The following is a 922,746-nucleotide window of genomic DNA, read 5'->3' on the forward strand; positions in this document are numbered from 1 at the left end:
ACGGCACCATGCTCACCGGCGCCAAGGCGACGGTCGCAAGCGACGGCTCCCCATCCGCCGAGCTCGTCGAGACGCTCGTCGAGCTCACGCGCGCAGGCATAGGCGTGATTCCCTGCACCGGGCGCAACCGCTCGATGATCAAGGAGGACGCCCGCGTACTCGGCATGCCGGGATGGATCGCCGAGATGGGCGGCATCGTCTGCACGAGGGAGTCGAGCCAGCCCGAGTGGAGCTACTTCACAGGCGACATGCCCTATGACCCCGAGTGCGGCAGGACCCCGCACGACGTCATCTGCGAGACGGGCGTCATCGACAAGATGCTCATCCGCTTCGCCGGGCACCTCGAGTGCTACCACGACAACGGGGTCGGCTTCGAGTACCGCGAGGTCACGGTAGCCCTGCGCGGAGATGCCCCGGCCGATGTCATGCAGGACATGCTCGACGGGTGCGGGCTGCCCCTCTACCTTGCCGACAACGGCCTCGTGCCGAGGATCTCAGGCGAGACCACGCTCGAGTGCGACCTCGACCATCCCAAGGGAATCCACACCTACCACGTCACCCCCGTGGGCGTCACCAAGGGCACCGGCATCGTCCGCTTCGTCGAGCAGGCCGGGCTCTCGCCCGACGAGGTCATGGGCGCAGGCGACTCCCCGGCCGACTGCATCATCGCCGACCACGTGGGGGTCTTCCTCTTCATGATGAACGGGCTCGACCATCCCATGGCCGACGAGGAGCTCTCCGCCCGCTCCAACATCTACCTGTCGAGCAAGCCCTCGACCGATGGCTGGTGCCAGTGCATGAGGGCACTCCTGGCAGCCAAGGAGTAGCTGGGGTCAGGGCGAGGGAAGAGGGGAGGTCGGGACTCGTCGTCCCGGCCTCCCCTCTCGTTCGACCCTTGCGGGACCGGCTCCTAGAAGTCGACGTCCACGTCGTTGTAGACGCACTCGAGGAGCTTCTCCATCTCCTCCTGCGTGGGCTGACGGGGGTTGGCACCCGTGCAGGCGTCGAGCAGCGCGTTGGCCGCGACGTCATGCTTCTTGTCCTCGAACTCCTGGTAGTCGATGCAGGAGGTCTCGGACTTCACGCCGGCCTGGCCGTAGTTCTTGATGCCCTGGGGGATGTTGAGCTCGTCGTTCATGCCGCGGATGTACTGCACGAGCGCGGCCACGAGCTCCTCGTCCGTGCTGCCGGAGAGGTGCAGGATCTCCTTGGCGACGTAGGCATAGCGCTCGCGGGCACGGTCGTCGTGTGCGTTGAACTGGATGACCTTGCCGAGGTACATGGCGTTGGCGCAGCCGTGGATGATGTGCCCGCCGCTGAACGCCGCACCGGTCTTGTGGGCCATCGAGTGCACGATGCCGAGAAGGCCTGACGAGAAGGCGATGCCGGCGATGCACTGGGCCTCGTGCATGTGCTGGCGTGCGACCTTGTCACCGGTGTAGGACTGGGGCAGCCACTCGGTGATCTCACGGATGCCGTGCAGCGCGTTGGCATCGGTGAACATGCTGGCAGCCGTGGAGACATAGGCCTCGAGGCAGTGCGTGAGGGCGTCCATGCCGGTGTGCGAGCAGAGCTTGGCAGGCATGGAGTAGGTGAGCTCGGGGTCGACGATGGCGACGTCGGGGGTGATCTGGAAATCAGCGATGGGGAACTTGATGCCCTTCTCGTAGTCGGTGATGATCGAGAAGGCCGTGACCTCGGTGGCCGTGCCAGACGTGGAGCTGATGGCGCAGAAGTGGGCCTTGTGGCGGAGCTCAGGCAGACCGAAGACCTTGCACATGTCCTCGAAGGTCGTGTCGGGATACTCGTACTTGATCCACATGGCCTTGGCTGCGTCGATCGGGGAGCCGCCGCCGATGGCGACGATCCAGTCGGGGCCGAACTCCTGCATGACGGCCGCGCCCTTCATGACCGTCTCGACCGAAGGGTCGCTCTCGACACCCTCGAAGAGACGGACCTCCATGCCTGCGGCCTTGAGGTCGGCCTCGACGTCCTGCAGGAAGCCGCCAGCACGCATGCTATGGCCACCCGAGACGATGATTGCCTTGCTCCCCTTGAGGTTCTTCACCTCGTGGCGGGAACCCTCACCGAAGTAGAGATCACGCGGATTGGTAAAACGACCCATGACGTTCCTCCAAACCTAGGCCGACGAGCTTGTGCGCCGGCAACATATAAGAAGGGGACGCATCCCCTCAACGCCAAGGCTATTCACCAGCCGCACCACATGATGCAACCGGCGAGGACCAATTGGTATTGTATCCACGGCCTGAACCGGCATGCACGGGTATCGCTTCGCCGATTGTTCCGACCGCCTGCGGCAAAGACTACCTGGCACTATTTACAGAATCGAATGACTACGCTCCAATGGACATTGCAGAGCAAAGGTCCCGAGCCGCCAGTTGACGGCCCGGGACCTCATTCGTTTCAGCGAGGGACGGGTGGCCCGCCCTCCGTATGATGGGACCCTATGCCTCGGCAGGCTTCGCCGTGTCAGAGGCCTTCGCGGCAGACTCGTCCGCCGCCACATGCTCGCGGCCCATCTCGGTCCACTCGGGCTCCTCGTCGGGGATGGAGCCGGCCTTCTTGGTGAAGAGCTCCTTGAGGCAGTTGTACGAGACGATGACGCCAAGGATCACCAGCAGGACGGCGAACACGAGCTGCAGGCCCGAGGTGGCGATGACGGTAACGCCACCAGCCGCCAGCGCGCTCGCGCAGCTCATGATGCTCTGGAAGAGGGAGGTGAAGGTGCAGACGAGCAGGAATGCCACAGGCACGTAGAGCATGGCACCCTTGCGGCCGGTGCACTTGCAGAAGACGGCGAGGCAGATCATGGTCATGCCGCCCAGGAGCTGGTTCGAGGCACCGAAGAGCGGCCAGATGTTGAGGTAGCCGCCAAAGGTGAGCGCAAGGCCGGGGACGAGGGTGATGGCCGTCGCGAACCAGGGGTTGCAGAGGATCTTCTGGCCACGGGACTCGACCTTCTCGATGGCGAGGGCGTCGTTGGTCGTGGCAAAGAACTCGGAGAAGGAGAGGCGCGCGATACGGGCCACGGCGTCGAGCGAGGTGAGCGCGAGCGCCGATACGTTCATGGTCATGAAGACGGTGGCCAGCGTGGCGTTCACGCCGAAGGCCTCCATGCCGCGGGCGATGGCCGCCGCGAAGATCTGGAACGGCGTCGAGGCGGCACCTGCGTTGAGCGCACCCGTGCCTGCCGTGTTCATGTCAGAGAACATGATGCCGGCGCAGACGATGGCGATGATGCCGACGAGTGACTCGAGGACCATGGCACCATAGCCGACGGGCAGGGCGTCGGCCTCGGACGAGAGCTGCTTGGAGCTGGTGCCGGAGGAGACGAGGCTGTGGAAGCCCGAGAGGGCGCCGCAGGCCACGGAGACGAAGAGCACCGGGAACATGTAGCTGGTGACGCCGGCCTTGGTGGTGTAGCTGAAGCCCACGAACGCGGGGGCGGTCATCTCGCCCTGACCGGTGAACGAGAGGATGGCGATGCCGAAGATGGCAGAGACGATCATGATGACCATCATGATGGCCGTGAGGTAGTCACGCGGCACCTTGAGCGTCTGGATGGGCATGGCAGCCGCGAAGACCAGGTAGACCATGACGACGGCGATCCATCCGTTGGTATCGAGGTAGATCGGGAACTGCATGCCGATCGCGAACATCGCGACGAGCATCACCATGGCGACGACGAACTGTTTGACACCCTTGAGCTCGAAGCGGCGGTTGAGGAAGCCGAAGCCGATCGCGAAGAACGTGAAGAGCAGCGAGATGGTGCCGGCGGCACCGCCCGCGTAGGACTTGGTGAAGTCGACCGCACCGTCGACCACGGTGGTCTTGAAGGTGCCTGCCACCATGGACGTGAAGGCCGCGATGACGATGATGCAGAAGAGCCAGCAGAAGAGCAGGAACAGGCGCCTGCCCGTGCGCCCGATGTACTTCTCGATGAGCTGCGCGAGCGACTTGCCGTTGTTCTTCACCGACGCGTAGAGGGCGCCGAAGTCATGGACGGCACCGAAGAAGATGCCGCCGATGAGGACCCACAGCATGACGGGGACCCAGCCGAAGGCCATGGCCACGATGGTGCCCGTCACAGGGCCCGCGCCACAGATGGACGAGAACTGGTGGGCGAACACGGTGAAGCGAGAGGCAGGCTGGAAGTTCTGGCCATCCTCCATGCGGCGCGCAGGAGTGAGGGCCTCCTTGTCGACGCCCCACTTGTTGGCTAGCCAGCGTCCATACCCGAGATAGCCAATAACCAGGATCACCGCGCTGATCAAGATGACTGTGATTCCGTTCATTCCCACAAACCTCCCTTGCGTGGACGCAGGCGAGCCTCTCTCGCCACACGTGTAAATTGTCGACAGAATATGCGCCTAATCGTTATCTGTCAACATGATTTCTCCAGGTAGAATGCTGTATTCGGTAAGCGTAAACTGCATATGTGGTCTATGGTATGCATACTACATGAATACTTCACTAAAAATGCACGCAATCTCTGTGAATCCTGCAGGAAGGATACCGTTAACAGTATAGAAACGTCGTCTCGTGGCTTAGTCCGTATCGACCAAGGTGATATTGGGTAGCAGGCCTCTGCTCATAGGGTCCTCGTGGCATCCATCGCCACCCCTCCGGGCGCGCCCACATGCCCTCGCCACCTGGCCTGGGCTCCGCCCCGATGCGCTTCTCCTGATTCGATCGAGCATGGTAGGGTACGAGCCGACCGAGACGGCCTTCATCGAGAGGAACCTATGGCGTTCGACCCGTATCGCGAGGACTACCAGCGCCTGGTGTTGCGCTATGCCTCCTCGCTCGACCAGACGAACGCCCTCAAGGCAGCGCGCGCCTTCGCCTCGTTCGGTCGGCGGTTCTCCGAGACCCGGGACTCCCTGCCCCAGTCGGACTCGGACCGCGCCTTCAACCTCGTGGCACAGGCGACGAACCTCATCGACTACACCCTCCCCTTCGCCCCTGACGAGAAGCTCGAGGGCATCGCCGGCGAGGCCGAGCACCTCCTCAACGAGGCGCTCGAGCTCGACCCCGACTGCTACGACGCCCGTCGGATGCTCACCATCGGGGCCCACGCGTCATTCGACGAGTGCTATCACGCACTGCTCCAGGGCCTCGAGGAGGTTCGACAGGGCTGCGAGGGTCGACGGGATGCCGCCACCGAGCGGGCCCTCGACCCCGCGACGCAGACCACTGCTGCCACACCCCTCACGTCCGGCGATGCGCGCGACGCCGCCGACCTTGCCGCCTCCATGGAGCTCTGGCCCTTGGAGCGCTGGCTGGCCACGCTCGCCTCGAAGGCGCTCATCTGCGGCCGCTACCGCGCGTGCGTCACGCATTCCCTCCAGCTTCTCGACCTCGACCCCGAGGACCTCCCCGACGTACGCCTCACCTGTGCGCTCGCCTATGCCAAGCTCGAGGATGACCAGGGGCTCGAGGCCCTCGCCCGACGTTGCTCAGACCTCTCTGACGGCAAGGCGGAAGACGCCTGGCTTGCCCTGTCCCGCATGGCGATCGCCTTCAAGAGAGGTGACCTCGATGGGGCAAAGGCCCATGTCAGGGGCCTGATAAAGACCTATCCCTTCGCAGGGATGACCCTCTCACGCCAGGACGAGCTCCCGGACGGGGTCTTCTCGAGGCTTGACGTCGACCCCTTCGGCGAGGACGAGCTCATCCTCGCCGTCTCGGAGGCGACCGTCGTCCTCCAGGAGGGCCGCGACCCCTCCGAGAGGGGGACGCTCGGCTCTTGGATGGCCAAGCTCCCCGAGGTCGTCGACGCCGCCCGGAACGACGAGCAGTCAGACCGCGATGCAGGCCCTCGCCCTGACGGGGGCACCTCGCCGATCGGTCCCACCGCGGGAGGAGGCGAGGGGAAATGAAGGCCCACTCAGAGCTGGTACGCCGCTGTGCGCTCGACCGCCTCGAGACGATAGGGCCCCTCTCGAAGGAGGGGTTCGCAGAGCTCGAGCTCGCAGTGGAGCGAGACATCGACTCCTTTGTCGAGACGCCGCAGACCAGGGCCTTCCAGGTGGTCGCGGAGGCCCTCCCCAAGGCACAGCCGACCAAGGATGACGAGCTGCTCGATGACGAGGCCTACGTCCAGGAGCGCGACCGCAGGCGGGCACGGCTCAAGAGGGCCTGCGACTCGGCGCTCGCCCTCGACGATCGATGCCTCGACGCGCGACTCCTCGAGGCCATCATGGCCGAGGACGACCCGGAGGCCCTCTTCGAGCGCCTCCTCTCACTCTGGCAGGGGGAGTCGGGAGGACTCCCTACCCTGGAGCCAGATACGTCCGACGCATGGTCCGACGTGCTGTCCCACCCGCTCCTTCGCCTGGGCGCCGCACTCTCGAGGGCGGAGCTCGAGACCGCCCGCTATCGCGCGTCGGCCGAGATGGCCTCCCTCGTCATGTCGCGGATGCCCCACGACGAGCTTGGGTGCCGCCACACGTGCGCCTTGGCCTATGCCCGCCTCGAGGACGAGGATGCCTTCGGACGGCTGGATGCGAGCAACGACCGTCATGGCGACGCCTGGACCCATGTCGCCCGAGCCCTGCTCCTCTACAAGCTCGATCGCATGCCCGCAGCGCACCGCGCGCTCCTGGGCTTCGCAAGGCTCTGCGAGGGTGGGTCATACGCGTTGCTCAGACCGACCTATGTCGAGGCCTATCTGCCCGACCGCCCCGAGGTGAGACAGGGAAGCTTCGAGGAGGCGCAGCTCGCGCTCCACGAGGCCGACCCCATCGTCGTGGACACCCCTGACTTCGTCGCGTGGGCCGCCGACCAGGAGGGCATCGTCGACGGAGCCGTCTCGTTCGCCGAACGCGAGGGACTTGACTGGTAGGGGCCACGTCCCCGCAACAGAGTCCGACCTGCCCTATGCGACCTGCACGAGTCCCGGGATGGCGGCACGCACGGCACGCGCGAGCGCGATTCCCACAAGGCCCTTGATGATGTCGGGGATGATGAAGGGGGCGCAGGCAGCAGCGAAGGCCGCCATCGGGGTGAGGTTCCCCACGTACATGAGCCAGGCCCACCCGAAGGCATAGGAGGCGAGCAGGCAGGCACCTGCCGCGGCCAGCTCGCGGACGGGCGTCCTCCCCGCCTTGACGATGACGAGGGCAAGCGCCACGCCCACGACGAAGCCCACGATGAAGCCGCCCGTGGGACCAGCCAGCACGCCGATCCCTCCCCGCATGCCCGAGAAGACAGGAAGGCCGATGGCGCCGAGGACCACGTACCCACAGATGGCGAGCATGGCCTGGCGCGGCGACAGGGCGAGCGCGACGAAGGTGACCACCATGGTCTGGAGCGTGAAGGGAACCGGGCCGAACGACACCGTCACCCACGCCGAGACGGCGAGCAAAGCGATGCTCACTCCCGAGAATGCGATGTCGCGCGTCGAGAAGAACGGCTCCTTCGGCTTCCCGTCATGCCCGACGGCCTTCCCCTTCGGAGTCCCATCATCCCCGAGTGTGGTGGCGTCAGCATCGATGCGTCGATCATCCGGTTCCTGAACCATGGCAATCCCCCTTCATGCCGCAGACCGTATGCCCGCGGGCGAATCGGGGGCCATGATAGCCCAGCGAGGACGCAGCCGCCGCACGATTCCGACATATGCGCGACCAGGATGACGAAAGGGGCGGGCCGGCCTCGTGTGCCGTCCCGCCCCTCCCATAGATGGTCCTGACTCGCTTCGCCGCAGGTAGCTAGTCGATGGAGACCTTGGTGACGTTCTCCTTCTCCTGCTGCTTGGGCACGTTCACCGTGAGGATGCCGTCCGCGAGCTTTGCCGTGAGGCCCGAGGTCGCCGCATCCTTGAGATAGACGCCGCGCGTGGAGCTGTACTCGGTCGTCTCCTTATGGATGTAGTTCTTGGCCTTCTCCTCGTCAGAGTCCTTCTTGTCCACGCTGACGGACAGGCGCCCCTCGTTGAGCTCGACATCGATCTGGTCGCGCTTGACACCAGGGACATGGGCCGTGATGGCATAGCCGTCATCGGTCTCCTCCACGTCCATCTTGAAGTCGGCCGTGGCGGCCTCCGGGATGGAGAGCACGTCATCGAGCATGTCGAACGGGAACATCGAGCGTGCGATCCTGCCGTAGCGATCATAGGGAACCATGTTGGTCATCGTTACCACTCCTTCGTGTGCGGGTGCGGCGCACCCTCCGGCGCCTCTTTGGCACCATCTGCTGTCGCTCATAGTTGTTCCCCCGCGGCTTGCTTCTAAACACCATGCACAATATTTTCTTAGCTTCTATGACTGAGCTTATCTAAGTGTCCATATATCATGTTTTGCAAACTAGAGGAAGCCGAGGACAAGGTGAGCAGACTTACTTCAACGAGGAAGGATAGAATGCGAGTAACTGCCTTGTCCTGTCCTTTGGAAGGAATGCCTGCCATGGCTGATGCAGACAACACGCATCCGGACCGCGCCGATGCCCGAGGTGCCAACGAGTCGCCACGCGCCAGGCGTTCGCCATCCCCTCAGGACGGACGGCCTGCACCCGCACCATCACCGGCCGTTTCGGAACCGACGACCCATCAGGCCGCATATGCCGCGACGCCCGGACGAAGGCAGCCGGAGCCGGAGCCCTTCGTCCGTACCCGTTCCCCACATCTCACGCAGCCTCCCGTCGACGACCTCGCAGACGACGACCTCATGGCAGACTCCGCGCAGCATGACTCCTCGTACATCAAGCCCTCGAAGAACCCGCTCGCAGGCATCGGGTACCGACGGTCACGCAGCAAGATGCCGCAGCTCCAGCACGAGCTGCACTATGGGCAGTACCTCGAGATGCCCAAGGGACGCCGCTCCATCTTCGCCTCGCAGGAACAGCGGCGGCACCAGCGCGGCGTCATCGCCGGCATCATCGTGGTGGCCGTCCTCGCCATCGTGGGGTTCCTGATCTGGAGAGGCACCATCGGAAGCTGATGGGTCCGCTCAGGACCAGGGGTCCTGCTCGTAGAGCGGTTCGCGCTTCGGACGGCGGTCGGACCATGGGTCGTAGCCGTCGTCATCCTCGTCCTCGCCGCGCGCGCAGGTACCCTGGTCGGGCAAGGCTCGAGGATGGTCGTCGACGGCCGAGCCCGGCTCGTCGGAAGGCGCGGCCCCCGCGATGCCGGTCGTCTCGTCCTCTGGCTCCGTCGGTCTGCTCTTCTCGTCAGCCATGCCCTACTCCGTGCACAGGTCGTAGTACGCGACGAGGTCCGCATAGTTCGACCCGAACGAGCTGGTGTCATAGTACGAGCTCGTGGCATCCGTGGTCGGGAGGCACGTGACGGCAGCGGTGATTCCCGCGGACCCGTCATACACGAGCACGCTCCAGGTCATATCCCCCTGGGTGCCAGCGAGACAGACGAAGTCGCTGGGATTCGCCCCCTGAGGGCCGATGAAGGTGCTGGTCTTGCACGACGAGGTAACGTTGTCGAGGCCGCACTTCCTCATGACGGCCTTTGCGACGTCGTCGCTCACCTCCTGCTTGGCACCCAGGGCATCCGGCAGGGTCTCCAGCCTGACACCAGACACGGACGCGCCCTGCGCCAAGGCATCATATGAGGAGTCCTGGCCGAAGTTCCCATGGTGGTGCGAGAGCGGGGTGCCCGTGAAGGTCAGCACGGTCGTGCCGTCGGTCAGGATCTCCTCGGCGACGCCGTTGTAGGCTGTCCCATACTTCAGCGCCCAGCCCGACCCCACAAGGTAGCTCGAGATGCCTTCCGGCTTCATGCTGAGGTACGTCGCGACCTGATACGGGTCGCTCGGCGTGACGCTCTTCTCCTTTGCTACCGTGAGCTCGACCGTCGCACCTCCTTGCATCCTCGTCCCCGAATCCGGGGAGACTGCCAGGACGGTGCCAGCCGTCTTGTCGGACTCCTGATAGGTCACGTTCGACTTGAGCCCTGCCTTCTCGATGGCAGCAGTGGCATCGGCCTCGGCCAGTCCGAGCACGTCGGGCACCGTATAGGCCTGTGCGACCGTGAGGGCGATGGCGTCCGTGGCCTTTGCCGTGGCGCCCTGGCCTGGGGTGACCGCCGTCACCGTGCCCTCGTCCTTGTCGGAGCTCTCATAGGCCGTCGAGATGTTGGTGTAGCCTGCATCCGACAGCTTCTTCTTCGCGTCATCGAGCGAGAGGCCGACCACGTCCGGGACGGTACGCGCCACGCCCACCGACAGGGTGACCGTCTTCGAGGTGTCGCTGCGGGTGCCGGCAGCCGGGTCGCTCGAGATGACCTTGCCGACCTGGTCGTCGCTCACGGCATCGACCGTCGCCGTGGGGAAGCCCGCCTGCGTGAGGACGTCTCGGGCGTCATCGACATCCTTGCCCACCACGTCCGGGACCTCGACCCCGCCCCAGATGTGGGCGGAGTACGTCGCATAGGCCACCGCGGCCACGGCCAGGGCCACGGCGACCACGATGAGGGCCACCACGCCCTTCGAGAGGTGGCCCTTCGACCCACCGTCCGGCGAGGCGCCCGAGGTGCCTTCTGCTGAAGGTCGCACAGAGGCCTGGGAGCCTTGCGTGCGAATGGGTGGCACTGCCGTGGTCTCGCCCTCGAGCGACCGCTGGGCCTCGCCCGCCTCGGCGGAGAAGTCCTCCTCGGGAGGGGCCGCCTGTCGGTCGACGGGCTGGGTCTGGCCCGGCACCTCCACACGCGTCGCCCCCACGCCGACGAGCCTGGTCTTGGCCGAGGAGGCGTCGATCCGCTCGGTGAGGCCCCCGTCCGAAGGCAGCTCCTGGGTCCCTCCGTCTGATGCGGCCCCTGGCGCCACCGGACGCGCCCCTGCCACCTGGGTGGCATCCATGCCGCCGGGCGTCGCATCCAGGCGAGCCCCGCATTGTGGGCAGAACCTCATGCCATCAGGAACCGTCGCGGCGCATCTTGGGCAACGCATATGTGACCCCCTCCGGGCCGTGTGACCGACGACCGGTCACATCGACATGCCGATCCGCCTCCATCCTAGGGCATCTTCAGGCTCGGTACAGCGGTTTCCGCCAGACGGAGGCCCTACGCACCCGAGACGTGCTAGGCTCATGCCCAACAGAGAGGAACCACCATGCCTCACGATCCCGTCACCTCGGCGCCGTCCCACACGCGCGTCTTCGACCTCCACTGCGACACGTTGGACTGCCTTGCCTGGCCCACGCTGCCCGACGAGCTCACCGGCGGGAAGAGCGTCCAGGACGAGCCCTGTGCGCACGTGGCGGGCCCCCTCGAGGACTTCGGCACCTGGGATGGGCATCTCTCGCTTGACGGCACCGCCGACCTCGAGTGGTGCCAGTGCCTGGCGGTCTTCCTGCCCGACGACTTGGACGTCCCCCAATCGGTCGACTTCTTCGACCGCGTCTCGTCCACGCTCGCGACCCACGTCGGGGCGCATCCCGACCGCCTGGCACAGGCCCGCAGCATCCGAGAGGTCGATGCTGCGCTCGACGCCGGCAGGATGGCGGGGATGCTGACCATCGAGAACGGCAAGCTCCTGGCCGCCGGTCCTGACATGGTCGAGCGCATCGATGCTGCCGGCGTGCGCATGCTCACGCTCACCTGGAACGCCGCGAATCCCCTTGGCAGCGGCCACAAGAGCGAGGAGGGGCTCACATCCTTCGGGCGCAGCATGGTCCGCGAGCTGGAAGGTCACCACATCGTCGTGGACGTCTCGCATCTCAACGACCCGGGCTTCGCGGACGTCTCCCGCGTCGCGCGGCGTCCCTTCGTAGCGAGTCACTCCAACTCACGAGCCATCTGCGACGTCCCCCGCAACCTCACCGACGACCAGTTCAGGGCGATTCGCGACGCAGGGGGCATCGTCGGCCTCAACCTCTACCGGTCGTTCCTCTCGACCGAGCATGACGACCCCACGCCGGATGACATCTGTGCCCACGTAGAGCATTGGCTTGACCTCGACGGCGAGGACGTCGTCGCGCTTGGCACCGACAACGACGGATGCACGACCCCGAGCTGGCTCCCCTCCTGCAGGCACATGGACACGCTGGCCTCGGTTCTTTCCGCCCGATTTGGGTATGAGCTTGCAGACAGGCTGCTCTTCTCCAACGCACATGCCTTCTTCGAGAGGGCCGAACAGGACTGACCCAGGAGGGACCATGAGCCATCTCAACGGCGTCGGCATCGCGTTCTGCGGTGGCGGGTTCAGGTCGTTCTCGGAGGTCGCCGCCATCGAGAGCATGGAGCGGGCAGGCGTGACACCAGCCGCCTCCGCGGGGACATCGATGGGATCGCTCGTCGCCACGCTGGTCGCCGCAGGGCTTCCTGCATCGCGCATCGCCGATCTCCTGCTCGACCTCGACAGGCGCGTCGTCGAGACCGGTCTCCTCAAGAACCTCGGTCGCCACATCCTCAGCATGGTGAACGACCTCGGTCTCATACCGTCAGAGAAGATCCGCGAGCAGGTGGGGATCACCCTCGACGATGCCGGCATAGGGCGCTTCTCCGACCTCGCGATGCCACTTGCCATGCCCGCCGTGGACGTGCTCACAGGCGAGCTTGTGGTCTTCACCAACACCCCTGGGCTGTTCGAGAACGACCGCGGGGGATGGACGTGCCTCGTCGGCGATCACTCGCTCGCAGACACCATAACGGCATCGGCCTCATATCCCCTGGCCATCCAGCCCATCCAACTCGCGGGGCACACCCTCATGGACGGCGGGAGCCGGATGAACCTCCCCACCCCGCTGTTCGACCGCTCGCTCGTGGATGCCGTGGTGGGCGTCGGGATGATCCGCCATTACAAGCCGCTCGAGAGCCCTGGCCCCATGGACGTCTGGAACCGGACCGTCTCCTACGGCGCCACCCAGCTCGACCGCATCTATGCCCAGGCAGCCGACATCTACGTGAACCTGCCCGTCTCGGGGGAGGACGCCTTCCAGGCAGGCAGCGGCCCCACCGTCATCGCCGAGGCCCGTCAGATGATCGCCGAGAGACCCATCGACTGGGGCGCGGCCAAGCCGGGCCCCCTCACGGCGGTGGCACGTGCCGCGACCGACGCCATCGCACGCATGATGAGGCCCGCAGACCAGGCTTGACCAAGAGGTCAGCCGCAGTGGCTCTCGGAGCCGTCCTCTGGCTCCTCGTCGACCCTCCAGAAGGCCTTGATGAGCGCACAGACGGCGATGCCCACCAGGATCAGCACCCAGCCAGGATGCCAGAGTCCCATGAGGAGCCCGACCGAGAGGAACGCGAAGAGGGCCGCGGAGCCCACGAGACCTGTGACGGCGCCACGCCGCCTACGAGACGAGCGTTCCCCACAGAAGGCGTCAGCGACCCCTGACACCCCCGACCAGACCCCTGTCGAGAAGAGCACCACGAGCCCCTCCCTCCACATGCCTCCCAGGACACCCATGCAGATGAAGGCGATGAGGGCGATCCAGCCACACGGGAACCGATGCATCCACGTATGGTGGTGCTGCAGGTGCCTCTGGGCTTCGTTCCAGCTCTCACAGTGCTCGCCGTTCACCGTGAACCCGCCCGACGAGTCGGCGTGGACCTCGTTGCCGTCATGGTCGCTCACGCGGAAGGCACCGCCGGAGCCCATGTCCACATGGTCGCCCTTGCCGGGGTCGCTCACATGGATGCCGTCCAGCCCCACATGCACGTCGGTGCCCGCATGGTCATGGACGTTGATTCCGTCGCGCCAGTTCATATGGACATGGTCCCCGCCGTCGTGTACGTCGATCCCGTCCGAGAAGGACACGTGCGTAGGCTCGGCCTCCCTAGCTCCAACCGATGATCCCTTGTCCGCGTTCGTGCAGCCATCCGCGCTGTCGGCCTCAGGGTCCAAGGGAGCGCCCGCCCCCTCGACGACGTCGCATGCGACCGCAGGCTCATCGTTGCTGGCGTCCACGAGGTCATGAGCCTCAGGGTCGCCCTTGAGAAGGTCGTCCAGGCTCATGCCATAGAGGTCCGCAAGCGCGATGAGGTTGTCGGTGTCCGGGCTCGACTCAGCCCGCTCCCACTTCGATACGGCCTGACGGCTCACACCGAGCTGGTTGGCGAGGGACTCCTGTGAGAGCCCGCGGTCACGCCTGAGCTTGGAGAGACGATAGGCGATATCGACGTTCATGGCGTATCCCTTCGGTCTGGTTCGGTATGCAAGCACCATCCTGGGGTTGCGGTATTGCCAATTCCACCTATTCTAGTGCGCAATTCTCGACGCAACCAGCGGTTGCGCCATGAGAGGGGAGTCCTTCTGGCCGTAGTTCCCGCTGCCGCGACAGGTGGCCCGCAAACGAGAGGAGGCCCCGGTCCAGACGGACCGGGGCCTCCTGCCTCGATAGAGAAAATGCCCTTCGTTGGTCAGCGACGACCTGCTCTCCCACGGACTACACCGCAGTACCATCGGCGCTCGGGGGCTTAACTTCTGGGTTCGGAATGGGACCAGGTGTACCTCCCCTGCCATAATCGCTGACCAACGAAGGGCATTCTGCTGTCAAGGGGTCCGACTACGTCGTACCCTGATGGCTACACAGCGTGAACACGAGCTTTCCAAGAAGTCGCATGAGATGCGCAAACACAAACCAAAAGAGAAAAGAAGAGCTCGACCGATTAGTACTGCTCGACTGAACGCCTTACAGCGCTTACATCTGCAGCCTATCAACCTCGTAGTCTACAAGGGGTCTTACCAAAAAGAGAACTCATCTCGGGACGGGCTTCCCGCTTAGATGCTTTCAGCGGTTATCCCAACCGGACTCAGCTACTCGGCAATGCCATTGGTTGACAACCGATACACCGGAGGTCCGTCCACCCCGGTCCTCTCGTACTAGGGGCAGCCTCCCTCAATTCTCTTACGCCCACGGAGGATAGGGACCGAACTGTCTCACGACGTTCTGAACCCAGCTCGCGTACCGCTTTAAATGGCGAACGGCCATACCCTTGGGACCTGCTCCAGCCCCAGGATGCGATGAGCCGACATCGAGGTGCCAAACCTTCCCGTCGATGTGGACTCTTGGGGAAGATCAGCCTGTTATCCCCGGAGTACCTTTTATCCGTTGAGCGACGGCCATTCCACGCTGAGCCGCCGGATCACTAGAGCCTGGTTTCCCATCTGCTCGACTTGTAAGTCTCGCAGTCAAGCCTGCTTATGCTCTTGCACTCAAAAGCATGGTTGCCGACCATGCTGAGCAGACCTTACGCGCGCCTCCGTTACTCTTTAGGAGGCGACCGCCCCAGTCAAACTACCCACCTGACACGGTCCCACTGCCGGCTTACGGCCAGTGGTTAGGATGCCAGAACGTCGAGGGTGGTATTCCAAGGGTGACTCCCCAGAAACTGGCGTCCCTGGTTCAAAGTCTCCCACCTATCCTCTACACGACGAACCGGCAGCCAATGTCAAGCTGCAGTAAAGGTTCACGGGGTCTTTCCGTCCTTCCGCGGGTAAGTCGCATCTTCACGACTAGTGCAATTTCACCGGGTCCATGGTTGAGACAGTGCCCAAATCGTTACGCCTTTCGTGCAGGTCGGAACTTACCCGACAAGGAATTTCGCTACCTTAGGACCGTTATAGTTACGGCCGCCGTTTACCGGGGCTTAGATTCGCTGCTTCGGATTGCTCCTAACAACTCCTCGTGACCTTCCGGCACCGGGCAGGCGTCAGACCCTATACGTCGTCTTACGACTTCAGCAGAGTCCTGTGTTTTTGATAAACAGTCGTTTGGGCCAATTTTCTGTGACCGATAAGGGCTCAGGGAGCAAGTCCCATCACCCTACTCGGCACCCCTTCTCCCGAAGTTACGGGGCAATTTTGCCGAGTTCCTTAACCATGGTTCTCCCGATCGCCTTGGTATGTTCTACCCACCCACCTGTGTCGGTTTGCGGTACGGGCTCCTAAGAGCTCCCTAGAGGTTTTTCTTGGAAGTATGGGCTCACTTACTTCGCTCAATTGTTTCGTCAGTCACCTCAGCCGTCGCGGAAGCGCATTTCACTACTTCCCAGCCTACGTGACTTCACGGGGACGTCCAGAACCCCGCTAAGCTACCCTGCTCCGTCACCCCATTGGTGATAACGCTCTTTCGGAGGTGCAGGAATGTCTACCTGCTATGCATCGACTACGCCTTCCGGCCTCGCCTTAGCTCCCGACTGACCCTGGGAGGATTAGCCTTGCCCAGGAAACCTTGGGTTTACGGCGGAGACGTTTTTCACGTCTCTCTCGTTACTCATGCCAGCATTCTCACTTCCAAGCGGTCCACAGAGGGTCATCCCACTGCTTCACCCCACTTGGAAAGCTCCCCTACCACCAGTACTAGGTACTGATCCGTTGCTTCGGTACCATGCTTAGCCCCGTATATTGTCGGCGCATGTCCACTCGACCAGTGAGCTATTACGCACTCTTTAAATGAATGGCTGCTTCTAAGCCAACATCCTGGTTGTCTGAGCAAACGCACATCCTTTGCCACTTAGCATGGATTTAGGGACCTTAGCAGACGGTCTGGGCTGTTTCCCTTTTGAATACACAACTTAGCTCACATATTCTGACTCCCGAGCTATGGACCGTTGACATTCGGAGTTTGATTGATGTTGGTAGGCGGTGAGGCCCCCGCAATCATTCAGTGCTCTACCTTCAACGGTAAACGCTCGAGGCTAGCCCTAAAGCTATTTCGGGGAGAACGAGATATCTCCAGGTTTGATTAGCCTTTCACTCCTATCCACAGGTCATCCCCTCAGTTTTCAACCTAAGTGGGTTCGGTCCTCCACGGGGTCTTACCCCCGCTTCAACCTGCCCATGGATAGCTCACCTGGCTTCGCGTCTACGACATGCGACTGGCGCCCAGTTAAGACTCGCTCTCGCTACGGCTCGCTTATCAGCTTAACCTTGCCGCATATCGTAACTCGCTGGCTCATTCTACAAAAGGCACGCCGTCACAGGCCAAAGGCCTGCTCCGACTGCTTGTAGGCACACGGTTTCAGGTACTATTTCACTCCCCTCTCGGGGTGCTTTTCACCTTTCCCTCACGGTACTTGTCCACTATCGGTCACAGGAGAGTATTTAGGTTTGGAGGGTGGTCCCCCCAGGTTCCCACCGGGTTTCACGTGTCCGGCAGTACTCAGGTACCACGTCAGCAGATCATGAGGTTTCGCATACGGGACTCTAACCCTGTATCGTCGGCCTTCCCAGACCGTTCCGCTACCACATGATTTTGTAACTGCTTAGGGGAGAAGCAGCTCCCCAATGACAGGCCCTACAACACCGATCGGTGCAACCCCTGCAAGGTATACGCTACCGTCGGTTTGACCTATGTCCCCGTTCGCTCGCCACTACTAGGGGAATCTCGGTTGATTTCTCTTCCTCTGGGTACTTAGATGTTTCAGTTCCCCAGGTTGCCTCCACCACGCCTATGTGTTCAGCGTGGGGTGATGGGAGATGAGTCCCATCAAGTTCGCCCATTCGGAAATCCACGGGTCAAAGGGTATGTGCCCCTCACCGTGGCTTATCGCAGCTAGTCACGTCCTTCATCGGCTTCCTGTGCCAAGGCATCCACCGTGTGCCCTTACCATCTTCTTCTCCATTGACGCTGGCGCATCAATGTTTGGTTTGGGTCATACATACACTTGTCTGGGTCGGGAAGACCCAGACATGCGATCAGATGCGATCTTCTTAAAAAGAAAATCTCGTTTCACGCTATGCAGCTATCAAGGTGCGGCGAGGGCGAACCCTCGAAACCGGATGCTGCGATGCGACTGATACGACAAAGAGTAGATCGTTGTTGCGGAATTAGACGGGACCGCTCTGTCAAATGTCTTCTCTAGAAGAGGTGATTCTCCCTAGAAAGGAGGTGATCCAGCCGCACCTTCCGGTACGGCTACCTTGTTACGACTTCACCCCCCTTACCCTCCACACCTTCGGCATCTCCCTCCCTTGCGGGTTGGGCCGACGACTTCGGGTGCAAACGACTCGGGTGGTGTGACGGGCGGTGTGTACAAGGCCCGGGAACGCATTCACCGCGGCGTGCTGATCCGCGATTACTAGCAACTCCGACTTCACGGAGGCGGGTTGCAGCCTCCGATCCGAACTGGGGCCGGCTTTAAGGGATTCGCTTACTCTCGCGAGTTCGCAGCCCGTTGTGCCGGTCATTGTAGCACGTGTGCAGCCCTGGATATAAGGGGCATGATGACTTGACGTCGTCCCCACCTTCCTCCGGCTTAACGCCGGCGGTCTCGCACGGGTGCCCAGCCGAACTGCTGGCAACATGCGACGAGGGTTGCGCTCGTTGCGGGACTTAACCCAACATCTCACGACACGAGCTGACGACAGCCATGCACCACCTGTATAGGCTCCTTTCGGCCACGACGTTTCCGCCGCTTCACCTATATGTCAAACCCAGGTAAGGTTCTTCGCGTTGCTTCGAATTAAGCCACATGCTCCGCTGCTTGTGCGGGCCCCCGTCAATTCCTTTGAGTTTTAGCCTTGCGGCCGTACTCCCCAGGCGGGACACTTAATGCGTTAGCTGCGGCACGGAGAGAACATCTCCCCACACCTAGTGTCCATCGTTTACGGCTAGGACTACCAGGGTATCTAATCCTGTTCGCTCCCCTAGCTTTCGCGCCTCAGCGTCAGTTATGGCCCAGAAGGCCGCCTTCGCCACCGGTGTTCTTCCCAATATCTGCGCATTCCACCGCTACACTGGGAATTCCACCTTCCCCTACCAAACTCAAGCCTGCCGGTATCGGAAGCGGACGGGGGTTGAGCCCCCGGATTTGACTTCCGACCTAACAGGCCGCCTACGCGCGCTTTACGCCCAATGAATCCGGATAACGCTTGCCCCCTACGTATTACCGCGGCTGCTGGCACGTAGTTAGCCGGGGCTTCTTCTGCAGGTACTGTCACCTTTCGGCCTCATCCCTGCTGAAAGCGGTTTACAACCCTAGAGCCTTCATCCCGCACGCGGCGTCGCTGCATCAGGCTTTCGCCCATTGTGCAATATTCCCCACTGCTGCCTCCCGTAGGAGTCTGGGCCGTGTCTCAGTCCCAATCTGGCCGGTCGGTCTCTCAACCCGGCTACCCATCATCGCCTTGGTAGGCCATTACCCCACCAACTAGCTAACAGGCCGCGGGCCCATCCTTCTCCGCCGGAGCTTTCCCGGAACCTGCATGTGGAGGTTCCGGAGTATTCGGTATTAACCACGGTTTCCCGAGGCTGTCCCGATGAGAAGGGCAGGTTGCCCACGTGTTACTCAGCCGTTCGCCACTTTATACACACCCGAAGGTGCTTTAATCGTTCGACTTGCATGTGTTAGGCGCGCCGCCAGCGTTCATCCTGAGCCAGGATCGAACTCTCCGTTCAAATAAGGGCCGAAGCCCTAAAGTTTAAAGCAGTGAGCTGATCTCGTCTCGAATTCCGCTGATCTATTTCGGATTCGCTGATTTGAATTGACGTGGCACATATTGCTATGTACTCACATATTCGAAATTTCGCTGGTCTGTCTTTGTCGATCTTTCGATCGCAGTATCCGGTTTTCAAGGTTCGCTGCGCCGTCCGTGTGCCCTTCGTTGCCTCTGGGCTCGTTTGCGGCGCGAGGAATTACTATACGCACCCTCGGCGCCCTGAGGCACGGGAATCTGGTGAGCGGCCATTCGTTCACAGTTACTTCACATATCGCCATGGGCGAGGGCCGCACCGGCGTCGAGGAGGGCGTCCCTGCCCGCGGCCGAGGAGCACTCCGCCGTCACGCGCACGAAGGGCTCCGTGCGGGAGGGACGGACGAGCAGCCAGGAGCCGTCCTCCATCTCGAGGCGGATCCCGTCCATATGGTTGACGTGCACGGGGACCTGCCCGGCGACGCTCGCCGGGTTGGCACCAGGCAGCACGTTGCGGAGCGTCTGTATCTCCGCGGAGCCCAGCCGGACGTCGCGTCGTCCATAGTCCATGTGCCCCAGGCGTGCCTCGAGGTCATCGACCAGCTCCGTGAGCGTCAGGTGGGTGGTGCCCATGAGCTCGCAGACGAGCAGCGCCTCCATGAGACCGTCGCGCGTAGGCGCCAGGGCGGGCACGCACATGCCGCAGAGCTCGTCGCAACCGAGCAGCACGCCGCCACGCACGATCTCATCGTGCACCCAGCAGAAGCCGGCAGCACAGACGACGACCTCGCAACCCAGGCGCTCTGCCTGGCGCTTCACGAGCGCCGATGCCGACTGCGGCACGATGATCCTGCCGCTGAGCCCCCTACCCTCGACGAGATGGTCCATGATGAGCGCGACGACCTTGTGCGCCGGGACGAGGTTCCCGCGCTCGTCGACGATGCCGATCCTGTCTCCGGCACCCTCGCACACGATTCCGAGGTCCGCGCCCTTCTCGACGACCTCACGCTCGCAGTCGTCGACCCATGGCTCGAAGACCTCGGGGTGAAGCCCGCCGAAGTCTCCCACGGCATCCCCGTGCATCTCGTGCACGTCCAGCCCCTCCTCCTCGAGGAGATGGGCGAGGTGCCCCCGTGCCGCGCCATACATGGGGTCGACGACGACCGAGAGCGATGAGCCTGCAAGGGCCTCGTGGTCCGCCAGGCCATGCAACGTGCGCAGGTAGGGACCCATGAGGTCCACCGTCCCGACCTCCCCGGTGATGTCGGGGGCATCTGGCGGGACCAGCGCCTCCATGGTCTCCAGGTCGAGCGCATCCACGGCCGAGCCGTCCGCACACCTGATACGGAGGCCTCCCATGCCCGCAGGTCGCTGCGAGGCCGTGACCATGACGCCGCCGCAGGCCCCCTGGTCCGTGTTGATCGCGCGGGCGAGCGCGGGCGTCGGACAGGCCGAGTCAGAGAGGTGAACGTCGAGGCCGTGCGCCGAGAGCACGACGGCCGCGGCGCGCGCGAACTCATCTGACCCATCCCTGGTGTCATATCCTACGTAGACGGCAGCACCAGGCATCGAGGCAGACCACAGGGATGCCGCTGCGTCCACGACACGGCTCACGTTGCCTACTTCGAAGCCGTCGTCGTAGCGTGCGTACCAACCATCTGCCACAAAGTGGATGACCTGCATGTTGAACGATGACCTCCGAGGGGTCTCGAGATGGGTTCTGACTATACGTGCCTTATGCCAGCGATACCGGGCCCAGCGCCTCGCGGAATGCCTGCGCCATGACGGGATCCGCGAGCGCCATACGTGCGTTGGTGGCTGCCCATGCCGCAGGCGTCCCGGTGTCGCAGCCCTCGTCGGCATCGACCACCACGGCATACATCTCCTCCTCGTCGAGGAGGCGGACCATGGCGTCGGTCAGCTGGATCTCGCCACCTGCACCCGGCACCTGTGTGCCGAGAAGGTCCATGATCCGCGGCGAGAGCAGGTAACGACCCACGATGAAGAGGTGGGACGGCGCATCTGCCTGGGAGGGCTTCTCGACCATGCCTGACATCTTCCAGACCGCCCCCGCCTGCTCACCCGAAGCAGAGCTTCCCTCGAGGGATCCGATGCATGAGCCTGCGATGATCCCATAGCGGCTCACCTGGTCGGCGGCGACTGGTGCCACCGCGATGACGGAGGCCATCCCATGCGCACGGGACACCTCGAGCATGTCCTTGTTCATCTGCTGGTCGGGGACGAAGTAGTCGCCGAGGAGGACGAAGAAGGGCTCGTCGCCCACCTCGGACGCAGCACAGTGCACGGCATGGCCCAGGCCGAGCGGCTCGTCCTGGTACACGAACGACACCGGCAGGGCCCCTGCCTCGTGGACCTTGTCGGCCTCCGCGTCCTTGCCACGATGCCTCAGCATCGCCTCGAAATCCGGGTCTGGCGAGAAGTACTGCTCGATCTGGGGCTTCTCGCGAGAGTTGACGATCACGCACCCATCGACGCCTTCGGGCGCGAGGGCCTCCTCGACGACATATTGGATGACCGGCTTGTCAAGCACGGGCAGGAGCTCCTTGGCGCCGCACTTGGTGGCGGGCAGAAAACGAGTCCCGAGTCCCGCAGCCGGTATGATTGCCTTCATGAGAATCCCTTCACTCCCATCCGAGGACTCCGGATGCCTTGTCGGTCGTTTGGCTAGCACCTCAGAAACGATAGCGCGTGGCACCTTGCAAGCCGCGCCCTTCCATAGAAAGAGCGTCGAGGGCGCCGCCGAGCGGTCACGCTTCACCCCCCGGGCGGGGCTATCCTTCGTCGGGACCTTGGTCCGGGCCGCGTCCTGGGCCCCGGTGCGACTCGAGGGTGATCTGGGACAGGAAGGGAACGGAGCCATCGAAGGCGCCTTCCTCGGCCTGCCAGCTCCAATTCCCCTCCGCCGTGCCAGGCACGTTCATGCGTGCGGTGTCATCGAGCGCGAGCGCGTCCTGCAGCGGCATGATCACCACCGATGCCCGACTCCCCCACACCGAACAGGCCAGACGGTCTGCGAGCGTACGGGCCTCCTCCCCCGCGACCCCGTAGCGCAGCTCGCTCCACCCCAGCAACGTCGACGTGTCATGCGTGCTGGTGTAGGCGACCTTGCCCGGAGAGGGGACATAGCCCTGGAGCACGTCGGCGTCAGAGAACTCGAGCACGTCCATACCCGTGAAGCCCCCCTGCGCCACGAGGGCGCGCACGGCCGGCGTGATGGTGCCGAGGTCCTCCGCGATGACAGGCAGCCTGCCGAGCCTCTCGTAGGCGGCCTCGAACAGGGCCATGCCAGGGCCCGGGAGCCAGCGCCCCTCGCGGGCGGTCTTGCCCTCCTCGATCGCATAGTAGGAGGAGAAGCCCAGGAAATGGTCGAGCCGCACATAGTCGTAGAGGGAGAAGGCGCGGCGAAGGCGGTCGAGCCACCACGAGTAGCCGTCCGTGGCCATGACCTTCCAGTCATAGGTCGGATTGCCCCAGAGCTGACCATCGGCAGCGAACGCATCCGGTGGAGTCCCTGCCTGCTCGCTCGCGAGTCCGGCATCATCGAGCCTGAAGAGGTCGGGGTTCGCCCAGACATCCGCAGAGTCCGCACTCACATACATCGGCATGTCCCCGATGATGTGGACGCCGTGGTCATGCGCATAGGCATGCAGGTCCTGCCACTCCCGCTCGAAGCGGTACTGGCAGAAGCGCCTGAAGCGCACCTCGCGTGCGAAGCGGGGGTCGACGGCAAGCTCGCTGTCGTAGTGCCTGAGGTCGAGCGGCCATTCCTGCCAAGGCTCGTCATCGCGTGCGGCATGTATCGCCGCGAAGCAGGCATAGGGGTCGAGCCAACCTGCATTGGCCTCGCAGAAGGAGCGGTAGTCATGGTCGGTCTCGTCGAACCTGGCAAACCCGGCACGCAGGGCGGCCTCGTCCTCCTCGAGGAGGTTCACGTTGCCCGCCATGGCCGACACGCCCGCATAGGGCGAGCCGTGCTCGTCCGTCGGATTGACGGGAAGGACCTGCCAGTAGGTGAGCCCGCAACTTGCGAGCTGGTCGACGAAGTGCCGTGCCTCGGCACCCAACGTCCCATGGCCGTCGCGCCCGCCCGGCAGCGACGTCACATGGCAGAGGATGCCGGCGCCACGTTCTGGGGCCTGGGCGATGCGTTCCGCGCCATGGAAGTAGAGGACCGCTGACCCCAAGGGAGAGAGCAGCACGTGGGCGAGTCCTGCCTCGAGCGTGACCTGGGCACCACCGACAAGGTCCTCTACCTGATCGCCCTGCACGCGGACGTAGGCATCATGCTCGCACGAGGAGGACCGGTTGACGAAGACCACCAGCGACTCGCCCGAATGCTCCCCAGTCCCTCTGCGGATGAACCCGTAGACATCGTCGCCGCAGGACAGCGGCTCGAAGGTCCCATTCACCAGATAGGGGAACGTACGGCGGAGCGCCATGGCATTGCGATAGATCGTCTCGCAGTCAGCATCCTCGTGCCCCCAAGGGAAGGTCCCTCTGTTGCAGGGATCGGTGAGGCCCTCGAGCCCGGCCTCGTCCCCGTAGTACACGCAGGGGACCCCGGGCATCGTCATCTGCACGAGCGCGGCGAGCCATAGACGGCTCTTCGCAAGGCCACGCTGGCCCTCGGTGAGGCGATAGCAGGCTCGCTCCTGCTCGGTCATGCCACTTGGGTCAGGGCACCCCCCGAGCACGGAGAGAAGCCTGGTCCTGTCATGGCTCCCCAACAGGTTGAGCGCGCAGGCGAATGCCTCGGGAGGGTAGCTCTCCTGGAGCGACAGCATCCTCTCGACGACCTCGTCCGCAGGTATCTCGTTGGTGAGGAAGTCGAGCAAGGCCGTCCGGAAGGGGTAGTCCATGGCACTGTCGAGCTCATCGCCAAGCAGGTAGCGACGCGTCTTGCCATAGGCGACCTTGTTGGATGCGTCCTCCCAGACCTCACCTATGAGAAGCCCGTTCGGGCGCTCCTCGAGCACCGCCCCCTTGATGGCGGCGATGAAGTCGTCGGGAAGCTCGTCGGCGACATCGAGACGCCAGCCGCTCGCCCCCGCACGGAGCCAATGTCTGACGACGCCGTCCCTGCCAAGCATGAACCTGCGATAGCTCGGCTCCTCCTCCTCGACGTCCGGAAGGTCGGCGACGCCCCACCAGCTGCAGTAGGTCTTGCCATCGTTCTCTATCTTGTACCAGCTGCGGTAGGGAGACTCCTCACTCTGGTAGGCACCAAGACCCGGATAGTTGCCATACTTGTTGAAGTAGCGCGAGTCGCACCCCGTATGGTTGAACACACCGTCGAGAATCACATGCATGCCAAGGGACGAGGCCTCCACGCAGAGGGCACGGAAGTCCTCCTCGGTGCCCAGCAGGGGATCGATGCGCATGTAGTCGCCGGTGTCATAGCGATGGTTGCTCGCGGCCTCGAAGATGGGATTGAGGTAGATCACCGTGAAGCCCATCTCGCGCAGCCGGGAGAGCTCGCCGGTGATGCCACGGAGGGTTCCCCCGTAGAAGTCCCAGCAGGTGATATGGCCTTCGTCATCCTTCTGATAGGTAGGGGGACGATCCCAGTCCTGCACGAGGACACGGTCGGGGCCATGGCGATGGCCCTCGAGCTCCACCTTGGCGTTGGCCTTCCAGTCATCACCTCGGCGGAACCTGTCCGGGAATATCTGATAGACGATGCCATCCTCGTACCATGAGGGACGGACCGGCCGCGGGTGATAGACCGTCACCTGGAACGACGGGGGCATGTGGTCATAGACGGCACCTTCGCCGCCCGTCCTCCCCTGGGGGGCCCCGAGGTAGCGCACGATGCCGCCCGAGCACTCGATCACGAAGCAGTACCAGAGGGTCTTGGGATCGCCCGCTGGTAGGGTGCACGAGAACCTCAGATGGTCTCCCTGGGGGGCAAGCATCATGGTGACGTAGGACTCCCCCACGCCATCCTCCCATGTGCGACAGGTCACCACGGCGTCGGGGTCATCCCAGATGTCTATGGCAAGAGAAACGGCGCCGCCATCACACACGGCGCCGTAGGGGCTTCGATAATCAGTATCCCTGCTGTTATGACGAGCTCTCATAGGGTGGTTACCTCGTACCCTCCTTGGATGCGTGCTTCGGTGCCGGCTTGGCCGTTGGCTTCTTGGCGGCCTTCGCGGCCGGCTTGGCCGCAGGCTTTGCGGCGACCTTCGCGGCCGGCTTGGCCGCAGGCTTCACCGTGGACTTGGCGACCGACTTGGCTACTGGCTTTGTCGCAGACTTCGCGACCGGCTTTGCTGCGGCCTTGGTAGCAGGCTTTGCCGCGTGCTTCACAGCGGGCTTTGCAGCAGGCTTGGCGGCCGACTTCGCCGAAGGCTTGGCCACGACCTTGGTAGCGGGCTTGCTTGCCGACTTCGCTGCAGGCTTTCCTGCTGGCTTTGCCGTGTGCTTCACAGCGGGCCTAGCCGCAGGCTTCGCGGCAGGCTTCGCGGCAGGCTTCGCCGAAGGCTTAGGCGTCGTCCTTGCCGCAGGCTTGGCCGAGGTCTTGGCCACGTGCTTTGCCGCCGGCTTAGCGACGGGCTTCACAGCGGGCTTTGCCGCCGGCTTAGCGACGGGCTTCACAGCGGGCTTTGCCGCCGGCTTAGCGACGGGCTTGGCTGCGGTCTTGGCCGCAGGCTTTGCGGCAGGCTTCACGGCCGACTTTGCGGCAGGCTTTGCGGCAGGCTTCACGGCCGACTTTGCGGCAGGCTTTGCGGCAGGCTTCGAAGGGGCCACCGTGAGCGATGAAGTGGCCGCCTTGGAGCCCGTCGACGCCATGGCTGTCGGCCTTGCGGGAGGAACCTTGGCGATGGGCTGGGGCTTCACCTGGACGATGGGCTTTGGTCCAGACTTGACGACGGCCTTGGGCTCGGGGTTCTTCTCGGAAGGCTCGGCCTTGGGCTCGGGGCTCTTCGCGGCAGGCTTGGGCTCAGAAAGGTCGATCTCGGGATGAAGCCCCAGATAGACATCCTTGTACTCCTCGGCAGCCTTCTCCCACCCAAAGTCGGTGGACATACCATGGACCATGAGGTCATGCCACGCCTGGCACTCGTAACGGTAGACGCCCACGGCACCGAGTGCGCAGTCGCGGAACTCGTCCCCGTTGAAGTTGGCGAAGCTGAATCCCGTTCCCTCGCCCGTATAGTGGTTGAAGGGGATGACCGTGTCCTTGAGGCCGCCGGTCTCGCGCACGATGGGAATCGTGCCATAGCGCATGGCGATCATCTGCGAGAGTCCACAGGGCTCGAACTGCGAGGGCATGAGGAACATGTCCGCCCCCGCATACATGCGATGAGAGAACGCCGGGTCGAAGGCGATGCAGGCGCGCATGTTGTCGTGGTACTTCCAGTCGAAGTAGCGCAGGGAGTCCTCGTAGGAGCGGTCACCCGTCCCGAGGATGGCCACCTGCACGCCCTGACCCAGGATGGCGTCGAGCGCATACTGGATGAGGTCGAGCCCCTTCTGCTTGGTGAGGCGCGAGACCATGACCATGAGCGGGCGGTACGGATCGACGTCGAAGCCGAGCTCGCGCTGGAGCGCGGCCTTACACTCGGCCTTGCCCGAGAGGTCATCGACCGAGAACTCCTTGGCGATTCCCTTGTCATGGACAGGGTTGAACTCCTCCATGTCGATGCCGTTGAGGATCCCATGGAGCACGCTCTCGCGCATGCGGAACATGCCATCCATGCCCTCGCCGTAGTACGGCATCTTGAGCTCCTGGGCATAGGAGGGGCTCACCGTGGTGAGCGCATCGGAATACGCGAGCGCCCCCTTCATGAAGTTCACCGTCTTCGGTCCGCAGGCCATCTGGCTCGCGGCCGCAGGGACGTGCGCGAGGCCACAGATGTCACCGAGGACGTCCTCGGAGTACTGGCCCTGGAACTTCACGTTATGAACCGTGAACACGGTCTTGATGTGCTCGTACTCGGGCAGGCCCTGATAGAACTCGCGCAGGAAGACCGGTGCCATGGCGCACTGCCAGTCGTTGCAGTGGAGCACGTCACAGGTGAATCCAGGGATGTACTGGATGCACTCGACCACGGCCTTCGAGAAGAACGCGAAGCGCTCGGCGTCGTCGAAGTAGCCGTAGGCCCCGTCACGACCGAAGTAGTCCTGGTTGTCGACGAAGTAGAAGTCGATGCCGCGATAGTGAATCCGCTCGATGCCACAGTAGGGGTTGCGCCAGCTGAGCGGCAGGTAGAAGTCACAGACGTGCTCCATCTTCTCCTGCCACTCGGGAGCGATGAACCCATACTTGGGAAGGATCACCGACACGTCGAGTCCCGCATGGGCAAGCTCGACGGGGAGCGTCCCCGCGACATCGCCCAAGCCGCCCGTCTTCACGAAGGGTGCCGCCTCGGACGCGGCGAACAGGACATGCAGCTTCCTCTGCTCGGCCTTGCTCATACCTGTCCCTCTCCCTTGCCCTGCACGAGCACCGCCTCAGGAGTGCCCCTCAGCTCGGTCCGCGCAGGGATGACGTTGTTGCGATCGACGATGGCGTTCTCTACGCGGGCACCGCTCTCGATGACACAACCCTGCATGACGATGCTGTTGCGGACGGTCGCGCCGCTATCGACGCGGACGTTCCTTCCCAGGATGCTGTCGGAGATGGCGCCTTGGATGCGGCAGCCCGCAGAGACGAGGGAGTTGCTCGCATGACCACCGGTCTCGTACTTTGCCGGCGGAGTGTCATGGGCCTTGGTGAGGATGGGCCTGCCTGCCGGGAAGAGCTGGTCATCGATCTGGGGGTTGAGCAGTTCCATGCTGTGACGGAAGTAGCTGGCCGCGTTGAAGATGCCTGCCGCGAACCCATCGAAGTTGAACGTGCGCACATCGACGCGCTCGAAGTCGGACTGCATGGCCTCGAAGAGGTCGAGGTAGTCGACGGCCGCATACCACTCGAGGTACTTGAGCAGCAGCTCGCGAGAGACGATGAAGCAGTCGAGGAAGGCGGTGTCGCCGAACTTGCACCCGTGGGTGACGCCCTTCACGCGACCGTCCTGGACGAAGCACGAGGTGATGTCCTCGTCCGCGGCCTTGGCCTCCTGGGTGACGACGGTGATGTCGGCCCCGGACTCCTTGTGCGCGGCGATGAGCTCGCGGAAGTCCATGTTATAGACGATGTTCGAGGCGCAGCAGACCACATAGGGAGCCTTGTCCCGCTCGAGGAAGATCTTGTTGTGCTCGATGTCGCGGAGCAGGAAGCGCGCACCCGTGCGTGACGTTCCGGAGGCGGTGCCGGGAAGCATGAACAGGCCGCCGTTCTTGCGGTCGAGCGCCCAGTCCTTGCCGGAGCCCACATGGTCGATGAGCGAGCGATAGTTGTAGGGCATCACGACGCCGACCGTGCGGATGCCGGCGTTCACCATGTTGGAGAGCGGGAAGTCGATGAGACGATAGCGACCCAGGTACGGCAGGGACGCGACGGGGCGCGCCTCGGTGAGGGCACTCTGGCTCTTGGTGGAGTAGTTCGTGGTGATGAGTCCGATTGCGCTTTCCATGACTATTCCTCCCCCTTCCCTACGACCACGTCATCGCCGATGACAGCCGTGTCCTTTGTCTTGTCGATGCTGCCGAGACTGACGTTCTCCTCGACCGTGGAGTTCTCGCCGAGGATGGCGCGCACGACCCGCGCCCCGGCCTTGACCCGGGCGCCAGGCAGGAGCACGGAGTCGATGACGGTGGCCCGCTCTCCCACGAAGGAGTCCGTCGACAGGATCGAGTGGCGGACCGTCCCCAGGACACGGCAGCCATTGGCCACCAGCGCGTCATCGATCTCGCCGTCAGGACCCACATAGTGGGGTGGTCGCGGCGAGCTGTTCGACATGATGGGGAACTCCGACGAGTAGAGGTCGAAGTCGGGGTGGGTCCCCAGCAGGCTCATGCTCGTCTCGTGGTAGCTCGCGATGGTGCCGACGTCACGCCAGAAGCCGTTGAACTCGTAGGTGTAGATGCGCTTGTTCTGCGCGAGCATCGTGGGGATGATGTTCTTGCCGAAGTCATGCTCGGACTGGGGGTCGAGCGCATCGGCCTTGAGCGCCTCGATGAGGGGCTTGGCAGAGAAGACGTAGATGCCCATGGAGGCGAGGTTCGAGTCAGGCTTGGTGGGCTTCTCGGTGAACTTGGTCACACGGTCGTCCTCGTCCTGCGTGATGATGCCGAAGCGCGAGGCCTCCTCCCAGGCCACTGGCATGACCGAGATGGTGAGGTCGGCGTTGTTGGCGATGTGGGCATCGACCATCTTGCGATAGTCCATGCGATAGAGGTGGTCTCCGGAGAGGATCACGACATACTCGGGGTCGTTGGTCTCGATGTAGCCGATGTTCTGATAGACGGCGTCTGCCGTGCCCTCATACCATGACCCGCCGGTCTCGGTGGCATACGGGGGGAGCACCGAGATGCCGGCGCCTCGCTCGTCGAGGTTCCAGGCAGCGCCGGTACCGATGTAGGAGTGCAGGAGGTAGGGACGATACTGCGTGAGGACACCGACCGTGTCGATGCCAGAGTTCGCGCAGTTGGAAAGTGAGAAGTCGATGATGCGGAACTTGCCGCCGAACGAGACCGCCGGCTTGGCTATGTTTCTCGTCAGCGCTCCCAGCCTGCTCCCCTGCCCGCCGGCAAGAAGCATTGCTATGCATTCCCTCTTGCTCATGGTGCACCCCTTCCCTTCGAAGTCCGAACCACCTATGACGCGTGCCAGATCTCCTTCGCATACTCGCGAATCGTACGGTCGCTCGCAAAGTAGCCCGAGGTTGCCGTGTTGTGGAGCGCGATGCGGTTCCACCGGTGCGCGTCGGGGTAGATTGCCGTGAGCCTCTCCCAGGCGTCGACATAGGACCTGAAGTCCTTGAAGACGAGGTCTGGGTCATTACCCTGCATGAGATAGTCGTGGATGCTCTCGAAGTTGCCCGAGAGCGAGGCGAACGTACCGTCCACGAGCTCGTCGACCACGCGGCCGAGACGGTCGCGGTCGTTGTTGTACTCGTCCCACGAGAAGTACGTGCCCGCCGCACGGAGTGCCTCGACGTCTTCCACCCGAAGGCCGAAGACCTCGATGTTGTCGTCCCCCGCGAGCTGGGCGATCTCGACGTTGGCGCCGTCCATGGTGCCGAGCGTGATGGCGCCGTTCATCATGAGCTTCATGTTGGACGTGCCCGAGGCCTCCTTGCCGGCGGTCGAGATCTGCTCGGAGATCTCTGCCGCGGGGTAGATGAGCTGGGCATTCGAGACGGCGAAGTTGGGGACGAACGCGACCTTGATCGTGGAGTTCACGCGCTCGTCGGCATTGATGACGTCCGCCACGGAGTTGATGAGGCGGATGACCTCCTTGGCGAAGTCGTAGCTCTGGGCGGCCTTGCCCGAGAAGATGAACGAGGTGGGCTGGGGCCTGTAGCTCGGATCAGCGAGGAGCCGGTTATAGATGTCGAGGATCTTGAAGACGTTCAGCAGCTGGCGCTTGTAGGCGTGGAAGCGCTTGACCTGGACGTCGAAGACCGTGTCGCAGTCGAGCTCGACGCCAGTCTGGTCCTTGATGTAGGCGGCGAGGCGCTCCTTGTTGGCACGCTTCGACACGGCCATCGCATCGAGGAAGGCGGGGTCGTCCTCGAACTGCTTCAGCCTGGCGAGGTCGTCGGCGTCGTCGAGCCAGTGGTCCCCGATGTGCTCGGTGATGAGCTTGGCATAGGTAGGGTTGGACTCGGCGAGGAAGCGACGGTGCGAGACGCCGTTCGTCTTGTTGTTGAACTTCTCGGGTGTGAGGGCGTAGAACTCCTTGAGCACGTCATGCTCGAGGATGTCAGTGTGGATCTTGGCGACGCCGTTGACCGAGTGGGAGCAGATGATGGAGAGGTTCGCCATACGGACCTCGCCGTCCCAGAGGATGGCCGTCTTCTTGAGGAGCTCCTGCCAGTTGTCGGCCGTATGCGGGAAGCTCTCGCGATAACGGCGGTCGATCTCGTCGATGTACATGTAGACACGCGGGAGCAGGGTCCTGAAGGTGTTGATGGGCCACTTCTCGAGCGCCTCGGGCATGACGGTGTGGTTCGTATAGGAGATGGAGCGCGTGACGATGTCCCACGCGGTGTCCCAGTCGAGGCCCTCCTCGTCGACGAAGATGCGCATGAGCTCGGCTCCGCACATGGCAGGATGGGTGTCGTTGGTGTGGATGGCCACGCGGTCGGGGAAGCGTGCCCAGTCCGAGCCGTACTCCGCGTGGTAGGTGCGCAGGATGGAGGCGAGGCCGGCAGCCACGAACAGGTACTCCTGCTTCAGACGCAGAATCTTGCCGTGCTCGCCGGAGTCGTTGGGATAGAGGATCTCCGAGATGGCCTCCACGTCCGCGCGATGCCGTGCGGCCTTGGCATAGTCGCCCTCGTTGAAGGCGTCGAGGTCGAACTCCTCCTCGACGGGCTCGGCGCTCCAGATGCGGAGCTTGTTCACCGTCTCGCCACCGTAGCCCACGATGGGCACGTCGTACGGGACGGCCTTGACCTCGTCGCCGCCCTCCCAGGTGAACCAGTACTTGCCGTCCTTCTCATGACGGACGACCTCGCCGCCGAAGCGGACGATGACCGAGCTCTCGGGACGGCACACCTCCCACGGATAGCCTCCGGCGAGCCAGTTGTCGGTCTCCTCGACCTGACGTCCGTCCTTGATCGACTGCTTGAAGAGACCGTAGCGGTAGCGCATGCCGTTGCCATAGCCCTCTATGCCCTCGTGGGCCATCGAGTCGAGGAAGCACGCGGCAAGACGTCCCAGGCCACCATTGCCCAGGCCGGCATCATGCTCCTGGTTGCACAGGTCCTCGAGCGACACGCCCATGTCCTTGAGGCCGTCGGCCACGATGTCGCGGACCCCGAAGTCGAGGAGGTAGTTGTCGAGCAGGCGGCCGATCAGGAACTCGAGCGAGAAGTAGTAGACCTTCTTCTTGTTGTTGGCAGCGTTGACAGGCTCGTTCGCAGCAGCGATGTCACGCGCGTTGACCGCGATGAGCTTGACGAGGATGTCGAAACGCTCCTTGTCGGTGCAGGCATCGAAGTCCTTGCCCACCTCCGCCTTGAACATGTGCCGATAGCTCTCGACGAACTCGTTCTTGTCCTTGAAGATCTTCTGCATGCACAAACCCCTTTTGGTCTTGGCCATGTACGCTCCATGACCTTGCCCTGTATCGGCCTACGTACCCCACCGAGCGGCATCTGGACACCTGAACAACGAGGAATCGCCCGGCGGTGGCCTTTCATCAATATCAGTCTATGCCTTTGCTCCCCCTGAACGCCTGGTCGTGGTAGACGCAGCAGCCTTCTTGGCCGCGGGCTTCCTGACGGCCGCCTTTGCAGGTGCGGACTTCTTGGCAACCGGCTTCTTGGCCGTTGCCTTTGCAGGTGCGGACTTCTTGGCAACCGGCTTCTTGGCTGCCGCCTTTGCCGCAGGCTTCTTCGCAGTGGCCTTCTTCGGGGCCCGCCTCTTGGGCAGGTCCCCCGTACGCTTGAGCACGATCCCCGTGAGCCCCGGCATGCGCAGCGTGACCGACTGCTTATGGCCGTTCCAGGCCTTGGCCTCGCTCACGAGCGGCTCGGGATTGAAGACGTCGGCACCGCCGAACTCCTTGTGGTCCGAGTTGAAGACCTCCGACCACTGGCCAGGCACAGGCACGCCCACACGGTAGTCGTCATAGGTGGTCGGGTCGAAGTTGATGAGGACCACGAGGTCGTCGGCGGGCTTGTCGCCGTGGCGGATGAACGAGACGAAGGACTGCTTCGAGTCGTCGGCATCAAGCCACTCGAACCCGTCCCAGGAGTAGCCCTCCTGCCAGAGAGCCGGCTGCTCCTTGTAGAACTCGTTGAGCGCGGCGATGAAGCTCTGCTGGTTGCGATGGGTGTCGTACTCGTCGACCAGGAACCACTGGATCGACTCGTAGTAGCGCCACTCGATGAACTGGGCGATCTCGTTACCCATGAAGTTGAGCTTGGCTCCCGGATGCATCATCTGGTAGAAGGCCAGGACGCGCATCCCCGCGAACTGCCGCCACCAGTCGCCCGGCATGCGGCCGATGAGCGAGCACTTGCCATGGACGACCTCGTCATGGCTGAGCGGGAGGATGAAGTTCTCGTTGAACGCGTACATCATCGAGAACGTGAGCAGCTTATGGTTGCCGGGACGCCACGGGAAGTCGGTCTGCATGTAGTGGAGGGTGTCGTTCATCCACCCCATGTCCCACTTGTAGTGGAAGCCGAGCCCCCCGTCCTTGGGCGGATAGGTCACGAGCGGCCACGAGGTCGACTCCTCGGCCATCGACATGACGTCCGGGAAGTAGTGCTCGATGGCGGAGTTGACGTTGCGCACGAAGTCGATCGAGGTGAAGTCCTCCTCGCCGCCCTTCGAGTTGAACTTCTTGAGCTTGGGGTCATCGACCCCGAAGTTGAGGTAGAGCATCGACGTGACGCCATCCATGCGGATGCCGTCGGCATGGAACTGCTCGAGCCAGTAGAGGGCGTTCCCCGTGAGGAACGAGCGCACCTCCCCTCGCGAGAGGTCGAACTTGAAGGTTCCCCAGTTGGGATGCTCCTCCTTCTCGTAGAGCCGGTTGCCGTTGAACGCGACGAGGCCGTGGGCGTCCTTGCAGAACCCGCCGGGCACCCAGTCGAGGATGACCGCGATGCCCGCGGCGTGAGCCGCATCCACGAAGTGACGGAACTGGTCGGGCGACCCATAGCGCGAGGTCGGGGCATAGTAGCCCGTGACCTGATAGCCCCACGACCCGTCGAACGGGTGCTCCATCACAGGGAGCAGCTCGATGTGCGTGTAGCCCATCTTGGAGACGTAGCCCACGAGCTCCTCGGAGAGCTCGTCGTAGGTGAGGTAGGTGCCCCCGCCGACCTCGCCCTCGGGAGGTTCGAAGCCATTGCCCTCGAGGCCGTCGTCATGACGCTTCCAGCTGCCGAGATGGACCTCATAGATGTTGAGGGGCTTGTGCATGTGGTCCCCGCGTGAGGCCATCCACCTCTGGTCGGTCCAGGTATAGGTGGACGTGGGTGCGAGGCGCGAGGCGGTGCCAGGGGGGCACTCGGCCCAGAACGCATAGGGGTCGGCCTTGTAGAGGTACTCGCCCGTCGCCGTCTCGATGAGGTACTTGTAGAGCTGGCCGGCCTTGGCCCCTGCCACGAAGCCGCACCAGACGTCGCCCGTCTCGGTGCACTCGAGCGGGGAGGCCTGCTCGTCCCAGTCGTTGAAGTCGCCGATGACACGGACGGACCTGACCCCTGGGGCCCAGACGGCGAAGTGATATCCCTTCTTGCGGTTCACGGTGATGGGATGCGCACCCATCTTGTCATAGCCCCGATACCACTCGCCCTTGCCTGCCACGTAGACATCCGCCGGGGTAATCGCGATCTCTTTTGCGTTCACGTATTCCTCCTCCGTCGGGCATGGGGAGGAGGCGTGGTCCGAACGGCCCGCCTGGCCACCCCGCCAGGCACTGCATATGACCAGAGTGTACCCTGGAACTCTAAGCTAAACGAACGGCTCGGCACCCGGTCGCACCAATCCGTCTGCGGTAGCATGGTCCAGACGAGAGGTCAGCCATGCCGCGCCCACGTCCACCGCGAGGAAGCCAGGAGGGAGCGACCATGCCACGCGAATCCAAGAAGACGCGAGGTGAGCGTGCCGTCGAGGTCTGCCGACGCCTCTGCGGGCGCTATCCGGACGCCGAGTGCGCGCTGCACCATCAGACGCCGTTCCAGCTCACCATCGCGGTGCTCCTCTCGGCACAGACCACCGACGCACAGGTCAACAAGGTGACGCCGGAGCTCTTCAGGCGCTGGCCGGACGCGGCCTCGATGTCCTGCGCGACGCCGGCAGAGGTGGGAGAGGTCATCCATAGCCTGGGGTTCTGGCGCACCAAGGCCGACCACTGCGTGGGATGCGCCCAGACGGTCATGGCCGACTTCGCGGGAGACGTCCCCCAGACCATGGAGGAGCTCCAGACACTCCCCGGCGTAGGCAGGAAGACCGCCAACATCGTGATGAACGAGGGGTTCGGCCACGTCGCCGGCATCGCGGTCGACACCCACGTGTACCGCATCGCCACGAGGCTCGCCCTCACGAGGGCGGCCACCCCCGGCGAGGCCGAGAAGGACCTCCTCGCCTGCATACCCCAGGAGCTCTGGGGCCCGGTCAACCACACGTGGATCCTCTTCGGACGTGAGATATGCGACGCAAGGAAGCCCCTCTGCGCGGAATGCCCGCTCGCCGACCTGTGTCCCAGCGCCTTCAAACCGCCTACGAGCACCCGTCGGAGGCCATCGGGCGCGCACGGGCAGGGCAAGGGGTCCGGACGTCAGGCATGACGCCCGTCCACATCGCACCGTGAAAGAAGAAGGGGGCCGGCTGATGCCGACCCCCTTCGTTCGTACGTCGTGAGTGCGGTGCTACTCGGCGGCCTTCTCGGTCTCGGCAGCGGCCTCGGGCGCAGGCGCGGCAGCCTCTGCAGGCGCGGCCTCCTCGGCAGGCTTGGCAGCCTCGGCGGCAGCGGCCTCCTTGGCGGCCTTCTCGGCATCGGCGGCAGCCTTCTTCTCGAACTCGGCAGCGCGCTTGGCCTTCTCGGCAGCCTTGGCCTCGATGGCGGCATGCTTGGCAGCCTGGGCCTCCTCGGCCTTCTTCTCGCGGGCAGCCTTGTCAGCAGCAGCCTTCTCGAGCTGGGCCTGGGCGGCTCCGCCGAACTTGTTGGAGAAGCGCTGGACGCGGCCGCCGGTGTCGACGAGCTTCTGCTGGCCCGTGTAGAACGGGTGGCACTTGTCGCAGAGGTCGACCGTCATCTCTGGGACGGTCGCGCGGGTGACGAACGTGTTTCCGCAGGTACAACGGACGGTGCACTCCATGTACTCGGGATGGATGCCTTGCTTCATGGCTAAACTCCTTGCTTCGCGCCCAGGTTTCCGACCAAGGCTTTGGATGGACCCTGATTTCCAACCAGGGCAAACAAGCTTTTGGATTGTAGCACAGGTGCGCTCCTGCGCCAGCGCCGAACACGAGGACTCCGCATGAGACGGCCGACGAGGGCCGGAGACCATGTGACCCCTGCACCGCCAGCGCGGCACGGTGCCGTACAATGCAGGCAACAGCCAGGCGGGCAGAGCCCGCAGCACCTCGGGAGGCACCCATGCTCATCACCATCGATGTCGGCAACACGCAGACGACGGTCGGCCTGTTCGACCAGAGCGACGACCAGGGCGCCGATGCCAGCCCCCACATCCAGTGGCGCATGGCGACCGACCATACCGACACGGCCGACGAGCTGCACGAGCGCCTCTTCGGCTACTTCCAGATGCACGGCCTCGCCCTTGACGAGGTCAGCCATGCCGCCATCGCGAGCGTCGTCCCCATCCTCACCATGGGGTGGAGGGAGTTCCTCAACGACCTCCTGGAGGGGGCTCCCCTCGTCGTCGACGCCTCTCGCGACTGCGGCATCGAGGTGGCGATGCCCGACCCCCACTCCGTGGGTGCCGACCGCATCGCCAACGCCGTGGCGGCACGGGCGCGCTATGGCGCACCCGCCATCGTGGTCGACTTCGGGACCGCGACCAACATAGACGTGGTCGACGGCCGAGGCCGCTACCGCGGCGGCGTCATCGCCCCTGGCCTCATGCTCTCGGCAGGCGCGCTCTTCTCGCGAGCGGCCAAGCTGTCGAGCGTCCCGCTCGAGCGTCCCGACCGCACCTTGGGCGACACCACCGAGACGGCCGTCCAGGCGGGCATCGTGATCGGTGAGGCCGCACGCGCCGAAGGGCTCGTGGCGCGTATCAAGGAGGAGCTCGAAGCCGAGGGGGACGCGGCCCCGGTCGTGATCGCCACGGGCGGCCTGGCACGCCTGGTCTCCGAGGCGACCGACCTCTTCGACGAGGTGGACCCCGACCTCACCCTGCGCGGCATCCGCCAGATCTGGCTCCATGCCTGGGAGAAGCACAGCCAGGACCGCAGCATCCTCTAGCAGCAAGGCCTGCCACCCCAAGGGTGACAGGCCTTGCACGTGCATCCTGCAGGAGGGCGCCCTCGCTACTCGATGACCGTCTGCCCGCCCATGTAGGGCACGAGCGCGTCGGGGATCGTGATGGTGCCGTCGGCGTTCTGGTAGTTCTCGATGATGGCTGCCATCGTGCGCCCCACGGCCAGGCCGCTCCCGTTGAGCGTGTGGACGTAACGCGTGCCCTTGAACTCGGCCGGGTCACGATAACGGATGTTGGCACGGCGCGCCTGGAAGTCCCAGCAGTTGGAGCAGCTCGAGATCTCCTTGTAGTTGTTGTAGCTGGGGAGCCAGACCTCGAGGTCGTAGCACTTGCGTGCCGAGAAGCCCAGGTCGCCCGAGCAGAGGGTGACCACGTGATAGGGCAGGCCCAGCGTCTGGAGGTTGCGCTCAGCCTCGGCGACCATGCTCTCGAGCTCGTCCATGGAGTTCTCGGGCTTCGAGAACTTGACCATCTCGACCTTCGAGAACTGGTGCACGCGGATGATGCCACGGGTGTCCCTGCCGGCGCTCCCGGCCTCCTCGCGGAAGCACGGCGTGAACGCGGTGTACTTGAGCGGGAGGTCGGCCGCGTCAAGCGTCTCGTCCCGGTGCAGGTTGGTGAGCTGGACCTCGGCCGTGGGGATGAGGTACAGGTCAGGGTTCACGTGATAGAGGTCCTCCTCGAACTTGGGCAGCTGGCCTGTGCCGTAGAGGGTGTCGTGATTGGTGATGGCAGGGACCCACCACTCCTTGAAGCCGGCCTCGCGATGCTGGTCGAGGAAGAATGAGATCAGCGCACGCTCCAGACGGGCACCGGCACCTCCCAGCACGTAGAAGCGGGCGCCCGCGAGCTTGACGCCGCGGTCGAAGTCGATGATGCCGAGGTCTGGGCCGAGGTCCCAGTGGGCCTTGGGCTCGAAGTCGAACTCGCGCGGGGTGCCCCAGCGACGGACCTCGGGGTTCTGGGTGTCGTCCTTGCCGACGGGCACGGAGGGGTCGGGGATGTTGGGGATGCGGCTCATGAGGGCCGTGAGGTCCTCCTCCACGCTGGCACGCTCGTCCTCGAGCTCGGCGATGCGCTCCTTGCTCGAGGCGACCTCGGCCTTGGCGGCCTCTGCCTCGTCGCGCCTGCCGTCGCGCATGAGCTGGCCGATGTTCTTGGAGGCGGCGTTACGTGCGGCCTGGAGCTTCTCGACCTCGGCGATGGTGGCACGGCGACGCTCGTCGAGCTCGAAGAAGCGCTCGCGATCCCAGCTGCCGTTGCGGTTCGCCATCTCAACGTCGATGGCATCGGGGTTCTCTCGCACGTACTTGATGTCGAGCATCTTAGGGCCTCTCTGTCTGCAGCCCGGCCACTCGGTCGGGCACTGGTCACAAGCCGTGCGCGGCGGTCGCGTCGCGCAGACCCGTCAAGTATATACTGAGCAGCTGATGGTGACCGTCACGCGTCAAGACGCCGCACACATACGAGAGGACCGCATCCCATGGATGTCATCAACTGGCTCTTCGGTACCCGTGAGGGCTCGCTCGCCCTCATAGGCGGCGGCATCCTCCTCTGCCTGCTCATCGCCTTCGTCCTCGAGAGACGCACCCGCAAGGTCTACACCGAGCACCCGGCGGACCCCGACGACGAGGACGCCGACGAGGACGAGTAGGCCGTCCGGCCTGTCGTTCCCCTCGGCATGCGCATGCCCCTCTGCCGTCTCGCACGAAGGGCCCCCGTGCAGAAAGGGCACCCCGCGCCATTGCAGACATCCCTCGGCGCCATCATCGGCACGAGGATGTGAGCACGGACGTGGGGTGCCCTCATGTAAGCACGAGGAACCCGCGCGCTAGGCCTCCTTGATGTCCTCGATGGCGATCTTCTTGAGGGCGTCCACGAAGACCTCGAAGTCGGCCTGGTTCTGGTCTGCGTAGGCGTTGGCGAAGCGCACCATGGCCTTGTCGAAGGAGGTGCCGCCGCCGAGGTAGCCGGCGATGGCGAAGCGGTCACCGGAACGGGCGTGTGCATGGGCGAGCGACCAGGCGCTCATCTGGGCGACCTTCTTGAAGCCCTCGAAGGGGATGGTGTCGAGGTCGGGGCTCGCCTTGCCGTCCCAGAGCTGGCGCACGTAGAAGTCGCGCTCGATGCCCTTGACGTCCTTGCCGCGCGCCCAGCCCAGGAAGACGTCGCTCGCGGACTGCACGAGGTGCTGGCCCTCGACGACGCGCTGGCCGTGGTTCTCGTAGGGGGAGTTGCCGCAAGGCTCCTCGAGCACGGACGTGCCAGCCTCCTTGACCTGCAGGACGAGCGGGTCGTTGTCGTCGCGGCCCGAGAGGACCACGATCCAGGCGCGCGTGCCGAGCGAGCCCACGCCCACGGCCTTGATGGCGACGTCGCGGATGGTGTACTGGTGCAGGAGCTGGCGCTTGTCGGCCGGAAGGCTCGCATAGTAGGTCTCGAAGATCTCCTTGAGGCACTCCATGAGGTCCTCGGGCTTGACGTGCTCGGTCATCATCGAGAGCGGGACGATGAGGGGAGGTGCGGGGTTCACGCGCAGCTGGCCGTCCTCGATGGTCGTGAGCTTCTGGACGGCACGCATGCTGTTCTTCGCAAGGGCCTTATGGACGCCGGCCTTGACCTCCTTGTTGTTCTTGATCTGGTTCTTGATGGCATTGAGGGCCGCCTCGACCTCGAAGCGCTTGTACCAGACCTCGAGGTCGCCCATCTCGGCGAACTCACGGATGTCCTGGCGATAGGCCTGGGCGCAGGACCTCGCGAGGTCATTTGCCTGGTCCTTGGTGAAGCCGCGCTGACGCGCACCGATGACGAGGCTCGCCACCAGGCGCTTGATGTCCCACTCCCAGGGACCCGGAGCAGTCTCGTCGAAGTCGTTGACGTCCCACACGAGGCGGCGGTCGGGGCTCATGAAGGCCCCGAAGTTCGAGACGTGCGCATCGCCCACGGCCTGCACGTTGATACCCGTGACCGAGCTGTCGGCGAGGTCATGCGCCATCCCGATGGCGTTGCCGCGATAGAAGGCGAAGGCCGAGGCACCCATGCGCTCGTGGCGCACGGGGAGCAGCCAGTCGAGACGGCCCTTCTCCTGGCCCAGCACGAGCTCCGCCGGGTCGAAGCGGTCCACGGCAGGCTCATAGTCGCCGAGCGACTTGCGCGGACACGCATCGCGAAGGGACTTGCCATAGTCATAGCCCTCTTGCGCATTCTTATGACGCGAAATATCAGCCATGGAGCTCCCCTAACCATAGGTTGCACACTCACTGCTCATGGGTTTATATCACAGGGAGCTGCACGTCAAGAATCGAATCTGAAAAATCGGTAGGCGCATGGGAATGCCGCCGCAGCAGGGGGCCTCGCCAAAGAGCAGGAGGCACCACGACCAGACCTGGTCATGGTGCCTCCGGACACTCTTGGTGCGGGCGAAAGGACTTGAACCTTCATGGGGTTGCCCCCATACGGACCTGAACCGTACGCGTCTGCCAATTCCGCCACGCCCGCGTGAGTTTGCATGGTAGCACGAACATGGGGTACACGACAACGTCCCACACGGTAGAATGGACGAGAAACACGCACGTCCCCACACCCGTGCGCCCGTACGACACACACACCAGAGACGAGACACGCCGTGCCCATCCACCGACCACAGCAAGGCCAGCCCAGCCCCGGCCAGGTCCGAGCAGGCGACACCACCCCCCAGCAGGCCGTATCGGCAGACGCGTCGCGACCCGAGCTGCTCCTGGACCGCTACCACGTGGTCGAGACGCGCGGCACCGGCGGCTTCGGATGCGTGCTGGTGTGCTGGGACACACGCCTCCAGCGACGCGTGGCAATCAAGCGGATGCCCCTCGCACAGCCGGACCCCTATGCGGCATCGGCCATGCCCTCGGGTGCCTCCTCGCTCGAGGAGGTCCTCTCGGAGGCACGGACCGCATCGATGCTCTCGCATCCCAACATCGTGACCGTGCTCGACCTGGAGGTCGAGGGTTCCTTCGCCTACCTCGTGATGGAGTACGTGGACGGCATCACGCTGGCCGAGCTGCTCGGGCGCGTGGAAGGCGGCGTCCTCACCTATGACGAGTGCGCCCACGTCCTCTCCTCGCTGGCCTCCGCCCTCTCGTTCGCCCATGAGAACGGCGTGCTCCACCTCGACATCAAGCCTGCCAACGTGTTCATTGACCGATCGGGCACGGTGAAGCTCGGCGACTTCGGCATGGCCGCGCTCGCGAGTGCGGCCGGCTTCGGCGGCGCGCGCGGCGGCACGGTGGGCTACATGCCGCCCGAGCAGCTGGCCGGGTCCACGGTGGACGAGCGCTGCGACATATACTCGCTCGCCGTGGTCTGCTATGAGGCCCTCACCGGACGCGATCCCTTCGCGGCCCCCTCAGCCGAGGAGTCGGAGGAGCTCGAGGCCGTGGGTGCCCCTCCCCTCTCGGAGGACGAGCCCGGGCTCGAAGGCCCCGTGAGCGACGCGATCGCCTGCGCGCTCGACCCGTCCCCCCAGGGACGCATGGCGCAGGTCTCGCAGCTCGCGCGCGAGGTCGTGCCCTCCTTGGGTGACCCGGTCGCCGGCCAGTCCTCCATCGCCTCGCTCATGGCCCAGGTCACCGATGACGAGAGCTACGAGGAGGGCTGGCACGAGTTCGAGCGCGAGCCCCTCTCCGCGCGGATGCCATGGCTCCCCAAGGCCTTCTCACGCGTCATGGCGGCTGCCACCTGCGCCTGGTGCGCCTACCTCCTCACCCCCGGTCTCGGCTTCGCAGGCAGCGTCGTCCTCGGCGGCCAGGTGATACCCACCCCCCTCGTCGCCGCCCTCCTATGCGCCGTGGCCGCCGCGCTCGTGCCATGGCTGGGATGCGCCCTCGTGCTCGTGGGCCTCACGGGAGCGGTCGGCATGTCCGGCTCGCAGGCCGTCGGGTATGCCGTGGCCCTCGGGGGCGTCTGCCTCGTCTGGTGGGTCCTGGCAGGTCGCCGCCACGAGCTGGCCGGTGCCGCCGCGTTGCTCCCTGCCTGCCTGGGCGTGCCAGTGGCCGGCGTGGGCCTGGGAGGCTGGGCCCTCCCGCCCCTCGGCGCCCTTGTGACCGGGGCCTTTGGCTATCTGGTCCAGCAGGTCATGACACTCTGCACGAGCTCCGGGTTCGATGGCGCCGCCACGGCGTCCGGGCTCTCGACGTTCCTCTCGACACCGTCGAGCTGGGTCCTCGCCATCGGGTATGGCCTCTGCTCGCTCCTCGTGTCCGCCGTCTGTCGCCGTAGGACCATGACATCCGCCATCGTGGCCCAGGTGCTGGGAGGATGCGCCCTCGTCTTCGTGGGCATGGTGGCCGCTAGAGTGGAGAATGGCAGTATATGGCTGGCCCCTAGCTGGGGCTCGGTGGCAAGTGCGGTACTCTTTTCCCTACTTATGGTCATTGTGACGGTGCTCTTGGGGCCGCCTTCAATTGCGCGGGAGAGTGATTGACGTGAACTTCCTGAACGTCTTCGAAGACCGGGTCGACGGAATCTTTGGCGCCTCACCCCAGGGATATACCACGCCATTCTCGTTCAAGAAGCTCGCCAAGAAGGCTGCCCACGAGATGGAGAACGAGACGTTCGCCATCGACGGCACCGACACCGCCCCCGCCCTCTACACCATCCTCGTCTCGGCAGACGACGACATGGCCATGCGCCCGCTCTACACGCAGCTGACGCACGAGACGTCCCAGTTCATCGAGGCCCAGGCCCAGGGTCGCGGCTACTCCTTCGTGGGCGAGCCGCTCGTACGCTTCATGGTCGACCCGTCGCTCAAGAGCGGCAAGTTCTCCGTCTTCGCCGAGAATGTCGACGTGCGGACCCTGAGCCGCCTCCGCGACGAGGAGGCCAAGTTCATGGGCGGCGCCGACGTCGGCGGCACCGGTGGGCTCGGCGGTGCCGCAGCGCTCGCCCAGGCCGCACGTGCGGCAGCGCCCGCCTCGGTCGCGTCCGCCGCCCCCGTGATGGCCCCTGTGCCCCCCGTCGCCGGTGGCACCGATGCCGGCCTCGACGTGATGCCGGCGGACGTGGTCCTCACGGCCCAGGAGAACGCGCTCAACAACGGGTATGCGCCCATCCCCGACATCCCCGTCATGGGCAGGTCGCCCGAGCAGGCTGCCGCCACCATGGCACCCGCAGCTGAGCCACAGGCACCTGTCGCCCAGCCCGTACCCGTGATGCCGCAAGCACCTGTCGCCCAGCCCGCGCCCGTGATGCCGCAGGCACCAGCCCACGCGGCCGTGCCAGCGCCCATCGAGGTGCCGGCCCCCGTGCAGCAGGCCCAGCCGGTGCAGCAGGCCCAGCCCGTGCAGCAGGCCCAGCCGGTGCAGCAGCAGGCCCCCATGACACCCCCCACGCAGCGCCGCCCGCAGGCGAGCACGCCGCTCGTCAACCCCTATGGCGCGGCTGCCGCCGTTACCGCCCAGGCCACGCCTGCCCAGGTGGGGACGCCACAGGCGACCTGCATGCTCATCGACCGCCAGTCCGGGCGCACCTTCACCGCGGCGGCGCCCCGCACGATCATCGGCCGCGAGCGCACCACGGGGGGCATCGTCCTACGCGACCCAAACGTGAGCCGTCGTCACGCCGAGCTCTCGTATGACGGACGCTCATGGCACATCACCGACCTCAACTCCACCAACGGGACGCTGGTGAACAACGTGGACGTGGACGAATGCGTCCTGCGCACCGGCGACCTCGTGACGCTCGGTCTCATCAACCTCGAGTTCCGGGAGGGGTAGGATGATCGACCTCGTTCTCTTCGTAGGTCGAATCGTTCTTGTCGTCCTGCTCTACGCCTTCCTCTTCGCAGTCATGAAGACCGGCATCGGTCTCGTGAGGGGCCAGCGCAAGGATGCCGCCATCTGGTGCGTCGACCTCGACAAGGGGCCCCGGGGCCTTCGTGGCCTGCATGTCGACATCCTCGGGCCCGTCCTGGTGGGACGCTCGCCCTCCTCTGACATCGTCATCGACGAGCCGTTCGTCTCGGCCACGCACGCCCGCTTCACGCTCCAGGGCCCCGCGCTCGTCATCGAGGACCTCAACTCCACCAACGGGACCCTCGTGAACGGTCACCTCGTCACCGAGCCGATCACCTTGCGCGATGCGGATGAGGTGCAGGTGGGAGATGCCGTCATGCGGGTGAGCCGCCGATGAGTGACACCCCCTCGCAATATCCCGGCACCGACCCCCAGGCGACAGGCCCCCTGCCGCAGACCGGCACCGACCCCCAGGCGACGGGCCCCATGCAGCCCCTTCGCGAGCCCGCGCTCGACGTCTCGAGCAGGATGGGCGCCAACGTCGACTCAGGCAACACCACGGACCTCTCGTGGGGCGCTCGCACCGACGTGGGCCTCGTACGCGAGCACAACGAGGACTCCTTCCTCGTACGATGCCCACTCTTCTGCGTCTGCGACGGCATGGGGGGCCATGCCGCCGGAGAGGTGGCGAGCTCCATCGCCGTGGGCGTCATCGCCGCGCAGGCACCCTCGAGCGCCGACGACGCCCTCCTAGGGGCGGCCGTCGAGGCAGCCAACGAGGAGGTCATCAAGGGGGCAGAGGACGGTCGCGGCAAGCCGGGCATGGGATGCACCGCGACAGCCGTGCTCGTCGAGGGCCGCAAGATGGCCATCGCCCATGTGGGCGACTCCCGCGTCTATCTGCTCCATGCCGGGACCCTCGTGCGCGTGACGCACGACCACTCCTTCGTCGAGGAGCTCGTCGACTCCGGCGAGATCACCGCTGACGAGGCCCGCATCCATCCGTCCCGCTCGATCATCACGCGCGCGCTCGGAAGCGATCCCGACATGTATGCCGACCACTTCACGCTCGACGTCGAGCATGGGGACCGCATCATCATCTGCTCGGACGGCCTGTCCTCCATGGTGCCCGATGCCCTCATCGAGGAGACCTGCGTCACGCAGGCCCTCCCGCAGGAGTGCGTCGACGCCCTCGTGGCCGCCGCCCTCGAGGCGGGCGGGCACGACAACATCACCGTCGTGGTGGTGGACGTCGTCGATGACGGGAGCTCGGAGGAACGACGCAAGAAGCGCCTCCACGGCATCATCGGCTTCATAGCCGCGCTCGTCGCCGCCTGCGCCGTGGCGCTCGTCGCGGTCTCGGCCTTCGTGAGCAACTCCTGGTATGTGGGAAACAACTATGGCACCGTGGCCATCTACCAGGGAGTCAACTCGGAGGTGCTGGGCATCAAGCTCTCGAGCCTCGCCGAGACCACGTCCATCCAGGTCTCAGACCTGCCCTCCACCACGCAGAAGCAGCTCTCCACCGGCATCGTGGTCGCATCCGATGACGTCGCCCGCTCCACCGTCGAGTCATATCGCGACCAGATCGACACCGACAAGACCAAGGCCGTCGCCACGGCAGACGACGCCAAGGAAGGTGCCACGACGGACGCTGCCGTGACCACCGATGCCTCGACCGCGGCAACGAGTACCGAAGCCGCCGCCACGCAGCAGCAGGCAGGGGGCGAGTGACATGGCACGAGTCTCTGCCGGCACCAGGCGCAACACGGAGATGCTCCTGCTCATAGCAGGCTCCATCCCCGTACTCCTGATCTATGCGATGTACGTCATCAACACGGGAGCCGAGCTCTCGGCCACCACGCTTGCGGTCCCCATAGGGCTCATCGTCGCCTTCGCGGCCGCCCATGTGGCCATCCGCTTCCTCGCACCGGGGGCCGACCCAGCCATCCTCCCCATCGTGTTCGTCCTCTCGGGCATAGGCATCACCTTCGTGACCCGCCTGGCGCCCGACCTTGCCATGGGGCAGGTGCTCTGGCTCTTCGTGGGAGTCGCGGCCATGATCGCCGTGCTGGCCGTCGTACGTAACCTCGACGACCTGGCCCGCTACAAGTACACGATCGGCATCGCGGGCGTGGCGCTCCTGCTCCTCCCCATGGTCATCGGAACCGAGCAGGGTGGCAGCAAGCTCTGGATAACCTTCGGCGGCTTCTCGTTCCAGCCCGGCGAGATCGCGAAGATCCTCATCGTCCTGTTCCTGGCGAGCTACCTCGCGGACAACCGCGAGCTCCTCTCGGCGTCCACGCGCACCATCGGGCCCTTCTCGTTCCCGAGGCTGCGCATGCTCGCCCCGATGTTCGTCATGTGGGGGATGAGCCTGCTCGTCGTCGTCTTCGAGCGCGACCTCGGCAGCGCGCTGCTGTTCTTCACGATCTTCGTGGTCATGCTCTATGTGGCCACGGGACGCGTGAGCTACGTCCTGGTGAGCCTCGTGCTGCTCGCCATAGGCGGCGTCCTGTGCTACCACTTCTTCAATCACGTACGCGTCCGTGTGCAGATCTGGCTCGACCCGTTCGAGGATGCCTCGGGGTCGGGGCTGCAGATCGTGCAGTCGCTCTTCTCGCTTGCCGACGGCGGCCTTGTGGGGACGGGCATCGGCAAGGGCATGTGCGAGCTCATCCCCGTGGTCGAGTCCGACTTCATCTTCTCTGCCATCGGCGAGGAGATGGGTCTGCTGGGTGCCTCGGCGGTCCTCATCCTCTATATGCTCCTCACGGTGCGCGGCCTCACCACGGCCGCCCGGGCCAAGTCGGACATGGCCGCCTTCACGGCCGTGGGCCTCACCACGTCCCTCTCGTTCCAGGCGTTCCTCATCGTGGCCGGCGTCACGAGGCTCCTCCCCCTCACGGGCGTGACCCTCCCCTTCATGAGCCAGGGCGGCAGCTCCCTGCTCTCGAGCTTCATCATCGTGGGATTGCTGCTCCGCGCTGGTGACCAGGGGACGGGCCGCTCCGCCGTGATCAGCGGCACCGGCATCGCGGCCACAAGCCCAGCCGCCGGCTCGGACGCCTCGGCGATGGCACCCTCCGCCGATGGGTCGCGCATGGTTCCCGTGGCCCATGGCGCCCACGTGCGAGGCCATTTCGGCATGAGGACGGCAGAGTCGGGCGTGCTCGGGCGCGTCGCCCTCGGACACCGCCTGACCATCCTCGTGACCTTCTTCGCGCTCCTCTTCGCGGCCCTCATCGCGAACCTGACCTACATCCAGGTGGTGAAGGCCCAGGACTACCAGGACATGCCCAACAACAACCACACCATCGCCAAGAGCTCCTACGTCCAACGCGGTGCCATCCTGACGTCTGATGGCGTCACGCTTGCCGAATCGGTCGCCCAGGCGGACGGGACCTATATCCGCACCTATCCCGAGGGCTCGCTCGCAGCCCATGTGGTCGGCTACGTCTCGACCCAGTATGGTGCCACCGGCATCGAGGCCAGCATGAACGACACCCTCACGGGCCATGCGGACTACTCGAGCTGGCAGGGAGCGCTCTACTCGCTCGCCGGCATCGACCAGCCTGGGTCGTCGGTGGTGCTGACCATCAACTCGGGGATACAGCAGGCCGCCGAACAGGCGTTGGAGGGGTATACGGGCTCGATCGTGGTCCTCGACCCCAAGACAGGGGCGGTCCTTGCCGAGGCGTCATCGCCCACGTACTCCTATGACGACATCTCGACCATCATCTCGAGCGACTCGAGCGCCGGCGAGCTCGTGAACCGCGCCACACAGACGCTCTATGCCCCTGGCTCGACCTTCAAGGTGGTAACCCTCGCGGGCGCCCTCGACTCGGGGCTCGCGAGCCTCGACAGCACCTACTCGGCACCTGCGAGCATGGACATAGGCAATGCGGCCGTCACCAACGACCACAACAAGGACTACGGCACCATCAGCCTCTCCGAGGCCCTCGCCGTCTCATCCAACACGGCCTTTGGCCAGCTCGCCGACAAGCTCGGCTCCGACAAGCTCGTGAGCTACGCGAAGGCCTTCGGGTATGGCACGAGCCTCGGGCAGGACTTCTCGTGCCTCTCGTCACTCATGCCGACCGCCAGCGAGATGACCGAGTGGGAGACCGCCTGGGCAGGCTGCGGGCAGCCCGTGGGCGAGCACAAGAGTGCCGCGGGCCCACAGACCACCGTCATGCAGAACGCCGTGGTGGCTGCCGCCATCGCGAACGGTGGGACCGTGATGGACCCCTACGTGGTGGACCACGTGCTCTCCGCCTCGGGAGCGACCACCCAGACCACCTCGTCCCGCTCGCTCGGCCAGGCGTGCTCCAGCTCGACCGCCGCCTCGGTCAAGGAGGCCATGCTCGGCGTCGTGCAGTCGGGCACCGGGACGGCCGCACAGGTCTCGGGTGTGAAGGTCGCCGGCAAGACCGGCACGGCACAGGTGTCGAACGGGAACATGAACTCGCTCTTCATCGGCTTCGCGCCCTATGACTCACCCACCCTCGCGATCTCGATATGCGTCGAGGGTTCCAACAGCGAGAACATCGAGGGCCTCGCAGCCCAGCTTGCGGGACAGGTCCTCTCGCAGTCCCTGAGCATCCAGTCGAAGGGGTCGACGACGTCATGACACACAGGGACACATGCGCAGCGCAGGTGGAGGAGACCCCGCCTCGATGCAGACCGGCACGACTACCAGGTACAGTTAAGGACGCAGCGCCTTCGCTCGGCGAGATGGGAGCACGACATGGCAGGTAGGGTACTCGGCGGACGCTACACCGTCCAAGACAAGGTCGGCATCGGTGGCATGGCCACCGTCTATCGCGGCCTCGACAACGTGCTCGGGCGGACCGTCGCCATCAAGACGATGCTGCCGCAGTACGCGGCGGACCCGTCGTTCGCGGCCCGCTTCAAGCAGGAGGCACAGGCTGCCGCCGCGCTCCAGAGCCCGTACATCGTGGGCGTCTACGACTGGGGCAAGGACGGCGAGACGTACTACATCATCATGGAGTACCTCCGTGGCACCGACCTCAAGAGCGGCATCCGCAAGCACGGGGCCCTCGACTGCAAGAAGGTCGCGCAGATCGGCAGCCAGATCTGCCAGGCGCTCGCCGTGGCCCACCGCCATGACATCATCCACCGCGACATCAAGCCGCAGAACATCATGGTGCAGCCGGATGGCAACATCAAGGTGATGGACTTCGGCATCGCCCGCGCAAAGAACTCGCACCTCACGGCCGACAACTCGGTGCTGGGCACGGCCCACTACGTGAGCCCCGAGCAGACGCAGGGCAAGGAGCTCGGCCCCACTTCGGACCTCTACTCCCTTGGCATCGTGATGTACGAGGCCGCCACGGGACGCGTCCCCTTCGATGGCGACGATGCCATCGCCGTGGCCCTGAAGCAGGTCAACGAGCAGCCCGTTCCCCCCAGCCAGATCAACCCCAACGTCGACGCCGCGCTCGAGAGCATCATCCTGAAGTGCATGCAGAAGAACCCCGCCGACCGCTTCCAGACGGCCGACGAGCTACGCCATGCCCTCACCGACTACCTCTCCGGCCGCATGGTGAGCCTGGGCGAGGCCACCTCGATGCTCTCGGCCACGCCCACCTCGCAGCTCAACCGCAACTCCGCAGGCTCGACGAGCGCCATGCCGAGGGCCGGCTCGCCGATCTCCACGAGCAGCACTGGCTCCACAGGCCGCTCTGCCACGGAGGAGGCCGCCGAGGCCAAGAAGAAGCACAAGAAGCACGTCATCATCGGTGTGGTCTGCGCCATCCTGGCCGTCGCGGCGATCGCTGCCGCGGCCTATGCGCTGCTCAACCAGAGCTCGGCCACCGAGACGGTCCCCAACCTGCTTGGCCTCACCAAGGACAGTGCCATCAGCCAGATCGAGAGCACCGACTTCTTCACGGAGGGCACGGTCAAGGAGGAGTACTCCTCCACCGTCGACTCCGGCAAGGTGATCGACCAGGACCCCGACTCCGGCAAGACCGCGACCAAGGGCACCAAGATCAACCTCGTGATATCCAAGGGCCCCGAGCCCGCGGCAGACGTGACGGTCCCCGACCTCAGCAACATGACGCCGTCCGAGGCGGAGGCCGCCCTCACGAAGCTCGGCCTCAAGGGCCAGGCTGGTGACTCGGTCTTCTCCGACACGATCGAGTCCGGCCACGTGGCCACCCAGGACCAGGCCGCCAACCAGACGGCGAAGGCTGGGGACACCATCACCTACCACCTCTCGAAGGGCGTCGAGTCAGTGAGCGTCCCGAGCGTGGTGGGCAAGAGCCAGAGCTCGGCCACCTCGACGCTCCAGAACTCGGGCTTCACCGTGGACGTCGAGACCGACTACAGCGACAGCTATGACTCGGGTACCGTCATGTCGCAGAGCCCCTCGTCGGGCTCCTCGGCCTCGAAGGGTGCGACCGTGACCATCACGGTCTCGAAGGGCTCCAAGCCCGCGCCCTCGCCGACGTCGGTCACCTCCCCCACCACCACCTCGGCTGCCACCACCTCGGCTGCCACGACCTCGGCTGCCACGAGCGCTGCGACGACGAGCAACTAGTCCCGAGCATGCAGGACGTGCCCGACACACGACGACCCAGCTCCTCTGCGACCCACAGGCTGCAGGAGCTGGGTCGTTCCCTTGACTGGCGCGCCTGCGTCCTCGTGGCCTCGGTGGCCGCCTGTCTGGCGATGGGTGCCTTCCATGAGCCGTGGGCGGACGAGGCCCAGGCATGGCTCCTCGCACGTGACCAGTCGTGGGCCAGCCTCCTCGCGAACATACGGTACGAGGGGACGCCACCGGGCTGGCACTGCCTGCTGAAGTTCCTCATCACGCTAGGCCTTCCATATAGAGCGCTGTTCCTGGTACCATGCGCCGCCGTGACATGGGGCACCTGGCTCCTGCTCTATCGCGTCGAGGCGCCCCGGTGGACCAAGCTGCTGCTGCCCTTCTCGTACTTCGTGCTCTATCAGGGCGGCGTCATCGCCCGGAGCTACTCCCTGGTCTATCCGCTGCTGATGCTCGTCGTCGCATTCTGGTCCTCCCGCGGGAGACATCCCTGGCGCCTGGCCGCGACCCTCGTCGCGCTGGCGCTCGCGTGCGCGCAGTCGATGATCGTGTCCGGCTCGCTCTGGCTCATCTGGGGGACCGAGACGCTCCTGTCGTCGCGTCGCACCCGCAAGGAGACTGGCGAGAAGGACGCCCCGCGCCACGCCATAGGACAGCTTGCGCCCCTGGCGATCGTTGCCTGCTGCTACCTGGGAATCGTCGTCCTCGTGCACACGCCGTCCGACGCCATCACCGCCGCCGGTGTGACCGACGACGTCGCGAACGGGCTCGGCTCCATGCTCTCATGGGTGTTCGGGGCCTGCGTGGTGCTTCTCGGCGACGTAAGCGCGGCACGGATGGGCGGGGCCCTGCTCATAGGGCTGGCCTGCGTCTGCTACGCACGCGGCAGACGCACGAACGGCATCAGGTTCGCCGTGTGCGTGCTGCCGCTCCTTGCCTTCCTGGGACTCGTGGTCTGCAAGCCTTGGCACCTGGCGGTGCTGTTCTATGCCATCGCAGCCGGCCTCCTGCTGTTCCCGCCATTCGGCTCCAGGACGGACGACGAGCGCTCGGACGCCCTCGTACGAGCGGATGCCCCGCTGCTGAGGCGCACGGGAACCGTGACCTGCGCAGCGCTCCTCTCGCTCGCCGTCGTCGCGACCGGTTGCGCGGGCATCTACGACATCGGCAGCCGCTATGCAGCCGGTTCCGATGTGGCCGCGTTCCTCCAGGACGAGGGCCTCGCGGACCAGACGGTATGCGGGTTGTGGTACAACGCCGTGGACGTGGAGCCCTACTTCGACGGGGCGCTCCTGGCCAACCTTGGTGGACGCTCGGGCTTCCTCTGGTCCACCTCGAACGGCAGCTGGTCGATGGGACAGATCGAGCAGAGCGACCCAGCCGCCGTCGTGGTGGACCACGACACGGCCGGGTCATGGGCTGACCTCACGGACTGGCTCGTGGCGCATGGCTACGTAGCCCACGAGTTCGAAGCCCACACGTACTTCCAGTTCGGGACGTCGGGCGACTCGGGCTACACGGTCTACGTGCGGCCGTAGCGACAAGGGTCCGTCCAGGTCCTCGTCAGGCGCCGAGCACCCTATACCGGCAGGATGCGGAAGCCCCTACCGGCACGCACGTGCTCGAGGAACGGTAGGTCCTCCCCTATCACCTGACCGATGACGTTCACCCTGGGCTCGCAGGCAAGGTCGCGTCGGGCTATCTCGAGCTCGCCCGCATACCGCGCGTATCCGACGTTGCCGACCGAGATGCTGCCGAAGGGACGGGGACTGGGCGGGAGTGCCTCGTAGGCATGCCCGCCCGCGGCGGCATAGCCCCGAGACTCCTGTGAGCGAATCACGTACTCGGACGAGTCGGGCCTGTCATGGTGGAGGCCGGCCACGGCATCCTCCCAACCGGCGTCCACACTCGCCCGAAGCACCAGCTCGTCGGCTGACAGCTGTGCCATGCGGTTCCATGTCTCCCCCGCCAGGTCAGGATCACCGACCAGCACGACATCGGTGTCGGCGTCGGCGAGCTCCAATGCGGCCAGCGCGATCGCGTCGCCCGTGGCGCCACGATGCGCCTCGACCGTGGGCAGGCCCTCATGCAAGGGGCCGCGCAAGGTCCCGTCACCCGGCACGAAGGCCATCGTGGTGAGCCCGAGGTCCGCGAGCCATCGGTTGGTCCGGGCCACCGCCGGGAGGGCAAGGCCCGTGAGCGGCTTGGGATAGAAGTTATGGCAGGCATCGAAGCGGGCGAGGTCCGCACCTGCGGACCTCCACGAGCGCACGACGTCGCGCGTGATCGTGGACGCGTTGAAGACCACGCGGAAGTCCTGCGACAGCTCGACGACCTGGGCAGGGGTGAAGCCGTAGTCAAGCCGTATGTGGTCGACCCCGAGGCCGATCAGGTCATGCATCGTGTCGCACCCGAGAAGGGCCAGCGTCTTGGGGGAGACGTCGGCCACGAGCGGGAGCCCGGCCTCATGGCAGAGCCCCAGCAGCTGATGCACCTCACGAGCGTGGTCGATGCCCTCCTCCTCGGGAATCTGCAGCGACGTGAAGGCAAGGCTGGCACCCACGCTGACCGCCCTCGACACAATCGCGGCATTGTCGTCGGCACCCGTCGACAGGTACAAGGAGATTCCCGTCCTCATATGACCACCTGACCCTCCCGGCCGCCCAAGCGACCACATCCGAGACCATACCCCGTCACGAGCACAGAGGGGAGGTGCCATGGCCACATAGCACCTCCCCAAGAGACGACCCGGTGCCACTACTCCCCGTAGACGTCGTTGATGCGCTTCTCGTCCACGCCGAAGAACCAGGTGAGCACGAAGCCGGCGGCATAGGCGACGAGCATCGCGATGACATAGAGCCACTGGGTGCCTGGCACCACGATGAGCAGGCCGAAGAGACCAGACACACCTTGGCTCACGGTCCCGAGGTGGAACAGCCACGCAAGCACGCCTCCGAAGCCGGCACCCAGGCAGGCGGTCACGAAGGGCTTGCCGAGAGGCAGGGTCACGGCATACATGAGGGGCTCGCCGATGCCGAGGATACCCACGGGCAGCGACTCGCGGATGTACTTCCGGGCCTTCTGGTTCTTGGTCTTGAGATAGAGGGCGAAGCCTGCACCCACCTGGCCGCCGCCCGCCATCATGAGGATGGGCAGCAGGTAGTTGACGCCAGCCGTGGGCCCGTTCGGGTCGTTGAGCATGGCATGGATCGGCGTGAGCGCCTGGTGCAGCCCGACCGACACGAGCGGCAGGAAGGAGGCGGACAGGATGTAGCCACCCACGGCACCGAACGAGCTATAGACGAACTGCAGCGCGAAGAAGATGCCCTGGGTGAGGAAGGCGCCGATCGGCTGGAGCACGATGACGGCCACGATGCTGCCGATGCAGACCGTGAGCAGCGGCGTCAGGAACGTATCGAGGATGTTGGGCACGACCTTGTGGAACCAACGCTCGAGGACCGCGAAGAAGATGCCGCAGATGAGCGCCGCGAGCAGGCCGCCGGCCGCAGGGTTGTAGGTGGTCGAGTAGGTGATGGCGATCGTACCCGTCGTCTGCGAGAAGGCCGGCGTGGGCATCGCGAAGGGCAGCGACACGAGCGACGAGGCACCGTCAGCGGCCTTCTTGAGCAGCGGCATGGCCGTGTTGGAGATGGACAGGGCGCCGGCCATGGCACCCAGGACGCCCGAGCCTCCCCACTCCTTGCATGCGTTGATGCCTACGAGAATCGGCAGATAGAGGAAGAGCGCCCAGCCCATCGTGCTGATGCAGGCGTACCACCACTCGCCTGCGAGGGCATTGCCCGTCGAGACGTTGATGACGTTGGTGATGCCGTTGATGAGGCCAGCAGAGATGATGCCGGGGAGCAGCGGCACGAAGATGTTTCCGATGCGCTTGAGGAAGCGCTGTACGGGCTTGTCGTGCTTGGCCTTCTGGGCCGCCTTGTTCTCGGCCGCGGCCTCTCCCACGCTCACCTCCTGGTCGCCGGCATGGATATGGGTGAGCTTCACGAACTCGGCGAGCACCTTGTTGACCACGCCTGGCCCGAAGACGACCTCGAGCCGATCGCCGTCGCTCACGACGGAGAGCACCCCCTCGATGGCCTTGAGCCCCTCGAGGTCGACCTTCGTCGCATCTGCCACCTTGAGACGCAGGCGCGTCATGCAGGCGGCATTTCCGAGGACGTTCGGCACACCCCCGACATGCTCGGCAACATCGGCCGCGACCTTTGCATAGTCCATGATGTCTTCCTTTCCTTCTGATGTGCCTGGACCCGGCCTAGCCGATGGCCCTCCTGATATGACCCGATGCAACCTCGAGACGAGCGCGTGCCTCGCAGACGTCGACCCCCGCAAGGATCATGACGATGGCGCACTTGACGTCGCCGTCGGCTGACGAGAGGGCCGAGGAGGCCTCCTCTCGCGAGCACCCACAGGCATCCATCGTGATGTTGAGGGCACGCGACACGAGCTTCTCGTTGGTCTGCTGCACGTCGACCATGAGGTTCTGGTAGACCTTGCCGATGCCGACCATGGCACCGGTCGAGATCATGTTGAGGACCATCTTCTGTGCCGTGCCCGCCTTGAGACGCGTGGAGCCCGTGAGGACCTCGGGACCGGTGACCGGCTCTATCGCAAGGTCGGCGACCTTCCCTATCTCGGAGTCCCTGTTGCAGGAGAGCGCCACGGTCCTGCACCCCACCCGCCTCGCATAGGCCAGGCCGCCCAGAACGTAGGGGGTCCGTCCGCTTGCGGCGACGCCGATGGCGAGGTCGTGCGGAGCCAGGTCGATTCCGGCCATCTCCTCTGCACAGAGGGTGTCGCTGTCCTCGGCGCCCTCGGCAGCGCGGACGAAGGCGGAGTCGCCGCCGGCGATCATGCCCACCACGACATCGGGAGAGACCCCGAAGGTGGGTGGGCACTCCACCGCGTCGAGCACGCCGAGACGTCCCGACGTCCCCGCACCGAAGTAGATGATCCTGCCACCATCGGAGAGGCTGGAGGTCGCCCATTCGATGGCCTGTGCCACCTGAGGTATCACCTCACGGACGGCCGCCACGACCTTCTCGTCCTCTCGGTTCATGGCGCGGGCGACCTCGAGCGGGCTCATCTCGTCCAGATGGGACGTGTCCGGGTTCCTCTCCTCGGTGGTGAGGTGGGAGAGGTCCACCACCGGTTGCTCATTCGTCGTCTTCACTTCAGTACTCCCCCTTCTCCTTGTTGATGTAATTCCGCATGAAGCCCTTGGTGCAGGCCTCATAGTTTCGGCTGACGTAGGTCGCGTACAGGATGTCGACCACGTTGAGCTGAGAGATGCGCGACGAGCTCGCGCCGCTTCTCACCAGGAGCTCCGTGGCTGCCACGTCGAGCACGATGTCCGACTCGGCCACGAGCGGCGACGAGAAGCCCCCTCTCGTGATGGCGACCACCTTGGCCCCACGTCCGCGAGCGACCTTGGCACAGCACACCATCTCCTTCGTGAGGCCCGAGTAGCTGATCACGACGGCCAGGTCGTCAGGCACCATGTTCTTGGCATAGAGCAGCTGGCTGTTCCAGTCGTCACACAGGTTGCAGGGTCGGCTCACGCGAAGGAGCTTGAGCTGGAAGTCCTTGGCCACCAGCAGGGACGCCCCCACACCGAAGAGGTTCACGGTGCGGCAGCCGCCTATCATGTCGACCACCCGGTCGATGGCCGTGGGGCTCAGGAGCTGACCGGTGTTCTCGAGCGAGGTGACGTTCTTGCGTGTCACCTTGCGCATGATCTCATCGGTCGTGTCGCTGGGCTTGATCTCGCTGAAGGCGGTGTCCTTGCTCCTCTGGTTCACTGCCAGCACGTAGATGAGGCTGCGTTGGAAGTCCTTGTAGCCCGCGCACCCCAGCTCGCGGCAGAAGCGCACGATGGTCGACGGCGAGGTGAACGTGGCTTCCGCAAGCTCGTGGATGCTCTTCCCGGCAGCCTCGTCAGGATGGGCGAGCACGTACTCGACGATGTTCGACTGGGCCTCGCTGGCCGTCGGACGCATCTCCTCGATGCGGAGCATGATGTCGATCGTCTCCATCTCGTACCTCTCTCGCAGCCGCCCCCGGGGACGGCGTCGTCTCATCGCTTCACTGGTCTCCTGCAGGATGCTGGAATGCATGGCCTTCCATGTGACCTATGCGGGGCGCGCCTTGGGACACAAGATACATTTTGCTCAGAGACTCCACTAGATTATGAAATTTTATGCCACAGCGCGACAGAAGGAGCCTTCTAGGCGCTACCGCTTGGAAGGGAGAAGCTACCTTTCGGGGCCATCGCCGCCGGAAGAAGTACCACACACGACCCATGGAGGACCCCGCTGGGCCGTTGACAGCCAATAGCAGGCCGTTCGTATGGATATTCGCAGGTAGGGGATGCCATACCCTATGCATGGCGCACGGGGACGACATATGGCGAAGGGCCATCGATGCAAGTCGACGGCCCTTCGGGACACAAGGCCCTAGGCGGCATCGGGACGCCGAGGCGCCCGCCGACCCCCTCGGACCCGAGAAGACGAGCTCGTGGCCTAGGACCTACTCGGCCTGCTCGAGGAGCTTCCTGACGCCCTTGGCGTCAAGCACCCGACCGGTTGACACGACGCTGCCATCCACCACGAGGGCTGGCATGGACATGATGCCCTTGGATGACGCCTCCACCACGTCAGTGACATAGCCCACCTCGACGTCAAGCCCCATGTCGGAGACGGCCTCCTTGCTGGCGTCGAGGAGCGCCTGGCACCTCTTGCATCCCGACCCATACACCGTTACCTCGTTGATTGCTGCCATGTTCTTCTCCCGTCCGTATCGAATCGGTCATCCCCGCCCAAGGCATCCCCTCACACGAGGAACGCCCCGAAGGCATTGAGCGCGTACCCGCATATGATCACGCCGGCGATGACGATGCCGACGAAGATGCCCATGAGCTTGCCCGACACGACCCTCTTGAGCATGAGCAGCGACGGGATCGAGAGCACCGTCACGCTCATCATGAACGAGACGACCGTGCCGACGCCCACGCCCTTGGCCACGAGGGCCTCGGCGATGGGAAGCGTGCCGAAGATGTCGGCGTAGACGGGGGCGCCGAGGAGGGCGGCGAGCACCACCGAGAACGGGTTCTGGTCGCCCAGGACGGACTCTATGACCTCCTGGGGGATCCAGTTGTGGATGAGGGCCCCGACGCCGACGCCCACGAGCACGTAAGGCCAGACCTTCCCCACCACCTCCTTGACCTGCGACCAGGCATAGGAGACGCGGTCCTTGTGGGTGAGGGTGGTCTCCTCTTCCTCGTCGTTCGCCGCGACCCCCTCGCGCGCGAAGGCGGGAATCTCCCCCTCGAGGCCCATGTGGTCCATGAGCGTGCCACCCACCACGGCCACCACGAGGCCGAGTACGACATATGCGATCGCGATCCTCCAGTTGAAGACGCTCGCAAGCAGGATCAGGGAGGCAAGGTCGACCATGGGGCTCGAGATGAGGAACGAGAAGGTCACGCCGATGGGAAGGCCGGCCTTGGTGAAGCCGATGAACAACGGGATCGACGAGCAGGCACAGAAGGGCGTGATGGTCCCCATGAGGGCACCCACGACGTTCGCCCATATGCCATGGAGGTGACCGAGGAGCCTCTTGGTACGCTCGGGCGGGAAGTAGCTCTGGATGTAGCTGATGACGAAGATGACCACCACGAGCAGGATGGCGATCTTCACCGTGTCATAGCAGAAGAAGAGCACGCTCGCACCAACCTGCGAGGTCGTGTCGAGACCCATGCTCGTGAGGGCCGCAGCAATCAGCTGTTTCAACCAGGTCATCTTGAAGAGCGCGTCATTGATGATGTCGAACAACCCCTTGGCCCCTCTCATGTCGACCTGCTCCGGTTGGTGCGTCCGATTCGTGCAATCCGTCGAGAAGAACCAGGTCCCGGGCTATCCTGAGCAGTCACATGGGCCGTCTGGGGCATCAGGGCCGGAGCCCTCCTCCAGGCACGCGCCATCCAGGGATGCCCCCATGAACGCGTCGAGCAGCCCACGCGCCCGCGCCGCACCCGCGCCGCTGATGGAGTAGTGGGTCCACTTCCCCTCCTGACGCGCCACGACGATTCCCGAGGCGCAGAGGACCTTCATGTGGTGGGAAAGGGTCGACTGGCTGATGTCGAGATGCTCCTGCAGGTCGCAGGCGCACTTCTCGCCGGTGCTCAGACGCTCCAGGATCTGCAGGCGGTACTCGTTGCAGAAGGCCTTGAACACGGCGGCGTCCCGCTGGTACCTGTCGCCCATGCCGTACCCCCAGACATCATATCTACTTTTCTCGATATGATAGCACCGAATGGGGCCGATGCACCTGCGCCGCCGTGCCCGGCCAAGAAGAAGGCCGCCGGCTCTCGCCGACGGCCTGGTATTACGTGGTGCCCTCGGGCGGATTCGAACCGCCGACACCAGGTTTAGGAATTTTGTTCTCTTGGTTTTCGCAGACTTTTGTATGTTTCTACGACTTAGATTTTCCAATACGTCTACCAGGTGTTACACGTCAGAATATGTAACCTTGTGTCTGTGTGTGTTAGAATGTTAGCGGTAAAAGTATGGCACGGATATGGCACAGGATGGAGGCGGCCAGGATGTATGAGTACAGCTCCGGGAGTCTCAAACGCGGCAGGCCCTCGAAGTCCTTCAAGCGTGGGAGGTGGCGCGCGACGATCTGCTACCAGTCCGACGACGGGGACGGAAGGGGACGCCGCCAGCACCAGATATCGAAGCTCCTCGAGTCCGAGGTGACTGGTGCAGCCAACGAGGGACGCCCGAAGGCAAAGAAGGAGCTCGAGAGTTGGCGCAGTGACATCATCGAGGCCAACACACGATGCGACGGCGTGGTCTCTAGGTTCACTGCCGATGCGGACGAACAGGGAATGAGGGGATGGCCAGATCAGGACGACGTGGACGCGAGCGCGATGGTGCCCGACTATGTGGCCGACTTCATACGTGGGCTAAGCGGCACGGTATCTCCGACCACGCAGGACAGCTACCGGGTAAGCAACATCTACATAAGGAACGGGCTCGGAGGGATCCACCTTGGGGACCTCACCATGAAGCAGGTCGAACGATGGAGGAAGGATCTTTCACGCCATGGTCGCAAGGATGGCGGGCCACTATCCGCTAGCAGCGTCACGAAGTCCCTCACGTTGCTCTCCGAGACCTGCAAGCACGCCGTCAAGCTCGGAGACATACCCTCCAACCCGTGCGACGGAGTTGGACGCCCGAAGAAGAAGCAGCCGGACCCGAACGCCTTGAGCGAGGACGACGTGGCAAGGCTGAACTCCGAGCTATCGAAGATGGGTCCGACACCTCTAGCCGTTGGGGCTTCGATAGCCCTCATGACCGGGATGCGCGAGGGCGAGGTGTGCGGACTCAGGTGGGAGGACGTAGACCTCACCGGCCGAACGCTTCAGGTGAGGAAGAGCGTCGGGCGCGCGAACGGAACGACCTACCTCAAGGAACCGAAGTCCAAGGCAAGCAGGCGCAAGCTCCCGATAGGGAAGACGTTGTTATCCGTTCTCGAGTCGCGCAGGGCGAGGATGCAGGCCGATTGCATGGCTGCCGGGATACCGTTCACCGGCGAGCTATACGTGATCGGATACAGGGACGGCAGATACCTCACTCCGCACACGCTCGGGGAGTACTGGGCACGGTTCGCAGCAGGAAATGAGGACCGGGAACCGTTCGTAGGGTCAAAGCACCGGGTCTGCACCTTCCATGACCTACGGCACACGTTCGCTACGAGGTCGATAGCGTCCAAGGTTGACGTGAAGACGGTATCGAGCTTCTTGGGACACCAGGACACCTCTATAACCCTCAACGTCTACGCAAGCTCAGACGACGACGCCAAACGCCGGGCGGCCGACATGATGGACGGCATCCTAGGTGCGACTGCGACCGAGGCAGACGTGATGCAACTCAGGACGGGCACGACGGGCGAGTAGGCCCGAGGACATAGGAAGGGCCACCCTCTCAGCTTGGACGGCGCGAGGATGGCCCACAGAGGCCCCAAGGGGCCACGAGAGAGAGGTTATCACCATGAGCGGAACGACAGGAACCACGACGGTCGGCATGGACATGCGCGAGTTCGAACGGCAGCTCCAACACGTCCGGGACGCGGCAGCGACGTTAGGCGTCTTTGCCGTCTCCGAGGGAATTGATGGGGTGTATCCCGGATTCGGGATGGTCCTGGAGGGGATGGCCGGGTCGCTCCTCGACACGACGAGGGCCATAGACGCGGCAGGATGGCAGCACGTGCCGAAGCGTCCTGTGCAGGATACGCAAGACGCCACGCAAGTTGACTTCAAGGCCCACGAGGAGGCACGGCACCGGGTCGAAGGTGCAACGAACATGTTGTTCGGGATGGCCGAGTCTGGGTTAGCCATGCAACCAGAAACGGCAGCCGGCCTACAGGATATCGCCGAGATCCTATCTAACGCGACGTGCGACATGTACGGCGCTTGCCATGCGCCCGATGAGATTTGAGGCCACAGAATCGCTTCTAAGGCCCTATCTTTCATGGCATCGACTGAGTGCCCACCATTAGCAAGGGAACGCCCACCGGTGGGCCGTGGCAGGCTGAGGCGGTGGGCGTTTCACATATCATTGTACCCGTTGGGTCGGACGTGTTTGGGGTGGTGGCCGTGGCAGGCAAACAGGATGATGAGGCGTCACGCGACCCGCGCGAGGTGGCCGGACTCTGCAAGGCCATACCGAAGCATAACCTAGGGAAGCTGCTTCACAGACGGCGCGGCATGGTTGCCGAGTTCGCTGACGCCATGGGCGTTAACAGCAAGTACCCGAGCAAGTGGGTTAGTGGAGATAAGCGCATGACCAACGAACAGGTTGCGAAAGCGTCATGGCTTCTCGGGGTGCATCCCCTCTACCTTCTCGACATGAGGGAAGAGGAAGACCCGGCGATATGTTATATCCCATATGAGGATGAGGGATTATTGGTACCACGTGAAAGCATGATTGAAGCTGTAGGTTTCCTATCAATCCCAGCAATCGGGAAATACGATGAGCGATCACAAAGGTGGGAAACGCTCTATGGATTCACGGGCGGACCTACAGAGTGTGAATCGATGTGCGTCAATCCCGACATAGGCTTTGAGAGAAGTACGGAATACGTTCCGATGAGTACCGAGGAGGCCGAGAGCTTGCGCAAGGAGGCCATACGTTCTCTAGTAGCAATAGATGGAGACTTTAGAAACCCATCTGGAGTCATGTTTGCAATGCTAGAAATACTCCTATCAACTGCCGGCGGCAGCAACTGTGTTTTTGTATTTGACGACCTAGAAAAGCTATTCGTAGAGTCGGCCTACTCAAATGATGATGCCATGTGCACGGCCAGGGCGCGCCTTGCGAGTGATTAGCAACCGGCCGTGAACGGCATCCAAAGATTCTCGTGAAAAACTTTCGCGTGACCTTGTTAACGATGCAAGGTCACGCTTTCGTTTGATATAGCTAATTCCATGTGACCTCATGTGGTGGAGAAGGTCACGTTTCACATCATAACACCAGGTAGACAGCTTATTACCCCGTGTTAGTCTCTTGTTGTCTGCAGACGCGAACATAAATCTGACAACGGAAAGGGGCACACGATGACATACCCAACCATGACATTAGAAGAGTTCAATGAACTCGCGGCACTATGCACCCCAAAGCACGTGTCGGAGATGAGCGGGCTATCACTCCACACGGTTCAATGCATGGCCCACGACGGCGATCTCCCCACTGCTTGCAAGGTCGGGGGGAAGTGGCGATTCAACACGCAGGAGATGGGCCGCCTGTTCGGCATCATCACCGATTCGAGCACCGACTAGGATGGCCGGATCTAGGGCCGTGGCTCCGACTGACGGCAGCGGATGGCCGGGAGACGGCATCGAGCCGACTATCGAAGGTCACTATTCGAAGCTTGACGACGATTTGGCAGCGTGGCTCTCGTGCTGGACGTCATGGACGCGCCGCAACTTCAGGAGGGGGTGCGGGTCACGTCTCGAGCTCCTGCCGTTCGCAGCCTACAGGACGGAGGCCCACGACTCTATACGCGGCGAGAGGTTCACGTCCTTCTCGCAGTCGCAGGCCGCCGAGTGGATCGGATGCACGAAGCGTAACGCGGTCAACGTCATAGGCGACATGAGCACCGACGACCCCAACGAGAGGCCGGCCCCGCTCACTGTCGCAGCGAAACCGCCACGCGGGAACAACTCATGGAGCACCTGTTACACGTTCACCGATGCATCCTTCTCAGATGAAGCGAACGCCGTTTCAGGTTCACCTGATGGAACAGAACCAGATGAAGCCATTCACGGTTTCGGTTCACCTGTAGCACCCCATGCCTCAGGTGAACTCTCGTGTACCTCAGGTGAACTCTCGTGCACGTCAGGTGAACCGAGCAAACAGGTAATGCCTGGTAGAAGCATTGCCGATGTTCCCCCTATATCTCCTATAACTCCTACACCACCCACAGAACAAGACAGCCATGGACCCGCTGCAAGTAGTAGCGATGTCACTGGCCTATTAGGGGAGGGTTGCTCTGATGAGTTTGAGGAATATGACGAGTGATGAGGCGAGGGCCAAGGCCGAGCAGCGGTCGGAGCTCGCGGCGAGGTGCGGCATCGAGTACGGGACCAACACCGACTCCCCGACCGATCCCGACGGGATATTTGCGTACATCACGACAGAGGGAGGAGGCCCAGACATGACGGAGCTCGAGCGCGAGAAGGTCGAACTCATAATGAGTCACGGATTCCAAGGCAGCGTCGAAGCCGCCTTGGAGATGGCCGCTGCCTATGATGCGTGGCCGAACCAGGCTTCTGGTTGGTACCTCGACAGGTTCGGGGTGAGGGCCGACGAGGAGGAGCCGGAAGCGATCCGGGCGGCGGCAGGCGTCCCTAACGCCCTCATGGGTGCCATGGACTCCTACGAACCGACCGAGGACATGGTGGCCTATGCCTTCGAGCTATCCGGGAACGCGACACGCGGCGCATGGCTGGTTGGCAGCGACTACGCGACCATGGCGGCCGCATGGGTCTCAGGCATGGCACACGGCAGCCGCTACGTTGACGTGCCCGAGCTGTTGGCGGACTTCGAGGCCATGTCCCGCTTCGGGCCAGAGGGCGCGAGGAACAGGGCGAACGCCATGAGGGGGCCGTCCGTGTTGGTCCTGAATGCCATTGACGGCGCTCAATGGACCCGGCAATCCGTGGCACTTGTGGCACCGGTGATCAGGTATCGGCGTATGGCATCGCTGCCAACGGTGGTGACGGCAACCACGAGGGTTTCGGGCGTCGCGTCCCACCTCATGCAGACCATAAGCGGTGACGATGCGCGCAAGCAGGCTAACGACATGCTTCGAGACCTCCTCGCGGGAATGGGCCGCACGAAGGAGGAGCGCAGGTCCCACTTCATAGAGTGCGGCGCGGGCGGTGATGCGGTGGCATGAGACCTAGGAAGACCTACCAGGTCGCATCCTGGTAGCTGGTAGATGTTGACCGACAGAGAGGATATCACCATGAATGGCACAACGACCCATGAGACGTGGCGGACGGAGATCAGGAACGGGAGGGACGCCTACAGGGCGGCGATCAGGTACGTGGTCAACGAGCTCCGAGCGACCGACTTCTCAGACACGGACGAGGCCGACGAGACCCTGGGTGACGTGTATTCGATCCTGGAGAGCGTCGTGAGCACGGAGAGGTTCGATACCGGGACCATGACGCACGAAGGTCACGACGCCGTATTCGTTCTCCGTTAGGTAGCAGTCCACATCAACGAGAGGTATGAGCATGAAGTATCTGAAGAGGTCTCACCCGGACGGCAGCGGATCAATCGGAAGGTGGGACGAGGTCAGCAAGAAGGAGTTCAAGGCCGCATACGGCAGGAAGATGGCGTCGGTATGCTCCGACGAGGACAACTCCGACGTGTCTGTCAGCTCCGACGAGGAGCAGGACTACATGAGGTACGTCTCATGGAGGATGGGTCACAAGTACGATCTCATGCCGGACGCCCTCACGCAGCCTGGTAAGGACCTCGCATGGGACCCGAGGCCACTGTCGGAGGCCGAAACCTCCCTCGAGGCGTACCAGAAGTACGCGGCCGAGTGCGACTCGGAGGCCGAGGCCGACGAGCTGATGGCACAGTCGAAGCGTGAGGAGGCCGAGAGGTGGCGGAACAAGGTGGGGCCGACGAGGGACAGCGTCGCAAGGCTCACGTCAGAGCGTGACAGGCTGTGGTCAAAGTACGAGTCTACGGTGTTCGGGGACGAGGAGGTCTAGGTATGGAGCTTATCGACGAGAACAAGGTCAGGGATCTCGAGAAGAGAGCTAAGGCCCTGCGATACGAAGCGGACTCATACGACGAGAAGGCACGGGCACACGCTGCCAAGGCAAGGTCGCTCGAGCGCTCGAAGGAGTCTGTCGAATGGCTCGAGGGACGTATCTCCGAGCACGAGAAGAGGGAGAAGGAGTGCCGCGCTTCGGCCAAGGCGTCACGTTCCGAGCTTGCCAAGGTCTCGAAGATGCTCGAGCGCGAGAAGGGACGGCCGTCAAACTACGACGACGCCCTCATGGGAATGATCGACGAGGCGGACGACCCGAGATGAGAGTCGGGTGGGGGTACTTTATTTGCGGGCCGTGGCATGACTCCCGCCGCTAGTCATAGTTTCCCCCCGCCCAGGAGTAATTAGTGGGTAGTGTCAATTTCCCAAGGCGTAAATCAGCGAGATTCGCCAAATTATCGTGAATGTATGGCACAGATATGGCACAGGCCGTATTTCACGGTTCGAAAGAAATTAGCAGGCCAGCGGTTTTTACCCGTTGACCTGCTATTTTACGTGGTGCCCTCGGGCGGATTCGAACCGCCGACACCAGGTTTAGGAAACCTGTGCTCTATCCCCTGAGCTACGAGGGCGTTACGGCCATCCTGCGACCGCGGATGTCATGATACCTCAGACCTGCAGACGATGGGACCTGCGAGGAATGACGACCCCACAGCTCGACACCAGGTTCAGGAGACCGGGCCCCGGGAACCTCACCAACTTGCAGGGTAAGGTCCTTGGAGTCCACTCGCCCAGACCCTACTTGGCGTCCTTCTCGGCATCGTCGGAGACCGCAGCGACGTCGACGTCCTTCTTGCCGAAGGGCCCCTTCTTGCTGCCCTTCTTGGCCGCACGACGCTCCTCGCGCTCGATGTAGTCGTCGTCGATGATCTCCTGCTGCTTCTTGGCCGTCATGCCCGCGGCCTTGGCGTCCGCGGCCTTGCGGAACTTGCGAAGCACGGCGAAGTCATAGATGAACGCACCGATGATGAAGACGTAGGCACCAATGAGCGAGCCCATCGCCAGGTAGAAGCCGATGCTGCCGTTGTTGGTGGTGGCATCGGGGATGAGCGTCATGAGCACCCAGGACAGGGCCGTCATGGCAAGTCCTAGGATGAGGAGGAGCCACCACGTGCGGCGCTTCTTCTTGTAGTCGTCGCTCCTGGTCACCAGGATGTTCGAGACGGACGTGGTGCGGTCCTGCTCGTCACGCTCGACGCGGCGCGCCTCCTTCTTCTCGTCCTTCGACATGGTGGCGTAGTTCGCCTGGCGACCGGCGCCGGCACCCGAGGCCTTGTGCTTCTTCGCAGGCGCCGCCCGCACCGTCTGGGCGGCGTCGCGGGCGGGCTTGGCGCGGGCCGCGCTCTTCTTGGCCATGCCGGTGCCTGAGGGATTGGTGGTACGTGAGTTGGTGGCGCTGCGCTGGGTCATCGTTCTCCTTCAACATGGATACATACGGTCGTGCGCTTGCGAGCCGCGGGAGAGGTCCCGTTAGCCTCGCATGGGCGAGAAGGGCTTGCCACAGATCATCTGGTAGGCCTCCTCATAGCGGTCGGACGTGCCCTTGATGACCTCGGCAGGAAGATGCGGGGCCTCGCCGGTCATGTCCCAGTTGGCCTTGAGCCAGTTGCGGACGTACTGCTTGTCATAGCTGGGCTGCACGCGACCCGGCTCATAGCCCTCCGCAGGCCAGAAGCGACTGGAGTCGGGCGTGAGGCACTCGTCGATGAGGGTGACCTCGCCGTCGATGATGCCGAACTCGAACTTGGTGTCGGCCACGATGATGCCACGCGTGGCGGCGTAGTCAGCGGCTGCCTGGTAGATGCCGAGCGACAGGTCGCGGATCTTCTCGGCGACGTCGGTACCCACGATCTGGCAGCAGCGCTCGTACGAGATGTTCTCGTCGTGGTCGCCCAGGGCCGCCTTGGTGGACGGGGTGAAGAGGGGCTCAGGCAGCTTGGAAGCCTCGACGAGACCCGCCGGCAGCTTGATGCCGCACACGGTGCCGTTCTCGTCGTAGCTCTTCTTGCCGCTTCCCGTGAGGTAGCCGCGCACGATGCACTCGATGGGGATGGTCTTGGCCTTGCGCACGATCATGGTACGTCCGGCCAGGTAGTCGGCGTAGGGCTGATAGTCCTCGGGGAGGTCCGCAGGGTCGATCGAGACCATGTGGTTGGGCACGAGGTCGGCAAAGCGGTCGAACCAGAAGGCCGAGACACGCGTGAGGACCTCGCCCTTGTGGGCGATCTCGTCGGGCAGGATGAAGTCGAACGCGCTGATGCGGTCCGACGCGACCATGAGCAGCGTGTCGCCGCAGTCATAGATGTCGCGGACCTTGCCCTTGGAGTCAGGCCTCTTGTTCATGCTCTCCACGCTATGCCCCCTGTGTGTTGCTGCCAGATGCGTGCACGACGGCATGCCAGGCGATGCTGGCCGCAGCCGTCAGTCCTCCATTGTAGAGGAACCGGCGGCCGAGGCGGAGGCCACCGCCTTGGTGTGGTGCTCGCGAGGGAGATGCAGCATGAAGGTGGTGCCACGCCCCAGCTCGGACTCCACGGAGATGTAGCCATGGTGACGGTCGACGATCTCCTTGGTGACGGCAAGGCCGACGCCCAGCCCGCCGCTCACGCGCTCCCGGCTCGCATCGCTTCTCCAGAAGCGGCTGAACACGCGGGAGAGGTCCTCCTTTGCGATGCCGATTCCCGTGTCAGACACGGTCACGAGCACGTCGGCGCGGTCCTGGCCCACCGTGACCACGACCCAGCCGTCCTCGGGGGTGTAGCGCATGGCGTTGCTCATGAGGTTGATCACGGCCTGACGGATCATGTCGCGGTCGACATCGCAGTAGCACTCCTTGTGGGGGGCCTCGTTGGCGAAGCGCAGCCGCAGGCCCTGGTCGGCGAAGAGCTGCTCCTGGGCCGAGACGATGCCGCGCACCAGGGCGACCATGTCGGTCCTGACGGGCTCGAAGGCCGTGGTGCCGTTCTCGAGGCGCGAGAGGCGCAGCATGGCGTCGACCAGGCGCGAGAGGCGCCTGACCTCGCTCGCGACGGTCTCGAGATGTTCCTCGTCGGTGGGCAGGACCCCGTCCTGCATCGCCTCGACGGTGGCCTGCATGGCCATGAGGGGCGTGCGGAGCTCGTGGGCGACGTCGCTCGTGAGGCGGTGCTCGAGCTTGAGGTCCTTCTCGATGGTGGTGGCCATGTCGTCGAAGGTCTCGCCGAGCTGGCCCATCTCGTCCTCGCCCGTCACGCCGGTACGCGCCGTGAGGTCACCATTCCTGATCTGGCCGGCACAGCTGGTGATGCGGTGGATGGGACGGGACAGCGAGCGCGACACGATGAGGCCGATGATGCAGGCAAGGATGACCGCGATGGCGGCAGCGACCGCGATGGCCCCATAGGAGTTGGTTCGGAACGCCGCATCGGACTTGGTGAGGAGGGCGTCCGAGCCGAAGGCCCACACGCGGACCGTGCCCACCTCCTCGCCCGAGGGAAGGGTGACCTGCGTCGAGACGAACGCATCCGACACCGTGGGGGCGAGCGAGGCGCGCGGCTTGGCCGCGGCAGAGGAGCTGGACGTCGACGCCGACGTGGCCTCGGAGGTGGCCCAGGTGTCGTCGTAGATGACCTGGCCGCTCCCGTCGAGGACCTGGATGCCCACGTCCGACGACGACATGGAGGCCGCCTCGGCACGGGCGAGGACCTTCTCGGTCCATGAGCCCTCGGCATCATAGGACTCGGCAAGGCTCGTGGCGGTGGAGTCGGCGAGGCGCTCCATGTTGGAGCGCGTATAGCTCTGGAACTGGCCCTCCCACACGACGGCGAGCACCAGGACCAGCACCACGACCGTCATGATCGAGGTGAGCGCGAACGAGAGGGACATGCGGCTCGCGTAGGTCATGCCGTGGCGCGGGGACGTGCGCGAGGTCTTCCAGGAGGCCTTGGACGAGTCCGACGTGTCGGCGGTGGCATCGCGCGGCTGGCGCTTGCCTATGACGAATCGGTTCTTGCCAGCCATCGCAGGTTACTTGTCCTCGGGAGCGGCCTCGGCGTCGGTCTTCTCGGGAGCCTCGAAGCGATAGCCCACGCCGTGGACGGTATAGAGCCAGGTGGGGTTGCGGGGGTCGTCGCCGAGCTTGGCGCGGAGGTTCTTGACGTGGGAGTCGATGGTGCGCTCGTAGCCCTCGAAGTCGTAGCCGAGGACCTTCTCGACGAGCTCCATGCGGGTGTAGACACGACCCGGGTAGCGCGCGAGGGTGGTGAGCAGCTTGAACTCGGAGGCCGTGAGGTCGACCTCCTCGCCGCCCACGGTGACCTTGTGGCCCGAGATGTCGATGACGAGGTCGCCGAAGTCGAGGACCTCGAGCTGGGGCTCCGACTCGGTGCGCACGCGGCGCAGCAGGGCACGGACGCGCGCCACGAGCTCGCGGGGCGAGAAGGGCTTGATGAGGTAGTCGTCCGCACCGAGCTCGAGGCCGATGATGCGGTCCTCGACCTCCCCCTTCGCGGTCAGCATGATGATGGGGACGTCGGAGGTGTCACGGATGGCGCGGCAGACGCGCTCACCCGAGAGCTTGGGCAGCATGAGGTCGAGGATCACCAGGTCGAACGTGTGCTTCTCGAACTCCTCGACGGCGGACTGGCCGTCACCGACGCTGCGGACCCAGTATCCCTCACGCTCGAGATAGGCCGCGACCGCATCGCGAATAGCCTTCTCGTCCTCTACCAGCAGAATCTTCTTTGCATCCGAAGCCATGGGGGCCTCCTTGTGTTTTGTTCATGCGAATATTGTGACGTCCATCCCCACTAGTCTACCCCACATAGCTGATTACAGCCCGAAGGTCCTCACCACAACCGCGGACGGGTAGCCCGTCTCGGCCTCCTTGACGGTCGTATACGTCACGAAGTCGTCGACGGTACCTGCGCACGCCGGGTACTCACCATAGTCGAGCGAGCGGTTGTAGGCCGTGAGCACCGTGTAGGTCTGGTCGGCGACATCGGCCACGAAGTAGGATGCACGGCTCTTGATGATGAAGAGGTCGCCCTTGCCCGCGACGCACGCGAAGGGTTCGCGCGAGAGGGTCACGAAGGGCCCGCCGCTCTCTCCGATGTAGGTGCCCATCCCGGCGAGCAGGCCGCCGGTGCTGTAGTTGGCCTCCACCGAGAAGGCGAAGCGGTCCCCCATGCGTACCGCGTTGAACGGCTTCACGGTCTGGGGCATGACGAGCTGGTCGACCGTGCTCGAGAAGTCGCCCGAGAGGTCATAGGCCGTGATGCCGTAGTAGGTCCCACTGCTCGCGTTGACGCGGGGGACCAGCGTCACGATGCCCTGGGAGATGGTGGGCGCGCACGCGAAGCGCCCCGGCGAGTCGACGACCTCGTCCGCCGACGAGTCGCCCACCTTCCAGAGGTAGCAGCCCGAGTGCTGCGCGGTCTTGCTGCCGGACGAGGAGGGCATCACAAGCCAGAGGACCTTGGAGCCGGAGCAGGCGAGCGCCGGCGGGTCCCAGTCGGAGTCCGACTCCCAGAGCGTTGTGGTGGCGCCAGAGAGCTCCCCTCCCGAGAAGGACGAGGCGTAGAGCTTCCAGCTCCGGTCGAGGAGGTTGAGCTCGGACCAGGCATAGACGGAGTCCGAGCAACGGGCGTCATAGATGACCCAGTTGGCCCCATCCGTGTGCGGCTTCGCGACGACAGTGACGTCCGTGCCGCCCTTGATCGAAAGCGCGTCCGCGGTGGTCATGACCGAGGCGGACGAGGACGTCGCGACCACAGGCAGCCAGGTGCCCTCCGCCTCGTGGGGCACGAGCCCCAGCGCGAGCTGGAAGGTCTGGCCCTCGGTGAGCGGCGAGGTCACGCCATCGGTGGTGAAGGAGTCGGTGATCGAGGTCGCCGAGCTGGAGTCGACGACCGTGGGCTGCGTCGTCTGGGAGGTGCTCTGCGAGGAGCAGCCCGATGCGCCCGCGGCGACCGCCGTGGCAGCGATCCCCACGGCCGCCCCCTTGAGGGCGGTGCGGCGCGTGACGCTCCTGTCGAGCAGGCCTGACATGCGACTCCCCTACTCCGCGGCCTCGCCGCGGGCGAGGCGCTGGGCCTCGAGGAGGCCCTTGGTCATCTGGTCGGCACAGCTCGTCCGGCGAGGCCCGCAGGTGTTGCCGGCGAGGAGCGCGACCACGTCGTCGACGGGCTGGCCGCAGACGAGCTTCGAGACAGCCTTGAGGTTGCCGTTGCAGCCCCCGTCGAACGACATCCCCTCGATGGTGGAGCCGTCATCGGAGAGCTGGATGTGGATCATGCGCGAGCAGACCCCGCGCGGCTTGAAGTCCAAGGACCGCATGCGTCATCACCTTCCTGGCTAGTCGAACGAGAGGCCCTCGAGGCGGTCGAAGACCACGTCGACGCGCGTGAGGAAGCTCCTCGGGTCGAAGATGGCGTCATACTGCTCGGCCGTGAGGGTGCAGTCAGGGTCGTCCTCGAGCCGCTCACGCAGCGACTTGCCCGAGCGGGCCTGCTGCACGTCGGCCCAGACCTCCATGGAGTTGCGCTGCACGATGGCATAGGCGTCCTCACGCGTGATGCCCGTGTTGACCAGGGCGAGGAGCACCTTGCTCGAGTAGATGAGGCCACGGGTGCGGTTGAGGTTGGCCATCATGGATGCCGGATAGAGCTTGAGGCCGTCCACGATGCGGATGAGGCACGAGAGCATGTGGTCGAGGGCGATGAAGCTGTCGGCCTGGGCGACGCGCTCGGCCGAGGAGTGCGAGATGTCGCGCTCGTGCCAGAGGGCCACGTCGTCGAACGCGACCTGGGCGTTGGCCTTGACCACGCGGGACAGGCCACAGACCTTCTCGGCGGTGATGGGATTGCGCTTGTGTGGCATGGCGGAGGAGCCCTTCTGGCCGGGCTTGAACGGCTCCTCGGCCTCGAGGGTGTCGGTCTTCTGGAGGTTCCTGATCTCGGTCGCGATGCGCTCGCAGGTGGCTGCCGTAGTGGCGAGGACCCCCGCCAGGTAGGCATGGTGGTCGCGTGAGATGACCTGGGTCGAGAGCGGGTCGTGCGTGAGGCCCAGGTGCTTGCAGACGTACTCCTCGATGAAGGGGTCGATGGAGGAGTAGGTGCCCACGGCTCCCGAGATCTCGCCGAAGGCGACGTTGTCGCGCGCGCTCTTGAGGCGGTCGTAGTCGCGCTTGAGCTCCCAGGCCCAGCTGCCGAACTTCATGCCGAAGGTCATGGGCTCGGCATGGATGCCATGGGTACGGCCCACGCAGAGCGTGTCCTTCTCCTCGAAGGCACGGCGGTAGCAGATCTGGCCGAGCTTCCTGACATCGTCGAGCAGGATGTCGGTGGCCTGCGTGAGCTGGTAGCACAGCGCGGTGTCGCCGAGGTCGGAGCTGGTCATGCCGTAGTGGACCCAGCGGCTGGGCTTGGGCTCGCCCTCGGGCACGTCCGCGTCGATGTAGCTGCCCATGTTGGTGAGGAAGGCGATGACGTCATGGTTGGTCACGGCCTCGATCTCAGCGACCTCGTCGACCTCGACATGGGCATGCCCACGGATCCAGGCGGCCTCCTCGGCGGTGATGCCGATCCTTCCCAGCTCGGCCTCGGCCTCGCAGGCCAGGACCTCGATCTCCTGCCAGACGGCATACTTGTTCTGGAGCGAGAAGATGTGGCCCATCTCGGGGCGGGTGTAGCGGTCGATCATGTGCGATCCTTTCGGTGGATGCTATGCAGGTCGATGCGGGCGGGCGCGGTGCGCCTAGGCGCTGTGCCTGGGCGTGCCGGAGTCAGAGGGGCCGCCGTTGGCAGGACCCGACCCCGGGCCCTTGGGCGTGCCACCGTCATCCTTGTCCTTGCGACGACGCAGCACGATGGCCACGATGATGATCACCGCCGCGGCCCCGATGATGAAGGGCAGGGCGCCCCAGAGCCAGGCGAGGATGTCACTCGTGCCCGGCGTTGTGGCGGAACCGATGACGGATACGGTGTTCATGGGGTTCTCCTTTGGTTGAGTCTGCTCCCATTCTGCCACGAAGCACCCGTGAGTGGGCGTCAGCGCCCTGCGGCGGACGTACCGTCCCCTCCGGTGGCGGCATCGTCAGCAGCGGTGCCCGCATCCGCGGCGTCATCGTCATCGTCAGCGGTGGCATCGGTCGCATCCGGGGCCGTGACATCGTCGGTGGCCGCCTCGTCGTCGGCTCCGGCAGAGGGCTCGACCTTGCCCGCCTCGGCGTCCTTCTCGGCCTCGGCCTCCTCGGGATGCTCGGCCAGGTACTCGTCCCACCTGTCGTCGAGCAGGGCCGTGACGGCCTTGCCCTCCACGGTCTCGCGGGCGAGAAGCACCTTGGCCATGAGGTCGAGCTGGTCATGTCGGGCCGAGAGCACGTCGGTCGCGCGCTTGTGGGCCTCGCGCATGATGCGCTCGACCTCGTCATCGATGCGCTTGGCGGTCTCGGGCGAGTAGTCCTGGTGGTCGGCATAGTCGCGGCCGAGGAACACCTGGTGCTGCGCCTCGCCGAAGACCTGGGTGCCCAGCGCCTCGCTCATGCCGTAGCGCGTGACCATCTCGCGGGCCATCTTGGTGGCGCGCTCGAGGTCGTTGCTGGCACCTGTGGTGATGTCATCGCAGCACAGCTCCTCGGACGTGCGCCCGGCCAGCAGGACCGCGATCTCGTCGGTCATGCGGTCGCGGCTCTCGAGGAAGTGGTCCTCGGTGGGGAGCTGCATGGTGTAGCCCAGGGCCTGGCCACGGCTGATGATCGAGATCTTGTGGACCGGGTCGGAGTTCTCGAGGATATGTCCCACGAGGGCATGGCCGCTCTCGTGGTAGGCGATGACGTTGCGCTCCTTCTCGCTCATGACGCGACCCTTGCGCTCGGGGCCGGCGATCACGCGCTCCATGGCCTCCTCGATCTCGGGCATGTCGATCTGGGTCTTGTTGCGGCGGGCGGCCAGCAGGGCCGACTCGTTCATGAGGTTCATGAGGTCGGCACCGGTGAAGCCCGGCGTGAGCTTGGCGAGCTTGTCGAACGGCACGTCGTCTGCGATGGGCTTGCCCTTGGCATGGACCTTGAGGATGTGCTCGCGGCCCTTGACGTCGGGACGGTCCACCGTGACCTGGCGGTCGAAGCGGCCCGGGCGCAGCAGCGCCGGGTCGAGGATGTCGGGACGGTTGGTGGCAGCGATGAGGATGACGGCGTCGTTCTGCTCGAAGCCATCCATCTCCACCAGCAGCTGGTTCAGGGTCTGCTCGCGCTCGTCGTGGCCGCCGCCCAGGCCGGCGCCACGCTGACGGCCTACGGCGTCGATCTCGTCGATGAAGATGATGGAGGGGCTGGCAGCCTTGGCCTGCTTGAACAGGTCACGCACGCGGCTCGCGCCCACGCCCACGAACATCTCGACGAAGTCGGAGCCAGAGATCGAGAAGAACGGCACGCCCGCCTCGCCGGCCACTGCCTTGGCGAGGAGCGTCTTGCCCGTGCCCGGGGGGCCCACCAGCAGCACGCCGCGTGGGATCTTGGCGCCCATCTTCTGGAAGCGTTCGGGCTCCGCCAGGAAGTCACGGACCTCCTTGAGCTCCTCGACGGCCTCGTCGATGCCGGCGACGTCAGAGAACTTGGTCTTGGGGCGGGTCTCCTCGGTGGTCTTTGCCTTGGTCTTGCCGAACGACATGGCCTGGCCGTTCTGGCCCTGCATCTGTCGCATGAAGTAGATGATGACGGCGATGAGCAGCACCGTGGGCACCACTGAGACGAGGATCGTCTCCCACATGTCAGAGGAGGTCATGTCCACCTTGTAGACCACGTTGGGGTGGTCGGCCATGAGGTCGGCCAGGGAGTCGGAGCCCACGTAGGTCGACGTGTACTTGACCGCCTTGGACTCGTCGCCCTTGTCGGACTTGTCACGCCAGTAGGTGCCCGAGAGGCTCCCGTCGCTCGTCTTGTACGTGGCGGTGTCGACGCGCTCCTCCTTGACGGCGGTCACGTACTCGCTCGTCGCGAGCGTGTCCACCTGGGGCTGCCCGCTGACGCTGCCGCCGAGCGACCACGCGAGGTAGGCGCCGCAGGCTATCGCGAGCAGGGCATAGAGCAGGCCGAAGCGGTTGTTGTGCCCCGAGGGGTCTGGGGTGGGCAGGCCGAGCCCGCCGCCGTTGGAATCGTTCTTGTCTGTCACCGGGTGACTCCTTGTCTGGGGCCGCCCGTGCGGCCCCGGTGGATCAGTCGTATACGTCGGGCTTGAGGATCCCGATGTACGGAAGGTTACGATAGCGCTCCGCATAGTCCAGACCATACCCAACGATGAAGGCGTCAGGCACGTGGGCGCCCACATAGCGCGGGTCGACCGCGGGAGACTTGCCGGGGATGTCCTTCACGAGGAACGCCGCCACCGACAGCGAGCGGGGGCCGCGTGAGTTGAGGTTGCGCATGAGGTAGCTGAGCGTGAGGCCCGAGTCGAGGATGTCCTCGACGATGAGGACGTCGCGGTCCTCGATCTTGGTGTCGAGGTCCTTCACGATGCGGACCACGCCCGAGCTCTTGACGCCGTTGCCATAGCTCGAGACGGCCATGAAGTCGATGCCGAGCGGGCAGTCGATGTGCCGCATGAGATCGCCCATGAAGACCACCGCGCCACGCAGCACTGCGATGAGCAGGGGGTTCTTATCCTTGTAGTCAGCGGAGATCTCACGACCCATCCGCACCACGATGTTCTGGATGTCCTCCTCCGAGAGGACGACGCTCTCGATGTCCGGATGCATGGTCTCCATTGCGTTCCTCTCCGTGGCCTTCCGGGCCACAAGCATCTCGCGCTCCATCGCGCCGTGGGGCGGTCCCGCCCCACGAACGGTCATGCAGAACAGATACGTAATTCTAGCAGTACCTTCGTGGCGGGGGTACACCGGGCTCGCTCGTCAGGTCGAATGCCGGCAATCCACACGACGGCCCCGGTAGGGGCCGTGCGCACCACCCGCACCTGGGGACGGTCGGGCGCAGGGACCTTCTCGTCGATGAGGAGGTCCGAGAGCTTCTTGGACTGTCCGTGCATGCCCAACGGGCAGCAGACGTCGCCCGGCTGCGGACCGTCGACCCACACGCGACCACCTTCGGGGGCGACGCCGCAGGCAGCGGCGTCGAGCAGCACCGCCTCGCCGTCCCACTCGCGCGCCACGGCACGGGCACCCACCGTGGGGTCGACCCCCGGCTCGGCCGCGACGAGGCGCGCCGTCATGGTGAGGCCACCGCCTAGGTCGAGCGCGGCTCGGGCGCCAGGGGCCGTGACCTCGGACGAGGGCGAGAGGGACACGGCGCCGGCGAGGCCCGGGACGTCGAGCCATCCCGAGACGGGCTCGTCGGCCGAGGCACGCGTCCGGACGAAGAGCAGGCCGTACTCCACGCTCACGTCGACCCCCATGGGCACGGTGCAGGACCCCTCGCCCGCGGCCACGGCCTCGAGGACGGCGGCCACATGGCGCGCCTCGAGGCGGCAGGCAGGGCAGGCCAGGCGGATCGCATCGCGGACCACGCGGCGGGCGATGGCCACGTCGGTCGCCGCAAGGCGCGCGGCGTCGAGCACCTCGAGGCCCTCCTCGCGCCTGCGCTCGAGGTCACGCAGGGCACGCGAGGCGACCTGCGTGAGATAGGCGTCCTCATCCGAGAGGATGTCACAGGTCGAGGCCATGGCATCGACGAGACGGGGGTTCCTCGCCTTGGCCGGCGGCATGATCTGGTGACGCACGAAGGAGCGCAGGTAATGGGTGTCGGCGTTGGTGGCGTCCTCGCGCCAGACGACGCCCGCCATGCGCAGCAGCTCGCAGAGCTCGTCGTGCGTGCGGTCGAGCAGGGGACGCACGATGCGGTTCCGGCGGCGGGGGATCGACGAGAGGCCGGCCGGCCCCGTGCCCTTGATGGCGTTCATGAAGAAGGTCTCGGCGCGGTCGTCGGCCGTGTGGGCCGTGAGGATGCGCGCGGCCGAGCGAGGGGTGCCCATCTGGCCCGAGAGCTCGTTGGCGAGGCGCGCAGCCGAGGCATAGCGCAGCTCGCGGCCGGCGTTCTCGACGTTTCCCGCCGAGGCGCCGCCTGCGGCCGCCTGTCCGCGGGCGATGCCGGCCACGTCGGCCGCGACCACCGTGCAGGGGATGCCGTACGAGGCCGACAGCTCGCGGACGAACTCCTCGTCCTCCTCGGCGTCGAGGCCACGGAGCTTGTGGTTCACATGCAGCACGTGCAGGCGCTCGCGAGCGATGTGACCAAGGCCGCGGCCGTCCTCGATGTCGAGGCGCGACGTGGCGGCAAGCACCAGCAGCGCCGTGGAGTCCGCGCCTCCCGAGACCATGAGCACCACGGGGGCGCGCCCGGCCGGGTCGGCAGCGCCCGACGAGCGCTCGAACGGCCCCGAGGGTTTCGCGTACCTCCTTGAGACTGATGTCATGGGCGACCTCCTCGGGTCCTGGGCGGCCGACGGCGGACGATGCGTCGGCGCGGCTTACGTGGCCTCAGGATACCGCAGGTCCTTCTCAGCCGCCCGACGTCCCTCGTCGTCTGTCGATGCATCCCCTAGCGTTTTCGACCACTTAGCGGAGCGATTTCCACTAGGAAACGCATCGACAAATGAAAGGCGGCTCGAGGCGGAGGATGCCAGGAGGCATGGCGACGCGGCGTCAGGCAGCACGGGTCATATGCGTCCCCGGCTACGGCTAGACTCATATGAGACAGACGGCATCCAGCCCACGTGACGCGTTTCGACCGAGAGGAACCCATGACCCCGCTGATCCACCTTCACATACTCGCGAGCGGCTCGAAGGGCAACGCCGCCGTGGTCGAGGGGCCGCACGGATCGGTGCTCGTGGACTGCGGCATCTCGCGCAAGCGCCTGCTCGAGCGCGCCGCGACGCTCGGGGTGGACATGGACCAGGTGAGCGCGGTGCTGCTCACCCACGAGCACTCCGACCACACCGCCGGCCTCACGGTCTTCTGCAACCACTTCGAGGGCGAGCTCGTGACCACCGCCGGCACGGCCGCGAGCAGACCGTACCTGTCGAGCCTGCCCTTCACCCTCGTGAGCCACGACGACGAGGTCGAACTGGCCGGCATGGTCGTACGTACCTTCCCGACCTCGCATGACGTGGCGGACCCCATGGGATTCCGTTTCACGGCCGAGGGGGCGGACGGCACCACGGACGCCCTGGGCTACTGCACCGACACCGGACACCTCACCACGCTCGCGACGCGTGCCCTCACGGGATGCCGCATCCTGGCGCTCGAGTCGAACCATGACGAGCACATGCTCCGGATCGGGCCCTACCCGGGGTACCTCAAGGAGCGCATCGCATCTGACTCCGGGCACCTCTCGAACGCGCAGGCGGCTCTCGCCCTCGCCGACCTCGTGAGCGATGACACCCAGGCGGTCATCGCCATGCACCTCTCGCAGGAGAACAACCGCCCGTCGACGGCGGTGCGGACGCTCTCGCATGCGGTCGATGCCGAGCAGGCCAACACCACCTTCACCGAGGCCCGCACACCGGACGGCCTGCTCACGGTGATGGCCGCCGGCCAGGAGAAGCCCGTCAGCATCTGGTAGCGGGTGCCTCGCTCAGGACGAGGGCCCCGCCTGGCGAGCATGGGGAGCAGGCAGCAGGTGCTTCTCGGTCACTATGGGCAGGCAACGGAACCGAGCATGCATGTTGCCTGCCCATAGTGACCCTGGAAGCGGCAGGATGGGCGCCTTATGGTCACTCTTGCCAGGCAACGCAGCCGAAGCCGCACGTTGCCTGGCCAAAGGAACCCTGAGGGCCGGCCCGCACGCCCTCGCGGGTCGATTCCGTCGTGCGACCCCGACCCTTAGACGCGCACCAACTCGTAGCGGCGCGTGCCCATCCCGATCCTCTCGGCATGCTCCACGCACGTGCGCCAGTCCGTGTCGGGATGCACCATGTGGAAGTGATCGGAGCGCAACGGGTCTTCCGCCAGGTCCTCGTCGGCCTCTGCGTCGGCAAGGTCCGTGTGCGGCATCGTCGGCGCGGCGTTCACGGCATCGGCGCAGGCCTGGTCCAGGGCCACCGGGTCGAGGCTCGCGAACATGCCGATGTCCGGCACGATGGGCGTGTCGTTCTCGTCATGGCAGTCGCAGTTGGGGCTCACGTCGATGGCGAGCGCCACGTGGAAGCACTGCCTACCATCGCACACGGCCTTGGCGTACTCGGCGATCTTGCAGTTGAGCACGTCGGCCGCCGCGTCGTAGTCGGGGCTGATGGCATGCTGGTTGCACACGGCGATGCACCGACCGCACCCCACGCAACGGTCGTGGTCGATGAAGGCGCGCTCACGCCCGCTTGCGGCCTCGCCGCCACGACCGTCGAACGAGATGGCGCCGTGGGCACAGATCTTGGCACACTGCCGGCAGCCGATGCAGCGGTCAGCCTCCACGCTGGGCTTGCCGGCCGCGTGCTGCTCCATCTTGCCGGCGCGGCTGCCACCGCCCATGCCGATGTTCTTGAGCGCCCCGCCGAACCCCGCCTGCTCGTGGCCCTTGAAGTGCGTGAGCGAGACGAGCACGTCGGCGTCCATGAGCGCACGCCCGATCTTGGCCTCGTGCACGTACTCGCCGCCCACCACGGGGACCTCGACCTCGTCGAGTCCCTTGAGGCCGTCGGCGATGATGGTGTGGCAGCCCGTCTGGAACGGGTTGAAGCCATTGGCGTAGGCCGAGTCGAGATGGTCGAGCGCGTTGCTGCGCCCGCCCACATAGAGGGTGTTGCAGTCGGTGATGAAGGGGCGCCCGCCCCGCGCCTTGACCTCGTCCACGATCACGCGCGCATAGTTGGGACGCAGGTAGGCGAGCCCTCCCGGCTCGCCCAGGTGCATCTTGATGGCGACATACTGGTTGGCGAGGTCGAGGTCGTCGAAGCCGGCAGCGCGGATGAGGTGCCGCAGCTTGTCGGGCAGGTTGGTACGCCCATGGGTACGCATGTCGCAGAAGTAGACCTTGGCTGGTTGGGACGTAGGCATGGGAACCCCTTAGCTCGAGGACGACGAGAAGAACATCTGGCCTATACCCGCATGGGGAGGGTGGTTGGCACGTGGCAGTCGAGCGGATGCCGAATCGACCGAAGACAGGCACCATGCGCGACTTCACGCAACATGTCACATGTGTGAAGTCGTATGAGATGTCGTGTGAAGTCCCGGCGGCGCCCCTATCGCTTGAGGCGGTAACGTTGCTTGGGACTCCTGCCCGGATACATATGCTCCAATATGCCGCCATCCACGAGCCGGTTGACATAGCGCATGACACCACCTCGCGAGAGCCCCGACATCTCCATGAGCTCGCGCGCGCTCACCGAGCCACTTTCCTCGACGGCAGCAAGGATTGCCTTCTCCATCCCACCTGCAGGGAGCGTACCGTGCTCCTCCTTGCTTAGACGGCGTTTCTCGAAGGTGAGGGAGAAGTAGGAAGCCGTTGATTTGGCAACGGGCGATGGCATGAGGTTCTCGGCCAACTCCGAGACGATGCGCTGGTAACCGGTACCGCGATTCTCTGCCACGAATCCACCATCAGGATAGGGAGTCTCCTCGAGGAGAAGCGAAAGATGCTGGTTCCTCGTAGCCGAGAAGCCCGGCGCGCCCAACATGTCGAGCGTCAACGTTCCATAGAGGCCACCAGGATTTGTGATCTCGAGCCTATCCTCATACATGTTGACCTGCACCTGCATGCCCCTGGCCACGGCAGAGTAGTCACGATGCATCAATGCGTTCGTCACGGCCTCCCTCACGGCGACCAAAGGATAGTCCGGCAGGTCCTTCCTGAAGGCACCATCGATGAGTCCCCCCGTCCGCATGTTTCGGCGCACTGCTCCCAACGTATCAGCCACCAGGGCGGGAATGGGTCCGACCAGGGTCTCCGAGTCGAGGAGTGACGGAACGCCTCCGCCATCGGACTTGGTCCTCCCCGGGAACGAGGCGAATGTGACCGCAAGCCGCGGATAATACTTCTGCGGATATCTACCGAGCGCAAGCAGACCAGCGATCGTCGGTCGCAGCACGGCATCCTCATCAGGCGCAAGTGCGCGCAGGTTCTGGAGAATAACCTCATCGGCAAGGGAGCCGGACACACGAGGATGAACGGCCCTCTCCCTTGCTATCAGTCCGGCTACGAGAGCATCGTCAAGGTCGTCGACAGAAGCGTCCCCCACGAGCTCGGCATCGTGCTGCGGCTGCTCATGCTCTTCGAGAAGACGGTCGATCTCGTAGTCCGTCATGTGGCGATCGCCATCGCCCGTCCTGATGAAGGAACCCTGTCGAAGCCCGCGCTTCTTCACATAACAGGGTTTGTCGCGTGGCGGGAGTTCCGCAACACGCGCCATGACTACGGGAGCACCGCCGAGCTCAGCCAAGGTGATCATGGGCCGCAGCGGGGGCTCCATCCCCTCGGCGCAGAGGTTGGACAGCGCGTCCTGAATCCTGTTGGCCTGAAAATGGGGGGCAGGAGAGAAACCGTCCCTCTCGGAGACGCCGAGGAGGACGTCTCCGCCAGTCCCATTCGCAAAAGCCGAAAGGGTCTCCCCCATGCTCTTGGGGAGGTGGTTGACCGACTCCTTGACCTCGATCTCTTGAAGGTCTGTACCGAAGAGGCGCAGCCTCCCTATGGTGCGGTCGAGATATGACTGTCCTCTATCTGCGTTCATAGCCGTTCCCCCCCCCTGATGTGTCCGATCTTGCTATAGCTTATCATCTATTGTCATTTACTTCACACACATGTCACGAAACATATCACACATATCATCGAGCTTCCCACACATAGCACACGTGTGGGAAGCTCGATGTGAAGCTCTGGATATGCCATGGCCTCTCGGCGTCAGACGACTACTTGGCGGCCTCGATCATGCTGCGCACCGTGCCCTGGAGCCCGTCGAGGACCTCCTGGCTGGGAATCCAGTTGACGGCCTGGGTCTCCACGGGAAGCTGGAAGCCGGCCTCCTCGAGGACCTTGCCGACGTTCTTGGGACCGAGCGGCGCCCACCCATAGCTGCCGAAGGCCAGGCCCACGCGGGCCGCGTTCCTCGGTGAGAGCCCACGCATGTAGGTGAGGAAGCCACTCACGTTCGCCAGCATCTGGCTGTTGAGCGTAGGCGAGCCCACGCAGACGTAACGGCTGTCGAGGAACTCGGTCATGACGTCGGACGGGTGGTTGACCTTGAGGTCGAACAGGTGCGCCTCGACGCCCTCCTCGACGAAGGCCTCGCAGACGGCCTTGGCCATGGTCGCCGTCGAGTTCCACATGGAGTCGTAGACGACCACGGCCTTCTCGGCCAGCTGGGTCGTGGTCCAGGACTCGTAGGCGGTGAGGATGTCATCGATGTGCTCGGTCCAGATGATGCCGTGCGACGGCGCGATCATGTCGACGTCGAGCCCACGCACGGCCGCGACGGCCTTGCCTGCCTGCATGCCATAGGGCTGCACGATGTTGGCGTAGTACTTCTTGGCCTGGTGCATGACCTCGGCCATGTCGTTCTCGACGTCGAAGTGCTTCGAGCTGGCGAAGTGCTGGCCGAAGGCATCGTTCGAGAAGAGCAGCTTGTCGGCCGCGTCATAGGTGACCATGTTGTCGGGCCAGTGGACCATGGGGGTCTGCACGAAGGTGAGCGTGCGCTTGCCGATCGCGAGGGTGTCGCCGGTCTTGACGCCCCGGTAGGTGTAGGCATCGCCGTAGTGGGCCTTGAGGCCGGCGAGTCCTGCCGGGTCGCTCGTCACGATGGTGGCGTTGGGGGCCAGCTCCATGATCTTCGGGATCGAGCCGGAGTGGTCCATCTCGACGTGGTTCGAGACGACGTAGTCGATGCGAGAGGGGTCCACGACCTGCGAGATGCGCTGGACAAGCTCGTCCGCGAAGCAGGCCTTGGTGGTGTCGACCAGCGTGACCTTCTCGTCCATGATGAGGTAGGCGTTGTAGGTGATGCCGCGCTCGGTGGTGTAGCCGTGGAAGCTGCGGGCGTTCCAGTCGATGCCGCCGACCCACCAGACGTCGGGCTTGATCTCTTGTGCCGTGAGCATGTGCTCTCCTTCGTATGGCCCGCATGCGACGGGCGTTATATGTTATCTGCAGTATATCGTTTTGTGCCGTCCACGGTTACCTCTTACCCGCTACGGGGCGCACGTTGCTCCCTCATGGGCCCGTTCGCGAGAAGACATGCGAACGGGCCCATGGCGCCACCCGTCCTGCTGGGTTTTTCGTGGTCGACGTCCTAATCGGCTACAGTGGGTATGCCCCGTTTCCAGAGAATGGCTCTTGGTCGGGACAGGCAGACGGTCGTTGCGACGGCTCGGCTGCCATACGCAGCAAGCCACGACACGCGCTCCGGCGCCAGACAGGATCATCACCACATGCAGATAACCGATACCACCCAGACGTCCTCGACCGAGGACGCTACCGCCATGTCATTCAACGACCTGGGGCTCTCCGCCACCATGCTCGAAGCCGTGCACGACCTCGGCTACACCGAGCCCACGCCCGTCCAGGCCGAGGCCATCCCCGCCGTGCTCGCCGGCAACGACGTCATGGCCGCAGCACAGACCGGCACGGGGAAGACCGCGGCCTTCCTCCTGCCCGTCATGGACCAGCTCGACCACACGCGCCACGGCCAGGGCCCGCACCTCCTCGTGGTGACCCCCACCCGCGAGCTCGCCCAGCAGATCGACGACGTGGCCCGTGCCATCGCCAAGCGCACGCACCACTCGGCGGTCACCGTGGTGGGAGGCGTCGGCTACGAGCCTCAGAAGTCGGCGCTCCGCCGCGGCGTCGACATCCTCGTGGCCACGCCGGGACGCCTCGTCGACCTCATCGACCAGGGCTGCTGCGACCTCAGCCAGGTCGACACCCTCGTCATCGACGAGGCTGACCGCATGCTCGACATGGGCTTCCTGCCCTCCATGCGCAAGATCGTCGAGCGCACCCCGGACTCCCGTCAGACCCTGCTCTTCTCGGCCACGCTCGACGACTCCGCCATCGCCGGCATCTCGGACCTCACCCACGATGCCGTCCGCATCGAGATCGCACACAAGGGCACCGTCGCCGACACGATCGACCAGTACTGCCTGCCCGTCTCGCTCGAGGCGAAGAACGGCCTGCTCGCCGACGTGCTCACCGCGGAGGGCCCCAGCCACGTCATCGTGTTCTGCCGCACCAAGCACCGCGCCGACGCCTGCTGCCGCCGCCTCCGCCGCGCTAACATCACCTGCGCGCCCATCCATGGCAACCGCAGCCAGAACCAGCGCGAGCACGCCCTCACCGACTTCCGCGACTCGAAGGTAGACGTGCTCGTGGCCACCGACGTGCTGGCCCGCGGCATCGACGTGTCGGACGTGCGCTACGTCGTGAACTTCGACGTGCCCTCAGACCCCGAGGACTACATCCACCGCATCGGCCGCACGGGCCGAGCCGGCGAGACGGGCTGGGCGCTCACCTTCGTGACGACCGACGACATCGACGACCTGTATGGGATCGAGCGCCTCATGCAGCAGGTCGTGCCCCTCTATATGCCTTCCGCCAAGATCGACCGCGGAGAGGAACCGCCCGCCCTCGACCCCAACCGCGTCCCCGCGCGCCCCGGCAAGGGTGGCAGGCCCGGCGGCAGCCACAAGCATGGCGGCAAGAACAAGCGTCGCGGGAGCCGTGGGCAGAACGGCGGCGGCTCCTCCGCATCGAGGCAGGGCACGGACCGCTCGCAGGCCAAGCCCCGCGGTAACGGCAGCGAGGCCGGTAGGAACGGAAGCTCGAACCGTGGGAACGGCCAGGGCAACGGTGGCACCCATGGATCAAACGGAGGCCGCGGACAGAACGGCGGCCGTGGCAACGGTGGCTCAGGCAACGGCCGTGGCAGTCGTGGGAATGGCGGCCGCCGTGGCAACGGCGGTTCCGGCTCGCACGACGGTGGCCGTCAGGGCGACGGTCGCGCACGCACCCAGCAGGCGCCGCACACCACCCACACGCGCAGGCCAGGCGACCATGGCGGCCGCAACTAGCGGCCTCGCCGCTCACGTGACCCAGGTCGCCGGGGCGCGTCCGCTGCGATAGAATCAGACGCGCACGCACCACTCGCACGTCTCGCCGACCTACCCCGGAGGTCTCATGACAGACACCACCGACACCGACTCCCTGGACACCTCGCAGGAGGAGCCCCTCTTCACCGTGAGGTACCTCGTCAGCTCGAGCACGCTCAAGCAGGCTGCGAGCGTGCTCGCCGGCCCGCAGGCCAGGAACCCCGGCTATGTCTTCTCGGCAGTGCTCCTCGCCATCATGGTCTTCGTGCTCGTCACCAACAACGCCACCGACCGCCAGCTCACCTTCGGCATCTGCGTGGCGGTCCTGGCGGCCATCTTCTGGGCCATCGGGTCGAAGTGGCAGGACATCCAGCTCAAGCGCCTTCGCAACCATGGGTTCGCCACGGTGGACACCAAGGGCACGACCAAGCGCCAGCTCGTGGTCTTTGACGACAAGCTCGTCTCGACCGACCCGGAGGGCACCGAGTCCCGCTACCTCACGTCCGAGGTCAAGCGCGTCCGCTCCGACAGCCAGACCTGTGTGGTCCAGCTCGCCGACAAGGGCTTCCTCGTGCTCCCGCGCGAGGACATGACCGACTCTCGCTATACCAGCCTCATCGCGTTCCTGGAGGGGCTGAGGTAGATGGCAGACCACGCGTCCCAGACGCCCGCCGGCAAGGCCGTCTCGGCCGAGGGCCCCGAGCCCAGGAGGCCCAAGGCCAGCCGCGCGCAGCTCCGTGCCCTCGGCGTGCCCGACGATGCCCCCTACGTCTGCGAGTTCGACCTCGACATCGACATGCTGGTCCGCAGCGCCCGGCTCACCCTCAACAAGAAGATCGACACCCTCTGCCGCGTCGTCGGCATCATGGTCATCGTGGCAGGCGTGGCCTACTGGCTCCTGCTCCACGGCGACCCCCTCATCATGGCCGTGGTCGTGCTGCTGGGGGTCCTGCTCATCATGCAGCGCTCGCGCCTCACGCGCACGGCGGCCGCCGAGACCGACAAGCAGCTCGAGGACGCGGGCAAGGATGCGCGCCACCGCCTCTACTGGTTCTGCGACGACCACCTCTGCGTCAAGATCCCCGGCTGCAAGCTGCAGACGTTCCGCTATGACGACCTCTCGGGCTTCCTGGCCGACAAGGTCATCTACGTCCTCACGCTCAAGACGGACGGCAGCGCGCTCGTGGTCGCCCACCGCGGCTTCCAGCGCGGCGACGCCGACAAGTTCGCAGGCTATGTGGGCACGCGCCTCTCGGCCGAGTCGTGCGGCGCGACCGCGACCGACAAGGACTGACCCATGGCGACGAGCAAGCACATCAGCTCGACCTTCTCGTTCGACGAGGCCTGCTTCGAGGAGTACTACGACGCACGCGAGCGCTCGCTCACCAAGCGCGACTCCATGTTCTACGCCATCGTCCTGGCCGTGGTCAGCATCATCTGGTATGCCTGCATGCTCATCGTGGGCATCAGCACGCCCCTGGGCATGGTGCTGAGCATCGTCCTGCCGGCCCTCTGCGCCTGGCAGGTCTACGAGGCCGTCACCGGTCGGACCATCTTCTGGCCGCGCAGGGCCTGGGCCAAGACCTTCCAGCGCTTCTTCTGCCGCCATGGCGTGGAGGCATCTGCCGAGCGCCCCTGGTCATTCACCTGCAAGACCACCGCCACGTCCGACGGCGTGCGCATCTCGGTGGTCCACGACGGCGAGGAGACCTCGACCGTCAGGAAGCCGTACAAGGAGTTCACCCACATCGAGGTCACCGAGCACCTGGTGATCCTCGTCGCGGGCAACGAGGTCGAGCCGGTCTGGAAGAGCCTCACCTCGCGCGACTATGCCGATGCCCTCGCCGCCCACGACGAGGTCGAGGACGCGGTCTTCTCGAAGGCCGACCTCGAGGGCGTCGACGTCAAGGGGCTTCTCACGTTCCTGCGCCGCAAGGTCCGGGTACAGTAGGCGATAGGGGCCGCGCTCCTGCGACCTCGCGCATACCGGGAGGTCCTTGCCATGGCCATCGTAGCCGGCTTTGCCGTGCCCCATCCGCCCCTCATCGTCCCCGCCGTCGGTCACGGACGGGAGCGCCAGATCGCTGCGACCGTCGCCGCCTACGAGGAGGTCGCGCGCCGCATCGCCACGTTGGCCCCTGACACCATCGTCATCTCGAGCCCCCACGCCGAGCTCTACTACGACTACCTCCATGTGGCCAGAGGCGCACATGCCTCGGGCAGCATGGCGCAGTTCGACGCCCCCGAGGAGCACACGAGCGTCGACTATGACGAGGAGCTCGTGGACCTCGCCTGCGAGAAGGGCAACGTGGCAGGCGTCGCCTGTGGGACCGAGGGCGAGCGCGATGCCGGCCTGGACCATGCCAGCATGGTCCCGCTCCACTTCATCCAGAAGAGGTATCGCGACTTCCGCCTGCTGCGCTGCGGCCTCACCTGCCAGGGCCCCCTTGCCAACTACCGCTTCGGGCAGGCCGTCGCGGCTGCCGCCGACGAGCTGGGACGGCGCGTGGTGTGGGTAGCCTCGGGAGACCTCTCGCACAAGACCCGCGAGGAGGGCCCGTACGGCTACGCCCCCGAGGGGCCGGAGTTCGACAGGAGGATCTGCGAGGCGTTCCGCACCGGTGACTTCCTCGCGCTGCTCACGTTCGACCCAGGCTTCTGCGAGCGCGCGGCCGAATGTGGGCTCAGGAGCTTCCAGATGATGGCCGGCGCCCTCGACCGGACGCCCGTCTCGGCGGAGCTCCTCTCCTTCGAGGACCCCTTCGGCGTGGGCTACGGGACCGCCGCCTTCACGCCCACGGGCCCTGCCGGCAGCGACGCCTCCCGCGACTTCGCCGAGCGCTACGAGACCTGGCACACGCGTGACATGGCCGCCCGGAAGGCCGCGGAGGACCCCTACGTCTCGCTCGCGAGGGCCTCGCTCGAGACCTGGGTCACCGAGCGCCGTCGCATCCGGCCGACCGACGTCCTGGCTCCCGATGCCCCCGCCGAGCTCACGCAGGGCAGGGCAGGCGCGTTCGTCTCGCTCAAGGTCGCTGGCGAGCTGCGCGGCTGCATCGGCACCACCGGCCCCACCTGCCCGACGCTCGCCGAGGAGGTCTGCGCCAACGCCATCTCGGCAGGCACGCGCGACCCACGCTTCCCAGCGGTCACGGCTGGCGAGCTCCCCGAGCTGGTCTACGACGTGGACGTGCTGGGCGAGCCGGAGCCCGTGGAAGGTCCCGAAGAGCTCGATCCCGCACGCTACGGCGTCATCGTGAGCGCATTCGACGGCAGGAGGGGGCTGCTCCTCCCCGACCTCGACGGCGTGGACACGGTCGAGGAACAGGTGGGCATCGCCGCACGCAAGGGCGGCATCGACCCCGACCATGAGGACGTCTCGCTCGAGCGCTTCCAGGTGGTGAGGCACGTATGAGCACCTACCTCGAAGGCCTGGCCGCACGTCAGGAGGCGGAACGCACAGAGGCGCACCGCCGCGCCGGCCTGGTGGCACGCTGCCCGGTCTGCCCCCGCCACTGCACGCTCGACCTGGATGCCCTGGGTGCCTGCCACGCGCGACGCAACGTGGGGGGCGAGGTCGTCTGCGACAGCTACAGCCGTGTGACCTCGCTCGCCATCGACCCGATCGAGAAGAAGCCGCTCGCGACCTTCATGCCGGGAACACGCGTGCTGTCGTTGGGGAGCTATGGCTGCAACCTCCGATGCCCCTTCTGCCAGAACCACGAGATCTCGCAGGTAGGAGCCGACGAGGTGCCTTGGCGCCAGATGACGCCTGGCCAGGTCGCCGACGTGGCGAGCGCCCAGGCCCAGATCGACCCCGGCATGGTGGGCGTCGCCTACACCTACAACGAGCCCTTGGTCGGGTGGGAGTGGGTACGCGACTGCGCCCGCCTGGTCCACGACGCCGGGCTCGTGAACGTGCTGGTCTCGAACGGCTGCGCCGAGAGCGGCATCATCCGGGAGCTCATGCCCCTCATCGACGCGGCGAACATCGACCTGAAGTCCTTCTCGGCAGACTTCTACCAGGGATGCGGCGGTGACCTCGACTGCGTCAAGGGGACCATCCGGCTGCTGGCAGGCTACCCCGGCTGCCACCTCGAGGTGACGACGCTCGTGATCCCCGGCGCGAACGACTCCGACGCCGAGATGGACGCGCTCGCTGCCTGGATCGCGAGCCTCGACCCCGTCATCACCCTGCACGTAACGCGGTTCTTCCCGCGCTGGAAGATGCACGATGCCGAGCCCACGCCCGAGGCCACGCTGTATCACCTGGCCGAGGTCGCGCGTCGGCACCTCGAGAACGTCTTCGTCGGGAACGTGTAGCCCGTGGTCCTCGCATGTCGCACGTCATGGACGACGGCCGCCCACCCGAAGGCAGACGGCCGTCATGCGTGCGTCGGTTCGACGAGAGGGACCCGCTAGGCCGCGGCCTTCTCCTTGCCGAGGAAGTTCCAGACCACGGCAGCGAGCGCGCCGCCGGCGAACGGGGCCACGATGAAGACCCAGAGGTTCGAGAGCGCCGCACCACCCGCGAACAGGGCGGGGCCGATCGAACGCGCGGGGTTCACCGAGGTGCCCGTGAAGTGGATGCCCAGAATGTGCACGAGCGTGAGCGTGAGGCCGATGACGAGACCGGCCACATGGGCGTTGTCGGTCTTGGAGGTGACGCCCAGGATCGCGAGCACGAAGATGAAGGTGAGGAGGACCTCGACGAGCAGCGAGATGCCCACGTTGTTCTCGTACAGCCCGTTCGCACCGTAGCCACAGGTGGGCCCGAGGATGACGCCGATGACGGCGGCACCAAGGATGGCGCCCAGCACCTGAGCGATGACATAGCCCACGAAGTCCTTGACGGACATGCCGCCGGTGAGCAGGACCCCCAGCGAGACGGCAGGGTTCACGTGGCAGCCGCTGACGTTGCCGATGGAATAGGCCATGGCGACGATCGAGAGGCCGAAGGCCAGTGCCGTGGCGATGTAGGCCGCGTCGATGCTCGAGCCCTTGCATCCCAGCGCCGCAGCCGTCCCGCAGCCCATGAGCACGAGCACGAACGTGCCGATGAACTCGGCCACGTACTTCTTGATGGAGTCCTGCATATGACCCTCCCCTTCACGGTTCCTACATATCTGCATCAGCGTACCACGCACGCCTGCCGAGAGGGACCTCGGGCGGCCGTGCGGTACGAATCGAGTTCCGAGGGGGAACGGCACGAGCCCGCGGCCCCTCGGGCGCGAGACAGGCTAGTCGCGGTGCTCGTGATAGAACGCGATGAGCTCCTTGGTGGAGGCATCCTGCGAGGCAAGCGCGCCCTCGTCGCCCGAGATGGCAGGCGTGATCTGCTTGGCGAGCTGCTTGCCGAGCTCGACGCCCCACTGGTCGAAGGAGTCGACGCCCCACACGGTGCCCTCGACGAAGGTGATGTGCTCGTACAGGGCGATGAGCTCGCCGAGCGCGAAGGGCGTGAGCGTGTCACCGAAGATCGACGTGGTCGGACGGTTGCCCTCGAAGCAGCGCGCCGGCACGATCTGCTCGGGCGTGCCCTCGGCGCGGACCTCGTCGGCCGTCTTGCCGAAGGCGAGCGCGCGGGTCTGCGCGAGGAAGTTGGCGAGGAAGAGCTCCTGGACGTCCTGGCCGTCGACCGCGTTGGGGTTGGCGGTGTTGGCGAAGGCGATGAAGTCGGCGGGGATGAGACGCGTGCCCTGGTGGATCAGCTGGTAGAAGGCATGCTGGCCGTTGGTGCCCGGCTCGCCCCAGAAGATCTCGCCGGTCTTGCAGGTGACGGGGGTGCCGTCCCAGCGCACGGACTTGCCGTTGGACTCCATCGTAAGCTGCTGCAGGTAGGCGGCGAAGCGCGAGAGGTACTGGTTGTAGGGCAGCACGGCATGCGTGGGGGCGTCGAAGAAGTCGACGTACCACACGTTCATGAGGCCCATCAGCGCGACGACGTTCCTCTCGAGCGGCGTGTCCTTGAAGTAGGTGTCGATGGCGCGGAAGCCGGCGAGGAAGTCCTCGAAGCGCTCGGGGCCGAAGACGACGGCGAGGATGGTGCCCACCGCGGAGTCCACGGAGTAGCGGCCGCCGACCCAGTTCCAGAAGCCGAAGGTGTTGGCCGGGTCGATGCCGAAGGCCTCGACCTTGTCGAGCGCGGTCGAGACGGCCACGAAGTGATGCTCGATGGCGGCCTTGTCCTGCTCGGGGGTACCGTCGATGGCATCGGCCGCGGCAAGCTCGCGGAGCAGCCATGCCTTGCACATGCGGGCGTTGGTGATGGTCTCGAGCGTGGTGAACGTCTTCGAGACGATGATGAACATCGTGGTCTCGGGGTCGAGGCCGGCCGTCTTGATTCCGATGTCGTTGGGGTCGATGTTCGAGATGAAACGCGCGTCGATGCCGGCGTCGGCATAGGACTTGAGCGCCTCGTAGGCCATCTCGGGACCGAGGTGCGAACCACCGATGCCGATGTTGACGACGGTCTTGATGGGCTTGCCGGTGATGCCCTTCCACTCGCCCGAGCGGACCTTCTCCGCGAAGGCGTAGATGCGGGTCAGGGTGTCGCGCACGTCGGTGACGACGTCCTGGCCGTCGACGACGAGCGTGCCACGCTCGGAGTCCGGACGGCGCAGGGCCGTGTGCAGGACCGCGCGGTCCTCGGTGGTGTTGATGTGCTCGCCGGCGTACATGGCGTCGCGACGCTCCTCGACACCGCAGGCACGGCCAAGGTCGGCGAGAAGGCCGAGCGTCTTGGGGGTGACCAGGTTCTTAGAAAGGTCGAAGTGGAGGTCGCCCGCGTCGAAGGAGAGCTCCTTCGCGCGCTGGGGGTCATCGGCGAACCACTGCTTGAGGCTGATACCCTGGGCCTCGAGCTCGTCGTGATGCTGCTTGAGTGCCGCCCATGCGGGCGTGGCCGTTGCGTCGACCGGTGCGGGAATGCTGGACATGTGCTCTCCTCTTTCGTCTACGTCATAGAAGTTCAGACAGGGTTAGCATACGACAACACCGCCCGGCCCAAGCCCTAGAAGGGCTCCCCGAGGGGCCTGACCTGCTTCAGACGGGCCCACATGAGCTGCTTGGCAGGCTTGTCGGCCAGCGCGGCCTCGAAGCCGCCGAGACCCATCATCCGCATGCCTGCCACCTGGGCCACCACGCCGGGAGCCAGCATGGCCGCCTGCAGGTCGGGAAGCGCCACGAGCTCGGGGCCGTATGCCTCGCGCAGGGCCCCGGCCGCGGCGTCGTCGAGCGCGATGACGGTCGCAGGGTCGAGGGCGGTCACGGCCAGCCGCAGGGTCTGGGAGTCGAGCGCCGTGCCGTCGGCATCGCAGGTCGCGAGGCCCACCCAGTCCTCCGGGGCATATCCCAGTGCCGCGAGCGCCGCCCTCAAGGCCTCCCCGTCGGCCCCGGCAAGGAGGCGCTCGGGCAGCTCCCCTGCATCAGGCTGTCCCTTCGCCAGCAGCACCTGCGAGAAGGCGTTGCCCGACATGACCACGCCCTCCTCGACCAGGCCCCGGAGCTCGACCGTGGCCTTATCGACGTACGCAGCCCTTCTGTCCGTCCGCTCAGATGGCACCTGAGGGCCTCCTTCCATCCGCTCGCAGACCTCTTCCTGCCATGGTAGGGCTCTCGCGTCGATTCTTCGACGCGCGGGGTATAAAGGCAATTGACCAATCCGTCGGCGACCGCCGACGCTCCCCTGACCGTCGGCCGCCTGCGAGGATCCTGGAGGAACCATGGCAACCAAACAGCTCACCACAGACAACTTCGACGCTGTGGTCACGCACGCCGCAAAGCCCGTCCTCGTCGACTTCTGGGCCTCCTGGTGCGGGCCGTGCCGCGCGCTCGGTCCCATCGTCGAGCAGATCGCCGACGAGATGGCAGACCAGATCGACGTCTACAAGTGCAACGTCGAGGACGAGCAGGACCTGGCCATCAAGTTCCACGTCATGTCCATCCCGACGCTCATCCTGTTCAAGAACGGCGAGGCCGTCCACACCATGGTGGGTGCCGCACCCAAGGGCAAGCTCCAGAAGGAGCTCGAGGCCAACCTGTAGCAGCCGATACGACCGCCCCTCTGTGGCCACCAGACGCCGACCCCTCGCGTCTGGTGGCCTTGTCCTATGCTGGTCACGTCATGGCGAACGGCCTGGCGACCGTCGGAAGGAAGTGGCATGGCAGAACCCACGAACGACGGGAGGGGCCCTCGTGAGGTCCACGGCATCGCCTCGAGCATCGCGGTTCTTCTCCGCAAGAACGTCCGCACGGTGGTCGCGGCCGTCTGCGTGGTAGTGTTCGTCTGGCTGCTGAGCGAGCTTGCCGAGGGCGAGCTCACGCGCATCGACTCCTTGGCCTACTCGTTCTTCGTCGCCTACATCCGCTCCGACACGCTGACGCCCATCATGGAGGAGTTCACCTCGCTCGCCACGCCCGTGGTGCTGCTCGCGATGCTCGTGGTGGTGGCGGCATTCGCCCCCGGGAGGCGCCCGGGATGGTGCGCGATGGTCAACCTCGTGCTCATCGTCGTGATAAACCAGCTGCTCAAGGCCATAGTCCAACGTCCTCGCCCCGAGGGGTTCCGCCTCGTGGACGAGACCGGCTACAGCTTCCCGTCGGGACACTCCATGGTCGCGATGGCGTTCTACGGGTTGCTTGCCTGGTACGTGTGGCACTACGAGCGCGACGCCGTCATGCGCTGGTTCTGGTGCATCTGCCTGGGCGCGCTTGTGGTGATGGTAGGCGTGAGCCGCATCTACCTGGGTGTGCACTATGCGACGGACGTCATTGCCGGATTCTGCGTGTCGCTCGCGTGGCTCGCGTTCTACACCAAGGTCATCTGCCCGGTGTTCCTGCCCGAACCAGGACGCAAGGAGCTGGCCGAGAGGGACGGCTGAGCCGAGGCCCCCTCCAGGTGGGCACCCGCTAGACCTCGCGGCGCTCCTCGATGGCACGACCCAACGTGACCTCGTCGGCGTACTCGAGGTCGCCGCCCACGGGGAGGCCGCTTGCCAGGCGTGACACGGCCACTCCCAGCGGCTTTATGGTACGTGAGAGGTACGAGGCCGTGGTCTCGCCCTCCACGTCTGGATTGGTGGCGAGGATGACCTCGGTCACCGTGCCGTCACCGAGGCGCGCCAGGAGCTCGCGCACATGGAGCTGCTCGGGGCCGATCTTGTCCATGGGGCTGATGACACCGCCGAGCACGTGGTAGAGGCCATGGTAGGTGTGCGTGCGCTCGATCGCCGTGACGTCGCGCGGCTCGGAGACCACGCAGATGCGCGTGCGGTCGCGGCTCGCGTCGGCACAGATGTCGCAGGTGTCACGCGTGGCATAGGCGAAGCAGACCGGGCAGAAGTGCACCTGCTGCTTCACGTCGAGGATGGCATCGGCCAGGCGGGTCGCCTCGGCGGTGTCCGTCGAGAGCAGATGGTAGGCGATGCGCTGCGCGGACTTGGGGCCTATGCCAGGCAGGCGGCCGAGCTCGTCGAGGAGGCGCTGGAGGGCATGGCCGTCCGAGGGGCGCGAGACCCCGGCCCCAGGGCCCTCTCCTGTGGAGGGGGACATCTCCTAGAACATCCCGGGGATGTTCATGCCGCCGGTGGCCTGGCTCATCTGGGCGCCCGCGGCCTCCTGGGCAGACGACAGGGCCTCGTTCACGGCAGCGAGCACCATGTCCTGGAGCAGCTCGACGTCATCGGGATCGATGGCCTCGGGGTCGATGGTGAGGGCCGTGAGCTGCATGTCACCGTTGGCGGTGGCCTTGACCATGCCGCCGCCGGTGCTGGCGGACGCCTCGACGTCCTTGAGCTTCTCCTGGGCCGCGGCGAGCTGCTCCTGCATCTTGCGGGCCTGCTTCATCATCTGCTGCATGTTCATCTGGGCCATGGGACATCGTCCCTCTCTGCTCGTGCCGGCATGCCGGGGACCTCCCCGAGCCGGCGCCAATCCGTCTGGTCACACTCTACCCGTCGACGCGGCGGACGGGGCCTGCGCTACGCATCCTCCCCGTCGTCCGCATCATCCGCATCATCCACGAAGTCGGACGTGCCGGGGTCGGCATCGGGGGCGTCAGGAGCTGAGTCGGCATCGTCTGCCGTGGCTGGCGCCGCAGTCGTGGGCCCGGGAGCAATCACGCGCACGCCGTCGCCGAACACACCGGTGAGCATGGAGGCCACGTCATCCGGGACACCGGCGAGGCCGTCCTGGGAGGCGGCGTCAGGGGCGTCGGCGTCGGCAGGCGATGGAGCCGGGGCCGTGCCGGGATCGGGGACCTCGTTGGCGATGATGAGGGGCGGCTCGGCAGGCATGTCGGGGAGCGGGTCGATGTCGGTCGGGACGAAGGAGTCATCGAAGGGTGGCTCGTCATCGGGGGTTGGGGCCGGGGCAGGCATCGGTGCCGGGGCCGGTGCGGGCGCGGACATGGGTGCAGGGGCTGGCGCAGGCCGAGGCGCTGGTGCGGGCGCAGGTGCTGGAGCGGGCGCAGGTGCGGGCGCAGGTGCGGGCGCAGGTGCTGGAGCGGGCGCAGGTGCGGGCGCAGGTGCTGGAGCGGGGGCCGGAGCAGGGGCCGTCGCAGGTGCGGATGCTGGTGCTGGTGCTGGGTTCTTCTCGTCAGGCGCCACGTACGTCACATGGCGGGGCCCCTCGAAGGACTGCGACGCGGCGGGTTCCACGACCTGCCTGATGTCCTCGCGCGAGAGCATGCCCTTGGCCCAGGGGCTCTGGACCAGGACCGTGACCGCGGAGCCATCGTCGCCGAGCGCGGTGGTGTTCATGAGCAACGCGCCACACGAGGGCTTCGTGCGCTTGAGACGGTCGACGACGTCCTCCCAGCGGCGCTGGAGCGCGCCTGCGTCGGTCACGGGAGCGGACGGCGAGGGAGCGGTCGGCACCGCAGCAGGCGCTGGTGCCGGGGCAGGTCGCGGTGCGGGCTGGGGAGCAGGCGCGGGTCGGGGAGTCGGCGCAGGCCGAGAGGCAGGCGCAGGGACTGGCCGGGTCGCTGGAGCTGATGCTGGCTGGGACGTTGGCACAGGAGCCGGCTGGGGCGCGGGGGCAGGGGCTGGCCGGGTCGCTGGAGCTGATGCTGGCGCGGCCACGGGGACCGCACCCTGCACTCCCCCGCCCGGCGCCGCCACCATGCCGGCCTCGAGGGCCGCGACCCTCTCGCCGAGCGACTCTATGGTGAGGTCCGCCTGCGGACGGGCGATCCTGGTGAGCGCGACCTCGAGCGAGAGACGCTGGTTGGTGGCCATGCGCATGTCGGTGGCCGCCTCCCCCAGCACGCAGAGCACGCGCGAGAGCCGGTCCGGGCTACCGAAGTCCTTGGCCTGGGCGGCGAGGTCGGCGAGCTCGTCGGGCGTGGCCGAGACCACACCGTCGCGCGCGCCGGCGACCGACACCACATAGAGGTCGCGCACGCGGGCCGTGAGCTCGCGGCAGAACTGCAGCGGGTCGCGCCCCTCGTCCACGAGTGTCGCCACCTGATCGAAGATCGCCGGGACGTCACGGCGGGCGACGGCCTCCACACAGGCATCGAGCGTGGCAGAGCTCGTCTCACCGAGCAGGTCGCGCGCCGCGCCCACCGTGATGGCGCCGTCACCGAAGACCGAGAGCTGCTCCAACGTCGACAGGGCATCGCGCATGCCGCCGCGCGCATGGCGAGCGACCAGCGTGAGGGCCTCCTCGTCGTACGAGAACCCCTCCTTGTCGCACACGTAGGCGAGCCGCCCCACGATGTCGGCGGACGAAATGGCATGGAAGTCGAAGCGCTGCACGCGCGAGAGGATCGTCTCGGGAACCTTCTGCGGGTCGGTGGTGCAGAGGACGAAGATGACGTGCGAAGGCGGTTCCTCGAGGGTCTTGAGCAGGGCGTTGAAGGCCTGCGTCGTGAGCATGTGGACCTCGTCGATGATGTAGACCTTGAAGCGGCCGCGCGCAGGCGCGTAGTCGACGCGGTTGATGATCTCCTCGCGGACGTTGTCCACACCGGTGCGGCTTGCGGCATCGAGCTCGAGGACGTCGGGGTGCTCGCCCGCAGCGATGAGCTTGCACTCCTCGCAGGTGCCGTCGGGAAGCTGCCCTGCGCCCTTCTCGCACAGCAGGGCCTTGGCGAGGATGCGCGCCATGGTGGTCTTGCCGGTGCCACGCGGACCGCAGAACAGGTAGGCATGGCTCACCTTGTCCTCGGTGACGGCATGCTCGAGCGTCGAGACCACATGCTGCTGGCCCACGACGTCGTCGAAGGTGAGCGGACGGTATTTGCGATAGAGCGACTCCATGAGGCCTCCGAGAAGAGAACGTGCAGCTTGATGGCGTAGTTAGGCGCGCAGCCCAAAGATGCGACCGACCCCTTCGAGTATAGCGGGCGCCCATGGCGACGAGGTGGGCGGAGAACGAGAGCAGTGGTGTGGCGAACTGACGAGTCGCCCGTCACGCTTCCACCACCGACCACATGGGCCCACCGATACACGTTCGTTCGATTCCGCGCCTGCCCTGATAGGCCATTCTCAGCCGAGATTGGCATCTAGCTGCGATGATCCGATCTCCCTCTTTGAAGGGCCATACACGTTCGTTCGATTCCGCGCCTGTTTCGCTCTAATCGGGCGCAGAATCGAACGAACGTGCCGGAGACTATCGATGAGAGAGGGGGCGCGTGCATCACGCCGCCCCGAACGCAGAAGGCCCCCGCGGAGGAAGACCGTCCGCGGGGGCCCGACAGGAGGGGGCCATATGGGACACCGTGGGAGGGCGGACGTACGGCCGCCCCACGGTGCCACAGGGAGACGAGCTAGGCCTCGTCCACCTCGGTCGTGGCATCACCTTCCTTGTCGTCGGCCTGCTTGCCCTTGCTGTCCGGCATGATCCAGAACTTGAGCAGCGGGAAGCTGATGATCACAGCAAGCAGCGTGTTGGCCAGCGAGGCGACCGTGGCGGCGAGCTCGGAGCCCATGCCCAGCTGCGTCGAGCAGAACCCGGTGACATAGCTCGGGAGCACCAGGTTCGCGACCACGATGATCACGGCGAGCACCGCGTACTTGGGCGCCGCCTTCGAGAACGACGCGTCGGACTTGAAGACCCACTTCATCTGGACGAAGAAGTTCACCACCTGCGCCAGGACCTCGGCGACGAGGTAGGTGAGGAAGCCCCCCAGGCCGTTGGAGCCCGCGCTCGTGTAGTTGAAGATGAGGAACGAGAAGGCGCCCGTCAGCCCCATCGCGTTCACGAACACGGCCGTGCCGACCCACGTGCAGACGAAGCGCGTGATGGTCGATATGTTCGAGAGCACGTTGAACTTGATGAACTCCCAGAGGCCGTTGTGCTTCTCGGTCCATTCCTTGAATGCCATTGCTCTCCTTCCTCGGTAGGGCGGCCGCAGGACCCACGGGACCTGCGGCCGCACACCGGAACCGTTACTTCTGGTCAGCCTTCTTGGCTGCCTTCCTGGCGGCCTTGGCGGCCTTCACGGACTCGTCGGTCTCACCGGCGGCCGTGCGCCTCTTCATGCGCTTGAAGGCGAGCACCTCCATCAGCACGACCAGGGCCGCGATCACGACGTCGACGACGATCATGACGATCTGCCAGGTAGCCAACTTGAACCCTCCCGTATCGCTTGCGTAGGCGTTGCTGTTGACCGTGGTGTAGAGGATGTCGTGCGCACACGTCCTCATTGCCTGGACGCCGGACGCACTCTGGTCGTTCACGGTGTTCACGCCGTTGCTGAGCGTGCAGAGGCAGGCGTCCCCGCCGTTCCTCGAAGCCTGGTCAGCATTCATGTAGCCGTATCCACCGAAGTAGTCGGTGAGGACCATGCCGTTGAAGCCCCACTCGTTGCGCAGGACGTTCTGGAGCAGGTTCGAGTTGCCACCGGACCAGGTGGTGCCGATGTAGTTGTAGGAGCTCATGACGGCGGTGGCCCCGCCCTCCTTGACGGCCTTCTCGAAGGGCTTGAGGTAGACCTCGCGGATGGACTGCTCGTTTGCCCAGGTGCAGAGCATGCCGCAGCGGTTCGTCTCCTGGTCGTTCAGGGCGAAGTGCTTGATGTAGGCGTAGACGCCATGGTCAGCCGCACCAGAGACCTCCTGTGCGGCCATCTCACCAGCCAGCGTGCCGTCCTCGGAGTAGTACTCGAAGTTTCGGCCGCCGAAGGCGGAGCGGTGCGTGTTCATGGCAGGGCCGTACCAGCCGGAGACGTCCATCTCGTTGGCCATCTTGCCGATGCACTCGCCATACTCGTTCGCGAGCTCGGAGTTCCAGGTGCACGCCAGCGTGGTCTCGGAGGGAAGGCCGATCGAGCCCTTGCCCGAGAAGTTGTTGTTGATGGCACTGGGACCGTCGCAGTCCGTGGTGGAGACCTTGCCCACGCTTGCGACCGACGCCGTGTTGTACCCCGCGTTGCCGATGAGGTTGTTCATGTCATCGGTCGTGAGCTGGTCGAGCAGGGTGTCCCATAGCGAGTCGTCGTAGTCCTTGCCCCGCAGGTCCGAGAGCGTGACGCCGTTGTTGGCACCCGTCGTGGGCATGGTGGCGTTCGGGTCGTCATCGGCAGAGGCGTCATAGGTGGACGTGTTGGTGAAGCTCGCCTTCTGCTCGTCGGTCATGGAGTAGTTCGTGGGAGCTGCGAGCGCGGCGTCCTTGTTGGCGAAGTGGTCAGCGCGCGAGAGGTACGTCACGTCGCCCTCTGCGTCCTGGAACTCGTTGGTCGCAGCCGTCTCGTCACTCGAGCGCTTGTTGTCGCCGGAGTAGCGTATGTCGAGAGGCGCCACATAGGTGCGCTGGTCGAGGATGGTGTGCGAGTCGGAGTTGATCGAGATCTGGTAGTCGCCGGCCTCGAGCACGTAGCTGCCCTCGCCGCTCTCGTCATAGGACGCCATGTCCTCCTGGCTGAAGGAGATATGGACCGTCTGGCTCGCACCAGGCTGGATCTCGTCGGTCTTGGCATAGGTGATGAGGTTGGCCGAGGACTTCTCGATGCCGCCGTTGGTGTAGGGCGGGTTGTAGTAGACCTCGACGGCGTCCTTGCCTGCGACGCTCCCGGTGTTGGTCACGGTCACGTCGAAGCTGATGGTGCCGTCGGCATCCTTCTGGATGTCACCCATCTTCTGGGAGAAGCTGGTGTACGACAGGCCGTATCCGAACGGGTACTGCACCGTGGAGCCGTAGTCGAGCACTCCCTCCGTCGAAGCGGTCTCATAGTACTTGTAGCCGACGTAGATTCCCTCGGTATAGTCCACGAAGGAGGGCGTCGTCTCGACGGTCGTGCTGGGACCCATCTGGGAGGTCGTCTTGTACTCGTCCATGTTGTCGTACTCGAAGTCACCGGAGTTGTTGTAGCTGGGCTGGTCGGTGAGGTCGTAGACGAAGGTGTCGCTCGTCTTGCCAGAGGGGTTGACCTCGCCCGTGAGGACCTTGCCCAGGGAGTCGAAGCCGGACTGGCCGGCACCGGCGACCCAGAGGACGCTCTTGATCTGGGGATAGTCGTTGACCCAGCCCATCTCCATGGTGTTGGCGCCGGTGTAGACCACCGTGACGTCATCGTACTCGCTGCACACCATGTTGATCATGTTCTTCTCGCTCTGTGAGAGCTCGAGGTAGCTCTGGCCGGCCTCCCAGTCGTTGTAGTCGGACGAGTTGTTGGTGACGTTGACCTGGCTCATGTCCTTGGGGAGGTCGTTGCCCTCTCCGCCGATACGCGAGATGACGACGATCGCGGTGTCGGAGTAGTCCTTGCAGTCCGAGAGGAGCTGGTCGGAGTAGGTGTCGACCGGGGGCTCGGGGGTGGTGTAGTCGTTCTGACCGGTTGCCGGGCTGCCGTCCGCAGGACGGGTGAGCCCGTAGCTGCTATAGAAGTCGGTGAGCTCGCTGTTGGTCTCGATGCCGGCATCGTTCAAGCCCTCGATGAGGGTCGTGGTGTCGTAGTTGTCGTTGAGGCCGCCGGAGCCGGTACCGCCGTAGCAGGGGCTCGTGGAGGACCAGCCGAAGACGTTGACCTTCTTGGTGCTCGACGAGAGGGGCAGGTTGGAGTCATCGTTCTTGAGCATGACGATGCCTTCGTCGGTCACGTCCGTGCCGACCTGGCGTGCCTCCTGGGTGGTCTCGTCAGAGACCTCGGCGCCTGCGCCCGTCGAGAGCGTGAGCAGGTTCGACATCGGGATGAAGCAGATCAGGTTCACCGCGATGACAAGCGCCGCCGCGACCCCCATGAGGGACTGCGTCCGGATGAACTTCCTCAAGGGCCGGGGCTTCTTCCGCACCGCGATGGCAACGACGATGGCCGCTACCGCAACGATGAGAAAGAAGACACCATAGGGGATGCAGTTCTGAAGCGCGCTGATCACATCCGCCATATTGATGCCTATCATGTCCTCCTCCTTCTCCTGTGCTCGGCCGGGCACCGCCCGACCTTCTCTGATGGAGCGGACATGCCGTCAGCACGCCCGTCTTTCAGACTGAACATAGGGTGCGAGCAGCCTGCTTCCAATACCCTTGACGTAGACGGTCGCACACGTGACGTGCCTTGCAAGGGGACTCGGCGGACGGCGTGGCGAACGGTCGCGCGCCTGGGCAATGCGCACCAAACGGATACGATGGTCCCAACGATATGACATGGCCGTTCGGACGACCATACGGAGCCAGGCCGGAACAGAGGGAGGGGGGACATGGCAGACTACCAGATACTCGTCGTCGAGGATGACCCCACCGAGTCCAAGCGCCTCTCGGGCTACATCGCCCGCTATGCCTCCGAGCATGGCGAGGGCCTCTCGGTGACCTGCTACGACACGGCAGTCGACCTCGTCTCGCAGGAACGGACCTTCGACCTCGTATTCCTCGACATCGGCCTCCCTGGCATCTCGGGTATGGAGGCGGCCCACCTCCTGCGCGCCTATGACCAGGTCACGCCCATCATCTTCGTGACCGACCTCGCGCAGTACGCCGTCAAGGGCTACGAGGTCGACGCGCTCGACTTCATGGTGAAGCCCGTGAGCTACTACGCCTTCTCCATGCGCATGGACAAGGCCATGCGCCACATCAAGCGCAGCGCCCGCCGCTCGATCGCCCTCACGATGCCCGACGGCCTGCGGACCGTCCCCGTGGACGACCTCGTCTCGGTGGAGATCACCAACCATACCCTCGTCTACCACGTGTCGGGCGAGCCCGAGCCGCTCAGGGTGCGCGGCAGCCTCGCCGCAGTCGAGAAGGACCTCGAGGGCGGCCCCTTCGTACGGATCTCGAACAGCTGCCTTGCCAACATGAACCACGTCGCGACCGTTCACGGCGGCGACCTCACCATGTCGGACGGCACGCAGCTCTTCTGCAGCCGTTCCAAGAAGCGCGCAGCCCTCGAGACCATCGCCAACTACCTGGGCGGGAGCATCTGATGGACGGCATGGACCTGGCACAGCCCCTCGTCACAGCCGCGCAGATCACGGTCGCCATCTACCTGTTCGCACAGACCCTGCCGCATCGGGAGCACTTCGTGGTGCGCGTCGGCGTCGCGGTCGCGGTGACGCTTCTGGTGGTGGTCGCAAGCACCTGGGTCGGTGACGTCGCCATGCCCGACCTCACAGGCACCTACGCCTATCAGACCCAGTTCCTGGTCTTCTCGGCCGTGCTCGTGTTCGCCGTGGGCGTGGTCGTCTTCCTCTTCGACACCTCCGTGTGGCCAGCCCTGTTCTGCTGCACCGCCGGCTATACCCTCCAGAACCTCGTGAGCGGCACCGAGGGCCTCGCCGACCTCCTTCTGACGCATGCGCTCGGGACGGGACCGGGACTGGCCGAGCTCCCACTCGCCGTGTTCTTCTCGATTGCCGCCACCTGTGTCATCTACCTGGGATGCTACCTGCTCCTGATCCGAAAGATCGAGCGCGATGGGCTCTCGCTGGTCGAGGACAAGGCGATGCTGCTCATGTGCGCCGTGGTCATCCTGGGCGTCATCGGGTTCGACCTCGTCAACAAGGCGCTCACCGCCGCCGGCACAGGCTTCTCCTACCTCGTGGCCCTGCGCCTCGTGCATGCGATGGTCTGCATCTTCACGCTGGTCATGGAGTACGAGCTGCTCTACAACCGCCGCCTGCAGATGGACGTGGCCTCGGTCTCGCGGATCCTGGCCGACGAGGAGAAGCAGTACCGCGTCTCGAAGGAGAACATCGACGCCATCAACGTGAAGTGCCACGACATCAGGCACCAGATCCGCCACCTCGAGGGAGCGGGCCAGGTCGTGGACAAGGAGGTGCTCGACGACATCGCACGCGAGGTCGACGTCTACGACTCCACGGTCAAGACCGGCAACGACGCGCTCGACGTCATCCTCACCGAGAAGAGCCTGCTGTGCGAGCGCGAGGGCATCGCGCTGTCATGCATCGCCGACGGTGCCGCGCTGTCGTTCATGGACGCACCCGACCTGTACGCGCTCTTCGGCAACGCGCTCGACAACGCGTTGGGGGCCGTGCAGGCGATCCCCGAGACCGGTCGGCGCAGCATATCGCTCATGGTACGGCGCAACGCTGGCATGGCCTGCGTCCACGTGGAGAACTGCTTCGCAGGCCAGCTCACGTTCCACGACGGGCTGCCCCAGACCACGCAGGCCGACACGACGAGCCACGGCTTCGGGATGAGGTCGATGGCGCACATCGCCGAGAAGTACCAGGGCACGCTCGCCTGCTCCGCCACCGACGAGGTCTTCAGCCTCAACGTGATCATGCCGATTCCCGAGGGATAGCGCGCAGCCGGCGGCCGCGGCGCACGTCGACGTCCCTACGCGCCGTCCTTCTCGGCAAGGCGACGTCCCATGCTGGCGTTGCGGACGAGGTTGGCCACCAGCTCGAAGACGAGCGGCGCCGCGAACCACACGAACCAGACCAGCCAGAACCATCCGCCGCAGAGCCACTGCACCAGCAGCGCCGGCACGATGCCCGCGAGGCCCCAGCCCTTGAGCTCGCGCACCAGGGCGTCGACCAGGCCCATCGAGACCACGTCGCCGGCGTTCTTGGCGAGCGCCCGCATGGGCATGTTGTAGATGAACTCGATGTTGAGGTTGCGCCTGCCCGAGCGGGCCGACGCCCTCTCGGCACCACGCAGGACGGCCGCGACGACCCAGAAGATCGGGCTGCGCGAGTGGCCCAGGTCGCGGAAGCAGATGTTGCGGTCGATGGTCACCTTGGGGTTGGGCGGCTGGTGTCCCAGGAGCACCGCGAACTGCGCATCCGGCACGTCCTGGACCTGACCGGAGTCATAGCAGGTCAGATCGAGGCCCTGATAGGGGTTGGGGGCGTCGGTGCCAGCCACGCTGACCTCGGCCGTGAGACGAACGTCCTCGCACGAGGCAGCGACCTCGATGACGTATGAGCCACCCTCGACCTCCCAGGCACCGGTCGCCTGGTTGAAGTAACGGAAGGCCCTCTCGTCGAGAGGAACCGTCACGCGCCGGGTCTCGCCTGGGTCAAGCGCGACCTTGGCGAACCCCTTGAGCTCACGGACCGGCCGGAAGACCCTGGCGTCCGGCTTGCTCACGTATACCTGGGCGACCTCGGCCCCGGCGACCGCGCCGGTGTTGGTGATGTCGAACGAGACCTCATCCGGCGTCGCGGCCACGTTGGCATAGGCGAAGGTCGTGTACGAGAGCCCGTAGCCGAACGGGTAGGCCACGTCCACGCCAGCCTTCTGGTAGTAGCGATATCCCACGTAGATGCCCTCGCGGTACTCGGCAGTGCGGTCGTCGCTGGGGAAGCTCGAGGCACACGCGGTGTCAGCCAGCGACCTGGCCCAGGTCTCGGCCAGCTTCCCGGAGGGGTTGGTGCGGCCCATGAGCACGTCGAGCGCGGCCGAGGCACCCGCCTGGCCACCCAAGGCGAGGTAGAGCACGGAGGCGGCATCCGCGGTCCAACCGGTCTCGACGGAGCTTCCCGCCGAGAGGAGCACGACCACGTTGGGGTTCTTCTCGGCCACCGCATGGAGCAGGTCGACCTGGTTGGCGTTGAGACGCATGTCGGCGCGGTCGATGCCCTCGCTCTCGGCGAGCTCATCGAGGCCAAGGCAGACCAGCACGACGTCGGCCGTTCCCGCGAGCGAGACCGCAGCCTCGCGCAAGCGGGCGTCCTCGGCGGCGTCGCCGTCACCCGTGCGGACGAAGCCCTGCTCGTAGCCTACGCAGTCGAGGCCGGAGCCGGCGATGCCGTCAACGAGGGTGTCGAGCTTGGTGGTGTTGACGAGCGACGAGCCGGCACCCTGGTAGCGCGGGGTCTTGGCGAAGTCGCCGACAAGGGCCACGCGCGTGCCGGCAGCGAGCGGCAGCAGAGGCCTGTCGCCCGAGACAGGGGCGGCCTCGTTCTTGAGGAGCACGATGCCTGCCGCCGCAATCCTGCGGGCGAGGTCGTGATGGGCGGCCTTGTCGAAGTCGGGCGCGCCTTCGAGGGCCGTGCGCGTGGAGAGCACGAGGTCGATGGCCTCGTCGACGCGCGCGTCCACATCATGCACGCTGGTCTCTCCGCACTCGACCGAGCCCACGAGGCGTCGCACCGAATCGAGCCCCGGCGACGGCATCTCGAAGGTCGAGCCTGCTGCGACGCCGGCAGCATGGTCGTTCGAGCCGCCCCAGTCGGTCACGACCGCTCCGTCGAAGCCCCACTCGCCACGGAGGATGTTGCTAAGCAGGCGCTCGTTGTCGTTGGCGTAGGTGCCGTTCACGAGGTTGTAGCTGCTCATGATGGACTTGGGATGGCTCTCGCGCACGACGATCTCGAAGGCTGTGAGGTAGATCTCACGCAGGGTCCGCTCATCGAGCACGGAGTCGGAGGCCTGCCGACGCGTCTCCTGGCTGTTGACCGCGAAGTGCTTGGGGCAGGCACCCAGGCCGTTCACCTGGATCCCACGGACGTAGCCGGCCGCCATCTTGCCGGCGAGGAGGGGGTCCTCCGAGAAGTACTCGAAGTCACGGCCGCACAGGGGGCTGCGCTTGATGCAGAGGCCAGGGCCGAGCACCACGCCCACGCCTTGGGCCGCTGCCTCCTCGCCGAGGGCCTCGCCAAGCTCCTCGCCCAACTTGGGATCCCACGAGTCGGCCACGGTCACGGCCGTGGGGAAGCAGGTCGCCGGCATCGAGCCGCCGATGCCCAGGTGGTTGGCCACGTTGGGGTCCTGATGACGCATGCCGTGGGGGCCGTCCGAGAACTGCAGCTCGGGGATGCCGAGCTTGGGATAGGCGCGCGTGCCGAAGGCGGAGGCACCAGAGAGCAGCGCGCACTTCTGCTCGAGGTCCATCTTGGCGATGATGTCGGCATGCTTGAGGCTCATGGGACGTTCCTTCCAGACGTGGGGCCGCGTTCGGGTCGCCTTCCGTTCAGGCTGCGGTTTGCCGGCGGTCGCGCAGGTCACGGCCGCCGCTTGTTTCCGAGCACCAAGATACGGCAGTCCTCGCGCGCGTAAAGGGCCCTGTCGTAACCCGTCGGTCCGCTGACGAGGTCAGTAGGTGCCAGGCATATGGCTTGGGCGAACGGCAGGGCCAGCAGAGGCCGGCCCGCCGGTCGCACCCCCGGTGACGCACCGTCTGCGCAGCCACGACCCGACCAGGCTGGGTATCATCCCATCGACGACCACCCCGCTGCCCCGATCCGGAGGAACCATGGCACATCTGCTCGACTACCTCGACTGGTACGGAGACCTCGACTTCGATGCGGTCCCGTTCAACGAGGTCGACAACCTCATCCTGTCCCAGGTCTCCTATCTCGACCTCTCGGCTGTCGTCCCTGCAGGCGAGCCCATCGACCTGTCGCACGCTGCCCGGGCGTTCGCCGACCACACCGCGAGCGAGGACCTCGGGCCGCTCCTCTCGCCCGACCTCATGGACCTGCTCCAGCGCATGGCCTCCACAGGAAGGCGCTTCTCGGGGGCGACGTTGTCTGCATACGAGTCGGTCCTCGACGTCGCCACTCACGAGCAGTTCGGCGCGGTCGTCGTGGGTCTGGCCGACGGCAGCAGCTACGTCTCGTTCCGTGGGACCGACGCCTCGCTCGTAGGATGGCTCGAGGACTGCGAGATGAGCTACAAGGTGGTGCCGTCGCAGGTGCATGCCCTCGACTACCTCGAGCGAGTGGGTGCCGCGACCTCGGGGCCACTCCACGTGGGTGGCCACTCCAAGGGCGGCAACCTCGCCGCCTATGCCACGAGCCGCTGCTCGCAGGCGATCCGCGACCGCGTCGTCGCCGTGTGGTGCAACGACTCCCCCGGCTTCGACGAGCAGGTCGTCCCGCTTGCCAGCCTGGAGCCCATCGCCAGCAGGATCCACCTCTTCACGCCGGGATACTCCGTGGTGGGAGCCCTCTTCGAGCACCTGGCCGACCCCGTGGTGGTGAGGTCGGACGGCGTGGGCATCATGGAGCACAGCGCCATGGACTGGCGTGTCATGCGCGGCGACCTGGTGCGGGGCGAACGTCCAGGCGATGGCACCGTCTACGTGAACAAGGCCTTTGACCAGCTGCTCTGCTCACGTGACCTGACAGGGCGCAAGAAGTTGCTCGACGACCTCTACCAGGCCCTGGCCGTGCAGGGAATCACGTCGCTCGATGACATGCTCTCGAACGGCGGGGCCGGGCTGGCCTCGACGCTCGCCTCGCTGCAGTCGCTCGATGACGACGACCGCAAGGTCATGCAGGACTTCCTCTGGGGCATCGCGGGAGGTGCCATGGCCGATGCCGTGGCACCGGCGGCAAAGCAGCTGGGGGATGCCGTGAGCGGGGCCATCGCCGACGCGCGGGCCGGAGCGCAGCAGCTCGTGGCCGACCTCAAGGCCCGAAGCGAGGAGACGAGGGACGACGACCAGCCGGGACTTCCCGCAGCCGACGAGGAGTCTTAGGCTGCGACATCGGGTTCCTGCCGAGCCTGCCGTCCACAGGATGTCGTCACGACGTACGACGCGTGGATTCGGACCCGATTTCCTGATGAGAATTGCGATTGCGCGAAACTTGGGAACAAGCCCCAGAACGTCACCTGCAAACCAGCTGTTCAGCGGCGCGAATCCGGGTGCCGATTCGGAGTCCCTCTCACAGGCACCCCAGAACTTCGCGCGACCGCCAATTCGCTCAGGCCGCCGGACTTGGTTTCACGCGCCCCTCGTCATCTGGCCGTGACGGCACAAGAGAAGGCATGCGCCCCGTGCCGTCTTGCTCGCAAGGACCACGGCACCCGGCTCGCCGCCCTCCCAGCGTAGGGCCTACGCTGCGTGCTTGCCAGAAGCCTGCTTCTTGCTGGAGAGGTGCGCCTTGACGAGGCCCACGATCATCGGGATCACGGACACTGCCACGATGCCCACGATGACCAGCTCGAAGTGGTCCTGCACCACGGGGATGCCACCGAAGAAGTAGCCCAGCAGCGTGAACAGCGTGGACCACGTGATGCCACCAAGGACGTTGAAGGCGAAGAAGTGGTGCCACTTCATGCCGCCCATGCCCGCGAGGAACGGCACGAACGTGCGGATGAACGGGAAGAAGCGGCCCAGGAAGATGGCGAGCTTGCCCCACTTGTCGAGAAAGGCCTCGCTCTTGGCGATCCTCTCGGGCGTCATGGCCTTGACCTTGCCCGAGTCGATGACCTTGCGGCCGAAGAAGTGACCGATGAAGAAGTTGGACTGGTCGCCCAGGATGGCAGCCGCCCAGGCGATGCCCAGCAGCGCGAAGATGTTGAGGTCTCCGCTCGCCGCGAAGAAGCCCGCCGCGAACAGCAGCGAGTCACCGGGCAGGAACGGGAAGAACACCACGCCCGTCTCGATGAACACGATGAGGAAGATCAGCCCATATGCCATGAACGGGCTGACCGCGATCCAACCGGCAATGGCAGCCTTGGGGTTCTGGAGCAGGCTGATGACACCGTTGATGAAGCCCATGCAATCCCTTTCGTTGCGCGGCACAAGCGCCGTGCCTGCAGAGTCATGACGCAAGACCACACAGAGCGGAGACGCCCCTCGGGCCTCGATGGGTCGTGAGGGGCGTCTCCGTGCAGAGTGCGCTCGGTGGGAGTGGGCGCCCGTCAGAGGCCCCTTATGGCTGCTGCCTCCCGGCCCTGACCAGATTCGGGACATGACGCCGCCCACACCCACCGAACGCGCTCGGTACAAGGCAGTATAGCCGAGAAGCACCTGCCACCTGAAGGCATCGCCCCCGCCCCATGAGAACGCCATGGGGACAGGGGCGGCGGGCGTGCACAGGGAGCCCCCGCCGAGACGGCAGCCGACGGAGCGGGTCTCTCGCCGCGTCCACTCCCCTACCTGCGCATCTTGTCCTGCCAGCCCTCGAGCGCGGTCAGCGCGGACTCGAGCACGGCGTCGCTCTTGGCGAAGTGGAACCGCACGAAGCGGTTCTCAGGAGCATTGAAGAAGCAACTACCTGGCACCACGCCCACGCCCACCCGCCGCGCAAGCTCCACGGCGAACTCCTCGTCGGACGCATAGCCCGCCTCGGAGATGTCGGCCATGACGTAGTAGGCGCCCTGCGGCTCCACGATCGAAAGCCCCAGCCTTCGCAGGCCATCGCAGAAGAGCTGACGCTTGTGCGTATAGAGGGCGAGCAGGTCGTCGTAGTAGGACTGCGGCAGCTGGAGCCCCGGGACGGCCGCCTCCATGAGCGGGGCCGCGGCTCCCACCGTGAGGAAGTCGTGCACCTTCTTGAGGCGTTCGCAGATGGCCTCCGGCGCGATGACATACCCCAGCCGCCATCCCGTGATCGAGTAGGTCTTCGACAGCGAGCTGCAGCTCAGCGTGCGCTCCGCCATGCCCGGCAGGCTCGCGAAGTAGGTGTGCACATATGGCGCGTAGACGATGTGCTCGTAGACCTCGTCGGTGATGACGTAGAGGTCGTGGCGCTCCACGATACGGGCGATCACGTCGAGCTCCGCGCGCGAGAAGACGTGCCCGCAGGGGTTCGACGGGTTGCAGAGGATGAGCGCCTTGGTGCCGGGGCGGGCGCAGGCACGCTCGAGCTCGGCCTCGTCGAAGGTGAAGTCAGGGGCATGCAGCTCGACATAGAGGGGGTTCGCGCCACAGAGGATGGCGTCGGCCCCGTAGTTCTCATAGAACGGCGAGAAGACCACCACGTTGTCGCCAGGGTTGGCCACGGTCATGACCGAGCACATCATGGCCTCGGTGGAGCCGCAGGTCACGACGATGTTCTTCTCGGGGTCGATGTCGATCCCCATGCGCGGGGACTGCTTGGCAGCCAGGGCCTCGCGGAAGTTCTGCGCGCCCCAGGTGATGGCGTACTGGTGCGGTCCCTCGTGCGCCACCTCGGCGAGGCGGCCAGTGATGGCCTCGGGCGGGTCGAAGTCAGGGAACCCCTGCGAGAGGTTGATGGCGCCGCACTCGTTCGAGACGCGCGTCATGCGACGGATCACGGAGTCGGTGAACTGTGAGGTCTTGGTGCTGAGCGCTTGCATGGGGCCACCTTCCCGGACGTGGGTTTCCCGCCCATGATAGACGCAACGATGCCGACACGCTCGGGTGCGGCACCTGCCTCGGCCGAGAGGAACATCCGGGTCGAGGCGTCGTGCAGGGCGCAGGCCCCTCCGTGCCGCCCGTGCTTCTCGCCCCCGCCGCCCGCAACGCCACCCAGGGCCCTGCCGCTCCCCTCCGCGCGCCGTGGGTAGAATCAGAACCAAGGTCGCGCCCTGCTCCGCCCCCAGGCCCGGCGACGCGCCCTCCGAGAAAGGCTGCCCATGCTCACCGCTCCCTGCAAGGCCCAGCTCTGGGAATGCAACAAGACGCTCATCGACGTGGCCCAGGGTCGCACGCCAGCCGACGTCGTGATCCGCCATGCCACCCTCGTCAACGTGTGTACGCACGAGGTCCTTCCCCAGACCGACATCGCCATAGCCGAGGGTCGCGTGGCCTACCTGGGCCTCGCGCCCCACACCGCCGAGCACTGCATCGGGCCAGACACCCAGGTGATCGACGCGGCCGGCGCCTATGTGGCCCCTGGGTTCCTCGACGGCCACATGCATGTCGAGAGCTCGATGGTCGGCGTGGCCGAGTTCGCGCGCGCCGTGGTCCCGCACGGGACGGTCGGCGTCTTCTATGACCCGCACGAGTGCGCCAACGTCTGCGGCCTCGACGGCGTGCGGCAGATGGCGCTCGACGCCACGCGCGTGCCGCTCAAGGCCATGCTCACCACGCCGTCGTGCGTGCCGGCGGTCCCCGGCTTCGAGGACACGGGCTCGGCCATCGGTCCCGACGACGCCGCCAAGACCATGCGCTGGGACTCCGTGGTGGGGCTCGGCGAGATGATGAACTATCCCGGCGTGCTCGCCGCGGACGACCATCCCCTGGGCGAGATCGACGAGACCCTCCGTCGCGGCTACCGCGTCACGGGCCACTACTCCGTCCCCGAGGTCGACCAGGGGCTCAACGCCTACATCGACTCGGGAGTCTCGTGCTGCCACGAGTCAGCCCGTCCCGAGGACGTCATCGCCAAGCTGCGCCTGGGCATGTACGTGCAGCTCCGTGAGGGTTCCGCCTGGAATAACCTCGCCACGCTCGCTCCTGCCATCTCGGGCCCCGACGCCGACCCGACCCTCGACACGCGACACTGCTGCCTCGTGACCGACGACGACCACCCGGCGACCATCGTCCACCACGGCCACCTCGACCAGGTGCTCGCCCTGGCCGTGAGCCTCGGCATCGATGCCGTCACGGCCATCCAGATGGTCACCATCAACACGGCCTCCTGCTTCGACCTCGAGGCCGACCTCGGCTCCATCGCACCCGGCAAGTGCGCCGACCTCGTCTTCCTCGACGACCTCACGAGCTTCCACGTGAGCCTCACCATGGTCGACGGCGACGTGGTGGCCAAGGACGGCGCCGCGCTCTTCTCGCCCGAGCCGTTCGCCTACCCCGCCTGGATGACGCATACCATGCATCTGGGCGAGAGGATCAGCGCAGCCACCTTCGCCATCCCCGCACCTGAGGAAGCCGGCGCAAGCGTGCGCGTGCGCGCCATGGGCATGAGCGCCGGCAGCACCCTCACGCGCGAGCTCCACCTGGATGCCCCCGTGCGCGACGGCCACATCGAGGCCGACCCAACGAACGACCTGCTCAAGGTCTTAGTCTTCGAGCGCCACCACGCCACGGGCACGCATGCGGCAGGATTCGTGCATGGTTTCGGCATCCATGGGGCACTCGCCCAGACCGTGGCCCACGACGCCCACAACCTGCTGGTCATGGGTGACAACGACGCCGACATGGCACTCGCCGCGACGACGCTCGAGAACTGCGGGGGCGGCGAGGTCGCCGTGGCCGACGGCCACGTCCTGGGCCTCGTCGAGCTGCCCGTCTGCGGCCTCATGAGCCAGGGCAGCGCCGCGGAGGTCGCCGACCAGGTCTCGCATATGGAGCAGGTCTGGCGTGACATGGGATGTACCATGAACTCGCCGTTCATGACGCTCGGGCTGGCGTCGCTCGCCTGCATCCCCGAGCTCCGCCTCACCGACCGCGGTTACGTGGACTGCACCACCTACCGGTTCGTCCCGCTGCTTGTTGACGAGAAGGACACGGCACCCGACACCATCGCCTGACGCCCGAACGACGAGGGCACGCCACAACGAGCAAGGAGCATCACCTATGAACCTGCACGCAGCCAAGGGAACGCTCACCGAGACGCGCGAGACGCTCCCGCTCGACTCGCTCGCGGAAGTGGACACCGTCGCCCTCGACGACCAGAGCGACACGCTCGCCATCATCGACCAGACCAAGCTGCCTGCCACGCTCGAGGTCGAGTACCTGTCGTCTCGCGACGAGGCCTACCGCGCCATCAAGCGACTCGAGGTCCGGGGCGCCCCCGCCATCGGCGTGGCCGCGGCCATCGCGCTCTACCTCGACGTCCACAGCTACTGGGAGCACCTCTCGTCGACCGACTCCGCTCCCGTCACGGACGCCGAGGGATGGGAGCGCCTCTCCGCCCGCCTCACCGAGACGGCGACCTACCTCGACTCGTCCCGTCCTACGGCCGTGAACCTGTCATGGGCCCTGCACCGAATGGGCGCCCGTGCGGCCGCAAGCCGCCACGCCGGCGACACTCCGGCGGCCGCCGTGCAAGCGCTCCACGACGAGGCCGTGGCCATCCGCAACGAGGACGTCCGCGTGTGCCGCGCCATCGGCGAGCATGGCCTCTCGCTCCTGCACGACGGCGACGGCATCCTCACCCATTGCAACGCCGGCCGCCTCGCCACCGTGCGCTATGGCACGGCGACCGCCCCCATCTACCTGGGAGCCGAGCGCGGGATGACCTTCCACGTGTGGTGCGACGAGACCCGCCCGCTCCTACAGGGTGCGCGCCTCACCGCCTTCGAGCTCATGGCGTCAGGCATCGATACCTGCCTGGAGTGCGACAACATGAGTGCGAGCCTCATGTCGACGGACCGCATCCAGGCCGTCTTCGTGGGATGCGACCGCGTGGCCGCCAACGGCGACGCCGCCAACAAGATCGGGACGTCGCTCCTGGCGCTTGCCGCGGCGCGGCACCATGTGCCCGTCTACGTCTGCGCGCCCACCTCGACCATCGACCGCGCCTGCGCCACCGGCCACGACATCAGGATCGAGCAGCGCGCGCCCGAGGAGGTCACCGAGCTCTGGTATGAGCGACGCATGGCACCCGAGAGCGTGCGCGTGTACAACCCGGCCTTCGACGTGACCGACGCCGACCTCATCGCCGGCATCGTGACGGAGTTCGGCGTGGCTCGTCCCCCCTACACGGAGTCGCTCGCGGCGATATTCCAGCGCAAGGAGACGGTCGAGAGGAACAAGGTCCATCCGGAGTAGGCCGATTCCCGGCAAGGGCGTTCTTCTCGGACGTCCTGCCGTGTCCGCTACTCCTCGCCCGCGTCCTCGCTGGCGTCCTTCTCGGCAAGCTTGGCCTCGCGCTTCGCGGCCTTCTCGGCCTTCTTGCGCTCGCGATGGTGCTTCTGGTCGTAGCGGCGCTTGGTGAGCGTCTTGTATCCCTCGATGAAGGAGTGCGGATAGTCGGCGAGCGACTTGGCCACGATCGTGTCCTTGTTGGTGAGCGGGTCCACCAGGTTCATGCCCGGCATCTCGGCCACGCTGGGGATGTAGCCCTTGAGCTTCTTCATGCAGCCGCGCGCCTTGCCCTTGCTCGAGCACATGATGAGGCCCACGTCCTTGCCCGAGAGCTCGGAGTTCTCGGCCACGAACGAGAGCATGGGAGCGGAGGGGCGACCGGCCCAGACGGGCGTGGCAAGGATGATGACGTCATAGGCGTCCATGTCGAATCCCTTGAGGGGCTCGAGCTGTGGCAGCACCGAGAAGACCGCCTGCATGCCACCCTTGACGAACTTGCCCATGCCCTCGGCCTTGTAGGCCTTCTTGGGCTTGATCTCGAAGACGTCGGCCTCGAGACGGGGGGCGACGCTCTCCACGACATAGCGGACGTTACCGGTGAGCGAGTAGTAGACGATGGCAATCTTCATGGGACCCTCCGGACGGGCGACGTTGTGACGCGGTTCCCTGTGGGACCGCTTGCGACCTGAACAGTGTAGCCGTATCGGATGGATTCGGATGGCGAGCGCTTTCAGGCGAAGCCCCTGTAGGCCCCGATACAAGGCCAAGCCGAGAGGGACACGTCCCCTCCCGACCCGGCTCACGCTTGTCTTGCGTCCTCCGCGCCTGCGGCGGCTCCGGGCCCGATGGCTGCCATACCGCTCGCCTGGAACCGTTGACTTCTCCGCCACATCGCCCCATCCTCAGGGCGTCATCTCACGCGCGGGCCCAAGGGAGTCACATGCCCATCATCAGCTACCAGGAGGAATCCTCCCCCGAGCAGATCAAGGCCGCCGAGGAGGTCTCCGCACAACGCGAGGGCCGCGGACGCCTCAGGTTCTTCGTGATGCTCAACCTCGGGCTTCTCATCACGGCCTTCGGCATCATCCTGTTCAAGGCGCCCAACCACTTCGCGCTCGGCGGGACCTCGGGGCTCTCCATCATCCTGTCGACCCTCTTCCCCACCCTGCCCGTCTCGGCGTTCATGTGGATCCTGAACGCCGTACTCGTGGGTCTGGGCCTCGTGTTCCTCGACCACCGCACCATGGGGTGGACCATCTACGCGTCGTTCGCGCTCTCGGCCTATACCAGCATCCTCGAGCTTGCCATCCCCATGGCGGCACCGCTCACGCACGACACCCTGCTCGAGCTCTGCTTCGCCGTGCTGCTGCCGGCCATCGGAAGCGCCATCGTGTTCAACGTGGGCGCCTCGACCGGCGGCACCGACATCGTGGCCATGATCCTGAAGCGGCGCACCTCGCTCGAGATCGGCAAGGCGCTCATGGTGAGCGACGGCGTCATCGTGGGCGTGGCGTTCCTGCTGTACGGTCCGCAGACCGGCCTCTACTGCGTGCTCGGGCTCATCGCGAAGGCCTTCGTGGTCGACAACGTCATCGAGAGCCTCAACCTGCGCAAGGTCTGCACCGTCATAAGCCATGACCCCGAGGCCGTGTTGGGCTTCCTGGTTCGGACGCTCGACCGCACCGCCACCGTGCGCGATGCCGTGGGCGGCTTCTCGATGCAGCCCGAGGAGGAGGTCGTCGCCGTGCTTACCAGGCGCGAGGCGGCGCTGCTCCAGATGTGGCTGCGCCGCCACGACCCCACCGCCTTCATGACGATGGTCAACAGCTCCGAGATCCTGGGCAAGGGCTTCAGGAGCGTCTAGCGCTCGGATGCGACGGCTGGACCGCCGTCCGATGCCGCCGGCGGCAGAACGAAGCTCCGTCTCCGACTGAGGTTCCGGAAACAGTACGGCACGCGTAAAACCGCGCCCGGCTTCCTGATGAGAATTGCGGTTGCGCGAGACTCGAACGCCGGCCCCAAAACGGCACTCGCGAACCTGCTGGTCAGAGGCCTGTATTCGAGTGCCAATCCGGCGTCCCTCTGGCACACACCTCGAATCTTCGCGCAGCCGCCGATTCGCTCAGCTTTCAAGCCTCGGTTTCACGCGCCCGGCTCCATGGGCTCGATTGCGGCCCTGCCTCCCTTGAAGGCCCCGCCTATAGATGCGGACGTATCGTCCGTTCGCCAACGCAGAGGCGCGTCCTGCGGGATCGCCGCAGGACGCGCCTCATGTCGATGAGCTTGTAGGCTCTTCCGCTATCCGCGCACGCGCCTGCGGACGGCCAGCCATACGAGCGCCAGCCCCACGGCACCCATGGCGAGGGAGGCCGTCGTGTCGGTGGCATCGCCGGTCTGTGGCGTGGTCGCCTTCGCGACAGGGGCCACTGCGCCGGTCGTCGCCTCAGCAGAGCCATCAGCCGCAGGCGTCTCAGAGGCTGTGGTGGCCGCAGGGCTCGTGGGGCTCGTGGGGCTCGTGGGGCTCGTGGGGGACGTTGGACTCGTGGGAGACGTGGGAGAGGTGGGAGAGGTGGGGCTCGTGGGACTCGTGGGGGCCACGATCGTGTTGGTGACGGTGCCCCGGTCGAGGGCGTTCGTGCCGTCCGAGTAGCCAGGTGCCTCATAGCCCGAAGCCGTGTCCTGCGTGATGTAGTAGGCGATGGTCGTCCCGTCCGCCGCATACATGGGCAGGTTGGTGTAGGTGGTAGTCCAGGTGTCGTTACCGTTGTCGTGAACCGTCGGTGCGGCCGAGACCACCGTGTCTGGCGTCGAACTCGTCTGAAGCGCATCGACCGACGCGGTCGCCAGCTGGGTGCCAGCGGGCATATGGAGCCGAATCATCGACGGATAGTCGGCGACCGCCGGCCTCTTGCCTGTGGCGTTGGAGTCGTCGTACCAGACGGTCGTGAAGCTGAGCGTCGCGTCGTCGTGGCGGTCCGAGAGCGCGTCGACGATGGTGCCGCCGTCGGCCACGGTCGCCCCGCCAGTACTGAACGTAGGTGCGTCGTAGCCGGTGACCTGCGACTGAGAGAGCGCATAGACCACGGTAGAACCATCAGCGTTGTACGTCGCCAGGTTGTCATAGGTCACGGTGAAGGTGTTGTCACCGTTGTCGACCACGGTGGGCACCGCGGAGGACCCCACGCCGTCGGCCGTGAGCGTGAGGGACGCCTTGATCTGATCCGTCGTGGGACGGACCTTGTCGACGTCGGAGAAGTCGTCCCAGCTGATGGTGGCCGAGAAGGTCCCGCTGTCGTGGCGGTCGGTCAACCTGTTGGTGATGGTGCCGCCGTTGCCAGCATTGGTCTTGCCTGCGCCGTACTCAGGCGCGTCATAGCCAGCCGCCTTGGTCTCGATGACGGTCCAGGTGAGCTGCTTGCCGGCCTTGTCGTACTTGGGCAGGTCGGTGTAGGTCCAGGTCCAGGTGTTGGTGTCGGTGTTGGTCCAGACGGGCTCGTAGCCAGTCGTGGCAGCGGTGCCGTCGTTCGCGAGCGTCAGGGTCACCGAGCGAGGGCCTTGTCTTGGCAGGCGTTCGAGAAGTCGTCCCAGGCCTTGGTGCCCGAGATGTCCACAGTGGCAGGATCGGCGAGCGTGTCAGTGATGGTGCCGCCAGCGAGGGCGTGGCCGTCGCCCGAATAGGCGGGTGCCTTGTAGCTCGTGGCCTGTGCCCTGCGTGACGTAGTAGGAGATGCTCGTGCCGTCGGAGGCGTACTGAGGCAACCCAGTGTAGGTGACGCTCCAGGTGTTGTTCCCGTTGTCGACCACGTTGGGCGTAGCTGTGACCTCCGTGCCACCCGGCGTGTACAGGTGCAGGGATGCGAGATAGGCCGCATCGTCAGGCCGCTTGCCCTCGGCATCGGAGTTGTCGATCCACTTCGTGGTGACCGAGAAGGTCCCGCTGTCGTGGCGGTCCGTGAGCCTGTTGGTGATGGTGCCGCCGTTCGCCACGGTCGCCCCGCCACCGCTGAACGTGGGTGCGTCGTAGCCCGTGACCTGCGACTGGGAGAGCAGGTAGGAGATGGCCGTGCCGCCGGCCGTATGGGTCGCCAGGTTGTCATAGCTCACGGTGAAGGTGTTGTCCCCGTTGTCGACCACGGTGGGCACCGCAGAGGACGCAGCTCCGTCGGCCGTGAGCGTGAGGGACGCCTTCAGCTCGTCGACCGTCGGGCGGACCTTGCCGACGTTGGAGAAGTCGTCCCAGGCGATGGTGGCCGAGAAGATCCCACTGTCGTGGCGGTCCGTGAGCCTGTTGGTGATGGTGCCGCCGTTCGCCACGGTCGCCCCGCCACCGCTGAACGTGGGTGCGTCGTAGCCCGTGACCTGCGACTGGGAGAGCAGGTAGGAGATGGCCGTGCCGCCGGCCGTATGGGTCGCCAGGTTGTCATAGCTCACCGTGTAGGTGTTGTCACCGTTGTCGACCACGGTGGGCACCGCGGCTGACGCGGCACCATCGGCCGTGAAGGTGAGCGACGCCCTGATCTGGTCGGCCGTGGGACGGACCTTGTCGACGTTGGAGAAGTCGTCCCAGCTGATGGTCGCCGAGAAGGTCCCGCTGTCGTGGCGGTCCGTGAGCCTGTTGGTGATGGTGCCGCCGTCCGCCACGGTCGCCCCGCCACCGCTGAACGTGGGTGCGTCGTAATCAGTGACCTGAGACTGGGAGAGCAGGTAGGAGATGGTGGTGCCGTCTGCCGCGTAGGTCGGGAGTCCCGCGTAGCTCACGGTGAAGGTGTTGTCACCGTTGTCGACCACGGTGGGCACCGCGGAGGACCCCACGCCGTCGGCCGTGAGCGTGAGGGACGCCTTGATCTGATCCGTCGTGGGACGGACCTTGCCGACGTCGGAGAAGTCGTCCCAGGAGATGGTGGCCGAGAAGGTCCCGCTGTCGTGGCGGTCCGTGAGCCTGTTGGTGATGGTGCCGCCGTTCGCCACGGTCGCCCCGCCACCGCTGAACGTGGGTGCGTCGTAGCCCGTGACCTGGCCCTGCGTGAGCGCGTAGACCACGGTAGAACCATCGGCGTTGTACGTCGCCAGGTTGTCATAGGTCACGGTGAAGGTGTTGTCACCGTTGTCGACCACGCTGGGAACCGCGGCAGATGTCCCACCGTCGGCCGTGAGCGTGAGCGACGCCTTGATCTGCGCCGTCGTGGGACGGACCTTGTCGACGTCGGAGAAGTCGTCCCAGGAGATGGTCGCCGAGAAGGTCCCACTGTCGTGGCGGTCCGTGAGCCTGTTGGTGATGGTGCCACCGTTGCCGGCGCTGGCCTTGCCGGTGCCGTAGTCAGGTGCGTCGTAGCCCGTGGCCCGCGTCTCGGTCACCGTCCAGCTGAGCTCCTTGCCGCTCTCGTCATACTTGGGCAGGCCGGTGTAGGTCCAGGTCCAGGTGTTGCCGGTCGTGTTGGTCCACACCGGCTCGTAGCCCGTCGTGGCGGCGGTGCCGTCGTTCGCGAGCGTCAGGGTCACCGAGGCAGGCCTTGTCTTGGCGGCGTTGGAGAAGTCGTCCCAGGCCTTGGTGCCCGAGATGTCCACAGTGGCAGGATCGGCGAGCGCGTCAGTGATGGTGCCGCCATCGAGGGCGTGGCCGTCGCCCGAATAGGCGGGTGCCTTGTAGCTCGTGGCCGTTCCCTGCGTGACGTAGTAGGAGATGCTCGTGCCGTCGGAGGCGTACTGAGGCAACCCAGTGTAGGTGACGCTCCAGGTGTTGTTCCCGTTGTCGACCACGTTGGGCGTAGCTGTGACCTCCGTGCCACCCGGCGTGTACAGGTGCAGGGATGCGAGATAGGCCGCATCGTCAGGCCGCTTGCCCTCGGCATCGGAGTTGTCGATCCACTTCGTGGTGACCGAGAAGGTCCCACTGTCGTGGCGGTCCGTGAGCCTGTTGGTGATGGTGCCGCCGTTCGCCACGGTCGCCCCGCCACCGCTGAACGTGGGTGCGTCGTAGCCCGTGACCTGCGACTGGGAGAGCAGGTAGGAGATGGCCGTGCCGCCGGCCGTATGGGTCGCCAGGTTGTCATAGCTCACGGTGAAGGTGTTGTCCCCGTTGTCGACCACGGTGGGCACCGCAGAGGACGCAGCTCCGTCGGCCGTGAGCGTGAGGGACGCCTTCAGCTCGTCGACCGTCGGGCGGACCTTGCCGACGTTGGAGAAGTCGTCCCAGGCGATGGTGGCCGAGAAGATCCCACTGTCGTGGCGGTCCGTGAGCCTGTTGGTGATGGTGCCGCCGTTCGCCACGGTCGCCCCGCCACCGCTGAACGTGGGTGCGTCGTAGCCCGTGACCTGCGACTGGGAGAGCAGGTAGGAGATGGCCGTGCCGCCGGCCGTATGGGTCGCCAGGTTGTCATAGCTCACCGTGTAGGTGTTGTCACCGTTGTCGACCACGGTGGGCACCGCGGCTGACGCGGCACCATCGGCCGTGAAGGTGAGCGACGCCCTGATCTGGTCGGCCGTGGGACGGACCTTGTCGACGTTGGAGAAGTCGTCCCAGCTGATGGTCGCCGAGAAGGTCCCGCTGTCGTGGCGGTCCGTGAGCCTGTTGGTGATGGTGCCGCCGTCCGCCACGGTCGCCCCGCCACCGCTGAACGTGGGTGCGTCGTAATCAGTGACCTGAGACTGGGAGAGCAGGTAGGAGATGGTGGTGCCGTCTGCCGCGTAGGTCGGGAGTCCCGCGTAGCTCACGGTGAAGGTGTTGTCACCGTTGTCGACCACGGTGGGCACCGCGGAGGACCCCACGCCGTCGGCCGTGAGCGTGAGGGACGCCTTGATCTGATCCGTCGTGGGACGGACCTTGCCGACGTCGGAGAAGTCGTCCCAGGAGATGGTGGCCGAGAAGGTCCCGCTGTCGTGGCGGTCCGTGAGCCTGTTGGTGATGGTGCCGCCGTTCGCCACGGTCGCCCCGCCACCGCTGAACGTGGGTGCGTCGTAGCCCGTGACCTGGCCCTGCGTGAGCGCGTAGACCACGGTAGAACCATCGGCGTTGTACGTCGCCAGGTTGTCATAGGTCACGGTGAAGGTGTTGTCACCGTTGTCGACCACGCTGGGAACCGCGGCAGATGTCCCACCGTCGGCCGTGAGCGTGAGCGACGCCTTGATCTGCGCCGTCGTGGGACGGACCTTGTCGACGTCGGAGAAGTCGTCCCAGGAGATGGTCGCCGAGAAGGTCCCACTGTCGTGGCGGTCCGTGAGCCTGTTGGTGATGGTGCCACCGTTGCCGGCGCTGGCCTTGCCGGTGCCGTAGTCAGGTGCGTCGTAGCCCGTGGCCCGCGTCTCGGTCACCGTCCAGCTGAGCTCCTTGCCGCTCTCGTCATACTTGGGCAGGCCGGTGTAGGTCCAGGTCCAGGTGTTGCCGGTCGTGTTGGTCCACACCGGCTCGTAGCCCGTCGTGGCGGCGGTGCCGTCGTTCGCGAGCGTCAGGGTCACGCTCGAGGGCCTGGTCTTGGCGGCGTTAGAGAAGTCGTCCCAGACCTTGGTGCCCGAGATGTCCACAGTGGTGGGATCCGCCAGCGTGTTGGTGATGGTGCCGCCGGCCAGGGCATGGCCGTCACCCGAGTAGGCGGGCGCCTTGTAGCCGGCGGACGTGCCCTGCGTGACGTAGTAGGAGATGGTCGAGCCGTCTGAGGTGTACTGGGGCAGGCCCGTGTAGGTGACGCTCCAGGTGTTGTTGGCGTTCTTCACCACGGTCGGCGTGGCCGTGACCCCCGTGCCGTCCGACGTGTACAGGTGCAGGGACGCGAGGTAGGTCGCATCGTCAGGTCGCGTCTTCTCCGCATTGGAGTTGTCGACCCACGCCGTGGTGACCGAGATATCGGTCGAACCAACCTTGAACGTGTTGGCGAAGGTGGGGGCGGTGATGGCGTCGCCGGCCTTCGTATAGGTGACCTTGGTGGAGAGCGCACCCGTGGTCTGGTCGGCGCTCACGACGACCGTGGCCTTGAGCGTATCACCGTCATACGTCCAGCCACCGGCCGAGCCCTTGGTCTCCGTGATGTCATAGGCGTAGGTGCCAGCCTCGTTGTACGTGATCGCGTCGAACGTGGCCGTGGTCAGGCCCTTGGCAGTGGCAGTAGTCCTCTTGGGCATCGGTGCGTCGGACGTCGTCGCGTCAGCCGCAATGGAGAACGTGAAGTCGGGGGCCGTCATGACCGTATCGCTGCCATCAGCCAACGTCTTGGTGACGCCGGGCGTCCACGTGGTGGACTGATAGGTGTTGGTGAAGGTCACGGACTCGTCGGTGGTGACGGTACCCGTGGCCTCACGGCCGGTCACGCTCGCATAGTTATAGTCGAGGTACAGATACCACTGACCCATCTTGGGTGCATAGGCAGCATTGTTCGCGAGGACCCACATGCTGCCGGCGGTGAGGCCGAGCGTTCCGTCCGCGTTGACGGTGGTCGTGTAGAAGGAATCCGGGACTTTTGTTTCGTCAGGATCGCTGCCGGGATTCGGATTAGCCTGAACCGCGCTGGCCTTCTTGAGCACGGCCGTCGAGCCGGTCGGTATGGCCGGAATGTCCGAAATGGTGGCCGTTCCCCCGCCTGGCAGATAGGCCGTGATTGCCGTGGGCCAGGTGTAATAGCCATCCACCGCCGTGGCCGTGTAGCCGTTGTTGCGTAGAACGATGGATCGGTCGCGCTGGTTCGTGGTCGACCAGCCGGTACCGGAATCGGCCTCGGTCACGGTGTAGGTGCTGCCATAGGGCAGGCCTTCGATGGTGAACTCCTGGTCACCCGTCACGCCGGAGACGGTCGCCTTACCGACGGGATTGCCGGACGCGTCAACGGCCTCGACGAACGTGAGCGTACCGGTGCCGCCAGCGGGCTTGATGTATGAATAGTCGCCCGTGAGCGCATTGCCGTCCTTATCCTTCATAAGGATGTCGAACGAGAAGGTCGTACCATCTGGTGCCGTGTTGCCCTTCACCGTCTTGGCGATGGTGAGGTTGGCCTTTGCAGGGGTCTCGTTGGTGTAGCTGACGGTCGTATCGGCGGAGAGCGTACCCGACGCAGCCGTGCCGTCATGGGAGGGCGTCTCGTCCTCGATGGAACTCATCCAGGAGGTTGACCACTTGCCCGCCAGGGACTGGGTATCACCCGCCAGCGTCCAGGTCTCCTCGTCCACCGACCAGACCGTGCCTGACGGCAGATCCTTAATCGTAACCGTGTTACCGGAGGCGACGCCGGAGATAGCAGCCTTGCCGTTGACATCCAACGTGATGGTTCCCGAGCCTGTCTGAGCGCCCGTGGAGTCCTTGGTCGCGTAGGCATAGGTACCCGTGAGGGGATTGCCAGCCCCATCGAGCAGGCCCACCGAGAAGTTGAACGTGGCCCCGGTCAGATCGCTGCCCTTGGCCGTCTTGGAGATCGAGAGGTCATGGCTGTTATAGGTGTTGGTGTAGGCGACCGACTCGTCCGTGGTGAGGGTGCCCGTGGAGATGGCACCATTCTCGCCCGCGTCGTCACCGATCACCGGATAGTTGTAGTCCACGTAGAGGTAGTACTGGCCAAGGACCGCCTTGTAACTGTTGTTGAACATGAGAGACCACATCGCTGTTGCCTCGAGGTCGATACCACCAGTACCGTTCAAGGAGGCCGTGTAGATCTTCTTCGTCAGGCCGGAGGAGTCGCCATCGGTCGCCGGGTTGGGACTGACGTTGGCACCAGCAGCCTTGAGGCACTTGATCTCCGAACCGGTCGGGATGGTAGGGATGTCAGCAATGGTTCCTGTGGAACCCGTCGTCGTACCGTCGATGTAATAGGTGACAGGGCTTGGCCAGGTGCAGAAGCCATCGGCTGCCGTGGCCGTATAGGAGTTCGCGCGGATCACGATGCCGCGGTCGCGCTGGTTGGTGGTCGTCCAGTTTGAGGATGGGTTGGCTGTGGTTCCAGGATCATTCTCGGTCACGGTATAGGTGCTGCCGTAGGGCAGGCCCGAGATGGTGAACTCCTGATCGCTCGTCACACCAGAGACGGTGGCCGTGCCAGTCGTGCCAAAGTCGAGCGTGCCGGTCTTGCCATCTGTTCCAACGTAGGGATATGTGCCCGTGACAGGATTGCCCTTCCCATCTTTGAGCACGATACCGAACGAGAAGGTCGAGCCCTTGGGCACCGGCCCATCTGTGGTCTTGGAGACGGTAAGGCTGCACGTGGCGGGACTGGTGTTGGTGTAGCTGACGGTCGTGTCGGCCGCAAGCGTGCCCGTGGAGGCGGTGCCATCGTGCGTTGGCGTCTTGTCCTCGGTGGAGTTCGTCCATCCGGTTGACCAGGTGCCCGCGAGCGAGGACGTAACGGGGCCAAGCGTCCACGATGCCTCGTCCACGGACCAGGTCGAGCCGGCCGGCAGGTCCTTGATCGTGACGGTTGCCCCGTTGCCGATGGCGGGAAGGGTGGCCTCGCCACTCGCATCGAGAGTAATCGTGCCAGTGCTGCCTGTCGACGTGGTGTAGCTATAGGTGCCCGCCAACGGGTTGCCCTGCGCATTGGTCAAGCCCACGGTGAAGTTGAACGTCGCGTCGGTCGGTGCGCCAGTCCCGGCCGTCGTCTTGCTGATGGTGAGGTCGTGCGTCTCGTTCACGTTGGTGTAGGTGACACCCTCGTCCATGGTGAGGGTGCCTGTGGCCTCTCGACCAGTGACGACGGGATAGTTGTAGTCCACATAGACGTATAGCCTGCCGCCGAGGACCGGCGCGTAGATGGCGTTCTTGAAGAGCTTGTAGCCATCACCGGCCGTGATCTTTATTCCGGAGCCATCCTGGTCCGCCGTGAAGAAGCTGGCCGTGTTGCCCGTACCATCCGTGGCAGGGTTGGGATTGGCGCCCTGCGCCATCTGCTTCACGACCACGAGTGAGCCATCGGGAACGGTCGGCAGGTCAGTGATGGTGGCAGTCTTCCCCTCGGAGTCATCCGCCGGAGGCAGGTAGCTGACGATCGAGGTGGGCCATGTGTTGTAGCCATCCACCGCCTGGTTGGTGTAGGTGTTGCTGCGAATCACGACCGAGCGCTGACGTTGGTTGGTGGTGGTCCAGCCAGTGCCGGGGTCGACCTCGGTCACGGTGTAGTTCGTGCCGTATGGCAGGTCGAGGACCTTGACCGACTCGCCATCCTTCACGCCAGAGATAGTCCCCTCGCCCGTGCTGCCGAACACGACCTCGCCAGATGATCCGTCGGACTTCGTGTAGGAGAACGTCTTCGCGATCGGGTTGCCCGATGCGTCCTTGATCGCGATGTTGAACGAGAAGGTCGTGCCGCTCGCCGCCCCCATGACCGTCTTGCTGATGGTGAGGTCACACTGAGCCGGGTCCGTGTTGGTATAGGAGACGGTCGTGTCCTTGCTCAGCGTACCGGAGCTGGCTGTACTGTCGTGCGTGGGCGTCTTGTCCTCGATGGAGCTCGTCCAGGTGGTGGACCAGTTGCCCACGAGCGTCTTCTCCTCGGTCCCAACCCAATAGCTCGTCTCCTCGATCGCCCACTTGCAGCCCTCGGGGATGTTCTCGAAGACGACCATGTCGTTCGCCGCGATGCCAGAGACCGTGGCGGTCCCGTCCGAGCCGAGGGTGGTCGAGGCTTCGATCCCGTTCACCATATAGTTCAGGGTGCCTGCAAGGGCTGCGTCGCCTGGGGTGGTGAAGCCGACCTTGAAGGTGAAGGTCGTACCGTCCTGGATCCCCGTCTGGCTCGTGGCCGCCTTCCTGAGCGTGAGGTCGTGCGTGGTGACGGCGTCCTTGGTGGCCCACACGGCATAGACCTTGTTGTCGGTCCCCGACGCAGCCACATTGCCGTAGCTGGTGACGACCCCGGCGGCCTGTATCTCGTCATAGGAGGTGCAGAGGCCACTCGGCGTCTTGGACCAGCCCACGAGCACGTAGCTCTCACCCGCGGCGCTGGTGGCCGTGAGATTGGCGTCGGAGACGTCGGTCAGGTCGGCGTCCTCGGTGGTCATGAAGTAGTTGTCATAGACACCGGTGGTCGGGTTGAGACCGGTGTCGGGAACGTCTCCGGCACCCGTGGAGCCCGTGGGATAGTTCGCGTCATACCAGATCGGGTAAGCCGCGGAGAATGAGATGTCATCGAGCAGGTTGCCACCAGTATCCGATTCACCCGAAACACTCAGAAAGGAGAGACGCGTCGCAACCTGACCATCAGGCACCACATAGGTACCCGTATAGGTCTCCCACTGCTTGGCATGATCGCGATCGGCCGTATTGCTCACCTTCGTGCCGAAGATGGTCCCCACCATGCCCGCCGCATCCCCGTTGCCATTGACGGTGGCACGCGTCGCGGCCTGAGCCGTACCGCTCTCGCTCACACTACCAAGCAGCACTGATGCCGTGTCAACATGGCTGGTATTGAGCGACGCATGTCTGAGCGACCATTTATAGACGGCCCCTGGCGTGGTAGCCACATCCTGGTAGATGGAAGTGGCGGCCTGCGAGCAGACGAGCTCGGCATAGTGGTTAGAGGTGCCACTCTCGACCTGTACCTCCACGGCACCCGCACGGTTGATGCCCGAATTGATGGTCTGTGTGGATGACCAACCAAAGCTGCCAAGCTGCCAGCCATCGATGTCATACCAGGCCTGCGAGGCATAGTACTGTCCGAGAGCCGGATCGATCATGGTCCAGTCGCCCATCTTCGACATGTCAGTCTTCGCCGGGTACTCGAAGTCGGAGTTCACCACGTGGTCCTCGAGGGCCTGGGCCGAGGTCGCACCACAGGTGACGGCCATGGTCGCGGCCGCGAGGAACGCGGTGATTCTCGGCAGGAACTTCGACCTGGTGGATGTGTGGCTCATGGCGGAGGCCTCTCTGCTGCGCGGCACATTGCTACGACTGATGTGCATTACGTGAATAGTACCGCAATCAACTGCGGTTTCAAAGAGTTTTATGGATGTTCGCACAAGTCTGAATGGACAGCCCACGGGCACCGCACATGCCCGACATGCAGCAAGAGGCCGGGCCGAGAAGCTCTTCGCTTCCCGGCCCGGCCGGACTAGCATCCGTACCTGTGCTTCCTAAGCGACCCTACGCGTCGGCGTACATCGCCTTGAGCTTGAGCAGGTGCTGGTAGCGGTCCATGGCGTTGTCCTCGTTGCGCTCGAAGAGCTCGGTGGCGCGGTCGGGGAACTCGCGGGTCAGACGGCTGTAGCGGGCCTCGTTCATCAGGAACTCCTGGTAGCCACCTGCGGGCTCCTTGGAGTCGAGCGTGAACTTCTTGCCCTCCTCGGCCTCCGGGTTGAACCGGAAGAGGTTCCAGTAGCCGCAGTCCACGGCGCGCTTCATCTCGGCCTGGCAGTTCTTCATGCCACCCTTGATGGAGTGCATCTCGCAGGGGCTGTAGCCGATGATCAGCGAGGGACCGTCGTAGGCCTCGGCCTCGTGGATGGCCTTGAGCGTCTGGGCAGCGTTCGCGCCCATGGCGACCTGTGCCACGTAGACGTAGCCGTAGGTCATCTCGATCTCGGCGAGGGACTTCTTCTTGGTCTCCTTGCCGGCTGCCGCGAACTGTGCGACCTGGCCGATGTTGGAAGCCTTGGAAGCCTGGCCGCCCGTGTTGGAGTAGACCTCGGTGTCGAAGACGAAGACGTTGACGTTGTTGTTCGACGCCAGGACGTGGTCGAGTCCGCCGAAGCCGATGTCGTAGGACCAGCCGTCGCCGCCGAAGATCCAGAAGCTCTTCTTCGAGAGGTAGCTCTTGTTGGCGAGGATCTCCTTGGAGATGTCGTCGTTGGCCTTCTCGAGCTCGGCCACATAGGCATCGGCCGTGGTCTTGCTGGCCTCGGTGTCGTCCTTCGCGTCAAGCCATGCCTGCGCGGCAGCCTTGAGCCCAGCGCTTGCCGAGTCAGCAGCGAGGAGCTCGTTGGTCTTGTCGACGAGGTTGTTCTGGACGGCCGTGTAGCCAAGGTAGAGACCCAGGCCGTGCTCGGCGTTGTCCTCGAACAGCGAGTTGTTCCATGCGGGGCCGTGGCCATCCTTGTTGGTGGTGTACGGCGAGATGGACGCGGGGTTGCCCCAGATCGAGGAGCAGCCGGTTGCGTTGGAGATGAACATGCGCTCGCCGCAGACCTGGGTGACCAGGCGTGCGTAGCTGGTCTCGGCGCAGCCTGCGCAGGAGCCGGAGAACTCAAGCAGCGGCTGCTTGAACTGGCTGCCCTTGACGTTGGAGGCAACGAGCTCGGGCTTGTTGGAGACCTTGGCGACGCAGTAGTCGAAGGTGTCCTGCTCGGGCAGCTCGCCCTCGGTCGGAACCATCGTGAGCGCGCCCTTGGGGCAGGTGCTGGTGCAGACGGAGCAGCCCATGCAGTCCAGCGGCGAGATCGCCATCGTGAACTTCATGCCCTTGGCCTTGGGGCCCATGGCATCGAGGGTACGCGTGGTGGCAGGTGCCGCCGCGGCCTCCTCGGGCGTGAGGGCGAACGGACGGATCGTGGCGTGAGGGCACACATAGGCGCACTGGTTGCACTGGATGCACTTGGTCTCGTCCCAGTGCGGCACCATGACGGCGACGCCGCGCTTCTCGTAGGCGGACGCACCGAGCTCCCACTGGCCGTCGACGTGGTCCATGAAGGCGGACACCGGCAGGCGGTCGCCGTCCATGTTGTCGATCGGGTCCATGATGTCCTTGACCTGCTTGACGAGGGCCGCGGGGCCGGCAAGCGGTGCAGGCGTGACGTCGTCGGTGGCGTCAGCCCAGCTGGCCGGGACCTCGACCTGCTTGAAGGCGGTGGCGCCGGCATCGATGGCCTTGTGGTTCATGTCGACGATGTTCTGCCCCTTCTTGAGGTAGGAGTGCGTCGCGGCGTCCTTCATGTACTGGATGGCCTCTTCCTGCGGAAGGACCTTGGCCAGCGCGAAGAAGGCGGACTGGAGCACCGTGTTGGTGCGCTTGCCCATGCCGACCTTGGCAGCGATGTCGATGGCGTCGATCGTGTAGAGCTTGATGTCGTTCTTGGCGATGTAACGCTTGGCCTCGGCGTTGAGGTGCTCCTCAAGGCCGGCGAGGTCCCACTGGCAGTTGATCATGAACGTGCCGCCAGGCTTGACGTCCTGGACCATGCGGAACCCCTTGGTGATGTAGCTGGGGTTGTGGCAGGCCACGAAGTCGGCCTTGGTGATGTAGTAGGGGCTGCGGATGGGCGAGTCACCGAAGCGCAGGTGGCTGACCGTGACGCCGCCGGTCTTCTTCGAGTCGTACTGGAAGTAGGCCTGGACGTACTTGTCGGTGTGGTCGCCGATGATCTTGATCGAGTTCTTGTTGGCGCCCACCGTGCCGTCGCCGCCGAGACCCCAGAACTTGCACTCGATGGTGCCAGGGGCTGCGGTGTTGGGGGTGTCGGCCTCCTCGGGCAGGGACAGGTTGGTGACATCGTCGACGATGCCGACCGTGAACTCCTGCTTGGGGTCGTCCTTCTCGAGCTCCTTGTAGATCGCGAAGGCCGACGAGGGGGGCGTGTCCTTGGAACCGAGGCCGTAGCGGCCACCGGTGACCTTGAGGTCGGAGCGGCCGGCCTCGTAGAGTGCGGAGACGACGTCCTCATAGAGGGGCTCGCCGACGGTGCCCGGCTCCTTGGTGCGGTCGAGGACGGCGATCTTCTTGACGGTCGCGGGAAGTGCCGCGACGAAGTCCTTGATGGAGAAGGGCCTGTAGAGGCGGACCTTCACGAGGCCGACCTTCTCGCCGTGGGCGTTGAGGTAGTCGATGACCTCCTCGAGGGTGTCGCAGAACGAGCCCATGCAGATGACCACGCGGTCCGCGTCGGCGGCACCGTAGTAGTCGAAGAGGTGGTAGCTCGTGCCGAGCTTGGCGTTGACCTTGTCCATGTAGCCCTGGACGATGGCCGGCAGCGCGTCATAGGTGCTGTTGCAGGCCTCGCGGTTCTGGAAGTAGACGTCGCCGTTCTCGTGGGAGCCACGGGCGTGCGGATGCTCGGGGTTGAGCGCGTGGTCGCGGAACGCCTGGACGGCGTCCATGTCGACCATGTCAGCGAGGTCGTCGTAGTCCCACACGGCGACCTTCTGGATCTCATGCGAGGTGCGGAAGCCGTCGAAGAAGTTCAGGAACGGCACCTTGCCCTCGATGGCAGCGAGGTGGGCCACCGGGGAGAGGTCCATGACCTCCTGGACGTTGCCCTCGCCGAGCATGGCGAAGCCGGTCTGGCGGCAGGCCATGATGTCGGAGTGGTCGCCGAAGATGTTGAGCGACTGCGTGGCCACGGAGCGGGCGCTCACGTGGAACACGGCCGGGAGCTGCTCGGCGGCGATCTTGTACATGTTCGGGATCATGAGGAGCAGGCCCTGCGATGCGGTGTAGGTGCTCGTGAGGGCACCTGCGCCGAGGGAGCCGTGCACGGTGCCGGAAGCGCCGCCCTCGGACTCCATCTCCTCGACCTTGACCGTGGAGCCGAAGATGTTCTTGCGGCCCGCAGCTGCCCACTGGTCGACATAGTCGGCCATGGGGCTGGACGGCGTGATCGGGTAGATGCCCGCCACCTCGGTAAACGCGTACGACACATGTGCCGCGGCGGTGTTACCGTCCATGGACTTGAATTTCCTCGCCATATCCTCTCCTTCTGCACCTTGCGGGCGCGCTGGCGTGCCAGCACGACCGCAACCTTGTTGCCGGGCCATGATCGCCCGGGTCTCTACGACTTCTGCGTCCGGGCCGATGCCCTGGGGGCATTAGGCACGGACGGAGTTAGCGTACTCCCGGCAGACGAGCGCGGACGGACGAACGCCGGACGCATCGCACAACGGTTGGGATTATCCCGCAAACGGGGGCAAAGTAATCTGGCGGTTTGTTAGTAAACTGGTTTACTACTGCAGTTTCAGGTAGAGTGACGCGGAGCGTCACAAGGACGACACGGCAGCGGCCGAGAAGGACGGGCGGCAGCCAGGCGGGGAGGGGCCGGGCGGCTGCCAGTTCCGAGCAGGAGGGCGTGGGTCACCGTCACCAGGCAACACGCCGGCGGGGCCGGGTTGCCTGCCCGAAACGACCCGCGCGCCCCTCTCGAAAGCCCTTGTGGGTCACCATCGCCAGGCAACACGCCGGCGGGGCCGGGTTGCCTGCCCGAAACGACCCGCGCGTCCCTCTCGGCATGCGTCGCTACCCATGGATGCGCGTACCCGACTCGCCACGCATCGTCTCGGGGGCACGCTCCAGCGCGCCGATGATGCACTCGCGCCCACGACGGCTGCGACAGAACTTGATGGCCGCACGCACCTTGGGCTCCATCGAGCCGGCGCCGAACTGCCCGTCGTCGGCCAGGCGCTCGGCCTCGTCGGCGGTGAGCTCGTCGAGCTCACGCTGGTCAGGACGGCCGAAGTTCACGCACACCCGCTCGACGGCCGTGAGCAGGAAGAGCACGTCGGCCTCGCAGTCCTCGGCCAGGAGCTCCCCCGCCATGTCCTTGTCGATCACAGCGGCCACGCCCTTGTAGGTGCCGTGGTCTGCCGCATCGCGTACCACAGGAATGCCACCGCCCCCGCAGGCGATGACGATGAACTCGTTGTCGAGCAGGTTCAGGATCGACTCGGCCTCGACGATCTTGCAGGGCGTGGGGCTCGCGACCACGCGACGCCATCCGCGGCCGGAGTCCTCCACGAAGGTCATGTCGGGATGCGCGGCCTTCTCGGCGTCCGCCGCCTCCTTGCTCATGAAGGCCCCGATGGGCTTGGTGGGGTGGGCAAAGCTCGGGTCGTCGGGGTCGACCTCGATCTGGGTCACGACGGTGGCCACGTGCCAGCGCTTGTAGCGGCGGTGCATCTCGCCGCCCAGTCCCTGCTGCAGGTGATAGCCGATGTAGCCCTGGCTCATGGCCCCGCACTCGGGCAGGTCCATGGGAGGGATGGTCGCATCGGCATCGTGCGCCTCGGCGAAGGCCTTCTGGATCATGCCCACCTGCGGGCCGTTGCCATGGGTGATGATGATCTCGTTACCCTCCTCGATGAGGCCGAGAAGGGCAGGCGTGCACGTGCGGATGTTGGCGACCTGCTCGGCCGGGGTCGACCCGAGGGCGTTGCCGCCGAGGGCCACGACCACGCGGTCCGGCCTGTCGAAGTGACTCATGGGAACTCCTTTCGAGGACGACGGAGACAGGCATGTGGTCCTGTGGTATTGGTGAGCGTGCCCGACCTGGCCGCCACAGCCCCGATACTAGACGAGAGGCCATACGGCAGCATCGACTACAAAGGGGACGGCATGGAGGAGCAGGCAGACGGCAGGATGACGCTTCGCGGAATCTCGGAGAGCGACTACCCCGCGCTGCTCGACCTCATGAGGTCCACCTGGTACGACGACATGGAGCCGGCGGCAGGGCGCGCCCGTGCGGCCGACGAGCTGCTCTCGTACCTCGAGCGGCAGACCTTCTCGTGCGTCGCCGTGCGCAAGGGTGCCACGTCCGAGAAGGACCTCCTCCTCGGATGCGTCCTCGCCCAGCACGGCACGCCCGACCCGCGGTCGGCGGGTGCCTGGGGCGAGCGGCATCATGGCCTCGGGCACCCAGACCGCACCGGCATCTATGCCGAGGAGATGGCGGCCCTTGCCTCGATGCTCGACGAGGTCGGGATGTCCCCCGACGACACCGTGCTTCTCCTCATGGTGGGCCCGGCAGCGCGCGGACTCGGGCTTGGCCGGACCTTGCTCAGGGCGGCTGCCGACTACCTGCGCGACCAGGGCGCATCCGCGCTCCACCTGGTGACGGACACCACCTGTGACTGGGCCTTCTACGACCATCTGGGCCTCACGCGCCTCGCGGAGCGCACGGCCAAGCGGCCCCTGGCGGACCAGGACATGCCCGACGCCTACTACCTGTACGGCTACGACCTGTAGGACGTAGGCCGTGCCGCCGCGTCCTCTCCCCTACTCGTCCAGATAGTGCATCCTGTTGGCCGGGAACGTCAGGCGCACGCGGGTGCCCTCGCCCACGGTCGAGGCAAGGGTTATCCCCAGCCCCATCTTGTCGCAGAGCCTGCGCACGAGCCAGAGGCCGATGCCGGTGGACCTGCCCTGGTCGGCCCTACGGCCGTTCTCGCCCACGAAGCCCTTGTCGAAGACGCGGCCCACGTCGCTGGCCGGGATCCCTATGCCGTTGTCAGCCAGCACGAGCACCACGCGCTCGTCGGCCGTGCCCCCGTCGAGACGCTCGGCCGAGAAGGACACCTCGGGCTCGCGGCCATCGACCTCGGACCTCGCCCGGTACTTGACGGAGTTGTCCAGCAGCTGACCCAGGATGAAGCCGACCCACTTGGCATCGGCGAGCACCGGCTGGTCCACGCCCTCCATCGAGACATGCACGCCGTCCTCGATGAGGGCATGCGCCCGTGACTTCACGGCGTCGCCCACGAGCTCCGACAGGTCGCAGGCACGTATGGCGTAGTCACGCTCGAGGCTGTTCGAGCGGGCGACGTAGAGCGCCTGCTCCACATAGGCATCGATGCGGTCGAGCTCGTGGGCCAGCGAGGCGGAGTCGGGACCGGGATGGTTGTCGACGATGAGGTGCGCCGCGGCGATGGGCGTCTTGACCTCGTGGACCCACGTCTCTATGTAGGAGCGGTGCTCCTCGGCCAGGCGCTGGGCATCGGCCACCTCGTCGCGCGCGGTCTGTGACACGGCATCGAGCGCGCGGGCGCTCACCCGTCCCGTCGAGAAGCGCGGCTCCTCGACGAGCGCCGCGGCATCGAGGGCGTTCCCCGGGCGCGTGGGCGCGGAGGCCCTACCGTGGCCCCGGGGCTCGAGCTCCCCTCGGGCGGCCTCGTCAGCCCGGACCACCCCCTCGAGCTGGCGCCAGAACCGCACCTGCCGACCATAGTCGACGCCCAGCGCGAGCACCCCGAAGAGGACCATGATCACGAGCACGAGCTCGCGGACGCCGCTCACCAGCCCCACGCCGCCCAGCACGAGCCACACCATGGCGGCGGCAGCGCAGAAGAGCACCAGCGTGGCCACATGGTCGCGAAGGTAGCGAAGCAGCCACATGGCGCGCCGCCCTAGACCGAGTAGCCCTGGCCACGATGCGTGACCAGGTAGTCCTCGACGCCGATGGAGGCGAGCGTCGAGCGGAGGCGGTTGACGTTCACCGTGAGGGTGTTGTCGTCGATGAAGGCATCGGAGTTCCAGAGCTCGCACATGATCGTCTCGCGCGAGACGATGGTACCCGCGTGTCGCATGAGGAATGCCAGGATGCGCAGCTCGTTCTTGGTGAGCTCGACCGTGCGGCCGTTCGCCTCGGCACACGAGCGCGCCAGGTCGACCGAGAGCCCCTTGTGCTCGATGACCTGGCCGGTGAGGTCCCCCGAGGCACGCCTCAGCAGCGCCTCGATCCGGGCGAGGAGCACGTGCGTGCTGTAGGGCTTGGCCACGAAGTCGTCGGCACCCATGTTCATGCACATGACCTCGTCGATCTCGCCGACGCGGCTCGTGACCACGATGATGGGCACGGCCGAGCGGGAACGCACCTCGCGGCAGACCACCGTGCCGTCCACCATGGGGAGGTTGAGGTCGAGGAGGACCAGGTCAGGGTCGGCCGCGAGCACCTGCGCGGGAACGTCCTCGAACGAAGTGGGCGCCACGACCTCGTAGCCGTTGCGCTCGAGCATGGCCTTGAGCTCGGTACGGATGGACTCGTCGTCCTCGACGGTGACGATGCGCGGCACGGCGCTACCTCCTCCCGTCCTTGCACGCCTCGAGCAGGCGCTCATAGGAATCGGAGAGCTTTGATGCGAGCGGCATGTCCTCCGCGTTCGAGCCTTGGGGCAGCACGACGCCGAACTCGTCCGAGACGAGGAATGCCTCGTCAGCGGCCTCGGTCAGACCCACGAGGGCGTCATGGGCCAAGGGGAGCGGCTCACGGTCGAAGGGGAGGCCGACGGTCGCCGCAAGGTCACGGAGCAGCGACGTCGTGGCCGAGAACGTGTTGCCCTCGGGGGCGAGCGCGCGGAGCCCCCCGTCGCTCACGAGCCAAAGCGTCTCGGGTGCCACCCCGGTACCGGACGCCTCCAGCGATGCGGCGACGGCGCGGTCGAGAAGGGCATCGAGGGTCGTGTCCTCGAGGGGCTCATAGGGGCCGACCGTCATCGCGGCATGCTCGTCCTCGTCGACGAGCAGCATGAGCACGCCGTCAGGGTGCTCGGCGGCACCCGTGTCGAGCGTCCACTCGATGTGCTGCTTGGCCCAGTTGACAAGGTTTCGCGAGAGACGCCTGCCGCCGATGGTACGGGCACCCAGCGCACGCAGGTGTCGGTTCGCCATGGGGAGGTTCCTGCCGGCAAGGCGCCAGCGGCAGATCACGGCCGGCGAGCCGAGGGAGAAGTTCCCGAACTCGGAGACCCCCGCCGGCCTGGCACCCGCCGGGCCCTTTCCTGAGCTGTTCTTCATGTCTCCCACGTCGCGCCTAGTGACGGAAGTGGCGGACGCCGGTGAACACCATGGCGATGCCATGCTCGTCCGCCGCGGCGATCGACTCGTCGTCACGCTTGGAGCCACCGGGCTGGATGATGGCGGTGACGCCACGGGCCGCGAGGGTGTCGAGGTCGTCGCGGAACGGGAAGAAGGCGTCGGAGGCGGCCACGAGGTTCTCGGGCGAGACCCCCATGCGCTCGCAGGCGGCCTTCGCGCGGTCGCCGGCAAGCATGGCGGAGTCCACGCGGTTGGGCTGGCCGGGACCCATGCCGATGCCGGCATGGTCCTTGGCGACGAGGATGGCGTTGCTCTTCACGGCCTTGCAGACCTTCCACGCGAAGAGGAGGTCGTCCATCTCGGCGGACGTGGGCTGACGCTTGGTGGGGACGGTGAAGGTGTCGGGGTCCTCGTCGACGTGGTCGACGTCCTGGACCAGGAGCCCACCGTCGACGGTACGCATCTCACGGGCCGCCGGGGCGTCGACGCCGCCCGTGGCGAGCACGCGCAGGTTGGTGCGGCGCGAGAGGCGCTCCATGGCCTCGGGCGAGAAGGACGGCGCGATGATGACCTCGACGAACTGCTTGTTGACGTCAGCGAAGTGCTCGCAGAGGTCCAGCGGCACCTCACGGTTGCAGGCGATGATGCCACCGAAGGCGGAGACCGGGTCGCAGGCGTAGGCACGGTCGTAGGCCGTGGTGACGTCCTCGGCCGTGGCACTTCCACAAGGGTTCTGGTGCTTCAGGATGATGCAGGCCGGCTCGTCGAACTCGCGCACGGCCGCCCAGGCGGCGTCGGTGTCGAGCAGGTTGTTGTACGAGAGCGGCTTGCCCTGGAGCTGCGTGGCCGCGGCAAGGCTGTGGGGCGTGGCCGCAGGGTCACGGTAGAAGGCGGCGGACTGGTGGGGGTTCTCGCCATAGCGCAGGTCCTGCTGCTTGGTGAACGAGAGGGTGAGGCGCTCGGGGAAGATCGGCTCGTCATCAGCGGCATCGGCCGAGGTGGCATCGAGCTGGCCGGCGAGGTAGCCCGCGATCGCGCCGTCGTAGGAGGACGTGGTCTGGAAGACCTTGAGGGCGAGGCGACGACGGGTGGCCAGGGTGGTGGCACCGTCGTGGGAGCACATCTCCTCGAGGACGAGGTCATAGTCCGCCGGGTTGCTCACGACGGTCACGAACTGGTTGTTCTTGGCAGCGCTGCGGAGCATGGAGGGGCCGCCGATGTCGATGTGCTCGATGGCGTCGTCGAAGGTGACGTCCGGCTTGGCGATGGTCTTCTCGAACTCGTAGAGGTTCACGCAGACGAGGTCGATCATGCCGATGCCGTTGGCCTCGGCGTCAGCCATGTGCTGCGGGTCGTCGCGACGGGCGAGCAGGCCGCCATGGACCTTGGGGTGCAGTGTCTTGACACGGCCGCCCATCATCTCGGGGAAGCCCGTGTACTGCTCGATGGGGACCACGTGCACGCCAGCGTCCTCGAGGACCTTGGCCGTGCCTCCCGTTGAGATCACCTCGACGCCGAACTCGTTCTCGAGGGCCTGCACGAACTCGACGACCCCGGTCTTGTCGGTGACCGAGACGAGCGCGCGCCTGATGGGGGACTCTGCCATGGATGCTCCTTCGACGATGCCGGACGCGGGCACCTACGCGCTCGCGCATGCACGTATACGATACCTCACCCGAGGACGGGAGACGTGGAGGCGTGGGGGATGTCGAGAGGGGCCTGCCGCGACAGGCGGGCGCTAGAAGGCCCCGCCGCCACCGCCACCGCCGAAGCCGCCGCCACCGCCGCCCGAGAACCCGCCGCCACCGCCGCCACCCGAGCTCATCGAGGAGCTGGCGAGTGCCGCGGTCGAGACGGAATGGGCCGACTCGAAGCTCTGGCCGAGAAGGTCGGCAGGGCGGCCGAGACCACCGTAGCCCAGGTAGTACCAGCCATAGACCGGCATGAGGCCAGGGTCTGCGAGGACCTCGGGAGCGGCCACCTTGAGCTGGTCGATGACCTTGTCGGCCACGCCCAGCACCACGGCCATCACGAGCAGGCGGTCCCAGAGGACCACGTCGGTCGGCACGGCCTCCTTGAGCAGCGTGAACTCGCAGAGCCACTTCTTGAGGGCGGCCATCTTTGCCTTGATCTCGATGGCCTCGCGGGAGAGGTCCTCCATGCTTCCGGACGAGACGAGGCCGAAGCCTCCGGCCGCCGCGAGCGCGAGGCAGGCCACGAGGGCCACGATGGTGGTCGCGAGCGAGCCTCCGCTGAAGATGCCCATGAAGATGAGTCCCACGAAGGCGGAGACGGCCACCACGATCTCGACCATCGAGAGGATGCCGAGCCCCATCGCCCCCGTCTTGCTGTCGTCGGTGAACAGGCCGCGCGCCTCGGCGGCCCCCTTGATGGTGTCCTGCCACTCGGTCAGGGACTCGTTGTAGGACTCGGGGTGCTTCTTGGCGATCTTCTTGATCTGCGAGAAGTCGAGCGTGGCGTCGCCCTCTGCCTCGTCCTTGGACATCATGTCGCGCAGGAACGCCACCGTGGCCTTGTCGCACGGGTCATCGAGCGCATCGGCGCGCGCGGCCTGGAGCGTGAGGCGGTAGTCCTCCTTGGGGCGCTTCTCGCGCTCGACCTTCTCGAGGCCCAGCGCGTCCTTGTCGGTGAGGCTCATGAGCGCCGCCGTGAAGTCGTCGTCCGGGACGGTCCCACCGTTCCAGAGCACGCCCAGGACGCATGGGTGGTCGGCCGAGGGGACGTCGCGGAAGTAGGGGTCCGAGAACTGCGGCGCATGCGCGGCCGCATAGCGGCGCTTGACGCGGAACACGTTGAGGAAGCCGAGGACGGCACCGGCGAGCACGATGCCGATGACGCCATAGAGCATGACCTGGGCGCGCGTGCGCTGGGCGTTGGCGTCGTCGGCCCACTGCTGCTCCTCCGACAGGATCGAGTCGAGCTTGGAGGTGGTGCCGGGCGTCATGGCCGAGAGCCAGGAGACCGGGAAGGTGATGCGGGCCTCGGCATAGTCGCTGCTGCCGACTCCGGGGTTATGGAAGACGACGTCGTTTCCCGAGAAGGACACCGTGCCGTCGAGCGGGCCATGGCCCCAGGCGCGGACGTTGTCTCCACCCGTGACGGTGGCACCCGCCGCGACCGGAAGGTGGACCGTGCAGGTCACGTCCTCGGACTCAACGGCCCAGCCGTCGCTGACGTACTTCCAGTAGAGCTCGCCGGTGTCGGCCCAGGCGCTCGTGACGCCCGAGATGGTGTAGGTCATGCGAAAGGTGGTGACCTCGTCCTCCTGCGGCGAGAAGATCTTGGCCTCCGTGACCGAGGTCCCGGAGTCGGTGGTGGTCTCACGTGCGGTGAAGACGCCGTCGTCGCCCTTCGAGGCCGACGAGGCCTGCTTGAAGGCAGAGAACCGCCCGTCCACGACCTCGCCCATGGAGGTCACGTCCACGGTGACGTCGCGGTCGTCGTAGGAGCCGTCGGGGATGTCCCAGTAGACGCCGTTGAAGCTGCCCGAGAAGTCGAAGGTGCGGTCCTCGACCACGGTGATGGTGCCGTCCGTGGCCACGGTGGCGTCGATGTCGACCTTGGTGATGGAGTAGTCGTCATCGGCGCGGGCGCTGGTGGGGGCCAGCACGAGCACGAGCGCGCATGCCACGAGGGCCGCGAGCATGACGCGTGCAGGCATGGGGATCCGATGCGCACGTGAGGTGGTGAGGTTCGTTGCCATGTGCTTCTCCTCGGTTGACGGCATTGCCCCCATCATACCCGAGGCAGGATGGCCCGGAGGTGGCATCAGGCTGGTGCGTCGCCCTTGACCGCCTGGACAGCGACCGTGATGCACGGGGTATAAACCCGCACGACGCACTCGACCACCGAACGCCCGCCCACGCGGGGAAGGGAGCTGTCCCATGGCACTCGACACCAAGGTCGCCGACCTCATGAACACCCAGGTCAACAAGGAGCTCTACTCGGCCTACCTCTACCTCACCTTTGCCGACTACTACGAGGGCCGCGGCCTCAAGGGCTACGCCAACTGGTACATGATCCAGGTGCAGGAGGAGGTCGCGCACGCCAAGGTCCTGCGGCGCTACCTGCTCGACAACGACGTCGACGTCAGGATGCTCGCCATCGACCAGCCCGACAAGGACTTCGCCTCCGACAAGGACCCGCTGGTCGCCGGCCTCGAGCACGAGAGGTACGTCACGAGCCTCATCAACGGCTGCTACGCCGCGGCCTTCGAGGTGCACGACTTCCGCACGATGCAGCTCCTCGACTGGTTCGTGAAGGAGCAGGGCGAGGAGGAGGCCAACGCGAGCGACCTCATCAAGAGCTACGAGCTCTTCGGAGGGGACGCCAAGGGCCTCTATGCCCTCGACCGCGAGTATGCGGCACGCACCTTCGTCCCGCCGACGATGCCGATGTAGGGCCCGTTGGCTCACCCGTAAGGCCACCGACGCAGGGGAGAGGGGCTTGCAGCTGCAGGCCCCTCTCCCCTGCGGTAGCATCGAGGCATGGAGACCTCCACGACAGGCACGTCGCCCACACCAAGCTCGCCCGTGGTCGGGCGCTTCGCCCCCACGCCCTCGGGCCGGATGCACCTGGGCAACGCCCTCGCGGCGCTGCTCGCCTGGCTGGGTGCGCGCTCGGCAGGCGGACGCATCCTGCTGCGCATCGAGGACCTCGACCCACGGGCCGCAGACCCCGAGGCCGCCCGCCTCATCCTCGAGGACCTCGCTTGGCTGGGGCTCGACTGGGATGCCGGTCCGACGTTCCAGAGCGAACGCAGGCAGCTCTACGCAGGGGCCGTCTCGGCACTGCATGATGCCGACCTCACATATCCCTGCTTCTGCACCAGGGGCGAGCTCCATGCGGCCAGCGCACCCCACGCCTCGGATGGCACCTATGTCTACCAGGGAACCTGCCGAGACCTCAGTGCGGACGAGGTCGCGGCGAAGGCACGGCGACGTACGCCGGCATGCCGCCTCGCCGTGCCGGCACCAGGAGACCCTGCGGGAATCGTCCACGTCCATGACCTCGTGTTCGGAGACCTCTCCGAGGACCTCGGTCGCGACTGCGGTGACTTCCTCGTGCAGCGGAGCGACGGCGTGACGGCCTACCAGCTCGCCGTCACCCTGGATGACGCCCTCATGGGGGTGACGCAGGTCGTGCGCGGCCGCGACCTCATGGGGTCCGCCGCGCGCCAGACCTGGCTGCGCGCCACGCTCGCACGCCTGGGAGCCGTGCCGGCAGGCGCTGCCGCGCCACCGGAGTTCGCCCATGTGCCGCTGCTGGTCGCCCCCGACGGACGACGCCTCTCGAAGCGCGAGCACGACCTCGACCTGGGTGCCATCCGTGCACGCGGAGTCCCGGCACCCCGCGTGGTGGGGAGGCTCGCCGCCTGCGTGGGTCTCGCCGAGGCCCGGGAGGACGTCATGCCGGACGAGCTCCTCGCGCGGTTCTCGTGGGAGGTCGTCCGTGCGCACCGCGGGGACGTGACCGTGCGCGAGGGGTTCCTCGGCTGAGGCGCACGGCCCGCGCGTCCGTGGGTTTCTTGGGCGCTCGGGCACCGTCGCGGCTAGCTCCCCGCAAAAACGGGAACGTATGCAATCGTTATCGATGGCGCCGTGACGGCGCCGCAAACGGAGGGACGATTCCATGGACATCCAGAAGCCAGAGCCGCTGCAGGTGGGAGACCGCTTCTACTACACGCTCACCTCGTATGACCCGGTCTCGATCGAGCTCAAGGTACCATGCGTCACCGACCAGGACGTCGACTGGGCGCTCGCCTCGCTCTGCGAGCACAAGGGCCTGGCCAAGGGCACGGCCCCCACGGACGCCTGGGTCGCCGAGAACCTCGAGGGTGCCACCACCGTGGCCGACGTCAAGGAGTCCATCCGCATCCAGATCGGCGACATGAACAGCCGTTACGCAGAGGAGTCCAAGCCCTCCCTGTGCGCCGAGCAGCTCGCCTCGCGCCTCTGCCAGTCCATACCGAAGAGCGAGCTCGAGCGCACCAGGCAAATGGTCTACCAGGGCCTCGAGGCCGATGCCCGCCAGCGCGGCGCGGCCTCCTTCGCCGACCTCGTGGCGCAGACCGGCATGTCGACCGCACAGATCGACCGCATGCTCGACGAGGAGGCACAGGCCACTGCCGAGCAGGAGGCGGCGCTCGACGCCTATGCCTCCGAGAGGAAGCTCTCGGTCGCCGACGAGGAGCTGCCGGCACTCCTCAACCTCTCCCCCGCCGATACCGAGAAGGTCATCAACGACGCGAAGGAGCACGGCCAGACGGCAATGCTGCACCAGGCGGCCGTGCGCGAGAAGGCGAGCCACCTGCTGGCCGCCGAGTGCGCCTGCACCTACGTCCACGAGACCGAGGCAGAGGCCCAGAAGCGCGTCGAGCAGTACGAGAAGATCAGCAAGCTGGCACACGAGCAGGTCGGCAGCATGCCTGCCGACGACGGCGCCGTCCCCGGCGACCACGCAGTCGACTCCACGCCAGGCGCCGGCACGAGCGAGGCCCCCAGCAACGGGTTCAAGCTGGTCTGACGTACGCCACAAGGAACAGGAGAGGGGCCGCATCCGATGTGCCGGATGCGGCCCCTCCGTTCTTCTCGAGACGCATGGCCTTCCTGACGCCGACCTAGGCGCGCTCCGACTCGGGAAGGGGGCGCAAGGTCGCCATCTCGGATGACAGCTCGTGCTCGCCTCCGAAGGCATCACGGATCGTGACCCTCCCCCAGACGTCCATCCCTGCGAGGATGCCGCGGCAGAGCTCCTGGCCGTCCTCGGAGGTCGCGGCGACGGCATGACCCATCCAGGCGAGGTCGTCCACGTACTCGTCAAGCACCGGCGCGAGCGGGCCTGTCACGCTGCCCGCGGCGAGCAGCGCCTGCTCCCAGGCATCCACCCGCGCGACGATCCCCGCGCGGAGCGATTCCGCGAGCTCGTCGAATCCAGGGGCCACGGTGCCAGCGGGCATCACGGCATCAAGGCCGACCGGCGGCAGCGCGACCGCCCGATGGGAGTCGGTGGGAAGCTCGCCAGGGGCCGCCAGGTTGATGCCGATGCCGCAGACGGCGAAGAGGCCTGCCTCGCCCGTGCCGGCCTCCACGAGGATGCCACCCAGCTTGGCGACCTCCTCGCAGGCCGCCCCGTCCTGCGACGGGGTATCCGGGACGCATCCGCCGACGGCCCCGACCACGATGTCGTTGGGCCACTTGAGGCTCACGCCATCGGCCCCGCAGCCCCGCAGCGCATCGAGCACGCCCAGGGCGCAGACCACCGGAAGACCCATGTAGAGCTGCATGGGAACATGCGGCCTCAGCAGCACGGACAGGTAGACCCCCGAGTCCGGCGACTTCCACTCGTGGCCACGCCTGCCACGCCCGGCCGACTGCTCGCGTGCGGCCACGGCCGACCCATGCGGCGCGGTACCACGGCCCAGCCCCATCACGTCGTCGTTGGTCGAGCCCGTCGTTGCCACGACGGTGAGCAGCGCCGGGTTATCGGCGTTCCCTACTGCCACGGAAGCTCACCGAGGTCCGACCGCACGCGCCCCACGCGGTCCTCGGGGTCGAGCACCTTGACGCCCGAGTGCGAGAGGAAGCGGGCCGGGTCGTGCATGAGGTCCTCGAGCGGCACGATCACATAGTCACGCTCGCCAAGGTGTGGGTGCGGGAGCATGAGGCGACGGCCGGCATGGGTCTCGTCCTCCATCCAGGCGAGGTCGCAGTCGATGGTACGCGGGCCATGACCCTCCTGGCCCTCCACGCGCACGCGGCCGAGCTGGTCCTCGACGCCGAGCAGGTGGTCGAGAAGCACCAGCGGCGCGAGCTCGGTGCGGATCTCTACGACGCAGTTCGCGACCGGCGTGGCGATGCCATAGGCCGGGTCCGTCTCGTAGGCGTGGCTCACGCCCGTGACGCAGGTGAGGGGAATCGCGTCGATGAGCGAGACGGCGCGGGCGAGGTAGCCCAGGCGGTCCCCCACGTTGGACCCGAGCGACACGAACGCGCGGCGCGGGTCGGGGTGGGCCACGGACCAGTAGCCCGCGAGCACCTGGGACATGCCGGCCACGTCATGCACGCGTAGCACGCGGGCGCCGGCCTCCGCGGCTGCGAGCGCCACGCCAAAGGTCGCGGGGTCTCGGAGGGCCGCGTCGGTCACACCCGAGACCGCGCCCACGAAGCGCTTGCGCGAGACGGCGCAGAGCAGCGGGTACCCCATCGAGACCATCTTGGCGGTGGCACGCTGGATCACCACGTCCTCGTCGGCGAACTTGCCGAAGCCGGCACCAGGGTCAAGGGCGATGGCGTCGTGGCTCACGCCCGCACGCTGCAAGGTGCGGGCCTGGTCGCCCAGGAAGCCCATGATGCGACGCATGATGGGAGCCTCCTCGGGCAGGGTGAAGCGGCGGCCGCTGGCCGTGGCCATGCGGACGGTGGGATGGGCTATGCCTCGGGCGGAGCGCTCCATCACGGCATCGAGCCGCTCGTCGGTGGTAGGCGCAGGCGTGTCGTCCTTCTCGGCAGGGACCACCGGCTTTGCCGTGGCGGCTGCGGCGAGCACGGCAGCCGACTCGGCCTTGGCGCGTTGGGCCGGGTTCATGGCGCGAATCGCCTCGGCCGAGGGCTGCCCGGCGTCGGTCGAGGGCTGCCCGTCGGCCTTCGCGGCGGCCTCGCGGGCGGCCGCGATGCCGGCATACTTGCCGACGTGCGTGGTGAGGTGCGGCGCCGGGTCGAGGGCGACCTCGCGGCGCGGGGCATGCTCGGAGACCTCGCCGGCATGCATGATGATGCATCCGCAACCGGTGTCGGCGGCGACCTTGACCATCTCGGGGTCCACGAAGCCCGTGACGTCGTTCACGATCGAGGCACCCAGGCGCACGCACATGCGGGCTACATCGGCGTGGCGCGTGTCCACCGAGACGATCGCGCCGGCCTCGGCGAGGTCGCGGACCACGGGGACCACGCGCTTGGCCTCCTCCTGGCTGGTGATGGGCGCGAACCCGGGACGCGTCGACTCGCCGCCGACGTCGATGATGTCGGCACCGTCGTCGAGCATGGAGAGGCCCCAGCTGACGGCATCCTCGCGCGAGTCATGCGCGCCACCATCCGAGAAGGAATCGGGCGTGACGTTGAGGACCCCCATGATGCGCGGGCGGGCAAGGGAGATCTCATGGTCTCCGCAGGTCCAGACGGTGTTGTCGTCTCGGTACATGATGCCCCCTACTTGGTTCCGTCAAAGATCAGAGACAGGGCCTCGGCGCGTGTGGCGTCGTGGGTCGCGAATGCGCCGCGCACGGCCGAGGTGGTGGTGCGGCTGCCCGGCTTCCTGACGCCGCGCATCGTCATGCAGAGGTGCTCGGCCTCCATGACCACGAGGACGCCTAGGGGCTGGAGGTTCCTCTCGATGGCATCGGCCACCTGGGCGCAGAGGCGCTCCTGGAGCTGAGGGCGCTTGGCATAGACGTCGACCACGCGGGCGAGCTTGGAGATACCGCAGACCCGACCCGACTCGCCAGGCAGGTAGGCGACGTGCGCCACGCCGAAGAAGGGCAGGAGATGATGCTCGCACAGCGAGTAGAACGGGATGTCACGCACGATGACCATCTCGTGGCAGCCCGCATCGAAGCTGACGTCGAACAGGGGTGCGGGGTCCTGGGTGAGCCCGCCGCAGCATTCCTCGAGCGCACGTGCCACACGGGCGGGCGTGTCCACCAGGCCTTCGCGAGTGGGGTCCTCCCCCATGCCCTCGAGCATGAGACGGACGCCCTGCTCGATCTTGCCGTGGTCCATCTGGTCGGCCATGCGCTCCCCTTGGGTTGGCAGAATTGACTGACCTTGATTGTAGCTGCTAAGGAGGCCCTGGCCCAAAGTCGCACGACGATGCCATAGGCGGCGCGGCCGGACGGAGGGTGCGCTGGTCCCTGGTGCGACGGCAGCGATGGCATCCGCAGCGGCGAGGCGAGATGGGCCCGGAGGCACCTTGCCGTCGGCACCCGCCCCTGCCGTCCCTCTCGCCCGGCGCCTAGAAGTCGAAGGCCTTGGCGATGTCGCAGGCGCACACCAGGTCCGCCTGCGCGTCCTGCGGGGTGGCGTCACGGTTCACGATGACGAGGTCGTCGCCCTGGAAGTACTGCACCAGCCCGGCCGCCGGATAGACCACCAGGCTGGTCCCACCGATGACCAGCAGGTCGCAGCTCGAGATCGCACGCACCGCAGCCTCGAGGATGCCTTGGTCGAGGCTCTCGCCGTAGAGGACCACGTCGGGCTTGATCGCACCACCGCAGTCAGGGCAGACCGGCACGCCGGTCGTGCCCATGACCCACTCCGCCGAGAGGACCTTCCCGCAGCGACGACAGACGTTGCGGCGCACGGATCCATGGAGCTCCAGCACGTTCTTCGAGCCAGCGTCCTGGTGCAGTCCGTCGATGTTCTGCGTGACCACGGCCGTGAGCTTGCCTGCTTGCTCGAGCTCGGCGAGCTTCAGGTGCGCCTGGTTCGGCTTGGCCCCCAGCGCGATCATCTTGGTGCGATAGAAGTCGAAGAACTCATCCGGATGGCTCACGTAGAACCCGTGGCTGAGCATCTCCTCGGGTGGGTACTTGAAATGCTGGTGGTAGAGGCCGTCGACGCTTCGGAAGTCGGGGATGCCGCTGGCCGTCGAGACGCCCGCTCCCCCGAAGAAGACCATGCTCCCGGCAGCGTCCACGCGCCTCGAGAGCTCAGAGGCTGCCTCTGCCGGATCGGTGATCGTACGTGCCATCGAGCACCACGCCCCTCTCGTCAACCCGTCCCGATGCGGCGCGCCCCGCCTGCACCCATGCACAGGAGGACTCGATGGTTGGAAGACGGGTACCATGTCCCACAACACACCCAGCATGCTAGCACCAGAAGGACCAGGTAGAACATGACCGAGAAACTCGCACCGCTTACCAACAACGTCCATGGCACGGCACTCGTGCTCGAGGGCGGGGGCATGCGGGCCAGCTATACCGCAGGCCTCGTGAACGTCCTTCTCGAGCAGGGAATCTACTTCGACTACGTCTGCGGCATATCCGCGGGGTCGAGCCACACCGTGGACTACCTCTCCCGCGACGCCGACCGCACCAAGCATGCCTTCGTCGAGCTGGGAGGGAGCCCCAACTCGGGTGGCATCCGGACCCTCATGGAGACCGGGCGCTGGTTCGATGCCGACTACGACTATGCCGGCGTGGTCGAGGACGGCACGCTGCCCTTCGACTGGGAGACCTTCCAGGCCAACCCTGCCCGTCTGCGGATCCAGGCCTTCGACCCCGCGACGGGGGCCTCCCCCACCTTCACCCGCGCCGACATGCCGACCCTCGACGACCTCATGCTCCGCGTCCGCGCGGGGTCCACCCTTCCCAAGCTCATGGAACCGGTGCGCATCGAGGACCACGTCCTCTTTGACGGCGGGCTCGGCCAGGGGGCCGGAATGCCGACCCACCTCGCCGAGTCGGACGGCCTCGAGCGGTTCTTCGTGATCTGCTCACGCGAGCCGGGCTACCGCAAGAGGCCGTACGCCGGCGCCGCCCTCCACGGCATCATGCACATGACCGAGGGGATGCCCTACCTCAGGAACGCCCTGCTCACCCGAGCCGAGCGCTACAACGCGGCGCTCGACCACCTTGCCGAGCTCGAGGCCGAGGGACGTGCCTATGTGGTGCGTCCCGACACGATGCCCGTCAAGAGCACCGACCTCAACGTCCCCAAGCTGCAGGAGGCCTATGACCTCGGCCACGAGCAGGGCATGCGCGAGCTGCCGCGTTGGAGGGAGTTCCTCTTCGGGAGCTGCCTGGCGGGACCTTCGCCCAGTGGGGACGCCGAGAGGTACGCGACGTTCGGGAGCGACCCCGCAAGGAGGATGGTATGAGCGACGACCCGGCGAGCAGCCACGAGCTACGACTCGTCTCATGGAACGTGAACGGCCTACGTGCCGTCATGAAGAAGGACCCCGGCTTCGAGGAGGTCTTCGCCAGCCTCGACGCCGACGTGGTCGCCCTGCAGGAGACCAAGCTCCAGGAGGGCCAGGTGGCCCTCGAGCTTCCCGGCTACCATCAGACCTGGAGCTATGCCGCACGTAAGGGATACTCGGGTACGGCCGTCTTCAGCCGCGAGGAGCCGATCTCGGTAATCAACACCATCGGTGACGTCGACGCCGACGACGAGGGCCGTGTCTGTGCCCTCGAGTTCGAACGCTGTTGGTTCGTCGACGTCTACACCCCCAACGCGCAGAACGAGCTCAAGCGCATCGACACGCGCCTGGCCTGGGACGACGCCTATCGTGAATTCCTGTGCGGGCTGGCCCGGAACAAGCCCGTCATCACCTGCGGCGACTTCAACGTTGCCCACGAGGAGATCGACCTCAAGAACCCTGGTCCCAACCGAGGCAACGCCGGGTTCTCGGACGAGGAGCGCACGAGCTTCGGCAAGCTCCTCTCGGCGGGCTTCACCGACACCTTCCGCGACCGCCACCCCGACCTCGAGGGCGCCTATAGCTGGTGGAGCTATCGGTTCCACGCACGTGACACCAACGCGGGCTGGCGCATCGACTACTTCCTGGTCTCGGATGACATCGCACCCAACGTCACGGGCGCCTCCATCCTCGACGAGGTCTACGGGTCGGACCACTGTCCCGTGGAGCTCACGATCGAGCTATAGCCCCGGCGTCCGCCTACCCCAGTGCGGCCGTCCGCACGGCCTCGAAGGTCGCGGCGTCTCGCGTGGCGACGAGCTCCTGGGGAAAGCCGATTCCCTCGAGCATCGCCAATGCCGCAGGGACCTTGCCCACCGATGCGCTGATGTGGGCATCGGTGTTCACGGCGACCATGCATCCCAGCTCGGCGCAGCATTCCGCGATCCTGGTGCAGGGTGCCAGCGAATGGTCCGCCTGCGCGTCCAGGCTGTGCTCGTTGATCTCGATGAGCTTGCCGGCATCGCGCGCGGCACCGACCACCGTGGGCACGTCGAAGTCGACACCCGAGCGCCCGGTGTGCCCGAGGACGAGCACGTTGGAATCTGCCAGGGCAGCGAGGTACATCCGCGTGGTCTGCGCCACCGTGGCGCCCTCGCAGAAGCCGGCATAGTGGATCGACGCGATGGCATAGTCCTGGTCGGGGACCACATGCTCGTAGAGCGTGCGCTCGGTCGCATAGCGGCTGCCCACGATGCTCTCAGGTACGGGGATGTCCCACCCGTAGAGGTGTCCCTCCAGGTCGACGATGTCGGCCTCGACCCCATGGAGCAGGCGCACACCATGCCACACGCGCGGCCAGACCGCCATGTTGACGAAGTACTGGTAGTCACGGATGTCGAAGCCCGTGCCATAGAGCATGCTCGAGAAGTGCTCGGTGTCACCCAGGAGCTCCAGGTCGGCATCGGCAGCGGCACGCACGTTCTCCTCGATGGTCGAGTAGGCATGGCGGGAGTAGAGCGTATGGGTATGGACGTCGCAGCGGTTCTGCAGCATGTGAGAGGGACCTTCCTGTCGGGACTCCCTCGAGTATGGCAGCAACCGCGCGAGCGCGCGAGGTCCCTACCGATACTGGGCGGCGAGCGCCTCCCAGGCAGGCATGGACCCCTCGATGGTGGCCTTGCTCACGCAGTAGCCCACGCGCACCCAGCCACCACAGCCGAAGGAGTCCGACGGCACCGGCAGGAGCTCGAGGGCCTTCGCGCGCTCGAAGAAGGCGTTGGCATCGGGCTCGAGCGCGCGCACCCACAGATAGAAGGCACCCTGGGGCTCGATGTAGTCATAGCCCAGGCGCGTGAGGCCACTCGTCAGCGCGACACGATTCTCGGCATAGGCGGCGACATCGGCGGGCACGTCCACGCAGTCGATGATGACATGCTGGAACAGGGCCGGGGCGCACACGAAGCCAAGGGCGCGGCCGGCGCCAGCCACAGCCGACACCAGCTGGTCATGCTCGGGGTTGGTGGGGGGCACGAGGGCCCAGCCGATGCGCTCGCCCGGAAGCGACAGCGACTTCGAATACGAGTAGCACACGACGGTGCGCCCGTAGATGCCCGGCACCCACGGCACGTCCGCGCCGTAGGTGATCTCGCGATAGGGCTCGTCCGAGATGAGGTAGATGGGATGGTTCCTCTCGGCCGAGGCGGCCTCGAGGGCGGAGGCCAGGTCGGCGAGGTTCTGCGCCGAGTAGACGGCGCCCGTGGGGTTGTTGGGCGAGTCGATGATCACGGCTGCGGTGCGGTCCGTGATAGCGGCTGCCACGGCGGCGACGTCGACCTGGAAGGTCTCGAAATCGGCCATGACCTCCACGCAGGTGGCATCGCAGGTCTCGATCCAGACGCGATACTCCGGGAAGTACGGGGCGATGACGATGACCTCGTCGCCCGGGTTGGTGATGGCATGGAGCGTGATCGAGATCGAGGCGGCGGCACCGCAGGTGACATAGAGGTCGGCCGGGTCATAGGTGCAGCCGGCCTCGCCGCCGAAGCGGCGGTTGAGCGAGCCGGCGATGGCGGCGCGGCACTCGGGCAGGCCGTTCGCCGGCGTGTAGCTGTGGAGCTTGGCAGCCGGCAGGGTCGCTGCACGCTCGATGGAGCGACGGACCTCGTCGGGAGCAGGGACGGATGGGTTACCCAGCGAGAAGTCAAAGACCTTGTCGGCACCGATCTGGGCCTTCCGGGCACCGCCATAGGCCGCGATCTCGCGGATGGACGACTTCGATGCGCCGTAGGCATACATCTTCTGGTTGATCACAGGGGCCTCCCGAGGTCGAACGCGAGGTCGGGGCGAACCGCCCCGACCTCGATGTCTGCATGGTGGGTCGTGTGGGCCTCGAACCCACGACCTTGGGATTAAAAGTCCCCTGCTCTTCCAACTGAGCTAACGACCCGTGCGTCTGTCACATGCTACCACGGCGTCGGGCGGCCGGCCGCCACGGACACGCCTACTCCCAGGCCCACTGCCCGTGGACGAAGACCGGTACCTCCTCGCCGGTGGCCTTGATGCCCGTGATGGCGAGGTCGTCGGTCCCGATCATGAAGTCGACGTGCGTGTGGCTGTGGTTGACGCCGCGCTCCAGCAGCTCGTCCTCGGTGAGGTCGTAGCCACCCTCGTAGCACTCGGGGAAGCCGGTCCCCAGCGCCAGGTGGCAGCTCGCGTTCTCGTCATAGAGGGTGCTGTAGAACAGGAGGTCGCTCTCGCGGATGGGGGTGTTCTTGGATATGAGCGCGCACTCGCCGAGGCGGCACGACGAGTCGTCCGTCTCGATGATGTGGCGCAGCACGTCCTGACCCTGGCCCGCGGCATACTCCACGACACGGCCGCCCTCGAAGCGGAGCCAGAAGTCGCGGATGACGGAACCGTCATGCACGAGGGGCATGGCCGCGTGGACCACGCCGTCGGCACGGAGCCGGTCGGGGCTCGTGAAGACCTCCTCGGTGGGGATGTTGGGGAAGAACTTATGCCCGGCCGTGGTACGGCCGCTGCCACCCTCCCAGACATGCCCGGCCGTCATGCCGATCGTGAGGTTCGTGCCGTTGGCAGCCTGGTAGTGCAGGGCGTCGAAGTGGTTGCCGTTCATCATGCGCTTGGCCTTCTCGAAGGCGGCGTCATGCGTGGCCCAGGCATCGGCCGGGTCGTCATCCACGCGCGACACGTCCAGGATGGCCCGCCAGAGGCGCAGCATCGCCTCGGAGTCGGAGAGGTCCGGGAAGACCTTGCGCGCCCACGGGAGCTGCGGCACACCGATGATGGACCACGCGTTCTGGTTGAAGTCGAGGCCATGGCGCCAGACCTTGCATGAGGCGTTGCGCACGCGACTGGCCGTGGCAGGCTTCACGGGGTCTATCCCCTTGAGCCCGTCGGGGTCATCACCGTCGATCCAGAGGAAGCAGGCACCCTGGGCGGCGAGCGAGTTCATCTGCTCGACCTTCCATGAGGGGCAGGTCTCGAAGTAGCTCGTCGGGCAGCTCTGGAACTCGAGGCGGCGCAGGACGTCATCCGTCCAGATCACGGTGACGTGAGACGCCCCTGCCTTGTATCCCTCGGATACCACCAGGCGGCAGAAGTCGGCCGCGCCGACCGGTGCCGTGATGACGAGCTCCTGGTCCTTCTCCACGGCGACGCCCTGCCTCACGGCAAGCCTCGCATAGGCACGCACGCGGTGTTCGAGCGAGCGCATGGCGGCATCGCACTCTGCATCAGACATCGGTATCTCAACCATCTGGGTCGGTCCTCCTTTGCGCCTCGGCGCATAGAGCCTCATCGTCGCCCGTCCGCTCTGGACGGGCGGTCCTGCGGGCCCCGGCACGTCCCCTGGGGGTCTCCCGCATGGCAGCTTGTACCCTATCATCCATGTGGGAACCTGACATGCGCGAGCGGTCGTGATTCAGCAGCGAAAGAGCGTGGGATCGTCCGCCGCCGAGTCCTCTCCCAGGCAGAAGCCGAGGGCACGGGCGAGGGGGACCGCCAGCATCGAGGCATCACCGAGGACGACGGCCGGCACCACGTAGACCTTCCGCCAGAACGTCCGGTCACGCGCCATGAGGCAGGCATAGGCATAGAAGTCACGCGTGACCTCGACCGGGATTCCACGCGCCGCATACCAGCCGGGAATCGAGGACACGCCCGAGTCCGCGAGGAACTCCCTTGCCTCCCCGCACCCGGCCATCGGATACGGGGGGATGTCATAGCCCTCGTGACGGGCGACCTCCCAGATGAGCATCTCCCCTGCAGGGAAGAAGGCAAGGTCCCCACCCGCGACCTCGAGGGAGAGGGCCATGAGTGCGTCAGGCGATACGGCCTTGGGCAGGTGAGGGCTGACGCCGACATCCCCGGCCTCACACCCCCAGCGGGCAAGACGCGCCAGGACCTCGCGCACGAGCGGCTCCACCATGACCTCGCTTCCGTCCCCACGTCCGGAACCGACCGATATGAGACGGGCCCCTTTCGGGGCCCGAGGCTGTTCTTGGAGCGGGCAACGGGATTCGAACCCGCGGATGATGGCTTGGGAAGCCATTGCCTTACCACTTGGCGATGCCCGCACGTGGCAGATTCTATCACAGCGCGACAACGCCGGGTCCTGCCATGCCCCCGGCGCCGGTTGAGGCCTTACGACCTCCTGATGGCCTCGCAGACCACCTGGGCGACGGCGTCGACCTGACGGGCGTCGATCTGGTCGGAGACGTCATCCGCCGTATGCGAGAGGGCCGGCGAGCCTCCGCGGCCGGTGCCCATCACCGTGATGGCACGTACCGACTTGCGCATGGCAGGCGTCGCGTCGGTATCGCCCCAGGAGTGGTCGATCTTGTCGAGAGGGACATGGAGCGCATCGGCCGTGCGGGTCACGAGGCCCACCAGGCGGCGGTCGGCGCGACGACTCAGCGTGGCACCCTCGCGCGTGAGCACCGCGAGGTCACCCGCCCCCACGCAGTCGAGGTTCACGAGGAAGGCCCCACGGATGTCACGGCGGTGCTCCTCGAGGAATGCCTTCATGCCCGCATGGTCGAGTGCGGAGGCTCCCGTGGCCACGAACCAGATGTCATGGCAGACGAGCTGGTCGTCACCCATGTGCAGGATCTCGTCACGGAGGTCGTCAGGGTCGGGCTCGTCGGCAGTGTCGCGCAGGTCGGCCGAGACGGCCGCCCCGCCCTTCCAGTCGGAGGGATGCCTGCGGGCACCATGCTGCTCGGCATCGTCCTCGGACGCGAGGTTCTCCCACGAGCCGATCTGACGACCGTCCTTCTTGGCGTCATAGTCGTCGCCGACGCCGAGCCAGTCGCCCATCGAGTCGTCATCGCTGGACTTCTTGGCCTTGTGGCCGAAGAGGTGATGCTTGCGCGAGGGCTCCTCCTCGGGTGCCGGCACGGCAGCGGCCCCACGAGACGCAGATGGGCTCACGACGCCGATGTCGTCCGAGACACGAGGCTCCATGGGCTCGTCGTCGGTCGGGGGGATGGGTGCATAGAGCTGGGTGGAGCCAAGGTCGACCCCGCCGTCGATCCGCTGCGGGGAAGGCATCTGCGAGAGCGTCGGGCGCGTGGGGTCGTCAGCCGTGGAGGCCGAACCCCCGCGCGGCGAGAAGCCCACGACATTGCCGCCGGCAGGCTGGTCACCCTCGTCGGCGTCGATCCTGGGGAGCGGACGGGAGGAGGCCAGGGGGTCCGGGTCGTCCGTCTCGGGGTTCGGAAGGTCGAAGAGGACCGCCCTGCGTGCGACGTTGGCAGAGGCCGGGTGGAAGCTCGACGTGCCCCAGCTCGGGTCGTCGACAGCCGCGGCCGCCGGCATGTCCTGCACGGGCATGGGCTTGGTAGCCGAGGGGTCGTCGTGCGGCATCGCATCGAGGCCGCTCGTGTCCTTGTCGAACTCATCGCCGGGGTCCTCGTCCATCGAGAGGGACAAGGCGTCGATCGGAAGCGTCGCAGAGGAGTCCGTCGGTACGGACACGGCAGGTTCAGCGGGCTCTGCGGCCATGGCGGGCTCACCAAGCTCTGTGTCCTCGGATGGTGGCTCTTCCTCGTCCGTCTCCTGGGCATCCCCCTCTGGCACAGTCGCAGACGCGGATGGGAGCGGTGCCGCCGACGTGGTGTCATCAGGTGCGGGGGCCGACGAGCCGAAGGCATAGGAGTCGACGGAGTCGCGGCCGTCCATGGTGGGGAGCGAGATGAGGCCAGGGATCAGGGGGTCGCCCTGCCCGTCCGCCACGGTCTGTTCGGGAGAGGCCGCCTCGTCCTGGGCAGAGGTCTCGGGATGCGAGTCGTCATCGTTCAGGACGTCGTCCACGGGAACCCCGCCCTGCCATTGCACCTCATCCTGCCGCGGTGCGGACGCGCCGCGCTCCGCCTTCTTGGCCTCTGCGGTCTCCTTGGCCTTGCCGGCCGCCACACGCACCTTGCCAGCGAACGAGGACATGAGCGAGCGGCCCTTGTGGGCGACCATGACGACCTTGTCCTTCGCCTCGCCCGCGACCTCCTTGGCATGTTCGGTATCGAAGCCCCTGCCAGAGTTCTCCTGGGCCAGGGCATCGTCATAGGCATTCTCGTAGGAGGCGTCGACCACGTCGTCGTCAGGCCTGCCGATGCGGCCCACGTCGACACGCGGCCTCCTCGAGGGCGAGAGGAACGAGGGCATCGGCGGCTCGATGGGCTCAGGCTCGGCAGGCTCGGACTCGACAGGCTCGGCCTGCTCGGGCACGTCCTGTGCCGCAGGAGCCGGCACCACGGGAGCCGGCGTCCTGAGATAGGAGATCTCACAGTCCGCGGGAAGCATCCCGATCGACTCGATGACGGCACGACCATGACGGACGGACGGTGCCTCGCGATCGGAGGGCGAGGAGGGAACCGGCTCGCCCACGGCAGACGGCGCGGGCTCATACGAGGAGGGAACCGCTGCGGGAGTCGGAGCCGCCTGCGACACGACCTGCGGCTGGAGCTCCTGGTAGGGAGCATCGTAATCGTCATAGTCGTCGGTCAGGAGAGCCGAGTCGACCTCGTCCTGCCCGTCAGGATACTGGTCCGTGGGCGCGGGGGCCATCGGGGCGGGCTCAGGACGGTCCGGCGCCTCCGGCACGTCATCGGCAGCAGGACGGACGACGTTCAGGACGGAGAGGAGCGCTGCGACCGAGGCCTTGTTGTCGTTGGCACCGTCGGTGCAGGGAAGGATGCGGTTGGCGATCTGCGAGACGCCCACGAGCGCGGGTGGGATCGACGCCACGACGGCGACGACCCACGAGACCACATGGACGGCGGTGGGAAGGGCACCGATGGCGGCGACGATGGCGGCGATGCCTGCCACGGGCACGCAGACGGCGCAAGAGCGGCGGATGAGGCCTTGGTACGGCGAGAGGACCTTGTTGGACAGCAGGTCCTCGCGAGGGGTGTCATAGTGGGCGACCACCACGATGGGGCGGTTCCCCTTTGCGACGAGGTCTCCGGTGGCACGATGCACGGCGATGACGTTCTGGCTCTTCGACGTGCCTCCGATCGAGGAGAGCACGCTATGGCCGAGCCGGTCCATCAGGAGCAGCACGAAGGAGACGAGGGCAAGGAGAAGTCCCACGAGCCCCACGGCTCCCGAGATGCCCGAGAGGATGGTGCCCACGAGCAGCACGACGCCACAGACCGCATAGGGAAGACGCCCCAACCTGCCCGCGTCGAACTCCTGTAGCTCGGGCTCGAGACCATGCGCCGCGAAGAGCTCGGAGATCCCCTGCGCGAAGGAAAGCTCCTCTTGGCTGGCGGCTGGCGCGATGTCCACCTGCGAGTCGAGGTAGTCCAGATAGTCCACGGTCTTCCCCATCGATTTCATCCTCCAAGGAACAATGGCGTCGGCCAAGTCGGTGTTATCTGATGAGTATACGTCTAACATGCGAGAATACGTGCTAGTCACACGATATGGCCTCATGGGGCCAGGACGGAGGGACATGGCAGGGCACACGGACGCCTTCGACGAGGAGCCTCCCCCACAGCTCAACAGCGACGACGAGCAGGCACGCCGCATCGCAGCGCTGCTCATTGACCTCTCGAACACGACCGGCCCGGTCTCGACGGCCGAGCTCGCACGGCGCTATCACTCGGACGCCGCACGCTCGTCCTGGGACAAGCTCGTCTCCCGCGACATGGAGGCCCTTGCACGATGCGGGCTCATCGTTCGACGCTGCGGGCACGACGAGGGTCGAGGAACCCTCTGGAGGGTCGATGACGAGGCCTCATTCGCCGACGTCCGTGGTTTGGACCAGGCAGATGCCCGCGCGCTCTCCTGTGCGCTCGACACCCTGGTCGGTGACCCTTCGTTCGCCTGGTCCGACGAGCTGCGCATCGCGCTCGCGAAGCTGAACCGCCACTTCTCGCCGCACGAGGGGATCGCGGGTCCCGAGCCTGCCCATCCCCGACAGGGCCGCGCCGTCTCCACCATGGCCGCGGCGTTGGCCGACAGCCGTGCGGTGGACCTCAGCTATCGCACGGCCAAGGGAGACGAGATCAGCCGTCGGGTGGCACCCTATGGGTTCTTCGGGCTGCGCGGGCACCTCTACTTCGTCGCACCACGCATCGAGGGCGACCGTGTCATCGAGGGCACCTGCAGGGACTATCGGGCCGACCGCATCGTACGGGCGACCGAGGCCAAGGGAGCGGGCGCGGGCTTCGTGGTCCCTGCAGACTTCGACGTCAGGGACCACCAGCTCCTCCCCTTCCAGATCGGTGACGGAAGGGACGTCGAGGCGGTTTTCCTCGTACCCGACGAACGGCTCCGGGACGTCCGCCACGACGCCATCGGCAAGGGGAGCTTCTCGACCAGCCGGCCCACGGATGGGACGTCCACCTGGAAGGTGTCAGCTCGTGACCTCGCGGCAGCGGCAAGCTGGTCGATCCTCGAGGGCATCGTGCCGACGGCACCTGCAGCCCTCGTGCATGAGCGCAGACGGCTCCTCCAGGGAGCGGCGGCGCTCGTCCCAGGCCACGTCGGGGCTCGAGCGAGCCGACCCGTGCGAGAGGCACCATCCACGGCGCCGCAGCGGGGACGCCGGGGTGGCACGGAGACGTCACGGCTCATGGCAGCCCTCATAGGGTCCCTCGACGACGCCGGCGACGAGATCAGCGCACCAGTGGTGGCAGCCCGTCTCGACGTGAGCCTCGCCCAGGCCGAGAAGCTCCTCTACCTCATCGAGACCACCACGACGGATGCCGACGCGACGCTTCCCGTCTACGCCGATGATGCAGGGACCACCCTCGGGCTTCTCTCGGACTCCGGCGTGAGGGGCAGGCCCTTGCGCCTCTCGCGGCACGAGGCGAGGGCCCTTCTCGCAGCACTCGACTACCTCGGCATGCCCGAGGACGACCGGACGCGGCAGGCCATCATGACCTCCCTTGCGCCCCGGCACGCCGATGCCGACGAGCTCGACGCGCTCGTCTCGCCCTGCGGCACCACGGGCGTGGCCAGCGTCGTGGAGACCTGCTCGCGCGCGATCGTCGGCCACAGGCTCCTGGGGTTCTCATACCGTGGCTCCGTCGACGTGTCGCCACAGCCGCGGCGCGTGGAGCCGCGCCTGGTGAGGCAGGCGGACGGGACCTGGTACCTCGAGGCGATTGACCTCGACCGCGCGGCAGTGCGGACGTTTCGCTGCGACCGCATGGACAGCCTCGACGATGCGGGGCCGGCAGGCGACGCACCGACGGGGGGCGCTCCTACGGACGAGAGGGAACAACGGCTCGTGACCCTGACCTTCTCGGACGAGCGATATCTCTCGATGTTCGAATGGCCTGGCCTCGAGCAGGTCGGGACGACCGCCGAGGGGCGCGTCGTGGCGACGATCGCCTGGTACGGGACCAGCTGGCTCGTGAGGTCCCTCTGCGCGTGCGGGGGCGACGTCACCGCCGACGATCCAGGCCTCGTGAGCCTCGTCGACGCATGGGCCCTCGAGGCCCTCGAGGATGCGGGGCCCTCGGACGGCGTCAGCCCTCATGCTCCTGACGCCAGGTCCTGATGAACTCCCCGACCTCGGAGGCCGGAAGCGTCGACTGGTCATGCGTCGGCAGCGAGCGCGTGAAGGCGCTCCCGTAGCGCTTGGTGACCAGACGCGAGTCCGCGAGCACCAGCACGCCCGTGTCCGAGGACGTGCGGATGAGGCGGCCCGCAGCCTGCTTCACCGAGATGACCGACTCAGGCAGGGAGTATCGCCACCAGGCACGGGGCTCGCGGGCGTCCCGCTCCCGTGAGAGCGGGTCGTTGGGACTCGCGAAGGGAAGCCTCGGTATCACGACGCAGCGAAGCGTGTCCCCTGCGGCATCGAACCCCTCCCAGAACGAGCGTAACGCCATGAGCGACAGGTGGTCCTCCGAGAGAAACCGCTCGCGCACCTGGCGGACCGATGCCTGACGGTCCTGACAAGCGAGCTCCAGGCCCTTCTCGGCCAGCCGCGGTGCGAGCTCCCCGTAGGCACGCTCCATGTCGCGACGTGCCGTGAAGAGGGTGAGCACCGAGCCGTCCATGGCCACGTGCACGTCGAAGAGGAGGTCGACGAGCGAGGAGGCGTAGAGGGGGTCACGCGGATCAGGGAGGTCGCTGCAGACGACCACGCCCATATGGTCGTCGAAGTCATAGCTGGAGTCGAGGCGCACGTCCCGGTGCATGCCCGGGCCGAGCCTGTCGAGGCCGACGGCATGGTCGAAGTGGGAGAAGTCCTCTCCCACCGCGATCGTGGCCGAGGTGAAGGTGACGCTCCTCATCTCGGGAAGCCAGCGCTCGGAGAGCTCTGCACCCACGTCGAGCTTCTCCGCCACGAGGCGCTCGGTCCCGATGCGGGCCGTGGAGCGCGAGAGCTGCGCCGAGAAGACATACGAGTCATCCTCCCCTGACTCCACGAGGCGCAGGGCGCCGAGGAGCTCCCGCAAGGTGCAGGTGGCGTTATCGAGGTCGGCGCTGGGGTTCTTGACGGCATCGGCCAGGGAGGCCGATGCGGCGTCGAGGGCCGTCACGCATGCGTCGAGGCGGTCCGCGAGAGCATGCGAGGCCTCCGCCACGGCGGCCCATTCGGGCGTGGCACGCACGTCGGGGCCTATCCAAAGTTGGATGGAGTCATACCCGTTGCTCGAGCCGGCAACAGCCGAGAGGCCACGTATCGCGTCGAAGAGGTCGGCCGACGAGACCTGGGCGCGCGAGACGAGGCCCGCCGCCTTGGTGAGCAGGCCGCAGACGAGGGTCGACGCCTCGGTGTCGGAGGCCTGGGCCATGAGCGAGTGGATGGCTCCGGTCCTCACGCCTCCCAGGGCCTCGAAGGCGGCCTTCGCGCGCTCCGCCGAGACCTCGGCGGCCCACTGGCGGCGTGCCTCGGCCTCGAAGCCGTGGGCCTCGTCGATGACCCAATGGCGGATGGGTGGCAGGATCTTGCCATCGGCCTCGACGTTCCTCAGCAGCAGGGAGTGATTGGTCACCACGACGTCGGAGGCCGAAGCCCGCCGACGTGCGCCGTGCAGCATGCATCCATCGGGATAGTACGGGCAGCGATGGTGCGTGCATTCGTTCGAGGTGACCGTGAGCATCCTACGGGGGACGCACCTCCACCTGATGCCGAGGCCGTCAAGGTCCCCGTCGACCACCTGCGCGGCATAGGCATATGTGGTCGCGATGGCCGTGAGCATCTCGGCCTTGGCCCCACGGGGCGCACGACCCCTCGAGCTCGGGGGGTCAGGCAGGTCGGCCAGGCAGGCACGCTCCAGGCGACGCAGGCAGGGATAGTGGTCGTATCCCTTGAGGGCGCAGAAGGTGAGGCCGCCGGGCACCTGCGCGGCAAGTGCCGGAAGCTCGTGCGAGACGAGCTGATCGGTGAGGGCGTTGGTCTTGGTGGCCACGCCAACGGTGATGTCGTTGGCCTTGGCGAACTCGGACAGGGGCAGCAGGTATGCGACCGACTTGCCCACGCCCGTTCCAGCCTCGATGGCACGGTGGGTACTCGTCGAGAGCGCCATGCGTACCTCCTCCGCCATGGCGACCTGCTCCGGCCGAGGTTCGTAGTCCGCATACATCCTGCCGACGACCCCGTCGGACGAGAAGCCCGCCGCCACGTCGGCCGCCGACGGTGCCACGAGGTCATGGTGCAGGCCCTCGACGTCCTTATGGGGCGTCATGCCGATCTGCGCGTCCGTCGCAAGCTGCTTGCGCACGGCCACGAGCGAGAGCGGGGCGCCGGCGCTCTCGAGGGCGAGGTGCGACAGGATCGGCCGATAGGCCCACTCGACCTCAGGGTGCATGTCGGCGAGGAGGCCGAGCATGCCTTCGGGCAGGTGCACGAGCCCACAGAGGATGATCCGCCACATGCCTGCCAGGGCGTCGACGTCGTCCATGGCCCGGTGCGACACCGATGCGCATCCGAAGGCCTCGGCCATGGCCGAGAGGCGATGGTTGGCAAGCGCGGGAAGGGCGATCCTCGAGAGTGCCAGGGTGTCGACCCAAAGGTCGCTCACCTCACGACCTCCGGGGACCTTCTCGACGAAGGTACGGTCGAACGTCGCGTTATGCGCGAGCACCGGGTCTCCGCCCACGAAGCCCGCCAGGTCACTGACGACCTTCCGGGCGCCTTCTGCCCCGCTGACATCCTCGTTCGTGATGCCGGTGAGTCGCTCGATCTCTGGGGGTATGGGCGAGCTCGGACGTACGAGCGCATGGAATCGGCCGGTCACCTCACGCCCCGAGAGACGGGCGGCAGCCACCTCGATGAGCTCGCAGTTCGAGAAGGACAGCCCTGTCGTCTCGGTGTCGAGCACGACGACGTCCTCCTCGAGAAGCCCGAATTCACGGGTACGAGCCTCATCTGCGAGTCCAAGGTAGGTGTCCCTCACCGATTGCGGGATACCTGGGATCATGAGGTCGTCCACGGTCATGCCCTTGTCTGTTCCCACGTCAGCAGGCACCCCTCTGAAGATGGTCCACCATGGCTCGACCGACGTCCTTGCATGGCACGGCCTGCCCGTCGCGACGATTGTGATGGCCAAGGCTCCCGTCCATGTGGCTCATGCGGTACTCCTTACGTGGGGACGTTCGTGCGCTAGACTCAGGAGTCGAGGATACCCCACGAGCCGTTCGGCTTTCGAGACAGGAACAGCATGCAGACGAACAAGAAGGTCGACGGCAGCGCTCCCAGCACGTCGACCAGGCACAAGGTCGACCTGAGGGGCCTCTCCCACGAGCAGCTCCAGTCACTCGTGGAGGGGCTCGGGCTACCGTCCTTCCGCGCCAAGCAGATCGAGGAATGGGTCCTCGTCAAGCATGTGACCTCCTTCGACGAGATGACCAACCTGCCGAAGGCCCTCCGTGAGCAGCTCAGCGCCACGGCCACCCTCGGTGGGCTCGAGGAGGTCGCACGTCAGGCCTCGGTGGACGGAAGCAAGAAGTACCTCGTTCGCTTCTCGGACGGGACGAGCGTCGAGTGCGTAGGCATGCCCAACCGCAACCGCCTCGCCGTCTGTGTGTCGACCCAGGCCGGCTGCAGGATGGGATGCGCGTTCTGCGCGACCGGCGCGAGCGGCTTCGAGCGGTCGCTCTCGGCCGATGAGATCTATGACCAGGTCGCTCATGTGGCCGATGACTTCGGGACCCGCGCCACGAGCGTCGTGCTCATGGGACAGGGCGAGCCCTTTGCGAACTATGATGCCTCGCTCGCTGCCATGCGCCTGCTCAACTCCCCCGAGGGGGCCGGCATCGGTGCGCGCCACATCACGGTCTCGACCTGCGGAATCATCCCCATGATCAGGAGGTTTGCCAGGGAGCCCGAGCAGTTCACCCTCGCGGTCTCGCTCCACTCCGCGATTCAGTCGACCCGCGACCAGCTCATGCCTGGGGTCAAGAAGTACTCGCTCATGCGCCTCTATGACGCCATGGGCGACTATACCGACCGGACCGGGAGACGCCCAAGCTATGAGTACGCCCTCATCTCGGGTGTCAACGACACCGAGGACCAGCTTGCCGCGCTCTGTGACTTCTGCCGCGGCACGCTCGCACATGTGAACCTCATCCAGCTCAATGACTGCCCTGGGTCCAAGCTCAAGCCATCGACCGACGAGCGCGCGGAGCAGTTCGTACAACGCCTCACATCCGTCGGAGTCGAGGCCACGGTCAGGAACTCCCGGGGACAGGACATCGACGCCGCATGCGGACAGCTCCACCAGAGGGTCATGCGGTCAAGGTAGGACCCGGCTCACGTCCTCCATATGCAGCAGAACGGCCACCGAAATCGCAAGCACCTCGGTGGCCGTTCTGCTGTTCATACATCGTGGAACGAACATATGTTCGTATCGTCTTGCCAATCAGTACCCGAGCGACTCCCACTGACTTGCTACCCATGCCTGGTTGCGCTCGGTCTCCTGGGCTGATTCCGAAGAAGGCACGCCTTGGCAGACCTGTGAGGACATCTTCGTGACAAAATCCTTCGTCGTCGCGCAAAGTGAGGAGACTTGTGATCGCGCACCATCATCAAGCAGATACCTGTATGCGACCACGAAGCCACCGACAATGACTCCTGCCGTGAGGGCAGAGCGTAGGAACCTAGACATGTGGTTCACTCCTCCCCCATAGCCAGGCCAAGGATCGACTGACAAATTCGCTCGAGGTCATCCTCGTCGGTGAACTCTATCTCAATCTTGTTGTGCCCTCTTGTCTGTCGTACCTTGACGGGCGTATCCAGACTCGTTCGAAGTTGGCGCGCTGCCCGCTTATATGACTGGGGAGCGACGGGACGAGGCTTCTTTGGGGCGTCCATGCCAGAGAACAGCGGTGCGAGGTTTTCTGTCTGACGGACCGTCAGATTTTCCTGCACGACCTTCTGTGCGAGCTTGCTGCGGCCCTCCTCGGAAGAAACTGCAAGGATCGCACGAGCATGGCCTGCTGTGATGCTCCCATCAGCCATCATGTTCTGAACGTCCTCGGGAAGGTCGAGAAGTCTGAGCGTGTTGGCGACGGCCGAGCGTGACTTCGAGAGAATCTGCGCCAGAGCCTCTTGTGTGAGGTTGTCCCGATCTATGAGCTGTCGGTAACCCTGAGCCTCTTCTATTGGATTGAGATCACTCCTCTGGAGGTTCTCGATCAGCGCGAGTTTGAATACCTCATCGTCAGAGATTTCCCTGATCACAACTGGAATCTCTTTGAGCTTCGCTATCTTGCTTGCCTGATAGCGTCGCTCGCCAGCCACGATCTCATACGTTGATCCCTTCTTGCGCACCAGGATAGGCTGAAGGACACCGTTCTTCTCTATCGAGTCTGCGAGTTCTGACAATGCCTCGTCATCGAAGTTCTTGCGAGGCTGGTTGGGGTTTGGTTTGATCTTGGCAATCGGAAGGGTGGCGTCCGGAGTGATGTCCCCTACCTCTGCCGCCGATTCACCCATGAGAGCGTCAAGACCACGTCCAAGTCCTGCTTTCTTAGCCACGACGTATCACTTCCTTGGCGAGTTTCGTATAGGCCGTTGCGCCTTTGTTCATATGCGCGTACATGGTGATCGGAAGGCCATGGCTCGGTGCTTCCGAGAGCTTGACGCTGCGCGGTATGACCGTCTTGAACATCTGGTTCCCAAAGTACTTCTTGACTTCGGAGACGACGTCATTCGATAGGGTCGTCCTGCTGTCATACATGGTCATGAGCACACCGAACACCTCGAGCCCAGGGTTAAGACGGGATTTCACCATCTTCATGGACTCGAGGAGCTTCGTTACACCCTCAAGGGCATAATACTCACACTGGATTGGGATGAGTAGGCTATCTGCTGCAACGAGTGCATTGATGGTGAGGAGGCCCAGTGACGGAGGGCAGTCAATGAAGACATAGTCAAACTCATCCTTCACCCGTGCGATGATGCCCTTGAGAATTCCCTCCCGGGCCATGCTCGACACGAGCTCAATCTCCGCTCCTGCGAGCTGTATCGTCGCAGGTATCACGAATACATTCGGCTCAGGTGTCTTCTGTATGAGGTCTTCCATGGGATACTCGTGCAGAAGTGCATCGTAGATGTCGTATTCGAGAGACTCTTTGTCGATGCCGTAGCCGCTTGTCGTATTCCCTTGTGGATCGAAGTCAACGACGAGTACCTTCATCTTGGCCTCGCCGAGGGCCGCTGAGAGGTTAATGGCAGTCGTTGACTTACCGACCCCACCCTTTTGGTTGATGATCGCTATCGTCTGTGCGTCTTTGGATGGTTTTCCGCGCTTGACCTTTGAAATGTCCACCGTGTCTCCTGTGTGTTCTGGTAATCCTAGAGACACTATGACACACTCCTTGAGTGTTTCACGTGAAACACTCTCTATCTCATCTCAGATAGCTCATGGGCAGCACACATTCTCACGGGAAATATCACCTACCTTGATGAATACCTCACTTTGTAGTGAATCTATTCCCCTAGTGGGTGCTTCTTTGCTTCCCCCACTTGTCTCGGCAGTCGTATCGATGGCTTTCGGCACTTCTTGAGCAGAATGATTTCACGGTGGGCATTCGAATCCGGAAGCTCAGATGTTTCACGTGAAACAATCTCAAGTCCGCAAATCGATGCCGCCTGTTCCCCTTGTGCCAACTCATCATCAGAGAGCCTCCCCTTGGTGACGAGAAGCGATCCGCCTGCCATAAGAAGGGGAGAGGCGTATTCACAGAGGATCCCGAGGGGAGCGACTGCACGGGCGACCACGACTCCGAATTCCCCCTTATGGCTGAGGGCATAGTCCTCAGCCCTCTTGGAAGTCACATCTAGTTGATTGCCGAGTCCAAGCTCAGAGATGAACTCACTACATGCCACGACCTTCTTGTGCACGGAGTCCATAAGGACACCGGGACGCCCCGTCATGATTGCGAGGGGGATCCCTGGAAACCCTCCACCCGTTCCAATATCAACGAAGCGCCCCCTGGTAATCTGGAAACTCTTCAACATCATGAGCGAGTCTATGACATGAAGGTTTACGGCCTCCTTGGAATCCTTGATACCAGTGAGGTTCATTACCTTGTTCTTCTCGAGCATCAGAGCGAGATGACCAAGAAGAAGATCACACTCACGATCAGTGAGGTCTATCCCTATGGAGGAAGCCTGCTCGACGAGCTCGACCCTACGTTCCTCATGGGGGTCAAAGGATTGCAAAACAGCCTCGACAGTATCGCAGGTATCCATGGTTCCCTTTCCCACTACACTTAATGCTCTGCCAAAAAGTCTTGTGTCGTGAACTCTTGTCATGAAAAAGGGGAGCCCACGGCTCCCCAATGGTATTACCTTATGACAGATGAGTTAGCCATCATGCCTGACTGAGGTGATGATGACATGGCGATCGGCATCCTCACCCTCAGAATGAGTGGTAACATCCCCATCCTCACGAAGCGCGATATGTACGAGACGACGCTCATAGGCATTCATAGGAGAAAGGCTGACAGACCCACCTTGCTTCTTGGCACGGTCTGCAGCGGAGCGTGCAATCCCTTGGACCTTCTCGCGACGACGGCTCTTATAGCCCTCGATGTCTACCACCACAGGATAATGGAAGCCCAGCTGCTTGCTCATGAGCGAACTCACGATCTGCTGCAGGGCATCGAGCGTGCGACCATGCCTTCCAATGAGAATGGCAAGGTCCCCACCGTTGATGTCGAGGATGAGCTCGCCCTCGTCACCATCATACTCATCAATGCTCGAATCGTTTTCACCGAAGCACGAGAGAAGGGACTCTACGATCGTCACACCTGCATCAGCAATCGCGTCGAGCTCGTCATCCGTGAGGTCGGTACCAGCCTCATACTTCTCACGAATGGATGAGAAGTCCGGGGAGGCAGCTGCCTCGACCTCCTCGGGACCATCCTCGCTAGGGACAGGGGCATCTGTCTCCGTACCCTCTAGATCATCTTCGTTCTCAACCATGGGATACCTCCTCGGAGCCCTACAGGACCTTTGGCTCTCGCGCTCGTGCTAGTTCTTCTTGTGCGGGCGGTTCTTCTTCTCCTTGCGGACGACGTCGACCTGCACAGGCTGCTCTGCAAGCCGCTTGGCCTCGTCCTCCTTGACCTTGTCCATGACCCGGCGAGTGATGAAGAGCTGCTGTACCGCTCCCCAGGCCGCGGACGTGTCGTAATACAGCACGACACCGACAGGGACGCTCCAGCCGAACCACATCATCATGGCTGCCATGACGATGCCCATGATGCGGGTCTGTTGGGCCTGCTCGGGCGAGGTCTGGTTCATGAGCATGGGGATGAGCGTGAGGACACCGAAGAGGACGTCCAGGAGGATGTAGACCCAGGCACCCGTCCACCCCATGGATGAGATGGCTCCCGAGACCGAGTTGCTCAGGGAGTCAAGGATGTTGAAGAAGCATGCCTCGGCAGGAATCTTGTTCTGAAGCACCTGGAACAGTGCAAAGAAGATAGGCATCTGGAGCAGCATGGGGAGACAACCACCGAGCGGGTTGAACTTGTTCTCGGAGTAGAACTTACGCATCTCCTCGGACTGCTTCGTGGGATCGTCAGCATAACGCTCCTGGATCTCCATCATCTTGGGCTGCAGAGCCTGCATCTTGGCCGACGACCTCGTCGACTTGACCGTGAGAGGCGTCAAGGCGAGACGAATGATGAAGGTGAGGAGGATGATGGCAAGTCCCCAGTCACCGACGAAGTTCGCGATCCATTGCAGGATCATCGTCAGGAAGTCAATGAACCAGTCCCACATAGCTATTCCTCCGCGATCTCCCGTACGCTAGGGCACGGGATCGTAGCCTCCCTTATGGAATGGGTTGCACCGGAGTATCCTCCGGAAGGCAAGCCATCCACCTCTCATCGCACCGTACTTCGAGACAGCCTCGATCGCGTATTGCGAACAGGTGGGATAGTAGATACAGCTGTCTGGGAGCAACGGTGAGATGAAACGCTGATATCCCCTCACCATGAACACGAAGGTCTTAGAGACAAGACCTGCCATGCTTCCTCCTCAACGGCTGCCGCTCCCTATTCCATATGACGCCTTGCGCGACAAAGAAGCTTGTCGAGCTCCTGGGCGACCTCGTGGGGATGGGCCCCGTTCGTCGACCGGGTGGAGAAGAGAATGACATCCATCTCATCCAATGATGGTGCGACCTCGTGGAATGCCTCGCGCATGACCCGCTTGCAACGGTTTCTATAGACCGCGTTCCCAAAACGCTTAGCTGCGACGAAGGCGACCTTTCCCTGGTCGCCTTCGTCGCAGGCCTTATAGACCAACCGCACAAGATGGCCATTCTCGCGACGTCCTTGGGAGAACACCCTCTCGAACTCAAGCTTGGATTTGATGGTTCTCATCACATGCTAGACGGTGAGCTGCTTGCGGCCCTTGGCACGACGACGAGCGAGGACGTTGCGCCCTCCCTTGGTGGCCATGCGTGAACGAAAGCCATGGCACTTCGCGCGCTTGCGCTTGTTGGGCTGATACGTACGCTTCATATCAAAACCTCCGATAAGGCGGAATAATTACCGCGGATGCTGCTAAAGCCCTCAAAGTGTAGGGGTCAAGGCCATGATTTGTCAATTGTGAGCTAGCAACCTCCTGCGTTCAGGGGCCTTGGACCTACAGAACGCACAAACTTCCCCTATGAAATTATCTGTGACGAGCGGCCGCAACGTTTCACATATGCGCAAGTTCTTCTCTCTGTATGAGACGTCACTGCGTGATGCTATTCTATCTTCGCTTGGGAATCTGCTGCTATTCCACTTTTCGACACGTTTCTATCTCCTGTTGAAAACTTTCATGACCTTGCTCATTCCTCCGCAAGTTTTCTTCAATGGTTCACAACATGGTGAAAGAGGGGTCATGGCGACCACGTTCTATCCGTTCGTCGAGAACAACGACGGAGCACCTTCCTCGCAGGATCCGACAGACCTCGAGGTCCGCTACCCCGCGCGGATAGCCGTCTATGACGACCCCATGGCGGCGCCACGAGTGGTGATCGTCGCGCCGACCGACGTGCATTCCTTCCTCGAGGAGATCACGAAGCAGGTGACGCAGCTCTCGCACGAGCAAGGAGGGACCATCCCCTTCATGGTCATCAGGGAGGTCGCAGAGAACTACATCCACGCCTACTTCATCGAACCGACGATCAACATCCTCACCGGTGGCAATACCATTCGCTTCTCTGACCAAGGACCTGGAATCCAGGAGAAGTCACGAGCGTTGGAGTTCGGCACCACGAGTGCCACGGAGGAGATGAAACGCTATATACGAGGGGTGGGATCAGGTCTGCCATATGTGCAGCAATACCTCCTGGACAAGGGCGGTTCCCTCTCCATCGAGGACAACATCCACTCCGGGACCATCGTGACACTCTCGATGGAGGCATCACCTCATCCACGACCAGAGGTACAACCAAGCGAAAACCAGACCATCCCCATGGCACCACCCACTCATGAGGTCATCGGTGATGACAACACGACGACACCGATACTCTCGGCACATGAGCGTGACGCGATGACCTATCTCAGGACGCATGAGTCAGTCGGTCCGTCGGACCTCGTGAGGACCTACGGCCTCTCACAGGGAACCTGGTCGAGGACCCTCTCCTCGCTCGAGGAGACCGGCCTCATGATCAAGGTCCGACAGAAGCGCTACCTCTCGGATGCCGGAAAGGCGTATCTCACCAGAGTTTGAGCCCTCTGCGTGGCCGCCACCTCATGACATCCCATATACTGTTTTCAACATCACGAAGACACGTAGGTGGGAATTCGAATGAGCAACGAGAAGAGCGAGGGGCTCTCAGAGGCGAGAGACCTCTGGGATGACGTCTGCACGCTGATGCAGGGGAGCGTCTCCAACGCATCAGTCACAGCCATGCTCAAGAGCTGCGACGTCATAGGGATGGATGACCAGACACTTACCATCTCGACTGATGCCAAGTTCGTGAAGAGGACGCTCGACAAGTACCTCCCGGACATCTGCCGATGCCTCGAGTCTGCCGCATTCCGCCCTATGGATGTCAACATCGAGCTCGGACAGCCAAGACTTCGAAAGATCGACGCGAGCCCCACCATCTCGGAGGAGGACCTCGCGCGGTCCCAGAGGCAGAGAAAACCGCAGAAAGATGTAGGGCAGCCACATGAGGAGCCAATCAAGGAGAAGGTCGAGAACCCCCTCGTCTCGGTTCCATCCGACAATGACTCGAAGCTCACCTTCGACACCTTCGTCGAAGGTGAGGAGAACCAGTTCGCACTCCAGGCAGCCAAGGGTGTCGCGAACGGGACCAAGGACTTTAACCCACTCTTCATCTTCGGAAGGAGCGGGCTTGGGAAGACGCATCTCCTGAAGGCCATCCAGAACTATATATATGCCAATGACCCGACAAGGAGCTGCGTCTACAAGACCGCGAGCGACTTCATATCCGACTATACGGATGCGATGGTCAACACCGAGAAGACAATCAGGGACTCGTTCTCGAAGAACTACCAGAACATCGACGTACTCATCATCGACGACATCCAGAACCTGAGAAGTGCCACGAGGACGGTCGACTTCTTCTTCGACACCTTCAACTACCTCATAGACCATGGCAAGCAGATCGTCCTGGCGGCAGACGTCCCACCGATCGAGCTCGGCATGGACGAGAGGGTCTCGAGCAGGATCGCAAGCGGCATGTCGGTGCCCATCCAACCACCGAACTACGAGCTGAAACTTGCCCTCATCAAGAGCTTCTACTCGAACATGAAGGAAGAGGGACTCTCTGAGTACCAAGGGACCATCGAGCAGGGGAGCCTCGAGCTCATGGCAGAACGGTCCGGCTCGAACATCAGGTTGATAAAGAGCTTCTGCCAGAACTGCCTCTTCGAGGCCACCACCTGGGAGAAGAAGGGCCGTACCTTCACGCGTGAGGACGTAATCAGGCTTGCGAGGATCAACTGGGGTGCCAACAAGCGAATCGTGAGCGTCGAGGAGATACAGAAGGCAGTCGAGAACCAGTTCTCGATCTCACATACCGACCTCATCGGAAACAAGCGTAACAAGAGCTGATGGAGCCACGGCACATCGCGATCTGGCTCACGAGGAACCTCACCGACGAGACCCTTGCGGAGATCGGACGCCACTTCGGTGGGAGGACCCATGCGACCGTGAAGCACAGCATAGGATGGGTTGACGCCGAGATGAAGCAGAGGAAGGTGTTCTATGACCTCGTCGACCATCTCAAGGAGCAACTCGTAGAGGACGTATGAGGTTTCGCTCTTGGAATATGATTGTCAACAACGTTAGGAAAGGACGTTGAAGAAGGAAGAGAACCCACCTCTCACTGTTTAAAACCTACCTCATACAATAGAGGTGTTTAAAAGTACCCTTAGTTCTCGACAACGACGAGAAGCCTCGTTTAACGGGTATGAGCAGCACATCGTGCGAGTTATCACCATCTCTACACCACTTATTACTTCTACCAGTCTCTCTTTTCTCAAAGAAAGGAACTAAAGATGAGGTTCACCGTCAGTCAGTCGGCACTCGCCCGTACCCTCGCTGTGGTCATGAAGGGATCGGCATCCAACTCGACGCTTCCCATCCTCTCTGGTGTCTATATCCATACTGCTGAGGGAACGCTCGAGTTTCAGACGACGGACCTCAACATCTCGATCCGTCATCGCATCCCTGCCAACGTCGAGGAGCCGGGTGAGGTCGTCATCTCAGGGAAGATGATCTCAAACATCGTCAAGACCCTCCCCGATGCCGCCGTCACCTTCGAGAGTGGGGATCATCAGCTCTCCATCACCTCCGGCAAGAGCTCATTCCACCTCAATACCCTCGATGTGGCCGACTTCCCCGAGTTCCCAACCTTTGCCATGGAGAGTTCGATAGAGCTCCCGGCGTCCATCCTCTCCTCTATGGTCGACCGTGTCTATAAGGTCGCCTCGAAGGACAACTCCCGTCCCATCCTCAAGGGCATCCTCATGACGGTCGAGGATAACCTCATCCGTCTGGTCGCCACTGACTCCTATCGTCTCGTGGTCTGTGACACCAACATCGAGACATCCTCACTCGAGGGTGCCTTCCAGATGATCATCCCAAGCGACGTCTTCCATGACGTCCTCTCCCTGCCCTCTGACTCCTCCTCGATCCTCATCGGCTCGACAGAGAGTCAGGTCGTGTTCGTGTTCGGCAATACCACCTACATCTCCCGCAGGATCGAGGGGAACTTCCCGAACTATCACCAGCTCCTCCCTGCCTCCTGCGAGACGAGCGCGAAGATCAAGCTCGATGACTTCTCAGCAGCCATGAAGCGTGTCTCGGTCATCGCCCTCTCAAACCCCTCCGTGCGGTTTGAGGTCGACTCCGAGCAAGGTGCCCTCACGCTCTCCACCACGAGTACCGACCAGGGTGATGCACGTGAGTCCCTCTCGATCGAGGCTGCCGGCCCGTCCCTGACCATCGCCCTCAACTACCACTACGTCTTTGACTGTGTGAATGCCCTCTCCTCCGAGGATGAGGTCACCCTCGAGCTCCAAGGGCCGACACAACCCGGCATCTTCAAGTCATATTCGAAGATCAACTACCTCTATCTCCTCATGCCGGTTCGGATGTAGGGTGTCCCTCTCGCTTGACACGCTCTCGCTCGCGAGGTGGAGGTCTGCCGGGGAGGTGGACGTCACCTTCTCATCAGGAATGACGATCCTCGTCGGCGAGAACGCGACCGGTAAGACCAACATGCTCGAGGCCATACAGCTCCTCACCTCCGGGAGGTCCTTCAGACATCCTCGCCCCTCCGAGCTCGTCAGGGATGGTCAGGGTCAGGGTAGGGCCACCCTCCGTGCCACCGGGGACGGAGGGTCATCGACGTGAGATGTGACGTGACCCCAGAGCGGCGCCAGCTCTTCCTTAACGAGAAGGGTGCAAGGCCTCGGGACTTCTCGGGACTTCTGGTATCCATCCTGTTCACCCCCTGATGACCTCTCGCTCGTGAAGGGTTCCGCATCTGTCAGGAGGGAGAGCCTCGATACCTTTGGTAGGCAGGTCAACGCCGGTTATGACAGGGTGGTCACCACCTATGCCCGGGCCATCGAGCAGCGCAATCGCCTCCTCAAGGAAGATCCCGTCGACCTGTCGTTGCTCGATGCCTGGGATGAGTCGGTCTCATACGGTGCCGCTTCCCTGCTCTTCCATCGCCTTGCCCTCTTCCGTAGGGTGGCCGAGGCGTTGGTCCCCCTCTATCGTGAGCTCGGTGGAGGGGAGGAGGTGCGATGCCGCTACTCCTCGACCCTCGGTGATGATATAGGTGACCTCAGCCAGGAGGAGCTCCGCGGGCACATGATGCAGGAGCTCAGGGCCTCACGTGCGGCCGACCTACAACGTGGAATCACACTCGTGGGACCCCAGAGGGATGACATCACCTTCTCGCTCGCAGGCCGTGACGCGCGGTCGTTCGCCTCGCAGGGACAGCAGCGGAGCCTTGCCATCGCCTGGAAGATGGCGGAGGTCAGGGTCTGTGAGGACATCCTCTCCTTCCCGCCCGTCCTTCTCCTCGATGACGTGATGAGCGAGCTCGACCAGCGTCGTCGGGATGCTCTCTGTAACCTTGTCCTTGGTGGGGTCCAGACCATGGTTACCACGACGGACCTTGGGTATTTCTCTGATGAGGTCCTTGGGCCAGCAGAGGTGGTGAGGTTCCATGACGGAACGGTCGAATAGTCGCGGGCAGGGCCCTGAACCGCTGTCCTCGCTCATGGGCTCGATCGTCTCGTGTCAGCGACGTCCCCAGTTCACCGTGCAGCAGCAGGCCCGTCTCACCTGGCTTGAGTGTAATGGTGCCCTCGAGCGACGTCATACCTGTGGTGTCTATCTCGCCGAGGGCAAGCGGCAGGGTGAACTGCCGACGCTGGTCGTCTACATCGACTCGTCAGCACTCATGCAAGACTTCACTACGGATCATCTGCTCTATGTGGGGAGGGTCTCCCATGCGGGTCTTGAGGTCGCTGACGTACGGTTCAAGCTCTCGCATAAGCGTCCGAGCGAGCCCACCTACCCAAAGGGTGGTGTGACGGCGGCTGCCTCGAGCTGCGAGGCCACATCTCTTCCCCCGCTCACCCCCGAGCAGGAGGAGCAGGTGACGCAAGAGGTAGCGGACCTCCCTGATGGTCTTCGCGACACGGCCGCCGACGCGATGAGGGCTTCCCTCAAATGGGAGATGGCCCAAAGGCCGAAAACAGGAGAATGACGCCTCAGACGGCCTCTCATGGCCTCTCAGACTCAATCTGATGTCGTAAGAGATACCTTTTCGTCATAGGACAACAGGTTTTCTCCTTCCCATGCGCTATGATTGTCAGGTTATGGGACAAGAGGGAAGGAGTCGCGTGGCGGCCAAGAAGGAACAGAAGTACGACGGCTCTGAGATCACGGTCCTCGAGGGCCTTGACCCTGTCCGTAAGCGTCCTGGCATGTACATTGGCTCGACCAGTGCCTCGGGGCTCCATCACCTCGTCTATGAGGTCGTCGATAACTCCGTGGATGAGGCACTTGCCGGATATTGCACCAAGATCCAGGTCACCGTCCATGCTGACAACTCCGTCACCGTGGTCGACAACGGCCGTGGCATCCCGGTCGACAAGCACCCCGTGAAGAAGATCCCGACGCTCGAGGTCGTCATGACGATCCTCCATGCCGGCGGTAAGTTCGACAACAAGGCCTACAAGGTCTCTGGTGGCCTCCATGGCGTAGGCGTCTCGGTCGTGAACGCCCTCTCAAGCAAGCTCATCGTCCAGGTGAAGCGTGAGGGCAACATCTACGAGATGCAGTTCTCGCGTGGTAAGGTCACCGAGAAGATGAAGGTCGTCGGCAAGTCCAAGGCCACGGGTACCACCGTGACCTTCTGGCCTGATGACACCATCTTCGAGACCACGACGTTCAGCTACGACACCCTGCGCGACCGTCTGCAGGAGACTGCCTTCCTGAACAAGAACCTCAAGATCACGCTCACCGACGAGCGCGAGCTCACCCCTCGCGTCGACGAGTTCTGCTATTCCGGCGGCATCATCGACTTCGTGAAGTTCCTGAACGAGGGAAAGGAGATCGCCGACGGGCTCAAGACCCCCATCTACATCGAGGGTGAGAGCGATGAGAGCGTCTCCGACGACCGTCGCGGCGAGGTCGAGGTAGCCCTCCAGTGGAATGGCTCCTATTCCGAGAACGTCATGAGCTTCGCCAATGACATCTACACCCCCGAGGGAGGCATGCACCTCGAGGGATTCCGCGCCGCACTCACCAAGGTCATCAACGACTATGCGCGCAAGCAGAACATCCTCAAGGAGAAGGATGCCAACCTCTCGGGCGATGACGTGCGCGAGGGTCTCACGGCCGTCATCTCCGTCAAACTCGGTGACCCCCAGTTCGAAGGTCAGACCAAGGCGAAGCTCGGTAGCTCCTTCATGCGCGGGCTCGTCCAGAAGGTCGTCTCGGACGGACTTGCCGAGTATCTCGAGGAGCATCCCAAGCAGGCACGCACCATCGTCAACAAGGCGACGAGTGCCGCAAAGGCGAGGAATGCCGCCCGTAAGGCCCGCGACGCTACCAGGCGCAAGGGTCTTCTCGAGAGCGCGGCACTTCCTGGCAAGCTCGCCGACTGCTCCGTCCGCGACCCTGCGGCCACCGAGCTCTTCATCGTCGAGGGTGACTCCGCAGGTGGCTCGGCCAAGATGGCGCGCAACCGTTCCATACAGGCGATTCTGCCCCTGCGCGGCAAGATTCTGAACGTCGAGCGTGTGGGTCACGAGCGTGCACTCTCATCCGACACGATCAAGTCGCTCATCACGGCCATCGGCACAGGTGTCACGACCGGCGATACCTTCGACCTCTCGAAGGCGCGCTATCACAAGATCGTCATCATGACGGATGCCGATGTCGACGGTGCCCACATCCGCATCCTGCTCCTCACCTTCTTCTACCGCTACATGAAGCCCATGATCGAGGCTGGCTACATCTACATCGCCCAGCCGCCCCTCTACCAGCTCAAGCCCAAGGGTCGCAGGAAGGGTACCTACATCTACACGGATGAGGAGCTCGCAGCCGAGACCTCCAAGATCCCAGCCGGCGAGAAGTACTCCGTCCAGCGTTACAAGGGTCTGGGAGAGATGGATCCCGAGCAGCTCTGGGAGACCACCATGGAGCCGAAGAACCGTATCCTGCTCAAGGTCGACATCGACGATGCCGCCGCGGCCGAGCGTGCGGTCTCGGACCTCATGGGTACCCAGGTAGAGAAGCGCAAGGAGTTCATCCAGTCCCATGCGCTCGACGCCCGCTTCCTGGACATCTAAACCCCGCCGACCTGCTCGGCATGAACCGCGACAGACAACAGAGAGGCAACATCCGTGGCTGATGACAACAACACGCACTTCCCCGGAGATGACGACGACGAGGGCCGTGATGACAACCTTCTCGGCGACATGGACGATGACGACGAGGTAGACGACGCATCCGACGATGAGTCCGATGATGATGTTGACGATGAGGAGCCCGATGGGGAGGATGACTCCGAGGGTGACGCATCCGAGTTCTATGGCTCGGGTGACGACCGCTATGCGGCGATAGCCGAGGGCGGCCAGCGCCTCGACCTCTCTGACATCCACGGCGGCACGCTCAAGCCGGCCGACATGGCCTCCGAGATGCGTACCTCCTTCATCGAGTACTCGATGTCCGTCATCGTCGCCCGTGCCCTGCCGGACGTCCGTGACGGCCTGAAGCCGGTCCACCGTCGCATCCTCTACGCCATGAACGAGGCCGGCATCACTCCCAATCGTCCGCACAAGAAGAGTGCCTGGACGGTCGGAGAGGTCATCGGCAAGTACCACCCCCACGGGGATTCCGCGGTCTATGACACGATGGTTCGTCTCGCCCAGGACTTCTCGATGAGGTTACCCCTGGTCGACGGTCACGGTAACTTCGGCTCCATCGACGGTGATCCCCCAGCAGCCATGCGTTACACGGAGAGCCGTCTCACGCGTGCGGCCATGGAGATGCTCCGCGACCTCGACAAGGACACGGTCGACTGGCAGCCCAACTACGACGAGTCGCTCCAGGAGCCCGCCGTCCTGCCTGCACGCTTCCCGAACCTGCTGGTCAACGGTTCCTCAGGCATCGCCGTCGGCATGGCCACGAACATCCCTCCCCATAACCTCGGTGAGGTCATCGAGGCCACCAAGATGCTCATCGACAACCCCGATGCCACCACCGAGGAGCTCATGACCGTGCTTCCCGGTCCTGACTTCCCCACGGGCGGTACCATCATGGGTTCCGATGGCATCAAGGACGCCTACGAGACAGGCCGCGGTTCCATCACGGTCCGTGCGAAGGCCCACGTCGAGCAGATGAAGGGCAACCGTCAGCGCATCGTCGTGACGGAGGTCCCCTACCAGGTCAACAAGGGCCTCCTGCAGGAGAAGATCGCCGAGCTGGTCAACGAGAAGCGCCTCGAGGGCATCTCCGACATGCGCGACGAGACGAACCGCAAGGGAATGCGCCTGGTCTTCGACCTGAAGCAGGGTGCCATCCCGCAGGTCGTCCTCAACAACCTCTACAAGCACTCGCAGCTCCAGACCAACTTCGGCGTGATCGACCTCGCGCTGGTCGATGGCGTGCCGCGCACGCTCTCGCTGCGCGAGATGCTGCAGTACTACATCAACCACCAGGTCGACGTCGTCACCCGCCGGACCCGTTATGAGCTCAAGAAGGCCAAGGAGCGTGCCCATATCCTCGAGGGCCTGCTCATCGCCGTCGACAACATCGACGAGGTCGTTCACATCATCAGGAGCTCCGAGTCCGACAAGGACGCGAAGGCCCGCCTCGAGGAGCGCTTCGGGCTCGATGACGTCCAGACCGAGGCCATCCTCCAGATGCGCCTGCGCCGCCTCACGGGCCTCGAGCGCCAGAAGATCGTAGACGAGCTGGATGCCCTCAAGGAGAAGATCGCCTACTACGAGGACCTTCTCGCCCACGAGGACAAGATCCTGGCCCTCATCAAGGACGAGCTCACCGAGATATCGACCCGCTTCGCCGACAAGCGTCGGTCGGTCATCTCTGACGCGCCGATAGACCTCGACGTCGAGGACCTCATCGCTGACGAGGACATGGTCATCACGATGACCCACTCCGGCTACGTGAAGCGCCTGCCGGTCGCCACCTATCGCTCGCAGAAGCGCGGCGGCAAGGGGATCCAGGGCGTCAACCTCAAGGACTCCGACTTCGTGGAGGACCTCTTCATAGCCTCCACCCATGACTATGTGCTGTTCTTCACCAACTTCGGCAAGGTCTACCGCCTCAAGGTCCACGAGCTGCCCATCGGCAGTCGTCAGGCTCGCGGATCGGCCGTGGTGAACTTCCTGCCGCTCGCAGAGGGTGAGCACGTGGCTGCCGTCATCACCTGCCGCGACTTTCCGGCAGACGAGTTCCTCATGTTCGCCACCAAGCGCGGCATCGTGAAGAAGACGTCCATGAGCGCCTATGACCGCACCCGTCGCGACGGCATCATCGCCATCAACCTCAAGGGCGATGACGAGCTCGTGAACGTGCGTCGCGTCCGTACCGGCGACAAGATCATGCTGGGCTCGACCGACGGCAAGGTCATGCTCTTCGACGAGGCCGACGTGCGCCCCATGGGCCGCGACACCACCGGCGTCCGTGGAATCACCCTGAAGGATGACGCCACCATGCTCGGTATGGAGATCACCAACGGCAAGGGCGACCTGTTCGTCATCACCGAGAACGGCTACGGCAAGCGCACGCCTGTGGCCGAGTATCCCGAGCACAAGCGTGGTGGCCAGGGTGTCTTCACCATCACCATGACCAAGCGCAAGGGTGCCCTCGTGGGCATGCGCGTGATCGGGCCGCAGCATGAGCTCATGATCGTCTCGGCGGAAGGCGTGGTCATCCGCGTCAAGGCCAAGGACATCTCCAAGCTCGGCCGCTCCACGCAGGGTGTCAAGGTCATGAACGTGGCCGGTGGCGACTCCGTGAAGTCCTTGGCCCGCATGGTAGTGAAGAAGGCCGTGCCCAAGCCCAAGGACGAGAACCAGGGTGCGCTCGACCTGGCTGCTGCCGGTGCGGCAGATGCTGACGACGAGGAGCCCGTCGACATCGGAGGGGACGAGGACCTCGACGACACGCTGATCGATGACGAGGATGAGTAGGTAGCCCGCAACCTCGCTGAACAAGGGGAGCCTCCCTCCTTCCCCCCTCGCACGTCCTCGCCGCATACTACGCGGCCGTGGATTGTGCGTGGGGGAAGGAGGGAGGCTCTTCTCATCGATGTCGGGCGAACAGGGCGGCATAAGGCATAAGGGCAAGGACGACGCCCGGCATGGGGTGTCTATGGCTGGGTGGTGCGATGTGTGGGGGAGCGACTAGTCGAAGTCCTCGGGGGAGAGGTGCTCGACGAAGTCGTGGAAGCCGGCCATCTCACGTGCCTGCTCGTCCTTCTTGACGGCACCGAAGTCAGGGCAGCCCGCCGTGCGAATGACCGCGCTCGAGGCGTAGATGGGTGACCCCGTGCGCACAGCGATGGCAAGTGCGTCGGAGGGCCGTGCATCGACCGAGGTCATGGCACCCGTCGAGGACTCGACGTCGACATGCGCATAGAACACGGTACCCTCCACGCGCTCGATCTCGACGCTCCTCACGGTCCCACCGAGGCTTGCGACCAAGGAGAGCAGCAGGTCGTGCGTCATGGGGCGCTGCCTGTGGCCGACCTCGTTCACGCCCATGCCGATCGCCGTGGCCTCGACGGCACCCATCCTGATGGGAAGTGCGTCGAGTGGCAGGGGAGAGGGGCTCTCCGTCGCAGGGGCACCTTCGCCCGCGGATGGCTGGCCGGGGACGGTGGCATCGACACGTGACTCGATAGCGGCCTTCTGTATGCGGGGTGCAGCCTCGGGGACGTGCCCCGCATGTGGCTTCAGCACCACGAGGGAGGCGATGGGGCCCTGCCCGACGATGATGGACGAGATGTCCATGGGAACACGTTCTGCATCCATATGCCTAGCCTCCTCGGTCGCATGTCCTCTTGCGCCCTATCGTACCCAACGCCGCCTGCCATACAACCCCGATCGTAGTGGTATTCATGCGACCGTGCCACGAGCGATTCCCAGCGGTTCCCCATGGGCGCCATGGGGGAGGAAACCTTAGCACAGGGACCGGACGACAGGGCCTTCGACCTCACGAAACCATCATGGTCATCGGCCCATTCGGACTCCTGTCGCCCACGAAGAGTCCACATGGAGGTGCATCTTTGGTGTTGACCTGGCTTTGGGCGTGCGCTACCATCATCTAGCGCGTCGGGCCCGTAGCTCAGTTGGTTAGAGCGTCCGGCTGATAACCGGGAGGTCACAAGTTCGAACCTTGTCGGGCCCACCACCTTTTGACAATAATCGCCCCAGCGTGAGCCGAGTCGCCGCTGGGGCGATTATTACTTTCTAAGGTAGCCGTCACCTCGTATTCCTTAGTGGCGACGCACGTTCGGGGACGTAGCTCAGTTGGGAGAGCGCGGGCTTTGCAAGCCTGAGGTCGAGGGTTCGATCCCCTTCGTCTCCACCACACGCCAGAGGCGGGCCGGGCACACCGGTCCGCCTTTTTCTATCATGTGAGTGATTGGCAGTCGGATGCATCCACCTGCCGAGAGGGACGAGCGTTCGTCCTGTCATCCGCCGACAACGTCTCGAGGGAGCGCCATGGGAACACGACCGTCCGACGGGGGCATCTCGCCCGAGCTCGACCAGCTGGGGCAGGAGCTTCTCGGCCTTGCGCTCGACCGCCTTGCCGGCGGGGGAGAGGTCCTCGCCGTCGCCGAGGCCATGGATGCCGGTGGTACGCGTGTGACCTGCGAGTTCGAGGACGATGGCCCCGAGGCGTGCATTGCGGCTGCTCGTGAGTGGGTCCGACGGCTCGACCGGACGGGAGGCGACGAGGCCTCTGGCGTCGGCACGCCTCGCTGCTATGCCATCGTCTACGAGGGCGCCGTGGCCGACGAGAGGGACGCCTATCAGGATGCCCTCATCCTCGAGTTCGGCGAGAAGGGGGCCCTATCTGGCTACTCTGCGTTCGTCCTCGTGAACGGCGTCGGTCTCGGCGAGGGCTTCTCGTGGAGTGATCCAGAGCCAGCTGGTGAGGTACCGCTCCTGTTATAGAATGTTGAAGGTTGCGCCGTCTTCGTGCGGCACGGCACGGACGGCATGCCGTCTGCCATAGGTAGGTAGCGCCGCATGATGCGGCAGTACGACAGTGAGGAAGACATATGCGCCAGGAGAACCTCAGGAACATCGCCATCATCGCCCACGTCGACCACGGCAAGACCACCCTCGTGGACAAGCTCCTGCGCGCGACAGACGCGTTCCGCGCGAACCAGCAGGTGCAGGACCGCGTGCTCGACTCGAACGACCAGGAGCGCGAGCGCGGCATCACCATCCTCGCCAAGAACATCTCCATCGAGTACAAGGACGTCAAGATCAACGTCATCGACACGCCGGGCCATGCCGACTTCGGTGGCGAGGTCGAGCGCGTGCTCAAGATGGCCGACGGTGCCCTGCTCCTCGTCGACGCCTTCGAGGGTCCCATGCCCCAGACGCGCTTCGTGCTGCGCCACGCCATCGACGCGAGCCTCTCCATCATGCTCGTCGTCAACAAGATCGACCGCCCCGGTGCCAACCCCAAGAAGGCCGTGAACGACTCCCTGGACCTCATGATGGACCTCGGTGCCACTGACGAGCAGCTCGAGTTCACCATGGAGCACGTCGTCTTCGCGAGCGCCATGAACGGCTACGCGCGTCTCCAGCCCGACGACGACAATGACGACATGTTCCCGCTGCTCGACATGATCGTCTCGGACATGCCAGCCCCTGACGCCGACCCGGACGGCCCCCTTGCCATGCAGTGCGTCACCATCGACCACTCGGAGTACGTGGGCCGCATCGGCATCGGGCGTGTCTACTCGGGCACCATCCACACCAACGACAACATCCTCGTGGTCAAGAATGACGGCGAGCGTGCGATGGCACAGGTCAAGCAGCTCTTCACCTTCGACTATCTGGGTCGCAAGGAGTGTGACGAGGTCACCGCTGGCGACATCGGTGCCGTGGTGGGTGTGGACAAGACCGACATCGGCGACGTCTACACAGACCCCGAGAACCCCGTCGAGCTCGACCCCATCGAGATCGACCCTCCCACGATGGCCATCGTCTTCGAGTCCTCGACGAGCCCGCTCGTCGGGCGTGACGGCGACATCGTAGGTGCCCGCCAGCTCAAGGAGCGCCTCATGCTCGAGCGCGAGAACAACGTCACGATGCGCATCGAGGAGCTTCCCGACAAGACCGGCGTCGAGGTTGCCGGCCGCGGCATCCTGCACCTCTCGGTCCTCATGGAGGCCATGCGCCGCGAGGGATTCGAGTTCCAGGTCGGTCGTCCTCGCGTGCTGTTCAAGAAGGACGAGCACGGCAACAAGCTCGAGCCCGTCGAGCAGGCCGTCGTCGAGTGCCCCGGCGAGTACTCGGGCAAGGTCATCGAGGTCTTCGGTGACGCAGGTGGCACCATGACCAACATGGAGGCCGGCGAGCAGGTCACCCACATCGAGTTCAAGATCCCGACGCGTGGCATCATGGGTCTCAAGAACCGCATCCTGAACGTCACCCACGGCGAGGGCGTCTTCTATCACACGTTCCTCGAGTACGGTCCCTATGCGGGTGACATCGGCTCGCGCAACAACGGTGCCATGATCTCGATGTCGACCGAGAAGGCCGTCGCCTATGCGCTCGGCACCCTGCAGGACCGCGGCACCATGTTCGTGGGTCCTGGCGACGAGTGCTACGAGGGCATGGTCGTGGGCGAGCGCTCCAAGCCCGGCGACATGGTCGTCAACGTCGCCCGCACCAAGAGCCTGGGCAACCAGCGCTCGAGCACCGCAGACATCGCCGTGCAGCTCACCCCCCCGCGCACGTTCACGCTCGAGGAGGCCCTCGAGTACATCATGGATGACGAGCTCGTCGAGGTCACACCCAAGAACGTCCGCCTCCGTAAGCGCGTGCTGGGCACCACCGACCGCAAGAAGGCCAACGTGCGTGCAGGACTGGTCAACAAGTAGGCCAGGATGGCAACGTGTCGATGGGACGCGGTGGGCCCTCGGGCCTGCCGCGTCCCTCCTTTTGTTGGGATGACGAAGCGCTAGCGTCCCTTGCGCGCGGGGTCCTTCTCGTCGGCAGGGGAGTGGGCACCGTTGTGGGGACCGCCCATATGCCAGCTGACCGTGTCGGAGTGGAGGGTCTCCCGGGCCTTCCGGACCGGCTCGACCACCTTGGGCGTGAGGTCGATGCCGGCGGGTGACTTGATGTCACAGCGCAGCGACCATGTCCGGAGCGCGACGGTGACGATGACGCACGCCGCCACGGCCCAAGGCTTGCTGAGGTGTCCGACGACGACCGCCGCGTAATAGACCGCGGAGCCGGACACGGCACAGAGGGCATAGAGGTGGCTCGGCCTGAAGATGTGGGGGATGTCACCGAGGAAGATGTCGCGGAGCATGCCACCGCCCACGCCGGTGAGGGTGCCCATGAGGACGGCATTCACGGGAAGCAGGTCGTACATCACGGCCTTGTCGGTACCGAGCGCCGCGAACAGGCCCACCGATATGATGTCCACCCATGCGATGGCATGGTCGATGTGCGAGAACGCCCCGTGGAAGTAGAAGACGACGATGCCGCAGATGACAGCTACCACGATGGCATAGGGAGACTCGAGCATATAGACATGGCCCGTCTGCATGGTGATGTCGCGGATGAGACCGCCGCCAAGGCCACACACGATGGAGAGGCCGACGGCCCCGACGAGGTCGAGCTTGCGGTCGCAGGCGGTGAGCACGCCGTTGATCCCGCCGACGACGACGGCGGCGAGGTCGAGCCAGACCGGGATGGCAAGGGCGCTGACCTCGGGCGCGAGGGTGGTGAAGAAGGAGAGCACGGCCGCTCCTGATGGACGACGGGCTTGGACGACGCCTGTAGTATGACGGTACGTCCCGTCGGGGATGTCGTGAATGTGCGCGAGCGGTAGGCGACTGGCGGATTGCCCGTGCGATATGGCCGAGGTTAGTGTAAACTGGCCTACGCACAACTTGGAGAGTTGTCCGAGCGGCTTAAGGAGCACGATTGGAAATCGTGTAGGCGTCTAAAGCGTCTCCGGGGTTCAAATCCCCGACTCTCCGCCAGCACATCCCGCGGCGCGCCAGCGTCGCTACACCTCACGGAGAGGTGGCAGAGCGGTTGAATGCGGCGGTCTCGAAAACCGTTTAGCCACACTGTGGCTACGAGAGTTCGAATCTCTCCCTCTCCGCCAGAACGTCCAGGGCCGGCCCCACAAGGGGTCGGCCCTTCTTCTTGGCGCACCTCGTGGCATGCGGCTGTCGGCTTGTGATGCTGTCAGGTGTTGTAGGTATACTTGCCTCAGCTTCACCGGCGCGCACCGCTTCTGGTGGCTGCGCATGACATGAGGGAGAGACCATGCAGAGTTCCGGCTTCCAGAACGACAGGTACTTCTCACGCTCGTGGGCGATGCTCACGCGCGACAAGGGATGGGTGAAGCCCGTGCTCGTGCTGGCCGTCGCCTGGCTCGTACCGGTGGTGGGTCCGCTCGCCCTGCTGGGCTACTGCCTCGAATGGGTGCGACTCACCGCGTGGAACGTGGACTCCGCTCCCAAGCAGCATGACGTGCGCGTGGGAGAGCTCATCAAGTCAGGGTGGCGCGGCTTCGTGGTGGCCCTTGGCTGGGGCGTCATGATATGGCTCGTGGGCACGGTGCTCGGCTACCTCTTCTCGTGGAACGACGGGGTACAGAGCTTCGTGCGCTTCTGCTGGTCGATCTGCACCATCTTCATTGCCATCGTGGAGGTGGTGGCTCAGATCCGTGCCACCATCTATCAGGACTTCAAGGCCGGCTTCCGCCTGGACAGGATCTGGCAGATGGTGAGCCATGACTTCGGTGGCATCGCCCGCATCGCCGGCATCGCCGTCCTGGGCGGGTTGGCCGTCTGCGCGATCCTGCTCGTCATGGTCGTCTGCTTCTTCATCTCCTGGGTTCCCACGCTGATCACCTATGGCTCGCAGCTTAGCTATCTCTCGTATTACTCCGGCTCTGCCATGACGGCCGGCATCATCCAGATGGTGCTCTCCATGCTGGCAGGCATGGCGCCTGTCCTCGTCATCGGCATCTTCGCCTGCGCCTTCGTGGGTATCCTCTTCGAGCTCGTCGTCGTGAACGCCTGCGGCTTGTGGCTCCGTCAGTTCGACGTCCCGGCATGGGGCAACTCCGACGCCGAGCTTCCTCAAGGGACGCTCGACGTGCCAGCCACGGCGGCTACGGCACCTGTGCCCCCCGAGGCACCGATGGCCCCCGTCGCCCCTGAGCAACCTGTGGAGCCGGAGAGGCCCATGCCTGTGGATGCATCCATGGTCCCTGAGCAGACCGCGGTGCCCGTTTCCCCGACGCCGACCTCCGGGTCTCAGCCCACACCCGCCGCTGAATCCGTTGCCCCCGCGCCCGAGGCACCTGCGCAGCCGACCACACCTGCGCCCGAGGCCCACGCAGACGAGCAGGTGACCCCGATCATCGTCCCGCCCGTCCCCGAGCAGGACGCGACCGACGAGCCAGGGAAGTCTGCAGCATCCGTGGACGAGTCCGACACGTCCCCGTCTGATGCCGTGGCAGGTACCGAGGGCGAGAGGCCAGGAGAGTCGGCGGACGCGCCGGACGAGGGCTAGAACCCGAGGCAGCTTGGATGGTGGGGGGCGTCGGACCATGCGTGTCCGGCGCCCCCTCTTCTGTGCATCTCATGGGGGCTCGCCTGGCCGGTCGGTGGTCGATAGGCGCCGAAACGTCCACTGAGCAGGCGGGTGTCGGCATCCTGTCAGGTCGTTGGCAGTCGGGTCCGAATTGGTGTCAGGAGCGCCCGCTACCATGGCATCAGCGAACTTCGTGGGATGGCGGGAGAGGACGAGTGTGTTCAGTTGCTGGAGCAGCCTCTGTCTGTGGTAGTATCGAACACCGAACCTTTCCTGCCCCGGGCGTGCCTTCATGTCCCGGAGCCATCAGCCCAGAGGAGGTGACCACATGAAGGCTTATGAACTGCTGTTCTTTGTCGATCCCTCTATCAATGAGGAAGCGCGCGCCGGCGTCATGAAGCGCATCGACGTCGCAATCACCGACAACGGTGGCCAGGTCGACAACGTCGACAACTGGGGCAAGCGCAAGCTCGCCTACGAGATCGACAACCTCGCTGAGGGTGACTACACCCTTATCGACTTCCACGCAGATCCCACGCAGATTCAGGAGCTCGACCGCGTCCTGCGCATCAACGACGCCGTCAAGCGCCACATGATTACTGCCCGTCCGGATCGTCAGTAGACTGGAAGCGTGGGCTTGCGAGCCCGCAAGAGAGGTGTGAGAGACATGAGCATCAACAGGGTGAACATTTCTGGAAACCTGACCCGCGACAGCGAGCTCAGGCAGACACAGTCAGGCACGGCAATCCTTCGCTTCGGTGTCGCCGTGAACGACCGTCGCAAGAACAACCAGACTGGTGAATGGGAAGACTATCCCAACTTTATTGACTGCGTCATGTGGGGCAACCGCGCCAATGCCCTTGCCAACTATCTCAAGCGTGGGACCAAGGTGGCCCTCGAGGGCCGTCTTCACTGGTCCTCTTGGGAGAAGGACGGCGTCAAGCGCAGCAAGGTCGAGGTCTACGTCGACGAGGTCGAGTTCCTGAGCTCACGTAACGCTCAGCAGCAGTCATCGCAGCAGACCTATGCCCCGCAGCAGCCCTCCTACTCCGCACCGGCCCCGGCACCCGCCGGCGCTCCTGAGCCCCAACAGGCTCCCGCACCTGTCAGCGCTCCTCCGACGGACAACGTCTACGACGAGGACATCCCGTTCTAAGTATGTAAGCGGCGGACTTGTCCGCCAGAAGAAAGGTAATGAGACATGGCTACTGAGTACCAGCGTCAGCCGCGTCGCAAGTATTGCCAGTTCTGCAAGGAAGACACTGAGTTCATCGATTACAAGGACACTCAGCTCCTTCGCAAGTACATGACCGACCGTGGCAAAATCAAGCCCCGTCGTGTCACTGGCGCCTGCACGCAGCACCAGCACAAAGTCGCGGTCGCCATCAAGCGCGCCCGCGAGATGGCTCTCCTGCCCTATACCGTCCCCGTGGTCTCCAGCCGCGGTGGCCGTGGGCGCGACCGCGACCGTTCCTAAGAGACCGAACGGGAAGCAGGGCACGTGTCACAGGAGACCGACACAGACAACGTCGCGAACGGGTCGAATGACCCGGGCATGGGGCTCGCACGGACGGACGGCGGAAACGTCGACCGCTCGCCATGGCTCCCTGTCGTCGTCGGCATCACGTGGTGCGTGCTGGGTGGTCTGCTCTGCGGGTATGCGCTCGTCCTGGCCGGCATCTGCATGGGATACGGGCTCATCGTCCTCACGAAGGGGCGTTCCCGTGCGTGGTGGGCGGCGGGCGTCGTCGCCTGCGTCGCGTCGGCCGTCGTGGCGTGCGTGTTCTTCTCGCCGAACGACCTGATCTCCGGCCTCGTCTCGTGTGTCGTGGCGTGCCTGGTGGCGGCGTTGGCATCGAGGGGTCGCATGACCCTCACGCTTGGCGCGGTCCTGGTCGGAGCCGTCATGGCGGTGCTCCTTGGCATCGACATCGCGGTGCCGCTCATGGAGGGCACGGACGTCCTCGCCGTGGCATCCCAGGCATCCAGCGAGCTTGCCAGTACGTTGGTGAGCCAGATGGGTGTCGGGTACCAGTCCATGGCCAGCCAGATCGCGCAGGTCATGTCGGTCATCTGGCCGGTGTCGTACTACCTCATGGCACTCGCCTTCGTGGCCGGCTCCTACCTTGGGGCGTGGCTGGCAGGGAGGCGTGGCACCACCGAGGCGTCCACGCCCGCGCCCGTCGCGACCTTCGACATGCCGCGCTGGCCCGTCATCGGTCTGGGCGTCGGCATCGCGTTGGTAGGGGCCTCGAAGGTCCTGACCGACCAGGCCGACGTGCTCCTGCTCCTGGGCGTCAACCTCCTGCTCGCGCTGCGGCCGCTCTTTGCCGTGCAAGGGCTCGGGGTGCTCTCCAGCCTCATGGGGCGATGGCATCTCGGCTGCTTCCTGCAGGTGCTTCTCTTGTTCGTCGCGGTGGACCTTGAGATCTCGTTCATGGTCCTGAGCGTTTTCGGTCTGGTGGACTTCTGGGCCAACTTCCGTCATCTCGATCGCGGGAGCGGTCCAGGACCCAAGCAGATCGCAGAGTAATATCTAGCCGGCGCATCCGTGCCGGCCAACCAAAGGAGTGTCCATGAAAGTCATCCTTCTGGGTGAGCTCAGGGGCAAGGGTGGAGAGGGAGACGTCGTCGACGTCGCCCAGGGCTATGCGGAGAACTGCCTGTTCCCCAAGCGCCTCGCCCTCCCCGCGACCCCCGGCAACATCAAGCAGCTCGACGAGCGTCGTCACAACATCGTCAAGCGCGAGGACAAGCGCATCTCCACAGCCAACGAGATGAAGGCCGCCCTCGACGGCAAGACCGTCACGATCGACGCGAAGATCGGCGAGGAAGGCCAGCTCTTCGGGTCTGTCACCTCGACCATGATCGCCGAGGCCGTCCACGAGCAGCTCGGCGTCGACGTCGACCGCAAGCGCATCGGTCTCAACCATGCCATCAAGACGGCAGGGCGCCACGAGGTCATGGTGAACTTCTACCGTGACATCGAGGCCAAGGTCACGCTCCAGGTCGGTAAGCCCGAGGCAGAGGCCCCTGAGGTCGAGCCTGAGGCTTCCGATGCCGAGGCAGAGGCCCCTGAGGTCGAGCCTGAGGCTGCGACCGACGAGGCTGCGGCTCCCGAGGCCGACCAGTCTACCGAGGCCGCCGAGTAATTCTCGTCGCATATTCTTCTATCAGGGATTTCGACAAATGGCATCGCGATGGTGTCTGCAGGAATGCCTGGTAGCCGACGAAGGGCGACACCCATGCACCCTCCCTGGCACATGCCAGGGAGGGTGCATGCACTTCTCGGGTGAATACGATAGAACAGCTACCTGGGGTTATATGGGCATTGGTTTGTATGGGTGGTAATTTACCCGGAGTCTGATGAAAATGGGTGCATAAGGGGTGGGGCACTGCCGTATGACCCGGGCTGCCGTTTACAAAGTCACTCAGAAAATGTTGAAAACTGTGAAAAGCAGCATCGTGCGGGATGGATGGGTGAAGCTTTAGACAGGCGCCTGGTCTGGTATGTCCCGGGCCTCCGCCTGCGCGCCCGAGGACGCCGGAATGCGTTAGGATGCTCAAGCGCTCCGTGTGCGACGGATGCGACCAAGGGATGCCGAGGGGAGGACGAATGGCTCAGGGTTCGTATGGCGTAGGTGCCAAGGGCGCCCATATGCGCTCGGACGAGCCGTGGGACGAGCCTCCCGTGGACCTCGCGCCCGTGACGTCCGCCTCCGAGCGCAGCATGCCGCAGGACGTCGCAGCCGAGCGCTCGGTGCTCTCGGCCATGATCCTCTCGCAGGACGTCCTCCAGGATGCCCTTGTCGAGCTTGACGAGAAGGACTTCTACCTCCCGTCCAACCGTGCCATCTATGCGGCCCTCCGTGAGATGTTCGACCGCAACCAGCCGGTCGACCCCGTCTCGCTGGCCGACTACCTTAACTCCCAGGGCCAGCTCGAGCGCGTCGGCGGCAGGGCCTACCTGCTCGACCTCAGCAACGACACCTTCTCCCTCGCCGGCTGGCGGCACCATGCCGAGATGCTGCGTCGCGACTCGCTCCTGCGCAACATCATCGAGGCCTCCGCCGAGGTCTGCGCCGTCGCCTTCGATGCCCCCGAGGACACCAAGGAGGTCGTCGACAAGGCCGAGAAGCTCATCCTCGACGTGACCGACCGCGAGGTGGCCAACTCCTACTCCACGATCGACCAGGTCATGGACGAGCTCTACACCGACCTCTCGAAGATGTGCGAGGACCAGTCGCACACCTTCGGAGTGAACACCGGGTTCAAGGGGATCGACGACAAGCTCCTCGGCCTGCGCCCTGGCCAGATGGTCGTCATCGGTGCCCGTCCTGGCGTCGGCAAGACCTCGTTCGCGCTCAACCTCGTCACGCAGGCGGCGGCGGCTGGGGCCTCCGTGGCGTTCTTCTCGCTCGAGATGAGCAAGGTCGAGATCGCGCAGCGCCTGCTGTCCTCGTATGCCAAGATCGACCTGCAGCAGATCCGAGCGGCCAACATCCACGCCGAGGACTGGACGCGGATTCTCGATGCCACCCGTGACCTCGCTCAACTCGACATCATGATCGATGACACGCCGGGTATCACGGTGACCGAGATTCGTGCCAAGGCCCGCCGGATGCTCCATGAGAAGGAGCATGGCATCGTGGTCGTCGACTACCTGCAGCTCCTGAGCCCTCCTCCGGGAAGGCGCTCCGACAGCCGCGCCACGGAGGTCTCGGAGATGAGCCGTGGCATCAAGATCATGGCCAAGGACCTCGGCGTTCCCGTCGTCGCGCTCTCGCAGCTCAATCGTGGCGTCGAGAATCGTACCAGCCGTGGCGGCATGAGCAAGCGCCCCCAACTCTCAGACCTGCGCGAGTCGGGCTCCATCGAACAGGACGCCGACATCGTCATCCTCCTCGACCGCTCCATGACCGACGAGGAGGCCGAGCGTGACGACCGTCCCGATGCGGGCGTGACCGAGTTCATCATCGCCAAGAACCGTTCGGGTCCGCTCGGCATCGTCGAACTGACCTTCCTTCCCAACTCCACCAAGTTCGTCGAGGTCGAGAAGCACTTCGACGAGTAGGTGCCGCGCGCGGCCTGTCAAGGGCGGTTGTGAGGGACTCACGGCTGTGGCTGGATGTGCCTGCCGCATGCCGTATACTCAAGGCTGTGCGCCTCGGCGAGGCCGATGCGCCCTGCATCCACGTCCACGATGGGAGTAATCCATGCCTGCAACGGTTCTGGTCGGTACTCAGTGGGGCGACGAGGGCAAGGGCAAGGTGACTGACCTCATCTCCGGTGACTTCGATTGCGTCTGCCGCTACCAGGGCGGTGCCAATGCCGGGCACACGGTCATCGCGAACGGGCATAAGTTCGGCCTCCACCAGGTCCCCTCGGGCGTCATGTATGAGGGCGTCACGCCGGTCATCGGCAACGGCTGCATCGTCGACCCCAAGGTCCTTCTCGACGAGATGGACATGCTCGAGTCCCAGGACGTCTCGTGCGAGCTCCTCAAGATCTCGGGCAACGCGCACATCGTGATGCCCTATCACATGGACCTCGACGGGGCCAACGAGCGTCGCCTCGGCAAGAACCTCATCGGCACCACGCACCGCGGCGTCGGTCCCTGCTATCAGGACAAGATGGGTCGCACCGGCCTCCGCATCCAGGACATGCTCGACGAGAAGATCTTCCGCCAGAAGCTCGAGGCCGCGCTTGTCGAGAAGAACGCCATTCTCGAGAAGGTCTATGGCATGCCCACCTACACGGTGGACCAGATCTGTGAGACCTATCTGCCCTATGCCGAGCGTCTGAAGCCGCACATCGTCGAGAGCTCCAAGCTCCTGAACGACATGCTTGCCGAGGGTGACAACATCCTGTTCGAGGGCGCCCAGGCCACCATGCTCGACATCGACCATGGAACCTACCCGTTCGTCACGAGCTCGAACTGCACCGCGGGCGGTGCCGTGACGGGCTCGGGCGTGGGACCCACCAACATCGGGCGCGTCCTCGGCATCGCCAAGGCCTACCTCACGCGCGTCGGCTCGGGTCCGTTCCCCACGGAGCTCCCGCAGGGAGACCCCATCGGCGACAAGCTCGGCGAGGTCGGCCATGAGTATGGCGTGACCACCGGGCGCAAGCGCCGCTGCGGCTGGTACGACGCCGTCGTCGTGAACTATGCCGCCCGCGTGAACGGTCTCACCGACCTCGCGGTCACCAAGCTCGACGTGCTCGGCTGCCTCGACACCATCAAGGTCTGCACCGCCTACGAGTGCGACGGCGTCCGCTACACCACCGTGCCCGAGCACCAGTCCGTCTTCTACCATGCCAAGCCCGTCTACGTCGAGATGCCTGGCTGGAAGTGCGACATCTCCGACTGCCGCAACTACTACGACCTGCCGCGCGAGGCCAAGGACTACCTCGACCTCATCGAGCAGCTCTCCGACGTGCGCGTCTCCATCGTCGCCGTGGGCCCCGACCGCGAGCAGACCATCAACCGCCACTGGAAGTAGCATGACCGAGCAGGGGTGCCAGCCGGAGCGTCGGTTTGATATCGTGACCGATGCGGCGAGCGACCTGTCGCTCGCCTACCTCGCCGCGCATGACGTGGCCGTGGTCCCCATGCGCATCCGATTGGGCGGTCAGGACCTTGCCGACGACGCCGACCTGTTCCCTGCCGAGTTCTATGAGCGGGTCGCATCCGGGAAGGTGCAACCCACGACCTCCCAGCCGTCCCCTGCCGACGTCTCGCGCGTCTATGACAAGGTGATCGCACGGGGCGCGAAGGCCATTCTGAGCGTGCATGTGTCGGGTGGGCTCTCCGAGACCGTCTCGTCGGCCACCACTGCAGCCCGCGATGCCAACAAGCGGGTCCCGTGCCGCGTGTTCGACACGGCGACCGCGAGCGCGGCCGAGGGCCTCGTGGTCCGGGCGGTCGTCATGGAGCGCGACCGCGGTGCGTCCCTCGAGGAGGCCCTCGAACGTGCCGACGAGGTCGCCAGTCATGCCTCGCTCTACTTCGTGGCGCCATCCACCAGCATGTATGCGGCTGGTCGTGGTTTTGGTCTGCTGGCGCGCCTCTCGGGGTCGCTTCCGATGCTCCATGTCTCGAAGGAAGGCACGGTCGTCCGGGATGCCCTGTCGCCCGACCTCACCGACCTTACCGGGCGCATCGCCCGCATCATGAGCAAGACGGCGGCCCAGGAGGGCCCCCTCATGTATGTCGAGGTCGCGGCTGGCATCCCACATCTGTTGGAGCATCTCGAGAAGCCCCTCGACACCAACGAGTTCGAGAGCCGATGCGTGGCGGTCGAGACGGCGAGCCCCTCCGTGGCGACGCATGCTGGCATAGGGGCCGTCGGCATCGCCTTCGCGCCCGTCCGCCACCTACCTGTCCCGAACGACGCCGCATCCAAGGGAGAGACCCATGTCTAGTCCCCACGACTTCGAGATCGTCACCGACAGCACCTGTGACATACCCCTTGCCGAGCTCGACGGGATGGGGGTGGCGATGGTGCCGCTCACCGTCTTCGTCGGTGAGCGCGCGCTTCTCGACGAGGTCGAGGTCAAGCCCGAGGAGTTCTACGACCTCATGGCGGCCTCCCCCGAACTGCCGCACAGCTCGCAGCCGTCCCCCGACATGTTCGGGAAGGCGTATGCAGACCTGGAGGCCTCGGGCGCCAGGCGCATCCTCGTCCTCACCATCTCGCAGGCCCTCTCGGGGACCTATAACTCGGCGAGCCTTGCCGCCGAGGGCTCCTCTGCCGATGTCAGGGTCGTGGACACCCATCTGGCCTCGATGGGGCACGGCATGGCGCTCAAGGAGGCCGTCAGGATGCGTGATGCCGGTGAGTCGCTCGAGGCGACGATCGACCACGTGAGGTCCTTCTCGGCGGGACTCTCGTCGCTGTTCGTCCCCGACACCCTCGACAACCTGGTGAAGAACGGTCGCTGCACCAAGCTGGCCGGCTTTGCGACCTCGCTCTTCGACATCAAGGTCAACCTGACGCTCGACGATGCCGGTGCCATCATCCCCATCCACAAGGCCCGTGGCGCCCGAGGGGCCTACCAGTGGATAGCCCACCGTCTGGTGAGGCTGATGGGGGAGGGCGCCCATGTGGTCGTCACCTTCATCCAGGTGAGGAACAGGGCGGGTGCCGACCAGCTCCTCGGGGCCATGCGATCGGCCGGCCTCGAGGTCGACGTGCAGGGGACCTATGACTGTGACCCGGTCATCGCGACGCACACCGGTGTCGGTCTGGTGTCGGTGGGGGTCGTGGCCGCGGACGCGGTCTATCATGCGAACGTGAAGGAAGATGCCGGCGAGACCTCGCCGGCCGGAGGGGAGTGACCATGTCAGACAGCGTCATCGACATCCTCGTGCTCGGAGCTGGCGGCCGCGAGCATGCCCTGCTCAAGAAGCTCGCCGAGAGCCCTCGTGCTGGCAGGCTCTGGGTCGCGCCCGGAAACGGAGGGATGCTCTCCATGGCGGAGGCGGCTCCCGTCGACCAGGACGACCCTGCTGCCGTGGCGGACTTCGCCACGCGCGAGCACATCGGCCTCGTGGTGATCGGTCCCGAGGTGCCCCTCGTCGACGGCGTCGGCGACGCGGTGCGCGCGGCGGGGATCCCGGTCTTCGGACCCAACGCCGACGCGGCTCAGATGGAGGGCTCGAAGGTCTTCGCCAAGCAGGTCATGGAGGCGGCTGGCGTCCCCACCGCGCGCTATCGCTCCTTCACCGAGGAGAGCCCGGCCGCAGACTATGTTCGCGAGCTGGGGTGTGCCTGCGTCGTCAAGGCCGACGGGCTGGCTGCCGGCAAGGGCGTGATCGTGGCGGCAAACACCGACGAGGCCTTGGCCGGGGTCCACGAGTGCTTCTCGGGACAGTTCGGCGCGGCTGGCTCGACCGTCGTGGTCGAGGAGTTCCTCAAGGGTCCTGAGGTGAGCCTCCTGGCCCTCACCGACGGCACGACGCTCGTACCCCTCGCGAGCTCGCAGGACCATAAGCGTGCCCTCGAGGGGGACCGAGGACCCAACACGGGCGGCATGGGCGTCTATTCGCCCGTCCCCTTCGTGACGGACGCCGAGCTTGCCGAGATGACGAACATCGAGGAGCGTGTCCTGGCCGAGCTCACCCATGAGGGCATCCGCTACTCGGGGTGCCTCTACGGCGGCTTCATGCTCACCAAGGACGGTCCCAAGGTCCTCGAGTTCAACGCCCGCTTCGGCGACCCCGAGACCCAGGTCGTGCTGCCGCGCATGCGCGGGGACCTGGTCGAGGCCTTCCTCGCCTGCGATGCCGGCACGCTCGACGCTGCCGACATCTCATGGGCAGACGACTGGGCGGTCTCCGTGGTGCTCACGAGCGCGGGCTATCCCGGTCCCTACGAGAAGGGCAAGCCCATCAAGGGCATAACGGATGCCGAGAGGAACCCCGGCGTGACCGTGTACCACGCGGGCACCGCGCTTGCGGCTGATGGCACGCTTGTGACGGCTGGGGGACGCGTGCTCGATGTCACCTGCGTCGCTGACACGTTCGAGGCCGCTCGCGACGGGGCCTATGCCGCCTGCGACCTCATTGACTTCGAGGGCAAGACGCTTCGTCGTGACATCGGGCTCCGCGCCCTGCGCGGACGCGACGCCTGGGAGGTGTAGGCATGACGGCACCACGGAAGGTCGGTTCCGAGCACGACTCCCTTGTGGTCCCTGGCGATGCCGACGCCCTGGGGAAGGCCCGTGACGCGGCCCTCGACGGCATCAGGGAGCAGGCCGAGGCCTTCACGTTCGATGGCGACCGCTCGTCCCAGGACCACGCCTCGGGCATGCCCGAGCGTCGTCGGCTCGTGCTGGGTGACGACGACCCGCGCGACGATGCGCTGGCCGAGCACGTGCTCGACGAGCAGGCCGCCTGGAAGGGCCGCATCTTCACGGTCGACAGGCTCGACGTGGCGCTTCCCGATGGCCGGAAGGCCGTGCGAGACGTCGTCCGGCACTGTGGTGCCGTCGCCATCGTGGCACTGACGGAGGACGGTCGCATCTGCCTGGTCCGTCAGTACCGCACGGCCCTCGGTCGCGTGACGGTCGAGATTCCGGCTGGCAAGCTCGACCCGGGCGAGGACCCGCTCGACTGTGCCCACCGCGAGCTTGCGGAGGAGACGGGCCTCCGGGCGGGGAAGATGGCCTTCCTCACCACGATCGCGAGCTCGGCGGGCTTCTCGGACGAGCTCATCCATCTCTACATGGCGACCGAGCTCACGCAGGACGAGTCGAGCCCTGACGCCGACGAGTTCATCAACGTCGACCTCGTCGACCTTCCTGAGCTCATCGATGCCGTCCTCGACGGTCGCATCGAGGATGCCAAGACCGTGGTCGGCGCGCTCGTCTGCGATGCCGTGGCGCATCGCCTGAGTCCGGAGGACCCCTCGCAAGGCTAGGGCGAAGGGACCGTGAAGGTAGGCGTGCGAGCCCTCTGCCGAGGTGCCTCGCGCGTATAATCCACTTGTTTGGTCGATGAGGCCGGCCCTTCGGGGCCGTGCGCGACGGGAGACGTGATGGCAAAGAAGCAGAAGGCCCTCGCGCCTGACTCCGAGCAGGTCGAGGAGCTCTTTGGCGAGGTAGACGAGTCGGGGCATAGTAACGCCTCGAATGCCGCCAAGCAGCATCGCCATCGCAAGGAGAAGGGCAACGGCATCGACGTCGACCCGCTGTCCGAGGACGACCCGTCCGGTTCCAACGTGGGCAAGATCATCGCTCGCACCGCCGTGATCTTCGTGGTGCTCGTCCTCGCAGTGGTGGTGCTCGCACAGGTGTCGTGCGGCGTCGCCCGTCGTGCCAACACCGCCGACCTCTCGAGCGACGTCAGCGTGCGCACCGTGACGTCGGCGCTCAAGGGGGGCGTCGAGTGGGGCAATGGCTTCACCCAGTTCCCCGAGGACTTCTCCGTGCAGGAAGCCGACGAGAACACCGGCCGTATCGAGGTCTCGGTTGTCGACACCTCCTCCAAGGATGAGATGGAGTGCCTCTCGGGCTCCCAGATCCAGGCGACGGCGTTCGCCGTGAACGCCCTGCTCAACCCTAATATCGATACGGTCGTCTATCACGTCAGCGTTCACGTGGACGACGACGGCGACATCGAGCAGTCGCAGGCCTTCGGGTTCCTCAAGCCCACCGGGCGCACCAAGACCTTCATGACCTTCGTGTGGACCAAGACGACCACGACCAACAACGCGTTCAACCTCAACTGCAACATCACCGGGATGGACTCGACCACAGCCGCGAACCTCAAGGACAAGGTCACGTCGTTCACAGACAACCCGCTCCTCTCGGCATTCGGCTCGTCCACCACGTCGTCTGCCACGACCGTGTCGGTCACGACCGACGATGCCACGACCGCGGACACGGCGGCCTCTGCCGACGCGTCGGCGACGGCAAGCGCTTCCTGATCCCAAGGTCCGCGATGCAAGGCTGGCGTTCGGCCGTCACCATGCGCCTCATCGCATATGGGCAAGAAGGACGGCCGGCGTACACCGGCCGTCCTTCTCGATTCTCTTGCCTTCCTGTGACCACGGGGCGCCTCGGCCGCGAGCGCGCTGATGCCGGCGACCTCCGGCGCTGCCGCCCTGACGGGTGTGTGGTCGCCTTCGCGTCATCGGTTCCCCTCGGCAGGGACGGACGTCCCACATGCCATCTCGGTCGTCAGCGAAGCAGGTCGGTGACGTCGCCGAGGACGGACTCGAAGCTCACGCCGCGCACTTCGTAGTCAGGCTGCTCGCGCGTGACCTTCATGGCGTCGATGACGAGGCGGCCGGCGAACTCGGTGGCGTCCTGGATGCTCCTGCCTGCCATGATGGCGGCGAGGAGTCCGGAGCAGTAGAGGTCGCCGGTGCCGTGGAGCATGTAGGGCAGGACGTCCTCGTCGATCTCGACGATGCCGGTGCCGTTGACGCCATAGCCGTTGTCAAGGGCCTCGGTGCAGGCGAGGTAGTTCCGTATCTTGCCGTCACCGCGGACGATGCCCTTGAGGACGACGTTCTTGGCACCCATGCCCAGGAGCTTGTCGATCATGGTGTGGATGTAGGCGTTGTCGACGTCCTGGCCGGCGTAGTCGGTTCCCGTGAGAATCGAGGCCTCGGTGAGGTTGGGGGTGAGCACGTCGGCACCGTCGACCAGCTCGCTCATGGCCTGGCAGAGCTCGGGGGTGTAGGTGGGATACATCTGGCCGGCATCGCCCATGACGGGGTCGACCACGCGGAGCGCCTTGGGATGCTCGCGGTAGAGACGCGTGATGCAGGCGACCTGGTCAGCGGCACCGAGGAAGCCGGAGTAGATGGCGTCGAGCTCGATACCCTCCTTCACCCAGGCGTCGAGGTAGTCGGACAGCATGGACGTGGTGTCGTGCATGTAGAACTCAGGGAACTTGGTGTGTGCCGAGAAGAGGGACGTGGGCACGGGGCAGACGTCGCATCCTGCTGCCGAGAGCACGGGGATGGCGACGCCGAGCGAGCACTTCCCATAGCCGCACAGGTCATGAACCGCGGCGACGCGAGGAATGTACGAGCCATTTCGCTTGTAGAGGTAGAGGTTGCTTGCATGGGTCATTGGTGGTTCCCTCCGACGCGGACTGAAAGACCGGCGTGCGGCACATAGGATAGCCGTTATCGGCCGACCTCGCCTTCCCCACCTCCCTTGCCTGACCCGTTCAGGAGGGGTGCTGGCATCTAAGCCGCCCTGCCGGAACCCGCAAGCCCCGGGGCCGTCTATACTGGTGACCAGAGTCAATATGTGGGTCCATCACCAAGGGAGAAGCAATGGCAGAGCCCGTCGTAGGCATCATCATGGGATCGAAGTCCGACATGCCGGCCATGGAGGCGTGCACGAAGGAGCTTGACGAGCTGGGCGTCCCCTATGAGCTCGTGGTCGCATCGGCGCACCGTGCCCCCGACAAGGTCCGTGAGTGGGCCTCCACCGCTGCCGATCGTGGCCTCAAGGTCATCATCGCCGCGGCGGGCAAGGCGGCGCACCTCGGCGGTGTCGTGGCGGCCTTCACGCCCCTGCCCATCGTGGGTGTGCCCATGAAGACGAGTGACCTCGGTGGGATGGACTCGCTGCTCTCGATGGTGCAGATGCCCTCTGGCGTTCCGGTGGCCTGCGTGGCCATCGGCGGCGCCAAGAACGCGGCCATCTATGCCACGCAGATCATCGGCGCGACGGATCCCGAGTACCGCGAGAAGATCATCGAGCTCAAGCGCCAGATGGCAGAGGCCTAGCAGGCACCATTCCGGGTCGGGCGCGTCCGCGCGTCGGCCCAACCACACGAGACCACCTCGCCGGGCCCGTCCCGGCGACAAGGAGGGAGCATCGCAGGATGCAGAAGGCAGAGCTGCTCGACCAGATCAAGGAGGCCATGAAGGCCCACGACAAGGTGCGCCTCTCCATCCTGCGCCAGGTCAACCAGGCCGTGAAGCAGATCGAGGTCGACGAACGCCGCGACGTCACCGAGGCCGACATCACGGCCGCGGTGAAGAAGCTGCAGAAGGTCACCGGCGAGGAGCTCGACGCCCTCCACAAGGCAGGCGACGATGCCCATGCCGATCGCATCGCGGAGCTCTCGAGCCAGGCCCAGATCCTCGACGGGCTCCTTCCGGCGCAGCTCGACGGTGCCATGCTCGAGACCGAGGTCGACCATGTGATCGATGAGCTCGGCCTTTCCGGCCGTCGTGACATGGGCCGTCTCATGGGTGAGCTCGCCACGCGTACGAACGGCAACTTCGACAAGCCGGCCGCCGCGGCCTATGCCGGCAAGAAGCTCGGCTAGGAGACTCCCATGGCCTCTCACCTCAAGAATGTGTCCCGGGCCCCCGATCCTGCGGGACCTACGTCCGTCCAGTCGCCGTTGCCGGCCTACGCCGATGCCTCATCGGCCGCCAGTCCGTCACCGAAGCCCGACAAGCCCAAGAGGTCGAAGTCCCGCATCATCTCGAACATACTCATCGCGCTCGGCATCATCCTGCTCCTGGTGGCTGCCGGCATGTGGGGCTATGCACAGTGGCAGTACGGTCAGCAGGACCAGGAGAACGAGAAGCTTGCCGAGTATGCCACCGTCTCCGACGATGCCTCGACGGCCCCGGTCATCGACTGGGCCACGTTGAAGGCGACCTACCCGGACGTCGTCGGCTGGATCTACGTACCTGGCACCGTCATCAACTATCCCGTGTTCCAATCGTCCGACAACGACCACTACCTCAACACCAACGCCGACGGCATCTACGGCGTGGGTGGCCAGATCTTCATGGACTATCAGAACACCGCTCCTGGCATGGTCGACCAGCAGACCATCATCTATGGGCACCACCTCAAGAACGGGTCGATGTTCAAGCAGGTCGCCGACATGGCCGACCAAGGCTTCTTCGATTCGATCACCACGGTCTGGTACTGCACGGAGGCCCAGAACTACGAGCTCGAGCCCCTGCTCGTCTACTACACCAATCCTGACGACCAGAACGTGCGCAGGTTCTCGTTCACCTCGCAGGAGGAGTTCCGGACCTACCTCGATGGCCTGCTGGGATCCTCGGTGGCACATGTGGGATCGGCCGATTCCATCATCGGGGGCGCCTCTCACGCCCTCACGCTCTCGACCTGCAACTACATCGATGGCTATGGGCGCACCATCCTGGTGTGCGTCCCGAAGTCAGAGGCGAACGCCGCGCTCAACGCGACGAGCTAGGAGGACCTCACAGCATGGTGCAGAACGACGATCGTGCGGCGTCCCGCATGACACCGACCAGCCGTCCCGCCTCGACGGGTGCCTATGACGACGAGAGGGACCAGCTCCATGAGGAGTGTGGCGTCTTCGGAATCTGGGCCCCCGGTCACGACGTTGCCCGCATGACCTACTTCGCCCTTCGTGCCCTGCAGCACCGGGGCCAGGAGTCGGCTGGCATCGCCGTGGGGGATGGGCACACCGTCCTGGTGAGGAAGGACCTGGGCCTCGTGAGCCAGGTCTTCACCGACTCCGACCTGGCGGCCATGCCAGGCCATGTCGCGGTGGGCCACGTGCGCTACGGTACGTCGGGAGCCAAGAGCTGGGAGGCGGCTCAGCCGCACCTCTCGGCCATCAACGACGTCATCATCGCGCTCGCGCACAATGGCACCCTCGTGAACTCCGACGAGCTCAGGCGCGAGCTGGTGAACCTGGGCATACCCTTCAGGTCTAACACCGACAGCGAGGTCGCGGCCAAGCTCGTGGGGTACTTCACCGAGCAGACCCACCACATCACGCAGGGCATCGCCAGGATGATGTCCATGGTGGAGGGGGGCTATGCCATGGCCCTCGTACGCGAGGACGCGCTCTATGCCTTCCGTGACCCCCATGGCATCAGGCCCCTCGTCCTCGGACGGCTCGCTGCCGATGCTGGTTGGGTCGTCGCGAGCGAGACCTGTGCCCTCGACATCCTCGGTGCCGAGTACGTGCGTGACGTCGTGCCGGGCGAGATCATCCGTATCTCGGGCGACGGCCTCTCCTCGCTGCAGGGGGTCTCGCGTGAGATTCCGGCCAACTGCATCTTCGAGGACGTGTACTTCTCGCGTCCCGATTCCATCGCGGGCGGTCGCTCCATCTACTCGATGCGCTATGCGATGGGCGCCGAGCTCGCCCGTGAGTCCCCGGCCGACGCCGACCTCGTGATAGGCGTGCCTGACTCCGGCCTGCCGCCTGCTGAGGGCTTCGCCCACGAGCTGGGACTCCCCTTCGGCGAGGGGCTCATCAAGAACCGCTACGTCGCGCGGACCTTCATCCAACCCACCCAGGAGCTCCGCGAGCTCGGCGTCCGTCTCAAGCTCAACGCCCTCCGCGACAACGTGGCCGGAAAGCGCCTCGTCATGATCGACGACTCCATCGTGCGCGGCACCACGTCCAAGCAGATCGTGCGCATGCTCAAGGATGCCGGTGCGCTCGAGGTCCACGTGCGCATCAACTCCCCCGAGGTCATCTGGCCCTGCTTCTATGGCATCGACACCGACACGCAGGACCAGCTCATCTCGGCGAACAAGTCCGTCGACGAGATATGCGACTACATCGGGGCGGACTCCCTCGCCTTCCTCTCGGTTCCCGGCCTCCTGAAGTCGGTGCCCATGAGCGGCTACTGCCAGGCTTGCTTCACGGGGGAGTATCCCGTCGAGATTCCCGAGAGCTTCTCTGCGGGCAAGTTCCTCGAGGGCTACGAGCCCAACAACCTCTCACACGCCTCTCGGACCTCGCAGATGAGGATCGAGGACCTTGTTCCAGACGGACCAGGAGATTCCACCACCGAGAAGGGAAGCACCAGATGAGCGAGACCCCCACGCACGTGAGCTATGCGGATGCAGGCGTCGACGTCGACGAGGGCGCCCGCGCCGTCGACGCCATCAAGGATGCCGTGGCACGCACGGACCGGCCCGAGTGCCTGGGAGGCCTCGGCGGCTTCGGCTGCCTCTTCTCGGCTGCCGGCCTCAAGGCGATGGACGACCCCGTGCTCGTCTCGGGCACGGACGGCGTCGGCACCAAGCTCGCCATCGCCCAGATGCTCGGCCGCAACGACACCGTGGGTGAGGATCTCGTGGCCATGTGCGTCGACGACGTGGTCGTGACAGGTGCCGAGCCCCTGTTCTTCCTGGATTACGTCGCTATCGGCCGCATCGAGGCAGAGAGCATGTCGCACATCGTGGCCGGTATCGCGCGCGGTTGCGAGAAGTCGGGCTGTGCCCTCATCGGCGGCGAGATGGCCGAGCACCCAGGCGTGATGCGTGCGGATGACTATGACCTCGCGGGCTTCTGCGTCGGCGCGGTCGACCGCCCCAAGATGCTCGGGGCCGACCGCGTGCACGTCGGGGACGTCATCATCGGGCTTCCCAGCTCGGGAATCCACTCGAACGGCTACTCACTCGTCCGCAAGGTCGCCATCGAGGGCAAGACCGTCGAGCAGCTCGATGAGCCGCAGGCGGACCTCGGAGGCAAGAGCCTGGCCGATGCCGTGCTGGCCCCGACGACCATCTACTCGGGTGCGCTGGTGGCGGCCCTCGCCGCAGGTGCCCCGATCCATGCCATGGCCCACATCACCGGCGGCGGCATCACCGAGAACCTCAACCGCGCCCTTCCGGCGGACGTGGACGCCGTGGTCGACCGTGGTGCCGATGGCCGCGGTGGCGTGGCAGGCGACGACCCCGCGTGGTCCGTCCCGCCGGTCATCTCGTACATGGTCCGCGCGGCGGGCCTCACGCCCGACGAGGCCTACAAGACCTTCAACATGGGCGTGGGCATGAGCGTCCTGTGCGACCCCGATGACGTGGACGAGGTCTGCGAGGCCCTCGTGGCCCAGGGACAGGAGCCCTTCGTGATGGGCGAGTGCGTCGCTGGCACGGGCACGGTGACCTACCGATGAGCGCAAAGAGGGACCCTGCCCTCGACACCTCGACGCTCGATGCGGCCGAGGGCTCCGACGCCTTCGAGTCGGAGCTGTGCTCGGTCGTGGGGACCGCGGCCGAGGGGGACGGCTTCACGCCGCACAGCCCGCTGCGCCTGGGGGTCCTCATCTCGGGCAACGGGACCAACCTGCAGGCCATCATCGACGCGATCGCCGCCGGTGCGCTCGATGCCGAGGTCGCGCTCGTGGTCTCGAGCAGGCCGTCGGCCTTCGGCCTCAAGCGTGCCGAGGAGGCCGGCATCCAGACGCTCACGCTCTCGAAGGAGACCTATGCCGACCCCGTCGTGGCCGACGAGGTCATCGCGGGCGAGCTCTATCGTGCGGGCGTGGACTACGTCATCATGGCTGGCTACATGCGCAAGGTGGGTGCGCCGCTACTGGCGACCTTCCCCAACCGCATCGTGAACCTGCATCCCGCGCTGCTCCCGAGCTTCCCGGGGGCGCATGCCATCGCCGAGGCCTATGCGCGCGGGGTCAAGGTGACCGGCGTGACGGTCCACTTCGCCAACGCCGACTATGATGCGGGCCCCATCATCGCCCAGCGGGCGCTGTCCGTGCGCGAGGGGTGGGACGTCGACGAGCTCGAGTCCCACATCCATGACATCGAGCACGAGCTCTACCCGGCCACCATCCAGCTGCTGGCCCAGGGGCGCGTCCACGTACGTGCCGACGGCACCGTGGAGGTCGCGTCGGCGTAGCCCCCCATCGATGCGACGGCAGGTCGTGTGGGTAACAGAATAGCGTGCTGCCTGGCATTTCTGCAGACACGTGCATGCTCCTCGTTCGGCAGTCCTAAGGCGTCAGGGATGACGCAGGAAGCGACGAAATGGGAGGTAGGTACATGGCAACAGGGAAGTATGACGGCTACAAGGTGATGATCGCCGGGTCGACCTCGGGAATCGGGCTCTCCATCACGGAGATGTTCCTCCGCGAGGGTGCCACGGTGCTCGGCCTCGGCCGTAACTTCGAGAACGTGCAGCACCTGGGCGACAGGTACATCCCGTTCAAGTGTGACGTCACGGACCTCGACCAGATCAGGGCCGCATGCGACAAGGTCAGGGAGCTCTTCGACGGCCACCTCGACGTGTTCATCAACTCCGCGGGCGTCGGCGTCCACTACTCCGTCAAGGAGGTCACGTCCGAGAAGTTCGACTTCGCGGTGGACCTGCTGCTGAAGTCCTCGGTCATGTTCACCAGGTACTGCTACGAGTACCTCGAGCAGGCCGAGCATGGAAGTCCTGTCATCATCCACGTGTCGAGCATCGGCGCCCGCACGATCGAGCCGGGCGACATCCTCTATGGCATCTGCAAGACGGGCATGAACCTCTATAGCAAGCAGTCAGCCGGGGGGCTTCCGGGGGTTCGTGTCATGAGCCTCTCTCCAGGGCCCTTCATCACCCCGATCTTCGCCAAGAGCCGCACGCCCGAGGAGACCGAGCAAGTCATCAAGTACATGGGCACGCTCATCCCGAGTGGCAGGATGGCCGAGCCGGACGAGATAGGCGACCTCGTGAGCTTCCTCTGCTCAGACGAGGCCTCCTATATCAACGGTTGTGACATCTCCATCGACGGCGGGACGCTCACGCGTCTCAGCTAGGCCGTCGAAACCACTCATTCACACGGAAGGGATGAAGACCATGCTGAACAACAAGGTGGCGCTCGTCACGGGCATCTCCACCGGTATAGGGCTTGCCACTGCCACGCGGTATCTCAAGGAAGGCGCCAGGGTCATCGGCGTCGGTGACCTCACCGACGAGGTCAAGGGCCTGGGCGACGGTCTCGACCATGTCGTCTGCGACGTCACCAAGGAGTCCGACGTCGCGTCGCTCTCCGACCTGATAGGCGAGCGCTATGGCGTCCTGGACATCCTCACGACGGTCTGCGACCGCGAGTACGACGGCAGGATCGGGGAGGTCGACGAGGCCGAGATGGAGCAGGCCTCCAAGCACATCCTCTATGCCCCGATGCTGCTCACCAAGCACCTCACGGACCTCCTCGGCAAGTCCGAGCTGGCCAGCGTCATCTATGACCTGCCCATATCGGCGTTCATGATCGAGAAGGACTATCTCACCTCGACGCTCAACGTGTCGCTGGCAAACTATGTGCGCCAGGCCACGGCCCAGATACGCCCCATCCGCGTCAACGGGGTGATGTTCGGCCTCATCAAGGGCCATATGCTCTCAGCCGAGAAGGAGGCCAGGTTCGAGGCTGCCGATCCTCCTGAGTCCATGATCCCGTCGAGGAGGCTCGGGACGCCCGAGGACGTCGCCAACCTGAACAACTTCCTGGCCGACGAGGTCTCGAAGTTCTTCAACAGCGCGCTGATTCCTGTCGACGGTGGCTACTACACGATGAACGCGCGCACGTTCGGCAACTCGTTCTAGGGCCGTCCGCCTTGGGCGGGCGAACCATGTGAGGCCGTCTGGGACCTAGTCGCAGACGGCCTCTTCTTCGGTAGATTCTGGCGGAATGATATACCGTAAATGGTGTGGAACCGATATAACCAGTAGATAGCTGGAAGAACGGGCGTGTGGCGCCCTTCATGTCTGAAAAGATGCTTAACACAAGGTGAGTCAAGGTATATGTTGAACCACATCACATATGTGGTGAGCTCATAGAGACAATATAGGGCGGTCGAGAACGACTACCGATACACCACTTGGTAGGATATCCTGAATGTGTCATGGCTCCGCACGAATAGGGTTCCATGATCCACGGCCCGCGCGATACCCTCACCGCGTCACATGTCGACGCAGGGGACGCGCGGGCCTTCTTTCCCCCAGTGTGTCACGGACCAGCCTTGGAGCGCCTATGCGCGCGAGAGCGCGGCGACGGTCTCCACGTGCGAGGTGTGGGGGAACATGTCCACGCACGTGAGTGCATCGAGGTGCCAGCCGAGCTTGAGCAGCACGTCGCAGTCGCGACGCTGGGTCTCGGGGTTGCATGAGACATAGACGATCCGCTCTGGTGCCAGTGCCGATGCCCCCTCGAGGAACGATGTCGTGGATCCCGCCCGTGGCGGGTCGAGGACGATGACGTCGAAGTGCTCGTGGCCGGCACGGGCGTCACGCATGTAGGCCGTGGCGTCGGCATGCACGAAGCGGCAGCGGTCTGCCAGGCCGTTCTCGGCGGCGTTCTTCCTGGCACACGCCACGGCTCCCTCGACGTTCTCTACGCCCACGACCTTGAGGCCCGGGACGCGATGTGCGGCGGCGAGGCCTATCGTACCGATGCCGCAGTAGGCGTCGAGCAGGCGTACCCCGCGCACGCCGTCCGACGAGAGTCCCGCCGCATCGAGCGCGCAGGCATAGAGGCGCTCGGTCTGGAAGGGGTTGGTCTGGTAGAAGCTCGTTGGCCCGATCTCGAAAGAGACGCCGAGGAGCTCGTCGTGCATGATGCCGCCACCCACGAGGGCCATCGAGTCGTGCCCGAGCATTGCGTTGGTACGGCGCTGGTTCACGTTCTGTGCCACGGCCGTGACGCTCGGCGCGAGGGCGCGGACCCGATCGACGAACTCGCGCCCGTGCGAGACCTTCTCGCCGTTGGTGACGATGGTGAGGAGCAGGTCGTCCGTGGCCCAGCCAGCGCGAACGATGGCATGGCGGAGGAGCCCGCGGCCGCGGTCCTCGTCATAGGCCGGGATGCGAAACTCCTCGGCGGCGCGCGCCACGGCGTTCAGGACCTGGCGGCAGCGGGGGTCCTCCACGAGGCAGGACGAGCATGGGACGATCGTATGGGTGCCACGCGCGTAGAAGCCGCAGCGGACGCTGCCGTTGGCACCGGGGGTGTAGGGTGAGGCCGCCTTGTGGCGGTAGCCGACCGGTTCGAGGCCGGGGATGCCCGAGGACTCGTCCATGCCGAGCATGGGGATGCGGGGAAGGGTGCCGTCGGCGTGAGGGCCATGGGGCAGCCGTGGGTCGTCGGGGAGGATGTCCGCGAAGAGGCGCTCGACGGACTCGCGCTTGCGGCGCAGCTGTATGGCGTACGGGACCGCGAGCCATTCGCAGCCTCCGCACGAGCGGGCGATCGGGCAGGTGTACGTCTTGAATCCCATGCGTACAGTGTAGCTGTGTGAGGGGCGAGGCGGTGCGCTGGGGCCCAGGTGCCCCATATGCGTCCCGCGGGCGGACGGCCTCTTTCAGATTGTGCCTGCGCCGATCGTTCAGGCTGCTAGAATGTCGTGCAACCGATGCCGCGTCAGGGGCGTCGCCACAAGAGGGGGAGCTCGTATGGGAACCATCCGCAAGGTCGGCATTCTGGGACAGGGTCACGTCGGAGCGCATGTGGCCAACAGCATGGTGCTCCAGGGGGTGGCCGACGAGCTCTACCTCTGCGACCTCGACCAGAAGAAGCTCGACTCCGAGGTCCAGGACCTTCGCGACGGACTGGCCTTCTGCCCCCATAACGTGAGGATAGAGGCCTGCGGCACGGACTACGAGGCCCTGGCCGACTGCGATGTCATCGTGAACGCCGCGGGCAAGGTCGCCCTTGCCGCGACAGACCGTGATGGCGAGCTCTTCTGGACCACCGACACCGCCCGCACCTTCGCCGCCCGCATCGCGAAGGCCGGCTTCGACGGCATCTGGGTCACCATCGCCAACCCGTGCGACGTCGTGGCCACCGAGATCTGGCACCTCACCGGCTGTGACCCCGCGCGCGTGGTGGGGTCTGGCACGGCCCTCGACTCCTCCCGTCTGCGCAACGTCCTCTCGCAGGCCACGGGCTACGACCAGAAGTCCATCGGCTGCTACATGCTCGGCGAGCACGGCGCCTCGCAGTTCGCCTGCTGGAGCCAGGTCAACTTCGGCGGCAAGCCGCTCGCGCAGCTCGAGGAGGAGGACCCCGAGCATTTCGAATTCGACAGGCCCAAGCTCGAGGACCTCGCGCGCCAGGGCGGTTACGTGACCTATGCCGGCAAGGGATGCACCGAGTACGCGGTCGCCGATGCGGCCACGCGCCTGGTCAAGGCCGTGGTCTCGAACGAGCACTACATCACGGCCTGCTCCACGCTGCTCACCGGCCAGTACGGCGAGGAGGGGCACTTCACGTCCATCCCCTGCTCGGTGGGGGCTGGCGGCGTGGAGCGCGTCTTCATGCCCGACCTCGACTCGACCGAGCAGGAGGCCTTCCATAAGTCCTGCGCCCACATCAAGGAGAACATCTCCCGCCTCGAGTGGTGGGACTCCGACCGGGCATAGGCGTCGAGCGGAGGAGGCCCTCCCCGGAGCCTGGTGCGCCGCGGGTGGGACGTTCCTCTCGATGCCCCTTCCCGACCGAAGGACAAAACACGAATTCCCCCATGTCCCGCGCATTGTGCCGCGGAAAGGGATATCATCACATTCGAGAATTTGAATTCGGGTCAAAAAGGCCCAGACCGTCAGAAGGGGTATGCAATGCAGTCCAAGATAGCCCATGCGGCAGAGCGCAAGGCCTTTGGCGCGGTGCTCGACAAGATCATCGACACCGCCAGCTCGGATGACCGCGACCAGAACATCGGCAAGCTCGTCGACATGGCGTCCAAGCTCCTGAAGGACACCGCCCCCGGAGCCGCCCGCGGCCTCAAGGCCGGTCTCTACCCGGGGAGCAAGTGGGAGCAGTTCCTGTTCGACGTCATCGACAACACCGACCGCACCGTCCTCAAGACGGCCATCCTGAACGGTGCCTACGAGTCCGCCTTCCGCGGCCTCCGCACCACGACGCAGAACGCCGAGAAGTACCAGTGCAACGTCCCCTGGATCATCCTGTTCGATCCCACGAGCGCCTGCAACAAGCACTGCAACGGCTGCTGGGCCGCCGAGTACGGCAACAAGTACAACCTCTCCCTCGAGGACATGGACAAGCTCGTGACCGAGGGCTCCGAGCTGGGCTGCCACCTCTACATGCTGACCGGTGGCGAGCCGCTCGTGCGCAAGCATGACATCATCAAGCTTGCCGAGAAGCACCAGGACTGCATCTTCAACATCTTCACCAACGCCAGCCTCATCGACGACGACTTCTGCGACGACGTGCGCCGCGTGGCCAACATCGTCTTCTCGATCTCGGTCGAGGGCTTCGAGGAGTCCAACGACGGCCGTCGTGGCGACGGCAGCTTCAACGAGGCCATGGCTGCCATGGACAAGCTGCGTGCGCACAAGCTCCTCTTCGGCACCTCCACCGCCTACACCAAGCTCAACTACAAGGACGTCACGTCCGACGAGTACTACGACCTGCTCATCTCGAAGGGCTGCCGCTTCGCGTGGTACTTCCACCTCATGCCCGTGGGCAAGGGTGCCGCCCCCGACCTCATGTGCACGCCCGAGCAGCGCGAGTACATGTTCCACCGCATCCGCGAGGTCCGTGGCATCACCGGTGGCAAGCAGATTTTCGCCATGGACTTCCAGAACGACGGCGAGTACGTGGGTGGCTGCATCGCCGGCGGCCGTGTCTACTGCCACATCAACGCCCGTGGCGACGTGGAGCCCTGCGTCTTCATCCACTACTCCAACGCCAACATCCACGACAAGTCCCTCATCGAGTGCTTCCAGCAGCCGATCTTCCAGGCCTACCGCAAGCACTGGCCCTGGACGGACAACCTCCTCGAGCCCTGCCCCATGCTCGAGAACCCCGAGATCCTGCCCCAGATCGTCCACGAGGCCGATGCCCCCAACACGGACTATGCCGCGCCTGAGAGCGTCGAGGAGCTGTGCGACAAGACCACGCCGTACGCCAAGGCCTGGAAGCCCGTCGCCGACCAGCTCTGGCTCGACGAGCACCCCACCGGCAAGAAGATCTATGCCGACGAGATGAGCCAGATGGACGTCAACGTCAAGGCCAAGAAGCTGGCCGAGGACGACGCCGAGCAGGACGCCGTGACCGACTAGCTCCTGCGTCTTCGTACCGCATCTCTGACGAGGGACCCTGCATCCGACCGGATGTGGGGTCCCTCTTTCTGCGGGCCCGTCATGGGGCGACGTGCATCAGGCGTCGGCGTGCGCATACATGAGAGAGGACCCACATCCATAGGGACGTGGGTCCTCGAAACGTTCTGGCGGAGAGCTGGGGATTCGAACCCCAGAAGGGACTTGCGTCCCTTACTCGCTTAGCAGGCGAGCACCTTCGGCCTCTCGGTCAGCTCTCCAAACATGGTGCTAGAGCATCATAGCGCACTTGTCATGCGGCGGCCAGCGGGGGCGGCACATGCATCGGTCCCACTCATCGGACCTCATGCCGCAGGCTCGTGCGGGCGGTACCCGACAGGTCCGCGAGCGGACGGTCCTCCTCGGGGGCGAGCGCGCGCCCGTTGTGGTTGCGGTGGTGCGTCACGCGAACGAGGGGCTCACCGGCCACGGAGAGCTCGGCTGCGTCACCCCAGCGGCGGAGTGCCTCGTCGAAGAGGTCGGTGAAGCTCGCCTTCGAGGTGCGCCCGGTGAAGGGGTCGCGCCAGGGGAGGTGGTCCGGGTTGTCCGAGGGGCAGGTGTCCTGGCGCATGACCGGATGTGCCATGGCCTGGGCCTGCGAGTGCGACCTGAAGGCGCGCTCGCAGGTGCCGACGGCCCTTGCCTTGAGCGAGCCGGCGGGTTCGATGTGCCGGTAGCACCATCGCATGTCCTCGAGCGAGGAGCGGTAGACGTCATCGGGAAGGGTGACCCCATAGACGTCCCCGGCGACCATGCCCATCACGAGGTCGGCCACCTCGAGGACCCGCGTGGGAACCTCGGGGAGGAGCCCGTCGGGGTAGTCGGCCACGGTCTTGCCGCGCTCACGCCAGAGCATCATCGAGTCGAGCTCGGCCTCGATCACGGCGTGCGTCTCGCTCTGGGCGTCCTCGAGGCCGTCCGCGGCATCGATGAGGGACGCCTCCTGCGCGTAGACGAAGGGATGGGTGGTGGAGTCGAGCACATAGTGTGCGAGGAGCCCCAACGCGAACGCGCGTGCCACGGGGCCTGCACCCGGCTCGGCCTCGTCGGCGTCATCCTCGGCCGCTCGGGCGGTCTCGAGCTCGGTGGTGGGGAGGGTGCGGTGGCAGGCACGTGCGAGGGAGTGCGCGACGCGGGCGTCCGCCCTGCTGCCGCGCCACCTGAAGAAGAGGGGGTCCGGACCCTGGTTTCCCAGCGTGAAGGCATAGGACTCGTCGAGCGAGGCGAGCGTGCGAGGTGGCAGCAGGGCGATCGCATGCTCTGCGAAGAAGTGGTGGGCATAGACGGCGGGCATACGTGCCTCCAATCGGAATCCCGGAGGGATGGCCTCCTCTTTCCCGTACAGATGCATAGCGTATCACCTGGGGTAGAATGAGTGTATCGACGTCGGTCACATCATCCGACGTAGGGGCCTCGCAACCATGCGGGCCGATCGCGTGCGTCAAGACGGGGGATTGCTTTGGGACGAGGAAGGCAGGAAGGGGTGCGCATGGGAGGAAACGCCCGTGCGGACCGCATCGCACGTATAGGGATGATCGCGGCGGTCTATGCCGCCACCACGCTCGTGGCCATCCTCTTCATGGGAGGCCTCGCCTGGGGGCCCGTCCAGTTCCGCCTCTCCGAGGCCCTCGTGGTCCTGGCGCTCTTCACGCCTGATGCCGTCCCTGGGCTGGCATTGGGCTGTGCCGTGGCGAACGCCGCCAACATCGTGCTGGGGGGTACCGGCACGCTCGGCCTTCTCGACGTCGTCTTCGGGTCTGCGGCCACCGCCCTGGGCGCGGCCATCACCTGGAGGCTCCGGCGCCATCCGGCACTCGCGCTCATGGGACCGGTCCTGGCCAACGCCCTCATCGTGTCCGCCTACCTGCCCGTGATGCTTGCGGGCCTCGGCTTCTACACCATCCCCTTCACGAGCATCTCCCTCGAGGGATCCTATCCGCTCATGTACCTCTTCGGCTTCGTGACCACCGGCCTCGGCGAGGCCGTGGTGATCTATGCGCTCGGCATGCCGCTCTCGCGTGCGCTCAGGAGGACGGCGCTTCCAGCGCAGCTCTCGGCCGGCCTCGCGGGTGCATCGTCGGCCCCTGCGCCCAAGGAGGCCGCCGGCCAGGTGGACACGGGCGGTGAGGTGCGATGAACCCGCTCGTCGTCGTTCCCACCTACTGGTCCAACAGCGAGGGGCAGGAGGGGACCTACGACCATGCCACGCCGCTCTCGAGGCCCCAGCCGGAGCTCGAGGGCTGCCTTGCCTCGCTCGAGAAGGTCCGCGGGGTCCTGAGGGTCGCGGTGCTGCTGGTGGCTCCCCCTGTGGCCGAGGAGGGCGCTCGTGCACGCGTGAACGCCATCTGCGCCTCGCACCCGAACCTGAACCCCCTCGTGATAGGGCATCCCGAGGCCCAGGTCGTGCGAGGATGCGTCTCGGCCATGTCGCCTGGCATGGTGGGCGAGACGGTCTCCCTGCGTGGCTACGGCGCCATCAGGAACATGGGGCTTGCCGTAGGCGCAGCCCTCGGCCATGACGTGGTCGTGTTCATCGACGACGACGAGGTCGCGCTCGACCCCGACTTCCTGGTGCAGGCCTGCTACGGGCTGGGCTCGCTCACGCGTCAGAACCTCCCCATCTATGCCAAGAGCGGCTACTTCATCGACCGCAACGGGGCGGCCCTTGCCGACGAGAAGAAGAATCGTTGGTACGACCACTGGTGGCCCAAGCGGCAGGAGTTCAACGCCTGGATGGCCCCGGCACTCCAGGGCGTCCGCATCTCGCGCTCGAACGTCTGTTGCGGCGGCTGCATGGCCGTGCATGCCGAGGCGTTCTCGCGGGTGCCCTTCGACCCTTGGATCACGCGAGGCGAGGACCTCGACTACCTCTTCGACCTGCGTCTCAACGGCATGGACGTCTGGTTTGACAACGAGTGGCACATCCGGCACCTGCCACCTCCCTCGGCGAGGCCGGTCGGCCGTTTCCAGCAGGACGTCTACCGCTGGGTCTACGAGACCCACAAGTTCGAGGTCGCAGCCAAGCGCGAGGAGCTCCGTCGCGTCACGGCGTCCTCGCTCGAGCCTTACCCGGGCGAGTGGATCGGGCCCGACCTCAGGCACCGGATCCGTAGGACCGCGCTCGCCCGTGCCATCGGATGCGAGGGCCATGGTGACTACCTCCGCATCTTCAGGAGGGGCATTCCCGAGGCGGAGCGCTACGTCCAGGAGACCTCTGGTAACTACCTGGCCTTCCTCACCTATTGGCAGCGTCTCATCGAGGGCCTCTGGGACGATGCCGGGCTCGCCCGCCAGCTCCTCTCGATGGGAAGCCCCCGACGGGTCGTTCCCGTCGACGTCGAGAAGCCCGTCCGCATGTCCACCGACATGCGGCTGCCCAAGCTCGGGATGGATGTCCCGCAGGTCTGGCCGGGCCCCGTCACCGAGGCGCCGACTGACCCCTCGGCTGCCGGTCAGGCGGGGGAGGGTGTGCGATGAGCCTCCTCACGCGGTCTGACACGCTGCGCTCGCAGGCGACCGAGCGTACGCTCCGCACGGCCTCCAACACCTTCGCGCACATGCGCGACGGGCTCGTCCCCGACGCCTGTCACGCGGTCTGCGAGCTCCTCCTGCCCGAGACCAAGGCCATCGCCGTGGCCATGACCAACACCGAGGTGGTCCTTGCCTACGTGGGTGACTTCGCTGACGAGTTCCCGGTGGGCAGCCCCATCCACACGCCCGCCACGCGCGAGGTGCTCCAGAAGGGCAGGCTCGAGACCTTCGACATGATCGTCTCGACCGACACGGGCGACGAGACCATACATGGCCGTCATCCCAAGCGCGACGTGGTGCCGGCTGGCATCGTGGCGCCCCTCGTGGTGTCGGACAAGACGGTCGGGACGATCAAGTTCTACTACTCGAGCCACATCGCCATCGACCGCACGCAGCTCGCCATCGCCCGCGGCTTCGCCGAGCTCCTCTCCACGCAGCTCTCGGCCTATGCCCTGGACCAGCAGGCCGAGCTCACGGCCAAGGCCGAGGTCAAGGCCCTCCAGGCCCAGATCAACCCGCACTTCCTGTTCAACACGTTGAACACCATCGCCGCCCTCACGCGCACCGACCCATCGCGCGCCCGTGACCTGCTGCGCGAGTTCTCCACGTTCTATAGGCAGACCCTCGAGAACTCCGAGAGCCGCATCCCGCTCTCGCGGGAGCTCGCCCAGACGAAGCGCTACCTCGACCTCGAGCATGCCCGCTTCGGTGACGAGCGCATCCAGGAGCACGAGGTCGTGGCCGAGGGCTGCGAGGACGTGCTCGTCCCCGCCTTCGTGGTGCAGCCCATCGTCGAGAACTCCGTGCGCCATGCCATGCGCGAGGAGGGGACGCTCCACATAGACGTGCACGTCGCCGAGGACGCGGGCGACATCCTCATCGCCGTCACCGACGATGGCCTCGGCATGGACGAGAGGACCGCGCGGTCGCTGCTCGACGGTACGGCGCGCCCGGCCTCGGGCGCTGACAAGGGCACGGGGATCGCCCTCAGGAACGTCGCGGAGCGCCTCGAGCGGTTCTACGGTCCTGGCTCGGGCGTCGACATCGTGTCGAAGCCAGGCGAGGGAACGAGCGTGACCCTCAGGCTCGCTGGTGCAGCCCTTGACGAGTGAGGTATCATCACAGGAGCGACCTTCGCATGCCAGGCGCGCCTTCCGAGGCGGATGGCCTGGCATCGCGTCAGCAGGGGACAAATGGAAGGTGTTTGTATGCTGCATGCCATGATCGTCGACGACGAGGCCCCCGCGCGCTCGGAGCTGCGCTACCTCCTGGAGGAGACGGGCAGGGTCGACGGCGCGATCACCGAGGCCTCGAGTGCGCGTGAGGCTGTCGAGAAGCTCATGGACGCCCGTCCTGACGTGCTCTTCCTCGACGTCTCCATGCCCAAGACGAGCGGCATGCAGCTGGCAGAGGCCCTCCACAAGCTCAAGAACCCCCCGGCCGTGGTCTTCGTGACCGCCTATAGCGAGTACGCCCTCGAGGCGTTCAACGTGGACGCGGTCGACTACCTCATGAAGCCGGTCGAGACGGACCGCCTCAACACCTGCCTCGACAAGGTCCAGGCCAGGACGGCACCGACCTCCCAGCCCAGCTCCTCGGTCGAGCGCATTCCGGTCGAGAAGAGCGGCCGCAAGGTGCTCGTCCCCATAGACCAGATCCGCTACATCGAGGCCAAGGACGACTACTCCTGCATCTATACCGACACGGACCGGTACCTCTCGACGATCTCGCTCGCCCAGCTCGAGAGCAAGCTCTCGCCGCACGGCTTCTTCCGCGTGCATCGTGGCTACATCGTGAACCTCCAGTATGTCGAGGAGGCCGAGGTCATCTCGAGCGGGATCCTGCAACTGGGCCTGAATGGCATCGAGGGCAAGAAGATCTCGGTCTCGAGGCGCCGTGTGGTGCAGCTCAAGCGGGCGCTGGGACTCTAGATGGCCGCGGATGCCAGCCCTCGCATGACGCGGGTCGACGTCATCTCGGACACCCATGGCAACCTCTCGAAGGAGCTGCTCGCGCAGCTTGCCGGTGCCGACGTCATCGTGCACGCCGGTGACATCACGAGCCGTGCCGACTACGAGACGCTCCGTGGCATCGCCCCGACCCACCTGTGCCTCGGCAACAACGACTGGGGTTACGACTACGGCCCGGAGGTCAAGAAGGTCGTACGCTTCTACGTGGACGACCTGCTGTTCTGCGTCGCCCATTACCATGAGTCGATTGTCGGGCAGGAGTTCGACGTGGGGGTGTGCGGCCACACCCATGACCCGTTCGTGCGCAGGCATCGCGGCGGCACCTATGTCATGAACCCGGGGAGCACGACCTTCCCACGTGGCGAGATGGGCCCCACCATGGGACGCATCATCATCGTGGGCGGCAAGGTCAGGACGGCAACGATCGTCCCTCTCGACCCAGACTGGGCCACCAGGGAGCGCCACGGCTGGTTCTAGGGGCCTATGAGAGGCCCGGTGGGCCCTGGCACCAGAGCCTTGCGCGCAAGGCTCTGGGGGGCCGGTGAGATACGCCCATGCACCCGCGCCGACCGAGCCTCCCGTGCGTAGGGGGAGAGGGACGAGAAAAGCAGAGGGCCCCGGTTTCCCGGGGCCCTCGAACATGCTATGGCGGGATGTGCGGGACTTGAACCCGCGACCTCCGACGTGACAGGCCGGCGCTCTAACCAGCTGAGCTAACACCCCGAACGTTTGGTGCGGGAGCTATCGTACCTGAGAAGTGGGTCTCCTGTCTAGATGGCAGCCAAAAAAAGTCCTGCCAACCCATGCGAGCTGCATATGATGGGCGGAATCTCGACGATGACGTCCTTCCCGTCGCGCCTAGTCGAGGTTGATCGTGGTGACCTTGCCCTCGGAGTCGGTGAGCGCCAGCCTCGAGCCGTCGAGCGTGCAGGAGGCGAGCGAGCCGGAGCCACCCACCGGATTGTTGTCAGATCCCACGAGCTGGGAGGCGACCGACCCGTCACCCATCACGTAGCAGATGACGTCCCATGACCCGTCGAGGTTCTCGCCGATGTAGAAGGTGCCGTTATAGAGGACGAGCGAGACGGGTGTGCCCGTCAGCTGCACGAGCGACACGCTCGTGCCCGATGACTGGCCGGTCGTGGGCGCGGCCGTGGCGGCTGCGGCGGTCTCGGAGGACGAGCCGCTGCGCACCAGGGCCCATGTGCTGCCGTCGGGCTGGGCGAGCGAGAAGGTGTAGTCGCCATAGTTGACCGAGCTGCCCACGGTGACGGCCGCCTGCTGGTCATAGGATCCCTGCGTGATGCCCGTGGTCGACTCTGCGGCATTGCGGACGAGCATGACGAGAGCGATGACCACCACGAGGGCCGCCAGGCCGAGGGCAGCGATGATGCGCTTGTCCTTGGGGGAGGACTCCTTGGGGCGATCGATCACCGGCCTGCGACGGCTCGAGAGCCTGACGGAGTCAGAGGACGTGCCGCGGAGGCTCTCGCGTGCGGCGTCAGCTGCCGCGGATGCGGTGTCGCGTGTGGGGATGACCGCCCCCTCGTCGGCAGAGAGCTTGGTGAAGGCGCCTGTCTCGGCAGGGTCGACGCCGATGGGACGCGGGGCCTCCTCGACCGGGTCGGGACCCACGGCGGAGCGCACCTGGCCTGAGCCGAACCCCACGGCCGAGTGTCCCTCGCCGGCCGCGGAGAAGGGCGTGAGCGGGGTGGCAGCGGCACCAGGCTTCCTGGCCGCGGGGGTCCCTCCCTGCTGGGGGATCCTCGTGACCGGGCGCGGGCGTGCGCTGGGGGAGGAGAAGTGGCCCGCAGGGCGTGCATGCGGCTTGCGTGCGCGTACCTTGGCGTCCTTGTCGTCTGCGCCCTTGCCTTGCTCGACCATGCATGCTCCTCGTCGTGCCACGGATGGTGGTGCCCTCTTGTCTCACGTCATCTTAGCGCAGGGGAATGGAGGCCCGGGTGAGGGAGGGCGACGCATGGGGAAGGCCCCCGGCGCATGGTGGCGACCGGGGGCCTTGGGGGCGTTCCTGATGGGATGTCGTGGTCCTAGCGTCCTGCCGCGCAGGCCGTGGCGACCCCACGCACGCACTGTCGGCAGGTGATGAGGTAGTAGGCGCCCATCACGGCGACGGTCAGCAGGACCACGGGCATGACCGGGACGGCGCCAGACACCCCGAAGGCTCCGGTGAGGTAGGCCACGAACCGCATGCCGAAGACGTCGTGCACGAGCGCCATGGCGAGAGGGACGGCGAAGTAGGCACCGACCTGGCGCCGGACCGCGCCGGCCAGCATGTGGCGATCGCAGCCGATCTCGTCGAGCATGAGGTAGCTCGCATGCGAGTCCTCGGTCTGCGAGAGCTGCTGGAGGGCAAGCATCGCCGCGGCCGAGACCATGAAGGTCACCCCATAGAACAACGAGATGAACGCGAACAGGGCGAGCATCTGCCTGAGGTTGGCGATGTCGTCTGCCGCCTGCTCGGCCGTGACGGTCGGGTCGCCCAGCATCGAGAAGTCGACCTGGCCATGGGCCCCTGCCACGAAGGCGAAGCCGCCGGCGACCAGGCACACGCCCAGGGCCACGAGCACGCAGACCGACGTGAGCGTGGAGCACGAGCTCACGACCCTGCCCTCGAGCTGGCGGCTTACGAAGCAACGGAGGCCGCGGAGGTAGAGCGTGCGGCTCCTGCGCAGGGCGGCGCCAGCGATCGAGGCACCAGCCCGCATGACGGCCTTCGTGCCGAAGTAGGCAAGCAGGCAGATGGGGAGTATGGCCATGAAGAAGGCGTCAGGGAGGGTCGTGCAGACGAACCAGACCGCACCTATGCAGGCAAGGCCGACGAGGAGGGTCAGCGTGGTGCGCACGGGTCCGGTGACGTGGTCCCTCTCGCCGGCCTTGTCGGCGTTCACGAGGTCGAGCAGGGGGCGACGCCTGATGTCGACCACGTTGACGATGGTCGACAGGACCGTCATGCCCACGAAGCATCCCACGGTCCAGCCGAGGGCCGAGGGCGAGACGACGAGCGCGAACCTCCAGGGCACCTCGAAGACGGCGGCCGTGATGAGGCCGAAGACCGGCGAGAGGAGCACGCCTGCGGCGATTCCCACCGCGAGCGAGACGGCACCCACCATGAGGCACTCGAGGGCGAGGATGCGCGAGACCTGGCCGGCGCGCATGCCCAGGAGGCCGTAGAGCGCGAACTCCCGCTTGCGGCGGCGCACCAGGAAGCGGTTGGCCGAGACCACGATGCTCGCGAAGATGATGACCACCAGGAGCGAGAACACCTGGAGGATGGTGTTGAGCGAGTCCGCGGTCAGGACCGACCTCTGCAGGTCGGTGAGGTCGAGGGTCTCCAGGAAGGTGCCAGCCGACGTGAACGAGTAGAGCAGTGCCGCACCGAAGGCGAGGGTCGCGAAGTAGACGGCGTAGTCGCCGATGCTGCGACGCACGTTGCCGTGGGCCAGCCTGAGCGTGAGTGGCATGGCTACCCCCTCGCCTTGACGATGTGGGCGCTCACGACGCCGCGGGCCACGAGGTAGGTGACCACGAGGTAGCTCCCATAGACGATCAGGAACAGCACACCGCAGCTCATGGCCGCACTCGTGATGTCGAGGTGGCCGAAGAGCGAGACCACCTTGGTGACGGAGCGCAGGGCCACGACGGAGTGGAGCAGGGCCAGGCCCAGGGGGAACAGGAAGTAGAACAACGTCTGGGCCAGCAGCGACCGGTCGGCCGCGGCACGCGAGCAGCCCAGCTCCGAGAGCGTGCGGTAGCGCGGTGCCGAGTCCGACGCGTCCGAGAGCTGCTGGATGGCCAGGATGGCGGCGCACGATATGACGAGCACGAACCCGATGTAGACGGCCATGTACGCGATGGTGCCCGTCACGCCGTAGGCGTTCTTCGTGATCTCGGTCTTGGTGTAGGAGTGGGAGACCACGCCGGTCGAGGCGGCGCCCTCGTAGGCGCGGAGGCGCCCGTCGTTGGTCGCCGACAGGGCCGTGGCGGTATCGGACTGCGTCCCGCTGCTCGTGTCGTTGATCCTCTGGACGTAGGCGTCGCCGTCCTCGGTGCTGCCTGAGTAGCGCAGGTTGAGTGTCGTGCTGTAGGGCGTAAGGCCGGACACCACGCTGTCCGGTACCACGATGGTGCCGGAGTTGTCGCCGACGTTCGCGATCTCGATCACGGCCGAGGTGCCGGTGACGCAGGTGGACTGGAGGGGGTGCAGGGAGTGGCCGTTCACGGGGAGGGACTCCCCGCTGGCGCAGACCTTGTCATAGAAGGCCGAGGCCTCGTCGCCGATGTCGGAGGTGATGAGGTAGCCGTCCTGCCCGAGGTCGACCGGTGCCTCTCCCATGGCGGAGCGCAGGGAGTTGTAGTCCGACTGGCTCATGAGGAAGAGGTACGAGCTGGCGGTGTCGGTGCCCTCCATGATCGAGGGGAGCGAGGCGCCGCTCTCGTCAGCCAGGGTCTTGAAGCTGACGCCGGCGTCGCCGGTCGGCCAATAGATGGTCACCTGTGCGTGCGAGTTCGAGACGGTGCTGGGGTCGAGGCCGGCGCTGGCAAGGAGCTGCGCGAGGTCGGCGGGCCTGGTCGCGGCAGCGCGCGCGATCGAGTCGGAACCCTCGAATTCCTGCAGCGACTCCTCGTCGTAGTAGTTGAGCGTGACGGAGGCGTCGTAGGGGGTGTGCGCCTCGAGGTCCTGGTTCAGCAGCGTGCAGATGCTCATGCCGCCCGTGACCGAGGTGATGGCGAGGAACAGGACGAGGCAGATCACGGACATCGAGGCCGAGGCTGACGTGATCCTCGACGAGAGCTGGCGCGTCGTGAACATGGCGAGGCCATGGTAGTAGTGCGACTTCACCATGCGCGAGAAGGTCACGAGCGCACCCGAGAGGCCGAAGAACAGCAGGAACGTCCCCGCGCAGACGATGCCGGTGGTGATGAGGAAGGGCTGGTACTGGTCGGGCCCGTAGACGGGGAGCCCCGAGGCCTCGAGGCGTACGTAGGCCCAGATGATGAGCCCCACGCCGGCGGCGAACATCGCGAGCGAGACGGGCAGGCTGCGCACGCGCACGTGCTCGTTCTCGTGCTCGGCGCCCATGAGGTCCACGAGCTTGACGTGGCTGATGGTGCGGAGGTTGAGCAGCAGCATGAGGACGAACATCATGCCGAAGCAGCCCAGGGTCACGAAGAAGGCGAACGGCGAGAACATGAAGGTGAACTGTGTGATCGAGTCGTGGAACAGGCTGGCCGTCACGAAGACGAGCAGCTGGCTCGCCAGCACGCCGACGAGGATCCCGGCGGCGAACGACGCCACGCTCGCCAGCAGGGTCTCGAGCGAGATCACGCGCGAGACCTGCCCACGCGTCATGCCGAGCATCTGGTAGAGGCCGAGCTCGCGCTTGCGGCGCTTGATGAGGAAGTTGTTGGCGTAGACCATGAGGAAGCCCAGCACCATCGCGAGGAAGACCGTGAGCACGGTCATGCTGCCCGAGAGCATCTCGAGGATGGTGTTGGTGCTGTCCGAGAGGAAGGCCGCCTGGTTAGAGATGGTGTTGAACGCATAGAACACCGCCACGCCCAGGGCTATGGTCACGAAGTAGATGGCATAGTCGCGCAGGCTCCTGCGGACGTTGCCCAGCGCGAGCCTAAAGAACATCCTCCTGCTCACCGCCGATCATGGCGACGACCTGCATGATGCGGTCGAAGAACTGGCGTCGTGGCATGTCGCCGCGGGTAAGCTCGGTGAAGAGCTTGCCGTCGCGGATGAACAGGACCCGGCGGCAGTAGCTTGCCGCGAAGGAGTCGTGGGTGACCATGAGGATGGTCGCGCCGAGCTTCTCGTTGAGGTCGTCGAAGCACTCGAGCAGGAGCTTGGCGTTCTTGGAGTCGAGGGCGCCGGTGGGCTCGTCGGCCAGCACCAGCGTGGGGTTGCTCACCATGGCGCGGCTCGCGGCCACGCGCTGCTTCTGGCCGCCCGAGACCTGGTAGGGGTACTTCTCGAGCACGTCGGCCACGCCGAGCTGGCCGGCGATGGCCTCGACCGCCGGGTCTATGGAGCGCGCGTGGGCACCGGCGATGGTGAGGGGCAGCGCCACGTTCTCGCGGCAGGTGAGCGTGTCGAGCAGGTTGGAGTCCTGGAAGATGAAGCCGAGCTGGTCGCGACGGAACGCCGCGAGCTCGCGCGAGCGCAGGCGGCACACGTCGGCACCGTCGATGAGGATGGTCCCCGACGTGGGGCGGTCGATGGTGGCGATGCAGTTGAGCAGCGTCGTCTTCCCGGATCCCGATGGCCCCATGATGGCGACGTAGTCGCCCTTCTCGACGTCGAACGAGACTCCCGCGAGCGCTTGCGTGGTCGAGCCGCGCCCGCCCCCGTAGAGCTTCTCGACGTTGGATACCTGGAGGACCTTGGACATGGTGATTCCCTTCGTAGCGTGTTGTGACAAGCATGGCAGACCGGCCGGGCGCGACCCATAGGAACCGCGCCGGCCCTCCGCCAACGGACGGTGGGGCCGGGCGGCTAGCGCGTGCAGAACCAGAGGGTGGCGAGCATCATGATGCCGGCGACGGCCATGGTGAGCACCCAGGCCACGCGCCGGCCCTGGCTCATCTCGCCCGCGACCATGGCCTCGTTGGTCTCCCAGAAGCTTGCGTTTGCCTGACGGAGCATGTCTTCCCCTCTCGTATGGCCGGCCGCTCGCCGGCGCCATCCGTTCCGTACGAGACCATCATCGGGTGCGGCGGCGGGAGGTGCCATCGAAGTGGCTTACGAGTGGGTGACGCTTCTGTAAGGTTGGGCGATGCCCGCACATATAAGGACGACCCGCACGGGCCGGGGTGGTCGGTGCGGGTCGTCATGTCCGAGGTGTCGAGAGGGACGTGCGGGCTGCTAGCCCAGGATGTGCGAGAGGCCCTCGACGAGGGCGTCCACATGGGACTCCTCGCAGACCAGGGGCGGCAGGAAGCGTAGCGTGTGGTCGCCGGTCGCGTTGAGGACCAGGTGCTCGTCGGCAAGGGCGCGCCGCACGACCTCGTGCGCGTCGGGGGCGTCGACGAGGTCCGCGCCCACCATGAGGCCAGCTCCGCGCACGTCGCTCACGTGTGGGAGCTCGGCGAGCCTCCTCTGCAGGTAGGCTCCCACGGAGGTGACGTGCTCGCGGTATCCCGTGCCGCAGAAGGTGCCCTCGTCGAGCTCGGCCAGGACGGCGTCCGCGGTGGCGCAGGCGAGGTTCGACCCGCCGAAGGTCGAGCCGTGGTCGCCGGGATGGTAGGTGTCGGCGATGTCGGCGCGCGCGATGCAGGCCCCCATGGGCACGCCGCCGGCGATGCCCTTGGCCACGGTGAAGATGTCGGGCGTGATGCCGGCAAGCTGGAAGGCGAAGGGATGGCCCGAGCGGAAGACGCCGGTCTGGACCTCGTCCGCGATCATGAGGGCATCGTGCTCGCTGGTGAGGCGGCGCACGGCCTTGAGGTACTCGGTCGTGAGCGGGTGGACGCCACTCTCGCCCTGGATCGGCTCGAGCATGACGGCGACCACGCCGAGGGCCGGGTCGGCCATGACGGCCTCGAGCTGTGCGACGTCGTTGGGGTCGACCGCCACGAAGCCGATGGGCAGGGGCTGGAAGTCGTCCTGCAGGCGGGCCTGCATGGTGGCGGCGACGGTCTCGAGCGTGCGGCCGTGGAATCCCCCACGCAGGCACACGATGGTGTTGGCGGTGCTGCCGGCACGGTGCGCGCGCAGCCGCGCGAGCTTCATGGCGCACTCGTTGGCCTCGGCGCCGGAGTTGGCGAAGAACGTCTTCCAGCCGGTGGCCTCGGCACCGGTGGCTCCCTCGTCACCCAGCTCGGAGAGTCGGCGCGCGACCTCGCCGCGGTGCTCGATGTAGAAGTAGTTCGAGCAGTGCACGAGCTTGTCGGCCTGCCCCTTGAGGGCGTCGAGGACCACGGGGTTGCCATGCCCCAGGCAGCAGACGCCGATGCCGGCGAGGAAGTCGGTGTACTCGGTGCCGTCCTCGTCCACGAGCGTCATGCCATGACCGCCCACGAACTCGACGTCGAACCGACCGAACGTGTGCATGACGTACTTCTCGTCGAGGTCCTTCTCCTGTGCCAATGCCATGGGAAACTCCTTGGGTGGAAGTGGGTTCTGCGGGGTGATGCGGCGGCTGGCCCGCGTCTGCTAGCCGGCGTCCTGCTCGGAGGTCACCATGGTGCCGATGCCCTCGTCGGTGAGCATCTCGAGCAGGAGCGAGTGCGGACGCGTGCCGTTGATGATGTGGCAGCGCGAGACGCCGGCGCGGATGGCCGAGACGCACGAGTCGATCTTGGGGATCATGCCCTTCGAGAGCGATCCCGTCCCGGCGAGCGCCTCGGCCTCGTCGGCCGTCATGCGGGCGATGAGGCTCCCCTTGTCCGAGAAGTCCTCGTAGACGCCGTCGACATCGGTGATATAGACGAGCTTGTGGGCTCCTACGGCCTCGGCGACGGCGCCGGCCACCACGTCTGCGTTGACGTTGAGGCAGCCGCCTCGGCCGTCGGAGGCGATCGACGAGAGCACGGGGATGTAGTCGGCGTCGAGCAGGCGCATGAGGTAGTCGGCGTTCACGCTGGTGACGCGGCCCACACGGCCGAGCTCGGCCGAGATGGGCTCGGCCATGATCACGTTGGCGTCCATCCCCGACAGGCCCACGGCAAGCGCGCCGTGGACGTTCATGGAGGTGACGAGACCCGAGTTGACGGTGCCCGAGAGGACCTCGCGCACGATGGCCATGGCCTCGGGTGTGGTGACGCGCATCCCGTCCTTGAACTCCACGGGGATGCCAGCCGCCTCCATGGCTGCCGAGACGGCCTTGCCGCCCCCGTGCACGAGCAGCGGGCGGACGCCCAGGTACTTGAGGAGGACGATGTCCTCCATGACCTCGCGTCGGAGCTCGTCGTCGACCATGGCGGCGCCACCGTACTTGATGACGAGCGTCTTGCCTGCGGCTGACTTGAGCCAGGGGAGCGCCTCGACGAGCGTGCGGGCACGCTCCTGGGCGTAGCGGGGTGTGCGGATGTCCTGCGTGTACTCCATGGTCCCTCCCGGGGACGAAGCTTCCTTGCGATGGGGCGCGCATCGGATCTGTGGAAGACGCCTGCCCGCCTCCGGTGTGCCTCGTCCATGTTACGACCATCCGCAACGTGGATGGTGCACACCGGAGGCGAACCCGAGGCGTCGTGGCCTGCCTACGTGCGGTAGTCGCCGTTTATGCGGACGTAGTCATAGGTGAGGTCGCACGTCCAGATGGTACACGACGCATCGCCCGCGCCGAGGTCCGCGTCGATCACGATCTCGTCGGACTCGAATCGTCGCAGGGCCTCGTCCTCGTCGAAGCTCATCGCCATGCCGCCACGGCACACGGGGATGCCCATGATGTCGATGGCGACGTCGTGGACGTCAAAGGCGGCACCTGACGTGCCCAGGGCAACGGCGATGCGGCCCCAGTTGCAGTCATGGCCGAAGATGGCGGTCTTGACCAGCGTCGAGCTCGCGACCTTGCGCGCGGCCCGGTCGGCGTCGGCATCGTCGACGGCGCCGCCGACGTTCACGGTGACGAGCTTGGTCGATCCCTCGCCGTCCATGGCGATGAGACGTGCCAGGTACTCGCAGACGCGGTCGAGCGCAGCGACGAACTCCTCGAAGGCGGCCGAACCCTCCTGGATGGGTGCGGATGCGGCAAGCCCGCTCGCCAGCAGGAGGCAGGTGTCGTTGGGGCTGGTGTCGGCATCGACGATGACCTTGTTGAAGCTCTCGTCCACCACGCGGAGAAGGGCATGCTGCAGCGTCTCGTGGTCGAAGGGCGCGTCGGTGGTCACCACGGCGATCATCGTGGCCATGTTCGGCATGATCATGCCGCTGCCCTTGGTCATGCCGCCCACGGTGAAGCGGGTCCCCTCGTAGCCGGGGGCCTCGCTCACATAGGAGACCGCGAACTCCTTGGCGAAGGTGTCGGTGGTCAGGATGGCGCTCGCGGCGTAGGTGCCGCCGGCGACCGATGCCATGGCGTGGGCACGCGGGATGCCGGCCTCGAAGGGGGCCATCTTGAGCGGGACGCCGACCACGCCGGTGGACGAGACGAGCACCTCGTCGGGCGAGCACCCCAGCTCTGCGGCGGCGAGCTGGCAGGTCTGGCGCGCCACGAGCATGCCGCGGTCGCCGGTGGCGGCGTTGGCGTTGCCCGAGTTCACGACGACGGCCTTGGCGATGCCCTTGGCGACATGGTCGCGGCTCACCTGGACGGGCGCCGACGCGAAGGGGTTCTGTGTGAAGGTGCCGGCACAGGGGCAGGGCTCGTCAGCGACGACGAGGGCCATGTCGAGGCGTGACGGGTTGCGACGGAACCCGGTGTGGATGCCGGCCGCGGTGAATCCCGGGGCCGAGGTGACCCCTCCACCCAGGATGGGCTCGATCTGAGGCATGGATGCGGACGCTGTCATGAGGGTCCTTCTGACGAGGCGAGAGGAACGGGGGGGGGCGGGGCGCGCTAGACGGCGCGCGGGATGGCCTCGAGCCCTCGTTGCTCGTCGAGCCCGAAGATGATGTTGGCGCACTGCACGGCTTGGCCGGCGGCGCCCTTGCCGAGGTTGTCGATGGCGCAGGTGGCGACGGCGTGTCCCGTGCGCGCGTCTGCGACGGCAGCGACCTGGGCGCGGTCGGTGCCCACCACCGAGGCGGTGCGTGGCTGGGTCCCGTCGGTGCAGACCGAGACGAACGAGCAGGCGTCGTAGGCCTCATGGTAGAGGGCCGAGACCTCGTCCTGGCCGACCTCGCGTGAGAGCTGCACGGTGACGGTCGAGAGCAGGCCCCGCCCGAGCGGTGCCAGGTGCGGCGTGAAGACGACCTGCTGGTCCCCATGGCCGGCACGGCCCAGGTTGTGCTCGATCTCGGGGGTGTGCCGATGGGTCGTCACGCCATAGGCCTCGAGGTTCTCGTCGGCCGAGCAGAAGTGCGTGCGGGCCGACGGCGTGCGTCCGGCACCGGTCACGCCCGAGATGGCGTCGACGACGATGGTGCCCTCCGCGAGGCCTGCGGCGACGAGGGGCCAGGCGGCGAGGGTGCTCGCCGTGGGGTAGCAGCCCGGGCAGGACACGAGGGCGGGCGTACCTGCGGCGTGCGCCTCGGCCATGGCGGCCAGGTCGGCGCCGAAGAGCTCGGGAAGGCCATAGACGGCGCGCGCAAGGAGCTCCGGGCAGACATGCTCGACGCCGTACCACTGCCGGTAGACGTCCTTGTCGGGGAGGCGGAAGTCGGCCGACAGGTCGAAGACCGAGCAGCCGGCCTCAAGGAGTGCCGGCACGCGAGGCATGCTCGCGGTGTGTGGGAGCGCCAGGAACACGGCATCGCAGGCGGCGACCGACGGGTCGTCGTGGCCGACGAAGGCCAGGTCGGTGACACCGGCGAACGACGGGTAGACCGCGTCGAGGCGATGTCCCGCGTCGGCGTTGGACGTGATGGCCGCGAGCTCGAGGTCGGGGTGGCCCAGCACGATCCGGGCAAGCTCCACGCCCGCATAGCCTGCTGCACCCATGATGGCGACACGTATCAAGCGGGGCCTCCCTGCCGATGGCTTACGAATGTGCAGCTAGGTTAGGCCAAGGAGAGGAACGGTGCAAGCTTCAATGCGCAGTTATGCATGAAATGACGCAGAAGATGCCATCTGATGCATTGACTACCAGAAGCGCACATACGGCGGGCACGTGGCAGGGAGGGGTGCACCATGCTTGACGTTTCTGTTACGCCTCGCCACATACCTGCTGATACCTGTATAGTGTGGACAACGTACCCATACGAGAGGCAGCACCCATGAATGACGGCAATCCCCGAAGTACCAACCTCACGCCCCTGGCAGACGCCGCGGGCGCGTCCTCGGCGACCCCGGCCCGCCTCTATACCGTGGGCGAGGAGATCGCCAACTCGGTGAGCCATGGCGTGGGCGCGCTCCTCGCGATTGCCGCCCTGGTCCTGCTCATCGTGCGTGCCGTCGCTGATGGTGGGGGGATCCTGCTTGCGGCGGCCATCGTCTTCGGGGGCTCGCTGCTGCTCGAGTACCTCTTCTCGACCCTCTACCACGCCATCCAGCCGCCTGCGGCCAAGCGGGTCTTCCGCATCCTCGACCACAGCGCCATCTACCTGCTCATCGCGGGGACCTATACCCCGTTCTGCCTCGTCACGCTGGCAGATGCGGGCGGCGTCCAGCTTGCCGTGGCCGTGTGGGTCATCGCCGCGGCAGGCATCGTCGCCGAGACGTTCCTGCGCGAGCGTCAGCCCAAGTGGCTCTCTGCCGCCATCTACCTGGGCATGGGATGGCTCGTCGTGATCGAGCTCCCGGCCTTCCTGGTGCTTCTCCCCGGGACGGCCCTGGCCCTCCTCGTGGCGGGAGGCCTCTGCTACACCGTCGGCACGGCGTTCTATGTGGCGAAGCGCGTCCGCTACATGCACTTCGTCTGGCACCTCTTTGTGCTCGCCGGCAGCGTCTGCCACTTCCTGGCCGTGCTGCTCTTCGTCATCTAGGGTGCCCTGGGCTACCGTCCGCGTCTGGCGAGGCATCATCCGAGACCCGGTTACCCCTGCATCCGCTATCATTTTCGCAAGAGACCAAGGAGGTCTGGGCGCCACCTCATGGAAATCGCCATCAGCATACTCGTGACCATCCTGCTCACGATCGCGAACGGGCTCTTCTCCTGCTCGGAGACGGCGCTCGTCACCGCCAAGCGCGCGATCCTCGAGCCCGAGGCCGACGAGGGGGACAGGAAGGCGCAGCGCGCCATCGACCTCGCGAGCGACTCGACCGAGTTCCTGGCTGCCATCCAGGTGGCCATCACCCTCGTGGGGTTCTTCTCGTCCGCCTTTGCGGCGACGAGCCTGTCGGCCCCCTTCAGCGAGTGGATGCAGTCGCTGGGCATGGTGGGCGGCCTTGCCAACGTGCTCGCGCCCATCATCATCACCCTGCTGGTCTCATACCTCTCGATCGTGGTGGGCGAGCTGGTGCCCAAGAGGATCGCGCTGGCCGACGCCGAGGGCGTGGCCAAGGGGGTGTCGGGCTTCCTGACCGGCTTCGCAAAGGCCGTGAAGCCGCTGGTGTGGCTCACGTCCACCTCTGCGGACGGGCTTGCCAACCTCTTGGGCATCGCAAGTGCCGACGACCGGCAGAACGCCTCCGAGGACGAGATCAAGTACATGGTCACCGACGCCGACGACCTCTCCGACGAGGAGAAGTCCATGATCCACGAGATCTTCGACCTCGGCGACGCCATCGCGCGCGAGGTCATGGTGCCGCGTGTGGACATGACGGCCGTCGAGGACACCGAGACCTGCGGAGACGTGCTCGCGCTCATGCGGCGCACCGGCTACTCGCGCATCCCCGTCTTCCACGAGGACGTGGACCGCATCGTGGGCGTGGCGCACATCAAGGACATCATCGGCCCCATCGTCGACGACCAGGCCTCGAGCGAGTCGATCCTGCGACACGTGCGCGAGCCTGACTTCGTGCCCGACACCAAGGACATCATCCCGCTGCTCTCGGAGATGCAGACCGCGCACGACCAGATGGTCATCGTGGTCGACGAGTATGGCGGCACGGCCGGCGTCATCACGATCGAGGACATCGTCGAGGAGGTCGTGGGCGAGATCGAGGACGAGTTCGACCCCGACAACAAGTACCTCACCCAGCTGTCCGAGCGCGAGTGGCTGGTCGACGGGCGCTTCTCGATCGACGACGCCATCGAGCTCGGGTGGCCCATCGAGGACTCGGACGAGTACGAGACCGTGGCCGGCTTCGTGCTCGAGCAGGCTGATGCCTTGCCCGAGCCGGGCGACGTCTTCACCAAGGATGGCTACCTCTTCCGGGTGCAGTCCATGCGCGGCCGCAGGGTCGCGCTGCTCCGCGTGACGGCTCCCGAGCCCGAGGCCGAGACGTGCGATTCTGTCGAGGATGGCCCCACTGGCGGCGACGAGCGCGCAGATGAGGGCGACAAGCACTAGTATTGTCGATATCGGTGTGGGGCCCGTCGGGGTCCCACCAGTCCACGCGAGGCGCCAGGGGGCAGACGAATGGCACAGCTCATCGACATCCATAAGGTGGCCATCGGCCCCAACACGATGACGGCACGCGTACGGGTCGCCGAGGGAGGTCCCCTCACCACCGGTGAGGACCTCGTCGGCACGACGCTCGTCTACCGTCTCATGCCCGAGATCTGCGACCATGCCTGCCTGGGGGATGCCGGGTCGACGTTCAAGGACGCGCTCCCCTCCACCGAGCTTGCCCATCTGCTCGAGCATGTGACCATCGAGATCATGGCGCGCACCGGACGTGCCGATGACATCTCATGCGGTCGTACCTGGCCCGCGGGTGACGACGACCGCACGTTCGACGTGCAGGTGGCATGTCCCGACGATGTACTGGCGACCCTCGCGATGTCGAGTGCCGCCTGGATCCTGCAGTGGGCCTATGCGGGTGGCGGCGAGCCCGCCCCTGACGTCGATGCCATAGTGAGTGGCATCTGTGCCAAGCTCGACGAGGTCGTCGACGTCGAGGACGGTGCCGGACCTGCCGGTCCCACCGATCCCATCGAGGCCTACGAGCCGTCTCCCGAGGGCGAGGAGCCCGAGGAAGGGTCCGAGCCCGAGGCGGGTCCCGACGAGCAGTACGACGAGGACGAGGCCACGGTTGACGAGGACGTCGACCAGCCCGAGGCCGAGCAGTATGACGGGGCTGCGGCCGACGAGCAGTACGAGGAGGACGAGACCGCCGACGAGGCGGAGATGGCCGAGCAGTACGACGAGACCGCGGCGGGCGACGAGTCCGAGGTCCCCTTCGAGGAGGACCCCGAGCCTGCGGCAGAGCCAGAGCCAGAGCCAGAGCCAGAGCCCGAGCCCGAACCCGAGCCCGAACCCGAGCCCGAACCCGAGCCCGAGCCCGAACCCGAGCCCGAACCCGAGCCCGAACCCGAGCCCGAACCCGAGCCCGCGCCGGTCATCACGGCACCTCCCTCGCTCGGTCTCGACCCCGGCGAAGTGGACATGTGATCGCGGTACGACGCTGAGTCTCCACCTGGAATCAGTGGGTATAAAGAAGCAAGTTATCGAGCGGTCGGGGCTGGCCCGGCCTGGTCGTCACAAGGAGGATCTCATGAGCGAAGGCAATGGCACGCTTCATTTTGTCCTGGGCACTCTGTTTGGTGCGGCCGTCGGAGCCGTCGCCGGTATGATGTTCGCCCCTCGCGCCGGTGCCGAGAGCAGGGCCATGGCGGCTGACGCCATGAACGATGCCTGGGACACCGCGGTCGACACCTACGAGACCGGCACACGCTCGGTCGGCGAGCAGTTCAACAACGTCCGCCCCTCGGTCGATGCCAAGACCGACGAGCTCCGCGCGAAGGTCGACCTCGCCCGTGAGCGCATGGACCAGCTTCGCGACTCCCTGTCTGACACCGTGGCCACCACGTCGGCCGGCATGCAGGATGCCATGAACTCAGTGGCCGACAAGGTCAGTGCCGCGACGGCCCAGGCCCAGGGCACGACCCCTGCCGAGGGCGTCCACATCGACGTCGTCGAGGACATTCCCTCCGAGCCGGCGGAGGCCACCGACTCCGACGAGGCCGAGTGACGTTCGTCCCTCTCCTCCGTCCGAGCGCCTCGGCGGTTCTTCTCCGCAATTGGTAACAGCGTCCAGGGGCGTCACCGTGATACGGCGACGCCCCTCTCATGAATGGTGGTGTGGGACGTGCTTCGCATGGATCAGCTCACGGGGTGCAAGGTCTACAAGCCTCGTGACGAGAAGCATCAGCATAAGAAGGACGGCACCTTGCGTAAGCCCATCAAGCTGGGCAAGGTGCACGCCGTGGTCTTCTCGCCCTCTGGCGACCGCTTCGTGGGCCTCATGGTGGCCCGGCCCGATGTGGCCGGCATGGTCAAGCGCGAGGACCTCTTCGTGGGATACGACTCGTTCGCCACCAACGACTTCGGCCTCGAGATCACCCGTGGGGACGACTCGTTCGACGACGCCGCCCGCAAGCGCCTCCACCTCGATTGGGACGCCTGCATCATCTGGGGCGGCATGGACGTCCGCACCAAGGGCGGGCGCGAGCTCGGCTACGTCGCGGACATCGCGTTCGATGCCGGCACCGGCAAGGTCGAGACCATCTATGTGACGGACGGCTCCGTCTCGACGGCGCTGGTGGGGGCCCTTGAGGTCTCGATGGCCCAGGTCAAGGGCTACCATGACGGCTATATGGTGGTCGATGACTCAGTGAGCGACCAGCAGCTCGCAGGCGGTCTCGCCGGCAAGGCTGGCGAGGGGTACGCCAACGCGAAGGTCCAGGCCAAGGAGGCCGGTACCAAGGCCGGTGCCGCAGCGTCGGACGCGCTCGACAAGGGCAGCTTCGCCTTAGGCCAGGCGCTCGGCAAGGCCAAGCGCGCCGTCGACGAGGTCAAGGAGGCCCGCGACGACGAGGTCTCGCAGCGCGAGTATGACGAGAACGGTGCTCCCACGACCCCGCTCACGGACGTGCGTGTCGAGAAGGTCAACGAGGTCCCCGCTGCAGGCAAGACCACGGCCTCTGCCGCCGCCTCGACCACCTCTCAGAAGAAGGTGACCTATGCCCCCGCCAAGCCGGGCTCGAAGGCCTCGGCCACCAAGGCCGTCGAGACCAAGAGGCCGACGGGCGACGACATGGCTCGTGCGGTCGGCCAACAGCTCGGACGTACCAAGGGCATGTTCGCGGCCTTCAAGAAGGAGTTCGACGAGAACAGCAAGTAGCTGACGAGCCGAAGAGCCAGCACACGGGGCCGTCTAATACCCCATGGCCTGCAGGGCGAACATCACCACGGTGAGCACGACCACCATGATCACCGTGAACCAGGTGAGCCCGCTCCAGACGCGCCCGTTGGCATGGCTTCCCATGATGTGATGGTCGCTCGCGATGATGACCATGAACACGAGAAGCACGGGCAGCAGCAGGCCGTTGATGACCTGTGCAGCCATCATGATGCCGAAGAGGTTGATGTCGGGGATGAGCACGATCACGGCCGACAGGGCGATGATCGCCGTGATGATCCCACGGTAGACAGGTGCCTCCCCCCAGCTGCGGTCGGCCCCGCGCTCCCAGCCGAAGGCCTCGCACACGGCGCTCGACGTGATGCCGGGAAGCACGCAGGCTGCGAGGAACGAGGCCCCCACAAGCCCGGCACCAAAGAGGACCTTGGCATAGCTGCCCGCGAGCGGCTCGAGGGCCAGGGCGGCGTCCTCGGCCCCGTTCACGGTGACGCCTGCAGGGTAAAGGACCGCGCCCGTGGCCAGGATGATGAACCACGAGATGGCGCTCGCCACGACGGCCCCGGTGACGGTGTCGATGCGCTGGTAGGGGATGTCGTCGGCGTCGGCTTCCTTGTCGACGACGTTGCTCTGGGCGAGGAAGACCATCCACGGCGCGATGGTGGTGCCCACGTTGGCCACGAGCAGCGAGAAGTACTCCGGGTCGCTCTCGAACCGGGGGACCAGCGTGCATGAGATCGCCTGCCCCCAGTCGGGGCCGACCATGATGCCCGCGATGACGTACGTCACGAAGACGCAGCTCACGGCCAGCAGGATCTTCTCGATGCGTCGGTAGGACCCGCTCATGGTGAGCAACCAGATGACCAGGGCCGACACTGGCACCGACACGTAGGTGGGCACGCCGAACAGTGACAGGCCGCTCGCGATTCCGGCGAACTCCGAGAGCGTCACGGTGGTGTTCGAGATGAGAAGGGCAAGCATGGCCAGCGAGCTCAGGCGCACGCCGAACCGCTCGCGGATGAGGCTCGCGAAGCCCTTGCCCGTGACGCAGCCCATCCGCGCCGCCGTCTCCTGGACCACGATGAGCAGGAAGCACATCACCGGCACGGTCCAGAGCTGCTCGAAGCCATACATGGCACCTGCGTTGGAGTAGGTGGCGACGCCGCCGGCATCGGCGCCGGCGAGGGCGGCGAGCATGCCGGGCCCCATGGCGGCGAGCACGCGATGCCGGTCGAGGTGCTGGTGTCGGGCGTGCGGTGCTGGCGTGGACGCCCGCTGGGGCGTGCTGGTGGTGGGGAGCTCTCGCTTGAGGCGCGCCATGCTAGACCAGGGTCCCGACGAGGAGCGCGCAGGCGATCACGATGAAGAGCAGCAGGGCCACCACCTGTGCGATGGCATGGAGGGCGAGCCCCGAGGTGTCCTTGCCGGCGTCGTCGCGTCGGCGCAGGCAGGTGAGGTAGATGGGTGCCGTGGCGAAGCCGATGACGGTCGTCGCCGCGGAGGCGACGAAGCCCACAGAGATGGCCGAGAAGGTCACGGCGCTCGCGGACCCTGCGGGGAGCAGTCCCGCCACCGTCGACGACGCGCCGATGCCGACCAGCAGGACCAGCACCGCGTAGAAGATGCCGACCCCGAGGCCCTTGAAGGTGAAGCCCGCGAGGGAGGGCGCATCGTCGTCATCCTCGTCGAACTCGAGGAAGAAGTTGGTGATGTAGCGGACCATGTCGTCGGCGCCGTTGAGGCAGACCGGCAGGGCGAAGGCGACGGCCAGGCCGACCATGGACGAGCCGTTGACGAAGGTGCTGGTGATGGCGCCGAGAAGGGCGAATCCCAGCACCCAGAAGAAGAACCACATCTCATGGGAGAGCATGCGCCGCAGGACGTGCCCCGACTCGTCGGACGAGGTGTCATCGTGCGAGCCGCCGGCGATCTTGAGGTCCTCCTCGTGCTCCTCCTCCATGACGTCGAGGGCGTCGTCGACGGTCACGATGCCCAGGAGGTGGCGCTCCTCGTCGGTCACGGGCATGGCGAGCAGGTTGTACTTGGCGACGTCGTCTGCCACGTCCTCCTGGTCGTCGTCGGGGTTGGCGGTGATGACGTCGGTCTCCGCGAGGTCCGTCAGGTCGGTGTCGGGCGTGCTCACGAGCAGCTGCTGGAGCGTCACCACGCCGGAGAGGCCCTTGTCCTCGTCGAGGAGGTAGACGTAGTGGACGGTCTCGAAGTCCTCGTCGAGGCCCTTGATGGTGTCGATGGCGTCGGACACGGTCCCGTCGTCGCTCACCGAGACGAACTCGCTCGTCATGATGCGGCCGGCCGTGTCGTCCTTGTAGCCAAGGAGCTGGCGGATGGCCTGCTGCTCCTTCACGCCCATGAGGCGGAGGAGCTTCTCGGCACGCTCGTAGTCGAGCTCGCTCACGAGCTCGGCGGCATCGTCCGGGTCCATCTCGGAGAGCATCTTGGACGCGTCGACGTCCTCCATGCCGTCCATGATCCTGGCGGCCATCTCGTCGTCGTCGAGCTCGGCCATGGCATCGGCTGCCTGCTCGTCGTCGAGCTGGGCGAAGACCTGGCTGCGCAGGCGCGGGTCGAGCTGCTCGATGATGTCGGCCACGTCGGCGGGGTGCAGCTCGTCCAGGGTCTTGTGCGAGACGGACAGCTTCACGTCGGAGAGGTCGCGGTCGAGAAGGTCCATGTAGTTCCACGCGATGATCTTCTCGGGCATCTCGCGGCCGAAGGCATGGGCGACGCGCAGGGAGAGGCGCTCCAGGGCAGGGGAGAGCGAGCGCAGGATGCCGCGGGCCCCCACCTCGGCCCCGAGGAGGCGGAGCTGGGCGGAACCGGAGTCCGAGAGCTTGAGGTCGTTGACGCGCACGACGCGCATGCCACGGGTGTCCACGATCTGCTTGTTGAGCAGGTCGCGCGCCACGAGCACCTCGTCAGGCTGCAGGTATGAGAACCGGATGTCGGTGCTGGCGACCTTGAGGCGGACCTCGTCGTCGTCGAACGAGTCGACGTACTTGCGCCAGCTGATCATGAAGGGGGTCTTGCCGGGGCCCTTGAAGGCGAGGCTCGTCACGCGGGGGAAGACCTCGCCGGTGGCGATACCCAGGTCGTTCACGGTACCGATTCGCTCGCCCTCGCTGTCAAGGACGGGGTTGCCCAGCATCTGGGACAGGTAGATCATGCGTGCTCCTCACGATTGCGCACGCAGGCCGAGCAGGCCGTGCGTGCCATGTGCGCCTCGTCGGCGCCGGTCACACCCCTCGCGGCGTGACCAAAGGGAGCACACCGTTGGGGTCATCGACTGTGAGGTCGAGGTTTCATCGATGACCTTTCTCCTGGACTATAGGGAGGACGGGGTCGAGAGGACCGAGGTTCCCGGGATGTCGAGGCCGGGGGCGCCGTCGCGTTGCCATTGTACACGCGATGCGCGTGCGTGGGGTGGCAAAGGTTGGCGCATGACGTAAGGGTTTGGTCAGGGGCCGCAGATACGCGGCTGCTCTCGGCGGCTGGTGCTACTGGCGTGCGAAGGGCCCCTTCTCGTCGAGGAGGGCCGCACGTGCGCGCTCCCATCCGGGGCATCCCGAGGCTATGAGGCGCGTGCGCTCGTCGGGGTCGGCACCCTCGCCGAGCACGAGGTCCGCGGCGGCGGCCATGGTCGCGTACGCGAGGCAGTCTATGGGATAGGGGATGAGGCGGTCTGACACCCAGGTGGCGTGGCGCTGCTCGTCGATGATGACGCGCGGCCTGCGCGCGGGTCGCGTCTGGATCATGCCGGCGGAGATCGGGTGCTCGCGCTCGGCGGCCGCCTCGCTCAGCACCTTGCCGGCCAGGAGCTGGGGGATGAGCCCGCGGGCGTTCTTGAGCAGGATGGTGCCCGCATAGCTGTTGAAGGCGTTGCGACGCTGGTCGTAGTCGCCGGTCTTGATGACGTTGAGCTCCACGAGGGAGAGGTCGTTGTGGAGGCGCGCCGTGATGGTGGTGCGCCCGCGCATGGCCTTGGCGTGGCCGCGGGGCTGCTCGGACAGGGCGTTGACCTCGATGACAAAGGGCCTACCCAGGAGGTAGGCGATGTCCCCGGAGCGATACCGGCACGTGTGCGTGGGGGAGTCGCCATAGCTGTCGAGCACGAGATCCCTGAGCTGGCGTATCGAGGTGAGCCGCTGCTCGACGAACAGGCGGACGTCCTCGGGCCTCATCTCGGGCGGGGCCACGATGAACGGGCGGGCGCCCTCGGGCTCGAAGGCTATCCAGCAGGCGTCCGTGCGCATGCGTCGGATGGGTGCCTGGATCCCGTCGAAGCCGATCTGCTCCACGGCACCGGGGGGAAGCGGCGCTCCCTCCTCCGGTGCCGTGGGCGCCGGCTGGTCCTGAGGGTTCTCGTCCTCGTCGGCCATGGGGTCCTAGGCCTGGGGCTTCGTGTCGTCAGCGGGCGCGGTGGGGGCAGGGGCCGAGGGCTGCTGCGGCGCAGGCGCGGCCGCGCCGAAGTCGACCTTGGGGGCCTTGCGCGCGACCTCGTCCTCCACCTGGAAGCCCTGGCGCGGCTCGAAGTGGAACATGCCGGCGATGATGTTGCCAGGGAAGGTCTGGATCGAGTTGTTGTACATGAGCACGACGTCGTTGAAGCTCTGGCGCGCGTAGACGATCTTGTTCTCGGTGTCGGTGAGGTCGGTCTGGAGCTGCTGGAAGTTGGTGTTGGCCTTGAGGTCGGGGTAGGCCTCTGCCACGGCGAACAGCTGGCGGAGCGCGCCGGTGAGCACGTTGTCCGCAGCCATCTTGTCCTGCGGCGTGGTGGCTGCGGTGCAGGCGGCGCGCGCGTTGGTCACGGCCTCGAGCGTGCCCTTCTCGTGGGCGGCATAGCCCTTCACCGTCTCGACCAGGTTGGGGATGAGGTCGTTGCGGCGCTGGAGCTGGGCATCGATGGTCTGCCAGGCGTTGTCGCACTTGTTGCGGTTGCCGACCATGCCGTTGTAGAGCCCTCCGATGGCGACGGCGATGACCGCGACCACGAGGACGATGATGACGACGGGGCTCATAAGGCTCTCCTTCCGGGCGGCAGTGCCGCACCTAGGTCATGAACGAGCATGTTGCCCGAAGTATACCCTGAACGCCCAGGCGGCTACCCGTCGTGGCGAGCGGTCCGCGAGCCGGGGGCGACCGTCCGGGCCAGCCATGAAAGAGGCCGGCCGCACGGGCTTTGCGCCATGCGACCGGCCGAGACGTCGGGCGGAGGGGGAGAGATTCGAACTCTCGAGACGGCAAGCCGCCTAACGGTTTTCAAGACCGCCGCATTCAACCGCTCTGCCACCCCTCCAGGGGGCTTCATCTTACTACAGCGGCCCCTCCGGGCAAGGACGGGGCGTCGCCGTGGGGTGGTGAGCCAGCCTACAGGACGTCCACGCCCTCGCGGCGGCAGGCGTCCAGGAAGCTCGCCGGCAGGTGGCCGTCTGACACGACGACGTCCACCACCGACAGCCCGCAGATCGAGAAGGTCCCATGGCAGTCGACCTTGGCGGAGTCCATGAGGGCGATGACCTGGGCCGACTGATGCACGCAGGTGCGCTTGAGGGTGACCTCCTCGTCGGTGGTGCAGGTGAGTCCCAGCTCAGGCCGATAGCCCGAGACCCCGAGGAACATCTGGTCGAAGGCAAGGCCGCGGACGGCCTCCACGGCCGAGGACCCGTTGAGGCTCATGCTGCGTCGGTTGAGGTTGCCCCCCGGCACGATGAGGCGGAGCCGTTCGAGGCGCGAGAGGGTCACGATGGTGGCGATCGAGTTCGAGAACACGAGGTAGTCCTCGTCGGGGAGGTACGAGGCGAGCATGGCCGTGGTGCTGCCCGAGTCGACGAAGACGGTGGTGCCCGGGCGCACCAGCTTGGCCGCCTTCTGGGCGATGAGGTGCTTGGCCTCGACGTTCTTGCCGGCACGTGCGATCGGCGAGTCGCCGCTGCCGATGCCCACGGCCACCTCGACCGAGCGTGCGCCGTCATGGACGCGGACGAGGCGGTGCTCCTCGTCGAGGGACTTGAGGTCGGTCCGGAGCGTCATCTCGCTCACGTCCGAGAAGCGCGCCTTGAGCTGCGAGAAGGTGATGCTTCCTTGCACGTTGACGTAGCGTACGATGGCGTCACGCCGTTCTGCGAGTGCCATGGTCGCTCCAGTCTCCCGTGTTGTGATGCCCCCATTTTGACAGAAGCCCATGCAGGCGCGGTGCGCGATGCCGGCGTCGCCGTATCGGCCGCGTCGCGCGTGGCATCGATGCTCGCATCGCGGCACCTTCTCGTCTGTCGATGCATATCCTCGCGTATCCGACTATTTAGCGGATGATAATCCGCTAGGAAATGCATTGACAAATGCATGGGGAGGGGTGAGACGGCGCGAGTGCATCCACGAATCGGAGGCGAGGATGGTCCCGAGCGACCTGGCGACTAAGATGAGAGGAACGGACGAGCCGGGGAGGCGACCATGACCGAGGGATGCGACGGAGCTGCGACGCGGGACGAGGACGAGCGGTGGATGCGGCTGGCACTTGCCGAGGCCGCGGCCGCAGCCGACGAGGACGAGGTGCCGATAGGTGCCGTGGTGGTGTGCGACGGTGTGGTCGTCTCGCGCGCACACAACCGTCGCGAGCTTGACGTCGACCCGGCGGCCCATGCGGAGTTCCGTGCGATGGAGGCCGCGGCGGCGGCCCTCGGCCGCTGGCGGCTCACGGGATGCACGGTCTACGTCACGCTGGAGCCCTGCCTGATGTGTGCCGGCCTCATGCTGAACGCCCGGGTCGATGCCTGCGTCTGTGGTGCGCCGGACCCCAAGGCGGGCGCGCTCGGCTCCCTCTATGACGTGAGCCATGACCCAAGGCTCAACCATGAGTTCGAGGTCAGGGACGGTGTGCTCGCCGACGAGTCGGCCGCGGCGCTCAAGGCCTTCTTCCGAGCCAAGCGCGCGAGGTAGCGGAAGGGCGGGCTCGTCTCGCACGCCTGGCGCAAGCGGCGGTGTGCCAGCCTGCGCAGATGCCCTATACCACCTGGAAGATGAAGAACTTGAGGTAGTCCGTCTCGGGCACACCGAGCAGGATGGGGTGGTCAGGGGCCTGCTGGCGCTCCTCGACCTGCTTGAGCTGGACGTTCGCGTCATGGGCGGCCTCGGCCACCACCTGGGCCAGGCGGCTTGCCGGCATGAAGTGCGAGCAGCTGCAGGTGGCCAGGTAGCCACCGCGGGGAAGCAGCCTCAGCGCGGCATAGTTGACCTCGCGGTACCCCTTGGCTGCGTGGTCGGCGGTGCCCCGGCTCTTGGTGAAGGCCGGCGGGTCGAGCACGATGAGGTCGAACGGGCCGCCCTCCTCGGCGAGGCGGGCCTTGTCGGCGCGGAGCTCGGGGAGGTACTCGAGGACGTTCGCGCACGAGAATCCCATGCGGTCGTCGAGGCCGTTGATGCGTGCGTTCTCGGTCGCGAGGTCGCAGGCACCCTGGCTCACGTCGACGCCCCGCACGAAGGTGGCCCCTCCGGCGGCGGCGTTGAGGCCGAACGGCCCCACATGGCAGAAGCAGTCGAGCACGCGCCTCCCGCCTGCGATGTCGCGCACGGCACGGCGGTTGTACTTCTGGTCGAGGAAGAAGCCGGTCTTCTGGCTGTGCTCGAGGTCGAGGTCGTAGGCGATGCCGTTCTCGCGCACCACGCGCCGGGCCGAGGGCGGTGCGGCGATGTCGGCGGTGGGCATGCCCTCCTCGGGCCACCAGCCCACGCGGCGGGGCAGACCCTCGAGGTCACGCGACGGGGTGTCGCAGCGCTCGTAGATGCCGGAGACGTCCTGCCCGTCACGACGCAGCATGTCGAGCATCAGCGGGTAGATGGTGGGGCGCAGGCGCTCCATGCCCACGGTGCCGACCTGGCTCACGAGCACGTCCTCATACCGGTCGACCACGAGGCCGGCGAATCCGTCCGCCTCCGAGAAGAGCAGCCGGCAGCAGTTGGTGTCGGGCTCGCAGCCGGGGAGGGCCCGGGCGCCCATGACGCAGGTCCGGTACTCCCAGGCCCAGGCGAGCTTCCTGGCCCAGAAGGCATCGTCGAAGCGGTCGTTCGCGTTGCGGCTCAGCACGCGCACGCGGATCTTGCTCTGCTCGGAGATGAGGCCGGTTCCCTGGTAGGTGCCGTTCTCCTCGCGTACGTCCACGATGTCGCCGTTGGCGCAGGCGCGACCGTCGGACGGCGCCGGCTCCACGCGGAGCACCTCGCCGGCGAAGACCCATGGATGGCCGCCCGCGAGCGAGCGGGCCGCCTTGTGTGTGACGATGACCTGAGGATACGGGCGCTTCTGGTGCATGGCCGGCCTAGGAGTGACGACCGTAGCGGCCACCAGCGGGGCCGCGGCCACGTGCGCGCGCGCCGCGGAAGACGCTCCGGGTGGGCTTATGCGTGGAACGTCCCGGGTTGGGGATGATGCGGTGGTCGTCGTAGTCGAAGCCGGGCAGGTCGAAGATGGGGATGAGCTTGCCCGTGAAGTACTCGACCTCACGGAGCTGGCTGATCTCGTCGGGGCCCACGAAGGTGTAGGCGTGGCCCGTGGCGCCGGCGCGGCCCGTGCGGCCGATGCGGTGCACGTAGTCCTCGGGGTCGTTGGGGACGTCGAAGTTGACGACGGCGTCGATGCCCGAGACGTCGATGCCGCGGCTCATGACGTCGGTGGCCACGAGCACCTGGATCTTGGCGTCGCGGAAGCGCTGGAGGGCCTTCTCGCGCGCGGCCTGCGGACGGTCGGCATGCATCACGTCTACCTTCACGCCGGCGCGCTTGAGCACCTTGGCGCAGGCGTCAACGCGGGCCTTGGTGCGGCAGAACACGAGGACGCGCTCGGGCTTGTAGGTGCGGATGAGGGCCTCGAGCAGCTCGGCCTTCTGACCCTGCATCACGGGGCAGAGGTGCTCCTCGACGGTGTCGGCCGTCTCGCCGATGTGGGCGATCTCGATGACGGCGGGGTCGGTGAGCATGGCGTCGACGGTGCCCTTGATCGACGGCGGGATGGTCGCCGAGAAGAGCAGCGTCTGCCGCTTCTCGGGGACGGCCTTCACGATGCGACGGACGCTGGGCCAGAAGCCCATGTCGAGCATGCGGTCGGCCTCGTCGAGCACGAGGGTCTCGACCTGGGAGAGGTCCACGACGTGGCGCTCCATGAGGTCGATGAGGCGGCCTGGGGTGGCCACGAGCATGTCGCAGCCGGCCTTGATGCCGTCGACCTGGGGCTCGAAGGGAGCCCCGCCCATCACGATGACGGCGGTCTGGCCGGTGACGGCACCGACCTCGGTCACCACGTCCTCGATCTGCTGGGCGAGCTCGCGCGTGGGGGTGACCACGAGGGCGAAGGGGCCCTTTGCCGGTCCCGTGGCGCGGCTCGATGCGCTGGAGGGTGGGAAGCGCGAATGCGCAGGTCTTTCCGGTTCCCGTCTGCGCAGAGGCCACGATGTCGCGACCTGCGAGCGCCTCGGGGATGGAGGCGGCCTGCACGGGTGTCGGCTCGTCGAAGCCCAAGGCCTCGACGCCGGCAAGTATGTGCTCGTTTAGCCCGAGCTCGGCAAATGAAGTAGCCATGGCTCAAGTATGCGGCAAAGGCGGTGCCATTGAAAGGGGTGGGTTTGGGGCCCTGTGCGCGCGGTCATGTCCCTGCGGTCGCACGGCCTTCTGCGCGAGAGGTGGGCGAGGTGGCTGCCGGGTGCCTACTCCCCTGTCTCCCGCAGCCAGGCATCCAACGCCGCGAGGCCATCACGCAGGCGTTCGTCGACGTGCTGCAGATGGGAGCCCGGTCCTATGGAGAGGCACACCTCCGCGCCGCGGGCCTCGAGCATCCGTGCCGTCTCGCGTGTGTCGTCCTCCACGACATGGAGGCGCCTCGGCATCGCGTGCCGCTCCCTCGAGCCGAGCGAGAGGTAGGCGAAGCGTCCCGACCCCTCGTAGGCGGCCGCCTCGAGGTAGTCGAGCCATCCGTCATACCAGGTCGACCCGGACATGCTGGCCACGGCAGAGATCCCCGGCATGCGCGTGAACGCATAGAGCGAGAAGAGCCCGCCCAACGAGTAGCCGGCGAGCGCGCGTGCATGAGGGGTGATGCCGCAAGCGGCCTCGATGCCGGGGATGATGCGGGAGCCGATGTCCTCGATGGTGGCGTCGGCCTGTCCACCGAAGTCGGCATCCCCTGCGTAGAGGCCAGGGGCGGGCCAGGGCGTCAGCGCGTCGTCCCAACCATGGATGGGGAACCTCGCCACCGAGCAGGACAGGCCGTCTGCCGCCGGGGCCACGTCGAAGGGGTGCTCCGGCAGGTCGACGAAGTAGATGCAGGGGGCGGACGTGCCGCCGGCACCCAGGTGGAACGTGGAGCCCTCGGGCATCCTGTCGCTCATCGTCCGGCCTCCCTCGGGAGGGCCATCATGTCGGGGAGGTCGCGGAAGCCCGCGCCCTCGTAGACGGGTCTCCCCACAGGTGTCGCCTCGAGGAAGACCTTCTCGGCGCCGGACGCGCGTGCCTGTCCCACCAGCCATGCCACCATCGCCCGCGCCACGCCGTGCCCGCGCTCGGCGGGTGTGGTGTAGACGTTCATGAGGTAGGCGTTGCGGCCGCTCGGGTTCTCGGGGGAGGGCATCTCGCGCTGCAGGCAGATCCCGCCGCAGCCGACCGCCCTGCCATCGAGGCATGCCAGGCCGGCGACGTGCGTGCCGGCGGCAAGGGCCTCCTCGTAGTACGTGCGGTTCTCGCGCATGATCGCGGAGAGGTCCGTGCCCTCGGGGACCTCGAAGACCTCCCGGATGACCGTCTCGCGCCATTCGACGAGAAGGTCGAGATCGTCGAGTCCCATGCGCCGGACCGTGACCTGGCCCTGCGACCCCGTTCGTCCGCTCATCGTCGCACCTCCGCATCAGTCGTCTTGAGCACCGTCGGGAGGCGGTCCGTGTCGGGCTTGCCGTTGGCGTTCCTCGGCAGGTGGTCGAGCTGCACGAAGAACTCCGGGATCATGAACGGCGTGAGGTAGCGCGCCATCTCGCGTCGCGCCCGGGCGAGGTCGAACCCGTCGGCGTCTGGGACCACGTAGGCCGTGAGGTAGGTGAGTCCCTGGTCGTCCACGTCAGCGCGGACGACCCCTGCCCGCACGCCGTCACAGCGGTTGAGCACGCTCTCGACCTCGTTCGTCTCGACGCGCTTGCCTCCGACCATCACCTGGGAGTCCGCCCGGCGCACGAAGGCGATGTCGCCCTGGGGCAGCAGGTAGCCGAGGTCGCCGCTGCGATAGAGGCGGGTCCCGTCGGCGCGCGTCACGAACGGGGCGTCCTTGCTCGCGTCCACGTAGCCGCGGCAGACCCCTCCGCCCGAGATGCAGATCTCGCCGAGCTCGCCGGGCCCTGTCGGTGCGAGGTCGGCGTCGAGCACCTCGACCGTGGCACCCTGCACCGCCGTCCCCACCGGGTAGCTGCCGTCGTCGAGCGGCTCGCTGCCGTTGCAGCGAAAGTAGGTGCAGCAGACCGTGGTCTCCGAGGGACCGTAGGTGTTGTAGACCTGGGCCTGGCCGATGAGCCGATCGACGTAGCGTGCGCGCAGGACGTCCCCGCCGCTGATGAGCAGGCGGACGCATCCGGGCAGGTCGTCGTGCTCGTTGATGTCGGCGAGCAGGTAGGGGAAGCCGCTCACGATGGTGACGCCGGCCTCCTCGACGAAGCGCATCAGCGCCGGCTCGTCGTCGTGGACGTCTGCGGGCGGGATGGCCAGCGTGGCTCCCGCGAGCAGGGTCGCGAAGACCTCCTCGACGAAGATGTCGAAGGAGCAGACCGAGTGCTGGAGCATGACGTCGCCAGGGCCGTTGTGGAACTCGTGCGTGAACGCCCGCGCATAGTGGCAGACGTTGCGGTGCTCGACCACCACGCCCTTGGGCGTCCCGGTGGTACCTGACGTGTAGAGCACGTAGGCGGCGGACTCGGGTGAGGCAGGGCAGGCGAGAGGAACGTCCCTCTCGGGAGGCCCTTCGAGAAGGTCCTCGACCACGAGGATGCGCGTCCCCTGCGCGGCGTCGGCATGGGCGCGGTCTGTGACCACATAGTCGACCTGGCACTCGTCGAACATGAAGCGGATGCGCTCGACGGGGAAGTCGGGCTCGGCGGGTACGTAGGCGGCACCGGTCCTCAGGATGGCCAGGATGGTCGCGACCTGCATGGTGCCATGGCCCATGATGACGCCGACATACGACGATTCCTGCGGCAGGCGCGCCGCCATGCGTGCGGCCAGGGCGTCAAGCTCGGCATAGGTGAGCGTGCCTGTCACGTCGCGCACGGCGCACGCCGATGGATGGCGTGCCACCTGCGAGGCGAAGGCCTGGCAGATCGTGTCTTGCTGGTGCATGGGACATTCCTCCTACAGGCGCCTCGGGCCGGGCGTCAGGTCCTCCGCGCCCTATCGCACGTAGGTGACCGAGTCCCCCTTGCGCGGCGCCGGGGTCTTCTCGCCATGCTCGGCGGCATAGCCGAGCAGGCAGTGGCCCACGCCGCGCCAGTCGCCTTCGACACCCCACTCCTTGAGCAGGGCCTTGCCCTCGGCGGAGTCGAACTCCTCGTGGGCGCGATGGATCCAGCATGAGCCGAGTCCGAGGTTGTGGGCCTCGAGCATCATGGAGCCCAAGGCGAGCGAACCGTCCTCGACGCAGGTGGGCACGCTCGGGTCGACGAGCACGACCACCACGGTGGGCGCGCCATAGAAGGGGTCCCCGGTGCTGCCCATGATCTTGGCGTTCATGGCCGAGAGGCGCTTGATCTGGTCTGGGTCCTGCAGCACCACGAAGTGGCAGGGCTGCCTGCCCATGCCCGACGGTGCCCAGGTGCCCGCTGCGATGACATCCTCGACCTTGTCGAACTCGACCTGGCGCCCCTCGTAGGCGCGGCAGCTGCGCCGCGTCTCGATCGCGTCCATGACCTCGCTCCTTGGCTCCATGCCAACCTCCTTGCGACCTGCGTGGGACCTCTTCGCCACGCGTACTCTGTGTTCTACCCATCTGGGTCCGTGGCAACTGGTTCGGAATGTCCGTGCCAGCAAATGCCGGGCTGACGTGCGGCCGTCCATACCTATACTTGTGCGGTGTGTCATAGTCACCGTCAGGCCGTGCGGCATGCTGCCGTCGTCGACCCGTCGCCCGCGAGGAGCATCCATGCCCATCAACATCCCCGACGGCCTGCCCGCCAAGAAGGTCCTGCACCAGGAGCGCATCTTCGCGCTCGAGGAGGAGACTGCCGCAGGGCAGATGATCCGCCCGCTCCACGTGGCGATCCTGAACCTCATGCCCACCAAGGTCGAGACGGAGACCCAGATCCTGCGGCTCATCTCGAAGAGCCCCCTGCAGGTGAGCGTGGACTTCATGCGGGTCTGCTCGCACAAGGCGACTCATGTCTCGGCCGACCACCTGGTCAAGTTCTACGAGACCTTCGACCACTTCGCCGGGCAGAACTACGACGGCCTCATCATCACCGGTGCCCCCGTCGAGCAGATGCCCTTCGAGGACGTCGACTACTGGCCCGAGCTCTGCCGCATCATCGACTGGAGCCAGGAGCACGTCTTCAGCACCATGTACCTGTGCTGGGGCGCCATGGCCGGCCTCTACCACAACTACGGCATCCGCAAGCGCACGCGCGGCGCCAAGCTCTTCGGCGTCTTCCCCCAGCGCCTGTGCGACGAGTACAGCTTCCTCACCAACGGCTTCGACGAGATCCATAACATGCCGCACTCGCGCCACGCCGCCATCAACACGGGCGACCTCGCCAAGCATCCTGAGCTCGCGGTGCTCTCGGAGGGGCTCGAGAGCGGTCCTGCCATCATCGCCACGCGAGACTTCCATGAGATCTACGTCACCGGCCACTTCGAGTACGGCCGCGACACGCTCGCCCAGGAGTACTGGCGCGACTTCCATGCAGGTAAGAAGATCCAGCTTCCGCAGAACTACTTCCCCGACGACAACCCCGAGCGCCAGCCCATCTTCACCTGGCGCGCGCACGCCAACCTGCTCTATCGCAACTGGCTGCACTACGTCTACCAGGAGACCCCGTTCGACATGAGGGAGATCCCCCAGACCATCAAGGCGCTCTCGGCGCGTGCCGAGGCGGCGACCGAGCGCGACGGCACCCCCGAGAAGTTCTAGCCGAGAGGGACGGTCGGGCCAGGGCCTGTGAGGATGGCGTGCGGGCGGGCCTCGCGGCCTTGCGCTAGGATGTGCTCACCCGACCCAGAAGGAGCTCCCCATGTCGCTTCCCATGCCCGCAGATGCCGCCCCAGACCGGCTCCGTGCCGCTGACCTCTCGGCCTGCCTGCCAGCCACGGCCGAGGTCGTGGGTGGGCGCCTTCTGGTGGGCGGCGTCGACCTGGCGCGCCTTGCCGAGCGCGAGGGGACGCCACTCTACGTCTACGACGAGGCCGACCTGCGTGGCCGCATGCGCGCCTACCGGGAGTCCTTCTCGGCATGCTCCGACCGGCTGCCCGCAGGCGCCGACGTGGTCTATGCCGGCAAGGCCTTCCTCGACAAGGCCATGGTGCGCCTCGTGGACGAGGAGGGTCTCTGCCTCGACGTCTCGGGTGGCGGCGAGCTCGCCATCGCGCTGGCCGCCGGCTTCGACGCCGCGCGTGTGGTGGTGCACGGCAACAACAAGACGCCCGTCGAGATCGCCGAGGCCATCGCCGCCGGGGTGGGCCGCATCGTGGTCGACAACCTCGCCGAGCTGGCGCGCGTCTCGGCGGCTTCCGTGAAGGCCGGCGTCACGCAGGACATCCTGCTCCGCATCACCCCGGGCATCCACGTGGACACCAACGACTACGTGGTCACGGGCTGCGAGGACTCCAAGTTCGGCTTCACCCTGCTCGACGACGTGGCCTTCCGCGCAGTGGGCACGGCGCTCGACACGCCCGGCGTCCGTCTGGTGGGGGTGCACATGCACGTGGGCTCGCAGGTGCTCGACGTGCGTCCCTATCGCCAGGCCATCGACGTGATGTGCGACCTGCTCGCCCGCGTGCGTGATGCCTATGGCGTCGAGCTCGCGCAGTTCGACCTGGGCGGCGGCCTGGGCGTGGCCTACGATGCCGCCGAGCGACCCACCTCGGTCGCCGACTTCGTTGCCTTCCTGGTGGACGGGGTGCACGAGGCCTGCGCCGAGCGCGGGCTGGCCGTACCGCACCTGGCCGTCGAGCCGGGCCGTTCCATCGCGGCCGTCGCGGGCGTGGCGCTCTATAGGGTGGGGGCCGTGAAGCCGCTGCCGGGCATCCGCACCTACGTGGCCGTGGACGGCGGCATGTCCGACGACATCCGCTGCGCGCTCTATGGGTCGACCTACGAGTGCCTGCTCCCCGAGCGCGCCGACGAGCCGCGCGACTGCGTGGTCACCGTGTGCGGGAAGCACTGCGAGAGCGGTGACGTGATCGTGCGCGACGCGAGCCTGCCCGAGCCTCACGAGGGCGACGTGCTGGCGGTCCTCGGCACGGGCGCCTACTGCTGCTCGATGGCCTCCAACTACAACGGGCAGCCTCGGCCGGCCGTCGTGTTCGTGGCGGACGGCGAGGCGCGCGTGGTCACGCGTCGCGAGACCTATGAGGACCTGCTCCGCCGCGACGTGGGGTAGGGACGCAGGTCGGCAGGCGCACGCCTTGCGCCGTCCCCGCGTTTACATCCCGCGGCAAGAGGCGTAGAGTTCGTTCCAATCGAAGATTGAGCAAGAGGCGCGGCGCGTCAGAGTATCGGCAGGAGGGGGCACCCTTCGAATGCCGTGAAAGGTAATCGCCGCCGAACGCGTGGGCGGGGCACCGTCCGCACGTGATGTCGGGCGAGAACATCCCTGGCATTCCTGCTGGAAACCAGCAGAGGCGCTTGTCACGGATGACTCCTCATCATGTCGGCGCCCCCGCTAGAAGGGCGCTTTTTTGATGGCGATGGATGCTCAGGCACGAGGCATGGCACGCGAGGCCGACGGTCAGGGGGCCGCGTCGCGGCCGTCCGATGCCGCCGAGGGGAACGCTCCTATGGCAGGCGGGGCGGAACCTGTGGGCCCCTCTTCCGTGGCTGACGACGCTGCCATGCTCGCCCGGCTCACCGCCGACCGCCGGGCCCTCCACCGGGCGCCCGAGATCGGCCTCGACCTGCCCCATACCTGCGCCTATGTGGAAGGACGGCTCGCGGGCCTGGGGGCCGTGGTCGAGCACCCGCTGCCCTCCTGCGTCACGGCCCTCTTCGACGTCGGTGCGCCTGCCACGGTCGCCTTCCGCTGCGACATGGATGCCCTGCCTGTGACCGAGGCCACGGGCCGCGACTTCGCGAGCGCCACGCCCGGCGTCATGCACGCGTGCGGCCACGATGGCCACACCGCCACGATGCTCGAGCTTGCACGGCAGGTCTCGGCGGCGCGAGCGGCAGGGGGGCGCCTGCCCCACAACGTGCTCCTCGTCTTCCAGCCGGGTGAGGAGCATCCCGGCGGCGCGCGCCTCGTCTGCGAGACCGGCCTGCTCGAGCGCCATCACGTTGGCTGCGTCTTCGGCCTCCACCTGTGGCCCGACCTCGCGGCCGGCGAGGTCCGCACGCGCCCGGGCGCCTTCCTTGCCCGAGCCAGCGAGATGAACGTCGAGGTCGAGGGCGTCTCGGCCCATGCGGCGCACCAGGAGGCCGGCGTGGACGCCCTGGCCCCGGCCGCGCGGCTGGCGCTCGCCATCGGCGAGGTCGCCCCTGCCGAGCGCTCCCTCGGCAACCCCTGCGTGGTCAACATGGGGCGCATGGAGGCCGGCACGGTGCGCAACGCCGTGGCCGGCTCGGCCCGCATCGAGGGGACCGTGCGCACCTTCGAGCCTGCCTCCTGGGAGCGCGTGCGCACCAAGATCGGCGCCATCGTGGCAGCAGAGGCAGAGACGTCGCAGGCCAAGGCCACCGTCGACTTCGACGAGGGCTATCCTGCCGTCATCAACGACCAGGCGCTCACCGGTCGTGTCCTGGCCGACGTCACCGGCGTGGGCCTCGAGCCCGAGCCATCCATGATCGCCGACGACTTCTCCTTCTACGAGCAGCGTGTGCCAGGGACCTACTTCTTCCTCGGCACAGGCAATCCCGCGCACGGCCTCCATTCCGACGGGTTCGACTTCGACGAGCATGTGCTTCTCGCGGGCGTGGGCCTGTTCCGCCAGCTGGCTACCATGGACTGGACGGCCCAGATGCGCGTCGCAGGGTCCGTCGACGCCGCAGGTCTCGACGCCACCCCGGCCACACCTGGCGCGCCCGTCCCGACACCTCACAAGGAGGCATGACATGCCTATCATCCCAATCTCCAAATACCATGGCTGCGGCAACGACTTCGTGCTCGCACGCGAGTCCGACGTGACCGCCACCGGCCTCGACGCCGCCGACTTCACCCGCGCCGTCTGCGACCGGCACCTCGGCATCGGTGCCGACGGCACCATCCTCGCGGGCGGGGAGGCCGCAGGCGGCAGCGGTCCCCTCTGGATGCGCTACCGCAACGCCGACGGCTCCGTGGCGCCCATGTGCGGCAACGGCATCCGTTGCCTCGCTGCCTACTGCGCCGACGAGGGCATCTGCGCCGAGGGCTCGTATCCCATAGAGACCCTGGCCGGCACCAAGGTCGTGACCCGCGTCTCGGCCGACGGCGACCCGTACGTCTTCAAGGTCGACATGGGCACGCCGGACTGGTCGCCCGCCTCCCTTGGCGTGACGGCCACGACGACCCCCATCCGCGACTACGCCCTCGACCTCCCGAGCGGGGCCTGCGTGCAGGTCTGGGCCCTCTTCATGGCCACCGACCATGCCGTCATCCTCACCGACGATGCGATGGCCGAGAAGAACATGGCCCTGGGCCGCGAGGTCTGTCACCACCCGCTCTTCCCCCGCCAGATCAACGCGAACTTCGTGCAGGTCACCGGCGAGGGCTCCATCATCATGCGCACCTACGAGCGGGGCTGCGGCCCCACGCTCGCCTGCGGCACCGGCGTCTGCGCGAGCGTCGTCGTGGCCCACGAGGCGGGACTGGTGGGTGCGGACGTCGATGTGACCGTCCCTGGCGGCCACATACATATACAGGTAAACGAGGACGGTCATGTCCTCATGAGCGGCGGGGCGACCCGCATCATGCGAGGGGAGTGCTTCCTATGAGCAGGAACGCGATGGTACGAGGCTCGATCGTGGCGCTGGTCACGCCGTTCGACGACGCCGGTGACGTGAACTTCGACATGCTGGGCCAGCTGCTCGACTTCCACATCGAGCACAAGACCGACGGCATCCTCATCCTCGGGACCACGGGTGAGAGCTCCACGCTGTCGCATGACGTCGACGACGACGTGGTGCGCTTCTGCGTGAGCCACGTGGACGGCAGGTGCCCGCTGATCTTCTCGGCAGGCTCGAACTGTACGAAGGAGTCGGCCGACAAGTGCCGGCGCTACGAGGCCGAGGGCGCCACGACGGCCCTCGTCATCACGCCGTACTACAACAAGGCGTCCGACGCCGGCATGCAGGCCCACTTCGAGACGATCGCCGAGGCCTCCGACCTCGACCTCATCCTCTACAACGTGCCCAGCCGCACGGGCTGTGCCATCTCGCCGGCCGTGGCCGAGCGCCTGTCGCAGGTGCCCACCATCCGCGGCATGAAGGAGGCGTCGGGCAACATGGGCTACATGTCCGACATCGCCCACCTGGCCGGTCCCGACTTCTCGATCTACTCCGGCAACGACGACATCGTGGTCCCGATGCTGTCCATGGGCGCCACCGGTGTCATCTCCGTGGCGGCCAACATCATCCCCGACCAGATGCACGAGATGGTGGCAAGCTATCTGGCAGGGGACGTCGCGCTCGCGCGCGACCTGCAGGTCCGCTATCTCGACCTGATCCACGCCCTCTTCTGCGAGGTGAACCCCATCCCCGTGAAGGAGGCCATGCGCCAGCTGGGCATGGACGTGGGCGGCTACCATCTGCCCATGTGCGACCCCACGCCCGAGCACAAGGCCCGGATCGCGGCCGCCCTGGCTGCGGCGGGACTCACCAAGGAGGACTAGATGCCTGACGAGAGGAACGACGGTATGAGGCGCCTGCTCGTGACGGGAGCCGGACGGATGGCCAACCTCGTCGCCGAGACGGCGGCCTCCGCTGGCTGGGGGGTCGTGGGCTGCTTCGGCCTGGGCCAGGAGGACGAGGGCATGACGGCCGCCCATGAGGCCGCCTCCGCGGGCGGGCTCGACGCCATCGTGGACTTCTCGGCCCCGACCGCGATGTCCTGGGTGGCCCCGCTCGCCTCCGAGTGCGGCGCGGCCCTCGTGAGCGGCACCACCGGCCTGGGCGATGCCGAGCGCGCCCTGCTCGACGAGGCCGCACGGACCGTGCCGGTCTGCTGGAGCTCGAACTACTCGGTGGGCGTGGCCGTGGCGGCGCACGTGGTGCGCGAGATGGCGCAGGTGCTCTCGGGCGACTGGGCGGACGACGCGCTCGACGACGCCTGGGAGTGCGAGATCGTGGAGCGCCACCACGACGCCAAGGTCGACGCCCCCAGCGGGACGGCCCTCTCGCTTGCCGACGCGGTCGACCCCGAGGGGCGCCTGCGCCGCGTCTGCGGCCGCAGCGGCATGTGCCCGCGCCAGCACGACGAGCTGGGGATCTGCTCCGTGCGCGGCGGCACCATGGCGGGCACGCACGAGGTGGGATTCTATGGTAGCCACGAGCAGCTGCTCGTGACGCATGTGGCAGAGGACCGCAGCATCTTCGCGGTGGGGGCGGTCCATGCGGCCGACCTGCTCGCGGGGTGCGCGGCCGGACGATACGAGTTCGCCGACCTGCTGTTCGGGTCGGCCGAGGGGAGCAAGGCATGAGCCAGGACGCAAACATGGACGCCCAGCAGATCATCGACTTCATCGCGACCGCGCCCAAGAAGACGCCGGTGCGCGTGCTGGTGGCGAAGCGCGACGCCGACACGTGCTTCTCGGCTGCGGGCGTGGCGGCGGCCGAGGAGGCCGTGGCCGCTGGCGACCTGCACGTCTTCGACTGCGGGGCCTCGGCCATCGTGACGGGCAACTGGACGGCGGCCAAGGCGCTGCTCGACGCGCGCGCCGACGACATCGCCGACACCGTGGTCGAGACCGTCGGCCGCAACACCGGCGTGCCCATGCTCGACGTGCGTGACATCCACGCCCGCATCGAGCCGGGTGCCTACATCCGCGACCACGTCTCGATCGGCGACGGGGCCGTCATCATGATGGGCGCCGTGATCAACGTGGGTGCCGAGATCGGCGACGGCACCATGATCGACATGGGTGCCATCCTGGGCGGTCGTGCCATCGTGGGCAAGAACTGCCACATCGGCGCAGGTACCGTGCTTGCCGGCGTGGTCGAGCCCGCCAGCGCCACACCCGTGCGCGTGGACGACGGCGTGCTCATCGGCGCCAACGCCGTGGTGCTCGAGGGCGTGCACGTGGGCGAGGGTGCCGTGGTGGCGGCGGGTGCCGTGGTCGTCGACGACGTCGCGGCGGGTGCCGTGGTCGCCGGTGTGCCCGCGCGCGTCATCAAGCAGGCGAGCGAGGTCGCGGCGGGCAAGGTCTCGCTGGTGGACGCGCTCCGGTCGCTCTAGCCGCGCAAGCCTGGCCGTCCTTCTCGTCGAGGTAGCGCATCCGGCACCTTCTGAGGGTCAGAAAGGTGCCGGATGCGCTACCTCGATGCATGTGCGCTGGTCATCCCAGCTCGACCAGGCGGAAGCGGCCGTCCTCGTAGAGGCCGTAGCTATGGCTGCCATCCTTGGGGATCGAGACGCTGCCAGGATTGAGGACGTGCACCATGCTGCCGTCGACCCCGAGCGGTCGTTCCTCGTCCACCTTGATGTGGGTGTGGCCGTAGAGCAGGGCGCTGCCGGCCGGCAGGGGCGGCATGCGGTCGACCGAGTTGTCGATGCCGGGGCCCCACACATGGCCGTGCGTGCAGAACAGCTCGCGCGGGCCGCCCGCCGCATCGGTCGCGTCGCCGTCGAGCACCACCGCGTAGTCGGCGAGGCACGGGAAGTCGAGTACCATCTGGTCGACCTCCGCCTCGCAGTTGCCGCGGACGGCGACGACCCTCGAGGCGATGCCATTGAGCATCGGGATCACCTGCTTGGGGGCATAGCCCTCGGGCAGGTCGTTGCGGGGACCGTGGTAGAGCAGGTCGCCCAGCAGGATGACGCGGGCCGGGTCCTCGGCCTCGATGGCGTCCATGAGCCTGGCGCACCAGGTGGCCGAGCCGTGGATGTCGGATGCGACGAGCAGCTTCATGATGGTCTCCCTTGATGTCCGATGGCCACAGTATACTTGCAGCGATTGGCCGAAGGCTGGTCTTGGGCCCTTGGTGCCCACGCTCGCGCCAAGAGGAACGGTCGAGAGGAACAGGGAGGGGAGGCGGCATGGCATCTGAGAAGGACGGTCCCTGTGCGGTTCGCGCCACGTCCGGTCCTGCCGCGGAGGATGCCTCTGCCGCACATGTCACCGACGAGCTCCTCGACCGGCTCCTTGCCAGCACCAGTCCTGAGCAGTACCTCTCGGGACTTGCTTCCTCCGATGCCGTGAGTTCGGCAGACCCGTTGCCTGCCTACCTCGCAGACCTCCTCGCCGAGAAGGGCCTCACGCGTGCTGAGGTCATCCGTGCGTCAGGCCTCAATGCCACCTACTGCTACCAGGTCTTCCAAGGCGACCGCCATCCCGGGCGCGACCATGCCCTCATGCTGGCCTTCGGCCTCGGCTGCTCGCTTCACGAGACCCAGCGGCTCCTCACGCGGGCTGGCGTCGCCGAGCTGTGGTGCCGCGTGCGTCGCGATGCCATCATCATCTTCTGCATCGACCACGGCATGACGCGCGTCGCGTGCGATGACGAGCTATGGCGTCTTGGGGAGCCGACGCTGCTCGACGCGGGCGTATGACGGTGGACCGATCGGACGCCGACCTGCTGCATGCGCTCGAGCTCGACGATGCCTATCGGGTGGAGCGCGTCCTGGGAGAGGGGCCATCTGCCCGGACCGAGCTGGTCACGCTCGAGGGCTCGGGCCCCTTCGTGCGCAAGAGGATCCCCCTCGAACTCGCCAACCCGGCGGCCTGGGCGCGACTCATGACGGTCGACGAGCCCCTGCTTCCCAAGGTCGAGCGCACGTACACCTTGCCCGACGCCTTCGTCGTGGTGAGCGACTACGTCGACGGCATGAGCCTCGACGAGCGTGTCCGCAGGGAAGGACCGCTCGTGCCGAACGAGGCCATCCGCATCCTTGAAGACGTGGCCCACGCTGCGGGCGTGCTTCATGCCCATGGGATCATTCATCGCGACATCACTCCTGCCAATGTGGTGCTTGCCGCTGACGGTGCCCACCTCATCGACCTCGGCATCGCGCGTGTCCACTCGCAAGAGGAGAAAAAGGACACAACACGCATGGGTACCTGGGGATTCGCTGCGCCTGAGCAGTTCGGGTTCGCTCAGACCGACGCCCGGTCAGACGTCTATTCCCTCGGCCGCCTGCTTGCCTATATGCTCGTGGGCGTTCGTCCTGACGCGGTCGGCTTCGAGGCGTCGCTGGCCGATCCCGCCCGTGTGTCCGCTACGCTTGCTCATGTCGTCGCTCACGCCTGCGCCTTCGAGCCGAGTGCGCGTCCCCAGACCGCCGACGAGCTTGTGCGCGAGGCGGATGCCGCGCTCGCTGGCGAGGTCGTCGCGGACAAGGCCTCGTCGTCGCAGACGCGATTGGCCCTTGCCACCCCGCGCCGCGTCCTTGCGATGTTCACCACCTGGCGGCCCTGGGTGGCTGTCGCGATCGTCCTGGCTGCGGCTACCTTCGGGCTCGGGTTCTTCGAGAGCGAGGTCGTCGAGGCGCAACGGGCGTCCACCATCGTGATGCGCGTCTACTCCATCTATTTTGGAGCTGTCCTCGTCATGTCGATGACGGTGGTCCCCGCATGGGAGCTGTCCCGTGCGGTCCTGTGCGCGGGTCCCTACAAGGAGAAGGAGGGCCGCTGGAAGCATGCCGTCTGGCGGGTCGCCCGCTCCGTCCTCGTCGGTGTCGCCCTCATCACGGTGGTCGCCGTGGTCATCGCCCTCGTCAAGAGGGCAATGGGAGTCTGACCTCGCGTCGTCCTCGTCGTGACACGTACCCTCGAATCGCGCTTTCAGCTCCGAGCTAATGTAAAGGGCGGTACGTTCGACCATCATCTCCTCTGTAAGAAGGGGACGGATGCCAGTGCGGGAGGCGCAACGACCTCTTCGCCCTATGCGGCGTCCTCTCTCGCGGGAGAGGGGGATGGATGCCAGGTACCTGGAACTTCGTGCGGAACAGGAGCCTTGCGGACATCCTCGGTGGCATGGTCGCCGACGGGCGCGACCTTCCTGCGTGGATTGCCGACACGCTTGACGCGCGTACCCTCACCCGCAGCCAAGTGATCCGTGACTCGCATCTCAACCCGACGTTCGCCTACCAGATCATGGCGGGTGCCAGGCACGCCTCTCGGGACAAGCTCATCCAGCTCGCGTTCGGGCTTCGCCTCGACCCAGATGACGCGGACGCGATGCTCGAGCGCGGTGGCATGAGCGCCCTCCGGGCCTACGACCGGCGTGACGTCGTCGTCGCATATTGTCTTGCGAGAAGCACCGGCCTCGCTGCCTGTGACGACCTTCTCTGGAGTCTTGGCGAGGACACGATCGTGGGCAGCTAGGTCTCCCCTTCGCGTCAATGACGTCGCCGTTCGCCAGAATTCAGCTCCCAGCTAATGAGTCGACACTTTCAGTTTTCTATCATCTGCCTCATAGCCGGCCCGAGGGGCGGGCAACGAGGGAGGGAGCTCCATGGACGAGAGAAAGGCTCACGGTGGCCCAAGGTCCGTCGGCGTCAGGGGACGCATCGTGATGGGTGTCGTTACGGGGACGCTCTGTCTGTCGGTGATGGGTTGCGGTTCCTCTGCGGGCGGCTCGGCGCAGGCAGCGGCCTCTTCTGCGGCTGCCACGACGACGTCTGCTGCCGATACGGCTGCTACGACAACGCCCGCTGCCACGACGACGCCTGCTGCCAGCACGTCAGCCGCCAGCGCGGCAGCAGGGCAGGCGGGTGCAAGTGACGAGTCGACCTACCAGGGTATTCTCGACGAGTACACGGCAAAGCTCCAAGAGGCGACCCCTGCCCTCATTGACGAGTACAACACCGAGGCCGCCACGAACACGGACGGCGTCCAGGGACTTGCGACAATCTGCCAGGCAAAGGTCACGAAGCTTGCTGGGATATCCACCGAGGGAACCACCAAGATGGCGCAGCTCCTCTATACGGCCGGGAGCGGATCGACCTCCGAATACCAGGAGTGGGCCGGCAAGCTGAGCGACGTGTACACGGAGGAGGCGCAGAAGATCACGGACGCCTACATGGCCTCCGCGATGTGATGCGCACCCTGCAGGATCAGCAGACGGGTGCATGCCGTGTAATGCCAGGCACCCTCAACGAGAGGTGGAACAACCATGGGACCATACGAATGCGCTCATGCAAGGAGAAGGGCCCGACGGACTGCGGGCATATGCTCGGTCGCGGTGCTCCTGCTTGCAGCCGTCATGCTCGTGCTGCCCGGATGTGGGGGTAGTGCCAGCGGTGGGACGACGGCCAACACCGCATCCCTCTCAGATGACGAGATCGCAGACCTCTACAACGGTTCGACATCATATAAGGGACGCACCATAACGGTGTCAGGCAAGGTCTTCAACGTGGACGGCAGCGACGGATTCCAGCTCTGGCACGACCCGGCCAACAATGCCGGCAACACCCTGGTCAAGGGCACGGGGTGTGCCTCGGGCCTTGCGAGCGGCGATTACGTCATCGTGACGGGCACAGTTGATGACCCATATACGGGCACCAACGCGGTGGGCGGGAGCGTCACGGCAGTTTCCATTGCCGAGACCTCTGTGGAGAAGTCCTCCTACAAGGACGTGATGGCCCCCACGCTCAAGGAGGTCGCCGTCGGCCAGACCGTCGACCAAGGCGGCTGCCAGGTCACGCTGGACAAGATTGAGTTCGCAGCCAACGAGACGCGCGTCTACGTCACGGCGACCAACAACGGCACCGCGCAGTTCACGCCCTACGGATACTCGGCCCACCTCATCCAAGGCGGGAAGCAGATCGAGGTCGACCAGACCAACAGCTACCAGCAAGGGTACGACCAGCTCAGCTATACCGGAATCGTCTCGGGGGCGAGCTCGAGCGGCGTCATCGTGTTCCCGGCCGTCGACCAGGCGAGCCTGCAGTTCGTGATCGGTGGCTACTGCAGCGACTACACCAACCAGCTTGGGGACTTCACGTTCGATGTGACCATCTAGGCGGAGAAGAGTGGGAGAACGGGTCGGTGTCCTTGCCTGCCGCAGGGGCACCGACCCGTCAGGCGATAAGACCTTGCGTTGGTACAGAAGAGGGGAGGGGGCACATGGCCCCCTCCCCTCTGCCTTATGTCATGGAGTCGCGAGGAGCTAGTCCTCGGCGATCTCGGTGATGGCACCTGCAGGGCAGGCGTCCATGCAGGCGCCGCAAGCGACGCAGGAGTCGGCGTCGGCGACCTGGGCGGCGGAGTCGCCGAGCTCGAGGACGTCAGCCGGGCAGGTGTCTACGCAGACGCCGCAGGCGATGCACTCATCGGTATCGATAACGGGGTGTGACATGGTGGTCTCCTTCTCCTTGGGCCGTGAGGCCGGTCTCGGACGCCATTGTGGCATCCATCTGGGCTTTGGGGCAGAGGACCACGAGGCCCGAGCCCTCCCTATGGCGGGAGTTTAGCATCCAACCCTCCCGATGCAAGCGCAATCGGTGAGCGTCCATGACAAATGGGTCAGACGGGCGATGGCAGTCGATCCGCCGGACCCAAGGCGAAACCTCGCATCTGTCCACCCTCCCTTGCTGGCACAAATCGTGATCAGGCATTATGTCGCGTGCCCGACAGCAGTATCACAGACATGCAATAGATACGACACATGATGCTAATACGTTTCAAGTGGTTCTAAATGCTAGACCACTTGAAACGTATGGCGAGAAGTCTTGTAAAGTTGCTATACTCCGTTCGAAAGTAGCAGGTAGATGGCTAAAAAGTATGTCTGGTCAGGAGTAAGGTATACCTTTTTTACGCTGCTCTGACTGCCGCGGAAGGACGCAACAAATATGAAGAGCCCAAAGCATGTTATAGTCCTCCTCACGACACTTGCCCTCGTCCTCGGATGGGTCCTTGTCCCGCAGGCTGCCCATGCGGCGGAGGCTCCCGATGTCACGGGTGCCGACTTCTACGTCACCGATGCCGCGCAGGCCTCCGACGTCGACGTCCTCACGGTCACGGGAGCTGCCGGTGACGACCTCTACATCGAGGTCACGCAGGATGGCGGTCGCGTCGCGAGCCACCTCCACTATGCGCTCGGCTCCGACAATGCCTCCTCCTCCGTCACAGGCCAGCTCGTCGGTGTCGTGAGCCTCAAGATGAGCCAGTTCGACCCCACCTCCACCTACGATGTCAAGGCCTACTCCGACCGCGCCTACACCAACCAGCTCTATGCGGGCACGCTCACGGCGGTGCGCGCCACCTTGGGCGGCACGCAGGACGTCATCATCGGCTATACCACCAGGGCGGCTGGCGAGGGCCAGTCCTTCTCGGCGCCCGCCACGTTCACCAAGGACGGCGTCACCTACAGCAATCCCACCACGGCCGCCGACGGCACCATCTCGTATACGGTCGATACCTCCACCGCGCCGTCCCTCACGGGATCCATCAACTATGTCGACGAGGATGGCACGTCCCTCAGTAAGCTCGACATCGAGGGCATCACGTCCGACCAGCCTCAGACCGTTTCCGTCGAGAAGGTCATCGCCGTCGGGTCCGGATCGAGCGCGAGGTTCTACCGTACCTTGAGCCTCTCCGACACGGTCACGGCGACCTATGGCGGCACCAAGGACTTCACCATCACGTGCCGTCCCATCAGCCTCGGCAACGATGGCGTGAACCAGTTCTACAGCGCCACGATCAACCTCGTCGACCAGGACGGCGCCACGCTTGCCACGGACTCGCTCAACGTGACGGGTCGCTACCGCTGGACGGCCCCCTCCACGATGTACCTCACCAAGGACGGCACGTCGCATACCTATGAGCTGGTGGGAAGCGACGTGAGCCAGTACGCCGCAGGCATCCTCACGCTCGATCCCAGCAAGGATGGCGTGACCTCGGGCGCCAGGACGTACACCATCTCGTACAAGGACGTCACGCCTCCGACGGCCGAGGCCACCTGGACGGTCCGTGTCACGAACGGATCCGTCGACCCCCATGCGTCGAACCGTACGATATCGACCGAGAAGGTCAAGGTGTCGGCTTCCTATGTCCCCGAGCAGTCCATCGACGTCGATGGCACCACCTACGTACCGGTCAAGTCCACCAAGGCCTCGTACTCCTATGACGACGCCCTCGCGCAGAACGCCAACGACCCTGTGCTCTACGTCTACTACGTGCCGGCCGACTACGTGGCCCCCGGCGACCGCACGGTCACGGTGAACTACGTCAACATCACCGGTGGCGCCACCATCGACTCCAAGACCTACACGCTCACCCCCGACGACACCGAGGACCTCTCCATCACGTCGCCCACGAGCTTCGTATCAGGCGCGACCACCTACGTGCGCCTGGACGGCCAGGACTCGCCGATCGTCTGCGGCTACTACACCAAGTACGACACCTACACCGTCTACTACCGTGACGTCAACGACGACATCGCGGCCAACACGGTGATCACCCACTTCCGCGTGGACTACGTCGACAACGGTACCACGGACAATGGGACGACGAATAGCGGGACGGGCACCAACGGGACGGCAGGAACCGGTACCACGGCCAACGGCACTGCGACTGACGCCGACGGCCAGACCGTGGGCCTTCCCACCGACGGTGACCTCAACACGGTCAGCAACGGCGGCGACACGGCCACGGTCGTGAACGGTGACGGCGTCGACTCCAACACCGCGCGCATCGACGACAACGAGACACCTCTGGCCTCGGGCCAGGAGGGCGGCATCCCTGTGGGTGTCATCGCCGGCAGCGTCTGTGCTGCCGCGGCGCTCGCGATCCTTGTCATCCTCCTCGTCATGAGGCGCAAGAAGCATGCCGACACCACGGCCGACGGCCAGTAGGACGGGGGAGCGAACGATGAAGAACACCAAGAAGGGTTCACTCATGGGCAAGCATTCGTACCACAAGGGTGCCAGGACCTTCCTCACCATCCTGCTCTCCGTCGCGATGGTCACCACGTCGGTGCCGAGCAATGCCTTCGCGGCCGCGGCGCAGGCGGCGACCACTGCGGCGAGCACGGCTGCCACCACGGCCGCGGCGACGCTGTCCACGTCTGACGAGAAGGCTGCTTCGGGCTCCACCTCCACGGAGACCTCGACTGCGACGACCGCCACCTCGGGCACGACCACCACGCCTGCCGCGACGACCGCGACCGAGGTCGACCTTGCCCTCGCGCTCGACCACGCCTACATCGTGGTAGCCGGCCAGGACGTCGTGGCACCAGCGACCAAGGTCACCGTCACCGCAGCCAAGGACCTCAAGTTCACGGCCGTACCGGACAACGGCTATCGCCTCGACACGGTCACCTACACGCAGGCGGGCGTCACGCAGGCCGACGGCTCCCTGGCCAAGACCGAGCTCACGGCAGACGCGAACGGCATCTATACGCTGCCGGCTGACGTCGTGCGCGCAGGATGCGCCCTCCAGGTCTCGAGCGTCGAGAAGGACGACTCCACGGCCGAGGCCACCGCTGCCGCGACGTTGCTGGGCGACGGCTCCCAGACGGTCGCGGCGGGCGCTGCGACGACCGACGGCATCTCGGCCGCGACTGCCACGGCCACCCAATCCACGATCACCACGAGCGACGCCGCCGCTGCCGCAGTCGCCGCTGCGGTGGCCACCGCGACCCCCGTCGCGACCCAGGCCGCCTCCGGTCCCGTCGCGATCACCGGCAGCATCGCGGACGTGACGCTCAAGCTCACCGATGCCAGCGGTGCCACGATCGATCCCACCGTGCCCGTCTCGCGTGACCAGAGCATCCACGGCGCGCTCAGCATCGACTACCATCCCGAGACCTGCCCGAACCAGAGCAGCCTCGAGTACACCTACGCCTTCCCGTCCGGCATCAGCGTGGACACCGTTGCCACGTCCACCCTGTACGACGAGAACCATGCAGTCGCCGGCACCTACGAGATCAAGGACGGCGTTGCCCACATCACCTACGACAAGACCTGGATCAGCGACCACGCGGGAAGCGTGAAGACGTTCTTCTCGTTCGACTTCAAGGTCGAAGACGATGCCGTCGACGAGAGCGGCTCCACGACCATCACGTTCCCCGGTACGGGGGACACCACCATAAAGACCTACAAGGACGGAAACGTCACTGGTGAGAAGGGCTATGTGCTCAACTCCGATGGCAGCGTCGACTTCACCGTCACCTTCGTCGCCGACCAGGACGTCACAAACTTCAGCTTCGTGGACACCATGGGCAAGAACCTCTCGTTCGTGGACGGCTCGTTCAAGCTCGATGGCAAGACGATCGCCGTGACGGTCGACGGTCAGACGGTCACGAGTGACGTGCTTCCGACGCTTGCTGCCGGCTCGCATACGCTCACCTATCAGGCGGTCCTCTCCCAGGCGGGCAAGGACCGCATCGAGAGCGGCAAGAAGCTCTCTGGTAAGAACGACACGGATGACTCGACCAACACGATCGGGTGGAAGTGGGGTCACGACGGAACGGGAACCGACAACACCGTCGTGGAGAGCACCAACGTCCTCATCGACAAGTCGGACGGCTGGTTGAACGCCGACGGTACCATCCACTGGCATGTCCGCCTCAACCAGGGGTCCCCAAAGGCGGACTTGGGCGACTACCTCTTCACGGACACCCTGACCGCTGGCGAGCAGTCCTATGTGGGAACCTACGTCGTGAAGGCGATCGAGCGGGATGCCGACGGCAAGGTCGTCTCCGAGACGCCGGTGACCACCGGGGACATCGACCCCGCGAAGGGCTCCTTCACCTACGCGTTCCCTCATGATGCCGGCTCGAAGGAATACACCATCGAGTATTCCACCAAGATGGCCAACCCCAGCCTGACGCAGACCTACAAGAACACGGCGGCGGTCAACAAGGAGGGCGTCGGAGGAGCGAAGGACACCGGTCAGTACGCGAACTCCGTCGGTGTCGATGGCGACTACATCGAGAAGGCCATCGTCAAGAACGACGCCTCTGCCACAGGCCTGGTCTCATGGAGGTCGACGATCCATGGCGCCGCGATCGGCACGTCTGACTTCACCTTCTGGGATGACACGGACCAGTGGGCGGACAACATCTGGTTCGCCGAGGACGAGAACGGCAACACCCTCGCACCCGTCGTCTCCTACGGTGGCGAGGGCAAGGTGCTCGAGGAGGGTGTCGACTACACGCTCGAGTTCCATAAGGACAAGGCAGGGCTGCACACCACAAGTGACCTCCACAACTGGAGGTTCAGCCTCAAGTTCCACGATACCGAGGCCGTGCGTCAGGCGATGACGGGTGACATCTTCGTCAGCTATGACACGATGTGCGACGGCAGCGCGGACACGTACAACAATTACTCCTATTACTACATCGGCACCGTGAAGCAGCATGTGGCCAAGGCGAGTTACCAACTCGAGGGCACGCCGACCGTCACGAAGTCGGGGTCGACCCCCGTGTGGGATGCCGACCTGGGCGCCTACGTCACCACGTGGACCATCGTCGCCAACAAGAGCGCGCTCGACGGGAACCGCGGCAATGCCGACCTCCAGGGGACGCCCATCACGGTGACGGATTCGCTCCCGGTCGGGATGCACTACATCGCCGGCTCGGCCTCCTATGTCGCGCAGACAGCAAAGAACAAGACTTCGGGGGCGGTCAAGCTCGATCCCGTCGAGACCACGGCGGACACGGGCGACACCCTGGTCTTCTCGGCCCCGTCAGCCGAGGTGCTGCAGGCGATCCAACAGGCCGATGGGTCCCAGAGGGCACTCGTCACGATCACCTTCAAGGCTGCGATCGACAGTTCCGTGCTCACGGTGGGCGGCACGACGTCGTTCACCAACAACGCGACTGCCGGCATCGGTGGCTACAGCCCCTCGACCACGGGTACGGTGACTGTCGAGGACGACAAGGTCCTCGACAAGACCAGCCAGAAGAACGACGCGACGGCGCTCATCGACTACACCGTCAAGGTCAACGAGCATGCCTATGACCTGTCCGACGAGGAAACGCTGACGCTCACGGACGACCTCGACGCCGGAACCAAGGTGGTCCGTTCGACCATCAAGGTCATGAGCGGGGATACCGACATAACGAACGACTGTGTCGTTCAGGTCGATGATGCGACGAACGTGATGACGCTCATCCTCCCCGACTCGACCTCCCTCGTCGTCACCTATGGCGTGAGGATGACCGGTGACCTGGGCAGCACGTCGGATGTCTCCAACTCGGCGACCCTCTCTGGCAAGGGGAGCTGGTCGTCGACTGACGAGCATCCGTATACGGTCACCGAGGCCACTGCTGGTGCCTCTGGCGTGACCGACACGGTCACCCTCTACAAGACCGACAGCCTGCACGCGAACAGGGCCCTCCCGGGTGCCGCATTCTCGCTCTATCGCGTCTCGATGGACGGCCATAAGGCGGACTCGTCTGTCGAGGACGACGCAAGTGTGGTGGACGAGAACAAGACGACGTCCGGTACGGCTGGTGCCCTCAGGTTTGCCGACAAGAACACCGGTGGCGAGGCAATGCTCCCGAACGTGCTCTACTACTACGTCGAGACCGCAGCGCCCGCGGGCTACGAGCTGGATGCCACGAAGCACTATGTCATGCTCGGGGACACGAGCTCCGACGAATACAAGGCACAGGCCCAGAGGGCGAAGGACTACTACGGGATAACCCTTGGTGAGGTCGCGGCCGACCCCACGCAGAACGTCAAGGATGCAAGGCTCACCACATCCGTGTCCCTCTCGGCAAAGAAGGCCCTCAACAACGAGGTCCCTGCCAAGGACGCATACTCCTTCACCCTCGCGCAGACCTCAGCCAAGGACTCATCCGGTAACGACCTAGACACGGGATTCAAGACCCGGACGGTGGGCAACGATGCCGACGGAGGCGTGCCATTTGGCGAGATCACCTATGACACGGCAGGTACCTATACCTACACCATCACCGAGGTCGTGCCTGCTGGCGTGACCGCTGACAATCCCACAAAGGATGGCGTGACCTACGACCTGACGTCGCACGAGGTCACAGTGACGGTCACCGAGACGGCTGGTGAGTCCCTCACGGCGACCGTAGCCTACGATGCCTCCACCGACGTGCCCGTCTTCGCCAACAGCTATGCGGCTACGGGCTCGGCGTCCTTCTCGGCGACCAAGTCCTTGGACGGTGCCACGCTCGCGGCAGACCAGTTCTCGTTCGCGCTCGAGCAGACCGACGAGAAGGGCACGGTCCTTACTGATGGCTACAGGCAGACCGTGAGGAACGGCGAGAACGGGGCCGTCACGGCCGCCGACGTCAGGTTCTCGGACATCGGCTACACCCAGGCAGACGCCGGAAGGACCTTCTACTACACGATCTCCGAGGTCGTCCCCGAGGGGGCCAAGGATGCCGGCAACGGCACCTGGACCAACGCCGGCTACACCTATGACGGACATCGCGTGAGCGTCAAGGTCGAGGTCACCGACAAGGGCGACGGCACGTTGGGCATCACCAGGACCTACGGCGGCTCCGCGACCGCACCGTCGTTCTCGAACAGGTACGTCGCCTCCGGTGGCGTGACCCTCACCGCGAGCAAGACGCTGGCGGGCCATGCCCTCGCGAACGGCCAGTTCGAGTTCGAGCTCAAGGACGCCAACGGCGGCGCCGACGACGGCACGGTCCTCCAGACCAAGACGAACACTGACCAGGGCCTCGTGTCGTTCGACAAGATCACCTACGACAAGGCCGGCACGTACCACTACACCATCTCCGAGAAGGCCGGCGAGCTCGGCAAGGGCTACACCTACAGCAGCAAGGTCTCGAACGTCACCGTGACCGTCAAGGACAACGGCAAGGGCCAGCTCGTGGCCGTGCCCTCCTATGACGTGGACGCCGAGGGAGTGGGCACCGCGACGGCGCCGACGTTCGCCAATACCTACACAGCGACCGGATCTGCCGAGCTCAAGGCCACCAAGACCCTGACCGGCGACGGGGCGACGCTTGCGGCAAACCAGTTCGACTTCCAGGTCAAGGACTCCAGCAACACGGTCGTGGCGACCGGCACCAACGACGCCGACGGCGACGTGACCTTCTCGGCCATCAAGTACACGCAGGCAGATGCCGGCAAGACCTACACCTACACGGTCTCGGAGGTCGCTGGTGCCGCTGCGGGCATGAGGTACGACAAGACCATCTACACCGCCACGGTCAAGGTGTCTGACAACGACGACGGCACGCTCTCCACGGCGGTCACCTATGCCAAGGTCGACGGCACCGAGGGCGGCACGGCGCTTGCCGATGGAGGGGCGCCCGCGTTCGCCAACACCTACGCGCCCACTTCCACGTCGGTCCAGCTCGCCGCCTCGAAGGCGCTCGCGAACGCGACGGACAAGACCACGCTTGCGGCTGGCGAGTTCAGCTTCCAGGTCACGGACGCCGACGGGAAGTCCGTCGCCACCGGCACGAACGATGCCTCCGGCAACGTGACCTTCTCCAGGATCGACCTCAACAAGGCAGGCACCTACACCTACGCCATCTCCGAGGTCGTGCCTGGCGAGGCCGCCGAGGCCGGCAACGTGGCCAACGGCATCACCTATGACACGACGACCTACAAGGCCACCGTGGTCGTGAGCGACCAGGGTGGGGCGCTCAAGGTCGACTCCGTCACGTATACGAAGGCCGACGGCTCGGCCCTCGACGACGGCGTGACGCTGCCCAGCTTCGTGAACACCTACAACGCCACGGGTTCCGTGACGCTCGGTGCCACGAAGTCCTTCTCGGGCGCGGATGCCAAGCTCACGGCTGACAAGTTCGCCTTCAAGCTCACCAGCGACGCCGAAGGCACCATGGTCATCTCGACGGCGAAGAATGACATCGACGGCAACGTGACCTTCTCGGCCATCGACTACACCCAGGCAGACGTGGGCAAGACCTTCACCTACTACATCTCAGAGGTGCTCCCCGACGGCGTCACTGCCGAGAGTCCCACCAAGGATGGCATCACCTATGACACGGTCGCCCGCGTGGTCCCCGTCACGGTGACCGATGCCGGCAACGGCAGGATCACGGCGACCCCGACCTACGGCACGACCGACAACGTCGCCCCGGTCTTCACGAACGGCTATGCGGCCACGGGCTCGATCGCGCTTGCGGCCACCAAGACGCTGAGCGGCGCCACCCTCGCCGCAGGCCAGTTCACCTTCGAGCTCGATCAGGTCTCGGCCACGGATACGAAGGGCAAGCCCATGACGACGGGCTTCGCTCCCATCACGGCCACGAACGACGCGGACGGCACGGTCTCCTTCGCAGACGTCTCCTATGCGCAGGCTGGCACATACAAGTACACCATCTCCGAGGTCGTCCCCGAGGGTGCGAAGGACAACGGCGACGGCACCTATGTGCTCGCCGGTGTCACCTACGACAAGACTACGGCCAACGTCACGGTGGGCGTCGTCGACAACGGGAACGGCACGCTCGTCGCATCGGCGGCCTATGACGGCAACGAGGGCACCTTCTCCAACGCCTATAAGGCCACAGGCACGACCGCATCCCTCTCGGCCACCAAGGTCGTCGAGAACCACGGCAACGCAGACGCCAAGACGCTGACCGGTGGGGACTACAGCTTCGCCCTCACGCAGACCTCCGCAAAGGATGCCGCTGGCAAGGACATCACGACGGGCTTCTCCACCAAGACCGTCTCCAACGCGGCCGACGGCAGCGTGGCCTTCGGAGGTCTCACCTACGACGTGGCCGGCACCTACACCTATGCCATCAATGAGGTGCTTCCCGATGGCGTCACGGCCGAGAGTCCCACCAAGGACGGCATCACCTACGATACCTCCACCCATACCGCCACGGTCGCCGTGACCGATGACGGCCAGGGCCAGCTGCACGCGACCGTCGCCTATGACGTCGATGCTGCTGGGGCCGGCACCGAGATGGCGCCGACGTTCACGAACTCCTACCTGAGCTCGTCGGTCGACCTCGAGGCCACGAAGTACCTCTTCGGCAGCAGCGACACGGGTGCCTCATACAGCTTCGTGCTCACGGGCACGGACGAGGGCTTCGTCCCACGCGCGACCGCGGCAGCCGCAGGCTATACGGCCGACAGTACCATCGTCGACGACGGACAGGCCCTCACGGTCACCGTGCAGAACGGGGCCTTCTCTGACAACCAGGCAGCAGTGACGTTGCCGACGATCACCTATCACAAGGCCGGCACCTACTGCTATACGCTCGCCGAGGTCCCGAACGATGACGGCACGCAGTATGACGATGCCGTCTACCGCATCACGGTCGTCGTCGGTGCTGACGGCGCCCCCACCGTCACCCAGGAGCTCGTGTCGGGCGGCGAGCAGACGGCCGTCGACTCCATCGAGTTCTACAACAACGGCAGCCTGGTGCTGAGCGCCCGTAGCATGGCGTACTCCGCGATGGGCTCGCAGGCCGCGGCCGCGACCGTCAGCCCGCAGGTGAGCAAGGTCCTCGAGGGCGGCACGCTCACGGACGGCGAGTTCTCGTTCGAGCTCCGCGACTCCGACGGCAGGCTCATCTTCGAGGGTACCAATGACGCGCGGGGCAACGTCGCCTTCGAGGGGGCGGGCGAGGAGGCCGGCACCGACCAGGGGCTGCTCAAGTTCTACGAGGAGGGTACCTATACCTACACCATCGACGAGGTCGCAGGGGCCGACCAGATGGTCACGTACGATGACGCCACCATCACCATGGTCGTGAAGGTCACCACCGGCGAGGACGGCGCGCTTGTCGCCACCACGACCTATCAGCGCTCCGGTGAGGACAAGGTCACCAGCGAGGGCATCTTCTCCAACAAGGTCAAGAGCATCGACATCACCGTCCGCAAGACGAGCAAGTCCGGCGGCGAGGGGCTCGCGAACGCGACCTACGGCCTCTGGATGGCGACCGATGACGGCAACGACGTCTACATGGGCCATGCCAAGTCCGATGCCGACGGGTACATCACCTTCGAGGACGTCAAGCTCCAGAACGGCTCCAGGTACTACTTCAAGGAGGAGGCTGCCCCTGAAGGCCACCTCGTCGACCCGTATCGCAGCGGGTACTACACGTATCGCTCGGGAGCGGACGGCGGGTCTCCGTCGTTCGCCCTGGACGCGCAGTAGGAGACGGAGGGAAGCAGGATGTCGCTCCCCAGACATGGAAGGCTCGCAGCCATGCTCGCGACCCTGGCGCTCATCGCGCTCGCGGTCGTGGCGCTGGTGCCCACGCCTGCGAGGGCCGATGACACCGTCACCCTCACGGCGGATGGTGGGGTCTCCGACTTCACGACCGACGTGAGGGTGCAGAAGCTTGCCGCGGACACCCACGAGGCCGTGACAGGCGCGCACCTCCAGATCATCGATGCCTCCTCGGGCACCGTCGTGGAGGACTGGACGACCGACGGCTTCACCAAGGAGTTCGCCAAGGAGCTGAACGTCGACACCACCTATACGCTGCATGAGGTCTCGGCGCCTGATGGTTACGAGGTCGCTCCGGACGTGCGGTTCACCATCAACGCCACTGACGGCGAGGTCACCCTGGTGGGCTCCGTCAGCAGCAGCGACTCCGAGGTCGTGGACAAGCGGACGCTGAACCTCTATGACGCGAAGGTCGTGGCCGAGACCACGGTGGTCACGCAGCAGGAGGTCGGGGCAGCGACCAGCGCCACGACGGGAGGCTCCCAGGCCGGCTTCACTCTGCCCAAGACAGGCGATGCCACGTCGTACACCCTACTTGGGATGCTTGCGATGGTTGGTGTTGGCGTGGCCGCGCTGGGGCTCAGGGCGAGGTACAGGCAGGGGTAGGTAGGGCCGATTGGTAGGCTCGGTCTATTAAAATGGAACCAGTTGAAGCGAGAGAGGAGCAGAGGTGCTCCTCTCTCGCTTGCGTTTCAGACGCTGGTCTGGTGGTAGTGATACTTCATGCAAAGGAGAGCCAAATTGATGCGAGAGAAGCAGATTGATTCCCATGGGTTGGCCTCTCTAGAGGGCCTGTTTGCTTAGTAAATCGGTTCACTGGGTTGTGAATCTGATACCAGTTGTGAATATACTCTGAATGTTCTTCGAAAGGCGGAAAACCATTGCCAGGCGGAACTAAACGTGGTCGCAAGTGTTTATACTTGCATCAGGCTAAAGGTATGTCTTATAGATGGCATCCCGATGGCACGACGAAGTGTTCCTGTCGTCACGTGGGAGCGGTCGACAGGGTCATATACGGGTACTACGGCTGAGATTGGTGATGCAAGTGCTGAAGCGAACGGGAAGCAACTCAAGTTGGTTCGGGTCTGGTCACGAGGGTCTGAAGAAGGCCTTGACCGTGCTTGTCACGGTGACCATGGTCTCCTCCTCGGTCCCGACCGAGGCATTCAGCGCGGTCGCGTCTGCGACGACGGCAGCGACAAGCGCCGCGACGACGACAGCCACCACCACGGCGGCGTCGTCCGAGGACACGACGAAGTCTGACTCCGCTGCCACTTCGTCCTCAAGCTCAAGCTCAAGCTCTTCCGCGGAGGGGACGACGGATGCCGCCGGCTCCTCGACCTCTGCTGACGTGGACACCCAGATCGAACTCAGCCTCGATCTTGGGAATGCCTACATCACCTATCTCAATCAGAATATCTCGCTCCCGACCGATTCTGTGACCGTCCCGACCTCCAAGGCCTTCGACTTCTCCGTTACGGCGGACTCGGGCTATGAGGTCACGGCCGTGGAGACCGTCCTCGACGGTACGACCACCAAGCTCGTCCAGAAGGATGACGGCACCTACGAGGTCGACACCTCCGCCCTCGTCAAGGGGACGCAGATCAAGATCGAGACGGCTGCGGTTGCGAGCGACGAGGTCGACTCCTCCGCTGTTGCAATCACGGATTCCGCGTCGACGACGGATCAGGCATCGGAGGTCGGCACCGAAAGCCGTCCGGCCGTCGAGCTCTACGGCGAGGCCAACGGAACTACCGTGAAGGTAACTGCTCCTGAGGGCGCGCTCCCCGAGGGAGTGCAGCTTTCGGTAAGCCCCGCAAGTAGCCAGGCTGTTGAGAGCGCGATTACCAATACGGTCGAAGCGGAGGGAAAGACCCTTCAGGATTCGAATGCCCTTAATGTCACGCTTTTCGACAAGGACGGCAATGAGATTGAGCCTTCGGGCGACGTGAACGTCACCTTCTTCAATAGCAATGTCAATGGTGACGAGGTAAGCGTTTATCGTGTGGCCGATGATGCCTCGAGTGTCCAGGCTATCGGTACGCTCCAGGCTGACAACAGCATCCAGAGTTTCCAGACTGACCACTTCACAATATATGTCGTGACCGCAGAGGGCACGCCGCGCATCGCGACGTACAACTTCCTTGACGCCAGCGGCAGCACCCTGAGTTCACAGATGGTCAAGACCGGCGACACGCTGTATGAGCCAGAGGCTCCGGTCGTATCGGGAGAGGTCTTCAAGGGATGGTCCTCAGACGGGGGAAAGACCCTCTTCACCAACTTTGGCGTGCAGACCATTGATTCCACGGACACCATTAATCTCACTGCTGTCTATGACGAGACCTACTACGTATTCTTCAAGGACGGTACCGGCGATGACGCGCGTGTTGTCGCGACGCGCGAGGCTGTGGATGGCCAGACCGTAGACACCACGGGTGTCACGTTCCCTCTGGACCTTAACAAGGCGATCACTGGCTGGTATACGGATGCGGCTCTTACCAACAAGGTCGACTCTGTGACGATCGACAAGGCCAATGTCACGCTGTATCCCAAGGTCGAGACAGGCAATTGGGTTACCTATGAGTCCAACGGCGGCACGTTCATCTCGCCCCAGTTCATCCAGCCGGGCAGCACGGTATCGGAGCCTACGGCACCGGCGCGTTCCGGTTATACGTTCGATGGCTGGTACGACAACGAAGCCTGCACGGGTAGCGCGTACTCCTTTGGTTCTGAGCCGACGAGCGCCGTCACCCTTTATGCCAAGTGGACGCCGAAGGACGATACGAGTTACACCATCATCTATTGGACCGAGAACGCGAACGACGACGGCTACACCTATGAATCGTCGAGTACTGCGACAGGACAGACGGGCAGCACGGTCGCGCTGAGTGACGATCAGACGTCAACGAGCCATATCAACTCGTCCTACAACGCGTACTTCACGTACAAGAGCTGCGACAGTGGGGTTGTCATTAATGGTGATGGCTCGAGTGTCGTCAATGTCTACTTCTCAAGAAATGCGTATACGGTCACCTTCAATCTCGCGCAACAAGGGGGTTGGGGCAACAGCAATACGATGACCATCGGTGGTACTTCCTATTCCACCTGGGGCACGAGCTATTCGTTCACTGCCAAGTACGATTCCGATATCAGTGAGCTCTGGCCCACCGCCTCGAATTTCCAGTCCGGTAACCAGTTCTATGGATGGTCGATTCCGAACCAGAGCAGCACGGCCGTATCCAAGCGCCTGACCATGACGAGCGACCTCTGCTCGGCGAGTGGGCTGGACGTTACGGCAAACTATGGGACCACTTGCCTCGACCACCTGTATTACATGATTGAGAGCCTAGACCAGTCGAGCCCGGCAAACGGGAACAGCCGTATTCTCTACAGCGGTAAGTACTATGACAAGAGCACTGCTTACTCACAGGATGCAAATTCCCAGGGCCGCAATTGGGGACAGAAGGCAATCAGCGGGACGACTGCTGTCGGGACGACGCAGACCGTGCTTCAGAGCAGTGGAGGAGGATTTGGTGGGAGCACTCCTACCGAGAGGAACGTTTTCCTCTACTACAACCGTGACTCATATACGATTGACTTTCATAACAACGACGAGCTTGAGGAAAGCAAGACGCTCGTCTATGGTTCCGATATCTCGAATTTGAATCACACACCGGCAAAGCCTGCTGCCTACGGCGATTTGCCATACGAGTTCGAAGGTTGGTATACGACTGCCGACCTAGTTCAGAAGTATGACTGGACTGGGGCGACGATGCCCTCCAGCAACCTGGCTCTTTATGCCAAGTGGGTACTTCCTACCTATACTGTCACCTATTACACCGATATGAGCGGGGCAAATGGTGCTCAGACCATAAGTGATTTGCCTTATGGCTCAACTGTGAGCAAGGACTCACTCCCTGCTATTACTGTTCCCGATGGATATGAGTGGGTCGGGTGGGCCACGCGCTCTGGGAGCGAAGGGCACTATACCTATTCCCTCTATAGCTTCGATACGCAGCTGCAGTCCGACGAGACGCTCTATCCGTACTACATCCGTACTGGCCAGGTCGGAATCACTTACATGGCAAATGGCGGCTCAGGTACTACGACCGATTCCATGGGATATGCAGAGGGGAGTAGTGCCGAGGTCCTCGCCAACGGCTTCGCGGCTCCCGAGGGTAAGGTGTTCCTTGGCTGGAACACCGCTGCCGATGGTACGGGTACCACGTATTATCCTGGGTATGCCATTGAGATGGCGGACACGTCAATAACCCTTTATGCGCAGTGGGGAGATACGCCTCAGTCGACGACCCTGACTTATAACGCCAATGGTGGAACTGGCTCGAACGTAACCGTTGACCTTGCCAACAATGGTGCGGCGACCGTCACGGGCTGCTCGTTCGAGGCTCCCAAGAGCATGACGTTCCTTGGCTGGAACACTGCTTCCGATGGTTCTGGAACTAGCTATAAGGCCGGCGATGTCGTTCGCGTTGACGTGCTTACGCCGAACACGAATACGCTATATGCCCAGTGGGCAAAGCTAGATGCGTCTGACTACAACGCTACCTATGATGGCTTTGCTCATTCCGAGACCGCTTCGGTCGAGGCCAACAGCGCACTGGTTGCTGCTGGTTATTCCGTTGTATATAGCACTGACAATGTCAACTGGTCGAGTGAGGCCCCGAGTATCACTGATGTCGGGACAAAGACTATCTATGCAAAGGCGACGCAGACTGGTTACGCGGACATCACTACCAGTTATAAGCTCACGGTCACCGCGGCCCCGCTCAAGGTGACGACGCCCAGCACCAGCAAGGTCTACGACGGCTCCGCCCTCACGGCGGACGGCAAGCTCGAGGGCCTCGTCGCCCACGAGACGGCGACCTTCGCCACCACCGGCACGCAGACCGAGGTCGGCAAGTCGACCAACGCCTACACGCTCGCGTGGGACGGCACGGCCAAGCAGTCCAACTACCAGCTCACCGAGGACCTCGGCACCCTCGAGGTCACCACGGCCGACATCACCGACACGACCCGCTTCACGGTCTCGCAGCCGGCCGACGTCACCTACGACGGCGCCGAGCAGAAGCAGGCCGTCACGGTGGCCGACGCCACCACGGGCAAGGGCCTCGTGGAGGGCACCGACTACACGCTCTCCTACACCGAGGACGTGACCAACGTCGGCACCGTCACGGTGACCGTCACCGGCACCGGCGACTACGCCGGCACCACGGACCGCTCCTACAAGATCACCGCGGCCCCGCTCAAGGTGACGACGCCCAGCACCAGCAAGGTCTACGACGGCTCCGCCCTCACGGCGGACGGCAAGCTCGAGGGCCTCGTCGCCCACGAGACGGCGACCTTCGCCACCACCGGCACGCAGACCGAGGTCGGCAAGTCGACCAACGCCTACACGCTCGCGTGGGACGGCACGGCCAAGCAGTCCAACTACCAGCTCACCGAGGACCTCGGCACCCTCGAGGTCACCACGGCCGACATCACCGACACGACCCGCTTCACGGTCTCGCAGCCGGCCGACGTCACCTACGACGGCGCCGAGCAGAAGCAGGCCGTCACGGTGGCCGACGCCACCACGGGCAAGGGCCTCGTGGAGGGCACCGACTACACGCTCTCCTACACCGAGGACGTGACCAACGTCGGCACCGTCACGGTGACCGTCACCGGCACCGGCGACTACGCCGGCACCACGGACCGCTCCTACAAGATCACCGCGGCCCCGCTCAAGGTGACGACGCCCAGCACCAGCAAGGTCTACGACGGCTCCGCCCTCACGGCGGACGGCAAGCTCGAGGGCCTCGTCGCCCACGAGACGGCGACCTTCGCCACCACCGGCACGCAGACCGAGGTCGGCAAGTCGACCAACGCCTACACGCTCGCGTGGGACGGCACGGCCAAGCAGTCCAACTACCAGCTCACCGAGGACCTCGGCACCCTCGAGGTCACCACGGCCGACATCACCGACACGACCCGCTTCACGGTCTCGCAGCCGGCCGACGTCACCTACGACGGCGCCGAGCAGAAGCAGGCCGTCACGGTGGCCGACGCCACCACGGGCAAGGGCCTCGTGGAGGGCACCGACTACACGCTCTCCTACACCGAGGACGTGACCAACGTCGGCACCGTCACGGTGACCGTCACCGGCACCGGCGACTACGCCGGCACCACGGATCGCTCCTACAAGATCACCGCGGCCCCGCTCAAGGTGACGACGCCCAGCACCAGCAAGGTCTACGACGGCTCCGCCCTCACGGCGGACGGCAAGCTCGAGGGCCTCGTCGCCCACGAGACGGCGACCTTCGCCACCACCGGCACGCAGACCGAGGTCGGCAAGTCGACCAACGCCTACACGCTCGCGTGGGACGGCACGGCCAAGCAGTCCAACTACCAGCTCACCGAGGACCTCGGCACCCTCGAGGTCACCACGGCCGACATCACCGACACGACCCGCTTCACGGTCTCGCAGCCGGCCGACGTCACCTACGACGGCGCCGAGCAGAAGCAGGCCGTCACGGTGGCCGACGCCACCACGGGCAAGGGCCTCGTGGAGGGCACCGACTACACGCTCTCCTACACCGAGGACGTGACCAACGTCGGCACCGTCACGGTGACCGTCACCGGCACCGGCGACTACGCCGGCACCACGGACCGCTCCTACAAGATCACCGCGGCCCCGCTCAAGGTGACGACGCCCAGCACCAGCAAGGTCTACGACGGCTCCGCCCTCACGGCGGACGGCAAGCTCGAGGGCCTCGTCGCCCACGAGACGGCGACCTTCGCCACCACCGGCACGCAGACCGAGGTCGGCAAGTCGACCAACGCCTACACGCTCGCGTGGGACGGCACGGCCAAGCAGTCCAACTACCAGCTCACCGAGGACCTCGGCACCCTCGAGGTCACCACGGCCGACATCACCGACACGACCCGCTTCACGGTCTCGCAGCCGGCCGACGTCACCTACGACGGCGCCGAGCAGAAGCAGGCCGTCACGGTGGCCGACGCCACCACGGGCAAGGGCCTCGTGGAGGGCACCGACTACACGCTCTCCTACACCGAGGACGTGACCAACGTCGGCACCGTCACGGTGACCGTCACCGGCACCGGCGACTACGCCGGCACCACGGACCGCTCCTACAAGATCACCGCGGCCCCGCTCAAGGTGACGACGCCCAGCACCAGCAAGGTCTACGACGGCTCCGCCCTCACGGCGGACGGCAAGCTCGAGGGCCTCGTCGCCCACGAGACGGCGACCTTCGCCACCACCGGCACGCAGACCGAGGTCGGCAAGTCGACCAACGCCTACACGCTCGCGTGGGACGGCACGGCCAAGCAGTCCAACTACCAGCTCACCGAGGACCTCGGCACCCTCGAGGTCACCACGGCCGACATCACCGACACGACCCGCTTCACGGTCTCGCAGCCGGCCGACGTCACCTACGACGGCGCCGAGCAGAAGCAGGCCGTCACGGTGGCCGACGCCACCACGGGCAAGGGCCTCGTGGAGGGCACCGACTACACGCTCTCCTACACCGAGGACGTGACCAACGTCGGCACCGTCACGGTGACCGTCACCGGCACCGGCGACTACGCCGGCACCACGGACCGCTCCTACAAGATCACCGCGGCCCCGCTCAAGGTGACGACGCCCAGCACCAGCAAGGTCTACGACGGCTCCGCCCTCACGGCGGACGGCAAGCTCGAGGGCCTCGTCGCCCACGAGACGGCGACCTTCGCCACCACCGGCACGCAGACCGAGGTCGGCAAGTCGACCAACGCCTACACGCTCGCGTGGGACGGCACGGCCAAGCAGTCCAACTACCAGCTCACCGAGGACCTCGGCACCCTCGAGGTCACCACGGCTACGCTTACTATTTCTGCTAATAGCAGCGGCAAGATGCTTGGACAAGATGATCCTGCGCTTACATATTCATATACGGGTGCAGTCGACGGTGAGACTCCCGGTTTCACGGGCAATATTGAACGGGTGGCAGGCGAGGCTGCCGGGGATTATGCCATTAATGAAGGCACGCTCGGTGTTGTAGACAACGGTGCGTTCATTGCCTCTAACTATTCTGTGGTCTATGTCCCCGCGATGTTCTCCATTACTTCAGATGCGGGAGCTCTCGGCATAACGAAGCTGCTTACCAATCAAGGTACTGGTGCTGACGGCGCCTTTAAGGTCGGCGAGACTGCAACCTTTGTCATCACTGTCACCAATAACAGCGATTTCGACATTGTCGGCGCTGTAGTTAACGACGTTATTAGTAATGCCACTGGAACGGTTATGGTAAATCCGGGTAACGGTTACACGGTTTCTGGAACGGCTGCCACTGTCGCTGACCTCGCGCCAAAGGAGAGCATCGCCATTACTGCTTCCTACGAGGTTACCCAAGCAGACGTCGATGCTAATGCCGGTATTACTAACATTGCCACTGCGGAAGTCCCCGGCGGAGAGAATCCAACGCCAACTGATCCCGTACCAGTTCCGACCGACAAGCAACACCCCTCCTACACCACGGCCAAGACCGTCACCAACAAGGGCACCGGCGAGGACGGCGCCTTCAAGGCCGGCGAGACCGTCGACTTCGACATCACCGTCAAGAACACCGGCAACACGACCCTCACCGACACGCTCGTCTCCGACGACCTCGCCGGCGCGACGGTCGTCGCGGGTGACGGCTACGCCGTGAACGCCGACGGCACCGCCACGGTCTCCTCGATCGCGCCGAACACGTCCGCCATTGTCAAGGCCACCTACACGGTCACCCAGGCCGACATCGACGCGGGCACCGTCACCAACGCCGCCACCGTCACGCCGTCCGACCCCAAGGTCGACCCCGAGAAGCCGGACGTCGTCGTCCCGGTCGCCAAGCTGACCACCACCAAGGCGGTCACCTCCACCGGCACCGGCGAGGACGGCACCTACAAGGCCGGTGACGTCGTCACCTACGACATCACCGTCACCAACACCGGCAACACCGACCTCGCGGGCATCACCGTCTCCGACGAGATGTCCGACGGCGGCACCGCCGCGCTCTCCGACTCGGCCGCCTTCGACCTGGCCGCCGGCCAGACCAAGACCATCACGGCCACCTACACGGTGACCCAGGCCGACGTCGACGCCGGCACGACCGTCACCAACGTGGCCACCGCCACGTCCAAGGGCGGCACGACCGACCCGTCCGACCCCGCGCCCTTCACGCCCGAGGCCCAGAACAAGGCCTACACCACGGCCAAGACCGTCACCAACAAGGGCACCGGCGAGGACGGCGCCTTCAAGGCCGGCGAGACCGTCGACTTCGACATCACCGTCAAGAACACCGGCAACACGACCCTCACCGACACGCTCGTCTCCGACGACCTCGCCGGCGCGACGGTCGTCGCGGGTGACGGCTACGCCGTGAACGCCGACGGCACCGCCACGGTCTCCTCGATCGCGCCGAACACCTCCGCCATTGTCAAGGCCACCTACACGGTCACCCAGGCCGACATCGACGCGGGCACCGTCACCAACGCCGCCACCGTCACGCCGTCCGACCCCAAGGTCGACCCCGAGAAGCCGGACGTCGTCGTCCCGGTCGCCAAGCTGACCACCACCAAGGCGGTCACCTCCACCGGCACCGGCGAGGACGGCACCTACAAGGCCGGTGACGTCGTCACCTACGACATCACCGTCACCAACACCGGCAACACCGACCTCGCGGGCATCACCGTCTCCGACGAGATGTCCGACGGCGGCACCGCCGCGCTCTCCGACTCGGCCGCCTTCGACCTGGCCGCCGGCCAGACCAAGACCATCACGGCCACCTACACGGTGACCCAGGCCGACGTCGACGCCGGCACGACCGTCACCAACGTGGCCACCGCCACGTCCAAGGGCGGCACGACCGACCCGTCCGACCCCGCGCCCTTCACGCCCGAGGCCCAGAACAAGGCCTACACCACGGCCAAGACCGTCACCAACAAGGGCACCGGCGAGGACGGCGCCTTCAAGGCCGGCGAGACCGTCGACTTCGACATCACCGTCAAGAACACCGGCAACACGACCCTCACCGACACGCTCGTCTCCGACGACCTCGCCGGCGCGACGGTCGTCGCGGGTGACGGCTACGCCGTGAACGCCGACGGCACCGCCACGGTCTCCTCGATCGCGCCGAACACCTCCGCCGCCGTCAAGGCCACCTACACGGTCACCCAGGCCGACATCGACGCGGGCACCGTCACCAACGCCGCCACCGTCACGCCGTCCGACCCCAAGGTCGACCCCGAGAAGCCGGACGTCGTCGTCCCGGTCGCCAAGCTGACCACCACCAAGGCGGTCACCTCCACCGGCACCGGCGAGGACGGCACCTACAAGGCCGGTGACGTCGTCACCTACGACATCACCGTCACCAACACCGGCAACACCGACCTCGCGGGCATCACCGTCTCCGACGAGATGTCCGACGGCGGCACCGCCGCGCTCCCCGACTCGGCCGCCTTCGACCTGGCCGCCGGCCAGACCAAGACCATCACGGCCACCTACACGGTGACCCAGGCCGACGTCGACGCCGGCACGACCGTCACCAACGTGGCCACCGCCACGTCCAAGGGCGGCACGACCGACCCGTCCGACCCCGCGCCCTTCACGCCCGAGGCCCAGAACAAGGCCTACACCACGGCCAAGACCGTCACCAACAAGGGCACCGGCGAGGACGGCGCCTTCAAGGCCGGCGAGACCGTCGACTTCGACATCACCGTCAAGAACACCGGCAACACGACCCTCACCGACACGCTCGTCTCCGACGACCTCGCCGGCGCGACGGTCGTCGCGGGTGACGGCTACGCCGTGAACGCCGACGGCACCGCCACGGTCTCCTCGATCGCGCCGAACACCTCCGCCATTGTCAAGGCCACCTACACGGTCACCCAGGCCGACATCGACGCGGGCACCGTCACCAACGCCGCCACCGTCACGCCGTCCGACCCCAAGGTCGACCCCGAGAAGCCGGACGTCGTCGTCCCGGTCGCCAAGCTGACCACCACCAAGGCGGTCACCTCCACCGGCACCGGCGAGGACGGCACCTACAAGGCCGGTGACGTCGTCACCTACGACATCACCGTCACCAACACCGGCAACACCGACCTCGCGGGCATCACCGTCTCCGACGAGATGTCCAACGGCGGCACCGCCGCGCTCTCCGACTCGGCCGCCTTCGACCTGGCCGCCGGCCAGACCAAGACCATCACGGCCACCTACACGGTGACCCAGGCCGACGTCGACGCCGGCACGACCGTCACCAACGTGGCCACCGCCACGTCCAAGGGCGGCACGACCGACCCGTCCGACCCCGCGCCCTTCACGCCCGAGGCCCAGGCACCGTTGTTCACCTCTGAGAAGACGATTACGAGTACCCCGTCCAACGGCACCTCGTATGCCGCCGATGAGACAGTGACCTTCGACATCGTCGTGACCAATACGGGCAACACGACCCTCACGGGCGTCGCCGTCAAGGACGAGCTTGCGGGTGCCACGATCGTCGAGGGCACGGGCTACGCCGTGAACGCCGACGGCACCGCCACGGTCTCCTCGATCGCGCCGAACACCTCCGCCATTGTCAAGGCCACCTACACGGTCACCCAGGCCGACGTCGACGCCGGGAACCTCTCCAATGTGGCCACGGTGACAACTTCCAATCCCGGTACCGACCCGCAGAAGCCCACGACCCCGATTCCGACCACTCCGCCCACGACGCCTGTCGTGCCCGGACCGACGACCCCGACCAATACGACCACGACCACGACCACAACGGTTACCACTAACACGACGGTCAACACGGTCATCTACCCGGTCGCGACCGTTCTCCAGAACGTCTACCAGTCAGCAGTCGGCGAGGAGCCCACGCCTCTGGCAGCGCCCTCGACCGAGTCCATCGACGAGAACGGCACGCCTCTGGCCACCACCGCCGAGCCGGTCTGCTGGGTCCACTGGTACATCATGCTGGGCATGCTCGTGACCCTCGTCTACGGCCTGGTCGTCCTGTTCCGCCGCCGCCGCTACACCAAGGGCCTCAAGAACCGCGAGAAGCACGTCCTCCGCGAGGACGACGACCAGCAGGACAAGCAGGGCGAGAGCGCCCCGACCATCCCATCAGGAGCTGAGGCTTAGTCATGAAGAAGAGCAACTGGATCGTCTACGTCCTTCTCGTCCTCGTCTCGGCCTTCCTCCTGTGGCTCTGGTACTACCTGGGCTTCAACAAGGTGGACAGCCCGTTCGACCTGGTCCTCTCCATCGTCTGGTGGGTCGGCGTCGCGGCTCTCGTCTGGTTCACGTTCCGCTCCGAGAGGAGGCGCCAGGCGCAGATCCGCACCATCTACGTCTCGCCTGACGCCCTGTTCAACTCCGAGCGCGGCCTCGTGTCCTGCCCCGACCCGGAGCAGCGCGTGACCCTCATGGCCGACATCCTGGACAACCTCAAGTACGACTTCCACAAGGAGGACATGCCCGAGGAGAAGGACTTCGACTTCAGGTACGTGGTCCGCACGGAGGACTTCAAGGAGAAGGACTCAGAGGACGGCTCCGAGGCCACCACGTCCGACGCCGCACAGGCCGCGGGCGCCGAGGCCACTACTCAGACCGAGACCGTGTCGGCAGATGCCACCGAGGTCGTACCTCCCATTCCCCGTCACGGCCACGGCTGACGACGAGGACGAGGACAAGGACAAGTGGAAGGGCTCCGTCGTCAGGATCGACTGGGACGCCGAGGGCCACCAGACCAACGAGGAGAACGACTTCGACGGCAAGGAGCAGCTCGGTCAGCTCGTGCTGGCTTAAGCCCTCCTAGGAACCATTTTGTAAGGCGTATGAAGGGCCCCGAGGTGTTTCTCGGGGTCCTTTCTTTTTACCAGAAAGGGTTGGGCAACAGTTCTGTCATGTGCTGCTCGTCGACTAGCACTTCTCGGATGCCTATATTGAACAGTGTTCAGTTAACGGAGTCCAGCGCGAGGAGCCACATGGCGCGGAGACAGACCACAGACCCGGAGGTGCTTCTCGACACTGCCTACTCGATTGCGAGGGGCGAGGGACTTGGCGCGCTCTCCATCCGGAGGCTGGCTGCTGACTGCGGCGTCTCGGTGGGGACGGTCTACACCTACTTCCCCTCGAAGGGCGAGCTCGTGGCGGGCGTCATCGACCGCTTCTTCAGGGATGCCTTCTGCAGCGATTTTTGCGTCCCTAATGGGCATGAGGGCTATGTGGCGTTCTGCAGACGTCTCTCGGCGAGCATCGACGACGTGCTGAGGCAGTTCCGTACCGATTGGCTGGCGCAGATCGAGGCCCTGCCTGAGTCTGCTCGGGAGGCCTCGCGTGCACGGGAGGCCGAGGTACAGCAACACGTCATCGACCAGATGGCGCAGGTGCTAGAGGGAGACCGAGGCGTCTCGGTCGACTACGGGGGAAGCGCTGGCGCAGAGGCCATCTCGGCGTTGGTCTTCCACACGCTTGCGTCGTCACACGGGGACTTGGACCGGCAGGCGTTGTTTGCCCTTCTCGGCCAGGCACTCTACGGGGACGCATCATCATTCCAGAAGCTATCGAGCAAGGGGGAACCACACTTATGAGTTCACTTCTGATCGGCGCCATCACGGCCATCACCGCAGCGCTGGTGCTCTATACCATCGGCGTCTTCGGCGAGCGTCGGAGCGGCACGCTGAGCAAGCACAACGTGGTGCTGTTCTGGTGCGGCTTCGTGTGCGACACCACGGGGACCAGCATCATGACCGTGATCGCCCGGTCGGGGAGCGCGACGGGCTCCTCGCTGCATGCCATTTCGGGCGCCTTGGCCATCGTCCTCATGCTGGTGCATGCGGTGTGGGCCACGGTCGTCATCGTGCGGAACGACGAGCGAGGCCGCGCCAACTTCCATAGGTTCAGCATCGTGGTCTGGCTGTTCTGGCTCATTCCCTATGTCATCGGGATCCTGCTGGGAACTCCGGCCATCGGTGCGAGCGACATCGTTGCGACGTGCGTGGCCATCGTGGTCGTGGCGTGCGTGGCGGGCCTGCTCTGGCTGGGCGACCATAGGCGCGCGGCGTCGGGGGAGGAGCGGTAGCCATGAGGAAGTATCTGAACATCGCGCTGGGGTATGCCATCGCGGCGATGGTGGGCGGGGTCTTCTATCGTGAGTTCACCAAGTGGAACGGCTTCACCGGCGTGACGGCCCTGGGTAAGGTACACGTGCATCTGTTCCTGCTGGGGATGCTGGTCTTCCTGCTTGTAGCGCTCTTCTCCACCCGCGGAGACCTTGCGCGGCAGAAGACGTTCCGGGCCTTCATGGTGACGTACAACATCGGGGTGCCGCTGATGGCCGTCATGCTTGTGGTCCGTGGGGTCCCGCAGGTGCTGGGACTCACGCTCTCCGTGGGGGTCAATGGTGCCATATCGGGTATCGCCGGCGTGGCGCATATCCTGGTGGGAGTTGGGATCGTGCTGCTCATCGTCGCACTGAAGGCGAACGAGCGAGGGCTCGAGGCCGGGGTTCGCTGAGGATCGGTGCCAGGCGGATGGTGCGACCACGGATGCTGGGGAGCGGCGGCTGCCGCGGCATCGGGTGTCCTCTTCCGCTGCATCGCGCGGGCGTCGTTATGCTCGCGATGATCGGCGTCCGGTACGTGGAACCGGTGGTCGCGTAGGGGCGTGTGATTTCGGGCCGCGTGGGCTGAGCGAATCGGCGATTGCGCGAAGTCCTGTGGCGGCTGTGGACGGCGCGTCGAAAACCGCACCCAGATTCGAGGCGTCTGCCTGCAGGTATGTAGATGCCTCTTGAGCACCCGTCAAGGAACTTCTCGCAACCGAAAATCTCATCAGGAATCAGGCGACGGAATTACGCGCCTTGAATGGCAGGGGCCCAAATTCGCCTCACCTGTCAGGCGCCTCTATGATATGGGACCGTGATGCCGACCGCACCCTCTGGCTCGACGCCACCGCCTCATCGGCTATCCCAGTGTCCTTCTTAGAAGTAGCCTTCGAAGGTCGGTGCGCGCGGCGATGACCTTGGGCGTCGGTCTCCTGAGCTGCTTGCCGACACTCTTGGCGAGGACGTGCGCGAACGCCTCGAAGGTGTCCATGTCGTTTACCTGCTTGTTCGTGAGCGTAAGCACGGTGATGTTGCTGTAGTACAGCGCCCCACGCTTGGCGGCATCCTGCGCGATGCGGTCTGAGCCGGTATGCCATGCATCCGAGTCGTACTCGATGGCGACGCGCGCCTTCGGCCAGAGGAGGTCGCAGCGATGCCAGCCCTTATGTGACAGCGCGGACGCCTGCTCGCTGTTGTGGACGATGGCATTGAGCACAGGTAGCTCGAACCCATAGCCGCCAAGGCACAGCGGCAGGCAGAGGAGCATCATGCTGACAGTCTCGCGAGGGACTCCGATCCGTCGATGATCCACTGGAGCGCTCGCCGCGCCCGTTTGATGCCATGAAGGCCGCCCGCCTTCTTGAGATAACGCTCGAGCTTCCTTGAGGTGGTGATGGGGTTATGCGAGGTGAAGCCACCGTCGGCCCCGGGCATGATGGAGTAGCCCCCGCAGAGCTCAAGACCTGCGAGGACGAGTTCGCCGACCGAGGAATCCTGGGCGAGCTGGAGGAAGCAGTGCTCGGGCGAGGGGACCAGGAGGTCATCGCCCGCCGACATGAGGGATCCCACGGGAATATGGCTCTTCACCACCCTGCAGACGAGGTCCCTGCGGACGCGTCTGTCGGCTTCGGCGGGGACCAGAAGCGTGGTGGGGCTGCCAAGCTTGTCGAGCAGCTTGCGGTCCATGGCAGAGAGGCGCTCGAAGCCGGCATCGAACGTGGATGCAGAAGCGACTCGGGACGGCGTCGGCTCTGGCAGCTGGCCTGAGGAGACAAGGCGCCAGTACCAGCGCGCGGTGTCAAAGCCGATGGCGGCGGTCATTCCTGGCTCCTCTCGTATGGGGCCTTGTGGTGGGTCAGACTTACGATCTGCTGGGGTGGACATCATCCCATGCCTCTCTTACGTACGACGCGCTGGGGTTCCTGTGGCTACCGAAGGGTCAATAATCGATGGCGAGCGGCTTGGCAGGGGGAGCGGCGACGCTCGTGTGATTTCGGGCCGCGCGGGCTGAGCGAATCGGCGATTGCGCGAAGTTCTGCGGCGGCTGTGGACGGCGCGTCGAAACCGCACCCAGATTCGAGGCGTCTGCCTGCAGGTATGTAGATGCCCCATGAGCACCCGCGAAGGAACTTCTCGCAACCGAAAATCTCATCAGGAATCGGGCGACGGAATTACACGTGCCGTCTCGGGTCATGTGGCTTAGACGCAAGATTCTACTGACGGGTGTGCCGTTGGGGACATAGGTCCCCAACGAAGCCTCCAAACGGGCATAAGGCGGGCCGCTGCCAGGCGCCGCAATCTCCCCTCAAATGTGGAAATGAGAAAACCTACTACATTCACACTTAGGTTTTGTATATCATGAGCGCTCAGTGGTTATATACAGACCAGTCACTAACGTCAGACCACGCGTGCCGCCGGCATGCGGGAGCGCGCAAGGAAAGGAATCGCAATGGGCAACAAGATTCTGGGCATCGACCTCGGCACCACCAACTCCGCCATGGCCGTCCTCGAGGGCGGCGAGCCTACCATCATCGTGAACGCCGAGGGCGACCGCACCACGCCGTCCGTCGTGGGCTTCCGCGCCGACGGCGACCGCATCGTCGGCAAGGCAGCCAAGAACCAGGCCGTCACCAACCCCACCAACACCGTCTTCTCGATCAAGCGCTTCATGGGCCGCAAGATCGACGAGGTCGAGTCCGAGCTCAAGACCGTCCCGTACGACGTCGTCGGCGGCAAGGACAACCGCGCCGTCGTCAAGATCTCGGGCGAGGACTTCACGCCCGAGCAGATCAGCGCCATGATCCTCTCCAAGATGAAGGCCGACGCCGAGAAGTACCTCGGCGAGCCCGTCACGGATGCGGTCATCACCGTCCCTGCCTACTTCAACGACTCCCAGCGTCAGGCCACCAAGGACGCCGGCAAGATCGCGGGCCTCAACGTCGAGCGTATCGTCAACGAGCCCACGGCTGCCGCGCTTGCCTACGGCCTGGACAAGAAGGGCATCGAGCAGAAGGTCCTGGTCTTCGACCTGGGCGGCGGCACGTTCGACGTCTCCCTGCTCGACCTCGCTGACGGCGTCTTCGAGGTCCTCGCCACCAACGGCGACAACCACCTGGGCGGCGACGACTGGGACCAGCGCGTCATCGACTGGATGGCCGACAAGTTCCAGAAGGACAACGGCATCGACCTGCGCAAGGACCCCATGGCCCTGCAGCGCCTGAAGGAGGCCGCCGAGAACGCCAAGAAGGAGCTCTCCAGCGCCCAGCAGGCCCAGATCAACCTGCCGTTCATCACCGCCGATGCCTCCGGCCCCAAGCACCTCGACTACACGCTCACGCGTGCCGAGTTCGAGAAGATCACGCGTGACCTTCTCGACCGCTGCAAGGCCCCTGTCACCAAGGCGCTCCACGACGCCAACATGCAGATCTCTGACGTCTCCGAGGTCATCCTCGTCGGCGGCTCGAGCCGCATGCCCGCCGTGCAGGACCTCGTGAAGTCCATCACCGGCAAGCAGCCCAACATGTCCGTCAACCCCGACGAGGTCGTCGCCGACGGCGCGGCCGTCCAGGGCGGCGTCCTCACGGGCGACGTCGACGGCATCCTGCTCCTCGACGTCACGCCGCTGTCGCTTGGTGTCGAGACCATGGGCGGCGTCATGACCAAGATGATCGATCGCAACACCACCATCCCGACGTCCAAGACCGACGTCTACTCCACCGCGGCCGACAACCAGACCTCGGTCGAGATCAACGTCCTCCAGGGCGAGCGCGAGATGGCCACGGACAACAAGAGCCTCGGCAAGTTCCAGCTCACCGGAATCCCAGCAGCACGCCGCGGCACGCCCAAGATCGAGGTCTCCTTCGACATCGACGCCAACGGCATCGTGAAGGTCTCCGCCAAGGACCTCGGCACCGGCAAGCAGCAGCAGATCACCATCTCTGGCTCCACCGCGCTGTCTGACGACGAGGTCGACCGCATGGTCAAGGACGCCGAGGGCCACGCCGAGGAGGACAAGAAGCGCAAGGACGAGATCGAGGTCCGCAACCAGACCGACTCCCTGGCCTACTCCACCGAGCAGACCGTCAAGGAGCTCGGCGACAAGGTCCCCGCAGACCAGAAGAAGGCTGCCGAGGATGCCGTGGCCGAGGCCAAGAAGGCCCTCGACGGCACCGACGTCGACGCCATCAAGGCCGCCTGGCGACAAGCTCCAGGAGGTCGGCCACAAGCTTGCCGAGGTCGTCTACTCGCAGGCCCAGTCCGACGCTGCCACGGGTGACGCAGGGCGCTGCCGGTGCCGCAGGTGCGGCCACGGGCTCCGCTGACGACGTGGTCGACGCCGACTACGAGGTCGTGGACGACGACAAGGACGAGAAGAAGAACGACTAGCTGATAAGGGATGACGCACATGTCTGCAAAGGGCATGTCGAACAAGGCCCGCAGGGGGGCGCAGCATGCCCCCCGGAGCCGGAAGGACAATGACGTGAAGGTTGACATCGAGGTCGACGGCGACGGCGCACCCGCAAAGGGCGCCCACGCCCAGGCTGCAAGCGCGAGTGCCCAGGCTGCACCCAAGCCGGCAGCATCTGCCGCCAACGCCGCCACGGCTGCTTCCGCGGGTGCCAAGCCGCAGGCAAAGGCTGCGGATGAGACTCCAGAGCAGGCGCACCAGCGCATGGTTGACGCGGCCATCAAGGCCGGCGAGCAGGCTGCTGACGACGACCTGGCACAGGACGTGAAGGCCCTGCGCACCGAGCGTGACGACCTCTCGCGCAAGCTCACCGATGCCGCTGACGAGCTCGAGGCCGCGAAGGCCGAGGCTGCCGACGCGACGGACCGAGTGACCCGTCTCCAGGCCGACTGGGACAACTACCGTAGGCGCACCGCGCAGGAGCGTCTTGACGAGCAGGCCCGTGCGGCCGAGAAGCTCGTCTCGTCCCTCCTTCCCGTGATCGACGACCTCGAGCGTGCCATCGCGCATGCCCAGGGCAACGCCGAGAAGGACGCGAACCTGCAGCAGTTCGCCGACGGCGTCGAGGCCGTGCGCGTGAAGCTCGTGGGCGTCCTCGAGCATGAGGGCGTCGAGGCGATCGACCCTGCCGGCGAGCCGTTCCAGCCGCTCGAGCACCAGGCCGTTGGCCGCGTCGACGACTCGTCCGTCTATGACGAGACGGTCCACGACGTGTACCAGAAGGGATATCGCATGGGCGGCAAGGTGATCCGGCCGGCCATGGTCACGGTCACGTACGGTGGCGAGAAGCGTCCCGCCCCGGCAGACGACGCGGCAGATGCCACGTCGAGCCCCGGCACGGAAGGCGGCGCGCCCGCCGACGAGGGCACCTCCCAGCCGGAGGATGCCACCAAGTAGCAAGGGCTGCGCGCCCGGGCCCGCAAAGGTCCGGGCGCAGCGCTTATCATAAGAACAGAGAGGGGGTGGCATGACCACCATGCCAGACAAGAAGAACTACTACGACGTCCTTGGGGTCAAGCGCGACGCCACCCAGGACCAGATCAAGAAGGCGTTCCGCAAGCTGGCGGTCAAGTACCATCCTGACGCCGGCGGCGACGAGAAGAAGTTCAAGGAGATCAGCGAGGCCTACGAGACGCTCTCCGACGAGAAGAAGCGCAAGGACTACGACCAGCTGCTGATGTTCGGGGGCATCCCCGGGGCCGAGTACGGTGGCTCCGGCGGGCGCGACCGCGGCTACACCACCTACACCACCAACGTGGGCGGCAACGCCGACTTCTCGGACATATTCGACAGCATGCGCTCCGGCGACGGGGCCTTCGGCGGCTTCGACTTCTCGAGCATCTTCGGCGGCCAGCCTCGTGCCCAGGCGCGCACCCAGCGGCCGAGCAAGGGCGGGGACCTCTCGATGTCCATCGACGTCTCGGCTGACGAGGCGTTCCGCGGCGTCACGCGCAAGGTCACCTTCCGCATCCCCTCGACCGGCGAGGAGCAGACGCTCACCGTCAAGGTCCCCGCGGGTGCCGTCGATGGCGGCAAGCTCCGCTACCGCGGTCGCGGCGAGTATGGCCAGGCCGGTGCGCCCCGCGGCGACCTCGTCATCACCACGCACGTCGCCGAGCATCCCATCTTCAAGCGGGACGGTGCCGACGTCCGCATGGAGCTGCCCATCAGCACCTATGAGGCCGCGCTCGGTGCCACCGTCGACGTCCCCACGCCGTCGGGTACCACGGTCCGCCTCAAGGTCCCGGCCGGCACGCAGGACGGCAAGACGTTCCGCTTCCGCGAGATGGGTGCGCCCAACGTCAAGCGCAAGGGCTCGGTGGGGGCGCTTCTCGTCAAGGTCCGGGTCAAGGTGCCGACGCGCCTCACGGCCAAGGAGCACGACGCCCTGAAGACGTTGCGCGACACGGACGAGCGCGACTATCGCTCCGACATCGAACGCTACGCAGGCACGAAGGCCTAAGGGGGAGACGACATGTCGCCAGAGGGAACCGACGGCCGTAACAAGCCGCTCTACATGATCAGCGTCGCCGCCGAGCTCACGGGCATGCACCCGCAGACCCTCCGTGTCTACGAGCAGAAGGGTCTGGTGAACCCCGGGCGTTCGCGCGGCAACACGCGCCTGTACTCCCAGGCTGACATCGAGCGCCTCAACCTCATCAGCAAGCTCACCGACGAGGGCATCAACCTGGCAGGCGTGGTGCGCATCATCGACATGCGCGAGCGCGCCGACGAGCGCGACCGAGAGATCGACGAGCTCCGCCACCGCGTGCGCGAGCTCGAGGACGAGGTCCACGAGATGCGCATGCGCGAGAGGATCACGGCGCTCGCTCCCTATGACGGCTCAAGTCCCGAGAAGGTCATGCGTGGCCTCCTGGGTGGCAGCGTCGAGGACAAGTAGGTCGCTATGGGCCCGCAGGCTGCAGCATCATCGCGGCCTGCGGCCTGCTGCGCCTCTCCGGTTTCGGTGACGTGCGACCCGAACCGGCTTCCATAGGTCTGCCATGACTTCCCAGCTCAAGTGCCCTGCGAGCGATATCGCGCCGCAGGTGTGCCAGTCCCTCCTCTCTGGTTCCTCCGCCGCGCGACTCGCACATTCCCGTTGCTGTACCCCTGCGTCAGCAGCAGTGAGGAAATCTACCATATAGACACTTAGATGTGCATACTCCCCCTGCTTGCGGGGAACAAAGTAACCAGACAAACGCATGCTCAGCCAGACTCCGGAAAGGAGCGTACACATATGAGACTAGACAAGATGGCCGTCACGGCGCAGGAGGCGCTCCAGGCGTCCGTCGGCATCGCCGAGGACGCCCAGGCCGGCTCCGTCGAGCCGATCCACCTGCTCAAGGCCCTTCTCGACTCAGGCGAGCGCAACCTCGCCCAGATCATCGAGCGCGTGGGGGCCGACCCCAAGGCCATTCTCGAGCAGGTCGACGCGACCATGGCCAAGGCACCCAAGGTCCAGGGCGACGCAAGCCAGATGGGCCTCTCCAACGAGCTCGTCCACGTGATCGACGCCGCCGAGAAGGTCGCCGACAAGATGGAGGATGCCTATGTCACCAGCGAGCACCTGCTCTGCGCGCTCGCGTCTGACAAGGGCGACGCCGGCCGTTGCCTCAACGACGCCGGTGTCACGGCCAAGCGCGTCGAGGAGGCCTACGCCGAGCTCCGCGGCGATGACCGCGTGACCGAGAAGGACAGCAAGGCCGAGTTCAAGGCCCTCGAGAAGTACGGCCGTAACGTGACCGACCTGGCACGTCAGGGCAAGCTCGACCCGGTCATCGGCCGTGTGGAGGAGATCCGCCGCACCATCCAGGTCCTCAGCCGCCGCACCAAGAACAACCCCGTGCTCATCGGCGAGCCCGGCGTGGGCAAGACCGCCATCGTCGAGGGCCTGGCCGAGCGCATCGTGGCTGGTGACGTTCCCTCCACCCTGCGCGACAAGGAGCTCATCGAGCTCGACATGGGTGCGCTCGTGGCCGGTGCCAAGTATCGCGGCGAGTTCGAGGACCGTCTCAAGAGCGTGCTCAAGGAGATCCAGAAGTCGGACGGCCGCGTGATCCTGTTCATCGACGAGCTGCATACCATCGTGGGCGCCGGCGCTACCGAGGGCTCCATGGATGCCAGCAACATCCTTAAGCCGGCCCTCGCGCGCGGCGAGCTCCATGCCATCGGTGCGACCACGCTCGACGAGTACCGCAAATATATAGAGAAGGACGCCGCGCTCGCGAGGCGCTTCCAGACCGTGCTGGTCTCGGAGCCGTCCGTCGAGGACACCATCTCGATCCTGCGCGGCCTCAAGGAGAAGTACGAGCAGCACCACCGCGTGCGCATCGCCGATGCCGCGCTCGTCTCGGCCGCCGACCTCTCCAACCGCTACATCTCCGACCGCTTCCTTCCCGACAAGGCCATCGACCTCGTGGACGAGGCCGCCAGCCGCCTGCGCATGGAGCTCGACTCCATGCCGGCCGACATCGACGCCCAGGACCGCAAGGTCACGCAGATGCAGATCGAGGAGCAGGCCCTCATGAAGGAGGACGACGTCGCCTCGAAGGAGCGCCTCGTCGCCCTGCGCAAGGACATCGCCGTCGCGCGCGAGAAGCTCGACGGCATGAAGGCCGGATGGCAGAACGAGAAGGATGCCATCGACCACGTGCAGGACCTCAAGGGCAAGATGGAGGACGCCAAGGGCGCCGAGGAGCGCGCGACCCGCGAGGGAGACCTCGCGCACGCCTCGGAGCTGCGCTATTCCACCATCCCGGCGCTGCAACAGGAGTACGAGACGGCCGAGTCGGCGCTCGCCGCCAAGCAGGACGACGGCGGGATCCTGAAGGAGGAGGTCACCTCCGAGGAGATCGCCGAGGTCGTCTCGAGCTGGACCGGCGTGCCCGTCGCGAAGATGATGCAGGGCGAGATGGACAAGCTCAAGAACCTCGAGGCCGAGCTCCATAAGCGCGTGGTCGGCCAGGACGAGGCCGTGTCCGCCGTGGCCGCCGCCGTGCGCCGCAGCCGTGCGGGCCTGTCCGACCCCAACCGTCCCATCGGCAGCTTCTTCTTCCTGGGCCCCACCGGCGTGGGCAAGACCGAGCTCGCGAAGGCGTTGGCAGAGTGCCTGTTCGACGACGAGCGCGCGCTCGTGCGCATCGACATGTCCGAGTACATGGAGAAGTTCAGCGTGCAGCGCCTCATCGGCGCGCCCCCGGGATACGTGGGCTACGACGAGGGCGGCCAGCTCACCGAGGCCGTGCGCCGCAGGCCCTACAGCGTGATCCTGCTCGACGAGATGGAGAAGGCCCATCCGGACGTCTTCAACGTGCTGCTCCAGGTGCTCGATGACGGCCGCCTCACCGACGGCCAGGGTCGCGTGGTGAGCTTCAAGAACACGATCATCATCATGACCAGCAACGTCGGCAGCCAGTTCATCGCCGGCGCCAACGCCAGCACCGACCCCAAGGAGGTCCAGCGCCAGGTCAACGAGGCGCTGCGCTCCACGTTCAAGCCCGAGTTCCTCAACAGGATCGACGACGTGGTGGTCTTCCACGCCCTCGACCTCGCCGACATCGAGAGGATCGTGGACATCCAGCTCGCCGACGTCCGCGAGCGCCTGGGTCGTGAGCGCATCACGCTCGAGCTCACGGATGCCGCGGTGCAGTCGCTGGCCTTGGACGGCCTCGACCCGGTCTACGGCGCCAGGCCGCTCAAGCGACTCATCCAGCGCCAGGTCGTGGACAACGTCGCCAACCTCATCATCGACGGGACGCTCAGCGAGGGCGACACCGTGCGGGTGGACGTGGGCGACGACGACCGCCTGTTCGCGGCGCGCGATGCCGAGGCAAGCGAGAGGAGCCAGCAGGCTGCGGCGGACGCCGTGGCCGAGGTGGCCGGCACCGCCGAGAATGACGAGCCGGTCGAGCCGGACTCTGTCGAATAGGGTGGTCCTGGTCGACCTGCGGTGTGGGGGTGCAGCCCCTGCTTCCCAGCTCGCGTCCGTGCGCCGAAGTGCGGCGCTGCGGATCGTTCGCTTGGGAAGCAGGGGATGCGCCCTTCCCATGCCGAGCCGTTCCCTTGGTGGCGGAAGGGCAAGAGCAAGGACGAATCTGCGATGGACCCGTTCCCCTCCCTGATAGAACACATGTTCTATTCATGTCCTGACCCTCTCGTACCATGGGCCTATTGACGGCCACGGCAGGGAGGTCCCATGAAGGAGAACGACCAGTCCGGAACGCAAGCGCGCAGCTGCTGGACACATGACGGGGGAGGGCTGGTCTACCAGCGGCTTCCCCAGGACGACGCATCAGGCGAGCTCGTGGAGGTCTCAATGGCCCTCGTGGCTCCCGCGGCTGGCAGCCTCGTGCTGGCTCGCAGCCCTGACCTCGTCATCGCCGAGGTCACCCGAGGGTCGCTCACACGGTCGCTCTTCGGCAGCACGACGTACGACCATGCCATCGTGGTCGGGTCACAGGCCCTGGCGGGCCTGTTCGCCTCCCACCGGTCCGTGCGCGTCGACCAGACGTTGCAAGACCAGCTCACATGGTTCTTCTCGGGAGGGGAGGCCCGCCTGTCCGACCTCATGGACCTGCTTGATGCGGCACGGGTCCCCTATGGCTATCGTGCCTGCACGGACACCGGTCTGGTGTCGTGGCGTCCGCCGTCCCCGAGCGGGCCCTAACCCGAATACGAGATCGCGTACATGGCCACGGTGTCGTCGATGATGGTGCCCGGCGCCCAGGGCTGGGCCGTGTTCTCGGTCGAGTTGGGGTCATGCAGGGTCACGGAGCCATCGCTGTTGAGCGCCGTCACGAGCATGATGTGGCCCACCTCGGTGAACCGGCTCCCGGCCTTCACCGACACGATCACGACCTTGCCCTCCGAGAGCGCGTTCGTGAGGGCGTCCGTGCTCACGGTCAGGGTCTCCGAGGTGAGGCCGAGGTCGTCGAGACCAGAGGTGAAGAGCTCGCTCGACGTCGCCCCGTCGACCACGTAGCCATGGTCGGCCGAGTACTTCGCCATGTCCGCCGGGGTCTTGTCGGTCTTGCCGGTGAGCCCCATGTAGGCCATCGAGAGTGAGGTGGGGCCACATCCGCTGAGGCCCAGGGGCAGGTCCGCATACGACACGTATCCCCAGCGCTCGTCCCACTGATAGAGCTCGGGATAGGTGCCCTTGGTCACGTTCTCGGTGTAGGTCTGGCCGGTCGTGTCGGTACCCCAGTGGTCGAGGAAGTCATAGACGTACTGCACGGCGGCGGGCTCCTTGAGCGCGAGCTTCAGGAGCTTCTCGTAGGGGTAGTCCGCGGCGTGCTCGGAGATCCACGCCAGCTGGTCATCCTGGTCGAGACGCGCCGAGAGGCTCGCCGACACGTCCTCGTCGATGCCCGTCGCCACGCGGGAGGTGGTGGCTGCTGCGTCGGTGGTGGATGCCGCCGTATCGGCGGTGCTGGCAGCGGTGGTCGCATCAGTGCTGCCCGAGCTGCACCCGCGGATGCAGTTCGACAGGCCGACGACCACCATGAGCAGCACGATGATGGCAACGGAGACCTTCACGATGGAGACGCCGTCGCCCTGCCCGGCCGCACGGACGGTCCGCTTGCCTGCCGAGGCAGCCTTGCGGGCCGTGTGACGTGCGATCCGTGTTGCCCGTTCGACGTCGATGCCGTTGCCGCCTGCGCGGTGCGTGCCGTGCCCCTCCGAGGACGGCCTGGCCGCCGCTGGTCCCCTCTGGGCGTGGTGCGAGAAGGACGTGTGGCCAGCGCGCTGATCACGACCGTCGTGGCGGTCGTCGGGACGCGGACCCTGCGGTGCCGGCCTGCGGCTGGGATGGCCGTCCTGACGCTGGTCCGTGGCATTCACGGAACGGCTCGGGCGGGTCGCGGCGTCGGACGTGGCCTGATGATGTGCCGCGGTCTCGCCCTCTGTCGCCGAGTCGGCGTGAGGCCCCGTCTGGCCGGCGGAGGGTGCCACATGTCCCGTGGGTAGCTTGACGGAGCGGGTCTCGCGACGGCTGCGCTCTGGGTCTTCGCTCATGGTCCCTGGGTCCTCCTCGGTTCGCTTGTCGCATCGCAGGTGCTGCTCTGAACACGGAAGCCTGGATGGGAGCGGACGCTTGCGGGCCTATAGAGAACGAGGGCCCCGAAGGGCCCTCGTCAAGTTATCTGGTGCGCCGTATAGGATTCGAACCTATGACGTTCTGATTCGTAGTCAGACCCTCTATCCAGCTGAGGTAACGGCGCGTGGTGTCAATAATCGCTTCATGCCTGCCGAATGTCAAGCGCGAAGCGGCAAAACCCGCAAGAGTCTTGCACATCGCGGGCGACATCGTGGCTGGCAGGCGACGTGATGACCCTCTCGAGCGCGATATGCCTGGTACGTCTTGACCATCATCCCTGGGCCATGTCAGCGGATTCGTTCTGGTCCTACCGGCCCCCTCGTACAAAGGCTATAATGTGCGACACAATACCAACAATTGCAACGGGCCGACATGCCCGCATGCGGGAGGCAGCAGCTGTGGCCGCGGAGCAAGGAACCACCCCATCTGAGCACGAGGGCGCCAGCGCCCCGACGCCATCAACGCCCGCATCGGCCACAGCGCCAACGGCACCCGCAAACGCCACGCCAGCCGCCGCCAGCGGCTCGGTCGGTGCGCGTCCGGCCCGCCTGGCCGTCTTCGACTACGACGGGACGTCCATCAACGGGCAGTCCGGCGGGCTCTTCTCGGTCTACCTCTTCCGGCACGGCCTGCTTCCCCTCCATACGGCCGTGCGCCTGGGCTGGTGGGGTGCGCGCTACCTCTTCCATCTTCCCCATCGTCAGGACGAGGCCCGCGAGCTGGTCTTCGCCCGTCTCGGCCAGCTTGACCCCGACCGCGTGGTCGCGATCATGAACGACTTCCACGACGAGTACCTCATTCCTCGCTACCGAGACGCGGCGCTCGCCGAGGTCCGCCGTCGCCACGACGAGGGCTGCGTCACCTTGCTCGTCTCGGCCACCTTCTGGAGCATCGCGCGAATGGCCGCCGAGCACATGGGAATGGACGGCTTCGTCGCCACCAAGATGACCACGGATGCGACCGGCCACTACAACGGTGACGTCGAGGGCGAGGTCATCCAAGGCCCCGAGAAGATTCGTGCGGTCCGCGCCTGGGCCGACGAGCGCTTCGGGACGGGCGGCTGGACCATCGCCTATGCCTATGGCGACCATCATTCCGACGAGGAGCTGCTCTCGGCGGCAGGGGAGGCGTTCGCGGTGTGCCCCGGCCAGACGCTCGAGCGCATCGCCAAGCGGCAGGGCTGGAAGATTCTGGACTGGCAGTAGGAGACGTCCCTGCATGTGCGGCACACCCAGAGGCGGGTGGCTGCACGGCGGGGCAGAAGGCAGGAGGAAACGGTGGAGATCTCACGCAAGACCGACTACGCGATGCGCATGCTCGCGGCGCTGGCCCGACAGGAGGACGGCATCCTCTCGGTCCGCATCGCGGCGGACGAGAATGACGTCCCCTACTCGTTCGCGCGCTCGATCCAGCACGACCTCGTGCGCGCCGGACTCGTCGAGAGCCTGCGCGGCGCACGCGGCGGCATGCGTCTGGCGGTGGACCCGTCGGACATCACGCTGCTGCAGGTGGTCGAGGCGGTCCAGGGGCCGGTGGACATCGCGACCTGCGACACGGCCGGCCCGGACGGCGCCCCCTGCCCCCGCATGGTCGACTGCCACTTCAACCCGATCTGGCGAGGTGCCCGCGACCTGCTCGTGGACTACTTCTCATCCGTGACGCTCGACCAGGTCGTGAAGGGGAGCAAGGCCCCCTGCATCTCGCCCGACCTGTGCGGCCCGCACGCCTTCGACGACCTGTGCGCGGCCTCGGCCCGGGACCTCGAGCAGGCCTGATGTCCCGGCGTCCGGGCACCTCTCGTGGCCTCGGCCCCGCATCTGGCGCGGCGCCGGGGAGGCCGACGTCCCCTCGGCCCGACCCTGACCCGAACCCCGTGGACCTCGAGGACTTCCGCGCCCTCGTGCTCTCGCGGGGACGTGACCTGTACCGCGACCTCCCGTGGCGTCGCACGCGCGACCCCTATGCCATCTGGATCTCCGAGGTCATGCTGCAGCAGACCCAGGTCGCGCGTGTGGACGGCCGCTGGCAGCGCTGGCTCGAGCGCTTCCCGACCCCGGACGCGCTCGCCGCAGCCGACACGGCCGACGTCCTCGCCGAGTGGCAGGGGCTCGGCTACAACCGGCGTGCGCTCTCGTTGGCCGACGCCGCCCGTAAGGTCTCGGCCGCAGGAGGCGGGATGCCGCATGACGAGCCCGACCTCAGGGCGCTCCCCGGCATAGGTCCCGCCACGGCCGCGGGCATCCGTGCCTTCGCCTACGACCTGCCGGGGGTCTACCTCGAGACCAACGTCCGTGCCGTCTTCCTGCACGAGCTCTTCCCGAAGGCCGAGGCCGTGCCTGACGCGACGCTCGTGCCCTATGTGCGCGCTGCCTGTCCATCCGATGCGACGGATTCCTCAGACGACCCGCGTACCTGGTACTATGCACTTCTCGACTACGGGTATGACCTCAAGCGGAGACTTCCCAACCCCTCGCGACGGTCGAGCACCCACGCCCGTCAGTCCCGCTTCGAGGGGTCGCGCCGGCAGAAGCGTGCGGCGCTCGTGCGTCTGCTCCTCGATGCGCGCACGGCCGCGGCCGGTCCCCTCACGACGGAGGCCCTGGCCCAGGCGCTGACCGCGCAGGAGGTCGCGGCCGGGCGCGACCCCGTCCCTGCGGCGGACGTGGACGGCATCCTGTCCGACCTCGCGCACGAGGGCTTCTGCTCCCAGGCAGACGATGGCCTCTGGCTGGCATAGACGGACGTGACCCACGCGCCTCGCGGGGACGGACGTATCCCCTGCGACGGCACGTCCCTCTCGCCGGGCGCTTGAGATGTGCTCTTTTGCCGTTGGCAGGATTCTCATATGAGACGTAGTTTGCAACATATCGATATTTGGGTAAGATGTTCAGCAACGAGCCAACTGGGCTCATTACCTATGAGGAGGATTTCGCATGGCCACTGATTTCGCGAGCTCTCAGACCAAGAAGAACCTCGAGACCGCCTATGCCGGCGAGTCGCAGGCGTCCATGAAGTACGGCTACTATGCCAAGGCAGCCAAGAAGGAGGGCTACGTCCAGATCGGCAACATCTTCGCCGAGACCCAGGGCAACGAGGCCGAGCATGCCAAGCTCTGGTTCAAGTACCTGCATGACGGTGCTGTTCCCGACACGCTGACCAACCTCAAGGATGCCGCCGCCGGCGAGCACTACGAGTGGACCGACATGTATGCCGGCTTCGCCAAGACCGCCAAGGAGGAGGGCTTCGACGAGATCGCGGCCAAGTTCGAGGGCGTCGGTGCCGTCGAGAAGCACCACGAGGAGCGCTACAACAAGCTGGCCGAGCGCGTCGAGAAGGGCGAGGTCTTCGATCGCCCGGACGTCAAGGTCTGGAAGTGCTCCAACTGCGGCCACCTGCACGTCGGCCCCACCGCCCCCAAGATCTGCCCGGTCTGCAGCCATCCGCAGGCCTACTTCGAGGAGCAGGCCATCAACTACTAGGCTGGCCGCGTAGGCTGCCTGGCCTGATTGACGAAGCATCTGAGGTCCGGGTCCCGCAAGGGGCTCGGACCTCTTGCATGGGCGCCGGCGCTGGCCATGGCCTCCCAGGGTCGAAAGCGACAGGCAACGCGCCCCGGCACCCACGTTGCCTGTCGAAATCGACCCGCACACCGCCTGCGTCCGCCTCCCAGGGTCGAAAGCGACAGGCGACGCGCCCCGGCGCCCACGTTGCCTGTCGAAATCGACCCGCGCCAGAGTCGAAGGTGACCAGACGACATATGTGCATTCGGAAAATAGGAACTCGAATAGCCGGATTTGCGGAAGTGGATACTACGGAATCAGAGAAACGTCCCTGTTGTACGTCTGATTGGAGCAACCGTGCCGAGTGAACAAATCCATCCTGATGGTTATCAGGCGCGGGTCTGTGATGGAACAATCGAGCGCATGCTCACAATCTTTGGCGCAGTAGAGATCTCTGGGACCAAGTGGTGCGGTAAGACCTGGTCAGCACGCGAGCATGCCAAGAGCATCACCTATATAGATGAAGGGGACAATCGTGAGATAGCATCGGCTGACCCATCGCTGATACTCCTTGGTGAGTGACCGCATGTCATAGACGAATGGCAGCTCGTACCGCGGATATGGGACGCGGTCAGGCACGCCGTCGATGCGGTCTCAGGGATAAGAGGTGCCTGGATACTGACCGGTTCTAGCACCCCGGCGACCGGGGAGGTCTCCCATAGTGGTGCAGGTCGAATCGGCCGCGTGAGGATGCGGCCAATGAGCCTCTCGGAGTCCGGGGATTCGACTGCCGCGGTTTCCCTTTCGGGCCTCTTCGAAGGTGATTTCCAACCTGTGCGTGTCGAGACGTCATCCGATGGCATCGCTGCGCTTTGCTGCAGAGGAGGATGGCCAGAAGCTATAGGGATGGACCCTGATGATGCACAGGAGCTGGCCAGGGCATATCTCGATGCTGTTGCGCGGGCGAGTATGCCTGCGCTTGGGAGGAATCCTGACATGACTCGTCGGCTTCTCATCTCGCTCGCTCGGAACGATGGCCAGGGGGCGACCATCAAGACCCTCCGGGCCGACATGGCCGGCGGGGACGATTCCGACCTGGTGACGACCAAGACGGTTTCGGTGTATTTGTCTGACCTGGTCTCTATGTATCTCATCGATCTGGTCCACGGCTGGGCCCCTCCGGCTCACTCCCCAAAGCGCGTCCAGGTCAAGGAGAAGCGCTACTACGCTGACCCTTCGCCTGCCGTAGCTGCCCTGGGGATGAGTGTGCGCGGTCTTCTCGGGGATTGGCAGTCCTTTGGTCTCGTTTTCGAGAACCTCTGCATGCGCGACTTGCTCGTCTATGCTTCTGCGCTCAGGGGTGCTGCCGCGGAGCCGGTTCGCTACTATCACGATGAGTCCGGGCTCGAGGCTGACTGCATCATTGAGATGGCTGATGGTCGTTGGGCCGTGATCGAGGTAAAACTATCGGATGACAAGGTCGATGAGGCTGAGACCCATCTGCTTGCGATGAGACGCAAACTTTGCGAGAACCCTAAGGCCAAGGTACGCGAGCCGGAGTTCATGGCGGTCATCGTCGGCATTGCCGAGTATGCCCGGCGTACGTCTGCGGGGACCTATGTGATTCCGATAACCTGCCTGGGGGCATAGTAGGGATGTAATGCGCGTCTCGCCAACCAAGAGGTCCCACCATGCAACCATCAAGTCGTACTCAAACCTCCCCTTCGACATCTGGTCGAGCCTCCTCAACCCCATGTGCCGCCGAGAGGAACACCCTCTCCTGTGACGTCGCCATCGTGGGCGCCGGACCTGCCGGCATCTTCTGTGCCCTCGGCATCCTCGCCCATGACCCCACCTGCCACATCGTCATGGTCGAGCGCGGCCTGCCCATCGAGCGTCGCGTCTGCCCCAAGACCGGTGACGCCGCCCATCCCGGCACCGGCCACTGCCTCAACTGCGACCCCTGTCGCATCACCACGGGCTTCTCGGGCGCGGGGGCATTCTCCGACGGCAAGCTCTCGCTCTCGCACGAGGTAGGCGGGGATCTGCCAGAGCTCCTGGGTGCCCAGCTCGTGCAGGAGACCATCGCACGCGTCGACCGAATGTACCTCGACTTCGGCGCTGACGACCGCGTGGAGGGCGTGGGCCACCCCGACTCCGTGGCCGACATCCGCAGGCGTGCCATCAAGGCGGGCCTCAAGCTCGTCGACTGTCCCATCCGCCACCTCGGCACAGAGCGCGCCCAGCAGATCTATGCCGCCATCGAGCGGCACCTGGTCGAGGCCGGCGTCACGATCCTCTTCCAGACCGAGGTCACCGAGGTCATGGTCGAGAAGGGCCTCTGCCAGGGGGTCCGCGCCCATGGCCGAGGCACTAGGGCGGAGGGGGCACCCGATGTGCACGTCCCCTTCGACGAGGCCGGTGACCTCACCATCGCCGCCGGCCAGACCGTGGTCGCCACGGGCAGGCGCGGGGCGGACTGGTTCGACCACATGTGCGACGAGCACGGCATCGCCCACACGGCGGGCCCCGTGGACATCGGCGTGCGCGTGGAGGTGCGCAACGAGGTCATGCAGAACGTGAACGACGTGCTCTACGAGTCGAAGCTCATCGGATATCCCGACCCCTACAAGAACAAGGTCCGCACCTTCTGCCAGAACCCGGGCGGCTTCGTCTCCCAGGAGAACTACGACGGCGGCCTGGCCGTGGTGAACGGGCATTCCTACAAGGACCGGAAGAGCCCCAACACCAACCTGGCGGTGTTGTGCAGCCTCAACTTCCGCGAGCCGTTCGACCAGCCCATCGCCTACGCCCAGAAGGTGGGCGAGCTCATGAACATGCTGGGCGCGGGCCACATCCTGGTCCAGCGCTTCGGTGACGTGCTCGACGGCAAGCGCACCTGGCCCAAGGAGCTCGACCGCTCCAACGTGGTGCCGACCCTGCCCGATGCCGAGGCCGGTGACATCTCGGCTGCCATGCCCTACCGAGCCATGGCCGAGATCGTCTCGTTCATCAAGGCCGTCGACGAGGTCGTCCCCGGCTTTGCCGCCGAGGAGACCCTGCTCTACGCCCCGGAGCTCAAGTTCTACTCAAATCGTGTGACCATGGATGCCCATCTGGACACCAACGTGGCTGGCCTCCATTGTCTGGGCGACTCGTCCGGATGGACCCGCGGTCTCATGATGTCGTCCGTGATGGGTCTCCTCATGGGAGAGGAACTGGCAGGGGAGTGATGTTGCCAGGACCAGCGTGAACTGAGGGGTATCCGGAGGCCATCGGTCCTGGGGCTGGGGTAAGCGGCGGCTCCTCGTGACAGGTGACCGCCTGTGCGGCGTCCCCGTTGACCCGATGTCCGCCCCCCCCTCGCCTTTTGCCCGTTATGCCCCCATCCCTGATGCAGCTCGGATACACTGGTGCATGATGCGTGAATGACGCAGGTCCCGTTATGTGATGAGATGAGTTGGGGGTGCTCCATGTTCTGCCCGTACTGTGGTGCTCCGCTCGATGACGACGACAAGGCCTGTCCTGCCTGTGGACGTGAGGTCAGCTGGCTCTCTGGTGCCCCCATCGCAGATGGCGTCGCGGGCGAGGATGCCTCTCGTGCCGCAGGGCGCTCTGCCGAGGACCCTTCGGCGCCCTCCTCCGATGCCGACGCGACACAGCTCCTCTCCTCCGATGCCTTGGAGCCAGACGATGCCGAGGTCGACCGTGAGCCTTCCCCTGAGGCGAACGCCACCGACGCCGCGGACTCCACGCAGGCCATCGACCCCATGCGTGCCGCGGGCTCCTCTTCGTCGGCTGCGGGCCAGGACGCCGCCTCGACCTTCTCGGGCAACGTGGTCCCGCCGCGTCCGGTGACGCCTCGTCACTGGGCCGAGGACAGCGACGACCTGAGCCTGCGCGGGGCTGTCAACTCAGGCTACCGACCCACTGGCGAGAGGGCCTCGAAGGCCCCGTCGACCAGCATGCTCGTCGGCGTCTGTGTGGTCATGGTCACGGGGTGCCTCGGGTTCATCATCTTCCTCACCAATGGGTTCGGCCTCCTCAGCGCCACGGGGTCCGTCACGCCCATCTCGGTGCAAGCCCCCGTCACGACCGCCAACGCTGCCATGGAGGATGCTGCTGACACCACCTCGGCTTCCACCTCGGACGACTCGGTGAAGGCGAACCTTGCGGCCTATTCCTGGGCCGACCTGTCGGCCATCGCGGCCAAGGTCGAGGCGGCCGGCAGCCGCGAGGATGCCCTCAAGGTCGCCGAGACCTACAACCTCGTCTCCGCCGATGGGACCATCTCGAGCAACGTCACGACCCTGCAGCTGACGGATGGTACGAAGGTCAGCGTTCGTCTGGCGGACGTCTATCATGACGACCTCTCGGACGGTTCCGGCAAGGCCGGCCTCACCTTCGTCTGCACCACCTCGGCAGGAACCCACCGCATGCAGTCCACTGACACCAACACGGGTGGCTGGGAGGGCAGCGAGATGCGCTCCTGGCTCGCCGGCACCGAGCTCTCGGCGTTGCCGAGCGACCTGTCGCAGGCCATCGTCTCGGTCAAGAAGAGCACCGAGAACGTGGGCTACAGCAAGGACCCCTCCTCAGTCACCACCACAGACGACAAGATCTGGCTCCTCTCGTATGCCGAGCTGGCCGGTACGCCCAGCTGGGACTGGGGCGGCGTCGGCAATGCAAGCGCCTACAACGCCATCCTCGGGGCGGAGGGTACGCAGTACGCGTGCTTCTCGGGGTCTTCCTCGAACCTCGTCGTGAAGGACGCCTCGGGTACGGCGACCATCTGGTGGCTTCGCTCGACCTCGCCGAGCAACACCAAGCACTACCGGTCGGTGAGTGCGGGCGGCAGTGCGGCGAGCTACGACGCCTCGAACGAGGAGCACGGCGTCGTGTTCGGGTTCTGCCTATAGGCCTGTCGGCCATGTCCGGCCTGGAAAGCCGACGTCCTCTGCCCCCCCCCCGTCCGCGAGTCGTCTACGGTCCCTGGATATCGACCACCCCATGACAGACACAGGATGCCCCGCCACCTGCTGTAGGTGACGGGGCATCGTCATGCACGTCCATGTGTCATCCGGCAATCGTTGCCGGACCGCGATCACTCGCCGGTGAACGAACCCGAGTCCTCGACGGTGAGGTTCTCGAAGCGCTCGTCGATGAACTGCTCGTCGTAGTGCTCGTCGATCCATTCCTCGAAGCCGTTCGCGGCCGGGATCCCCTCGGCGCGTGCGGTGTTCCTCGAGAAGCAGGTGACGGTGACGAGGGCGTCGAAGACGAGGAAGACGGCCAGTGCCACGACCACGATGACGCGGCCCTTGCCGGTGGAGGCTCGGCGGATGCGGAAGAGCAGCTCGGGCAGGATCACGCGCAGCCAGATGAGGCCCAGGAAGCCCCAGATGATGACGAAGCGCCACGCCGTCCACTTGGTGATGTGGTCGGGAAGCCCAAGGTAGTTCCAAGACTCGGCATGTGCGAAGGTCTCCATGGCCCAGCCGGTGACCTGCTCGAGGCCCGTGCCGAGTGCGGCCGAGATGAGATAGATCTGCCAGGTCGGGCGCTTGCGCAGGCCCCACAGCACCACGGTGAGCAGCACGGCGCCGAAGCCATAGAGCGGGGAGAACGGGCCCCACACCATGCCGACGCGGCTCTCCTTGATGCCGAAGTTGATATACATCCAGACTTCCTCGAGGATGAGCCCGAGGACGCAGGCGATCAGGAAGATGTAGATGAGCTGGTACAGGGTGATGTGGAAGTTCTCGAGGTAGGCGTCCCTCTCCTTGGCCTGGGCCTCGCGGAGCTTGGCCCGCTGACCCTTGTCGAGATGCTGCTTCTTGGCCTCCTTGATCTTGCTGTCGACCAGATTACGCTTGGCCTCGACCTCGGCGTCCTCGGCGGCCATCTCCTTGTTCGCGGCGATCTTGTCCGACACGAGATGGAAGAGGTAGACGCAGAGCTTCACCGCCAATGCGATGATCAGGATGAGCACGAGAATCTGTACCATGAGAGACCCCTTCGGTCGTCTGCGGATGCGGATGTGCCGCACCGCTCGTACAGGGTCCGTGGCAGGGCCACGGAGGGCACACGTCAGAGTTTTTGCCCACATGCATATTAGTGCGTGAAGAACCCATGAAGGACGAGAAATTCAGATAGCTCCCAGATGGGGCGACGCAGGCCTGTGAGCTGTCATTCTCTGCGGGTGGATGGCGCTGCCACATGGAATGGTGGCCGAGGTGGTATCATCTCTTGGCTTATGACTACTCGGCGGCACGGTCGTCCGCTGGCGCAGGCCATGCCGCCGCGCCTGACGTCTTGCCGCCTCTTCTAAGGAGTACCCATGCGTGACAAGCTCGAGAAGCTCATCGCTGCCTACGAGGAGCTCGAGAAGAAGCTGGCCGACCCGGCCGTGATCGCCGACCAGGACGAGTACACGCGTCTGGCCAAGGAGCACTCGCGCCAGTCCGAGCTGGTCGAGAAGTCCCGAGCCTACATCGAGGCCCTGGACGACATCGACGCTGCCAAGGAGCTCCAGCGCGGTGAGTCCGATGCCGACACCAAGGCGATGCTCCAGGAGGACATCTCGGCCAACGAGGCCAAGCTCCCGTCGCTCGAGGAGGACATCAAGTTCATGCTCATCCCGGGTGACCCCAACGACGAGAAGGACACCATCGTCGAGATCCGTGCCGGCGTGGGCGGCGACGAGGCGGGCATCTTCGCGGGAGACCTCTACAAGATGTATGAGCGCTTCGCGGTGGCGCGCGGCTGGAAGGTCGAGGTCCTCTCGTCCTCGCCGTCCGAGGCCGGTGGCTTCAAGACCATCGAGTTCAAGGTCACGGGCGAGAAGGTCTACTCGGTCATGAAGTACGAGAGCGGCGTCCATCGCGTCCAGCGCATCCCCAAGACCGAGAGCCAGGGACGCATCCAGACCTCCACGGCCACCGTGGCGGTCCTGCCCGAGGCCGACGAGATCGACATCCAGATCGCCCCCGAGGACCTGCGCATCGACACCTACTGCGCCAGCGGCCCTGGTGGCCAGTGCGTCAACACCACCTACTCGGCCGTGCGCATCACGCACCTGCCGACCAACACCGTGGTCCAGTCGCAGGACCAGCGCTCCCAGATCCAGAACCGCGAGGTCTGCATGCAGATGCTCCGCGCCCGCCTCTACGAGCAGGAGCTCGAGCGCCAGCAGGCCGAGATGGGTGCCGAGCGCCAGAGCCAGATCGGGCATGGCAACCGAAGCGAGAAGATCCGTACCTACAACCAGCCGCAGGACCGTGTGACCGACCACCGCATCGGGTTCAACGGCACCTACAACGGCGTCCTCCTGGGCGACACGCTCGGGTCGGTCATCGAGGCCCTGGCCGCAGCCGACCGCGCCGAGAAGCTCGCGCAGGCGGTCTAGCCCGACCATGGCGACCACTTGGACGGTGCTCTCGGTCCTCAGATGGACGAGCGACTACCTCGCTCGTCACGATGACCCCCAGCCGCGTCTCTCGGCCCAGTGGCTCGTGTCTGCCGTCACGGGCAAGACCCGCGTCGAGCTCTACACGGACTACGACGAGCCCCTCTCGCAGGCGGAGCTCGACGAGCTCCACGCCGCGATCGAGCGTCGTGCTGCGGGCGAGCCCCTCCAGTACGTGACAGGCGAGATGCCCTTCCGTCACATCGTCCTGCGCTGCGAGCAAGGTGTGCTCATCCCCCGTCCCGAGACGGAGGTGCTGGTGGACGCCGCCCTCGAGGGGGTCGATGCCGTCCCCGGCCCGGCGCGCGTCCTCGAGCTGGGGTGTGGCACGGGCTGCATCGCGCTCTCCATCGCCTCCGAGCGGCAGGGCACGCACGTGGTCGCCACCGACCTCGCGCCCGCGGCCGTCGCGCTCGCGACGCGCAATCGTGATGCGCTCGGACTCGTGCGCGACGTCGACATCGTCGGGTGCGACCTTGCCGCGGGCGTGGACGAGGGGCTCATGGGCACCTTCGACGTGCTCGTCTCGAACCCGCCCTACATCCCGACGCCCGTCATGGCGACCCTTCCCCAGGAGGTCGTGGGCCATGAGCCTGCGCTCGCCCTGGATGGTGGTCAGGACGGCCTCGACGTGTTCCGCCGTATCCTGGCGCTCGCCCCCTCCGTGCTCGCCCCTGGCGGCATGCTCGCGGTGGAGCTCTTCGAGGAGAGCCTCGACACGGCCGTAGGCCTCGTGCGTGCCCAGCCGGGCTGGGCCACGGTGGAGGCACGGGACGACCTCACGGGCCGTCCCCGCGTGCTCGTCGCCGTGCGCGAGGGCGAGCTCGCGGCCCATCCGGAGCCGGAGCATGCCCCAGGCACGGTCATGACCTGCGACCAGTCCCATCCCACCATCGACGTCGTCGCCGCGGCCACCAAGGTGCTCCTCGACGAGGGCGTCGTGGTGGTCCCCACCGACTCCGTCTATGGCATCGCCGCGCTCGCCACACCAGGCAACCCCGGCCACGGGCGAATCTTCTCGATCAAGCACCGTGACCGCGACCAGACCTTGCCCCTGCTCCTGGCAGACGCGACCGATCTTGCCGCCTATGCGGAGAATCCCACGCCGGCCGCCGTGGCGCTCGCCAAGGCCTTCTGGCCCGGCGCGCTCACGCTCGTGGTGCGCGCGTCCGAGCAGGTCCCGGCAGACTATCGGCGTGAGGACGGGACGGTGGCGCTGCGCGTGCCGGACTCCACGCTCGTGCGTGCGATCATCCGCGATGCGGGTGTGCCGCTGGCCTGCACGAGTGCCAACGCTCACGGTGCACCCAGCCCTGCGTCGGCCGCAGAGCTCGAGCCGGCCATACTCACCGACGCAGACCTCACGCTCGACGGAGGGCCCGCGCCCGAGGGCATCGCATCGACTATCGTCATATGCATGGATGGGGCCCCCGCGATCGCACGAGAGGGGGCCATCCCGAAGGAACGCGTCGAGGAGGTCCTCAATGGGCGATAAGGGCACTGCTTCAACCTATGCGGGCGTGACGTTCGACCCCGCAGCCTCGCTTCCAGGAGGGCCCGTGGCCACCACCGCGGCGATGTCCCACGAGGGCATCTCGTTCGCGTCGACCGACGGGCACTCCATCTGCACGGGGGACCTGTGGCTGCCGGAGGGCGGACCGCGTGCCGTGGTGGAGGTCTGCCATGGCATGGTCGAGCACTTCGGCTGCTATCAGGGGTTCGCGGCCGACCTCGTGGCGGCGGGCTATGCCGTCGCCGGGGCTGACGTCATCGGCCATGGGCGGAGCTGCCCCGACGAGGACGACCGCGGGGTCTACGACCCCAAGGTCGGCAAGGATGCCATGGTCGAGGACCTCCACGTGCTGCGTGCCGGCCTCGAGGCGCGCTACCCGGACCTGCCGGTCGTCCTTCTCGGCCACTCGATGGGCTCGTTCGTGGTCCGTTGCTACGCAGGCCGCCATGGGAAGGGGCTGGCGGGGCTCGTGGTGATGGGCACGGCCTGGCAGCCCACGGCGGTGCTCGTGCTCGCGACCTTCCTCACCAATGTGGTCGCCCTCTTCCATGGCTGGTCCTACCGCTCGCCGTTCATCGACAACCTCGGTTGTGGCGGCTACAACGACCGGTTCGAGGGGACGGGCGACAAGACCGGCTACGAGTGGCTCTCGCGCGACCCGGCACGTCCGCGTGCCTACGCGGCTGACCCCGAGTGTGGCTGGATGTTCTCGGTGAGCGGGTACCACGTGCTCTTCTCGCTGCTCCGCGAGGCGCAGACCAGGCAGTGTGCCGAGGGCGTACCTGAGGACCTGCCCGTGATCATCCTCTCGGGTGACGACGACCCGGTGGGTGCTCAGGGGGACGGGCCGGTGCGCGTCTTCAAGCAGCTCAAGAAGGCTGGCGTCGAGGACGTCACGCTCAACCTGTACAAGGGCGCGCGTCACGAGCTCCTGAACGAGACCTGCCGCGACGAGGTCGTCGCCGAGATCGAGCAGTGGGTGGCCGACCTCCCCAGGGTCGGCGGCACGGGCGAGTGAGCTCGCGACCCCTCCCGCCGAGAAGGACCTCCTGCCCGGCTCCCCTGGCCTGACCCGTCCTGCGAGCGGTCGCTTCTCGGGGGCATACGGGAGAGCTGACCACCCTTCACCGAGCCGCTCGGTCGCTTGCGGAAAAGATTGCGGCGGACCCCCTTGCGTGGGGCCTTCCAACATGACAATGGGCAGCATGCAAGCCGAGCGGCACGCGGTACTTCTCGCGGGCCTCGGGCCTGCCCGCAGCACGGGACACGCAGCAGAGGGGGAGGAAACGTGCCAAACAGCGTCTTCGTCATCGGCGACCGCTCTTCGCTCGATGCCGCCATCGACGGCACGGCGGCAGTCCTGCGTCGCGGTGGTCTGGCGATATTCCCTACCGACACGGTCTACGTGGCCGCCTCGGTCGCGCGTTCCGGTCAGTCGCTCTCAGGAGGCATCGAGCGGCTCTTCCAGCTCAAGCGGCGGGGGAGGGGACCATCGTTCCCATGGCTCGTGGCCTCGGCCGCGGACCTCGAGGTCTATGGGCGCGACCTCACCGACGAGGCGCTCATGCTCGCGACCTGCCTGTGGCCCAGTGGCCTCACGCTCGTGGTCCGTGCCTCCTCGGCGGTACCCAGGGCGCTCGCCCGCGAGGATGGGACGGTGGCGCTGCGATGCGCCGACTCGCCCATCGCGTCGGGTCTGCTCCACGCCTGCGCCGCACCGCTCATCTGCACAGGTGCCAACCCGCACGGGGTTGCCACGCCCGTCACCTATGACGAGATCCTCTCGGAGGTGAAGGCCACGGTGGACACGGCGATCGTGGACCCGAACGCGGCCTGCAGAGGGCGCTCGACCATCGTCGACTGCACGACCAGGCCGGTGCGCCTGCTCCGCGAGGGGTGCGTACCACATGCCGCAGTCAACGAGGTGCTTGGCTACGAGATGCCGTTCGTCTGATTCCTGCCGCGAAGGCGTCGTGCGGCACACATGACTGGGAGGTTCGATGGAGACGATCATGGACAGCGTGCTCGGGGGCCTGAAGGGCCAGCCGGCAGACGAGATGGGCTCCGACCAGGGCTATGTCATGGCGCTCGACGCCGGTACCACGTCGGTGCGCGCCATCCTCTTCGACGAGTACGGCTGCAAGGTGGCCATGGCGCAGCGCAAGCTCACCGTGACCTACCCACATCCCGGCTGGGTCGAGCAGGACCCGGTCGAGATCCTCTCGCGCCAGATCGCCTGCATGATCGAGGTCCAGTTCAAGAGCGGGATCCACTCCGACCGCATCCGCTGCGTCGGCCTCACCAACCAACGCGAGACCGTGGTCGTGTGGGATCGCACCACCGGCCAACCCATCTACAACGCCATCGTCTGGCAGTGCCGCCGTACCGCCCCCATCGTGGACGCGATCGTGGCGGATGGCCATGCCGACCTCATTCGTGAGCGCACGGGCCTCATTCCCGACGCGTACTTCTCGGCGACCAAGATCAAGTGGATCCTCGAGAACGTCGACGGCGCCCGTGACATGGCCGAGTCGGGCCAGCTCCTCTGCGGGACCATCGACACCTGGCTCATCTATAACCTCACGCATGGCGTGGTGCACGCAACCGACTTCACCAACGCGAGTCGCACGATGCTCTTCGACATCCATAAGCTCGACTGGGACGACGACCTCTGCGAGATCTGTGGGGTGCCCCGGGGCATGCTTCCCGAGCCGCGCCCCTCGTCAGGCGACTTCGGGCGCGTGAGCTCGGACATCATGACGCATCATCCCGTGATCTCGGGCGTGGCCGGCGACCAGCAGGCGAGCCTGTTCGGTCACTGCTGCTTCACCCCGGGGAGCGTCAAGAACACCTACGGCACCGGCTGCTTCATGCTCATGAACGTGGGCCAGGAGGCACCGGCGTCGAAGAACGGCCTCGTCACGACCATCGGCATCGCCGAGGGAGGCAAGGTCGACTACGCGCTGGAGGGCTCGGTATTCCAGGCCGGTTCGGTCATCCAGTGGCTTCGCGACGAGCTGGGCCTCATCGAGCATGCCGCCGACACCGACGCCTTGGCCCGCTCCGTCCCCGATGCCGGCGGCTGCTACGTGGTGCCGGCCTTCACGGGCATGGGAGCCCCCTGGTGGAAGCCTGACGCCCGCGGGGTCATCTGCGGTGTCACGCGCGGCACGGACCGGGCACGCCTCGTGCGCGCCGCCTGCGAGTCGCTCGCCTACCAGACGTACGACATCCTGAAGGCCATGGAGGCCGACTCCGGCCATACCCTGGGCTCGCTCGAGGTCGACGGTGGGGCCTCGCAGAACGACTTCATCATGCAGTTCCAGGCCGACCTTCTCGGCATCCCGGTCGAGCGCAGCGAGGTCGACGAGACCACCGCCCTGGGGGCTGCCTACCTGGCAGGGCTCTCATGCGGATATTGGTCGAACCGCGAGGAGCTCGAGTCGAACCATGCGGTCGCGGCCACCTACCAGCCCCACATGGGCGCCTCCGAGCGCGAGCGCCTGCTCACCGGCTGGCGCGACGCCCTGAGGCGCACGCTGGAATGACCCGTCGGGTCCCGTTTGCGCTACTCTACCTATGTAGCTACGGTCGTCCCGAAGGGAGCGCACATGCGCGTCGCCATCGCATCCGATCATGCGGGGTTCTGCCAGAAGAAGGTCCTCTCCGACTTCGTGAGGGGTCTCGGGCACGAGGTCGAGGACCTCGGACCTGATACCGACGAACGGGTCGACTATCCCGACTTCGCCGACAAGGTCGCCCGTGCCGTGGCATCGGGCGAGGCCGACCGAGGGGTGCTCATCTGCGGCACCGGCCTCGGCATGGCCATGACGGCCGACAAGGTCGCGGGCATTCGCGCCGCAAGCGTCCAGACCGTGCCCTTCGCCACGCTCGCGCGCGAGCACAACGACGCCAACGTCATCTGCCTGTCGGGACGCTTCGTGGCACCCGATACCAACCAGGAGATCATCCGTGCGTTTCTCACCTGCGAGTTCGCCGGTGGCAGACATGCAGGGCGTGTCGAGAAGATCATGGCAGAGGACAATCGCTAGCACGATGCACGCCTTGCCCGCGCGGGCGGGACGCACGCAAGAAGGGGGCACTTCATGAGCGAGGTCGAGGACCTGACCACCGACGGGCGCGTGACGCTCGTCGACCATCCCATGGTCCAGCACAAGCTGGGCATCCTGCGCAGCAAGGACACCGGTACCAAGCAGTTCCGCGAGCTCGTGCGCGAGCTCGCCCTGTTCGAGGGCTACGAGGCCACGCGGGACTTCCCGCTCGAGGACGTCGAGGTCAACACGCCGCTCGAGACCTGCACCTGCAAGGAGCTTGCCGGCAAGAAGGTCGCCGTGGTCCCGATCCTGCGCGCCGGCCTGGGCATGGTCGACGGCATCCTCGACCTCATTCCGTCGGCTCGCGTCGGCCACATCGGGATGTACCGTGACCCCGACACCCACGAGCCGCACGAGTACTACTGCAAGCTCCCGCCCGACGTGAGCAACCGCACCTGCCTCATCGTCGATCCCATGCTCGCCACCGGTGGGTCTGCCACGGCGGCGATCGACTACCTGAGAAAGGCGGGCGTGCGTGACATCCGCCTGCTGGTCCTCGTCGCGGTGCCCGAGGGCATCCGTGCCGTCCTCGACTTCGACCCTGACGTCCGCGTCTACACGTGCGCCATCGACCGCCAGCTCAACGAGAGCGCCTATATACTGCCGGGCCTTGGCGACGCAGGCGACCGCATCTTCGGCACAAAGTAACCACTCGCTTTACGAGCAGGTAACGCGACCGTTTCGGGACCTTTTGGGGGCCTTGTTGCCGTGGCACGATGTTATCGGCGAAAAGGTGTGGACATTGACCGGGGATGGTCTACTATCTTCGAACGGTGTTTGAAAACGGAACGGACTGGGGGGTGTGCGCGTGGCAGACGTCCTCGCGGTGGTTGCGGGCGTCGCGTTCGGCGTTCTCGGGAGCATTCCGGGGGGCTGGCTCGCGCACGGTACGATCCGACACCAGCACAGGTACGGCATCGGCCAGGGACTTGTGAGTGTCCTCGTGTCGATGGCTCTGCTCACGATGGCGCTTGGGGGATGTTGGATTCTCTCGCGTGACCGGTTCGCACCATTCGCCTGTGCTCTGCTCGTAGCTTTTAGCGCGATATGGGTATATGAGGCGGCAAGGGCATGGCGCTGGATCAGCGGCCATGCAGGGGATAAGGGAAGTGGGCAGTAGTGGAACAGTTCGAGAAGCTGCCGAGTCTGGTAGATGAGCTGGTAACCAGCTTTGTGCCTGCCGCTGCTGTCGGCACCACCACCTTCGGCATCACCCAGTACTCGTTCTGGATGTATGTCGCCGTCATCATCCTGGCCGTGCTCATGGTCGTCTTCGTGCGCAAGCAGAAGGCCACGCTCGTGCCGCAGGGCCGCTTCGTGAACGCCATGGAGATGTGCGTCGACTTCGTCAAGAACGACATGCTCAAGGCCACGGTCGGCGCCACCTGGCGCAAGCACTTCCCCTTCATCGCCACGGTCTTCTTCTTCGTGCTCATCAACAACCTCCTCGGCGTCATCCCGGGCATGCGTCCCGGCACCGGCGCCATCGGCACCACGGCGGCCATCGCCTGCTGCTCGTTCGTCTACTTCATCGCGGTCGGCATCAAGAAGTGGGGCGGCTGGACCTACATCAAGAGCCTCGCCCCCAAGGGTGTGGCGTTCCCCATGAACATCCTGGTGTGGGTCATCGAGGTCTTCTCGACGTTCCTGCGCCTCATCACCCTGGCCGTCCGACTCTTCTGCAACATGCTCGCCGGCCACATCGTCATGGGGACCTTCTGCATCCTCATCTCGATCTTCGTGGAGCCCCTGCTCCAGAGCTTCTCGGTCACGGCGCTCACGGGTGCCGCCACCTCGATCATCTGGCTGCTCATCCTGCTCATCATCTATGCGGTCGAGATCCTCGTGGCCGCCATCCAGGCCTATGTCTTCGCGCTGCTCTCGGCGGTCTACGTGCAGCTTGCTGAGGCAGGGGAGTAAGGGGAGCGTTTCCGGTTCGTGGCAACTCGGCGGGTCCGCCCGCCTGTGCATATAGTTTGGGATATAACCGCTCGCGAGGTGCGGGCGGTTGACAAAGGAGGATTCAGTCATGGGAGTTATCGGATATGGTATCGGCGTTGTCGGCGCAGGTCTCGGCATCGGCATCACGGCCTACGGCGTCGCCACGTCCATGGCGCGTCAGCCTGAGGTCCAGGACCGTCTGTTCACGGTCTTCATCCTCGGCTCCGCATTCGTCGAGGCACTGGCCCTCATTGGCTTCGTCACGGCCCTCATCGCTGGTTAGTGGGCAAGAAGTCATTTTGGAGGCACACGACATGAAGATGAACCATCAGGGGGTAGGGCCGCGCATGGCCGTCGGCACCGTCGGTGCGGGCGTCACGTTCGCGCTCCTCGCTGTCCCAACGCCGGCGAACGCCGGGGCTGATGCCAGCATCCTTATCCCGGAACCTGCCGAGTTCATTCCTGCGCTTGTCGCCTTCCTGATCATCTGGGCCCTTCTCGCCAAGTTCGCATGGCCGTCGGTCCTCGGCATGCTCGACAAGCGTCAGAAGACGATCCAGGACAACCTCGACGAAGCCGAGGCAGACAAGCAGAAGGCGGCCGACCAGCTCTCGGCCTACGACCAGAAGCTCGCAGACGCGCAGCGCGAGGCCGACTCCATCGTGGCCGACGCCAAGCGTGACGCCGAGCAGGAGCGCGCCGAGATCGTCGCCAAGGCGCAGGACGAGGCATCAAAGATCATCTCGAGGGCCCATGAGGCCACCGAGAACGAGCGTCGCGTCGCCATGAACGACCTCAGGGACTCCGTCGCGGACATCTCGGTCGAGGTCGCAGGCAAGATCATCGGCGAGAAGCTCGACGACGCAGGACAGAAGAAGCTCATAGAGAAGTACCTCGCAGAGGTGGGGGACCTCGATGAGCATTAGCCGTACCGAGCAGAAGAGGGTCGAGACCTACGCCCACACGCTTCTCGAGGCTGCGAAGTCCGAGGACCGCGAGGTGGTCGAGGCTCGGGATTTGGAGTCGCTCCTCGCCCTCAACCCCGAGGCGCTGGGCATGATCAAGGTCATGGGCGAGCGTGACGAGCTCGACCTGCTGCCCGAGGTCGTGGGGCTCTACCAGAAGCTCTCGGTCTCGAACGAGCAGGAGACCAAGGCCGTGACCCCGCAGAGGGGCCCCGCATCGGCTACGCAGAAGTCCCAGTCGGCCAGCAAGGCCTCCACCTATGCCCGAACGTTGCTCGAGGCCGCCAAGACCGAAGGCCGCGAGGGCAAGGAGCTCGAGGACCTTCAGTCGGTCGAGAAGCTCACCCCGGAGATTCGCAGCATGCTGGCCGTCATGGCCTCGCGCCAAGACTCCGACCTGCTCCCAAGGGCCATCTCGGCCTATAAGGAGATGCTCGACAAGGAAGGCGACACCGTGGCCGTCGAGGTCACGACCGCTGTCCCCCTTGATGACGAGCTTCGCGAGAAGGTACGCGCCAAGCTGGGCAAGAGTATCGGAAAGGGCGTGTTCCTCATCGAGAAGGTCGATCCCGACATCATCGGCGGCATCATCGTTTCGGCGCACGGTCATCGGCGCGACGCGTCGGTACGTGCACAGCTCAACCATGCGCGTGAGGTCCTCACGCTGAATCAAATCGGAGGTGACTCTAGTGACGGAGAAGATTGACGCAACCACGATCTCGAATGCCCTCAGGGGGCGTCTCGACGATCTTTCGGCAGCGGTCGACACGCGCGAGCTCTCGCACGTCATCGACGCTGGCGATGGTATTGCGCGTGTCATCGGTCTCAAGAGTGCCATGTCGGGAGAGCTGCTCCAGTTCACCAGCTCTCTCACAGGTAAGTATGTCTACGGTCTGGCCCAGAACCTCGACGAGGAGGAGGTCGGCGCCGTGCTCTTCGGCGAGGTCGACTCCATCGAGGAGGGCGACGAGTGCCGCACCACGGGGCGCATCATGGACATCCCGGTCGGGCGCGCCATGCTCGGCCGCGTGGTGAACCCGCTCGGCGAGCCCATTGACGGCCTTGGCCCCATCGCCACCACGGACCGTCGTCCCATCGAGTTCAAGTCCCCTGGCATCATGAGCCGTAAGCCCGTGTGCGAGCCGGTCCAGACCGGTCTCATGGCCATCGACTCCATGGTCCCGGTGGGTCGCGGCCAGCGCGAGCTCATCATCGGCGACCGCAAGACGGGCAAGACGGCCATCGCCATCGACGCCATCATCAACCAAAAGGGCACCGACATGGTGTGCATCTACGTCGCCATAGGCCAGAAGGCCTCGACGGTCGCCACCATCCGTCAGACCTTCATCGAGCACGGCGTCATGGACCAGACCATCATCGTCGCCGCCACCGCGGCCGACGCGGCGCCACTCCAGTACATCGCCCCCATGGCGGGTGCCGCCATCGGCGAGTTCTTCATGTACAACGGCAAGGATGGTAAGCCTGCCGGCAAGGACAACCCCGGCGGTCACGTCCTCTGCGTCTATGATGACCTCTCCAAGCAGGCCGTCGCCTACCGGCAGATGTCACTGACGCTGCATCGTCCGCCCGGACGTGAGGCCTATCCTGGCGACATCTTCTACCTGCACTCCCGGCTCCTCGAGCGCGCCTGCAAGATGTCCGACGACCTTGGCGGCGGTTCCCTCACGGCGCTGCCCATCATCGAGACCCAGGAGGGCGACGTCTCGGCCTACATCCCGACCAACGTCATCTCCATCACAGACGGCCAGATCTATCTCCAGTCCAGTCTCTTCTTCCAGGGCCAGCGTCCTGCCGTCGACGTCGGCATCTCGGTGTCGCGTGTCGGTGGTGCCGCGCAGACCAAGGCCATGAAGCAGGTCTGCGGCAACCTTCGGCTGGACCTTGCCAGCTATGCGGAGCTCGCGAGCTTCTCGCAGTTCGGATCTGACCTCGACGCCACCACGCAGCATCAGCTCACGCATGGCGCTCGCATGACCGAGCTCCTGAAGCAGAAGCGTTATTCGGCACTTGACGCTCCTGACGAGGTCATCTCGATCTTCGCCGGCAACGAGGGCGTTCTCGACGACCTCGAGGTCGACCAGGTCCTGCCGTTCCGTGACGGGCTGGTGCAGTACATGCGCAACAGCCATCCGGCCGTGCGCCAGGCTCTCATGGAGGGCAAGATCTCCGACGAGCTGGCAGCCCGCCTGAAGAAGCACATCCTCTCGTACAAGAAGAAGTTCCTGCTCGCCAACAAGACCGACGTCCCTGCCGAGGCCCCCGCGGAGGACGCGGCCACCACGCAGGACACCAAGGAATAGGGTACAGGATCGATGTCGAGCCTTCGAGAAATAAAGAAGCGAATCAACTCGGTCACGAGTACGAGGCAGATCACGCGCACCATGGAGATGGTCTCCACGGCCAAGATTCGCCGTGCGCTCGCCGCCGCTGAGAACGCAGGTCCTTACAAGGTGGCCATCTCCTCGATGCTCGGAGCCCTCTCCGGGTATCGTGGCGAGGTACGCGCGGCCCTGCTGCAGCATCACGAGGAGACGCATCGCGTTCTGTTCATCGTGGTGGCCTCTGACTCCGGCCTTGCTGGTGGTTTCAACATCCAGGTGGAGCGCGATGTCGAGAACGAGATCGCCAGCCTCCACGCGATGGGCAAGGATGCCGATGTCATCACCTGTGGGCATAAGCCCACTGAGTACTTCACGATGCGCGGAATCGAACCGGTCCTGTCGTTCACGGGCATATCGTCGGAGCCTACGCAGGACGAGGCGAGCGAGATCTCCTCTTACCTCTCCGATGCCTATATAAAGGGCAAGGTAGACCGCGTTATGCTCTACTACCAGCATGCCAAGAACCGAGTGGAGCAGGTCTTCACCATCGAGCAGGTCCTGCCCGTCAAACCCCAGCAGATGGCACTGCCCAACGCACCGCGCACGCACGAGGCGGTGAGCGCGGTCTCCGAGCATCCGCAGGCACCTGTGTTCGAGTTCGATCCCTCGCCTGCGGACGTGCTCGGCTACCTCATGCCCGCCTATATCAACACGCTCATCTTCCATGCCCTTCTCGACTCCGCAGCCGCGGAGCACGGGGCGAGGCGCCGCGCCATGCAGGCGGCGACGGATAACGCCTCCGACATCATCACCACGCTCAACCGCTCATACAACCGCATTCGTCAGAGCTCCATCACGACGGAGCTCAACGAGATCGTCGGCGGCGCTTCTGCATTGGAGGACAACTAATGGCAGAGAAAATCACGAAGCCCAAGGAGACGGTCACGCCCGTCGCCGAGGGCACGCACCAGGGGAAGAGCGTCGGGACGGGCACGATCGTCCGTATCGTCGGCCCCGTCATCGACGTGAAGTTCGACGGGCACGTGCCGGCGATCTATAACGCCCTCACCGTTGATGCCGACACGCCCATCGGGCACCTTTCCACGGTGCTCGAGGTCGAGAGCCAACTGCCCGGCGACGTCGTGCGTACGGTCGCCATGACGTCGACCGATGGCCTGCAGCGCGGCATCGAGGTCACCGACACGGGTAGGCCCATGATGATGCCGGTGGGTCCGCAGACCCTCGGGCGCGTCTGGAACGTTCTGGGCAAGGATGTCGATGGCAAGGGCATCCCCGATGGCATCGAGTACTACCCGATCCACCGCTCGGCACCTGCGTTCGACGACCTCACCACCTCGACCGAGATCTTCGAGACGGGCATCAAGGCGGTCGACCTGCTCGAGCCCTACATCCGTGGCGGCAAGACCGGCCTGTTCGGCGGTGCCGGCGTGGGCAAGACGGTCCTCATCCAGGAGCTCATCGACAACCTCGCCATCGAGCATGGCGGAACGTCGGTGTTCACCGGCGTCGGAGAGCGTACCCGCGAGGGAACCGACCTCTACCTCGAGATGAAGGAATCCGGCGTGCTCGAGAAGACCTGCCTGGTCTATGGGCAGATGAACGAGCCGCCCGGAGCCCGTATGCGCGTCGGCCTTGCCGGTCTCACCACGGCCGAGTACTTCCGTGACCAGGGCCAGGACGTGCTCCTCTTCATCGACAACATCTTCCGCTTCTCGCAGGCGGGTTCCGAGGTCTCTGCACTTCTCGGCCGTACGCCGTCTGCCGTCGGCTACCAGCCCACGCTGGCCACCGAGATGGGCGACCTCCAGGAGCGCATTACGAGCACCAAGGAAGGGTCCATCACGTCCGTGCAGGCCGTCTACGTGCCTGCCGACGACCTCACCGACCCGGCCCCCGCGACGACGTTCTCGCACCTCGACGCCACCACGGTCCTCTCGCGCTCGATCTCCGACCTTGGCCTGTATCCGGCCATTGACCCGCTGGCGAGCTCCTCGGACGCCCTCGACCCCGCGGTCGTCGGTGACGAGCACTACCGTGTGGCCGTGCGTGTGCAGGAGATACTGCAGGAGTACTCCGACCTCCAGGACATCATCGCGATCCTGGGCATCGACGAGCTCTCCGACGAGCAGCGCGCAGTTGTCAACCGTGCCCGCAAGCTGCAGCAGTTCCTCTCGCAGTCCTTCCACGTGGCCGAGCAGTTCACGGGCAACCCCGGCGTCTACGTGCATGTCGACGACACCGTGCGCTCCTTCGCCGACATCATCGACGGCAAGGTCGACGATCTTCCCGAGCAGGCTTTCCGTTACGCGAGCACCATCGACGACGTGCGTGAGCGTGCCGCAAAGCTCACCGGCAAGCCCGTCCAGGAGGAGGAGCCCGAGGTCCTGCCGCGCATCGGCAAGGCCAAGGATGACGACAAGAACACCACGGGCAACGCCGTGACGGCGTCCAAGTAGGGACATGATGGCTACGCTCACCATACAGATCGTGCGTCCGGACAAACGCCTCTACGAGGGCGAGTGCTCGAGTGCGGTCCTCGTCACGAGGACCGGCGAGATGGGCATCTACCCCGGCCACGCCGCAGAGATCTGCGCGCTTGGCGAGGGCGTCATGCGCTACGTCGTATCAGGTGGCGAGGACGACGGGAAGACACATCGCGTGGCAGTCTCGGGCGGGTATGCCGAGGTCGCCAACGACCGCATCGTCGTCATCGCCGACCACGCACACAACACGGCCTCCATCAAGGCCGACGAGATCACGAAGCTGCGCGACGAGGCCCAGGCGTCGCTGGACGCCTTGCCCGAGGGAGACCACAGGAGGGGCTTTCCGGCATCGAAGGTCCGCTGGTACAACTTGCTCCTCTCGGAGGCCGAGAAGAGCAAGTAGAGGGCCCGAGGGCCGTGTCCGACAGGCGCTGGCAGCGGTAGGACTCCGTGGTACCATGTCCTCACCCGCGCGAGCGGGAGCGCCAGCGTAGCTCAGTTGGTAGAGCAACGGTTTTGTAAACCGTGGGTCGTCGGTTCGAGCCCGTCCGCTGGCTCCATGCGAGGTAGGAGGGCCGGTCGCTTCTGCGATCGGCCCTCTTTTGCGTCAGATCGACCCACTCGGGGAGCGTGGTGCGGGCCGTGGCTTGTGCAGGAATCGTGAGGAGGGCAACGCCCGGCAGGGTGGTATGCGTTGACATCCTTGGGGTGCCGTCGTAACATTTCCTCCGCTTGCAAGGGTTGCGGCCTGAGCAGGTGGCTTGAAAACTGACGGGGATGTGGCACAGCGGCAACTGCGGCGGACTGTAAATCCGCTCTCTTCGAGTTCCCTGGTTCGAGTCCAGGCATCCCCACCATTGCCCGTGTAGCTCAGTCGGTAGAGCACTTCGTTGGTAACGAAGAGGTCACCGGTTCAAATCCGGTCGCGGGCTCCATTTCAAGCATGGCGGTGTAGCTCAGCTGGTTAGAGCACGCGGCTCATACCCGCGGCGTCACTGGTTCGAATCCAGTCACCGCTACCAGCAGTTCATGCGGCCTTCGGGCCGTTGGGCATAGAGGTACCACAGGATTTGGACGGCCACCCGGTCGTCCTAGAAGGAGGTTGGCAATGGCCAAGGAGAAGTTCGAGCGCACTAAGCCGCATGTAAACATCGGCACCATCGGTCACGTCGACCACGGTAAGACCACCCTGACGGCGGCCATCACCAAGGTCCTCTCTGAGACCCCTGGTTGCAAGGCTAAGTTCGAGGCCTTCGAGGACATCGACAAGGCCCCCGAGGAGCGCGAGCGCGGCATCACCATCTCCGTCGCCCACGTCGAGTACGAGACCGAGACCCGTCACTATGCCCACGTCGACTGCCCCGGCCACGCTGACTACGTCAAGAACATGATCTCGGGCGCTGCCCAGATGGACGGCGCGATCCTGGTCATCGCAGCCACCGACGGCCCCATGGCCCAGACGCGTGAGCACATCCTCCTCGCCCGTCAGGTCGGCGTGCCCTACATCGTCGTCTTCCTGAACAAGTGCGACATGGTCGACGACGAGGAGCTCATCGACCTCGTCGAGATGGAGACCCGCGACCTCCTCACCGAGTACGACTTCCCCGGAGACGACATCCCCATCATCCGCGGCTCCGCACTCGGCGCCCTCAACGGCGAGGAGAAGTGGGTCCAGTCCGTCCGCGACCTCATGAAGGCCGTCGACGAGTACATCCCCACGCCCAAGCGCGACAACGAGAAGCCCTTCCTCATGGCCATCGAGGACGTCATGACCATCTCCGGCCGTGGCACCGTCGCCACCGGTCGTGTCGAGCGCGGCGAGCTCAAGCTCAATGACACCGTCGAGATCGTCGGCATCAAGCCCACGCAGACCTCCACGGCCACGGGCATCGAGATGTTCCGCAAGACCATGGACTTCTGTGAGGCTGGCGACAACGTCGGCATCCTTCTCCGTGGTATGAAGCGCGAGGACGTCGAGCGCGGCCAGGTCCTCTGCAAGCCCGGATCGGTCACGCCCCACACCAAGTTCACCGCCGAGGTCTATGTCCTGACCAAGGAGGAGGGCGGCCGTCACACGCCGTTCTTCGACGGCTACCGTCCGCAGTTCTACTTCCGCACGACGGACGTCACCGGCAACATCAAGCTTCCCGAGGGTGTCGAGATGGCCATGCCTGGCGACCACGTCACCATCGAGGCCGACCTCATTCACCCCATCGCCATGGAGGAGGGGCTGCGCTTCGCAATCCGCGAGGGCGGTCACACCGTGGGCGACGGTCGTGTGGCCACGATCATCGAGTAGCTTCGCGTCTGCTCTCATAAGAGCCCGGTGCCCCAAGGGGTGCCGGGCTCTTCTCATGAGGATTCGGTCGCGGCATCACGTACTACGTGGTTCTTGTGACAGCTACCGCTGTCGCGGGGCCTCCGCTTGACAGAATGAGCCACGGGATGGTAACGTATCCCACCGCGCCGTGGCTGGGAAAAGTCTCGGCCACGACATGGCAATGGAGGATCAATGCGTACTCTGGTTACCCTCGCTTGCACCGAGTGCAAGCGCCGCAATTACACGACCACCAAGAACAAGACCAACAACCCCGATCGCATGGAGTTGAAGAAGTATTGCCCTTGGTGCCACAAGCACACCGTGCACAAGGAGACCCGCTAGGCCGGGTGTCCGCACAGGCCAGTAGCTCCAACGGTAGAGCGGCGGTCTCCAAAACCGTTTGTTGAGGGTTCGAATCCTTCCTGGCCTGCCAGATTTCACTGCCGGTCCCCCCTCGGGGAGGCCGGTTTCCATGAACGTACGGGGCGTATGCCCTCGGAGGGACTGAGAAGGATGGCGAACAAGGACCGCAACAAGAGAAGCGCCCGCAAGGCACGCGCAGCAGAGCGCGCCGTGCGTGAGGCGGCCCAGGAGGCCGCAGCGCCCTCCTCGCAGGACTCCGCCAAGGCAGACAAGACGAAGGTCTCGGCTGTCTCGAAGGTGAAGGCCAAGGTCACTGGCACCGACGTCGAGTCCCCCAAGAAGGATGACGCGAAGAAGGCCGCCCCCAAGAAGACCGGCATCATCGCCCGAGTCAAGAACTACTTCGTCGACGTCCGCACCGAGATGCGCCGCGTCACCTGGCCCTCCAAGGAGGAGCTCAAGAACTACAGCATGGCCGTCACGGTCATGCTCGTGATTTTTGGTGTCGCCATCTGGGCAATCGACACCGGTGTCGTCGCGGGCTTTGCCGGCCTCGTCACCCTGAGGGGATAACATGGCTAAGCATTGGTACGTCATCCACACCTACTCCGGCTACGAGAACAAGGTCAAGGCTGACCTCGAGCATCGTATCGAGACCTTCGGCCTCGAGAACGCCGTCTTCGACATCAAGATCCCCACGGAGGAGGTCACCGAGCTCAAGGAGGGCGGCAAGCGGGAGACCAAGGAGTCGAAGGTCTTCCCGGGCTACGTCCTCGTTCGCATGGAGCTCGACGACAACTCGTGGGCCGTCGTCCGCAACACGCCTGGCGTTACCGGCTTCGTCGGCATCGACGGTAAGCCCGCGCCTCTCTCGCGTGACGAGTTCAACAAGATCATGCGTCGCACCAGCCCTCGCAGCGCCGAGCAGGCCCCCGTCCGTCGCGTCTCCACGAACCTCGAGGTCGGTCAGTCGGTGCGCGTCGTCTCCGGTCCGCTTGCGGACTTCGACGGTCAGATCTCCGAGGTCATGTCCGATACGGGCAAGGTCAAGGTCATGCTCACGATCTTCGGTCGCGAGACGCCCGTCGAGCTCACGCTCGACCAGGTGGCCACCATCAACTAGCAACCCCGCGCGGCTCCTCGTTCGGTGAGGAATGCTTCTGAGGACCGCGCACGCATAGCACCCCAACCCATGACCAAGCACGAGAAAGGCACGACCATGGCCAAGAACGTCATCAACTTCATCAAGCTCCAGATTCCTGCTGGTGCTGCCAACCCCGCACCTCCCGTCGGCCCCGCGCTGGGCGCTGCGCAGGTCAACATCATGCAGTTCTGCCAGGCCTTCAATGCGCAGACCAAGGAGCAGTCCGGGGACATCATCCCTGTCGAGATCTCCGTCTATGAGGACCACTCGTTCACGTTCGTCTGCAAGACCCCGCCCGCAGCCCAGCTGATCCTGAAGGAGCTCAAGCTCAAGAGCGGCTCCGGCGTTCCTCAGGAGACCAAGGTCGGCGAGCTCACCGATGCGCAGCTCACGCATGTCGCCGAGATCAAGATGCCGGACCTCAACGCCAACGACATCGATGCCGCAAAGAAGATCGTGGCCGGCACCGCACGCTCCATGGGCGTCACCATCGAGGGCATCCCCTGCAAGCCGCAGCCTGTCAAGAAGGCCGTCAAGAAGCCCAAGCCCGCTCCCGAGGCCGCTCCCGAGGCCGCACCTGCCGAGTAGTCGCACCACCGCGCCAAGGCGCGGCCAGATAACCTGGCGGGAGACCGCCGAAAACGTGGGAGGGCCAAGCCGCCCGCTTACCACAGGAGGTTCGTATCATGGCTAAGCATGGAAAGAACTACCGCAACGCTGACGCGAAGGTCGAGGTGGGCAAGCTCTATACGCCCAAGGAGGCCATGACGCTCATCAAGGACGTCGCGTCCGCCAAGTTCGACGAGACCGTCGAGGTCACCTTCCGCATGGGCATCGACCCGCGCAAGGCCGACCAGAACATCCGTGGCTCCATCTCGCTGCCCCACGGCACCGGCAAGACCGTCCGCGTGGCCGTCTTCGCCGAGGGCGAGAAGGCCCGCGAGGCCGAGGAGGCCGGTGCGGACCTGGTGGGCTCCGACGAGCTGGTCAAGCAGATCCAGGCTGGCACCATCGACTTCGACGCTGCCATCGCCACGCCCAACATGATGGCCAAGGTCGGTCGTCTCGGTAAGGTCCTGGGCCCCCGTGGGCTCATGCCTAACCCGAAGCTCGGCACGGTCACCATGGACGTCGCAAAGATGGTCAACGAGCTGAAGGCCGGTCGTGTCGAGTACCGTGCCGACCGCTATGGCATCTGCCATGTCCCCATGGGGAAGGTGTCCTTCTCGATGGAGGACCTCGTCGAGAACTACGGTGCGCTCCTCACCGAGCTCCTCCGCGTGAAGCCTGCCAGCTCGAAGGGCCGTTACCTCAAGTCCATCGCCGTCTCCTCCACCATGGGCCCGGGCGTCCGCATCGACCCGTCCAAGACCCGCTCGCTGCTGGACGACTAACTCTCCCCGCCACGGGCGTGGTGTTTGCGCGCCTGGCTCGGCTCCCGGCTTGACAGCACGCGTCCAGGCTGAGAGAATGCTCCATGCCCGTAAGGGCGACCAGTACCACACGCACGTCCGCTGCCAGAGACAGCCGGTGCCGATCGTTGGCCCAAGGGGATTCGTCCCGCCTGCCGAGGTGGTCTTCAAGACTCGTCTTCAAGACCCCATCTGGTGCAAGTGCCCAGGTGGGGTCTTCGCATGCGCGAGGGCCCGCCGTCAACGGCGGTTCGTGCCCGATTCGCATGCAAAGGAGGTGTATCAATGCCTGCACAGTCAAAGGTCGACATGCTCGACAAGATCAGCGCGTCCCTCGACGACTCCGACGGCATGTTCGTGATCGACTACCGTGGACTCTCCGTCAAGGAGGCCCAGGAGCTGCGCCGCTCGCTCCGTGAGTCCGGTGCGCACATGAAGGTCTACAAGAACAACCTCGTCAAGATCGCCCTCGACAAGGCTGGGATGCCCGCCATCGACGATATGCTCGTCGGTCCGTGCGCCTGCGTCTTCTACAAGGATGACCCGGTAGAGTCTGCCAAGGCCGTCAAGGAGACCTCCAAGAAGCTCGGCAAGATCGAGTTCCTCGGTGGAATCGCGGACGGCAAGATCGTCTCGCACGACGAGGCGCTCGCCATCGCCGATCTGCCCAGCCGCGAGGAGCTCCTCGCCAAGCTCGTCGGCACCCTCTCGAACCCGCTCTCCGGCACCGTCCGTGCCCTCAACGGGATCAACCAAGGCCTCGTCACCGCGCTCTCCGCGGTGGTGGACCAGAAGAACGCCGCCTAGCGCGACGCTCGCCACTTTCGAACCATCAGCGGGCGCACACGTGCGCCCCAACACAGAAGGAGTAGTCACATGGCTGCCACCAAGGAAGACATCATCGAGGCCATCAAGGCCATGCCCGCCCTCGAGCTTTCCGAGCTCGTCCACGAGCTGGAGGACACCTTCGGCGTGTCCGCCGCCGCCCCCGTCGCCGTCGCAGCGGCCCCTGCCGCCGGCGCAGCGCCCGAGGAGGAGAAGACCAACTTCGACGTGGTCCTCGAGGGCTTCGGCGACAACAAGATCGCCGTCATCAAGGTCGTCCGCGAGCTTACCCAGCTCGGCCTGAAGGAGGCCAAGGACCTCGTCGAGAGCGCCCCTAAGGCCATCCTCGAGGGTGCCAAGAAGGAGGACGCCGACGCCGCCAAGGAGAAGCTCGAGGCTGCTGGCGCTTCCGTCACCCTCAAGTAGTCCAAGGCCTTCGGGCCACATGCTCGTCTGGGAGGCCGTCCGTCTGGGCGGCCTCCCTTTGCGTGTGAATGGCGAGGCGACCCTGCACACCTTCTCCACAGGTGTCGAGGAGGGAGTCTGTGCAGCGCTTATGCCTAAAAGTACGGAAATCTAGTTGAAGATGGCGAGGAAGTCAAGTCTTTTCGTTGACTAGGGAGCCCGGCTTCGATAGATTACTAGTTTGCGACAACTGCCGCGTTATGCCGTCTTGAAGGAGGAAATGCCTGGTGCGTACCGCAAAGTCTTCCACTACCACCTCCGCGTCCACGAGTTCCGACCGTGTGAGCTTCAGCAAGATCCCTGAGGCCATGGAGCTGCCGAACCTCATCCGCGTCCAGAAGGAGTCTTTCGAACGCTTCATGGACGAGGGCCTCGACGAGGCCTTCGAGGAGTCCAGCCCGATCGAGAACGCCGCCGGCACGATGGAGATCACGTTTGGCGAGCACCAGTTTGGAGACCCAGCGCACACCATCCAGGAGTGCCGCGCCAAGGACATCTCCTACCAGGCTCCCCTCCTCGTGGACGTCCGGTTCGTCAACAAGGAGACCGGCGAGATCAAGGAGCAGCTCGTCTTCATGGGTGACTTCCCGCTCATGACCAACCGAGGCACCTTCATCATCAATGGTACCGAGCGCGTCGTCGTCTCTCAGCTCGTCCGCTCCCCTGGCGTCTACTTCGCCGAGGGAATGGACAACGGCGTCGAGGTCCATCGCGTCCAGTTCATCCCCGCGCGTGGTGCCTGGCTCGAGTTCGAGGTCGACAAGCGCGGCGAGCTCGTCGTGTCCATCGACCGTAAGCGTCGTCAGTCGGCTACGCTCCTGCTCCGTGCCCTCGGCATCGCGACCACCGACGATGAGATACTGAACCTCCTCGGCGACTCCGACGTCGTGCGTGCCACGCTCGAGCGTGACGTCGCGCAGACGCGAGAGGACGCCCTCGTCGAGATCTACCGCCGTCAGCGCCCCGGCGAGCCCCCCACGGTCGACTCCGCGCGCTCGCTCATCGAGGGCCTCTATCTGAACTCGCAGCGCTATGACCTTGCCAAGGTCGGTCGCTACAAGATCAACAAGAAGCTCGGCCTCGACATCGACGCCAAGGAGACGGTCCTCACCAACGAGGACATCGTCTCGGCCCTCCAGTACCTGCTGGCCCTTCATGCGGGCGACCCCACCTGCAAGGTCGACGACATCGACCACTTCGGCAACCGTCGCGTGCGTACCGTGGGCGAGCTCGTCGCCAACCAGTTCCGTATCGGCATGAGCCGTATGGAGCGCGTGGTCCGCGAGCGCATGGCCTCGCAGGACGTGGACGACATCACGCCGCAGTCCCTCATCAACATCCGCCCGATCGTGGCGGCCATCAAGGAGTTCTTCGGCTCCAGCCAACTCTCGCAGTTCATGGACCAGTCCAACCCCCTTGCCGGCCTCACGCACAAGCGTCGACTCTCCGCCCTCGGCCCTGGCGGCCTCGCCGGTCACAAGTCCGGCTCGAGCCGTCGTACGAACGTGCCGGTGGCCGTCCGAGACGTCCATAACTCGCACTACTCGCGCATGTGCCCGATCGAGACCCCCGAAGGCCCCAACATCGGCCTCATCGGCTCGCTCGCGCTCTATGCGCACGTGAACCCCTACGGGTTCATCGAGGCGCCGTATCGCAAGGTCGTCGCCGGCAAGGCCACCGATGACATCGTCTGGATGACCGCAGACGAGGAGGAGACGCACGTCATCGCTCCCGCCAACACGCCCATCGACTCCAAGACCGGCGCCTTTGTCGAGCTCAGGGGTGGCAAGCTCGTGAACCCCGAGCGCATCGTCGCCCGTACCATGGGCTACGACGGCGTCTTCGGCGCACCTGCCGAGTGCCCGGTGGAGGACGTCGACTTCATGGACGTCTCGCCTCGCCAGCTGCTCTCCGTGGCAGGCTGCCTCATCCCGTTCCTCGAGCACGACGACGCCAAGCGTACCCTCATGGGCGCGAACATGCAGCGTCAGGCCGTCCCCCTCATCACCAGCCATGCCCCGCTCGTGGGCACGGGCCTCGAGCGCCGTGCTGCGCTCGACTCCGGCGAGATCATCTGCGCCGAGCACGAGGGTGACGTCAAGGAGGCCGACGCGGCGCATGTCGTCGTGGCCACCGCCGATGGCGACGAGCGCTACGACCTCCCCAAGTACGAGCGCTCCAACCAGTCGACCTGCATCAACCACCGTCCCGTCGTGCACGCCGGCGAGCACGTGGCTGAGGGCCAGCCCCTGGCCGACGGCCCCTCGATCGACCAAGGCGAGCTCGCGCTCGGTGCCAACCTCACGGTGGCCTATATGCCGTGGGAGGGCTACAACTACGAGGACGGCATCATCATCTCCGACCGAGTCGTAGAGGACGACCTGCTCACCTCCGTGAACATCTCCCGTCACGAGCTCGATGCACGCGAGACCAAGCTCGGTCCCGAGGAGATCACCCGCGAGATTCCCAACCTGTCCGAGGACATGCTCGCCAACCTCGACGATGACGGCATCATCCGCATCGGCGCCGAGGTCGGCCCTGGCGACATCCTCGTGGGCAAGGTCACGCCGAAGGGCGAGACGGCCCTCACGGCCGAGGAGCGCCTGCTTCGCGCCATCTTCGGTGCCAAGGCCCACGACGTCCGTGACACCTCTCTCAAGATGCCTCACGGCTCGTATGGCCGCGTCGTCGACGTGGTCCGCTTCAGCCGCGAGGCCGGCGACGACCTCCCGCCCGGAGTCGACGAGCTCGTTCGTGTCTTCGTGGCCCAGCGCCGCAAGATTCAGCAGGGCGACAAGATCTCCGGCCGTCACGGCAACAAGGGCGTCGTCTGCCGCATCCTCCCCGTCGAGGACATGCCCTACATGGCGGACGGCACGCCTGTCGACGTCCTTCTCGACCCCCTGGGCGTCCCCTCCCGTATGAACGTGGGCCAGCTGCTCGAGTGCCACCTCGGCTGGGCCGCACGCTGCGGTTGGGACACCGAGTCCGACAAGTCCGAGCGTTACGTCCCGGGTCCCATCCGCGTGGCCACCCCGGTCTTCGACGGTGCCACGGGCGACGAGGTCGCGGAGTGCATTCGTCGCTCCAACATCAACCTCATGAACAAGGCCAAGCTGGACTACGGCGACCACATGTGCGACGAGTTCGTCCCGCAGCTCGACGGCTCCGGCAAGACCACGCTCTACGACGGCCGTACCGGCGAGGCGTTCCGCGACAAGATCACGGTGGGCACGAGCTACATCCTGAAGCTCGGCCATATGGTCGACGACAAGATCCATGCCCGTTCCACGGGCCCGTACAGCCTCGTGACCCAGCAGCCGCTGGGCGGCAAGGCACAGTTCGGCGGGCAGCGCTTCGGCGAGATGGAGGTCTGGGCCCTCTACGCCTACGGCGCGGCCAACGTCCTCCACGAGATCATGACGGTCAAGTCCGACGACACCAACGGCCGTGTCAAGACCTACGAGGCCATCGTCAAGGGCGAGAACGTCCCCAAGCCTGGCATCCCCGAGTCCTTCAAGGTCCTCGTCAAGGAGATCCGCTCGCTCGCGCTCGACATCGAGCCCATCTCCTACAAGCGCGAGGCCGAGGACAAGGCCAAGGAGCACGCACGTGCCGTGGCCGAGGAGAACCCGCTCGACGTCTTTGCCGACGCCGCATCCGCCGATGACCTCATCGGGGGGATCACCTCTGGCGACACCTCTGCCGTCGAGTCCCTCGTGGGCGACATCCAGAACGAGAAGGAGTAGCGAACCGTGGCAGACTTCGATACCACTGACTTTGACGCAATCAAGATCTCGCTGGCTTCGGCCGACCAGATTCGCAGCTGGTCCCACGGCGAGGTCAAGAAGCCCGAGACCATCAACTACCGCACGCTGAAGCCCGAGAAGGACGGCCTCTTCTGCGAGAAGATCTTCGGCCCCATCAAGGACTGGGAGTGCTCCTGCGGCAAGTACAAGGGCATCCGCTTCAAGGGCATCACCTGCGAGCGCTGCGGCGTCGAGGTGACCAGCGCCAAGGTGCGTCGTGAGCGCATGGGCCACATCGAGCTCGCGGCACCCGTGAGCCATATCTGGTACTTCAAGAGCCCCACGAGCTTCCCGCTCTCGCGCCTGCTCGACATCAAGAGCAAGGACCTCGAGAAGGTCCTCTACTTCGCGAGCTACATCATCACGAGCGTCGATACCGAGGGCCGCGAGGCTGATGCCGCCGACCTCAAGGAGGAGCTGGCTGCCGACCTCGAGCAGCTCGATGCCGAGCGCGACGAGCAGATCGAGAACCTCCGTGCGCAGCTTGGCGGCGCCGAGGCCGACGAGTTCGATGACGCCGAGCCCAAGACCGACGACGAGATCCGTGCGGAGATCGCCGACCTCGAGGAGGAGTCTGCCGAGGACAAGCAGATCCGTCAGGAGGCCTACGACAAGTTCATGCAGCTCGAGGAGCGTGAGCTCATCGCCGATGAGACCATCTTCCGCGAGATGAAGAAGTACTACTCCATCTACTTCAAGGGCGGCATGGGCGCCGAGGCCATCCGCGAGCTTCTCCGTGGTATCGACCTCGAGAAGACCGCTGGCGAGCTTCGTGACATCATCGCCAACGACAAGGGCCAGAAGCAGAAGCGCGAGAAGGCCGTCAAGCGCCTCGAGGTAGTGGACTCCTTCCTCAAGGGTGGCAACGACCCGGCCAACATGATCCTCGACGTCATCCCGGTCATCCCGCCCGACCTGCGCCCCATGGTGCAGCTCGATGGTGGCCGCTTCGCGGCGTCCGACCTCAACGACCTCTACCGTCGTGTCATCAACCGCAACAACCGACTCAAGCGCCTTCTCGACCTCGACGCGCCTGCGATCATCGTCAACAACGAGAAGCGCATGCTCCAGGAGGCCGTCGACGCCCTGTTCGACAACGGCCGTCGTGGACGTCCCGTCACCGGCCGTGGCGGCAGGCCCCTCAAGTCGCTCGCCGAGGCACTCAAGGGCAAGCAGGGCCGCTTCCGTCAGAACCTGCTCGGCAAGCGCGTCGACTACTCCGGTCGTTCCGTCATCGTCGTCGACCCGCAGCTCAAGCTCCACCAGTGCGGCCTCCCCAAGACGATGGCCCTGGAGCTCTTCAAGCCCTTCGTGATGCGCCGCCTCGTCGACCTCGGCAAGGTCGAGAACATCAAGGGTGCCAAGCGCGCCATCGACCGTTCGAGCTCGAGCGTGTGGGACGTGCTCGAGGAGGTCATCAAGGACCGCCTGGTGCTGCTCAACCGCGCACCTACCCTCCACCGCCTCTCGATCCAGGCCTTCGAGCCCGTGCTCGTCGAGGGCAAGGCAATCCACCTGCACCCGCTGGTCTGCGCGCCCTTCAACGCCGACTTCGACGGCGACCAGATGTCCGTGCACGTGCCGCTGTCCACGCAGGCGCAGACCGAGGCCCGCGTCCTCATGCTCTCGTCCAACAACCTGCGCTCGCCCGCATCGGGCAAGGTCCTCACGGTCCCCTCGCAGGACATGGTCTTCGGCGTGTACTACCTCACGACCGAGCTTGCCGGCGCCAAGGGCGAGGGCCACATCTATGCGGACTTCAACGACGTCATGAACGCCTATGACGCCCGCACGGAGCTCGACCTCCAGGCGAAGGTCACGGTGCGCGTGAGCGCCGACGACGCCAACACCGAGCAGGACGGACGCAAGCTGTTCCGCGTCATGGAGGCTCGCGGCGAGGCCAAGGACTATGACGTCACCGACGGTCCGGTGCGCTTCGAGACCACCGCCGGCCGCATCATCTTCAACCGCCAGTGCCTCCCTGCCGACTACCCCTTCATGAACTTCAAGATGATCAAGAGCGACATGGGCCGCCTCGTCAACGACTGCTGCGACCGTTACAAGCTCGCGGACGTCGAGCCCATCCTGGACGCCATCAAGTACGCCGGCTTCCACTTCGCCACGCGTGCCGGCCTGTCCGTCTCGCTCTGGGATGCCGTCATCCCCGAGGGCAAGCAGGACATGCTCGACAGCACGCAGGAGCAGGTCGACCAGATCAACGACCAGTACGAGAACGGCTTCCTCGCCGAGTCCGAGCGCCATAAGGAGGTCGTCGACGCCTGGACCGAGTGCACCGACGAGCTCGGCCGCGTCATGCTCGACGGCTTCACCGAGGACAACCCGATCTACATGCTCGCCGACTCCGGTGCCCGTGGTACCAAGACGCAGCTCCGTCAGCTCGCCGGCATGCGTGGCCTCATGGCCGACATGTCAGGCGACACGATCGACCTGCCGATCAAGGCGAACTTCCGCGAGGGCCTTCTCCCGCTGGAGTACTTCATCTCGTCCTTCGGCGCGCGCAAGGGCCTCGTCGACACGGCCTCGCACACGTCTGACTCCGGCTACCTCACGCGTCGTCTCGTCGACGTCGCGCAGGACGTCATCGTCCGCGAGGATGACTGCGGCACCAAGGAGGGCGTCACCTACCTCCTCCTGAAGCCTGGCACCCACGAGCTCAACGCCGACCTCGTCGGTCGCTGCGCCCTGGAGGACATCGTGGCTCCCGACACCGGCGAGGTCATCGTCGCTGGCGGCACCTATGTCGAGTCGACCGACCAGCTCCAGGCCATGGTCGATGCCGGCCTCAAGAAGGTCGTGCTGAGGGCGCTTCTCACCTGCCGTTCCAAGGACGGCGTCTGCCAGAAGTGCTATGGCTGGGACCTCTCCACGAGGCGTCCCGTCAACATCGGCACGGCCGTGGGCATCATCGCCGCACAGTCGATCGGCGAGCCTGGCACCCAGCTCACGATGCGTACGATTCACTCTGGCGGTGTCGCCGGCGCCGACGACATCACGCAGGGCCTGCCGACCGTCGGGCGCATGTTCGACGTCGTCGGCAACGTCAACGAGAAGATCCTGGGACGTGAGGCCGACCTGGCCTCCGTCACGGGCACGCTCCGCGTCACGCCCGAGCAGACGCAGTACCTCGTCCAGATCATCGACCCCGATGACGACTCGCGCATCCTCTCCGAGAAGCGCATCCCCGCTTCCGTCCGCTTCATGCCTGGCGTCGAGGATGGCTGCGACGTCCGCGCCGGAGACCAGCTCACGAAGGGCTTCGTCAACTTCCGTAACCTTCGCAAGCTCACCGACATCGAGTCGACGATGCACACCTTCGTCGAGTCGGTCAAGGACGTCTATACGTCCCAGGGCGTCGAGCTCAACGACAAGCACATCGAGGTCATCGCCCGTCAGATGCTCCGCCGCGTCCAGGTGACCGATCCTGGCGACTCCGGGTACCTGCTCGGCCAGTATGTCGACCGCTACGACTTCGCCGACGAGGTCAGCAAGGTCACGATGGCCGGCGGCACGCCTCCCGAGGCCGAGCCGGTCATTCTCGGCACCCTCAAGGTCGCCAGCTCCATCGACTCCTGGCTCTCGAGCGCCAGCTTCATCCGTACCGCAGGCGTCCTCACCGAGGCTGCCATCAAGGGTGAGGTCGACAACCTCATGGACCTCAAGTCCAACGTCATCGTGGGCAAGCAGATTCCCGCAGGCACCGGCCTCGACGCCTATCGCGACGTCAAGCTCACCTATCACGGCCAGCGCATCGACGGGCCTACGTCGCCCATGGCGCAGAGCCTTCCCGAGTGGGCCCCCGACGAGCTCAAGGACATCGAGGAGCAGCTCCCGCAGCAGCTTGACTGGGTCGGCGACGACTACGGTCTGGGCGGCGTCTACTCCAAGAATGGCCGGACCCTCTCGAGCGAGGATGCCAAGCTGTACCTCTTCGACGACCTTGGGGTCTCACAGCGCTGGACCAACAAGTTCGGCGAGGTCGGCATCGAGACCGTCGGTGACCTCATCGGCAAGACCGAGGACGACCTGCTTCGTATCGATGGCATCGGCGCGAAGGCCATCGAGGAGCTTCGCGACGGCCTCGAGAGCCACAACCTCCTCTACATCCTCGAGCCCTGAGGACGACATGGCTGCAGACGAGGACCTCTCGCAGCTCCTCAACATGGTGTTCAGCCCCGATGCGGACAACGACGTCATGCTTGGTGCCTGCTGCGCCCTCCAAGCACCACTTCGATGACGAGCTCATCGGAGGGGACGACAAGAAGCAGTCCAAGGACACCCAGGTCATCAACGAGGACATCGATTCGCTCGATGATCTCCTGACCGAGGTCGTGCGTCATGAGGACGCTCTCGGTAGCGCGGACGACGACGAGGCGTAGCCTCACGTCGCATGGTGTGACCACGAACACGGCGGGAGCTGGTTTTCAACGGCTCCCGCCGTGTTCTGCATATATGTGAGAACCAAGGTATTGCCTGGTCCATGACCATGGGTTACTGAAATACGAAAGACTGGCATTTCCTTCAGCAGGTATTCACCAGCGTGATTACAAGACGACAACATTTGAGATGAATGCATGTTCGCGATTTACCTCACGATATAAAGAACGTAAGATATACTGCGTATGAGGATATGTTGGGTCTGTCAGGCTGGCAAGGATCGTACGCACGTCAAGGCAGGCACGCTGAACATGGGAGACTCATGGATAGCATCGACCACAGGAGGAACTACACGTACGACGAGAAGCTCTCGTCCGTACAGGCTCACGTCGAGGACGGCGTCTCGGTCAACGAGGCCATGAAGAAGGGCGGCATCGAGAGCAAGAGCGCCTTCTTCCGCTGGTGCTCCCAATATCGTCGCGAGGGCGCCGAGGCCTTGAGGCCAAAGAAGCGCGGCCGTCCTTGCAGGGCGAACGGCTAACGCAGCCGCTGGGCTTCCCTCCGGGCCATCGCATGGCGCATCGGGCAGTCCGTTTCCCCGTCAGTCGGAATGTGGTAAAAGCGTGATATGGATACGCCCGGTACCGTGGCGTTTTGACAGCGCAGGTGTCGGCGCGTAAAGTTCTTTCTCGCGCCAATTCGGGGCGGTGTCGTGCTGTGCCGCCTTCACGCATGTAGGATCATTCGATAGGTACGAAGGAGAGAAGCTTTGCCTACCATCAACCAGCTCGTCCGTAAGGGCCGCGTCACCACCAAGGCCAAGTCCAAGAATGCCGCTCTCAAGCATAACCCTCAGAAGCGCGGGGTCTGCACCCGTGTCTTCACCACCACGCCGAAGAAGCCTAACTCGGCACTCCGCAAGGTCGCCCGTGTCCGTCTCGTCAACGGCATTGAGGTCACGGCCTACATCCCCGGAGAGGGCCACAACCTCCAGGAGCACTCCATCGTCCTGCTCCGCGGCGGCCGCGTCCGTGACCTCCCCGGTGTCCGTTACAAGATCATCCGTGGCTGCTACGACTGCGCTGCAGTCTCCGACCGCAAGCAGTCCCGCTCCCGCTACGGCGCCAAGCGCGACTAGCTGGCCAGACCTAATCATCCGATTTTGCCCGGAGTGCCATACGGCCCCGGGGTCCAAGCACTGAGGAGACAAACATGCCGCGTCGTGCAGCAGCAGTCCGTCGTGAGGTCACGCCTGACGCCGTCTACAACAACCGTCTGGTGACCCAGCTCATCAACAAGGTCCTTCTCGATGGCAAGAAGGCCACCGCGGAGCGCATCGTCTATGGCGCATTCGACATCGTGGCCGAGAAGACCGAGTCGGACGCCCTGACCGTCTTCAAGAAGGCCATGGATAACGTCCGTCCTACGCTCGAGGTCAAGCCCAAGCGTGTCGGTGGCGCCACCTATCAGGTGCCCATGGAGGTCAACTCCCGTCGTGCGACCACGCTGGCAATCCGCTGGATCGTCACCTTCTCGCGCGCCCGCAAGGAGAAGAGCATGGCCGAGCGCCTGGCCGCAGAGATCATCGATGCCTCCAACGGTGTCGGTGCCTCCGTCAAGCGCCGTGAGGACCTCTACAAGATGGCAGAGGCCAACCGCGCGTTCTCGCACTACCGCTTCTAAGACCATCTTGACCGAGGAGTAGAAACCCATGGCACAGAGCAAGTACAAGCTCAAGGACATGCGTAACATCGGCATCATGGCGCACATCGATGCCGGCAAGACGACGACCACCGAGCGAATCCTGTATTACACCGGCAAGACCCATAAGATCGGCGAGGTCCACGACGGCGCTGCCGTCATGGACTGGATGGTCCAGGAGCAGGAGCGCGGCGTCACCATCACCAGCGCTGCTACGACGTGCTTCTGGAAGGACCACGTCATCCAGATCATCGACACCCCGGGTCACGTCGACTTCACGGCCGAGGTCGAGCGCTCGCTGCGCGTCCTCGACGGTGCCGTCGCGGTCTTCGACGCCGTCGCAGGCGTCCAGCCCCAGTCCGAGACGGTCTGGCGCCAGGCCCACAACTACAACGTCCCCCGCATCGCCTTCATCAACAAGTACGACCGCGTGGGCTCGGACTTCTTCCATGCCATCGACACCATGAAGGATCGCCTGGGCGCACCTGCCGTCGCGGCCCAGATTCCCATGGGAGCCGAGGACAAGTTCTGGGGTCTCGTCGACCTCGTCACGATGACCGCCTGGGACTTCAAGGAAGACGACAAGGGCATGATCTATCCTGAGCCCCTGGACACCATCCCCGACGAGTTCGCCGAGCTCGCGGCTACCAAGCGCAGCGAGCTTCTCGACGCGGCCGCTGACTTCTCCGACGAGGTCATGGAGCTCGCCCTCGAGGAGAAGGACATCCCCGTCGACATGTTGAAGGCGGCCCTTCGCAAGGGCGTCATCGCCAACAAGCTCAACCTCGTCTTCGTGGGCTCCGCCTACAAGAACAAGGGCATCCAGGAGCTCCTCGACGCTGTCGTCGACTATCTCCCCAGCCCGCTCGACGTGCCCGACGTCGAGGGTACCGAGCCCAAGACCGGCAACACCATCACTCGCAAGGCTGATGCGAACGAGCCCTTCTCGGCGCTGGCATTCAAGATCATGACCGACCCCTTCGTCGGCAAGCTCACCTACTTCCGCGTCTACTCGGGCCATGCCGAGGCCGGCAGCTACGTGTATAACGCCACCAAGGACAAGCGCGAGCGCCTGGGCCGCATCCTCGAGATGAACGCCAACGACCGTGTCGACCGTGAGGCCTGCCACGCCGGCGACATCGTCGCAGCCGTGGGTCTCAAGGACACGGGTACCGGTGACACGCTGTGCGACGAGGCTCACCCCATCATCCTCGAGTCCATCCAGTTCGCCGACCCCGTCATCGACGTCGCGGTCGAGCCTAAGACCAAGGCCGAGCAGGACAAGATGAGCGTCGGCCTCGCCAAGCTCGCCGAGGAGGACCCGACCTTCCAGGTCCACACCGACCAGGAGACCGGCCAGACCATCATCGCCGGCATGGGCGAGCTGCACCTCGAGATCATCGTCGACCGTCTCCGTCGTGAGTTCAACGTCGACTGCAACGTCGGCAAGCCTCAGGTCGCCTACCGTGAGACCGCGGGCCATGCCGTCGAGCACGCCGAAGGGCAAGTTCATCCGCCAGTCCGGTGGTCGTGGCCAGTACGGCCACGCCATCATCGACATGGAGCCGGGCGAGGAGGGCAGCGGCTACGTCTTCGAGAACGCCATCGTCGGCGGCGTCGTCCCCAAGGAGTTCATCCCCAGCATCGACAAGGGCATCCAGGAGGCGCTCCAGACGGGCGTCATCGCCGGCTACCCGGTGATGGACATCCACGTCAAGCTCGTCGACGGTTCCTATCACGAGGTCGACTCCTCCGAGGCTGCCTTCAAGATCGCTGGTTCCATGGCCATCAAGGACGCCCTCAGGAAGTCCGATCCCGTCCTGCTCGAGCCCGTCGAGGACGTCGAGGTCGAGACGCCCGAGGAGTACATGGGTGACGTCATGGGCAACCTCTCGAGCCGTCGTGGCAAGATCGAGGGCATGGAGGACCGCGGCAACGCCAAGGTCATCCGCGCCAAGGTGCCCCTGGGCGAGATGTTCGGCTATGCGACCGACCTTCGTTCGCAGTCGCAGGGCCGTGCCAACTACACCATGCAGTTCGCGAGCTATGAGCCCGTTCCCAAGGCCGTTGCTGACGAGATCGTCAGCAAGGCCGGCGGCAACGCATAACGACAGGAATCAGTTGAGCCATTGCGGCTCGTCGATGGAGGTACCAAGTTGTCTACCCAGAAGAAGATCAGGATCCGGCTCAAGGGCTACGATCACGAGGTGGTCGACCAGTCATCCAAGCTGATCGTCGACACCGCGCAGAAGACGGGCGCCCGCGTCTCGGGCCCCATCCCCCTGCCCACCGAGCGCAATATGTACTGCGTCATCCGCTCGCCCCACAAGGACAAGGACTCTCGCGAGGAGTTCGAGATGCGCACGCACAAGCGTCTCATCGACATCCTTGACCCCACGAGCTCCACGATCGACTCGCTCACCCGCCTCGAGCTTCCCGCGGGCGTCGCGATCGAGATCAAGCTCTAGGAGTCGTAGGCCCCTCTCGAATGTGGAGAGGTTCGGAAGACTGGTAATTCCTGTTTATCGCGTTGATTGGGCAGCCGTGCGAGTGTACACTCGTACGGCTGCCCTTTTTTGGGTGTGGTATGGCCCGAGGCAGCATATCGGTTGCGGTCCGCTGGGGAAGGGCGCAGGGTGCGCCCCGACAGGTCCCATGACCGCCGAGGGTAAGGAACGCGTATGGTCAGCACCATTCTCGGCCGCAAGATCGGGATGACCCAGGTGTTCGACGAGGACGACAACGTCGTGCCCGTCACGGTCATCCAGGCAGGCCCCTGCGTCGTCTCGCAGGTCAAGTCCCAGGCCACCGACGGCTATGACGCCGTCCAGATCGGCTTCGGGGATATCTCTGCAAAGCACGTCAACAAGCCCATGGCGGGTCACTTCAAGAAGGCTGGCGTCGAGCCCTGCCGCTTCCTCCGCGAGGTCAAGACCGTCTCCGGCGAGGAGCACAACGTCGGCGACGTCGTCTCGGTCGCTGACTTCTCCGAGGTCACCACCGTCGACGTTACGGGCACCTCCAAGGGCAAGGGCTTCCAGGGCACCATCAAGCGCTGGAACTTCGCCTGCGGCCCCATGACGCACGGCTGCCGCAACCAGCGCCGTCCTGGCTCCATCGGCGAGTGCGCCTATCCCGCGCGCGTCCGCAAGGGCCTCCATATGTGCGGCCACATGGGCAACGAGCGCGTGACCGTCAAGAACCTCAAGCTCGTCCGTGTCGACGCCGAGCAGAACCTCATGCTCGTCAAGGGCGCCGTGCCCGGCGGCAAGAACGCGTTCGTCTCGATCCGCATGGCCTAAGGGCCTCATCACAACTCACAACCTTTAGGCTACCAAGGAGAACAAGATGTCACAGATCGAAATCAAGAACGCGGAGGGGAAGAAGGTCAAGACGGCCGAGCTCTCCTCGAGCGTCTTCGGCATCGAGCCGAACATTCCCGTCACGCACCAGGTCGTCACCTGCCAGCTCGCGAGCCTCCGTCAGGGCACCCATAGCACCAAGGGTCGCTCCGAGGTCTCCGGCGGCGGCGCGAAGCCTTGGCGCCAGAAGGGCACCGGCCGTGCCCGCCAGGGCTCCATCCGTGCTGGCCAGTGGGTCGGCGGTGGCGTCGTCTTCGGGCCCACCCCGCACAGCCACGCACGTCGTACCAACAACAAGGAGGTCAAGCTTGCCATGCGCTCCGTGCTCTCCGGCAAGCTCGCTGACTCCGAGCTCTTCGTCGTCGACGCCTATGGCTTCGACAAGCCGTCGACCAAGCAGGCCGCTTCCCTGCTCGAGGCCCTTGGCCTCACGGGCAAGCGCGTGACCGTCGTCGTGTCCGATGACGACATCAACACGTACCTCTCGTTCCGCAACGTCGCCCGCATCAACGTGATCGGCGTCGGCGAGGCCACCGCATACAACCTCATCGACAACGGCGCCCTGCTCATGTGCGCGGATGTCGCGACCAAGCTCGAGGAGGTGCTCGCTTAAATGAACTCCGTCTACAACGTCATCGTCAAGCCGATCGTCTCCGAGCGCTCGTTCGATCTCATGAGCCAGAACAAGTACACCTTCGAGGTGGCTCCTGCCGCTTCGAAGGGAGAGATCGCCGACGCGATCGAGAAGCTCTTCGACGTGACCGTCACCAAGGTCAACACCATGTCGGTCAAGCCCAAGAAGAAGCGCGTCCGCTATGCGCTCGGTAACACCCGTTCCTGGAAGAAGGCCATCGTGACCCTCGCTCCGGGCAACACCATCGAGATCTTCGGCAACCAGAAGGCCGCCGAGGAGTAAGTCAGCATCCAGTGTCCTCCCCACTCGGGGAGGACAGGAGTGGTGCCGTACGTGTTATGGATACGCGCGGTACCGTGGTAATCCGGCGTCAACCCGTTCGGCCCAAGGGCCCATCCCTCAACGGGTTTGGCCAACGGAAACAGAAGGGAACAGGTTATGGGAGTCAAGCACCTCAAGCCGACCAGTGCAGGCAGGCGTTTCCAGACGGTCTCCGACTTCGCGGAGATCACGACGGACACCCCCGAGAAGTCACTTCTCGAGCCGCTGCCCAACAAGGCTGGCCGCAACAACAATGGTCGCATCACCACCAGGCACCAGGGCGGCGGCCACAAGCGTCAGTACCGTCGCATCGACTTCAAGCGCAACAAGGACGACGTGCCTGCGAAGGTCGCCACGATCGAGTACGACCCCAACCGCTCCGCGCGCATCGCGCTGCTCCACTATGCGGACGGCGCCAAGAGCTACATCCTCGCGCCCAAGGGCCTCTCCGTGGGTGACACGGTCGTCTCCGGCGTCGGCGTCGACATCAAGCCCGGAAACGCCATGCCGCTCTCCGAGATCCCCGTCGGCACGCTCGTGCACGCCGTGGAGTTCCAGCCTGGCAAGGGGGCTGCCATCGCCCGCTCGGCCGGTACCTCCATCCAGCTCATGGGCAAGGAGGGCGGCTATGCCGTCCTGCGCATGCCCTCCTCCGAGATGCGTCGTGTGCCTCTCGACTGCCGCGCCACCATCGGTGAGGTCGGCAACGCCGATCACTCCAACATCTCCGGCGGCAAGGCTGGTCGTACGCGTTGGCAGGGCGTCCGTCCTACCGTCCGCGGTACGGTCATGAACCCTGTCGACCACCCGCACGGCGGTGGCGAGGGCAAGAACCACACCTCCGGCCGTCCGTCGCTGTCGCCCTGGGGCAAGCCCTCGAAGGGCTACAAGACGCGCGAGCCCAAGAAGGGTTCGAACCGTCTCATCATCCGTCGTCGCAAGACCAAGTAGCACACGGCACACGTCAAGTAAGAGGAGATAGAACCAATGAGCAGAAGTCTCAAGAAGGGCCCCTACGTGGAGACTCGCCTTCTCACGCGTGTCGCCGCGCAGAACGAGGCAGGCACCAAGGAGGTCATCAAGACCTGGTCGCGCGCCAGCACCGTCTTCCCGGAGATGGTCGGTCACACGATCGCCGTCCACGATGGTCGCAAGCACGTGCCCGTGTACATCACCGAGTCCATGGTCGGTCACAAGCTGGGCGAGTTCGCGCCCACCCGTACCTTCCGTGGTCACAAGATCAACTCCGCGCCGACCGCGTAGGGGAGGGAACTAGACAATGCCTAAGAGCACCAACACAAACCGCGTGTCCGCGACCGCGAAGTACGTCCGCGTCGCCCCGCGCAAGGCGCGTCTGGTCATCGACCAGATCCGCAACAAGTCCGTCGAGGCAGCCATGGAGACCCTCCAGTTCTCCGAGCGTGCCGTCGCCGAGGACGTCGAGAAGGTCCTCCGCTCCGCCGTGGCCAACGCCCAGAACAACGCCGGCCTTCGTGCCGACGACCTGGTCGTCGCCGAGGCCCACGTCGACGAGGGACCCACGCTGAAGCGCATCCGTCCTCGCGCAAAGGGTTCCGCATCGCGTATCAACAAGCGCACGAGCCACATCACTGTCACCGTCGCACCTCGAAAGGAGGCGTAGGGGAAGCATGGGCCAGAAAGTCTCACCTACCGGTTTCCGTCTCGGCATCACCGAGAACTGGCGCTCCCGCTGGTACGCCGACAAGGACTACGCCACCACGCTCGGCAACGACCTCGAGATCCGCAAGTTCCTCTCGAAGAAGCTCGAGCGCGCCGCCCTCTCCCGCGTGGAGATCGACCGCGCCGGCGACAAGGTCACCGTCACCATCTACACCGCCCGTCCGGGCATCGTGATCGGCAAGAAGGGTTCCGAGATCGACAACCTTCGTGCTGACCTCGAGAGGATCGCGAAGGTCGGCAAGGGTCAGGTCAAGGTCGACGTCATCGAGGTCAAGCGCCCCGAGCTCGACGCCAGCCTCGTGGCCCAGTCCATCGCCGAGCAGCTCGAGCAGCGCATCGCCTTCCGTCGTGCCATGAGGAAGGCCGTGCAGTCCGCCCGCAAGGCCGGTGCCAAGGGCATCCGTATCCAGTGCTCCGGTCGTCTCGGCGGTGCCGAGATGGGCCGTCGCGAGTGGTACCGCGAGGGCCGCGTGCCCCTGCACACCCTTCGTGCAAAGATCGACTTCGGCGAGGCCACCGCTCGCACCGCCATGGGCGCCTGCGGCGTGAAGGTCTGGATCTACCAGGGCGAGAAGCTCCCTGGTCAGCCCGCGCCCCAGCCTCAGCTCGAGGGCTCGAGCCGTCCTCGTCGCCGCAACGAGAGGAGGGGCAACTAATGCTGGCCCCTAAGCGTGTTCTACATAGGAAGGTGCAGCGTGGCTCCATGAAGGGCCAGGCAAAGGGCAACACCGAGCTGCACTTTGGTACCTATGGCCTCATGGCCCTCGACCGTCATTGGATCACCAACCGCCAGATCGAGGCCTGCCGTGTCGCCATGACGCGTGCCATGAAGCGTGGCGGTAGGGTCTGGATCACCATCTTCCCGGACAAGCCCATCACCAAGAAGCCCGCCGAGACCCGCATGGGCAAGGGCAAGGGTAACCCCGAGGAGTGGGTGGCCGTCGTGAAGCCTGGCCGCATCATGTTCGAACTTGGTGACGTAGACGAGGAAACGGCCAAGGAGGCCCTTCGTCTCGCACAGTACAAGCTGCCGATCAAGACCAAGATCGTCACCCGCGCCGACCAGGACGGGGAGGAAAAGTAGATATGAAGTCAACCGAGATCCGCGAGCTCACGGACGACGAGCTTGCCAAGAAGCTTGAGGAAGGCCGCTCCGAGCTCTTCAACCTGCGCTTCCAGATGGCAACGAGCCAGCTCGACAACACCGCTCGCGTCACAACCGTCAAGCGCGACATCGCCCGCGTCCAGACCGAGATGCGCGCACGTCAGATCGCAGCGGACGCCGCGTCCGCCACGAAGTAGAGAGCGCAGGAGAAGACAAATGAGCGAAAGCGATACCCGCAACCAGCGCAAGGTCCGTACCGGAATCGTCACCGCCATCTCTGGCGACAAGACCGTGACCATCCAGATCACCGACCGCAAGCGCCATGCCAAGTACGGCAAGATGATTACCGTCACCAAGAAGCTCCACTGCCATGACGAGGAGAACGCCGCCCACGTTGGCGACACCGTCCGCGTCATGGAGACCCGTCCCCTCTCCAAGACCAAGCGTTGGCGCGTCGTGGAGATTGTCGAGCAGGCCAAGTAGGCTGCATCAATCGTAGGCCGCTTCGACACATGTGCGCCGCACGCGTGGGCGCACCTCTGGGGTCGGACAAGGTTCGGAGGAACCAATGATTCAGATGGAGACCATGCTCGCCGTCGCCGATAACTCCGGCGCCCGTCGAGTGAAGTGCATCAAGATTATGGGCGGCTCCAAGCGTCGCTATGCCGGCCTCGCCGACATCGTGATCTGTGCCGTCCAGGAGGCCACCCCCGGTGGCTCCGTGAAGAAGGGCGACATCGTTCGTTGCGTCATCGTCCGCACGGTCAAGGAGTGCCGCCGCAAGGATGGCAGCTATATCAAGTTCGACCAGAATGCGTGCGTGCTGGTCGACAAGGACGGCAACCCCGTCGGCACGCGTATCTTCGGGCCTGTCGCTCGTGAGCTGCGCGACCACAAGTATATGAAGATCGTCTCGCTCGCACCCGAGACCCTGTAGAGGAGTGACCACCATGAACGTCAAGAAGGGCGACCTCGTCGAGGTCATCTCCGGAAAGGACCTTGGCAAGCAGGCAAAGGTCCTGCGTTGCATCCCCGCCGAGGGCAAGGTCGTCGTCGAGGGCGTGGCCGTCGTGAAGAAGGCCCAGCGTCCGACCCAGGCCAACCAGCAGGGTGGCATCATCGAGCAGGAGGCGGCCATCGACGTCTCTAACGTGATGCTCGTCTGCCCGAAGTGCGGCAAGGCGACTCGCGTCGCCCGTGGCACCTCGACCGAGGGCAAGGTCCGCGTCTGCAAGAAGTGCGGCGCCGAGTTCTAAGGCACGGCCCATCGCGCGTCAGTTCCTGACGTCTCTGTGGAGAATTCCACAGAGACGTCTTTTTTCGCTGGTGACCTGGTAATCGCGCGTAGGAAAACGTACTATTTGAACTTGCGTCTCTCTGCAGGGAGTATTCTGCCCATGCGTCGCGGAGGGACCAGGCTCCCAGGCATCCGTCTGGGAGGCACGAGGCAACAACCCCGTGCCCAAAGCCCCGTACCCTAGGAACTGGAGAACAAGCATGGCTGATAAGAAGGACAAGAAGGTCGAGGAGACCGCGAGCACGTACGTCCCTCGCCTCAAGACCAAGTACAACGACGAGGTGCGTGACGTCCTCGTCAAGCAGTTCGGCTATACCAACCCGCACATGGTCCCGCGCTTCGAGAAGATCGTCGTCAACATGGGCGTCGGCGAGGCTGCCACGGATGCCAAGGCCATCGACGGCGCCATCGCGGACCTGCGTACCATCACCGGACAGCAGCCGGCCATCTGCCGTGCCCGCAAGTCCATCGCAACGTTCCACCTTCGCGAGGGCCAGGCCATCGGTGCCAAGGTGACCCTTCGTGGCGACCGCATGTGGGACTTCTTCGACCGCCTCATCTCGGTCGCGATCCCTCGTATCCGCGACTTCCGTGGCGTCTCGCCCAAGAGCTTCGACGGCCATGGTAACTTCTCCATGGGCGTCACCGAGCAGCTCATCTTCCCCGAGATCGACTTCGACAAGATGGACCACGTCCGCGGCATGGACATCACGATCGTGACGAGTGCCCCCACCAACGAGGAGGGCAAGGCGCTCCTCTCGGCCTTCAACTTCCCGTTCGCAGACAAGTAGAGACAAGTCAGGCAACCCCGTCCCGGACAAGGGTCCGAGGCGTGCACAAGAAGGAGGATCTGTGGCTAAGACATCGATGATCGTCAAGGCAAACCGTGAGCCTAAGTACTCCACGCGTACCCAGAACCGCTGCCAGCGCTGTGGGCGTCCCCACTCCGTCTATCGCAAGTTCGGGCTCTGCCGTGTCTGCTTCCGCGAGCTGGCAAGCAAGGGCGAGCTTCCTGGCGTCAAGAAGTCGAGCTGGTAGGCTCGGCGCGCTGAAGCACCCGCGTCCAGGCGACCGTGCCACGGGCATGACCGAACCAGACGCAGAGGATTCATCTCAGACAAAGGAGAATCTGCATGAACGTTACTGACCCAATCGCCGACATGTTGACGCGCATCCGCAACGCCAACTCCGCCGGCAAGGCTACGGTGTCGATGCCGTCGAGCAAGGTGCTCGTCGAGATCGCACGCGTCATCAGCGAGGAGGGCTACGTCGAGGGCTATGCCGTCGAGGACACGAAGCCCCAGAAGACGCTCACCATCACGCTCAAGTATGGTGCCCGTCGCTCGCGCATCATCCGCGGCATCCGTCGCATCTCCAAGCCGGGCCTGCGCATCTACTCCGCAGCCAACGAGCTTCCCCGCGTCCTCGGTGGGCTCGGAACGGCCATCATCTCGACCTCGAAGGGTGTCATGTGCGACCGCGACGCCCGTACCGCCGGCGTCGGCGGCGAGGTTCTCGCATACGTCTGGTAACAACGGCAGGACAAGGAAAGGAGACCACCGTGTCCCGTATCGGTAAAATGCCTGTCCAGATTCCCGCCGGAGTCACCGCGACAGTCAAGGGCAACAGCATCCACGTGAAGGGCCCCAAGGGCGAGCTCGACCGTTCGTTCTCGGACCTCGTGACCATCAAGCAGGAGGGCGAGCAGGTCATCGTCGAGACCGTCGACGACTCGCGCGAGTCCAACTCGCAGCACGGCCTCACGCGCACGCTCATCCATAACATGGTCCTGGGCGTCTCCGAGGGCTTCTCAAAGAACCTCGAGCTCCAGGGCGTCGGCTATCGTGCCGCCCTCAAGGGCAAGAGCCTCGACCTCTCGCTGGGTTACTCGCATCCCGTCATCGTCGAGGCCCCCGAGAACATCTCCTACGAGGTCCCGGACAACACGCACATCGTCGTCAAGGGCATCTCGAAGGAGCAGGTCGGCCAGGTCGCGGCCGAGATTCGCGACAAGCGTCCGCCTGAGCCCTACAAGGGCAAGGGCATCCGCTACGAGGGCGAGCATGTCCGTCGCAAGCTCGGCAAGGCTGCCAAGTAGCGCATCGTCCCACGTCGCAAGTCCGTCACCCCGTCAGGTGGCGGCGTGAAGAAGGAGCTAGGGAATGAACAAGCAGAAGGCAAAGAAGGCCGGGCTCAAGCGCCGCGAGCGCAGGGTCCGTTCGAAGATCTGCGGCACCGCCGAGTGCCCGCGCCTCTCGGTGCATCGTTCGAACGCGCACATCTATGCGCAGATCATCGATGACGTCGACGGCAAGACGGTCTGCACCGCCTCGACGCTCGACGCCGAGATCAAGGCTGACGGCAAGGTCGGCTCGAACTGCGAGGCTGCCGAGAAGGTCGGCAAGCTCGTGGGCAAGCGTGCGATGGATGCAGGTGTCACCGAGGTCAAGTTCGACCGCGGCGGCCGCATCTACCACGGTCGTGTCAAGGCACTCGCTGACGGCGCCCGCTCCGCGGGTCTGAAGTTCTAGGAGGAATCACATGGCTCGTAACCAAAGGCGCAACGAGGACTCCGATCTTCAGGAGCGCGTCGTCTTCATCCACCGCGTGTCCAAGGTCGTCAAGGGCGGTCGTCGCTACTCGCTCGTCGCGATGGTCGTCGTGGGTGACGGCAAGGGTAACGTCGGGCTCGGCATGGGCAAGTCAGCCGAGGTGCCCCTGGCAATCCAGAAGGGCGTAGACGACGCGAAGAAGAACATGTTCAAGGTGCCCGTCACTGACACCGGAACCGTCCCCCACGAGGTCATCGGGCACTTCGGTGCCGGTCGCGTACTCATCAAGCCGGCAATCGAGGGTACCGGCGTCATCGCCGGCGGCCCGGTTCGTCCGCTCTTCGAGCTCGCTGGCATCAAGAACGTCCTCTCGAAGTCGCTCGGGACGTCCAACTCGCTTAACAGCATCAAGGCGGCTGCAGACGGTCTCAAGCGCCTGTCGAGCCCCGCAGACACCGCCGACCGTCGCGGCATCACCGTCGCCGAGATGTTCGTCGGGAAGGAGAACTAACGATGGCTAAGACCCTCAAGATCAAGCTCGTGAGGAGTGCCGTCGCGAGCGTCAAGCACGATCAGACGGCCACGTGCGCAGCCCTCGGCCTCCGCCGTATCGGCGACGTCGTGGAGCAGCCTGACAACGAGTCCATCCGTGGCATGGTCTTCAAGGTCAAGCACCTTGTTGACGTGGAAGAGAACTAGGAGTCTCCAAATGCAGCTCAACGATCTCCATCCCGCGGAGGGCTCGAAGAAGTCCCGCAAGCGCATCGGACGCGGCAACGCCTCCGGTCATGGCACCACTGCCGGCCGCGGCACCAAGGGTCAGCTTTCCCGTGCCGGCGGCGGCAAGGGTGCTGGCTTCGAGGGCGGGCAGCAGCCTCTCGCGATGCGCCTCCCCAAGCTCCCCGGGTTCCGCAATGTGAACAGGGTCGAGTACGCGCCCGTGAACGTGAGCCGCCTCGAGGCGAACTTCGCCGACGGCGATACCGTCGATGCCGAGGCACTCAAGGCCAAGGGCATCATCAAGAGCACCGATGTGGCTGTCAAGGTCCTCGGCGACGGTGAGCTCACCAAGAAGCTCTCCGTGCGCGTGGACAAGGTCTCCGCCTCCGCTCAGTCCAAGATCGAGGCGGCCGGAGGAAAGGTCGAGCTCCCGTGCTAAATGGGATACTCAACGCGTTCCGCGTTCCGGAGCTTCGTCGCAAGCTCCTGATCACGATCGGTATCCTGGTGCTGTATCGGGTGGGTGCCTACCTGCCCGTGCCGGGCATCCCGTTCTCGGACATGCTCACGCAGTACCAGAACTCCGCTGATACGACGGGTGCCGTCGCCGTGCTGAACCTGTTCAGCGGCGGCGCGCTCTCGCGTATGTCGGTCTTCTCGCTCGGGATCATGCCCTACATCACCGCCCAGATCATCATGCAGATGATGCAGTCGGTGGTTCCCTCTCTGGGAGACATGGCCAAGGAAGGCGAGTCCGGTCAGCGCAAGATCACGCAGTACACGCGCTACCTCACGGTAGGCCTGGCACTTCTCAACGCCATCGGGTACCTGTTCCTCTTCAAGAGCGACTCGTACGGCATCAGCTGGGACTCCACTGGCGTCCCTGGCGTGCTCATGGACATCATGGTCGTCGTGACGATGCTCGCGGGCGCAATCCTCATCATGTGGCTTGGCGAGGTCATCACGCAGCGTGGTGTCGGCAACGGCATGTCGCTCATCATCTTCGCTAACATCATGAGCGGGCTTCCCACGTCCATCATCCAGTCGTTCCAGAACTCTGACAACGGCGGCATCATGACGATCCTCATCGTCGTGGTCATCCTCGCGATTATCCCGCTCATCGTCTTCATCGAGCGTGGCCAGCGACGGATTCCCGTGCAGTATGCCAAGCGCGTCGTCGGACGGCGCGTCATGGGCGGGCAGGCAACGTACCTGCCGATCAAGGTCAACACGGCCGGCGTCATCCCCATCATCTTCGCGAGCGCGCTGCTGTACTTCCCCGCGCAGATCGCCGTGTTCTTCCCTAGCATCGACTGGATGCAGACCTTCGCCAACGCCGTCTCGTCCGGCTGGGTCAACTGGATCCTCTCGGTCGTGCTCATCGTCTTCTTCGCGTACTTCTACACCTCCATGGTGTTCAACCCCGAGGAGACGGCGGACACGCTCCGTAAGCAGGGCGGCTTCATACCCGGCGTCCGTCCGGGTGCGGCCACTGCGGCTTACATCAAGTCGACGCTGAGCCATATCACGCTGCCGGGCGCACTCTTCATGGCAGTCATCGCCGTCGTGCCTTCCATCATCTTCACCTTCACGTCGAACTCGCTCATCCAGGCCTTCGGCGGAACCTCGATCCTGATCATGGTGGGCGTCGCGCTCGACACCATCTCGCAGCTCGAGAGTCAGCTCAAGACTCACGACTACGAGGGCATCTTCAAGTAGAGCTGGGAGGATATCCGATGAACATCGTTCTGCTCGGAGCCCCCGGTGCCGGCAAGGGCACCCAGGCACAGAAGCTCGTGGAGGACTTCGGCATCGCCCACATCTCGACGGGTGACCTGCTCCGTGCCGCCGTCAAGGAGGGGAGCCGGCTCGGCCGCGAGGCCAAGTCCTACATGGACGAGGGCAAGCTGGTCCCGGACAAGCTCGTCATCGACCTGGTGAAGGAGCGCCTGGACGCAGATGACGCCCAGGGCGGCTTCATCCTCGACGGGTTCCCTCGCAACACGGCTCAGGCGGTCACGCTCGACTCGGAGCTCTCCGACCTCGGCAAGTCGCTCGATGCCGCGCTGCTCGTCGATGTGGCCCCCGAGGTCATCGTCGGGCGTCTCTCGTCCCGTCGTACCTGCCGTTCGTGCGGATACACCGCTCCTGCAGGTGTGGACGTCTGCCCCGCCTGTGGCGGCGAGATGTACCAGCGTGACGACGACAAGCCTGAGACCATCCAGCATCGTCTCGATGTCTACCAGTCGCAGACGGCACCGCTCGTGGAGTACTACCTCGGTCATGGGATCCTCGTCAAGGTCGACGGCGACCGTCCCGTTGATGATGTCTACGCCGACGTGAAGGCGCGTCTTTCACTATGATCAAAATCAAGACAGCTACTGAGATCGAGGGTATGAAGCCTGCAGGCTCCCTCTCGAAGATGGCCCTTCGTCGTGTCGGCCAGATGATCGAGCCTGGCGTGTCTACGCTCGAGCTTGACCGCGCGGCCGAGGGTCTCATCCGGCTCCACGGCGGGATTCCTGCCTTCAAGGGCTACGGCGGCTTCCCTGGCACCATCTGCTCGTCCATCAACGAGCAGGTCGTCCATGGCATCCCCTCCGAGGGCGTCATCCTCGAGGAGGGCGACATCGTCTCCATCGACACGGGTGCCATCGTCGACGATTGGGTCGGGGACAACGCATGGACCTTCTTCTGCGGCGAGCCCTCCCGCGAGCAGCGCGCCCTCTGCGAGGTCACGCGCGACTGCCTCAAGGCCGGCATCAAGCAGGCCGTCCCCGGCAATCACCTCGGTGACATCGGCCATGCCGTCCAGGAGCTCGCTGAGCGTCACGGCTTCGGCGTCGTCCGTGAGTATGTGGGACACGGTGTCGGTCATGACATGCACGAGGATCCCAACGTCCCCAACTACGGCAAGGCCGGTAGGGGTGTTCGGCTCCAGGCAGGCATGGTCATCGCCATCGAGCCCATGATCACACTCGGCACCTATGAGTGTGACGTCATGCCCAACCGTTGGACCGTGGTCACCGCTGACCACAAGAGCGCTGCGCACTATGAGAACACCATCGCCATCACCGAGGACGGTCCCGTGATCCTCACCACCGATGACGAGGGCTCTTGGTGCCCGCTCGAAGGTGGGAGCGAGGCCGCAGAATAGGCCTCTTGGGGAGATTCCTTGTCGGGGTCTGCCTACAGTGGACTTGTGCTCGGTTCTTCTGTAAGATGTTCTATCGCTGTCATGGTGCGAGGAGAGGGTACGGAATTTGAGCAAACAAGACGCAATCGAGCTAGAGGGCACGGTCGTAGAGCCGTTGCCTAACGCCATGTTCAAGGTGGAGCTCGAGAACGACCACACCATCCTCTGCACCATCTCGGGCAAGATCCGAATGAACTACATCAGGATCCTCCCCGGCGACAAGGTCGTCGTAGAGATGAGTCCCTACGACCTCACGCGCGGCCGAATCACCTACCGCTACAAGTAGGGTGGGCGCGTTGCACCATTCAGCCTAGGATATTCACGCCAGCGGCTGGGCGAAGACATAAGTTCGTATCAGCGCTACCGAAAGGAAGATCGATGAAGGTACGCCCTTCGGTCAAGAAGATGTGCGACAAGTGCAAGATCGTCCGTCGCCATGGCAAGGTTTACGTCATCTGTGAGAACCCGCGCCACAAGCAGCGCCAGGGCTAGAGAGGAGCACCAGGTTGGCACGTATCAACGGCGTCGACCTCCCGCGCGAGAAGCGCGTTGAGATCGGCCTCACCTATATCTTCGGCATCGGTCGTACGACTGCCTCCAAGATCTGCGCCGAGTGTGGCGTGGACCCTGCGACCCGCGTCCGCGATCTCACTGAGGACGAGGTCACCAAGATCCGCGACTACATTGACGCTAACTACGTCGTCGAGGGTGACCTTCGCCGCAACACCAAGCAGAACATTTCCCGCATGATGGAGATCGGCTGCTATCGTGGCCTTCGCCATCGCAAGGGTCTCCCTGTCCGTGGCCAGCGCACCCACACTAACGCTCGCACCCGTAAGGGCAAGAAGCGTCAGATCGGTGCCAAGAAGAGGGTCTAAGGGAGAATACACATGGCAGTTGCTAAGAAGAGCACTCGAGTCAAGCGTTCCGAGCGCAAGAACATCGCCGTGGGCCAGGCCCACATCCGGTCGACGTTCAACAACACGATCATCTCTATCACGGACCCCCAGGGCAACGTTATTTCCTGGCAGTCCGCGGGTACCGTGGGCTTCAAGGGGTCGCGTAAGTCCACCCCGTTCGCAGCTCAGATGGCAGCCGAGGCATGCGCCAAGGCAGCCATGGAGCACGGCGTCCACAAGGTCGCCGTCTTCGTCAAGGGCCCCGGCTCCGGTCGCGAGACGGCCATCCGCTCGCTTCAGGCAGCAGGGCTCGAGGTTTCGAGCATCCAGGACAAGACCCCAATCCCGCACAACGGTTGCCGTCCGTGCAAGCGTCGTCGCGTGTAGTCAGGAAGGAACCAAGCAATGGCAGTTGATAGGACCCCTGTCCTGAAGAGGTGCAGGTCCCTTGACATTGACCCCATCGTCATGGGGATCAACAAGAAGTCGAACCGTCAGCCCAAGCGTCAGCGTCGCCAGGAGAGCGAGTACGGCCATCAGCTTCGCGAGAAGCAGAAGGCCAAGTTCATCTATGGCGTCCTCGAGGACCAGTTCCGTGGTTACTACGAGAAGGCACTCAAGCTCGAGGGTGTCACTGGCGACAACCTCATGGTCATTCTCGAGACCCGTCTCGACAACGTCGTGTTCCGTCTCGGCTTCGCCCGTACGCGCAAGGAGGCTCGTCAGACCGTCCGTCATGGTCACATCACCGTGAACGGCAAGCGTGTCGACATCCCCTCGTACCGCGTCAAGGCTGGCGACGTCGTGGCCGTTGGCGAGAAGTTCAAGGAGCTCCTTCCCATCAAGGAGTCCCTCATCTCCACCGAGCACATGGCCGTGCCTGCGTGGCTTGAGGTCGACATCGAGAAGCTCCAAGGCTCAGTCCTGCAGCTTCCCACGCGCGACCAGATCGATCTCGACATCGATGCTCAGCTCATCGTCGAGCTCTACTCCAAGTAGCCCGCACCCGGTTGGAGGTACACATGTCCGAATTCATCCGACCGCAAGTGTCGGTAGAAGAGGTCAAGAACAATCTAGCTCGCGTGACCGTAGAACCGCTGGAGCGGGGCTACGGCGACACGCTCGGCAACTCGCTCCGTCGCGTCCTGCTCTCCTCTCTTGAGGGGGCGGCCGTCGAGGCCATCCAGATCGATGGCGTGCAGCATGAGTTCCAGACGGTCGAAGGCGTCTTCGAGGACGTCACCGACATCGTTCTCAACGTCAAGGGACTCACGTTCGCCTCGATGGGAACCGGTGACGAGGCCCTGGCCAGCATCTCCATCGATGGCCCTGCAACGGTCACCGGTGGCGACTTCAAGGTCCCTGCCGAGTTCGAGCTCATCAACCCCGAGCATGTTATCTGCACGCTCGGCGAGGGAGCCCACCTCACCATGCATATGCGCATCGGTGTGGGCCGCGGCTACGTCTCGGGAGACAACAACAAGCGCGACGATGACCCTATCGGTATCATCGACGTCGACTCGCTGTTCTCGCCTGTGCGTCGTTGCGCCAAGTCGGTGGAGCCCTGCCGCGTCGGTCAGCATACCGACTACGACCGTCTCGTCCTCGAGATCGAGACCGACGGTGCCATCACGCCGAGGGATGCCGTGGTCGAGGCTGCCAACATCATCAACCAGCACATGAGCGCCTTCATGACGCTGGCCGAGGAGGATGCGCCGGAGGAGGACTCCTCCATCTTCGCCCAGGGCGAGGAGGACGATAACTCAGAGCTCGACAAGCAGATCGAGGACCTGGACCTTTCCGTCCGCTCCTACAACTGCCTCAAGCGCGCCGGCATCCACTCCGTGCGTCAGCTCGTGGAGTTCTCGGAGAACGACCTGCTCAACATCCGTAACTTCGGCGTCAAGTCGATCGAGGAAGTCAAGGACAAGCTCGAGTCGATGGGGCTGGGCCTCAAGGCCTAGCACGCTGTAGAAAACCCTTTAGGAGCAACAAGCATGAGGCACAACAAGAAGAAGGGCATGAAGCTCGGCACCGACGCGAGCCATACCAAGGCCATGAAGAGGAGCCTCGTCGGCGCCCTCCTTGCGAACGACCGTATCAAGACCACGCTTCCGCGGGCCAAGGCCATTCGTCCCGATGTCGACCGCATCATCACCTGGGCCAAGAAGGGCGACCTCAGCAGCCGTCGTAATGCCATCGCGTGGCTGGGCGATGCCGAGCTCGTTCGCGAGACCTTCGAGAAGGCCGCTCAGGGCATGTGGTCCGACCGCAACGGCGGCTACACGCGCATCATGAAGCTCGGTCCCCGCAAGGGAGACAATGCCGAGGTCGTGATCATGGAGGTCGTCACCGAGGCCGTCAAGCCCAAGGACTCTGGCAAGACCGAGGTCAAGAAGGCTGCCAAGCCGCGCAAGGCTGCCAAGAAGGCCGAGACGCCTGCCGAGGAGGCTCCCGAGCCCGAGGCCGTGGCCACCGAGGCCGCGAGCGACGCCGAGGACACCAAGTCCGAGTAGATGCGTCTGGCTCTCATGACGTAGGACCTATGAGGGAGGCCCGGCTGCTGCCGTGGCCTCCCTCTTTCATTTCACGTCCCGTAGCGGGCCGACCGCGCAAGAACCGGAGGGAGGGTCGACATGATCGAGGTCTCACATGTGAGCCTCACCTATCAGGGTGAGGCTGCCCCTGCCCTCGACGACGTCTCCCTCCGCCTGGCGCCGGGCGAGCGGCTTGGCATCATGGGCCCTAACGGCTCCGGCAAGTCCACCCTCGCACGTCTCATGAATGGTGGGCTCGCTCCCGACTCTGGCAGCGTGGTCGTGGATGGGGCCGATCCCTCGTCAAGTCGTGAGCAGGCGCGTGAGGTCGCCCGTCTCGTCGCCTTCGTCCGTCAGGACCCGACCTCGCAGATCGTCTCGTCGAACGTACTGGAGGAGGTCTGCTTCGGTCCCTGCAACCTCGGTATCCCCCAGGAAGAGGTCTTGCAGCGGGCCCGCGGGTGCATCGATGAGGTAGGCCTAGGCAGACTTTCGTCGCAGAGGGTCGACACGCTCTCGGGCGGCGAACTCGAACGTCTGGCATTGGCCGGCGTCCTTGCCATGGACCCTTCCTACCTGGTGCTTGATGAGTCGCTCTCGCAGCTTGACGAGCCATCGCGTGCTCGCCTCCGCGCGCTCGTGTCGTCGCGGGTCGCTCGCGGCATGGGGCTTGTGCAGGTGACGCACGACCTTGCTGACGTAAGGTCGCTCGATCGGGTCATCTGCCTCGTTGACGGGGCCGTCGCATGGCAGGGCGCGCCCGCGGCCCTCCTGTCCGACGAATGCCTCCTCAAGCGCTTGGGCCTCGCGTGCGACCTGCCGACCCATGTGGCCCATGCGAGGGAGATGGGGGACACGCTCGAGGCAAGACAGCTGCGTGTCACGTACGGTGGTCGCCTCGTCCTCGATGACGTCATCCTGGCCGTGAGGCCCGGCGAGGTCGTCTGTGTGTCAGGAGCTTCCGGATGTGGGAAGACGACCCTCGCTCGTGTGCTGGCAGGTGTCCAGGAGCCTGATGCCGGTGAGGCGTTCCTCGGTGACCATGCCGTCGTGCCCGGACAGGTGGGTCTTGCCTTCCAAAGGCCCGAGGACCAGCTCTTCGCGGCGACGGTTGCCGAGGACGTCTCCTATGGCCCACGCAACCTCGGGGTCTCGGATGAGGACGTGCGTGAGCGTGCGAGAGGTGCCCTCGAGGCGGTTGGGCTCGACCCAGAGACGGTCGGCAAGCGGTCTCCCTTCCTGCTCTCTGGCGGCCAGAGGAGACGTGTCGGACTCGCGGGCATCGTGGCGCTGTCGCCTCGGGCCTATGTGTTCGACGAGCCCACGGTCGGTCTCGACGCCCGTGGTAAGGCCTTCCTGCATGGCCTGGTCGAAGACCTCGCGTCGGGTGGGGCACCGGTGGTCGTCGTGAGCCATGAGGTAGGGGAGTGGAAGGCCTCCTCCGACAGGGTGGTCCGACTTCGTGGAGGGGTGCTGGTCCCATGGGAATAGCGGCTCCGTTCGGGTCATACGTCATGACGGACTCCCCGGTGCATCGCCTCGATGCGCGTGTCAAGCTCATCCTCCTGCTTGCGCTCACCGTGGTGCTCTTCGTATGCCAGGAACCTGCGCTGGTCGTCCTCTGCGCCCTTGCCCTCATCCCACTCGTGCTGATGGCAAGGGTACCTCCCGCATCCCTCGCGCGTGGCGTCCTGCCCTGCATCGTGATCCTCGCGTTCTCGTTCCTCGCGAACGCGTTCGTGCTCGATGGGTCTGCCGACGTCGTTCTCTGGGGAAGCCTCGGGCTCTCGTGGGCCGGTCTGCTGCGGGGTGCCATGGCGGTGGCGCGAATCGTGCTGCTCGTGTGCTACGCGCTCGTGGTGTCGGCCACGACCACGTCCAACGAGCTTGCCGACGGGCTCGTGTCGCTCATGATGCCATTGCGTGCGCTCCATGTGCCCGTCGGTGACATCGCCATGACCCTCTCGATCGCACTTCGGTTCATTCCTGTGACGGTCTCGGAGTTCGATCGCATCCGCGCGGCACAGAGGGCACGTGGGGCCGACTTCGAGAGGGGGTCGGTGTTCCATCGCGTCGCGCGATGGGGCTCCGTGTTCGTGCCCCTCGTGGTGTCGCTCTTCATACGTGCCGACGGCCTTGCCGATGCCATGCGCGACAGGTGCTATCAGGGTGCTGACCGGACGCGGCTGTCCCAGCCCTTGCGCCGTGCCGATGTGGTCGTGCTCGTGGTGGGGGTCTTGGCCTGCTGCGGCGTCTGCCTGCTCGTAGGCATCTCGGCATGGGTGGTGCGCTGATGGGCATGCCAGAGGATCATCGCGAGGTCCCCGAGATGCTGTCGGCCCTTCGCGCCGCCTGGTCGGCGGTGCCGCACGAGGCCCCGCGTATCGGAGGCAAGCCGGCTGCGGCCATGCTCGTCCTCTTGCTCGGATATCGAGGGGCTGGCTTTGCGGGTTATGCCGAGCAGCCTGGACAGCGCACGGTGGCCGGTCAGCTCAGGCAGGCGCTCGAGACCTATCTACGTCGTCCCGTCGACATCACGTGCGCTGGGCGCACGGATGCTGGCGTCCATGCGCTCGCACAGTATGTGAGCCTGCCTGTCACGGAGGCCGAGCTCGGCATCCAGGGCAGGAGCCTGCTCCGTGGGCTCACGGCGCTCACCCCCGACGACCTGTCCGTCATGCGGGCCTATCGCGCCGAGGTCGGCTTCTCCGCACGATTCGACGCGCTCTCGAGGACATACCGATACCGCATCAGCGCCGGCCCGTCCCGCCCGGTGCTCGCCTGGGACCATGCCTGGTGGCTCAAGGGGAGGCTTGACGTCGATGCCATGGCGCGGGCCTCAAAGGTGCTCGTGGGCGAGCATGACTTCGCGAGCTTCTGCAAGACGTCCTCCGCGTTAGGCCGTCCGACCTGCCGGTATGTCAGCGACCTGTCGGTGGGAGAGGTCGACGAGTGCGGCGAGCGCCTCATCGCGATCGACGTCTGCGGCAATGCCTTCCTCCATTCCATGGTGCGCACCATCGCGGGCACGCTCGTCGAGGTGGGCTCCGGCCGCCGATCGGTCGAGTGGGTCTCCGAGGCGCTCGCGGCCTGCGACCGCCGCGCTGCGGGTCCCTGCGCCCCGGCCCGCGGGCTCACCTTCGTCGCGGTGGACTATCCCTCGGACTCGCTCGTTCCCTGGAAGTAGGCATATCCCATGGACATCATCATCGACGCCCTTTCCGACGGCGTCATAGACACGCTCAAGCTCGTTCCCTTCCTCCTCGCGACCTATGTGGTCATGGAGCTGCTGGAGCATGGCGCATCTGCTGCCAGCGAGCGCTTCGTGCGTGATGCGGGCCATGCCGGCCCTGTGGTGGGAGCCGTCCTCGGTGCCCTGCCGCAATGCGGGTTCTCGGCCATGGCAGCGACGCTCTATGCCGGTCGCGTGGTCACGTTGGGCACGCTGCTGGCCGTGTTCCTCTCGACCAGTGACGAGATGCTGCCTGTCTTCATCGCCAGCCAGGCCCCACTCTCGACGATGGCGGCCATCCTGGGGTCGAAGGTCGCGCTGGGCCTCGTGGCGGGCCTCGCGATTGATGCGGTGCTCCGCGCGCTCCATCGGGCGGGGGATGGGCACATCCACATCCATGAGCTCTGCGAGCGTGCGCACTGCCACTGCGAGGAGGAGGACGAGAAGGGCCATGGGGCTGACGAGGACGCGTCGGAAGGCGACGCCACCTCGTGTGGGACCTGCGTCCATGACGGCCACGAGCATGGGTCCTCGCATGTCCGTGCATGGTCGGTCGTGAGGAGCGCCCTCGTGCACACCTTGCAGGTGAGCTTCTTCATCCTGCTGGTGAGCGTCGCACTCGACATCGTGATCTCGCTCGTGGGGACGGATGCCTTCGCGGCCGTGGCAGCCCAGCATCCCGTCCGCGCCACGCTCCTTGCGGGGCTGGTCGGGCTCATTCCCAACTGTGGGGCCTCTGTCGCCATATCGGAGCTCTATCTCACGGGCTCCTTGGGGGCCGGGGCCATGTTCGCGGGGCTGTCGGTCTCTGGTGGCGTGGGCCTGCTCGTCCTGTTCCGCACCAACTCGAGCGCGCGCGAGAACCTGCTCATCATGGTCCTGCTCTATGCTATCGGTGTCACGGCGGGCCTCCTGGTGGGGGCCCTGGGCATCACCTTCTAGGGTGGTCGGGGATGTTGAAGGGGCGCAAGGCGATGGGTCGCGAACGCTATCAGAGGCCTGACGACCCGCGGGGCTCCTCGGGGCACCGTACGGTAGGTGCCGTCGTCGTGCTCCTGGTGCTCGTCATAGGCGGCATCCTCGGGGGTCTCTGGCTGTGGGACAAGGCCAACGATGACTCCAAGGTCGGGAGCCATGACCTCGCCCAGGCGGCGACGGCGAGCGCGACGGCGGCGACGGCCCCGTCGGGCACGCACCTCTCGACCGACGCATTCTCCAACCTCCTCGTCCTCACGGTGGATGACACCTCTGCAGGGAACCCCTCCCTCCAGGGGGCCTATCTCCTCGTCCTGGACACGACCGCTTCGAAGGGCACGCTCGTCACCCTGCCGACCGCCATGTCCGTCGATGCGGGCTCAGGAGGGCAGACCCTGGCGCAGCTCTTCTCGTCCGAGGGTTCCGCCTCATGCGTGGTGCCCCTCGCCGAGGCGACGTCCGTGTCGGTCTCACATGTGGTCGAGATGGACGTGTCGAGCTGGGACACGCTATGGGGGATGCTCAAGGACGGGGCCTCGGCATCCGACCTCATGTCGCAGGCGACGGGCCTCGTCTCCTCGATGCGCACGGACATGGACGCGACGTCGCTGCTCTCGTACATGCAGGAGGTCAGGGGCGTCGGGAGGGCGAACCTGTCCGAGGATGACCTCACGTCCTCCGGGGGCTCGACCGCGAACGTCGATGCCACGCAGCTCGGCATGGCGGTGGGGACGCTCGTCGCGGACGAGTGAGCCGCTCGGTCCCGTCGGCCTTGGCTCGCGTGCGGATTTCTCCTGGAATCAGGCAGGCATCACGCTTGCTGCAACCGTTCCCCCCTGCCGTGCTGATACCCTTTCCACTGATGGCATCAATGGCTGACGGTAGGAGGGCTGCTCCTTGTCTCGTGTCTCTACGCACACCCCTCGGGTCACGGTCATCATGCCCGTCTATAACGTCGACCGCTACGTCGGTCGCGCCATCGAGAGCATCCAGAACCAGACCCTTTCCGACTTCGAGCTCCTCGTGGTCGATGACGGGTCCACCGACCGCAGCGGCGAGGTGGCAGACCGAATCGCCGAGCAGGACATCCGTATCGACGTCATCCATACCGAGAACCAGGGCGCCGCTCGCGCCCGTAACGTCGCGCTCGACCGGGCCCGCGGCACGTATGTCGCCTTCATCGACGGCGATGACTGGCTCGACCCAGGCGCCTTGGCCGAGCTCGTCTCGATAGCCGACACCAACGACCTCGAGCTCGTGGTCGCGGGCTTCTTCATCGAGACCTTCTATGGCAACGGTGACCAGCATACGACCGAGGTCAAGTCCCAGCCGTCGCAGGTCTTCTCGACGCAGCAGGAGTTCCGCACGCAGGCCTGGCGCCTGTTCGACCAGAACCTCCTATATCCGCCCTGGAACAAGCTCTACCTGCGCAGCCGCATCGAGGAGCTTGGGCTCCGATTCAAGCCGACCTTCTGGGACGACTTCCCCTTCGTCCTCGACTTCATCCGAGATGTGAGTCGGGTGGGGGTCACCGAGAAGCCGTACTACCATTTCATCCGACTCAGGGCCGAGAGCGAGACGAGCCGCTGGCGCGACAACATGTACGAGAAGCGCGAGGAGGAGCACGGCTGGATGCTCGACCTCTACGAGCACTGGGGGCTCTCTGGTGACCCTGCGAGCATGGAGGTCGTGCAGCGACGTTACATCGAGCGCCTCGTGGGGTGCATAGAGAACGTCTGCGAGCCGAGCTGCACGCTCAGCACCACCGAGAAGCGCGCGCTCATCGCCAAGATGATCTCGACCGATCGCGCCCAGCTCGCGGTGGAGGTCGCCCATCCCCAGTCCAAGATGATGAGTGCGATGCTCGTACCGATACGTCGCAAGGACGCCGCGATGGCCCTCACGGAGGGCCAGGTCATCTCATACGTCAAGCGTCATAACACGAAGCTCTTCGCCACGCTCAAGGCCAATCGCTAGCGGTCGGCCTCGTCGCCGGTCATGACCCAGGCGCATGCGTCCTGGCAGAGCCGTCCCTCCTCGTCGAGTGGGGCGGAGGTGAGGAGTACCCTCCCCTCCGGGAGCGTGCATGGCTGCCTGCCGAAGTTCGCGAGGCAGGCCCAGCCGTTCGCACGTCGGTAGGCGATGACGCCGCCCTCGAGACCTTCCGCGCCGTCGGGGGCACCTGACGGCGCATCCTCATCGAGCCACTGGAAGTCGTTCATCCGGGCGAGGTCGTCCGTGGGGTTCCTGAGGGTGTGACGCAGGCGGAGCGCCTCGCGATAGAAGGCGAGTGTCGAGCTCTCGTCAGACGACTCGACGTCGACGGCGTCCCCGCCGAACCAGGACGGCTGGGGGAGGTGCGGGCCAGTGGCCTCTCGACCGTCCTGCGCCGTCCGAGGGGAGAACCCGAAACTGCCTCCGAGGCCGAACTCGTCGTCCGCATGTGCCAGGCAGGGGGCGTCCGAGGACGTCCACGGAAGCGGGACCCGGCATCCGTCACGTCCCTTGAAGGTCGCGGCCTGTACGGAGCAGGTGGCGGTGGGGTCCTCGAGGCAGTCCCAGGGCAGGTCGGCGACCTCGAAGAGGCCGAGCTCCTCTCCCTGCCAGAGGTAGGCCGAGCCCGGGAGTGCCAGCTCGAGGAGGAGTGCCGCACGTGCCCTCCTGAGCCCGAGTGCGCGATCCTCGTGGTAGCTCCTGCCGTCGCGCGTGAGCCAGTCCTTCGCAAGCTGATGGAAGGCGGTCCCCTCGACCTGGGGGAGGGCATAGCGCGAGGTGGCCCTCACCATGTCATGGTTGGAGAGGACCCAGGTGGATGTGGAACCTGCCCTCCTGCCGCTGGCGACGCCCGCCTCGATGGCGTCATGGAGCCCATCGCGGCTCCAGAGGCTCTTCGCGAAGTCGAAGTTGAACACCTGGCCGAGCTCGTCGGTGCTGGCGTAGAGGTACTGACGCTCCGGCTCGACCCATGCCTCGCCCACGGCGAACCGGCGGGGCTCGTACTCGTCCAGGACGCGTCTCCAGGAACGGTAGATGTCATGCAGCTCGTTACGGTCGTAGAGCGGGTGGCTCCCATCGATGGGAAGCCATGACTCCCCGACCGCGTCCCAGCGGTCGAGCTCCTCGACGGGACGGTCGAGGTCCTTCGCGAGACCATGTGCCACGTCCACGCGGAACCCATCCGTCCCGTGGTCGCACCAGAAGCGCAAGGTCCTCTCGAAGTCGGCGCGCACCTCGGCGTTGTCCCAGTTGAGGTCTGGCTGCTGCCAAGCGAACAGGTGCAGGTACCACTGGCCGTCGGGGGTGCCGTCGGACATGGTCTCGGGCATGCGTTCCCAGGTCGATCCCCCGAAGTGCGAGGTCCAGGTGGTCGGGGGCTCCTCCCCGTGTTCCCCGAGACCGTCACGGAAGAGGTAACGGTCCCTTGCGGGCGAGCCCGGGGGAGAGGCGATGGCCTCCCTGAACCAGGGGTGGAGGCGTGAGGTGTGGTTGGGCACGAGGTCGACCACGACGCGGAGGCCTCGCGCATGGGCTGCTGCCGTGAGGGCATCGAAGTCGTCGATGGTCCCCAGGCGTGGGTCGATGGCCCGATAGTCCTCGACGTCATAGCCGCCGTCTGCGAGCTCGCTCGGATAGAAGGGGGTGAGCCAGAGGGCGTCGACCCCCAGGTCTGCGAGGTAGTCGATCTTCGAGGTGATCCCGGCGAGGTCGCCGATGCCGTCGCCGTCGGAATCCTTGAACGACCGGGGGTAGACCTCGTACACGACCGCCTGGGCCCACCAGTTCTCGTCGGTGGCCTGTCCCATGGAATCCATGGCGCTCCTTTCTGCATGCTCGTAAGAGGTTCAAACAAATAACGTCGATATTCTTATCATAGATGAGGCGTCCATCCGTCAAGAACTCAAAGTTTTACCTACTAATTTCTGAGATTTAAATGGACAGCTCGTTTACCAGGTGCAATACCGCTCGTTGTCAAAATCCTACCATTGAGCCGAAAACATGTTCAAACAAATTACGCATGACTTAGAGTGTAGACGTTCAAACAACAGAGTCAACGAGGAGCGCGCTCCTCAGAGGACAGGAATCAGGGTGGGGCCACAGGTCCTGCCTAGGCGGTATCAACAGGGAGGAAGACATGGGCGCTAACGGATTGAACCAGAGCATGAGCAGGAAGCAGTTCGTGATGCTGGGAGGTGCCGTCCTCGCGGGGCTCGGCCTCAGCGCATGTGGCGGCTCCGGCTCCTCGACGAGCTCGAGCACGACAAGCTCCACCACGGCCGCGGCCACGGGAACGGTCTACTACCTCAACTTCAAGCCGGAGGCCGACGAGCAGTGGCAGGCGCTCGCGAAGACCTATACCGACCAGACGGGCGTCGAGGTCAAGGTCGTCACCGCAGCCTCCGGAACCTATGAGGAGAAGCTCAAGAGCGAGATGTCCAAGAGCTCTGCGCCGACGCTCTTCCAGGTCAGCGGCTATGTCGGACTCGAGAACTGGAAGGAGTACTGCGCCGACCTCTCGGGCACCGACATCTACAACCAGCTCACCGACACCAACCTGGTGCTCAAGGAGGACTCGAAGGTCGACGCCATCGGCTACGTCGAGGAGTACTTCGGCATCATCTACAACAAGACCCTGCTCACGAAGGCGGGCTACTCCGAGTCCGACATCACGAGCTTCGCCACGCTCAAGAAGGTCTGCGACGACATCCAGGCCCGCAAGGACGAGCTCGGCGTGAAGGGTGCCTTCACGAGTGCCGGCATGGACTCGAGCTCGAGCTGGCGCTATACCAACCACCTCGCTGACATTCCCCTGTACTACGAGTTCAAGGAGGACAACGTCACCAACCCCGATTCGATCAAGGGCACCTACCTCCCCAACTACAAGGACATCTTCGACCTCTACATCACGGACAGCACCTGCGACAAGGCGTCCCTCTCGGCCAAGACCGCTGATGACGCCACGAGCGAGTTCGTGAACGGCGAGGCCGTCTTCTATCAGAACGGCACCTGGGCCTATGACGACATCAAGGCCCTCGGCGACGACACCTTCGGTCTCCTCCCCATCTACATCGGCGTGACCGGCGAGGAGAAGCAGGGCATCTGCGCGGGTACCGAGAACTACTGGTGCGTCAACACCGAGGCCTCCGAGGATGACCAGAAGGCAACGCTCGACTTCATGAACTGGGTCGTCACCTCTGACGAGGGCACCAAGTCGCTCGCCGACGACATGGGATTCAACTGCCCGTTCAAGAGTGCGAAGGCGGCCTCGAACCCGCTCGTCAAGATCGCGAACACGGTGAACTCCTCCAAGACCCCCGTCTCGTGGGCATTCTCCGTCCAGCCGGGCGACGAGTACCGCAAGACCCTCGCCAACGCGCTCACTGCGTATGCCGCAGGTGGCACATGGGATGACGTCAAGGTCGCCTTCGTGGACGACTGGGCGACCGAGAAGGCGGCCTCTGCGTCCGCATAGGGCCTGGGGAACCGCATCTCATCCATGTCATGAGAGGGGAGGGGCGCAGCGTGCACGTCGTCTGCGCCCCTCCTTCCGGAAGGAGACCAAATGTCCAAGGTGCTGAAGAAATGGTGGCCGCTCTTCGTGCTTCCGACCGCCCTGTCGTTCGTCTTCGGGTTCGTGATTCCGTTCGTCCAGGGGACGTACCTCTCGTTCTGCCAGTTCAAGGTCATCAGCGACACGACGTTCGTGGGGCTGCGCAACTACGTTGACGCCCTCTCCGACTCGCAGTTCATGAGCTCGTTCGGCTTCACGGCGCTGTTCGCCGTGACGGTGACGGTGCTCGTGAACGTGTTCGCCCTCGCCATCGCGCTCGCCCTCACGCGCAACCGTCTCAGGGGAACGAACGCCTACCGCACGGTGTTCTTCATGCCCAACCTCATCGGTGGCATCGTGCTCGGCTACATCTGGCAGATCCTCATCAACTGCGTCCTGTCCAACGTGGGCGCGGACCTCCTCGCGCTCAACACGGTGGCCGGCTATTGGGGCCTCGTGCTGCTCACGCTCTGGCAGCAGGTCGGCTACATGATGATCATCTACATCGCTGGCCTGCAGTCGATCCCGACCGACTATATCGAGGCCGCAAAGGTGGATGGTGCCAACGCCTGGAAGACGCTCTGGAAGGTCAAGATCCCCAACCTGATGCCCACGATCACCATCTGCCTGTTCCTCACCATCACGAACGCCTTCAAGCTCTTCGACCAGAACCTCGCGCTCACGGGAGGTGACCCCAACCACTCCACCGAGATGCTGGCACTCAACATCTACAACACGTTCTACTCGCGCGTCGGGGCCAAGTGGATGGGCATCGGCCAGGCCAAGGCGGTCATCTTCTGCATCCTGGTCGTCGCGATCTCGCTCATCCAGCTCAGGGCGACGAAGTCCAAGGAGGTGCAGCAGTAATGGGAACCAAGAGGTCATCAGCTGTCGCGTCGGGCAAGGGCATCGGTCGCGAGAAGCTCACCAACCGCATCATCAGCATCTTCTTCGCGGTGCTCTCACTCGCCTGGATCTACCCCATGGTCATGATCTGCATCAACTCCTTCAAGCAGGAGTCGGCGATCAACACCAGCAGCGTGTTCGACCTGGTCACGGGGGACACCTTCGCGGGAGTCGCGAACTATATCACGGCACTCACCAAGCAGGGGTTCGCCTCGGCGTTCGGGTACTCGCTCGTCATCACGGTCACGTCGGTGGTGCTCATCCTCGTCTGCTGCTCGATGTGTGCCTGGTACGTCGTGCGCGTCAACAACCGCTTCTGCAAGGTGCTCTATCTCCTCTTCGTCTTCTCGATGGTCGTGCCCTTCCAGATGCTCATGTTCACGCTCTCCAACCTGGCTGACACGCTGGGGCTCAACACGCCCTTCAACATCTGCTTCATCTATCTGGGATTCGGTGCCGGGCTCGCGGTGTTCATGTTCTCGGGCTTCGTGAAGACCATTCCCACCGAGATCGAGGAGGCGGCCATGATCGACGGCTGCAGCCCGGTCCAGACGTTCTTCCATGTGGTCCTCCCCATCATGAAGCCGACGTACATCTCGGTGGGGATCCTCGAGACCATGTGGGTGTGGAACGACTACCTCCTGCCCTACCTCGTGCTCGACACCACCAAGTACAAGACGATCCCCATCCTCATCCAGTACTTCCGCGGTGGCTACGGCAGCGTGGAGCTGGGGCCGATGATGGCCTGCATCATGATGGTCATCATCCCGATCGTGGTCGTCTATCTCATCTGCCAGCGTTACATCATCAACGGTGTCGTCGCAGGTGCCGTCAAGGGCTGAGGGCCCGTACGGACAGGTCGTATCAGGGATCATGTAGCATCCATGCACGGGCATGCGATGCCTTACGGAAGGAACGCACAATGGCTGAGGTCGTGCTCAACAAGCTGAAGAAGGTCTATCCCAAGGAGACGGTCAAGAAGTCCCGTCGTCGCCGGAAGTCTGCCGACGAGCCCGAGAGGAAGAGCAACCTCCAGGTGACCGACGAGGGCGTGGTGGCGGTGCAGGACTTCAGCCTCACCGTCCATGACAAGGAGTTCGTCGTGCTCGTAGGTCCCTCGGGCTGCGGGAAGTCCACGACGCTGCGCATGGTGGCCGGCCTGGAGGACATCTCCTCCGGCGAGCTCACCATCGATGGCAAGGTGATGAACGACGTGGCGCCCAAGGACCGCGACATCGCCATGGTGTTCCAGAGCTATGCCCTGTACCCCAACATGACGGTCTACGAGAACATGGCCTTCACGCTGAAGCTCAAGAAGATCCCCGAGGCCGAGATAGACGCGAAGGTGCGGTCGGCGGCCGAGACCCTTGGCATCACCGACTACCTGGACCGCAGGCCCAAGGCCCTCTCGGGAGGCCAGCGCCAACGTGTGGCCATCGGTCGCGCCATCGTGCGTAACCCGAAGGTGTTCCTCATGGACGAGCCCCTCTCGAACCTCGATGCCAAGCTCAGGAACCAGATGCGCACCGAGCTCATCAAGCTCCGCCATGAGATCGACGGCACCTTCATCTACGTCACGCACGACCAGACGGAGGCCATGACGCTGGGCGACCGCATCGTCATCATGCGCGACGGGTTCATCCAGCAGATCGACACCCCCCAGGAGGTCTTCAACCATCCTGCGAACCTCTTCGTGGCCGGGTTCATCGGCGTTCCGCAGATGAACTTCTTCGACGCGGAGCTCGAGCACATGGACGGCAGCTATTCCCTCAGGACGGCGTTCGCCCAGGTCGATCTCGCCCCCGAGACATGCCGGAGGCTCGCGGCCACGGGTGCCGAGGGGGGCTCGGTCCGAGCGGGCGCGCGCCCCGAGCAGATCGAGCTCGCCCCGGCGAACGAGCCTGGCGCCCTGTGCGGCACCGTGGACGTCTCAGAGCTCATGGGCTCGACGGTCCACGTACATGTGGACGTGGCGGGCAACGACTTCGTCCTCGTCATCCCCACGGTCGACTTCGACCGCGATGCCGCCGGCTCGTTTGCCCGCGGCGACGAGATCTGGTTCAAGTTCGAGCCGGATGCCGTCCACCTCTTCGACCAACAGACCGAGAGGAACCTCATCTAGCAAGGCGCCTCCCAGTCCGTTCGTGACCTGTTCCCTTCGGCGCCCCCTCCTTCCGGAGCCGGTGGGATAGGCCGGCCCCCGTGCGAAACCTGTCTTCGCACGGGGGCCAACTTGTGCGTGGGTGTCTGCGGGCCTAGCGGTGCGAGACGGTACGGTAGCGGAAGGAGTCGGGATGGCTCCTCGTCTCCGTGTACTCGACCATGATGCCGTTCGTGTCGAAGGCGTTGTTGTCGAGGACGGCCACGCAGTTGTAGGAGCCGAGGTCGAGGTGGACCTTGTCGAGGTCGGTCGCAAGCTGCACCGTGATCGTCCGCTTGCTCGTGACGATGTGGGTGCCGAGGTCCTCCTCGAGGTAACGATAGATGGACTGGGAGGCGATCTGGGGCGTGAGGCCCGGGACGGTCGAGGCGAGGAAGTAGTTGAAGTCGATCTGCTTGCTCACGCCGTCGAGCTTGCGCACCCTGACCACGTGGACGAGCTTCGTGCCTGGCTCGAAGCCCGTGGTGCGTACGAGGTCGTCAGCGCAGGTGACGTTCTCGAACAGGATGACGTCGGTCGAGGGGACGCAGCCGTTGCTCCGCGCGTACTCCTCGAACGACTCGACCCCGATGAGCGAGCCGCGGGCGAGCTTGGCCACGGGCTGCCAGATCACGCGCACGCCCTTGCCGTGGAGGGGCTGCACGTAGGCCTCGTCGGCAAGCATCTGCAGGGAGCGCCTGAGGGTGTTGCGAGAGCAGGAGTAGGCGGCGACGAACTCCTTCTCGGTCGGAAGGAACGTCTGGTAGGCATAGGTGCCATCAAGAATCTTCCTCTTGATGTCGAGGTAGATGTCTCCAAATACGGCCTTTGGCATGACGGCCCCCAGACGGATGCTCGAGACGGTACCTCGAGGGACAAGACGTGCATACAACTACGGTAAAGTAATGTACCACAGCCCCATGGTGGGGTTGTGGCACAACCGTAGGTCGGGGACGTCGCATCGTCTGGCTGGGGTCATGCCGACGGGCCCCATGCATGTGGCAGATGCCTAGCGCATCGCCTTGACCTTCTCCGAGATCTCCACGAGCTCCTCGTGCGAGAGCTTGGGCAGGTTCTCGAGCTTGTCGAGGTACTCGGAGAGCGTCTCGCTCTGCTGGGCCTGTGCGACCTCGCTGTAGTAGTCGACGATGACGCCGGTGAGGATGGCGATCACGATGACCGCATAGAACGACAGCAGCACCGAGACGACCTTGGCCAGCAGCGACGTCACGCAGATGTCGCCAAAGCCCACCGTGGTCACCACGGCATAGCAGTACCAGAGGGCGTCACCATAGTTGGTGATGTCGGGCTCGAAGAGGTCTATGAGGAAGGCCGAGAAGAACACGAGGCCGATAAAGCCCCAGAGGATCTTGTCGGCGTGGGAACGCTTCAGGATCACGTTGAGCACATGCAGCGAATGAAGCATCTGTGCCTCCCTAGACGAGGACCTCGTGGTCGTTGCGCACGCAGACCAGGCTGGCCTGGGGCACGTCGCAGAGGCGCGCGATGCGGTCGCACTTGGCCATGAGCATGAAGAACACGTCGGCGCGGTCGATGTGGCAGAGGGTCTCGAGGTTGCCCTGTCCCTTGGCGATGACGACGTCGGCGTCGAAGATGGCATCGTGACAGGCCGCAGAGACGTGCGAGAGGGGCGTGCCGGCGGTGCGGGACGTGTCGCCGTTGGTGATGACGCGGGCGACCTCTCCCATCCCGGCCTGGTCCGCGTCGACCATGGTGACGTCATTCAGGATCGGGAGCGCCCGGACCACATACGTGATGTCGAGGGCGGGCACCTCCCGGTGGAACTCCTCGAGCAGCAGCTTGTCGAAGGCGACCTCGCCGCAGTTGTCCGCAAGGTAGACGAGGGAGTCGGCTGCGCGGACGGCCTCGACGAGGGCGGGGGTGTCATCGAGCTCGAACGAGAGGGACGGCGCGGAGCGCACCAGGTCGGCCACCTTCGCCTCGTCGAAGACGACGCCGGGCCCGAAGTCGATGAGGTTGCCGATGGCCGCGATGCGCAGGGCCATCTGGGCCGGGTCGTCGGCGCCTGAGACCAGGGACCGTGCCTCGTCATAGAGCGAGAGCGTGACCTCGTTGTAGTGGCGCTTCGTGTCGACATAGGGGTCGTCGGTCCCGAGGATGGGCGTGATGGCCTTCCAGATCTCACCCATCGACTCGGGGTTGTCCTCGTAGCGGTCGACGTCGTCATAGGAGGAGATGGCGTCCGTGGCGGCTGCCACGGCGGCGGCCTCCTGCTCGTCCGGGAGGTCGATGAAGGACGCGATGTTGTGGACGGCGCGGATGTTGCACCGCTTGCAGGCCTCGTTCACGGGAACTCCTCCGATGTGTCGTGTGTCGTCCGTGATTGTACCGCAGGTGGCTGGCCCGAGGCATAGGTTGGGCGGAGGAGGGTAGATAGCTAGCGTCGCGTCGGCACAAGGCAGGCGCAGCGCTCGCCCGGGGCATCCGCCCGTCAGGTGCGGGCCACCCCAAGACGGGAGCTCCCATGTCCAACCAAGGCAAGAAGGTCAAGGCCCACTACCGCGGGACGCTTGATGACGGCACGCAGTTCGACAGCTCGTACGACCGTGACGAGCCCATCGAGTTCACCTGCGGTGCCGGCCAGATGATCGCCGGCTTCGACGACGCCGTGGTCGACATGGAGGTGGGCGAGAAGAGGACCGTGCATCTCGAGCCTGCCGATGCCTACGGTGAGGTGCGCGAGGACCTCGTGGTGGAGTTCCCCATCGACCAGGTCCCCAATGCCGACGAGCTCACGAAGGGCGACCACGTCTATCTGCAGGGTCCTGGCGGTCAGCCCATCCCCGCCGCCATCGTGGAGGTCACGGACGACCATGTCACCGTCGATGCCAACCACGAGCTGGCCGGCAAGGCCTTGAACTTCGACATCGAGCTGGTCGAGGTCGAGGACTAGGGAACCGAAGGTTCCTCCTGTGCACACCCGCGTCGGCCGCCGGGGACGATCCCATCCTCGGCGGCCGAGCTGTGGAGATGCCGAATGTTGCTTGTGGGTGACCAGGTCTCCGAGGTGACAGGAACCGATTAGACTATTGCCATATCAGACCACGGGCCGTGGTGGATGCCATGGGATGGCACCGCTCGAGCGGCGACTTGGTCCACGTCCTGAGTGACATCAGGCGATACACGGAGGTACGAGGATGAGGGCACCAAGACTACCCAAGGCCGTCTGGATTCTGATGGCGATGGCCATGCTGGTGGCGCTCTCGCTGCCGTCCGTCGCGATGGCGGGTGACCCCTCGTCGACCGTCGCGGATGGCTCCTCCTTGACGACGGCCTCCTCCGCGAGCGCCGTGACGGTGGACGATAAGCTAGTCCAAACATCGGACTATTCGGCAGACGGAAGACTGGCCACTGCGACCCATGAGGTCACCCTTACCAACACGTCCGATGTGGATGTTGCCGACTATAAGCTTTACGACACACTGGTCAACGGCACCTATTTAGGTAATAGCATCGCGGTCGTTTACCCCACTGATGCCACGGTGACCTATGCCACCGCCGGGCCTGCCACGACGGGCACCTTCACGGTGGACAACATCTCCGCGAAGGGCACCGTCACCTTCACCTACCAGGCAAGGATCGACGTCTCGGCGCTCGGCGCATCCAACCAGCTCAAGCCTGCGGACTCCACGTGGAACCTCACCAACACCCGCGTGACCGGCAACAGGGAGACCGCTGCTGATACGAGCTCGCTCAATGTGGGCGATGACGCATGGTATCTGGTCGAGATCGACAACAGCGAGGGCACACAGGCCGTCTCTGTCGCCGACGCCACGCTGACCGACACGTTCTCCAACCTCACCTACCTGGGCGCGGGCACGGTGAGCAGTGGTAGCGTGAGTACCGATGGTTCCACCGTCACCTTCACCCCGGCTGCCGACGTGGCCGCAGGCGACAAGGTCCAGATCTGGCTCCATTACGCCGTGGCTTCCTCGGCGACCGACGCCTCGGGTGGTACCGCTTCCTCGCCTGCTGACATGGTGGAGAGCACGGTGGCGACCAACGGCCGCGCCACTACGACCGACACCCCGGTCGTGACCGTGGCGCTTGCCAAGACCCTCGACACTGTCGCCTACAACAACGACGGCAGCGCGACCCTCTCCTACACGCTCACGCTCAAGAACACGTCCGAGTCCATCGCGACAAACTACCAGGTTGCCGACACCATGAGCAGCGGCTCGATCAACGACGACTACACGGCCAGTGATGGCACCCAGAGCATCACGGGGCAAGTCGGTTTGGATGGCAGCGTGTTCACCATCGCCACGATAGCCCCTACCACCGGCACCGTGAGCATCTCCTACCGGGTCACCGTGCCTGCGGCCGACATGGGCAAGCAGATCTCCAACCAGGCGAAGCCCGCTGACGCGACCTGGAACCTCTCCAGGTCCCGTGTGGCTGGCGAAGACTCCGAGACGAGCATCGACGACAGCTCGCTGTCCGTGGGCGATGACGTGTGGTATCTCGTGGAGGTCGACAACACCGCGGGCGCACAGTCCGTCTCGGTTGCCGACGCTACCGTGACCAGCACGTTCTCTGGCCTCACCTACCAGGGTGCGAGCACGAGTGATGGTACGGTCGAGTCTGATGGCAATGGGAACCTGACCTTCACGCCAGGCGCCGACGTGGCCGCTGGTTCCAAGGCCCGAGCCTGGCTCCACTTCACGGTGAGCAACGCCGCCACCGTAGTCTGCACCTCCTCTACCAACTCGCACGCATCCGTGACCGAGCAGTCGACGGTGAAGGTCGACGCTGCCAAGGACATCAGCAGCGTGACCTACGACTCGGACGGCACTGCTGCCGTGGCGTATACGGTGACGCTCACGAACGAGTCCGACGTGCCGGCCGACGGCTACCGGCTTGCCGATGCGCTGACGGGCGGCACCGTGGACGAGAACAGCTGGTCCGTCACGGGTACGGACAACACCGTGACCTACGAGAGTGACGTCTTCACCATCGGCACCATTCCTGCCCAGTCCAGCGTCACCCTCACCTATACGGCCACCATGGGGAACTCCTCCGACCTCGGGGTCACCGATGTCAACGAGGCCAAGTCCGCTGGGTCCGCATGGGACCTCACCGATACACGCGTGACCGGCGATGGCTCCGAGACGAACGCGAACGACACCATCTGCGTGGGCGAGGACGTGTGGTACCTCATCACAGTCGACAATACCGAGGGCACCGAGAACATCTCCGCCGCCGACGCTACCGTGACCGATGCCTTCGCCAACCTCACCTACGTGGGCGCGGGCACCGCGACCCAAGGCAGCGTCAGCGACAATGGCACGACCGTCACCTTCGCACCCGGCGAGGTGGCCGCTGGCAGCAAGGCCCAGGTCTGGCTCCACTTCTACGTGGCGAGGTCTGCCACCCATAGCTCCGAGGCCGCCTACAATCCCAAGCTTGCAGGCGTCTTCGTGAACACTGCCAAGGCCGATGGCCACGCAGCGGCCACGAACGACCCCGTGGCGCACGTGGACTCCAAGAAGGAGGCCACCAAGGTCACCTACAACACGGATGGTACGGCCACCGTGGACTACAAGGTCACCCTCACCAACGCCCGCAATGGTGTGGTCAATGACTACGCGTTCGTCGATGGGCCCGCCAACGCCAGCATCGATGTCACGAGCATCAAGGGCGCGACGTTCGACAACGGCGACTTCGTCGTGGACCAGATCGCTGCAAGGGCGACGCAGGTCGTGACCTATACGGCTACCATCCCTACCTCCGAGCTCAACGCGACCAACCTGGTGAGCCGCCTCGGCTCCATGTGGAGCCTCGATGCGACCCGTGTGGGCTCCGATGGCGCGACCTCCGAGGCCACCGGCGTGCTCTTCTCGGGAGACACCGTCTGGTACCTCGTTGAGGTCGATAACACCGCTGACACCACCGACACCGATGTCATCTCTGCCGCCGATGCCGCGGTGACCGACACCTTCTCCAACCTCACCTATGTCGGCTCCGGCCAGGTCAAGGTGGTCGACCAGAACGGCGACGACGTCTCGGGGGCCACGCTTGGCACCGTGACGTCGAGCGGCACCTCGACGGTCACCTTCGCGCCCGGCGAGGTCGCTGCGGGCACCAAGGCCCAGGTATGGTTGCAGTTCGCCGTGGCCGGCAGTGCCACCGACAGCACGGATGCCAGCTATCAGTCTGGCCTTGCCGGTACGGTGGCCGACACCGCCAGCGCCAGCGGTACCAGCATCGTCGTGACCTCCCCGGTCGCAACGGTCAACGTAGACAAGGACGTGCAGAAGGTCTCTTACGGCGCGGACGGCACGACGGCCACCACGACCTACAAGGTGACCCTCACCAATGCGTCCGATGTCAGCGTGAGTGACTACCAGCTCTCTGATGCCCTCACCAATGGCACATACGTCGACGGGAGCATCGCTGGCATCGTCGCGAGCGACGGCAGCACGCCTGCCGTGAGACATGCTGGCACCACGTCTGCCAGTGGCGCCTTCACGGTGAGCGACCTCCCTGCCGGCAGCACGGTGACCTTCACCTACCAGGTGGCCGTTCCCCAGTCGGCCCAAGCCGGCTCCAGCGAGGACAAGCCTGCTGGCTCCGCATGGGACCTCACCTTGGCACGCGTGGCCGGCAGCGGCTCGGCGGCCGTGGCTACGGGCACGCCCCGCACGGGTGATGACGTGTGGTATCTCGTATCGGTCGATAACGCCAAGGGCACGCAGGCCGTCTCGGTCGCCGACGCCACCGTGTGCGACACCTTCACGAACCTCACCTATGTGGGAGCGTCCACGACGGACGGCAGCGTCACCACTGACGGTGCCAGCGCTGCGGCTGCCACGACCGTGACCTTCACGCCTGCGACCGAGGTCGCTGCCGGTGGTACCGCTCGGGCCTGGCTCCACTTCACCGTGAACGCGAATGCCACCGATGCCACGACGCCACTCCAGAGCACCATTATCAACAAGGCCTCCGCCGGCTCTCATGTCACGACGGTGAACGAGCTGGTGAAGAAGGCCATCAGCCCCACCACGCCCGAGCCCACCACGCCCGAGCCCACCACGCCCGAGCCCACCACGACCGAGCCCACCACGCCCGAGCCTGCAACGACGGGGGCCGCAACGACGGGGGCCGCAACGACATCGGATACCGTCACTCCTGATGTCTCCGCAACTGCCACGACGGCGACTCCCCAGACGGGTGACACGACGTCTGCGGGGCTGCCCGCCCTTCTTGTTGCCTCCGCCCTCCTCCTTGCGACCTCCTGGCTCCTTCGGAAGGGGACGAGGCGAGATAGGTAGGGTCTGGCAGCCCGGTCTGGTCGTCGGCCCCTGCCTTCGGGCTCAGGCGAAAACATCGACCTTCTCCCGATATGTGGGTCCTTCTTCCTTGGCAAGCGGTATCTTGTAGCTGTGATCCTGCGGATATGGCTCGGGGCCTTGCCCCGGATCGGAGGTCTCCTTGTTCTCTGACGGCAAGCTCGTCATAGCCCACGCCGATGCCGACCTGTGCCTCCTTCCGGCCATGTGTAACCGACACGGCCTCATCGCGGGTGCCACGGGCACGGGCAAGACGGTCACGCTCAAGACCATCGCCTCGAGCCTTTCCGATGCCGGCGTCCCATGCTTCCTTGCCGATGTGAAGGGTGACGTCTCCGGTGTGGCCGTGGCAGGCGAGCCCACTGACAAGCTCGCGGCTCGCCTCCATGCCCTCGGCATCGATGACATGGACTTCCATGCGTGTCCCACACGCTTCTGGGATGTCTATGGCGAGGGGGGCACCCCGGTGCGGGCCACCGTGTCGCAGATGGGCTCGGCATGCATGGCCCGTATCCTCGACCTCACCGACGTGCAGACCGGGGTCCTCTCGATCGTCTTCCATGTGGCTGCCGACCAGGGCCTTGCGCTCATAGACCTCAAGGACCTGCGCGCCATGGTGGCGAGCGTGGGACAGAACGCGGCGACGTACCGTACGACCTATGGGAACGTCTCCACGGCAAGCATCGGTGCCATACAGCGCTCGCTCCTCTCGCTCGAGGACGCAGGCGGCGACGTCTTCTTCGGGGAGCCAGCGCTCGACATCAATGACTGGTTGGCCACCGATGACGCCGGCCATGGCTACCTCAACGTGCTCGACTGCACGAGGCTCGTCCAGTCGCCCCTGCTCTACTCCACGTTCCTCCTCTGGATGCTGACCTCGCTCTATGAGACGCTTCCCGAGGTGGGGGACCAGGAGAGGCCCAAGGTCTGCTTCTTCTTCGACGAGGCCCATCTCCTGTTCGACGACGCCTCCAAGGCGCTCGTGCAGAAGGTCGAGCAGGTGGTCCGTCTCATCCGTTCCAAGGGCGTGGGCGTCTTCTTCATCACGCAGGTTCCCTCCGACATCCCTGACCCGGTGCTCGCCCAGCTGGGCAACAGGGTGCAGCACGCCCTTCGCGCGTACACGCCGTCGGACCAGAGGGCGGTCCGCGCGGCGGCTGACAGCTTCAGGGCCAACCCGGCCTTCGACACGGCCGAGGCCATCGGTGAGCTGGCGACGGGGGAGGCCCTCGTGAGCCTCCTCGATGCCGACGGCAAGCCAGGTGTGGTGGAGCGTGCGAAGGTCATCGCCCCCTGCTGCTCGATGGGGGCATGTGCCGATGACGTCCGCGAGAAGGTCCGCTCCGCGGACACGCTCGCTCCCAAGTACCTTGCCGAGGTCGACCGTCCGAGTGCCTATGAGAGCCTCTCGGGCCAGCCGACCACACAGCCACAGACAGGCCAGACGGCCGAGACAGCTCCCGTCGCCGACGGGACCGATCCTCAAGGGGGAACCATCATGGACGACCAGACACAACCTGTACCCGCAGCACCTGCGTCCGCACCCGCAGCGGCGGCAGCAGCTCCGAGTGCAAAGGAGCAGGCCGAGATCGCAAAGGCCCAGGCCGAGGCTGCAAAGGCCCAGGCAGAGGCAGAGATCGCCCAGGCCAAGGCCGAGAAGGCGAAGGCTGATGCTGAGGCGGCCGAGGCACGCGCCGACAAGGCCAAGCAGAGTGCGTCCGTCCATCAGAAGTCGGATGCCGAGAAGCTCGCCGGCTCCGTCGCCACCTCGATGAGCCGCAGCATCGGCACGAGCGTCGCCCGTGGCCTCATGGATGCCATCAAGAAGAGCATCTAGGCACCGCTTATGGGGGCGTCATCGGCGGAGAGGGTTCTATAGGGCTTCGGTGCTCGGACGGTTTTGTCGTATTTGTACAAACAGGAGAAAATTATAGATAAGAATGACATGAATCTTGTCTAATTGATACTATCAGGCGAATCATATCAACAAGAAGTGGCCTGCGCCACTCGTCTTGCTATCTGTCGTCTGGAGTCGGGCCATGCCAACCGTGCCGCTTTCGAAGCTGTTCCATATGGATTCCTCGCCCGAGCGCTTCTCGACGAGCAGGGAGCGTGCCAAGCAGCGGCTTGAAGCCGACTCGACCTTCCGCACCGGCATCATGACCCCCTCTGGGGAACTCTTCCTGGCGGTGCCTCGGGAGCTGTCCCTTCTCAACGAGAAGGTCCTTCGCCTCGAGCGTAAGGTGTCGGGTACCATGCGGAGCCTCCCTCCTGTTGCCCGGGGAGCACTCGTGAGGGGGCTCGTCATGGACGAGGTCGTCTGCACCAACGACCTTGAGGGAATCCACAGCACGCGCAAGCAGATACACGACCTCCTGGATGCCGAGCTTCCTGACGACCCCCTTAGGGCAAAGAGGTTCAGGGAGCTCGCCAAGATGTACCTCGAGCTCAGCAACCAAGACAAGACGTTCCCCCTGACTCCCATGGACATTCGCGCCATATATGACAAGCTCATGCAGGGTGAGCCGCTGTCTGATGCGAGCAAGCCCGATGGCAAGGTCTTCAGAAGGGGCGAGGTCGAGATAATCGGCAGCGGGTCGAAGGTCCTTCATCAGGGACTGTATCCGGAGAGCAGGATCATCGAGGTGATGGGCCTCATGCTCGACCTTGCCAACTCCGATGAGGTCCCCAACACATATAGCGCGATCATGGCGCACTATGTCTTCGAGTACGCTCACCCGTTCTATGACGGGAACGGCCGGACGGGGAGGTATCTGCTCGCCCTCTTCCTAACGAGGCCGCTCTCGGTGGTGACCGCGTTGTCCGTCTCCCGCGTGATCGCAGAGAACAGGGACGCCTACTACAAGTCGTTCAGGCTTGTCGAGGACCCTCTCGACCATGGCGAGCTGACGTTCTTCGTGATGAACATTCTCGAGGACGTGAGGATGGCCCAGAGCGAGATCGTCGAGGACCTCGAGGAGAAGGTCAATCGGCTCGACGATGTCCTCGAGAGACTCGAGGCCCTCAGCGAGGGGGAGGGCCTCGCCAAGAGCGAGAAGGATGCCATCTTCATGCTCGTGCAACTCGATCTGTTCGCGACGTTCCCTGAGGCATCCACCTCCGAGGTGGCGAGTCATCTCGGGCTGGGAACGCAGCAGACGAGGAAGCACCTCAAGGCCCTGGAGGGGCGCGGGCTCATCAGGACGATATCCAAGAGGCCCCTTCGCTTCATCCTGACGGATACGGCTCGGGAGCACTTCGGTCTCGGGGAGACCCATCAAGATGGCTGACAACAGCTCTGTCAGGCGCGGGACCTGATATGGTCCGTGGCCTCATGGAAGCCATCAAGAAGAGCATCTAGGGTCGGTCCCCTGTTTGCCGAAGAGGGCCCGCCTCCCTTGGGGGAGACGGGCCCTCTCATATTCGTGCGTGGTGGTGCTACTCGCCCAGCAGGGCCTTCTCGATGGAGGCAGCGGCCTTCTTGCCGGCACCCATGGCCAGGATGACGGTGGCCGAGCCGGTCACGATGTCGCCGCCGGCCCAGATCTTGGGGTTGGACGTGCGACCGTCCTCGTCGGTGTCGATGTAGCCCCACTTGTTGGTCTCGACGTCGCCGATCATCTTGGCGAACGGGTTGGCGTTCGTGCCGATGGCGGTGACGACCACGTCGCAGTCGATCTCGAAGTCCGAGCCCTCGATGGGCTTGGGGCGACGACGGCCGGACTCGTCGGGCTCGCCGAGCTCCATGCGCTCGAGCTCGACCTTGGCCACGTTGCCGTCCTCGTCGGCCTCGAAGGCCAGCGGGCTCACGAGTGGGAGGATCTCGACGCCCTCCTGCTTGGCGTGGTGAAGCTCCGCGCGCCTCGCGGGCATCTCCTCCTCGCCACGGCGATAGGCGAGCGTGACCTTGTCGGCACCCAGGCGCAGGGCCGTACGGGCGGAGTCCATGGCCACGTTGCCGCCACCGAAGACGACGACATGCTTGCCGTGCTTGGTGGGCGTGTCGAACTTGGGGAAGCGGTTGGCCTTCATGAGGTTGACGCGCGTGAGGTACTCGTTGGCGCAGAACACGCCAGGGAGGTTCTCGCCGGGCACGTTGAGGAACTTGGGAAGGCCGGCACCCACGGCGACGTAGATGGCCTCGAAGCCCTCGTCGAAGAGGTCCTGGGCGTTGAAGAGGCGCCCGACCACGGAGTCGTACTCGAAGTTGACGCCCATGAGCTCCAGGCCGTCGATCTCGCGCTTGACGATGGCCTTGGGAAGACGGAACTCGGGGATGCCGTAGGTGAGCACGCCGCCGCCGGTGAAGAAGGCCTCGAACACGGTGACGTCGAAGCACTGGGATGCGAGCTGGCCGGCGCAGGCGAGGCCGGAGGGGCCGGAGCCCACGACGGCGACCTTGTGCGTGTTCTTGTGGCGACAGACCGGGTCGGTCGCCTGGTCGCGGGCGTTGTCGCCGAGGTAGCGCTCGAGCTGGCCGATGGCCACCGGCTCACCCTTCTTGCCGAGGATGCACTTGCCCTCGCACTGGTTCTCCTGCGGGCAGACGCGGCCGCAGATCGAGGGGAGCATGCTGGCCTCGCGGATGATGTCGAGGCCCTGGCCGCACTTCTCGTCGCGGATCTTCTCGATGAAGCCCGGGATGTTGATGCCGACGGGGCAGCCCGTCACGCAGAGGGGCTTCTTGCAGTCGAGGCAACGGTTGGCCTCGGCGATGGCGTCGTCACGGGTGAAGCCGGTGTCGACCGGACGGAAGTCCTTGGCGCGCTCGGAGGCAGGCTCCTCGCGGGCAGGCGTGCGCGGGGCACCGATGTTGGGCTTGTACTTTCCGTCTACCTGTGGCATGGGCACGTCTCCTCCTCATAGGCCTTGAGGGCCTGACCCTCTTCTGTGCGATATGACGCCTGGCGGGCGCGAAGGTCGTTCCAGTCGACCTTGGTGGCATCGAAGTCAGGGCCGTCGACGCAGGCGAACTTGGTCTTGCCGTCGACCTCGACGCGGCAGCAGCCGCACATGCCCGTGCCGTCGACCATGATGGGGTTGAGGCTCGCGGTGATGGGCACGTCGTACTTCTCGCAGGTCATGGCTGAGAACTTCATCATCGGCACGGGGCCGACGGCGAAGACGTGGTCGAGCTCCTTGGCCTCGCACATGCGCTCGAGCGGGAGCGTGACGACGCCCTTCTCGCCGGCGGTGCCGTCATCGGTGGTGATGTAGAGGTGCTCGAGGGGAAGCTGCTCGAACTGCTCGGTGAGCAGGAGCAGGTCCTTGGTGCGGGCGCCCATGATGACGTTGACCTTGTGGCCGGTCTCGCAGAGCATGCGGGCCACGGGGTAGGCGATGGCGAGTCCCACGCCGCCTCCGATGACGGCCCAGGTGCCCTCCTCCATCTCGGTGGGGTTGCCCAGCGGGCCGGTGATGTCGGCGAGCGAGTCGCCGGCCTCGTAGGTGGCGAGCATCTTGGTGGTCTTGCCGATCACCATGAAGATGAACTCAATCCAGCCCTCGTCAGCGTTCCAGTTGGCAAAGGTGAAGGGCACGCGCTCGCCGCGGTCGTCCGCACGAACCATGAGGAACTGCCCGGCCTGTGCCTTCTTGGCCATCTGCGGTGCCTCCACGCGGAACTTGAACACCTTCTCCGAGTACTGCTCCTTATCGAGGATCTTGAACATGCACGAACTCCTCTCGTAGTTGCCTGCTGCGCATCGCTCCCCTCGGTCCTAGGAGGACCTTGCGAGCGACCACGGTCTTACCTACCCATTTTGCTACAGCGCACGCGAAATGTTCCTCCATTTAGGCGTGCGTGTTGAACTTGTCCCTGGTCGGTATGACACCATCGTTCACACACGATTCCACGACATCCGCTGCGGTGGTGACCATGGCCGCGAAGTCGTCGGCGAAGCTGCCCTTGAGGGTGCGCAGGACGTAGTCGGCTGGGTCCATCCTTCCGGGCGGACGGCCGATGCCGCAGCGTACGCGAGAGAAATCGCGACTCGTGAGCTTGTCGATGATGGAGCGCAGCCCGTTGTGGCCCCCATGTCCGCCGCCGAACTTCACGCGCACGTCCCCGGCTGGGATGTCAAGGTCGTCATGGACCACGAGGATGTTCCGCGCTGCGATGCCATGGGCGCTCGCGAGCTTTGCCACCGGTCCGCCCGAGCAGTTCATGTAGGTCTGGGGCTTGGCGAGAAGGACCTCGTGGCCCGAGATGGTCGTGGAGGCCACGTCGGCGCCCTCCTCGCTCTTCCAGTAGGTGGCACCATGACGGCGGGCGAGCTCGTCGATGGTGGCGAAGCCGGCGTTGTGGCGGGTCCCGGCATACTCGGCCCCAGGGTTGCCAAGGCCGAAGACGACGAGGACCTCGCCAGGCGTCGCCTGACGAGGTCCTCCGTTGCCCGCATGGTTGTGAGACATCGAGCCGTTCCTACAGCGTGAGGTCCGCACCGAACTGGCGAGAGACGCTCGTCTCGGTGAAGACGTGATAGATGGCCTCGGCAAGCTCGTTGGCCACCGAGATGTAGTGGATGTGCTCGCAGGCGTGTGCGGCGTCGCAGGGCACGGAGTCGGTGACGGCGCACTCCTTGATGGGGGCATCCGCGAGGCGCTCGATGGCGGGGCCCGAGAAGATGCCGTGCGTGGCACCCACGTAGATGTCACCGGCGCCCTTGGCCTTGAGCTCCTTGACGGATCCGCAGAGGGTGCCCGCGGTGTCGATCATGTCATCGTTGATGATGCAGGTCTTGCCATCGATGTCTCCGATGACGGCCATGACCTCGGCCATGTTGTGCTTGGGACGGCCCTTGTGGGCGATGGCCAGCGAGCAGCCCAGCATGTCGGAGAGCTTCTTGGCGGCCTTGGCACGGCCCACGTCGGGGGAGACGACGACGGTGTTGTCCCAGTCGAGGTCCTTCTCCTTGTAGTACTCCGCGAAGAGCGAGAGCGCCGTGAGGTGGTTCACGGGGATGTCGAAGAAGCCCTGGATCTGGCCCTGGTGCAGGTCGAGCGTGATCACGCGGTCGCAGCCGGCGGTCTCGAGGAGGTTGGCCACGAGACGTGCCGTGATGGGCTCGCGGGGAGCGGCCTTGCGGTCCTGGCGGGCATAGGCATAGTGGGGGAGGACCGCCGTGAAGGTGCGGCAGCTCGCGCGCTTGGCGGCGTCGCAGGCGATGAGCACCTCCATGAGCATGTCGTTGACGTTGCCGGCGACCGACTGGATGAAGAAGACGTCGCTGCCACGCACGGACTCGTCATAGCGTGCGTAGATCTCGCCGTTCGCGAACTTCTCGAGGGTGAGCCCCTGCAGCTCCACATGGAGGATTTCTGCGATGGCCTCGGCCAGCGCAGGGTTGCTCGTGCCCGTGTAGAGCTTGAGGTTCTTCCTGACGGGGGTGAGCTCGTCGAGGTCCTCGAGGTTCTTGAAGTGTGCCTCTGCCATTACCGCTGCCCTTCCTTTTCCTGCTCGAGACGCTTCCTTCGGACTGGTGCATAGCCTTCGACCATCTTCTGCTCGCTGCGCTCGAGGGCGAGCGCGTCGGCAGGGACGTCCTTCGTGATGCAGCTGCTGGCGCCTACGAGTGCGCCGGCACCGATGTTGACGGGGGCCACCATCATGGTGTCGGAGCCGACGAAGACGTCGTCGCCGATGGTGGTGTGGTTCTTGTTGATGCCGTCATAGTTGCAGGTGATGGAGCCGGCGCCGATGTTGACGCCCGACCCCATGGTGGTGTCGCCGATGTAGGAGAGGTGCGGCACCTTGGAGCCGACGCCGATGGTGGAGTTCTTGATCTCCACATGGGTGCCTGCCTTCGAGTCGTCGAGGAGGTGCGCCCCGGGACGCAGGTAGGCACGAGGCCCGCAGGTGACATGGTTCTCGAGGGTCGCCGAGATGGCGACCGTCTCGTCCACGACACAGCCGTCGCCCACGCGGGTGTCGGTCAGGCGTGTGTTGGGACCCACGGTGCAGTCGGAGCCGATGTGGGTGTCGCCGGCAAGGAAGGTGAGGGGGAGCAGCGTCGTGTCCTGGCCCACGGTGACGTCAGGACCCACCCAGACGAGCGAGGGGTCGAGCATGGTGACGCCCTCGTCCATGAGGCTCGCGTTGATGCGGCCCTGCATGATGCGCGTGGCATCCGCGAGCTGCGAGCGAGAGTTCACGCCGAGCATCTCGGTGTCGTCGTCGACGTGGACGGAGCAGACCGTGCGGCCCGCCTTGCGGAGGATCTCGATCATGTCGGTGAGGTAGTACTCACCCTGCGCGTTGTCGCGGCCGATCTCACCGATGTGAGCCGTGAGCTGCGACGCATCGAAGGCATAGACGCCCGAGTTGCACTCCGTGAGGCTGGTGCGCTGCTCAGGGCGTGCAGTCCTTGTCCTCGATGATGGCGGTGACCTGGCCGCCGTCGAGCTTGATGCGCCCGTATCCGGAGGGGTCGGAAGGACTCATGGTGAGCACTGCCGCGGCGGTGTCACCGGTGGTGACGCGGTCGGCCAGCGCCTTGATGGTGGAGGCGCGCACGAGCGGGGTGTCCCCGTACATGACGACGACGGTGCCCGTGAGGGTGCCGACCGAATCGAGGGCACAGCGCACGGCATGTCCCGTGCCCAGGCGCTCGGCCTGCTCGACGCACTCGACGCCTGTGGCGGAGAGCGTGTCCCGGACCTCTTCGGAGTCATTGCCCACGACCACGACGACCCGGTCGCAGCCGGCGTCCTTGGCGGCACGGACCGCCCAGCTGACGAGCGGCTTCCCGAGCATCTCGTGCAGGACCTTGGCACGGCGCGACTTCATGCGCGTGCCCTCTCCGGCAGCAAGGACGATGGCGGTGGTTGGCATGTGGTGGGGCCTCCTGGTTGGGCATGACACAGCTGTCCCATCATACCGCAGGGCATGGGACGTTCCACGCACGCAAAGGGGGCTTGCAGGAAACCTACGCACGGACGGCAGGCTCGTCGTGACCTGCATGCACGAGGCCCCCATGGTCGGGGGCCTCGTATGACGCATTGGCTGGGGCAGAGGGATTCGAACCCCCGTTCCAGGCACCAAAAACCCGTGTCCTGCCGCTGGACGATGCCCCATCTCCGGAGGCTGGCTCCGCTCGAACAGTGTATCAGGTATGGGCCCTGATGCGGCTCCTACGCAGAGAAGGCGGTGCAGATCGCGTCGAGCAGCATGACGGCCAGCGTCTGTGCGTCGGCGGTGGTGAAGGTGCCGTCGCAGGCGTCACCGCAGGGGAGCTGGATGCGCACCGTGGGGGGACGCATCGTGGTGCTGCCGCAGGCGGTCCGGATGCGCATGGGCAGCTCGCTCATCTCTCCCATGACGACGTTGGCGACCTTCTCGCCGTCGTCCGGGGCCTTGCATGCGAGCACGAGGACGGCGTTGTCGGTCGGGTCGCCCTCGGAGGCAGACTCGACCAGCCTGATGCCCGAGGCATCGGCCGTGGCCGTCGCGAGGTTCCAGATCCTGCCGGCGACGTTCCTCGAGATGGGGTCGCAGGCGGTGATGGAGAGGCTCACGCCCTCGAGCACGCGGGCCGCGCGGGCGAAGCCCATGGGACCCATGGGGTGCGGCCCTGCGGCCGGCTTTCCGGCCCAGACGTGGTGCAGGCGCTCGATGGCGTCGAAGGTGTCCTGGAAGGCCATGCCGTCGGCAAAGACGCCCACGTTCTCCTGGAACTGCTTCACGGCGGCCTCGGTGTGCACACCGTAGCAGCCGTCGGTCTCGCCGCACGAGAAGCCCAGGATGTTGAGGCAGGTCTGCAGGGACCGCACGTCATTGCCATGGAAGTTGGGGAGACGCAGGTACAGGGTCCTATCGCCCATCTCGTAGGTCTCGTCCACAAGGGCTGCCCAGGTCTGGGAGTCCATGTCGGTGCCGAGGGCGAGGTTGTGGTCGACCCTGAAGCGGGCCACCGCCTGTGCCGTCGCATGCCCGAAGGCATGCGCGTCGCGCTCGTCGGCCGGTACGTCATATCCCAGGTGCGCGAGGCGGTCCTGTATGTCCTCGACGGCGGCGCCGCTCATGCCCTCGACGATAGGTTCCATGGTTCGTGTTCTCCCTTGCCGGTGGTCGGGCGCTCAGGCGCCGCGTGCCACGAAGAAGTCTGCCATCGATGCGAGCGTGGCCATGTAGCCGGCCGTGAGGCTGCTGCCTGCGAGGGTCCGCTTGGCCCTGTCGACCAGCTCGAGCGCGTGCGTCCGTGCCTGGTCGACCGCTCCACAAGCCTCCATGATATCAACCGCCCGGGCGAGCTGGTCCGTGCCCGTCTCATGAGCAGAGAGAATCCGCACGAGCTCGTCCGCCTCCGGGGCGGGGGCGGATGCGAGCGCGAGCACGGCGACGAGGGTCCGCTTGCCCTCCGTGATGTCACCGCGGAAGTCCTTGCCTTGGGCCTCTGCGTCGCCGACGAGGTTGAGGAGGTCGTCCTGCAGCTGGAAGGCGAGCCCGCAGTCGAGGCCGAACGACCGGAGCGCCTCGACGTCCGTCTCGTCCGCCCCGCCGATGATGGCGCCGATCGCCAGGGGCGACGCCGCCGAGTAGTGCGCCGTCTTGAGCGTCGCCATGGCGAGGTAGTCCGCGGCGGTGACGTCCCATCGTCCGTCACGGGCCCAGCCGAGGTCGAGCGCCTGGCCCTCCATCGTGCGGCGGCACATGGCATAGAGCTCCGAGAGGACGCGGCAGCGCACGTCCACGGCAAGCGTCGTGTCGTCGGCCACGAGTCCCAAGGTGGTGGCCAGGCCCAGGTCACCGCAGTTGGTGGCCAAGCCTATACCCTCCGTGAGGTGGAGGCATGGCTCGCCGCGACGTGTCGTGCCCTCGTCCGCTATGTCGTCGTGGATGAGGGCTGCGCCCTGGAAGTGCTCGATGGCAGCGGCTGCGCTCATCGCGTCGGCCGCGTGCCCGCCCGTGGCCTCGCAGGCCAGCAGGCAGATGAGTGGCCTCACCCGCTTGCCCGCGTTGGACGTGTAGCGGGTGAGCGGCCCATAGAGGTAGCGCGCAAGGTCAGGCCTCACGGAAGCGGGTGAGGCCTGGTCACGCGTGGGGTCATAGGGTTCGAGCAGGTAGCTGTCGAGATCATGGGCATGCCGGGAGAGGAACTCCCTGAAGCGCGCCCCGCCGTCGCCTTCCTGGGAGGGACGCCCCATGCTACTCGGCCGTCGCGTAGCCGTCGGGGTTCTTCTGCTGCCAGTTCCAGGAGTCCCGGCACATGTCATCGATGTCATACCGCGCATGCCAGCCCATCTCGCGGGCCGCCTTGTCGCAGTTGCCGTAGTTCTCGGCGATGTCGCCTGCGCGGCGCGGCTCGATCTTGTAGGGGAGGTCCTTGCCGCATGCCTTGGAGAAGGCCTTGATGACCTCGAGCACGGAGGACCCCTTGCCGGTGCCCAGGTTGAAGATCTCGACACCAGCCTTGCCGTTCATCCAGGCGAGCGCGGCCACATGGCCGCTTGCGAGGTCCATCACGTGGATGTAGTCGCGCACGCCGGTGCCGTCGGGGGTGGGGTAGTCGTCACCATAGACGCGGACGTACTCGCGCTTGCCGATGGCGACCTGGGCCACGTAGGGCACGAGGTTGTTGGGGATGCCCTTGGGGTCCTCGCCCATGAGGCCGCTCTCGTGTGCGCCGATGGGGTTGAAGTAGCGGAGGAGGACGACGTCCCACTCGGGGTCAGCCGTGTACAGGTCGGTCAGGATCTGCTCGATCATCCACTTGGTCCAGCCATAGGGGTTGGTGGCCGGCTTCTTGGGGCTCTCCTCGGTCAGCGGCAGGCTGTCGGGGTCGCCGTAGACGGTCGACGAGCTCGAGAAGATGATCGACTTGCAGCCGTGCTCGCGCATCACGTCCACGAGCGTGAGGGTGTTGCCCAGGTTGTTGGCGTAGTACTCGATGGGCTTGGTGACCGACTCGCCCACGGCCTTGAAGCCGGCGAAGTGGATGACGCGGTCTATCGCGTTCTCGGAGAAGACCTCCTCGAGCTTCGCGCGGTCGTTGACGTCAGCCTGGTAGAACGTGAGGTTCTTGGCGGCCTCGGGACCGACGATCTGCTTGATGCGGTCGACGGCCTTCTCCGAGGAGTTGGAGAGGTCGTCGACGATGACGGCGTGATATCCGTTCTGGAGAAGCTCGACCACGGTGTGGCTTCCGATGAAGCCGGCGCCGCCGGTGACGAGGACGCAGGTGTCTTCAGATGTCTTGGCCTGGGCCATGATGGTTCCTCTCGACGTTGGTATCGCGAACCGCCGTGCGGGCGGTGATGTGCCGAAGCACCAGAGAGTATATCTTCTCGGCCATGCGCATGGGATGGAGGGACGTCGCGCCTGCCGGCAGGTGTCGACCGTTCGCGTCCGCCGACCGCCCGTTCCTCCCATGGCCCCCAATGGTCACAGCAATCATGCTAAGCTGTTTGAACAAGTTGGGACGGCCTGTGGTGGGCGGCAGGGGCACCTGGGCGCATGCACGTCCCAGGCGACGCGGCCATCGAGCTGACGGGGAGAAGCGCCTGCGATGATGCAGAGGATTCAGAGGTTCGGCGGCGCCATGTTCACCCCCGTGCTGCTCTTCGCGTTCGCGGGGATGGTCGTGGGCATCGGCACCCTCTTCACCACGGAGACGATCTTCGGTGACCTGGCCGCCAAGGGGACCGTCTGGTATGACTGCTGGAGCGTCGTGCTCGCGGGCGGATGGACGGTCTTCAACCAGATTCCCCTGCTGTTCGCCGTATCGCTGCCCATAGGGCTTGCCACCAAGCAGAACGCGCGATGCTGCATGGAGGTGCTCGTCGCCTACCTCACGTTCAACTACTTCGTGAACGCCATCCTCACCGCCTGGGGACCCCAGCTCGGCGTCGACTTCTCTGCCGAGGTCGGTAACGCCTCGGGCCTTGCCAGCATCGCCGGCATCAAGACGCTCGACATGGGCATGATCGGGGCGCTCGCCATCTCGGGTGTCGTCATCTGGCTGCACGACCGCCTCTTCGACACGGAGCTCCCGGAGTGGCTGGGGGTCTTCTCGGGCTCGACCTTCGTGTACATGGTCTCGTTCGTGGTGATGATCCCGCTCGCCGTGCTCGCCTGCCTGCTCTGGCCCAAGGTGCAGGTGGGGATGCATGTGTTCCAGGGGTTCATCATGACCTCTGGGGCGCTGGGCGTCTGGGTCTTCGTCTTCCTCGAGAGGATCCTCATTCCCTTCGGGCTCCATCACCTGCTCTACGCGCCGTTCTACTATGACAACGTGGTCGTCGATGGAGGCATCTACGCGGCCTTCGCCAAGCAGCTGCCACAGATCGCGGCCTCGACGGACTCGCTCAAGGACCTGGCTCCCTATGCCTCCTATACGGCTACCGGATGGTCGAAGGTCTTCGGATGCCCCGGCATCGCGCTCGCCTTCTATGCCACCGCCAGGCCCGAGCGGCGTAAGGAGCTCCTTGCCCTGCTCATCCCCATCACGGTCACGGCCGTCCTATGCGGCGTGACCGAGCCCATCGAGTTCACGTTCCTCTTCGTGGCGCCGCCGCTGTTCCTGGTGCATGCGCTGTTGGCAGCGACCCTGTCCATGGTGCTCAACCTCCTGGGCGTGGTGGGGGTCTTCTCGGGCGGGCTCATCGAGATGGCCTCGCTCAACCTCATCCCACTGGCGGCCAGCCATGGGAGCACCTATCTCGTGGCCTTGGGGGTCGGCCTCTGCTTCACGGCCATCTACTTCGTGGTCTTCCGCTTCCTCATCATCCGCTTCGACTTCAGGACGCCCGGGCGCGAGGATGACGAGGAGCAGGTCGAGTTCAAGAGCCGGAAGCAGGTCATGGAGGCACGAGCCCGTGAGGCGACAGGTGCCTCGGACGGTGGGCTGCCCGAGGACAGGTGGACTGCCGTCGCACGTGCCTCCCTCGGGCTGCTTGGCGGTGCAGACAACATCGTCGACGTGAGCAACTGTGCCACCCGCCTTCGGGTGAGCGTGGTCGACGAGGCCCTGGTGGGCTCGGACGAGGACTTCAAGGCAGCGGGTGCCCTCGGGTGTGCGAAGAGCGGCCGTTCGGTCCAGGTGATCATCGGGCTGTCGGTGGTCCAGGTGCGCGAGCGCTTCGAGGCACTGCTCGGCAGGTAGCCGCTACAATCTTCCACGACGGAGGTCGTCGGCCTGACGGGAGGGGATCGGGTTTGGCACGGAACTCGAAGCGGGCCCGCGATGCCCGGCGTGGCACGAGGGCGGACTCGGACGAGGGGACCCCTCGTCCTCCCGCATCCCAGGCGCCCGAGCCTTCCCGTGGGCTCGACCGGCTCTTCCTGGTCCTTGAGGTCCTTCTCTGCATCGTGCCGTTCGTCGCGACGGGAATCGTCATGTCCGGTGCCTCGGCCGCAGGCCAGGACCTCTCCGAATACCTGCGTGATGACGGCGTGGTCCTCGTCGAGTTCATCGCTGCCATGGCCCAGGTGCTCGTGGCATGGGTCCTGCGCATCGTGCACGACCATCACGCGTGCGGGGATGGTGGATATGCGCTGGCCAACGCGATCGGGCTCGTCTGCGGCGAGTTGCTGCTCCAGAACCTCGTCGGGGCGATCGGGTGCGGCCTTGTCCTATGGCGTCTCTGGCGACATGACGCGGCGGCGCTCGCCCCCTGGGCGCGTGCGCGCGGGGTGGGAGGCGTGCTCGCGGATGTGTCGGGTGCCATCGTGCTGGTCTGCCTGGGCGGCATCTGCACCTTCGCCCTGGCGAGGCTCTCGGCCCAGGGGCTGATACCCGCTGGGCTGCTCTAGGACGTATCTTCCCTAAGGCCTATCCCAGGAAGAGGAGGATGGCGAGGTAGCCTGCGGCGAGGGCTGCGAAGGCACCGTCACGCGGGTGCAGGCGCAGCTCGTGATAGTGGGTGCGCGCCGCGCCGCCCTCGTAGCAGCGGGCGTCGAGGGCGCGCGAGAGACCGTTCGCATGTCGTATGGCGCCGGCGAGCAGGGGCACCATGAGGGCCATGGCCGCACGTGCGCGTTCCATGGGACGCCCCGTCTCGAGCGTGCCGCCGCGTGCGGCCTGGGCCTGGCGGATGTCGGCCGCCTCGTCGGAGAGCGTCGGCACGAAGCGCAGGGCGAGCGACATGACCATGGCGACCTCATGCACCGGTAGCCCCAGGTGGGACAGGGGCGAGAGCAGGGACTCGAAGGCGTCGGCGAGTGCCGTGGGGGTGGTGGTGACCATGAGGGTCGCGCCCATGACCACGAGCAGGCCGAAGCGGCACGAGTAGAGCACGGCCGCCCAGACGCCACCGGTCGTGAGACGAACGGGACCCAGGGTCGCGACCACGTCTCCCGTCTGCACGAAGAGGAGGTTGAAGAGGCCGACCACCAGGAGGAACACGAGGATCCCCCCAACCGACGAGAGCACGCGGCCTGGTCGCACCCCGCAGGCGAGCACGAGGCATGCGGTGAGGGCGGCGGCAAGCGCCAGCTGGGCCGGCGTTCCCACGAGCATGCTCGAGACCATGAGCACAAGCATCACGAGCGCCTTGCACCGTGGGTCGAGCCGGTGGAGGGGCGAGTCGCCGGGGACGTAGCTCCCCATGCCGATGCGTGCGGACATCTCAGCGCCTCCCCGCGATGGCATCTGCGAGTGCACCGATGGTGAGGGGGCCACGCCCGCCTGGTGCGAGCGGGGGGCCGGCATGCCCGCGTCGGTCGAGGAGCCGTGCCCAGGCAAGGGGTGACGGCACCCCGAGTCCCATGGCCGTGAGCTCGTCCCCATGCGAGAAGACCTCCGCCGGCGTGTCGTCGAGGCACATGCGCCCGTCGTCGAGCACGCAGACGCGGTCGGCGAGCTCGGCGACCGTCTCCATGGAGTGCGAGACGAGCAGGATGGTCCTGCCGCCCTGATGGAGGCGGCGGACGAGGTCGGTCACGTGCGCGGCCCCGCGCGGGTCGAGCCCGCTCGTGGGCTCGTCGAGCACGAGGACGTCAGGGTCCGAGGCAAGGGTCCCCGCAATCGCGGCCAGGCGCTGCTGACCTCCCGAGACCTCGAAGGGGGAGGAGTCGGCCAGGTCCGATATCCCCAGGAATTCGAGGGTGCGGGTCACGCGGTCGGAGACCTCCTGCGCATCGAGGCCGAGGTTGGTCGGGCCGAACGCGACGTCCTGGGCGATGGTCTGGGCGAAGAGCTGGCGCTCGGGGTGCTGCATGACATAGCCCACATGGCCCCTGAGCTCGCGCCGGCGCCTGCGGTCATGGGTGTCGACGCCGCAGATGCGGACGTTCCCCCGGTCTGGCATGGCAAGGGCGCACACGAGGTGGGCGAGCGTGGACTTGCCCGAACCGGTCTGTCCCACGAGGGCCACGAGCTCGCCTTTCCCCAGGGCCAGCGTGAGGTCGTCCACGGCCGGGCGTGTCCCATACGAGAAGGACACATGGTCGAGCTCGACGACGGTGTCGGCCTGGGCGGGCTCCACCTGGGGACCCGTGGGCGCGCGGTGCCTCTCGGCCGCCTGTATGCCCTTGTGGGCGACCGCGTCGAGAAGGACCTCGTCATCGCAGGTGGAGGGCACGTCGACCGAGCGGTCGCGGAGGGCATGCGAGAGGCGCGCCGCGAAGGGCATCGTCAGGCCGAGCGCGAGGAGCTCGTCGCCATGCGAGAAGACCTCCTCGGGGGTCCCCTCGAGGGCGACGTGACCGTGGTCGAGCACGAGGACACGGTCAGCCGAGAGGGCCTCGTCCACGAAGTGGGTGATGTGGATGGTGGTGACGTCCGTCTCGGCAAGCTCGTCGAGCACGTGCATGATGCCGGCACGGCCGCGTACGTCGAGCGAGGCACCGGGCTCGTCGAGCACGAGGACGGACGGTCCCATGGCGAGCGCCCCCGCCAGGGCCACACGCTGCTGCTGGCCACCCGACAGGTGGGTGGGGTCGGCCTGGGCATAGGCCCCCATCGCCACACGCCCCAGCTCGCGGTCCACGCGACGGCAGATCTCGCCACGAGGCATGCCGAGGTTCTCGGGGCCGAAGGCGACGTCGTCTGCGACCACGGTGGTCACGATCTGGTCCTCGGGATTCTGGAAGACCAGCCCGATGTCTCGGCGTGCGGCGCGGTAGGCGTCCGGATCGGGCGTCCCGTCCGAGAAGACCGTCCTGCCTGCCAGCTCGACGGTGCCACCGTCGGGGGCCAACAGGCCGCAGAGGACGCTCGCGAGCGTGGACTTGCCGCTCCCGTTGGCGCCGAGGACGCAGAGCCGCTCGCCGGCAGCCACATCGAGGTCGATGCCGGCGAGGGCCCAGGTGGAGCCCTCGTCATAGGTGAGCCGCACGCCGCGCAGGCGGATGGGCGGCCTGTCAGGCGAGCCCGCCACGGGTCATTCTCCCACGAGCTTGGAGACGCTCTTGTAGACCAGGAAGGTGACCACGCAGTTGATGGCAATCTTGAGCAGGTTGAACGGCAGCAGGATCGGCACGATCATGGCCGCGACCTGGTCGACCGAGACGGCCGAGTAGAGCGGCGTCACGACGAGGTTGCCTCCGATGCAGGCGGCCAGGCAGACGACGGCGCCCACGGCCATGCCGATGACGGCACCCCTGCGGGTGTGGATGTGCTGGTAGACGAGGGCGGTGGGAACCGTGAGCGAGACGGCGGCCACGATGCCCATGAGGGCGCCGAACGGGTCCACGAAGAGGTGGGGCAGCCACATGAGCACGCAGACGAGGGCGCCCGTGGCGGGTCCGAAGGCGAGCCCGGCCACGAGGCAGACGATGCCCGAGGGGTCGTACTTGAGGTAGGGGGCCGCCGGGAAGATGGGCAGCTCGATGAAGCTCGCGACGATGGCGACTGCCACGAAGAGCGCACAGGTGGCGATGCGTCGCGTGTTCCAACCACCTATGGTGCCGGTGGTGGAGTGCGTCGCGGGACGTGCAGAGGGATTGGTGGCCATGGAAGGCCCTCCTTCTCTTGTGTCCGGACTTTGACCGTTGGCCCTGGAATCACACCAGGTCAGCCGCTTTACGCGGGTCGCGGGCTCCGGCATGCGCACATGCCGTTACCGCCAGTGGGGAATCTCACCCCGCCCTGAGAATGCGATGACGATGCTAGCACATGTGCATGGGTGCATGACAGGGGTGTTTCGCTCATCATCTGCTCCTTGCTGGTCCAGCAACGCTCGTGGCCTGTGACCTGGCATAGGCTCGCAGCGGCGGCATGTGACTCGTGAGCTGATGCGGCATGAGCCTGATTGTTCGGCAATTTACGATTTTGAGTTGACTTGGCAAAACAGGCGCCGTAATATCTCTCATAACCTAGCGAATCACTAGGAATTATCAAGCTACGATACGAGAGGGGTAGAGTCCATGACCAGCCACACGTCCAACAAACGCGACGTCTTCATGGTTGGCAGGCTCCCCCTATGCTATGGCCATTTTCGTATCGAACGAATGATGTGCTCCCGGATGTGTTGTTCGACTCATCGCTAGTCGGTGCATCCGGGAGAAGAGACGAAGTGCTCGCGGCCGCTGGTCGGCGCGCGTCTTCGTCTACGGTTCCCTCCCCAGACAACTCAGGTGTCGGATGAGCGAGTCGCGCCCATCGACAAACGGTAGAGAAGGAGCGAAGCGACACGCCTCGCGTGGGCAGTCGCAGCTATATGAAGCCATACATACAGATTCATGACCTACACAAGTCATTCGATACGAACAAGGGCCGCATCGAGGTTCTCAAGGGTGTTGACCTGCAGATAGCTCGTGGTGAGATATTCGGGATCGTGGGTTTCTCTGGTGCAGGCAAGTCGACGCTCGCGCGCTGCATCAACCATCTCGAGACCCCTGATGCAGGTGACGTCCTTATCGACGGTGTCGACATCACCAGCCTCGATGCCGCCAGCCTGCGGGCCGAGCGGCAGAAGGTCGCCATGATCTTCCAGAACTTCAACCTCTTCTCGTCCAAGACGGTCTACGGCAACATCGCCTATCCCCTGAGAATCGTCGGGACGAAGAAGGACGAGGTGGACGCTCGCGTACGGGAGGCAGCCAGCTTCGTGGGCCTCGGGGATAAGCTCCCGGCCTATCCGGGCGGTCTCTCCGGTGGCCAGAAGCAGCGTGTGGGAATCGCCCGTGCCATCATCTCGAAGCCCGACGTGCTCCTCTCTGACGAAGCGACCTCGGCGCTCGACCCGCAGACCACGATCCAGATTCTCGACCTGCTCAAGCGCATCAACCGCGAGACGGGCATCACCATCGTCATGATCACCCACGAGCTTGATGCCATTCGATATACCTGCCACAACATGGCTGTCCTCGAGGAGGGGAAGGTCATCGAGCAAGGCGCGGTGGACGAGATCTTCTCGAACCCGCGGAGCCGTACGGGCGCTCTGTTCGCGAAGGTCTTTCGCAGCCTCCAGTCAGTCCCCGTCCGTGCCGAGGCCATGCGTGGCCCGGTCGTCGAGCGGAGGCATCAGGACCCGTCGGCACGAGAGGCGCGTGGCACCCTCGAGGCGGTCGGCGCATGAGCCTTCTCAAGTATCCGTTGTGGGAGGTGGTCGCGCACTCCTTCAGCGCGGATGTCTGGTCCGTCATCATCCCGGCAATCGGCGAAACGCTCTATATGGCACTCCTCGCCTCACTCATCATGCTCGTGGGTGGCATCCTCGTGGGATTGGCTCTCATGCTCACGAATCCCAATGGGCTTCTCCCCGTGAAGCCGGTGCATGCGGTGGTGGGGACCTTCATCAACATCCTGCGCTCCCTGCCGGAGATGGTCATGATCATCCTCATGATTCCCGTGACGCAGCTGCTGTTTGGCCAGTCGTATGGATCGAACTCGTGCATCATCGCGGTCTCGGCCTGCTGCATTCCCTTCTATGCCCGCATCGTCGAGAGCTCCCTGCTTGAGGTCGACCGAGGTGCCATCGATGCCGCCAGGTCGATGGGGAGCACCAATGCCCAGATCGTGTTCGGTGTCATCATCCCCGAGACCCTTCCCTCGCTCACGCGAGGCTTCACCACTGCCATCATCTCGGTGATCTCGATGACGGCCCTGTCGGGTATGTTCGGCGCGGGAGGCCTGGGAGATATAGCCGTGCGCTTTGGCTACCAGCGCTTCCAGCACGACGTGCTTCTCGCGGCGGTCTACGCACTGCTCGTGATCGTCTCGGTCGTGCAGATAGCGGGCAACGTCTGCTCCCGTGCCGAGCTGCGCCGTCGGGCCCTCGTGTGAGGGAGCCCTCCCGAGCATCCCATCACCGTCTCTGGCATCACATCAATTCGCTATTAATCGGTCCATCACTTGGATAAGGAAACCTCCATGTCAAATCACACTTCGTTTACATCTGCCAACGTCCTTCTTACTCGACGTGACTTCACACGACTGGCTATCGGTGCGCTGGGCCTCACGGCACTCTCCGGCTGCTCTTCCGCGGACGCGTCCGCTCCCGGCACGGCTGCTGCGACTGCGGCGGCCACCTATCCCATCACCAAGGCTTCGGATGGCACGTACGTGCTCAAGGCCATTGCTGATGCCACGCCCCACGCCGAGATCCTCGCCTATGCAGCGCCGGCCCTCGCGGCTGATGGCATCACCGTCGATCTCGTCTCCACAGCCCCGGACGACACCCTCAACCAAAGGACCGAGGACGGCGAGATCGACTTCAACTATGACCAGCATGTCCCCTACCTCAACGAGTGGAACCAGAAGAACGCGGGCGACCTGGTGAGCGCCGGCAACATCCACGTGGAGCCCATCACCGCCTACTCGGACACGTACGCAACCACGGCCGACGTGCCCGATGATGCCAAGGTGGCCATTCCCAACAACGCGACCAACGAGTACCGGGCCCTCAAGATCCTCGAGGACAACGGCTTCATCGTCCTGTCCGATGCGTCGAAGGACAGCCTGTCGGCCTCCAAGGAGGACATCACCACATACGTGAGACCGGTCGAGATCGTCGAGCTTGATGCCGCCCAGATCATTCCCACCCGGGAGAGCTTCGACCTCTACATCACCAATACCAACCGCTACATCGAGTCAGGTATCACTGCCAACAAGCTCTTCAGCGAGAGTGCCGACAGCCCCTACGCGAACGTCGTCGTGGTGCGTCCTGAGAACAAGGACAACGAAGCCATCACGAAGCTCGTCGAGGTGCTGCGCTCCGACGACGTGAAGGGATTCATCGAGCAGAAGTACAACGGCGCTGTGGTCCCGTCCGCCTAGACGGCCCATCGCTTCGTCCATCTCACGCGAAAGGAGAGACCATGCCTGCACAGGGCATCAACCTCGAGTTGGCGGCGGTACCCGTCCGCGAGGTCCGCATCAACTCGGTGACGAGCTACCAAGGGAGTGCTGCTGACCTCGTCCATGATGCGCGCCAAGGCTGCGTCAAGGATTCCGGTCGTTCGTTCAGCCAGTGCCTGGGATGCTCGACCACCAAGGCTGCCTGCATGACCGTCCTCATCCAGGACGGTGCCGTGATCAGCCATGGGCCAGTCGGCTGCTCCTCATGTCTGAGCGGCTATGACTTCACCTATCGGGTGAACGCCCCCCTACGTGGCGTGAAGCATCCCACGACCAGGCACATCTACTCCACCAACCTCAAGGAGACTGACACCGTCTATGGGGGAGGGGCCAAGCTGGCGCGCACGATTCGCGAGGCGTATGAGCGCTCGGGTCATCCCCACGCTATCTTCGTGCTCACCACCTGCGCGGCAGGCATCATCGGCGACGATGTCGAGAGCATCTGCAGCGAGGCCGAGGAGCGAATCGGCGTTCCCGTGGTTGCGATCTTCTGCGAGGGATTTCGTTCCAAGGTCTGGACCAGCGGATTCGATGCTGCTTACCATGGCATCGCCCGCAAGCTAATCAAGCCCGCGCGCGAGCGTCGTGACTTCGTCAACGTCATCAACTTCTGGGGCAGCGATGTCTTCGGGAAGTGGCTCGAGCCCTTTGGGGTCAAGCCCAACTACATCACGCCCTACTCGACGGTCAACACGCTCGAGCATGCGAGCGAGGCACGTGCGACCATCCAGGCCTGCTCGTCGCTCGGCTCCTATCTGGGTGCGGTTCTCGAGCAGGACTTTGGCGTCCCCGAGGTCCAGACGGCCCCTCCCTACGGCATCAGGCAGACCGAGAGATGGTTCGAGGAGCTGGGCCGCATCCTGGGCCAACCTGACGTGGCTGCTCGAGTCGTGGAGGAGCGTCGTGAGAGATACCTTCCCCAGATCGAGGAGCTACGCCACCAGCTCGCAGGCAAGCGCGCCTACGTCGCTGCCGGGGCAAGCCATGGGCACGCGCTCATAGCCGTTCTGCGGGAGCTGGGCCTTGACGTGGCGGGCACGTTCATCTTCCACCACGATGTCACCTACGACAACCACAACACGGAGGCCGACCTGCTTGGTCATGACGTGAGCGACTATGGCGACATCCCTCATTACAACGTGTGCAACAAGCAGGAGTACGAGCTCGTCAACATGCTCTCGCGCCTGCGGCCCGACGTGTTCATCGCGCGTCATGGCGGCATGACGTTGTGGGGTGCTCGCTTTGGCATACCCACCCTGCTCATCGGTGACGAGCATTACATGATGGGCTACGAGGGGCTCGTGCGCTATGGGAGAAGGCTCGTAGAGACGGTCGAGAACGATGAGTTCGTCGAGAACCTGTCACAGCATGCGATTAACCCCTACACGAAGTGGTGGTACGAGCAGCCGACAGACACGTTCCTCAAGGGAGGCGCATCAAGGTGAGTAAACAAGAGGCGGGCGTGATCGAACAGGGGCGCTACACGTGTGCCATCGGGGCCCTCGAGACGGTTGCCGCCATCCCACATGCGATGCCCATCCTGCACTCGGGCCCAGGCTGTGGCGAGATGCAGCAGGGCTTCTTCGGCAACGTGGGCGGTTACGCCGACGTCAACACCACGCCCTGCACCAACTTCACCGAGCGTGAGGTCGTCTTTGGTGGGGTCGACCGGTTGCGCGAGAACATCGCCAACGCCTCCAAGGTCCTCGACTCGGACCTCCAGGTGGTGCTCACGGGCTGTACCGCGGGCATCGTGGGCGACGACGTCGAGAGCGTGGTCGAGGAGTTCCGTGAGCAAGGTCAGCCGATCGTCTCGGTCGAGACTCCCGGCTTCAAGAGCAGCAACTTTGAGGCGCACAGTGTGGTGGTCAACGCCATCATCGATCAGTACGTCGATGCGACGGCGAACGACGCGACGGTCCGCAGTGAGAGGGCATGCGTCAACCTGTTCGCGTCCATCCCCATGCAGGACCCCCTCTGGAAGGGAAACCTGCGCGAGTACAAGCGGCTTCTCGAGGGCATCGGCCTCAAGGTGCACGTGCTGTTCGGCATGGAGAGCGCCGGCGTGGCCGAGTGGCGCCAGATTCCGCAGGCGAATTTCAACGTGCTCGTCTCGCCATGGTATGGCCTGCCGATCGTGCGTCACCTGGAGCAGCTCTATGGCCAGCCCTTCGTGCAATTTCCCCACGTGCCCATCGGGGCCAACGAGGCGGAGGCCTTCCTGCGGAGCGTGCTTGATGCAGCGCAGGACAACGATGCTGGCCTGGACCTCGATGCTGCGGAGCATTTCATCACGTGCGAGCGTGCCTCCTACTACGAGGCTCTCGACACGCTCGCCGTGTTCCTGCTGGAGTTCCGTTACGGACTGCCTGTCTTCGCCCACATCATCCACGATGCGGGCTATGTCGTAGGCATGTCTCGGTTCCTGCTGCATGAGACCGGCATCGTGCCAACGGAGCAGTTTGTGGTCGACGGCACGCCCAAAAGGTTCCAGGGCGCCATTCGTGCGGACCTTGCCGCGACGTCAGACAAGCGGACCATTCCCCTCACGTTCGAGCCGGATGCCGGGCACGTGCAGGACCTCATCCGTGACATCACCCATGAGGGACGTGGCCTTGTCATCGGCAGCGGCTGGGACAGGGAGCTTGCTCGCGAGAAGGGCTACGATTTCCTCTCTGCGGCCGTACCCTCGCCCTATCGGCTCAATCTGACCACCAACTACGTTGGCTTCACCGGGGGCCTGCGTCTCATCGAGGACGTCTACAACGGCGTCCTGGCGACGTACCGATAGGGGAGGTGGTACGCGTGGCAGATGGCGGGAGGCATCGCGTGGCGGTTGCTAGCAGCAATGGCGACTACGTCGATGAGCACTTTGGCAATGCCTTGTACTACCAGGTCTACGACAGCGACGGGCACGGATGGTCCTTCGTGGAGACGCGCAAGTCGCGTCCGGGATGCGGTGGTCCCGGGGGCTGTGGGGGAGGGGCCTGCCTGCTGTCCGAGACGCTCGCGGACTGCGAGGCGGTTTTCGTGCTGAGAATCGGCCCCTCTGCGGCGGTTTCCGCCGCGCGTGCGGGGCTTCGCGTGTTCGAGGCGGGAGGCCCTGTGGATGACATGCTCGACTACGTGTTTGCCAACGGGTTGCTTGACGACACTGGGGAGGTGATGTGAGATGGCGCATACGCTCGAGGAGCTCTCGCTCCTGCACCCCTGCTTCGCGCAGGGAGGCCTCAACGACAAGGGACGTATCCACCTGCCTGTGAGCCCGGGATGCAACATCCAGTGCAAGTTCTGCGTACGCAAGATTGATGACGAGGCACAGGCGCCGGGTGTCTCGGCAGACATCATCACGCCGCAGGAGGCTGCCGATGCGGTCGCGCGTGCCGTGGCGGCTGAGCCTGGCATCACGGTGGCGGGCATCGCGGGCCCTGGGGACACGCTCGCAAGCCCTCATGCCCTCGAGACCTTCCGTCTCGTCAAGAGGCGGTTTCCCAATATGCTTGCCTGCATGAGTACCAATGGTCTCATGCTCCCCGACAAGGTCGACGAGATCGTCGAGGTGGGCGTCGACACGCTTACCGTGACCGTCAACGCGGTCGATCCTGCCATCCAGGAACAAATCTGCTCGCACGCGATCTATCACGGCAGAACCTACACGGGCACCGATGCCGCGAGGCTGCTCATCACCAACCAGCTCGAGGGCATCCGCGCGGCGAGCGCGGCGGGCATCACCGTGAAGGTGAACACCGTGCTCGTGCCTGAGATTAACGCTGACCACGTGCCCGAGGTCGCGCGGTCGGTCGCAGACGCAGGCGCAAGCCTATACAACATCATCCCGCTCATTCCACAAGGCGAGCTCGCCTGGTGTTCCACGCCAGACTGCGCACTCCTAGGCAGGCTTCGCGTCGAGGCGGGTGAGTGCCTGCAGGTGTTCTGTCACTGCCAGAGGTGTCGCGCCGACGCGGTCGGCATCCTCGGCGGGACGGACATCTCGCGCAGGGTCTATGCTCGGCCGATTCGGGCGGAGCAGACCTTCTCGCACGGCTAGGCATCACATGTACCAGGACGAAACCAATGGCACGGACAAGAGGAGACGAACATGGCAGACAAGGGCTATCGACAGATTGCGATCTATGGCAAGGGCGGTATCGGCAAGTCGACGACCACGCAGAACCTCACGGCCGGTCTGGTTGAGCAGGGCAAGAAGGTCATGGTCGTGGGGTGTGACCCTAAGGCCGACTCCACGCGCCTGCTTGTGGGGAGCCTGGGACAGCAGACCGTCCTCGACACCCTGCGCCTCTCGGACGGCGACGTGGAGCTCGATGACATTCTGCGGCTTGGGTATGGCGGTACCAAGTGTGTCGAGTCGGGTGGGCCGGAGCCGGGCGTGGGCTGCGCGGGGCGCGGCATCATCACCTCGATAGGTCTCCTCGAGCAGCTGGGAGCCTATACCGACGATCTTGACTACGTGTTCTACGACGTGTTGGGCGACGTGGTGTGCGGCGGTTTCGCGATGCCCATCCGTGAGGGTAAGGCCAAGGAGATCTACATCGTGGCCTCAGGAGAGATGATGGCGCTTTATGCGGCCAACAACATCTCCAAGGGCATCGCGCGCTATGCCCGCAAAGGCGGAGTGAGGCTGGGGGGCATCATCTGCAACAGCCGCAACGTCGACCGCGAGCGCGACCTGCTCGAGGCCTTCGCGAAGGAGCTCAACACGCAGCTCATCTATTTCGTTCCACGTGACAACGTGGTCCAGCGCGCAGAGATCCATCGCAAGACGGTCATCCAGTATGCACCTCAGTCCTCCCAGGCAGATGAGTACCGTGCCCTGGCCCAGGCAATCGACACCAACGAGCATTTCACCGTTCCAACTCCCATGGAGCAGGACCGACTCGAGCAGATTCTGCTGGAATACGGCCTGATGAACGACGTGGATGAGACCTCCGACTACCAGCCGGGCATCGCTCGGGCGATGTAGGGGTTGAGTCAGGGGGAGTGACGAGGGGGCATTGCGTTCGTCACGCCGCTCAGGCCGCTTTGTCCCGACATGGCGGAGAAATAGCAGCCCATGTCGGCTAGAGAGATTCGGTTGCTGTCGCTCGAGGGGGCCGTGCCATCAGAGCACATAATCAAAACTCGATGGTAGTCGTCCTCGCTGCAAGTAGATTGGAGATGGTTTCGCTTCTTCTACAAGCCTGTTCTGCGAGAACCGGCTGGCTAGCTTCTCCACGTTGGTCATGTGGGTGTTACTTGGGGTGGCGAAGAGGCGGATTCGCTCGTCGATGGGTTTTAGAACATCCCATTGTCTCTCTGCATGTCTACCAAAAGCACCTCTGGTTTGATCGTGGTCGCAATCTCGTTGCCACAGAGGCCTTTTGGGAGGTGGCCGCAGCGCGGTGATGGCTCAGGCTTTACGTGGCGCGAACGCGGGGCGCAGTCCCGGGAAGCAGAACATGGCGGCGACCACCCATATGAGCGCGCCAGCCGAGACCTCAAGGGCATACATGAGCGGGTCGATTCCAGGGATGAGCAGCGCCAGCAGCATGACGGCGCCGGCGGGTGGCAGCCAGGTGGCGAAGCCTGCCCAGATGCCCACGAGGATCACGAAGCCGAGAAGCCCGCAGGTGGCAAGCGGCACTCCGGCATCTGCCAGCAGGCGACAACATGCGCCTGTCACGGCTGCGAGCACGAGCACGCCCACACCCCTCCAGGGGCGAAGCCGCAGCGTGAAGTCGGGGCGTGAGAACGTCGTGAATGCCACGAGCAGCGGTGGCACGGCGAAGAGCACGTTGCCGGTGAGGTAGGCGGGGGCCGAGAGCACGGCGAAGACCACGGACCTGCGGCCCCAGTAGGAGAGGGTGCGCACCATCGAGTCACGCAGGGGCTTGAAGCGGATCGGTTCGCGCATTCCCACATGCTCCAGCACGACCTGGCCCGCGCACACGAGTCCCACCATCACGACCACGGCGGCAGGGTAGGTCCAACTGGTGGTTCCCAGGAGCACCGGCAGGATGGCGGCCGAGACCATGGGGCTCATGTCGGCACCGGCGACGTTCATCGCGATGGCGCAGAACAGGTAACCCAGAAGCGCGCGTACCCAAAGCGACCCCGGGACGTAGAGGTTGAGCAGGATCCCAAAGACGGCTCCCGCTCCCATGAGCACGAGCATGCGCGGGCCGGCTCACGTTCCATGCCTGGTGGGGGAGGATCCACGCACCGCAGAGGATGGCGGCCATCTCGGGGAAGAGGACCTCGGTCAGGCCCGTGACCTGCGCGATGCCGCACATGAGGGCTACGAAGGCGGCCGAGAGCGCAATGGGGAGCCAGCGGTCGCGCAGGGACATCGGACGCTCTCCTCCTCATGGCTCGCTACGTGTCATACGACGCTCGCCATGGTAGCGCAAGGGGCCTGTCCTCGACCGCTCGCCCCCGTGCATGGGTCGTTCGCCCCCGTGCGTTTGACGTGGATATCCATATGGGTGTATTGAGCATTCCCCACCATCGAAGGAGCGTCCATGAGCGAGCGACCCATCCAACGGTCCCATGAGCCCGACCTGGCTGGCCTTGCGCTGTCCGAGACGGAGCTTGCCACCCTCGAGCGGGCTCGTTCCGACGCGCTTGCCGAGACGGAGCGGGTCGAGTTCTCGGACGGTCCGATCGTCTTGCTCGCACGCATGCTCTCCTCCTCTCCCTTCCGCGATCCTGGTGCGGCGGCGGTGCAGCTCGGCGAGCTCCAGGCCCAGTTCTATCGCCTCAAGGATGACACCCTGGATGTGGCCTCGGACGAGGATGTGCTGGCCTCGCTGTCTGATGCCTTCGAGGCTGCGGCGGGAGATCTCGCGCTTACCTATGACCTCGCGTTCGATGAGCTACGTCGGCAGGACGCCGGGGACCCAACGGATCCCGAGGCCGTCGCCTCGCCATCGTTTGGGTCCTCCCTCCCTGCATGGGTGGCCTATGATCGCTTGGTCTCAGCCGACTATGTCGTGTCCCAGGCGGGCGACGCTGCGCTTGTGCGTCTCGAGTCGCTGGATGCCGATGACCTGCGCGAATCGTTCGAGCGAGGGCTTCGCGGCATCGAGGAGAAGGTCTCGCGGACTCATGACCTCTGGAGGCAGGCGTGTGAGGGTGCGCCACCCTTCGCAAGCCGAGCCCTTGCCGACACCCTCACGAGCATCGGGCAGGGATTCGATGCCTACGAGCCTCGCCTCCTCGCGCAGGAGTTTCCGGCGGACATCGACTATCAGTTGGCCCATCCCGTCTCGGAGGAGCTTGTGGGCATCGACTACGTGGCTGTATGGCTGCACCGTCTCTGCGTGGAGGATGACCTGCTCTCCCATCTCGGGGAGCGAACCTGTCGCCGCGTGCTCGACGCGGGCCTTCCCGAGTGGCACGAGCAGGTGGCCAATGTCTGCGAGCTCGTCATCTGGGGTCTGCTCGACGAGGCGGCAGGGCCTGGTGCCGCACCCGATGGCCTGGTCCAAGCGGGTGAGCACCTCTCGGCAAGCCTCCTCCTCGAGGATGAGGCCGCGGCCTACCTCGATGGCATGGCACGGGAGATGGCGACGAGACGAGCGCTCGCGCAGGGTTCGGGACGCGTTGGGGCATGACGCGTGGGTCGTGCACAAATCTCAACTAACGGACGACCGAGTGCGGGATGGGGGCAATCATCTCCCGTCGCAGGATGAGTCCATTTGGACTCGGTCGTCCGTTATCGAAGAAATGTGTCAGGCCGCCTTGCTCGCAACGGCTAGGCCTCCGCGCGTGCGAGCGTCACCTGTTCGCGGATGAACGCACCCTTGGCCTCGGTGTAGGCGTCGCGGTCGTGCTCGTAGTGCGCCGCGAGCTCGCGCTTGAGGGCCACATAGTCGGCGGCCACCTCGGGATGTGTGCGCAACCAGTCGCGAAAGACGAGCTCGTCCCAGTCTCCAGGCTCCTTCACGTGCAGATGGAAGACCTTCTCGGCGAACCCCCGGAGGGTGTAGCCCTGGTTGAGGTCGATGCTGTGGTCCGTATCGTCGCGGCACATCACCACCCAGTCGGCCCCCTCGAGCAGCGCGATTGCCTGGTCCATGTCATAGCCGGGTGCGAGCTCGAGCAGGATGTCGACGATGGGCTTGGCCACGAGGCCGTCCACGCTGGTGGACCCGATGTGGCTCATGCGCACGACTTCGTCGCCGAGAAGGTCGGCGAGCTTGTGGGCCTCCTCCTCGTACCAGGCAGGCCAGGCGGGGTTGGGCTCGGAGAGCTCGATGGGGAAGAGCTGCCAGAGTCGCTCGAGCGAGAGCTGCGAGAAGATGTGCTTTCTCTTGCGGCAGAAGGCGAGGTCAAGGGCCTCGAACTCGCCGGGATGCGCGGTCCTTCGAAAGGCCTCCCTGCGCGCGGGCGTGTCGTCATCGACCACGGCGACCTTCTCGCAGGGCCATTCGGCGCAGTCGCGACAGCTCTCGAGGCCATGCTCCTGCGCGCACTCCCACAGGCCGAAGGTGCAGGAGCCGCCGCCGCAGGCACACCCCAGGGCACATCCCTCGCAGGCGAGCGAGCGGGGATCCGCGGTGGCGTCACGCCAGCCCAGCTCGCGCCACAGCTCGGCCACGCGGGCCAGCTCGTCGTCGGCGTGCGCGGTGTGGCGAGGGCACAGGGAGCAGTCGTCCCCGCAGAGCGAGATCATGGGTTGCATGTGCTTCTCCTCGGGCCGGTCATGGTGGCGGTACGTGCCTCATCCGATGATAGTCGCATCTCCGGTCTGCCCCCATGAGCCCGTCTCGGCTAGACTAGGGGGCACTGGATTCACCTATCGGGAGGAAACGATGTCCGGATCGTCAGACGGGACCTACGACAGACCAACGCTTGCGGCGAGCCTTCGCCGCATCCTAGACGAGGACCGCGTCCTCGTGGACGAGCCCATGAGCGACCACACCACCTTCAAGGTGGGAGGGCCTGCCGACCTGCTCGTGATGCCCGACACGGCTCAGGAGGTGGCCGCCGTGCTGGCGGCCGCGAACGATGCCGGCGCGCCGTCGTTCGTCCTCGGTCGCGGCTCCGACCTGCTCGTCTCGGATGCCGGCTATCGGGGACTCATCGTCTCGATGCCTGACGAGATGGACGACGTCGTGGTCGAGGGACGCACGATGCGCTGCCAGGCGGGAGTCACCTTGGCCGATGCGGCCGAGATGGCCTGTGACCTGGGCCTCACGGGGCTCGAGTTCGCCTGTGGCATCCCGGGGACCGTGGGCGGCGCCGTCTTCATGAACGCCGGTGCCTATGGCGGCTGCATCGCCGACGTGCTCTCCGAGGTACGCGTCCTCAACCAGGAGGGCCATGACTTCGTCGTGGACATCGATGACCTCGCCATGGGCTACCGCACGAGCCTCGTGCGCACCGAGGGCCTCGTGGTGCTCGACGCGACCTTCGACCTCGAGGAGTCCGAGCAGGACCATATCCGGGCCACGATGGATGACCTCACGCGCAGGCGCGAGGAGAAGCAGCCTCTCGAGCTGCCGAGCGCCGGGTCCACCTTCAAGCGGCCCGAGGGCCATTACGCCGGCAAGCTCATCATGGATGCCGGCCTCATGGGCTACCAGGTCGGGGGAGCGGCCGTCTCGACCAAGCATGCCGGCTTCGTGGTGAACGTCGACCACGCCACCGCGGCCGACGTCGCTGCCGTCATAGCGCACGTCGTCGACGAGGTCGAGCGCACGAGTGGTGTGACCCTCGAGCCGGAGGTACGCTTCCTTGGCGACTTCTCGCAGGAGGGCTAGCTGGGACGATGACGCCTGGGCTCCGTCCGCCCTTTCGCTGTGGAGAGGGTTTCTCTGCCGCCGCGAATGCGTTACGCTACGAGGCAACGAAGCTTAAACACACCAGTCGTTGGGGCAACCTATGATTACCAGTGATGTAGGCCATACCGATCAGCGCCAGGAACGTCTTCCGTCCTTCTCGCGCCGTGAGGCGCTGCGGCTGATGCTCGGCGCCGGGCTCGTCGCGCTCACGGGCCTGCCCTCCACGGCGAGGGCAGACACCCAGTCCGACCTCGACGCGGCCCAGTCCCAGCTGGATGCCGCCCAGTCCCAGCTCGATGACATCTCGAACCAATACCAGCAGCTGGCCGTGGAGCAGTCCAACACGAAGGACGCGATCGACCAGAAGCAGTCTGACATCGACCAGATACAGGCAGACATCGACGTCAAGCAGAAGGACCTGGACTCCAAGCAGGAGATCCTCTCCAAGCGCATCTCGAGCTCCTACAAGAACGGTGGCTCGAACGTGCTCGACGTCCTGCTCTCGTCGGCAAGCCTCGACGAGCTCATCTCGAACGTGTACTACATGGGTAAGATCACCGACTCCGACAAGGCCATGATCGAGGAGGTCAAGCAGGCGAAGGCCGAGCTTGACGACAAGAAGTCCTCCCTCGAGCAGGAGAAGGCGTCGCTCGAGGACCTCAACGCCCAGCAGACCCAGCAGCTCCAGGACATGCAGTCCAAGCAGTCCGAGGTCCAGACGGTGCTCGACGGTCTGAGCACGCAGGTGAAGGACCTCATGTCGCAGCGCGATGCCGAGCTCGTCGCCGCGGCCGCGGCCGAGGCCGCACAACAGGCGCAGTCCGCCGCTCAGGCTGCCGCCGGCTCTGGCGGCAGCGTCTACGTCGACACGAGCACGAGCGGGCAGTCCACGTCCGGGCTCACCAACGCGCAGGCAAACGTGGTGAACGCCTGCAAGTCGGTCGGGTCTCCGGGCTCCGGCCTCTGCGCGATGTGGGTCTCGCAGGTCTTTGCCGCGGCCGGATACGGGTATTACGGCGGGAACGCCTGCGACATGTACGCGAACTGGTGCACGAGCTCGAACAAGTCGAACCTCAAGGTCGGCATGATCGTGGCGGTCTCGACGCACTCGCACACGTCGGCCGGCAGGACCTACGGACATATCGGCATCTACATCGGCAACGACACGATGATGGACAACGTCGGCTACGTCCGCACCATCAACGTGAACGACTGGATCAGCTACTACAACACCACGGTGACCCCCCGTTGGGGCTGGATTGGTGGCGTGAGCCTGGTCTAGGCGAGAGGACGGGTCCCTCTCGACGTCCCCTACGAGGCGAGCAGGGCGGTGTGCGCGTCGTCGAGCGCGCCTACCATGGTGTTGAGCGGGTTGAAGTCAGAGGGGGCGCTGCACATCACGGTGACCACATAGTCGCCCGAGGTCGCCTCGACGATGCCTCCAACGCAGGTGACGGGGGCCGAGCCATACCCCTCGCTCGCGTTGTACCACCCAGCCTTCGACATGGTGGAATACCGGTCGTTGAGGGCCTGGCTCACAGGGGAGTCGAGGGTGTCCGCGAGCGCCTCGCGACACCAGCTGGCATTGGTCTGGTCACTCGTGAGGTAGGGATACTCGGCACTCCAGATGAGGCGCAGCTCATGGGCGCTGTAGTGCGTGTAGTAGCTGTAGGCGCCGTCGGGGGAGTCGAAGCCGGTCCCCTGGCACCATGAGTAGAAGCCTGAGTCCCCATAGGTCGAGCGGAGCGTGCGATAGCAGTCGTTGTCAGAGTTGACGAGCGTCTCGCTCAGGGTGTCCGCCATGGAGCCATAGGGGTCTGCGATGCCGTTCTGCACGAGGTAGACCACATACGGCCCCTTGATGGAGCTCGCGCTGTAGTAGCGGGTGTCGACGTCATAGGAGATGGTCATGCCGGTGGCGACGTCCATGAGCTCGAAGCCGATGGTGTAGCCGCTTCCCTCGAGGTCGCGGACCTCCTCTATGAGATAGCCCAGCGCCATGGCCGCCTTGGACCGGTCCGCGCCGTCAACGGTGATGGCGCTCGAGTCCTCAGCGGCGGCCGTCGCGTCATCCGCCGCCTTCCGAGCCTCGGCCTCGGCCTCGAGCTCCTGGGCCTTCCTGGCCTGCTCGGCAGACGTCTCGAGGTCGGCTGCCGATGCGGCGTCATCGGTCGTGCGCTCCGTGGCGTCCATCAGGGTCGAGGCGAGGCTTCCCATCCCCGACGGGATGGCATCCTGGTCGACGGGCGATGCCGTCTGCGCACGATCGAGCGCGATCACGCCAACCCCACATGCGAGGGCCACCACGACGGCAAGGACCCACGGCCAGCGGCGACGGGTCCCGTGGGGTTCTTCCGCGTGTGCGGGACTCTGCCTGGTGTGGAGCTCCGCCATGGGGGCATCCCTAGTTCTTGAGCGAGTTGATCGGGGCGGGGAAGCGTCCGCCACGATGCGCGAGGACGGTGCCCGCATGCTCGTTCACGTGCATGACGGGCGCGGAGCCGAAGAGTCCTCCGAACTCGAGGACGTCCCCCTCCTTCCTGCCGATGGCGGGGATGACGCGGACGGCGGTGGTCTTCGAGTTGATGACGCCGATGGCCATCTCGTCGGCGATGATGCCGGCGATGGCCTCGACCGAGGTGTCACCGGGGATGGCAATCATGTCGAGCCCCACGGAGCAGACGCAGGTCATGGCCTCGAGCTTCTCGAGCGAGAGGGCCCCGCTCTCGGCTGCGGCGATCATGCCGGCATCCTCCGAGACAGGGATGAAGGCACCGGAGAGCCCGCCCACGCTGGAGCTCGCCATGACGCCGCCCTTCTTGACGGCATCGTTCAGCATGGCGAGCGCGCAGGTGGTGCCGGGGCCGCCGCACTGGCCGACGCCCATGATCTCGAGGATGCGGGCGACGGAGTCGCCGACGGCCGGGGTCGGCGCGAGGCTGAGGTCGACGATGCCCTTCTCGACGCCCAGGCGGGTCGCAGCCTCGCGGCTCATGAGCTCGCCTGCACGGGTGATCTTGAACGCCGTCTGCTTGATGCGCTCGGCGACCTGCATCATGCTCGCGTCGTCGGGGAGCTCCTCGAGGGCTGCTGCCATGACGCCGGGGCCCGAGACGCCTACGTTGATCACGGCATCTGCCTCGCCGCCACCATGGATGGCCCCGGCCATGAAGGGCGAGTCCTCCACCATGTTGGAGAAGACCACGAGCTTCGCCGCGCCGTAGCAGTCGATGTCGACGGTCGCCTTGGCGGTGTCGATGACGGTCTGGGCCATGAGGAGCACGGCGTCCATGTTGATGCCGGCACGCAGGCTTGCCACGTTGACCGAGGAGCAGACGCGGGTCGTGGTGGAGAGCGCATGCGGGATGGAGGCGATGAGGCGACGGTCAGCGTCACCGATGCCCTTCTGGACGAGGGCCGAGAAGCCCCCGAGGATGTCGATTCCCACGGCCTCGGCGGCGCGGTCGAGCGTGACCGCGAGGGGGGTGAGGTCCTCGTCGGGGCAGCAGGCGGCGATCTGTGCCACGGGCGTCACCGAGATGCGCTTGTTGACGATGGGGATCCCGTACTCGCCCTCGATGGCCTCCGCGGTCGAGACGAGGTCGGCCGCCTGGTGCGTCACCCGCTCGTAGACCTTGTCGCACATGCGCGACAGGTCCTCGTCGGCACAGCCCATGAGCGAGATGCCCATGGTGATGGTACGGATGTCGAGATGCTGCTGAGACACCATGTCGATGGTCTCGACGACCTCTTCGGGGGTGATTGCCACGGGTTCGTCCCTTCATGCTGTGGTGAGGAATGGTCCTCACAGTATAGACTGGGCGGTAAAAGGCATGGTGTGCGGACTGCGAGAGATTAGAGCGCTCTAATCTCTAAACATAAGCAAAACGTTTAGTACATACATGCAGGAAACATTAGTAAATCTGTTCACTACGGACCCCAAATAGTCCGCTGGCGAACGTTTTCATACCGTTTATGGGATGCAGTCTGGCCTTTGGTGGCCCCGTGGAATACAACATGGTTGTACGAATTGCGCGGCAGGAACTTCGGCAGCGCAAGGGTTATGAGGCTTTGATCGTCGGCGGCTCAATCGGACGCAAGGTCATCCCAACAACGGAAGGGCAGGCGGGTTCTCGGAAGCGTTCGCTGGTCTGTCCCCGTGAACTAAACGTAAAGTAAACAGTAAGAAATAGGTCGCATAAGTTCGTGCTCTGAGGTACTCGCAGGTATCTGGTTTGTTCGAACAAGAATATGGATACAGGCAGAGCAACAAACAAGAGGACGAACGACAGGTGCATGACTCCCTGCGGGGAGTGGGGTTCGAGAAGGCAGTTCCATACAGGACCGGAAGGAGAAACAATGAACGGAAAGAAGAATCTCTCGAGGCGCGACTTCCTGAGGCTTTCGGGTGTCACTGCGGCGGGTATCGGTGGGGCAACACTGCTCGCCGGCTGCTCGAGTGGGTCAAGCAGCTCCGCTGACACGTCGGCCTCCTCGAGCTCCTCGAGCTCGAGCAGCAGCGTCAAGATCGGCGTCTCCATCTGGTCGTCCACCGATGCCCTCGGCAAGCTCTCCGTCGACATCATCAAGAAGGCGGCCGACATCCTGGGCGTCGAGATCTCCACGGTCGACCAGGGCCACGTCTCCGAGCAGGTCACCGCATCGGTCGAGACGCTCTGCGCTGCCGGCTGCAACGGCATCGTCATCTGCAACTCCGCAGACTCCGAGATGACCTCCTGCATCAACACCTGCGACCAGAACGAGGTCTACCTCGGCCAGTTCTACCGCATCATCAACCAGGACAACTCGCCCGACGTCTACAAGCTCGCCCAGAACTCCAAGTACTACGTCGGTGCCGTCCACGAGAACGAGGTCGAGAACGGCGAGAAGCTCGTCTCCCTGCTCACGGCCGACAACGCCGATGCCGCAGGCACGCTCCAGAAGGGGGCCCGCAACATCAAGCTCGAGGGCTGGACGGTCGGTGACGCAACCTTCCAGCAGCGCTGGAACGGCTACAAGAACGGCGTCGACACCTGGAACTCCGCCAACCCCAACGACAAGGTCACGCTCTCCGACCCGGTCTACGCCAACACCTCCTCTATCGAGGGCGCGAACGTCACGCAGCAGTTCTATAACACCGACCCCACCATGGACGCCCTCATCGTCGCCGGTGGCGGCGGCGACCCGCTGGTCGGCTCCGTGGGCCAGCTCGCCAACATGGGGCTCACCGGCAAGATCCGCGTCGCCTCGACGGACTTCCTCGACGACCTCAAGACCCAGCTCTCCACGGGTGGCATGTACTGCGAGTCCGGCGGCCACTTCTGCGATCCCCTGTACTCCTTCCTGATGGTCTACCAGGCCTGCCAGGGCAAGATCACCCCGACTGCCGGCGACTTCGGCAAGGAGATCAAGTTCCCCTACGTCTACGTCTCCTCGGTCTCCGAGTACGAGGACTACGAGAAGTACTTCGTCGACGAGGCCCCCTATACCGACGACGAGATCAAGAAGCTTGCTGATATGAGCTTTGATGACCTCAACAAGTCGGCCACCGAGCTGTCGATCGACGACGTCAAGAGCCGTCACAGCGCGTAGTAGCTGGTAACAATCGACCTTCCGGACCTTGGGGTGGGCTGGGCATGCCCGGCCCACCCCAAGCTTTGCCAAGGTTTCAACACGAGAAGGAGCGATGCGATGCAATCTATACTCCAAAAGGCGAAGCAGAGCCAGTGGTTCGGTGTGGGACTCCTCGTCCTCATCTCACTGGTCTGCTGGGCACTCTTCATGGTGTTCTGCCCGGCCGACACCTTCGGGTCTCCCGACAAGCTGCTGACGTATCTGCAGCGCGGCCTCATCTACGCCGTGGGCTCCTGTGGCCTGTACTTCATCGTCGTCATGGGCCTCTGGGACTTCTCGATCGGCGCCATGCTCATCCTCTCCGAGCTCATGGGGGTCTGGGCAAGCCAGTCCTTTGGGTATCTGGGTCTCATCGTCGCCCCGATCGTCTGCGGCTTCGTGCTCGGTCTCGCCAATGGCGTGACCTATCGCGTCCTCCGCATCCCCTCGCTCATCGTCACCGTGGGCCTGTCGCTGCTCTATGAGAGCTTCGGCGTCTTCGTGTCCAACGTGGGCGGCACCCGCCTGTCCGACTCGTTCAACGCCTTCGGCTCCTATCCCTGGAACCTCATCCTGGCGCTCGCGGCCTTCTTCCTCTGCGGGTTCATCCTCAAGTACACGAAGGTCGGCACGTACGTCAACGCCATCGGCACCAACGAGCTCACGGCAAAGAACATGGGCGTGAACGTCGACAGGTACAAGATGATCGCCTTCATCCTCTGCGGCACCTTCTGCGGGATCATGGGCATCCTCTACATCTCGTACGGCACCGCGCAGACCCCCCAGACCGGCATGCTCTCGCAGGCGCTCAACTTCACGCCGCTCATGGGCACGTTCTTCGGCCTGGCCTTCCGCAAGTACGGTCACCCGATCGTGGCCATCGTCATCGGCGAGTTCCTCATCGCCATGATGCTTGCCGGCTTCGTCGCGCTCAACGTCCCAGGAACCATCAACAACGTCATCACCGGAGCCACGCTCATCATCATCGTCAGCCTGACCACCAAGCGCGTCAAGGGCGCCGTCGTCAAGTAAGGAGGGAACTACCATGGCAGAAGAAGTCATGCTTCATGCAGAGAAGATCGATAAGACCTTTGGTATCACGCACGCCGTCGACCATGTGACCCTCGACTTTGCGAAGGGCGAGATCCACGCGCTCATCGGCGAGAACGGTTCGGGCAAGTCGACGTTCACCAACATGCTCACCGGCATCATCTCCATCGGCGAGGGGACCTTCACCCTCGATGGCGAGCAGATCGTCGCCAAGAACCAGGTCGACGGCAACCACAAGGGTGTGGCCGTCATCGTGCAGGAGACCGGTACGCTCGCCGCGCTCACCGTGGCCGAGAACCTCTTCCTGGGCGACGAGGACCGCTTCATCAGCCACGGCCTCAAGAACACCGCGGCGATGAACAAGAAGGCCCAGGAGCTGCTCGACAGCTACGGCCTCGACCGCATCAAGGCCACCGCCCCCATCGACAACTACGACTTCGAGGACCGCAAGCTCGTCGAGATCGTCCGCTCCACATGGTTCGACCCCAAGGTCCTCGTGGTAGACGAGACCACCACAGCCCTCTCGCAGAACGGCCGAGACAAGCTCTTCGAGGTCATGCGCCACGTCAAGGAGATCGGCCATACGGTCATCTTCATCAGCCACGACCTCGACGAGGTCCTGCGCATGTCCGACTCCATCTCGATCCTGCGAGACGGCGAGTTCATCAAGACGGTCAATGCCGCCGACGTCACCGAGGATGACCTCAAGACGCTGATGGTCGGCCGTAAGATGAGCGACCACTACTACCGCACCGACTACGGCCAGGAGGTCACTGGCGAGGTCGCCCTGTTCATGCAGAACGTCTCGGTCCCCGGTGAGCTCGACGACATCTCGCTCGAGCTCCACAAGGGCGAGATCCTCGGTATCGGCGGGCTGTCGGAGTGCGGCATGCACGAGCTCGGCAAGGCCATCTTCGGTGCCTCATACGACCGCACCGGTCGCGTGACCCTGGGGGACGGCACCGAGATCAACGACATCAACACCGCCATCGACCACTCGATTGCCTATGCCTCCAAGGACCGCGACAACGAGAGCCTGCTCATCAACGACACGATCCAGGACAACATCACCCTGCCGTCGCTGCGTGACATGGGCAAGGTCATCAACAACAAGAAGTGCCACACGTTCGCGACGAAGTACGCGGACATGATGAGCACCAAGATGACCGGCGTCGACCAGTTCGTCGCTGACCTCTCGGGCGGCAACAAGCAGAAGGTCGTTCTCGCGAGGTGGCTTGGCAAGCAGTCCGACATCCTCGTCCTCGACAGCCCCACGCGCGGCATCGACATCAAGGTGAAGGCGGACATCTACGCCCTCATGGAGGAGATACGCAACCAGAACAAGGCGATCCTCGTCATCTCCGAGGAGATCATGGAGCTCATCGGCATGTGCGACAGAATCTACGTCATGAAGGACGGCAAGTTGAACGGACAGCTCTTCAGAAGTCCGGATCTGACGGAAAACGATCTCATCTCGAAGATGGTCTAGGAGGCGACTGGTTATGGCTACTACTGATACCGCAACGCTCGACCCCAAGGCTCCGGCGCCCCAGGCCGAGGAGGAACCCAAGAAGAAGTTCGGCCTTGCGTCACTGCGCCCGTTCCTTCCCATCATCGGGTTCGCTGTGATTCTGCTCTTCTTCACGGTTGCGACCAACGGATCGATCATCACGCCCAAGAACATCAGGCTGATGCTCTCGCAGACCTACATGATCATGATCGCCGCCGTCGGCGTGTTCATGATCATGACCATGGGATGCCTCGACTTCTCGCAGGGCTCCATGCTCGGGCTCTCGTGCATCGTGGTCTGCTACCTGTCGAACTACAACATCGTGCTCGCCATCATCGGCGGCATCGTGACGGGCGCCCTCATCGGCGCGGTCAACGCGTACTTCCACGTCTATCGGCAGATTCAGTCGTTCGTGGTCACGTTGTGCATGATGTTCCTGCTCCGTGGCGTGGTCGCGTTCCTCACCACCGACGCCCCGGTCATGGGTGCCAACTACCTTTCCAGCCTGAACGACCCCATGATCATGATTCCCATCATGGTCGTGGTGCTCGTCTTGGGCTACCTCGTGTTCCACTTCACGTCGGTCGGCCCTGACCTCAAGGCCATCGGCGCAGGTGAGAAGGGCGCACGCTTCGCCGGCATCAAGGTCAACAGGACCAAGGTCATCGTCTACATCGTCGCCGGCTGCATCACGGGCTTCGCCGCCTTCGTGAACGCCGCCAAGGTCGGCTCGGTCACCGCGACGGGCGGCAACATGTTCGAGACCCAGCTCCTCATCGCGCTGGTCCTCGGCGGCATGCCCATCAACGGCGGCGCACGCGTGAGCTACGCCAACATCATCGTCGGCGTGCTCTCCTACCGAATCCTCGCGTCCGGCCTGGTCATGCTCGGGTTCACCACGGAGATCCAGCAGCTCATCATGGGCGTCGTGTTCGTGCTCGTGGTCGCCGCCTTCTCCGACCGCAAGTCCAACCAGGTCATCAAGTAGGTACCTCCTTCCTTTCCCCGGCCGGCCCTGCCCCCGGTCGGCCGGGGCCCTCTAGGAGCCATCCGGGGTCACGTTCCTCGCTCCCCATGCGGGAGTCCCGGGAACGCCCGACTATCACAACCGTTCGAGACGGAGGATCGCATGCTAGACATCAAGCAGTACAAGTTCTGGTTCTGCCCCTGCTCGCAGGACCTGTACGGTGACGAGGTGCTCGAGCACGTCGCGGCCCATGCGGCCGAGGTCGTCGCAGCGCTCAACGCGAGCGACAAGGTGCCCTTCGAGGTCGTGTTGAAGCCCACGCTCATCACGTCCGACGTCATCGGTGCCACGTTCAATGCCGCCAACATGGACGACGAGTGCGCCGGCATCATCACCTGGGCGCATACCTTCTCGCCCTCGAAGTCCTACATCCAGGGCCTGAACGACCTTCGCAAGCCGCTGTGCCAGTTCGCGACGCAGTACAACGAGGAGATCCCGTACGACACCATCGACATGGACTTCATGAACGAGAACCAGGCCGCCCATGGCGAGCGCGAGTTCGGCCACATCTTCGCCCGCATGCGCAAGAACCGCAAGGTCGTCTTCGGGTTCTGGAAGGACCCGGACGTCCAGGCGGAGCTCGGTGCCTGGCAGCGCGTGGCCGTGGGCGTCAACGAGTGTCGCAACATCCGCGTGGCCCGCTTCGCCGACACCATGCGCAACGTCGCCGTCACCGACGGCGACAAGGTCGAGGCCGAGGTCAAGCTCGGCTGGACCGTCGACGCATGGCCCATCAACGACCTCACGCCCTACATCGACGGCGTCTCTGATGCCGACGTCAAAGCGATGGCCGACGAGTACTACGACACCTATGACATCATCCTCGACGGCCGCGACCCTGCGGAGTTCCGTGCGCACGTCGAGGTCCAGGCGCGTCAGGAGATCGGCATCGACCGCTTCCTCACCGAGAACAACTACAACGCCTTCTCCGACCACTTCGGTGACCTGGGCGACCTCAAGGAGCTCCCGAGCCTGGCCATCCAACGCCTCATGCAGAAGGGCTATGGCTTCGGCCCCGAGGGTGACTGGAAGACCCCTGCCATGGTGCGCATGATGAAGGTCATGACCGCCGGCGACCCGAACGCCAAGGGCTCGGGCCTCATGGAGGACTACACCTACAACCTCGTCCCGGGCAAGGAGGGCATCCTCGAGTCCCATATGAGCGAGGTCGACCCCTCGGTCGCCGACGGCAAGATCTCGATCCGCGCCACGCCGCTCTCGATGGGCGACCGCGAGGATCCCGCACGTCTCATCTTCACGGCCAAGACCGGTCCGGCCATCGCCACGTCCCTGATCGACATGGGCAACCGCTTCCGTCTCATCATCAACGCCGTGGACTGCAAGAAGGTCGAGAAGCCCATGCCGATGCTGCCTACCGGCACCGTCTTCTGGACGCCCCGTCCGAGCCTCAAGGTCGGATCCACCGCGTGGATCATGGCCGGCGGTGCGCACCATACCGCCATGTCCTACGACCTCACGGCTGACCAGATGGTCGACTGGGCCGACCAGATGGGTATCGAGTCGCTCGTCATCGACGAGGACACGACCATCCGCGAGTTCAAGCGCGACCTCAAGATCGGCGAGGTCTACTACCGCTAGAGACCCTGTGGCCTGCGGGATCGTGCATGTGTCGCATGCCCGCAGGCCACACGTCGCATGTGCTGACCCAAGGGTCGCGTCTCCCATCCAGGGCCGCGGCCCCTTCTTTCGAGGAGTGCAATCATGGCAGACAACACAGAGACCATCGCGTCCCAGATCGAGGCCGGCACGTGCTCCCTGGGCATCGAGTATGGCTCGACCCGCATCAAGGCGGTGCTCGTCGGTCCTGCGAACGAGCCCATTGCCGTGGGCACGTTCGACTGGGAGAACTCGCTCGAGAACGGCTACTGGACATACGGCGAGGATGAGATCTTCGACGGCCTCACCGCCTGCTACGCCTCGCTCAAGGCTGACGTCCAGGAGATCTATGGCGTGAGGCTCACCCAGCTGGGCGCGCTCGGCATCTCGGCCATGATGCATGGGTACCTGCCGTTCGACGCGAACGGCAACCTCCTGGTGCCCTTCCGCACCTGGAGGAACACCACCACGACCGAGGCGGCCGGCAAGCTCACCGAGCTCTTCGGCTTCCATATCCCCGAGCGCTGGAGCATAGCCCACCTCTATCAGGCGATCCTGTCGAGGGAGCCTCACGTGGGCAAGGTCGCCTCCCTCACCACGCTCGCCGGCTTCGCCCACTGGCGCCTCACGGGCGAGAGGGTCCTCTCCGTCGGGGACGCCTCGGGCATGTTCCCCATCGACTCGGCCACCAAGGCCTATGATGCGGGGATGCTCGAGAAGTTCGATGCCCTGCCCGAGGTCAGAGCCCTGGGGCTCCGCGTCGAGGACCTGCTCCCGCGCGTCGCGCTCGCCGGGGACCATGCGGGGACCCTCACGGCCGAGGGCGCACGTCTGCTCGACCCGTCGGGCGACCTCAAGCCGGGCTGCCCGCTCTGCCCCCCAGAGGGCGACGCCGGTACCGGCATGATCGCCACCAACTCCGTGGCCCAGCGTACCGGCAACGTGAGTGCGGGCACCTCGGTCTTCTCGATGGTGGTGCTCGACCATCCCCTGAAGGACAAGATGGTCCCCCAGATCGACCTCGTGACCACGCCCGTGGGCGATGCCGTCGCGATGGTCCACTGCAACAACTGCACGTCGGACATCAACGCCTGGGTGGGTCTGTTTGACAGCTACAACAAGCTCATGGGCTTCGAATGCGACAAGGGCGATCTGTTCCGTAGGCTCTTCGAGTCCGCGATCGATGCCGACAAGGATGCGGGCGGCATCGTGAGCTCGCCGTTCATCTCTGGTGAGCCCATCATGGGCGTGAACGTGGGGCACCCGCTGCTGCTCCGCCGCGAGCACTCGACCTTCTCCATCGCGAACCTCATGCGCATGAACGTCATGGCCGCCTTCGGAACGCTCAAGGTGGGAAACGACATCCTCAAGAAGGAGGACGTCCATATCGACAAGCTCTATGGGCATGGTGGCATCTTCAAGACGCCACGGGTCGCCCAGAGCCTGCTCGCCGCAGCCATGGACGCCCCGGTCACGGTGCTCTCGACGGCGGGGGAGGGCGGAGCCTGGGGACAGGCCGTCGCCGCGTCGTACATGCTCAACAAGGAGCCTGGCCAGAGCCTGGCCGACTTCCTCACCACGAAGGTGTTCTGCGGCATGGAGGGCGAGACCTTGGCGCCCGACCCGGCCGACGTGGCGGGCTATGATGCGTTCATCAAGGTGTTCGAGCAGGTCAACGAAGTCGAGAAGGCTGCCGAGCGGGCAGTCGCGGAAGAATAGGAGGCACTCATGCTGGAGGAACTCAAGCAGGCCGTCTACGAGGCGAACATGGACCTGCCGGCCCACGGGCTGGTCACGTTCACGTGGGGCAACGTGTCCGGCGTCGACCGCGAGCGGGGCCTCTTCGTGATCAAGCCCTCCGGCGTCGCCTACGACGAGCTGACGCCCGACATGATGGTGGTGTGCGACCTCGACGGCAACCGCGTGGAGGGGGACCTCAACCCGAGCTCGGACACGGCGACCCATGCCGTGCTCTACCAGGCGTTCGGCGACGTGGGCGGCATCGTCCACACGCACTCGCCCTGGGCCACGTCCTGGGCGCAGGCGGGGCGCGCCATCCCGTGCTACGGCACCACGCACGCCGACTACTTCTACGGTGACATCCCCTGCGCCCGCAACCTCACCAAGGCCGAGATCGACGAGGCCTACGAGAGGAACACGGGCGTGCTGATCGCCGAGCTGTTCGGCGAGGGCGGCTACGACCACGTGGCGGTGCCGGCCGTGCTCTGCAAGAACCACGGCCCCTTCGCCTGGGGCGCCGACCCCGCCGAGGCCGTCTACCACGCCGTGGTCCTCGAGCGCGTGGCCGAGATGGCCTGCAAGACCGAGACCATCAACCCCCGCGTGAAGCCGGCGCCGCAGGAGCTCCAGGACAAGCACTACCTGCGCAAGCATGGCCCTGATGCGTACTACGGCCAGAGGTAGGTGCCTTCGGGTCATCTGCCGTTCGGGCTGTCTGCGACACCCTCCTTTCGTCTGTCGATGCATTCCCTAGCGTTCTGAGGTATTTAGCGGAGCGATTTCCACGAGGAAATGCATCGACAGACGTGGGGGAGTGCCTGCAGATGCGTCGGGACCATGAGGCGTGCCGGCCGTCGTGCGGACGCGGTCCCTCTGTCGACGCCTCGATAGATGAACTGTTTGGTAAATCGTTTTTCTCACGTGCTAAAACGATTTACCAAGATATACTCATCATGGCAGAAGGTGTGGCAGTCCCCGATGACTGTCACCAGACGGAATGTGTCAGAAAGGATCACGATGTCGCAACCGACCATCGGCACGCCCTGGAAGAAGCTCGACGGACCCGTCCCCCAGGAGGAGATCGAGTGGGTCGACAAGTACTGGCGCTGCGCCAACTACCTGTCCATCGGCCAGATCTACCTGCGGAGCAACCCCCTCATGCGCTCCGACTTCACCGACGAGAAGAGCGGCGAGGTCCGGGACTTCGGCCGTGCCGACGTCAAGCGCCGTCTGGTGGGGCACTGGGGGACCACGCCTGGCATCAACTTCCTGATGGGTCACACCAACCGACTCATCCATGACCATGGCCAGAACGCCATCTTCATCATGGGACCGGGTCATGGCGGCCCCGCCGGCAACGCGCAGTCGCTGCTCGACGGCACCTGGGGCGAGTGCTATCCCAAGATCACCGATGACGAGGCGGGCCTCACCAAGTTCTTCCGCCAGTTCTCCTATCCCGGCGGCATCCCCTCGCACTTCTCGCCCGAGACCCCTGGCTCCATCCACGAGGGTGGCGAGCTGGGCTATTCACTCTCGCATGCCTTCGGTGCGGTCATGGACAACCCCAACCTGCTCGCCGTGGTCGCCGTGGGAGACGGCGAGGCCGAGACGGGCCCGCTCGCCACGAGCTGGCAGTCGAACAAGCTCATGAACCCCAAGACGGACGGCATCGTCCTGCCGATCCTGCACCTCAACGGCTACAAGATCGCCAACCCCACCATCCTCGCCCGCATCTCTGACGGCGAGCGCGACGAGTTCTTCCGTGGCATGGGCTATGAGCCCCACACCTTCGTGGCGGGCTTCGACGACGAGGACCACCTCTCGATCCATCGTCGCTTCGCCCAGCTCATGGAGCAGGTGTTCGACGAGATCTGCAACATCAAGGCCCGCGCGAACGCCGGGGACCTCACCCGTCCGCACTACCCCATGATCATCTTCAAGACCCCCAAGGGCTGGACCTGCCCCAAGATCATCGACGGCCACAAGACCGAGGGCTCCTGGCGCGCGCACCAGGTGCCGCTGGCCAGCGCCTGCGACACCCACGAGCACTTCCGCGTCCTGCGCGGTTGGCTCCGCTCGTACCAGCCCGTGGAGCTGTTCGACTCGAACGGCGCGATCCGCCCCGAGGTCAAGGAGTTCATGCCCGAGGGGGACCTGCGCCTGGGTGCCAACCCCAACGCCAACGGCGGACGCATGCTGCAGGACCTCACGCTGCCTGACATCCATGACTACGAGATCCCCGTCGCCGACATGGGCCATGGTTACGGCGCCACCGAGGCCACGCGCGTGCTCGGCTATTACACGCGTGACATCATCGCCCGCAACCCTGACATCTTCCGCATCTTCGGGCCTGACGAGACGGCATCGAACCGTCTGCAGTCGGCCTACGAGGTCACTGACAAGCAGTGGGATGCCGGCTTCAACGGTGACCGCGAGTGCGACCAGCACCTGGCCGCCAAGGGTCAGGTCATCGAGCAGCTCTCCGAGCACCAGATGGAGGGCTTCCTCGAGGGCTACGTCCTCACCGGTCGCCACGGCATCTGGTCGAGCTACGAGTCGTTCGTGCACGTGGTCGACTCGATGGTGAACCAGCACTGCAAGTGGCTCGAGGCATGCGCGCGCGGCATCGACTGGCGCAAGCCCATCTCGGGACTCAACCTCCTGGTCACGAGCCATGTCTGGCGTCAGGACCACAACGGGTTCTCGCACCAGGACCCTGGCTTCGTGGACATCCTGCTGAACAAGAGCTTCAACAACGACCACGTCACGAACATCTACTTCCCGGCAGATGCCAACATGCTGCTGGCCGTGGCCGAGCGTTGCTTCAAGTCGACCGACTGCTTCAACGCCATCTTCGCCGGAAAGCAGCCGGCACCCACGTTCCTCTCGATCGACGAGGCAGAGGCCGAGCTCGAGCGTGGCGCTGCCGAGTGGACCTGGGCAAGCTCCACCGAGAAGGGCGAGGAGCCTGACGTCGTGCTGGCCTGTGCCGGCGACGTGCCCACGATGGAGGCGCTTGCCGCCTGCGACATCCTCACCAAGATGGGTATCAAGGTCCGCTTCGTGAACGTCGTCGACCTGCTCAAGATCCAGAACGCCTCCGAGAACGACGAGGCCATGAGCGACAAGCAGTTCACCAAGCTGTTCACGGCTGACAAGCCCGTGGTCTTCGCGTTCCATGCCTATGCCGGCTCGGTCCACAAGCTCATCTTCGACCGTCCCAACCACGACAACTTCCACGTGCATGGCTACAAGGAGCAGGGCTCGACCACGACGCCGTATGACATGCTCCGCGTGAACGACATGGACCGCTGGGCGCTCGCCTCGCACGTGCTCGAGCTCATGGATGCCAAGAAGTGGGCGGGCCAGATCGCCGAGTGGAAGCAGTTCCGCGAGGACGCCTTCCAGTTCGCCGTCGACAACGGCTACGACCACCCCGACTTCACCAACTGGGTCTGGCCCGAGGCTGCCGACACGACCGACGAGCTCGGTGCCACCAAGGTGACCGGCGGAGACAACGAATAGACGGATGCATCTCGTGCCAGGCCCCGTTCTTCTCGCTCATGTCCTCGCCGCGCTTCGTGCGGCTGCGGAATGATCCGCGAGGGGAGCGGGGCCTGGCGCATGCCGGGACATCCCGGACTGCTGAAGAAGGCTCCGGTGTGCCTCGTCCACGTTGAGGGGGTCCCTAACGTGGACGAGGCACACCGGAGCCGGCACGACGCTTAGCGGGGGGAGACCTCGGGGCGTGGGACCTACAGGCTCTTCACGCTCTCGCGCTCGACCAGGGTCGTCGACATGTGGGTGGCCGTCGTGAAGCCGCGGGGGCTCCTGATGTCCTCGATGAGCATCTTCACGGCAAGCTCGCCGATCTCGCGCTTGGGCACGTGGATGGTGGTGAGCGGGGGGTTCGCGAAGTTCGCGAAGTTGAGGTCGTCGAAGCCGATCATCGAGATGTCGTCGGGCACCTTGTAGCCGTACTCGTTGAGGGCGCGGATGGCACCCACGGCGAGGAAGTCGTTGTCGGCGAAGAAGGCCGTGGGGAGCTTGGGCTTGGTCGAAAGCCAGGCGAGCATGTCCTCGTAGGCGCCGTCGAGCGTGGTCCCGATATTGACGCGATAGCCCTCGTTCACGGGTAGGCCCGCATCCTCCATGGCGGAGCGCCATCCGCGCTCGCGGAGGGGGAAGTTGCGGATGCGGAAGGTCCCTGCGAGGTAGCCGATCTCCCGGTGGCCCTTCTCGATGAGGTAGCTCACGGCGTGATAGGCGGAGTTCTCGTTCGAGATGACGATGGAGTCGAAGAACCGACGGCTGCTCCACCCGTCGACGATGACGAGCGGCGCGGTCGCGTCGTCGAACATGCGGTAGTCCGACTCCTCCATCTCGGTGCCGAGAAGCACGATGGCTCCCGAACGGTCGTGGCAGAGCTCCTTCATCTGGCGCGCCGCCTCGGCCTGGTTGGCGAGCTCGAGCGTCATGTAGGTCGTCTTGAGGCCGCATCGCCTCGCCTGTCGCTCGATCCCGTCGACCACGGAGATGTGGAAGACGCCCTCGTCGGTGACCTGGCCGGTCTTGCGGGCGAGGATGAACTGGACCTTGTCGAGCTTCTCGGGGCGCTGGTAGCCGAGCTCCTGGGCCGTGCGGATGATGGCCTCGGCCGTCTCCTTGCTCACGCCGCGCTTATGGTTGAGCGCATTCGACACGGTGGCGGGTGAGTACCCGGTCCTGCGACTTATCTCTCGTACGCTTGCCTTGGCCATGGGGGTCTCCATTCGCGCAGGAGCCTTGTGGTGTGGTGTCCTGACTACTAAACGATTGTAGTGCACGTTTAGTAAGATACGCAGGAAATCAATGTAAATCGTTCATTAATTGGGCCAACGGAGCCGAGGAGCGTGCGACGGGGCGGGCACCCTGATGGAAGGTGACGCTCACCTGCCGTGTGGTGGCTTCCGCCTAATTGTCTGGCGAGAATGACGTCCCGCGGTCCACACTCGTCGAGGATGTTGCATCGTGTCGGTGTCGGTCGTCGACGGGTCATTTCTTGAGGGGGCGCACATGAAGAGGGCTTATCGCGCGGCCTTGGCTGCCATGCTTCTGCTCGCGTTCTCGCTCGTGGTCCTTCCCGGCCAGGCCCGCGCGGCGTCGGGGGATGCCTCGTCGCAGGTGGTCGGGTCATCGACGAATGCCCAGACGGTCCAGGAGCTGCTTGACGCTGGCTCCTACCAGGAGGGCCGGGTCCTCGCACGGGTGACCGACGAGTATGCGCCCCTTTCGACCTTCTCGGATGAGGCCTCGTCCACCACGAGCGACCTGTACACCTTCTCCTCCAGCTCGGAGACGTCGACCGACGGCGACGGGCTGGCGGTCGCATCCTCCGCCGAGCCCGACCGCATCATCCTCATCACGTCTGACACCCTCTCCACCAAGGAGCTGCTCGAGGGGTTGGTGGGGGAGAGCGGGGTCGTGTATGCCCAGCCGGACTATGTGGGCACCGTCGGTGACGAGGTCTCCACAGACGAGAGCTCCCTGTCGAGTGACACCACCACGGCCCAGTCCGACGACGAGGCGACCGCGCAGGCGACCGGCCCCAATGACACCTTCTATGACCAGCAATACACCCTCAAGGGCACCAGCGCGGGCGGCACGAACGTCCAGACGCTCTGGGCCAAGCTCTGGAGCGGGGTGCCTACGAGCACGACCGTGGATGCGAGCGAGCAGGTCATCGTCGCCGTGATCGACACAGGCGTGAAGTATGACCATGAGGACCTGCGCGACGTCATGTGGACGGGCGGGGCCGCGTTGACGGCGGCCGGCGTCGACTGCGGTACCTATGGCTATGACTTCGTCGACGATGACACGGACCCCATGGACGAGGCAGGCCACGGCACGCATGTGGCCGGCATCATAGCCGCCACGGTCAACAACGCGACGGGCGTGGCCGGCATGGCTCCCAACGCGCGCATCATGGCTCTCCGCGCGGGCGACAAGGACGGGCAGTTCTCGACCTCGGCAACGATATCGGCCTATGACTTCCTCGTGAGTGCCGCGAAGGCAGGTGTCCATGTGACGGCAGCGAACAACTCCTGGGGCGGCCCCAGTGGGGACGGTCTGCTCCGCGAGGTCGCGAACGACCTCTATGAGACCTACGGGACCATCTCGGTGGTGGCTTCCGGAAACTCCGCATATGACAATGACGTCGTGAACGACTATCCCTCGGCGCTCCTCACGGACGGCATCATCGCGGTCAACGCCACCGACAGCACCGGCAATCTCTGGGATTTCTCGAACTATGGCGCCATGACCACCGACATCGGGGCGCCAGGGGCCTCGATCCTCTCGACCTCAGGCATTGCCAGCGAGAACACCACGGAGCTCGTCGATAAGAGCAAGCAGGCCGTCTACGAGACCTATGACGGTACTGCGCCGTACGGCTTCGAGGCCGCGACCGCCGGAAGCGAGGGCGTTGACGAGACGGTCGAGGTCTCGAGCGTTGCGGATTGTGGCTCGTCCGGGACGGGTGCCGGCCTCGAGTGGGTCGTGAAGGACGCTGCCGAGGGCACGTCGGACGCGATCACGCTCACCGCGACGAACCTGGACCTGAGTCAGGCTGCCAAGCCCACCTACGTGGCCTTCTGTGCCATCCAATCGGATGACACGGGCGCGGCCACGAACAGGTACACCCATGTCTATCTGGCCTCCACCACGCAAGGGGAGTGGGTTGAGGTATCGCCCGATGGCTTCGTCATCTCGAGCGAAGGGTGGAACCAGTATCTGGTCCCCATATCGTCCGAGGCGAGCGCACGGATCGACTGGAGCCATCCCATCATCAAGATCGAGCGCAAGCTTCCAGCACATGACGAAGGCATGGATGTGACCTACCTCATCGACAATGTGGGACTCGCTTACGACGGCGCCTATGAGACCTGTCCCTACGTGGTCTATGACGGGACGTCCATGGCGGCCCCTGTCGTATCCGGAGCGCTCGCCCTCCTGAGCGCGGCCTACCCGGACGACTCCGCCTCCACGCTCAAGAACCGCCTCCTCGGTTCGGTCACGAGAAGCGACGACCTCATGGGGACCTGTACCTCGGACGGGCGGCTCGACCTCTCGCAGTCGGACGATCCCTATCCCGTGGTGACCTCGGTCGAGCAGGCCGACAAGGACGCACGCACGGTGACCATCACCGGCTCGTTCTTTGGCGACACCGCAGGCGACGTCTCGGTCGAGGGGGTAGATGCCTCCCAGCTCACGGTCACGTCATGGAGTGACACGTCGATCACCTTCACGCTTCCCGCAGGCCTCGAGACCGCGAACCGCTATGTCACGGTCACGCGTGCGAGCGACGGGCGCACTGGCCGCAGGCTCGTCACCCTCGAGGCCACGGCCGCCGCGGACACCTCCTCCTTCGACGAGCTCCCCGCGCCGGACCTCAAGGCCTTAGGGCTGTCGAGGACAGAGGAGCAGACCGGGTCCTGGAAGGTCGCCACGGTCGGGGGCAAGATCTATGCCACGGCCAACAGCTTGGTGAGGAGCTATGGCGAGGGAGACGAGGAGCGAGACGCGCTCGCCCTCATCTGCTACGACCCCGCGACGCGTACCTGGGCGACCACCGATGCCTTCGACAGCATCGATCCGTGCTACCCGTTGATGTGCTCGTATGGCGCGGACCTCTATCTGTTCGATGCTACCAAGGCCGTGCTCTACCGCTACGACACGACGACCGGCGTCATCACGAAGATTGGCGACTACGTGGATGCCCCTGCGTTCAAGGACGTGACCTTCTCATGTGGCTCCATGGTCTGCGATGGGTCGAGCGTGACGTTGGTCGGTGGGGGCCATTTTGCGGACAACGCCTATGACTTCAACCAGCCAACCGTGAGCGTCGACCTCGCCACGGGTACGGCGACCTCAGGTCCTTCCCTGGTCACTGGTAGGGAGGCGTCGATCCTGGCCTCTCTCGACGGTACGCTCTACGTCGCAGGCGGGGGTACGGATGATGCGACGCCGGTCCTGACGGTCGAGGCCCTCTCGAACGGGTCCTTCTCCACGGTCTCCACGATGCCGGACTCGGTCCTGGCAACCCAGCTCTCCATGGCGGCCGGCGCCGTCCTGCCTGCGGGCTTCTCCTATGTGGCGGCCGATGGTTCCACGGTCACGCTCGACCATGAGTGCCTCATCGTGAGTGGTCTCGTGAACAGCTCGGACCACAACAGCATGGACACGTACGTCTTCGACCCCGAGGCCAAGACCTGGACCGCGACCGCACGCATCCTCGCGCCTGTGAAGGTCTCCTATGCGGGCGGTGCCTACCTCGATGGTTCCTTCTACGTGCTGGGCTATGACGCCACGGACAACATCGGCAACGGCGACGGCCTCGTGTTCAGGTGCCTCACGTCCGTCGAGAGGGACGACCCCACCCCGGCGACCACCGCTGCCACGCCTGCCGCGACGCAGGAGGCCGCGACCACGGCTACTGCGGCCACGGATGCGGATGCCCAGCAGACGGCCCAGGCGGGCGCCTCAGGCACACCGAGGACGGCGGATCCCCTGTCCCTCTCGGCAGCTGTGGTGCTCCTGGCGCTCGCTGGGGCGACGGTCCTTCTCGTGTGTGGTGGGCTCGTGCGCAGGGCCGACAAGGGACGCTAGGCTGCCGTTCTCCGTTGCGCATGTTCTGTGCCACTCCTATGTGTCCGCAACTTCTTGCGCACCATGTGCAATACTACTCACGCTGAGAAGAACACGAGTCGTGGGAGACCTCCCGCGACCACGCTCTCGAGGAAGTGAGCACTGATGGCACCTACTACCGATGCGGTGTTGGAGCCGGCCGCGACAGGCCGGGTCGACCCGCGCACCGCACGATCTCGCCTGGCCCTGCGAGACGCCCTCGCTGCCGAGGTCTCCGAGGTCGGTGACCTCTCGCGCGTGACGGTGACCGCGGTGGCCGACCGCGCCGGCCTCACACGCCGGACGTTCTACTCGCACTTCCATGACATTCCCGACCTCGTGGCGCAGACGGAGGCGGAGGCCCTCGCGGACATGCGGGCCCTTGTCGAGGCCATCGCCGCGATCCATCTCGACGACCTCAACGAGCGCGTGAGCGCGGGTGAGCCCTGCCCCGGCTCGGTCGAGCTCCTCGACTGGTTCCGGGCCAACGGCTGCTACCTCACCGCGATGCTCGGCCCTGGCGGTGACCCCGCCTTCATGGAGAAGGTCAAGGCCATGGTGCACGAGGCCGTGGCCGTCCGTGCCCTCGACGGCATCGACGTCCGTGCCCTCGGCGCCTTCTTCGACTATTACCTCACCTTCGCGATCTCGGCGGAGGTGGGCGTGCTGCTGCGCTGGCTCGCTGGCGGCATGCAGGAGTCGAGCCGCGTGATGGCCCAGCTCATGACGGCGCTCATGTTCGTGCGCCCCGGTGACCTGTACGGAAATCCCATCGACCTCGACGTCACCTCCTATGGTCTTGCGATCATGGGTTCGATGATGTCGGGCGAGACCGACGGAGGAGAGCAACGATGACGAACCATCCCGAATCCAACCAGGTACAGGCCACGTCCGGCCATGGCATCGACCTTGTGGCCGATGGCGCCGAGCTCAAGCCTGCGCACGAGGTGGACCTCGGCCATGCCGACCTCCGCCTGGGCATCGACGTCGGCTCGACCACGGTGAAGCTCGCCGTCATCGACGAGGACGCCCATCTGGTCTATGCCAACTACCAGCGCCACCATACCGACATCCGTGCCACGGCCAAGGAACTCTTCGATCGTGCCCGTGGTGCCGTGGGCGACGTGCCCATGCGGGTCTCGATCACCGGCTCGGGTGGCCTGCTCCTCTCGCAGTGGCTTGACCTCGAGTTCGTGCAGGAGGTCATCGCCTCGAAGCGCGCCGTCGAGACCCTCATCCCCCAGACCGACGTGGCCATCGAGCTCGGCGGCGAGGATGCCAAGATCATCTACTTCCAGGGCGGCATCGAGCAGCGCATGAACGGCACCTGCGCCGGCGGCACGGGCGCCTTCATCGACCAGATGGCGAGCCTGCTCCACACGGATGCGGGCGGCCTCAACGACCTCGCCAAGAAGGCCGAGCACATCTACCCGATCGCGAGCCGTTGCGGCGTCTTCGCCAAGTCCGACGTGCAGCCGCTCCTGAACGAGGGCGCGGCACCCGCGGACGTGGCAGCCTCGATCTTCCAGTCGGTCGCCAACCAGACGGTGTCGGGCCTTGCCTGCGGTCATCCCATTCGTGGCTATGTGGCCTTCCTCGGCGGCCCGCTCCAGTACCTCTCCGAGCTCCGCAAGCGCTTCTACGTCACGCTCGACCTCGACGAGGAGCACCGCATCGTCCCCGAGAACGCACACCTCTTCGTGGCATGCGGCGCGGCGCTGGCCGGCGAGGCTGCCGACAAGGTCACGTTCGCCGACGTCATCGAGTCCCTCGAGAACCTGGGCGACACCCAGGGATCCGAGGTCGAGCGCCTTGACCCGCTCTTTGCCGACCAGGCAGCGCTGGACGAGTTCCACGAGCGTCATGATGCGCAGGTGGTCCCCAAGGGGACCCTCGACGGGTATCACGGCCGGGTCTTCATCGGCATCGATGCCGGCTCCACCACGCTCAAGGCCGCCATGGTGGGTGAGGCAGGGCAGCTCCTCCACACCTGGTACGGCTCCAACAACGGGGACGTGCTCGGCACGGCCCGCACCGTCATGGACGACTTCTACGACCACATCCCCGATGGCTGCACCATCGGTCATGTGACCACGACCGGGTATGGCGAGGCGCTGCTCATCGAGGCGCTCCAGGCCGACTCCGGCGAGATCGAGACGGTGGCGCACCTGCGTGGCGCCAAGGCCTTCATCCCGCAGGTCGAGTTCATCCTGGACATCGGCGGCCAGGACATGAAGTGCCTGCAGGTAAAGGATGGCGTCATCGAGCACATCATGCTGAACGAGGCGTGCTCGAGCGGCTGCGGCTCGTTCATCGAGAGCTTCGCCAACGCCATGGACATGTCCGTGCAGGACTTCGCGAAGGAGGCCGTCGCGGCAAAGCACCCCGTCGACCTCGGCAGCCGCTGCACCGTCTTCATGAACTCCCGTGTCAAGCAGGCCCAGAAGGAGGGCGCCACGGTGGGCGACATCGCGGCGGGCCTCTCGTACTCCGTCATCAAGAACGCCCTGTTCAAGGTCATCAAGCTGCGTGACTTCGACGAGATCGGGAAGTACGTGGTGGTTCAGGGCGGCACCTTCATGAGCGATGCCACCCTGCGTGCGTTCGAGCTGCTCACCGGTCGCAAGGTGATCCGTCCCGACATCGCCGGCTGCATGGGTGCCTATGGTGCGGCCCTGCTCGCCCGCGACCGCGCCGTCGAGGGGCGTGACTCCTCCGTGCTCTCCCGCGAGGGGATCGACAACCTCACCGTCAAGCACATGAACGTCCACTGCGGACGCTGCTCGAACAACTGCCTGCTCACGGTCAACGACTTCGGCGGCGGGCACAAGTTCATCACGGGCAACCGCTGCGAGAAGGGCGCGGGTCACAAGAAGTCGAAGACGGCCGCCCCCAACCTCTTCGAGTTCAAGAACAAGCTGCTGTTCGACCGCGACGGTCTCGCGCCCGATGAGGCGCCCCGCGGCACCGTGGGCATCCCCCGCGCGCTCAACATGTACGAGAACTACCCCTTCTGGCATGCCTTCTTCACCAAGCTGGGCTTCTCGGTGGTCCTCTCGGACCAGTCGACCAAGGCGACCTATGAGGCCGGCATCGAGTCGATGCCGTCGGAGTCGGTGTGCTACCCGGCCAAGCTCAGCCACGGCCACATCATGAACCTGCTGGCCAAGGACCCCGACTTCATCTGGATGCCCTGCATCAGGTGGGAGCGGACCGAGGACGAGGGCACCACCAACCACTACAACTGCCCCATCGTCATGAGCTACCCGCAGTCGCTGGGACTCAACGTCGACGAGCTGGCCGACCCTGCGGTCGAGTACCTCGACCCCTTCATCCCCTATGACGACAAGCGCGAGCTCCAGCGCCGTCTCTATGAGGTCATCTCCGTGCAGCGCGAGGCCGACGCCAAGGAGGGTCACGGTCGCTTCAAGGGCGACCACATCACCCGCACCGAGGTCGACGCCGCGGTCAACGCCGCGTGGGCTGCCGACGAGGAGTTCCATGACGAGATGCACCGCAAGGGCGATGAGGCCCTCGAGTGGATGGAGGCCCATGATGCCCATGGCATCGTCCTGGCCGGCCGTCCCTACCATAACGACCCCGAGATCAACCATGCCATCCCCGAGCTCGTGAACTCCTTCGGGTTCGCGGTCCTCACCGAAGACTCCGTGGCCCACAAGATGCTTCCCGAGCGTCCCATCCGCGTGGTCGACCAGTGGATGTACCATGCGCGCCTCTATCGCGCGGCTCGCTTCGTGGCTACCAGGAACGACCTCGACCTCATCCAGCTCAACAGCTTCGGCTGCGGCCTCGACGCCCTTACGACCGACGAGGTGCAGGAGATTCTCGAGTCGTCAGGCAAGATCTACACCGTGCTCAAGATCGACGAGGTCTCGAACCTCGGCGCCGCCCGCATCCGCATCCGCTCGCTCATGGCGGCCCTGAAGGAACGTCGCGAGGAGCTCGTGCGCGAGACCGAGGCCGGCGAGGTCCACGAGGTGGCCCCCATCGACGTGCACAAGGCGGACGGCTCCCTCGAGCTGACGCGCCATGCCGACCCCGCCCGTCGTGCCCCCGTCTATCGCGAGAGCACGCCTTCCTCGTTCAAGAAGGTCCGCTACACCGAGGCCATGCAGGAGGCCGGCTACACCATCCTCTGCCCGCAGATGGCTCCCATCCACTTCGACCTGGTCCAGGAGTTGCTCAAGCACTACGGCTACAACATCGAGCTGCTCCCCTCCGTCGACCGCGGCGCCGTCGATGCGGGCCTCAAGTACGTCAACAACGACATCTGCTATCCGTCGATCCTCACGGTGGGCCAGATCATGGAGGCCATCGAGAGTGGCCGCTATGACCTCACCAAGACGGCTGTGCTCATCTCGCAGACCGGCGGTGGCTGCCGTGCCACCAACTACATCGCCCTCATCCGCAAGGCGCTGAAGGACTCGGGCCACCCCGAGATCCCGGTGATCAGCCTCTCGGTGGCAGGCAACCTCGACGAGAAGAACCCCGGATTCAACGTCATGAAGCCCGGGCTACTCCTCCGTGCCATCTACTGCCTGGTCTATGGCGACCTCATCATGCAGCTGCTCTATCGCGTGCGTCCCTACGAGACCAAGCAGGGATCGGCCGACGCGCTCTATGACGAGTGCATGGGATATGCCAAGGCGCTCCTTCCCACGGCGAGCCGCAAGCAGTTCTACGAGCTCTGCCAGCAGACGGTGGACGCCTTCCAGGCCCTGCCCCTGACCGACGACCGCTCCAAGCCCCGCGTGGGCGTGGTGGGTGAGATCCTCGTGAAGTTCCATCCCACGGCCAACAACCAGGTCGTGCGTGTGATCGAGCGCGAGGGGTGCGAGGCCAACGTGCCGGGTCTGGTGGACTTCTTCCTCTTCGGCCTCACGAGCCCCATCAACATGGAGGCCGAGCTGGGCAGCAAGGCCAAGAGTCGCATCAGCCACATGGCGGGCATCCGCTTCATCGATGCCGTGCGGGCGCCCCTGAACGACATGCTCGCGAAGGCTGATCGCTTCGAGCCCTACGAGGATGTCTTCGACCTGGCCGACAAAGCCGACAAGATCCTGTCGCTGTGCAACACGATGGGGGAGGGATGGCTGCTCACGGCCGAGATGGTCGACCTCATCGAGACCGGCACGCCCAACATCATCTGCTGCAGCCCGTTCGCATGCCTGCCCAACCACGTGGTGGGCAAGTCCGTGATCAAGCGCCTGCGCCAGATGCACCCCGAGTCGAACATCGTGGCCGTGGACTACGACCCCGGCGCCTCCGAGGTCAACCAGCTCAACCGCATCAAGCTCATGATCAGCGTGGCCAAGGAGAACTTCGACGCCAACCGCGGCGGCAGCTTCCGCGTGGAGAACCCCGACGACCCCACGCTCCACGTGGTGGCGCCCTATACCGCCGAGCCGTCCGTGGCCGACCAGGAGATCAATGGTGACCCTGCGGCCTGCGGGGCCTCATGCGGCACGATGGACCTGCACCTCTCGGACGAGCAGCTCGCCCGGATCAAGGCTGCCGAGGACGAGGCGGCCGAGCGCTCCGAGAAGGAGCCTGCGACCAGGTAGCGCACCTGCCTCTGGGAAGGGCGGCGCCTATCGGGCGGCGTCGTCCTTCCCGGAGGCGGCCTTCGCTGTGGACGAGGGGCGCGCGCCCCCACCACATCTCTCGCGCACCACGTACTGGGGCGACTGGTTCTGGCTGATATAGATACGGCCCACATACTCGCCCACCAGGCCGAGCGTCACCATGATGAGGCCGCCCACCACCAGCAGCACGCACATGAGGCTCGACCAGCCGGCGTCGATGGCGGAGTCGAAGATGATCTTGCGTACGAGCACCACGAGCGCGAAGACGAAGCCGACGAGCGCGAACACGCTGCCGAGGATGGTCGCTACGCGGAGGGGCTTCACCGAGAAGGCCGTGAACCCGTTGAGCCACAGTGACAGCAGCTTTCTGAGCGAGTAGCCCGAGGCTCCCTGCTCTCGCTCGAGATGGCTCACCTCGACGGAACGGATGCGGCCGGCACTCCTCAGGAAGAGCCCGTCGACATAGGGGAAGGGCCCCTGGTAGCGGACGACCTCCTCCACGACGGCGCGTGTGGCCGCGAAGTAACTCGAGAGGTAGAGACCCCTGGGCTTGTCGAGGAGCCAGTGGGCCATGTGGTCGTTCACCGTCGAGCCGAACCGACGGAATCCCGAGGAGAATCCCATGCCCTCGTAGTGGCAGTACACCAGGTCTGCGCCTTGCTCGATCTGCTCGACCAGCTTGAAGGCCTCGGAAGGGGGCGTCTGACCATCGTCATCAAGGGAGATCACGATGTTGCCCGAAGAGGCACGATAGCCGGCCATGAGTGCGGCATGCTGGCCGAAGTTGTGCATCATGCACAGGCCGGACACCTGGTCATGGGCCTCGCAGAGGCCTTGGATGACATCCCAGGTGGCATCTGGCGCGTTGTCGTTCACGAGCAGTACCTCGCACGTATAGCGCTCGTCGGATTCCACCGTTGCGAGCACGTCGTCGACGACGGCGGACAAGGTCTGGTCGCTGTGGTAGCACGGGATGACAAAGCTCAGGAGCTGGGTCATGGGGGACGCTTTCGACGGAATCTGACAGGGCATGGTGCGCCACGACTCCGTAGGATACCAGTGAGGTATCGGGGAGGTGTGGCGTAGACGGGTTTCAGCCTCCATCTGCTCTTGTCCTTCCTCTGGAAGATGGCCGCCCTTGCAGGGGGTGTCCGCGAGACGTGGCACTATAGGAAGGCAGTCCCTCCCGAGGGGGCGCCTGCCAAGCTGAGAAAGGTCCATCCTGCATGATCAGTTTCAACGTGCCACCCTGCGTGGGGACGGAGCTCGAGTACCTCAAGCAGGCAGTCGAGTCTCATAAGATCTCCGGCGACGGCGAGTTCACCAAGAGGTGCCAGACCTGGATCCAGGACCGGTTCCATACCCAGCGCGACTACCTCACGACGAGTGGCACGTCCGCCCTCGAGATGGCAGCCTGCCTCTGCCGCATCCAACCTGGGGACGAGGTCATCCTCCCCAGCTTCACGTTCTCCTCGACCGCCACGGCCTTCGTGCAGCAAGGCGCTCGCCTGGTCTTCTGTGACATCCGCCCTGACACCATGAACATCGACGAGAAGCGCATTGAGGAGGCCATCACTCCCAAGACCAAAGTCATCGTGCCGGTGCACTATGCGGGCGTCTCCTGTGAGATGGACACGATCATGGGCATCGCGCGGGCGCATGGCCTGCGTGTGGTCGAGGACGCCGCCCAGGGCGTCATGTCCACCTACAAGGGCCGGGCCCTCGGTACCATCGGTGACTTCGGCTGCTACTCCTTCCACGAGACCAAGAACTACTCGATGGGCGAGGGCGGCGCCGTCTGCATCGCCGATGCTGCCGATGACGACCATGCGGAGATCCTTCGCGAGAAGGGCACCAACCGATCGAAGTTCTTCCGTGGCCAGGTGGACAAGTACACCTGGGTCGACTACGGCTCGAGCTACCTGCCGAGCGACATCCTCGCTGCCTACCTGTGGGCCCAGCTCCAGGAGGCTGACCGCATCAACGACGACCGTCTTGCCACATGGGACGCCTATGACGAGGCCTTCCGTCCGCTTGCGGGCAGGGGACTCGTCGACCTGCCGCACATCCCCGAAGGCTGCGTCCACAACGCCCATATGTACTACGTCAAGCTCGCTGACCTTGACGAGCGTACGCGGTTCATCGCCTTCCTCAAGGACCATGGGGTGCAGTCCACGTTCCACTATGTCCCGCTCCATTCGGCCCCTGCAGGTCTGCGATTCGGACGGTTCTCAGGCGAGGATCGCTACACCACACGCGAGAGCGAGCGCCTCACGCGCCTGCCCATGTACTACGGGATGACGCCTCATGACCGTGACCAGGTCATCTCTACGGTCCTCGCCTTCTTCGGGGAGCGTGCGTGAGCGGAAGCGGCTCAGGAGGGACGTCTCACGGTACGAGGCGCACGGGCGTCCGCGTGCTTCTCGGGCTGCATGTGCTTCTCGGCGTCTATTCGCTGTCGGATGTCCTCAGCAAGAAAGCCTCTGGCACCGAGTTCATGACCCCGGCGTTCATCGTGTTCTATGGCGGGGTGCTCGTGCTGTTGGCCGTCTACGCGCTGGGGTGGCAGCAGGTCATCAAGCGCATGCCCCTCTCGAGCGCGTATGCCAACCGGGCCGTGACCATCGTCTGGGGGATCCTGTGGGGGCTCGTCTTCTTTGGTGAGCCGATAACCTGGGGCAAGCTCGTCGGTGCCGCCCTCATCATGTGCGGCATCGTGGTCTTCGCGCGTGCCGACAAGGCCGAGGGCGACCTTGGGGGCGGTGTCTCGTGAACGGCATCCAGTGGGGATATGCGGCCGTGCTGCTCGTGAGCGTCTTCGTGAGCGCGGTGAGCCAGGTCATGCTCAAGAAGGCCTCGCAGCGGACCTATGCCTCGACCTTCGCCGAGTACGCCAATCCCCTCGTGGTCTCGGCGTATGCCATCTTCGTGGGAACGACGCTGCTCACGGTCCTTGCCTATCAGGGCATCCCGCTCTCGCTCGGTCCCGTCCTCGAGGCCACGAGCTACGTCTATGTCACCATCTTTGGTGTCACCATCTTCCATGAGCACGTCGGAAGGCAGAAGCTCGTGGCACTCGCACTCATCCTTGCCGGCATCGCGGTCTTTGCGGTGCTGGGCTAGTCGCGGAGGTATCGCATGACCAGGAAGCTCGCCGTCATAGGCGCATCGGAGCTCCAGGAGCCCCTCATCGAGAAGGCCCATGAGCTCGGCCTCGTCACCCACGTCTTCGCGTGGGAGGCGGGCGACATCGGCGAGCGCACTGCCGATGTCTTCCACCCCATCTCGATCGTCGAGAAGGACGCCATCGCCGCCGAGTGCGCCCGCGTCGGCGTGGACGGCGTGGCGACCATCGCCTCCGACCTTGCCAACATCACGGTGGCCTCCGTGGCCGATGAGCTAGGTCTCACCGCGAACTCCCTTGGCTGCGTGGCACGTTCGACCAACAAGCACCTCATGCGCGAGACCTTCGAGGCGGCCGGGTGTCCCAGTCCCAGGAGCCGACTTGTGCGGAAGGGGGAGATTCCAGACCTTTCGGACATGTGCTGCCCCCTCATCGTGAAGCCTACCGACCGCTCGGGGTCGCGTGCCATCACCAAGGTCGATGGCCCCATGGGGACGTCCGCGTTCGAGGCCTCGCTGGCCTCTGCCCTCGAGGCAGCCTGGGACCAGAGCTTCGAGGGCGCTGCCCTCGTGGAGGAGTGGCTCGAAGGCCAGGAGTATTCGGTGGAGTTCTGCTCCTGGCAGGGTCACCATACGTTCCTCGCACTCACGCAGAAGCAGACCACGGGCGCGCCGCACTTCATCGAGACGGGCCATCTCGAGCCGGCTCCCGTGGATGCGGAGACGCTCGAGCGGGTGCGGTCTGTGGTGGGACACGCGCTTGATGCCCTGGGGGTGACCTGTGGTGCTTCGCACTCTGAGATCAAGATCGCGCCTGATGGCAGCATCGGGATCGTGGAGATAGGAAGTCGCATGGGCGGTGACTGCATCGGTAGCGACCTCGTGCACCTCTCCACGGGTGTGGACTTCGTACGGGCCGTGGTACAGGTGGCCCTCGGTGAGGAGCCTGACCTCACGCCGACGGGTCCGACGGGTCCTGCCGAGGTACGCTACATCCTCGGCCAGGCCGATCTCGACGAGATGCATCACCTTCAGGTCACCGACCCCGGACGCATCGTGCGGATGAGCGAGATCCGTCCGTTGGACCATGAGGTCACCGACAGCGGCAGCCGTTTCGGCTTCTATATCGTGAGGGGCTAGCGAGGATGGAAGACAAGAGGGAGAGGGACGACGAAGGTGCACGCTCGGCGCGCACGACCCGTCGCGTGCGCCATTCCCGTCGGGGCCTCATGGGGGCTCTCGAGGCCTCCGAGGACAAGCTCGCGGTCTGGGAGCAGTCCCGTCCTGGTCGTTTCCGCGCCGCCTACTGGCGCTGCTACAACAGGGCGTTCCTTCTCCTTCTGCTCGTCGTGCTTGGCACCTATCTCGTGAACGGTCGCTCCATCGTGTGGCGGGTGGACGGACTTGAGCAGTACTACCAGTTCTTCGCCTATGAGGGGGAGTGGCTGAGGGGAATCCTCTCGTCCCTCCTCTCCGGGCAGGGGCTCCAGGTGCCGCTCTGGACCTGGGACCTGGGCTATGGGGCCGACATCCCCACGACGCTCGATGTCATCTTCGACCCCGTGAACCTGTTCTCCGCGCTCGTGCCGGTACGCTATTCCGAGTATGCCTATCAGGCCTGCGTCGTCCTGCGCCTCTATCTGGCCGGTATCGCGTTCTCCGCCTATGCCCTGCGCCGCGGCAGCTCCCGTTTCGGCACGCTGGCGGGTGCCATGACCTACGCGTTCTCGGCCACCCTGCTCGAGGGGCTCGTCTGGCCCGGTTCCATGGTGGGGGCCATCCTGTTCCCCCTCGTCCTTCTCGGCGTGGAGAAGGTCCTTGCTGGCGAGCGGCCCTACCTGCTCATAGGCATGGGCGTGTTGCTCTTCGTGGCCTCCTACTACTACGGCTACATCATCGCCATCTTCCTCGTCGCCTACTGCCTCGTGCGCGTCCGACAGGTCGAGGGGACCTTGGCGCCTCGTGTCGTACTCTCATGGGCCGTGCGAATCGGTGGGTGCCTCGTGCTGGCCATCGCCGTCTCGGCCTTCTCGCTCGTGCCTGCCGTCGAGGCCTTGACGGGCATGAGCCGGTTCACCTCGAGTTCGGTCACCGAGAGCATCACCTATTCGCTCTCGTACTATCTTGGGATCGGTCCGGGGCTCGTGTCGGGGTATGTGGTGGGGAGCGACTGCTACGTGGGGTATGGGGCAGTCGCCCTGCTGGCTTGCGCGTCGTTGCTCTGCCATAGGCACGAGCATCGTGCCCTGAGAATCGCGCTCGTCGCGTGCACGGCCATGCTGCTCGTACCCCTTGCCGGCAGCATCATGAACGGTGGGAACTACGCCACCAACCGCTGGGTCTTCGTCTATGCCGCCCTTGTCTCCTATGTCGTCTCGATCGAGGCACCTCGGCTGCTCCATCTCGAGCGGCATGACCTCTATGTGCTCATTGGCGTGGGCATAGGCCTTGCCGTATGGACGTTCGTGGTGGCGAGCGCGCGTACCGAGGGGAACGTCGCGGCGCTGTTCTGCGTGCTTGCCGTCCTGCTCGTCCTCGCGCTCGACGACGTCGCGCCTCGTCGTCGTCGCTATCTGCTCATGACCTGCCTGGTCTGCTCGCTCAGCATCAATGCCTTCTACTTCATCGATTCGAGCGAGGGCGGCGTGTCGACCAACGACTCGGCCCTCACGGCGATGTATACGGGTCTGACCTCGGATAACCCCACGAGCCTGGCCACCACGATTGACGATGACTCCTTCTGGCGCCTTGATGTCGATCCAGCCGGTTCCACCGTGGCCGGAGGGCATTACTCGATCCCTTCGAATTCCGGTCTGCTCCAGGACCTCAAGAGCTACAACTTCTACAGCTCCATCTATGACTCTGACGTCGACCGCTTCCACACAGAGCTCGGGCTCTGCGACGCAGACGTCAACTTCTTGTATGACAACCTCGGCGGTCGCTCGGCGCTCGAGGCAATCTGCTCCACCAAGTACTACCTCGTCCCGGACGAGGGGGACATCACCGCTGCCTATGGCTATGACACCACGGTCGTGGCCCAGGGACAGGTGAACGGCGAGTCCTATAAGGTCTACGAGGCCGATGACGCCCTGCCACTGGGCTTCACCTATTCGAGCGTCATCTCTCGCTCGACCTATGACTCGCTTTCCATGGCAGGCAAGCAGGAGGCCCTCCTCCAGGGGTGTGTCGTGAGCGATGACGAGGCATCATCCACCAGCGTCCCCACGACCGAGCCCACCATCGAGAGCACCACGGTCGACTCGTCCGTGGTCTCCAGCAGCGGCTGCTCCGTCTCTGACGGCTCCATCAAGGTGGATTCCGCGGGGGCCACCGTGACCCTTTCCTGCGCCGGCCTTTCGGGCAGTGACACCTATCTCCAATTTACCAACCTCCAATACGAGAGCCTCCTGCCGAGCGAGGCCTATTCCTCAGACCAGTGGAATGCGCTGCGCTGGTATCAGAAGGCGAAGGTCCTGCTCGAGGACCAGAGCTACTCGTGCCCATCCGGCTATAGGATCAGTGCCTCTGCGGACAAGGGGAGCGCTGCTCGTTTCATAAGCAACAGCAGGTCGACCTCCCACATGTATGGTGGAAAGACCAATTGGCTGCTTGACCTTGGGTACTCTGACGAGGCACAGTCAACGGTGACCTTGACGTTCAATACGACCGGCATCTACACGTTCGACTCGATGGACATCGTGTGCCAGCCGCAGGACGGCTTTGACTCGCAGGTCGTCGCCCTTGGCGAGGAGACGATGCAGGATACCGTGGTCGGCTGCAACTCGGTGACGGGCGACGTCTCGCTCTCGTCCGAGAGGATGCTGTACTTCTCGATACCCTATTCGAGTGGCTGGACGGCAACCGTCGACGGAGAGCCGGCGACGCTCATAGAGGCCAACACCGCCTTCATGGCGCTCGACCTTCCGGCGGGGGAGCATACCATCGAGCTCCACTACATGACGCCCGGACTTCGCGAGGGTGCGGCCGTGAGCATGTGCGGCCTTGCGGCGCTTGTGGGTGTCATAGTGTTGCAGGAACGACACAGGAGAGGGACGAAGGGTGGCAAGTGATGGGTGACATGCAGACAAGTGACGTGCTCGAGCGGTTCCTGCGCTATGTGCAGGTGGACTCGCAGTCCGACCCGGCGCACGAGGACGTGACGCCTTCCACGGCGTGCCAGCATGACATGGCGACCCTGCTCGCTGGAGAGCTCAGGGACCTGGGCTGCGCGGATGCCACGGCCGACGGGCACGCCTACGTCACCGCCACGGTGCCGGCCTCGACCGGAGCCGTGGGTCTGCCGGCCCTCGGGCTCTGCGCGCACATCGACACCTCGTTCGACGCGCCGGCGCATGCCGTGAGCCCGCACATCGTACGCTACGAGGGAGGTGCGCTCGTCTCCGGCGTGGTCGACGGCCGTGAGGTGGCCTCGACGCCCGAGACGAACCCCGACCTGGCCCAGATGGTGGGCTGCGACATCGTCTGCTCCGATGGCACCACGCTCCTCTCGGCAGATGACAAGGCTGGCGTCGCCGAGGTCATGGCCCTGGTGGCCCGCCTCGCGGCCGACCCGACCCTTCCGCACCCCACGCTGAAGATCGCCTTCGTGCCCGACGAGGAGATCGGCCATGGTGCGTCCCTGCTCGACCTCGACCGCTTCGGCGCGGCCTGGTGCTACACCGTGGACGGCGAGGAGCTGGGTGAGTACAACTACGAGTGCTTCTCGGCATCGCAGGCCACGGTGCATGCGGTGGGCACGATGGTCCATCCGGGCAGTGCCAAGGATGTCATGGTGAACGCCCTCACGGTCCTGCGCGAGTTCGACGAGATGCTGCCTGCCTGGGAGCGCCCCGAGCATACCTGCGGCTACGAGGGCTACTACCACGCGCTCTCGATGTCGGGCTCGGCGGCGGAGGCCACGTACACCTACATCGTGCGCGACTTCGACGCGCAGGCCTTCGCGGGTCGCGAGCAGACGCTCCGTGACGTCGCCGCCTTCCTGAACGCGCGATACGGCACGAGCGCCCATGTGGACGTGGACGTCCGCGAGGAGTACCGCAACATGGCCGAGAAGTTCGACGGGCTCGGCTTCCTCATCGACAACGCAGCCGAGGCCAACCGCCTGGCTGGCATTGACGCGCATGCGGCGGCGGTGCGCGGCGGCACCGATGGCGCGCAGCTCACCTTCCGCGGCCTGCCCTGCCCCAACCTGGCGACCGGCTGCCACAACGCCCATAGCGTGCGCGAGTTCGTGGCCGTCCGTGACCTCGAGGCGACGGTCGAGGTGCTGACCGCCCTCGTGGGGCTCTTCGCCGTCCCGCAGGAGTAGCGGCACGTCGTCCTTCTCGTCCCGATCGGCCTGCGCCGCGGTCCACCCTCATGTCGAGGTAGCGCCTTCGGCACCTTCTGACCCCTCAAAAGGTGCCGAAGGCGCTACCTCGACGCCATCTGTCGAGAGGAACGGTCCCGCCGGGTCTTAGCGGGTGCCTGCAAGCGCCTCGCTCATCACGTCGGCCATAGGCCAGACGTGGGTCTCGGCATCCCCGCAGGAGACGTCCAGGCGGACGGCGGACGTGGACGGGTACCAGCGCGTCGTCATCACCGTGGCACCTCCGTCGAGGTAGACCTCCATGATCGAGCGGTCGCAGAGGATGCGCAGGTCGTCGACGTGGCCCACATGCGCCCGCCGTACGTCGCGCCCGTCGCCGGCCGTGCCGTCGAAGGCGAGCGTGAGGGAGCCGTCATCGCATGCCAGGACGACCGAGCCGTTGCTCGCGGCCGCCAGCGTGACCTTCCAGGAGCTGGCTGTGATGCCCGTGACCTCGAGGTCGAAGCGGCCGTGCTCGAAGGTGACCTCGTCGTCCAGCAGCGGGGCCTCGTTGCCGCGCAGACGGGCGAGCTCGCCCACGGGACGCTGGCAGACGGTGCCGTTGCTGCCTCGTGTGAGCTCGCGAGGGACGGTGAGGCAGTGCATCCATCCGAGCTCGCCGGTCGGATTGCCATAGGGGACGTCGGGAAGGCCTGCCCAGCCGATGAGGACGGTACGACCGTCGTCCGTGGCGAAGGTCTGCGGCGCGTAGAAGTCGAAGCCGAGGTCCCACTCGCGGAAGTCGTCGACGTCCACATGGCGGAGTGGCACGCCATCCTCCGCCATAGCGTCGGCCGAGAGGAGCCTGTCCTCGAGCGGCACGTAGCCGGACTGGTAGACGTTCTGGAAGCGCAGGTGCCCATGCTCGAGACCTTGCGGGCAGAATGCCAGGTACTCATGGCCGTCGAGCGAGACCCGGTCGGGGCACTCCCACATGTAGCCGAAGGCGCCGGGCGTGCCTGGGCGCACCTCCTCCTCGAGCTCCCAGGTCGCACCGTCGTCATCCGAGCGATAGACGAGGGCGGCTCCCTCGGAGTCGAGGCCGCGAGCCCCCAGCAGCATGTGGAGCGTGCCCGCCTGTCTCCAGACCTTCGGGTCGCGCACATGGCACGAGCACCAGGAGGGATAGTCGGCGTTGCGAAGGACCACGCGCTTGCTCGAGAGGTGCTCGCCGTCGGCCGAGGTGACCTCGATCTGGTTGGCGAGCCTGCCGCTCGTGATGTAGTCGTGCTTGCCCGGCAGCTTGACGTTGCCGGTGTAGACCAGGTGCAGGAGACCGTCGTCACCTACGAAGGCCGATCCGGAGTAGGCGCCGGTGGCGTCGTCTGCGGTGTCGGGCATGAGGGCCATGCCCTGCCATTCCCACGTGACGAGGTCGCGGCTCGTGAGGTGGCCCCACCCACGGGTGGCATCCAAGGCGGGCCAGTCGGGGGAGCACTGGCAGAACACGTGGTAGGTGCCCTCGAACTGGCAGAGGCCGTTGGGGTCGTTCACCCAGCCGGCTGGCGGCAGCAGGTGGAAGCCGGGACGCCAGATGTCACGTGCTGAGGGGCTGCCGGTCATGGTGTTCCTTTCGGATGGTGTGGGGTGCGTGCAAGGCCCTTCGTCCTTGGGTTGCCAGACGGATGGGAGCGGGGGCCCAGCTTGCTGTCGACGAGTTCACGCTGGTGGTGAGACGATCGATGAGGTGCGGGCGGAGGGGGAGGCTTCTGGACGAGTTCCGCAGCGCTCTGTGCGAGGACTGCTCGAGCCCAGAGGTCACCCCCTCCGCCCCTTCAGGCGATGTGCGTGGTCTATCCCAGGACGATGACCTCGTCGCCGGCCTTCACGTCGGAGCCCTCGGCGGCGGACGTGTCCACCGAGGCGTACTTGTCGGTGTTGGTGACCACGATCGGGGTGATCGTGTCGTAGCCGGCGGCCTTGATGGCGTCGAGGTCGGCCTTGATGAGCAGGTCGCCCGCCTTCACATGGTCACCGGTGGCGACGCAGGCGGTGAACGGCGTGCCGCCCATCTCGACGGTGTCGAGGCCGATGTGGATGAGGACCTCGGCGCCCTTGTCGGAGACGATGCCGATGGCGTGCTTGGTCTCGAAGAGCATCGTGATGGTGCCGTCGCAGGGCGAGCAGACCTGGCCCTTGGCAGGCCTGATGGCGACGCCCTTGCCCATGACGCACTTCGCGAAGGTCTCGTCGGGGACGTCGGACATGGCCACGCAGGCGCCCTCGATGGGGGAGACGAGCGTCTCGGGCTCAGGGTCCTCGGTGCTGGGGAGCTCGGTGACGGTGGCGTCGCCGGCGTCCTGCTCGGACTCGTCGTCGACGGGGTCCTTGTAGAGGAAGAAGGAGATGCCGAAGGCGATGACGAACGAGACGACCATGACGAGCGCGTACTGGAGCGTGCAGTTGGTGGTGGTGAGGAAGCCGAAGAGCCCGGTGATGCCCATGGCCGTGGCATAGACGCCGAGGATCGAGCTCACGGCTGCGCCGAAGGCGGCACCGATGCAGGCGGCGATGAAGGGCTTCATGTTAGGCAGGTTGACACCGAAGATGGCAGGTTCGGTGATGCCGAGGAAGGCCGAGAGGGACGAGGGGAGTGCGAGCTCCTTGGTCTTGGCGCGCTTGGTCTTGACGGCGACGGCCAGGCAGGCGGCACCCTGGGCGACGTTGGCGGCGGTGGCGATGGGCATCCAGGTGTCCATGGGGGTGGCCGCGGCGAGCATGCCCATCTCGAGGGCGTTGTACATGTGGTGGATGCCGCAGACCACGGTAGGCGCATAGACCGCGCCGCAGAGGAACGCGCCGATGCCGAACGGGATGGTGATCAGGTACTCGACGCCGGAGAGGATCCAGTTCTCGAGGGTGGCGAAGACGGGCCCGAAGATGGTGAGCGTGAGGAAGCCGGTCACGAGGACGGTCACGAGCGGGGTCACGAAGAGGTCGATGATGTCAGGGACGTGCTTGTGCAGCTGGATCTCGAGCTTGGACATGAACCACACGGCGATGACCACGGGGATGACGTGTCCCTGGTAACCCGTGGCAGGCACCTGGTAGAGGCCTCCCAGCAGCGGGAAGTACGAGATGGCCTGTTTGACGATCGACTGGGCTCCCGTGACGGAGTCGGTCGCGATGGTGAAGGCGGTACCGGCCGTGATGCTAGGCACGTCCCATGCGCTCGTGAGCGAGGTATGGATCATGATCATGCCGATGACGGCACCCAGGTAGGGGTTGCCGCCGAAGACCTTGGCGGCCGAGAAGCCGATGAGGATCTGCAGGAAGACGAAGGACGCGTTGGAGAAGAGGCTGATCATCTGGAACTCGCCGGTGTCAGCGAGCGCCGGGAAGGCCTGGCCGAGGCCGTTGCACAGGCCCATGAGCAGGCCGGATGCCACGATGGCGGGGATGATGGGGACGAAGACGTCGCCGAGGGCCTTGATGGCGCGCTGGAACCAGTTGCCCTTCCTGGCACCTGTGGCCTTGGCCTCGTCCTTGGAGGAGGCCTCGACGCCGCTGACCTTGATGAACTGGTCGTAGACCTTGTTGACCGTGCCGGTGCCGAAGATGATCTGGAGCTGACCGGCAGCCGAGAAGACCCCCTTGACGCCCTCGGCGTCGTCGAGCGCCTTCTTGTTCACCTTCGAGTCATCGGCGATGACCAGACGCAGGCGTGTCGCGCAGTGCGCCGCCGACACGAGGTTGCCCTTGCCGCCGATGGCGGCGAGCACCTCTTCTGCTGCCTTCTTGTAGTCCATCTTGTGTCCTCTCTGCTTGGCTCGATGCGGAAACGGTTCCATACAGACCGCGAAAAAAGAACGGGAACGATTCGAGGTGGCCTGTGTTTCTCGCCGTCTGATGTGGAATCGGTACCACGTTCAAGAAGGATGATACGACCGCTTTCGAGAGGAACCATCGAGAACGACCAACATCGGCCAGAAGTCACCGCGAGCGGTCGGTAATGGGTGCTGGGCGGCGTTCGAGGCGCTCACGGGCTGCATCGGCCGAGCCGACGGTCGCTCATCGCGAGCCGCGGGTCACCATCGCCAGGCAACGTCCCTTGACGCCCGCGTTGCCTGCCCGGAGTGACCCTGGTACCGGTCGCGGGCACCGCCGCGGGTCACCATCGCCAGGCAACGTCCCCTGACGCCCGCGTTGCCTGCCCGGAGTGACCCTGGTACCGGTCGCGGGCACCTTCAGCGCTAGCGCGTGGACTCGCGCAGCACGAGCTCGTAGCCCATCTTGACCTCGCGGCGCACCTCGGCCTCGCCGCGCATCATGCTCACGAGCATGCGCGCCGCCTCGGAGCCGCTGGTGCGGTAGAACAGGTGGGCGGTCGAGAGCGGCGGCGTCATGACCTGCGAGAGCATCCCGTCGCCCATGCCGGTGACCGCGACCTTCCCCGGGATGTCGATGCCCCTCTCGTGCAAGGTCACCATGCAGCCGGCGGCGATGTTGTCGGTGGCGCAGACGATGGCGTCGCACTCGGGGTGCGCGTCCATGAGGCGCGACGTCCCATCGCGGCCGCTCTCCATCGAGAAGTCCACGCCTACCAGCATGTCGTTGGGCACGCCGATGCCTGTCGCATGCGCGGCGTCGAGGAACGCCTGCCTCCGCATGTGACCCGCGGCCTTGTCGCGGTCGGTCACGCCCAGGAAGGCTGGGTGCCTGGCCGTCCCCATCACGTGTGCCGCAAGGTCGAGCATCGAGTTGTAGTCGTCGAAGAAGACGCATGAGTGCCTCTCGAGCCGCTGGCCCAGTACCACGACGGGCACCGACAGCTCCTTCATGGCCTTGAGGTGCTCTCCCGTGAAGATGGTGCCGATGAGGATGATGCCATCGACCTGCTTCTCGTCGAGGACGTGCAGGAAGCTCACCTCGGCGCGCTCGTCGTTATCGGTGTTGGCAAGCAGGGTGGAGTACTGCGCCTCGTCGAGGGTCGATGTGATGCCGGCGACCTCGCGACCGATGGCTTCCGAGTTGATCTTGGGGATGATGACGCCCACGAGGTGCGTCTGCCCGGTCCGCAGCGTCTGTGCGCGCGAGGAGGGGACGTATCCCGTCTCGTCGATGACCTTCTGGATGCGCTCGCGCTTCTCGGCGCTCACGTAGCCATCGTTCAGGAAGCGCGACACCGTGGTACGTGACACGTCGGCGAGACGTGCGATCTCGTTGATGTTCAAGGTTGCTCCCTCGTATGTGGCTGTGCCCACGCGGATAGTCTACCCCGTGTGGAATCGTATCCATACCATCCTCTTGCGAGAAGGTCGCCCCTCTGGCCCCGTCCGTCATCAGCTGGGAGTCAGGTGGCCTTCTGCTCCGCAACAGCCTTGTGCGAATACGGGGCGCATCCCGAGCTGGCCTTATGATTAGTCGGTCGCATGTATGTCCAACGCGGGCATGTCGTGCTCGGCCAGGTCGCCTGGCCTGCGCATCGTCCCACATCCAGGAGGTCCCCTTGTCCCGTAAGCCCGAGCGCCGTCCGAACACGACCTACCGACGCTCCTCGCATGCCTCGTCGTCTGCCTCCACGACGACTCGCCATGCCTCCCGTGCGTCGAGGCCGGTCTCGCCCTCCTCGTCCCTCTCGCGTGACACCTATCTGGTACGTCAGACCGAGAGGCGGCGTCGGCGTCGGCGCAAGCATGCCCTGGTGGCCGTGCTGACCACGCTCGCGGTCCTCGCGGCGGGTGCCGGGGTGGCGTGGGCCTACTTCAGCAAGGTCTCGAGCAACCTCGGCGACGGCGTCGACGACTCGCTCCGAGCCGAGCTCACCTCCACCTCGGACACCGAGCCCTTCTACATGCTGCTGCTTGGCACCGACGAGAGCGAGGAGCGTGACGCGGACTCCTCCACGGACGGCACGTATCGATCCGACTCCATGCTGCTCGTGCGCGTGGACCCCCAGAACATGCAGGTCACGCTCGTGTCCATCCCGCGCGACACCATGGTCGAGATGGGGAGCCATGGCACGCAGAAGATCAACGCCGCCTATGCCTATGGTGGCGCGACCTATGCCGTGCAGATGGTCGAGCAGCTTGCCGGCGTGAGCATCTCGCATTATGCCGAGATCGACTTCGACCAGTTCGCGACGATCGTGGATGACATCGGCGGCATCGACGTGGACGTCCCCATGGAGATAGACGACGAGGAGTACACGGGCCACCTCGACGCTGGCGAGCAGATCCTTACCGGCGAGCAGGCCCTCATCCTCTGCCGCAGCCGTCATGCCTATGACGACTATGGCGACGGGGATGCCTGTCGCTCCTCCAACCAGCGCCTGGTGATCGCCGCCATCGTGGAGAAGGTCCTCACCCTCGACCCGGTGAGCATGGCAAGCACCATATCGACCCTGTCGGGCAGCGTCACCACCGACATGAGCCTCACGGACATCCTCTCGCTCGCCACGCAGATGAGCGACCTCGACGTCGAGAACAACGTCTACTCGGGGGCCGTCCCCACCACCTCGGAGTACCTCAACAGCATCTGGTACGAGGTGGTCGACACCGACGACTGGACGCAGATGATGGCGCGTGTGGACGCGGGCCTCTCGCCGTACGAGAGCGCCGACGACGACCCGACGGCGGGTATCGCCGGTGGCATCGACAGCGTCAAGAACGCCGACGGCTCCACGGGCGACTCCACCACCACCGGCACGGTCGAGGTGCAGAACGGGACGTCGACCCAGGGGCTCGCTGCCACGGCGGCGTCAACGCTCACGAGCGACGGCTACACCACCACGGCCACCAATGCCACCTCGACCAGCCATACCAAGACGCTCGTCATCTACAGCGACACGGACGACGCCGACAAGGCCCAGGCCGTTGCCGACGCGCTGGGAGGCACGGCTACGGTCGAGAAGGACGACGGGTCGTACTCGCTGTTCACGGACGTGCTCGTGGTCATCGGGTCGGACTGGTCGGCCTCGGCCACCACGTCGACCACGTCCTTGGCCGCATAGGGTCCATCCCCTTACCGGACCTTTGCCTGTCTCCTGCCTAGTCCCTGGTCCTCTCGGGTAGAATGCGAGAGGTACAGAAGGGAACTGCATGATCAAGCTCGTGCTCTCAGACATGGACAACACGCTGCTGGCCTATGGCAGGCCCTATGTGTCCGACTTCGCGCTCGACGCGATCCACAAGCTCCAGGCGACAGGCGTCACCTTCGCCCCGGCCACGGGCCGCGGCATCGTGGAGCTGCGCCACTTCTTCCAGGGCGACGAGGCGGCCTGTTCCTGCGCGCTCGTCTCGTCGGGCAAGGAGGTCTGGGTCGACGGCGAGCTCCGCCAGCGTACGGCGGCCCATCCACGGCAGCTCGCGCAGGTGGTGGCCACCCTCCATGACGTGCCTGATGCCTGCCTCGTCGCCTACGGCGATGGCGAGCATCCCACGCTCGTCGTCGACCTCGCGTCCAAGTACCTGCCTCAGATAGAGCCCCTCTTTCCCATGGGGGTCCAGCCTGTCGACCAGGCACCCGACTATGACGTCGTGGCCTGCGGCATCATCTGCGGTGGCGACGCAGCCCACCTCGAGGCCGTGCGTGCCAGCCTGCACGAGGCCTGTCCCGACCTCGACTTCATCCGTTCCGTCGACCACTGGTGCGACATCGTGCCGGCGGGCTTCACCAAGGCCACGGGCGTGGAGGCCCTCGAGGGGCTCCTCGACGTACGCGCGGCCGACGTGGTGGCCTTCGGCGACTCCGACAACGACCTGGCCATGCTCGAGCACGTGGGCGAGGCCGTGGCGGTGGCCAACGCCAACGACCGGGTGCGTGCCGTCGCCCGCTGGCACATCGGCTCGGCCGAGGACGAGGCCGTGCCCCATGCCCTCCTGGACATCGCGGCGTCCGCGCTCGACGGCAGCGTCCCCGCGTTCATGGCAGGTTGACGCAGACCCGCCCGTTCTTCTCGCCATCCACCGCGTGCCACCTGGCATGCGCCTACGAAGGGAACCACATGATCAAGCTCATCGCGTCAGACATGGACGGCACGCTTCTCGACGAGCGCTCGCACGTCCCACCCGAGACCTTCGACCTCATCCGTGAGCTCTCTGGCCTGGGCATCCACTTTGCCGCGAGCTCGGGCCGTCGCTATGACACCCTCTGCGAGTTCTTCGAGCCGGTGCGCGACCAGATGGACTTCGTCGCATCCAACGGGTCGCAGGTCTATGCGGACGGCCGTCTCATCGATCGTGAGGTCTACAGCCACGCGGCGCTCCAGCGACTGCGTAGCGTGGTAGGCATGTTCGACTGCCTCCACCTGGTCATGTTCGACCGCACGCGCAGCTTCCTCTTCGACGACGAGAGCCTCTACGAGCGTGAGATGGACAAGGACCTGCCCAATGCCGAGCGTGTCTTCGAGGCACCGGGCCCTGACGTGAGCATCCTCAAGGCGTCCATCTTCTGCGACGCGGACGACCAGGTCATGGACATGGCCTATGCCCTCGACCGCGAGCTTGGCGCCGACTTCGTCTTCGCTCCATCAGGCAAGAAGTGGATCGACGCCATGCAGCCCGGTGTCACCAAGGCGTCGGGCATCTCGCAGGTCATGGCCCACTATGGCATCGGGAACGACGAGGTCATGGCCTTCGGCGACGCCATGAACGACTACGAGATCCTGCGCATGGTGGGCAACTCCCGTGCCATGGGCAACGCGCGCTATGCCATCAAGCAGGTGGCCGCCGAGGTCGTGGGCACCAACGTCGAGCAGGCCGTGCAGCAGGAGATGCGCAAGGTCATTGCCGAGGCGCGCAGCAGGGGATAGCGCGGCCTGGCCGCAGGGCATGCTGGCTCAGTGTCGCCGCAGCCTGCCGAGAAGGTCGGTCCTGCCCGTCTCGCCGGTGGATATGCCGGCCACGGCGGGTGCGTGGGCGCGCAGCATGAGCGCCCCCAGGGCTGCGGCCACCACAATCTGGTCCATGCTCCCCGAGGCGAACGAGAAGGCCAGGTAGACGGCAGAGATGACGAGCGCCCCCACGCAGAGGTAGCCTGACCCCACCACCGTGACGCCGCCGGCCAGCATCGAGACCAGTCCGGCCACGGGCGTGGCGATGATCGTGCCCGCGCAGGTCGTGGTCACCCCCTTGCCACCGCGGAAGTGGTGCCATGCGGGGAAGGTGTGGCCCAGCGTGGTGCCGAGGGTGGCCCAGAGGGCGGTCGTCGTCCAGCCGAGCTCGGGCATCAGGGCCCAGCAGACGAGTGCTGCCATGACGGTCTTGGCGATGTCGCCGCCCAAGGTGTAGAGGCCCCACCTGAGGCCGAGGCTGTGGGCGACGTTGGCCATGCCGGGGTTTCCCTCGCCCAGGTCGAAGACGCTCTTGTGCGAGACGTGCCGACAGACGAGCTGCGCCGTGAGGATGCAGCCGAACGCGTAGCCGATGGCAAGGCATATGAACCGTTCGGCCATCTGGACCCCCTCGGGTGCGCGTGCTTCTCGCCTGGTCGCCAGCTTTCTACCCGATTCGGCAGAAAGTTTGCAGATTTCGTGTACACTGCTGGTAGGAGCCGCGCCCTTGTACCCATCGTGTGCGGTCCGATTCGTGCAGGAGCCGCATCCCTTTGGAGGAACGCATATGTATACCGATACCGCGCTCGCCCTGTTCGCAGGTGTCTCGATCCTCGTCGCCGTGCTGCTGGTCATCGTGCTCTACGTGCTCTATGTCATCGGCTACTGGAAGATCTTCTCCAAGGCCGACGAGCCTGGCTGGAAGTCCATCGTGCCGTTCCTCAACGCCTACACCGAGTTCAAGGTCACGTGGAAGACCAGCATGTTCTGGCTCTGGCTCGTCCTCGTGGTGCTGGCCGCCATCTTCGGCACCAATGGGAACGACCAAGGGTTCATCGCCAGCGTCCTCGCCATCGCCATCGCCGTCCTGCACATCGTGGCCTGCAGCAAGATGTCCAAGGCCTTCGGCAAGGGCATCGGCTACACGATCGGCCTCGTCTTCCTGGAGCCGTTCTTCATCATGGCGCTTGGCTTCGGCGACGCCGTCTACCAGGGGCCGCAGGAGTAGCTGCCCCCACGCGTCCGCAATCCCGTCCGTCCGGGGTGCCGCGCGGCCTCTGCCGCGTTGCCCCGGACGGCCCTTCTCCGGAGGATGACCTGCCACATGTCCGTCTCGTCGCCACATGCCACCGAGTACCGCCAGTACCTCGTGGCCGACCGTTCGCTCGGGATGAGCCCCGGCAAGCTCGCGGCCCAGGTCGCGCACGCCTCCGTGGCGTTCCTCATCCACGCCACCGAGGTCGACGTCGATGCGCTCACGGCATGGGCGACCTCCGGCGAGGCCAAGATCGTGCTGGCTGCCGAGGGTGAGGAGGGCCTGTCCGCGCTGGTCGTCCGCGCACGCGACCATGGCCTCGTCGAGGACCGTGACTTCTTCGTCATCCGTGACGACTGCCGCACCGAGCTCGTCCCCGACGCCACTGGCAGCCGTTGGACCTGCGTGGGGTTCGCCCCGGCGCCGGCTGACGTGATGGCCCCCATCACGGGGAGTCTTCCGCTGTATCGGTAGGGAGACCTCCCTCGCCCCGCCCCTCTCGCCGTCGTTGCTACAATGGTCTGGCTGCGCACGTGGTGGGCCCCTGGCACGCCTCCGGCGCCGGCATCGTTTCCGCATCCGTCCCGAAGAGGCCCCCATGGCAGAGCACACCAAGCCGTCCTTCTATATCACCACCCCCATCTACTACGTCAACGCCGCCCCGCACCTGGGCACCGCGTACTGCACGATCCTGACCGACGTCCAGGCGCGCTTCCGCCGGGCGCAGGGCATGGACGTCAAGTTCCTCACCGGCCTCGACGAGCACGGCGAGAAGGTCGCCACGGCAGCCGCCGAGCATGACATGACGCCGCAGCAGTGGTGCGACTCGCTCGTACCCTCGTTCACCGACCTCTGGAAGACCCTCGAGATCACCAACGATGACTTCATCCGCACCACCCAGCCCCGCCAGACCAAGGCCGTCCAGCATCTCTGGGACGTCCTGAAGGAGAAGGGCTACATCTACAAGGGGTCCTATGACGGCTGGTACTGCGTGCCTGAGGAGACCTACTTCACCGAGACCCAGGTGGCCCATGCCGACGAGGCCAACCACACGGAGGGCCAGCACCTCTGCCCCGACTGCGGTCGTCCCCTCGAACGCGTGCAGGAGGAGAGCTGGTTCTTCAAGCTCTCGGAGTTCCAGGAGCCGCTGCTGGCGCTCTACCGCGAGCACCCCGAGTTCGTGGAGCCCGAGATCCGCCGCAACGAGGTCGTCTCGTTCGTGGAGGGGGGCCTCAAGGACCTCTCCATCTCGCGCACGAGCTTCGACTGGGGCATCCCGCTGCCCTTCGACACCAAGCACGTCACCTACGTCTGGTTCGACGCGCTCATCAACTACCTCACGGCCGTGGGCTACGGCGATGACACGCCCGAGGCGGCTGCCGAGCTGGCCTATCGCTGGCCTGCCCAGACCCACATCGTGGGCAAGGACATCATCCGCTTCCACTGCGTCATCTGGCCGGCCATGCTCATGGCGGCGGGCCTTGCCGTCCCCGAGCGCGTCTTCGTCCATGGCTTCCTCATGGTCAAGAACAGCGAGACCGGTGCCGGCGAGAAGATGAGCAAGTCCCGCGGCAACGCCATCGCGCCCGCCGAGGTCATCGACATGCTGGGCGTCGAGGGCTATCGCTACTACTTCATGACCGACGTGGCACCCGGCACCGACGGGTCAATCTCGTTCTCGCGCATGGAGCAGGTCTACAACACGGACCTCGCCAACAGCTGGGGCAACCTCGTGTCCCGTGCGCTCAACATGAGCGCCAAGTACTTCGACGGCAAGACGCCTGCGCTCGACGGGTGGGCCCAGAGGGACTCGCCGCTGCGCACCATCGCCGACGGGCTCTACGGCCGCTATGCCGACGCGATGGCCGCCTATGCCTACCATGATGCCGCCCACGAGGTCATGGAGCTGGTCCATGCCGCCAACCACTACATCGAGGACACCGAGCCCTGGGCGCTCGCCAAGGACCCGGCCAAGGCCGATGACCTCGCATTCGTGATCGAGGGCCTGCTCGAGGCCATCCGTGTCTCGGCGCACCTGCTCGCTCCCTTCATGCCCGAGACCTCGGCCGAGGTCCTGCGGCGCATGTCATGCGAGCCCGAGGCGACGACCGATGACTGCGAGGCCGCCTGCACCTGGGGCCAGCTCCCGCAGGATGCCCCCGTCACCAAGGGCGACGCGCTCTTCCCGCGCCTCGACACCTCCAAGTAGCGCATGGTCGCATCCCCCCTTGCCAACCCCCAGGCCACGCGCGACGTGCTCGAGCGGCACGGCCTGGCCGCCAAGCATCACCTGGGCCAGAACTTCCTCGTGAACGACGCCGTCATCGCCCACATCCTCGAGCTCGCCGAGCTGGACGAGAAGGACGCCGTGCTCGAGGTGGGTCCTGGCATCGGCACCCTCACGGTGGCCTTGGCTGCCGGCGCCGGCGCCGTGGTGGCCGTCGAGGCCGACCGCTCGCTCGCACCGGTCCTCGCCGAGACGTGCGCGGACGTGACGGACCGTATCGCGCTCGTGCTGGGGGACGCCCTGAAGGTCGGTGCCTGGCAGCTCGACGAGGCGCTCTCGTCGCTCGAGGCACCCGGGGTGCAGGGCTGCCTCACGAGCTTCGTCTCGAACCTGCCCTACCAGGTGGCGGCCACGGTGCTGCTCCGCTTCCTGCAGGAGGAGCCCACCATCGACCGTGCCGTCGTGATGGTGCAGCGCGAGGTGGCCGACCGCATCGCGGCCGTGCCTGGTACCAAGGCCTATGGGGCCTACACCGCAAAGCTCGCGCTCCAGGCCGAGGTCACGGGACGCTTCGAGGTGGGACCTGGCAACTTCATGCCGCCCCCGCATGTGGACTCGTCGGTGGTGCGCCTGGACCGTCGGGTGCCCACGGACCCCGACACGGCCGAGCCCCTCTCGCCTGCTCGCTGCGAGGCGGTGGCGGCCGTGATCGACGCGGCCTTCGCCCAACGTCGCAAGACCATCAGGAACTCCATGTCCGCCTCGGGCCTCTCGCGCGAGGAGCTCGACGTCGCCTTCGCCGCGGCGGGCATCGACCCCAGGTGTCGTGCCGAGACGCTCGACGTGGGCTCCTTCGTGCGTCTCGAGAGTGCGCTCGGAAGGTCTGACTGACATGTCGCAGGAGCTGGTCTGTGAGGATGACCTCACGCTCGAGGACGGCGAGCTCTTCCATTCCAAGAAGGGCCGCGTGCTGGTCGAGCCCGCGCCCCTGGCACCTCTTGCAGACACCCATGGCCACCTCACGGTCATCTCGCAGCATGACCCGGCCCGTGCCATCGCCCGTGCGGCCCTGGCAGGCGTGCGCCTGCTCGTCACCCCGCTCGACCCGGTGGACGACCGCCATGACATGGATGCCGTGCTCGCAGACCTCACGGCCTGGCAGGACCGTGCCAGGGGACTGCTCGCCGACGCGGTCAAGCGGGGCCATGTCCCTCCTGTCTGGCAGGCCCACCCTGGACTTCCCGAGCTTCCCGACAACGTCCGCCTGGTCGCCGGCGCGCACCCGTACGGGGCGCTCGAGTTCGATGACGCGGCGCGGGCACGTATGGGTCGCATGCTGGCAGACCCCCGCTGCGTGGGCGTGGGCGAGATCGGCCTCGACTACACCTGCGACGTCCCGCATGACGCGCAGCTCGCCTGCTTCTCCGAGCAGCTTGCCATGGCACGCGAGAGGGACCTTCCCGTCGAGCTCCACATCCGTGACGTGCGGGACGACCCGTCTGCCGAGGCGCATGCGGACGCAGCGGCGCTGCTGGCACGCGAGGGCGTGCCTGACGCCGGCTGCGACCTCCACTGCTTCACCAACGACGTCGAGGTCGTGCGCCCCTTCCTCGAGCTGGGCTGCCATGTGGCCTTCGGCGGGGCCGCGACCTTCAAGAGGAGCGATGACATCCGCGAGGCGGCGGTGGCCGTGCCGCTGGGGCGGCTCCTGTCCGAGACGGACTGCCCCTACATGGCTCCCGTGCCGCTGCGCGGTCAGGAGTGCGAGCCCGCCATGGTGTGCTTCTCGGCGGCGTGTGTGGCCGATGCACGTGAGGCGGCCGGCGTCTCGACGAGGCTCGAGACCTACGAGGCCCTCTGGGCCAACGCCTGCGAGCTGTTCGGGTAGGGCGGTCGGCTCGACCCTGCGGCCCGCGCCCGTGGGGTGCTCCCGACGCGTTACACTTCTCGTATCGGCAGCCTCCGGCGCGTCTCGTACGCGGGAGGCCGCGCATGCCGATCCCCCGGCTCTCGGACATAGCCGATGACCTGCTCGAGCTCGCCTATCCCACGCGCTGCCTGGGATGCGACGACCCTGGGGAGCTGCTCTGTCCCGACTGCCGTGCCGCGCTTCCCTGGATAGCGCAGAGGTGGGCCTGTCCCACCTGCGGCGCCCCCTTCGGCTGGCTCACCTGCACGGAGTGCACCCATGACTGGGAGCCGCGTGCCACCGTCTGCGCCCTCTCGCACGAGGGCACCGCCGCCCGCATGGTCGTCGGGCACAAGGACGCCCATGAGCGCAGGCTCGCCCCCGTGATGGCAGCCGCCCTTGCCTGCGCCCTGGACGAGGCTGCCGCCTGGCCGGCGGCAGACGGCCGTGCCCGCTTCGATGCCGAGTCGGTCGACGGAATCTGCTTCGTCCCGGCGTCACCGGCCGCCTATGCCCGACGGGGCTTCGACCACATGGAGGCCGTGGCGCATGAGCTCGCGCGCTTCGAGGGGCTTCCCGTCATGGACGTCCTCGCGCGCCGTGATGCCGCGGACCAGCGCACGCTCGGCAAGGAGGCGCGCGCCCGCAACGTGTCGGGCACGTTCTTCCTGGCGGAGGAGGTGGCCGGTGTACGGCTCCTCCTCATCGATGACGTCGCCACCACGGGCTCGTCGGTCCGCTCCGCGGCAGCCACCCTGTTGGCCCATGGTGCCGGCGAGGTCACGGCCTGTACCTTCGCGCGGGTGTGGTGAGGCGGCCGCCCGACCACGTCCCCCCATCCTCCCTCGAGGCCTTGGAGCTTTTGTCGAACATGCTGCTAGCGCAGAAGGTCCCTTGATCACACTGCTATACTTCAAACGTTTCACCCAGGTCTGTGGTTGCGGGGGCGCAAGCCCCCTAGTCCATGGCAGACGAGGCCGAAGGGATCCACGTAAGCTGCTGCGTGCGCGCAGGGGCGATCATGGTTCGTCCTAGAAGTAAGTCGCACCGCCCGTCATACCAGAGGCATCCCGCCTCGCGGGCGAGAGGGTCAGTCGTGAAGGCACCGTGGTGCCCGAGCAAACGCCCCGGTGCGCGAGTGTGGGGGCAAAGACCAGGTCAGCTGGGTGGGATGCATGAATGAACGTCAGAGGCACGCATAGGCAGCAGGTATCAGGGAGCCGTCTCATGAAGCGCAGGTCCTTCGTCGCCCTCCTCGGCGCATGTGTCGCAGGGGCACTCGCACTCCCGCTTGCGGGCTGCTCGTCAACCGGGGTCCTCTCGTCGCTCGGCCTTACCACGACCTCCGTCGACGACGCGCGCACGCAGGCGCAGGAGGCCGTCTCGCCCACGGTCACCACCCCGACCATCGCCACGGACGGCACCCTCACGGTGGGGCTCCTCACCGAGTCCGAGTCCGCCCCCCTCTGCATCACCGACAAGGCCGATGCCGTGACGGGCATGGACATCGACATCGCCTCGGCCATCGCCGACGAGCTGGGGCTCTCGGTCAAGTTCGTCTCGGTCAGCTCCTCCACGTCCGGGTTGCAGTCGGGCTGTGACATCGTCATGGGGGCGACGAACGGTGCCGATGGGGTCAAGGTCGTGTCGACCTATGCCGAGAAGGCCACCTGCCTGTTCCACCAGGGCGTCGTGGGCGTCGCCACGACCAGCCAGCTCTCTGGCAAGACGGTCGCGGTGCAGGATGGGTCCGTGTCGCAGAACACCCTCTCCAAGACGAACCTCGTCACGACGCAGAAGACCTTCGGCAACCTCAACGAGGCCTTCGAGGCACTGAGCGCTGGGACCGTCGACTACGTCTGCTGTGACGCCTACTCGGGTGCCTATCTCGCGGCCACCTACAAGGGCATCACCACGGCAGGCACCATCGACGCGCCCACGTCCCTGGGCATCGGGGTCTCCTCGAGCAACTCGAGCCTCCAGACTGCCGTGGCCGGCGCCTACCAGGCCATCTCGCAGGACGGCCGGCTCGACCTCATCCGCACCCGATGGGTGGGCAGCATGGCCCAGCTCACCTCGTCGAGCCAGATCCAGGGGATCACGTCCACGTCCACGTCGGCCGCCACCGGTTCGGCCGACTCGGCTGCGACCACCTCCTCGTCAAGTGGCAGCGACGGGTCGACGGCCGGTTCGAACGCGGTCGCGGCGGTCTCCTCTGCCAGCTGATGGGGTTCGACCCATCCGCACCGACCGCTCGTGGGGCAGGAGCAACCCATCGCGATTCCGGGCGCTTGTTTGGGTATGACCACTGTATCCGGGTCCACACGGGCCGCCAGGGAACAGTGGCGGCACGAGTCGGAACCTGCACTGTTGGCGACGAATGGAGGCAACATGGTGGACATCAAGGTCTCTGGGCGCAAGACGACGGTCACAGAGCCGCTCCGCGAGTACGTTGACGAGAAGATCGGCGATGCCCTGAAGGTGTTCGAGATGCGGCCCATGAGCTGCGACGTCGTACTCCGTGTGGAGAACAACCCCTCGAACCCCGATCGCTCGACCTGCGAGGTCACGGTCTTCGTGCGCGATGCCGTCGTACGTGTGGTCGCCACCGATCCCGACATGTACGCAGCCATCGACATCGCTGCCGACAAGGTCACCCGGCAGCTGCGCAAGTTCAAGACGCGCGTGGTCGAGCGCAAGCACCGCTCCGAGGGGCCTTCCCCCGCAGCCGCTCACCACGACGGACTACGCCGACCTCATCGACGAGAAGCCCGGGGACGAGGACGAGCTCGTCCGGGAGAAGGTCATCGACCTACCGCCGATGACCGAGGAGCAGGCCCTGGTCCAGACGGACCTCATCGGGCATGACTTCTATGTCTTCACCAATGCCGAGACGGGCCTCGTCAACGTCATCTATCACCGCCATAATGGCGGGTATGGCATCATCAAGCCCAAGATCGAGGAGTCGGATGAGTAAGAGGGACGAATCCAGCACTACCGAGGACAGTACGGCCGCGGCGCCCGAGGCAAAAGCCCCGGACGCCGCGGCGCGTGCGGGTCATGCCTTCCGCAAGCGCGCCACCTGCACGATCATCGTCGACTCCTGTGCCGACTTCTCGCCCGTGGTGGTCAAGGCCCTGGGCGTCGACGTCATAGGGTTCCCCTACGTCATGGATGACGGCGAGCACGTGGACGACCTCTGGCAGTCCATGGACCCGCATGACTTCTACGAGGCCATGCGCAAGGGGGAGCAGATCACCACCTCGGCGGTCACGCCCGGGCATTACCTCGAGGTCTTCGAGAAGGCCGCCCAGACAGGGCTCCCTACCATCTACCTCGCCTTCACGGCGGGCCTCTCGTCGAGCATCTATGCTGCCCAGCAGGCCGCCGACATGGTCCGCGAGGAGCATCCTGGCTTCCGCATCGAGGTCATCGACAACCTCTGCGACTCCTGTGCCTCGGAGCTCCTTGCCATCGAGGTCGTCCGACAGGCAGGCAACGGCCTGTCGTTCGACGAGCTCGTGGAGTGGACGAGCGAGGCCCGCTTCTTCCTGCAGGGCTACTTCACGCTCGACTCCTTCGATGCGTTGGCTCGTGGCGGGCGCATCCCGCCTGCTGCGGCGCAGGTCACCGGCAAGCTCGACATCAAGCCCGAGCTCTCGTACGACCTCGACGGGTCGCTCAGCCTCAAGGGCATGTGCCGCGGTCGCAAGAAGGCGCTCCGCGCGATCCTCGCCGACTTCAAGGCGAACTACTCGGGCGACACGAGCCTGCCCATGGCCATCGTCTCGGCCGATGCCGAGAAGGACGCGGACTGGCTCGAGGAGCAGGTCAGACGTGAGCCTGGCTGCTCTGACCTCGCCATCATCAGGAGCTCGGTCTCGCCCGTGCTCGGTGCCCATGTGGGGCCGGGCATGGTGGCGCTCACCTTCTGGGGAAGCGACCGCCGCGAGAAGGTCTCCCTCACCGACCGCATCGCCCGCAGGGTCAGGAACGGTGACGTCGCGGACGAGGCGGCCCCCGGTGCCGACGTGCCGGCGCCCCCGACGCAAGACCACTAGGCATCCGCCTCTTCCCGTGACCTCGCACGTCCCTATCGTATCGAAAGGAACCACATGTCCTCTCAGAACCTCCAGAAGGTGGCCCTCATCGGCTGCGGCATCATGGGCGCGCCCATCGCAGGCCACATCCTCGATGCGGGGTATGACCTCACGGTCAACAACCGCACCAAGGCCAAGGCCGACGCCCTCGTGGCGCGCGGGGCCCATTGGGCGGACACCCCCGCCGAGGCCGCGGCAGACGCCGACGTGGTCCTCACGATGCTCGGGTATCCCGATGACGTCGAGGACGTCTACCTCGCGACGCATGGCCTCATCCGTGCGGCCAAGAAGGGCGCCTGGCTGGTGGACCTCACCACGTCGTCACCCCAGCTCGCCCGCGACATCCATGACGCCGCAGAGGTCGAGGACAAGCATGCCGTCGACATCCCGGTGACCGGTGGCGAGGGAGGAGCCCAGGCGGGCACCCTCACGCTCATCGTGGGCGCGACCGAGGACGAGGTGGCGCCCATCCGTGCTCTCCTCGACACCTTCTCGAGCAAGCTCTTCTTCTTCGGCGCGGCGGGCTGCGGCCAGACCGCCAAGCTCTGCAACCAGGTCTCGCTCGCGAGCTGCATGGTCGGCATGGCCGACTCGATCGCGCTGGCCGAGGCCGGCGGGATCGACGTGCACAAGATGCTCGACATGGTGGGCTCGGGCATGGGCGGTTCCCGCGCGCTCGCCGAGCTCGGCCCCAAGGCGGCTGACGGCGACTACAAGCCGGGCTTCCTCTCCGAGCATATGCGCAAGGACATCGGGCTTGCCATCAAGCAGTCCGAGGATGCCGACATCACCCTTCCTGGCGCCGAGAACGCCTTCGTGCTGTACGACATGCTCTGCCAGATCGGTGGCATGCGCCTGGGCACCCAGGCGATCGAGCTGCTCTATTCGGACGAGGCCACCTCGGTGGCGGCAGGTCTCGACTGGTCGCTCCTCGATGCCGAATCCCTCGAGGGGGACGGCGACGGCGACGGCTGCGGCTGCGGCCATGACCATGGGCACGGTGACGGCTGCGGCTGTGACCACCATCATGGTGATGGCCACACCTGCACCTGCGATGACGAGGGCGAGGAGTAGCGCGTGGACGGCTTCGCGATAGCCATAGTGGGGCTGCTCCTGCTGGTCTTCGGCATCGTCCTCGGGGTCCGCATCGGGGAGGAGCTGGCCGCACGCTGCACCACCACCAAGGACTACTGGCTCTACAACCTCGCGGTGCTTCTCGTGGGGTCGGTGGTCTCGGCCTTCGTCTGGGCGACGGGCTGGGTGGTCCTGGCCTTCCTGACCATAGGCCTCATCGCCGGCGGCATCGCTGGCCTCAAGTTCGGCTTCGGTGAGTCCGTGGGCCCCTGGAAGATCCACGACCGCTTCTTACGCGTCAACAAGAGCCAGGTCAAGGCTGCCGAGACGGGCCGTGCGGCGGCGGCACGCGAGCGCCGCAAGAAGGGCGAGCCCGAGCCCGAGCTCATGAGCGTGGCCGCACCGGGAACGGATGCGGACCCACACGGGGACTCGTCGTCAGACCCGCATATCAGCAACAAGGGCTAGCCACAGGGCCAGCCCCCAACGACAGAACGGAACGGAACAGGAAATGAATCCCATCAATACCATGAGCGAGGCAGCGCAGAGCTCCATCGCCGTGCTCATCGACTACGAGAACCTCGCCCTCGGCACGGGCCGTCGCAAGAGGAACGGCCACCAGGAGGAGGGCCCACGCCCCGACGTGGCGCGCATCCTCGAGCGCCTGGTCGAGAAGGGCCGCGTGGTGTCCAAGCGCGCCTATTGCGACTGGCAGCGCTTCGAGGACGCCGTGACGCCCCTCCACGAGCTCGGCATCGAGCTCATAGAGATCCCCGACCGGGCCTATACCGGCAAGAACTCCGCCGACATCCGCCTGGCGGTCGACGCCGTGGAGATGTGCCTCACCAAGGACCACATCGACACCTTCGCGATCCTCTCGGGAGACTCGGACTTCTCGCCGTGCGTGGCCAAGCTCAAGGAGTATGGCCGCCGCGTGATCGGGGTCGGCATGAAGGAGGCCACGAGCCCGCTGCTGGCCGAGAACTGCGACGAGTTCATCTTCTACGAGGACATCGTGACCACCGGCGGCCTGCCCCCCTATGAGGGGAAGGTCCCCAAGGAGAAGCAGCCCTGCTACCAGCTCCTGCTCGAGTCCATCGACGCCATCCAGCGCGAGAACGACGGCGCGATCCTGGCATCGCTGCTCAAGGACACCATGCGCCGCAAGCGTCCGCAGTTCTCGGAGGGGAGCTACGGGTACCGCTCCTTCACGGAGCTGCTCAAGGAGGCCGCCTCGCTCGGCCTCATCGAGATCCATCGTGACCAGCGTAGTGGGACCGCCGTCGTCGACGGCTTCTGCGAATAGGCAAGGAGAGACGAGGGACCATGGCAACCAAGAAGACCGATACCACCAAGAAGGACGAGCCCGAGGCCAAGAAGGCACCGGCGAAGGCCCGCAAGGCCGTGACGACGGCCAAGGCCACGACCAAGAAGCCCAAGAAGCCCGCCGCCAAGAAGAAGCCCGCGACCAAGAAGGCCGCGGCGGCCAAGGAGCCCGAGGCCCAGCCCGAGGCCGTCGAGCCAAAGCCCGAGACGATCACGCCCGAGGACGTGGCGGCGAGCGTGGAGGAGCTCTCGGGAGCCAACCGCCGTCATCGCCAGGAGGCCTCCCATACCGTCGCGCTGGCAGCCAAGGCTGATTCGTCGGTCCTGGCCCCGCACATCGATGACCTGGTCGACGCCCTCTTCCGTCCCGAGGCGCAGACGAGGTGGGAGGTGCTCGACGCCCTGGCGGTCTATGCGGCAGATGGCGGCGAGGGCGCCGAGACCGCCTACGACGGTGCCGAGGCGTCGCTGTTCGACGAGGGCTCCTCTCGCGTGCGCCTCTCGGCATTCCGCTTCCTGGCTGCGCTGGGTGCCACCTCGCCAGAGCGCTCTGACGAGGTCTGGCCCCTGCTCGACGAGGGCATCCAGTGCTTCCACGGTGACCTCGAGTATCGGGACATGCTCGTGGCCCTGCTCGACTTCGTGCGCGGCTCCATCTCGCCTGCGACGCGCGATGCGCTCGTGGAGCGCATCAGCTTCGACGCGACCTCGGGCCGTGGCTACATCAAGACCTGCTCGGCGGACATCATCGCCGCATCCAATGAAGGGACCAAGTAGATGGCTTCTCAGACACATCAGGTAACGCTCATCCCCGGAGACGGGATCGGCCCCGAGATCTGCGCGGCCATGCGTCAGGTGGTCGAGGCCACGGGCGTGGACATCGACTGGCACGTCGCCGAGGCCGGCGCCAAGGTCATGGACAAGGAGGGCACGCCGCTTCCCCAGTACGTGCTCGACTCCATCAGGCAGACCGGCATCGCCATCAAAGGGCCGGTCACCACGCCTGTGGGCTGTGGCTTCAGGAGCGTCAACGTCGCCCTGCGCAAGACGTTCGACCTCTATGCCTGCCTGAGGCCGTGCCTGTCGACCCCCGGTGACGGCAGCCGCTACGAGGACATCGACCTCGTGATCGTGCGCGAGAACACCGAGGACCTCTACGCGGGCATCGAGTTCGAGGAGGGCTCGCCAGAGGCGGCCCATCTCATCCAGGAGGTCGCGGCCTCGGGGGCCGGTACCATCCGACCAGACTCGGCCATCTCGCTGAAGCCCATCAGTCGTACCGGCTCCGAGCGCATCGTACGCTACGCCTTCGACTATGCGCGCGCCAACGGGCGCCACAAGGTCACGGCGGTGCACAAGGCCAACATCATGAAGTGCTCCGACGGCCTGTTCCTCCACACTGCCCAGGAGGTCGCCAAGGACTATCCCGACATCGAGTTCGAGACACGTATCGTCGATGCCTGCTGCATGGGCCTCGTGATGGACCCCCATGACTTCGACGTCCTGGTGCTTCCCAACCTGTACGGCGACATCCTGTCCGACCTCTGCGCCGGGCTCGTCGGCGGCCTGGGCCTGGCCCCCGGTGCCAACATCGGGCATGACTGCGCCATCTTCGAGGCCACCCACGGCAGTGCCCCCGACATCGCAGGCAAGGACATCGCCAACCCGACCGCCGAGATCCTCTCCGCGGCCATGATGCTCGACCACCTGGGAGAGGGGACGGCCGCCACGCGCGTGCGCCAGGCGGTGCGCGACACCCTCGCCGACGGGAGCTGCGTCACGGCGGACATCAAGAAGGCGCTTTCAGGCTCCTCGAAGGGCTGTGTCGGTACCTCCGCGTTTGGGGCGGCCGTTGCGGCACGTGTGACGGAGCTGGGGTAGACTAGGGCAGATTCAGCACGGTTCGGGGGGTGGGCGGTTCTTCTCGCCCCGCGGCAACACGTCAGGAGGGCCATCAGCAATGGCAGACGAGAACAAGCAGGACGACGTCGAGGGCACCACGACCGACGTCGACAAGACCGAGGTCAAGGCGGCCGACCCCACGACCGCAAAGGCCGACGACAAGGCCGAGGAGAAGGCCGATAGCAAGGCCGATAGCAAGGCTGATAGCAAGGCCGAGAAGAAGGCTGAGAGGGCCAAGCAGAAGGCCGAGAAGGCTGCGGAGAAGGCCGAGCAGGCCGCTGCGGTCGTGAAGGCTCCCAAGCCCAAGCGCACGGTGAAGCTCCCCGTCTTCATCATCGTGGCCGTGGCCTGCCTGGCGGCAGGTGTCGCCCTCGGGTACTTCGTCCTCACGGGTCTGCTGGCCGGCGGTACCGTGGCCGGCAAGACGACCGTCTCCGAGGACCAGCTCGACGCCACGCTCGGCAGCTACACCTATGACGGCCAGACGACCAACGTCACCGTCCGTGAGGCCATCGAGACCGACTCGACCCTTGACTCGGCCAAGCAGGATGACGGCACCTACACGGTACCTTCCGCGGACACCGTCGTCTCGATCGCCCGCAACGCCATCGTTCAGAAGCAGGTCGCGGCAGAGGGCATCACGGTGAGTGATGACGACGTCTCCTCCTATGCGGAGAGCTCCCTGGGCTCCTCCGACTATGCCACGATCGCCTCGCAGTACGGCATGACCGAGGATGCGGTCAAGGAGACCCTCACGGAGAGCTGTGGCACCAAGAAGCTCTATGACAGCGTCGTGACCACCACCACGACCTCGGCTCCCACGGCCCCCACGTCGCCTGCCGATGGTACCGACAACGACACCATGACGGCTGACTATGGCGCCTACGTCGTGAACCTCCTCGGTGACGAGTGGGACTCGACCACCAACACCTGGGCTCGTACCGACGGCTCGTTCTACTCGGCCATGAAGGACATGCAGTTCACGAGCGACTCCGCGAGCTACACGCAGGCCGAGACCGCCTACTACGTCGCCTACCAGCAGTACTCTCAGACCGCGAGTGACGCCTCCTCGCAGTGGACCTCCTATGTGAACGGCCTGCTGTCCAAGGCGACCATCTCGCTCAGCACGCTCGTCTCCTAGAAGAGGCGCGTTCGCAGATAGCACGCGTGATGGCGGGGCCCTTCGGGGCCCCGTTCGCGTATGGTGGCAAGGAACTGCGGACGGCCCGTCGACTTCGGGCCCTTCGCAGGCAGACAGCATGAGACGTTCGAGCGGAGGCAGGATGAAGGTCGTCGTGAGCAGGTGCCTGCTGGGCGAGGCATGTAGGTACGACGGCGAGGCGCGCCCGTGTGAGGCCGTTCGCCAGATGCGGGATGCCTTCGATGTGGTTGGGGTATGTCCCGAGACGGAGGGAGGCCTCGCGTCCCCACGCCCGCCTGCCGAGAGGAGAGACGGGCGGGTCGTGCTCGAGGATGGGACGGACGTCACGGTCGAGTTCGCCCGCGGTGCCCAGGCGGCCCTCCGTCGTGCGTTCACGGCTGATGCGGGCCTGGCCGTACTCAAGGCAAAGAGCCCCTCCTGCGGGAGCGGCTGCATCTATGACGGAAGCTTCACGGGAACGCTCGTGCCAGGCGATGGCGTCTGTGCCGAGCTCATGAAGGGGGAGGGGATCTGCGTGGTAGACGAGAACATGGTCACCAAGTGCAAACCTACGATGGAGCATCCGGTCGCTCTCGTGCTCGGCAGCGGGCTGGGCGCGCTCGCCAACGACGTCAAGCCCGTGCGACGCATCGACTACCATGACATCCCCGGCTTCCCCGAGGACGCCACCCCGGTGGAGGGGCATCGCTTCGAGGCGACCATCGGTACCGTCGATGGCGTGCCCGTGGTGGTCTACCCGGGGCGCGTCCATCTGTACCAGGGCTATGGCGCCTCAGAGGTCACGGCGCTCGTGCGGCATGCCCACAGGCTCGGCTGCCGTGACATCGTCTTCGCGTGTGCCACGGGTGCCATCCCCGGCAAGGCCGAGATGGGTCTGGGCCTCATCACCGACCAGATCAACCTCACGGGGACCAACCCGCTGGTCGACCAGCAGGACCTCTGCGACGTGGACTCGCCGTTCGTGGGCATGACCGATGCCTATACGCCCTACCTCACGGCCATTGCCAGGGGCGTCGCGGCGGACCAGGGCATCACGCTGGGCGAGGGTGTCTATGCCGGGATGCTCGGCCCCAACTTCGAGACCGCCGCAGAGAATGCCGCGCTGGGTGCGTTGGGCGTCTCGTACGTGGGGGTCTCCACGGTGCTTGAGGTCATCATGGCGCATGCCTTGGGCATGAACGTCCTCGGTCTCACGCTCGCGGCCAACATGGCAGGGGACGCCAGCGTGACGCATGAGACGGTGCTCGAGGCGGCGGAGACCTATGCGGACGACTTCGAGGACCTCGTGAGGGGCGTGCTCACCAAGCTGTAGCCAAGAGGCTCATTCGGGCTTGCCATCGCGCTGGAAGATAGGGTAAAGTAGGTGCCCGTTGCGTGCTTTCGTGCGCGTGGCCCATAGTGTGCCGGCTTAGCTCAGTTGGTAGAGCACCGCTCTCGTAAAGCGGGGGTCAACAGTTCGAGTCTGTTAGCCGGCTCCAGAGAATACGCAGGCCATCGGGTATGTCCCGGTGGCCTGCTCTGCCCTGTCGAGGAAGTTCGCACTCGGGGTGCGGAGCGTGCCGCATCATCCCGGTACCGTCTGCCCCGTGACTCCACAGACGGTGCGGGCGGCCTGCACGAAAGCCCGTATGCCGTCCGTGGCCTCCGAGTGGTGCCAGGCGATCCCATAGCACAGGTGCTCGTCGGAATCGAACGGGACGAGGGCGAGGCCCGGGTCGAGGTCCGCCTCGAAGTCGGGCATGATGGCGACGCCCAACCCGCCCCTGATCATGGTGCATGCCGCGGTGGCCGAATCGGCATAGTACATGATGGCCCCAGGGCATTCCGCTTGGAGCGTCGCGTAGAGGCGTAGCATCTCGGGTGGCGACTTCGAGGGGTCCAGGACGATGAGGGCCTGGTCGATGACGTCCGTCGCGACGAGGGACTTCCTGCCCGCCAGTGGGTTGCTCGCTGGCATGAGACAGACGAGGCTCGCGTCGAGGAGCGGCTGGAAGCAGACGCCGTCCCTCGAGGGGCCCTTGTCGGCGACCGTGAAGATGACGTCGCGCTCATGATTCCTGAGACGCCGGATCCGGGATGCGTTGTCCTCCATCCTGAGCTGGATGTACGTGTCGGGACATTGCCGCGTGCACCGGCTGATGACCTGCGGCAGTATGTCCGTCTCCCAGACGTTGCCCTCATAGCTGACGCTGAGGCTTCCCCGGTATTCCCGCGCATAGTTCCGCGCCTTGGCAATCGACGAGTCGAGGGTGACCAGGACGTCCCGTGCGTCCTCGTGCAAGGACGCTCCGGCGGGGGTGAGCCGCACCGAATGCCTGTTCCGGTAGAAGAGGGCGAAGCCGAGCTCGCGTTCGAGTGCGTCGATCTGGTGGCTCACCGATGACTGTGCCATGAACAGGTTCTGTGCCGTGGTCGAGAAGCTGAGCGTCTCTCCCAGCATCACGAACGTCTCGAGCTGCGCGACTCTCATGTTCCGGCTCCTTCCCCAGTTATCGATAACATGCATCAATCATGACATACATGATTTAAGAAATGGCTAATAGCAGGGTATCTTACTGACAAACACAAACCATGACAAGAAGGAGCCACGAGGATGAAGTACATCGTCACCGGCAGTGATGGCCAGCTTGGCGGAAGGGTCGCCAGCAACATGCTCAAGGAGGTCCCCGCGGAGGACCTCATCTTCACCTGCCCAGACCTTGGGAGGCTCGATGCGGGGAAGCGCTCCGCGTGGGAGTCGGCTGGCGTCTCGGTGCGCGAGGCTAACTATGACGACCAGGCTGGCATGGTCGAGGCATTCAAGGGCGGCGACAGGATCTACTTCGTCTCTGGCATACTGAACGGCCCCGAGCGCGTGGTCCAACACAAGAGGGTGCTCGATGCCTGTGTGGAGGCAGGTGTGGGGCATATCATCTACACCTCGTTCTTCGGGGCCAACAGGCCCGACTACCACCAGTATGTCCTGCCCGACCACACCGCTACCGAGGCTTACCTCAAGGAGATGTCGAGCCGGCTCGGCTTCACCTACAACGTGATGCGCAACAACCTCTACATGGAGAACTACCTCACCAACTCCGTGATGCTGGCGAACCTGTCGGGCTACCTCTGGGGTTCGAATGCCGGGGACGGCGTGTTCACACCCATCGCCAAGGACGACTCGGCGGCCTGCGCCACGGCGCTCCTACTGGGCAAGGCCGATCCCAACACCGATTATGACCTCACGAGCGAGACTCCCGTGAGCGAGCGTGACATCTGCGCGATGGTGGCGGCGCACAGCGGAAGGCCCTACGTCTACCAGGCGATGGATGACGAGGAGTTCCTGGCCTACCTGAGCGCCCTCGGCATATCGAGCTCGACCCAAGGCTACGATTCGAAGGCGCCGGTGCTCTGGTGCAGCAACGACATGGTCACCAACGAGGGGGGCATCCGCAACGGACAGATGGGCGTCGTGTCCCACGACGTGGAGCGGCTCCTCGGCCGCAAGCCCCTCGAGGTCTCCGACATCATCGACAGGTACTCCTATATGTGGGAGGAGAACGTGTCCAACTGGCGCCAGATTCGCTAGCGACAGCCATACGTCGGTATGCGGGGACCTGTCGGCAGAAGCCGGCGGGTCCCCGTCGTTGTCTGGAGGACATGCCCTCCCTGGTCCTTCATATGTCGGTCGTGTTTCGCGACGTGCAATCCGTTTGACACTGCCACGCTGCTGGGATAGTCTGCTCGCAACACGTTTTTCCACACGGTTAATGACGTGCTACCAGCTCATATCTCGTATGAGGCCCTCCCAGGTCTGGCTGTCTCAGAAGCCTGGGGGGCTTCGCAGCACTAAGCCCCCTTCGTGGGCCACCGGCATCACGGGTGACGCCTACGCTCGTACCCACGGGGCTTGCACGTGTCGGAACGATTCTGGCAACGAGAAGGAGTGAATCATAGATGCAGGTCACAGGGGCAAAGATCCTTCTGGAATGTCTCCTCGAGCAAGACGTCGACACCGTCTTCGGCTACCCCGGTGGGACGATCCTGAACGTCTATGACGAGCTCTACTCCTACAAGGACCGCATCCGTCACATCCTCACCTCGCACGAGCAGGGTGCGGCCCATGCCGCCGACGGCTATGCCCGCTCCACCGGCAAGGTCGGCGTCTGCTTTGCCACCTCGGGCCCAGGATGCACCAACCTCACCACGGGCATCGCCACGGCCTACATGGACAGCTCGCCCACGGTCTTCATCACCTGCAACGTCCCCGAGCCGCTCGTGGGCAGGGACTCGTTCCAGGAGGTCGACATCACGGGCATCACCATGCCCATCACCAAGAGCAACTACCTCGTCCACCATGCCTCCGAGATGGCCGACGTCGTGCGCGAGGCCTTCGCGGTGGCCCATGGCGGACGCCCCGGCCCCGTGCTCATCGACATGACGAAGAACGCCACCTCCGAGCTTGCTGACTATGAGTTCCTCCCCAAGGAGAAGCACTTCACGCAGGGACGCCTCGGCGACCTCGTCCGCCGCTCGAGCCATGGGCTCAAGCTCCCCGAGCCTGATGCCGCCGACGTGAAGACCCTGGTAGACATGATTGCCGAGTCAGACAAGCCTCTGCTCATCTGCGGCGGCGGCGTCGTGCGTGGTCGTGCCAACGTGGAGTTCACCGAGTTCGCCGAGAAGGTCGACGCGCCCGTGGCCATCAGCCTCATGGGTGCCGGCGGATTCAAGGGCAGGAACCCACTCACCACCGGCATGATCGGCATGCATGGCACGCAGGCCTCCAACATGGCCGTCGACGGCTGCGACCTGCTCATCGCGGTCGGGTGTCGCTTCTCCGACCGCGTCGCGCTCAACCCCGAGACCTTCGCGAGCCAGGCCAAGATCGTCCAGATCGACATCGACCGCTCCGAGATCAACAAGAACGTCATGACCGACCATCACATCATCGGCGATGCAAAGCAGGTGCTCGCCGCCCTGAACGAGCAGCTCTCCCAGCAGCACCATGACGCCTGGAAGAAGTACGTCTTCTCGTTCGCGACGGAGACCGAGTACGACGAGGCCGGTGACACCCTCACTCCCAAGCAGATCAACGATGCCATCGCCCGCATCTGTCCCCAGGACACCATCGTCGCGACCGACGTGGGCCAGCACCAGATCTGGGTCGCGCAGCACTTCCACTACGACTACCCCGGCCAGCTCATCACCTCGGGTGGCTTCGGTGCCATGGGATTCGGCCTGGGGGCCGCCATCGGCGCCCAGGTGGGCAACCCCGACAAGACGGTCATCCACGTGACGGGCGACGGCAGCTTCCGCATGAACTGCAACGAGCTCGCCACCGAGCAGTTCTACGACCTGCCCATCATCACCATCGTCTACAACAACGGGGTCCTCGGCATGGTGCGTCAGTGGCAGACGCTCATCTACGACGAGCGCTACTCCCAGACCACGCTCGACCGTGGTCCTGACTTCGTGAAGCTCGCCGAGGCCTATGGTCTCGCCGGCGCCCACGTCCATACCGTGGACGAGCTCGAGGCAGCCTTGAGGGAGGCTCTCGCGTCCGGTCATGGCTATGTGGTCGACTGCGCCATCAACGAGGACGAGATGGTCCGCCCGATGGTCCCCGGCGGCGCAGGTATCACTGACTTTCTGGTCTGCTAAGGAGGCTTGACGTGGAAGACGAAACCAGGCGTTCGATCTCCGTGCTGGTGAACAACGAGGCGGGCGTGCTTTCGCAGGTCTCGAGGCTCTTCTCCCGCAAGGGCTACAACATCGAGTCGCTGGCCGTGGGCACCACCGACGACCCTGTGGTCTCACGTATCACCATCGAGATCATGGCCGACGACCCCCACATCGAGCTCATCTGCAACCAGCTCAGGAAGCTCATCCCCGTGAGGTCCGTCAAGATGCTCAAGCCCGAGAACTCGATCAGGCGCGAGCTCGTCCTGCTCAAGGTCCTGGCCATCGACGCCGGGGCGAGCGACCGCATCATCCAGATCGCCAACATCTTCAGGGCGTCGATCATCGACGTCTCACCGACCACGCTGACCATCGCCCTCATCGGCGAGGAAAGCAAGAACGAGGCCATCGTCGACCTCGTCAGCCAGTTCGGCATCCTCGAGCTAGTGCGCACCGGAATGGTCGCAATAGAGCGAGGTACTGATACGATATACGACGCGACGAAGGAAAAGGGAGAGTTCGATTATGGCAAAAATGTATTATGAGGCAGACTGTGACCTTTCCAAGCTCGACGGTAAGAAGATTGCCATCATCGGCTATGGCTCGCAGGGCCACGCACACGCGCTGAACCTCAAGGACTCCGGCTGCGACGTCGTCGTGGGCCTCCGCGAGGGCAGCAAGTCCATCGCCGTCGCCGAGAAGGCCGGGCTCACCGTCAAGAGCATCCCCGATGCCTCCAAGTGGGCAGACATCATCATGATCCTCGTGAACGACGAGGTCGCGGCTGACGTCTACAAGAAGAGCATCGCCCCCTACCTCGAGGAGGGCAACGCCATCGCCTTCGCGCATGGCTTCAACATCCGCTACAAGCAGGTCGTCCCGCCCGCAGGCGTCGACGTCTTCATGGCCGCCCCCAAGGGCCCGGGCCACACCGTCCGCTCGCAGTACGTGGCCGGCCACGGCGTCCCCTGCCTGATCGCTGTCGAGCAGGATGCCACGGGCACCTGCAAGGACATCGCCCTGGCCTACATCGCTGGCATCGGTGGCGCTCGCGCCGGCATCATGGAGACCACGATGCATGACGAGACCGAGACCGACCTGTTCGGCGAGCAGTGCGTGCTCTGCGGCGGCATCGTCGACCTCATGCAGTGCGGCTTCGAGACCCTCGTCGAGGCTGGCTATGCCCCCGAGAACGCCTACTTCGAGTGCATCCACGAGATGAAGCTCATCGTCGACCTGATCAACAAGGGCGGCGTCGCAGCCATGAACTACTCCATCTCCGACACGGCCGAGTACGGCGAGTACGTCTCCGGCCCCCGCGTCCTTCCCCACGACGAGGTCAAGAAGAACATGCGCGCCGTGCTCTCCGACATCCAGGACGGCACCTTCGCCAGCCGCTGGATCGCCGAGAACAAGAACGGCCGCTGCTACTTTACGTCCAAGCATGACGACCTCGCCAAGCACCAGATGGAGATCGTGGGCGACCAGCTCCGCACCCAGATGATCTGGGGCAACGACAAGGACCTCGACAACGCGTCCGACTAGTCACAGATCCGTGCGGTAGGAATCGAGAATCCGCCGCTCTGGGCCATCCGGCCCAGGGCGGCGCTTTGCAAGCGGACATATCCGGCACCCGTCGGCAGAACAGGGGACACCATGCAGTCTGACCAGATCAAGAACGGCATCGGCCGCGCACCAAACCGCAGCCTGCTCTATGCGCTTGGGCTCACCAAGGAGGAGCTCGCCCGGCCCATCGTGGGCGTGGTGAGCTCGTACAGCGAGGTCGTCCCCGGTCACATGAACCTCGACAAGATCGCCGAGGCCGTGAAGGCCGGCGTGCGCGCCGCGGGAGGCACCCCCATCATGTTCCCCGCCATCGCGGTGTGCGACGGCATCGCCATGGGCCACATCGGCATGAAGTACTCGCTCGCCACCCGTGAGCTCATCGCCGACTCCACCGAGTGCATGGCAATCGCCCATCAGTTCGATGGGCTGGTCATGATTCCCAACTGCGACAAGAACGTGCCAGGGCTGCTCATGGCGGCGGCCCGTCTCAACCTGCCCACCATCTTCTGCGCGGGCGGCCCCATGCTCGCCGGACACATGCCGAGCGGCAAGCGCACGTGCCTCTCGAGCATGTTCGAGGCCGTGGGCGAGTACCAGGCCGACAAGCTCGACGATGCCGGCGTGGAGGAGTACGAGGAGTATGCCTGCCCCAGCTGCGGGAGCTGCTCGGGCATGTACACCGCCAACTCGATGAACTGCCTCACGGAGGCCATCGGCATGGGGCTCCGTGGCAACGGGACCATCCCCGCGCCCTACTCCGCGCGGCTGCGTCTTGCCAAGCACACGGGCATGCAGGTCATGAGGCTCATCGAGGACGACATCCGTCCGCTCGACATCATGACCCCTGCCGCCTTCCACAACGCCGAGACGGTGGACATGGCCTTGGGCTGCTCCACCAACACGATGCTGCACCTGCCGGCCATCGCGCACGAGGCCGGCGTCACCATCGACCTCGACATGGCCAATGACATCTCCGCGCACACGCCCAACGTCTGCCACCTGGCCCCGGCTGGTCCCACCTTCATGGAGGACCTCGACCTGGCTGGCGGCGTCTATGCCGTGATGGCCGAGTTGGCCGAGGGCGGTCTTCTCGACACCTCGCTCATGACCTGTACGGGGCATACCGTCGCCGAGAACCTGGCCGGCGTCACGAACAAGGACCCCGAGACGATCCGTCCGCTCGACAACCCCTACTCCAAGAGCGGCGGCATCGCCGTCCTGCGCGGCAACCTCGCTCCTGACGGCTGCGTCGTGAAGCAGTCCGCCGTGGACCCGGCCATGATGCGCCACACCGGACCGGCCCGCGTCTTCGACTCCGAGGAGGACGCCATCGCCTGCATCTATGCCAAGGGCATCAACGCCGGCGACGTCGTCGTCATCCGCTACGAGGGTCCCAAGGGCGGTCCTGGCATGCGAGAGATGCTGAACCCCACATCGGCCATCTGCGGCATGGGTCTGGGCGACTCGGTGGCGCTGCTCACCGACGGGCGCTTCTCGGGTGCCACGCGCGGGGCGTCCATCGGTCACATCAGCCCCGAGGCTGCCGCGGGCGGCACCATCGGCCTGGTGGAGGAGGGCGACACCATCTCCATCGACATCCCTGCCTGCTCCATCACGCTCGAGGTCGCCGATGACGAGCTCGCACGTCGTCGCGCCGTCTGGGTATGCCCGGAGCCAAAGATCAAGACGGGCTACCTGGCCCGCTATGCCAAGCTCGTCACATCCGCCGACAAGGGCGCCATCCTGGAGGTCTGATCAACCCATGTACCATAAGGTATCGAAGCTGCTCCTCTACAGCGACCTCGGCGAGGACTCCGTCCTCGTGGGCCTGTCCGACATCTTCCGTGACTGGGAGGCCGGCACGGCCGACCATGCCGAGCTCGTGCGGCGTGCCCATGTGCAGGTGAAGCACATCCTCGACATCGCCACCACCTATGGGTTCGACCAGAACCTCTGGCAGGACTACCTCACCTTCGTGCTCCTCACCAACGAGAACTCCTTCACGCTCACCGCCGAGCGTCGGGGTGCTGCCGAGGGAGGGTCGGTCAACCACTTCGCCAAGGCGGACCTCGAGGTCTTCCGCGAGCTGTTCCACTTCGACTTCGCGCCCATCGAGCATGACCTGGGGCTGGATTGCTTCAGCGTGCTCGAGGACTACCACGCCATCACCAAGCCCGAGAAGAACTACTACCGCAGCGTGAGCGAGCTCGTGAGGCGCCTCTCGGACGAGCTCGCCGCCGCCCCCGACGTCGATGCGATGTTCGATGCCCTCACGGCCAGCTACAAGGCCTATGGGGTCGGCATGTTCGGGCTCAACCGAGCCTTCCACATCCATGGCCTGCCCGATGGCACGGTGCAGTTCCTGCCCATCAACAACATCGGGGGTGGGCGCCTCTCAGACCTCGTGGGATACGAGGACCAGAAGAAGCAGCTCACCGACAACACCGATGCGTTCGTCGCAGGGCTCCCCGCCAACAACGTGCTTCTCTACGGGGATGCCGGTACGGGCAAGTCGACCTCGGTGAAGGCGCTCGTCAACGAGTACTACGACTCGGGCCTGCGCATGATCGAGATCTACAAGCACCAGTTCAAGTACCTCTCGGCCGTCATCGCGGCCATCAAGGGACGCAACTATCGCTTCGTCATCTACATCGACGACCTGTCGTTCGACGAGGGGGAGCTCGAGTACAAGTTCCTGAAGGCCGTCATCGAGGGCGGCGTCGAGACGCGCCCTGACAACATCCTCATCTATGCCACGTCCAACCGTCGCCACCTCGTCAAGGAGGACTGGAAGGACCGTACTGACATGGAGTACGAGGGCGACATGCATCGCTCCGACACCATGCAGGAGAAGCTCTCGCTCGCCGCGCGCTTCGGCGTCGCGATCAACTTCTCGTCGCCGCGCCAGCAGGCCTACCACGAGATCGTGCAGACGCTCGCGTCCCGTCAGCTCACGGACCCTCCCGAGCCCGAGCAGCTCCTGCTCCTGGCAGACCGCTGGGAGCTCCGCCATGGTGGCATGAGCGGGCGCGTGGCCCAGCAGTTCGTGGACTATCTGGCAGGCCAGGAGGGCACTGCCGAGAAGGACGAGGCGTAGAGGCCCGTTCGCTGCGGGCGCCCCTGTTCCTCTCGGCGCTGTGGCCGTGACGCAAGTCCCACGGCTGCGGTACCTGCGGAGCGTTGGGTCACTCTGACCATGCAACCTTCGCATGATGCGACGTTGCCTGGCCAAAGTGACCCAAGCTGGCCCTGCGTTTGGCCTCCAGGGTCGCTCTGGGCAAGCAACGTCCATGTGGCGCGGCATTGTCTGGCTTGGGTGACCCAGCGACCTCGCGACCCTACGCCTGCGCTGCCGCCCTCTTCGCACGATGTCGGCGTATCAGGTGCCGCACCAGGAAGACCGTGCCCACCACGAGCGCGACCACGGCAACGACGGCCCCATAGACCACCCAGGCAAAGGTGTTGAGGCCGGTGAGGTGCTCGGCGAGGAAGCCCTGGCTCCCCTGGGTGGTGCGCTCGTCGACCGTGGTGCCTGCCGGGAAGACCTGCGGTAGCCCATCGGCGCCCTTGTCGAAGGTCTGTACGTACTGGTAGAGGGCGATCCACTCCTTGAGCTCGCGTGTCTCGCCGCCGGTGGTCTGATAGGTGACCACGCGGCCCGAGAGGTCGTCCCCGAGGAGCGCCCCTCCCTCGTCGCGCAGGTTGATCGAGAGCATGCCGTACGACTGGTCATGCACCAGGCTCAGCTGGCTCGCCACCTCCTGCGTGGTGCTCACCTTGTAGAGCGTGTCGTCACGAGGCACCTCGACCCACTGTCCTGTGTCCTTGTCGTAGGCCTCGACCTGGTAGACGCGGTTCATGAAGAGCCGGTCGGGGTCGTAGCTGAAGCGCAGGCCCGAGAAGGCCAGCTGCACGCCGCTCATGAGGTCGCTGATCGAGGCCGAGACCTCGCAGAGGTTCCAGACGTCGCTTCCGGTGAGGCATGCGGTGACGAGCGGGCTGCCTGCCTTGCCGTCACCTGGTGACTGGTACAGCGACAGGATGTCGAAGAGGTCACCGCATGTGACGTCTCCCTGGTAGAAGGCGTTCCTGATCGAGCCCGTGGGGGTCACGCAGATGTCGACGTCATCCACGCCGGCCTGCTCCAGGGCTGAGGCGTAGGCGTCTGCCACGAAGTTCGCCGTGAGGTGGTTGCCGAGGTTGCCGTCCATGTCCATGAGGGTCTCGGTCGTGGTGCCCGAGGTCGCCACCGTGTCGTCGATTCCGGCTGTGATGCCGTAGTAGCCGAGGTAGTCCTGCTGGATCTCGCCCTCGAGGGTGGAGAGCTCGGAGGCCACCTGGGGGTCGTCGGCGACCGTCGCGTCGAGGGGGTCGACCTTCCACCCGTCCACGGACCAGGTGCCGTCCGAGCAGGTGAGGTCGAGCACCCCGAGCCCTTCGAGGGAGTAGCCGGGGCTCACGATGGTGCAGCCGTTGATCGAGACGGGCTCGTCGGTCGTGACGTGGGCGTGCCCGGAGACGATGACGTCGATGCCGCTCACGTCCTTGGCCAACGCCTGGTCCTCGCCGGTCACCGTCCCCGCATGCGAGAGGAGCACCACGAGGTCGCAGCCCTCCTGGTTGCGGAGGGTGTCTGCCGTGGCCTGCGCGGTCTTGGTGGCATCGGCGAAGGCATAGTCGGTCGTGGAGGTGTAGTCGGCCGCCTCCTTGCCCATGACCGAGAAGAGCCCGACCTTGTGGCCGCCCACCGTGACGGTCGTGTAGTTGGCGACACCCTGGCCGGAGAGGGGGTTGTCACCCGAGGCGGCCTGGGAGGTGTCCGAGCCGGCCGCGACCAGGTTCGAGCAGAGCAGCTGCGTGTGGGCGCCTTCCGCGGAGAAGACGGCGAGCTCCTGGCGAAGTGCCGCGTCCCCGTAGTCGAAGTCGTGGTTGCCCAGGGCCACGGCGTCATAGCCGAGCTCTCCCAGGAAGTGCAGCTCGGGGGCGCGGGTGGTGAGCAGGGTCGAGAACATCGTCCCCTCCGAAAAGTCACCGGAGTCGACCACGAGGGTCTGCCCCTCGATGCGCTCGGACGAGAGGGCCGTGGCGAGCCGGGCGAAGCCGCCCAGCTCCTCGAAGGAGGTGTCGCCGGTCTTGAACTTCCCGGGGATGTCCTGCGAATGGATGTCCGTGGTGCAGAGGATGCGTACGGAGCCCGTGGTCGAGTCTGCGGCAGACGCCTGGGCGGGGCTTGCGAGGACGCCCGTGAGCATGAGCGCCACCATGGCGACGAGCGTGCAGATCGTGCGGGAGAGCCTCATATGTGCCGCCACCCCTCGTCTGTCGTGAGAACGTGCAACAGCCTGCATGCGGCCTGATGGTACCATCGCGTGCCGGCCGTCGGCATGGTCTGTGCGCCAGGGGTCGGGCGCGTGCGGCAGACGGCAGCGAGCACGGGCGTGCCGTGGCGCGATCGAGGCCCTACGCCTGCTCCTGTGCGTTCTGCCTGAGGGTCCTGCGCAGATGGCGGGGTACGGCGTGCAGGACGTTGGAGCCGACGACGGAGGTCGCAGCGGCACGGGCCTCGTCGGTGGCGCAGGAGGTCACGTAGGCGTGGTCGAAGCGCTCGAGCATGGTGACGTCATTGCCGCCGTCACCGTAGACCGCGACCTCGTCCTCGGGGATGTCCAGGTGGTCGGCAAGCCAGGCCACGGCCGAGCCCTTGTTCACGCCGACGTTCGTGATCTCGAAGAGCGACGGCCTGAAGGGTGCGTCGGTGACGGTGTCGGCGTGGTCTGCGAGGAACGCCTCGAGCCTGTGGTGCCTCTCGGCATCAGGGACGCGCACGTTCACCTTGCAGACCTCGTGGGAAAGTACCTGGCTGGCGGTCGCGTCGAAGACGTACTCGCCTGCGGCATGCTCGACGCGCGACTTCCGCATGCCGCGCATGGCCACGGCGGCAAGCGGGTTCGGCGGCGTGTTCGTGGACTGGAAGGTCCTCTCGCTCGCCGTCACATAGGTATGGTCGCAGGCGATGCAGGCAAAGGGGAGGTCGGGGAAGGTGGCCAGGAGCTCTTCGAGGAACGACTGGTCGATCCGGCTGTGGTCGAGCAGGGTGCCCTTGGCGTCATAGATGAGCGAGCCGTTGGAGCAGGCGATGTCCACGGGGATGTCCTGGAAGCCGAAGCACTCGTTGGAACGCATGCAGCGGCCGGTGGCGATGACGAAGTGGCAGCCTTGTTCGCACGTCTCGGCGACGGAGCCGAGAATCGCACGATCGACGTCATGCACGACGTTGAGGAGCGTACCATCGAGGTCGCTTGCGAAGAGCCGAATCACGGGTTCCCCTCTTTTGGGCATGTCATTTACTATGACTTAACATATCCTATCACAGACCGAGCACGTGGCACCTAGTTGTTCAAACATCATAACGCTTCAAGCAGAGCGGCGAGGCCGCTGGCAGAACCCTCGTTGACACTATACCAACAGGCAGGGTAGCCTGCTGGTTATGACCATTCGCACATGGCCCCTCATGGGGTGGGGGCTCGCGTCGCGGCTCCCACGGTGCGTGATGGGCCGGCATCCGAGGAGGGGAGGGCGACATGCTGTTCGACGTGTATGGGGAGAACTCCCTCTACCAGTGGCTGGGATGGCTGCTCGTCTTCGTGGTGCTGATCCTTCTGAACGAGGTCTCGCGGCGCTCGAAGGCCGGCGGCCTGGTGATGTTCGGCGTGCTGCCGGTGGCGATGACCGTCTACTGCATCGTGGTCACCCTGGGCGCTGGCACCTGGGCTGCGAACAATCCCACGGTCCTGTTCCAGAACGGCTGGTTCCACTATGCCAAGGTCTATGCGGCCCTCGTCGGATGCCTCGGGTTCATGGTCATCAAGTACCACTGGGGCAGGCTCGGGAAGGCCTCGTGGTTCAGGTGGTTCCCCTTCGTCATCGTGGCCGTCAACATCCTCATAGCCGTGGCCAGCGACTTCGAGAGCGCCATGCACTACTTCGACTTCCTGGCCGGCGTGGTGCAGACCACGGACGGGGGACGGGGTGCCATCCTCCAGGGCTCGTCGGTGCTGTGGGTGACGAGCGAGCATGCCACGGAGGTGTGCGGCTGGAACAACGTCCTCAATGGGGTCGCGGGAATCGTCAACATCTTCTGCATGACGGGGCTGCGCGAGGTCTATTCGAGCAGGCGTCAGCAGGACATGGTCTGGGCGGACATGACCTGGGTCTACATCATCGCCTATGACCTCTGGAACTTCTGCTATACGTACAACTGCCTGCCCAACCATGCCTGGTACTGCGGGCTTGCCCTGCTGCTGGCTCCCACCGTGGCCAACGCCCTCTGGAACAGGGGAGGATGGATCCAGAACCGCGCCAACACGCTGGCCATCTGGTGCATGTTCGCCCAGGTGTTCCCCCAGTTCCAGGACAGCTTCCCACAGTTTGGCTACGACTCGGTCTTCGCCGTCCAGTCCACGTTGGACACCACCACGGCCACGGTCGTGGCACTCGTGGCGCTCGTCGCCAACTGTGCCGCCCTCGCCTATGTCATCTATCGTGGCGTCCACCTGCACCGTAACCCCTATGGTCATGAGGTCTTCGTGGGCACGCGGGACTACGAGCAGGCGCATGCCCGCATCGAGCCGACGGAGCTCATGGGGGCATAGCCTCCCCGCCACCCGTGCACGGCCAAGACGAAGGGCCTCGCCATGTGCGACGAGGCCCTCATGGGTCGCTTCCCTGTCGGTGCTGGCCCTAGTCGATGGCGGCGAGCGCCTGCTTGAGGTCGGCGATGATGTCGTCCACGTCCTCGAGGCCCACGGAGAGGCGCACCATGCCCGGGTCGATGCCGGCTGCCGCGAGCTGCTCATCGGTGAGCTGACGATGGGTCTCGCTGGCGGGATGCAGGACGCAGGTACGGATGTCTGCCACGTGCACCTCGTTGGAGGCGAGGTCGAGCGCGTTCATGAACTTGATGGCATTGTCCTTGCCGCCACGGATGTCCATCGAGATGACGCCGCTCGCGCCCTTGAGGTACTTCTCGGCCTTGGCGTGGTTGACGTCATCGGGAAGGCCGGGATAGGTGATGTGGGCGATCTGGGGCTGGTCCTTCAGGAACTCGGCCACCTTCATGGCGTTGGCGCAGTACTGACGCATGCGGACGGCGAGCGTCTCGAGCGAGAGGTTGAGCAGGAAGGCGGAGTGCGCGGCCGGGTACATGCCGAAGTCGCGCATGAGCTGCATGCGGGCCTTGATGATGTAGGCTGCCTTGCCGTAGTCCTTGGTGTAGACGACGCCGTGGTAGGACTCGTCAGGCTCGGTGAGCTCGGGGAAGTTGCCGCTCGTCCAGTCGAACTTGCCGGAGTCGACGATGACGCCGCCTACCTGCACGGCATGGCCATCCATGTACTTGGTGGTGGAGTGGATCACGATGTCGGCACCGAACTGGAACGGCTTGCACAGGATGGGCGTGGCGAACGTGTTGTCCATGATGAGGGGGACGTTATGGGCATGGGCGATGTTCGCGAAGCGCTCGATGTCGAAGACGGTGAGCGACGGGTTGGCGATCGTCTCGCCGAAGACGAGCTTGGTGTTGGGCTTGAAGGCTGCGTCGATCTGCTCGTCGGTCCAGTCCTCCTTCACGAAGATGCACTCGATGCCGAGCTTCTTGAGCGTGAAGGCGAAGAGGTTCAGGGTGCCGCCATAGATCTCGGTCGTGGAGACGATCGAGTCTCCTGCCTGGCAGATGTTCAGCACCGAGAGGAGCGAGGCAGCCTGGCCGGACGTGGTGCACATGGCACCGATACCGCCCTCGAGAGCAGCGATCTTGTCCTCGACGGCCATGACGGTGGGGTTGCCGAAGCGGGAGTAGATGAGGGCCTTGGTGGGGTCGTCGAAGACGGCGGCCACCTCCTCGGTCGTGTCGAAGACGTAGGTGGTGCTCTGGACGATGGGGCAGACGCCCGGCTCGGAGTTCTTGGGCTTGTAACCAGCGTGCAGGCAGAGCGTGTCGTCCTTCATATATGTCTCCCCTTATGTCCGGTGCGGTCTGGGTAATCTTACGCCGTATGGGATGTGCGCTCAACGCAGAATCACGAGGAGGGTCAGGTGCGTAACGGGTACCAACTGGTCAAACGGGCGTCAGGGGGAGGTCCCATGTCAACGTTGTTCGTGAACGCTTGTCTGCGTGGCCGGGAGTCGCGCACGCTCGGGCTCTGCAGGGAGTACCTCGCAGGTACCTCGGACGTGGAGGAGGTCGACCTCGCGGCGCTGGCGCTCGTCCCGCTCGATGGGCCGACCGTGGCCCAACGCTCCGACCTCATTGCCTCTGCGACCTGGGATGACCCCATCTTCGACCTGGCCCATCAGCTCGCCGCAGCAGACGAGGTGGTCGTGGGCGCTCCGTACTGGGACCTCTCGTTCCCCTCGGCGCTCAAGGTCTACCTCGAGCGCGCGAGCGTGTGCGGGATCACCTTCGACTACACCGAGAGGGGCGAGTGCGTGGGCAGATGCCGGGCACATGAGCTCACCTATATCACCACCTGCGGCGGGACCATCGGCGAGGCCGACTACGGCTATGACTACGTCCGCGGGATGGCCCACATGTTCGGCATCCCCAGGACGCACCTTGTGGCGGCGGAGCTGCTCGACGTGGTCGGCATCGACGTGGACGCCCGGATGGACCTGGCACGCAGGCAGATGGCTGCGATCGCGGCGGAGCGGTAGGGGACGACCACGGGTCCCAGGCGAGGCGCTTGCGGCGGTCGCTGCCTATCGGCCCTGGGCATCGTCCTCGGTCGCGGCGTGCTTACCTGCTGGCAGCGGCCTCTCCGCAGCGACGGCACCCGTCGAGGGGTCCTTGCGCAAGGTGGCTATCAGGCAGACGGCGCCGATGCCTATGACGAGGATTCCCCCCAGCACCGAGGCGAACAGCTCGAGGACGCCCACCAGGATGATGGCGACCGAGACGGCGACGAGGAGCGTCTTCGGGTTACGGGCCTTGTCTGCAGGCTTGGTCATGGTAAGGCTACCTTCCCTGTGGGACGATGCATGCACGGCCCATCATGGCAGATTCCCCCGTCGGATGCGTGGGTGACGCACCGCCCATGGTCCGTGAGCCCCGCCCGTGGTCAGTCCTTCTCGAGGTGGTCCCTCTCGTCCGTCGCTCGCCTTCGAGAAGATTCTCGACCTTGAACCACGGTTTAGGTCGATGCCCCCCTTGGGAAGAGTTCTGGCGGAGGGGACGAGGGACCACGGGGGACCTTCTATGCCAGCGGTGGCGCTGCATCCGAGCTGGGGGTTCCTGCATCGACCCTGCGCCTCTACGAGAAGAGGGGACTTCTGCCCCATCTGGGCCGCACGCCTGGCGGCGGGGGAGTCCCAGCAGGCGTGCGATGCCTGGGTTGGGGAGACGCCTCTGCCTCGGTGAGTCCATGGAACCCCGCTGGCGTGTGAAATGGGTGCCGATATCCTGAGCGAATCGGCGGTTGCGCGAAGTTCTGTGGCGCTCGCGGGGCGGTCGTCGAATCGGCACCCGGATTCGTGCCGCTGAACAGCTGGTTTGCAGGTGACGTTCTGGGGCTCGTTCCCAAGTTTCGCGCAACCGCAATTCTCATCAGGAATCGGGCCCCGGTTTCGCACATCCTCTGTCGGTCGGCTTTCGTGGCCTTAGGGACCACCCCCTCCAGCCGCCGGGCCAGAGGGACTATCCTAGGATGAGACCGACCGCCTCGTGCGGCCCTGCCATATCCTCCGGAAAGGACCCCCATGCTCGAGGACCTCAAGCTTCAGGTCATGAACGTCGCCAAGCGTGCCCAGGCGGAAGGCCTCTGCAAGCATAAGTCGGGCAACTTCTCGCAGCGTGACCCCGAGACCGGCCTCGTGGTGATCACGCCCAGCGGCGTGGACCGCGAGGCGCTCGCGGTGGACGACATGGTGGTATGCGATGCCGGGGCCCGTGTGGTCGAGAGCGCCCATGGCCTGCGTCCTACGAGTGAGCTGCTCATGCACCTCAAGGCCTACGAGGTACGACCGGACGTGGTCGCCATCGCCCATACCCACTCGACGTATGCCACCACCTTCGCCGTGCTGGGCCGTCCCATTCCTGCCGTGGTCTATGAGCACTCCTACCTCGGCTGCGCACAGGGCGTCGTCCCGGTGGCACCGTACGGCCGTCCGGGTACGCAGGCCCTGGCCGACTCGATCGCAGCCCCTGCGACCGAGAATGACACCTTCCTGCTCAGGAGCCATGGTGCCGTCGCGCTCGATGAGACCGACATCGCTGGGGCCTATCTCAAGGCCTGCTACCTGGAGGAGGTCGCAGAGATCTACTATCTCGCCCTCACGGCCGCAGGCGGGGCCGAGCCTGAGTCCCTGCCTGCCGAGGAGCTTGAGAAGTGGGCCTATCCCGAGCAAATCAAGCTGTCCTGACGCCGGGTCCCTCGCGCCTGACGCCCAGCCCTGCCCGTGACATGTGTTGACAACCCATACGAGCGGGTACACAATCCACAGGTCGATGTCATCCGGAGCGGTGATGCGGCTTGAGCGTTCCAGCGGGCCCACGGCCCCGATCCCAAGGAGGTGCCACCCATGAGAGACAGCCACGCCCGACCGTGCGATCCCTGCCATGTCACGGGAGCGGCGCCTGCGAACAGGGAGCAGCGCGCCCGCCTCGTCTGACCAGGGGAGCGGCTACGGTCGTACCTCCAGCCAGATGGTCCCAGCCAGCCCGGTGGGCCGGCATCCCTGGGAGAAGCGAGGTGGACCATGTCCCTTCGTCCCATCACGGAGCAGCGCTCCATAGACCGTGACCGTCTGCGCCATCTTGCCCAGATCGACGTCGCGGAGGTCTACCGCGAGCTCGGCAGCGCCCCCGGCGGCCTCACCTCCGACCAGGTCACGGCGTCGCGTGCGGCACATGGCGCCAACTCGGTCACCCATGCCAAGCGCGACCCCGCCATCAAGCGGCTCGTCCTCTCGTTCGTGGACCCGTTCACCGGCATCCTCGTGGTGTTGGCCTTCGTCTCGCTCATGACGGACGTGGTCCTCGTCGCGCCGGCAGACCGTAATCCCTCCACCACGATCATCATCCTCACGATGGTCGCGCTCTCGGGCATCCTGCGCTTCGTGCAGGAGTCCAAGAGCGGCGATGCCGCGGCAGCCTTGGCCTCGATGATCTCGAACACCTGCGACTGCGAGCGCGCGGGTGGCGACCGCAAGGAGATCCCGCTCGACCAGCTCGTGGTAGGGGACGTGGTGCACCTCTCGGCCGGCGACATGGTCCCGGCTGACCTCAGGCTCGTCGCGGCCAAGGACCTGTTCGTGGCGCAGTCCTCGCTCACGGGCGAGTCCGCCCCCCAGGAGCGTGGGAGCCACCTCACGGCAGATGCCCGGACGGCGGCCATCACCGACCTCGATGACCTCGTCTTCATGGGATGCACCGTCGTCTCGGGAGGCGCGGCGGGTGTGGTCGTGAGCTGCGGGTCGGGCACCCTCTTCGGCGAGATGACCAACATGCTCACCACCCGTCCCCAGAAGACGGCCTTCGATGCAGGCATCGCGTCCGTCTCGCGCCTGCTCATCCGCTTCATGCTCGTGATGGCGCCCATCGTCTTCGTGATCAACGGCGTCACCAAGGGCAGCTGGCTCGACGCCCTGCTCTTCGCCCTCTCGGTGGCGGTGGGCCTCACGCCCGAGATGCTGCCCATGCTCGTGACGAGCTGCCTGGCCAAGGGGGCCGTCGACCTCAGCCATGACAAGGTCATCGTGAAGAAGCTCGACGCCATCCAGAACCTGGGCTCGATCGACGTGCTCTGCACCGACAAGACCGGAACCCTCACCGAGGACCGCGTGGTCCTCGAGCGCCACCTCGACGTGGCTGGTCACGACGACCCGCGCGTCCTGCGCTATGCGTTCCTCAACAGCTTCTTCGAGACGGGCCTGCGCAACCTCATCGACTCCGCCATCATCACGCGTGCCTGCGAGGAGGGCACGCGTGATGGCGACGCGCCTACGGCCGACGACCTCTCGGCGACCTACTACCGCATCGACGAGCTGCCCTTCGACTTCGACCGCCGCCGCGTGAGCGTCGTCGTGGGCGACCGGGACGGGCATACCCGCATGATCACCAAGGGGGCCGTGGAGGAGGTGCTCGCCGTCTGCTCCACCGTGGAGTACGAGGGGAAGGTGCGCCCGCTCACCAAGGACATGGTCGACATCGTGATGAGGCATGCATCCAGCCTGGCCGACGAGGGGATGCGCGTGCTCGGCGTCGCCCGCAAGGACGAGCCGGCGGGTGCGGGCACGCTCACCAACGATGACGAGAGGGACATGTGCCTGATCGGCTACCTGGCATTCCTCGACCCGCCCAAGGCGAGCGCCGCCGACGCCATCGCGGCACTCTCGGCCCATGGCGTGGCTACCAAGGTGCTCACCGGCGATTCCGCCCGCGTGGCCTGCCACGTCTGTCGTGCGATCGGCATCCCTGCCGACGACGTCCTCCAGGGGACCGACGTCGATGCCCTCACCGACGAGCAGCTCGCCCAGCGGGTCAGGGAGGTCACGGTCTTCGCCAAGCTCTCGCCCGACCAGAAGGCGCGCGTGGTCCATGCGCTGCGTGGCCTCGGGCATTCGGTCGGATACATGGGCGACGGCGTGAACGACGCGGCCGCGATGCGCGAGAGCGACTGCGGGATCTCGGTCGACTCGGCCGTGGACGTGGCCAAGGAGACGGCCGACATCATCCTGCTCGAGAAGGACCTCATGGTGCTCGAGCGGGGCATCGTGGAGGGCCGGCGCACCTATGCCAACATGATCAAGTACATCAAGATGACCGCGAGCTCCAACTTCGGGAACATCTTCTCGGTGCTGGTGGCGAGCGCGTTCCTGCCGTTCCTGCCCATGGCGGCCGTGCACCTGCTGCTGCTGAACCTCATCTATGACGTGTCCTGCTCGGCCATCCCCTGGGACAACGTGGACGCCGAGTACCTGGCGCGACCCCGCGCATGGGACGTGGGGTCCATCGGCTCGTTCATGCGTTGGATCGGTCCCACGAGCTCGGTCTTCGACATCATGACATACCTGGTGCTGTTCTTCGTGGTGTGCCCGGCGGTGTGCGGCGGCTCCTGGGCGCAGGTCGCGGGTGACCCGTCCCTGAGCCTCCTCTTCGTGGGGACGTTCCAGGCGGGGTGGTTCGTCGAGAGCATGTGCACGCAGACCCTCGTGGTGCATATGATTCGCACGCCCAAGGTGCCCTTCGTGGAGAGTCGCGCCTCGGCGCCGCTCACGCTGCTGGGCCTTGTCGGCATCGTGGTGGCAACGGTCATCCCGTACACGCCGGTGGGCACATCCTTGGGATTCTGCCCGCTGCCGGCGTCCTACTACGGATGGCTCGTCCTCATCGTGTGCTGCTACATGGTGCTCGTCACGGTGGTGAAGCGTCTCTATGTGAGGCACTTCGGGGAGCTGCTGTGAGGGCGGGGGCGTAGGTCCCCGCCCCTTCGGGCAACCCTTGGCTAGTCCTTCTCGCCGAGGGACTCCAGGCCCAGGAGCGCCGCACCGATGGCCCCGCAGAGCTGCGAGTCCTCGTGCGTCGACACCTCGCTGCCCAGCACCTCGGACAGGGCTCGGACCACGCCCTCGTTGTTGGCCACGCCACCCGTCATGAGGTAGGGTGGCTCGGCCTTCACGCGCTTGGCGAGCGCCGCCGTCTTGGTGGCCACGGCGACATCGAGTCCGTGCACGATGTCAGGCACCGGGGTGTCGTCGGCCACGAGCGAGACGACCTCGCTCGTGGCGAACACGGTGCACATGTTCGAGATGCGCACCTCGTGCTTCCAGTCGAGTCCCGCCGCGCAGAACCCGTCGAGCGGCATCTCGAGGGTCGTGGCCATCATCTCGAGGAAGCGGCCGGTGCCTGCGGCGCACTTGTCGTTCATGACGAAGTTCACCACGGCGCCCGTGTCAGAGAGGTGGATGACCTTCGAGTCCTGGCCGCCGATGTCCACGATGGTCAGGGCCGAGGGGTCGAGGAAGTGGGCACCTGCGGCATGGCAGGTGATCTCGGTGATGGTGGTGTCCATGTTGGGGATGGCGTCGCGTCCGTAGCCGGTGGCCACGCTCACGGCCATGTCGCCGCGCGAGAGGTGCGCCTGCTCCAGGACGGCCGCGATGGCCTTGGAAGCCCCTGCGGTGGCCTTGGCGCCGGTGGCCACGATGACGCTTGCCACGAGCTCGGGCTCGCCGTCCTCGCCGATGTCCATGATGACGGCGTCGGTCGAGGTCGATCCTGAGTCGACGCCCAACACGTAGGTCTGGCCGTCGCCCGTGCGCTTGAGGGCTGCGCGGCCCTTGTCTGCCACGCCGTGCAGGGTCTCGTCAAAGGCGCGCAGGCGGGTGCGCAGCTGGCCAGCGCTTGCACGGGTGCCGTCGGTCTCGATCTTGAGCATCGGCGTGTGAGCCTCCTTGGCGGCCTCGAGGTACTCGAAGCCGTAGTAGTCGCAGAACTTCATGGTGTGATAGATGATGCCATCCTGGCCTGTGGCGCCTATGAGCGAGCGTCTGCCCGAGATGTCATCCATGCGCATGCAGGGGAGCTGGCCCAGGAGTACCGGGGCGTACCAGTCGAGGAAGGCGTCGAGGGGCGCCGCCTCCGGAGGGGTGGCGCCGGCGGTGGTGTCATCGGCTGCCTGCTCGTCCATGCAGTAGTCGCAGGTTCCGGTGCGCGGCGCGCGGCCCAGCTCGGGAGGGGGCGTCTCCATGAGGCGTGCGCCCGTGCAGGTGAGGTTCTCGAGCGGGAGCGACACCTGTGCGCCGCACGTGTCGAGGAGCGACGCCGAGGCATGGGCGCCCACGACGGAGATGTGCTCGTCCCGGCGGCGCGGCTTGGGCGGGAACGAGGCCACGGCTGCGCCGGCATCGAACTCGCAGCCGGTATAGGCCGCATAGGCGTCGGCCAGGCGGGCGAGCTCGTCGCGGAAGCGCCTCGCCTCGATGGGCCCACGCTTGTGGGGCAAGTCCACGAGGAAGAGGAAGTCGAGCTCGTCCGACGCCGCGAGGACGTCGTAGATGCGCCTGATGACGTCACAGCAGCTCGTGAGCACGAGGGCATGCACGTCCGGCTGCATGGCGAACGAGAGGAGCGACTTGCCGTAGCCGCAGAGGTTGGGATGGGCCAGGCGGTCTGCCTCCTCGAAGGAGGTGGCCTCATAGGCGACCGGTCGGCAGGTGGCCCCGAAGCCGGCCAGGAGCTCGGCGGGCACGTACTTGCAGGGATAGTAGACCACGCGGTCGTCGGAGGTCGTCGCAGGTGCCGTGGTCACGTCGGCCGGGATGTCCTTCTCGGTCATCGGGATGCCTCCTCGTCCTTGCGTGCGCGGAGCATCTCGAGGAAGGCCCCCATGCGCGTGGCGATCTGGCCCTCGGGGCAGTTCGAGCGGTCGCAGCCGTCGCCGTCGAGCACGAGGGTGGGGAAGCCCGCGTCCTCCAGCTCTCGGCGCATGAGCTGCGAGACGCCCAAGGTCTCCTTGCAGCCCCAATGGCAGAAGACCACGGCGCCGTCGGCCTGGGTGCGCTCGCAGAGCTCGCGCACCCGGTCGATGCGACGCTCGCCCGGGCCGTTGAACGAGTTGCGGAGCAGCCGCTCGGCCATGGCCTCGAAGGGTCGCTCGGGACCGTAGCGCCAACCGTCGAAGGAGACCTGGTTGAAGCACATGTCCGAGGCGACGATCTGTGCCACGGGTGAGTCGTCCAGCACCTTCTGGAGCGGCACCGAGAAGTACGGCGTGGAATGGGCCCAGACCAGGTTGAGACCCTCGTAGGGCTCGGCCGAGACGAGGTCCTCCTCCATCTGGTGGGCCATGCGCTCGGTCTGGGGGTGACCCAGCATGAGGTGGAGCGCCAGGGCCTCCTGCATCTCGAGGCCCATGTCGTTGTGGAGGAAGCGTCCATGGCGCAGGGGAAGCGTCCGCACCATGGCATCGAGCGTCGCCTGCGTGCGGGCCACGTACTGCGAGAGGAGCTCGCGGTCGAGCTTGCGACCAAAGCGGTCCTCGGCAAGTGCCGCCATCTCGCGGAGCTGGTCGGCCACGTAGGGGACCGACCCGTCCCCGGCCTCGAACGGCACATCGAGGTAGTAATGCTCGGTGCCGAGCGTCTTGGCGAGCCACTTGAACGTGATGTTGTTCGCGTCGCAGGCCACGGAGCAGTTCGCGATGAGCCTGGGCGCCTGGAGCACGCCGGTCTCGGCGGCCCCGATGAGGATCTTGTGGTACGAGCAGTACGTCTCGGGGACGCCGCGCTGCTCGGCCGCCTTCACGAAGCCCTGCTCGGAGCGTGCCCCGGTGAAGAAGTCCGAGATGGCCTCCGCCATGACAGGCTTGAGCCCCATGGCCATGAAGATCTCGTTGGGCAGGAAGATCGAGGTGATGACGGAGTCGTCGGCGTCCTCCAGGGCGTCGGTCACGGCCTCGATGGCGATGCGCGCGCCGATGCGACCGCTCGGGAGCTTGCAGCGCTCGGGGAGATGGCGCACCTGGAACCGCTTGAACTGGAAGGCCATGGTCAGCCAGAAGCGGGCGGTGTCAGGGTCGTCCTCGTCGATGCCGTCCATGATGGAGCCGAAGTAGTCGAGGATGCGGATGCCAGGCTTGGTGTCGTCTGCCACTATGCCTGCCCCCCGGACTGGCTGCGCCCATCGTCCACGAGCTCCTGCACGTCGAGGTCGGCCGAGGAGGCGGCGATGACGTCGCGACCGCCGAAGACGCAGGTGCCGCGGTGTTCGGGCAGCTGCGACAGCGGCCCGGCGAGCTTGCGTACGTCGTCGGCCGTGCAGTCGAGGAGCCCCTGCCTGATCTGGGAGCGCCATTGGGGTGTGCGTCCCGAGAGCCGCAGCGAGTCCTGCCTCCTGGCGAGGGCACGCGGCTTCACCGGTGCGTCGTGGCCTGCCACGGCCGAGACCACGTAGCCATCGAGCTCCGAGGTGGTGGGCTCCCAGGAGGCGAGCCATGCGGAGGCTCCCTCGAACCGTGCGATCGTGGGGTCGACGGCGGGGTCACGGTACGAGTAGAACTGCAGCTGCGAGAGGGGCGTGCACCTGAAGCCGCAGCCGTAGGCGCCGCCCAGCACACGTACCTCGTTCCAAAGGTAGTCGAACGAGAGCGCACGTCCCGCCACGAGCCAGGGGCCGCTGATCGTCTCGCCGAGGGCGCTCGCGTCCATGCCCTCGCCCACGTAGCAGACGTCGGACGGGACCACGAAGGCCTCGCTGGTGGACGTGGCAGGTGGGACCTCGAGGACGTCGAACGGATGGTGCTCGTCGTCGAGTCCGAGGTCGCCGGCGGCCTTCCAGTAGCGGGCGCGGTCCTCGGGCGTGCCGGTGAGGCTCGCCTCGGCCCCATCCGTGCAGAAGACGCGGCCGCAGATGTTGTAGCAGATCTCGGTGAGGCCCTGGAAGCGCTCGTCGAAGTTCGCGAGGAGCCGCTTGAGGAAGCGGTAGTAGTCCACGCCGCCCATCTGCTGGGCAACGCGTGCGGGCGCACTCGTGTAGGAGGCCACGCGTGAGAGGGCCGCCGTGTGCCCTGCCGAGACGAATCCCTGCTCGAGGGCGATGCGGCGCTGGGTCAGGATGGCACGGATGCGCTCCTTGTCGGAAAAGAGCGTCTTGCCCCAGACCTCTGCAGGGAGGGTCGCCAGGGCATCCACGTTCTCGGACAGCGCGCTTGCCGAGACCACGAGGCGCGGGCGGGCGACCGTGGGGTCGGCGTCGTCGCCGTACGTCTCGCAGAAGAAGTCGAGGTTGCCGAGGTCGGTCTCGACCAGGGTGTCGAGCTGCTCGGCCGTGTGGACCTTGGTGTCGAGCTGGCCCAGGAGGCTCGTGAGCACGCTCACGTAGGGCAGCTCGGCCCAGTGCAGGCACGACAGGTCGAAGTAGAGGTAGGCGTAGTCGATGTGGTGCGTGGGTATGTCGTGCGCGTGGCTCGGCACCGGGGTGCCCTGCTCAGGCGTGCAGGCAGGCTCCGGTGCGACATCGCCGATGTCAGCCACGGTGAGGCGTGGGAGGGTGGCGAGGGCCTCGGGCGAGTCGGGTGCGGACTGCTCGGCATGGAGGGCAGCCGTCTCGGCCACGCAGGCCTCGACGTCGGCATCGTCCATGGCGGCACGCGCGGAGGCCAGGCGCGTCGCCTCGGGGTTGTCCTTCTCCTTGGCGATGGGTTCGAGCTCGACCTGAGCATGGTGGTCGCTCTGGCAGACCAGTTCGGCGAGGAGGTGCTCGAACAGGCCCTTGTCCAGGCCCTCGCGCAGGTGGGCGAGGGTGTCCTCGTAGCGCAGGTAGTCGCAGGAGGCACCGTCGTCATAGAGCCAGCCGCTCAGGGCGTTCATGGCCAGCGCCACGCCGTCCGGGTAGCCATAGTCACCCTCGCGCAGGTTGAACTCGGCCTGGGCGAGGGAGGCGGCCAGGTTGTCATGGCCGAGGCCCTCCTGCGAGAGGCGCTCGCAGGTGGACTCCACCAAGGTGCGGAACTCGTCGCCCACACCCTCGTGCGCTCCCTTGAGCTCGATGAACACGAAGGGCTGGAGGCACCCGTCGCTGAGCATGCCCACCACGTCGTCGCCGAGGTGGGCGTCGAGGATGGCACGCTTCAACGGGGCCTCGTTCGAGCCGAGAAGGGCGTCGAGAAGGATGTCCGCGGCAAGCACCCGCTCGGGGTCATGGCTCGTGCCGATGACATAGGCCAGGCCCACGGCAGCGTTGTCGGGGGAGGTGGCCATCTCGACATGGCGGGTCAGCGGCGTGACGGGGTCCTGCAGCTGCAGGGGGTTGGGAGCGCCGACGTCCGTGCGCACCGCGCCGAGGAGGGCGTCGTCGACGAGGCCCAGGAAGTGGTCGACGTCAAGGTTGCCGTAGAGGGTCACGTAGGAGTTGGAGGGCTGGTAGTGGCGGGCATGCGTGTCGAGGAACTTCTCGTAGGTGAGGTCGGGAATGGTGTCGGGGTGCCCTCCCGACTCGCAGGCGTAGCAGGTGTCGGGGAAGAGGGCGCGGCTCATCTCGAGGTACATGACATCATCGGGGTCGGAGAGCGCGCCCTTCATCTCGTTCAGGACCACGCCGTTGAGCGAGAGGTCGGCGTCCTTCTCGGCAAGCTCGTAGTGCCATCCCTCCTGCTCGAAGATCCGCGGGCGGTGCGTGATGGCAGGATGGAAGACGGCGTCGAGGTAGACCTCCATGAGGTTCTCGAGGTCCTGGGCGTTGGTGGAGGCCACGGGGTACATGGTCTTGTCGGGGAAGGTGAGGGCGTTCAGGAACGTCTGCATGCTCGTCTTGAGCAGGTTGACGAACGGCTCCTTCACGGGATAGCGGTCAGACCCGCAGAGCACCGAGTGCTCGAGGATGTGGAAGACGCCGGTGTCGTCGGTGGGAGGGGTCTTGAAGGCGATGGAGAAGGCCTTGTTGGTGTCGGCGCAGGCGAGCCACAACGCGCGTGCGCCGGTGGCGACGTGGCGCAGGACGTAGGCGCTACCGTCGATCTCGGGCAGGGGGTCGGCTGACTCCACCACGAAGCCGGCATGGGTGGTGCCGGGTGCCATCGAGGGTGCGGGGGTCAGGAACGGCGTGGCAGTGCCACGCGGGGAATCTTCGGCCATGAGGTGCCTTTCGCGCGTGCCCGCAGGGCGGGCGGATGTTTGACAGGTCGATTGTACCCTCTGGGAGAGGGGACGCTTGCAGCGACGGCCCGGCTCGTGGGGGCTACACTGTTCCGCGGCATCCATCCGGCGGGGTAGGGGAGCACACGTGGGCATCGAAGACATCGACATCCGCATGGCGACCATCGAGGACGCGCCTGCCCTCCTGGCCATCTATGCCCCCTATGTGACCGAGACCGCCATCAGCTTCGAGTGTCAGGTCCCGAGCGTGGACGAGTTCACCTCGCGCATGGAGGCGACCTTCGCGCGCTATCCCTACCTGGTCGCCGAGCTGAGCTCTACGGGCAGACCCGTGGGCTATGCCTACACGAGCGCCTTCGTGGGCCGTGCCGCCTACGACTGGTCGGCCGAGACGTCCATCTACGTTGATCGCAGGACCCGCCACCACGGTGTGGGCGGGGCGCTCTACCAGGTCCTCGAGGCGGCATCGCGGGCGCAGGGAATCTTGAACCTCAACGCCTGCATCGGCTATCCGGCCGAGGCGGGCGACGGGCACCTGACCACCAACAGCGTCGACTTCCACGCGCACCTGGGATATTCGATGGTCGGCCGCTTCCACGCGAGCGGCTACAAGTTCGGCACCTGGTATGACATGGTCTGGATGGAGAAGATGCTTGGGCCCCACCCGTCGGAGCCCACACCCTTCGTGCCCTTTCCCTGTCTCCCGGCATCCGCACGGGCTACACTTGCCCTATGACCCAGAAGGGCCATGGCTTACCATCGGACGCTAGGAAGCGCATGTCACAGAGCCAGTCCATGTCACCCGCCTCCGAGCAATCCGCGACGGCTCCCACGGCACGGCCCGACGCAGACGTACCCTCGTCCCGTCGTCATGCCCTGGCCATGGGGATCGTCTGCACGCTTGCCGGCGGTGCCTGCTGGGGCTTCTCGGGTACCTGTGCCAAGTTCCTCATGGAGACCTACGCGGTGGACCCCATCTGGCTCATCGTGGTCCGTGAGCTGGGGAGCTGTCCGCTCTTCCTCATTGCTGCCTGGTTCACCAACCGTGCGGGGCTGCTGGCCGTCCCGCGGAGCCGCCAGGCCGTGCTCGAGGTCGTGAAGATAGCGCTCTTCGTGGTCCTGCTCTCGCAGGCGGGCTACATCATGACCATCGCCTGGACCAACTCGGCCACGGCCACCGTGCTCCAGAGCCTGAACCTGCTGCTGGTGCTCGCCTATGTGTGCGTGCGCGAGCGCCGCCGGCCTCGCCGTCGCGAGGTCGTGGGGATGCTCCTCGCCCTCGTGGGGACCTTCCTCATCGCCACCGGAGGCAACCCCAGCCAGCTTCAGATCGCCCCACAGGGCCTGGCCTGGGCTGCGGTCATGATCGTGGCGGCAGCGCTCCTGGCCATCCTTCCGGTCCGTGCCTTGGCCAAGTGGGGGAGCTTCGTGGTGAACGGCTATGCCATGCTCATCTCGGGACTGATCCTGCTCGTGGTCACGAGGCCCTGGGAGATGATGCCTGCCCTCGATGCCGCCGGGTGGGGTTGGGTCGCCGCCATCGTGGTGGTGGGGACGTTCGGGGCCTATGCCCTGTTCCTCCAAGGCGTCAAGATGGTCGGCTCGCTCAAGGCCAACCTGCTCGGGACCATGGAGCCGGTCACGGCCACGGTCCTCTCGATCCTCTGGATGGGCACGGCCTTCTCGCCGGCCGACCTCGTGGGCTTCGTGCTCGTCATCGCGATGGTGTTCCTCACGGTGTGAGGTGCCGGCCCGCTCGCCATGTGGGCGTCGGGGGATTTCGTCCGTCTCCTCATAAGATGACATCCCGTCGCCCAGGGGTGGAGGCGGCGGGATGTCGGGGGAGGAGGACCTTCTTGCAGGGGCCCCGCGCTCCCAGCACGGGTTCGGCTGGGGCGCGGGCCCGGCTTGTCACTTCACGACGAGGATGTCACATGTGCAGTTGCGTAGCAGGTAGGTGGATATCGAGCCGAGAAGTGCGTACTTGATCGAGCTGAGGCCACGGGCACCGCAGATCACGAGGTCTGGCTTGACGACGTCGAGCATCTCTTCCTTCAAGGTCTCGCGGATGCGACCCGTGCGCACCTGCACCTCGACCTTCTTGATCTGGGACTCGGACTCGGCCTTCTTGACCTCGTCCGCGATGGACTCGCGGAACGCCTTCTCGAGCCCAGGGATGAGGTCGACGGGATAGGTGCCAGCCGTCTCGAGCGCCGTGGAGTCGATGACATGGCCGATGGTGAGCTCGGCGTTGTTGTTCGCTGCCACGATGATGGCGCGGTCGAGCACCTTGTCCTGCTCCTCGGTGCCGTCCAACGAGACGAAGATCTTGTCATAGCCAAGGTCCTGATAGGTCTGCATCGTAACCTCCTCGTGCTCGTTCGGTCCCTCGTTGTTTTTTGTGTACCCAGCACGCGTCGTCTATTCATGGGGGACGCGTGGAGAAGTGCGTGAGCGGCGCACATGGGGGCCGTGGACGGCAGGTCCGCTGGCATTCGTGACCCGCATGCTCGGCCATGGGGCACCGGAGGGTCGCGTGTCGAACGGTTCTGTAAGCTTTGGGACCGAGGGCTGCGGCGGCCCGTCGCTTGGTGCATCATGTCTTCCGTACCTGCTACGACGGATTTGGAGACACTCTTGGATCTTCTCGAACTGGCTAAGGCCGCCCTCTATGGGCTCGTGGAGGGCATCACCGAATGGCTGCCCATCTCGTCGACCGGCCATATGCTGCTGCTGAACGAGGTCCTGCCCATGGCCGTCTCGGCGGACTTCTGGGACATGTTCCTGGTCGTCATCCAGCTGGGAGCCATACTGGCCGTCTTCGTGCTCTTCTTCCACGAGCTCAATCCCTTCTCGGGCAAGAAGTCACCAGACGAGCGGCATGACACCTGGGGCCTCTGGGCCAAGATCATCGTGGCCTGTCTTCCCGCCGTCATCGTGGGAATCCCGCTTGACGACTGGATGAGCGAGCACCTCGAGACCCCCTACGTGATCGCGGCGGCGCTCATCGTCTACGGCGTCATCTTCATCGTCATCGAGACGGTGCGTGAGCATAAGGCCGAACGTCTGGCGGCCTCTGGTGCCATGGCCCCTTCGGGTGGTGCGCACTTCTCCCAGCCTGACACCTCCACCATGAGCGCGACCCAGCTTGCCGATATGGACGCGCCCATCCAGGAGGTCGCAGACATCGACATGAAGCACGCGCTGGGCATCGGCTGCTTCCAGGTGCTCTCGCTCGTGCCAGGCACGTCCCGCTCGGGGTCGACCATCATCGGCGGCCTGCTCCTGGGCTGCTCGCGCTCGGCCGTGGCCGAGTTCACCTTCTACCTCGCCATCCCCGTGATGGTGGGGGCGAGCGGGCTCAAGCTCGTGAAGTACTTCCTCAAGGGCAACACCTTCACCAGCATGGAGGCAGCCATCCTCGTGGTGGGCTGCGTCGTGGCCTTCCTCGTGTCGATGGCCGCCATCCGCTTCCTCATGGGCTTCGTCAAGAAGCACGACTTCAAGCCCTTCGGCTGGTATCGCATCGTGCTGGGCGTGGCCGTGATCGCCTACTTCATGCTGCTGGGGTAGTGTCCGGATCGCTCGGCTGCCATGCTCGCTACGCTCGGCTCGCGACGTCCGCGGCCTCTGGGTTCACGGCGTTGGTGGGCAGGCGCCCCTCCACGAGCAGCTCGACCACGGCCGCGAGCGCCATCTGGCGCAGGGCGTCCGCTGCCTCGACCGAGTCGTAGGCCGAGTGCGGCGTCACGAGGCAGCGCGGATGGTCGATGAGCCGCGGGTTGCGGTCATGGCCCTCGTGCGCGAGGGTGTCGAGGCCAGCTGCCCTGATCGTGCCGGCGTCGAGCGCGTCTGCCAGGGCGTCCTCGTCCATGCACTCGCCACGGGCGGTGTTGACGAGGAACGCATCCGGTCCCATGAGCGCGAGCTCGTGTGCCCCGATGAGGCCCTCGGTGTCGGGTACGAGCGGGCAGTGGAGGCTCACGACGTCTGATGCCGTGCAGAGCTCGTCTATGGTGTCGACCTTCTCGGCGCCAGCCTCTGTGACCTCGGCTGCCGTCTTGGTGGGGGCCCAGACGAGCACACGCATCCCGAGGGCTCGTGCCATGGGCACCACGGCTCGGGCGATATGACCCAGGAACACCAGACCCAACGTCTGGCCCGAGAGCCTGTGTACGGGATAGCCCGCCTTGGGGTCCCATGAGCCGGCGCGCACGCCCTCGTTGGCGAAGCTCACCTTGTGCTCGAGGTCGAGCATGAGGGCGATCGCATGGGTCGCCACGTCCTCGGCGCAGTATCCGGGGCAGTTCGAGACGAGGATGCCGGCCTGCGTGAGACGGTCCACGTCCATGTGGTTGAGCCCTATGGACATGCTGGCGACGAGCCGTATGCCCGCGGCGACGCAGTCGTCCACCCCCTTGCCGCGCACGGGGCAGAACTCTCCCACGATGGCCTCGCAGCCTGCGAGGTCCTCGCTCGAGGGGGCCACGAACGGCGTGTGGGTCACCTCCCTGAGCTCGATGGCATCAGAGGCACCCAGTGCATCGAGGATCTCGCGACCTCGTGGTGCGTCGTGGGTGAGCGTGTACCAGAGCACCACATGGTGCGTGTCGTCTCGTCTCATGTCGTCTCCCATCGCCTCGTGAGCGATTCCGCTGGTGGGGTATATTCTGCCAGACACCATCCATCAACCCAGAGGGTAGAGCAATGGCAGACAAAGACGTTCCAGGGACCGACGACACAGCAGGGGACATCGACGACCGGCTCGAGGACATCGAGCATCAGATAGACGACGTGCAGGGTGCCGAGCTCGACGAGGAGGTCGCCGAGCAGATCGACGAGGGCTTGGGCCGGGAGCCCAAGGCAGAGCCTTCGGATGCCCGGGGGACCGAGGCCGCTGGCTCCCCCGATGCGTCCACGCCTCCCGATGACATGCCTGCCTCCCGTATCCCGCCGCTCCCCAGGTTCGCGGACACCGAGGGCGCCAGCTGGGAGCAGCCCACCTGGAAGCACATCGCGAACCTCGCGTGCTTCGTGGTGGCGATGCTGCTCATCGCCGTGGTCGCCGGCGTCTTCGGGAGTCCCGTCGCTGGTGTCATCATCGCCATCGTGTCCATCGCCATCGTGGTCGCGATGTACGTCCAGTCGCGCACGTTCGTGGCCAAGGCGCTCGCGCCACATCGCGACCCCATCCTCACGCCTTCCGAGCAGAAGGCGCTCGACGGGGACGACCCCGCGGCCGCGCTCGAGGCGAGGAAGGTCCTGCGACTCGGTCGCCTGGTCATGGGAGGCACCGGGAGCCCCATGTCGGGCTTCTCGGGAGCCCTCGACCCCGACGAGGCCAAGGTCATCGAGGACAACCAGAGCAGGGAGGCCGATGCCAGCTGGGAGTGGGTGTGTGACCTGCCCGAGCCCGAGGAGGTCTCGACCACCTCGGATGACGGCTGCAGGCTCGTGGGGCACGTGATGGCCGTGAACCCGGACTCCAGGCGTTGGGTCCTCATCGCACATGGCTACAACGGCGTCTGGAACGAGGGCATGCTCTATGCCCGGCACTATGCCGAGCATGGCTTCAACCTCCTCTTCGTCGAGATGCGCGCCCATGGCAAGAGCGAGGGCGAGCTCATCGGCATGGGCTTGCCCGACCGTCGTGACCTCGTGGCTTGGGCCCAGTGGCTCGTGGCCCAGGAGGGCGACGACGTTCAGGTCGTCTTCCATGGCCACTCCATGGGCGGGGCCTCGGTCTGCCTGGCCAACGGCGAGCAGGACCTGCCCTCCCAGGTCAAGGCCGTCGTCTCTGACTGCGGGTACTCGGACCTCTGGAACGTGCTCATAGGCATCATGGCCCCCGCCACGCGGGTGCCGATCCATCCCCTGGTGGACCTCATGCGGGTCGCCCTCCGCTCGCTGCCGGGCGGATACGACATCGCCGACGTGTCACCCGAGCGCGCCTTGGCCCAGGCCAAGGCCCCGACCCTCATCATCCATGGCGATTGTGACACCTTCGTGCCACCCTACATGGCCAAGCGTCTCGGTGATGCCTGCGGGGGAGCCGCCGCCGGTGCGGGCCATGAGGTCCTCATGGTGCGTCATGCCGGCCACTGCCAGTCGTCGTTCGCCGACCCTCAGACGTACTTCTCGCATATCTTCTTCTTCCTGGACCGCTACCTGTAGGACTGGGAAGACAGATGTCATCGTGTGTGGGCGGGCCTCCTTCCAGGGGGCCCGCCTCTTTTTTCGTCGTGACGGTAGTTGCGGTCCTGCCTGGCTGGTTATCCGGTTTACATACCAGTCATGTTGTCATCAAGACCGTTCGCCGACGCTTCTGGGCGATTTTGGGCGTTTGACCCATCCGAAGATAGTTTTGGACAATAATCATTCCGCAACGAAACAGTTGCGATTGCAACTATCCATGGCGCGACGGGATGGTCGTGTCGCCCACGGACGGATGTGCCCGCATCCAGACGAGAGGAACAGACATGAGGTATCTGCTCATGGTCAGCCATGGCACGCTCGCTCCCGGACTCCACAGCGTTCTCAAGATGCTCTCGGGCTCCTGTGACGGCGTACTGAGCTGCAGCATGGAGGACGGCATGGGCGCGGATGACTTCGTCTGCCGCCTGGAAGGGACCATCGCCCCCATCACGTCCGCCGACGAGGTGCTCGTGCTCGGGGACATCATCGGTGGGTCCCCCCTCACCAACACGCTCGACACCCTTGCGCGCCATGGGCTTCTCGCAAAGGCGGTCGCCTTCGGCGGCATGAACCTCCCCATGGCGCTCACCGCGCTGATGGGACTGCAGACAGGCCGAACTCGACGCCCTGCGGGCGGAGATGCTCTCGGAGGGCCGGGATGCCATCCGGGAGGTCGACCTCGCCGCCACCGAGGACGACGAGGATGACGAGGACGACATCTGACCTCGTCCCGTTCCGCATGGAGGCCCTCCCACCAACCGAGCATTGGAGAAGCACATGATCTCGTTCATCCGTATCGACGACCGCATGATCCATGGACAGACCTGCACCCGCTGGGCGCTCGAGTATCCCTGCGACGGCCTCATCGCCGTCAACGACGCCGCGGCGACCAACCCCGTGCTCAAGGCGGCCTACAAGAACGCCTCCGAGAAGAAGACCTTCGTCTGGACGATGGAGCACTTCGACGAGGTCAAGGACAAGGTCCTCTCCAGCAAGGACCGCTACTTCCTCATCACCAAGAACCCCCTCGACATGAGGAGGATCCTCGTGGACATGGGCTTCGAGCCTGGCATCGACCGGGTGATCGTGGGTCCCTGCAACGACCGGCCCAACACGGTCAAGCTCGGCAACAACCAGTCCATCACCCAAGAGGAGGCCCAGGCCTTCGAGGACATCACCAACGCCGGCTACACCGTCGAGTTCGCCCTCCTCAAGGAGAAGTCCATCGGCGAGTGGCCCAAGTTCCGCGCTCAGTTCGGCTTCTAGCCTCCCCATCAGGTTCCTCGTCGGACCCGATCACAAGGATTCTCATGCATGACCTGGGAGCGCGCGCCCGGGCCTTGGGAGGGTCTGCGTCGAGGGAGTCCGACTCGCGTTCTGGACAGTAGGAAGCACACCTCAGGAAGGGTGGTACTACATGGCAGTCAATGCGTTCCAAGCGGCCTTGTTCGGGCTGTTCGCATGCCTGGCCTCGATGCCTGGCATGGGCGGCACGACCATCGGCAACTACACGCTAGGCAGGCCCCTCGTCGCAGGCCTCGTCGTGGGCCTCATCATGGGTGACGTCAGGAGCGGCATCATCGTGGGTGCCGCGATCCAGGTCATCTACATCGCGTTGGTGACGCCAGGCGGCACCGTCTCGGCCGACGTCCGTGCCATCAGCTACATCGGCATCCCCCTGGCCATCCTCGCCATCAGGGCGAACGGGCTCGACCCTGCGTCGACCGAGGCGCAGAGCATGGCCGCATCGCTCGGTGCTGCCGTCGGCACGCTCGGCACGGTCCTCTTCTATGGCACCGCGACCATCAACCTGATCTGGCAGGGCATCGGCTGGAAGACCCTCGAGAAGGGCAAGCTCAGCAAGCTCTACGTCGTCGACATGGTCCTCCCCTGGATCGGCCACTTCGTGTGCTCGTTCCTCCCGACCTTCATCATCACGATGGCCGGTGCCGGAATGGTCGACCTCATGAAGGCCTATCTCCCCATGGACGGCTTGGCCATGAAGACCCTCTTCACGGTAGGCTCGCTCCTTCCCACGGTCGGTATCGCCATCCTGCTCAAGCAGGTCGTCAACAAGCCCACAGACTTCCTCACGTTCTTCTTCGGCTTCATCCTCTCGGCAGTCATGGGCTGCAACCTGATCGCCGCGGCCCTCATCGGCTGCTTCTTCGCGGTCATCAACTACAAGATCGAGTCCGTCAGGATCGATGCCGCCTCGAGGCCGGCCCTCGAATCGGCTGGGTCATCGGATGACGAGGAGGAGGACATCTAATGGCTAAGACCACGCAAACGACGGCTCCCAGCGAGGGCGGCAGGAAGCTCTCGGAGAAGACCCTCAAGAAGTCGTTCTGGATCTGGTTCTATGGCAACCTCACCTGCTTCTCGCAGGAGCACATGCAGACCTTCGGCTACCTGTGCGCCATGCTGCCGATCGTCCAGGAGCTCTATGACACCGAGGACGAGCAGCGCGAGGCGCTCACGACCTACAGCGCGTTCTTCAACACCGAGCCGCAGATCGGCAGCATGGTGGTAGGCATCACCGCAGGCCTCGAGGAGGCTCGCGCCAATGGCGAGCCCGTCGACGACGAGACCATCAACGGCATCCGTGCCGGTCTCATGGGGCCGCTCGCAGGCCTCGGCGACTCGCTCATCGTGGGCACGCTCATCCCGATCCTGTTGGGTATCGCCCTCGGCCTCTCGACCGACGGAAGCCCCCTTGGCGCCATCTTCTACATCGTGGTGTGGAACGCGCTCATGATCTTCGGGATGCGCTTCGCCTACAACCAAGGCTACTCGTTGGGCGGCAAGGCCGTCGAGGCACTCGTCGGCCCCAAGGCCACGGCGCTTCGCGACTCCATCGTCATGGTGGGGACCATGGTCATCGGTGCGGTCGCGGCCACATGGGTGAGCATCACCACCTCGTTCGAGATCCCTGGGGTGCTGGTGCTGCAGGACACCTTCGACAACATCTTCCCCAAGCTGCTGCCGCTCCTGTTCACCCTGCTCTGCTGGTGGCTCATGTCCAAGAAGAAGATCCAGCCCACGGTCGTCATGCTGATCCTCGTGGTCATCGCCTTCGTCGGCGTCCTCGTCGGCTTCTTCAACCCCGGACTGTCCTACTAGCCCCCTCGACCCCTTCGTGCATGGGAGGAAACCATGGCCATCGATACGAGCGCCTGGCAGCGTGACGACCTTCTCCGGGAGGCCAGGCTCCAGACTGACGCGATCCAACGGTTGGACGTATGGCTCCGCGTCGGCTACTCGCTCCTGGCGGTCGGGTTCCTCCTCGGGTACTGGGGGTTCTACGGTGCCGGCGGCACGGGGTTCGGGGTTGCCGGGATCGTGATGCTCGTCGTCGGCCTCGTGATCGCCGTCCCGCTCAAGCTGGGGACGACGCGCGCCAAGGCGAACGTCGAGCACATCATGTCTGCTGCCGGGGTCGATATCTCTTCTCGGAAGGAGAGGGACGTGCCGCCCGGCTCGTCGGGAGGCACGTCCGGAAGGGCCGAACACCCAGAGACCTCGCGGTAGCGACAGGGGACCTTCGGGTCCCCTGTCTCATGCTGTGGGGCCAAGGGCGTATCGATGGGAAGGGAGTGCCAGCCATGGTCCCCAGGATCGTGTTCACGGATGTCGATGGCACGCTGCTCGATCGCAATCATCATGTCCGTCCCAGGACGGCAGAGGTCACGAGGGAACTTGCGCGGCGCGGCATCCCGTTCGTGCTCGTGAGCGCCCGCATGCCCGAGGCGCTCCATCCGGTCCAGGATGACCTCGGCATCTCGGGCCCGCTCGTGTGCTACGGCGGCGCCTATGTGCTTGACGAGGATGGTGGCGAGCTCCTGAGCCGCACGATCGGGCTCGCGCGTGCCGGCGAGGTCGGGCGGATGGTCGCCAGCGAGCTGCCCGACGTCTGCTGCAGCGCATATGGCTTCCACGTCTGGGCCTGCAGCGACCGGAGCGATCCCCGGATAGCCCATGAGGAGCAGGTCGTGCACACGACAGCCGTGGCTGCCACCCTCGAGGCGGCCTTCGACGAGAGGGGCGTGCACAAGTTCCTGCTCATGGGCCGGCCCGACCAGGTCCTCGCGGCAGAGCGCCTGCTCGGGGCGGCGTGCCCCGACCTCACGGTCGTCCGCTCCAGCGATACGCTCTGCGAGGTCATGTCGGGCGGCGTGAGCAAGGCCGAGGGCATCAGGCGGGTCTGCAGGCGGTACGGCATCGCCCTGGAAGATGCCGTGGCATTCGGTGACGGCTGCAACGACGTCGGGATGCTCGCTGCCGTGCCTCAGAGCTACGCCATGGCGAACGGCGCCCCCGAGGCGCGCGCGGCGGCGGCCCATGTCACCGAGCTCGACAACGACCACGATGGTCTGGCGACGCAGCTCTCCGTTCTTCTCGAGGGTCCGAGAAAGAGGCGCGGGTTATGAGGGATGCTGGGTAGAAGTGAGGGGGACTGGTCGGTTGGCCTGGTAAGATGTATGCCTGTGCCGTCAAGGGTGGAAGGGACTTCGGGACGTCGTGGCAGAGCGAGAGACAGACAAGATGGACTACGAGGACGCGGCGAAGAAGCTCATCGTCTATTCGCGCGGCGTCGCAAAGGGATTCCTCAGCACGGCCGTGGGACTCTCGGCCGGCGAGGCTCCCATCCTCGAGTACCTGTCGCGTGACGATCAGGGGCAGAACCCCTCCGAGCTCGCTGAGCGTCTTGGTTACACGCGCCCGCGGACGACGCGCATCCTCGACTCGTTGGAGTCGAAGGGCTACGTCGAGCGCACGCAGGACGTGCATGACCGGAGACGCGTCATCGTGCGTGCCACGCCGGCGGGTCGCGCGCATGCCAGCTCCGAGGAGTCCGAGGGCGTGAACAGCCTGGCGGGAGCGCTCAGCTCCATGGGCGAGCATGATGCGAAGCAGCTGCTCAAGGCGCTTGAGCAGGCCTACAGCCTTACCTATGACCGTGACGACATCCTCGGTGACACCAAGGGCGACTGACGGGCCCGTGGGTGCTGCGCGCTTTTCCTGGCGAGGGCACGTTTGTGTCAGCTCCAGCGGGTAGACTGTTCAGGCATGGCGAGAGGAACCATCACCCCTCGCACCAACGTCTATCCCAGGAGTCATTGCATGTCCCTCGAGCAACCTGCCTCACTCTTCGATACCGTGCCCCCTGCGCCGGCACCACGTCCCTCCGACATCTTCGCGCCGGCAGCTGCCACCATCGACCTCTCGGGGCTCAACCCTGCCCAACGCACCGCCGCGGAGTGCACGCAGGGTCCGCTGCTGGTGCTTGCCGGGGCCGGTTCCGGCAAGACCCGCGTGCTCACCTATCGCATCGCGCACATGGTGTCCGACGAGGGCGTCGCCCCCTGGCAGGTGCTCGCCATCACGTTCACCAACAAGGCGGCGGCAGAGATGCGCGAGCGGCTCGGCCGGCTCCTCCCCGGTGGCATGCGAGGCATGTGGGTGTGCACCTTCCATGCCATGTGCGTGCGGATCCTACGCGAGGACGCCGAGCTCCTGGGCTACCGTCCCAACTTCTCGATCTACGACGACGACGACTCGCGTCGCCTGGTCCGTCGCATCATGGCCGACCGCGACATCGACCAGAAGCACTTCCCGATCAACATGATCAGGTCGAAGATCAGCTCGGCCAAGAACGCCATGGTGGGGCCCGACGAGTTCTCTGACCTTGCGTCCGACCCGTCCGAGGAGAAGGCCGCCCTCGTCTACCACGACCTCCAGTCGAGGCTCATGAGGGCCAACGCCATGGACTTCGACGACCTCCTCGTCCGCGCGTATGACCTGCTCTCCACCCAGCCCGAGGTGCTCGCCCGCTACCAGGAGCGCTTCCGCCAGATCAGCGTGGACGAGTACCAGGACACCAACCACGTCCAGTACGAGATCACCAACCTGCTGGCTGCGGCGCACAAGAACCTCATGGTCGTGGGCGACGACGACCAGTCCATCTACTCGTGGCGTGGCGCCGACATCCAGAACATCCTCGACTTCGAGAAGGACTACCCGGACGCCACCGTGGTCAAGCTCGAGGAGAACTACCGTTCCACGGGCCACATCCTCTCGGCTGCCAACGCCGTGGTGTGCCACAACTCCCGTCGGACCGACAAGCACCTCTTCACCTCGGCGGGCGAGGGCGAGCCGGTCCGTGCCTACCAGGCCTCCGACGAGCGCGACGAGGGACGTTGGATCGCCGGCGAGATGGACAAGCTCCACGCGGCGGGCACCAGCTACGACGAGATGGCCGTGTTCTATCGCACCAACGCGCAGTCGCGCGTGCTCGAGGACATGTTCCTCCGTGCCGGCGTGCCCTACAAGATCGTCGGCGGCACGCGCTTCTTCGACCGTGCCGAGGTCCGTGACGTCATGGCCTACCTCAAGCTCGTCGTGAACCCGGCCGACGACGTCTCGGCCCAGCGCGTCATCAACACGCCGCGCCGTGGCATCGGCTCAACCTCGGTGGACGCGATCTCGCGCTACGCCGCGTCACATGGCCTCTCGTTCTTCGATGCCTGCCAGGCATGCGTGGCCGAGCCTGACGTGGTCGGGCCACGTGCCCGCAAGGCGCTCGGTGGCTTCACGAGCACCATCGCGGCCTGCCGTCACTTCGACGGCGAGCTCCCCAAGGTCGTCGAGGCCATCGTGGACCGCTCGGGGCTCATCACGGCGCTCCAGGCCGAGTCGACGCCGGAGTCGGAGGGCCGCGTCGAGAACATCCGCGAGTTCCTGGGCGTGGCGTCCGAGTTCGACGAGAGCCACGAGGACGTCGAGGCGGCACTCGAGACCATGGCCGAGCTGCGTGCGGCAGGTGCCGCGAGCGCACAGACGCAGGTCCCCGCCCCTGACGTGCCGGGGCCGGCTGCGGCCGCACCCCAGCCGGCTGCCGCCCAGAAGCTCCCCGCCTTCATGGAATGGCTCGCCCTCCGGAGCGACCTCGACTCCCTCGACGGCTCCGCGAGCGCCGTCACCATGATGACGATCCACTCGGCCAAGGGCCTCGAGTTCCCCGTGGTCTTCGTCGCCGGCATGGAGGAGGGCCTCTTCCCCCACATGGGGATGGACACCGACCCCTCCAGGCTCGAGGAGGAGCGCAGGCTCGCCTACGTGGCCATCACGCGCGCCGAGCGCCGGCTCTACCTCACCTATGCCTCGACGCGACGGGTCTTCGGCACCACCCAGGCCTATCCACGGAGCCGCTTCGTGGAAGAGATCCCCGCCTCCGACCTCGAGGTCGTGGGCGTGGGGTCCGCAGGTTTCTCGGGTACGGGTTGGGAGAAGCGCGGGGACCGCCACGGCACCTTCGGAAGCGGCACGGCGAGCATGTACTCGGGCCACGTCTTCGGGGCGCAGACCCGCTCCACCGGGGGCAGCCCGGCACGCCAGCCGGGCATCAAGCGCGATGCCGCCAAGGCGGCCGAGGAGTTCGTCCCGGGTGACAAGGTCTCGCACAAGACCTTCGGCCCCGGTACGGTCATCTCGGTCGACAAGGACACCATCGAGGTCAAGTTCCCCCGTACCGGCAAGACCAAGAAGCTCATGAAGGGGTTCGCCCCCATCGTCAAGATCGCAGGCTAGGAAGGAGGCCCTGATGTCCGATCAGACCGTGCAGGTGCTAGGCATCGGCCTCGAGAAGCTCATCTATCTCGCCGTCATCGTCATCATCGCCCTCGTGGTGCAGCACATCGTGGTGCGCATCGCCCGCAGGGCCCTCGACGCCTCGAGGATTCCCTCGGCCTCGATCTTCATCAATCTGCTGCGGGCCCTCATCTGGGTCGTCGCCCTCCTGAGCGTGCTCCAGCCGGTCTTCGGCGTGGAACCCACGGGGTTCGTGGCGGCCCTGGGCGTGACCTCCGTCGTCATCTCGTTCGGCCTGCAGGACACGGTCTCCAACGTGGTGGGCGGTCTTGGCCTCATGGGAGGCAAGGTCATCCAGCCGGGAGACCATGTGAGGATCGGTGACGTCTCGGGCGTGGTGACTGACATCACCTGGCGCCAGACCTGCGTCCGTGACCGTCTGGGCAACGTGGACGTCATCCCCAACTCGCAGCTCAACAAGACGTCCTTGGTCCGTCTGTCACCCATGCAGGCCTGCGAGTGCCACATGCCGATCCTCGTGACGCCGACGGCAGACCTCGTCGAGGTCACGGCTGATGTCGAGAGGACCCTGCCCGAGGCCCTGGGCAAGAGCTACCTGTCAGAGTTCGGCTGCCAGGTGCGCTTCATCGAGTCGGGCCCGTACGGCATCCAGGCTGACGTCCTCGTGCACGTGAGCGATGACATGTCCTTCTCGAAGGCAAAGGACGCCTGCATGCGGGCGCTGTCCGGTCGCGACTGGCTCGAGTACGCCGAGCCGTAGGCCCCTGTCCCCAAGCCGCCCCGCGAATGGTGGCCTTCGCGTACGTACGTGGTCATGCGCATGAGCTCTGGGGGAGTTCCGCAATGCTCGGCGTCCTTTGCCGAGCGGGATGAGGACTGCCCGAGCACATGAGGGACCTGCGCACCATCGCCCTGGTGCACATGAGGGACCTGCGCCCTAGATCGATTCCATCTCCGAGAGGGTGTTGTAGTACCAGGCCTGCCAGTTGGGCGGGCAGTACTTCTGGGCGGCGCTCGGGGTGATCGTGTAGCCATATCCGGCGGCCAGGCCTGACACGTGGGCACGAATCGCATCGTCCCAGGTGCCCCAGCTCGAGTTGCCCCAGCCCCAGGCGTTGTGCGACTTGAAGCAGTAGAGGCCCTTCGAGCTCTCGGTGTTCGAGATCGCGGGACTCCAACGTGGGTCGACGCCGTAGTCCCAGGCGGCCTCGGCAAAGGTGCCGCCATGGCCTGCCATGGGAGACCCTGCCAGGTAGTTGTTGATGCGTCCGGTCCACTCGGACACGAAGGATGCCTTGTCGGATCCCATGTCGACCGTGCTCGCCGAGGACGAGTCGGTGCCGTTCGTGCTGGTGGTGAGCGTGGTGCCGCTCCCGTCCGCGGTCGTGGCCGACGCCTGCGCCGCGGCCTGGGCGGCAGCCTGTGCCGCGGCGGCCTCTGCGGCGGCCTTCTCCTCGGCCTTGCGCTGGGCCTCCTCGCGCGCCGACCGTGCGTCCTGGAGCGCCTGCTGTGCCGTCGCCGCCTCGGAGTCTGCCTCGGCCTTCGCGGTGTCGAGCTCAGTCTGGGCGGTGTTGAGCTCGGTCTCCATGTCGTTCAGGGTCTCGAGCTCGTTGAGGTTGCGGGTCTGGATGACGTCAAGGTACTGCACTGTGGTGAGGAGGTCGTTGAAGTCCTCCGCGTTGAGGAGCATGTCCACGAGGCCGGTGCCCTGCTGCTGGTACTTGTAGAGCATGCGGATGGCACTGGAGGCCTTCTCACGCTGGGCTGGGAGCTTGGCCTCGACCTCGTCGATCCTCGCCTGGTTCTCGTCGGCCTTCTGCTGGGCCTCCTGCTGCTTGGATGCGGCCGTCTCGTAGGCGGTGTTAGTGTCCTCCACGCGCTGCTGGAGCTCCTCGAGGGAGGGGTCTGCCGCCGTCTGGTCCTCGTCGGCCAAGGCGCGCATGGGGAGTGCGAACGTACCGCAGACGATGGCAAGCAGGAGGGCGACGGCGGGGCGTGTCCAAGGCATGCTCGCATTGTGGGAGGGCGACATGGTGCTCCTCATCTGGGGCGTGCGTTCATGCCGTTCCGGCCGACGTCCGACCAGAGCGACAGGCTCCATCGGTGGTTGCATACCATATGAGTCTAGCTTTCAGGCTAGTCACAGGCCAAGGGTCGGTCCCATCACCGCAAAACCTGCAGAGGACCTCATGGGGGAGCGCCGTCCGGAGTTCCGAGCCGGCTAGTCGCGTGCGGGCTGTACGCCCATCCCCACGACGCGGGGGCCGGTGTGGACCATGAGGGCAGGCGAGAAGCTCGACCTGATGATGCGGGTCATGTTGGGGATGCGCTCCTTTGCCTTGGCCTCGAGCAGGTCGAAGTCGTCCTCTGCCTCGCTGCAGCAGATGGCGATGACCGTCTTGGGGAACTTGGCGGCACAGCCGGCGATGAGGCCGACCATGGAGTCCATGGCCTTCTCCCAGCCGCGGGCCTTCTTGCAGGGGACGTAGCGCCCCTCGGGGTTGCAGGTGATGATCGGCTTGATGTTCAGGACCGAGCCCATACGGTAGGTCGGCTCAGAGATGCGGCCGCCCTTGCGGAGGTGCTCGAGCTCGCGGCAGCAGAAGAAGACATCGGTCTGCTCGGCGAGAGGAACGAGCCTGCCCTCGAGCTCCTCGAAGGGAATGCCCTCCTCGACCATCTCGGTCGCAGCCATGACGACCATGCCGGCCGCCACGCCGATGCTCTTGGAGTCGATGATGAGCACGGGGAAGTCCTCGAGCTGGCTCGCGACCAGGTGGACCGTCTGGTTGGTGGCCGAGAGGCCCGAGCTCAGCGAGACGAAGACGGCACGCTCGTAGCCGGCGGAACGGGCGTCCTCGAAGCAGGTGCGAATCTCCTCGGGGGTCGGAAGGCTCGTCGTGGGCGTCTCCTGCGCGAAGCGCCTGACGACCTCCGCAGACGTGATGTCGACGCCGGCGCGGTAGGAGCCGTCCGTGTAGTTGATGGTGAGGGGGACCACGCGCACGTCATGCTCGGCGCAGAACTCGGCAGGGGTGTCCGTGCCCGAATCCGTAACGATCGCGATGTGCTGGTCGTTCATGTGTGGCTCCTCGAGTTGGCAATCATGGGGGATGGTCTGATACGTGCAGACATACACTAGCGCAAACCATAGCACGCGCGATGTGGGCCGCGCCCCAGATTCGCCTGTCATGGCCCGGATGTGTGCACGCGTCTGTGTGGAGCGGATGCTACCGGGCCCGGACGGCACCGTGCGATCGGAAGGGCAAGGTACAATTCAGCCTGTTGTACGTCTACAAGCTCACTCTGCCGCGACCGGTCCGGTGCCCTGGGACCGACGCGGCGGGAAGGAATGCGATGCCCCAGAAGACCGAGCAGCAAACGACGAGGTCAACGGTCTCACCGATCATATCGGTGCCCACGGTCGCCCGTCGCGTGGCCCGACGTCCTGCCTGGCAGAGGCTCACCTCCAACGGGACGGTCGCGGCTGCCGTCATGGTCTTCGCGGCGATACTGGCCATCATCGTGGCCAACTCCTCCGCCTACGAGGTGGTCCATGAGGCCCTTTCGACACCGCTGACCCTAGGGGTGGGAGACCTCGTGGGGAGCATGACCTTCGAGGAGTTCGTGAACGACTTCCTCATGGCCATCTTCTTCCTGCTCGTAGGCATCGAACTCAAGTACGAGATGACGGTGGGACAGCTCAGGCGCCCCCGCCAGGCGGCCCTGCCGATGCTCGCCGCCGTGGGTGGCGTCGTGGTCCCGTCGCTCATATACGTGCTCGTGAACCAGGGTGGGGCCACGCACGGCTGGGCCGTCCCCATGGCCACCGACATCGCCTTCGCCCTCGGCGTCATGAGCCTCCTCGGTGACCGCGTGGCGCCTGCGACCAAGGTGTTCTTCTCGACCCTCGCCATCGCCGACGACATCCTCGCCATCGTGGTCATCGCCGTGTTCTACGGCGAGACGCCCAACATCGCGTGGCTCGCGGCCTCCCTCGGCGTGGTCGTGGTGCTGGCACTGCTCAACAAGGCACACGTCTATCAGGCCCGTGCCTACCTTGCGGTCGGCCTCGTGCTGTGGTTCTGCATGTTCAACTCGGGGATCCATGCCACCCTTGCCGGTGTGGTGCTGGCGCTGTTCCTGCCGGCTCGTTCCGACATCAAGCTCGGGAGCCTCAAGGGCTGGCTCGGCGAGCGGGCGCGCAGCCTCGACGACGAGTACGACGAGGACACCCACGTGCTGGGCCAGCACCGCTTCACGCAGGAGGCCGAGAGCGTGGAGCGTGTCATGCACCACGTGACGCCGCCCCTCCAGCGCGTGGAGAACATGATCTCGGTCCCGGTGAACTTCCTCATCCTGCCGCTCTTCGCCTTCGTGAACGCACAGGTGCGCCTGGTGGGCGTCGACCTCGGGGCGCTCGTGGCCGACCCGGTGGGGCAGGGGGTCTTCCTTGGCGCCTTCCTGGGCAAGCCCATCGGCATCATCTCGGTGACCTGGGTCCTGGTGAAGGTCGGCTTCGCCAAGCTCCCCAAGGGGGTCAACTGGCTGCAGGTCATAGGCATGGGCATCATGGGCGGGCTCGGCTTCACGATGTCGATTCTCATCGCGGGCCTCGCCTTCACCGATCCCTCCGAGGTCCTCGTGGCCAAGTGCGCCATCCTTGCGGGGTCGGTGGCCTCGGGTGTGGTCGGCTGCCTGTTCATCACCGTCGCAGAGGACCTGTCCGACAAGCGCTCGGGCACGGTGCGGCGCCATAAGAGCAAGCGTGCCCTGCGTCGCGAGAACCGGGCGCGCTAGCTCACCGTGCCGTAGGTCTGGCCCCATCCATGGGCCGTGAGCGCCGAGTTGAGCTGGTCGCACATCCGGCCGCGCGTGTAGCGTCCAGGCGGGAGCAGCTCCACGATCTGCAGGAGGTCCTCGTCGAGGTCGTTCGCCTCGGCGAGAAGCACCAGGTCGAGCCGGTCCGCCTGGGCACCTCGTTCGAAGAGGGCATCGACGACGTGCTGGAGCTCTCCGTAGGCCTCTGCCTTCGTGTTGATGGGGCCACGCTTGGGCTTCTCGCCCTCGTCCGGTGTTGCATGTGCTCTGTCGGCATGTGACATGTGGCGTCCTTGCGGGTCGGGTTTCGTCTCGGCCCATGGTAGCAGGCTGGCTCACGATTGCGTCTATACTCCTCCTCATGGTGGTACGGACTGGGACGCAAGGGGGAGACATGCCAGACGCATACGAGGGACTCGACACGGACGCGCTACGTCATGAGGTGGCCACGCTCGAGGAAGAGGCGAACCGCCTCCGTGGCCTCGACCTCTCGCTCGACATGGCCCGCGGCAAGCCCAGTCCCGAGCAGGTGGCCCTCTCGAAGCCCATGCTCGACTGCCTCGGCTCCTCGAGCGAGCTCGTGGACGAGGGGGTCGACGCCGGCAACTATGGGACGCCTGACGGGCTCCCTGCCGCGCGACGCCTCATGGCCGAGATCCTCGGCGTCGATGCCGCGAACGTCTCGGTGACCGGGTCGTCGAGCCTCTCCATCATGTATGACGTCGTCTGCCACGCCTGGGTCCACGGCGTTCAGGGGGAACGTCCCTGGAGCGAGCAGGGGTCGGTGCGCTTCCTGTGCCCGAGCCCCGGGTATGACCGCCATTTCTCGGTGACGGCGAGCTTCGGCATCGAGAACGTGCCGGTGGCGATGGGCTCGGACGGCCCTGACATGGACGAGGTCTGCCGTCTGGTCGAGGGCGACCCCTCCGTCAAGGGCATCTGGTGCGTCCCCAAGTACGAGAACCCCACGGGCATCACCTATTCCGACGAGGTCGTGCGTCGGTTCGCCTCGCTCAGGCCTGCCGCCCCCGACTTCCGCATCTTCTGGGACAACGCCTATGTGGTCCACGACCTCGAGCAGCCGGGCGACGAGCTCCTCGAGCTCTTCTCGGCCATCGCCGCGGCCGGGACCTCGGACCTGGCCTATGAGTTCGCCTCGACCTCTAAGGTGACCTTCCCTGGGTCGGGCATCGCATGCGTGGCGGCGAGCGCCGCCGACATGGCCGACCTCCGGGCGTCCTTCTCCATCCAGCGCGTGTGCCCTGACAAGCTGGACCAGCTCATGCATGTGCGCTACCTGCCCGATGCCGATGCCGTGCGCGCACACATGGCCGAGCAGGCCGCCATCCTGCGTCCCCGCTTCGACCTCGTCGAGCGCAAGCTCACCGAGGGCCTGGGCAGCCTGGGTTGCGCCAGCTGGACGCATCCGCGCGGCGGCTACTTCGTCTCCTTCGAGGGACCCGAGGGCTCGGCGAAGGCCATCGTGGCCCTCATGGCCGAGCTCGGTGTGAAACTCACCGGGGCCGGTGCCACCTGGCCCTATGGGAAGGACCCGCACGACTCCAACATCCGTATCGCCCCCACCTATCCGTCGACCGCCGACCTCTCGCAGGCGCTCGACGTCCTCGTGGTGGCCGTCAAGCTCGTCTCGGCTCGCCTCGCCCTCGCTGCCAGGGGGTAGGTTCCGGCGCCTCTGCCTCCGTCGTAGCGGCACCCGGACGGTTCCGGCTGGGCGTTCTCTATGTAGAATGGGTACCATTGTTGGGACGCGACGTCGGTCTGGTCTAGTCTCAGACCGTCTCCCCACCGTCGGGAGGGTCCAAGGCCCACCCGGTACCGGCTCAAGGAAAGGTTCTCGGTCGATGTCATCGAAGTCCAAGAAGGCTAACAAGGGTCACAAGACCAACAAGCAGGCCACCCAGTCGAGGGCCAAGGCTGCCGAGGCCGCGCGCAAGGCCGACGAGGCCAAGTCCAAGAAGGACCGCAAGAAGCACCTCATCGAGATCCTCGTGGTGGTCTTCGCCGTCATCATGGTCATGTCCATGATGCTGCCGTCCCTCTCGCAGATCTTCACGAGCTCGTCGAGCTCGAGCAGCGCGACCACGGCCGAGACCTCCGCTACCACCGATGCCACCACGGACTCCGACACCGCGGCCACCACGGAGGCCACCACCGCCTCGGTCTCCTATGTCGACAGCGAGTACTCGTCCACCGTCTCGACCCTGGAGTCCAAGCTCGACGGCGACCCCAACAACCTCGCGACGCTCATCAACGTGGCCAACGACTACTTCGCCTGGGGCTACAACGCCCTGTCCTATGCCACGACCGATGACGAGAAGACCCACGTGAACGACCTGTTCACCAAGGCCGAGGGGTACTACGACCGTTACCTCGCCCTGAACGACTCGGGCTCGGCCCATGTGGACCGTGCCCTGTGCCAGTACTACTCGGGTGATACCGACGGCGCCATCTCGGCGCTGGAGTCCTACACCCAGCAGGACCCGACCTTCGCGAGTGCCTGGGCCAACCTCGGCATGATCTACTATGCAGACAATCGCACGGACGATGCCAAGGCAGCCTTCCAGAAGGGCATCGACAACGACCCCGACGACAAGTACGGCGTGAAGACCTATGCGGAGCAGTACCTGTCCTACATCTCGTCCGCCGAGACGGCGTCCACGTCGAGCAGCACAGGCACCTCGTCCGATGCGACCACGAGCGGCTCGAGCTCCTATGGCACGAGCCTCTCGGACGCCCTTGCCAGCGCATCTGGAACCACGCTCTAGGTCAAGAGAGGAACACCATGGACCTTTCCATAGCACCCACCACCACAGGCAGCGTGACGCGACTCGCCGTCACCGGTGAGGTGGACGTCTCCAATGCCTCCATCCTGCGCGACGCGCTCGACAAGGCGCTGGGCAAGGACATGCGCCTCGAGGTCGACATGTCCGATGTGCCCTACATCGACTCCACCGGTATCGGCGTGCTCGTGGGGACGGCCCATCGCGCCACCGAGCTCGGTGGCAGCCTCGCCGTCATGCATCCGCAGGCGAACGTGAGCCGAGTGCTCGGGCTCCTGGGTGTGGCTGACGACCTCAACGTCATAGAGGGAGACTAGCGTGTTCGGCATCGGAGAGACCGAGCTCGCCCTCATCCTGGTCTTTGCGTTCCTGCTCTTCGGTCCGGACAAGCTCCCGGCCATGGGACGCACGATCGGGCGGATGCTGCGTCAGTTCAGGACCGCGCAGGAGGGCTTCACCAAGGTCGTCCAGACCGAGGTCATCGACCCCATGAACTCCGCCTCGAACGACCCCGACAGCAAGGTCGCCAAGGTCGTCGGCGGCGATGACGACGACGCCCCCGCGCCGCGGGACCATCCGTCGGAGACGTTCGCCGAGCGGCGTGCCCGCCTCGAGGCCGAGCGTGGCGACAAGGCCACCAAGGCCGATGAGCCCGTGAGCCCAGACGATGCCGCAGACACGACTTCCGCGTCGGCTGTCGCGGCAGATGTCGACGATGCCGATGCCATGACCGACGACCAGACCACCGCGGCCAAGGAGGCAGCGGAGGCCGAGGAGAGGGCCAAGGCAGAGGCCGAGGAGGCCGAGAGGGCCGCTGACGAGCGTCGTCGAAGCGCGGCCGCCCTCTATGGCCTCGATGACGTCCCCGAGCCCGCCCCTGCGTCCGACCCCGACGTCGATGCCGCGGACGATGCGCCCGCGACGCCTGCAGACGATGCCGATTCTGACGCGGACGTCGGTTCCGCCGCAGATGCGGCTCCCACAACCGACCCTGGGAAGGAGGACGAGGACGCGTAAGGCCGCATGGCCTCCCGTCCCCACACCACCATGCCCATCGGACCAGCTCGTATGCCCCTGCTCGACCACCTCGGTGAGCTCCGCCGGCGTCTCACCATCGTCGTCGTCGCGCTCCTCGTGGCCGCCGTCATCATCTACATGGCCACGCCCGCGCTCATCGAGGTCCTCATGGACCCCATTCGCCAGTTCCTGCCCGATGACGGCCAACTCACGGTGCTCTCGGCCCTCGGCGGCTTCACCATCCGCTTCAAGGTCGCCATCTTCTTCGGCATGATCGTCTGCTCGCCGATCATCATCTGGGAGGTCATGGCCTTCTTCCTCCCGGCCTTCACCGAGAGCGAGCGCAAGTGGGTCGTGCCGACCGTCGCCGCGATGGTGGCCCTCTTCTTCCTTGGCATGATCTTCTGCTACTTCGTGATCCTGCAGGCCGCCTTCGGCTGGATGATCGGGGAGTCCGCGGCCTTCGCCACGGTCACCCCCAACGCCGAGGACTACCTCAGCATCATGATGATGCTCGAGATTGGCTTCGGATTGGCCTTCCAGCTGCCGCTTGTGGTCTTCTACCTGGCCATCTTCCACATCGTGCCCTATCGCGACCTCCGTGGTAACTGGCGCTACATCTACGTGGGGCTGCTGGTCCTCTCGGCCGTCGTCACGCCCGATGCCAGCCCGGTCACCATGTTCTTCATGTTCGCCGCCCTCATCTCCCTCTACGAGATATCCCTGGCCGTCGCCCGTTCCGTCATCGTGGGACGTGACGGCAAGGAGGCCCTCAAGTGGACCCGCGACGACTATGACCAGCACGAGATGGAGAAGGACGACGTGGACGATGACGACCCCACCGGTCTCTCGACCACCAAGAACTGACCCAGGCGCCGGTCATAGGCCCGCGCCAGATGTGAGGAGTACCTCTTGAAGCTCGTCGTCACCGAGAAGAACAATGCGGCCCAGAAGATCGCGCAGCTCCTGTGCGACGTCGGCAGGCCGAAGACGGACAAGGTCTATGACACGTCGGTCTACCGCTTCGACCATGACGGCGAGGAATGGGTGACGATCGGCCTGCGCGGCCACATCCTGGCCCCGGACTTCCCGCCCGAGCTCCGCTATACCGCCAAGGACGGCTGGTTCGGCCTCACCGAGGACGGCGAGGTCCTGCCTGCCCGCATCCCCGACGACCTGCCGCGTCCCCCGTTCAAGAAGAAGAAGCCGTTCCTCGAGGACGGTGTGGACATCAAGGGCTGGAAGGTCTCGAGCCTGCCGTACCTCGTCTGGGCCCCCATCCAGAAGGAGCCGGCCGAGAAGGGCATCATCCGTGCCCTCAAGAACCTCGCCAAGAAGGCCGACTCCATCGTGATCGGTACCGACTTCGACCGTGAGGGCGAGCTCATCGGCTCGGACGCCCTGGCTCAGATGCGCGAGGTGGCACCTGACGTGCCCGTCTCGCGTGCGCGCTACTCGGCACTCACGAAGGGCGAGATCGACCATGCCTTCGAGAACCTCGTCGACCTCGACCAGGACCTGGCCGATGCCGGCGAGTCACGTCAGTACATCGACCTCATCTGGGGTGCCGCCCTCACGCGGTACCTCACGATGGCCAAGTTCGGTGGCTTCGGCAACGTGCGCTCGGCCGGCCGCGTCCAGACGCCGACCCTGGCCCTCGTGGTGGCTCGCGAGAAGGAGCGGGACGCCTTCGACCCCAAGGACTACTGGGTCATCTCCGGCATGGGTTCCCACGCTGGGGAGGACTTCAAGCTCACGCATGCCACGGCTCGCTTCTGGGAGAAGCCCGCGGCTGACCTTGCCTTCTCGCACATCGAGGGCAGGACCTCGGCCATGGTGACCAACGTGACCACGCGCAGCCGCACTCAGCGGCCGCCTGTGCCCTTCAACACGACGACGCTCCAGACCACGGCTGCCGGCGAGGGCCTGAGCCCCGCTCGCACGATGCGCCTCGCCGAGTCCCTCTACATGGACGGACTCATCTCGTACCCGCGTGTCGACAACACCGTGTACCCCAAGAGCCTCGACCTGCGCGGTACCGTGAAGGCGCTCTCGGCCGTCCCGCAGTACGCCTCCGTCTGCCGTGGCCTCCTTGCCCAGGACGCGCTCGTACCGACCCGCGGCAAGCAGGAGACCACCGACCACCCGCCCATCCATCCCACGGCGGCCGCCGATCCAGACAAGCTCGAGCCTGCCGCATGGAAGCTCTACAACCTCATCGCGCGGCGCTTCCTCGCCACCCTCATGGGACCTGCCACGATCGAGGGCACCAAGGTCGAGTTCGACTGCGGCGGCGAGCCGCTCCAGACCTCAGGGGACGTGCTGGCGGATGCAGGGTTCCGTGCCATCTATCCATTCGGGCTCAAGCGTGACGAGCAGCTCCCGGCCCTCGCGGCGGGTGATGCCGTGGACGTGTCCAAGATGTCCCTCGACGCCAAGCAGACCGAGCCGCCTGCACGCTACAGCCAAGGCAGGCTCATCCAGGAGATGGAGAAGGCCGGCCTCGGCACCAAGTCCACGCGCGCGAGCATCATCGAGCGCCTCTATACCGTGAAGTACCTCAAGAACGATCCTATCGAGCCCAGCAAGCTCGGCATGGCCGTCATCGAGGCGCTCCACTCCTATGCGCCCCACATCACGACCCCCGACATGACGAGCGAGCTCGAGGCCGACATGACCAAGGTGGCCGAGGGCACGGACACGCAGGATGCCGTCGTCGACCACTCGCGCGCCCTTCTCGCCGGCATGCTCGATGACCTCATCGACCACAAGGACGACCTCGGCGAGGCCATCTCGGATGCCGTCACGGCCGACGCCAAGGTCGGCGTCTGCCCCAAGTGCGGCCGCGACCTTGTGATGAAGCACTCGGCCAAGAACCGTTCGAGCTTCATCGGCTGCATGGGTTGGCCCGACTGCGACGTCACCTATCCCGTCCCCAACGGGCGCATCAGCCCCATCGAGGGCGAGGCCGGCGTCTGCCCCGACTGTGGCGCCCCTCGCGTCAAGGTGAGCCCCTTCCGCAGCAAGCCCTACGAGTGCTGCGTGAACCCGGCCTGTCCCACCAACCAGGAGCCCGACGTGCTGGTGGGGGAGTGTGCCGCCTGCAAGGCCGCCGGCAAGCACGGCGACCTCGTGGCCCACAAGTCGGAGCGCACCGGCAAGCGCTTCATCCGATGCACCAACTACGATGAGTGTGGCACGAGCTATCCGCTGCCGCAGCGAGGCGAGCTCCATGCCACGGGAGAGACCTGCCCTGACTGTGGCGCCCCCATCGTGGAGGTCATCACCGCCCGCGGCCCTTGGCGCATCTGCGTCAACATGGACTGCCCTGGCAAGGAGAAGAAGGCTGCCGGTCCGCGAGGCCGTGGGGGTCGTGGCGCCGCCAAGAAGCCCACTGCCAAGAAGTCGACCAAGAAGGCAACTGCCAAGAAGGCAACCAAGAAGCCTGCCAAGAAGACGACCACCAAGAAGACGACCACCAAGAAGGCTGCCAAGAAGGTCCCTTCCGACAAGGAATGACGAGCGGGCCTCGAGCGAGGCGAGCGGTGACGAGGTACGCGGGGCTGCCCAATGGGGCCGTTCGCCGGTTCCCATGGCGGGGGCTGGCCTTGCTGTAACTCAGTTGATATAGTTGTCATAGGTATGAATGGACTCCAGGAGGTAGGGCGATGGCGCAGGTGAGGCATCAGAGGATGGTCGTCGTGGCGGCACGAGCCCTCGCCATCGTCCTTGCGTGCGTCTGCGTCCTCCTGGCCGTGCCCAGCCCCGCATCGGCCCAGACCCTGGTGGCGGGTGACCTCACCTTCACACAGGACTTCGTCTCTGACACCAAGGGCGTGGCCGACACCTTCACCTATGAGATCACGGCCGACTCCGCCGACGCACCTCTGCCGGAGGGCGCCTCCAACGGCACTTACACCTTCACGATGACGGGCACGGACACCGTCGTAGTCAACTTCCAGGTGAACGAGCCCTCAGCCGATTCCGTCTATACGTACACCGCCCGCCAGGTGACACCTGCCGATGCCGACGGCTACACCTATGACGACACGGTCTACACCATCAAGTTCTATGTGTATGGCAACAGTGCCACGGGCTACATCTTCACCTACGACGAGCAGGGCGACAAGGTCCATGACCCCGGCTGGACCATCACCTATGCCCAGCCTGTGGTGACGAGTCCCTCAAGCCCCACGACCCCTACGACCCCCGAGGCGGCCACGCAGGCAGCCACCGTGGTCCCCGTCTCCGACACGCAGCAGCTCGTGAAGACCGGAGATGCCGTCGAGTTCGGCGTGCTCCTGGGGGTCGGCATAGCGGCCGTGGCCGTGGCCTGCCTCGGCCTCGTGGTCCGTCTGCGCGGGCGCTCACGCTGAGCCTCTCCCCTCATGCTCCCATCATCCCGACCTGTTAGAGTCATGGGTCACGTCCAAGCGCGACCCGAGGAGACCATGCGCATGCCAGCAAAGACCATGACGGGTGCCTTCGTCTCGCTCGAGGGCATCGATGGCTGTGGGAAGTCGACGCAGGCCAAGCTGCTGGTCGACCGACTGACGAGCGCAGGACTCGACGTCGTCTCGCTGAGGGAGCCAGGAGGCACGCCCATCTCCGAGAAGGTCAGGTGCCTCCTGCTCGACCCGGCCAACGCCGAGATGAGCGACGAATGCGAGCTCCTCCTCTATGAGGCCGCCCGCGCGCAGCTGGTTCGTGAGGTCATCGAGCCGGCACTCGCACGGGGAGCCGTGGTCGTCTGCGACCGGTTCTATGACTCGACCACGGCCTACCAAGGGGCGGCCCGAGGGCTTTCCCCCGAGGTGGTCGAGCAAGCCAATCGTCTCGGTTCCTGCGGGACATGCCCGACCCGCACCCTCGTGCTCGACCTCGACCCCGCCGAGGCCTTCTCTCGTGCGACGGTCGACGGCAAGGACCGCCTGGAGGGCGAGGGCCTCGCCTTCCAGCGCCGCGTCCGTGAGGGCTTCCGCGCATCCTCGAGGCGCGAGCCCACCCGGATGCGGGTGGTCGATGCCGCCGGCACGGTCGATGACGTCGCCGCACGGATCGACGCCGTGCTTGCGGACCTCATCCCCTCCCTCTCCGCTTCCGATGGGGGTGAGCCCGCAGATGCCCGATGAGCCATCCCCTACCATGGCACCTGAACCCGTCGTCCTCGAGAAGATCGAGGGACAGCCTCGCGTGAGCGGCTTCCTCGCCGATGCCGTGAGGGAACGGCGCGTCTCCCATGCCTACCTCTTCGTGGGTGCCCCAGGCAGCGGGCAGATGGCTGCCGCGACCGCGCTCGCCAAATGCCTGGTGTGTCCCACGGGCGGATGCGGGTCATGTGACGAGTGCATCCGCGTCTCGCACGGCACGCATCCCGACGTCCATGTGCTCCAACCCGAGAGCGTCGTGGGTTACATGATCGATCAGGTGCGCGCCCTCGTGGACGACGTCTCGCTCACGCCCGTGCGTGCCAAGGCCAAGGTCTATATCCTCGACCGTGCCGAGCTGCTCAAGGGCGCTCCTGCAAATGCCCTGCTCAAGACTATCGAGGAACCTCCTGAGGGAGTCGTGTTCATCCTCATCTCGCGGTCGGTGGATGCCATGCTCCCCACCATCGTCTCCCGCTGCCAGGTCGTCCCCTTCAGGGTCGTGTCCCCTGACCTGGCAAGTGGCATGGTGGCCAGGAGGTGCGGCGAGGAGGGGATGCGCGCCCGCATCGCCCTCGACGTCGCGGGCACCCCCGAGGCGGCTTGCGGGTTCCTCTCGTCGTCGTCGCGCAGGGATGTTCGGAGGCTCGTCGTGCGGGCCCTCTCTGACCTGTCCTCGTGCGACCTCTGGGACGTGCTCGTCGCCGCGCGTGGGATCGTGGAGGCAGCCAAGGTGCCGCTCGATGACGTGCGCACCCGCCAGGCCGAGGCGCTCGAGGCCGACTCGGAGTTCCTTTCGCCCAAGGCCATGAAGGCCCGTGAGCAACGCAACAAGCGCGAGCTCTCCGCCCGCGAGCGTTCGGGTATGATGGAGGCCATCACAGCTGCGGAGTCGCTGCTGAGGGACGTCCTCATGCAGCTCGAGGGCACGGGTGGCACCATCGTCAACGGCGACATGTCAGACGTCGAGGACCGCCTTGCCGCCACTGCCCGCCCCGAGGGTGTGCTGCGAGCCCTCGAGGCCTGCACGTCAGCCTCGGATGACCTCGCACACAACGTATCGCCTCAGCTGACCATGGAGGTCATGCTGTGTTCCATCAAGGAGGCACTCTCATGCCCGTCATCATCCCGGTAAAGTTCAAGTACGCGACCCGTGACCTCTGGTTCGACCCGGCCGAGAGCGGGGCCACCCAGGCCGACCACGTCATCTGCTCCACCGACCGTGGGACCGAGATCGGCCTTGCCACGGGTGCCCCCGTCGAGGTCACGCCCGAGCAGCTTCGCGACAAGACCTCGGGTGCGGCCCTGAAGCCGGTCCTGCGCGTCGCCACCGACGAGGACCTCGAGCTGGCCGAGTCGCTGGCCGACCGTGGTGACGAGGGGCTCCCCATCTTCCGTAGGCTCGTGGAGGCCTCGGGCCTCGACATGAAGCCGGTGGGCGTGGAGTACCTCTTCGACGGCAGCAAGGTCGTCTGCTACTTCGCGGCCGAGGAGCGCGTCGACTTCCGTCAGCTCGTGCGCGACCTCTCGCGCGAGCTGCACGAGCGCGTGGACATGCGTCAGATCGGCGTGCGCGAGGAGGCCGGGCTGGTCGGTGGCTTCGGCCACTGTGGCCAGGAGCTGTGCTGCGCACGCTTCGGCTGCGGGTTCGACCCCGTCTCCATCCGCATGGCCAAGGAGCAGGACCTGCCGCTCAACTCCACCAAGATCTCGGGCGCCTGCGGCAGGCTCATGTGCTGCCTGCGCTACGAGTTCGAGGCCTACCGCGACTTCAAGGGCCGCGCTCCCAAGAAGAACGCCGTGATCAAGACGCCGCTCGGCAAGGCCAAGATCATCGAGTACGACACGCCCAAGGAGCAGCTGGCCCTTCGCCTCGAGAACGGCAAGCAGGTGCGCGTGCCCCTCTCGGGCATGGAGGCCTCAGAGGCGGCCCACAAGAAGAGCGAGGAGCTCGGGTGCCCCTGCCGTCCTGACACGGTGACGCGCGAGGCGCTCGACGCCCTCGAGTCGAGCGACGTCCAGATGGCACTCGCTGACCTCGACCGTGCAAACGGCATCATCCCCGAGGAGAAGTACGACGAGTCGGACATCTTCGTCGAGCGTGGCGGCAAGGGAAGGCACGGTCGCGGCAAGGGCGGCCAGCAGGGCGGCAACGGTCGCGGCAAGGGCGAATCGGGCTCTGGCAACGGCTCGGGCGAGAGGTCTTCGGACGCGTCGTCCAAGCCGCGCCGCAGGCGTCGCAAGGGCTCCGGCTCCGGCCAGGGCAACGGTAACGGGGCCGGCACGCAGCAGGGCTCCCAGGCCAATGGCTCATCCCAGCAGCAGGGCCAGGGTCAGCACGCGAGCAGGCGCCGGCACCATGCGGCAGGAGAGGGGACCTCGGGCGAGGGCATGCAGCAGGCTGCGGCCAAGCAGGGTGCCAAGCGCACGCGTCGCCCTGGTGACCATGGGGGACAGGCACAGGCCGCAGGCCAGACGCCGGCGGCCGATGCCGGCTCCGCGACCGATGCCCCCAAGCGCAAGCGGCGCCATCGCGGTGGCCGTGGCCACGGCAAGGGCGGCAACGGTGGAGCTGCCGGCAACGGTGGGAACGGCGGCAACGGCGGCAACGGCGGCGGCACGGAGTCGGGTTCAAGCGAGTAGCCGCGTCCTTGAGAGGACGCTTCGACAGGACATCCCCGGACGAGAGGCCATTCTCGTCCGGGGATTTCCTTTTCATGTGAGACTGCTAAAATCGAACGCAGTTCAAAAAGGTCTCGGTGACTCCCTCCCCCAGCACGGTCGGTTCCACGCGATTCCGATCTTCGTCCAGAGGGGTCCTCACATGCTTTCTTCCATCACGCACGCAGCCGAGCGCAAGGCGTTCGGTGCCATCATCGACCAGGTCATCGATGCCAAGCCGGGGAAGGACCGCGAGGAGAAGCTCGAGCGGTTCCTCGACATGGGCCAGAAGCTCCTCTCGGCCACGGCGCCTGACATGGGCAACACGTTGCGAAAGGCCTTCTACCCTGGCTCCAAGTGGGAGAAGGAGCTCCTGCGCATCGTCGACCAGACCGACCCGCACGTACTCAAGACGTCCGTGCTGGACGGTGCCTACGAGGCAGCCTTCCGAGGGCTGCGCACCACCACCCAGAGCGCCGAGAAGTACCAGTGCAACGTACCCTGGATCATCATCTTCGACCCTACGAGCGCCTGCAACATGCACTGCAAGGGCTGCTGGGCGGCCGACTATGGCAACCGCCTCAACCTCTCGTTCGAGGACATGGACAAGATCGTGACCGAGGGCTCGGAGCTCGGCTGCCACTTCTATATGATGACCGGCGGAGAACCGATGGTCCGCAAGCGCGACGTCGTCAGGCTTGCCGAGAGGCACGAGGACTGCATCTTCGGCCTCTTCACCAACGGCACCCTCATCGACCAGGACTTCTGTGACGACTGCAAGCGTGTGGGCAACCTCGTCTTCTCGATCTCGCTCGAGGGCTTCGAGAAGGCCAACGACGGCCGTCGTGGCGACGGCTGCTTCGACAAGGTCATGGCCGCGATGGACCTGCTCCACGAGAACGGGATCCCCTTCGGCACCTCCACGGCCTACACGCGTGACAACTACAAGGACGTCACCTCGGACGAGTACTTCGACCTCCTGTACGAGAAGGGCGCCGACTGGGCCTGGTACTTCCACTACATGCCCGTAGGCGAGGGCGCCAACGCCGACCTCATGTGCACCCCCGAGCAACGTGAGTACATGCTGCACCGCATCCGCGAGCTTCGTGACTTCGAGGGCGGCAAGCCGGTCATGTGCATGGACTTCCAGAATGACGGCGAGTTCGTGGGCGGTTGCATCGCCGGCGGCCGTGTCTTCTGCCACATCAACGCCCGCGGCGACGTCGAGCCCTGCGTCTTCATTCACTACTCGAACGCCAACATCCATGACAAGTCGCTGGTGGAGTGCCTGCAGCAACCGATCTTCCAGGCCTATCGCAAGCACTGGCCCTGGAACGACAACATGCTGCGGCCCTGCCCCATGCTCGAGAACCCCGAGATCCTGCCCCAGATCGTGCACGAGGCTGGCGCGACCTCGACGGAGTACACGAGCCCCGAGAGCGTCGACCACCTCTGCGAGCGCACCGCCCCCTATGCCAAGGCCTGGAAGCCCAAGGCCGACGAGCTCTGGCGCGCCGAGCATCCGACGGGCAAGAAGGTCTATGACGATGACATCTCGATGATGGAGGTCGACAGGAAGGCCAGGATGCTCGAGGCCGACGACGAGGCCTCCGACGAGGCCGTCGCTGCGGGCAAGGCCGTTCTCTAGGCACCAGCCGAAGGCATGTCGCATGTCACGGGGGTGGTCGGGACGTTCCGGCCACCCCCGTGTCGTACTCATTCCTTGTAGAGTCGGCCCGGCCGGGGAAGGTAGTGTAATCTTATGGGAGGTGCGCGTGGCTGGTTGTCGCAGAGAGCGTGTCTGCCGCCCGATGCGCCCTGCAAGTAATCGATCGATGTCAAAGACGAGGCAGTCTGCATGAATATCAACATCGATGGATACTCTGTCAACTACAAGGTATCCGGAGACGGGCCGAGAACGGCTGTCATGTTGCAAGGATGGGGCACCACCCTCGAGGTGTACGACTCGGTCGCGAGTGCCATCGATTCCGACTATCGGTTCGTCCAGCTCGACCTTCCGGGCTTCGGCAAGAGCGACGAGCCGAGGGAGCCTTGGGACGTCGACGCATATGCCGACTTCTTCTGCAAGTTCATGGCGGCACTCGACATCCGTGAGGCGACGCTGATCGGCCATTCCTATGGCGGACGCGTCATCATCAAGCTGGCCGCGCGGGAGGACCTCCCGTTCACCATCCGCGACATCGTCCTCATCGACAGTGCGGGGATCGTGCCCGAGAAGTCCTTCTCGCAGCGCATGAGGGTCAAGAGGTACAAGGCCCTGAAGGGGGTCGCCAGCAACAAGGTCGTCTATGCGCTCTTCCCCGAGCTGATCGATGACTGGCGTCAGCACCAGGGATCTGAGGACTACCGCAACGCCTCGCCCATCATGCGGCGCTGCCTCGTCCTGGCGGTCAACGAGGACCTTCGCGACCTGTTCCCCAAGGTCGGGCAGGACGTGCTCCTCGTCTGGGGGGACCTCGACACGGCGACGCCCATCGGCGATGCCAAGCTCATGGAGCAGGGGATCCCCGGTGCGGGCCTGGTCGTGCTCGAGGGTGCCGGCCACTTCTCGTTCCTCGAGCAACCGACGCGGTTCGCATGTGTCCTGAGGGAGTTTCTCAAGGTTGGTGCCGACGATGCTCATTAGTACCCTGCTGGTCGCGGCCCTCGCGGTCCCGGCTTACTATCTCGCCATGCGCTACAACATGCACATGCTCCAGCTCAACGGGTATGTGAACACGACCCATCTGCGGTGGCTCAGGGGGACCTTCACCCACCAGTGGCTCCTCATGGTCGGCTTCGTGCTCGGCCTCGTCAGGGTGCTCCTGCCCTCGGTCGCCCTCGATGTCGTCGAGTGCGTGGTGCTCGTGCTGGTCATCCTGGTCTACCGGGCGATGAAGCACCTCAACACCAAGATCCTCCTGGCCTATACGCCTCGTGTGAGGAGGATGGTCGCGACCGACCTCGTCATCTGCGGCCTCGTCGTCCTTCTCGTCGGGCTCCTCGCCGGACTGTCGCCCCTGTCGGGTGCCATCATGATGCTCGTCTCGGCCCAGCTGCTCATGTGCCTGCTCGTGAACCTGGTCAACCATCCGGTGGAGGCAGGCATCAACCGCCACTACATCAACGACGCGAAGCGCAAGCTCGCTGAGGTTCCAGGTCTCAAGGTCCTGGGCGTCACGGGCAGCTACGGGAAGACGAGCGTGAAGTTCTACCTCCAGACGCTCCTGCAGGACCGCTTCAACGTCCTGGTGACCCCCGAGAGCTACAACACCCCCATGGGCGTCGTGAAGACGATCCGTGGCCAGCTCAAGCCTACCGACGAGCTCTTCATCTGCGAGATGGGAGCCCGCTGCGTGGGCGAGATCAAGGAGATCTGCGACATCGTCCATCCCGACTGGGGCGTGATCACCTCGATCGGCCCCCAGCACCTCGAGACGTTCCATACGATCGAGAACATCAAGAGCACGAAGTTCGAGCTCGGCGATGCCCTTCCCGCTGGCGGGCTGCTCTTCCTGAACGGCGACAACGAGTACATCCAGCAGAAGGCGCCTGGTTATGACAACGTCGTCTTCTACTATGCCGACGGTGACGGCGACGGCTACCGTGCCTCGGACGTGTCCGTGTCGGAGACGGGGACGGAGTTCACGGTCACGGCACCCGACGGCGAGTCGGAGCGCTTCCGGATCAGGCTGATCGGTGCGCATAACGTCATCAACGTCGTAGGTGCGATCGCGGTCGCGAACAAGCTCGGCATCCCCCTGAGGGACCTCCTGGTTCCCGCCCGTAGGCTGCAGCCGGCCGAGCATCGCATGCAGATGCGCGACCATGGCCAGGTCACCATCATCGACGACGCGTACAACTCGAACCCCGTCGGCTCGAAGGCGGCCGTCGAGACGCTCGCGCTGTTCCATGGGACGAGGGTCCTCGTCACGCCTGGCATGGTCGAGCTGGGCGATGAGGAGGCGGAGTACAACCGCAAGTTCGGGACGTACGCGGCGAGCTGCTGCGACTATGTCGTGCTCGTCGGACGCACCCGCGCCGTGCCCATCCGGGAGGGGCTGCTCGCCGAGGGGTTCCCCGAGGAGAAGTGTATCGTATGCGATAGGCTCGAGGAGGGCCTTGCCTACGCCTATGGCATCGGCACCGAGGAGCACAAGTACATCCTCCTCGAGAACGACCTTCCAGACAACTACTAGGGAGAACCTGATGAAGCCAAGAGTCGCCGTGATGTTCGGTGGGAAGAGCGTCGAGCACGAGGTGTCCGTCATCTCGGGCATCCAGGCCTTCCTTGCCATCGATGCCACGAAGTATGATGCGATCCCCGTCTACATCACCAAGGGCAACGAGCTCTATATAGGCGACTCGATCGGCAAGATGGAGTCCTACAAGGACATCGACGCCCTCCTCGCACGCTCGCAGAGGGTCCTGCTCATGGAGGACGCCGGCCAGGCCCAGCTCGTCTCGTATCCGCCCAAGCGCTTCGGGAAGACCGAGACCACCTGCATAGACGTCGTGCTCCCGGTCGTGCATGGCACGAACATGGAGGACGGCGCGTTCCAGGGCTACCTCAAGACCCTCGGCGTCCCCTTTGCGGGCTGTGACGTCATGGCCTCGGCGCTCGGCATGGACAAGTACCTCTCGAAGACGGTGCTCAAGCAGGCTGGCATCCCGGTGCTCGACGCCGAGCAGTTCGGTGTCGCGGACTATGCCGACATCGACGGGCTCGTCGCGAAGGTCGAGGGGACGCTCGGCTATCCCGTCATCGTGAAGCCCGTCGACCTCGGCTCGAGCGTCGGGATCAGCGTCGCGAAGAGCCGTACCGAGCTCCTCTCGGCGGTGGATGACGCGTTCCTGTATGCGACGAGGATCATCGTCGAGCATGCGATCCTGAACCTGCGCGAGATCAACTGTGCGGTCCTCGGCGACGACGAGGAGGCCGTCGCCTCCGAGTGCGAGGAGCCCCTCCACACCGAGGACATCCTCAGCTACGAGGACAAGTACGTGAGCAACGCGAAGGGGAGCGGCTCCAAGGGGATGGCGAGCGTCTCCCGCAAGATCCCTGCCGAGCTGTCAGCCGAGCGGAGGGAAGAGGTCAGGCAGATCGCCGTCAGGTCGTTCCAGGCGCTCGGGTGCAACGGCGTCGCACGCATCGACTTCCTGGTCGATGCCGACACCGATGCCCTCTACTTCAACGAGATCAACACCATCCCGGGCTCCTTGGCCTTCTACCTCTGGGAGCCGGTGGGCATTCCCTATCCCGACCTCCTCGACCGCCTGGTGCAGCTCGCGCTCAAGAGGTCTCGCATCGAGAAGAACCTCACCTTCACCTTTGACACGAACATCCTCGACTCTGCGAGCCTCGGCGGGTCGAAGGGCGCGAAGTAGCAGACCCTCCCCGCGAGGGGAGGGCGGCGTCTACAGCTGGTAGATTGCCGAGAACTTCTTCGTGAGGTAGCTCGTGAGGTGGCTCACGTCCACCGGGCCGCCGGTCGCGTCGGCCATGATCTGGTCGGGGTCCTTCGCGCGACCGAACTGCCAGACGTTGTCATGGAGCCAGGTGCGCACGGGCGCGAGGTCGCCGCTCGCGCAGATGGCATCGAAGTCCATGCCGTCCGCGCGCATGGTGTCGAGGAACTGCGCGCCGTAGGCGCTGCCCAGGGCATACGTGGGGAAGTAACCGATCTGCCCGTTGGCCCAGTGCGAGTCCTGCAGCGCCCCGTGCCGCGCGTCGGGGACCTCGATGCCCAGGTACCCCCGGTACTTCTCGGCCCAGAGCCCCGGGACGTCGGCTGCCGTCGCCTCACCCGAGAAGAGCATCTGCTCGATCTCGTAGCGCACCATCACATGCAGGGGATAGGTGAGCTCGTCGGCCTCGGTGCGGATGAGCGAGGGCTCGGCCCGGTTCACGGCGAGGTAGAGGTCGTGCGGGTCCACGCCGGCCATCTGGTCAGGGAACCGCCGCGCGATCGCGTCCAGGAGCACGGGGGCGAAGGCCTCCGAGCGGCCCACGTAGTTCTCGAAGAAGCGGGACTGCGACTCGTGCATGGCCATCGAGGTGCCGCCCTTGAGGCAGGTGTAGTCGAAGGCCGGGTCCACGCCCTGCTCGTAGAGGGCATGCCCGCCCTCGTGGAGCATCGAGAAGACGTTGCTCGTCACGTCGTCGGGATAGACGTGGCTCGCGATGAAGGCATGCTGGCTCGAGACCGAGTCGGTGAAGGGGTGCTCGGTGCGCCCGAGCACGATGGCGTCCAGGTCGATGCCCTCGAGTGCCATGAGGTCATGGGCGAGCTCCCACTGGGCCGTCTCGTCGAACCTGCCGTCCACGCATGCGCGGCTCGGCTGCCAGCCGGCGGCGCCCACGGCGGCCACGAGCGGCACCACGCAGGCACGGACCTCGTCGAAGAACCGGTCGTAGAAGGCGCGCGAGGTCCCGTGCTCGAACTCGTCCAGCCAGACGTCGTAGGGGTCCGCTGTCGCGTCGCGGTAGCCGGCGATCGTGCGCATGGAGGCCACGATCCGGTCGAGGTAGGGTTCGAAGCTCGCCCAGTCGCTCGCGAGCTTGGCCTTGTGCCAGCAGGTGTTGGCCTCGCAGAGCAGGCGCGTATGGGCAGCCTGCACCTCGGGTGGCACGTTGGCCTGGAGCGCCCGGTCGCGTGAGAGGACGCGGAGCTCGGCGGCGTGGGTGGGGTCGAGCTCGTCGGCATGCGCCGAGAGCTCGTCGAGCAGCCCTGCCGTCTCGTGCGAGCAGAGGCGCTCGTTGGCCTCCTGCTCGAGGACGGCCATGGCCTCGCCGCGCCCGGCCGCACCCTTGGGCGGGTCGATCGTCTCGCCGTTGAACATCACGTCGATGAGGGCGTAGTTGTGGGCATAGAGGTGCAGCTGCAGGTCATCGAAGCGTGCGAGCAGGTCCGTGAGGCCCGTGTCGTGGGTGGTGGATGTGGTGCCAGAAGTGGTCGTCATGGTCTCTCCAGCGGTACAAACGTCGCGCTTATGGATACGTTCGGCCTCAGTGTACCCACCTGGGTGATGTTGCGCGATACTGGGGGGAGTGATTTTTGACCTGGCCACAGCACGAGGACGTATGGGGAGCAGACGCCAATGGCAAGCAGCCGCATAACCTTCGACGAGTGGGAGCCGCTCTATGCCGAGCGCATGGATCACCTTCGCAGGAGCGCCGTCCGCGACCTGTTCGCGGCTGTCTCCCGACCTGGGGTGATCGGGCTCTCCGGCGGCATGCCCAACATCTCGGCGCTGCCGCTCGACGAGGTGGCCGAGTGCGCGAAGCGCTGCATCACCGAGGAGGGCCTGAAGGCGCTGCAATATGGTGGGTCTGACGGTCGTGTCGAGATGCGTCGCGTGGTCTGTGACATGCTCGTCGAGCGTGACATCCATGTGGAGCCCGACGACATGATCCTCACCTCGGGTTCCCAGCAGGCGCTCGACTTCCTGGGCAGGGTCTTCATCAACCCTGGCGACACCATCATCGTGGAGGGACCGAGCTACCTCGGTGCGCTCCAGGCCTTCTCGGCCTACCAACCCAACGTGGTCTGCGTCGACATGGACGACCACGGCATGCGCATGGACCTGCTCGAGGAGCGTCTCGCCGAGCTGGGACACCAGGGCGCCAAGTTCATCTACACCATCCCCAACTTCCAGAACCCGGCCGGTGTCACGATGTCGCTCGACCGCAGGCGCCGCCTCATCGAGCTCTCGCATGAGTATGAGATCCCCGTGGTCGAGGACGACCCCTACGGGCTCCTCCGCTACGAGGGCGAGGACGTCCCTTGCATGAGGTCCATGGACCCCTCGGTCATCTATCTTGGTACGACCTCGAAGATCTTCGCGCCGGGCCTGCGCCTGGCGTGGTGCGTGGCACCGCGTCACTTCCTGGCCAAGATGAACCTCTCCAAGCAGGGCGCTGACCTCTGTACCAGCCCCTTCGACCAGGTCATGGCCGAGCACTACTTCAATGACACCGACTGGCATGCCACGCTCGAGAAGAGCAAGGTCGCCTATCGCGTTCGCCGAGACGCCATGCTCGATGCCCTGAACGAGCTCTTCCCGCCCGAGGTCACCTGGACGCACCCCGAGGGCGGCCTGTTCGTGTTCGTGACGCTGCCGCCCTACTTCGACACGGACCAGATGATGTCCGTCGCCCTGGAGCACGGTGTCGCATACGTGCCAGGAAGCAACTGCTACCCGGACGGGCGCGGCAAGTCGAGCATGCGCATCTGCTTCAGCTATGAGACGCCCGAGATGATCCGCGAGGCCATCAAGCGACTGGCTGACGTCATCGAGGACCGCATGGGCCTCTATCGTGCCTTCCTCGAGGCAGGGGCCCTCCCAGATCCAGGCCCGGCACCCACCCTCGGCTCCCATGCCGGCTCGGGCCGTACGTCCACCACCGTCACGGAAGGGAAGTAACGATGCCAGAGAAGCCATCCGTCGCCGTCATCATGGGCGGGACGTCGTTCGAGCGGGAGTTCTCGCTCGAGAGCGGCAAGGTCGTCACCGAGGCCCTCGAGGCCAAGGGGCATGAGGTGTTCCCCCTCGATGCCGATTCGAACCTCGTGGACACCCTTCGGGCCGAGAAGCCCGACGTCGCCTTCGTGGCGCTGCATGGCGCCGGCGGCGAGGACGGGTTCGTCCCGAGCCTCCTCGAGTTCCTCCGCATCCCCTACGTCGGCAGCCGTCCGCCCGTCTGCCGCGCCTCATGGTCCAAGTCGGACATCCCCTTCGTCATGAGGAGGTCGCTGTCGGCCGAGGACTCCGTGGCGCTGTGGCCTGCCGAGGTCGTCCTCCCCGGCAAGGCGTTCCGCGACCTCGGGGCTGCCAAGGCCCTCGACCTCATCCCAGACCGCGTCGGGAGCGGCTTCCCCCTGTGCGTGAAGCCCACGTGCGGCGGCTCCGCCATGGGCGTCACCAAGGTGGAGGATGCCTCCCAGCTGGGCGAGGCCATCATGGCCGCGCTCGCCTTCGATGACTCCGTCATCATCCAGGAGTGGGTCGATGGCGTCGAGCTCTCGGTCACCGTGGTCGGCGACCCGAACGACCCCCAGGTCCTCCCTCCCGTCGAGATCGTGGTCAAGGACGGCATCTATGACACGGACGCTCGCACGGACCAGGACCGCGTCGAGCTCTACTGCCCCGTGCGCACCGAGTCGCTCGGAGCCGACGAGGCCACGGCCCAGTCGGTGAGAAGCGAGGTCGAGCGTGCCGCCATCGAGGTCTATCAGGTCTTCGGGCTGCCGCGACCTCGCACGTGTCGACATGATCTGGGACGGCGCGGCACCGCGCGTCCTCGACCTCAAGATATTCCCCGGTCTGATGACGAGCAAGGCACTCGTGCCGCTCGAGGCCGAGGCGGCAGGAATCAAGCTTGACGATCTCCTCGAGGAGCTTGTCATGGGTGCTTACGAGAGAGGCTGCTAACAATGACTGCATCGCTGCTGGTAGGAATCGACGTGGGTGGTACGTCCATCAAGATGGGACTCATCACGATGGATGGTGAGATCCTGGAGTCGACCTCGGTCAAGACGGCCGAGCTCACGACGACGGCCGAGTTCGAGCATGTCGCGGGTGTGCTGGTCGAGATGGTCTGCGGGCATGGTGCGACTCCCGCTGACGTGGCAGGCGTGGGCCTGGCCGTTCCTGGTGTCGTCCGAGGCGACGGCAGCCTGGCCATGGCAGCCAACGTCACGCTCGACCTCGCTGGTCTCATGGAGGCCATCCGCGGGTCGTTCCCAGGACGCCCCGTGGTCCCCTTGAACGACGCCAACGCGGCCGCCCTGGGCGAGCAGTGGCAGGGTGCCGGCGGCGGCGTTCCCAACCTCGTCTTCGTCACGCTGGGAACAGGCGTGGGCTCTGGCATCGTGGTCGATGGCAAGTTGGCTGCGGGCTCCCACGGCATGGCGGGCGAGGTCGGGCACATCAACGTGAATCCTGACGAGCGCCAGGCCTGCAACTGTGGTTGCCATGGCTGCCTCGAGCAATATGCCTCGGCCCGTGGCCTCATCCGACTGTATCGCGAGGAGTGCGCCCGCGCGGGCGTGGAGTGCGTGCCCATAGCCCATGCCACCGATGCCCTGGCCGTCTTCAACGCGGCGCGGGCCGGCGACGAGCACGCGCAGGTCGCCTGCGATGACCTCGCGGACTACCTGGGACGCGCCTTGGCCATAGTCGCCGTGGTGATCGACCCCGACATCTTCGTCGTCGGTGGTGGCATGTCGGGCGGCTGGGACACCTATGGGGAGGCCCTTGTCGCTCGTTACCAGCATTGGGTCATACCTGATGGCCGGGCCACGCCCATCAGGGCGGCACGTCTGGGCAACACCGCCGGCATGCTGGGGGCCGCCGCGCACGCCAAGGCTGCAGCTGGCGTGTAGGCCGAGGCAGGGCACCGTCTGGCTTTTCTGCACTTTGTCGTGGTAGTGGGATATGCCGCGTTCCCCTGGCTCGTATGGGGTACATCATGACCGTCAGGGGTTACGCATGACTGGGCCCGAGGTGGCCCATGGGTTCTGACATTCCAAATCGATCGGGAGGGCTCACCATGTGCACTGTCATCCAGGAGAAGGTCGGAAGTGGCCCCATGGCCGTCGAGGCCGTTGCCACTGTCATGGGCGAGGGAGTCGTCCTCACCATCCAGACGTCCGAGAACGGCCATATCGGTGCCGTCGCCATCGCCGAGCCCGACCAGAGCGATGGCGGGCGTGACCGTGCAGGCGCAACCACGAGCGTCATCGCCATCCACGGGTGCAAGGACGAGGGCATCGCCCAGGAGGTCGCCAACCAGATGGCCTCCGAGCTCGGTGAGCGCGTCGTGGTGACGTGCGGCCTGGCCAACGCGGATGCCACCCCCCAGCAGATCGGCGAGATGCAGCTCTCGGCCCGTGCCGTCATGGATGCCGTCTCCGGTCAGGTGCGGATGGCACGTCGCGAGGCCTAGCCTCGCCGTGTCGTCCTGAGGCCGGCCTTCTCAACCAAAGGGCATGAACAAGGAGAGGACCCGGATCGCTCCGGGCCCTCTCCTTGTGTTCGGCTCGCGATTTCCGGGGGAAGGGAAGTCGCAGGGACCATGATGTGAGGCGCGTGATGCGCGCAGGTCGCTTAGGCCTTGTTGGTGCTGCCGAGGTTGTCCATATGGCTCTTGCAGACGGCCGTGATCTCGGCCATGCCGAGCTTGGCCGGCTTCTTGGGGTCGAAGCAGTCGGGATTCTCGGCCATGTAGCCCATGTAGCCGTGCGTGAACGCCTGGCGCAGCTCGGTGGCATAGTTGACCTTGCAGATGCCGTTCTCGATGGCTTCGAAGACCTGGTCGTCAGGGACGCCTGAGGTGCCGTGGAGGACGAGCGGGATGCTCACCTTGGCGCGGATCTCCTTCAGGATCTCCTGCTCGATGTGCGGGGTGCCCTTGTAGACGCCATGTGCGGTGCCTACGCCCACGGCCAGGCTCGTGCAGCCGGTGCGCTCGACGAACTCGACGGCCTCGTCGGGGTCGGTGAAGGGGTTCTCCTTGCCGGCGTCAGGGCCGTCGTCCTCCTTGCCGCCGACCTTGCCGAGCTCGGCCTCGACGGGGATGCCCATCGCAAGGCCGACCTTGGCCACAGACTCCGTGAGCTCCATGTTCTGCTCGAAGGGGACGTGGGAGCCGTCGATCATGACGGAGGTGTAGCCCACGCGCAGGGCCTGCATGCAGCGGTCGAACCCGTCGCCATGGTCGAGGTGGAGGGCGACCGGCACGTCCGTGCGCTCGGCAGCGGCCTTGACCATGCCATAGAAGTAGTCGAGGCCGGCATACTTGACCGTGCCCGGGGTGGTCTGCATGATGACGGGGGAGTGGTTCTCCTCCGCGGCGGCCAGGACGGCCATGACGAACTCGAGGTTCTCGACGTTGAACGCGCCCACGGCATAGTGGCCCTTCTGGGCGTCAAGCAGCATGTCCTTTGTGGTGACGAGCATCTGTGTCTCCTGTTCCGCCGGCATCGCCGGCATTCCTGGCGTATGGTCGGTCGCCCGACCCTCGAGGCGCGGCCCGAAGGCGCGCCCTTGTTACCGCTCGCTGATGCGCTCGATGGTCGTGGCCGAGCGCAGCTCCTCGGCCTTGCCCATGTCGAAGTGACCCGTGCTCGCGCTGAGGCAGTTGGCTGTTGCGCAGGCCATGGCATAGGCAAGCTGGTCGGCCGGCTCCATGCCACGTGCCATGGCGACCGCGAAGGCCCCCACCATGGTGTCGCCTGAGCCCACGGGGTTCACGACGTCGATCTTTGGGGCGCGACCACGGAAGGTGCCCCTCTCGCAGGCCATCACGGCACCCTTGTCGCCGAGCGAGACCACGACCTGTGAGATGCCGCGGGCGTGCAGGTCCTGTGCCGCCACGATGACCTCCTCGAGGGAGCTCACGTTGCGACCGAGGACGGCGCCGATCTCGTCGGTGTTGGGCTTGACCATGGTGGGCTGTGCGGTGATGCCGTTCTCGAGCAGCTCACCCGAGGTGTCGAGGATGACCGGCTTGCCGAGCGCCTTGACCCGGTCGACGAGGTCGACGTAGACGTCCTTGGCGACCCCTGCGGGCACGCTGCCGTTCATGGTGACGACGTCTGCCTTGGCCGCGAGGGCCGAGATCCTGGCTTCGAGGGTCACAAGCTCGTCGGCCGTGACGGCGCGACCGGGCTCGAGGAACTCCGTCGAGCGTCCGTCCGGCTCGAGGACGTTGATGCAGCAGCGTGTCTCGGTGGCGACGTGCACGAAGTCCTGTGAGATGCCGTCGGCGGCGAGCAGGTCGCAAAGCAGCTGCCCGTTGTTGCCGCCGACGAAACCGGTCGCGAGGACCTCCTCACCACAGGTTGCGATGGCACGGCTGCAGTTGAGCCCCTTGCCGCCTGCGTTGTCGATGACGGTGTCCACGCGCTGGACCTCACCCACCTCGAGCGGGGCCGAGATCTGGTAGGCCTTGTCGATCGACGTGTTGAGGGTGACGGTGCAGATCATGCGTGCCTCCTGAAGGGTCCGTTGCCTGGTGGTGCTCCTGCTCTTCAAGGGCAGTCTACCCGCTTCGATCTGTGCGAATGTCAGACATGAGTTAATGAAATCGCAGGTAAAGGAAGGTGCCAGACCTATCGCCACCTATGAGTTCCTTCCTGGGGCCCCGGCATTGTGCCAGAACATCGGAAAACGCAATAGAAAGAAAGTCGAACACTTGGTATTATCGAAAGCAAGCGAAACAGAATCATCACAACTCTTGCGTAAGAGAAAGGCATCGACATGCCCGAGCACCCAGAAGCGGCCCATAAGGGAGCAGCGGTCTTCGCGGAGGAGCGCCGGGCGGCGATCCTCTCGATCCTCGACCGTGATGCCTCCGTACAGGTCGCCGACATCGCGGAGGCCTTCGGGGTCTCGAGGGTCACGGCCCGAGGCGACCTCGATGCCCTCGAGAGGGCTGGCAAGCTCAGACGGACGCACGGCGGGGCCGTGTCCCTCTCACGTACCCTCACGGTCTCGATCCAGGACCAGCGTGTGAACGTCAACGTGGGTGCCAAGCAGGCCATCGCCCAGGCGGCCCTCGCCTACGTGCATGATGGGGACTCCGTCCTGGTCGACTCGGGGACCACGGCCCTCGAGCTGGTGCGTGCCCTTGGCAGCCGCGAGGGCGTCACGGTGGTCACGGGTGACTTCACCATCGCCGACTACGTGGACCGGTCCCTGCCGCGTACCGACGTCGTGATGCTGGGAGGCGCGCTCCGTAAGGGGCATCGCTACACCTATGGCCCCCTTGCCCTGCGTTCCCTCGAGGCCCTCCACGCCACGAGTGCCTTCCTCTGTCCCACGTCGTACGTGCCGGGGTGCGGCCTCATGACCAACTTCGCGGCCATGGCCGAGCTCAAGGCGAAGTTCCTCGAGTGCGCCAGCCACGCCTACGTGCTCATGGACGCGAGCAAGGTCGGCGCCCCAGGCCTGCTGAGGTTCGGCGGGCTCGACGTCGTCGAGGCCGTCGTCATGGACGCCGACCCGGATGGTGCCGTGGCTGCCGATCTCGACGGCACCCGGACCAAGCTCGTCCTGGCAGGGGAGTAGGCCAAGGGGGTGTCCGGCACCTTGCCGGGCTTTGGAGACGCTCATGATCGTCTGCGTTGCGACGTCGCGTCCCTCTCGTCTTTCCATAAATGCAAGTAATGGACGACCAATCCCAGGTGAACTCGCGATGAGAAGGCCGCATCGCCCGTCTGTCTTTGATTCAGTCGTCCATTAGTTGAAGATAGGAAGAGGAGTTGGGACCGGGACAGAGCACTTCCTCGCGGAGGGCGTCTCTTTGTGCGATGAGTCCGCTGTCCGACGAACTCGGCTTGATGTCGAGTGCCGCCTCAATGAGACGGGCGATTCGGTCGAGTTCATGGCGGTCGAGAATCTGGTCGTTGGTGACGGTGAGGACATCGATACCAACCTCACGAAGCTCGGCTCTTCGCGAGGAATCGTGTCCGAGCGACGTCGTTCCTGCGTGATATACGCTGCTCTCATATTCGACGTCGAGCTTGGCGTCCTGCCAATAGAGGTCGGCATAGCGACTCCCCGAGATGGTGCCACCTGTCCTGACCTCATGGTTGAGATGTGGTTTGGGAAGCCCATAACCACCAAGGGCTACGGGTAGGGTCAGCAGCATTGCCAGGTCCGTCTCTCGCGGCGATGCCGAGCCTGGCAGGATATGCCGGAGCGCTCTGATCGCCTTGCGATGTCCGCGATACCACCCCGAATGCCGTGCGGCCGAAAGAAGGTCGTCGGGCGTGGCGATCGCAGGCCGCGAGGAGAGTCCCGCCTGGCCTGAGGGGTCGACGACGTAAGAGCCACAGAGCTCGTATCCCAAACGTATGAGTTCGATGAGGTCGAGCGTAGCTGCCATCTGGAGAAACGTGAATGCTGGTGAGCTTATGAGCACATTAGGGCCGATGAGCCTGAAAGCCCCAGGAGGCGGCTCCTCCTGCCAGACATGACATTTCAGCAAGTCAGACCTTCTCCGAGCATCACCAGAGGGCACGAGGACATCGAGCTTGCCCTGTCGTGCCCACGGGAAGTCGAGCTCCGAGAGGGCCTTCTCGTCGGCAAAGGGGACATGGAGGTAGTAACGCCCAGCGCTAAGGTCATGGCGCATATGCCGTGGGTCCTCCGCAGGGGCATCGCTCCTGCCGATCATCCTGAGACGGCGGAGTGCGGTGCCATGGCTGAGCAAGAGCGTCACGGGTGCCTCCTTGGCCTGGCCACGTTCGGCGGAAGGGACGGCGGGAATCAGCAGATGATGACGGAAGCTTAGGGGGATTCTCGTGGATATGCAAGTAATGGACGACCGAGCCCAGGTGAACTTGCGATGAGAAGGATACGTTGCCCGCTTGTCTTGGATTCAGTCGTCCATTAGTTGAAGGCATGGAGACGCCCCCGTCTACTTTCATCGAGAGGAACGTCCCGTCGACCGCTCCGCGCGCAAGAAGGGCGGCCGACGGGGAACTGTCCCTGCCGGCCGCCCTTGGGTCGCTCGTGCGTCAGCGGCTAGTCGTGATAGTAGCCGGCATCCCACTTTGCGTTGATCTCGTCGAAGAAGTGGGGGTCTGCCTGTGCCTTGGCATCACCCTGCCAGACGGCGTCGATCTTGGCGACGAGCGCGTCATTGGCGGGCGTGGCGTTATACGTCGCTGCGAGGAAGGCGTCGACGATGTCGGCGACCAGGAACTCGCCGGTGATCTTGCCGCCGAAGCCGCAGACGTTGGCGTTCAGGTTCTCGCGGGCATAGACGGCACTTGCCATGTCGCGCACGAGCGGGCAGCGCGCACCCGGGACCTTGTTGACGGAGTTGGTGATGCCCACGCCGGTGCCGCACATGACGACGCCCGCGTCTGCCTTGCCGGATGCCACGCACTCGCCCACGCGCTTGCCGTAGATGGGGTAGTGCGTGCGGGTGTGGTCATAGGTGCCGCAGTCGATGACGGTATGGCCCATCTTCTTGAGGTGGTCCGAGAGCGCCATCTTCTCGGTGGTGACGATGTGGTCGCAGCCAATCGCGATGATCATGATGGGAATCCTTTCGTTGAACGTGAAGTGTGGGGGAGGGTCTTAGGCCATCTTGTTGAGCATGTCGACGCGCACCTGGTGGCGTCCTCCCGCATAGGGCTCCGAGAGGAACTCGTCCACGATGCCGCGGGCGAGGTCGGGCCCAACGATGCCCGATCCCATCACGATCATGCGGGCGTTGTTGTGCTGGCGGGTCATGTAGGCCGAGCGCTCGTCGGAGCACTCGCAGGGGATCATGCCCTTGACCTTGCAGGCGGCCATGTAGCTGCCGGCGCCATAGCGGTCGAAGGCGAAGCCGAGGCTGTCGGGGTTGTCCATGAGGTCATGGGCGACGGCGGTCGCGGAGTCGACGAAGTCTGCCGCGGGCTGCTCGCTCTTGTCGACGACCTCGTCGCCGCGCTCGATGAGGTAGGCCTTGACGGTCTCCTTGAGGGGCATGCCCTCGGCGTCAGATCCGATGACGATACGCATGGTGGTTCCTTTCCGGTTGGACGTTATTGAGTCTCGGCACCCCTCCCGGGGAGGTGCTATGAGATGACCTGGGTGTATTGCTCGACGACCTCGCGCTGCTCGGGTGTGACCTGGTCATCGGTGACAAGGCCGTCAACCTGTACGAGGTCGTAGAAGGTATAGAAGTCTCGCTTTCCCAGCTTGCTCGAGTCGGCGACGAGGTAACGCATGTCGGCCTTGTCGAAGACGAGCTGCTGGAGCTTGCCCTCCTCCATATTGGAGGTCGAGGCGGCATGCTCGAGAATCCCGTTCGCGCCGATGAACGCCTTGTCGATTCCCAAGGAGGAGACGGCCTCTTCGGCCATGGGCCCCACGAAGGCGCCGGTGTGCGGCCGATAGAGGCCACCCACGAGGCAAAGGTCGAAGTCGTCATGATCCTCGAGGAGGTTGAACACGGGAAGGCTGTTGGTGATGACGCGGAGCCTTCCCTTAGGGAGGAGCTGCGTCATCGTCTCGATGGTGGTGCCGGTCCCCAGGAAGATCGTGTCGCCCTGTCTGATGAGGCTTGCGGCCATTCTGGCTATGCGCTGCTTCTCGGCCTTATGTATCTGGCGCTTCTCGTCATGCGAGAACTCTCGAGGTATGGCGAGACCGCGCTTGCCGGTGATGCTCCTGGCTCCTCCGTGCACGCGTTCGACCTTGCCGACTGCTGAGAGCTCCTCGAGGTCGCGTCGGACGGTCATCTCGGAGACATCGAGCTCGCCGGCGACGTCACTTACCGTGACAGTGCCGCGCTCGGTACAGATCTTGGTGATCGCGTCTTGTCGCTCTGCTTTAAGCACGAGTCCTCCTTCGGACGTGTACGAACATAACAGAACAAGAACGGACAGTCCAGTTCTGAGTGGTCGATTCTGTTCGGCCAACGGTAGAACGGATGTCACTTATCATAGCAAAACCTAACAGATTTATGAACCAGCAGGTAAAAGTATCAGATATCATTCATCGGAATGTGCGAGTCGCTCTCGAAACGAACAAAAGAATATTTCGCCGATTGGGCGTTGACAAAAAATGTTGGCGTGAAGTATTACAGATACGTGCAAAAACGAGCACGAACCAACATTTCCGTACATTAATGAAGGACGAGGGGCTCGTAGGTCCCAGGAGCGAACGGAGAGGCACATGGCTCAGGAGGACAAGCTCTTCTATCCCGATACCGTCTATGTGAGCGAGGCACGTACCCAGAACGAGGTCTTCGCTGAGGTCTCGAAGGACCTGCTCGCCAAGGGACTCGTCAAGGATGCCTTCCTCGAGAACATCATGGAACGCGAGGCTGGATATCCTACTGGCATGAACATGGCCCCCCTGAGCGACAGGCTCCCCAACTTCGCGGTCCCCCACACCGAGGTGGAGTTCGTCAACACATGCCGTCTCGTGCCCGTGCGGCTTCTGAGGCCGGTCACGTGGCATGACATGATCTCCCCCGACGACTCGTTCGACGTCTCGTTCCTGTTCATGATTCTCAATGACGACGCCGAGGCCCAGGTGGGGATCCTCGCTCGGATCATGGACTTCGTGAATGCCTCCGGTGTGGACGCGATGGTTGACTTCTTCAACCTCGATGACCCTAAGTCCATATACGACTACCTCGTGGGTCATTTCCCCCAGAGGGCAGAGTAGCTGCGTCATATCAGGTGCAATGGGCAGCCGAATATGCCCAGAAAGACATAGTAGGAGGAGAGAGACATGATCAAGATTCTTGCGGCGTGCGGTGCAGGTGTCAACTCGAGCCATCAGATCAAGGATGCGCTCGAGAAGGAGATGAAGGCCAGGGGTTACAACGTTTCATGCGATGCCGTGATGATCAAGGACATCACGGAGGGCATGCTGGCCCACTATGACATCTTTGCCCAGATCGCCAAGACGGACCTCGGGTTCGAGGTCAAGATCCCCGTGGTCGACGCAGGTCCGATCCTGTATCGCATGCCTGCCATGGCCAAGCCTGTCTATGACGCTGTGGAGAAGGTCATCAAGGATAACGGGCTCTCGTAACACGTTGCACTTCCGTGGTCGGTCTTCCCGGAACCAGCCGCGGCGTAATAGCAGATCTTCAGTAGTACCGCTGACGCGGGTGACAGAGGGGGTTAGATGGACGCAATAATCAGCTTTGCCAATGCGGTGTTCCAGCCCATCATTGATTTGGGCGCGGCACCGATGATGGTGATAATCCTCACGATTATCGCCATGTGCTTCAAGGTGAAGTTCACTGACGCACTTATGGGTGGCCTCAAGCTCGGTATCGCACTTACCGGCATCTCAGCCATCATCAACATCCTTACGTCTGCCTTTGGCGATGCCATGACGGCATTCGTCAGCTCGACCGGCATCCAGCTCACGATTACCGACCTTGGTTGGGCGCCACTGGCAACGATCACGTGGGGCTCGCCCTATACGCTCTTCTTCCTGATGATCATGGTCATCGTCGATGCTGTCATGATCGTGCTCGACAAGACCAATACCATAGACGTTGACGTCTTCGACATCTGGCACCTTGCCTTCGTGGGGCTTGCCTGCATGTACTTCGGTGCGAACCTGATCGTGGCGACGCTCCTGGTCGTGTTCATCGGCGTGCTCAAGATCATCAACTCCGACCTCATGAAGCCGACCTTCACGGACCTGCTTGATGCTCCCGAGGCCAACCCGATGACCACCACGCACATGAACTACATGATGAACCCCGTCATTATGGTCTTCAATAAGTTCTTCGACAAGTTCCTTCCCTGGCTCGACAAGTACGACTTCGACGCAGCCAAGCTCAACTCCAAGATCGGGTTCTGGGGTTCCAAGTTCGCCATCGGCATCTACCTTGGTATCTTCGTCGGTCTGCTGGGTCACCAGGACATCAAGTCCATCTGCACGTTGGCCCTCACCGCAGCCGTCTGCCTCGAGCTCTTCAGCCTGATCGGGTCTTGGTTCATCTCCGCCATCGAGCCCCTTTCCCAGGGAATCACCAACTTCGCGAACTCCAAGCTGCAAGGTCGTACCCTGAACGTCGGGCTCGACTGGCCGTTCCTCGCGGGTCGCGCCGAGATTTGGGCCGCCGCGAACGTCCTTGCCCCCATCATGCTCCTTGAGTCGCTCGTGCTTCCTGGCAACGGTCTCCTTCCCCTCGGCGGCATCATCGCCATGGGTCTCACGCCCGCGCTGCTCGTCGTGACCCGCGGCAAGATGATTCGTATGATCGTCATCGGTGCCATCGTGCTTCCTGTGTTCCTGTGGGCTGGTACGCTCGTGGCTCCGTTCGTCACCGAGACGGCCATTCAGGTCGGTGCCTTCCCCTCGTCTGTCGCTGCAGGCACCTTGATCTCGGATACGACGATGGAAGGGCCTATCGAGAAGTTCCTGGCCTTCCTGGTCGGTAACGCAAGCACGGGCCAGATCACGTTCATGATCTATGCGCTCCTTGCCCTCGTCGCCTACCTCCTTATCTTCCTCTGGTACCGTCGTGAGATGCAGAAGCGTAATGCCGAGTATGTCAAGGAGGGCAAGTGCCATCCTGACAAGCTCGTTACCGGCAAGTTCTGTGACGTCCCGGTTCCCGAGACGGTCCCTGAGGGTGCTCCTGAGGGTGCCGCTGCTTCCGAAGGCTCGACGGAATAGTTCCTCTCTCCTTGCTTGAAAGGTTTGCCTGGTATGGGCGGTCACGGCTATGGCTGTGACCGCTCACGCTCATGTCGGGGGAGATGCATGCACTTCGACCTGGCGCTAGTGGCTTCTCGCGACAGCTACCGTGCTGCGTTCGATGAGCTTTCCGGGGACCAGTATGCTTAGCGGCTCGTGTGCTCCGGACTTGGGGCCGATGACCTTCTCGAAGGCGAGACGGCCTACCTGGTGGTTGTCAAAGCGAACTGTGGTGAGGCTCACGTGAGGGACGATTCCGCCCAATGCGTCATCGACCCCGACGACGCTCACGTCTTCGGGGACACGCTTGCCGGCATCGCGAAGCGCCGCCATGGCCCCATAGGCCATGGCATCGTTCGAGGCGTATATGGCCGTGCATGAGGGATCCCTCGCAAGGGCCGCCCCCGCCTCATAGCCGCTGTCGGCAGACCAATCGCCCCGACGAATCTCCGGTGCGCCGATGCCTGCCTCCGCGAGTGCGTCGTACCAACCCTCCTCGCGCATGGAGCCCGAGATGGACAATGCTGGCCCTGCGATGTGGTGGACCGTCCTGTGACCGTGCTCGAGGAGGTAGCTCACGATCATCTCCGAGCAGCCATGCTGGTCGTTGTCTACCGTCGGGCATGAGGGATGCTCGATCATCGTGAGGATGACGGTCGAGAGTGCAGGAAGTGGCTGGAAGGTGCGGAAGTCCTCGACCATGCGGTTGAGGTTGAAGATCATGCCGTCGACGGGAAGGGCACTCATGCGTCTGGTGGCCTCGGCCAGGGTCTGCGGCTTGTCCTTGTCCATCTCTATGAGGGTGATGGCATAACGCCTCTCCTGGGCTGCAGCGGTGATGCCGGCCAGACGGTCGAGGTTGCCCGTGCTCCTGATGTCAAACATCACGAGCCCTATCGAACGGTAGCTGCCCGTCTTGAGGGAGCGGCCGGCGAAGCTCGGACGATAGCCGATCTCATCCATGACGTCACGGACTCGTTCGGCCGTGTCGGGACGTACGGCCGAGGAGCCGTTCACGACACGTGATACGGTCTGGGTCGAGACGCCGGCCGCGTGGGCGACGTCTGCCATCGAAGCCGAGCGTGTGCCGTTGTTCCCCATCGTGTCCCCTCGCTGTCAGTGGTGCGTCACTCGGTTGGCCCGCTCATGACATATGCATATCCGACCTGTCAGCATGATAACGTAAACACGCATGATGATGGCCCCATGCCGGAACGTGTCGAGCTGGCCGTTGGGGGCTCGTTTGCTACCGTTCGCCACCATCTTCGGGCTGTCACATACTGTCTTCCCCCATTCATGGTAACGTAAACATCGTCAAGGATGTTAGCGTTAACATTCACTGTGTGGGAACAGGAACATGCTCGGTGAAGCGCCCATCCTTGCCCCCTCTTTGGCATTGCGACCGGGAATCGCAATGCCATGCAGAAGACCATGATTGGAGACATGTCATGACGAAGGAAGAGATCCAGCAGGTCAGCTTCGAGATCGTCGCCTACTCAGGCGACGCGCGCACGAAGCTCCTCCAGGCGGTCAAGAAGGCCAAGACCCATGAGTTCGACGAGTCGGCCAAGCTCATCGACGCGGCCCAGGAGTGCATCAACGAGGCCCATAAGTCGCAGACCACCCTGCTCCAGCAGGAGGCGGCTGGCGAGAACAACGAGATCGGCTTCATTACGGTCCACGCCCAGGACCATCTCATGACCACGATGATGCTTCGCGACATCGTGGACACGCTCGTGGACGTGTACCGCTAGGTAGCATCAGTAGCAAGACACCCGGCCGGGATAGGGCCCGACCGGGCATACGCAACTCCGGAAGGGGAGTCACATGGACAAGCTTATCGCGCAGATCGAGAAGGGGAAGCCCTTCTTCGACAAACTCGCGCGCAACAAGTACCTGAAGTCGATTCGAGACGGCTTCATGTCGGCGATGCCGATCATCATCTTCTCGTCGATCTTCCTGCTCGTTGCAGACGTTCCTGCCATCTGGGGCTTCACGTGGCCCGACGACATCCAGACCATGCTCATGAAGCCGTATAACTACTCGATGGGCATCCTCTCGCTCGTCGTGGCCGCGAGCACGGCCAAGCACTTCACGGATGCGCTCAACCGTGACATGCCGATCAACAACCAGATCAACTTCATCTCGACGATGATCGCCGCCATCGTGGGCTTCCTCATCCTGTCGAGCGACGCCATCTCGATCGCGGTCTCTGACACCGTGACCGTCTCGGGCTTCGACAGCAGCTACCTTGGCAGCAAGGGCCTGCTCACCGCCTTCATCGCGGCGTTCGTCGTGGGATGGTTCTACAAGCTCTTCGTGGGCCACAACATCACGATCAAGATGCCCAAGGAGGTCCCGCCCAACATCTCGCAGGCCTTCAAGGACATCATCCCGTTCTCTGCCGCCATCCTCTTCTTCTGGCTCTTCGACCACTTCTTCCGCATGGCCTTCGGCTACTGCTTCGCCCAGGGCGTCATCCAGGTGTTCCAGCCCATCTTCACCGCCGCTGACGGGTATCTCGGACTTGCCATCATCTACGGCGCCATGTCCCTGTTCTGGTTCGTCGGTGTCCACGGCCCCTCGATCGTCGAGCCTGCCATCGAGGTCGCGCTCCTCTCGGGCATGACCGACAACCTCGCAGCTGTCCAGGCTGGCGTGCACGCCACGCATGCCCTCTCGCTTGCCTCCCAGTACTTCGTGGTCTGCCTCGGCGGTACCGGCGCCACGCTCGTGGTCTGCCTGATGTTCGCCTTCCTGGCCAAGTCCAAGGAGATGAAGGCCATCGGTCGCGCGTCCGCGATCCCCGTGCTCTTCAACGTGAACGAGCCCTTCCTGTTCGGCGCGCCCATGATCTTGAACCCCGTGTTCTTCATCCCGTTCATCTTCACCCCGATCCTGAACATCTGGCTCTTCAAGTTCTTCATCGACTTCCTCGGCATGAACGGCCTCATCTACACGCTGCCCTGGACCACCCCGGGCCCCCTGGGAATCATCCTCTCGAGCGGCCTCGCACCCATGGCCATCGTCTTCACCGTATGCGTGCTCGCGCTCGACTTCGTGTGCTACTTCCCGTTCTTCAAGGTCTATGACAAGCAGATGTGTGATGCGGAGGCCGAGAACCTCAACGAGGAGGCCATCGCCGAGAAGGCCGCCAAGATGAACGACGCCTTCCAGGGCAAGACCAGCGCCGAGGCCGTCGCTGCCGTGGCCGCACCTGCCGGTGGCACCGCTGCCGTGGCCGCACCTGCTGCAACGGGTGACTTCGCTGACCTCGCAGGAAAGAAGGTCCTGGTGCTCTGCGCTGGTGGCGGCACGAGCGGGCTTCTCGCCAACGCCCTTGCCAAGGCCGCCAAGGAGCGTGACCTCGACCTCGAGACGGCTGCCGGCTCCTATGGTGCGCACCTCGACATCATGCCCAACTTCGACCTCGTCGTCCTCGCGCCCCAGGTGGCCTCGTACTACGAGGACCTTAAGAAGGACGCGGCCCGCATGGACGTGGCCACGGTCGCCTGCGAGGGCAAGCAGTACATCGACCTCACCCGTGACGGCGAGGCAGCGCTGAGGTTCGTCTCTGACACCCTCAAGGCCCAGGAGTAGCGACATGAGATTCGCTGACGACTTCATCTTCGGCGGCGCGACCGCTGCCTACCAGTGTGAGGGCGAGACGCTCACGCACGGCAAGGGCAAGGTCGCCTGGGACGACTTCCTGGCCGACAAGGGCCGCTTCACGGCGGATCCTGCGAGCGACTTCTACAACCAGTATCCCGAGGACCTCAGGCTCTGCCAGATGTTCGGCGTGAACGGCATCCGCATCTCCATCGCGTGGACGCGCATCTTCCCGGACGGCACCGGTGCCGTGAACCCCGAGGGTGTCAAGTTCTACCATGACCTGTTCGCCGAGTGCCACAGGCGTGGTGTGGAGCCCTTCGTGACGCTGCACCACTTCGACACGCCCGACCGCCTCTTCCAGGATGGCGACTTCCTGAACCGTGCCACCATCGATGCCTTCGTGGACTACGCGAGGTTCTGCTTCGAGGAGTACGCGGACGACGTCACCTACTGGTTCACGTTCAACGAGATCTGGGCCGTCGCCACCAACCAGTACATCGAGGGGACCTTCCCCAACGGCGTGCAGTGCAGGCTCGACCTGGCCTTCCAGTGCATGCACAACATGATGGTCGCTCATGCCAAGGCCGTCGTCGCCTACAAGGAGGCCGGCTATGCCGGCAAGATCGGCGTGGTCCAGTCGCTCGAGTCCAAGTACCCGGACGACCCCTCCAAGCCGGCTGACGTCGCCGCTGCCAAGAACGAGGACGTACTCGAGAACCAGTTCCTGCTTGACGCCACCTTCGACGGGAGCTATTCGCCGGAGACCATGGCGGTCGCGAACAGGCTGGTCGCCCTCTCGGGGGGCAGCCTCGACATCACCGACGATGACCTCGCGGTCATGGGCAAGGCGGCCCCGCTCAACGACTATCTGGGAATGAACTACTACCAGAGCCGTTTCCTCAAGGCCTATGACGGCCCCAACGACATCCACCACAACGCCACCGGTGAGGCGGGCACGGAGCGCTTCCGCCTGGCAGGCGTGGGGGAGCGCGTCGAGAAGGACGGCATCCCTCGCACCGACTGGGACTGGCTGATCTACCCGCAGGGCATGTATGACATGATCATGCGCATCACCCGTCAGTGGCCTGGCTACAAGGCGATCTACATCACCGAGAACGGCATGGGCTACAAGGATGACTTCCAGGATGGCGTGATCGATGACGAGCCGCGCATCGACTACATCAAGCAGCATCTCGAGTGGCTGCTCAAGGCAGTGGACGAGGGCGCCAACGTCAAGGGCTACTTCGTCTGGTCGCTCATGGACATGTTCTCGTGGACCAACGGCTACAACAAGCGCTATGGCCTGTTCTACGTGGACTTCAAGACAGGGAAGCGCTATCCCAAGGCCTCTGCCTACTGGTACAAGCGCGTCGCGCTCCATCACTCGCTTGAGGCCTAATAACATGTTAATATAACAACCATACGGTCAGGGTCGGTAGGTCCGCGTGCGGTCGACATAGCTAAGATTGTCTCGACTATGGAGGACCGCACGCGGACAGCAGGAGGTCAGGATGGTTACTACCGAACACTTTGGTATCACGGAGGATGGGCGCGACTTCTCACTCTTCACCCTGGAGGCGGCCGGGATCACGGCCAAGGTCTCCGACTTCGGGGCGGTGCTCACCTCCATCCTGGCCCCCGATGCCGCAGGCACGCTGGCCGACTGCGTCCTCGGCTTCGACGACGGTGCGGACTACCTCACCAACAAGGACTTCTTCGGTGCCCTTGCAGGCCCGATCGCCAACCGCACGGCCGGCGCCGAGCTCGAGCTCGGCGGCAGGACCTATCACCTCGTCAAGAACGAGGGTGAGAACAACAACCACACCGACTTCGACCGCGGGCTGCACAAGCAGCTCTGGGACGTCGTCGAGGTGGGGGAGTCCTCCGTCACGTTCGGCATCGACCTTGCGGACGGCGTCTACGGGCTCCCCGGGAACCGCCGCTTCACGGTGACCTATGAGGTCACGCCAGACGCTCGCGTGCGGGTGCACATCCATGCCACGACGGATGCCGAGACCTGCATCAACGCGACGAGCCACACCTACTTCAACATCGCGGGCGCGGGCAAGGGCGTCCATGACGTGCTCGACCAGGAGCTCCAGGTCTGGGGATCGCACTTCATCCCGGTCGGCCCGGGCTCCATCCCCACGGGAGAGATTCGTCCCGTCGCGGGCACCCCGTTCGACTTCACCGCGGGCAAGCCCATCGGGCGTGACCTCGCTGCCGACGACGAGCAGCTCAAGCTGTGCGGTGGCTACGACCATGCCTTCTGCGTCGATGGCTATGACGGGAAGGGGACCGTGGCGCATGCCCTGCGCATCTGCGATCCGGCAAGCGGCCGCGTGATGGACGTCTGGACCACCCAGCCCGGTGTCCAGACCTACACCGGCAACTACCTCGGGGGTCTCACGGGCCACGACGGCGCGGTCTATGAGCCGCGCGACGGCATCGCCTTCGAGGCCCAGTTCTACGCCGACTCCCCGCACCACGCAGGCTTCCCGCAGGACATCTTCGGGCCGGAGCAGGACTTCGACTCGGTCATAGAGTTCGCGTTCTCAGTGCAGTAGACTGAGTCCGATACTTATGCAACCAGTTTTATGAAAGGGACCCCATGAAGAGCATCGAGGACCGTCGCGCTGCCATCCTGCCTGCCTTCGACGAGCGCTACGGTACTTCCGAGCGCCCGCTCGTGTCCGTGCACGCACCCGCGCGCACGGAGATCGCAGGGAACCACACCGACCATGAGGGTGGGACCGTAGTGGCAGGTGCGCTCGACCGCTCGATCGAGGGGGTGGCTGCGGCCAACGGGTCGAACGTGATACGGGTCACCAGCATGGGGTTCGACCCCATCGAGGTCGATCTCTCGTCGCTCGACGCCGATCCTTCCGAGCAGGTCTCAACGGCCTCGCTCGTCCGGGGCATGGCTCACGAGCTCGCCTCTACGGGGCGCACGCCTGCTGGTTTCGACCTCGTCTGTGAGAGTGACATCCCGGCAGGAGGGGGACTCTCCTCCTCCGCCGCCTTCGAGTGCATGACAGGCCGTGCCATGGAGCTCCTCTGGCCCGGACGCGACGTTGAGGCCATCGAGCTCGCGCAGATGGCGCAGCGTGCCGAGAACGACTACTTCGGCAAGCCCTGCGGCCTCATGGACCAGCTCTCGGTCGCGCTGGGCGGCATAGCCCACATGGGCTTCTCGGATCCCGCGGTGCCCGCCTTCGAGCGCCTCGACTTCGACTTCGAGGCCGCGGGCTATGCCATCTGCCTCGTCGACGTGGGCTGCGACCACAGCCAGTTCACGGACGAGTACGCTGCGGTCCCGCAGGAGATGCATGCCGTCGCACAGGCCTTGGGTGCCGAGCGCCTGGGGGACGTGGAGAAGGCCAGCTTCGAGTCGCAGATTCCTGTGCTCCGTGAGCGTCTCGGGGACCGGGCGGTGCTTCGTGCCCTCCACTACTGGCGCGAGGACGAGCTCGTCTCCGCCCGCTGGGACGCCCTGGTGGCCGGCGACATGCCTGCCTTCCTTGCGGCCACGCGTGCGTCCGGTGCGAGCAGCGCCATGTTTCTGCAGAACGTCGCTTGCGGCGACACCTATCAGCCTGCGATGGTCGCGCTCGCCTTGGCCGAGGACGTCCTGGACGGCCGTGGTGCCGCGCGCATCCATGGCGGCGGCTTCGGTGGCTCCATCCAGGTGTTCGTGCCGCTCGACCTCGTCGGTCGCTTCTCGGAGGCCATGGACGGGTGGCTGGGCGATGGCGCCTGCGCCCGCTACGCCATCTCCCCTGAGGGGGCATCCTCGTCATGGCTTCGATAGACCTGGCGCGGACCATTTCCTTACTTGTGGACTACACGGTCGCGAACGGCCTCGTCGAGGAGGGGGACCGACTCTGGGCGTACAACCAGGTCCTCGAGGTCGTGGGGTCCATGGGGCCGGGTCCCGACGTCTCGCACATGGACTTCTCGTCGGCCTTCGACCTCGATGCCACGCTTGCATGCCTGTCTGACGTCGCCGTCACGAACGGTCGCTACGAGGATACCGCCTCCGGACGCGACCGTGCCTCCATGGCCATCATGGGTCGGCTGATGCCACGCCCCTCCGAGGTCGACGCCACCTTCGAGCGGCTTCGCGCCGTCTCCCCCAAGGATGCGACCGACTGGTTCTATCGGCTCTCGTGTGACGTGGGTTACGTCCGTCGCTCGGCCATCGCCAGGAACGTCGCCTGGTCCACGCCGACGCAGTGGGGCGACCTCGAGATCACGATAAACCTCTCCAAGCCCGAGAAGGACCCACGCGACATCGCGGCCGCCGGTGCGGCGCATGACACGGGCGAGGCCTATCCGGCCTGCCAGCTCTGCATGACCAACGAGGGGTACGCCGGTCGAGCCGCGGCCGCCCCGGGAGGGTCCCATCCCGCCCGCCAGAACCTGAGGATCGTTCCCATCGAGCTCGGCGGTGAGCGGTGGGGCCTCCAGTACAGCCCCTATGCCTATTTCGCAGAGCACTGCATCGCGATGAGCCCCATCCATCGTCCGATGCATGTGGACGAGGGGAACCTCTCGCGCCTGCTCGACTTCGTCGACCTCTTCCCACGGTACTTCGTAGGCTCGAACGCCGACCTCCCCATCGTGGGCGGCTCGATCCTGTCGCATGACCACTTCCAGGGAGGTCTCCACACCTTCCCGATGATGCGGGCGCCCGAGGTCCGTCGCGTGCGCCTCGAGGGCTTCGATGACGTCGGCTGCCATGAGGTCAAGTGGCCGTTGAGCGTCCTCAGGGTCTCGGGGACGGACCGGTCCCGCGTGCTCGCCGCCGCGACGCATGTGATCGATGCCTGGCGTGGCTACTCCGACCCTTCGGCCGGCATCGTCGCCGCGACTGGCGAGACCCGTCATAACACGGTGACGCCCATCGTCTGGCGGCGCGGTGACGAGTATGTCATCGACCTTGCTCTGAGGTGCAACGTGACCACGCCCGACCACCCGCTGGGGACGTTCCATCCGCACGAGCAGTGGCATCACATCAAGAGGGAGAACATTGGCCTCATCGAGGTCATGGGCCTGGCCATCCTACCTGGAAGGCTCCAGGCCGAGCTCGCGGCCGTACGCTCCCATCTGCTCGACGGCACCTCGCTCGAGGACGATCCGCTCGCTGCGGCACATGCGACGTGGGCCCACGAGGTCGCCGGACGTCACCCGGACCTTGCCGCAGACGATGCCGATGCGACCCTCCGGGACGAGGTCGGCCAGGTCTTCGGTCATGTGCTCGAGGACGCGGGCGTCTTCAAGTGGGACGAGGAGGGCAGGGCTGCGTCGGCCCGCTTCACGGACGGCCTCTAGCCTCGCCACATACATACGCTCGAGAAGCCCCCTGATCCACGCCTGGCCAGGGGGCTTCTTGCCGAGTAGGGCGAGGACCGCCCGAGCAGGGGTCTGGCACAGGGCGAACGGGGCTGTTCCCAACAACCGTTCACCGGCTTTTTGGAAACATTTCGTCCCCAATCTCGATTTCCCCACAGGTCCTTGAAATCTAATACCAGTTTGGTTCGAGGTTCATACCACCGCAGGGTACGGGCCGAGCATATGTTTTTGTTCCTTCGAGGACATGTCAGATTCTTTCGTTCTGAATTCCTGATTGTGAATAGCTGGAAACCACCAGGTAAAACGGTTTTCTAACCGGCGAACGGTCGCTATTATCGGGTGTGTGGTCAGTGAGGCCGCTCGTTTTGACGCTTCTTGACCGGCCTTTTGCAACTGGTAAACTGTGCATTGACTGATTACCTGGTTACTACCAGTTGCATCCGTGGTATGAACCAGACAGATTCAAGTCGGTATCCAGAGAGAGACGAGAGGAACAACCATGGTAGGAGTCGTCCTAACAGGTCACGGCAAGTTCGCACCAGGTCTGGCAAGCGCCCTCGAGATGGTCGCCGGTCCACAGTCGAGCTTCTCCGTCGTTCCCTTTGACGAGTCGGCAGCGGGCGAGTACGCTTCCGTCCTCCGCGACGCGATTGGCGAGCTCGTGCAGCATAACGATGGCGTGCTCGTGTACGTCGACCTCCTGGGAGGGACCCCCTTCAACCAGGCGATGCTCGACGCCGCATCCATCCCGCATGTCGAGGTCGTCACCGGCACCAACCTCCCCATGCTCATCGAGTCCATGCTGACGCGAGGGTCTGACACCACCCTCAACGAGATGGTCGAGACCTCGCTCAAGGTCGGCAGGGCCGGCATCGATCACAAGACCCTCGAGAACACCTCGCCTGAGGAGAGCTTCGACGAGGGCGGCATCTGATGGACATCGCGCAGAGCATCCTCGGCGCTTCCATCGCGCTTCTCATCTTCCTGGGGGTCGGCGGCCTCATCTATACCATCTGGAGCCGTGGCAAGGTCAAGCGCCAGAAGGGTTACTACGAGGACATCCACAAGAACCTCTCCAACGGTCAGCGCGTCATGTTCTCGGATGGTCTGTTCGGTGTGGTCCAGCGCGTCGGCAAGGAGACGTGCGACGTGAAGGTGAAGGGCGGCACGGTCATCGAGGTGTCACGCTTCGCCATCCAGGAGATCGTGAAGAAGTAGCACATGCGGTAACGACTCTTCGGCCGCTCCGACCGAGGACACAAGAGAGAGAAGGCACTACATGAGTGAGCCGAACATCCTGCTGACCCGCATCGACAACCGTCTCATCCACGGCCAGGTCGCAACCCAGTGGAACGGATCGCTGGGAGCCAACCTGATCCTCGTCGCCAACGATGCGGTCGCCACCGACAAGATGCGTCAGGGCCTGATGGACATGGCAGCCCCCACGGGCGTCGCCACGCGTTACTTCTCGATCGAGAAGACCATCGAGGTCATCCACAAGGCTGCGCCACGGCAGCACATCTTCATCATCTGTGAGACCCCAGAAGATGTGTTGAGGCTCGTCAAGGGGGGAGTGCCGATCAAGAAGGTCAACATCGGCAACATGCACATGGCTGAGGGCAAGCGGCAGGTCGCCACGTCCGTGGCAGTGAACGACGAGGACGTCGCCGCCTTCAAGGAGCTGCAGGGGATGGGGGTGGAGCTTGAGATTCGGCGTGTTCCCAGCATCCCTGCTGAGAACACGAACAAGCTGTTCGACTAAGGGGGTCGGGCAGCCTTAGGCCGTGGCGGGCCCGCGGGTCCGTCACACAATGCACTTCGAAAGGAGGAAAGGGAGATGGAGTATAGCGTCCTTCAGATAGCCCTGGTCTTCATCGTCACGTTCATTTGTGCAATCGACCAGTTCAGCTTCCTCGAGTCGCTGTATCAGCCAATTGTGACCGGCATGGTCATTGGCCTCATCTTGGGAGATGTCCAGACCGGCCTCATCGTCGGTGGCACCTACCAGCTGATGACCATCGGCAACATGCCTGTCGGAGGTGCCCAGCCGCCCAACGCGGTGATCGGTGGCATCATGGCTGCTGTCCTGGCCATCGCGAGCGGGCTCGAGCCCACCGCGGCAGTTGCGACGGCAATCCCGTTCTCACTGCTCGGTCAGTACGGCGTCACCCTGATCTTCACGATCATGTCGCCGCTCATGACCACGGCTGACAACTATGCGCACGAGGCCAACACCAAGGGCATCGAGCGTCTGAACTACCTGGCCATGGCTGCACTCGGCCTGATCTTCGGCGTCGTCGTCACCCTGTTCTTCATCGGTGGCGCCACGTTCGGCAAGACCGTCGCTGCCATGATCCCGACCTGGCTCTCCGGAGGCCTCTCCGCAGCTGGTGGCATGATGCGCTTCGTCGGCTTCGCCATCCTGCTCAAGGTCATGGTTTCCACCGAGATGTGGGGCTTCTACTTCATGGGCTTCGCCATGGCGAACATCGTCGTCGCCAACGATTCCCTCTCGAGCCCTGCACTGATCATCCTGGCGCTCATCGGCTTTGCCCTGGCCTTCTGGGACTACCAGATCCAGACCAAGTTCAAGACCGCTGGCCCTGCTATTGCTGGAGGTGAGGAAGATGGCATCTGAAACCTACGTCATTCCTGATCACTATCAGGACCTCACGCCCGCTGAGCCTCTGGACCAGAAGACGCTCAACAAGATGGTCTGGCGTTCGCTGTTCCTGCAGGCATCGTTCAACTACGAGAGAATGCAGGCCTGCGGCTGGCTGTATGGCATCCTTCCTGGTCTGGAGAAGATCCACACCAACAAGGACGACCTCGCGGCTTCCATGAGCCACAACATGGAGTTCTTCAACACGCACCCGTTCCTCGTCACGTTCGTCATGGGCATCGTGCTGTCGCTCGAGCAGAACAAGGTGGACATCCCCACCATCCGCGCCGTCCGCGTGTCCGCGATGGGCCCGCTCGGTGGCATCGGTGACGCCATCTTCTGGTTCACGCTCGTCCCCATCACGGCCGGCATCACGTCGAACATGGCCATCTCCGGCAGCATCGCCGCACCGTTCATCTTCCTGATCATCTTCAACGTCGTTCAGTTCGTCGTCCGCTTCTGGCTGATGAACTGGTCGTACAAGATGGGCACCAACGCGATCAGCATGCTGACCGAGAATGCCAAGGAGTTCACGCGTGCGGCCTCCATCCTCGGCGTCTTCGTCGTGGGCTGCCTCACCGTCTGCTATGGCGGCACCAAGCTCGGCCTCCTCATCCCCAACGGCACCACCAACACCGCTACGGCAGAGTCCGCGGTCGTTACCAACCAGTCCCTCGAGGCTGGCGACTACGACACGTACCTGTTTGGCAGCAATGCTGATGGCTCCCAGGGTACCTACAAGGAGTACACGGCCGACGCCGAGAGCGTGACCATGCTCACCGGCACCACCGCCGCTGGCGATGACGCCACCGCCGCCGTCACTGACCTCGGCAACGGCAGCAGCTCCATCACGTTCATCCAGAACGTCGAGTCCGCCGTCAACATCGACATCCAGTCGATCCTCGACGGCATCTGCCCCAAGCTCATCCCGCTTGGCATCACCATGCTTCTCTACATGCTGATGGCCAAGAAGAACTGGACCCCCATCAAGTGCATCTGCCTCGTCCTGGCGATCGGACTTGTTGGCTCCGGCTTCGGGCTTTGGGTCTCGATCTGGTAGGACCGTTCCACGAGTCCCCACGGGGCGTGCGGCGGGAGGCTTCCTGTCGCACGCCCCACACGGAGCCAGGTGCATGGGCCACGCATCAAGGTCCCGCAGAGCTCCTGCATGACGTGTTTCTCCCATAGGGTATGCGCCTCCCGTCCGGTGGGTCGCATATGGCACGAAGTACCGGACACGAGCGCAAGCGAGGGAAGCCCACCGTGGGTACCGTGTCGAAAAAGCAGCCTCTCTACGACCAGCTGGTCGACATCCTGCGGGATAAGATCGACAACGAGCTGCGTCCCAACGACCTGCTCCCCTCCGAGCGCGAGCTCTCCCAGCAGTACGGGCTGTCCCGCACCACCGTACGCCTCGCGCTCCAGGAGCTCGAGAACCTCGGGCTCATCTATCGCAAGCATGGCAAGGGCACGTTCGTGGCCGACTTCGGCGACAACGTGACGAACCTCTCCCAGACATACAGCTTCACGGAGCAGATGCGTGAGCTGGGAAGGGTTCCTAAGACGACCATTCTCGAGTTCACCAAGCTCGAAGCCAATAAGTACCTCGCGAACCACATGAACATCCACATGGGCGACAAGGTCTTCACGATGAAGCGCCTCCGTGCCGCCGATGGCATCCCGATGATGGTGGAGCGCTCGTACCTCCCGGTACGGAACTTCATGTCGCTCACGGTGGAGGACGTCCGTTCGAAGCCCCTCTATGAGCTCATCGAGAAGGACTACCACGAGCAGATCCGCGTGGCCGAGGAGGAGTTCTCGGCGAGCATCGCGCGCCTGGAGGACGCTCGTCTCCTGGGCATCAACGAGGGGTCGCCCGTGCTCAACCTGGTCAGGACCACGTACAACGAGGGCAACGAGATCATCGAGTTCACGCTCTCGGTGGCCAGGGCCGACCAGTTCAAGTACCGCGTCTCGCACTACCGCTCGTAGCGGCGCACGGGTGCCGGTCCCTCTGGGCCGACGTCCCATCTACAAGGTCAGACCAACTGAAGGAGCGACGTAATGTTCGAGAAGGACGAGGCCTCACTCAAGGCGATGCGTGCCGACATCACGACCCGCGAGATCAAGCAGCAGCCCGACCTCTGGGAGGGCACGTACCAGATCTACCTTGACAACAAGCAGGCCATCTCGGAGTTCCTCGACTCGGCCAACAAGATGTCGGCCGGTCGGACGCGCGTCGTCTTCACGGGTGCCGGCACCTCCGCCTATGTCGGCGACACGGTGGCCCCGTACCTCCGTCGCGTCGGCCACACCGACACCTATGACTTCGCCCCGGTGGCCTCGACCGACATCGTCTCGGCCCCGCTTGACTACCTGCGTGCCGAGGACCCCACGATCCTGGTCTCGTTCGCCCGTTCCGGCAACAGCCCCGAGTCGCTCGCCGCGGTCGAGCGTGCCGGCCAGATCGCACAGCACATCAAGTACCTCAACATCACCTGTGCTCCCGAGGGCAAGCTCGCCGTCCAGGCCAAGAGCGACCCCAACGCGCTCACCATCCTCATCCCGGATGCCAACGACCAGGGATTCGCCATGACGGGCAGCTACTCCTGCATGGAGCTCATGAGCCTGCTCATCTTCGATCCCGCCACCGACGCGCAGAAGAAGATCTGGGTCGACCAGATCAGCGCCATGGGCAGGGACGTCATCTCCCGCGAGCCCGAGGTCGCCGACTTCCTCGCTGGCGACTATGACCGTCTCACCTATCTTGGCTCCGGCTCGCTCGGCGGCCTCACCCGTGAGGCCCAGCTCAAGGTCCTCGAGCTTGCGGCTGGCAAGATGGCCACCTCCTTCGACACCTCCATGGGGTACCGTCACGGACCGAAGTCGTTCGTCGATGGCCGCACGCTCGTGTTCGTCTTCGTGAGCAACGATGCCTACACCCGCCAGTACGACCTCGACATCCTCCATGAGATCGACGGCGACGCCATCGCCCAGAGGACGGTCGCCGTCCAGCAGGACGTCTCGCCGAGCTTCGAGAACGACTCCTTCACCTTCACAGGCTTCCCGCCGCTCCCCGAGGGCTACCTCGCGCTCCCGTACGTGATGTTCGCCCAGGTGGTCTCGCTCCTCAACTCCATCAAGGTCGGTAACACCCCCGACACCCCCAGCCCCTCGGGCACGGTCAACCGCGTCGTCAAGGGCGTCACGATCCATCCGTTCAACAAGTAGACCAGCGTCGGCACCCTGTGCCGACGAAGCAGAAAGCAGGTCATCATGTACGCACTGCACGCTGACAGGTTCTACCTTCCCGGTGCCCCGCTCGACGGCGGCTACCTCGTCATCGAGGACGACGGCACCTTCGGATGGTGGCAGGAGGACGCTCCTAGCTGCGAGGTCCGCGACTACTCGGGCAAGTCGGTGGCCCCCGGCCTCGTCGACACGCACATCCACGGGTCCCTCGACCACGACGTCATGGACTGTGACTGGGCCGGCGTCGACGCCATCAACCACGGCCTCGTGAGGAACGGCGTCACCTCGTGGACGCCCACCACCCTCACCGCCTCCACCGACCAGCTCACGGCTGCCTGCGCCTCCATCGGTGACAACTACACGTATGCACCCGGTGCCGCAGGTGCAGATGGCGGCGCCCGCGTCCAAGGCATCTTCCTCGAGGGCCCCTTCTTCACCGAGAAGCACAAGGGCGCGCAGAACCCCGCCTACATGGGCGACCCGAAGATCGAGGTCCTCGACGGCTGGCAGCAGGCTGCCCATGGCCTCGTCACCAAGATCGCCATCGCTGCCGAGCGCGAGGGTGCGCCCGAGTTCTGCGCCGAGGCCTCGGCCGAGGGCGTCGCCGTCGCCATCGGGCACTCCGATGCAGGTTACCTCGATACCATCAAGTGCGTGAACGCGGGCGCCTCCGTCTTCGTGCACACCTACAACGGCATGAGCCCGCTGCACCATCGCGAGCCGGGTGTCGTCGGCACGGCCATGACCTCGAGGAACACCTATGCCGAGATGATCTGCGACGGTCACCACCTGAACCCGATCGCGGTGCGCGCCCTCGTGGGTGCCAAGGGCTGGGACCACTGCGTCCTCATCACCGACTGCATGCGTGCCGGTGGCATGCCTGACGGCGACTACACCCTTGGTGAGTTCCCCGTCATCGTGGGCGACGGCATGGCCCGACTCAAGGACGGCGGCTCGCTCGCGGGGTCCATCCTCACGCTCGACAAGGCTGTCAAGAACGTCGTCGAGTGGGGCGTCGTGACCTTCGAGCAGGCGCTCCGCATGGCCACCGAGCAGCCGGCCCGTGCGAACAACATCGAGGACATCTGCGGCTCGATCCTTCCTGGCCGCGACGCGGACCTGTCCGTCTGGAACCCTGACATGACCATCGCCGAGACCATCATCGGCGGCAAGGTCGTCTACCAGGCATAGGCTCCATCCCAGGCCGTGCCTGGGCACTGAGGTATCCCAGGGCCGTCTCCTCTCTCTTCGGCCCTCCGAGCACAGAGGGGTGCGGGCCACGTATCGGCCCGCACCCCTCATACGTCCGTGGGCGTCTTCGGGACCTAGAGTGCCTGCTCGGTCCTGGCGATGATGTCGTCCTGCGTGCGCCGCGAGAGCACGTTGAAGAAGGCGGAGTAGCCGGCCACACGCACGATGAGGTCGCGGTGACGCTCGGGATGCGCCTGCGCGTCGAGCAGCGTGGCCCTGCTCACCACGTTGAACTGCACGTGGTAGCCGTGGAGCCGGTCGAAGAACGTGCGCACCAATGCCTCGAGCTTCTCCTGGTTTCCCGGCTGGTCGAGCATCTCGGGGGTCACCTTCTGGTTGAGGAGGACGCCTCCGCAGATCTTGTCGGTGGGAAGCTTGGCCACGCTCAGGAAGACGGCCGTGGGCCCAAGCCGGTCGGCGGCGTGGCTCGGGCTGCAGGCCTCCGCCAGGGGTTCTCCGGCATGGCGGCCGTCGGGCGTGGCGAGGGTGCCGGCCCCTTGGGGGACGTTTGCCGAGATCGAGCTCGTGCCGGCATAGTAGGTGCCGCCGATGGGGCCGCGCCCGTAACGCGTGTTGTGGTACTTCGAGAGCTCGTCGATGTAGACGTCGTAGGCCTGGCGCACGAGGGAGTCGACGTAGTCGTCGTCATTGCCATATTTGGGCGCGGCCACGAGCAGGCGACGGATCCTCTCGCCCTCCTCGCCCGAGAAGTCGTCCATGAGGGCCTCCCAGAGCCCAGCCGGAGTCACGGCCTGGTCCTCGAAGACGACCTTCTTGATGGCAGCGAGGCTGTCGGCGAGGTTGGCGATGCCCACCTGCAGGTCGGAGATGAAGTCGTAGTGGGCGCCACCCTCCTTGAGGGTGAGGCCGCGGTCGATGCAGTCGTCCACGAGGGTCGAGCAGAGCACGTCCGCCGTGTCCTGCTCGAGCACCATGTCGCAGGTGGTGTCGATGATCACGCACTGGCGGCACATCTCGCGGATGACCTTGTCCCATGAGGCCATGACCTCGTCGAAGCTCGTGAAGTCGCGGAAGTGGCCGCTGCCCTTGCAGAGCTTGGTGCCACTCGCGGGGTCGACGCCGTCGTTCATGGCGATGAGCAGCGCCTTGGGGAAGTTGAGGAAGCTCATGCCGGTGCAGCGGTAGCCCCACTTGCCGGGGACGGCCGTTTCCACGCAGCCGATGGCCGAGTAGTCGTAGGCGTCCTCGCGCGAGACCCCACGCTCCATGAAGCTCGGGATGATGACCTCGTCGTCGTTGAAGGCGGGCATGCCGAAGCCGCATCGCACCACACGAATGGCCTCGTCCATGAAGTCCTTGGGAAGGCGCTTGTGGTAGCGAACCGTGAGGTTGGGCTGCGTGAGGTGGCACTGGGCCACGGAGCGCAGGATGAGCCAGCTCATGGGGTTGGTGGCGTCGATGGGCTCGCCGTCCTGCAGCTTCTGGCCGGCCACGGTCACGTTCTGGTAGAGCGGGCTTCCTGCCGAGAACTGCGTGTGGCTCCACGAGCGGATCTTGTTGATGGTGTAGGTCTTGAGCCAGAGGTTCTCCATGAGCTCGTCGGCATCGCCCTCGGTGATGCGTCCGACGGCCAGGTCAGCCTCGTAGTACGGGTCGAGGAACTGGTCCATGCGCCCATACGAGAGGGAATGGCCGTTCGACTCGATCTGGAGCACGAGGTGCACGAGCCACATGGACTGCACGGCCTCGCGGAGCGTCGATGCCGGCTCATAGGGGACCTTGTCGAGGATGCGGGCCATCTCGGTGAGCTCGGCGGCACGCGCCGCGTCCTTCTCGGTGGCCGCCTGGGAGCGTGCGAGGTCGGCATAGCGCCCGGCGAAGCCGCGGACCGCACCAATCACCTGGATGATTGCGCGGTAAAAGTGGCTCGCGTGTATGGCCTTGGCGTCCGTGAGGTCGAGGCCGTCCAGGGCCGCCTGGGCTCGGCGCTCGTAGCCGACGAGGCCCTCGCGCAGCAGGCGTCCGTAGTCGACGGCTACGTGGGCATCGCCCGAGGTGATGTTGCCCTCGCTCTTGATGATGCCGAGGTCGTAGTAGAGCCGTGAGTGGGGCGGGAAGGCGGCAAGTCCGCGGTCGAGAAGGGTGTTGTGCTCCCAGAAGGGAGCGATGTCACGCAGCGCCTGCTTGGACTGATCGGTGATGTAGAAGCGGTCACCGTCTCGTCTCTCGAACTCGTCGAGCTCATCGATGACCCAGCTCATGGCGTACTCGGGGAAGATGGGTGCGCTGCGGTTGGAGCTTGCCTGGTTGCCGGCGATCAGGGTCTCGGGCTCGATGAAGATCGTCATGCGTCCGAGCACGCGCGTGAGCATCTCGGCACGCTTCATGGTGAGGGGGAGGTCAGCGCATTCGCGGTAGACCTCGGTGGTGATGAGGGCACGCTCCACGTCTACCCAGGGCTTCGCGTCGAGGAGCTCGTCGCGGAAGTGCTCCATGCGGGGTGTGAGGGCACCAAAGTGCTCGAGGGGTGAGGTCGTGGGCGTGGACATGATTGCTCCTTGCTGGCAGTGGTCTGTTCGTTGTCCTACCTTCCAGTATCGAGACGTCCTACCTCTATGTCAACGTACGCAATAGAAAATACTTACGAACGAAAGTACTGGGGCGAGTGGACGGCATTGGCATAGGGCGACCGTCCCTTTTGGAGTCCATCGCATCAGGTCACACCCTTGACGTCCCTGTGCTAATTGTTATAGTCAAGATAGAACAGAAGGAGCCGCTATGGTCATCACCATTGACAGGTTGTCAGACGAGCCAATCTACCAGCAGATACGCTCGCAGGTCATCCAATCGATCGCCTCGGGAGAGCTCGAGGAGGGCGCTCGGCTGCCCTCCGTGCGAAGCCTCGCGGGTGACCTCGGCGTGAACTACCACACCGTGCACGAGGCGTATGGGGTCCTACGTGATGAGGGCTATGTCGTGATGCAGGGTCGCTCCGGGGCGATCGTGGCCGCCCGCGACCTCAAGCAGGTGCGCACCAAGTCGGACGTCGAGGACGAGCGCATGGCGGAGGTCCTTCTCCGCCTTGCCCTCGCCCATAAGGCACGCGGTGGCAACCGCGAGGACTTCCTCGAAGCTGCGGCCAGGCAGGCAGACCTCGCCTATGGGCTCGAGACCCCCTCGCGGGCCTCGGGCAGATAAGGGAGCAAGACCATCATGGACACCACGTTCTTCATCGTTCTCATCGTCGGACTCGTGCCGCTCACGGGCATCTTCATGGCGCTCACGCCCTGGCTCATGCGCCGGCAGGAGTGCTTTGCCGTGACTGTGCCTGTCTCGGCACAGGCAGATCCCATCATAGGGACGTATAAGCGGCGCTATACAGCCGAGGTCGTCGTGCTCTCGGTGGTCTCGACGCTGGCCATCTGGCTCGCCTCCGTCCTGGGAGGTGAGGCTGCGACCACAATCGCCCTCACGCTCGCCGTGCTTGCGATCGTGCTCGTATCGTTCCTGCTCATGCTCCACTATCGCAAGCTCGTGATGCAGCTCAAGGAGGAGCGCGGCTGGCGGGCCGATACGTCGGAGCGCGCGGCCGTGGTCGGCGAGGCGGACATCCCCCAGGCCGTTCCCCTTGCCTGGGAGCTCCTCAACGTGCCGGTCATCTGCGGCACGGCCCTCGTGGGCGTGGCCCTCTATCCTTCCATGCCCGACCAGGTCCCCATGCATATGGACCTTTCGGGTGCGGTCACCTCCTGGGCCGACAAGAGCCCGCTCGTCGTCGTGTTCCCTGTGCTCATACAGGTGGTGATCCTGGCGGCGATGGCGTTCTCGCATTATTCCATCGTGCGCTCGAAGCGCCCCGTCGACCCGACGGCCCCGGTCTCCTCGGCCTTGGCCTATGGTCTGTTCGCACACGCCCAGAGTGTCTATCTCGTCGTGTTTGGTCTGCTCATCGATGCCGTCATGGTCTGTCTGCCACTCTCGTTCGCAGGTGTGCTCTCGATCGCCCAGGCGGCACTCGTCGTCATGGTCGTGGCAATCTCCTGCGTGGTGGGGGCGCTCGCCCTCTCGCTCGTCTATGGGCAGGCCGGTAGCCGCATCGCCGCTCGCGTGGAGGGTGACGGTGCCATGGTCGATGACGATGACGAGCATTGGAAGCTCGGTGTCTTCTACTTCGACGCGCAGGACCCGAGCCTCTTCCTACCCGAGCGCTTTGGCGTAGGCTGGACCGTCAACTATGCCCGTCCTGCCGTCTGGGCCATCATCGCCGCCTTCGTTGTCACCATCATCGCGCTCCTCGTGGTGAGCGCGATGATGGTCTAGCGCGCCGCGCCCTTCTCGGGAGCGTCCTTCGCGGTCCTCTTCCTCGGGTCGATGACGGCCGGCATGGGCAGGTAGGCACCGGCGAGGCCAGCGAGCACCAGCCAGACGATGCTGCGCACCGGGAAGCACAGGATCAGGACGCCGATGGCGAGGAGGGGCTTCCTCGTCATGGCGGCCACGAGCGACGTGGTTACGACCGTGACGCAGAAGACGGGGTCGACGCCGGTGATGGAGGCCATGCCATAGCCGAGCGCGATGCCGGCGAAGATCGTGGGGAAGAAGCGGCCGCCCATCCATCCGAAGTGGATGCAGAGGTTATTGGCGAAGAGCTTCATGACTCCCGTGGCGATGAGGACGAATGCACCAAGACCCTGCCAGGTCCCCATGATCTCGGTGCCCTGGGCCTCGCCGGCGAACATCGTGTAGGGGAGGAGCGAACCGACGAGTCCCATGAGGACACCACAGCCCACGGCCTTGGGGATGGGACGCTCGCCCACGCGGGCCGAGAGGTCGGCGAGGCTCACGTCGAAGGTGTTGTAGACACATCCAGCCAGCCACCCCACCAAGGCGAGCGGGCAGAACCAGATGAGGTAGGACAGGTCGAACGACGTCGCGCCGAATCGTGGCAGGCTCATGCTCGAGCCGAGCACGTCGTTCACCACCATGACACCGCCGAACGCCCCGAAGGCCGCGGCGGTGTAGAGGATGATCTTGGTGCGGCGAGGGTAGCGGTAGCCGGAGGGGTCGGGCGTGGCGTCATCCTCCTCGGCGGCCGAGGCCATCGGGAAGAACGGTGTGGAGAAGATTGCCGAGAGGGTGGCCGAGAGGGTAATCTCGCCCAGGTCCCTCACAGCCAGACCCGCGCGCTTGAGCCGGTCACCTATCCAGGTGCACCCGGCGGCGATGAGGCCGGTGAGCCCGGCCTCGGGGCCGATGGACCCGCCGAAGACGAGGGGTGCCGCAAAGGTGGCCAGTGCGGAGGGCAGGTCATGTACGTGGTAACCGCCGGTGCGCCTCACCTCGGCCATGACGTCCTCCATGGGCGTTGGCGGGTTGTGGAAGCGCCTGAGCAGTAGGCCGATCACGAGGCCACCTAGCGGGCAGATCACGAGCGGTGCCCACCACCAGGGGAGGAGTGCTGGCACAAGGTCCCAGAAGCCCTCCGTGAGGAAGTTGCTCAGCCAGAGCGCGGCCCAGGTCCCCAGACCCACGAGGAAGCCGGCGACCAGCGAGAGCGCGATGACGCCTGCGCTGGCGTCGGCCCGGGTACGGCCCTTGAGCTCGGCCCCGTCGAGGACGAGGCGCGGGTCCTCGGCCTGGTCGCCCTTCTCGTCCGTGCCCCTGTGCTTGCGGTCGCTCATGGCCTAACCACCCTCACGTCGACGCCGTCATGTCGGAGCGTGTCCGCCGCGTCGGCAGGGATGCCGGAGTCGGTGATGACGCAGGAGAGCCTGTCGCCGAGGTGGAGCGGTACCACGCCCCGCTGCGAGAACTTCTCGCTCTCGGTGAGCACGACTACGCCCGCAGCCTGCGAGGACATGTCGCGGACGGCCTGCGCACGGAAGGGATCGGCATTGGTGAAGCCGCCTGCGGGCGTGAAGCCGTCGGTGCCGATGAAGAGGTGGTCCACGCTGAACTCACGGGTACAGAGGGCGAGCAGGGGGCCCACCATGACCTGGGCGTCACGCTGGTAGGCACCACCTAGCATGATGACGCTCACGGTGAGCCGGCCGCGTACGTAAGCTGCGATGAAGGCGCTGTTGGTGACGATGGTGACATCGTCCCTGTGGTCAGCGATGGCTGCTGCGAGCAGGGCGCAGCAGCTTCCCGACTCGATCATGGTCGTCTCGCCGTCGTGCACGAGGTCGAGGGCGGCCTCGGCGATGCGTCGCTTCTGGTCGTAGTGGCGGGCAAGGCGCCCGTTGATGTCATCGGCACTTCCCAAGAACGCGCTGCCATGCTCGCGCTGCACGATGCCGCGTTCGCAGAGCGCATCGAGGTCCTTGCGCACGGTGACGGTGGACACGTCGAGGTCTCGGGCGAGGTCGGCCACGTCGGTGCGGCCCTGGTCGGCGAGGATCTGGAGGATCTGGTTGTCCCGCTTGCCCACCTGGTCACCTCCACGACCTCATCTGGTTCCGTTTGTCTCAGTATAGGTTACGAACGCAAGTGGATAGACATCGGATGGTGTCTGGCGAACGAGCGGTAGGAAGGTAGGTCGCGAGTGGGATGGTCTAGGGTGGGTGACGCCGCGGCTTGGGTGCCGCAAAATCGAGGTTGTACATCGTTCGTGGAACCCACCTCATATCGCTATTACTTTTGATATATTGAACATGCTGGTAGACGGGGCGCCTACTAATCCGGGAGCTCATGCTGGCGCCCTATGCCCGCAGCAAACGATGTACAACCTCGATTACTTGCCACCCAGGCCCTCCGAGCTGGCTTGGACGTCACGGAATCCCCTGTTGTGCCGACGAGGGAGGTCGCATGGCGGCTCGCGTTTGAACCGGGCGCGCGAGATATCGTGCGGGGAGCGTGCGCGCGTCTCCCTATCTCCTGCGTAATGCGTGGCTCCTTGCGAGTTCGTCGCATATGGCAGGCTTGCGAGACCTCATGCGTGCCATGTCCGGGTGGCAGGCCCGTGCTATCATCCATAGCAGGCAATGACGGAGAGGTCCGCCTCGACCGCGTCGCCTTCGCACAAGAGAGGAAGCCCATGGGCTGGGAGGCTTCTGCGAAGGTAGGTCGGCGGAGTTCACTCTACCAGCTGCGAGCTCAACACGGGGACACCCGCAAGTAGGCGAGCCGTCAGTCCCACGGCACGGGACACTCAAGAGGGTCATGCCGGGAGAAATCCGGTGGGCCAATCAAGGTGGTACCGCGGAAGAGCTTCCGTCCTTGGGCATATGGGCCTGGGGACGGTTTTTTGTTGGGGCGCGTGCGCGTCCGGGAAGGGGCATGTGAGCGATGGCGATGATCGATGACCTCAAGGCTATCGAGGATGAGGCCCGCAAAGGCATAGGCGGTGCTCCCGACCTGGCCTCCCTCGACCGCATCCGTGTCGCGGTGACAGGTAAGAAGGGCTCGCTCACGGGTGTGCTCCGCGGCATGGGCGGACTTGCCCCCGACGAGCGCCCTGCCATGGGCAAGCGTGCCAACGAGGTGCGTGCCAACGTCGAGGCTGCCCTCACGGCCCGCAGGTCCGAGCTCGAGCATCGGGCCCTCGAGGCGCGGATCGCGGCGGACTCCGTGGACGTGACCCTTCCGGGACGAGAGCCCCACGTGGGCTCCGAGCACCTCATCTCGCAGATCGTCGAGGAGATCGAGGACGTCTTCTGCGGCCTGGGCTACAAGGTCGAGGACGGCCCCTACGTGGAGTCGACCTACTACAACTTCACGGCCCTGAACGCCCCTGCCGACCATCCCTCCCGTTCGGCCCGCGACACCTTCTACGTCGAGGACAACGCACCCGAGGGCAAGGAGCCGCTCCAGCTGGGGCTCTCTGACGTGCTGCTGCGCACGCAGACCTCGGGCGTGCAGGTCCACACCATGGAGGCCCACCAGCCGCCCATCTATATGATCTGCCCGGGCACGGTCTTCCGTCCCGATACGGCCGACGCCAACCACCTCCCGCAGTTCACGCAGATCGAGGGCCTCGTGGTAGACGAGGGCATCACCTTCGCCGACCTCAAGGGCACCCTCGACTACTTCACGCGTGCCATGTTCGGCGAGGACCGAGCCACCCGCTACCGTCCCCACTTCTTCCCGTTCACCGAGCCCTCCTGCGAGGTCGACGTGTCGTGTGGCGTCTGCGGCGGCAAGGGCTGCCGCTTCTGCAAGGGCACCGGCTGGCTCGAGATCCTCGGATGCGGCATGGTCGACCCCAACGTGTTCGGCTATGTGGGCATTGACCCCGAGAAGTACTCCGGGTTCGCCTTCGGCATCGGCGCCGAGCGCGTCGCGGCCCTTCGCTACGACCTGCCTGACCTGCGTATGCTCATGACCGGCGACATGCGCTTCCTCCACCAGTTCTAGCGAGGCCTGCCGCGCCTGCGGCAGGACGTGCGTATCCCCAGGGCCTTGGGACCAAGGCCCTTGCGAACCCAAGAAAGGCAGCACCTATGCGCATCTCATACGAATGGCTGAACACCATGGTCGACCTGCCGGAGAAGCCGGAAGACCTCGTCAGCGAACTCATCCGCACCGGCACCGAGGTCGAGGCGACCGAGACGGTCGGTGCCAACCTCGATCACGTGGTGGTGGGGCAGGTCCTCACCAAGCAGCCGCACCCCGACTCCGACCACATGTGGCTCTGCACCGAGAGCGTGGGCGACGCCAACCTCGACAAGGACGGCAACCCCGCGCCCCTCCAGATTGTCTGCGGCGCCCAGAACTTCAACGAGGGCGACAAGATCGTGATCGCCATGATCGGTGCCGAGCTCCCCGGGAACGTGAGGATCAAGAAGAGCAAGCTGCGCGGCGTGGAGTCGCGCGGCATGAACTGCTCCGAGCGCGAGCTCGGCCTGGGCAGCGACCATGACGGCATCATGATCCTGCCGGCAGACGCTCCCGTGGGCATGCCCTTCTCGCAGTACCAGGGCACGTCGGACGTGGTGCTCGACTGCGAGATCACCCCCAACCGCCCCGACTGCCTCTCGATGGAGGGCGTGGCCGTGGAGGTCGGCGCCGTCCTCGACCACGACACCCATATCGAGCTCCCTGCCATCGAGCGCGAGGAGGTCCAGCGCAGCCGCGACCTCGTGGACGTCGAAATCGCCGACCCGGCCGTCTGCAGCCGTTACGTCGCCCGCGTGGTGCATGGCGTCAAGATCGGGCCGTCCCCCGAGTGGCTCGCGCGGCGCGTGATCGCGGCGGGAAGCCGTCCGATCAACAACGTCGTCGACGTCACGAACTACGTCATGTACCTCACGGGGCAGCCGCTCCATGCCTTCGACCTCGGCAAGCTCTCCGTCCGCGACGACAAGCGCCACATCGTGGTGCGTCTCGCCAAGGAGGGTGAGCACCTCACCACGCTCGACGGTTGTGACCGCGCCCTCACGACTGACATGGCCGTCATCACCGACGACGGCCGTACCCCGGTGGCGCTTGCCGGCGTGATGGGCGGCCTCGACTCCGAGATCGACGACACGACCAGCGACGTCCTTCTCGAGAGCGCCTGCTTCGAGAAGGGCCGGATCTCGCGCACGAGTCGCTCGCTCGACCTCATGAGCGAGGCGTCCATCCGCTACGAGCGCCAGGTCGATGCCGCGAGCTGCGACGAGGTGTCCGACATCGCGGCGGCGCTGTTCGAGGCCTGCTGCGGCGCCACCGTGTGCCGCGGCCGGGTGGACGTGTACCCCGAGCCCGTCAAGGCTGCCACGATATTCCTGCGTCCGGACCGCGTCCGTGCGCTCGCGGGTGCCGACATCGACGACGCCTTCATGGAGCACGCACTCGTGCGTCTGGGCTGTGCCGTGCGTCCGGACCGAAGGGACCACCGCCTTGTGGTGGTGGCTCCCACGAACCGTCCGGACCTCACGCGTGAGGCCGACCTCGTCGAGGAGGTCCTGCGCCTCTGGGGCATGGGCGATGTGGAGGCGACGCTGCCCGCGGCCCGCAACCATGCCGGTGGCCTCACGGTCGACCAGCGCAGGCGTCAGCTCATCGGACGGACGCTCCGTGCGAGCGGCCTCTCCGAGACCCTCACGTACTGCTTCGCCCAGGACGGTGACCTCGACCGCCTCGGCATGCCCGAGGAGGGGAGGGGCATGGCCGTCCGCATCATGAACCCGCTCCTGGCCGACCAGGCCGAGATGCGTCGCTCGTGCATCCCCGGGCTCCTGCGCTCGGTGGCCTACAACGTGGACCACGGCGTGGCCAACGTGCAGCTCTACGAGCAGGGTAGGATCTTCCACGGCAAGGCCAACCAGAGCCAGCCCGAGGAGCCGAGCGTCATGGCTGCTGTCATGGCCGGTTCCTGGGCCGACGACACCTGGTGCGAGAAGTCGCGCCCGCTCGACTTCTTCGACGCCAAGGGCGTGATCGAGCAGCTCCTCGGGGCCCTGCGCATCACCAAGGTCCGCTTCCGCGTGGCCGATCCCGAGAAGTACCCCTGGCTCCAGCCTGGTCGTGCGGCCGAGGTCATGGCTGCCGGCGAGCTCCTCGGCTGGGTCGGCAACATCCATCCGCGCTCGCTCGAGGCCTTCGGGCTTGGCTGCGACGTCGTGGCCTTCGAGCTCTCGCAGGAGGCCCTGCTCCGCCTCGCGCATCGCGAGCTGCCCTACCAGGAGGTCCCCACGCTTCCCGGCGTCGAGGTCGACCTCGCAATCGTGGTCGACGAGGACGTCACGGCCGAGACCCTCGTGCAGCGCATCACGAGCGCCGGCGGGAAGCTCCTCGACGACGTCCGCCTCTTCGACGTCTACCGCGACCCGGTCCGCGTGGGGCCGGGCAAGAAGTCCATGGCCTTCTCGCTCACGTATCGTGCGGCCGACCATACCCTGACCTCCGAGGAGGTCGACCATGCGCATGCCAAGGTGGTGCGCAAGGTCTGTGCTGCCACGGGTGGCGAGGTCAGGGGCTAGTCACCGAGCCATGCCAGGGCCATTCCTGCTAGGATTGGTCGCATGCCGAGCTGGAACATACATACCGCGCACGTCGAGCGGCTCCTCCATGACGAGGGGCCGCTCGCGCTGGGCGTGGGTGACGTGAACTGCTTCCTCTTCGGCAACTACGTCCCTGACATCTACGTGGGCTACATGGTGCCTGACGTCACGCACACGGTCCCCTATCACGCCACGCACCTCGCCACGCCGCATACCATCCCCATCCCGCGTTCCGACGAGTTCTGGAACACCTACGTGGCGGGTGCGCAGGAGCAGGGCCGTCCTGCGAGCGACGTCTGCCTGGGTGCCTGGGCGCACCTCGTGTGCGACAACGTCTACAACACCAACGTACGGGCCTTCAACGTGGCCCATGGGGTCCAGGCCGGCGAGCAGACGCGCATCCGCAAGCAGGGTGACTTCGACCGCTTCGGACGTACCCTGCCCATCACGATGCGCGTCGCCCTGACTGACGAGCTGGTGGCCGAGTGCGAGGCCTTCCCGCAGTATCCCATCCTCGAGCCCGACGTGGAGCGCTCGGTCGCGGTGGCCGATGCCATCGTGGACGAGAATGCCGTCCATCCGCGCGGGGAGGGTGCCGACGAGCCCGAATACAGCCTGCTCACCGAGGACTTCTTCTTCGAGACCTTCGAGCGTGCCAACAGGGCGCTGCTGCTGAGGCTGCGCGACTACGGCGCATGGAGGCGCAGCCTGGGCTAGCGGGTCTGTTGCGGCGCGGACCCCGCGTCGTGCTGGCCATGGTCGTGGCGCGCGCAGACCGCGGGCACGGTCGTCCGGCCGTCCTCCGAGGCATCCGCCGACTCCCAGGCGACGCGCTCCCCGGCCACCGTCTCGTCCCAGATGAGGGGATGGATCTGCTCCTGCGGGATGAGGTTCACGGGTGTCCCGAGCTCCTGCGCGAGCATGTCATGGAGCCTTTGGGCGTCCTGCGCGGAGCAAGTGCCGTGGTGCTCTACGGCGAGGGTGGTGGCCTGGGGAGCGGCATGGTCCCCCTCGTCTGGGTCATGGAGCAGCCAGATGCGCCGTGCCGGGAAGGTGCCCCCCCAGCTCCGGCTGATGACGCCAGCAAGCGCTCGGGACACCTGGCCCAGGCGAGTGGCATCCGCGGCCGTGGGCTTGTGGGTCGGGTCAGGTTGGGGCCATGCGTCCTGATCACGCGCCATGAGCCGTTCCCAGCGCGCCCGCATGCGCACGACGGCGATGTCATTCGCGACCAGGCACCTGAGCGTGGGCGACAAGGTGGTCGCTGCGGACCAGGCATCGGCCAGGGCATCATCGTCCAGCGAATGTGCGGTGCGGTCGTCCGCGAGGCGGGCGAGCGCGCGGACGCGTCGCCAGTCGACGCGTGCCGCAAGCCGTGTGGCGCAGGCGTTGCCCACGCCCCGCGCGTGCAACCCCACCACGCCGAGGAGCTGGAGCACCGAGGCTCGTGCCAGGGGAGTCGTGCGGAAGGCCTCCCAGGTCAGGCCAGATCTGCCGAGGAAGCGCCTGAGCTCGTCGGTGTCCTGCCAGAGCATGAAGAGGGCGCGCGCGTCGGCGGTCGTGGTGGCAAGCGAGGGGCAACCACCGTCGGTCGGCGACGCGCTCTCTGGCTCGTTGTTCTTCTCGTCCGACATCTCCCGCCGTCCTTCCTGGGGATTCCGTCCTACACTGTCAGGGTAGCCCAACCGCGTGCCCTCCATGGCGCGCCGCGCATCCATGCCAAGGTCTCCCTCGAGAGGAGCATTCCCGTGTCGGATTTCGAGAGGTCGGACTCCTCCCTGCTCTACGTGCAGGTCTCCGACTACGTGCGCGAGAAGATCTACTCCAAGGAGTGGGGCGTGGACGACCGCATCCCCTCCGAGCACGAGCTCATGGCCATGCTGCACCTCTCGCGCGGGACGGTGCAGAAGGGTATTCGCACCCTCGTGGACGAGGGGCTGCTCGTGCAGCAGCGCGGTCGCGGCACCTTCGTGACGCAGCCGGTCATGGCGCGTCCCTCGTCGAACAGCCTGCTCTCGTTCGCCGAGTCGATGAGCGTGCAGGGCATACCCTTCGAGACGCACGTGGTCGAGCGTTCCATCGAGACCGCCGGCAAGGCGTGCGCCTGGCAGCTCGGCATCGAGCGTGGGTCCTCCTACCTCTACCTGGCGCGCGTCCGTGAGGTCTTCGGCGAGCCGGTCATGTGCATCGAGAGCCACCTCAACATCGAGGCCATCCCCGACCTGGTCGATGCCGACTTCGAGCACGAGGGGCTCTTCTCGGCGGTGGAGCGGTGCAGCGGAAGGTCGATCGGCAGGTCCGAGATGGTCTACTCGGCCCGTGCCTGCGGCAAGAAGCGCGGGGCCTGGCTCCGCTGCGACGAGCATGCGCCGGTGCTCGACCTCGACCAGCTGGTCCGCCTCGACGACGGGACCCCCTTCGAGTGGGGCAGCGTCTGGCTCCCGGCGAACCGCTGTGTCATCAGCTCGGCCACCGAGCGCAGCGAGGGCAGTCGGCGCTAGTATCCGGCGTGCTGACCCGAATGGCAGGGACCGGTGCCATCCAGATGTCCTGGGCGCCGTTGGGGGGTCTCCTCGCACGTGCGTGTCCCAGCCTGCTAGGGTTGGGCCATTCGCGACCAAGGGGGTCCCATGTCTGACATCGAATGGTTCGAGGATGCGGTCGTCTACCAGGTCTATCCGCTGGGATGTTGCGGTGCCCCCTGGGAGCAGGACTGCCAGCTGGAGCATCGCCTGCCAAGGCTCGCCCAGCCCGCCTGGGTCGACCATCTCAAGTCCCTCGGTGTGGACTGCCTGCTGCTGAACCCTGTGTTCGCGAGCGGGAGCCATGGCTATGACACCTCTGACTACCTCACCGTCGATCCCCGTCTGGGCACCAACGACGACCTTCGTGACCTGGTGGCCACCTACCACGAGGCCGGCATCAGGGTCATGCTTGACGGGGTGTTCAACCATGCGGGCAGGGGCTTCGCGCCCTTTCGGGACGTGCTGGCCAGCCGCGAGCAGAGCCGCTACCGTGACTGGTTCAACATCTCGTTCGACGGCGACGACGGCTATGGCGACGGCCTGTGGTACGAGGACTGGGAGGGCGCCGGTGACCTCGTCAAGCTCAACCTGGGAAACGACGAGGTCAAGAACTACCTCTATGACGTCGTGCGGCGCTGGGTCGCCGACTATGACATCGATGGCCTTCGTCTTGACGTCGCCTACTGCCTCGACCTGGGGTTCCTCTGGGGTCTGCGTGACCTCGCCAACGAGGTGAAGCCGGGGTTCGTCCTCATGGGCGAGACCATGTTCGGCGACTACAACACATGGATGGGCGAGCACGGCTGCCACTCCGTGACGAACTACGAGTGCTACAAGGGCCTGTGGTCAGCCGTGGCGAACAAGAACCTCCCCGAGGTCACCTACGCCTTCAAGCGCCAGTCGGGCACCGACCCGTGGTGCCTCTACACAGGTGCGCACCTCTTCGACTTCCTCGAGAACCACGACGTCGACCGCATCGCCACCAAGCTCGCCGACGCGCCACAGAAGCTCGCGCCGCTCTATGGCCTGCTCTATGGGATGCCCGGCATCCCGTGCCTCTACTATGGCGGCGAATGGGGCGTCGAGGGTGCCAAGCTCCCCGGCGACCATGAGCTTCGCCCTGCCTTCGACGTGCCTGGCGAGAATGACCTCACGACTTGGCTCAGGCGGCTGGGCACCGCCTACCATACGACGCGTGCCCTTGCCCAAGGCGGCTACCAGGAGGTCCTGGTCCAGCCCGAGTGCTGCGTCTTCGAGCGCCTGGTCGATGACGAGTGCGGCCGCGAGCGCGTGCTCGTGGCCGTGAACATCGCCGATGAGCCTGTGCACCTCGACTTCGACGCGGGTTGTGGCCAGGCGACCGACCTCATCACCGGCGAGCTCCATGACTTCGGCGGCGGCTCGGACCTCGAGCCCTGCTCCTGCCACTTCTGGCTCTGCGAGCGGTAGCTTCGCAGCGGGACCCGCCGCCATCCGCATCTGGGATCGGTATGGAAGAAGCCCCGGCCCTCCAAAGCGAGCATCCCGCAGCCGCGCAAGGCACGGCGAGGACGCGAACGTGGAGGACCGGGGCTTCGAACGTTCGGTTACGTGCGGACCTACTGGACCTGCGACACCATGACCATGTTGGTGGAGGTGACGTAGTCGCCCTGCTTGGGGCTGGTCTGCGGGTCGCCGGCGGTCACGACGACCATGTCGCCCGTATCCGCGAGGCCCTTGGACTTGGCCAGCTTGAGCGAGCCGTAGATGACGTCGGACAGGGTGCCGCGCGTGTCGGCCTTGAGGCAGGTGACGCCCCAGTAGAACGAGCACTTGCGTACGGTGACCGCGCTCTCGGAGACGGCGACGACAGGCAGGCTCGGACGGAAGTTGGAGATGAGGCGAGCCGTGCGCCCGGTCGTGGTCGGGGCGACGATGCACTTGGCGTCGACGCGCTCGGCGGTGGTGACGGCAGCGAAGCCGATGGCTCCGTTGACGTTCTTCACGAGGTCGCCGCGGTCGTGGTACTCGGTGCGCTCCTCGAGGTACTTCTCGGTCTCGACGCAGACGGCTGCCATGGTATGGACGGCCTCGACCGGGTACTTGCCGGCCGCGGTCTCGCCGGAGAGCATGACGCAGTCCGTGCCGTCATAGACGGCGTTGGCGACGTCGGTGACCTCGGCGCGCGTCGGGCGCGGGTTGCGAATCATGGAGTCGAGCATCTGCGTGGCGGTGATGACGGGCTTGTAGGCCTCGTTGCACTTGCGGATCATGGCCTTCTGAAGGTGCGGGACCTCCTCGGCCGGGACCTCGACGCCCAGGTCGCCGCGGGCGACCATGATGCCGGAGGCCGCGTCGAGGATCTCGTCGAAGTTCTTGACGCCCATGGCGCACTCGATCTTGGGGTAGATCGAGACGCGCGGGCAGCCGTGGTCGGCGCAGATCTTGCGGATCTCGCGCACGCCGGCGGCGTCACGGATGAACGAGGCGGCGATGGCGTCGATGCCCTGGGTGCAGCCGAAGACGATGTCGTCGATGTCCTGCTCGGTGACGGCAGGCAGGCCGATGTTGACGTTGGGGACGTTGACGCCCTTCTTCTCGCCGAGGTCGCCGCCGTTGGTGACGACGCAGCTCATGTCGGTGCCGTCGACGCTCTCGACCTCAAGGCCGATGAGGCCGTCGTCGATGAGGATGACGGAACCCTTCTCGACCTCGTTGGGAAGGTTCTTGTAGTCGAGCGAGAAGCGCTGCGCGTTGCCGGTGACGTCGTCATCGGTGGTCACGATGACCTTCTGGCCGGTCTCGAGCGTGACCTTGTTGCCGCCCTCGAGGAGTCCGGTGCGGACCTCGGGGCCCTTGGTGTCGAGCAGGATGGCGACGTTGGCGCCGAGCTCGTCAGAGATCTTGCGGACGCGGGCCATGCCGGCCTTGTGGTACTCATGGCTGCCGTGCGAGAAGTTGAAGCGGGCGACGTTCATGCCAGACTTGATGAGCTCGCGCAGGACGTCCTCGTCCTCGGTGGACGGTCCCATCGTGCAGACGATCTTCGTCCTCTTGATTTGCTGCATGTTCTGAATCCTCTTTCTCTCTTCGTTCCCCGGTCTTATATATGTTCCGGGCGCTTATGGGTGACGCTATCTCGAGCCGTCCGGACCTAGCAGACGACGTTGGGTTTCGCGATCTCCTTGCCCGCTGCGAAGTTCGCGGCGTTGGTGAGCGTGACCTGCGCGATCTGGCCCAGGGCCTCGCGCGTGAAGAAGGCCTGGTGGCTCGTCATGACGACGTTGGGGAAGGAGCAGAGGCGCGCGGTGACGGAGTCGACGATCTCGCCGGAGCGGTTCTGGTAGACGTTGGCCGTCTCCTCCTCGTAGACGTCGAGGCCTGCGGCGCCGATCTTGCCTGAGACGATGCCGCGGATGAGGGCCTGCGTGTCGACGAGGCCGCCGCGGCCGGTGTTCACGAAGATGACGCCCTTCTTCATCTTGTCGATGGCGGTGTCATCGATCATGTGGTAGCTGTCCTCGTTGAGGAATGCGTGCAGCGAGATGAAGTCACTGCGGCGATAGAGCTCGTCGTAGTCGACGTACTCGTCGACTACGTGCTCCTCGTCCACGAGCTTCTGGTTGGGGTACAGGTCGCTTCCCAGCACGTGCATGCCGTAGCCCTTGCAGATGCGGCACAGCGCCGCGCCGATGCGGCCGGTGCCGATGATGCCGGCGGTCTTGCCGTGGAGCGTCTCGCCCACGAGGCCGTTGAGGGAGAAGTTGTTCTCGCGGACGCGGATGTAGCCCTTGTGGATGCGGCGGTTGGCGCACTGGCCCAGTGCCATGGCGTGCTCGGCGATGGCCTCGGGGGAGTAGCCGGGGACGCGGACCACGGTGATGCCGAGGTCCTTGGCCACGGGAACGTTCACGGCGTCGAAGCCGGCGCAGCGCATGAGGACGAGGTTGATGTCGAAGCCCTTGAGGATCTCGAGCGTCATGGCCGAGACGTCGTGGTTCACGAAGGCGCAGACCGCGTCATAGCCGCGGGCGAGGGCTGCCGTCATGGGGTTCAGGCCGGTCTCGGTGTAGTCGATCTTGATGCCGGGGAAGTCGGCAATCTCGGCGTCGAACGACTCCTTGTCGTAGCTCTCGGCACCGTAGAATAGAATCTTCATGCAGCTATGCTCCCAAAATCGTGATGGTCGGTCGGGACGTGCCATGGTGTATGGGCACCGTCCCCCTACATATTCTCAAACGTTCATAGTCTATCGCAGAACCGGACATGGCGGGTTCTGCGACATCGTCCGTAACAAAGTGGACAAATACCAGGTGACAGGGCGAGAAGAACCGATTCTGCCCGTCGCTTGACCACAACCTGGCGGTCAACCTTTTCCAACCTTTTTTGTGGCTCGGGGGTGCGGGTTGCCGGCGCGGGTATGATAGGTGGGTCACTGCAAGGCCTGGCATGAGCCTTGGTGAGCCCTTGCCCCACTCCCGGGGAATTATGATCGGGCACCGATGTGCCGGGCGAACAACCCCGGGAGGGAACCGTGAAGGAATACCTAGAGGCGTCCGACGACGTCCTCGCAGCGTGCAAGAGCGACGCCGAGAACGGCCTCACGTCCGACGAGGCAGCAAGGCGCCTGTCCGAGAACGGCCCCAACAAGCTCGACGAGGCCAAGAAGGACCCGATCTGGAAGCGCCTGCTCGCCCAGATGGCCGACCCCATGATCATCATGCTGCTCGTGGCTGCCGTGATCTCGGCCGTAACCGGCATGGCCCAGGGCGACGGCGACTTCGCCGACGTCGTCATCATCCTGTTCGTGGTCGTGGTGAACGCCGTGCTCGGCGTGGTCCAGGAGAGCAAGGCCGAGGAGGCCCTCGAGGCGCTCCAGGAGATGAGCGGTGCGACCTCCAAGGTCGTCCGTGATGGCTCGCAGCTCGAGGTCAAGTCCCAGGACCTCGTGGTCGGCGACGTCATCGTGCTCGAGGCGGGCGACGCCGTCCCCGCCGACTGCCGCTTCATCGAGTCAGCCACCTGCAAGGTCGAGGAGTCCGCGCTGACGGGCGAGTCCGTGCCCGTCGAGAAGCACGTCGAGCCCGTGGCGATCCCCGACGAGGCCGACGACGTCCCCCTGGGTGACCGCAGGAACATGTGCTACATGGGCTCCGTCGTGGTCTACGGTCGCGGTCGTGCCGTGGTCGTGGCCACCGGCATGAGGACCGAGATGGGCAAGATCGCCGACTCCATCACGCAGGCCACCGAGGAGCTCACACCGCTCCAGGTCAAGCTCGCCGAGCTCTCGAAGGTCCTCACCATCCTCGTGTGCGTCATCTGCGCCGTCATCTTCGGCGTGGGCTTCCTGAAGCACGGTGCCGAGTTCCTCTCGCAGCCCGAGCTCATCCTCGACACCTTCATGGTGGCCGTGTCGCTCGCCGTGGCCGCCATCCCCGAGGGCCTCGTGGCCGTGGTCACGATCGTGCTCTCCATCGGCGTCACGAAGATGAGCCACCACAACGCCATCATCCGCAAGCTCACCGCCGTCGAGACCCTGGGCTGCACGCAGCTCATCTGCTCGGACAAGACGGGCACGCTCACCCAGAACAAGATGACGGTCATGCACCACTACACGCAGAACAGGGACAGCCTCGTGACCACGATGGCGCTGTGCTGCGACGCCAAGTGGGACGACGCCGAGGGCAAGGCCCAGGGCGAGCCCACCGAGGCGGCCCTCGTGGCCGATGCCGCCAAGCACGGCTTCACCACGCGCGAGCTCGACGACGACAACCCCCGCACCGGGGAGGCGCCCTTCGACTCCGGGCGCAAGATGATGAGCGTGGTCAACCTCGACGAGCGCGGCCACTACGTCCAGCACACCAAGGGTGCGCCCGACGTCCTCCTCGCCCGCTGCACCAAGGTGCTCACCTCCGACGGCGAGGTCGACCTCACCGACGAGCTCCGTGCCAAGGTCATGGAGCACAACAAGTCCATGGCCGACGACGCCCTGCGCGTGATGGCCGCCGCACGGCGCGACCTCGGCACGGTCGAGCCTGCCAGCTACGAGGCGGCAGACCTCGAGCACGACCTCACCTTCGTGGGCCTCTCCGGCATGATCGACCCGGTCCGTCCCGAGGTGAAGGCCGCCATCGCCGAGGCCCATGGCGCCGGCATCCGCGTGGTCATGATCACGGGCGACCACATCGACACGGCCGTGGCCATCGCCAAGGAGCTCGGCATCATCACCGACCGCGCGCAGGCCACCACGGGGGCCGCCCTCGACCGCATGGACGACGAGGAGTTCTCGAGGCGCATCGCCGACTTCGGCGTCTACGCCCGCGTGCAGCCCGAGCACAAGGTCCGCATCGTCGAGACGTGGAAGGCCCACGACAAGGTCGTCGCCATGACGGGCGACGGCGTCAACGACGCGCCCTCCATCAAGCGCGCCGACATCGGCATCGGCATGGGCATCACGGGCACCGACGTCACCAAGAACGTGGCCGACATGGTGCTGGCCGACGACAACTTCGCCACCATCGTCTCGGCGGTGGAGGAGGGCCGGCGCATCTACGACAACATCAGGAAGGCCATCCAGTTCCTGCTGTCGTCCAACCTCGCCGAGGTCATCGCCGTCTTCGTGGCGAGCCTCGTGGGCTTCACCATCCTCGAGCCCACGCACCTGCTCTGGATCAACCTCATCACGGACTGCTTCCCGGCGCTGGCGCTCGGCATGGAGGTCGCCGAGAGGGGCATCATGCAGCGCAGGCCTCGCGACAAGTCCGACGGCATCTTCGCTGGCGGCCTGGGCCTCGACTGCGCCTTCCAGGGCATCGTGATCGCCATCCTGACGCTCGTCTCGTACTTCATCGGCCACAACCTCGAGTATGGCACCATGGACATCTCGCAGGTCATCGCTGACCCCACGCTGGGCCGCGAGGGCATGACGATGGCGTTCCTCACGCTCTCGATGGTCGAGATGTTCCACTCGTTCAACATGCGTAGTCGCAGGCAGTCCATCTTCACCATCCGTCACCAGAACGTGTGGCTCTGGGGTTCGTTGGCCTTGTCGCTGCTGCTCACCTGGTGCGTCATCGAGATCGACCCGATCGCGAACGCCTTCGGCTTCGCCGAGCTCAGCCTGTCGACCTATGGCGTGGCGATGCTGCTGGCCTTCATGGTCATCCCCATCAACGAGGTCTACAAGGCCGTCATGCGGCGCGTCGAGCGCGGGCGCAACGTCGTGGCGCCAGGGGATGCTGCCTAGGTGGCGCGTCGGCGCAACAAGCATGACCAGGGCGCGCGCTCGCGCGCACGCCACAGCGAGGGCGCAGGTGGGGCACAGGTTGCCCTGCCTGCGCTCTCCTCCCTTCTCGACGTCCCTCCCTTCGACGACCTCGCCAGCGACGCTGTCCAGCGGGCCGCGTTCGCCCAGGCGTGCGAGCGGGTCGTGCGAGAGTACGGAGTGGACGCCGACGAGCTCTGCATGGGGTGCGTCGTCCGTCTCGACCGGGGGTTCCCTGCGGTGGTGTGTGCCTCGGGGCTCATCCGGGCCGAGCATGCGGCGCGTCTCGCCAAGCTCGACGAGATCCGCCCTGCCGTGGGAGACTGGGTCGTCTGCCGGAGGCCTCCCGAGCACGACATGGGCGTGATCGAGGAGGTCCTGCCCCGCAGCTCCGAGCTGGCACGCTGGCGGGGAGGCACGCGTGGCGAGCGTCAGACGCTCGCTGCCAACGTGGACGTGGTCCTCGTGGCCCAGCAGCTGGGGGACCGGCCCCTCGCATGTGATCGCATCGTGCGCTCGGTGGTGGTGGCGCTCGATGGCGGTTCGGCCGTGGCCGTGGTGCTCACCAAGGCCGACCGTGCCGGGGCCCCTGGCCTCGAGCGTGACGCGTCGTTGGTACGGGAGGTACTGGGCGAGGGCGTACCGGTGGTCGCCACGGCGGCCGGTGCCGATGACGCGTGTGACCTGGCCGATGCTGCAGCGCGCTCCGGTGCGGCCTGGGGCACGGATGCGGTCGCGGGTCTCGTGGGCCCTCGACGCGTGGGCGTGGTGCTGGGCGAGTCCGGCGCCGGCAAGTCGACGCTGCTGAACGCCCTCCTCGGCCATGAGGCACTCGAGGTCGGCGAGGTCCGCGGGCGTGACGACGCGGGCCGGCATACCACCGTCGCCCGGCGTATGGTGGCGCTTCCGCAGGGTGGGGTGATCGTGGACGCGCCGGGGCTCCGGAGCTTGCCGGTGCTCGGCCACGAGGAGGGGCTCTCGAGGGCCTTCCCGCTCGTCACCGAGGCGGCCGGGATGTGCCGCTTCCGCGACTGCACGCATACCTCCGAGCCGGGATGTGCCGTGCTCGCGGCATGTGAGGCGGGGGAGTTCCCCCCGGCACGCCTCGAGGCCTATCGTGCCATCGCGGCCGAGATGGACCATGCCCGCCGCATGCTCGACCCTGACGTGTAGGTGCGGGGAGGCCGGGGCCAGGCGAGGCCATCCCGGTGTCTTCCCATTCCTGATGTGTGACGGCGCGGGTGTCGGTCCTCTGGTCCGGGTGCCTTGGGCGTCTTGTTACACGACCCCTCCGGTTTGGCAGAATCGCGTCACGCGACCCCTCGCGTTCGGCAGGAATCCTGCGAACAGGAGGGGTTAGGTAACACTGCGCTCGGCCGAGAGGGACATGTGGCTGGCGAGGTGCCGGCATCAGACCGAACGCTCGCATCCCGTGAGGTGTCCGCGCCGCCCGCGGGTGATGGGCGACCTCCTGCCATGGAGGTCGTGAGGAGGCGCCGGGACTGCCCATGTCCGCACCCAAACCCACGCCGGTCTCATCGGGGTGGTCCTTCTCGGCGTCTGACAGGGTTTGTCAGGACGTTGTCAGGTTTTGGGCAGCATGCAAGAACTTAACCAATCTACCTGGGTGTCCACAATCATCTGATGAGGAAGAATCTTCTTGCGGGGCATCGCTGACGATGCTTGCGGGAAGGAGACCCATGGGCTCGAAGCTGAGGATCGTCATCGCCGTCGCATGCGCGACCCTTGCCGTGATGGCATGCGTCACCTATGCGGACGGGGTCAAGGCGGAGGCCGAGAGCGTGCGGTCGGAGGCCATCGCCCGCTATGGCGGAGACGTCGTGAGGCTCGTCGTGTGCACGAAGGCCCTCGAGGCAGGCGATGTCGTCAGAGAGTCGGATGTCACGAGCAGGGACTGGCTCGTCGACCTCGCGCCGGCGGAAGCCTGCACGGACCTCGAGGGCATCGTGGGTACGACCCTGACCGTCCCGGCAGCGTCGGGCGCGCCCCTCACGGCCCTCAACTTCAGGGAGTCCGGGAGCGACCTGGCGGTCCCTGCCGGATGCGTGGCCGTGACCGTCCCGCTCACCGACAAGCTCGGTCTGGCGCGCAACGTCTCGGCCGGTTCCACCATCGCGGCCTATCGTGCGAAGGATGACGGGTCGGCCGTCCTCCTCGCCACGGGACTCGAGGTGCTCACGGCCCTCGACGCCTCTTCAACGACGACGTCGTCGCGCCAGCAGGTGACGCTCGCCGTCCCCACGGATGACATCTCCGACGTGCTTGCGGCCTCCGCCTCGGGGGACCTGCGCCTCGTCGTCCCAGCGGACGACGTGGACGACCTCCCCGCTGACGAGGTCTCGCCTCCGGCGACGACCAGCGCCCGCACCTCGACCGCGGTCGAGCCCGAGGTCGCTGCTGACACCGCCATGTCTCCCGTGTCACCGGACGTGCACCAGGACTATGTAGCCACACCGACGTCGCCCACGACCACGAGCAGGGAGGGCGATGCCCTATGACCGCCAACCGTTGGTACCTCTGTGCGGATGCCTCGATGGCTTCCGACGTCGCCCGTGCCCTCATGGTCCATGATGCCGAGACCGAGGTCATCTGCGTGCCTTCGGCCCAAGGGCTTCGCAAGGCCCTCCTGGGCGAGTGCCCCGGCCTGGCCTCCGCCCTGGTGGGGGAGGGATGCGAGGGAATGGACCCCATCAACCTCGCAGCCGCCGTCGCCGCCGATGCCCATGCGGCCCAGGTCGTGCTCGCCTGCTCCGGTCCCTCGGGGTCGCTCCGCTCGCGGGCTGCCCGGGCTGGGGTCGGACTCGTGGTCGACCTGCAGGGGCACACACCCCCTGTCCCGCCAGAGACGGGTCTCAACCAGCGTGCCGGTGGCTGCCGTCCTGCTGGTCCGTCGACGGCCGGGGCAGGGGAGAGGGGAGACGTCGCCGCTGTGGAGGTACGACCGGGAGCAGGTGCCGCTGCCAAGGCGTCCTGCGAGGCGCTCCCGTCCCTGGACGACCTCGATGAGCCCGATGGCATCGCGGGGGACCTGCCCGCCAAGGGGAACGGCCGTCCTGCCGAGGGTGCCACGCGGCCGCAGACAGGCGCGACGGACCTGTCACCTGCGGCGATGACGCGTCCGCCCAAGGGTCGGCATGCGCCCATGCTCGCATTCGTCTCGGGCCGCGGCGGCGTGGGCAAGACCGCCATCGTGGCGACCTCGGCGCTCCTGGCCGCGTCCTGGGGGATGCGGGTGGCGGTCGTCGACCTCGACCTGGCCTTCGGGAACCTCTTCGGCGTGCTCGGGATGAGTGCGCCAGCCGACCTCTCGCCCCTCTCGGGAGCGGTGGCGGGCGCGGCGCAGACGGAGGCCATCGTGCGCTGTGGGAGGAAGGTCTGCGAGAAGGTCGCCCTCTGGGGGCCCTGCGAGCATGCCGAGCTTGCCGAGACCGTGCAGCCCCATGCGGCGACGCTCCTCTCGGTGCTCTCGGCACGCTATGACCTTGTCCTCGTGGATACGTCGACCACCTGGGGTGACGCCATCGCCCAGGCGGTCCAGACCTGCGACCGCCTCGTGATCGTGGGAGACCAGCGTGCGGGGGCCGTGAGCTCGCTAGCCCGTGCCGGCAACCTGGCCGTGCGCCTGGGCGTGGCACGCACCCGCATCATGCGCCTCATGAACAGGTGCGACCCGCGCCATCGTGACGAGGGCTTCCTCGCCCGTGCGGACGTCGGGCTCGAGTGTGCACGTAACCTGCGTGTGGTCGATGGCGGCGACGAGGTGGCCGAGCTCCTCTCGGCAGGGCTTGCCCAGGAGCTCTCGGCCCTCGAATGCGACTTCACCGACAGCCTTGCCACGGCCCTCGCGCAGATGCTCTCGGAGCTCGGGTGCCTGCCTGACGACCCCCGTGCGGCACGTGCCCTCGAGGGCAGGCGGCGCTTGTCGCGCGGCCTTTTCGGCCGTGGTCGGGAGGCGAGCTAGATGAGCGTGCTCGAACGGGTCCGCGCCCAGGTCGCCGAGATGCCCGAGGCGGTGTCCTCCGAGCGCTCCAGTGAGGTCAGGCGGCGTCTCAAGCACGACCTGGTGGACCGGCTCGGACTTCCGGCCGTGGCCGCCATGGCCTCTGCCGAGAGCATGGACCGTGCGCGCTCGGAGCTTGGGGTGACCTGCCAGGCCATCCTCAACACCCATGACTATGACGAGGTCGCACCGTCCGAGAGGGCCGGTCTCGTCCGAGAGGTGCTTGACGAGGTCGTGGGGCTTGGCCCCCTGCAGCCCCTCCTTGATGACGAGTCGGTGACCGAGGTCATGGTCAACGGCTGTGCGTCGCTGTACTACGAGCGTGCGGGCACCCTCGTTCGCGCAGACCGCCTGTTCGACTCGTCCGAGCAGATACTGACCGTGGTGGACCGCATCCTGGCACCGCTCGGGCGCCGTCTCGACGAGTCGAGCCCCATCGTCAACGCGCGGCTGGCCAACGGGTACCGCGTGAACGCGGTGATCTCTCCCGTGGCGCTCGACGGCCCCATCGTCACCATCCGGAAGTTCTCGGGAAGGATAACCTCCCTCTCGCGCCTGGTCGGCATGGGAAGCATCCCCGCCTGGTATGCCCAGCTCCTCACCTGGGCCGTGCGTGCACGGCTCGACGTGGCCGTGGCCGGTGGCACCGGGAGCGGCAAGACCACCCTGCTGAATGCCCTCTCCTGCGAGATCGGCCATGGCGAGCGCATCGTGACCGTGGAGGACTCCGCCGAGCTCAAGTTCGAGACCCATCCGCATGTGGTGCGTCTCGAGGCCCGTGCGGCCTCGATCGAGGGCAAGGGCGAGGTCACGATCCGCGACCTCGTGACCAACGCCCTGCGCATGCGCCCTGACCGCATCGTCGTGGGCGAGGTCCGTGGTCCCGAGTGCATCGACATGCTCCAGGCCATGAACACGGGGCATGACGGTTCCCTCACGACCCTCCATGCCGGCACGGCCGACGAGGCCATCCTGCGCCTGGTCCTCATGGCGCGCTTCGGCATGGACCTTCCCACCGACATCATCGAGGAACAGATAGCAACGGCCCTTGACCTCGTGGTCATGGGCAGACGCATGCCAGACGGGAGCCGTGTGGTCTCGGAGGCCGCGCTGGTGCGTCGTGCTGCCGCTGGTGGGGTCGACCTCGATGAGGTGGTCTCCTTCGATGCGGTGGAACGGAGCTGGCATCTCGTGAGCGAGCCGGCCTTCGTGGGCGACCTCGTCGTGCAAGGGATCGCCTCGTCCGAGGAGGTGGCGGCATGGAGGTCCTCATGCTCCTGACGGTGGCGCTTGCAGCGGCCCTGGCGGGGTGGGTGCTCGTCCCCCGCTCGCAGGGCGTACACCCTGCCACGCAGGGGAGACGGCGACGTCGGACCTGCCTTGGGCTCCTCGCACGCCTGGGTGACACGACCTTCGTCGATGCGCTCCTGCACCTGGACGTGCTCTCCCGCGCGGCGAGCCTCGTGGCTGCCGACGCGCGGGGTCGGGGCGTCGGCCTCGAGCGCCCACAGGCGGCGGCCTGCCTCCTGCTCGCCTGCCTCGCCTCGTGCGTGCTCTGTGTCTTCGTCGCCTCGAGTGCGTTGGGAATTCTCGTCGGGGTGTTGCTCTGCGCGGTCGCGCTTCCCTCGTGGGTCGCCGCCCGTGCCGCGGCGCGCAGGCGCGAGCTTGCCCAGGAGATGCCTGCCATCTTCAGGTCGCTTGCCGCGGCCATGGGGGCGGGGCGCACCCTCTCGCAGGCCGTGAGCTATGTGGGGACCCATGAGGAGGGGCCTGCTGCCGAGGAGTTCGGCCGTGCGTCGCTCGAGCTCATGTGCGGTACGTCGGCCTCGGAAGCCCTCGAGGCGCTTGCGGGGCGGCTCGATGCCCCGGGCATGGGGCTGCTGTCGTGTGCCCTGCTCGTGTCTCAGAAGACGGGAAGCCCCCTGGGTGACCTCTTCCTGAGGTCGGCACGACTCGTCGAGCGGCAGGGGGAGTTCGAGCAGTCCCTCTCGGTGAGGACGGCGCAGGTACGGCTCTCGGTGCGTGTGGTCTGTGCGCTCCCGGTGCTGCTGGTGGCCTGCCTCGCCCTGGTGTCGGTCGACTTCAGGGAGGGCCTCTCCACACCCATCGGCCTGGGGAGCCTCGTCGTGGCCGCCCTGCTCGACGTGCTGGCCCTCGTACTGATCAGGCGCGTCATGCGGGAGGTGGTCTAGGTGGCATCCGAGGCGGCCATGCTCCTCGTCGTCGGGCTGGCGGCGTTCGTCGGCGTCTTGCTCCTCGCATGGCCGCGCCGGGGTGATGCGCTCACGGCCGCGGCCCGTGCCGTGGCCTCCGATGACGGCCATCGGTCGGCCATCGCCCAGGCGTGGGCGGCCCTCGAGGGGCGTGTGCGTACGCTTCCTGCCGTGCGACAGCTCCAGGATTCCGCGGAGGCGGGTGCCGCACGTGCTGAGGCCCTCTCCGACCTGCCCGAGCTTCTCGACATCGTGACCCTCGGACTCTCGGCAGGACTCTCGTTCGACGCTGCGCTCGAGCTCTACTGCGAGCGCTATGACACCTCGCTCGCCCATGCCTTCGCGGGGGCGCTCGCCAGCTGGCGCCTGGGCGTGTGCGACCGGGCCCAGGGCCTTGCCGGCCTGGCCGAGAGCCTCGACCTGCAGTCGCTCCGTCGCCTCTCGGGGGCGGTGGGCGAGTCGATCGAGTTCGGGGTCCCGCTCGCCGAAGCGCTCTCGCGACAGGCGGACCTCATCCGCGAGGAGCAGCGCGTGGAGGTGGAGGAGAGGATCGAGAAGGCCCCGGTGAAGATGCTCCTGCCGCTCGGCACGCTCATCGTGCCGGCGATGCTGCTGGCGATCCTGGGGCCGCTCCTGGCCTCTGCCCTGCGGCTGGGATAGCACGTGGCCGTCCCCTGGCGACTCGGGGGACGACCTTCGATGACGGTGGTGCCGTGAGGCACCCGAGGATGGGAGAGGACATGCGCAAGGACGGACATGGCACGGGGGACGGGACGGATCAGACATCAGGCCGGCATCTGCCGGGCCAGGTGCTTGCGCGCGTGGGCGTGCTCGCGCGGGGGGAGGAGGGCCAGGGAACGACGGAGTACGCGATCCTGGTGGGTGTGCTCGTGGTGATCGCCATCATCGCGATCATCGCCTTCAGGGACAAGATATCCGAGCTCTGGGATGCCATCTCGAGTGGCATCAACTCGCTGTAGGTGCGGGCATGGAATGGGGTCCGGGGCATGTCCGGCCCAGGCGTGGCAACGGCCTCCTCATGGGCCTCGTGCTCGTGGCCCTCGTGGCACTGCTGGTCGTCGCCCGCCTGCTGGCATCGGGGAGCGTCGGGACCTCCGAGGCCGCGGCCACCTCCCCTGGGGAGGGAACCTCCCCCGTGACGGTCCCTGCCACGGCGGGGACGGCAGTCGGAACGGACACCTCGGGGGGCGATGGCGCGGATGCGGTGCCCGCATACGGCGACCCGACCGACGCCACGGAAGGATCCGTGGGCGACGTGACCAGATGGGAGTCGGCCGATGACGTCGGCGCCGCAGCGTCAGCCCTGCTCGAGGGCTATCGCGATGGCTCCGTGCCCGCCGTGCTCGTCCAGGCCGGATACCTGGACCTGCTCGGAGACGTCTGGGGGTGCACCGTCCGAGGCCCTGCGTGGGTCGACGTCTGCCTGGTGGCAGAGGCCGGTGGGGGCTCCTCCGTGCGCGTCCTGCGGATGGAGGTGGACAGATGGGAGGAGCTCTATGGGGATGTCACGTGAGCGGCCGAGAAGGACGACGCGTGGTGAGGAGGGGCAGTCGACGGTCGAGTACGCGCTCGTGCTGCTGGCGTTCCTGGTCGGCATCGTCGCGCTCGCGGCGCTCTGGCGAGCGGCGGCCGACGGGACGGTGTCAAAGCTCGCCGCCGATGCCGCATCGCATACCACGGGACAAGGGATGCTCGCTGCCATACAGGACGCGCTCCTGTTCTGATCCCGCGGCGTCCTCGGGGCAGGCGACGGTCGAGGCCGCCGTGCTCCTGCCTACGGTCATGCTGCTCCTGGCGCTTCTCGTGCAACCGGTCTGCCTCATCTACACGCGGGCCGTGATGCAGTCGGCGGCGGCGGACACGGCGCGCGTCCTGGTGACGAGACGCACCGGTGACGGAGGGGACGACGAGGCCTGCGAGGCCTACTGTCGGCGCCGCCTGGCGGCGGTGCCCGAGGTGGGGTGCTTCCATGACGGGGGCCCGAGCGACTGGGAGGTGTCCGTCACGGGGGCCGAGGGCTCCTCGGAGGTGTCTGTCGAGGTCGTGGGACATCTGCGACCGCTCCCGCTGCTGGGTGTGCTGGCGCGTGCGTTCGGCGAGTCCGAGGGTGACAGGGTGGTGCTCAGGGTGAGGGTCGACGAGGTCGTTCGTGCGGAATGGTTGGAGGGGAGCTATGAGGACTGGGTCTCGATCTGGGAGTGAGCGGCGGCGTGCGCCCCATGGCCTCGGCCTGTCGCTCTTCGTCGACGACGAGGGGGGCTACACCACGGTGGCATTCGCCGTCGCGTTGCTGGTGAGCATCGCGTTGGTATTCTCGCTCGCCTCCGCCGAGTGGACGCTCACGCGTGCTGCGGACGTCCAGCCGGTGGCCGACGCCTGCGCGCTGGCCGGAGCCAACGTGGTCGGGGCCTATTCGACCGTGGCCACGACGCTGGATGCCTGCGTGCTCACGATGGGGCTCGCGGGCGTGCTCGTGTCTGGCGTGGGACTCGTCGTCTCGGCCATCCCCTGGCGCCCAGGGCCTGGGGGCCGAGGTGATGGGGATCGGCCGCCGGGTGCTCGATGCCCGCGGCCGCTTCGCGACCTCGGCGGCCACGGGCCTCAGACGGCTCGAGGCGACGCTTCCCGGTCTCATCGTGGCCTCCTCGGCGCGGGTCGTCTCGGCGAACTCGGAGGGCTCGCAGTCCTTCACGGGCGTGGCCGTGCCGTTCCCGCAGACGAGCGAGAGCGAGTGGGACGGCCTCGACGACGAGCTCGACACCAGCAGCATGGAGCAGGACGCCGCCGAGCTCCAGGAGAGGACCACGCAGGCGGAGGAGGCCAAGGCGGAGGCCGACGCGGCACTCCTCGAGGGGTGGCGCGCCGACTGCGGCGACGAGCCCTACAACCTGCAGCAGCGGGCTGCCACGCTGGCGGGGCTCTCGGAGAGCGAGAACCCCGACTACCCGAGCGTGGAAGGTTGGAACTTCGGCGTGGCGCTCTCTCGTTCGCGCACCTACTATGCGGCCCGCGCCGCCGGCGAGGTGCCGGAGGGCCAAGGCATCGAGGAGCTCACCGACTCGAGCTGCCGCAAGGCGTTCTTCTCGTATGCGAGGGGACGCATGGCGCAGGGGCACTACCGTGAGCGTGCCGACGGCACGGTCGATATGGACCTGCCGGAACTCCCGCACGATACGGACGAGGTGCGCTCCACGACCTTGTACACGGACGCGACCTGGCCCCTGACGCAGGAGGCGGCAGGCACGACGTTGCACTCCACCCTCGCGTGCCCGGGGGCGACCGGGGCCGCTGCCGGCATGGGATCGCTCGCAGGCGTCGATGTGGGATCGTCCCAGGTCTGTCCCGTGTGTGCCATGAGCGTTGGCGACATGGGCAAGGTGGCCTCGGCCTCGACGAACATCGACAACGGCTACGAGCATCACTGGCGTCGGGTGTCCGCTGCTTCACGAGCCTACCAGGACGCACGGGAGCGCCAGGCTGAGGCCGAGGCCCAGATGCAGGAGACGGCCGAGCAGGGGAAGGGCGCCTTCGACCAGGCCTTGGAGCAGCTCTCCGTGCCGCGCCCCAAGCTCTGCCCCGCGGGGGCCTGGGGGTGCATCGGCGTGGTGGCCCGTTCTGACGGCTCGACCACGCCGGAGACGCTCGCCGGGTCCTTCGTGGAGGGCCAGGCCCTGCCGGGAGGGGTGGCCGTCTCGGCGGCGACGCTCGCTCCCGACGCCGACACCGTCGAGAACAACGTGCTCTCGCGACTCTTCGACGGTCTGGCGCAGGGCGAGGAGGGCGAGGGGGTGACAGGCGTGCTCCAGGGGGTCACGGGGCTCTGGGGGAGCCTTCTCGAGGGCTATGGCTCCGGATATGGCGACGTGGCCGACGTGGCGGACGACCTCTTCTCGGGGATCGATGGCGTCTTCGGCACCAAGGTGGGCTCGTGGCTCAGGGACAGGCTTGCGGAGTCCGTCCGGGCCATGGGCCTCGAGCCCTGTGACCTGCGACTCAAGAAGCCGGTGCTCTGCAACACGCAGGACGTCCTCGACCAGGCGGGGGCCGCCGACCTCGGTACCATCCGCCGCTACCTCGAGGCGATCCCCGACGGTGGCACCCCCGAGGAGGTCGCTGCCGCCCTGGGCCAGGAGGTCTGGAATGACCTCGACACCACATTCACCGTGGCCGAGATACCCGTTCCCGGGACCGACCTCACGATTCCCCTCACCATCGACCTCAAGGACCTCGGGCTGGGAGGTTCCCCATGAGCGAGCGGTCGGCCATCGGGACTGGCATGCGTGGCGAGGACGGTCAGATGACGGTCGAGCTCGCGGCCCTCGTGCCGGTGGTCATCGTGGTGGCCGTCATCGTGCTCAACCTGGCGCGCTTCACGGAGCTCTGCGCGCGCTTCGACCGGGTGAGCCTCGATGTGGTGGTCTCCCAGGGGACGGCCCCGGCAGGAGGTCAGGACGCGCTCTCGGGGGTCGATGCCGTGCGCTCGGCGCTCGAGGGGGCGGTCGTCCGAGGGGACCTTCCCCTCGGTGGTTCGTGCGAGGTGGAGGTGAGCTCCACGGAGGCGTCTGCGGGCGCGGGCGGGGCGGTCTTCTCGCTGGCCCCACGGCTCGAACGCTATACCTGCACGCTCGTCTACCATCCCTGGCCCTCGGCGTTCGCCGTGGCGGGGGTGTCGGCGGGGGTGCCGATCTCGCTCACGCATGAGCGGACGTTCGTGATCGACCGATACCGGACAGGGGTGGTGGGCTGACATGTGCGAGGTCTTGGTGTGCCTGGGAGGGTGCCATGCGCCGGCGTTCCGCGCACGGGTGCTCAGGAGCTGGGGCGGTCGGCTCAGGGGACTGCTCGGCACGACGAGGGCCGACCCCTCGGTGGGGCCGGTGCTGCTGGTGAGGTGCGGGTCGGTGCATACCTTCGGGATGCGCTATGAGCTCGACCTCGCGCTGCTCGATGACGAAGGGCGGGTCCTCGCCACACGTCGGGGCATGGGGCCGGGCCGGGTGGTCTCCGCACATGGGGCATGCCTCGCCCTCGAGCGCCCAAGTGGGTTGGGACCATGGCCCGAGGTGGGGGAGTACGTGCGGTTCGAGAAGGCGGAGGCGACGGGTGCGGCCCGTATGCCGGGGATGGGAGCGTGATTGCGATGGAAGGGACTCTGGAGCAGCGGGGCGGCCGCTATGGTCAGGACGTGCCCTATGGTTCGGGACGCGGACGGGACCAGGGACACTCGTACCTGCCGGCATCGCCGGGTACACGGGATGCGCCGCCCAACAAGGCAGGCATCACGCTAGGACCAGGTACCAAGCGATGTCCTCGCTGTGGGGCCGTGCTCTTCGATGACATGGAGGTCTGCTATGCGTGCCTCTATGACTTCTCGAAGGACCGTGCGGCCCAGAGGAGGGCGCAGATGCCGCCCATGCCTGGCGACCCGGAGCTCTCGACTGCCGATGTGGTGGGGTTGGTCGACGGCTGGGCAGGGTCCGAGCCCGAGGTGCGGGACGCACCTATGGACGACGGATACCTCTGGGGGGAGCTCTTCTCGCAGGAGGACGAGGACGACCCCTGGGCGGACATGCCTGACGTGGCGGAGTCTCCCCTGGCACAACGGCCGCAGGAGGCCTGGGACCAGGACGAGGCCCTGCCGGCGGCCGCTGCGTCCCTCCGTCCCGCACATGCCAGCCATGACTGGGCTCCCACGCCGACCGATTCGACGGCACCCCTGCCGAGGATCGGGGTGGTGACGGACCGTCTCGGCGTGCGCGTCGAGACGGACGACATGGATGTGACCTGTCGGATTCCCGCCGATGGCCTGGCCGTGGGTCGCGGGGACGACAACGACGTTATCCTGCGCGCGCGGTCAGTCTCGCGCCATCACGTGAGGCTCTTCCCGTCGGCGGCAGGCGTGGTCGCGGAGGACCAGGGGGCCACGAACCCGGCGCTGGTGCTGGGCAGTCCCCTTACGGGAAGCAGGACCCTGAAGCTGGGGGACGTGCTCGATATAGGCGGCACCCGTCTCACGCTCGTGCCGGTCAACGGCTAGGGCATAACCGAGAGGGAACGCGAGGTGAGGGACGTCTGGCGGAAGGAGGACGGTATGGAAGGTCCAGGAGGGTCGGAGGAGATCGGAGCCATGGTGGAGGCAGATGGAGGCGGTGCGGCCAAGCCGGTCATGAGCATCCGGGAGGCCAAGTCGCTCTGGCGCGACCCGTGTCTCGTGAGGCTGCCGTCAAGGTGGTCGAGCGAGCGACGGATGTTGGTGGTCGGTCGGGTCCATGACGTGTTCTGGACGGCCATCGCAAGGAGGCTGAGCACGGACGTCGAGATCATCAGCGCACGATACGCAACCGAGGAGGAGGTCGGAATCTATGAGCAAACGAACTGGGGAGACTACTACCAGCGCTAACCTTGTCGCCCGCTTCGAGGCGGGGGATGCGGTCATGGACTACTTCAAGATGCCCGCGGCGGTCGCGGCAGGTGTGGAGGGACGCATCAACGTCGACATGTCGTCGTGGATGTACGAGGCGGTGAGGGCTGAGGCGCAGAGGTCCGGCCTCTCATGCCAGGCGGTCGTGAAGTGGTGGTTGTCAGAGAGGATCAGTGCCGAGGCGCGTCGCGACAAGGCAGAGCCTGCGAGGGAGCAACCGACCTCCCGCTCGATGGGCCAGTATGGTTGCGGCGATGACTACTACTATGGCGAGCCGACGTTCTGACCGCGTCGCGTCCCGGTGTCGCGGCAGATTGCACAACAAAGAGGCGCGCACGCTTGCGCGAGCGGGCGAGTTTGGTATCATAAGCAGGCTTGCGAAAGCGGCACCCAGACGGCTGGGTAGCTCAGTTGGTAGAGCAGGGGACTGAAAATCCCCGTGTCAGGGGTTCAATTCCCTTCCCAGCCACCATGCAAAACACGAGGTAGACGGTCAAATCGGCCGCCTACCTCTTTTGTTACTCATGAACAGGATTCCCGACTTACTCAGGAGAGGTATTTACGGACCATCCCTGTCGTCCCTCTCGCACGTCACATCCGCTCACCGTGTCCGTTGGCCTCCCTGCCCGACTCGTCAGCCCATGCCGGTGTGGCTGGGCTATGGTCGGATGCGACCATCATCGGCCTGGCCCCTACCAGGCATCCGAGAGGAGCCATGCATGTCCGCACTCGTCTTCAACAGCCCGTCCAAGTATGTCCAGGGCCCCGACGCCCTGTCAGACCTCGCCACCTATGTGGAGCCGCTCGGGTTCAAGGCCCTCGCCATCGCCACGCCCTCGGGCGTGCGTCGCATCGGCGGCAAGGTGCGTGCGGGCTTCGAGTCGTCGCAGGCGGACGTCATTCTCGAGGAGTTCGCCGGTGAGTGCTGTACCTCGGAGATCGAGCGCCTCCGCCAGGTGGCCGAGCGCGAGGGCGCGGACGTCATCTGCGGCATCGGTGGCGGCAAGGCCCTCGACACCGCCAAGGCCGTGGCCTACTACCTCAAGGTCCCCGTGGTGATCTGCCCCACCATCGCCAGCTCTGACGCCCCATGCAGCGCCCTGTCCGTGGTCTACTCGGATGGCGGCGCCTTCGACTCCTACCTCTACCTGCGCTCGAACCCCGACGTCGTCCTCATGGACACCACCGTCATCGCGGCCAGTCCCGTGCGGCTCACCGTGTCGGGCATGGGTGACGCGCTGGCGACCTACTTCGAGGCACAGGCCTCGGTCGACTCGGCAGGCACCACCTGCGCCGGCGGCAAGGCCAGCTCGGCCGCCCTCGCGCTCGCACGCCTCTGCTTCGACACCCTCATGGCAGACGGCGTCAAGGCCAAGGTCGCTCTCGAGGCAGGCTGCCTCACCCCGGCCGTCGAGCACGTCATCGAGGCCAACACGCTCCTGTCGGGCATCGGCTTCGAGAGCTGCGGCCTGGCCGCGGCCCATGCCATCCACAACGGCCTCACCTGCCTGCCCGAGACCCACGACAACTACCACGGCGAGAAGGTCGCCTTCGGCACGCTCTGCCAGCTCGTGCTGGCCGACGCCCCCACCGAGCAGATCGAGCAGGTCATGGCGTTCTGCCTCGAGGTGGGCCTCCCGGTGACCCTGGCCGAGCTGGGTGTGGAGCACATCACCACCGAGCAGGTCATGGAGGTCGCCACCGCGGCATGCGCCCCCTCGGACACGATGGGTAACATGCCCTTCGAGGTCACGCCTGACATGGTGGCCAACTGCATCCTGGCGGCGGACGCCCTGGGCCGCTATTACACCGAGGGATAGCCCAGCGTGGGCATCGTCCCTCTCGTGTGCCCTGCCCTGCGCCAGACCCGGGCCATATAGGTCCCGCTGCCCCGCTATACTGCAAGCAGTGAAGCACGCTGTGTCTGGGGGCAGACGGTATGGCAGAGAAGGACGACAGGACGGTTCATGGGGTCAACCTCTCGGGGTGGCTCGTGCTGGAGAGCTGGGTCACGCCCTCCCTCTTCGCGAGCACCGGTGCCTTCGACGGCGCAGGCCTGAGGGAGGCCCTCGGTCGCAAGCGCTTCTCCGAGCTCCTCGACGCCCACCGTTCCACCTTCATCACCGAGGAGGACTTCTCGAGGATCGCCGCCCGCGGCTTCGACGCGGTGCGCCTGCCCGTGCCATGGTTCGTGCTCGGCGACGACGGTCCGTTCCCCGGCTCGTACGACGGCTGTCTCAAGTACGTCGATGCCGCCATGAACTGGGCCGAGGACGAAGGGATCCAGGTCCTGCTGTGCCTCTCGTCCATCCCTGGCTCCACCGACTCCGAGAGTGGCCATCAGATGGTGATCCAGAACGAGGAGAGGTCCCGCGCCGCCGCGCTCGAGGTCATCTCGGTCCTGGCCGAGCGCTTCGGCAGGAGGCCCGGCCTCCTGGGCATCGAGCCGCTTGACGAGCCACAGGTCCAGCACCGTCATGGCCTCACGCTGACCGACGGCGTGCCGATGCACCGCCTCCGCAACTACTATCGCGACGCCTACGAGACCATCCGACAGATGGGCGGCCACAAGCCGGTCGTGGTCATCTCGGACGGTGGCATGCCGGGTGAGTTCCGCCGCTTCATGGCGCAGGACCGTTACACCAATGTCTGGCTCGACTCCCATATCTACCATTACGCCGACTCCACGGATGCCTCCGGCCCCCGGGGCGTGCGTGACCTCATCACCGCGACCGACCGGTACCTCAAGACGGCTCATGAGAGCCATCTCCCCTGCATGGTGGGCGAGTGGTCGGCGGCGCTCCCGCTGGCCGACTCCGCGATGACGCCCGAGGGACGCATCGCCCTCGAGCGTGTCTATACCTCGAGCCAGCTCTCCGCCTTCGCAGGCAGCGCCGGCTGGTTCTTCCAGACCTGGAAGACCGAGTCGCACCTGAGCTCGTGGGACGCCCGCGTGGCGCTCTCGAGCTTCGAGCGCGGGATGTTCGACTAGTGGAGCCCACGGAACCCACCGCCGCCAGTGACATCAGCCATCCGGCGGGCCTATTCTCGCTGGTGGGAACCCCTATCGGTAACCTGTCTGACGTGAGCCCGCGTGTGAGCGCCACCCTGGCCGCGGCCGACGTCGTGCTCTGCGAGGACACGCGCGTCACGGGCAAGCTCCTGTCGTGCCTCGGCGTGCATGCCTCGCTCGAGCGCTGCGACGAGAACGTCATCCGCGAGCGCACGCAGTCGGTCCTCGACCGCCTGGCGGCCGGCGAGCGCGTGGCGTTCGTCTCGGACGCGGGGATGCCGGGGGTGTCCGACCCAGGGAGCGTTCTCATGGATGCCGCGCTGGCGGCCGGCGTTGCCACCGAGGTCATCCCGGGGCCGAGCGCCGTCACCTGCGCCGTCGCGGCGAGTGGCCTTGCCTGCCGGCACTTCCTCTTCGAGGGGTTCCTGCCGCGCAAGGCTGGTGAGAGGGACCGTCTGCTCGTCACGCTCTCGCAGGTGCCGGCAGCGCTCGTGATCTACGAGTCGCCGCATCGTGCTGTGGCCACCCTGGCTGCCATCGCCGTAGCCATGCCCGCGCGTCGCGTGGCCCTGGTACGCGAGCTCACCAAGGTCCACGAGGAGGTCTCCCGTGGCACCGCGCCCGAGCTCGCGGCATCCGTCGCGGCGCGTGTGGAGGCCGAGCCCCTCAAGGGCGAGTGCGTCATCGTGGTGGAGGAGCCGGCGGCGGACGAGGTCGTGGCCGCGCCTGCAGACGTCGCCGCGCGTCCCTCGCTCGACGAGGCCATCGCCGAGGGCATCCGGCAGGGGAGCCCCAAGAGCGCCCTTGCCCGCCGTATCGCGCGGGCCTATGGCATCACGCGTGACGAGGCCTACCGGCGCGTGGTCGAGCTCTCACGCAAGGGGTAGGCATGACACGGTCGTTCTTCTCGGCATGCCTGTCTCCCCTGTATCCCCGTCATTCCATTCCGACGCTCATGAACTCCGCCCCATGGGCATGGCGCGAGCGGGTGTATGTGAACGGCCTGCCATCGGTGAGGTACTCGACCTGCTCGATCTCGAGGAGCGGCTCGTCCGAGGGGACCTCGAGCAGACGGCACTCCTCCGGCGTGGGTTTCGCGGCCCGCACCACGCGGTTCGAGCTCGCGATGGTGTAGTCCGTGCGCTCGCGGATGTAAGCGAACAGCGAGGTCTCGGCATCGTGGCGCCTGAGGTCTGGGAAGAGCTTGATGGGCATATAGGTGTACTCGACGGTCAGGTGGACGTCGTCAGAGATCCTGAGCCGGCACATGTAGTAGGCGAACTCATCGGGCTCCATGCCCAGGCTCTTCGCGATGGGGTCGGGAGGGGCAGCGACGGTGAACTCCTCCACCTCGGTCCTGACCTTCTTGCCCATGGCTGTCTGCTGGGCGTAGAAGCCCCCCATGTCACAGGAGATCTCCGTGCCCGATGCCGTCGTCGCCATCTTCGGGATGAGGGCCTTCACGAAGGAGCCTGACCCCTTTCGCCGCACGATGAGACCCTCGACCTCAAGTTGGTCCATGGCTCGCGTGATGGTGATTTTGCTCACGCCATACCGTTCACAGAGTTTCTGCGCCGAGGGGAGAAGGTCGTTGCATGGGTAGGTGCCATCGGCGATCTTCGCCTTGATATCTGCCACTACCTGCTCGTATTTGTGCACGGCGACCTCCCCTGCGGATTAATCACATCAGATTCCGATGTCACCATGATAACCGCTCACCGATGCATTCTTGTCTGGCTGATAGAACATGCTATGTTCGCAACGTAACATGTTAGGTAATGGCACAAAGCATGTTACGCATGTGTCGAAACGAGTTGAGGGGGAATCGCTTTGGGAGAGGGACCGACAAGGGTGGCCCTGTTCTGCAGCGGGGGGTTCTCGACGAGCCTTGCTGCGGCAAAGGTCCAGAAGTACTTCGAGCAGACGAACAGGAACATGACGATTGACGCCTACGGCTATGCCGACCTCAATGACAAGGCACCCTCTGCCGACGTCATCGTGCTGGCGCCGCAGATCCGCTACGTCTACGACGACGTGGTCAAGGAGTATCCCGACAAGAAGGTCGTGAAGCTCACGATGCAGGAGTTCGGAAGCATGGACGGCGCCATCATCGCCGGACGTCTCGCCAAGGAAGGTGTTGAATAGGATGTCGAACGACAAGGTAGAGAGGTTCGAGGACTCGTTCACCCGGGTCGCAGGTAAGTTCGCGGGCAACAAGATGCTGCTCACGCTTCGTGACTCGTTCATCCTCGTCTCTGCGACGAGCATGATCGCGGGCTTCGCCCTCATGATCTCCTCGGTGTTTGTGAGCCCGTCATCGGGACTCATCTTCTCTGACAGCGGCCTCAACCTGGGTGCCCTCATCTTCGGGTCTGCCGACGCGTTCAAGGCGTCCGGACTGTACTCGGGACTTGGGACCGCGAGCACCCTCATCGGCCTGGTCTCGCATGGCTCGCTCGACGTGTTCGCCGTGCTGCTGGTAGTCGTGTTCGCTCGCACCTTCTCGAAGAAGTACTTCCCCCATGCGGAGGAGCATCTCACCTCGGTGCTGTATGCCCTCGGCTCCTTCTTCATCTGCATGCCCTGGAAGTTCACGTACACGCCGACCGACACGACCGACTCGATCAACGTCCTCAACTACATGGACACCACGTTCTTTGGTACCAAGGGCGTATTCGCCGCGCTGGTGATCACCGGGCTCGCCGTCTGGATCTACAACACGGTGCTCGACAAGGGCCTCAAGATCTCGATGCCCGATTCCGTGCCACCTGCGGTGGCCCGCAGCTTCGAGTCGCTCATCCCTGGCTGTGCCACCATGGGCTTCTTCGTAATCCTCACGAGCCTGAGCACGTCGCTCACCGGCCAGAGCATGCCTGAGCTCTTCCTCACGCTGCTCCAGGCACCGGCGCTCGCCATCTCCAACACCGGCGCGTTCGCCTTCGTCTCGCAGTTCACGTGGAGCCTGCTGCAGTGGTTCGGCATCCATCCCACGTCCATCTGGGGCCCGATCTTCGGCCTTACCTGGAACATCAATGACACGCAGAACATGCTCGGCCAGGCCCAGAACATCTACTCGACCCTGTACATGAACTTCTCGACCGTCGCCGCCGGCACCTGCTCGGTCGCCCCGGTGCTCGCCCTCATCCTCTTCTCGAAGAGGGCGTCGGCCAAGAAGATCACCAAGATTCCCATCATGCCTGCCATCTTCAACATCTCAGAGCCGATCACCTTCGGCCTGCCCATCGTGCTCAACCCGCTCTATCTCATCCCGTTCGTCGTGGCCCAGCCCCTCGGCTTCTACATCGGCCTGTTCTTCACGCAGATAGGCTTCATCGGGCCCATCGTGAACAACGTGCCGTGGACTGTGCCGACGCTGATCTCGGGCCTGCTGTACACGGGCTCCATAAACGGGCTGCTGGTCCAGGCGGTCATCCTCGCTGCGACCACGGCCATCTACATCCCCTTCATCAAGATCGATAATAAGGTGAACCCCGAGGTCGATCCTGACGAGGAGAAGGCGCAGACAGATGGTGCCGGCGAGCAGGTTGACTCGCCGGTGCTCGAGGCCGATGCCATAGCTGTTGGGGAGCTGCCGACCTCAAAGTCGGCTCCCGCGGTCGCCTGACGGCACCTGGCAGGTCCGTGCGCCCGCTCGACGGGAGGCCCCTCTCCTTCGCCTCCCGTCGGGTGGACGTACGTGCCATATGCAACGAGAAGGACCATTCGCATACCCCGCCGGTACGGCTGATGCGGGGGAGAGGGGCAACGGATCACATGGAGCTCGCGCTCGACAAGCTGTTCTCTGACAACATGGTGCTTCCTAGCGGACGCACCTTTCGCGTGAGCGGGCGAGGTGTGCCTGGTCGGATGATCAGGGTGAGGGTGGCCTCGCAGGTGGTCACGACCTCGGTGACTGCATCGGGCACTTGGTCGGTCGAGGTGGATCCCGGGGGTGACGCGCATCCCAAGGAGGGGTCGCTCGTCGTGGACGACAAACAGTCCGGGGCCAAGGTAGTCGTGGAGCACGTGAGGTTCGGACACGTCTATCTCTTGGGCGGACAGTCCAACATCGAGTTCCGCATGCGGGAGGACGAGGGCTACGTCCAGGCATTGGACGCGATGCCCCAGCCGTGGGCCTATGTGTATACCGTCCCGCAGGTTGAGTACCTGGCAGATGACGGCTCCGTCATGCCCGAGGGACTCGACGGGGGTGCATGGCTGCCACTCGGCTCCGCTTCCTTGGGCAACGTCTCCGCTGTGGGCTACTATGCGCTCCAGGCCATCCACCGGGAGCATCCGGATGAGGTCGTGGGTCTCGTCGACTGCTTCAAGGGCGGGACGTCGGCCTCGTGCTGGGTGCCGCCTGAGGTCCTCGTGGACCCAAGCCTCCATGAGGCCTATGTCGAGCCCTTCGAGGCGGCGATAGCCGACAAGGACGAGGCGGACTTCGATCGGGAGCAGGAGACCTACGAGTCGCTGGTCGAGAGGCACAACGATGACCTTGCGAGGTATCGTGCCGCCCATCCGGACCGCACGCTGAGCGAGGCCAAGAACGTGGTGGGGCACACGCCTTGGCCACCCCCGGCGCGTCCTACTAGCCCCTACAGGCCCTCGGGGCTCTATGGGACGATGTTCGTGCCGGCGAGCTCCTACTCGTACTCCGCAATCGTGTGGTACCAGGGTGAGGACGACTCGAAGCATGCGAAGCTCTATCACCAGCTCCTGACCGGGCTCATCGGTGCCTGGCGTCATGCCTTGCATGATGCCGAGGTCCCCATCTATGTGATGCAGCTCCCTGGGTATGCGGATGACCTGCCAGACTCGTGGGCGCTCGTGCGTCAGGCCCAGCTCAGGGTCTCGTACGAGATGCCTGGGGTCCATCTCGTCTCCATCGCTGACACGGGTGACGAGCACAACATACACCCCGCCTCCAAGCGGGTGGCAGGTGAGCGTTTGGGGCGCGTACTGTCGAGTCATTCCTGCGACGGTACACCCGTGCCAGGTAAGGTTCACCTTCGCGACGATGCCCTGACGGTCGAGGTGGACGATGCGGAGTCGATTGCTTCGGACGGCGACGCTGTGGCAGAGGTGCGGGAGGATACCGGATGGAACCGCGTCTGCATGACGGTGCAGAATGACCCGCCGCGGGTACTTATTCCGGTAGGGGCTAATACTACCCGCGTGAGGTACGGCTACGAGAACTACCCTCATCTCGTGATACGGGACGACTTCGGCCAGCCGCTGGCTCCCTTCGAGCTTGCGCTGAAAGAGGGCGAATGGTCCCTGGCGTAGGTGCCTATGACCTGAGACCTTAGAATGTGATGCGCGATACCACTCAAGACAGAATATGGCAGGAGAAGGGACACGGCATGCGCGACCTCATGGCGATAGACGTGGGCGGCACCTCGATCAAGCTCGCGGTATGGCACGACGGCAAGCTGGTGGACGAGCACAGCGTACCCACGCCCGACTCGCTCGACGGCTACTACGAGGCCCTCGAGTCCGAGGTGGCCTCCGCGCGCGAGGGCTATCCCATCGAGGGCGTGGCCATGAGCTCGCCCGGTGCTCCCAACAGCCAGACCGGCGTGATCGAGAGCTCGAGCGCCATCCCCTACATCCACGGCTTCGACATCAGGGACGAGCTCGCGCGCAGGTTCTGCCTGCCCGTGAGCATAGAGAACGATGCCAACTGCGCTGCGCTGGCCGAGGTGGCGGACGGCGTGGGCAAGGATGCCACGAGCCTGCTCTTCGTGGTCATCGGCACGGGTGTGGGCGGCGCCGTGATCATCGATCGCAAGCTCTGGCACGGCGCCCACCTTCTGGGTGGCGAGTTCGGCTTCGCGATCACCAAGGACGGTCGGATCCTCTCCGAGGTGGCGAGTCCCGTCTCTATGGCGGCGCGTTACAAGGAGCGCACCGGTCACGAGGTCACGGGCAAGGAGGTCTTCGACCTGGCGGAGGAGGGCGACGACGTCGCGGCCGACGAGGTCCACACGATGACGTCTACGCTGGCCAGGGCCCTGTTCAACCTGCAGTACTGCTTCGATCCGCAGATGATCGTGCTGGGTGGCGGCATCTCGAACAACCCGCACCTCATTCCCCTGCTGGAGGCCGAGGTAAAGGACCTCCAGGCGACCCTGCCGTTCAAGACCATCGCCCCGACGTTGGTGACCTGTGCCTATACGTCGGCCGCGAACCTGCGCGGTGCTGTGGAGAACTTCGAGCAGACGTATTCCGAGGTAGGGTAGGTCAGGCGAGAGGAACCATCCGCGTCGGTAAGTCAGCAGACATCCTGAGTTGACAATGGTTCCAAGGCCGTGTAATGTTCTCTCTTGCGCTTACGAGCGCTCCACATATTGCGGGGTGGAGCAGTCTGGTAGCTCGCCGGGCTCATAACCCGGAGGTCGTTGGTTCAAATCCAGCCCCCGCGACCAAAAACATGCAGGTCATCGGCTTGTCCGATGGCCTGTTTTTGTGTCTTGCACCAAGGCCCTTGGTGCGCGCGCACCAAATAGCGTGCGAATGGGCTTTCTATGGAGGCCAATCCGCTGCAAGTTATCCCGACGCCGCCAACGGTGCCAGGCAGTCCCAAACCGCCTCAAATCGGTCATTGGAGGACGTCCTCGACGTCCCCGCAGGTCTTCGCCAAGAGCGCGAGGATGGTCGTTCTGTGACTCCCGACCCTGCAAGATGCTAGGAGACCCTAGGCCCTTCCCCTTGTGATGCCGCGTGGGCAAGTCGCCCTAGTCTGCCCCTTGCACCAAGTCGACGGCAGGAGATCGGAGCAAGGATGACAGCGAGTCACATGGCACCAAACGGTGAGGTCGGAGTTTCGCCAAGACGCGAGCCAGAGCTCATAGGCGTTAGGGAGGCGGCGGACATCCTCAATGTCTCCTCCCGAACGGTCACGAGGCTCTGCGGCCTCAACAAGATCAAGAGCGTGAAGATCGGCTTCCAATGGCGTGTCAACCGTGCCGCCCTCATGCGTTATGCCGGCCTTGAGGAGGGCCGCGACGATGGGGAGCTGTGAGGAGATCGCCTCGGGATGCGCTGCCCTGCGAGATATGAATAAGTGTCCTTGGCATGCGTTAACGTCAAAGGACCCATGGCTGGCAAACGAGGCTGAGACACCCTATCCACTGGCCCATGGGATTAGCTGCGCCTACGTGCCGGCCGTCAACCCCTCCGATTGGAGATGATCGGTCATGGCTGAAACGCGCGCGGACGGATGCACGACGCTCGGTTCCTGGGGCGTGAGCATCAAGGAGTACTACACCATCGAGGAGGTGTCGCGCCTGCTCCACGTTCACGTCACGCGAATAAGGGAGCTCGCAGACCAGGCCGACGACCCGATGCCGTTCCGCTGCTTCGAGGGTCAGAGGAGGAACGGATTCATCTACCGCGAGGACCTGGTGGCATGGCTCGACAGGCACACGGTGCTCTGGAGGGACCAGAGGGCCATGAGGCCGGGGGCCGGGGATGGCTGCTAGCGAGAGGCCCGACGAGTACGTGACCATCTACCGCTTCATGACGCACGAGCTCGGACTCTGGGGAGTGGACCTCCTCGTCTACGCAAGGGTGCTGAGCTTCTGCACCGACCCCGACGGCAGCTACTACGAGAGCAGGGGACGATGCGCCGACTTCCTCGGAATCAGCAGCCGACAGGCCGCGAGGTCGTTCGCAAGGTTATGTGCGTCCGGGCTCATCGACGACATCGGGATGAGGCGGCATCAGACGGGCTGCAGCACCAGGGAGTATCGCGTGAACAGGGAAGTGATCTCAGCGATTCTCCACGGCGGCCAGTGGGGGTGACAGGATGTCATGACACCGTGTCACCCCCCTGACAGCGTGTCACCCCCTATGGCCGAAAGGGGTGACACCATGTCACCCCCACCCCTGACACCATGTCACCCAAGATTAGAAAGGAGAATAGAGTGGATGGAGAAGAGAGGGGCAAGGGGCGCCTGGTCTTGCCATCGGAGGCAATGGCGGCGGGGCTCGTCGATCAGGAGCCCGACAAGGTTCCCTGCCCGCATTGTGGCAAGCCGCTCGACCAACTCGGGGCGGTCTTCGCTGGTAAGGTCTACTGGGTGTCGCACGCGAGGTGCGGGTGCCAGGGCGAGCGCCGCGAGGACCGGGAGGTCGCCGATGCGGCGGAGACGGCCGAGCAGGGCGAGAAGGCGCGCCTCCTCGCAAGGGCCGGCGTCCCGGCGAAGTTCGCCGATGCCACGCTCACGGACGGTTATTGCAGGGCGTACGTCGACTCGTTCGTGAAGGACGAGACCTCGACGGGGCTCTACGTGCATGGCCCAGTGGGCACCGGCAAGACGTACAACGCCGCCGGTATCGTCAAGGCGCTCATAGCGAAGAAGTGCGACGCGATCTTCTCGTCCGCGCTGGACATCTTCACGAACATACAGGAGACCTACGACAGCGGGGCCTCGAGCAAGCGCGAGATGGAGCGCTACCTGTCCTGCGGGATCCTGGTCCTCGACGACCTGGGCAAGGAATCGAACACGCGGTGGGCCCTCACGATGCTCTTCACGCTCGTGAACGCCCGCTATGAGCGGATGCTGCCGACCGTGATCACGTCGCAGTACACGATGGAGGGGCTCAGGCAGCGGCTCTCCCAGAAGGGCGAGCGCGAGACAGCCGAGGCCATCGTATCGAGGCTTTCGGAGACGTGTATGGACGTGACCCTTCTGGGCGGGGACAGGAGGAGGGTGGAGACCAGTCTTCCGATGAGATCTCCGAAGGTCGACAAGGAAAACTCTGGGCAAACACTGTCGGGACTTGAGGGCTTCTGAGAGGCTATCTTGAGCACCAGAGATGCCGAGCGCGGAAGCTCTTCTAACGGGAGGTCTGAATCCAGGGCCATCTGTCGGTGCCCTGGCAGCGCAATGAGTCCGGGCGCTATCCGATGTGGGTCTGTCTGCCTGGTACCGAACCGACCACCCCTGAGTACTTCTTGCCGCACACGGAGCAGCGTGCTTCCCCGTTTCCCCGTGCTAGAGAGATGACAATCCCCGAATCCTCGTAGCAGCTGGGGCATATGGGGCCAAAGCGTGATCCATCATCCTCGACGAGATAGTAAGAACTGCCGTCGCGCTTGAGCTCCTCGCGCCTGCGGAGCTTGGTGGACAGCTCGTCCGCTTTCTCTCTGAGCTCACGGTTCTCATCTTGGAGCTTGAATAATGAGTCGCGTGCCTCATAGAGCATCTTCTGGTCGTCTGCTGAACTGATGCCAGCGGCTATGACGACGATGGCTCGAGCGATATCGCCAACACTAGCCATGAGTCTGCCTTCTTCCTGTTGCCCTATGCCTCATCCTACCCCGTCCTTCGGACAGCGCGTTGTCTGTCTTCGCCAGGACAGACAACGCCGCCCACCTCGCCAGCCGTCTCCTGTGTAATCAGTCGCGGCGGGCCACGCTCGGCATCCAACATCGACTCGGTAAACAGTGGCCGCAAGGTGGCCCGTCAACGTCGAGGTGGCTCGCCGTCATCAGGGAGGTGACGGCGTGGCGGAGGACTTCGGCGACGATGCCGGGCAGCAGCTCTACGAGTGGACCATGCGCATCGGTCCTCTACGCGAACAGGCACCCAGGGGCGGGCTCGTCCCAGGAGCAGGTGCAGAGGGCCGTCGACAGGCTGACGGCCTGCGCTCGAGCACGCGCGGGACATGGCGCCCGATGCGGCGGGCCACGAGGACCTCGCTCCCTGAGTACGCCAAGCTCGACCTCCATGAGTTCAAGGAGCTCGACGACTTCCCAGCCGTCCGCTCCGCGATCGACGCGCGGCTGTCCTCGGACGGGCTTCCTCCACTACTTCAATGACGACGAGCAGGGCAGGAGCTGGCTCGTCTTCCGCACGGCAGACGCACCTGGCGTCTCCGCGAGCTTCGACACGTTGGCGGGCGATGCCAGGAAGGCCGGCGAGCGCGCCGCCGCCGAGATACGGTCGCGGGCACGATGCGACCGGGAGGCTGGTCGGGACGAGGAGCCGCTGTCAGAGCGTGCCACGCGCGTCAGGGCAGCGTCCAAGGCGCAGGAGGAGACCAAGGCACCTGAGCACGCTCCCGAGCCGCGGCACCACAAGCAGGAGACGAGGGCGAAGTGAGCAGGACCCGAGCCCTCCCCGCGCCCGTGGTCGCGCTCGCCTCCGCGGCGGCGTTCCTCGCGGGAGACCTCTACGCCGCCACGCTCTCGGCCATGCCGGGGCAGGCCGCCTCGAACCTCGAGGCGGCCGTCTCGCAGGTCCCGTCATACCTCGCCGCCAATGGCCCCGTCCCCTCGCTGGACCCCGTGCCGCTGGCGGTCGGGACGCTCGCGTGCTGCGGGGTGTGGGTCGCTTGGTCGTACCAGCTCGTCCGGGCCGGGAACTACCGCCAGGGCGAGGAGCACGGGTCGGCCAGGTGGGCCACGCCGCACGAGGCGTCGCGCTTCGCCGACCCCACGGACCCGTACGCCAACATCATCCTCACCAGCCACGTGTCACTCGCGCTCGCGCGTGCCGACCACGATCCCCGATACGAGCGCAACCGCAACGTGCTTGTCGTCGGTGGCTCGGGCTCCGGCAAGACGAGGAGCTACGTCCTGCCGAACCTGCTGCAGGCCAACGCCTCCTACCTCGTCACCGACCCCAAGGGCACCCTGGCCGACGAGGTGGGCCCGATGCTCGTGCCCCTCGGCTACGAGGTCCGCCGCATCGACACCGTCGACTTCCGGAGGTCGGACCACTACAACCCCATCGCGTACGTGAGGTCTCAGCAGGACGTGCTGGAGCTCGTCGACTGCCTCATCGCCAACACGAAGCGAACGAGGAACGACTCGGCCGACCCCTTCTGGGAGAACTCGGAGCGCCTGCTCTACACGGCGCTCGTGGCCTACCTCGTGGACCACTGCCAACGGGAGGACGCCAACCTCCCAGGCCTCATGACGCTGCTGTCGCTCGCCGAGGCGAGCGAGGCCGACGAGGGATTCGAGAGCCCGCTCGACCTCCTGTTCCGCGAGGTCGAGACGGGCTGCAGGTGCGTCGTCGACGAGGAGGGCGAGGAGGCAGGCGGCCGGGCCTTCTGCGGCGGTGCCGCGAGGGTCAGGTGGGTGCGGGTGGCGGAGCCGCTCACGCCCGAGCAGGACTTCGCCCTCTCCCGCTACCGCGCCTTCAAGGCGGCCGCCGGCAAGACCCTGAAGTCGATCATCATCAGCTGCAACGCCCGGCTCAGCGCCCTCGACAGCGCGGAGCTCAGGGAGCTCCTCTCGCGGGACGACATGGGGCTCGACCGCATGGGCGAGGCGGGGCGGCGCACCGCGATCTTCGCGACGTCGTCCGACACCAACGGCACCTACTCGTTCGTCCTGGCGCTCCTCGTGTGGCAGGCGACCAACCTGCTCTGCGAGCGGGCCCTCCGCGAGCACGGCGGGAGCCTTCCCGTGCCGGTGCACCTCGTCCTCGACGAGTTCGCCAACATCGGGCGGCTCCCAGACTTCGAGCGGACGGTCGCGGTCGTGCGCTCGCGCAACATCGGCGTCTCGGTGATCATCCAGTCAACGGCCCAGCTCAGGAGCCGCTACGGGGACGACGCCCAGACGATCGTCGACTGCTGCGACACGACGCTGTTCCTCGGGGGCAAGTCGTCCGAGACCAACAGGGGTGTCTCGGAGCAGGTCGGCAAGGAGACCGTCTCGCTCCTCGGGACGAGCGAGAGCCGCGGGGCCAACCCCAACTCGACCCAGAGCAGGAACGTCGCCGAGCGGGACCTCATCCAGTCGGCCGAGGTCGCGAAGCTCGACCGCCGCCGCGCCATCGTCCTCATCGCCGGGGCCGACCCCGTCATCGACGGGAAGTACGACCCGGCCAGGCACCCGCGCCTCCGCGAGGGGGTGGTCCCCATGAAATAGGGGAGCCCGCGGGGGAGGCGAAGCGCCGCGCCTCCCCCGGACGGGCGTCGCGGCGCACGGGAACGGTCGCGGCACCGCCGCGCCGACGTCATGGAGGCACCACATGCTCTCACAGATCATCAGCCTCGTCTCGGGGTGCGTCTCCTTCCTCGGGGGCTTCCTCGTCGTCTGGGGCGCCGTGTCGCTCGGCCTCGCCATACGCGAGCAGCAGGGCGGCGCGCAGATAGCGAGCGCCATCTCGACCATCGCGGGCGGGGCGATCATCATCGCCGCCTCGGTCTACTTCGGGATGCTCGACACCTCGTGGCTCCCGGCCTAGGGGGCGGCGATGTCGCTCAGCGTCGCGGTCCACAAGGACATAGGCGAGTACACGGAGAAGGTCGTAGGCAAGCTGAGCCTCAGGACGCTCGGCTGCGTCGCGGGCGGCCTCGCCACCTCGGTGGGGACGGCGGCCGCGTGCCACGTGCTGCTCGGCGTCGAGCCGGCCGACGCGAGCCTGCCCGTCATGGCGGCCTCGATGCCGTTCTGGCTCATGGGGTTCTGGCGCCCCCACGGGATGCGGGCCGAGAGGTTCGTGCCGCTCCTGTGGGAGCACGCGACCGGCGACGGGCTGCTCCTCTACAGGAGCAGCTGCTCGATGGCCGCGCCGCCGCAGGGGCTCGCCGCCAGGGAGTCGAGGGGATACCGGAGGAAGTCTAGGAGGAAGGGGGCGGAGCTCCATGAGCCGAGCCAAGAGGGGCAAGACGGACGAGGGGGCCGACCAGGGGCGCACGCCGCGGCCGGGAGGCAAGCCCATGGGCAGGAGGATGCGGGAGCAGGAGCGCGAGCTAAGCACTTCCGTCGCTGAGAGGCGCCGCCATCGTCGCGCGGCCAGGGACGTCTACAACGCGATAGGGTTCGAGGCGATGTACAGGGACGGCATCTGCGAGGTGGAGGAGGGGCTCTTCTCGCAGACGGTGTCGTTCTCCGACATCAGCTACCAGTCCGCCAGGAAGGACGCCCAGGAGGCGGTCTTCTCGGCATGGTGCCAGCTGTTCGACTCCTTCGGGGCCGACAGCTCGGTCCAGCTCTCCGTCGTGAACACGCCGATACCGGCCGACGAGATCGGGAACAGGACCTTCTTCGACGGGTCCGACCCCATCACGGGGCGGTTCGCCGCCGAGTACAACCGGATCCTCAACGACAAGATGCGCGAGGGCGTCTCCAACCTCGTGCGCGACCGCTACCTCACGTTCTCGGTGGGCGCGGCCGACGCCGCCTCGGCCGTGCCGAGGCTCGCGCGCGTCCGCGGCGACGTCACGCAGGCGCTCCAGCGCATCCGCTGCGACGTCGGGCTCCTCGACGGGGAGGCGCGGCTGCGCGTCGTGAACGACCTGCTCCGACCCGGGCGGAGGCTCGACTTCGACTGGGGCATGGTGGGTGCCGAGACGGGCCTGAGGACCAAGGACCTCATATGCCCGTCCTGCATCGAGACCAAGCCCGGCGGGTCGTCCACCTGCCTCAGGGTGGACGGCAAGTGGTGCCAGACGCTCGTCGTCCGCTCCTTCGGCAGCGAGCTCTCGGACCGCTGCCTCGCCGAGCTCATCGACCTCCCCATCCCGCTCGCCGTGGTCCTGCACGTGCAGGGCATGGACAAGGCGAGGGCGATCTCCTACGTGAAGCAGCGCCTCGCGTGGATGGACAAGGAGATCATCGACGAGCAGATGAGCGCCGTGAAGCGCGGCTACGACTTCGAGATCCTGCCGTCCGAGCTCAAGTACTCGAAGGCCGAGGCCGAGGACCTCCTCGACCACCTCCAGAACAGGAACCAGCGCCTCTTCTCGTACACGGGGCTCGTCCACACCTACGCGGACACCCCGGCCGAGCTCGACGACCAGGTCATGCAGATCATGCGTGCCGCGCGCTCCAACTCCATCGACCTCGACACGCTCGACTACCGGCAGCGAGAGGGCCTCAACTCGGTCCTCCCGCTGGGGAACAACCACGTCGAGGTGAGCCGCATGATGACGACGGCCCAGGTCGCCATCCAGATGCCGTTCGCCACGCAGGAGGTCAACCAGGCGGGCGGCGGCTACTACGGCCAGAACAAGGAGTCCTCGAACCTCGTCATCTGCAACCGGAAGAGGCTCGCGAGCCCCATGGGCTACGTCGCCGGCAAGCCCGGCAGCGGCAAGAGCTTCTCGGTGAAGCGGGAGATAGAGAACACGATCCTCGCCTACCCCGAGGACCAGGTGATCATATTCGACCCGGCGGGCGAGTACTCGCCCGTCGTGGTGCCCAACGGGGGCACCAGCATCAGGCTCGGCCCCGACTCCGGCGCCCACCTCAACCCCTTCGACCTCGCCGACGTCGCCGAGCAGAGCCCGAGCGCCCAGCGCGCGTTCAAGATCGACGCGTTCCTGGCCCTGTCGGGCGCGACCATGGCCGAGGGCAGCCAGGGCCTCCCAGAGGCCGACAAGTCGATCATCAGCCGCTGCGTGGAGGAGGCCTACGAGGCGTGCGACGCCCGCGCCGCGACGCCGACGCTCCAGGACCTCTACGACACGCTCCTCGCCCAGCCGGAGCGTGAGGCGCGCGACATAGCCCTCCGCTACGAGCGCTACGTGAGGGGCGCGACCTCGTTCTTCAACCACGAGAGCAACGTGGGGTTCGAGGACAGGGTCACGAACGTGGACTTCCGCGACCTCTCGCAGAACATGCGCGTCTTCGGGATGCTCACCGCCCTCGAGAGCGTCCGAAACCGCATGTACTCGAACTTCGAGCGCGGCATCACCACCTGGCTCTACATCGACGAGGTCCAGTCGCTCTTCGAGCATCCGTCGATCGTGAGCTACTTCTCGAAGTTCTGGGCGGAGGGTCGCAAGTTCAACCTCATCTGCACCGGCATCACCCAGAACTCCGTCTACATGCTCGAGCACGAGGAGGCCAGGAACATGGTCCTCAACTCCGACTTCGTGCTGCTCCACAAGCAGAGCTCCCTCGACCGCAAGGCATGGGTCGACCTGCTCGGGCTGTCGGAGCAGGAGTCGCGCTACATCGACGAGTCCGTGAAGCCTGGCGAGGGCCTGCTCGTCGCGGGAGGGGCACGCGTCCCCATAAAGGACGACTTCCCCAAGGGCGCGCTCTACGACCTGTTCAACACCAAGCCGGACGAGGTCGCCGAGGCCAAGCGTGCCGCCGCCTCGTCCGCGGGGAGGCGCGCGAGGTGAGCGGGACGGCGGAGGACGGGCCGCGCACGCGCCCCAAGGCGTCGGAGGTCGCGTTCGAGGGGAGCACCGACGCGGTCACGTCCGGCATCGTCCGCGACGCCGACGAGCGCACAGGCGCCATGTCCCGACATGCCCATGGCGGGCGTGGCGCCACGGCGACCAGGGGCGCCAGGGCGCTCGGTGCCGCACGCGACCTCGCAGGAGGGGCGACCGCCGCCGACCCCGACTCCGACGACGGCCGCGAGGCCTCCGAGGACGCCATCGAGGGGACGGGGCGGACGGCGTCGAGGGCCGCGCGGGCCCGGCGCGACGCATCACTGAGGAGGGACGGGCGCGAGCAGGCCACGGCCGGCAAGGGCGCCGAGGGGCAGGCGGGGACGGGTGCCGGCGGTCCCGGGAGCGCCGACGCCCCCAGGACCGGGGGCCCTGCACTGCGCTCCGGTGAGGCGCGGGCCGGCGCCACCAGGGGAGCGGGAGGGAGGTCGCGCACGTCCGTCCTGCGCGCGACCCGCGCCAGGCATGCGGGGCATGCGACGAGAGCACGGGGAGCATCGCGTGCCCTCGCGTCGCGGAGGGCGGCGAGTGCCGCAGCCGCCTCACGGGCGCAGGCAGCGGCCACCGGCGCGGCGGCCAAGGCGGGCGGCACCGCGGTCGCCGCGGCGGCACCGGCAGCGGCCGTCCCGGTCGCCGGCGTGCTCGCCGGCATCCTCGCGTTCGTGCTCGCCTCGGTGGTCGTCTCCCAGCTCCTGGGATCGGTCTTCGGGTTCTGGGAGAACGAGGAGTCCAAGCGGTCGGTCGCGGGACTGCCTCCCTACATCACCTACTCGATGGTGGAGGAGGCCCTGCGCTGCCAGGAGGAGTACGGGCACCCGGCGGGCTGCACCATCGCCCAGATCATCCTCGAGTCCGGGGTGGGCGACCACCTCTCGGGGCTCGCCACGCGGGACAACAACCTCTTCGGCATCAAGTGGGCCTCGAGCTTCGCCTCGTGCCCGGAGGTCACCGGCAAGGAGTCCTGGCAGACGGGCGAGGAATACGACGGGCAGTCGGTGACCATCACCGACGCCTTCACGTGCTTCGCGTCGTACGAGGACTGCATCAGGTTCCGCTCGCGGGTGCTGCTGCAGAACAGCCGCTACGCCGACAACGCGCTCATCCGGCAGGCGATCTCCGAGCACAGCTCCGACCTCATGGCGGAGGGGCTCAAGGACGCCGGCTACGCGACGTCCTCCTCCTACGTCGACTCGCTCAAGTCGGTCATGGACACCTACGGGCTCAGGCGCTTCGACGCGATGACCGTGGCCGACCTCGCCTCATCCACGTCCGCGGACGGGGGCACGGTGGTCGCGGCGGCCATGACCCAGCTCGGCACGCCGTACGTCTGGGGAGGGACGACGCCCTACGTCGGCCTCGACTGCTCGGGACTCACGCAGTGGTGCTACGCGCAAGCCGGCATCTCGATACCGAGGAACAGCGAGGACCAGCATGCCGCGGGGACGTCGGTCCCGCTCTCGGAGGCACGTGCCGGCGACATCCTCTGGAAGCCCGGCCACGTCGCCATCTACCTCGGCGGCAACTCGTACATACATGCACCGAAGCCCGGCGACCACGTGCGCGTGGCCGAGGGGATCAGCTACTTCACCTGCGCCGTCAGGTTCTAGACGAAGGAGACCACATGGAACGGAAGAACAAGGTCATGGCCGTCGCGGCGGCAGGCGCCGTCGCGGTCCTCGTGCTCGCGAGCGTCGCGAGGTGCTCGGCGACGGGGCGGGCGGACGCGGCGGCAGCCACCGAGGCGGCCACGGGCGAGGCCGCCCAGCCCACGGCCGCCACCACCACCGAGACGCCCACGGCGACCGAGAGGCTGGCATCGCGCGAGTGGATGTCGCCGGACGACGCCGGCAGACGCATGACGCTCTCGGACGGCAGGCTGGTGGAGACGGACGGGACCAACACCTACACGTGCTCCTACGAGGTCGTCTCGGACGGCACGGGCGGATGCGAGCTCGACGTGCTCAGGGCCGACGGGAGCAGGGTCACCGCCGTCGTCACCGTCACGGGGTCGGGCGACGGCATGCGCGCGTCCTCGGACGCCTTCCAGGTGTCCCGGTCCTGGGTCCCCGCCCCCGAGGACGGCGGCACGGTGACGGTCACGGGCGTCGACAGGGCGTACCTCGACCTGGTCGGGGGAGACGGGCCCGGGCTCGAGGCCGCCGTGGCCTCCTGGTGCTCGGCCCACGCGCTCGCGGCCAGCGAGGCCACGTTCGACGGGGAGGTCTACCTCGACACGAAGGCAGGCGACGTGACGGCGACGCTCACGTGCGACGACCCGGGCAGGACCATCCTGTCGGTCACCTGGTCCGACGGTGCGTTCTCGGTGGCAGGCTAGCCATGGGGGCCATGACCGCACGTGCGACCCGCATGAGGGTCGCGCTCACCGCGACGCTCACGTTCGCCGTCCTCGCGTGCCTCCTCGCGCCGACCCCCGCCTGGGCGTCGATCGCGGACGACATCAACTCGTGGATGTGCGGGGTCCTGCGCGACACCTGCAACTGGATATTCGGGGCCCAGGCCGACGTGCTGGGGTCGATCGGGGTGGACGGGGTGCTCTCGAAGCCCTTCGACCAGATGCTCGGCACGGCCGGCGGGACCACGCTCCACGACATGGCCCACGGCGTGTGGGAGACGGCGGTCCTGCCGATCGGCTGCGGGGTCCTGTCACTGGTCTTCACCATCCAACTCATCCACGTGTCCCAGCGCATGGACGGCAACGCGAGCATGCCAGGGGTGCGCGAGGTCGTGTTCCTGCTCGTGTTCTTCGCCGTCTTCCTCTTCCTGGTGCAGCACTCCTTCGACCTCATGGGTGCGCTCTACGAGGTCGTGCGGCTCGCAATCACCAGGACCACGTCGCTGTTCGGGGCGGGCGGCGCCATGGACCTCGACGCGGTGAGCATCGTCACAACGGAGGACGACGTCGCGGCCCTCCTCGCGATGATCGTGGTCGCGCTGGTGAGCTGGCTGGTGGTGCTCGTCGCCTACGTGGTCGCGCTCGTGGTCACGTGGGCGCGGGCGATCCAGCTCTACCTCATGGCGGCCCTGAGCCCGATCCCGCTCTCGCTCATCTCGCTCGAGGAGACCCGGCAGATGGGCGTGGGCTACCTCAAGCACTTCGCCGCCGTGTGCCTCGCGGGCCTGATCGTGGTCGTCCTGCTCATCTCGTTCCCCGTGGTGCTCGGCGGCCTCAACGCCGCGAGCGCCGGCACCGGGACGGCCGTGGACTCGGTCGTGGGCGGCCTCAGCTACGCACTGCAGTACCTCGCCATGTGCATCCTGCTCATCCTCTCGCTCGTCAAGAGCGGGGCATGGGCCAGGGACGTGCTCGGCGGCTAGACATACCTGCCGACAAGGGCCCCGCCGGGGCCCCGGAGAAGAAGGGAGCAAGACAGATGGCAGAAGGGGAGAGGGAGAAGGTCTACCTGACCTTCCACAGGAGCTTCGTGAGGGAGCACATAGGCTACACGGACGCCCTCACGGGCGAGGAGCGCACGTTCAACGTGGTGACGGTCCCACCGGGCACCGTCATCGACGGGAGGGACATGGGCGGCTGGGAGTTCAGCCCCCTGTTCGTGAACCCCTCGCGCTACAAGGGCGAGGACTTCCGGGACGTGCCCCTGCTCGCGGACCGGGAGGTGTGGCTCCGTCGAGACGTCCTAGACGCAGACGGCAACCCCATGCCCGACGGCAACGGCAGGAACGAGCGGGAGACCGTCAAGGTCATGCCGTCCGCCATCAGGCAGGCGATGGCGGAGGAGCGGGCCGCATGGGCCAGGGAGCACGCGACGGACAGGACGCTGGGCGAGAGGGCCCAGGAGGCACGGTCGGCATCCGACGTGATGGCGGGCACGCAGGTGCCCGCCGGGACACAGGAGAGGTAGGGAGCATGTCATCAAAGGGAAGAGGGGCGGCCGAGGCCGTCCGCAGGCACGTGAGAGGGGCGTTGCGCGGCGGCACCGCGGCACGGGTGGCCGTCGTCATGGCGGCCGTCGCATGCCTGGTGGGGCAGACCCTGGGCGTCTCGGGGGCCACGCCCGCGCTCGCGCAGGGAGAGCAGGCGTCCTACTACAACGACCACGGGGGAGACGTGGGGCCGTACGAGGCATCGAGCTTCGGCTGCTACCAGAGGACGGACGACGGGTCCGACTCCGGGGTGGCCTACTGCATGGACGGCGAGAAGCACGGGCCAAACGCCGAGGTCACATACACGAGCGAGGGCGGCTCGGACACCGTGCTCAGCTACCTCGTCGCCTATGGCTACCCCAACGGGACGACGATCTGCGGCCGCACGCTCAGCGCCGGCGAGGCGAGGTCCGTGACGCAGATCGCGATCTGGTACCACCGTGGCTACGACCTCACGGCCCAGGGGCTCTCCGGGGAGAGGCTCGACCTCGCGCAGCTGGGGATACGGTTCTGCCAGGAGGCCGAGGCCTACGAGGCCTCCGGCGGGGCCAACCTCGGGTGCGGCACGGTCTGGTACGCCAACGACTCGAGCCAGCGCATGCTCCTCACCTCCGAGGCCAAGGGTGGCGTGGAGCTCACCAAGTCCTCGGCCAACCACGAGGTGACGGACGCCAACGGGAGCTACTCGCTGGCTGGTGCGGTCTACACCGTCTACTCGGACGCGGCATGCACCAAGGCGGTCGCGACCATCACCACCGACGCGGCCGGGAGGGGGTCGGCCTCCGGGCTCGTCCAGGGGAGCTACTGGGCGAAGGAGACCACGCCAGCGAGCAACTACGCGCTCTCGGGCGACGTCATAGCCTTCAAGGTGGCCGGCGGCCAGGTCACCCAGGTCGCCGCCGAGGACGCGCCCCAGGTGAACGACCTCGGGACCGTCCTCGCCAAGCTCGACGCCGAGACCGGCAGGGCCTCCGCGCTCGGTGCCGGCACGCTGGGCGGCGCCACCTTCGAGGTCGGCTACTACGACGGCCAGTACGACGCAGAGAGCCTCCCGCCCAAGGCGACGCGCACCTGGACCGTGACCACCGAGACGGACGGCACGGCCGACCTCTCGTCCGCCAAGGGCGACGCGCTCTACCACGACGCGGCCGGCAGGGCCTGCGTCCCCGTGGGCACCGTCACCGTCCGCGAGACGGCGGCACCCGAGGGCTACCTCGCCACCGGCGGGACGCAGGTCGCGCACGTGACCTCGTCTGGCACCGCCGAGCTCGTCTCGGCCTACGTCGCGCCGAAGGTCCCGGAGCAGGTCAAGCGCGGCGACCTGTCGCTCGTCAAGGTCCGCGAGGGCAGCATGGCCCGCCTTGCCGGCGTGCCGTTCCTCATCACGTCCAAGAGCACCGGCGAGGCCCACGTGGTCGTGACCGACGCCAACGGCGAGGCCAGCACCTCGTCGTCCTGGAACGCCCACACCTCGGGCACCAACTCGAACGACGACGCGACCACAGGTGCCGCCACCTCCGCCGCGGCGGGGGTGTGGTTCTCGGGGAGCACCTCGCAGGCCACCGCGGCGGACGACTCCAAGGGGGCGCTGCCCTACGACACCTACTCCGTGACCGAGCTCCGCTGCGAGGCGAACGAGGGGCTCGACCTCGTGAGCTTCGACGTCACGGTCACCCGTGACGCCACGTGCGTCAACGGCGGCACCGTCGACGACCAGGAGGGCCCGGCCATCGCCACCACCCTCACGGGGGAGGGTGGCGAGCACATGGCCCAGGCCGACGCCACGGCCACGCTCACCGACACGGTCGAGTACGAGAACCTCACGGTCGGCAGGGAGTACGAGCTAACGGGAACCCTCATGGACCGCTCCACGGGCAAGGCCGTGACCGACGCGGATGGCGACGCCGTCACGGCGACCACCACGTTCACCCCGCGGCTCTCCACGGGCACGACGACCGTCACCTTCGAGCTCGACACGTCGGCACTCGCCGGCCGCTCGGTCGTCGCGTTCGAGAGCCTGACCCTCGACGGGAAGGTCGTGGCCACCCACGCCGACATCGACGACGACTGGCAGACCGTGGACATCCCGAAGGTCGGGACCACGGCCACGGACGCCGAGGACGGCGCCCACGACGCCTGTGCCGACGGGGACGTCACCCTCGAGGACGTCGTGGCCTACGAGAACCTCGTCCCGGGCAAGGAGTACCAGATCACCGGCACCCTCATGGACAAGGGGACCGGCGAGGAGGTCACGGGTCCCGACGGCGAGCCCGTCACCTCGACCACCACGTTCACGCCCGAGGCGCCGTCCGGCAGCGAGACCGTGACCTTCAGGTTCGACCCGAGCCTCATGGCCGGCCGAACGGTGGTCGCCTTCGAGGAGCTCACGCACGAGGGCCGCACGTACGCGGTCCACGCCGACATCGACGACGAGGGGCAGAGCGTGACGTTCCCCAAGGTGTCGACCACCGCGACCGACGCGGCCGACGGCGACAAGCTCGTCGACGCCACCGAGGGTGGCGAGGTCGTCGACGTGGTCTCCTACGAGGGCGTCACGCCCGGCAAGGCCTACGTCGTGTCCGGCACCCTGGTCGACTCCGGGACGGGCGACGTGCTCTCCACCGGCACCACGGAGCTCGTCCCCGACGGGGAGTCGGGCACCTGCGAGGTCAGGTTCGAGGTGGATGCGACCGGCATGGAGGGCCGCTCCCTCGTCTGCACCGAGGAGCTGAGCCGCGGCGGCAAGGTCGTGGCCACGCACGCGGACCTCTCCGACGAGGGGCAGACCGTGGGCGTGCCCGCCATCGGCACGACGGCCACCGACGCGGCCGACGGCGACCACGAGGCCGAGGCCTCCGCCGAGGTCACCATCGTCGACACGGTCGAGTACTCGGGGCTCGTCCCCGGGCGCGAGTACGAGGTCACGGGGACGCTCGTGGACAAGGGGACGGGCGGTGACGTGACAGGTGCTGACGGCGGCAAGGTCACCTCGTCGGCGACGTTCACGCCGGAGGCCACCGAGGGCACCGTGGACGTCACCTTCACCTTCGACGGCACGTCCCTGGCCGGCCACGACGTGGTCGCCTTCGAGACCGTCACGCACGAGGGCCGCGTGGTGGCCACGCATGCGGACCTGTCCGACGAGGGACAGACCGTGGGCATCGTCGAGGTGCCGGTCGTCCCAACGGAGGGCCTCCCCAAGACCGGCGACGAGGGGCTCCCGCTCGTCCCGGCCGCCGCGCTGGCGCCCTGCGCGGTCGGTGCCGTCGCGGGCTCGTGGGCCCTCCGACGTCACGTGGCCCGCGACAGGGGAGGTGAGGGGGATGAGTAACCCCTACGCCACGCTCGCCTGGTTCTTCGGCGGGCAGTTCGTGGCCTGCGTATGGATCTTCACGTACGCATGTTGCAGGGCGTCCGCGATCGCGGACGGCCCTGGCAGGGAGTGACGACAGGAGGGGGCGGGCACAATCGCCCGCCCCCTCCGCTTATCGGGCGGTTGACCGAGGGAGGATGGCATGGCGAAGGGCAGGGGAGGGGCGAACGACGCGATCGCGGAGGGCCGTGCGGAGGTCGTCTCGCAGATAGCGGAGGCCATGGAGAGGGACGGGCTCGCGTGGGCGGCCGAGTGGAAGGGATGCTGGTCGCCGACGAACCCCACGACTGGGAGGGCCTATCGCGGCCTCAACAGGGTCTCCCTCGCTGCGGCGATGCACCACGGAGGCTTCGAGGATCCGCGCTGGTGCACGTTCAACCAGATACGGGGCGCCGGGTGGCACGTGGAGCGTGGCGCCAAGGCCACGGGCTCAGTGGAGTTCTGGAGCTGGTACGTGCCGACCAAGCGCTTCGGCGGGACGCGTGTCGTGACGCTCCAGAGGGCCGAGCAGCTCGTGCGGGACGGCAGGCTCCCAGAGGAGGCCCTCGGCGGCGCGTTCCTGAGTGGCAGGCTACACCACGTGTTCAACGGATCGCAGATCGTGGGGATAGGGCCCTTCGACGTGAGCGCCCATGCATCTGCGTCTTCCGAGGTCGAGCGTATAGCCGACGAGTTCATAGCGTCATCACGGTGTCCCGTGGCAGAGGTCGCGGGGGACAGGGCCTTCTACCGCCCCTCCGAGGACAGGATCTACCTGCCGAGGCGTGCGCAGTTCACGACCATGGACGGCTTCGCGAGGACGGCGCTCCACGAGATGTGCCACTCGACGGCACGTGAGGTGGGCCGTGAGGTCGAGCGGGGGCGGGAGGGATATGCGCGCGAGGAGCTCGTGGCCGAGCTGGGGAGCGTGTTCGCCGCAGCGGACGCCGGGCTCGACATGGGGGCCTTCGCCAACGCCGACATGGGGCAGACGTTCCTCGAGAACCATGCCGCCTACCTCAGGAGCTGGCTCGGTGCGATAAAGGACGACCCAGAGGCGCTCGCGAGGGCGGCGACGGCCGCGAGCAAGGCCGCGAGCTACGTCGGGGATAGGAGGGAGGGTCTGCTCGAGGAGCGCACGAGGGCCATCGCCCTGGATGCCAGGCAGGCCGTGCCAACCGATGTGAGGTCGCTCTCCGAGCGCGCCGGGACCGCGCGGGCTGCGGGCGGGCCCGTCCATGCGGGACCGTGCCGCGCCATGGGGGAGCCAGGGCCGCTTGAGCCTTGACATCGACAGCGCGGCATCCCCGCCACGTCGATGCGGCGTTTCTCTAACATGCAGGTGGACTAGCCAACAGGAGCCCCTCTGAAGGCTGGCTGCACTCTCGCTGAGCCAGGTGCCCACGGTTTCGGGCCCGCTCACATGACGAAGCGGAACACCATCCGGAACAGCCAACGTATGAGCCTCATCATGACCAGGATCACCCCGAGAAGCACTCTCCCCAGAGTCCCCAACACCCTTCGCATCGTCTCCTCCGTCTCCGGCCCTAGGACGGCTCAGATGATAGCGACGAGGTCGGACAGGTACTCGTAGCTCGACCGCGTCATGCCGAGCATGGCGCAGAGCTCCGTCTCGCCGTCCCGTGTGCCCAGGAGCTCCGGGTGCGCCTGACAGGCGAGATCGTGGAGCCAAGTCGCGAGCTGTGCGAGCGAGCCCCCGCCTGGGTGCCATGTCGCCCCAAGCTCTCGCAGGCGCTCCACGTCGGCGAGGTCGGGGCCGATGCGGAGCCACCTCGTGATCCCATCGATGGCCACGGAGAGCACCAGCGGGGCCTCCTCGTGCGAGATGAGCAGGAACGACCAGCCCCTGCGTCTCCTCGCGGTTGCACCGGTTTCCACGTCTCGGACGTCATAGCAGTCGGCGCAGAGGACCATGGAGCCGTCCTCGCGGAACGCGAGGGTGAAGTCGGCGAGCATGCTCTTCGCGGCAAAGGGCTCGGGCCTCGTGAACCTGTCGGTATCGAGGGACTCGAGCCTGCCGTCATCGTAGGAGACGTCGATCCTCATCGTTCCTGGCCCCTCTCCTCGCGCTGCGGCTGCCGTGCAGGTGCGTTGCCCTTCATGCTCGTCGGTCCTAGCCCGCGGATGGTGTCGATCGTGCTACTGGTGCTTTCGCCGGGTGTCTTGCCAGGGCTGTCGTCATGCTCGGGGAGGATGCCATTCCTACTCGCGTAGGCGCGTGCCCGCGTGATCCTGCGCACGGCTCCCTCGTCGTTCCTCGACCTGGCCCTTGTCGCTCCGGCGTCGAGCTGTTCTAGGGACGTCGCATGGTTCTCCCGGGCTGTGCCCACGGTTTCGGCGAGGCGACGGAGCTCCGCCAGGTCCCGTACCTCCATGGCGTCTCGGGCGATCGCTTCGATGCGTCCCCGGGAGCCCTCGGGGGTCTTCGCCCTGCGAGGACTCGACAGCTCGCGGGTCACGTTCGGCCTCTGGTAGTCGGTGCCGAGCCGCGTGCCGGTGACGCATCGGGACGGCTGGGCGGAGAGCGCGAACTTCCAGTCCCCGTTCCTGGTGTCCTCGACCGTGATGCCCATCGTGGAGAGGACGTCCCTGAGGTCGTCCGCATCTCGTGCGACGCCCCTTGCGATGTCGACTCGGGCCCGGATGTCGGTAACCCAGGAGTAGCCGTCTCTCTCTGCAATCTCGGACTCCTCGCGCCCGACGTGGACCCTCTGGTAGTCCGTCCGCGCCCCAGTCTCGCGCGTGTCGCGATGGTCCGGGTCGAGCCTTCCCTCGAAGTGAGAGAGACCCATCTCTTGCGAGATCGCCTGGAGTCGTCCGTTGAGCGCCCCTGGGTCTGGGTCCTGCAGGCGCCGGCCCGTCCTCACGTTGGTGTTGTTCACGATCACATGGGCGTGGGGGACGTGGTTCTCGTTGTCGTCGTGGTAGACGATGGCGACCTGGAAGTCGAGGAAGGAATCCCTCGCCCAGGATGTCGCCATCACCCTGAGCCGAGCGAGCGTGACGGCGTCGGCTGGGTCGGGGGAGAGGACGTAGTGCTTGTAGGTGCGAGCCTGTCGCCCTCGCCACGGCGAGTTGTTTCCCTCCGCGGCACGCCGGTCGTCCATGGCCTCGTCCCAGGCATAGTCCTCGTACACGGGGAGCCCGTCCTCGTCCTCTCCGATGACAGGGGCGTCGAGTTCGAGGTAGTCATGCGCCAAGGCTCGACCGTCCCGTTCGAAGTAGCGTCTTGCGCCTGCGAGGCCGGTGTGACCCGATATGGGCTTCACGTACGTCATCGTACGCTCACCAGACGAAGAAGCTGGGTCGGTCCGACATCGCAGAGACGTCCTCGCGGAGGCAGCCGAGCGAGTCCTTGACGAAGGACATGTCCGCATGGACGAGCGAGAGCACCTCCGCGACGTCCTCGGGGTCCGCATCGCCCTCTCGAACACCCTTGGCCATGGTGTTGAGGGCTCGCACGGACTGGTTGTAGAGCGTGCCTATGGCATGGAGGTTGTAGGAGACCTCGTGGGAGGTTGCGTAGTCGAACACGATCGGCGCGCCGGAGAGAAGATGGGTGCATGGCAGCTGCACGTAGTGGGCGAAGAGGCGGACGAGGTCGGTCTTGTTGACGCCATATGCCTCTGCGGCCTTCGCAAGGGCGTCGTCCTCCTCTACCGAGAGCCGCAGCCACAGGCGTCTTGGCCTCGTCTCGTTGCCAACCATTCGGATCACCCCAGGGGCGCGGGGGCTCCCCCGCAACGCTTCGCATGGAGCCGACACGCGCGACCGCGAGACGCCTCCCCGACAGACGACAGTCTGAGGGGAGCGCGGCGCGGCCGTGGCGCTGTTGGCGAGAATGGCGAACGAGTCCTATTCCGCACACTTGTGTGCACGGAATAGGCTACTTGCTGACTGGGCGCGTAGAATGAGGCAGCTACAAATTGTCAATACAGGATTGCAAAGAAACTTCGAATTGAACGGCGGTATGATGGATTCAACTCAATCTAATCTCGGCCAAGCGGTGTTTGATATCGCGCAGGCCGCCAATAACTCAGCAAATGAGGAACAGCTAAAAGTCGCTATTGAGGGAGTTCTTCGTACCCTTTGTGTGTCTCACGACGTGTTCTGGAATCCGTATACTCTTGAAAAGAGCTTTCTCGGAGGAAGAAAACGACTCGACGTGGTTCATGGTGCAGTCGTAATCGAGTACGAGCCCCCTCGGTCGTTCAATGCCAAGATTAATGCTCAACTACGCCATGCAAGGAAACAGGTCGAAGAGTATTCGGTTTTACTTTCATCTGAAGAGGGACGTGCAATTGAGGAATATACCCTAATTGTATTCGACGGCGTAACAATTGATTATGGAAAATGGACTCAAGGCAGTGTCGTCTGGGAGACACAGAAGCCATTCGATAAGGAAGACTTGGTCCGAGTACTGAGGAGCATCGAGGAAAACGGTAATCCTCTTGTAAGTCCTGCGCTGCTAACACAAATCGTTGGTCCAGACACGAAAGTCGGAAGAGCGCTGCTTCCCGCCCTTTATAAGCTGGTTGTTGCTGCGTGCGATTCAAAAGAGACTACAAGAACGAAACTCATTTTTACTGAGTGGGAGAGGCTCTTTGGTGAAGTCGACGGTGATGCAACCTCACGCCTTGATGACTATCTGAGACAGATTAGCAAAGAGCATAGTGTCGAGTATTCTCACAATCCGCAAGCGTACGTGTTCGCTTTGAACACGTATATTGCCATTGTGGCGAAGCTCGTATCAGCGTTCACTCTTCAAGTGAGTCGGGAGTTCATTCAAAACCAGTCGCTTCCTACGCTCGATTTCTTCGAGTTGGTTGAGAGAGGAGATTTCTTTGCTGACTCAGGAATCAAGAACATGCTATCTGTTGACTTCTTTTCATGGTATGTCTCCGAAGAGGGATCAGACCAATTAGTAGAAGGACTCTCTCTGCTTCTGAATGAGCTCAGGCTCGTAAACTTCGACATCACCCGGAAGAGTCCCTCCTCGGTTCGCGATTTGTTTAAGGGCCTCTATATGGGCTTTACTCCATCTGCATTGCGGCATGCGCTTGGAGAGTATTACACCCCGGATTGGCTTGCCGATCATGTGGTGAACTGTTCTGGGTGGAAGACCGAAGAGTCATTCCTTGACCCAACTTGTGGATCCGGCACTTTCGTTCTAGAAGCGTTAAAGAGACGCATTGAGAAAGCAAGTCCCGAGGATACAGCAGAGAAGCTGCTGGATGGCCTTTTTGGATTTGACCTAAACCCCCTAGCCGTTCTTACGACAAGAGCATCGATTGTGGTGTTCTTATCAGATAGATTTGATGCTGCGCATCCAGTTCTTCTCCCCATCTATCTTGCTGATGCAATCAATACCGCAGATCCAATTATGGGCACCTTTCGGCATTCGTTTCTCACTGAGCGGGGCGAGAGATCCTTTCTAATACCTGAGGCCCTGGCGCGCGATGATGAGTTTTATGATGTCATGAACTCTTTGAAGAATCTAATAGATGGTGATGCTTCATCCGATAAGTGTCTGAAGTCGCTAACGCGGTTTATCAGTGTACGAAACCTCTCCTCACTGGACAGCGCTCATCTTGCTGAGACGGTTGGCAGCCTGGTGTCCCTTCATAAAGACCACTGGAATGGAATATGGTGCTCGATCCTCTTCGATCGAATTGCTGCCGGTTGTGTACATGATATTGATGCCGTTGTCGGTAATCCTCCATGGGTGAAATGGAGCAATTTGCCTCGCGCGTATGCTGAATTCATCAAGCCAATATGTAACGACATGGAGATATTTAGCGAGGACACTTGGGTCGGTGGTATTCAATCTGATATTTCGACGGTAGTGTTCTACAAGGATTTTGGGCGGTTCGTAAAGCGCGGCGGGACACTCGCATTTCTAATTACTGGGTCAGTTTTCAAAAACGAGTCGAGTCAAGGGTTTCGTAGATGGACCCTGGTTCATCAGGATGACTCAGGAGAGATTGTTAAAGAGCCGTTTTCGGTCTCTTTTGTCGAGGACTATCAAGCAGTGAAACCATTCGATGGCGTTGCAGCAAATTGGCCTACGCTAATTGTGGCTAGGAGAGACGGGTCTTCTACGGGTTATCCGGTGCCGTATCGGCGTTGGGCCCCTGGTATAGCATCCTCCAAGCACTACTCAGATGATGCTGAGTTTTCCGAGTCTTGTGAAAGGGAGGACCTAGTTGCTATTCCTGTGCCAGGAACTGATGCGGGGCCATGGCTTGATGGCTGCCCTGCAGATATACAGATTTGGAATCAGTTGTTTACGAGGCACGGCGAGTCTTCTGAATATGCGGCTCGCAAGGGGATTACAACAGATGCCAACGGAATCTACTTTGTGGACACCTCGGAGGCACATGGTTGCTCTGGGATGGTTAGGGTTGCCAATAACCCAGATAACGGTAGAAGAAGGGATATACGGCGTCTGGCCACAGAAATAGAAACGGACTGTGTCTATCCCTTGCTAAAGGGACGGGGCATCAGCAGGTTTAACGCATCGGTTGGACAGCACTCCGGAGTGATAGTCCCGCAGACCGGCATGAGCGGTGACGAAGATTTGCCAGTGAATTGTCCAAGTACGTTTGGGTTTCTCAGCCAGTTTAAGAAGGTACTTATTCAGCGTTCAAGCTATCGTCGGTTCCAACAGGGGAAACCGTATTGGTCGGTTTGGTCAACTGGACCCTATACGTTCTCTCCATATAAGGTTGTGTGGAAAGAGATGAGTGGCAGGAATTTTGTTGCTGCATATGTTGGGTCTGTCGCCATCAACGGCATGGACAAAAGAGTTGTGGTACCTGATCATAAAGTCTATTTTGTGCCCGTGGAAACTCTTGAAGAGGCCGCCTATCTATGCGGATTCTTGAATGCTCCGATTGTCTCCCGGGCAATCTCGTCCTACGCGCCAGCCCTTAGTCTTGGCACTAGTGTGACGGAGTATCTTGCCATTCCCCCTTTTAATAAGGATTGCAGGGAGATGAGGGAGTTGTCAGACCTAGCGATTGCTATTACTGAGGGAGATACTTCCTATGATGATGAGGGGGATAGCCTGTCTCTGCTGGTTGATAGCCTCTTACATGAGGAATGAATCTAGCCACCTATGCCGATAGATGTGGGCTTTGACAGCTTCCCTCGTGTGTCGAGCGCTCCATGCGTGGAGGGGGTGGGGACGGCAGACGCGAGAGCCCAACTGAGGCCTCATTATCCAAATTCCTGTGCAGATCGGTCTTGGCAAAGTCGTACCACGCGTCCGACTGCTACCGGGAATGTTGTCCATATTGGAAGAACGGAGATGGTTATTATCGACTATTGGTGACCCATTGACCTGGTGATGATTCTCCTGAATTCGCAAGTAGTCTCGTACGCGGTGTTGTCTTAGGTACTTGCCCTCGGGAGTTCTTGGAACGGAATCGTCTTTTAGTGGAGGGGCAGGCGTGTATGAACTCACATCAGTAATAAGTGCCGCTCGCCCGATAGTACAATTAGCCGTGAATCAAAGTGCGCCCCTTTGTACATGCACCATTGAGTGCAAGAAGAGGCGGAATGCCATCGCATTCTGAGAGGCGTGGGGCAATGCCTGCTTCATCGTTTCCGAACGCCGGACATTGATATCGAGCATGACGTCACAGCCATGTATGGATAGGTTGGTGCTTCTTGCGACTTCATGAGTTAACCATACAGAACTACCGCGGTCTGAAGAACTGCCGCATCTTGTTAGGGGACGATTCTCCGCTCTCATGTCTGATTGGTCCAGGTGACTCCGGAAAGAGCACTGTCCTGTCTGCCGTGGAGTGGGCCTTTTGGCCGCGTTATAACCTGGGTGTCGGCGATGTCGACTTCTACAAATGCGATACGTCACAGCCAATTGTGATTGCAGCGTCGGTGAGCGGGTTTCCAGACGAGCTGTTGAAGGAGAGTAAGTTTGCGCTCTACCAGAGAGGTCTTCCACTTGATGGCGGAGGATTCGGCGAAGACGATGATCCCAAGGACGGGCGGCGCGTGCTAACCGTCAGACTTACCATTGGGAGTGATCTTGAGCCTTCGTGGGAAGTTATCAAGAACAATCGCGAGCCGAAACGAATCGGTGCTTCAGATAGGGCCATGATTCCCGTCTGCGTGGTTGGCAGCGGCGCTGGTAAAGACACGACATGGGGAAGGCATTCGCTACTCCAGAGATATGCGACATCAAATAGCGCAATGAAATCGACCTCTATCGAGGCACTCCGTCGACTCAGTACGCTGGAACTCTCGGATCTCGATGCGGCGACAGCCGAGCTGCCTAAACAGGTTGAATCGTTTGGCGTGAATGTCAGTGGCGATTCCTTTGTGAACCGGTTTCTGATGACTGGCGCTCAGCTCCCCTCGCAGGCAGGACTATTTGACGGTGATGCTCCTCTTGCGCTGCTTGGTACGGGATCAAGAAGGCTGTTCTCCATAGCCATGGGATTCCGCCTGTCCCAAAACGGTTCTCTAGTTCTAGTTGATGAGATTGAGAGCGGCCTTGAGCCCCATAGGCTATGCAACCTAATCCAGCTTCTAAGAGCTATGGGGTCTGACGTCCATTCGCACGTGATTTTCACGACTCACTCTCCCGTAGCACTTAGAGAGATGCAAAGCGATGAACTGTACGCGTTCCATTGCTTAGGCGGGATAGCCCAATCGCATCCGCTCGCTTCAGATGACAACGAAATCTCAAACGATGTTCAGGCTCAGCTGCGTAAATCAGCGGAGTCATTTCTCGCCAAACGTGTTGTGGTTTGCGAAGGAAGCACCGAAGTGGGGGTTCTTCGGGCGATTGACTGTAGCATTCGCGAGAAAGATGATTATGGAATCACCGCGGCCGGGGTCGCTCCATCGGACGCGGGAGGTGGAAAAAACATGTTCAAGTATGCCCGGCACTTTAAAGATGCTGGCTATGACGTGTGCATTTTTATGGACTCTGACAAACCCTACGAAGATGACAAGAAGGCAATGAGGGACAACGGCATTTCCGTGTTTGACTGTGACGAGGGGCTCTTTCTGGAGCAGCAGGTTTTCACAGATGTGGATTTCGAAGGGGTAAGGGAGCTCCTCTACTATGTTGAAAAGAAGATCGGAAAGCAGCGTGTCGGCGATCAGCTGAGATGCCAGGGATTGCACCTGGACGAGATCTTTGCTCCTGGCCAGGATGGTCTGACCCTGGTGCTTCGCCAGCGTCTTGGAAAGATTGCGGGCGAGAAGGGATGGTTCAAGTCCGTTACGGGCGGCGAGATACTCGGAACCATTGCTCTAAAACATCTTCGGGTCAACGAAGGTCCTGATGGCAATACGACCCTTGCCAATCACTTCGCCGGGATTTCGAGGTGGGCAATTGGGCAGGATTGAGCTGTTGTCTGATGCCGACATGTGCTTGCAGCGAGTTGCTGCTGTTGCGCCTGCGGGGTTTGGAAAGACTGAGCGCATAGCTGGGGCAGTGGCATCTCCCAATGCGAGGACCTTGATTCTGACTCACACGAACGCGGGTGTTCGTGCTCTGAGGCAACGCATCTACTCGAAGGAGGTCCCGGCGTTCTCGTATCGTGTTGCGACGATTGCCGGGTGGTGCGAGTCTTGGGTGTCCACATATCGTGCGACGACCGGATATTCCTCGTTTGCAGAGTTAAAGGGAGCGTCTCCCAGCGCCTACTATCCAAGGGTTTACGCTGCCATGAAGAAGCTTCTCGGGTGCGAATGGGTGGCAGACTCGTTAAAATCCTCCTACTCGAGAGTGCTTGTTGACGAGTACCAGGATTGCACCATGACACAGAATGAGCTCATTCTGTCGCTCTCCGAAACCATCCCCATTACTGTCTTCGGCGACCCAATGCAAGGTATCTTCTACTGGACGAAAGACGACCAGCTGGTGAACTGGGGATGCCTCAACATGCCCATACGGGATATGGGCGGGAAGCCGTGGCGTTGGATAAACTCTGGGCATGAGAGCTTAGGCAGATACGTTCAAGAGGTGAGAGAGATGCTCCTGCCTACTCTAGATGGGCGGGATGTTTCGTTGACGCTCAAGACAGATTGCTCCGATGTCCAGATTATTAGTAAAGATGAACTGCGTAAGTGGCAACCTGAGCGTAATGACGGGAGTGCTGTATTTCTTTCGACGATTAAGGGAGTACAGAACGGGTTCTCGAACCGTCACCATGGCTTCCAATCGAACGAGGCAGTGGATAATCCTGAGGCAAAGGAATTCTGTGAACGTGTAGACAGCGAGGTCGGCACCGATCTCGCTCTGGTGGTGCTCGGTTTTCTCGGCAGATGCTATACGCGAATGAACCAGCAGATGTCTTCGTATGTTCGCCACTTGAAAAACGGTGATTTCGACTTCAGGCGAATTAGCAAACATAGTGACGTCGGGAGGACCCTCACCGTCCTCGAGAGCCACTCTACTATTGAAGCGGTATGGAACATCATCTCTGCAGTAAATGAGTGCAAGGATTTCAGGCTTTATCGCGGTGTCTTGGTCTGGGAGGTCACCAAGGCCCTCGAGCTTGCTATGGAAAATCAGACCACTGCTCTTGAGGGGCTGGAGCTTTGCAGGAGCAGAGGAGTGTCTTTCAGGGATTACTGTCCGTTTCCCCGCTTGTCATCCAGAACTGTGCTCTCCAAGGGGTTGGAATACGATACCTCCATCGTGGATGTGTCGAGCATGCCAGACCCAAGAGATCTCTACGTTGCGATATCTCGCTGCAAAAAGAAGCTGGTTCTCGTTTCGGATTGTCAAACGCTGCAGCTCCGTGGAATCTAAGTGCGTCGACTCTCATACTCCCGAGACGGATGGTCTCGCATTTTCCCTCACGCGCGTTAGGTGTTCCTGCGCGTGAGGGGAGCGGCCGCGGGAGGGCTTGGCTGCGGCCGTGGCGGTGGAAAAGGGGGTGCCGCCCACGTTCTCCGTGGACGGCACCTTTGCCACCGTGGGCGGTCAGTCCTTTGTCCTAGGGTCTCATTCCTCCCACGAGTAGGCACCGATGAGGTGACGTAGGCGGGCGCAGCGCTCTCCTACGATGGCGATGGATATGACGTCGACGCGTGCCTTCTTGCACTCTGGGTGCGCGAACAGGTAGCGCATGGCGAGCCTGCGGTATGACTCCTGTCCCTCGACGTCGACGGCGAGCTCCGGCATGTAGGACTCCTCACCCAGGCGCACGTGCGTCCTGACGTCCACGAGGACGACCTCCCCCTCGCTGTCGTCCGACGCCACGACGGGCACGCTGCCCTCCTCGCACGCGAAGCCGTCGTCGCCGACGACGTAGCCGCGCCTCTGGAGGTAGAGCCTGGTGAGCTTCTCTCCCTCGGACTCGACCTCGGTTGGCGTCATCTCGGCCACGGGCGTGGTCGCCTGCTCTTCCTGGTTGCCTGTTGCCTGCTGCTTGGTGCTCTCGTTGCTGCTCATGTTGGCTCCCTAGGACTTGGGGGGCCCTTTGCCCCCTCGATTAAGAGAGCAAGCAAGGTCCCTCCTCCCCGTCCGCGCGTCCTTGCGGGCGTGGCGCGGCGCGGACGGGGAGGAGGGACCGTCGGGGAGCGGGAAGAGGTGCTTGCTCCCCGTGCTAGCGTCTTAATCGAGGGGGCGAGACGTCGCGAGCGAAGCGAGCCCGCCCTAGGACCTGTCGTCTTGCTTGCGCTGGGCGGTTCATACGTATCTCCTGACGTAACACCTCGATATATGGTCTTTCCTTGGGTACGATATGAAGCGATAGTCCGACAACGGCGAAGGCGGCTGCCATGGAGTGGGTCTACCAAGATGTCGTTGTCGAGACGGTCGACTGGTTTGCGCGAAGGGCCATTCCCGATTCAGGTAACTGGCATGGTGAGAGCTACCGAATCCAGCAGGTAGCAATGATTGGCGGGAGCGCTTGGAGGGTCGAGATCGACATTCCTACCTCCGCTGAGGATGCTTGGCTGAGTTTCATCATCGAGGCCTCTGATGAGACTGGCGAGACGTCCGTTTCCGACATTGAGTGTGTGCGTGGAGGACGTGCTGAGCATTTCTACGAGACATATAGCTGGAATGACAACTCGGGGGAGTGGGCAGTAATTGATCTCTTGGATGGTGACTCCTCTCAATCTTGATTGTATGGTCTATCTGAGGTCCTTGCCTATATGCTGATGGGCCTACTGTTTTGAACGGTGCTTTCGATATGGGCCGTGAGCTGCCTGGCGATTTAGCGAGAGGGATAGTATGCCTGACGATATGGAAGAATCGCCTGTCTGTAGCGAGGTCGGCATGCCCGACTACTTGGGGGTCTTCACCACATCAATGAAGACCTACAGGCGGTTCTCCGAACACCTGCCGGTGAATGGCCATGTTGTCGATCTGGCTAATGGCGCGAAGAAGGCATCGGACGTTGTTGGCGAGACCAACGAATCAGACTACTTTGGTGTCATGATTCGTCTCATGCTCCAGAGGAAGTACTTCCAACGTGGCGGGGATCACAAGAAGCCCAATCCCCTGTTTATAAGAAACCTTGTCAAGACCGCGCAGGGCAGTTATCCAGATCAGTCTGACACGTGGCAGCACGTCCTAGAGAGACTCGATGATCTCAAAAAATGCGAGGTTCAAGTCTCTCTCCCGGATGGAACAGTTCAAGCTGGTTTCTTTGATAACGTCCAGGATGTTACATATGGAGCACTTCTTCATGCCGATCCAGACAAGCTCGAACGGGTTGCCCAGATTCCGGAGTCTATGCAGACCATATATGTCGGTGAATACGTTATGGCGCGGGAGAGAATACTGGTCGACTTTTCTGATGCCCTGCAGGCGTCGGGAGTGAAGACGCTTGATTCTCATAAGACCGAACGGAAGGCGTCGGTCTACATGGGACTTCAGGAGGGGTCTGTTGGGAGATCCATCTCTGGGTCGCCTTGTTGGTCAGGTCTTGTGGGTCGAGATATGGACGATGATGAAATTGCAGACACCGTTTTAAAGAGTGACAGCCTAGAAGACCTATATGTAATTCAAGTCTGCAGCCAGTTCGTTTCAGAGCTTCTTGAGGACCAACCTGACGTAACAAAGCTAAGCGCAATGGTTGCTCCATGGCTTAGAGAAGAGTGGGGGGACTTTTCGGAGGCAGCCCAAAAGGTTAAGAACGTTCGCAACATTGGGTTTTCACATACTGTCGATTATAGGGATGGTGGCATTGGAGCCGTCGTTAAGATGCTGCCTGATGTAGAAGCGGCGTTTTGTGTCGAGGGGCCTCAGCTAATCGAAGACGGTGAGGTCGGTTTAGTCAAAACCGGCCAGGGATGGAAAGTGATGCGCCTCTATCCCCCACAATATGGACAATGATCATAGGCTGTTCTGGTTCAATTTGTACGTTAAAGAATCAGGCGAATGCCTCATGCGATGCTATTTCGCCTTGGCTGTTTTGTTACTCCGGCCGTCCGTGCTTGGGAACAGTAGAACCGTGCCTCCCTTGTCGGGTTCCGGCCTCCTGCTCATGACATCGTCGATGGTCTTCGCCGCGGCCCTCTTGGAGGCCGGGTCTGCGCTCGCGTAGATGTCGAGCGTCATCGAGGCGTTGGCATGCCCCAGGATCGAGCTCACGGTCTTCACGTCCACGCCCTCGGCGATGGCGAAGGTGGCGAACGTGTGCCTGAGGTCGTGGAACGAGGGTACCCTGCCCTGCGTGCCCACGAGCCCCATCGAGCTCGCGAGCGCGTTCCACTGCTTCCAGACGGTGAAGACGCTCGCATATCCCCCGCGGACGTCGCCCAGCACGTAGAGCTGCGCCATGCGCTCGCGGGAGTCGTCGAGGTCGGCCTCGAGCCGCTCGGCCCTCATCTCGCGGTAGCGGTGTCGGAGCGGCCCCACGAGCGCCTCGGCCATGGGGACGTCGCGCCTGCCGCTCGCCGTCTTGGGCTCCTTCACGTAGGTCCTGCCGCCGTCGCGGGCGATGGCGCGCCTCACCCACACGGTCCTCGCGTCGAAGTCGACGTCGCCCCACCTGAGCGCGCAGATCTCGCCCTGCCTCATGCCGGTCATGAGGGCGATGGTGACGGCGAGGTTGAAGGGCGTGTCGGCCGCCGCCTCGAGGTAGGCGAGGAGCGTCCTCCTCTGGTCGTCCGGGAGCGCGTTCGGCATCGTGCGGGCGACCTTCGGCGCCCTCACGCGTGCGACGGGGTTGCGGTCGAGCAGGCCGTCCTCTATGGCCTCCTCGCACACGGTCTTGAGGAGGACGTGCGCCTTCCTCACGGTCTTGGGGGAGAGGCCGCGTTCGGGACCCATGAGGTCCGCCTCCCATGCCTGGACGTCCTCCGTCGTGAGGTCACGCATCGCTATGCCGCAGAGCCCCTCGTCGGCATAGCCTACGTCGCATCGGTAGCCGCGAATCGTGGTCCTCTCCACGGACCTGGACGTCTCGAGCGTGTCGACGTAGTGGCTCATGTAGTCGATGACGGTGATGTCCGGCCTCATCGACGTCCTCGGCTTGCGCCCTCCCGCACGCCTCTCGAGCGTCGCTCGCACCTCGGCGAGCTCCCGTTTGGCGTCGCGCATGTTGGACGCCTCGAGCGTGCGGCTCGTCTGGTGCCACCGCCCGTCGCCGTCCTTGTACTTGAAGATCCCGCGGTAGGGAGGGACGTCTCCCCGGACGAAGCAGTTCGTATATAACATTCATTCCACCTCTTATGCACCAAGGGGCCTTGGTGCGCGCGCACCAAATCCCGATTACCGTGCAGTCCTGTCTTGGCAAAGTTGTACCACGCTGTCCTGGTACCAGCGGCGACGTTGGCCGTATTGGCGAGCATGGCGAGAACGAACATCAAATATTATCGACTCATAACCCGGAGGTCGTTGGTTCAAATCCAGCCCCCGCGACCAAAAACATGCAGGTCATCGACGAGAGTCGGTGGCCTGTTTTTGTGTTGGTACTACGTTGGTACTGCTTTGGTACTACAGGCCATAGTGGTCGTACAACCCAGAATAAGTGCATAACCTGTGGCGCCGTGGTTCCCTTGGGACAGGGACGGATGGTCCCCCTCCCGCCGGGCCCACCATCCACGGACCGAGACACACGAACACGACGGTCCTCTCGAAGTGGGCACCAAGACGACGATGGGCATAGCGAGGCTGACCCGATTCCATTGGTGGGAGCATCTCCATGTGTCGGTTCCGGTCTTGCTGGTACCATTGACAAATGATGGGCCATGGGCAGATGGAGCAGTGCCCAGAAGATGATGCGAGGACATATGACACAGTGCCCGGTGACAGACAACGATGTCAGTAAGCTCTCTGCGGCAAAGGAGAACCATTACTATGACCGCAAGAGCGCGCGTATCAAGCCGGACCATCTGGCGCAGCACATCGTCGCCCTCGCCAACGCAGCAGGCGGGAAGCTTGCTATCGGGATCGAGGACGACGGCGAGGTAACGGGATTCAAGGCTGACGGCGCACAGACCATCGAGGGCTTCGAGCAATGTGCAATCATGGACTGTCTGCCTGCTCCGGACGTGACCTCTATCCGCATTCCCGTCATAAATTCAAGGGGTCAGGAGGATCTCGTCCTCGTACTCGACGTCGCGCCATCGAGCGATCGGGTCATCGGCCGCAAGAAGGACGGCAAGGTGTTCTTGAGGCAGGGCGACAAGAGCCCGGAGCTCAGCCATGAGCAGATTCGTGCCCTCGAGTACGACAAGAGCCAGCGTGTCTTCGAGGACGAGCTCGTCCCCGACTCATCGATCGGAGACGTCGACCACGAGGTGCTCGACCGCTACAAGGTGATCCTCGGCACAGATGCTACGGACGAGCAGGTGCTCGAGAGCCGTAGGTTCATGCGTGACGGCAGGCTCACCGTCGCGGGTGCCCTGCTGTTCGCCGAGGACCCCTCGTCCTTCATGCCCCAGGCGCGTGTCAGGGTGCTCCGCTTCGACGGGACGAAGATGGAGACCGGAGAGCGACTCAACATATCGAAGGACAGGACCTTCGACGGCCCCATTCCCAAGGTCGTGGACGGTGCCTATACCCTCATCTCGAGCATGCTCAGGGAGTTCCAGTTCCTTGGCCCGGACGGCAAGTTCCAGGTCGTTCCGGAGTATCCCGAGTTCGCCTGGTTCGAGGGTATCGTCAACGCGGTGACTCACAGGGACTATGCCTTCCGTGGCGACTACATCCGTGTCTCCATGTACGATGACAGGCTGGAGATACTGAGCCCCGGCAAGCTCCCCAACACGGTGACGCTCGACAACATGCGCACCACCCGCTACTCCCGTAACCCCAGGATCGCCCGGACCCTCGTCGAGTTCGGCTGGGTGCGCGAGCTCAACGAGGGGGTCCAGCGTATCTACTCTGAGATGCAGCGAATGCTGCTCAACGATCCGGTCTACACCGAACCGGAGGGGTCGAGGGTGCAGCTCACCTTGGAGAACAACATCGTCGCTCGCACGGTCAGGCGTAAGGAGGCCCTCGACGACAGGCTGTCCGAGGAAGTCATGTCGAGCCTCGGGGAGTATGAGCTTGCCGCTGTCCAGCTTGCCTTCGCGAACGGACATGTCACCACGAGGGAGTTGGCCGGCCGCATCGGACGGAGCACCCGTTCGGCCAGCAAGGCTCTCAAGGACCTGGCCTCACGTGGAATTCTGCACTGGCATGGGAGCTCGAGGAACGATCCCGCCCAACGCTACTCCCTTGACTGAGCCACCTGTTCATTTCGGAGTATTTCGGAGTATTTCGGAGTAGTTTCGGAGTATTTCGGAGTGTCCGGGGAGAGAGCCTATGACGGTCATTTGGCAATCGGGTCCTGGGGAGAACCCATAGACAGGGCCTCTCGATTATGCCCATGGGCATAATCGAGAGGAGAGCCATGGAAATGGCCCTCGAATTGGCTACAGGGACGATGGCGGCCGCTTCCGGTCAGGGGAGTGCTCGCCCATGGCCCATCCGCGTGTGAAGAATTCCCGTCCAATACCACCGTACGAAGAATCGGCGAAGAGAGCCCTGACAAAGGACGACAGGGGAGGCACGAGGTAAGGCGACCGATACCACCGTTCGATACGGTCGGGTAACCCTCATATCGAGCCATAACCCGGAGGCCGTTTGTTCAAATCCAGCCCCCGCGACCAAAGGCACGCAGGCCATCGGCTTGTCCGATGGCCTGGATTAGTGTCTTGCACCAAGGCCCTTGGTGCGCGCGCACCAAATAGCGTGCGAATGGGCTTTCTATGGAGGCCAATCCGCTGCAAGTTATCCCGACGCCGTCAACGGTGCCAGACAATCCCAAACCGCCTCAAATCGGTCATCGGAGGACGTCCTCGACGTCCCCGCAGGTCTTCGCCAAGAGCGCGAGAATGGTCGTTCTGTGACTCCTGGCCCTGCAAGATGCTAGGAGACCCTAGACCCTTCTCTTTGTGATGCCGCATGGGCAGGTCGTCCTGGTCTGCCCTTTGCACCAAGTCGACGGCAGGAGATCGGAGCAAGGATGACAGCGAGTCACATGGCACCAAACGGTGAGGTCGGAGTTTCTCCAAGGCGCGAGCCAGAGCTTATAGGCGTGAGAGAGGCGGGGGAATAAGTGATCCCCCCGCCTCCCTGAAGCTCGAAGCAGCTTCTTTAGCTGTCGTGGATAATGCTATTGACTTGGCCCCTTGACCCAGTCAAAGGGCTGATGTCCTAGTCAACAAACGTCTCATTGATGCTGATGCCAAAGTCGTGGCAAGTGTCTTTGAGTCCCTGATCTGGAATTGTGTTCATGAAGCCATCGGACCCACCATTCGCAGCGCGTGTGGCGATGTAGAGCTCGGCCGCCTTCTCGATGGTGTGGACGAGTCCGAACGTGGTATCGAAGTCGGGGCCCGTACCAAAGAGGCCATGCTGGGCCCAGACGGCCGCATCGTAGGTCTTCATGACCTCTGAGGTGGCCTTCGCAATGGCAGGGCCACCGGGCACCATCCAAGGCACCACACCGACTCCCTGTGGGAACACGACTACGCACTCCGTCATCATCTGCCAGAGGATGCGCGTGAATGTGCGGTTCTCAAGCGGCACGAGGTAGCTCATCTCGATGATGCCTGGTGTGTGGGCGTGGTAGATCACACGGTTCTCCCCATTGGTGCGTGCCATGGTGACCGAGTGGTTCATGAAGTGACTCTCGAACTCACTCGTGGGGCGGGCCCCGTCGAGCAGACCCCAGACGATGCGGAAGGCATCGCCGGTCTCGCTGATCTCTATGATGCCAATGTTGTGTTCCGGGTCCTCGAGCACGTTGTGCATGAACTTGCCGGAGCCGGTGGTCACGAAGAAGGCGTTGCGCAGGTTGTTGGCTGAGACACCCATCTGCGTCCACTCCCGTGGTGCATCGTCAAAGAAGGCGCGGGCTTGCTCGACCTCCTCGTCGCGCATGCGATAGGTGAGGTTGCCGCCGTTGCGCTCATGCCATCCCAACTGGTCACCGTGCTGGCACATGAGGCAGAATCTCTGGATGAACTGTAGGTTGTGCATTGCCATGATGTTCTGATCCCTTCTTTGGTCAGTCGACCGTCAGCATCTTCGGGCTGGGGTGTGTTACTTGCACCCGGCATGGGACGGCGGCTCCTGTTTCTAGGCTCGCTTGGAGAGGATCTCGTCCTCGTACTCCTTAACCGCACCCCAGAGGTCACTGTCAAGGGGAGTGTTGGCACGGCTGCAATACTCGTCCCATACGGCTCCGAACGGCATGCTCTTGAACTGCTCGGTGACCATCATCTTCTCGGAGAACTGATAAGTGTCCTGCAGCTCCTTGAGCCGTGCATGGGGCTGGAGCATCTCGAAGAGGAGCGACTTCTCCATGGCCCGCATGCCCGTGGCCCATGCCCCGATGCGGTTGATGGAGGCATCGAAGAAGTCGAGTCCGACGAGGACCTTGTCCATCCCACCAGGGCAGCGCACGACCTCGCTCGCGATGTCGCGAATGGTGTCATCGAACAGGACCACATGGTCGGAGTCCCAGTGCATCGGACGCGTGACATGGAGGGGCACGTAGGGGAAGAACTGCAGGAGCGACGGGAGCTTGTCGGCGATGCTCTCGGTGGGGTTGAAGTGGCCTGCGTCTATGAGGACCACGAGGTTGCCCCCGTGCTTGGCGGCATAGGAGATGTAGAACTCGTTGTTGCCGACGGTGAATCCCTCGAGGCCAATGCCGAAGACCTTCTGCTCGACCGCATCGATGACATGCGGCGTCTCGAAGGCATAGATCTGGTCAAGGGAGTCCTTGAGACGCGCGCGCATGCCATAGCGGTCAGCCGGGATGTCCTTGAGGCCATCAGGTATCCAGAAATTGTTCAGGACCATGTCATCGGTCTCTTCGCCAATTCTCTCCGCAATCCTGCGACAGGCGATGCAATGGCGGATCCAGAAGTCTCGGGTTCCCTCGTCGGGAGACGAGACGGAGCAGTTGTGATTCATCCTAGGGTGCGAGAAGATCGTGGGGTTGAAGTCGATGCCGTATCCTTTGTCCTGGGCCCACTTGACCCATGGCTCGAAGTGCTTGTACTCAAGCTGGTCCCGGTCGACCCAGGGGTTCTCTGCGGTGAAGACGGCGTAGCTCGCGTGCAGATTGATGCGCTTCTTGCCGGGGATGAGGCTTGCCGCCTTCTCGAAGTCCGCCGTCAGCTCGCCGAAGTTGCGGGCTCTCCCCGGATAGTTCCCTGTCGTGAGTATCCCCCCCGAGGCGGCGTTTCCCTTCTGGTCGAAGCCGCAGACGTCATCTCCTTGCCAGCAATGCATGGAAATCGCCTTCCCGGCGAGGTCCTCCATGATCTTCTCGGTGTCGATGCCACAAGTGGCATAGGATGCCTTCGCGAGCTCATACGCAGTCGACATGTTCTTGACTCCCGTCGTCGCGCTGCCATAGCGGCAGCTCTCCTGTTGCGTTCCATCTTGTCTTGCCTTGTTCTGGTATGCCTATCTCACGAGCCTGACGTCAAACGAGGATGCGATGGTATCGCGGGCCTCCGAGACGGACGAGAACTCGTCAGCCACAATCATCTGTGCCACGAGGTTGCCGATGGACGTCGCCTCGACCGGGCCTGCATGAACGGGCATCTGACATGCCTGCGCGGTGAGTTCGTTGAGGTATGCGTCCTGGCATCCCCCGCCGACGATGTTGATGGCGGAGAAGTCTCGTCCTGTGAGGGCGTGGAGGTCAGAGACGGCATCCGCATACGAACGGGAGAGGCTGCGATAGATGGTCTGGAGGACCTGGCCGATCGTGCATGGTATGGGCTGACCGTCATCGCGACACGCGTTTCTGACCTCCTCGATCATGGAGTCAGGTGTGAGGAATCGGTCGTCATCTACGTTTACGACGGCTTTGAAATCGTGCTCATCGCGAGCCAATCCTATGAGTTCGGTGAAGCTGAACTCATGATCGCTCTGAGCAACGAGCGACGTCTTGCCCTTGACGTAGTCCACACCGTTGATCTCGCGACGGACACACTGGATCATCCAGAGCCCCATGATGTTCTTGAGGTACCTGTACCGCCTCTCATAACCTCCCTCGTTCGTGAGGTTATGAAGTCGGCCGGCGGCGCTTATGAGGGGCTTCGCGTTCTCGATTCCGATGAGGCTCCAGGTGCCAGACGAGATGAAGACGGAGCTTTCGTCGTGGGTAGGCACGGCGAGGAACGCGGATCCCGTGTCATGAGTTGCTGGGAGCACCACCTTCGCGTCATAGCCCACCACTTCTGCGACTTCGGGAAGGAGCCCTCCCAGAGTGGTTCCCGGCATCAGGGGTGTCCGGAAGAGCTTGGAAGGGATTCCACACGCCTCAATGACCTTGGGGTCCCAGTCGCACAAACGCGCGTTCACGAGACCGGTCGTCGTCGCGTTCGTATACTCGTTGGTCTTTACACCAGTCAGACGCCAGTTGAGGTAATCGGGGATCATGAGGAAGGTCTGCGCACGCTCGACCTGCTCGGGATGCTCGCGGGCAAGGGCGATGAGCTGATAGATCGTGTTGAACGGTTGGCGCTGGACGCCCGTGTGCTCGTAGAGGGTCCCGGGGTCGATGAGCTTGTCAACGAGTTCGGGAATGTCCTCCGTGCGCCTGTCGCGATAGGCGACGGCATCACCAAGGACGTGGTCATTCTCGTCGAGTAGGACGAAGTCGACGCCCCAGGTATCGATTCCGATGCTCTCAGGGACACGGCCGAACTCGCTGCTGCAGGCGGCAAGGCCCCTCTCGACTTGGTCGAAGAGCTCCTCTACGTCCCAACAGTCATGATTGTCGATGCGCCTCTGTGAGTTGGCGAAGCGATAGACCTCCTGGAACCCAATCCTGCCGTCATCGACCCATCCAATCAGGACACGTCCACTTGATGCTCCTATGTCTACGGCGGCATGGCACCTCATGTTGGAGGGATCGTCCATGATGTTTCCCTTCGCTTGAAAACCACGGCCATTTGATTTTGTAGGCCAATCCTACCAGGATGTAAAAATGGATTTCGCAGGAAGAGTCTATCACAGAAACCAATTTCTTATTGAAGATGGGCATGACGAAAGAGGTAGAGGCCACCTTTTCGTCAAATAGCAGACTGGAGAACCCAAGACACGAATCTGCAAATGGTCGAGGAACAACTGCGAACGGCTATCACCAGGGACTGATATCGAAGTTGAAGTCCATACGGCTGAAACACCTCTCATGTACCTTCCAGCGCGGTGCCGCCAGGGCTCGTCGTTGCACGCGTCATATCACCTATCAGTCAGTGTCGGCCGTCTTGTCGAGGGCAAAAGACTTGTTGAAGATACGGAGGTATTCCCCTACGTCAAGCGAGTCGTGGAAGAGGAGAAGCACCAGGAGCTCGATAACGAAGTCAATCGAGCTGTACGAGAACGAGAAGTCGCCGGCAAGGAGACGGTCCCGCGAGACGGCAGCCAAGACATGATCCGCCCTGCGCGCGAGCGTGCTCGCCCCGTTGCCCGTGATGATAGCCGTAGGTATGGCGGAATCGGCTGCCTCATCCATGATGATGCCCAGACGCTTGGACTCGCCGGAGCTCGAGATGAAGAGGATGCAGTCAGAACCCGTGAGCAACTGTGTGAGCACAGTGGCGGCATCAGAGGAGACTGGGGATATGGCGCGAATGCCCACATGAGTCAGCTTCACGGCAGCCGTCTGGGCGACCGAGAGCGAGGTCCCCACACCAACGACCAACACGGTTCCGGCCCCTTGGAGGAGACGGGTAATGGCGGTTACCTCATCGGGGTCGAGAGAAGCCACCGTATCCTCGAGCTCGTGTACCTTCTGGTCGAGGTAGAAGCGCATCGAGGATGAGACGTCATCGAGTGAGATGACGGCAGCTCCCTCGCTTGGCTCCTGGCGCGAGGCCTCCTCTCTGGAGAGGGCCAGGCGGAGTTGAGCAAAGCTCTCGTATCCTAACGTGTGGACGAAACGCGAAACCGTGGTGTTGGAGGTATGGCATTTCTGGGCTATCTCACTTGCCATGAGCGAAGAGACCTGCTCGTCATCAGTGAGGATGAAGTTCGCAATGCGCTGCTCGGAATCCGAGAAACGCTTATATGACGAGAGAATCTGGCTCGTTACGGTTGATTCCTGGCCCATGGATACCTCCCTTGATAGACGACATGACCAGACCAAACCTGTACGAGAGTACTCTTTTGTCGCTTGTCGCTTGTCGCTTGTCGCTGATTGGTAGAGTTGGGATAGGCACTGGGCACCGTACCAATCTTAAGCACCAGGGACAAGTTCTCATGGAAACGTCCCGATAGTCCAGTGATGTATAGCCGAGCAGTTCCATGGCCTTGTAATCGATGTCGCAGGGGTCGTGCAATACCGCCCGCGGTCTTCAGACAACCGTTCACGGAGATACCCGGTAGTCGGAAAATGAGTAACCATCCATCCAGAATGACCGTTTTAGCAGGACTAAGTTTATCCCTGGGTCGAAAAACGCTACCGCATGACAAAGATAGAACAAAAATCACTTTCATACTTTGCTATTATCGAATGCGGCAGATGGGCTTATGGATACGTGACGAGCATGAATCTGCCAGGCAAGTGTTATTTGCAGTGCAACCATCATAAGGGCCAGAGGGAGATTTGGGTTATCTGGCAATGAGTGACGTATCGGTTTTGGTTAGCAGTATGGAGCGTTGTACCGGTCAACGTACCTTCTGATTGCTATATGGGACTGAGCGGGGGGAGGCTCGAGGAAAGACGTAAGCGTATATGCCATGTCTTCTGCTCGATGTCATCAAGGAACCGATTGATCTTCGGTGACAAGTAGATTGCTTGGTCCACTAATCACAAAGAAGAAGTGATATGAGAGGTCGTGCGAAATATGGCAACTGATTACTATGGCATAGCCGAGCAGTGCGTCAAGCTCTCAGGCGGCAAAGACAATATCACCTATGTGGCTCATTGCATGACGCGCCTCCGTTTTCGTCTCAAGGACGATTCGCTGTATCAGCGCGAAGAGATTGATAAGATCGATTCCCTTTTCGGTACGGCGGAGATGAACGGAGAGCACCAGATTATCGTTGGGCCTGGTGCCGTCAACAAGGTCTATGACGCGGTCCTGAGCATCACCGGACAAGAGGGACAAGGCAGCGTTGATGATCCGGAGGCGGAGAAGGCAGATACTCAGAGGACCGAGAAAAAAGAAATCACGGGGCCGAAGAAGCTCAAAGGTGTCGGCGGGAAAATACTCGATGTTATCTCGAGTGTGTTCATTCCCATCATTCCCCTAGTTGCTGCAGCGGGAACCCTCAAAGGATTTCTCTCTATATTCGTTCAGCTCGGTCTTCTCACATCGACGGATACCACATACGTCATTCTCTATGCGGTTGCCGATGCCGTGTTCTATTTCCTCCCAATCGTGATTGGCTATACGGCGGGGAAGAGGTTTGGTGCGAATCCCTTCTACACGATGATTCTTGGCGCCTTTCTTGTTTACCCGACCATTGTCTCCGCCTATTCCGACGGTACCGACGTCACGTTTCTCGGCATCCCTGTCGTGATGGTGAGCTATACATCAAGTGTACTTCCCATCATCTTCGCATCATGGATTGCCGCAAAGCTGCAGAAGTTCTTTGAAAAGGTATTGCCAGTCGTGACTCAGCTGATCTTTGTCCCGTTCCTTACGCTTGTCATTTCTGCTCCACTGACGTTGATCATTGTCGGTCCTGTGCTGACATGGGTGAACGATGGGCTCTGTGCAGGCGTGAATGCGCTGTATGAGTTTGCTCCTCTTCTCTGTGGGGCTGTCATGGGCGGTGTCTGGCAGGCCGCTGTGCTCTCAGGCATCGGCTGGGGCTTCATCTCGGTCTTCCTCGCACAGATTGCAACGAACGGAGGAAGCCAGCTCCTGGCCTGTCTCGCGTGCACGGTCTTTGCTCAAGGCGGCGCTGCTCTTGCGGCTGGTCTCGGTGCGAAGAGCAAGAAGTTCCGCTCGCTTGGCATCAGTGCAGGCATAACCGCTCTGCTGGGTGTTACCGAGCCCTCGATTTACGGTATCAACGTCCCTGCAAGGAAGCCCTTCTTCATCGGTCTCGCTGCTGGCGCGGTTGGCGGTCTGATTACGGCTATCTTTGGAACGTCGCAGTATGCCCTTGGTCCTTCGGGTATCTTCGTTATCCCCGTCCTGATTGGTTCCAACGGAATTGACATGGCGGTGATTGGCGGGATTATCGCTTGTATCGTTTCCTATGTTCTTGCATTTGTCCTGACATGGCTGTTCGGTCGCAAGAACACGATTCTGGATAAGTCCGATTCCGAGCTGGCTGCTGCTGAGTAGAGTGGTTCCAGATGCTGCCGGCCGTCAGCGTTTGACGGCCGGCAGCATGGCATCTCTGCAACCCATGGCTAATCTAGAGGTCAGTTGAGGAAAGAGGATCGAGAGCAATGGCATCAGATCAGATATTCCCCTTCCTTTGGCTCAAGGGAGAATCAGGAGCCACCATCAAAGACGAGATCTCTAGGATTGACTCTTGTGGCATCAAGGCCTTCTGTGTCGAATCCCGTCCACACCCTGACTTCATGGGTTCGAAATGGTGGGAAGATCTCGACCTGATCATGGGGGAGGCGAAGAAGCGCGGCATGCGCGTGTGGCTTCTCGACGATTCGCACTTTCCCACGGGCTTCTGCAATGGTGCCATCCGTGACAAGTATCCAGAGAGACGGAAGCGCTATATCGACTACAACATAGCTGACGTCTGGGGCAAGTCCACCGAGATGGAGCTAAACATCGGCTCCATGCTCGCAAAGAGACGATCATGGCGGAACAAGACCTCTCAGGCTGACCTTGACGAGCAGAAGAACAACAAGCTGGTTGCGGTCGTAGCCTACCCAGTCGTCGAGGGCAGGAAGGTGGATGAGAGCCAGGGAATAGACCTTACGCATGAAGTGGACGACGGATGGCTCAAGCATCGCTTTTCGGCCAAGCCCTGGCGTGTCTTCGTGGTGTTCGAAACGAGGTGTGGCGGAGGAAACCCCGACTACATCGATCTTCTGAACGAGCAGTCAGTAAAAACACTGATTGACGAGATTTATGAGCCGCATTACCAGCGCTACAAAGAGGAATTCGGAAAGACCTTCGCGGGCTTCTTCTCTGATGAGCCAGGCTTTGGTAACTCATCAGGGTTCGACAAAGACGAGCGAATTGGGGTAAAGCAGATGCCACTCCCTTGGAGTGACGAGGTCTGTGATTCCATGAATGCCCTATATGGGCGTGAATGGCGTTTGTATCTGCCCTTCCTGTGGACACCGTCTATCCAGGACAACTGGGCGTGCGCCGCCCGGGTGAACTACATGGACATTGTGACGAGTATCGCCTCTAGGAACTTTGGCGGACAGATCGGCACTTGGTGCAGTAAGAGGGGGGTGGAGTACACGGGTCATGTGATTGAGGACAACAACCAACATGACCATCTCGGCTGTGGACCCGGGCACTACTTCCGTTTCATGGAAGGCCAACAGATAGCGGGCATTGATACCATTGGGTGCCAGATTGCATATGGAGGGAACCTCTGCACAAGAGGGAACTCGTCGAAATCAGATGGAGAGTTCTTCCAGTATGCCCTTGCGAAGCTCGGGTCATCCTCGGGTGCGCTTGATGCCAACAAGGCCGGGAGAACGATGTGCGAGCTGTTTGGTGCCTATGGATGGGGGCTATCGGTCCGTGATATGAAGTGGATTGCCGACTCGCTTCTTGTCCGCGGTGTTAACCACTTTGTCCCCCCATGCCTTCTCCATGCATGATTATCCGGACCCTGATTGTCCCGCACACTTCTACGCAAGGGGAAACAATCCGCAGTTCCCCTTCTTCGCCGAGCTCATGGGATATCTTGGTAGGGTCGGTGAACTTATCAGTGGTGGAAGGCCTCAGGTGCAAGTAGCCGTTCTCTATCAAGGTGAGCAAGAATGGGCGGGGAATTACATGCCCATGCAGAAGCCCGCGAGAATCCTGAGCCAGCATCAGATTGATTTCCTGTTTGTGTCTGCAGATATGTTGGCGGAGCGTGCGGAGGTGGATGGGGACCGATTCGTGATCAACGGCGTTGAATTCGATGCCCTGGTCGTTCCATACTCCGATGTCATCACAGACAAGACCATGCGGTTCATTCGGCGATACGTCGATGGAGCCGTTATTTTTGTCGATCGATATCCCAGCCGTGTTGTTGCCAAGGGCAGTACGGTATCCTTCGAGCCATGTACCTGTTGTAGCGTCACTCCTCTCGATGACCTGCCATCTGCTTGCCACGCGGTCCTGCTTGACCCCATCGAGCTCGACCAGCCTTTTCTCGAGCTTGCCGCGTACCACTATGTCAGGAGTGACTCTGAGCTGTTCCTCCTTCATAACGAGTCATCAAGTGAGGCCTATGAGGGAGGCATAAGCCTTCCAACCGATAAGTCCCTCTCGTCCTACGATGGATTCACCGATGGCTATACGCACCTTAACGCTCAGGTCGAGGAGGGAAGAAGCGAGATCTCTGTTGCGATTGAGCCGTATGGCATGCTCGTGCTCGTTGCTGGAGACAAGGGATACGGCCAAGTGGCGGAGTCGTCGCCCAACAAGGCAAGTAATCATGAGACACACGCTGATCTCACGGGGCCTTGGAGCGTATCAAGTTGTCGAAGTATAGATTATCCTCGCTTTGTCGATGCGGGGAAGTCGGATGAGCTCACAGCCTTCTCCGACAGTCACGAGGCATTCTCTGGATACATTCGATATGAGACAGAAGTCGTGCTGGATTGCGATTGCGAAGAGGCACTTCTCGAGGCGGAGAATGTGGAGGACGCGGCACGAGTGTGGGTAGATGATGCTCTAGTGTCTAGTAGGCTATATCCACCCTTCCGTTTTGCACTTGGCGACTTGAAGTCGGGTGCCCATATGATTCGCATCGAGGTGTCAACTACATTGGAAAGAGAAAACGCATTCTCCGAGCACCCGTCTCTGCCGCCATCCTTTGAGGCGCTTCGTCCAACGGGGATGTTTGGGGGGGTCACTCTCCGATATAGGGAGGTCTGATTAGATCCCACCGCCAGAGTATCGGGTTCCCTCGGGATAGTGCGAGACAATTGCAGCGTCTGATCACCAGCGGCGACGTTGGCCGTATTGGCGAGCATGGCGAGAATGAACATCAAATATTGTCGACTCATAACCCGGAGGTCGTTGGTTCAAATCCAGCCCCCGCGACCAAAAACATGCAGGTCATCGGCTTGTCCGATGGCCTGTTTTTGTGTTGGTACTACGTTGGTACTGCTTTGGTACTACAGGCTACGACTGTCGTCCTGTAGCTCTCAAATTCCATCCTCCCTAGCCTCTGAGTCATGGTGGATGGTATTGATGAAGTACTATGTCTCTGGTCCGTACAATGTCCCAATAATCGGGAGGTCGCAAATGCCGCTATCACTCAATGCTCTCATGCGGCATCTTCGACAAGCTCCAATTTCCATGGACATCAAAGGCACACGGCAGAAGAGGCTTCTCAAGAATCTAGGCTACTATCACGGTTACAAAGGTTACCGGTTCCTTGGAATCTCAGAGAATCGGATTGACCTAACTAGTTTTGATGATCTTGTTGCGGTTTCGTCGTTTGATATGGAACTTAAGAGTCTCATTTACCCTGAGATTATGTTTATCGAGACGGCGCTCAAGAACTATGTGCTTGAAGCTGTTCTTGCAAACTCTCACTCTGCAGTGTTTGAGGACGTATATGCGAGGTCAATGACTCGCTATAGAGAAAAGGACTCCACCGGCAAAAACGGAAGCAAGTTCTATCGCGACGAGCTCAGAAGACGCCTCAGGGCAAGAAGCGATATCAACGGCATTCTATATGCCAACTGCGGTAGCGCGGCTGGCGGTGATCCAGTCATTTGGCACTTTCTGGAGCAGGGGAAGGCGGTTCCTATCTGGGCCTTATTCGAGGAACTCACACTCGGGCAGTTTGGAAACTTCTATCTGACCCTAGGAAGTAATGTCAAAGCTGCAGTTGCCTCCGACCTTGGTCTGCCTCGTTCATGCGATGGGGGCAAGATTCTAGGAAATATGATTTTCGTTCTTAAAGATCTCAGAAATGCCATTGCTCACAATAGGCCAATTTTTGACCTTCGCTTCAAGAGGGAGAATCCAGGAAAACCCGTAAGAAATTGTCTGCAATTTGGAGCGGGGGTAACGAACGTCAACTTTGATGTAATCACTGACTACATTGTTCTTATGACCTACTTACTGCGGCGTATGGGGAGGAGCAAGACAGACTGCAAGCGCTTTGCGAATAGTTATCTAAAGCTTGTGAGCGATAAGTGGAATGGCCTGCCCGGAACAACCGCAGCCGAAGTCGCTGGCACAGATGTCAGAAAGAAGATTGCGCAGCTAGTTGCTGCATTATGAAATCCGTCTAGTATTTTCGGGTTACTCTAGACAGCCTATTCATGGGTCTGTACACTTAGAGCAATCGCGGTGGATACCTGAGGGGTCCACCTGAAGAGGTCCGACACGTCGGGCCTCTTTTTTTGTGGGTTAAAGGACAAAACGTGTTGCTGTTCCTTCACGCCCTTGCAGGTAGGACCCAAAGAAACCATCCTCGTAGTTGGCCGGCCCCAACTATGAGGAGGGACCGCGCGACATGGACCTTGCTACGGACCAATATAGGGACGGCCTTATTGTGAGGCTTCTCGCAAGCGCTTCTGGTGTGAGCTGACCCTGCAACTGTCGCTGCAGAAGATACGTCGGTGGCCATCGTTCGGTACCAGGAGAGACCTTCCACAGTTTGGACACGTCAGGAAGCGGGTGTTGTCATCATGGTCACGGATGGCTGACCACAGTGCACAGGGGAGGTCATCAAAGACCAGGGTCATGTCACGGTGACCGCACTGAGTACCCGGAGCACAGTCGATGCTGGGTGAGTAGAGTGCATGTTCGAAGGCGTTGACGATTCTGTTTGCAAGCTCGATCTGAAGGTCACTAGATGCTGAGGCTGACGGGTCGTTGCACCTGACGAAAAGATAGAGCCACTTGTCACTTGGGCGACTTGTCTCTCTTTTCATGTGCGGTAGCACTGTCGAATTGCGACGGTTGGTTACGAAGAGTTTTACGGAGTCATCTACTCCCATGGTCCATGTGGTTCCGCTGCCGTCGACGCGGGCTATTCGACTGAGCAGGGGATGACGAGAGCGCGATGTCTGCTGCTCATCGGCTGAAATAGTGTTCAAAGCCATTGGGATGACGAATCCGTTGGTATTCGGACCGAGTCCGATTGGTAGGAAACGCTCACTGGCAAATGAGAATCCGGCAGCTAGTAGAAGTGGCTGAGGCCCTGTCATCGAATGTCCGAATGTGCAAAGACGCATCGTCAAGGACGGAATACGCCGGAGCAGACACCAGTCCCATAGCGGATCGGACCGAAGGGAATATAACCTGCCATCAAGGTCAAACTCACCCGAAGCCGCTGCGGATACCAGGCCAGATGCCGAAACGATATGAGGAAGATCCTTGAGTCTCACTTGAGTTGTGCAAAGGAGAGGGGATCCTTTTGGGATTGGTCGGCTCCTTGATGTCGAGGAACAGCTCTTGCGCGCATGTGGCGCGTGCGACCTGGCCTATTGGTGCAAGACTCTTTGACCAATCGTTCAAATCCGCGTCTTTGACAAGGTCAGGGGACTCGTTCGCGAGCATCTCACGCAACTTGCTTGGGTCCAATGCCGAAGCGTCAGTGCCGGAATCACCTGGGAACATGACGTCCAGGTTCGAAATGGCGGGAATTAAAGTGCCGATATCACGTGCCATCAGGAAATGATATGACCCACGAACCTTGGACACCAAGACGACTTGGAAGGAGTCGCGATGTCCACCAACGAGAGGGTCACCCATTACCACCATCACCATATGCCCGAGGAGATCATGCAAGCCTTCACCTACGAGGAGGAGGGCTACACGATCCGGGAGACAGCGTCGCGCTGTGGGGTGTCCGAGTCCACGGTCAAGGACTGGAACAGGCAGTACCTCATCCGTGGCAAGGCGATGCTCAAGTCCAGGAAGAGGACCTACTCGCGCTACCCGGAGGCAACCAAGTCCTCCGCCGTCAGGGCCTACCTCTCGGGCGAGGACGCCAACACCGTCGCAGAGAGGTTCGGTATCCTGAGGGTGCAGAGCATCTACGTGTGGTCGCACGACGACGGGTACAGGGGCTGTGTCGCGATGGAGGACGAGCGCAAGGCACCCAGGACCAACCGCAAGGTCAGTGCCCGGGACGAGCAGGAGGGCATGTCCCCCGAGGAGGAGCTCGAGTACCTCCGAATGGAGAACGCCATACTAAAAAACTAGAGGCCTTGAGGTCGGAGCGGCGCCGACCGCGGAGAAGGTAGCGGTTGTCCGGGCCTTGAGGCGTGACTTCCCGTTTGGGGCGCTCCTTGCCTACGTAGGGCTTCCCAGGTCGACCTTCTACTATCGTGCCTCGCACTCGGCGGTCGACCGCCATGCCCCTGTCCGACCGCTGGTCCGCTCGGTGTTCGAGGGCTCACGCGGGGCCTATGGCTATCGGAGGGTGGCCCTGGCGCTGGAGAGGGACTACGGCGTGCGGTTCGATTGCAAGACCGTGGCGAAGATCATGCGCGCCGAGGGGCTCCGGGCGAGGGGCAGGCGGAGGAGCAGGTACAACTCGTACAGGGGCACCATGGGTAGGGTGGCCCCGAACCTCCTCGAGAGGCACTTCACGGCGGAGGTGCCCATGTGCAGGCTGGTGAGCGACATCACCCAGTTCAACGTCGGTGACAGGCGGGTCTACCTCTCGCTTCTCATCGACCTCTACAACGGGGAGGTCGTCTCCTGGAGGATCGGTCCCGGCCCCGACGTCGAGTCCGCGCTCGGCATGCTCGCCGATGCCGCCGGTAGGCTCCAGGAAAGCGGGGCCGTGATACACACCGACCAGGGGTTCCAGTACCAGATGCCCAGGTGGCGCGACAGGCTGGCGTCGCTAGGCTGCACGCAGTCGATGTCGAGGAAGGCGACCTGCCTCGACAACGCGCCGGCCGAGAGCTTCTTCGGCAGGCTCAAGACGGAGTTCTCCGACGGCTCCGACTACACACAGCCCAAAAGGGTCGCCAGGGACCTCGATGCCTGGATAGTCTGGTACAACACCGATAGGATCAGGGGGTCACTCGGAGGTTTCGCCCCTGTAGAATACAGGTTGGCCGACCAGCGGCTGGCCTAGGAACATGTACAAGATCGACGGGTCACATCAAGCGAGACCCCCCCCAGAGCTCTCCATTCTCGTGACTAAATCGGTATGAGAAGGTGTGCGGTAGTTAAGGAAATGATTCTAGCCCGCGCCGACGGGAGAGAATGTATGTCGAGCGTTCCACGGTAGTGCCTGGCTCGGGCACATCTCTCACTCAAGGTAAAAGTTAAAGCTCTTATTGCCGTAATGGTCAGGTCGCAAGAGGCTCATCCGTACAGCGGTTAAGGGGACGTGCCCCTTAACCTCGTACGGATGACGGGGCTCTGCCCCCACCCTGGCCCCGACCCTACGGGTCGGCGAAGGACATGGACGACGGGCGCCGCAGACTCGCCGTCATCAAGACCGAGGGGAGAGGGAAGATGAAAGATGTCGATTAGGAGGCCCGTCACCGGGCTGTGTCCCTGAAGGGGCAGAAGGGTGCACTCCGTCGCAAGCGGAGGAGGAAGTCCTCCGATGGCGGAATCCGAAAGCCGGAGATCTCGTTCAGGGTCTCTGAGAAGGAGCGCGATCTTCTCAGGTCCGCCGCGAGGGAAGCGGGGGTCTCGATGACCGACTACGTTCTAGCCCGGTGCCTGTACGCAGATGACATCCCGCCGATGCCACCGAGGGATGAGCTGCGCGAGACGCGGCTTGAGCTCACACGTCAGGGCGTCAACCTCAACCAGCTCGCCAAAGCCGCCCACCGCCTCGTGGCTGTCGCCTACGGTGACGAGGCGCCGGCCGCGGAGGTCGGCGAGCTGGTGGACGAGCTCCTCGCCATGAAGGAGGATCTTCTGCCTGACGCGAACGAGGCCGACAGGACGTATCGCAGGCTCCTCGCCTTTGCAAACATTCACGCGAGGAGGCGGTAGCCATGTCGATGATTAAGACGCTCTCGGAGCCGAAGGATGACCGAGCGGGTCTCGGCATCGAGACGTATCTCCATCACGGGTCCAAGGGCGACAGGCGCGAAAGGGCGCTCGCGCTCGCGGCCTCGGCCGACGTGGAGAAGGAGCTCGGGGAAGAGACGCATGGATGGCACGGCATCATGGACGAGACCCAGCAGGAAATAGGGAATGACAAGTGCCGTCGCATCTATCACTTCATGATCTCCCCTGACCCCGAGGACCACGTCACCGTCGAGGAGGTGCTTGACATGGCACGTGAGTGGGCCGAGCGAGCCCATCCGGACGGGCAGTGGGTCATCGTCATCCACGACGACAAGCAGAACCCCGCCCCCCCATGCCCACGTCGTCCTCAACTCAATCATTCCGGCGACTGGGATGAAGATCCATAGGGACAGGAAGGACCTCGACTTCGAGGCTGCCGCGCTCCAAGAGGTGAGCGCGGCCCACGGCCTCGGGGTGATGGAGGACCTCGCCGACAGGAGAGGAAAGCTGGCCGAGGAGAGGAAGCACTAGGATTCAGGTCAGTGGGTCAGAACCGACAAGGCCGAGCAGGCCATGAGACGCGAGGGCCGACTGAGCTGGAAGGCCTACATACGCGACGCCGTCGACAGGACGAAGGAATCGGAGACCACCTGGGCGGGCTTCGTGAGGACGCTGCCGACGGCGTTTGGCGTGACGGTCACCGAGGGCCGCAGCGGGGTGGTCTACCATCATCTCCTCGCCAGGAGCGACCATGAGATGCGCATCAAGGGGACGACCCTCGATTTCGGGTACGGCAAGGTCGGCGTGGAGAGGACCGTGGAGGTCGACTTCGACTTGCTACTTGCACCGACGGGGAGACCATCATGTCCCGGGTTCACGCCCCACGGGGACGCGGAGATAGCGCTGAGGAGGGTCATCCGATGGGCCACGAGGAGGACTCCCGAGGAGGCATCCGGTCACACGACCATCGAGACATGGCTGGAGAAGCAGGAGAGGAGGACCCACGGCTCGGTCGCTCACGGGCGATCCTCGACGCGATAGGGACGGTCAAGCGGGGAGGGCGTGACCTCTTCCATCGACCTTAGGAATCAGGCGGATGAGCTCACCGTCCGCGTCTCGGAACTCGAGTCCGACATTGCCGACGACGAGCGATGGGTCGACAGAGCCATCGCGGTCAAGGAGAAATGGGAGACGGCCCAGGCCGCACGCAAGGAGGCGAGCAGTCTCGAGGGTGGTGCCCTGCACCCGGCGGAGAGGAAGGGGCGCAACGCCCTCATCGCGAGCGCAGAGGCCAATGAGGCGTGCGCGAGGGGCAGGTCGAATCCGCGAGACCATGGCTCGAGCGCGATGGGAGGAAGCCATCGGACGCACACGCCGCGGCGGTCGAGTTGGAGCCGGCCTTCTACGACCGTCTCGGTGAGACGAGGAAGGACCTCGATTCCCTCTCAGCGAGGGCGGAGGCCATGCGGAAGGCCAGGGGCGTCGCGGAGGTAATCCTTGCGGACGAGAAGCCACCTGAGCACAAGGGGACGAGAGCCATGGGGGCACCTGTGTCCGCGAGGACCATCGAGGGGGCGGAACGCAAGGCGAAGCCGAGGGATGCGAGGGCGGCTGGCTACCAGACATTCCTGATGGAGCAGGCTCGTCTTGACAGGGAGCTCCAAAATGGGCAAGTGGTGAGCTGCGGTGTCATGCAGACCACGAGTCAGAGCGTCACACGGTCGGGCCGGGAGACGGGTGCTTCATCAACGTATCATCCATGCAGCGACTTGATTGGTTCACTCGGGTAGGGGGGCTAAAAAGGTACATTAAGACAGTCCAGTATCATAAACCAGAATATGCCGAAGGTAACAACAGCTGCCGATACAATCACGACGTTATTCTTTAATGATAAAGATAGAAAGTACCTGACGAAATGTTCCATTCGTAGTACATAACGAGATGTTCCTTCTGCGTTTGATACTCCTTCGGGTTCGGTTGCAATGTCACATTGACTAGTCATCCGATTTAGGTAATTGATAATCGGAGGTAGGTTAAACAGCAGCCAAAACAGTTGGAAGACCAATACAAATATGAACACGAAAAGAAGAAACGGGGCAGTAGCTTCTAAGACTTTAACGAGCAGTTGGTCTCTTATGTAAAGGTATAAACAGCTAAATAATGCCCCGAGCATAGCCGAAATAATGAGGATGCCTGGATGCCAGGGTTTTAGATGTGATAACTTTTCTTTACAACCATGTGCATCACGGATTGAAACAGCAGGAGTAAATGTCCAGTAATGCGCAAATGCTGTGCCGAAATACAAACAGCAGTAGTAGCACTTTAGTGGGAGCTTAGGAGAGTCAGTCCCGAGACCCTGAGCCGCGATAATTATTTGGCAAATCCATGCTCTTAGAAGAAAAAAGCTTGTAACAAGAACAATAAAGGACATAGAGGAAGTCGAACTCTTTCCTGGAAGATCTTGTTTTGTCTTTAGGTTTCTAAGCCGGTTGTAAACACTATTGTAATAAGATCCATATGATATCCCTATGAGTAGAAGCATGACGCTAATGAATACAAAGCCGCCTATCCAGGAGGTCCAGTCCGATTCATTCCCTGATATGCAGAATGCCAATCTGGGGAGAAGACTGTTATCGTTTACTTTATAAAGAGTTCCATATGCTCTGTAGAGAAACTCAAGGATGGACACGAAAAGTACTGCAAGAAATGAAATGCATGTAAGAATGAGTCCGCAATAGCTAGGATTAGTAATTATTATAAGGAAGGCTTCCAAGCCGCCGACGTGCGTACGGTCCCCTTTTCTGTTTCCAGTCCAAATGTAATGCCAGTTATTTTTTAAATCATCATGTGTCAGCGGGGAATGGTTACTTAAGATTTCGTCGACCCTGGAAGCTACGTTTCCTCCACTCTTTCCATCAGACACGTCGATTTGTGACTGTTGCATATGTTCTCCTAAACATCCAAAAGCATAATAACGCCGTTCAATAATAGGTTCATTCTGTGACAGTTGTGGCCAGAACGCCTTTTGAAGCGCAAGTAGTATGTCAAGGTTATGCTCATGGCTCCGAGGCCCATGAGTCGGTTGACATCCAGAACTGTTTTGTCGTCACACATGAGACCTGAAAAGGGTGGCGTGAGTCCAATCGAACCGCGAGTGGCAAGGAGACCGGTAGCTGAATCGTTGCCATTGTTGCGAGCTCGTCGCCACGGGGAGCGGCGATGTCACTCGTGTTCGGGCATGAGGCCGGGGTTCGCGGCGTTGCGGTCGGCGAGACCCTCCATGTCACCATGAAACCCTGGGTCTAGAGAGACCAGCCGATGATTCGTCATGCCCTATGAACCTACTGGCAGATGAGTCAACATAATCGATTCTAAGGTCATGCCAGGTGTAGTTTGGACATATGGTGCGGGGACATTGGCTTCCGGAACGCTTTCTTATCTTCCGGTGAGCACTTCGTCCATGTGGTCGGCCACTGTCCTCTTGCCGCTCTTGAGGTGGTCGGCGTAGACGTCGAGTGTCATCGAGTCTCTCGCGTGACCCAGTAGGGCGCTTGTCGTCTTCACGTCCTCGCCGTTCCCGATCGCCAGGTTGGCGAACGTGTGCCTGAGGTCATGGAACGAGGGGACCCTGCCCTGCGTGCCTATGAATCCCATCGAGCTCGCGAGTGCGTTCCACTGCTTCCAGACCGTGAAGACGCTCGCATAATCCCCACGGATGTCTCCCAGCACGTAGAGCTGTGCCATGCGCTCGCGCGAGTCGTCGAGGTCGGCCTCCAGGCGGAGCGTCCTCATCTCGCGGTAGCGGCGGCGGAGTGGCTCCACGAGCGCCTCGGCCATGGGGATGTCACGTCGGCCGCTCGCGGTCTTGGGCTCCTTCACGTAGGTCTTGCCGCCGTCGCGGGCAATGGCGCGCCGCACCCACACGGTCCTCGCGTCGAAGTCGACGTCGCCCCACCTGAGCGCGCAGATCTCGCCCTGCCTCATGCCGGTCATGAGGGCGATGGTGACGGCGAGGTTGAAGGGCGTGTCGGCTGCCGCCTCGAGGTAGGCGAGGAGCGTCCTCCTCTGGTCGTCCGGGAGGGCGTTCGGCATCGTGCGGGCGACCTTCGGCGCCCTCACGCGCGCGACGGGGTTGCGGTCGAGCAGACCGTCCTCGATGGCCTCCTCGCACACGGTCTTGAGGAGGACGTGCGCCTTCCTCACGGTCTTGGGGGAGAGGTGGCGCTCCTCACCCAGGAGCTCCGCCTCCCAGGCCTGCACGTCCTCGGTCACGAGGTCGCGCATGGCCACGCCGCAGAGCCCCTCGTCAACGTAGTTGATGATGGCACGGTAGCCGTAGACGGTGGTCCTCTCCACCGACATCGACGTCTCGAGCGCGTCGACGTAGCGGCGCATGTAGTCCACGACCGATATGTCCGGCCTCATGCCCGTGCGGGGCTTGCGGCCTCCGCTCCGCCTCTCGAGCATCGCGCGGACCTCGGCGAGCTCCCGTTTGGCATCGCGCATGTTGCCCGCCTCGAGCGTGCGGCTCGTCTGGTGCCAGCGTCCCTCGCCGTCCTTGTACTTGAAGATTCCGCGGTAGGGAGGGACGTCTCCCCGGACGAAGCAGTTCGTATATAACATCCATTCCACCTCTTATGCACCAAGGGGCCTTGGTGCGCGCGCACCAAATCCCGGTTACCGTGCAGGCCTGTCTTGGCTAAGTTGTACCACGCTGTCCTGTTACCAGCGGCGACGTTGGCCGCATTGGCGAGCATAGCGAGAATGAACATCAAATATTGTCGACTCATAACCCGGAGGTCGTTGGTTCAAATCCAGCCCCCGCGACCAAAGACATGCAGGCCATCGACGAGAGTCGGTGGCCTGTTCTGGTGTCGGTGGATGGCACCTGGACGGGCTGGGTCTTCGCCAGGCTCCCGTCCCCTCCCAATCAATAATCGTTACGGTATATTTGGTATTGATTGATACCAATGCCAGGGGGTAGCGATGTTTCTCAAGGAGCGGCAGGACGCCATCGTCGAGCAGATCAACGCCTGTGGTCGCGTGACCGTGAGTGACCTCGCGGCGCGCTACGAGGTCACCGAGGACTGCATCCGCAAGGACCTCAAGACCCTGGCCGACCAGGGCGTGCTCAAGCGGGTCTATGGCGGTGCCATCATCGTGAGGGCGAAGCCCGAGCTGAACGCCCGCAAGCGAATCGGCACCAATGCCACCCAGAAGCGCGCCATCGCCGAGAAGGCCCTCGCGCAGATCGAGGATGGCGACACCATCTTTCTCGACGTCTCGACCACCAACCTCGCCCTGGCGCAGGCCATCGCCGCCAGCCAGCGCACGCTCACCGTCGTCTCCAACATGGTCGACATCCTCCAGGCTCTCGCCGTGAGCGACGCCGTGACCGCCATCGGCACCGGCGGCACCATGAACCTCGACCAGGACGGCTTCTATGGGGCTTACACGCAGGAGTTCCTGCGGGCGCTCCACTTCGACCGCGCCTTCATCGGCGCCCTCGGCGTCGACCTCGGGTCCGGCGACGTCCTCACGTTCGACCTCGACGACGGCCTCACCAAGCGGGCTGCCATGCAGAACGCGGCCTGCGCCTACCTCATGGTCGATGCCAACAAGTTCGGTGCCGGCGGGACCTATCGCTTTGCCACGCTCGAGGACTTCGACGTCGTGGTGACCGACAAGGCGACGCCCGCGACCAGGCGAGCCATCAAGAGGGCAAGCGCCACCTGCCTCTAGCCCGCAGATGACGCTCGTCCGTCAACACACTGGTCCTTGTCGCGCACCGGTCCCTAGACCAGGGTGGTGCGTCCGTACGCCGCCTTCCAGTTGGCGCTGAACTCGTTCACGGCGATCTGGGTGCCGGGATGGTCGATCATCGCGAAGGCAACCGCCGGCGGGATCGTCACGGCCTGGATACCGGCAAGGATGAGCTGGTGGACCTGGTCGGTGTTCTTGAAGGACGCCGCGACCACCTTGGTGGGGAGGTCCTGGACGGCGAGCATGTCGACGAGCTCGGCCACAGCTCCCACGCCGTCGCCGTAGTTGCACATGCGGTTGACGTAGGGGGCCAGGTAGTCCGCCCCGTTCATGGCGGCCATGAAGCCCTCGTCGGCAGAGTAGATGGCCGTGGCGAGCACGCCCAGCCCCTCGGCCTTCGCGGCCTTTATGGCGCGCAGTCCGTCATGGGTGACGGGGATCTTGACGTACATGTTCTTCGGCCTGAGCCCGCAGATGTGCCGGGCCTCGGCCATCATGCCGTCGAAGTCGGTCTGGACGGTCTGGACGAAGATCTTCTGCTCGGGCCTCAGCTGTTCCACGAGCCCGCCGATGACCTCCTCGGGGGTGCGGCCGCTCTTGGCGATGATGGACGGGTTGGTGGTGATGCCGCTCACGTCCAGGAGCCCGTCGAGCTCCTTGATGGCGCCGAGGTCTGCCGTGTCGAGGATGAGTTCCATGTCTGTCTCCTTTGTCTGTCGGGGACCCGTGTCCCCGCTTCTGCCCTTAGGACTGCTGCCATTGGCGAGAGGAACGGTCCCTCTCGCGGACCCGCTCATTCACCGTGCACCACCGCCTTGATGCCTGCGACCTCGCAGGCATCCGCGACCCAGGCGACGTCCGCCTCGGTGAGCTGGGCAATGTCGCCCATGGAGTAGTCACGCCCCACGGTGGCGTACTTCGTCTCGCCCAGCTGGTGGAAGGGGAGCACGTCGGCCCGGCCGATTCCCAGGTCGAGCATCGTGGCTATGTTCGCGTCGACGTTCTCTGCCGTGTCCGTGAAGCCAGGGATGATGGGCATGCGCGCGATGACGTGCGCGCCCAGCGCGAGCACGCGACGGAGGTTGTCGTCGCGCAGGTCGCAGTCGATGCCGCACACCTCGAGGCTGCGCTCCCGGTCGGCGACCTTGAGGTCGACGAGCAGCTCGTCGCAGGAGCCCAGGAGCGCCTCGGGATCCGCGATCGGAACCGCGAGGGTGGTCTCGATGGCGGTGTGGATGCCCCGTTCGTGGCAGGCTTCCATGAGCGCCACGCAGAACATCTGGTCAAGGAGGCATTCGCCGCCCGAGATGGTCATGCCGCCCCCGCTCTCCTCGAAGAACGGCGTGTCGCGCGCCACCTCGGCCGCCACGTCGTCGACGCCCCGCATCCGGCCCACGAGCCTCTTGGCCTCTGTGGGGCATCTCTCGGGTGGGGTGGTGCACAGGCCGTCCGGGCCCATCGGCGAGCAGTGGATGCAGAGGCGCTCGGTGTACGAGACCTCCGGCGCGGCCGAGAGGTTCTCGGGGTTGCAGCACCACGGGCATCTGAACGGGCAGCCCTTGAGGAAGACGACCGTGCGGATGCCTCCGCCGTCGTGGAGCGAGAAGCGCTGCAGGTTCGAGACACACCCCTCGGGGGCGCGTCCCGACCGGACCTGGTCGTCCCTCTCCATGGCCTGCCCCCTCACAGCGTGTGCTCGGTGCGGTTGATGATGTCGTCCTGGATGGCGCGCGAGAGCTCGACGAACATCGCCGAGTAGCCGGCCACGCGCACCACGAGGTCCTGGTGGTCCTCGGGGTGGGCCTGAGCGTCGAGCAGGGTCGCGCGGTCCACCACGTTGAACTGGATGTGCTGGACCTTGAGGCGCGAGAAGGTCCTGAGGTAGGCCATGAGCTTGTCGAGGCCGCCGTCACCGGCGAGCGTGGCCGGCGAGAACTTCACGTTGAGCAGGCTGCCGTTGGAGTCGAGGGCGTTGTCGAGCTTGGAGACCGACCGCAGGCTTGCCGTCGGGCCATGGGTGTCGCGGCCGACCATGGGGGAGAGGCCCCCGTCGGCCAGTTGCTCTCCGGCGCGGCGTCCGTCAGGGGTGGCCCCCACCACGGCGCCGAGCGGGATGTGCGCAGAGACGGTGTAGCTGCCGGGCTGGAAGCGGCCGCCTCGGGGGTTCTGATAGCGTGCGACCTCGCTGCCGTAGTGGGCCAGGAAGCGCTCGCCGATCTGGTCCACCTCATCGACGTCGTTGCCATACTTCGGGTAGCGGTGGATGAGGCGCTGGCGGCAGGCCTCGTCGCCCTCGCCCTGCCAGTCGCGCGCGAGCATGGCCATGAGGCCGGCGTAGCCCATGCTCCTCTCGTCGAAGAGGACCTTGCGCATGACCTCGAGGGAGTCGGCCAGGTTCGCCGTGCCCACACCTTGGACGCCCGAGGGGTTGTAGCGGGCGCCACCGGCGGTGATGTCGGTGCCCTTCGCGACCGAGTCATGCACGAGCGTGGAGAGCAGTGGCGTGGGGCTCGTCTCGCGGTGGGCCTCGTCGCAGGTGTTGCATCCCTCGACCATGAGGGCGACGTAGCGGTCGATGACCTCCATGACGCTGGACTCGAGGCCATCGTAGGTGGCGAAGCCGTCGGGGTGCTCGGCCAGGGCGATCTCGAGGCAGCGCATCATGTTGAACATGCAGATGTCGTGCAGGCCGTACATGCGGCCTGGGATCGAGAGCTCCACGCAACCCACCACCGCGTAGTCGCGTGCGTCGGCCAGGCTCACGCCCCGGTTGGTGAAGGCCAGGACGTTGGCCTCGTCGTTGAAGACCTGGGGCACACCGTCGCCCAGGCGGATGATCCTGCATGCCTCCCTCAGGAGCGGTGCCGGGGTGTTGTCGTGCAGGCGCAGCGACAGGTTGGGCTGCGGGAGGCGCGTGTCGGCCTGCACGTCGAGCAGCAGGCTCGAGAGCTCGTTGGTGCAGTCGTGCCCGTGCTCGTCGAGCCCGCCGACCACCAGGTTGAAGCCTATGGGGAAGCCGGCGAAGAAGCGCGCGCTCTCGGTCGAGCGGATGGCCACGATGGTGTTGCACTTGAGGTAGAAGCACTGGATGAGCTCGCGGACGCGGGCGGCCGCCTCGTCCGGGGCAAGGCCTGCCTGGGCAAGCTCGTCCATCGTGGCCTGGTAGTAGGGCCAGAGGTACTGGTCGGCCCGACCGAGCGAGAAGGAACTCGCGTTGGACTCGTGCTGGAGCACGACCTCGACGAGCCACACCAGCTGCAGGGCGTCATAGAGGTCGCGCGCCGGCTGGCGTGCGATGTGGGCGAGGACCTCCGCCATGCGGGTGAGCTCGCCGGCGCGGGCGGCGGAGGTGCCAGGGGTGGCCGCCAGCGTGCGGACCTCGTGCTCGTAGCGGCCGACGTAGGCGATCACGGCCTCGAGGCAGATCCTGGAGGCGGCGTAGAAGTCATTGTCGGGGTAGGTCGTGGCGAGGGCCGCGACGTCGTCGAGGATGGCGCCGAAGCCGCGCTCGAGCACCATGGGGAAGTCGCAGATGATGTGCCCCTGGCCCTTGTCGGTCTGGGCCACGGCGAAGACCTTGGTCCTCTCGGCCTCCAGGACGTCCGGGGCCACATGGGCGCGGTACCAGTCGTTGAGGCTCCGGCCTGCCCAGAAGGGGTAGAGGACGTCGCGATAGAACGCCTTGTCCTCCTCGCTCATCTCGAAGGTGTCCTGGGGCCGGGTGGGGAAGTCGTCGAGCTCGTCCAGGATCCAGTACGGACTCATCTCAGGGGAGACCACGCCGGCGCGTGGCTTGGCACTGCGGTTCCCTACCAGGAGGTCATGGTCGTCGATCACGATTCTGTGGTTCTCGAGCAGGTGGCGCAGGGCCTTGGCGCGCCTGATGACGGGGGCCTCGCCCTCCGTCTGCTGGTAGCTCTCCATGTAGAGGGTGGCGCGCTCGAGCGAGACCTGGCGCCTCTCGGAAAAGAGCGAGTCCCTGATTGCCTGCGTGCGCTTGGTGAGCATCTTCGAGCCTCCGTCCGCGTAAGGGCACGTGCCGAAGTCACGCCATGCCGTGACTATCATTTGCCATTAGTCTATCGCGTTTCATCTTGTTTCGCAAGAGGGCCGTCGGCAGGTAAGATGGGTGCCGAGAGGACCACTTCTCGCCCCTGTGGCCGAAGGCCCTTCGCGTCCCGCTGCCAGGTGGCCGCATCTAGGCATATACGACTGGACCTGAGAAGGGCAGACATGAAGACCATCACCCTCACGACCGACCATGCCACCTACCAGATGGGCGTGACCGATGCCGGCCGTCTGCTCCACACATACTTCGGCCCCAGGGTCCCTGACGACATGGGATATGCGATTGCATCTCCTGACAGGCCCTTCTCGGGGAACCCGGCCGATGGGCTTGACCCAGCCTTCTCCCTTGACGTCCTGCCGCTCGAGTACCCCACCTATGGCGTGGGCGACTACCGGCGCGCCGCCCTCGACGTGCGCACGGCAGACGGGACTGACGGCTGTGACCTGCGCGTGGTCTCGTGGGACCAGCACGAGGGGAAGTACGCGCTCGACGGCCTGCCTGCCGTCCATGCCGCCGCCGCGGATGCCTCGACGCTCGAGGTCAAGCTCGCGGACGAGCTCATCGGCCTCGAGGTCACCCTCCGCTATGGGGTCATTCCTGGCCTTGATGCGATCTGTCGCTCCGCCACGGTGACCAATGTCGGCACCGAGCCGCTCGTGGTCTCGCGTGCGCTCTCGGCCAGCCTCGACCTCGTGGGCGGCCCCTATGACCTCATCACCTTCCCTGGGCGCTACGGCATGGAGCGCATCCCCGAGCGTTCGGCGGTGGGACATGCCTTGGCCTCGGTCGGCAGCATCCGCGGGGCCTCGAGCCACCAGGCCAACCCCTTCGCGATTCTCGCGGAGCATGGGTGCGACGAGGACCACGGCACGTGCTGGTCGATGTCGTTCCTCTACAGCGGCAACTTCACCTGCGAGGCCCAGCAGGACCAGTTCGGCATGACGCGCTGGGCGATGGGCCTGTCCGACCAGATGTTCGAGTACCCGCTCGCCCCCGGCGAGAGCCTCGTCTGCCCCGAGGTCGCCATGGCCTTCTCGGCAGATGGCCTCGCGCACCTCTCGCACCTGAACCACAGGCTGGTCCGCGAGCACGTCTGCCGCGGCCCCTGGGCGCTCCGCCGTCGTCCCGTGCTCATCAACAACTGGGAGGCCACCGGCTTCGACTTCACCGGCGAGAAGATCTACGACATCGCGAGGGAGGCAGCCGACCTTGGCATCGAGATGGTCGTGCTCGACGACGGTTGGTTCGGCGCGCGCGATGGCGACCGTGCCGGTCTGGGCGACTGGGTCGTGAACGAGGGCAAGCTCGGCGGCACGCTCGGGGAACTCTCCCGGCGCATCGAGGGCCTCGGCATGGGCTTCGGCCTCTGGATCGAGCCCGAGATGGTCAACGAGGACAGCGACCTCTACCGGGCACATCCCGACTGGGCCCTCACAGTGCCGGGACGCGAGCCCATCCGCGGCCGCAACCAGCTCGTGCTCGACTTCTCGCGGCCCGAGGTGGTCGACGCGGTGTTCGAGGCCATCTGCAAGGTGGTCGATGCCGCGCACGTGTCGTACCTCAAGATGGACTGCAACCGCAGCATGGCGGACGTGTATTCGCACGCCGTCGTCCACCAGAGCTTCGGAAAGACCATGTACCGCTTCGTGCTCGGCACCTACTCCTTCCTCGAGCGCCTGATCGAGCGCTATCCGCAGATGCTCATCGAGGGCTGCTGCGGCGGAGGCGGGCGCTTCGACGCCGGGATGATGTACTACACGCCGCAGGTCTGGTGCTCGGACGACACGGATGCCATCGAGCGCGTGCGCATCCAGGGCGGCACCTCCTATGGCTATCCTGCTTCGGCCGTGGGCTCGCACGTCTCGGCGGTGCCCAACGCGCAGATAGGGCGCAGCGTCGACCTCGAGACGCGCGGCGTCGTGGCGATGTCGGGGACGTTCGGCTACGAGCTCGACCCGGCTCGGCTCACGGATGCCGAGTGCGACGTCGTGAGGCGACAGGTCGTCGACTACAAGCGGCTCTGGCCCCTCATCGCGGAAGGCGACTACTACCGGCTCGGCGCTCAGGACGGGCATGGTGACTTCGCTGCCTGGGGGTTCGTCTCACCTGATGCAGGGCAGGCCCTGCTTGACGTCGTCTCGCTCGATGCCCGCTGCAACGCCCCGGTCTCATACGTGCGCTGCAAGGGGCTCGACCCTGCGGTCGTATACTCGCTGGAACTCCTGTGTGGGGAAGGTGGAGGCCAGGCCATGCCGACCGAGCTTTCGGGTGCCGCTCTCATGGCGTGTGGGGTGCCTGTGCCCCAGGTCCCCGGCGAGTACCACGCGTGGCAGTGGGTCCTCTCGGCACGCGGCTAGGTTCGTCCCTGGGCATCGGACCGTCGTTCGCGCGTGTTCCATCGCAAGGGTGCTTCGCTATGATGCCGTCGCGTCGGCCTCCTGGGCATCGCCTCCACGACGGGCGGGACATTCTTCAAGGGACCATTCGAGACGGTGGGCATCGAGGTCGTCACACCCGATGCCGCTGCCAGACGAGACGAGTCCCGTACCCTGCTTGGACACGATGGTCGCCCATGTGGACCGCCTTGTGGGCATGATCACGGGGAACGTCGAGATGACGCGGCGTCCTTGCAGTTGGGCCTGGCATGTCCGCATCCTGCTCGAGGCGCTAGCGTCTCTTCGTGAGGTCCGTCCCCGTCAGGGTGAACCTGCTCCTCTCGAAGCGTAGGGCCCCCTCGTCTCGCAGACGCCCCAGCTCGCTCGACATGGCGCTGCGGTCCACGCAGAGGTAGTCCGCGAGCTGCTGGCGGTTGAAGGGGATCTCGAACGAGGAGGACCCCTGCCGCTGTGACTCCGCCGACAGGTATGAGAGGAGCTTCTCCCTGGTCGTACGCTGTGCCATGCATTCGAGCTTGCGCGTGAGCATCAGGTTCTTCCGGGCGCTGACGTCGAGGAGGTTGCGGATGAGCCTCGTATGGAACGCGCAGGCCGAGGAGCAGGTCGTGAGGATGCGTCTGACATCGAGGAACAGCACCTCGCTCTTCTCGGCGGCGATGACGCTCACCTCGAGGGGCTCTGATGGCATGGCGGCATAGGTCTCGCCGAAGAGGCCGCCGGCCTCGACCTCCGACAGGATCGTGCGGTTTCCCCAGAAGTCCTCCTTGACCACGTGGACACGTCCCGAGAGGATCTCTCCCACCTGTGTGGTGACATCGCCTGCGCGGAGGACGAAGCGGCCCTTGGCGTAGCGGTGCGTCGTCGCCGAGAGGCAGTCCAGCAGCGATGCGAGCTCATCGGGGTCGATGCCGTCGAAGAGCCGTGACTGGCCTACCAGCCCGAGGTCTGGACCCATTCTGTTCCTCTCGTTGTAAATACAACAGACATCTGATTCTAGCCACATAGAGTGGGACGTGACAAGCGGAGGTCCGACCAGAGGAGAGGGATATGAGGCGCAAGATCATCCAGATCGACGAGGACAGGTGCACCGGATGTGGGGCGTGCGCGCAGGCGTGTCACGAGGGTGCCATCGGCATGGTGAACGGCAAGGCGAGGCTGCTGCGCGACGACTACTGCGACGGACTGGGCGACTGCCTGCCGACCTGTCCAGCCGATGCCATCCACTTCGTGGAGCGGGACGCCGCGGCCTACGATGCCGCAGCCGTTCGGGAGGCCAAGGCGGCCAAGCGGGAGGTCGTCCAGCCGCTGGCATGCGGCTGTCCGGGGACCAGGTCCCGCGAGATACGGCATGGGAGGGAGGAGCGTCCGACTGCTGCCGTGGCTCCCACCTCCCAACTCTCGCAATGGCCGGTCCAGATCAAGCTGGCCCCTCCCACGGCGCCCTACTTCGACGGGGCTGACCTGCTCGTCGCGGCGACCTGCTCGGCCTACGCCTTCGCCGACTTCCATGACCACTTCATCCGCGGCCGCGTCACGCTCGTGGGCTGCCCCAAGCTCGATGGCGTCGACTACACCGAGAAGCTCGCCACGATCATCAAGGGCAACGACATCAGGAGCCTGACGGTCGTGCGTATGGAGGTCCCCTGCTGCGGTGGCCTGGAACATGCTGCTACCGAGGCGGTCCGTCTGAGCGGCAGGGACGTCCCCTGCACGGTCGTCACGGTCTCGACCGAGGGCGAGATCCTTGGCTGAGCAGGGGGCTTCCGGGCAAGGGGGACGGCTGCTGGTGCGGCGCGTGTACCAGCAGGATCGACCCGCCGGAGAGACCCGGGTCCTGGTCGACCGGCTTTGGCCTCGTGGCATCAGGAAGGACGACGTCGACCAGTGGCACAAGGAGGTCGCGCCCACGGACGGGCTGCGCAGGTGGTTCGGCCACGAGAGCTCGAGGTTCGACGAGTTCGCGCGGAGGTATCGATGTGAGCTGGATGCCAACGAGGCCACGGACGGATTCGTGCTCCTCTGCGCTCGTCTGCTCGAGGCCCAGGACGTCGCGCTCCTCTTTGCCGCGCGTGACTGCGAGCACAACAACGCCGTCGTCCTGGCCGGCTATGTCCAGGGACGACTCGACAAGCACCTCTAGAGAAGGAGACATGTCATGGAGACCAAGATGTTCTGCTACCAGTGCGAGCAGACGGCTGGGTGCACGGGATGCACCGGTGCGGCAGGGACCTGCGGGAAGAAGGCAGCGACCGCAAGGCTTCAGGACGAGCTGACCGGGGCGCTGGTCGGCCTCGCCCGTGCTGCCGGGGATGGCACGGACGCGACCGAGGGCACATGGCGCACGCTCATCGAGGGCCTGTTCTGCACCATCACCAACGTCAGCTTCGATGACGAGGCAATCGCCAGGCAGATAGCCGTGACGCACGCCGAGAGGGACCGGCTCGTCTCGCAGGGTGCGCCCTGTGGTGGCGACCTCGACATGGGCGAGCTGTGGGGTGCCGACGAGGACGTCCGCTCGCTCAAGTCACTCATCCTGTTCGGCCTGCGCGGGATGGCGGCCTATGCCTACCATGCCCTCATGCTCGGGTATTCGGACGACGAGGTGTGCCACTTCTTTGGCGAGGGGCTCCGCGCGGTGGGGGATGACCTCTCCACGGACGGGCTCCTCTCGCTCGCCCTCAAGGTGGGCGAGGTCAACCTCACATGTATGGCCCTGCTGGACAAGGCGAACACACAGACCTATGGCGTGCCTGCTCCCGCCACGGTTCCCTTGGACGTCGAGGCGGGGCCGTTCATCGTCGTCACCGGCCACGACCTCAAGGACCTGCAGCTGCTCCTGGAGCAGACCGAGGGGAAGGGCGTCAACGTCTATACCCATGGAGAGATGCTCCCCGCTCATGCCTATCCAGAGCTCCGCAAGTACCCTCACCTCAAGGGCAACTTCGGCACCGCGTGGCAGAACCAGCGCAAGGAGTTCGACTCCCTCCCAGCTCCCATCCTCTTCACGACCAACTGCCTGATGCCCCCCGCCAAGAGCTATGAGGATCGGGTCTTCACCACCGAGGTCGTCTCGTTCCCCGGGGCCATCCACATCGGTCCCGAGAAGGACTTCGCTCCCGTGATTGAGCGCGCGCTCGCACTGGGAGGCTATCCCGAGGACAGGACGTTCACCGGCATCAACGGCGGCACGCAGGTCACGACGGGATTCGGCCATGGGGCCATCCTGTCCGTCGCCGACAAGGTGGTCGATGCCGTGAAGGCGGGCGACATCAGCCACTTCTTCCTCGTCGCCGGTTGCGACGGTGCGAGGCCAGGGCGAAACTACTACACCGAGCTCGTGCGTCAGACGCCTGCGGACTCCATCGTACTCACGCTCGCCTGCGGCAAGTACCGCTTCAACGACCTCGACCTCGGCGAGATAGATGGTCTTCCACGCCTGATGGACATGGGACAGTGCAACGACGCCTACGGCGCCATACGGGTCGCGATCGCGCTGGCCGAGGCCTTCGGCTGCGGCGTGAACGACCTACCGCTCTCGTTCGTTCTGTCGTGGTATGAGCAGAAGGCCGTCTGCATTCTGCTGACGCTGCTCAATCTTGGGATCAAGGACATCCATCTCGGTCCGACACTGCCGGCCTTCCTCTCGCCGAACGTCCTCGACATCCTGGTCAAGAGGTATGGCATCTCGCCCATCAGCACGCCCGAGGCCGACCTGGTGCAGATGCTCGGCTAGGGACTATGGGATGTCGGGGGTCGGGCACACCTGCCGCCTGACGCATCAGGAAAGCCCGGTCCATGCAGCCGCCGCAGGTGGATGGCCATGGGCCGGGTCGTGGCCTCGGCGGTGGCTGCGCATGTCCGTGTCATCGCTGTCTGATCTGTGTAGATAAAACGTTTTGGCGTCTATAAATGACCGTTCACCGACGAATGGGATACACTTCATTTGACAAACAAGTAGAAGAGAGGAGGTATACATGATGAAGAGCAAGATGACAGACGCGCAGGACAGGAAGGTCCTGCAGGCCTGCCGCAACGGTTGGTTCATGAGCGGCACGTACAGGGTCCTCTTTGACAACCATGAGCGCACGTTCGACGCGGATTCCACGGGAATCCTGTTCAGCTCCGTCAACAAGTGGTTCAAGAGCCACAAGGCCCGTCACGCCAATGCGGACGTGGTCGTGAAGTGCATCAAGGCCTGCTAGCTAGCAGTGCCAAGATGTACGAGAGGGAACGGCCGGCGAAAGCCGGTTTTTTCTTACCCATCGAACGCGCTAAGCCTGGGAGCCCTCCTCCTGATGTCCGGTCGGCCGACTCGTTTGGCAGACGTGAGGTATGGCACAAAATCGAAGTTAGCCATCGTCGTTCGAGACCAACTCGCGATGTTCAATAGCTGATGTATAGCAGGCAAACGTTCTGCCTGCGGTTCCTTGAAATCAAGAATCAACGTATTTGGTATGGGCCTAGAGGAACAATGTCTAAGTTCGATTTTGGGCCAGGGCCGGATTACTCATGACGCCACGAAGAGCCTCCAACTGGGAGTTTTCGCTTCCGTCTCAGGAGGTGGCTCGGCCTGGTGGCCATAGCCCATGAGGTCCTCTGCGATAACTTGCAGCTCGGCCGTGCGCTGGCCAGTCGTGGTGCCCTGAGACCAATGAGGTCGGGCCTTGCTCGAAGCCATATTCCCTGCTGCGGCAGTTGGGCGAACGGTTGTCGCCGTTCGCCTTGCGCATGGGTCCAGCTCAGGGATAGGTCGCTTACCATCAATGAAGAAGCGAGCCTTGCACGGGGGTCCCGCTACCCGTGCCACCGACAGGACGGAGAGGACATGCCGCATCCGATGGACATCTCACGCAGGGAGTTCCTTGCCGGCTCTGCGGCGATGGGGGCAGCGGCGGCCCTCGGGCTCACCGCATGCTCGGCGCAAGGCACGTCCGAGGCGGCCGCGACGAGCGCTGCCACGCAATCTGGTCAGTCGGTCCGTGACATGATCTATGGCATCGACGAGAAGGTCACACTCGCGGACGGTTCGCAGAGGGCTGCCGTCTGCTTCGACAACGCCGCCACGACACCGGCCTTCAAGGCCGTGAAGGACGAGGTGGACACCGAGCTCCTCTCCTATGGGTCGATCGGCAGGGGAGCAGGCCAGAAGTCGACCCATTGCAACGACGTCTACACGAACGGGCGGCAGACGATATTGGACTTCCTTGGCGCGGGCTCTGACAAGTACACGGCCATCTACACCGCCAACACCACCGACGGACTCAACAAGCTCGCGCGCTCCCTCGTCACTTCGAAGGACCAGGTCGTCATCTCCACCCGCATGGAACATCATGCGAACGACCTTCCCTGGAGAGACGTCGCCACGATGCTCTATGCGGATGTGGATGCCCAAGGGCGCCTCAAGATGGATGACATCGAGGCCCTCCTTGCTGCCAACGAGGGGAAGGTCCGTCTCGTGACCGTGACGGCGGCATCCAACGTGACCGGCTGCTTCAACGACATCCACGCCATCGCGAAGCTCGCGCACGCTCACGGAGCGATGATCGTCGTGGACGGGGCACAGGCCGTCGCTCACCGGAGCCTCAGCATGCGTGGTGATTCCGAGGATGCAGACATCGACTTCATCGCGTTCTCGGCACATAAGATGTACGCCCCCTACGGAGGGGGCGCCATCGTGGGCCTCACGAGCGTGCTCAACACGGCGGCCCCGCCGGTCCTGGGCGGAGGCATCGTCGACCTCGTCACCGAGAACGACGCGGTCTTCCTGCCCGCACCTGCTCGCTTCGAGGCGGGGTCTCCCAACTATCCCGGTGTGGTGTCGATGCTCAAGGCTATGGGTATCATCCAAGGCATCGGGTTCGACTACATCGAGAACCACGAGCATGAACTGCTGCAGAGGACCCTCGACGGCTTGAGGCAGATCGATGGCGCGACGCTCTACGGCGATTGCGACGACATCGATGACCGAGGGGGCATCGTCGTCTTCAACATCGATGGCCACTGGTGCACCGATGTGGCGAAGACCCTTGCGGACGAGGCTGGCATCGCCGTGCGCGCGGGGATGTTCTGCTCCCACGTCTACTCGTCGCGCCTGCTCGGTGTCTCAGATGCCGAGATCGAGGCGAACAAGAGCAACGCGAGCTACCGCTTCCCCAACATGGTCAGGGCGAGTATCGGCATCTACAACACGGCCGACGAGGTCGACACCCTGGTGGACGAGGTCGCTCGAATCGCCGCGGACACGGCATCGGCCACGACGGTCTAGCCTCGTCATCTACTTGCCTCGAGGGTCATCGTGAGGATGCGAGCCGCTACGTCCCCATGCCTGGTAGAGGCTGTGGGCAGCATCGTAGCCCCGCTCGCCCTCCTCAGAGAAGATGTCGAGGTCATAGAGGCCGAGGTCCTCAAGATTCCTCATGTGCTCCTCGCGGTGCAGGCGGTCCTTGGCCTCCTGGAAGGGGATGACGTTCGTTCTCTGCATAGTGAGTGCCTCCAATCAAGGCCCTGCAAGTCAGCCTGCGCGTCGGCCATGTGCTGGCAGGACCATTCGACAGCTACCATACGCTGTCTGTCGGACAGAATGGCCTGCCCTGCTCGGCGTCACGGCACCCGGTTCGATAAGGGCATCGACCAAGTCGAGAGGAACAGACCCGTTGCGAAGCGTATGATTGAATCCAAGATGTAATGGCCGTGAGGTCATGAGGATTGATGGAGGCAGCATGTACTGCACTCGCTGTGGCGCCGAGATCGAGGACGGATCTCATTTCTGTACTGCGTGCGGCGCACCCGTGGAGACCGTGCATGCGGCCGATGCGGACCAGACGCAGGTGGCTCCCATGTCAGCGGCCGCTTCGACTCCGCCCACGCCCGTGGTGACGCCTCCCATGCCAGCGTCAGCGAGGGTTCCGATGGCTCCGAACGTATCGCCAGCCAGTCCCGATCGGCGGCGCGTCACCATCGCCGTGGCCGTCATCCTCGTCGCAGCGGTGGCGCTGATCGGCATCCTCGCCGTTCTTACCAAGGGCTTCGGCCTCTTGGGTGCCTCGACCTCCTCGACTTCTGCTTCGGTGGCAACGGCCTCGTCTGTCGATGCTGTCGCCAGCGACTCATCTGCCGCCACGACATCGTCTTCTGCCGTCACGGTACGGACCTCCCTTGCCGACTACTCGTGGGATGACCTCTCCAAGATCTCGAAGGACCTCGAGGCGTGCGGGAGCCGTGCCAAGGCTCTTGAGCTCGCGAAGACCTACAACCTCGTGACCTCGAACAACAAGATCACGACCTCCACCAAGCCCGTCAAGCTCACGGACGGTACGACCGTCGACGTCCGCATCGCGGACATCTACCACGATGCGCTGTCGTCAGGCGCGGGTACCGCGGGGCTTACCTTCATCTGCACCTCTTCGGTCGCATCACGTCAGATGGAGTCGAGCGACACCAACGTCGGTGGCTGGAGCTCTTCAGAGATGCGCTCGTGGCTGGCGTCCACCGAGGCCAAGAACCTTCCCTCGGACCTCTCGTCGGCCATCGTCTCGGTCAAGAAGAGCACCGATAACACCGGGCAGACGACATCCGTCTCGTCGGTGACCAAGACCGATGACAAGCTGTGGCTCCTCTCGGTGGCGGAGGTCGTCGGATCCCCGTCATGGGACTGGGACTCAGACCCGACGAATAGCTCGAGCTACAACGCGATCCTCGGCGCGGAGGGGACGCAGTACGCCTGCTTCTCGGACATGGGGCTCAACACGAGCGAGGCGAACGCATCCCTCGTGATGAGGTCCTCTGCCGGTACGGCGACCGACTGGTGGCTGCGCTCGACCTCGCCAAGCGTCTCGCGACATTTCCGTAGTGTCGACGCATCGGGTGACCCAAGCTGCTTCGATGCGGCCAATGATGCGCACGGTGTCGTGTTCGGCTTCTGCATATAGGTGCAAGGCGGGCATCGAGGGGAACCAGCTTAGGAGGCGAACCCGTGCCCACTCCCCAAGGCAGAACCGCTCGAGCACTGGTTTGCCCAGGTGGGTGCCGAGCGCGTCGACGAGACCGTGGACCAGAAGATGGCATAGATCGTGCGCTCGAGACGTACCTGGCGAAGGGGTCAGCTATCGGGAAATCCTCAATAGCTGACCAAGCCGGTGGGAATCCTCCAGCGCCATGACGTTGTCTGCCTTGGTGTCGAGCTTCTGTATCTGGTCCGTATAGGTGGAGGGTGTCGAGGCCCAGTTCGCTACGGGGATTGCCGAAATCAATGCGACAATCACTAGCACGACAGGTATGACCATCGACTGGGCCATCCGCCGATGACCGTTTCTTATGCCCATCGGCTGCTGGCTTTCGTGGTTGGCTGGGCCATTCTGGGATTGCCCTATCCCGTCGAGGTCATCTGAGGTGGTCATGTCGTATTCTCCCTGGTTGACAAGTGGCTAACAGACTCTGAATTAGAGAAGATCTCAGCGCTCTTATTAGGCCATTGATGCCTCGAGGGGATTACAACGGTCCGACCGCTTGGGATAAGCATGGTCAGAACCACCTATGGATTCTCTGACTATTTTCTGAATGGCCAATTATCCACGGTGGGGGGCAAGGATTGATACTTGCCTTCTTGTTTTGTCATCTCGTCCAAGGAACGCGTGTTGGAGAGGCCTTAGGCCAAAACCGGGTACAGCATGCTGCCCTGACGCACGGAACCGCCCCAAGGCCTGTCTGGGCCAGGGGGACGGCTCCGTGCCTGCCCTATGACCTGATGTGCGACGGCTGCCGGCCTGCCGTCTGCGGCCCTTCGTTCACCTCGTCATGCAGCGGGTTCGCATCCTCCGCCTTCTCGGCGTCGCTTCGCTGGTCCCACGAGGGTCTGCGGGCCGCATAGAAGACCAGCGGGGGAGTCCCCAACACGATGACGACCAGCGCCACGACGATCGGATAGACCATGTCGGGGATGCCCGTGTCACTCGACGAGGGCACGAACGAGATGACGAGGCCTATCACGCAGGCGATGATGCCGATCCCTGCCACGAGCCCCAGCGCCGGCACCTTGTACCCGCGCCTCACGTCCGCGGCTTTGCGCCGGAGCACCAGCACGGCAGCGAACATGATGACGTACATGATGATGTAGAGGGCGGCCGCCATGTCGATCAGCGCCATGAACACCGATGACACGTTGGGCACGATCACATAGATGAGGGCGAGGAGGGTCACGATGATGCCCTGCACCATCAGGATCCCCACCTGCACGCCGTGCTTGTTGCGCCTCTGCAACACGGGAGGAAGCAGCCCTCCGCGTGCGGCGATGAGCAGACCCTTCGAGGGACCTGCCACCCAGGTGATCACCGACGCGAGCGCCCCGAAGACGATGGCCCCTGCGACGACGTTCGAGGCCCAGCCGATCCCGAACTGGTCGAAGAAGGTCTGGAAGGCCACGTTGATGCCGTTGCTCATGCCGATCTTGTCGGCTGGGACCGCGATCGAGATGGCCAGCGTGGGAACTATGAACACGACGAGGATGAGGACGAGGGCGATGACGATGGCCTTCGGATAGTCCTTGCGGGGATTCCTCATGTCCCCGGCGTGGACCGCGTTCATCTCCATGCCTGCATAGGCGAGCACGTTCGAGATGATGAGCACCACCGACCCGACGGACGTGACGCCTGGGGACAGCCAGGTGCTCTGCGTGAACGACTGGGTGATGGGTTGTGCGGTGGCGACCCAGACGGCACCGAGGACGATGAGGAGCCCAGCGGGAATCAGCGTGCCGATGAGGCCGCCCCATGACCCGAGCTTCGCGAAGAGGTCCCCGCCCTTGAGCGCCACGAGCGTGGCGAGCCAGTAGACGACGATGATGATGACGCCCGTGTAGAGGCCGGAGTTCGAGAGGCTGTCATCTCCCAGCATGAAGGCGAGTGCTGCGGCGATGAACGCCAGCTGGATGGGGAACCATACGACGTTCTGAATCCACTGAAGCCAGATCGAGACGAACCCCAGGCGTTCGCCGAAGGCCTCCCGCACCCAGACGTAGATGCCACCCTTGAACGTCGTGGCGAGCTCGGCTGCGACGAGGGCCGTGGGTAGGAGGAAGAGGAACGCAGGAACGAGGTACATGATCACTGACGAGAGGCCATTCTCGGCCATGGCGGGCAGCGACCTCAGCGATGCCACCGATATGGTGGTCATGATGGCGATCTGGGGGACGCTCAAGGTGAACTTCTTCTTGGTGGGTGCTTCGTCAATGCCGGTGACCGGTCGAGCCGGTCCTTCGTGCGCATGTGTGGCCATGATGCGGGTCACGCCCTTTCATATGGTGCTGACGGTTGTCCTAGACAACCTCCTTCAATTGGGTCGGGGAGCCTCGTGCGACCTAGTGGTGGAAGGCGGCGTTGCTCGGCTTGGTCCTCACGGTGTGGTTCTCGTCGAGCCACGCGACCTCGGTGCGTATGACGTCCAGGAGGTCGTCGGCAAGGTCCATCCCGAGGCCGTTCCTCACGACGATGCGCTGGACGGTGAGGTCGGCAAGGTCGTCAGGCATGGGATAGGCGGGGACCTGCCAACCCTTCATGCGCAGCCGGTCCGAGAGGTCATAGAGGGTCCAGGCGCGTTTCGGGTCATCCTTGAGCATCCATGCGAAGACCGGGATGTCGGAGGCGTCGTTCCATAGCTCGAAGGGCCCCATCTTCGCGATCTCGCCGGCGAGATGGCGTGCGACGTCGATGGTCGACTGCTGGACCTTCTGGTATCCCTCGAACCCATAGCGTAGGAAGGCCCAATACTGCAGCAGTATCTGGGCGCCGGGGCGCGAGAAGTTCAGGGCGAACGTGGGCATCTCGCCGCCGAGGTAGCTCACCTTGAAGACGAGGGAGTCGGGCAGGAGCGACTTGTCGCGCCAGACCACCCAGCCGATGCCCGGGTAGACGAGTCCGTACTTATGGCCTGAGGTGCTGATGGACGAGACGCGTGCCAGGCGGAAGTCCCAGACGAGGTCGGGCTGGATGAAGGGGGCGATCATGGCTCCCGAGGCACCGTCGACATGGATGGGGATGTCGAGGCCGGTCTTGCCCTGTATGGTGTCGAGGGCATGTGCGACCTTGGCCACGGGCTCGTACATGCCCGTGTAGGTGACGCCCATGATCACGACGACGCCGATGGTGTTCTCGTCGACGTTGTCCTCGAGCCTGTAACCGTCGAGGACCTTGTGCTCAAGGCTGATGGGGACGTAGCGGGCCTCTATGTCGAAGTAGTCGCAGAACTTCTCCCAGCAGACCTGTACGGCGCTGGTCATGATGAGGTTGGGCCTGTCGCACGGCTTGCCCTCCTTGCGGCGCCTCTCCTGCCAGCGGCGCTTGAGGGCGAGGCCTCCCAGCATGCAGGCCTCCGACGAGCCCGTGGTGGAGCAGCCCATCGCTTCCATGGGGTCGGGCGCATGCCAGAGGTCTGCCAGCATGTGCCAGCAGTAGCTCTCCATGGCGGCGGTACGGGGGTACTCGTCCTTGTCGATGGCGTTCTTGTCGTATGCCTCCGAGTAGAGCTTGTCGGCATATCCGTCCATCCAGGTCGACACGAAGGTCGCGAGGTTGAGGCGGGCGTTACCGTCGAGCATCGAGTCGTCGTGCACTATCTGGTAGGCGGTCTCTGGGAGCATCGACTTCTTCGGGAACGTGAAACGGGGTGCCGACTCGACCTCTCCAGGGCGGGAGAAGATCGGATTGAGCTCGACACGATTCTGACGACTTGTCATGATGAGCCTCCTTGTTTCGATTGGTCTGCCCTGATGCACCTCATTCCCAGCAGATGAATAAAACTGTCGCATACGCGTAATCTGCATAATGTGCGACATATTAGACAGATTAACGGTATAAAGACCCTGCAGAACAGGGATAATCCCTTACACTATCGAGGTCAGAGATGTGCCATGACCTCCTGAACCGCTCTCTGGATTATGCTTTGGTCAAGAGGATGGATTGGGATGAGGTGAATATTCCATCCATGTGGATGGGGGCGTCTGACACGACGGACCGACGTGGGCAAGGGGCTTGGCATCGGTCGAATGAACTATGATGTTAGATGCAACGAGCCCTCTGGGCCATCAAACAGGGCCCCAATCTATCCCATCATGTCGATGATGCGTGTCAGAAGCTCCTCCTGCTTCTTTGTTACGCGCTGCCCTTCTCGGCCGTCCCCTTGAGCGTCGGCAGCTGTGCCACGACGACGCCGGCAAGGATGACGACCACCCCCACCCACTGCACGGCCCCTATGGGCTGCCCCAGCACGACCATCGAGATCAGGAGTCCCGCTGGAAGCTCCGCAGACGCCAGGACGGTCGATCGTGCCGGCAGGAGGTGGGGTGTCCCCAGCCCGTAGAGCAGCACGGGCAGGAACACGCCGAAGAGGCCCACCACGACGGCGTAGGGAAGGATTCCCTGCACGAGCACGCCCGACGTGAAGTACAGCGGGCACACCAGCAGCGACATCAGCCCCGTCCCCAGGCAGACGATGAGGCCGCGCTGCTCGTCGGAACAGTCGGGCCTGACCCTTCCCGAGAGCGTGACGAACATGGCGCAGCTTACTGCGGCGAGAAGGGCGCACGCGATGCCGCGCGGATCATAGCCGGCAAGGCCCGTCTGGTAGATCCCGCTCGCGAACACCGTACCCACCAGGATGACGGCGGCCGAGGCGACCTCGAAGACGGTGGGCCTGCGGTGCGTGATGACCACCTGGATGGGGATGCCGATCCAGGTGAACTGGAACAGCAAGGTGATGGCCACCGGGACGGGAAGCAGCGACATGGCGTAGCAGTACAGGATTGATGTCACGCAGGTGAGCGCCCCGACTCCTACGAGCTCGAGGGTCATCTTGGTCCCGAGACGACTCCACCTGTGCCCGAAGGCGTGCCCCACCACCACCGCGATCGCGAAGAAGGCCGCGGCGAACCAGGCCTGGCTGGCTACGACCTGGTTCCACGTGAAGCCAGCCGCGTACGAGAGCTTGTACGAGGTCGCCATCACCCCGTAGCTCGCCCCGCCGAGGAAGACCTCGACCGAGGCGATGCCCTGCTGTGCCCGTTCGTCTCTCATGGGACCAGTTCCTCTCACATCTTGTTGATGTCGGTGAGGCGCATGCGCGGGATGCGCCTGAGCGCGATCAGGTTGACCACCACTGCCAGTATGAAGGTGGTGAGGGCCGCCACGCCGATGGCCATCAGATTGGGCGTGTGGATGAACAGGTTCGTGTCGGTCTCGGCGGACAGCAGCGTGAGGTAGCCCATGAGCATGCCGACGACGATGCCGATGGCGGTGCCTACGATGGTGAGCGCGATGTTGTCGCGGTAGATGTAGCGCTTGGCGTCGCGTACCGAGAAGCCGTTGATCATGAGGACGATGAGGTCGCGCCGCTTCTCCTCGATGAACATGGTCGTGAGGTTCAGGAGCACGACCAGGGCCATCACGACCGAGAGGCCGAAGAAGACGACGACCATCGTCATGCTGAGCGACTGGTACTGCTTGAACGTCGCCATGTTGGACGCATGCTCGTCGACGTACGAGAAGAACCCGTCGATGTTCTCGAGCTTGGATATGAGCGCGTCCTGGTCGGTCCCGCCGAGGCTCACGAAGACGGAGTTGGGCTCGAACGTCGTGCCGAAGGCCTGCTCGTAGTAGTCCTTGGACATCACGACCTCGTTGTGGACGAGGTAGTACTCGAAGACCCCCGCTATGGACAGCTCCCGCTTGGTGCCTGACAGGTCGCGGACGACGATGGTGTCGCCGGCCTTGACCCCCTCGCGAGCGGCATAGGCCGAGCTTACCCATACGCCGTTCGACCTCAGTTGCCTCTCCTGCCCGTCGCTCGCGTCGATCAGGTGGAACATCCCCGAGAAGCCCTCGGAGTCGGCGGGTACGTCGAGGGTCGTCACCTTGGTCTTGCCGCTGGGGGCCAGGACCGAGAGGTAGGAGTGCAGCACGCTCACCCCTGAGGCGCCCGTGTCGTCGATGGCACCCTCCACACGCTCGCGTGCCCCCGCGTCCGACGAGGAGAGCTTGACGTAGGAGTCGTAGTCGTAGATGGCGTCGTACTGTCGGGCGAAGGAGTCGTTGACGTTGCCGTACAGGGTCATGGCCATGGTCACCAGGACCGTGCAGCCGGCCACGCCGATGAGGGTGGAGGACACGCGGAGCTTGTCGTTCAGGAAGTTGCTGACGATCGACTGCGAGTACAGGGGCATCCGCTTCCAGACGGTCCAGCCCTCGAAGAAGCGCGTCCTCGCCTTGGGAGGTTCCTCTCCCTTGAGGAGGTCGACCGCCTGCTTCCTCAGGAGCCTGTGGCAGGCGAGCCAGGTGGTGAGGCCCATGAGGAGGACCTCGAGGAGGCCCACCGCCAACGTGTCGACAGGGGAGAGGTAGCGGGAGACGGACGAGAAGTCGAAGTTGTTCGTGATGACGCTCGAGAAGATCCCCTCGACCACGAGGACGGCCATCAGCACGGCCAGGACCATCCCTGCCAGGACGGCGATCGTCGTGTACAGGAGGAAGCCCTGGGTGATCTCGCGACCTCGGAAGCCCAGGGCCTTCTTGGTCCCGATGCTGACCACCTGCTCGCGTACGATGCGCGAGACGGCCGTGTAGCACACGAGGAGTCCCACCAAGAAGAACACGAAGGCCATCGAGACGCGCAGGCTGCTGAGCGAGGTGATGAACTCCCTCACGCCTACTACGCCCGTGATGGAACGGCGCCCCATGACGATCCAGTCGCCCTTGGACATCGAGTCATAGGAGGCCTGGCTGTCGGCGAGCCGCTCCCGTGCGGATGCGAGCTTGTCCTTTGACTCCTGCAGGGTGACCTTGCCCTGCTCGAGGGCATCCTTGGACTCCTGTAGCGTGACCTTGCCCTGTGCGAGCGCGTCCTTTGCCTGCTGGAGCTCGACCTTGCCCTGTGCGAGCGCGTCCTTGGCAGCCTGGACCTTGGCTTTGCCGTCGGCGAGCTGTTGGCGTGCGTCGGCGAGTCGCTGGACGCCCTGGGCGAGCTCGGACTCCTTCTGGTCGAGGGCCGCACGTCCCGCGTCGTAGGCATCCCGGGAGCTTGCGAGCGTCGTGCCTGCCTCGCGGTAGGTGCGGTAGTCGTCGATCTCGGCCTGGGCCTGGTCGACGTATTCGAGGAGGTCGCCTTCGGGGATGCCGACGTCCCGCGCCGCCTGGGCGAGGTCTACGCCCAGGTCCGTGACCTCGTCAAGCATCTCACGCAGGCTGTCTGCGATCTGGTCGACGCTCTCCGTGCCGCCGAACCCGTTGTCGTGGATCTCGGTGGCGGCCGCCTTGAGGCCGTCCTCGAGAGTACCGGTGGCGGCGTCGTAGGCGCTCTGGCCCTCGTCGAGCTGGGACTTTGCTTCGGCAAGCTGACCTTCCGCGGCGTCCACCTGTGCCTGTCCGTCGTCCACCTGCGCCTGGCTGCTCTCTATCTGCTCTTGCGCGTCTGCCAGCTGCGCCTCGCTCTCGTCGATGGTTGCCTGTCCGTCCACGAGCCTCTGCTCGCTCTCGTCGATGGTGGCCTGCCCGTCCACGAGCCTCTGCTCGGCGTCGTCGATGGCGGCCTGTCCGTCCACGAGCTGCTGCTCCCCGTCGTCCACCTGACCCTGGGCATCGTCTATCTGCTGCTGTGCGTCATCGAGCTTGGCCTGCGACTGTTCACGGATGCTGTCATAGCGGGCCTGCGAGAGGGCCGTGCCCTTCTCGGCAAGCCGGTCCGAGATCGTGTCCGAGGTGCTCGCGTAGGAGTCGCCCAAGGTGGGGAGGCTGTCGAGGCTCGAGCACCGAACGTAGGCGTCGGTGAAGCAGCCGTCATAGGCGGTGTCGTCGAAGGCGGTGCCAGCCGTCACGAGGTAGCAGTCGGCCGTGCCCTCGTAGAGGTTGGTCATGCCCCTGGTGGTCGAGTACCTCATGAGGTAGTCGGGGCGCGTGACGAGGGCCGTGACCGTGAAGGTGCGGCAGGTGAGGTAGGTCATGCCGTCGTCGTCGGTCGCGCCGTCGGGGTCGAGGCTGATCGTGTCGCCGACCGAGACGCCCTGCTTCTCGGCGAAGAGCGAGTCGACGGCCACCTGGTCGGCCTGTGTGGGCATGGTTCCCTCGACGCATCTCGCGAGGTTGGTCCTGGAGGTGTCCGACATGATCCTGGCCACATGACCCTGGTCGTTCATGCTGAACGTGGCGAAGGCCACGCGAGCGCCCTCCACGTCGCTCACGCCCTCCATCTGCGAGATGCTCGTCAGGTCATCCTGCGTGATGCCATAGGAGTAGGAGATGTCGTAGTCGCAGAGGGCCTGCTCCGCGTAGTCCTTCTCGGCTGACGTCTCGACCACCTTGCTGGTCCAGGTGAGCCCTAGGAACAGGGTGGCTCCCAAGGCCACGAACATGACGATCGAGAAGAAGGGCACCCGCGTCGCGCGGATGGTGGCGAGCAGGTCTATGAGCTGGGTCCTCTTCACGGGGACCTACCAGACCAGGTCTGTCGCGTGGGCGGGGCGGCGGTTCACGACCACCTCGTACATGCGGCCGTCGCGCATCCTGACCACGCGGTCGGCCATGCGGGTGATCTCCTCGTTATGGGTGACCATGACCAGCGTCGCCCCGTCACGCACGACCTTCTCCAACAGCGAGAGGACCTCGATGCTCGTGGCGTAGTCGAGGGCCGCGGTAGGCTCGTCGGCGAGGATGACCTTGGGGTTCTTCACCAGGGCGCGCGCCACCGAGACACGCTGCTGCTGGCCGCCTGACAGCTGCGAGGGGTAGCTCGTCTTGCGGTCGCCCAGGCCCACGATCTCGAGGGCCTCGTCGGAGTCGAGCGGGTCGTCGACCAGCTCGCCGATGAGCCGGAGGTTCTGGGAGGCGGTGAGGTTGGGCATGAGGTTGTATGACTGGAAGATGAAGCCGATGTAGTCGCGCCTGAGCTCGGTGAGCTCGGCGCGGCTGGCCGTGGAGTAGTCCCTGCCCATGAAGGTGAAGCTACCCGAGCTGGCCTCATCCATGCCACCGACGATGTTCAGGAGGGTCGACTTCCCACAGCCCGACTCGCCCAGGAGCACGAGCAGCTCCCCCTCGTACACGTCGAGGTTGACCCCCTTCAGCACCTTGGTGACGATGGAGCCGTTGGTGAAGTCGCGCGTGATGTCGCGCAGGCTCATGATGGTCGTGCCTGGCGTCCAAGGCCGTAGGGTCAGGTCGCTCTCATCCAGGGCGATGGCCGCCATCATGGCCATGATCTCGCAGGTGTCGGCGTCCTCGTCCGAGAAGGGCCCTCCGTCGGAGCGGTTGATGAACTCGAGGCAGCCGAGCGTCTCGTGGCTGTTCGAGACGGGCACGCAGACGAGCGAGGTGATGTCGACGTCGGGGAGGCCCACGTCATCTGCCGGCAGGTCACAGGCCTTGAAGTCGAGGAGGCGCTCCGAGGCCCCGCTCGTGAACGTGCGACCCACGATGCCCTCGCCCGGGCGATGGGTCACGGCCGTGAGGTCATGGGGGCATATCCAGTAGTAGGGATGGAGTTGGCCGTCACCGTCGCGGTCGAGGTACCACAGCACCGCCATGGACGCGCCACATTGCTCGATGATGATCTTGAGGCCGGCGCGCACGGCCTCGTCGAGGGTCGTGGCGTTCGCGATCGCAAGCTGCACCTGGCCGATCGCCTTGTAGTGTCGGATGGCAGACTGGTCCATGGGTCCCGCCTTCGTTCGAGGGCGCCGCGATGTCGGACTTGCCCACATCATACCCAGCGGTGTCGAAGAACTGGCTCCCTACGTGCGTCTTTACCGGCTAACGGTGGCACACGTGCGGAGGACGGGGGTCGGATGGGCGTCTGTGGCCATGCGGTGGGGCAGCCCGTCAGTCAGCGGGTCCTTCTCGCCAGCGTCGAGCCCATGAGGCAGAGCGTGCCGAGAAGCACCATGGCCGTCGCGACGCCACTGTCTGTGCCATCGTCCGTGTCGGGCAAGGCCCTCGCCCAGGACGAGGGGGTCGTCGTCGCCTCGCCCGGGGTGTCTGCGGTGGCCGGTGTCGTGGGCGTCGCTGGTGTCGTGGGCGTCGCCGGTGTCGAGGGCGAGCTCGGGGTGGACGGGACCCACTCCTGGTAGACCACGTCCGAGCCTTCCGCCACGGCCTCCGCCGTGACTGCCGGCATGCTCACCGTGAGCACGGTCCCCGCCGTGAGCGGTATCGAGGCGAGCGTCTCCGTGCGCGTGAAGGTGTCGCTCTGGTATGAGAACTCGCGGATCGTCGGCGTCACGTCGACGTCGGAGGCGCTCGTTATGCTCACGTCGTAGGTCGTTCCGAGTGGCAGGTAGACCACGACCTTCCCATCGCTCAGGCGCGCATGGATGGTGGGGTCGCTCCTCGTGAGGATGGTGGCATCCTCGAGCGTCGCCACCACGTCGCCGGTCTCGGTATCGGTCACGGTGATGTTCAGGGCCGACCCGTCAGCCGGCACGTCGAGGACGAGCTGGCGGTAGCCTGCCGCCTGCGTCGCGGTGGGGGCCTGGGGATTCGCGAAGGCACCACCCTCGGCCCGAAGGAATGCCAGGTAGGTCTGGTAGCTGTGGGCGTTATAGATGCCCGAGAAGTTGCCGACGAGCGTGCCGACGTTGGGGAGGCCCTGGAAGTAGTCGGAGAAGGCCAGACCCAACACGGCGGTCTGGACGCTGCTCGTCGACTCATCGAGCTTCGTCGCGTCCGCCACGATGCCGGCATCGCCCACGGCCTGCTTCACCACCTTGCCTAGGTTGAAGAGCAGTCCCGTGTAGTCGCCTGCGTCTATGTAAGGCTTTGCCGATGCAGTCACGGACTCGACCAATGCCGACTTCTGGGTGGGCGTCGCGCCATAGTAGAGGCCCATCAGATAGGTCAGCGCGTCCTGCACGGACGGGTCGAACAAAGTCGTTGTGGCGTAGAGCTCTCGGGAGAGGTTCTTCGCCAGGAAGCTCGCGAGGACCGACGTGAACTCCCCCTGCGTCTTGACGGCGGAGGCTGGGTCATCCACGAGCGAGCTGCCATCCAGCTTCTTTGCCATGAAGTCGTCTACCAGGTACTGGGCGTCGGGCGAGATGGCGGCCAGCTGGGCCAGCATGTCATCGCGCCTCTGGGCGTAGCCTGTGTCCGCCGCGTCAGGAAGCACGTGGTCCGTGCCATAGCGGGTGAAGTCCCAGCCGGTGTCGCTCGGGGGGATGCTGGTGATGAGGTCGGCGGGGAGGACCACGTTGTGGATGTTGTCATAGAGGGCCGCGTCAGCCTCGGTGTCGACGGTCGTCCTGGGTGTGGCGAAGAGGTAGGCATAGATGTCGGCGAAGGGGCTCGACTCCTGCGCGCCGAGGCGTGCGGCCGCGAGGTCGGCGATGGCTGCGCCGCGGGAGTAGCCACAGAGCCAGAGCTTGGCGTTTCCTGTCACATGGGCTTGCATGTACTCGTCGAGGGCGCTGACGAGCTTTGCTGCCGCCGTGGTGAAGCCGGCATGGTCGCCGACGTCACCTGTCATGACGTTGTTCAGCCACTCCATGCCGTAGCCCTCGCCGCGCACGCTCACGACCACGAGCGTGTATGGGCCATCTGCGCCCGTGACCTGCTTGCTTGCGATGACGAAGCCCACCGAGTCGGCGGTGGGCACGGAATCCAGGTCATGGCTCTCGACGTCGGTGAAGCCCGTCTCGTCCAGAAGGGCTTGTACGTTGCAGTCTGCGTCGGCATAGGTGGTCAGGTCCGTCCTCGAGGCGGGCAGGGTGGCCATGGACAGGCAGAGGGACATATCGGCGAGTTGGGCGTCGAACGTGGACGCGGGCGAGTCGAAGTAGGTGTCGCTGTAGCGGTAGAATGCGGCGACGTCGCTGGTCGCGGAGGTCGTCGTGGTGTAGTCAGGTGAGAGGAACACCCCTTGTATGGTGTCGTCCGTCTGGGCGAGCGCCGAGGTCGGCAGGAGGCAGACAAGCGACAGCGCCATCAGCATGCCTGCGATGAGGCAGGGAAGCGCGCGGACGATGGCGGGACTCCTGGAGGAATCACCCGAGCGGGTCGTCGGGTGTACGGGGATGGCACGCAGCGTGAGGCCAGCCATGGTGAGGTCCGATCTTCTCGAGGAGCACCTGGCGGTTCATCAGAGGGAAGGACTTTGATATATGGCATCCTACTCTGGTCGGACCCTGGTTCAGTCGACTCTTCGGTGAGAGCGCTGGAAAAGGCCTTCGTGCCTCTCGTATGCCATCCGTTGAATGTATACTTTGCATACTGTTGGAGGGTCTATTCGTCCATCGGAGAGGCGTCTTGGAACAGGTATCCCGACATGGCACGGGACTCATAGGGAGCAGGGCCATCCTGCGCCTCATGACATGCCTGGTGTTGTGTGCCTGCGTCGCGGTCGCCCCGAGGGTTGCTCATGCCGCTGCCACCGGGTCTGGTGACGTCTTCTATATGAGCGGCAGCACCGATGGCGGGGGCGAGGCCACCGGGTCATCCGTAACGATGACCACCTGGCTGTCCTCTATCGACCAATACAGCAACGCTGCCTACAACGGCATATTGGGCGGGTTCGCCCTGAAGGACGAGTGCACGCTCTCGGGGGCCACGCTCGACCCGGGCGGCACGGCCATGAACAAGTACTTCCGCACCTCGAGCACGGTGGCCGACCCGCAGATCCTCAACCTCACCAGCGCGTCCTCCATCACCACGGGCACCGCCGCCAACGTCACCACCTTCACCAACATGACCATCAACCTCACCGGGGCAAGTCACCTCGACTGTGCGGCAGCCGGCACCATGAGGTTCGTTGACTGCACCATCAACCTCAGCGATACCAGCTACCTCACCAACGCGGGCACCATGAGCTTCGACGGCTGCACCATCACCGTTGCCAAGGCCGCCTCCATCACCACCTCCGGCACCACGACGCTCACCGACTGTGCGCTCACCGGCACCACGGACCGGACGAGCGCGCTCTTCTCGGTCACCGGCGGTACCACCGAGGTGGCCGGAACCACCACCATCACGGGCATCACCAACACCAGCGGTGCGAGCGGGGGCAGCGTCTTCAACGTGAGCGCCGGCACGCTCAAGCTGGCAGGTGGAACCATCTCAGGCTGCAACATCGTGGCCCCCCAGGGCATCAACGGCGGCGGGTCCGTTGCCTATGTCGGCAACGGTACCATCGAGCTGTCCGGCACCACCGTGAGCGGCTGTGGGAATACCACCAAAGAGCAGTACACCTGCTGCCCGTTCGTAGTTGCTGGCAGCGGCACCATGAACATGACCGGTGGCTCCATCACCAACTGCAACGGCTCTCATGGTGGAGCTGTCGCCGTCATCGGGGCGACAAGCTCCCTCAACATGAGCGGCGGCTCGATCACGGGATGTGCCGCCTCCTACGATGGGGGCGCGCTCTTCGCGATGAACGCCAATGCCACCATCAACATGAGTGGCGGGTCCATATCCGGGTGCACCGCGAAGCGTTCCGGCAGCGCCATCAGCGCTCGCGCGGATACCGTGGTGAACATCTCGGGTGGTTCCATCACCGGTAACAGGCTCAGCTCGACCGACGGCATGGGCGTCAGCATCGCGGCTGTCGCCGGCTTTGACGGAATCGGCACGGTGACCATCTCGGGCGGTCCCATGATCTCGGGAAACACGACCTATGCGGGTGCGGCGGCTGACGTGATGGCCTACTCCGCGACCTCCCTGAAGATCGGCGACCTGACTACCTCCGCCAATGTGGGCATCACCTCGAGCACGCCGTCCTTGCTCGCGCAAGATGCCCAGTTCGCCGCTGCTTCGAGCGGCACGGCCAGCTCCACCACCAGCCTCGACAAGCTCTTCAATGACTCCACGTCGACGCTCATGGGCACTGCCGGCACTGGCTCGGCCGTCACATGGGGCACCTACGTCTGTCAGATCAGAGACGACGTCACGGGGACGGTCCTCGCCCGCTATGCCTCGCTTGCCGCCGCCTGTGCCGCTGTCGACGACAACCAGACCATCGAGATGCTCCAGGACGTCACGCAGACGGCAGGGATCACGCTTCCCGCCAAGACCTTCACCATCACGAGCATGGACTCCAGCGCCTCCAACACCATCAACCGTGGGTACACCGGTGGCAGCCTGTTCACGACGGTCTCAGGCACGAAGCTCACGATGAAGGGCATCACCGTTGATGGCCAGAAGGACACGTACTCCTCCGACAAGCCTGGTGGCGTCCTCGCTGTCGCGTCTGGGAGCACCTTCGTCATGGGCTCCGGCTGCACCATACAGAGCTCCAAGGCATCCATCTCGGGTGGTGGTTCGACAGGCGCCGGCGCAGTCTACCTCTTAGGCACGATGGAGATGCATGATGGCGCCCTTGGTAAGGGGTGCACGACGACGAACAACTACGGTGGGTTCCTCTATCAGGAGCCCGGTTCCACGTTCACGGCCGACGGCGGTGAGCTGAATGGCAACTCGTCCGCGTCGTCGGGTGGGGCCATCATGCAAGCCACGGGTGGCGTCTGCACCACGACGCTTGGCGGCACCTTCTCGGCCACAGGCAACAGCTGCTTGGCAAACGGTGCGGTCATCCACGGTGGTGCTGCTGGAAGCGCCATCAACATCCAAGGTAGCGCCACGTTGAAGAACAACACCTGTTCCAGCTCCAGCTGGTCCGGCGGAGCGGTCTTTGCCTATAATGCGACGGTCAACATACAGGATTCGCCGACGATCACGGGTAACACCAACACCGATACCGACGACGCAAGCGTGACGACCAGGAACGTCGCCCTTACGGGAGGCAACGGCAAGCTCGTCGTCACTGGCAACCTCACAGGTGGTGAGGTGGGCATCTATTCTGGCAACTATAAGGCCGGCACCGTCTTCGGTTCCACGAGCTCTGACCCGGCCACGGCCTACTCAGGGTTGGAACGCTTCACCGACGACCGCGATGCGACCCTCTATGGTGTCGCTGGCTCTGCCGCGAACGTGATATGGGGCACCACAGGCCCTCTCAGGGTCTACAAACATGTGAGTGGGACCTACGCGGACATGACCAAGTCCTTCTCGTTCACGGGGACGATGACCAAGGCGTCGGCCAGTGCAGTCACGAGCTTCGTGGCCACGGTCTGCGATGCGGATGGGAACGCGACCGGCACCACGGTGACGTTCACGTCAGGTACGCCCGCGAGCTTCTCGCTATCGGATGGTCAATACCTCGACCTCACCGATGTGCTCACGGGTACGACGTTCTCGTTCGCCGAGGATGCTGCTGATGGCTATACGTTGACCCTCCCCACCACGGACGGCTGGAACGCGGTCGGCACCGGTGCGACCCTCACCACCAGCGGCCGCGTGGCCTCGGGCGAGGTCGGCACAGATCTCACGCGGGCAGACTTCCTCAACACGAAGACCGATGTGCCCGTGACGGCGACGAAGGCAGGCGGGTCGACCGCATGGCCCCTCATGGTGGGGGTCACGTGCGGTGTGCTGGCTGTGATGGTGGCCTGGCGTCTCCGCCGCCGCCGGTATGTCGGGTCCCACTTGCGCTGACCCAGGTGTCTGGGTCGCGGCGAGGATACCCGACGGGCGTAACGAGACGGTTCGTGAGGGCCTTCTGGACAAACGGGGCATACGGCCTATGACCAGGCCGTGAACCTTGCACGAAATCGTGGGAGCTCATGGGTCCACAAGCTATGTCGCGCGGTCGGTGGCGACGGCTGAACCGAAAGCTCCTGTTGATGAGGTGTCGCGAGGTGGTTCTCCGTCCGAGCGGTGGCACAAATCTGAAGATAGACATCGTCGGCTCAGGCCTCATCAGAACAAGATGAATATTGATATTCAATAACCACTGGTGGATGTCTTGCTCGCAAAGCATCAACAATTTAGCGTCATGATTGCGGCGCATCGAACGATGGCTAAGTTCGATTTCTTGCCACCAGGCTCTCGAACCATCTCCCATGGGTGCGGCGTGGATCGACGGCATCGACATCGATGCCGCCCGTCGGGCAGCCTGTCTAAGCGTTCATCTGCCGTTTCCTATGGGTCGGCCCCTCTCGGCTAGTAGGTCAGTCCCGTGTCTGCCTCGAAGGCCTGGGCATACTGTGCATAATAGCCGCGGTCGGTGAACGCGTAGGGCGAGTCAGGGCTTCCCAGTAGGTCCTCGGGCAGGTTGATGAGCAGGAAGCACAGGGCGAACATCGTGGCCACCGCCATGACCCACTGCTTGGCGGTGGGTCGCGGCGCCTTTCCGAACAGCTCGATCGCCAGGCCCACGGCCACGGGCAGGAAGCCAAAGAGTGCGGTGACGAGCCCGGGGGAGTAGAGGGTGCTCATGCCGTAGGTTCCGAAGGTCTGCATCGACGTGATGCCGATGGCCACGTGGATGACCACCTCGAACCCGGAGAAGAGCATGATGGCGATACCTGCCGGCTTTCGGAACCCCCAGACCTTGAGCACCACCACGCCCAGGATCACGCCGCCGAAGTTGGTGACCATGTCGGTGAGGCGGTTCATGGGATAGCGGCTGAGAATGTCCGACCCGTGGCTCAGGTTGTACGAGTAGTGCAGGCCACCGGGGAACACCCATTCCTCCAGCACGTGGAGCACCAGGACGATGACGGCGAGGGTGCAGAGAATCTGGACCCTCGACCACGTGGCGCGGTTCTTGTAGACCTGCCAGCCCAGATAGATGCCGATGCCGACCATGACATAGAGCCAGATGGACAGCCAACCTTGGATGATTGTCTCCATGACGCTCCTCTCGTCGATTTACGAAACTAATGTAGCGAAATGGTAGGTACCGATACAATGGTTGCGAAACGAGTGCTCCACGAGGGACGAAGGTCGTAGCGGAACCTGAGGAGACGCCATGTACCACATCAGCCACGACAAGCGCAGCGAGCGGTCGGCCGAGACGATCTACGAGGGACTCCTCCGGTGCCTTGAGGAGAAGCCCTTCGACCGTATCACGGTGAGCGACCTGCAACGGGCCTCGGGCGTGGCGCGGACCACCTTCTACCGTTGCTTCGATGACGTCTCGGACGTGCTGACGTGGAGGTGCGACGCCTGCTTTGCCGAGGTCCTGGGCCAGTGCGGGCCCGAAGGGTTCGCCGATGAGCTGGGTCTTGTCCGGCGATACTTCGAGTACTGGATGCGTCACAGCGACATCCTCGAGCTGCTGGTGCGGATCGACCGGCAGGACATCATCTATGCCTGTCATATGCGGGCCGCCGATGCCCTGCAGGAGCGCTATGGCAGCGTGCCGGGTCTTCCCGATGGCGAGGGCGACTACTTCATGGCGCTGCGCACGGGCCTCACCATCAGCATCCTCACCACGTGGTTGAGGCGCGGTCGCACGGAGAGCCCGGACGAGGTCGCGGACATCGTGAAGGGGCAGGTGGCCATGATCGCGCGTGGCAGCGGGGCGTGAAGCTGACGAGGATCCCAGCAGAGGGGGATCTTGTCTAACTGACGCGCACCTGGCGGCGGCGAAGGCCCGCGGCGAGGGCGATTCCTGCAGTGCCAACCGCCACGAGTGGCGCCGTTGGGATGGTGCCGTCACCCGTGGCGGGGATGCTCGAAGTCGTGGCGGCCCTGACCGTGGTCGTGGTCTCCTGTGTGCCGGAACCCTCCGGTGCAGTTGCGACGCTGGCCACGGTCACGGTGACCCGTGCGCTTGTGTTGACCTCCGTGCCGTTCGCGAGGACGCGGACGGTATAGGTCACGGGATCGGTGCCGGTGTTAGCTGGGAAGGCGATGGAGCCCGTGGCCGTGCCGTCGGCGCCCACGGGGTAGGCGACGTGTGCCCACCCAGCGTCGATGGCGTTGCCGTCAGCATCGAAGACCTGCAGCGTGAGCGTATCGCTCACGTTCTCCGTGGCAGACGAGAAGGACAGCGTGGCCCCGCTGGCGGCCAGCTCGCACGAACCGCCGGCCACGAGCGTGCTCACCGTGTCGGGGAAGTCGACCGTGAACGTCATCGAGGTCGCACCGTCGTCGCTGGTGGAGATGGTGATGCCGGAGTCCACGCGGGCGGCCAGGTCATCGGACCCGTCGTACTCGAGCAGCTTGTCCGTGCCGAGCTCGATCGTGTTGATGGTGGTCTTGTTCATGAAGGGATACCGCCAGAGGGCGCGGCCGCCCCCGATTGAGCTCACCTCAGGGTAGATGGGCATGACGCCCGGTCGGTGCGTGGTCACGTTGACGGTGTTCTCCACGTCCTTGTCGCACTCGCTTCCTACGCCGCATCTGGTGGCGACGCCGTCGTCGACGTGCCACGCCACGATGCCTCCCCCGAGGTTCGCATAGGGATAGAGCTCTAGGTTGCTCGGCACCACCGCCTGGCCGAGGAAATAGAACGTCTGCAGCGCCTCGTCGAAGGATTCGTACTCGCGGTTCTCGATGAGGTAGTACTCGTCGGCGCTCACGTCTATGCGATAGCAGGTGTAGCCCGCGGCATCGGTCTGCGAGGTAACCGTGTACGTGCCGTCCTGGTCGATTCTTGTGGGCGTCACGAATCCCAGCAGTGTACGGCAGTATGCGTCGAGGTCGACGGGCCGAATCTCGCCTCCGAGTGTGGAACCGTTGGCACCCATGTCCATGGTCGACATACCGCCCACGGTGTAGTCCTTCCAGGCGCCGTCTCGGAGGTTGGTCGAGTCATAGAGGTCGGGGAGCCCCAGGTAGTGCCCCAGCTCGTGCGTGAACGTCCCGATGGTGTTGTGCCCCATGACCTCGCCGTCATACATGTCCTCGCCTACGGCGACGTAGGAGAGGGCTTCGACCCCGTCGACCGAGAAGGACGAGGTGGGGTATTGCGTGAACTTGGACTGGTGCGCCCAGATGGACGGCTGGTCGGTCGTCGTCGAGGCCTCATAACCGGCGATCACGAAGCAGATGCCCACCTCTTCGTTCTCCAGTTTGCCGTCATGGTTGGTGTCGAAGGAGGCGAAGTCGACATAGGGGGCGGCGGCTTGCAGCGCCTCCGACAGCGTCTCACCAAAGCCTCGCACCTTCTCGGCGTTGGTGAAGTCGCTGCTGATGTTGGGGTGGGCGTGGTCGATGGTGACGTGGACGATGCCGTCGTTGACGGCGTCCGCCGTGTTGGTGTCGCCGTCCGTGCCGTATGCGCACGTCTCGCTGGCAGGAAGCCAGGTGAACTGCCCGTCCGACATCTGGGAGTAGAACGCGGTGAGGCTGTACTCGCCTGAGTACATGTAAGTGCCCCAGTCATACGTGCTGTTATACGGGATGTGCGCGTAGGTAGCGGACGGGTCGCTCACGTCATCGAAGCCTACGACGATGGTGATGACGGGGATGGACTTCGTGGCCTGCGTGCTGGTCTCGGACTGCGTGGTGAGGCTCTCGGCCTCGACAGCTGTGGTGCTCTGGATGCTGTCGAGGGTGACGAGGTCCCCGGACCCGGAGGCGGAAAGCCCGTCGCCATCGACCGTGGCACCGGAGAGCTCTCGATAGGCGGTCTCGTCTGAGTCGGTGAGGTCGCTGCCGGTGAGCGCAGCATCGTCCACGGAATCCTGCGCGGCGGGGCCCAGCTGGAGCGCGCCGTCGGAAGCGCGTGTGACCTGGCGCCACGTGCTCGTGGCTGGGTCCTTCTGGATGAGGGTACCGGCCGAGGTCACGTACCAGCTGAAGCACTCGTCACCCTTGATGTAGCCGGTGAAGCTGGAGCCGTCGGGCTGGGCGAAGGTCTGTTCGGCCGTGGTAGCGGGGACGGCGACGGCAGACGCGGGCTGACCCATCATACAAGCGAGCGTGAGCACGGCGGCCAGGGCATAGGCGGCAAGGCGACGGGTGCTCGTCTGCGTGGTATGGCGAAGCATGGGACCCCTCCTCATCGGTGCTACGTCCGATGAGGTCATAGGCGGCCTCACGGAATACATATCAATGAGGATACGACTTCACGGTGCGCTGAAGGGCGGTATTCCCTCCGCGCACCGTGAGTGGTGCGACACCTAGCTGATGAGGTCTGCCAGGGCAGCGGACTTGTCACAGGCGCCCTTTGCCTGGGCGTCACCCTTGGCACCGACGCCCGCGGCCAGGACCTCGCCGATGACGTCCCAGCCCATGAGCTTGACGGAGCGCTCGAAGGCGAACCTCACGCCGTTCATGGTGGACTCGTCCTCGTCCATGCAGCAGGTGAGCAGTGCCGTCTGCTTGCCGGTGAACTCGTCGCCCTTGTGGAAGAGGCAGTACATGCGGTCGAGTACGGCCTTGAGCTGCGCCGTCATGCCGTACCAGTAGACAGGTCCCGAGAAGACCACGACGTCGGCGGTGAGGATGTCAGGTGCCACCGTGTTCCAAGGGTCGTCATCGAAGACGCAGGGCTTGCCTGTGGTGTAGCAGGCGTCGCAGGCGGCGCAACCATGGATCTTGAGCTTCTGGAGGTCGAGGGTCTCGACCTCGTGGCCGCTCTCCTTGGCACGCTCGGCGAGCGCTGCGCTCATAGACTGGGTGTTGCCGTTCCTGCGGGGAGATCCGTTCAGGATGACGACCTTGCTCATGGGTGCTCCTTGTCTGGGGTGAGGTGTTTGTCGTATGACATCATCGGCCCCAGACGGTGTCTTGTAAAATGCCTGGTCCGGATGCTGGGTATGCACTCGGTGCATGACGGCGGCACGACAGGCCTGGCGCAAATCCGAAGAAAGACATCGTCTGACTGAGCCATGGCGCGAGATACGACACTTGATGCTCACCAGTGCATGCGTTCTACCAGGCGTTACTTTGAGATTCAAAAACATATGTCATGACGGTGCGCTGCTCGAACCATGGCTAAGTTCGATTTTGTGGCAGCCGTCGAGGTCCGAACGGGCCTCGACGGCCGGACGGGCCGCCAGAGGCATGTCGAGGAGGCCGGTCTGCCATGTCTCCGTCACCTTTCCTCTTGCCATGTCCTGCCGTTTGGTGGCCAATGCGTCCATCCAGGTCACTTGTGGGTGATACTTGGTGCAAAGAGCTCCCGTGGAAGGGACAGCTATGGCCCGGGTCTTTCTTGGCAAGTCAGGTTCCTTCGAGGACGTGACGGCGCTTGCGGATGTCGAAGGCCCATCCGAGCGCGGTCTCTACTCAGTACGGTTCCTGAGCGCTCCCGAGAAGGTCTACCAGTATGGTGCCAAGCGGGTGGCCCTTGCCTCCGAGGTCTCGGTGTCATTCGATATGGGGGACCTTGTCTATGTGGACGGGACCCTCTTGGGCCATCCCACGAGTGTCACCCGGCTTGAGTCGGACAACCCCCTGTTCGGTACCCGCCTGGCCATCTCGTGGGACGATTCCCATGGCTTGCACCGCACGGGGACCTTCTTGGCAGGCACGGCCACGTTCGCAAGGCCTGCCGGGGCAAGCTCACTCTTCCGATATCTCGCTGAGGTCGCCAAGGCCACGCGGTCTGATGCGGGAGACCCTCTTGTGCGGGACTACCTTGTCAGGCAGTTCGAGGGGCTCGAGGGGGAGCGCCTTGCGACGACCGCGGCCGGACCACTTGCCGACCCCAAGGAACCCTGTGCCCTCATGGCGGAGGGTGTCGCGACGATCTATCCGTTCGGGTCGAACCTGAGTCAGATGACTGCGGTCGACGCGGCGCTTTCCAGTCGTCTCTCGCTCATACAGGGACCTCCCGGTACCGGGAAGACCCAGACGATCCTGAACATCATCGCCAACCTGGTCCTACGCGGACGGTCGGTCCTGGTGGTGTCACCTAACAACGAGGCGACGCGCAACGTGTCCGACAAGCTCGAGGCGGCGAGGTTCGGCTTTATCGTCGCAGAGCTTGGAAGGCGCGAGAATCGAGATGCCTTCGTGACATCCCAGGAAGATGAGAAGTGCTACCCGGACGATCTCAAGAGCTGGAGGCTCTCGGACTCGGAGCGAGAGGCCACCATCAATGAGGTGACCTCGAATCGGGACGTCCTCAAGGAACTCTACGAGAGGCGGCGCTCCCTCGCCAGCGATCGCGAGAGGCTGAGGGCCTTCGAGTTGGAATACGCTCACTTTGTCAAGACGGACCGGGTGGAACCGATCGCCGCGAGGTCGCGTTCGACGCCCGAGCACCTCTCTATCGTTCGCGACCAGGTCCGCTTCCTTTCCGATACGGCATCGTCGATGCCGCTCATGGACCGTGTGAGGGACGTCTTCCTCTGGGGTATCGGCAGATGGCATGACTTCGACGAGATGACGGTGGCCACAGAGGCCCGTCTTGACCGGGGGATCCTCGAGCGTGATCTGGACCTTGCCAGGTCGGAGGTCGCCAAGGCCGAGGAGGTACTCGCATCGCATGAAGAGGAGGACCTCGAAGGCTTGGTCCGCGAGAGGTCGATGGCATTGCTCCGCGACGCGCTCTTCCGGCGCTATCGGAGGTCCTCTGGCCATCGGCGGCGCACCTTCGACAACCCGTGGAAGGACCCGATGGACTTCCGCGACGAATACCCCGTCATCACAGCCACGACGAACTCCGCCCGTGCGCAGATGGGGAAGGGCGGAGTCCCCTTTGACTATGTCATCATCGACGAGAGCTCCCAGGCGGACCTGGTAACGGGTTTCCTCGCCTTGTCGTCTGCGCGGAACGCCGTGGTGGTGGGTGACACGCACCAGCTCCCGTGTGTCATATCCCAAAGGGACAGGGAGAGGGCGCGGCCCTGCTTCGAGAGCACCGGCCTCGCGGAACGTTACGACTTCACGAGGCATAGCCTCCTCGACTGTCTGGACGAGTGTGTGAGGACGGCAGGCCTTCAAGCTCCGATGACATTGTTGAGAGAGCACTATCGGTGCGACCCTGACATCATCGGCTTCTGCAACCAGCAGTTCTATGACGGCGAGCTGATTGTGATGACCAAGGCAGGGAACCCGTCCCGACCTGCTCTCTCGTGCGACCTCAGTCCCGACGCGAACCTCGATCGGAAGGCGACGTTCAACAAGGTCCAGGCGGAGATGTTCGCGCGGGATGTCCTCCCATCCCTTCTCGAACGCTATGACGCGAGCGACATCGGTGTGGTGACGCCGTACCGCAAGCAGGCCGATGGGATGAGGTCGGGGCTGCCTCTCGGCGTGGAGGTGGATACCGTCCATAAGTTCCAAGGGAGGGAGAAGGACGCCATAACCCTTGTCACACGCTCGAATGACATCAACGGTTTCATTGACAGCCCGAATCTCCTGAACGTCGCTGTCTCGCGGGCGAAGGGCTCCTTCTGCCTCATCGCCTCACCATGTGTGGTCACCGGGTCGAGCAACCTCGCGGACTTGAGGCGCTACATCGAGTACCACGCCGGGAAGGTCACACAGACCAAGGTGCGTCCTGCGTTCCCCCTGCTCTATCCTGCTCAGGCCGAGGGGCGGAAGGCCTTCGTCCTCAGACGTGGATATGACGAGACGGAAGAGTACTCCGAGATACAGGCAGAGGAGTACGTCAAGCTCGTGCTCGAGGAAATGGGGGTGACCTCGCAGATCGGCTATAGGCGGAACTATCCGCTGGCCTTGCTCTTCGAGGAGATGGGCCGGTTCGACGATGACGAGCGGCGGTTCATCCGGACCTCTGCCCATGCCGACTTCGTGCTCTTCCGCACAGTCAATCGCAGCCCCATACTCGAGATCGAGGTGAACGGCTCCCAGCACCTGACGGACCCCAGGCAGAGGAGACGGGATGCAATCAAGCGTTCCATCCTCGAGAAGGCCATGCTTCCGCAGGTGGTCTTCGAGACGAACGACGAGCGGGAGCAGGACCTTGGCATGCTCCAGAGGGCGCTCGAGGCCGCGCTTGGCTTCAAGGGTGATGCAGTGACACCGATGGGACCAGGTCATGCATCCGTCTCGGTCGCCGTGTCCACGCCTGAGATGCCTTTCGCTGACGGGCAGGATTCCCAGGCCACCAGCCTCCCTGGGCCTTCCGCTCGATGAGCCAGTACGTCATACCGCCCAGGAGGTAGGCGAGAAGGTCCCACGGGTCGCTTATACTGTGGGCTATGAGGAGCGGGACCACGTACTCCCATACCAGGCCGCATCCCAGGATGTAGGCGCCGCATGTGAGCGGCCGAACGATCCTGTGGCTCGGTCTGACGCCATCGAACAGCAGGTTGGTGTAGGCCAGGAAGGCCACGCCTGCGAGGTAGTCGTTGGCATGGCCGCTCATGAGCCACCCTGCGGCGGTGCCGGCAAGGGCAGCCTTGAGCACGACGTTGTTGGCCAGGTAGGCACCCATCGCACCTGCCAGGACGAGAAGGTCGCGTCGGCCGCACCTGCCTAGCCGAGCGCGCCAAAGAGCCAGAGCCCGAGGGCGATGCCGAACCCGATGATGAGTATCCATGAGCAGCATCCCCTCCCGCCTGCGTCAGCCATGAGGACCTCCTTGCCTGAGTCACCGACACCCATCGCGCGGGACAAGCCTAGTCGGGGCCTCGGACACAAATGCCGCATCGTCTGCCGTCGGGCGGGCGAGAGGGCACGTCTGCGTGCCCGTTGCGTAGAAACCGTCCCTGTGACGTCCCAAGCGGATAGACTCCCTTCTAAGGACATTCTTCCGCGTGTCTAACCGCTTGGGGGCCAGCATGGACGGCACCGATGCAGACAGGACCCCGAGGGGCCCCACGCCTGCCGAGCTCAAGGAGAAGTACGGCCTCTCCCGCCAGGAGCTCCAGAGGGTCATCGAGTCCATCCCTGCGAACGTCTTCTTCAAGGACACGCAGGGCCGCTACCTCATCGCGAGCCATACCTGCCAGATGATCAGTGGTGGGGACGAGGGCTTCACCCTCGTCGGCAAGACAGACCTGGACATCCAGCCAGACCACGAGCTCGGCCAGCGCTATCTCGACGAGGACCTCGAGGTGGCGGCGACGGGCAGGAGGTTCTCATATACCCAGGAGATGGTCTTCGAGGGCGAGAGCTACTACTACGAGATCAGCAAGAGCCCCGTCTATGACGATGACGGTCGGATCATCGGCGTGACGGGCTTCGTGAACGACGTGACCAAGGCCACGCGTCTGGGGAAGGAGCTCTACGAATACAGCGTCACCGACAGCATGACCCAGGCATACAACCGCTCCTACTACGAGCGGCATCCCCAGGAGTTCGCCCCGGCCGACCTGCCCGTGTCGGTCGTGATGGCAGACTGCGACAACCTCAAGTACCTCAACGACACCTTCGGTCATGACCAGGGGGACTACCTGATCACGAGCACCGTCGCCAACATCCGTCGGCATACCGGGAGGTCGGCCGAGATCATCCGCATGGGTGGCGACGAGTTCCTGATGCTCATCCCCGCCTGCGACGAGGCACGGTGCCGGTCGCTGCTCGCGGCCATCAAGGCCGACGAGGCCCGCGTCCACGTCCAGGACACGACGCTCTCCACCTCGTATGGCTACGTGGTGGTGGATGACGCCGCCATCTCGCTCGAGGATGCCGTGCGACTGGCCGACCGGTCGATGTACGAGGACAAGCGCCGGCGAGCCCAGCAGCATCTCTTCAAGGACCTGCGCGACGGGATCTGAGGCATCGGGAGGGCGGACGGCCATCGTCTGTGCCTCCCCGTCGCCCGTCCCTTGCCGTATCCTCGAGGGGACGCGTCATGCCCCGTCGAGCAGGAGGCCCGAGTTGACCCTACAGCAGCTGCGCTATGTGGCGAGCATCGTCGAGGCAGGCTCCTTCAACGAGGCCGCGCGCAACCTCTACGTGGCTCAGCCCACCCTCTCGGGTGCCATCAAGGAGCTCGAGCGCGAGCTGGGAATCCACATCTTCAACCGCACCTCTCGCGGTGCGACGCTCACTGACGAGGGCGCGGAGTTCCTCTCGTACGCACGGCAGGTGCTGGAGCAGGCCGACCTTCTGGAGCGCCATTACCTGGGGACCCCTCCGCAACCGCAGCTCTGTGCCATCTCGACCCAGCACTATGCCTTCGCCGTCGAGGCCTTCGTGGCGCTCATACGCGAGACGGGCGCCGACCGCTACAAGTTCACCCTGCGCGAGACGCGCACGCATGACATCATCGAGGACGTGGCATCCCTCAGGAGCGAGGCGGGGATCCTGTTCGAGAACGACTTCAACCGTTCGGTGCTCAGGCAGTGCATGGACGAGCACCACCTGGAGTTCCATCCGCTCTTCGAGGCCGAGCCCCACGTGTTCCTATCGCATGAGCATCCCCTGGCCGACCGCGACTCGATCCGCCTGCCCGACCTCGACCCCTATCCCCGCCTTGCCTACGAGCAGGGCGACGACAACTCCTTCTTCTTCTCGGAGGAGATCCTGAGCACGGTCGAGCATGCCAGGAGCATCTACGTGAGCGACCGGGCGACCCTGTTCAACCTGCTCATCGGCCTGAACGGCTATACCCTGTGCACCGGCGTGCTCAACAGCGACCTCAACGGCGACGACATCGTGGCCGTGCCGCTCGTGAGCGATGAGCGGATGCTGCTGGGATATGTCACCAACCGCCGTGCCTCGCTGAGCGCCATGGCGCAGCGCTACCTTGCCAAGCTCAGGGAGATCCTGTCGGCTGACGGCTTCGAGCTGCTGTCATAGCGGACAGGCGAGAGGAACGTGGCGGGCGGGCAGCCGCATAGGCACCTGCCCACCACGGGCGCTGCTCCGCTCAGGCCGCGACGATGTCGGACGCGGTTCGGTCATGCCCGAACAGGGATGCCGTCGCCTCGGTGATGCGTCGCGCCACCTCGGGGTCGTTCATCGTGTAGAGGTGCACGCCGTCGACCCCATGCGACACCAGGTCGACAATCTGGTCCACGGCATAGGCGATGCCGGCGTCGCGCATGGCGACGTCGTCTGAGCCGTAGCGGTCCATCATCGTCCGAAACTTCTCGGGCAGCTCTGCGTCGCACAGCCGCACCATCCGCCTGATCTGACGCTCGTTGACCACGGGCATGATGCCCGCCTCGATGGGCACCGTGATCCCGGCGCTGCGCGCGCGTGCCAGGAACTGGTAGAAGCTGGCATTGTCGAGGAAGAGCTGCGAGATGAGGTGGTTGGCCCCCGCATCGACCTTCTCCTTGAGATGGGCGAGGTCCGCATCCATGCTCGTGGCCTCGGGGTGCCGCTCGGGATAGCATGCCGCGAGGACCTCGAAGCCCTGGTCTGCCAGGAACCCGACCAGGTCGGCCGCGTGGGCGAAGTCCCCTGCAGGGACCCTCCCCTCCACCGTGTCGCCCCTGAGGGCGAGGACCCGGCTGACGCCCGCCTCCTTGAGCCCGTGCGCGATGCCCGACGCCTCGTCCCTGGTGAGGTAGAGGCAGGTGAGGTGGGCCACGGCTGGGATATGGTAGCGGTCCTGGATGTCCGACGAGATTCGTGTCGTCAGGGAGTCTGATCCCGCCCCTGCGGCACCGTAGGTGACGCTGATGAAGTCGGGGTGCAGCCCCTCGAGGCCGTCGAGCGTGCGATAGATGGTGCCGAGGGGGGCATTGCGCCGAGGGGGGAAGACCTCGAACGACCAGAGGGGTGCGCTCATGCTCCCAGCCCCTGCCTGACCTCGTGCGCGGCGGCGACGAGGTTCCTGAGCGACGGCTCGGTCTCGGCGGCCCCACGTGTCTTGAGGCCGCAGTCGGGGTTGACCCAGAGCTTGGCCGGATCGATCCTCTTGAGCATCGCCTCGAGGGCGGCCACGATCTCGTCGGTCGAGGGGACGCGTGGGGAGTGGATGTCATAGACGCCAGGCCCCACCTGCGTCTGGAAGTGCTCGCGGGCCAGGTCGTCCAGGATCTCGAGGTTCGAGCGGGAGGCCTCGAACGAGATCACGTCGGCATCCATGGCGTCGATGTCGCCGATGATGTCGCCGAACTCGCTGTAGCACATGTGCGTGTGGAGCTGCGTGCCGGCGGCGAGGCCGCTCCCCACCAGGCGGAAGGCGGGGATCGCCCAGTCGAGGTAGCCCTTGTGCCAGTCGGCCTTGCGCAGGGGGAGCTTCTCGCGCAGGGCGGCCTCGTCGACCTGGATCACACGGATGCCATGGGCCTCGAGGTCGAGCGCCTCGTCTCGGATGGCGAGGCCGATCTGGAGGGCCTGCTCGCGCCGGCTCACGTCCTCGCGGGGGAACGACCAGTTGAGGATCGTGACCGGTCCGGTGAGCATGCCCTTGACCGGCTTGTCGGTGAGGCTCTGGGCATAGGCCGACCAACCCACCGTGATGGGCCGTGCGCGGGAGACGTCGCCCCAGATGATGGGGGGCTTCACGCAACGGGTGCCGTACGACTGGACCCAGGCGGCATCGGTGAAGACGAACCCGTTGAGGTTGTCGCCGAAGTACTCGACCATGTCGTTCCTCTCGTACTCGCCATGCACGAGCACGTCGAGCCCGACCTCCTCCTGGAGCCTGATGCACGAGGCGATCTGCCCCTTGAGGAAGGCCTCGTATCCGGCATCGTCGAGCTCGCCCTTGTTGTGGCGGGCGCGCGCCGACTTGACCTCGGCCGTCTGGGGGAACGACCCGATGGTGGTGGTGGGCAGGAGGGGGAGTCCCAGCTCGTCCCTCTGGATGTCGGCTCGCTCGGGGCGGGTCGGCGTGCGCGTGAAGTCCGCGTCGACAAGGGTCGCGACCCGCGAGCGCACGGCCTCGTCGGCGCCTGGTCGTGCCTCCGAGAAGAGCCGGTCGTTGGCGGCCAGCGCCGCGTCAGCGTCGCGGCCCTGCTGCGTGAGGTCGGCAAGCCGTCCGAGAAGGGCGAGCTCGTCGAGCTTCTCGTCGGCAAAGGCGAGGTGTTCGGTGACGTGGGCGGGAAGGCCCTTCTCGGCGTCGACGGAGTAGGGCACATGGAGCAGCGAGCACGCCGTGGACAGGACGATGGGGGCATTCGTCGCCGCGGCCAGCCCGTCGATGGTCGCGAGCGTCGTGCGCAGGTGATTGCGCCAGATGTTGCGTCCGCTCACCACACCCGCGAAGAGGGTGGTGCCCTCGGGCAGGGGATGCTGTCGGACGAGCTCGCATGCTTGCTCGCCCTCGACGAGGTCTATGCCGATGCCGTCGAATCCCAGGGAGCATATGTCCTGGAAGCAGTCGCGGGTGTCGCCGAAGTAGGTCTGCAACAGGACCTTGGCGTCCCCCTTGGCCGACAGGACCTGGCGGTAGAGGCTGGAGACCAGCGTGACGTCCTCGCCTGTGAGGTCGCCCACCAGCGACGGCTCGTCGAACTGCACCCACTCGGCCCCTGCCGCGGCGAGGCGCCCGAGCAGGTCGGCATAGGCGGCTGCAGCCTGGTCGGCGAAGTCCGCTGCGGTGCGTCCGTCCTCGTAACGTGCGAGCGTGAGGAAGGTGTATGGGCCCACGAGCACGGGCTTGGTCCGGATGCCGGCCGCGGCCGCCTCAAGGTATTCGTCGAGGGGCTTCGTCGAGGCGAGGTGCAGGCTAGTGTCGGCGTCCAGCCGCGGGACGATGTAGTGGTAGTTGGTCGTGAACCACTTCTTCATGGGGCGGGCATGGACGTCTCCCGCCTCCGCCTGGTAGCCACGGGCCATCGCGAACATCGTGTCGAGGGGGGCAAGGCCGAGCTCACGGTAGCAACGAGGCACGGCATCGAGCATCAGGGAGGTGTCGAGCATGGTGTCATAGAAGGAGAAGTCGCCCGAGGGGATGAGGTCGATGCCGGCCGTCTGCTGGGTGTTCCAGTGCGTGAGGCGCAGGCTTGCGGCGAGGCCCTCGAGCTCGGCCGCGTCCATCTCATGACGCCAGTACCGCTGGACCGCGAACTTGAGCTCGCGTCGTGCGCCGATGCGGGGATACCCTACGACCGATGTCTGCATGCTGACCCTTCCCGTGGATGAGCGCCCCTCGGGCGTTCGCTTGCAAGGAAGGATAGGCGAAATCCTAGTAAATCGGTACTATCTATAATCTATGATATGCGATAGGAATAGACTATAGCATGGGAATCGGGACTCCCGCCACGATGACGGCTGCGTCGCCGTGGCGGCCCCTACAGTGTCAGCTCCTCGCTGCAGGTGGAGTGTGTGATCGTGGAGGCTGTGCTGCGTACCATCGTGGCCGACAGGTCGTCTGCCACCTCGAGCGGGTCGAAGTCGTTCCCATGCCATGAGAACGTCAGCCGGATGGCATCCTCGGCCTCGTCGTACTCGAGCCCTATGGAGAGTGGCTCCTGCGCCGAGAGCTCGCTCGCATGCGGGAGGATGGTCTGGATGCCCAGCTCCTCCACGCAGCGCAGGATCGAGTCGACCTGCCTGCGCGAGAGGGCATGACGCTTGCCGAACTCCTTGAAGGCGTTGTTCATGCCTACGAAGTCGAACCCTGCCGACACGATCTGGTAGCGGAAGACCTTGAGGTGCTTGATGAAGATGCGGGTGTTGGTGCCCTTGGGGTGCTCGAAGACCTCCTGCGGAGTGCCCTGCTCGTAGACGATGCCCTCGTCCATGAACAGGACGCGGGTGGACACGTCATAGGCGAAGCGCATCTCGTGCGTGACGATGAGCATGGTCATGCCGGTCTGGGCCAGGCGCTTGATGACGGCCAGGACCTCGCCGACCATGGTGGGGTCGAGGGCGCTCGTGGGCTCGTCGAACAGGATCACGTCTGGGTGCATGGCGAGCGCGCGCGCGATGGCGGCACGCTGCTTCTGGCCACCCGAGAGCTCGCTTGGGTAGGCGAGCGCCCGCTCGGTGAGGCCCATCGATGCCAGGAGCCGCATCCCCTCGTCGTAGGCGTCCTGGCGGCTGGTCCCCTTGAGCTCGACCGGTGCCAGCATGACGTTCTCGATGATGGTGAGGTGGTCGAAGAGGTTGAAGCTCTGGAACACCATCCCCATGTGCTCATGGACCTCGTTGATGTCCGTGGCGGGGTCGCAGGTGTCGGTCCCCATCACCGTGATGGTGCCCTCGGTGGGGACCTCGAGGTGGTCGATGCAGCGCAGGAAGGTCGACTTGCCGCAGCCCGACGGCCCGATGATCGAGATGACCTCGCCAGGCATCACCTCGGCGTTGACGTCCGTGAGCGGCGTGGCCTCGGCATAGGACTTCCTGAGGTGGGAGACCGTGATGATGGGCTCGCCCGTGCCCTGGGTGGAGGGCACCTGCGGGAGGTCCCTCTCGGGGGCCGTGCCCTGCGTCGCCTTCCAGGCGTCCATGTCGACGTCACGGACCTCCTTGGAACGGTGCGCGGGGTCGATCCGGCGGCTCGCGCGGTCGAGGACGATCGAGAAGAGCCATGAGAGCCCCAGGTAGATGAGGGCCGTCGAGACGAGCGGGAAGAAGGCGTCGAACGTCTTGCTGCGAATGAGGTCCGAGACCTTGGTGAGGTCCATCACGGCGATGAAGCCCACTATGGACGTGGCCTTGAACATGCTGATGAACTCGCCCTTGTAGATGGGCAGGATGGCACGGATGACCTGCGGCGCGATGATCTTGGTGAAGGTCTTCGTCCCGTTGAAGCCGAGCGCCTGGGCTGCCTCGGTCTGCCCGGCGTCGATGCCGTCGATGCCCGTGCACATGATCTCTGCCGTATAGATGCCGAAGTTGATGGCGAAGCCGATGATGGCGACCACGACGCCCGAGAGCCCGCTCGAGGCGAAGACCAGGTAGTACAGGAGCATGAGGATGACGACCTCGGGGATGCCCTGGACGATGCGGACGAGGGCCGCGGCGGTCCTCGACAGCCAGCGCCTGCGGCTCCTCTGCATCATGCAGACGCCGAAGCCCAACGCCGTCCCGAGCACGGCCGAGGCAAAGGTGATGGTGAGGGTCACGCCGAGCCCCGAGAGGATGAGCTGCCAGCGGTCACCCTGCACGAAGGTCTTGTCGAAGCCGGACGTGACGGCCGTGAGGATGCCGGAGGCGCCGGATCCCGTCTCCCCATCCGAGGTGACCCCCTGGTCCGATGCCTTCGTGACGAGCGTGATGCCTCCCGTGTAATGGCTCGTGGCGAAGTCGACGCTCTGCCTGCGCTCGTCCGTGATCGTGATGGACCCTGACGCGATGTCGGCGGAGCCTCCGGTCAGGGCGGGGATGATGGAGGAGAACTTGCCCTGCTGTATGTCGACGTTCATGCCCATGTCCTTGGCGACCATGAGGACGAGCTCGACCTCGAGGCCGGAGCTCGTCCCGTCGTCGGCGACGTAGGACATGGGGACCAGGGTGGAGTCGTGGATGTAGCGTAGGGTCCCGTTAGGTGCGTCATAGCACTCGTACTGGGACCAGTCGATCTTCATCCTGGACTCATCCCCCGAGAGCCACTTCTCCTTGAGGTCGTCCATGGTGCCGTCTGCCAGGTATTTCTCGACGATGGCGCTCACTTGGGCTGTATAGGGGCTGTCCTTGGCAAGTGCCAGCGCGTAGTCCTCCTCGTCGACGGTCTGCGGGAACGCCTTGAGCTCCGGATGGTTGGCGACGATGAGTCGCGCCACCGGATCGTCGATGGCTAGGGCGTCGGCGTAACCCGAGATGACGGCCTGCACGCTGGAACTCGTGTCATCGTAGAAGTCGAAGGTCAGGTCTGGGATGGTCCTCGATACGATCTGGTCGTAGACGGTCCCGGTCAGGGTGGAGATGGTCGTTCCCCCGAAGTCCGAGAGGGATGTGAAGCGTGCCGTGCCATCCTCCGCGCGGGCTGGGGCGGGTGCTGCCACGAGGGTCAGCAGGCAGCTGACGATGACGGTGCAGGCGAGAAGCACGTGACGCCAGCGAGGTCTCGGCGTCGCTGCCTTCCCATGTGCGGTGGATGCGGCCCGCATGGTGCCTCCTTGCCTGGTGGCCTGGAGCGAATGCCCTGTCCATCCTGTCTATCACAGTGTCGGTGCCGGTCAGGCCATGAGCCAGCATGCGTCTGGCAGACGTGGGGAATCGCTCGGGAAGCGGGGGTCGGCGACCGTGGCTCTCGGGGTCCTAGGGCACCAGGACCTTCTTGGCGGCGGTGCTGCCGTCCATTCCGAGGTCCATCACGTAGCGGGTGGCATCCCCTGGGGCGACGACCTCGCAGCGCTCGCATACCTTGCCATGGACGTCGGAGGCCTGCCGGGTGATGCGGAAGGTGGCCGACCCCGCCTTGCGGTTCAGGGTCGCGGCCTCGTCTGCGGTCAGGACGGACGCCTCGTGCACCTCATGGGCCGATGCGAGGGCGACCCCCGACCTGCGCACGATGGCCTCGTAGAGCGACCCCTCCACGTCCGCGCGCGTGAGGCCGGGGCAACGGACCTCGGGCACGCAGGAGCGCTCCAGCAGGAGCGGCCTGCCATCGGCACGGCGAACGCGCACCACCCGATAGACGATGTCGGTCGGGTGGATGCCGAGGACCGCGGCCATGTCGGTGCCGGCAGCCTCCTCGTGGAAGTCGAGCAGCTCCGAGGAGGGCTCCATGCCCATCAGGCGGACCTCGGTGGTGAAGTTGTAGAGGCCGTGCAGGTCACGGTCGAGCTTGGGGTGCGAGACGAACGACCCTCTCCCGGCCCGGCGGATCACGAGGCCCTCGTCGACCAGCAGGGCATAGGCGCCTCGCACGGTGGAGACGCCGATGCCGAGGTCGCGGCTCAAGGACTGCTCGGTGGGGAGGCGGTCGCCCTCCGTGAGCCGCCCGGCCCCGATGCGGGACCTGAGCACGTCCGCAAGCTGGCGATAGAGCGGGGTCGAGGAGGCCTGGTCGAGGTCGTCGGCCGAGACGAGGGGAGACCCTGGTGTCATCGCGTCTGGCATATGGCTCGTTCCTCTCGTCGGGGGCGTCCTTCCTGGCCACAGTCTAGCGCACCTCCCTGTCGCTCCGTGATATTCTATGAAACAACCCAAAGAAATAGAAGAAATAGAAGAAATGCGGTATGCTACGAGCTGGCACGCATGCTCCACGACAAGGAGGCACCATGACCGAAGACCAGAGGAAGTCCCTGCTCGACAGCCTGAGGGGCGGGCTGATCGTGAGCTGCCAGACGCAGCCCGACGACCCCATCTACACCCCGGACATGTCCACCAAGATGGCCGAGGCGGCCGAGTGGGGCGGTGCCGTGGGCATCCGTGCCAACGACCCCGACCAGATCGCCAGGATCAAGGCTGCCGTGAGCTTGCCGGTCATCGGGCTCTGGAAGGTCTGGCATGACGACACGGACGTCTTCATCACGCCGACGATGCACGAGGTGGAGGCCATCATCGAGGCCGGTGCCGACATCGTCGCCATGGACTGCACGGCGCAGGTGACGCACGAGGGCACACGGGCGTGGGACCTCCTGCCCCAGGTGCGCGAGCGGTTCCCCGAGGTCATGACCTTCGCGGATGTCTCGGACGTGGAGGAGGGGCGGCATGCCGTGGAGGCTGGCGCCGACATCGTGGCCCCGACCCTCTACGGTTACACGGCCGCGACGGGCAGCATCGAGTCCGCCGACTACCGCATGCTCGCGCAGTTCTGCCGCGAGTTCGCGGGCGAGTGCTGCGTCATGATGGAGGGGCACATCTATACCCCCGAGGATGCCATGAAGTGCATCTTCCTTGGGGCCCACTCCGTGGTCGTGGGGAGCGCCATCACGCGCCCCCAGCTCATCACCAAGCGGTTCGTCGACCTGCTCGACGGCTATACCACCAACTGGCGTGATGCCGAGAAGGCCAGCCACTAGACGGCAGCCCACGGCATGAGGGGAGGGTGCGACCATGTCACACGTGAACGTCGACGGCGCTCAGAACGTCGAGGTCAGCAAGCCCATTCCATGCGAGAGGACCCCGTCCGAGCAGCTCGCGCTCATGGAGGCCTACACGCAGGCGCACCGCGCGCACTCGGGGGGCGACAAGGCGCGGCGCGAGGTCGAGTGCCTCAAGGTCATCTATCCGGCCCTGTTCAGGCACATGGAGCCTGCCGACCTCATCGCGGGGCGTCTCGACTTCCTGCCCATCGGGTTCGGCTCGGTCACCTCGGTGGGCGGCGTGGGCCACTACTGCGTCTTCCACAAGCTGCGCGCCTTCAAGCAGCTCCTCGCCACGGACGAGGAGCGTGCCCGCGTGGACGCGCTCTATGACTACTGGCAGGACCACGACACCAAGTCGCTCTACTGCCAGGACGTGCTCGGCGACGCCACCACGGGCTTCTTCATGCAGTACGAGCCTCCCCTCATGGCGACGGCCCGGCTCTCGGGGATGATGCTCGACTACACGAAGCTCATGCGCCTGGGCGTGGGCGGTCTCATCGCCGAGGTGGACGCCCGTATCGATGCCGCAGGCGAGAAGGACGGGTTCCTCCGTGCCAGCCGCGATGCGCTGGTGCTGTTCCAGCAGGTGATCGACCGTGAGGTCGAGCTCGTGCACGAGGCCATGGTCGGTACCGCTCCCGGGCGCATGGCCGAGCTCGAGCTCATGGCCGCCGACCTCGGGGCCGTGCGCGAGGCGCCGCCTCAGACCTTCCACCAGGCCCTGCAGCTCTTCTGGCTCTATGCCCTCTGCGCGGGATGCATCAACTACGGCCGCCTGGACGTCGTGCTGGGACCGTTCCTCGCCCACGACCTCGAGGAGGGCACCATCACGAGGGACGAGGCCCATGCCTACGTGAAGAGCCTCTGGACCATGATCGAGAACCGCCGCACCACCGTGAACGGTCGCGTCATCGTGGGCGGCCAGGGACGGCCCGACCCGGGGGCGGCTGACGAGTTCGCACGCATCTGCCTCGAGGTCTGCAAGGAGTGCCGCTATGTGGAGCCCCAGTTCACGCTCCGCTTCGACCACGAGACCCCGGCCGACATCCGCGACATGGCCCTCGATGCCATCGGGGCCGGTGCCACCTACCCGACCCTGTACAACGATGACGTCGAGGTGCCGGCCGTCGAGTACGGCATGCGCGTCAGCCACGCCGAGGCCGAGCAGTACGTGCCCTTCGGCTGCACGGAGTTCGTCATCCAAGGCAGGAGCGTGGGCACCCCCAACACGCTCATCAACCTCCTCAAGATCCTGCAGATGAGCCTCGAGGGCGGTGTCGACCCGTACGACGGCGTCGACAAGGGCGCCGGCGTGGCGGTCCTCCCGCTCGAACGGCTCACGTCCTTCGACGTCCTTCTCGACAACTACCACCGCCTGCTCGACCGCTACATGGACCTTGCCGTGGCAGACCAGGCCCATTCCTATGAGGTCATGAACCACGAGGTGAGCTTCCTGTTCACCTCGATCCTCATGGATGGGTGCCTCTCGCGCGGGAGGGCCCTCCTCGACGGGGGCGTCGAGATCCTGGGCGGCTCGTGCGAGACCTACGGCAACATCAACTCGTCCGATGCGCTCTGGGCCATGAAGACCCTCGTGTTCGACGAGGGGCGCTACACCCTGCGTCAGGTGGTCGACGCGATGGACGACGACTTCCGAGGACCGGGGGAGGAGCGCCTGCGCCTCGACCTCTGGCACGCCGACAAGTACGGCAACGACCTCGACGGCGTGGACGGCATGGCCAACGACCTCTATGAGTACGTGGCCAAGGGCATCCGCGACCGGGGTATCAGGGCCGGTCTGGGCTACTTCCTCATCGTCATCTCGAACAACCAGACCAACACCGACTGGGGCCACATGACGGCGGCGAGCCCGGACGGCAGGCACGCCGGGCTCTACCTCAATCCCGCCAACAACCCGCAGGGTGGTGCCGCCACGAGCGGTCCCACGGCGATGCTCAACTCCCTTGCCAGGTTCGATGCGCGCTATCACGCGGGGAGCGTCCAGAACATCAAGTTCACGCCGCGCATGTTCAACCATGACCGCAAGAAGGTGAAGGTCCTCTTCGACACCTACTTCCGTCGTGGCGGCTGCCAGCTCATGGTGACCGTGTGCGACCGGGGCCAGCTCGAGGACGCCCAGGTCCATCCCGAGCGCTATCCCGACCTCATCGTGCGGGTGGCGGGCTACAGCGCCGTCTTCGTCGACCTGCCCCGCGACGTGCAGGACGAGGTCATCTCGCGCACGCTCTGGGACGAGTAGGGGGGGCGGCCATGGGTGACATCGAGGGGGCGACACGCGCGGCCGACGAGGGCACGGTGCTTCTCGTCATGAACCTCGAGCGCTTCGCGACGCACGACGGTCCCGGCATCCGCACGGTGGTCTTCCTCAAGGGCTGCCCGCTGCACTGCCCGTGGTGTGCCAACCCCGAGACGCAGATGGCAGGGCCGGTCGTCTTCCATGACGTCCGTCGGTGCGTGGGATGTGCCGCCTGCGAGAGGGCCTGTCCGGCCGGGGCCATCACGATGCGGGAGGATGCCGACGGGAGCCCGTGCCCCTCGTTCGACCTCGGGCGTTGTGACGGGTGCGGCGCCTGCGAGCGCGCGTGCCTCCACGAGGCCATCGCGTTGCAGGGCCGTCGTCGAAGCGTGCGCGCCGTCCTCGACGAGGTCCTGCGCGACGCCGACTACTACGAGGCGTCGGGAGGCGGCCTCACCGTGAGCGGCGGCGAGCCCCTGGCGGTCCCCGCCCAGGTGATGCCGCTGCTTCGCGAGGCCAAGGCGCGCGGGCTCGATACGGCCATCGAGACCTGCGGAAACGTTCCCCTTGACATCATCGAGGAGGCAGAGCCCCTGGTGGACCACTTCCTCTATGACCTCAAGCATCTGGACGACCGGGTCCTGGCACGCGTCACAGGCGGGGACGGCGTCCTCATCAAGGGCAACCTCGCCTGGCTGGCACGGCGCTGCCCCCAGAAGGTGAACGCGCACATCCCCGTGATCCCGGGGTTCAACTATGACGCTGGCGTGCTGCGGCCCATGATCGGGTGGCTGCATGAGGTGGGTGTCACCCGGGTGAACCTGCTGCCGTACCACACGCTGGGGCTCGCCAAGTACGAGAAGCTGCATCGCGCGTACGACCTGCCACGTCAGGGCCTTGCCGACAAGGACCTCATGCCGTATCACGAGTACGCGCTGTCGCTTGGGATGGAGTCGAGGATCGGCGCCTGACCCTGTGGCGGGTACAAGGAACGGGAACGCACATGGGGTCCGGGACCGGGGAGCATGCCATGGCCATCATCTCGATCAACCACATCGTCGACGTGAACCACCTCGTGGAGGACGCTGGGCTTCCCTACAAGGTGCATCTGAGCGATGCCTGTGGCAGGCAGTCTTGCTGGGTCGAGGAGCTCGCGGCCCCTGCGAGCGACGACGAGAAGGCCGCCTCGCTCACGAGGCTCCACGACCTGCTCTCGGGCTACTTCCGCCCACGTCGCATCACGCTCGAGTTCGCCGAGGACGGCATGCGCTTCTGGGCGTGAGGGGGGCGGGAGCCTTCCGCGCGACCCTCTCTCGGGCGAGCCCCCGAGGCCCTCCTGCTATACTGCCCCTGTTGCCGTACGGCATGAGGGGCCGCCCCTCGCCGTCGTGCGCCTCGGACGACGGCCCATGTGGCCGGGACGTCCCCATCATTCCGCGGAAGGTCAATTCCCTATGTCACAGTCTCGGTCTCGTGCCGCAGACGGCCACATGCTGCTGCTTGTGGTCATGTATGCCGCCGCGTTCGTCGCGGCGTTCAACGAGAACATCGTCAACGTCGCCCTCATCGACATCATGGGCGACCTCTCCGTCGGGGCGACCACGGCCCAGTGGCTCATCACCGGCTACATGGTGCTCGCCTCCGTCATCACCGCCTCCATGGGGTACCTCTCGAGGCGCCTCTCCACGAGGTGCCTCTTCTTCGTGGCCGTCGCCTCGATCCTGGTCGACGAGGTGCTCTGCATGGTGGCCCCGACCTTCGAGGTGCTTCTGGTGTGTCGTATCATCCAGGCCGTGGGCTCGGGGATGCTCTTCCCGCTCATGATGAACGTGGTGCTGGCGGTGGCACCACGCGAGCGCATGGGGTTCTTCCTCGCGATAGGTGGTGCCTGCATCACCCTGGGCCCTGCCTTCGGCCCGGTCGTGAGCGGGCTGGCGGCCACGCTCTTCGGCTGGCGGGCGATCTTCGTGGTCCCGGCCGTCGCCATGGCGGTGCTTGGCGGCATCGGCCTGAAGGCGGTGCGGAACGTCTCCGAGACCTCTGCTGCCGTGCTTGACGTTCCCTCCCTCGTCGAGCTTGCGGTGGGTCTGACCTGCTTCGTCTATGGCCTCACCGAGCTCTCGACCTCGGTCCTTCTCGCCTGCGGGCTCCTGGTGGCGGCCGCCGTGGTCCTCGCGCTCTTCGTGCGCAGGCAGGGCCGCATCGCGGAGCCCCTGCTCGACCTGCGCCCGATGCGCAACCCCCGCTTCTGGCCTGCCTGCCTGCTCGTGGTCGTGGCCATGATGGAGACCTTCTCGATGAGCGTGCTGCTGCCGCTCTACTTCGAGGGGGCCTGTGGGACGAGCGCCCTCGTGGCTGGTCTGCTCGTCCTCCCCGCCATCCTGGGTAACGCCGTGACCGCGGTCGTGGGCGGTCGCATCATGGACGGACGGGGCGAATGGCCGCTGCTGCCGCTGGGCTTCGCCCTCGTGCTGGTGGGGCAGCTCCTGGTCTGCGCCGCGTCGCCCAGCATGGACATGGTGCTTGTCATGGCGCTCACCATCCTGGTCTATGCCGGCGTCGGCCTGGTGTTCTCGCCGTCGCAGACGGCGGGGCTCCGCACGCTGCCGGCAGACGAGTACCCCCATGGGACGGCGCTCATCAACACCTTCGTGATGGTGGCGGCAAGTGTCGGCTCGTCGCTGTTCGTGGGAATCCTCTCGGGCGCTGCCGATGCGGCCGCTGCGGGCGGGGCCACGGCGGCGGCCGCGCAGGCCTCGGGCTTCTCCGTGGCCGTGCTGGTGGCCGCCGCGATCGCGGCTGCGGGCCTTGCGCTCTCGTTCTGGTATGCCCGCGCGATGCGAGGCGAGTCGGGCACGCGCGTCCACGGATAGGGACTGCCGAGAGGGGCCTGCGGGTCGATTATGCCGTGCAACGTGCGAGCCGCCTCGCGTTGCCTGCCCATAGTGACCCTGGTGCGGCCTTGACCCCGCCTCGCGAGTCGCTTTGGGCAGGCAACCCTACTGCGACCTCGCGTTGCCTGCCCATAGCGACCCTGGCACCCACCCGCCGACTCGTGACGCCGTCTCGCCCGCGACGCATGGCCCTTCTCGCCGGCTCGTCGGGTAGACTCCTAGGCAAGGACGACCGTCACGGGAAGGGGACTGTCATGAGGGCACGCTTCGTGCATTGGTGCATCCATGTGCTCGACAAGGAGGCGACCATCGCGTTCTACGAGAAGGCCCTCGGGTTCCATGTCGACCGCGAGAAGGGCCCAGCCGACGGCTCGTGGTCCAACACCTTCATGGTCTCGCCGGAAAGCCCCTTCGAGCTCGAGCTCACCTGGAACCGAGGCCGCACCGAGCCATATGCCAACGGCGGCAGCAACACCCACATCGCCTTCCGCGTGGACGACATCGACGCGGCGCATGCCCTTCACAAGGAGATGGGCTGCATCGTCTACGAGAACCCCGACATGGGCCTCTACTTCATCGCCGACCCCGACGGCTCCTGGATCGAGGTCCTGCCCGAGAAGGGCTGAGGGCGTCGCGTCGCTTTCGCTTTGGCTTCTCCTCCCGGTGATGTGAAGGCCCTCTCCTGGGCCGTACGTCCGACCGCTGACGGGCTGTCGTGTAGATGCCACCTCTTGTGGGTAAGAGCGCCCATTGGTGCGTTATTATCGGACGTTTTGAGATGGAGGTTCTCGTATGAAGGCAGTGCGGTGGTACAAGGCGGGGGACATTCGCGTCGAGGATGTTCCCGAGCCCGAGATCGATGACGACTATGACGTGAAGGTCCAGCCGAAGTGGTGCGGCATCTGCGGGTCTGACCTGCATGAGTACACCTCCGGCCCCATCTTCATCCCTGTGGGGACCCCACATCCCATCACGCATGAGGTCGCACCGGTCATCATGGGTCACGAGTTCTCTGGCGAGGTCGTCGAGGTCGGTCCCAAGGTCACCAACGTCAAGCCCGGCGACCGCGTGGTCGTCGAGCCGATGGACGTGGACGACACCTGTCCCGCCTGCAAGGAGGGTCGCTACAACCTGTGCGAGAACCTCGGCTTCCATGGCCTTGCCGGCAGGGGTGGTGGCTTCTCCGAGTACACCACGTTCCGCCACAAGTTCGTCCACAAGATTCCTGACTCGCTCCCATATGACAAGGCGGCCCTCGTGGAGCCCATCTCCGTGGGCTACCATTCGCTCGAGGCGGGCGACTTCAAGCCGGGCATGAACGCCGTCGTGGCAGGGGCCGGCACCATCGGCCTCGCCACGGTGCAGTCGCTCCAGGCCATGGGCGCTGCGAAGGTCATCATGGTCCAGCGCAAGTCCATCCGTCAGCAGTACGCCAGGGACTGTGGCGTCGACGCGGTCCTCGACCCCAACGAGTGCGACGTGGTCGAGGAGGTCAAGAGGCTCACGGGTGGTCGCGGCGCAGACATCGCCTTCGAGACCACCGGTGCCGAGCAGTGCTTCAAGCTCGAGCTCGACTGTGTCCACGCTGGAGGCACCGTGGTCGTCACCTCGATCTGGGAGCGGGACGTCACCTTCAACCTCAACTCCATTTGCATCCCCGAGAAGCGCGTGGTGGGCTCGATTGCCTACTGTGACGACTTCCCCAAGGTCATCGAGCTCCTGGGTAACGGCAAGATCCCTGCGACGGGCTTCATCACCAAGCGCATCGCACTCGATGACATTGTGGAGGAGGGCTTCAAGACGCTCACGGGCCCCGAGAAGAAGAAGCAGGTCAAGATCATCGTGACGCCGGACAGCAGCCTCCTGTAGGCGAGGCACCGTACGTCAGGCCGAGAGCGGGCGGGGGAGGGGCCGGGCGGCTCCGCCTCCGCCCGCTCTCATGCCGGCATCTGTCTTCCGACCTACGCCGCGTGTCGCTCCCACGCCTCGTGCGTCTTCGTGAACAGGAGCGGGAGGATGATGAGCCCGACCACGCACAGGAGCAGGTGACCTACGAAGCGTCCGACCCATGCGCCCATGAGCGTGACGATGGGGTCCAGGGCACCCAGGTAGATTCCCATGACGATGATGCTGCCCACCAAGCCGCGGACCACCCGTTCGGCCACGCTGCCCTCGCACGAGTAGCGGACGAGCCGACGGTCGACGAACCATGAGCCGAGTACCCCCATGAACAGCCCGGCGTTGCTGTAGCAGTCGTTGACCATCTTGGCGGGGTCGACCAGGAGCTCGCCGTTGACGTAGTCCATCGGGTACGACTTGACGTTGAGGAACACCAGGATCGCCGCGCAGATCGCATATCCCACGAGAAGGACCGTGAGGTCGCGGCCTGCCCCGTCGTCGACCCACGCGAGCACCTTGCGCACGACGAGGACGGCCGTGATGCCTACCAGCAGCCCCACGAGGACGTCCTGGGGCGTGTGGACCCCCAGCCAGTTGCGCGAGAACATCATGAGGGCGATGACGACCACGCAGGCTGCCACCACGGCCTTCTTCTTGCGCCACCATACGGCGAGCGCCGCTATGGCCGAGCTCGTGCCGCTGACGTGCCCGCTGGGAAACGAGTATCCGGTGGCCTTGGCGAGCGCGGACTGGACGGGGTGGAGCTCGGAGCTCCTGATCCAGGGGCGATACACGCAGCAGACGTTCTTGAGGAGCTGGTTGATGGTGCTGCCCGTGGTGTAGCTCAGGAGCGACAGCCAGCCTCCGCCGGTGTCGATGCACCAGAACACGAGGAGCGGGACCAGGATGCCGAAGACCACGAGTCCCACGTCGGAATAGGTCTGGATGGCCGCGTCAAAGACACCGCCGGTTGCCTCACGAACCCCTTGCAGCATGAGCAGATAGTCGATGTCCATGAAGCTCCTCTCGTCGGTCTGCGCCCATTGTAGGGGTGCGTGTCGGACGAGAGGAACGGATTCGTCGAGGCGACGGCCGAGCAGGCGGCCCCTCCCGTCGAACGGTAGCCCCTGCTGGCGAGAACGGACCTATCGTGCCTGCGTGCCATGGAGGTCGTACTTGGTCACGACATGCTCGATCCTGCGGTGCCAGGGCGCCCAGATGAGCGCGAGGAACCCCACGGTCGAGATGCCGTGCAGCAGGTCCCAGGGCAGTGCCGTGGCAAAGGTCGCGAGCGTTCCCTCGAGCGTGAGGGGCCTCACCCATCCCACCACGGAGTATCCGTTCAGGATGAGCCCATAGAGCAGGCACGAGCAGAACCCGAAGGCATAGATGACGCCGCGTCGTGAGAGGAGGCCGCGGTCCTGCAGCATGCCGGCGAGGTAGCCGATGAGGCCCCAGGCGTACATCTGCCAAGGCGTCCAGGACCCCTGTCCGAAGAAGGCGTTCGAGGCCAGCGCCGCGAGAGCCCCCACCATGAAGCCGTTACGTCGTCCCAGCACGGCACCGGCCACGATGCAGATCGCCGTGAGCGGCTTCACGTCGGGCACGGCGGCGAACAGGAGCCGTCCCGCACAGGCCACGGCGGCGAGCACCACGGTGGGCATGATCTGTCGGATGGTCGGTCGCGAGCTCTCGTAGCTGGCGGCCATGAGGCCGAGTGCCACCACGACCACCCCGAGGCTCAGGGCTGCCGAGGCCTCGACATCCGCTGCTGCGCAGGCCACGAGGACCACGGGCACCGCCACGAGGGCGGGTGCCTCGAGGCGCGCGAGGGTGCGCGAGATGGCCGTCGGGGGTGTGGACGCCTGAGCTGCCACCGCCGTGGTCTCGCGGCTCTCTGTGTTCTTCTCGTCCGTGGAAGTGGTACTAACCATTGAGGATGGTCCTCCTGAAGTAGTCGTCCGTGGCCAGCGTCGCCGTTATGCCGCCGTCGAAGAGCAGCGACGTGGTGTCGGACACCTGTCGGGCCAGCCTGAGGTCGTGGGTCGCGAGCACGATGGTGCAGCCGGCGTCGCGCCGCTCGCAGATGACCTGCGCGACGAGCGAGGCCGCCGCGTCGTCGAGACCCTTGGTGGGCTCGTCGAGCAGGAGCAGCCGTGGGCGGTGCAGGAGCAGGCGTGCCAGGGCGAGCAGCTGCTGCTGGCCGGCCGAGAGGTCGAAGGGACTGCGGTCCTCGAGGCCGCTCAGTCCCATGCGCTCGAGCATCTGCCGCCCCTCGTCCGGTCCGTGGCCGTCGTGCCCGTGCATGGGGTCGACCACGTCTGCGACCGTCTCGCCGACGAGGAGCACCTTGGGGTCCTGCGGGAGCAGCGCCTGCGACACGGCGAGCGGGTTCGTCACACGTCCGCGAGACACACGTGTCACGCCCGCGAGCGTCAGCAGCAGCGAGGTCTTCCCACTACCGTTGCCGCCTATGATGGCATGCACGCTGCCTGAGGCGACCGCGAGCGAGCAGTCGCGGAGGACCCAGCCTTCGTCGCGCTGGTAGCGCATCCAGACGCCGTCCATGCCCGCGGCAGCCGCGTCCCTCTCGTCCGACGTGGCGGCCGGGGCTCCCTCCCAGCGGGTCCCGGAAAGGAGGTCCGGCTCCGTCGAGAGACCGTCGAGCGAGGTGACGGGCGAGACCTGCCCATCTTCCATGCGAAGCGCCGCGGTGGCGTAGCCCACCATGGGGGCAGGGCGGTGCGTGGCCACGACCACGGTGGTCCCGAGCTCATGGTTTACACGGAAGAGCGCGTGCAGGAAGTCTCGCTCGGCCACGGGGTCGAGCATGGAGGTCGGCTCGTCGAGAAGGAGCAGGCGGGGCTGCATCGCAAGGGTCGCGGCGAGTGCGAGGACCTGCCGCTGACCTCCCGACAACGTCGCCACGCTCTGCCTGAACCAGGGCTCCATACCCAGGAAGGTGCAGGTCTCGGCCACGCGGCGATGCATCTCGGGCTCGGGCACACCCAGGTTCTCGAGGCCGAACGCCATCTCGTGCCAGACGGTGTCGCAGACCACCTGGGCGTCGGGGTCCTGGAACACATAGCCCACGAGCCGGGCGGACTCGACGGGGGAGAGCCGGCGCACGTCATGCCCCATGACGCAGACGCCACCCGTGCAGGTGCCCGCAGGCGCCACCTCAGGCTTCGCCAGCGAGAGGAGCGTCGTCTTGCCGCATCCGGTCGGGCCCGTGAGGAGGGTGAGGGATCCCTCCTCGACGTCCAGCGAGAGGTGCGAGAGGATGGGGCGCGCGACCTCACCGTCCTGGGCGGCATAGGAGAACGAGACGTCGTGGAAGGCGAGGGCCGGTGCGGTGGCAGCTGAGGCCTCGGTGGGGGCTATCGACTCCAACGGATGCGCCCCCCGAGGTCAAGGGCGGTGGGCAGGCCCGCGAGCAGGGTGGCCGGCAGGTAGGACCACCACGGGCCTAGGGTGCCCATCATGGGATAGAACGAGAAGCCCATCATGCGGGTGCAGGTGGTCAGCAGCGCGAGCGTGACCAGGGCCGCGAGGCACGCCACGGCCGCAAGGTCCCGTCGTCCGAAGCGGGTCGGCTGCCAGCTCGTGCGCAGCGCTCCCGACTCCCAGCCGCGGGCGCGCATGACGTCGGCGCACACGACGGAGTCCTCGAGCGACCAGGCCATGAGGGTGGTCGTGCGCCGTGCCCCGGCGGCCACACGAGCGCGCATGCTGGTCGGGACCGTACCTGAGCAGGCCAGCTCGCACGAGCGCATCAGACGTCCGCGACGCAGGAGTTGCGGTATGAGGCGAGCCGTCATGGAGGCCATGACGGTGATGGTGGGGAGCGTGCGGCCCGAGAGGGTCATGAGCCGGTCGGGCGCGAGCATGCGCCCACCGACGCCCACCCAGAGGAACACGGCCGCGAGCATCGTCCCCATGCAGGCTCCGTAGGCGAGGCTCTCGAGGTAGATGGGATGATTCCAGACCCAGGCGAGCACGGTCGAGCCACGGGTCGAGAAGGCCGGGTTCAGGAGGCAGACGAGCAGCAGCCACGGCAGCAGCTGGCGGAGCGAGCGCGCCGTGGCCTTGCTGCCGCGCAAGGCGAGCGAGGCGGCAATCGCTCCCGCCAGCGAGATGGCTGCACAGACCGGCTCGAGCGCGAGCATCGAGCAGGCGAGCTCGCCCACAAGGTAGACGAGCGGCACGACCGCATGGGCCGTCTCGAAGGGGGCATGTCGGGCGGATGCGATCATGCCTGGCCCAGCACCTCGCCGGCGATGCGTGCGGACTCCGCGGCGTCCTTGGCGTAGAAGTCGGCCCCGACCATCTTGGCGTACTCGGGGTTGAGCACGGCTCCGCCCACCATGACCTTGCACGCGGGTGCCTGCTCGCGGAGCAGGGCGATGGTGTCTGCCATGGCGGGCACGGTGGTGGTCATGAGCGCCGAGAGGCCGGCCAGGCGGATGTCGTGGGCCACGACGCAGTCCACGAAGGTCTGGGGCTCCACGTCGCGCCCGAGGTCGTAGACCTGGTAGCCATAGTTCTCGAGGAGCATGCGCACGATGTTCTTGCCGATGTCATGGATGTCTCCCTTGACCGTGCAGAGCGCGATGGCCCCCTTGCTGGGGGCGGCTTCCGCACCGGCATGGTCGCGGATGGTCGAGAAGCCGGCCTTGGCCGCCTCGGCCGAGGCCATGAGCTGGGGGAGGAAGAAGGTGCCCTTCTCGAACCGCTCGCCCACCTCGTCCAGGGCCGGGATCAGCACGTCATCGATGACCTGCATGGCATCCATGGTCTCGAGCAGGCGGCCGACGACGCCGGCCATGGGCTCGCGCCTGCCCTCGAGCACCAGTCGACGGGCGAGGTCCTCGGGCGGCAGGTCTGCGGCAGGTCCCCCGTCGCCTGTGCCGCTGGCCGTGGTCGTACGTGCCGACGTCCGGGTGGCCGTGCGCCCCGCATAGGCCTCGATGAAGTGACCGGCACCCACATCCTCGCCGTTCAGCACGCGCCATGAGGCGATCGCGTCCATGAGGCGCTCGTTGGTGGGGTTCATGATGGCGAGGTCGAGACCGGCCTGGAAGGCGGCCGTGAGGAAGGTCGCGTTCAGGAGCTCGCGGAAGGGCAGGCCGAAGCTCACGTTCGAGACGCCCAGCACGCATCGCACGCCGGCGACCTCGTGCTTCACGAGCTCGATCGACCGCAGGGTCTCGCAGCCGGCCTGCTGGTCGGTCGAGACGGCCATCGTGAGGCAGTCGATGGCCACGTCGGAGCGAGGGATGCCTGCCTCGTCGGTGGCCGAGACGATGCGTCGGGCCACGTCGAGGCGGCCCTCGGCGGTCGCGGGGATGCCGGTCTCGTCCAGAGTGAGGCCCACGAGGCAGCAGCCGTAGTGGCGGGCGATGGGCACGATGGTGGCGAGGCTCTCCGCGCGACCGTTGCACGAGTTGATGATGGGCTTGCCGGGATAGCTCCTCACGGCGGCCTCCACGGCGAGCGGGTCTGCCGAGTCGACCTGGAGGGGCAGGGCGGTGACGCCCTGGACCTGCTCGACCAGCTGCACGAGGCAGGCAGGCTCGTCGAGCTCGGGAAGGCCGGCGTTCACGTCGAGTGCCTGGGCGCCGGCCGTGGTCTGCGCGATCGCCTCGCCCATGATGTAGTCGTGGTCGCCCGAGCGCAGGGCCTCCTTGAGGCGTCGCTTCCCGGTGGGGTTGATGCGCTCGCCGATGACGCCCACCTGGCCGGGCTCCAAGGCGAGCATCCCCTGCGCGCTCGTCGCCGTGAAGGCGTCGGCGCGCGCTCGTGGCGCTGGCGTGCGGCCGGCGAGAAGGTCCTTCTCGCCGGCGATGTAGGCAGGTGTGGTGCCGCAGCAGCCGCCGATGATGGTGACGCCGGCGTCGAGCATGCCGGCCACGGCGGCACAGTAGTCGCTGATGCCAACGGAATAGGTCGTGGCACCGTCGACCACGTGCGGGAGCCCCGCGTTGGCCTGGACCATCACGGGACAGGTCGCCCAGGGGAGCATGCGACGTACCAGGGGTGCCACGTCGTCGGGGCCGAGCGAGCAGTTGATGCCGAGCGCATCCACGCCGAGGGCCGACAGGGTCACGGCGGCGATCTCGGGCGTGGTGCCCAGGAAGGTGCGGCCGTCCTCGCCGAAGGTCATCGTGCAGAGGATGGGCAGGTCGGAGTTCTCCTTGCAGGCGAGCACCGCAGCCTTGGTCTCGGCCAGGTCGGCCATGGTCTCGATGGCGAACAGGTCGGCACCGGCGGCATCGGCCGCGAGGGCCTGCTCGGCAAAGAGGTCGTAGGCCTCGTCGAAGGACATCGTTCCCAACGGTCGCAGGAGCGAGCCCGTGGGCCCGATGTCGGCAGCCACGTAGCGTGGGTGCGCGGCGCGCGCGCAGGCGACGGCCGCCGAGAAAATCTCTGTCACGGTCGCGGCGCCGGCGAGCTTGGCCGCGTTGGCGCCGAAGGTGTTGGCACTCACGACCTCTGATCCGGCAGCGACATAGGCGGCATGGACCTTGGTGACCACCTCGGGGTGCGTGAGGTTCAGGAGCTCAGGCAGGGCCCCCGCCTCGAGGCCGGCAGCTTGGAGCTGCGTTCCCATGGCGCCGTCGAAGAGGAGGAAGTCCTCTCCTGCCAGGACGCGGGCCAGGTGCTCGTCCCGGGTGCGGACGTGGCGGGGGCGAAGGTGGCCCTCAGGGGCATGAATGGAGATCGAGCTGGTCTTATCCACGGCAGGTCCTTCCGGTGGGGCGGATGGTGCAGAAGTCATGGCAGTGGCACTTGTCGCACAGGCACAGCTCCCGCGTGCGCGGGGCCGTGAAGAGGCCGCAGACGGCGGTCACGCTCTTGGTCGGCACGAGCAGGCTCGAGGCCGTGAGCGTGAGGCCCAGGCCCCGTCCCGCGTCCAGGCAGGCGAGCAGGGGCCGCTGGGCGTCGAGCGGGAGGTCGCCGTAGCCGGGGCTGTAACGGGCGTTCAGGAAGAGCCCCCGTCGGTCCGCCTCGGCGACGAGCCGTGCCTCGCAGGCATCGGCGGCGCGCTCCACCAGGGTCGTGGCGCAGGCGTCGAGAAGGACCTGTCCCAGGGCATCGGTGAGCGAGAGACGCCTGAGCTCCTGGTCCACGCCAGCGCCGAGGGTCACGGCCATCACGCCCACGGCGCAGGCACCCTCGAGGTGGTGGGCGATGTCGGCCCCCTCGAGACCGAGGGTCGTGCCGACCAGGCAGAGGCGCCCCGGGACGGAGGCAGCGTCGTCGACGTCGAAGACGCGCCAGGCTCCCGAGGGACGGGCCTGCGCGAGGCAGGCGGCCATGGCAGCGTCAAGCCGATCGTCGAGGTCATCGGACAGCTCCTGGCCATGGTGACCCAGGTAGCGGAGGACCTCGGCGCGGTCTATCGAGTCGATGTCGAAGCGCTCGGTCAAACGGCTCAGGCCTTGAGGTAGCCCGAGGCCAGGAGGGCCGCGTGGGCGGCGTGGGCCACCTCGGGCTTGTTCATGGTGTAGACGTGCACGCCGTCGACACCGTTCTCGCCGAGGTCGCAGAGCTGGTCGCAGGCATAGTCGATGCCGGCCTCGCGCATGGCGGCCGTGTCGTCGCCCACGCTCACGAGGCGCTTGATGACGCGCGAGGGGATGGTGGCGCCGCAGGTGAACGCCATGCGCTGGATCTGCTTGACGCTCGTGAACGGCATGATGCCGCAGACCACGGGGACCTTGATGCGAGCCTTGTCGCAGGCCTCCCTGAAGCGGTAGTAGTACTCGTTGTCGAAGAAGAGCTGGCTCACGAGGAAGTCGACGCCGGCATCCTGCTTGGCCTTGAGGTGCTCCATGGAGCGCGAGAAGTCCTCGCACTCGACGTGGCCCTCGGGATAGCAGGCTCCGCCCACGCAGAGGTCGGGAGCGGTCGCCTTGAGGTAGGCGATGAGGTCGGTGGCATGCGAGAAGTCGACTGGGGGCCGCCCCGGGACATGGTCGCCGCGCAGGGCCAGCACGTTCTCCACCCCTGAGCGCCTGAGCTCGGCGGCATAGGCGTCGACATCCGCCCTGGTGGCTCCCATGCAGGTGAAGTGGGCGAGTGCCGTGAGGTCGAGCTCCGACTGGAGGCGCCGTGCGATGGCTGGGGTGTTCTCGGACGACCCCGACCCCCCTGCCGAGAAGGTCACCGAGACGTAGTCGGGCCGGTCGCGGGTGAGCTCGCCTGCGATGGCGAGGGCCTGGTCGACGGACAGCTCCCCCTTGGGAGGGAAGATCTCGAACGAGAAGGTCTGCTTGTGTATGAGCATGTCTGAGATCTTCATTGATGCACCTCTCGGAATCGGTCATGCCGACGGTGGACCAGCTGTTTGGGACAGTGTAGGCGATATGGGGCGGAGAGCGGGGCGGCACAGGTGCCCGCACGGCTGCGACCTAGAGGTTCCTCTCGCCCCAGTCGCGCAGCTCCATGAGGATGGGGACGAGGCTCCGTGCCGTGGGCGTGAGGCTGTACTCCACGCGCACGGGCATCTCGTCGTACTGGCGCCGCATCACGAGCCCGTCAGCCTCGAGCTCCTTGAGCGAGCTTGCGAGCATGGTGTTGGTGATGCCGTAGACCATGCGCCGCAGCTCCCCGTAGCGTAGCTCGTCCGCCTGGTCCAAGGCGCAGATCAGGAGGATCTTCCACTTGCCGCCCACGGCGTCGAGGACGCGGCGCAGCGCGCACCCGGGTCCTGCGATGGCAGGCTCGGCACTCTTCAGGCAGGGCGATATGTCTCGTGTGCCGCTCACTCAGGTTCTCCTTACCACATAAGTATGAACTGCGTACTTGCTCAGTAAAACGTACCACATACACTGGAGGTGGAAAAGGGGACGGGGCGAGCTCACCAAGGTCGTGCAAAGGCCAGGTCATGCCCGAAGACGTCCACAGCAGCCCGCGGCCATGCCGCACCAGACGAAGGAGCCATCATGGAGTACAGGTTCACCGAGAAGAACTTCGAGCAGGAGGTCCTCAAGAGCGACATTCCGGTCGTCATCGACTTCTACGCGGAGTGGTGCGGCCCCTGCCGCGCCATGGGACCGGTCGTCGCCGAGCTTGCCGATGCCTATGACGGCAAGGTCAAGGTCGGCAAGGTCAACTCCGACGAGCAGCAGGCCCTGGCCCAGCGGTTCAACGTCATGAGCATCCCGTCCTTCTTCTTCATCAAGGACGGCAAGGTCGTCGACAGTGCCGTGGGCGGTATGCCCAAGGGTCGCCTCGAGCAGAAGATCAAGGCCCTCCTCTGAGGGCAATCAGGTAGTGAGGTCTGCGGGCGCGCCATGGGGGCTGTCCCTCCGTGGCGCGCTTGTCGTTCGCCGGGCGATAGACGCAGCCGTTCTCGCGCACGTTTCGTCGATTCCGCGCCAGATTCGGTACAAATCAGCGCGGAATCGACGAAACGTGCAGGGCCCTTGTAAGCCTGTCTTATATCACCGCGGGTGAGAAGCACGCACGTTCTTCTCGCCTCAGATTAGCCTGCGCGGAAACGCACGCACGTGCATCGTGCGGTCATCAGCGAGCGTTATCCCCCCTGCCTCTCGGTGCGCGCCTCCGCATCCTCTGCACCGTGCCGGACGCCCTATCTGATCCGGGCGGTGTCGTAGCGGACCTGCGGGAAGGTGGCCTTGTCGGGAAGGCACCGCCGATGGGGCACGAGGGTGTCCTCGAGCTTCGTGAGCCGCATGACCAGGTCGTAGGTCGCCTGCATCTGTTCGGTGGTCTGCCGGCCGCTGCCGTGTCCGTACCAGCAGGCGTGGTCGGCAGAGAGCCCGATGAGCCTACGTCCTCCCGGGAGCCATTCCTCGAGCGTGACGCTTCCGGGTAGGTGGAGCCAGAGCGACGGGTTGATGTCGTCGCCCGTGAACATGAGCCTTCGACCGTCGTCGACGAGTGCGATCGAGCCGCGGGTATGCCCCGGCACGCTCACGGCGCGGACCGTCCGGTCCCCGAGGTCGAACGAGAAGCCGTCCTCGATCGGGACACGCTCGGGCCGGAATGGCTTCCTGGGGACCTCCACACCCTTGGGAATCATCGCCTTTGCGACGAACGACGAGCCCAGCAGCTTGTAGACCGGTGTGCAGTCGGCCTCGTGCACGTGGTAGCGCTCGAACCACCCGATGCCGCCCGCATGGTCCCCGTGCATGTGCGTGAGCACCACGTCGAGCGGTGTGGGAGTGATGCGCCTGACCACTGCGCCCAGGTCGCCCATGCCCAGGCACGTGTCGACGAGAAGCGACCGCTCGCTGCCCACCAGGAGGTAGCAGTTCACGACGCCTGCCTCGTCGATGCGGTAGGTGTCGGGTGCGATCCTCTCGACGGTATGAATCCCGTCCTCCGTGCCGGTGCCGTCGTGCATGGTACCGTCTCCCTTCGACATGCTGGTGATACCCTATCCCGATTCGTGTCCCCCGTTGGCGGAGCGGTCGTCGGTTCGGCGGATCTACCGACCATCTCCCCCGTATACTAGCAACGTCTTGGCATATAGCGCCATGCATGAGGCGAGGCGACGTGATGGGTACTCAGGGCGACAACGACCATGCCTCCCCGGAAGGCAGCGGCCTCGAGAGGTTGAAGGCCCTCCTCGCGGCTGCTCCCTGCGGGGTGGCCATCTTCGAGGCCGGGACGCGCCAGCCGCTCTACCTCAACGATGCCTACTATCGCATCGTCGGCTATACCCCCGAGGAGTACGAGCGGCTGGTAGGTGACAACGACCGCGCCCTGGTCTTCGGGCATGACTTCACCAGGATCCCCCAACCTTCGGAGACCTCTGCCGCCGATGCCGAGGTCACGAACGCCGAATATCGCGTGGTCCGCAAGGACGGGGGCATCCGCTGGGTCAGGCTCACGCTCTCGTCGCTCGGCGCCGAGGGGTCTTCCCGCTACCTCTGCTTCTTCGAGGACATCACCTCCCAGAAGGAGAACCTCGAGCAGATGCGGCTCGTCTCCGAGAACATCGGCAGCAGCATCTCCGTGATGCGCATCCATGAGGGCCGGGAGAGCCTGGTCTACGCCAACAGCACGTTCTTCAAGCTGATCGGTGTGGACGGCGATGCCTATGCCAAGGATCCGAGACCCTACGACAAGGGGTTCGTCTCGCCTGAGGACTTCTCCCGCACCGGGGAGGCCATACGCCGCTCGCTTGCCACAGGCGAGCCCCAGGACCTCGAGTACCGCTTCCGGGGGGCCGATCATGAGCCGCGCTGGATGAACCGGCGGCTCATGGCCGTGCCCCAGGACGAGTCCGAGACCTATCTGCTCATCTCGGTGGTGAGCGACGTCACGGAGGAACGGCAGCAGGCGGAGCACTTCGCGTCCGAGCAGAGGCGCGACCAGGCCATCATCAAGAACATGCCCGGGGGCGTCGCCGTGGTCAGGGTCGCGGCAGACCGACTCGAGTGCCAGTACTACAGCGATGGGCTCGCGCACCTGTACGACCGCTCGCGCGACGAGCTTGACGCGTTCGAGCAGCAGGGAGGCATGTTCAGGCAGACGGTCTACGGGCCTGACCTCCCGCATCTCCTGGACCAGGCGCAGGACCTCGCGAGGGCGGGCCTTCCGGTCGACTTCACCTATCGAGCCGTCATGTCCGATGGGTCGCTCAAGTGGGTCTCGGTCTCGGCATCGATGATCCAGCAGGAGGACGGCTGCCCGGTCTACTGCAGCGTCTTCACGGAGCCCTCCGATGATGCGGCGCTCTATCGCAGCATCGTCGAGGATGCTGCCGTGGGCGTGCTCGTGTGCGAGCGGTCGACGCGGCACATCCTCTATGCCAACGGCTACCTGCGCAGGATCTACGGCATCAGCCCCGACGAGAAGCTGGTGGGGAGGTGCCTCCTCGACGTCGTGCCCGAGCCCGACCTGCTCCTCTCGAACGACGAGATCGACCTGCTTTCGCCCGACTCCTTCGCGGAGTACCACAGGCTCTACGAGGGCGACCGCTACTACACCATCCGCGCCAAGTCCCTCACCTGGAACGGCGTCGACTCCTACATCATCTACGCGGCCGACGAGACGGGCGAGTACGAGAGGAACGAGCGGCAGCGGGAGCTCCTGAACCTGGTCCCCACGGGCCTGGGCATCTACGAGATCAGGGACCGTACGCCCCACCAGGTGTACATGACCGATGGCTTCTACCGCATGCTCGGGGTCACGCGAGAGCAGCACGTGGAGCAGCTGCGCGGTGACTTCATGGACGGCATCCACCCCGATGACCTCGGTGCGGTGGCCGCGCTGGTCGACCGTCTGGCGGTGGGGGCCGAGTACGGTTCCGCCGAGTTCAGGAACCTCTGCGTCGGCGAGCGTTACCTGTGGGTCAGGCTCGACGCGCACGTCATCTCGCGCGAGGGGGACTCGTTCGTGGTCTACTGCGTCTATGAGGACTTCTCGGAGGTCGTGTCGGCCCGTGAGGCCACGGCTGCCGCGAGCCAGGCCCTCCAGCACAAGTACGACCAGGAGCAGATCAGGCGTAAGGTCCTCGAGCGCGACAGCGCCATCATCATCAAGTTCAACATCACACGCGACTCGCTCGAGGAGTACCGGACCGCGAGCGACGTCTATGAGGACTTCCCGCTGGGGGCAGGCGGGAAGGAACTGGGGACGACCCTCCTGGGACGGGTCCCTCCTACCGACGACCTCGCCCCTGTCATCAAGTTCTTCAGCATCCCGGGCAACCTCGAGTCTCTGGGCGAGGACAACAACGAGCATGAGGTCATCTATCGCAGCCGCCAGAACGATGGGTGCCTGCACTGGCTCCACGCCTTCTCGCGCATAGAGCCTGACGCCGATACGGGTGACATCGTCTCGTATACCTTCGTGCGTGACATCGACCTCGATCGCAAGCGTGAGCTTGCCGCCGAGAGCGTGATCGACGAGGAGACCGACTACGTGGTCCTCCTCTCGGTGATATCGGACAAGGTCGACCTGCTCCGTTATCGGGATGCCGAGCGGGAGTATGCCTGGAACGTGGGCGACTCGTTCGACCTCGGCCGAATGACGGTCCCCGACCGCCTCGCCTCCGTGGACGAGCGTGACCGCGAGGCGGTGTGCGGCTTCTTCGACAAGGACCGCCTGGTCGAGGGTCTGGCGGCGGGCCCATCCACAGAGGTCACCTATCGCAGTCCCGATGGCTCCGGCCATGTGCGCCGCAAGCGCATCCGGGCGTCGTACCTTGACTCGACCCATGAGGACATCGTCATCTCACGGCGTGACTACACGAGCGTCTACGAGGAGGAGCAGGAGCAGCGCAGGGCACTCCAGAAGGCGCTCGAGGCTGCCGAGACGGCAAGCCGTGCCAAGGGTGAGTTCCTCTCGAACATGAGCCACGAGATCCGCACGCCCATGAACGCCATCATCGGCATGACGCACCTCGCCCTCGAGGAGGCCGATGACGCCGAGGCCGTCCACCATGACCTCGAGTACATCAAGTCGTCGAGCGACTACCTCCTGAGCATCCTGAACGACATCCTCGACATGAGCCGCATCGAGAGCGGGACCTTCGAGCTCTCATGTACCTGGGCGTCTCCTGCCGAGGTGCTTCTCCCCTGCATCGAGATGGTCCGGCCTGCCATGGAGGCCAAGCACATCACCTTCGAGGCCCCGACCCTCACCAAGCCCATCCGCTATCAGTATTACGTCGACGTGCTCAAGACGCAGCGCATGCTCATGAACCTGCTCAACAACGCCTGCAAGTTCACGGCCGAGGGCGGGCACGTGTCGCTGAGGTTCAAGAACCTCTCGCAAGGTGAGTCCACGGCCGTCGACCAGATCGTCGTGGCCGATGACGGGTGCGGGATGGGGGAGGAGTTCCTCACGCGCATCTTCACGCCGTTCGCGCAGGAGCGCAACGTCTACACCGGGTCCGTCCAAGGGACGGGTCTGGGGCTCGTGCTCGCCCGCAAGATCGCCCGCGCCATGGGGGGCGACATCACCGTGAGAAGCGAGCTGGGGGTGGGGTCGACCTTCACGATCATCTTCCCCTACCACTATCGGCTCACCTCCGAGGAGGGCGACGTGGCCGTGCCCCTGCACGAGGCCAAGACCCCCGATAAGGACGGTGCTGCCACGTCGGCACCTGACCTTGCGGGCGCACGCGTGCTTCTCTGCGAGGACAACCGCATCAACGCCGAGGTCGCGAGCCGCCTGCTCCAGAAGCTGGGGTGTCTGGTCGATGCCGAGGCGGATGGCCGTGCGGGCGTCGACCGCTTCTGTTCCAGCGAGCCGGGGACCTACGACGTCATCCTCATGGACATCAGAATGCCGGTGATGGATGGGCTCGAGGCTGCCAGGGCGATACGTGCGAGCGACCATCCTGACGCGGGGACCGTTCCCATCATTGCCATGAGCGCGAACGCCTTCGAGGAGGACCGACAGGCTAGCTTGGCTGCGGGAATGGACGCTCATCTTGCGAAGCCGGTCGATCCCCGCCAGCTTGCGGGAGTCATCGTCGCGCAGATGGGGCATCGTCATCCGACCGAATGAGACGGCTGGGTTCGGCGAGGTCCGGGGTATGTCGGGTGGTGCGAGCCGGGGCTATTTTGCCGAGACGTAGCTCGAGTCGATGGTGACCTTGGGCACGGCCTTGGGCTCGGCGGCGAGCACGATGGGGGCGATGGCCGCCTTGAGCTCCTCGTCGGTCATGTCGAGGTCGTGCGGACGGACGCAGTCGAAGATAACGTTGGTGTGGGTGGGTCCAGGCACGCACCTGAGGTCGTGGATGGTGAGGCGCGGGTCGATGGTCCTGACGCCGGTGGCGATGGCGTCGTGCAGGGCCGACACCTTGGGGTCGGTCGTCACGATGGGGTCGTAGTGCAGGACGAGGACCAGATGGTCCTGCTCGCGGAAGTCCTGCTCGATGTTATCGATGGTGTCGTGGCTCTCGAGGGGGTCCGTCTCGGCGGCCATCTCGACGTGGGCGCTCGCGAACTGCCGGCCGGGGCCGTAGTCGTGCACCATGAGGTCATGCGTGCCCAGCACCCCGGGGTAGCCCATGATCTTGGTATGGATGTGGTCCACGAGCTTGGGGTCGGGGGCCTGGCCCAGCAGCGGGCTCATCGTGTCGCGTACGAGCCCGATGCCGCTCGCCACGATGAAGGCGCCCACGGCGAGACCGGCCCAACCATCGAGGTCGATACCCGTATAGTGCGAGATGATGGCCGCGGCGAGGACCGCGCCCGTGGTGATGACGTCGTTTCGGGAGTCGGCTGCGGTGGCCTCGAGCGCCGTGGATGAGATGCGTTGTCCGGCCGTGCGGTTGAACACGGCCATCCAAGTCTTCACCAGGATCGATGCCACCAACACCACCACCACGGCAACACTGAACTCGATCGCCGTGGGGCTCGCGATCTTGTCGGCCGAGGTCTTGAGGAGCTCGAGGCCGATGCTCACGATGATGACGGCGATGACGAGGCCTGACAGGTACTCGTAGCGGCCATGGCCGTAGGGGTGCTCCTCGTCGGGGGGACGACTCGCCATGCGGAACCCCAGGAGCGTCACGATGTTGCTCGACGCGTCCGAGAGGTTGTTGACGGCGTCTGCCACGATCGAGACTGAGCCCGACAGCGCGCCGACGATGCCCTTGCCCAGGCAGAGGAGGACGTTGCAGATGATGCTCACGATGCTGGCGACACGCCCGTAGGCCTCGCGGACGGCGGGGTCCTCGACGTCGTCGGCATGGGCCACGAACCTGTTGATGAGCCAATCGACCATGTGTCTCTCGCATTCCCTCGCATCTGGCACCGCACGGGCACCAATCAGACCAGTATGGCCGCATGCAGCCAGGATGCAAGCGGGGAGTCACCTGGCGGTGCCACGGGAGGCCTCGACGCGGTGCGACGATGGGGAAGAGGCGGGCCGTAGGTGCCGTCGACCGGGTCCATGGCCTGGTGCCGGTCCTTCTCGCCGATGTCCTTTCGTTTGTCGATGCAGTTCCTAGTGTTCTTGGCTATTTAGCGGAGCAAGAAACGCTAGGGAATGCATCGACAAACATTGATGATGTCACGGTGGCAGAGAGGGCAGGTCCGCTGCCGTCACGGTGCCTTTGGGATCTCGAAGGCATCGAGCTTCGCCGAGAAAGCCACCGGGTCGTAGACTTCCTTGAACTGGAAGCGCATCACGGGGATGCCCAGCGCGTTGATGTGCGACTCGCGCTGGCGCTCGGCGAGAAGGACGTCGGCCGTGCTGCGCCCTCCCGTCATGGAGGGGTCGACGTACTTGTCACGCCCGTCGAGCTCGCCGGCGACCTTGGAGCCGTCGGGTCGCTCCCACAGGTAGTCCAGGCGCATGACATGTCCCTGATCGAGTGGGTCCGTAACATCAACCTGCAGGTCGGGGATGGCGTAGCCCAGCCCGAGCATCATGGCTCGCGCGATCGACTCGCCGCCGTTCTCCGAGCGGCCATCCGCATATGAGATGGTGATCCTTGCCAACTTGATGCCGTGCTGTCTGCCTTGGGTCCTAATCTCCGCCTCGAGGTCTGCACGGGTCACCCTGCCCGAGCGAAGCGCAGCGTCCGCTATCGCGAGTCCCTCCGAGAACCCCAGCGTGCGGCAACAGTCGATGACCGTGGTGGCCATCGGCGTCACTTGGATGTTGCCTACCCGCTCCGATCTGAGCTTCGTGGCGCTGTGACGCACGACGTTACCGCTTCCATGCTGGCGGTTGTGCACGGATGTCGTCACGTGAATCGTCTCGAGCAGGTTGTATGAGGTCGTGAGGCCATGGACGAACGCTGCCGTCTGGTGCGAGAACGTCCAGCCCATGTGGAGCATCCCAAGGGTCCGTACGACCAGCACATGTTGCTCGATGCGCGTCAGTGCCTCCCAAGAGCGTCTCCTGGCAAAGAGGCCATCGGACGGACGCACGAGCACGTCGCTTCCGACTCTCCTGATCATGGCTTGTCGCATTCGCTCGGACTGCACGGGCGTGCAGATGCCGATTCGCTCGGAGCCGTCGAGCCATCCGTCGATCTGTGCGGCAATGGCGTGCTGCATACGGGTCCCTCTCGGTGGCGGGTGGTGTCGGGATAACGGGTTCGTACCCGTGGGGTGCCTGGGGGAGTCGGCATGCCATGCCCTTTCGTTTGTCGATGCATTCCCTAGTGTTCTTGGCGATTTAGCGGAGCAAGAAACGCTAGGGAATGCATCGACAAACATTGATGATGCTGCAGCCGAGAAGAACGACCAGTCGTGGCTGCTACGGGGGAGTGACGTCTGCTGACCGTATGCGACGCGCACCGCATGCGGCTACTTGTCGTGGAAGGTGTGGCTCCAGGTGGTCATGGTCTCGTCGATGCTCTCGGGATTGCCGGTCGCGTCGATGTTCTCCTGACGCTCGCGGGCATCGTCGGCAGGGGTACGGTGCCTCTGCTCGTTGGCGTCACCCTTGAACAGGAGGGCGATGATCGCGACGAACACGACGATTCCCACGAATATGATCACGGTGGTCATGTGGCCTCGCGCTCCTCGGATGTGGCCCTGCCGATGCCTTCGTTATACCCCTGACGTCGTTCGCCCGTGTCGGCTTTGCCGGCGCGCGCGAGGGAGTACGCTAGCTGTCGTGTCACACCCCCAGCATCCGTTCGCAAGGAGGACCAGATGGACTATCGCGTCGAGCACGACTCCATGGGAGAGGTGCGGGTCCCCGCTGACCGCCTCTGGGGTGCCCAGACCGAGCGCAGCCATGAGAACTTCCCCATAGGCGTCGGCCTCGAGACCATGCCCGCCGAGGTCATCCATGCCTTCGGCGTCCTGAAGCAGGCTGCGGCCGAGGCCAACCGGGAGCTCGTGCCCGACCGCATGACGGCGCAGAAGCTCGAGGCCATCAGCACGGCTGCCTCCGAGGTCGCGGCCGGTGCCCTTGATGCGGAGTTCCCCCTGGTGGTGTGGCAGACGGGCTCGGGCACGCAGTCCAACATGAATGCCAACGAGGTCATCGCCAACCGTGGCAACCAGGTTGCGGGCACCCGCCTGCTCCATCCCAACGACGACGTCAATATGAGCCAGTCGTCAAACGACACCTTCCCCACGGCCATGCACATCGCCGCAGCTCGCGCGCTCGAGGGTGACGTCCTGCCCTCCGTGCGCCGTCTCGCCCAGACGTTCGCCGAGCTCGAGGCCCGCTATGCCGATGTGGTCAAGTGCGGTCGCACCCACCTGCAGGACGCCACGCCCATCACCTTCGGCCAGGAGGTCTCGGGGTGGCGCGCGAGCCTCGAGCGCGACGCGGGACTCATCGAGGCGGCGGCCAAGCCCCTCCACGAGCTGGCGTTGGGTGGCACCGCGGTCGGTACGGGCCTCAACGCCCCCGACGGCTTCGACACCCTGGTGGCCGAGAAGGTCTCCGGGCTCACGGGCGTGTGCTTCTCGACGGCCCCGAACAAGTTCCATGCGCTCACCTCGAAGGACGAGCTCGTGGTGGCCCACGGTGCCTTGAAGGCGCTCGCGGCCGACATGATGAAGATAGCCAACGATGTGCGCTGGCTCGCGTCGGGCCCGCGCGACGGCCTGGGCGAGATCCGCATCCCGGCCAACGAACCTGGCTCGTCGATCATGCCTGGGAAGGTCAATCCCACCCAGTGCGAGCAGGTCACGATGGTGGCCGTGCAGGTCATGGGCAACGACTGCGCGGTCGGCATGGCGGCCTCGCAGGGCAACTTCGAGCTCAACGTCTTCATGCCGGTGCTCATCTATAACTTCTTGCAGTCGGCGCGGCTCCTCTCGCAGTCCATGGACTCGTTCCGCGAGAGGTGCGCCGTGGGCATCGAGCCCATCCGGGAGAAGATGGACGCCAACCTGCACGACTCGCTCATGCTGGTCACGGCCCTCTCGCCGACCATCGGCTACGAGCATGCCGCCGAGGTGGCGCACAAGGCCTACGAGGATGGCACGTCGCTCAGACAGGCGTGCGTCGATTTGGGGTATCTCTCCGCACAAGGGTTCGATGATGTGTTCCACCCCGAGAGGATGGTCTGACCGAGAGGAAGCAGCCATGGATTACGCAGCCGAGTCGCTTCGCCTTCATGAGCAGTGGAAGGGCAAGATCGAGGTCGAGGCGACGGTTCCCGTGAAGACCAAGGACGACCTGTCCCTGGCCTACACGCCTGGCGTGGCTGCGCCCTGCCTTGCGATCCAGGCCGACCCCCAGAGGAGCTATGACCTCACGCGGCGCTGGAACCTCTGTGCCGTCATCACCGACGGCAGCGCCGTGCTGGGACTGGGCGACATCGGCCCGGTCGCCGGCATGCCCGTCATGGAGGGCAAGTGCGTGCTGTTCAAGTCGTTCGCGGGGGTGGATGCGTTCCCTCTGTGCGTGAACACCCATGACGTCGACGAGTTCGTGAACGCCGTGGCGCTCATCTCGGGCTCGTTCGGCGGCATCAACCTCGAGGACATCGCGGCGCCGCGCTGCTTCGAGATCGAGCGCAAGCTCAAGGAGCGCTGTGACATCCCCATCTTTCACGATGACCAGCATGGCACCGCCGTCATCACGCTCGCCGGCCTCACCAATGCGCTCAAGGTCGTGGGCAAGCAGGTCGAGCAGGTCCACATCGTCGTGTCCGGTGCGGGTGCGGCTGCCACAGCAATCACGAAGCTGCTGCTCAAGGCTGGTGTGTCAGACATCATCATGTGCGACCGTCATGGTGCCATCTACGAGGGTCGCACGGAGGGCATGAACTGGAGCAAGGACGAGATGAGCAAGGTCACCAACCCGCGGCACCTCTCGGGCTCGCTTGCCGACGTGCTGCCGGGGGCCGACGTGCTCATCGGCGTGTCTGCGCCGGGGCTCGTCACCACCGAGATGGTCAGGACCATGGCGCGCGATTCCATCATCTTCGCCTGCGCCAACCCCACGCCCGAGATCTTCCCTGACGATGCCAAGGCGGGCGGCGCTGCCGTGGTCTCGACCGGCAGGTCCGACTACCCCAACCAGATCAACAACGTGCTGGCCTTCCCAGGCATCTTCCGCGGCGCCTTCGACGTGCGGGCCTCTGACATCAACGAGGACATGAAGATTGCGGCGGCCCACGCCTTGGCCGACCTCGTGACGCCCGACGAGCTCTCGGCCGACTACATCATCCCCAAGGCCTTCGACCCGCATGTGGGGCCGGCCGTGGCCTCGGCTGTCGCCGATGCCGCACGCAGGAGCGGCCTTGCCAGGATATAGGGCCGTGGCCGCCGCGTAGCCCCTCTCGCGTGCCCCTCTCGCGTGCCGCTCCGCATGCGCGCCGCTGCGCCCATCCTTCGTGCCTTCCGCCTGTCTCCCTCTTGTGTCACCCTGTTCTCATCAAGCAGGGGAGAGGAACATATGTCTCAGCAGACGGTGGCAACGAGGGACAAGTCGACGACGCGCCGCACGCTCGCGCGGTTCTGGGAGGTCACGCGCCTCCGGCCGGGCGCCTTCGTGCTGGCCATCGTGACATCGGTGGGCTACGTCGTGCTTCTCACCTATGCCAACACCTATGTGATGGGCCTCATCGTCGACCGTGTCCAGGCCGCGCCCGTCCCGGCGGACCAGGTCTGGAACGTCTTCGCGCCCTATGTGCTGGCGCTGCTCGTGGTGAACGCCGTGGGCCAGGTCTGCTCCAAGCTGCAGGACTATTCCACCTACCTGCTCGAGATCAACGGCAACTACCACCTGGCGCGCCTGTGCTTCGACACCCTCTCGCAGCAGTCGATCACCTTCCACGCCGGCCGATTCGGCGGCTCGCTCGTGAGCCAGACCAGTCGCTTCATGGCAGCCTACTCGTCGTTCGTCGACGTCATCACCTACTCGGTCATCCCCACGGCGGCCGCCATCGTGGCGACCATCGTCACGCTGGTGCCGGTGGTGCCCAGCTACGTGGCGGTGCTGTCGGTCATGCTCGTGGGCTACCTGGCCGTGGCCACCATCATGTACCGGAAGATCCTGCCACTCTCGGCCGCCACGGGTGCGGCCCGCAACAAGCTCTCGGGCGTCCTCTCCGATGCCGTGACCAACATCCTCGCGGTCAAGACCTGCGGGCGTGAGGACTTCGAGAAGGACCTCTTCGACGAGGCCGACGGCGAGACGCGTGACGCGGAGTCCAAGAGCATGAACGCCACCATGCGTCGCGGCTTCATGACGAGCGGCATCATCACCCTCATCATGCTGGTGGTCTCGATCTTCATGGTGGGCGGCAACGCGTGGTTCGGCATCTCCGCGGGCACCCTCGTCATGATGTTCACCTACACCTACCAGCTCACCATGCGCTTCAACATGATCAACTCCACGATGCAGCGCATCAATGCCGCCCTGGGCGACGCCGCCGAGATGACCCGCGTGCTCGACGAGCCGCTCCTGGTCAAGGATGCGCCCGACGCTCAGGCCCTGACGGTCACGGCTGGCCGGATCGACTTCGACCACCTGGGCTTCTCGTATGCTGACGCCGCGGCGCACGAGCATGTCTTCGAGGACCTCACCCTGCATATCGCGCCTGGCCAGCGGGTCGGCCTCGTGGGGCGCTCGGGCTCGGGCAAGACCACGCTGACCAAGCTGCTGCTGCGCCTCTCGGACATCCAGGACGGTCGGATCCTGGTGGACGGCCAGGACATCTCGGCCTGCACCCAGCAGAGCCTCCGCCGGCAGATCGCCTATGTGCCGCAGGAGGCGCTGCTCTTCCATCGTTCCATCCGCGAGAACATCGCCTACGGTCGTCCGGACGCCACCGATGCCGAGATCCGTGCCGCCGCGGCCGACGCCAACGCGCTCGAGTTCATCGACCGGCTGCCGCAGGGCTTCGACACGATGGTGGGCGAGAGGGGCATCAAGCTCTCGGGCGGCCAGCGCCAGCGCGTGGCCATCGCCCGTGCCATCCTCATCGACGCGCCGATCCTCGTGCTCGACGAGGCCACGAGCGCGCTCGACTCCGAGAGCGAGGCGGCCGTGCAGGGGGCCCTCGTGAACCTCATGCATGGACGCACGTCCATCGTGGTGGCGCACCGGCTCTCGACGGTGGCCTCGCTCGATCGCATCGTGGTGCTCGAGGACGGTGCAATCGTGGAGGACGGCACGCACGACGAGCTCATCGCCGCGGACGGCGAGTACGCCATGCTCTGGGGCCGCCAGACGGGTGCCTTCCTCGACGCGGAGTAGTCGTAGCTGTGCGCGGAGGGGGGGCCGACCCCGCACGCCTCGTCCGCCCTGCCTCCTGCCCGCGTCCCGTACGAGCTCCGCCCCGCCGAGAAGAACGAGGCGGTCGCCCCATCCTCTGGGACGACCACCTTCGTGCCGACCGATCGGCTCGCCGTCTACGAGGCGAGCGTCTTGAGGTAGGCGATGATGTCGTCCGACTCATACATGGGCTTGCCGTCAATGAACAGGCAGGGGACCTGTTTCTTGCCGCCAACGCGTACGAGTTCGTCGGCGGCCTCGGGGTCGCGCAGAATGTCGCGCTTCTTCAGCGTGATGCCGTTCTGCGCGATGAATTGCATGACCTTGCGGCAGTAGGGGCAGGTGTCCTTCTTGTAGAGTACGAGGTCGGGCATGGGGTCTCCTCTCGGTCGCGGCACCTGGGGCGCCGCCTCATCGGTTGCTTCCTTACTGCGTATCCCCCCAAACGGTTGCTCCCATTCGCAGCGAGCCGAGCTCGACCATCCTGATGGGCCGGCGGGCGCAGGTGGCGGCAGGAGGGTCAGCACACAGCGCGCCGACCTTGTTCACTTTGTGGGCCCCACCCGCTCGCCTGCTATACTGGTCCCATCAACGAGCGGTTCTCGACAACGTAAGTCCAGTTGACGCAGCCGCACGCCCATAAGGACTCCCGTGTGGCTGCCAGATGCCCAAGCCTCACGGAAGGTCGGTCCCCTGCATGTCACAATCTGCGTCCCGCCCCACATCCAGCCATATGCCGCTGCTGGTGGTGATGTATGCCTCCGCGTTCGTCGCGGCCTTCAACGAGAACATCATCAACGTCGCGCTCGTCGACATCATGGGCGACCTCTCCGTGGGGGCCACCACCGCGCAGTGGCTCATCACCGGCTACATGGTCCTCGCCTCCATCGTCACGGCCTCGATGGCGTTCCTCTCGCGTCGCCTCTCCACCCGGAGGCTCTTCTTCGTGGCCTCCGCCTGCCTGCTCGTGGGTGAGGTCGCCTGCTATGTGGCGCCGACCTTCGCGGTGCTGCTGCCGTGCCGCATCATCCAGGCCATCGGTTCCGGCATGCTCTTCCCGCTCATGATGAACGTGGTGCTGGCGGTCGCCCCCAAGCAGCGGATGGGACTGTTCCTCTCCATAGGTGGCGCCTGCATCACGCTGGGGCCAGCCTTCGGCCCCGTCATCAGCGGCCTTGCGGCGACGCTCTTCGGCTGGCGGGCGATCTTCGTGCTGCCGGCCCTTGCCATGGCGGTGCTCGCCCTCGTCGGCGTCCGCGTGGTCGAGGACGTCTCCACGCCGCAGGCGGCCACGCTCGACGTGCCTTCGCTGGTCGAGCTCTCCGTGGGCCTCACCTGCTTCGTCTATGGGCTCTCGGAGCTCACGTGCGCCTTGCCGCTTGCCCTGGGTGCGCTTGTCGTGGCGCTCGTGGTCCTCGCACTCTTCGTGCGCAGGCAGGGCCGCATCGCGGAGCCCCTGCTCGACCTGCGCCCGATGCGCAACCCCCGCTTCTGGCCTGCCTGCCTGCTCGTGGTCGTGGCCATGATGGAGACCTTCTCGATGAGCGTGCTGCTGCCGCTCTACTTCGAGGGTGCCTGCGGTACCGATGCCCTCGTGGCGGGCCTGCTCATCCTCCCTGCCATCGCGGTGAACGCCGTGACCTCGGTGGTGGGCGGCCGTGTCATGGACGCCCGCGGCGGGTGGCCGCTGCTGCCGGTGGGCTTCGCCCTCGTGGTCGTGGGGCAGGTCCTGGTCTGGTCCGTCTCGGAATCGCTCGCCATGGGGCTCGTCGTCGCGGCGACCGTGGTGGTCTATGCCGGTGTGGGGCTCGTGCTCTCGCCCTCGCAGACGGCCGGCCTCAGGCACCTGTCACAGGACGAGTACCCGCACGGCACAGCCCTGCTCAACACGTTCGTCATGATCGCCGCCAGCATCGGGCCGTCGCTCTTCGTGGGGATCCTCTCGAGCGGCGCCGCCTCGGCTGCGGCCTCCGGCCTTGCCGCGTCGGCGTCAGAGGCGGCGGGGTTTGCCCAGGCGGTGCTGGTGGCCGCCGTCATCGGCGCCGCAGGACTCGCCCTCTCGGTCGGCTATGCCCGCAAGGCGCGGACCGAGAAGGCGATGCCTCCGCAATCGCAGGGGCCATCTGGGGCTGGGGCAGATGATCAGGTCATATCCGAGAAGGACGCCTCGGGCAGGGCGCGTCGGGAGGGTGTGCGGGCATAGGCCGAGGGCCCTCGGCGACTCGCCGTCTCGCGACCTGTCATGTCTCGCGGACCGGGGGCCCGCACGTCCCCCCAAACCGGCCTTTCGCCTTCCTGAATAGGGGATTCAGCCTGATGGCAGGCTAAGATGGGCTGACTAGTATCTCAAGGGGAAGGTCCCTTTGTGGTCCGTCCCCTTTCGAGACGAAGGCGGGCCCATCATGCGAAGCGACCCTTCTCGCAAGGCACTTGTCATCATCCTTTCCGTGGCGATGGCGCTCACATGCATGCCCGTGCAGGGCCTCGCCGAGGCCGTGGACGAGGCGCAGGTCGTCACGAGCTCCCTTGTGGGATCGGCCTCCGCTTCCCTGACCGTCCAGGATGCCGGTCAGTCGACTGCCGATGACGCCATCTCGCAGGATGCGACGAGCGACCAGGAGGTCGACGCTTCCTCTGCGGTCAGTGCGGAGACCCCTACTGCGACCGATGACGACGCGAGTGCCGTCGAGACCGCTGCCGCGACCACCGATGACGCGTCCACCACCTCCGAGACGGCCGACGCCCAGGCTGCCACCACGCAGGATGCGCTCACTGTCCAGTCCGATGACCTCGTCACACAGACATATGACGCGCTGGAGATCTTGGTAGATGGCGGCCGTACCATCACCATCTCGGACGCGAGCGAGTCTGGCATGCTCAAGATCTCTGGCCTAGGTGGCAACCCCTCCATCATCCCCGCGAGCGCCAGCGTCATACTGACGAGCGAAGATGGTGCGGCCCAGGACAGCATGGTCAACGTGGTCGCCACCAAGTCCACGGTGAAGCTTGAGCTTAAGGACCTCAAGCTCAGGCACGACGGCGACAGCCCGCTTCGCATCCAGGGCGGAAGCACCGTGGTGGCCACCCTGGAGGGCTCCAGCGAGCTCAACTGCGTCGGTGGCGGTCAGCCGGGCGTCCAGGTGCAACGGGGCGCCTCCCTCACGATCACAGGCACGGGCTCGCTCAACGCCCTAGGCGACACCGACGGTGCGGGTATCGGCACCTGGAACGGTGCCAGCATCTCGATGGGTTCCCTCACCATCACGGGCGGGGCCCAGGTCACGGCCACAGGATATGGCGAGGCTGCTGGCATCGGCTGTGGCAACGAGGCGACGAGCGGCGGTACGGTGACCATCACGGGTGCTGGCACGAAGGTCACGGCCAACGGCGGCAAGTACGGTGCTGGCATCGGTGGCGGTGACCAGTCGGGCGGCTGCAACGTCATCATCTCCGACGGCGCCTCGCTCACGGCCACGGGCGGCTACGGTGGCGCTGGCATCGGTTCCGGCGACAAGGACGGGGGCAGCCCCGGCACGCTCACCGTGAGTGGCGATGACACGCGCGTCACGGCAATCGGCGGGGAGAAGGCCGCGGGTGTCGGGACTGGACGTGACGCCACGCATGGCGGCACGGTCACCGTCAACGGCGGCATCCTCACTGCCACGGGCGGGGAGTATGGCGCCGGCATCGGTGGGGGATACGAGACCTCCGGCAGCACCGTCATCATCAACGGCGGCACCGTGGTCGCGCGTCACGGTGGGGATGCCAGCGGCATCGGCTCGGGCAGCGAAGGCTCGAACGGTGGTAGCCTCACCATCAATGGCGGTTCCGTGCTGGGGTCCGGTACCTCGGGCTTCGATGAGTCCGTGCAGCCCACGCCCAAGAACGCCGACGGCGTGGAGCTCGAGCGCTACTCCGTCCAGCTCCAGTACACCTCCACCTACGAGCTGGTGACGGAGTTGAGGCTCTATGACTCTGCGGCTGCCGCGCTGTCCCAGAGCGACGTGCACATGTGGACCATCCCAGGTCCCTTTAGCGACTGTGCCGCGCTCTACCTCTACCTTCCCAAGGGCACGGACCTCGGCTACGTGACCACGAACATCGCCTCCTATAATCGCCTGGGCACCTCGGACATCTTTGAGCTCTATCAGCTGCCCTATCTGGTCCATTTCGACTCTGGTGTGGATGATGTCAGCGGCACCATGCCTGATCAGATCTGGAGGCACGGGGAGCGCAAGTCCCTCTCCCCCAACACCTTCTCGCGACCGAACTACTTCTTCGCCGGCTGGTCCAAGACCAAGGGATCCACCAAGGCGGATTACTCGGACAAGCAGGTGGTCACAGAGGTGGCATCGAATGACTCGGTGACCCTCTATGCCGTCTGGATCCCGATGACCAAGAACGCGACCCTTACCTACGCCTCCTCGGATGCGAGCCATGGCACGGTATCCCTGGCCTCGGAGACGTTGAACTCCCAGACGGGTACGCCCTCGGGCTCCACCGTCACGGTCGCCGCCGGGTATCATCTGGTCAACTGGACCGACTCGGAGGGGACCGTCGTCTCGACGGACGCGACGTACGTGCCGGTGATGAAGAATGCCGGGTGGGTGGACGAGAACTACACGGCGAACATCGCACCCAACACCTACACCCTGACGTATTGCGACAGCGTGACCGGCAGGTCCCTGATAGGTGGCGACTATAGCTACACGCACAACCCCTTCAAGTACACGATCACGTTGACCTACGATGCTCCCACGACGTTCAGACCACCTTCCGACGACTCGGATTACTACGGTACCTATCGGGCTGGCTACTGCTTCGACCACTGGAGCCAGAACCGGGATGGCACGGGCACGACCTACACGGAGGACCAGGAGATCCTGAACCTCACGGATGTGCAGGACGGGCATGTCGACGTGTGGTACATCTGGAGGCCCATCAACTATTCCTTCGCCTTCCTCGGCAACGGCGCTACCTCTGGCTCCATGACGAACGAGGTCATGACCTATGACCAGGAGAAGGCCCTCACGGCGAACGCCTACGCCCGTACGGGCTACACCTTCGTCAACTGGAATCATCGCGCAGACGGAAGCAGCTGGTCCTATTCCGACCAGGCCCTTGTCAAGAACACCACCAGATATAGTGAGACCCTGTCGCTCTATGCCCAGTGGAAGCCCAACTCGTACACGGTGACCTTCGATGGCAACGGTGCGGACTCCGGTTCCATGGCTGGCCTCACGCTCGACTACGACGAGAGCCATACCCTCGACGCCAGCACCTTCACGCGTGCCGGCTACACGTTCGCAGGATGGAACACGGCTGCTGACGGCACCGGCACGGCCTACGCGGATGCGGCGAGCATCAAGAACCTGGCCACCGGCGACACCGGCGACACCTCAGCCACGCTCTATGCCCAGTGGAAGGGCGACGAGTACACGGTGAAGTTCGTTGCGAACGGTGGCGACGGCACCATGGCCGACCAGACCCTCGCCTACGGTACGGCCGCGAACCTCAATGCCAACACCTTTACGTGCACCGGCTATACGTTCGCGGGGTGGGCCGACGATGCGGGACACACCTACGCCGATGGCGCCTCCGTCATGAACCTGGTCACGAGCGGGAGCGGCAGCACCTCCATCACCCTCAAGGCCCAGTGGACCGCCAACACCTACACGCTCGTCTTCGATGCCAACGGCGGGACCGGCACCATGGACAAGCAATCCATGACCTACGACACCGAGGTCGCCCTCACGCCCTGTGCCTTCGCGCGTGAGGGCTGCATGTTCGCCGGCTGGACCGATGACGCGGGGCACACGTATGCCGACGCCGAGAGTGTCAAGAACCTTGCGACCGAGCAGGGTTCGACGGCGACGCTCCATGCCCGGTGGAAGGCCAACACATACACCGTGAAGTTCGCCACCGGCGTCACCGACGGCAGCGTCACGCAGACGATGGAAGACGAGACCATGACCTACGGCATCGCGACGCCGCTCACGGCCAACGCCTTCATCCGCGCCGGCTACCGGTTCCTCGGTTGGAAGGTGGGGGACACCTCCCGCTTCGTGGCTGACGAGGCGAGCGTGTCTGACCTGGCCACCTCCGGCACCGTGACCCTCACGGCGATGTGGGAGTCCTGGCCCGACGCGCTCGTCTCCTATAACGTCATCGACCCGGCACAGGGCACGGTCTCGAGCGCCAAGGAGACGCTCACCCAGGGCCAGGGCACGCCTGCCGGCTCCACGGCCACGGCTGGGACCGGCTACACGTTCTCCAGCTGGAAGGTCTACGGGTCGGACGCCGTGGTCTCGAGCGATGCCACCCTCACGGCCGAGAAGATCAAGGCGAGCCCCGCCTGGTCGTCCGACCACTACGTCAGCACGAACTTCGTGGCCAGCTTCGAGGCCAACACCTACACGGTCACCTTCGATGCCAGCGGCGGCTCGGGCACCATGGACCCCCAGGCCCTCACCTATGGCACAGCCGCGAACCTCGATGCCAACACTTTCGCCAAGACTGGCTACACGTTCGCCGGCTGGTCTGACGGCGCGGGACATACGTACGCCGACAAGGCTTCCGTCAAGAACCTCGTCACCGGGGCCGTCGGTGACGAGTCCATCACCCTCACGGCCCAATGGACGCAGGACCTGGTGGTGACCTACGTCCCCGATGACGTGACGCACGGCACCGTGAGCGTCGGCTCTGAGACCGTCGTCTCGGGCGACAACGCCCAAGGCTCCACCGCCGAGGCTGCGACTGGCTACACGTTCGTCAGCTGGACGCTTGCCGGCTCCACGACACCCGTCTCCGTCGAGCAGACGCTCAAGCCTGCTGGCGTCACGGCCAGCGCCAGCTATGTGGCCAACTTCAAGGGCAACGCCTATACGGTCACGTTCGCCACCGGCGTCACCGACGGCAGCGTCACACAGACGATGGCCGACGAGCCCATGACCTACGGCACGGCCAAGGAGCTCACGGCCAACGCGTTCACGCGCCCGGGCTATCGGTTCCTCGGCTGGAGGGTGGGGGACAGCTCCCGCTTCGTGGCTGACAAGGCGAGCGTGTCCGACCTGGCGACCTCCGGCACCGTGACCCTCACGGCCATGTGGGAGGCCTGGCCCGACGCGCTCATCTCCTACAACGTCACCGACCCGGCACAGGGCTCGGTCTCGAGCGCCAAGGAGACGCTTGTCCGGGGCCAGGGCACGCCGGTAGGCTCCACGGCCACGGCTGGGACCGGCTACACGTTCGTCAACTGGACGGTCTATGGCTCTGACACCGTGGTGTCGAGCGATGCCACCCTCACGGCCGAGAAGATCAAGGCGAGTTCCGCCTGGTCATCCGACCACTACGTCAACACCGACCTCGTGGCCAACTTCAAGGCCAACACCTACACGGTCACCTTCGATGCCAACGGCGGCCTCCGGCACCATGACCCCCCAGACCCTCACCTATGACACACCTGCGAACCTCAACGGCAACGCCTTCGCCAAGACCGGCTTCACCTTCGCTGGCTGGTCTGACGGCGCGGGGCACACGTACGCCGACGCGTCTGAGGTCGAGAACCTGGCCACCGGAGCTGCCGGTGACGCCTCCGTCACGCTCACGGCCCAGTGGGTCGCCAACGGCTACACGGTCACCTTCGACGCCACCGGCGGAACCGGCACCATGCCTGCTCAGCCGATGACCTACGGGGCGGCCGCCAACCTCACGGCCTGCACCCTCGTCCGCACGGGCTATGCCTTCCTCGGCTGGTCGAAGACCCAAGGTGGTACCATCGTCGACCTTGTTGACGAGGCATCCGTCACCGACCTCGCGACCTCCGGCACCGTGCCCCTCTACGCCGTCTGGCAGGCCAACTCCTACACGATCGAGTTCAACGGTAATGGCGCCACCTCAGGCACCATGGCTGACCTGCCGATGACCTACGACACGGCCGCCAACCTCACCGCCAACGCCTACGCCAAGGACCATTACACCTTCACCGGTTGGAACACCAAGGCGGATGGCTCGGGCACCCCGTATGCTGGCGGGGACTCGGTCGCCAACCTCGCCACCTCAGGCACGGTCATCCTCTACGCCCAGTGGAGCGGGGACTCGTATGACGTCACCTTCGAGGGCAATGGTTCCACGTCGGGCACCATGCAGCTACAAGGCATGACCTATGGCTCATCCGCGAAGCTCACGCCCAACGGCTTCGTCCGTGCCGACTACACCTTCCTGGGCTGGGCTCTTGCCGCGGGCACGACGACCCCAGACTACTTCGACGGCCAGCTCGTCTCTGACCTCGACCCCACCACGCTCTACGCCGTCTGGGGGCAGCGCGCCGATGCCCGCATCTACTATGGGAGCTCTGACACTGCCGTCGGGACGGTCTCCTCGGACAGCGAGCTCGTCGCCCCCGATACTGGTGTGCCATCTGGCTCAACGGCCATTCCGGCCGCTGGGCATCACTTCGTGGTCTGGAAGGATGCTTCCGGTGCGGAGGTCTCCGCCATATCGTTCTTCCAGCCTACGAAGCCTGTGGGGGGATGGGTCGAGACTGCCTACACGGCCAGCTTTGCGGCCAACACATACACGGTCAAGTTCGATGCCAATGGTGGCACCGGCACCCAGATGGACGATCAGCCCATGACCTACGGAACGGCCGCGGACCTCACTGCCAACACGTACGTCAACCCTGGTCATGCCTTCGTCGGTTGGAAGGATGATGCGGGACATATGTACGCTGACGGCGCCTCAGTTATCGACCTCACGACCGAGCTTGGCGGTACCGTCGCCCTCCATGCCCAGTGGACCTCCGACCTGGTCGTGTCGTATGCCGCTGACGAGGCGTCGCATGGAAGCGTGAGCCTCGCTTCCGAGACCGTCGCCTTGGGTGGTACTGCCCAAGGGTCGACCGCCACGGCCGAGTCTGGGTATCACCTCGCGGGCTGGACGCTTGCCGACTCAGAGGACGTCATCACTACCGAGGCGACGCTCGCACCGACCAACGTCATGACCAGCGCGTCCTATCTGGCACGTTTCGTGCCGAACACCTATACGGTGACCTTCCAGGCCAACGGCGGCACTGGTGTCATGGACGTTCAGGAGCTGTCCTACGACGCAGACGAGAAGCTCGCGGCCTGCACCCTCACTCGCGAGGGCTATGCCTTCACCGCTTGGGCTGATGACTCAGGGCACACATACGCCGACAAGGCCAGCGTCAAGGACCTCGTGTCCGAGGCCGACGGCGGCATCACCCTCCATGCCCAGTGGATGCCGATCGCCTACACGGTCGCCTTCGATGCCAACGGCGGCGATGGCACCATGGAGCCGCAGGCCATGACCTACGGCACGGCCGCCGACCTCACCGCATCTGCCTTCACTCGCACGGGGTATGCCTTCGCCGGCTGGAATACGGTTGCCGACGGCTCAGGCACGTCATTCTCGGAGAAGGCCAGCGTCAAGGACCTCGTGGCAGAGGATGGTTCCATCGTCACGCTCTATGCCCAGTGGACCGTCTCGTCTGTCGACGATGGGGAAAACGGCAACGGTGGGGACGGCAACAATGCTGCCGGCAGCAATGCTGGTAGCGCTTCGGGTGGCGGATCGCCCTCCTCTGGCAGCTCGGCCCAGGTCATAACCGCGCGAGCCGGTATCCCTGCGACCTCCGACCCGGTCTTCCCGATCGGTTCGCTTACGCTCGTGGCCCTCGCCACCGCGACCTGCGGCATTGTGATACGTAAGCGCCGTCGGGGGTAGCGCCCCTCATGGCTGTGCGCGTTCTCCGACCGCCCTTGGGACCTACCCAGGGCGGTCGGTCCGTATGGCTCACCGTACGCCGGCTTGCTATCCCAGCGCCACGTCGAGCACCATCATGATGACGAAGCCCAACGCGCATCCGATGACGCCCAGGTTGGAGTGCTCGCCCTCGGCCGTCTCGGGGATGAGCTCCTCCACCACCACGTAGATCATGGCGCCCGCCGCGAACGCGAGCAGGTAGGGGAGCAGGGTGGTGATGAGCTGCGAGAGGGCGATCGTGAGCAGCGCCGCCAGGGGTTCGACCACGCCCGAGAGGAACCCAGAGAGGAACGCCTTGCCCCGAGACTCGCCGGCGCTGCGCAGGGGTCCCGCGATGATGGCGCCCTCGGGGACGTTCTGGATGGCGATGCCCGTCGCGAGTGCGATCGCGCCGGCGACGGTCACCGTCGGGCTGCCGGCAAGCATGCCGGCGAAGACCACACCCACGGCCATGCCCTCGGGGACGTTGTGGATGGTCACGGCGAGCATGAGCATCGTCGTCTTGTTGAGGCGCGACGGACGGCCCTCGGGCGTGTCCTCGTCGGCATGCAGGTGGGGGACGACCATGTCGATGGCGAGCAGGAAGGCGATGCCGGCGAGGAAGCCTATGGCCGCCGGCAGCCAGGCGATGCCGCCCGACGCCTCTGCCGCCTCGATCGAGGGGATGAGCAGTGACCATACCGATGCGGCGATCATGACGCCCGAGGCGAAGCCGAGAAGTGCCTTCTGGACGTGGCCGGACATCTCCCCTTTGAGGAAGAAGGCGATGCAGGCGCCCAGCGTGGTGCCTGCGAGCGGTATGAGGAGCCCTATCGCCGTGGTCATGGTCTCGGACATGTGTGTCTCCCGGGTCGTCGCCATCCCGTGCGTGCTGTCGTCATAGCCATCGTACCAGCGGCATCGGCGACGGCCGCCCGGAATCAGAAAAATGATTCAACGACGGTAGCACATAGACGCGCCGGTCGAGTGGCGCTTCTCGTCCAGGGCCGTCGTGGGGGCGTGACGCCTCCGGGTCGCTTTGGCCAGGCAACCCACGTCTGCCAAGAGGTTGCCTGCCCGGAGTGACCCGCCAGGTCCTTTCGTTCACCTTCCGGGGTCGCTTTGGCCAGGCAACCCACATCTGCCAAGAGGTCGCCTGCCCGGAGTGACCCGCCAGGTCCCCGCCGCCGCTTACCGTAAGCCTCGTCGCCCCCTATGGCCTGCGTCGTATACTGGGCACTGATATCGAGGGCTTTCGGCTCGCGTCCGTTCCGCTGGCGACACGAGGGGGTGGCAGACCATGCACATCACCTGGCGTCGTGTGGCGCCGGTCCTCATCGGCCTGCTCATCGTCTCTGGCCTCGTCGCGGGCGTGGTCACCTCCGCCTGGAGCGCCCGCCAGGCCTCCGAGTCCAAGGCCGAGGCCGTCCTCACCGACAGCGCCCACGAGCAGGCCCGTTCTCTGGCCCAGACCTTCGACGGCCAGTTCCAGGTCCTCGAGGCGCTCTCTGCATCCGTCGGCCAGATGGACACCTCGGACATCTCGGCGATCTCCTCCCTGTTCGATGCCGCCTCCAAGGACATGAACGTCGGGTCACTCGTGTTCATCGGGCCCGATGGGGTCTCCCTCGTGGGCGTCAACGCGGGTGTCGACACGTCCGACGTCTCCTCGACGCAGGCTGCGCTGGCGGGCAACCGTGGAATGGCCTATGTCGTGGGGCGGGCCTCGGGCGAGCCTGGTGTCGTGCTGTCCGTTCCCTGCTATCGGGATGGCCAGGTCGTGGGCATCGTCTCGGGCATGTACTACCGCGAGAACCTCTCTGCTGACCTCTCGGGCACGGCCTATGCCGGCGAGAGCATCTCGTTCCTTGCCAGCTCCGATGGCACGATCATCGTACCTAGCTCGAGCAGCCTCTTCGTGAATGATGACGACAACGCCTTCAACTTCATGGGCTCGGATGCGGTCAGCTTCAAGGACGGCGACTCGCTCGAGGAGATGGAGGCCTCGCTGCAGGCCGGCAAGGAGACGGTCGTCAGGTATACCTACAACGGTTCCGACCGGTTCACCATCTATACGCCGCTCACCGGCACCGGTCTGCCGGGCAACGACTGGTTCGTCGCCAACGAGATAGACGCGTCGTCCTATGCGGCGGACGTGTCGAAGGCGCAGGGCGAGGCGCTGCGCTCGATGTTCGTCTTCGGCATCTTCCTGGTGGGGGCCTTTGCCCTCTTCATGCGCTACGACTACGTCATCAGGCGTCACCAGCGCGAGGACGCTTCCGTGATCGCCGAGCGTGACCGTCAGTACGAGATCGTGCTCAAGCAGGGTGGCAAGCATGTCTATCGCTATGACGTGGCCACCGGTGCCGGCACGCACGTCTCGGAGGTCAACCCCTTCTCGGAGGCTCCCGTGCGCGAGCATATGGTCGAGACCATGCTCTCCGAGGGGCATGTCGCCCCCGACCAGGCCGATGCCTACCGTGACTTCTTCCATCGCATCGACCAGGGCGAGCCGTTCCAGACGACCCGGTTCAAGCTGCACACGGTCGACGGTCGATGGGTCTGGTGCCAGGAGGACGCCACCACCGTCTTCGACGATGCCGGCAAGCCCTCCTACGCCATCATCTCGTACTGGGACATCACCGACCAGCTCGAGGCGGAGGGGCGGTACGCCAAGGCGGTCGCCTATCGCGAACTTGCCGAGAGGAGCACGGTGGCGTCGTTCCATCTCGACGTTACGAGCGATTCCGTGGACGACGGCGTCTCTGAGTACGATGACCTGCTGGCACTCGGCTCGGACGGCACCGTCACCGGGCTCATGGCCGGCATCGAGGCATCCATCCCCAACGGGGGTCTGCGGGCGATCTTCCATGAGCGGTTCTCCCGCGAGGCCATGGTGGCAGCCTTCGGTGAGGGGAGGAACGACATCGACCTCGAGCATCCGATCCTGGCGGGGGCGGTCTCGGGGTGGTTCCACACCACGGTCCACCTCCTCCCCAACCCCCAGACGGGTGATATAGAGGGGTTCGCCTACGGCATCGACCTGACCGAGGAGCACCAGACCGAGCAGGTCCTGCAGACGCTTGCCAGCAACGACTACGACCGTGTCATCCTCGTCGATCGCACGCGGGGCTCCTACCACGCGTTCTTCTCGAAGTCCGATGAGGACGGCGCCCGGATGGGCGGCGTGTCCTTCGATGGCGACATGCGCTCGTTCGTGCGTGCGATGATCCACCCGGATGACCGCGAGCGTGTCGCGGCGAGCCTCATGCTCGCGACCATGGGTGCGCGTGCCGACCACGAGGGCACCTTCGACGTGAGCGCACGCCTCGTCATGGACGGAACTGTCCGCAACAAGCTCTACCGGGTCTCGTCCCTCGGCATCGACAAGGGTCATCTCGTGGTGTCACGCATCGACGTGACCGACAGCGTCTCGCGTCTCCAGGCGGCGCTCGATACCGCCGAGCAGGCGAGTCGTGCCAAGGGCGACTTCCTCTCGCGTATGAGCCATGACATCCGTACCCCCATGAACGCCGTCATGAACCTCACCCGCATGATGCGCGACGAGCTCGACGACAAGCCGGCCCTCACGTCCGACCTCGACCGCATGGAGGCCTCGAGCGAGTTCCTGCTGAGCCTCATCAACGACGTCCTGGACATCTCGCACATCGAGAGCGGTACCTTCGAGCTCACGCCCTCGGTCTATGGCTTCCACGAGTTCGTGGAGTACATGGAGGGGGTCATCGTCCCGCTCTGTCGCGAGAAGGGCCTGGAGTTCGTCTGGGAGAAGGGCTCCACGTCCGTGGACCTGTATGTGGACAAGACCAGGTTCAACCAGGTGTTCTTCAACCTGCTCTCGAATGCCGTGAAGTTCACGCCCAAAGGCGGGCGCGTCTCGTTCGTCGTGCGTGACAACGTCGTCGAGAATGGCATCCTGACCTGCAACTTCGAGGTGAATGACACGGGGATCGGCATGACTCGGGAGTTCCAGCGGAACATGTTCGACTCGTTCACGCGAGCCGATGCCACCGGTGCCTACCAAGGCACGGGCCTGGGGCTGGCCATCACCAAGGCCATCGTCGACAAGATGGGCGGGACCATCTCGGTGACCAGCGCGCCCGGGAGGGGCACGAGCATCATGGTCCATCTCTCCATGGCGCTCGCCACGCCCGAGCAGGTCGCCCAGGAGTCGGCGCGACTCCATGCCTCGAGTCCGGAGCACCTGCAGGTGCTTGCGGGGAGGAGGGTGCTTCTCTGCGAGGACAGCAACGTCAACGCCCTCATCACGAGGCGTCTGCTCGCCAAGGTGGGGGTCGAGGTGGAGGTCGCGCAGAACGGGCAGGTGGGGGTCGACCTGTTCCAAGGCCATGACCCTGGCCACTACGATGCCATCCTCATGGACGTGCGCATGCCGGTGATGGACGGCCTCGAGGCAACACGCACGATTCGCTCGCTCGCACGCGACGATGCGAAGGCCATCCCCATCATCGCCATGACGGCGGACGCCTTCTCCGAGGACCAGGAGCGGACCATCGCCTCGGGGATGAACGCGCACCTCTCGAAGCCGGTGGTCCCCGAGGACCTCTATCGGACCCTCGCGGAGGCCTGCGCCCCCAGACGCTGATGACTCCGAGCGGCGGCAACCCTCAAGGTGTGGATGAGCCTTCCTGAAGATGCTCCAAGAACCGGCCTTGGATTCATCGTCAAAAAGTATATGCCTTTTATTACATAAGACATGTTTATCAGCGGACGCACGTATCGCTAGGTAAAACTGAAGGACGTCGCCAAAATTACAGGAGGCTTCGAACATAGTTCGAAGCAGACACGAATTGCCACTTGTCGAGTGACGATGTACAATAAGTTGATTATTTAGTGTGGACTGGTGTGTGGGGGGCTCATCTGCTCTCATATGGCAGGTACGCGGGCATGCTCTCGAGGCTATGTCGGCGCTGATACGAAGGGTGGATATGATGAACCTCTCAGGCAAGAACCAAGGCCCAGCACGTAAGCTCCTTGCGTTCTTTCTCTCGGTCGCCATGGTGATGACCTCTGTCCCCACGTCGGCTCTGAGCGAGGCCGCCACCGAGGCGTCGACTGCCGCGCAGGCGCAGACCACCCAGGCGGCGACTGCCACGTCGGCCTCGTCGGCGAGCACGGCTGCCGCCACAGACCAGACGTCCTCGCAGGCCACCGCGGCAGAGGACACCTCCGCCCAGCAGGGGAGCGCTGCCAAGGGGTCCGGGACCACGACGACCGATTCCGCGCGGGCGACCACCTCTGACGAGGCGGCCACGGCGGAGGACGGCGTCGTCTCCGTCTCGCTTGACTTCGAGAACGCCTACATCACCTACCTCGGCCAGGTCGTGGCCGACCCCACCGATCACATGTCCGTTCCCGAGGGCAAGGCGCTCTCGTTCGCGGCCTCTGCCAACGAGGGCTATGACCTCACCGATGTCAAGACGTCGGTGAACGGCACCGAGACCACACTTTCTCCGAATGCCGATGGAACTTACACGATTGATGCGGCTTCCGTGGCGTCCGGCCTCAAGGTCGTCGTGGAGGCGACCGCCCAGGCCGATGCCGCCACCGTCGACGACGCGGAGCCGCTCGCCTCGACGACCGTCGACGAACCTTCAAGCTCCGCTTCAGGGTCTGCCGCCACGACCACTACGGATGCCACGACCGAGGACGCCCCCGCAGCCTCCGTCATGAGCCTGTCGACGGCTTCCGCGGCCGACTATACGCTCGAGGTCGGTCAGACGCAGTACATCAAGGGCGCGTACAGCTATTCCAATGACACATGGAAGTCCAGCGACTCCTCGATCGCATCGGTTGCGAAGGACAACGGCTGGAACTCCTCCAACGCGACCGTCACGGCTAATAAGGTCGGCACGGTCACCATCACGCATACGTATGGTTGGGGTAACAACACCTCCACCGAGACCTGGACGGTCACGGTCACGGCCGCGACCCTCACGGTAACGTTCGATGCCAACGGTGGCAGTGCCGACGCGCCTGCGAGCCAGTCGGGCGAGCAGGGCGATGACGTCACACTTCCTGATTACGCCGGTACCAAGAGAGGCAAGGTGTTCGTCGGCTGGTCCACGTCGGACAACGCGACCGGCGACGGGAACTACAAGACGCCCGTCTATGCGGCTGGGAGCACCTATACGCTCACAGCGGACACGACCCTGTACGCGACATGGGCCAGCACCGATGTGGATGCCGAGTTCTACATCAGGCTCGACGGCACCATCGCGACCGAGCCCCAAGGACATGCCTCCAGCGAGTACACCGGTGCCATCAAGATCGCCGATGCGGTGTCGACCGCGGCCTTCTATGCCAACTCGACCGAAGGTGTCGGCTCTCACCTGCTGAATCAGCCTACCGATGACCAGATCAAGACGGTCTGCAACGCGAAGGGCATCTCGTATGACCCTGACACGCAGTACGTGCTCTGGTATGTCATCAAGCAGGAGAGCACCCTTCACGTGGACGGCGTGCTTCTCGACAGGGCCAAGGTGAACCTCAGCTACAACGCCAACGCTCCGGCAGGCGAATGGGCCAACATGCCCGATGGTGCCCAGTACGTGAAGGACTCCACGGCCACGGTCAGCTCGAAGGTGCCCACGCGTCCCGGCTACACGTTCAGCGGCTGGAACACGGCAGCCGATGGGACGGGCACGTCCTATGCGTCGAGCGCTGACATCACCATGTCTGATTCCGTCACGCTCTATGCCCAGTGGATCCCCAACGACAAGACGGCATATACGGTCCAGTGGGTCGCTGCTGGCACGGGCACCGTCATCAAGACGGTCACACGCTATGCCAAGACCGACGTGACGGCAAGCGTGACCGATGCCGACAAGACGCTCGCGGGCTACACCTACGCAGGCGATTCCTACGCGGGCACGGTCCTCTCCGGCAACGTTTCCGGCGATGGGTCGCTCGTGCTCAAGCTGTACTTCTCCACGAACATCACGGTGACGGCCCCCACCGCCAGCAAGACCTATGACGGGACGGCCCTCACGGCCACCACCGCCACGCTCACGGCCGGCACGCTTGCCGAGGGTGACACCCTCGTCGCCACGGCCACGGGCTCCGCCACCAACGTCTCCGACTCCGGTACGGGCAACAACGTGGTCTACAGCGTGAAGGTCATGCACGGTGACGTCGACGTGACGGCCAACTACGCCATCACCAAGGCAGCCGGCAACCTCACCATCACGCCGGCCACCCTCACGGTCACGACGCCCGACGCCACCAAGGCCTACGACGGCGGCGCCCTCACGGCCGCGGGCACCCTCTCCGGCCTCGTCACCGGCGAGACCGCGACCTTCTCGACCACCGGCACCCAGACCAACGTCGGCGAGTCGACCAACGGCTATGACATCAACTGGGACGGCTCGGCCAAGCAGGGCAACTACACCATCGACGCGCACCTCGGCAAGCTTACGGTCACGTCCAACTCCACGTCCGTGACCCTCACGGCCCCGAGCGACGAGAGGACCTATGACGGCACGGCCCTCACGCGCTCCACGGGCACGACCGAGACGGGCCTGCCTGCGGGCTTCACCTTCGAGGCGACGGTCTCCGGCTCCCAGACCGATGCCGGCTCCTCGGACAACACGGTCACCGGCTACAAGATCTATGACGCGAGCCACAACGACGTGACGGGCTCCTTCACCAACGTCACGACCGTCGTCGGAAAGCTCACGGTGAATCCGGTCGCAATCAGCGTGAAGGCCAACGACGCCACCAAGGCCTACGACGGTACCGCCCTCACTGATTCTGGCTATTCCATCGCTTCTGGTGCCTTCGTCGGCACGGATGGGCTTGCCGCTGTGACCGTCGAGGGGTCGCAGACCTTCGTTGGCTCCTCTGCCAACACCGTCACCGACTACACGCTCGCGGATGGGACCAATGCCTCCAACTATGTCATCACCAAGCTCCCGGGCACGTTGAGCGTCACCAACGAGAACCCCATCGTCATCACGGTGACGGCCCCCACCGCCAGCAAGACCTATGACGGGACGGCCCTCACGGCCACCACCGCCACGCTCACGGCCGGCACGCTTGCCGAGGGTGACACCCTCGTCGCCACGGCCACGGGCTCCGCCACCAACGTCTCCGACTCCGGTACGGGCAACAACGTGGTCTACAGCGTGAAGGTCATGCACGGTGACGTCGACGTGACGGCCAACTACGCCATCACCAAGGCAGCCGGCAACCTCACCATCACGCCGGCCACCCTCACGGTCACGACGCCCGACGCCACCAAGGCCTACGACGGCGGCGCCCTCACGGCCGCGGGCACCCTCTCCGGCCTCGTCACCGGCGAGACCGCGACCTTCTCGACCACCGGCACCCAGACCAACGTCGGCGAGTCGACCAACGGCTATGACATCAACTGGGACGGCTCGGCCAAGCAGGGCAACTACACCATCGACGCGCACCTCGGCAAGCTTACGGTCACGTCCAACTCCACGTCCGTGACCCTCACGGCCCCGAGCGACGAGAGGACCTATGACGGCACGGCCCTCACGCGCTCCACGGGCACGACCGAGACGGGCCTGCCTGCGGGCTTCACCTTCGAGGCGACGGTCTCCGGCTCCCAGACCGATGCCGGCTCCTCGGACAACACGGTCACCGGCTACAAGATCTATGACGCGAGCCACAACGACGTGACGGGTTCCTTCACCAACGTCAAGACCGTCGTCGGAAAGCTCACGGTGGATAGGGCGAAACTCACCCTGACCTCCGTAAGCCTTTCGAAGACCTATGACGGCACCGCCCTCACGAATGGAACAGCAAGCCTCCTCGAGGATGGCTGGGTCTCTGGCCAGGGTGCCGACTACGATTTCACTGGCGCGCAGACCGAGTCGGGATCCTCAGCCAACAGCTTCTCCTACAAGGCGAAGAGCGGCACCAACCTAGACAACTACGACATCACCAAGTCCGAGGGTGCCTTGACGGTCGATCCTGTTACCTCAGAGGTCGTCGTGACCATCAACGGTCATTCTGCCAATGCCACATATGATGGTGCCAGCCATTCCGTCACCGGGTATACGGTCGCGTCCATCAGCAACAGCCTCTATACGGCCAATGACTTCTCGCTCACCGGGACCGACACGGTGAGTGCCGTTGATGCCGGCTCCTATCCCATGGGCCTCACGGCTGCGAGCTTTGCCAACACGAGCAAGAACTACACCAACGTCAGGTTCGTCGTGAGTGATGGCTCGCTCGAGGTTGCCAAGCGTGCGGTCACGCTCACAAGTGCAACGGATACTAAGGTCTATGACGGCACGGAGCTGAAGAACTCCACCGTCACCGTGTCCGGTGAAGGTTGGGCCACGGGCGAGGGCGCCACGTATGATGTCACCGGAGCCATCACCAGTGTCGGTTCGACGACGAACGACTTCACGTATGTGCTCTCTCAGAATGCCAAGTCCTCCAACTACGCCGTCACCGAGACCCTCGGCACCCTCACGGTCACCAAGGCCGACGCGGCGCAGAACGCCGTCACCGTGACCCCCTACGCCGGCACCTACGACGGCTCCGCGCACACCGTCTCCGCGACGGCCGCGCAGGCCGGCTCGACCCTGCTCTACAGCACGGACGGCCAGACCTGGTCCGAGACGGCTCCCACGTGGACCGACGTCACCTCCGCCCAGACCGTCCACGTGAAGGCCACCAACCCCAACTACGGGGACGCCACCGCCGACGGCACCGTCACCATCACGCCGGCCACCCTCACGGTCACGACGCCCGACGCCACCAAGGCCTACGACGGCGGCGCCCTCACGGCCGCGGGCACCCTCTCCGGCCTCGTCACCGGCGAGACCGCGACCTTCTCGACCACCGGCACCCAGACCGAGGCCGGCAGCTCGACCAACACCTACGCGCTCACGTGGGACGGCACCGCCAAGTCCTCCAACTACGCCGTCACCGAGACCCTCGGCACCCTCACGGTCACCAAGGCCGACGCGGCACAGAACGCCGTCACCGTGACCTCCTACGAGAGCGCCTACGACGGCTCCGCGCACACCGTCTCCGCGACGGCCGCGCAGGCCGGCTCGACCCTGCTCTACAGCACGGACGGCCAGACCTGGTCCGAGACGGCCCCCACGTGGACCGACGTCACCTCCGCCCAGACCGTCCACGTGAAGGCCACCAACCCCAACTACGGGGACGCCACCGCCGACGGCACCGTCACCATCACGCCGGCCGCCCTCACGGTCACGACCGGCAGCCAGACCTGGACCTACGACGGCCAGGCGCACTCCAACGCCACCGTCACGTCCACCGGGCTCGTGAACGGCGAGACGGTCTCGGCCGCCACGGACGCCTCCATCACCGACGAGGGCTCCACGCCCAACACCTACGCGATCGACTGGGCCGCCGCCGGCACCACCGCCAAGCAGTCCAACTACACCGTCACCGACAGCCTCGGCACCCTCACGGTCGACGCGGCCGCCTACGACGTCACGGCCACGCCCTACGCCGGCACCTACGACGGCCAGGCGCACGGCGTCACCGTCACCGCCCCCGCCGACGCTACGGTCACCTACGACACCGACAACGCCTACACGGACGTCACGTCCGGCTCCGTCACGGTCGGCTACAAGGTGACCCGTCCCAACTACAAGGACATCACCGGCACGCAGACCGTCACCATCACGCCGGCCCCGCTCAAGGTGACGACGCCCGACGCCACCAAGGCCTACGACGGCGGCGCCCTCACGGCCGCGGGCACCCTCTCCGGCCTCGTCACCGGCGAGACCGCGACCTTCTCGACCACCGGCACCCAGACCGAGGCCGGCAGCTCGACCAACACCTACGCGCTCACGTGGGACGGCACCGCCAAGGCCTCCAACTACGCCGTCACCGAGACCCTCGGCACCCTCACGGTCACCAAGGCCGACGCGGCGCAGAACGCCGTCACCGTGACCCCCTACGAGAGCGCCTACGACGGCTCCGCGCACACCGTCTCCGCGACGGCCGCGCAGGCCGGCTCGACCCTGCTCTACAGCACGGACGGCCAGACCTGGTCCGAGACGGCCCCCACGTGGACCGACGTCACCTCCGCCCAGACCGTCCACGTGAAGGCCACCAACCCCAACTACGGGGACGCCACCGCCGACGGCACCGTCACCATCACGCCGGCCGCCCTCACGGTCACGACCGGCAGCCAGACCTGGACCTACGACGGCCAGGCGCACTCCAACGCCACCGTCACGTCCACCGGGCTCGTGAACGGCGAGACGGTCTCGGCCGCCACGGACGCCTCCATCACCGACGAGGGCTCCACGCCCAACACCTACGCGATCGACTGGGCCGCCGCCGGCACCACCGCCAAGCAGTCCAATTACACCGTCACCGACAGCCTCGGCACCCTCACGGTGACTGACAGCGCGTCGCCCATCATCGTTACGACGGTGGGAAGTGTCTCTACCTATGACGGTCACGCACATGGTGCGACCGTCTCGGTGAGCTCGCTGCCGACAGGCTATACGCTCGATACTGCCGCTTCCAGCGCTTCGGCTACCGACGTGACGGAGGGATCTGTCTCCGCTACGGCAGATAAGCTCGTTATCAGGAACGCGTCTGGCCAGGATGTGACCTCGCGTCTCAACATCACGTATGTCGACGGCACCGTCACCATCACGCCGGCCGCCCTCACGGTCACGACGCCCGACGCCACCAAGGCCTACGACGGCGGCGCCCTCACGGCCGCGGGCACCCTCTCAGGCCTCGTCCCCGGCGAGACCGCGACCTTCTCGACCACCGGCACGCAGACCGAGGCCGGCAGCTCGACCAACACCTACGCGCTCACGTGGGACGGCACCGCCAAGTCCTCCAACTACGCCGTCACCGAGACCCTCGGCACCCTCACGGTCACCAAGGCCGACGCGGCGCAGAACGCCGTCACCGTGACCTCCTACGAGAGCGCCTACGACGGCTCCGCGCACACCGTCTCCGCGACGGCCGCGCAGGCCGGCTCGACCCTGCTCTACAGCACGGACGGCCAGACCTGGTCCGAGACGGCCCCCACGTGGACCGACGTCACCTCCGCCCAGACCGTCCACGTGAAGGCCACCAACCCCAACTACGGGGACGCCACCGCCGACGGCACCGTCACCATCACGCCGGCCGCCCTCACGGTCACGACCGGCAGCCAGACCTGGACCTACGACGGCCAGGCGCACTCCAACGCCACCGTCACGTCCACCGGGCTCGTGAACGGCGAGACGGTCTCGGCCGCCACGGACGCCTCCATCACCGACGAGGGCTCCACGCCCAACACCTACGCGATCGACTGGGCCGCCGCCGGCACCACCGCCAAGCAGTCCAACTACACCGTCACCGACAGCCTCGGCACCCTCACGGTCGACGCGGCCGCCTACGACGTCACGGCCACGCCCTACGCCGGCACCTACGACGGCCAGGCGCACGGCATCACCGTCACCGCCCCCGCCGACGCTACGGTCACCTACGACACCGACAACGCCTACACGGACGTCACGTCCGGCTCCGTCACGGTCGGCTACAAGGTGACCCGTCCCAACTACAAGGACATCACCGGCACGCAGACCGTCACCATCACGCCGGCCCCGCTCAAGGTGACGACGCCCGACGCCACCAAGGCCTACGACGGCGGCGCCCTCACGGCCGCGGGCACCCTCTCCGGCCTCGTCACCGGCGAGACCGCGACCTTCTCGACCACCGGCACCCAGACCGAGGCCGGCAGCTCGACCAACACCTACGCGCTCACGTGGGACGGCACCGCCAAGGCCTCCAACTACGCCGTCACCGAGACCCTCGGCACCCTCACGGTCACCAAGGCCGACCTCACCGACGCGGCCCGCTTCACGGTCTCGCAGCCGGCCGACGTCACCTACGACGGCCTGTCGCAGAGGCAGCCCCTCACGGTGACCGACGCCACGACGGGCAAGGTCCTGGTCGAGGGCACCGACTACACGCTCTCCTACTCGTACGACACCACCGACGTCGGCACCGTCACGGCCACCGTCACCGGCATCGGCGACTACGCCGGCACGGTCGACCGCACCTACAAGATCACGCCGGCCCAGGTCACCGTCACGACGCCCGACGCCACCAAGGCCTACGACGGCGGCGCCCTCACGGCCGCGGGCACCCTCTCCGGCCTCGTCACCGGCGAGACCGCGACCTTCTCGACCACCGGCACCCAGACCGAGGCCGGCAGCTCGACCAACACCTACGCGCTCACGTGGGACGGCACCGCCAAGTCCTCCAACTACGCCGTCACCGAGACCCTCGGCACCCTCACGGTCACCAAGGCCGACGCGGCGCAGAACGCCGTCACCGTGACCTCCTACGAGAGCGCCTACGACGGCTCCGCGCACACCGTCTCCGCGACGGCCGCGCAGGCCGGCTCGACCCTGCTCTACAGCACGGACGGCCAGACCTGGTCCGAGACGGCCCCCACGTGGACCGACGTCACCTCCGCCCAGACCGTCCACGTGAAGGCCACCAACCCCAACTACGGGGACGCCACCGCCGACGGCACCGTCACCATCACGCCGGCCCAGGTCACCGTCACGGCCGCCGCGGCCTCCAAGGCCTACGGCGACGCCGACCCGGCCCTCTCGGCCACGGCCGACGGCACCCTCGGTGACGACACCATCTCCTACACGGTCTCGCGCACCAACGAGGACGAGGCCGCCGGCACCTACGCGGGCGTGATCGTCCCCGCGGGCGAGGCGACGCAGGGCAACTACGCGGTCACCTACGTGCCCGCGGACTTCACCATCACCAAGGCCGGCGCGGCGCAGAACGCCGTCACCGTGACCTCCTACGAGGGCGCCTACGACGGCTCCGCGCACACCGTCTCCGCGACGGCCGCGCAGGCCGGCTCGACCCTGCTCTACAGCACGGACGGCCAGACCTGGTCCGAGACGGCCCCCACGTGGACCGACGTCACCTCCGCCCAGACCGTCCACGTGAAGGCCACCAACCCCAACTACGAGGACGCCACCGCCGACGGCACCGTCACCATCACGCCGGCCCAGGTCACCGTCACGGCCGCCGCGGCCTCCAAGGCCTACGGCGACGCCGACCCGGCCCTCTCGGCCACGGCCGACGGCACCCTCGGTGACGACACCGTCTCCTACACGGTCTCGCGCACCAACGAGGACGAGGCCGCCGGCACCTACGCGGGCGTGATCGTCCCCGCGGGCGAGGCGACGCAGGGCAACTACGCGGTCACCTACGTGCCCGCGGACTTCACCATCACCAAGGCCGGCGCGGCGCAGAACGCCGTCACCGTGACCTCCTACGAGGGCGCCTACGACGGCTCCGCGCACACCGTCTCCGCGACGGCCGCGCAGGCCGGCTCGACCCTGCTCTACAGCACGGACGGCCAGACCTGGTCCGAGACGGCCCCCACGTGGACCGACGTCACCTCCGCCCAGACCGTCCACGTGAAGGCCACCAACCCCAACTACGAGGACGCCACCGCCGACGGCACCGTCACCATCACGCCGGCCGCCCTCACGGTCACGACGCCCGACGCCACCAAGGCCTACGACGGCGGCGCCCTCACGGCCGCGGGCACCCTCTCCGGCCTCGTCGCCGGCGAGACCGCGACCTTCGCCGACCACCGGCACGCCAGACCGAGGCCGGCAGCTCGACCAACACCTACGCGCTCGACGTGGGACGGCACCGCCAAGCAGTCCAACTACCCGTCACCGAGACCCTCGGCACCCTCGACGGTCACCAAGGCCGACCTCACCGACGCGGCCCGCTTCGACGGTCTCGCAGCCGGCCGACGTCACCTACGACGGCCTGTCGCAGAGGCAGCCCCTCACGGTGACCGACGCCACGACGGGCAAGGTCCTGGTCGAGGGCACCGACTACACGCTCTCCTACTCGGACGACACCACCGACGTCGGCACCGTCACGGCCACCGTCACCGGCATCGGCAACTACGCCGGCACGGTCGACCGCACCTACAAGATCATGCCGGCCGCCCTCACGGTCACGACGCCCGACGCCACCAAGGCCTACGACGGCACCGCCCTCACGGCCGCGGGCACCCTCTCCGGCCTCGTCGCCGGCGAGACCGCGACCCTCGCCACCACCGGCACGCAGACCGAGGCCGGCAGCTCGACCAACGCCTACACGCTCGCTGGGACGGCACCGCCAAGCAGTCCAACTACACCGTCACCGAGGACCCTCGGCACCCTCGAGGTCACCAAGGCCGACATCACCGACGCGGCCCGCTTCACGGTCTCGCAGCCGGCCGACGTCACCTACGACGGCCAGTCGCAGAAGCAGCCCGTCACCGTCACCGACTCCACGACGGCAAGGTCCCTGGTCGAGGGCACCGACTACACGCTCTCCTACTCGGACGACACCACCGACGTCGGCACCGTCACGGCCACCGTCACCGGCATCGGCGACTACGCCGGCACGGTCGACCGCACCTACAAGATCATGCCGGCCGCCCTCACGGTCACGACGCCCGACGCCACCAAGGCCTACGACGGCACCGCCCTCACGGCCGCGGGCACCCTCTCCGGCCTCGTCGCCGGCGAGACCGCGACCCTCGCCACCACCGGCACGCAGACCGAGGCCGGCAGCTCGACCAACACCTGCTCGCTCGCGTGGGACGGCACCGCCAAGCAGTCCAACTACACCGTCACCGAGGACCTCGGCACCCTCACGGTCACCAAGGCCGACGCGGCGCAGAACGCCGTCACCGTGACCCCCTACGCCGGAACCTACGACGGCTCCGCGCACACCGTCTCCGCGACGGCCGCGCAGGCCGGCTCGACCCTGCTCTACAGCACGGACGGCCAGACCTGGTCCGAGACGGCCCCCACGTGGACCGACGTCACCTCCGCCCAGACCGTCCACGTGAAGGCCACCAACCCCAACTACGAGGACGCCACCGCCGACGGCACCGTCACCATCACGCCGGCCACTCTCACGGTGACTACGCCCGACGCCACCAAGGCCTACGACGGCACCGCCCTCACGGCCGCGGGCACCCTCTCCGGCCTCGTCGCCGGCGAGACCGCGACCTTCGCCACCACCGGCACGCAGACCGAGGTCGGCACGTCGACCAACGCCTACGCGCTCGCCTGGGACGGCACCGCCAAGCAGTCCAACTACACCGTCACCGAGACCCTCGGCACGCTCACGGTCACTGCCGCACCTGCGACGCCTGTCGTTCCCGGTGATACGACTCCGACCACGCCTGCGGGCACGACTCCCACGACGCCTGTCACGCCGGCCAGTACGACACCGGTCGCAACGGTAGTCACCCCGATTGCCACGGCGCTCCAGAACGCCTACCAGGCGGTCATCGGGGAGGAGCCCACGCCCCTCTCGACACCTTCGACCGCTGAGGAGGAGTCCATCGACGAGAACGGCACGCCTCTGGCCACCGCCGCCGAGCCGGTCTGCTGGGTCCACTGGTACATCATGCTGGGCATGCTCGTGACCCTCGTCTACGGCCTGGTCGTCCTGTTCCGTCGCCGCCGCTACACCAAGGGCCTCAAGAACCGCGAGAAGCGCGTCCTCCGCGAGGACGACGACCAGCAGGACAAGCAGGGCGAGAGCGCCCCGACCATCCCATCAGGAGCTGAGGCTTAGTCATGAAGAAGAGCAACTGGATCGTCTACGTCCTTCTCGTCCTCGTCTCGGCCTTCCTCCTGTGGCTCTGGTACTACCTGGGCTTCAACAAGGTGGACAGCCCGTTCGACCTGGTCCTCTCCATCGTCTGGTGGGTCGGTGTCGCGGCTCTCGTCTGGTTCACGTTCCGCTCCGAGAGGAGGCGCCAGGCGCAGATCCGCACCATCTACGTCTCGCCTGACGCCCTGTTCAACTCCGAGCGCGGCCTCGTGTCCTGCCCCGACCCGGAGCAGCGCGTGACCCTCATGGCCGACATCCTGGACAACCTCAAGTACGACTTCCACAAGGAGGACATGCCCGAGGAGAAGGACTTCGACTTCAGGTACGTGGTCCGCACGGAGGACTTCAAGGAGAAGGACTCGGAGGACGGCTCCGAGGCCACCACGTCCGACGCCGCACAGGCCACGGGCGCCGAGGCCACTACTCAGGAGACCGTGTCGGCAGATGCCACCGAGGTCGTACCTCCCATTCCCGTCACGGCCACGGCTGACGATGAGGACAAGGACAAGGACAAGTGGAAGGGCTCCGTCGTCAGGATCGACTGGGACGCCGAGGGCCACCAGACCAACGAGGAGAACGACTTCGACGGCAAGGAGCAGCTCGGTCAGCTCGTGCTGACCTAAGCGCCACCTTAGGAACGTCTCATCAAGGAGGCCCCGGACCGAATGGTGCGGGGCCTCCTTCTTGTGCGTGGCCATCCTCGCTGTTCCTCTCGGCAGCTTCGATAGCATCTGCCAATGTGCTCAAACCACAGCAGTTAGCGTAGTGTATCAGTACGAGACACAACATCTAGGGGGTGCCGATACCGTCTAATTTTCCGATGACGACCATCGCGGCCTTCTCGTCTGCTACGCTCTAACCCCATGGGAGCCCCATGGGACAGACCAACCACCGCACCCAAAACACAGCAGTGCACAGCCACGAAGTCATAACTGCAAGTATGCAAAGGTCCAGGAGGACAGGATGCAGAAGGCATGGCAGGGCTTTACGGGTGGCAACTGGGAGCACGAGATCGACGTTCGTGACTTCATCCAGAGGAACTACACCCCTTATGAGGGCGACGCGTCATTCCTCGCCGGTCCCACCGAGCGCACGAACAAGCTCTGGGGCGAGGTCATGGACCTCTTCGAGCAGGAGCGCGAGCATGGCGGCGTCCTCGACATGGACACCAAGGTCGTCTCGACCATCACGAGCCATGGTGCAGGCTACATCGACAAGGACCTCGAGCAGATCGTCGGCCTCCAGACTGACAAGCCGCTCAAGCGCGCGCTGCATGTCAACGGCGGCATCCGCATGGCCCAGCAGGCCTGCTCGGACAACGGCTATGAGGTCGACCCCCAGATCGTCGACTTCTACACCAACTACCGCAAGACCCACAACGCCGGCGTGTTCGACGTCTACACGCCCGAGATGCGTGCCTGCCGTCACTCGCACATCATCACGGGCCTTCCTGACGCCTACGGCCGCGGCCGCATCATCGGTGACTACCGCCGCGTCGCCCTCTACGGCACGGACTACCTCGTCGCCGAGAAGAAGGCCGAGAAGGCCGGCACGTCCTCGATCATGACCGAGGACGTCATCCGTCACCGCGAGGAGCTCTCCGAGCAGATTCGCGCCCTGGGCGAGCTGGCCCAGCTCGGCAAGACCTACGGCTGCGACATCACGCGCCCGGCCGAGAACGTGGCCGAGGCCATCCAGTGGACCTACTTCGGCTACCTGGCCTCCGTCAAGGAGCAGAACGGCGCGGCCATGAGCCTGGGCCGCACGTCCACCTTCATCGACGTCTACGCCGAGCGTGACCTCGCAGCGGGCACCTTCACCGAGGACCAGGTCCAGGAGTTCGTCGACCACTTCATCATGAAGCTCCGTATGGTCAAGTTCGCACGTACCCCCGAGTACAACGACCTCTTCTCGGGCGACCCCCAGTGGGTCACCGAGTCCATCGGTGGCATGGGCGTCGACGGTCGCACGCTCGTCACCAAGATGAGCTTCCGCTACCTCCATACGCTCGAGAACATCGGTACCGCCCCCGAGCCCAACCTCACGGTGCTCTGGTCCAAGCGCCTGCCCGTGGGCTTCAAGGACTACTGCGCCCGCATCTCCATCGCCACGAGCTCCATCCAGTACGAGAACGACGACCTCATGCGCGTCACCCATGGTGACGACTATGGCATCGCCTGCTGTGTCAGCTCCATGCGCATCGGCAAGGAGATGCAGTTCTTCGGTGCCCGGGCCAACCTGGCCAAGTGCCTGCTCTATGCCATCAACGGTGGCGTGGACGAGATGAGCGGCCAGCAGGTCGGTCCCAAGTACCGCGCCTGCGAGGGCGACACGCTCGACTACGACGACGTCATCTCGAAGTTCAACGACATGATGGGGTGGCTGTCCGCCGTCTACGTGAGCAGCCTCAACGCCATCCATTACATGCATGACAAGTACTGCTACGAGCGCATCCAGATGGCCCTGCACGACGAGCACGTCAAGCGCTGGTTCGCCACGGGGATCGCCGGCCTCTCCGTCGTGGCGGACTCCCTCTCGGCCATCAAGTACGCGAAGGTCCACCCCGTGCGCAACGAGGACGGCCTCGTGGTCGACTTCCAGGTCGAGGGCGACTTCCCCAAGTATGGCAACGACGACGACCGCGTGGACCAGATTGCCCACGACGTGGTCGAGAAGTTCATGTTCTACGTCCGCAAGCGCTCCACGTATCGCAACTCCATCCCCACCACGTCCATCCTCACGATCACGTCCAACGTGGTCTATGGCAAGAAGACGGGCAACACCCCCGACGGCCGTCGTGCCGGCGAGCCTCTTGCCCCAGGTGCCAACCCCATGCACCGGCGTGACACGCACGGCGCCATCGCCAGCCTGTCCTCCGTGGCCAAGCTCCCGTTCGAGGATGCGCAGGACGGCATCTCCAACACCTTCTCGATCGTGCCGGGAGCGCTGGGCAAGTCGGGTCAGGTGATGTTCTCCGCAGACGAGCTCGACGTCGACGCGTTGGGCGTGGACCTCTCCGATGTGATCTCGAAGGCATCCGCGGCCGACATCTCGATCGAGAACCCCGTGGCCTGCGCCTGCGACTCGGATGCGAGCGCGCGCGAGGGTGCCGAGGACGTGAAGCCGGAGTAGACACGTCGCATCCTGACGTGGAGCGTTGATTGGAACCAGTCCCCAGAGAAGGGAAGACCCACATGAAGACCAGTGATGTCTCGCAGGACCAGGTCGACAACCTCGTGAGCATGCTCGATGCCTATGACGAGAAGGGCGGCCATCACCTGAACGTCAACGTGTTCAACCGTGACACCCTGGTTGACGCGCAGGCCCATCCCGAGAAGTACCCCCAGCTCACGATTCGTGTCTCGGGGTATGCGGTGAACTTCAACAAGCTCACCAAGGAGCAGCAGGACGAGGTCATCTCGCGCACCTTCCACGAGTCGATGTAGGAAGCGTCCAGCGTGCAGGACGAGTCACAGGCGCCCGACCAGGTGGTCGGGCGCCTTCACTCCATAGAGACCTTCGGCACCGTGGACGGCCCTGGCACACGCCTCGTCGTCTTCTGCCAAGGCTGCCCCTTCAGGTGCGCCTACTGCCACAACCCCGACACCTGGGACTTCGGCAGGTGCGCCACCGCGACCGCGGCGGGGGAGGGACCGGGCACGGACGTGACCGTCGCCCATGTCATCGACGTCTTCGAGCGCAACCGGGCATTCTACCGTCATGGCGGCATCACCGTGACTGGTGGCGAGCCCATGGCACAGCCGGGCTTCATCGGCGCGCTCTTCCAGGCGGCGCACGCTGCGCCGGCCGGACGCATCCATACCTGCCTCGATACGGCCGGAGGCGCCTATGACCCTGCGCACCCTGAGCGCTACGAGGCGCTGCTTGCTGACTGCGATTTGGTGCTTCTCGACGTTAAGCATTCCGATCCCGAGGGACATCGCCGGCTCGTGGGCGCTGGCCCCGAGCGTCCCCTGGCCTTGGGTGACGAGCTCGCGCGTCGACGCATCCCGGTGATCATCAGACACGTGGTGGTGCCGGGTATCACGGACTCCACGGAGGAGTTGGAGGGTGTGGGGCGCATCATCGCCCGCTGGCCCAACGTAGTGGGCCTCGACCTGCTGCCATACCACACGATGGGCGTGACCAAGTACGAGGCGGAGGGGCTGCCGTACCGCCTGGCCGGCGTGGAGCCCCAGGATCCCGCCGCAATCCCCGCAATGCGCAAGGTCGTCATGGATGCCAGGGCAGATGAGCGGAAGAAGCTCATCAGAGCCTGAGCGAACCCATACCCTATGCGACGAACTTCGGGAGGAAGACTATGGCCAGGGCCCCGAAGAGGATGAAAACGTTCGCGCAGGCGGTCAAGACGGCAAGCGTGGACTGATTTGGATGGGAAATGAGCACGAAATCAGTGGTCAGATGAAGCGTTCCCATCTCTTCCGTTTGCGGATGGGCCATCCTGTTCCGATGTGCGCCGGTCGTAGTCGAGCAAGGCGACCTTCTGGGTGAGCTCTGCAATCCTGGCCTCGAGTCGCGAGATGTGTGTGCTCATCATGAACACCTTGAGGACGAGGATGCCTACGAAGAAGGCAAAGAGGAAGTTGGCAGTGGAATAGACCCCAAAGAGGCTCGCCAATGCGTCAGCAGTGCTTGGGAAGATGCTGAATACCAGGAGGAGCAGTGCCATGAACAACCAAAACAGGGAGTCCTCTATACGCATCTTGGCCTTGCGAATTCTGGTGATGATGAACCACGTAATCACCAATGCTGCAACGAGCAATACGCTTCTGAATATCAAAGTCAGCACTTATGCCCTCCCTCTGAACAGCTGAAAGAAGAGGATGGATACGGTCTGCTTGAGCATATAGGCTGTGGCAGATCTCAGGTTGAAGTAGCTTTCGCCAGCGATACGTTCATCCATGTTCACCTGTACCTCTTCGACACGAGCACCATTCCTTATGAGATATGCCACCGTGTCAGGCTCGGGATCCCAGTTGAGACCTCTGGAGAGCATCGCGATCATTTTCTCGTTATAGAGCCGAAGCCCAGACGTCGGGTCGTTGACTCTCTGTCCGGTCGTGACCTTGATTGCCCATGAGATGAGGATATTGCCCATCATCCGCAACGAGCGAGGGCGAGGTTCGCTCACGAAGCGCGAACCTATGACGACATCGCTCTCGCTCGCCCTCTTGAGCATCGGTCGGATGGATTCCGTTCTATGTTGGCCATCTCCATCGAACTGAATCGCATAGGTGTAACCCTCACGTGCGGCATACTTCATACCAGTCTGAAACGCTCCAGAGAGGCCGAGGTTGATGGGGAGATCAAGATAGTTGTATCCATTGTCCACACATACGCTCAAGGTCGCGTCGGTGGAGCCATCGTTGATCACGACGTAGTCGCATCCGGGCAGATCTTCGATTACACCGTCAACGACCTGTTTGAGGCAGAGAGCTTCGTTATATGCACAGATGATGAGAAGCGCCTGGTTCTTCTTTCTCATGCGTGCACCTCAAAGAGCAGACGCATTCCATTAGACATGTATAGTCTGCCTCCTAACTGAATCGTAAGAACCATCTTCAACAATACTAATCCATTCGCTGGAGCCCCCATGCGGTGGGTCATCGGCGGATGAGCGAATCCCCTGGAGCATGCCGCGTTATTAACCTGAGAATCAGAGACCGTTGCTCTTCTCGCCCCTTGAGTACGCGCGCTCGATAAGCGCCGCGACGGGGCGTGGCCAGAAGCGGTCGAACATCTCTCGGTCTTCGTGTGACCTCGTATCATCCTTGATGAGGGCGGATGTGGTCGATTCCTCATGGATTCGGTGATACATGAGGAGCTGGCTCGAATAGTAGAACTCACCCTCGAGCTTTGACAGACTCTCCCAGGTATCCCAGTCAAGGTTGCTCTTCATCTGCGTTCGGAAGGGTTGGGGGCCGCAATTGGTGAGATCTAGCGTGACCGATGGGCAGCAGATTGCGGAGCCCATGGAAAGGACTCTGCGACGGGTCCGGATATCAGAGGCGTTCTTGCCGTCAGCGAGTGGACGAAGCATGCGCCGCTTCACCTCGAGGAGATGGTTGTCGTCGATCTGCTCTCCATCCCTGAGCTCGCCATAGTTGCAGAAGAAGATGAGCGAGGAGGGCGAGCGCCCGAGCATCTCCATTGCTGTCTCCGCATAGCGCGGGAGGTAGATGTCATCCTGGTGGGCGATGGTGACGTAGTCACAGCCTGCCTGAGACACGGCGAAGTTCCAGTCCTGTCCGATGCCGTGCTCTCCCGTGTTGACGTGTACGGGGATGCCATATGAGGAGGCGACTCCGTCGAGCCAGTCCGAGGGCGTGGACGTGGCGATGAAGACCTCACTCTCGCAGCCTTCCTGGGCCATGAGGGAGTCCAGGCACTCCTTGAGGTAGGGGCTTTGCTTGTAGGCGCAGACGGCGAACGAGTGCTTCATCAGGAACGACCGACCTTTCCATAGAGAGTGAGTGCTGCTGTCGAGCATGGATATGGGTGTCTTATGAAGGACTGGAGTACGGGCTCGACCAAGGTGTGGGCGGCTAGCGCATTCTTGATGTCTGATATGCTTTGCTCGCTATGGAACCTGTTGTAGCCGATATACGGAATGGGTTGGACGAACCTGGCGGTTTCTGCTGTGGAGGGCGACCGTTGGGCGCCTGCTGATGCCGATGCTGTCATCAGGACCTTTCCTGATGAGTCTGGTCTTCTATGTCTGTCAAAGACGGTGTCATATCCGGCGCGATATCTGCATGCGACATCCTCTGAGCCTTGCGAACGTCGTGGCGCAGGAAGAGCAGTGCTGTGACCAATCCTGCCGTGACACCAGCAATGACAGTGTAGTTGATGCCGTTCATGTAGAAGACGGATTCCAAAGGCACCATGGTCATGATGACGACCACGATGGAAATCGTGGTCGAGGTGAGCATCCCCCGTAGGTCGCGACAGAGGACCAGCACGTCCGTGACGAACCAGAGTAGTGCCACGAGCGCCGTGGACATGAGCACATAGGGGAACAGGTAGGTGCATCCTGCGATGCTCTCTCCATAGACAAGCGTCAGCAATGGACTGCCGATAAGCGAGAGGACGACAACCATGACCATGCAAGCCAGGAACATGGTCCTGGCTGTTCTCAGGAGGGTCCTCTTGAAGGCGCTCGCTCCCTCTTTCCAACGCTCGGAGAGGGGCACGAGCGCCGGGGCGTACAGATAGCGTGCAGCGGCCTGGACGAGCACGGCGGGCGTGGCCACCGCTGCATAGAGCCCGAGGGCCTCGGTCCCATAGCTGTTGGAGAACCATTGCCGGGCGACCGAGACGATGGCGCTCATGAAGAGCGTCGAGATGACGAGCGGCAGACATCCCTTGAGCAGACCCCAGGCCTCGGAGCGGCTCATATGGGGACGAAGGGATGAAATGCGTGAGGCGTGGGGGACGTCATAGACGAAGGTTACCGCCATGCAACAGACGGACATGGCAATGATGGCGAGCGAGAGGTTACCGAGGAGCACGAGACCGGCCGAGAAGGAGGCAATGAGGACGACGCCTCGTATGAACTGGGACACCCCGATGTAGTCCATACGCTGGGCGCCTTGGTCGGTCCCATACAGGACGTCGCAGAAGGCTTCGTCGGTCTTGAAGATGAGATAGACGAAGACGATGCCGATGGTGGTCGAATCCGAGGTCGTCATGAAGGTGTAGGGGACTATGAATATTATGCCCAGGAGCAGAGTAAGGATTCGAAAGGCGACATAGGTGCCCTGGGAGTGCTCGCCATCGATGTCGGACACCTGATAAGGACGCATGTTGTAGGTCGCGATGGGGTTGAAAAGGTTTCCTACCGTCATGGCGAAGGCGAGGAGCCCCGAGTCGTTATAGCCAGAAGAAAGGACGACCACAAGGACCGTGGTGAGCCATAGACATCCCTGGTAGGTGAGACTTCCTATGGTATTGAAGAGCATGTTACGCTTCATCGAGAGGGGAGCGGGGCTATGGGTCGACTTCGAGATGACTAACCTCCGATGTACTGTATGACGTCCTTCTCGCTTGGATGAATCTGTATCCATATAGTAGCTCCTGAGGTATTCGAAGTACGGTTCATCCCCGCTTCTCGAGGGGATGAACACGGTTCGAATCGACTATCCTTGCAGGGGCCTAAGGACCATGGAATGGACGGAGCCTGTCGTATGAGAATGCCTATATCGAGAATCAGCATGGGACGTAAGTTCGATTCCGCGCTCTTCTCGTTAGCTGCGTCGCTCTTCTTCTCGGTGTTCTGCGAACTCTATTTCGAGGCGCTTAGGATTTATCAGACCGGGTCTTATGACGGGCTCCTGGCTGGTACCTATTCAGCCCCTATTGTCTTGAGGACCTTGGCTCTGTTCTTACTTTGTTTCTTTGTTGGTATTGCGATTCTGGCATCTGATCGGGGACGGAGGCTGCTCTCTTTCATCTTTAGGCACCGTGTGCTCATCGGTGTCTGCATCGTTGCTGTCCTTGTTGCATTTGAGGTGAGCGGGTCGTCCATTGGCATATATTACTCAATCTATCAGGGAGAGGGCACGGGGCCGTATTTTGGCATACCCCGTTCGATTAGGTCTGACGAGTGGATTGTTACCACGTTGCTCAACGCTTCCCAGGCTGTGAATGACTACTCGCCTTTGAGCGGCCTTCTTGGGGGCGCCACAACGAATGTTTCCATTGGCTACAACCTTCCGTCTTGGAGCATCGCCAGCATCTTCCGACCTTTTCACTGGGGCTATCTGTTCCTCGGCTTTGCAAGAGGCTTGTCGTTCGTCTGGGCTGCCCGGTATATGGTGCTCTTCCTTGTGTCGTTTGACTGCGCCTTGCTCTATACCAAGGGGGACAAGTATCTGAGTGGATGTGCTGCCCTCATCCTCACGCTTTCCCCATTCATTACCTGGTGGGGCGAGGTCACGGAGGTCCTCCTGTTTGGCCAGGCGCTGGTCCTCATCCTCAACTCGCTGATACGTGAAGACTCCGTGCTCAGGCGTGCGTTCAAGGGATGCGTCCTGGCGTGGCTCTGCGGCTGCTACATCTTCGTGCTCTATCCGGCCTGGATGGTACCTTGCTTCTACATCTTCGCCTTGATGGGCGTATGGGTCGTCATCGACTATCGTCGCGAGCTGATGGGCTCTGGAAGCGAGGGTCGTCTGTTCGTGGCGCGGAGGGACATCCCCATCGTTGTCATCCCGCTGGCGGTCGTGGCAGTGCTCATCGCCCTTGCCTTCCAATCGTCTGCTACCGAGATTGCCGCCGAGAGCGGGACCGTGTATCCCGGTGCCCGGTTCGAGACTGGCGGGGGAGGGGCCAGTCTGCTGCTGAACTATGGGCAGGGGTTGTTCTTCTCCATCGACCCCGCAAATGCACTGCCTAACGCTTGTGAGGCGGGGGCGTTCTTCACCCTGTTCCCCTTGGGGAGCATCCTTGCCATCTGCCTGCTTGTCAAGTTGAAGGGACGGGACTTCCTCCTGGCCTCCCTACTTGCTCTCCAGGCCTTTTTTGTCGTCTTCATCTGCTTCGGGATACCTGATTGGTTGGCGAAGGTCACCCTTCTTTCCAACGTACCGGCTGCTCGCCTGGTCATCGGCACGGGGTATATCGAGGTGGTCCTGTTGCTGCGCAGCATCAGCCTGCGTGCGTGTTCGGTGCCCGCCGGCTTGCCCGAGGGCGTCGGTGGTACGCGCCCCGTTTGCCATATCAGGCAGCAGGCGGGGACACCTCGTCATCTATCTGGCGAGACCCCGGATGATGGTTGCAGGAGGGTGCCTCGGGCTCTCATCCTGCTGGTCTCCTGTGCGATCTCCCTCTGCCTCGTCCTCGTCATGAGGAACCTGTATGCGTCATACCTGAGGCTGATCTACTGCGTGCTGCTCCTTGTCATCCTTGCGGCCATGGTCTATGCGGTCCTGTCAATCGTCCTCGTGCCTGATCGATCACGGTACTACGAGAGGGCGCTCCTGATGCTGCTCGTGGCGGTCATCGTCCCGACGGGCCTCACGGTCAACCCGATACAGATCGGTGACTCGTTCCTGACCGATTCCAACATCGTCAGTGCCGTTCGGGAGGCGAACGACTCGTCTTCCGCGCAGAGCCCGCTCTGGGTCGCTGTCGACGCACATCTCTCGACCGGCAACCTCTGCACGGACGCGGGGGCGGCTACGATCAACTGCACGAACGTCGTTCCCAACCTCGATCTCTGGCACCGAATCGACCCTTCGCATGAGTACGAGGACGTCTATAACAGGTACGCCCACATCACCGTCAGGCTCACGACCGACCCGACGTCCTTCGAGCTCGTGCAGGCAGACTCCTTCTGTCTGCATCTGAACTACGGCGACCTCAAGACCCTCGGTATCACCAACGTCATCTCGGGGACGGCTCTTGAGGATGACCCTAGTTCCGGGGTCTCGTTCCAGGAGACCGCGCAGGTGGATGGGTATCACATCTATACCGTGAGCTATTCCTGATGGTTCCTGCGGCCGTACCTGTCTACAGCCTTCCTGCAGCTTTATAGGCTTCGGTAGACGGTTGGCTGCTTGCGACCTAGTGCCGTAGCCTCGAGAGACGCCTTGGTCCTCGTTCTCCAAGGCGTCTTCATGGTGGATGTCGAGAGGGGACTCGCGTGAGCAAGGCCAACAGAATCAAGCATCAGGACGATGATGGGTCGGCGGCATCGGTACCAACCGATGCGACGTCGGAGGGGAGCGACCAGGTCGCGGAGGCCTCCTCAGCGCGATCCCAGCTCAAGGGGCCGTCTGCTGGTACGGTGGCGACGGCACTCGTGGTGGTCTGCCTCCCCCTGGCCTTCTTCTGCTTCTTCGTCTGGCTCGGTGCCTATGACCTCGGGGCGTGCGTGACCGAGGCCGCCGCGCTGTGCTTCCCTGTATGCCTGGTGCTCTGGCTGGTCTCACGTCTCACGAAGGCCTCCCACGAGAGGGCCAGCGGCCTGACCGCTCGGATGGCACACCTGCTCTATTGGGTCGCCCTCACCCTGTTCGTGGTGGGCGAGGTCATCGCCCTTGCCCAGACCGCCGCAGATGGCGCTGACATCTCGCTCGGGCTCTTCAACGGCATCGTCTACGGGGTCGCTGCCTTGTCCGTGGTCCTGCAGGTCGTGAGCTCAATCCTGGCCAGGAGGGGCTTCTCGTCGGCCGAGGTCGCACATAAGGTCAAGACCGTGTCGCTCGTGCTCTCGATCGTCATGTGGTGGGCCCCCGCCCTCGTGGTCGCGAGCGTGGTCGGGGTCCTTGCGATGGCCGTGGCCTGAGCACTTGTGTCGTGCGTGCGTGTCTCGTTCACGCGTTCCGCATGAACGAGAGCATCTCCCGGCTCCATCCATGGGCTGACTTGCCGAAGGCGAGGCCGCACCCATGTTCGCCCTCGGGATACAGGTGGAACAGGTGGTTGATGCCTGCGGCCTCGAGTGCCTCGTCCATGAGGGTCGAGTTCTCTGGCGGCACGCAGGAGTCATCGGCGCAGGTCCACAGATAGGTGGGCGGGAAGTCACGTCCGACCATGTGCTCCACGGAGAGGGGCCCGCGCAGGGACTCGTCGTTCCCGATGAGGCTCAGCGCGCTCTCCTCATGCTGGTGCTGGCAGAGGCTGATCACGGGATATCCCAGGCAGACCTTGTCCGGTCGCGCGCTCACGCCGGCAAGGTCCGGGTACTGCTCGTCGGCCATGCCCGCGAAGGTGCCCACGGCGGCTGCCTCGGACGCGCAGAGGTGCCCTCCTGCCGAGAAGCCCATGGTCATGATGTCGTCGGGGTCGATCCCGTAGTCGTCGGCATGGGCGCGCACGAGACGTACCGCCTGCGCCAGGTCCGTCTGCGCCTGCGGATAGGCTGGGGCCGAGACCTGGTAGAAGAGGATGAAGGCCACATATCCGCACGCCTCCATCATCCTCAGGACCGGCGTTCCCTCTCCGCTGCAACAGACCTCGCGATAGGCACCGCCGGGGCAGACGATGACGGCAGGCCTGCGCTCGCCCGAGGGCGTCGCATGGGGGAGGGGGGCCACCAGGAACGAGTCGATGGGGTCGCCTTCGCCATGCATGCGCGGCTCCCAGGTGGGCGCCACGTCCTTCTCCCAGAGAGGGACAGAGCGCCTGGTGCCATTCTCGGTGAGGTCGGCGATGAGGTTCGCCGCCTCGAGGAACTGCTCGACCACCTCGAAGAACGGTATGCCCCACGGGGTCCGGCCATAGTGCTCGGCCACCCCGAGGGGCTCGTCCGCAAGCTCGGGCGGGAACATCCCCAGGAGGTCTCCCGAGAAGAAGGTCGGCAGATGCCTCCTGATTCCCGGATGGCCCATGACCTCGTTCATCGAGTGGTAGGTGGTGAATCGCATCGTGCGCTCCTATTCCATGCGGACCTTGATGACGACGGGCGCGTCGCCTGCCATGCTCCTGGCTGAGACGTGGAGCCCCTCGGCGTCGGTCGACCAACATGGCCGACCCTCCCAGCCCAGTATGCTCACGTTCCGTATCAGCCCATGGAACAGGGGCAGGTCCTGGTCGGGGGAGTCCGCAAGGGAGCGGACGGTCACCTCTCCGTCCTGGGGCCAGCGCATCACGAAGGCGTAGACGGAGTCGCCCTGTACGGTGAACCGTATGTCCTGGGCCGTGTAGGGCAGCTCCATGCTGTCCGAGAACTGGCCCTGCCCCACCCTCGTGGGGCCCTCCTGTGACACGCGCCAGGGCTTGCTCCCATAGATGGCCTCGCCGTTCGCGGCGAGCCAGTCGCCGACAGCCAGGAGGATGTCCCGGTCCTCGTCAGCGATGCTCCCGTCACCCTTGGGACCCACGTTCAGGAGCAGGTTGCCATTCTTGCTGACCGTCTCGACGAGGGCGCAGATGATCTGGCGCGCCGACTTGTACTCCAGCGTGTCCGTGTAGCACCAGGAGTTGTTGGCGATGGCGGTGTCGGTCTGCCAGCAGAAGGGCTGGGCGGCATCGAAGCCGCCGCGTTCCATCTCGACGATGCCCGTGCCGAACGCCAAGGCGTCGTGCTTGTAGCAGATGCCGACCTCGCGTCCCCACCCGGCCGCGCGGTTGTAGTAGTACGCTGCCATGGTCTTGAGCGCCGGCCTGAAGGCCTCGTGCTGGATCCACCAGTCGAAGTAGAGCAGCGACGGCTTGTAACGGTCGATGAGCTCGCAGGTCCTCAGCAGCCAGTCGTCGATGAACTCCTCGGTGGGATAGGGTTTGCTTCGGAGGTCCTGCTCGTCGGCCTCGGGCATGGCCGGCCAGTAGAGGTCCCCACGCCTGAGCGGCTCGGCCACGTCGCTCGCGAACTCCCTCCCATGGCCCATGAAGAACCAATGCTCGGCCCGGTGCGAGGAGGTTCCGAAGGCCATGCCCTCCCTCTCGATGGCCTCCTTGAGCTCGCCGAGCACATCCCGGTGCGGGCCCATCTCGGCGGCGTTCCAACGTGAGAGGTCGCTCGCGTACATCTGGAAGCCGTCATGGTGCTCGGCCACGGGCACGACATAGCGCGCGCCGGCGCGGCGGAACAGGTCGGCCCAGGCTTCGGGGTCGAAGGCCTCGGCGTGGAATCGGCCGACGAGGTCCTTGTAGCCGAAGGTCGCCTGGTCGCCAAAGGTCCTGCGATGCCAAGCGCATTCCTCCTTGTCCTGGATGTACATGTTGCGTGGGTACCACTCGTTGGCGTGCGCCGCCACGCTGTAGACGCCCCAGTGGACGAAGATGCCGAAACGCGCCTCGACGAACCAGCGGGGAGGCTGCCATGAGAACAACGAGGCCCAGTCGGGCGCGTATGGTCCGGCGGTTGTCGTCGCCCTGATCTGCTCCAGCCGTTCCTGCTCGCGGTCCATGGTCGGGCATGCCCCCTCGGGGTCTGGTCGGGAATCGTCGCTTTTCGCATTGACACTCTAGGGCAGGGCAGCCCGAGCGGTGCGAACGGACCGTTCGCCGATACGCAGATAACTTTGCAAAAGTGGTCAATGAGCGAATCTGAATGCTTCTGAGCTGCTGTGATTCAAGAATCACCGTTCGCTCTCTACCAAGAGACGGCTCTTTCCGTCTACCGTTCACCGCCGATTCGCTTGACCCCTAATCCACTCTTCCTTACTTTTACAAATGGATTTACGAAACCGATTAACTTAACGGGCGGAAGGTGCGATGGTAACCCTCAAGACGATTGCCGACGAGTGCGGGCTGTCCTCTGCCGCGGTCTCCAAGGCGCTCCGCCACCTTCCTGGCGTGAGCGAGGAGAAGGCCAGGCAGGTCCGTGAGGTCGCCCAGCGGCTGGGGTACGTCCCTAACGTCGCCGCGCGCACCCTTCGCACGAGCCGGAGCTATAACGTCGGCGTCCTCTATGAGGCCGGCATGGACCACGAGTTCTTCTCGTCGATGCTGAGCGAGGTGCGTGCGCGCCTCGAGCGCGAGGGATATGACGTCACGCTCCTGAGCAACGAGTACAAGCACGAGGACGGCTACTACGGCCAGGTCATGCGCAGGCAGTGCGACGGCGTCATCATCATGCATCACATCTTTGACTCGGAGGGCCTGGACAAGCTCCTCTCGAGCACCGTGCCCGTGGTCTCCATCGACCGCGTCTATACGGGCTGCACGAGCATCCTGTCCGAGAACGACCAGGCCATGCACGAGATCGTGGACTATCTCGTCGGCATGGGCCACAGGCGGATCGCCTTCGTCCACGGCGAGATGGGCGATGTCACCCGCGCACGCATCGACGGGTTCCGCACCGCCATGGCCGCGCACGGCATCGAGGTCCCCGACGACTACCTCGTCCAGTCCAAGTACCAGAACCCGGAGGCCGCGCGCATCGCCACCCGCGAGGTCCTGCTGAGGGGCCCCCGTCCCACCTGTGTCCTGTTCCCCGACGACTTCGCCTACCTGGGCGCGCTCGCCGAGATGCAGTCGCAGGGCCTCTCGGTTCCCGACGACATCAGCTGCTTCGGGTTCGACGGCATCAGGCTCGCGTCCGCCGTCTATCCCTCGCTCGCGACCTACAAGCAGAACTCCCGCGGCATGGGCCGCATGGCCGTCGAGGCGCTGCTCGAGCAGATCGAGGCCGGGCACGGCTCGCAGGACGGCGTGATCCGCGTGACGGGCTCGGTGCAGCCCGGAGGCACCGTGAGGAAGATCGGCTAGTCACTGTCCCGCTATAGAAGACCAGGATTTACGACCAGAAGGGCGAACATGAAGAACTATCGCTTTGAACAGGCCAGGACCCAGACCATCGATGCGAAGCGGCTCGTGCGCGACCGTTTCGATGCCGACCTGCTCGAGGGCTCCCTTGACGCCGAGTTCATCGATGCCGACCGCTCGAGCGCCCTGGGCTTCTCGGGCTTGCCCTTTGCGGCTCCCATCTGCGAGTACCTCATGGCCGACCCTGCGGTGCTGTCCTACGTGAGGGACGTCGAGGGCACGCAGCTCATGGCCTTCCGGGACGGTGCGCTGGTCCACGAGACCGAGGGCGGGAGCCGCACGGTCCCGACCGACGTCGCGACCATCGTGCAACAGGTCTATGACCGCGTGCTCGCGAGCCCTGGTACGCTCGACGAGAAGGGCGAGCTCGTCCTCGACCTCAAGGCCTACCAGGTGGGTCCTCACTATCCGGTGAACCTGCTGCTCGGCAATAGGGACGGCTACCCCTATCCGCTCTACACCACGCCCAAGGCCGCGCTCGACGGCCTCGGTCGCGGCTCGTTCAGGGCCACGGGCGGCACGCAGGTCCTGGCAAGCCGTTTCGCCATCGAGCTCGAGCAGAACGGCGAGCCTGCCAACCGCCAGTTCTACCTCGTCGAGGATGGCCGTCAGATCTTCTACTCGGCCAACGTGAACGAGAACGTGGCCACGGCCACCTGCGTGCACTCGCAGGGCCGCACGGTCATCACCTACGAGACCGAGGACGGCCTCACCATCCGTCGCACCATCTTCATCCTCCCGCAGGAGGCGGGCATGCCCACCGCCGTGGAGGCCCAGCGCGTCGAGGTCGAGAACCACTCCGGCCGCGACCGTGACCTCCAGCTGGTGATGACGGGCATGTTCGGTATCGCCGACGCCTCGACCCTCGCCAACGACGTGGTCTATGCCAACGTGGTCATCGAGAGCGAGATGGCCTATCGCGACGGCACGCCCGTCGCCATGACGCTGCACCACAAGCCCAAGGACTGCGCCTGCGAGAAGCGCTTCGCGCTGCTCCTCTCAGAGGGCAGGACCCTCGACTCCTTCTGCGTGGACCAGGCCGACTTCATCGGTCGTGGCACGCTCGACCACCCCGAGCTTGTCGGGCACCTCCCCAACCGCTATGGCCGCAAGATGTGCCCCTTCTTCGCGATGGGCACGCACCTCACGGTTGCCGACGGTGCCACGGGCGTCGTCGACGGCTTCGCCGGCATGATGGAGGGGGAGGGCGACATCTCGGGCGAGTTCGACGCTGCCCTCGACCGCTTCGTGACCCGCTACTCCGACCCGGCGGCCCTCGCCGAGACCTTCCAGGGCGTCGTGGACTTCTGGGACACCTACCCGGCCTACCTCCAGCCCAAGCTGGGGGATGCCGCGTTCGACACCTACGTCGGCCACAACCTGCCCTTCCAGGTCCTCTACCAGACGTACGTCTCGCGTGCCTTCGCCTGGACGCAGAAGTCCTATCGCGAGACGGGCTTCCGCGAGATCCAGGACATCTACGCCTCCATGTACTACCTCGTCGCCGCGGGTGACGCCGAGCTCGTGGCCGAGCTCCTCTCGAGCTGGGTCGAGAACGTCTGGCCCATGGGCTACGCGTACCATGACTTCACCTTCGAGGGCAAGGAGCCGGGTGACTGCTCCGATGACCAGCTCTGGCTCGTCCAGGCGGTCTGGCGCTACGTGAGCCTCACCGGCGACACCGACTTCCTCTCGCGCGAGTTCAAGATGGCAGGGCCCCAAGGCGGCACCCGTCCGCTCTGGGACACCCTCATGGCCATCCTCACCTACAGCGGCAAGATCTCGGTCGGCGCGCATGGCATGCCGCTCCTCGACAAGGCCGACTGGAACGACACGCTGCGCCTCGACCACCACGTCATGAAGGGCCCCGAGAAGGAGCAGGTCTATCGCGAGCAGCTCGAGAGGAGCGGCAAGCCCTACGGCACCCCGCTCGAGAACACCCTCTCCGAGAGTGTCATGAACGCCTGTCTGCTCAAGATCGCGGCCGACGAGGTCGCCGAGATGGCCCAGGCCACGGGGCGCGCCGCAGATGGCGCCACCGCTACCGGCATCGCACGTGCCCAGGCCAAGAGCATGCAGGACAACGCCTGGAAGGGCTCCTACTTCGCCCGCTGCCTCATGAACGATGACCGCGGCCACGACTACCTCGGTGCCAACGGCGATGGCCTCGCGCTCGAGGACGGCGAGGACGGCACCTACTTCCTGAACTCCTTCAGCTGGTCGATCCTGGCCGGCGTCGCGTCCGAGGAGCAGATTCGCCTCATGCTGGGCAAGGTCCAGAAGAACCTCCAGACGCCTGCCGGCCTGCGCCTCTCCACGCTCGTCGACTTCGACAGGCTTGGCATCGCCACCGGCACGGCCCTGTACTTCCCAGGCGACCGCGAGAACGGCGGCGTGTTCAAGCATGCGGCCATGATGGCCACGGTGGCCGCGCTCAAGGCCTCCAAGCAGGTCTCTGACCAGGCTCTCGCCCATGAGCTCGCCGACCTCGCCTTCTTCATGATCGACAAGACCCTGCCGTACCGCACCATGGCGGACCCCTTCCGCATCAAGGGCAACCCCCGCTTCTGCACCCAGTACAACAACTCCGACACCGGCGAGAACATCGGCCCCATGCTCTCGGGCACGGCCACCTGGCTCACGCTCGCCGTCTATGAGTTCCTGGGCATCGACGTCACCGCCGAGGGCCTCACGCTCTCGCCTGTGATGCCCGAGGGACGCGAGGACATGGGCTATGTCCTCGAGCTCGGTGACGCCACGTATGACATCGAGGTCCATGGGGGTGGCGAGAGGTTCCATGTGGGACCCGACTCCACCTGCACCGTGGATGGCCAACCTACGGGACTCTCGATCGGTCGCACCCATGACGGGGCTCGGCACAGGGTGGTGATCGACCTCTAGAGGGGGAGGGAGGACGGCCCGGGGACACCCCGGGGGACGGACCAACGTTGCATTCAAGAGAGGGAGGGATGTGCATGCCAAGCACAAAGGTACATACGCACACGAAGGGAGGCGAGAAGCCGAAGAGGCAGCCGATCCTGTTCGTGAACCGGGCTGCGATCATGCTCGCGTGCGCGGCTGTGTTCTTCTCTGAGCTCAACCCTGCGAGGATCACCACGGCCATCAGCACGAACCTGACGTTGCTCACGTCGTGCTTCTCGTATGACTCCCTGATCGCCAACATCCAGAGGGCCGTCATGCAGGGGACCATCTCTGGCAGCGTCTTCGTGACCCTCATGATCGCCTGCGTCGTGCTGCTCGTCGGGGTGGGCCTCTGTGTCGCCGAGGCCTGCATGTCGATGGGCAACCGTAGGATGAGGTTCAACGGCCTCAGGTTCTCGTTCGTGGGCTCGCTCGTCATGGTGGGCGGGTTGGTCTGGATGTATCTCCTGGCCGTCCAGATCGCGAACGCCAACGTGAGCACGGCCCCGGCATGCCTGTCGGGTGGCTTCTTCTACTACCTGGTCATCGCGCTCGTCATCCTGCTCACGACGGTCGCCATGTTCGCCCAGGCCAAGCGGAGCGCCGAGCCGCTCGAGGACAAGGCCGAGATGAAGGAGAAGTACAAGCTCTTCCTGATGTTCCTGCCTGTGCTCGTACTCACCTTCGTCTTCGCCTACCTGCCGCTCTGGGGCTGGCGCTACGCCTTCTTCGACTACAAGTCGGGCGGTACGCTCTCGGCTGACAACTTCGTCGGCCTCAAGTGGTTCACCATCCTGTTCCAGAACGACACCACGCGCGCGGACTTCCTCCGCGTGCTCGCGAACACCCTGGGCATCAGCTTCCTCTCCATCATCACGAGCTGGATCCCGATGATCTTCGCGGTCTTCTTGACGCAGGCACCCAGCAAGCGCTTCCGTCGCGTGGTCCAGACGTTCACGACCGTCCCGAACTTCCTGGGCTGGGTCATCGTCTACGCCGTCGCACTCGCCATCTTCTCGTCCGATGGCTTCATCAACAACTTCCTGAACAACATCCTGGGCATGTCGGTCAGCACGAACTACCTCATGAACGGTGACCACATGTGGATAAAGATGCTGCTCTGGGGTCTGTGGAAGGGTGTCGGCTGGAGCGCGATCATCTACATCGCCGCCATCACGGGCATCGACCCGTCGCTGTACGAGGCTGCCGAGGTCGACGGTGCCGGCAGGTTCCAGAAGATGTGGTACGTCACGATCCCCTGCCTGCTTCCCACCTTCTTCGTGCTCCTGCTCCTCTCCATCGGCAACATCCTCTCCAACGGCCTCGACCAGTACCTGGTCTTCTCGAACGCCATCAACTCGAAGAGCATCGAGGTCCTGGACCTGTACGTCTACAACCTGGGTATCGGGAGCGGACAGATACCCATGTCGACCGCGGTCGGCATGTTCAAGTCCGTCATCAGCGTGGCCCTTCTCCTTGGCGCGAACACCGTGTCCAAGAAGATCCGCGGCGAGAGCATCATCTAGGAGGTGTACCTATGTCTAAGAAGCACAACGGATCGTTCACGAAGCAGTCGGCGGGCGACGTGGCCTTCAACATCATCAACACGGCCGTCTTCGTCATCTTCACGTTCATCTGCATCTTCCCGTTCTACTATCTGCTCATCAACACGATCTCGGACAACTCGCTCGTTGCCGCCAACCAGATCACGTTCTTCCCGGTGGGGATCCACTTCGATAACTACCTGGCCCTGAAGGACGTGAGCGACTTCGGCAACTCGGTCATGGTGACCGTGTCGCGTACCGTGCTGGGGACGGCCCTGATGGTCATCATCTCGGCCTACGCGGGATACCTCACCACCAAGCGCACGATGTGGAAGCGGAGCTTCTGGTATCGCGCGGTCGTCGTGACCATGTACTTCAACGCCGGCCTCATCCCGTGGTACATGAACCTCCTGGGCCTGGGCCTCACCGACAACTACTGGGGCTACATCCTGCCGTGCCTGATCGTGCCGTACAACATCGTCCTCGTGAAGACCTACATCGAGTCGATCCCGGCCTCCCTCGAGGAGAGCGCGACCATCGACGGCGCGACGGCCATGCAGGTGTTCACCAAGATCATCCTGCCCCTGTCGAAGCCGATCCTTGCCACCATCGCCGTCTTCGGCGCCGTGGCCAACTGGAACTCCCTGCAGGACTCGCTGATCCTCATGGCCAACAGCCCCCAGCTCTACACCCTGCAGCACCGCCTGTGGATCTACCTCAACACGTCCTCAAACCTGGCCACGGCCATGAACACGGGCGGTTCGGTCACCTCGGCAGCGCTCAACACCAAGGTCATCAAGTACACGATCTCGATGGTCACCGTCATCCCGATCGCCCTCGTCTACCCCTTCATGCAGCGGTACTTCGAGGAAGGCATCATGCTCGGCGCCGTGAAGGGCTGACGTACGGTCGGCTCTGACGAATCGTCTCATACCATTCAGTCAAGGGAGCACATGATGAATCATCCAGGAAAGCATTCGATGAGTCGTAGGAACTTCGTGGGCCTCATGGGTCTCATGGGCGCATCCGCGGCCATGGCTGGCTGCTCGGTGAGCTCCAGCGGCTCGAGCAGCTCGAGCACCACCACGGCTGCAGACACGTCCGTCCTCGACAACAAGGACACCATCACCCTCACCGTCTTCAGCGAGACGGCAAACTGGTCGGGCGCCCAGACCGGCTGGGCTGCGACGCTGCTCAAGGACCTCTTCAACATCGAGCTCAACGTCATCCCCGACACCAACGGTGCCTATGACACACGCATGCAGGCCGGCGACCTCGGCGACATCGTGATCTTCGGCACCAAGGGCGACGACTACCAGAACGCCGTCAAGGCAGGCCTGCTCTTCGACTGGGAGAGCGAGGACCTGGTCAAGAACTATGGTCCCGACATCGAGAACTACTTCTCGGAGTCCATCGAGGCGAACCGTTCCCTCAACTCTGACGGAAAGGTCTACGGCATCGCCAACGAGCTCACCAACAAGAGCGGCCAGCGCGACGTCTTCCAGTACGAGTGGGGCCTGCGTTGGGACCTCTATGCCAAGGCCGGCTACCCTGCCATCACCGACTGGGACAGCCTGGTCTCCGCCCTCCAGCTCATGAAGGCGCAGAGCGCCACGGGCGACACGGGCCGCACGACCTATGCCCTGTCCGCCTGGCCTGACTGGGACGACAACATGGTCATGTACGTCAAGTCGCTGGCCTCCGGCTACTATGGCTACGACGAGCTCGGCCTCGGCCTCTACGACTCCTCCAACGGCACCTTCCATGGCGCCCTCGAGGCGGATGGTCCCTACATGCAGGCCCTCAAGTTCTGCAACAAGCTCTATCGCGCCGGCCTGCTCGATCCCGACTCGATGACCCAGACCTATGACGAGATGATCTCCAAGGCCCAGAGCGGCGACGTGCTCTTCTCGCTCTTCAACTATGCGGGCTCCGAGGCCTTCAACACCGATGCGCACACGCAGGCCAACGAGTACTTCGCAGCCTATGCGCCCACTGACGCCCACACCATCGTCTATGGTCTCGCCCCCTGTGGCCAGAGCCGTATGTGGTCCATCGGCGCCAAGACCCTCTATCCCGAGAAGTGCATGCAGCTCATCAACTGGCTCTGCACGCCCACGGGTGCCATGGCCATCTGGTACGGCATCCAGGGCCTCATGTGGGACTACGACGACAACAAGGGCACCTACTTCACCGACCTCGGCAAGAAGTGCGCTTCCGATGCCACGACCAGCCTCGAGGGCACGCAGTGGACGTCGCCCTACAGCAGCCAGAGCTACACGCTCGGCAACACCTTCAACGACGGCAAGCTCCAGATGAACAACGAGACCTGGGGCCCCGGTGCCGTCAACCCCGACTCTGACGGCGAGCGCTTCAACAAGGTCACCTGGGCGAGCACCAAGACCGATCCCGCCTGCGACGCAGAGGCTGACTGGCGCAGCAAGACCGGTGCCGACACCTTCGAGGACTATCTGGGAAGCACGAGCTACTCCCTCGTCCCGGCGTCCAACTATGCCGAGTCCGAGAAGAGCTCGGAGCTCCAGCTCAAGTGGGACCAGGTCAAGAAGGAGGTCTGCAACGGGTCCTGGAAGGCCATGTACACCTCCGATGACGCCGCCTTCGACGCCGCCGTGCAGGACATGACCACGCAGTGCCAGGGCTATGGCTATGACGAGTGCGTCTCGTGGTGCGATGACGAGGCCAAGACCCGCTACGGGCTCCAGGAGTCCTAGGCGAGGATGTGCCCTTGGGGCACGTACGGTAACGACGGGTTCCCGGGCGGGCGTCTGCCCGCCCGGGAATGGCGAAAGGCGATGGCACAGATGAACCTCAAGGTCGACTCACCCCTCATCCAGGCTGGGATCAAGGTCACGAACCTGCTCATCCTGAACATCTATTGGATCCTGGGCTGCCTGCCGCTCATCACCATCGGCACCTCGACGATCGCGGCCTTCACCGTGTGCGAGAAGATGGCCGAGGACCGTGAGGGCATCGGCATGACGCGGGAGTTCTGGGGCGCCTACAAGGAGAACCTCAGGAACGGCATTCCGCTGACGCTTGTGTTCGCCGCCGGGGCCTATGCCGTCTGGTTCAACTTCCAGCTCTTCAACAAGCTGCCCGACAACCCCATCTGGTTCCTCATCTTCGCGATCCTCATGGTCGTGCTCATGGTGGTGCACGGCCTCTATGCCTTCGCCCTCGAGGCTCGGTATGCCAACACCCTGCGCGGCAGCCTCGTGAACGCACGACTCATCTTCTTCCGCTTCTTCCCGCGCACCCTCGCGCTCGCCGGCATCCTCTTCATCCAGTGGCTCCTGTTCTTCCAGACGTCGACGGTCCTGGTCTACGTGGGCGTCTTCTGCGCGCCGATTCTCATGATCTACACGGCGAGCCAGATCTCTATGCCCATCTTCCGCAAGCTCGAGCACAACAGCTACGCAAACGAGTCGCTCAGCGTGAGCGGTGACAACTAGCCATGAAGGGAACCACTCGCATGATCAAGGTCGGCATAGACTACTACCCTGAGCACTGGGACCGCTCCATGTGGGAGACGGACGTCGCCACCATGGAGGCCATGGGCGTCGACGTGGTCCGCGTCGCCGAGTTCGCCTGGGGTGTGCTCGAGCCCGCTGACGGCAAGTTCGACTTCGGCTGGCTCGACGACGCCATCGACCTCATCGCGCGCCATGGCATGAAGGTCATCCTGGGCACCACCACCAACTGCGCGCCGCGCTGGCTCTATCAGAACCATCCGGACACCCTCCAGTGGGATGGTGACGGCCAGCCCACCAACCTCGGCGTCCGTGGGCACCGTTGCCAGGAGAGCACGACGTTCAGGACGTATGCCGCGCGTATCGTCACCGAGATGTGCAAGCGCTATGCGGGGCGCCCCGAGGTCTTCGCCTGGCAGATCGACAACGAGGTCGAGATCAACCACTGCACCTGCCCGACGTGCACGGCGCGCTTCCGCGAGTGGGTGGGGGAGAAGTACCATACGCTCGACGAGGTCAACAAGGCCTGGGGGACCGTCGTCTGGAGCGGCCAGTTCCAGAGCTGGGACCAGATCACGCCGCCGCTCATGCGGCAGGGCGAGGGCTTCAGCACCGGCTGGTACAACCCGGCCTACTACCTCGACTACGAGCGCTTCTGTGCCGACTCGACGGCTGGCTACGTGCGCTTCCAGTCGGACCTCATCCGCAGCTTCGACCCGGATGCGACCATCACCACCAACACCTGCTTCGGCGGGACCATGATGTGCGACCTCCACAAGGAGGCGGCAAGCCTCGACGTGGCCTCCTACGACAACTACCCTCCCGTCTCGATTCCCGACGACGCGGAGGAGACCTATTCCAACGCCTTCGGCCTCGACCTCATCCGCGGCCTCAAGCAGGGCAACTTCTGGATCATGGAGCAGCTCGGCGGTCAGATGGGCTGCTGGGCACCCATCAGTCCTGCGCTCGAGCCGGGCATGCTCGAGGGGTACGGCCTCCAGGCCGTGGCCCATGGTGCCGACCTTCTCTCCTTCTTCCGCTGGCGCACGGCCTCGACGGGCGCCGAGATGTTCTGCCACGGCCTGCTCGACCATGCCGACAAGCCGAACAGTCGCACCCGTGCGCTCGAGTCGCTCATCGCGCGCCTGGCCACCATGCCCGGGCTTGCCGATACCACCGCACATGCCCAGGTGGCCATGCTCTACGGTGCCGACCAGGAGTTCTCACTGCGTGACCAACCCCAGTCCGAGGACTACCACTACTGGACGCAGCTCAAGCTCATCCACGCGGCCTGCATGAACCTCGGCGTCGACGTCGACGTCATCGACCAGGCGGCCGACCTCTCGGGCTATGACGTGGTGATCGCGCCGGAGCTCATGGTCTGTGACCCTGAGGTCGTGGCCCACCTGGAGGAGGCTGCGACGCGCGGCGCCTCCGTGGTCGTCACCTGCCGGAGCGGCGTCAAGGACATGAACGGCAACTGCATCGTGGGACAGTACCTTCCTACGCTCCTGGCCCCGCTCTGCGGGTGCCACGTGCTCGAGTACGACCCCATAGGACCTCGCCGGCAGACGCTCCGTACCGAAGGGGACGAGGAGTACTCGATCACGAGCTGGTGCGACCTCGTCGAGTGCGACACGGCCACGACCTGGGCCCGCTACGCCGACCGCTACTACGAGGGAACCCCTGCGGTCACGCGCAACGACTTCGGGAAGGGACATGGCTGGTACGTGGGCTGCGTCGGCGAGAAGGCGCTCTACGTCCGGCTCCTTGCCGAGGTGTTCCGCGAGCAGGGCATCGGCACCACCACGGACGTCCCCCTCGGTGTCGAGATCTGCTCTCGCTCCGGCAAGGGAGGCACGTACACGTTCGTCTTCAACGACGCCATGGTCACCAACGAGCTCGACTTCGGCCCCGAGCACCTCGTGCTCGCGCCGCTCGAGGTCAAGGTCAAGACTGACGAGGGGTGGAAGTAACAGCCATGAGCAGGCAGGAGGCCACAACCCAGTACGCGCACGCCCTCAAGGAGGGCAAGCGTTGCTATCAGGAGTGCGTGCGCTCTGGTCGCTATCCCTACCTGCAGGTCCTCGACGAGATCCTGGCTGGTACCGAGACCCAGGGCCGCGTCGACCTCGGTCAGGTCGAGATTCCCATCGACCGCATCGCCGGGACCAAGGAGGCCGGGAGGGAGACCGCCTTCGCGGCGAACTTCATGCCCCTGCTCGCGGCGTCCACCGAGTTCGGCATGAAGTGGACCAGCCTGTGCGAGGCACACCTGGGCGAGTCGGGCATCCAGGACCCGATCCGTGCCTACGAGTACATGGGCCGCTTCTACGTGCAGGAGGGCAACAAGCGCGTCAGCGTCATGAAGAGCTTCGGCGCCATGTCCATCACCGGTCAGGTGACGCGCATCGTCCCTATGTGGTCCGACGACCTCGAGACCCGCGTCTACTTCGAGTACCTCCACTTCTATGAGCTCTCTGGCGTGTGCCAGGTCCACTTCAACGGCGTCGGTGGCTATGCCAAGATCCAGGCTGCCCTGGGGTTCGACGCGGACCACGTGTGGAGCGCGGCCGAGCGCCGTGCCTTCATCTCGGAGTACTACCGCTTCAAGCGTGCCATCGCGCCTCTGGACCTCGACGAGCGGCAGGTGACCTGTGGCGAGGCACTGCTCGTGTGGCTCCAGGTCTACACGCTCGATGACCTCAGGACCATGACGCCGGCCGCCCTCGCTGCGTCCGTCGTCGCCGTGCGCAAGGACATCGAGGCCGTGGGGACAGGCGGTCCCATCTCGGTCAACACGGAGCCGAACTCCGTGGACCAGGGGGTCGTGGGTCGCATCATCGGTTCGGTCTCCTCGCACAGCGTGCTCAAGGTGGCCTTCGTCTTCGAGGCGTCCCCTGCCGAGAGCCTCTCCGTCGCGGGACACGTGGAGGGAATGCGCCACCTCGAGCAGACGCTCGAGAGCCGCGTGCGGGTCTCGGCCTACTACGCGTCCAGGACGGTCCCGGTCGAGGATGCCCTCGCGTGGGCGGCCGAGGACGGCGCGGACCTGCTGGTGGTCACGAGCCCCAACCTCGTGATGGCCTGCCGCAAGGTCGCCGCCGCATATCCCAGGCTCCGCGTGCTCGACTGCTCGGTCGCCCTGCCGTACGCCGGTGTGCGCACCTTCTCCTGCCGCGAGTACGAGACCTCCTTCATCGCCGGTGCCCTCGCGGGTGCCATGGCCGGTTCCGAGCCTGTGGGCCTCATCGCCGGCGTGCCCACGATGGGCGTCCCGGCCGCGGTGAACGCCTTCGCCCTGGGCGTCCAGCTCGTCTCTCCTGCCACGCGGGTGCTCCTCGGGTGGTCCGGTGCCCCGGGTGACGCCTTCGACGGGCTCCTGCAGCGCGGTGTCAAGGTCATCTCGAACTGCGAGGTGCCCCTCTCGGCGCAGCAGCAGGAGTACGAGGGCCTGTGCAAGGTCGACGACGCGGGTCTCACGACGCTTGCGGTCCCGCATCTCAACTGGGGCGTCTTCTATGTGCGGCTCGTCACCTCCATCCTGAGCGGCACCTGGGACGCGTTGCAGGCGCAGAGCGGCACGGCCGCGGTGAGCTACTGGTGGGGGATCGCTGCCGGCGTCATCGACCTCGAGGTAGGTCCTTCCACCCCCGACGGCCCCGCGCACCTGGTCGACCTGCTGCGTGATGGCATCGCCACCGACCGCGTGCAGGTCTTCCGCAGGCGCGTGGTCAGGCGGGACGGCAGCGTCTTCAACGACGGCAGCCGCTGGCCCACCACGGACGAGGTCCTCAACATGGGCTGGCTCTGCAAGGGCATCGAGGGTACGCTCCCCGGTCTCGACGAGCTGCGTCCCGAGGCCCGCGAGCTCGTGCGGGTGCAGGGCGTCAACCGCGCGGACTTCCCGCCCGAGAAGGGAGGGCAGCTCGTATGAGGATGCTTGCGGTGTCCGACAAGGAGAGCGCCTACCTGTGGGACTACTACCAGCCCGGGGTGCTCGACGGCATCGACCTCATCGTGTCGTGCGGTGACCTCTCGGCCGAGTACCTCTCGTTCTTGGCCACGATGGGCAACGTCCCCGTGCTCTACGTGCCGGGGAACCACGACGGGTCCTACCTCAGGAAGCCTCCCGAGGGATGCGAGTGCGTGGACGACCGCCTGGTCACCGTTGGCGGCGTGCGCATCCTGGGCCTCGGGGGCAGCGCCTCCTACAACGGCGGGCCCTACCAGTACGACGAGTCCCAGATGCGGCGGCGCATCAGGCGGCAGGAGCTCCACATCAGGAGGGCGCACGGGGTGGACGTGATTCTCACCCATGCGTCCCCGCGGGGGATCGGTGATGCGGACGACGTGGCGCATCGGGGTTTCGAGGCGTTCCTGCCCCTGCTCGAGCGCACGAAGCCACGCTATCTGATCCACGGGCACGTGCATCTGAACTACGGCCAGCAGATTCAACGGACCCAGCGCGATGGTCCGACGACGATAGTCAACGCGTTCGAACGGTACGTGGTGGAACTGTAAGGCGGGACACACAACCAGGGTTTGACGAAGGGAGCACGTCATGGCAGAGGTACAGCTCAAGAACATCAAGAAGGTCTACCCGTACGACGCCGGGGAGTCCAAGAAGAAGGCCAAGAAGGCCAAGAAGGGCGAGGAGGAGACCCCCGAGGAGAAGCACAACCTCCAGATCACCGACGAGGGCGTCGTCGCCGTCCAGGACTTCAACATCGACATCAAGGACAAGGAGTTCGTCGTCCTCGTCGGCCCCTCCGGCTGCGGCAAGTCGACGACCCTGCGCATGATCGCCGGCCTCGAGGAGATCAGCGGCGGCGAGCTCTACATCGGTGGCAAGCTCATGAACGAGGTGGCGCCCAAGGACCGCGACATCGCCATGGTCTTCCAGAACTACGCGCTCTACCCGCATATGACCGTCTACGAGAACATGGCCTTCTCGCTGAAGCTCCAGAAGCTGCCCAAGGACCAGATCGACGCCAAGGTGCGCGAGGCTGCCGAGACCCTCGACATCACGCAGTACCTCGACCGCAAGCCCAAGGCCCTCTCCGGCGGCCAGCGCCAGCGCGTGGCCATCGGCCGCGCCATCGTCCGTGACCCCAAGGTCTTCCTCATGGACGAGCCCCTCTCGAACCTCGATGCCAAGCTCCGCAACCAGATGCGCGCCGAGCTCATCGAGCTGCGCGAGAAGGTCGACACGACGTTCATCTACGTCACGCACGACCAGGTCGAGGCCATGACGCTGGGCGACCGCATCGTCATCATGCGCGACGGCGTCATCCAGCAGGTCGGGACGCCCCAGGAGGTCTTCGGCCATCCCGCGAACCTCTTCGTGGCCGGCTTCATCGGCTCGCCCCAGATGAACTTCTTCGCTGACTCCAAGCTCACCCGCTCGGGCGATGCCTACACCATCGAGATCATGGGCGAGAAGGCCCCGCTCACGCCCGAGCAGAACGCCGCGCTCAAGGCCGCCGGCGTCGATGACTGCACCGTCACCGTGGGCGTGCGACCGGTCCACATGGTCGTGGGCGACAAGGGCCTGCCCGCCACCATCGAGGTCTCCGAGCTCATGGGCTCCGAGCTGCACCTGCACCTCTCGCTCCTGGCTGCCCAGAACGTGGTCGCCGTCGTGCCTACGGCCAACCTCGCTGCCGATGCCTACGCGCGTCACAGCGCGACGCACATCTCGTTCGACCCGCGCCTCATCCACCTCTTCGATCCCACGACCGAGAAGAACCTCATCTAGAAGCCCGTCGGCGGACCGCCGTACAGAAAGGACCCGGACCATGAAGTACACCGAAGGCTATTGGCTGCGCAGCGAACGAGCCAACGAGCTCTACGCGACCAGCACCTTCTCCATGCAGCCCATCGAGGGAGGCATGCGCATCCTCGCCCCCACCCGCGAGAGCGACCATCGCTCCCAGACGGTGGACTGCCCGGCGCTCACGGTGGACTTCACCGTGGTCGGCCATAACGCCATCACGGTGCGTGCGACCCACTACGCGGCCTTTGAGGCCCACGAGGCCCACTTCGAGCTCACACCATCGCCCGAGGCCTATGAGCTCTCGGAGGATGACGACGAGTACCGTCTCACCACGGGCGACGTCACGGTGCATGTCTCGAAGGGCGAGTTCTCGTACTGGTTCGAGTCTGCCGGCAGGCGCATCACCGGCTGCGGGTGGCGCAACCTCGCCTACCTGCGCTGGGACCGTTCGGTCTCCTCCGTGCGTCCGGGCCCTGACTACCTGCTCGAGGACGGCGAGCCCCACATGGTGAGCGAGCTCACGCTCACCCCCGGCGAGACCGTCTATGGCCTGGGCGAGCGGTTCGGCGCCTTCGCCAAGAACGGCCAGAGCGTCGAGACCTGGAACGAGGACGGCGGCACGGCGAGCGACGCGGCCTACAAGTGCGTGCCCTTCTACATGTCCAACCGCGGCTATGGCATCTTCGTGAACAGCTGCGACGACGTCTCGTTCGAGGTCGCCAGCGAGAAGGTCAGCGCGGTCGAGGCGAGCGTGCCCGGCGAGTCCATCGAGTACACCTTCTTCTATGGCCCCGACCTGCACGACGTGCTCGACGCCTACACGTCGATGACGGGACGTCCCGCGCTCCCGCCGGCGTGGTCGTTCGGCCTGTGGCTGTCGACCTCCTTCACCACCGACTATGACGAGAAGGTCACCTCCAAGCTCATGGACGGCATGGCCGAGCGCAACATCCCGCTCTCGGTCTTCCACTACGACTCCTGCTGGCAGCGCGCCTTCCACTGGTGCGACTTCAAGTGGGACCCCGAGGTTACGACCGACCCGGCCGGCATGCTCTCGCGCGTGCACGACCGCGGCATCCACACCTGCGTCTGGATCAACCCGTACGTCTCGCAGGAGTCCGACCTGTTCGAGGAGGCCGTCGAGGGCGGCTACCTGCTCAAGCGCTCCGATGGCCGTGGCACCTGGCAGTCCGACCACTGGCAGTGCGGCATGGGCATCGTCGACTTCACCAACCCCGAGGCCTGCGCCTGGTACCAGTCCAAGCTCAAGGTGCTTCTCGACCAGGGCGTCGACTCGCTCAAGACCGACTTCGGCGAGCGCATCCCGCTGGACGTGACCTACTTCGACGGGTCCGACCCCGCCTCCATGCACAACTACTATTCGTTCCTCTATAACCGCTGCGTGTTCCAGCTCCTCGAGCGCGAGCGCGGCCATGGCGAGGCGGTCCTGTTCGCGAGGAGCGCCACGGCGGGCGGCCAGCAGTTCCCTGTGCACTGGGGCGGCGACTGCATGGCGACCTATCCCTCGATGGCCGAGACCCTGCGTGGCGGCCTGTCGCTCTCGATGTGCGGCTTCGGCTTCTGGAGCCATGACATCTCGGGCTTCGAGTCCACGGCCACGCCTGACCTCTACAAGCGCTGGGCTCAGTTCGGCCTGCTCTCGAGCCACAGCCGCCTGCACGGTTCGGGCTCCTACCGTGTGCCTTGGGTCTTCGATGACGAGTCCTGCGACGTCGTCCGTGAGTTCGCCCAGCTCAAGTGCCGCCTCATGCCGTACATCTTCTCGAAGGCGGTCGAGGCCCACACGAGCGGCACGCCCGTGATGCGCCCGATGGTGCTCGAGTTCCAGGACGACCCCGCCTGCCAGTACCTCGACATGCAGTACATGCTGGGCAACGCCCTGCTCGTGGCCCCGGTCTTCTCGGATGACGGCCATGCCAGGTTCTACCTGCCGGCCGGCACCTGGACGGAGTTCTTCTCGGGCGACGCGACCGAGGGCGGCTCCTGGCAGGAGGGGACATACGACTACCACCACCTGCCGCTCTACGTGCGCCCCAACACGCTGCTCGCGATCGGTGCCCACGACGACAGGCCCGACTACGACTATGCCGAAGGCCTCACGCTTCGCTGGTACGCGCCCGCCGAGGGCGACGTCGCCCGCTTCACCGTGGTCGACAAGGCTGGCCTCACGCTCGACGAGGTCAAGACCACCTACTGCGGCGGTGCCGTGACGGTCGAGCAGAGCGCGGAGCTCTCCGGCCTCACCGTCGAGGTCGTGAACGGTCGCTAGTCGTTCGTCAGGGTCCGGTCTGCCTCATAGCGGGCCGGACCCTGCTGTCTGGAGGTAATGGGATGCGGGCGCCAAGGGCGGCCGCGGATGGGAGAGACGATGTCAGAGGTTCGGCTTCCGGAGGGGTTCTTCCTGGGTGCGGCGATGTCCGCCGCGCAGGTCGAGGGTGCAAGGTCGGTGGGCGGCAAGCTGCCGAGCACCTGGGACCTGTGGAGCGACCTCGCCCTGGAGGACTTCCACAACCATGTGGGCTCCGACCTGGGAAACGACTTCTACCATCGCTATGAGTCGGACCTCGACCTGCTCAAGGGCCTGGGGCTCACGTCCTTCCGCACCTCGATATCATGGAGCCGCCTGCTCGACCAGGATGGCAACATCAACCCCGAGGGTGCGGCCTTCTACCATCGGCTCTTCGCCTATGCGGCCAGGATCGGCCTCGAGGTCTTCGTGACCCTGTACCACTTCGACCTGCCGGCCTACCTCTTCAGGCGGGGCGGCTGGGAGTCGCGCGACACGGTCGAGGCCTTCTCGAGCTATGCCTCACGGGTGTTCGCCGAGTTCGGCCAGGAGGTGCGCTACTGGTTCACCTTCAACGAGCCGATCGTGGAGCCCGAGAACCGCTACCTCTATGGCGGCTGGTATCCGTTCGTTCATGACTTCGGGCGCTGCCGTCGGGCGCAGTACCATATCTCGCTCGCCCACTCCCTGGGCGTCTACCAGTTCAGGCGTGCCCAAGAGGCCGGCGTCGTGCGCGATGACGCCATGATAGGCCTCGTGAGCAGCTTTGCCCCTGCCTACACCAGGGACGACCCGAGCGATGCCGACCTCGAGGCACTCCGCATGTCCGACGGGCTTGCCAACCGCTGGTGGCTCGACCTCGTGTGCAAGGGCACCCTGCCGTCGGACGTCATCGACCCGATCGAGGCGTCTGGCGTGGACCTCGACCGGCGCCCGGGCGACGATGCGGTGCTGGCGCTGGGCACGGTCGACTGGCTTGGGTGCAACTACTACCAGCCCAATCGCGTCCAGGCACCGGCACGCACGAAGGGCGACGACGGCCAGCCGATCTTCGCCGACCCCTACATCTGGCCCGATCGCGTCATGAACGAGAGCCGCGGGTGGGAGGTCTATCCCAAGGGCCTCTATGACTTCGGCCTCAAGATCCGCGACGAGTACCCCGGCCTTGCGTGGTACGTCTCCGAGAACGGCATGGGCATCGAGGGCGAGTCCGCACACCGCGACGAGGCGGGCACCATCCAGGACGGCTATCGCATCGACTTCACGGCCGGTCACCTTGCCTGGCTGGTCAAGGCCATCGAGGAGGGGAGCGACTGCCGCGGCTACCACTCGTGGGGCGTCATCGACAACTGGTCATGGGACCACGCCTACAAGAACCGTTACGGCTTCATCGAGGTCGACCTCGACCACGACCTCGAGCGCAGGCCCAAGGCCTCCGCGGCCTGGCTCAAGGAGGTCTGCCGCACGAGGGGCTTCGAGTGGGATCCGGAGGTGGCTCGATGACGCTCGATGACGTCGCTGGAAGGCTGGGGCAGGTCGGCAACGAGGTCCATCTGCGTTCGCTGCGTGACACCTTCGAGATGCTCTCGCCTGTCGTGGTCGCCTCGAGTGCGGTGGTGCTTCTCGGCCAGGCCGTCATGGCGCTCGCTCCGGGGGCGCCCGTGGCCGAGGCCATCTGGTCGTGGGCCACGCGGTGCGTCCAGGTGACGATGGGTCTCATGGGCCTTCTGACCTGCGCGGCTGCGGCTTGGACCCTCGCCAAGGCGAAGGGTTCCGACCGTCCGCTCGAAGCGGTGCTCGTGGCCCTTGCCTGCCTCTGCATCCTTGCGACCTCTGCCGACGGGTCCATCGCACCCGAGGTGATGGGGCCGGCTGGCATGGTGTCAGGGCTGGTCGTGGGCCTCGGCGTGGCGGAGCTCCTCATGCGCTGTGCCGCATCCAAGCGCCTGCGCATCTCGTTCGGGGGCAACGTCCCTCCCGCCGTCGGCGATGCGCTGTCGGGCCTGCTTCCGCTGCTCGTCGTGCTGGGGGTCTCAGGTGTGCTTGCGGCCGGGGCCTGCATGGTCTCGCCGCCAGGCGTGGTCGCGCTCATGAACGCGTGGCTCCAGGTCCCGCTCTCGGCCGTGCTCTGCAACCTGGTCGTGGTGTGCGTGGTCTATGCCGCTGCCAACCTGCTGTTCTGCCATGGCCTCCACCAGGCCACCCTCACGGGCGTGCTGGTGAAGCCGCTCCTCATCGCGGCCATCTGCCAGAACATGCAGCAGGTCTGTGCCGGGGTCGCGCCGACGGGCATCATGAACGTGAGCCTCATGACGACCTGCGCGGTCATAGGCGGGTCGGGCTCGACCCTGTGCCTGCTCCTCGCCACGGCGCTCTTCTCGCACGACACCGATGCGCGCGGTGCTGCCAAGGACGCCCTTGCCCCTGGCCTCTTCAACATCAACGAACCGGTCATCTTCGGCTATCCGGTGATGGGCGAGCCGCTGCTCGAGGTCCCCTTCGTGGCTGTGCCCGTGGTGGGCCTATGCCTGGGCTATGCCGCGACGGTCGCAGGCGTCATGCCGGTCGCCGGCGTGGCCGTTCCCTGGATCTGCCCGCCAGTTCTGAGCGCGTTCCTCTCGTGCGGCGGCAGCCTTGCGGCCGTGGGGGTCCAGCTGGGCATCATCATCGTCGGGGCGCTCGTCTACCTGCCGTTCATGGTGGTCCGTGAGCGACGTACCGCAACCGCGGCGGGCGCGGGGGGCTCGGCCGACGCAGCCTAGCGGGCAGGCTCCCTGCCGCGCCTGCGCCTGCCGTCTTCTAGACGTTGCTCGCGAAGTCGTCGATGCACAGGAGGGCGGCTCCGAGCTGGGTCGCGTGGCGGTAGAGGTGCGAGAGGCTCACGTAGCTCGCATCGCTGCCGAAGATGTCGAGGGCTGCCACGCGTCCGCGGATGGCCTCGAGCCAGGGGTCGAGGTAGCGCACGACCCCGCCGCCGATGATGACGTCGCAGTCGAGGGCCAGGTGGATGTCGTTGACGCCGATGGCAAGGTGGCTCAGGTAGGAGTCCCAGACCTCCTGGGCCCGGCCGTCCCCCTTGTCCAGGGCCGAGAAGAACTCCTCGAGCGTGAGGCCGAGGTCGTCCGAGAGGCACCTCGTCGAGCAGTAGGCCTCGAGACAACCCCTCCTTCCGCACGAGCAGGTACGGCCTCCCGTCTCGACGCAGATGTGCCCGAACTCGCCGCTCCGGCCGTCGTCACCAACATAGGGCGCGCCTCGTAGGAGCACGGCCCCACCGACCCCGCTCTCGAGCGAGAGGTAGGCGATGCTCTTGGTGTTCGGGCGCATGTACCATTCGGCGAAGCCGCCGAGGTTGGCGTCGTTGCCGAAGCTCGTGGGATAGGGGATGCGGCTCCTGAGGCCCTCGAGCGGGGCATCCGTGAGGCGGAGCGTCGGGGCATGCGTGAGCGTGTCGGCGTCGCGGTCGATGATGCCAGGGATCGCCACGCCGACTCCGAGGAGGCGGGTGCGGTCGATCCCCTCGTCGTCGACGAAGGACTCGAGCTCGCGTGCCAGCATGTCGCCGAGCGCGTCGATGCTGGAGGCGGGCTCATGACGCGTCGTGCGCGTGGCCACCTCGTCGCGGCGGAGGTTGGTGGCGATGAGGCGGAAGTGGTGGTCGGTCACCAGGACGCCGATGGCGTTGCGGGCGTCACCGTCCATCGCGAGGCGCGTCGCGGGACGACCTCCGGTGGACTGCTCCTGGCCGTTCTCGTAGATGAGCCCGTCGTCGTAGAGCTCCGTGAGGCTCTGGTGGACGGTCGGCAGGCTGAGGCCGAGCTCGGTCGCGACCTGCTGCTTGGTGAAGGAGTCGTCGGTGTCATAGAACATGCGGAACACGCGGTTGCGCGTCTTTTGGTGACGTCCTGCGGTGGTGGTCTGGTCCATGGTGGTCACGGCTTCCGATGGGGGTCTGGTCCCAGATGCGTGGGGCATGCGCTTCCTGCGGGTAATTTCCTACCGTTTACCCATATTGCGAACATCATACGGCAAAGTGCCAATGAACTTTGCTAAAGTATCTTTACAAAAGTAGGATACGAAAGGACGTGACATGCTCTACCTCGGCATCGACCTCGGCACGTCGGCGGTGAAGCTCCTGCTCATGCAGGAGGACGGCACCATCTGCAACATCGTGAGCAAGGAGTACCCGGTCGAGTATCCCCATCCGGGCTGGAGCCAGCAGGACCCCGAAGACTGGATCCGCGCCGTGTGCGAGGGTATCCCCGAGCTGCTCCGCGGCTTCGATGCCAGCGAGGTGGCGGGCATCGGGTGCGCAGGTCAGATGCACGGACTCGTGGTGCTCGATGCCGAGAACCGCGTGATCAGGCCTTGCATCCTCTGGAACGACGGCCGGACCGAGCGCCAGGTCCGCTACCTCAACGAGACCATCGGCCGCGAGCGTGTCGCCTCGGCCACGGCCAACATCGCCTTCGCTGGCTTCACGGCACCCAAGCTCCTCTGGATGCGCGACGAGGAACCCGAGAACTTCTCGCGCATCGAGAAGGTCATGCTGCCGAAGGACTACGTCAACTACCGGCTCACGGGCGTCCACTCCACCGACTTCTCCGACGCCTCGGGCACCCTCCTGCTCGATGTGGAGCATCGCTGCTGGTCGAAGGACATGCTCGACCTCTGTGGCGTCACTGAGGCACAGCTGCCGCGCCTGTACGAGAGCTACGAGCCCGTGGGACACCTGACGGCCGAGGCAGCCGCCACGCTCGGCCTTCCCGAGGGCGTCGTGGTCTGTGCCGGTGCTGGTGACAACGCCGCCGCAGCGGTGGGATGCGGGGCTGTCGGCTCAGGCCGATGCAACATCAGCCTGGGGACCTCGGGCACGATCTTCATCACGAGCGATGCCTTCAGGGTCGATGCCCTGAACGCCCTCCATTCCTTCGACCATGCCGACGGGGGATACCACCTCATGGGGTGCATCCTCTCGGCGGCGAGCTGCAATCGGTGGTGGTGCGAGGACGTCCTCGGGAGCTCCGACTACGCAGGGCTCCAGGAAGGCATCGACCTCACCGACACGTCGGCGAGCCAGGCCTACTTCCTGCCCTACCTCATGGGCGAGCGAAGCCCTCACAACGACCCGGCGGCACGCGGTGCCTTCGTGGGCCTGCGCCTCGACTCGTCGCGACAGGAGCTCACGCGTGCGGTGCTGGAGGGGGTCTCCTTCGCGTTCAGGGACTGCCTCGAGATCGCCCGCGCCCAGGGCATCGAGGTCACGAGGAGCACGGTGTGCGGCGGCGGCGCCAAGAGCCGGCTCTGGCTCGAGATGCTCGCAAGCATCCTCGGCGTCACGCTCGAGCTGCCCCAGACCGAGCAAGGCCCGGGCTATGGCGGCGCCATGCTCGCGGCCGTGGCATGCGGGGCCTACCCGTCGGTCGCGGACTGCGCCGGGCACCTGGTCCACATGAGGGGAGAGGTCGCACCTGACGTCTCCCTTGCGCAGGGATATGCGCGTCGCTACGAGGTCTGGCATGGCCTCTACCCGGCGCTCAAGGACTCGTTCAAGCTGATGGAGGAGTAACCATGGAACTGACGCCCGTCACCGACCCATCGTTTGCCGCATATGGGAGGGTCGTGAGCTGCCCTGATGGGCTCCTCGGCCCAATCGTGGCCACCCTGGGGGACAAGACGCCCTGCCCAGAGGCCACTGACTACGTGGCCTCCGACCCTGCCATAGAGGCCCTGCCCGAGGCCAAGCGCCTCGGGGTCGCCCTCTATGGTGGACAGGCCGTGCAGTTCGGCTGGTGCAACGGCCACAACACCAGGCTCAACTGCCTCGAGTATCATCGCGACAGCGAGTTCAACCTCGGTACCGTCGACTTCGTGCTGCTCCTGGCACGGCTCGACCAGGTCCGGGACGGGCGTCTCGACACCGCCGACGTCCGTGCCTTCAAGGTCCCCGCGGGTGTGCTCGTGGAGGTCTATGCCACGACGCTGCACTATGCGCCCTGCCACACGGATGCGGCCAAGGGCTTCAGGGTGCTGGTGGCGCTTCCCGCCGGCACCAATGGCCCCCGCCCTGCCGACGTCATCCCCGCGGGTGACGCGAACCTGCTCCGGGCGGCCAACAAGTGGCTGCTCGCGCATGCCGACAGCGCGGAGGCGGCACAGGGTGCCGTGGTGGCGCTCGAGGGCGACAACATCGACATCAAGGACCTGATCTAGCGGCCTCACGCTCGCGAGGCTCCCACAAACCCATCCGTGTTCCCATACGAAAGGACCGTCCATGAAATCCGACAACATCCCTGACGTCAAGCTCGGCATCATCGCCGTCAGCCGCGACTGCTTCCCGATCCAGCTCTCGGAGACCCGTCGTGCGGCCATCGTCGCCTCCTGCCGTGCCCGCGGGCTCGACGTCATCGAGGTCAGCAAGACCGTCGAGAGCGAGGCCGACATGCTGGTCGCGGTCGACGAGGCGACCAAGGCCGGTGCCAACGCGCTCACGGTCTTCCTCGGCAACTTCGGCCCCGAGACCCCCGAGACCCAGATCGCCCAGCGCTTCGACGGCCCCTGCATGTTCGTGGGCGCGGCCGAGGGCGACGGCGACCTCGTGAACGGCCGTGGCGATGCCTACTGCGGCATGCTCAACTGCTCGTACAACCTCGGGATGCGCCACGTCAAGGCGCACATCCCGTCATACCCCGTGGGCACAGCCGACGACATCGCCGGCATGATGGCCGACTTCGTACCTGTGGCCCGCGCCGTCATCGGCCTGGCACACCTCAAGGTCATCTCGTTCGGCCCGCGCCCCCAGGACTTCTTCGCCTGCAACGCCCCCATCAAGGGGCTCTATGAGCTGGGCATCGAGGTCGAGGAGAACTCCGAGCTCGACCTGCTCGTCTCGTACAAGGAGCACGCCGGTGACGCGCGCATCGACGGGGTCTGCGCCGACATGGCCGCCGAGATGGGGGAGGGCAACTACTACAAGGACCTGCTCCCTCGCATGGCGCAGTTCGAGCTGACCCTTCTCGACTGGGCCGAGGCGCACAAGGGCAGCCGCGACTACGTGGCCTTCGCCGACAAGTGCTGGCCTGCCTTCCCGAGCCAGTTCGGCTTCGAGCCCTGCTATGTCAACAGCCGCCTCGTGAGCCGTGGCATTCCCGTCTCCTGCGAGGTCGACATCTACGGTGCCGTCTCCGAGTACATCGGGATGTGCGCGAGCGATGACACCGTGACCCTGCTCGACATCAACAACTCCGTGCCCAAGAGCCTCTATGACGCCGAGATCGCGCCGACCACGGACTGCGACCTCACCGACACCTTCATGGGCTTCCACTGCGGCAACACCCCGAGCTGCAAGATGTGCTCGGACCGCGCCGTGCGCTACCAGCTCATCCAGCACCGTCTGCTCGAGCCAGAGGGCTCGGACCCCGACTTCACGCGCGGCACGCTCGAGGGGGACATCGCGGCGAGCCCCATCACGTTCTTCCGCCTCCAGTGCGACTCGGAGGGCCAGCTGCGCTCCTACGTCGCCGAGGGCGACATCCTGCCCGCGGCCACGCACTCCTTCGGAGGTCGCGCCATCTTCGACATCCCCGAGATGGGCCGCTTCTATCGCCATGTCCTTCTCCAGAAGCACTTCCCGCACCACGGTGCCGTGGCCTTCAGGCATTGCGGCAAGGCGCTGTTCGACATCTTCACCTACCTGGGCGTGGACGACATCTCGTACAACCAGCCCAAGTCCCTTCCGTACCCTTCCGAGAACCCCTTCGCGTAAGGAGGAGCGGTCGCGCGCGGCCTTGCCTGACCCCCATGGCCGCGCGCGTCGTCCTCTTCCGGAAGTCCCTTCCGCTTGCAGATGCGTGCCGCACGCCGACGCCCTCGGTGGGTACCATGTGACGTGAGGGCCGCACGTCGGGCCGACCTATCTCATGCCAACAGAGGGGATTCCCATGGACAAGAGCATCGAGGACAGCGTACGTACCTGGCAGGAGAGCGTCACGGAGCCCGACCTGGCGGCCGAGCTCGACGGGCTCGTCTCGGCCGGTGACGAGGAGGCCCTCTCGGATGCCTTCTACCGGAGCCTCGAGTTCGGCACGGCCGGCCTTCGCGGCGTCATCGGCGTGGGCACCAACCGCATGAACGTCTATGTGGTAGCCCAGGCCACGCAGGGCCTCGCCAACTACCTCAACGCCCATTACACGAACCCCTCCGTCGCCATCGCGCGCGACTCGCGCAACAAGGGCGAGGACTTCCAGAAGGCCGCCGCCAGCGTGCTCGCGGCAAACGGGATCCACGTCTACGTCTACCCGCGCATCGAGCCGGTCCCCACGCTCTCGTTCGCGGTGCGCCACCTCCACACCTCAGCCGGCATCGCGCTCACGGCCAGCCACAACCCGGCCAAGTACAACGGTTACAAGGCCTATGACGACAACGGCTGCCAGATTGCCACGGAGGCGGCCGACGAGATCTCGGCATCGATCGCCGACGTCGACATCTTCCATGGCGTGAAGCGCATGGACTTCGACGAGGCGATCGAGAAGGGCCTCGTGGAGTGGACGCCCGACGAGGTCATCGACGCCTTCATCGACGCCGTGGCGAAGCAGTCCGTCCCGGGCTTCAAGGCCTCCGAGGACTTCAGCGTGGTCTACACGCCGCTCAACGGCACGGGCATGGAGTGTGTGAGCAAGATCCTGGCCCGCATCGGTGTCAAGAACGTCACCGTGGTGCCCGAGCAGGCCGAGCCTGACGGGAACTTCCCCACCTGCACCTATCCCAACCCCGAGTTCGTCGAGGCGCTCGACCTGGGTCTCAAGCTGTGCGACAAGGTCAAGCCCGACCTGCTCATCGCCACCGACCCCGACGCCGACCGCATGGGCACGGCCATCCCGCACAAGGGCGAGTACAAGCTGCTCACCGGCAACGAGATGGGAGTCCTCCTCCTCGACTGGCTTGCCACGATGAGGAAGGAGGCCGGCGAGGACGTCCATGCCAAGGTCGCCGTCTCCACGATCGTCTCCTCGGCCATGCCTGACGCGCTGGCAGAGGACTACGGCTTCGAGATGCGCCGCGTCCTCACGGGATTCAAGTACATCGGCGGCCAGATCGATTTGCTGAAGGATGCCGGCGAGGAGGACCGCTACCTCATGGGCTTCGAGGAGAGCTATGGCTACCTCGTGGGCACCCATGCGCGCGACAAGGACGCCATCGTGGCCTCCATGCTCGCCGTCGAGATGGCAGCCTATTATGCCGAGCGTGGCATGGACCTCTACGAGGCGATGGACGCCCTGTACCAGAGGTACGGCTATTACATCAACGGCATCGTGAACGTGAGCTTCCCCGGTGAGTCCGGCGCGGGCAAGATGGCGGGTATCATGGGCGGCCTTCGCGAGAACCAGCCCGCGAGCATCGCCGGCCTGGCCGTCGAGGGCTTCACCGACTACGACACCTGCGCCCCCATGCCCGTGGTCTCCGGTCTCCAGAAGGATGCGCCGCAGACGCTTCCCGCAGCCAACGTGCTGGAGTTCCGCCTGGCCGAGGGCTGCAAGGTCATCATCCGTCCGTCGGGCACCGAGCCCAAGATCAAGGCTTACCTGTTCACCAAGGAGGCCACGCGTGAGGCAGCCCTGGCCCTCCAGGACAAGCTCGCCGCAGCGGCAAAGGAGCTCCTCAGCTAGGAGCTCGGACACGCCTTCGGTCGGCCCCGTATCAAGTCCCTGCTCGAGCACTCCTCGCCGCAAAGGGCGCGGCTGCGGAACTCGCGACGGACTTGATGCGGGGCCGACCTCTTCCGAGATGTCCCTGGCGGCCTAAGGTCAAAGAGTGCCTTGTGCCGCTGCGGGCCTTGGCTTCGACCTGCTGTTCCTATCGTCGCCCCTTGGCAGTCGAGGCCCTCCGACCGAATCGCGCCTATTCCGTGGCTGCCGTGGTCGCTGCGGTCGTGGATGCCGAGAGGCCCCATGCGCCGCTCGCGGAGCTCACGATGGTGGAATAGCTCCACTCGTGCGACGAGACCTCCGTCGAGGTGGGGTCATACACGGTGAGCGTGGTGTTGTCATTCTCCTTGGCGAGGACCACGAAGTGGTCGACCGTCGTGAGCGTGTCGGCCTTGACCTCGCAGATCACGACCTGCCCGGCCTTCAGGGCCGTAGAGATGCTCGTCGCGTCGACGGAGACCGCGACGCCGGTCAGGCCGAGGTCCCCGGCCTTCTGGGCGATGAACGAGCCATCCATGCCGCCGTCCCCGGTGGCCATGCCCGCATCGGTCACGCGCACCGAGACGTCGCCCGGCGTCTTGTCGTTCGCGCCCGTGAGACCCATGTAGCCCATCGCCACGCAGGTGGGGCCTGACCCCTTCACGCCCAAGGGAGACCCGGCGTAGTCGAGGTTGCCCCACCGGGTGTCGAACATCATGAGCTGCGGGACGGTGCCCTTGGTCACGGCATCGGTGTAGGCGGAGGCGGTCTTGTCGGAGTCGGGCCAGTCGCGGACGAAGGACACCGCTGCGGGCTCGTCCACGGCCAGGTCGATCATGGACGTGGGATAGAGGCCGGCGTTCGCGGCGATCCAGGAGAGCTGGTCGCCTCGGTCGAGCGCGGTCGTGAGCTCTGCGGTCGTGGTCTCGTCGACGCCTGCCGCCACGCGCGAGTCCTGCGCGTTCACCTCGGTGGTCGCCGCCTGCTCTGCCGAGTCGGTGGCCGCCTGCGAGCAGCCTCTCACGCAGCTCGAGATGACGAGGACGATGATGACGAGGAGCGCGATCGCGATGACGACGAGCGCGACGCGCCTTCCGTCGAGGCCGTCGCGGCCGCGCCCTCCACGGCCTCCCATGCGCCGGTCCGAGAAGTTGATGTTGCGGGAATGCAGCGAATACCCGGTAGGCCTGCTGGCGGCGCCGTTGAGGCTCCTTCCGCCGACCTGGCTGCGACCTTGGCGCGGGCGCTGCCCCTCGTGAGGGGCCTGCCTGGGCCGAGAGGGGTGGCCTGCACCGCTGCGTGGCTGCGAGGGGCGGCCGGTGAGCTGCGTGGGACCACGATAGCCCTGGGGCGGCCTCCCTTGGACGTTGCCTCGTGAGTCCCGACCATCGGTGGGCTGCCGGCCTGCCATGAGATGCACCTCCGGGAAGTGATCTGTCGCCTCGTCATGCGCGCCTGTCGCCGCATCAAGGGCATCGTAGCCTATTGGCCGACCCGTACCTGCGCCGTTGTTATGAACGGTGTGAGTTGGTCCTCCCATTGGAGTATCGTGGTGCCCGTTGGTCGGCAGATGGCGTCTCGGCCTGCCGGGACACCTCCCTCGAGAAGGACATCCATGAAGAAGCTCATCGAGCAGTTCCTCAAGTTCGGCGTCGTCGGCGTGATCGCCTTCGCAATCGACTATGGCGTGCTCATGCTGCTTAACGTCGGCTTCGGTATGGATTCGGTCGTCGCCGCCGCCATCTCGTTCACCATCTCGGTCGTCTTCAACTACGTGGCCTCGATGCGCTTCGTGTTCACGCATCGCGAGGACCTCTCGAAGACCAAGGAGTTCATCATCTTCGTGGTGCTCTCCGTGATCGGCCTCATCATCAACGAGCTCTGCATGTGGGCTGGTCAGGGCATCCTGGGCGTCACGCCCTTCGACGTCACCGTGACCAAGCTGTTCGCGACGGCCGTGGTGATGGTCTGGAACTTCTTCAGCCGCAAGAAGTGGCTCGACGCAGGGGACGCCCCGCAGGCGGAGGCCAAGTAGGTCCCACGCGAGGTCAGTCCTTGGTGATGCCGCCGAGCAGCGCCGTCACGATCGAGATGACGAGCGCCCCCAGGATGGCCGAGGAGAACGAGTCGATCGTGATGCCCACGGCAAAGAGGTTGCGGGCGAGCCAGCTTGCCAGCTCGAGCATCATGGCATTGATGACGAGTGAGAATATCCCCAGCGTGAGGCAGGTGATGGGGAGGCTCACGAGCTGCATGAGCGGCTTCACGCACATGTTGACGAGGGCAAGCAGCAGGGCCGTGAGGATGGGCCCCATGTAGGAGGCCTCCACGGTGTAGCCACTCACGGAGGCCATGCCCACGGGTTGGATCCCTGGCACGAGCCAGATGGCGGCGGCCACCGCAAGGGCGGTGACGAGCCAGCGAAGCATGAACCGCATGGGTGCCCCTCTCGACGTGTCGTCCCTCCGGATGTGGGAACCAGTATAGCCGCTCGTCGCGAGCTGACGGGGACATGCGACGTGGGGCGCCGCATGTCCGATGGGCCCTCGGCAGGGTGCGCCTCTCGTGGGAGGCACTTTAATGCGCTAAAGTAGTGACGCGCGGACGACCGCGTCCTACCATCGCCTCCGAGGAGGGTCCCATGCAGATCGACGAGCTCATGGCCACACCTGAGGTACGCCAGCTCGAGCGGGCGCTCTGCCTGCCGGCCACCACAGACGACGCCCAGGCGCTCCTCCTCGACCTCTGCACCCCCAAGGAGATCTCCGACCTGGCCCAACGCCTCGATGTGGCCCGGCTCCTCGCGGCAGGGGAGTCGTATCACGAGGTGAGCCGGGTCACGGGTGCGAGCTCGACCACGGTGAGCCGCGTCTCGAAGTGCCTCAACGGCAAGCGGGGCGGGTACCGCATGGTCCTCGACCGCATGGAGGGATAGCCCCCTCCCAAGGTCCCTTGGCATCCCATGAGGCATGACGTGGTCCGACTGACCATGTCCCTGCGGTGGTCGTTCATGTCCCATGAGCGCGCTACGATGGATGCAGACGGGGACGCCTCGTGGCCTCCCTGCGATGGGGCCGCGCTCCCTCGTCGCGTGACCAGGAAGGTTTCCCATGGCACTGCACATCCTCAGGACCCCCGATGACGCCCTGCTCCCGCGGCAGGCGCTCACGCTGCTCGCACATGCATCCGAGGCCTCCCAGGAGGTCATGGTGCTCGTCCCTGACCAGGCCCGCGCGGACCAGGTCCGTCGCTCCCTCGCGTCCACCTCCTCGGCCCTGGGTGCCAGGGTGTGCACCCCCTCGGTCTGGGTGCGCGATGCCTGGCATCTCTATGGAGACGGGACCGAGCTGGTGGAGCGGGGCGTGCGGAGGCTGCTCGTACGGCGTGCCCTGCTCGATGCTCCCGCCTTCGGCGAGGGAGGCCTCGACCACGGTCCTGGCACGCTCGACCTCGTCTGCCAGGTCGTGGCCCATCATCTGCCTGACCTGCCCCTGCGACCGGACGGTGGACTCGATGCCGAGGCCCTGGCTGCGCGGGACCTCGCCGATGCCGAGCGGGCCCTCCTCGCGGTCGTGGATGCCTACCTCGGCCTCCTGCGTGACCATCACCTGACGGAGCCATGCATGGCCCTGCTCGGGGCACCGGCCCTCGTGGCCGCCGCGTGCGGTGGTGCCGGCACGGGGCAGGTGCTCTCGGTCGGCTTCGATGCCATGGGGCCCGAGGTCCGCTCGTTCGTGGTCTCGCTGTCCCGGGAGTCCTCGGTCGAGGTCCTCCTGCCTGCTGCCCACGGCCCTGCCTATGCGGCTGTCGAGCGCCTCGCGCATGACCTCGTCGCGGCTGCGGTCGATGCCGGCATCGAGGCGGACTCGTCCGACTGCGAGGATGCCGGTGCCATCGGCGTGGCGGGGACTTCGTCCGACGGTCGCGCCCCCGAGCTTGCCTCCCTGTGTGACACCATCTTCCGCATCGGCGAGAGGGACGTCCCTCCGGTCGAGCCCACGGGTGCGGCGAGCCTCCTCGAGCCATCGGGACCATCGGCCGAGGCCGAGCTCGTCTGTCAGCGGGTCGACGGGCTGGCGCAGGCCGGGGCGTCTCGCGTGGTCGTCGTCACCCCGGACGTCGCCTCCGCCTGGCGCGAGCTCGCGCCCAAGCTCGCTGCCCGAGGCCTCTCCGTCCGCGCGACGCTCGCGCGCCCCTTCGCTGGTACCTCGGCTGGCGGGGCCCTGCTCGGCTGGCTCAGGACGGTGGCCCATCTCTCCGAGCTCGCGGCCACGTGGCCCGTGCTCTCCGATGACGCCTCCTCGCTCTCCCTGGGACCCATGGACTGGTGGCCCCCTCGCGACCTCACCGACTTCCTCCTCTCGCCCGTGAGCGGTGTGGGCGCGGGCGCCGCATGGCGTCTCGATGCCACCTGGCGTGGCGACCGTCTGCTCACGCCCAAGATGGTGCTCTCCACGCTCTCGAAGCCCAGTCGGACCTCGGCGGCCTGTGCCCAGGCCACGCAGGACCTGCTCAAGGGGCGCGTGGGCACGGCGGCGCATGACCTCATGCGTGGTCTGGAGCCTCCCCAGGGCGAGGACGCCGATGGTTGCGAGGGGCCGTGTGCCGTGTCCCCGGCGGTCCCGTCGGCGGTCCCGGGCGCGGAGGTCACCGGCGCGCTCGCCGCCTTGGCCGATGCCGCCGAGTCACTTCGCGCCGCGGGCATATCGCCCACCCACGCGCCCTTGGTCGAGGTCGTCTCCGCGGTGACGTGCGTCCTTGCCGACGCGACCGTCACCATGCGTCCGACCCTCGACGTGCCTGGGTCCACCTGCGCCGTCGAGCTCCTGTCACCCCAGGCCGCCTCCGCCCTGCCTGCGGCCTCGGCGGACGCCGTGGCCATCATGGGGCTCACCACCGAGCTGGCACCGCTCGCAGCCTCGGACGATGCCCTCTCGCTGCTTCTGGGTGACCTCGGGCTCGACGTCGGCACGGACCCGCTCGAGCGGGCACGCCTCCTGTTCATGCGCCAGCTCCGCGTCCCCCGCACGCGCCTGCTCCTCGAGCGCCCCCTCTACGACGCTGCCTCGAAGCCCACCTATCCGGCCGTCATGCTGTCCGAGCTCCTCGGGGCCTATGGGGTCGCCGACGACGATGACGCCCGGCCGCTCGCGTGCGTCTCGCATGGCGAGGACGCCATCTGCGAGAACCTCTCTCCTGCCGGGGCGTCCCCGCAGGCGCAGGCCGTCGACGAGCCGGCGGAGGCGGGTGAGCTCACCGGCGCGGCGGCGTCGTTCGTGGTGGTCCCCCGCAACGGCGAGGCCTCGCTCCCTGATGGCCGGCCCTCGCTGTCCGCCTCGCAGGTCGAGGTCTACCTGGAGTGTCCCTACAAGTGGTTCTCGCTCAGGCGCCTGGGCCTCGAGGACGTCGATGCCGGCTTCGGCGGCATGGAGATGGGCACCTTCGCGCATCGCGTGCTCGAGGTCACCCGGACCCGCATGCTGGCCGATGCCACGCATGCCGCAGGGCTCGTGGGGGAGGACGGCATGCCTGTGGACGTCCCGTCCGACCCATGCCTCCGTGTGCCAGGGTCGCGCGTGGAGGCATCGAGTCTGGCGCATGCCACCGAGCTGCTCGACGCCGAGTTCGACGAGCACCGCGCGCATCAGTATCACAAGGCTCACCGTCCGCAGGACCAGGCCCTCGTTCCTCACACGCAGACCGAGGGCTACCTGCTCGACCAGCTCCGCCACGACCTCCACTCCGAGCTCTCCTTCGAGGGGGGCCTCTTCGAGGGGTTCGAGCCCCGGTTCTTCGAGCTCCGCTTCGGTGGCCGCTCCGGCGTGCCCGTGACCTATGCGGGCGCGGACTTCGTGGGGAGCATCGACCGCGTGGACGTGGACGAGGCGGGCCATGCCCTCGTGATCGACTACAAGCACAAGGCGCCGGCAGCCCTCATGGGGGAGTACCCGCTCTGGCCCTCGTCAGGGGCCCCTGATGCCTTCGTGCTCCCTCGTCGTGTCCAGACCCTCATCTATGCCTCCGCCGCACGGGCCTGCCTTCCAGGTCTCACGGTGGTCGGTTCCGTCTACCTGGGGACCAAGGGCAACCACGCCTTGGCCGGCGCGGTCTCGCCAGCCATGGCGGAGCGGGTGTTCGGGGCCTCCGCGAGCGAACGCCGTCTTGCGCGCATGCGGGCCGAGGGCGCGGGGCTCACCGGCTTCGACGAGCTGCTCGACCGCTCCGAGGACGCCATCGCGGAGGCGGTGTCGCGCATGCTCCAAGGTCACGTCGAGGCCGATCCCATCGACCGGCGCGCGTGCGACTGGTGTCCCGTCACCCACTGCGAGAGGAGGATGGGCTAGATGTCTGACCTCACTGGTCTCACCCCAGAGCAAGGACCCATCGTCATGACGCTCGACCGCCCGCTGTTCGTGGCGGCCGGTGCCGGCTCCGGCAAGACCGCCACGCTCACGCGACGCATCGCCTGGGCCCTCGAGGAGGGCTCGGGCAAGGCCGGCGCACCCTTCGTGGACAGCCTCGACCAGGTGCTCGTCATCACGTTCACCGCCGCGGCCGCATCCGAGATCCGCGAGCGCGTCCGCTCGCGCCTCCGCGCCGACGGCCTGGTGGAGGCGGCGCTTGCGGTCGACTCCGCCTGGATCGGCACCATCCATGGCATGTGCTCGCGCATCCTCCATCGCCACGCCCTCGAGCTGGGACTCGACCCGGACTTCGTCGTGGCAGGCGAGCAGGACGCGCGCGTCATGCGCGAGCAGGCGGTCGAGCAGGTCTTCTCCGAGGTCCGCGACGACCCGGCCTTCTCGGCGCTCTTTGCGGCCTATCCTGCCCGGGGACGTTCCATGGGCGGGGGGGACTCGGCATCGACCGTCTTCGGCATGGTCTCGACACTCGTCGACAAGGCATGCACCGCGCCCGGTGGCCTGGGCTCGCTGCGCTTCGCCGGCGAGGTCCCCGATGTCACGCACGAGATGAGCCGCCTGCTCGTCGCCTATGAGACGTTCCTCGGCGAGGCCGCTCCCTCGTCGAAGAACACCGAGGCCCTGGCGGCATGCCATGCCTCGCGCGATGCCCTCGCAGGATTCCTGACGAGCCCTCCCTCGGGACGTACCCCGGCTGCGGCCATGGCCCTTCTCGAGGGGGAGGTCGCACGTCCGAGCGGCACCTTCTTCCGGAAGCAAGGGGCCAAGGACTGCCGCTCGGTGCTCGATGACGTGAGGGCGGGCCTGGCCCTCGCCGAGGCCAGCGAGCTGTCGGGTGACCTGGTCGAGCTGGCACGTCGCGTGGGCTCCGTGTACGACGCCCGCAAGCACGATGCCGCCATGCTCGACAACGACGACCTCCTGAGGCTGGGCCTGGCGGCCCTCCGGGACCATCCCGCCATCGCGGAGTCCTATGCGGAGCGCTTCCGCCTGGTCATGGTCGACGAGTTCCAGGACACCTCGGCCCAGCAGGTCGAGCTGGTGAAGCTCCTCTCGGGCGGTGGCGCGCGCCTCGCCACCGTGGGCGACGCCCAGCAGTCGATCTACCGCTTCCGTGGCGCGGACGTCGAGGTCTTCAGGCGCAGGCAGGCCGAGGCCGGCGACGACGTGGCCCACCTCACCGTGAACTTCCGCAGCCACGATGACGTGCTTCGCTTCGTGGCCGCCACGTGCGGTGGCGCGGGGCCTGCCGGCGGCGCCCCGCTGCTCCCTGACTTCATGGACCTCGCGGCGGCGCCCGAGCGTAGGCATGCGCTCAGGATGGCTGGCCCCCGGGCCTTCGTGGAGCTCACGTCCACCACCAAGGTGCGGGTGGGGAGGAGCAGCTCGGCACCCTCGACCGACCTGCGGGTGGCCGTCGAGGCGGCTCAGGTGGCAGACCGCCTGGCCTCGCTCGTCACCGACGCCACCGATGGGTCCGACGCGATCCGGCCAGGCGACATGGCGCTGCTCCTGGGGCGTCTCAAGAACGCCCAGGTCTTCATCGACGCCCTGCGCGCGCGCGGCCTCGACTGCGTGATGACGGGTGGATCGACCTTCTCGGCCACGCCCGAGGTACAGACCGTGGCGGCCCTGCTCCATGCCCTGGCCAATCCCAAGGACACCAGAAGCGGTCTGTTCCCCCTGCTCTCGAGCGACATGTTCCGCCTTGACGCGAACGACTTCTGCACCCTGGGGACCACGGTCCAGGAGGCCCTGGACGCCCCCACCAAGCGCACCATCGACCGTGGGCTTGCGGGGGGCTCCTTCCTCGAGGGGCTCCCTCCCTCGCCGCGTCTTGCGGTCGCGCGTGACGTGCTGCCACGCGCCTGGGGGCGCCTGGGGGCAGAACCCGTCGCGGACGTGATGCTCGCAGCCATCCGCGAGAGCGGGTGGCTGGCCAGGCTCGAGGCCGGTGGTGTCGAGGGTCGTGCCACGGCGGCGAACGTCCTGGCGGCCGTACGCTACGTCCGTGACCTCACCGAGGATGCCGGTCTGGGTGCCTCGCGTGCTGCCGAGGAGTTCGACCGGTGGCTCGAGGTGGCGAAGGTGGGCCCCGCATCGCTTCGTGGTGGGGCCTCGAGCGCCGTGTCCATCATGACGGTCCACGGGTCCAAGGGGCTCGAGTTCCCCGTGGTGGCCGTGGCAGAGTGCACCCAGGCACGCCAACAGGACGCTCCCGACCTCGTGGCTTCTGACCTCGCTGATGCGACCGTGCTGTCGCTCAAGCCGGACGGGATGTCGCTTCCCAAGGACGTCGAGGTCCCCGCCGAGGCCTCCGAGTGCCACACGTTCCTCGACTGGCGCTCCTTCCTCGAGGCACACGAGCGCTCGGGCGAGGATGCCGAGAAGGCGCGCCTGCTCTATGTGGCGCTCACCCGCGCACGCGAGGCCGTCGTGCTCTCCGTCGACTGTCCCCTGTCCGCCCAGGGCTCGCTTCCCGACCGTGCGCTCGCGTCGTCCGTGGTGCGGGCCCTCCTCGGCGGCACGCTGCCCGACCCGGGGTCCTCGGGGCTTGCCTTCGGGGGCAGCGCCGATGGCGTGGTGCGTCGGGTGGACCTCACCCTCGCGGACGACCCGTCCTGCGTTCACGTGACGTCGGCCGGCTCGATGCCTGCCTTCGACGGTGACCTGCCGGCAGACGTTCCCTCCCTGGTCACGGCAGGTGCGGCAGGGGGCTCGGCCGCGGCCGCGCAGCCGTTCACGCTCTTCTCGCCCGAGAGGGACGACCTCCCGTCCGTGGGCACATGGTCCGCGCGTGACGGCGTCCTCAGCTATTCCGGCGCTCATGCCCAAGAGGGGGCTGCAGCCGTCGATGCGCAGTCATACGCGACCGCGACCGTCTCGCCCTTCGACGAGGCCGACCAGTCCCATCCCGATACGACCCCTGCCGAGGTCGAGCGCGCCACGAACCTAGGCACCGCCTTCCACGAGGCGGCACGTCTCCTCATCGAGACGGGGCGGGCCCCCTCGGCCGAGCGCCTCGACGTGCTCTGCCGTGCCGATGGGGTGCTGCGCACCCAACGCCCGCGCCTCGAGGAGGCGCTCGCGCGCTGGCAGGCGTCGTCGATGCGCACCGAGCTCCTCGCCTGCGCCCACGTGGGCGCCGAGGTCCCGTTCTGCGTGCCCGTCGTCTCGGATCAGGGGGGCCTGCTCGAGGGGGCCATCGACGCGCTCGGCACCGACGACGCCCATGAGGCCGCCCTCGTGGTGGACTACAAGACGGGGGACGCCGGGCTCACACCCGCCGAACTCACGCAGGCCCATCAGATGCAGGCGCGCTACTATGCCCATGTGCTCAAGGGACAGGGCTATGCCCGCGTCTCGTGCGCCTTCGTCTGCGTCGAGCTCGTGGCCGCCGACGGTGGCCCCGTGGTGGTGCGCTACGAGTGGCCCGATGGCTGTGATGCCGCGCTGTAGGAGGTCGCTTCCGCGCGGTGCTGGAGGGTCCCTCCTCCTGTACCGATGCCGCGCGCCTTCGCTTCAGTTTCATGCCCTACCATGGCCCCGGCTGAAAGAGGTACAAGGTCTGGGGAGACGGCATGTCACAGGGTAACGACTTCGATACGGGACGACCGTCGGGCGCGGGGGCGGTGCCCGTGCCTCGGGTGCTCGACCGACGCCTCGTCCTCTCGGTGGTGGCGTGCGGCATCATGTCGTTTGCCGGCGTGGTGGTCGAGACGGCCATGAACGTGGCCTTCCCCGCGCTCATGGCGGAGTTCTCGATCGACACCGCCACCGTCCAGTGGATGACGACGGGCTACCTCGTGGTGCTCGCCGCCGTCATCCCCACGTCGGCCTTCCTGGGTCGCCGCTTCCCCACGCGTCGCCTCTTCGTCGCGGCTGCCCTGACCTTCCTCGTGGGCCTCCTGGTGTGTGCGGCCGCCCCGAGCTTCCCCGTCCTTCTCGTCGGCCGGCTCGTGCAGGGGCTGGGCACCGGCGTGGCCCTTCCGCTCATGTTCAACGTCATCATCGAGCAGACCCCCCACGAGCGCATGGGTCTCATGATGGGCGTGGGCTCGCTCGTGACCGCCTTGGCACCTGCCGTGGGGCCCTCGGTGGGTGGCCTCGTGATCGAGCTCTGGGGGTGGCGCATGGTCTTCGTCTGCCTCATGCCGCTGCTGGCCGTCGCGCTCGTCCTAGGACTTGCCACGCTTCGTCAGGCCGGCAGGCTCGATGCCTCGGTGCGCTTCGATGCCAGGGGAGAGGGACTCCTCGCGCTTCTCTTCTCGTCGTTCATCGTGGCGATCTCGCTGGGGACGAGCCAGGGCATCACGAGCCCGGTGGTGCTGGTCGCGGCGGTGCTGGCCGTCCTGTCCGCGCTCGGGTCCGTGCGTCACGCGCGTAGCGCCGAGGGGGCCATCCTCGACCTGCGGGTCTTCAGGAGCCGCGGCTTCTCCCTCGGCATCGCGGCCCTCATGCTGCTCCAGCTCGTGGTGCTGGCGTTGGGATACCTCATCCCCAACTACTCCCAGCTCGTCTGCGGCGAGGGGGCTGCCGTGGCGGGGAGCCTCATGCTCCCCGGGTGCCTGCTGGGTGCCCTGCTGGCACCGGTGAGCGGCCGCATCCTCGACACCTTCGGGGCGAGGCGGCCGATCCTTCTGGGGAACTGCCTCGTGGTCCTGGCCGTGGGGCTCATGCTGTGCTTCTCGCAGGTCCTCTCGACGCCCACCTTCATCGGGTTCTATGTCGTCTTCACCCTGGGTCAGGGCCTCACGGTGGGCAACACGATGACGAGCAGCCTCGCGACGCTCCCCGCCGCCCTCAAGGCCGACGGCAACGCCGTCGTCAACACGTCGCAGCAGCTGGCTGGTGCCATGGGGACGGCGATCGTGACGGGGATGGTCTCGTCGGCCCAGGCTGCGAGCGTGGGTGACGTCGCATCCGCCACGGTCTCGGGATGCTCGGCGGCCCTCGTGGTGCTTCTCGTCTGCGCGTGTGCGATGCTCGGCTGCTCCGTGGCCATGCTTGGGGGTCATGCGTCAGGGACCCATGCCTCCTGACCTGGGAACCCAGCGGGGATCATGGGTCCGACCTGCACGAACATGGGTCCTGTGGTGAGCGTCCGCGAGCGCGTCCGGGATCCCTCCCATGGGCTATCTTAGAGGGGAGAGAAACGTGCCGCGCGTGACCTCGCCCGGCATCACCTGAAAGGCTTCCCCATGGCATTCGTGCACCTCCACAACCATACCGACTACTCCATGCTCGACGGTGCCACCCGCATCCCCGCCATGGTCAAGCGTGCCGTCGACCTGGGGATGCCTGCCGTCGCCATCACCGACCATGGCTACATGTACGGCGTGCCCGACCTCGCGCTCGAGTGCGACAAGTACAACCACGCGCTGGCCGACTTCAAGCAGTGGTCGCACGACAAGGAGTGCTTCGAGAAGGGCCGTGAGCTCGAGGAGCCTCCCGCCGACGCCGCGGACGCCGGTGTCCATGACCACGTCCACGACCAGTGGGCCAGAGACGTCGCCGCCCATGAGGCGGGGGCGGACCTCGCCACCACCAAGCCGACCCCGCTCGTCAAGCCGATCATCGGCTGCGAGGTCTACTTCACGCCCGACTCGTCCCTCTCGCGTGACCGCAAGCCCGACCTCTACCACATGATCCTCATCGCCAAGAACATGGTTGGCTACGTCAACCTCATGCAGGTCGTCTCCGACGCCGCCACGCGCGGCTACTACTACAAGCCCCGTGTCACCCTCGAGATGCTCCAGGAGCACGCCGAGGGCCTCATCTGCAGCTCCGCCTGCGTGGCCGGCATCATCCCCAAGCGCCTGCTCGCAGACCAGCCCGACGAGGCGCTCAAGTGGGCCCGCACCTTCAAGGAGACCTTCGCCCCCGGCGACTTCTACATCGAGATTCAGGACCATGGCAACGTCTTCAACAACGGCAGCGTGACCGACCGCGCCCTCGACGAGCGGCTCGTCCAGGTCGCGAGCACCGTGGGCGTGAAGGTCATCGCGACCAACGACTTCCACTACCTCGTGCGCGAGGACGCCGCCACCCAGGACCTCATGATGTGCATCGGCATGGGCAAGCACCTCGACGACGAGAACCGCATGCGCATGGAGGGCACCGAGTACTACATGAAGACCGAGGAGGAGATGCGCGAGCTCTTCTCATGGATTCCCGAGGCATGTGACACCACGGTCGAGATCGCCGACAAGTGCGACGTCGAGCTCGAGTGGGGCAAGATCCTCCTGCCTGCCTACCCGCTGGACCCCGGCGAGACCAACGAGAGCCAGTTCAGGCGTGAGTGCATCGACGGCCTGGCCCGACGCTACGGTCCCGACTGGAAGAACGTCGAGGTCGCGGGCATAAACGTCGAGGAACGCTTCGAGTACGAGTATAAGATCATCTGCGACAAGGGCTTCGCCGCCTACTTCCTCATCGTCCAGGACTACGTGCGCTGGGCCAAGGAGAACGGCATCGGCGTGGGGCCTGGCCGCGGCAGCGCCGCCGGTGCCATCGTCGCCTACGCCATGGACATCACGAGCTTCGACCCCCTCGAGAACGGCCTCATGTTCGAGAGGTTCCTCTCGCCCCAGCGTACCGAGATGCCCGATATCGACATGGACTTCGACGACGAGCGAAGGCTCGAGGTCGTCGAGTACGTGCGCCAGCGCTATGGTGCCGACCACGTCACGCACGTCATCACCTACTCCACGATCAAGGCCAAGCAGGCCATCAACGATGCCAACCGCGTGCTCGACTTCCCCGTGTTCAAGGGCCAGCGCCTCTCCAAGATGATCTCGGGCGACCCGTCGGCCAAGCTCAGGTTCGCCCTCACCAAGACGGAGGGCCACGAGGACCAGTACAGCCCCGACTTCGCCGAGGCCTATGCCAAGGACCCCGACGACCATCGCATCATCGACGCGGCCCTCTCGATCGAGGGCCTCACCCGCGGCGAGGGCGTCCATGCCTGCGCCGTCCTCATCGCCCCCGGCCCGGTGCGCGAGCACGTGCCCACCAAGCTCGACACCAAGGGCGGCGTCGAGATCACGCAGTACGAGGGCCATACCGTGGCCGACATGGGCCTGCTCAAGATGGACTTCCTGGGCCTGCGTACCCTCACGGTCATCTCGAAGGCCCTCAAGAACATCCATGACAACACGGGTACCGACGTCGACGTCAACGCCGTCCCCTTCGACGACCCGGCCATCTACAAGCTCATGGGCGAAGGGCGGACGGCCGGCGTCTTCCAGGTCGAGTCCGCCGGCATGACGGCCACGATCAAGCAGATGAAGCCTACCGAGTACAAGCACATGGTCGCCCTCATCGCCCTCTACCGCCCTGGCCCCCTGGGTGCCGGCATGGTCGCCGACTACATCGACCGCATGAACGGCAAGAAGGAGGTCGTCTACTACGACGACCGCCTGGCCCCCATCCTGGAGGAGACCTACGGCACCATCGTCTACCAGGAACAGGTCATGCAGATCTCCATGAAGATGAGCGGCTTCTCGGCCGGCGAGTCCGACAAGGTCAGAAAGGCCGTGGCCAAGAAGAAGATCAAGCTCATGCAGGAGGTCGTCCAGCACTGGGACGACGGTACCGACGAGACGATGGAGGACCACTGGATGAACGGCGCCGTGCGCAACGGCTACAGCCGTGCCATCGCCGAGAAGATCTGGTCGGACGTCCTGAAGTTCGCCTCCTACGCTTTCAACAAGTCGCACTCCGCGGGCTATGCCATCCTCGTCATGCAGACGGCGTGGCTCAAGGCCCACTATCCGCACGAGTACATGGCGGCCGTCCTCACGAGCTACACCGGCAAGACCGAGAAGATCGTCCACTACGTCTCCGCGTGCCGTCACGAGGGCATCGCCATCCTGCCTCCTGACATCAACGAGTCCGGCACCGAGTTCACGGCCGTCCCCGAGGGCGTGCGCTTCGGCCTGGCCGGCATCCGTGGCGTGGGCGAGGGCGCGGCCGAGTGCATCCTGGCCGAGCGCGCGGCGGGCGGCCCCTTCAAGACCCTGCATGACTTCGTGGACCGGGTCGACGCCACCCAGGCCAACCGCCGCGTGGTCGAGGCCCTCATCAAGGCCGGCGCCTTCGACTCCACCGGCTACACCCGCATGCAGCTCACCGGGTTCGTCGACAAGAACAACCCCGAGAACATCATCGACTCCGCCACCAAGCGCCAGAAGGACCGTGCCGCCGGGCAGAGCTCGCTCTTCGACATGTTCGGGGACGTGGACGGGTCCGGCTTCGACGCCGAGGTCCCCGCCCCGAACGGCCAGGAGTGGGACCGTCACGTCAAGCTCGCCCAAGAGAAGGACGTGCTGGGTATCTACGTGTCCGACCACCCCCTGCGACCCTACGAGTACGCGCTCTCGAAGGCGCGCGACTGCTCGATCACGGAGCTCCTCGCCGGCCGCATGGCCGACGGTACGGCGCGCCACGACGAGTCGTCCTCCTGCTGGATCGCGGGCATGGTCTCGGGCCTTGCCAAGAAGACCACCAAGAAGGGCGACGCCATGGCGGTGCTCACCCTCGAGGACATGGAGGGCGAGATCACGGTCGTGGTCTTCCCCAAGACGTATCGCCAGTCCGCTTCGGCGCTCACGGGCGAGGTCGACGAGCAGGGCAACGCCACGGGAGACGTCTTCGTGCGCATCCTGGGGCGCATCGACCGCGGCGACCGCGGTGACCAGTTCATGGCACAGAAGGTGGAGCCGCTCCAGCTTGACGAGAGGACCAATCGGCCCAAGGTGCTCGAGGTTATGATTCCGAGCCACGACCTGTCGCGCTCGTTCATGGAACGTCTGCAGAGCGTGTTCAAGCAGTATCCTGGCCTGGACCACGTGGAGCTGCGCGTCGAGTCCGGGAGCGGCGGCACCATGCGCATGGAGATCCCCACCACCGTGGACGCCCACAACGTGGTGCTCTTCGCCGAGGTCACTGACCTTATCGGCAACGAGGGCAAGGCTGTCATCGCGTAGGGGGCTGCCATCCTGGCGACCTTCTGTCGCCCTTCTCGTCGAATATGTTACAATACAAGTAACACATGCGGACTCCGTGGAGCGTGCATCGCGGGGCGACGTTGTGGATACATAGCAACACGAGGATGCACGCCTCAGGCGTGCCGACAGAAGGAGCAGATATGTCCGACATCAAGTTCTGGCGCTGCAACCATTGCGGGAACCTCCTCTACACGTTGCACGACGGCGGTGTCAATCCGCTGTGCTGCGGCGAGAAGATGCAGCTTCTGGAGGCCAACTCGACCGACGCCGCCACCGAGAAGCACGTGCCGGTGGTCGAGCGCATCGCTGACGGCCATGCCCTCAAGGTCAGCGTGGGCTCCGTTGCCCACCCCATGACCGAGGAGCATCACATCGAGTGGATCGCCGTCGTCTCGGACGGCCGCGTCGACTTCGCGACCCTCGCTGCGGGCGACGAGCCCAGCGCCATCTTTGCTGGCGAGACCCACAAGTCGGGTACGGTCTACGCATACTGCAACCTCCACGGCCTCTGGAAGGCCGAGTTCTAGGAAGGCTCGTGGATGGCATCTGCCATCGGGCGACCCATGTGCGGACAGAGGGTGGGCGACGGGTCCTTGGCGACCGTCGCCCACCCTTCGCGTTAGGGTAGGAATCGCATACGATATGCAGACGTCAGCTCGACCAAGGGGAGCGCTCCATGAAGATAGCCATCTCGCAGATGAACGTCACGACCGGTGACCTCGGGTCCGTGAGCTCGCGCATGGTCGCCCAGGCCGATGCGGCCCGTGCCAAGGGTGCCGACCTGATCGTGTTCCCCTCGACCGTCCTCACGGGGAGCGTCGGCGGAGGGCCTGCTCGACTCCGACGCCTTCAGGGACGACCTCGCCCACACGCTCATGGACCTTGCCCAGCGCATGCAGCTCCCGGCACTCGTCCCCTTCGCCTACACCAACAGCGTCGCCTCATTCCACGAGGTCGCGCTCATGGTCAACGGTCAGGCCATGCCACTCCGCTCCGCGACCTACGCAGGCATGCTCGCACGCGAGAGGGACTTCGATGACGACGACCTGGCGCATGCCGCCGAGATGCCCGTCACCTTCGAGCTGGGGGACGCACGTGTGGGCGTCGCCTTCGACTACACCCAGCTCTCCGCCATCCCCCAGTCGCCAGACCATGTCGACGTCGTGGTCTACCTGCCCTCGGACCCCTTCGTCGCCGCTGATGAGCGCACCTCGGCGGCCGAGTCGGTCCATGACGGCTGCTACCTCCAGGATGCGTCCCGTTCAGGTTCCTGGCTCGTCGTCGTGAACCCTGTGGGCGGTTTCGACGACCTGGTCTACGTGGGTGCGAGCTTCGTGATGGCCCCCTGGGGCGAGCTCGCGTATGTGGCGCCTACCTGCGAGGAGTCCTTCTCGGTGGCCGAGCTCGACCTTGCGTCCGAAGGCCCGCTCGCAGCTGTCGTCGCCCCACCGCACACCGATGCCCGCCTCGTGCTCTGGCACGCGCTCTCCCTTGCCTTGGGTGACTTCGTCACCAAGTCGGGCCATGCGGACGTCTGCCTCCTGCTCGACGGCACCCTTGCCTCCTCGGTGTGCGCGACCCTGGCTGTCGACGCCCTGGGCCCGTGCCACGTCCATGGCCTGCTGGCGCCGCTCGCCGGCTCGGAGGCGCTCGCCGACGCCCGCACCCTCGCCTCGAACCTCCGTCTTGGCACGCACGAGGTCGATGGCGAGGTCCTCTCGGACGTCGCCTCGACGCTTGCTGGGGTCCCGGCAGGCTCGGCGGGGGCGGACCTCCGGCGCGACGTCGCCTTCGCGCGCCTCGCCGACCTCGCGCGGTCGACGGGTGGCCTGGTCATGGCCGACGTCGACAAGACGTCCGTCGCGCTCGGCCCCCTGCACCTGCCGACTGCGGCCTCCTTCGCCCCGATCGCTGACGTCTATCGCTCCGACGTCGCCGACATGGCCCGCATCCGTCAGACCGTCTCGCCGGTCTTCCCGCCCTCGGTCCTCACACGCATCGAGGTACCCGAGGGACTCCTCCCGGAAGGGGAACTCCCTGCCGAGCAACGTCTCGCGCGCATCGAGGCCATCTGCTACCTGCATGTGGAGCAGAACCTCTGCCTGGCCGAGCTCGGCGGTGACGCCTCTCGGCTCGAGCTCGCGCCTGCGGTCCTCGAGCGCATCCGCACCTCCGAGCTCGCCCGCAGGACGCTGCCTGTCTTTCCTGCCGTCTCAGAGTGCGCGTTCGACGTCAGGCGCTGGCCGGTGGGGCTTGCCTGGAGCGATGACGACCACCCGCTTCCCAAGGATGGTGACGCCGCCTCGCCCCATGGCTCCTCCATCGAGGCGATGCTCCAGGCCCTCCTCGGGTCCGACGAGCCCGCCATCGCCGACGAGGCGGACCTCCAGGACCAGGAGCGTGATGCCATGGGGTTCCTGCGTGACATCGCCGAGGGCGGTGGGCTCGACGCCTCCTCGGATGACATCTTCGGGACGGGCATGTTCTCCGACAACTGAGATGCTGCACGGCTGTGGTATCATAGAACGCATGTTCGTGAGCCGGGCTCTGGTCAGGAGGCGCATGTGGTCATCATCGGCATAGACCCAGGGCTGGCCAACACCGGATGGGGCGTCGTCGAGACCCGCGGCCCGGTATGCCGTGCGCGGGCCTATGGCTGCATAGAGACCTCGGCGGGCTCTCCGCTCAACGTGCGCCTCGGACATATCTTCACCGAGCTCTCTGCCGTGATCGAGCGCTACCATCCCACGGACGTCTCGGTCGAGGGCATCTACTTCGGTCAGAACACGAAGTCCGCCATCGCGACGGCCCATGCACGCGGGGCTGCCCTCGTTGCGTGCTCGGTCTGCGGCTGCGAGGTGGGGGAGTACACCCCCATGCAGATCAAGCAGGCGGTGGTCGGTACCGGCACGGCCGACAAGCGTCAGGTCACCTTCATGGTCCGTCAGGTGCTCGGCCTCGACCACGACCCCAAGCCCGACCACTGCGCGGATGCACTCGCCGCGGCGGTCTGCCATGCCCATCTCTCCCGCACCAAGGCCCTCTGTGAGCCTGCGTGCGAGGGCCACCTCTCGCCTTCGACCGTAAGGACCAGCGCATGATCGTCCAGCTCACCGGAACCCTCATCGAGGCAGCTCCCACCCATGTCGTCCTCGACGTGGCTGGCGTAGGCTACGAGCTCGGCATCTCGGCCACCACTGCCGCCGAGCTGCCTGCCGTCGGGGAGGCCGGCGTCACCCTGCTCGTGCGCATGCTCGTGCGCGAGGACGGCATCTCGCTCTACGGCTTCTCGTCCCGGGAGGAGCGGGCCCTCTTCGACAGGCTCTGCGCCATCGCCGGTGTCGGCCCCAAGCTTGCCCTCTCCGTGCTCTCGACATTCTCGCCTGCGGCACTCGCTAACGTGGTCGATGCCAAGGACGCCTCCCTCATGTCCAGCGTGCCCGGCGTGGGCCGCAAGAAGGCAGACCGTCTCATCCTCGAGCTCGAGGGCGTCTTCGCACAGGACGCCGACCTCGCTGCGCTCGTGGGCGCGCCGGTGCCCACGCGTGCCTCGGCGGCCTCGTCCGTCTCGGCCGACCCCGTGGCCGACGTGACGGCAGCACTCCTGTCCATGGGCTTCACCCAGCAGGAGGCCGACCTCGCCCTCGACGGCCACGAGGAGGCTGGCGCCACTGGGGTCTCGGGCATGCTGGCCTTCGCGCTGCACCGTCTGGGAGGTGGCGCCTGATGTGGGAGGCAGACACCTCTGACCTGTTCCCGTCTGCCGCGGGGGACCATCCCTCCCCGCGCAGCGTCACTGCCGAGCTCACCGAGGACGACCTCGAGGTCGACCGTACCCTCCGTCCGCAGACCCTCGACGAGTACTGCGGCCAGGCTCGCGTCTGCGAGAACCTCCGCGTGCTCATCGATGCTGCACGCTCCCGCAACGAGCCCCTCGACCATGTGATCTTCTCGGGTCCCCCGGGCCTGGGCAAGACCACGCTCGCCTCCGTCCTTGCCAACGAGATGGGCGCGAAGATCCATACCACGAGCGGCCCTGCCATCGAGCGTACCGGTGACCTCGCGGCCATCCTCACCAACCTCGAGCCCGGCGACGTCCTCTTCATCGATGAGATCCATCGTCTCAACCATGCGGTCGAGGAGGTCCTCTATCCGGCCATGGAGGACTTCGCCCTCGACATCGTCATCGGCAAGGGGCCTGCCGCCAGGTCCATCAGGCTCGACGTCCCTCGCTTCACCCTCGTGGGTGCCACCACGCGCACAGGCCTGCTCACCGGACCCCTGCGCGATCGCTTCGGGATCTCGTTCCGCCTCGACTACTACACCGAGGCCGAGCTCGCCCAGATCGTGCGGCGCTCTGCCGGCATCCTCGGGGTCGGCATCGATGACCAGGGCGCGGCTGAGATCGCGAGCCGGAGCCGCGGTACGCCGCGCCTTGCCAACCGCCTGCTCAAGCGCGTTCGCGACTACGCCCAGGTCCGTGCCGGGGGCAGCATAGACGTGGACGTCGCCCGCCAGGCACTCTCGTTCTTCGAGATCGACGAGATGGGTCTCGACTGGATGGACGTCAAGGTCCTCCGTGCCCTCACCACGACCTTCCGGGGGCGCCCCGTGGGCCTCACCACCATCGCGAGCGCGGTGGGCGAGGACCCGTCCACCCTCGAGGACGTCTACGAGCCCTACCTGATCCAGCGTGGTCTCATCATCCGCACGCCCCAAGGCCGGCAGGCCACACCTACGGCCTTCGAGCATCTCGGTCTCGAGCCTCCCGCCACGTCGTGAGGATGTGTCCCTAGAACCCTCGATGCAAAGCCCGTCACAACGGACTAGGATGGTGCCATGCTGCAACACGACTACATCGTCGACCTCATCCAGAACTTCGTCGCTGCGATCACCGCAGCCCTGAAGGGTGCCCTCATGCATGGCGACAAGCCGTCGCTTGAGGTGGCCGAGTCGAGCGTCGCGGAGCTCCTCGACCTCGACAGGGAGACGGCCTTCTCGCTGTCCCCTGGCTCGCTCGTCACGATGATGCAGCTGTCGGGCATCGGCGACTCCACGGCTGGCTATGTCTCATATGCGCTCCGTCGCATCGGGGATGCCTATGCCAAGGACGGCGAGTCCGACGTCGCCGCCGTGAGACGCGCGCAGTCAAATGCCATCGCAGACGCCTTCGGCTGCCCCAGGGGGCAGGTACCCAAGGAGTTTCAGGGGATGGAACAGGACATCCAGGACGAACAGGGACAGGAGTAGGGATGCTATCTGATATCGAGATCGCACAGGCCGCAAGCCCCAAGCCTATCGAGGAGGTGGCCTCCGAGCTCGGCATCGAGCCCGAGGACCTCATCCCCTACGGCCACGACAAGGCCAAGGTAGACATCTCCGTGCTGCGGCCGGGCGATGCCCATGCAGCCAAGCTGGTGCTCGTGACGGCCATCAACCCCACGCCTGCGGGCGAGGGCAAGACCACCACGACCATCGGGCTGGCCGATGCCATGCGCCGTCTGGGCACCAGCTCCGTCTGCGCCCTGCGCGAGCCTAGCCTGGGACCCGTCTTCGGCATCAAGGGCGGCGCTGCCGGTGGCGGCTATGCCCAGGTTGTCCCCATGGAGGACATCAACCTCCACTTCACCGGTGACTTCCATGCCATCGGTGCCGCCAACAACCTGCTCGCTGCCCTCATCGACAATCACATCAAGCAAGGTAACGAGCTCAACATCGACCCCCGTCGCATCACCTGGCACCGCTGCGTCGACATGAACGACCGCCAGCTCAGGCACGTCGTCGACGGGCTGGGCGGCGTGGCTGACGGCACCCCGCGCGAGGACTCCTATGACATCACCGTGGCCTCCGAGGTCATGGCGGTGCTCTGCCTTGCCAACTCGATCGCAGACCTCAAGGAGCGTCTGGGCCGCATCGTCGTGGGCTATACGTACGACAAGAAGCCCGTGGTGGCCTCGCAGCTCAAGGCCCAGGGTGCCATGGCCGCCCTCCTCAAGGACGCCCTGAAGCCCAACCTCGTCCAGACCCTCGAGCACACCCCTGCCTTCGTCCACGGCGGTCCCTTCGCCAACATCGCGCACGGCTGCAACTCCGTCATGGCCACCCGCATGGCCATGCACTACGGCGACGTCTGCGTCACGGAGGCCGGCTTCGGCGCCGACCTCGGTGCCGAGAAGTTCCTCGACATCAAGTGCCGTATGGCGGGCCTGCGTCCTGACGCCGTGGTCGTCGTGGCCACGGTGCGTGCGCTCAAGTACAACGGCGGCGTGGCGAAGGCGGACCTCGGCGAGGAGAACCTCGACGCCCTCCGTGCCGGCATGCCCAACCTGCTCCGTCACGTCTCCAACATGCGTGACGTCTACGGCCTGCCCTGCGTGGTCGCGCTCAATCGCTTCCCCACGGACACCGAGGCCGAGCTCAAGCTTGTCGAGAACCAGTGCGCCAAGCTTGGCGTCAACGTCTGCCTCTCCGAGGTCTGGGCCAAGGGCGGGGAAGGTGGCGAGGACCTCGCCCGTGAGGTGCTCCGTCTCATGGACGAGCCCAACCACTTCGACTTCTCGTATGCCACGGGAACCCCCATCGACGTCGCCATAGAGACCGTCGCCAAGCGCATCTACCATGCGGACGGTGTCGACTTCACGCCTGCGGCCGCCAAGCAGCTGGCCACGCTCAAGGCTGACGGCTTCGGCGAGCTCCCTGTCTGCATCGCCAAGACCCAGTACTCGTTCACGGACGACCAGCACAAGCTCGGCGCGCCCGAGGGGTTCCGCATCACGGTCCGCGACATCCACGTGGCGGCGGGTGCCGGCTTCGTGGTCGCGATCACGGGTGCCATCATGACGATGCCAGGTCTGCCCAAGCACCCTGCTGCCGAGAACATCGACGTCACCGATGACGGTAGGATCTGCGGCCTGTTCTGATCCTCTCATCGGCAAACGGTATGGGTCAGATTCCTGATATGGGGTGCCAGATGGTATGGCACCCCATATCTTGTGCACATGTGTCCGTGTCCTGTGCCGCTTTGACCGCCCGTCCATTTTTTGGGGCCATTCGGCCGAACGTGGGGTACACTAGGCCACGTGGCCAGTTGGTCACATGTTCCGCGCGCAAGCGCACTGGTTTTGTCCTGAGGGACAAACGAAAGAAAGGCACGTCATGGCTCAGGGTACTGTTAAGTGGTTCAATCCGGACAAGGGCTACGGCTTCATCTCTCGCGAGGATGGCGACGACCTGTTCGTCCATTACTCCGAGATTCAGATGGACGGCTTCAAGACGCTGGACGAGGGCCAGGCTGTCGAGTTTGACATCACCACCGGTCAGAACGGCAAGCTCCAGGCTTCCAACGTTCGCAAGGCTCAGTAAGTAGTCCTACTTACATAGGCTCGAACACGGAAGGGACGCCTGCGGGCGCCCCTTCCTTTATGCGTCGATTCCAACCTGCTCCCATCGATACTCGCATCTCGGCACCTTTCTGGGGTGGCAAAGGTGCCGGGATGCGAGTATCGACATCTGGTGGCGACGGGGCGGTCAGCGTTCCCGGTCGAGCCTGCCTGCAGGCGTGGTGTTGCCTTGTGCACCTTGGTATGCAAAGGTTGATGGCATCGGGATGGGGCGGCAGGAAGGACACATTCGGGATGGTCATCGCGTTCGTCATGGATGATGTGGGGACGTCCACCAACGGCACCGCCATCACGGCCCGGCGCTATGCGCAGGCGCTTCGGGCGCAGGGCCACGAGGTCCGCATCGTCGCCCATGGGGCTACGGGCCCGTATGGGTATCCACTCGAGGAGCGTCACATCCCCGTGGTGAGTGCTGTCTCGGCCCGCCAGTCCTTCCTCTTCGCAAGACCCGACAACGAAGTGTTCGACCGCGCCTTCGCAGGGGTGGACATCATCCATGTGTTCCTGCCGTTCAAGTTGGGCGGGGCGGCCGTCTCCTATGCCCGCGCCCACGGCATCCCGGTCTCGGCAGCCTTCCACCTCCAGCCCGAGAACGTCACCTACAACGCGTGGCTTGGCGGCTCAAGTGCCGTCTGCAGCCTCATCTACAGGCTCTTTCGTCGCTGGCTCTATGACGGTGTCCGCCACGTGCACTGCCCCTCGGCCATGATCGCCGCACAGCTTCGTGACCATGGCTATACCAACGAGCTCCATGTGATCTCGAACGGGGTTCCCAAGGAATACCATCCGGCGCCGGCCACCCATCCCTTCGAGGACGGGTACTTCCACATCCTCACCGTGGGGCGTCTCGCCCCCGAGAAGGACCAGGCTACGCTCGTACGTGCCGTCGCCCTCTCGCGTCATGCCGACCGCATCATGCTCCATGTGGCGGGCTCCGGCGCCCTGCGCCCCCATCTCAGGCGCTTGGGGGCCAAGCTTCCCAATGGGATCGACATCGCCTTCCACGAGCCGGATGACCTCATCGAGCTCATCCGCTCGTGCGACCTCTACGTCCACTCCGCCAAGGCGGACATCGAGGCCATCTCGTGCATGGAGGCCTTCTCGTGCGGCGTGGTCCCGGTGATCGCGACCTCGCCCCGGTCCGCCACGAGCCAGTTCGCGCTCATGCCCGAGAGCCTCTATCCCGTGGGTGACGAGCAGGCGCTCGCGGATCGCATCGACTGGTGGCTCGAGCACCCGGAGGCTCGTGCCCAGGCATCGGTCGAGTACGTGGCCGAGGGAGACCGCTATCGCATCTCGGCCTGCGTCGGGCGCTTCGTCGACATGGAGCGAGAGGCGATCGATGACGACCTGGTGGGCTACGGCAGGCAGTCCGAGGTCGGAAGGGCGCGTGTCCCGGCCGTCAGCGGAGGCGGCACCGAAGATGGCCTGCGCTGAGGTCGATGCGCCCACATCCCATCCGTCGGCCCGATCACGTCTCTACCGGTGTGCCGTGGCGGTGCTACGGCCATGGTGCCGTCTCTGGTATGGCATGCGCATACGCCTGCCCCAAGGTGGCATGCCGGACGTCTCGGGTGCGGTCGTGGTCTGCAACCATGTGGCCGTGCTCGACTGTGCCATGCTCTCCTGTGCCTGCGCGCCGGCTCAGCTGACGTTCCTCTCGGAGGCTGGTAACGCTCGTGGCCTCATCGGCCTCCTCACGCGGGCCTTGGGCTGCGTCTTCGTGGACACCGAGCACGGCCTTGCGGGGTCGCGTCGCATGTTCGACCGCCTGCGCGAGACGATTCTTGCTGGTGGGACGGTGGCGGTCTATCCCGAGGGTGTGCGCGAGCAATGGAGGTGCGGCCTCGCGACCTTCCGCGAGGGGGCCTTCCGCCTCGCACAGATGTGCAACGCGGCGGTCCTGCCGGTCGTCATCGCGCAGACGCCGGTCCACCATGGCCTCTGCCGCATCATGGGCGGACGGCCTGGGCTCGAGGTGCGTGTGGGCGAGTTGGTGCATGCCGGTGCTGGAAGGACGGGTGAGGTCATCGCCGACCTGCAACATGAGGTCACCGAGCAGATGGAGTCCTTGCTTGCATAGGTCGTGGCCATTCGGTCGCGGGAAGGCATGTCTGGGGGCTCTTCGGCCGAACGTGGGGTACACTATGGAACATGGCCGTAAGGCCATACATCTCGCGCGCAAGCGCATAGGTCTTGTCCCGAGGGACAAACGAACGAAGGGCACGTCATGGCTAAGGGTACCGTCAAGTGGTTCAATCCGGACAAGGGCTACGGCTTCATCTCTCGCGAGGATGGCGACGATCTGTTCGTCCATTACTCTGAGATCCAGACGGAGGGCTTCAAGACGCTGGACGAGGGCCAGGCTGTCGAGTTTGACATCACCACCGGTCAGAACGGCAAGCTTCAGGCTTCCAACGTCCGCAAGCTTTCGTAAGTAGTCTTTACTTACATAGGCTCAGACAGAGGAGGGGCACCCGCGGGTGCCCCTCCTCTTGCGTACGTTGCGATGATGTCCCGCTGATGGCAATGGCCGATGCCCATCATGCTGGTTCGTGCATGGCTCGTTATGCCACGAGCATCGCAAGCGTGCCGCCCACGATGAGGGCGAGCCCCACCGCGGCCTTGCGGCTGAGCCGCTCATGGAAGACGACGTACGAGAAGGCGATCGTGACGAGGATCGAGAGCTTGTCGATGGGCACGACCACGCTTGCCAGGCCGTCCTGCAGCGCCTTGTAGTAGCACAGCCACGAGGCACCGGTCGCAAGCCCCGAGAGGCAGATGAAGCCCAGCTCGTTCCTCTCGACGGTCCTGACCTGCCCCTGCTTGCCGGTGGCGAAGACCATGACCCAGCTCATCACCAGTACCACGCAGGTGCGGATGGCCGTGCCCAGGTTCGATTCGACGCCCTCGATGCCCACCTTGCCGAGAATGGCGGTCAGGGCCGCGAAGACGGCTGACCCCGCGGCGAAGAGGAGCCACGAGCTGCCATGGGCCCTCTCGACGGGCCCGGCGGCACCCGCGGCGTCGGGCTTGCGTTGGATCATGAGGTAGGTGCCGATGCCGATGGCCACCACCGCGACGCCCTTCACGGGGGTGATGGGCTCGCCGAGGAAGATGAAGGCCAGGATGATGGTGAGGACGGTCGAGGCCTTGTCGACGGGCACGACCTTGTTCACGTCGCCGATCTGGAGGGCATGGAAGTAGCAGAGCCACGAGGCGCCGGTCGCAAGCCCCGACAGGATGAGGAAGAGCCAGGTATGCGGTGTGATCTGGCCGATGGTGCCGGCGGAGCCCACGATGGCCACCATGAGCCACGAGAAGACGAGCACCACGATGGTCCGGATGGCAGTGGCCACGGTGGAGTCCGTGTGCTTGATGCCGAGCTTGGCGAGGATCGCCGTGATGCCGGCGAACAGGGCGCTACCGAACGCGAACAGGACCCACATGAGGAGGCCTCCGATGGACGGGCGAGGTGCCAGGTTTCCATCCATGGTAGTGCACACGGGCGGCAGGGATGCCACCGGTGGCCGCTGACCGTTCTGGGTCGCGTTTCCTAGAACAGGTCGCGCCAGTCCTCGAGCCAGGCATCGGCTAGGTCGATGAGCTCGGCCTCGTCCTGGGTGGGATCGTTCGACCGCACGGCCACGGCATACATGCCGACGCTCTGGGCCGAGGCTATGCCGGGCGCGATGTCCTCGAAGACGATGCAGCGCTGGGGGGCGACACATATGCGCCGTGCCGCCTCGAGGTAGATGTCGGGGTGGTGCTTTGATCGCTTGACCTCGGCCCCGTGCACGCGCGCGTCGAACAGGCCGTCGATGTCCACGCGCGGCATGAGCGAGTCGAGGACGTCGGCCGAGTTGGTGGTGGCGAGCGCACAGGGGATGCCGAGCTTGTGCAGGGCCCTCAGGTAGCGCTCTGCCCCGGCCCTGAGCTCGACCTTCTCGGCGTAGAGGCCCGATGCCATGTCGTTCCACTCGGAGCAGATGTCATCGACCGTCTCGTCGAGCCCGAAGCGGTCGATGATGAAGCGCGCACCATCGGCAAAGCCCAGCGTCGCGAGCTCGACGGTGACGTCGGGCGTGTAGGTGAGCCGGCGCCTGGCCATGAAGTCGTGGTCCACCTGGTTCCAGATGTCGCCCGAGTAGGCAAGGGTCCCGTCGAAGTCGAAGATGGCGCCATCGAAGGAGGGCGGCCAGAGCTCGGGTCGGCGATGTGCGGATGCGCGCGAAGGTGTCATGGGCCTCCAAGGGTCGGGGTGCGGTCACATGGTCGAGTCTACCCCCTTCGTGCCCCCTTGGTCGCTCCGTGCGCCCTCGTCTGAGGCCGTGGGGATGAGGGGCCCTGTCCCCGTCGTCCTTCGGCAAGGTGAAGCCCCTGTGACCTCACCAAAATAGCCCTACTCTGGTAGCATTAAACGGCCCTATGAGGGTATAGTGCTAACGGCGCGCCCCACGGCACGCCAGGCATCCGATCGATCGGCTTCTCGCGCGGACCCGTCCGCGCCCACGTTAGGGGATCACATGCTCCAGATCACAGACCTCACGTATACGGTCAAGCCCGGCGAGGGCTCCTATGACGACCATGACCACCAGATCATCCGTGGTCTTACCAGCACCATCGACACGGGCAGGCTCGTGGTGGTGACCGGGCCCAACGGGGGCGGCAAGTCCACCACCGCTAAGCTCGTCATGGGCATCGAGCAGCCGACCTCGGGCACCATCACCTTCGACGGCACCGACATCACGCACCTGCCTGTGGACGAGCGCGCACGCCTCGGCATCGGCTACGGCTTCCAGCAGCCGGCCAAGTTCACCGGCATGAAGGTCGGCAAGCTCATCCGCCTCGCCTCTGGCGAGAAGCTCACGGCTGCCTCGTGCAACAGGTACCTCATGAGCGTCGGGCTGTGCTCCGCCGACTACCTCAACCGTGACGTCGACAAGTCGCTCTCGGGCGGCGAGCTCAAGCGCATCGAGATCGCCACGGTCCTGGCCAGGAACCCCAAGCTCGCCATCTTCGACGAGCCCGAGGCCGGCATCGACCTCTGGAGCTTCGAGCGCCTCTGCGAGACGTTCCGTGAGCTCCACGAGTCGCAGCCCGACCATACCATCGTGATCATCTCGCACCAGGAGCGCATCATGCAGCTCGCCGACGAGATCATGGTCATCGAGGACGGCCGGGTGCTTCGCCAGGGTCCACGCGACCAGATCCTGCCCACGCTCGGCTTCGATGCCAACGCGATGCCGGGATGCGCCTTCACGCGTGAGAAGAACGTCAACTTCGATGCGGCTGCCAGGGCTGCCGCTGCCGCGGCGTCCGCAGACGCCAGCAAGGAGTAACCATGGATTCCACGCCCACGCTCATAGCCCCTGCACCCGAGTCAGCCGCTGCCGGCGAGAGGGACACGGTCGTCAAGCAGGCTGACCTCGACGCCATCAGCAAGGAGATGCTCGGTGTCATCGCCGACATGCACGGCGAGACTCCCGGCGCGGTCAACATCCGCGCGAACGGCTGCCTCGCGGCGCGCACCAACTCCGACAACATCCGCATCGAGTCCAAGAAGGACAAGCCCGGCATCGACATCATCGTCGCCCCGCATACCAAGGGCGAGCAGGTGCACATCCCGGTGGTCCTCACCGAGACCGGCGAGAACGACGTGGTCTACAACGACTTCTACATCGGCGAGGGTGCCGACGTCTACATCGTGGCCGGCTGCGGCATCCACAACGATGGCGACTGCGCGAGCGAGCACGACGGCATCCACACGTTCTACCTCGAGCCTAACTCCCACGTGGTCTATGTCGAGAAGCACTACGGGGAGGGCGAGGGCACGGGCGAGCGGATCCTCAACCCCACGACCGAGGTCCACATGAAGGAGGGCTCCTCGATCGAGATGGAGATGGACCAGATCGAGGGCGTCTCCTCAACGGTCCGTACCACCAGGGGCGAGCTCGCCGACGACTGCCGCCTGCTCGTGGTCGAGAAGCTCATGACCCATGGTCACCAGACGGCCGAGAGCGACCTCGACTTCGTGATGAACGGCGACAACTCCAGCGTGCGTGTCGTGTCGCGCTCGGTTGCCAAGGACGAGAGCTCGCAGCTCTTCCAACCGGTCGTCACGGGCAAGGCTTCCTGCCGTGGGCATGTCCAGTGCGATGCCATCATCATGGACCATGCTCAGGTCAAGAGCGTCCCTGCCATCGATGCCCGTTCCACCGAGGCCCAGCTCGTGCACGAGGCCGCCATCGGCAAGATCGCCGGTGACGCCATCGTGAAGCTCGAGACCCTGGGGCTCACCGAGGCCCAGGCCGAGGAGCAGATCCTCGAGGACTTCCTGAGCTGATCGGCCCGCCCTCCAGACCCATCTTGGATGTGGCAAGACAAGGGGAGGCCCTCGCCGGGGCCTCCCCTTGTCTTGCGCTTGCATGCCTTAGCTCTCGTTGGCCTTCTGCACCAGACGCCGCGCCAAGGCCTCGGGGAAGATCCCACGCGAGTTGTTGATGAGCGACGAGAGGCTCGCGTCCAGCGCGCTGTCCTCCATCATCCTTACCGTGGCGGCATCGGCGTGCGTATCTCCTGCCTGTCCCTTCGCCACGCGGCGTACGAGTCCTGCGATGTGGCTGGCGAGCGCCGAGGTGCCCTCGAGCTCGACGAGGGTCGACTCCATGGAGTACGTCCCTGGGGCGGGCGCGGCAGCCTCGGGGACGGAGCGTCCCATGAGGGCCTCGAAGGCCTCCTGGCTGGGAAGCCCCTCGGGCTTGGCGTACCAGGTGCCGGGACCCTCCACCTGCCATTCCTCGGCCGTGACGGCATCTCCCGCCACCTCGAGCGTGGCGGTGAGGTCGGTGTCGTGCGCGGAGTGGCCCACGCAGATGTGGTAGGTGCCGCCGGGGATGCGCCATCCCTCCTCGGTCCAGATCGAGAAGGCCTCGCTGTCGAGCGGAATCGTGACGCGCGCGAGCTCGTAGGGGGCAAGTGGTACCTTCGACCAGCCCACGAGCACGCGCGCCGGTCGATAGGGGCCGCCTGTCGGCGGCTCGGCATAGACCTGGACGAGGCAGGAGCCGATGTCGCTGCCGGCGTTCCTCACCGACACGGAGACATGGTCCGTCGTGACCTCGAGGTCGGACATGACGAAGCTCGTGTATGCGAGGCCATGCCCGAAGGGCCAGCGTACGGCCACGTCAGCCGTCTCGTAGTAGCGATAGCCCACATAGAGGCCCTCGCGATAGCTTGCGGTGCGGTGCGGTTTGCCGAAGCACTCCGAGCTCGGGACGTCCGCGTAGCCCATAGGCCAGCTCTCGGCGAGATGCCCCGAAGGTGATACGTATCCCGAGAGGATGCGATAGAGGGCCTCCCCACCCTCCTGGCCGGGAAGTCCCGCCCAGAGGATGGCGGCCACGTCATCGGCCCAGGGGCATTCGACGGCCGACCCCGAGAAGAGCACGACCACCGTATGGGGGTTCTCGGCGGCGACGGCGGCGAGCATGCGCTCCTGGCCGGCCGGGAGCTTGAGGTCCTCGCGGTCGAACCCCTCGGACTCGAGGCTCGCGGGGACACCCACGCACACGACGCAGACCTCGGCCTTCCGTGCCAGCGTGGCCGCCTCGTCCACCAGCTCGTCCGTGGTGCTCCCGTCCTCGAGGCATCCCCGTGCGAAGTCCCATCGGGGGCTTGCGCCGAGCAGGCTCGAGAGATGCGTCGCGTTGACGTGGCTCGACCCGGACCCCTGGTAGCGGGGGTTCTGGGCCATGTCGCCGAAGAGGGCCACGCGGCATCCCGAGGCAAGTGGGAGGGTCCCGTCGTTCGCGAGCAGCACGCAGGACTGCTCGGCCGCCTCGCGTGCGAGGTCGTCATGTTCCTCTGACGAGAAGGACGCCTGCTCGGGTTGGCTCGGGTCGTGGTGCTCCGCATGGCGGAGCGCCAACGTGATGACACGGCCGGCCGCGCGCTCCACGTCGGACGAGGCTATGGCCCCCGACCTCAGGGCTGCCTTGAGCTGGGACACATGATGCGGGGCAGGTCCCGGCATCGCGAGGTCCAGGCCGGCCTTCAGGGCGGTGACGCGGTCGTGCGTTCCGCCCCAGTCGCTCATGACCAGCCCCTCGAATCCCCACTCGTGGCGGAGGGTCTGGTCGAGCAGCTCGGCGTTGTCGCTCGAGTGGGTGCCGTTGACCAGGTTATACGAGCTCATGAGGCACTCGGGGTGGCTCTCGCGCACCACGATCTCGAACGCGCGCAGGTAGAGCTCATGGAGCGTCCGCTCGTCCAGGACGCTGTCGGACGAGAACCGCTTGTACTCCTGGGAGTTCGCCGCGAAGTGCTTGACGCAGGCGCCCGTCCCCGTGGACTGCAGGCCACGTATCCAGGCCGCACCCATGCGCCCGGCCAGGAGCGGGTCCTCCGAGTAGTACTCGAAGCTCCTGCCGCCCAAGGGGTTGCGCTTGATGTTGACACCGGGCCCCAGCACCACGTCGACGCCCGCGGCACGCGCCTCCTCGCCCACGGCCTCGCCGATGCGGGTCATGAGGGCCTCGTCCCAGGTCGCCGCGCAGGTGGCAGGGGAGGGGAAGCAGGTGGCGGGAATCGAGTCGTTGAGGCCCTTGGAACCCGGGGCCTGATAGCGAAGGCCGCTCGGGCCGTCGGTGAGGATGGCACCGGGGACGCCCGACCGTGGGACGGGCTTGGTGGTCCAGGGGCCTCCGCCTGCCAGGAGCTCGAGTCGGTTGGTCCGACCCATACTGCTCGCGATCTCGGCCGCCTCGGGGCAGATTCCCTGCTCGGAGGCATCGCCTTGCTGTCCTGACTGCGTCTGGGCCATGACGTTTCCCCTCTCGTCGGCGCTTTCCTCCAAGCTTACCAATCGGTGCCGTGCGACGGCTGAACAGCTCCTGACATCACAGGCGCTCCAAGTGTCCCTGGCCTTTCGTGGGCCTCGCTTCTGCGGTAGGCTAGGTGGCGTCGAACACGCAGCGTACGCACAAGGAGACAGACCATGGCCCAGACGCCTGATGACGCCCTACTCAAGCAGCAGATAGACACCTATGTGGACAAGGTCTGGCCGGACGTCGTGGCCGACGTCGCCACGCTCGTCGCCATCCCCTCCGTGGAGGATCCCTCGACCGTCGAGGACGGCAAGCCCTGGGGCGCGGGCCCCAACGCCGCCCTCGTCGCGGCGGAGGGAATCGCCGCACGCCTGGGCCTGGACGTCCATGACTGCGAAGGCCGTCTGGGCTATGCCGACCTTCCCGGCAGGTCGGAGAAGCAGGTCGCGACCATCGCGCACACCGACATCGTCCCTGTGGGCACCGGCTGGCACCAGGACCCCTACACCCTCACGCGCAAGGACGGCTACCTCATCGGGCGCGGCGTGCAGGATGACAAGGGCCCCTGCGTGTTGTCGTTCTATGCAGCCAGGTTCTTCCTTGATGCCGGTGAGGAGCTGCCCTACACGCTACGCTGCATCATCGGCAACAACGAGGAGACGCGCATGGGCGACGTCGACTACTACCTCGAGCGCTATCCGCAGCCCGAGTTCCTCTTCACGCCCGATGCCGACTTCCCTGTCTGCTGCGGCGAGAAGGGCGGCTTCTCGGCGACCATCACGTCCGCCGACCTCACGGGTGGCGTCATCGTCGACTTCGACGGCGGCACCGTGGGCAATGCCATCCCCCGGGTCGCCACCGTGCGCGTGCGCGCTGACGCGTCGACGCTTGCCGCGGCACCTGACATCGACATCGAACCTGCGGGTGAGGGGCTGGCAAAGCTCGTGGCCCATGGTATCGGGGGTCATGCCTCGATGCCCGCCGGCACCAGGAACGCCATCGGCATGCTCGTGGAGTATCTCCTGGCCAACGGCCTGTGCTCGCCAGCCGAGCGTGACTTCCTCGAGCTCGAGCACCTCGTCTTCGCCTCGACGGACGGCTCCACCCTGGGCATAGCGGCCACGGACGACGTCTTCGAGCCCCTGACCTGCATCGGCGGCACCATCCGCACCGAGGGCGGCCACCTCGTGCAGACCATCGACGCGCGCTATCCCAAGTCGACCACCGCTGAGGCGATCGGCAGGCAGGTCACGGCCGTATGCGCCGAGCATGCCTCGACGCTGGCCGTGGACCGCGAGATGGTACCGTTCTACGTCGACCCTGACGGTCGCGAGATACAGACGCTGCTTGCCTGCTGGGAGGAGTACACGGGCCGCACGGGCGCGCCCTTCACCATCGGTGGCGGCACCTACGCACGCCACTTCAGGAACGCCGCGAGCTTCGGCCCGGCTGACGAGGACGAGGTGAAGCCCGACTGGGTCGGCTCCGAGCATGGTCCCGACGAGGGAATCTCTGAGGAGCGCCTACGGCAGTCGCTGAAGATCTACATCCTGGCCATCGCCCGGCTCATGCGCATCGACTTCTGAGGCCGCTGCCTAGCGGTCCGGCTCGGTCTCGATCGAGCGCATGATGTCGACCATCACGTCATCGCCGGTGAGCGCACCCAGCAACGTCGCGAAGTTGCGCGCCACCGGGAAGACCTCGGCATCGGTCGCCGCCTCCGCGCAGGTCACCAATGCGTCGCTGACCTCGCGTGTCGGGGCGAGCGGAATCTCATGGGCCACGAGGACCTTGTCCGTCTCGGTCGTGTCGTCCGTGACCTGCGCGGGCCCGGAGCCCGTGGAGACCTCGAGCGTCCTCAGCTCCATCGCTGCCATGGCCCTGCAGCTCGACGAGAAGCCCAGGCTCTTGCGGTAGCAGGCGCCTGCGGCAAGGATGTTGCCGGCATGCCACTCCATGAAGGCCAGCCGGTAGTAGCCCACCCCGAGGCTCTCGGGGTCGTGCGCCAGCCTGAGCATGTCCATGAGCACGTGGGTCGCCTCGTCCCATTGCTCGAGGTTCTCGTGTGCACGGGCCGCCCTGAGGTAGCCGCGGGCATCGAGGGGTGCCACCTGCATGGCGCGCTCGGCGTGCTCGAGGGCCCCCTGTGCATCCTCCTGGAGGATGCACGCGCTCGAGAGGAGCAGGTGCGCCTCGAGGTAGGCGTCTGGCACGAGGTTGACCTGCTCTCCCTCCTTCGCGAGGAGCTTGTTGTAGAGGGCGCGCGACACGTAGCTCGAGAAGTAGCGCCAGGTGGTGGTGCCGTCGTCCTCGTAGAGGCCGAAGGAGTCGATCGGGTCGAGCGCGTCGGCGAGGAGGCGCGAGGCCGTGCTGGCATCATGGGCCTCGAGCAGGTCGCTCGCGCGCTCGATGGCATGCGAGAGCTCGTCGCCGCTCACGAACTCGCGCTCGACGTCGAGGGCGTCGTGCTCGTCCAAGGTCCCGTCGATGAGGCCTGTCACGGTGCGTCGCGCCGCATACGCGACCGTAGGGTCGGGGTCTCCCTGTGTGAGGTCGAGGATCATGCGGACGTTCTTCTCGGTGGACTCGGAAAGGTTGCGAGCGATGGCATCCGCCATGTGCTCGCGACGGGCCTCCTCGTGTATCGCGAGGTCAGAGACGCGGTCAGCGTGGAGTACCTCAGCCGGCATGCCGGTCAGGCGGCGGTCCGACAGGTCGACCGACTCGTAGCGGCGGGCCGGGCAGAAGCGCTCGTCGTCGAGCGAGAAGCCTTGGACGATGGGGGTGAGCACGCCTCCGACCAGGTCTACCGTGGCGTCGAACGAGGCGTAGGCGGCCTGTGGGTCTGCGAGGTCTCCGAGGTCGATACGACGGAAACGCCTCCGGTCGAAGCATACGGAGTAGTAGCAGCGGTGCGTCGACCCGTTGTCGAGGATTCCGGCCACATGGACGGTGTCGACGCGCTCGGAGCAGCGGAAGGCATGGGCGGCCACGAGGATGCCGACCCGGAGGGCATAGTCGCTCGCGAGCTGGCGGCGCATGGTGGAGGTGGTGGGGATGACGCGGCCGAGCTCGCCTGACCAGACGCTGGTGGGGAAGGCCTCGGCAGGGGTGACGTCGACCTCGAACGCCGCGCGTCGCTCGGCCACGTTCAGGCGGAAGTCCGTCGCGAGGCGGTAGGGGAGGCGGAACGACTCGACGCCCACGGCGAGCGCCTGGCGGACGCTCCACTCGCCGAGCTGGTTGACCTCGGGCGGCCTGCCGATGGGGGAGTCCTCGGGAGGGAGCTGGGCGGTGACCGACGACTCGATGCGCGCCGCGACCTCGTAGCACTCCTCTATGCTGGCGTGTGCCGGGTCATCTACGCAGAGTGCGGCGAAGAGGGTCGCGTTGAGGGCGGCCTCGATCGAGACCACGCGGACCTTCGCGAGGTAGGGAAACGACTCCTCCTCGATGCGGAGGTAGAACAGGCCACTCCGATGGGGACGCACCACGTCGATGGCGGGAAGGTCGACGTCCTTCGAGAAGAGGCCGGCCTCCTCGAGCGTCCGCGCGAGATAGCTCTCGAGTCCGCAGGGCGCGAGCTCGGGGACCTCGGGGTGGGCCGTGAGGCCGGAGGCATGGGCCTCGCGCGTGCGGATGTCACCGACGACGAGCTTGAGGTCGGCGATGGGGTCCGCCGAGTCGAGGAGCTGGGACGAGAGCGCGTCGAGGTCGAACCTCGAGGTGGCGGGGGCGGCTGGCTGCTGCGTCTGCCGGGGTGCCAGCCCCTGGGTCTGCGCGCCGGCTGCTGGTTCGGGCGCTGCGGGCGACGTGGGTGCGGCAGGCGCCGCGGCGTCGGCGTGGCGTGCGGCCTGCGTGGCGGCGAGCGTCGACGAGGGGGGCACGGGCAGGCCCGTATCGGCGTGGGGACCTACCGGCTTGCCGATCCTTCTCGCCAATGCCGTGGCGAGCGCCCAGACCGCGAGCGGGCAGCCGACGAGCATGAGGAAGAGGCCCACGGACGTCGGTGCCCCTACGGCCGCGTCGACGAGGAGGAGTGCCGCCGAGAGGAGCACGCACAGGAGGGCCGAGCAGGCCAGGTGGAGGGCGTGGCGGTGCGGGGAGACGCCGCAGGGGGAAGCCTCGCCGTCTGCGGCGGGGTGCTGCTCCGTGCCTGCGGGCATGTCGTTCTTCTCGGCGTCGTCCATGCTTCCTCCTCCCATCGGCCCTTGGCTCGTGTGGGAGCCGCTGCCTTCTACCTACCCATGATACGACGCCATCATGACCGATGGATGACAGGTGGCTTGTGGGGGCCGCGTGCTGGAGTGGGTGCGGCAGGCCACCTGCGTTGCTGCCTGCCTTGTGGCGTGCGGCCTGAGGTAGCCTCTTCGCCTGAGCCGCGGCGATGGCTCCGACTTGTTACACAACCCCACGTCCTCGGCAGGATTCCTGCGAACAGGCGGGGTTGTGTGACGGATTCCTGCCGAATGCGGCCACTTGTGTAACAGGGTGGGTCCGGGCGCGTCGAATATGTCTGGCCAACCATCCTGGTGCGTCACGTGAGACACCTGCTGTCGCGCGTGTCATACTGCACGCGACCTACCTCCTACAGGTCTCAGTACGTTGCGTGTGGCAGGGTGCCGTCTCGGTGTCGATGCCAATGGCCTTGCATTGCCAACCTCCTGCCGAGAAGCACCTCTCCGCTCTCGCGGCGCATGATAGCGTGTGCCCATGACCATCTTCTTTGGATATCGGACGGGCATCGAGCTTTGGCGTAGGCCGGAGATCTGCTTGCATGCCTCGTTCTCGACGTCGGTCGAGGTCGAGGTCCCCGATGACGTGCCCGAGGGGCCATGGCACATCGCGGGCACGGTATCGACCATCATGGGAGATACCATCAACAGGCTCGAACGTCCTTGGGACCTCATCACCTCCAAGAGACATCGCCCCTCTTCAGAGGGCGATGTCACCTGGCATCTGTGCACCGTGAGGCTCCCACCGGGTAGCGGTAGCAAACTTGATGATGACGTCTTCCTCTCTACTCCCGAGTTCTGCCTCCTTCAGATGGCCGAGGTGCTTTCGTTGCCAGCTCTCGTCGAACTCATGGACGAGTTCTGTGGCACCTATCGACCTCGCATGGCTGACGAGCCCCATGACGGCGAGAAGGACACGCTCGTCCAGCGCGACCCCCTTACTTCCCGTGCCCGAATCGCGGATTTCCTTGACTCGTGTCCCGGGCTGAGAGGCAACCGCCGCGCGCGGCAGGCCCTCGCCCATGTTGTCGACGGGTCTGCCTCGCCCAAGGAGGCCCAAGCTGAGATGCTCTTCTCACTGCCGAGGTCCTGGGGCGGCAGAGGCCTCCCAAGGCCTGTGATGAACGCGCGCTTCCCCGTACCCGGCCACCTGAGGCGGCCGGGTGATAGCGCATATGTCGTCTGTGACATCTGCTGGCCTGTGAGGCTTGGTGGCTCGGTGCTCTATGTCGCCGTCGAGTATCAATCGACTGCATGGCACGTGGGGGCGGAGAAGCTTGCGGCCGACTCGCGCCGTCGCAACCTGCTCGAGAGCATGGGGGTCCATGTCATAACGCTCACGGCGGCAGAGCTCTATTCGCAGGAGGGGTTTGACAGGGTTGCCGACCTGGTGTTCTCGGCAATCGGCCTGCGCGATCGCTCGACGGTGCCACCTGAGGTCCGTGCCGCCCAGGCGGCCGAGCTGAGGGAGGAGCTTCTCCATCGGGCGACGGCTGAAGGCGAGCGGCCTAGTCCGCAGATGTGACGTCCCTTGCTGCCACACGATTGCTGGAGGCAGCGGAGGCATGCCTATGGATGCGCGGACGTGGCTGGCACGACTCTCACATGCCACGAGGCCCTTGGGGCATGTCTTAGGACGCGCGGCTCCGACTTGTTACACAACCCCACGTCCTCGGCAGGATTCCTGCGAACAGGCGGGGTTGTGTGACGGATTCCTGCCGAATGCGGCCACTTGTGTAACAGGGTGGGTCCGGGCGCGTCCCTCCTCTCCTGGCAGGCTGGCCAGTGCGGTCAGTGACATCCCGCATCGGCGCATGCATGCCCTTGCGGACCCTTGCGCGTCCCGTCCTTCTCGCTATACTCAGATGTGAACATATGAACAGATGCTCATATACACATCGAGAGGAACGACATGACCCCTGACGCCGTATCCACCAGAAGCTCAGCCCCCAGTGGCTCCACCGCTCCCGCCGCCTGCACCCCTGCGCTCGATGCCTCGGCCCTCGCCTCGGCGCTGGCTGACGACTCGGTGGTCTACGCCGCGACACAGATCTTCGACGCCCTCTCCGACTACACGCGCTTCCAGATCCTGGCGGCCCTCGCACAGGGCCCGTGCTGCGTGGCTGACCTCACTGACGTGTGCCACGTGTCGCAGTCGGCCATCTCGCACCAGCTCAGGCTCCTGCGCGATCGGGGCCTCGTGGCCGTCCGTCGCGACGGGCAGCGTCAGGTCTACTCGTTGGACGACGACCACGTGGCACTTCTCATCCAGCTGGGCCTGGCGCACGCCGTCGAGCATCCGGACCCCACGGTCGCACAAGACCCCAGGGAGGCGTGAGCCATGGCACCCCACCCCGCTTCGGCCCCTGTCACCTTCACCTACGAGGTCACCGGCCTCGACTGCCCGGCATGTGCCCTCACCTGCCAGAATGCGGTGCGTAACCTCGAGTGTGTCGAGGCGGCCGAGCTCAACTACGCCACGGCCACCCTCGAGGTCACCAAGAGGCCTGCTGCCGAGCTTGCGCACTGCAAGCGCCATGTGCTCTCGACGGTCCGTTCCTGTGGTGAGGACCTCGTGCTCGATGATGCCGAGAAGCACACGCTCGAGGCCGAGCGCCCCTGGGCGGTCGAGCATCGTGAGGAGCTGCTCGTCGGCTGCTCGGGTGCCTTCGTGGCCGCCGGCCTCGTGTGCGGGCATGTCACGGGACTCGCCGGCGTCTCGACGCCTCTCTATCTGGTCGCGGCCGTGGCGGGCCTCATCTATATCGCGCCACTTGCCGTGGCCTCGCTCAGGCGGCGTTCCTGCGACATGAACGTCCTCATGTTCGTGGCCGTGGTGGGTGCGCTCGCCCTCGGGAGCTATGAGGAGGCGGCCATCGTCATCTTCCTCGACCAGGTGGGGGAGTGGCTCGAGGGGTGGTCCATGCGCAAGACGCGTGGGTCGATCTCCGAGCTCATGGCATTGGCGCCGGACATGGCGCACCTCATCGGCGAGGACGGTACGGTGGCTGACGTCGATGCCGATGACGTCAGGGAGGGCTCGCGCATCCGCATCCTCGCCGGCGAGCGCGTACCGCTCGACGGCCGCATCGTGGATGGTGCCTCGAGCTTCGACGAGGCCGCCATCACGGGGGAGTCGGTCCCTGCCGACAAGGGCGTCGGTGCCGAAGTCTTCGCGGGCACGCTCAACACGTCGGGGGTCGTCGAGGTCGAGGCCACGGCCGAGGCCGACGAGTCCACCCTCTCGAGGATCGTCACGATGGTGCAGGGTGCCCAGGCCGAGAAGGCCCCCTACGAGGCCTTCGTGGACCGCTTCGCCGCCGTGTACACGCCTGCGGTGGTGGCCGCCGCTGCCGTGATCGCCCTCGTGGTGCCCCTGACCATCGGCCTTGTCACGGGCTTCGACACCGTCGCCTGGCGCGACTGGGTCTATCGCGCGCTCACGATGCTCGTCATCGCCTGCCCCTGCGCCCTGGTGATCTCCACGCCGGTCTCGTTCGTCTCGGCCATCACGCGCGCGGCACGCATGGGCGTGCTCGTGAAGGGCGGGGCCTACTTCGACATCGCCTGCAAGGTGGGGGCCATCACCTTCGACAAGACCGGCACGCTGACCACGGGGTCGCCGGCCGTGAGCGACGTCATCTGCCTCGACGCTGCTGAGAGGGACGAGGTGCTCGCGACCGCGGCCGCACTCGAGGCAGGCTCCACCCACCCGCTGGCGCGAGCGGTCGTCGCGGCCTCCCCGTCGAACGGCGTAGCCGCCTCGGTCGCCTCGATATGTGAGGTCGCCGCCTGCGGCATGCGGGGCATGGTGGAAGGGGAGGCCGCCGTGGTGGGCAAGCCCGCCTTCGTGGCCGATGAGGTTCGTCAGGCCGGGGGCCAGGTCCCCGCCTCCCTTGTCGCTGCGGTCGACGAGGTGACCTCCAAGGGGGCCTCGGCCCTCGCGGTGTCTTGCGGGAGCCGTGTGCTGGGCGTCATCGGCGTGGCTGACACGCTGCGGCCCAGCACGCCCGCCGCCATCGCGCGGCTGCGCGACCACGACCATATCCCCTCCCTCGAGATGCTCACCGGCGACAACGCACGGGCCGCCGTGGCCATGGGCGAGGTCGCCGGCGTGACGCATGTCTCGGCCGAGCTGCTGCCTGACGGCAAGGTTGAGCGCATCCGTGCGCTGCAGGCGGAAGGGTCGGTCGTGGCACATGTGGGCGACGGCGTGAACGATGCCCCGGCCCTCGCCGCGGCGGACCTCGGCATCACGATGGGTGCGGCGAGCTCGGACACCGCCCTCGAGGTGGCCGACGTGGCGCTGCTCTCGGGCGACCTCGCCGAGCTTCCGTCCTTCTTCGAGCTGGCGCGCCGCACCATGAACGTGGTGCGCGAGAACGTGGTCTTCGCCATCGGCGTGAAGGCCGTCATCATGGTGCTCGCCATCATGGGCGTGGTCGGCATGGGTGCGGCGGTCTTCGCGGACACGGGTGTGGCCCTCATCGTGATCGTGAACGGCATGCGCCTCATGACGGGCGCCGACACGCGCTGGTAGGGTCGGTCACACCCGCTGTCGGTAGGTCGGTCCCTCTCGGCTGCTATCCTGTCTCCTTGGACACATCGAGATGGGGAGTGGTCACGACGGCAGGGAACGGCACGGGACAGGCGGACATCACGCGCGCGACGGCGAACATGGCCGCCCACCATCGGCGCATCGCATGGCATGAGGCCGCCACGGCCGGGGACGAGCCGGCCAGCTCGGCACCCCTTGCCGACAAGGCCGACCTCGTGGGCCGCGTGGGGCTGATGCTCCTGGCGGCCGGGACCGGTGCCTGGCGCGTGCGCGAGGCGATGAACCGGATGAGTGACGTTCTGGGTGTGACCTGCGTGGCCGACGTGGGCCTCACGAGCATCTCGGCCTCCGTCAGGGATGGCGACGAGCTCACCAACGTGGTGCTCTCGCTTCCCAGCAGCGGTGTCAACACCGAGAGGATCTGGCTGCTCGAACGGGCCGTGGCCGACCTCGAGGCGTCAGGTGCCGACCTCACCGTGCATGAGTGGCACGACAAGCTCGACCGCATCGAGCGGGTCCCGGGCAGGTACGCCCCCTGGGCGGCGGGGCTCGCCTCGGCGTTCGCCTGCGGCGCCTTCGTGTTCCTGCTGGGCGGTGGCCCCATAGAGATGCTCTGCGCCTTCGTGGGCGCCGGCATCGGCAACTGGCTGCGCCGCCTCATGCTCGACCGCCACATCAACCAGTTCTGCGCCATAGGCGGCTCGGTCGCCTGTGCGTGCCTGGCCTATCTCGCGGTGCTCAACCTGCTCCCGCTCGTGGGCGTGGCGGACGCCGCCAGCCACGAGGTCGGCTACATCGGCGCCATGCTCTTCGTGATTCCCGGCTTCCCGCTCATCACGAGCGGGCTCGACCTCATGAAGCTCGACCTCAGGAGTGGTATCGAGCGGCTCGTCTATGCGGTCGCCGTCATCTTCGTGGCGACGCTCGTGGCATGGCTCGTGGCCTCGTTCGTGGCACTCACCCCTGGCGACTTCGAGAAGATGGGGCTGACGCCGCTCGCCTACTGCCTCCTGCGTCTGGTGGCCTCGTTCGTGGGGGTCTACGGCTTCTCGGTGATGTTCAACAGCCCCCCGCGCATGGCTGCCACGGCAGGCCTCATCGGCATGGTGGCGAACACCCTGCGTCTCGAGCTCGTGAGCCTGGCGGGGACGCCTCCCGAGGCCGCTGCCTTCGCAGGTGCGCTCACGGCAGGGCTCCTGGCGAGCGCGGTCTGTCGCAGGGTGGGCTTCCCCAGGATCTCGCTCACGGTGCCGTCGATTGTGATCATGGTACCTGGCCTCTACATGTACAAGGCCATCTACTACATGGGCATCTTCGACGCTGCCAACATGACGGCCTGGCTCGCCCGTGCCGTGATCATCGTGGCGTTCCTGCCGCTGGGCCTGGGGCTCGCCCGTGCCCTCACCGACACCCGTTGGCGTCACTGCAGCTAGGCCAAGGGGAGCGACGGGGATGGATGGCCGATGGACGCGCCTATCCCTCGTCGATGACGCACTCGTAGCCGGCATCGGCCACGGCAGCGCGGATGGCGGCCACGTCGAGGCCGGGGTCGCATTCGATGGTGGCCGTGCCGCCCTCGAGGTCGACCGAGACGGACGACACGCCTTCGAGCCCCTCGAGGGCCTCGGTGACATGAGCCTTGCAGTGGTCGCACATCATTCCCTGTACCTCGAACGTCCGCTTCATCTTTGTTCCCCTCTCGTCGTGTGGCACGGTCTGGTTGATACCCGTATCGGGGGTCCTCTCACACGGGGCGGTGCCGGTGGTCTCGCCATGGCTCATCGTCGGCTTCCAGGTGCGCAGGCGCAAGGCGTTGGTGACGACGAAGATCGAGCTCAGACTCATGGCGGCAGCGGCGAGCATGGGCGAGAGCGTGAGGCCTGCCCATGAGAGGGCCCCTGCGGCCACGGGGATGCAGATGGTGTTGTAGGCCAGCGCCCAGAACAGGTTCTGCCGGATGGTGCGCATGGTCGCGCGACCCAGCTGCAACGAGGCCACGGCATCGGCGAGGTCGGAGTGCACGAGCACGACGTCGGCCGACGAGATCGCGATGTCGGTGCCGGCGCCTATCGCGATGCCCACGTCGGCGCGGGCCAGCGCCGGGGCGTCGTTGACGCCGTCACCCACCATGGCGACCACGGCCCCCGCTGCCTGACGCGAGCGCACCTGGGCCTCCTTGTCGGCGGGAAGCACCCCTGCCTCGAATGACGCTATGCCGGTGGTGCGGGCGACGGCTGCGGCCGTGACCTCGGCATCGCCGGTGAGCATCGTGGTCGTGACGCCCATGCGGGCAAGCTCTGCCACGGCGGCGGCGCTCGACGGCTTGATGACGTCAGAGATCGAGAGGAGCCCCAGTGCCTTGCCGCCGGCCGCCACGTAGAGCGTGGTCGCCCCGGAGGCAGCCCTGCTCTCGGCTGACGCCTCGAGGGCGTCCACGCCCACGCCGTGCTGGACCATGAGACGCCTGTTGCCGACGAGGCAGCGGGCACCGTCCACGCTGCCGATGACGCCGCCTCCTGCGACCTGCGAGAACCCCGTCACGTCACCTGATGGCACCATGCCTACCGCTCCCTCGCAGACGGCACGTGCCAGGGGGTGCTCGCTCCTGGCCTCCAGCGAGACGGCGCAGGCGAGGACCTCGTCGCGGGTGACGTCCGGGGCACAGGTCACGTCCACGAGGCGGGGCCTGCCCTCGGTCAAGGTACCCGTCTTGTCGAGAAGCACGGTGTCGACCTTGGCGCTCGTCTCGAGGGCCTCTGCCGACTTCACGAGGATGCCCAGGCGGGCCCCACGTCCCGTGCCGACCATGACGGCACAGGGCGTGGCAAGTCCCAGGGCACAGGGGCACGAGATGACGAGCACCGAAATGGCATGCGTGAGGGCGACGGAGATGCCGGCGTCGGCGGCGAGCCAGGCCACGAGCGTCGCGAGCGACACGCCGATGACGACAGGCACGAAGATGCCGCTCACGCGGTCTGCCACGCGCTCGATCGGGGCCTTGGTGGAGGTGGCCTCGTCCACGAGCCGGATGATCCCGGCCAAGGTCGTGGCCTCGCCTACGCGGGTGGCCGTGAGGCAGGCCCAGCCGCTCGAGACGATGGTGCCACCGGTGAGCTCGTCGCCGACGCCCTTGTCGACAGGGATCGGCTCTCCCGTGATGGCACTCTCGTCGAGCGTGGCTGCCCCCTCGCTCACGCGTCCGTCCACGGGCACGTGCTCGCCCGTGCGCACGACCACCATGTCTCCGACCTGCACCTGCTCGACCGGCACGACCTGCTCCGCGTTCCCATGGCGCACGCGCGCCGTCCTGGGTGAGAGGGCCATGAGCCCGGCGAGGGCGTCGGTCGTGTGACCCTTGGCATGTGCCTCGAAGTACTTGCCGAGGGTGATGAGGGTGAGGATCATGCCGGCCGAGTCGAGGTAGAGGTCCTGGGAGGCAGCGTCGAGTGCGGAGGCGTCCCCCGCGGTCGCTGCCGCGGCCATGCGGTAGAGCGCGGCGATGCCATAGGCGATCGAGGCCGTGGCGCCCAGGGCTATGAGCGAGTCCATGGTGGGGGCACGATGCACGAGTGCCCTGAAGCCTCCGGAGAAGTACGAGCGGTTCTCGACCACGATGGGTGCCAGGAGCAGGAGCTCGGTGAGGGCGCGGGGGAGGAGACCTGCATGCCCGGCGAGCGGTGCCGGGACGGGCCAGCCCCACATGGGTCCCATGGCGAGGTAGAAGAGGGGAACGCAGAAGGCGACCGAGGCGATGAGACGCCGACGCATGGCAGCCTCGGCCCTCGCTGCGGGCGACTCGACCGATGCCGACCTTCCCTGGGCGGGGACCTCGGCATCACGGTGGGGTGATGCCTCGTAGCCTGCCGCATGCACGGCGCGCTCGACGGCGGACGAGACGTCTGCCGGGTCCGCGCCCTGCCCCAGCGTGACCTCCATCGAGTTCTTGAGCAGGTTCACGGTCGCGTCACCGACGCCTGCGACGCCTGCGGCCGCCTTCTGGACATGGGCCGAGCAGGAGGCGCAGGTCATTCCTGTGACATCGAAGCCGAGGGTGGCCGGGGACGGGTCGGTGCCGCTGCTCATGAGAACCTCCTGATGAGGTCCATGACCTCGTCGACCACGTCGACGTTCCCTGCCTGGACCTGCTCGACCACGCAGGTCTCGAGGTGGTCCTGGAGCACGGTCGCCGAGACGGACCTCACGGCCTTCTCGACGGCGGCGAGCTGGGTGAGCACGTCCGCGCAGTAGCGGTCGTCTTCGATCATGGCCTCGATGCCCGCGACCTGTCCCGAGATGCGGTGGAGACGACAGGCGAGGTCGTGCTTGAGGTCATCGGTGCGCGGCGTCGCCTTGTGCTGGCAGGTGCAGGCACCCGTCGTGGCCCTGTGCGTGGATGCCGTCTGGCCGGTGGGCATGGTGGTCCCCTCTCTGATGCTCGTGTGGGACCAATCATATACCCCCATGGGGTATATGTCATACAGGTTGCGGGCCATTCGAGAAGGACGCCGTGCTAGAGTCTGTTCAGGTTATGTTCTGGCTCCATCAGCTGGAAGGGGTCCCGTGGCTGCTGCAGGCGCTGGGGGAGTAGGCCAGTCGGCTGGACGGACACCCGTCCCGCGCACCCCTCCGCATGCCTCGCGCCCTGCCTCAGATGTCGTTGCCTCTCCCCGGCGCTCCCATCGCAACCCCTCCATCGAGGGGCTCCGTGCGGTCGCCATCGTCTCGATAGTCCTCTATCACCTGGGGACCACCTGGCTGCCCAGCGGGCACATGGGCGTCGTCATCTTCTTCGTCCTCACGGGATACCTCGTGAGCTGCTCGCTCATGAGGGAGCATGCCCGTACGGGTGCGGTCGCGCCGGCGCGCTTCTGGCTTCGTCGGCTCAGGCGCGTCTGGCCGGCGATGGCGGTCATGGTCGTCGTCGTGTGCGCCCTCTGCGTCCTGCTCGACCATGTGCTGCTCACCAAGATGCGGCCCGACATCATCCCATCGTTGGCATTCGCCTCGAACTGGAGCTACATCGTTCGCGGCGTCTCGTACTTCCAGCAGATCGGGGGCCCCTCGCCGCTCACGCACCTGTGGTTCCTGGGGGTCTCCGAGCAGCTCTGCCTGGTCTGGCCGCTCGTGATGCTGCTCGTGCTCAGGCACGGTGGGGCCCACGTCTGGGCGCGTCGCGCGTGCCTCGCGGGCGCGGTGGCGAGCGCGCTGCTGATGGCGGTGCTCTATGACCCCGCGGCCGACTCGAGTCGCGTCTACTATGGCACGGACACGAGGGCCTTCGCCTTCCTGCTGGGGGCATGGCTCGCCTTCGCCTGGCCCGTGGGCGGCCGTCCTCGGGTGAGGGTCCCCTCGCAGCGGGTGGTCGGCGCATGCGGGGCGGCTGCGGCCACGGCCCTGGTGGCCATGATGGTGCTCGTGCCGAGCACCTCGGATGCGCTCTATCGCGGGGGGATGCTGCTGGTGGCGGCGCTCACCGTCGTGCTCCTGGCCGCGCTCCAGGTGCCGGGCTCGGCGATGGCACGTGTCCTCTCCGCACGGCCGCTCGCCTGGCTCGGGTCGCGCTCGTTCGGGATCTACCTCTGGCATTATCCCATCATCCAGCTGCTGGGTGCTGGTACCACCGAGGCGCCCTGGTGGCTCAAGGCCCTCGCCGTGGCCCTCTCGGTCGGGGCGGCCGAGCTCTCCTGGCGCCTCGTGGAGCGTCCCTTCGCCGAGGGGAGGCCGGCTGCCTTCCTGAGGTCCCTGCGCACGGCCGACCGCCCGACCCGTCGTGCGGCCATCCTGTCGCACAAGGCGGTCCTCTCGGCATGCGTCATCGTGCTCGGCATCGCGCTGGTGGGCTGTGCCGTCGTCCCTGACGAGACGCTCGTACCTGCCGATGCCATCAAGAGCACCGGGGTCGATGCGGCAAGCGCCATGAACGCGGAACAGCGTGCCGCCGCGCGAGCCAGCGTGACGGCGACCACGTCCACGGCTTCGTCAGCGGTGAGCCAGCAGGCGCTCTCGGAGGTGGAGTCGGCCGATCTCTCGACCACCCTCCTCGGGACGCTCCACGCCTCGAGCGACGAGACCATACGCGGCCAGTCCGACCCGCTCGTGGTGGCCGACTCCATCATGGGCGACGCGCAGGATGCCTTCGAACAGGCATTCCCCGACGGGCTCCTCGACTCCTACGTGGGACGCCGGCCCGACCAGGCGCTCGCCGTGCTCGAGGACTACCTCTCGCAGGGCGTCGTCGGGCACGTGGTCGTGCTCTCGTGCTTCTCGAACAACATCGTGACCGACGACGAGCTGCAGCAGATGATCGACGCCTGCGGCACGGACCGTGAGGTCTACCTCGTGAACACCTTCATGCCTGACGAGGAGCAGGACACGATCAACCAGATCCTTGCCGATGCCGCCGCCACCCACGACAACGTGCACCTCGTGGACTGGAACTCCGTGGCCACGGGCCATGACGAGTACCTCTGGGCCGACAAGACCCATCCCAACGAGACGGGCCAGCCCGTCTATATGAACATGCTGCTCAAGGCTATCGCAGGCGACGTGATCGACGCTGGCGGCTCGCTCACGACCCCCACCACCGAGGCCGCGGCGACGGCGGCAGCCGATGGGTCCACGGTCCTCAGGGCCTCGGACGCAGACCGCGTGGCTGGCCACGACTCGCCGCTCCTCATTGGCGATTCCGTCCCGGGTGACCTTGGTGATGCGTTCTACCAGGAGTTCCCCGACGGGCTCACCGACTGCGTGGTGGGGCGGCGGCCCGAGCAGCTCAAGGACGTCTACCAGCAGTACGTCGACCAGGGCGTGGTGGGGGACGTGGTCGTGTTCGCCGGATTCTCGAACACGACGCCGCGTGCCGACACGCTCGAGGACCTCATCGCGGCCGTCGGCTCCGACAAGCAGGTCTACCTGGTGGGGATCGTCGAGCCCTATGGGTTCCAGGACACGGCCAACGCGAACCTCTCGGCGGCGGCCGACGCCTACGACAACGTGCACTTCGTCGACTGGGCGTCGGCCTGTGCGGGGCACGAGGCTGACTACCTCTATGACGACCACACGCATCTCACGCCCGACGGCCAGGCGGCCTACCTCTCCATGATCGCGCAGGCGGTGTCAGGCGACCTCGTCAAGGGCTGAGCCATGCCGGTCGAGAAGGACGACCCTGCCCTAGAGCCGATGCACGAACAGGCCGCTCCTGAGCTTGGGCTCGAACCAGGTCGACTTGGGCGGCATGAGCAGGCCCGCGTCTGCCACGGCCATGAGCTCGTCGATCGAGGTCGCGTGCATCGAGAAGGCCACGCCGTCCGTGCCTGCGCGACGCTCGAGCTCGTCGGTGCCGCGGATGCCGCCCACGAAGTCGATGCGGGGGTCGCGCCGGGGGTCCGTGATGCCCAGGATGGGGGAGAGCACGCCTTCCTGCAGCACGCTCGTGTCGAGACGACCAACCGGGTCCGCATCCTCGACCTTGGCGGCCAGTGCCTCGCCGAGCGAGAGCTCGTACCACGAGCCGTCAGTAAGGAGGCCGAAGTGGCCGCGGTCCGCGGGCTCGACCGCGTCCGTCGAGGGCGTGACCTCGAAGCCCGTGTCCTGCACGGCCTCGATGAGCTCGGCAGGCGTGCGGCCGGCACGGTCGGCGACCACACGGTTGTAGGCGAGGACCTCGAGCTGGCTTGCCGGGAACAGGACCGAGAGGAACGTGTCGTAGGGCCGGTCATGGCCAAGGTCGGGGTTGCCTGCCTGCTCGGCGGCCTCGCGCCTGGCAAGGCTCGCCTTCACGGCGCTCGCGGCGCGATGGTGACCGTCGGCGATGTAGGAGCAGGGGAGGGCTGCGAAGGTGAGCTGGATGGCCTCGACGGCCTCGGGACGGGCTATGCGCCAGACGGTGTTGCGCACGCCCTCGTCATCGGTGAAGTCGTAGAGGGGCTCTGCGGCGCTCGCGGCCGACACGATGAGGTCGAGGGCCATGTCATCGCGATACGCCAGGAAGATCGGTCCCGTCTGGGCCGAGAGGGCCTCGATGTGACGGATGCGGTCGGTCTCCTTGGCCTCGACGGTGTTCTCGTGGCGCTTGATGGTGCCATCCAGGTAGTCGTCCACGGCACAGCATGCCACGATGCCCGTCTGAGCATGCCCTGCCATCTCGAGGCGGTAGAGGTAGTAGCATCGCGCGGGGTCGGGAACGTAGGTCCCGTCGGCCAGAGCCGCGTCCATGAGCGAGGCCGCCTTGGCGTAGACGTCGTCGGCATAGGGGTCGTGGTCGGCGCCGAACTGCGTCTCGGGCCGGTCGATGGCCAGGAAGCTGCCGGGGTGCGCCGCCACGTAGGTGGCGGCCTCGGCGCGGTCGAACACGTCATAGGGGGGAGCCGCCACGGTGGCGGCCTTGTCGGGTGCGGGGCGCAGGCAGCTGAACGGTTCGACCTTCATGGGATGCTCCTTAGCTACTTGATCACGCGGACGCGCCACATGCTGGGGATGGCCTTCAGCTGCTCGATGATCTCGGGCTCGAGGTGCTCGTCGGTGTCGAACATCGTGTAGGCGTTGGTGCCGGCGTTCTCGTTGGTCATGCGCTGCACGTTGGCGCTGGCACGGCCCACGACGTCGGTGATCTTGCCGAGCATGCCCGGGACGTTGGCATGGAGGCACGCCACACGGCTGGCGCCACGGCAGGCTCCCATGTCGCAGGCGGGGTAGTTGACGGCGTTGGTGATGTTGCCGTTCTCGAGGTAGTCCTTGAGCTCCTCGATCGCCATGCACGCGCAGTTCTCCTCGGCCTCGCCCGTGCCGGCACCGGCGTGCGGCGTCACCATGGTGTTGGGCATCTGCATGGTCTTGGGCGTGGCGAAGTCGGTCGCGAAGCGCGAGAGCTTGCCGCTCTTGAGCGCGTCTGCCACGGCGTCCTCGTCGATGACGTCCTCACGGGCGTAGTTGAGCAGCACCGCGTCGTCGTTCACGAGGGCGAGCTGCTGGGCCCCGATCATGTGGAGCGTGTCCTCCTTGGCGGGCACGTGGATGGTGAGGTAGTCGCAGTCGCGGCACAGGTCGTCGAGGTCGTTCACGCGATGGACGTCACGTGAGAGCTGCCAGGCATGTTCGACCGAGAGGAACGGGTCATAGCCGTAGACCTCCATGCCGAGCTCGACGGCGGCGCTTGCCACCTTGGAGCCGACGTTGCCGAGGCCGATGATGCCGATGCGACGGCCCTTCACCTCGCGTCCCACGAAGGCCTTCTTGTGCGCCTCGACGCCGGCGCGGATGTCCTCGTCGTCTGCATGGCTGCGGCACCAGCGCATGCCCCCGAGCACGTCGCGCGAGCACATCATGATGAGCCCGATCACGAGCTCCTTGACGGCGTTGGCGTTGGCTCCCGGGGTGTTGAAGACGACGACGCCCGTCTTGGCATACTCCTCGACGGGGATGTTGTTCACGCCCGCGCCGCAGCGTGCGATGGCACGGATGCCGCTGGGCAGCTCGTAGCCGTGCAGGTCGGTCGAGCGCATGAGGATGGCGTCTGCAGCGTCGGCGTCGTCCACGATCTCATAGCCTGCCCCGAGGGTGTCGAGGCCGTTCTTGGTGATGTCGTCGATGATCTTGATCTTGCGCATGGATGGCATGCTCCTTGGATGTGAGGTGAGGGGGAGGGTTACGCATGGGATAGCCGACCAGAAGGCCGGCTAGAAAGATCGCGGGGCGCTCCCGGCGACCTCACCTGCGTGGGCCTGCTCGAACTCGTGCATGTAGGAGACCAGCTTGCGCACGCCCTCCACGGGAACGGCGTTGTAGACGCTCGCGCGCATGCCGCCCGTGAGGCGGTGGCCCTTGGTGCCCTTGAGGCCGCGGGCATCGGCGCCCGCCACGAAGGCGGCGTCGAGCTCGTCGGAGCCGGTACGGAAGCAGACGTTCGAGATCGAGCGGCTCTCGGGGGAGGCCGTGGGACGGAAGAGGTCGCTGGCGTCGAGGGCGTCATAGAGCAGCCCCGCCTTCTCGCGGTTGCGCCTCTCCATGACGGCAAGGCCGCCTTGCTCCTCGACCCAGCGGAAGACCTTGCCTGACAGGTAGATGCCCCAGGTGTTGGGCGTGTTCAGCATGGAGTCCTTGGCAGCCTGGGTGCGGTAGTCGAGGTAGCTGGGACAGATGTCGAGCGCGGGACCGTCGCTCACGAGGTCGTCGCGGACGATGATGACGGTGGTGCCGGCGGGACCGGCGTTCTTCTGGGCACCCGCATAGATGAGGCCGTAGCGGCTCACGTCGAGCGGCATGGAGAGGAAGCAGCTCGAGACGTCGGCCACGAGCGGCACGTCCCCGCAGGCGGGGAGCTCGTTGAACATGGTCCCGAAGATGGTGTTGTTCTGGCAGATGTAGACGTAGTCGAGCGCAGGGTCCACGTTGACGTCGGCCATGGGCGGGATGCGGTCGAAGCCGGTGTCCTCGCTGGAGGCGAGCACGTCGGCCTTGCCGTAGCGCTGGGCCTCCTGCCAGGCCTTGCGCGCGAAGTTGCCCGTCACGAGGTAGCCGGCGTGCTGGGTGCGCATGAGGTTCATCGGGATGCCCGCGAACTCGAGGGTGGCCCCTCCCTGGAGGAACAGCACATGGTAGCCATCGGGGATGGACAGGAGCCTCCTGAGCGTGGCCTCGGCGTCGTCGATGACGGCCTGGAACTCGGGGCTGCGGTGGCTCATCTCGAGGATCGACATGCCGGACCCCTGGTAGTCGAGCAGCTCCGCACCGGCAGATGACAGGACGCTCTCGGGGATGGCGGCTGGACCGGGCAGGAAGGTATAGACGCGCGACATGCAGTTCCTCTCGTCTGCGCGCGGTCATGTCGGCCACGCATTTCAGGTAATGATAGCCGAGGCGGCGCCGCCGTGGGTTTCGGATATGAAACCAGTACAAAGGGGCCTATGCGGCGCAGCTCGTCCCGGAGGCCCGTCATGTGGCATGATGCGAGGCGGAGGTACCGCCTGATGATGACCGAGAAGAACGTCCTGACAGATGCCGCGTCCGGCCTGGCCTCGCGTGGCTGCGTCCTGTTCGACTTCGACGGGACGCTGGCCGACACGCGCTCGGGCATCGTGGCCGTGGCCCGTGAGGTCCTCTCTGACTGGGGCCTCACGTCCGAGGAGATAGGGGATGCCGGTCGCATCGTGGGCCCACCGTTCCCGGGTGCCTTCTCGGAGGTCTATGGCATGTCCGCGGCGGACGCCGCCGAGGTGTGCCGACGCTATCGCAAGGCCTATGCCGAGCTCGGCCCCGAGACCCATCCGCTCTTTCCGGGGATCGCGCACATGCTGTCCGTGCTGGCGGGGTCGGGTCGCCGCCTCGCGGTGACCACGTCGAAGCGCGAGCCGACGGCGCTCGCGATGCTCGCCGACGACGGTGTGCTCGACCTGTTCGAGGTGGTGGTGGGCCAGACCGACCCGGCACGTGCCGACAAGGCCTCGCTCGTGGCCGACACGCTCGTCGCGCTGGGGACGACCTCGGACGACGCCGTCATGGTCGGTGACCGCTTCTATGACGTGGAGGGGGCTCGTGCCAACGGCGTTCCCTGCGTAGGCGCCCTCTTCGGCACCGCCACGCGGTCGGAGCTGGCAGATGCCGGTGCCGTCGCCATCGTCGAGTCTGCCGACGACCTCCTTACGGTCTTGCAAGGTAGTGTTTCCCATCGGGCTTGAGGGGTAGACTGCCTGTAGGTAGAACCTGCACGTATGGGATTCGCACGGGGCCTCAGGCCCCAGTCAGAGGAGGACATGATGGCAGATCTCAACCTTGACCTCACGAGTGGTCTTCGCACGATCTTCCTGGCAGGCGTGGGCGCCATGGCCACGAGTGCCGAGAAGGGCGAGGAGGTCATCTCGGACCTCGTCAAGAAGGGCGAGCTCACGGTCGAGCAGGGCAAGGCCCTGAACCAGGAGCTCACGGTGAAGGCCAAGGCTGCCACCACCGACGCCTCGGACACGCTGCTCCGCTCCAAGCTCGCCACGATGAGCGCGGACGAGCGTGCCGCCTACGTCAAGCATGTGACCGAGGTCGCCGACGACGTGGCCGCAGGTTCCTGCAAGGTCGACGTCGAGGCCGACGAGCCTTCCGAGAAGCCGGCCGAGAAGGCCGAGTAGGCCCGGATGCCAACAGGCGACAAAACGCAGCAGCCCGGATACCGCCAGCGTGACGAGGTGGCCGAGCTCGAGGAGGATGACGCGCAGCGCCGCAGGCGCATGCGTGGCGATGATGCTTCCGCGGAGTCCGATGGCCCGGCGGTCGAGGGTGGCACCTCGGGCTCGGACGACCCCGAGGAGGACGAGGAGACCATCGGGCTTCTCGGCGGCTTTGCCACCTCGGGGACGAGCCGGTACAACCTCACCAAGGCGGGGCGGCGCGAGCGGCTCCTGCAGATGTTCTCGATCGTGCGGAAGTACGACGTCTTCCATGGCCTCACCCCCGTCAAGCTGCGGCGCATGCTCGAGGAGCTCGGCCCCACCTTCGTGAAGGCCGGCCAGATCCTGTCCATGCGCTCAGAGATCCTGCCTGACCGCTTCTGCCAGGAGCTCACGAAGCTGCGTGCCGACGTCGATCCCATGCCGTTCGACCTGGTGCGCGAGACGCTCGAGGCCGAGTACGGGCGTCCCCTCGACACCATGTTCGCCAGCATCGACCCCAAGCCCTTGGGATCGGCCTCGGTGGCCCAGGTCCATAGGGCGACGCTCCTGGACGGCACGCAGGTCGCCGTGAAGGTGCAGCGCCCCCGCGTGCAGGAGATCATGGCCCAGGACATCGACATCATGCGCTCCGTCTCGAGACGCATGGCCCGCTTCATCAAGGGCGACCAGTTCATCGACCTGGCGAGCGTCGTCGAGGAGCTCTGGGAGAACTTCCGCCTCGAGACGGACTTCCTCGTGGAGGCCCGCAACCTCGAGGAGTTCAAGGAGGACAACGCCGACTGCGCCTTCGTGGACTGCCCGAGCCCCCACATGGCGCTCTGCACCGAGCACGTGGTCGTGATGGACTACGTGGACGGCATCACCATCTCGAAGCCGGCCAAGCTCGAGGCCGCCGGCTACGACCTCACCGAGATCGGCACCAAGCTCGTGGACAACTATGCCACGCAGGTGCTCGACGTCGGCTTCTTCCATGCCGATCCGCACCCCGGCAACATCATGGTGGCCGGGCGCAAGATCGTCTTCATCGACCTCGGCATGATGGGCCGGCTCTCGGTACGCTACCGCTCGCTCATGCGCCAGATGGTCTTCGCCGTGGCCGAGCACGACACGCCTGCGCTCAAGGAGGGCCTGCTCAGCTTCTCGACGGGCTCCGTCGAGGACGTGGACCATGCGGCCCTGCTCGACGACCTCGACCGCATCGTGGACGAGTACGGCAGCATGAGCCTCGAGGACCTCGACATCGGCGAGTTCCTGGGCCAGATCATCACGCTCGCGCGCCACAACGGCATCGAGCTGCCCGGGGCGGTCACGATGTTCGCCCGTGGCATGGTCACGCTCGAGGGCGTCATCGACGAGTTCCTCCCGGGCGTGAGCATCATCGAGATCATCAAGAACCACATCAAGGGCGTCGAGAGCCCTACCGACCTCATGAGGAAGGAGGTCGAGACCCTCGCGCCCGAGTCCCACAAGGCGCTCCACGGCATGCTGGGGGCGGCCTCGCAGGCCGACCTTGCCATGGGCATGCTCACACGTGGCCAGCTCAAGCTCAACATGGACTTCGTGGGCTCAGAGGACCCCATCGACGACCTCTCGCACATCGCCGACCGCCTCACCACGGGCGTCATCACGGCCGGGCTCCTCATCGGCTCGTCGGTGCTGTGCTATGCGAGCACGGTCTCGCCCAGCATGCCCGTCATCGCCTACCTGGGCATCCTGGGGTATCTGGCGGCGCTGCTCGTCTCGCTGTGGGTCGTGCATGACGTCTATCGCCGACATCGGCGCAGGCACCACTAGGCCGTCCGCCTGACGAGGCACGCGTCCGCCCGACCGCCCTCGGCTGCTCGGCCCTCATGCCTCGAGGGGATGGAACGTCGGCTCCATGTGGTCGAACGTGCAGAACTCGGTGTATCCCAGAGCTGCGAGCCTCCGTTGGACCAGCCGGATGTAGGCGCCGAGGTGGGCAGGCTTGTGGGAGTCGGACCCGATGGTCACGATGCGGCCGCCCAGGTCGTGGTAGAGGCGGAGGATCTCCGTGCAGGGCTGCAGGTCGGCCAGGCCATAGCGGAACGACGAGGTGTTGACCTCGATCCCCTTGCCCGAGGCGATGACGCGCTCGAGGATGGCCGCCACGATGTCGCGCGTGGCCTCGAACGGATAGGCGCCGGCCGGGTCGTAGCGCTTGATGAGGTCGAGGTGTCCTAGGACGGAGTAGTGGTCGAAGCTTCGGACGACGTCGTAGAGCTCCTGGTAGTAGGCATCGTTGTACTCCTTCTGGGTCCTGCCCTCCTGGAAGTCGCCCATCCAGAACTCGAGGTCCGCGACCTGGTGGATCGAGAGGATCAGGAAGTCCCATTGCTCCTTGTGTGCCTCGTAGAGGCGATCGAACTGCGGCTCGGTGTGCACCTGCACGCCGAACTCCATGCCGCAGCGCACGACGAGCTCGTCGGCGAACTCCTCCTGCACGCGGGCGACCTCGGGGAAGTAGTGCCGGTAGTCCACGTTGGTCACCGGCAGGCCATTCTCGATGCGGGCCCCGTCCGGGGCGTCATGGTCAGGCTTGACGCCATAGTCGACGTGGTCGGTGAAGCAGATCTCGTCGAGGTTGAGTCGGACCGCGTCGCGGCAGACCTCCTCCATGGGGTAGAAAGAGTCGTCCGAGAAGATCGAGTGAACGTGATAGTCAGCTAGCATGAGGACTCCTTGTCGTCTGTGGCCGTTCGGCCATGCCTATCCTTGTCGATCAGATGGTCACCCCAGGTCACGCAGAGTGCCATCAGGAACGTCACGGTGAGGAGGGAGGTGGGGTAGGCCCAGGTGGCACCCGCTCCCAGGAGAAGGCCCGCGAGCGGCGGGAAGAGGGTCGTGCCCGCGTAGGCGCAGGCCATCTGGAGGCCCATCATCGACTGCGAGCCGGTGCTGCCGAAGCGGGCAGGCGTCTGCTGGAGCAGCGTGGGATAGATGGGCGCGCATCCCAGGCCTATGAGGAACAGCGCCACACCCATCATGGCGACGCCCGAGCCCAGCATGAGGAGAAGGACACCCATGGCTGCGAGCGCCTGGCCGAGGTGCAGGAGCGAGGTGGCGTCGAGGCGGAGGGTCAGGAACCCTGACACGAGGCGTCCCAGGGTGATTCCCACGTAGAAGAGGGAGACGAGCGATGCCGCGGTGGCCGTGTCGGCCCCCTGTGCCTGCACGACGTAGGTGGCACCCCAGAGGCCGCATCCGGCCTCGAGGGCGGTGTAGCAGAGGAACCCGGCCATGACCTGCCAGGTACCAGGTGCCTTGAGCAGCTGCGAGCGTGTCTGACGTGTCTGTGGCCCTGTGGGGGAGCCGTCCTTCTCGGTGGTCCGTGAGGCAATGCCCTGCGGCGCGTCGACGCCCTCCCCACCCGGCTGCTCGCGCGCGGCCTCCGCGGCCTTCCAGAGCGGCAGGGTCACCACGAGCAGGCCTGCAAGGACGGCCTGGACCGCGCCGATCGTGAGGTATCCCGCCTGCCAGCCGGCCATCCTGGCCAGGCATGCCCCCATGACCATCGGTCCCAGGCTCGCGCCGATGCCCCAGCTGCAGTGCAGCCAGCTCATATGGCTTGCCTGGTAGTGCAGGGCCACGTAGCCGTTGAGGGAGGCGTCGACCGCGCCCGCCCCTAGGCCATAGGGCACCGCCCAGAGGCAGACCTGCCAGAGGCTCGTGGTGGTCGAGAGGCCTGCGAGCGCCACGGCGGTGAGGCCGACCGACGCCGCGGTGAGCCGGCCCGTCCCGAACGCGCGTTGGAGGTGGTCGGTGGCGAGGCTGGACACGATGGTGCAGCCTGCGATGAGCATCGAGATGAGTCCCTGGCTCTCGAGGGCCGTTCCCAAGGACACGTGCATGGCCGGCCAGGCTGACCCCAGGAGGGAGTCGGGGAGCCCGAGGGCCACGAAGGCGAGGTAGATGATGGGGAGAAGCAGACGCGGCATGGAGCTCCCGTCCGGATGGGAATATGGACAATCTCACGGTACTGATGTGTGAGTGTCTGAATAGCAGCATAATAGACAGAAAGCATCGTAAATCGGACATACCGGGAGGACGCCATGGCGCTCATCAAGCCGTCCGAGCTGGCCCTCGACGGGGAGGGACACGAGCTCATGCCCCACGGCACGGACGACTTCCCGTGTCTGGGCTACGACGAGGAACACGATGACACGCCGGCGGGAGAGCTTCCCTGGCATTGGCATAACGACTTCGAGGCCAACCTTGTCATCGAGGGGAACCTGCGCATGCGCGTGCCGGGTACCTCCGTGCTCCTCGGCGCAGGCGACGCCTGCTTCGTCAACGCGAGCGTGCCCCACGAGGCGGCTGGCGCGCCGCATGCGCGCCTCTACGGTCTCGTCTTCAGTCCCCTGCTCATATGTGGCACGTACGACTCGGTCTTCGCCAGGCGTTATGTCATGCCCCTGGTGCGGAGGTCCGACCTCCCGGTCGCGCTCCTCTCCCATGACGATCCAGGTGATGCCAGCGCGTTGGGGCTCATGAGGCAGGCCGTCGAGGCGCTGGATGCCGAGGTCCCGGGATATGAGGTCGCGGTCCGCGAGGCCCTCTCCTGGCTCGTGTGCGACATCCTCGCCCGTGTGGCCGCGCCATCGGCACGACGGGAGGCGATCGACGTCGGCTCGACCCGGGTCCGGGTCATGTGCGACTTCGTGGAGGAACACTATGCCGAGCGGATTGGCGTGGGCGACATCGCCCGGGCCGGGGGCGTCGGGGAGCGGGAGTGCCTCAGGGCCTTCCGTGCCTCGCTCGCGACGTCGCCCTCCGTCTATCTGAGGCAGTGCCGCATGAGACGGGCCGCCGACCTCCTTGTTCACGAACCGGGGATGAGCGTCGCCGAGGTCGCCCATGAGGTGGGCGTGTCGGGCTCGTCGAGCCTGGCCCAGCTCTTCCGCAAGGACTACCGCTGCAGCCCGCACGAGTACCGGACTCGTGCGAGAGGCCTCGCATAGGGGCTCATGACGCGCGGCGCATCGGGTCGTCCGAGGGCCATCTCACATGTCGTCGGTACCTGGGCTAGTGGCGTTCGTGCCGTGGGCGGTAAGGCTTCCTGGACTCGTCGGCGGGGTCGATGTCCTCGCCCTGGCTGTCGACCGTGTAGGTGAGGCTGCTCTCGAGCGCCTCGCGAGCGGTGGCGAGCACGGGGTAGTCGTCATTGTCCTCGACGCTGGCACGGATGGTGAAGTCGTCGTTGTCGTCCTGGTCGTACAGGATCGCCGACTTCTTCTGGAGGCGGTCGCGGGCGATGTCGAGCGCCTGGTCATCGTCATCCGCCTCGACATACATGGAGTACGAGATGGTCCGCTTGACCTTGATGGGATAGTAGCTCATGGGCCGCCTCCGCAGGTTGTGCTGTCGTTGCAAGGGTTATACCCAAGCAGGGCAGCCGCCGGGGGCAGGTGGGCGAGCGGTGCAAGGTCATGACTCGTGGGTCACTCTCGGCAAGCAATGCCGCTGGGTCCTCGCATTGCCTGCCGAGAGTGACCCTGGGTCTGCCCGGAAGCCGCCTCGTGGGTCACAATCGGCAAGCAATGCCGCTGGGTCCACGCATTGCCTGCCGAGAGTGACCCTGGCATGGCCCGCAGCCGCCCCGTTCCATGTCTGCCCTATTCCTCGGGGGCACCGTCGTGTGCGGGCCCCCGTGGCGGAACGGGCATGCCCTCGCGCGCGGCGTGGCCCTCGGGCAGGGCGCCCCTCTCGGCCTACTCCAGCTCGAACGCGCCGGTATAGAGCTGGTAGTACGTGCCCTTCTGGGCGAGGAGCTCGTCGTGGGTGCCACGCTCGATGATCCGGCCGTGGTCGAGCACGATGATCACGTCGGCATCGCGTACGGTCGAGAGGCGGTGGGCGATGACGAAGGTGGTGCGTCCCTTCATGAGGGCGTCCATCCCCTGCTGCACGATCTTCTCGGTACGCGTGTCGATGGAGCTCGTGGCCTCGTCGAGGATCATGACGGGCGGGTCGGCCACAGCGGCACGGGCGATGGAGACGAGCTGGCGCTGGCCCTGGGAAAGCTGGGTCCCGTTGTCGGTGAGGAGGGTGTCATAGCCCTCGGGCAGGCGCTCGATGAAGCCGTTGGCGCCGGCCAGGCGGGCCGCCTCACGGCATTCGTCGTCGGTGGCGTCGAGTCTTCCGTAGCGGATGTTGTCCATCACGCTGCCATAGAACAGGTTGGTGTCCTGGAGCACCATGCCGAGCGAGTGGCGCAGGTCGTCCTTGCGGATCTTGTTGATGTTGATGCCGTCGTAGCGGATCTTGCCGTCCTCGATGTCATAGAAGCGGTTGAGGAGGTTGGTGATCGTGGTCTTGCCGGCACCGGTGGCCCCGACGAAGGCGACCTTCTGGCCGGGCTTGGCGAACAGCGACACGTCGTGGAGCACCACATGTCCCGGCTCGTAGCCGAAGTCGACCTCGTTCATGCGGACGTCGCCGGCGAGCAGGGTGTAGGTCGTGGTGCCGTCGTGGTGGGGATGCTTCCAGGCCCACATGTTGGTGCGCTCGGGGCACTCGGTGAGCGCACCGCCCTCGAGCTTGGCGTTGACCAGTGTGACGTAGCCGTCGTCGACCTCGGGCTCCTCGTCGATGAGCTCGAAGATGCGCTCGGCGCCAGCGATGCCCATGACCACGGCGTTGATCTGCTGGGAGACCTGGCCGATCTGGCCGGCGAACTGCTTGGTGATGTTGAGGAACGGCACGGCCACGGCGATGGTGAGCGCCATCCCCGAGATGGACAGGTTGGGCGTGCCCATGAGGATGAAGATGCCACCAGCCACGGCCACGCACACGTACAGGACGTTGCCCATGTTCATGAGGACGGGGCCCAGGATGTTGGTGTAGGTGTTGGCCTTGCGTGCATCCTCGTAGAGGGCGTCGTTCACGCGGTCGAAGGCAGCCTCGCTCTCGCCCTCGTGGCAGAAGACCTTGATGACCTTCTCGCCGGCCATGGCCTCCTCGGCGAAGCCCTCGGTGGCGCCCAGGGTCTTCTGCTGGCGCAGGAAGAAGTGGGCGCTCTTGCCGCCGAGGTACTTGGTGAGCACGACCAACAGGCTGACGCCGGCCAGCACGACCAGGGCCATCCACAGGCTGAACCAGAACATGATGAACAGGTCGACGCAGATGACGATGCCGGTCACGAACAGCTGCGGCAGCGACTGCGAGATCATCTGGCGCAGGGTGTCGATGTCGTTGGTGTAATGGCTCATGACGTCGCCGTGGAAGTGCGTGTCGAAGTAGCGGACCGGCAGGGCCTCCATGCGGTCGAACATCATCTCGCGGAACTTCTCGAGGCTGCCCTGGGTGACGGTGGCCATGAGGCGGTTCCAGACGAAGATCGACACGAGCGAGACGCCATAGAGGGCGGCGAGGATGATGACGAGCTGGGCCATGGGCTCGGCGATCCGCGCCCAGTCGCCGTCGCGCCAGACGTCGCCCACGAGGGAGAGCGCCTTCTGCATGAAGACGGAGGGGATGGCGCTGATCACGGCGTTCAGGATGATGCAGACGATGATGATGGGCAGGAGCTTGGGATAGAACGAGAACAGCGTGCGGATGATGCGGCCCACGACGTGCGACTTCGAGGGTGCGGCCTGCGCGGGCGCGCTGGGGTTGGCGATGTCGCCGGCCATGTCGGGGGTGCGCTTGGACGTCTCTGCCATGTCACTCACCGTCCCTTCCTGAGGTGGCAGGTATCTGGGCCGTGCCGTCCTTCTCGTCAGCGGACTGCTTGTTCTGCGAGAGGTACGTCTCGCGGTAGATGTCCGAGGTCTGCATGAGCTGGTCGTGCGTGCCCACGGCCGAGATGGCGCCGTCGTCCATCACGACGATGCGGTCGGCGTCCTCCACCGAGGCCGTGCGCTGGGCGATGATGACCTTGGTGGTGCTGGGGATGAAGTCCTTGAACCCGTCGCGGATGAGGGCGTCGGTCTTGGTGTCCACGGCGCTCGTGGAGTCGTCCAGGATGATGACCTTGGGGTTCTTGAGAAGGGCACGTGCGATGCAGAGGCGCTGCTTCTGGCCGCCCGAGACGTTGGTGCCGCCCTGCTCGATGTAGGTGTCGTACTTGTCGGGGAAGCCCTGGACGAACTCGTCGGCCTGGGCCAGGCGTGTCGCGGCCTCGACCTCGTCGTCGGTGGCGTCGAGGTCGCCCCAGCGCAGGTTCTCGGCGATGGTCCCCGAGAAGAGCACGTTCTTCTGGAGCACGACGGCGACCTGGTTGCGCAGGGTGTCGAGGTCATAGTCACGCACGTCGTGGCCGCCCACGCGCACGGTGCCCTCGGTGACGTCATAGAGGCGGCTGATGAGCTGGATGAGGGTCGACTTGGACGAGCCGGTGCCGCCGACGATGCCGATGGTCTCGCCGCTCCTGATGTGGAGGTCGATGTCCGAGAGGGCCATGCGCTCGGCGCTCTTGGAGTACTTGAAGCTCACGTGGTCGAAGTCGATGCTGCCGTCCGGGACCTCCATGATGGGGTCGGCGGGGTTCGTTATGGTGGTCGTGGCCTCGAGGACCTCGACGATACGGTGTGCGGACTCGTCAGCCATGGTGATCATGACGAAGACCATCGAGAGCATCATGAGGCTCATGAGCATCATGAAGCCATAGGTGAAGAGGCTCGAGAACTGCCCCACGTTCATGGCCACGCCCTGGGTGGTGACGATGGTGTAGCTCGCGTAGTAGATGACGAACACGAAGATGATGTCGACGCAGAGGTTCATCATGGGCGAGTTCAGCGCCAGGATCTTCTCGGCATGGGTGAAGTCACCGCAGACGTCGCGGGCGGCGCGGGCGAACTTGCCCTCCTCGTAGTCCTCGCGGACGTATGCCTTGACCACGCGCATGCCCTCGATGTTCTCCTCGACGGACTCGTTGAGCTTGTCGTACTTCCTGAACACCCGCTTGAACAGGGGCATCGTCGCCTTGATGACGAGCCCCAGGCCGATGGCCAGCACGGGGATGACGAAGAGGTAGACCACGGCGAGGCCGCCGCCCATGATGTAGGCCATGACGAAGGCCATGACGAGCATGAGCGGGCAGCGGATGGCCGTGCGGATGATCTGCATGTAGGCCAGCTGGACGTTGTTGACGTCGGTGGTCATGCGGGTGACCAGGCTCGACGTCGAGAAGCGGTCGATGGTGGCGAACGAGAAGGTCTGGATGTTGTAGAACATGTCGTGGCGCAGGTTCTTGGCCAGGCCGCAGGAGGCCTTGGAGCAGGTGACGCCTGCCGCCGTGCCGAAGGCGAGCGATATGAGCGCCATGGCCAGGAGGACGCCCCCGTAGCGCAGGATCACGTCCATGCCGGCACCCGCCTGGTAGGCGTCGATGAGCTGCGCGGTGAAGTAGGGGATGGTCACCTCCATGGCCACCTCGCCGATCACGAACAGCGGCGTGGCGATGGACGCACGCTTGTACTCGCGTATGCTTTGCATAAGACGCTTAATCATCAAGTGACTCCCAGCGATCGTGGACCTTCTCGAGCATGGTGAGCAGCTCATCCTGCTCGTCTGGCGTGAGGCATGTGAAGCACTCGCGCTTGAACCGTTCGTGCACGTACTTCTCCTCGCAGGCCTCGGCGTGGCCCCGCTCGGTGAGGCTCACCACGAGCTGGCGGCGGTCCTGCGGCGAGCGGTCGCGGCTGATGAGGCCGTCGCGCTCGAGCTTGGCGAGCACCTCCGAGAGCGATCCCGCCTTGAGCTGGAACGTCTCCTGGATCCTGCGTTGGTCCATCTGGCCGTCGTTCCTCAGGAGCATGGTGAGTATGTGCGTGCGTCCCGAGCGGCCGCCTCCATAGAAGTGCAGGTAATGGCCGCAGTACCCGAGCTCTGACAGGAGCTTCTCCTCGCGCGTGCGCGGATAGCAGCACTCGGGGAGGGGCTCGGTCGGTGGCGTCTCGGTGCGTTCTGGTTCGGTCATGGGCTGTGCTTCCTGGTATGCGCGGGCGGGTGCTTCCGACTCGCTCGTGGTCGGATGGTGCGCGAGGCACGTATGTGGCGGCCTCTCGGCTGCAAGGAGTCTAGGCTGCTGTGGCGGTGATGTCAAGGTACCTAACCGTTAGGCACCGAAGTACCTTCGGGAGGGGGCATGCGAGAGGTCGGGAGGCGGGGCTGGGTGTCCCGACGTCGTCTGTCGGCAGTTCGACCCCTCTCTGCACGAATATGGTTGCCGATGGCGAATCCTGACCATTGCATGACGACTGACCCGAACGAATATGACCGTTCGCGGTCAATACATGACCACTCATGACCGAAGTTGGCGAAAGATGAACGGAAGCGGTCAAACCTGGCGTATAACCTTCTCAGCAAGAACGAGGCGGCCGTCACAGCCGCGGACGACGGAGGGAAGGGGAAGAGATGCTGGCCGAGGAACGCTACGCGCGGATCTGCGAGCTCGTCACCACCCAAGGGACGGTCACCGCACAGGAGCTGTGCGACCGCCTTGACGCGAGCCCCTCCACCATCAGGCGTGATCTCGAGCACCTCGATGCCGAGGGCCGGCTCGCCCGCGTCCACGGCGGTGCCGCGAGCGTCCAGGGGCGCCTCTCCACGCGCGACCAGGCCATGTCCGACAAGTACGGCATGAACGCCGACGAGAAGACCGGCATCGCCCGCCTTGCCGCCTCCCTCGTCGAGCCCGACGACTTCGTCTTCGTCGATGCCGGCACCTCCACGGAGCGCCTCGTCGACTACCTCACCGAGACGCGCGCCACCTTCGTGACCAACTCCATCCCGCATGCCCGCAAGCTCGCGCTCAAGGGCTGCCGCACGATCATGCTCGGCGGCGAGCTCAAGTCCGACACCGAGGCCCTCGTGGGGCCCACCGCCTTGAACGCCGTGGCCCAGTACCACTTCACCAAGGGCTTCTGGGGGACCAACGGCTTCACCGCCGAGGATGGCTTCACGACGCCCGACGTCAACGAGGCCATGGTGAAGCGCCTCTCGATGGCACACACGGCCGCCTGCTATGTGCTGTGCGACGCAAGCAAGCTCGGCTGCGTCGCCCCGGTGACCTTTGCCGATGCCGATGACGCGACCGTGATCACCGACTCGTCGGCTGACTCCCGATACCTCAGGCTCAAGAACGTTATGGAGGCGTCCCTATGATCTATACCGTGACCTTCAATCCCTCGCTCGACTACATCGTGGGCGTGGACGACCTCACGCTCGGGGAGGTCAACCGAGTCTCGTCCGAGAAGATCCTCCCTGGCGGCAAGGGTGTGAACGTCTCGATCGTCCTCGCGAACCTCGGCCACTCCTCGCGTGCGCTCGGCTTCGTGGCCGGCTTCACCGGTCGCGAGATCATGCGCCGCATGGACGACTACGGCTGCCAGACCGACTTCATCCACGTCGCGGAGGGCATGAGCCGCATCAACGTCAAGGTGAAGTCCGCCGAGGAGACCGAGATCAACGGTCAGGGTCCCCGCATCACCGCAGCCGACGTCGACGCGCTCTTCTCGCGCCTCGACAACCTCGGCGAGGGCGACACGCTCGTCGTGTCAGGTTCCATCCCGAGCACCCTTCCCGATGACATGTACGAGCAGATCATGGCCCGACTCGACGGCCGGGGGGTGCGCATCGTGGTCGATGCCACGCGCGACCTGCTCACCAACGTCCTGCCATACCATCCCTTCCTCATCAAGCCCAACAACCACGAGCTCGGCGAGATCTTCGACGTCACGCTTGCCACGCGTGACGAGGTCGTGCCGTATGCCAAGAGGCTCCAGGAGCGTGGCGCCGCCAACGTGCTCGTCTCGATGGCGGGGGAGGGCGCGGTCCTCGTGGCCGAGACCGGAGAGGTCTTCAAGGCGCCGGCTCCCCATGGCACCGTGGTGAACTCCGTGGGCGCGGGCGACTCCATGGTCGCGGGCTTCGTCTCGGGCATGCTCGAGGCCGGGGACTACGCCACGGCCTTCCGCATGGGCGTTTCCACAGGCTCGGCCAGCGCCTTCTCGTCTGAGCTCGCCACGCGTCCCGAGGTGGATGCCCTGCTCAGGACGCTCTGACACGCTCGGCTCCGCCAGGTATTCTCGGGCGCAAGGCCCGTGCACCATATCGTCGGCAAGCAATCAGGTCCAACCAACCAAGAGGAGAGAGAGGCACCATGCGCATCTGCGACCTGCTCAAGCCCGAGGCCATCAAGATAGGCGGCTCGGCATCAAGCAAGGAGGACGCCATCGACAAGATGGTCGCCCTCATGGAGAAGGAGGGCAACGTCACCGACGCTGCTGCCTACAAGAAGGCGGTCCAGGCGCGCGAGGCCGAGTCGACTACGGCCCTGGGCGAGGGCATCGCCATCCCGCACGCCAAGACGGCGGCCGTCTCCGCGGCCGGTCTCGCGGCCATGACGATCCCCGCGGGCGTCGACTATGACTCGCCTGACGGCAAGCCCACGAACCTGATGTTCCTCATCGCCGCCCCTGACACCAAGGCCGACGTCCACCTCGAGGTGCTGAGCCGTCTCTCGACGCTGCTCATGGACCCCCAGTTCTGCGCCGACCTCCGCGCCGCCAAGACGGCCGACGAGTTCCGCAAGGTCGTCGACGCAGCCGAGACCGCACGTCTCGCCACCGAGAAGGGCGAGGCCGCCGCGGCGGCGTCCAAGGCCGGCACCTATGACGTGCTCGCCATCACGGCCTGCCCCACGGGCATCGCCCACACCTATATGGCGGCGGAGGCCCTCGAGAAGAAGGCCACCGAGATGGGCCTCTCGCTCAAGGCCGAGACCCAGGGCTCTGGCGGCACCAAGAACAAGCTCACGGCCGACGACATCAAGCACGCCAAGGGCATCATCATCGCCGCCGACAAGAACATCGACCTTTCGCGCTTCGACGGCAAGCCGCTCTACTCCTGCCCCGTCTCCGACGGCATCAACAAGCCTGAGGTCCTCATCAACAAGATCGTCAAGGGCGAGGCATCCGTCTATCACGCCGCCGAGGGTGCCAAGCCCGCGGCTGACGAGTCCGGCGAGGGCGAGTCGGTCTGGCACGTCATCTACAAGCACCTCATGAACGGTGTCTCCAACATGCTGCCGTTCGTGGTCGGCGGCGGCATCCTCATCGCGTTGGCCTTCATGTTCGACGGTGCCAACGCCGGTACCTCGACCTTCGGCATGGGCACGCCGCTCGCTGCCTTCCTCAAGACCGTCGGCAACACCGCCTTCGGGTTCATGCTGCCCATCCTTGCCGGCTTCATCGCGATGTCCATCGCCGATCGTCCCGGCCTTGCCGTGGGCTTCGTAGGTGGCGCGCTCGCGAGCGGCGGCTACACGTTCGCCAACATCATGGCGTATGACTCCTCGGTCGCCATCAGCTCCGGCTTCATCGGTGCGCTCATCGCAGGCTTCGCCGGTGGCTACATCGTGCTGGGTCTGGAGAAGCTCTTCTCGCACATGCCCAGCTCGCTCGAGGGCATCAAGCCGATCCTGCTCTACCCGCTGCTCGGCATCCTCATCGTCGGTGTCGTCATCATCGGCATCAACCCCGTCATGGGTGCCATCAACGTCGCCATCTCCGACTTCCTGAACAGCATGTCCGGTACCAGCATGGTCCTCCTCGGGCTCCTGCTCGGCGGCATGATGTCCGTCGACATGGGCGGCCCGGTCAACAAGGCTGCCTACGTCTTCGGTACGGCCGCCCTTGCCTACGGCACCACCGAGGGCAACATGATCATGGCTGCCGTCATGGCTGGCGGCATGGTTCCCCCTCTGGCCATCGCGCTTTCCACCACGATCTTCAAGAACCGCTGGACCGAGGAGGAGCGTAAGGCCGGTCTCGTGAACTACGTCATGGGCCTCTCGTTCATCACCGAGGGCGCCATCCCGTTCGCCGCAGGCGACCCTGCCCGCGTCCTTCCCAGCTGCATCGTGGGCTCCGCCCTCGCAGGCGCTCTCTCCATGCTCTTCGGCTGCGCCTGCCCTGCCCCTCACGGTGGCATCTGGGTCATCGCCATCATCACGAACCCGTTCATGTACGTCGTCGCCATCCTCGTCGGTGCGGCAGTGGCCGGGCTCATCCTCTCGATGCTCAAGAAGAAGCTCCCCGCATCCGAGAGTGGCCTGATCGAGGCTGCCAAGTAGTCCGATCGACATACTGACCGCCAAGGTCAGGTTCCAGGGGACGGCTCCTTCGGGGGCCGTCCCCTTTGTCATACAACTGCCGACCGTGTGGGCACCTCTCGTTTGTCGATGCATTCCCTAGCGCCGCTGGGCCTTGCCCAATGCCAGTAATGCTAGGAAATGCATCGACAAACGCAGGGGGACAGGGGACGGCTCCTTCGGGGGCTGTCCTTGTTTTGTAAGCTCCTGGTAAGGCCTGGTCACGGCTGTGTAAGCCATCGGGCATGAGGCCCACCCGGCAATCTGTCCCACGTAGGATTCCCTTCAGACAGGGGACGCATGACTCGCGTCCCGAGGCAGCCAGACGGCTTGCCTCCCATCCGAAGGGAGAACCATGCACAACGATATGTCTCGTCGTCAGTTCCTCGGCCTCGCTGGAGGTCTCGCCGCCGTATGTGGCCTCGGCCTCGTGGGATGCGGTGGGAGCGGCAGCTCCTCCGCTGCCACCACCGCAGCCGCAAGCACCTCCGCTGCCCTCTCGGGCTCCGTCACCGCGGTGGGCTCGACCGCGCTCCAGCCCCTCGTCGAGGCTGCCGCCGAGCAGTTCATGGCCGACAACTCAGGCGTCCAGATCACCGTCCAGGGAGGCGGATCCGGCCAGGGCATCACGCAGATCAGCCAAGGCGCCGTCCAGATCGGCGACTCCGACGTCTTCGCAGAGGAGAAGCTCCAGGACAAGTCCGACGCCTCCAAGCTCACCGACAACAAGGTGGCCGTGGTGGGCATGGGCCCGGTCGTGAACAAGGACGTCACCGTCGATGACATCGCCCTCGAGGACCTCAAGGGCATCTTCTGTGGCACCATCACCAACTGGAACCAGGTCGGCGGCGCGGACGAGGCCATCACCGTGATCAACCGCGCCTCCGGCTCGGGCACGCGTGCGACCTTCGAGTCGAACGTCCTCAAGGGTACGACGGTCCCCGACACCTTCAAGCCGCAGGAGCAGGACTCCTCGGGCACGGTCGCCAAGATGGTTGCCGAGACCCCGGGTGCCATCTCCTACCTGGCCTTCTCGTACTATGCGGACACGTTCAAGGCCTTGAAGGTCGGAGGCGTCGAGGCCAAGGCCGCAAGCGTCGAGGACAACACCTGGACCATCTGGGCCTACGAGCACATGTACACTGCGGCGAGTCCCGACGCGGCCACCCAGGGCTTCATCGACTACATGATGGGCGACGAGGTCCAAGGCTCGCTCGTCGAGCAGAACGGCTACATCCCCGTCTCGGGCATGAAGGTCTCCCGCGACGCCGACGGCAACGTCACCACCAACTAGCCGCCGCGCGAGAGGGACCAAGATGTCTTCTAAGCAGGCAATGTCGAAGCGTCGTCTCGAGCGCTGCGGTCTCACCGTCACAGGGGCATGCGTGACCCTCGTGGCGGTGCTGGTCGTGACCCTGATCGTGATGGTGGCCAGCCACGGGCTCGCCACCTTCACGGCCGACGGCATCCCGTTGGGCGACTTCCTCCTTGGTACGACCTGGAACCCGCACCAGGCAGATGCCGCAGGCAACCCCACGGTGGGGGCCCTCCCCATGATATGCGGCTCCTTCGCGGTGACGCTGCTGGCCACGGCCTTCGCCCTGCCCATCGCCGTCGGGAGCGCCATCTTCGTGGTGGAGGTCGCGCCCGGCTTCGGCCGACGCGTCTTCCAGCCGCTGGTCGAGCTCCTGGTGGGAATCCCGTCGGTGGTCTTCGGCCTCATCGGTCTCACCGTCGTCGTGGCATGGACGCGCGGCTGGGCAGGAGGCACCGGCTACGGGATCTTCTCGGGGGCGGTCGTGCTCGCCGTGATGGTGCTCCCCACCATCACGAGCCTCTCGATCGATGCCGTCGCCGCCGTGCCCATGAGCTATCGGGAGGGTTCCTATGCCCTCGGGTGCACGCGATGGCAGACCATCTGGAACGTCGTCCTGAGGAGCGCCCGCCCCTCGCTCATGACCGCCACCATCCTGGGTATGACCAGGGCCTTCGGCGAGTCGCTTGCCGTGCAGATGGTCATCGGTAACTCGGCGCAGGTCCCGGGGTCGCTCTTCACGCCGGCCTCGACGCTCACGTCGATCCTCACCATGGGCATGGGCAACGAGGCCATGGGCACCGTCTACAGTGACGCCCTCTGGAGCCTGGCCCTGCTGCTCCTGGGCATGAGCCTCGTCTTCATCCTCATCATCCATCTCATCGGCAGCAAGGGGGTCAAGGCCCATGCCTGACCAACGGACTGCATCACCTGCGCAGGCGCCGACGCTCGACCCGGGTGCCGCGGCCGTGCACGTGCGACGGATCGCCCGCCAGGACCGCCTCGCCACGGGCATCCTCACGATCATCGTCGCCCTCGTGCTCGTGCTGCTCGCGGCCATCGTGGGCTACATCCTGGTGAACGGTGCCGGCAAGCTCTTCGACCTCTCGTTCCTCACGTCCAAGCCCGAGCAGTTCCGTGCCGGCGGAGGGATCGGGCCCGAGCTCTTCAACTCGTTCTACCTGCTCCTGCTCACCCTGCTCATCTCGGTGCCCATCAGCCTGGGGGCAGCGATCTTCCTGGCCGAGTATGCGCCCGACAACGTCGTCACCGTGGCTGCCAAGACGGCCATCGAGACGCTCTCGAGCCTGCCCTCCATCGTCGTGGGCCTCTTCGGCTTCCTGTTCTTCGTGCTCCAGATGGGCTGGGGCTTCTCGATCCTGTCGGGTGCGCTCGCCCTCACGATGTTCAACATCCCCATCCTGGAGCGCACCATCCAGCAGGCGCTGGAGGACGTGCCTCGGACGCAGCGTGACGCAGGTCTCGCCCTGGGACTCACCAAGTGGGAGACGACCATCCACGTGCTGGTCCCTGCGGCCATGCCCGCGATCGTGACCGGCGTGGTGCTGTCTGCCGGACGCGTCTTCGGCGAGGCGGCCGCCCTCATCTACACGGCCGGGCAGTCGGCACCTGCCCTCGACTTCGGTTGCCTTGACCTGACGAGCCCGACCTGTCCCTGGAACCTCTTCCGTCCGGCCGAGACCCTGGCGGTCCACATCTGGAAGATCAACTCCGAGGGCGTGGTCCCCGACCTGTCGGCCGTCTCCAACGGCACCGCCGCCGTGCTCATGGTCTGCATCCTCGTCTTCAACCTGGTGGCACGCGGCGCTGGCAAGGCCATCGCGAGGAGGCTGACGGCAGAATGAGCGACGAGAGGGACACACGAGGCTCGACCGCGCTCCTCGAGACCCGCGGCTGCTCGGTCAGGTATGACCTCACACACGAGGCACTCAATCCGGTCGACCTCGCCTTCGAGGCAGGTACCGCCACGGCGCTCATCGGACCTTCGGGGTGTGGCAAGTCGACGTTCCTGCGCTGCCTCAACCTCATGAACCGCGAGATCCCGAAGTGTCGCATCGGCGGAAGCATCTACTACCACGGCACGGACGTGAACGTGGGTTCCACCGACACCTTCGAGCTCAGGAAGTCCATCGGCATGGTCTTCCAGCAACCCACGCCCTTCGCGAAGTCCATCCGCGAGAACATCCTGTTCGCGCCCAAGCGCCATGGGATCTCGGACAAGGCCGTGCTCGAGCAGCTCCTCGAGACGTCACTTACCGATGCCGCCATCTGGGACGAGGTCAAGGACAAGCTCGACCAGTCCGCCCGCGCCCTGTCGGGTGGCCAGCAGCAGCGCCTGTGCATCGCCCGCACCCTGGCCATGAGGCCAGACGTGGTGCTCATGGACGAGCCGTGCTCCGCACTGGACCCCATCTCGACGTTCGCCATCGAGGAGACGATCCGTGACATGGTCGCGCGGGACATCTGCGTGGTCATCGTCACGCACAACATGGAGCAGGCCGCACGCGTCTCCGACCGGACCGCCTTCTTCTACGTGGGCGACATGGTCGAGTGCGGTCCCACCAGGCAGGTCTTCTCGGCACCGAAGGACACACGGCTCTCTGACTACCTCACGGGGAGGTTCGGCTGATGGATATGACCAAGGACATGACGATCCCGCAGGACGTGTCTGCCGAGAAGGTCATGGTCGAGCAGCTTGACCTGTGGTACGGCGACTTCCAAGCCTTGAAGGGCGTCTCGCTCGGCATGGGCGCCAACGAGGTGACGGCGCTCATCGGCCCCTCCGGCTGCGGCAAGTCGACCCTGCTGAGGACCTTGAACCGCATGTGCGACCTCGTGGAGGGCGTCCGCCACGACGGCTCGGTCCGCCTCGACGGCGCTGACGTGTTCGCCGGCGATGCCAACGAGCTGCGGCTCAAGGTAGGGATGGTGTTCCAGCACCCCAACCCGTTCCCGATGTCCATACGCGACAACGTCGCCTACGGCCCGCGTCGTCACTACGGTTTGCGAGGACAGGCGACCGACGACCTCGTGGAGGGCTCGCTCAGGCGGGCTGGCCTCTGGGACGAGGTCAAGGACGACCTCGACCACAGCGCGCTGGGGCTCTCGGGCGGGCAGCAGCAGCGCCTCTGCATCGCCCGCGCCATCGCGATGGCACCCGAGGTCCTGCTCATGGACGAGCCTACGAGTGCGCTCGACCCCATCTCGACCTCGATGGTCGAGGAGCTCATGCGCGACCTCGCATCCGACCACACGGTCGTCGTGGTGACCCACAACATGCAGCAGGCCACGCGCGTCTCGGACCGCTGCGCGTTCTTCCTGCTGGGTGAGCTCGTCGAGGCGGCACCCACGCCCGAGCTCTTCGCACATCCGCACGACAAGCGTACCGAGGACTATCTCACGGGAAGGTTTGGCTGACATGAGGACACGCAGCGATTTCACGAGAAGGCTCAAGGACCTCGCCGACCAGGTCGGTAGGCTCGGGGTGCTCGCGGCGGAGGACGTCCGCGCGACCGCGCACGTGCTCGCCGGCGAGCGGGAGGTGTCGGACGCCGTCGAGGCGAGTCGTCATGACGCGGCCTCCCTCCAGAAGGCGATCGAGTCGAGCTGCATGGAGCTCATGCTCCTGCAGCAGCCGGTAGCCGGTGACCTGCGCCTGGTCACGGGATCGTTCCGGCTCGTCTCCGACCTCGTCCGCATCGACGAGATGTGCCGTGACCTCGACGTCCTGGTGGACGAGATTCCCCATGATGCCGTGGACGGCCTGGGCGACGTCCTGCAGAGGATGTCTGACAAGGCCGCTACAATGGTCGAGATGGCGGTGGACGCCTTCCTCACGAGCGACACCGACGAGGCGGCACAGGTCTTCTCGGCCGATGACGAGGTCGACGCGCTCTATGCCCGTGCCGAGTCCACCGTCGTGGAGCTCATCAAGGCGGGAGGCCTCCATGCCCGGTCTCTGCCCGAGCTGCTCATGGTGGCCAAGTACTACGAGCGCATGGCCGACCATGCGCAGCGGGTGGCCGACTGGGCGGTCTTCCGCGACGCCGGCGAGCATGCGGGCGTCGAGATAGATTAGGTGGGGCCAGCCGGCGCGCCCGGCCCGGCCCATACGTGTGGCCGAGGAGGGCCCGTGGTCTACTACGTCGAGGATGACACCAACATACGCGAGCTCACCTGCTATGCGCTTGCGCAGGCGGGCATCGAGGCCAAGGGTCTTGCCGACGACGCGTCGTTCCGCGTGGCCTGCTCGGAGCGCACGCCTGACGCGGTGCTCCTCGACATCATGCTCCCCGACGTCGACGGCCTCCAGATCCTCCGACGCATCCGCCGCACGCCCGGCCTCTCGCGTGTGCCCGTGATGATGCTCACCGCCAAGGACACCGAGCTCGACACCGTCTGCGCGCTCGACGGCGGTGCCGACGACTACCTGGCCAAGCCCTTCGGCATGATGGAGATGGTGAGCCGGGTGCGTGCGCTGCTCCGGCGCTCGCCGGCGAGGGTCGAGAAGGCCCCCGCGGATGCCGACCTGCTCGAGGCGGGGCCGCTCGCGGTGTCACGCGCTCGCCACGAGGCGAGGCACGACGGCGACCTGCTCGAGCTCACGGCACGCGAGTTCGACCTCCTCGCCTTCCTCATGGCCAGCCCCGGCGTGGCGTTCACCCGCGAGGACCTGCTCCAGCGCGTCTGGGGCTGGGACTTCGACGGGGGGAGCCGCACCGTGGACGTGCATGTGCAGACCCTTCGGCGCAAGCTGGGCGCAGATGCCGACCTCATAGAGACCGTGCGGGGCGTGGGGTATCGCCTCCGTGACGCGCCTGCTGGTGCCGAGGGCGATGGTGGCCATGAGCGCTGAGAGGGACCTCCCGCAGTCGGCCCCCTCGCTCGCGCGGAGGGTCTTCGTCGTGCTCGCGTGCGTCGCCACGACGGTGGCGCTCGTCGTCTTCGTGGGGGCCACGCTCGTCTTCCAGTCATCCCTCGTCGCCGATGCCCACGAGCAGCTCTCACGCGAGTGCTCGATGGCCGCCTCGGTGCTCGACGGCTGCGACGGTACGGGCGCGCAGGTGACCTCGCTTGCCACGGTCGACACCGGCGACACGCGCGTGACGCTCGTCGCGGTCGACGGTACGGTGCTCTATGACTCGCTCGCCGATGCCGCCTCCCTTCTCAACCACCTGGACCGTCCCGAGGTGGCAGAGGCGCTGGCGGACGGTACGGGCTCCTCCGAGCGCGAGAGTGACACGGCCGGGAACGTGAGCATCTACCAGGCATCGCGTCTGGCCTCCGGTGCCGTCCTGCGCCTCTCGGTCGACCGTGCGGGCGTGAGTGCCCTGCTCGTGCGTGACCTCTGGATGCTCGCCGTGGTGGTCGCGGCCACCGTGGTCGCCTCCTGGGTGGTGGCCCGTCTCGTGGCGGGGCGCCTGGTGCGGCCGGTGCTGGCCATCGACCCGGCCCGTCCCCAGGATGCCGACACCTACGAGGAGCTCTCGCCGCTGGTCGCCCGTCTTGCGCAGCAGCAGACCACCCTCACGAGCCAGATGCGCGAGCTCGAGGGGGCCGAGCGCATGCGGCGCGAGTTCACCTCGAACGTGACCCATGAGCTCAAGACCCCGCTTGCGGCCATCTCGGGGGCGGCCGAGCTCATCCGCGACGGCATCGCCAAGCCCGAGGACGTGGCTGGTTTTGCGGGGCGCATCGTCGACGAGACGGCCCATCTCACGGCCCTCGTGAACGACATCCTCACGCTCTCGAAGCTCGACGAGTCGGAGCGGTCGAGCGACCGCGCCCTCGTGGGGAGCACGGAGCCGATCGACCTCGGGCGCGTGGCGCTCGACGTGGCCTCACGCCTTGCCCGGCCGGCCGAGAAGGCCGAGGTCAGCATTGACGTCTCGGGGGATGCGACGCGCATCTGCGGGGTCGCCCGCCTCATCGACGAGCTGGTCTACAACCTCTGTGACAACGCCATCCGCTACAACCGCCCCGGCGGCACCGTCTGGGTCTGGACGGGGGCCGATGCCTGTGGGCATCCGATCCTCCGGGTCACCGACACCGGCCGGGGCATCCCGACCGAGGCGCAGGGCAAGGTCTTCGAGCGCTTCTATCGGGTCGATGCCTCCCGATCGCGCGCCAGCGGAGGCACCGGCCTGGGCCTCGCCATCGTGAAGCATGCGGCCGCCTTCCACGGGGCCGAGGTCGGGCTCGAGAGCATGGAGGGCGAGGGGACCACGGTCACGGTGACCTTCCCCGTGCAGGAGGGGACGCGTCCCGTCGGCTGAGCTCCCGTGGTCGTGGGACGTGCTCGTCCCCAAGGCCGCGCAGCGGGTACACTCTTCTCAGCATATCTGTCGCCGCAGCCTGCGGCGGGAAGACGGGAGTCCCATGAAGCGCATCGCTCGTGCCATCGTCGCCATCGTCGTCGTGGCTGCCCTCTTCGGGGGTGGCTTCTGGGCGGGGATGACCTACCAGGCTGACAAGGGAGGCCGTCTGGCCTCGTCTGCCACCATCCAGGAGCAGATCTCGGGGATCTCGGAGCTCGCCACGGCCAAGCTCGACTATCGCGGCCTCGTGCGCTACGAGGACGGCGACATCCAGTTCATCAACAAGAAGGCCTTCACGATGCTCTATACGGCCGAGCTCAAGGCCGGCGTCGACCTGTCGCAGGCCACCGTCGAGGTGAGCGGCCGCACCATCACGGTCACCCTTCCCGAGGCCACCGTCCTCTCCGAGAGCATCGACCCCAACAGCCTCTCGTTCTATGACCAGAGCTATTCCCTGTTCAACTGGGAGAACAAGCAGGACACGCAGAACGCCCTCGAGCTCGCCCAGGACGACGTGGAGGAGAAGGCCGACACCACGACCCTCATCTCCACGGCCGACCAGCAGGCCAAGGATGCCATCACGAGCCTGCTCGAGCCGCTCACCACGCAGGACGACCCCTATACCATCGTCTTCAAGTAGCCACTCCCACCAAGGAGGCCTCCCATGCCATCCGAGAGTCGCACCGCTGCCGAAGTCCCGACCATCAGGCAGAGGATCAAGGGCTCGCAGCAGGTCGGTGCCCTGAGGGAGGCCCTTACCTCCGCCGCCGACCAGCCGAGCCTGCGCGAGCGCCTCTCGCTGGGTGCGGCCGATGGGGTGCCCGCGGCGACCTCCCTCCAGCTGCGGAAGGTTCCCCACGACATCGTCGCGTACGTCTCGTCCGAGATGCGCACCTTCCGCAAGCACCGCTTCTCCGAGGTCGACAGCCTGGTCTTCTCGAAGCTCTCGTACCTCAACTGGCTGGCCGTGCCGGCCGTGCCGCGTCGTACGCGCAAGGGCCCGGCCCCGACGCTCCGCGACCTGTTCTGCGCCGAGTGCTTCGAGGGTCTCTTCGACACCCAGCTCGACCGCGACAAGGACGTCGCGTTCCTCACGGCCGTGGTGGCGAGCCCACGCTTCCGTGACGTGAGGGTCCTGAACCATGTCAACAGCATCGACGAGGCGGCAGACAAGCAGTTCTCGGCCACGACGTTCCTGCTGCCTGACAAGACCGTCTACGTGGCCTTCCGCGGGACGGACAACACCATCGTGGGGTGGAAGGAGGACTTCGACCTCGCCTTCCGTACGCCGGTCGCCGCGCAGACGTCGGCCGTGGCCTACCTCGAGCGCGCCGCGGCCGCGACCGACGGCCACATCCGGGTGGGGGGCCACTCCAAGGGGGGCAACCTCGCGGTGTACGCGGCGGCCATGGCGGCGCCTGCCGTGCGCGAGCGCATCGTCCGGGTGTACAGCCATGACGGCCCCGGTTTCAACGAGACGGCCCTTGCGCAGATCCGCTCGTCAGACATGGCCGGGCGCGTGAGCAAGTCGGTGCCCGAGTCATCCGTGGTGGGGATGCTCCTCGAGAACCAGGAGACCTACCACGTCATCAGGAGCGATGCCGCCGGCATCATGCAGCATGACCCGTACTCGTGGATCGTGCTGGACGGTGCCTTCGTCCCCATGCCTGGGGTCGACGACAGCTCGGTCCTCATCGACAGGACGCTGTCGGGCTGGATCTCGGGTATGGACGATGCGCACATGGAGCGCTTCGTGAACGCGCTCTTCGACGTCTTCGGGGCATCCGGGACCAAACGCTTCCAGGACATGTCGTTCGCCGACTACATGGCGAGCGCCCAGGCGGTGGTCGACATGGACCCCGACGAGCGGGCGATGTTCCTGAGGACCATCGAGGCCCTGGCCCGCGTCGGTGCGCAGAGCCTTGCCGATGCCATGGGCACCGCTGCCGCCGACGCGACCGATGCCGTGATCGCAGAGGAGTCCTGAGCCATGAGGAGAATCGTGTCCGACCTGACGTCATGCGCGACCCCTGGTGCCTACGTCTCTCTCGCCTGCGAGGTCGAGGGACCCTACGAGAAGGACCGTCTCGACCATGCCCTGGCGGCGTCTGCGGCGGCGCATCCGCTGCTGCGTGCACGCGTGACCGTGGGCGACGACGGCCTGCCTGCCTTCGAGGTGGGGCACGACCCGTACGTGACGGTGGGCGAGGTCGCCCCCATCCCGCTGGCCGATCTCGCCTGCACGGATGCTGGCGCGTGGGACCCGCTCGCGGGCCCGCTGCTCCGCGTCACGACCTGCTCCTCCGAGGATGGCTTCCTCCTCCTGCTGCAGGCCCACGACCTCCTGTCCGACGGCCCGGGCCTCCTCTCGCTCATGGAGGGCATGGTGGATGCCTACGTCACCGGCAGAGGACCTGAGCCGGGCGAGGACGGCGGCATCATGGGGGCATCAGACCTCCCGGACGAGGCGGCTCCCGCGTGGATGGCGGCACGCACGCTCGCGCATGCGAACCGTGAGTGGGAGGCGGCAGATGGGCGCCTTGACCTCTCGGACCTGTCCGGCTACCTCGAGCAGGCGACCGCCCGGCACCCGGTGGCGCATGCCTGCCAGCTGCTTGACGTCGATGGCACCTCACAGCTGGGGGAGCGTGCCGAGGCGGCCCATGCCCGCATCACCTCCTTCGTCGCGGCCGCGGCGAGCGTGGCCTTCGAGGCCCGCAAGGTCGATGTCGGCGTGGACGTCCGCGGCGACGTGGCCTCCTACGTGCCGGGGGCCCTTGGGAGCTTCTCGTCCGTGGTGCGCGTGGACGCGACCGCAGGGGCTGGCGACCTCGATGCCCGCGCCTGGGGCATCGAGCGCGCGCTCGCGGCCGCACTGGCATCCCCAGCGCGGCGGCTCGAGGCGCTCGAGTGCCTCCTCGCGCTCGACCCGGCGCTCGCGCTCGCGGTACCGGCTGCCTGCCTCGGACTCCTCCGGAGTCCGGCCGCCTCGCATGCGGCCCATGTGCTGGGCTATGACAAGCCGGCCCTCGGCGTCAGCGACCTGGGTGCCTGCAGGTCCGCCCATATCCGTCAGGCGGTCTATGTGCCGTCGGCAGGTCCTGCCTGCGACCGTACGGTGGGGGTCCTCACGATGAACGGTCGCATGTCGGTGGCCGTGACCACGCATGAGCCGGACTGGTCGGCCGAGGACGGTCGTCTGGCGGCGCTCTCGGGCCTGCTCGTGAGCGAGAGCCGCCTCTTCCCGTGGTCGGGGAGCTGGAAGCGGCTGATGGGCTAGAACGTGGCCCTTGTGGCGTCGAGCTCGTAGAGGCCCGTCCAGGGGGTCACGGTGAGTCCTGGGTAGGGGACGAGCACCGGCCTTGCGAGCCGCATGCCGCATCGCCGGTAGAGGTCGTTGGCGGCCACGTTCTCGGGGTTGGTGTTGAGGCGCACGCGGGTCGAGCCCTGACGCCGTGCCTCGCGTACGCAGGCGGCCATGAGGGCGAGTGCCACATGCCTGCCGCGCGCCCGCGGCGCCACGGCGAGCAGGTGCAGCATGAGCACCGACTCAGGCGGCAGGTCGTCCCAGCTGGGAGGGTCGCCCACGATGTCCTCGTCGATTGCCGGGTCGTGGTCGAGGGTCATGGCACCCAGTGGCAGGGCGCCCTCGCGAGGTCTGCCGGCCTCCACGTCAGACGCTCCGAAGGCTGCCCAGACGTGGCCTTGGGCAACGCGGTCGACGATGTCTGTCGCGAGGGGCCAGGCGCCCCTGCGCCAGCCATCATGGTCAGAGCCCGTGTCACCTGCGGCGTCGAGCAGCTCCCCATAGAGGCCTATGAGAGACTCCGCCCAGACCGAGGTGGCGGGCACCTGGACGACAGACACGTCGGTGGGCACGTCGCAGGCACGGAACGCCGTCGGTCGGGGATCGTCCCTCTCCATCGTGCGCTCGAGCACCTCGAGCACCCGGTCGGGTGCCTCGTGCGGCAGGTCGTGACCTGCGTCGGCCACGACGTCGAGCGTCGATCCCCCGATGCCTCCTGCGATCGTCTCCGTCTCCCCACGTTCCACCACGTCATGCTCGCCGGCCATGACGCCGACCGGGCACGAGATGGCCTCGAGGGTCTCGTGGCCCAGGCGCGGCTGCTCCAGCATGAGGCGGGCGAGCTCGGCGTCGGTGTCGCTGCAGAGCGTGGCCTCATGGGCAATCGCCCTGCGCACGGGCTCGATGAGCCCATCTGGTGTGAGGTTCGCGCCCAGGCAGGTGAGGGTGCGCACGCGATGCGGCGAGCCGGACGCCATGACCAGGCCCTCGATGCCGCCGTCCGAGAAGCCCAGCACATGGGCCTGACTCACACCGAGACGGCTCAGCACGCACAGGGCGTCCTCGGCCATGAGCTCGTAGGTGATGGGGAGCTCGCCGTGGGTCGACTCCCCCTGGGCCCGGGAGTCGGGTGCGATGACGGTCCGCGTGCGGCTCACCTCGTCGACGAGGGAGGCGAACGAGGTATGGTCCTCCCCGTTGCCGTGGAGCATGAGGCAGGGGAGCGGGGAGGGGACAACACAGAAGGGCGTCCCGGCCTCGTCCGCCACGCCATCGGGCGAGAAGACCCAGCAGGCGATGCGGGCCTTGCCTGCCACCGGAACTCCTACGCGGCAGCTGGGCGCGCGCATGCTAGTCGGCCTTGACCTGGCTGGGGTGCTTCTCGAAGAAGTCGAAGCGGGGTGGCAGCTCCACGATGGCATGCTCGCCGGGCTTCTCGCCTGCGGCCTCCGCAAGGTCTGTGGGGGTGTCGAAGGCGTGGTCCCACGAGAAGAACGTCTCGGCCGGGAAGCCCATGTGCTCGCAGATCCTCTCGCAGCCTTGGGGCACGGCCGGATGCATGAGCAGGGCGCAGGTGCGCAGCGCGCAGAAGGCGTCGGCCAGTGCCGCGCGATAGGCGCCGTCGTCGCCCTTGGCGGCCTTGGCGGCGGCGTCCCAGCGCTTGTTGGCATCGCGGCAGAAGTCCTCCACGCCGGCAAGGGCGGTGTGGAAGTCGAGGTCATGCATGTCGCGCTCGAAGGCGAGCGTGGCCTCGCGGCAGCTGTCCACGACCGCGTGGCTGGGCCTCTCGGCGGGGATGTGACCGTCGCACGCGTTGGCAGCACCATAGAGGCACGAGCGCGCGATGCGGTTGAAGATGTTGGTGAGGAACGCGCTCTCCTTGAGCGCCGGGTCGACCACGCGTGGGTCGTCACGCACGAGGACGTCCTCTCCGGTGGCCTTGTCCTTGTGCGAGACCGAGGTGTCGAAGGGCTTGGGCGCGAACGAGACGGCCTTGGCGTCCAGCGCCAACGACAGCCAGTGGCACCTCAGCTGCTCGGGCGTGTAGTGGTCGAGCAGCTCCAGCGCCATCGGCGGCTTGATGGCCCCCGAGCTCGATGCCTTCTTGTTCATGAACAGGATGTGGTAGTTGGCGACCGGTGTGGTCTGGCGCAGGTCCCAGCCCAAGGCCTCCCACATCGCCGGTTGGGCGATGCAGTAGAAGTAGACGTTGTCCTGGCCGATGAACTGGAAGGCCTGGTTGCTCCGGGGCCGGCCGGTGTCGTCCGCTCCCTCGCACCACCAGTCGTGCCAGTCATGGTCGGCATAACGTTGCTCGGATGTCGGACGCGCCTCGTCGAGGGCGAGCGCGCACTGGACGAACGAGATGGGGGCCCAGAGGCTCTCGGGCCAGCACCAGACGGTGAGGTCTGACGTCCCGTCGAGCTCCGGCGCGGGGATGCCCCAGTCGATGTTGCCGGTGATGCGGAAGGGCAGGAGGCACTTGCCGGTGCGGAAGCGTACGCCTGCGGCCTCGAGGACGCCCCGGGCCGCGTCGCGGTCCTGCCAGTCGGAGAACTCGACCGAGAAGGACTGCTGGTTGCCGGTCGCCTCGTGGACGGTATGGGTGGGGAGGTCCGCCTCGGCCGCGTCGTAGGCGTCGCGGAACTTGCTCTGCACGTAGATGACGGGCGCCACGAGGCTCTCCCGGACCGTCTTGCACACGACGTCGCGGACCTGCGGGTCGTCCGTCCAGGTGCTGACGAGCCCCTTGAGCTCGGACTCGAAGGCCGGGAGGTCGAAGTACCAGTTGTCGACCGGGCGCAGCTCGGGCACGGTGCCCGTGAGCTGCGAGACGGGGGCGATGAGCTCCTCGGGGTCGAACTGGTGGCCGAGGTCGCACTCGTCGGCGTAGGCCTTATCGGACTTGCAGCCTCGCACGGGGCAGTGCCCCTGCACCTGGCGGCCGTTGAGGAAGGTCTTGGCCTCGGTGTCATAGAACTGCAGCGTGGAGCGCTTGGTGAGGACGCCGCGCTCGTGGAGGCGGCTGATCCAGGCGGCCGAGAGGTCCACATGGAAGGGCTTGGCGGGGTCGAGTCCGCTGCCTGCGAACAGGTCGAGCGAGATCCCGTAGGCGTCGAGGGCAGCCTCCTGCCGGTCATGGTTGGCGCGGACGTAGTCCTCGATGGTGCCGTCGAAGCCCTCGTCCTCCACCTTCTTGCGGAAGCCTTCCATGATGGGGGAGCCGTAGCAGTCGGTGCCCGAGACGAAGAGCACGTTCTCGCCCCCGATGCGGTCGCGCAGGAAGCGTGCGAAGTAGTCGGCCGGCACGAAGACGCCGCCGATGTGGCCGAAGTGGAGTCCCTTGTTGCCATAGGGCATGCCGGCCGTGACGACGGCGCGGGCGGGGAAGTGGGGGCGATCTTGCGTGCTACGAGGCATGGGTCCTTCTCGGGTTTGCCGGGGTGGCGGTGCCATCCCGGTATGGGCGGTCGGTGCTGGGCGCTTGCGGCCCGGCAGCGAGGCCGATTATCCCACAAGCGACGTGTCCGTGGGTGCCATGTGCCGACGGCCGTCTGGACGCGTGGGGGCATGGTGACCTACCATGGCATCCATGACGCTCATCCGTGACATAGACCTCTTCGACGACCAGGACCTCCTCCGCCGGATCACGCTCACGTCGCTCGTCACGCTGGGCGTGGGCGTGGCGCTCGTGGTGGCCTGGCTCGTGTCCGGCTGGTCCCATGAGCAGGTCGGCCCCCTCTGGCTCGTGGGTGCCGTGGTGGCCACGCTGGTCTCGTTCGGTGTCCATGAGCTGGTGCATGGCGTCCTCTTCAAGGTCTATGGCGGCTCGAAGGCACATGTGAGCTTCGGCGCGCGTGCTGGCATGCTCTATGCCACGGCCCCGGGTCTCGTGCTCACGCGCCACCGCTTCGAGGTCGTGCTCATGGCCCCCACCATCCTGGTGAGCCTGGCCTCCCTCGTTCCCCTCGTCTGGGGCTGTCCCCTCATGTGCGTGGTGGTCTGCCTGATCCATCTCTCGGGGTGCGCCGGCGACTGGGCCTTCGCGCGAATCATCCACCAGGACCATCTGGTCGTGACCTGCGAGGACACCGATCGTGGCATCAGGCTGTACGGCCTGTAGGATCCCCGTCCGACACGGTCGGCGCGATGGCGTCGATGAGCCTCCGCATCCCTGCGGTCGCGCTCGCCTCGTCCATCCCCGCATACGAGACGAGCAGGCAGGGATGGGCCCCCTCCTGCCCGTCCGCCCGGTAGTGCGCGAGTCCCGAGACCCTCACCCCCGCATCCGCGGCCGCTCTCACGAGGTTCCGCTCGGTCGCGTCGCAGTCGATGCCCATGAGGAAGTGCAGTCCCGCGGGCCTGGTGTCCACATGCGTGCGGGAGGCCACGGCGCTCGAGCGTATGACCTTCAGGAGCGCCTCGCGGACGTTCCGGTAACGTCGGCGCATGCGGTTGAGGTTCCGCGAGAAGGAGCCGTCATCGAGGAAGCGCGCGAGCGAGAGCTGCTCGAGGCCCGAGACCGTGCATGAGTAGAACCCGAGCCTGGACTCGAAGGTCTCGCAGAGGGCAGGCGGCAGCACCAGGTAGGCGATGCGCATGCTGGGCGAGATGCTGCGCGAGAAGGTGTTCACGTAGATCACGCGCCCGTCCTCGTCCATGCCCTGGAGGGTCGGCAGGGGGTGGCCACCGGGACGGAACTCACCGTCATAGTCGTCCTCGACGATCATGCGGCCGTCCTTCTCGGACGCCCATTCGAGCAGCTCGTAGCGGCGTGCCGCGGGCATGACGATCCCTGTGGGGAACTGGTGCGAGGGCATGATGTGGGCGACGCTCGCGCCCGATTCCTCCAAGGCGCCCGGGGCGAGGCCGCTCTCGTCCATCCCCACGCAGGCGAGACGGACCCCGTTGGCCCGATAGATCGACCTCAGGCGTGGGTAGCCGGGGTCCTCGATGGCCCAGGTCCGCTCACGCCCCAGCAGCTGGATGACGAGCCCGTAGAGGTACTGGGCGCCAGCCCCTACCACCACCTGCTCGGGGCTCACCTTCATGCCGCGCCATGAGGCGAGGTAGGAGGCGATGGCCTGGCGCAGGGCCAGGCATGCGCGGGGGCTCGCGTCATGGAGGGCGTCGAAGCTCTCGTGCGAGAGCGTCGCCCGCACGGTGCGCGCCCATGCGGCCTCGGGGAATGCCGACGAGTCATAGCGCGGGCTCACGAAGTCCACGTCCCAGGCGCGGTCGCCGTCCTCGGTCGTCGTTTCGCCTCTCCCCGTCGTCTGCCGCGCAGGGTGGACGGGCACGCTCGGCAGGACATCGACCACGTAATGGCCGCTGCGCGGCCGCGCCTCGAGGAATCCCTCGTCGACGAGCTGGGTGTAGGCACCCTCGATGGTGGCGACGCTCACGCCCAGGTGCGTGGCGAAGGCGCGTCGCGAGGGCATCCGCTCACCGGGCCGCAGGTCGCCATGGACGACATCCCGCTTGATCTTCTCGGCAAGCATGAGGTACAGGCTCATGTCGGAGTCGCGGTCGAGGGCGTATGTCAGCATCTCGCTCAAACTGGTCCTACCAAACATTCAAGAATTGGTCATTTGCATATATCCAGATATGAGTATCTTATCCCACAAGCCAAAAGGGAAGGGGCGCGGCTGGCCCCGGGGAGGAAGCAGAGATGGACGAGGAACAGACACGGCTCAACCGGCAGCTCGCGCAGATGCTCAAGGGCGGCGTCATCATGGACGTCACCACGCCCGAGCAGGCGCACATCGCCGAGGACGCCGGCGCATGCGCGGTCATGGCCCTGGAGCGGATCCCGGCCGACATCCGTGCCGCGGGCGGCGTCTCGCGCATGAGCGACCCCGGCATGATCAAGTCCATCCAGGAGGCCGTGACCATCCCCGTCATGGCCAAGTGCCGCATCGGCCACTTCGCCGAGGCGCAGATCCTGCAGGCGATCGACATCGACTACATCGACGAGTCCGAGGTCCTCTCCCCGGCAGACGACACCTATCACATCGACAAGCACCAGTTCAAGGTGCCGTTCGTCTGCGGCGCGAGGGACCTTGGCGAGGCCCTGCGGCGCATCGCCGAGGGCGCGACCATGATCCGCACCAAGGGAGAGCCCGGCACGGGAGACGTGGTGCAGGCGGTTCGTCACATGCGGGCCATGAACGCCGAGATCGCCCGTGTGACGTCGCTGCGTGACGACGAGCTCTTCGAGGCGGCCAAGAACCTCGAGGTCCCCGTGGCGCTCGTGCGCGAGGTGCACGAGGGGCACCGGCTTCCCGTGGTCAACTTCGCCGCAGGCGGAATCGCGACGCCGGCCGATGCCGCGCTCATGATGCAGCTGGGCGCCGAGGGCGTCTTCGTGGGGTCAGGCATCTTCAAGTCGGGAGACCCCGCCCGTCGTGCGGCCGCCATCGTGAAGGCCACCACCAACTATGATGACCCGCAGATGCTCGCAAGCCTCTCCGAGAACCTGGGCGAGGCCATGGTCGGCATCAACGAGCAGGAGATCGACGTCATCATGGCGGAGCGCGGCCGATGAGCGAGGAGGCGCAAGCGCCCGTCGTGGCGGTCCTCGCCGTGCAAGGCGCCTTCGCCGAGCAGCGTGCTCGGCTCGAGGCGCTGGGTGCCACCTGCGTGGAGCTGCGCCAGGCCTCCGACTGCGCGGGGCCCTTCTGTGGCCTGGTGCTGCCAGGTGGGGAGTCGACGGTGCAGTCGAAGCTCATCCACGAGCTTGGGATGTTCGACGCCCTCTCGGCCATGATCGCAGGAGGGATGCCTGTGCTGGGGACCTGCGCGGGCGCCATCCTGCTGGCTGACACGGTGGAGGGCGGAGGGGAGCCGTGCTTCTCCACGATGTCCATGACGGTCCGGAGGAACGCCTACGGCCGCCAGCTCGGGAGCTTCCATACCACGGCGGACCTCGCCCTTGACGACGGCGTGCGGACGGTGCCCATGACGTTCATCAGGGCCCCCCAGGTGGCGGAGGTGCGGGGGGAAGCCAAGGGCCGTCGCTCGCGTGGATGGCGCCATCGTGGCCGCCGCGCAGGGAAACCAGCTCGCCCTCTCCTTCCATCCGGAGCTCGACGCCGACCTCACGGTGCACAGGGCGTTCCTCTCGCGTGTCGAGGACTGGTCGGACCGGATGCGTGCGGCCGGCTGAGCATCGGGCCTCTCCCATCGACGGATATGACGTTTCCTTGGGTGCGCATTCGTGGGACACTGGGGACGTACGTAACCGAGGGCTGTCGTGCGCGACCCGTGTGGGCCGCCTCGTACCCAGATGGGGGAGACCATGCTGAGAGTCGGAATGCTCACGAGCGGCGGGGACTGCCAGTCGCTCAATGCCACGATGCGCGGTATCGCCAAGACGCTGCTCAACAACTCGGACGAGCCGGTCGAGATCTATGGCTTCGAGGACGGCTACCGCGGCCTCATCTATGGCAAGTTCCGCATCCTCACCTGGGCCGACCTCTCGGGCATGCTCACCGTGGGCGGTACCATCCTGGGCACGAGCCGCACGCCGTTCAAGCTCCTCGACACGCCTGAGGCCGACGGCGTCGACAAGGTCGCCGCCATGAAGCAGAACTATGCCAAGCTCCAGCTTGACTGCCTGTGCATGCTCGGCGGCAACGGGTCGACCAAGACGGCCAACCGCCTCTCGCAGGAGGGCCTGAACGTCATCGCGCTCCCCAAGACCATCGACAACGACACCTGGGGCACCGACCTCACCTTCGGCTTCCCCAGCGCCATCGACGTGGCCACCCGTGCCATCGACGACATCCATACCACGGCCTCGAGCCATGGCCGCGTCTTCGTGATCGAGATCATGGGGCACCGCGTGGGCTGGATCCCGCTGTACTCGGGCGTGGCCGGCGGCGCCGACGTCATCCTCATCCCCGAGATCCCCTACAAGATGGACAACGTCATCAAGGCCATCGAGCACCGCGAGGCCACGGGCGGGCGATTCGCCATCATCGTGGTGGCCGAGGGTGCCATCACGCAGGAGGATGCGGCCCTTCCCAAGAAGGACTACAAGAAGAAGGTCGCCGAGCGGAAGTACCCGTCGGTCGCCTACGAGGTCGCCGAGCAGATCGAGACGCTCACGGACCGTGAGACCCGCATCGCCATCCCCGGGCACACCCAGCGTGGCGGTGCCCCCAGCGCGTACGACCGCGTCTTCGCCACGCAGTGCGGCGTCGAGGCGGGTCGCGCCATCCTCGAAGGCAAGTCCGGCTTCATGATCGCCCGCTGCGACGACAGGATGGCGCGCGTGCCCCTCTCGGAGGTCGCCGGCAAGCTCAAGTACGTCGACCCCAAGTGCGACCTCGTGCGCGAGGCCAAGCTCATGGGGATCAGCTTCGGGGACGAGAAGTAACAGCGCGCATCCTTGGCGGTCCCGGACTCGGCTCGTGCCATGCCCTCGCTCGGGCAGTCCTCATCCCGCTCGGCGAAGGACGCCGAGCATTGCGGAACTCGCTCGCGGCAAGGCACGAGCCGAGCTGCCATCAAGGCTGGCCTGCGCCAGCGGCGTTAAGGCATGGCACGAGCCGAGCTGCCATCAAGGCTGGCCTGCGCCAGCGGCGGAAACGCACGGGCGCCTACTGCTCGGCGCATGCCAGCTCGTCCACGCGGGCGTGCACGGTCTGGGACTGCTCGGCACTCCCGTTGAAGACGCCTATCGACAGCAGGCAGTCGCCGTAGTCCCGCCCGTTCGAGATCTTGACGTACGAGTCTCCCACCGCGCAGTCGTTGGTGGGGTCGAGCGGGTGCCAGCGCCCGCCTTGATAGACCTCGATCCAGGCGTGCGTGGCCCCCTCGGCGGTGTAGATGCCCGCGACGTACTTCGCGAGAAGCCCGAGCCCACGGCAGACGGATATCGTCACCTGGGCGAAGTCCTGGCAGACGCCAGACCCTCCGGCGAGGGCCTCCTCGGCGCACGTCTCCACGGTGGTCGAGCCCGGCACGTAGGCGAGCCGCTCGTGCACGGCATGCATCGCGAAGGTCGCGCGCTCCACCGGCGAGCTCACCTTGCCGCCGGATGCCAGGATGGACTCGCGTACCTCCTCGGTGAGGGCGGCGAGCGCCGGCCCTTGTCGGGTGTAGTCGCTCTGGAACCGATAGAGCGGCTTGTAGGGTGACGTCCGTATGAGGTGCTGGTCGACGAAGGCAAGCCCTGACACCTTGTACGAGAAGGTCTCGTGAGGCTCGTCGATCGACCCTATGAGCACGGGGTTATGGAAGCTGTCCGTCTCGTGGCCCGGCTCGCAGGCAGGCGAGATCTCGAGCTCGAGGTCGCAGATGCGCTGCTGGGGCAGGTCGGGCGGCAGGCAGCGCAGTTGGAAGCGGTGGCCTGAGACGGCCTCCGAGAAGTCGAGCTCCGTCTGGTAGGAGAAGCGCAGCTTGTTCACGCCGCCGGCTCCTGTATGAGTCCCCGTATCCTGTCGCCCAGGGGCACGCCGTAGCCGCGCTCGCAGACCCGCGTCGCGAGCTCCTCGAGGACCTGAGCGATCGGCAGACACTCGGGGCTCTCCACGAACGAGAGATAGAGCGCGAGCTTGTCCACGGCGCCCGCAAGCTCGCGGTCGGGCTTGCCGAAGCGGCTGAGCAGCTCGATCCTCTCCACGTACTTGCCTACGAAGACGAGGGCCTTCACGGACCGGTCGCCGCAGCCGTTCTCGATCGACCCCCAGAAGGCGAGGATGTCGTCTCCCACGGAGCGATGCTGCACGAGCCTCAGGCCGGGCTCCTTGGAGCGCCTGAGGTTGATGAGGGCGAGCTCCACGTATGAGATCGTCTCGGTCCCCAGCTCGGGGCGCAGCAGCATCGCATCGCCGAAGGCGGCCCGCATGGCGGCGCACATCGAGACGGGGTTCTCGCGGTCATAGAGGAAGTCGTACAGGAACTCGTCGACCCTCGCGTGTGGCGAGACGGGCATGTCGCATGCGGCGCAGAACTCCGAGAAGTCCTTGACCTCGAGGTCGACGTTGCCATCGTAGGTCTCGAAGAACTCCCGGAGCGTGGTGTAGACCCGCTCCGTGTAGCGACCGAGCCAGAGCATCTCGTCGGCCTTGCTCAGCGTGATAGGACCCATGTGTCCTTGAAGCCCCCTCCCTGGGATGAGTTGACCACCATCGAGCCGGGCTCGCTGGAGTAACGCGTGAGGCCGCTGGCCCAGACCCGGCAGCTCCTGCCGGTGAGCACGAAGGCGCGCAGGTCTGCCATGCGGCGGCAGGGCCTGCCCTCGGCATCCAACGACGGCAGGTCGCGGAAGTGCACGACCTCCTGGGCGATGAAGCGGCGCGGCTCGGCGCGGATGCGCCCGGCAAGGTCCGCGAGCTGCGCCTTGGTGAGGGTGTCGCCAAAGACGACCCCGTAGCCGCCTGCCTCGGCCACGTCCTTGACCACGAGGGTGTCCAGGTGCCCTAGCACATAGGCGAGGTCCTGGTCGAACTCGGGCAGGTAGGTGGGTGCGTTCTGGAGCAGGGGCTGCTCGCCGAGGTAGTAGTGGATCATGCGGGGGACGAAGTAGTAGATGCCCTTGTCGTCGGCCACGCCGTTGCCGGGGGCGTTCACGAGGGCGACGTTGCCTGCTCGGTAGACGCCCATGAGGTTGGGCACGCCGATGACGCTCTCGGGCTTGAAGCAGAAGGGGTCGAGGTACTCGTCCGAGATGCGCCGGTAGACGACGCCCACCTTGTGACGATGCCCCGCATAGTCGAGGAAGTAGAGCCTGCCTCCCTCGCTTATGAGGTCCGAGGGGTAGACGAGGGTGGCCCCGGTCTTCTCGGCGAGGTAGGAATGCTCGAAGAAGGCGGCGTTGTAGCGGCCGGGCGTGAGGATGACCGGGATGCCGCCGCACGAGCAGTACTCCATCGTGTCGGCGAGCATCTGCGGGTAGTCGCGGTTGTCGCGCACGTGGTTGGCGGCATAGGCGGCAGGCGCCACGCGGCGCGTGATCTGGCGGGCGATGAGCGGGTAGCTCGCGCCCGACGGGATCCGGAGGTTGTCCTCGAGCACATACCAGGTCCCGTCCTCGGCTTGCACGAGGTCCTCGCCGGCGATGTGGGCATGGATGCCGCTCGGTGGCTCCAGCCCGTTCACCTGCGGGAGGTAGCCCGAGGAGGAATAGACGAAGTCCTCGGGGATGACCTTGTCGCGGATGATCTGCTTCTGGGAGTAGATGTCGTGGAGGAACGCGTTCAGGGCACGGACGCGCTGGGTGAGGCCGGCCGAGAGCCTCTCGAACTCTGGCGCGTCGATGACGCGGGGGACGGGGTCGTATGGGAAGATCTGCTCGTTGAAGGTGCCGTCCTTGTAGACGCCGAAGCGGACGCCGTTGCGGGCGAGGTCGGCGTTGATGTCGTTGCGCTGGTTCATGAGCGGTTCGAGACTTGTCAGGCCTGTCGGAGCGGTCGTGGTCACATCCATGGGTCCACCTCGCATCTCTCGTCGTTGGCAGCATCATAGGCACGGCACGGCGAGAGGGACGTTCGGGTCGTGGCGGACGTAACACCGCGGAAAGGCAGGAGTGACAACGGCGACACGGAGGTAGCAAGCCACACGTCCGTCGCAGGGAGGTGAGGTGTCTGGGTGTATCGTGGCTGCGGACATGATTAGAGCCACGGGAGGGGAGCAACCGTGTTCGAGACGTTTCGCCAGGTGCCGCTGTATCGGTTCCTCGGCTTGGCCGAGGAGGCGGCAGACCACGATGGGCTTCCTCGTGTGGTCCTTGACTGTGGGGCTGGCGGCAACCAGCCGCCGCTCGCGCTCTTTGCGCACGCGGGCTACGAGACCCATGGCATCGACCTGTCGGACTCTGCCATCGCCGCGGCCTCCAGCTACGAGGTCGCCCACAGTGTCGCGCTGGGGATCGAGCGGGGTGACATGTGCCAGCTGCCCCTCTCGGACGGATGCATGCCGTTCGTCTACTCGTACAACTCGGTCTTTCATATGCGCAAGTCGCAGGTGCGCATGGCCGTGGCCGAGATGGTGCGCGTGCTCGCCCCGGGTGGTTTGCTGTTCGTGAACTTCCTTACCACTGCCGACCAGCGATACGGTACGGGTGAGCCTGTCGAGGACGCCCCCGGTGGGGGCGAGTACTGGCAGGAGGATGATGGCTCGCCGGTGATTCACTCCTACTATGCCCCGCGTGAGCCGGCTGCCATGCTCGATGGTCTCGAGCCGCTCTGGTGGGAGGACCGTACGCTCGAGCGGCCCTATGAGGGCGCGACCGTCCGTCAGGGCTTCGTCGACTACGTCGTGCGAAAGCCGCTCCCTCCCCGGGAGTCCTCATGACGCACGGGCGCATGCCTCTCATGTTGCACGCCTGCTGCGGGCCCTGCTCGCTCGAGCCGGTGCGCCTCCTGCGCGAGGAGGGCTTCGAGCCCACCATCCTGTGGTGCAACCCGAACATCCAGCCTGCGGCCGAGCATGACCTCCGTCTCGTGACGCTGCTCGCCTGGGCCGAGAGGGCCGGCGTGGCCGTGGTCGAGGGCGCGTGCGACCGCGAAGCCTGGGAGCGTGTCGTGGCGCCGCATGGGATGGACCGTGTGTCGCGGTGTCGTGCCTGCTATGCGCTGCGTCTGGCCGAGACGTGCAGCCAGGCCGAGGCCCGTGGGTTCCGCTACGTCTCGACCACGCTGGCCGTCTCGCCCTACCAGCTCTTCGACGTCTGCAGCGAGGAGCTGGAGGCGATCGCCCATGCCCATGGCCTCGAGCCGGTGGTGCGTGACTTCCGCCCCCAGTATCCCCAGGCCACTCGTGAGTCCCGTGAGCTGGGGATGTATCGCCAGAACTACTGCGGGTGTCGCTTCTCGGCCGCCGAGGCCACCATCGAGCGACAGCAGCGTCGGGATGCCCGCCGTGCCGAGAAGGCCGCTGCACGCGCCGGCGTAACCGACTAAGCTGGACAGGTTGACCGCACATCATGGCCGCGTCCCGACGCGGCCCCCCCCCGAGAGGAACCGTCACACCCATGCGCACCGACGACTTTGACTACGACCTTCCCGACGAGCTCATCGCCCAGGCTCCCGCTGACCCGCGTGACTCCTGCCGCCTGCTCGTGTTGCATCGCTCCGACGGCAGCGTCGACCACCGCCATTTCACCGACATCCTCGACTACCTCGAGCCAGGTGACCTCCTGGTCGCCAACAAGACGCGCGTGATGCCGGCCCGCCTGGTGGGCCATAAGGCGGTCACGGGCGGTGTCGCCGAGACGCTGCTGCTCAAACGTCGCGAGGACCTCGACGCCATGGGCCATGTCTGGGAGTGCCTGGTGAACCCCGGCAAGCGCCTGAAGCCGGGTGCGACCGTCGAGTACCGTGCCGGCGGGGCGCATGCCCCCATGACGGCGCCCGTGGTGCTCACGGGCCACGTGGAGGACTTCGTGGACGACTCCAAGGGCGGCCGCGTGGTGCGCTTCGAGCCAGCCGAGGGCCTCACCCTCGACGCCGCCATGCACGAGGCGGGCCATGTGCCCCTGCCTCCCTACATCACCAAGTACGAGGGCGACCCCGAGAAGTACCAGACGGTCTATGCCATGCATGACGAGCATTCTGCGGCAGCTCCCACGGCCGGCCTCCACTTCACGCCCGAGCTCATCGACCGCGTGCGCGAGCATGGTGTGGGCTGGGCCACCGTCGAGCTCGAGGTGGGCATCGACACCTTCCGCCTGGTCGAGGAGGACGACCCCACCGCGCACGTGATGCACACCGAGCGCTATCACGTGGGTCCCGACGTGGTCGATGCGGTGCATGCCACCAAGGCCGCCGGTCACAGGGTCATCGCCGTGGGCACCACCTCGGTGCGCTCGCTCGAGAGCGCCTGGGACGCGGCCGCGCCGGTGGCCGACCCCGCGGTCGTCGCCCGCCGCTTCGAGGACGCTCCTGACTCAGCCAAGGTCACCGGCTCGGGTGACATCGTGGTGCGTCGTGACGCGACCACCAACCTCTACCTCATGCCCGGCTCCACGTACCACGTGGTCGACGCCCTCATCACGAACTTCCACGTGCCGCGCTCCACGCTCATGATGCTCGTCTCGGCGCTTGCCACGCGTGAGCAGATCATGGCTGCCTACCACGAGGCCATCTCCGAGCGCTATCGCATGCTCTCCTTCGGCGACGCCATGTTCATCGAGTAGGGGAGGCCTCCCAGCGGACCTCGTATGTGGACCGCACGCAGCGAAGTCGTGGAAGGCAGACGGCCCGTCGGAACCTCCCGGCGGGCCGTCTCGTGTCCTTGCGGGTGCCGAGGTACGTCAGCGTGTCACGAGCCAGACGACGAGGAGCACGACCACGACCACTGCCACGATGACGGCGACGAAGGTGATGCGCTGCTTGCGTGTGGTCTCCCGGAGGGTCTTCTCGGAGGCGGCCAGCGTGTCGACCTCGGACTGCTGCTGGGCTATGGTCCCCTTGGTCTCCTCGATCTCGCTGGCGAGCCCTGAGGTGCGCTCGGGGGTCGAGTGGATGTCCTCGGCCTCGTCGAGCAGGGCCTGGGCTGCGTCGATGCGCTTCTTCGCGGCCTCCTGGGCCTTATGGGCCTCGCGGAGGTCCATCTCGCGCTTCACGACCTCGTTGTCGAGGGTGGCCTCCTCGGTCATGGCGTCCTCGTGCAGCTTGTCATACTCCTGGCCCCGGACCGACGACTCCTCCTTGGCAGCCGCGGCCTGCTTCTCGGCGAGCGAGAGCGACTGCTGCTGGGTCCAGAGGTGCGTCTGGGCGTTGTCCACGACCTGCTTGGTCTCCTCGGTCGCGGCCTCGACCTCCTCGCGGGCGCTCTTGAGGTGAGCCAGCTCGCTCGCGACCTCGCCGCGCATGTCCGAGAGCTCCTTGGCCGTGGTGGTCGGTTCCTTCTGGAGGCGGTCGAGCTCGTCCTGGAGCTTATGGAGACGTCCTTCGGCGTTGTCGACGGCACGGTTGGCCGCGGAGATGCGCGAGTCGCGACGTGAGACGGCGTCCGAGGACTGGCCCTCGGCGGTCTTGAGCGCACGCTTGGCGTCCGTGAGGGCCTTCTGGGCGTCATCGTGACGGCTCTTGGACGACTCCATGAGGTTCTTGTACGGGCGGAGCTTCTGCTCGTGGTCGGCCTTCATCTGGTCGAGCTTCGCGGAGAGGTCGTCATGCTCGGTGTTGAGGCGCTTCTCGTCGGCGTCGGCCGCATCGAGGGCTGCCTGGGCCGACGCGCTCTCGGTCGTCTGCTCCGCGATGATGCCGTCGTAGCCGTCCTCGATCTCGCGGCGATGGTCGTACTCGGCCGTGGTCGCCTCGAGCTGCTTGTTGAGCTCGTCGAGCTTGGCACGCGCGGTGCCGTGCTCCTTCTTGGCGCGGCTGACCTCACGGAGGGCCGAGAGGCCGCCGTTCAGCGTCTTGCCGGCACTCGAGGCCGCCTGGCTGGCAGCTGAGCCCACCTTCCCGGCGGTGTCGGAGAAGCTCCCGCGTTTGGGGGAGCCGTCCTCGGCATCCTCGGTGCCGCCCTCGTCGAAGTCAGGAAGGTCATCGAGCCTGCTCGAGGCGTCGTCCGCGGGCGTGGGGTCGGTATCGGATGCGGGGCCCTTCTCGGGATCCTGCGCGGTGGGGTCTGCCATGGTGGTTCTCCCTTCGATGGCGTCAGCCCGCGTGCGCGGGCCATCTGCGTCGTCCCCATTCTCGCGCAACATTCCCGAATCGAGGGCAGTATTCACAAGCTTTATGGGGAACTGCCCCTGTTCGGCGGCAAGCGTGTGGGAATCGTCCGGTGATGGCCCTGCATACCCCGTTTGGATGGAATATCCAACCGCTTGCGTACGCAGGCGTATCGGATGTACGCCAAGTGAGCAAAACATTACTTGAGGCGACACCGTGCCGTGCCGCCGAAGCATGGATGGAGAAGAGAGAGGGGTGTCACAATGAAAGTACTTCTCGTGTGCGCTGGGGGGATGTCCACGAGCATCCTCATGAAGAAGATGCAGAAGTATGCCTCCGATTCCGGATTCGACCTCAGCATCGAGGCCCGTGGCGCGGGCGATTACGAGGACGTGGTCAAGAACTACGAGGTGATCCTGCTCGGGCCGCAGGTCTCGTATCAGAAGGACAACATCGCGCATGCGAGCGGCCTCCCCGTGGGCGTGATAGCGCCCGATGACTATGCCATCGCGAACTGCGAGCACATCTTCAAGCTTGCCTCCGACCTTACCGGCGAGAAGGTGCCGGGCAAGCCTGCCGAGAAGCCCTCTGCCGCCCAAGCCGACAAGCCTGCCGAGAAGCCCACGACCACCCCAGACGCCCAGCCCGCAGACGCCAAGCCCGCAGACGCCCGGTCCGCGGATGCCAAGCCCGCGGATGCCAAGCCTGACAAGAAGGCTCACGATCCTGAGCCCGAGAAGCCCTCGGGAGGATTCTTCGAGAGCGGTTTCATGAGGAAGCTCCAGGCGGGAGGCCAGAAGGTCGCGGCCAACAAGGGCGTCTCGGCGATCATCGCCGGCATGATGTCCATGATGGCCATCATCATGGTGGGGGCCCTCTTCCAGATCGTGGCCACCGTCGGCAACATGAGCGGCCTGGCCACCACTGACTCGTCGTTCTACAAGGTCTGCATGGTCCCGTACAACATGACGATGGGCCTCATCTCGGTCTACATCGCCTTCACCGTCGCCTACTATTACGGCAAGAGCTGGGACCTCAAGCCGGTCCAGTGCGGCATCATGTCGCTGGCGGCCTTCGTCACGGTGGCGGCCCCGTCCACGACCTATGCCCTCGCGAGCGGATCGTCGCTCACGGCGCTCGACACCACGGCGCTCGGCAGCATCGGCATGTTCGCCGCCATCATCATCGCCCTGCTCTCCGTGAGGCTCAGCCTGTTCATGAACAGGCATGGCATGGTCATCAAGATGCCTGACTCGGTGCCGCAGTTCCTGCAGGACTCCTTCAACGCCATCATCCCCATGGCCATAAACCTCATCATCTGGAACGGGCTCAACCAGCTCTGCCTCACCTTCACCACCCAGACCATCCCCGTCATCGTGAACGTGGTCCTCGGCCTGCCCTTGGCCTCCCTGACGTCGGTGCCGGGCATGATCGTGATCTTCCTGCTCGCCACCCTGCTGTGGTGCTTCGGCATCCATGGCACCATGGTCATCGGCATCGCGCTCATGTCGGTGCTCCTCCAGGCCGTGTCGGGCAATGCCGACCTCGTCGCGTCCGGCCAGGCGGCCGTCTTCACGCCCGTCCTCCTCTTCGGTGCGCTGGCGACCTGCGGCGGCACGGGTGACACGCTCCCGCTCGCCGTCATGTGCATGCGCTCCAAGTCGGAGCAGCTCCGCGCTGTCGGCAAGGCGAGCATCATCCCCGGCATCTTCAACATCAACGAGCCCATCACCTTCGGTGTGCCCATCATGTACAACCCCATCATGTGCATCCCGTACATCCTCACGCCCATCGCGACGCTGCTCCTGTTCTACGTGGGCTACATGATCGGGTTCTTCCAGCCTGCCTACGTGCCTATCGTGGCCACGATGCCCTTGGGCGTCGCGGAGTTCCTGGGCTCGCTCGCCTGGCAGAACATCTTCATGCCAGTGGTATCGTTCGTCGCCGGCTGGTTCATCTTCATGCCCTTCTTCAAGGCCTACGAGAAGCAGCTCGTGGCGAAGGAGGCTGCGAGGAAGCAGGTCGAGGCTGCGGACGAGGAGGTCCAGGCTGCTTGACGCAGGTCTTGTCCCTCCCTGACCGGGTCGGCTGTTCATGAGGGTCCCGCGCGCCATCGGCGTGCGGGACCCTCACTCTTACGCCTTGCCCTCCGGCATGCCGGACACATGGGCTCGGCCCCTCCTGTGCGCCATCGGGCGAGCTTCGCCGACAAATGTTTCCATACACGAAGAAATGCCCGCTCCAAGGCATCGGACCTATCTGATACGCATTAATATCTGGTCAGACTAACATGCTCGATGAGGGGCATAGATAAGGAAGGCGTGGCCGGGTGGCTCCCGGGCTGCGCGCAGGGCCCCTCAGGAGGAGGAACCATGGTTTCACGTCGCACGACGGTCAAGAACCCCTCAGGGCTTCATGCGAGGCCGGCATCGGTGTTCGTGCTGAAGGCCAAGTCCTTCCTGAGCGACATCACCCTTGCCAAGGCCAACTCCCAGATCTCCACGCCTGTCAACGCGAAGTCGATCATGATGATCCTCGCGCTCGGCGTGTCCAAGGGCACTCCCATCGTGATCTCGTGCTCCGGTCCTGACGAGCGCGTCGCGCTTGACGCCCTCGTGGGCCTGGTCGAGTCCGGCTGCGGGGAGTGACGGCGTGACCCAGGCTGGTCCGTCGTGCCACGGCGCCCGTCCTGTGTCCTGCTCCTCTCGTATGACTATCTTGTCGTAGGCCTTGCCTGCCAGGTGTGGGTCGGCGTTTTCCGTGCCGCCCATGGTGATGTGACGGCCCATTCTCGTGCCGGTGTAAAACCAGGCCTCGTTTGCTGATGAGATTTGCGGCTGCGCGAAACTCCGGCAGAGCCCCAAAAGGGGGCACTTGCAAGCACGCTGGTATCTGATGCAAAATCGGGTGCCGATCCTATGGCCTGCGCGTCGGGTACCCCAGAACTTCGCGCAACCGCCGATTCGCTCAGGATTCTCGGCCTGTTTTCACGTGACCTTGCCCGGCGCGCCGTATGATCCGTCGAAGTCGGCGGGTGGCGCAGGCCGACGTGCCGCCGTGCGTCCGCGATACGCGAGATGCGTCGCCATGACCCTGCGATGCCGCGAGTCGGCTGACCCTTGCAGATTCCCCGTCGTGGCACAATGGCCAGTGACGTACCCTTGCAGGTCGCGTCCGTCCTGCCCCGTCAACCTCTCAAGGAGCTCCCCTTGCCTGCACTCTTCTCATATGACATCCAGGCCACCGACCCCGCCTGCCAGGCGAGGGCCGGCATCCTCCATACCGCCCATGGCGACGTGACGACCCCCGTCTTCATGCCGGTGGGTACCAAGGCCACGGTCAAGGGGATCCTGCCGTCCTCGCTCTCGCAGCTCGGCGCCCAGATCGTCCTCGCCAACACCTACCATCTCTCCATGCGCCCCGGTCCGGATGTGATCGCGGGACTGGGAGGTCTCCATGACTTCATGCAGTGGCATGGCCCCATCCTCACGGACTCCGGCGGCTTCCAGGTCTTCAGCCATGGCGACTTCGTGCGCCTCTCGGACGACGGCGTCGCCTTCAACGCCGTCGACTATGGTGGCGAGCACGTCTTCTGGACCCCCGAGGACAACATGGCGATCGCGCAGAAGCTCGGTGCCGACATCGTGATGCAGCTCGACCAGTGTCCGGGCTACCCGGCCGAACGCGCCTATGTCGAGCGTGCCGTGGAGCTCTCGAGCATGTGGGCGGACCGCTGCTGGAAGGCCCATGATCGCGAGGACCAGGCCCTCTTCGGCATCGTGCAAGGCGGCATGCACCTCGACCTGCGGGTACGTTCGATCGAGCACCTCGAGCAGGCCGGTGACTTCCCGGGATATGGCATCGGCGGCTACTCGGTGGGGGAGGACTCGGACACCATGTTCGAGACGCTCGAGCCCCTGCTGGCCGAGCACATGCCCTCGGCCAAGCCCCGCTACCTCATGGGCGTCGGCGACCCCACCACGCTCGTGCGGGCCGTGGGCTGCGGCGTCGACATGTTCGACTGCGTGCTGCCCACGCGCACGGCTCGCATGGGTTCCGCGTTCTCGTCGACCGGCCGCATGAACATGAAGAACGCGAGGTATGCGACGGACGATGCGCCTCTCGACCCCGGCTGCACCTGCCCGGTCTGCACGGGCGGCTTCACGCGCGCCTACATCCGGCATCTCGTGAGCAGCCACGAGATGCTGGGCGGCATCCTCCTCTCGATGCACAACATCTACTTCCTCACGGACCTCATGCGTCGCGCGCGCGAGGCGATCATCGCTGGCACCTACCAGGCCTTCATGGACGAGTGGCTCTCCAGCCCCGCCGGCTGGGGCACGCCTGCACGCTAGCCTGCGCCACCTGCGCACCTCCGTCCTGCGCCGACCGCCGCTCGCCGATGACCTGCGGACCTGTCTCTTCTCGTCTTGCTCGGGCGGGTACGCTCAAGGGAACCGACAAGGGGAGGCCGTCATGTGCGTTCGCAACAGGGTCGCGTCGATCGTGTGGAAGGCCATCATCGTCGTGGTGGGCATCGCCGGTCTCATCGAGTCGGGTAGCAAGCTCCCTGCTGGCGAGTTCTTCTTCTACTTCACGAGTCTGAGCGTCATGGCAGCCGTTGCCTACTTCGCCCTCTCGATCCTCGTGATGGTGCGCGCGGGTAGGGACTCCCCGTGGTCGGTCTGGGCACCTACCTTCAAGTACCTGGTCACCATCGCGGTGACGGTCACCTTCCTGATCGCGCACTTCCTCCTGGGAGGGGGCCTGGGGACCCTCGGATGGGAGGCCTACTGCCTCCATTACATCGTGCCCATCATGACCATCCTGGACTGGCTGCTGTTCGACCCCAAGGGGAACATGGGGAGGACCGACCCGCTCGTCTGGCCGCTGTCGATGGTCGCCTACTTCGTGTACGTCCTGGTCATGGTCTATGGCTTCGGCGTGCGCATGGGAGGGAGCCTGCTCGACTCGCGGTTCCCGTACGCCTTCATCGACATCGACGCGCTCGGCGTGGGCCAGGTCGCCATCACCGTGGTCGTGCTGGTCGTGGCCTTCGTCGTGCTGGGATACGTCTTCTTCGGCGTCGATGCCCTCCTGGCGAGGCTCGCTTCCCGCCGGGGCACCGGCGCGCACGAGGCCTGAGCGTCCGACCTTCCGGACATAGCCCGTCTACTCCCCGGCGTCAGCGGGGTCGATGCTCACGCCCGTCTCGCGTTCGACCCGATGGGCCACCCATGCGGTGAGGAAGTCGCAGAACACCATCATCGACGTGCACGTCTCGGCGTAGTAGGGGTACTGCGTGCGGGTCCAGGTGGGGAGGACCACGCGCACGTCCACCACGCCTGGCGGCAGCGGACGTGAGGTGTGGGTCACGAGGACGACCTTGGTATGGTGCTCGTCGAAGGCCCCTCCTGCCACGTGGGGGAACACATGCGAGGGCTTACCCGTGGACGAGAAGACCACGTAGGTGTCGTCCGCCTGCGACAGCCTCATGTAATCCTCGGCCTTCGATGGGTTCATGTACGAGATGGGGACCGTCTGCGAGAGGAGCTGCTGGGCAAGCATGTCGGCGGGCATCGCGCTCATGCCGCGGCCGCTCGTGTAGACGTGCCTGGCCGAGAGCAACAGGTCGGCGAGCCGGTCGAGAAGGTCGTCAGGCAGTGCCTCGCGGGTGGCACGGACGAGGTCCTGGAGCTGGGCTGCCGGGTCGAAGGAGGCCTGCGCGCCGTCCTGTCCCTCTCGTGCCTCGTCGGCCAATGCCTGGAACAGGCGCATCCTGAGGTCCGCGAACGACTTGAAGCCACACCTGCGCGAGAACCTGCTGAACGTGGACTGCGAGATGCCGAACTCGCCGGCGAGCTCGGTCGTGGTGTGGCTCACGACCTCGTCCGCCTTGGTGCAGACGATGTCATAGATGACGAGCTCCCGTGGGGAGAGGTCACCCTTGTGCATCTCGATCTGCTGGTAGACGTCCATGGTCGTGAGTCCTCAGTTGGTGGGTGGTGGTACGTGCCCGAGGAGGCTTCCTATGTGTGATGGTAACGCCTTGGTGCAGGTCTCGCGCGTGTGCTTCGTGGCGAATTGCTCACCGCTTGGGTGTGCGGCCGCGTGATGGGGAGATTGCCCCTATAATGGCTCCCGAATGACCAACGACCGACGAGGCGTGGGGCCCTCTGTGCTCCGACGCCGCCGCATGGGGAGATGTCACATGTCCCACAAGAAGGACCAGGACACCGAGAAGACCGGCATAGACAGGTGGAACGAGGGCGTCTCCAAGACGTCCCGCCCTCACGGGCGCCGCTCGGACGATGCCGAGACGTCAGGTGTGGACGCATCCGAGGACAAGGCGAAGGCCAAGGCCAGGCAGAAGGCCAAGGCGAAGCGTGCGAGGTCCAACAAGGCCCAGCGTGCGAAGGCCAGCCGTGCCAAGGGTCATCGTCGTGGTGGCAGGTTCACGCAGGAGGTCCGTCGCTATGCGGGTACCCTCATCATGCTCGCCGTGGCACTCGTCGTCTGCGTCGTGATGTTCACGCCCCTCTCCGAGCGCATCACGCAGGGCCTCGACATCCAGGGTGGCGTCTCGGTCATCATGACCGCATCCAAGGCCGATGGCTCCGACGTGACCTCCGACGACATGTCCACGGCCACCACCATCGTGACCAACCGCGTCAACTCCCTCGGTGCCTCCGAGGCGACGGTGCAGCAGCAGGGGACGAACTCCATCCTCGTGCAGATCCCGGGTGCCACCGACGCGCAGTCCGCCGTGGACACCATCGGGCGCACGGGCAACCTCGAGTTCGTCAAGATGAGTGACATCGGCGATGCCGACGCGCTGGCCCAGATTCAGGCCGGTACCGAGAACGTCGAGCTCAAGCAGGGCACCTATACCGCCTTCATGACCGGTGCGGACATCGATTCGGTCTCGGTGGGACAGACCTCCTCGTCCACCTCGGGCGAGTACGCGGTCGACATCAAGCTCAACTCCGAGGGAACCCAGCTCTTCGCCGACGTCACCAAGGAGCTCGTCTCGACGCATGGCCAGATCGCCATCGTGCTCGACGGCGTCGTGAACTCGGCGCCTTCCGTGCAGTCCGAGATCACCGGCGGTGAGGTGCAGATCACGGGCGACTACACCCTCTCAGAGGCCAAGTCCCTGAAGACCGTGCTCGACTCGGGCAGCCTGCCTGTGACCCTCACCTATTCCGAGAGCCGCGTCGTCGGCCCCACGCTCGGTCAGGACTCGCTCCAGCAGGGCCTTCTCGCCATTGCCGTGGGCGGCGTGATCGTGATTGCCTACCTGTTCTTCTTCTATAAGGGCCTGGGCCTCCTCACCTTCGGCTCAATCGGGGTCTTCGCGGTGGTCTACCTGGGAATCCTGGCGGTGCTCTCGCACTATGGGGCATTCGCCCTGTCGCTTGCCGGCTTGGCGGGCATCGTGCTCACCATCGGCATGGCGGCAGACTCCTCGATCCTTGTGCTCGAACGCTTCCGAGAAGAGATCTGTATGGGCAAATCGGTGCGAAACGCCAGCCTCTCGGGCGTCAAGCACGGCATCCGCACCTCGGTGCATGCCGACATGGTGACGCTCGTCTCGGCGCTCGCGCTGTTCTTCGTGGCCGTGGGCCAGGTCAAGGGCTTCGGTCTCACCCTGGCGCTCGGCATCATCTGCGACATCGTCACCATGTACTGCTTCAAGGCACCGGCACTGCGCCTGCTCGCGCGCGGCACCATCCAGAAGCACCCCAGGTTCTGGGGCATCCAGGAGGACCTCGACGAGGCGGCCGAGCGTGCCGCCGAGGGCGAGGAGCCTGCTGCCGCAGACGCTGCGTCCGAGAAGGGGGGTGTGGCCCATGCGTAGCCACTTCAAGCACGAGTTCGCGTTCATCCAGAACCGCAAGGCCTTCTTCATCGTCTCCGGCATCATGGTCGCGCTGGCCATCGTCGGCATCTGCGTGCGCGGCCTGGTCTTCGGCATCGAGTTCCAGGGCGGCACCGAGATCGACTTCCGCAGCACCGGCGACGTCACCATCGAGCAGATGCGCTCTGCCCTGGCCGACAACGACGAGTCGAACGCCACCGTTCAGACGTCCGTTACCGACGGCGAGAGCGGCTTCCTGGTACGCTCCGAGTCCACCGACCCCACCGTGGCCACGAGCCATGCCGAGGCGGTCGCCCAGGCGCTGGGCCTCTCTGACGACTCGTTCCAGGTCACGACCATCGGGCCTGACTGGGGTGCCGACATCACGCGCTCCTCGGCGACAGCCTTCGGCCTTGCCATCCTGCTCATCATCGCCTTCGTCACCTGGCGCTACGAGTTCAAGATGTCACTCACGGCCGTGGCCTCCCTCGTGCACGACCTCGTCATCACCGTGGGCATCTATGCCTGGACGGGTACCCCCATCACTCCTAACGTGGTGGCCGCGCTGCTCACGATCATGGGCTACTCCCTGTATGACACGGTCGTCGTGTTCGACCGCATGAACGAGAACGCCAAGACGCTCCACGACGGACGTCACCGCACGTTCCACCAGATCGCGAACTACTCCATCAACGAGGTCATCATGCGTACGATCAACACCTCGATCTCGAGCCTCGTGCCCGTCATCGCGATGCTGGTCTTCGGCGGCTCGACGCTCCATGACTTCGCGTTCGCCATGGCCATCGGCCTCATCCTCGGCAGCTACTCGTCCATCGGCATCGCGAGCCCGTTCCTCTCCATGTGGAAGACGCGCGAGCCCAAGTGGGCCAAGCTCGAGAAGCGCTACGGGGCAGGGCTCGTGGCCGTGGACTCCGGCGAGACGAAGGTCTCCGCCGTGGCTGCGGGCGCAGACGTCGACAAGGGCTAGGCCGCCCATGGCCGGGCTCTCGGACAGCAGACGCTGGGAGGTACTTCCCGCCTCCCGCGAGGTGGAGGCGTCCCTCGTACGCGAGCAGGGGGTGACCCCGCTCGCGGCTCGCATCATGGCCGCGCGCGGCGTCACACCCGAGACGGCGGACGTCTTCCTGCACCCGTCCCTCGAGCGCGACTGGGTCGATCCCCTGCGCATCCCGGGCCTGGGCGATGTGGCCGACCGCGTGCAGGCGGCGCTCGCCGCCCACGAGGTCATCGCCGTCTTCGGCGACTTCGACGTGGACGGCATGTCCTCGACCTGCCTGCTCACCCTCGCCCTGCGCAGGCTCGGCGGCGACGTCCACCCGTTCATACCCCATCGCTTCGGCGAGGGGTACGGCCTGTCCCACGAGGCCCTGCAACGGGTGGTCGATGGGTGTCACCCCGACCTGGTCATCACGGTGGACACGGGCATAGCCAGTGCCCATGAGGTCGAGCTCGCCCTTGCCGCAGGGATCGACGTGGTCGTCACCGACCACCACGAGCCGGCCGACCTCGTGCCCACGCAGGTCCCGGTCGCCGACCCCAAGATCTCGCCCGACAATCCCTCGCATGACCTGGCTGGGGCCGGCGTCGCGCTCAAGCTCGTCTGCGAGCTGGGGCGCCGCCTGGGCCAGCCTGACCTCTGGCGGAGCTACACCGATGTGGCGAGCCTGGGGACCGTCTCGGACATGATGCTGCTCCAGGGCGAGAACCGCGCGCTCGTCGACGACGGCATCCGTCTCATGAGGCACACCTCGCGTCCCGGTCTCGTGGCGCTTGCTGCGGTGGCGGGCTGTGACCTTGCCACCATCGAGGCAGACACCCTGCCCTTCTCGCTCGTGCCCCGTCTCAACGCGGCTGGTCGCATGGGTGACGTCGAGGTCGCCTTCGACCTGCTGCTGACCGATGACATGGCCGAGGCGACCCGCCTGGCGGCCCGTCTCGAGACCATCAACAACGACCGCCGCGAGATCGAGTCGACCCTCTCGACCGAGGCCTTGGCCCGGGTCGAGGCCACCTATGAGGGCGGCCGTTGCATCGTGGTGGGCGGCGAGGGCTGGCATGAGGGCGTGAAGGGCATCGTCGCGAGCCGCATCGTGAACCGCTACCACGTCCCGACCATCCTGATGTCCATCTCTGACGGCGTGGCGCACGGGTCGGGACGCTCGGTGGGATCCGTCGACCTCTTCCATGCCGTCGAGCAATGTTCTGACCTGCTGGTCCGCTTTGGTGGCCACGCAGGTGCCGTCGGCGTCACCGTCGATGCCGCGAACATCGACGCGTTCAGGAGTCGCCTCGAGGAGGTGCTCTCGGCGCTGCCGGCCGAGCAGTTCGAGGACAAGGGCGAGGTGTCGGCCGTCGTCCGTCTGGAAGAGATAGACCTCGCCACCATAGACTCGCTCTCGGTCCTGCGCCCCTTCGGCCAGGGAAACAAGGTTCCCCTGCTCGCGGCCACCGGCGTCTCGATGCTCGGGCGCGCCCGCGTGGGTGCGACGGGCGACCACCTCCGCTTCGCGGCCACCGACGGGGTCGCCTCGATCCCCGCGATCATGTTCAGGGCCCCCGATGTCGAGCGTGCGGTTGAGTGGGACGGTGCCTGCGACCTCGTGTTCGAGGCGGTCAACGAGACCTGGCAGGGCAGGACCAAGCCCAAGCTCATGGTCCGCGACATCATCTACCGGACTCCCGACGAGAAGGACGCGCCCTCGAAGCCGCTGGTGGACGACCTCTTCGCCCGTGCGCCGCAGATCCTCTCGCGTGACGAGTACTCCTCGATCGCAGAGGCCACGAGCTTCTTCACGAAGGCGGTCGGCGTCACCTTCGACGGTCGCCAGGACGTGGTCCGCACCCTTTCCGTGGGCGACGGGCTCACCGTCGAGCGCGTGCACGACAACCCTGTGGACCCCAATGCCATCGCCCTGCGTGCGCCCTCGGGCGAGCAGGTCGGGTTCCTCCGCCGTCAGATCGCGGCGGCCCTTGCCCCGGTCATCGACTCCGGCGCGACCTATGTGGCGCGTGTCGAGCAGCTCACCGGTGAGGAGGACCGCTCGCTGGGCGTGAACGTCCGCGTCGACCGCCTGCATGAGCCGGGAAGCGCGGACGCGGAGCATGAGGACGCCTGCACGGCCTGTCGGTCCCACCTCGCGGCCCTGACGGGGGCTGAGCTCGACGATGCCCTCCGGGTCCGTCTCATAGGCGACCATGCGTTCCTGCCCGCCCAGAAGGCGGCGCTGGCACATCTGGCGGCGGGTGAGTCCTGCCTGACCGTCATGGCGACGGGCCGGGGCAAGTCGCTCGTCTTCCACCTGCATGCTGCCCGTATGGCGCTCTCGCAGGGGCGTGCCAGCATCTTCGTCTATCCGCTCCGTGCGCTCGTGGCGGACCAGTCCTTCCACCTTGCCGAGACCTTCTCCGAGCTGGGCATGCAGGTCTCGACCCTCACGGGAGAGACGTCCGCGGAGGGGCGGGACGAGGTCTTCTCGGGCCTTGGCGCGGGAAGCGTCGACGTGGTGCTCACCACACCAGAGTTCCTCTCGATCCACTCCGACCGGTTCGCCGCGTCTGGCAGGGTCGGCTTCGTCGTGGTCGACGAGGCCCATCATGCCGGCCTGTCCAAGGGCGGCAACCGTGGGTCGTACCAGGACATGCCTCGCGTCCTGGCCGAGCTCGGAGGCCCGGTGGTGCTCGCGACCACGGCGACGGCGGCCACCCCGGTCGCACGGGAGGTCTGCCGGCTCCTCGGGACCTCGAGCGTCGTGGTCGACGACTCGTGCCGCACCAACCTCTCGATCGACGACCACCGTGAGCTCCGCGACCGAGAGCCTGCCCTCGTGAGCCTGGTGGCCACGGGCGAGAAGTGCGTCATCTACGTCAACTCACGCGAGCAGTCCGTCTCGCTCGCCCGGATGCTCCGTCACAAGGTGCCCGACCTCGGCATGCGCATCGCCTTCTACAACGCGGGCCTCTCGCGCGAGGAGCGCACCTCCGTGGAGGGCGCCTTCCGCAGCGGCGAGCTCTCCTGCATCGTCTCGACGAGCGCCTTCGGCGAGGGCGTGAACCTTCCTGACATCAGGCATGTCGTGCTCTACCACATGCCCTTCGGCGACGTGGAGTTCAACCAGATGTCAGGTCGTGCCGGGCGCGACGGCAACCCCGCCGTGGTGCACCTCCTGTTCGGCTCGCGTGACGCGCACATCAACGAGCGGATCATCGACGGCGGCGCCCCTGACCGCTCTGACCTCGTGATCCTGTATCGTGCGCTCCAGACCGTGTGGCAGCGTGGCGTGGTCGAGACAGGCGAGCGCTCGTTCGCCCGATCCAATGCCGACATCGCCCAGGCCTGCCTCGAGCTCGACCGCTCGAGCCGCCTCGACGAGCGTTCCGTCTCATGTGGCATCGCCGTCTTCAGGGAGCTCGGCTTCCTCGAGACGAGCGGCTACGGCACCGCACGACGCATCCGGATGGTCGATACCCCCGAGCATATGGAACTCGGACGCTCCATACGCTACCTTGAGGGGATGCGGATGCGCGAGGACTTCGGGGGCTTCCGCGACTGGGTGCTCACGGCCACGGCCGACGAGCTCCTCGCCAGGATCAACCGACCGATCGTGCCCGACTTCGGCGAGCGCGTCGATGGGGAGGTGAGCTAGCACATGGACAAGGACGAACGACCACTCGCGACGCCCGAGGAGGGTGGCGGCCCGGCTCCTGTGGCACCCCGGGTGCCAACCGTACCTGCCAGGCCCACGCCACGTCCTCGCCCCAAGGTCGGGGCTGACAACTATGCGCTTCTCCGCAAGGCCTGCGAGGGCTACCTCGACCCGGCCGGTGTCGACAAGGTCGATGCCGCCTACTGCTTCGCCGCGGCACGCCATGAGACCCAGCGCCGTCGCTCGGGTGAGGCCTACATCAACCACCCCGTCGAGGTGGCGCTCATCCTCGCGCAGGACTTCCACATGGACGAGGACGTGCTTGCGGCCGCCCTCCTCCATGACACCGTGGAGGACACCCCTGCCACCCTCGAGGATCTCACCGAGCGCTTCGGCCCGACCGTGACCGAGCTCGTGGACGGCGTGACCAAGCTCACGTCCATCGAGGTCGACTCCATGGATGCCAAGCAGGCGCTGAACCTGCGCAAGATGTTCCTCGCCATGTCCAAGGACATCCGCGTGGTCATCATCAAGCTCGCCGACCGCCTGCACAACATGCGTACGCTCTCGGCGCTGCCGCCCGACCGCCGCGTGTTCAAGGCGCGCGAGACCATGGACGTCTATGCGCCTCTGGCCGACCGTCTGGGCATGAGCTCGGTCAAGTGGGAGCTCGAGGACCTCTCGTTCTTCTATCTGGAGCCTGAGGAGTACCAGCGCATCGCCCGCATGGTGCAGGACTCGCGCGAGCAGCGCGAGCGCTCGACCGAGGAGACGATCCGTCTGCTCGAGGACGAGCTGCATCGGGTGGGCCTCTCGGGCTTCCAGATCACGGGGCGCCCCAAGCACCTCTGGAGCATCTACCAGAAGATGAAGCGGAAGGACAAGGAGTTCTCCGACATCTACGACCTCATCGCCCTGAGGGTCATCACCCTCTCGGTGGGGGACTGCTACTCCGCCCTCGGGGCCGTGCACTCGCTGTGGCACCCCCTGCCGGGGCGCTTCAAGGACTACATCGCCACGCCCAAGCCCAACCTCTACCAGTCGCTGCACACCACCGTCATCGGGCCCGATGCGCGCCCCATCGAGATTCAGATCCGCACGCGTGAGATGCACGAGCAGGCCGAGTACGGCATCGCCGCCCACTGGCTCTACAAGAAGGCCGGCAACTCCAAGGGCGTGATGACCAACACGGACAAGTCGGTCGACAACCAGATCAGCTGGATCCGCAAGAGCCTCGACTGGACGGTCGAGGGCGACATGGGCGACCCGCACGAGTTCCTCAACAGCCTGCGCGTCGACCTGTTCGAGGACGAGATCTTCGTGTTCACACCCAAGGGCGAGGTCATGAGCCTGAGGGTCAACTCCACGCCGCTCGACTTCGCCTACGCCATCCATACCGAGGTGGGAAACCACTGCGTCGGCGCGAAGGTCAACGGGATCGTGGTCCCGCTCACCACGCCGCTTCAGATGGGCGACCGCGTGGAGGTGCTCACCAACAAGAACTCAAAGCCCTCGCGTGACTGGATGGGCATCGTCCAGACCCCGTCCGCCCGAGCCAAGATACGTCGCTACTTCGCCACGGTCACCAAGTCCGAGGACGCGGACCAGGGCAGGGGCGAGATTGCCCGCGAGCTGCGAAAGCGCGGCTATGGCATCTCAACCCAACGCTCCGTGCGCGCCCTCGCCAAGGTGGCCGAGGCGCTCTCGTTCAAGGGCGTCGACGACATGTTCGCGGCCGTCGCCACGGGCAAGGCTTCTGCCAAGACCATCGCCAACCGCGTGCAGGACGTCCTCGAGGAGGGGAGCCCCGCCCAGGTCGCGGCCGCTCAGAAGGCGGCCGCCCAGGCCGAGGCCGCAGCCCTGGCATTTGCGGAGGACAAGCCTCTGGCGGGCACCGGGCGTCATGTCAAGAAGCAGCCGGCTGCCGACAAGAAGCGGCATGGGAGCTGCGGCGTGGTGGCCAAGGGGGACCCTGATCTTCTCGTCCACCTCGCCCACTGCTGCAACCCCGTGGCCGGCGATGACATCGTGGGGTTCGTCACACGTGGTCGTGGGGTCTCCGTGCACCGTGCCACCTGTCCCAACGTGAAAGGGCTCATGGAGCATCCCGAGCGCATGATCCCCGTGGAGTGGGACGCTTCAGGGGCGACGCAGTTCCAGGTCGAGATCGTGGTCGAGGCTTCCGATCGCATGGGGCTCCTCAAGGATGTGACCATCGCGGTGGGCGATGCCGGCGGCAACATCCTCTCGGCCGCCACGCAGACGAGCGCGGCTGGGGCGGCGCGTCTGCGCTTCCTGGTGGCCATCTCGGATGCGAGCATCCTCGACAACCTGCTGGCGACCGTGAGCCGTGTCCCGAGCGTCTTCGACGCGCGTCGCATCATGCCGGGCGAGGGTTCCAACCAGATGAAGCGGAGGGTCTGATATGTCAAGGTGCCAAGGGGGCTGCTCGTCCGACACGTCATGCGGTGGCTGCGGTGGGGGAGAAGGCTGCTCGGCTGGCGAGGATGCCGGCTGTGCAGGCTGCTCTGGCTGCGGATCCGCCCCTTCGCATGACGACATCGCCATCAGGCAGATGATCGTCGGCCCTATCGAGACGAACTGCTATGCCGTCATATCGGACGGCGAGTGCATGGTGGTCGACCCGGGTGCCTCTGGCGCGGCCATAGCCGAGAGGCTCTCGGACGTGCATGTGGCTCTCATCGTGGCCACCCATGGGCATGGGGACCACGTCAGTGGTGTCGCGGCCCTGCAGGCGGCCACGGGCGCTTCCTTCGCCATGGCCGCGGCTGACGTCGAGATGGCGTCCCACGCGGGGAGCGGCCAGTTCGACGACGTCCCCTACGACGATGACGCCCCGGCGCCCGACCGTACCCTCGAGGAGGGGGACGTGGTCGGCGTGGGCACTGCGACCTTCCAGGTCATCGCCTGTCCCGGCCATACGCCGGGTGGCATCGCGCTCCTGGGCTGTGGCCTCGCCTTCGTGGGAGACACGCTGTTCAAGGGCTCGGCCGGGCGCACGGACCTCGAGGGAGGGAGCGAGGCCGACCTCATGCATTCCCTCGCACGCCTCAAGGTCGCGGTCCCGCCTGAGACCACGGTCCTCCCCGGGCATGGGGACATTACCACCATGGGCTCTGAGCTCGAGCATAATCCGTACCTGAGATAAGCCCACGCTAGGGATGACAAGGGAGCGGCGCGCCTCGAATCGGGCGCGCCGCTCCCTTGTCTTCTTGATGTGCTGGCTGTGGCCTCGTCCCGCCTATGCGAAGACGCGGCCCACACCGATGATGCTGAAACGATAGACGCTGTTGATGACGACGCCTTCCGAGGGGCTGGTCGCATTGATGACCTGGCCGTTGCCGATGTAGATGGCAATATGGCCGGAATAGAACACGAGGTCGCCATAGCTTATGTTGCTGATGGAGACGTGCTCGAACTTGCTGTCGTTGTACATGTTCGTCGCGTCGTGGTCCTGCCAGGGGTCATACATGTGGTCATATGGGTTGTACACGGAGTTGATACCCACGGCATAGAGGCACTGGATCACGAGGCCCGCGCAGTCGACGCCGACGCCTGGTTGCATGGCGTAGTCCCAGATGTAGGGCGACCCCAGGTAGTCGTAGGCGCGTCCCATGAAGGCGTTGACGCAATCCTGCCGGGAGGCGTTGATCGCAATTCGAGAGGGGGTCACATAGGTGAAATAGCCTTCGGCATAGGAGGGCAGGCTCGCGTTATAGCACGAGACCTGATACATCCACGAGGGGTTCTGCCAACCGATCTTGCCGGATGTGACGCGGGTGAGCTTGCCATCGTTGTCGGCCTGGTACCAGGACCCATTATGCTGGATATAACCGTTGCGTGCGACATAGCCTACGGTGTTGCGTCCGTAGAAGTTCGAGCCGCTCACGGTGAACCAGCCGGTCCTTGCGCCCTTGTAGTCGCTCCAGGCGTTGACCATGTAGTAGCGCTGCAGCGTGCCCCCGTCGTAGGCGCCGGTCACGAGCCAGCCCGACTGGGTCGCCAGCTTGCCCTCGTTGTCGGCCAGGAGCACGGTGGAGCCCCAGCCCATCTTGCCGCGCATGACGTAGCCCTGCGCCGCCGACGCCGAAGCAGCGGCCGTAGCCGGCCACCGAGAAGAAGCCGGAGCACGCGCCGTGGTCGGAGGCGCTCACGTAGTAGCGCTGGAGGCCGGAGCCGTAGTTCTGAACGACCCAGCCGGTGCTCGTGCCCCAGGCGAGGCGCCCGTCGTTGTTCGCGACGTAGACCCTGCCGGCGCCCGTGTCGTACGCGCCGCGGGCCACATATCCCGCGGGGGTGGTGTAGTGGGCCCAGCCCGCCGCGGAGTAGCCGGTGACGCAGCCGTGCTTGGCGGCGGCTCACGTAGTAGCGCTGGAGGCCCTGGCCGTAGGCCGAGCTCACGTCAGGCGGAGCTCACGTGCCAGCCCTCGGAGTTCGCCAGGCGGCCGTCGTTGTCCGCCAGGTAGGTGACGGTGCCCGAGGTGAGGTGGCCGCGCAGGACGTAGCCGGCGGAGGTGGCGTAGGCCCAGTACCCCGCGCCCTCGGAGGGCGAGACGAGCCTGGAGGCGGCCACGGAGCCGCCGGAGAGCCAGTAGCGCTGGAGCCCCTGGCCGAAGGCGGACGTCACGAGCCAGCCGGAGGCCTGGACGCGGCCGTCGTTGTCGGCGATGCGCCTCGCGCCGTCGGCGCAGGTCGCGGCACCGCGCAGGACGTAGCCCGCGGGGGTGGTGTAGTGGGCCCAGCCTGCCGTGGAGTAGCCGGTGACGCAGCCGTGCTTGGCGGCGGTCACGTAGTAGCGCTGGAGGCCCTGGCCGTAGGCGGAGCTCACGTGCCAGCCGGGCGACTCGAGCCTGCCGTCGTTGTCTGCCAGGTAGGTGACGCCGCCCTCCGTGTAGCGGCCGCGCACGACGTAGCCGTACCTGGTGGCGTAGGCCCAGTACCCGGCCTCGGAGGCCTTGACCAGCTCGGAGGACGCGAGGGCCTTGGTCGTGGTGTCGAGCCAGTAGCGCTGGAGGCCGTAGGTCTTGAAGGTGGAGTTGACGACCCAGCCGGAGGCACGGGAGCCGGAGGCGTCGTAGTAGTACCAGCGCGAGCCCTCCTGGACCCACTGGTTTCTGTACGCCTGCGTGGTGACGGTGGTCGCGGCCTGGGTGGTGGCCGCCTGTGCGGTGGTCGCGGCCTCGGTGGTGGTCGCCTGGGTGGTGGCCTTGTCGGGGGTAGTGGCCTTCTCCGACGTGGTGGCCTTGTCGGCCGTGGTGGCATCGTCGGGCGTCGTCGCTCCGTCTGGCGTGGTGGCGTCAGGGGTCGTTGCCGTGTCGGACGTCGTGGAATCCGGGGTGGTCGGGGTGGTCGCCGTGTCGGGGGTGGTGGCGTCCGGCGTGGTCGGGGTGGTGGCCTGCTGGCCCTTCTCGGCCGTGTCGGACGTTGCGGTATCGGTGGTCTCGAGGGGAGCGGTCACGGTCGTGGAAGCGGGGGATGCCGAAGTGGCCGTCTCCGAGCTCTGCGTGAGGGTGGTCGTATCCTCTGCCCAAGCCATGGCTGGCAGGAGCGATGAGATGACGAGGACTCCCGTCAGCGTGGCTGCGGCCCTGAACGCCTTGCTCTGATATCTCATGAGATCCCCCAGATGCTCAGATTAGATTCAACATAAAAGAGTCTAAACCATCTGACCTTCTCGTTCCCTCTCTTCTTCTTTCAGATGTGCTATCTGGCCAATGGCAGCTTGTGGGAGGCACGGAGGGAAGCCGGTCGTGTCACCTCTCCATCATGCGGCAAGGGGCCATGCGGACGGACCCATCCATCTGCTAAAGTAGTTCGCGCGGCAGATGCCGTGCAACTGCAAGTCGTGCTTGGCCCGAGTGGCGGAATGGCAGACGCGGAGGTCTCAAAAACCTCTGGTGGCAACACCATGTGAGTTCGAGTCTCACCTCGGGCACCATCTATTACCAGCTGGTACATGATAATCGTGCGACCAGTTGTGTTTCGGAGAACCTACAGCGACCAACATACGCCTTCTGGTCGCTCACACCCGTAGGACTCCCTTCGGGCTTCCTGGAAGGCCCCGGGTCACCATCGCCATGCAACGTCGTCCGATGCTCACGTTGCCTGCCCTAAGGAACCCTGGTACTGGCCCCAGACATCGCTGTGGGTCACCATCGCCATGCAACGTTGTCCGATGCTCACGTTGCCTGCCCTAAGGAACCCCGGCACGGCAGCGCTCGAACCGGGATCAGTCACGACAGCGCATATCGCCCCATGGCCCGGCATCGGTCCCTGCCGGTACGCAGGAAACAGAAGGGATCCGCGGGCGACTTCTGCCAAGTCCCCGCGGATCCCTTTGGTGCTGTGACGTACGCCGTGCCCCTTTCCCGACCGAGCCTACTTCTGGGCCTCCTTCTGGATGTTGTGACCCAGGACGGTCTCGATATTCGTGATGATCAGGCTCACGAGGGACGTGCCCATCGCGGTGCCCTGGACGGCGGACATGACCACCGAGACGACCATGCAGGCCAGCGTGATGTAGCAGATGATCAGGAACGGCTTGATCTTGCTGGGGGTGTTGCAGCCCTTGATGCCCAGGATGGCGACGATGAGGTCGAGCACGCTCGCGACGATGAACACGATGCCCACTGAGCCGGTCACCAGCCCTGCGTCGAAGGACTGGCCTTGGACGTCGACCGAGCTGTATCCCATCACGGCGAAGCCGGCAAGCATGAGTGCTCCCAGGACGATGCCGATGATGGAGAGTACCAGCATGACGATGCAGATGATCTTGAGTGCCTTGCGTGATGTGCTCATGGTTCCCCCAAACGTCGAATGGACATATGCAGGCGTGGGTGCCGTCCGCACTTTCAAGCTGATACCCAACTGATGCATCCGCATCCCTCTGGGGACGCATCAGCCTCGCAGGGCTGCCGCTAGTCGCTCTCGACGTACGTGATGTGCGCGCTCACGGAATAGGCGGCGGACCCCGTGTTCCCGGTACCTATGGTCGACGACGTCTTCTTGGAGCTGGCCGTGGCGATGGTGAACGAGTCGACCGAGCAGGTGTAGGGCCCGTCAGCAAGGGTCGAGATGACGGCCTTGGCCGCATCGTAGGTGTCGCAGCCGAACGAGACGCTCACCCCGCGTCGCACCACGCCTGCCTGGGTGGTGTCGAGGTCGTCGAACGAGAGGCTGTAGCTGGCGGTCCCCGAGAGGGCCGTGTCGAGCGTCGACATCACGTTCTTGATGTTGTCGTACTTGGGGGTCGTGCTCGCGGCCGAGCCGGCGGCCTCGTACGAGTCGACGGCCTTCTGCATGGTGGTCATCTGCTGGACCTTGGCGGTGTCGATGGTGAGCGTGTCCTGCGCATCGGCGATCTGCTGCTCGAGCGCGGAGGTCTGCTCCTGAACGCCCTTGAAGACGAGCTCGTACCAGGCCATCGCGATGAGGATGAGGGCGAGAAGAACGATCAGGACCTTCTCGCGCTTTGAGAACGTGTACGTGAGCATGTGTTCGCCCTCCTACTTGGTCGTCGTGGTCGCGGCCGAGGTCGTCGCCGTTGTGGCGTCGGTGCTGCCCACCAGCGTGACGACGAGCGTGGCAGTGACGTTGGTGGTCGAGGTCTGGGCCGATGCGGTCGAGACGGTGACGTTCGAGACGATGTCATCCTGTCCGAGGGAGGTCGCGATGTCGCCCACGGTGTCGAGGGAGACCTCGTCGAGGACGATGGAGACCTTCCCTGAGTCGAACGAGAGCGACGACACCTGCGCGCGCGAGGCGACGCGTGCGTCGATGAGTGACATGACCTGCTCGGCGCTCACGGAGCTCGAGGTCGAGCTCGTGCCCAGGTAGCTGTCGTACTGCGCCTTGAGGTCGTCATAGCCGGTGAGCTTGGACTCAGCCGCGGCCACGGCGGACTGCTGCTGCGAGAGCTCCGTCTGCTTCTGGGACACCTGCGAGAGGGGGTCGAAGACGGCGAACTTGGCGAACAGCGCGACGACGACCACGAGGATGACGGCCAGGGGGACGGCCTTTCGCGCGTCGATCTCGCGATTGCTTCTGACCATCAGGTTGATGGTGTCCTTCTCGGCGGAGACGGCTCCCTTGGAGGCCTGGTCCGCGGGATCCTTGGGCTTGCCGATGGGCTTGTTCCAGTCGAGCGCCATCTATATCGCCTCCCCTTCGAGAAGCGCCCCGAAGGCGAGCGCGGCGGAGGGTGCATCGGGCTGGTCCGACAGGCCTGGGACGAGGTCCGCCGCGGACAGCACGTCCACCGAGAGCGAGCCCTCGATGGTGTCGGTGAGGGGCTTGATGGTGGCGCCGGTGCCCAGGACGCAGGCACGCTCGACGTCCTTGTCGGGGTTCGAGAAGTTGAAGAAGTTCACGACCTTGCTGACCTCGGTGGCCAGCTGGTCGTAGACGGCCTGGCAGTCGGGGGTCTCGAGCACGCCCTCGAAGTCCGAGCGGCGGTAGGAGGCTGCCGTGTAGGGGTCGATGCCGTAGACGTTGGCGATGATGGTGTCGAGGTCGGCGCATCCGACCTCGATGACCTTCGAGGCCTCGTAATGGCTCCCGATGAACAACGTCACCGTGGTGGACGAGAAGGACACGTTCACCAGCACGAGGCAGGTGGTGTTGTCTGTCGGGTTCTGCGCGATGTGCTCCTTGATCAGGCGTGCGTAGAGGACCTGCACGGGAAGGACCGCCTGGGGCTTGAAACCCGCCTTCCTCAAGGCTGCCGTTGCGGACTCGACGAGGTCCTTGCGGGCGGCCGCCGCGAAGAGCTCGAGGCGCTGCGGCTTGCCCTCCTCGTCGTTCACCACCTCGTCCACCAGATAGTCGAAGACGTAGTCCGAGGTGTCGCCGTTGATGAAGTCACGGAACTCGTAGGGCAGGTTGAGCGCGAGCTCCTTCTGACTCATGGCCGGCAGCGTCACATGCCGGAAGAAGGAGGTCGTCTCGTTGAGTGCGAGGGCGCACGAGCGGGCGCGGATGTGCTCGTCCCGCCGGAGGTCCTTGAGGAACGTCGCGAGCGAGGCGGGCGAGGTGATGCGGTCCTCGCCCACGAGGTTCTCGGGCATCTGCGTCGTGATGAGGCGGACGTCCCCGTCACGAACGGCGATGTTGCAGTTGCCGTGGCCGATGTCGATGCCGACATACGAGGCTGCCATGCTGCTCCTCCCGTGCGGTCTTGGATGCTTCCATACTGCTTCAGGCTGTACCCATTCTAAGGGGTTCTGGTCCGCGACCTGCCAGAAGATGGTCTGATGGCCGCATGCGACCCGTGAGTGGGCGGCAGAGGCCTAGAACAGTCCCAGGTACCAGGTCACGATGGGCGCGCCACAGAGCATCGTGAGCCAGGCCGCCACGGCGATGGCGGGCCCGAAGGGGAAGGTCCCGTGGCCCGAGGTGGTGGCGTCGTCCTCGTCGTCGTGGGGGAGGAGCCCCGGGACGAGCGCGAGCACGAGGCCCAGCACGCAGGCCACGATGACGAGCAGCAGGCTCTGCTGCCAGCCGAAGTAGAGGCCGCAGACGGCCAGCAGCTTGAGGTCGCCGCCACCCATGCTGGCCCGCCCCAGCACGTGGTCCATCACGAGCACGATGACGAGCAGCGGGATGCCGATGGCGGCGGCCCCCACGAGGGAGTCCGTGAGCAGCGTCAGCACCTCTCCGCCGGTCAGCGCCACGTAGCCGATGTAGGCTGCGCGGATGAGGAGGGCGGCCACGATGCAGCCGTTGGGGATGGTGCGGTCGTCGAGGTCGGTCAGGGTGAGCACCACGAGCACGCTGGCGAAGGCGAGCAGCTCGACGGTCTGGGCCGTGAGGTCGTAGCGGGCGACGATCGAGACGTAGATCACGGCGGTCAGTGCCTCGCTCACCGGGCAGCGGGCCGAGATGTGCTCCCCGCAGTAGCGGCAGCGGCCGTGGAGGGCGAGCCAGCTTGCCACGGGCACGAGGTCGGCGGGCCCCAGCACATGGCCGCACGAGTCGCAATGGGAGCGCCCACGCAGGACCGATCCGCCATGGACGGCCCGCCAGGCGACGCATCCCAGGAAGCTCCCCATGACCAGGCCCAGCAGGGCGGTGACGGCGAGCGAGTAGACCGTGATGAGGGGCGTGGCATACAGCATGGGCGGGCCTTTCGGTGGTTGCGTGCGACCAGCCTACCACGAGGGTGCCGGGGAATCGACAGGGCGGCCCGTGCGCGCGCCGGGGAATCGACCGACTGGGGTCGACGTAGCGCATCAGGCACCTTTTGGGGGCATAGAAGGTGCCTGATGCGCTACGTCAACGAAGGAGAGGGTCGGTCGGCGGGGGAGTGCGCCATGCCGGCGAGAGGAACGGGCAGGGTCGAGGGTCAATTTATGTCCCGGAGGGTCGCTACCCTCTCGGCAGGGCCACTACCAAGGAGGAGCCACCATGGATGATTCTGCTACTGCCACATGCTCGCGTGCCGTTGCCACCGCGTCTGGCCAGGTGCCGGGTGAGGTGGCTGCCGCGGACGGGTCGGCCATGTCCTCCCGTAGGCCGCAGGAGGAGGCACTCCTCGACAAGTTCAGGGGATGTCTCGTGGCTGGTGCTGCTGGTGATGCCTTGGGCTATCCGGTGGAGTTCATGTCGGCCGCCCAGATACGAGCCGTCCATGGTCCGGACGGCATGCGTGACTTGCCACGTGATCCGCAGACGGGCCTTGCCCTCGTGAGTGACGATACGCAGATGACCCTCTTCACGGCGGCAGGGATCCTGGTCGGGGCGACGCGCCACCGCCTCTATGGTGTGGCAGCCTCGCCCGACTACTATGCCTGGCGGTCCTACCTCGACTGGCTGCACACGCAGGAGCCCGAGGGTCCGGCAGGCCCACATGAGTCGTGGCTCGCAGACGTCGAGGCGCTCCGGGACCGTCGTGCGCCGGGGCGGACCTGCCTTGCGGAGCTCGAGTACGGCCGTGCAGGCAGTGTCGATGAGCCGCTCAACGACTCCAAGGGCTGCGGCGGTGTCATGCGCGTGGCGCCGGTGGGGCTGCTCTTCGGTGCCGAGAGGGACGGGTGGGTCGATGGCGCCGGCGCCCTGGACGACGTCGCGCTCCTGGCTGCTGACGTGGCGGCCGTGACCCATGGCAACCCGCTTGGCTACATCCCGGCCGCTGCTGCCGCCTACCTCGTGCATCGCTGTGCCTACGAGGTGGGCTCGCGTGAGGGCGACCGCCAGGCACGCCTCATGCGGATGGTGGACGAGTGCTGCGAGCGCCTGTCGGTCTGGTTCCCGCGGCAGGCGTCTGCCACGCAAGCGGTGTCGGACCTCCTCCGCCAGGCGATGGGCCTGGCGGGAAAGGACGTCCCTGACGAGGAGGCCGTGTGCGAGCTGGGGGAGGGCTGGGTTGCCGAGGAGACCTTGGCGATAGCGGTCTGCGCATGCCTACGCCATGCCGATGACGTGCCGGCGGCGCTCGCCGCGGCCGTGGACCACGATGGCGACAGTGACTCGTGTGGCGCGGTGGCCGGCAACATCATGGGGGCCATGCATGGTATGTCCGGTATCGACCCTGCCTGGCTGCAGGGCCTCGAGCTCGAGGATGTGACCATCGCCATAGCGGATGACCTCGTCGATGTCGCGACCGGCAGGTGGGACGTGGCCACGACCGAGCGGCTCGCGGCCCGGTACCCGGGCGGGCCCGAGGCCTGAGGCTGTCCGGTCGGGGATGATGCGGCGACATCCGTACGGCTATGCGTTGACGTAGCGCATCAGGCACCTTTTGGGGGCATAGAAGGTGCCTGATGCGCTACGTCAACGAAGGAGAGGGTCGGTCGGCGGGGGAGTGCGCCATGCCGGCGAGAGGAACGGGCAGGGTCGAGGGACGCAGGTGGGATGCGGGGCCGGGAGGCGTGGAAGCGCAGCAAAAAACGGGGCCGCCGAAGCGACCCCGTTCCTTTGCACTGTCAAATGCAGTGACTGCTTACTGACAAGCTCTACGAGGTCGCACCAGTAATTACGGCCGGGTCGTAATTCATGGTCTCTGTGCCAGATGCTCCCGGGCCGGTGACGGTAATCACGCTTGTACCGTCAATTGTGACTGTGCAACCTGAAAGGGCATCAGATCCGAGATCGGTGGAAATCTGCGTAACGAAATCACCAGCAGCAATGTCCGTACCGTCGGTAAGGTACGTGGCCGTGACGGTGGCCAGCTCGCTCCGCGTGTTTGCGGCACCCGTGGCCAGGTGGGCCTTGTCAAGCTGCGTCGTGAACACCGGGATGGCGATGGCAATGAGGACCGCGATGATGGCGACGACGATCAACATCTCCATCAGGGTGAAGCCCTTCTTGCCTTCCTTCTGCAGCTCGGCCTTGCGTGCCTTGATCATCTCAACCATGGCTACCCCTCTCTATGCGGGACCCGCCTTTGCAGGTTCCCTTGTCCTTCACTTCAATTGCAGTATTCCCTAATTCCCTCGTTTTGGTCAACGGAACTTCCCTGAGCGGTCGATATGCGCCCTGAACGCATTCAGATAACTGCCGTCCTCGCCCTCGGGCCCGCAAGACCTACGCCGTGATGCCGCCGTAGATGTCGAACACGGGCAGGTAGACGGCCAGCAGGAGCACGCACACGATCACGGCCAGGATAACGATGGTCACCGGCTCCATGATCGAGAGCGCCCGCGACGTCGAGGTGGCGACCTCGTTGTCGTAGTAGTCGCCCAGCACCTTGAGGGTGTACTCCAACGTGCCGGTCTGCTCGCCCACGCCGCACATCTCGCAGACCATGTCGGGGTAGGCCTCCGTCTTGGCGAGCGAGTCTGCCAGGGGCTTGCCGGCCTCGAGGTCGGGCTGGATCGAGGCGAGGTTCGCGGACATCCAGTAGTTGTTGATGGACCTGGCCGTGACCTCCACCGACTTCACGATGGAGAGCCCCGCCTCCATCATCACCGACATGGTCCCGGCGAACTGGCTCGCCGAGCTCATGCGGGTGATGCGGCCGATCACGGGGATGCGGCAGCCCAGGTGGCTCCACCACATGTGGAAGTCGTCGTTCTTCTTGGCGAACTTGACGCCGATGAACAGCGCCACGACGAAGCCGGCGATGACCAGGAAGTAGCGCGTCCAGAAGTGCGAGGAGTCGATCACGAACTGCGTGACCGCGGGGAGCGTCAGGTTCATGGACGTGAACGTCGACTCGAAGATGGGCACGGCGTAGACCATGATGACGGCGACCACGATCACGGCGACGCCCAGCACGAAGCAGGGATAGATCATCGAGCTCGTGACCCGCGACTTGGTCTTGGCGGACTTCTCGTAGTACTCGGCCAGGCGGGCGAACACCACGTCCAGGCTGCCCGACTCCTCGCCGGCCCGTACCGTCTCGATGAAGGTGAGCGGCAGTCCCGTGCCCTTCTCGGCGAAGCTGTCGGCAAGGCCGTGGCCTGCGGCGACATCCTCTGACACGTCGAGCAGCAGCTTCTTCAGGGTCTTGTCGTCTGACTGGCCCGACACGAGCTGCAGGCAGCGCACGATGGGCATGCCCGTCTTCAGGATGATGGACAGCTGGTTGCACGTGATCGAGAGGGCCTTGTCCTTGGTGCGGTGCCCACCGAGTCGCAGGTCGATGTCGTGCTCGCCCGCCGTCTCCTCGATGGACTCGATGACGAGGCCGTTGGCCTTCAGGGCGTCGACGGCCTCGGCCTGCGTATGAGCCTCGAAGATGCCATCGACCTCGGCGCCTGCGCTGGTCCGTCCGGTGTACTTGAATGCCTTCATGCGTGCCTTCCTTCGCGTCCTGCGTATGTGGCGGCCAGCTGGCCGCCGTGCGTGCTAGCGAGCGCTCCGCTTGACGTAGTCGGGGTCGTTGGCGGCCTCGATGGCGGTCTGGGCAGAGATGCTCCGCTCGCGCACCATGCGCACGAGCATGTTGTCCATGGTGATGCTGCCGAGCTCCGCCGTGGTGGCCAGCGTGTTCTCGATCTGCGGGGTCTTGCCCTCGCGGATGAGGTTCCGGATGGCGCTGTTCACCATCATGACCTCGCACGCGACCACGCGGCCATGCCCCTCTCGCCGTACCAGGAGCTGCTGCGAGAGCACCGCGTCGAGCGTCATCGAGAGCTGCATCCTGATCTGGCGCTGTCGTGCCTCGGGGAAGACCCCCACCAGGCGGTCGATGGAGTCCGCCGCGCTCTTGGTGTGGAGCGTCCCGAAGACGAGGTGGCCCGTCTCGGCGGCGGTCAGCGCGGTCTCGATGGTGTCGAGGTCGCGGAGCTCGCCGATGAGAATCACGTCGGGGTCCTCGCGCAGGATGGCCCGGAGGCCGTCGGCGTAGGAGCGGGTGTCATGGCCGATCTCGCGCTGGTCGATGCTCGCGCGGTCGGGCTCGTAGAGGTACTCGATGGGGTCCTCGAGGGTGATGATGTGGTCGGGGCGGGTGTGGTTGACCTGGTTCAGGATCGCGGCCAGGGTGGTCGACTTGCCGGAGCCCGTCTCGCCGGTGACGATGATGATGCCCTTGTTGTGGCTGGGGAACTCGCTCACCACGGGCGGCAGGCCCAGGGTGTCGAGCTCGGGGATGACGTCGGCCAGCAGGCGCACGGCCAGGCAGACCGAGCCACGGCTGCGGTAGAGGTTGAGGCGGCAGCGCACGCCAGCGTAGGTGCCGGCCATGTCGAGCTCGCCTATGCGTGCGACCTGCTCGTAGGCATCCCCTGCCACGTGGCGGGCGAGGACCTCGGTGTCCGCCGGTGTGAGGGGCCGCGACGAGGCATCCTGGAGCGCGCCGTCCACGCGGACGCGGACGGCCACGCCGGCCGCCAGGTGGACGTCGGAGGCGCCCATGCCGTGGGCGGCGTCGACGATGTCCTCGAAGCTCCCGATGCCTTCGAGCTCGGCACTCCTGCTCGTCTGATCGTGCATGCTCGGTCCCCCCCCTGGGTCTGGTCGTCAGTCGGTGGTATAGACGCAGCGCATGACCTCGTCCAGCGTGGTCACGCCTTGGCAGACGAGCTCCTTGCAGTTCTGGGCGATGGGCTGGAAGCCGCCGGCGATGGCTGCCGCAGCGAGCTCCTCGCGGCTGGCACCGTCGCGGATGCCCTCCTTCATCGTCTCGTTCAGGGTGAGGACCTCCGAGACCACGGTGCGGCCGTGGTAGCCGCTCCCGAAGCACTCCGAGCACCCTGTGCCACGATAGAACTCGACGCCTTCGGCCTCGGGGCTGCCAGGGTCGATGCCGAGGCTCTCGAGCTGATCTGATGTGGGGGTGTAGGAGGTGCGGCAGTGCGGGCAGACCCGGCGCACCAGGCGCTGCGAGATGACGCCCTTGAGGGCGCTCGCCACCATATAGGGCTCCACGCCGATGTCGTCCAGGCGGTCGAGCGTGGAGAGGGCGTCGCCGGTGTGGATGGTCGAGAGCACGAGGTGGCCGGTCACGGCGGCGCGCATGGCGATGCTCGCCGTCTCGGCGTCGCGGATCTCGCCCACGCCCACGACGTCGGGGTCCTGGCGCAGGATCGAGCGCAGGCCGCTCGCGAACGTGGTGCCGGCCTTCTCGTTGACCTGGACCTGGTTGACGCCGTCGATGTTGTACTCCACGGGGTCCTCGAGGGTCACGATGTTGACCGCCTCGGTGTTGAGGCGCGAGAGCATGGTGAACATCGTGGACGACTTGCCGCTCCCGGTGGGGCCCACGATGAGGATCATGCCCTGGGTGTTCTTGAGGAGGTCGTTGTAGGCGTCGAGGTTGTGGCCATAGAAGCCGAGGTCCTCGGGCGTGTCCTGCTTGGAGGCGCGGTCGAGGATGCGCAGCACGATCTTCTCGCCGTGCACGGTGGGTAGGGTGGAGGCACGCAGGTCGGCCTCCTTCATGTGCACCCGCACGATGGCACGGCCGTCCTGGGGCACGCGGCGCTCGGTCACGTCCATGCCGCACATGATCTTGATGCGGCTCGTGAGCGAGGGCTGGAGCTCCTTGGGGATGGTGAACACGTTGTGCAGGATGCCGTCGAGGCGCATCCGCACCAGGACGTCGGTCTCCTGCGGCTCGATGTGGATGTCGGAGGCATGGTCTGCGATGCCGCGCTCGATGATGGAGTTGACCAGGCGGATCGAGGGTGCGTTGGCGTTGGCGTCATCCGAGAGCTCCGAGGCCACGCCCTGGGTGTCGCTCGGCGTCTCCTCGGCCTGCATCTCGCGGATGGCACGGCGTGCGCCCTCGGTGCCGTAGAGTGACGAGATCGCGCGGGTCACGGTGGCCTCGGTGGCGATCATCGGGATGACGTGCTTGCGTGACGCGGCCTTGACCTCCTCGCTGGCGATGAAGTTCAGGGGGTCGGCCATGGCGAGGTAGAGGTCGTCGCCCTTGGTGCGGATGGGGACCACGGAATACTTCTTGGCGAGGTTCTTGGGAACGAGCTTGCACAGCTCGCTGTCGAGCTCGAGCGTGGTGGGGTCGACGTAGTCGATGCCGAGCTGGAGCATGAGGGCATCGATGAGCTGGCGCTCGGTGATGAACCCCTCGCTCACGAGCACGTCGCCC

727 protein-coding genes, 22 tRNA genes, 3 rRNA genes, 1 other RNA gene, 21 pseudogenes and 2 riboswitches (2 of these 776 running past the window's edge) are annotated in these 922,746 nt (G+C 65.3%); of the genes and pseudogenes, 505 read left to right on the plus strand and 269 right to left on the minus strand.

Annotation, left to right across the window (positions count from 1 at the left end):
- On the plus strand, positions 1-827 hold the 3' portion of the coding sequence (locus LKE50_01525) for an HAD hydrolase family protein (protein ID MCH3967316.1). 88 nt of this gene lie to the left of the window's left edge; the window shows 827 of its 915 coding nt (coding positions 89-915); the start codon falls outside the window, past its left edge; its stop codon occupies positions 825-827.
- 83 nt (positions 828-910) lie between these two features.
- On the opposite strand, the gene LKE50_01530 is transcribed toward LKE50_01525, so the two are convergent.
- Together LKE50_01530 and LKE50_01535 are read right to left on the minus strand one after the other, a co-directional pair.
- A complete protein-coding gene (locus tag LKE50_01530) occupies positions 911-2,125 on the minus strand; it encodes an iron-containing alcohol dehydrogenase (GenBank protein MCH3967317.1) in 1,215 nt (404 codons plus the stop codon).
- Between the two features lie 340 nt (positions 2,126-2,465).
- Positions 2,466-4,316, minus strand: coding sequence for a carbon starvation protein A (locus LKE50_01535; protein MCH3967318.1), 1,851 nt, complete (start codon positions 4,314-4,316; stop codon positions 2,466-2,468).
- 450 nt (positions 4,317-4,766) lie between these two features.
- Here LKE50_01535 and LKE50_01540 point away from each other — a divergent pair, with 450 nt between their 5' ends.
- Entirely contained in the window at positions 4,767-5,903 is a 1,137-nt protein-coding gene (locus LKE50_01540; protein ID MCH3967319.1) for a response regulator receiver protein, read from the plus strand.
- Complete coding sequence (locus LKE50_01545; protein ID MCH3967320.1) at positions 5,900-6,868, plus strand: hypothetical protein; 969 nt, start codon at positions 5,900-5,902, stop codon at positions 6,866-6,868. The genes LKE50_01540 and LKE50_01545 overlap by 4 nt, the downstream gene beginning before the upstream one ends.
- Before the next feature lie 33 nt (positions 6,869-6,901).
- Here LKE50_01545 and LKE50_01550 read toward each other — a convergent pair whose 3' ends face one another.
- Both LKE50_01550 and LKE50_01555 read right to left on the minus strand, forming a co-directional pair.
- Entirely contained in the window at positions 6,902-7,546 is a 645-nt protein-coding gene (locus LKE50_01550) for a biotin transporter BioY (GenBank protein MCH3967321.1), read from the minus strand.
- A gap of 187 nt (positions 7,547-7,733) precedes the next feature.
- On the minus strand, positions 7,734-8,156 hold the full coding sequence (locus LKE50_01555) for an Hsp20 family protein (protein MCH3967322.1): 423 nt from the start codon (positions 8,154-8,156) through the stop codon (positions 7,734-7,736).
- 531 nt (positions 8,157-8,687) lie between these two features.
- Between LKE50_01555 and LKE50_01560 the strand changes: the two genes are divergently transcribed.
- On the plus strand, positions 8,688-8,960 hold the full coding sequence (locus LKE50_01560; GenBank protein ID MCH3967323.1) for a hypothetical protein: 273 nt from the start codon (positions 8,688-8,690) through the stop codon (positions 8,958-8,960).
- A 9-nt stretch (positions 8,961-8,969) separates the two neighbouring features.
- Here the strand turns inward: LKE50_01560 and LKE50_01565 are convergent, their stop codons facing one another.
- Both LKE50_01565 and LKE50_01570 read right to left on the minus strand, forming a co-directional pair.
- Positions 8,970-9,197, minus strand: coding sequence for a hypothetical protein (locus LKE50_01565; GenBank protein ID MCH3967324.1), 228 nt, complete (start codon positions 9,195-9,197; stop codon positions 8,970-8,972).
- A gap of 3 nt (positions 9,198-9,200) precedes the next feature.
- Positions 9,201-10,919: a PASTA domain-containing protein gene (locus LKE50_01570; GenBank protein ID MCH3967325.1), complete on the minus strand. Its 1,719-nt coding sequence runs from the start codon at positions 10,917-10,919 to the stop codon at positions 9,201-9,203.
- Positions 10,920-11,081: 162 nt separating this feature from the next.
- Here LKE50_01570 and LKE50_01575 point away from each other — a divergent pair, with 162 nt between their 5' ends.
- A complete protein-coding gene (locus LKE50_01575; protein MCH3967326.1) occupies positions 11,082-12,113 on the plus strand; it encodes a membrane dipeptidase in 1,032 nt (343 codons plus the stop codon).
- A 13-nt stretch (positions 12,114-12,126) separates the two neighbouring features.
- Positions 12,127-13,065: a patatin-like phospholipase family protein gene (locus LKE50_01580; GenBank protein ID MCH3967327.1), complete on the plus strand. Its 939-nt coding sequence runs from the start codon at positions 12,127-12,129 to the stop codon at positions 13,063-13,065.
- A gap of 8 nt (positions 13,066-13,073) precedes the next feature.
- Here the strand turns inward: LKE50_01580 and LKE50_01585 are convergent, their stop codons facing one another.
- The 13 genes and pseudogenes from LKE50_01585 to glgB all read right to left on the minus strand — a co-directional run bounded on the left by LKE50_01585 (position 13,074) and on the right by glgB (position 34,775).
- Positions 13,074-14,102, minus strand: a complete 1,029-nt coding sequence (locus LKE50_01585; protein MCH3967328.1) for a helix-turn-helix domain-containing protein — start codon at positions 14,100-14,102, stop codon at positions 13,074-13,076.
- Between the two features lie 231 nt (positions 14,103-14,333).
- Positions 14,334-14,448: ribosomal RNA gene (gene rrf, locus LKE50_01590) — 5S ribosomal RNA — on the minus strand.
- A 116-nt stretch (positions 14,449-14,564) separates the two neighbouring features.
- Positions 14,565-17,537: ribosomal RNA gene (locus tag LKE50_01595) — 23S ribosomal RNA — on the minus strand.
- Positions 17,538-17,801: 264 nt separating this feature from the next.
- Positions 17,802-19,317 (minus strand): 16S ribosomal RNA (locus LKE50_01600).
- The 16S, 23S and 5S rRNA genes sit together here, the layout of an rRNA operon.
- A 305-nt stretch (positions 19,318-19,622) precedes the next feature.
- Positions 19,623-21,014: a phosphoglucomutase/phosphomannomutase family protein gene (locus LKE50_01605; protein ID MCH3967329.1), complete on the minus strand. Its 1,392-nt coding sequence runs from the start codon at positions 21,012-21,014 to the stop codon at positions 19,623-19,625.
- A 52-nt stretch (positions 21,015-21,066) separates the two neighbouring features.
- Entirely contained in the window at positions 21,067-21,963 is an 897-nt protein-coding gene (locus LKE50_01610) for a UTP--glucose-1-phosphate uridylyltransferase (GenBank protein ID MCH3967330.1), read from the minus strand.
- Positions 21,964-22,123: 160 nt separating this feature from the next.
- Entirely contained in the window at positions 22,124-25,291 is a 3,168-nt protein-coding gene (locus tag LKE50_01615; GenBank protein MCH3967331.1) for a 4-alpha-glucanotransferase, read from the minus strand.
- A 148-nt stretch (positions 25,292-25,439) separates the two neighbouring features.
- Positions 25,440-26,096 (minus strand): annotated as a pseudogene (locus LKE50_01620) (hypothetical protein).
- A 291-nt stretch (positions 26,097-26,387) separates the two neighbouring features.
- Positions 26,388-27,776: pseudogene (locus tag LKE50_01625) on the minus strand (glycogen synthase).
- Positions 27,773-28,873 carry a glucose-1-phosphate adenylyltransferase subunit GlgD gene (gene glgD / locus LKE50_01630; GenBank protein ID MCH3967332.1) on the minus strand — a complete coding sequence of 367 codons (1,101 nt, stop codon included), beginning with the start codon at positions 28,871-28,873 and terminating at the stop codon, positions 27,773-27,775. The pseudogene LKE50_01625 and the gene glgD overlap by 4 nt, the downstream one beginning before the upstream one ends.
- Positions 28,874-28,875: 2 nt before the next feature.
- Entirely contained in the window at positions 28,876-30,024 is a 1,149-nt protein-coding gene (locus tag LKE50_01635; protein MCH3967333.1) for a glucose-1-phosphate adenylyltransferase, read from the minus strand.
- Between the two features lie 32 nt (positions 30,025-30,056).
- Positions 30,057-32,486: a glycogen/starch/alpha-glucan phosphorylase gene (locus LKE50_01640; protein ID MCH3967334.1), complete on the minus strand. Its 2,430-nt coding sequence runs from the start codon at positions 32,484-32,486 to the stop codon at positions 30,057-30,059.
- 135 nt (positions 32,487-32,621) lie between these two features.
- Positions 32,622-34,775, minus strand: a complete 2,154-nt coding sequence (glgB, locus tag LKE50_01645; GenBank protein MCH3967335.1) for a 1,4-alpha-glucan branching protein GlgB — start codon at positions 34,773-34,775, stop codon at positions 32,622-32,624.
- 221 nt (positions 34,776-34,996) lie between these two features.
- Here glgB and nth point away from each other — a divergent pair, with 221 nt between their 5' ends.
- Complete coding sequence (gene nth, locus LKE50_01650) at positions 34,997-35,716, plus strand: endonuclease III (GenBank protein MCH3967336.1); 720 nt, start codon at positions 34,997-34,999, stop codon at positions 35,714-35,716.
- 81 nt (positions 35,717-35,797) lie between these two features.
- Here nth and rpmE read toward each other — a convergent pair whose 3' ends face one another.
- Positions 35,798-36,274, minus strand: coding sequence for a 50S ribosomal protein L31 (gene rpmE, locus LKE50_01655; GenBank protein MCH3967337.1), 477 nt, complete (start codon positions 36,272-36,274; stop codon positions 35,798-35,800).
- A gap of 254 nt (positions 36,275-36,528) precedes the next feature.
- On the opposite strand from rpmE, the gene LKE50_01660 reads away from it, so the two are divergent.
- Positions 36,529-37,356 (plus strand): type III pantothenate kinase, encoded by an 828-nt coding sequence (locus LKE50_01660; GenBank protein ID MCH3967338.1) that lies wholly within the window; start codon positions 36,529-36,531, stop codon positions 37,354-37,356.
- A 65-nt stretch (positions 37,357-37,421) separates the two neighbouring features.
- Here the strand turns inward: LKE50_01660 and serS are convergent, their stop codons facing one another.
- Positions 37,422-38,696: a serine--tRNA ligase gene (gene serS, locus LKE50_01665; GenBank protein ID MCH3967339.1), complete on the minus strand. Its 1,275-nt coding sequence runs from the start codon at positions 38,694-38,696 to the stop codon at positions 37,422-37,424.
- A 159-nt stretch (positions 38,697-38,855) separates the two neighbouring features.
- On the opposite strand from serS, the gene LKE50_01670 reads away from it, so the two are divergent.
- Complete coding sequence (locus LKE50_01670) at positions 38,856-39,026, plus strand: hypothetical protein (GenBank protein ID MCH3967340.1); 171 nt, start codon at positions 38,856-38,858, stop codon at positions 39,024-39,026.
- Between the two features lie 177 nt (positions 39,027-39,203).
- On the opposite strand, the gene LKE50_01675 is transcribed toward LKE50_01670, so the two are convergent.
- Positions 39,204-40,601, minus strand: coding sequence for a DUF2252 domain-containing protein (locus tag LKE50_01675; GenBank protein MCH3967341.1), 1,398 nt, complete (start codon positions 40,599-40,601; stop codon positions 39,204-39,206).
- 182 nt (positions 40,602-40,783) lie between these two features.
- Positions 40,784-40,870, minus strand: a tRNA-Leu gene (locus LKE50_01680).
- 127 nt (positions 40,871-40,997) lie between these two features.
- Between LKE50_01680 and LKE50_01685 the strand changes: the two genes are divergently transcribed.
- The 7 genes from LKE50_01685 to LKE50_01715 all read left to right on the plus strand — a co-directional run bounded on the left by LKE50_01685 (position 40,998) and on the right by LKE50_01715 (position 52,254).
- On the plus strand, positions 40,998-42,830 hold the full coding sequence (locus LKE50_01685) for a serine/threonine protein kinase (protein ID MCH3967342.1): 1,833 nt from the start codon (positions 40,998-41,000) through the stop codon (positions 42,828-42,830).
- Between the two features lies 1 nt (position 42,831).
- On the plus strand, positions 42,832-44,121 hold the full coding sequence (locus LKE50_01690) for a DUF3662 and FHA domain-containing protein (GenBank protein ID MCH3967343.1): 1,290 nt from the start codon (positions 42,832-42,834) through the stop codon (positions 44,119-44,121).
- A 1-nt stretch (position 44,122) separates the two neighbouring features.
- Positions 44,123-44,536, plus strand: a complete 414-nt coding sequence (locus tag LKE50_01695; GenBank protein ID MCH3967344.1) for an FHA domain-containing protein — start codon at positions 44,123-44,125, stop codon at positions 44,534-44,536.
- Positions 44,533-45,873, plus strand: coding sequence for a Stp1/IreP family PP2C-type Ser/Thr phosphatase (locus tag LKE50_01700; protein ID MCH3967345.1), 1,341 nt, complete (start codon positions 44,533-44,535; stop codon positions 45,871-45,873). Before LKE50_01695 ends, LKE50_01700 begins: the two co-directional genes overlap by 4 nt.
- Before the next feature lies 1 nt (position 45,874).
- A complete protein-coding gene (locus LKE50_01705; GenBank protein MCH3967346.1) occupies positions 45,875-48,772 on the plus strand; it encodes an FtsW/RodA/SpoVE family cell cycle protein in 2,898 nt (965 codons plus the stop codon).
- A 117-nt stretch (positions 48,773-48,889) separates the two neighbouring features.
- The gene (gene pknB, locus LKE50_01710; GenBank protein ID MCH3967347.1) at positions 48,890-50,707 is read left to right on the plus strand and encodes a Stk1 family PASTA domain-containing Ser/Thr kinase; all 1,818 of its coding nucleotides are present in this window, start codon (positions 48,890-48,892) and stop codon (positions 50,705-50,707) included.
- Between the two features lie 8 nt (positions 50,708-50,715).
- Entirely contained in the window at positions 50,716-52,254 is a 1,539-nt protein-coding gene (locus LKE50_01715; protein ID MCH3967348.1) for a hypothetical protein, read from the plus strand.
- A gap of 41 nt (positions 52,255-52,295) precedes the next feature.
- On the opposite strand, the gene LKE50_01720 is transcribed toward LKE50_01715, so the two are convergent.
- From LKE50_01720 to LKE50_01750, 7 genes are all read right to left on the minus strand, one after another.
- Entirely contained in the window at positions 52,296-53,354 is a 1,059-nt protein-coding gene (locus LKE50_01720) for a MupG family TIM beta-alpha barrel fold protein (protein ID MCH3967349.1), read from the minus strand.
- A 119-nt stretch (positions 53,355-53,473) separates the two neighbouring features.
- Positions 53,474-54,955 (minus strand): PTS transporter subunit EIIC, encoded by a 1,482-nt coding sequence (locus tag LKE50_01725; GenBank protein ID MCH3967350.1) that lies wholly within the window; start codon positions 54,953-54,955, stop codon positions 53,474-53,476.
- Positions 54,956-54,992: 37 nt separating this feature from the next.
- Positions 54,993-55,886 (minus strand): N-acetylmuramic acid 6-phosphate etherase, encoded by an 894-nt coding sequence (gene murQ / locus LKE50_01730; protein MCH3967351.1) that lies wholly within the window; start codon positions 55,884-55,886, stop codon positions 54,993-54,995.
- Positions 55,887-55,911: 25 nt separating this feature from the next.
- On the minus strand, positions 55,912-56,772 hold the full coding sequence (locus LKE50_01735; GenBank protein ID MCH3967352.1) for a MurR/RpiR family transcriptional regulator: 861 nt from the start codon (positions 56,770-56,772) through the stop codon (positions 55,912-55,914).
- Positions 56,773-57,265: 493 nt separating this feature from the next.
- A complete protein-coding gene (locus LKE50_01740) occupies positions 57,266-57,517 on the minus strand; it encodes a thioredoxin family protein (protein ID MCH3967353.1) in 252 nt (83 codons plus the stop codon).
- Positions 57,518-57,567: 50 nt separating this feature from the next.
- On the minus strand, positions 57,568-58,587 hold the full coding sequence (locus LKE50_01745; GenBank protein ID MCH3967354.1) for a permease: 1,020 nt from the start codon (positions 58,585-58,587) through the stop codon (positions 57,568-57,570).
- Positions 58,588-58,650: 63 nt separating this feature from the next.
- Complete coding sequence (locus tag LKE50_01750) at positions 58,651-59,001, minus strand: metalloregulator ArsR/SmtB family transcription factor (protein ID MCH3967355.1); 351 nt, start codon at positions 58,999-59,001, stop codon at positions 58,651-58,653.
- Between the two features lie 338 nt (positions 59,002-59,339).
- Here LKE50_01750 and LKE50_01755 point away from each other — a divergent pair, with 338 nt between their 5' ends.
- From LKE50_01755 to LKE50_01790, 8 genes are all read left to right on the plus strand, one after another.
- Positions 59,340-60,698, plus strand: coding sequence for a site-specific integrase (locus tag LKE50_01755; GenBank protein ID MCH3967356.1), 1,359 nt, complete (start codon positions 59,340-59,342; stop codon positions 60,696-60,698).
- Positions 60,699-60,792: 94 nt separating this feature from the next.
- Positions 60,793-61,239 carry a hypothetical protein gene (locus LKE50_01760; GenBank protein ID MCH3967357.1) on the plus strand — a complete coding sequence of 149 codons (447 nt, stop codon included), beginning with the start codon at positions 60,793-60,795 and terminating at the stop codon, positions 61,237-61,239.
- 158 nt (positions 61,240-61,397) lie between these two features.
- Positions 61,398-62,129, plus strand: a complete 732-nt coding sequence (locus tag LKE50_01765) for a hypothetical protein (GenBank protein MCH3967358.1) — start codon at positions 61,398-61,400, stop codon at positions 62,127-62,129.
- 336 nt (positions 62,130-62,465) lie between these two features.
- Positions 62,466-62,579, plus strand: coding sequence for a hypothetical protein (locus LKE50_01770; protein ID MCH3967359.1), 114 nt, complete (start codon positions 62,466-62,468; stop codon positions 62,577-62,579).
- A gap of 716 nt (positions 62,580-63,295) precedes the next feature.
- On the plus strand, positions 63,296-64,201 hold the full coding sequence (locus LKE50_01775) for a hypothetical protein (GenBank protein ID MCH3967360.1): 906 nt from the start codon (positions 63,296-63,298) through the stop codon (positions 64,199-64,201).
- 42 nt (positions 64,202-64,243) lie between these two features.
- Entirely contained in the window at positions 64,244-64,513 is a 270-nt protein-coding gene (locus LKE50_01780; protein ID MCH3967361.1) for a hypothetical protein, read from the plus strand.
- A gap of 31 nt (positions 64,514-64,544) precedes the next feature.
- Positions 64,545-65,033 carry a hypothetical protein gene (locus LKE50_01785; GenBank protein ID MCH3967362.1) on the plus strand — a complete coding sequence of 163 codons (489 nt, stop codon included), beginning with the start codon at positions 64,545-64,547 and terminating at the stop codon, positions 65,031-65,033.
- Between the two features lie 2 nt (positions 65,034-65,035).
- Positions 65,036-65,359: a hypothetical protein gene (locus LKE50_01790; GenBank protein ID MCH3967363.1), complete on the plus strand. Its 324-nt coding sequence runs from the start codon at positions 65,036-65,038 to the stop codon at positions 65,357-65,359.
- Between the two features lie 232 nt (positions 65,360-65,591).
- On the opposite strand, the gene LKE50_01795 is transcribed toward LKE50_01790, so the two are convergent.
- From LKE50_01795 to tilS, 12 genes are all read right to left on the minus strand, one after another.
- Positions 65,592-65,667, minus strand: a tRNA-Arg gene (locus LKE50_01795).
- A 166-nt stretch (positions 65,668-65,833) separates the two neighbouring features.
- Positions 65,834-66,505, minus strand: a complete 672-nt coding sequence (locus tag LKE50_01800) for a hypothetical protein (protein MCH3967364.1) — start codon at positions 66,503-66,505, stop codon at positions 65,834-65,836.
- Positions 66,506-66,565: 60 nt separating this feature from the next.
- The gene (locus tag LKE50_01805; GenBank protein MCH3967365.1) at positions 66,566-67,438 is read right to left on the minus strand and encodes a phosphoribosylaminoimidazolesuccinocarboxamide synthase; all 873 of its coding nucleotides are present in this window, start codon (positions 67,436-67,438) and stop codon (positions 66,566-66,568) included.
- Between the two features lie 78 nt (positions 67,439-67,516).
- Positions 67,517-69,094 (minus strand): HAMP domain-containing histidine kinase, encoded by a 1,578-nt coding sequence (locus LKE50_01810; protein ID MCH3967366.1) that lies wholly within the window; start codon positions 69,092-69,094, stop codon positions 67,517-67,519.
- Positions 69,095-69,100: 6 nt separating this feature from the next.
- The gene (locus tag LKE50_01815; GenBank protein MCH3967367.1) at positions 69,101-69,832 is read right to left on the minus strand and encodes a response regulator transcription factor; all 732 of its coding nucleotides are present in this window, start codon (positions 69,830-69,832) and stop codon (positions 69,101-69,103) included.
- Between the two features lie 72 nt (positions 69,833-69,904).
- Positions 69,905-71,122: a Tat pathway signal protein gene (locus LKE50_01820; protein ID MCH3967368.1), complete on the minus strand. Its 1,218-nt coding sequence runs from the start codon at positions 71,120-71,122 to the stop codon at positions 69,905-69,907.
- Between the two features lie 9 nt (positions 71,123-71,131).
- Complete coding sequence (locus tag LKE50_01825) at positions 71,132-71,410, minus strand: TIGR03905 family TSCPD domain-containing protein (protein ID MCH3967369.1); 279 nt, start codon at positions 71,408-71,410, stop codon at positions 71,132-71,134.
- An 18-nt stretch (positions 71,411-71,428) separates the two neighbouring features.
- Positions 71,429-72,775: an adenylosuccinate lyase gene (purB, locus tag LKE50_01830; protein MCH3967370.1), complete on the minus strand. Its 1,347-nt coding sequence runs from the start codon at positions 72,773-72,775 to the stop codon at positions 71,429-71,431.
- 54 nt (positions 72,776-72,829) lie between these two features.
- Positions 72,830-73,063, minus strand: coding sequence for a hypothetical protein (locus LKE50_01835; GenBank protein MCH3967371.1), 234 nt, complete (start codon positions 73,061-73,063; stop codon positions 72,830-72,832).
- A gap of 59 nt (positions 73,064-73,122) precedes the next feature.
- The gene (gene ftsH / locus LKE50_01840) at positions 73,123-75,150 is read right to left on the minus strand and encodes an ATP-dependent zinc metalloprotease FtsH (GenBank protein ID MCH3967372.1); all 2,028 of its coding nucleotides are present in this window, start codon (positions 75,148-75,150) and stop codon (positions 73,123-73,125) included.
- Positions 75,151-75,286: 136 nt separating this feature from the next.
- Complete coding sequence (gene hpt, locus LKE50_01845; GenBank protein MCH3967373.1) at positions 75,287-75,835, minus strand: hypoxanthine phosphoribosyltransferase; 549 nt, start codon at positions 75,833-75,835, stop codon at positions 75,287-75,289.
- Positions 75,836-75,915: 80 nt separating this feature from the next.
- A complete protein-coding gene (gene tilS / locus LKE50_01850; GenBank protein MCH3967374.1) occupies positions 75,916-77,496 on the minus strand; it encodes a tRNA lysidine(34) synthetase TilS in 1,581 nt (526 codons plus the stop codon).
- A gap of 327 nt (positions 77,497-77,823) precedes the next feature.
- Here tilS and LKE50_01855 point away from each other — a divergent pair, with 327 nt between their 5' ends.
- Complete coding sequence (locus LKE50_01855) at positions 77,824-78,645, plus strand: MBL fold metallo-hydrolase (GenBank protein MCH3967375.1); 822 nt, start codon at positions 77,824-77,826, stop codon at positions 78,643-78,645.
- Between the two features lie 260 nt (positions 78,646-78,905).
- On the opposite strand, the gene LKE50_01860 is transcribed toward LKE50_01855, so the two are convergent.
- The 4 genes and pseudogenes from LKE50_01860 to LKE50_01875 all read right to left on the minus strand — a co-directional run bounded on the left by LKE50_01860 (position 78,906) and on the right by LKE50_01875 (position 83,111).
- On the minus strand, positions 78,906-80,072 hold the full coding sequence (locus tag LKE50_01860; GenBank protein MCH3967376.1) for a DUF362 domain-containing protein: 1,167 nt from the start codon (positions 80,070-80,072) through the stop codon (positions 78,906-78,908).
- A gap of 185 nt (positions 80,073-80,257) precedes the next feature.
- Entirely contained in the window at positions 80,258-81,103 is an 846-nt protein-coding gene (locus LKE50_01865; protein ID MCH3967377.1) for a winged helix-turn-helix transcriptional regulator, read from the minus strand.
- Between the two features lie 273 nt (positions 81,104-81,376).
- Positions 81,377-81,628 (minus strand): annotated as a pseudogene (locus tag LKE50_01870) (ATP-binding protein).
- 295 nt (positions 81,629-81,923) lie between these two features.
- Positions 81,924-83,111: an FprA family A-type flavoprotein gene (locus LKE50_01875; GenBank protein MCH3967378.1), complete on the minus strand. Its 1,188-nt coding sequence runs from the start codon at positions 83,109-83,111 to the stop codon at positions 81,924-81,926.
- A 381-nt stretch (positions 83,112-83,492) separates the two neighbouring features.
- Between LKE50_01875 and LKE50_01880 the strand changes: the two genes are divergently transcribed.
- The 6 genes from LKE50_01880 to amrS all read left to right on the plus strand — a co-directional run bounded on the left by LKE50_01880 (position 83,493) and on the right by amrS (position 89,420).
- On the plus strand, positions 83,493-85,079 hold the full coding sequence (locus tag LKE50_01880) for a DEAD/DEAH box helicase (protein ID MCH3967379.1): 1,587 nt from the start codon (positions 83,493-83,495) through the stop codon (positions 85,077-85,079).
- Between the two features lie 106 nt (positions 85,080-85,185).
- Positions 85,186-85,740 carry a hypothetical protein gene (locus LKE50_01885; GenBank protein ID MCH3967380.1) on the plus strand — a complete coding sequence of 185 codons (555 nt, stop codon included), beginning with the start codon at positions 85,186-85,188 and terminating at the stop codon, positions 85,738-85,740.
- Complete coding sequence (locus tag LKE50_01890; GenBank protein MCH3967381.1) at positions 85,741-86,391, plus strand: hypothetical protein; 651 nt, start codon at positions 85,741-85,743, stop codon at positions 86,389-86,391.
- 3 nt (positions 86,392-86,394) lie between these two features.
- A complete protein-coding gene (locus tag LKE50_01895) occupies positions 86,395-87,048 on the plus strand; it encodes a hypothetical protein (protein ID MCH3967382.1) in 654 nt (217 codons plus the stop codon).
- A 51-nt stretch (positions 87,049-87,099) separates the two neighbouring features.
- Positions 87,100-88,512 (plus strand): AmmeMemoRadiSam system protein A, encoded by a 1,413-nt coding sequence (gene amrA / locus LKE50_01900; GenBank protein ID MCH3967383.1) that lies wholly within the window; start codon positions 87,100-87,102, stop codon positions 88,510-88,512.
- Complete coding sequence (gene amrS, locus LKE50_01905; GenBank protein ID MCH3967384.1) at positions 88,509-89,420, plus strand: AmmeMemoRadiSam system radical SAM enzyme; 912 nt, start codon at positions 88,509-88,511, stop codon at positions 89,418-89,420. Before amrA ends, amrS begins: the two co-directional genes overlap by 4 nt.
- 95 nt (positions 89,421-89,515) lie before the next feature.
- Here the strand turns inward: amrS and LKE50_01910 are convergent, their stop codons facing one another.
- The 3 genes from LKE50_01910 to LKE50_01920 form a co-directional block, all read right to left on the minus strand.
- Positions 89,516-90,193, minus strand: coding sequence for an aquaporin (locus LKE50_01910; GenBank protein MCH3967385.1), 678 nt, complete (start codon positions 90,191-90,193; stop codon positions 89,516-89,518).
- A 144-nt stretch (positions 90,194-90,337) separates the two neighbouring features.
- On the minus strand, positions 90,338-92,035 hold the full coding sequence (gene pgi / locus LKE50_01915) for a glucose-6-phosphate isomerase (protein MCH3967386.1): 1,698 nt from the start codon (positions 92,033-92,035) through the stop codon (positions 90,338-90,340).
- A gap of 74 nt (positions 92,036-92,109) precedes the next feature.
- Complete coding sequence (locus LKE50_01920; GenBank protein ID MCH3967387.1) at positions 92,110-92,661, minus strand: hypothetical protein; 552 nt, start codon at positions 92,659-92,661, stop codon at positions 92,110-92,112.
- Positions 92,662-92,821: 160 nt separating this feature from the next.
- On the opposite strand from LKE50_01920, the gene trxA (LKE50_01925) reads away from it, so the two are divergent.
- Both trxA (LKE50_01925) and LKE50_01930 read left to right on the plus strand, forming a co-directional pair.
- Positions 92,822-93,142 carry a thioredoxin gene (gene trxA, locus LKE50_01925; protein ID MCH3967388.1) on the plus strand — a complete coding sequence of 107 codons (321 nt, stop codon included), beginning with the start codon at positions 92,822-92,824 and terminating at the stop codon, positions 93,140-93,142.
- A gap of 117 nt (positions 93,143-93,259) precedes the next feature.
- Positions 93,260-93,979 carry a phosphatase PAP2 family protein gene (locus LKE50_01930; protein MCH3967389.1) on the plus strand — a complete coding sequence of 240 codons (720 nt, stop codon included), beginning with the start codon at positions 93,260-93,262 and terminating at the stop codon, positions 93,977-93,979.
- 28 nt (positions 93,980-94,007) lie between these two features.
- Here the strand turns inward: LKE50_01930 and recR are convergent, their stop codons facing one another.
- From recR to LKE50_01955, 5 genes and pseudogenes are all read right to left on the minus strand, one after another.
- Entirely contained in the window at positions 94,008-94,649 is a 642-nt protein-coding gene (gene recR, locus LKE50_01935; protein MCH3967390.1) for a recombination mediator RecR, read from the minus strand.
- 3 nt (positions 94,650-94,652) lie between these two features.
- Complete coding sequence (locus LKE50_01940; GenBank protein MCH3967391.1) at positions 94,653-94,970, minus strand: YbaB/EbfC family nucleoid-associated protein; 318 nt, start codon at positions 94,968-94,970, stop codon at positions 94,653-94,655.
- A 782-nt stretch (positions 94,971-95,752) separates the two neighbouring features.
- Positions 95,753-97,360, minus strand: a pseudogene (gene dnaX / locus LKE50_01945) (DNA polymerase III subunit gamma/tau).
- A 509-nt stretch (positions 97,361-97,869) separates the two neighbouring features.
- A complete protein-coding gene (locus LKE50_01950; protein ID MCH3967392.1) occupies positions 97,870-98,427 on the minus strand; it encodes a GtrA family protein in 558 nt (185 codons plus the stop codon).
- 64 nt (positions 98,428-98,491) lie between these two features.
- On the minus strand, positions 98,492-101,440 hold the full coding sequence (locus LKE50_01955) for a glycoside hydrolase family 3 C-terminal domain-containing protein (GenBank protein MCH3967393.1): 2,949 nt from the start codon (positions 101,438-101,440) through the stop codon (positions 98,492-98,494).
- A gap of 297 nt (positions 101,441-101,737) precedes the next feature.
- On the opposite strand from LKE50_01955, the gene LKE50_01960 reads away from it, so the two are divergent.
- Both LKE50_01960 and LKE50_01965 read left to right on the plus strand, forming a co-directional pair.
- Positions 101,738-102,457 (plus strand): LytTR family DNA-binding domain-containing protein, encoded by a 720-nt coding sequence (locus LKE50_01960; protein MCH3967394.1) that lies wholly within the window; start codon positions 101,738-101,740, stop codon positions 102,455-102,457.
- The gene (locus LKE50_01965; protein MCH3967395.1) at positions 102,457-103,797 is read left to right on the plus strand and encodes an ATP-binding protein; all 1,341 of its coding nucleotides are present in this window, start codon (positions 102,457-102,459) and stop codon (positions 103,795-103,797) included. Before LKE50_01960 ends, LKE50_01965 begins: the two co-directional genes overlap by 1 nt.
- Positions 103,798-103,832: 35 nt before the next feature.
- Here the strand turns inward: LKE50_01965 and LKE50_01970 are convergent, their stop codons facing one another.
- Complete coding sequence (locus LKE50_01970) at positions 103,833-106,367, minus strand: glycoside hydrolase family 3 C-terminal domain-containing protein (GenBank protein ID MCH3967396.1); 2,535 nt, start codon at positions 106,365-106,367, stop codon at positions 103,833-103,835.
- A gap of 328 nt (positions 106,368-106,695) precedes the next feature.
- Here LKE50_01970 and LKE50_01975 point away from each other — a divergent pair, with 328 nt between their 5' ends.
- Complete coding sequence (locus LKE50_01975) at positions 106,696-107,925, plus strand: DUF2974 domain-containing protein (GenBank protein MCH3967397.1); 1,230 nt, start codon at positions 106,696-106,698, stop codon at positions 107,923-107,925.
- Positions 107,926-108,282: 357 nt separating this feature from the next.
- Here the strand turns inward: LKE50_01975 and LKE50_01980 are convergent, their stop codons facing one another.
- From LKE50_01980 to LKE50_01990, 3 genes are all read right to left on the minus strand, one after another.
- On the minus strand, positions 108,283-108,951 hold the full coding sequence (locus LKE50_01980) for a VTT domain-containing protein (GenBank protein MCH3967398.1): 669 nt from the start codon (positions 108,949-108,951) through the stop codon (positions 108,283-108,285).
- 120 nt (positions 108,952-109,071) lie between these two features.
- An RNA gene (gene ffs / locus LKE50_01985) (signal recognition particle sRNA small type) lies at positions 109,072-109,167 on the minus strand.
- Between the two features lie 161 nt (positions 109,168-109,328).
- Positions 109,329-110,495 (minus strand): pyridoxal phosphate-dependent aminotransferase, encoded by a 1,167-nt coding sequence (locus tag LKE50_01990; GenBank protein MCH3967399.1) that lies wholly within the window; start codon positions 110,493-110,495, stop codon positions 109,329-109,331.
- 279 nt (positions 110,496-110,774) lie between these two features.
- Between LKE50_01990 and ade the strand changes: the two genes are divergently transcribed.
- Complete coding sequence (gene ade / locus LKE50_01995; GenBank protein MCH3967400.1) at positions 110,775-112,628, plus strand: adenine deaminase; 1,854 nt, start codon at positions 110,775-110,777, stop codon at positions 112,626-112,628.
- A gap of 46 nt (positions 112,629-112,674) precedes the next feature.
- Positions 112,675-113,871: an S-methyl-5-thioribose-1-phosphate isomerase gene (gene mtnA / locus LKE50_02000; GenBank protein ID MCH3967401.1), complete on the plus strand. Its 1,197-nt coding sequence runs from the start codon at positions 112,675-112,677 to the stop codon at positions 113,869-113,871.
- A gap of 47 nt (positions 113,872-113,918) precedes the next feature.
- On the opposite strand, the gene LKE50_02005 is transcribed toward mtnA, so the two are convergent.
- Positions 113,919-114,536 (minus strand): hypothetical protein, encoded by a 618-nt coding sequence (locus tag LKE50_02005; GenBank protein ID MCH3967402.1) that lies wholly within the window; start codon positions 114,534-114,536, stop codon positions 113,919-113,921.
- Between the two features lie 311 nt (positions 114,537-114,847).
- Between LKE50_02005 and LKE50_02010 the strand changes: the two genes are divergently transcribed.
- Complete coding sequence (locus tag LKE50_02010; GenBank protein ID MCH3967403.1) at positions 114,848-115,771, plus strand: YitT family protein; 924 nt, start codon at positions 114,848-114,850, stop codon at positions 115,769-115,771.
- A 434-nt stretch (positions 115,772-116,205) separates the two neighbouring features.
- On the opposite strand, the gene LKE50_02015 is transcribed toward LKE50_02010, so the two are convergent.
- From LKE50_02015 to LKE50_02030, 4 genes are all read right to left on the minus strand, one after another.
- Positions 116,206-117,450, minus strand: a complete 1,245-nt coding sequence (locus LKE50_02015; protein MCH3967404.1) for a Cna B-type domain-containing protein — start codon at positions 117,448-117,450, stop codon at positions 116,206-116,208.
- Between the two features lie 90 nt (positions 117,451-117,540).
- Entirely contained in the window at positions 117,541-126,726 is a 9,186-nt protein-coding gene (locus tag LKE50_02020; protein MCH3967405.1) for a Cna B-type domain-containing protein, read from the minus strand.
- Positions 126,727-126,955: 229 nt separating this feature from the next.
- Positions 126,956-130,489: a pyruvate:ferredoxin (flavodoxin) oxidoreductase gene (nifJ, locus tag LKE50_02025; protein MCH3967406.1), complete on the minus strand. Its 3,534-nt coding sequence runs from the start codon at positions 130,487-130,489 to the stop codon at positions 126,956-126,958.
- Positions 130,490-131,033: 544 nt separating this feature from the next.
- Positions 131,034-131,996, minus strand: a complete 963-nt coding sequence (locus LKE50_02030) for a carbamate kinase (protein ID MCH3967407.1) — start codon at positions 131,994-131,996, stop codon at positions 131,034-131,036.
- Between the two features lie 132 nt (positions 131,997-132,128).
- On the opposite strand from LKE50_02030, the gene LKE50_02035 reads away from it, so the two are divergent.
- Positions 132,129-132,758, plus strand: coding sequence for a GNAT family N-acetyltransferase (locus LKE50_02035; GenBank protein ID MCH3967408.1), 630 nt, complete (start codon positions 132,129-132,131; stop codon positions 132,756-132,758).
- A 30-nt stretch (positions 132,759-132,788) separates the two neighbouring features.
- On the opposite strand, the gene LKE50_02040 is transcribed toward LKE50_02035, so the two are convergent.
- The 5 genes from LKE50_02040 to LKE50_02060 form a co-directional block, all read right to left on the minus strand.
- The gene (locus LKE50_02040; GenBank protein MCH3967409.1) at positions 132,789-133,904 is read right to left on the minus strand and encodes a sensor histidine kinase; all 1,116 of its coding nucleotides are present in this window, start codon (positions 133,902-133,904) and stop codon (positions 132,789-132,791) included.
- Between the two features lie 11 nt (positions 133,905-133,915).
- Positions 133,916-134,581, minus strand: coding sequence for a response regulator transcription factor (locus tag LKE50_02045; protein MCH3967410.1), 666 nt, complete (start codon positions 134,579-134,581; stop codon positions 133,916-133,918).
- A 4-nt stretch (positions 134,582-134,585) separates the two neighbouring features.
- The gene (locus LKE50_02050) at positions 134,586-135,302 is read right to left on the minus strand and encodes a hypothetical protein (GenBank protein MCH3967411.1); all 717 of its coding nucleotides are present in this window, start codon (positions 135,300-135,302) and stop codon (positions 134,586-134,588) included.
- Between the two features lie 16 nt (positions 135,303-135,318).
- The gene (gene purH / locus LKE50_02055) at positions 135,319-136,929 is read right to left on the minus strand and encodes a bifunctional phosphoribosylaminoimidazolecarboxamide formyltransferase/IMP cyclohydrolase (GenBank protein ID MCH3967412.1); all 1,611 of its coding nucleotides are present in this window, start codon (positions 136,927-136,929) and stop codon (positions 135,319-135,321) included.
- Positions 136,930-137,061: 132 nt separating this feature from the next.
- Positions 137,062-139,047, minus strand: coding sequence for a DUF2207 domain-containing protein (locus tag LKE50_02060; protein MCH3967413.1), 1,986 nt, complete (start codon positions 139,045-139,047; stop codon positions 137,062-137,064).
- A gap of 181 nt (positions 139,048-139,228) precedes the next feature.
- On the opposite strand from LKE50_02060, the gene LKE50_02065 reads away from it, so the two are divergent.
- From LKE50_02065 to LKE50_02075, 3 genes are all read left to right on the plus strand, one after another.
- A complete protein-coding gene (locus tag LKE50_02065; GenBank protein ID MCH3967414.1) occupies positions 139,229-139,744 on the plus strand; it encodes a ferritin in 516 nt (171 codons plus the stop codon).
- An 87-nt stretch (positions 139,745-139,831) separates the two neighbouring features.
- Complete coding sequence (gene gluQRS / locus LKE50_02070) at positions 139,832-140,842, plus strand: tRNA glutamyl-Q(34) synthetase GluQRS (GenBank protein ID MCH3967415.1); 1,011 nt, start codon at positions 139,832-139,834, stop codon at positions 140,840-140,842.
- Positions 140,843-140,975: 133 nt separating this feature from the next.
- Positions 140,976-141,869, plus strand: a complete 894-nt coding sequence (locus tag LKE50_02075; GenBank protein ID MCH3967416.1) for a hypothetical protein — start codon at positions 140,976-140,978, stop codon at positions 141,867-141,869.
- Positions 141,870-141,963: 94 nt separating this feature from the next.
- On the opposite strand, the gene LKE50_02080 is transcribed toward LKE50_02075, so the two are convergent.
- The 4 genes from LKE50_02080 to LKE50_02095 form a co-directional block, all read right to left on the minus strand.
- Positions 141,964-142,848, minus strand: coding sequence for a biotin--[acetyl-CoA-carboxylase] ligase (locus LKE50_02080; GenBank protein ID MCH3967417.1), 885 nt, complete (start codon positions 142,846-142,848; stop codon positions 141,964-141,966).
- Entirely contained in the window at positions 142,839-144,542 is a 1,704-nt protein-coding gene (folP, locus tag LKE50_02085) for a dihydropteroate synthase (GenBank protein ID MCH3967418.1), read from the minus strand. Before folP ends, LKE50_02080 begins: the two co-directional genes overlap by 10 nt.
- A gap of 8 nt (positions 144,543-144,550) precedes the next feature.
- Positions 144,551-145,132, minus strand: a complete 582-nt coding sequence (folE, locus tag LKE50_02090; GenBank protein MCH3967419.1) for a GTP cyclohydrolase I FolE — start codon at positions 145,130-145,132, stop codon at positions 144,551-144,553.
- Positions 145,133-145,352: 220 nt separating this feature from the next.
- Positions 145,353-146,090 (minus strand): NAD-dependent protein deacylase, encoded by a 738-nt coding sequence (locus tag LKE50_02095; protein ID MCH3967420.1) that lies wholly within the window; start codon positions 146,088-146,090, stop codon positions 145,353-145,355.
- Positions 146,091-146,234: 144 nt separating this feature from the next.
- Here LKE50_02095 and LKE50_02100 point away from each other — a divergent pair, with 144 nt between their 5' ends.
- Positions 146,235-147,218, plus strand: a complete 984-nt coding sequence (locus tag LKE50_02100) for a patatin family protein (GenBank protein ID MCH3967421.1) — start codon at positions 146,235-146,237, stop codon at positions 147,216-147,218.
- On the plus strand, positions 147,215-148,006 hold the full coding sequence (locus tag LKE50_02105) for an exodeoxyribonuclease III (protein ID MCH3967422.1): 792 nt from the start codon (positions 147,215-147,217) through the stop codon (positions 148,004-148,006). Before LKE50_02100 ends, LKE50_02105 begins: the two co-directional genes overlap by 4 nt.
- Positions 148,007-148,019: 13 nt before the next feature.
- Here LKE50_02105 and LKE50_02110 read toward each other — a convergent pair whose 3' ends face one another.
- The 7 genes from LKE50_02110 to LKE50_02140 all read right to left on the minus strand — a co-directional run bounded on the left by LKE50_02110 (position 148,020) and on the right by LKE50_02140 (position 155,612).
- Complete coding sequence (locus LKE50_02110; GenBank protein MCH3967423.1) at positions 148,020-148,814, minus strand: PHP domain-containing protein; 795 nt, start codon at positions 148,812-148,814, stop codon at positions 148,020-148,022.
- A 66-nt stretch (positions 148,815-148,880) separates the two neighbouring features.
- Entirely contained in the window at positions 148,881-150,071 is a 1,191-nt protein-coding gene (locus LKE50_02115) for a pyridoxal phosphate-dependent aminotransferase (GenBank protein ID MCH3967424.1), read from the minus strand.
- Between the two features lie 60 nt (positions 150,072-150,131).
- Positions 150,132-150,207 (minus strand) — tRNA-Lys (locus tag LKE50_02120).
- A gap of 54 nt (positions 150,208-150,261) precedes the next feature.
- Complete coding sequence (locus tag LKE50_02125) at positions 150,262-151,524, minus strand: aminopeptidase (protein MCH3967425.1); 1,263 nt, start codon at positions 151,522-151,524, stop codon at positions 150,262-150,264.
- 180 nt (positions 151,525-151,704) lie between these two features.
- Positions 151,705-152,211, minus strand: a complete 507-nt coding sequence (locus LKE50_02130) for a hypothetical protein (GenBank protein MCH3967426.1) — start codon at positions 152,209-152,211, stop codon at positions 151,705-151,707.
- A 73-nt stretch (positions 152,212-152,284) separates the two neighbouring features.
- Positions 152,285-152,359, minus strand: a tRNA-Gly gene (locus LKE50_02135).
- 67 nt (positions 152,360-152,426) lie between these two features.
- Entirely contained in the window at positions 152,427-155,612 is a 3,186-nt protein-coding gene (locus LKE50_02140) for a M28 family peptidase (protein ID MCH3967427.1), read from the minus strand.
- 124 nt (positions 155,613-155,736) lie between these two features.
- Here LKE50_02140 and LKE50_02145 point away from each other — a divergent pair, with 124 nt between their 5' ends.
- Entirely contained in the window at positions 155,737-157,794 is a 2,058-nt protein-coding gene (locus tag LKE50_02145) for a WYL domain-containing protein (GenBank protein ID MCH3967428.1), read from the plus strand.
- Here LKE50_02145 and LKE50_02150 read toward each other — a convergent pair.
- A complete protein-coding gene (locus LKE50_02150; protein ID MCH3967429.1) occupies positions 157,763-160,687 on the minus strand; it encodes a DNA polymerase III subunit epsilon in 2,925 nt (974 codons plus the stop codon). The genes LKE50_02145 and LKE50_02150 overlap by 32 nt on opposite strands.
- Before the next feature lie 222 nt (positions 160,688-160,909).
- Here LKE50_02150 and rlmN point away from each other — a divergent pair, with 222 nt between their 5' ends.
- The gene (rlmN, locus tag LKE50_02155; protein ID MCH3967430.1) at positions 160,910-161,992 is read left to right on the plus strand and encodes a 23S rRNA (adenine(2503)-C(2))-methyltransferase RlmN; all 1,083 of its coding nucleotides are present in this window, start codon (positions 160,910-160,912) and stop codon (positions 161,990-161,992) included.
- Positions 161,993-162,360: 368 nt separating this feature from the next.
- On the opposite strand, the gene LKE50_02160 is transcribed toward rlmN, so the two are convergent.
- The 8 genes from LKE50_02160 to rpmH form a co-directional block, all read right to left on the minus strand.
- The gene (locus LKE50_02160) at positions 162,361-163,185 is read right to left on the minus strand and encodes a ParB/RepB/Spo0J family partition protein (GenBank protein MCH3967431.1); all 825 of its coding nucleotides are present in this window, start codon (positions 163,183-163,185) and stop codon (positions 162,361-162,363) included.
- A 34-nt stretch (positions 163,186-163,219) separates the two neighbouring features.
- Positions 163,220-164,020: an AAA family ATPase gene (locus LKE50_02165; protein MCH3967432.1), complete on the minus strand. Its 801-nt coding sequence runs from the start codon at positions 164,018-164,020 to the stop codon at positions 163,220-163,222.
- Between the two features lie 161 nt (positions 164,021-164,181).
- Positions 164,182-164,946 (minus strand): 16S rRNA (guanine(527)-N(7))-methyltransferase RsmG, encoded by a 765-nt coding sequence (gene rsmG, locus LKE50_02170; GenBank protein ID MCH3967433.1) that lies wholly within the window; start codon positions 164,944-164,946, stop codon positions 164,182-164,184.
- Between the two features lie 114 nt (positions 164,947-165,060).
- Positions 165,061-165,681, minus strand: coding sequence for a KH domain-containing protein (locus LKE50_02175; protein ID MCH3967434.1), 621 nt, complete (start codon positions 165,679-165,681; stop codon positions 165,061-165,063).
- A gap of 48 nt (positions 165,682-165,729) precedes the next feature.
- Positions 165,730-166,485, minus strand: a complete 756-nt coding sequence (locus tag LKE50_02180; GenBank protein ID MCH3967435.1) for a YidC/Oxa1 family membrane protein insertase — start codon at positions 166,483-166,485, stop codon at positions 165,730-165,732.
- Between the two features lie 27 nt (positions 166,486-166,512).
- Positions 166,513-166,734 carry a membrane protein insertion efficiency factor YidD gene (gene yidD / locus LKE50_02185; protein MCH3967436.1) on the minus strand — a complete coding sequence of 74 codons (222 nt, stop codon included), beginning with the start codon at positions 166,732-166,734 and terminating at the stop codon, positions 166,513-166,515.
- 26 nt (positions 166,735-166,760) lie between these two features.
- Positions 166,761-167,090 carry a ribonuclease P protein component gene (gene rnpA, locus LKE50_02190; GenBank protein MCH3967437.1) on the minus strand — a complete coding sequence of 110 codons (330 nt, stop codon included), beginning with the start codon at positions 167,088-167,090 and terminating at the stop codon, positions 166,761-166,763.
- A gap of 6 nt (positions 167,091-167,096) precedes the next feature.
- A complete protein-coding gene (gene rpmH / locus LKE50_02195) occupies positions 167,097-167,231 on the minus strand; it encodes a 50S ribosomal protein L34 (GenBank protein MCH3967438.1) in 135 nt (44 codons plus the stop codon).
- A 367-nt stretch (positions 167,232-167,598) separates the two neighbouring features.
- On the opposite strand from rpmH, the gene LKE50_02200 reads away from it, so the two are divergent.
- The 9 genes from LKE50_02200 to gyrA all read left to right on the plus strand — a co-directional run bounded on the left by LKE50_02200 (position 167,599) and on the right by gyrA (position 177,923).
- Positions 167,599-168,432 carry an ATP-binding protein gene (locus LKE50_02200; protein MCH3967439.1) on the plus strand — a complete coding sequence of 278 codons (834 nt, stop codon included), beginning with the start codon at positions 167,599-167,601 and terminating at the stop codon, positions 168,430-168,432.
- A gap of 78 nt (positions 168,433-168,510) precedes the next feature.
- Positions 168,511-169,785, plus strand: coding sequence for a DnaA/Hda family protein (locus LKE50_02205; GenBank protein MCH3967440.1), 1,275 nt, complete (start codon positions 168,511-168,513; stop codon positions 169,783-169,785).
- Complete coding sequence (locus LKE50_02210; GenBank protein ID MCH3967441.1) at positions 169,785-169,985, plus strand: hypothetical protein; 201 nt, start codon at positions 169,785-169,787, stop codon at positions 169,983-169,985. The genes LKE50_02205 and LKE50_02210 overlap by 1 nt, the downstream gene beginning before the upstream one ends.
- A gap of 246 nt (positions 169,986-170,231) precedes the next feature.
- Positions 170,232-171,335, plus strand: coding sequence for a DNA polymerase III subunit beta (gene dnaN, locus LKE50_02215; protein MCH3967442.1), 1,104 nt, complete (start codon positions 170,232-170,234; stop codon positions 171,333-171,335).
- A gap of 1 nt (position 171,336) precedes the next feature.
- Positions 171,337-171,591: an AAA family ATPase gene (locus LKE50_02220; protein ID MCH3967443.1), complete on the plus strand. Its 255-nt coding sequence runs from the start codon at positions 171,337-171,339 to the stop codon at positions 171,589-171,591.
- Between the two features lie 117 nt (positions 171,592-171,708).
- A complete protein-coding gene (gene recF / locus LKE50_02225) occupies positions 171,709-172,437 on the plus strand; it encodes a DNA replication and repair protein RecF (GenBank protein ID MCH3967444.1) in 729 nt (242 codons plus the stop codon).
- Complete coding sequence (locus LKE50_02230; protein ID MCH3967445.1) at positions 172,418-172,963, plus strand: hypothetical protein; 546 nt, start codon at positions 172,418-172,420, stop codon at positions 172,961-172,963. The genes recF and LKE50_02230 overlap by 20 nt, the downstream gene beginning before the upstream one ends.
- Positions 172,964-173,075: 112 nt before the next feature.
- Positions 173,076-175,055: a DNA topoisomerase (ATP-hydrolyzing) subunit B gene (gene gyrB / locus LKE50_02235; protein MCH3967446.1), complete on the plus strand. Its 1,980-nt coding sequence runs from the start codon at positions 173,076-173,078 to the stop codon at positions 175,053-175,055.
- Between the two features lie 336 nt (positions 175,056-175,391).
- On the plus strand, positions 175,392-177,923 hold the full coding sequence (gyrA, locus tag LKE50_02240; GenBank protein ID MCH3967447.1) for a DNA gyrase subunit A: 2,532 nt from the start codon (positions 175,392-175,394) through the stop codon (positions 177,921-177,923).
- A gap of 213 nt (positions 177,924-178,136) precedes the next feature.
- On the opposite strand, the gene LKE50_02245 is transcribed toward gyrA, so the two are convergent.
- The gene (locus LKE50_02245) at positions 178,137-178,766 is read right to left on the minus strand and encodes a bifunctional nuclease family protein (protein ID MCH3967448.1); all 630 of its coding nucleotides are present in this window, start codon (positions 178,764-178,766) and stop codon (positions 178,137-178,139) included.
- 302 nt (positions 178,767-179,068) lie between these two features.
- Between LKE50_02245 and LKE50_02250 the strand changes: the two genes are divergently transcribed.
- The 4 genes from LKE50_02250 (at position 179,069) to typA (ending at position 181,861) form a co-directional block, all read left to right on the plus strand.
- Positions 179,069-179,145 (plus strand) — tRNA-Ile (locus tag LKE50_02250).
- A 104-nt stretch (positions 179,146-179,249) separates the two neighbouring features.
- Positions 179,250-179,325 (plus strand) — tRNA-Ala (locus LKE50_02255).
- 134 nt (positions 179,326-179,459) lie between these two features.
- On the plus strand, positions 179,460-179,915 hold the full coding sequence (locus tag LKE50_02260; protein MCH3967449.1) for a hypothetical protein: 456 nt from the start codon (positions 179,460-179,462) through the stop codon (positions 179,913-179,915).
- Positions 179,916-180,022: 107 nt separating this feature from the next.
- Positions 180,023-181,861 carry a translational GTPase TypA gene (gene typA, locus LKE50_02265; protein ID MCH3967450.1) on the plus strand — a complete coding sequence of 613 codons (1,839 nt, stop codon included), beginning with the start codon at positions 180,023-180,025 and terminating at the stop codon, positions 181,859-181,861.
- A gap of 80 nt (positions 181,862-181,941) precedes the next feature.
- Here the strand turns inward: typA and LKE50_02270 are convergent, their stop codons facing one another.
- Positions 181,942-182,733, minus strand: coding sequence for a TRIC cation channel family protein (locus LKE50_02270; protein MCH3967451.1), 792 nt, complete (start codon positions 182,731-182,733; stop codon positions 181,942-181,944).
- Positions 182,734-182,886: 153 nt separating this feature from the next.
- On the opposite strand from LKE50_02270, the gene LKE50_02275 reads away from it, so the two are divergent.
- From LKE50_02275 to LKE50_02345, 15 genes are all read left to right on the plus strand, one after another.
- A tRNA-Ser gene (locus LKE50_02275) sits at positions 182,887-182,977 on the plus strand.
- 37 nt (positions 182,978-183,014) lie between these two features.
- Positions 183,015-183,105, plus strand: a tRNA-Ser gene (locus tag LKE50_02280).
- A 164-nt stretch (positions 183,106-183,269) separates the two neighbouring features.
- Entirely contained in the window at positions 183,270-184,526 is a 1,257-nt protein-coding gene (locus tag LKE50_02285) for a DUF4013 domain-containing protein (GenBank protein ID MCH3967452.1), read from the plus strand.
- Positions 184,527-184,875: 349 nt separating this feature from the next.
- Positions 184,876-185,169 (plus strand): 30S ribosomal protein S6, encoded by a 294-nt coding sequence (gene rpsF, locus LKE50_02290; protein ID MCH3967453.1) that lies wholly within the window; start codon positions 184,876-184,878, stop codon positions 185,167-185,169.
- 45 nt (positions 185,170-185,214) lie between these two features.
- Positions 185,215-185,703 carry a single-stranded DNA-binding protein gene (ssb, locus tag LKE50_02295; protein ID MCH3967454.1) on the plus strand — a complete coding sequence of 163 codons (489 nt, stop codon included), beginning with the start codon at positions 185,215-185,217 and terminating at the stop codon, positions 185,701-185,703.
- Positions 185,704-185,748: 45 nt separating this feature from the next.
- A complete protein-coding gene (gene rpsR, locus LKE50_02300) occupies positions 185,749-186,024 on the plus strand; it encodes a 30S ribosomal protein S18 (protein MCH3967455.1) in 276 nt (91 codons plus the stop codon).
- Between the two features lie 24 nt (positions 186,025-186,048).
- Complete coding sequence (locus LKE50_02305) at positions 186,049-187,080, plus strand: DUF2232 domain-containing protein (GenBank protein MCH3967456.1); 1,032 nt, start codon at positions 186,049-186,051, stop codon at positions 187,078-187,080.
- A gap of 43 nt (positions 187,081-187,123) precedes the next feature.
- On the plus strand, positions 187,124-187,699 hold the full coding sequence (gene rplI, locus LKE50_02310) for a 50S ribosomal protein L9 (protein MCH3967457.1): 576 nt from the start codon (positions 187,124-187,126) through the stop codon (positions 187,697-187,699).
- Between the two features lie 578 nt (positions 187,700-188,277).
- On the plus strand, positions 188,278-189,621 hold the full coding sequence (dnaB, locus tag LKE50_02315; protein MCH3967458.1) for a replicative DNA helicase: 1,344 nt from the start codon (positions 188,278-188,280) through the stop codon (positions 189,619-189,621).
- Positions 189,622-189,763: 142 nt separating this feature from the next.
- Positions 189,764-191,050 (plus strand): adenylosuccinate synthase, encoded by a 1,287-nt coding sequence (locus LKE50_02320; protein ID MCH3967459.1) that lies wholly within the window; start codon positions 189,764-189,766, stop codon positions 191,048-191,050.
- A gap of 1 nt (position 191,051) precedes the next feature.
- A complete protein-coding gene (locus LKE50_02325) occupies positions 191,052-191,972 on the plus strand; it encodes a DegV family protein (GenBank protein ID MCH3967460.1) in 921 nt (306 codons plus the stop codon).
- A complete protein-coding gene (locus LKE50_02330) occupies positions 191,965-192,888 on the plus strand; it encodes a DegV family protein (GenBank protein MCH3967461.1) in 924 nt (307 codons plus the stop codon). Before LKE50_02325 ends, LKE50_02330 begins: the two co-directional genes overlap by 8 nt.
- Positions 192,885-194,192, plus strand: a complete 1,308-nt coding sequence (gene purD, locus LKE50_02335) for a phosphoribosylamine--glycine ligase (GenBank protein ID MCH3967462.1) — start codon at positions 192,885-192,887, stop codon at positions 194,190-194,192. Before LKE50_02330 ends, purD begins: the two co-directional genes overlap by 4 nt.
- Before the next feature lie 167 nt (positions 194,193-194,359).
- Entirely contained in the window at positions 194,360-194,971 is a 612-nt protein-coding gene (locus LKE50_02340; protein ID MCH3967463.1) for an NUDIX hydrolase, read from the plus strand.
- A gap of 117 nt (positions 194,972-195,088) precedes the next feature.
- Positions 195,089-195,979 (plus strand): hypothetical protein, encoded by an 891-nt coding sequence (locus LKE50_02345; GenBank protein ID MCH3967464.1) that lies wholly within the window; start codon positions 195,089-195,091, stop codon positions 195,977-195,979.
- 253 nt (positions 195,980-196,232) lie between these two features.
- Here the strand turns inward: LKE50_02345 and LKE50_02350 are convergent, their stop codons facing one another.
- Positions 196,233-197,135: a bifunctional hydroxymethylpyrimidine kinase/phosphomethylpyrimidine kinase gene (locus LKE50_02350; GenBank protein ID MCH3967465.1), complete on the minus strand. Its 903-nt coding sequence runs from the start codon at positions 197,133-197,135 to the stop codon at positions 196,233-196,235.
- Positions 197,136-197,344: 209 nt separating this feature from the next.
- Between LKE50_02350 and purE the strand changes: the two genes are divergently transcribed.
- From purE to LKE50_02390, 8 genes are all read left to right on the plus strand, one after another.
- Positions 197,345-197,803 carry a 5-(carboxyamino)imidazole ribonucleotide mutase gene (gene purE, locus LKE50_02355; GenBank protein ID MCH3967466.1) on the plus strand — a complete coding sequence of 153 codons (459 nt, stop codon included), beginning with the start codon at positions 197,345-197,347 and terminating at the stop codon, positions 197,801-197,803.
- Between the two features lie 98 nt (positions 197,804-197,901).
- Positions 197,902-198,351 carry a GatB/YqeY domain-containing protein gene (locus LKE50_02360; protein MCH3967467.1) on the plus strand — a complete coding sequence of 150 codons (450 nt, stop codon included), beginning with the start codon at positions 197,902-197,904 and terminating at the stop codon, positions 198,349-198,351.
- Positions 198,352-198,360: 9 nt separating this feature from the next.
- Positions 198,361-199,260 (plus strand): class B sortase, encoded by a 900-nt coding sequence (locus LKE50_02365; GenBank protein MCH3967468.1) that lies wholly within the window; start codon positions 198,361-198,363, stop codon positions 199,258-199,260.
- 47 nt (positions 199,261-199,307) lie between these two features.
- Complete coding sequence (gene purF / locus LKE50_02370; GenBank protein MCH3967469.1) at positions 199,308-200,864, plus strand: amidophosphoribosyltransferase; 1,557 nt, start codon at positions 199,308-199,310, stop codon at positions 200,862-200,864.
- On the plus strand, positions 200,861-201,952 hold the full coding sequence (gene purM, locus LKE50_02375; protein ID MCH3967470.1) for a phosphoribosylformylglycinamidine cyclo-ligase: 1,092 nt from the start codon (positions 200,861-200,863) through the stop codon (positions 201,950-201,952). The genes purF and purM overlap by 4 nt, the downstream gene beginning before the upstream one ends.
- Positions 201,949-202,692, plus strand: coding sequence for a phosphoribosylglycinamide formyltransferase (gene purN / locus LKE50_02380; protein MCH3967471.1), 744 nt, complete (start codon positions 201,949-201,951; stop codon positions 202,690-202,692). Before purM ends, purN begins: the two co-directional genes overlap by 4 nt.
- 143 nt (positions 202,693-202,835) lie before the next feature.
- Positions 202,836-203,591 carry an SDR family oxidoreductase gene (locus tag LKE50_02385; GenBank protein ID MCH3967472.1) on the plus strand — a complete coding sequence of 252 codons (756 nt, stop codon included), beginning with the start codon at positions 202,836-202,838 and terminating at the stop codon, positions 203,589-203,591.
- Positions 203,592-203,631: 40 nt separating this feature from the next.
- Positions 203,632-204,378 carry an SDR family oxidoreductase gene (locus tag LKE50_02390; GenBank protein MCH3967473.1) on the plus strand — a complete coding sequence of 249 codons (747 nt, stop codon included), beginning with the start codon at positions 203,632-203,634 and terminating at the stop codon, positions 204,376-204,378.
- A 425-nt stretch (positions 204,379-204,803) separates the two neighbouring features.
- Here the strand turns inward: LKE50_02390 and rlmD are convergent, their stop codons facing one another.
- Entirely contained in the window at positions 204,804-206,048 is a 1,245-nt protein-coding gene (gene rlmD / locus LKE50_02395; protein MCH3967474.1) for a 23S rRNA (uracil(1939)-C(5))-methyltransferase RlmD, read from the minus strand.
- Between the two features lie 175 nt (positions 206,049-206,223).
- Between rlmD and LKE50_02400 the strand changes: the two genes are divergently transcribed.
- Both LKE50_02400 and LKE50_02405 read left to right on the plus strand, forming a co-directional pair.
- Complete coding sequence (locus LKE50_02400) at positions 206,224-207,192, plus strand: L-lactate dehydrogenase (protein ID MCH3967475.1); 969 nt, start codon at positions 206,224-206,226, stop codon at positions 207,190-207,192.
- A gap of 195 nt (positions 207,193-207,387) precedes the next feature.
- The gene (locus tag LKE50_02405; GenBank protein ID MCH3967476.1) at positions 207,388-208,854 is read left to right on the plus strand and encodes a radical SAM protein; all 1,467 of its coding nucleotides are present in this window, start codon (positions 207,388-207,390) and stop codon (positions 208,852-208,854) included.
- 165 nt (positions 208,855-209,019) lie between these two features.
- On the opposite strand, the gene LKE50_02410 is transcribed toward LKE50_02405, so the two are convergent.
- Together LKE50_02410 and LKE50_02415 are read right to left on the minus strand one after the other, a co-directional pair.
- Positions 209,020-209,111, minus strand: a tRNA-Ser gene (locus LKE50_02410).
- A gap of 74 nt (positions 209,112-209,185) precedes the next feature.
- Positions 209,186-210,184, minus strand: a complete 999-nt coding sequence (locus LKE50_02415) for a zinc dependent phospholipase C family protein (GenBank protein ID MCH3967477.1) — start codon at positions 210,182-210,184, stop codon at positions 209,186-209,188.
- 195 nt (positions 210,185-210,379) lie between these two features.
- Between LKE50_02415 and LKE50_02420 the strand changes: the two genes are divergently transcribed.
- The 5 genes from LKE50_02420 (at position 210,380) to LKE50_02440 (ending at position 214,868) form a co-directional block, all read left to right on the plus strand.
- Positions 210,380-211,027 (plus strand): QueT transporter family protein, encoded by a 648-nt coding sequence (locus LKE50_02420; GenBank protein ID MCH3967478.1) that lies wholly within the window; start codon positions 210,380-210,382, stop codon positions 211,025-211,027.
- On the plus strand, positions 211,024-212,367 hold the full coding sequence (locus tag LKE50_02425) for a glycosyltransferase (GenBank protein MCH3967479.1): 1,344 nt from the start codon (positions 211,024-211,026) through the stop codon (positions 212,365-212,367). The genes LKE50_02420 and LKE50_02425 overlap by 4 nt, the downstream gene beginning before the upstream one ends.
- The gene (locus LKE50_02430; protein ID MCH3967480.1) at positions 212,364-213,533 is read left to right on the plus strand and encodes a histidine kinase; all 1,170 of its coding nucleotides are present in this window, start codon (positions 212,364-212,366) and stop codon (positions 213,531-213,533) included. Before LKE50_02425 ends, LKE50_02430 begins: the two co-directional genes overlap by 4 nt.
- A 96-nt stretch (positions 213,534-213,629) precedes the next feature.
- Entirely contained in the window at positions 213,630-214,352 is a 723-nt protein-coding gene (locus LKE50_02435; GenBank protein MCH3967481.1) for a LytTR family DNA-binding domain-containing protein, read from the plus strand.
- On the plus strand, positions 214,353-214,868 hold the full coding sequence (locus LKE50_02440) for a YfcE family phosphodiesterase (protein MCH3967482.1): 516 nt from the start codon (positions 214,353-214,355) through the stop codon (positions 214,866-214,868).
- 169 nt (positions 214,869-215,037) lie between these two features.
- On the opposite strand, the gene LKE50_02445 is transcribed toward LKE50_02440, so the two are convergent.
- The 10 genes from LKE50_02445 to argC form a co-directional block, all read right to left on the minus strand.
- Positions 215,038-215,114 (minus strand) — tRNA-Asp (locus tag LKE50_02445).
- 135 nt (positions 215,115-215,249) lie between these two features.
- Positions 215,250-216,275: a hypothetical protein gene (locus LKE50_02450; GenBank protein ID MCH3967483.1), complete on the minus strand. Its 1,026-nt coding sequence runs from the start codon at positions 216,273-216,275 to the stop codon at positions 215,250-215,252.
- 164 nt (positions 216,276-216,439) lie between these two features.
- Complete coding sequence (locus LKE50_02455) at positions 216,440-217,873, minus strand: ABC transporter permease (GenBank protein MCH3967484.1); 1,434 nt, start codon at positions 217,871-217,873, stop codon at positions 216,440-216,442.
- Between the two features lie 2 nt (positions 217,874-217,875).
- Positions 217,876-220,050 (minus strand): ABC transporter permease, encoded by a 2,175-nt coding sequence (locus tag LKE50_02460; GenBank protein ID MCH3967485.1) that lies wholly within the window; start codon positions 220,048-220,050, stop codon positions 217,876-217,878.
- Complete coding sequence (locus LKE50_02465; GenBank protein MCH3967486.1) at positions 220,040-220,810, minus strand: ABC transporter ATP-binding protein; 771 nt, start codon at positions 220,808-220,810, stop codon at positions 220,040-220,042. The genes LKE50_02460 and LKE50_02465 overlap by 11 nt, the downstream gene beginning before the upstream one ends.
- Positions 220,811-220,914: 104 nt before the next feature.
- Complete coding sequence (locus LKE50_02470) at positions 220,915-221,064, minus strand: hypothetical protein (GenBank protein MCH3967487.1); 150 nt, start codon at positions 221,062-221,064, stop codon at positions 220,915-220,917.
- 219 nt (positions 221,065-221,283) lie between these two features.
- Entirely contained in the window at positions 221,284-222,513 is a 1,230-nt protein-coding gene (locus tag LKE50_02475) for an aminotransferase class III-fold pyridoxal phosphate-dependent enzyme (GenBank protein ID MCH3967488.1), read from the minus strand.
- 60 nt (positions 222,514-222,573) lie between these two features.
- Positions 222,574-223,467: an acetylglutamate kinase gene (gene argB, locus LKE50_02480; GenBank protein MCH3967489.1), complete on the minus strand. Its 894-nt coding sequence runs from the start codon at positions 223,465-223,467 to the stop codon at positions 222,574-222,576.
- A 152-nt stretch (positions 223,468-223,619) separates the two neighbouring features.
- Complete coding sequence (gene argJ / locus LKE50_02485) at positions 223,620-224,870, minus strand: bifunctional glutamate N-acetyltransferase/amino-acid acetyltransferase ArgJ (GenBank protein ID MCH3967490.1); 1,251 nt, start codon at positions 224,868-224,870, stop codon at positions 223,620-223,622.
- A gap of 47 nt (positions 224,871-224,917) precedes the next feature.
- Positions 224,918-225,979: an N-acetyl-gamma-glutamyl-phosphate reductase gene (argC, locus tag LKE50_02490; protein ID MCH3967491.1), complete on the minus strand. Its 1,062-nt coding sequence runs from the start codon at positions 225,977-225,979 to the stop codon at positions 224,918-224,920.
- Positions 225,980-226,236: 257 nt separating this feature from the next.
- On the opposite strand from argC, the gene LKE50_02495 reads away from it, so the two are divergent.
- From LKE50_02495 to LKE50_02515, 5 genes are all read left to right on the plus strand, one after another.
- Positions 226,237-226,944: a hemolysin III family protein gene (locus LKE50_02495; GenBank protein ID MCH3967492.1), complete on the plus strand. Its 708-nt coding sequence runs from the start codon at positions 226,237-226,239 to the stop codon at positions 226,942-226,944.
- A 108-nt stretch (positions 226,945-227,052) separates the two neighbouring features.
- Positions 227,053-228,414 (plus strand): hemolysin family protein, encoded by a 1,362-nt coding sequence (locus LKE50_02500; GenBank protein MCH3967493.1) that lies wholly within the window; start codon positions 227,053-227,055, stop codon positions 228,412-228,414.
- A gap of 69 nt (positions 228,415-228,483) precedes the next feature.
- Positions 228,484-229,458, plus strand: a complete 975-nt coding sequence (locus LKE50_02505; GenBank protein ID MCH3967494.1) for a hypothetical protein — start codon at positions 228,484-228,486, stop codon at positions 229,456-229,458.
- Positions 229,459-229,561: 103 nt separating this feature from the next.
- Positions 229,562-230,038, plus strand: a complete 477-nt coding sequence (locus LKE50_02510; GenBank protein MCH3967495.1) for a YtxH domain-containing protein — start codon at positions 229,562-229,564, stop codon at positions 230,036-230,038.
- 126 nt (positions 230,039-230,164) lie between these two features.
- Positions 230,165-231,190 carry a PRC-barrel domain-containing protein gene (locus LKE50_02515; protein ID MCH3967496.1) on the plus strand — a complete coding sequence of 342 codons (1,026 nt, stop codon included), beginning with the start codon at positions 230,165-230,167 and terminating at the stop codon, positions 231,188-231,190.
- Positions 231,191-231,223: 33 nt separating this feature from the next.
- Here the strand turns inward: LKE50_02515 and LKE50_02520 are convergent, their stop codons facing one another.
- From LKE50_02520 to LKE50_02545, 6 genes are all read right to left on the minus strand, one after another.
- Entirely contained in the window at positions 231,224-232,414 is a 1,191-nt protein-coding gene (locus LKE50_02520; GenBank protein MCH3967497.1) for an Nramp family divalent metal transporter, read from the minus strand.
- 112 nt (positions 232,415-232,526) lie between these two features.
- Entirely contained in the window at positions 232,527-234,389 is a 1,863-nt protein-coding gene (locus LKE50_02525) for a CBS domain-containing protein (protein ID MCH3967498.1), read from the minus strand.
- 331 nt (positions 234,390-234,720) lie between these two features.
- Positions 234,721-235,602 (minus strand): hypothetical protein, encoded by an 882-nt coding sequence (locus LKE50_02530; GenBank protein ID MCH3967499.1) that lies wholly within the window; start codon positions 235,600-235,602, stop codon positions 234,721-234,723.
- Positions 235,603-235,608: 6 nt separating this feature from the next.
- Positions 235,609-236,241: a LemA family protein gene (locus LKE50_02535; protein ID MCH3967500.1), complete on the minus strand. Its 633-nt coding sequence runs from the start codon at positions 236,239-236,241 to the stop codon at positions 235,609-235,611.
- A 191-nt stretch (positions 236,242-236,432) separates the two neighbouring features.
- A tRNA-Ser gene (locus tag LKE50_02540) sits at positions 236,433-236,519 on the minus strand.
- A gap of 71 nt (positions 236,520-236,590) precedes the next feature.
- Positions 236,591-237,355 carry a DeoR/GlpR family DNA-binding transcription regulator gene (locus tag LKE50_02545; GenBank protein ID MCH3967501.1) on the minus strand — a complete coding sequence of 255 codons (765 nt, stop codon included), beginning with the start codon at positions 237,353-237,355 and terminating at the stop codon, positions 236,591-236,593.
- A gap of 315 nt (positions 237,356-237,670) precedes the next feature.
- Here LKE50_02545 and tadA point away from each other — a divergent pair, with 315 nt between their 5' ends.
- Entirely contained in the window at positions 237,671-238,156 is a 486-nt protein-coding gene (gene tadA, locus LKE50_02550; GenBank protein ID MCH3967502.1) for a tRNA adenosine(34) deaminase TadA, read from the plus strand.
- A 64-nt stretch (positions 238,157-238,220) separates the two neighbouring features.
- On the opposite strand, the gene LKE50_02555 is transcribed toward tadA, so the two are convergent.
- From LKE50_02555 to LKE50_02585, 7 genes and pseudogenes are all read right to left on the minus strand, one after another.
- Positions 238,221-239,525 carry a class I SAM-dependent rRNA methyltransferase gene (locus LKE50_02555; GenBank protein MCH3967503.1) on the minus strand — a complete coding sequence of 435 codons (1,305 nt, stop codon included), beginning with the start codon at positions 239,523-239,525 and terminating at the stop codon, positions 238,221-238,223.
- A 7-nt stretch (positions 239,526-239,532) separates the two neighbouring features.
- The gene (locus LKE50_02560; protein MCH3967504.1) at positions 239,533-240,108 is read right to left on the minus strand and encodes a C-terminal helicase domain-containing protein; all 576 of its coding nucleotides are present in this window, start codon (positions 240,106-240,108) and stop codon (positions 239,533-239,535) included.
- A 159-nt stretch (positions 240,109-240,267) separates the two neighbouring features.
- Positions 240,268-240,787: pseudogene (locus tag LKE50_02565) on the minus strand (DEAD/DEAH box helicase).
- A 125-nt stretch (positions 240,788-240,912) separates the two neighbouring features.
- On the minus strand, positions 240,913-241,593 hold the full coding sequence (locus tag LKE50_02570) for an alpha/beta hydrolase-fold protein (GenBank protein ID MCH3967505.1): 681 nt from the start codon (positions 241,591-241,593) through the stop codon (positions 240,913-240,915).
- Positions 241,590-242,090: a GNAT family N-acetyltransferase gene (locus tag LKE50_02575; GenBank protein ID MCH3967506.1), complete on the minus strand. Its 501-nt coding sequence runs from the start codon at positions 242,088-242,090 to the stop codon at positions 241,590-241,592. The genes LKE50_02570 and LKE50_02575 overlap by 4 nt, the downstream gene beginning before the upstream one ends.
- Positions 242,087-243,577 (minus strand): amino acid adenylation domain-containing protein, encoded by a 1,491-nt coding sequence (locus LKE50_02580; GenBank protein MCH3967507.1) that lies wholly within the window; start codon positions 243,575-243,577, stop codon positions 242,087-242,089. The genes LKE50_02575 and LKE50_02580 overlap by 4 nt, the downstream gene beginning before the upstream one ends.
- Before the next feature lie 51 nt (positions 243,578-243,628).
- A complete protein-coding gene (locus LKE50_02585) occupies positions 243,629-244,162 on the minus strand; it encodes a nitroreductase (protein ID MCH3967508.1) in 534 nt (177 codons plus the stop codon).
- Positions 244,163-244,376: 214 nt separating this feature from the next.
- On the opposite strand from LKE50_02585, the gene metA reads away from it, so the two are divergent.
- The 7 genes from metA to dapD all read left to right on the plus strand — a co-directional run bounded on the left by metA (position 244,377) and on the right by dapD (position 251,811).
- Positions 244,377-245,360, plus strand: coding sequence for a homoserine O-succinyltransferase (gene metA / locus LKE50_02590; protein ID MCH3967509.1), 984 nt, complete (start codon positions 244,377-244,379; stop codon positions 245,358-245,360).
- 100 nt (positions 245,361-245,460) lie between these two features.
- A complete protein-coding gene (gene lysA / locus LKE50_02595) occupies positions 245,461-246,828 on the plus strand; it encodes a diaminopimelate decarboxylase (protein MCH3967510.1) in 1,368 nt (455 codons plus the stop codon).
- Between the two features lie 84 nt (positions 246,829-246,912).
- A riboswitch (Lysine riboswitch) is annotated at positions 246,913-247,083 on the plus strand.
- Between the two features lie 46 nt (positions 247,084-247,129).
- Positions 247,130-248,494 carry a M20 family metallopeptidase gene (locus LKE50_02600; protein ID MCH3967511.1) on the plus strand — a complete coding sequence of 455 codons (1,365 nt, stop codon included), beginning with the start codon at positions 247,130-247,132 and terminating at the stop codon, positions 248,492-248,494.
- Position 248,495: 1 nt separating this feature from the next.
- Positions 248,496-249,353 (plus strand): diaminopimelate epimerase, encoded by an 858-nt coding sequence (dapF, locus tag LKE50_02605; protein MCH3967512.1) that lies wholly within the window; start codon positions 248,496-248,498, stop codon positions 249,351-249,353.
- A complete protein-coding gene (dapA, locus tag LKE50_02610; protein ID MCH3967513.1) occupies positions 249,350-250,249 on the plus strand; it encodes a 4-hydroxy-tetrahydrodipicolinate synthase in 900 nt (299 codons plus the stop codon). Before dapF ends, dapA begins: the two co-directional genes overlap by 4 nt.
- Entirely contained in the window at positions 250,250-251,056 is an 807-nt protein-coding gene (gene dapB / locus LKE50_02615) for a 4-hydroxy-tetrahydrodipicolinate reductase (protein ID MCH3967514.1), read from the plus strand.
- Positions 251,053-251,811, plus strand: coding sequence for a 2,3,4,5-tetrahydropyridine-2,6-dicarboxylate N-acetyltransferase (dapD, locus tag LKE50_02620; protein ID MCH3967515.1), 759 nt, complete (start codon positions 251,053-251,055; stop codon positions 251,809-251,811). The genes dapB and dapD overlap by 4 nt, the downstream gene beginning before the upstream one ends.
- A 100-nt stretch (positions 251,812-251,911) precedes the next feature.
- Here the strand turns inward: dapD and yfcE are convergent, their stop codons facing one another.
- On the minus strand, positions 251,912-252,484 hold the full coding sequence (yfcE, locus tag LKE50_02625) for a phosphodiesterase (protein ID MCH3967516.1): 573 nt from the start codon (positions 252,482-252,484) through the stop codon (positions 251,912-251,914).
- Positions 252,485-252,612: 128 nt separating this feature from the next.
- Between yfcE and LKE50_02630 the strand changes: the two genes are divergently transcribed.
- The 5 genes from LKE50_02630 to LKE50_02650 all read left to right on the plus strand — a co-directional run bounded on the left by LKE50_02630 (position 252,613) and on the right by LKE50_02650 (position 256,538).
- Positions 252,613-253,125 carry a helix-turn-helix transcriptional regulator gene (locus tag LKE50_02630; GenBank protein ID MCH3967517.1) on the plus strand — a complete coding sequence of 171 codons (513 nt, stop codon included), beginning with the start codon at positions 252,613-252,615 and terminating at the stop codon, positions 253,123-253,125.
- 2 nt (positions 253,126-253,127) lie between these two features.
- Complete coding sequence (locus tag LKE50_02635; GenBank protein ID MCH3967518.1) at positions 253,128-254,312, plus strand: serine/threonine protein kinase; 1,185 nt, start codon at positions 253,128-253,130, stop codon at positions 254,310-254,312.
- Positions 254,313-254,491: 179 nt separating this feature from the next.
- Complete coding sequence (locus tag LKE50_02640; protein ID MCH3967519.1) at positions 254,492-254,899, plus strand: hypothetical protein; 408 nt, start codon at positions 254,492-254,494, stop codon at positions 254,897-254,899.
- 130 nt (positions 254,900-255,029) lie between these two features.
- Positions 255,030-255,614 (plus strand): hypothetical protein, encoded by a 585-nt coding sequence (locus tag LKE50_02645; protein ID MCH3967520.1) that lies wholly within the window; start codon positions 255,030-255,032, stop codon positions 255,612-255,614.
- Between the two features lie 75 nt (positions 255,615-255,689).
- Positions 255,690-256,538, plus strand: a complete 849-nt coding sequence (locus tag LKE50_02650) for a hypothetical protein (GenBank protein ID MCH3967521.1) — start codon at positions 255,690-255,692, stop codon at positions 256,536-256,538.
- Positions 256,539-256,685: 147 nt separating this feature from the next.
- Here the strand turns inward: LKE50_02650 and LKE50_02655 are convergent, their stop codons facing one another.
- Positions 256,686-256,874: a 4Fe-4S binding protein gene (locus LKE50_02655; protein MCH3967522.1), complete on the minus strand. Its 189-nt coding sequence runs from the start codon at positions 256,872-256,874 to the stop codon at positions 256,686-256,688.
- 493 nt (positions 256,875-257,367) lie between these two features.
- On the opposite strand from LKE50_02655, the gene LKE50_02660 reads away from it, so the two are divergent.
- From LKE50_02660 to LKE50_02670, 3 genes are read left to right on the plus strand one after another with little or no spacing between them, the layout of a single operon-like run.
- The gene (locus tag LKE50_02660; protein MCH3967523.1) at positions 257,368-259,371 is read left to right on the plus strand and encodes a hypothetical protein; all 2,004 of its coding nucleotides are present in this window, start codon (positions 257,368-257,370) and stop codon (positions 259,369-259,371) included.
- Between the two features lie 16 nt (positions 259,372-259,387).
- Positions 259,388-267,610, plus strand: coding sequence for a hypothetical protein (locus LKE50_02665; GenBank protein ID MCH3967524.1), 8,223 nt, complete (start codon positions 259,388-259,390; stop codon positions 267,608-267,610).
- Between the two features lie 18 nt (positions 267,611-267,628).
- On the plus strand, positions 267,629-268,291 hold the full coding sequence (locus tag LKE50_02670) for an LPXTG cell wall anchor domain-containing protein (protein MCH3967525.1): 663 nt from the start codon (positions 267,629-267,631) through the stop codon (positions 268,289-268,291).
- A gap of 483 nt (positions 268,292-268,774) precedes the next feature.
- On the opposite strand, the gene LKE50_02675 is transcribed toward LKE50_02670, so the two are convergent.
- Entirely contained in the window at positions 268,775-269,044 is a 270-nt protein-coding gene (locus tag LKE50_02675) for a hypothetical protein (protein ID MCH3967526.1), read from the minus strand.
- Between LKE50_02675 and LKE50_02680 the strand changes: the two genes are divergently transcribed.
- The 6 genes from LKE50_02680 (at position 269,037) to LKE50_02705 (ending at position 282,227) form a co-directional block, all read left to right on the plus strand.
- Positions 269,037-279,851 (plus strand): InlB B-repeat-containing protein, encoded by a 10,815-nt coding sequence (locus tag LKE50_02680; protein ID MCH3967527.1) that lies wholly within the window; start codon positions 269,037-269,039, stop codon positions 279,849-279,851. The genes LKE50_02675 and LKE50_02680 overlap by 8 nt on opposite strands.
- A 2-nt stretch (positions 279,852-279,853) precedes the next feature.
- A complete protein-coding gene (locus LKE50_02685; protein ID MCH3967528.1) occupies positions 279,854-280,384 on the plus strand; it encodes a hypothetical protein in 531 nt (176 codons plus the stop codon).
- Complete coding sequence (locus tag LKE50_02690; GenBank protein MCH3967529.1) at positions 280,338-280,517, plus strand: hypothetical protein; 180 nt, start codon at positions 280,338-280,340, stop codon at positions 280,515-280,517. The genes LKE50_02685 and LKE50_02690 overlap by 47 nt, the downstream gene beginning before the upstream one ends.
- Before the next feature lie 179 nt (positions 280,518-280,696).
- Positions 280,697-281,302 (plus strand): TetR/AcrR family transcriptional regulator, encoded by a 606-nt coding sequence (locus LKE50_02695; GenBank protein ID MCH3967530.1) that lies wholly within the window; start codon positions 280,697-280,699, stop codon positions 281,300-281,302.
- Positions 281,299-281,793: a TIGR03987 family protein gene (locus LKE50_02700; protein MCH3967531.1), complete on the plus strand. Its 495-nt coding sequence runs from the start codon at positions 281,299-281,301 to the stop codon at positions 281,791-281,793. Before LKE50_02695 ends, LKE50_02700 begins: the two co-directional genes overlap by 4 nt.
- Positions 281,794-281,795: 2 nt before the next feature.
- The gene (locus LKE50_02705) at positions 281,796-282,227 is read left to right on the plus strand and encodes a DUF2871 domain-containing protein (GenBank protein MCH3967532.1); all 432 of its coding nucleotides are present in this window, start codon (positions 281,796-281,798) and stop codon (positions 282,225-282,227) included.
- Between the two features lie 449 nt (positions 282,228-282,676).
- Here LKE50_02705 and LKE50_02710 read toward each other — a convergent pair whose 3' ends face one another.
- A complete protein-coding gene (locus tag LKE50_02710; GenBank protein ID MCH3967533.1) occupies positions 282,677-283,087 on the minus strand; it encodes a hypothetical protein in 411 nt (136 codons plus the stop codon).
- Positions 283,084-283,638 (minus strand): hypothetical protein, encoded by a 555-nt coding sequence (locus tag LKE50_02715; protein ID MCH3967534.1) that lies wholly within the window; start codon positions 283,636-283,638, stop codon positions 283,084-283,086. Before LKE50_02715 ends, LKE50_02710 begins: the two co-directional genes overlap by 4 nt.
- 628 nt (positions 283,639-284,266) lie before the next feature.
- Here LKE50_02715 and dnaK point away from each other — a divergent pair.
- The 6 genes and pseudogenes from dnaK to LKE50_02745 all read left to right on the plus strand — a co-directional run bounded on the left by dnaK (position 284,267) and on the right by LKE50_02745 (position 292,454).
- Positions 284,267-286,139 (plus strand): annotated as a pseudogene (gene dnaK / locus LKE50_02720) (molecular chaperone DnaK).
- 158 nt (positions 286,140-286,297) lie between these two features.
- The gene (locus tag LKE50_02725; protein MCH3967535.1) at positions 286,298-287,182 is read left to right on the plus strand and encodes a nucleotide exchange factor GrpE; all 885 of its coding nucleotides are present in this window, start codon (positions 286,298-286,300) and stop codon (positions 287,180-287,182) included.
- A 79-nt stretch (positions 287,183-287,261) separates the two neighbouring features.
- Entirely contained in the window at positions 287,262-288,248 is a 987-nt protein-coding gene (locus LKE50_02730; protein ID MCH3967536.1) for a DnaJ domain-containing protein, read from the plus strand.
- A gap of 12 nt (positions 288,249-288,260) precedes the next feature.
- Positions 288,261-288,686 (plus strand): helix-turn-helix transcriptional regulator, encoded by a 426-nt coding sequence (locus LKE50_02735; protein ID MCH3967537.1) that lies wholly within the window; start codon positions 288,261-288,263, stop codon positions 288,684-288,686.
- 339 nt (positions 288,687-289,025) lie between these two features.
- Positions 289,026-291,716: an ATP-dependent chaperone ClpB gene (gene clpB / locus LKE50_02740; protein MCH3967538.1), complete on the plus strand. Its 2,691-nt coding sequence runs from the start codon at positions 289,026-289,028 to the stop codon at positions 291,714-291,716.
- A gap of 267 nt (positions 291,717-291,983) precedes the next feature.
- The gene (locus LKE50_02745; GenBank protein ID MCH3967539.1) at positions 291,984-292,454 is read left to right on the plus strand and encodes a hypothetical protein; all 471 of its coding nucleotides are present in this window, start codon (positions 291,984-291,986) and stop codon (positions 292,452-292,454) included.
- Here the strand turns inward: LKE50_02745 and LKE50_02750 are convergent.
- Both LKE50_02750 and LKE50_02755 read right to left on the minus strand, forming a co-directional pair.
- Complete coding sequence (locus LKE50_02750) at positions 292,451-293,806, minus strand: C39 family peptidase (GenBank protein MCH3967540.1); 1,356 nt, start codon at positions 293,804-293,806, stop codon at positions 292,451-292,453. The two genes, LKE50_02745 and LKE50_02750, sit on opposite strands and share 4 nt — an antisense overlap.
- Positions 293,807-293,935: 129 nt before the next feature.
- A tRNA-Arg gene (locus tag LKE50_02755) sits at positions 293,936-294,012 on the minus strand.
- 274 nt (positions 294,013-294,286) lie between these two features.
- Between LKE50_02755 and LKE50_02760 the strand changes: the two genes are divergently transcribed.
- From LKE50_02760 to LKE50_02795, 8 genes and pseudogenes are all read left to right on the plus strand, one after another.
- Positions 294,287-295,093, plus strand: a complete 807-nt coding sequence (locus LKE50_02760; protein ID MCH3967541.1) for a haloacid dehalogenase-like hydrolase — start codon at positions 294,287-294,289, stop codon at positions 295,091-295,093.
- 72 nt (positions 295,094-295,165) lie between these two features.
- Entirely contained in the window at positions 295,166-295,663 is a 498-nt protein-coding gene (locus LKE50_02765) for an Rrf2 family transcriptional regulator (GenBank protein MCH3967542.1), read from the plus strand.
- Positions 295,663-296,625 (plus strand): adenine glycosylase, encoded by a 963-nt coding sequence (locus tag LKE50_02770; GenBank protein MCH3967543.1) that lies wholly within the window; start codon positions 295,663-295,665, stop codon positions 296,623-296,625. The genes LKE50_02765 and LKE50_02770 overlap by 1 nt, the downstream gene beginning before the upstream one ends.
- A 196-nt stretch (positions 296,626-296,821) precedes the next feature.
- On the plus strand, positions 296,822-297,367 hold the full coding sequence (locus LKE50_02775; GenBank protein ID MCH3967544.1) for a rubrerythrin family protein: 546 nt from the start codon (positions 296,822-296,824) through the stop codon (positions 297,365-297,367).
- Positions 297,368-298,006: 639 nt separating this feature from the next.
- Positions 298,007-298,102 (plus strand): annotated as a pseudogene (locus LKE50_02780) (hypothetical protein).
- 282 nt (positions 298,103-298,384) lie between these two features.
- Positions 298,385-299,038, plus strand: a complete 654-nt coding sequence (locus LKE50_02785) for a DUF4143 domain-containing protein (protein MCH3967545.1) — start codon at positions 298,385-298,387, stop codon at positions 299,036-299,038.
- Positions 299,039-299,184: 146 nt separating this feature from the next.
- Positions 299,185-300,621 (plus strand): FAD-binding protein, encoded by a 1,437-nt coding sequence (locus LKE50_02790; GenBank protein ID MCH3967546.1) that lies wholly within the window; start codon positions 299,185-299,187, stop codon positions 300,619-300,621.
- A gap of 240 nt (positions 300,622-300,861) precedes the next feature.
- On the plus strand, positions 300,862-302,307 hold the full coding sequence (locus LKE50_02795) for a zinc ribbon domain-containing protein (GenBank protein MCH3967547.1): 1,446 nt from the start codon (positions 300,862-300,864) through the stop codon (positions 302,305-302,307).
- A gap of 185 nt (positions 302,308-302,492) precedes the next feature.
- On the opposite strand, the gene LKE50_02800 is transcribed toward LKE50_02795, so the two are convergent.
- Positions 302,493-303,395, minus strand: coding sequence for a putative ABC transporter permease (locus LKE50_02800; GenBank protein MCH3967548.1), 903 nt, complete (start codon positions 303,393-303,395; stop codon positions 302,493-302,495).
- Between the two features lie 333 nt (positions 303,396-303,728).
- Here LKE50_02800 and prfA point away from each other — a divergent pair, with 333 nt between their 5' ends.
- From prfA to LKE50_03165, 73 genes and pseudogenes are all read left to right on the plus strand, one after another.
- Entirely contained in the window at positions 303,729-304,796 is a 1,068-nt protein-coding gene (gene prfA, locus LKE50_02805) for a peptide chain release factor 1 (GenBank protein MCH3967549.1), read from the plus strand.
- Positions 304,797-304,803: 7 nt separating this feature from the next.
- Positions 304,804-305,667: pseudogene (gene prmC / locus LKE50_02810) on the plus strand (peptide chain release factor N(5)-glutamine methyltransferase).
- Positions 305,668-305,721: 54 nt separating this feature from the next.
- Positions 305,722-306,351: a threonylcarbamoyl-AMP synthase gene (locus LKE50_02815; GenBank protein MCH3967550.1), complete on the plus strand. Its 630-nt coding sequence runs from the start codon at positions 305,722-305,724 to the stop codon at positions 306,349-306,351.
- Positions 306,341-307,387 (plus strand): lysophospholipase, encoded by a 1,047-nt coding sequence (locus LKE50_02820; GenBank protein MCH3967551.1) that lies wholly within the window; start codon positions 306,341-306,343, stop codon positions 307,385-307,387. Before LKE50_02815 ends, LKE50_02820 begins: the two co-directional genes overlap by 11 nt.
- 270 nt (positions 307,388-307,657) lie before the next feature.
- On the plus strand, positions 307,658-308,323 hold the full coding sequence (locus tag LKE50_02825) for an L-threonylcarbamoyladenylate synthase (GenBank protein ID MCH3967552.1): 666 nt from the start codon (positions 307,658-307,660) through the stop codon (positions 308,321-308,323).
- A gap of 103 nt (positions 308,324-308,426) precedes the next feature.
- Positions 308,427-309,917, plus strand: coding sequence for a glycerol kinase GlpK (glpK, locus tag LKE50_02830; protein MCH3967553.1), 1,491 nt, complete (start codon positions 308,427-308,429; stop codon positions 309,915-309,917).
- Positions 309,918-309,980: 63 nt separating this feature from the next.
- The gene (rpiB, locus tag LKE50_02835) at positions 309,981-310,421 is read left to right on the plus strand and encodes a ribose 5-phosphate isomerase B (protein ID MCH3967554.1); all 441 of its coding nucleotides are present in this window, start codon (positions 309,981-309,983) and stop codon (positions 310,419-310,421) included.
- Positions 310,422-310,475: 54 nt separating this feature from the next.
- Entirely contained in the window at positions 310,476-311,132 is a 657-nt protein-coding gene (gene upp / locus LKE50_02840; GenBank protein ID MCH3967555.1) for a uracil phosphoribosyltransferase, read from the plus strand.
- Positions 311,133-311,603: 471 nt separating this feature from the next.
- Entirely contained in the window at positions 311,604-312,404 is an 801-nt protein-coding gene (atpB, locus tag LKE50_02845) for a F0F1 ATP synthase subunit A (protein ID MCH3967556.1), read from the plus strand.
- Positions 312,405-312,513: 109 nt separating this feature from the next.
- Positions 312,514-312,708: an ATPase gene (locus tag LKE50_02850; GenBank protein ID MCH3967557.1), complete on the plus strand. Its 195-nt coding sequence runs from the start codon at positions 312,514-312,516 to the stop codon at positions 312,706-312,708.
- A gap of 31 nt (positions 312,709-312,739) precedes the next feature.
- Positions 312,740-313,351 carry a F0F1 ATP synthase subunit B gene (atpF, locus tag LKE50_02855; GenBank protein MCH3967558.1) on the plus strand — a complete coding sequence of 204 codons (612 nt, stop codon included), beginning with the start codon at positions 312,740-312,742 and terminating at the stop codon, positions 313,349-313,351.
- A complete protein-coding gene (locus LKE50_02860; GenBank protein MCH3967559.1) occupies positions 313,341-314,096 on the plus strand; it encodes a F0F1 ATP synthase subunit delta in 756 nt (251 codons plus the stop codon). Before atpF ends, LKE50_02860 begins: the two co-directional genes overlap by 11 nt.
- The gene (atpA, locus tag LKE50_02865) at positions 314,080-315,711 is read left to right on the plus strand and encodes a F0F1 ATP synthase subunit alpha (protein MCH3967560.1); all 1,632 of its coding nucleotides are present in this window, start codon (positions 314,080-314,082) and stop codon (positions 315,709-315,711) included. The genes LKE50_02860 and atpA overlap by 17 nt, the downstream gene beginning before the upstream one ends.
- A 12-nt stretch (positions 315,712-315,723) precedes the next feature.
- The gene (gene atpG / locus LKE50_02870) at positions 315,724-316,641 is read left to right on the plus strand and encodes an ATP synthase F1 subunit gamma (protein ID MCH3967561.1); all 918 of its coding nucleotides are present in this window, start codon (positions 315,724-315,726) and stop codon (positions 316,639-316,641) included.
- Positions 316,641-318,104 (plus strand): annotated as a pseudogene (gene atpD / locus LKE50_02875) (F0F1 ATP synthase subunit beta). Before atpG ends, atpD begins: the two are co-directional and overlap by 1 nt.
- 109 nt (positions 318,105-318,213) lie before the next feature.
- Positions 318,214-318,639 (plus strand): ATP synthase F1 subunit epsilon, encoded by a 426-nt coding sequence (atpC, locus tag LKE50_02880; GenBank protein MCH3967562.1) that lies wholly within the window; start codon positions 318,214-318,216, stop codon positions 318,637-318,639.
- 81 nt (positions 318,640-318,720) lie between these two features.
- Positions 318,721-318,796: transfer RNA gene (locus tag LKE50_02885), tRNA-Thr, on the plus strand.
- 213 nt (positions 318,797-319,009) lie between these two features.
- Positions 319,010-319,093 (plus strand) — tRNA-Tyr (locus LKE50_02890).
- A 2-nt stretch (positions 319,094-319,095) separates the two neighbouring features.
- Positions 319,096-319,171, plus strand: a tRNA-Thr gene (locus LKE50_02895).
- A 10-nt stretch (positions 319,172-319,181) separates the two neighbouring features.
- Positions 319,182-319,258: transfer RNA gene (locus LKE50_02900), tRNA-Met, on the plus strand.
- A gap of 86 nt (positions 319,259-319,344) precedes the next feature.
- Complete coding sequence (tuf, locus tag LKE50_02905; protein ID MCH3967563.1) at positions 319,345-320,535, plus strand: elongation factor Tu; 1,191 nt, start codon at positions 319,345-319,347, stop codon at positions 320,533-320,535.
- A 213-nt stretch (positions 320,536-320,748) separates the two neighbouring features.
- Positions 320,749-320,898: a 50S ribosomal protein L33 gene (gene rpmG / locus LKE50_02910; protein MCH3967564.1), complete on the plus strand. Its 150-nt coding sequence runs from the start codon at positions 320,749-320,751 to the stop codon at positions 320,896-320,898.
- A gap of 15 nt (positions 320,899-320,913) precedes the next feature.
- Positions 320,914-320,989, plus strand: a tRNA-Trp gene (locus tag LKE50_02915).
- Between the two features lie 80 nt (positions 320,990-321,069).
- Positions 321,070-321,492: a preprotein translocase subunit SecE gene (gene secE, locus LKE50_02920; GenBank protein ID MCH3967565.1), complete on the plus strand. Its 423-nt coding sequence runs from the start codon at positions 321,070-321,072 to the stop codon at positions 321,490-321,492.
- A 1-nt stretch (position 321,493) separates the two neighbouring features.
- On the plus strand, positions 321,494-322,042 hold the full coding sequence (gene nusG, locus LKE50_02925; protein MCH3967566.1) for a transcription termination/antitermination protein NusG: 549 nt from the start codon (positions 321,494-321,496) through the stop codon (positions 322,040-322,042).
- Positions 322,043-322,138: 96 nt separating this feature from the next.
- Positions 322,139-322,555 (plus strand): annotated as a pseudogene (gene rplK / locus LKE50_02930) (50S ribosomal protein L11).
- 194 nt (positions 322,556-322,749) lie between these two features.
- Complete coding sequence (rplA, locus tag LKE50_02935; protein ID MCH3967567.1) at positions 322,750-323,457, plus strand: 50S ribosomal protein L1; 708 nt, start codon at positions 322,750-322,752, stop codon at positions 323,455-323,457.
- A gap of 303 nt (positions 323,458-323,760) precedes the next feature.
- Positions 323,761-324,282 carry a 50S ribosomal protein L10 gene (gene rplJ, locus LKE50_02940; GenBank protein ID MCH3967568.1) on the plus strand — a complete coding sequence of 174 codons (522 nt, stop codon included), beginning with the start codon at positions 323,761-323,763 and terminating at the stop codon, positions 324,280-324,282.
- A gap of 69 nt (positions 324,283-324,351) precedes the next feature.
- Complete coding sequence (gene rplL, locus LKE50_02945) at positions 324,352-324,726, plus strand: 50S ribosomal protein L7/L12 (protein ID MCH3967569.1); 375 nt, start codon at positions 324,352-324,354, stop codon at positions 324,724-324,726.
- Positions 324,727-325,073: 347 nt separating this feature from the next.
- Positions 325,074-328,514 (plus strand): DNA-directed RNA polymerase subunit beta, encoded by a 3,441-nt coding sequence (locus LKE50_02950; GenBank protein MCH3967570.1) that lies wholly within the window; start codon positions 325,074-325,076, stop codon positions 328,512-328,514.
- A gap of 6 nt (positions 328,515-328,520) precedes the next feature.
- On the plus strand, positions 328,521-332,711 hold the full coding sequence (locus LKE50_02955) for a DNA-directed RNA polymerase subunit beta' (GenBank protein ID MCH3967571.1): 4,191 nt from the start codon (positions 328,521-328,523) through the stop codon (positions 332,709-332,711).
- An 83-nt stretch (positions 332,712-332,794) separates the two neighbouring features.
- Complete coding sequence (locus LKE50_02960; protein MCH3967572.1) at positions 332,795-332,971, plus strand: hypothetical protein; 177 nt, start codon at positions 332,795-332,797, stop codon at positions 332,969-332,971.
- A 320-nt stretch (positions 332,972-333,291) separates the two neighbouring features.
- Entirely contained in the window at positions 333,292-333,510 is a 219-nt protein-coding gene (locus tag LKE50_02965; GenBank protein MCH3967573.1) for a transposase, read from the plus strand.
- A gap of 228 nt (positions 333,511-333,738) precedes the next feature.
- On the plus strand, positions 333,739-334,107 hold the full coding sequence (gene rpsL / locus LKE50_02970; protein MCH3967574.1) for a 30S ribosomal protein S12: 369 nt from the start codon (positions 333,739-333,741) through the stop codon (positions 334,105-334,107).
- Positions 334,108-334,181: 74 nt separating this feature from the next.
- The gene (rpsG, locus tag LKE50_02975; protein ID MCH3967575.1) at positions 334,182-334,652 is read left to right on the plus strand and encodes a 30S ribosomal protein S7; all 471 of its coding nucleotides are present in this window, start codon (positions 334,182-334,184) and stop codon (positions 334,650-334,652) included.
- 28 nt (positions 334,653-334,680) lie between these two features.
- Positions 334,681-336,778, plus strand: a pseudogene (gene fusA / locus LKE50_02980) (elongation factor G).
- Between the two features lie 48 nt (positions 336,779-336,826).
- Complete coding sequence (gene rpsJ / locus LKE50_02985; protein MCH3967576.1) at positions 336,827-337,138, plus strand: 30S ribosomal protein S10; 312 nt, start codon at positions 336,827-336,829, stop codon at positions 337,136-337,138.
- A gap of 213 nt (positions 337,139-337,351) precedes the next feature.
- A complete protein-coding gene (rplC, locus tag LKE50_02990) occupies positions 337,352-337,972 on the plus strand; it encodes a 50S ribosomal protein L3 (GenBank protein MCH3967577.1) in 621 nt (206 codons plus the stop codon).
- 46 nt (positions 337,973-338,018) lie between these two features.
- Positions 338,019-338,645, plus strand: coding sequence for a 50S ribosomal protein L4 (gene rplD, locus LKE50_02995; protein MCH3967578.1), 627 nt, complete (start codon positions 338,019-338,021; stop codon positions 338,643-338,645).
- Entirely contained in the window at positions 338,646-338,948 is a 303-nt protein-coding gene (gene rplW / locus LKE50_03000; protein MCH3967579.1) for a 50S ribosomal protein L23, read from the plus strand.
- Between the two features lie 156 nt (positions 338,949-339,104).
- Positions 339,105-339,938: a 50S ribosomal protein L2 gene (gene rplB, locus LKE50_03005; GenBank protein ID MCH3967580.1), complete on the plus strand. Its 834-nt coding sequence runs from the start codon at positions 339,105-339,107 to the stop codon at positions 339,936-339,938.
- A 36-nt stretch (positions 339,939-339,974) separates the two neighbouring features.
- A complete protein-coding gene (rpsS, locus tag LKE50_03010; protein MCH3967581.1) occupies positions 339,975-340,250 on the plus strand; it encodes a 30S ribosomal protein S19 in 276 nt (91 codons plus the stop codon).
- A gap of 16 nt (positions 340,251-340,266) precedes the next feature.
- Positions 340,267-340,629 (plus strand): 50S ribosomal protein L22, encoded by a 363-nt coding sequence (gene rplV, locus LKE50_03015; GenBank protein MCH3967582.1) that lies wholly within the window; start codon positions 340,267-340,269, stop codon positions 340,627-340,629.
- A 7-nt stretch (positions 340,630-340,636) separates the two neighbouring features.
- Positions 340,637-341,344 carry a 30S ribosomal protein S3 gene (gene rpsC, locus LKE50_03020; protein MCH3967583.1) on the plus strand — a complete coding sequence of 236 codons (708 nt, stop codon included), beginning with the start codon at positions 340,637-340,639 and terminating at the stop codon, positions 341,342-341,344.
- Positions 341,344-341,772, plus strand: a complete 429-nt coding sequence (rplP, locus tag LKE50_03025) for a 50S ribosomal protein L16 (protein MCH3967584.1) — start codon at positions 341,344-341,346, stop codon at positions 341,770-341,772. The genes rpsC and rplP overlap by 1 nt, the downstream gene beginning before the upstream one ends.
- Before the next feature lie 2 nt (positions 341,773-341,774).
- Positions 341,775-341,990, plus strand: coding sequence for a 50S ribosomal protein L29 (gene rpmC / locus LKE50_03030; protein MCH3967585.1), 216 nt, complete (start codon positions 341,775-341,777; stop codon positions 341,988-341,990).
- 19 nt (positions 341,991-342,009) lie between these two features.
- Positions 342,010-342,276 (plus strand): 30S ribosomal protein S17, encoded by a 267-nt coding sequence (rpsQ, locus tag LKE50_03035; protein ID MCH3967586.1) that lies wholly within the window; start codon positions 342,010-342,012, stop codon positions 342,274-342,276.
- Between the two features lie 85 nt (positions 342,277-342,361).
- Positions 342,362-342,730 (plus strand): 50S ribosomal protein L14, encoded by a 369-nt coding sequence (gene rplN / locus LKE50_03040; protein ID MCH3967587.1) that lies wholly within the window; start codon positions 342,362-342,364, stop codon positions 342,728-342,730.
- Between the two features lie 13 nt (positions 342,731-342,743).
- Positions 342,744-343,049, plus strand: a complete 306-nt coding sequence (gene rplX, locus LKE50_03045; protein MCH3967588.1) for a 50S ribosomal protein L24 — start codon at positions 342,744-342,746, stop codon at positions 343,047-343,049.
- A 241-nt stretch (positions 343,050-343,290) separates the two neighbouring features.
- A complete protein-coding gene (gene rplE / locus LKE50_03050) occupies positions 343,291-343,881 on the plus strand; it encodes a 50S ribosomal protein L5 (protein ID MCH3967589.1) in 591 nt (196 codons plus the stop codon).
- Positions 343,882-343,942: 61 nt separating this feature from the next.
- Entirely contained in the window at positions 343,943-344,128 is a 186-nt protein-coding gene (locus LKE50_03055) for a type Z 30S ribosomal protein S14 (protein MCH3967590.1), read from the plus strand.
- A 95-nt stretch (positions 344,129-344,223) separates the two neighbouring features.
- A complete protein-coding gene (rpsH, locus tag LKE50_03060) occupies positions 344,224-344,622 on the plus strand; it encodes a 30S ribosomal protein S8 (protein MCH3967591.1) in 399 nt (132 codons plus the stop codon).
- Positions 344,623-344,651: 29 nt separating this feature from the next.
- The gene (rplF, locus tag LKE50_03065; GenBank protein ID MCH3967592.1) at positions 344,652-345,188 is read left to right on the plus strand and encodes a 50S ribosomal protein L6; all 537 of its coding nucleotides are present in this window, start codon (positions 344,652-344,654) and stop codon (positions 345,186-345,188) included.
- 64 nt (positions 345,189-345,252) lie between these two features.
- Complete coding sequence (rplR, locus tag LKE50_03070) at positions 345,253-345,621, plus strand: 50S ribosomal protein L18 (protein ID MCH3967593.1); 369 nt, start codon at positions 345,253-345,255, stop codon at positions 345,619-345,621.
- Positions 345,622-345,631: 10 nt separating this feature from the next.
- On the plus strand, positions 345,632-346,153 hold the full coding sequence (gene rpsE / locus LKE50_03075; protein MCH3967594.1) for a 30S ribosomal protein S5: 522 nt from the start codon (positions 345,632-345,634) through the stop codon (positions 346,151-346,153).
- Positions 346,154-346,155: 2 nt separating this feature from the next.
- Positions 346,156-346,341 (plus strand): 50S ribosomal protein L30, encoded by a 186-nt coding sequence (rpmD, locus tag LKE50_03080; protein ID MCH3967595.1) that lies wholly within the window; start codon positions 346,156-346,158, stop codon positions 346,339-346,341.
- 10 nt (positions 346,342-346,351) lie between these two features.
- The gene (gene rplO, locus LKE50_03085) at positions 346,352-346,801 is read left to right on the plus strand and encodes a 50S ribosomal protein L15 (protein MCH3967596.1); all 450 of its coding nucleotides are present in this window, start codon (positions 346,352-346,354) and stop codon (positions 346,799-346,801) included.
- The gene (gene secY / locus LKE50_03090; protein ID MCH3967597.1) at positions 346,795-348,081 is read left to right on the plus strand and encodes a preprotein translocase subunit SecY; all 1,287 of its coding nucleotides are present in this window, start codon (positions 346,795-346,797) and stop codon (positions 348,079-348,081) included. The genes rplO and secY overlap by 7 nt, the downstream gene beginning before the upstream one ends.
- 17 nt (positions 348,082-348,098) lie before the next feature.
- On the plus strand, positions 348,099-348,725 hold the full coding sequence (locus LKE50_03095; protein ID MCH3967598.1) for an adenylate kinase: 627 nt from the start codon (positions 348,099-348,101) through the stop codon (positions 348,723-348,725).
- Complete coding sequence (gene map, locus LKE50_03100; GenBank protein MCH3967599.1) at positions 348,722-349,519, plus strand: type I methionyl aminopeptidase; 798 nt, start codon at positions 348,722-348,724, stop codon at positions 349,517-349,519. The genes LKE50_03095 and map overlap by 4 nt, the downstream gene beginning before the upstream one ends.
- 106 nt (positions 349,520-349,625) lie before the next feature.
- On the plus strand, positions 349,626-349,844 hold the full coding sequence (infA, locus tag LKE50_03105) for a translation initiation factor IF-1 (protein ID MCH3967600.1): 219 nt from the start codon (positions 349,626-349,628) through the stop codon (positions 349,842-349,844).
- Between the two features lie 92 nt (positions 349,845-349,936).
- Positions 349,937-350,050 carry a 50S ribosomal protein L36 gene (rpmJ, locus tag LKE50_03110; GenBank protein ID MCH3967601.1) on the plus strand — a complete coding sequence of 38 codons (114 nt, stop codon included), beginning with the start codon at positions 349,937-349,939 and terminating at the stop codon, positions 350,048-350,050.
- Positions 350,051-350,064: 14 nt separating this feature from the next.
- Complete coding sequence (rpsM, locus tag LKE50_03115) at positions 350,065-350,436, plus strand: 30S ribosomal protein S13 (GenBank protein MCH3967602.1); 372 nt, start codon at positions 350,065-350,067, stop codon at positions 350,434-350,436.
- A gap of 12 nt (positions 350,437-350,448) precedes the next feature.
- Entirely contained in the window at positions 350,449-350,844 is a 396-nt protein-coding gene (gene rpsK, locus LKE50_03120; GenBank protein ID MCH3967603.1) for a 30S ribosomal protein S11, read from the plus strand.
- A gap of 18 nt (positions 350,845-350,862) precedes the next feature.
- Positions 350,863-351,456, plus strand: coding sequence for a 30S ribosomal protein S4 (gene rpsD, locus LKE50_03125; GenBank protein MCH3967604.1), 594 nt, complete (start codon positions 350,863-350,865; stop codon positions 351,454-351,456).
- 23 nt (positions 351,457-351,479) lie between these two features.
- Positions 351,480-352,421, plus strand: a complete 942-nt coding sequence (locus LKE50_03130; protein MCH3967605.1) for a DNA-directed RNA polymerase subunit alpha — start codon at positions 351,480-351,482, stop codon at positions 352,419-352,421.
- A 33-nt stretch (positions 352,422-352,454) separates the two neighbouring features.
- Positions 352,455-352,973: a 50S ribosomal protein L17 gene (rplQ, locus tag LKE50_03135; protein ID MCH3967606.1), complete on the plus strand. Its 519-nt coding sequence runs from the start codon at positions 352,455-352,457 to the stop codon at positions 352,971-352,973.
- Positions 352,974-353,093: 120 nt separating this feature from the next.
- Complete coding sequence (locus LKE50_03140; protein ID MCH3967607.1) at positions 353,094-354,485, plus strand: energy-coupling factor ABC transporter ATP-binding protein; 1,392 nt, start codon at positions 353,094-353,096, stop codon at positions 354,483-354,485.
- Positions 354,476-355,288: an energy-coupling factor transporter transmembrane protein EcfT gene (locus LKE50_03145; GenBank protein ID MCH3967608.1), complete on the plus strand. Its 813-nt coding sequence runs from the start codon at positions 354,476-354,478 to the stop codon at positions 355,286-355,288. The genes LKE50_03140 and LKE50_03145 overlap by 10 nt, the downstream gene beginning before the upstream one ends.
- Positions 355,289-355,401: 113 nt before the next feature.
- Entirely contained in the window at positions 355,402-356,181 is a 780-nt protein-coding gene (gene truA, locus LKE50_03150; GenBank protein ID MCH3967609.1) for a tRNA pseudouridine(38-40) synthase TruA, read from the plus strand.
- A gap of 9 nt (positions 356,182-356,190) precedes the next feature.
- Positions 356,191-357,168, plus strand: coding sequence for an arsenic efflux protein (locus LKE50_03155; GenBank protein ID MCH3967610.1), 978 nt, complete (start codon positions 356,191-356,193; stop codon positions 357,166-357,168).
- A gap of 32 nt (positions 357,169-357,200) precedes the next feature.
- On the plus strand, positions 357,201-357,953 hold the full coding sequence (locus tag LKE50_03160; GenBank protein ID MCH3967611.1) for a hypothetical protein: 753 nt from the start codon (positions 357,201-357,203) through the stop codon (positions 357,951-357,953).
- Between the two features lie 145 nt (positions 357,954-358,098).
- The gene (locus LKE50_03165) at positions 358,099-359,178 is read left to right on the plus strand and encodes a glycosyltransferase (GenBank protein MCH3967612.1); all 1,080 of its coding nucleotides are present in this window, start codon (positions 358,099-358,101) and stop codon (positions 359,176-359,178) included.
- On the opposite strand, the gene LKE50_03170 is transcribed toward LKE50_03165, so the two are convergent.
- Entirely contained in the window at positions 359,175-361,013 is a 1,839-nt protein-coding gene (locus LKE50_03170; GenBank protein ID MCH3967613.1) for a glycoside hydrolase family 13 protein, read from the minus strand. The genes LKE50_03165 and LKE50_03170 overlap by 4 nt on opposite strands.
- A gap of 320 nt (positions 361,014-361,333) precedes the next feature.
- On the opposite strand from LKE50_03170, the gene LKE50_03175 reads away from it, so the two are divergent.
- From LKE50_03175 to LKE50_03190, 4 genes are all read left to right on the plus strand, one after another.
- Positions 361,334-362,671, plus strand: coding sequence for an ABC transporter substrate-binding protein (locus LKE50_03175; GenBank protein ID MCH3967614.1), 1,338 nt, complete (start codon positions 361,334-361,336; stop codon positions 362,669-362,671).
- Between the two features lie 90 nt (positions 362,672-362,761).
- Entirely contained in the window at positions 362,762-363,616 is an 855-nt protein-coding gene (locus LKE50_03180; protein MCH3967615.1) for a sugar ABC transporter permease, read from the plus strand.
- 41 nt (positions 363,617-363,657) lie between these two features.
- On the plus strand, positions 363,658-364,497 hold the full coding sequence (locus tag LKE50_03185) for a carbohydrate ABC transporter permease (GenBank protein MCH3967616.1): 840 nt from the start codon (positions 363,658-363,660) through the stop codon (positions 364,495-364,497).
- Between the two features lie 80 nt (positions 364,498-364,577).
- Complete coding sequence (locus LKE50_03190) at positions 364,578-365,777, plus strand: ABC transporter ATP-binding protein (GenBank protein MCH3967617.1); 1,200 nt, start codon at positions 364,578-364,580, stop codon at positions 365,775-365,777.
- Positions 365,778-365,910: 133 nt separating this feature from the next.
- Here LKE50_03190 and LKE50_03195 read toward each other — a convergent pair whose 3' ends face one another.
- The 3 genes from LKE50_03195 to LKE50_03205 form a co-directional block, all read right to left on the minus strand.
- Complete coding sequence (locus LKE50_03195) at positions 365,911-366,630, minus strand: GntR family transcriptional regulator (protein ID MCH3967618.1); 720 nt, start codon at positions 366,628-366,630, stop codon at positions 365,911-365,913.
- 174 nt (positions 366,631-366,804) lie between these two features.
- Positions 366,805-367,221, minus strand: coding sequence for a potassium channel family protein (locus LKE50_03200; GenBank protein ID MCH3967619.1), 417 nt, complete (start codon positions 367,219-367,221; stop codon positions 366,805-366,807).
- A gap of 10 nt (positions 367,222-367,231) precedes the next feature.
- Positions 367,232-368,125 (minus strand): ARMT1-like domain-containing protein, encoded by an 894-nt coding sequence (locus tag LKE50_03205; GenBank protein MCH3967620.1) that lies wholly within the window; start codon positions 368,123-368,125, stop codon positions 367,232-367,234.
- Positions 368,126-368,301: 176 nt separating this feature from the next.
- Between LKE50_03205 and LKE50_03210 the strand changes: the two genes are divergently transcribed.
- From LKE50_03210 to LKE50_03225, 4 genes are all read left to right on the plus strand, one after another.
- On the plus strand, positions 368,302-368,730 hold the full coding sequence (locus LKE50_03210) for a peptidylprolyl isomerase (GenBank protein MCH3967621.1): 429 nt from the start codon (positions 368,302-368,304) through the stop codon (positions 368,728-368,730).
- Between the two features lie 244 nt (positions 368,731-368,974).
- Positions 368,975-373,111, plus strand: coding sequence for a hypothetical protein (locus LKE50_03215; protein ID MCH3967622.1), 4,137 nt, complete (start codon positions 368,975-368,977; stop codon positions 373,109-373,111).
- 160 nt (positions 373,112-373,271) lie between these two features.
- Positions 373,272-374,966, plus strand: a complete 1,695-nt coding sequence (locus tag LKE50_03220; protein ID MCH3967623.1) for a DUF853 domain-containing protein — start codon at positions 373,272-373,274, stop codon at positions 374,964-374,966.
- A 235-nt stretch (positions 374,967-375,201) separates the two neighbouring features.
- Positions 375,202-376,419 (plus strand): Fic family protein, encoded by a 1,218-nt coding sequence (locus LKE50_03225; GenBank protein MCH3967624.1) that lies wholly within the window; start codon positions 375,202-375,204, stop codon positions 376,417-376,419.
- Between the two features lie 148 nt (positions 376,420-376,567).
- Here LKE50_03225 and gltA read toward each other — a convergent pair whose 3' ends face one another.
- From gltA to galE, 9 genes and pseudogenes are all read right to left on the minus strand, one after another.
- Positions 376,568-377,974, minus strand: a complete 1,407-nt coding sequence (gene gltA, locus LKE50_03230; protein ID MCH3967625.1) for an NADPH-dependent glutamate synthase — start codon at positions 377,972-377,974, stop codon at positions 376,568-376,570.
- A complete protein-coding gene (locus LKE50_03235; GenBank protein MCH3967626.1) occupies positions 377,962-378,801 on the minus strand; it encodes a sulfide/dihydroorotate dehydrogenase-like FAD/NAD-binding protein in 840 nt (279 codons plus the stop codon). The genes gltA and LKE50_03235 overlap by 13 nt, the downstream gene beginning before the upstream one ends.
- Before the next feature lie 121 nt (positions 378,802-378,922).
- Complete coding sequence (gene pth / locus LKE50_03240) at positions 378,923-379,543, minus strand: aminoacyl-tRNA hydrolase (protein MCH3967627.1); 621 nt, start codon at positions 379,541-379,543, stop codon at positions 378,923-378,925.
- 10 nt (positions 379,544-379,553) lie between these two features.
- A complete protein-coding gene (locus LKE50_03245; GenBank protein ID MCH3967628.1) occupies positions 379,554-380,564 on the minus strand; it encodes a ribose-phosphate pyrophosphokinase in 1,011 nt (336 codons plus the stop codon).
- Positions 380,564-381,962: pseudogene (gene glmU / locus LKE50_03250) on the minus strand (bifunctional UDP-N-acetylglucosamine diphosphorylase/glucosamine-1-phosphate N-acetyltransferase GlmU). Before glmU ends, LKE50_03245 begins: the two are co-directional and overlap by 1 nt.
- A gap of 168 nt (positions 381,963-382,130) precedes the next feature.
- A tRNA-Gln gene (locus LKE50_03255) sits at positions 382,131-382,204 on the minus strand.
- Positions 382,205-382,261: 57 nt separating this feature from the next.
- Positions 382,262-383,173 carry a peptidoglycan-binding protein gene (locus tag LKE50_03260; protein MCH3967629.1) on the minus strand — a complete coding sequence of 304 codons (912 nt, stop codon included), beginning with the start codon at positions 383,171-383,173 and terminating at the stop codon, positions 382,262-382,264.
- Positions 383,174-383,206: 33 nt separating this feature from the next.
- Positions 383,207-384,274, minus strand: coding sequence for a polyprenyl synthetase family protein (locus LKE50_03265; GenBank protein ID MCH3967630.1), 1,068 nt, complete (start codon positions 384,272-384,274; stop codon positions 383,207-383,209).
- Between the two features lies 1 nt (position 384,275).
- Complete coding sequence (gene galE / locus LKE50_03270) at positions 384,276-385,337, minus strand: UDP-glucose 4-epimerase GalE (protein MCH3967631.1); 1,062 nt, start codon at positions 385,335-385,337, stop codon at positions 384,276-384,278.
- 298 nt (positions 385,338-385,635) lie between these two features.
- On the opposite strand from galE, the gene LKE50_03275 reads away from it, so the two are divergent.
- Entirely contained in the window at positions 385,636-387,231 is a 1,596-nt protein-coding gene (locus LKE50_03275) for an alpha-glucoside-specific PTS transporter subunit IIBC (protein MCH3967632.1), read from the plus strand.
- Positions 387,232-387,284: 53 nt separating this feature from the next.
- Complete coding sequence (locus tag LKE50_03280; GenBank protein ID MCH3967633.1) at positions 387,285-387,881, plus strand: hypothetical protein; 597 nt, start codon at positions 387,285-387,287, stop codon at positions 387,879-387,881.
- Positions 387,882-387,900: 19 nt separating this feature from the next.
- Here LKE50_03280 and LKE50_03285 read toward each other — a convergent pair whose 3' ends face one another.
- From LKE50_03285 to LKE50_03295, 3 genes are read right to left on the minus strand one after another with little or no spacing between them, the layout of a single operon-like run.
- Entirely contained in the window at positions 387,901-388,695 is a 795-nt protein-coding gene (locus LKE50_03285; GenBank protein ID MCH3967634.1) for an energy-coupling factor transporter transmembrane protein EcfT, read from the minus strand.
- Position 388,696: 1 nt separating this feature from the next.
- Positions 388,697-390,448: an energy-coupling factor transporter ATPase gene (locus LKE50_03290; GenBank protein ID MCH3967635.1), complete on the minus strand. Its 1,752-nt coding sequence runs from the start codon at positions 390,446-390,448 to the stop codon at positions 388,697-388,699.
- 3 nt (positions 390,449-390,451) lie between these two features.
- Complete coding sequence (locus tag LKE50_03295) at positions 390,452-391,024, minus strand: ECF transporter S component (protein MCH3967636.1); 573 nt, start codon at positions 391,022-391,024, stop codon at positions 390,452-390,454.
- Between the two features lie 7 nt (positions 391,025-391,031).
- Positions 391,032-391,170: riboswitch (FMN riboswitch) on the minus strand.
- 676 nt (positions 391,171-391,846) lie between these two features.
- On the opposite strand from LKE50_03295, the gene LKE50_03300 reads away from it, so the two are divergent.
- From LKE50_03300 to nifH, 8 genes are all read left to right on the plus strand, one after another.
- Complete coding sequence (locus LKE50_03300; GenBank protein MCH3967637.1) at positions 391,847-392,590, plus strand: ATP-binding cassette domain-containing protein; 744 nt, start codon at positions 391,847-391,849, stop codon at positions 392,588-392,590.
- Entirely contained in the window at positions 392,587-393,297 is a 711-nt protein-coding gene (locus LKE50_03305; GenBank protein MCH3967638.1) for an ABC transporter permease, read from the plus strand. Before LKE50_03300 ends, LKE50_03305 begins: the two co-directional genes overlap by 4 nt.
- Positions 393,298-393,384: 87 nt before the next feature.
- Positions 393,385-394,290, plus strand: a complete 906-nt coding sequence (locus LKE50_03310) for a MetQ/NlpA family ABC transporter substrate-binding protein (GenBank protein MCH3967639.1) — start codon at positions 393,385-393,387, stop codon at positions 394,288-394,290.
- Positions 394,291-394,331: 41 nt separating this feature from the next.
- Positions 394,332-395,816 carry a hypothetical protein gene (locus LKE50_03315; GenBank protein ID MCH3967640.1) on the plus strand — a complete coding sequence of 495 codons (1,485 nt, stop codon included), beginning with the start codon at positions 394,332-394,334 and terminating at the stop codon, positions 395,814-395,816.
- On the plus strand, positions 395,813-397,162 hold the full coding sequence (locus LKE50_03320; GenBank protein MCH3967641.1) for a hypothetical protein: 1,350 nt from the start codon (positions 395,813-395,815) through the stop codon (positions 397,160-397,162). Before LKE50_03315 ends, LKE50_03320 begins: the two co-directional genes overlap by 4 nt.
- 14 nt (positions 397,163-397,176) lie before the next feature.
- Positions 397,177-397,542 carry a hypothetical protein gene (locus LKE50_03325; GenBank protein ID MCH3967642.1) on the plus strand — a complete coding sequence of 122 codons (366 nt, stop codon included), beginning with the start codon at positions 397,177-397,179 and terminating at the stop codon, positions 397,540-397,542.
- Position 397,543: 1 nt separating this feature from the next.
- Positions 397,544-398,419, plus strand: a complete 876-nt coding sequence (locus LKE50_03330) for a radical SAM protein (protein ID MCH3967643.1) — start codon at positions 397,544-397,546, stop codon at positions 398,417-398,419.
- A 51-nt stretch (positions 398,420-398,470) separates the two neighbouring features.
- On the plus strand, positions 398,471-399,352 hold the full coding sequence (gene nifH, locus LKE50_03335) for a nitrogenase iron protein (GenBank protein ID MCH3967644.1): 882 nt from the start codon (positions 398,471-398,473) through the stop codon (positions 399,350-399,352).
- 426 nt (positions 399,353-399,778) lie between these two features.
- Here nifH and LKE50_03340 read toward each other — a convergent pair whose 3' ends face one another.
- Complete coding sequence (locus tag LKE50_03340) at positions 399,779-400,543, minus strand: hypothetical protein (GenBank protein ID MCH3967645.1); 765 nt, start codon at positions 400,541-400,543, stop codon at positions 399,779-399,781.
- A gap of 346 nt (positions 400,544-400,889) precedes the next feature.
- Here LKE50_03340 and LKE50_03345 point away from each other — a divergent pair, with 346 nt between their 5' ends.
- Positions 400,890-401,984, plus strand: a complete 1,095-nt coding sequence (locus tag LKE50_03345) for a DUF6323 family protein (protein ID MCH3967646.1) — start codon at positions 400,890-400,892, stop codon at positions 401,982-401,984.
- Positions 401,985-402,124: 140 nt separating this feature from the next.
- On the opposite strand, the gene LKE50_03350 is transcribed toward LKE50_03345, so the two are convergent.
- Positions 402,125-403,054, minus strand: coding sequence for a GrpB family protein (locus LKE50_03350; protein ID MCH3967647.1), 930 nt, complete (start codon positions 403,052-403,054; stop codon positions 402,125-402,127).
- Positions 403,055-403,184: 130 nt separating this feature from the next.
- Between LKE50_03350 and murB the strand changes: the two genes are divergently transcribed.
- Both murB and LKE50_03360 read left to right on the plus strand, forming a co-directional pair.
- The gene (gene murB / locus LKE50_03355; GenBank protein ID MCH3967648.1) at positions 403,185-404,135 is read left to right on the plus strand and encodes a UDP-N-acetylmuramate dehydrogenase; all 951 of its coding nucleotides are present in this window, start codon (positions 403,185-403,187) and stop codon (positions 404,133-404,135) included.
- Between the two features lie 121 nt (positions 404,136-404,256).
- Positions 404,257-405,438, plus strand: coding sequence for a hypothetical protein (locus LKE50_03360; protein MCH3967649.1), 1,182 nt, complete (start codon positions 404,257-404,259; stop codon positions 405,436-405,438).
- A gap of 29 nt (positions 405,439-405,467) precedes the next feature.
- On the opposite strand, the gene LKE50_03365 is transcribed toward LKE50_03360, so the two are convergent.
- Both LKE50_03365 and LKE50_03370 read right to left on the minus strand, forming a co-directional pair.
- Entirely contained in the window at positions 405,468-406,550 is a 1,083-nt protein-coding gene (locus LKE50_03365; protein ID MCH3967650.1) for a hypothetical protein, read from the minus strand.
- 10 nt (positions 406,551-406,560) lie between these two features.
- Positions 406,561-407,925 (minus strand): PFL family protein, encoded by a 1,365-nt coding sequence (locus tag LKE50_03370; protein MCH3967651.1) that lies wholly within the window; start codon positions 407,923-407,925, stop codon positions 406,561-406,563.
- Between the two features lie 590 nt (positions 407,926-408,515).
- On the opposite strand from LKE50_03370, the gene LKE50_03375 reads away from it, so the two are divergent.
- The 8 genes from LKE50_03375 to LKE50_03410 all read left to right on the plus strand — a co-directional run bounded on the left by LKE50_03375 (position 408,516) and on the right by LKE50_03410 (position 420,238).
- A complete protein-coding gene (locus LKE50_03375) occupies positions 408,516-409,748 on the plus strand; it encodes a twin-arginine translocation signal domain-containing protein (GenBank protein MCH3967652.1) in 1,233 nt (410 codons plus the stop codon).
- Positions 409,749-409,847: 99 nt separating this feature from the next.
- A complete protein-coding gene (locus LKE50_03380) occupies positions 409,848-410,801 on the plus strand; it encodes an ABC transporter permease (protein MCH3967653.1) in 954 nt (317 codons plus the stop codon).
- A gap of 13 nt (positions 410,802-410,814) precedes the next feature.
- Complete coding sequence (locus LKE50_03385) at positions 410,815-412,308, plus strand: sugar ABC transporter ATP-binding protein (GenBank protein ID MCH3967654.1); 1,494 nt, start codon at positions 410,815-410,817, stop codon at positions 412,306-412,308.
- 13 nt (positions 412,309-412,321) lie between these two features.
- A complete protein-coding gene (locus LKE50_03390) occupies positions 412,322-413,317 on the plus strand; it encodes an ABC transporter permease (protein ID MCH3967655.1) in 996 nt (331 codons plus the stop codon).
- A 141-nt stretch (positions 413,318-413,458) separates the two neighbouring features.
- A complete protein-coding gene (gene araA / locus LKE50_03395; protein MCH3967656.1) occupies positions 413,459-414,955 on the plus strand; it encodes an L-arabinose isomerase in 1,497 nt (498 codons plus the stop codon).
- A 123-nt stretch (positions 414,956-415,078) separates the two neighbouring features.
- Positions 415,079-416,692, plus strand: a complete 1,614-nt coding sequence (locus LKE50_03400) for an ATPase (protein ID MCH3967657.1) — start codon at positions 415,079-415,081, stop codon at positions 416,690-416,692.
- 9 nt (positions 416,693-416,701) lie between these two features.
- The gene (locus tag LKE50_03405; protein MCH3967658.1) at positions 416,702-417,397 is read left to right on the plus strand and encodes an L-ribulose-5-phosphate 4-epimerase; all 696 of its coding nucleotides are present in this window, start codon (positions 416,702-416,704) and stop codon (positions 417,395-417,397) included.
- Positions 417,398-417,730: 333 nt separating this feature from the next.
- On the plus strand, positions 417,731-420,238 hold the full coding sequence (locus tag LKE50_03410; GenBank protein MCH3967659.1) for a phosphoketolase: 2,508 nt from the start codon (positions 417,731-417,733) through the stop codon (positions 420,236-420,238).
- A gap of 230 nt (positions 420,239-420,468) precedes the next feature.
- Here LKE50_03410 and LKE50_03415 read toward each other — a convergent pair whose 3' ends face one another.
- On the minus strand, positions 420,469-421,473 hold the full coding sequence (locus LKE50_03415) for a LacI family DNA-binding transcriptional regulator (protein MCH3967660.1): 1,005 nt from the start codon (positions 421,471-421,473) through the stop codon (positions 420,469-420,471).
- Positions 421,474-421,768: 295 nt separating this feature from the next.
- Here LKE50_03415 and LKE50_03420 point away from each other — a divergent pair, with 295 nt between their 5' ends.
- The 3 genes from LKE50_03420 (at position 421,769) to LKE50_03430 (ending at position 430,962) form a co-directional block, all read left to right on the plus strand.
- Positions 421,769-425,359, plus strand: coding sequence for a S8 family serine peptidase (locus tag LKE50_03420; protein MCH3967661.1), 3,591 nt, complete (start codon positions 421,769-421,771; stop codon positions 425,357-425,359).
- A 144-nt stretch (positions 425,360-425,503) separates the two neighbouring features.
- A complete protein-coding gene (locus LKE50_03425) occupies positions 425,504-426,232 on the plus strand; it encodes a TetR family transcriptional regulator C-terminal domain-containing protein (GenBank protein ID MCH3967662.1) in 729 nt (242 codons plus the stop codon).
- Positions 426,229-430,962: a 2-hydroxyacyl-CoA dehydratase gene (locus tag LKE50_03430; GenBank protein MCH3967663.1), complete on the plus strand. Its 4,734-nt coding sequence runs from the start codon at positions 426,229-426,231 to the stop codon at positions 430,960-430,962. Before LKE50_03425 ends, LKE50_03430 begins: the two co-directional genes overlap by 4 nt.
- Positions 430,963-430,989: 27 nt before the next feature.
- Here the strand turns inward: LKE50_03430 and LKE50_03435 are convergent, their stop codons facing one another.
- Positions 430,990-431,982, minus strand: coding sequence for a glycosyltransferase (locus LKE50_03435; protein MCH3967664.1), 993 nt, complete (start codon positions 431,980-431,982; stop codon positions 430,990-430,992).
- Between the two features lie 227 nt (positions 431,983-432,209).
- On the opposite strand from LKE50_03435, the gene rffA reads away from it, so the two are divergent.
- From rffA to pepT, 6 genes are read left to right on the plus strand one after another with little or no spacing between them, the layout of a single operon-like run.
- Positions 432,210-433,346, plus strand: coding sequence for a dTDP-4-amino-4,6-dideoxygalactose transaminase (rffA, locus tag LKE50_03440; protein ID MCH3967665.1), 1,137 nt, complete (start codon positions 432,210-432,212; stop codon positions 433,344-433,346).
- Positions 433,343-433,756 carry an EamA family transporter gene (locus LKE50_03445; GenBank protein MCH3967666.1) on the plus strand — a complete coding sequence of 138 codons (414 nt, stop codon included), beginning with the start codon at positions 433,343-433,345 and terminating at the stop codon, positions 433,754-433,756. Before rffA ends, LKE50_03445 begins: the two co-directional genes overlap by 4 nt.
- Positions 433,753-434,106, plus strand: coding sequence for a multidrug ABC transporter (locus tag LKE50_03450; protein ID MCH3967667.1), 354 nt, complete (start codon positions 433,753-433,755; stop codon positions 434,104-434,106). The genes LKE50_03445 and LKE50_03450 overlap by 4 nt, the downstream gene beginning before the upstream one ends.
- Positions 434,107-434,121: 15 nt before the next feature.
- Entirely contained in the window at positions 434,122-435,246 is a 1,125-nt protein-coding gene (locus LKE50_03455) for an ATP-grasp domain-containing protein (GenBank protein MCH3967668.1), read from the plus strand.
- Between the two features lie 5 nt (positions 435,247-435,251).
- Entirely contained in the window at positions 435,252-438,176 is a 2,925-nt protein-coding gene (locus tag LKE50_03460) for a YfhO family protein (protein MCH3967669.1), read from the plus strand.
- Positions 438,176-439,435 carry a peptidase T gene (gene pepT, locus LKE50_03465; GenBank protein ID MCH3967670.1) on the plus strand — a complete coding sequence of 420 codons (1,260 nt, stop codon included), beginning with the start codon at positions 438,176-438,178 and terminating at the stop codon, positions 439,433-439,435. Before LKE50_03460 ends, pepT begins: the two co-directional genes overlap by 1 nt.
- Positions 439,436-439,582: 147 nt before the next feature.
- On the opposite strand, the gene LKE50_03470 is transcribed toward pepT, so the two are convergent.
- The 3 genes from LKE50_03470 to LKE50_03480 form a co-directional block, all read right to left on the minus strand.
- Positions 439,583-441,037 carry a glycoside hydrolase family 32 protein gene (locus LKE50_03470; GenBank protein MCH3967671.1) on the minus strand — a complete coding sequence of 485 codons (1,455 nt, stop codon included), beginning with the start codon at positions 441,035-441,037 and terminating at the stop codon, positions 439,583-439,585.
- A gap of 230 nt (positions 441,038-441,267) precedes the next feature.
- Positions 441,268-443,223 carry a glucose PTS transporter subunit IIA gene (locus tag LKE50_03475; protein MCH3967672.1) on the minus strand — a complete coding sequence of 652 codons (1,956 nt, stop codon included), beginning with the start codon at positions 443,221-443,223 and terminating at the stop codon, positions 441,268-441,270.
- A gap of 444 nt (positions 443,224-443,667) precedes the next feature.
- A complete protein-coding gene (locus LKE50_03480; GenBank protein MCH3967673.1) occupies positions 443,668-444,648 on the minus strand; it encodes a LacI family DNA-binding transcriptional regulator in 981 nt (326 codons plus the stop codon).
- A gap of 275 nt (positions 444,649-444,923) precedes the next feature.
- On the opposite strand from LKE50_03480, the gene LKE50_03485 reads away from it, so the two are divergent.
- The 3 genes from LKE50_03485 (at position 444,924) to LKE50_03495 (ending at position 448,226) form a co-directional block, all read left to right on the plus strand.
- Positions 444,924-446,426 carry an LCP family protein gene (locus LKE50_03485; GenBank protein MCH3967674.1) on the plus strand — a complete coding sequence of 501 codons (1,503 nt, stop codon included), beginning with the start codon at positions 444,924-444,926 and terminating at the stop codon, positions 446,424-446,426.
- Positions 446,427-446,514: 88 nt separating this feature from the next.
- The gene (locus LKE50_03490) at positions 446,515-447,351 is read left to right on the plus strand and encodes a Cof-type HAD-IIB family hydrolase (GenBank protein MCH3967675.1); all 837 of its coding nucleotides are present in this window, start codon (positions 446,515-446,517) and stop codon (positions 447,349-447,351) included.
- A gap of 68 nt (positions 447,352-447,419) precedes the next feature.
- Positions 447,420-448,226 (plus strand): Cof-type HAD-IIB family hydrolase, encoded by an 807-nt coding sequence (locus tag LKE50_03495; GenBank protein ID MCH3967676.1) that lies wholly within the window; start codon positions 447,420-447,422, stop codon positions 448,224-448,226.
- A gap of 27 nt (positions 448,227-448,253) precedes the next feature.
- On the opposite strand, the gene LKE50_03500 is transcribed toward LKE50_03495, so the two are convergent.
- Positions 448,254-448,868 (minus strand): glycerol-3-phosphate acyltransferase, encoded by a 615-nt coding sequence (locus LKE50_03500; GenBank protein MCH3967677.1) that lies wholly within the window; start codon positions 448,866-448,868, stop codon positions 448,254-448,256.
- Positions 448,869-449,034: 166 nt separating this feature from the next.
- Here LKE50_03500 and LKE50_03505 point away from each other — a divergent pair, with 166 nt between their 5' ends.
- The 17 genes and pseudogenes from LKE50_03505 (at position 449,035) to LKE50_03585 (ending at position 464,680) form a co-directional block, all read left to right on the plus strand.
- Positions 449,035-449,475, plus strand: coding sequence for a DUF5684 domain-containing protein (locus LKE50_03505; protein ID MCH3967678.1), 441 nt, complete (start codon positions 449,035-449,037; stop codon positions 449,473-449,475).
- A 96-nt stretch (positions 449,476-449,571) separates the two neighbouring features.
- Positions 449,572-449,976: a peptidyl-tRNA hydrolase gene (locus LKE50_03510; protein ID MCH3967679.1), complete on the plus strand. Its 405-nt coding sequence runs from the start codon at positions 449,572-449,574 to the stop codon at positions 449,974-449,976.
- 124 nt (positions 449,977-450,100) lie between these two features.
- Positions 450,101-451,711, plus strand: a complete 1,611-nt coding sequence (gene metG, locus LKE50_03515; GenBank protein ID MCH3967680.1) for a methionine--tRNA ligase — start codon at positions 450,101-450,103, stop codon at positions 451,709-451,711.
- 3 nt (positions 451,712-451,714) lie between these two features.
- A complete protein-coding gene (gene rsmA / locus LKE50_03520) occupies positions 451,715-452,620 on the plus strand; it encodes a 16S rRNA (adenine(1518)-N(6)/adenine(1519)-N(6))-dimethyltransferase RsmA (GenBank protein MCH3967681.1) in 906 nt (301 codons plus the stop codon).
- Position 452,621: 1 nt separating this feature from the next.
- The gene (locus tag LKE50_03525; GenBank protein ID MCH3967682.1) at positions 452,622-453,617 is read left to right on the plus strand and encodes a TatD family hydrolase; all 996 of its coding nucleotides are present in this window, start codon (positions 452,622-452,624) and stop codon (positions 453,615-453,617) included.
- Positions 453,618-453,721: 104 nt separating this feature from the next.
- A complete protein-coding gene (locus LKE50_03530) occupies positions 453,722-454,450 on the plus strand; it encodes a double zinc ribbon domain-containing protein (protein ID MCH3967683.1) in 729 nt (242 codons plus the stop codon).
- Between the two features lie 415 nt (positions 454,451-454,865).
- Positions 454,866-455,864, plus strand: a complete 999-nt coding sequence (locus LKE50_03535) for a transporter substrate-binding domain-containing protein (GenBank protein MCH3967684.1) — start codon at positions 454,866-454,868, stop codon at positions 455,862-455,864.
- A 165-nt stretch (positions 455,865-456,029) separates the two neighbouring features.
- A pseudogene (raiA, locus tag LKE50_03540) lies at positions 456,030-456,615 on the plus strand (ribosome-associated translation inhibitor RaiA).
- Positions 456,608-457,699 (plus strand): DegV family protein, encoded by a 1,092-nt coding sequence (locus LKE50_03545; protein ID MCH3967685.1) that lies wholly within the window; start codon positions 456,608-456,610, stop codon positions 457,697-457,699. The pseudogene raiA and the gene LKE50_03545 overlap by 8 nt, the downstream one beginning before the upstream one ends.
- A 54-nt stretch (positions 457,700-457,753) precedes the next feature.
- Complete coding sequence (locus LKE50_03550) at positions 457,754-458,812, plus strand: NAD(P)-dependent oxidoreductase (GenBank protein MCH3967686.1); 1,059 nt, start codon at positions 457,754-457,756, stop codon at positions 458,810-458,812.
- A gap of 3 nt (positions 458,813-458,815) precedes the next feature.
- Complete coding sequence (locus LKE50_03555; GenBank protein ID MCH3967687.1) at positions 458,816-459,280, plus strand: hypothetical protein; 465 nt, start codon at positions 458,816-458,818, stop codon at positions 459,278-459,280.
- Positions 459,281-459,341: 61 nt separating this feature from the next.
- Entirely contained in the window at positions 459,342-460,118 is a 777-nt protein-coding gene (locus LKE50_03560; protein MCH3967688.1) for an NYN domain-containing protein, read from the plus strand.
- Between the two features lie 20 nt (positions 460,119-460,138).
- Positions 460,139-460,915, plus strand: a complete 777-nt coding sequence (locus LKE50_03565) for a hypothetical protein (protein MCH3967689.1) — start codon at positions 460,139-460,141, stop codon at positions 460,913-460,915.
- Positions 460,916-462,019 (plus strand): isocitrate/isopropylmalate family dehydrogenase, encoded by a 1,104-nt coding sequence (locus LKE50_03570; protein ID MCH3967690.1) that lies wholly within the window; start codon positions 460,916-460,918, stop codon positions 462,017-462,019.
- A 79-nt stretch (positions 462,020-462,098) separates the two neighbouring features.
- Positions 462,099-463,181 (plus strand): hypothetical protein, encoded by a 1,083-nt coding sequence (locus tag LKE50_03575; protein ID MCH3967691.1) that lies wholly within the window; start codon positions 462,099-462,101, stop codon positions 463,179-463,181.
- A 118-nt stretch (positions 463,182-463,299) separates the two neighbouring features.
- Positions 463,300-464,514, plus strand: a complete 1,215-nt coding sequence (locus LKE50_03580) for a purine-nucleoside phosphorylase (GenBank protein ID MCH3967692.1) — start codon at positions 463,300-463,302, stop codon at positions 464,512-464,514.
- Positions 464,515-464,604: 90 nt separating this feature from the next.
- Positions 464,605-464,680 (plus strand) — tRNA-Thr (locus tag LKE50_03585).
- Between the two features lie 86 nt (positions 464,681-464,766).
- Here LKE50_03585 and LKE50_03590 read toward each other — a convergent pair.
- On the minus strand, positions 464,767-465,672 hold the full coding sequence (locus LKE50_03590; GenBank protein MCH3967693.1) for a LysR family transcriptional regulator: 906 nt from the start codon (positions 465,670-465,672) through the stop codon (positions 464,767-464,769).
- A 123-nt stretch (positions 465,673-465,795) separates the two neighbouring features.
- Between LKE50_03590 and LKE50_03595 the strand changes: the two genes are divergently transcribed.
- The 6 genes from LKE50_03595 to LKE50_03620 all read left to right on the plus strand — a co-directional run bounded on the left by LKE50_03595 (position 465,796) and on the right by LKE50_03620 (position 473,523).
- Positions 465,796-466,767 (plus strand): NmrA family NAD(P)-binding protein, encoded by a 972-nt coding sequence (locus tag LKE50_03595; protein ID MCH3967694.1) that lies wholly within the window; start codon positions 465,796-465,798, stop codon positions 466,765-466,767.
- A 368-nt stretch (positions 466,768-467,135) separates the two neighbouring features.
- Positions 467,136-468,842: a biosynthetic-type acetolactate synthase large subunit gene (ilvB, locus tag LKE50_03600; GenBank protein MCH3967695.1), complete on the plus strand. Its 1,707-nt coding sequence runs from the start codon at positions 467,136-467,138 to the stop codon at positions 468,840-468,842.
- Positions 468,843-468,853: 11 nt separating this feature from the next.
- Positions 468,854-469,405 carry an acetolactate synthase small subunit gene (ilvN, locus tag LKE50_03605; protein MCH3967696.1) on the plus strand — a complete coding sequence of 184 codons (552 nt, stop codon included), beginning with the start codon at positions 468,854-468,856 and terminating at the stop codon, positions 469,403-469,405.
- Positions 469,386-470,405, plus strand: a complete 1,020-nt coding sequence (ilvC, locus tag LKE50_03610) for a ketol-acid reductoisomerase (protein ID MCH3967697.1) — start codon at positions 469,386-469,388, stop codon at positions 470,403-470,405. The genes ilvN and ilvC overlap by 20 nt, the downstream gene beginning before the upstream one ends.
- 111 nt (positions 470,406-470,516) lie before the next feature.
- On the plus strand, positions 470,517-472,181 hold the full coding sequence (gene ilvD / locus LKE50_03615) for a dihydroxy-acid dehydratase (protein MCH3967698.1): 1,665 nt from the start codon (positions 470,517-470,519) through the stop codon (positions 472,179-472,181).
- Positions 472,182-472,188: 7 nt separating this feature from the next.
- Positions 472,189-473,523: an ATP-binding protein gene (locus tag LKE50_03620; GenBank protein MCH3967699.1), complete on the plus strand. Its 1,335-nt coding sequence runs from the start codon at positions 472,189-472,191 to the stop codon at positions 473,521-473,523.
- Positions 473,524-473,764: 241 nt separating this feature from the next.
- Here the strand turns inward: LKE50_03620 and LKE50_03625 are convergent, their stop codons facing one another.
- Together LKE50_03625 and LKE50_03630 are read right to left on the minus strand one after the other, a co-directional pair.
- The gene (locus LKE50_03625) at positions 473,765-475,726 is read right to left on the minus strand and encodes a bifunctional metallophosphatase/5'-nucleotidase (GenBank protein ID MCH3967700.1); all 1,962 of its coding nucleotides are present in this window, start codon (positions 475,724-475,726) and stop codon (positions 473,765-473,767) included.
- Positions 475,727-475,886: 160 nt separating this feature from the next.
- On the minus strand, positions 475,887-476,744 hold the full coding sequence (locus LKE50_03630) for a Cof-type HAD-IIB family hydrolase (protein MCH3967701.1): 858 nt from the start codon (positions 476,742-476,744) through the stop codon (positions 475,887-475,889).
- 263 nt (positions 476,745-477,007) lie between these two features.
- On the opposite strand from LKE50_03630, the gene LKE50_03635 reads away from it, so the two are divergent.
- Positions 477,008-478,078, plus strand: coding sequence for a DUF5692 family protein (locus tag LKE50_03635; protein MCH3967702.1), 1,071 nt, complete (start codon positions 477,008-477,010; stop codon positions 478,076-478,078).
- 88 nt (positions 478,079-478,166) lie between these two features.
- Here LKE50_03635 and LKE50_03640 read toward each other — a convergent pair whose 3' ends face one another.
- Complete coding sequence (locus tag LKE50_03640) at positions 478,167-479,432, minus strand: O-acetylhomoserine aminocarboxypropyltransferase/cysteine synthase (GenBank protein MCH3967703.1); 1,266 nt, start codon at positions 479,430-479,432, stop codon at positions 478,167-478,169.
- 135 nt (positions 479,433-479,567) lie between these two features.
- Here LKE50_03640 and LKE50_03645 point away from each other — a divergent pair, with 135 nt between their 5' ends.
- On the plus strand, positions 479,568-480,137 hold the full coding sequence (locus LKE50_03645) for an NAD(P)H-dependent oxidoreductase (protein ID MCH3967704.1): 570 nt from the start codon (positions 479,568-479,570) through the stop codon (positions 480,135-480,137).
- A gap of 45 nt (positions 480,138-480,182) precedes the next feature.
- On the opposite strand, the gene LKE50_03650 is transcribed toward LKE50_03645, so the two are convergent.
- Positions 480,183-480,431, minus strand: a complete 249-nt coding sequence (locus LKE50_03650; GenBank protein ID MCH3967705.1) for a hypothetical protein — start codon at positions 480,429-480,431, stop codon at positions 480,183-480,185.
- A 747-nt stretch (positions 480,432-481,178) separates the two neighbouring features.
- Between LKE50_03650 and LKE50_03655 the strand changes: the two genes are divergently transcribed.
- The gene (locus LKE50_03655) at positions 481,179-481,841 is read left to right on the plus strand and encodes a class II aldolase/adducin family protein (GenBank protein MCH3967706.1); all 663 of its coding nucleotides are present in this window, start codon (positions 481,179-481,181) and stop codon (positions 481,839-481,841) included.
- Between the two features lie 336 nt (positions 481,842-482,177).
- Positions 482,178-484,883, plus strand: a complete 2,706-nt coding sequence (mgtA, locus tag LKE50_03660) for a magnesium-translocating P-type ATPase (GenBank protein MCH3967707.1) — start codon at positions 482,178-482,180, stop codon at positions 484,881-484,883.
- Positions 484,884-484,924: 41 nt separating this feature from the next.
- Here mgtA and LKE50_03665 read toward each other — a convergent pair whose 3' ends face one another.
- From LKE50_03665 to LKE50_03675, 3 genes are read right to left on the minus strand one after another with little or no spacing between them, the layout of a single operon-like run.
- Positions 484,925-486,757 (minus strand): acyl-CoA dehydratase activase, encoded by a 1,833-nt coding sequence (locus tag LKE50_03665; GenBank protein MCH3967708.1) that lies wholly within the window; start codon positions 486,755-486,757, stop codon positions 484,925-484,927.
- The gene (locus LKE50_03670) at positions 486,754-488,073 is read right to left on the minus strand and encodes a 2-hydroxyacyl-CoA dehydratase family protein (protein MCH3967709.1); all 1,320 of its coding nucleotides are present in this window, start codon (positions 488,071-488,073) and stop codon (positions 486,754-486,756) included. The genes LKE50_03665 and LKE50_03670 overlap by 4 nt, the downstream gene beginning before the upstream one ends.
- Positions 488,073-491,051 carry an insulinase family protein gene (locus LKE50_03675; GenBank protein ID MCH3967710.1) on the minus strand — a complete coding sequence of 993 codons (2,979 nt, stop codon included), beginning with the start codon at positions 491,049-491,051 and terminating at the stop codon, positions 488,073-488,075. Before LKE50_03675 ends, LKE50_03670 begins: the two co-directional genes overlap by 1 nt.
- 148 nt (positions 491,052-491,199) lie before the next feature.
- On the opposite strand from LKE50_03675, the gene LKE50_03680 reads away from it, so the two are divergent.
- Together LKE50_03680 and LKE50_03685 are read left to right on the plus strand one after the other, a co-directional pair.
- Positions 491,200-491,808 carry a GNAT family N-acetyltransferase gene (locus LKE50_03680; protein ID MCH3967711.1) on the plus strand — a complete coding sequence of 203 codons (609 nt, stop codon included), beginning with the start codon at positions 491,200-491,202 and terminating at the stop codon, positions 491,806-491,808.
- Positions 491,809-491,849: 41 nt separating this feature from the next.
- A complete protein-coding gene (locus LKE50_03685) occupies positions 491,850-492,815 on the plus strand; it encodes an EamA family transporter (GenBank protein MCH3967712.1) in 966 nt (321 codons plus the stop codon).
- Between the two features lie 168 nt (positions 492,816-492,983).
- On the opposite strand, the gene LKE50_03690 is transcribed toward LKE50_03685, so the two are convergent.
- Complete coding sequence (locus LKE50_03690) at positions 492,984-493,433, minus strand: universal stress protein (GenBank protein ID MCH3967713.1); 450 nt, start codon at positions 493,431-493,433, stop codon at positions 492,984-492,986.
- A gap of 276 nt (positions 493,434-493,709) precedes the next feature.
- Here LKE50_03690 and LKE50_03695 point away from each other — a divergent pair, with 276 nt between their 5' ends.
- Positions 493,710-494,645 carry an undecaprenyl-diphosphate phosphatase gene (locus tag LKE50_03695; GenBank protein ID MCH3967714.1) on the plus strand — a complete coding sequence of 312 codons (936 nt, stop codon included), beginning with the start codon at positions 493,710-493,712 and terminating at the stop codon, positions 494,643-494,645.
- 28 nt (positions 494,646-494,673) lie between these two features.
- Here the strand turns inward: LKE50_03695 and LKE50_03700 are convergent, their stop codons facing one another.
- Entirely contained in the window at positions 494,674-495,696 is a 1,023-nt protein-coding gene (locus tag LKE50_03700) for a hypothetical protein (protein MCH3967715.1), read from the minus strand.
- 83 nt (positions 495,697-495,779) lie between these two features.
- Here LKE50_03700 and LKE50_03705 point away from each other — a divergent pair, with 83 nt between their 5' ends.
- The 10 genes from LKE50_03705 to LKE50_03750 all read left to right on the plus strand — a co-directional run bounded on the left by LKE50_03705 (position 495,780) and on the right by LKE50_03750 (position 505,638).
- Entirely contained in the window at positions 495,780-497,246 is a 1,467-nt protein-coding gene (locus LKE50_03705) for an alpha/beta fold hydrolase (protein ID MCH3967716.1), read from the plus strand.
- Positions 497,247-497,551: 305 nt separating this feature from the next.
- Positions 497,552-497,974 (plus strand): PTS fructose transporter subunit IIA, encoded by a 423-nt coding sequence (locus LKE50_03710; protein MCH3967717.1) that lies wholly within the window; start codon positions 497,552-497,554, stop codon positions 497,972-497,974.
- 70 nt (positions 497,975-498,044) lie between these two features.
- Positions 498,045-498,533, plus strand: a complete 489-nt coding sequence (locus LKE50_03715) for a PTS sugar transporter subunit IIB (GenBank protein MCH3967718.1) — start codon at positions 498,045-498,047, stop codon at positions 498,531-498,533.
- A 151-nt stretch (positions 498,534-498,684) separates the two neighbouring features.
- Positions 498,685-499,539, plus strand: coding sequence for a PTS sugar transporter subunit IIC (locus tag LKE50_03720; GenBank protein ID MCH3967719.1), 855 nt, complete (start codon positions 498,685-498,687; stop codon positions 499,537-499,539).
- Complete coding sequence (locus tag LKE50_03725; GenBank protein MCH3967720.1) at positions 499,539-500,390, plus strand: PTS system mannose/fructose/sorbose family transporter subunit IID; 852 nt, start codon at positions 499,539-499,541, stop codon at positions 500,388-500,390. Before LKE50_03720 ends, LKE50_03725 begins: the two co-directional genes overlap by 1 nt.
- Before the next feature lie 33 nt (positions 500,391-500,423).
- Entirely contained in the window at positions 500,424-500,798 is a 375-nt protein-coding gene (locus tag LKE50_03730; protein ID MCH3967721.1) for a hypothetical protein, read from the plus strand.
- A gap of 74 nt (positions 500,799-500,872) precedes the next feature.
- A complete protein-coding gene (locus LKE50_03735) occupies positions 500,873-501,697 on the plus strand; it encodes a Cof-type HAD-IIB family hydrolase (protein MCH3967722.1) in 825 nt (274 codons plus the stop codon).
- 91 nt (positions 501,698-501,788) lie between these two features.
- Positions 501,789-502,262, plus strand: coding sequence for a MarR family winged helix-turn-helix transcriptional regulator (locus LKE50_03740; protein ID MCH3967723.1), 474 nt, complete (start codon positions 501,789-501,791; stop codon positions 502,260-502,262).
- Between the two features lie 129 nt (positions 502,263-502,391).
- The gene (locus LKE50_03745; protein MCH3967724.1) at positions 502,392-504,857 is read left to right on the plus strand and encodes a UvrD-helicase domain-containing protein; all 2,466 of its coding nucleotides are present in this window, start codon (positions 502,392-502,394) and stop codon (positions 504,855-504,857) included.
- Between the two features lie 13 nt (positions 504,858-504,870).
- The gene (locus LKE50_03750) at positions 504,871-505,638 is read left to right on the plus strand and encodes a mechanosensitive ion channel family protein (GenBank protein MCH3967725.1); all 768 of its coding nucleotides are present in this window, start codon (positions 504,871-504,873) and stop codon (positions 505,636-505,638) included.
- A gap of 177 nt (positions 505,639-505,815) precedes the next feature.
- On the opposite strand, the gene LKE50_03755 is transcribed toward LKE50_03750, so the two are convergent.
- A complete protein-coding gene (locus LKE50_03755) occupies positions 505,816-506,910 on the minus strand; it encodes a hypothetical protein (protein ID MCH3967726.1) in 1,095 nt (364 codons plus the stop codon).
- A gap of 189 nt (positions 506,911-507,099) precedes the next feature.
- On the minus strand, positions 507,100-507,960 hold the full coding sequence (locus LKE50_03760; GenBank protein MCH3967727.1) for a DegV family protein: 861 nt from the start codon (positions 507,958-507,960) through the stop codon (positions 507,100-507,102).
- A 275-nt stretch (positions 507,961-508,235) separates the two neighbouring features.
- Here LKE50_03760 and nhaA point away from each other — a divergent pair, with 275 nt between their 5' ends.
- On the plus strand, positions 508,236-509,678 hold the full coding sequence (nhaA, locus tag LKE50_03765; protein MCH3967728.1) for a Na+/H+ antiporter NhaA: 1,443 nt from the start codon (positions 508,236-508,238) through the stop codon (positions 509,676-509,678).
- Here the strand turns inward: nhaA and LKE50_03770 are convergent.
- Positions 509,675-509,983, minus strand: a complete 309-nt coding sequence (locus LKE50_03770) for a hypothetical protein (GenBank protein ID MCH3967729.1) — start codon at positions 509,981-509,983, stop codon at positions 509,675-509,677. The two genes, nhaA and LKE50_03770, sit on opposite strands and share 4 nt — an antisense overlap.
- Positions 509,984-510,093: 110 nt before the next feature.
- On the opposite strand from LKE50_03770, the gene LKE50_03775 reads away from it, so the two are divergent.
- From LKE50_03775 to LKE50_03840, 14 genes are all read left to right on the plus strand, one after another.
- Positions 510,094-511,380: an aminotransferase class I/II-fold pyridoxal phosphate-dependent enzyme gene (locus LKE50_03775; GenBank protein MCH3967730.1), complete on the plus strand. Its 1,287-nt coding sequence runs from the start codon at positions 510,094-510,096 to the stop codon at positions 511,378-511,380.
- 181 nt (positions 511,381-511,561) lie between these two features.
- Positions 511,562-512,485 carry a tetratricopeptide repeat protein gene (locus LKE50_03780; GenBank protein MCH3967731.1) on the plus strand — a complete coding sequence of 308 codons (924 nt, stop codon included), beginning with the start codon at positions 511,562-511,564 and terminating at the stop codon, positions 512,483-512,485.
- 17 nt (positions 512,486-512,502) lie between these two features.
- Positions 512,503-512,817, plus strand: coding sequence for an STAS domain-containing protein (locus tag LKE50_03785; protein ID MCH3967732.1), 315 nt, complete (start codon positions 512,503-512,505; stop codon positions 512,815-512,817).
- Position 512,818: 1 nt separating this feature from the next.
- Positions 512,819-513,517: a twin-arginine translocase TatA/TatE family subunit gene (locus LKE50_03790; GenBank protein MCH3967733.1), complete on the plus strand. Its 699-nt coding sequence runs from the start codon at positions 512,819-512,821 to the stop codon at positions 513,515-513,517.
- Positions 513,518-513,547: 30 nt separating this feature from the next.
- Positions 513,548-514,384: a twin-arginine translocase subunit TatC gene (gene tatC, locus LKE50_03795; GenBank protein ID MCH3967734.1), complete on the plus strand. Its 837-nt coding sequence runs from the start codon at positions 513,548-513,550 to the stop codon at positions 514,382-514,384.
- A gap of 45 nt (positions 514,385-514,429) precedes the next feature.
- Positions 514,430-517,036 (plus strand): DNA topoisomerase I, encoded by a 2,607-nt coding sequence (locus LKE50_03800; GenBank protein MCH3967735.1) that lies wholly within the window; start codon positions 514,430-514,432, stop codon positions 517,034-517,036.
- 149 nt (positions 517,037-517,185) lie between these two features.
- Positions 517,186-517,893 (plus strand): hypothetical protein, encoded by a 708-nt coding sequence (locus tag LKE50_03805; GenBank protein ID MCH3967736.1) that lies wholly within the window; start codon positions 517,186-517,188, stop codon positions 517,891-517,893.
- 81 nt (positions 517,894-517,974) lie between these two features.
- On the plus strand, positions 517,975-518,649 hold the full coding sequence (tmk, locus tag LKE50_03810) for a dTMP kinase (protein MCH3967737.1): 675 nt from the start codon (positions 517,975-517,977) through the stop codon (positions 518,647-518,649).
- 13 nt (positions 518,650-518,662) lie between these two features.
- Entirely contained in the window at positions 518,663-519,799 is a 1,137-nt protein-coding gene (locus tag LKE50_03815) for a DNA polymerase III subunit (GenBank protein ID MCH3967738.1), read from the plus strand.
- Positions 519,778-521,307 carry a hypothetical protein gene (locus tag LKE50_03820; protein ID MCH3967739.1) on the plus strand — a complete coding sequence of 510 codons (1,530 nt, stop codon included), beginning with the start codon at positions 519,778-519,780 and terminating at the stop codon, positions 521,305-521,307. Before LKE50_03815 ends, LKE50_03820 begins: the two co-directional genes overlap by 22 nt.
- Positions 521,308-521,488: 181 nt before the next feature.
- Positions 521,489-522,973, plus strand: a complete 1,485-nt coding sequence (locus LKE50_03825; protein ID MCH3967740.1) for a radical SAM protein — start codon at positions 521,489-521,491, stop codon at positions 522,971-522,973.
- A 210-nt stretch (positions 522,974-523,183) separates the two neighbouring features.
- Positions 523,184-523,972: an alpha/beta hydrolase gene (locus LKE50_03830; protein MCH3967741.1), complete on the plus strand. Its 789-nt coding sequence runs from the start codon at positions 523,184-523,186 to the stop codon at positions 523,970-523,972.
- On the plus strand, positions 523,962-525,524 hold the full coding sequence (locus tag LKE50_03835; GenBank protein MCH3967742.1) for a UDP-N-acetylmuramoyl-tripeptide--D-alanyl-D-alanine ligase: 1,563 nt from the start codon (positions 523,962-523,964) through the stop codon (positions 525,522-525,524). The genes LKE50_03830 and LKE50_03835 overlap by 11 nt, the downstream gene beginning before the upstream one ends.
- 10 nt (positions 525,525-525,534) lie before the next feature.
- On the plus strand, positions 525,535-526,713 hold the full coding sequence (locus tag LKE50_03840) for a D-alanine--D-alanine ligase (GenBank protein ID MCH3967743.1): 1,179 nt from the start codon (positions 525,535-525,537) through the stop codon (positions 526,711-526,713).
- A gap of 30 nt (positions 526,714-526,743) precedes the next feature.
- On the opposite strand, the gene LKE50_03845 is transcribed toward LKE50_03840, so the two are convergent.
- A complete protein-coding gene (locus LKE50_03845) occupies positions 526,744-528,288 on the minus strand; it encodes a carboxypeptidase M32 (GenBank protein MCH3967744.1) in 1,545 nt (514 codons plus the stop codon).
- 138 nt (positions 528,289-528,426) lie between these two features.
- Here LKE50_03845 and LKE50_03850 point away from each other — a divergent pair, with 138 nt between their 5' ends.
- The 4 genes and pseudogenes from LKE50_03850 (at position 528,427) to LKE50_03865 (ending at position 532,276) form a co-directional block, all read left to right on the plus strand.
- Positions 528,427-529,752 carry a PLP-dependent aminotransferase family protein gene (locus LKE50_03850; protein MCH3967745.1) on the plus strand — a complete coding sequence of 442 codons (1,326 nt, stop codon included), beginning with the start codon at positions 528,427-528,429 and terminating at the stop codon, positions 529,750-529,752.
- Positions 529,753-529,784: 32 nt separating this feature from the next.
- A pseudogene (locus LKE50_03855) lies at positions 529,785-530,760 on the plus strand (ATP-grasp domain-containing protein).
- 2 nt (positions 530,761-530,762) lie between these two features.
- Positions 530,763-531,713 carry an ROK family protein gene (locus LKE50_03860; protein ID MCH3967746.1) on the plus strand — a complete coding sequence of 317 codons (951 nt, stop codon included), beginning with the start codon at positions 530,763-530,765 and terminating at the stop codon, positions 531,711-531,713.
- A gap of 167 nt (positions 531,714-531,880) precedes the next feature.
- Complete coding sequence (locus tag LKE50_03865; protein MCH3967747.1) at positions 531,881-532,276, plus strand: hypothetical protein; 396 nt, start codon at positions 531,881-531,883, stop codon at positions 532,274-532,276.
- Between the two features lie 161 nt (positions 532,277-532,437).
- On the opposite strand, the gene LKE50_03870 is transcribed toward LKE50_03865, so the two are convergent.
- Positions 532,438-533,289 (minus strand): class II fructose-bisphosphate aldolase, encoded by an 852-nt coding sequence (locus LKE50_03870; protein ID MCH3967748.1) that lies wholly within the window; start codon positions 533,287-533,289, stop codon positions 532,438-532,440.
- 90 nt (positions 533,290-533,379) lie between these two features.
- The gene (locus LKE50_03875; GenBank protein ID MCH3967749.1) at positions 533,380-534,318 is read right to left on the minus strand and encodes a 1-phosphofructokinase family hexose kinase; all 939 of its coding nucleotides are present in this window, start codon (positions 534,316-534,318) and stop codon (positions 533,380-533,382) included.
- Between the two features lie 273 nt (positions 534,319-534,591).
- Between LKE50_03875 and LKE50_03880 the strand changes: the two genes are divergently transcribed.
- Positions 534,592-535,401, plus strand: a complete 810-nt coding sequence (locus tag LKE50_03880; GenBank protein ID MCH3967750.1) for a DeoR/GlpR family DNA-binding transcription regulator — start codon at positions 534,592-534,594, stop codon at positions 535,399-535,401.
- A 160-nt stretch (positions 535,402-535,561) separates the two neighbouring features.
- Here LKE50_03880 and LKE50_03885 read toward each other — a convergent pair whose 3' ends face one another.
- The 4 genes from LKE50_03885 to LKE50_03900 form a co-directional block, all read right to left on the minus strand.
- On the minus strand, positions 535,562-536,557 hold the full coding sequence (locus tag LKE50_03885; GenBank protein MCH3967751.1) for a hypothetical protein: 996 nt from the start codon (positions 536,555-536,557) through the stop codon (positions 535,562-535,564).
- Positions 536,558-536,862: 305 nt separating this feature from the next.
- Positions 536,863-537,381 carry a galactose-6-phosphate isomerase subunit LacB gene (gene lacB / locus LKE50_03890; protein MCH3967752.1) on the minus strand — a complete coding sequence of 173 codons (519 nt, stop codon included), beginning with the start codon at positions 537,379-537,381 and terminating at the stop codon, positions 536,863-536,865.
- A gap of 42 nt (positions 537,382-537,423) precedes the next feature.
- Positions 537,424-537,852 carry a galactose-6-phosphate isomerase subunit LacA gene (lacA, locus tag LKE50_03895; protein MCH3967753.1) on the minus strand — a complete coding sequence of 143 codons (429 nt, stop codon included), beginning with the start codon at positions 537,850-537,852 and terminating at the stop codon, positions 537,424-537,426.
- A 56-nt stretch (positions 537,853-537,908) separates the two neighbouring features.
- Positions 537,909-538,673, minus strand: a complete 765-nt coding sequence (locus tag LKE50_03900) for a DeoR/GlpR family DNA-binding transcription regulator (GenBank protein ID MCH3967754.1) — start codon at positions 538,671-538,673, stop codon at positions 537,909-537,911.
- A gap of 337 nt (positions 538,674-539,010) precedes the next feature.
- Here LKE50_03900 and LKE50_03905 point away from each other — a divergent pair, with 337 nt between their 5' ends.
- The 3 genes from LKE50_03905 (at position 539,011) to LKE50_03915 (ending at position 541,488) form a co-directional block, all read left to right on the plus strand.
- Positions 539,011-539,508, plus strand: a complete 498-nt coding sequence (locus tag LKE50_03905) for a PTS sugar transporter subunit IIA (protein MCH3967755.1) — start codon at positions 539,011-539,013, stop codon at positions 539,506-539,508.
- A gap of 66 nt (positions 539,509-539,574) precedes the next feature.
- Positions 539,575-539,880 carry a hypothetical protein gene (locus LKE50_03910; GenBank protein MCH3967756.1) on the plus strand — a complete coding sequence of 102 codons (306 nt, stop codon included), beginning with the start codon at positions 539,575-539,577 and terminating at the stop codon, positions 539,878-539,880.
- 96 nt (positions 539,881-539,976) lie between these two features.
- Positions 539,977-541,488, plus strand: coding sequence for a hypothetical protein (locus LKE50_03915; GenBank protein MCH3967757.1), 1,512 nt, complete (start codon positions 539,977-539,979; stop codon positions 541,486-541,488).
- Between the two features lie 105 nt (positions 541,489-541,593).
- On the opposite strand, the gene LKE50_03920 is transcribed toward LKE50_03915, so the two are convergent.
- On the minus strand, positions 541,594-542,610 hold the full coding sequence (locus tag LKE50_03920) for a LacI family DNA-binding transcriptional regulator (protein ID MCH3967758.1): 1,017 nt from the start codon (positions 542,608-542,610) through the stop codon (positions 541,594-541,596).
- Positions 542,611-542,957: 347 nt separating this feature from the next.
- Here LKE50_03920 and LKE50_03925 point away from each other — a divergent pair, with 347 nt between their 5' ends.
- The 14 genes from LKE50_03925 (at position 542,958) to nagA (ending at position 557,581) form a co-directional block, all read left to right on the plus strand.
- Positions 542,958-543,263: a PTS lactose/cellobiose transporter subunit IIA gene (locus LKE50_03925; protein MCH3967759.1), complete on the plus strand. Its 306-nt coding sequence runs from the start codon at positions 542,958-542,960 to the stop codon at positions 543,261-543,263.
- 73 nt (positions 543,264-543,336) lie between these two features.
- Positions 543,337-545,109 (plus strand): lactose/cellobiose PTS transporter subunit IIB, encoded by a 1,773-nt coding sequence (locus LKE50_03930; GenBank protein MCH3967760.1) that lies wholly within the window; start codon positions 543,337-543,339, stop codon positions 545,107-545,109.
- A gap of 4 nt (positions 545,110-545,113) precedes the next feature.
- A complete protein-coding gene (gene lacG, locus LKE50_03935) occupies positions 545,114-546,520 on the plus strand; it encodes a 6-phospho-beta-galactosidase (GenBank protein MCH3967761.1) in 1,407 nt (468 codons plus the stop codon).
- A 112-nt stretch (positions 546,521-546,632) separates the two neighbouring features.
- Positions 546,633-547,688: a galactose mutarotase gene (locus LKE50_03940; protein MCH3967762.1), complete on the plus strand. Its 1,056-nt coding sequence runs from the start codon at positions 546,633-546,635 to the stop codon at positions 547,686-547,688.
- 44 nt (positions 547,689-547,732) lie between these two features.
- Complete coding sequence (locus LKE50_03945; GenBank protein ID MCH3967763.1) at positions 547,733-548,932, plus strand: galactokinase; 1,200 nt, start codon at positions 547,733-547,735, stop codon at positions 548,930-548,932.
- Positions 548,920-550,455, plus strand: a complete 1,536-nt coding sequence (locus tag LKE50_03950) for a UDP-glucose--hexose-1-phosphate uridylyltransferase (GenBank protein MCH3967764.1) — start codon at positions 548,920-548,922, stop codon at positions 550,453-550,455. Before LKE50_03945 ends, LKE50_03950 begins: the two co-directional genes overlap by 13 nt.
- A 520-nt stretch (positions 550,456-550,975) precedes the next feature.
- Positions 550,976-551,410, plus strand: coding sequence for a PTS sugar transporter subunit IIA (locus LKE50_03955; protein ID MCH3967765.1), 435 nt, complete (start codon positions 550,976-550,978; stop codon positions 551,408-551,410).
- A complete protein-coding gene (locus LKE50_03960) occupies positions 551,410-551,694 on the plus strand; it encodes a preprotein translocase subunit YajC (GenBank protein ID MCH3967766.1) in 285 nt (94 codons plus the stop codon). The genes LKE50_03955 and LKE50_03960 overlap by 1 nt, the downstream gene beginning before the upstream one ends.
- Before the next feature lie 61 nt (positions 551,695-551,755).
- On the plus strand, positions 551,756-552,238 hold the full coding sequence (agaB, locus tag LKE50_03965; GenBank protein ID MCH3967767.1) for a PTS N-acetylgalactosamine transporter subunit IIB: 483 nt from the start codon (positions 551,756-551,758) through the stop codon (positions 552,236-552,238).
- 75 nt (positions 552,239-552,313) lie between these two features.
- The gene (locus tag LKE50_03970; protein MCH3967768.1) at positions 552,314-553,114 is read left to right on the plus strand and encodes a PTS sugar transporter subunit IIC; all 801 of its coding nucleotides are present in this window, start codon (positions 552,314-552,316) and stop codon (positions 553,112-553,114) included.
- Positions 553,104-554,198, plus strand: a complete 1,095-nt coding sequence (locus LKE50_03975; protein MCH3967769.1) for a PTS system mannose/fructose/sorbose family transporter subunit IID — start codon at positions 553,104-553,106, stop codon at positions 554,196-554,198. The genes LKE50_03970 and LKE50_03975 overlap by 11 nt, the downstream gene beginning before the upstream one ends.
- Before the next feature lie 158 nt (positions 554,199-554,356).
- Positions 554,357-555,130: a GntR family transcriptional regulator gene (locus LKE50_03980; protein ID MCH3967770.1), complete on the plus strand. Its 774-nt coding sequence runs from the start codon at positions 554,357-554,359 to the stop codon at positions 555,128-555,130.
- Between the two features lie 72 nt (positions 555,131-555,202).
- Positions 555,203-556,369: an SIS domain-containing protein gene (locus tag LKE50_03985; protein MCH3967771.1), complete on the plus strand. Its 1,167-nt coding sequence runs from the start codon at positions 555,203-555,205 to the stop codon at positions 556,367-556,369.
- A gap of 45 nt (positions 556,370-556,414) precedes the next feature.
- Positions 556,415-557,581, plus strand: a complete 1,167-nt coding sequence (gene nagA / locus LKE50_03990) for an N-acetylglucosamine-6-phosphate deacetylase (protein MCH3967772.1) — start codon at positions 556,415-556,417, stop codon at positions 557,579-557,581.
- A 134-nt stretch (positions 557,582-557,715) separates the two neighbouring features.
- Here the strand turns inward: nagA and LKE50_03995 are convergent, their stop codons facing one another.
- Entirely contained in the window at positions 557,716-560,151 is a 2,436-nt protein-coding gene (locus tag LKE50_03995; protein ID MCH3967773.1) for a glycyl radical protein, read from the minus strand.
- A gap of 229 nt (positions 560,152-560,380) precedes the next feature.
- On the opposite strand from LKE50_03995, the gene LKE50_04000 reads away from it, so the two are divergent.
- Together LKE50_04000 and LKE50_04005 are read left to right on the plus strand one after the other, a co-directional pair.
- Entirely contained in the window at positions 560,381-560,800 is a 420-nt protein-coding gene (locus LKE50_04000; GenBank protein MCH3967774.1) for a GntR family transcriptional regulator, read from the plus strand.
- A 15-nt stretch (positions 560,801-560,815) separates the two neighbouring features.
- Complete coding sequence (locus tag LKE50_04005) at positions 560,816-561,922, plus strand: DUF1648 domain-containing protein (protein ID MCH3967775.1); 1,107 nt, start codon at positions 560,816-560,818, stop codon at positions 561,920-561,922.
- On the opposite strand, the gene LKE50_04010 is transcribed toward LKE50_04005, so the two are convergent.
- Both LKE50_04010 and LKE50_04015 read right to left on the minus strand, forming a co-directional pair.
- Positions 561,919-563,283, minus strand: a complete 1,365-nt coding sequence (locus tag LKE50_04010) for a chloride channel protein (GenBank protein ID MCH3967776.1) — start codon at positions 563,281-563,283, stop codon at positions 561,919-561,921. The two genes, LKE50_04005 and LKE50_04010, sit on opposite strands and share 4 nt — an antisense overlap.
- Complete coding sequence (locus LKE50_04015) at positions 563,280-564,032, minus strand: DeoR/GlpR family DNA-binding transcription regulator (protein ID MCH3967777.1); 753 nt, start codon at positions 564,030-564,032, stop codon at positions 563,280-563,282. The genes LKE50_04010 and LKE50_04015 overlap by 4 nt, the downstream gene beginning before the upstream one ends.
- Before the next feature lie 863 nt (positions 564,033-564,895).
- Here LKE50_04015 and pheS point away from each other — a divergent pair.
- From pheS to LKE50_04030, 3 genes are all read left to right on the plus strand, one after another.
- The gene (gene pheS / locus LKE50_04020; protein ID MCH3967778.1) at positions 564,896-565,957 is read left to right on the plus strand and encodes a phenylalanine--tRNA ligase subunit alpha; all 1,062 of its coding nucleotides are present in this window, start codon (positions 564,896-564,898) and stop codon (positions 565,955-565,957) included.
- Between the two features lie 86 nt (positions 565,958-566,043).
- Entirely contained in the window at positions 566,044-568,506 is a 2,463-nt protein-coding gene (pheT, locus tag LKE50_04025; GenBank protein ID MCH3967779.1) for a phenylalanine--tRNA ligase subunit beta, read from the plus strand.
- A 42-nt stretch (positions 568,507-568,548) separates the two neighbouring features.
- Positions 568,549-569,244 carry a hypothetical protein gene (locus LKE50_04030; GenBank protein ID MCH3967780.1) on the plus strand — a complete coding sequence of 232 codons (696 nt, stop codon included), beginning with the start codon at positions 568,549-568,551 and terminating at the stop codon, positions 569,242-569,244.
- Here the strand turns inward: LKE50_04030 and LKE50_04035 are convergent.
- A complete protein-coding gene (locus LKE50_04035) occupies positions 569,241-570,161 on the minus strand; it encodes a hypothetical protein (GenBank protein MCH3967781.1) in 921 nt (306 codons plus the stop codon). The genes LKE50_04030 and LKE50_04035 overlap by 4 nt on opposite strands.
- A 114-nt stretch (positions 570,162-570,275) precedes the next feature.
- Between LKE50_04035 and LKE50_04040 the strand changes: the two genes are divergently transcribed.
- Positions 570,276-571,028, plus strand: coding sequence for a GntR family transcriptional regulator (locus LKE50_04040; GenBank protein ID MCH3967782.1), 753 nt, complete (start codon positions 570,276-570,278; stop codon positions 571,026-571,028).
- A gap of 129 nt (positions 571,029-571,157) precedes the next feature.
- Complete coding sequence (locus LKE50_04045) at positions 571,158-572,501, plus strand: alpha-amylase family glycosyl hydrolase (protein ID MCH3967783.1); 1,344 nt, start codon at positions 571,158-571,160, stop codon at positions 572,499-572,501.
- 149 nt (positions 572,502-572,650) lie between these two features.
- On the opposite strand, the gene pyk is transcribed toward LKE50_04045, so the two are convergent.
- Both pyk and LKE50_04055 read right to left on the minus strand, forming a co-directional pair.
- Positions 572,651-574,099, minus strand: a complete 1,449-nt coding sequence (pyk, locus tag LKE50_04050; protein MCH3967784.1) for a pyruvate kinase — start codon at positions 574,097-574,099, stop codon at positions 572,651-572,653.
- Between the two features lie 86 nt (positions 574,100-574,185).
- The gene (locus LKE50_04055) at positions 574,186-575,190 is read right to left on the minus strand and encodes a 2-hydroxyacid dehydrogenase (GenBank protein ID MCH3967785.1); all 1,005 of its coding nucleotides are present in this window, start codon (positions 575,188-575,190) and stop codon (positions 574,186-574,188) included.
- Between the two features lie 375 nt (positions 575,191-575,565).
- Between LKE50_04055 and LKE50_04060 the strand changes: the two genes are divergently transcribed.
- From LKE50_04060 to rsmI, 21 genes are all read left to right on the plus strand, one after another.
- Positions 575,566-578,277, plus strand: a complete 2,712-nt coding sequence (locus tag LKE50_04060; protein MCH3967786.1) for a cation-translocating P-type ATPase — start codon at positions 575,566-575,568, stop codon at positions 578,275-578,277.
- Positions 578,278-579,468 (plus strand): ribosome small subunit-dependent GTPase A, encoded by a 1,191-nt coding sequence (rsgA, locus tag LKE50_04065; GenBank protein ID MCH3967787.1) that lies wholly within the window; start codon positions 578,278-578,280, stop codon positions 579,466-579,468. It begins immediately after the preceding gene.
- A 527-nt stretch (positions 579,469-579,995) separates the two neighbouring features.
- Positions 579,996-580,814, plus strand: a complete 819-nt coding sequence (locus tag LKE50_04070; GenBank protein MCH3967788.1) for an SAF domain-containing protein — start codon at positions 579,996-579,998, stop codon at positions 580,812-580,814.
- Positions 580,811-582,277: an AAA family ATPase gene (locus LKE50_04075; GenBank protein ID MCH3967789.1), complete on the plus strand. Its 1,467-nt coding sequence runs from the start codon at positions 580,811-580,813 to the stop codon at positions 582,275-582,277. The genes LKE50_04070 and LKE50_04075 overlap by 4 nt, the downstream gene beginning before the upstream one ends.
- Positions 582,278-583,597, plus strand: a complete 1,320-nt coding sequence (locus LKE50_04080; protein MCH3967790.1) for a CpaF family protein — start codon at positions 582,278-582,280, stop codon at positions 583,595-583,597.
- Positions 583,576-584,508, plus strand: coding sequence for a type II secretion system F family protein (locus LKE50_04085; protein MCH3967791.1), 933 nt, complete (start codon positions 583,576-583,578; stop codon positions 584,506-584,508). The genes LKE50_04080 and LKE50_04085 overlap by 22 nt, the downstream gene beginning before the upstream one ends.
- Positions 584,509-585,189, plus strand: coding sequence for a type II secretion system F family protein (locus LKE50_04090; GenBank protein ID MCH3967792.1), 681 nt, complete (start codon positions 584,509-584,511; stop codon positions 585,187-585,189).
- 80 nt (positions 585,190-585,269) lie between these two features.
- A complete protein-coding gene (locus tag LKE50_04095; GenBank protein MCH3967793.1) occupies positions 585,270-585,509 on the plus strand; it encodes a hypothetical protein in 240 nt (79 codons plus the stop codon).
- 8 nt (positions 585,510-585,517) lie between these two features.
- Positions 585,518-586,063: a hypothetical protein gene (locus LKE50_04100; protein MCH3967794.1), complete on the plus strand. Its 546-nt coding sequence runs from the start codon at positions 585,518-585,520 to the stop codon at positions 586,061-586,063.
- Positions 586,053-586,274, plus strand: a complete 222-nt coding sequence (locus LKE50_04105; GenBank protein MCH3967795.1) for a hypothetical protein — start codon at positions 586,053-586,055, stop codon at positions 586,272-586,274. Before LKE50_04100 ends, LKE50_04105 begins: the two co-directional genes overlap by 11 nt.
- A gap of 40 nt (positions 586,275-586,314) precedes the next feature.
- Complete coding sequence (locus LKE50_04110) at positions 586,315-586,752, plus strand: pilus assembly protein (GenBank protein ID MCH3967796.1); 438 nt, start codon at positions 586,315-586,317, stop codon at positions 586,750-586,752.
- A 335-nt stretch (positions 586,753-587,087) separates the two neighbouring features.
- Entirely contained in the window at positions 587,088-588,800 is a 1,713-nt protein-coding gene (locus tag LKE50_04115) for a hypothetical protein (protein ID MCH3967797.1), read from the plus strand.
- Positions 588,797-589,297, plus strand: a complete 501-nt coding sequence (locus LKE50_04120) for a hypothetical protein (GenBank protein MCH3967798.1) — start codon at positions 588,797-588,799, stop codon at positions 589,295-589,297. Before LKE50_04115 ends, LKE50_04120 begins: the two co-directional genes overlap by 4 nt.
- A 1-nt stretch (position 589,298) precedes the next feature.
- On the plus strand, positions 589,299-589,685 hold the full coding sequence (locus tag LKE50_04125) for a DUF192 domain-containing protein (protein MCH3967799.1): 387 nt from the start codon (positions 589,299-589,301) through the stop codon (positions 589,683-589,685).
- 5 nt (positions 589,686-589,690) lie between these two features.
- Positions 589,691-590,587 (plus strand): FHA domain-containing protein, encoded by an 897-nt coding sequence (locus tag LKE50_04130; GenBank protein MCH3967800.1) that lies wholly within the window; start codon positions 589,691-589,693, stop codon positions 590,585-590,587.
- 24 nt (positions 590,588-590,611) lie between these two features.
- The gene (locus LKE50_04135) at positions 590,612-590,950 is read left to right on the plus strand and encodes a BrnT family toxin (protein MCH3967801.1); all 339 of its coding nucleotides are present in this window, start codon (positions 590,612-590,614) and stop codon (positions 590,948-590,950) included.
- Positions 590,913-591,257 (plus strand): hypothetical protein, encoded by a 345-nt coding sequence (locus LKE50_04140; GenBank protein MCH3967802.1) that lies wholly within the window; start codon positions 590,913-590,915, stop codon positions 591,255-591,257. Before LKE50_04135 ends, LKE50_04140 begins: the two co-directional genes overlap by 38 nt.
- A 110-nt stretch (positions 591,258-591,367) precedes the next feature.
- Positions 591,368-591,443: transfer RNA gene (locus LKE50_04145), tRNA-Phe, on the plus strand.
- 247 nt (positions 591,444-591,690) lie between these two features.
- Positions 591,691-592,791: a glycerol dehydrogenase gene (locus tag LKE50_04150; GenBank protein MCH3967803.1), complete on the plus strand. Its 1,101-nt coding sequence runs from the start codon at positions 591,691-591,693 to the stop codon at positions 592,789-592,791.
- Between the two features lie 119 nt (positions 592,792-592,910).
- Positions 592,911-593,963 (plus strand): cellulase family glycosylhydrolase, encoded by a 1,053-nt coding sequence (locus tag LKE50_04155; GenBank protein ID MCH3967804.1) that lies wholly within the window; start codon positions 592,911-592,913, stop codon positions 593,961-593,963.
- The gene (rsmI, locus tag LKE50_04160) at positions 593,963-594,871 is read left to right on the plus strand and encodes a 16S rRNA (cytidine(1402)-2'-O)-methyltransferase (protein ID MCH3967805.1); all 909 of its coding nucleotides are present in this window, start codon (positions 593,963-593,965) and stop codon (positions 594,869-594,871) included. Before LKE50_04155 ends, rsmI begins: the two co-directional genes overlap by 1 nt.
- A gap of 49 nt (positions 594,872-594,920) precedes the next feature.
- On the opposite strand, the gene LKE50_04165 is transcribed toward rsmI, so the two are convergent.
- Positions 594,921-595,622, minus strand: a complete 702-nt coding sequence (locus LKE50_04165) for a GntR family transcriptional regulator (GenBank protein ID MCH3967806.1) — start codon at positions 595,620-595,622, stop codon at positions 594,921-594,923.
- Between the two features lie 213 nt (positions 595,623-595,835).
- Here LKE50_04165 and LKE50_04170 point away from each other — a divergent pair, with 213 nt between their 5' ends.
- From LKE50_04170 to LKE50_04210, 9 genes are all read left to right on the plus strand, one after another.
- Entirely contained in the window at positions 595,836-596,129 is a 294-nt protein-coding gene (locus LKE50_04170) for a hypothetical protein (protein ID MCH3967807.1), read from the plus strand.
- Between the two features lies 1 nt (position 596,130).
- Positions 596,131-597,609 (plus strand): PTS transporter subunit EIIC, encoded by a 1,479-nt coding sequence (locus LKE50_04175; protein ID MCH3967808.1) that lies wholly within the window; start codon positions 596,131-596,133, stop codon positions 597,607-597,609.
- A gap of 149 nt (positions 597,610-597,758) precedes the next feature.
- Positions 597,759-599,276 (plus strand): hypothetical protein, encoded by a 1,518-nt coding sequence (locus LKE50_04180; protein ID MCH3967809.1) that lies wholly within the window; start codon positions 597,759-597,761, stop codon positions 599,274-599,276.
- 77 nt (positions 599,277-599,353) lie between these two features.
- The gene (locus tag LKE50_04185) at positions 599,354-600,232 is read left to right on the plus strand and encodes an ROK family protein (protein ID MCH3967810.1); all 879 of its coding nucleotides are present in this window, start codon (positions 599,354-599,356) and stop codon (positions 600,230-600,232) included.
- Positions 600,233-600,341: 109 nt separating this feature from the next.
- Positions 600,342-600,418 (plus strand) — tRNA-Met (locus LKE50_04190).
- Positions 600,419-600,789: 371 nt separating this feature from the next.
- Positions 600,790-601,014 (plus strand): helix-turn-helix domain-containing protein, encoded by a 225-nt coding sequence (locus tag LKE50_04195; GenBank protein MCH3967811.1) that lies wholly within the window; start codon positions 600,790-600,792, stop codon positions 601,012-601,014.
- A gap of 175 nt (positions 601,015-601,189) precedes the next feature.
- The gene (locus LKE50_04200; protein ID MCH3967812.1) at positions 601,190-601,474 is read left to right on the plus strand and encodes a helix-turn-helix domain-containing protein; all 285 of its coding nucleotides are present in this window, start codon (positions 601,190-601,192) and stop codon (positions 601,472-601,474) included.
- Positions 601,464-601,796: a hypothetical protein gene (locus LKE50_04205; protein MCH3967813.1), complete on the plus strand. Its 333-nt coding sequence runs from the start codon at positions 601,464-601,466 to the stop codon at positions 601,794-601,796. Before LKE50_04200 ends, LKE50_04205 begins: the two co-directional genes overlap by 11 nt.
- Before the next feature lie 158 nt (positions 601,797-601,954).
- Positions 601,955-602,791 (plus strand): ATP-binding protein, encoded by an 837-nt coding sequence (locus tag LKE50_04210; GenBank protein MCH3967814.1) that lies wholly within the window; start codon positions 601,955-601,957, stop codon positions 602,789-602,791.
- Positions 602,792-602,897: 106 nt separating this feature from the next.
- Here the strand turns inward: LKE50_04210 and LKE50_04215 are convergent, their stop codons facing one another.
- Positions 602,898-603,278, minus strand: coding sequence for a hypothetical protein (locus LKE50_04215; GenBank protein ID MCH3967815.1), 381 nt, complete (start codon positions 603,276-603,278; stop codon positions 602,898-602,900).
- Between the two features lie 226 nt (positions 603,279-603,504).
- On the opposite strand from LKE50_04215, the gene LKE50_04220 reads away from it, so the two are divergent.
- The 12 genes and pseudogenes from LKE50_04220 (at position 603,505) to LKE50_04275 (ending at position 617,689) form a co-directional block, all read left to right on the plus strand.
- Positions 603,505-603,819: a hypothetical protein gene (locus LKE50_04220; protein MCH3967816.1), complete on the plus strand. Its 315-nt coding sequence runs from the start codon at positions 603,505-603,507 to the stop codon at positions 603,817-603,819.
- Positions 603,728-604,102: a hypothetical protein gene (locus LKE50_04225; protein ID MCH3967817.1), complete on the plus strand. Its 375-nt coding sequence runs from the start codon at positions 603,728-603,730 to the stop codon at positions 604,100-604,102. The genes LKE50_04220 and LKE50_04225 overlap by 92 nt, the downstream gene beginning before the upstream one ends.
- On the plus strand, positions 604,099-605,883 hold the full coding sequence (locus LKE50_04230; GenBank protein MCH3967818.1) for a type IV secretory system conjugative DNA transfer family protein: 1,785 nt from the start codon (positions 604,099-604,101) through the stop codon (positions 605,881-605,883). Before LKE50_04225 ends, LKE50_04230 begins: the two co-directional genes overlap by 4 nt.
- Before the next feature lie 103 nt (positions 605,884-605,986).
- A complete protein-coding gene (locus LKE50_04235; protein MCH3967819.1) occupies positions 605,987-606,202 on the plus strand; it encodes a hypothetical protein in 216 nt (71 codons plus the stop codon).
- Between the two features lie 9 nt (positions 606,203-606,211).
- Positions 606,212-606,415, plus strand: a pseudogene (locus LKE50_04240) (PrgI family protein).
- 187 nt (positions 606,416-606,602) lie between these two features.
- Positions 606,603-609,092, plus strand: coding sequence for a conjugal transfer protein TraC (locus LKE50_04245; protein MCH3967820.1), 2,490 nt, complete (start codon positions 606,603-606,605; stop codon positions 609,090-609,092).
- Positions 609,089-610,753 (plus strand): NlpC/P60 family protein, encoded by a 1,665-nt coding sequence (locus LKE50_04250; GenBank protein MCH3967821.1) that lies wholly within the window; start codon positions 609,089-609,091, stop codon positions 610,751-610,753. The genes LKE50_04245 and LKE50_04250 overlap by 4 nt, the downstream gene beginning before the upstream one ends.
- Before the next feature lie 14 nt (positions 610,754-610,767).
- Positions 610,768-611,481: a hypothetical protein gene (locus LKE50_04255; protein ID MCH3967822.1), complete on the plus strand. Its 714-nt coding sequence runs from the start codon at positions 610,768-610,770 to the stop codon at positions 611,479-611,481.
- A gap of 11 nt (positions 611,482-611,492) precedes the next feature.
- A complete protein-coding gene (locus tag LKE50_04260; GenBank protein MCH3967823.1) occupies positions 611,493-612,482 on the plus strand; it encodes a conjugal transfer protein TrbL in 990 nt (329 codons plus the stop codon).
- Between the two features lie 56 nt (positions 612,483-612,538).
- Positions 612,539-613,027: a DNA gyrase gene (locus LKE50_04265; protein ID MCH3967824.1), complete on the plus strand. Its 489-nt coding sequence runs from the start codon at positions 612,539-612,541 to the stop codon at positions 613,025-613,027.
- Positions 613,028-613,032: 5 nt separating this feature from the next.
- Positions 613,033-616,380 carry a VaFE repeat-containing surface-anchored protein gene (locus LKE50_04270; protein MCH3967825.1) on the plus strand — a complete coding sequence of 1,116 codons (3,348 nt, stop codon included), beginning with the start codon at positions 613,033-613,035 and terminating at the stop codon, positions 616,378-616,380.
- A gap of 184 nt (positions 616,381-616,564) precedes the next feature.
- Entirely contained in the window at positions 616,565-617,689 is a 1,125-nt protein-coding gene (locus LKE50_04275) for a zincin-like metallopeptidase domain-containing protein (protein MCH3967826.1), read from the plus strand.
- Positions 617,690-617,958: 269 nt separating this feature from the next.
- Here the strand turns inward: LKE50_04275 and LKE50_04280 are convergent, their stop codons facing one another.
- Genes LKE50_04280 through LKE50_04290 form a run of 3 tightly spaced genes read right to left on the minus strand, consistent with a single transcriptional unit; the run spans position 617,959 to position 620,130 of the window.
- Entirely contained in the window at positions 617,959-618,468 is a 510-nt protein-coding gene (locus LKE50_04280) for a hypothetical protein (protein MCH3967827.1), read from the minus strand.
- Positions 618,465-619,700 carry a relaxase/mobilization nuclease domain-containing protein gene (locus LKE50_04285; protein ID MCH3967828.1) on the minus strand — a complete coding sequence of 412 codons (1,236 nt, stop codon included), beginning with the start codon at positions 619,698-619,700 and terminating at the stop codon, positions 618,465-618,467. The genes LKE50_04280 and LKE50_04285 overlap by 4 nt, the downstream gene beginning before the upstream one ends.
- Before the next feature lie 7 nt (positions 619,701-619,707).
- On the minus strand, positions 619,708-620,130 hold the full coding sequence (locus LKE50_04290) for a hypothetical protein (GenBank protein ID MCH3967829.1): 423 nt from the start codon (positions 620,128-620,130) through the stop codon (positions 619,708-619,710).
- Positions 620,131-620,332: 202 nt separating this feature from the next.
- Here LKE50_04290 and LKE50_04295 point away from each other — a divergent pair, with 202 nt between their 5' ends.
- The 3 genes from LKE50_04295 (at position 620,333) to LKE50_04305 (ending at position 627,217) form a co-directional block, all read left to right on the plus strand.
- Positions 620,333-623,530, plus strand: a complete 3,198-nt coding sequence (locus LKE50_04295; GenBank protein MCH3967830.1) for an N-6 DNA methylase — start codon at positions 620,333-620,335, stop codon at positions 623,528-623,530.
- Between the two features lie 623 nt (positions 623,531-624,153).
- Positions 624,154-625,806, plus strand: a complete 1,653-nt coding sequence (locus tag LKE50_04300; GenBank protein ID MCH3967831.1) for an ATP-binding protein — start codon at positions 624,154-624,156, stop codon at positions 625,804-625,806.
- Positions 625,793-627,217: a UvrD-helicase domain-containing protein gene (locus LKE50_04305; GenBank protein MCH3967832.1), complete on the plus strand. Its 1,425-nt coding sequence runs from the start codon at positions 625,793-625,795 to the stop codon at positions 627,215-627,217. Before LKE50_04300 ends, LKE50_04305 begins: the two co-directional genes overlap by 14 nt.
- 195 nt (positions 627,218-627,412) lie before the next feature.
- Here the strand turns inward: LKE50_04305 and LKE50_04310 are convergent, their stop codons facing one another.
- Positions 627,413-627,862 (minus strand): YraN family protein, encoded by a 450-nt coding sequence (locus LKE50_04310; GenBank protein MCH3967833.1) that lies wholly within the window; start codon positions 627,860-627,862, stop codon positions 627,413-627,415.
- 329 nt (positions 627,863-628,191) lie between these two features.
- Between LKE50_04310 and LKE50_04315 the strand changes: the two genes are divergently transcribed.
- A complete protein-coding gene (locus tag LKE50_04315) occupies positions 628,192-628,539 on the plus strand; it encodes a hypothetical protein (GenBank protein ID MCH3967834.1) in 348 nt (115 codons plus the stop codon).
- A gap of 109 nt (positions 628,540-628,648) precedes the next feature.
- Positions 628,649-629,755: a hypothetical protein gene (locus LKE50_04320; GenBank protein MCH3967835.1), complete on the plus strand. Its 1,107-nt coding sequence runs from the start codon at positions 628,649-628,651 to the stop codon at positions 629,753-629,755.
- A gap of 60 nt (positions 629,756-629,815) precedes the next feature.
- On the opposite strand, the gene LKE50_04325 is transcribed toward LKE50_04320, so the two are convergent.
- The gene (locus LKE50_04325; GenBank protein MCH3967836.1) at positions 629,816-631,081 is read right to left on the minus strand and encodes a site-specific integrase; all 1,266 of its coding nucleotides are present in this window, start codon (positions 631,079-631,081) and stop codon (positions 629,816-629,818) included.
- Between the two features lie 575 nt (positions 631,082-631,656).
- On the opposite strand from LKE50_04325, the gene LKE50_04330 reads away from it, so the two are divergent.
- Positions 631,657-633,099, plus strand: a complete 1,443-nt coding sequence (locus LKE50_04330; GenBank protein MCH3967837.1) for a putative DNA binding domain-containing protein — start codon at positions 631,657-631,659, stop codon at positions 633,097-633,099.
- Positions 633,100-634,072: 973 nt separating this feature from the next.
- On the opposite strand, the gene rhaD is transcribed toward LKE50_04330, so the two are convergent.
- From rhaD to LKE50_04350, 4 genes are all read right to left on the minus strand, one after another.
- The gene (gene rhaD / locus LKE50_04335) at positions 634,073-634,906 is read right to left on the minus strand and encodes a rhamnulose-1-phosphate aldolase (protein ID MCH3967838.1); all 834 of its coding nucleotides are present in this window, start codon (positions 634,904-634,906) and stop codon (positions 634,073-634,075) included.
- 93 nt (positions 634,907-634,999) lie between these two features.
- A complete protein-coding gene (locus tag LKE50_04340; protein ID MCH3967839.1) occupies positions 635,000-636,259 on the minus strand; it encodes an L-rhamnose isomerase in 1,260 nt (419 codons plus the stop codon).
- An 81-nt stretch (positions 636,260-636,340) separates the two neighbouring features.
- On the minus strand, positions 636,341-637,807 hold the full coding sequence (locus LKE50_04345; protein MCH3967840.1) for a rhamnulokinase: 1,467 nt from the start codon (positions 637,805-637,807) through the stop codon (positions 636,341-636,343).
- A gap of 328 nt (positions 637,808-638,135) precedes the next feature.
- The gene (locus tag LKE50_04350; protein MCH3967841.1) at positions 638,136-638,999 is read right to left on the minus strand and encodes a MurR/RpiR family transcriptional regulator; all 864 of its coding nucleotides are present in this window, start codon (positions 638,997-638,999) and stop codon (positions 638,136-638,138) included.
- 736 nt (positions 639,000-639,735) lie between these two features.
- Here LKE50_04350 and LKE50_04355 point away from each other — a divergent pair.
- The 11 genes from LKE50_04355 to LKE50_04405 all read left to right on the plus strand — a co-directional run bounded on the left by LKE50_04355 (position 639,736) and on the right by LKE50_04405 (position 650,789).
- Positions 639,736-641,190: a PTS transporter subunit EIIC gene (locus LKE50_04355; protein MCH3967842.1), complete on the plus strand. Its 1,455-nt coding sequence runs from the start codon at positions 639,736-639,738 to the stop codon at positions 641,188-641,190.
- A 107-nt stretch (positions 641,191-641,297) separates the two neighbouring features.
- Positions 641,298-642,653: a hypothetical protein gene (locus tag LKE50_04360; GenBank protein MCH3967843.1), complete on the plus strand. Its 1,356-nt coding sequence runs from the start codon at positions 641,298-641,300 to the stop codon at positions 642,651-642,653.
- Between the two features lie 178 nt (positions 642,654-642,831).
- The gene (locus LKE50_04365) at positions 642,832-643,923 is read left to right on the plus strand and encodes a hypothetical protein (GenBank protein MCH3967844.1); all 1,092 of its coding nucleotides are present in this window, start codon (positions 642,832-642,834) and stop codon (positions 643,921-643,923) included.
- A gap of 318 nt (positions 643,924-644,241) precedes the next feature.
- The gene (locus LKE50_04370) at positions 644,242-645,285 is read left to right on the plus strand and encodes an Abi family protein (protein MCH3967845.1); all 1,044 of its coding nucleotides are present in this window, start codon (positions 644,242-644,244) and stop codon (positions 645,283-645,285) included.
- 1,452 nt (positions 645,286-646,737) lie between these two features.
- Positions 646,738-647,217, plus strand: a complete 480-nt coding sequence (locus LKE50_04375; GenBank protein MCH3967846.1) for a helix-turn-helix domain containing protein — start codon at positions 646,738-646,740, stop codon at positions 647,215-647,217.
- Between the two features lie 55 nt (positions 647,218-647,272).
- Positions 647,273-648,103, plus strand: coding sequence for an IS3 family transposase (locus LKE50_04380; protein MCH3967847.1), 831 nt, complete (start codon positions 647,273-647,275; stop codon positions 648,101-648,103).
- Between the two features lie 422 nt (positions 648,104-648,525).
- On the plus strand, positions 648,526-648,981 hold the full coding sequence (locus LKE50_04385; GenBank protein MCH3967848.1) for a MobC family plasmid mobilization relaxosome protein: 456 nt from the start codon (positions 648,526-648,528) through the stop codon (positions 648,979-648,981).
- 2 nt (positions 648,982-648,983) lie between these two features.
- Positions 648,984-649,406, plus strand: coding sequence for a hypothetical protein (locus LKE50_04390; protein MCH3967849.1), 423 nt, complete (start codon positions 648,984-648,986; stop codon positions 649,404-649,406).
- Positions 649,393-649,530 carry a hypothetical protein gene (locus LKE50_04395; GenBank protein MCH3967850.1) on the plus strand — a complete coding sequence of 46 codons (138 nt, stop codon included), beginning with the start codon at positions 649,393-649,395 and terminating at the stop codon, positions 649,528-649,530. The genes LKE50_04390 and LKE50_04395 overlap by 14 nt, the downstream gene beginning before the upstream one ends.
- A 42-nt stretch (positions 649,531-649,572) precedes the next feature.
- Entirely contained in the window at positions 649,573-650,040 is a 468-nt protein-coding gene (locus tag LKE50_04400) for a hypothetical protein (GenBank protein MCH3967851.1), read from the plus strand.
- A gap of 260 nt (positions 650,041-650,300) precedes the next feature.
- Positions 650,301-650,789: a hypothetical protein gene (locus tag LKE50_04405; GenBank protein MCH3967852.1), complete on the plus strand. Its 489-nt coding sequence runs from the start codon at positions 650,301-650,303 to the stop codon at positions 650,787-650,789.
- Positions 650,790-650,794: 5 nt separating this feature from the next.
- On the opposite strand, the gene LKE50_04410 is transcribed toward LKE50_04405, so the two are convergent.
- Both LKE50_04410 and LKE50_04415 read right to left on the minus strand, forming a co-directional pair.
- The gene (locus LKE50_04410) at positions 650,795-651,943 is read right to left on the minus strand and encodes a hypothetical protein (protein MCH3967853.1); all 1,149 of its coding nucleotides are present in this window, start codon (positions 651,941-651,943) and stop codon (positions 650,795-650,797) included.
- 491 nt (positions 651,944-652,434) lie between these two features.
- Complete coding sequence (locus tag LKE50_04415; GenBank protein ID MCH3967854.1) at positions 652,435-653,622, minus strand: site-specific integrase; 1,188 nt, start codon at positions 653,620-653,622, stop codon at positions 652,435-652,437.
- A 363-nt stretch (positions 653,623-653,985) separates the two neighbouring features.
- Here LKE50_04415 and LKE50_04420 point away from each other — a divergent pair, with 363 nt between their 5' ends.
- Positions 653,986-654,741 carry a DeoR/GlpR family DNA-binding transcription regulator gene (locus LKE50_04420; protein MCH3967855.1) on the plus strand — a complete coding sequence of 252 codons (756 nt, stop codon included), beginning with the start codon at positions 653,986-653,988 and terminating at the stop codon, positions 654,739-654,741.
- A gap of 53 nt (positions 654,742-654,794) precedes the next feature.
- Here LKE50_04420 and LKE50_04425 read toward each other — a convergent pair whose 3' ends face one another.
- The 3 genes from LKE50_04425 to LKE50_04435 all read right to left on the minus strand — a co-directional run bounded on the left by LKE50_04425 (position 654,795) and on the right by LKE50_04435 (position 658,770).
- Positions 654,795-655,460, minus strand: coding sequence for a fructose-6-phosphate aldolase (locus LKE50_04425; protein ID MCH3967856.1), 666 nt, complete (start codon positions 655,458-655,460; stop codon positions 654,795-654,797).
- 95 nt (positions 655,461-655,555) lie between these two features.
- Entirely contained in the window at positions 655,556-656,434 is an 879-nt protein-coding gene (locus LKE50_04430; GenBank protein MCH3967857.1) for a radical SAM protein, read from the minus strand.
- An 11-nt stretch (positions 656,435-656,445) separates the two neighbouring features.
- The gene (locus tag LKE50_04435) at positions 656,446-658,770 is read right to left on the minus strand and encodes a formate C-acetyltransferase/glycerol dehydratase family glycyl radical enzyme (protein ID MCH3967858.1); all 2,325 of its coding nucleotides are present in this window, start codon (positions 658,768-658,770) and stop codon (positions 656,446-656,448) included.
- 225 nt (positions 658,771-658,995) lie between these two features.
- Between LKE50_04435 and LKE50_04440 the strand changes: the two genes are divergently transcribed.
- Positions 658,996-661,188, plus strand: coding sequence for an alpha-galactosidase (locus LKE50_04440; protein ID MCH3967859.1), 2,193 nt, complete (start codon positions 658,996-658,998; stop codon positions 661,186-661,188).
- Between the two features lie 57 nt (positions 661,189-661,245).
- Here LKE50_04440 and LKE50_04445 read toward each other — a convergent pair whose 3' ends face one another.
- Positions 661,246-661,392 (minus strand): hypothetical protein, encoded by a 147-nt coding sequence (locus tag LKE50_04445; GenBank protein MCH3967860.1) that lies wholly within the window; start codon positions 661,390-661,392, stop codon positions 661,246-661,248.
- Between the two features lie 106 nt (positions 661,393-661,498).
- On the minus strand, positions 661,499-662,182 hold the full coding sequence (locus LKE50_04450; protein ID MCH3967861.1) for a Crp/Fnr family transcriptional regulator: 684 nt from the start codon (positions 662,180-662,182) through the stop codon (positions 661,499-661,501).
- Between the two features lie 92 nt (positions 662,183-662,274).
- Between LKE50_04450 and LKE50_04455 the strand changes: the two genes are divergently transcribed.
- The 5 genes from LKE50_04455 to LKE50_04475 all read left to right on the plus strand — a co-directional run bounded on the left by LKE50_04455 (position 662,275) and on the right by LKE50_04475 (position 667,492).
- Entirely contained in the window at positions 662,275-662,979 is a 705-nt protein-coding gene (locus tag LKE50_04455; GenBank protein MCH3967862.1) for a 4Fe-4S binding protein, read from the plus strand.
- Positions 662,980-663,022: 43 nt separating this feature from the next.
- A complete protein-coding gene (locus LKE50_04460) occupies positions 663,023-663,367 on the plus strand; it encodes a DUF488 family protein (protein ID MCH3967863.1) in 345 nt (114 codons plus the stop codon).
- A gap of 15 nt (positions 663,368-663,382) precedes the next feature.
- Positions 663,383-664,960: a hydroxylamine reductase gene (gene hcp / locus LKE50_04465; protein MCH3967864.1), complete on the plus strand. Its 1,578-nt coding sequence runs from the start codon at positions 663,383-663,385 to the stop codon at positions 664,958-664,960.
- 241 nt (positions 664,961-665,201) lie between these two features.
- Positions 665,202-665,429: a hypothetical protein gene (locus LKE50_04470; protein ID MCH3967865.1), complete on the plus strand. Its 228-nt coding sequence runs from the start codon at positions 665,202-665,204 to the stop codon at positions 665,427-665,429.
- 623 nt (positions 665,430-666,052) lie between these two features.
- Positions 666,053-667,492 (plus strand): aminotransferase class V-fold PLP-dependent enzyme, encoded by a 1,440-nt coding sequence (locus tag LKE50_04475; GenBank protein ID MCH3967866.1) that lies wholly within the window; start codon positions 666,053-666,055, stop codon positions 667,490-667,492.
- 9 nt (positions 667,493-667,501) lie between these two features.
- Here LKE50_04475 and LKE50_04480 read toward each other — a convergent pair whose 3' ends face one another.
- Positions 667,502-667,708 carry a hypothetical protein gene (locus LKE50_04480; protein MCH3967867.1) on the minus strand — a complete coding sequence of 69 codons (207 nt, stop codon included), beginning with the start codon at positions 667,706-667,708 and terminating at the stop codon, positions 667,502-667,504.
- 427 nt (positions 667,709-668,135) lie between these two features.
- Here LKE50_04480 and LKE50_04485 point away from each other — a divergent pair, with 427 nt between their 5' ends.
- Entirely contained in the window at positions 668,136-669,155 is a 1,020-nt protein-coding gene (locus tag LKE50_04485; protein MCH3967868.1) for a DUF6273 domain-containing protein, read from the plus strand.
- Between the two features lie 174 nt (positions 669,156-669,329).
- On the opposite strand, the gene LKE50_04490 is transcribed toward LKE50_04485, so the two are convergent.
- From LKE50_04490 to LKE50_04520, 7 genes are all read right to left on the minus strand, one after another.
- Positions 669,330-669,623 carry a hypothetical protein gene (locus LKE50_04490; protein MCH3967869.1) on the minus strand — a complete coding sequence of 98 codons (294 nt, stop codon included), beginning with the start codon at positions 669,621-669,623 and terminating at the stop codon, positions 669,330-669,332.
- A gap of 337 nt (positions 669,624-669,960) precedes the next feature.
- Positions 669,961-671,418, minus strand: coding sequence for an amino acid permease (locus tag LKE50_04495; protein MCH3967870.1), 1,458 nt, complete (start codon positions 671,416-671,418; stop codon positions 669,961-669,963).
- A 160-nt stretch (positions 671,419-671,578) separates the two neighbouring features.
- Positions 671,579-672,952 carry a glutamate decarboxylase gene (locus LKE50_04500; protein MCH3967871.1) on the minus strand — a complete coding sequence of 458 codons (1,374 nt, stop codon included), beginning with the start codon at positions 672,950-672,952 and terminating at the stop codon, positions 671,579-671,581.
- A gap of 415 nt (positions 672,953-673,367) precedes the next feature.
- Positions 673,368-674,288 carry a DMT family transporter gene (locus tag LKE50_04505; GenBank protein MCH3967872.1) on the minus strand — a complete coding sequence of 307 codons (921 nt, stop codon included), beginning with the start codon at positions 674,286-674,288 and terminating at the stop codon, positions 673,368-673,370.
- Between the two features lie 14 nt (positions 674,289-674,302).
- Positions 674,303-677,686, minus strand: coding sequence for an FtsX-like permease family protein (locus tag LKE50_04510; protein ID MCH3967873.1), 3,384 nt, complete (start codon positions 677,684-677,686; stop codon positions 674,303-674,305).
- Positions 677,687-677,692: 6 nt separating this feature from the next.
- Positions 677,693-678,913: an ATP-binding cassette domain-containing protein gene (locus LKE50_04515; GenBank protein ID MCH3967874.1), complete on the minus strand. Its 1,221-nt coding sequence runs from the start codon at positions 678,911-678,913 to the stop codon at positions 677,693-677,695.
- Positions 678,914-679,083: 170 nt separating this feature from the next.
- Complete coding sequence (locus LKE50_04520; protein ID MCH3967875.1) at positions 679,084-681,294, minus strand: hypothetical protein; 2,211 nt, start codon at positions 681,292-681,294, stop codon at positions 679,084-679,086.
- Between the two features lie 206 nt (positions 681,295-681,500).
- Here LKE50_04520 and LKE50_04525 point away from each other — a divergent pair, with 206 nt between their 5' ends.
- The gene (locus LKE50_04525) at positions 681,501-684,740 is read left to right on the plus strand and encodes a hypothetical protein (GenBank protein MCH3967876.1); all 3,240 of its coding nucleotides are present in this window, start codon (positions 681,501-681,503) and stop codon (positions 684,738-684,740) included.
- Between the two features lie 507 nt (positions 684,741-685,247).
- On the opposite strand, the gene LKE50_04530 is transcribed toward LKE50_04525, so the two are convergent.
- Positions 685,248-685,940, minus strand: coding sequence for an HXXEE domain-containing protein (locus tag LKE50_04530; protein MCH3967877.1), 693 nt, complete (start codon positions 685,938-685,940; stop codon positions 685,248-685,250).
- 118 nt (positions 685,941-686,058) lie between these two features.
- On the opposite strand from LKE50_04530, the gene LKE50_04535 reads away from it, so the two are divergent.
- A complete protein-coding gene (locus LKE50_04535; GenBank protein MCH3967878.1) occupies positions 686,059-686,619 on the plus strand; it encodes a TetR/AcrR family transcriptional regulator in 561 nt (186 codons plus the stop codon).
- Between the two features lie 34 nt (positions 686,620-686,653).
- Here the strand turns inward: LKE50_04535 and LKE50_04540 are convergent, their stop codons facing one another.
- On the minus strand, positions 686,654-689,029 hold the full coding sequence (locus tag LKE50_04540; protein MCH3967879.1) for a M6 family metalloprotease domain-containing protein: 2,376 nt from the start codon (positions 689,027-689,029) through the stop codon (positions 686,654-686,656).
- A gap of 132 nt (positions 689,030-689,161) precedes the next feature.
- Entirely contained in the window at positions 689,162-689,710 is a 549-nt protein-coding gene (locus tag LKE50_04545) for a flavodoxin family protein (GenBank protein MCH3967880.1), read from the minus strand.
- Between the two features lie 472 nt (positions 689,711-690,182).
- On the opposite strand from LKE50_04545, the gene LKE50_04550 reads away from it, so the two are divergent.
- The 3 genes from LKE50_04550 (at position 690,183) to LKE50_04560 (ending at position 695,705) form a co-directional block, all read left to right on the plus strand.
- Positions 690,183-693,092 carry an AAA domain-containing protein gene (locus LKE50_04550; GenBank protein ID MCH3967881.1) on the plus strand — a complete coding sequence of 970 codons (2,910 nt, stop codon included), beginning with the start codon at positions 690,183-690,185 and terminating at the stop codon, positions 693,090-693,092.
- 623 nt (positions 693,093-693,715) lie between these two features.
- Positions 693,716-694,678: a GGDEF domain-containing protein gene (locus LKE50_04555; protein ID MCH3967882.1), complete on the plus strand. Its 963-nt coding sequence runs from the start codon at positions 693,716-693,718 to the stop codon at positions 694,676-694,678.
- 103 nt (positions 694,679-694,781) lie between these two features.
- Positions 694,782-695,705, plus strand: coding sequence for a LysR family transcriptional regulator (locus LKE50_04560; GenBank protein MCH3967883.1), 924 nt, complete (start codon positions 694,782-694,784; stop codon positions 695,703-695,705).
- Positions 695,706-695,775: 70 nt separating this feature from the next.
- On the opposite strand, the gene metF is transcribed toward LKE50_04560, so the two are convergent.
- The 5 genes and pseudogenes from metF to LKE50_04585 all read right to left on the minus strand — a co-directional run bounded on the left by metF (position 695,776) and on the right by LKE50_04585 (position 702,815).
- A complete protein-coding gene (gene metF / locus LKE50_04565) occupies positions 695,776-696,645 on the minus strand; it encodes a methylenetetrahydrofolate reductase [NAD(P)H] (protein ID MCH3967884.1) in 870 nt (289 codons plus the stop codon).
- Positions 696,642-698,927, minus strand: coding sequence for a 5-methyltetrahydropteroyltriglutamate--homocysteine S-methyltransferase (metE, locus tag LKE50_04570; protein ID MCH3967885.1), 2,286 nt, complete (start codon positions 698,925-698,927; stop codon positions 696,642-696,644). The genes metF and metE overlap by 4 nt, the downstream gene beginning before the upstream one ends.
- Before the next feature lie 563 nt (positions 698,928-699,490).
- Positions 699,491-700,174, minus strand: a pseudogene (locus tag LKE50_04575) (amino acid ABC transporter ATP-binding protein).
- 177 nt (positions 700,175-700,351) lie between these two features.
- A pseudogene (locus LKE50_04580) lies at positions 700,352-701,860 on the minus strand (ABC transporter permease subunit).
- A 151-nt stretch (positions 701,861-702,011) separates the two neighbouring features.
- A complete protein-coding gene (locus LKE50_04585; protein MCH3967886.1) occupies positions 702,012-702,815 on the minus strand; it encodes a GntR family transcriptional regulator in 804 nt (267 codons plus the stop codon).
- A 161-nt stretch (positions 702,816-702,976) separates the two neighbouring features.
- Between LKE50_04585 and LKE50_04590 the strand changes: the two genes are divergently transcribed.
- The 7 genes from LKE50_04590 to LKE50_04620 all read left to right on the plus strand — a co-directional run bounded on the left by LKE50_04590 (position 702,977) and on the right by LKE50_04620 (position 710,806).
- Entirely contained in the window at positions 702,977-703,720 is a 744-nt protein-coding gene (locus tag LKE50_04590; GenBank protein ID MCH3967887.1) for an N-acetylmannosamine-6-phosphate 2-epimerase, read from the plus strand.
- A 34-nt stretch (positions 703,721-703,754) separates the two neighbouring features.
- Positions 703,755-706,046, plus strand: coding sequence for a pyruvate formate lyase family protein (locus LKE50_04595; protein MCH3967888.1), 2,292 nt, complete (start codon positions 703,755-703,757; stop codon positions 706,044-706,046).
- Between the two features lie 11 nt (positions 706,047-706,057).
- The gene (locus LKE50_04600; GenBank protein ID MCH3967889.1) at positions 706,058-707,014 is read left to right on the plus strand and encodes a glycyl-radical enzyme activating protein; all 957 of its coding nucleotides are present in this window, start codon (positions 706,058-706,060) and stop codon (positions 707,012-707,014) included.
- A gap of 59 nt (positions 707,015-707,073) precedes the next feature.
- On the plus strand, positions 707,074-707,325 hold the full coding sequence (locus LKE50_04605) for a hypothetical protein (GenBank protein MCH3967890.1): 252 nt from the start codon (positions 707,074-707,076) through the stop codon (positions 707,323-707,325).
- Positions 707,326-707,497: 172 nt separating this feature from the next.
- A complete protein-coding gene (locus LKE50_04610) occupies positions 707,498-708,916 on the plus strand; it encodes an MFS transporter (GenBank protein ID MCH3967891.1) in 1,419 nt (472 codons plus the stop codon).
- A 275-nt stretch (positions 708,917-709,191) separates the two neighbouring features.
- The gene (locus tag LKE50_04615; protein ID MCH3967892.1) at positions 709,192-709,563 is read left to right on the plus strand and encodes a VOC family protein; all 372 of its coding nucleotides are present in this window, start codon (positions 709,192-709,194) and stop codon (positions 709,561-709,563) included.
- A gap of 166 nt (positions 709,564-709,729) precedes the next feature.
- Positions 709,730-710,806 (plus strand): 2,3-butanediol dehydrogenase, encoded by a 1,077-nt coding sequence (locus LKE50_04620; protein ID MCH3967893.1) that lies wholly within the window; start codon positions 709,730-709,732, stop codon positions 710,804-710,806.
- A gap of 92 nt (positions 710,807-710,898) precedes the next feature.
- Here the strand turns inward: LKE50_04620 and LKE50_04625 are convergent, their stop codons facing one another.
- The 8 genes from LKE50_04625 to LKE50_04660 all read right to left on the minus strand — a co-directional run bounded on the left by LKE50_04625 (position 710,899) and on the right by LKE50_04660 (position 719,610).
- Positions 710,899-711,852 carry a phosphatase PAP2 family protein gene (locus tag LKE50_04625; protein ID MCH3967894.1) on the minus strand — a complete coding sequence of 318 codons (954 nt, stop codon included), beginning with the start codon at positions 711,850-711,852 and terminating at the stop codon, positions 710,899-710,901.
- Positions 711,853-711,981: 129 nt separating this feature from the next.
- On the minus strand, positions 711,982-712,770 hold the full coding sequence (locus tag LKE50_04630) for an ECF transporter S component (GenBank protein ID MCH3967895.1): 789 nt from the start codon (positions 712,768-712,770) through the stop codon (positions 711,982-711,984).
- Positions 712,763-714,229, minus strand: a complete 1,467-nt coding sequence (locus LKE50_04635; protein ID MCH3967896.1) for an ATP-binding cassette domain-containing protein — start codon at positions 714,227-714,229, stop codon at positions 712,763-712,765. Before LKE50_04635 ends, LKE50_04630 begins: the two co-directional genes overlap by 8 nt.
- Complete coding sequence (locus LKE50_04640) at positions 714,217-715,092, minus strand: energy-coupling factor transporter transmembrane protein EcfT (protein MCH3967897.1); 876 nt, start codon at positions 715,090-715,092, stop codon at positions 714,217-714,219. Before LKE50_04640 ends, LKE50_04635 begins: the two co-directional genes overlap by 13 nt.
- Entirely contained in the window at positions 715,089-717,578 is a 2,490-nt protein-coding gene (locus LKE50_04645) for a homocysteine S-methyltransferase family protein (GenBank protein ID MCH3967898.1), read from the minus strand. Before LKE50_04645 ends, LKE50_04640 begins: the two co-directional genes overlap by 4 nt.
- Positions 717,571-718,269, minus strand: a complete 699-nt coding sequence (locus tag LKE50_04650; GenBank protein MCH3967899.1) for a hypothetical protein — start codon at positions 718,267-718,269, stop codon at positions 717,571-717,573. Before LKE50_04650 ends, LKE50_04645 begins: the two co-directional genes overlap by 8 nt.
- A gap of 5 nt (positions 718,270-718,274) precedes the next feature.
- A complete protein-coding gene (locus LKE50_04655) occupies positions 718,275-719,144 on the minus strand; it encodes a methylenetetrahydrofolate reductase (protein ID MCH3967900.1) in 870 nt (289 codons plus the stop codon).
- A gap of 109 nt (positions 719,145-719,253) precedes the next feature.
- The gene (locus LKE50_04660; GenBank protein ID MCH3967901.1) at positions 719,254-719,610 is read right to left on the minus strand and encodes a helix-turn-helix transcriptional regulator; all 357 of its coding nucleotides are present in this window, start codon (positions 719,608-719,610) and stop codon (positions 719,254-719,256) included.
- A gap of 177 nt (positions 719,611-719,787) precedes the next feature.
- Between LKE50_04660 and trxA (LKE50_04665) the strand changes: the two genes are divergently transcribed.
- On the plus strand, positions 719,788-720,105 hold the full coding sequence (gene trxA / locus LKE50_04665) for a thioredoxin (GenBank protein MCH3967902.1): 318 nt from the start codon (positions 719,788-719,790) through the stop codon (positions 720,103-720,105).
- Positions 720,106-720,437: 332 nt separating this feature from the next.
- Here trxA (LKE50_04665) and LKE50_04670 read toward each other — a convergent pair whose 3' ends face one another.
- Entirely contained in the window at positions 720,438-721,235 is a 798-nt protein-coding gene (locus LKE50_04670; GenBank protein ID MCH3967903.1) for an MBL fold metallo-hydrolase, read from the minus strand.
- Between the two features lie 134 nt (positions 721,236-721,369).
- On the opposite strand from LKE50_04670, the gene LKE50_04675 reads away from it, so the two are divergent.
- Entirely contained in the window at positions 721,370-725,335 is a 3,966-nt protein-coding gene (locus LKE50_04675) for a PAS domain-containing protein (protein MCH3967904.1), read from the plus strand.
- Between the two features lie 51 nt (positions 725,336-725,386).
- Here LKE50_04675 and LKE50_04680 read toward each other — a convergent pair whose 3' ends face one another.
- The 3 genes from LKE50_04680 to LKE50_04690 form a co-directional block, all read right to left on the minus strand.
- Entirely contained in the window at positions 725,387-726,562 is a 1,176-nt protein-coding gene (locus tag LKE50_04680) for a cation diffusion facilitator family transporter (GenBank protein MCH3967905.1), read from the minus strand.
- Between the two features lie 320 nt (positions 726,563-726,882).
- Entirely contained in the window at positions 726,883-727,845 is a 963-nt protein-coding gene (locus LKE50_04685; GenBank protein MCH3967906.1) for a hypothetical protein, read from the minus strand.
- A gap of 252 nt (positions 727,846-728,097) precedes the next feature.
- The gene (locus LKE50_04690; protein MCH3967907.1) at positions 728,098-728,301 is read right to left on the minus strand and encodes a hypothetical protein; all 204 of its coding nucleotides are present in this window, start codon (positions 728,299-728,301) and stop codon (positions 728,098-728,100) included.
- A 147-nt stretch (positions 728,302-728,448) separates the two neighbouring features.
- On the opposite strand from LKE50_04690, the gene fumC reads away from it, so the two are divergent.
- The 3 genes from fumC to LKE50_04705 all read left to right on the plus strand — a co-directional run bounded on the left by fumC (position 728,449) and on the right by LKE50_04705 (position 732,964).
- Positions 728,449-729,825 (plus strand): class II fumarate hydratase, encoded by a 1,377-nt coding sequence (gene fumC, locus LKE50_04695; GenBank protein ID MCH3967908.1) that lies wholly within the window; start codon positions 728,449-728,451, stop codon positions 729,823-729,825.
- 16 nt (positions 729,826-729,841) lie between these two features.
- Complete coding sequence (locus tag LKE50_04700; GenBank protein ID MCH3967909.1) at positions 729,842-731,017, plus strand: NAD-dependent malic enzyme; 1,176 nt, start codon at positions 729,842-729,844, stop codon at positions 731,015-731,017.
- Between the two features lie 141 nt (positions 731,018-731,158).
- Positions 731,159-732,964 (plus strand): ABC transporter ATP-binding protein/permease, encoded by a 1,806-nt coding sequence (locus tag LKE50_04705; GenBank protein ID MCH3967910.1) that lies wholly within the window; start codon positions 731,159-731,161, stop codon positions 732,962-732,964.
- Positions 732,965-733,119: 155 nt separating this feature from the next.
- On the opposite strand, the gene LKE50_04710 is transcribed toward LKE50_04705, so the two are convergent.
- Positions 733,120-733,356, minus strand: coding sequence for a glutaredoxin (locus LKE50_04710; protein MCH3967911.1), 237 nt, complete (start codon positions 733,354-733,356; stop codon positions 733,120-733,122).
- A gap of 323 nt (positions 733,357-733,679) precedes the next feature.
- Here LKE50_04710 and LKE50_04715 point away from each other — a divergent pair, with 323 nt between their 5' ends.
- The 3 genes from LKE50_04715 to LKE50_04725 all read left to right on the plus strand — a co-directional run bounded on the left by LKE50_04715 (position 733,680) and on the right by LKE50_04725 (position 742,726).
- Positions 733,680-735,185 (plus strand): MFS transporter, encoded by a 1,506-nt coding sequence (locus tag LKE50_04715; protein MCH3967912.1) that lies wholly within the window; start codon positions 733,680-733,682, stop codon positions 735,183-735,185.
- Between the two features lie 199 nt (positions 735,186-735,384).
- On the plus strand, positions 735,385-740,439 hold the full coding sequence (locus LKE50_04720) for an InlB B-repeat-containing protein (GenBank protein MCH3967913.1): 5,055 nt from the start codon (positions 735,385-735,387) through the stop codon (positions 740,437-740,439).
- Entirely contained in the window at positions 740,414-742,726 is a 2,313-nt protein-coding gene (locus LKE50_04725; GenBank protein MCH3967914.1) for an InlB B-repeat-containing protein, read from the plus strand. Before LKE50_04720 ends, LKE50_04725 begins: the two co-directional genes overlap by 26 nt.
- 87 nt (positions 742,727-742,813) lie before the next feature.
- On the opposite strand, the gene LKE50_04730 is transcribed toward LKE50_04725, so the two are convergent.
- Positions 742,814-743,602 carry a ZIP family metal transporter gene (locus LKE50_04730; protein ID MCH3967915.1) on the minus strand — a complete coding sequence of 263 codons (789 nt, stop codon included), beginning with the start codon at positions 743,600-743,602 and terminating at the stop codon, positions 742,814-742,816.
- A gap of 442 nt (positions 743,603-744,044) precedes the next feature.
- On the opposite strand from LKE50_04730, the gene LKE50_04735 reads away from it, so the two are divergent.
- The 9 genes and pseudogenes from LKE50_04735 (at position 744,045) to pflA (ending at position 763,707) form a co-directional block, all read left to right on the plus strand.
- A complete protein-coding gene (locus LKE50_04735; protein MCH3967916.1) occupies positions 744,045-747,368 on the plus strand; it encodes an ATP-binding protein in 3,324 nt (1,107 codons plus the stop codon).
- Positions 747,369-748,452: 1,084 nt separating this feature from the next.
- Positions 748,453-753,147, plus strand: a pseudogene (locus tag LKE50_04740) (InlB B-repeat-containing protein).
- A pseudogene (locus tag LKE50_04745) lies at positions 753,143-753,334 on the plus strand (hypothetical protein). Before LKE50_04740 ends, LKE50_04745 begins: the two co-directional pseudogenes overlap by 5 nt.
- 512 nt (positions 753,335-753,846) lie before the next feature.
- Positions 753,847-756,957: pseudogene (locus LKE50_04750) on the plus strand (hypothetical protein).
- A gap of 1,765 nt (positions 756,958-758,722) precedes the next feature.
- Positions 758,723-759,388, plus strand: coding sequence for a hypothetical protein (locus tag LKE50_04755; GenBank protein ID MCH3967917.1), 666 nt, complete (start codon positions 758,723-758,725; stop codon positions 759,386-759,388).
- Positions 759,389-759,390: 2 nt separating this feature from the next.
- The gene (locus tag LKE50_04760; protein MCH3967918.1) at positions 759,391-760,050 is read left to right on the plus strand and encodes a hypothetical protein; all 660 of its coding nucleotides are present in this window, start codon (positions 759,391-759,393) and stop codon (positions 760,048-760,050) included.
- Positions 760,051-760,390: 340 nt separating this feature from the next.
- Positions 760,391-762,559: a formate C-acetyltransferase gene (gene pflB / locus LKE50_04765; protein ID MCH3967919.1), complete on the plus strand. Its 2,169-nt coding sequence runs from the start codon at positions 760,391-760,393 to the stop codon at positions 762,557-762,559.
- A 62-nt stretch (positions 762,560-762,621) separates the two neighbouring features.
- Positions 762,622-762,873 carry an autonomous glycyl radical cofactor GrcA3 gene (gene grcA3, locus LKE50_04770; protein MCH3967920.1) on the plus strand — a complete coding sequence of 84 codons (252 nt, stop codon included), beginning with the start codon at positions 762,622-762,624 and terminating at the stop codon, positions 762,871-762,873.
- 12 nt (positions 762,874-762,885) lie between these two features.
- On the plus strand, positions 762,886-763,707 hold the full coding sequence (gene pflA, locus LKE50_04775) for a pyruvate formate-lyase-activating protein (GenBank protein MCH3967921.1): 822 nt from the start codon (positions 762,886-762,888) through the stop codon (positions 763,705-763,707).
- Between the two features lie 131 nt (positions 763,708-763,838).
- On the opposite strand, the gene LKE50_04780 is transcribed toward pflA, so the two are convergent.
- The 4 genes from LKE50_04780 to LKE50_04795 all read right to left on the minus strand — a co-directional run bounded on the left by LKE50_04780 (position 763,839) and on the right by LKE50_04795 (position 767,409).
- On the minus strand, positions 763,839-764,237 hold the full coding sequence (locus LKE50_04780; protein ID MCH3967922.1) for a DUF2304 domain-containing protein: 399 nt from the start codon (positions 764,235-764,237) through the stop codon (positions 763,839-763,841).
- Entirely contained in the window at positions 764,238-764,933 is a 696-nt protein-coding gene (locus tag LKE50_04785) for a glycosyltransferase family 2 protein (protein ID MCH3967923.1), read from the minus strand.
- 171 nt (positions 764,934-765,104) lie between these two features.
- The gene (locus LKE50_04790) at positions 765,105-765,890 is read right to left on the minus strand and encodes a glycosyltransferase (GenBank protein ID MCH3967924.1); all 786 of its coding nucleotides are present in this window, start codon (positions 765,888-765,890) and stop codon (positions 765,105-765,107) included.
- A 241-nt stretch (positions 765,891-766,131) separates the two neighbouring features.
- Complete coding sequence (locus LKE50_04795) at positions 766,132-767,409, minus strand: hypothetical protein (GenBank protein MCH3967925.1); 1,278 nt, start codon at positions 767,407-767,409, stop codon at positions 766,132-766,134.
- A gap of 252 nt (positions 767,410-767,661) precedes the next feature.
- Between LKE50_04795 and LKE50_04800 the strand changes: the two genes are divergently transcribed.
- Together LKE50_04800 and LKE50_04805 are read left to right on the plus strand one after the other, a co-directional pair.
- Positions 767,662-769,938 (plus strand): hypothetical protein, encoded by a 2,277-nt coding sequence (locus LKE50_04800; protein ID MCH3967926.1) that lies wholly within the window; start codon positions 767,662-767,664, stop codon positions 769,936-769,938.
- A gap of 155 nt (positions 769,939-770,093) precedes the next feature.
- Positions 770,094-770,738, plus strand: a complete 645-nt coding sequence (locus tag LKE50_04805; GenBank protein ID MCH3967927.1) for a hypothetical protein — start codon at positions 770,094-770,096, stop codon at positions 770,736-770,738.
- A gap of 28 nt (positions 770,739-770,766) precedes the next feature.
- Here LKE50_04805 and LKE50_04810 read toward each other — a convergent pair whose 3' ends face one another.
- Together LKE50_04810 and LKE50_04815 are read right to left on the minus strand one after the other, a co-directional pair.
- Positions 770,767-771,819: an alpha/beta hydrolase gene (locus LKE50_04810; GenBank protein MCH3967928.1), complete on the minus strand. Its 1,053-nt coding sequence runs from the start codon at positions 771,817-771,819 to the stop codon at positions 770,767-770,769.
- A gap of 9 nt (positions 771,820-771,828) precedes the next feature.
- The gene (locus tag LKE50_04815; protein ID MCH3967929.1) at positions 771,829-773,304 is read right to left on the minus strand and encodes an alpha-L-fucosidase; all 1,476 of its coding nucleotides are present in this window, start codon (positions 773,302-773,304) and stop codon (positions 771,829-771,831) included.
- A 307-nt stretch (positions 773,305-773,611) separates the two neighbouring features.
- Here LKE50_04815 and LKE50_04820 point away from each other — a divergent pair, with 307 nt between their 5' ends.
- The 13 genes from LKE50_04820 to LKE50_04880 all read left to right on the plus strand — a co-directional run bounded on the left by LKE50_04820 (position 773,612) and on the right by LKE50_04880 (position 793,470).
- Complete coding sequence (locus LKE50_04820; protein ID MCH3967930.1) at positions 773,612-774,607, plus strand: LacI family transcriptional regulator; 996 nt, start codon at positions 773,612-773,614, stop codon at positions 774,605-774,607.
- Positions 774,608-774,655: 48 nt separating this feature from the next.
- Positions 774,656-777,565, plus strand: coding sequence for a hypothetical protein (locus tag LKE50_04825; GenBank protein ID MCH3967931.1), 2,910 nt, complete (start codon positions 774,656-774,658; stop codon positions 777,563-777,565).
- 74 nt (positions 777,566-777,639) lie between these two features.
- Positions 777,640-779,112 carry an ABC transporter permease subunit gene (locus LKE50_04830; GenBank protein ID MCH3967932.1) on the plus strand — a complete coding sequence of 491 codons (1,473 nt, stop codon included), beginning with the start codon at positions 777,640-777,642 and terminating at the stop codon, positions 779,110-779,112.
- Between the two features lie 11 nt (positions 779,113-779,123).
- Positions 779,124-780,032 (plus strand): carbohydrate ABC transporter permease, encoded by a 909-nt coding sequence (locus tag LKE50_04835; GenBank protein MCH3967933.1) that lies wholly within the window; start codon positions 779,124-779,126, stop codon positions 780,030-780,032.
- 78 nt (positions 780,033-780,110) lie between these two features.
- On the plus strand, positions 780,111-781,862 hold the full coding sequence (locus LKE50_04840; protein ID MCH3967934.1) for a hypothetical protein: 1,752 nt from the start codon (positions 780,111-780,113) through the stop codon (positions 781,860-781,862).
- An 81-nt stretch (positions 781,863-781,943) separates the two neighbouring features.
- Positions 781,944-782,603, plus strand: a complete 660-nt coding sequence (locus LKE50_04845; GenBank protein MCH3967935.1) for a YesL family protein — start codon at positions 781,944-781,946, stop codon at positions 782,601-782,603.
- A 20-nt stretch (positions 782,604-782,623) separates the two neighbouring features.
- Entirely contained in the window at positions 782,624-784,597 is a 1,974-nt protein-coding gene (locus tag LKE50_04850) for a beta-galactosidase (protein ID MCH3967936.1), read from the plus strand.
- Positions 784,598-784,602: 5 nt separating this feature from the next.
- On the plus strand, positions 784,603-786,558 hold the full coding sequence (locus tag LKE50_04855; GenBank protein ID MCH3967937.1) for a BMP family ABC transporter substrate-binding protein: 1,956 nt from the start codon (positions 784,603-784,605) through the stop codon (positions 786,556-786,558).
- Complete coding sequence (locus LKE50_04860; GenBank protein ID MCH3967938.1) at positions 786,555-787,145, plus strand: metallophosphoesterase; 591 nt, start codon at positions 786,555-786,557, stop codon at positions 787,143-787,145. The genes LKE50_04855 and LKE50_04860 overlap by 4 nt, the downstream gene beginning before the upstream one ends.
- Before the next feature lie 40 nt (positions 787,146-787,185).
- Positions 787,186-788,382, plus strand: a complete 1,197-nt coding sequence (gene ugpC, locus LKE50_04865; protein MCH3967939.1) for a sn-glycerol-3-phosphate ABC transporter ATP-binding protein UgpC — start codon at positions 787,186-787,188, stop codon at positions 788,380-788,382.
- A gap of 40 nt (positions 788,383-788,422) precedes the next feature.
- Positions 788,423-790,690, plus strand: coding sequence for an alpha-xylosidase (gene yicI / locus LKE50_04870; protein ID MCH3967940.1), 2,268 nt, complete (start codon positions 788,423-788,425; stop codon positions 790,688-790,690).
- 99 nt (positions 790,691-790,789) lie between these two features.
- Positions 790,790-792,211, plus strand: a complete 1,422-nt coding sequence (locus LKE50_04875) for a glycoside hydrolase family 1 protein (protein ID MCH3967941.1) — start codon at positions 790,790-790,792, stop codon at positions 792,209-792,211.
- Positions 792,208-793,470, plus strand: a complete 1,263-nt coding sequence (locus LKE50_04880; protein MCH3967942.1) for a PTS transporter subunit EIIC — start codon at positions 792,208-792,210, stop codon at positions 793,468-793,470. The genes LKE50_04875 and LKE50_04880 overlap by 4 nt, the downstream gene beginning before the upstream one ends.
- Positions 793,471-793,507: 37 nt before the next feature.
- Here the strand turns inward: LKE50_04880 and LKE50_04885 are convergent, their stop codons facing one another.
- A complete protein-coding gene (locus LKE50_04885) occupies positions 793,508-794,683 on the minus strand; it encodes an ROK family transcriptional regulator (GenBank protein ID MCH3967943.1) in 1,176 nt (391 codons plus the stop codon).
- Positions 794,684-794,798: 115 nt separating this feature from the next.
- Here LKE50_04885 and xylB point away from each other — a divergent pair, with 115 nt between their 5' ends.
- From xylB to LKE50_04905, 4 genes are all read left to right on the plus strand, one after another.
- Positions 794,799-796,277 carry a xylulokinase gene (xylB, locus tag LKE50_04890; GenBank protein MCH3967944.1) on the plus strand — a complete coding sequence of 493 codons (1,479 nt, stop codon included), beginning with the start codon at positions 794,799-794,801 and terminating at the stop codon, positions 796,275-796,277.
- Positions 796,278-796,279: 2 nt separating this feature from the next.
- The gene (locus tag LKE50_04895) at positions 796,280-796,921 is read left to right on the plus strand and encodes a DUF4867 family protein (protein ID MCH3967945.1); all 642 of its coding nucleotides are present in this window, start codon (positions 796,280-796,282) and stop codon (positions 796,919-796,921) included.
- 61 nt (positions 796,922-796,982) lie between these two features.
- The gene (locus LKE50_04900) at positions 796,983-798,473 is read left to right on the plus strand and encodes a fucose isomerase (protein ID MCH3967946.1); all 1,491 of its coding nucleotides are present in this window, start codon (positions 796,983-796,985) and stop codon (positions 798,471-798,473) included.
- A gap of 175 nt (positions 798,474-798,648) precedes the next feature.
- Entirely contained in the window at positions 798,649-800,373 is a 1,725-nt protein-coding gene (locus LKE50_04905) for a phospho-sugar mutase (GenBank protein ID MCH3967947.1), read from the plus strand.
- 232 nt (positions 800,374-800,605) lie between these two features.
- On the opposite strand, the gene LKE50_04910 is transcribed toward LKE50_04905, so the two are convergent.
- Positions 800,606-801,802 carry a hypothetical protein gene (locus tag LKE50_04910; GenBank protein MCH3967948.1) on the minus strand — a complete coding sequence of 399 codons (1,197 nt, stop codon included), beginning with the start codon at positions 801,800-801,802 and terminating at the stop codon, positions 800,606-800,608.
- A 204-nt stretch (positions 801,803-802,006) separates the two neighbouring features.
- Between LKE50_04910 and LKE50_04915 the strand changes: the two genes are divergently transcribed.
- On the plus strand, positions 802,007-802,426 hold the full coding sequence (locus tag LKE50_04915) for a GtrA family protein (protein ID MCH3967949.1): 420 nt from the start codon (positions 802,007-802,009) through the stop codon (positions 802,424-802,426).
- Between the two features lie 13 nt (positions 802,427-802,439).
- On the opposite strand, the gene LKE50_04920 is transcribed toward LKE50_04915, so the two are convergent.
- Entirely contained in the window at positions 802,440-802,829 is a 390-nt protein-coding gene (locus LKE50_04920) for a phage holin family protein (GenBank protein ID MCH3967950.1), read from the minus strand.
- Between the two features lie 203 nt (positions 802,830-803,032).
- Here LKE50_04920 and LKE50_04925 point away from each other — a divergent pair, with 203 nt between their 5' ends.
- From LKE50_04925 to LKE50_05000, 16 genes are all read left to right on the plus strand, one after another.
- A complete protein-coding gene (locus LKE50_04925) occupies positions 803,033-803,326 on the plus strand; it encodes a YerC/YecD family TrpR-related protein (protein MCH3967951.1) in 294 nt (97 codons plus the stop codon).
- A 175-nt stretch (positions 803,327-803,501) separates the two neighbouring features.
- On the plus strand, positions 803,502-806,735 hold the full coding sequence (locus tag LKE50_04930; protein MCH3967952.1) for a PD-(D/E)XK nuclease family protein: 3,234 nt from the start codon (positions 803,502-803,504) through the stop codon (positions 806,733-806,735).
- Positions 806,736-810,272 carry a UvrD-helicase domain-containing protein gene (locus LKE50_04935; GenBank protein MCH3967953.1) on the plus strand — a complete coding sequence of 1,179 codons (3,537 nt, stop codon included), beginning with the start codon at positions 806,736-806,738 and terminating at the stop codon, positions 810,270-810,272.
- Between the two features lie 122 nt (positions 810,273-810,394).
- A complete protein-coding gene (locus LKE50_04940) occupies positions 810,395-811,855 on the plus strand; it encodes a DHA2 family efflux MFS transporter permease subunit (protein ID MCH3967954.1) in 1,461 nt (486 codons plus the stop codon).
- 159 nt (positions 811,856-812,014) lie between these two features.
- On the plus strand, positions 812,015-815,803 hold the full coding sequence (gene dnaE, locus LKE50_04945) for a DNA polymerase III subunit alpha (GenBank protein MCH3967955.1): 3,789 nt from the start codon (positions 812,015-812,017) through the stop codon (positions 815,801-815,803).
- A gap of 161 nt (positions 815,804-815,964) precedes the next feature.
- Positions 815,965-816,351: a desulfoferrodoxin Dfx gene (locus LKE50_04950; GenBank protein ID MCH3967956.1), complete on the plus strand. Its 387-nt coding sequence runs from the start codon at positions 815,965-815,967 to the stop codon at positions 816,349-816,351.
- A 366-nt stretch (positions 816,352-816,717) separates the two neighbouring features.
- On the plus strand, positions 816,718-818,322 hold the full coding sequence (locus LKE50_04955; GenBank protein ID MCH3967957.1) for a hypothetical protein: 1,605 nt from the start codon (positions 816,718-816,720) through the stop codon (positions 818,320-818,322).
- Between the two features lie 66 nt (positions 818,323-818,388).
- The gene (gene ruvC / locus LKE50_04960; GenBank protein MCH3967958.1) at positions 818,389-818,925 is read left to right on the plus strand and encodes a crossover junction endodeoxyribonuclease RuvC; all 537 of its coding nucleotides are present in this window, start codon (positions 818,389-818,391) and stop codon (positions 818,923-818,925) included.
- Complete coding sequence (gene ruvA, locus LKE50_04965) at positions 818,922-819,551, plus strand: Holliday junction branch migration protein RuvA (protein ID MCH3967959.1); 630 nt, start codon at positions 818,922-818,924, stop codon at positions 819,549-819,551. The genes ruvC and ruvA overlap by 4 nt, the downstream gene beginning before the upstream one ends.
- Entirely contained in the window at positions 819,551-820,606 is a 1,056-nt protein-coding gene (gene ruvB / locus LKE50_04970) for a Holliday junction branch migration DNA helicase RuvB (protein MCH3967960.1), read from the plus strand. The genes ruvA and ruvB overlap by 1 nt, the downstream gene beginning before the upstream one ends.
- Positions 820,607-820,663: 57 nt before the next feature.
- Positions 820,664-821,074, plus strand: coding sequence for a hypothetical protein (locus tag LKE50_04975; protein MCH3967961.1), 411 nt, complete (start codon positions 820,664-820,666; stop codon positions 821,072-821,074).
- Between the two features lie 2 nt (positions 821,075-821,076).
- A complete protein-coding gene (locus tag LKE50_04980) occupies positions 821,077-822,744 on the plus strand; it encodes a formate--tetrahydrofolate ligase (GenBank protein MCH3967962.1) in 1,668 nt (555 codons plus the stop codon).
- A gap of 235 nt (positions 822,745-822,979) precedes the next feature.
- Positions 822,980-823,186 carry a cold-shock protein gene (locus LKE50_04985; protein ID MCH3967963.1) on the plus strand — a complete coding sequence of 69 codons (207 nt, stop codon included), beginning with the start codon at positions 822,980-822,982 and terminating at the stop codon, positions 823,184-823,186.
- A 272-nt stretch (positions 823,187-823,458) separates the two neighbouring features.
- Positions 823,459-824,661 carry a glycosyltransferase gene (locus LKE50_04990; GenBank protein MCH3967964.1) on the plus strand — a complete coding sequence of 401 codons (1,203 nt, stop codon included), beginning with the start codon at positions 823,459-823,461 and terminating at the stop codon, positions 824,659-824,661.
- Between the two features lie 121 nt (positions 824,662-824,782).
- Complete coding sequence (locus LKE50_04995) at positions 824,783-825,307, plus strand: 1-acyl-sn-glycerol-3-phosphate acyltransferase (GenBank protein ID MCH3967965.1); 525 nt, start codon at positions 824,783-824,785, stop codon at positions 825,305-825,307.
- Positions 825,308-825,454: 147 nt separating this feature from the next.
- Positions 825,455-825,661: a cold-shock protein gene (locus LKE50_05000; GenBank protein ID MCH3967966.1), complete on the plus strand. Its 207-nt coding sequence runs from the start codon at positions 825,455-825,457 to the stop codon at positions 825,659-825,661.
- Positions 825,662-825,791: 130 nt separating this feature from the next.
- Here the strand turns inward: LKE50_05000 and LKE50_05005 are convergent, their stop codons facing one another.
- Together LKE50_05005 and LKE50_05010 are read right to left on the minus strand one after the other, a co-directional pair.
- Positions 825,792-826,673 carry an EamA family transporter gene (locus LKE50_05005; protein MCH3967967.1) on the minus strand — a complete coding sequence of 294 codons (882 nt, stop codon included), beginning with the start codon at positions 826,671-826,673 and terminating at the stop codon, positions 825,792-825,794.
- A 107-nt stretch (positions 826,674-826,780) separates the two neighbouring features.
- Positions 826,781-827,467, minus strand: coding sequence for an HAD family phosphatase (locus tag LKE50_05010; protein MCH3967968.1), 687 nt, complete (start codon positions 827,465-827,467; stop codon positions 826,781-826,783).
- Between the two features lie 283 nt (positions 827,468-827,750).
- On the opposite strand from LKE50_05010, the gene LKE50_05015 reads away from it, so the two are divergent.
- Positions 827,751-828,566, plus strand: a complete 816-nt coding sequence (locus tag LKE50_05015) for an ATP-binding cassette domain-containing protein (protein MCH3967969.1) — start codon at positions 827,751-827,753, stop codon at positions 828,564-828,566.
- 2 nt (positions 828,567-828,568) lie between these two features.
- Positions 828,569-829,570, plus strand: a complete 1,002-nt coding sequence (locus tag LKE50_05020; GenBank protein ID MCH3967970.1) for a SufD family Fe-S cluster assembly protein — start codon at positions 828,569-828,571, stop codon at positions 829,568-829,570.
- Positions 829,571-829,657: 87 nt separating this feature from the next.
- Here LKE50_05020 and LKE50_05025 read toward each other — a convergent pair whose 3' ends face one another.
- On the minus strand, positions 829,658-832,048 hold the full coding sequence (locus tag LKE50_05025; GenBank protein ID MCH3967971.1) for a glycoside hydrolase family 3 C-terminal domain-containing protein: 2,391 nt from the start codon (positions 832,046-832,048) through the stop codon (positions 829,658-829,660).
- 174 nt (positions 832,049-832,222) lie between these two features.
- Here LKE50_05025 and LKE50_05030 point away from each other — a divergent pair, with 174 nt between their 5' ends.
- Complete coding sequence (locus LKE50_05030) at positions 832,223-833,638, plus strand: Sapep family Mn(2+)-dependent dipeptidase (GenBank protein ID MCH3967972.1); 1,416 nt, start codon at positions 832,223-832,225, stop codon at positions 833,636-833,638.
- A 9-nt stretch (positions 833,639-833,647) separates the two neighbouring features.
- Here LKE50_05030 and LKE50_05035 read toward each other — a convergent pair whose 3' ends face one another.
- On the minus strand, positions 833,648-836,242 hold the full coding sequence (locus tag LKE50_05035; GenBank protein ID MCH3967973.1) for a tetratricopeptide repeat protein: 2,595 nt from the start codon (positions 836,240-836,242) through the stop codon (positions 833,648-833,650).
- A gap of 523 nt (positions 836,243-836,765) precedes the next feature.
- On the opposite strand from LKE50_05035, the gene LKE50_05040 reads away from it, so the two are divergent.
- From LKE50_05040 to LKE50_05055, 4 genes are all read left to right on the plus strand, one after another.
- Positions 836,766-837,812 carry a hypothetical protein gene (locus LKE50_05040; GenBank protein ID MCH3967974.1) on the plus strand — a complete coding sequence of 349 codons (1,047 nt, stop codon included), beginning with the start codon at positions 836,766-836,768 and terminating at the stop codon, positions 837,810-837,812.
- A 387-nt stretch (positions 837,813-838,199) separates the two neighbouring features.
- Entirely contained in the window at positions 838,200-838,625 is a 426-nt protein-coding gene (locus LKE50_05045) for a metalloregulator ArsR/SmtB family transcription factor (protein ID MCH3967975.1), read from the plus strand.
- Between the two features lie 3 nt (positions 838,626-838,628).
- On the plus strand, positions 838,629-840,827 hold the full coding sequence (locus LKE50_05050; protein MCH3967976.1) for a cation-translocating P-type ATPase: 2,199 nt from the start codon (positions 838,629-838,631) through the stop codon (positions 840,825-840,827).
- 77 nt (positions 840,828-840,904) lie between these two features.
- Complete coding sequence (locus LKE50_05055) at positions 840,905-842,278, plus strand: threonine/serine exporter family protein (protein MCH3967977.1); 1,374 nt, start codon at positions 840,905-840,907, stop codon at positions 842,276-842,278.
- 40 nt (positions 842,279-842,318) lie between these two features.
- Here LKE50_05055 and LKE50_05060 read toward each other — a convergent pair whose 3' ends face one another.
- Together LKE50_05060 and LKE50_05065 are read right to left on the minus strand one after the other, a co-directional pair.
- Positions 842,319-844,928 carry a heavy metal translocating P-type ATPase gene (locus LKE50_05060; protein MCH3967978.1) on the minus strand — a complete coding sequence of 870 codons (2,610 nt, stop codon included), beginning with the start codon at positions 844,926-844,928 and terminating at the stop codon, positions 842,319-842,321.
- Positions 844,925-845,260 (minus strand): metal-sensing transcriptional repressor, encoded by a 336-nt coding sequence (locus tag LKE50_05065; GenBank protein MCH3967979.1) that lies wholly within the window; start codon positions 845,258-845,260, stop codon positions 844,925-844,927. Before LKE50_05065 ends, LKE50_05060 begins: the two co-directional genes overlap by 4 nt.
- A 145-nt stretch (positions 845,261-845,405) precedes the next feature.
- On the opposite strand from LKE50_05065, the gene LKE50_05070 reads away from it, so the two are divergent.
- Positions 845,406-847,985 carry an acyltransferase gene (locus tag LKE50_05070; protein MCH3967980.1) on the plus strand — a complete coding sequence of 860 codons (2,580 nt, stop codon included), beginning with the start codon at positions 845,406-845,408 and terminating at the stop codon, positions 847,983-847,985.
- A 30-nt stretch (positions 847,986-848,015) separates the two neighbouring features.
- On the opposite strand, the gene LKE50_05075 is transcribed toward LKE50_05070, so the two are convergent.
- From LKE50_05075 to serC, 3 genes are all read right to left on the minus strand, one after another.
- Positions 848,016-849,272, minus strand: a complete 1,257-nt coding sequence (locus LKE50_05075) for a DUF1015 family protein (protein ID MCH3967981.1) — start codon at positions 849,270-849,272, stop codon at positions 848,016-848,018.
- A 14-nt stretch (positions 849,273-849,286) separates the two neighbouring features.
- Positions 849,287-850,450: a phosphoglycerate dehydrogenase gene (locus tag LKE50_05080; protein MCH3967982.1), complete on the minus strand. Its 1,164-nt coding sequence runs from the start codon at positions 850,448-850,450 to the stop codon at positions 849,287-849,289.
- A 69-nt stretch (positions 850,451-850,519) separates the two neighbouring features.
- Entirely contained in the window at positions 850,520-851,638 is a 1,119-nt protein-coding gene (gene serC, locus LKE50_05085) for a 3-phosphoserine/phosphohydroxythreonine transaminase (protein MCH3967983.1), read from the minus strand.
- 171 nt (positions 851,639-851,809) lie between these two features.
- Here serC and LKE50_05090 point away from each other — a divergent pair, with 171 nt between their 5' ends.
- The 3 genes from LKE50_05090 to LKE50_05100 all read left to right on the plus strand — a co-directional run bounded on the left by LKE50_05090 (position 851,810) and on the right by LKE50_05100 (position 854,794).
- Entirely contained in the window at positions 851,810-852,517 is a 708-nt protein-coding gene (locus LKE50_05090; GenBank protein ID MCH3967984.1) for an HAD hydrolase-like protein, read from the plus strand.
- 78 nt (positions 852,518-852,595) lie between these two features.
- Positions 852,596-852,958, plus strand: a complete 363-nt coding sequence (locus LKE50_05095; protein MCH3967985.1) for a hypothetical protein — start codon at positions 852,596-852,598, stop codon at positions 852,956-852,958.
- A gap of 6 nt (positions 852,959-852,964) precedes the next feature.
- Positions 852,965-854,794: an AarF/UbiB family protein gene (locus LKE50_05100; protein MCH3967986.1), complete on the plus strand. Its 1,830-nt coding sequence runs from the start codon at positions 852,965-852,967 to the stop codon at positions 854,792-854,794.
- 54 nt (positions 854,795-854,848) lie between these two features.
- Here the strand turns inward: LKE50_05100 and LKE50_05105 are convergent, their stop codons facing one another.
- On the minus strand, positions 854,849-855,691 hold the full coding sequence (locus tag LKE50_05105; GenBank protein ID MCH3967987.1) for a histidinol-phosphatase HisJ family protein: 843 nt from the start codon (positions 855,689-855,691) through the stop codon (positions 854,849-854,851).
- Positions 855,685-856,956 (minus strand): MFS transporter, encoded by a 1,272-nt coding sequence (locus LKE50_05110; GenBank protein ID MCH3967988.1) that lies wholly within the window; start codon positions 856,954-856,956, stop codon positions 855,685-855,687. Before LKE50_05110 ends, LKE50_05105 begins: the two co-directional genes overlap by 7 nt.
- 114 nt (positions 856,957-857,070) lie before the next feature.
- Here LKE50_05110 and LKE50_05115 point away from each other — a divergent pair, with 114 nt between their 5' ends.
- A complete protein-coding gene (locus tag LKE50_05115) occupies positions 857,071-857,979 on the plus strand; it encodes an AraC family transcriptional regulator (GenBank protein ID MCH3967989.1) in 909 nt (302 codons plus the stop codon).
- A 64-nt stretch (positions 857,980-858,043) separates the two neighbouring features.
- On the opposite strand, the gene LKE50_05120 is transcribed toward LKE50_05115, so the two are convergent.
- From LKE50_05120 to LKE50_05135, 4 genes are all read right to left on the minus strand, one after another.
- Positions 858,044-858,358, minus strand: coding sequence for a hypothetical protein (locus tag LKE50_05120; GenBank protein ID MCH3967990.1), 315 nt, complete (start codon positions 858,356-858,358; stop codon positions 858,044-858,046).
- A gap of 371 nt (positions 858,359-858,729) precedes the next feature.
- Positions 858,730-860,682 carry an ABC transporter ATP-binding protein/permease gene (locus tag LKE50_05125; protein ID MCH3967991.1) on the minus strand — a complete coding sequence of 651 codons (1,953 nt, stop codon included), beginning with the start codon at positions 860,680-860,682 and terminating at the stop codon, positions 858,730-858,732.
- Between the two features lies 1 nt (position 860,683).
- Complete coding sequence (locus LKE50_05130) at positions 860,684-862,471, minus strand: ABC transporter ATP-binding protein/permease (GenBank protein MCH3967992.1); 1,788 nt, start codon at positions 862,469-862,471, stop codon at positions 860,684-860,686.
- A complete protein-coding gene (locus tag LKE50_05135; GenBank protein ID MCH3967993.1) occupies positions 862,464-862,940 on the minus strand; it encodes a MarR family transcriptional regulator in 477 nt (158 codons plus the stop codon). The genes LKE50_05130 and LKE50_05135 overlap by 8 nt, the downstream gene beginning before the upstream one ends.
- 437 nt (positions 862,941-863,377) lie before the next feature.
- Between LKE50_05135 and LKE50_05140 the strand changes: the two genes are divergently transcribed.
- From LKE50_05140 to LKE50_05205, 14 genes are all read left to right on the plus strand, one after another.
- The gene (locus LKE50_05140; protein ID MCH3967994.1) at positions 863,378-864,127 is read left to right on the plus strand and encodes a DeoR/GlpR family DNA-binding transcription regulator; all 750 of its coding nucleotides are present in this window, start codon (positions 863,378-863,380) and stop codon (positions 864,125-864,127) included.
- Positions 864,124-865,026: a 1-phosphofructokinase gene (gene pfkB / locus LKE50_05145; GenBank protein ID MCH3967995.1), complete on the plus strand. Its 903-nt coding sequence runs from the start codon at positions 864,124-864,126 to the stop codon at positions 865,024-865,026. Before LKE50_05140 ends, pfkB begins: the two co-directional genes overlap by 4 nt.
- Before the next feature lie 98 nt (positions 865,027-865,124).
- On the plus strand, positions 865,125-867,098 hold the full coding sequence (locus LKE50_05150) for a fructose-specific PTS transporter subunit EIIC (GenBank protein MCH3967996.1): 1,974 nt from the start codon (positions 865,125-865,127) through the stop codon (positions 867,096-867,098).
- 373 nt (positions 867,099-867,471) lie between these two features.
- Positions 867,472-868,410 carry a phosphate ABC transporter substrate-binding protein PstS family protein gene (locus LKE50_05155; GenBank protein ID MCH3967997.1) on the plus strand — a complete coding sequence of 313 codons (939 nt, stop codon included), beginning with the start codon at positions 867,472-867,474 and terminating at the stop codon, positions 868,408-868,410.
- Between the two features lie 22 nt (positions 868,411-868,432).
- Complete coding sequence (gene pstC, locus LKE50_05160; protein MCH3967998.1) at positions 868,433-869,344, plus strand: phosphate ABC transporter permease subunit PstC; 912 nt, start codon at positions 868,433-868,435, stop codon at positions 869,342-869,344.
- The gene (pstA, locus tag LKE50_05165) at positions 869,337-870,296 is read left to right on the plus strand and encodes a phosphate ABC transporter permease PstA (GenBank protein ID MCH3967999.1); all 960 of its coding nucleotides are present in this window, start codon (positions 869,337-869,339) and stop codon (positions 870,294-870,296) included. Before pstC ends, pstA begins: the two co-directional genes overlap by 8 nt.
- A complete protein-coding gene (gene pstB / locus LKE50_05170) occupies positions 870,293-871,081 on the plus strand; it encodes a phosphate ABC transporter ATP-binding protein PstB (protein MCH3968000.1) in 789 nt (262 codons plus the stop codon). Before pstA ends, pstB (LKE50_05170) begins: the two co-directional genes overlap by 4 nt.
- Positions 871,081-871,869, plus strand: a complete 789-nt coding sequence (gene pstB / locus LKE50_05175) for a phosphate ABC transporter ATP-binding protein PstB (protein ID MCH3968001.1) — start codon at positions 871,081-871,083, stop codon at positions 871,867-871,869. Before pstB (LKE50_05170) ends, pstB (LKE50_05175) begins: the two co-directional genes overlap by 1 nt.
- Before the next feature lies 1 nt (position 871,870).
- Positions 871,871-872,530 (plus strand): phosphate uptake regulator PhoU, encoded by a 660-nt coding sequence (locus tag LKE50_05180; protein ID MCH3968002.1) that lies wholly within the window; start codon positions 871,871-871,873, stop codon positions 872,528-872,530.
- 54 nt (positions 872,531-872,584) lie between these two features.
- Entirely contained in the window at positions 872,585-873,307 is a 723-nt protein-coding gene (locus LKE50_05185; protein MCH3968003.1) for a response regulator transcription factor, read from the plus strand.
- Positions 873,297-874,727 (plus strand): ATP-binding protein, encoded by a 1,431-nt coding sequence (locus LKE50_05190; protein ID MCH3968004.1) that lies wholly within the window; start codon positions 873,297-873,299, stop codon positions 874,725-874,727. Before LKE50_05185 ends, LKE50_05190 begins: the two co-directional genes overlap by 11 nt.
- A gap of 103 nt (positions 874,728-874,830) precedes the next feature.
- Positions 874,831-875,409: a DUF4230 domain-containing protein gene (locus LKE50_05195; GenBank protein ID MCH3968005.1), complete on the plus strand. Its 579-nt coding sequence runs from the start codon at positions 874,831-874,833 to the stop codon at positions 875,407-875,409.
- Positions 875,410-875,433: 24 nt separating this feature from the next.
- Complete coding sequence (locus LKE50_05200) at positions 875,434-876,756, plus strand: DUF2974 domain-containing protein (GenBank protein MCH3968006.1); 1,323 nt, start codon at positions 875,434-875,436, stop codon at positions 876,754-876,756.
- Positions 876,757-876,759: 3 nt separating this feature from the next.
- On the plus strand, positions 876,760-878,049 hold the full coding sequence (locus LKE50_05205) for a hypothetical protein (protein MCH3968007.1): 1,290 nt from the start codon (positions 876,760-876,762) through the stop codon (positions 878,047-878,049).
- Here the strand turns inward: LKE50_05205 and LKE50_05210 are convergent.
- The gene (locus LKE50_05210; GenBank protein ID MCH3968008.1) at positions 878,046-879,392 is read right to left on the minus strand and encodes an alpha/beta fold hydrolase; all 1,347 of its coding nucleotides are present in this window, start codon (positions 879,390-879,392) and stop codon (positions 878,046-878,048) included. The two genes, LKE50_05205 and LKE50_05210, sit on opposite strands and share 4 nt — an antisense overlap.
- A 34-nt stretch (positions 879,393-879,426) precedes the next feature.
- On the minus strand, positions 879,427-881,496 hold the full coding sequence (locus tag LKE50_05215) for a class I tRNA ligase family protein (GenBank protein MCH3968009.1): 2,070 nt from the start codon (positions 881,494-881,496) through the stop codon (positions 879,427-879,429).
- Between the two features lie 163 nt (positions 881,497-881,659).
- On the opposite strand from LKE50_05215, the gene LKE50_05220 reads away from it, so the two are divergent.
- The gene (locus tag LKE50_05220; protein ID MCH3968010.1) at positions 881,660-882,199 is read left to right on the plus strand and encodes a DUF3267 domain-containing protein; all 540 of its coding nucleotides are present in this window, start codon (positions 881,660-881,662) and stop codon (positions 882,197-882,199) included.
- Here LKE50_05220 and LKE50_05225 read toward each other — a convergent pair.
- Complete coding sequence (locus tag LKE50_05225; protein MCH3968011.1) at positions 882,180-883,625, minus strand: PLP-dependent aminotransferase family protein; 1,446 nt, start codon at positions 883,623-883,625, stop codon at positions 882,180-882,182. The two genes, LKE50_05220 and LKE50_05225, sit on opposite strands and share 20 nt — an antisense overlap.
- A gap of 122 nt (positions 883,626-883,747) precedes the next feature.
- Here LKE50_05225 and pdxS point away from each other — a divergent pair, with 122 nt between their 5' ends.
- The 3 genes and pseudogenes from pdxS (at position 883,748) to LKE50_05240 (ending at position 886,459) form a co-directional block, all read left to right on the plus strand.
- Positions 883,748-884,623, plus strand: coding sequence for a pyridoxal 5'-phosphate synthase lyase subunit PdxS (gene pdxS, locus LKE50_05230; GenBank protein ID MCH3968012.1), 876 nt, complete (start codon positions 883,748-883,750; stop codon positions 884,621-884,623).
- Positions 884,620-885,244: pseudogene (gene pdxT, locus LKE50_05235) on the plus strand (pyridoxal 5'-phosphate synthase glutaminase subunit PdxT). Before pdxS ends, pdxT begins: the two are co-directional and overlap by 4 nt.
- 132 nt (positions 885,245-885,376) lie before the next feature.
- Positions 885,377-886,459 carry an ATP-dependent 6-phosphofructokinase gene (locus tag LKE50_05240; protein MCH3968013.1) on the plus strand — a complete coding sequence of 361 codons (1,083 nt, stop codon included), beginning with the start codon at positions 885,377-885,379 and terminating at the stop codon, positions 886,457-886,459.
- A 223-nt stretch (positions 886,460-886,682) separates the two neighbouring features.
- Here LKE50_05240 and LKE50_05245 read toward each other — a convergent pair whose 3' ends face one another.
- The 3 genes from LKE50_05245 to LKE50_05255 are packed head-to-tail and all read right to left on the minus strand — an operon-like array spanning position 886,683 to position 889,512.
- Positions 886,683-887,492 carry a transglutaminase family protein gene (locus LKE50_05245; protein MCH3968014.1) on the minus strand — a complete coding sequence of 270 codons (810 nt, stop codon included), beginning with the start codon at positions 887,490-887,492 and terminating at the stop codon, positions 886,683-886,685.
- The gene (locus LKE50_05250) at positions 887,489-888,175 is read right to left on the minus strand and encodes an alpha-E domain-containing protein (GenBank protein ID MCH3968015.1); all 687 of its coding nucleotides are present in this window, start codon (positions 888,173-888,175) and stop codon (positions 887,489-887,491) included. Before LKE50_05250 ends, LKE50_05245 begins: the two co-directional genes overlap by 4 nt.
- The gene (locus LKE50_05255) at positions 888,157-889,512 is read right to left on the minus strand and encodes a circularly permuted type 2 ATP-grasp protein (GenBank protein ID MCH3968016.1); all 1,356 of its coding nucleotides are present in this window, start codon (positions 889,510-889,512) and stop codon (positions 888,157-888,159) included. The genes LKE50_05250 and LKE50_05255 overlap by 19 nt, the downstream gene beginning before the upstream one ends.
- 210 nt (positions 889,513-889,722) lie before the next feature.
- On the opposite strand from LKE50_05255, the gene LKE50_05260 reads away from it, so the two are divergent.
- The 3 genes from LKE50_05260 to queA all read left to right on the plus strand — a co-directional run bounded on the left by LKE50_05260 (position 889,723) and on the right by queA (position 892,222).
- Entirely contained in the window at positions 889,723-890,379 is a 657-nt protein-coding gene (locus tag LKE50_05260) for a class I SAM-dependent methyltransferase (GenBank protein ID MCH3968017.1), read from the plus strand.
- A complete protein-coding gene (locus LKE50_05265) occupies positions 890,376-890,987 on the plus strand; it encodes an epoxyqueuosine reductase QueH (GenBank protein ID MCH3968018.1) in 612 nt (203 codons plus the stop codon). The genes LKE50_05260 and LKE50_05265 overlap by 4 nt, the downstream gene beginning before the upstream one ends.
- Positions 890,988-891,058: 71 nt before the next feature.
- Positions 891,059-892,222, plus strand: a complete 1,164-nt coding sequence (gene queA / locus LKE50_05270; protein MCH3968019.1) for a tRNA preQ1(34) S-adenosylmethionine ribosyltransferase-isomerase QueA — start codon at positions 891,059-891,061, stop codon at positions 892,220-892,222.
- A 117-nt stretch (positions 892,223-892,339) separates the two neighbouring features.
- On the opposite strand, the gene LKE50_05275 is transcribed toward queA, so the two are convergent.
- On the minus strand, positions 892,340-893,668 hold the full coding sequence (locus tag LKE50_05275; GenBank protein ID MCH3968020.1) for a hypothetical protein: 1,329 nt from the start codon (positions 893,666-893,668) through the stop codon (positions 892,340-892,342).
- Positions 893,669-893,968: 300 nt separating this feature from the next.
- On the opposite strand from LKE50_05275, the gene LKE50_05280 reads away from it, so the two are divergent.
- From LKE50_05280 to LKE50_05295, 4 genes are all read left to right on the plus strand, one after another.
- Positions 893,969-895,762, plus strand: coding sequence for a PTS transporter subunit EIIC (locus tag LKE50_05280; GenBank protein ID MCH3968021.1), 1,794 nt, complete (start codon positions 893,969-893,971; stop codon positions 895,760-895,762).
- Positions 895,763-896,077: 315 nt separating this feature from the next.
- Positions 896,078-896,353, plus strand: a complete 276-nt coding sequence (locus tag LKE50_05285; GenBank protein ID MCH3968022.1) for an HPr family phosphocarrier protein — start codon at positions 896,078-896,080, stop codon at positions 896,351-896,353.
- A gap of 561 nt (positions 896,354-896,914) precedes the next feature.
- A complete protein-coding gene (gene tgt, locus LKE50_05290; GenBank protein ID MCH3968023.1) occupies positions 896,915-898,060 on the plus strand; it encodes a tRNA guanosine(34) transglycosylase Tgt in 1,146 nt (381 codons plus the stop codon).
- A 121-nt stretch (positions 898,061-898,181) separates the two neighbouring features.
- On the plus strand, positions 898,182-898,850 hold the full coding sequence (locus LKE50_05295) for a Pr6Pr family membrane protein (protein ID MCH3968024.1): 669 nt from the start codon (positions 898,182-898,184) through the stop codon (positions 898,848-898,850).
- A gap of 27 nt (positions 898,851-898,877) precedes the next feature.
- Here LKE50_05295 and LKE50_05300 read toward each other — a convergent pair whose 3' ends face one another.
- A complete protein-coding gene (locus LKE50_05300) occupies positions 898,878-899,684 on the minus strand; it encodes a MurR/RpiR family transcriptional regulator (protein ID MCH3968025.1) in 807 nt (268 codons plus the stop codon).
- Between the two features lie 232 nt (positions 899,685-899,916).
- Between LKE50_05300 and secD the strand changes: the two genes are divergently transcribed.
- From secD to LKE50_05325, 5 genes are read left to right on the plus strand one after another with little or no spacing between them, the layout of a single operon-like run.
- Positions 899,917-901,566: a protein translocase subunit SecD gene (gene secD, locus LKE50_05305; GenBank protein ID MCH3968026.1), complete on the plus strand. Its 1,650-nt coding sequence runs from the start codon at positions 899,917-899,919 to the stop codon at positions 901,564-901,566.
- Entirely contained in the window at positions 901,559-902,554 is a 996-nt protein-coding gene (gene secF / locus LKE50_05310) for a protein translocase subunit SecF (protein ID MCH3968027.1), read from the plus strand. Before secD ends, secF begins: the two co-directional genes overlap by 8 nt.
- A 7-nt stretch (positions 902,555-902,561) precedes the next feature.
- The gene (recJ, locus tag LKE50_05315; GenBank protein MCH3968028.1) at positions 902,562-906,230 is read left to right on the plus strand and encodes a single-stranded-DNA-specific exonuclease RecJ; all 3,669 of its coding nucleotides are present in this window, start codon (positions 902,562-902,564) and stop codon (positions 906,228-906,230) included.
- Between the two features lie 3 nt (positions 906,231-906,233).
- Positions 906,234-908,654 (plus strand): bifunctional (p)ppGpp synthetase/guanosine-3',5'-bis(diphosphate) 3'-pyrophosphohydrolase, encoded by a 2,421-nt coding sequence (locus LKE50_05320; protein MCH3968029.1) that lies wholly within the window; start codon positions 906,234-906,236, stop codon positions 908,652-908,654.
- 1 nt (position 908,655) lies between these two features.
- Entirely contained in the window at positions 908,656-909,399 is a 744-nt protein-coding gene (locus LKE50_05325) for an MBL fold metallo-hydrolase (protein MCH3968030.1), read from the plus strand.
- 93 nt (positions 909,400-909,492) lie between these two features.
- On the opposite strand, the gene LKE50_05330 is transcribed toward LKE50_05325, so the two are convergent.
- Both LKE50_05330 and LKE50_05335 read right to left on the minus strand, forming a co-directional pair.
- The gene (locus tag LKE50_05330) at positions 909,493-910,314 is read right to left on the minus strand and encodes an NlpC/P60 family protein (GenBank protein ID MCH3968031.1); all 822 of its coding nucleotides are present in this window, start codon (positions 910,312-910,314) and stop codon (positions 909,493-909,495) included.
- 339 nt (positions 910,315-910,653) lie between these two features.
- Positions 910,654-911,865 carry a hypothetical protein gene (locus tag LKE50_05335; GenBank protein MCH3968032.1) on the minus strand — a complete coding sequence of 404 codons (1,212 nt, stop codon included), beginning with the start codon at positions 911,863-911,865 and terminating at the stop codon, positions 910,654-910,656.
- Between the two features lie 238 nt (positions 911,866-912,103).
- Here LKE50_05335 and LKE50_05340 point away from each other — a divergent pair.
- A tRNA-Leu gene (locus LKE50_05340) sits at positions 912,104-912,189 on the plus strand.
- Between the two features lie 440 nt (positions 912,190-912,629).
- On the opposite strand, the gene LKE50_05345 is transcribed toward LKE50_05340, so the two are convergent.
- The 5 genes from LKE50_05345 to LKE50_05365 all read right to left on the minus strand — a co-directional run bounded on the left by LKE50_05345 (position 912,630) and on the right by LKE50_05365 (position 916,366).
- Positions 912,630-913,049: a hypothetical protein gene (locus tag LKE50_05345; GenBank protein ID MCH3968033.1), complete on the minus strand. Its 420-nt coding sequence runs from the start codon at positions 913,047-913,049 to the stop codon at positions 912,630-912,632.
- Positions 913,050-913,168: 119 nt separating this feature from the next.
- The gene (locus LKE50_05350; protein ID MCH3968034.1) at positions 913,169-913,744 is read right to left on the minus strand and encodes a hypothetical protein; all 576 of its coding nucleotides are present in this window, start codon (positions 913,742-913,744) and stop codon (positions 913,169-913,171) included.
- Positions 913,745-913,756: 12 nt separating this feature from the next.
- Positions 913,757-914,401, minus strand: coding sequence for a hypothetical protein (locus LKE50_05355; protein ID MCH3968035.1), 645 nt, complete (start codon positions 914,399-914,401; stop codon positions 913,757-913,759).
- A complete protein-coding gene (pilM, locus tag LKE50_05360) occupies positions 914,402-915,406 on the minus strand; it encodes a pilus assembly protein PilM (GenBank protein ID MCH3968036.1) in 1,005 nt (334 codons plus the stop codon). It lies immediately after the preceding gene.
- Positions 915,407-915,538: 132 nt separating this feature from the next.
- The gene (locus LKE50_05365; protein ID MCH3968037.1) at positions 915,539-916,366 is read right to left on the minus strand and encodes a prepilin peptidase; all 828 of its coding nucleotides are present in this window, start codon (positions 916,364-916,366) and stop codon (positions 915,539-915,541) included.
- 289 nt (positions 916,367-916,655) lie between these two features.
- Between LKE50_05365 and LKE50_05370 the strand changes: the two genes are divergently transcribed.
- Positions 916,656-917,918 carry an ADP-ribosylglycohydrolase family protein gene (locus LKE50_05370; GenBank protein ID MCH3968038.1) on the plus strand — a complete coding sequence of 421 codons (1,263 nt, stop codon included), beginning with the start codon at positions 916,656-916,658 and terminating at the stop codon, positions 917,916-917,918.
- Positions 917,919-918,202: 284 nt separating this feature from the next.
- On the opposite strand, the gene LKE50_05375 is transcribed toward LKE50_05370, so the two are convergent.
- The 4 genes from LKE50_05375 to LKE50_05390 all read right to left on the minus strand — a co-directional run.
- Positions 918,203-918,604: a prepilin-type N-terminal cleavage/methylation domain-containing protein gene (locus LKE50_05375; protein MCH3968039.1), complete on the minus strand. Its 402-nt coding sequence runs from the start codon at positions 918,602-918,604 to the stop codon at positions 918,203-918,205.
- A 169-nt stretch (positions 918,605-918,773) separates the two neighbouring features.
- Positions 918,774-919,985, minus strand: a complete 1,212-nt coding sequence (locus LKE50_05380) for a type II secretion system F family protein (GenBank protein ID MCH3968040.1) — start codon at positions 919,983-919,985, stop codon at positions 918,774-918,776.
- Between the two features lie 54 nt (positions 919,986-920,039).
- Positions 920,040-921,128, minus strand: coding sequence for a PilT/PilU family type 4a pilus ATPase (locus LKE50_05385; GenBank protein ID MCH3968041.1), 1,089 nt, complete (start codon positions 921,126-921,128; stop codon positions 920,040-920,042).
- Between the two features lie 27 nt (positions 921,129-921,155).
- Positions 921,156-922,746: the 3' portion of a GspE/PulE family protein gene (locus tag LKE50_05390; protein ID MCH3968042.1), read on the minus strand. 104 nt of this gene lie beyond the right edge of the window; the window shows 1,591 of its 1,695 coding nt (coding positions 105-1,695); the start codon falls outside the window, past its right edge; its stop codon occupies positions 921,156-921,158.

The sequence above is a fragment of the Atopobiaceae bacterium genome, assembly GCA_022483015.1.
GTDB lineage: Bacteria > Actinomycetota > Coriobacteriia > Coriobacteriales > Atopobiaceae > JALCUE01.

Coding starts and splice junctions, on each gene's coding strand:
- LKE50_02770 (MCH3967543.1), top strand. CDS start 295,663: ATGTCCCGGCGTCCGGGCACCTCTCGTGGCCTCGGCCCCGCATCTGGC.
- LKE50_03970 (MCH3967768.1), top strand. CDS start 552,314: ATGGAGTATAGCGTCCTTCAGATAGCCCTGGTCTTCATCGTCACGTTC.
- LKE50_02800 (MCH3967548.1), bottom strand. CDS start 303,395: ATGGTACAGATTCTCGTGCTCATCCTGATCATCGCATTGGCGGTGAAG.
- LKE50_02365 (MCH3967468.1), top strand. CDS start 198,361: ATGGCCTCTCACCTCAAGAATGTGTCCCGGGCCCCCGATCCTGCGGGA.
- LKE50_04715 (MCH3967912.1), top strand. CDS start 733,680: ATGTCACAATCTGCGTCCCGCCCCACATCCAGCCATATGCCGCTGCTG.
- LKE50_04730 (MCH3967915.1), bottom strand. CDS start 743,602: ATGTCCGAGACCATGACCACGGCGATAGGGCTCCTCATACCGCTCGCA.
- LKE50_04195 (MCH3967811.1), top strand. CDS start 600,790: ATGGCACCAAACGGTGAGGTCGGAGTTTCGCCAAGACGCGAGCCAGAG.
- LKE50_04845 (MCH3967935.1), top strand. CDS start 781,944: ATGGCACAGATGAACCTCAAGGTCGACTCACCCCTCATCCAGGCTGGG.
- LKE50_01820 (MCH3967368.1), bottom strand. CDS start 71,122: ATGTCAGGCCTGCTCGACAGGAGCGTCACGCGCCGCACCGCCCTCAAG.
- LKE50_04175 (MCH3967808.1), top strand. CDS start 596,131: ATGTCGAACGACAAGGTAGAGAGGTTCGAGGACTCGTTCACCCGGGTC.
- LKE50_01910 (MCH3967385.1), bottom strand. CDS start 90,193: ATGCAGGACTCCATCAAGAAGTACGTGGCCGAGTTCATCGGCACGTTC.
- LKE50_05150 (MCH3967996.1), top strand. CDS start 865,125: ATGCGCATCTGCGACCTGCTCAAGCCCGAGGCCATCAAGATAGGCGGC.
- LKE50_02095 (MCH3967420.1), bottom strand. CDS start 146,090: ATGGCACGTACGATCACCGATCCGGCAGAGGCAGCCTCTGAGCTCTCG.
- LKE50_04100 (MCH3967794.1), top strand. CDS start 585,518: ATGGAATGGGGTCCGGGGCATGTCCGGCCCAGGCGTGGCAACGGCCTC.
- LKE50_04850 (MCH3967936.1), top strand. CDS start 782,624: ATGATCAAGGTCGGCATAGACTACTACCCTGAGCACTGGGACCGCTCC.
- lacG (MCH3967761.1), top strand. CDS start 545,114: ATGAGATTCGCTGACGACTTCATCTTCGGCGGCGCGACCGCTGCCTAC.
- LKE50_02245 (MCH3967448.1), bottom strand. CDS start 178,766: ATGGATGCAGAACGTGTTCCCATGGACATCTCGTCCATCATCGTCGGG.
- LKE50_01560 (MCH3967323.1), top strand. CDS start 8,688: ATGGCAGACTCCGCGCAGCATGACTCCTCGTACATCAAGCCCTCGAAG.
- LKE50_03980 (MCH3967770.1), top strand. CDS start 554,357: ATGGCACGAAGTACCGGACACGAGCGCAAGCGAGGGAAGCCCACCGTG.
- LKE50_03495 (MCH3967676.1), top strand. CDS start 447,420: ATGATCAAGCTCATCGCGTCAGACATGGACGGCACGCTTCTCGACGAG.
- LKE50_03560 (MCH3967688.1), top strand. CDS start 459,342: ATGAGCGAGGCAGCGCAGAGCTCCATCGCCGTGCTCATCGACTACGAG.
- LKE50_03405 (MCH3967658.1), top strand. CDS start 416,702: ATGCTGGAGGAACTCAAGCAGGCCGTCTACGAGGCGAACATGGACCTG.
- LKE50_03360 (MCH3967649.1), top strand. CDS start 404,257: ATGATTACCAGTGATGTAGGCCATACCGATCAGCGCCAGGAACGTCTT.
- LKE50_05325 (MCH3968030.1), top strand. CDS start 908,656: ATGTCAAGGTGCCAAGGGGGCTGCTCGTCCGACACGTCATGCGGTGGC.
- LKE50_04825 (MCH3967931.1), top strand. CDS start 774,656: ATGAAGAACTATCGCTTTGAACAGGCCAGGACCCAGACCATCGATGCG.
- LKE50_01705 (MCH3967346.1), top strand. CDS start 45,875: ATGGCACGAGTCTCTGCCGGCACCAGGCGCAACACGGAGATGCTCCTG.
- LKE50_03375 (MCH3967652.1), top strand. CDS start 408,516: ATGAACGGAAAGAAGAATCTCTCGAGGCGCGACTTCCTGAGGCTTTCG.
- LKE50_02360 (MCH3967467.1), top strand. CDS start 197,902: ATGCAGAAGGCAGAGCTGCTCGACCAGATCAAGGAGGCCATGAAGGCC.
- rplO (MCH3967596.1), top strand. CDS start 346,352: ATGCAGCTCAACGATCTCCATCCCGCGGAGGGCTCGAAGAAGTCCCGC.
- LKE50_02585 (MCH3967508.1), bottom strand. CDS start 244,162: ATGGAGCCAAGGAGCGAGGTCATGGACGCGATCGAGACGCGGCGCAGC.
- LKE50_05335 (MCH3968032.1), bottom strand. CDS start 911,865: ATGAGATATCAGAGCAAGGCGTTCAGGGCCGCAGCCACGCTGACGGGA.
- LKE50_04880 (MCH3967942.1), top strand. CDS start 792,208: ATGACGCTCGATGACGTCGCTGGAAGGCTGGGGCAGGTCGGCAACGAG.
- LKE50_04930 (MCH3967952.1), top strand. CDS start 803,502: ATGGCACTGCACATCCTCAGGACCCCCGATGACGCCCTGCTCCCGCGG.
- LKE50_03835 (MCH3967742.1), top strand. CDS start 523,962: ATGCTCATTAGTACCCTGCTGGTCGCGGCCCTCGCGGTCCCGGCTTAC.
- LKE50_02020 (MCH3967405.1), bottom strand. CDS start 126,726: ATGAGCCACACATCCACCAGGTCGAAGTTCCTGCCGAGAATCACCGCG.
- LKE50_03170 (MCH3967613.1), bottom strand. CDS start 361,013: ATGGATTCCATGGGACAGGCCACCGACGAGAACTGGTGGGCCCAGGCG.
- ssb (MCH3967454.1), top strand. CDS start 185,215: ATGAGCATCAACAGGGTGAACATTTCTGGAAACCTGACCCGCGACAGC.
- LKE50_02040 (MCH3967409.1), bottom strand. CDS start 133,904: ATGTGGCTGCTTCGCTACCTTCGCGACCATGTGGCCACGCTGGTGCTC.
- rpsK (MCH3967603.1), top strand. CDS start 350,449: ATGGCAGTTGCTAAGAAGAGCACTCGAGTCAAGCGTTCCGAGCGCAAG.
- rpsR (MCH3967455.1), top strand. CDS start 185,749: ATGGCTACTGAGTACCAGCGTCAGCCGCGTCGCAAGTATTGCCAGTTC.
- LKE50_03160 (MCH3967611.1), top strand. CDS start 357,201: ATGGGTCGCGAACGCTATCAGAGGCCTGACGACCCGCGGGGCTCCTCG.
- LKE50_02285 (MCH3967452.1), top strand. CDS start 183,270: ATGCAGAGTTCCGGCTTCCAGAACGACAGGTACTTCTCACGCTCGTGG.
- murB (MCH3967648.1), top strand. CDS start 403,185: ATGTCCGGATCGTCAGACGGGACCTACGACAGACCAACGCTTGCGGCG.
- LKE50_04070 (MCH3967788.1), top strand. CDS start 579,996: ATGGGCTCGAAGCTGAGGATCGTCATCGCCGTCGCATGCGCGACCCTT.
- LKE50_04540 (MCH3967879.1), bottom strand. CDS start 689,029: ATGCTTCGCCATACCACGCAGACGAGCACCCGTCGCCTTGCCGCCTAT.
- LKE50_04410 (MCH3967853.1), bottom strand. CDS start 651,943: ATGCAACAGTCACAAATCGACGTGTCTGATGGAAAGAGTGGAGGAAAC.
- rplX (MCH3967588.1), top strand. CDS start 342,744: ATGAACGTCAAGAAGGGCGACCTCGTCGAGGTCATCTCCGGAAAGGAC.
- LKE50_01885 (MCH3967380.1), top strand. CDS start 85,186: ATGACAGACACCACCGACACCGACTCCCTGGACACCTCGCAGGAGGAG.
- LKE50_05015 (MCH3967969.1), top strand. CDS start 827,751: ATGCTCCAGATCACAGACCTCACGTATACGGTCAAGCCCGGCGAGGGC.
- LKE50_03530 (MCH3967683.1), top strand. CDS start 453,722: ATGCCGATCCCCCGGCTCTCGGACATAGCCGATGACCTGCTCGAGCTC.
- LKE50_04800 (MCH3967926.1), top strand. CDS start 767,662: ATGGGACGTAAGTTCGATTCCGCGCTCTTCTCGTTAGCTGCGTCGCTC.
- LKE50_03410 (MCH3967659.1), top strand. CDS start 417,731: ATGTCGCAACCGACCATCGGCACGCCCTGGAAGAAGCTCGACGGACCC.
- rplL (MCH3967569.1), top strand. CDS start 324,352: ATGGCTGCCACCAAGGAAGACATCATCGAGGCCATCAAGGCCATGCCC.
- LKE50_05370 (MCH3968038.1), top strand. CDS start 916,656: ATGGATGATTCTGCTACTGCCACATGCTCGCGTGCCGTTGCCACCGCG.
- LKE50_01875 (MCH3967378.1), bottom strand. CDS start 83,111: ATGCTCACGGCACAAGAGATCAAGCCCGACGTCTGGTGGGTCGGCGGC.
- LKE50_03260 (MCH3967629.1), bottom strand. CDS start 383,173: ATGGAACCTATCGTCGAGGGCATGAGCGGCGCCGCCGTCGAGGACATA.
- LKE50_03535 (MCH3967684.1), top strand. CDS start 454,866: ATGAAGCGCAGGTCCTTCGTCGCCCTCCTCGGCGCATGTGTCGCAGGG.
- LKE50_04310 (MCH3967833.1), bottom strand. CDS start 627,862: ATGAGCAGCAACGAGAGCACCAAGCAGCAGGCAACAGGCAACCAGGAA.
- LKE50_05125 (MCH3967991.1), bottom strand. CDS start 860,682: ATGGCAGAGACGTCCAAGCGCACCCCCGACATGGCCGGCGACATCGCC.
- LKE50_02775 (MCH3967544.1), top strand. CDS start 296,822: ATGGCCACTGATTTCGCGAGCTCTCAGACCAAGAAGAACCTCGAGACC.
- LKE50_03780 (MCH3967731.1), top strand. CDS start 511,562: ATGTCATCGAAGTCCAAGAAGGCTAACAAGGGTCACAAGACCAACAAG.
- LKE50_01970 (MCH3967396.1), bottom strand. CDS start 106,367: ATGAGCCTCAAGCATGCCGACATCATCGCCAAGATGGACCTCGAGCAG.
- LKE50_03155 (MCH3967610.1), top strand. CDS start 356,191: ATGGACATCATCATCGACGCCCTTTCCGACGGCGTCATAGACACGCTC.
- LKE50_02420 (MCH3967478.1), top strand. CDS start 210,380: ATGGGAGGAAACGCCCGTGCGGACCGCATCGCACGTATAGGGATGATC.
- rplW (MCH3967579.1), top strand. CDS start 338,646: ATGAACTCCGTCTACAACGTCATCGTCAAGCCGATCGTCTCCGAGCGC.
- LKE50_01940 (MCH3967391.1), bottom strand. CDS start 94,970: ATGGCCCAGATGAACATGCAGCAGATGATGAAGCAGGCCCGCAAGATG.
- LKE50_01860 (MCH3967376.1), bottom strand. CDS start 80,072: ATGCCTACGTCCCAACCAGCCAAGGTCTACTTCTGCGACATGCGTACC.
- LKE50_01735 (MCH3967352.1), bottom strand. CDS start 56,772: ATGGAGACGATCGACATCATGCTCCGCATCGAGGAGATGCGTCCGACG.
- LKE50_02715 (MCH3967534.1), bottom strand. CDS start 283,638: ATGACCGCCGCCATCGGCTTTGACACCGCGCGCTGGTACTGGCGCCTT.
- LKE50_04415 (MCH3967854.1), bottom strand. CDS start 653,622: ATGTTATATACGAACTGCTTCGTCCGGGGAGACGTCCCTCCCTACCGC.
- LKE50_05375 (MCH3968039.1), bottom strand. CDS start 918,604: ATGGTTGAGATGATCAAGGCACGCAAGGCCGAGCTGCAGAAGGAAGGC.
- LKE50_03645 (MCH3967704.1), top strand. CDS start 479,568: ATGTCAACGTTGTTCGTGAACGCTTGTCTGCGTGGCCGGGAGTCGCGC.
- LKE50_04260 (MCH3967823.1), top strand. CDS start 611,493: ATGACCGCACGTGCGACCCGCATGAGGGTCGCGCTCACCGCGACGCTC.
- nifH (MCH3967644.1), top strand. CDS start 398,471: ATGGCAGACAAGGGCTATCGACAGATTGCGATCTATGGCAAGGGCGGT.
- LKE50_05330 (MCH3968031.1), bottom strand. CDS start 910,314: ATGCGCGGCAAGATGGGCTGGGGCTCCACCGTGCTCCTGGCCGACAAC.
- LKE50_03175 (MCH3967614.1), top strand. CDS start 361,334: ATGGGCGCTAACGGATTGAACCAGAGCATGAGCAGGAAGCAGTTCGTG.
- LKE50_04030 (MCH3967780.1), top strand. CDS start 568,549: ATGCCGAGCTGGAACATACATACCGCGCACGTCGAGCGGCTCCTCCAT.
- LKE50_05065 (MCH3967979.1), bottom strand. CDS start 845,260: ATGCCCACCGGCCAGACGGCATCCACGCACAGGGCCACGACGGGTGCC.
- LKE50_04895 (MCH3967945.1), top strand. CDS start 796,280: ATGGAACTGACGCCCGTCACCGACCCATCGTTTGCCGCATATGGGAGG.
- LKE50_03195 (MCH3967618.1), bottom strand. CDS start 366,630: ATGCCAAAGGCCGTATTTGGAGACATCTACCTCGACATCAAGAGGAAG.
- LKE50_05045 (MCH3967975.1), top strand. CDS start 838,200: ATGACCCCTGACGCCGTATCCACCAGAAGCTCAGCCCCCAGTGGCTCC.
- purE (MCH3967466.1), top strand. CDS start 197,345: ATGGCAGAGCCCGTCGTAGGCATCATCATGGGATCGAAGTCCGACATG.
- LKE50_05285 (MCH3968022.1), top strand. CDS start 896,078: ATGGTTTCACGTCGCACGACGGTCAAGAACCCCTCAGGGCTTCATGCG.
- LKE50_01745 (MCH3967354.1), bottom strand. CDS start 58,587: ATGAGAGGGGCCAAGGGGTTGTTCGACATCATCAATGACGCGCTCTTC.
- trxA (MCH3967388.1), top strand. CDS start 92,822: ATGGCAACCAAACAGCTCACCACAGACAACTTCGACGCTGTGGTCACG.
- recJ (MCH3968028.1), top strand. CDS start 902,562: ATGGCCGGGCTCTCGGACAGCAGACGCTGGGAGGTACTTCCCGCCTCC.
- LKE50_03675 (MCH3967710.1), bottom strand. CDS start 491,051: ATGGCCGAAGATTCCCCGCGTGGCACTGCCACGCCGTTCCTGACCCCC.
- LKE50_03425 (MCH3967662.1), top strand. CDS start 425,504: ATGGCACCTACTACCGATGCGGTGTTGGAGCCGGCCGCGACAGGCCGG.
- LKE50_04390 (MCH3967849.1), top strand. CDS start 648,984: ATGTCGATGATTAAGACGCTCTCGGAGCCGAAGGATGACCGAGCGGGT.
- ade (MCH3967400.1), top strand. CDS start 110,775: ATGCTCACCGCTCCCTGCAAGGCCCAGCTCTGGGAATGCAACAAGACG.
- LKE50_02685 (MCH3967528.1), top strand. CDS start 279,854: ATGAAGAAGAGCAACTGGATCGTCTACGTCCTTCTCGTCCTCGTCTCG.
- LKE50_04500 (MCH3967871.1), bottom strand. CDS start 672,952: ATGACAAGTCGTCAGAATCGTGTCGAGCTCAATCCGATCTTCTCCCGC.
- LKE50_01770 (MCH3967359.1), top strand. CDS start 62,466: ATGGCCCACGACGGCGATCTCCCCACTGCTTGCAAGGTCGGGGGGAAG.
- LKE50_03925 (MCH3967759.1), top strand. CDS start 542,958: ATGACGAAGGAAGAGATCCAGCAGGTCAGCTTCGAGATCGTCGCCTAC.
- LKE50_02005 (MCH3967402.1), bottom strand. CDS start 114,536: ATGAAGATTGCCATCGTCTACTACTCGCTCACCGGTAACGTCCGCTAT.
- LKE50_04080 (MCH3967790.1), top strand. CDS start 582,278: ATGAGCGTGCTCGAACGGGTCCGCGCCCAGGTCGCCGAGATGCCCGAG.
- LKE50_04705 (MCH3967910.1), top strand. CDS start 731,159: ATGTCTCAGCAGACGGTGGCAACGAGGGACAAGTCGACGACGCGCCGC.
- queA (MCH3968019.1), top strand. CDS start 891,059: ATGCGCACCGACGACTTTGACTACGACCTTCCCGACGAGCTCATCGCC.
- pstB (MCH3968000.1), top strand. CDS start 870,293: ATGAGCGACGAGAGGGACACACGAGGCTCGACCGCGCTCCTCGAGACC.
- LKE50_03140 (MCH3967607.1), top strand. CDS start 353,094: ATGATCGAGGTCTCACATGTGAGCCTCACCTATCAGGGTGAGGCTGCC.
- LKE50_02470 (MCH3967487.1), bottom strand. CDS start 221,064: ATGCTCCGTCAGGCAAACGCAAGCTTCTGGGAGACCAACGAGGCCATG.
- rpmG (MCH3967564.1), top strand. CDS start 320,749: ATGCGTACTCTGGTTACCCTCGCTTGCACCGAGTGCAAGCGCCGCAAT.
- LKE50_01715 (MCH3967348.1), top strand. CDS start 50,716: ATGCAGGACGTGCCCGACACACGACGACCCAGCTCCTCTGCGACCCAC.
- LKE50_04905 (MCH3967947.1), top strand. CDS start 798,649: ATGGACAAGAGCATCGAGGACAGCGTACGTACCTGGCAGGAGAGCGTC.
- LKE50_04345 (MCH3967840.1), bottom strand. CDS start 637,807: ATGGACGATCCCTCCAACATGAGGTGCCATGCCGCCGTAGACATAGGA.
- LKE50_04000 (MCH3967774.1), top strand. CDS start 560,381: ATGGTCATCACCATTGACAGGTTGTCAGACGAGCCAATCTACCAGCAG.
- agaB (MCH3967767.1), top strand. CDS start 551,756: ATGAGTGAGCCGAACATCCTGCTGACCCGCATCGACAACCGTCTCATC.
- LKE50_03930 (MCH3967760.1), top strand. CDS start 543,337: ATGGACAAGCTTATCGCGCAGATCGAGAAGGGGAAGCCCTTCTTCGAC.
- LKE50_02125 (MCH3967425.1), bottom strand. CDS start 151,524: ATGTCTGATGCAGAGTGCGATGCCGCCATGCGCTCGCTCGAACACCGC.
- LKE50_03265 (MCH3967630.1), bottom strand. CDS start 384,274: ATGGGGCGTCCCTCCCAGGAAGGCGACGGCGGGGCGCGCTTCAGGGAG.
- LKE50_04855 (MCH3967937.1), top strand. CDS start 784,603: ATGAGCAGGCAGGAGGCCACAACCCAGTACGCGCACGCCCTCAAGGAG.
- rplQ (MCH3967606.1), top strand. CDS start 352,455: ATGAGGCACAACAAGAAGAAGGGCATGAAGCTCGGCACCGACGCGAGC.
- ilvC (MCH3967697.1), top strand. CDS start 469,386: ATGGCAAAAATGTATTATGAGGCAGACTGTGACCTTTCCAAGCTCGAC.
- typA (MCH3967450.1), top strand. CDS start 180,023: ATGCGCCAGGAGAACCTCAGGAACATCGCCATCATCGCCCACGTCGAC.
- LKE50_02600 (MCH3967511.1), top strand. CDS start 247,130: ATGGCGATGGATGCTCAGGCACGAGGCATGGCACGCGAGGCCGACGGT.
- LKE50_02130 (MCH3967426.1), bottom strand. CDS start 152,211: ATGGTGGAGCCGCTCGTGCGCGAGGTCCTGGCGCGTCTTGCCCGCTGG.
- LKE50_04130 (MCH3967800.1), top strand. CDS start 589,691: ATGGAAGGGACTCTGGAGCAGCGGGGCGGCCGCTATGGTCAGGACGTG.
- LKE50_03655 (MCH3967706.1), top strand. CDS start 481,179: ATGCTCGAGGACCTCAAGCTTCAGGTCATGAACGTCGCCAAGCGTGCC.
- LKE50_02160 (MCH3967431.1), bottom strand. CDS start 163,185: ATGGGTGAATCGGCGGCAGAGGTAGGGGACATCACTCCGGACGCCACC.
- LKE50_02950 (MCH3967570.1), top strand. CDS start 325,074: ATGGAGCTGCCGAACCTCATCCGCGTCCAGAAGGAGTCTTTCGAACGC.
- LKE50_04980 (MCH3967962.1), top strand. CDS start 821,077: ATGCTATCTGATATCGAGATCGCACAGGCCGCAAGCCCCAAGCCTATC.
- LKE50_01660 (MCH3967338.1), top strand. CDS start 36,529: ATGCTCATCACCATCGATGTCGGCAACACGCAGACGACGGTCGGCCTG.
- LKE50_03180 (MCH3967615.1), top strand. CDS start 362,762: ATGTCCAAGGTGCTGAAGAAATGGTGGCCGCTCTTCGTGCTTCCGACC.
- LKE50_02520 (MCH3967497.1), bottom strand. CDS start 232,414: ATGGGGCCCGGCATGCTCGCCGCCCTCGCCGGCGCCGATGCCGGCGGC.
- LKE50_03860 (MCH3967746.1), top strand. CDS start 530,763: ATGACTGCATCGCTGCTGGTAGGAATCGACGTGGGTGGTACGTCCATC.
- LKE50_03435 (MCH3967664.1), bottom strand. CDS start 431,982: ATGACCCAGCTCCTGAGCTTTGTCATCCCGTGCTACCACAGCGACCAG.
- dapA (MCH3967513.1), top strand. CDS start 249,350: ATGAGCAGGAACGCGATGGTACGAGGCTCGATCGTGGCGCTGGTCACG.
- secF (MCH3968027.1), top strand. CDS start 901,559: ATGCGTAGCCACTTCAAGCACGAGTTCGCGTTCATCCAGAACCGCAAG.
- LKE50_01555 (MCH3967322.1), bottom strand. CDS start 8,156: ATGACCAACATGGTTCCCTATGATCGCTACGGCAGGATCGCACGCTCG.
- LKE50_03880 (MCH3967750.1), top strand. CDS start 534,592: ATGCCCGAGCACCCAGAAGCGGCCCATAAGGGAGCAGCGGTCTTCGCG.
- LKE50_03350 (MCH3967647.1), bottom strand. CDS start 403,054: ATGCAACCCATGATCTCGCTCTGCGGGGACGACTGCTCCCTGTGCCCT.
- LKE50_05275 (MCH3968020.1), bottom strand. CDS start 893,668: ATGGCAGACCCCACCGCGCAGGATCCCGAGAAGGGCCCCGCATCCGAT.
- LKE50_04720 (MCH3967913.1), top strand. CDS start 735,385: ATGCGAAGCGACCCTTCTCGCAAGGCACTTGTCATCATCCTTTCCGTG.
- LKE50_03720 (MCH3967719.1), top strand. CDS start 498,685: ATGGCAGTCAATGCGTTCCAAGCGGCCTTGTTCGGGCTGTTCGCATGC.
- LKE50_01610 (MCH3967330.1), bottom strand. CDS start 21,963: ATGAAGGCAATCATACCGGCTGCGGGACTCGGGACTCGTTTTCTGCCC.
- LKE50_04710 (MCH3967911.1), bottom strand. CDS start 733,356: ATGCCCGACCTCGTACTCTACAAGAAGGACACCTGCCCCTACTGCCGC.
- LKE50_03365 (MCH3967650.1), bottom strand. CDS start 406,550: ATGGCGGAGCTCCACACCAGGCAGAGTCCCGCACACGCGGAAGAACCC.
- LKE50_03815 (MCH3967738.1), top strand. CDS start 518,663: ATGGCACCTGAACCCGTCGTCCTCGAGAAGATCGAGGGACAGCCTCGC.
- LKE50_04925 (MCH3967951.1), top strand. CDS start 803,033: ATGCAGATCGACGAGCTCATGGCCACACCTGAGGTACGCCAGCTCGAG.
- LKE50_01880 (MCH3967379.1), top strand. CDS start 83,493: ATGTCATTCAACGACCTGGGGCTCTCCGCCACCATGCTCGAAGCCGTG.
- rlmD (MCH3967474.1), bottom strand. CDS start 206,048: ATGGGATTCAAGACGTACACCTGCCCGATCGCCCGCTCGTGCGGAGGC.
- LKE50_04315 (MCH3967834.1), top strand. CDS start 628,192: ATGGAGTGGGTCTACCAAGATGTCGTTGTCGAGACGGTCGACTGGTTT.
- LKE50_03755 (MCH3967726.1), bottom strand. CDS start 506,910: ATGTCGCCCTCCCACAATGCGAGCATGCCTTGGACACGCCCCGCCGTC.
- LKE50_02815 (MCH3967550.1), top strand. CDS start 305,722: ATGACCTGCGACCAGTCCCATCCCACCATCGACGTCGTCGCCGCGGCC.
- LKE50_03305 (MCH3967638.1), top strand. CDS start 392,587: ATGAGCCTTCTCAAGTATCCGTTGTGGGAGGTGGTCGCGCACTCCTTC.
- dnaB (MCH3967458.1), top strand. CDS start 188,278: ATGCCGCAGGACGTCGCAGCCGAGCGCTCGGTGCTCTCGGCCATGATC.
- nth (MCH3967336.1), top strand. CDS start 34,997: ATGCCACGCGAATCCAAGAAGACGCGAGGTGAGCGTGCCGTCGAGGTC.
- LKE50_01990 (MCH3967399.1), bottom strand. CDS start 110,495: ATGCAAGCGCTCAGCACCAAGACCTCACAGTTCACCGACTCCGTGATC.
- LKE50_05135 (MCH3967993.1), bottom strand. CDS start 862,940: ATGACCGAACCAGAACGCACCGAGACGCCACCGACCGAGCCCCTCCCC.
- LKE50_05295 (MCH3968024.1), top strand. CDS start 898,182: ATGTGCGTTCGCAACAGGGTCGCGTCGATCGTGTGGAAGGCCATCATC.
- yicI (MCH3967940.1), top strand. CDS start 788,423: ATGAAGTACACCGAAGGCTATTGGCTGCGCAGCGAACGAGCCAACGAG.
- LKE50_03215 (MCH3967622.1), top strand. CDS start 368,975: ATGAGGGCACCAAGACTACCCAAGGCCGTCTGGATTCTGATGGCGATG.
- purF (MCH3967469.1), top strand. CDS start 199,308: ATGACACCGACCAGCCGTCCCGCCTCGACGGGTGCCTATGACGACGAG.
- LKE50_03750 (MCH3967725.1), top strand. CDS start 504,871: ATGTCCGATCAGACCGTGCAGGTGCTAGGCATCGGCCTCGAGAAGCTC.
- LKE50_04330 (MCH3967837.1), top strand. CDS start 631,657: ATGACACAGTGCCCGGTGACAGACAACGATGTCAGTAAGCTCTCTGCG.
- LKE50_01530 (MCH3967317.1), bottom strand. CDS start 2,125: ATGGGTCGTTTTACCAATCCGCGTGATCTCTACTTCGGTGAGGGTTCC.
- LKE50_02645 (MCH3967520.1), top strand. CDS start 255,030: ATGGACGAGAGAAAGGCTCACGGTGGCCCAAGGTCCGTCGGCGTCAGG.
- secE (MCH3967565.1), top strand. CDS start 321,070: ATGGCGAACAAGGACCGCAACAAGAGAAGCGCCCGCAAGGCACGCGCA.
- LKE50_04295 (MCH3967830.1), top strand. CDS start 620,333: ATGAGGCAGCTACAAATTGTCAATACAGGATTGCAAAGAAACTTCGAA.
- LKE50_02505 (MCH3967494.1), top strand. CDS start 228,484: ATGGCACAGCTCATCGACATCCATAAGGTGGCCATCGGCCCCAACACG.
- LKE50_03455 (MCH3967668.1), top strand. CDS start 434,122: ATGACCAGGAAGCTCGCCGTCATAGGCGCATCGGAGCTCCAGGAGCCC.
- LKE50_03420 (MCH3967661.1), top strand. CDS start 421,769: ATGAAGAGGGCTTATCGCGCGGCCTTGGCTGCCATGCTTCTGCTCGCG.
- LKE50_01535 (MCH3967318.1), bottom strand. CDS start 4,316: ATGAACGGAATCACAGTCATCTTGATCAGCGCGGTGATCCTGGTTATT.
- rpsS (MCH3967581.1), top strand. CDS start 339,975: ATGAGCAGAAGTCTCAAGAAGGGCCCCTACGTGGAGACTCGCCTTCTC.
- LKE50_04450 (MCH3967861.1), bottom strand. CDS start 662,182: ATGGGTCCAGACCTCGGGCTGGTAGGCCAGTCACGGCTCTTCGACGGC.
- yfcE (MCH3967516.1), bottom strand. CDS start 252,484: ATGAAGCTGCTCGTCGCATCCGACATCCACGGCTCGGCCACCTGGTGC.
- LKE50_03470 (MCH3967671.1), bottom strand. CDS start 441,037: ATGACCGGCAGCCCCTCAGCACGTGACATCTGGCGTCCCGGCTTCCAC.
- LKE50_05215 (MCH3968009.1), bottom strand. CDS start 881,496: ATGCCTCGTAGCACGCAAGATCGCCCCCACTTCCCCGCCCGCGCCGTC.
- LKE50_02075 (MCH3967416.1), top strand. CDS start 140,976: ATGGACATCCAGAAGCCAGAGCCGCTGCAGGTGGGAGACCGCTTCTAC.
- LKE50_02575 (MCH3967506.1), bottom strand. CDS start 242,090: ATGAGCGGACGAACGGGGTCGCAGGGCCAGGTCACGGTCCGGCGCATG.
- LKE50_05095 (MCH3967985.1), top strand. CDS start 852,596: ATGGCAGATCTCAACCTTGACCTCACGAGTGGTCTTCGCACGATCTTC.
- LKE50_05225 (MCH3968011.1), bottom strand. CDS start 883,625: ATGCTGACATACGCCCTCGACCGCGACTCCGACATGAGCCTGTACCTC.
- LKE50_01565 (MCH3967324.1), bottom strand. CDS start 9,197: ATGGCTGACGAGAAGAGCAGACCGACGGAGCCAGAGGACGAGACGACC.
- yidD (MCH3967436.1), bottom strand. CDS start 166,734: ATGGCAGGTCTTGTCTCTAAGACCTTCGTGTTCATGGTGAGGGGATAT.
- LKE50_02965 (MCH3967573.1), top strand. CDS start 333,292: ATGGATAGCATCGACCACAGGAGGAACTACACGTACGACGAGAAGCTC.
- LKE50_05035 (MCH3967973.1), bottom strand. CDS start 836,242: ATGGACGACGCCGAGAAGAACGACATGCCCGCAGGCACGGAGCAGCAC.
- pstA (MCH3967999.1), top strand. CDS start 869,337: ATGCCTGACCAACGGACTGCATCACCTGCGCAGGCGCCGACGCTCGAC.
- LKE50_05020 (MCH3967970.1), top strand. CDS start 828,569: ATGGATTCCACGCCCACGCTCATAGCCCCTGCACCCGAGTCAGCCGCT.
- serS (MCH3967339.1), bottom strand. CDS start 38,696: ATGCTCGACATCAAGTACGTGCGAGAGAACCCCGATGCCATCGACGTT.
- LKE50_01825 (MCH3967369.1), bottom strand. CDS start 71,410: ATGCGGTCCTTGGACTTCAAGCCGCGCGGGGTCTGCTCGCGCATGATC.
- LKE50_04790 (MCH3967924.1), bottom strand. CDS start 765,890: ATGAAGCACTCGTTCGCCGTCTGCGCCTACAAGCAAAGCCCCTACCTC.
- rpsC (MCH3967583.1), top strand. CDS start 340,637: ATGGGCCAGAAAGTCTCACCTACCGGTTTCCGTCTCGGCATCACCGAG.
- LKE50_03870 (MCH3967748.1), bottom strand. CDS start 533,289: ATGCTCGTCACCACAAAGGACATGCTGCTTGACGCCCAGAAGGGCCAC.
- LKE50_03510 (MCH3967679.1), top strand. CDS start 449,572: ATGTCCGTCTCGTCGCCACATGCCACCGAGTACCGCCAGTACCTCGTG.
- LKE50_02440 (MCH3967482.1), top strand. CDS start 214,353: ATGGCCGCGGATGCCAGCCCTCGCATGACGCGGGTCGACGTCATCTCG.
- LKE50_03725 (MCH3967720.1), top strand. CDS start 499,539: ATGGCTAAGACCACGCAAACGACGGCTCCCAGCGAGGGCGGCAGGAAG.
- ruvA (MCH3967959.1), top strand. CDS start 818,922: ATGATCGTCCAGCTCACCGGAACCCTCATCGAGGCAGCTCCCACCCAT.
- LKE50_05255 (MCH3968016.1), bottom strand. CDS start 889,512: ATGGATGTGACCACGACCGCTCCGACAGGCCTGACAAGTCTCGAACCG.
- LKE50_05350 (MCH3968034.1), bottom strand. CDS start 913,744: ATGCTCACGTACACGTTCTCAAAGCGCGAGAAGGTCCTGATCGTTCTT.
- LKE50_02425 (MCH3967479.1), top strand. CDS start 211,024: ATGAACCCGCTCGTCGTCGTTCCCACCTACTGGTCCAACAGCGAGGGG.
- dnaE (MCH3967955.1), top strand. CDS start 812,015: ATGGCATTCGTGCACCTCCACAACCATACCGACTACTCCATGCTCGAC.
- LKE50_03310 (MCH3967639.1), top strand. CDS start 393,385: ATGTCAAATCACACTTCGTTTACATCTGCCAACGTCCTTCTTACTCGA.
- LKE50_04265 (MCH3967824.1), top strand. CDS start 612,539: ATGGCAGAAGGGGAGAGGGAGAAGGTCTACCTGACCTTCCACAGGAGC.
- rsmG (MCH3967433.1), bottom strand. CDS start 164,946: ATGGATACCTGCGATACTGTCGAGGCTGTTTTGCAATCCTTTGACCCC.
- LKE50_04840 (MCH3967934.1), top strand. CDS start 780,111: ATGAGTCGTAGGAACTTCGTGGGCCTCATGGGTCTCATGGGCGCATCC.
- LKE50_04900 (MCH3967946.1), top strand. CDS start 796,983: ATGAAATCCGACAACATCCCTGACGTCAAGCTCGGCATCATCGCCGTC.
- LKE50_03275 (MCH3967632.1), top strand. CDS start 385,636: ATGATGCAGAGGATTCAGAGGTTCGGCGGCGCCATGTTCACCCCCGTG.
- LKE50_01895 (MCH3967382.1), top strand. CDS start 86,395: ATGGCGACGAGCAAGCACATCAGCTCGACCTTCTCGTTCGACGAGGCC.
- LKE50_04615 (MCH3967892.1), top strand. CDS start 709,192: ATGAGGGCACGCTTCGTGCATTGGTGCATCCATGTGCTCGACAAGGAG.
- LKE50_02110 (MCH3967423.1), bottom strand. CDS start 148,814: ATGCTGCAGAACCGCTGCGACGTCCATACCCATACGCTCTACTCCCGC.
- rpsG (MCH3967575.1), top strand. CDS start 334,182: ATGCCGCGTCGTGCAGCAGCAGTCCGTCGTGAGGTCACGCCTGACGCC.
- nifJ (MCH3967406.1), bottom strand. CDS start 130,489: ATGGCGAGGAAATTCAAGTCCATGGACGGTAACACCGCCGCGGCACAT.
- LKE50_04355 (MCH3967842.1), top strand. CDS start 639,736: ATGGCAACTGATTACTATGGCATAGCCGAGCAGTGCGTCAAGCTCTCA.
- LKE50_02180 (MCH3967435.1), bottom strand. CDS start 166,485: ATGTGGGACTGGTTCATTGACTTCCTGACGATGATCCTGCAATGGATC.
- LKE50_02560 (MCH3967504.1), bottom strand. CDS start 240,108: ATGCAGGGTCAGAAGGCCGAGCTGCTCGAGGCCCTCATCCGCACCTAC.
- LKE50_03865 (MCH3967747.1), top strand. CDS start 531,881: ATGTGCACTGTCATCCAGGAGAAGGTCGGAAGTGGCCCCATGGCCGTC.
- LKE50_05280 (MCH3968021.1), top strand. CDS start 893,969: ATGAAAGTACTTCTCGTGTGCGCTGGGGGGATGTCCACGAGCATCCTC.
- pflB (MCH3967919.1), top strand. CDS start 760,391: ATGCAGAAGGCATGGCAGGGCTTTACGGGTGGCAACTGGGAGCACGAG.
- rplP (MCH3967584.1), top strand. CDS start 341,344: ATGCTGGCCCCTAAGCGTGTTCTACATAGGAAGGTGCAGCGTGGCTCC.
- LKE50_05060 (MCH3967978.1), bottom strand. CDS start 844,928: ATGAGCAGCGGCACCGACCCGTCCCCGGCCACCCTCGGCTTCGATGTC.
- LKE50_02415 (MCH3967477.1), bottom strand. CDS start 210,184: ATGCCCGCCGTCTATGCCCACCACTTCTTCGCAGAGCATGCGATCGCC.
- ilvB (MCH3967695.1), top strand. CDS start 467,136: ATGCAGGTCACAGGGGCAAAGATCCTTCTGGAATGTCTCCTCGAGCAA.
- rplE (MCH3967589.1), top strand. CDS start 343,291: ATGGCTGATAAGAAGGACAAGAAGGTCGAGGAGACCGCGAGCACGTAC.
- LKE50_03415 (MCH3967660.1), bottom strand. CDS start 421,473: ATGGCCAAGGCAAGCGTACGAGAGATAAGTCGCAGGACCGGGTACTCA.
- LKE50_02705 (MCH3967532.1), top strand. CDS start 281,796: ATGAGGAAGTATCTGAACATCGCGCTGGGGTATGCCATCGCGGCGATG.
- LKE50_05100 (MCH3967986.1), top strand. CDS start 852,965: ATGCCAACAGGCGACAAAACGCAGCAGCCCGGATACCGCCAGCGTGAC.
- LKE50_02330 (MCH3967461.1), top strand. CDS start 191,965: ATGTCTAGTCCCCACGACTTCGAGATCGTCACCGACAGCACCTGTGAC.
- pyk (MCH3967784.1), bottom strand. CDS start 574,099: ATGCAGCAAATCAAGAGGACGAAGATCGTCTGCACGATGGGACCGTCC.
- rplJ (MCH3967568.1), top strand. CDS start 323,761: ATGCCTGCACAGTCAAAGGTCGACATGCTCGACAAGATCAGCGCGTCC.
- LKE50_03950 (MCH3967764.1), top strand. CDS start 548,920: ATGGCTTCGATAGACCTGGCGCGGACCATTTCCTTACTTGTGGACTAC.
- LKE50_05385 (MCH3968041.1), bottom strand. CDS start 921,128: ATGCACGATCAGACGAGCAGGAGTGCCGAGCTCGAAGGCATCGGGAGC.
- lacA (MCH3967753.1), bottom strand. CDS start 537,852: ATGCGTATCGTCATCGGATCTGACGCCGAGGGCATGCCCCTCAAGGAG.
- rpmJ (MCH3967601.1), top strand. CDS start 349,937: ATGAAGGTACGCCCTTCGGTCAAGAAGATGTGCGACAAGTGCAAGATC.
- LKE50_03685 (MCH3967712.1), top strand. CDS start 491,850: ATGTCACAGAGCCAGTCCATGTCACCCGCCTCCGAGCAATCCGCGACG.
- LKE50_04280 (MCH3967827.1), bottom strand. CDS start 618,468: ATGAGGATCGACGTCTCCTACGATGACGGCAGGCTCGAGTCCCTCGAT.
- LKE50_04010 (MCH3967776.1), bottom strand. CDS start 563,283: ATGAGCGACCGCAAGCACAGGGGCACGGACGAGAAGGGCGACCAGGCC.
- LKE50_04760 (MCH3967918.1), top strand. CDS start 759,391: ATGAAGAAGAGCAACTGGATCGTCTACGTCCTTCTCGTCCTCGTCTCG.
- amrA (MCH3967383.1), top strand. CDS start 87,100: ATGGCCATCGTAGCCGGCTTTGCCGTGCCCCATCCGCCCCTCATCGTC.
- LKE50_03545 (MCH3967685.1), top strand. CDS start 456,608: ATGAGTAAGAGGGACGAATCCAGCACTACCGAGGACAGTACGGCCGCG.
- LKE50_02530 (MCH3967499.1), bottom strand. CDS start 235,602: ATGGCCGACGAGGACGAGAACCCTCAGGACCAGCCGGCGCCCACGGCA.
- LKE50_05080 (MCH3967982.1), bottom strand. CDS start 850,450: ATGCGCAAGATCAAGATCATCGACGACATCACCAAGAACGGCCTCGAC.
- LKE50_01605 (MCH3967329.1), bottom strand. CDS start 21,014: ATGCAGGTCATCCACTTTGTGGCAGATGGTTGGTACGCACGCTACGAC.
- pstB (MCH3968001.1), top strand. CDS start 871,081: ATGGATATGACCAAGGACATGACGATCCCGCAGGACGTGTCTGCCGAG.
- LKE50_04075 (MCH3967789.1), top strand. CDS start 580,811: ATGACCGCCAACCGTTGGTACCTCTGTGCGGATGCCTCGATGGCTTCC.
- LKE50_02570 (MCH3967505.1), bottom strand. CDS start 241,593: ATGAGCGACAGGATGCCCGAGGGCTCCACGTTCCACCTGGGTGCCGGC.
- LKE50_04940 (MCH3967954.1), top strand. CDS start 810,395: ATGTCACAGGGTAACGACTTCGATACGGGACGACCGTCGGGCGCGGGG.
- LKE50_04285 (MCH3967828.1), bottom strand. CDS start 619,700: ATGACGTACGTGAAGCCCATATCGGGTCACACCGGCCTCGCAGGCGCA.
- LKE50_02230 (MCH3967445.1), top strand. CDS start 172,418: ATGACGGAACGGTCGAATAGTCGCGGGCAGGGCCCTGAACCGCTGTCC.
- LKE50_05320 (MCH3968029.1), top strand. CDS start 906,234: ATGGACAAGGACGAACGACCACTCGCGACGCCCGAGGAGGGTGGCGGC.
- LKE50_03225 (MCH3967624.1), top strand. CDS start 375,202: ATGGATTCCTCGCCCGAGCGCTTCTCGACGAGCAGGGAGCGTGCCAAG.
- pstC (MCH3967998.1), top strand. CDS start 868,433: ATGTCTTCTAAGCAGGCAATGTCGAAGCGTCGTCTCGAGCGCTGCGGT.
- LKE50_03840 (MCH3967743.1), top strand. CDS start 525,535: ATGAAGCCAAGAGTCGCCGTGATGTTCGGTGGGAAGAGCGTCGAGCAC.
- LKE50_05040 (MCH3967974.1), top strand. CDS start 836,766: ATGACCATCTTCTTTGGATATCGGACGGGCATCGAGCTTTGGCGTAGG.
- tadA (MCH3967502.1), top strand. CDS start 237,671: ATGACCGAGGGATGCGACGGAGCTGCGACGCGGGACGAGGACGAGCGG.
- LKE50_03580 (MCH3967692.1), top strand. CDS start 463,300: ATGAGACGTTCGAGCGGAGGCAGGATGAAGGTCGTCGTGAGCAGGTGC.
- LKE50_05090 (MCH3967984.1), top strand. CDS start 851,810: ATGATGACCGAGAAGAACGTCCTGACAGATGCCGCGTCCGGCCTGGCC.
- LKE50_04990 (MCH3967964.1), top strand. CDS start 823,459: ATGGTCATCGCGTTCGTCATGGATGATGTGGGGACGTCCACCAACGGC.
- LKE50_01955 (MCH3967393.1), bottom strand. CDS start 101,440: ATGATAGGCATCAATATGGCGGATGTGATCAGCGCGCTTCAGAACTGC.
- LKE50_04255 (MCH3967822.1), top strand. CDS start 610,768: ATGGAACGGAAGAACAAGGTCATGGCCGTCGCGGCGGCAGGCGCCGTC.
- LKE50_03830 (MCH3967741.1), top strand. CDS start 523,184: ATGAATATCAACATCGATGGATACTCTGTCAACTACAAGGTATCCGGA.
- LKE50_03995 (MCH3967773.1), bottom strand. CDS start 560,151: ATGTCCACGCCCACGACCTCACCCCTCGAGCACTTTGGTGCCCTCACA.
- LKE50_02700 (MCH3967531.1), top strand. CDS start 281,299: ATGAGTTCACTTCTGATCGGCGCCATCACGGCCATCACCGCAGCGCTG.
- LKE50_02105 (MCH3967422.1), top strand. CDS start 147,215: ATGAGCGACGACCCGGCGAGCAGCCACGAGCTACGACTCGTCTCATGG.
- rlmN (MCH3967430.1), top strand. CDS start 160,910: ATGCAGACGAACAAGAAGGTCGACGGCAGCGCTCCCAGCACGTCGACC.
- LKE50_02205 (MCH3967440.1), top strand. CDS start 168,511: ATGAGCAACGAGAAGAGCGAGGGGCTCTCAGAGGCGAGAGACCTCTGG.
- rpsQ (MCH3967586.1), top strand. CDS start 342,010: ATGAGCGAAAGCGATACCCGCAACCAGCGCAAGGTCCGTACCGGAATC.
- LKE50_01785 (MCH3967362.1), top strand. CDS start 64,545: ATGAAGTATCTGAAGAGGTCTCACCCGGACGGCAGCGGATCAATCGGA.
- LKE50_01980 (MCH3967398.1), bottom strand. CDS start 108,951: ATGGGCTTCATCAACGGTGTCATCAGCCTGCTCCAGAACCCCAAGGCT.
- LKE50_05030 (MCH3967972.1), top strand. CDS start 832,223: ATGGCCCAGACGCCTGATGACGCCCTACTCAAGCAGCAGATAGACACC.
- tmk (MCH3967737.1), top strand. CDS start 517,975: ATGCCAGCAAAGACCATGACGGGTGCCTTCGTCTCGCTCGAGGGCATC.
- purM (MCH3967470.1), top strand. CDS start 200,861: ATGAGCGAGACCCCCACGCACGTGAGCTATGCGGATGCAGGCGTCGAC.
- rpsD (MCH3967604.1), top strand. CDS start 350,863: ATGGCAGTTGATAGGACCCCTGTCCTGAAGAGGTGCAGGTCCCTTGAC.
- LKE50_02405 (MCH3967476.1), top strand. CDS start 207,388: ATGCAGTCCAAGATAGCCCATGCGGCAGAGCGCAAGGCCTTTGGCGCG.
- LKE50_02500 (MCH3967493.1), top strand. CDS start 227,053: ATGGAAATCGCCATCAGCATACTCGTGACCATCCTGCTCACGATCGCG.
- LKE50_04610 (MCH3967891.1), top strand. CDS start 707,498: ATGTCACAGTCTCGGTCTCGTGCCGCAGACGGCCACATGCTGCTGCTT.
- upp (MCH3967555.1), top strand. CDS start 310,476: ATGAGCGAGGTCGAGGACCTGACCACCGACGGGCGCGTGACGCTCGTC.
- LKE50_02385 (MCH3967472.1), top strand. CDS start 202,836: ATGGCAACAGGGAAGTATGACGGCTACAAGGTGATGATCGCCGGGTCG.
- LKE50_04685 (MCH3967906.1), bottom strand. CDS start 727,845: ATGCAGCACGCCATTGCCGCACAGATCGACGGATGGCTCGACGGCTCC.
- LKE50_02545 (MCH3967501.1), bottom strand. CDS start 237,355: ATGGCACTCGCAGAACGGCGTGACGCCATCGTACGCTACGTCAACGTG.
- metE (MCH3967885.1), bottom strand. CDS start 698,927: ATGCAGACATCGGTCGTAGGGTATCCCCGCATCGGCGCACGACGCGAG.
- rpmH (MCH3967438.1), bottom strand. CDS start 167,231: ATGAAGCGTACGTATCAGCCCAACAAGCGCAAGCGCGCGAAGTGCCAT.
- LKE50_04585 (MCH3967886.1), bottom strand. CDS start 702,815: ATGCCAGACGCGATGACACCAGGGTCTCCCCTCGTCTCGGCCGACGAC.
- LKE50_02640 (MCH3967519.1), top strand. CDS start 254,492: ATGCCAGGTACCTGGAACTTCGTGCGGAACAGGAGCCTTGCGGACATC.
- LKE50_04440 (MCH3967859.1), top strand. CDS start 658,996: ATGAAGACCATCACCCTCACGACCGACCATGCCACCTACCAGATGGGC.
- LKE50_04505 (MCH3967872.1), bottom strand. CDS start 674,288: ATGAGAGACGAACGGGCACAGCAGGGCATCGCCTCGGTCGAGGTCTTC.
- LKE50_03945 (MCH3967763.1), top strand. CDS start 547,733: ATGAAGAGCATCGAGGACCGTCGCGCTGCCATCCTGCCTGCCTTCGAC.
- gluQRS (MCH3967415.1), top strand. CDS start 139,832: ATGGAGACCTCCACGACAGGCACGTCGCCCACACCAAGCTCGCCCGTG.
- LKE50_04360 (MCH3967843.1), top strand. CDS start 641,298: ATGGCATCAGATCAGATATTCCCCTTCCTTTGGCTCAAGGGAGAATCA.
- LKE50_05200 (MCH3968006.1), top strand. CDS start 875,434: ATGCCATCCGAGAGTCGCACCGCTGCCGAAGTCCCGACCATCAGGCAG.
- LKE50_05075 (MCH3967981.1), bottom strand. CDS start 849,272: ATGAAGGTCGAACCGTTCAGCTGCCTGCGCCCCGCACCCGACAAGGCC.
- LKE50_03955 (MCH3967765.1), top strand. CDS start 550,976: ATGGTAGGAGTCGTCCTAACAGGTCACGGCAAGTTCGCACCAGGTCTG.
- xylB (MCH3967944.1), top strand. CDS start 794,799: ATGCTCTACCTCGGCATCGACCTCGGCACGTCGGCGGTGAAGCTCCTG.
- rpsF (MCH3967453.1), top strand. CDS start 184,876: ATGAAGGCTTATGAACTGCTGTTCTTTGTCGATCCCTCTATCAATGAG.
- LKE50_04885 (MCH3967943.1), bottom strand. CDS start 794,683: ATGCCCCACGCATCTGGGACCAGACCCCCATCGGAAGCCGTGACCACC.
- LKE50_03295 (MCH3967636.1), bottom strand. CDS start 391,024: ATGGCCACCAATCCCTCTGCACGTCCCGCGACGCACTCCACCACCGGC.
- mtnA (MCH3967401.1), top strand. CDS start 112,675: ATGAACCTGCACGCAGCCAAGGGAACGCTCACCGAGACGCGCGAGACG.
- LKE50_03330 (MCH3967643.1), top strand. CDS start 397,544: ATGGCGCATACGCTCGAGGAGCTCTCGCTCCTGCACCCCTGCTTCGCG.
- LKE50_05130 (MCH3967992.1), bottom strand. CDS start 862,471: ATGATTAAGCGTCTTATGCAAAGCATACGCGAGTACAAGCGTGCGTCC.
- LKE50_03625 (MCH3967700.1), bottom strand. CDS start 475,726: ATGAGGCTCTCCCGCACGATCTGCACGCTCGTCGCCATGGTGGCGCTC.
- LKE50_04815 (MCH3967929.1), bottom strand. CDS start 773,304: ATGGACCGCGAGCAGGAACGGCTGGAGCAGATCAGGGCGACGACAACC.
- serC (MCH3967983.1), bottom strand. CDS start 851,638: ATGTCGCGCGTCTATACCTTCCTGCCCGGTCCAGCCGCCATCCCCGAG.
- secD (MCH3968026.1), top strand. CDS start 899,917: ATGTCCCACAAGAAGGACCAGGACACCGAGAAGACCGGCATAGACAGG.
- LKE50_02050 (MCH3967411.1), bottom strand. CDS start 135,302: ATGAAGAACAGCTCAGGAAAGGGCCCGGCGGGTGCCAGGCCGGCGGGG.
- LKE50_02035 (MCH3967408.1), top strand. CDS start 132,129: ATGGAGGAGCAGGCAGACGGCAGGATGACGCTTCGCGGAATCTCGGAG.
- prfA (MCH3967549.1), top strand. CDS start 303,729: ATGCGTGACAAGCTCGAGAAGCTCATCGCTGCCTACGAGGAGCTCGAG.
- gltA (MCH3967625.1), bottom strand. CDS start 377,974: ATGCCACAGGTAGACGGAAAGTACAAGCCCAACATCGGTGCCCCGCGC.
- LKE50_04365 (MCH3967844.1), top strand. CDS start 642,832: ATGCCCATGCAGAAGCCCGCGAGAATCCTGAGCCAGCATCAGATTGAT.
- LKE50_04435 (MCH3967858.1), bottom strand. CDS start 658,770: ATGCTCACCAAGCGCACGCAGGCAATCAGGGACTCGCTCTTTTCCGAG.
- hpt (MCH3967373.1), bottom strand. CDS start 75,835: ATGGAGACCATGCATCCGGACATCGAGAGCGTCGTCCTCTCGGAGGAG.
- LKE50_03850 (MCH3967745.1), top strand. CDS start 528,427: ATGGCAAGCAGCCGCATAACCTTCGACGAGTGGGAGCCGCTCTATGCC.
- LKE50_03805 (MCH3967736.1), top strand. CDS start 517,186: ATGGCGCAGGTGAGGCATCAGAGGATGGTCGTCGTGGCGGCACGAGCC.
- LKE50_01800 (MCH3967364.1), bottom strand. CDS start 66,505: ATGACCCAGCGCAGCGCCACCAACTCACGTACCACCAATCCCTCAGGC.
- LKE50_03745 (MCH3967724.1), top strand. CDS start 502,392: ATGTCCCTCGAGCAACCTGCCTCACTCTTCGATACCGTGCCCCCTGCG.
- rpsH (MCH3967591.1), top strand. CDS start 344,224: ATGAACGTTACTGACCCAATCGCCGACATGTTGACGCGCATCCGCAAC.
- LKE50_02140 (MCH3967427.1), bottom strand. CDS start 155,612: ATGGGGAAGACCGTGGACTATCTGGACTACCTCGACTCGCAGGTGGAC.
- LKE50_02515 (MCH3967496.1), top strand. CDS start 230,165: ATGGATCAGCTCACGGGGTGCAAGGTCTACAAGCCTCGTGACGAGAAG.
- LKE50_03130 (MCH3967605.1), top strand. CDS start 351,480: ATGTCCGAATTCATCCGACCGCAAGTGTCGGTAGAAGAGGTCAAGAAC.
- LKE50_04955 (MCH3967957.1), top strand. CDS start 816,718: ATGCAGCTCCCGGCACTCGTCCCCTTCGCCTACACCAACAGCGTCGCC.
- argJ (MCH3967490.1), bottom strand. CDS start 224,870: ATGACAGCGTCCGCATCCATGCCTCAGATCGAGCCCATCCTGGGTGGA.
- LKE50_04915 (MCH3967949.1), top strand. CDS start 802,007: ATGAAGAAGCTCATCGAGCAGTTCCTCAAGTTCGGCGTCGTCGGCGTG.
- LKE50_04590 (MCH3967887.1), top strand. CDS start 702,977: ATGACCGAAGACCAGAGGAAGTCCCTGCTCGACAGCCTGAGGGGCGGG.
- LKE50_04655 (MCH3967900.1), bottom strand. CDS start 719,144: ATGAAGATCTCAGACATGCTCATACACAAGCAGACCTTCTCGTTCGAG.
- LKE50_04910 (MCH3967948.1), bottom strand. CDS start 801,802: ATGGCAGGCCGGCAGCCCACCGATGGTCGGGACTCACGAGGCAACGTC.
- LKE50_04520 (MCH3967875.1), bottom strand. CDS start 681,294: ATGGCTGGCCTCACGCTGCGTGCCATCCCCGTACACCCGACGACCCGC.
- LKE50_04785 (MCH3967923.1), bottom strand. CDS start 764,933: ATGAGAAAGAAGAACCAGGCGCTTCTCATCATCTGTGCATATAACGAA.
- LKE50_04115 (MCH3967797.1), top strand. CDS start 587,088: ATGGGGATCGGCCGCCGGGTGCTCGATGCCCGCGGCCGCTTCGCGACC.
- truA (MCH3967609.1), top strand. CDS start 355,402: ATGCTCGTCCTCTTGCTCGGATATCGAGGGGCTGGCTTTGCGGGTTAT.
- atpF (MCH3967558.1), top strand. CDS start 312,740: ATGAAGATGAACCATCAGGGGGTAGGGCCGCGCATGGCCGTCGGCACC.
- LKE50_03200 (MCH3967619.1), bottom strand. CDS start 367,221: ATGCTTCATTCGCTGCATGTGCTCAACGTGATCCTGAAGCGTTCCCAC.
- LKE50_03490 (MCH3967675.1), top strand. CDS start 446,515: ATGATCAAGCTCGTGCTCTCAGACATGGACAACACGCTGCTGGCCTAT.
- metA (MCH3967509.1), top strand. CDS start 244,377: ATGCCCATCAACATCCCCGACGGCCTGCCCGCCAAGAAGGTCCTGCAC.
- LKE50_01835 (MCH3967371.1), bottom strand. CDS start 73,063: ATGAACACCGTATCCGTCATCGGTTCCGCCACAACGCCGGGCACGAGT.
- pilM (MCH3968036.1), bottom strand. CDS start 915,406: ATGGCAGCCTCGTATGTCGGCATCGACATCGGCCACGGCAACTGCAAC.
- LKE50_01700 (MCH3967345.1), top strand. CDS start 44,533: ATGAGTGACACCCCCTCGCAATATCCCGGCACCGACCCCCAGGCGACA.
- gyrA (MCH3967447.1), top strand. CDS start 175,392: ATGGCCTCCGAGATGCGTACCTCCTTCATCGAGTACTCGATGTCCGTC.
- rnpA (MCH3967437.1), bottom strand. CDS start 167,090: ATGAGAACCATCAAATCCAAGCTTGAGTTCGAGAGGGTGTTCTCCCAA.
- LKE50_03235 (MCH3967626.1), bottom strand. CDS start 378,801: ATGTTCAAGATCCTCGATAAGGAGCAGTACTCGGAGAAGGTGTTCAAG.
- LKE50_04490 (MCH3967869.1), bottom strand. CDS start 669,623: ATGACCACCTCAGATGACCTCGACGGGATAGGGCAATCCCAGAATGGC.
- LKE50_04055 (MCH3967785.1), bottom strand. CDS start 575,190: ATGAAGATTCTATTCTACGGTGCCGAGAGCTACGACAAGGAGTCGTTC.
- LKE50_03385 (MCH3967654.1), top strand. CDS start 410,815: ATGGCAGAAGAAGTCATGCTTCATGCAGAGAAGATCGATAAGACCTTT.
- LKE50_03820 (MCH3967739.1), top strand. CDS start 519,778: ATGCCCGTCATCATCCCGGTAAAGTTCAAGTACGCGACCCGTGACCTC.
- LKE50_04185 (MCH3967810.1), top strand. CDS start 599,354: ATGCGCGACCTCATGGCGATAGACGTGGGCGGCACCTCGATCAAGCTC.
- LKE50_02325 (MCH3967460.1), top strand. CDS start 191,052: ATGACCGAGCAGGGGTGCCAGCCGGAGCGTCGGTTTGATATCGTGACC.
- LKE50_01855 (MCH3967375.1), top strand. CDS start 77,824: ATGACCCCGCTGATCCACCTTCACATACTCGCGAGCGGCTCGAAGGGC.
- LKE50_02555 (MCH3967503.1), bottom strand. CDS start 239,525: ATGCACCAGAAGCGCCCGTATCCTCAGGTCATCGTCACACACAAGGCG.
- LKE50_05120 (MCH3967990.1), bottom strand. CDS start 858,358: ATGAGCTACTATCCCATCAAGGTCAAGCGGACCATCTCGTACTCCATG.
- grcA3 (MCH3967920.1), top strand. CDS start 762,622: ATGAAGACCAGTGATGTCTCGCAGGACCAGGTCGACAACCTCGTGAGC.
- LKE50_04155 (MCH3967804.1), top strand. CDS start 592,911: ATGGCAGAGAAGGACGACAGGACGGTTCATGGGGTCAACCTCTCGGGG.
- LKE50_04325 (MCH3967836.1), bottom strand. CDS start 631,081: ATGTTATATACGAACTGCTTCGTCCGGGGAGACGTCCCTCCCTACCGC.
- LKE50_03550 (MCH3967686.1), top strand. CDS start 457,754: ATGTCCTCTCAGAACCTCCAGAAGGTGGCCCTCATCGGCTGCGGCATC.
- LKE50_04225 (MCH3967817.1), top strand. CDS start 603,728: ATGAGTTCAAGGAGCTCGACGACTTCCCAGCCGTCCGCTCCGCGATCG.
- tilS (MCH3967374.1), bottom strand. CDS start 77,496: ATGACATCAGTCTCAAGGAGGTACGCGAAACCCTCGGGGCCGTTCGAG.
- LKE50_01780 (MCH3967361.1), top strand. CDS start 64,244: ATGTTGACCGACAGAGAGGATATCACCATGAATGGCACAACGACCCAT.
- LKE50_01805 (MCH3967365.1), bottom strand. CDS start 67,438: ATGAACAAGAGGCCTGACTCCAAGGGCAAGGTCCGCGACATCTATGAC.
- LKE50_02690 (MCH3967529.1), top strand. CDS start 280,338: ATGCCACCGAGGTCGTACCTCCCATTCCCCGTCACGGCCACGGCTGAC.
- LKE50_02150 (MCH3967429.1), bottom strand. CDS start 160,687: ATGACCGTGGACGACCTCATGATCCCAGGTATCCCGCAATCGGTGAGG.
- LKE50_01640 (MCH3967334.1), bottom strand. CDS start 32,486: ATGCAGAAGATCTTCAAGGACAAGAACGAGTTCGTCGAGAGCTATCGG.
- LKE50_03910 (MCH3967756.1), top strand. CDS start 539,575: ATGATCAAGATTCTTGCGGCGTGCGGTGCAGGTGTCAACTCGAGCCAT.
- LKE50_04200 (MCH3967812.1), top strand. CDS start 601,190: ATGGCTGAAACGCGCGCGGACGGATGCACGACGCTCGGTTCCTGGGGC.
- LKE50_05005 (MCH3967967.1), bottom strand. CDS start 826,673: ATGTGGGTCCTGTTCGCGTTCGGTAGCGCCCTGTTCGCCGGCATCACG.
- LKE50_02860 (MCH3967559.1), top strand. CDS start 313,341: ATGAGCATTAGCCGTACCGAGCAGAAGAGGGTCGAGACCTACGCCCAC.
- LKE50_03905 (MCH3967755.1), top strand. CDS start 539,011: ATGGCTCAGGAGGACAAGCTCTTCTATCCCGATACCGTCTATGTGAGC.
- LKE50_04640 (MCH3967897.1), bottom strand. CDS start 715,092: ATGATCGCATCCGCCCGACATGCCCCCTTCGAGACGGCCCATGCGGTC.
- LKE50_04350 (MCH3967841.1), bottom strand. CDS start 638,999: ATGGGCCAGGAATCAACCGTAACGAGCCAGATTCTCTCGTCATATAAG.
- LKE50_03340 (MCH3967645.1), bottom strand. CDS start 400,543: ATGCTCGTGCTCATGGGAGCGGGAGCCGTCTTTGGGATCCTGCTCAAC.
- LKE50_04400 (MCH3967851.1), top strand. CDS start 649,573: ATGAGACGCGAGGGCCGACTGAGCTGGAAGGCCTACATACGCGACGCC.
- LKE50_02495 (MCH3967492.1), top strand. CDS start 226,237: ATGAATGACGGCAATCCCCGAAGTACCAACCTCACGCCCCTGGCAGAC.
- LKE50_04810 (MCH3967928.1), bottom strand. CDS start 771,819: ATGCGATTCACCACCTACCACTCGATGAACGAGGTCATGGGCCATCCG.
- gyrB (MCH3967446.1), top strand. CDS start 173,076: ATGGGACAAGAGGGAAGGAGTCGCGTGGCGGCCAAGAAGGAACAGAAG.
- LKE50_04485 (MCH3967868.1), top strand. CDS start 668,136: ATGGCTCCGAACGTATCGCCAGCCAGTCCCGATCGGCGGCGCGTCACC.
- LKE50_02525 (MCH3967498.1), bottom strand. CDS start 234,389: ATGATCTACCTGTCCCAGATGCTGGGCAACCCCGTCCTTGACAGCGAG.
- LKE50_04820 (MCH3967930.1), top strand. CDS start 773,612: ATGGTAACCCTCAAGACGATTGCCGACGAGTGCGGGCTGTCCTCTGCC.
- rpmC (MCH3967585.1), top strand. CDS start 341,775: ATGAAGTCAACCGAGATCCGCGAGCTCACGGACGACGAGCTTGCCAAG.
- LKE50_03460 (MCH3967669.1), top strand. CDS start 435,252: ATGGAAGACAAGAGGGAGAGGGACGACGAAGGTGCACGCTCGGCGCGC.
- LKE50_04370 (MCH3967845.1), top strand. CDS start 644,242: ATGAAGTACTATGTCTCTGGTCCGTACAATGTCCCAATAATCGGGAGG.
- LKE50_04995 (MCH3967965.1), top strand. CDS start 824,783: ATGCCGGACGTCTCGGGTGCGGTCGTGGTCTGCAACCATGTGGCCGTG.
- LKE50_02660 (MCH3967523.1), top strand. CDS start 257,368: ATGAAGAGCCCAAAGCATGTTATAGTCCTCCTCACGACACTTGCCCTC.
- LKE50_02665 (MCH3967524.1), top strand. CDS start 259,388: ATGAAGAACACCAAGAAGGGTTCACTCATGGGCAAGCATTCGTACCAC.
- LKE50_04725 (MCH3967914.1), top strand. CDS start 740,414: ATGACCCCCCAGACCCTCACCTATGACACACCTGCGAACCTCAACGGC.
- LKE50_02450 (MCH3967483.1), bottom strand. CDS start 216,275: ATGGTCGAGCAAGGCAAGGGCGCAGACGACAAGGACGCCAAGGTACGC.
- LKE50_04605 (MCH3967890.1), top strand. CDS start 707,074: ATGGCCATCATCTCGATCAACCACATCGTCGACGTGAACCACCTCGTG.
- LKE50_02320 (MCH3967459.1), top strand. CDS start 189,764: ATGCCTGCAACGGTTCTGGTCGGTACTCAGTGGGGCGACGAGGGCAAG.
- LKE50_04420 (MCH3967855.1), top strand. CDS start 653,986: ATGTTTCTCAAGGAGCGGCAGGACGCCATCGTCGAGCAGATCAACGCC.
- LKE50_05205 (MCH3968007.1), top strand. CDS start 876,760: ATGAGGAGAATCGTGTCCGACCTGACGTCATGCGCGACCCCTGGTGCC.
- LKE50_01695 (MCH3967344.1), top strand. CDS start 44,123: ATGATCGACCTCGTTCTCTTCGTAGGTCGAATCGTTCTTGTCGTCCTG.
- LKE50_01540 (MCH3967319.1), top strand. CDS start 4,767: ATGGCGTTCGACCCGTATCGCGAGGACTACCAGCGCCTGGTGTTGCGC.
- rplA (MCH3967567.1), top strand. CDS start 322,750: ATGGCTAAGCATGGAAAGAACTACCGCAACGCTGACGCGAAGGTCGAG.
- LKE50_03575 (MCH3967691.1), top strand. CDS start 462,099: ATGGCAGACGAGAACAAGCAGGACGACGTCGAGGGCACCACGACCGAC.
- LKE50_04320 (MCH3967835.1), top strand. CDS start 628,649: ATGCCTGACGATATGGAAGAATCGCCTGTCTGTAGCGAGGTCGGCATG.
- LKE50_01760 (MCH3967357.1), top strand. CDS start 60,793: ATGAGCGGAACGACAGGAACCACGACGGTCGGCATGGACATGCGCGAG.
- pheS (MCH3967778.1), top strand. CDS start 564,896: ATGATCGATGACCTCAAGGCTATCGAGGATGAGGCCCGCAAAGGCATA.
- LKE50_05000 (MCH3967966.1), top strand. CDS start 825,455: ATGGCTAAGGGTACCGTCAAGTGGTTCAATCCGGACAAGGGCTACGGC.
- LKE50_02795 (MCH3967547.1), top strand. CDS start 300,862: ATGTTCTGCCCGTACTGTGGTGCTCCGCTCGATGACGACGACAAGGCC.
- araA (MCH3967656.1), top strand. CDS start 413,459: ATGCTAGACATCAAGCAGTACAAGTTCTGGTTCTGCCCCTGCTCGCAG.
- LKE50_02730 (MCH3967536.1), top strand. CDS start 287,262: ATGCCAGACAAGAAGAACTACTACGACGTCCTTGGGGTCAAGCGCGAC.
- nusG (MCH3967566.1), top strand. CDS start 321,494: ATGGCTAAGCATTGGTACGTCATCCACACCTACTCCGGCTACGAGAAC.
- LKE50_01550 (MCH3967321.1), bottom strand. CDS start 7,546: ATGGTTCAGGAACCGGATGATCGACGCATCGATGCTGACGCCACCACA.
- LKE50_03710 (MCH3967717.1), top strand. CDS start 497,552: ATGAGGTATCTGCTCATGGTCAGCCATGGCACGCTCGCTCCCGGACTC.
- LKE50_04270 (MCH3967825.1), top strand. CDS start 613,033: ATGTCATCAAAGGGAAGAGGGGCGGCCGAGGCCGTCCGCAGGCACGTG.
- tatC (MCH3967734.1), top strand. CDS start 513,548: ATGCCCATCGGACCAGCTCGTATGCCCCTGCTCGACCACCTCGGTGAG.
- recR (MCH3967390.1), bottom strand. CDS start 94,649: ATGTCCCCCTCCACAGGAGAGGGCCCTGGGGCCGGGGTCTCGCGCCCC.
- LKE50_04235 (MCH3967819.1), top strand. CDS start 605,987: ATGCTCTCACAGATCATCAGCCTCGTCTCGGGGTGCGTCTCCTTCCTC.
- LKE50_04105 (MCH3967795.1), top strand. CDS start 586,053: ATGTCACGTGAGCGGCCGAGAAGGACGACGCGTGGTGAGGAGGGGCAG.
- LKE50_03770 (MCH3967729.1), bottom strand. CDS start 509,983: ATGTCACATGCCGACAGAGCACATGCAACACCGGACGAGGGCGAGAAG.
- purB (MCH3967370.1), bottom strand. CDS start 72,775: ATGATCGACCGCTACACCCGCCCCGAGATGGGCCACATCTTCTCGCTC.
- LKE50_05345 (MCH3968033.1), bottom strand. CDS start 913,049: ATGAGCACATCACGCAAGGCACTCAAGATCATCTGCATCGTCATGCTG.
- LKE50_04535 (MCH3967878.1), top strand. CDS start 686,059: ATGTACCACATCAGCCACGACAAGCGCAGCGAGCGGTCGGCCGAGACG.
- LKE50_05140 (MCH3967994.1), top strand. CDS start 863,378: ATGCTGGCCGAGGAACGCTACGCGCGGATCTGCGAGCTCGTCACCACC.
- LKE50_02100 (MCH3967421.1), top strand. CDS start 146,235: ATGACCGAGAAACTCGCACCGCTTACCAACAACGTCCATGGCACGGCA.
- LKE50_04340 (MCH3967839.1), bottom strand. CDS start 636,259: ATGTCGACTGCGTATGAGCTCGCGAAGGCATCCTATGCCACTTGTGGC.
- LKE50_01580 (MCH3967327.1), top strand. CDS start 12,127: ATGAGCCATCTCAACGGCGTCGGCATCGCGTTCTGCGGTGGCGGGTTC.
- LKE50_04795 (MCH3967925.1), bottom strand. CDS start 767,409: ATGCTCTTCAATACCATAGGAAGTCTCACCTACCAGGGATGTCTATGG.
- LKE50_04545 (MCH3967880.1), bottom strand. CDS start 689,710: ATGAGCAAGGTCGTCATCCTGAACGGATCTCCCCGCAGGAACGGCAAC.
- LKE50_03665 (MCH3967708.1), bottom strand. CDS start 486,757: ATGACCGAGAAGGACATCCCGGCCGACGTGACCACGGCACCTGCGACG.
- LKE50_04630 (MCH3967895.1), bottom strand. CDS start 712,770: ATGGTTAGTACCACTTCCACGGACGAGAAGAACACAGAGAGCCGCGAG.
- lysA (MCH3967510.1), top strand. CDS start 245,461: ATGTCGCTTCCCATGCCCGCAGATGCCGCCCCAGACCGGCTCCGTGCC.
- LKE50_02030 (MCH3967407.1), bottom strand. CDS start 131,996: ATGAGTCACTTCGACAGGCCGGACCGCGTGGTCGTGGCCCTCGGCGGC.
- LKE50_01950 (MCH3967392.1), bottom strand. CDS start 98,427: ATGGCATTCAAGGAATGGACCGAGAAGCACAACGGCCTCTGGGAGTTC.
- LKE50_02535 (MCH3967500.1), bottom strand. CDS start 236,241: ATGAGCCCCGTCGTCATCATCGTCCTCGTGGTCGCGGTCATCGCCGTC.
- rplV (MCH3967582.1), top strand. CDS start 340,267: ATGCCTAAGAGCACCAACACAAACCGCGTGTCCGCGACCGCGAAGTAC.
- rplB (MCH3967580.1), top strand. CDS start 339,105: ATGGGAGTCAAGCACCTCAAGCCGACCAGTGCAGGCAGGCGTTTCCAG.
- LKE50_04180 (MCH3967809.1), top strand. CDS start 597,759: ATGGAGCTCGCGCTCGACAAGCTGTTCTCTGACAACATGGTGCTTCCT.
- LKE50_02260 (MCH3967449.1), top strand. CDS start 179,460: ATGGGAACACGACCGTCCGACGGGGGCATCTCGCCCGAGCTCGACCAG.
- LKE50_04550 (MCH3967881.1), top strand. CDS start 690,183: ATGGCCCGGGTCTTTCTTGGCAAGTCAGGTTCCTTCGAGGACGTGACG.
- ruvB (MCH3967960.1), top strand. CDS start 819,551: ATGTGGGAGGCAGACACCTCTGACCTGTTCCCGTCTGCCGCGGGGGAC.
- LKE50_04600 (MCH3967889.1), top strand. CDS start 706,058: ATGGGTGACATCGAGGGGGCGACACGCGCGGCCGACGAGGGCACGGTG.
- atpC (MCH3967562.1), top strand. CDS start 318,214: ATGATGGCTACGCTCACCATACAGATCGTGCGTCCGGACAAACGCCTC.
- pknB (MCH3967347.1), top strand. CDS start 48,890: ATGGCAGGTAGGGTACTCGGCGGACGCTACACCGTCCAAGACAAGGTC.
- LKE50_04950 (MCH3967956.1), top strand. CDS start 815,965: ATGTCCGACATCAAGTTCTGGCGCTGCAACCATTGCGGGAACCTCCTC.
- LKE50_03845 (MCH3967744.1), bottom strand. CDS start 528,288: ATGACGACCACTTCTGGCACCACATCCACCACCCACGACACGGGCCTC.
- dnaN (MCH3967442.1), top strand. CDS start 170,232: ATGAGGTTCACCGTCAGTCAGTCGGCACTCGCCCGTACCCTCGCTGTG.
- LKE50_04045 (MCH3967783.1), top strand. CDS start 571,158: ATGTCTGACATCGAATGGTTCGAGGATGCGGTCGTCTACCAGGTCTAT.
- rpsE (MCH3967594.1), top strand. CDS start 345,632: ATGGCTCGTAACCAAAGGCGCAACGAGGACTCCGATCTTCAGGAGCGC.
- LKE50_02710 (MCH3967533.1), bottom strand. CDS start 283,087: ATGATGCTCCTCTGCCTGCCGCTGTGCCTTGGCGGCTATGGGTTCGAG.
- LKE50_02655 (MCH3967522.1), bottom strand. CDS start 256,874: ATGTCACACCCCGTTATCGATACCGATGAGTGCATCGCCTGCGGCGTC.
- LKE50_03430 (MCH3967663.1), top strand. CDS start 426,229: ATGACGAACCATCCCGAATCCAACCAGGTACAGGCCACGTCCGGCCAT.
- LKE50_01810 (MCH3967366.1), bottom strand. CDS start 69,094: ATGGCTGGCAAGAACCGATTCGTCATAGGCAAGCGCCAGCCGCGCGAT.
- LKE50_02390 (MCH3967473.1), top strand. CDS start 203,632: ATGCTGAACAACAAGGTGGCGCTCGTCACGGGCATCTCCACCGGTATA.
- LKE50_02350 (MCH3967465.1), bottom strand. CDS start 197,135: ATGACCCATGCAAGCAACCTCTACCTCTACAAGCGAAATGGCTCGTAC.
- glpK (MCH3967553.1), top strand. CDS start 308,427: ATGGGCTCCGACCAGGGCTATGTCATGGCGCTCGACGCCGGTACCACG.
- LKE50_02475 (MCH3967488.1), bottom strand. CDS start 222,513: ATGGCATTGGCACAGGAGAAGGACCTCGACGAGAAGTACGTCATGCAC.
- LKE50_05180 (MCH3968002.1), top strand. CDS start 871,871: ATGAGGACACGCAGCGATTTCACGAGAAGGCTCAAGGACCTCGCCGAC.
- LKE50_03700 (MCH3967715.1), bottom strand. CDS start 495,696: ATGAGACGAGACGACACGCACCATGTGGTGCTCTGGTACACGCTCACC.
- argB (MCH3967489.1), bottom strand. CDS start 223,467: ATGGAGTACACGCAGGACATCCGCACACCCCGCTACGCCCAGGAGCGT.
- LKE50_02850 (MCH3967557.1), top strand. CDS start 312,514: ATGGGAGTTATCGGATATGGTATCGGCGTTGTCGGCGCAGGTCTCGGC.
- LKE50_01790 (MCH3967363.1), top strand. CDS start 65,036: ATGGAGCTTATCGACGAGAACAAGGTCAGGGATCTCGAGAAGAGAGCT.
- LKE50_04275 (MCH3967826.1), top strand. CDS start 616,565: ATGGCGAAGGGCAGGGGAGGGGCGAACGACGCGATCGCGGAGGGCCGT.
- LKE50_01815 (MCH3967367.1), bottom strand. CDS start 69,832: ATGGCTTCGGATGCAAAGAAGATTCTGCTGGTAGAGGACGAGAAGGCT.
- LKE50_05355 (MCH3968035.1), bottom strand. CDS start 914,401: ATGGCGCTCGACTGGAACAAGCCCATCGGCAAGCCCAAGGATCCCGCG.
- glgD (MCH3967332.1), bottom strand. CDS start 28,873: ATGGAAAGCGCAATCGGACTCATCACCACGAACTACTCCACCAAGAGC.
- rplI (MCH3967457.1), top strand. CDS start 187,124: ATGAAAGTCATCCTTCTGGGTGAGCTCAGGGGCAAGGGTGGAGAGGGA.
- LKE50_04095 (MCH3967793.1), top strand. CDS start 585,270: ATGCGCAAGGACGGACATGGCACGGGGGACGGGACGGATCAGACATCA.
- LKE50_05190 (MCH3968004.1), top strand. CDS start 873,297: ATGAGCGCTGAGAGGGACCTCCCGCAGTCGGCCCCCTCGCTCGCGCGG.
- LKE50_03500 (MCH3967677.1), bottom strand. CDS start 448,868: ATGGCCGAACGGTTCATATGCCTTGCCATCGGCTACGCGTTCGGCTGC.
- LKE50_04975 (MCH3967961.1), top strand. CDS start 820,664: ATGCTGCAACACGACTACATCGTCGACCTCATCCAGAACTTCGTCGCT.
- LKE50_01960 (MCH3967394.1), top strand. CDS start 101,738: ATGGCAGACTACCAGATACTCGTCGTCGAGGATGACCCCACCGAGTCC.
- LKE50_02400 (MCH3967475.1), top strand. CDS start 206,224: ATGGGAACCATCCGCAAGGTCGGCATTCTGGGACAGGGTCACGTCGGA.
- LKE50_03565 (MCH3967689.1), top strand. CDS start 460,139: ATGGCAACCAAGAAGACCGATACCACCAAGAAGGACGAGCCCGAGGCC.
- LKE50_04670 (MCH3967903.1), bottom strand. CDS start 721,235: ATGTCGAAGGGAGACGGTACCATGCACGACGGCACCGGCACGGAGGAC.
- rpmD (MCH3967595.1), top strand. CDS start 346,156: ATGGCTAAGACCCTCAAGATCAAGCTCGTGAGGAGTGCCGTCGCGAGC.
- LKE50_04735 (MCH3967916.1), top strand. CDS start 744,045: ATGCACATCACCTGGCGTCGTGTGGCGCCGGTCCTCATCGGCCTGCTC.
- LKE50_02010 (MCH3967403.1), top strand. CDS start 114,848: ATGCCCATCATCAGCTACCAGGAGGAATCCTCCCCCGAGCAGATCAAG.
- rhaD (MCH3967838.1), bottom strand. CDS start 634,906: ATGGCAATGCACAACCTACAGTTCATCCAGAGATTCTGCCTCATGTGC.
- galE (MCH3967631.1), bottom strand. CDS start 385,337: ATGGCCCAGGCCAAGACATCTGAAGACACCTGCGTCCTCGTCACCGGC.
- LKE50_01890 (MCH3967381.1), top strand. CDS start 85,741: ATGGCAGACCACGCGTCCCAGACGCCCGCCGGCAAGGCCGTCTCGGCC.
- LKE50_01755 (MCH3967356.1), top strand. CDS start 59,340: ATGTATGAGTACAGCTCCGGGAGTCTCAAACGCGGCAGGCCCTCGAAG.
- LKE50_02580 (MCH3967507.1), bottom strand. CDS start 243,577: ATGCACCAGCAAGACACGATCTGCCAGGCCTTCGCCTCGCAGGTGGCA.
- clpB (MCH3967538.1), top strand. CDS start 289,026: ATGAGACTAGACAAGATGGCCGTCACGGCGCAGGAGGCGCTCCAGGCG.
- LKE50_03735 (MCH3967722.1), top strand. CDS start 500,873: ATGGTCCCCAGGATCGTGTTCACGGATGTCGATGGCACGCTGCTCGAT.
- LKE50_04085 (MCH3967791.1), top strand. CDS start 583,576: ATGGAGGTCCTCATGCTCCTGACGGTGGCGCTTGCAGCGGCCCTGGCG.
- LKE50_04515 (MCH3967874.1), bottom strand. CDS start 678,913: ATGGACCAGTCTGCCATCCGACACTACAAGGCGATCGGCCAGGTGCAG.
- LKE50_03380 (MCH3967653.1), top strand. CDS start 409,848: ATGCAATCTATACTCCAAAAGGCGAAGCAGAGCCAGTGGTTCGGTGTG.
- LKE50_03915 (MCH3967757.1), top strand. CDS start 539,977: ATGGACGCAATAATCAGCTTTGCCAATGCGGTGTTCCAGCCCATCATT.
- dapD (MCH3967515.1), top strand. CDS start 251,053: ATGAGCCAGGACGCAAACATGGACGCCCAGCAGATCATCGACTTCATC.
- rffA (MCH3967665.1), top strand. CDS start 432,210: ATGATCAGTTTCAACGTGCCACCCTGCGTGGGGACGGAGCTCGAGTAC.
- LKE50_02455 (MCH3967484.1), bottom strand. CDS start 217,873: ATGCCACTCACGCTCAGGCTGGCCCACGGCAACGTGCGTCGCAGCATC.
- pepT (MCH3967670.1), top strand. CDS start 438,176: ATGGGTGACATGCAGACAAGTGACGTGCTCGAGCGGTTCCTGCGCTAT.
- LKE50_03640 (MCH3967703.1), bottom strand. CDS start 479,432: ATGAAGGACGACACGCTCTGCCTGCACGCTGGTTACAAGCCCAAGAAC.
- LKE50_01585 (MCH3967328.1), bottom strand. CDS start 14,102: ATGAACGTCGATATCGCCTATCGTCTCTCCAAGCTCAGGCGTGACCGC.
- LKE50_01975 (MCH3967397.1), top strand. CDS start 106,696: ATGGCACATCTGCTCGACTACCTCGACTGGTACGGAGACCTCGACTTC.
- LKE50_04205 (MCH3967813.1), top strand. CDS start 601,464: ATGGCTGCTAGCGAGAGGCCCGACGAGTACGTGACCATCTACCGCTTC.
- LKE50_05105 (MCH3967987.1), bottom strand. CDS start 855,691: ATGCTAGCTGACTATCACGTTCACTCGATCTTCTCGGACGACTCTTTC.
- LKE50_05195 (MCH3968005.1), top strand. CDS start 874,831: ATGAAGCGCATCGCTCGTGCCATCGTCGCCATCGTCGTCGTGGCTGCC.
- LKE50_03400 (MCH3967657.1), top strand. CDS start 415,079: ATGGCAGACAACACAGAGACCATCGCGTCCCAGATCGAGGCCGGCACG.
- LKE50_05025 (MCH3967971.1), bottom strand. CDS start 832,048: ATGGCCCAGACGCAGTCAGGACAGCAAGGCGATGCCTCCGAGCAGGGA.
- LKE50_02650 (MCH3967521.1), top strand. CDS start 255,690: ATGGGACCATACGAATGCGCTCATGCAAGGAGAAGGGCCCGACGGACT.
- LKE50_04150 (MCH3967803.1), top strand. CDS start 591,691: ATGTCCGCACTCGTCTTCAACAGCCCGTCCAAGTATGTCCAGGGCCCC.
- LKE50_03590 (MCH3967693.1), bottom strand. CDS start 465,672: ATGAGAGTCGCGCAGCTCGAGACGTTCGTGATGCTGGGAGAGACGCTC.
- LKE50_03095 (MCH3967598.1), top strand. CDS start 348,099: ATGAACATCGTTCTGCTCGGAGCCCCCGGTGCCGGCAAGGGCACCCAG.
- LKE50_04455 (MCH3967862.1), top strand. CDS start 662,275: ATGAGGCGCAAGATCATCCAGATCGACGAGGACAGGTGCACCGGATGT.
- LKE50_01740 (MCH3967353.1), bottom strand. CDS start 57,517: ATGGCAGCAATCAACGAGGTAACGGTGTATGGGTCGGGATGCAAGAGG.
- dapF (MCH3967512.1), top strand. CDS start 248,496: ATGCCTATCATCCCAATCTCCAAATACCATGGCTGCGGCAACGACTTC.
- LKE50_05300 (MCH3968025.1), bottom strand. CDS start 899,684: ATGGACGTCTACCAGCAGATCGAGATGCACAAGGGTGACCTCTCCCCA.
- LKE50_05010 (MCH3967968.1), bottom strand. CDS start 827,467: ATGACACCTTCGCGCGCATCCGCACATCGCCGACCCGAGCTCTGGCCG.
- LKE50_05265 (MCH3968018.1), top strand. CDS start 890,376: ATGACGCACGGGCGCATGCCTCTCATGTTGCACGCCTGCTGCGGGCCC.
- LKE50_03315 (MCH3967640.1), top strand. CDS start 394,332: ATGCCTGCACAGGGCATCAACCTCGAGTTGGCGGCGGTACCCGTCCGC.
- LKE50_05115 (MCH3967989.1), top strand. CDS start 857,071: ATGGCGCTCATCAAGCCGTCCGAGCTGGCCCTCGACGGGGAGGGACAC.
- LKE50_02065 (MCH3967414.1), top strand. CDS start 139,229: ATGGCACTCGACACCAAGGTCGCCGACCTCATGAACACCCAGGTCAAC.
- LKE50_05155 (MCH3967997.1), top strand. CDS start 867,472: ATGCACAACGATATGTCTCGTCGTCAGTTCCTCGGCCTCGCTGGAGGT.
- LKE50_04625 (MCH3967894.1), bottom strand. CDS start 711,852: ATGGACATCGACTATCTGCTCATGCTGCAAGGGGTTCGTGAGGCAACC.
- LKE50_04475 (MCH3967866.1), top strand. CDS start 666,053: ATGCCGCATCCGATGGACATCTCACGCAGGGAGTTCCTTGCCGGCTCT.
- LKE50_02745 (MCH3967539.1), top strand. CDS start 291,984: ATGAAGGAGAACGACCAGTCCGGAACGCAAGCGCGCAGCTGCTGGACA.
- pfkB (MCH3967995.1), top strand. CDS start 864,124: ATGATCTATACCGTGACCTTCAATCCCTCGCTCGACTACATCGTGGGC.
- LKE50_04140 (MCH3967802.1), top strand. CDS start 590,913: ATGAGCAAACGAACTGGGGAGACTACTACCAGCGCTAACCTTGTCGCC.
- LKE50_04935 (MCH3967953.1), top strand. CDS start 806,736: ATGTCTGACCTCACTGGTCTCACCCCAGAGCAAGGACCCATCGTCATG.
- rpmE (MCH3967337.1), bottom strand. CDS start 36,274: ATGAAGCAAGGCATCCATCCCGAGTACATGGAGTGCACCGTCCGTTGT.
- metF (MCH3967884.1), bottom strand. CDS start 696,645: ATGAGCGCACCCCTCTGGTCGTTCGAGGTCTTCCCCCCTCGGCGCAAT.
- LKE50_01965 (MCH3967395.1), top strand. CDS start 102,457: ATGGACGGCATGGACCTGGCACAGCCCCTCGTCACAGCCGCGCAGATC.
- LKE50_02735 (MCH3967537.1), top strand. CDS start 288,261: ATGTCGCCAGAGGGAACCGACGGCCGTAACAAGCCGCTCTACATGATC.
- LKE50_02510 (MCH3967495.1), top strand. CDS start 229,562: ATGAGCGAAGGCAATGGCACGCTTCATTTTGTCCTGGGCACTCTGTTT.
- LKE50_03145 (MCH3967608.1), top strand. CDS start 354,476: ATGGGAATAGCGGCTCCGTTCGGGTCATACGTCATGACGGACTCCCCG.
- nagA (MCH3967772.1), top strand. CDS start 556,415: ATGTACGCACTGCACGCTGACAGGTTCTACCTTCCCGGTGCCCCGCTC.
- pdxS (MCH3968012.1), top strand. CDS start 883,748: ATGGACGAGGAACAGACACGGCTCAACCGGCAGCTCGCGCAGATGCTC.
- LKE50_02435 (MCH3967481.1), top strand. CDS start 213,630: ATGCTGCATGCCATGATCGTCGACGACGAGGCCCCCGCGCGCTCGGAG.
- LKE50_03570 (MCH3967690.1), top strand. CDS start 460,916: ATGGCTTCTCAGACACATCAGGTAACGCTCATCCCCGGAGACGGGATC.
- LKE50_02820 (MCH3967551.1), top strand. CDS start 306,341: ATGGGCGATAAGGGCACTGCTTCAACCTATGCGGGCGTGACGTTCGAC.
- LKE50_02460 (MCH3967485.1), bottom strand. CDS start 220,050: ATGTTCTTTAGGCTCGCGCTGGGCAACGTCCGCAGGAGCCTGCGCGAC.
- LKE50_03875 (MCH3967749.1), bottom strand. CDS start 534,318: ATGATCTGCACCGTCACCCTCAACACGTCGATCGACAAGGCCTACCAG.
- LKE50_04375 (MCH3967846.1), top strand. CDS start 646,738: ATGTCCACCAACGAGAGGGTCACCCATTACCACCATCACCATATGCCC.
- LKE50_03730 (MCH3967721.1), top strand. CDS start 500,424: ATGGCCATCGATACGAGCGCCTGGCAGCGTGACGACCTTCTCCGGGAG.
- lacB (MCH3967752.1), bottom strand. CDS start 537,381: ATGATCATCGCGATTGGCTGCGACCACATCGTCACCACCGAGAAGATG.
- LKE50_03245 (MCH3967628.1), bottom strand. CDS start 380,564: ATGGCAGAGGCACACTTCAAGAACCTCGAGGACCTCGACGAGCTCACC.
- folE (MCH3967419.1), bottom strand. CDS start 145,132: ATGGCCGACCAGATGGACCACGGCAAGATCGAGCAGGGCGTCCGTCTC.
- LKE50_03785 (MCH3967732.1), top strand. CDS start 512,503: ATGGACCTTTCCATAGCACCCACCACCACAGGCAGCGTGACGCGACTC.
- LKE50_02060 (MCH3967413.1), bottom strand. CDS start 139,047: ATGGCAACGAACCTCACCACCTCACGTGCGCATCGGATCCCCATGCCT.
- LKE50_01720 (MCH3967349.1), bottom strand. CDS start 53,354: ATGAGGACGGGAATCTCCTTGTACCTGTCGACGGGTGCCGACGACAAT.
- LKE50_02695 (MCH3967530.1), top strand. CDS start 280,697: ATGGCGCGGAGACAGACCACAGACCCGGAGGTGCTTCTCGACACTGCC.
- LKE50_02465 (MCH3967486.1), bottom strand. CDS start 220,810: ATGTCCAAGGTCCTCCAGGTATCCAACGTCGAGAAGCTCTACGGGGGC.
- amrS (MCH3967384.1), top strand. CDS start 88,509: ATGAGCACCTACCTCGAAGGCCTGGCCGCACGTCAGGAGGCGGAACGC.
- LKE50_01775 (MCH3967360.1), top strand. CDS start 63,296: ATGAGTTTGAGGAATATGACGAGTGATGAGGCGAGGGCCAAGGCCGAG.
- LKE50_04690 (MCH3967907.1), bottom strand. CDS start 728,301: ATGACCACCGTGATCATATTCGTGGGAATCGTCGTGTTCGTCGCGATC.
- LKE50_04035 (MCH3967781.1), bottom strand. CDS start 570,161: ATGTCGGACGAGAAGAACAACGAGCCAGAGAGCGCGTCGCCGACCGAC.
- LKE50_04675 (MCH3967904.1), top strand. CDS start 721,370: ATGGGTACTCAGGGCGACAACGACCATGCCTCCCCGGAAGGCAGCGGC.
- LKE50_03760 (MCH3967727.1), bottom strand. CDS start 507,960: ATGAACGACCAGCACATCGCGATCGTTACGGATTCGGGCACGGACACC.
- LKE50_03505 (MCH3967678.1), top strand. CDS start 449,035: ATGTATACCGATACCGCGCTCGCCCTGTTCGCAGGTGTCTCGATCCTC.
- LKE50_04005 (MCH3967775.1), top strand. CDS start 560,816: ATGGACACCACGTTCTTCATCGTTCTCATCGTCGGACTCGTGCCGCTC.
- LKE50_03635 (MCH3967702.1), top strand. CDS start 477,008: ATGCTGTTCGACGTGTATGGGGAGAACTCCCTCTACCAGTGGCTGGGA.
- LKE50_03525 (MCH3967682.1), top strand. CDS start 452,622: ATGTCGCAGGAGCTGGTCTGTGAGGATGACCTCACGCTCGAGGACGGC.
- LKE50_04835 (MCH3967933.1), top strand. CDS start 779,124: ATGTCTAAGAAGCACAACGGATCGTTCACGAAGCAGTCGGCGGGCGAC.
- LKE50_05110 (MCH3967988.1), bottom strand. CDS start 856,956: ATGCCGCGTCTGCTTCTCCCCATCATCTACCTCGCCTTCGTGGCCCTC.
- LKE50_03690 (MCH3967713.1), bottom strand. CDS start 493,433: ATGCAGACCTATCAGGACCTTGGCTATGACAAGATCTTCGTCTCGTTG.
- LKE50_05240 (MCH3968013.1), top strand. CDS start 885,377: ATGCTGAGAGTCGGAATGCTCACGAGCGGCGGGGACTGCCAGTCGCTC.
- folP (MCH3967418.1), bottom strand. CDS start 144,542: ATGTACCGAGACGACAACACCGTCTGGACCTGCGGAGACCATGAGATC.
- fumC (MCH3967908.1), top strand. CDS start 728,449: ATGGACTATCGCGTCGAGCACGACTCCATGGGAGAGGTGCGGGTCCCC.
- LKE50_02630 (MCH3967517.1), top strand. CDS start 252,613: ATGGCATCTGAGAAGGACGGTCCCTGTGCGGTTCGCGCCACGTCCGGT.
- LKE50_03705 (MCH3967716.1), top strand. CDS start 495,780: ATGGCAGACAAAGACGTTCCAGGGACCGACGACACAGCAGGGGACATC.
- LKE50_04875 (MCH3967941.1), top strand. CDS start 790,790: ATGTCAGAGGTTCGGCTTCCGGAGGGGTTCTTCCTGGGTGCGGCGATG.
- LKE50_02430 (MCH3967480.1), top strand. CDS start 212,364: ATGAGCCTCCTCACGCGGTCTGACACGCTGCGCTCGCAGGCGACCGAG.
- LKE50_05365 (MCH3968037.1), bottom strand. CDS start 916,366: ATGCTGTATGCCACGCCCCTCATCACGGTCTACTCGCTCGCCGTCACC.
- LKE50_03825 (MCH3967740.1), top strand. CDS start 521,489: ATGCTTTCTTCCATCACGCACGCAGCCGAGCGCAAGGCGTTCGGTGCC.
- LKE50_01930 (MCH3967389.1), top strand. CDS start 93,260: ATGGCAGAACCCACGAACGACGGGAGGGGCCCTCGTGAGGTCCACGGC.
- nhaA (MCH3967728.1), top strand. CDS start 508,236: ATGCCCCAGAAGACCGAGCAGCAAACGACGAGGTCAACGGTCTCACCG.
- trxA (MCH3967902.1), top strand. CDS start 719,788: ATGGAGTACAGGTTCACCGAGAAGAACTTCGAGCAGGAGGTCCTCAAG.
- LKE50_04125 (MCH3967799.1), top strand. CDS start 589,299: ATGTGCGAGGTCTTGGTGTGCCTGGGAGGGTGCCATGCGCCGGCGTTC.
- dapB (MCH3967514.1), top strand. CDS start 250,250: ATGCCTGACGAGAGGAACGACGGTATGAGGCGCCTGCTCGTGACGGGA.
- hcp (MCH3967864.1), top strand. CDS start 663,383: ATGGAGACCAAGATGTTCTGCTACCAGTGCGAGCAGACGGCTGGGTGC.
- LKE50_04700 (MCH3967909.1), top strand. CDS start 729,842: ATGGATTACGCAGCCGAGTCGCTTCGCCTTCATGAGCAGTGGAAGGGC.
- LKE50_04595 (MCH3967888.1), top strand. CDS start 703,755: ATGTCACACGTGAACGTCGACGGCGCTCAGAACGTCGAGGTCAGCAAG.
- LKE50_01570 (MCH3967325.1), bottom strand. CDS start 10,919: ATGCGTTGCCCAAGATGCGCCGCGACGGTTCCTGATGGCATGAGGTTC.
- LKE50_02175 (MCH3967434.1), bottom strand. CDS start 165,681: ATGGTTGAGAACGAAGATGATCTAGAGGGTACGGAGACAGATGCCCCT.
- LKE50_05380 (MCH3968040.1), bottom strand. CDS start 919,985: ATGAAGGCATTCAAGTACACCGGACGGACCAGCGCAGGCGCCGAGGTC.
- LKE50_02145 (MCH3967428.1), top strand. CDS start 155,737: ATGGCAGGGCACACGGACGCCTTCGACGAGGAGCCTCCCCCACAGCTC.
- LKE50_03985 (MCH3967771.1), top strand. CDS start 555,203: ATGTTCGAGAAGGACGAGGCCTCACTCAAGGCGATGCGTGCCGACATC.
- LKE50_04120 (MCH3967798.1), top strand. CDS start 588,797: ATGAGCGAGCGGTCGGCCATCGGGACTGGCATGCGTGGCGAGGACGGT.
- map (MCH3967599.1), top strand. CDS start 348,722: ATGATCAAAATCAAGACAGCTACTGAGATCGAGGGTATGAAGCCTGCA.
- LKE50_04830 (MCH3967932.1), top strand. CDS start 777,640: ATGCCAAGCACAAAGGTACATACGCACACGAAGGGAGGCGAGAAGCCG.
- LKE50_04290 (MCH3967829.1), bottom strand. CDS start 620,130: ATGGTTGGCAACGAGACGAGGCCAAGACGCCTGTGGCTGCGGCTCTCG.
- LKE50_02670 (MCH3967525.1), top strand. CDS start 267,629: ATGTCGCTCCCCAGACATGGAAGGCTCGCAGCCATGCTCGCGACCCTG.
- rplC (MCH3967577.1), top strand. CDS start 337,352: ATGGTCAGCACCATTCTCGGCCGCAAGATCGGGATGACCCAGGTGTTC.
- purN (MCH3967471.1), top strand. CDS start 201,949: ATGAGCGCAAAGAGGGACCCTGCCCTCGACACCTCGACGCTCGATGCG.
- LKE50_03975 (MCH3967769.1), top strand. CDS start 553,104: ATGGCATCTGAAACCTACGTCATTCCTGATCACTATCAGGACCTCACG.
- atpG (MCH3967561.1), top strand. CDS start 315,724: ATGTCGAGCCTTCGAGAAATAAAGAAGCGAATCAACTCGGTCACGAGT.
- LKE50_02340 (MCH3967463.1), top strand. CDS start 194,360: ATGCCCGAGCGTCGTCGGCTCGTGCTGGGTGACGACGACCCGCGCGAC.
- ilvD (MCH3967698.1), top strand. CDS start 470,517: ATGCAGTCTGACCAGATCAAGAACGGCATCGGCCGCGCACCAAACCGC.
- LKE50_03940 (MCH3967762.1), top strand. CDS start 546,633: ATGGTTACTACCGAACACTTTGGTATCACGGAGGATGGGCGCGACTTC.
- pgi (MCH3967386.1), bottom strand. CDS start 92,035: ATGTCCAGCATTCCCGCACCGGTCGACGCAACGGCCACGCCCGCATGG.
- LKE50_04530 (MCH3967877.1), bottom strand. CDS start 685,940: ATGGAGACAATCATCCAAGGTTGGCTGTCCATCTGGCTCTATGTCATG.
- LKE50_01545 (MCH3967320.1), top strand. CDS start 5,900: ATGAAGGCCCACTCAGAGCTGGTACGCCGCTGTGCGCTCGACCGCCTC.
- LKE50_02200 (MCH3967439.1), top strand. CDS start 167,599: ATGGCGACCACGTTCTATCCGTTCGTCGAGAACAACGACGGAGCACCT.
- LKE50_04860 (MCH3967938.1), top strand. CDS start 786,555: ATGAGGATGCTTGCGGTGTCCGACAAGGAGAGCGCCTACCTGTGGGAC.
- LKE50_03190 (MCH3967617.1), top strand. CDS start 364,578: ATGGCTGAGGTCGTGCTCAACAAGCTGAAGAAGGTCTATCCCAAGGAG.
- LKE50_01675 (MCH3967341.1), bottom strand. CDS start 40,601: ATGGCTGATATTTCGCGTCATAAGAATGCGCAAGAGGGCTATGACTAT.
- LKE50_05250 (MCH3968015.1), bottom strand. CDS start 888,175: ATGGGTCCTATCACGCTGAGCAAGGCCGACGAGATGCTCTGGCTCGGT.
- metG (MCH3967680.1), top strand. CDS start 450,101: ATGGCAGAGCACACCAAGCCGTCCTTCTATATCACCACCCCCATCTAC.
- LKE50_03285 (MCH3967634.1), bottom strand. CDS start 388,695: ATGTCCGCACGCATCGGCATGGGGAGCTACGTCCCCGGCGACTCGCCC.
- LKE50_03595 (MCH3967694.1), top strand. CDS start 465,796: ATGAAGTACATCGTCACCGGCAGTGATGGCCAGCTTGGCGGAAGGGTC.
- LKE50_03345 (MCH3967646.1), top strand. CDS start 400,890: ATGAGCGAGCGACCCATCCAACGGTCCCATGAGCCCGACCTGGCTGGC.
- LKE50_04430 (MCH3967857.1), bottom strand. CDS start 656,434: ATGGAGAGGGACGACCAGGTCCGGTCGGGACGCGCCCCCGAGGGGTGT.
- LKE50_01635 (MCH3967333.1), bottom strand. CDS start 30,024: ATGAGCAAGAGGGAATGCATAGCAATGCTTCTTGCCGGCGGGCAGGGG.
- LKE50_02345 (MCH3967464.1), top strand. CDS start 195,089: ATGGCAAAGAAGCAGAAGGCCCTCGCGCCTGACTCCGAGCAGGTCGAG.
- pth (MCH3967627.1), bottom strand. CDS start 379,543: ATGTCTCACAACCATGCGGGCAACGGAGGACCTCGTCAGGCGACGCCT.
- purH (MCH3967412.1), bottom strand. CDS start 136,929: ATGGCAGAGTCCCCCATCAGGCGCGCGCTCGTCTCGGTCACCGACAAG.
- LKE50_04985 (MCH3967963.1), top strand. CDS start 822,980: ATGGCTCAGGGTACTGTTAAGTGGTTCAATCCGGACAAGGGCTACGGC.
- LKE50_04245 (MCH3967820.1), top strand. CDS start 606,603: ATGAGCCGAGCCAAGAGGGGCAAGACGGACGAGGGGGCCGACCAGGGG.
- LKE50_04470 (MCH3967865.1), top strand. CDS start 665,202: ATGATGAAGAGCAAGATGACAGACGCGCAGGACAGGAAGGTCCTGCAG.
- LKE50_05220 (MCH3968010.1), top strand. CDS start 881,660: ATGGCATCCATGACGCTCATCCGTGACATAGACCTCTTCGACGACCAG.
- LKE50_03210 (MCH3967621.1), top strand. CDS start 368,302: ATGTCCAACCAAGGCAAGAAGGTCAAGGCCCACTACCGCGGGACGCTT.
- LKE50_04215 (MCH3967815.1), bottom strand. CDS start 603,278: ATGGCTAGTGTTGGCGATATCGCTCGAGCCATCGTCGTCATAGCCGCT.
- LKE50_03960 (MCH3967766.1), top strand. CDS start 551,410: ATGGACATCGCGCAGAGCATCCTCGGCGCTTCCATCGCGCTTCTCATC.
- LKE50_01725 (MCH3967350.1), bottom strand. CDS start 54,955: ATGGACTATGCAAAGGTCGCGGCCGATGTTGCCGAGCATGTCGGGGGT.
- LKE50_02210 (MCH3967441.1), top strand. CDS start 169,785: ATGGAGCCACGGCACATCGCGATCTGGCTCACGAGGAACCTCACCGAC.
- LKE50_01670 (MCH3967340.1), top strand. CDS start 38,856: ATGGATGTCATCAACTGGCTCTTCGGTACCCGTGAGGGCTCGCTCGCC.
- LKE50_02785 (MCH3967545.1), top strand. CDS start 298,385: ATGACTCGTCGGCTTCTCATCTCGCTCGCTCGGAACGATGGCCAGGGG.
- LKE50_04425 (MCH3967856.1), bottom strand. CDS start 655,460: ATGGAACTCATCCTCGACACGGCAGACCTCGGCGCCATCAAGGAGCTC.
- LKE50_03390 (MCH3967655.1), top strand. CDS start 412,322: ATGGCTACTACTGATACCGCAACGCTCGACCCCAAGGCTCCGGCGCCC.
- ugpC (MCH3967939.1), top strand. CDS start 787,186: ATGGCAGAGGTACAGCTCAAGAACATCAAGAAGGTCTACCCGTACGAC.
- rplD (MCH3967578.1), top strand. CDS start 338,019: ATGTCACAGATCGAAATCAAGAACGCGGAGGGGAAGAAGGTCAAGACG.
- LKE50_05050 (MCH3967976.1), top strand. CDS start 838,629: ATGGCACCCCACCCCGCTTCGGCCCCTGTCACCTTCACCTACGAGGTC.
- rpiB (MCH3967554.1), top strand. CDS start 309,981: ATGCGCGTCGCCATCGCATCCGATCATGCGGGGTTCTGCCAGAAGAAG.
- LKE50_04620 (MCH3967893.1), top strand. CDS start 709,730: ATGAAGGCAGTGCGGTGGTACAAGGCGGGGGACATTCGCGTCGAGGAT.
- LKE50_03920 (MCH3967758.1), bottom strand. CDS start 542,610: ATGGGGAACAACGGCACACGCTCGGCTTCGATGGCAGACGTCGCCCAC.
- rsmA (MCH3967681.1), top strand. CDS start 451,715: ATGGTCGCATCCCCCCTTGCCAACCCCCAGGCCACGCGCGACGTGCTC.
- LKE50_03650 (MCH3967705.1), bottom strand. CDS start 480,431: ATGACCAAGCCTGCAGACAAGGCCCGTAACCCGAAGACGCTCCTCGTC.
- LKE50_04395 (MCH3967850.1), top strand. CDS start 649,393: ATGAAGATCCATAGGGACAGGAAGGACCTCGACTTCGAGGCTGCCGCG.
- tuf (MCH3967563.1), top strand. CDS start 319,345: ATGGCCAAGGAGAAGTTCGAGCGCACTAAGCCGCATGTAAACATCGGC.
- LKE50_03475 (MCH3967672.1), bottom strand. CDS start 443,223: ATGGACTACAAGAAGGCAGCAGAAGAGGTGCTCGCCGCCATCGGCGGC.
- LKE50_03775 (MCH3967730.1), top strand. CDS start 510,094: ATGCCAGACGCATACGAGGGACTCGACACGGACGCGCTACGTCATGAG.
- LKE50_04920 (MCH3967950.1), bottom strand. CDS start 802,829: ATGCGGTTCATGCTTCGCTGGCTCGTCACCGCCCTTGCGGTGGCCGCC.
- LKE50_04680 (MCH3967905.1), bottom strand. CDS start 726,562: ATGGTCGATTGGCTCATCAACAGGTTCGTGGCCCATGCCGACGACGTC.
- mgtA (MCH3967707.1), top strand. CDS start 482,178: ATGTCCCTTCGTCCCATCACGGAGCAGCGCTCCATAGACCGTGACCGT.
- rplR (MCH3967593.1), top strand. CDS start 345,253: ATGAACAAGCAGAAGGCAAAGAAGGCCGGGCTCAAGCGCCGCGAGCGC.
- LKE50_03715 (MCH3967718.1), top strand. CDS start 498,045: ATGATCTCGTTCATCCGTATCGACGACCGCATGATCCATGGACAGACC.
- pheT (MCH3967779.1), top strand. CDS start 566,044: ATGCGCATCTCATACGAATGGCTGAACACCATGGTCGACCTGCCGGAG.
- LKE50_01575 (MCH3967326.1), top strand. CDS start 11,082: ATGCCTCACGATCCCGTCACCTCGGCGCCGTCCCACACGCGCGTCTTC.
- LKE50_03620 (MCH3967699.1), top strand. CDS start 472,189: ATGTACCATAAGGTATCGAAGCTGCTCCTCTACAGCGACCTCGGCGAG.
- LKE50_02750 (MCH3967540.1), bottom strand. CDS start 293,806: ATGAGCGAAGACCCAGAGCGCAGCCGTCGCGAGACCCGCTCCGTCAAG.
- LKE50_01750 (MCH3967355.1), bottom strand. CDS start 59,001: ATGGGCGACAGGTACCAGCGGGACGCCGCCGTGTTCAAGGCCTTCTGC.
- LKE50_04480 (MCH3967867.1), bottom strand. CDS start 667,708: ATGCAGAGAACGAACGTCATCCCCTTCCAGGAGGCCAAGGACCGCCTG.
- rplN (MCH3967587.1), top strand. CDS start 342,362: ATGATTCAGATGGAGACCATGCTCGCCGTCGCCGATAACTCCGGCGCC.